The organism is Neobacillus sp. SAB-20_R2A, from assembly GCF_049568635.1.
In the GTDB taxonomy this organism is placed as follows: Bacteria; Bacillota; Bacilli; order Bacillales; family Cytobacillaceae; genus Neobacillus; species Neobacillus citreus.
This window is the reverse complement of the sequence record NZ_CP145895.1, coordinates 595,001-1,517,746: the sequence shown is the minus strand read 5'-3', so window position 1 is coordinate 1,517,746 and position 922,746 is coordinate 595,001. Positions and strand designations below refer to the sequence as shown.

The 922,746-nt window shown below is 40.5% G+C and carries 887 protein-coding genes, 31 tRNA genes, 3 rRNA genes, 10 pseudogenes, 5 riboswitches and 2 other annotated features (1 of these 938 running past the window's edge); of the genes and pseudogenes, 301 read left to right on the top strand and 630 right to left on the bottom strand.

Annotated elements, in window-relative coordinates:
* Positions 1-27: 27 nt before the first annotated feature.
* The 4 genes from V5M37_RS07515 to V5M37_RS07500 all read right to left on the bottom strand — a co-directional run bounded on the left by V5M37_RS07515 (position 28) and on the right by V5M37_RS07500 (position 6,510).
* Positions 28-3,015: an AAA family ATPase gene (locus V5M37_RS07515; RefSeq protein WP_423801449.1), complete on the bottom strand. Its 2,988-nt coding sequence runs from the start codon at positions 3,013-3,015 to the stop codon at positions 28-30.
* A gap of 17 nt (positions 3,016-3,032) precedes the next feature.
* Positions 3,033-4,250 carry a metallophosphoesterase family protein gene (locus tag V5M37_RS07510; protein ID WP_423801448.1) on the bottom strand — a complete coding sequence of 406 codons (1,218 nt, stop codon included), beginning with the start codon at positions 4,248-4,250 and terminating at the stop codon, positions 3,033-3,035.
* Positions 4,251-4,364: 114 nt separating this feature from the next.
* Positions 4,365-5,618, bottom strand: a complete 1,254-nt coding sequence (locus V5M37_RS07505) for an ABC transporter permease (protein WP_423801447.1) — start codon at positions 5,616-5,618, stop codon at positions 4,365-4,367.
* Positions 5,611-6,510: an ABC transporter ATP-binding protein gene (locus tag V5M37_RS07500; protein WP_423801446.1), complete on the bottom strand. Its 900-nt coding sequence runs from the start codon at positions 6,508-6,510 to the stop codon at positions 5,611-5,613. Before V5M37_RS07500 ends, V5M37_RS07505 begins: the two co-directional genes overlap by 8 nt.
* A 124-nt stretch (positions 6,511-6,634) precedes the next feature.
* On the opposite strand from V5M37_RS07500, the gene V5M37_RS07495 reads away from it, so the two are divergent.
* Positions 6,635-6,820, top strand: coding sequence for a YhzD family protein (locus tag V5M37_RS07495; RefSeq protein ID WP_213141078.1), 186 nt, complete (start codon positions 6,635-6,637; stop codon positions 6,818-6,820).
* Positions 6,821-6,860: 40 nt separating this feature from the next.
* Here the strand turns inward: V5M37_RS07495 and V5M37_RS07490 are convergent, their stop codons facing one another.
* The 5 genes from V5M37_RS07490 to V5M37_RS07470 all read right to left on the bottom strand — a co-directional run bounded on the left by V5M37_RS07490 (position 6,861) and on the right by V5M37_RS07470 (position 12,506).
* Positions 6,861-7,652 (bottom strand): enoyl-CoA hydratase, encoded by a 792-nt coding sequence (locus tag V5M37_RS07490; protein WP_378580813.1) that lies wholly within the window; start codon positions 7,650-7,652, stop codon positions 6,861-6,863.
* Positions 7,653-7,785: 133 nt separating this feature from the next.
* Positions 7,786-9,405, bottom strand: coding sequence for a long-chain fatty acid--CoA ligase (locus V5M37_RS07485; protein WP_423801445.1), 1,620 nt, complete (start codon positions 9,403-9,405; stop codon positions 7,786-7,788).
* Between the two features lie 135 nt (positions 9,406-9,540).
* Positions 9,541-11,052, bottom strand: coding sequence for a coproporphyrinogen III oxidase (locus V5M37_RS07480; RefSeq protein ID WP_423801444.1), 1,512 nt, complete (start codon positions 11,050-11,052; stop codon positions 9,541-9,543).
* 126 nt (positions 11,053-11,178) lie between these two features.
* The gene (locus V5M37_RS07475; RefSeq protein ID WP_213141082.1) at positions 11,179-12,048 is read right to left on the bottom strand and encodes a Cof-type HAD-IIB family hydrolase; all 870 of its coding nucleotides are present in this window, start codon (positions 12,046-12,048) and stop codon (positions 11,179-11,181) included.
* Between the two features lie 110 nt (positions 12,049-12,158).
* A complete protein-coding gene (locus V5M37_RS07470; protein ID WP_213141083.1) occupies positions 12,159-12,506 on the bottom strand; it encodes a YlbF family regulator in 348 nt (115 codons plus the stop codon).
* 151 nt (positions 12,507-12,657) lie between these two features.
* Here V5M37_RS07470 and V5M37_RS07465 point away from each other — a divergent pair, with 151 nt between their 5' ends.
* From V5M37_RS07465 to V5M37_RS07430, 8 genes are all read left to right on the top strand, one after another.
* The gene (locus V5M37_RS07465; RefSeq protein WP_423801443.1) at positions 12,658-14,031 is read left to right on the top strand and encodes a YheC/YheD family protein; all 1,374 of its coding nucleotides are present in this window, start codon (positions 12,658-12,660) and stop codon (positions 14,029-14,031) included.
* A 5-nt stretch (positions 14,032-14,036) separates the two neighbouring features.
* Positions 14,037-15,140 carry a YheC/YheD family protein gene (locus tag V5M37_RS07460; RefSeq protein ID WP_423801442.1) on the top strand — a complete coding sequence of 368 codons (1,104 nt, stop codon included), beginning with the start codon at positions 14,037-14,039 and terminating at the stop codon, positions 15,138-15,140.
* The gene (locus V5M37_RS07455; RefSeq protein WP_423801441.1) at positions 15,118-16,482 is read left to right on the top strand and encodes a YheC/YheD family protein; all 1,365 of its coding nucleotides are present in this window, start codon (positions 15,118-15,120) and stop codon (positions 16,480-16,482) included. Before V5M37_RS07460 ends, V5M37_RS07455 begins: the two co-directional genes overlap by 23 nt.
* Positions 16,479-17,525 carry a YheC/YheD family protein gene (locus tag V5M37_RS07450; protein WP_423801440.1) on the top strand — a complete coding sequence of 349 codons (1,047 nt, stop codon included), beginning with the start codon at positions 16,479-16,481 and terminating at the stop codon, positions 17,523-17,525. Before V5M37_RS07455 ends, V5M37_RS07450 begins: the two co-directional genes overlap by 4 nt.
* Before the next feature lie 73 nt (positions 17,526-17,598).
* Positions 17,599-17,808: a YheE family protein gene (locus tag V5M37_RS07445; protein ID WP_213141088.1), complete on the top strand. Its 210-nt coding sequence runs from the start codon at positions 17,599-17,601 to the stop codon at positions 17,806-17,808.
* A 75-nt stretch (positions 17,809-17,883) separates the two neighbouring features.
* A complete protein-coding gene (locus V5M37_RS07440; RefSeq protein WP_213141342.1) occupies positions 17,884-18,075 on the top strand; it encodes a hypothetical protein in 192 nt (63 codons plus the stop codon).
* Positions 18,076-18,176: 101 nt separating this feature from the next.
* Entirely contained in the window at positions 18,177-19,079 is a 903-nt protein-coding gene (locus tag V5M37_RS07435; protein WP_423801439.1) for a PucR family transcriptional regulator, read from the top strand.
* A 110-nt stretch (positions 19,080-19,189) separates the two neighbouring features.
* Positions 19,190-20,302, top strand: a complete 1,113-nt coding sequence (locus V5M37_RS07430; RefSeq protein WP_213141090.1) for an ABC transporter ATP-binding protein — start codon at positions 19,190-19,192, stop codon at positions 20,300-20,302.
* A 63-nt stretch (positions 20,303-20,365) separates the two neighbouring features.
* Here V5M37_RS07430 and V5M37_RS07425 read toward each other — a convergent pair whose 3' ends face one another.
* Positions 20,366-20,536: a hypothetical protein gene (locus tag V5M37_RS07425; protein ID WP_423801438.1), complete on the bottom strand. Its 171-nt coding sequence runs from the start codon at positions 20,534-20,536 to the stop codon at positions 20,366-20,368.
* A 389-nt stretch (positions 20,537-20,925) separates the two neighbouring features.
* Between V5M37_RS07425 and V5M37_RS07420 the strand changes: the two genes are divergently transcribed.
* Positions 20,926-21,129 (top strand): alpha/beta-type small acid-soluble spore protein, encoded by a 204-nt coding sequence (locus V5M37_RS07420; RefSeq protein WP_213116711.1) that lies wholly within the window; start codon positions 20,926-20,928, stop codon positions 21,127-21,129.
* Positions 21,130-21,202: 73 nt separating this feature from the next.
* On the opposite strand, the gene fumC is transcribed toward V5M37_RS07420, so the two are convergent.
* From fumC to V5M37_RS07405, 3 genes are all read right to left on the bottom strand, one after another.
* On the bottom strand, positions 21,203-22,582 hold the full coding sequence (fumC, locus tag V5M37_RS07415; protein ID WP_423801437.1) for a class II fumarate hydratase: 1,380 nt from the start codon (positions 22,580-22,582) through the stop codon (positions 21,203-21,205).
* Between the two features lie 302 nt (positions 22,583-22,884).
* Complete coding sequence (locus V5M37_RS07410; protein WP_423801436.1) at positions 22,885-24,903, bottom strand: ABC transporter ATP-binding protein; 2,019 nt, start codon at positions 24,901-24,903, stop codon at positions 22,885-22,887.
* Positions 24,900-26,657, bottom strand: a complete 1,758-nt coding sequence (locus tag V5M37_RS07405; protein WP_423801435.1) for an ABC transporter ATP-binding protein — start codon at positions 26,655-26,657, stop codon at positions 24,900-24,902. The genes V5M37_RS07410 and V5M37_RS07405 overlap by 4 nt, the downstream gene beginning before the upstream one ends.
* 467 nt (positions 26,658-27,124) lie before the next feature.
* On the opposite strand from V5M37_RS07405, the gene V5M37_RS07400 reads away from it, so the two are divergent.
* On the top strand, positions 27,125-28,072 hold the full coding sequence (locus V5M37_RS07400; RefSeq protein ID WP_423801434.1) for a nuclease-related domain-containing protein: 948 nt from the start codon (positions 27,125-27,127) through the stop codon (positions 28,070-28,072).
* Between the two features lie 949 nt (positions 28,073-29,021).
* On the opposite strand, the gene V5M37_RS07395 is transcribed toward V5M37_RS07400, so the two are convergent.
* The 5 genes from V5M37_RS07395 to thiT all read right to left on the bottom strand — a co-directional run bounded on the left by V5M37_RS07395 (position 29,022) and on the right by thiT (position 32,734).
* Positions 29,022-29,480, bottom strand: a complete 459-nt coding sequence (locus tag V5M37_RS07395) for a helix-turn-helix transcriptional regulator (RefSeq protein ID WP_423801433.1) — start codon at positions 29,478-29,480, stop codon at positions 29,022-29,024.
* Positions 29,481-29,599: 119 nt separating this feature from the next.
* Positions 29,600-29,758, bottom strand: a complete 159-nt coding sequence (locus V5M37_RS07390; RefSeq protein ID WP_213141096.1) for a FeoB-associated Cys-rich membrane protein — start codon at positions 29,756-29,758, stop codon at positions 29,600-29,602.
* 19 nt (positions 29,759-29,777) lie between these two features.
* The gene (feoB, locus tag V5M37_RS07385; protein ID WP_423801432.1) at positions 29,778-31,781 is read right to left on the bottom strand and encodes a ferrous iron transport protein B; all 2,004 of its coding nucleotides are present in this window, start codon (positions 31,779-31,781) and stop codon (positions 29,778-29,780) included.
* Positions 31,782-32,006 carry a FeoA family protein gene (locus V5M37_RS07380; protein ID WP_213116719.1) on the bottom strand — a complete coding sequence of 75 codons (225 nt, stop codon included), beginning with the start codon at positions 32,004-32,006 and terminating at the stop codon, positions 31,782-31,784.
* 140 nt (positions 32,007-32,146) lie between these two features.
* Positions 32,147-32,734, bottom strand: a complete 588-nt coding sequence (thiT, locus tag V5M37_RS07375; protein ID WP_213141098.1) for an energy-coupled thiamine transporter ThiT — start codon at positions 32,732-32,734, stop codon at positions 32,147-32,149.
* Between the two features lie 73 nt (positions 32,735-32,807).
* Positions 32,808-32,915: riboswitch (TPP riboswitch) on the bottom strand.
* A gap of 165 nt (positions 32,916-33,080) precedes the next feature.
* Between thiT and V5M37_RS07370 the strand changes: the two genes are divergently transcribed.
* The 5 genes from V5M37_RS07370 (at position 33,081) to V5M37_RS07350 (ending at position 37,413) form a co-directional block, all read left to right on the top strand.
* Positions 33,081-33,635, top strand: coding sequence for a GNAT family N-acetyltransferase (locus V5M37_RS07370; RefSeq protein WP_423801431.1), 555 nt, complete (start codon positions 33,081-33,083; stop codon positions 33,633-33,635).
* A 170-nt stretch (positions 33,636-33,805) separates the two neighbouring features.
* On the top strand, positions 33,806-35,113 hold the full coding sequence (locus tag V5M37_RS07365) for a hemolysin family protein (RefSeq protein WP_423801430.1): 1,308 nt from the start codon (positions 33,806-33,808) through the stop codon (positions 35,111-35,113).
* Between the two features lie 147 nt (positions 35,114-35,260).
* On the top strand, positions 35,261-35,695 hold the full coding sequence (locus tag V5M37_RS07360) for a MerR family transcriptional regulator (protein WP_423801429.1): 435 nt from the start codon (positions 35,261-35,263) through the stop codon (positions 35,693-35,695).
* A 62-nt stretch (positions 35,696-35,757) separates the two neighbouring features.
* Positions 35,758-37,113 carry a hemolysin family protein gene (locus tag V5M37_RS07355; RefSeq protein WP_213116724.1) on the top strand — a complete coding sequence of 452 codons (1,356 nt, stop codon included), beginning with the start codon at positions 35,758-35,760 and terminating at the stop codon, positions 37,111-37,113.
* A 114-nt stretch (positions 37,114-37,227) separates the two neighbouring features.
* Positions 37,228-37,413, top strand: a complete 186-nt coding sequence (locus V5M37_RS07350; RefSeq protein WP_423801428.1) for a hypothetical protein — start codon at positions 37,228-37,230, stop codon at positions 37,411-37,413.
* Between the two features lie 48 nt (positions 37,414-37,461).
* On the opposite strand, the gene V5M37_RS07345 is transcribed toward V5M37_RS07350, so the two are convergent.
* Complete coding sequence (locus V5M37_RS07345; RefSeq protein WP_423801427.1) at positions 37,462-37,758, bottom strand: hypothetical protein; 297 nt, start codon at positions 37,756-37,758, stop codon at positions 37,462-37,464.
* 234 nt (positions 37,759-37,992) lie between these two features.
* On the opposite strand from V5M37_RS07345, the gene V5M37_RS07340 reads away from it, so the two are divergent.
* From V5M37_RS07340 to V5M37_RS07315, 6 genes are all read left to right on the top strand, one after another.
* Positions 37,993-38,289 (top strand): HesB/YadR/YfhF family protein, encoded by a 297-nt coding sequence (locus V5M37_RS07340; RefSeq protein ID WP_423801426.1) that lies wholly within the window; start codon positions 37,993-37,995, stop codon positions 38,287-38,289.
* A 240-nt stretch (positions 38,290-38,529) separates the two neighbouring features.
* On the top strand, positions 38,530-39,243 hold the full coding sequence (gene atpB / locus V5M37_RS07335) for a F0F1 ATP synthase subunit A (protein ID WP_423801425.1): 714 nt from the start codon (positions 38,530-38,532) through the stop codon (positions 39,241-39,243).
* A gap of 24 nt (positions 39,244-39,267) precedes the next feature.
* Positions 39,268-39,663, top strand: a complete 396-nt coding sequence (locus tag V5M37_RS07330; protein ID WP_423801424.1) for an ATP synthase F0 subunit B — start codon at positions 39,268-39,270, stop codon at positions 39,661-39,663.
* A 4-nt stretch (positions 39,664-39,667) separates the two neighbouring features.
* Entirely contained in the window at positions 39,668-40,630 is a 963-nt protein-coding gene (locus V5M37_RS07325; RefSeq protein ID WP_423801423.1) for an AtpZ/AtpI family protein, read from the top strand.
* 126 nt (positions 40,631-40,756) lie between these two features.
* The gene (locus V5M37_RS07320) at positions 40,757-42,013 is read left to right on the top strand and encodes a DUF445 domain-containing protein (protein WP_423801422.1); all 1,257 of its coding nucleotides are present in this window, start codon (positions 40,757-40,759) and stop codon (positions 42,011-42,013) included.
* 148 nt (positions 42,014-42,161) lie between these two features.
* Complete coding sequence (locus V5M37_RS07315; protein ID WP_213116729.1) at positions 42,162-42,530, top strand: cytochrome-c oxidase; 369 nt, start codon at positions 42,162-42,164, stop codon at positions 42,528-42,530.
* Between the two features lie 108 nt (positions 42,531-42,638).
* Here V5M37_RS07315 and V5M37_RS07310 read toward each other — a convergent pair whose 3' ends face one another.
* Positions 42,639-43,442 carry a 5'-nucleotidase, lipoprotein e(P4) family gene (locus V5M37_RS07310; protein WP_423802585.1) on the bottom strand — a complete coding sequence of 268 codons (804 nt, stop codon included), beginning with the start codon at positions 43,440-43,442 and terminating at the stop codon, positions 42,639-42,641.
* A gap of 215 nt (positions 43,443-43,657) precedes the next feature.
* On the opposite strand from V5M37_RS07310, the gene V5M37_RS07305 reads away from it, so the two are divergent.
* Positions 43,658-44,833, top strand: coding sequence for a PucR family transcriptional regulator (locus V5M37_RS07305; protein ID WP_423802584.1), 1,176 nt, complete (start codon positions 43,658-43,660; stop codon positions 44,831-44,833).
* 131 nt (positions 44,834-44,964) lie between these two features.
* The gene (gene ald / locus V5M37_RS07300) at positions 44,965-46,098 is read left to right on the top strand and encodes an alanine dehydrogenase (RefSeq protein ID WP_423801421.1); all 1,134 of its coding nucleotides are present in this window, start codon (positions 44,965-44,967) and stop codon (positions 46,096-46,098) included.
* 38 nt (positions 46,099-46,136) lie between these two features.
* On the opposite strand, the gene V5M37_RS07295 is transcribed toward ald, so the two are convergent.
* The 12 genes from V5M37_RS07295 to V5M37_RS07240 all read right to left on the bottom strand — a co-directional run bounded on the left by V5M37_RS07295 (position 46,137) and on the right by V5M37_RS07240 (position 59,780).
* Positions 46,137-47,471, bottom strand: a complete 1,335-nt coding sequence (locus V5M37_RS07295; protein ID WP_423801420.1) for a UDP-glucose dehydrogenase family protein — start codon at positions 47,469-47,471, stop codon at positions 46,137-46,139.
* 26 nt (positions 47,472-47,497) lie between these two features.
* A complete protein-coding gene (locus V5M37_RS07290; protein WP_423801419.1) occupies positions 47,498-48,967 on the bottom strand; it encodes a hypothetical protein in 1,470 nt (489 codons plus the stop codon).
* A gap of 68 nt (positions 48,968-49,035) precedes the next feature.
* Complete coding sequence (locus tag V5M37_RS07285) at positions 49,036-49,959, bottom strand: FTR1 family iron permease (RefSeq protein WP_423801418.1); 924 nt, start codon at positions 49,957-49,959, stop codon at positions 49,036-49,038.
* A 39-nt stretch (positions 49,960-49,998) separates the two neighbouring features.
* A complete protein-coding gene (locus V5M37_RS07280; protein WP_423801417.1) occupies positions 49,999-50,754 on the bottom strand; it encodes a hypothetical protein in 756 nt (251 codons plus the stop codon).
* Positions 50,755-50,854: 100 nt separating this feature from the next.
* Positions 50,855-51,616: a glycosyltransferase family 2 protein gene (locus V5M37_RS07275; protein ID WP_423801416.1), complete on the bottom strand. Its 762-nt coding sequence runs from the start codon at positions 51,614-51,616 to the stop codon at positions 50,855-50,857.
* On the bottom strand, positions 51,576-53,069 hold the full coding sequence (locus V5M37_RS07270) for an alkaline phosphatase family protein (RefSeq protein WP_423801415.1): 1,494 nt from the start codon (positions 53,067-53,069) through the stop codon (positions 51,576-51,578). The genes V5M37_RS07275 and V5M37_RS07270 overlap by 41 nt, the downstream gene beginning before the upstream one ends.
* Before the next feature lie 2 nt (positions 53,070-53,071).
* Positions 53,072-54,004, bottom strand: a complete 933-nt coding sequence (locus V5M37_RS07265; protein WP_423801414.1) for a lysylphosphatidylglycerol synthase transmembrane domain-containing protein — start codon at positions 54,002-54,004, stop codon at positions 53,072-53,074.
* Positions 53,988-54,941, bottom strand: coding sequence for an NAD-dependent epimerase/dehydratase family protein (locus V5M37_RS07260; protein WP_423801413.1), 954 nt, complete (start codon positions 54,939-54,941; stop codon positions 53,988-53,990). Before V5M37_RS07260 ends, V5M37_RS07265 begins: the two co-directional genes overlap by 17 nt.
* A gap of 98 nt (positions 54,942-55,039) precedes the next feature.
* Positions 55,040-56,215 carry a hypothetical protein gene (locus V5M37_RS07255; RefSeq protein WP_423801412.1) on the bottom strand — a complete coding sequence of 392 codons (1,176 nt, stop codon included), beginning with the start codon at positions 56,213-56,215 and terminating at the stop codon, positions 55,040-55,042.
* Between the two features lie 189 nt (positions 56,216-56,404).
* Complete coding sequence (gene ribD / locus V5M37_RS07250; RefSeq protein ID WP_423801411.1) at positions 56,405-57,499, bottom strand: bifunctional diaminohydroxyphosphoribosylaminopyrimidine deaminase/5-amino-6-(5-phosphoribosylamino)uracil reductase RibD; 1,095 nt, start codon at positions 57,497-57,499, stop codon at positions 56,405-56,407.
* Positions 57,492-58,247 (bottom strand): GTP cyclohydrolase II, encoded by a 756-nt coding sequence (locus V5M37_RS07245; protein ID WP_213141118.1) that lies wholly within the window; start codon positions 58,245-58,247, stop codon positions 57,492-57,494. Before V5M37_RS07245 ends, ribD begins: the two co-directional genes overlap by 8 nt.
* Before the next feature lie 123 nt (positions 58,248-58,370).
* Positions 58,371-59,780 carry a SpoVR family protein gene (locus tag V5M37_RS07240; RefSeq protein WP_423801410.1) on the bottom strand — a complete coding sequence of 470 codons (1,410 nt, stop codon included), beginning with the start codon at positions 59,778-59,780 and terminating at the stop codon, positions 58,371-58,373.
* Between the two features lie 198 nt (positions 59,781-59,978).
* Here V5M37_RS07240 and V5M37_RS07235 point away from each other — a divergent pair, with 198 nt between their 5' ends.
* Complete coding sequence (locus tag V5M37_RS07235; RefSeq protein ID WP_213141120.1) at positions 59,979-60,233, top strand: YhdB family protein; 255 nt, start codon at positions 59,979-59,981, stop codon at positions 60,231-60,233.
* Positions 60,234-60,350: 117 nt separating this feature from the next.
* Here V5M37_RS07235 and V5M37_RS07230 read toward each other — a convergent pair whose 3' ends face one another.
* Both V5M37_RS07230 and V5M37_RS07225 read right to left on the bottom strand, forming a co-directional pair.
* The gene (locus V5M37_RS07230) at positions 60,351-62,093 is read right to left on the bottom strand and encodes a phospho-sugar mutase (RefSeq protein ID WP_423801409.1); all 1,743 of its coding nucleotides are present in this window, start codon (positions 62,091-62,093) and stop codon (positions 60,351-60,353) included.
* Positions 62,094-62,292: 199 nt separating this feature from the next.
* Positions 62,293-62,691: a YhcU family protein gene (locus V5M37_RS07225; RefSeq protein WP_423801408.1), complete on the bottom strand. Its 399-nt coding sequence runs from the start codon at positions 62,689-62,691 to the stop codon at positions 62,293-62,295.
* A 127-nt stretch (positions 62,692-62,818) separates the two neighbouring features.
* Here V5M37_RS07225 and V5M37_RS07220 point away from each other — a divergent pair, with 127 nt between their 5' ends.
* Positions 62,819-63,742, top strand: coding sequence for an RluA family pseudouridine synthase (locus V5M37_RS07220; RefSeq protein WP_423801407.1), 924 nt, complete (start codon positions 62,819-62,821; stop codon positions 63,740-63,742).
* A gap of 38 nt (positions 63,743-63,780) precedes the next feature.
* Here the strand turns inward: V5M37_RS07220 and V5M37_RS07215 are convergent, their stop codons facing one another.
* Positions 63,781-64,035 (bottom strand): GlsB/YeaQ/YmgE family stress response membrane protein, encoded by a 255-nt coding sequence (locus V5M37_RS07215; RefSeq protein WP_213141333.1) that lies wholly within the window; start codon positions 64,033-64,035, stop codon positions 63,781-63,783.
* A 309-nt stretch (positions 64,036-64,344) separates the two neighbouring features.
* Between V5M37_RS07215 and V5M37_RS07210 the strand changes: the two genes are divergently transcribed.
* The gene (locus tag V5M37_RS07210; RefSeq protein WP_213116750.1) at positions 64,345-64,962 is read left to right on the top strand and encodes a DUF47 domain-containing protein; all 618 of its coding nucleotides are present in this window, start codon (positions 64,345-64,347) and stop codon (positions 64,960-64,962) included.
* Positions 64,963-64,973: 11 nt separating this feature from the next.
* A complete protein-coding gene (locus V5M37_RS07205; protein ID WP_423801406.1) occupies positions 64,974-65,975 on the top strand; it encodes an anion permease in 1,002 nt (333 codons plus the stop codon).
* A 53-nt stretch (positions 65,976-66,028) separates the two neighbouring features.
* Here V5M37_RS07205 and deoC read toward each other — a convergent pair whose 3' ends face one another.
* A complete protein-coding gene (deoC, locus tag V5M37_RS07200; RefSeq protein WP_423801405.1) occupies positions 66,029-66,703 on the bottom strand; it encodes a deoxyribose-phosphate aldolase in 675 nt (224 codons plus the stop codon).
* Positions 66,704-66,924: 221 nt separating this feature from the next.
* Here deoC and V5M37_RS07195 point away from each other — a divergent pair, with 221 nt between their 5' ends.
* Positions 66,925-69,099: an MMPL family transporter gene (locus V5M37_RS07195; protein ID WP_423801404.1), complete on the top strand. Its 2,175-nt coding sequence runs from the start codon at positions 66,925-66,927 to the stop codon at positions 69,097-69,099.
* 18 nt (positions 69,100-69,117) lie between these two features.
* Here V5M37_RS07195 and V5M37_RS07190 read toward each other — a convergent pair whose 3' ends face one another.
* The 7 genes from V5M37_RS07190 to V5M37_RS07160 form a co-directional block, all read right to left on the bottom strand.
* Positions 69,118-69,459, bottom strand: a complete 342-nt coding sequence (locus tag V5M37_RS07190; RefSeq protein WP_213141127.1) for a cupin domain-containing protein — start codon at positions 69,457-69,459, stop codon at positions 69,118-69,120.
* 168 nt (positions 69,460-69,627) lie between these two features.
* Positions 69,628-70,179: a 2-oxoacid:acceptor oxidoreductase family protein gene (locus V5M37_RS07185; RefSeq protein ID WP_423801403.1), complete on the bottom strand. Its 552-nt coding sequence runs from the start codon at positions 70,177-70,179 to the stop codon at positions 69,628-69,630.
* 20 nt (positions 70,180-70,199) lie between these two features.
* Positions 70,200-70,958 carry a thiamine pyrophosphate-dependent enzyme gene (locus V5M37_RS07180; protein WP_423801402.1) on the bottom strand — a complete coding sequence of 253 codons (759 nt, stop codon included), beginning with the start codon at positions 70,956-70,958 and terminating at the stop codon, positions 70,200-70,202.
* A complete protein-coding gene (locus V5M37_RS07175; RefSeq protein ID WP_423801401.1) occupies positions 70,955-72,019 on the bottom strand; it encodes a 3-methyl-2-oxobutanoate dehydrogenase subunit VorB in 1,065 nt (354 codons plus the stop codon). The genes V5M37_RS07180 and V5M37_RS07175 overlap by 4 nt, the downstream gene beginning before the upstream one ends.
* A 17-nt stretch (positions 72,020-72,036) precedes the next feature.
* Positions 72,037-72,267 (bottom strand): 4Fe-4S binding protein, encoded by a 231-nt coding sequence (locus V5M37_RS07170; RefSeq protein ID WP_423801400.1) that lies wholly within the window; start codon positions 72,265-72,267, stop codon positions 72,037-72,039.
* Positions 72,268-72,272: 5 nt separating this feature from the next.
* Positions 72,273-72,950 carry a hypothetical protein gene (locus V5M37_RS07165; protein ID WP_423801399.1) on the bottom strand — a complete coding sequence of 226 codons (678 nt, stop codon included), beginning with the start codon at positions 72,948-72,950 and terminating at the stop codon, positions 72,273-72,275.
* Between the two features lie 167 nt (positions 72,951-73,117).
* The gene (locus tag V5M37_RS07160) at positions 73,118-73,438 is read right to left on the bottom strand and encodes a hypothetical protein (protein WP_213141133.1); all 321 of its coding nucleotides are present in this window, start codon (positions 73,436-73,438) and stop codon (positions 73,118-73,120) included.
* A gap of 212 nt (positions 73,439-73,650) precedes the next feature.
* Between V5M37_RS07160 and V5M37_RS07155 the strand changes: the two genes are divergently transcribed.
* The 4 genes from V5M37_RS07155 to V5M37_RS07140 all read left to right on the top strand — a co-directional run bounded on the left by V5M37_RS07155 (position 73,651) and on the right by V5M37_RS07140 (position 78,861).
* Positions 73,651-75,786, top strand: coding sequence for a YhgE/Pip family protein (locus V5M37_RS07155; protein WP_423801398.1), 2,136 nt, complete (start codon positions 73,651-73,653; stop codon positions 75,784-75,786).
* Positions 75,787-75,878: 92 nt separating this feature from the next.
* Complete coding sequence (locus V5M37_RS07150) at positions 75,879-76,994, top strand: metallophosphoesterase (protein WP_423801397.1); 1,116 nt, start codon at positions 75,879-75,881, stop codon at positions 76,992-76,994.
* 296 nt (positions 76,995-77,290) lie between these two features.
* Entirely contained in the window at positions 77,291-78,571 is a 1,281-nt protein-coding gene (locus V5M37_RS07145; RefSeq protein WP_423801396.1) for an SLC13 family permease, read from the top strand.
* A gap of 11 nt (positions 78,572-78,582) precedes the next feature.
* The gene (locus V5M37_RS07140) at positions 78,583-78,861 is read left to right on the top strand and encodes a hypothetical protein (protein WP_423801395.1); all 279 of its coding nucleotides are present in this window, start codon (positions 78,583-78,585) and stop codon (positions 78,859-78,861) included.
* Positions 78,862-78,963: 102 nt separating this feature from the next.
* Here the strand turns inward: V5M37_RS07140 and V5M37_RS07135 are convergent, their stop codons facing one another.
* The 10 genes from V5M37_RS07135 to V5M37_RS07090 form a co-directional block, all read right to left on the bottom strand.
* Entirely contained in the window at positions 78,964-81,162 is a 2,199-nt protein-coding gene (locus V5M37_RS07135; RefSeq protein ID WP_423801394.1) for a glycoside hydrolase family 3 N-terminal domain-containing protein, read from the bottom strand.
* Positions 81,163-81,353: 191 nt separating this feature from the next.
* A complete protein-coding gene (locus V5M37_RS07130) occupies positions 81,354-82,094 on the bottom strand; it encodes a response regulator transcription factor (RefSeq protein ID WP_423801393.1) in 741 nt (246 codons plus the stop codon).
* 126 nt (positions 82,095-82,220) lie between these two features.
* A complete protein-coding gene (larE, locus tag V5M37_RS07125) occupies positions 82,221-83,021 on the bottom strand; it encodes an ATP-dependent sacrificial sulfur transferase LarE (RefSeq protein ID WP_423801392.1) in 801 nt (266 codons plus the stop codon).
* Positions 83,022-83,100: 79 nt separating this feature from the next.
* A complete protein-coding gene (locus V5M37_RS07120; protein WP_423801391.1) occupies positions 83,101-83,871 on the bottom strand; it encodes an SDR family oxidoreductase in 771 nt (256 codons plus the stop codon).
* 20 nt (positions 83,872-83,891) lie between these two features.
* A complete protein-coding gene (locus V5M37_RS07115; protein ID WP_423801390.1) occupies positions 83,892-85,160 on the bottom strand; it encodes a lactate racemase domain-containing protein in 1,269 nt (422 codons plus the stop codon).
* 554 nt (positions 85,161-85,714) lie between these two features.
* Positions 85,715-87,310, bottom strand: coding sequence for a response regulator transcription factor (locus V5M37_RS07110; RefSeq protein ID WP_423801389.1), 1,596 nt, complete (start codon positions 87,308-87,310; stop codon positions 85,715-85,717).
* Positions 87,298-89,112: a sensor histidine kinase gene (locus tag V5M37_RS07105; protein ID WP_423801388.1), complete on the bottom strand. Its 1,815-nt coding sequence runs from the start codon at positions 89,110-89,112 to the stop codon at positions 87,298-87,300. The genes V5M37_RS07110 and V5M37_RS07105 overlap by 13 nt, the downstream gene beginning before the upstream one ends.
* Before the next feature lie 88 nt (positions 89,113-89,200).
* Positions 89,201-90,526 carry an ABC transporter substrate-binding protein gene (locus V5M37_RS07100; RefSeq protein WP_423801387.1) on the bottom strand — a complete coding sequence of 442 codons (1,326 nt, stop codon included), beginning with the start codon at positions 90,524-90,526 and terminating at the stop codon, positions 89,201-89,203.
* Positions 90,527-90,597: 71 nt separating this feature from the next.
* Entirely contained in the window at positions 90,598-91,431 is an 834-nt protein-coding gene (locus tag V5M37_RS07095; RefSeq protein ID WP_423801386.1) for a carbohydrate ABC transporter permease, read from the bottom strand.
* A gap of 19 nt (positions 91,432-91,450) precedes the next feature.
* The gene (locus V5M37_RS07090; protein WP_423801385.1) at positions 91,451-92,419 is read right to left on the bottom strand and encodes a carbohydrate ABC transporter permease; all 969 of its coding nucleotides are present in this window, start codon (positions 92,417-92,419) and stop codon (positions 91,451-91,453) included.
* Positions 92,420-92,693: 274 nt separating this feature from the next.
* Between V5M37_RS07090 and V5M37_RS07085 the strand changes: the two genes are divergently transcribed.
* Positions 92,694-93,329, top strand: coding sequence for a YesL family protein (locus tag V5M37_RS07085; protein WP_423801384.1), 636 nt, complete (start codon positions 92,694-92,696; stop codon positions 93,327-93,329).
* An 82-nt stretch (positions 93,330-93,411) separates the two neighbouring features.
* On the opposite strand, the gene V5M37_RS07080 is transcribed toward V5M37_RS07085, so the two are convergent.
* The 7 genes from V5M37_RS07080 to uxaC (V5M37_RS07050) all read right to left on the bottom strand — a co-directional run bounded on the left by V5M37_RS07080 (position 93,412) and on the right by uxaC (V5M37_RS07050) (position 101,456).
* On the bottom strand, positions 93,412-94,272 hold the full coding sequence (locus V5M37_RS07080; RefSeq protein WP_423801383.1) for a sugar phosphate isomerase/epimerase family protein: 861 nt from the start codon (positions 94,270-94,272) through the stop codon (positions 93,412-93,414).
* A gap of 3 nt (positions 94,273-94,275) precedes the next feature.
* Positions 94,276-95,280, bottom strand: a complete 1,005-nt coding sequence (locus tag V5M37_RS07075; protein WP_423801382.1) for a Gfo/Idh/MocA family protein — start codon at positions 95,278-95,280, stop codon at positions 94,276-94,278.
* Positions 95,281-95,343: 63 nt separating this feature from the next.
* Complete coding sequence (locus tag V5M37_RS07070; protein ID WP_423801381.1) at positions 95,344-96,504, bottom strand: Gfo/Idh/MocA family protein; 1,161 nt, start codon at positions 96,502-96,504, stop codon at positions 95,344-95,346.
* A 2-nt stretch (positions 96,505-96,506) separates the two neighbouring features.
* A complete protein-coding gene (locus V5M37_RS07065; RefSeq protein ID WP_423801380.1) occupies positions 96,507-97,394 on the bottom strand; it encodes a sugar phosphate isomerase/epimerase family protein in 888 nt (295 codons plus the stop codon).
* Between the two features lie 16 nt (positions 97,395-97,410).
* Positions 97,411-98,328 (bottom strand): AraC family transcriptional regulator, encoded by a 918-nt coding sequence (locus V5M37_RS07060; RefSeq protein ID WP_423801379.1) that lies wholly within the window; start codon positions 98,326-98,328, stop codon positions 97,411-97,413.
* 208 nt (positions 98,329-98,536) lie between these two features.
* On the bottom strand, positions 98,537-99,949 hold the full coding sequence (gene gndA, locus V5M37_RS07055; RefSeq protein ID WP_423801378.1) for an NADP-dependent phosphogluconate dehydrogenase: 1,413 nt from the start codon (positions 99,947-99,949) through the stop codon (positions 98,537-98,539).
* Between the two features lie 103 nt (positions 99,950-100,052).
* Positions 100,053-101,456: a glucuronate isomerase gene (gene uxaC, locus V5M37_RS07050; protein ID WP_423801377.1), complete on the bottom strand. Its 1,404-nt coding sequence runs from the start codon at positions 101,454-101,456 to the stop codon at positions 100,053-100,055.
* Positions 101,457-101,691: 235 nt separating this feature from the next.
* On the opposite strand from uxaC (V5M37_RS07050), the gene V5M37_RS07045 reads away from it, so the two are divergent.
* Positions 101,692-102,876 (top strand): ROK family protein, encoded by a 1,185-nt coding sequence (locus V5M37_RS07045; RefSeq protein WP_423801376.1) that lies wholly within the window; start codon positions 101,692-101,694, stop codon positions 102,874-102,876.
* A gap of 85 nt (positions 102,877-102,961) precedes the next feature.
* Here the strand turns inward: V5M37_RS07045 and V5M37_RS07040 are convergent, their stop codons facing one another.
* Positions 102,962-104,371 (bottom strand): MFS transporter, encoded by a 1,410-nt coding sequence (locus V5M37_RS07040; RefSeq protein WP_423801375.1) that lies wholly within the window; start codon positions 104,369-104,371, stop codon positions 102,962-102,964.
* Between the two features lie 325 nt (positions 104,372-104,696).
* Here V5M37_RS07040 and V5M37_RS07035 point away from each other — a divergent pair, with 325 nt between their 5' ends.
* Together V5M37_RS07035 and V5M37_RS07030 are read left to right on the top strand one after the other, a co-directional pair.
* Positions 104,697-105,362: an FMN-dependent NADH-azoreductase gene (locus tag V5M37_RS07035; RefSeq protein ID WP_423801374.1), complete on the top strand. Its 666-nt coding sequence runs from the start codon at positions 104,697-104,699 to the stop codon at positions 105,360-105,362.
* A gap of 180 nt (positions 105,363-105,542) precedes the next feature.
* On the top strand, positions 105,543-106,694 hold the full coding sequence (locus V5M37_RS07030; RefSeq protein ID WP_423801373.1) for a diguanylate cyclase domain-containing protein: 1,152 nt from the start codon (positions 105,543-105,545) through the stop codon (positions 106,692-106,694).
* Between the two features lie 44 nt (positions 106,695-106,738).
* Here V5M37_RS07030 and V5M37_RS07025 read toward each other — a convergent pair whose 3' ends face one another.
* From V5M37_RS07025 to V5M37_RS06965, 13 genes are all read right to left on the bottom strand, one after another.
* Positions 106,739-106,975 carry a cupin domain-containing protein gene (locus V5M37_RS07025; protein WP_423801372.1) on the bottom strand — a complete coding sequence of 79 codons (237 nt, stop codon included), beginning with the start codon at positions 106,973-106,975 and terminating at the stop codon, positions 106,739-106,741.
* A 111-nt stretch (positions 106,976-107,086) separates the two neighbouring features.
* Positions 107,087-108,070 (bottom strand): sugar kinase, encoded by a 984-nt coding sequence (locus V5M37_RS07020; RefSeq protein WP_423801371.1) that lies wholly within the window; start codon positions 108,068-108,070, stop codon positions 107,087-107,089.
* Positions 108,057-108,710 (bottom strand): bifunctional 4-hydroxy-2-oxoglutarate aldolase/2-dehydro-3-deoxy-phosphogluconate aldolase, encoded by a 654-nt coding sequence (locus V5M37_RS07015; protein ID WP_423801370.1) that lies wholly within the window; start codon positions 108,708-108,710, stop codon positions 108,057-108,059. The genes V5M37_RS07020 and V5M37_RS07015 overlap by 14 nt, the downstream gene beginning before the upstream one ends.
* Before the next feature lie 48 nt (positions 108,711-108,758).
* Complete coding sequence (locus V5M37_RS07010) at positions 108,759-110,246, bottom strand: UxaA family hydrolase (protein ID WP_423801369.1); 1,488 nt, start codon at positions 110,244-110,246, stop codon at positions 108,759-108,761.
* 14 nt (positions 110,247-110,260) lie between these two features.
* A complete protein-coding gene (locus V5M37_RS07005; protein ID WP_423801368.1) occupies positions 110,261-111,730 on the bottom strand; it encodes a tagaturonate reductase in 1,470 nt (489 codons plus the stop codon).
* Between the two features lie 86 nt (positions 111,731-111,816).
* Entirely contained in the window at positions 111,817-112,815 is a 999-nt protein-coding gene (locus tag V5M37_RS07000; RefSeq protein ID WP_423801367.1) for a LacI family DNA-binding transcriptional regulator, read from the bottom strand.
* A 103-nt stretch (positions 112,816-112,918) separates the two neighbouring features.
* Positions 112,919-114,325, bottom strand: a complete 1,407-nt coding sequence (uxaC, locus tag V5M37_RS06995) for a glucuronate isomerase (protein WP_423801366.1) — start codon at positions 114,323-114,325, stop codon at positions 112,919-112,921.
* Between the two features lie 228 nt (positions 114,326-114,553).
* A complete protein-coding gene (locus V5M37_RS06990; RefSeq protein ID WP_423801365.1) occupies positions 114,554-115,300 on the bottom strand; it encodes a response regulator transcription factor in 747 nt (248 codons plus the stop codon).
* A 60-nt stretch (positions 115,301-115,360) separates the two neighbouring features.
* The gene (locus V5M37_RS06985; RefSeq protein ID WP_423801364.1) at positions 115,361-117,196 is read right to left on the bottom strand and encodes a sensor histidine kinase; all 1,836 of its coding nucleotides are present in this window, start codon (positions 117,194-117,196) and stop codon (positions 115,361-115,363) included.
* A 101-nt stretch (positions 117,197-117,297) separates the two neighbouring features.
* Positions 117,298-118,335 (bottom strand): TRAP transporter substrate-binding protein, encoded by a 1,038-nt coding sequence (locus tag V5M37_RS06980; protein WP_423801363.1) that lies wholly within the window; start codon positions 118,333-118,335, stop codon positions 117,298-117,300.
* Between the two features lie 62 nt (positions 118,336-118,397).
* A complete protein-coding gene (locus V5M37_RS06975) occupies positions 118,398-119,693 on the bottom strand; it encodes a TRAP transporter large permease (RefSeq protein ID WP_423801362.1) in 1,296 nt (431 codons plus the stop codon).
* A 2-nt stretch (positions 119,694-119,695) separates the two neighbouring features.
* A complete protein-coding gene (locus tag V5M37_RS06970) occupies positions 119,696-120,193 on the bottom strand; it encodes a TRAP transporter small permease (protein WP_213141162.1) in 498 nt (165 codons plus the stop codon).
* Positions 120,194-120,411: 218 nt separating this feature from the next.
* Positions 120,412-120,705: a hypothetical protein gene (locus V5M37_RS06965; protein WP_423801361.1), complete on the bottom strand. Its 294-nt coding sequence runs from the start codon at positions 120,703-120,705 to the stop codon at positions 120,412-120,414.
* 128 nt (positions 120,706-120,833) lie between these two features.
* Between V5M37_RS06965 and V5M37_RS06960 the strand changes: the two genes are divergently transcribed.
* On the top strand, positions 120,834-122,096 hold the full coding sequence (locus V5M37_RS06960; protein ID WP_423801360.1) for an ATP-binding protein: 1,263 nt from the start codon (positions 120,834-120,836) through the stop codon (positions 122,094-122,096).
* A 45-nt stretch (positions 122,097-122,141) separates the two neighbouring features.
* Here V5M37_RS06960 and V5M37_RS06955 read toward each other — a convergent pair whose 3' ends face one another.
* The 5 genes from V5M37_RS06955 to nagA all read right to left on the bottom strand — a co-directional run bounded on the left by V5M37_RS06955 (position 122,142) and on the right by nagA (position 126,776).
* On the bottom strand, positions 122,142-123,164 hold the full coding sequence (locus V5M37_RS06955) for a CAP domain-containing protein (protein WP_423801359.1): 1,023 nt from the start codon (positions 123,162-123,164) through the stop codon (positions 122,142-122,144).
* A gap of 139 nt (positions 123,165-123,303) precedes the next feature.
* Entirely contained in the window at positions 123,304-124,041 is a 738-nt protein-coding gene (locus V5M37_RS06950) for an SIS domain-containing protein (protein ID WP_423801358.1), read from the bottom strand.
* 19 nt (positions 124,042-124,060) lie between these two features.
* Positions 124,061-124,783 carry a GntR family transcriptional regulator gene (locus tag V5M37_RS06945; protein ID WP_423801357.1) on the bottom strand — a complete coding sequence of 241 codons (723 nt, stop codon included), beginning with the start codon at positions 124,781-124,783 and terminating at the stop codon, positions 124,061-124,063.
* Between the two features lie 59 nt (positions 124,784-124,842).
* Positions 124,843-125,580 (bottom strand): glucosamine-6-phosphate deaminase, encoded by a 738-nt coding sequence (gene nagB / locus V5M37_RS06940; protein WP_423801356.1) that lies wholly within the window; start codon positions 125,578-125,580, stop codon positions 124,843-124,845.
* On the bottom strand, positions 125,577-126,776 hold the full coding sequence (gene nagA / locus V5M37_RS06935) for an N-acetylglucosamine-6-phosphate deacetylase (protein ID WP_423801355.1): 1,200 nt from the start codon (positions 126,774-126,776) through the stop codon (positions 125,577-125,579). Before nagA ends, nagB begins: the two co-directional genes overlap by 4 nt.
* 253 nt (positions 126,777-127,029) lie before the next feature.
* On the opposite strand from nagA, the gene nagE reads away from it, so the two are divergent.
* Complete coding sequence (nagE, locus tag V5M37_RS06930; RefSeq protein WP_423801354.1) at positions 127,030-128,922, top strand: N-acetylglucosamine-specific PTS transporter subunit IIBC; 1,893 nt, start codon at positions 127,030-127,032, stop codon at positions 128,920-128,922.
* Between the two features lie 116 nt (positions 128,923-129,038).
* On the opposite strand, the gene menC is transcribed toward nagE, so the two are convergent.
* The 9 genes from menC to queG all read right to left on the bottom strand — a co-directional run bounded on the left by menC (position 129,039) and on the right by queG (position 140,463).
* Positions 129,039-130,145, bottom strand: a complete 1,107-nt coding sequence (menC, locus tag V5M37_RS06925; RefSeq protein WP_423801353.1) for an o-succinylbenzoate synthase — start codon at positions 130,143-130,145, stop codon at positions 129,039-129,041.
* Between the two features lie 95 nt (positions 130,146-130,240).
* On the bottom strand, positions 130,241-131,725 hold the full coding sequence (locus V5M37_RS06920; protein WP_423801352.1) for an amino acid permease: 1,485 nt from the start codon (positions 131,723-131,725) through the stop codon (positions 130,241-130,243).
* A 15-nt stretch (positions 131,726-131,740) separates the two neighbouring features.
* Complete coding sequence (locus V5M37_RS06915) at positions 131,741-132,895, bottom strand: amidohydrolase (protein WP_423801351.1); 1,155 nt, start codon at positions 132,893-132,895, stop codon at positions 131,741-131,743.
* A 19-nt stretch (positions 132,896-132,914) separates the two neighbouring features.
* On the bottom strand, positions 132,915-133,763 hold the full coding sequence (locus V5M37_RS06910) for a MurR/RpiR family transcriptional regulator (RefSeq protein ID WP_213141173.1): 849 nt from the start codon (positions 133,761-133,763) through the stop codon (positions 132,915-132,917).
* Between the two features lie 189 nt (positions 133,764-133,952).
* Positions 133,953-135,122 (bottom strand): sporulation protein YhbH, encoded by a 1,170-nt coding sequence (yhbH, locus tag V5M37_RS06905; RefSeq protein ID WP_423801350.1) that lies wholly within the window; start codon positions 135,120-135,122, stop codon positions 133,953-133,955.
* Between the two features lie 262 nt (positions 135,123-135,384).
* Positions 135,385-137,280, bottom strand: coding sequence for a PrkA family serine protein kinase (locus V5M37_RS06900; protein WP_423801349.1), 1,896 nt, complete (start codon positions 137,278-137,280; stop codon positions 135,385-135,387).
* Between the two features lie 318 nt (positions 137,281-137,598).
* Complete coding sequence (gene trmL / locus V5M37_RS06895; protein WP_423801348.1) at positions 137,599-138,072, bottom strand: tRNA (uridine(34)/cytosine(34)/5-carboxymethylaminomethyluridine(34)-2'-O)-methyltransferase TrmL; 474 nt, start codon at positions 138,070-138,072, stop codon at positions 137,599-137,601.
* Positions 138,073-138,132: 60 nt separating this feature from the next.
* Positions 138,133-139,026 (bottom strand): amidase domain-containing protein, encoded by an 894-nt coding sequence (locus V5M37_RS06890; protein ID WP_423801347.1) that lies wholly within the window; start codon positions 139,024-139,026, stop codon positions 138,133-138,135.
* Positions 139,027-139,332: 306 nt separating this feature from the next.
* Positions 139,333-140,463 carry a tRNA epoxyqueuosine(34) reductase QueG gene (queG, locus tag V5M37_RS06885; protein ID WP_423801346.1) on the bottom strand — a complete coding sequence of 377 codons (1,131 nt, stop codon included), beginning with the start codon at positions 140,461-140,463 and terminating at the stop codon, positions 139,333-139,335.
* Positions 140,464-140,570: 107 nt separating this feature from the next.
* Between queG and V5M37_RS06880 the strand changes: the two genes are divergently transcribed.
* Positions 140,571-141,242, top strand: coding sequence for a B3/B4 domain-containing protein (locus tag V5M37_RS06880; protein ID WP_423801345.1), 672 nt, complete (start codon positions 140,571-140,573; stop codon positions 141,240-141,242).
* 63 nt (positions 141,243-141,305) lie between these two features.
* Here the strand turns inward: V5M37_RS06880 and V5M37_RS06875 are convergent.
* Positions 141,306-141,379: transfer RNA gene (locus V5M37_RS06875), tRNA-Gly, on the bottom strand.
* Positions 141,380-141,642: 263 nt separating this feature from the next.
* Between V5M37_RS06875 and V5M37_RS06870 the strand changes: the two genes are divergently transcribed.
* Entirely contained in the window at positions 141,643-142,605 is a 963-nt protein-coding gene (locus V5M37_RS06870; protein ID WP_423801344.1) for an NAD(P)H-dependent glycerol-3-phosphate dehydrogenase, read from the top strand.
* Positions 142,606-142,743: 138 nt separating this feature from the next.
* Here V5M37_RS06870 and V5M37_RS06865 read toward each other — a convergent pair whose 3' ends face one another.
* The 7 genes from V5M37_RS06865 to V5M37_RS06835 form a co-directional block, all read right to left on the bottom strand.
* Complete coding sequence (locus tag V5M37_RS06865; RefSeq protein ID WP_423801343.1) at positions 142,744-143,676, bottom strand: lysophospholipase; 933 nt, start codon at positions 143,674-143,676, stop codon at positions 142,744-142,746.
* Positions 143,677-144,169: 493 nt separating this feature from the next.
* Entirely contained in the window at positions 144,170-145,879 is a 1,710-nt protein-coding gene (locus tag V5M37_RS06860) for an FAD-binding dehydrogenase (protein WP_423802583.1), read from the bottom strand.
* Between the two features lie 153 nt (positions 145,880-146,032).
* Positions 146,033-147,448: a DUF4179 domain-containing protein gene (locus V5M37_RS06855; protein ID WP_423801342.1), complete on the bottom strand. Its 1,416-nt coding sequence runs from the start codon at positions 147,446-147,448 to the stop codon at positions 146,033-146,035.
* Positions 147,441-147,980: a sigma-70 family RNA polymerase sigma factor gene (locus V5M37_RS06850; RefSeq protein ID WP_423801341.1), complete on the bottom strand. Its 540-nt coding sequence runs from the start codon at positions 147,978-147,980 to the stop codon at positions 147,441-147,443. Before V5M37_RS06850 ends, V5M37_RS06855 begins: the two co-directional genes overlap by 8 nt.
* A 329-nt stretch (positions 147,981-148,309) precedes the next feature.
* Positions 148,310-149,302: a zinc-dependent alcohol dehydrogenase family protein gene (locus V5M37_RS06845; RefSeq protein ID WP_423801340.1), complete on the bottom strand. Its 993-nt coding sequence runs from the start codon at positions 149,300-149,302 to the stop codon at positions 148,310-148,312.
* A gap of 77 nt (positions 149,303-149,379) precedes the next feature.
* Positions 149,380-149,760 (bottom strand): PaaI family thioesterase, encoded by a 381-nt coding sequence (locus tag V5M37_RS06840; protein WP_423801339.1) that lies wholly within the window; start codon positions 149,758-149,760, stop codon positions 149,380-149,382.
* Positions 149,761-150,090: 330 nt separating this feature from the next.
* The gene (locus V5M37_RS06835) at positions 150,091-150,468 is read right to left on the bottom strand and encodes a RidA family protein (protein WP_423801338.1); all 378 of its coding nucleotides are present in this window, start codon (positions 150,466-150,468) and stop codon (positions 150,091-150,093) included.
* 321 nt (positions 150,469-150,789) lie between these two features.
* Here V5M37_RS06835 and V5M37_RS06830 point away from each other — a divergent pair, with 321 nt between their 5' ends.
* From V5M37_RS06830 to V5M37_RS06810, 5 genes are all read left to right on the top strand, one after another.
* Positions 150,790-151,746, top strand: coding sequence for an EamA family transporter (locus V5M37_RS06830; RefSeq protein WP_423801337.1), 957 nt, complete (start codon positions 150,790-150,792; stop codon positions 151,744-151,746).
* 112 nt (positions 151,747-151,858) lie between these two features.
* Positions 151,859-152,005, top strand: coding sequence for a hypothetical protein (locus V5M37_RS06825; protein ID WP_423801336.1), 147 nt, complete (start codon positions 151,859-151,861; stop codon positions 152,003-152,005).
* Positions 152,006-152,295: 290 nt separating this feature from the next.
* Entirely contained in the window at positions 152,296-152,418 is a 123-nt protein-coding gene (locus V5M37_RS06820) for a YjcZ family sporulation protein (RefSeq protein WP_213141186.1), read from the top strand.
* A 38-nt stretch (positions 152,419-152,456) separates the two neighbouring features.
* Positions 152,457-152,570, top strand: coding sequence for a YjcZ family sporulation protein (locus tag V5M37_RS06815; RefSeq protein WP_213141187.1), 114 nt, complete (start codon positions 152,457-152,459; stop codon positions 152,568-152,570).
* 283 nt (positions 152,571-152,853) lie between these two features.
* Entirely contained in the window at positions 152,854-154,011 is a 1,158-nt protein-coding gene (locus V5M37_RS06810) for a pyridoxal-phosphate-dependent aminotransferase family protein (RefSeq protein ID WP_423801335.1), read from the top strand.
* A 189-nt stretch (positions 154,012-154,200) separates the two neighbouring features.
* On the opposite strand, the pseudogene V5M37_RS06805 reads toward V5M37_RS06810, so the two are convergent.
* The 4 genes and pseudogenes from V5M37_RS06805 to V5M37_RS06790 form a co-directional block, all read right to left on the bottom strand.
* A pseudogene (locus V5M37_RS06805) lies at positions 154,201-154,466 on the bottom strand (class I SAM-dependent methyltransferase); the annotation flags it as partial.
* Between the two features lie 128 nt (positions 154,467-154,594).
* Positions 154,595-155,764, bottom strand: coding sequence for a M20 aminoacylase family protein (locus V5M37_RS06800; protein WP_423801334.1), 1,170 nt, complete (start codon positions 155,762-155,764; stop codon positions 154,595-154,597).
* Between the two features lie 22 nt (positions 155,765-155,786).
* On the bottom strand, positions 155,787-157,037 hold the full coding sequence (dpaL, locus tag V5M37_RS06795) for a diaminopropionate ammonia-lyase (RefSeq protein ID WP_423801333.1): 1,251 nt from the start codon (positions 157,035-157,037) through the stop codon (positions 155,787-155,789).
* Complete coding sequence (locus V5M37_RS06790; RefSeq protein WP_423801332.1) at positions 157,030-158,292, bottom strand: Zn-dependent hydrolase; 1,263 nt, start codon at positions 158,290-158,292, stop codon at positions 157,030-157,032. Before V5M37_RS06790 ends, dpaL begins: the two co-directional genes overlap by 8 nt.
* A gap of 181 nt (positions 158,293-158,473) precedes the next feature.
* On the opposite strand from V5M37_RS06790, the gene V5M37_RS06785 reads away from it, so the two are divergent.
* Positions 158,474-159,364 (top strand): AraC family transcriptional regulator, encoded by an 891-nt coding sequence (locus V5M37_RS06785; RefSeq protein ID WP_423801331.1) that lies wholly within the window; start codon positions 158,474-158,476, stop codon positions 159,362-159,364.
* Positions 159,365-160,331: 967 nt separating this feature from the next.
* Here the strand turns inward: V5M37_RS06785 and V5M37_RS06780 are convergent.
* Complete coding sequence (locus V5M37_RS06780) at positions 160,332-161,225, bottom strand: DMT family transporter (RefSeq protein WP_423801330.1); 894 nt, start codon at positions 161,223-161,225, stop codon at positions 160,332-160,334.
* Positions 161,226-161,452: 227 nt separating this feature from the next.
* Here V5M37_RS06780 and V5M37_RS06775 point away from each other — a divergent pair, with 227 nt between their 5' ends.
* Complete coding sequence (locus tag V5M37_RS06775) at positions 161,453-162,322, top strand: LysR family transcriptional regulator (RefSeq protein WP_423801329.1); 870 nt, start codon at positions 161,453-161,455, stop codon at positions 162,320-162,322.
* A gap of 198 nt (positions 162,323-162,520) precedes the next feature.
* Here the strand turns inward: V5M37_RS06775 and V5M37_RS06770 are convergent, their stop codons facing one another.
* The gene (locus tag V5M37_RS06770) at positions 162,521-163,021 is read right to left on the bottom strand and encodes an arsinothricin resistance N-acetyltransferase ArsN1 family A (RefSeq protein ID WP_423801328.1); all 501 of its coding nucleotides are present in this window, start codon (positions 163,019-163,021) and stop codon (positions 162,521-162,523) included.
* A gap of 118 nt (positions 163,022-163,139) precedes the next feature.
* Between V5M37_RS06770 and V5M37_RS06765 the strand changes: the two genes are divergently transcribed.
* The 4 genes from V5M37_RS06765 (at position 163,140) to V5M37_RS06750 (ending at position 164,904) form a co-directional block, all read left to right on the top strand.
* Positions 163,140-163,586, top strand: coding sequence for a MarR family winged helix-turn-helix transcriptional regulator (locus tag V5M37_RS06765; RefSeq protein ID WP_423801327.1), 447 nt, complete (start codon positions 163,140-163,142; stop codon positions 163,584-163,586).
* Between the two features lie 68 nt (positions 163,587-163,654).
* Positions 163,655-163,864: a hypothetical protein gene (locus tag V5M37_RS06760; protein ID WP_423801326.1), complete on the top strand. Its 210-nt coding sequence runs from the start codon at positions 163,655-163,657 to the stop codon at positions 163,862-163,864.
* Positions 163,865-163,897: 33 nt separating this feature from the next.
* Positions 163,898-164,764, top strand: coding sequence for a permease (locus tag V5M37_RS06755; protein WP_423801325.1), 867 nt, complete (start codon positions 163,898-163,900; stop codon positions 164,762-164,764).
* A gap of 14 nt (positions 164,765-164,778) precedes the next feature.
* Positions 164,779-164,904, top strand: coding sequence for a hypothetical protein (locus tag V5M37_RS06750; protein WP_423801324.1), 126 nt, complete (start codon positions 164,779-164,781; stop codon positions 164,902-164,904).
* Between the two features lie 92 nt (positions 164,905-164,996).
* On the opposite strand, the gene arsC is transcribed toward V5M37_RS06750, so the two are convergent.
* From arsC to V5M37_RS06735, 3 genes are read right to left on the bottom strand one after another with little or no spacing between them, the layout of a single operon-like run.
* Positions 164,997-165,416, bottom strand: coding sequence for an arsenate reductase (thioredoxin) (gene arsC / locus V5M37_RS06745; RefSeq protein ID WP_423801323.1), 420 nt, complete (start codon positions 165,414-165,416; stop codon positions 164,997-164,999).
* Positions 165,417-165,429: 13 nt separating this feature from the next.
* Positions 165,430-166,071: an MIP family channel protein gene (locus tag V5M37_RS06740; RefSeq protein ID WP_423801322.1), complete on the bottom strand. Its 642-nt coding sequence runs from the start codon at positions 166,069-166,071 to the stop codon at positions 165,430-165,432.
* Between the two features lie 28 nt (positions 166,072-166,099).
* Positions 166,100-166,447 (bottom strand): ArsR/SmtB family transcription factor, encoded by a 348-nt coding sequence (locus tag V5M37_RS06735; RefSeq protein WP_423801321.1) that lies wholly within the window; start codon positions 166,445-166,447, stop codon positions 166,100-166,102.
* A 358-nt stretch (positions 166,448-166,805) separates the two neighbouring features.
* Here V5M37_RS06735 and ppsA point away from each other — a divergent pair, with 358 nt between their 5' ends.
* The gene (ppsA, locus tag V5M37_RS06730; protein ID WP_423801320.1) at positions 166,806-169,406 is read left to right on the top strand and encodes a phosphoenolpyruvate synthase; all 2,601 of its coding nucleotides are present in this window, start codon (positions 166,806-166,808) and stop codon (positions 169,404-169,406) included.
* Positions 169,407-169,435: 29 nt separating this feature from the next.
* Here ppsA and V5M37_RS06725 read toward each other — a convergent pair whose 3' ends face one another.
* A complete protein-coding gene (locus tag V5M37_RS06725) occupies positions 169,436-169,900 on the bottom strand; it encodes a hypothetical protein (protein ID WP_423801319.1) in 465 nt (154 codons plus the stop codon).
* Between the two features lie 138 nt (positions 169,901-170,038).
* Here V5M37_RS06725 and V5M37_RS06720 point away from each other — a divergent pair, with 138 nt between their 5' ends.
* Positions 170,039-170,467 carry a VOC family protein gene (locus V5M37_RS06720; RefSeq protein WP_423801318.1) on the top strand — a complete coding sequence of 143 codons (429 nt, stop codon included), beginning with the start codon at positions 170,039-170,041 and terminating at the stop codon, positions 170,465-170,467.
* A gap of 380 nt (positions 170,468-170,847) precedes the next feature.
* Positions 170,848-172,017 carry an MFS transporter gene (locus tag V5M37_RS06715; protein WP_423801317.1) on the top strand — a complete coding sequence of 390 codons (1,170 nt, stop codon included), beginning with the start codon at positions 170,848-170,850 and terminating at the stop codon, positions 172,015-172,017.
* A 298-nt stretch (positions 172,018-172,315) separates the two neighbouring features.
* On the opposite strand, the gene V5M37_RS06710 is transcribed toward V5M37_RS06715, so the two are convergent.
* Entirely contained in the window at positions 172,316-173,197 is an 882-nt protein-coding gene (locus V5M37_RS06710; RefSeq protein ID WP_423801316.1) for a LysR family transcriptional regulator, read from the bottom strand.
* Positions 173,198-173,327: 130 nt separating this feature from the next.
* On the opposite strand from V5M37_RS06710, the gene V5M37_RS06705 reads away from it, so the two are divergent.
* Positions 173,328-174,548 (top strand): YbfB/YjiJ family MFS transporter, encoded by a 1,221-nt coding sequence (locus tag V5M37_RS06705; protein ID WP_423801315.1) that lies wholly within the window; start codon positions 173,328-173,330, stop codon positions 174,546-174,548.
* Positions 174,549-175,140: 592 nt separating this feature from the next.
* Here the strand turns inward: V5M37_RS06705 and nadR are convergent.
* The 23 genes from nadR to V5M37_RS06590 all read right to left on the bottom strand — a co-directional run bounded on the left by nadR (position 175,141) and on the right by V5M37_RS06590 (position 187,505).
* Entirely contained in the window at positions 175,141-176,169 is a 1,029-nt protein-coding gene (nadR, locus tag V5M37_RS06700) for a multifunctional transcriptional regulator/nicotinamide-nucleotide adenylyltransferase/ribosylnicotinamide kinase NadR (protein ID WP_423801314.1), read from the bottom strand.
* On the bottom strand, positions 176,166-176,864 hold the full coding sequence (pnuC, locus tag V5M37_RS06695; RefSeq protein ID WP_423801313.1) for a nicotinamide riboside transporter PnuC: 699 nt from the start codon (positions 176,862-176,864) through the stop codon (positions 176,166-176,168). Before pnuC ends, nadR begins: the two co-directional genes overlap by 4 nt.
* Positions 176,865-176,925: 61 nt before the next feature.
* Positions 176,926-177,696: an NUDIX domain-containing protein gene (locus V5M37_RS06690; protein ID WP_423801312.1), complete on the bottom strand. Its 771-nt coding sequence runs from the start codon at positions 177,694-177,696 to the stop codon at positions 176,926-176,928.
* Positions 177,697-178,139: 443 nt separating this feature from the next.
* On the bottom strand, positions 178,140-179,321 hold the full coding sequence (locus tag V5M37_RS06685) for a NupC/NupG family nucleoside CNT transporter (RefSeq protein ID WP_423801311.1): 1,182 nt from the start codon (positions 179,319-179,321) through the stop codon (positions 178,140-178,142).
* 759 nt (positions 179,322-180,080) lie between these two features.
* Positions 180,081-180,162, bottom strand: a tRNA-Leu gene (locus V5M37_RS06680).
* 6 nt (positions 180,163-180,168) lie between these two features.
* Positions 180,169-180,242 (bottom strand) — tRNA-Cys (locus V5M37_RS06675).
* A gap of 8 nt (positions 180,243-180,250) precedes the next feature.
* A tRNA-Gly gene (locus tag V5M37_RS06670) sits at positions 180,251-180,325 on the bottom strand.
* Between the two features lie 8 nt (positions 180,326-180,333).
* Positions 180,334-180,405, bottom strand: a tRNA-Gln gene (locus V5M37_RS06665).
* Between the two features lie 40 nt (positions 180,406-180,445).
* A tRNA-His gene (locus tag V5M37_RS06660) sits at positions 180,446-180,521 on the bottom strand.
* 11 nt (positions 180,522-180,532) lie between these two features.
* Positions 180,533-180,606 (bottom strand) — tRNA-Trp (locus V5M37_RS06655).
* A gap of 5 nt (positions 180,607-180,611) precedes the next feature.
* Positions 180,612-180,696, bottom strand: a tRNA-Tyr gene (locus V5M37_RS06650).
* Positions 180,697-180,725: 29 nt separating this feature from the next.
* A tRNA-Thr gene (locus tag V5M37_RS06645) sits at positions 180,726-180,798 on the bottom strand.
* A 15-nt stretch (positions 180,799-180,813) separates the two neighbouring features.
* A tRNA-Phe gene (locus tag V5M37_RS06640) sits at positions 180,814-180,889 on the bottom strand.
* Positions 180,890-180,897: 8 nt separating this feature from the next.
* Positions 180,898-180,974, bottom strand: a tRNA-Asp gene (locus tag V5M37_RS06635).
* Positions 180,975-180,977: 3 nt separating this feature from the next.
* Positions 180,978-181,051: transfer RNA gene (locus V5M37_RS06630), tRNA-Met, on the bottom strand.
* Positions 181,052-181,060: 9 nt separating this feature from the next.
* A tRNA-Val gene (locus V5M37_RS06625) sits at positions 181,061-181,136 on the bottom strand.
* A 6-nt stretch (positions 181,137-181,142) separates the two neighbouring features.
* Positions 181,143-181,217 (bottom strand) — tRNA-Glu (locus V5M37_RS06620).
* Between the two features lie 18 nt (positions 181,218-181,235).
* A tRNA-Ser gene (locus tag V5M37_RS06615) sits at positions 181,236-181,326 on the bottom strand.
* A 5-nt stretch (positions 181,327-181,331) separates the two neighbouring features.
* A tRNA-Asn gene (locus V5M37_RS06610) sits at positions 181,332-181,406 on the bottom strand.
* 11 nt (positions 181,407-181,417) lie between these two features.
* Positions 181,418-181,534: ribosomal RNA gene (rrf, locus tag V5M37_RS06605) — 5S ribosomal RNA — on the bottom strand.
* A 133-nt stretch (positions 181,535-181,667) separates the two neighbouring features.
* Positions 181,668-184,602, bottom strand: a 23S ribosomal RNA gene (locus V5M37_RS06600).
* A 206-nt stretch (positions 184,603-184,808) separates the two neighbouring features.
* A 16S ribosomal RNA gene (locus V5M37_RS06595) occupies positions 184,809-186,358 on the bottom strand.
* Together the 16S, 23S and 5S rRNA genes with 15 tRNA genes alongside form the textbook arrangement of a ribosomal RNA operon.
* Before the next feature lie 271 nt (positions 186,359-186,629).
* Positions 186,630-187,505: a nucleotidyltransferase-like protein gene (locus V5M37_RS06590; RefSeq protein ID WP_423801310.1), complete on the bottom strand. Its 876-nt coding sequence runs from the start codon at positions 187,503-187,505 to the stop codon at positions 186,630-186,632.
* A 147-nt stretch (positions 187,506-187,652) separates the two neighbouring features.
* Between V5M37_RS06590 and V5M37_RS06585 the strand changes: the two genes are divergently transcribed.
* Positions 187,653-188,006, top strand: coding sequence for a YgzB family protein (locus V5M37_RS06585; protein ID WP_338088298.1), 354 nt, complete (start codon positions 187,653-187,655; stop codon positions 188,004-188,006).
* A 73-nt stretch (positions 188,007-188,079) separates the two neighbouring features.
* Here V5M37_RS06585 and perR read toward each other — a convergent pair whose 3' ends face one another.
* The 7 genes from perR to V5M37_RS06550 all read right to left on the bottom strand — a co-directional run bounded on the left by perR (position 188,080) and on the right by V5M37_RS06550 (position 193,029).
* Entirely contained in the window at positions 188,080-188,517 is a 438-nt protein-coding gene (perR, locus tag V5M37_RS06580) for a peroxide-responsive transcriptional repressor PerR (RefSeq protein WP_378584452.1), read from the bottom strand.
* A gap of 105 nt (positions 188,518-188,622) precedes the next feature.
* Positions 188,623-189,171: a cob(I)yrinic acid a,c-diamide adenosyltransferase gene (locus V5M37_RS06575; protein ID WP_213146709.1), complete on the bottom strand. Its 549-nt coding sequence runs from the start codon at positions 189,169-189,171 to the stop codon at positions 188,623-188,625.
* A 222-nt stretch (positions 189,172-189,393) separates the two neighbouring features.
* The gene (bcp, locus tag V5M37_RS06570; protein WP_213146708.1) at positions 189,394-189,861 is read right to left on the bottom strand and encodes a thioredoxin-dependent thiol peroxidase; all 468 of its coding nucleotides are present in this window, start codon (positions 189,859-189,861) and stop codon (positions 189,394-189,396) included.
* A gap of 83 nt (positions 189,862-189,944) precedes the next feature.
* Entirely contained in the window at positions 189,945-190,337 is a 393-nt protein-coding gene (locus V5M37_RS06565) for an ion channel (RefSeq protein ID WP_241113897.1), read from the bottom strand.
* A 102-nt stretch (positions 190,338-190,439) separates the two neighbouring features.
* Positions 190,440-191,225 (bottom strand): ABC transporter permease, encoded by a 786-nt coding sequence (locus V5M37_RS06560; protein ID WP_423801309.1) that lies wholly within the window; start codon positions 191,223-191,225, stop codon positions 190,440-190,442.
* Between the two features lie 3 nt (positions 191,226-191,228).
* A complete protein-coding gene (locus tag V5M37_RS06555; RefSeq protein ID WP_213146707.1) occupies positions 191,229-192,020 on the bottom strand; it encodes an ABC transporter permease in 792 nt (263 codons plus the stop codon).
* Positions 192,013-193,029, bottom strand: coding sequence for an ABC transporter ATP-binding protein (locus tag V5M37_RS06550; RefSeq protein ID WP_423801308.1), 1,017 nt, complete (start codon positions 193,027-193,029; stop codon positions 192,013-192,015). The genes V5M37_RS06555 and V5M37_RS06550 overlap by 8 nt, the downstream gene beginning before the upstream one ends.
* A gap of 495 nt (positions 193,030-193,524) precedes the next feature.
* Here V5M37_RS06550 and V5M37_RS06545 point away from each other — a divergent pair, with 495 nt between their 5' ends.
* The 3 genes from V5M37_RS06545 (at position 193,525) to V5M37_RS06535 (ending at position 200,839) form a co-directional block, all read left to right on the top strand.
* On the top strand, positions 193,525-194,814 hold the full coding sequence (locus V5M37_RS06545) for a glutamate-1-semialdehyde 2,1-aminomutase (RefSeq protein ID WP_423801307.1): 1,290 nt from the start codon (positions 193,525-193,527) through the stop codon (positions 194,812-194,814).
* 293 nt (positions 194,815-195,107) lie between these two features.
* Positions 195,108-199,580 carry a glutamate synthase-related protein gene (locus V5M37_RS06540; RefSeq protein WP_423801306.1) on the top strand — a complete coding sequence of 1,491 codons (4,473 nt, stop codon included), beginning with the start codon at positions 195,108-195,110 and terminating at the stop codon, positions 199,578-199,580.
* A gap of 179 nt (positions 199,581-199,759) precedes the next feature.
* The gene (locus V5M37_RS06535) at positions 199,760-200,839 is read left to right on the top strand and encodes an FUSC family protein (RefSeq protein ID WP_423802582.1); all 1,080 of its coding nucleotides are present in this window, start codon (positions 199,760-199,762) and stop codon (positions 200,837-200,839) included.
* A gap of 31 nt (positions 200,840-200,870) precedes the next feature.
* Here V5M37_RS06535 and V5M37_RS06530 read toward each other — a convergent pair whose 3' ends face one another.
* The 5 genes from V5M37_RS06530 to fabL all read right to left on the bottom strand — a co-directional run bounded on the left by V5M37_RS06530 (position 200,871) and on the right by fabL (position 204,887).
* Positions 200,871-202,640, bottom strand: coding sequence for an ABC transporter ATP-binding protein (locus V5M37_RS06530; protein ID WP_423801305.1), 1,770 nt, complete (start codon positions 202,638-202,640; stop codon positions 200,871-200,873).
* An 84-nt stretch (positions 202,641-202,724) separates the two neighbouring features.
* Positions 202,725-203,255, bottom strand: coding sequence for a nucleoside tri-diphosphate phosphatase (gene ntdP, locus V5M37_RS06525; RefSeq protein WP_423802581.1), 531 nt, complete (start codon positions 203,253-203,255; stop codon positions 202,725-202,727).
* 177 nt (positions 203,256-203,432) lie between these two features.
* Positions 203,433-203,690 (bottom strand): YgaB family protein, encoded by a 258-nt coding sequence (locus tag V5M37_RS06520; RefSeq protein ID WP_213118025.1) that lies wholly within the window; start codon positions 203,688-203,690, stop codon positions 203,433-203,435.
* Positions 203,691-203,849: 159 nt separating this feature from the next.
* On the bottom strand, positions 203,850-204,065 hold the full coding sequence (locus tag V5M37_RS06515; RefSeq protein WP_423801304.1) for a gamma-type small acid-soluble spore protein: 216 nt from the start codon (positions 204,063-204,065) through the stop codon (positions 203,850-203,852).
* A gap of 72 nt (positions 204,066-204,137) precedes the next feature.
* A complete protein-coding gene (gene fabL, locus V5M37_RS06510) occupies positions 204,138-204,887 on the bottom strand; it encodes an enoyl-[acyl-carrier-protein] reductase FabL (protein WP_213146701.1) in 750 nt (249 codons plus the stop codon).
* 112 nt (positions 204,888-204,999) lie between these two features.
* Here fabL and V5M37_RS06505 point away from each other — a divergent pair, with 112 nt between their 5' ends.
* On the top strand, positions 205,000-205,224 hold the full coding sequence (locus V5M37_RS06505; RefSeq protein ID WP_423801303.1) for a hypothetical protein: 225 nt from the start codon (positions 205,000-205,002) through the stop codon (positions 205,222-205,224).
* A gap of 48 nt (positions 205,225-205,272) precedes the next feature.
* Here V5M37_RS06505 and mutY read toward each other — a convergent pair whose 3' ends face one another.
* Complete coding sequence (gene mutY, locus V5M37_RS06500) at positions 205,273-206,397, bottom strand: A/G-specific adenine glycosylase (RefSeq protein WP_423801302.1); 1,125 nt, start codon at positions 206,395-206,397, stop codon at positions 205,273-205,275.
* 124 nt (positions 206,398-206,521) lie between these two features.
* On the opposite strand from mutY, the gene V5M37_RS06495 reads away from it, so the two are divergent.
* Entirely contained in the window at positions 206,522-207,502 is a 981-nt protein-coding gene (locus V5M37_RS06495; RefSeq protein WP_423801301.1) for a metal-dependent hydrolase, read from the top strand.
* Between the two features lie 39 nt (positions 207,503-207,541).
* Here V5M37_RS06495 and V5M37_RS06490 read toward each other — a convergent pair whose 3' ends face one another.
* The gene (locus tag V5M37_RS06490; protein ID WP_213146697.1) at positions 207,542-207,811 is read right to left on the bottom strand and encodes a YfhJ family protein; all 270 of its coding nucleotides are present in this window, start codon (positions 207,809-207,811) and stop codon (positions 207,542-207,544) included.
* A gap of 129 nt (positions 207,812-207,940) precedes the next feature.
* Between V5M37_RS06490 and V5M37_RS06485 the strand changes: the two genes are divergently transcribed.
* On the top strand, positions 207,941-208,117 hold the full coding sequence (locus tag V5M37_RS06485) for a small, acid-soluble spore protein K (RefSeq protein WP_423801300.1): 177 nt from the start codon (positions 207,941-207,943) through the stop codon (positions 208,115-208,117).
* A 47-nt stretch (positions 208,118-208,164) separates the two neighbouring features.
* Here the strand turns inward: V5M37_RS06485 and V5M37_RS06480 are convergent, their stop codons facing one another.
* Positions 208,165-208,488, bottom strand: a complete 324-nt coding sequence (locus tag V5M37_RS06480) for a YfhH family protein (protein WP_423801299.1) — start codon at positions 208,486-208,488, stop codon at positions 208,165-208,167.
* A gap of 86 nt (positions 208,489-208,574) precedes the next feature.
* Between V5M37_RS06480 and V5M37_RS06475 the strand changes: the two genes are divergently transcribed.
* Positions 208,575-209,252, top strand: a complete 678-nt coding sequence (locus V5M37_RS06475; RefSeq protein ID WP_423801298.1) for an SDR family NAD(P)-dependent oxidoreductase — start codon at positions 208,575-208,577, stop codon at positions 209,250-209,252.
* Between the two features lie 196 nt (positions 209,253-209,448).
* Here the strand turns inward: V5M37_RS06475 and recX are convergent, their stop codons facing one another.
* Positions 209,449-210,276 (bottom strand): recombination regulator RecX, encoded by an 828-nt coding sequence (gene recX, locus V5M37_RS06470; RefSeq protein ID WP_423801297.1) that lies wholly within the window; start codon positions 210,274-210,276, stop codon positions 209,449-209,451.
* Positions 210,277-210,352: 76 nt separating this feature from the next.
* Between recX and V5M37_RS06465 the strand changes: the two genes are divergently transcribed.
* From V5M37_RS06465 to V5M37_RS06455, 3 genes are all read left to right on the top strand, one after another.
* Positions 210,353-211,252: a TIGR01777 family oxidoreductase gene (locus V5M37_RS06465; RefSeq protein ID WP_423801296.1), complete on the top strand. Its 900-nt coding sequence runs from the start codon at positions 210,353-210,355 to the stop codon at positions 211,250-211,252.
* Between the two features lie 95 nt (positions 211,253-211,347).
* Positions 211,348-211,476: a YfhE family protein gene (locus tag V5M37_RS06460; RefSeq protein ID WP_213118037.1), complete on the top strand. Its 129-nt coding sequence runs from the start codon at positions 211,348-211,350 to the stop codon at positions 211,474-211,476.
* 114 nt (positions 211,477-211,590) lie between these two features.
* Positions 211,591-211,773 (top strand): YfhD family protein, encoded by a 183-nt coding sequence (locus tag V5M37_RS06455; protein WP_213118038.1) that lies wholly within the window; start codon positions 211,591-211,593, stop codon positions 211,771-211,773.
* 149 nt (positions 211,774-211,922) lie between these two features.
* On the opposite strand, the gene V5M37_RS06450 is transcribed toward V5M37_RS06455, so the two are convergent.
* The 23 genes from V5M37_RS06450 to V5M37_RS06340 all read right to left on the bottom strand — a co-directional run bounded on the left by V5M37_RS06450 (position 211,923) and on the right by V5M37_RS06340 (position 238,242).
* Entirely contained in the window at positions 211,923-212,417 is a 495-nt protein-coding gene (locus V5M37_RS06450) for a DoxX family protein (RefSeq protein ID WP_213146778.1), read from the bottom strand.
* A 492-nt stretch (positions 212,418-212,909) separates the two neighbouring features.
* Positions 212,910-214,145, bottom strand: a complete 1,236-nt coding sequence (locus V5M37_RS06445; RefSeq protein ID WP_423801295.1) for a homoserine dehydrogenase — start codon at positions 214,143-214,145, stop codon at positions 212,910-212,912.
* A gap of 66 nt (positions 214,146-214,211) precedes the next feature.
* Positions 214,212-214,323, bottom strand: a riboswitch (SAM riboswitch).
* Positions 214,324-214,399: 76 nt separating this feature from the next.
* Positions 214,400-215,071: a GNAT family N-acetyltransferase gene (locus tag V5M37_RS06440; RefSeq protein WP_423801294.1), complete on the bottom strand. Its 672-nt coding sequence runs from the start codon at positions 215,069-215,071 to the stop codon at positions 214,400-214,402.
* A 22-nt stretch (positions 215,072-215,093) separates the two neighbouring features.
* The gene (locus tag V5M37_RS06435; RefSeq protein ID WP_423801293.1) at positions 215,094-215,756 is read right to left on the bottom strand and encodes a GNAT family N-acetyltransferase; all 663 of its coding nucleotides are present in this window, start codon (positions 215,754-215,756) and stop codon (positions 215,094-215,096) included.
* 18 nt (positions 215,757-215,774) lie between these two features.
* A complete protein-coding gene (locus V5M37_RS06430; RefSeq protein ID WP_423801292.1) occupies positions 215,775-216,632 on the bottom strand; it encodes a carbon-nitrogen hydrolase family protein in 858 nt (285 codons plus the stop codon).
* 188 nt (positions 216,633-216,820) lie between these two features.
* Positions 216,821-218,197 (bottom strand): argininosuccinate lyase, encoded by a 1,377-nt coding sequence (argH, locus tag V5M37_RS06425; RefSeq protein ID WP_213146687.1) that lies wholly within the window; start codon positions 218,195-218,197, stop codon positions 216,821-216,823.
* A gap of 79 nt (positions 218,198-218,276) precedes the next feature.
* On the bottom strand, positions 218,277-219,494 hold the full coding sequence (locus V5M37_RS06420) for an argininosuccinate synthase (protein ID WP_423801291.1): 1,218 nt from the start codon (positions 219,492-219,494) through the stop codon (positions 218,277-218,279).
* A gap of 192 nt (positions 219,495-219,686) precedes the next feature.
* Complete coding sequence (gene argF, locus V5M37_RS06415) at positions 219,687-220,652, bottom strand: ornithine carbamoyltransferase (RefSeq protein WP_423801290.1); 966 nt, start codon at positions 220,650-220,652, stop codon at positions 219,687-219,689.
* Complete coding sequence (gene carB / locus V5M37_RS06410; RefSeq protein ID WP_423801289.1) at positions 220,636-223,869, bottom strand: carbamoyl-phosphate synthase (glutamine-hydrolyzing) large subunit; 3,234 nt, start codon at positions 223,867-223,869, stop codon at positions 220,636-220,638. Before carB ends, argF begins: the two co-directional genes overlap by 17 nt.
* Entirely contained in the window at positions 223,856-224,932 is a 1,077-nt protein-coding gene (locus V5M37_RS06405; RefSeq protein WP_423801288.1) for a carbamoyl phosphate synthase small subunit, read from the bottom strand. The genes carB and V5M37_RS06405 overlap by 14 nt, the downstream gene beginning before the upstream one ends.
* A gap of 6 nt (positions 224,933-224,938) precedes the next feature.
* Positions 224,939-226,138, bottom strand: coding sequence for an acetylornithine transaminase (locus tag V5M37_RS06400; protein ID WP_423801287.1), 1,200 nt, complete (start codon positions 226,136-226,138; stop codon positions 224,939-224,941).
* The gene (argB, locus tag V5M37_RS06395; RefSeq protein ID WP_423801286.1) at positions 226,138-226,935 is read right to left on the bottom strand and encodes an acetylglutamate kinase; all 798 of its coding nucleotides are present in this window, start codon (positions 226,933-226,935) and stop codon (positions 226,138-226,140) included. Before argB ends, V5M37_RS06400 begins: the two co-directional genes overlap by 1 nt.
* A 15-nt stretch (positions 226,936-226,950) precedes the next feature.
* The gene (argJ, locus tag V5M37_RS06390; RefSeq protein WP_423801285.1) at positions 226,951-228,186 is read right to left on the bottom strand and encodes a bifunctional ornithine acetyltransferase/N-acetylglutamate synthase; all 1,236 of its coding nucleotides are present in this window, start codon (positions 228,184-228,186) and stop codon (positions 226,951-226,953) included.
* Between the two features lie 59 nt (positions 228,187-228,245).
* Entirely contained in the window at positions 228,246-229,283 is a 1,038-nt protein-coding gene (gene argC / locus V5M37_RS06385) for an N-acetyl-gamma-glutamyl-phosphate reductase (protein ID WP_423801284.1), read from the bottom strand.
* A gap of 213 nt (positions 229,284-229,496) precedes the next feature.
* On the bottom strand, positions 229,497-230,249 hold the full coding sequence (gene aroD, locus V5M37_RS06380; RefSeq protein ID WP_423801283.1) for a type I 3-dehydroquinate dehydratase: 753 nt from the start codon (positions 230,247-230,249) through the stop codon (positions 229,497-229,499).
* A gap of 3 nt (positions 230,250-230,252) precedes the next feature.
* Positions 230,253-230,723, bottom strand: a complete 471-nt coding sequence (locus V5M37_RS06375) for a shikimate kinase (protein WP_423802580.1) — start codon at positions 230,721-230,723, stop codon at positions 230,253-230,255.
* A 22-nt stretch (positions 230,724-230,745) separates the two neighbouring features.
* Complete coding sequence (locus tag V5M37_RS06370) at positions 230,746-231,144, bottom strand: hypothetical protein (RefSeq protein WP_423801282.1); 399 nt, start codon at positions 231,142-231,144, stop codon at positions 230,746-230,748.
* 248 nt (positions 231,145-231,392) lie between these two features.
* A complete protein-coding gene (gene nikC, locus V5M37_RS06365; RefSeq protein WP_423801281.1) occupies positions 231,393-232,292 on the bottom strand; it encodes a nickel transporter permease in 900 nt (299 codons plus the stop codon).
* A 12-nt stretch (positions 232,293-232,304) separates the two neighbouring features.
* Complete coding sequence (locus V5M37_RS06360; protein ID WP_423801280.1) at positions 232,305-233,312, bottom strand: ABC transporter permease; 1,008 nt, start codon at positions 233,310-233,312, stop codon at positions 232,305-232,307.
* 250 nt (positions 233,313-233,562) lie between these two features.
* Positions 233,563-235,179 (bottom strand): ABC transporter substrate-binding protein, encoded by a 1,617-nt coding sequence (locus tag V5M37_RS06355; protein WP_213146776.1) that lies wholly within the window; start codon positions 235,177-235,179, stop codon positions 233,563-233,565.
* Positions 235,180-235,230: 51 nt separating this feature from the next.
* Positions 235,231-236,199, bottom strand: a complete 969-nt coding sequence (locus tag V5M37_RS06350; protein WP_423801279.1) for an ABC transporter ATP-binding protein — start codon at positions 236,197-236,199, stop codon at positions 235,231-235,233.
* Positions 236,180-237,193: an ABC transporter ATP-binding protein gene (locus V5M37_RS06345; RefSeq protein WP_423801278.1), complete on the bottom strand. Its 1,014-nt coding sequence runs from the start codon at positions 237,191-237,193 to the stop codon at positions 236,180-236,182. Before V5M37_RS06345 ends, V5M37_RS06350 begins: the two co-directional genes overlap by 20 nt.
* A 281-nt stretch (positions 237,194-237,474) precedes the next feature.
* On the bottom strand, positions 237,475-238,242 hold the full coding sequence (locus V5M37_RS06340; protein ID WP_423801277.1) for a MerR family transcriptional regulator: 768 nt from the start codon (positions 238,240-238,242) through the stop codon (positions 237,475-237,477).
* Positions 238,243-238,430: 188 nt separating this feature from the next.
* Between V5M37_RS06340 and V5M37_RS06335 the strand changes: the two genes are divergently transcribed.
* Together V5M37_RS06335 and V5M37_RS06330 are read left to right on the top strand one after the other, a co-directional pair.
* Positions 238,431-238,733, top strand: a complete 303-nt coding sequence (locus V5M37_RS06335) for an EthD family reductase (RefSeq protein WP_423801276.1) — start codon at positions 238,431-238,433, stop codon at positions 238,731-238,733.
* A 119-nt stretch (positions 238,734-238,852) separates the two neighbouring features.
* Entirely contained in the window at positions 238,853-239,215 is a 363-nt protein-coding gene (locus V5M37_RS06330) for a DoxX family protein (RefSeq protein WP_423801275.1), read from the top strand.
* Between the two features lie 749 nt (positions 239,216-239,964).
* On the opposite strand, the gene V5M37_RS06325 is transcribed toward V5M37_RS06330, so the two are convergent.
* Positions 239,965-241,764, bottom strand: a complete 1,800-nt coding sequence (locus V5M37_RS06325) for a glycosyl hydrolase family 18 protein (RefSeq protein WP_423801274.1) — start codon at positions 241,762-241,764, stop codon at positions 239,965-239,967.
* A 155-nt stretch (positions 241,765-241,919) separates the two neighbouring features.
* Between V5M37_RS06325 and V5M37_RS06320 the strand changes: the two genes are divergently transcribed.
* Complete coding sequence (locus V5M37_RS06320; protein WP_423801273.1) at positions 241,920-242,990, top strand: GIY-YIG nuclease family protein; 1,071 nt, start codon at positions 241,920-241,922, stop codon at positions 242,988-242,990.
* Positions 242,991-243,216: 226 nt separating this feature from the next.
* Positions 243,217-244,707: a peptide MFS transporter gene (locus V5M37_RS06315; RefSeq protein WP_423801272.1), complete on the top strand. Its 1,491-nt coding sequence runs from the start codon at positions 243,217-243,219 to the stop codon at positions 244,705-244,707.
* 61 nt (positions 244,708-244,768) lie between these two features.
* Here the strand turns inward: V5M37_RS06315 and V5M37_RS06310 are convergent, their stop codons facing one another.
* On the bottom strand, positions 244,769-245,602 hold the full coding sequence (locus V5M37_RS06310) for an IS3 family transposase (RefSeq protein ID WP_423801271.1): 834 nt from the start codon (positions 245,600-245,602) through the stop codon (positions 244,769-244,771).
* A 180-nt stretch (positions 245,603-245,782) separates the two neighbouring features.
* Positions 245,783-246,334: a transposase gene (locus V5M37_RS06305; protein ID WP_423801270.1), complete on the bottom strand. Its 552-nt coding sequence runs from the start codon at positions 246,332-246,334 to the stop codon at positions 245,783-245,785.
* A 324-nt stretch (positions 246,335-246,658) separates the two neighbouring features.
* Here V5M37_RS06305 and V5M37_RS06300 point away from each other — a divergent pair, with 324 nt between their 5' ends.
* Positions 246,659-248,074, top strand: coding sequence for a peptide MFS transporter (locus V5M37_RS06300; protein WP_423801269.1), 1,416 nt, complete (start codon positions 246,659-246,661; stop codon positions 248,072-248,074).
* Between the two features lie 59 nt (positions 248,075-248,133).
* Here the strand turns inward: V5M37_RS06300 and V5M37_RS06295 are convergent, their stop codons facing one another.
* The 5 genes from V5M37_RS06295 to V5M37_RS06275 all read right to left on the bottom strand — a co-directional run bounded on the left by V5M37_RS06295 (position 248,134) and on the right by V5M37_RS06275 (position 253,427).
* Positions 248,134-248,463 carry a nitrous oxide-stimulated promoter family protein gene (locus tag V5M37_RS06295; protein ID WP_213146666.1) on the bottom strand — a complete coding sequence of 110 codons (330 nt, stop codon included), beginning with the start codon at positions 248,461-248,463 and terminating at the stop codon, positions 248,134-248,136.
* A 139-nt stretch (positions 248,464-248,602) separates the two neighbouring features.
* Positions 248,603-250,165: an ATP-binding protein gene (locus V5M37_RS06290; protein ID WP_423801268.1), complete on the bottom strand. Its 1,563-nt coding sequence runs from the start codon at positions 250,163-250,165 to the stop codon at positions 248,603-248,605.
* Between the two features lie 191 nt (positions 250,166-250,356).
* Positions 250,357-251,898 carry an NAD(P)H-hydrate dehydratase gene (locus tag V5M37_RS06285; RefSeq protein ID WP_423801267.1) on the bottom strand — a complete coding sequence of 514 codons (1,542 nt, stop codon included), beginning with the start codon at positions 251,896-251,898 and terminating at the stop codon, positions 250,357-250,359.
* A 91-nt stretch (positions 251,899-251,989) separates the two neighbouring features.
* A complete protein-coding gene (locus tag V5M37_RS06280; protein WP_423801266.1) occupies positions 251,990-252,730 on the bottom strand; it encodes a hypothetical protein in 741 nt (246 codons plus the stop codon).
* 1 nt (position 252,731) lies between these two features.
* On the bottom strand, positions 252,732-253,427 hold the full coding sequence (locus tag V5M37_RS06275) for a hypothetical protein (protein WP_423801265.1): 696 nt from the start codon (positions 253,425-253,427) through the stop codon (positions 252,732-252,734).
* Between the two features lie 181 nt (positions 253,428-253,608).
* Between V5M37_RS06275 and V5M37_RS06270 the strand changes: the two genes are divergently transcribed.
* From V5M37_RS06270 to narI, 8 genes are all read left to right on the top strand, one after another.
* Positions 253,609-255,096 carry a nitrate/nitrite transporter gene (locus tag V5M37_RS06270; protein ID WP_423801264.1) on the top strand — a complete coding sequence of 496 codons (1,488 nt, stop codon included), beginning with the start codon at positions 253,609-253,611 and terminating at the stop codon, positions 255,094-255,096.
* A gap of 236 nt (positions 255,097-255,332) precedes the next feature.
* The gene (locus V5M37_RS06265; protein WP_423801263.1) at positions 255,333-255,797 is read left to right on the top strand and encodes a hemerythrin domain-containing protein; all 465 of its coding nucleotides are present in this window, start codon (positions 255,333-255,335) and stop codon (positions 255,795-255,797) included.
* The gene (locus tag V5M37_RS06260; RefSeq protein ID WP_213146655.1) at positions 255,784-256,086 is read left to right on the top strand and encodes a hypothetical protein; all 303 of its coding nucleotides are present in this window, start codon (positions 255,784-255,786) and stop codon (positions 256,084-256,086) included. Before V5M37_RS06265 ends, V5M37_RS06260 begins: the two co-directional genes overlap by 14 nt.
* Positions 256,087-256,103: 17 nt before the next feature.
* On the top strand, positions 256,104-256,394 hold the full coding sequence (locus V5M37_RS06255) for a hypothetical protein (RefSeq protein WP_423801262.1): 291 nt from the start codon (positions 256,104-256,106) through the stop codon (positions 256,392-256,394).
* The gene (locus tag V5M37_RS06250) at positions 256,381-260,046 is read left to right on the top strand and encodes a nitrate reductase subunit alpha (protein WP_423801261.1); all 3,666 of its coding nucleotides are present in this window, start codon (positions 256,381-256,383) and stop codon (positions 260,044-260,046) included. The genes V5M37_RS06255 and V5M37_RS06250 overlap by 14 nt, the downstream gene beginning before the upstream one ends.
* Positions 260,036-261,538, top strand: coding sequence for a nitrate reductase subunit beta (gene narH / locus V5M37_RS06245; protein ID WP_423801260.1), 1,503 nt, complete (start codon positions 260,036-260,038; stop codon positions 261,536-261,538). The genes V5M37_RS06250 and narH overlap by 11 nt, the downstream gene beginning before the upstream one ends.
* A complete protein-coding gene (narJ, locus tag V5M37_RS06240; protein ID WP_423801259.1) occupies positions 261,538-262,137 on the top strand; it encodes a nitrate reductase molybdenum cofactor assembly chaperone in 600 nt (199 codons plus the stop codon). Before narH ends, narJ begins: the two co-directional genes overlap by 1 nt.
* Before the next feature lie 15 nt (positions 262,138-262,152).
* Positions 262,153-262,848 (top strand): respiratory nitrate reductase subunit gamma, encoded by a 696-nt coding sequence (narI, locus tag V5M37_RS06235; protein ID WP_423801258.1) that lies wholly within the window; start codon positions 262,153-262,155, stop codon positions 262,846-262,848.
* A gap of 162 nt (positions 262,849-263,010) precedes the next feature.
* On the opposite strand, the gene V5M37_RS06230 is transcribed toward narI, so the two are convergent.
* The 6 genes from V5M37_RS06230 to V5M37_RS06205 all read right to left on the bottom strand — a co-directional run bounded on the left by V5M37_RS06230 (position 263,011) and on the right by V5M37_RS06205 (position 268,058).
* Entirely contained in the window at positions 263,011-263,229 is a 219-nt protein-coding gene (locus V5M37_RS06230; RefSeq protein WP_423801257.1) for a hypothetical protein, read from the bottom strand.
* A gap of 98 nt (positions 263,230-263,327) precedes the next feature.
* Positions 263,328-264,167 (bottom strand): MetQ/NlpA family ABC transporter substrate-binding protein, encoded by an 840-nt coding sequence (locus V5M37_RS06225; protein ID WP_423801256.1) that lies wholly within the window; start codon positions 264,165-264,167, stop codon positions 263,328-263,330.
* A 19-nt stretch (positions 264,168-264,186) separates the two neighbouring features.
* On the bottom strand, positions 264,187-264,861 hold the full coding sequence (locus V5M37_RS06220) for a methionine ABC transporter permease (RefSeq protein ID WP_423801255.1): 675 nt from the start codon (positions 264,859-264,861) through the stop codon (positions 264,187-264,189).
* Entirely contained in the window at positions 264,851-265,864 is a 1,014-nt protein-coding gene (locus V5M37_RS06215) for a methionine ABC transporter ATP-binding protein (RefSeq protein WP_423801254.1), read from the bottom strand. Before V5M37_RS06215 ends, V5M37_RS06220 begins: the two co-directional genes overlap by 11 nt.
* A gap of 98 nt (positions 265,865-265,962) precedes the next feature.
* A riboswitch (SAM riboswitch) is annotated at positions 265,963-266,072 on the bottom strand.
* Positions 266,073-266,264: 192 nt separating this feature from the next.
* Entirely contained in the window at positions 266,265-267,380 is a 1,116-nt protein-coding gene (locus tag V5M37_RS06210; RefSeq protein WP_423801253.1) for an NAD(P)/FAD-dependent oxidoreductase, read from the bottom strand.
* Between the two features lie 81 nt (positions 267,381-267,461).
* Entirely contained in the window at positions 267,462-268,058 is a 597-nt protein-coding gene (locus tag V5M37_RS06205; protein WP_423801252.1) for a vWA domain-containing protein, read from the bottom strand.
* Between the two features lie 95 nt (positions 268,059-268,153).
* Here V5M37_RS06205 and V5M37_RS06200 point away from each other — a divergent pair, with 95 nt between their 5' ends.
* Complete coding sequence (locus tag V5M37_RS06200) at positions 268,154-268,633, top strand: hypothetical protein (RefSeq protein WP_423801251.1); 480 nt, start codon at positions 268,154-268,156, stop codon at positions 268,631-268,633.
* Positions 268,634-268,831: 198 nt separating this feature from the next.
* Here the strand turns inward: V5M37_RS06200 and V5M37_RS06195 are convergent.
* The 9 genes and pseudogenes from V5M37_RS06195 to V5M37_RS06155 form a co-directional block, all read right to left on the bottom strand.
* Positions 268,832-269,122, bottom strand: a pseudogene (locus tag V5M37_RS06195) (gas vesicle protein); the annotation flags it as partial.
* A 22-nt stretch (positions 269,123-269,144) separates the two neighbouring features.
* Positions 269,145-269,408: pseudogene (locus V5M37_RS06190) on the bottom strand (gas vesicle protein K).
* On the bottom strand, positions 269,380-269,619 hold the full coding sequence (locus V5M37_RS06185) for a gas vesicle protein (protein WP_423801250.1): 240 nt from the start codon (positions 269,617-269,619) through the stop codon (positions 269,380-269,382). The pseudogene V5M37_RS06190 and the gene V5M37_RS06185 overlap by 29 nt, the downstream one beginning before the upstream one ends.
* Positions 269,619-270,449 carry a GvpL/GvpF family gas vesicle protein gene (locus V5M37_RS06180; protein ID WP_423801249.1) on the bottom strand — a complete coding sequence of 277 codons (831 nt, stop codon included), beginning with the start codon at positions 270,447-270,449 and terminating at the stop codon, positions 269,619-269,621. The genes V5M37_RS06185 and V5M37_RS06180 overlap by 1 nt, the downstream gene beginning before the upstream one ends.
* A 22-nt stretch (positions 270,450-270,471) precedes the next feature.
* The gene (locus tag V5M37_RS06175; protein WP_423801248.1) at positions 270,472-270,702 is read right to left on the bottom strand and encodes a gas vesicle protein GvpG; all 231 of its coding nucleotides are present in this window, start codon (positions 270,700-270,702) and stop codon (positions 270,472-270,474) included.
* A complete protein-coding gene (locus V5M37_RS06170; RefSeq protein WP_423801247.1) occupies positions 270,692-271,456 on the bottom strand; it encodes a GvpL/GvpF family gas vesicle protein in 765 nt (254 codons plus the stop codon). The genes V5M37_RS06175 and V5M37_RS06170 overlap by 11 nt, the downstream gene beginning before the upstream one ends.
* A complete protein-coding gene (gene gvpN / locus V5M37_RS06165) occupies positions 271,456-272,355 on the bottom strand; it encodes a gas vesicle protein GvpN (protein ID WP_423801246.1) in 900 nt (299 codons plus the stop codon). The genes V5M37_RS06170 and gvpN overlap by 1 nt, the downstream gene beginning before the upstream one ends.
* Positions 272,356-272,430: 75 nt before the next feature.
* On the bottom strand, positions 272,431-272,676 hold the full coding sequence (gvpA, locus tag V5M37_RS06160; protein WP_423801245.1) for a gas vesicle structural protein GvpA: 246 nt from the start codon (positions 272,674-272,676) through the stop codon (positions 272,431-272,433).
* Positions 272,677-272,919: 243 nt separating this feature from the next.
* Complete coding sequence (locus tag V5M37_RS06155; RefSeq protein ID WP_213146645.1) at positions 272,920-273,681, bottom strand: TerC family protein; 762 nt, start codon at positions 273,679-273,681, stop codon at positions 272,920-272,922.
* A 183-nt stretch (positions 273,682-273,864) separates the two neighbouring features.
* On the opposite strand from V5M37_RS06155, the gene V5M37_RS06150 reads away from it, so the two are divergent.
* Genes V5M37_RS06150 through V5M37_RS06140 form a run of 3 tightly spaced genes read left to right on the top strand, consistent with a single transcriptional unit; the run spans position 273,865 to position 277,663 of the window.
* Entirely contained in the window at positions 273,865-275,388 is a 1,524-nt protein-coding gene (locus V5M37_RS06150) for a spore germination protein (RefSeq protein ID WP_423801244.1), read from the top strand.
* A gap of 60 nt (positions 275,389-275,448) precedes the next feature.
* Positions 275,449-276,537 (top strand): Ger(x)C family spore germination protein, encoded by a 1,089-nt coding sequence (locus V5M37_RS06145; RefSeq protein ID WP_423801243.1) that lies wholly within the window; start codon positions 275,449-275,451, stop codon positions 276,535-276,537.
* Between the two features lie 19 nt (positions 276,538-276,556).
* The gene (locus V5M37_RS06140) at positions 276,557-277,663 is read left to right on the top strand and encodes a GerAB/ArcD/ProY family transporter (protein ID WP_423801242.1); all 1,107 of its coding nucleotides are present in this window, start codon (positions 276,557-276,559) and stop codon (positions 277,661-277,663) included.
* A gap of 38 nt (positions 277,664-277,701) precedes the next feature.
* On the opposite strand, the gene mgsA is transcribed toward V5M37_RS06140, so the two are convergent.
* Positions 277,702-278,112, bottom strand: a complete 411-nt coding sequence (mgsA, locus tag V5M37_RS06135) for a methylglyoxal synthase (RefSeq protein WP_213146641.1) — start codon at positions 278,110-278,112, stop codon at positions 277,702-277,704.
* A gap of 250 nt (positions 278,113-278,362) precedes the next feature.
* Between mgsA and V5M37_RS06130 the strand changes: the two genes are divergently transcribed.
* Positions 278,363-278,566, top strand: a complete 204-nt coding sequence (locus V5M37_RS06130; protein ID WP_423801241.1) for a hypothetical protein — start codon at positions 278,363-278,365, stop codon at positions 278,564-278,566.
* Positions 278,567-278,614: 48 nt separating this feature from the next.
* On the opposite strand, the gene V5M37_RS06125 is transcribed toward V5M37_RS06130, so the two are convergent.
* Complete coding sequence (locus tag V5M37_RS06125) at positions 278,615-278,938, bottom strand: BC1872 family protein (RefSeq protein ID WP_423801240.1); 324 nt, start codon at positions 278,936-278,938, stop codon at positions 278,615-278,617.
* A gap of 249 nt (positions 278,939-279,187) precedes the next feature.
* Here V5M37_RS06125 and V5M37_RS06120 point away from each other — a divergent pair, with 249 nt between their 5' ends.
* Positions 279,188-280,828 (top strand): M4 family metallopeptidase, encoded by a 1,641-nt coding sequence (locus V5M37_RS06120; RefSeq protein ID WP_423801239.1) that lies wholly within the window; start codon positions 279,188-279,190, stop codon positions 280,826-280,828.
* 231 nt (positions 280,829-281,059) lie between these two features.
* Here V5M37_RS06120 and V5M37_RS06115 read toward each other — a convergent pair whose 3' ends face one another.
* Positions 281,060-282,523, bottom strand: a complete 1,464-nt coding sequence (locus tag V5M37_RS06115; protein WP_423801238.1) for a protein adenylyltransferase SelO — start codon at positions 282,521-282,523, stop codon at positions 281,060-281,062.
* 251 nt (positions 282,524-282,774) lie between these two features.
* Here V5M37_RS06115 and V5M37_RS06110 point away from each other — a divergent pair, with 251 nt between their 5' ends.
* Positions 282,775-284,223 (top strand): L,D-transpeptidase family protein, encoded by a 1,449-nt coding sequence (locus tag V5M37_RS06110; RefSeq protein WP_423801237.1) that lies wholly within the window; start codon positions 282,775-282,777, stop codon positions 284,221-284,223.
* A gap of 57 nt (positions 284,224-284,280) precedes the next feature.
* Here the strand turns inward: V5M37_RS06110 and V5M37_RS06105 are convergent, their stop codons facing one another.
* From V5M37_RS06105 to V5M37_RS06080, 6 genes are all read right to left on the bottom strand, one after another.
* Positions 284,281-286,638 (bottom strand): polyprenyl synthetase family protein, encoded by a 2,358-nt coding sequence (locus V5M37_RS06105; RefSeq protein WP_423801236.1) that lies wholly within the window; start codon positions 286,636-286,638, stop codon positions 284,281-284,283.
* Positions 286,639-286,871: 233 nt separating this feature from the next.
* The gene (locus V5M37_RS06100; protein WP_423801235.1) at positions 286,872-288,281 is read right to left on the bottom strand and encodes a GntP family permease; all 1,410 of its coding nucleotides are present in this window, start codon (positions 288,279-288,281) and stop codon (positions 286,872-286,874) included.
* 83 nt (positions 288,282-288,364) lie between these two features.
* Positions 288,365-289,378 carry a 4-hydroxy-2-oxovalerate aldolase gene (gene dmpG, locus V5M37_RS06095; RefSeq protein WP_423801234.1) on the bottom strand — a complete coding sequence of 338 codons (1,014 nt, stop codon included), beginning with the start codon at positions 289,376-289,378 and terminating at the stop codon, positions 288,365-288,367.
* 19 nt (positions 289,379-289,397) lie between these two features.
* Positions 289,398-290,282, bottom strand: coding sequence for an acetaldehyde dehydrogenase (acetylating) (locus V5M37_RS06090; protein WP_423801233.1), 885 nt, complete (start codon positions 290,280-290,282; stop codon positions 289,398-289,400).
* 91 nt (positions 290,283-290,373) lie between these two features.
* Positions 290,374-291,150 (bottom strand): IclR family transcriptional regulator, encoded by a 777-nt coding sequence (locus V5M37_RS06085; protein ID WP_423801232.1) that lies wholly within the window; start codon positions 291,148-291,150, stop codon positions 290,374-290,376.
* 192 nt (positions 291,151-291,342) lie between these two features.
* Positions 291,343-291,606 carry an iron-sulfur cluster biosynthesis family protein gene (locus V5M37_RS06080; protein ID WP_423801231.1) on the bottom strand — a complete coding sequence of 88 codons (264 nt, stop codon included), beginning with the start codon at positions 291,604-291,606 and terminating at the stop codon, positions 291,343-291,345.
* A 166-nt stretch (positions 291,607-291,772) separates the two neighbouring features.
* Between V5M37_RS06080 and V5M37_RS06075 the strand changes: the two genes are divergently transcribed.
* Positions 291,773-291,994: a hypothetical protein gene (locus V5M37_RS06075; protein WP_423801230.1), complete on the top strand. Its 222-nt coding sequence runs from the start codon at positions 291,773-291,775 to the stop codon at positions 291,992-291,994.
* Between the two features lie 323 nt (positions 291,995-292,317).
* On the opposite strand, the gene V5M37_RS06070 is transcribed toward V5M37_RS06075, so the two are convergent.
* The 5 genes from V5M37_RS06070 to V5M37_RS06050 all read right to left on the bottom strand — a co-directional run bounded on the left by V5M37_RS06070 (position 292,318) and on the right by V5M37_RS06050 (position 297,722).
* A complete protein-coding gene (locus V5M37_RS06070) occupies positions 292,318-292,695 on the bottom strand; it encodes a VOC family protein (protein WP_423801229.1) in 378 nt (125 codons plus the stop codon).
* A 190-nt stretch (positions 292,696-292,885) separates the two neighbouring features.
* Positions 292,886-294,142, bottom strand: coding sequence for a serpin family protein (locus V5M37_RS06065; RefSeq protein ID WP_423801228.1), 1,257 nt, complete (start codon positions 294,140-294,142; stop codon positions 292,886-292,888).
* Positions 294,143-294,255: 113 nt separating this feature from the next.
* Positions 294,256-295,251, bottom strand: a complete 996-nt coding sequence (locus tag V5M37_RS06060) for an ABC transporter substrate binding protein (RefSeq protein WP_423801227.1) — start codon at positions 295,249-295,251, stop codon at positions 294,256-294,258.
* 221 nt (positions 295,252-295,472) lie between these two features.
* Positions 295,473-296,333: a DMT family transporter gene (locus tag V5M37_RS06055; RefSeq protein WP_423801226.1), complete on the bottom strand. Its 861-nt coding sequence runs from the start codon at positions 296,331-296,333 to the stop codon at positions 295,473-295,475.
* A 111-nt stretch (positions 296,334-296,444) separates the two neighbouring features.
* Complete coding sequence (locus V5M37_RS06050) at positions 296,445-297,722, bottom strand: cation:dicarboxylate symporter family transporter (RefSeq protein ID WP_423801225.1); 1,278 nt, start codon at positions 297,720-297,722, stop codon at positions 296,445-296,447.
* A gap of 235 nt (positions 297,723-297,957) precedes the next feature.
* Here V5M37_RS06050 and V5M37_RS06045 point away from each other — a divergent pair, with 235 nt between their 5' ends.
* Both V5M37_RS06045 and V5M37_RS06040 read left to right on the top strand, forming a co-directional pair.
* Positions 297,958-299,265 carry a sensor histidine kinase gene (locus V5M37_RS06045; RefSeq protein ID WP_423801224.1) on the top strand — a complete coding sequence of 436 codons (1,308 nt, stop codon included), beginning with the start codon at positions 297,958-297,960 and terminating at the stop codon, positions 299,263-299,265.
* A gap of 4 nt (positions 299,266-299,269) precedes the next feature.
* Positions 299,270-300,196 carry a response regulator gene (locus V5M37_RS06040; protein WP_423801223.1) on the top strand — a complete coding sequence of 309 codons (927 nt, stop codon included), beginning with the start codon at positions 299,270-299,272 and terminating at the stop codon, positions 300,194-300,196.
* A 70-nt stretch (positions 300,197-300,266) separates the two neighbouring features.
* On the opposite strand, the gene V5M37_RS06035 is transcribed toward V5M37_RS06040, so the two are convergent.
* Both V5M37_RS06035 and V5M37_RS06030 read right to left on the bottom strand, forming a co-directional pair.
* Positions 300,267-300,809, bottom strand: coding sequence for a DUF4865 family protein (locus V5M37_RS06035; RefSeq protein ID WP_423801222.1), 543 nt, complete (start codon positions 300,807-300,809; stop codon positions 300,267-300,269).
* 52 nt (positions 300,810-300,861) lie between these two features.
* Positions 300,862-301,272, bottom strand: coding sequence for a hypothetical protein (locus V5M37_RS06030; protein WP_423801221.1), 411 nt, complete (start codon positions 301,270-301,272; stop codon positions 300,862-300,864).
* 173 nt (positions 301,273-301,445) lie between these two features.
* Here V5M37_RS06030 and V5M37_RS06025 point away from each other — a divergent pair, with 173 nt between their 5' ends.
* From V5M37_RS06025 to V5M37_RS06015, 3 genes are all read left to right on the top strand, one after another.
* Entirely contained in the window at positions 301,446-302,165 is a 720-nt protein-coding gene (locus V5M37_RS06025) for a metallophosphoesterase family protein (protein ID WP_423801220.1), read from the top strand.
* A gap of 80 nt (positions 302,166-302,245) precedes the next feature.
* Positions 302,246-302,821, top strand: coding sequence for a TetR/AcrR family transcriptional regulator (locus tag V5M37_RS06020; protein WP_423801219.1), 576 nt, complete (start codon positions 302,246-302,248; stop codon positions 302,819-302,821).
* A 141-nt stretch (positions 302,822-302,962) separates the two neighbouring features.
* Positions 302,963-305,074, top strand: a complete 2,112-nt coding sequence (locus V5M37_RS06015; RefSeq protein WP_423801218.1) for an MMPL family transporter — start codon at positions 302,963-302,965, stop codon at positions 305,072-305,074.
* 153 nt (positions 305,075-305,227) lie between these two features.
* Here the strand turns inward: V5M37_RS06015 and V5M37_RS06010 are convergent, their stop codons facing one another.
* Complete coding sequence (locus tag V5M37_RS06010) at positions 305,228-305,671, bottom strand: carboxymuconolactone decarboxylase family protein (protein ID WP_423801217.1); 444 nt, start codon at positions 305,669-305,671, stop codon at positions 305,228-305,230.
* A 172-nt stretch (positions 305,672-305,843) separates the two neighbouring features.
* Positions 305,844-306,860 carry a pirin family protein gene (locus V5M37_RS06005; protein WP_423801216.1) on the bottom strand — a complete coding sequence of 339 codons (1,017 nt, stop codon included), beginning with the start codon at positions 306,858-306,860 and terminating at the stop codon, positions 305,844-305,846.
* A gap of 237 nt (positions 306,861-307,097) precedes the next feature.
* On the opposite strand from V5M37_RS06005, the gene V5M37_RS06000 reads away from it, so the two are divergent.
* Positions 307,098-307,415 (top strand): hypothetical protein, encoded by a 318-nt coding sequence (locus tag V5M37_RS06000; protein WP_423801215.1) that lies wholly within the window; start codon positions 307,098-307,100, stop codon positions 307,413-307,415.
* A gap of 142 nt (positions 307,416-307,557) precedes the next feature.
* On the opposite strand, the gene V5M37_RS05995 is transcribed toward V5M37_RS06000, so the two are convergent.
* The 5 genes from V5M37_RS05995 to V5M37_RS05975 all read right to left on the bottom strand — a co-directional run bounded on the left by V5M37_RS05995 (position 307,558) and on the right by V5M37_RS05975 (position 312,518).
* Positions 307,558-307,785, bottom strand: a complete 228-nt coding sequence (locus V5M37_RS05995; protein ID WP_423801214.1) for a hypothetical protein — start codon at positions 307,783-307,785, stop codon at positions 307,558-307,560.
* Between the two features lie 140 nt (positions 307,786-307,925).
* The gene (locus V5M37_RS05990; RefSeq protein WP_423801213.1) at positions 307,926-308,912 is read right to left on the bottom strand and encodes a Gfo/Idh/MocA family protein; all 987 of its coding nucleotides are present in this window, start codon (positions 308,910-308,912) and stop codon (positions 307,926-307,928) included.
* Between the two features lie 276 nt (positions 308,913-309,188).
* Entirely contained in the window at positions 309,189-310,148 is a 960-nt protein-coding gene (locus V5M37_RS05985; protein ID WP_423801212.1) for a 2-hydroxyacid dehydrogenase, read from the bottom strand.
* A 101-nt stretch (positions 310,149-310,249) separates the two neighbouring features.
* On the bottom strand, positions 310,250-310,930 hold the full coding sequence (locus V5M37_RS05980) for a response regulator (RefSeq protein WP_423801211.1): 681 nt from the start codon (positions 310,928-310,930) through the stop codon (positions 310,250-310,252).
* Positions 310,931-310,946: 16 nt separating this feature from the next.
* Positions 310,947-312,518, bottom strand: a complete 1,572-nt coding sequence (locus V5M37_RS05975; protein ID WP_423801210.1) for an ATP-binding protein — start codon at positions 312,516-312,518, stop codon at positions 310,947-310,949.
* Positions 312,519-312,598: 80 nt separating this feature from the next.
* Here V5M37_RS05975 and V5M37_RS05970 point away from each other — a divergent pair, with 80 nt between their 5' ends.
* From V5M37_RS05970 to V5M37_RS05955, 4 genes are all read left to right on the top strand, one after another.
* Positions 312,599-313,660, top strand: coding sequence for a DctP family TRAP transporter solute-binding subunit (locus V5M37_RS05970; protein ID WP_423801209.1), 1,062 nt, complete (start codon positions 312,599-312,601; stop codon positions 313,658-313,660).
* A 183-nt stretch (positions 313,661-313,843) separates the two neighbouring features.
* Positions 313,844-314,557, top strand: coding sequence for a TIGR02206 family membrane protein (locus V5M37_RS05965; protein ID WP_423801208.1), 714 nt, complete (start codon positions 313,844-313,846; stop codon positions 314,555-314,557).
* Between the two features lie 198 nt (positions 314,558-314,755).
* The gene (locus V5M37_RS05960; RefSeq protein WP_423801207.1) at positions 314,756-316,018 is read left to right on the top strand and encodes a dicarboxylate/amino acid:cation symporter; all 1,263 of its coding nucleotides are present in this window, start codon (positions 314,756-314,758) and stop codon (positions 316,016-316,018) included.
* A gap of 191 nt (positions 316,019-316,209) precedes the next feature.
* On the top strand, positions 316,210-316,380 hold the full coding sequence (locus tag V5M37_RS05955) for a DUF3896 family protein (protein WP_423801206.1): 171 nt from the start codon (positions 316,210-316,212) through the stop codon (positions 316,378-316,380).
* 51 nt (positions 316,381-316,431) lie between these two features.
* Here the strand turns inward: V5M37_RS05955 and V5M37_RS05950 are convergent, their stop codons facing one another.
* A complete protein-coding gene (locus V5M37_RS05950; protein WP_423801205.1) occupies positions 316,432-316,731 on the bottom strand; it encodes a hypothetical protein in 300 nt (99 codons plus the stop codon).
* A 156-nt stretch (positions 316,732-316,887) separates the two neighbouring features.
* Here V5M37_RS05950 and V5M37_RS05945 point away from each other — a divergent pair, with 156 nt between their 5' ends.
* Entirely contained in the window at positions 316,888-317,739 is an 852-nt protein-coding gene (locus V5M37_RS05945; RefSeq protein WP_423801204.1) for a peptidylprolyl isomerase, read from the top strand.
* Positions 317,740-317,780: 41 nt separating this feature from the next.
* On the opposite strand, the gene V5M37_RS05940 is transcribed toward V5M37_RS05945, so the two are convergent.
* The 4 genes from V5M37_RS05940 to V5M37_RS05925 all read right to left on the bottom strand — a co-directional run bounded on the left by V5M37_RS05940 (position 317,781) and on the right by V5M37_RS05925 (position 321,741).
* Positions 317,781-319,061, bottom strand: a complete 1,281-nt coding sequence (locus tag V5M37_RS05940; protein ID WP_423801203.1) for a TRAP transporter large permease — start codon at positions 319,059-319,061, stop codon at positions 317,781-317,783.
* Positions 319,061-319,603 carry a TRAP transporter small permease gene (locus tag V5M37_RS05935; protein WP_423801202.1) on the bottom strand — a complete coding sequence of 181 codons (543 nt, stop codon included), beginning with the start codon at positions 319,601-319,603 and terminating at the stop codon, positions 319,061-319,063. The genes V5M37_RS05940 and V5M37_RS05935 overlap by 1 nt, the downstream gene beginning before the upstream one ends.
* 62 nt (positions 319,604-319,665) lie before the next feature.
* Entirely contained in the window at positions 319,666-320,700 is a 1,035-nt protein-coding gene (locus V5M37_RS05930) for a TRAP transporter substrate-binding protein (RefSeq protein ID WP_423801201.1), read from the bottom strand.
* A 27-nt stretch (positions 320,701-320,727) separates the two neighbouring features.
* Complete coding sequence (locus V5M37_RS05925) at positions 320,728-321,741, bottom strand: zinc-binding alcohol dehydrogenase family protein (RefSeq protein ID WP_423801200.1); 1,014 nt, start codon at positions 321,739-321,741, stop codon at positions 320,728-320,730.
* Between the two features lie 375 nt (positions 321,742-322,116).
* Between V5M37_RS05925 and V5M37_RS05920 the strand changes: the two genes are divergently transcribed.
* Positions 322,117-322,782, top strand: a complete 666-nt coding sequence (locus tag V5M37_RS05920) for a GntR family transcriptional regulator (RefSeq protein WP_423801199.1) — start codon at positions 322,117-322,119, stop codon at positions 322,780-322,782.
* A 58-nt stretch (positions 322,783-322,840) separates the two neighbouring features.
* On the opposite strand, the gene V5M37_RS05915 is transcribed toward V5M37_RS05920, so the two are convergent.
* Entirely contained in the window at positions 322,841-323,908 is a 1,068-nt protein-coding gene (locus V5M37_RS05915) for a YheC/YheD family protein (RefSeq protein ID WP_423801198.1), read from the bottom strand.
* A gap of 39 nt (positions 323,909-323,947) precedes the next feature.
* Entirely contained in the window at positions 323,948-324,304 is a 357-nt protein-coding gene (gene panD, locus V5M37_RS05910; RefSeq protein WP_423802579.1) for an aspartate 1-decarboxylase, read from the bottom strand.
* Between the two features lie 173 nt (positions 324,305-324,477).
* On the opposite strand from panD, the gene V5M37_RS05905 reads away from it, so the two are divergent.
* Complete coding sequence (locus tag V5M37_RS05905) at positions 324,478-325,590, top strand: YheC/YheD family protein (protein WP_423801197.1); 1,113 nt, start codon at positions 324,478-324,480, stop codon at positions 325,588-325,590.
* A 34-nt stretch (positions 325,591-325,624) separates the two neighbouring features.
* Here V5M37_RS05905 and V5M37_RS05900 read toward each other — a convergent pair whose 3' ends face one another.
* The 3 genes from V5M37_RS05900 to V5M37_RS05890 form a co-directional block, all read right to left on the bottom strand.
* Positions 325,625-326,389, bottom strand: a complete 765-nt coding sequence (locus tag V5M37_RS05900; RefSeq protein WP_423801196.1) for a D-alanyl-D-alanine carboxypeptidase family protein — start codon at positions 326,387-326,389, stop codon at positions 325,625-325,627.
* 135 nt (positions 326,390-326,524) lie between these two features.
* Positions 326,525-327,706 (bottom strand): KamA family radical SAM protein, encoded by a 1,182-nt coding sequence (locus tag V5M37_RS05895; protein ID WP_423801195.1) that lies wholly within the window; start codon positions 327,704-327,706, stop codon positions 326,525-326,527.
* A 26-nt stretch (positions 327,707-327,732) separates the two neighbouring features.
* The gene (locus tag V5M37_RS05890; protein ID WP_423801194.1) at positions 327,733-329,331 is read right to left on the bottom strand and encodes a YheC/YheD family protein; all 1,599 of its coding nucleotides are present in this window, start codon (positions 329,329-329,331) and stop codon (positions 327,733-327,735) included.
* A 208-nt stretch (positions 329,332-329,539) separates the two neighbouring features.
* Between V5M37_RS05890 and V5M37_RS05885 the strand changes: the two genes are divergently transcribed.
* On the top strand, positions 329,540-330,649 hold the full coding sequence (locus V5M37_RS05885; RefSeq protein WP_423801193.1) for a UDP-N-acetylmuramoyl-tripeptide--D-alanyl-D-alanine ligase: 1,110 nt from the start codon (positions 329,540-329,542) through the stop codon (positions 330,647-330,649).
* A 32-nt stretch (positions 330,650-330,681) separates the two neighbouring features.
* A complete protein-coding gene (locus V5M37_RS05880; protein WP_423801192.1) occupies positions 330,682-331,443 on the top strand; it encodes a YheC/YheD family protein in 762 nt (253 codons plus the stop codon).
* Positions 331,444-331,526: 83 nt separating this feature from the next.
* Here V5M37_RS05880 and V5M37_RS05875 read toward each other — a convergent pair whose 3' ends face one another.
* Positions 331,527-334,610: an efflux RND transporter permease subunit gene (locus V5M37_RS05875; RefSeq protein ID WP_423801191.1), complete on the bottom strand. Its 3,084-nt coding sequence runs from the start codon at positions 334,608-334,610 to the stop codon at positions 331,527-331,529.
* A gap of 99 nt (positions 334,611-334,709) precedes the next feature.
* Between V5M37_RS05875 and V5M37_RS05870 the strand changes: the two genes are divergently transcribed.
* Positions 334,710-335,537: a TetR/AcrR family transcriptional regulator gene (locus V5M37_RS05870; RefSeq protein ID WP_423801190.1), complete on the top strand. Its 828-nt coding sequence runs from the start codon at positions 334,710-334,712 to the stop codon at positions 335,535-335,537.
* A gap of 88 nt (positions 335,538-335,625) precedes the next feature.
* Here the strand turns inward: V5M37_RS05870 and V5M37_RS05865 are convergent, their stop codons facing one another.
* The 7 genes from V5M37_RS05865 to V5M37_RS05835 form a co-directional block, all read right to left on the bottom strand.
* Entirely contained in the window at positions 335,626-336,627 is a 1,002-nt protein-coding gene (locus tag V5M37_RS05865; RefSeq protein ID WP_423801189.1) for a Gfo/Idh/MocA family protein, read from the bottom strand.
* 26 nt (positions 336,628-336,653) lie between these two features.
* On the bottom strand, positions 336,654-337,490 hold the full coding sequence (locus V5M37_RS05860; RefSeq protein WP_423801188.1) for an SDR family oxidoreductase: 837 nt from the start codon (positions 337,488-337,490) through the stop codon (positions 336,654-336,656).
* Positions 337,491-338,564, bottom strand: a complete 1,074-nt coding sequence (gene uxuA, locus V5M37_RS05855; protein ID WP_423801187.1) for a mannonate dehydratase — start codon at positions 338,562-338,564, stop codon at positions 337,491-337,493. It abuts the gene before it with no gap.
* 292 nt (positions 338,565-338,856) lie between these two features.
* Positions 338,857-340,017 carry an NlpC/P60 family protein gene (locus V5M37_RS05850; RefSeq protein ID WP_423801186.1) on the bottom strand — a complete coding sequence of 387 codons (1,161 nt, stop codon included), beginning with the start codon at positions 340,015-340,017 and terminating at the stop codon, positions 338,857-338,859.
* Between the two features lie 246 nt (positions 340,018-340,263).
* A complete protein-coding gene (locus V5M37_RS05845; RefSeq protein ID WP_423801185.1) occupies positions 340,264-341,658 on the bottom strand; it encodes an MATE family efflux transporter in 1,395 nt (464 codons plus the stop codon).
* Positions 341,659-341,917: 259 nt separating this feature from the next.
* Positions 341,918-342,697 (bottom strand): HpcH/HpaI aldolase family protein, encoded by a 780-nt coding sequence (locus V5M37_RS05840; protein WP_423801184.1) that lies wholly within the window; start codon positions 342,695-342,697, stop codon positions 341,918-341,920.
* Between the two features lie 165 nt (positions 342,698-342,862).
* Complete coding sequence (locus V5M37_RS05835) at positions 342,863-344,464, bottom strand: glucose PTS transporter subunit IIA (protein WP_423801183.1); 1,602 nt, start codon at positions 344,462-344,464, stop codon at positions 342,863-342,865.
* Positions 344,465-344,749: 285 nt separating this feature from the next.
* Between V5M37_RS05835 and V5M37_RS05830 the strand changes: the two genes are divergently transcribed.
* Positions 344,750-345,253, top strand: a complete 504-nt coding sequence (locus V5M37_RS05830; RefSeq protein ID WP_423801182.1) for a CarD family transcriptional regulator — start codon at positions 344,750-344,752, stop codon at positions 345,251-345,253.
* 69 nt (positions 345,254-345,322) lie between these two features.
* On the opposite strand, the gene V5M37_RS05825 is transcribed toward V5M37_RS05830, so the two are convergent.
* Both V5M37_RS05825 and V5M37_RS05820 read right to left on the bottom strand, forming a co-directional pair.
* The gene (locus V5M37_RS05825; protein ID WP_423801181.1) at positions 345,323-345,778 is read right to left on the bottom strand and encodes a MarR family winged helix-turn-helix transcriptional regulator; all 456 of its coding nucleotides are present in this window, start codon (positions 345,776-345,778) and stop codon (positions 345,323-345,325) included.
* A gap of 114 nt (positions 345,779-345,892) precedes the next feature.
* Positions 345,893-346,708, bottom strand: a complete 816-nt coding sequence (locus V5M37_RS05820) for a ZIP family metal transporter (RefSeq protein ID WP_423801180.1) — start codon at positions 346,706-346,708, stop codon at positions 345,893-345,895.
* A gap of 218 nt (positions 346,709-346,926) precedes the next feature.
* On the opposite strand from V5M37_RS05820, the gene hemG reads away from it, so the two are divergent.
* On the top strand, positions 346,927-348,309 hold the full coding sequence (hemG, locus tag V5M37_RS05815) for a protoporphyrinogen oxidase (RefSeq protein ID WP_423801179.1): 1,383 nt from the start codon (positions 346,927-346,929) through the stop codon (positions 348,307-348,309).
* Positions 348,310-348,363: 54 nt separating this feature from the next.
* Here the strand turns inward: hemG and V5M37_RS05810 are convergent, their stop codons facing one another.
* From V5M37_RS05810 to V5M37_RS05750, 13 genes are all read right to left on the bottom strand, one after another.
* Entirely contained in the window at positions 348,364-349,740 is a 1,377-nt protein-coding gene (locus V5M37_RS05810) for a sensor histidine kinase (RefSeq protein ID WP_423801178.1), read from the bottom strand.
* Entirely contained in the window at positions 349,740-350,417 is a 678-nt protein-coding gene (locus V5M37_RS05805; protein WP_423801177.1) for a response regulator transcription factor, read from the bottom strand. The genes V5M37_RS05810 and V5M37_RS05805 overlap by 1 nt, the downstream gene beginning before the upstream one ends.
* A 35-nt stretch (positions 350,418-350,452) precedes the next feature.
* The gene (locus tag V5M37_RS05800; protein ID WP_423801176.1) at positions 350,453-351,139 is read right to left on the bottom strand and encodes an ABC transporter ATP-binding protein; all 687 of its coding nucleotides are present in this window, start codon (positions 351,137-351,139) and stop codon (positions 350,453-350,455) included.
* 1 nt (position 351,140) lies between these two features.
* Entirely contained in the window at positions 351,141-352,172 is a 1,032-nt protein-coding gene (locus V5M37_RS05795; protein WP_423801175.1) for an ABC transporter permease, read from the bottom strand.
* 221 nt (positions 352,173-352,393) lie between these two features.
* The gene (locus V5M37_RS05790; RefSeq protein WP_423801174.1) at positions 352,394-353,209 is read right to left on the bottom strand and encodes a Cof-type HAD-IIB family hydrolase; all 816 of its coding nucleotides are present in this window, start codon (positions 353,207-353,209) and stop codon (positions 352,394-352,396) included.
* Positions 353,210-353,314: 105 nt separating this feature from the next.
* Positions 353,315-354,472, bottom strand: a complete 1,158-nt coding sequence (locus tag V5M37_RS05785; RefSeq protein WP_423801173.1) for a DUF4317 domain-containing protein — start codon at positions 354,470-354,472, stop codon at positions 353,315-353,317.
* A 62-nt stretch (positions 354,473-354,534) separates the two neighbouring features.
* Positions 354,535-355,188, bottom strand: a complete 654-nt coding sequence (locus tag V5M37_RS05780) for an oxidoreductase (protein ID WP_423801172.1) — start codon at positions 355,186-355,188, stop codon at positions 354,535-354,537.
* Between the two features lie 35 nt (positions 355,189-355,223).
* Positions 355,224-355,595, bottom strand: a complete 372-nt coding sequence (locus V5M37_RS05775) for a YkvA family protein (RefSeq protein WP_423802578.1) — start codon at positions 355,593-355,595, stop codon at positions 355,224-355,226.
* 267 nt (positions 355,596-355,862) lie between these two features.
* Positions 355,863-357,038 carry a sulfite reductase subunit alpha gene (locus V5M37_RS05770; RefSeq protein ID WP_423801171.1) on the bottom strand — a complete coding sequence of 392 codons (1,176 nt, stop codon included), beginning with the start codon at positions 357,036-357,038 and terminating at the stop codon, positions 355,863-355,865.
* 201 nt (positions 357,039-357,239) lie between these two features.
* On the bottom strand, positions 357,240-358,076 hold the full coding sequence (ypfJ, locus tag V5M37_RS05765; protein ID WP_423801170.1) for a KPN_02809 family neutral zinc metallopeptidase: 837 nt from the start codon (positions 358,074-358,076) through the stop codon (positions 357,240-357,242).
* 170 nt (positions 358,077-358,246) lie between these two features.
* The gene (locus tag V5M37_RS05760; protein WP_277398292.1) at positions 358,247-358,975 is read right to left on the bottom strand and encodes an amino acid ABC transporter ATP-binding protein; all 729 of its coding nucleotides are present in this window, start codon (positions 358,973-358,975) and stop codon (positions 358,247-358,249) included.
* Complete coding sequence (locus V5M37_RS05755; RefSeq protein WP_423801169.1) at positions 358,972-359,616, bottom strand: amino acid ABC transporter permease; 645 nt, start codon at positions 359,614-359,616, stop codon at positions 358,972-358,974. The genes V5M37_RS05760 and V5M37_RS05755 overlap by 4 nt, the downstream gene beginning before the upstream one ends.
* 60 nt (positions 359,617-359,676) lie before the next feature.
* Positions 359,677-360,456 carry a transporter substrate-binding domain-containing protein gene (locus tag V5M37_RS05750; RefSeq protein WP_423801168.1) on the bottom strand — a complete coding sequence of 260 codons (780 nt, stop codon included), beginning with the start codon at positions 360,454-360,456 and terminating at the stop codon, positions 359,677-359,679.
* A 286-nt stretch (positions 360,457-360,742) separates the two neighbouring features.
* Between V5M37_RS05750 and V5M37_RS05745 the strand changes: the two genes are divergently transcribed.
* Positions 360,743-361,003: a hypothetical protein gene (locus tag V5M37_RS05745; protein WP_213146765.1), complete on the top strand. Its 261-nt coding sequence runs from the start codon at positions 360,743-360,745 to the stop codon at positions 361,001-361,003.
* Positions 361,004-361,048: 45 nt separating this feature from the next.
* Here the strand turns inward: V5M37_RS05745 and V5M37_RS05740 are convergent, their stop codons facing one another.
* Together V5M37_RS05740 and V5M37_RS05735 are read right to left on the bottom strand one after the other, a co-directional pair.
* Complete coding sequence (locus tag V5M37_RS05740) at positions 361,049-361,681, bottom strand: YdeI/OmpD-associated family protein (RefSeq protein WP_423801167.1); 633 nt, start codon at positions 361,679-361,681, stop codon at positions 361,049-361,051.
* A complete protein-coding gene (locus V5M37_RS05735) occupies positions 361,671-362,696 on the bottom strand; it encodes a tRNA dihydrouridine synthase (protein ID WP_423801166.1) in 1,026 nt (341 codons plus the stop codon). The genes V5M37_RS05740 and V5M37_RS05735 overlap by 11 nt, the downstream gene beginning before the upstream one ends.
* Positions 362,697-362,987: 291 nt before the next feature.
* On the opposite strand from V5M37_RS05735, the gene V5M37_RS05730 reads away from it, so the two are divergent.
* Complete coding sequence (locus tag V5M37_RS05730; protein WP_423801165.1) at positions 362,988-364,541, top strand: ABC-F family ATP-binding cassette domain-containing protein; 1,554 nt, start codon at positions 362,988-362,990, stop codon at positions 364,539-364,541.
* 124 nt (positions 364,542-364,665) lie between these two features.
* Here the strand turns inward: V5M37_RS05730 and rlmD are convergent, their stop codons facing one another.
* The 8 genes from rlmD to cax all read right to left on the bottom strand — a co-directional run bounded on the left by rlmD (position 364,666) and on the right by cax (position 373,770).
* Positions 364,666-366,045, bottom strand: a complete 1,380-nt coding sequence (gene rlmD, locus V5M37_RS05725; RefSeq protein ID WP_423801164.1) for a 23S rRNA (uracil(1939)-C(5))-methyltransferase RlmD — start codon at positions 366,043-366,045, stop codon at positions 364,666-364,668.
* A gap of 74 nt (positions 366,046-366,119) precedes the next feature.
* Positions 366,120-366,986, bottom strand: a complete 867-nt coding sequence (locus V5M37_RS05720; RefSeq protein ID WP_423801163.1) for a DNA-3-methyladenine glycosylase family protein — start codon at positions 366,984-366,986, stop codon at positions 366,120-366,122.
* A gap of 75 nt (positions 366,987-367,061) precedes the next feature.
* Entirely contained in the window at positions 367,062-367,859 is a 798-nt protein-coding gene (gene pdaA / locus V5M37_RS05715; protein WP_423801162.1) for a delta-lactam-biosynthetic de-N-acetylase, read from the bottom strand.
* 79 nt (positions 367,860-367,938) lie between these two features.
* Positions 367,939-368,895, bottom strand: a complete 957-nt coding sequence (locus V5M37_RS05710) for a nuclease-related domain-containing protein (RefSeq protein ID WP_423801161.1) — start codon at positions 368,893-368,895, stop codon at positions 367,939-367,941.
* Positions 368,896-369,325: 430 nt separating this feature from the next.
* Complete coding sequence (locus V5M37_RS05705) at positions 369,326-370,870, bottom strand: fumarate hydratase (protein WP_423801160.1); 1,545 nt, start codon at positions 370,868-370,870, stop codon at positions 369,326-369,328.
* Positions 370,871-371,021: 151 nt separating this feature from the next.
* Entirely contained in the window at positions 371,022-371,222 is a 201-nt protein-coding gene (locus tag V5M37_RS05700) for an SE1561 family protein (protein ID WP_423801159.1), read from the bottom strand.
* A 201-nt stretch (positions 371,223-371,423) separates the two neighbouring features.
* Entirely contained in the window at positions 371,424-372,233 is an 810-nt protein-coding gene (locus V5M37_RS05695) for a YfkD family protein (RefSeq protein ID WP_423801158.1), read from the bottom strand.
* A gap of 481 nt (positions 372,234-372,714) precedes the next feature.
* A complete protein-coding gene (gene cax / locus V5M37_RS05690; protein ID WP_423801157.1) occupies positions 372,715-373,770 on the bottom strand; it encodes a calcium/proton exchanger in 1,056 nt (351 codons plus the stop codon).
* 182 nt (positions 373,771-373,952) lie between these two features.
* Between cax and V5M37_RS05685 the strand changes: the two genes are divergently transcribed.
* Positions 373,953-375,128 carry an MFS transporter gene (locus tag V5M37_RS05685; protein WP_213146574.1) on the top strand — a complete coding sequence of 392 codons (1,176 nt, stop codon included), beginning with the start codon at positions 373,953-373,955 and terminating at the stop codon, positions 375,126-375,128.
* A 169-nt stretch (positions 375,129-375,297) separates the two neighbouring features.
* On the top strand, positions 375,298-377,211 hold the full coding sequence (locus tag V5M37_RS05680) for a heavy metal translocating P-type ATPase (protein ID WP_423801156.1): 1,914 nt from the start codon (positions 375,298-375,300) through the stop codon (positions 377,209-377,211).
* A 233-nt stretch (positions 377,212-377,444) separates the two neighbouring features.
* Here V5M37_RS05680 and V5M37_RS05675 read toward each other — a convergent pair whose 3' ends face one another.
* Positions 377,445-378,281, bottom strand: coding sequence for a YihY/virulence factor BrkB family protein (locus tag V5M37_RS05675; protein ID WP_213146572.1), 837 nt, complete (start codon positions 378,279-378,281; stop codon positions 377,445-377,447).
* Positions 378,282-378,298: 17 nt separating this feature from the next.
* On the bottom strand, positions 378,299-378,664 hold the full coding sequence (locus V5M37_RS05670; protein ID WP_423801155.1) for a YtxH domain-containing protein: 366 nt from the start codon (positions 378,662-378,664) through the stop codon (positions 378,299-378,301).
* A 178-nt stretch (positions 378,665-378,842) separates the two neighbouring features.
* On the opposite strand from V5M37_RS05670, the gene V5M37_RS05665 reads away from it, so the two are divergent.
* On the top strand, positions 378,843-379,067 hold the full coding sequence (locus V5M37_RS05665; RefSeq protein WP_213146570.1) for a DUF1128 domain-containing protein: 225 nt from the start codon (positions 378,843-378,845) through the stop codon (positions 379,065-379,067).
* Between the two features lie 35 nt (positions 379,068-379,102).
* Here the strand turns inward: V5M37_RS05665 and map are convergent, their stop codons facing one another.
* Positions 379,103-379,852 (bottom strand): type I methionyl aminopeptidase, encoded by a 750-nt coding sequence (gene map, locus V5M37_RS05660; protein WP_423801154.1) that lies wholly within the window; start codon positions 379,850-379,852, stop codon positions 379,103-379,105.
* A gap of 271 nt (positions 379,853-380,123) precedes the next feature.
* Between map and V5M37_RS05655 the strand changes: the two genes are divergently transcribed.
* Positions 380,124-380,450, top strand: coding sequence for a helix-turn-helix domain-containing protein (locus tag V5M37_RS05655; protein ID WP_213146568.1), 327 nt, complete (start codon positions 380,124-380,126; stop codon positions 380,448-380,450).
* A 31-nt stretch (positions 380,451-380,481) separates the two neighbouring features.
* Here V5M37_RS05655 and V5M37_RS05650 read toward each other — a convergent pair whose 3' ends face one another.
* On the bottom strand, positions 380,482-380,655 hold the full coding sequence (locus V5M37_RS05650; RefSeq protein ID WP_423801153.1) for an anti-repressor SinI family protein: 174 nt from the start codon (positions 380,653-380,655) through the stop codon (positions 380,482-380,484).
* A gap of 32 nt (positions 380,656-380,687) precedes the next feature.
* Positions 380,688-380,780: riboswitch (cyclic di-GMP riboswitch) on the bottom strand.
* A gap of 400 nt (positions 380,781-381,180) precedes the next feature.
* Here V5M37_RS05650 and V5M37_RS05645 point away from each other — a divergent pair.
* Entirely contained in the window at positions 381,181-381,306 is a 126-nt protein-coding gene (locus V5M37_RS05645; protein ID WP_423801152.1) for a hypothetical protein, read from the top strand.
* Positions 381,307-381,345: 39 nt separating this feature from the next.
* On the opposite strand, the gene V5M37_RS05640 is transcribed toward V5M37_RS05645, so the two are convergent.
* Positions 381,346-381,720, bottom strand: coding sequence for a DUF1992 domain-containing protein (locus tag V5M37_RS05640; protein WP_423801151.1), 375 nt, complete (start codon positions 381,718-381,720; stop codon positions 381,346-381,348).
* Positions 381,721-381,853: 133 nt separating this feature from the next.
* Between V5M37_RS05640 and V5M37_RS05635 the strand changes: the two genes are divergently transcribed.
* Complete coding sequence (locus V5M37_RS05635; RefSeq protein ID WP_213118150.1) at positions 381,854-382,054, top strand: hypothetical protein; 201 nt, start codon at positions 381,854-381,856, stop codon at positions 382,052-382,054.
* 35 nt (positions 382,055-382,089) lie between these two features.
* Here the strand turns inward: V5M37_RS05635 and hutH are convergent, their stop codons facing one another.
* Together hutH and V5M37_RS05625 are read right to left on the bottom strand one after the other, a co-directional pair.
* Complete coding sequence (gene hutH, locus V5M37_RS05630; protein ID WP_423801150.1) at positions 382,090-383,607, bottom strand: histidine ammonia-lyase; 1,518 nt, start codon at positions 383,605-383,607, stop codon at positions 382,090-382,092.
* Between the two features lie 305 nt (positions 383,608-383,912).
* Entirely contained in the window at positions 383,913-386,102 is a 2,190-nt protein-coding gene (locus V5M37_RS05625) for a DNA topoisomerase III (RefSeq protein WP_423801149.1), read from the bottom strand.
* A 190-nt stretch (positions 386,103-386,292) separates the two neighbouring features.
* Between V5M37_RS05625 and V5M37_RS05620 the strand changes: the two genes are divergently transcribed.
* Positions 386,293-387,564, top strand: a complete 1,272-nt coding sequence (locus V5M37_RS05620; RefSeq protein WP_423801148.1) for an MDR family MFS transporter — start codon at positions 386,293-386,295, stop codon at positions 387,562-387,564.
* A 358-nt stretch (positions 387,565-387,922) separates the two neighbouring features.
* A complete protein-coding gene (locus V5M37_RS05615; RefSeq protein ID WP_423801147.1) occupies positions 387,923-389,155 on the top strand; it encodes an aminopeptidase in 1,233 nt (410 codons plus the stop codon).
* A 46-nt stretch (positions 389,156-389,201) separates the two neighbouring features.
* Here V5M37_RS05615 and V5M37_RS05610 read toward each other — a convergent pair whose 3' ends face one another.
* The 3 genes from V5M37_RS05610 to V5M37_RS05600 are packed head-to-tail and all read right to left on the bottom strand — an operon-like array spanning position 389,202 to position 391,417.
* Positions 389,202-390,431, bottom strand: a complete 1,230-nt coding sequence (locus tag V5M37_RS05610; RefSeq protein WP_423801146.1) for a hypothetical protein — start codon at positions 390,429-390,431, stop codon at positions 389,202-389,204.
* A gap of 13 nt (positions 390,432-390,444) precedes the next feature.
* Positions 390,445-390,834: a DUF6114 domain-containing protein gene (locus tag V5M37_RS05605; protein WP_423801145.1), complete on the bottom strand. Its 390-nt coding sequence runs from the start codon at positions 390,832-390,834 to the stop codon at positions 390,445-390,447.
* A gap of 13 nt (positions 390,835-390,847) precedes the next feature.
* Positions 390,848-391,417: a DUF6230 family protein gene (locus V5M37_RS05600; RefSeq protein ID WP_213118157.1), complete on the bottom strand. Its 570-nt coding sequence runs from the start codon at positions 391,415-391,417 to the stop codon at positions 390,848-390,850.
* A 205-nt stretch (positions 391,418-391,622) separates the two neighbouring features.
* Here V5M37_RS05600 and V5M37_RS05595 point away from each other — a divergent pair, with 205 nt between their 5' ends.
* The 3 genes from V5M37_RS05595 (at position 391,623) to V5M37_RS05585 (ending at position 394,299) form a co-directional block, all read left to right on the top strand.
* A complete protein-coding gene (locus tag V5M37_RS05595; RefSeq protein WP_423801144.1) occupies positions 391,623-393,125 on the top strand; it encodes a response regulator transcription factor in 1,503 nt (500 codons plus the stop codon).
* A 76-nt stretch (positions 393,126-393,201) separates the two neighbouring features.
* Positions 393,202-393,606, top strand: a complete 405-nt coding sequence (gene mscL / locus V5M37_RS05590; protein WP_423801143.1) for a large-conductance mechanosensitive channel protein MscL — start codon at positions 393,202-393,204, stop codon at positions 393,604-393,606.
* An 81-nt stretch (positions 393,607-393,687) separates the two neighbouring features.
* The gene (locus tag V5M37_RS05585) at positions 393,688-394,299 is read left to right on the top strand and encodes a Bax inhibitor-1/YccA family protein (protein WP_423802577.1); all 612 of its coding nucleotides are present in this window, start codon (positions 393,688-393,690) and stop codon (positions 394,297-394,299) included.
* Positions 394,300-394,349: 50 nt separating this feature from the next.
* Here V5M37_RS05585 and V5M37_RS05580 read toward each other — a convergent pair whose 3' ends face one another.
* The 7 genes from V5M37_RS05580 to safA all read right to left on the bottom strand — a co-directional run bounded on the left by V5M37_RS05580 (position 394,350) and on the right by safA (position 400,089).
* A complete protein-coding gene (locus V5M37_RS05580; RefSeq protein WP_423801142.1) occupies positions 394,350-395,684 on the bottom strand; it encodes a polysaccharide biosynthesis protein in 1,335 nt (444 codons plus the stop codon).
* Between the two features lie 121 nt (positions 395,685-395,805).
* Complete coding sequence (locus tag V5M37_RS05575; RefSeq protein ID WP_213146556.1) at positions 395,806-396,438, bottom strand: response regulator; 633 nt, start codon at positions 396,436-396,438, stop codon at positions 395,806-395,808.
* Entirely contained in the window at positions 396,431-397,480 is a 1,050-nt protein-coding gene (locus tag V5M37_RS05570) for a sensor histidine kinase (RefSeq protein WP_423801141.1), read from the bottom strand. Before V5M37_RS05570 ends, V5M37_RS05575 begins: the two co-directional genes overlap by 8 nt.
* Positions 397,477-398,211 (bottom strand): cell wall-active antibiotics response protein LiaF, encoded by a 735-nt coding sequence (gene liaF, locus V5M37_RS05565; protein ID WP_423801140.1) that lies wholly within the window; start codon positions 398,209-398,211, stop codon positions 397,477-397,479. Before liaF ends, V5M37_RS05570 begins: the two co-directional genes overlap by 4 nt.
* 82 nt (positions 398,212-398,293) lie before the next feature.
* Positions 398,294-398,941, bottom strand: coding sequence for a PspA/IM30 family protein (locus tag V5M37_RS05560; protein ID WP_423801139.1), 648 nt, complete (start codon positions 398,939-398,941; stop codon positions 398,294-398,296).
* Positions 398,942-398,961: 20 nt separating this feature from the next.
* Positions 398,962-399,309 carry a flagellar basal body rod protein gene (locus tag V5M37_RS05555; RefSeq protein WP_423801138.1) on the bottom strand — a complete coding sequence of 116 codons (348 nt, stop codon included), beginning with the start codon at positions 399,307-399,309 and terminating at the stop codon, positions 398,962-398,964.
* A gap of 168 nt (positions 399,310-399,477) precedes the next feature.
* On the bottom strand, positions 399,478-400,089 hold the full coding sequence (safA, locus tag V5M37_RS05550; protein ID WP_423801137.1) for a SafA/ExsA family spore coat assembly protein: 612 nt from the start codon (positions 400,087-400,089) through the stop codon (positions 399,478-399,480).
* Positions 400,090-400,198: 109 nt separating this feature from the next.
* On the opposite strand from safA, the gene V5M37_RS05545 reads away from it, so the two are divergent.
* The 3 genes from V5M37_RS05545 (at position 400,199) to V5M37_RS05535 (ending at position 402,441) form a co-directional block, all read left to right on the top strand.
* Positions 400,199-400,579: a DUF1360 domain-containing protein gene (locus V5M37_RS05545; RefSeq protein WP_284037307.1), complete on the top strand. Its 381-nt coding sequence runs from the start codon at positions 400,199-400,201 to the stop codon at positions 400,577-400,579.
* 55 nt (positions 400,580-400,634) lie between these two features.
* Positions 400,635-400,796, top strand: a complete 162-nt coding sequence (locus V5M37_RS05540; RefSeq protein ID WP_423801136.1) for a hypothetical protein — start codon at positions 400,635-400,637, stop codon at positions 400,794-400,796.
* Positions 400,797-400,911: 115 nt separating this feature from the next.
* Positions 400,912-402,441 carry an FAD-dependent oxidoreductase gene (locus V5M37_RS05535; RefSeq protein ID WP_423801135.1) on the top strand — a complete coding sequence of 510 codons (1,530 nt, stop codon included), beginning with the start codon at positions 400,912-400,914 and terminating at the stop codon, positions 402,439-402,441.
* A gap of 256 nt (positions 402,442-402,697) precedes the next feature.
* Here V5M37_RS05535 and V5M37_RS05530 read toward each other — a convergent pair whose 3' ends face one another.
* From V5M37_RS05530 to V5M37_RS05515, 4 genes are all read right to left on the bottom strand, one after another.
* On the bottom strand, positions 402,698-402,838 hold the full coding sequence (locus V5M37_RS05530) for a hypothetical protein (protein WP_172799159.1): 141 nt from the start codon (positions 402,836-402,838) through the stop codon (positions 402,698-402,700).
* Positions 402,839-402,894: 56 nt separating this feature from the next.
* Positions 402,895-404,364, bottom strand: coding sequence for an amidase family protein (locus V5M37_RS05525; protein WP_423801134.1), 1,470 nt, complete (start codon positions 404,362-404,364; stop codon positions 402,895-402,897).
* Between the two features lie 96 nt (positions 404,365-404,460).
* Positions 404,461-405,600 (bottom strand): DEAD/DEAH box helicase, encoded by a 1,140-nt coding sequence (locus V5M37_RS05520; protein ID WP_423801133.1) that lies wholly within the window; start codon positions 405,598-405,600, stop codon positions 404,461-404,463.
* An 81-nt stretch (positions 405,601-405,681) separates the two neighbouring features.
* On the bottom strand, positions 405,682-405,981 hold the full coding sequence (locus V5M37_RS05515; RefSeq protein ID WP_423801132.1) for a DUF5658 family protein: 300 nt from the start codon (positions 405,979-405,981) through the stop codon (positions 405,682-405,684).
* Between the two features lie 218 nt (positions 405,982-406,199).
* Between V5M37_RS05515 and V5M37_RS05510 the strand changes: the two genes are divergently transcribed.
* Entirely contained in the window at positions 406,200-406,904 is a 705-nt protein-coding gene (locus V5M37_RS05510) for a Crp/Fnr family transcriptional regulator (RefSeq protein ID WP_423801131.1), read from the top strand.
* On the opposite strand, the gene V5M37_RS05505 is transcribed toward V5M37_RS05510, so the two are convergent.
* Entirely contained in the window at positions 406,879-407,139 is a 261-nt protein-coding gene (locus tag V5M37_RS05505; protein ID WP_423801130.1) for an amino acid decarboxylase, read from the bottom strand. The two genes, V5M37_RS05510 and V5M37_RS05505, sit on opposite strands and share 26 nt — an antisense overlap.
* Before the next feature lie 237 nt (positions 407,140-407,376).
* Between V5M37_RS05505 and V5M37_RS05500 the strand changes: the two genes are divergently transcribed.
* Positions 407,377-407,976, top strand: a complete 600-nt coding sequence (locus V5M37_RS05500) for a copper resistance CopC family protein (protein ID WP_423801129.1) — start codon at positions 407,377-407,379, stop codon at positions 407,974-407,976.
* Positions 407,976-409,064, top strand: coding sequence for a copper resistance D family protein (locus V5M37_RS05495; protein ID WP_423801128.1), 1,089 nt, complete (start codon positions 407,976-407,978; stop codon positions 409,062-409,064). The genes V5M37_RS05500 and V5M37_RS05495 overlap by 1 nt, the downstream gene beginning before the upstream one ends.
* A 50-nt stretch (positions 409,065-409,114) precedes the next feature.
* On the opposite strand, the gene V5M37_RS05490 is transcribed toward V5M37_RS05495, so the two are convergent.
* The 4 genes from V5M37_RS05490 to V5M37_RS05475 form a co-directional block, all read right to left on the bottom strand.
* The gene (locus tag V5M37_RS05490; protein ID WP_423801127.1) at positions 409,115-410,998 is read right to left on the bottom strand and encodes an AMP-dependent synthetase/ligase; all 1,884 of its coding nucleotides are present in this window, start codon (positions 410,996-410,998) and stop codon (positions 409,115-409,117) included.
* Between the two features lie 62 nt (positions 410,999-411,060).
* On the bottom strand, positions 411,061-411,426 hold the full coding sequence (locus tag V5M37_RS05485) for an SCP2 sterol-binding domain-containing protein (protein WP_423801126.1): 366 nt from the start codon (positions 411,424-411,426) through the stop codon (positions 411,061-411,063).
* 311 nt (positions 411,427-411,737) lie between these two features.
* The gene (locus tag V5M37_RS05480) at positions 411,738-412,340 is read right to left on the bottom strand and encodes a TetR/AcrR family transcriptional regulator (RefSeq protein ID WP_423801125.1); all 603 of its coding nucleotides are present in this window, start codon (positions 412,338-412,340) and stop codon (positions 411,738-411,740) included.
* A 107-nt stretch (positions 412,341-412,447) separates the two neighbouring features.
* Complete coding sequence (locus tag V5M37_RS05475; RefSeq protein WP_423801124.1) at positions 412,448-413,464, bottom strand: 4Fe-4S binding protein; 1,017 nt, start codon at positions 413,462-413,464, stop codon at positions 412,448-412,450.
* Positions 413,465-413,671: 207 nt separating this feature from the next.
* Positions 413,672-413,917, top strand: a binding site (T-box leader).
* A gap of 57 nt (positions 413,918-413,974) precedes the next feature.
* On the opposite strand from V5M37_RS05475, the gene brnQ reads away from it, so the two are divergent.
* Together brnQ and V5M37_RS05465 are read left to right on the top strand one after the other, a co-directional pair.
* Positions 413,975-415,315: a branched-chain amino acid transport system II carrier protein gene (gene brnQ / locus V5M37_RS05470; protein WP_423801123.1), complete on the top strand. Its 1,341-nt coding sequence runs from the start codon at positions 413,975-413,977 to the stop codon at positions 415,313-415,315.
* 158 nt (positions 415,316-415,473) lie between these two features.
* Entirely contained in the window at positions 415,474-417,126 is a 1,653-nt protein-coding gene (locus V5M37_RS05465; RefSeq protein WP_213146538.1) for a glutamine--tRNA ligase/YqeY domain fusion protein, read from the top strand.
* Between the two features lie 180 nt (positions 417,127-417,306).
* Here V5M37_RS05465 and V5M37_RS05460 read toward each other — a convergent pair whose 3' ends face one another.
* The 17 genes from V5M37_RS05460 to V5M37_RS05380 form a co-directional block, all read right to left on the bottom strand.
* Complete coding sequence (locus V5M37_RS05460) at positions 417,307-418,323, bottom strand: PAS domain-containing sensor histidine kinase (protein ID WP_423801122.1); 1,017 nt, start codon at positions 418,321-418,323, stop codon at positions 417,307-417,309.
* Positions 418,324-418,337: 14 nt separating this feature from the next.
* Complete coding sequence (locus V5M37_RS05455; RefSeq protein ID WP_423801121.1) at positions 418,338-418,787, bottom strand: GAF domain-containing protein; 450 nt, start codon at positions 418,785-418,787, stop codon at positions 418,338-418,340.
* Between the two features lie 15 nt (positions 418,788-418,802).
* A complete protein-coding gene (locus tag V5M37_RS05450; protein ID WP_277398200.1) occupies positions 418,803-419,456 on the bottom strand; it encodes a response regulator in 654 nt (217 codons plus the stop codon).
* 13 nt (positions 419,457-419,469) lie between these two features.
* Complete coding sequence (locus V5M37_RS05445) at positions 419,470-420,129, bottom strand: sensor histidine kinase (protein WP_423801120.1); 660 nt, start codon at positions 420,127-420,129, stop codon at positions 419,470-419,472.
* Positions 420,130-420,233: 104 nt separating this feature from the next.
* Positions 420,234-420,518 carry a hypothetical protein gene (locus tag V5M37_RS05440; protein ID WP_423801119.1) on the bottom strand — a complete coding sequence of 95 codons (285 nt, stop codon included), beginning with the start codon at positions 420,516-420,518 and terminating at the stop codon, positions 420,234-420,236.
* Positions 420,505-420,816: a hypothetical protein gene (locus tag V5M37_RS05435; protein WP_213146535.1), complete on the bottom strand. Its 312-nt coding sequence runs from the start codon at positions 420,814-420,816 to the stop codon at positions 420,505-420,507. The genes V5M37_RS05440 and V5M37_RS05435 overlap by 14 nt, the downstream gene beginning before the upstream one ends.
* On the bottom strand, positions 420,809-421,000 hold the full coding sequence (locus tag V5M37_RS05430; RefSeq protein ID WP_213146534.1) for a hypothetical protein: 192 nt from the start codon (positions 420,998-421,000) through the stop codon (positions 420,809-420,811). The genes V5M37_RS05435 and V5M37_RS05430 overlap by 8 nt, the downstream gene beginning before the upstream one ends.
* A complete protein-coding gene (locus V5M37_RS05425; RefSeq protein WP_423801118.1) occupies positions 420,990-421,514 on the bottom strand; it encodes a ubiquinol-cytochrome c reductase iron-sulfur subunit in 525 nt (174 codons plus the stop codon). The genes V5M37_RS05430 and V5M37_RS05425 overlap by 11 nt, the downstream gene beginning before the upstream one ends.
* An 11-nt stretch (positions 421,515-421,525) precedes the next feature.
* Positions 421,526-422,089, bottom strand: a complete 564-nt coding sequence (locus V5M37_RS05420; protein ID WP_213118184.1) for a 4Fe-4S dicluster domain-containing protein — start codon at positions 422,087-422,089, stop codon at positions 421,526-421,528.
* A gap of 1 nt (position 422,090) precedes the next feature.
* Complete coding sequence (locus tag V5M37_RS05415) at positions 422,091-424,280, bottom strand: molybdopterin oxidoreductase family protein (protein ID WP_423801117.1); 2,190 nt, start codon at positions 424,278-424,280, stop codon at positions 422,091-422,093.
* Positions 424,267-425,349: a hypothetical protein gene (locus V5M37_RS05410; RefSeq protein ID WP_423801116.1), complete on the bottom strand. Its 1,083-nt coding sequence runs from the start codon at positions 425,347-425,349 to the stop codon at positions 424,267-424,269. Before V5M37_RS05410 ends, V5M37_RS05415 begins: the two co-directional genes overlap by 14 nt.
* 143 nt (positions 425,350-425,492) lie before the next feature.
* Positions 425,493-426,680 carry a hypothetical protein gene (locus tag V5M37_RS05405; RefSeq protein ID WP_423801115.1) on the bottom strand — a complete coding sequence of 396 codons (1,188 nt, stop codon included), beginning with the start codon at positions 426,678-426,680 and terminating at the stop codon, positions 425,493-425,495.
* Between the two features lie 142 nt (positions 426,681-426,822).
* Entirely contained in the window at positions 426,823-427,986 is a 1,164-nt protein-coding gene (locus tag V5M37_RS05400; protein ID WP_423801114.1) for an HD-GYP domain-containing protein, read from the bottom strand.
* 176 nt (positions 427,987-428,162) lie between these two features.
* Positions 428,163-429,416, bottom strand: coding sequence for an ATP-binding protein (locus V5M37_RS05395; RefSeq protein WP_423801113.1), 1,254 nt, complete (start codon positions 429,414-429,416; stop codon positions 428,163-428,165).
* A 175-nt stretch (positions 429,417-429,591) separates the two neighbouring features.
* Positions 429,592-431,007, bottom strand: a complete 1,416-nt coding sequence (locus V5M37_RS05390; RefSeq protein WP_423801112.1) for an amino acid permease — start codon at positions 431,005-431,007, stop codon at positions 429,592-429,594.
* A gap of 267 nt (positions 431,008-431,274) precedes the next feature.
* Positions 431,275-432,582: an ATP-binding protein gene (locus V5M37_RS05385; protein WP_423801111.1), complete on the bottom strand. Its 1,308-nt coding sequence runs from the start codon at positions 432,580-432,582 to the stop codon at positions 431,275-431,277.
* Positions 432,583-432,718: 136 nt separating this feature from the next.
* On the bottom strand, positions 432,719-433,168 hold the full coding sequence (locus V5M37_RS05380) for a hypothetical protein (protein ID WP_423801110.1): 450 nt from the start codon (positions 433,166-433,168) through the stop codon (positions 432,719-432,721).
* A 93-nt stretch (positions 433,169-433,261) separates the two neighbouring features.
* On the opposite strand from V5M37_RS05380, the gene V5M37_RS05375 reads away from it, so the two are divergent.
* From V5M37_RS05375 to V5M37_RS05365, 3 genes are read left to right on the top strand one after another with little or no spacing between them, the layout of a single operon-like run.
* Positions 433,262-433,573, top strand: a complete 312-nt coding sequence (locus V5M37_RS05375) for a hypothetical protein (protein WP_423801109.1) — start codon at positions 433,262-433,264, stop codon at positions 433,571-433,573.
* Between the two features lies 1 nt (position 433,574).
* Entirely contained in the window at positions 433,575-434,801 is a 1,227-nt protein-coding gene (locus V5M37_RS05370; RefSeq protein ID WP_423801108.1) for a glutathionylspermidine synthase family protein, read from the top strand.
* A gap of 6 nt (positions 434,802-434,807) precedes the next feature.
* Positions 434,808-435,194, top strand: a complete 387-nt coding sequence (locus V5M37_RS05365; protein ID WP_423801107.1) for a DUF350 domain-containing protein — start codon at positions 434,808-434,810, stop codon at positions 435,192-435,194.
* Between the two features lie 35 nt (positions 435,195-435,229).
* Here V5M37_RS05365 and V5M37_RS05360 read toward each other — a convergent pair whose 3' ends face one another.
* The 5 genes from V5M37_RS05360 to V5M37_RS05340 form a co-directional block, all read right to left on the bottom strand.
* Positions 435,230-436,258: an ion channel gene (locus tag V5M37_RS05360; RefSeq protein WP_423801106.1), complete on the bottom strand. Its 1,029-nt coding sequence runs from the start codon at positions 436,256-436,258 to the stop codon at positions 435,230-435,232.
* A 265-nt stretch (positions 436,259-436,523) separates the two neighbouring features.
* A complete protein-coding gene (locus tag V5M37_RS05355; protein ID WP_423801105.1) occupies positions 436,524-438,020 on the bottom strand; it encodes an amidase in 1,497 nt (498 codons plus the stop codon).
* A 480-nt stretch (positions 438,021-438,500) separates the two neighbouring features.
* Positions 438,501-439,244: a C39 family peptidase gene (locus V5M37_RS05350; protein ID WP_423801104.1), complete on the bottom strand. Its 744-nt coding sequence runs from the start codon at positions 439,242-439,244 to the stop codon at positions 438,501-438,503.
* 167 nt (positions 439,245-439,411) lie between these two features.
* Positions 439,412-439,858: a threonine/serine exporter family protein gene (locus V5M37_RS05345; RefSeq protein WP_378587250.1), complete on the bottom strand. Its 447-nt coding sequence runs from the start codon at positions 439,856-439,858 to the stop codon at positions 439,412-439,414.
* 16 nt (positions 439,859-439,874) lie between these two features.
* Positions 439,875-440,636: a threonine/serine exporter family protein gene (locus tag V5M37_RS05340; protein WP_423801103.1), complete on the bottom strand. Its 762-nt coding sequence runs from the start codon at positions 440,634-440,636 to the stop codon at positions 439,875-439,877.
* 186 nt (positions 440,637-440,822) lie between these two features.
* On the opposite strand from V5M37_RS05340, the gene V5M37_RS05335 reads away from it, so the two are divergent.
* Complete coding sequence (locus V5M37_RS05335; RefSeq protein WP_423801102.1) at positions 440,823-442,898, top strand: carbon starvation CstA family protein; 2,076 nt, start codon at positions 440,823-440,825, stop codon at positions 442,896-442,898.
* Positions 442,891-443,094: a YbdD/YjiX family protein gene (locus tag V5M37_RS05330; RefSeq protein WP_423801101.1), complete on the top strand. Its 204-nt coding sequence runs from the start codon at positions 442,891-442,893 to the stop codon at positions 443,092-443,094. The genes V5M37_RS05335 and V5M37_RS05330 overlap by 8 nt, the downstream gene beginning before the upstream one ends.
* 50 nt (positions 443,095-443,144) lie before the next feature.
* On the opposite strand, the gene V5M37_RS05325 is transcribed toward V5M37_RS05330, so the two are convergent.
* From V5M37_RS05325 to V5M37_RS05305, 5 genes are all read right to left on the bottom strand, one after another.
* Positions 443,145-444,875 carry an MFS transporter gene (locus V5M37_RS05325; RefSeq protein ID WP_423801100.1) on the bottom strand — a complete coding sequence of 577 codons (1,731 nt, stop codon included), beginning with the start codon at positions 444,873-444,875 and terminating at the stop codon, positions 443,145-443,147.
* A 1-nt stretch (position 444,876) separates the two neighbouring features.
* Positions 444,877-445,404, bottom strand: a complete 528-nt coding sequence (locus V5M37_RS05320; RefSeq protein ID WP_423801099.1) for a PadR family transcriptional regulator — start codon at positions 445,402-445,404, stop codon at positions 444,877-444,879.
* 179 nt (positions 445,405-445,583) lie between these two features.
* Positions 445,584-446,552, bottom strand: coding sequence for a ring-cleaving dioxygenase (locus tag V5M37_RS05315; RefSeq protein WP_423801098.1), 969 nt, complete (start codon positions 446,550-446,552; stop codon positions 445,584-445,586).
* Positions 446,553-446,827: 275 nt separating this feature from the next.
* The gene (locus V5M37_RS05310) at positions 446,828-447,058 is read right to left on the bottom strand and encodes a hypothetical protein (RefSeq protein ID WP_423801097.1); all 231 of its coding nucleotides are present in this window, start codon (positions 447,056-447,058) and stop codon (positions 446,828-446,830) included.
* Between the two features lie 66 nt (positions 447,059-447,124).
* Complete coding sequence (locus V5M37_RS05305) at positions 447,125-447,868, bottom strand: alpha/beta hydrolase (RefSeq protein ID WP_423801096.1); 744 nt, start codon at positions 447,866-447,868, stop codon at positions 447,125-447,127.
* A 220-nt stretch (positions 447,869-448,088) separates the two neighbouring features.
* Here V5M37_RS05305 and gntK point away from each other — a divergent pair, with 220 nt between their 5' ends.
* Positions 448,089-449,633 (top strand): gluconokinase, encoded by a 1,545-nt coding sequence (gntK, locus tag V5M37_RS05300; RefSeq protein WP_423801095.1) that lies wholly within the window; start codon positions 448,089-448,091, stop codon positions 449,631-449,633.
* Positions 449,634-449,639: 6 nt separating this feature from the next.
* Positions 449,640-450,485: a MurR/RpiR family transcriptional regulator gene (locus V5M37_RS05295; protein WP_423801094.1), complete on the top strand. Its 846-nt coding sequence runs from the start codon at positions 449,640-449,642 to the stop codon at positions 450,483-450,485.
* Positions 450,486-450,529: 44 nt separating this feature from the next.
* On the opposite strand, the gene V5M37_RS05290 is transcribed toward V5M37_RS05295, so the two are convergent.
* Positions 450,530-451,861: a gluconate:H+ symporter gene (locus V5M37_RS05290; RefSeq protein ID WP_423801093.1), complete on the bottom strand. Its 1,332-nt coding sequence runs from the start codon at positions 451,859-451,861 to the stop codon at positions 450,530-450,532.
* A gap of 361 nt (positions 451,862-452,222) precedes the next feature.
* On the opposite strand from V5M37_RS05290, the gene V5M37_RS05285 reads away from it, so the two are divergent.
* Positions 452,223-453,398, top strand: a complete 1,176-nt coding sequence (locus V5M37_RS05285; RefSeq protein ID WP_423802576.1) for an MFS transporter — start codon at positions 452,223-452,225, stop codon at positions 453,396-453,398.
* A 36-nt stretch (positions 453,399-453,434) separates the two neighbouring features.
* Here the strand turns inward: V5M37_RS05285 and V5M37_RS05280 are convergent, their stop codons facing one another.
* The 4 genes from V5M37_RS05280 to V5M37_RS05265 form a co-directional block, all read right to left on the bottom strand.
* Positions 453,435-454,361, bottom strand: coding sequence for a ketopantoate reductase family protein (locus V5M37_RS05280; RefSeq protein ID WP_423801092.1), 927 nt, complete (start codon positions 454,359-454,361; stop codon positions 453,435-453,437).
* Positions 454,362-454,457: 96 nt separating this feature from the next.
* A complete protein-coding gene (gene yfkAB, locus V5M37_RS05275) occupies positions 454,458-455,570 on the bottom strand; it encodes a radical SAM/CxCxxxxC motif protein YfkAB (protein ID WP_423801091.1) in 1,113 nt (370 codons plus the stop codon).
* A gap of 265 nt (positions 455,571-455,835) precedes the next feature.
* Positions 455,836-457,965, bottom strand: a complete 2,130-nt coding sequence (gene recQ, locus V5M37_RS05270) for a DNA helicase RecQ (RefSeq protein ID WP_423801090.1) — start codon at positions 457,963-457,965, stop codon at positions 455,836-455,838.
* Between the two features lie 177 nt (positions 457,966-458,142).
* On the bottom strand, positions 458,143-459,174 hold the full coding sequence (locus V5M37_RS05265) for an asparaginase (protein WP_423801089.1): 1,032 nt from the start codon (positions 459,172-459,174) through the stop codon (positions 458,143-458,145).
* 181 nt (positions 459,175-459,355) lie between these two features.
* Between V5M37_RS05265 and V5M37_RS05260 the strand changes: the two genes are divergently transcribed.
* Positions 459,356-459,526: a hypothetical protein gene (locus tag V5M37_RS05260; RefSeq protein ID WP_423801088.1), complete on the top strand. Its 171-nt coding sequence runs from the start codon at positions 459,356-459,358 to the stop codon at positions 459,524-459,526.
* A gap of 117 nt (positions 459,527-459,643) precedes the next feature.
* Here V5M37_RS05260 and V5M37_RS05255 read toward each other — a convergent pair whose 3' ends face one another.
* Positions 459,644-461,224, bottom strand: coding sequence for a fatty acid--CoA ligase (locus V5M37_RS05255; RefSeq protein WP_423801087.1), 1,581 nt, complete (start codon positions 461,222-461,224; stop codon positions 459,644-459,646).
* Positions 461,225-461,303: 79 nt separating this feature from the next.
* The gene (locus V5M37_RS05250; protein WP_423801086.1) at positions 461,304-462,449 is read right to left on the bottom strand and encodes an acyl-CoA dehydrogenase family protein; all 1,146 of its coding nucleotides are present in this window, start codon (positions 462,447-462,449) and stop codon (positions 461,304-461,306) included.
* 236 nt (positions 462,450-462,685) lie between these two features.
* Between V5M37_RS05250 and V5M37_RS05245 the strand changes: the two genes are divergently transcribed.
* The gene (locus V5M37_RS05245) at positions 462,686-463,777 is read left to right on the top strand and encodes an SGNH/GDSL hydrolase family protein (protein WP_423801085.1); all 1,092 of its coding nucleotides are present in this window, start codon (positions 462,686-462,688) and stop codon (positions 463,775-463,777) included.
* A 139-nt stretch (positions 463,778-463,916) separates the two neighbouring features.
* Entirely contained in the window at positions 463,917-464,876 is a 960-nt protein-coding gene (locus V5M37_RS05240) for a D-2-hydroxyacid dehydrogenase (RefSeq protein WP_423801084.1), read from the top strand.
* 30 nt (positions 464,877-464,906) lie between these two features.
* Here the strand turns inward: V5M37_RS05240 and V5M37_RS05235 are convergent, their stop codons facing one another.
* Positions 464,907-466,133: an RtcB family protein gene (locus V5M37_RS05235; protein WP_423801083.1), complete on the bottom strand. Its 1,227-nt coding sequence runs from the start codon at positions 466,131-466,133 to the stop codon at positions 464,907-464,909.
* Positions 466,134-466,392: 259 nt separating this feature from the next.
* Positions 466,393-469,146 (bottom strand): dynamin family protein, encoded by a 2,754-nt coding sequence (locus tag V5M37_RS05230; protein ID WP_423801082.1) that lies wholly within the window; start codon positions 469,144-469,146, stop codon positions 466,393-466,395.
* 267 nt (positions 469,147-469,413) lie between these two features.
* On the opposite strand from V5M37_RS05230, the gene V5M37_RS05225 reads away from it, so the two are divergent.
* Positions 469,414-469,917 (top strand): hypothetical protein, encoded by a 504-nt coding sequence (locus tag V5M37_RS05225; protein ID WP_423801081.1) that lies wholly within the window; start codon positions 469,414-469,416, stop codon positions 469,915-469,917.
* Positions 469,918-469,985: 68 nt separating this feature from the next.
* Here V5M37_RS05225 and V5M37_RS05220 read toward each other — a convergent pair whose 3' ends face one another.
* From V5M37_RS05220 to V5M37_RS05210, 3 genes are all read right to left on the bottom strand, one after another.
* On the bottom strand, positions 469,986-470,708 hold the full coding sequence (locus V5M37_RS05220) for an amino acid ABC transporter ATP-binding protein (protein ID WP_423801080.1): 723 nt from the start codon (positions 470,706-470,708) through the stop codon (positions 469,986-469,988).
* Complete coding sequence (locus tag V5M37_RS05215) at positions 470,705-471,361, bottom strand: amino acid ABC transporter permease (protein WP_423801079.1); 657 nt, start codon at positions 471,359-471,361, stop codon at positions 470,705-470,707. Before V5M37_RS05215 ends, V5M37_RS05220 begins: the two co-directional genes overlap by 4 nt.
* A 104-nt stretch (positions 471,362-471,465) precedes the next feature.
* Positions 471,466-472,278, bottom strand: coding sequence for a basic amino acid ABC transporter substrate-binding protein (locus V5M37_RS05210; protein WP_423801078.1), 813 nt, complete (start codon positions 472,276-472,278; stop codon positions 471,466-471,468).
* Positions 472,279-472,631: 353 nt separating this feature from the next.
* Between V5M37_RS05210 and V5M37_RS05205 the strand changes: the two genes are divergently transcribed.
* The 13 genes from V5M37_RS05205 (at position 472,632) to leuD (ending at position 487,849) form a co-directional block, all read left to right on the top strand.
* A complete protein-coding gene (locus V5M37_RS05205; protein WP_423801077.1) occupies positions 472,632-472,928 on the top strand; it encodes a hypothetical protein in 297 nt (98 codons plus the stop codon).
* A gap of 460 nt (positions 472,929-473,388) precedes the next feature.
* Complete coding sequence (locus V5M37_RS05200) at positions 473,389-473,727, top strand: MerR family transcriptional regulator (protein WP_423801076.1); 339 nt, start codon at positions 473,389-473,391, stop codon at positions 473,725-473,727.
* Between the two features lie 185 nt (positions 473,728-473,912).
* On the top strand, positions 473,913-475,172 hold the full coding sequence (locus tag V5M37_RS05195; RefSeq protein WP_423801075.1) for an ammonium transporter: 1,260 nt from the start codon (positions 473,913-473,915) through the stop codon (positions 475,170-475,172).
* A gap of 79 nt (positions 475,173-475,251) precedes the next feature.
* Positions 475,252-476,220: a DUF294 nucleotidyltransferase-like domain-containing protein gene (locus V5M37_RS05190; protein WP_423801074.1), complete on the top strand. Its 969-nt coding sequence runs from the start codon at positions 475,252-475,254 to the stop codon at positions 476,218-476,220.
* The gene (locus V5M37_RS05185; protein WP_423801073.1) at positions 476,207-476,941 is read left to right on the top strand and encodes an exonuclease domain-containing protein; all 735 of its coding nucleotides are present in this window, start codon (positions 476,207-476,209) and stop codon (positions 476,939-476,941) included. The genes V5M37_RS05190 and V5M37_RS05185 overlap by 14 nt, the downstream gene beginning before the upstream one ends.
* Before the next feature lie 409 nt (positions 476,942-477,350).
* Positions 477,351-479,021, top strand: coding sequence for a dihydroxy-acid dehydratase (gene ilvD, locus V5M37_RS05180; RefSeq protein WP_423801072.1), 1,671 nt, complete (start codon positions 477,351-477,353; stop codon positions 479,019-479,021).
* Between the two features lie 665 nt (positions 479,022-479,686).
* Positions 479,687-481,414, top strand: coding sequence for an acetolactate synthase large subunit (gene ilvB / locus V5M37_RS05175; RefSeq protein ID WP_423801071.1), 1,728 nt, complete (start codon positions 479,687-479,689; stop codon positions 481,412-481,414).
* Entirely contained in the window at positions 481,411-481,932 is a 522-nt protein-coding gene (gene ilvN / locus V5M37_RS05170; RefSeq protein ID WP_423801070.1) for an acetolactate synthase small subunit, read from the top strand. Before ilvB ends, ilvN begins: the two co-directional genes overlap by 4 nt.
* A gap of 26 nt (positions 481,933-481,958) precedes the next feature.
* The gene (ilvC, locus tag V5M37_RS05165; protein WP_213146490.1) at positions 481,959-482,990 is read left to right on the top strand and encodes a ketol-acid reductoisomerase; all 1,032 of its coding nucleotides are present in this window, start codon (positions 481,959-481,961) and stop codon (positions 482,988-482,990) included.
* Entirely contained in the window at positions 482,977-484,521 is a 1,545-nt protein-coding gene (locus V5M37_RS05160) for a 2-isopropylmalate synthase (RefSeq protein ID WP_213146489.1), read from the top strand. Before ilvC ends, V5M37_RS05160 begins: the two co-directional genes overlap by 14 nt.
* A 99-nt stretch (positions 484,522-484,620) precedes the next feature.
* Positions 484,621-485,727, top strand: a complete 1,107-nt coding sequence (leuB, locus tag V5M37_RS05155) for a 3-isopropylmalate dehydrogenase (protein WP_423801069.1) — start codon at positions 484,621-484,623, stop codon at positions 485,725-485,727.
* A 116-nt stretch (positions 485,728-485,843) separates the two neighbouring features.
* Positions 485,844-487,262, top strand: coding sequence for a 3-isopropylmalate dehydratase large subunit (gene leuC / locus V5M37_RS05150; protein WP_423801068.1), 1,419 nt, complete (start codon positions 485,844-485,846; stop codon positions 487,260-487,262).
* Positions 487,263-487,264: 2 nt separating this feature from the next.
* Positions 487,265-487,849 carry a 3-isopropylmalate dehydratase small subunit gene (leuD, locus tag V5M37_RS05145; RefSeq protein ID WP_423801067.1) on the top strand — a complete coding sequence of 195 codons (585 nt, stop codon included), beginning with the start codon at positions 487,265-487,267 and terminating at the stop codon, positions 487,847-487,849.
* Between the two features lie 31 nt (positions 487,850-487,880).
* On the opposite strand, the gene V5M37_RS05140 is transcribed toward leuD, so the two are convergent.
* Entirely contained in the window at positions 487,881-488,456 is a 576-nt protein-coding gene (locus V5M37_RS05140; RefSeq protein ID WP_423801066.1) for a GNAT family N-acetyltransferase, read from the bottom strand.
* 117 nt (positions 488,457-488,573) lie between these two features.
* Positions 488,574-488,876: a DUF3892 domain-containing protein gene (locus V5M37_RS05135; RefSeq protein WP_423801065.1), complete on the bottom strand. Its 303-nt coding sequence runs from the start codon at positions 488,874-488,876 to the stop codon at positions 488,574-488,576.
* 137 nt (positions 488,877-489,013) lie between these two features.
* Between V5M37_RS05135 and V5M37_RS05130 the strand changes: the two genes are divergently transcribed.
* Together V5M37_RS05130 and V5M37_RS05125 are read left to right on the top strand one after the other, a co-directional pair.
* Complete coding sequence (locus V5M37_RS05130) at positions 489,014-489,748, top strand: RDD family protein (protein ID WP_423801064.1); 735 nt, start codon at positions 489,014-489,016, stop codon at positions 489,746-489,748.
* 86 nt (positions 489,749-489,834) lie between these two features.
* Entirely contained in the window at positions 489,835-491,397 is a 1,563-nt protein-coding gene (locus V5M37_RS05125; RefSeq protein ID WP_423801063.1) for a glycosyl hydrolase family 28-related protein, read from the top strand.
* A gap of 58 nt (positions 491,398-491,455) precedes the next feature.
* Here V5M37_RS05125 and V5M37_RS05120 read toward each other — a convergent pair whose 3' ends face one another.
* The 11 genes from V5M37_RS05120 to V5M37_RS05070 form a co-directional block, all read right to left on the bottom strand.
* Positions 491,456-492,310 (bottom strand): MurR/RpiR family transcriptional regulator, encoded by an 855-nt coding sequence (locus V5M37_RS05120; protein ID WP_423801062.1) that lies wholly within the window; start codon positions 492,308-492,310, stop codon positions 491,456-491,458.
* 12 nt (positions 492,311-492,322) lie between these two features.
* Entirely contained in the window at positions 492,323-493,210 is an 888-nt protein-coding gene (locus V5M37_RS05115; protein WP_423801061.1) for an ROK family protein, read from the bottom strand.
* An 87-nt stretch (positions 493,211-493,297) separates the two neighbouring features.
* Positions 493,298-493,987 carry an N-acetylmannosamine-6-phosphate 2-epimerase gene (locus V5M37_RS05110; protein ID WP_423801060.1) on the bottom strand — a complete coding sequence of 230 codons (690 nt, stop codon included), beginning with the start codon at positions 493,985-493,987 and terminating at the stop codon, positions 493,298-493,300.
* A gap of 24 nt (positions 493,988-494,011) precedes the next feature.
* Complete coding sequence (locus tag V5M37_RS05105) at positions 494,012-494,854, bottom strand: carbohydrate ABC transporter permease (RefSeq protein WP_378587351.1); 843 nt, start codon at positions 494,852-494,854, stop codon at positions 494,012-494,014.
* An 11-nt stretch (positions 494,855-494,865) separates the two neighbouring features.
* On the bottom strand, positions 494,866-495,741 hold the full coding sequence (locus V5M37_RS05100; RefSeq protein WP_423801059.1) for a carbohydrate ABC transporter permease: 876 nt from the start codon (positions 495,739-495,741) through the stop codon (positions 494,866-494,868).
* 71 nt (positions 495,742-495,812) lie between these two features.
* Positions 495,813-497,204: an ABC transporter substrate-binding protein gene (locus V5M37_RS05095; RefSeq protein ID WP_423801058.1), complete on the bottom strand. Its 1,392-nt coding sequence runs from the start codon at positions 497,202-497,204 to the stop codon at positions 495,813-495,815.
* A 13-nt stretch (positions 497,205-497,217) separates the two neighbouring features.
* The gene (locus V5M37_RS05090; RefSeq protein ID WP_423801057.1) at positions 497,218-497,856 is read right to left on the bottom strand and encodes a GDSL-type esterase/lipase family protein; all 639 of its coding nucleotides are present in this window, start codon (positions 497,854-497,856) and stop codon (positions 497,218-497,220) included.
* A 4-nt stretch (positions 497,857-497,860) separates the two neighbouring features.
* Entirely contained in the window at positions 497,861-498,772 is a 912-nt protein-coding gene (locus V5M37_RS05085) for a dihydrodipicolinate synthase family protein (RefSeq protein WP_423801056.1), read from the bottom strand.
* Between the two features lie 138 nt (positions 498,773-498,910).
* Positions 498,911-500,581, bottom strand: coding sequence for an FAD-binding protein (locus V5M37_RS05080; RefSeq protein ID WP_423801055.1), 1,671 nt, complete (start codon positions 500,579-500,581; stop codon positions 498,911-498,913).
* 14 nt (positions 500,582-500,595) lie between these two features.
* Positions 500,596-501,048 carry a YhcH/YjgK/YiaL family protein gene (locus tag V5M37_RS05075; protein WP_423801054.1) on the bottom strand — a complete coding sequence of 151 codons (453 nt, stop codon included), beginning with the start codon at positions 501,046-501,048 and terminating at the stop codon, positions 500,596-500,598.
* Between the two features lie 152 nt (positions 501,049-501,200).
* Entirely contained in the window at positions 501,201-501,794 is a 594-nt protein-coding gene (locus V5M37_RS05070; protein ID WP_423801053.1) for a DUF1836 domain-containing protein, read from the bottom strand.
* A gap of 131 nt (positions 501,795-501,925) precedes the next feature.
* Here V5M37_RS05070 and trhA point away from each other — a divergent pair, with 131 nt between their 5' ends.
* Positions 501,926-502,573 (top strand): PAQR family membrane homeostasis protein TrhA, encoded by a 648-nt coding sequence (trhA, locus tag V5M37_RS05065; protein ID WP_378587371.1) that lies wholly within the window; start codon positions 501,926-501,928, stop codon positions 502,571-502,573.
* Between the two features lie 38 nt (positions 502,574-502,611).
* Here trhA and modA read toward each other — a convergent pair whose 3' ends face one another.
* The 5 genes from modA to V5M37_RS05040 are packed head-to-tail and all read right to left on the bottom strand — an operon-like array spanning position 502,612 to position 505,959.
* Positions 502,612-503,397 (bottom strand): molybdate ABC transporter substrate-binding protein, encoded by a 786-nt coding sequence (gene modA / locus V5M37_RS05060; RefSeq protein ID WP_423801052.1) that lies wholly within the window; start codon positions 503,395-503,397, stop codon positions 502,612-502,614.
* Entirely contained in the window at positions 503,394-503,765 is a 372-nt protein-coding gene (locus V5M37_RS05055; RefSeq protein ID WP_423801051.1) for a DUF488 domain-containing protein, read from the bottom strand. Before V5M37_RS05055 ends, modA begins: the two co-directional genes overlap by 4 nt.
* The gene (locus V5M37_RS05050) at positions 503,765-503,995 is read right to left on the bottom strand and encodes an excisionase family DNA-binding protein (protein ID WP_423801050.1); all 231 of its coding nucleotides are present in this window, start codon (positions 503,993-503,995) and stop codon (positions 503,765-503,767) included. The genes V5M37_RS05055 and V5M37_RS05050 overlap by 1 nt, the downstream gene beginning before the upstream one ends.
* Positions 503,996-505,027: a P1 family peptidase gene (locus V5M37_RS05045; protein WP_423801049.1), complete on the bottom strand. Its 1,032-nt coding sequence runs from the start codon at positions 505,025-505,027 to the stop codon at positions 503,996-503,998. It abuts the gene before it with no gap.
* Positions 505,024-505,959, bottom strand: a complete 936-nt coding sequence (locus tag V5M37_RS05040) for a dipeptidase (RefSeq protein WP_423801048.1) — start codon at positions 505,957-505,959, stop codon at positions 505,024-505,026. Before V5M37_RS05040 ends, V5M37_RS05045 begins: the two co-directional genes overlap by 4 nt.
* A gap of 198 nt (positions 505,960-506,157) precedes the next feature.
* Between V5M37_RS05040 and ade the strand changes: the two genes are divergently transcribed.
* On the top strand, positions 506,158-507,903 hold the full coding sequence (ade, locus tag V5M37_RS05035) for an adenine deaminase (protein ID WP_423801047.1): 1,746 nt from the start codon (positions 506,158-506,160) through the stop codon (positions 507,901-507,903).
* A gap of 37 nt (positions 507,904-507,940) precedes the next feature.
* On the opposite strand, the gene V5M37_RS05030 is transcribed toward ade, so the two are convergent.
* The 5 genes from V5M37_RS05030 to V5M37_RS05010 form a co-directional block, all read right to left on the bottom strand.
* Positions 507,941-508,306 (bottom strand): ArsR/SmtB family transcription factor, encoded by a 366-nt coding sequence (locus tag V5M37_RS05030; protein WP_423801046.1) that lies wholly within the window; start codon positions 508,304-508,306, stop codon positions 507,941-507,943.
* Positions 508,307-508,726 (bottom strand): SRPBCC family protein, encoded by a 420-nt coding sequence (locus V5M37_RS05025; protein ID WP_423801045.1) that lies wholly within the window; start codon positions 508,724-508,726, stop codon positions 508,307-508,309.
* A 151-nt stretch (positions 508,727-508,877) separates the two neighbouring features.
* Positions 508,878-510,188: a purine/pyrimidine permease gene (locus V5M37_RS05020; RefSeq protein WP_423801044.1), complete on the bottom strand. Its 1,311-nt coding sequence runs from the start codon at positions 510,186-510,188 to the stop codon at positions 508,878-508,880.
* Positions 510,189-510,206: 18 nt separating this feature from the next.
* Complete coding sequence (locus V5M37_RS05015) at positions 510,207-511,175, bottom strand: bile acid:sodium symporter family protein (RefSeq protein ID WP_423801043.1); 969 nt, start codon at positions 511,173-511,175, stop codon at positions 510,207-510,209.
* An 18-nt stretch (positions 511,176-511,193) separates the two neighbouring features.
* Positions 511,194-511,538, bottom strand: a complete 345-nt coding sequence (locus V5M37_RS05010) for a rhodanese-like domain-containing protein (protein ID WP_423801042.1) — start codon at positions 511,536-511,538, stop codon at positions 511,194-511,196.
* A gap of 149 nt (positions 511,539-511,687) precedes the next feature.
* On the opposite strand from V5M37_RS05010, the gene V5M37_RS05005 reads away from it, so the two are divergent.
* Positions 511,688-512,644, top strand: a complete 957-nt coding sequence (locus tag V5M37_RS05005) for a DMT family transporter (RefSeq protein ID WP_423801041.1) — start codon at positions 511,688-511,690, stop codon at positions 512,642-512,644.
* 51 nt (positions 512,645-512,695) lie between these two features.
* Here V5M37_RS05005 and V5M37_RS05000 read toward each other — a convergent pair whose 3' ends face one another.
* On the bottom strand, positions 512,696-513,628 hold the full coding sequence (locus tag V5M37_RS05000; RefSeq protein ID WP_423801040.1) for a COX15/CtaA family protein: 933 nt from the start codon (positions 513,626-513,628) through the stop codon (positions 512,696-512,698).
* A 164-nt stretch (positions 513,629-513,792) separates the two neighbouring features.
* Here V5M37_RS05000 and V5M37_RS04995 point away from each other — a divergent pair, with 164 nt between their 5' ends.
* Positions 513,793-514,182: a hypothetical protein gene (locus tag V5M37_RS04995; protein ID WP_423801039.1), complete on the top strand. Its 390-nt coding sequence runs from the start codon at positions 513,793-513,795 to the stop codon at positions 514,180-514,182.
* 79 nt (positions 514,183-514,261) lie between these two features.
* On the opposite strand, the gene V5M37_RS04990 is transcribed toward V5M37_RS04995, so the two are convergent.
* Entirely contained in the window at positions 514,262-516,493 is a 2,232-nt protein-coding gene (locus V5M37_RS04990) for a bifunctional diguanylate cyclase/phosphodiesterase (RefSeq protein ID WP_423802575.1), read from the bottom strand.
* Between the two features lie 270 nt (positions 516,494-516,763).
* Here V5M37_RS04990 and V5M37_RS04985 point away from each other — a divergent pair, with 270 nt between their 5' ends.
* Positions 516,764-517,279, top strand: coding sequence for a DoxX family membrane protein (locus tag V5M37_RS04985; protein WP_423801038.1), 516 nt, complete (start codon positions 516,764-516,766; stop codon positions 517,277-517,279).
* Between the two features lie 45 nt (positions 517,280-517,324).
* Here the strand turns inward: V5M37_RS04985 and V5M37_RS04980 are convergent, their stop codons facing one another.
* The 8 genes from V5M37_RS04980 to V5M37_RS04945 all read right to left on the bottom strand — a co-directional run bounded on the left by V5M37_RS04980 (position 517,325) and on the right by V5M37_RS04945 (position 526,129).
* Positions 517,325-518,983 (bottom strand): glycoside hydrolase family 13 protein, encoded by a 1,659-nt coding sequence (locus V5M37_RS04980; RefSeq protein WP_423801037.1) that lies wholly within the window; start codon positions 518,981-518,983, stop codon positions 517,325-517,327.
* A 43-nt stretch (positions 518,984-519,026) separates the two neighbouring features.
* Positions 519,027-520,046: a LacI family DNA-binding transcriptional regulator gene (locus tag V5M37_RS04975; protein ID WP_423801036.1), complete on the bottom strand. Its 1,020-nt coding sequence runs from the start codon at positions 520,044-520,046 to the stop codon at positions 519,027-519,029.
* A gap of 51 nt (positions 520,047-520,097) precedes the next feature.
* Positions 520,098-520,910, bottom strand: a complete 813-nt coding sequence (locus V5M37_RS04970) for a carbohydrate ABC transporter permease (protein WP_213146453.1) — start codon at positions 520,908-520,910, stop codon at positions 520,098-520,100.
* On the bottom strand, positions 520,910-521,770 hold the full coding sequence (locus V5M37_RS04965; protein ID WP_213146749.1) for a carbohydrate ABC transporter permease: 861 nt from the start codon (positions 521,768-521,770) through the stop codon (positions 520,910-520,912). The genes V5M37_RS04970 and V5M37_RS04965 overlap by 1 nt, the downstream gene beginning before the upstream one ends.
* 180 nt (positions 521,771-521,950) lie before the next feature.
* A complete protein-coding gene (locus V5M37_RS04960; RefSeq protein ID WP_423801035.1) occupies positions 521,951-523,255 on the bottom strand; it encodes an ABC transporter substrate-binding protein in 1,305 nt (434 codons plus the stop codon).
* Positions 523,256-523,710: 455 nt separating this feature from the next.
* Entirely contained in the window at positions 523,711-525,378 is a 1,668-nt protein-coding gene (locus tag V5M37_RS04955; protein ID WP_423801034.1) for a glycoside hydrolase family 13 protein, read from the bottom strand.
* A 108-nt stretch (positions 525,379-525,486) separates the two neighbouring features.
* Positions 525,487-525,633, bottom strand: coding sequence for a hypothetical protein (locus V5M37_RS04950; RefSeq protein ID WP_423801033.1), 147 nt, complete (start codon positions 525,631-525,633; stop codon positions 525,487-525,489).
* Positions 525,634-525,736: 103 nt separating this feature from the next.
* On the bottom strand, positions 525,737-526,129 hold the full coding sequence (locus V5M37_RS04945; RefSeq protein ID WP_378587409.1) for a globin: 393 nt from the start codon (positions 526,127-526,129) through the stop codon (positions 525,737-525,739).
* Between the two features lie 207 nt (positions 526,130-526,336).
* Between V5M37_RS04945 and V5M37_RS04940 the strand changes: the two genes are divergently transcribed.
* Together V5M37_RS04940 and V5M37_RS04935 are read left to right on the top strand one after the other, a co-directional pair.
* Positions 526,337-526,696 carry a DMT family transporter gene (locus V5M37_RS04940; protein ID WP_378587412.1) on the top strand — a complete coding sequence of 120 codons (360 nt, stop codon included), beginning with the start codon at positions 526,337-526,339 and terminating at the stop codon, positions 526,694-526,696.
* Position 526,697: 1 nt separating this feature from the next.
* Complete coding sequence (locus tag V5M37_RS04935) at positions 526,698-527,012, top strand: DMT family transporter (protein WP_423801032.1); 315 nt, start codon at positions 526,698-526,700, stop codon at positions 527,010-527,012.
* A 217-nt stretch (positions 527,013-527,229) separates the two neighbouring features.
* Here V5M37_RS04935 and V5M37_RS04930 read toward each other — a convergent pair whose 3' ends face one another.
* From V5M37_RS04930 to V5M37_RS04910, 5 genes are all read right to left on the bottom strand, one after another.
* Positions 527,230-528,672, bottom strand: coding sequence for a glycoside hydrolase family 1 protein (locus tag V5M37_RS04930; RefSeq protein ID WP_423801031.1), 1,443 nt, complete (start codon positions 528,670-528,672; stop codon positions 527,230-527,232).
* A gap of 136 nt (positions 528,673-528,808) precedes the next feature.
* Entirely contained in the window at positions 528,809-530,221 is a 1,413-nt protein-coding gene (locus V5M37_RS04925) for a glycoside hydrolase family 1 protein (protein WP_423801030.1), read from the bottom strand.
* 99 nt (positions 530,222-530,320) lie between these two features.
* Positions 530,321-532,195, bottom strand: a complete 1,875-nt coding sequence (locus V5M37_RS04920; protein ID WP_423801029.1) for a beta-glucoside-specific PTS transporter subunit IIABC — start codon at positions 532,193-532,195, stop codon at positions 530,321-530,323.
* Between the two features lie 359 nt (positions 532,196-532,554).
* Positions 532,555-533,388, bottom strand: a complete 834-nt coding sequence (gene licT / locus V5M37_RS04915; protein WP_423801028.1) for a BglG family transcription antiterminator LicT — start codon at positions 533,386-533,388, stop codon at positions 532,555-532,557.
* Positions 533,389-533,606: 218 nt separating this feature from the next.
* On the bottom strand, positions 533,607-533,795 hold the full coding sequence (locus V5M37_RS04910; RefSeq protein WP_423801027.1) for a DUF4177 domain-containing protein: 189 nt from the start codon (positions 533,793-533,795) through the stop codon (positions 533,607-533,609).
* Between the two features lie 103 nt (positions 533,796-533,898).
* A riboswitch (PreQ1 riboswitch) is annotated at positions 533,899-533,943 on the top strand.
* Positions 533,944-533,967: 24 nt separating this feature from the next.
* Between V5M37_RS04910 and V5M37_RS04905 the strand changes: the two genes are divergently transcribed.
* On the top strand, positions 533,968-534,492 hold the full coding sequence (locus V5M37_RS04905; protein WP_423802574.1) for a QueT transporter family protein: 525 nt from the start codon (positions 533,968-533,970) through the stop codon (positions 534,490-534,492).
* A gap of 127 nt (positions 534,493-534,619) precedes the next feature.
* On the top strand, positions 534,620-535,144 hold the full coding sequence (locus V5M37_RS04900) for a DinB family protein (RefSeq protein WP_423801026.1): 525 nt from the start codon (positions 534,620-534,622) through the stop codon (positions 535,142-535,144).
* A 56-nt stretch (positions 535,145-535,200) separates the two neighbouring features.
* On the opposite strand, the gene V5M37_RS04895 is transcribed toward V5M37_RS04900, so the two are convergent.
* A complete protein-coding gene (locus tag V5M37_RS04895) occupies positions 535,201-536,079 on the bottom strand; it encodes a LysR family transcriptional regulator (RefSeq protein ID WP_423801025.1) in 879 nt (292 codons plus the stop codon).
* A 108-nt stretch (positions 536,080-536,187) separates the two neighbouring features.
* Here V5M37_RS04895 and V5M37_RS04890 point away from each other — a divergent pair, with 108 nt between their 5' ends.
* The 3 genes from V5M37_RS04890 to V5M37_RS04880 all read left to right on the top strand — a co-directional run bounded on the left by V5M37_RS04890 (position 536,188) and on the right by V5M37_RS04880 (position 538,931).
* Positions 536,188-537,276: a citrate synthase/methylcitrate synthase gene (locus tag V5M37_RS04890; protein ID WP_423801024.1), complete on the top strand. Its 1,089-nt coding sequence runs from the start codon at positions 536,188-536,190 to the stop codon at positions 537,274-537,276.
* A gap of 196 nt (positions 537,277-537,472) precedes the next feature.
* The gene (locus tag V5M37_RS04885; protein WP_423801023.1) at positions 537,473-537,904 is read left to right on the top strand and encodes a VOC family protein; all 432 of its coding nucleotides are present in this window, start codon (positions 537,473-537,475) and stop codon (positions 537,902-537,904) included.
* Positions 537,905-538,058: 154 nt separating this feature from the next.
* A complete protein-coding gene (locus tag V5M37_RS04880; protein ID WP_423801022.1) occupies positions 538,059-538,931 on the top strand; it encodes an SDR family oxidoreductase in 873 nt (290 codons plus the stop codon).
* A gap of 567 nt (positions 538,932-539,498) precedes the next feature.
* Here the strand turns inward: V5M37_RS04880 and V5M37_RS04875 are convergent.
* The 3 genes from V5M37_RS04875 to V5M37_RS04865 all read right to left on the bottom strand — a co-directional run bounded on the left by V5M37_RS04875 (position 539,499) and on the right by V5M37_RS04865 (position 541,469).
* On the bottom strand, positions 539,499-540,107 hold the full coding sequence (locus V5M37_RS04875) for an exonuclease domain-containing protein (RefSeq protein ID WP_423801021.1): 609 nt from the start codon (positions 540,105-540,107) through the stop codon (positions 539,499-539,501).
* Positions 540,108-540,172: 65 nt separating this feature from the next.
* Complete coding sequence (locus V5M37_RS04870) at positions 540,173-540,748, bottom strand: WHG domain-containing protein (protein ID WP_423801020.1); 576 nt, start codon at positions 540,746-540,748, stop codon at positions 540,173-540,175.
* A gap of 1 nt (position 540,749) precedes the next feature.
* Positions 540,750-541,469, bottom strand: a complete 720-nt coding sequence (locus V5M37_RS04865) for an MBL fold metallo-hydrolase (RefSeq protein WP_423801019.1) — start codon at positions 541,467-541,469, stop codon at positions 540,750-540,752.
* A gap of 242 nt (positions 541,470-541,711) precedes the next feature.
* On the opposite strand from V5M37_RS04865, the gene V5M37_RS04860 reads away from it, so the two are divergent.
* From V5M37_RS04860 to V5M37_RS04850, 3 genes are all read left to right on the top strand, one after another.
* Positions 541,712-542,221, top strand: coding sequence for a DoxX family membrane protein (locus tag V5M37_RS04860; protein ID WP_423801018.1), 510 nt, complete (start codon positions 541,712-541,714; stop codon positions 542,219-542,221).
* 249 nt (positions 542,222-542,470) lie between these two features.
* Positions 542,471-542,980, top strand: a complete 510-nt coding sequence (locus V5M37_RS04855; protein ID WP_423801017.1) for a DoxX family protein — start codon at positions 542,471-542,473, stop codon at positions 542,978-542,980.
* Positions 542,981-543,235: 255 nt separating this feature from the next.
* Positions 543,236-543,745 carry a DoxX family protein gene (locus V5M37_RS04850; protein ID WP_423801016.1) on the top strand — a complete coding sequence of 170 codons (510 nt, stop codon included), beginning with the start codon at positions 543,236-543,238 and terminating at the stop codon, positions 543,743-543,745.
* Between the two features lie 53 nt (positions 543,746-543,798).
* Here V5M37_RS04850 and V5M37_RS04845 read toward each other — a convergent pair whose 3' ends face one another.
* The 3 genes from V5M37_RS04845 to V5M37_RS04835 all read right to left on the bottom strand — a co-directional run bounded on the left by V5M37_RS04845 (position 543,799) and on the right by V5M37_RS04835 (position 545,136).
* Complete coding sequence (locus V5M37_RS04845) at positions 543,799-544,020, bottom strand: hypothetical protein (RefSeq protein WP_213146436.1); 222 nt, start codon at positions 544,018-544,020, stop codon at positions 543,799-543,801.
* A gap of 136 nt (positions 544,021-544,156) precedes the next feature.
* Positions 544,157-544,627, bottom strand: coding sequence for a DUF2269 family protein (locus V5M37_RS04840; RefSeq protein ID WP_423801015.1), 471 nt, complete (start codon positions 544,625-544,627; stop codon positions 544,157-544,159).
* Between the two features lie 11 nt (positions 544,628-544,638).
* Entirely contained in the window at positions 544,639-545,136 is a 498-nt protein-coding gene (locus V5M37_RS04835) for an SRPBCC family protein (protein ID WP_423801014.1), read from the bottom strand.
* A gap of 167 nt (positions 545,137-545,303) precedes the next feature.
* On the opposite strand from V5M37_RS04835, the gene V5M37_RS04830 reads away from it, so the two are divergent.
* A complete protein-coding gene (locus V5M37_RS04830; RefSeq protein WP_423801013.1) occupies positions 545,304-547,292 on the top strand; it encodes a LuxR C-terminal-related transcriptional regulator in 1,989 nt (662 codons plus the stop codon).
* A 59-nt stretch (positions 547,293-547,351) separates the two neighbouring features.
* Here V5M37_RS04830 and V5M37_RS04825 read toward each other — a convergent pair whose 3' ends face one another.
* The 4 genes from V5M37_RS04825 to pssA form a co-directional block, all read right to left on the bottom strand.
* The gene (locus V5M37_RS04825; RefSeq protein ID WP_423801012.1) at positions 547,352-548,707 is read right to left on the bottom strand and encodes a sensor histidine kinase; all 1,356 of its coding nucleotides are present in this window, start codon (positions 548,705-548,707) and stop codon (positions 547,352-547,354) included.
* On the bottom strand, positions 548,685-549,386 hold the full coding sequence (locus tag V5M37_RS04820) for a response regulator transcription factor (RefSeq protein WP_423801011.1): 702 nt from the start codon (positions 549,384-549,386) through the stop codon (positions 548,685-548,687). Before V5M37_RS04820 ends, V5M37_RS04825 begins: the two co-directional genes overlap by 23 nt.
* A 59-nt stretch (positions 549,387-549,445) precedes the next feature.
* Positions 549,446-550,723, bottom strand: coding sequence for a VTT domain-containing protein (locus tag V5M37_RS04815; protein WP_423801010.1), 1,278 nt, complete (start codon positions 550,721-550,723; stop codon positions 549,446-549,448).
* A 189-nt stretch (positions 550,724-550,912) separates the two neighbouring features.
* Complete coding sequence (pssA, locus tag V5M37_RS04810; protein ID WP_423801009.1) at positions 550,913-551,404, bottom strand: CDP-diacylglycerol--serine O-phosphatidyltransferase; 492 nt, start codon at positions 551,402-551,404, stop codon at positions 550,913-550,915.
* A gap of 239 nt (positions 551,405-551,643) precedes the next feature.
* Here pssA and V5M37_RS04805 point away from each other — a divergent pair, with 239 nt between their 5' ends.
* Entirely contained in the window at positions 551,644-554,763 is a 3,120-nt protein-coding gene (locus tag V5M37_RS04805) for an efflux RND transporter permease subunit (protein ID WP_423801008.1), read from the top strand.
* 70 nt (positions 554,764-554,833) lie between these two features.
* On the opposite strand, the gene V5M37_RS04800 is transcribed toward V5M37_RS04805, so the two are convergent.
* Both V5M37_RS04800 and V5M37_RS04795 read right to left on the bottom strand, forming a co-directional pair.
* Positions 554,834-555,265: a GNAT family N-acetyltransferase gene (locus V5M37_RS04800; RefSeq protein WP_423802573.1), complete on the bottom strand. Its 432-nt coding sequence runs from the start codon at positions 555,263-555,265 to the stop codon at positions 554,834-554,836.
* A 69-nt stretch (positions 555,266-555,334) separates the two neighbouring features.
* Positions 555,335-555,982: pseudogene (locus tag V5M37_RS04795) on the bottom strand (HAD family hydrolase); the annotation flags it as partial.
* A gap of 790 nt (positions 555,983-556,772) precedes the next feature.
* On the opposite strand from V5M37_RS04795, the gene V5M37_RS04790 reads away from it, so the two are divergent.
* A complete protein-coding gene (locus V5M37_RS04790; protein ID WP_423801007.1) occupies positions 556,773-557,018 on the top strand; it encodes a nucleotidyltransferase family protein in 246 nt (81 codons plus the stop codon).
* A gap of 128 nt (positions 557,019-557,146) precedes the next feature.
* On the opposite strand, the gene bioB is transcribed toward V5M37_RS04790, so the two are convergent.
* Positions 557,147-558,160: a biotin synthase BioB gene (bioB, locus tag V5M37_RS04785; RefSeq protein ID WP_423801006.1), complete on the bottom strand. Its 1,014-nt coding sequence runs from the start codon at positions 558,158-558,160 to the stop codon at positions 557,147-557,149.
* Between the two features lie 380 nt (positions 558,161-558,540).
* Between bioB and kynU the strand changes: the two genes are divergently transcribed.
* The 4 genes from kynU (at position 558,541) to metG (ending at position 563,919) form a co-directional block, all read left to right on the top strand.
* On the top strand, positions 558,541-559,827 hold the full coding sequence (kynU, locus tag V5M37_RS04780; RefSeq protein ID WP_423801005.1) for a kynureninase: 1,287 nt from the start codon (positions 558,541-558,543) through the stop codon (positions 559,825-559,827).
* Positions 559,828-559,872: 45 nt separating this feature from the next.
* Positions 559,873-560,721, top strand: coding sequence for a tryptophan 2,3-dioxygenase (gene kynA / locus V5M37_RS04775; RefSeq protein WP_423801004.1), 849 nt, complete (start codon positions 559,873-559,875; stop codon positions 560,719-560,721).
* A gap of 38 nt (positions 560,722-560,759) precedes the next feature.
* Positions 560,760-561,386: an arylformamidase gene (gene kynB, locus V5M37_RS04770; RefSeq protein WP_423801003.1), complete on the top strand. Its 627-nt coding sequence runs from the start codon at positions 560,760-560,762 to the stop codon at positions 561,384-561,386.
* A gap of 566 nt (positions 561,387-561,952) precedes the next feature.
* Positions 561,953-562,225, top strand: a binding site (T-box leader).
* A gap of 59 nt (positions 562,226-562,284) precedes the next feature.
* Positions 562,285-563,919 carry a methionine--tRNA ligase gene (metG, locus tag V5M37_RS04765; protein ID WP_423801002.1) on the top strand — a complete coding sequence of 545 codons (1,635 nt, stop codon included), beginning with the start codon at positions 562,285-562,287 and terminating at the stop codon, positions 563,917-563,919.
* 23 nt (positions 563,920-563,942) lie between these two features.
* Here the strand turns inward: metG and V5M37_RS04760 are convergent, their stop codons facing one another.
* Positions 563,943-565,007, bottom strand: coding sequence for an undecaprenyldiphospho-muramoylpentapeptide beta-N-acetylglucosaminyltransferase (locus V5M37_RS04760; RefSeq protein WP_423801001.1), 1,065 nt, complete (start codon positions 565,005-565,007; stop codon positions 563,943-563,945).
* A 219-nt stretch (positions 565,008-565,226) separates the two neighbouring features.
* Here V5M37_RS04760 and V5M37_RS04755 point away from each other — a divergent pair, with 219 nt between their 5' ends.
* Complete coding sequence (locus V5M37_RS04755) at positions 565,227-565,319, top strand: YjcZ family sporulation protein (RefSeq protein ID WP_423801000.1); 93 nt, start codon at positions 565,227-565,229, stop codon at positions 565,317-565,319.
* 130 nt (positions 565,320-565,449) lie between these two features.
* Here V5M37_RS04755 and V5M37_RS04750 read toward each other — a convergent pair whose 3' ends face one another.
* The 3 genes from V5M37_RS04750 to V5M37_RS04740 form a co-directional block, all read right to left on the bottom strand.
* On the bottom strand, positions 565,450-565,860 hold the full coding sequence (locus V5M37_RS04750) for a hypothetical protein (protein WP_213146421.1): 411 nt from the start codon (positions 565,858-565,860) through the stop codon (positions 565,450-565,452).
* A gap of 724 nt (positions 565,861-566,584) precedes the next feature.
* Positions 566,585-567,832: a cation:dicarboxylate symporter family transporter gene (locus tag V5M37_RS04745; protein ID WP_423800999.1), complete on the bottom strand. Its 1,248-nt coding sequence runs from the start codon at positions 567,830-567,832 to the stop codon at positions 566,585-566,587.
* 279 nt (positions 567,833-568,111) lie between these two features.
* A complete protein-coding gene (locus V5M37_RS04740) occupies positions 568,112-569,092 on the bottom strand; it encodes an alpha/beta fold hydrolase (protein WP_423800998.1) in 981 nt (326 codons plus the stop codon).
* Positions 569,093-569,242: 150 nt separating this feature from the next.
* On the opposite strand from V5M37_RS04740, the gene V5M37_RS04735 reads away from it, so the two are divergent.
* Positions 569,243-570,022, top strand: a complete 780-nt coding sequence (locus V5M37_RS04735) for an alpha/beta hydrolase (RefSeq protein WP_423800997.1) — start codon at positions 569,243-569,245, stop codon at positions 570,020-570,022.
* On the top strand, positions 570,022-570,441 hold the full coding sequence (locus V5M37_RS04730) for a YbaN family protein (protein WP_423800996.1): 420 nt from the start codon (positions 570,022-570,024) through the stop codon (positions 570,439-570,441). Before V5M37_RS04735 ends, V5M37_RS04730 begins: the two co-directional genes overlap by 1 nt.
* A 39-nt stretch (positions 570,442-570,480) precedes the next feature.
* Here V5M37_RS04730 and V5M37_RS04725 read toward each other — a convergent pair whose 3' ends face one another.
* Genes V5M37_RS04725 through V5M37_RS04710 form a run of 4 tightly spaced genes read right to left on the bottom strand, consistent with a single transcriptional unit; the run spans position 570,481 to position 572,853 of the window.
* Complete coding sequence (locus tag V5M37_RS04725; protein ID WP_423800995.1) at positions 570,481-570,864, bottom strand: MazG nucleotide pyrophosphohydrolase domain-containing protein; 384 nt, start codon at positions 570,862-570,864, stop codon at positions 570,481-570,483.
* Between the two features lie 33 nt (positions 570,865-570,897).
* Positions 570,898-571,359, bottom strand: a complete 462-nt coding sequence (locus V5M37_RS04720; RefSeq protein ID WP_423800994.1) for an NUDIX domain-containing protein — start codon at positions 571,357-571,359, stop codon at positions 570,898-570,900.
* A 3-nt stretch (positions 571,360-571,362) separates the two neighbouring features.
* Complete coding sequence (locus tag V5M37_RS04715) at positions 571,363-571,989, bottom strand: pyridoxamine 5'-phosphate oxidase family protein (protein ID WP_423802572.1); 627 nt, start codon at positions 571,987-571,989, stop codon at positions 571,363-571,365.
* A gap of 9 nt (positions 571,990-571,998) precedes the next feature.
* The gene (locus tag V5M37_RS04710) at positions 571,999-572,853 is read right to left on the bottom strand and encodes a LysR family transcriptional regulator (RefSeq protein WP_423800993.1); all 855 of its coding nucleotides are present in this window, start codon (positions 572,851-572,853) and stop codon (positions 571,999-572,001) included.
* Between the two features lie 134 nt (positions 572,854-572,987).
* On the opposite strand from V5M37_RS04710, the gene V5M37_RS04705 reads away from it, so the two are divergent.
* On the top strand, positions 572,988-573,326 hold the full coding sequence (locus V5M37_RS04705; RefSeq protein WP_423800992.1) for a cupin domain-containing protein: 339 nt from the start codon (positions 572,988-572,990) through the stop codon (positions 573,324-573,326).
* Positions 573,327-573,361: 35 nt separating this feature from the next.
* On the opposite strand, the gene V5M37_RS04700 is transcribed toward V5M37_RS04705, so the two are convergent.
* On the bottom strand, positions 573,362-574,114 hold the full coding sequence (locus V5M37_RS04700) for an MBL fold metallo-hydrolase (RefSeq protein ID WP_423800991.1): 753 nt from the start codon (positions 574,112-574,114) through the stop codon (positions 573,362-573,364).
* Between the two features lie 21 nt (positions 574,115-574,135).
* Positions 574,136-574,930, bottom strand: coding sequence for an MBL fold metallo-hydrolase (locus V5M37_RS04695; RefSeq protein WP_423800990.1), 795 nt, complete (start codon positions 574,928-574,930; stop codon positions 574,136-574,138).
* 257 nt (positions 574,931-575,187) lie between these two features.
* On the opposite strand from V5M37_RS04695, the gene V5M37_RS04690 reads away from it, so the two are divergent.
* The gene (locus V5M37_RS04690) at positions 575,188-575,433 is read left to right on the top strand and encodes a hypothetical protein (protein ID WP_423800989.1); all 246 of its coding nucleotides are present in this window, start codon (positions 575,188-575,190) and stop codon (positions 575,431-575,433) included.
* Between the two features lie 44 nt (positions 575,434-575,477).
* Here V5M37_RS04690 and V5M37_RS04685 read toward each other — a convergent pair whose 3' ends face one another.
* The 3 genes from V5M37_RS04685 to V5M37_RS04675 are packed head-to-tail and all read right to left on the bottom strand — an operon-like array spanning position 575,478 to position 577,083.
* Entirely contained in the window at positions 575,478-575,843 is a 366-nt protein-coding gene (locus V5M37_RS04685; RefSeq protein ID WP_423800988.1) for a VOC family protein, read from the bottom strand.
* Between the two features lie 22 nt (positions 575,844-575,865).
* A complete protein-coding gene (locus V5M37_RS04680) occupies positions 575,866-576,573 on the bottom strand; it encodes a polysaccharide deacetylase family protein (protein WP_423800987.1) in 708 nt (235 codons plus the stop codon).
* Positions 576,574-576,630: 57 nt separating this feature from the next.
* On the bottom strand, positions 576,631-577,083 hold the full coding sequence (locus V5M37_RS04675) for a DUF2269 family protein (RefSeq protein WP_423800986.1): 453 nt from the start codon (positions 577,081-577,083) through the stop codon (positions 576,631-576,633).
* Positions 577,084-577,268: 185 nt separating this feature from the next.
* On the opposite strand from V5M37_RS04675, the gene V5M37_RS04670 reads away from it, so the two are divergent.
* Positions 577,269-577,472 (top strand): hypothetical protein, encoded by a 204-nt coding sequence (locus V5M37_RS04670; protein ID WP_213146408.1) that lies wholly within the window; start codon positions 577,269-577,271, stop codon positions 577,470-577,472.
* 81 nt (positions 577,473-577,553) lie between these two features.
* Here V5M37_RS04670 and V5M37_RS04665 read toward each other — a convergent pair whose 3' ends face one another.
* The 4 genes from V5M37_RS04665 to V5M37_RS04650 form a co-directional block, all read right to left on the bottom strand.
* Entirely contained in the window at positions 577,554-578,093 is a 540-nt protein-coding gene (locus tag V5M37_RS04665) for a GNAT family N-acetyltransferase (RefSeq protein WP_423802571.1), read from the bottom strand.
* Between the two features lie 17 nt (positions 578,094-578,110).
* Positions 578,111-578,614, bottom strand: coding sequence for an N-acetyltransferase family protein (locus V5M37_RS04660; RefSeq protein WP_423800985.1), 504 nt, complete (start codon positions 578,612-578,614; stop codon positions 578,111-578,113).
* A gap of 524 nt (positions 578,615-579,138) precedes the next feature.
* Positions 579,139-579,672, bottom strand: coding sequence for an HD domain-containing protein (locus V5M37_RS04655; RefSeq protein WP_423800984.1), 534 nt, complete (start codon positions 579,670-579,672; stop codon positions 579,139-579,141).
* An 82-nt stretch (positions 579,673-579,754) separates the two neighbouring features.
* Complete coding sequence (locus V5M37_RS04650) at positions 579,755-580,996, bottom strand: MFS transporter (RefSeq protein ID WP_423800983.1); 1,242 nt, start codon at positions 580,994-580,996, stop codon at positions 579,755-579,757.
* Positions 580,997-581,416: 420 nt separating this feature from the next.
* Here V5M37_RS04650 and V5M37_RS04645 point away from each other — a divergent pair, with 420 nt between their 5' ends.
* The 5 genes from V5M37_RS04645 (at position 581,417) to V5M37_RS04625 (ending at position 583,651) form a co-directional block, all read left to right on the top strand.
* The gene (locus V5M37_RS04645; RefSeq protein ID WP_423800982.1) at positions 581,417-581,650 is read left to right on the top strand and encodes a hypothetical protein; all 234 of its coding nucleotides are present in this window, start codon (positions 581,417-581,419) and stop codon (positions 581,648-581,650) included.
* An 89-nt stretch (positions 581,651-581,739) separates the two neighbouring features.
* Complete coding sequence (locus V5M37_RS04640; RefSeq protein ID WP_423800981.1) at positions 581,740-581,913, top strand: amino acid transporter; 174 nt, start codon at positions 581,740-581,742, stop codon at positions 581,911-581,913.
* 123 nt (positions 581,914-582,036) lie between these two features.
* Entirely contained in the window at positions 582,037-582,735 is a 699-nt protein-coding gene (locus tag V5M37_RS04635; protein WP_423800980.1) for a Type 1 glutamine amidotransferase-like domain-containing protein, read from the top strand.
* A 533-nt stretch (positions 582,736-583,268) separates the two neighbouring features.
* A complete protein-coding gene (locus V5M37_RS04630; RefSeq protein WP_213146397.1) occupies positions 583,269-583,502 on the top strand; it encodes a hypothetical protein in 234 nt (77 codons plus the stop codon).
* A 23-nt stretch (positions 583,503-583,525) separates the two neighbouring features.
* Positions 583,526-583,651: a hypothetical protein gene (locus tag V5M37_RS04625; protein WP_261363804.1), complete on the top strand. Its 126-nt coding sequence runs from the start codon at positions 583,526-583,528 to the stop codon at positions 583,649-583,651.
* Positions 583,652-583,675: 24 nt separating this feature from the next.
* Here the strand turns inward: V5M37_RS04625 and V5M37_RS04620 are convergent, their stop codons facing one another.
* Entirely contained in the window at positions 583,676-584,176 is a 501-nt protein-coding gene (locus V5M37_RS04620; RefSeq protein WP_423800979.1) for an N-acetyltransferase family protein, read from the bottom strand.
* Positions 584,177-584,264: 88 nt separating this feature from the next.
* Between V5M37_RS04620 and V5M37_RS04615 the strand changes: the two genes are divergently transcribed.
* On the top strand, positions 584,265-584,606 hold the full coding sequence (locus V5M37_RS04615) for a DUF3889 domain-containing protein (protein WP_423800978.1): 342 nt from the start codon (positions 584,265-584,267) through the stop codon (positions 584,604-584,606).
* 8 nt (positions 584,607-584,614) lie between these two features.
* Here V5M37_RS04615 and V5M37_RS04610 read toward each other — a convergent pair whose 3' ends face one another.
* From V5M37_RS04610 to V5M37_RS04600, 3 genes are all read right to left on the bottom strand, one after another.
* Complete coding sequence (locus tag V5M37_RS04610) at positions 584,615-584,827, bottom strand: DNA-directed RNA polymerase subunit alpha C-terminal domain-containing protein (protein ID WP_423800977.1); 213 nt, start codon at positions 584,825-584,827, stop codon at positions 584,615-584,617.
* Between the two features lie 16 nt (positions 584,828-584,843).
* Positions 584,844-585,551, bottom strand: coding sequence for a YjjG family noncanonical pyrimidine nucleotidase (locus tag V5M37_RS04605; protein WP_423800976.1), 708 nt, complete (start codon positions 585,549-585,551; stop codon positions 584,844-584,846).
* 80 nt (positions 585,552-585,631) lie between these two features.
* Positions 585,632-585,925 carry an antibiotic biosynthesis monooxygenase family protein gene (locus V5M37_RS04600; RefSeq protein WP_423800975.1) on the bottom strand — a complete coding sequence of 98 codons (294 nt, stop codon included), beginning with the start codon at positions 585,923-585,925 and terminating at the stop codon, positions 585,632-585,634.
* Positions 585,926-585,993: 68 nt separating this feature from the next.
* On the opposite strand from V5M37_RS04600, the gene V5M37_RS04595 reads away from it, so the two are divergent.
* A complete protein-coding gene (locus V5M37_RS04595; RefSeq protein WP_423800974.1) occupies positions 585,994-586,461 on the top strand; it encodes a hypothetical protein in 468 nt (155 codons plus the stop codon).
* A gap of 46 nt (positions 586,462-586,507) precedes the next feature.
* Positions 586,508-586,903 (top strand): secondary thiamine-phosphate synthase enzyme YjbQ, encoded by a 396-nt coding sequence (locus tag V5M37_RS04590; RefSeq protein WP_423800973.1) that lies wholly within the window; start codon positions 586,508-586,510, stop codon positions 586,901-586,903.
* A gap of 7 nt (positions 586,904-586,910) precedes the next feature.
* On the opposite strand, the gene V5M37_RS04585 is transcribed toward V5M37_RS04590, so the two are convergent.
* Both V5M37_RS04585 and V5M37_RS04580 read right to left on the bottom strand, forming a co-directional pair.
* Positions 586,911-587,090 (bottom strand): hypothetical protein, encoded by a 180-nt coding sequence (locus V5M37_RS04585; protein ID WP_423800972.1) that lies wholly within the window; start codon positions 587,088-587,090, stop codon positions 586,911-586,913.
* Positions 587,091-587,106: 16 nt separating this feature from the next.
* On the bottom strand, positions 587,107-587,802 hold the full coding sequence (locus V5M37_RS04580; protein WP_423800971.1) for a hypothetical protein: 696 nt from the start codon (positions 587,800-587,802) through the stop codon (positions 587,107-587,109).
* A gap of 131 nt (positions 587,803-587,933) precedes the next feature.
* On the opposite strand from V5M37_RS04580, the gene V5M37_RS04575 reads away from it, so the two are divergent.
* Positions 587,934-588,539, top strand: coding sequence for a LysE family translocator (locus tag V5M37_RS04575; RefSeq protein ID WP_423802570.1), 606 nt, complete (start codon positions 587,934-587,936; stop codon positions 588,537-588,539).
* 39 nt (positions 588,540-588,578) lie between these two features.
* On the opposite strand, the gene solA is transcribed toward V5M37_RS04575, so the two are convergent.
* The 4 genes from solA to V5M37_RS04555 all read right to left on the bottom strand — a co-directional run bounded on the left by solA (position 588,579) and on the right by V5M37_RS04555 (position 592,442).
* Positions 588,579-589,715: an N-methyl-L-tryptophan oxidase gene (gene solA / locus V5M37_RS04570; RefSeq protein WP_423800970.1), complete on the bottom strand. Its 1,137-nt coding sequence runs from the start codon at positions 589,713-589,715 to the stop codon at positions 588,579-588,581.
* An 18-nt stretch (positions 589,716-589,733) separates the two neighbouring features.
* Entirely contained in the window at positions 589,734-590,351 is a 618-nt protein-coding gene (locus V5M37_RS04565; RefSeq protein WP_423800969.1) for a LysE/ArgO family amino acid transporter, read from the bottom strand.
* Positions 590,352-590,515: 164 nt separating this feature from the next.
* Positions 590,516-591,145, bottom strand: coding sequence for an NUDIX hydrolase (locus V5M37_RS04560; RefSeq protein WP_423800968.1), 630 nt, complete (start codon positions 591,143-591,145; stop codon positions 590,516-590,518).
* A gap of 94 nt (positions 591,146-591,239) precedes the next feature.
* Entirely contained in the window at positions 591,240-592,442 is a 1,203-nt protein-coding gene (locus tag V5M37_RS04555) for an MFS transporter (protein ID WP_423800967.1), read from the bottom strand.
* A 243-nt stretch (positions 592,443-592,685) separates the two neighbouring features.
* Between V5M37_RS04555 and V5M37_RS04550 the strand changes: the two genes are divergently transcribed.
* Positions 592,686-593,435, top strand: coding sequence for a glucose 1-dehydrogenase (locus V5M37_RS04550; protein WP_423800966.1), 750 nt, complete (start codon positions 592,686-592,688; stop codon positions 593,433-593,435).
* A gap of 50 nt (positions 593,436-593,485) precedes the next feature.
* On the opposite strand, the gene V5M37_RS04545 is transcribed toward V5M37_RS04550, so the two are convergent.
* The 4 genes from V5M37_RS04545 to V5M37_RS04530 form a co-directional block, all read right to left on the bottom strand.
* Positions 593,486-593,872 (bottom strand): YkvA family protein, encoded by a 387-nt coding sequence (locus V5M37_RS04545; RefSeq protein ID WP_423800965.1) that lies wholly within the window; start codon positions 593,870-593,872, stop codon positions 593,486-593,488.
* Positions 593,873-593,904: 32 nt separating this feature from the next.
* The gene (locus tag V5M37_RS04540) at positions 593,905-594,573 is read right to left on the bottom strand and encodes an alpha/beta family hydrolase (protein ID WP_423800964.1); all 669 of its coding nucleotides are present in this window, start codon (positions 594,571-594,573) and stop codon (positions 593,905-593,907) included.
* Between the two features lie 33 nt (positions 594,574-594,606).
* A complete protein-coding gene (locus V5M37_RS04535) occupies positions 594,607-595,419 on the bottom strand; it encodes a GNAT family N-acetyltransferase (protein ID WP_423800963.1) in 813 nt (270 codons plus the stop codon).
* 311 nt (positions 595,420-595,730) lie between these two features.
* Positions 595,731-596,435, bottom strand: coding sequence for an MOSC domain-containing protein (locus tag V5M37_RS04530; RefSeq protein WP_423800962.1), 705 nt, complete (start codon positions 596,433-596,435; stop codon positions 595,731-595,733).
* 188 nt (positions 596,436-596,623) lie between these two features.
* Here V5M37_RS04530 and V5M37_RS04525 point away from each other — a divergent pair, with 188 nt between their 5' ends.
* The gene (locus V5M37_RS04525; protein ID WP_423800961.1) at positions 596,624-596,764 is read left to right on the top strand and encodes a hypothetical protein; all 141 of its coding nucleotides are present in this window, start codon (positions 596,624-596,626) and stop codon (positions 596,762-596,764) included.
* A gap of 50 nt (positions 596,765-596,814) precedes the next feature.
* On the opposite strand, the gene V5M37_RS04520 is transcribed toward V5M37_RS04525, so the two are convergent.
* The 5 genes from V5M37_RS04520 to V5M37_RS04500 form a co-directional block, all read right to left on the bottom strand.
* A complete protein-coding gene (locus tag V5M37_RS04520) occupies positions 596,815-597,486 on the bottom strand; it encodes a hypothetical protein (RefSeq protein ID WP_423800960.1) in 672 nt (223 codons plus the stop codon).
* A 209-nt stretch (positions 597,487-597,695) separates the two neighbouring features.
* Positions 597,696-598,196 carry a GNAT family N-acetyltransferase gene (locus V5M37_RS04515; RefSeq protein WP_423800959.1) on the bottom strand — a complete coding sequence of 167 codons (501 nt, stop codon included), beginning with the start codon at positions 598,194-598,196 and terminating at the stop codon, positions 597,696-597,698.
* 7 nt (positions 598,197-598,203) lie between these two features.
* Positions 598,204-599,238: a glutathione S-transferase family protein gene (locus V5M37_RS04510; protein ID WP_423800958.1), complete on the bottom strand. Its 1,035-nt coding sequence runs from the start codon at positions 599,236-599,238 to the stop codon at positions 598,204-598,206.
* Between the two features lie 149 nt (positions 599,239-599,387).
* Positions 599,388-600,728, bottom strand: a complete 1,341-nt coding sequence (locus tag V5M37_RS04505) for a GntP family permease (protein WP_423800957.1) — start codon at positions 600,726-600,728, stop codon at positions 599,388-599,390.
* A gap of 91 nt (positions 600,729-600,819) precedes the next feature.
* Positions 600,820-601,962, bottom strand: coding sequence for a glycerate kinase (locus V5M37_RS04500; RefSeq protein ID WP_423800956.1), 1,143 nt, complete (start codon positions 601,960-601,962; stop codon positions 600,820-600,822).
* Positions 601,963-602,120: 158 nt separating this feature from the next.
* Between V5M37_RS04500 and V5M37_RS04495 the strand changes: the two genes are divergently transcribed.
* Positions 602,121-603,206: a CdaR family transcriptional regulator gene (locus tag V5M37_RS04495; RefSeq protein WP_423800955.1), complete on the top strand. Its 1,086-nt coding sequence runs from the start codon at positions 602,121-602,123 to the stop codon at positions 603,204-603,206.
* A 75-nt stretch (positions 603,207-603,281) separates the two neighbouring features.
* On the opposite strand, the gene V5M37_RS04490 is transcribed toward V5M37_RS04495, so the two are convergent.
* Together V5M37_RS04490 and V5M37_RS04485 are read right to left on the bottom strand one after the other, a co-directional pair.
* Positions 603,282-603,893, bottom strand: a complete 612-nt coding sequence (locus V5M37_RS04490; RefSeq protein ID WP_423800954.1) for an FMN-binding negative transcriptional regulator — start codon at positions 603,891-603,893, stop codon at positions 603,282-603,284.
* A gap of 29 nt (positions 603,894-603,922) precedes the next feature.
* On the bottom strand, positions 603,923-605,170 hold the full coding sequence (locus V5M37_RS04485; RefSeq protein ID WP_423800953.1) for an esterase/lipase family protein: 1,248 nt from the start codon (positions 605,168-605,170) through the stop codon (positions 603,923-603,925).
* A 244-nt stretch (positions 605,171-605,414) separates the two neighbouring features.
* Between V5M37_RS04485 and V5M37_RS04480 the strand changes: the two genes are divergently transcribed.
* Entirely contained in the window at positions 605,415-605,681 is a 267-nt protein-coding gene (locus V5M37_RS04480) for a YggT family protein (RefSeq protein WP_213146743.1), read from the top strand.
* Between the two features lie 7 nt (positions 605,682-605,688).
* On the top strand, positions 605,689-606,324 hold the full coding sequence (locus V5M37_RS04475; protein WP_423800952.1) for a pentapeptide repeat-containing protein: 636 nt from the start codon (positions 605,689-605,691) through the stop codon (positions 606,322-606,324).
* A gap of 54 nt (positions 606,325-606,378) precedes the next feature.
* On the opposite strand, the gene V5M37_RS04470 is transcribed toward V5M37_RS04475, so the two are convergent.
* Positions 606,379-606,642, bottom strand: coding sequence for a YiaA/YiaB family inner membrane protein (locus tag V5M37_RS04470; RefSeq protein ID WP_213146370.1), 264 nt, complete (start codon positions 606,640-606,642; stop codon positions 606,379-606,381).
* 170 nt (positions 606,643-606,812) lie between these two features.
* Between V5M37_RS04470 and V5M37_RS04465 the strand changes: the two genes are divergently transcribed.
* Together V5M37_RS04465 and V5M37_RS04460 are read left to right on the top strand one after the other, a co-directional pair.
* Entirely contained in the window at positions 606,813-607,247 is a 435-nt protein-coding gene (locus tag V5M37_RS04465; protein WP_423800951.1) for a cell wall hydrolase, read from the top strand.
* A 610-nt stretch (positions 607,248-607,857) separates the two neighbouring features.
* Positions 607,858-608,871 (top strand): S66 family peptidase, encoded by a 1,014-nt coding sequence (locus V5M37_RS04460; protein ID WP_423800950.1) that lies wholly within the window; start codon positions 607,858-607,860, stop codon positions 608,869-608,871.
* A gap of 79 nt (positions 608,872-608,950) precedes the next feature.
* On the opposite strand, the gene V5M37_RS04455 is transcribed toward V5M37_RS04460, so the two are convergent.
* The 11 genes from V5M37_RS04455 to V5M37_RS04405 form a co-directional block, all read right to left on the bottom strand.
* The gene (locus V5M37_RS04455) at positions 608,951-609,826 is read right to left on the bottom strand and encodes a biotin-dependent carboxyltransferase family protein (protein ID WP_423800949.1); all 876 of its coding nucleotides are present in this window, start codon (positions 609,824-609,826) and stop codon (positions 608,951-608,953) included.
* Positions 609,823-610,587: a LamB/YcsF family protein gene (locus V5M37_RS04450; RefSeq protein WP_423800948.1), complete on the bottom strand. Its 765-nt coding sequence runs from the start codon at positions 610,585-610,587 to the stop codon at positions 609,823-609,825. The genes V5M37_RS04455 and V5M37_RS04450 overlap by 4 nt, the downstream gene beginning before the upstream one ends.
* 34 nt (positions 610,588-610,621) lie before the next feature.
* Positions 610,622-611,365 carry a 5-oxoprolinase subunit PxpB gene (gene pxpB, locus V5M37_RS04445; protein ID WP_423800947.1) on the bottom strand — a complete coding sequence of 248 codons (744 nt, stop codon included), beginning with the start codon at positions 611,363-611,365 and terminating at the stop codon, positions 610,622-610,624.
* Positions 611,358-611,969: a pyroglutamyl-peptidase I gene (pcp, locus tag V5M37_RS04440; RefSeq protein ID WP_423800946.1), complete on the bottom strand. Its 612-nt coding sequence runs from the start codon at positions 611,967-611,969 to the stop codon at positions 611,358-611,360. The genes pxpB and pcp overlap by 8 nt, the downstream gene beginning before the upstream one ends.
* A gap of 143 nt (positions 611,970-612,112) precedes the next feature.
* On the bottom strand, positions 612,113-615,097 hold the full coding sequence (locus V5M37_RS04435; RefSeq protein ID WP_423800945.1) for a M14 family metallopeptidase: 2,985 nt from the start codon (positions 615,095-615,097) through the stop codon (positions 612,113-612,115).
* 9 nt (positions 615,098-615,106) lie between these two features.
* Positions 615,107-616,021: an ABC transporter permease gene (locus V5M37_RS04430; protein WP_423800944.1), complete on the bottom strand. Its 915-nt coding sequence runs from the start codon at positions 616,019-616,021 to the stop codon at positions 615,107-615,109.
* Positions 616,018-616,953, bottom strand: a complete 936-nt coding sequence (gene nikB / locus V5M37_RS04425) for a nickel ABC transporter permease (protein WP_423800943.1) — start codon at positions 616,951-616,953, stop codon at positions 616,018-616,020. The genes V5M37_RS04430 and nikB overlap by 4 nt, the downstream gene beginning before the upstream one ends.
* 151 nt (positions 616,954-617,104) lie before the next feature.
* Positions 617,105-618,688 (bottom strand): ABC transporter substrate-binding protein, encoded by a 1,584-nt coding sequence (locus V5M37_RS04420; RefSeq protein WP_423800942.1) that lies wholly within the window; start codon positions 618,686-618,688, stop codon positions 617,105-617,107.
* Positions 618,689-618,702: 14 nt separating this feature from the next.
* Positions 618,703-619,515, bottom strand: coding sequence for an IclR family transcriptional regulator (locus V5M37_RS04415; RefSeq protein ID WP_423800941.1), 813 nt, complete (start codon positions 619,513-619,515; stop codon positions 618,703-618,705).
* A complete protein-coding gene (locus V5M37_RS04410) occupies positions 619,512-620,522 on the bottom strand; it encodes an ABC transporter ATP-binding protein (RefSeq protein ID WP_423800940.1) in 1,011 nt (336 codons plus the stop codon). The genes V5M37_RS04415 and V5M37_RS04410 overlap by 4 nt, the downstream gene beginning before the upstream one ends.
* Entirely contained in the window at positions 620,519-621,502 is a 984-nt protein-coding gene (locus V5M37_RS04405) for an ABC transporter ATP-binding protein (RefSeq protein ID WP_423800939.1), read from the bottom strand. Before V5M37_RS04405 ends, V5M37_RS04410 begins: the two co-directional genes overlap by 4 nt.
* 253 nt (positions 621,503-621,755) lie before the next feature.
* Between V5M37_RS04405 and V5M37_RS04400 the strand changes: the two genes are divergently transcribed.
* A complete protein-coding gene (locus V5M37_RS04400) occupies positions 621,756-622,658 on the top strand; it encodes a DMT family transporter (RefSeq protein WP_423800938.1) in 903 nt (300 codons plus the stop codon).
* A gap of 22 nt (positions 622,659-622,680) precedes the next feature.
* On the opposite strand, the gene V5M37_RS04395 is transcribed toward V5M37_RS04400, so the two are convergent.
* Both V5M37_RS04395 and V5M37_RS04390 read right to left on the bottom strand, forming a co-directional pair.
* Positions 622,681-624,105: an amidase gene (locus tag V5M37_RS04395; RefSeq protein ID WP_423800937.1), complete on the bottom strand. Its 1,425-nt coding sequence runs from the start codon at positions 624,103-624,105 to the stop codon at positions 622,681-622,683.
* Complete coding sequence (locus tag V5M37_RS04390; protein ID WP_378587635.1) at positions 624,098-624,280, bottom strand: hypothetical protein; 183 nt, start codon at positions 624,278-624,280, stop codon at positions 624,098-624,100. The genes V5M37_RS04395 and V5M37_RS04390 overlap by 8 nt, the downstream gene beginning before the upstream one ends.
* Positions 624,281-624,497: 217 nt before the next feature.
* On the opposite strand from V5M37_RS04390, the gene V5M37_RS04385 reads away from it, so the two are divergent.
* Positions 624,498-625,415, top strand: coding sequence for a phosphotransferase (locus V5M37_RS04385; RefSeq protein ID WP_423800936.1), 918 nt, complete (start codon positions 624,498-624,500; stop codon positions 625,413-625,415).
* Positions 625,416-626,117: 702 nt separating this feature from the next.
* On the opposite strand, the gene V5M37_RS04380 is transcribed toward V5M37_RS04385, so the two are convergent.
* The 5 genes from V5M37_RS04380 to V5M37_RS04360 all read right to left on the bottom strand — a co-directional run bounded on the left by V5M37_RS04380 (position 626,118) and on the right by V5M37_RS04360 (position 634,546).
* Complete coding sequence (locus V5M37_RS04380) at positions 626,118-629,267, bottom strand: SNF2 helicase associated domain-containing protein (protein ID WP_423800935.1); 3,150 nt, start codon at positions 629,265-629,267, stop codon at positions 626,118-626,120.
* A 185-nt stretch (positions 629,268-629,452) separates the two neighbouring features.
* On the bottom strand, positions 629,453-630,451 hold the full coding sequence (locus V5M37_RS04375; protein WP_423800934.1) for an NADP-dependent oxidoreductase: 999 nt from the start codon (positions 630,449-630,451) through the stop codon (positions 629,453-629,455).
* 297 nt (positions 630,452-630,748) lie between these two features.
* Positions 630,749-631,648: a DUF2971 domain-containing protein gene (locus V5M37_RS04370; protein ID WP_423800933.1), complete on the bottom strand. Its 900-nt coding sequence runs from the start codon at positions 631,646-631,648 to the stop codon at positions 630,749-630,751.
* 136 nt (positions 631,649-631,784) lie between these two features.
* Positions 631,785-633,707: an FUSC family protein gene (locus V5M37_RS04365; protein ID WP_423800932.1), complete on the bottom strand. Its 1,923-nt coding sequence runs from the start codon at positions 633,705-633,707 to the stop codon at positions 631,785-631,787.
* A 191-nt stretch (positions 633,708-633,898) separates the two neighbouring features.
* Entirely contained in the window at positions 633,899-634,546 is a 648-nt protein-coding gene (locus tag V5M37_RS04360; RefSeq protein WP_423800931.1) for a hypothetical protein, read from the bottom strand.
* Between the two features lie 183 nt (positions 634,547-634,729).
* Between V5M37_RS04360 and V5M37_RS04355 the strand changes: the two genes are divergently transcribed.
* Positions 634,730-635,383, top strand: a complete 654-nt coding sequence (locus tag V5M37_RS04355) for a carboxymuconolactone decarboxylase family protein (RefSeq protein ID WP_423800930.1) — start codon at positions 634,730-634,732, stop codon at positions 635,381-635,383.
* 393 nt (positions 635,384-635,776) lie between these two features.
* Here the strand turns inward: V5M37_RS04355 and V5M37_RS04350 are convergent, their stop codons facing one another.
* Complete coding sequence (locus V5M37_RS04350) at positions 635,777-636,622, bottom strand: pentapeptide repeat-containing protein (RefSeq protein ID WP_423800929.1); 846 nt, start codon at positions 636,620-636,622, stop codon at positions 635,777-635,779.
* A gap of 713 nt (positions 636,623-637,335) precedes the next feature.
* The gene (gene guaD / locus V5M37_RS04345) at positions 637,336-638,700 is read right to left on the bottom strand and encodes a guanine deaminase (protein WP_423800928.1); all 1,365 of its coding nucleotides are present in this window, start codon (positions 638,698-638,700) and stop codon (positions 637,336-637,338) included.
* Positions 638,701-638,810: 110 nt separating this feature from the next.
* On the opposite strand from guaD, the gene V5M37_RS04340 reads away from it, so the two are divergent.
* From V5M37_RS04340 to V5M37_RS04330, 3 genes are all read left to right on the top strand, one after another.
* The gene (locus V5M37_RS04340) at positions 638,811-640,388 is read left to right on the top strand and encodes a spore germination protein (RefSeq protein WP_423800927.1); all 1,578 of its coding nucleotides are present in this window, start codon (positions 638,811-638,813) and stop codon (positions 640,386-640,388) included.
* Positions 640,385-641,566, top strand: coding sequence for a Ger(x)C family spore germination protein (locus V5M37_RS04335; RefSeq protein WP_423800926.1), 1,182 nt, complete (start codon positions 640,385-640,387; stop codon positions 641,564-641,566). Before V5M37_RS04340 ends, V5M37_RS04335 begins: the two co-directional genes overlap by 4 nt.
* 264 nt (positions 641,567-641,830) lie before the next feature.
* Positions 641,831-642,934: a GerAB/ArcD/ProY family transporter gene (locus V5M37_RS04330; protein WP_423800925.1), complete on the top strand. Its 1,104-nt coding sequence runs from the start codon at positions 641,831-641,833 to the stop codon at positions 642,932-642,934.
* Between the two features lie 551 nt (positions 642,935-643,485).
* Here V5M37_RS04330 and lsrB read toward each other — a convergent pair.
* The 4 genes from lsrB to V5M37_RS04310 are packed head-to-tail and all read right to left on the bottom strand — an operon-like array spanning position 643,486 to position 648,060.
* The gene (gene lsrB / locus V5M37_RS04325) at positions 643,486-644,559 is read right to left on the bottom strand and encodes an autoinducer 2 ABC transporter substrate-binding protein LsrB (RefSeq protein ID WP_423800924.1); all 1,074 of its coding nucleotides are present in this window, start codon (positions 644,557-644,559) and stop codon (positions 643,486-643,488) included.
* 15 nt (positions 644,560-644,574) lie between these two features.
* Positions 644,575-645,561, bottom strand: a complete 987-nt coding sequence (locus V5M37_RS04320; protein ID WP_423800923.1) for an ABC transporter permease — start codon at positions 645,559-645,561, stop codon at positions 644,575-644,577.
* The gene (locus tag V5M37_RS04315; protein ID WP_423800922.1) at positions 645,545-646,558 is read right to left on the bottom strand and encodes an ABC transporter permease subunit; all 1,014 of its coding nucleotides are present in this window, start codon (positions 646,556-646,558) and stop codon (positions 645,545-645,547) included. Before V5M37_RS04315 ends, V5M37_RS04320 begins: the two co-directional genes overlap by 17 nt.
* Complete coding sequence (locus tag V5M37_RS04310) at positions 646,555-648,060, bottom strand: sugar ABC transporter ATP-binding protein (RefSeq protein WP_423800921.1); 1,506 nt, start codon at positions 648,058-648,060, stop codon at positions 646,555-646,557. Before V5M37_RS04310 ends, V5M37_RS04315 begins: the two co-directional genes overlap by 4 nt.
* A 251-nt stretch (positions 648,061-648,311) precedes the next feature.
* Between V5M37_RS04310 and V5M37_RS04305 the strand changes: the two genes are divergently transcribed.
* The 5 genes from V5M37_RS04305 (at position 648,312) to V5M37_RS04285 (ending at position 652,864) form a co-directional block, all read left to right on the top strand.
* Entirely contained in the window at positions 648,312-649,259 is a 948-nt protein-coding gene (locus V5M37_RS04305) for a sugar-binding transcriptional regulator (protein WP_423800920.1), read from the top strand.
* Positions 649,260-650,825, top strand: coding sequence for an autoinducer-2 kinase (gene lsrK / locus V5M37_RS04300; protein ID WP_423800919.1), 1,566 nt, complete (start codon positions 649,260-649,262; stop codon positions 650,823-650,825). It begins immediately after the preceding gene.
* Positions 650,826-650,849: 24 nt separating this feature from the next.
* Positions 650,850-651,209 (top strand): cupin domain-containing protein, encoded by a 360-nt coding sequence (locus V5M37_RS04295; protein ID WP_423800918.1) that lies wholly within the window; start codon positions 650,850-650,852, stop codon positions 651,207-651,209.
* 8 nt (positions 651,210-651,217) lie between these two features.
* Positions 651,218-652,009, top strand: coding sequence for a 3-hydroxy-5-phosphonooxypentane-2,4-dione thiolase (gene lsrF / locus V5M37_RS04290; protein ID WP_423800917.1), 792 nt, complete (start codon positions 651,218-651,220; stop codon positions 652,007-652,009).
* Between the two features lie 258 nt (positions 652,010-652,267).
* Entirely contained in the window at positions 652,268-652,864 is a 597-nt protein-coding gene (locus tag V5M37_RS04285; RefSeq protein WP_423800916.1) for a M15 family metallopeptidase, read from the top strand.
* Positions 652,865-652,928: 64 nt separating this feature from the next.
* Here V5M37_RS04285 and V5M37_RS04280 read toward each other — a convergent pair whose 3' ends face one another.
* Both V5M37_RS04280 and V5M37_RS04275 read right to left on the bottom strand, forming a co-directional pair.
* Positions 652,929-653,699 carry a hypothetical protein gene (locus tag V5M37_RS04280; protein ID WP_423800915.1) on the bottom strand — a complete coding sequence of 257 codons (771 nt, stop codon included), beginning with the start codon at positions 653,697-653,699 and terminating at the stop codon, positions 652,929-652,931.
* A complete protein-coding gene (locus V5M37_RS04275; protein ID WP_423800914.1) occupies positions 653,696-654,163 on the bottom strand; it encodes an RNA polymerase sigma factor in 468 nt (155 codons plus the stop codon). Before V5M37_RS04275 ends, V5M37_RS04280 begins: the two co-directional genes overlap by 4 nt.
* Positions 654,164-654,415: 252 nt before the next feature.
* Between V5M37_RS04275 and V5M37_RS04270 the strand changes: the two genes are divergently transcribed.
* Entirely contained in the window at positions 654,416-655,903 is a 1,488-nt protein-coding gene (locus V5M37_RS04270) for a carboxylesterase/lipase family protein (RefSeq protein ID WP_423800913.1), read from the top strand.
* A 30-nt stretch (positions 655,904-655,933) separates the two neighbouring features.
* Here V5M37_RS04270 and V5M37_RS04265 read toward each other — a convergent pair whose 3' ends face one another.
* A complete protein-coding gene (locus tag V5M37_RS04265; RefSeq protein ID WP_423800912.1) occupies positions 655,934-656,317 on the bottom strand; it encodes a DUF2809 domain-containing protein in 384 nt (127 codons plus the stop codon).
* A 118-nt stretch (positions 656,318-656,435) separates the two neighbouring features.
* Here V5M37_RS04265 and V5M37_RS04260 point away from each other — a divergent pair, with 118 nt between their 5' ends.
* From V5M37_RS04260 to V5M37_RS04240, 5 genes are all read left to right on the top strand, one after another.
* Positions 656,436-657,023, top strand: a complete 588-nt coding sequence (locus tag V5M37_RS04260) for an HAD hydrolase-like protein (protein WP_423800911.1) — start codon at positions 656,436-656,438, stop codon at positions 657,021-657,023.
* A 487-nt stretch (positions 657,024-657,510) separates the two neighbouring features.
* Positions 657,511-657,900: a hypothetical protein gene (locus V5M37_RS04255; RefSeq protein WP_423800910.1), complete on the top strand. Its 390-nt coding sequence runs from the start codon at positions 657,511-657,513 to the stop codon at positions 657,898-657,900.
* A gap of 287 nt (positions 657,901-658,187) precedes the next feature.
* Complete coding sequence (locus V5M37_RS04250) at positions 658,188-658,439, top strand: hypothetical protein (RefSeq protein ID WP_423800909.1); 252 nt, start codon at positions 658,188-658,190, stop codon at positions 658,437-658,439.
* 222 nt (positions 658,440-658,661) lie between these two features.
* Entirely contained in the window at positions 658,662-659,108 is a 447-nt protein-coding gene (locus tag V5M37_RS04245) for a GNAT family N-acetyltransferase (protein ID WP_423800908.1), read from the top strand.
* Between the two features lie 51 nt (positions 659,109-659,159).
* Positions 659,160-660,041: a PhzF family phenazine biosynthesis protein gene (locus V5M37_RS04240; RefSeq protein WP_423800907.1), complete on the top strand. Its 882-nt coding sequence runs from the start codon at positions 659,160-659,162 to the stop codon at positions 660,039-660,041.
* Positions 660,042-660,163: 122 nt separating this feature from the next.
* Here the strand turns inward: V5M37_RS04240 and V5M37_RS04235 are convergent, their stop codons facing one another.
* Positions 660,164-660,610, bottom strand: coding sequence for an Lrp/AsnC family transcriptional regulator (locus V5M37_RS04235; RefSeq protein WP_423800906.1), 447 nt, complete (start codon positions 660,608-660,610; stop codon positions 660,164-660,166).
* A 168-nt stretch (positions 660,611-660,778) separates the two neighbouring features.
* On the opposite strand from V5M37_RS04235, the gene V5M37_RS04230 reads away from it, so the two are divergent.
* Positions 660,779-661,414: a YitT family protein gene (locus V5M37_RS04230; RefSeq protein ID WP_423800905.1), complete on the top strand. Its 636-nt coding sequence runs from the start codon at positions 660,779-660,781 to the stop codon at positions 661,412-661,414.
* A 192-nt stretch (positions 661,415-661,606) separates the two neighbouring features.
* On the opposite strand, the gene V5M37_RS04225 is transcribed toward V5M37_RS04230, so the two are convergent.
* Positions 661,607-662,635, bottom strand: a complete 1,029-nt coding sequence (locus V5M37_RS04225) for an SDR family oxidoreductase (protein WP_423800904.1) — start codon at positions 662,633-662,635, stop codon at positions 661,607-661,609.
* Between the two features lie 334 nt (positions 662,636-662,969).
* Here V5M37_RS04225 and V5M37_RS04220 point away from each other — a divergent pair, with 334 nt between their 5' ends.
* Entirely contained in the window at positions 662,970-663,188 is a 219-nt protein-coding gene (locus V5M37_RS04220) for a hypothetical protein (protein WP_213146297.1), read from the top strand.
* Between the two features lie 270 nt (positions 663,189-663,458).
* Here V5M37_RS04220 and V5M37_RS04215 read toward each other — a convergent pair whose 3' ends face one another.
* Together V5M37_RS04215 and V5M37_RS04210 are read right to left on the bottom strand one after the other, a co-directional pair.
* Positions 663,459-664,535 carry a hypothetical protein gene (locus V5M37_RS04215; protein ID WP_423800903.1) on the bottom strand — a complete coding sequence of 359 codons (1,077 nt, stop codon included), beginning with the start codon at positions 664,533-664,535 and terminating at the stop codon, positions 663,459-663,461.
* A 38-nt stretch (positions 664,536-664,573) separates the two neighbouring features.
* Positions 664,574-665,434: a hypothetical protein gene (locus V5M37_RS04210; protein WP_423800902.1), complete on the bottom strand. Its 861-nt coding sequence runs from the start codon at positions 665,432-665,434 to the stop codon at positions 664,574-664,576.
* 351 nt (positions 665,435-665,785) lie between these two features.
* On the opposite strand from V5M37_RS04210, the gene acpP reads away from it, so the two are divergent.
* Positions 665,786-666,016: an acyl carrier protein gene (gene acpP / locus V5M37_RS04205; RefSeq protein WP_423800901.1), complete on the top strand. Its 231-nt coding sequence runs from the start codon at positions 665,786-665,788 to the stop codon at positions 666,014-666,016.
* Between the two features lie 404 nt (positions 666,017-666,420).
* On the opposite strand, the gene bacA is transcribed toward acpP, so the two are convergent.
* The 20 genes from bacA to V5M37_RS04105 form a co-directional block, all read right to left on the bottom strand.
* Positions 666,421-667,224: an undecaprenyl-diphosphate phosphatase gene (gene bacA / locus V5M37_RS04200; protein WP_423800900.1), complete on the bottom strand. Its 804-nt coding sequence runs from the start codon at positions 667,222-667,224 to the stop codon at positions 666,421-666,423.
* A gap of 149 nt (positions 667,225-667,373) precedes the next feature.
* Positions 667,374-668,318 (bottom strand): metal ABC transporter substrate-binding protein, encoded by a 945-nt coding sequence (locus V5M37_RS04195; RefSeq protein WP_423800899.1) that lies wholly within the window; start codon positions 668,316-668,318, stop codon positions 667,374-667,376.
* 197 nt (positions 668,319-668,515) lie between these two features.
* Entirely contained in the window at positions 668,516-669,715 is a 1,200-nt protein-coding gene (locus V5M37_RS04190) for a GTP-binding protein (protein ID WP_423800898.1), read from the bottom strand.
* Positions 669,716-669,869: 154 nt separating this feature from the next.
* On the bottom strand, positions 669,870-669,983 hold the full coding sequence (rpmG, locus tag V5M37_RS04185; protein WP_423800897.1) for a 50S ribosomal protein L33: 114 nt from the start codon (positions 669,981-669,983) through the stop codon (positions 669,870-669,872).
* 138 nt (positions 669,984-670,121) lie between these two features.
* On the bottom strand, positions 670,122-670,829 hold the full coding sequence (locus V5M37_RS04180) for an ABC transporter ATP-binding protein (RefSeq protein ID WP_423800896.1): 708 nt from the start codon (positions 670,827-670,829) through the stop codon (positions 670,122-670,124).
* Positions 670,822-671,601, bottom strand: coding sequence for an ABC transporter ATP-binding protein (locus tag V5M37_RS04175; RefSeq protein WP_423800895.1), 780 nt, complete (start codon positions 671,599-671,601; stop codon positions 670,822-670,824). The genes V5M37_RS04180 and V5M37_RS04175 overlap by 8 nt, the downstream gene beginning before the upstream one ends.
* Before the next feature lies 1 nt (position 671,602).
* Positions 671,603-672,538, bottom strand: a complete 936-nt coding sequence (locus tag V5M37_RS04170) for a branched-chain amino acid ABC transporter permease (protein ID WP_213146290.1) — start codon at positions 672,536-672,538, stop codon at positions 671,603-671,605.
* Positions 672,539-672,548: 10 nt separating this feature from the next.
* Positions 672,549-673,427: a branched-chain amino acid ABC transporter permease gene (locus tag V5M37_RS04165; RefSeq protein ID WP_213146289.1), complete on the bottom strand. Its 879-nt coding sequence runs from the start codon at positions 673,425-673,427 to the stop codon at positions 672,549-672,551.
* A 146-nt stretch (positions 673,428-673,573) separates the two neighbouring features.
* Positions 673,574-674,758 carry an ABC transporter substrate-binding protein gene (locus V5M37_RS04160; RefSeq protein WP_423800894.1) on the bottom strand — a complete coding sequence of 395 codons (1,185 nt, stop codon included), beginning with the start codon at positions 674,756-674,758 and terminating at the stop codon, positions 673,574-673,576.
* A 361-nt stretch (positions 674,759-675,119) separates the two neighbouring features.
* Positions 675,120-676,280, bottom strand: coding sequence for a cell division protein FtsZ (gene ftsZ, locus V5M37_RS04155; RefSeq protein WP_423800893.1), 1,161 nt, complete (start codon positions 676,278-676,280; stop codon positions 675,120-675,122).
* Positions 676,281-676,714: 434 nt separating this feature from the next.
* A complete protein-coding gene (locus tag V5M37_RS04150) occupies positions 676,715-677,500 on the bottom strand; it encodes an ABC transporter permease (RefSeq protein ID WP_423800892.1) in 786 nt (261 codons plus the stop codon).
* Positions 677,500-678,432 carry an ABC transporter permease gene (locus V5M37_RS04145; protein WP_423800891.1) on the bottom strand — a complete coding sequence of 311 codons (933 nt, stop codon included), beginning with the start codon at positions 678,430-678,432 and terminating at the stop codon, positions 677,500-677,502. Before V5M37_RS04145 ends, V5M37_RS04150 begins: the two co-directional genes overlap by 1 nt.
* A complete protein-coding gene (locus tag V5M37_RS04140; RefSeq protein WP_423800890.1) occupies positions 678,396-679,505 on the bottom strand; it encodes an ABC transporter ATP-binding protein in 1,110 nt (369 codons plus the stop codon). Before V5M37_RS04140 ends, V5M37_RS04145 begins: the two co-directional genes overlap by 37 nt.
* Before the next feature lie 31 nt (positions 679,506-679,536).
* Positions 679,537-680,643: an extracellular solute-binding protein gene (locus V5M37_RS04135; protein WP_423800889.1), complete on the bottom strand. Its 1,107-nt coding sequence runs from the start codon at positions 680,641-680,643 to the stop codon at positions 679,537-679,539.
* A gap of 103 nt (positions 680,644-680,746) precedes the next feature.
* Positions 680,747-681,715: an aminopeptidase gene (locus V5M37_RS04130; RefSeq protein ID WP_423800888.1), complete on the bottom strand. Its 969-nt coding sequence runs from the start codon at positions 681,713-681,715 to the stop codon at positions 680,747-680,749.
* Between the two features lie 133 nt (positions 681,716-681,848).
* Positions 681,849-682,547 carry a GntR family transcriptional regulator gene (locus V5M37_RS04125; protein WP_423800887.1) on the bottom strand — a complete coding sequence of 233 codons (699 nt, stop codon included), beginning with the start codon at positions 682,545-682,547 and terminating at the stop codon, positions 681,849-681,851.
* 302 nt (positions 682,548-682,849) lie between these two features.
* Positions 682,850-683,407, bottom strand: a complete 558-nt coding sequence (locus tag V5M37_RS04120; protein ID WP_423800886.1) for a DUF4240 domain-containing protein — start codon at positions 683,405-683,407, stop codon at positions 682,850-682,852.
* Positions 683,408-683,683: 276 nt separating this feature from the next.
* Positions 683,684-684,562: a DMT family transporter gene (locus V5M37_RS04115; RefSeq protein ID WP_423800885.1), complete on the bottom strand. Its 879-nt coding sequence runs from the start codon at positions 684,560-684,562 to the stop codon at positions 683,684-683,686.
* 247 nt (positions 684,563-684,809) lie between these two features.
* On the bottom strand, positions 684,810-685,121 hold the full coding sequence (locus V5M37_RS04110; RefSeq protein ID WP_423800884.1) for a thioredoxin family protein: 312 nt from the start codon (positions 685,119-685,121) through the stop codon (positions 684,810-684,812).
* 15 nt (positions 685,122-685,136) lie between these two features.
* Positions 685,137-685,508, bottom strand: coding sequence for a MerR family transcriptional regulator (locus V5M37_RS04105; protein ID WP_423800883.1), 372 nt, complete (start codon positions 685,506-685,508; stop codon positions 685,137-685,139).
* A 247-nt stretch (positions 685,509-685,755) separates the two neighbouring features.
* Between V5M37_RS04105 and V5M37_RS04100 the strand changes: the two genes are divergently transcribed.
* Positions 685,756-686,544 (top strand): HAD family hydrolase, encoded by a 789-nt coding sequence (locus V5M37_RS04100; RefSeq protein ID WP_423800882.1) that lies wholly within the window; start codon positions 685,756-685,758, stop codon positions 686,542-686,544.
* A gap of 170 nt (positions 686,545-686,714) precedes the next feature.
* On the opposite strand, the gene V5M37_RS04095 is transcribed toward V5M37_RS04100, so the two are convergent.
* Positions 686,715-687,602: a YitT family protein gene (locus tag V5M37_RS04095; RefSeq protein ID WP_423800881.1), complete on the bottom strand. Its 888-nt coding sequence runs from the start codon at positions 687,600-687,602 to the stop codon at positions 686,715-686,717.
* Between the two features lie 151 nt (positions 687,603-687,753).
* On the opposite strand from V5M37_RS04095, the gene V5M37_RS04090 reads away from it, so the two are divergent.
* Positions 687,754-687,969 carry a hypothetical protein gene (locus V5M37_RS04090; RefSeq protein ID WP_423800880.1) on the top strand — a complete coding sequence of 72 codons (216 nt, stop codon included), beginning with the start codon at positions 687,754-687,756 and terminating at the stop codon, positions 687,967-687,969.
* A 162-nt stretch (positions 687,970-688,131) separates the two neighbouring features.
* On the opposite strand, the gene V5M37_RS04085 is transcribed toward V5M37_RS04090, so the two are convergent.
* Positions 688,132-689,526 carry an amino acid permease gene (locus tag V5M37_RS04085; protein ID WP_423800879.1) on the bottom strand — a complete coding sequence of 465 codons (1,395 nt, stop codon included), beginning with the start codon at positions 689,524-689,526 and terminating at the stop codon, positions 688,132-688,134.
* A gap of 259 nt (positions 689,527-689,785) precedes the next feature.
* Here V5M37_RS04085 and V5M37_RS04080 point away from each other — a divergent pair, with 259 nt between their 5' ends.
* Positions 689,786-690,298, top strand: a complete 513-nt coding sequence (locus V5M37_RS04080) for a CBO0543 family protein (RefSeq protein WP_423800878.1) — start codon at positions 689,786-689,788, stop codon at positions 690,296-690,298.
* A 316-nt stretch (positions 690,299-690,614) separates the two neighbouring features.
* Here the strand turns inward: V5M37_RS04080 and V5M37_RS04075 are convergent, their stop codons facing one another.
* The 3 genes from V5M37_RS04075 to V5M37_RS04065 are packed head-to-tail and all read right to left on the bottom strand — an operon-like array spanning position 690,615 to position 693,186.
* A complete protein-coding gene (locus V5M37_RS04075) occupies positions 690,615-691,214 on the bottom strand; it encodes an NADPH-dependent FMN reductase (protein ID WP_423802569.1) in 600 nt (199 codons plus the stop codon).
* A 23-nt stretch (positions 691,215-691,237) separates the two neighbouring features.
* Entirely contained in the window at positions 691,238-692,302 is a 1,065-nt protein-coding gene (locus tag V5M37_RS04070; RefSeq protein ID WP_423800877.1) for an LLM class flavin-dependent oxidoreductase, read from the bottom strand.
* A 35-nt stretch (positions 692,303-692,337) separates the two neighbouring features.
* Entirely contained in the window at positions 692,338-693,186 is an 849-nt protein-coding gene (locus V5M37_RS04065; protein WP_423800876.1) for a VOC family protein, read from the bottom strand.
* A gap of 196 nt (positions 693,187-693,382) precedes the next feature.
* Between V5M37_RS04065 and V5M37_RS04060 the strand changes: the two genes are divergently transcribed.
* Both V5M37_RS04060 and V5M37_RS04055 read left to right on the top strand, forming a co-directional pair.
* Entirely contained in the window at positions 693,383-693,685 is a 303-nt protein-coding gene (locus V5M37_RS04060; protein ID WP_277398168.1) for a winged helix-turn-helix transcriptional regulator, read from the top strand.
* Positions 693,686-693,965: 280 nt separating this feature from the next.
* Positions 693,966-694,949: a DUF3231 family protein gene (locus tag V5M37_RS04055; protein WP_423800875.1), complete on the top strand. Its 984-nt coding sequence runs from the start codon at positions 693,966-693,968 to the stop codon at positions 694,947-694,949.
* A gap of 136 nt (positions 694,950-695,085) precedes the next feature.
* Here V5M37_RS04055 and V5M37_RS04050 read toward each other — a convergent pair whose 3' ends face one another.
* The 3 genes from V5M37_RS04050 to V5M37_RS04040 all read right to left on the bottom strand — a co-directional run bounded on the left by V5M37_RS04050 (position 695,086) and on the right by V5M37_RS04040 (position 697,164).
* Entirely contained in the window at positions 695,086-696,003 is a 918-nt protein-coding gene (locus V5M37_RS04050) for a ketopantoate reductase family protein (RefSeq protein ID WP_423802568.1), read from the bottom strand.
* Positions 696,004-696,158: 155 nt separating this feature from the next.
* On the bottom strand, positions 696,159-696,836 hold the full coding sequence (locus tag V5M37_RS04045; protein WP_423800874.1) for a DUF1129 family protein: 678 nt from the start codon (positions 696,834-696,836) through the stop codon (positions 696,159-696,161).
* Positions 696,826-697,164, bottom strand: coding sequence for a PadR family transcriptional regulator (locus V5M37_RS04040; RefSeq protein WP_423800873.1), 339 nt, complete (start codon positions 697,162-697,164; stop codon positions 696,826-696,828). The genes V5M37_RS04045 and V5M37_RS04040 overlap by 11 nt, the downstream gene beginning before the upstream one ends.
* 340 nt (positions 697,165-697,504) lie before the next feature.
* Here V5M37_RS04040 and V5M37_RS04035 point away from each other — a divergent pair, with 340 nt between their 5' ends.
* Together V5M37_RS04035 and V5M37_RS04030 are read left to right on the top strand one after the other, a co-directional pair.
* Positions 697,505-698,074, top strand: a complete 570-nt coding sequence (locus V5M37_RS04035) for a sigma-70 family RNA polymerase sigma factor (protein WP_423800872.1) — start codon at positions 697,505-697,507, stop codon at positions 698,072-698,074.
* On the top strand, positions 698,071-699,093 hold the full coding sequence (locus tag V5M37_RS04030) for a DUF4179 domain-containing protein (protein ID WP_423800871.1): 1,023 nt from the start codon (positions 698,071-698,073) through the stop codon (positions 699,091-699,093). Before V5M37_RS04035 ends, V5M37_RS04030 begins: the two co-directional genes overlap by 4 nt.
* A 74-nt stretch (positions 699,094-699,167) precedes the next feature.
* Here V5M37_RS04030 and V5M37_RS04025 read toward each other — a convergent pair whose 3' ends face one another.
* Positions 699,168-700,157: a hypothetical protein gene (locus V5M37_RS04025; RefSeq protein ID WP_423800870.1), complete on the bottom strand. Its 990-nt coding sequence runs from the start codon at positions 700,155-700,157 to the stop codon at positions 699,168-699,170.
* A 267-nt stretch (positions 700,158-700,424) separates the two neighbouring features.
* On the opposite strand from V5M37_RS04025, the gene V5M37_RS04020 reads away from it, so the two are divergent.
* On the top strand, positions 700,425-700,922 hold the full coding sequence (locus V5M37_RS04020; RefSeq protein WP_423800869.1) for a CBO0543 family protein: 498 nt from the start codon (positions 700,425-700,427) through the stop codon (positions 700,920-700,922).
* Positions 700,919-701,377, top strand: a complete 459-nt coding sequence (locus V5M37_RS04015; RefSeq protein WP_423800868.1) for a CBO0543 family protein — start codon at positions 700,919-700,921, stop codon at positions 701,375-701,377. Before V5M37_RS04020 ends, V5M37_RS04015 begins: the two co-directional genes overlap by 4 nt.
* A 95-nt stretch (positions 701,378-701,472) precedes the next feature.
* Here the strand turns inward: V5M37_RS04015 and V5M37_RS04010 are convergent, their stop codons facing one another.
* The 3 genes from V5M37_RS04010 to V5M37_RS04000 form a co-directional block, all read right to left on the bottom strand.
* Positions 701,473-702,096: a DUF2306 domain-containing protein gene (locus tag V5M37_RS04010; protein WP_423800867.1), complete on the bottom strand. Its 624-nt coding sequence runs from the start codon at positions 702,094-702,096 to the stop codon at positions 701,473-701,475.
* A gap of 210 nt (positions 702,097-702,306) precedes the next feature.
* Positions 702,307-702,999 (bottom strand): response regulator transcription factor, encoded by a 693-nt coding sequence (locus V5M37_RS04005; RefSeq protein ID WP_423800866.1) that lies wholly within the window; start codon positions 702,997-702,999, stop codon positions 702,307-702,309.
* Positions 702,977-704,437: a sensor histidine kinase gene (locus tag V5M37_RS04000; protein WP_423800865.1), complete on the bottom strand. Its 1,461-nt coding sequence runs from the start codon at positions 704,435-704,437 to the stop codon at positions 702,977-702,979. Before V5M37_RS04000 ends, V5M37_RS04005 begins: the two co-directional genes overlap by 23 nt.
* Before the next feature lie 383 nt (positions 704,438-704,820).
* On the opposite strand from V5M37_RS04000, the gene V5M37_RS03995 reads away from it, so the two are divergent.
* From V5M37_RS03995 to V5M37_RS03985, 3 genes are all read left to right on the top strand, one after another.
* Entirely contained in the window at positions 704,821-705,045 is a 225-nt protein-coding gene (locus tag V5M37_RS03995) for a hypothetical protein (protein WP_423800864.1), read from the top strand.
* Between the two features lie 280 nt (positions 705,046-705,325).
* Entirely contained in the window at positions 705,326-706,342 is a 1,017-nt protein-coding gene (locus V5M37_RS03990; RefSeq protein ID WP_423800863.1) for a DUF3231 family protein, read from the top strand.
* Between the two features lie 193 nt (positions 706,343-706,535).
* Positions 706,536-707,543, top strand: coding sequence for a DUF3231 family protein (locus V5M37_RS03985; protein ID WP_423800862.1), 1,008 nt, complete (start codon positions 706,536-706,538; stop codon positions 707,541-707,543).
* A 543-nt stretch (positions 707,544-708,086) separates the two neighbouring features.
* Here V5M37_RS03985 and V5M37_RS03980 read toward each other — a convergent pair.
* From V5M37_RS03980 to V5M37_RS03950, 7 genes are all read right to left on the bottom strand, one after another.
* Positions 708,087-709,331, bottom strand: a complete 1,245-nt coding sequence (locus tag V5M37_RS03980; protein WP_423800861.1) for a M20 metallopeptidase family protein — start codon at positions 709,329-709,331, stop codon at positions 708,087-708,089.
* A gap of 80 nt (positions 709,332-709,411) precedes the next feature.
* Positions 709,412-710,677, bottom strand: a complete 1,266-nt coding sequence (locus V5M37_RS03975; RefSeq protein ID WP_423800860.1) for an MFS transporter — start codon at positions 710,675-710,677, stop codon at positions 709,412-709,414.
* Positions 710,678-711,348: 671 nt separating this feature from the next.
* On the bottom strand, positions 711,349-711,759 hold the full coding sequence (locus tag V5M37_RS03970) for a type II toxin-antitoxin system death-on-curing family toxin (RefSeq protein WP_423800859.1): 411 nt from the start codon (positions 711,757-711,759) through the stop codon (positions 711,349-711,351).
* 6 nt (positions 711,760-711,765) lie between these two features.
* Positions 711,766-712,032 carry an AbrB/MazE/SpoVT family DNA-binding domain-containing protein gene (locus V5M37_RS03965; RefSeq protein ID WP_423800858.1) on the bottom strand — a complete coding sequence of 89 codons (267 nt, stop codon included), beginning with the start codon at positions 712,030-712,032 and terminating at the stop codon, positions 711,766-711,768.
* A gap of 201 nt (positions 712,033-712,233) precedes the next feature.
* Complete coding sequence (locus V5M37_RS03960; protein ID WP_423800857.1) at positions 712,234-713,409, bottom strand: GNAT family N-acetyltransferase; 1,176 nt, start codon at positions 713,407-713,409, stop codon at positions 712,234-712,236.
* Positions 713,410-713,619: 210 nt separating this feature from the next.
* Positions 713,620-714,405, bottom strand: a complete 786-nt coding sequence (locus tag V5M37_RS03955) for an SDR family oxidoreductase (protein WP_423800856.1) — start codon at positions 714,403-714,405, stop codon at positions 713,620-713,622.
* A 106-nt stretch (positions 714,406-714,511) separates the two neighbouring features.
* Positions 714,512-715,249, bottom strand: coding sequence for an SDR family NAD(P)-dependent oxidoreductase (locus V5M37_RS03950; protein WP_423800855.1), 738 nt, complete (start codon positions 715,247-715,249; stop codon positions 714,512-714,514).
* 195 nt (positions 715,250-715,444) lie between these two features.
* On the opposite strand from V5M37_RS03950, the gene V5M37_RS03945 reads away from it, so the two are divergent.
* Complete coding sequence (locus V5M37_RS03945; RefSeq protein ID WP_423800854.1) at positions 715,445-716,053, top strand: TetR/AcrR family transcriptional regulator; 609 nt, start codon at positions 715,445-715,447, stop codon at positions 716,051-716,053.
* 535 nt (positions 716,054-716,588) lie between these two features.
* Here the strand turns inward: V5M37_RS03945 and V5M37_RS03940 are convergent.
* The 7 genes from V5M37_RS03940 to V5M37_RS03910 form a co-directional block, all read right to left on the bottom strand.
* A complete protein-coding gene (locus tag V5M37_RS03940; RefSeq protein ID WP_423800853.1) occupies positions 716,589-718,073 on the bottom strand; it encodes a sodium:solute symporter family protein in 1,485 nt (494 codons plus the stop codon).
* Complete coding sequence (locus V5M37_RS03935) at positions 718,070-718,267, bottom strand: DUF3311 domain-containing protein (RefSeq protein WP_423800852.1); 198 nt, start codon at positions 718,265-718,267, stop codon at positions 718,070-718,072. The genes V5M37_RS03940 and V5M37_RS03935 overlap by 4 nt, the downstream gene beginning before the upstream one ends.
* Positions 718,268-718,360: 93 nt before the next feature.
* The gene (locus V5M37_RS03930) at positions 718,361-719,737 is read right to left on the bottom strand and encodes a dihydroorotase (RefSeq protein WP_423800851.1); all 1,377 of its coding nucleotides are present in this window, start codon (positions 719,735-719,737) and stop codon (positions 718,361-718,363) included.
* 15 nt (positions 719,738-719,752) lie between these two features.
* Positions 719,753-720,484: an IclR family transcriptional regulator gene (locus V5M37_RS03925; protein ID WP_423800850.1), complete on the bottom strand. Its 732-nt coding sequence runs from the start codon at positions 720,482-720,484 to the stop codon at positions 719,753-719,755.
* Between the two features lie 183 nt (positions 720,485-720,667).
* Complete coding sequence (locus V5M37_RS03920; RefSeq protein WP_423800849.1) at positions 720,668-721,900, bottom strand: Zn-dependent hydrolase; 1,233 nt, start codon at positions 721,898-721,900, stop codon at positions 720,668-720,670.
* A 12-nt stretch (positions 721,901-721,912) separates the two neighbouring features.
* Positions 721,913-722,680, bottom strand: coding sequence for an IclR family transcriptional regulator (locus V5M37_RS03915; protein ID WP_423800848.1), 768 nt, complete (start codon positions 722,678-722,680; stop codon positions 721,913-721,915).
* The gene (locus V5M37_RS03910) at positions 722,673-723,323 is read right to left on the bottom strand and encodes an AroM family protein (RefSeq protein WP_423800847.1); all 651 of its coding nucleotides are present in this window, start codon (positions 723,321-723,323) and stop codon (positions 722,673-722,675) included. Before V5M37_RS03910 ends, V5M37_RS03915 begins: the two co-directional genes overlap by 8 nt.
* Before the next feature lie 316 nt (positions 723,324-723,639).
* Between V5M37_RS03910 and V5M37_RS03905 the strand changes: the two genes are divergently transcribed.
* From V5M37_RS03905 to V5M37_RS03895, 3 genes are all read left to right on the top strand, one after another.
* Complete coding sequence (locus tag V5M37_RS03905) at positions 723,640-724,098, top strand: DUF523 domain-containing protein (RefSeq protein ID WP_423800846.1); 459 nt, start codon at positions 723,640-723,642, stop codon at positions 724,096-724,098.
* 26 nt (positions 724,099-724,124) lie between these two features.
* The gene (locus V5M37_RS03900; protein WP_423800845.1) at positions 724,125-724,721 is read left to right on the top strand and encodes a dienelactone hydrolase family protein; all 597 of its coding nucleotides are present in this window, start codon (positions 724,125-724,127) and stop codon (positions 724,719-724,721) included.
* A gap of 135 nt (positions 724,722-724,856) precedes the next feature.
* Positions 724,857-725,546, top strand: a complete 690-nt coding sequence (locus V5M37_RS03895) for a DUF421 domain-containing protein (protein ID WP_423800844.1) — start codon at positions 724,857-724,859, stop codon at positions 725,544-725,546.
* Positions 725,547-725,662: 116 nt separating this feature from the next.
* Here the strand turns inward: V5M37_RS03895 and V5M37_RS03890 are convergent, their stop codons facing one another.
* Entirely contained in the window at positions 725,663-726,223 is a 561-nt protein-coding gene (locus tag V5M37_RS03890; RefSeq protein ID WP_423800843.1) for a DoxX family membrane protein, read from the bottom strand.
* Between the two features lie 364 nt (positions 726,224-726,587).
* On the opposite strand from V5M37_RS03890, the gene V5M37_RS03885 reads away from it, so the two are divergent.
* Positions 726,588-727,379, top strand: coding sequence for a YwqG family protein (locus V5M37_RS03885; protein ID WP_423800842.1), 792 nt, complete (start codon positions 726,588-726,590; stop codon positions 727,377-727,379).
* A gap of 177 nt (positions 727,380-727,556) precedes the next feature.
* On the opposite strand, the gene V5M37_RS03880 is transcribed toward V5M37_RS03885, so the two are convergent.
* The 6 genes from V5M37_RS03880 to V5M37_RS03855 all read right to left on the bottom strand — a co-directional run bounded on the left by V5M37_RS03880 (position 727,557) and on the right by V5M37_RS03855 (position 733,436).
* Positions 727,557-728,837, bottom strand: a complete 1,281-nt coding sequence (locus tag V5M37_RS03880; protein WP_423800841.1) for a TRAP transporter large permease — start codon at positions 728,835-728,837, stop codon at positions 727,557-727,559.
* The gene (locus V5M37_RS03875; RefSeq protein ID WP_423800840.1) at positions 728,834-729,340 is read right to left on the bottom strand and encodes a TRAP transporter small permease; all 507 of its coding nucleotides are present in this window, start codon (positions 729,338-729,340) and stop codon (positions 728,834-728,836) included. Before V5M37_RS03875 ends, V5M37_RS03880 begins: the two co-directional genes overlap by 4 nt.
* Before the next feature lie 89 nt (positions 729,341-729,429).
* Positions 729,430-730,488 carry a DctP family TRAP transporter solute-binding subunit gene (locus tag V5M37_RS03870; protein ID WP_423800839.1) on the bottom strand — a complete coding sequence of 353 codons (1,059 nt, stop codon included), beginning with the start codon at positions 730,486-730,488 and terminating at the stop codon, positions 729,430-729,432.
* Between the two features lie 88 nt (positions 730,489-730,576).
* Positions 730,577-731,479: a hydroxymethylglutaryl-CoA lyase gene (locus V5M37_RS03865; protein ID WP_423800838.1), complete on the bottom strand. Its 903-nt coding sequence runs from the start codon at positions 731,477-731,479 to the stop codon at positions 730,577-730,579.
* Between the two features lie 63 nt (positions 731,480-731,542).
* Complete coding sequence (locus tag V5M37_RS03860; RefSeq protein ID WP_423800837.1) at positions 731,543-732,742, bottom strand: CaiB/BaiF CoA transferase family protein; 1,200 nt, start codon at positions 732,740-732,742, stop codon at positions 731,543-731,545.
* Between the two features lie 49 nt (positions 732,743-732,791).
* Positions 732,792-733,436 carry a GntR family transcriptional regulator gene (locus V5M37_RS03855; RefSeq protein WP_423800836.1) on the bottom strand — a complete coding sequence of 215 codons (645 nt, stop codon included), beginning with the start codon at positions 733,434-733,436 and terminating at the stop codon, positions 732,792-732,794.
* Positions 733,437-733,951: 515 nt separating this feature from the next.
* On the opposite strand from V5M37_RS03855, the gene V5M37_RS03850 reads away from it, so the two are divergent.
* Positions 733,952-734,854, top strand: coding sequence for a beta-propeller fold lactonase family protein (locus V5M37_RS03850; protein WP_423800835.1), 903 nt, complete (start codon positions 733,952-733,954; stop codon positions 734,852-734,854).
* 339 nt (positions 734,855-735,193) lie between these two features.
* Positions 735,194-735,814, top strand: a complete 621-nt coding sequence (locus tag V5M37_RS03845) for an NAD(P)-dependent oxidoreductase (protein ID WP_423800834.1) — start codon at positions 735,194-735,196, stop codon at positions 735,812-735,814.
* Positions 735,815-736,299: 485 nt separating this feature from the next.
* Here V5M37_RS03845 and V5M37_RS03840 read toward each other — a convergent pair whose 3' ends face one another.
* From V5M37_RS03840 to V5M37_RS03830, 3 genes are all read right to left on the bottom strand, one after another.
* Positions 736,300-736,749, bottom strand: a complete 450-nt coding sequence (locus tag V5M37_RS03840; RefSeq protein WP_423800833.1) for a hypothetical protein — start codon at positions 736,747-736,749, stop codon at positions 736,300-736,302.
* A 410-nt stretch (positions 736,750-737,159) separates the two neighbouring features.
* Positions 737,160-737,522, bottom strand: coding sequence for a hypothetical protein (locus tag V5M37_RS03835; protein WP_423800832.1), 363 nt, complete (start codon positions 737,520-737,522; stop codon positions 737,160-737,162).
* Between the two features lie 156 nt (positions 737,523-737,678).
* The gene (locus V5M37_RS03830) at positions 737,679-738,341 is read right to left on the bottom strand and encodes an MBL fold metallo-hydrolase (RefSeq protein ID WP_423800831.1); all 663 of its coding nucleotides are present in this window, start codon (positions 738,339-738,341) and stop codon (positions 737,679-737,681) included.
* Between the two features lie 111 nt (positions 738,342-738,452).
* On the opposite strand from V5M37_RS03830, the gene V5M37_RS03825 reads away from it, so the two are divergent.
* Positions 738,453-738,797 carry a winged helix-turn-helix transcriptional regulator gene (locus V5M37_RS03825; RefSeq protein ID WP_423800830.1) on the top strand — a complete coding sequence of 115 codons (345 nt, stop codon included), beginning with the start codon at positions 738,453-738,455 and terminating at the stop codon, positions 738,795-738,797.
* A gap of 548 nt (positions 738,798-739,345) precedes the next feature.
* Positions 739,346-739,648 (top strand): annotated as a pseudogene (locus V5M37_RS03820) (DinB family protein); the annotation flags it as partial.
* Between the two features lie 109 nt (positions 739,649-739,757).
* On the opposite strand, the gene V5M37_RS03815 reads toward V5M37_RS03820, so the two are convergent.
* Together V5M37_RS03815 and V5M37_RS03810 are read right to left on the bottom strand one after the other, a co-directional pair.
* Entirely contained in the window at positions 739,758-740,222 is a 465-nt protein-coding gene (locus V5M37_RS03815; protein WP_423800829.1) for a DinB family protein, read from the bottom strand.
* A 138-nt stretch (positions 740,223-740,360) separates the two neighbouring features.
* Positions 740,361-741,569: an MFS transporter gene (locus V5M37_RS03810; RefSeq protein ID WP_423800828.1), complete on the bottom strand. Its 1,209-nt coding sequence runs from the start codon at positions 741,567-741,569 to the stop codon at positions 740,361-740,363.
* A gap of 234 nt (positions 741,570-741,803) precedes the next feature.
* Here V5M37_RS03810 and V5M37_RS03805 point away from each other — a divergent pair, with 234 nt between their 5' ends.
* Entirely contained in the window at positions 741,804-742,721 is a 918-nt protein-coding gene (locus tag V5M37_RS03805) for a LysR family transcriptional regulator (RefSeq protein WP_423800827.1), read from the top strand.
* Positions 742,722-742,919: 198 nt separating this feature from the next.
* Here V5M37_RS03805 and V5M37_RS03800 read toward each other — a convergent pair whose 3' ends face one another.
* Positions 742,920-743,399 (bottom strand): GyrI-like domain-containing protein, encoded by a 480-nt coding sequence (locus tag V5M37_RS03800; protein WP_423800826.1) that lies wholly within the window; start codon positions 743,397-743,399, stop codon positions 742,920-742,922.
* A gap of 109 nt (positions 743,400-743,508) precedes the next feature.
* Between V5M37_RS03800 and V5M37_RS03795 the strand changes: the two genes are divergently transcribed.
* Both V5M37_RS03795 and V5M37_RS03790 read left to right on the top strand, forming a co-directional pair.
* Positions 743,509-744,471: a helix-turn-helix transcriptional regulator gene (locus tag V5M37_RS03795; RefSeq protein WP_423800825.1), complete on the top strand. Its 963-nt coding sequence runs from the start codon at positions 743,509-743,511 to the stop codon at positions 744,469-744,471.
* Between the two features lie 104 nt (positions 744,472-744,575).
* The gene (locus V5M37_RS03790; protein WP_423800824.1) at positions 744,576-744,722 is read left to right on the top strand and encodes a hypothetical protein; all 147 of its coding nucleotides are present in this window, start codon (positions 744,576-744,578) and stop codon (positions 744,720-744,722) included.
* Between the two features lie 356 nt (positions 744,723-745,078).
* Here the strand turns inward: V5M37_RS03790 and V5M37_RS03785 are convergent, their stop codons facing one another.
* The 4 genes from V5M37_RS03785 to V5M37_RS03770 all read right to left on the bottom strand — a co-directional run bounded on the left by V5M37_RS03785 (position 745,079) and on the right by V5M37_RS03770 (position 747,341).
* Positions 745,079-746,026 carry an ATP-grasp domain-containing protein gene (locus V5M37_RS03785; protein ID WP_423800823.1) on the bottom strand — a complete coding sequence of 316 codons (948 nt, stop codon included), beginning with the start codon at positions 746,024-746,026 and terminating at the stop codon, positions 745,079-745,081.
* A gap of 68 nt (positions 746,027-746,094) precedes the next feature.
* The gene (locus tag V5M37_RS03780) at positions 746,095-746,256 is read right to left on the bottom strand and encodes a DUF3934 family protein (protein ID WP_423800822.1); all 162 of its coding nucleotides are present in this window, start codon (positions 746,254-746,256) and stop codon (positions 746,095-746,097) included.
* 223 nt (positions 746,257-746,479) lie between these two features.
* Positions 746,480-746,680, bottom strand: a complete 201-nt coding sequence (locus V5M37_RS03775) for a cold-shock protein (RefSeq protein ID WP_191273077.1) — start codon at positions 746,678-746,680, stop codon at positions 746,480-746,482.
* Positions 746,681-746,900: 220 nt separating this feature from the next.
* Positions 746,901-747,341 carry a hypothetical protein gene (locus V5M37_RS03770; RefSeq protein ID WP_423800821.1) on the bottom strand — a complete coding sequence of 147 codons (441 nt, stop codon included), beginning with the start codon at positions 747,339-747,341 and terminating at the stop codon, positions 746,901-746,903.
* Positions 747,342-747,622: 281 nt separating this feature from the next.
* Between V5M37_RS03770 and V5M37_RS03765 the strand changes: the two genes are divergently transcribed.
* The 5 genes from V5M37_RS03765 (at position 747,623) to V5M37_RS03745 (ending at position 752,635) form a co-directional block, all read left to right on the top strand.
* Entirely contained in the window at positions 747,623-748,297 is a 675-nt protein-coding gene (locus tag V5M37_RS03765; protein WP_423800820.1) for a response regulator transcription factor, read from the top strand.
* On the top strand, positions 748,294-749,658 hold the full coding sequence (locus V5M37_RS03760) for a HAMP domain-containing sensor histidine kinase (protein WP_423800819.1): 1,365 nt from the start codon (positions 748,294-748,296) through the stop codon (positions 749,656-749,658). The genes V5M37_RS03765 and V5M37_RS03760 overlap by 4 nt, the downstream gene beginning before the upstream one ends.
* A gap of 131 nt (positions 749,659-749,789) precedes the next feature.
* Complete coding sequence (locus V5M37_RS03755) at positions 749,790-750,254, top strand: N-acetyltransferase family protein (RefSeq protein ID WP_423800818.1); 465 nt, start codon at positions 749,790-749,792, stop codon at positions 750,252-750,254.
* Between the two features lie 628 nt (positions 750,255-750,882).
* Positions 750,883-751,953, top strand: a complete 1,071-nt coding sequence (locus V5M37_RS03750) for a hypothetical protein (RefSeq protein WP_423800817.1) — start codon at positions 750,883-750,885, stop codon at positions 751,951-751,953.
* Between the two features lie 19 nt (positions 751,954-751,972).
* The gene (locus V5M37_RS03745) at positions 751,973-752,635 is read left to right on the top strand and encodes a DUF3995 domain-containing protein (RefSeq protein ID WP_423800816.1); all 663 of its coding nucleotides are present in this window, start codon (positions 751,973-751,975) and stop codon (positions 752,633-752,635) included.
* A gap of 424 nt (positions 752,636-753,059) precedes the next feature.
* Here the strand turns inward: V5M37_RS03745 and V5M37_RS03740 are convergent, their stop codons facing one another.
* The 3 genes from V5M37_RS03740 to V5M37_RS03730 all read right to left on the bottom strand — a co-directional run bounded on the left by V5M37_RS03740 (position 753,060) and on the right by V5M37_RS03730 (position 756,485).
* A complete protein-coding gene (locus V5M37_RS03740; RefSeq protein WP_423800815.1) occupies positions 753,060-753,806 on the bottom strand; it encodes an alpha/beta fold hydrolase in 747 nt (248 codons plus the stop codon).
* A gap of 326 nt (positions 753,807-754,132) precedes the next feature.
* Complete coding sequence (locus V5M37_RS03735) at positions 754,133-755,077, bottom strand: NADP-dependent oxidoreductase (protein ID WP_423800814.1); 945 nt, start codon at positions 755,075-755,077, stop codon at positions 754,133-754,135.
* Positions 755,078-755,099: 22 nt separating this feature from the next.
* Complete coding sequence (locus V5M37_RS03730) at positions 755,100-756,485, bottom strand: MFS transporter (protein ID WP_423800813.1); 1,386 nt, start codon at positions 756,483-756,485, stop codon at positions 755,100-755,102.
* Positions 756,486-756,622: 137 nt separating this feature from the next.
* On the opposite strand from V5M37_RS03730, the gene V5M37_RS03725 reads away from it, so the two are divergent.
* Complete coding sequence (locus tag V5M37_RS03725) at positions 756,623-757,504, top strand: LysR family transcriptional regulator (protein ID WP_423800812.1); 882 nt, start codon at positions 756,623-756,625, stop codon at positions 757,502-757,504.
* A gap of 177 nt (positions 757,505-757,681) precedes the next feature.
* Here V5M37_RS03725 and V5M37_RS03720 read toward each other — a convergent pair whose 3' ends face one another.
* Complete coding sequence (locus V5M37_RS03720; protein ID WP_423800811.1) at positions 757,682-758,218, bottom strand: GNAT family N-acetyltransferase; 537 nt, start codon at positions 758,216-758,218, stop codon at positions 757,682-757,684.
* Between the two features lie 166 nt (positions 758,219-758,384).
* Complete coding sequence (locus tag V5M37_RS03715) at positions 758,385-758,864, bottom strand: hypothetical protein (protein ID WP_423800810.1); 480 nt, start codon at positions 758,862-758,864, stop codon at positions 758,385-758,387.
* 622 nt (positions 758,865-759,486) lie between these two features.
* Here V5M37_RS03715 and V5M37_RS03710 point away from each other — a divergent pair.
* Positions 759,487-759,813, top strand: a pseudogene (locus tag V5M37_RS03710) (redoxin domain-containing protein); the annotation flags it as partial.
* Between the two features lie 737 nt (positions 759,814-760,550).
* Here the strand turns inward: V5M37_RS03710 and V5M37_RS03705 are convergent.
* From V5M37_RS03705 to V5M37_RS03645, 13 genes are all read right to left on the bottom strand, one after another.
* A complete protein-coding gene (locus V5M37_RS03705) occupies positions 760,551-763,136 on the bottom strand; it encodes a PBP1A family penicillin-binding protein (protein WP_423800809.1) in 2,586 nt (861 codons plus the stop codon).
* A 710-nt stretch (positions 763,137-763,846) separates the two neighbouring features.
* Entirely contained in the window at positions 763,847-764,269 is a 423-nt protein-coding gene (locus V5M37_RS03700; protein ID WP_423800808.1) for a hypothetical protein, read from the bottom strand.
* Positions 764,270-764,582: 313 nt separating this feature from the next.
* Positions 764,583-764,912 carry a chaperone CsaA gene (csaA, locus tag V5M37_RS03695; protein WP_423800807.1) on the bottom strand — a complete coding sequence of 110 codons (330 nt, stop codon included), beginning with the start codon at positions 764,910-764,912 and terminating at the stop codon, positions 764,583-764,585.
* Positions 764,913-765,183: 271 nt separating this feature from the next.
* Positions 765,184-765,642, bottom strand: coding sequence for an SMI1/KNR4 family protein (locus V5M37_RS03690; protein ID WP_423800806.1), 459 nt, complete (start codon positions 765,640-765,642; stop codon positions 765,184-765,186).
* Between the two features lie 129 nt (positions 765,643-765,771).
* Positions 765,772-766,212 (bottom strand): SMI1/KNR4 family protein, encoded by a 441-nt coding sequence (locus V5M37_RS03685; protein WP_423800805.1) that lies wholly within the window; start codon positions 766,210-766,212, stop codon positions 765,772-765,774.
* 139 nt (positions 766,213-766,351) lie between these two features.
* Positions 766,352-766,789, bottom strand: coding sequence for an SMI1/KNR4 family protein (locus V5M37_RS03680; protein WP_423800804.1), 438 nt, complete (start codon positions 766,787-766,789; stop codon positions 766,352-766,354).
* A gap of 249 nt (positions 766,790-767,038) precedes the next feature.
* Positions 767,039-767,509, bottom strand: coding sequence for a hypothetical protein (locus V5M37_RS03675; RefSeq protein WP_423800803.1), 471 nt, complete (start codon positions 767,507-767,509; stop codon positions 767,039-767,041).
* A gap of 336 nt (positions 767,510-767,845) precedes the next feature.
* Positions 767,846-768,295, bottom strand: coding sequence for a hypothetical protein (locus tag V5M37_RS03670; protein WP_423800802.1), 450 nt, complete (start codon positions 768,293-768,295; stop codon positions 767,846-767,848).
* A 92-nt stretch (positions 768,296-768,387) separates the two neighbouring features.
* On the bottom strand, positions 768,388-769,386 hold the full coding sequence (locus V5M37_RS03665) for a DUF3231 family protein (protein ID WP_423800801.1): 999 nt from the start codon (positions 769,384-769,386) through the stop codon (positions 768,388-768,390).
* Positions 769,387-769,834: 448 nt separating this feature from the next.
* Entirely contained in the window at positions 769,835-771,412 is a 1,578-nt protein-coding gene (locus V5M37_RS03660; protein ID WP_423800800.1) for a phytoene desaturase family protein, read from the bottom strand.
* 233 nt (positions 771,413-771,645) lie between these two features.
* Positions 771,646-772,497, bottom strand: a complete 852-nt coding sequence (locus V5M37_RS03655) for an aminoglycoside phosphotransferase family protein (RefSeq protein ID WP_423800799.1) — start codon at positions 772,495-772,497, stop codon at positions 771,646-771,648.
* Between the two features lie 297 nt (positions 772,498-772,794).
* Complete coding sequence (locus tag V5M37_RS03650; protein WP_423800798.1) at positions 772,795-774,255, bottom strand: CoA-acylating methylmalonate-semialdehyde dehydrogenase; 1,461 nt, start codon at positions 774,253-774,255, stop codon at positions 772,795-772,797.
* A 208-nt stretch (positions 774,256-774,463) separates the two neighbouring features.
* Positions 774,464-775,003, bottom strand: a complete 540-nt coding sequence (locus V5M37_RS03645) for a hypothetical protein (RefSeq protein ID WP_423800797.1) — start codon at positions 775,001-775,003, stop codon at positions 774,464-774,466.
* Between the two features lie 89 nt (positions 775,004-775,092).
* Here V5M37_RS03645 and V5M37_RS03640 point away from each other — a divergent pair, with 89 nt between their 5' ends.
* The gene (locus tag V5M37_RS03640) at positions 775,093-775,215 is read left to right on the top strand and encodes a hypothetical protein (RefSeq protein ID WP_423800796.1); all 123 of its coding nucleotides are present in this window, start codon (positions 775,093-775,095) and stop codon (positions 775,213-775,215) included.
* Between the two features lie 355 nt (positions 775,216-775,570).
* Here the strand turns inward: V5M37_RS03640 and V5M37_RS03635 are convergent, their stop codons facing one another.
* On the bottom strand, positions 775,571-775,771 hold the full coding sequence (locus V5M37_RS03635; RefSeq protein ID WP_027322326.1) for a cold-shock protein: 201 nt from the start codon (positions 775,769-775,771) through the stop codon (positions 775,571-775,573).
* A 418-nt stretch (positions 775,772-776,189) separates the two neighbouring features.
* On the opposite strand from V5M37_RS03635, the gene V5M37_RS03630 reads away from it, so the two are divergent.
* Together V5M37_RS03630 and lspA are read left to right on the top strand one after the other, a co-directional pair.
* On the top strand, positions 776,190-776,468 hold the full coding sequence (locus V5M37_RS03630; protein ID WP_423800795.1) for an HU family DNA-binding protein: 279 nt from the start codon (positions 776,190-776,192) through the stop codon (positions 776,466-776,468).
* 212 nt (positions 776,469-776,680) lie between these two features.
* Positions 776,681-777,118, top strand: a complete 438-nt coding sequence (gene lspA, locus V5M37_RS03625; protein ID WP_423800794.1) for a signal peptidase II — start codon at positions 776,681-776,683, stop codon at positions 777,116-777,118.
* Between the two features lie 110 nt (positions 777,119-777,228).
* On the opposite strand, the gene V5M37_RS03620 is transcribed toward lspA, so the two are convergent.
* The 3 genes from V5M37_RS03620 to V5M37_RS03610 all read right to left on the bottom strand — a co-directional run bounded on the left by V5M37_RS03620 (position 777,229) and on the right by V5M37_RS03610 (position 778,333).
* Positions 777,229-777,465, bottom strand: coding sequence for a hypothetical protein (locus tag V5M37_RS03620; protein WP_423800793.1), 237 nt, complete (start codon positions 777,463-777,465; stop codon positions 777,229-777,231).
* 44 nt (positions 777,466-777,509) lie between these two features.
* On the bottom strand, positions 777,510-777,881 hold the full coding sequence (locus tag V5M37_RS03615) for a hypothetical protein (RefSeq protein ID WP_423800792.1): 372 nt from the start codon (positions 777,879-777,881) through the stop codon (positions 777,510-777,512).
* A gap of 116 nt (positions 777,882-777,997) precedes the next feature.
* On the bottom strand, positions 777,998-778,333 hold the full coding sequence (locus V5M37_RS03610; RefSeq protein ID WP_423800791.1) for a hypothetical protein: 336 nt from the start codon (positions 778,331-778,333) through the stop codon (positions 777,998-778,000).
* A gap of 239 nt (positions 778,334-778,572) precedes the next feature.
* On the opposite strand from V5M37_RS03610, the gene V5M37_RS03605 reads away from it, so the two are divergent.
* Positions 778,573-778,878, top strand: a complete 306-nt coding sequence (locus tag V5M37_RS03605; protein ID WP_423800790.1) for a hypothetical protein — start codon at positions 778,573-778,575, stop codon at positions 778,876-778,878.
* A gap of 87 nt (positions 778,879-778,965) precedes the next feature.
* Here V5M37_RS03605 and V5M37_RS03600 read toward each other — a convergent pair whose 3' ends face one another.
* Positions 778,966-779,664 carry an aspartate/glutamate racemase family protein gene (locus V5M37_RS03600; RefSeq protein WP_423800789.1) on the bottom strand — a complete coding sequence of 233 codons (699 nt, stop codon included), beginning with the start codon at positions 779,662-779,664 and terminating at the stop codon, positions 778,966-778,968.
* Positions 779,665-780,065: 401 nt separating this feature from the next.
* Here V5M37_RS03600 and V5M37_RS03595 point away from each other — a divergent pair, with 401 nt between their 5' ends.
* Entirely contained in the window at positions 780,066-781,157 is a 1,092-nt protein-coding gene (locus tag V5M37_RS03595) for an LLM class flavin-dependent oxidoreductase (RefSeq protein ID WP_423800788.1), read from the top strand.
* A 178-nt stretch (positions 781,158-781,335) separates the two neighbouring features.
* Here the strand turns inward: V5M37_RS03595 and V5M37_RS03590 are convergent, their stop codons facing one another.
* Positions 781,336-783,210, bottom strand: coding sequence for a sigma-54-dependent Fis family transcriptional regulator (locus tag V5M37_RS03590; protein WP_423800787.1), 1,875 nt, complete (start codon positions 783,208-783,210; stop codon positions 781,336-781,338).
* A 492-nt stretch (positions 783,211-783,702) separates the two neighbouring features.
* On the opposite strand from V5M37_RS03590, the gene V5M37_RS03585 reads away from it, so the two are divergent.
* Positions 783,703-783,975: an HU family DNA-binding protein gene (locus tag V5M37_RS03585; RefSeq protein ID WP_213118585.1), complete on the top strand. Its 273-nt coding sequence runs from the start codon at positions 783,703-783,705 to the stop codon at positions 783,973-783,975.
* Positions 783,976-784,255: 280 nt separating this feature from the next.
* Here the strand turns inward: V5M37_RS03585 and V5M37_RS03580 are convergent, their stop codons facing one another.
* The 6 genes from V5M37_RS03580 to V5M37_RS03555 form a co-directional block, all read right to left on the bottom strand.
* Positions 784,256-784,459, bottom strand: a complete 204-nt coding sequence (locus tag V5M37_RS03580; protein ID WP_213146185.1) for a cold-shock protein — start codon at positions 784,457-784,459, stop codon at positions 784,256-784,258.
* Between the two features lie 229 nt (positions 784,460-784,688).
* Positions 784,689-785,474, bottom strand: coding sequence for a hypothetical protein (locus tag V5M37_RS03575; RefSeq protein ID WP_423800786.1), 786 nt, complete (start codon positions 785,472-785,474; stop codon positions 784,689-784,691).
* A gap of 490 nt (positions 785,475-785,964) precedes the next feature.
* Entirely contained in the window at positions 785,965-786,477 is a 513-nt protein-coding gene (locus tag V5M37_RS03570; RefSeq protein WP_423800785.1) for an SRPBCC family protein, read from the bottom strand.
* A gap of 159 nt (positions 786,478-786,636) precedes the next feature.
* Positions 786,637-786,942, bottom strand: coding sequence for a DUF4870 domain-containing protein (locus tag V5M37_RS03565; protein ID WP_423800784.1), 306 nt, complete (start codon positions 786,940-786,942; stop codon positions 786,637-786,639).
* Positions 786,943-787,175: 233 nt separating this feature from the next.
* Positions 787,176-787,361 carry a hypothetical protein gene (locus V5M37_RS03560; protein ID WP_423800783.1) on the bottom strand — a complete coding sequence of 62 codons (186 nt, stop codon included), beginning with the start codon at positions 787,359-787,361 and terminating at the stop codon, positions 787,176-787,178.
* 182 nt (positions 787,362-787,543) lie between these two features.
* Entirely contained in the window at positions 787,544-788,251 is a 708-nt protein-coding gene (locus V5M37_RS03555) for an SDR family NAD(P)-dependent oxidoreductase (RefSeq protein WP_423800782.1), read from the bottom strand.
* 54 nt (positions 788,252-788,305) lie between these two features.
* On the opposite strand from V5M37_RS03555, the gene V5M37_RS03550 reads away from it, so the two are divergent.
* Positions 788,306-788,704 (top strand): (deoxy)nucleoside triphosphate pyrophosphohydrolase, encoded by a 399-nt coding sequence (locus tag V5M37_RS03550; RefSeq protein WP_423800781.1) that lies wholly within the window; start codon positions 788,306-788,308, stop codon positions 788,702-788,704.
* Positions 788,705-788,796: 92 nt separating this feature from the next.
* On the opposite strand, the gene V5M37_RS03545 is transcribed toward V5M37_RS03550, so the two are convergent.
* From V5M37_RS03545 to V5M37_RS03515, 7 genes and pseudogenes are all read right to left on the bottom strand, one after another.
* Complete coding sequence (locus tag V5M37_RS03545; RefSeq protein ID WP_423800780.1) at positions 788,797-789,606, bottom strand: creatininase family protein; 810 nt, start codon at positions 789,604-789,606, stop codon at positions 788,797-788,799.
* 36 nt (positions 789,607-789,642) lie between these two features.
* On the bottom strand, positions 789,643-790,980 hold the full coding sequence (locus V5M37_RS03540; RefSeq protein WP_423800779.1) for an APC family permease: 1,338 nt from the start codon (positions 790,978-790,980) through the stop codon (positions 789,643-789,645).
* 174 nt (positions 790,981-791,154) lie between these two features.
* Positions 791,155-791,928: an IclR family transcriptional regulator gene (locus V5M37_RS03535; RefSeq protein WP_423800778.1), complete on the bottom strand. Its 774-nt coding sequence runs from the start codon at positions 791,926-791,928 to the stop codon at positions 791,155-791,157.
* 364 nt (positions 791,929-792,292) lie between these two features.
* Positions 792,293-793,084 (bottom strand): hypothetical protein, encoded by a 792-nt coding sequence (locus V5M37_RS03530; RefSeq protein ID WP_423800777.1) that lies wholly within the window; start codon positions 793,082-793,084, stop codon positions 792,293-792,295.
* 186 nt (positions 793,085-793,270) lie between these two features.
* Complete coding sequence (locus tag V5M37_RS03525) at positions 793,271-793,642, bottom strand: YkvA family protein (protein ID WP_423802567.1); 372 nt, start codon at positions 793,640-793,642, stop codon at positions 793,271-793,273.
* A gap of 87 nt (positions 793,643-793,729) precedes the next feature.
* Positions 793,730-793,813 (bottom strand): annotated as a pseudogene (locus V5M37_RS03520) (hypothetical protein); the annotation flags it as partial.
* A gap of 224 nt (positions 793,814-794,037) precedes the next feature.
* Positions 794,038-795,036: a DNA/RNA non-specific endonuclease gene (locus V5M37_RS03515; RefSeq protein ID WP_423800776.1), complete on the bottom strand. Its 999-nt coding sequence runs from the start codon at positions 795,034-795,036 to the stop codon at positions 794,038-794,040.
* A 395-nt stretch (positions 795,037-795,431) separates the two neighbouring features.
* Here V5M37_RS03515 and V5M37_RS03510 point away from each other — a divergent pair.
* From V5M37_RS03510 to V5M37_RS03500, 3 genes and pseudogenes are all read left to right on the top strand, one after another.
* Positions 795,432-795,614: pseudogene (locus tag V5M37_RS03510) on the top strand (very short patch repair endonuclease); the annotation flags it as partial.
* A gap of 35 nt (positions 795,615-795,649) precedes the next feature.
* Positions 795,650-795,835 (top strand): hypothetical protein, encoded by a 186-nt coding sequence (locus V5M37_RS03505; RefSeq protein WP_423800775.1) that lies wholly within the window; start codon positions 795,650-795,652, stop codon positions 795,833-795,835.
* Between the two features lie 106 nt (positions 795,836-795,941).
* The gene (locus tag V5M37_RS03500; RefSeq protein ID WP_423800774.1) at positions 795,942-796,118 is read left to right on the top strand and encodes a hypothetical protein; all 177 of its coding nucleotides are present in this window, start codon (positions 795,942-795,944) and stop codon (positions 796,116-796,118) included.
* 60 nt (positions 796,119-796,178) lie between these two features.
* On the opposite strand, the gene V5M37_RS03495 is transcribed toward V5M37_RS03500, so the two are convergent.
* From V5M37_RS03495 to V5M37_RS03465, 7 genes are all read right to left on the bottom strand, one after another.
* Positions 796,179-796,520: a YolD-like family protein gene (locus V5M37_RS03495; protein ID WP_423800773.1), complete on the bottom strand. Its 342-nt coding sequence runs from the start codon at positions 796,518-796,520 to the stop codon at positions 796,179-796,181.
* 700 nt (positions 796,521-797,220) lie between these two features.
* On the bottom strand, positions 797,221-797,766 hold the full coding sequence (locus V5M37_RS03490) for a competence protein ComK (RefSeq protein WP_423800772.1): 546 nt from the start codon (positions 797,764-797,766) through the stop codon (positions 797,221-797,223).
* Between the two features lie 496 nt (positions 797,767-798,262).
* On the bottom strand, positions 798,263-798,493 hold the full coding sequence (locus V5M37_RS03485; protein WP_213146166.1) for a helix-turn-helix domain-containing protein: 231 nt from the start codon (positions 798,491-798,493) through the stop codon (positions 798,263-798,265).
* Between the two features lie 91 nt (positions 798,494-798,584).
* A complete protein-coding gene (locus tag V5M37_RS03480) occupies positions 798,585-799,067 on the bottom strand; it encodes a sigma-70 family RNA polymerase sigma factor (protein WP_423800771.1) in 483 nt (160 codons plus the stop codon).
* A 355-nt stretch (positions 799,068-799,422) separates the two neighbouring features.
* Positions 799,423-799,560, bottom strand: a complete 138-nt coding sequence (locus tag V5M37_RS03475; protein ID WP_213117301.1) for a YvrJ family protein — start codon at positions 799,558-799,560, stop codon at positions 799,423-799,425.
* A 123-nt stretch (positions 799,561-799,683) separates the two neighbouring features.
* Positions 799,684-799,902: a DUF2922 domain-containing protein gene (locus tag V5M37_RS03470; protein ID WP_423800770.1), complete on the bottom strand. Its 219-nt coding sequence runs from the start codon at positions 799,900-799,902 to the stop codon at positions 799,684-799,686.
* Between the two features lie 174 nt (positions 799,903-800,076).
* Positions 800,077-800,295, bottom strand: a complete 219-nt coding sequence (locus tag V5M37_RS03465; RefSeq protein ID WP_213146163.1) for a DUF1659 domain-containing protein — start codon at positions 800,293-800,295, stop codon at positions 800,077-800,079.
* A 258-nt stretch (positions 800,296-800,553) separates the two neighbouring features.
* Between V5M37_RS03465 and V5M37_RS03460 the strand changes: the two genes are divergently transcribed.
* From V5M37_RS03460 to V5M37_RS03435, 6 genes are all read left to right on the top strand, one after another.
* Positions 800,554-800,901, top strand: a complete 348-nt coding sequence (locus V5M37_RS03460; RefSeq protein WP_423800769.1) for a hypothetical protein — start codon at positions 800,554-800,556, stop codon at positions 800,899-800,901.
* 1,487 nt (positions 800,902-802,388) lie between these two features.
* Positions 802,389-804,326: a DNA (cytosine-5-)-methyltransferase gene (gene dcm / locus V5M37_RS03455; RefSeq protein ID WP_423800768.1), complete on the top strand. Its 1,938-nt coding sequence runs from the start codon at positions 802,389-802,391 to the stop codon at positions 804,324-804,326.
* Positions 804,327-804,885: 559 nt separating this feature from the next.
* Entirely contained in the window at positions 804,886-805,260 is a 375-nt protein-coding gene (locus tag V5M37_RS03450; protein WP_423800767.1) for a hypothetical protein, read from the top strand.
* A 21-nt stretch (positions 805,261-805,281) separates the two neighbouring features.
* Positions 805,282-805,578, top strand: a complete 297-nt coding sequence (locus V5M37_RS03445) for a hypothetical protein (protein ID WP_423800766.1) — start codon at positions 805,282-805,284, stop codon at positions 805,576-805,578.
* Between the two features lie 12 nt (positions 805,579-805,590).
* A complete protein-coding gene (locus V5M37_RS03440) occupies positions 805,591-806,643 on the top strand; it encodes a DNA cytosine methyltransferase (protein WP_423800765.1) in 1,053 nt (350 codons plus the stop codon).
* Between the two features lie 87 nt (positions 806,644-806,730).
* Complete coding sequence (locus V5M37_RS03435) at positions 806,731-807,288, top strand: hypothetical protein (RefSeq protein ID WP_423800764.1); 558 nt, start codon at positions 806,731-806,733, stop codon at positions 807,286-807,288.
* A gap of 13 nt (positions 807,289-807,301) precedes the next feature.
* Here V5M37_RS03435 and V5M37_RS03430 read toward each other — a convergent pair whose 3' ends face one another.
* Both V5M37_RS03430 and V5M37_RS03425 read right to left on the bottom strand, forming a co-directional pair.
* Positions 807,302-807,754 carry a very short patch repair endonuclease gene (locus tag V5M37_RS03430; protein ID WP_423800763.1) on the bottom strand — a complete coding sequence of 151 codons (453 nt, stop codon included), beginning with the start codon at positions 807,752-807,754 and terminating at the stop codon, positions 807,302-807,304.
* A 110-nt stretch (positions 807,755-807,864) separates the two neighbouring features.
* Positions 807,865-808,377, bottom strand: coding sequence for a hypothetical protein (locus tag V5M37_RS03425; protein WP_423800762.1), 513 nt, complete (start codon positions 808,375-808,377; stop codon positions 807,865-807,867).
* 289 nt (positions 808,378-808,666) lie between these two features.
* Here V5M37_RS03425 and V5M37_RS03420 point away from each other — a divergent pair, with 289 nt between their 5' ends.
* The 3 genes from V5M37_RS03420 (at position 808,667) to V5M37_RS03410 (ending at position 810,590) form a co-directional block, all read left to right on the top strand.
* Entirely contained in the window at positions 808,667-809,413 is a 747-nt protein-coding gene (locus tag V5M37_RS03420; RefSeq protein WP_423800761.1) for a hypothetical protein, read from the top strand.
* A 90-nt stretch (positions 809,414-809,503) separates the two neighbouring features.
* Positions 809,504-809,737 carry a helix-turn-helix domain-containing protein gene (locus V5M37_RS03415; RefSeq protein WP_423800760.1) on the top strand — a complete coding sequence of 78 codons (234 nt, stop codon included), beginning with the start codon at positions 809,504-809,506 and terminating at the stop codon, positions 809,735-809,737.
* Positions 809,724-810,590: a hypothetical protein gene (locus tag V5M37_RS03410; RefSeq protein ID WP_423800759.1), complete on the top strand. Its 867-nt coding sequence runs from the start codon at positions 809,724-809,726 to the stop codon at positions 810,588-810,590. Before V5M37_RS03415 ends, V5M37_RS03410 begins: the two co-directional genes overlap by 14 nt.
* 335 nt (positions 810,591-810,925) lie before the next feature.
* On the opposite strand, the gene V5M37_RS03405 is transcribed toward V5M37_RS03410, so the two are convergent.
* The 3 genes from V5M37_RS03405 to V5M37_RS03395 all read right to left on the bottom strand — a co-directional run bounded on the left by V5M37_RS03405 (position 810,926) and on the right by V5M37_RS03395 (position 814,216).
* Positions 810,926-811,606 (bottom strand): DNA-3-methyladenine glycosylase family protein, encoded by a 681-nt coding sequence (locus tag V5M37_RS03405; RefSeq protein ID WP_423800758.1) that lies wholly within the window; start codon positions 811,604-811,606, stop codon positions 810,926-810,928.
* Positions 811,607-812,313: 707 nt separating this feature from the next.
* Positions 812,314-813,264 (bottom strand): hypothetical protein, encoded by a 951-nt coding sequence (locus V5M37_RS03400; protein WP_423800757.1) that lies wholly within the window; start codon positions 813,262-813,264, stop codon positions 812,314-812,316.
* Positions 813,265-813,367: 103 nt separating this feature from the next.
* A complete protein-coding gene (locus V5M37_RS03395) occupies positions 813,368-814,216 on the bottom strand; it encodes a hypothetical protein (protein ID WP_423800756.1) in 849 nt (282 codons plus the stop codon).
* A gap of 125 nt (positions 814,217-814,341) precedes the next feature.
* Here V5M37_RS03395 and V5M37_RS03390 point away from each other — a divergent pair, with 125 nt between their 5' ends.
* Positions 814,342-815,274 (top strand): PD-(D/E)XK nuclease family protein, encoded by a 933-nt coding sequence (locus V5M37_RS03390; protein WP_423800755.1) that lies wholly within the window; start codon positions 814,342-814,344, stop codon positions 815,272-815,274.
* Positions 815,275-815,325: 51 nt separating this feature from the next.
* On the opposite strand, the gene V5M37_RS03385 is transcribed toward V5M37_RS03390, so the two are convergent.
* Complete coding sequence (locus V5M37_RS03385) at positions 815,326-816,135, bottom strand: hypothetical protein (RefSeq protein ID WP_423800754.1); 810 nt, start codon at positions 816,133-816,135, stop codon at positions 815,326-815,328.
* A 597-nt stretch (positions 816,136-816,732) separates the two neighbouring features.
* Entirely contained in the window at positions 816,733-818,424 is a 1,692-nt protein-coding gene (locus V5M37_RS03380) for a DUF262 domain-containing protein (RefSeq protein WP_423800753.1), read from the bottom strand.
* Between the two features lie 754 nt (positions 818,425-819,178).
* On the opposite strand from V5M37_RS03380, the gene V5M37_RS03375 reads away from it, so the two are divergent.
* Positions 819,179-819,742 carry a hypothetical protein gene (locus V5M37_RS03375; RefSeq protein WP_423800752.1) on the top strand — a complete coding sequence of 188 codons (564 nt, stop codon included), beginning with the start codon at positions 819,179-819,181 and terminating at the stop codon, positions 819,740-819,742.
* Between the two features lie 1,453 nt (positions 819,743-821,195).
* Here the strand turns inward: V5M37_RS03375 and V5M37_RS03370 are convergent.
* Positions 821,196-823,592, bottom strand: a complete 2,397-nt coding sequence (locus V5M37_RS03370) for a hypothetical protein (protein ID WP_423800751.1) — start codon at positions 823,590-823,592, stop codon at positions 821,196-821,198.
* Between the two features lie 297 nt (positions 823,593-823,889).
* Between V5M37_RS03370 and V5M37_RS03365 the strand changes: the two genes are divergently transcribed.
* Positions 823,890-824,975 carry a DNA sulfur modification protein DndB gene (locus tag V5M37_RS03365; protein WP_423800750.1) on the top strand — a complete coding sequence of 362 codons (1,086 nt, stop codon included), beginning with the start codon at positions 823,890-823,892 and terminating at the stop codon, positions 824,973-824,975.
* A gap of 295 nt (positions 824,976-825,270) precedes the next feature.
* Here the strand turns inward: V5M37_RS03365 and V5M37_RS03360 are convergent, their stop codons facing one another.
* From V5M37_RS03360 to V5M37_RS03335, 6 genes are all read right to left on the bottom strand, one after another.
* Positions 825,271-826,248 (bottom strand): hypothetical protein, encoded by a 978-nt coding sequence (locus V5M37_RS03360; protein WP_423800749.1) that lies wholly within the window; start codon positions 826,246-826,248, stop codon positions 825,271-825,273.
* Positions 826,249-827,298, bottom strand: a complete 1,050-nt coding sequence (locus tag V5M37_RS03355) for a DUF262 domain-containing protein (protein WP_423800748.1) — start codon at positions 827,296-827,298, stop codon at positions 826,249-826,251.
* A 153-nt stretch (positions 827,299-827,451) separates the two neighbouring features.
* Complete coding sequence (locus tag V5M37_RS03350; protein WP_423800747.1) at positions 827,452-828,762, bottom strand: MBL fold metallo-hydrolase; 1,311 nt, start codon at positions 828,760-828,762, stop codon at positions 827,452-827,454.
* A 161-nt stretch (positions 828,763-828,923) separates the two neighbouring features.
* Complete coding sequence (locus V5M37_RS03345) at positions 828,924-829,373, bottom strand: hypothetical protein (RefSeq protein WP_423800746.1); 450 nt, start codon at positions 829,371-829,373, stop codon at positions 828,924-828,926.
* Between the two features lie 65 nt (positions 829,374-829,438).
* A complete protein-coding gene (locus V5M37_RS03340) occupies positions 829,439-830,695 on the bottom strand; it encodes a DnaB-like helicase C-terminal domain-containing protein (RefSeq protein WP_423800745.1) in 1,257 nt (418 codons plus the stop codon).
* A 2-nt stretch (positions 830,696-830,697) separates the two neighbouring features.
* Positions 830,698-831,693, bottom strand: coding sequence for a DnaD domain protein (locus tag V5M37_RS03335; protein WP_423800744.1), 996 nt, complete (start codon positions 831,691-831,693; stop codon positions 830,698-830,700).
* Between the two features lie 415 nt (positions 831,694-832,108).
* On the opposite strand from V5M37_RS03335, the gene V5M37_RS03330 reads away from it, so the two are divergent.
* Complete coding sequence (locus V5M37_RS03330) at positions 832,109-832,519, top strand: VOC family protein (RefSeq protein WP_423802566.1); 411 nt, start codon at positions 832,109-832,111, stop codon at positions 832,517-832,519.
* A gap of 96 nt (positions 832,520-832,615) precedes the next feature.
* Here the strand turns inward: V5M37_RS03330 and V5M37_RS03325 are convergent, their stop codons facing one another.
* A complete protein-coding gene (locus V5M37_RS03325) occupies positions 832,616-833,764 on the bottom strand; it encodes an ArgE/DapE family deacylase (RefSeq protein ID WP_423800743.1) in 1,149 nt (382 codons plus the stop codon).
* A 282-nt stretch (positions 833,765-834,046) separates the two neighbouring features.
* Here V5M37_RS03325 and V5M37_RS03320 point away from each other — a divergent pair, with 282 nt between their 5' ends.
* From V5M37_RS03320 to V5M37_RS03310, 3 genes are all read left to right on the top strand, one after another.
* A complete protein-coding gene (locus V5M37_RS03320; protein WP_423800742.1) occupies positions 834,047-834,991 on the top strand; it encodes a c-type cytochrome in 945 nt (314 codons plus the stop codon).
* 92 nt (positions 834,992-835,083) lie between these two features.
* The gene (locus V5M37_RS03315) at positions 835,084-835,794 is read left to right on the top strand and encodes a response regulator transcription factor (RefSeq protein ID WP_423800741.1); all 711 of its coding nucleotides are present in this window, start codon (positions 835,084-835,086) and stop codon (positions 835,792-835,794) included.
* Positions 835,795-836,199: 405 nt separating this feature from the next.
* Positions 836,200-836,496, top strand: coding sequence for a hypothetical protein (locus V5M37_RS03310; protein WP_423800740.1), 297 nt, complete (start codon positions 836,200-836,202; stop codon positions 836,494-836,496).
* A 450-nt stretch (positions 836,497-836,946) separates the two neighbouring features.
* On the opposite strand, the gene V5M37_RS03305 is transcribed toward V5M37_RS03310, so the two are convergent.
* The gene (locus V5M37_RS03305) at positions 836,947-838,140 is read right to left on the bottom strand and encodes a two-component system sensor histidine kinase NtrB (RefSeq protein ID WP_423800739.1); all 1,194 of its coding nucleotides are present in this window, start codon (positions 838,138-838,140) and stop codon (positions 836,947-836,949) included.
* A gap of 295 nt (positions 838,141-838,435) precedes the next feature.
* Here V5M37_RS03305 and V5M37_RS03300 point away from each other — a divergent pair, with 295 nt between their 5' ends.
* Positions 838,436-839,881: a sensor histidine kinase gene (locus V5M37_RS03300; RefSeq protein ID WP_423800738.1), complete on the top strand. Its 1,446-nt coding sequence runs from the start codon at positions 838,436-838,438 to the stop codon at positions 839,879-839,881.
* A complete protein-coding gene (locus tag V5M37_RS03295; RefSeq protein WP_423800737.1) occupies positions 839,847-840,419 on the top strand; it encodes a response regulator transcription factor in 573 nt (190 codons plus the stop codon). Before V5M37_RS03300 ends, V5M37_RS03295 begins: the two co-directional genes overlap by 35 nt.
* 38 nt (positions 840,420-840,457) lie before the next feature.
* On the opposite strand, the gene V5M37_RS03290 is transcribed toward V5M37_RS03295, so the two are convergent.
* The 3 genes from V5M37_RS03290 to V5M37_RS03280 all read right to left on the bottom strand — a co-directional run bounded on the left by V5M37_RS03290 (position 840,458) and on the right by V5M37_RS03280 (position 843,419).
* Positions 840,458-841,039: a hypothetical protein gene (locus tag V5M37_RS03290; protein ID WP_423800736.1), complete on the bottom strand. Its 582-nt coding sequence runs from the start codon at positions 841,037-841,039 to the stop codon at positions 840,458-840,460.
* 228 nt (positions 841,040-841,267) lie between these two features.
* Positions 841,268-841,636, bottom strand: coding sequence for an SET domain-containing protein (locus V5M37_RS03285; protein ID WP_423800735.1), 369 nt, complete (start codon positions 841,634-841,636; stop codon positions 841,268-841,270).
* A gap of 454 nt (positions 841,637-842,090) precedes the next feature.
* Positions 842,091-843,419, bottom strand: a complete 1,329-nt coding sequence (locus V5M37_RS03280; protein WP_423800734.1) for a LysM peptidoglycan-binding domain-containing protein — start codon at positions 843,417-843,419, stop codon at positions 842,091-842,093.
* Positions 843,420-844,097: 678 nt separating this feature from the next.
* Between V5M37_RS03280 and V5M37_RS03275 the strand changes: the two genes are divergently transcribed.
* The 4 genes from V5M37_RS03275 to V5M37_RS03260 all read left to right on the top strand — a co-directional run bounded on the left by V5M37_RS03275 (position 844,098) and on the right by V5M37_RS03260 (position 848,452).
* Positions 844,098-844,673 (top strand): NAD(P)H-dependent oxidoreductase, encoded by a 576-nt coding sequence (locus tag V5M37_RS03275; RefSeq protein ID WP_423800733.1) that lies wholly within the window; start codon positions 844,098-844,100, stop codon positions 844,671-844,673.
* Between the two features lie 181 nt (positions 844,674-844,854).
* Positions 844,855-846,726, top strand: coding sequence for a squalene--hopene cyclase (gene shc / locus V5M37_RS03270; RefSeq protein ID WP_423800732.1), 1,872 nt, complete (start codon positions 844,855-844,857; stop codon positions 846,724-846,726).
* A gap of 155 nt (positions 846,727-846,881) precedes the next feature.
* Positions 846,882-847,427, top strand: a complete 546-nt coding sequence (locus V5M37_RS03265) for an HXXEE domain-containing protein (protein ID WP_423800731.1) — start codon at positions 846,882-846,884, stop codon at positions 847,425-847,427.
* 119 nt (positions 847,428-847,546) lie between these two features.
* Positions 847,547-848,452, top strand: coding sequence for a TIGR01777 family oxidoreductase (locus tag V5M37_RS03260; RefSeq protein WP_423800730.1), 906 nt, complete (start codon positions 847,547-847,549; stop codon positions 848,450-848,452).
* Positions 848,453-848,562: 110 nt separating this feature from the next.
* Here the strand turns inward: V5M37_RS03260 and V5M37_RS03255 are convergent, their stop codons facing one another.
* The 3 genes from V5M37_RS03255 to V5M37_RS03245 form a co-directional block, all read right to left on the bottom strand.
* Positions 848,563-848,979 (bottom strand): DUF1259 domain-containing protein, encoded by a 417-nt coding sequence (locus tag V5M37_RS03255; RefSeq protein WP_423800729.1) that lies wholly within the window; start codon positions 848,977-848,979, stop codon positions 848,563-848,565.
* 208 nt (positions 848,980-849,187) lie between these two features.
* On the bottom strand, positions 849,188-849,934 hold the full coding sequence (locus V5M37_RS03250; RefSeq protein WP_423800728.1) for a DUF4253 domain-containing protein: 747 nt from the start codon (positions 849,932-849,934) through the stop codon (positions 849,188-849,190).
* A gap of 69 nt (positions 849,935-850,003) precedes the next feature.
* Positions 850,004-850,132: a hypothetical protein gene (locus tag V5M37_RS03245; protein ID WP_423800727.1), complete on the bottom strand. Its 129-nt coding sequence runs from the start codon at positions 850,130-850,132 to the stop codon at positions 850,004-850,006.
* A gap of 713 nt (positions 850,133-850,845) precedes the next feature.
* Between V5M37_RS03245 and V5M37_RS03240 the strand changes: the two genes are divergently transcribed.
* Entirely contained in the window at positions 850,846-852,279 is a 1,434-nt protein-coding gene (locus V5M37_RS03240; RefSeq protein ID WP_423800726.1) for a purine-cytosine permease family protein, read from the top strand.
* A 243-nt stretch (positions 852,280-852,522) separates the two neighbouring features.
* A complete protein-coding gene (locus tag V5M37_RS03235; RefSeq protein ID WP_423800725.1) occupies positions 852,523-852,915 on the top strand; it encodes a DoxX family membrane protein in 393 nt (130 codons plus the stop codon).
* A gap of 275 nt (positions 852,916-853,190) precedes the next feature.
* Here the strand turns inward: V5M37_RS03235 and V5M37_RS03230 are convergent, their stop codons facing one another.
* The 3 genes from V5M37_RS03230 to V5M37_RS03220 all read right to left on the bottom strand — a co-directional run bounded on the left by V5M37_RS03230 (position 853,191) and on the right by V5M37_RS03220 (position 855,606).
* Entirely contained in the window at positions 853,191-854,087 is an 897-nt protein-coding gene (locus tag V5M37_RS03230; RefSeq protein ID WP_423800724.1) for a sulfurtransferase, read from the bottom strand.
* Between the two features lie 122 nt (positions 854,088-854,209).
* Entirely contained in the window at positions 854,210-855,166 is a 957-nt protein-coding gene (locus tag V5M37_RS03225) for a TRM11 family SAM-dependent methyltransferase (protein ID WP_423800723.1), read from the bottom strand.
* A gap of 83 nt (positions 855,167-855,249) precedes the next feature.
* Entirely contained in the window at positions 855,250-855,606 is a 357-nt protein-coding gene (locus tag V5M37_RS03220) for a nucleotide excision repair endonuclease (RefSeq protein ID WP_423800722.1), read from the bottom strand.
* 291 nt (positions 855,607-855,897) lie between these two features.
* On the opposite strand from V5M37_RS03220, the gene V5M37_RS03215 reads away from it, so the two are divergent.
* Together V5M37_RS03215 and rluF are read left to right on the top strand one after the other, a co-directional pair.
* Positions 855,898-856,374 (top strand): PAS domain-containing protein, encoded by a 477-nt coding sequence (locus V5M37_RS03215; RefSeq protein ID WP_213146138.1) that lies wholly within the window; start codon positions 855,898-855,900, stop codon positions 856,372-856,374.
* Between the two features lie 556 nt (positions 856,375-856,930).
* Positions 856,931-857,707: a 23S rRNA pseudouridine(2604) synthase RluF gene (gene rluF, locus V5M37_RS03210; RefSeq protein WP_423800721.1), complete on the top strand. Its 777-nt coding sequence runs from the start codon at positions 856,931-856,933 to the stop codon at positions 857,705-857,707.
* A gap of 191 nt (positions 857,708-857,898) precedes the next feature.
* Here the strand turns inward: rluF and V5M37_RS03205 are convergent, their stop codons facing one another.
* From V5M37_RS03205 to V5M37_RS03190, 4 genes and pseudogenes are all read right to left on the bottom strand, one after another.
* Complete coding sequence (locus V5M37_RS03205) at positions 857,899-858,216, bottom strand: DUF378 domain-containing protein (RefSeq protein WP_378585738.1); 318 nt, start codon at positions 858,214-858,216, stop codon at positions 857,899-857,901.
* 228 nt (positions 858,217-858,444) lie between these two features.
* Complete coding sequence (locus V5M37_RS03200) at positions 858,445-861,042, bottom strand: OmpL47-type beta-barrel domain-containing protein (protein WP_423800720.1); 2,598 nt, start codon at positions 861,040-861,042, stop codon at positions 858,445-858,447.
* A gap of 490 nt (positions 861,043-861,532) precedes the next feature.
* Positions 861,533-861,859 (bottom strand): annotated as a pseudogene (locus tag V5M37_RS03195) (redoxin domain-containing protein); the annotation flags it as partial.
* A gap of 948 nt (positions 861,860-862,807) precedes the next feature.
* Positions 862,808-862,984, bottom strand: a complete 177-nt coding sequence (locus V5M37_RS03190) for a hypothetical protein (RefSeq protein ID WP_423800719.1) — start codon at positions 862,982-862,984, stop codon at positions 862,808-862,810.
* 77 nt (positions 862,985-863,061) lie between these two features.
* Between V5M37_RS03190 and V5M37_RS03185 the strand changes: the two genes are divergently transcribed.
* Positions 863,062-863,445, top strand: a complete 384-nt coding sequence (locus V5M37_RS03185) for an HXXEE domain-containing protein (protein WP_423800718.1) — start codon at positions 863,062-863,064, stop codon at positions 863,443-863,445.
* A gap of 748 nt (positions 863,446-864,193) precedes the next feature.
* Here the strand turns inward: V5M37_RS03185 and V5M37_RS03180 are convergent.
* From V5M37_RS03180 to V5M37_RS03165, 4 genes are all read right to left on the bottom strand, one after another.
* A complete protein-coding gene (locus V5M37_RS03180) occupies positions 864,194-864,415 on the bottom strand; it encodes a heterocycloanthracin/sonorensin family bacteriocin (RefSeq protein WP_423800717.1) in 222 nt (73 codons plus the stop codon).
* 753 nt (positions 864,416-865,168) lie between these two features.
* Positions 865,169-866,068, bottom strand: a complete 900-nt coding sequence (locus V5M37_RS03175) for an oxidoreductase (RefSeq protein ID WP_423800716.1) — start codon at positions 866,066-866,068, stop codon at positions 865,169-865,171.
* A gap of 206 nt (positions 866,069-866,274) precedes the next feature.
* On the bottom strand, positions 866,275-866,640 hold the full coding sequence (locus tag V5M37_RS03170) for a J domain-containing protein (protein ID WP_423800715.1): 366 nt from the start codon (positions 866,638-866,640) through the stop codon (positions 866,275-866,277).
* A 134-nt stretch (positions 866,641-866,774) separates the two neighbouring features.
* The gene (locus tag V5M37_RS03165) at positions 866,775-867,929 is read right to left on the bottom strand and encodes a serine hydrolase domain-containing protein (RefSeq protein ID WP_423800714.1); all 1,155 of its coding nucleotides are present in this window, start codon (positions 867,927-867,929) and stop codon (positions 866,775-866,777) included.
* A 251-nt stretch (positions 867,930-868,180) separates the two neighbouring features.
* Here V5M37_RS03165 and V5M37_RS03160 point away from each other — a divergent pair, with 251 nt between their 5' ends.
* Positions 868,181-868,363 (top strand): glutaredoxin family protein, encoded by a 183-nt coding sequence (locus V5M37_RS03160; RefSeq protein WP_423800713.1) that lies wholly within the window; start codon positions 868,181-868,183, stop codon positions 868,361-868,363.
* 291 nt (positions 868,364-868,654) lie between these two features.
* Here V5M37_RS03160 and V5M37_RS03155 read toward each other — a convergent pair whose 3' ends face one another.
* The 7 genes from V5M37_RS03155 to V5M37_RS03125 form a co-directional block, all read right to left on the bottom strand.
* Entirely contained in the window at positions 868,655-870,946 is a 2,292-nt protein-coding gene (locus V5M37_RS03155; RefSeq protein ID WP_423800712.1) for an ATP-binding cassette domain-containing protein, read from the bottom strand.
* A gap of 1,157 nt (positions 870,947-872,103) precedes the next feature.
* Positions 872,104-873,003 carry an NUDIX domain-containing protein gene (locus V5M37_RS03150; RefSeq protein ID WP_423800711.1) on the bottom strand — a complete coding sequence of 300 codons (900 nt, stop codon included), beginning with the start codon at positions 873,001-873,003 and terminating at the stop codon, positions 872,104-872,106.
* A 13-nt stretch (positions 873,004-873,016) separates the two neighbouring features.
* Positions 873,017-875,494, bottom strand: coding sequence for a tetratricopeptide repeat protein (locus V5M37_RS03145; protein ID WP_423800710.1), 2,478 nt, complete (start codon positions 875,492-875,494; stop codon positions 873,017-873,019).
* Positions 875,495-875,857: 363 nt separating this feature from the next.
* On the bottom strand, positions 875,858-877,039 hold the full coding sequence (locus V5M37_RS03140; RefSeq protein ID WP_423800709.1) for a cyclically-permuted mutarotase family protein: 1,182 nt from the start codon (positions 877,037-877,039) through the stop codon (positions 875,858-875,860).
* Positions 877,040-877,116: 77 nt separating this feature from the next.
* The gene (locus V5M37_RS03135) at positions 877,117-877,965 is read right to left on the bottom strand and encodes a MurR/RpiR family transcriptional regulator (RefSeq protein WP_423800708.1); all 849 of its coding nucleotides are present in this window, start codon (positions 877,963-877,965) and stop codon (positions 877,117-877,119) included.
* Between the two features lie 181 nt (positions 877,966-878,146).
* A complete protein-coding gene (locus V5M37_RS03130) occupies positions 878,147-880,552 on the bottom strand; it encodes a sialidase domain-containing protein (protein ID WP_423800707.1) in 2,406 nt (801 codons plus the stop codon).
* Between the two features lie 526 nt (positions 880,553-881,078).
* Positions 881,079-882,659: a hypothetical protein gene (locus V5M37_RS03125; RefSeq protein WP_423800706.1), complete on the bottom strand. Its 1,581-nt coding sequence runs from the start codon at positions 882,657-882,659 to the stop codon at positions 881,079-881,081.
* Positions 882,660-882,795: 136 nt separating this feature from the next.
* Here V5M37_RS03125 and V5M37_RS03120 point away from each other — a divergent pair, with 136 nt between their 5' ends.
* Positions 882,796-883,245, top strand: coding sequence for a hypothetical protein (locus V5M37_RS03120; RefSeq protein WP_423800705.1), 450 nt, complete (start codon positions 882,796-882,798; stop codon positions 883,243-883,245).
* Complete coding sequence (locus tag V5M37_RS03115; protein WP_423800704.1) at positions 883,233-883,559, top strand: hypothetical protein; 327 nt, start codon at positions 883,233-883,235, stop codon at positions 883,557-883,559. Before V5M37_RS03120 ends, V5M37_RS03115 begins: the two co-directional genes overlap by 13 nt.
* Before the next feature lie 289 nt (positions 883,560-883,848).
* On the opposite strand, the pseudogene V5M37_RS03110 reads toward V5M37_RS03115, so the two are convergent.
* From V5M37_RS03110 to V5M37_RS03060, 11 genes and pseudogenes are all read right to left on the bottom strand, one after another.
* Positions 883,849-884,042 (bottom strand): annotated as a pseudogene (locus V5M37_RS03110) (DUF4351 domain-containing protein); the annotation flags it as partial.
* Positions 884,043-884,769: 727 nt separating this feature from the next.
* Complete coding sequence (locus V5M37_RS03105; RefSeq protein WP_423800703.1) at positions 884,770-885,927, bottom strand: trans-sulfuration enzyme family protein; 1,158 nt, start codon at positions 885,925-885,927, stop codon at positions 884,770-884,772.
* 386 nt (positions 885,928-886,313) lie between these two features.
* A complete protein-coding gene (locus tag V5M37_RS03100) occupies positions 886,314-887,321 on the bottom strand; it encodes a hypothetical protein (protein ID WP_423800702.1) in 1,008 nt (335 codons plus the stop codon).
* Between the two features lie 489 nt (positions 887,322-887,810).
* On the bottom strand, positions 887,811-888,140 hold the full coding sequence (locus V5M37_RS03095; RefSeq protein ID WP_423800701.1) for a hypothetical protein: 330 nt from the start codon (positions 888,138-888,140) through the stop codon (positions 887,811-887,813).
* A gap of 1,047 nt (positions 888,141-889,187) precedes the next feature.
* Positions 889,188-890,651, bottom strand: a complete 1,464-nt coding sequence (locus tag V5M37_RS03090) for a Na+/H+ antiporter NhaC family protein (RefSeq protein WP_423800700.1) — start codon at positions 890,649-890,651, stop codon at positions 889,188-889,190.
* Between the two features lie 58 nt (positions 890,652-890,709).
* Complete coding sequence (locus tag V5M37_RS03085; RefSeq protein ID WP_423800699.1) at positions 890,710-891,756, bottom strand: aldo/keto reductase; 1,047 nt, start codon at positions 891,754-891,756, stop codon at positions 890,710-890,712.
* Between the two features lie 5 nt (positions 891,757-891,761).
* Positions 891,762-892,100, bottom strand: a complete 339-nt coding sequence (locus V5M37_RS03080) for a TIGR04076 family protein (protein WP_423800698.1) — start codon at positions 892,098-892,100, stop codon at positions 891,762-891,764.
* A 583-nt stretch (positions 892,101-892,683) separates the two neighbouring features.
* Positions 892,684-893,691, bottom strand: coding sequence for a DUF3231 family protein (locus V5M37_RS03075; protein WP_423800697.1), 1,008 nt, complete (start codon positions 893,689-893,691; stop codon positions 892,684-892,686).
* Positions 893,692-893,880: 189 nt separating this feature from the next.
* Positions 893,881-894,402 (bottom strand): cupin domain-containing protein, encoded by a 522-nt coding sequence (locus V5M37_RS03070; RefSeq protein ID WP_423802565.1) that lies wholly within the window; start codon positions 894,400-894,402, stop codon positions 893,881-893,883.
* Positions 894,403-894,700: 298 nt separating this feature from the next.
* Complete coding sequence (gene yiaK / locus V5M37_RS03065) at positions 894,701-895,702, bottom strand: 3-dehydro-L-gulonate 2-dehydrogenase (protein ID WP_423800696.1); 1,002 nt, start codon at positions 895,700-895,702, stop codon at positions 894,701-894,703.
* A 77-nt stretch (positions 895,703-895,779) separates the two neighbouring features.
* Positions 895,780-897,180: a PLP-dependent aminotransferase family protein gene (locus V5M37_RS03060; RefSeq protein ID WP_423800695.1), complete on the bottom strand. Its 1,401-nt coding sequence runs from the start codon at positions 897,178-897,180 to the stop codon at positions 895,780-895,782.
* Between the two features lie 113 nt (positions 897,181-897,293).
* Here V5M37_RS03060 and V5M37_RS03055 point away from each other — a divergent pair, with 113 nt between their 5' ends.
* The gene (locus V5M37_RS03055; RefSeq protein ID WP_423800694.1) at positions 897,294-898,013 is read left to right on the top strand and encodes an AzlC family ABC transporter permease; all 720 of its coding nucleotides are present in this window, start codon (positions 897,294-897,296) and stop codon (positions 898,011-898,013) included.
* Complete coding sequence (locus V5M37_RS03050) at positions 898,004-898,330, top strand: AzlD domain-containing protein (RefSeq protein WP_423800693.1); 327 nt, start codon at positions 898,004-898,006, stop codon at positions 898,328-898,330. Before V5M37_RS03055 ends, V5M37_RS03050 begins: the two co-directional genes overlap by 10 nt.
* Positions 898,331-898,533: 203 nt before the next feature.
* Here V5M37_RS03050 and V5M37_RS03045 read toward each other — a convergent pair whose 3' ends face one another.
* A complete protein-coding gene (locus V5M37_RS03045; protein ID WP_423800692.1) occupies positions 898,534-899,178 on the bottom strand; it encodes an SdpI family protein in 645 nt (214 codons plus the stop codon).
* A complete protein-coding gene (locus V5M37_RS03040; protein WP_423800691.1) occupies positions 899,165-899,440 on the bottom strand; it encodes an autorepressor SdpR family transcription factor in 276 nt (91 codons plus the stop codon). Before V5M37_RS03040 ends, V5M37_RS03045 begins: the two co-directional genes overlap by 14 nt.
* Before the next feature lie 265 nt (positions 899,441-899,705).
* On the opposite strand from V5M37_RS03040, the gene V5M37_RS03035 reads away from it, so the two are divergent.
* Both V5M37_RS03035 and V5M37_RS03030 read left to right on the top strand, forming a co-directional pair.
* A complete protein-coding gene (locus V5M37_RS03035; protein ID WP_423800690.1) occupies positions 899,706-900,635 on the top strand; it encodes an ABC transporter ATP-binding protein in 930 nt (309 codons plus the stop codon).
* 1 nt (position 900,636) lies between these two features.
* Positions 900,637-901,752, top strand: coding sequence for an ABC transporter permease (locus V5M37_RS03030; protein WP_423800689.1), 1,116 nt, complete (start codon positions 900,637-900,639; stop codon positions 901,750-901,752).
* Positions 901,753-902,389: 637 nt separating this feature from the next.
* On the opposite strand, the gene V5M37_RS03025 is transcribed toward V5M37_RS03030, so the two are convergent.
* Positions 902,390-903,175 (bottom strand): nitroreductase family protein, encoded by a 786-nt coding sequence (locus V5M37_RS03025; RefSeq protein WP_423800688.1) that lies wholly within the window; start codon positions 903,173-903,175, stop codon positions 902,390-902,392.
* A gap of 266 nt (positions 903,176-903,441) precedes the next feature.
* On the opposite strand from V5M37_RS03025, the gene V5M37_RS03020 reads away from it, so the two are divergent.
* Positions 903,442-904,668 carry an NAD(P)/FAD-dependent oxidoreductase gene (locus V5M37_RS03020; RefSeq protein WP_423800687.1) on the top strand — a complete coding sequence of 409 codons (1,227 nt, stop codon included), beginning with the start codon at positions 903,442-903,444 and terminating at the stop codon, positions 904,666-904,668.
* A 36-nt stretch (positions 904,669-904,704) separates the two neighbouring features.
* On the opposite strand, the gene V5M37_RS03015 is transcribed toward V5M37_RS03020, so the two are convergent.
* Positions 904,705-905,541 (bottom strand): aldo/keto reductase, encoded by an 837-nt coding sequence (locus V5M37_RS03015; RefSeq protein ID WP_423800686.1) that lies wholly within the window; start codon positions 905,539-905,541, stop codon positions 904,705-904,707.
* Positions 905,542-905,775: 234 nt separating this feature from the next.
* Between V5M37_RS03015 and V5M37_RS03010 the strand changes: the two genes are divergently transcribed.
* Positions 905,776-906,765 carry a DUF3231 family protein gene (locus V5M37_RS03010; RefSeq protein WP_423800685.1) on the top strand — a complete coding sequence of 330 codons (990 nt, stop codon included), beginning with the start codon at positions 905,776-905,778 and terminating at the stop codon, positions 906,763-906,765.
* A 235-nt stretch (positions 906,766-907,000) separates the two neighbouring features.
* Here V5M37_RS03010 and V5M37_RS03005 read toward each other — a convergent pair whose 3' ends face one another.
* The 4 genes from V5M37_RS03005 to V5M37_RS02990 form a co-directional block, all read right to left on the bottom strand.
* Positions 907,001-907,666 carry a carbonate dehydratase gene (locus V5M37_RS03005; protein ID WP_423800684.1) on the bottom strand — a complete coding sequence of 222 codons (666 nt, stop codon included), beginning with the start codon at positions 907,664-907,666 and terminating at the stop codon, positions 907,001-907,003.
* Between the two features lie 306 nt (positions 907,667-907,972).
* Positions 907,973-909,406 (bottom strand): hypothetical protein, encoded by a 1,434-nt coding sequence (locus V5M37_RS03000; RefSeq protein ID WP_423800683.1) that lies wholly within the window; start codon positions 909,404-909,406, stop codon positions 907,973-907,975.
* A gap of 39 nt (positions 909,407-909,445) precedes the next feature.
* Entirely contained in the window at positions 909,446-910,324 is an 879-nt protein-coding gene (locus V5M37_RS02995) for a hypothetical protein (RefSeq protein ID WP_423800682.1), read from the bottom strand.
* A 1,638-nt stretch (positions 910,325-911,962) separates the two neighbouring features.
* Entirely contained in the window at positions 911,963-912,688 is a 726-nt protein-coding gene (locus V5M37_RS02990; protein ID WP_423800681.1) for a 3-ketoacyl-ACP reductase, read from the bottom strand.
* A gap of 231 nt (positions 912,689-912,919) precedes the next feature.
* On the opposite strand from V5M37_RS02990, the gene V5M37_RS02985 reads away from it, so the two are divergent.
* Positions 912,920-913,453: a CueP family metal-binding protein gene (locus V5M37_RS02985; protein WP_423800680.1), complete on the top strand. Its 534-nt coding sequence runs from the start codon at positions 912,920-912,922 to the stop codon at positions 913,451-913,453.
* Positions 913,454-913,805: 352 nt separating this feature from the next.
* On the opposite strand, the gene V5M37_RS02980 is transcribed toward V5M37_RS02985, so the two are convergent.
* The 3 genes from V5M37_RS02980 to V5M37_RS02970 all read right to left on the bottom strand — a co-directional run bounded on the left by V5M37_RS02980 (position 913,806) and on the right by V5M37_RS02970 (position 915,931).
* Positions 913,806-914,513, bottom strand: a complete 708-nt coding sequence (locus V5M37_RS02980; RefSeq protein WP_423800679.1) for a M48 family metallopeptidase — start codon at positions 914,511-914,513, stop codon at positions 913,806-913,808.
* A 17-nt stretch (positions 914,514-914,530) separates the two neighbouring features.
* Positions 914,531-915,019 (bottom strand): DUF1456 family protein, encoded by a 489-nt coding sequence (locus tag V5M37_RS02975; RefSeq protein WP_423800678.1) that lies wholly within the window; start codon positions 915,017-915,019, stop codon positions 914,531-914,533.
* A 135-nt stretch (positions 915,020-915,154) separates the two neighbouring features.
* A complete protein-coding gene (locus V5M37_RS02970) occupies positions 915,155-915,931 on the bottom strand; it encodes a CPBP family intramembrane glutamic endopeptidase (RefSeq protein ID WP_423800677.1) in 777 nt (258 codons plus the stop codon).
* A 138-nt stretch (positions 915,932-916,069) separates the two neighbouring features.
* Here V5M37_RS02970 and V5M37_RS02965 point away from each other — a divergent pair, with 138 nt between their 5' ends.
* From V5M37_RS02965 to tatC, 3 genes are all read left to right on the top strand, one after another.
* Positions 916,070-916,615 (top strand): hypothetical protein, encoded by a 546-nt coding sequence (locus tag V5M37_RS02965; RefSeq protein WP_423800676.1) that lies wholly within the window; start codon positions 916,070-916,072, stop codon positions 916,613-916,615.
* 276 nt (positions 916,616-916,891) lie between these two features.
* A complete protein-coding gene (locus V5M37_RS02960) occupies positions 916,892-917,089 on the top strand; it encodes a twin-arginine translocase TatA/TatE family subunit (protein ID WP_423800675.1) in 198 nt (65 codons plus the stop codon).
* Positions 917,090-917,152: 63 nt separating this feature from the next.
* Positions 917,153-917,875, top strand: coding sequence for a twin-arginine translocase subunit TatC (gene tatC, locus V5M37_RS02955; protein WP_423800674.1), 723 nt, complete (start codon positions 917,153-917,155; stop codon positions 917,873-917,875).
* A gap of 113 nt (positions 917,876-917,988) precedes the next feature.
* Here the strand turns inward: tatC and V5M37_RS02950 are convergent, their stop codons facing one another.
* Complete coding sequence (locus V5M37_RS02950; RefSeq protein ID WP_423800673.1) at positions 917,989-919,431, bottom strand: alkaline phosphatase PhoX; 1,443 nt, start codon at positions 919,429-919,431, stop codon at positions 917,989-917,991.
* A 227-nt stretch (positions 919,432-919,658) separates the two neighbouring features.
* Between V5M37_RS02950 and V5M37_RS02945 the strand changes: the two genes are divergently transcribed.
* Positions 919,659-920,339, top strand: a complete 681-nt coding sequence (locus tag V5M37_RS02945) for an SIMPL domain-containing protein (protein ID WP_423800672.1) — start codon at positions 919,659-919,661, stop codon at positions 920,337-920,339.
* Between the two features lie 109 nt (positions 920,340-920,448).
* A complete protein-coding gene (locus V5M37_RS02940; RefSeq protein ID WP_423802564.1) occupies positions 920,449-921,234 on the top strand; it encodes a putative protein N(5)-glutamine methyltransferase in 786 nt (261 codons plus the stop codon).
* Between the two features lie 170 nt (positions 921,235-921,404).
* On the opposite strand, the gene V5M37_RS02935 is transcribed toward V5M37_RS02940, so the two are convergent.
* From V5M37_RS02935 to V5M37_RS02865, 15 genes are all read right to left on the bottom strand, one after another.
* Positions 921,405-921,478: transfer RNA gene (locus V5M37_RS02935), tRNA-Arg, on the bottom strand.
* Between the two features lie 10 nt (positions 921,479-921,488).
* Positions 921,489-921,579, bottom strand: a tRNA-Ser gene (locus V5M37_RS02930).
* Between the two features lie 10 nt (positions 921,580-921,589).
* Positions 921,590-921,664, bottom strand: a tRNA-Asn gene (locus V5M37_RS02925).
* A 20-nt stretch (positions 921,665-921,684) separates the two neighbouring features.
* Positions 921,685-921,761 (bottom strand) — tRNA-Ile (locus V5M37_RS02920).
* A 5-nt stretch (positions 921,762-921,766) separates the two neighbouring features.
* Positions 921,767-921,840: transfer RNA gene (locus V5M37_RS02915), tRNA-Met, on the bottom strand.
* Positions 921,841-921,862: 22 nt separating this feature from the next.
* Positions 921,863-921,955 (bottom strand) — tRNA-Ser (locus tag V5M37_RS02910).
* 12 nt (positions 921,956-921,967) lie between these two features.
* Positions 921,968-922,044, bottom strand: a tRNA-Met gene (locus V5M37_RS02905).
* Between the two features lie 21 nt (positions 922,045-922,065).
* Positions 922,066-922,141 (bottom strand) — tRNA-Ala (locus V5M37_RS02900).
* 7 nt (positions 922,142-922,148) lie between these two features.
* Positions 922,149-922,225 (bottom strand) — tRNA-Pro (locus V5M37_RS02895).
* A gap of 15 nt (positions 922,226-922,240) precedes the next feature.
* Positions 922,241-922,317, bottom strand: a tRNA-Arg gene (locus V5M37_RS02890).
* A gap of 13 nt (positions 922,318-922,330) precedes the next feature.
* Positions 922,331-922,419, bottom strand: a tRNA-Leu gene (locus tag V5M37_RS02885).
* Between the two features lie 5 nt (positions 922,420-922,424).
* Positions 922,425-922,499 (bottom strand) — tRNA-Gly (locus V5M37_RS02880).
* A gap of 10 nt (positions 922,500-922,509) precedes the next feature.
* Positions 922,510-922,594 (bottom strand) — tRNA-Leu (locus V5M37_RS02875).
* 10 nt (positions 922,595-922,604) lie between these two features.
* Positions 922,605-922,680: transfer RNA gene (locus tag V5M37_RS02870), tRNA-Lys, on the bottom strand.
* A 20-nt stretch (positions 922,681-922,700) separates the two neighbouring features.
* Positions 922,701-922,746: transfer RNA gene (locus tag V5M37_RS02865), tRNA-Val, on the bottom strand; it runs 30 nt beyond the window's last position.

Sequence of the window (922,746 nt, the reverse complement as noted above, 5' to 3'; positions counted from 1 at the left end):
AAAAGTATAACATATCCTTCTTTCACTCTATGAAATTATCTGAACAGCACCTTTTTCCAAGAAAAGAACATTTTCCTTTGGAAAGAACTGCAGTAAATGCTGATGACAAGTAAAAAATAAGATTTGATTTTGTTCCAGCGTTTTTAAAAGCGCGATGACCCTTTCCGTTCTGCCGATATCAAAGTTTACGAAGCTGTCATCAATGATAATTGGGAACCGGTATTTTCCATAAAGGGTTGTAGCCAGTGCCAGTCTGATCGAAACATATAGCTGTTCTGTGGTAGCTTGGCTTAATTCGTTTGCTTCGAATAGGGTCCGGTCCTCCCGTTCTACTAGAAAACCAGTCCCCAATGGGTGCAGGTGTATTCTGTGGTATCTGCCATTTGTAAGAAAAGACAAAAACTCCTCCGCCCTTTCGAGCATTCTGGGCAAATGTTCATTTTTGTATTTCTCGATTGTTGCCGTCAAAATATTTTGTGCAAGAGAATATACAGCCCACTCTTTTGCTGTCTCCTCGAGTTCAAATTTTTTCTGTTTATAATGATGGAGAATATCGGAATAAACGCCGCCTTCTTCGAGAACCTGTAATTCGTACTTGACCTTGGCTTGCTCCTCCTGCAGTTCTTTTAATCTAGCATGCAATCGCTTAGATTCATCAAGGCCGGCAGTTATTAATTCATCCCAATTATGGATGGTTAGGAAGCTTTCCCTCTCTTCCTCAGACAGGCTTGAATAGTTAAGCTGACTGCGGATATTGTCCAAAGCAGCCAGCAGTTCGGATCTTTTTTCCGCCTTTTTTCCAAATTCATAGAATTGCTGTTCCGTATCCGTATTAGCAGACTGAAGCAGCAAAGCATACTCCGCTTCAAGCTGCTCTAGTTCATGTGATTTGCCTTGCCAATCTGCTTCCATGCCAGCAAGCTTATTTTTTCTTTCCTGGTTTTTGATACTCTTTTCAAGCTCTTCCTTAAGTTTTGTCCTCAATAAAAATGCGGTCTTATGTAAATCGAGATCCTTTTCCGGCAAAAAGCGTTTGCCATATTCCAGAATTCCTTCGGCGATCTGGCTTTGCTGCTGATTAGCTTTGTCCACTTTTGCAATTAGCTTATCCCGTTCCCATAAAATCTCTTTAAATTTTTCGATTTGTTTAAATGCTTCCTCCAAAAAGGCGGCGGCAAGATTATCAGGTATTTTTAATTCCCTGCTAATTGTAAGCAGCATCTCCTTATGCTGACTAGAGGCAATCTCCCATTCCTCAAATTTCGAAATCACTTTTTCGAATTGGCTCTGCTGCTGCTTGAGCTTTAATTTTAATAGCTGCAGTTGTTCACGCCGCTGATTGTCTAACTTCAATTCTTCAGCAGCCTTGCTCAGATCGAGGTATTCCGCAGATTGCAGCTTTTCACTTACCTGTTTTTCTTTTTCCCGCAGCTCGCCAAGCTGTTGAACAAGCTGCTTTTCTTTAGCCTGCTTTAAGGATTGCAGCATGTATACGGCAAAAGCCAAACTGCCCCCTAACCCCAAGATCATCAGTACCCATTGTTTTGTCAGAAGTCCATAAAGGATTAGTCCGAGGAGGATCAGCTCTATCGTGATAAATTGAAGCTTAAGCCTTGATTTAGCGGCCTGCTCCTGGTCAAGCGATCTTTGCTGGAAATGGATTTTTTCCTTGATTCCCTTTAATTCCTCTTCTAAGCCCCTTTTATCATTTCCGTGAACCTGTTTTTCAAGGAGCAGTCTGTCTTGGTCCGGCAAACATAAGCCCTCGGTCAAGAGAACCTCCTTTTCAATCATCTCTAAGGCATTTTTTTCTTCCTCATACCGTTCATCCAGTTCCTCTTTTGCTTCCATCAGTTTTCTGCTTTGTTTTGCGGTTGTTTCAACCTGCTTTTTCATATACATATTTGTATTAATGGCTTGAAAATCTTGATCCTGCAATGGCAGATGGAGCTTCGCTTTTATAATGGAAAGTTCCGCCTCACAGTCAGCCAGCCTCTGTTCATATTGGCCCAGTTCCAATTTGAATTGATCAAAAATGGGCATCTGATCCAGTAACATTAATATCGCCGGCTCGTTCTCGAGGAGTTCTTTATTTGGCTCCAAACCGGCTATTTCCAGCTTTACCTTTTCAATTCGTTCCGCAAGACTGTTCAGCTCTGCTTTGTAGGGAAGAATAAGTTGGTTTAATTTTTCGAGTCTTTCCATTCCTCGTACAGGGAACTGTACTTCTTCAAGATCAGCAAGCTCGTTCTCAATCCACTTTTCTTGTTTAACAGAAGATTCTATCCTTTTCCACTCTGAAAGCTTTGCTGTATTTACCTGAAGGGTGGTAAGCTGTTCATTAAGATTAGCCATTTCCTGCAGCAGGCTTTCTTTTTTCGCTGCCAAGGTCTCATATTCCTTATTTTTCGAAGCGGCTTTTTTTAGTTCTTGATTGACCTCATGAAGCTCCTGCAGTTTTTCATTTAGCTCAGGCTTTTTTCCCCCTGGCTTAAAGCGGGTATCCAGCTCCTTTTGGAGGGCAGCCTCTGCCTTTGCCAGTTGTTCTGTGCCTAGTGTTCCTGCGGAAAATAGGTATTTACCCAGCTCTTCTCCCTTCATCTGGTGAATGTTTTGCAGCCCGTGTATATTGAATGAAAAAATGGCCTGAAATAGATTTTTATCAAAACTTTCTAGTAATTCCTTTAAAAGTTCCTCACCGCCAATGATCCCGTTATCCATGACTACCTTGACATCACCGGCGGCTTTTCCTTTTACCCGTTCAATTACTGCAAAGCCTTGCCCTTCAAAATAAATTCGGATATTTCCGCCGTACTTTGTACCATGTTTCGGTTCGTAGCGCAGCTCTGATTGCTGCTTAGTTGGAAAACCAAATAAAATACTATGTATAAAGGTCATAATCGTAGATTTTCCAGCCTCATTTTCCCCAAAGAAAACCTGAAATTCATTCAAATTTTCGATGATGACATTTTCCAGCTGCCCAAAACCGTAAATATTCATTGCCGTGATTTTCAATTTGGGTTCACTCCTTTCTATTTATAAAGTAATTCAATTAGCAGTTTCTCCGCCCTATTAATTAGTTCATGCTGCTCACCTGAGGATAGGGGCGACAAATATTTTTTACCCAAGCGGTGCTCGTACAAAACGGCCAAGGCTTCATCTACATGATCAAATTGTTCAATTGCAGCAAAAAGCTCACCATAAAAATTGGCTTCTTTTTTTAATTGTTCCTTGTTCACCTGCTGCCTTTCGGAAAAGGATAGCTCCACAATCCAAACAAATGCTTCCTCCTCCTGTTCATCTTCCAACAAAAGATCAAGCAGATCCGTTTGCAAACTTCTTCTTTCCATGTCGTCTTCTAGGAGAATGTTTTTGATGGCTAGGGACAAGAATGTGCCTTTTTTATCCTTTCTCCAGGTATTTAGGCTTGACTGACATAATTGAAGAACATCATGAAAATTCTTCGCCGATGCTGCATCAATTTCAGCCTCTTCCCAGACAATATCTGCTGCTTCTACAAAGTCCAGTTTTGCCTCAAGTTCCGTAAGCGTGACATGATAAAATCCTTTTGCGTCTTTTTCCTTTTTATTTCTCCCTTGAATATTACCGGGATAGATAATCGGAGGATTTTCAGACAATACAGCGCGTTTATGGATATGGCCCAATGCCCAATAATCAAAGTCTTTATCAAGTAAATCCTTAACAGTAAACGGGGCATAATTATCATGTTCGGAGGAAGAGCTTTCATTTCCATGAAGGATGCCAATGTGGAAATCTGAACCCACTGACTTCACATACTCATCTATTTTTCTCTCAAACACATGCCGGGTTGGATAGCTGAAGCCATAGAAGGATACTGTTTCACCTGACTTTATCTGCAGTTCCATCCGTTCGACCTTGCTTCCAAACACATGGACATTGTCCGGCATGTCAAGGTGAACCCAGGAACCATTTAAATGGTCATGATTCCCGTGGATCACATAGACGGGAATTTCATGTTCTGCAAGCTTCTGCATTTCCGCTCTGAATCGGGATTGGGCCCGGAGACTGCGGTCCTCTCCGTCAAATAAATCACCTGCTATGATGACAAAATCAACCTGTCTTTCAATTGCTGTTTCAGTTAGAATTTTTAAGGAAGTAAAGGTGCTCTCTTTAACTCTTGAAAAAATAGCAGCGGGCAAATGCTTCAAACCGACCATTGGGCTGTCCATATGTAAATCGGCAGCATGAAGAAATGATAATTTTTTCATAAAATTTCCTCTCAAACGTTCTTTTCTTTTATTTTATCACGGCTAATATACGAATGCACGTTCTGTGTCACGATTAATAAAAAGCTTTACCATAAATGGTAAAGCTCAGACTGTCTATTGGTTTTTTGTTAATTGCAGGGCTTTTTTAATATCTTTAAAGGAATTGGATTTGCCATACATCAAAACACCGCCGCGATAGACTCGTGCGCCAAAAATAGCTAATACGGCAATCGTTGCCACAAGGATGGCAATCCCCAAAACAGCCTCCCAAACCGGAATGGTCAGCATTCCAACACGGAGGAACATAATCATTGGCGTAAAGAACGGGATATAGGACGTGATGGTAATAAACGCAGCATCTGGCTTGCCAAGGCCAAACATGGCAATCATAAAACCGCCAACAACCAATAACGTCATCGGGGTAATCATCTGTTGGACATCCTCAATCCTGCTGACCAGCGAGCCTAAAAAGGCCGCTAGGGTGGCATAAAGAAAATAGCCAAGGATAAAGAAAATCACTGCATAGACGATGGTTGCCGCCGGGATATCGCCAAACCCATACACTCCGAAGAATCCGTCTTTGAGGGACTCCATATTTTTTGTAAGAGAAAAATAGCCGACAATCAAAAATACCGCCAATTGTGTCAGGCTCAACAGTCCAATCCCAAGAATCTTCGCAAACATCTGCTTGATTGGCGAGACACTTGAAATCAGGATTTCCATTACCCTGGATGATTTTTCCGTTGCCACCTCCATGGCAATCATATTGGCATACATGATGACAGCAAAATAGATGATAAATAAGAGGACATAGACAAGTCCGCGTGCTTGATTGAGTTCCTCTTCTGTTTTCGCATTTTTCTCAAGCGCTGTTTTTTCAAACGAAGCCGGCTCATAAAGCTTTTGCAGCTGATTAGGTGCCAAATTAATTTTCGAAGCGGCGAGCATCGTTTTAACCTGCTGCAAGCCTGTCTGAAGATCCGTATACAACGCAGAATCAGCAATGCTCATTGCCTTATAGCCCGCTTCCGGAAGCCCTTCTTTGTTAAAACGCAATTCAAGCAATCCAGTAAACTTACCATTTTCGACCGCTTTTTCCGCTTCTTTTTCAGTGCCTTTATAAGATGTTAAGTTTATATCTTTATTGATTGTTTTCAATTGCTGCTTGAAAGGCTCGTAAAGCTTGCCTGTCTCATCCAGGACAGCAACATTCTCTTTACCGCCGTTTTTATCAAAAATCTCGATGATATTTTGAAAGTTTGTTAACCCCAGGACAATTACGATTGTCAAAAAGGTTGTAACAATAAAGGATTTGCTTTTCAATTTATTCAGGTAGGTATGTACTAAAATAATCCAAAAATTATTCATATGCATTACCTACTTTCTCGATAAAAATATCATTCAATGACGGCTCTTCAAGGGCAAATTTTCGCAGCAAGCCTTTCCCGGCAATTTCCTTGAGGATTCCTTCCGCGACCTGTTCCCCTTCAATCTGTAATTCCAGCCCCTCCATTGTCGGTTTCGTCTTTACCACACCAGGAAAGTCTTTGATCGACTCCAAGGAAAAATCCGCATGGATAATGAGGTTCTTTTTCCCATAGGCGCGCTTGATTTCCTTTAAGGAACCATGAACCACGGGACTTCCTTTTTGCAGAATACAGAGATGCTCGCACAGTTCCTCGACATGATGCATTTGATGGCTGGAAAAGACAATGGTTGTTCCGTTTTCCTTTAGCCCTAAAACTGCCTCTTTTAACTGCTCGACATTGACAGGGTCCAGTCCGCTAAACGGTTCATCCAATATTAACAGCCTCGGTTTATGGATCACAGCAGCAATGAATTGAATTTTCTGCTGATTTCCTTTCGAAAGCTCTTCAACTCTTTTATTTTCATATTCGGGTATTTTAAATTTTTCGAGCCAGCTTCTTAGCTCCCTTAAAGCCTCATTTTTAGGCATTCCTCTTAATCTAGCTAAATAAACAATCTGGTCCCGGACCTTTAGTTTTGGATACAGCCCTCTCTCTTCAGGGAGATAGCCCACCAAATGGCTGGTAGAATAATTGAGTGGTTGATCGTCCCAGGTTATGTTACCGGAACTTGCATCGAGTAAACCTAAAATCATTCGAAACGTTGTTGTTTTCCCAGCGCCATTTGCCCCCAAAAAACCAAACATTTCTTTTTCCGGAATCGTCAGAGATAAATCGCTGACAGCAGTAAATTCTCCGAAACGTTTTGTAACCCGTTCCAGTTTAAGTACCATTTTACCTACTCCTTTCCTCTTACAATACAAATATACCATATTATGGGTTTAATTTTCTCTTTGCACAATTTATAGAATTATGCAAAAATAATAGTAAGAATTTTTTTAAAAAGGGGTATGTGGAATGAAAACTTATAAATTAACGGCGTTTGAGGCAAATGGAGAAAAGATTTTAGACGAAGCCTTCCAAGCAGAAAACGATGATGCTGCAAAAGCGCAGGGGGAAAAACTATTATCAGAGAAAAATTTACTAGATAAAACGCACCGCTGCACATCTCCTGCAGGCAAACTGCTACTTTTCCATGCTTAAAAATCAGAAATAAGAGGCTGTCTTATGACAGCCTCTTATTTTATTTTCCGATAAAATTTGGCTTTCTTTTTTCAATAAACGCCTTGATTCCTTCTTTGTGGTCTTCGGTTTCGCGCATTTTCTGCTGGCCGTATTTCTCTAACTCCAGTATTTTTAAGAGCTGCGGGCGATTCTTTTCAGCCAATATCTTTTTCGTTTTGATCATCGCTTGAACAGGTCTTTGCAGCCAATCTGCCACTCTAGTATGTACAGCATCCTGCAGATCGCCTTCAGCTACTTCCTGAATAAGACCGATTGAATGCGCTTCCTCCGCACTCATCATTTTACCCTCCCAGATAACATGCTTGGCCTTGGTTTCTCCTAATCTTTTTTCCATGAAGAAATGGGCACCACCATCTGGGATCAGCCCTATGCCGATAAAATTCATTGCCAGTTTGCTAGATTTTTCAGCAATAATATGATCGGTTGCTAACGCTAAACTAAACCCTAAGCCCGCTGCCGCACCGGTAATCGCGCTGATTGTTAATTTTGGCATGCTATATAAGGTGATCACCAGCTCACTGATACAGTCCATGAGCGGAAGAAATCCATTCTCGTCCATATCAGATAGCATTGTTTTAATATCTCCCCCGGCTGAAAACGCTTTTCCTTTTCCAGTTAAAATCAGGATATCCACATCATCCGATTCGCTGATTTCTTTCAGTTTGCTGACAAGGCCTTTTATCATATCCACGTCCATTGCGTTAAGCGCTTCCGGCCGATTCATTTCCAATGTGGCTACCCGGCCCTCTACTTGTAAGTTCACCTTTTCTGTGACAAAATTTAAAGCCATTTCCAATCCCCCCAATAAACTTGTTCATCTTCATTATATAGAGAAATGAACAGAATAAAAACAAACTTTCGTAATAGATTGAATTTTCCACGGGCAAAAAGGACAAAGGGCTGGCCCCCCTTGCCCTCGTCTATTAACCTTTTTGACTTACTTCCTTTTGCACCTGGTCACGAAGAGCCATTTTCAAAAATTTCCCTACAGAGGTTTTTGGAACTTCTTCGATGAATAAAATATCGTCCGGAATCCACCATTTTGCAAATTGAGGCTGAAGAAATTCAAAGAGCTCTTCTTTAGTTGTTTTTCCTTTATAGGCATCCTTTAGCACAACGCAGGCGACTGGGCGTTCCTGCCACCGCTCATGCGGCACTGCTACAACGGCTGCTTCAAACACCGCTTCATGGGCCATTAAGGCGTTTTCTAAATCAACGGATGAGATCCATTCCCCGCCGCTCTTGATCAGGTCCTTCGTTCTGTCGACTATTTTAACAAACCCTTCTTCGTCAATAGTAGCGACGTCCCCGGTGTGCAGCCAGCCATCGTGGAAAGCATCCTTCGTCCGTTCATCCTGATAATATTCGGAAGCAATCCATGGTCCTCTTAAGCATAATTCGCCCATTTCCGTGCCGTTCCATGCGACTTCACCGTTCTGGCCCAGGATTTTCATCTCTAGTCCAGGGACAAGAACTCCTTGTTTAGCTCTTAATTCCAATCTTTCCTCGTAATCGAGGTCCTGTTGATAGCTTTTTAATGAGGAGAATACAGCAAGCGGGCTTGTTTCAGTCATCCCATAGCCGTGCATAAATGGAATATTGTATTTTTGTTCAAATGTTTTAATCATTCCTTTAGGCGCTGCAGAACCGCCGCACAGGATTCCTCTTAGGCTGCTTAGATCATAGCTGCCTTCTTCAAGTTCTTTCAGCAGTCCCATCCAAATCGTTGGAACCCCTGCTGTGATGGTCACTTTTTCCTGCTGGATTAATTCAGCTAACAGCTTTGGTGTAAAATTGGGTCCGGGAAGGACTAACGTGGTGCCAAACCAAACACCGGCAAACGGCATTCCCCAAGCATTTGCATGGAACATTGGGACAACCGCAAGGGCAACATCCTTTTCACTAAGTGCCAAAGTGTCAGCTAAACCTATGGCCATGCTATGCAGAAAAATCCCCCGGTGAGAGTAGACTACTCCTTTTGGATTTCCAGTAGTCGCGGATGTATAGCACATCCCGGCCGGGTCGTTTTCGTCAATTGGAGTGGTATATTGGAATTTCGGGTTTGCTTCAGCTAATAGTTTTTCGTAATGATAGACTGGTGTGAGTGATGTTTGCGGGAGTTCTTTTTCATCGGTCATGATTATAAAAGCTTTGACAGTTTTAAGTTCATGTGAGCATTTTTCAAGTAGTGGAAGGATGTCTGCGTCAACGAGGAGTATTTTGTCTTCGGCATGATTAATGATATAGCTGATGTGCTGTGGTGAAAGACGGATGTTGATGGTGTGAGCTACTGCACCAATGCAAGGAATGCCGAAGTATGCTTCGAGATGGCGGTGATGGTTCCAGGCCAATGTCCCCACCTTGTCGCCCTTTTCAACGCCAAGCTTGGTCAAGGCATCGGAAAGCTTCCTTGTCCGTTCGCCGATTTGTTGGTAAGTCAGCTTTTGGATTCCGCTGGCCGTTCTTGAGACTACCTGCTTCTTTGGAAAGTACTTTTCCGCCCTTTCGAGCATTTGCGTCATTGTTAAAGGTGTCTGCATCATAGCTTATTCCCCCTATTAGTAAATGCGTTTTAACCCCATAGTATCCTATGTGGCGGTTCCTCTTAAATATTCGACATCGGGGAAAATAATCCTTTATTAAGAACACGTTGCCAACAAAAAATCCCCTGCTTCATATCAAGCAGGAGATCCTTTTTCCGAAAATAACTCATCTAATATTTTTATCTTCTCATCGGTATAGGCTTCAAAGCCATCGTTATAGGACTTTGGATCTTTCGGGTTGGCAAAGTGCGTAATTTTCCCAGTAACAGGGTCAATGAATTTGCTCGATGCCCCACAGCCGAGTCCGATGATGGTCTGCTGCTCTTCCATAATCATGATATTGTAGATACTTTCTTGATTGGGCAGGGAGTAGCCGACATTTTCCAGGTTCCCCAGGATGTTTTTCTGACGGTATAAATAGTAAGGGACATAGCCATGGTCAGCTGTCCAGTCCTCGGCCAGATTCATCATTTTTTCAACCTCAGTACGGTCTGCCACCTTATATTTTTCCTTATTCTTTGTCATTTCAGACGCACGCTTGAAGGATAAAGTATGAACCGTCACCGACTCCGGCATCAGCTTTTCCGTCTCACTCAATGAATGGGTGAATTCCGCCAAACCCTCACCGGGAAGGCCGATGATAAGGTCCATATTGATATTATTCATCCCCATTTCCCGCGCCAAGTGATATTTTTCAATCGTTTCCGTTACCGTATGATGACGTCCGATTGCCTTCAATGTTTCCTGCGTATACGATTGTGGGTTAATGCTAATCCGGTCAATCTTCCACTTTTTCAAAACGTCAAGCTTCTCCGGGGTAATCGTATCTGGACGTCCCGCCTCCACAGTAATTTCTCGAATTTTAGTGACATCAGGAAACGAGTTGTACATCTCCTCGTAGAGCATGTCCATCTCTTCAGCGGTAATGCTTGTTGGTGTGCCGCCGCCATAGTAAACGGTTGTAATCCGCACCCCTTTTTCCTTCAGCCACTCGCCGATTTTCCTCATTTCATAATGAAGGCCGCCTAAGAAGGAATCAACAGATCCCTGCCGCCCGTTAATAGCATAAGCCGGGAACGTGCAATAGGCGCATTTGGTCGGGCAGAACGGAATGCCAATATAAATGCTCACTTCCCGCTCGAGCGAGTAAAGGTCTGGAACAACCGTCAACTGCCGGTCGACGATGTGCTGCATCAGTGCAATTTTTTCATCAGTAATTAAATACTCATCCTTTAATTGCCGATGGGCCACTTCAGGTGAAATGCCTTCCTGCAGTTTTTTGTGAAGCAGCTTAGTCGGTCTCACACCCGTTAAAATTCCCCATTTTTGCGTAATGCCGGTCAAGTCTTGGAGAACCGTTAAATAAACGTGGGAAACGGCATTTTTAATCTGCTTAAACCGTTCTTTTTCAGAATCGGCTTCCTTAAAATCCCGCTGATATTCAGCAGATAGGACTTTTCCGTTCCCATCCCTTAATTCAGCAGAAACAACGATTTTCTCCTCAACCTGTAAAAGAAATAAAATCTGTATATCAGCATCATCCGTCTGAGATGTCAAAATCTGTGACTCTTCAAAAAATAAATTCGCAATAAGCGTTAATGGCCGATTGAATCTTTCATCCTCTAAGCCTAGTATCGAAATTCGCAAGCTTTATCACCTTTCAAAAATAAACTTCTTTAAGTGTACAAAATCACAAAAATAAGGTCAATATAGTGGAAATCATTGGAGCATTAAAAAGATATCAGAGACCAGCCCTGATATCTTTTTTCAAGATTAATTTTTGATAATCTTCATTTTCCTTAAAAATTCGATTGGCTGCTGCTTTCTGAAGTGTTCCTTCACCATATAAGCAACGCCATGTTCGTTTTCCGACCTTGTTACCCAGTCCGATGCTTTCTTCACCTCAAAAGGAGCATTCCACATCGAAACACCTAGACCAGCCGCTTCAATTAACGGGATGTCATCAAGGCTGTCACCGATATAGACCATCTCTTTTAACTGGAAACCGAGCTGGCTGCCCAGAAACGCTAACCCATTAAGTTTGGAAACTCCTGCCGGAACAAGATCGAGCCGCAATGAATCAAGTTTAATCGGAGTGATTTCCGTAAACATTTTTTCAATGGCGGTTTTGGCATCCTCTAAATCGCGTTTATTTTCGAAATAGACTTCAATCTTCGTAGGAGTTGCCGGCTGATCATGCAAATATTCGCTGAGGGATTCGACAAATTGCTGTGAATAAACAAAAGGGTCGCCTGTGGTGAAAACCGTTTTTGCTAATAATTGCTGGTGCAGTTTATATTTATTGGCAATCGAGAAATTCTCGTGAACCAAACGGATTTGACACGGCAGCGCCTCGAGCAGACGAATGGTATCATAGGTAATTTCCTCATTAATCCGCTTCACGTATACCGGCTTATTTTCCTCCCGCGCAATGAATGCCCCCTGATGGGTGACGAGCGGTGACGATATCTTTAAGGCTTTCGCTGCCTTCTTGGCTGAGTGAAAGCTCCGTGATGTAACGAGTGTGACATAAATCCCCTTTTGCTGAACATATTCTACAGCTTCCTTTGTCGATTTATGGATTTTGCCATTGCTTTGTAAGAGTGTGCCATCAATATTTAACGCAAGTAAGCGATAAATCATTATGCTGCCCCCTGTTCTTGGTGAAATTCCCTTTATATCACTTTTATGATTTTTCACCAATTTATAGAACAGTGCTTGTAAAAGTGTAGGCTTGGCAGCTTCTTAAAAAATTAAATTTGTCCGTATAAATCAGCCAATGGCTTTAGGACGATCTGGTTTAACTCCCCGATTACATTATTCATTCGCTGTTCCACCTGCATAAGATGGGCGATTTTCGGATTTTGCTGAACAACTCCGACAGTTGCTTGGGCCTGCTGAATTTCCTGCTCGGAAATGTTTTGTCCCATCATTTGTTTTTGCTGCAAATTCATTTGGATGTGGCGAAATTGATCAAACAGCTGCTTCGCTGCCGGGTCGGCATTTACCTCTTGATACGCTTGCTGTAGTTGTTTAAATTCATCACTTTGACGGATCGCATTTTCTAAAGCATAGGCGGAATCATATAAATTTACTGCCATTTGCGGGCTCACTCCTTTTTGGTTAACAATACTTCCCAACTATATCAAACTATTCAAGGGAATGCGAGAATGTTCAAATCACCATCCCTATTGGTTTTACATAGGATACTACATCAGCGGATGCCTATTTAATAAAGAATGAGGAGTGATTATGTCCCGTTCATTAACGAGCGTAACAATTTTACCAGAGAAATCCGAAGCAACGAATTCTCATTTGATTAAAATGTCCCGCAGGCTGTATCACTACCTGCAACTGGAGAAACACCGCGAATTACAAATTATGGTCGGCACAAAAACAATTTGTGCCAATATCCAAATCATCGAGACCCTTCCCCGGGAACTGCATGTGCCGGAGGAAGTCTTTACCTATTTTTGCTTGCCTGTCCGAAAGGTTAACCTACAAGCAAAATACTTTTCTGAGTCCAACACTCTTAAGCTTGGTCCGGTCATCGGATTGCTGACAGATTTTTCACCGAAGGATGGTGAAGAACCTAATTTCCGTTCCATTCATAAGTTTTGTGAGGACCTCCATCAGGTGGTGTCAGAAAATGGCGGTTTTCTTTATGTATTTTCTTTTAAACATTTTTTACAGCACGGCTATTATTTTGAAAACGGAAGCTGGATAGGAACAAGCCCACCTGCCCCTGATGTTATTTATAATCGGATCCATTCTCGAAAACTGGAAAACAAACAAGAATTTGTTGAATTTCGAAAGATTCTTGAACAACTTGCCATTCCCATCTTCAATGATCGCTTTCTGTCAAAATGGGAAGTATACGACCAGTTGAAAAATGAACATCATTTGACATCCTACATTCCCGAGACAGCCTTGCTCTCAAGGGATACTTTACATTCCTTCCTGCAAACCTATGAAACCATTTTTATAAAACCGATTCATGGCAGCCAGGGAAAAAATATTATTAAACTGGAAAAAATTGCGGAAGACCAATTTACCCTCCAAACTTCAGGCCAATCCCAAGCAGATGCTTTACCAGCCTTAGCAGCACATGAAATCTATCAAGAAATAAAATTACTGCTGCAAAACCGAATTTGTATTGTTCAGGAGGGTATTTCTTTTATTGACTATCAATCATCTGCCATGGACTTCAGGGTATTGGTCCATCGAAATTATGAAAAAAAGTGGGAAATTACCTCGGTTGTGGCAAGAATCGGGGCTGAACAGGAAATTGTCTCCAATGTTGCCAGGGGCGGCCATACGATAAAACCGGTAACTGCCTTACGCTCCAAAATGTCCCCAAAAAGCGCTATACAAACATTGAAGCTAATAAAAGAGCTATCGTTGGAAACCGCCGAAAAGGTCAGTGCGCTGTCTGCCGGAATTACCGGCGAACTGGGGATTGATGTCGGCGTTGATGAAAAGGGGAAACCCTGGCTGATTGAAGTAAACTCAAAACCCTCGAAGGTATTTGAAGATGATTCAGGGAAAATCAGACCGTCTGCAAAGGCTATCATTCGTTTTTGCACAAGCCTGGCCTTTGAAACCCTGAATGAAAAGGAGGTTTAATTCACTTGATTACATTTGGCATTATGTCCTTAAACCTAGAAACAGAGGCCCCCTATATAACGGAAATGGCCGAACATGCAAAAGACTTAGGTATCGAAGCTTTTCGCTTCGTTCCAACCAATATCAATCCAAATACACTTCAGGTTCAAGGGAAAAAATTTGACGCTGAAAAAAAGGATTGGGTCAATGCCGAATTCCCCATCCCCCGCATCCTCTACGACCGTTGTTTCTACGGGGAGGATGAACAATCGAAACAATGCCTTCCGATTGTATCGTGGCTAAAAAGCAGGAGGGATATTACCTTTTTAGGATATGGTCTGCCTAATAAACTAGACCTCTATCAGGCGCTGAAAGACACGAAGCTATCTGCCTATCTGCCGCCGACAAAGCAGGTAATCGATACGGCTGGAATTTTAAAAGAATTAAACAGCGGAAAAAAGATTGTCATAAAACCCATTAACGGTTCACAGGGTTATGGTATTTATTCCTTAAAGAAAAATGACAAATCGATTCATGTTAAAACGGAAAAACAAAAACAGATTATATCAAGGATTTTTCCAAACGAAGGAAAATTTTCGCAGTGGCTTAGAAGCTTGCTCGCGCGGCATCAATATCTTATGCAGCCTTATCTTGAATTAACCAACAGTGAATTGCAGCCCTTTGACATCCGGATTCTCCTGCAAAAAAATGAGCATGGCAATTGGGGAGAAATTGGGCGCGGAGTTCGAATCGGTACCAGCGGCGGAATTTTATCGAATTTAAGTGCAGGCGGGATGGCAACAGCCTTCTCAGAATGGTCAACTTCCCTGCCTGCAGCGAGAAGGGAATTTATTCAGCAGGAATTAACCAGCATTCTTACAGAATTACCACACCTTCTTGAAAGAAGCTTCCTGCCTCTCTTTGAAATCGGTGTCGATATTGGTATCGCCAAAAACGGCTCGATCTGGATTTTAGATATGAATTCAAAGCCCGGCAGGAAGGTTATTTTGCAAACCCGCCCCAATCTTAAGGAAAAGCTGTACTGTGCACCGCTGCTTTACGCAAAATACCTGTCGGAATCGAAAGACCAAGAAAGGAAGAACATCTATGAGAAAACGTTATCTCATTGAGGTCGTCCAAAATGATCAATTGATTGTTTTTTGCCCTCCTTCCCTCCTTCAAGAAAATGGGCCTAAGCGAATTGCTTTTGGTTCAAATTCAATGGCAGTGGAATTTCTGCCCCATCCTGACCGAGAAGATCGGATTGTGATGAGCAGGGTCATACAAAAAGAACTCCAATTTCCGGAATTCAAGCTGCCGCTCCATGTTTTTTTAGATAATCAAACCCTGTACATCGGTCCTCTTGTTGGCATTTTTACGGCTGGATTTACACTGCATCCTGATCAGCTCCTCGGCGAGAGAACACAGTTTTTTTCAAAGCTTTTATCCGTGAATAAAAACGTCGGAGCCCTCGCTTTTGTGTTCGGAGAGCAGCATATTGATTGGGAACAGGGCACGATTGAGGGTTATTTTTTCCACGATGGAGATTGGGAACAGCGGGAGGTCCCTTTCCCTAACGTCATTTATGATCGTCTGCCAAACCGAAGGAGTGAAGGAATTCCCAAATTAGTTAAAGTAAAAAAACGGCTTCAACAGGAATATTTAATCCCTTGGTATAATCCCGGCTTTTTCAACAAGTTAGATATTTACGAACGGCTTCTCCAAGATCATTCGGTTGATAAATACCTTCCTGAGACCCATCCATTTACCTCTTTTTCCTTGATCGAGAGGATGCTTTCAAAATACGGGCACGTTTATATAAAGCCGAAAAATGGCAGTCTTGGCTTTGGCATTCATCAAATTATTTTTGATAAAAACACAAACGACTATTACTGCCGTTATCAAGATGACGACGGGGCAAACAGGTTACAAAAATTCCACAGCCTGGAGAAATTGTTTGAGCGGGTATTCGCGAAGCAATCGCTGGAAAAAATGGTTGTCCAACAGGGGATTCATTTAGTTCGCAACGAGCAGCGGCCCGTTGATTTTCGCATCCATACGAACAAGGACGAAACAGGCAGCTGGCATGTTTCCGCGCTTGCAGCAAAAATAGCCGGGCCGGGAAGCCCGACCACTCATAAGAGGAGCGGCGGAGAAATTAAAACGATCAGCGAAATCTTTCCTGCTGAAGATGCCGGCATGTTCGAAGAGAAGCTTTCCAATGCTGCCCTTTCCTTAAGTCATGCATTAGACCGAAATGTCGAAGGAATTATCGGCGAAATTGGCTTTGATTTGGGCATTGACCGGAACGGCGATGTCTGGCTGTTCGAGGCAAATTCCAAACCCGGCCGTTCGATTTTCAGCCATCCGGAATTAAAAGAATTTGATTTATTGACACGCAAATTGTCCCTCGCCTTCGCCGTTTTTCTAACCGAGCAAGCCTTACTGCATCCCGAGGAACTTTATCAATGATCGACAAACAAGCAGGGCCGGTGATTGGCATCATGACCGCGCTTAAATCCGATGGAACAGTTGCTGGAAACGGGGAACTTTTTATCAAACTGCAAAAAAAGCTTATTTCACTTAATGGAATAAGCTTTATTTTTACGCTTGAAGGGGCCGGAGCGGAATATATTGAAGGATTCAGCTATTCACCCGATGAAAATCGCTGGATAAAGAACTCTTTCCCCTACCCAGATTTGGTGTATAATCGAATTCCCTTCAGAAAAACAGAACAGACCGAAGAATGTAAAAGCTTCTTTCAGCATTTAAAGGATAAAGGAATTCCCTATTTCAACCCAGGTTTTATAGATAAATACGAGCTTTATCAACTAATGGAAAACCATCCTGTCCTCCAAGATTATGTACCGAAGACGATCCTCCTTCAAGAAAAAAAAGACCTTGAATTATTATTGAAAGCAAATTCTAGTGTTTATCTAAAGCCAGCAGCCTCTTCAAAGGGAAAGGGCGTTTTTCGCGTCAGGCATTTATCCTCGCCATACATCCAATTTGAGTCAAGAATAAGAAGCATTTGCTACCCATCTTTCGAAGATTTTTGGCAGGATTGGAGCGAATTGCTCTTATCGAAAACCTATTTGGCACAAATTGATATCAATTCTGCTGAATATGAAGGGTTTCGCTATGATTTTCGGATTATTGCCCACGCCGAAAAAGGGGATTATTCACTAACCGGCGTCGGCATCCGGCAATCCCAGGAACAAGGAGTCACCACCCATATTCCATCGGGGGGAAGACTTCTTCCCTACTCTTTATTACAAACGATCGAACATGATCAATTTTTTCAAATGATTATCCCGCACATTGGGAAAGCTTTATCGGAACAACTTGGCTTTTTCGGTGAATTTTCCATTGATGCCGGCATGAGCAAAAGTGGAAAATATTATATTTACGAGGTGAATTCAAAACCAATGCGGTTTGATGAATCTCAAATTGAAGAGAAAAAAATTGACCAGCTATGCCGTATTTTCCTCCACTTAACAAACTCCTGCCCATAAAAAATTTTATTTGCATAATATTCAAAACAAGGTAAGCTATAAGTAATACTAGGTGTTAGAGGAGGACAATAAGGTGATCATGCATTTTCAATATAAGCCGCTTTTTGAAAATACCAATATTCCCGGCTGGAATATTTCCTTCTATTTTAAAAAACAGAGATATACAGGAGTTTATCACCAAACAGGAAACCTTGAATGGACCTCAAATCCTCCTGCCGAAGAAGATTTGAAGGCATTGACGAGCCAGATTCACGAGCTAATGCTTTACCATGTATATGAATAATCGACTATTCCCTGCATGAAACTCCGTCCTTTCTGTACAAACTAAAAACGAATTAGAAGGAAAGGATGGTTGAACGTGACTAAAAAAAATGAACAGCCTATCACTGAAGGGTCTGCATATGAGGGCAGAGACATGGCTTACATGGATATTGACAGAATGATTAATGAAGGAATGTCCGGAGGGTCTGTCCACGCCCGTTATGATTCAACAAATATTGAAGAAGCGCGCGATCTAATAGAAGAATCACCGCCAAATGAAAATACATGATAACATTTGCCGAGCCAGTTTAGAGGGTTCGGCAATTTTTCTGTGGAAACAAATTGAAACTGGTATAATAGGCTCTAAGAAATCTAATGGGGAAATGAACGATGCTTAGAAAATTACTTACTGTATATGAAAATTCACTGCTGTTTTCCGAAAGGCCAGATGTGCCATCTGAACAGCTTTATCTTTTTTACGACCAGTCCGCCGATGAATGGCTGGGTATTCCCAAAAAGGAAATTAGTGATAAAGAGCTCCACCTTCTAAAGACTTTGTATGAACTGGTGGAATGGCAGTCTTCAGCCGTGTCGTCCAGAGTAAACACCTGGTATGAGTTTTTATTTTTAAATGGGGTTCTCCCTTCAGAAAAGCAGGACACGTCATTTCGCTTTATCCATTTTCATTTAAATGGCGATGATACAGATCAAAAGGAAATGGAATCTGCGTTAAAAGGCTTCTTTTCGGATGAGGCTGTGTTTCTTTGGGAAAGTCACTCCAAAGGTGTGATTATTGAAGAACAAAAACAAATTTCTCTATCCGAAGATGAATTGCTGGCCATTTCAGAAACATTGGAAAGTGATTTTTATGAAAGTGTCACTTTTTTTATCGGAAAAGTTCAGCCTTTTTCTGAGCAGTTAAGGGCCTTCTTCCAAGAGGAAAGGGAATTATTCCAGTTTGCTCTAGTGAAAGTGCACAATTCCAAGATTTTTTCTTTTGAAAGAATTTTTCCGGCTTATCTTTCTGCCCGCTTGCCTGCTGAAATAAAAAATATGGTTCCTGAAGCGATTTTTGCGCTTTTTGGTGATGATCCGGAAATGTTTTCAACGATAAAAGTATTTCTTGAAACCAATTTAAATGCCAGTCTTACAGCTAAAAAGTTATATATTCACCGAAACACACTGCAATATCGGATTGATAAATTCGTGGATAAAACAGGAATAGTATTAAAGGATTTTAACGGTGCGTTTATCGTGTTTTTAGCATGCCTGCTATTTGAACAAGAGGGATAATGTCAATCTGCCCAAAAAAGCGTTTTCAATATTTGTGCAGCCTGACCATATCGATTAAAGCGCTTTCCTTGTAAACTTAAAGTACAAACAACCACAAGGAGGCTGTGAACATGGCTGAATTAAAATTAGACCATATTTATAAAATTTACGACAACAAGGTAACGGCAGTTAAAGATTTCAATTTACACATTGATGATAAGGAATTTATCGTATTTGTCGGCCCATCCGGATGCGGAAAATCAACGACACTTAGAATGATTGCCGGTCTTGAAGAAATCTCAAAAGGGGATTTTCTCATTGATGGCAAACGCGTAAACGACGTAGCACCAAAAGACCGCGATATTGCAATGGTATTCCAAAACTATGCGCTTTATCCGCATATGACCGTTTATGATAATATGGCATTTGGTTTAAAGCTTCGTAAGTTTCCTAAGGATGAAATCGACCGCCGCGTGAAAGAAGCTGCTAAAATCCTTGGCCTTGAAGCTTATTTAACTCGTAAACCGAAGGCGTTATCAGGCGGTCAGCGCCAGCGTGTTGCATTAGGCCGTGCGATCGTTCGTGATGCAAAGGTATTCCTAATGGACGAGCCATTATCAAACCTTGATGCCAAGCTTCGTGTGCAAATGCGCGCTGAAATTGCCAAGCTTCACCGCCGCTTAAATACAACAACCATTTATGTAACGCACGACCAAACTGAGGCCATGACAATGGCAACCCGATTAGTCGTTATGAAGGATGGCATCATCCAGCAGGTTGGTTCACCAAAAGAAGTTTATGAAAAGCCTGAAAATGTCTTTGTTGGCGGCTTTATCGGATCACCAGCGATGAACTTCTTCAACGGAAAATTAGAAGACGGCAAATTTATCATTGGTAAAACCTCCATTGCTGTTCCGGAAGGAAAAATGAAATTCCTTCGCGAACAAGGCTATGTCGGCAAATCACTGATCCTTGGTGTCCGCCCTGAAGATATTCATGATGAGCCATTGTTTATTGAAGCTTCCACAGGTACAAAGATTGCTGCCCATATTGATGTTGCCGAATTAACTGGTGCAGAATTAATGATTTACTCCAGCATCGAAGGCCAAGATTATGTGGCCCGCCTTGATTCTCGCAGCGATGTAAGACCTGGCGATAAATTAGAATTAGCATTTGATTTAAACAAGGCCCACTTCTTCGATACGGAAACAGAGCTACGTATCCGCCCACAAAGCGAAAAATAAAATATGATTCTTTAGGGTCCTGACCACACTGCAATACCGCAGAATGAGGTCAGGACCTTTTGATTATTCTTTAATAAAGATAACATCATCTTTATGGCAGGCAGGGCAGCGATACAGATGCGGGCATTTATGCTCAGAACGGGTATCCGCAAAACCATCCTCCATTTTCATTAAATCAATTTCCATATAAGGACTGTAATCGTCGTAGTAATCTTGAAGTCTGCCGCTTTCCAACATTGGCTCCCCACAATCCCTACATAATAAATATACTTCTCTCAATCCATTACATACTGGGCACACGGTCATCTCATTCACCCTTTAATTTGTTTTCTTTAGTTTGCGTTACTTTGTAACCTCTATAATAGGGAATAAATTTCCACTTAAAATTTTCGAATAAGCTTTTTAGATTTAGTCATAATAAGATTACAAGCAGCACCCCACCAAGAAAAACAAATATCACTTACAACGATGGATGAAGCCAGACAGGGTTACAACCGGTGCAACTCCGGTTCATCCAACCAAAACAATTATCATGGGTTAGGCCTAGGAGGCTATGGTAATAATCCCATTATGGTTCAACTCCATACTAACCCCAAAACTAAAAAGAGGAGTGTTAACTAACTATGGCTAACAACAACAACTCTAACCAACTTTTAGTACCAGGAGTACAACAAGCACTTGATTCAATGAAGTATGAAATTGCTCAAGAATTTGGCGTAAATCTTGGAGCAGACACAACTTCTCGCGCTAACGGATCTGTTGGAGGAGAAATCACTAAGCGTCTTGTCGCTATGGCTGAATCTCAACTTGGCGGTTTCCAACGCTAATTAAGTAAACCTTATTGATAAAAGTTCATAATATGGCTAAGAGCCCCCTCCTTTGGAGGGGGCTTTCCTTTGTTTACACCATTTTTTCTGGCTTAATCCACTCATCGAATTGCTCAGCGGTCAAATATCCCGTTTTGATTGCCGCTTCCTTCAGGGTGCTATTTTCTTTAAAGGCAAGTTTGGCGATTGCAGCTGCTTTTTCATAGCCGATATAAGGGTTTAAGGCGGTAACCAGCATTAACGAACGTCCCACATGCTCTTTAATAGCTTCTTCATTTGCTTCAATGCCAACTGCACAGTTGACATTAAAGGAACGAATGCTGTCGGTTAAAAGCCTGATTGATTGGATTAAATTATAAATAATCACCGGTTTAAATACATTTAATTCGAAATTTCCCTGGCTTGCGGCAAAGCCAATGCAAGCATCATTCCCAAAGATTTGGCAGGCAACCATTGTCAATGCTTCACTTTGTGTTGGATTCACTTTCCCTGGCATAATTGAGCTGCCAGGCTCATTGGCCGGTATCGTCAGTTCGCCGATGCCGCTGCGCGGGCCGCTTGCAAGCCATCTGACATCATTGGCAATTTTCATTAAATCGGCCGCCAATGCTTTTAAAGCCCCATGGACATAAACGATTTCATCATGGCTTGTCAGCGCGTGGAATTTATTTTCTGATGTTTGAAACGGGAAACCAGTCAGCTTGTGGAGCTCTTCAGCGACTTTTGCGCCAAACTCCGGACTAGCGTTGATTCCCGTACCGACTGCCGTTCCGCCGATCGCTAATTGAAGCAGGTGCTGGCATGCTTCTGTAATCATTCGCTCATTATTCTCGAGCATGTACCTCCAGCCGCTGATTTCCTGCCCCAAAGTTAGCGGTGTTGCATCCTGCAGATGGGTTCTGCCGATTTTTACGATATTTGCGAAGGCTTTTTCCTTTTCTATCAGCGTATTTTTTAATTCCTGTATTGCCGGAATAAGATTTTCGGTAATTTTTATAAAGGCAGCAATATGCATTGCCGTCGGAAAAGTATCGTTTGAGCTTTGCGACATATTAACATCATCATTTGGATGAATCTTTTCGGTGCTATTTTGACTTTTTAACCATTCATTTGCGCGATTGGCAATGACTTCATTGACGTTCATATTGGACTGTGTACCGCTTCCTGTCTGCCAAACAGCCAATGGAAAATGTTCATCATGTTGTCCGGCTAAAATGTCTTCAGACACCTTTTTGATGGCGTTCATTTTATCCTCACTCAATTTACCGAGCTGATGATTAACAATCGCAGCCGCCTGCTTAATGTAAACCAAACCATAAACGAGCTCGAGCGGCATTTTTTCCATCCCGATTTTAAAATTTTCTTTACTCCGCTGCGTCTGTGCTCCCCAAAATTTATCCTCAGGAACACGGACTTCACCCAGGGTATCATGCTCGATTCTAAATTTCTCCATCATTCTTCCACCTCACTATTTTTCATCCTTTCATATGTATTCCCAAACTAATTGGTTTTATAAATAAAAAAAACTGCGAAACTTTGTCCGCAGCCTTAATGTCTTGAAATAAGTGTATAGCCAATGAAATACGTTAAAACTAAAAAACTGCCAATGGTTAGAACAACTGTGTAATCTGACATTGATTTGCCACCCCATTTTTAATTTGAATTAAAACTACAATATCATGGGGTGAAAGGAAGACAAGTGATTAAAATTACACTTTTAAAGTAAAGAAATGAATTTTTTATGAACTTTTTCATTTAACCTGCCATGTCTTTGCTTCCAAGCTGAAGCTCATACATTTGATAATATTTTCCCTTTAGCGCCATTAATTCATCATGGGTCCCGCGTTCAACGATGGTGCCGCGATCTAGGACGAGAATTTGATCCGCATTTCGAATTGTCGACAGGCGGTGGGCGATGATAAAGGTTGTTCTCCCTTTTTTCAAGACATCCATCGCCTCTTGAATTAGCGCTTCCGTTTCCGTATCAATGCTGGAGGTGGCTTCATCCAAAATGAGAATAGCCGGATTAAAAGCAAGGGCGCGGGCAAAGGAAATTAACTGGCGCTGCCCGCTTGATAATGTGCTGCCTTTTTCAATAACCGGTTCATCATAACCGTTTTCAAGGTTTTTAAATACTTTCTCCGCACCAACATCTCGTAATGCTTTTTCGACTTTTTCGCTTGTAATGGACGGATCATTTAGACTCACATTGGAGGAGATTGTTCCTGTAAATAAATACGGGTCCTGCAGAACAATCCCCATATGCTGACGGATCGTTTGCCGCGGGAGGCATTCGATATCTTTTCCGTCAATCAAGATTTGTCCTCTCTGGCAGTCGTAATATCGGAAAAGCAGATTCATGATGGAGCTTTTCCCTGAACCGGTATGGCCAACGAGGGCCACCGTTTCCCCAGGCTTTGCCTCAAATTGAATATTCTTTAAAACATATTCACCGTCTTTGTAACCAAAAGAAACATCTTCGAATGTGACATTGCCTTTTATCCGTGAAATTCGTTCCTGACTGACATTTTCCCCCGGCTCATCCATCAGCGTAAATACCCTCTCCCCAGCGACAAGCGCTGTCTCCAGATTGGCCAATTGGTTGACAATGCCTTGGACGGGCTGAAACAGCCGATTGATGTAATCCACAAAAGCGTACAGCATTCCTAAAGAAATGACAGCTGAAGGTGAAAGCGCCTGACCGCCAAAATACCAAATAAATGCCACAAACACGAGATTTCTTAGGATCCCAACCAGATTGTGGCCAGTTAAGGCATTAAGGTTTAACAGTTTATTTTGGTAGGTAAAATGGCCATGATTCAGATTATCAAAATCCTTCATCGTTTCCTTTTCCCTGTTGAAGGCCTGGATTATGTTCATCCCCTGAATCGACTCATTAACCATCGCATTGATTTCACTGTTCCGCGAACGAATTACCCGATTATATTTGGAAGCATACTTCCGGTAAATCAAAATCCAAATATACAAAATGGGCAAGAGCAGCAAACAAATTGCTGCCAGTTTTGCATTTAACATAAACAGTGCTGAGTAAATGCCAGTAATATAAATAGCGCTTGTAAAAAAGGCTGCCAAGACAGTTACATAAAGCTCGCGAATCGCCTCGGTGTCATTTGTGATTCTGGCAACGACCTTGCCTGCCGGAAGGTTGTCAAAATAGCGGACTGGAAGTCTTTGAATATGATGAAACACATCCTCACGCATTTTTTGAATAATCCGGTTGGCTGATTTTTTCAAAAGGAAGTGCTCACCATATTGAAATACTGCAGATACCACCAAGAGTCCAAAATAAACTGCCAGCAGTTTTAAAATCCCCGGTATTTCTGGCTGATAAAACGCTACTAACTCGGGCCCCTTGATAATTTTTGCTGGATATTCTGCTTGGTCTTTGCCTTTTGTTATCATTAGTTTGCTGCCTTCGAGACTTCTCTTCCCATCAAATTCAAGGTCATTTTCGATAAACACAAACTTTGTTCCTACCTGGAGGATCCGGACTTTTTCTCCCTTTTCCTCGCCGCTTGTAAAATACTTTTCCCGTTTATAAAACGTTCCGTTATAGCTAACGGCTTTATCACCTTTTGCTCCTGTTTCATACCAAACCGACTCAATCCCTAAAATATGCTGATCGATGATGTTCTTCGCGATAAATGGTCCGGCCAAATCCGTAACGACCGAGATGGTCAGCATGAACAGGGCCGCGATAATAATTTTTTTATAAATTAAAGCGTAATTAATTAAGCGTCTGCCAACCTTCATGCTGACACCTCCTCTTCGATTTTAGCTTCCACCAGCTGGCGCAAGAATTGCTCTTTATACCAGCCGTCCCGCTCCAGCAGCTGTTCATGAGTTCCTTCCTCAATAATGGCCCCTTCATCAAGGACAATGATATGGTCGGCATGCTGGACTGCAGACATTCTGTGCGTAGTGATAATCGTTGTTTTCCCGTTTCTTACTTTACGGATATTGTCGATGATTTTCTTCTCTGTTTTCGCATCTACCGCAGATAAGGAATCGTCGAGAATTAGTATTTCAGGATTTTTAATGAGTGCACGGGCAATCGAAATCCGCTGCTTTTGCCCTCCTGATAACGCCACTCCCTTTTCCCCAACTAATGTCTCGAGACCTTCAGGTAACATTTGCAAATCCTTGCGAAAAGCCGCGAGATCAATAGCCGTCTGCAGGTCGTCCTCAGATGCAACCTTACAGCCGAACAAAATATTTTCCTTTACGCTTCTCGAAAAAAGAACATGATCCTGCGGAACGTAGCCAATCCATTGGCGCACTTGTTCTAGTGTTTGCTCCCCAATGGAGGCCCCGCCGATTGAAAGTCCGCCTGTTCCAAGTGGATATTGCCTCAACAATTGCTTGATAAAAGTGGTTTTTCCGCTCCCCGTCTTACCGACAACCCCAAGGGTCTGACCTTGAAGTAGCTTGACGGTGACATTTTGCAGATTATCCGTTTTCGAAGATGGGTAACGAAACGTTACTTTTTCGAAAAGGATTGGGTTGGGGCTTGCTATCTTTATTGGCTGGGATGGGTTTTGAACCTCTTCCTGATAGCTGATTGTTTCATGGACCCGGTCGAGCGAGGCATTCCCCCGCTGCATCACGTTGATCAGTTCGCCGACCGCAAACATCGGCCAAATCATCATCCCCAGGTACACATTAAAGGAAACGAGGTCTCCCAAGGTGATAGCCTGATGAAAAACGAGCGTAGCACCGTAACCAATCCCAATTAAATAGCTGAGGCCGACCAGTATTTTTATGGTCGGATCAAATAACGAATCGATTCTGGCGACGTTTATATTTTTTTGATAAACATCTTCGGTCAATTCGTGAAACCGCTCGCGGTCCGCATTTTCCTGGACATAGGCACGGATAACTCTTACTCCGGCAACTGATTCGAGAACGCGGTCATTTAATTCGCCGAAGGCATCCTGTGCTTCTGTAAAGCGAGTGTGGATTTTTTTGCCGTACATTTGCATCAGGATAGCCATGATCGGAAGGGGCAAAATCGCCGCTAAGGTCAGCTTCCAGCTGATGAAAATGCCCATCGTAAACAGAATCGTCAGCATCCAGACACTCGAATCGACAAGCGTTAAAATCCCGAATCCGGCTGTAATGGAAATGGCTTTTAAATCGTTTGTGGCCCGAGCCATTAAATCCCCGGTACGATTCTTTTCAAAAAAGGCCGGCGTCATTTTTAAAAGATGTCCCATGAATCTTGAGCGCAGCTTTCTTTCGATTAAAAAAGCACCGCCGAACAATTGATATTGCCATATATAAGTGATGGCGTAGGATGAAACCATAATGATGGTGAGATAGACAAGATACATGAAGATTTTCTGATTTGTCATCGCCCCAGAATGAATATCGTCAATCGCCAAACCGATTAATTTGGGCGGTATGACATCTAATAACCCCACGAATATAAGTAAAGTGACCGCTACTAGGTAGCGCTTCCAATTTTCTTTAAAAAACCAGCTTAATTTCTTTAATACGGAAAACATGCTGTTATTCCCCCTATTTCGGTTTAATCTATCCGCTTTCTAGATCTCCTATTTTGTGTGCGAGCCTTACATTGAGTCTTTTCAGCATGCTAATTCCTCCTTTTTTTATAAAAAAAGAGACATACTGCCGCAACTGTGCAGTATGCCTCTTATTTAAAAATAAAAAACACACGCCGCGCATCACAAAGTAACGCAGCCTGTGTTTGAAAATACATAAGTGAAGTGTAGATTACAAGGAAATCCCTTTAGGGTTGGCTGCGTTAACATATTCAGTTGATTGTTTAGTTAAGTGGTTTAAAATAATCATTTTGCAGCCCTCCATTTCCTTTTTTTTCTTACTTTGTAAGATTAACACCATATTTTTTAATTGTCAATTCCCATTTTTCGGAATTGTCTTATCGGCTGCTGTTAACAAAGTATTCATACATTTCGAAACTGCCTGTCTATAAATTGGAGTAAAATGGGGGATGGATATTTATAAATTTGAAAGGATATGGACTATGCCTACACCAAAAAAATCACGCCATGAAACAAAGGAGTTACTTATTTTACGGGCCTTAAACCCGCGGATGAACCTTTCTGACAAAGACAGTAGAAAGTACTACGCTCTTGAAAAAGGCTATCAAGGAGAAGTGATGTTTGATGCAATTACCCAAGAATTGAAGAATAACTGCATTGTATTAAATGGCTTACTCTTTAAATTGAAAGAAAAGCATTTTCAAATCGATACGGTGATTATTTTTCAAAGAACGATTTACCTGATTGACGTTAAAAATTTTGAAGGAGACTATATTTATAAGTCTGATCCCGACCGTTTTTGTAAAAATGATACCGAAATTGACGACCCTATCCTTCAATTGTTGAAGGCCGAGTCTAAGCTGCGGCAGCTTCTCGAAGAGTACAGATTTAATCTGCCGGTTGAATCCTACGTGGTTCATATTAGCCCCACATTTACCCTATACAATGCTCCTCAAAACAATCATGTTATTCTCCCAACACAGATCAATCGCTTCATAAGAAAATTAGAAAATATCCCATCAACCCTGAATGGCGGCCATGAGAGGCTGGCAGACCTGTTAATTTCTCTGGATCAAGGTGATTATCCAATTTCTCCAAAGCCGACTTATAGTTATGATGGGCTGAGAAAGAGTCCTTATTGTTCGAAGTGTAACTCATTTTCGGTGTCTGTTGGGGAGAGGAAAATGGTTTGTAATACTTGTGGGTGTGAGGAACGGATGGAGTCTGTGGTGCTGCAGTGTGTGAGGGAGTTGGTATTGCTTTTTCCGGAGATGCGGATTACTACAAGTGTGGTCTATGATTGGTGTGGGTGTGTGGTACCGAGAAAAACAATAGCGAGGGTTTTAAAACAAAACTATCAGGTAATGTCATCTGGAAAATGGACTTATTATGTATAGATGGGGCAGGTTTCTACCAAGATCTTGATTTTTAATACGATTTTAGTAGCTTACACCATTTTTATAATACCGATTTTGAAAATTATACCTTGTTGCGGTAGCATATACCCTTTTTATGCTACCCAACTCTTGATTCACTCGGTGGTCCGGGCTCATATGCTCTTTCTATGCTCCCCAATTTTTTGTTCTTTCGATGGTTCGGGCGCATATCCCCTTTCTATGCTCCCCAACTCTTCGTTCTTTCAATGGTTCGGGCTCATATACCCTTTCTATGCTCCCCAACTCTTCGTTCTTTCAATGGTTCGGGCGCATATACCCTTTCTATGCTCCCCAACTCTGAATTCCTTGGATGGTTCGGGCTCATAGACCTCTCTATGCTTCCCAACTCTTGATTCCTTCGATGGTTCGGGCGCATATACCCTTTCTATGCTACCCAACTCTGAATTCCTTCGATGGTTCGGGCTCATAGACCATCTCTATGCTTCCCAACTCTTCGTTCTTTCGACGTTTCGGGCTCATAGACCATCTCTATGCTTCCCAACTCTTCGTTCCTTCGACGTTTCGGGCTCATAGACCATCTCTATGCTTCCCAACTCTTCGTTCCTTCGACGTTTCGGGCTCATAGACCATCTCTATGCTTCCCAACTCTTCGTTCTTTCGACGTTTCGGGCTCATAGACCATCTCTATGCTTCCCAACTCTTGATTCCTTCGATGGTTCGGGCTCATATACCCTTTCTATGCTCCCCAACTCTGAATTCCTTAGATGGTTCGGGCGCATATACCCTCTCTATGCTACCCAACTCTTTGTTCTTTCGACATTTCGGGCGCATATACCCTCTCTATGCTACCCAACTCTTCGTTCTTTCGTTGAATTGGGCTCATGTATTCGTCATCAAACCCATAAAAAGAAAAAAGACAGCCCCCCACGGCCGTCCCATCTTCATGTATTTAGTCTTCATCTTTAGACAATTCCTTGAACCGATGCTTAGAAAGCTTTTCGTCAAAGCTGCTGAAAATACGGTAATTTCCCCCATCCAAGATCCGAAAATGCTTACTTAGAATATTCTGCTGGAGGACGAATCCGTTCTTCTTAACAACGACCCGCCACCAGACCCGGCCGCCAAGTGTTTTGGCTTTCCGGTAATCAATGCCTTCTCTTGCTACCGTTTCAAGTACTTCAAGGGGCTCGTTTCCAAATAAAAATTGGACCGTTTCTGTTTCACGAAATAAGGCACAAACAGAAACTACCGTTGACCAGTTGGCAAGAACTCTTCCTTTTTCAATCTGTACAAGGGTTTTCTTAGAAACACCAATAATATCTGCCATTTTATCCTGAGTGTAGCCTGCTTCAGTCCGGATTAGCCGCAATTTCTCTGAAACAATCTGAATAATTTCATCTCTGGTCATACAAAGCCCTTCCTTCAATAACTTCTAGTGTAATTTTACACAAGTTTTCCTAATTTTAAAAGTAATAAGGGTATTCACAAAAAAAAAACTGCTATCCCATATAGATAGCAGTTCATTCATTACTTACTGATTTCTGGCGGTACACTGCATCCGCCGGAGCAAGATTTGTTCAATTCGCATGCAGCACATTTTCCTTGTTTCGAGCGATTAATAAATCGTACAAGTGCCCAAGCGGCATATCCAAAAATAGCAACTCCAATAACAATGCTAGCAATCATAGAATTTCACTCCTTTTGTTTATACCAGACCAAACAGCTTGCCGCCCTGATAAATAATCAGCGATAAAACATAGGCAATGATTAATGCATACAGAATCGCGAAGGCTGTCCATTTTTTTGAACCTGTTTCTTTATAAATGGTTGCGGTAGTGGCCAAGCATGGAATGTACAATAAAATAAACACCATAAAGCTGTAAGCAGCAAGCGGTGTATAGTAATTGGCCAGCAGCCCCTGCAGACTCGAATCATTCGGCACAAAATAAATAATGTTCATGGTTGAAATGATTGCTTCTTTGGCAAGAAAGCCGGTAATTAAGGATGCTGCCGCCTGCCATGTGCCAAAGCCAATCGGGGCTAAAATCGGGGCAATGACACCGCCGATTGCCGCAAGGAAACTGTCATCCATTTCCACCTTCAAGCCGCCCGGCCCTGCATAGGATAAAATCCAAATAAAAACGGAACCGGCAAATATAAACGTACCTGCTTTCCTAACAAATCCCTTGCCTTTATCCCAAGTGCTTCTCCATAAGGATTGAAACTGCGGCAGCCGATATGGCGGCAATTCAATGACAAATAAGGAAGTCTGCGATTTTAACATGGTCGATGAAAAGATTTTTGCTAAGATTAACGCGACTACAATCCCTAATACATATAAGCTTAAGACAATAAAAGCTTTATGGGCTGCAAAAAATGCCCCGACAAATAAGGCATACACAGGCAGACGTGCTGAGCAAGACATTAACGGAGTCAGCAAGATTGTTAACAGCCGTTCGCGCGGTGTTTCGATCGTTCTTGCCGCCATGATGCCCGGAACATTACAGCCAAACCCAATCATCAGTGGGATAAACGCTTTCCCGTTCAACCCAACCGATTCCATAATTCTGTCCATAACCAACGCAACGCGGGCCATATAGCCGGAATCCTCTAATAACGATATGAAAAAGAACAAAATAAAAATCTGCGGTACAAAAACAAGAACACCGCCAACCCCGGCAACTAATCCTTCAATAATCAGCGCATGAATAAAGGCAGACGCATGAACAGCCGCCAGGGCTTTTTCAATACCAGCCGCGACCGGTCCAGTCAATAACCCATCAAGTGCACCCGACATCGGCGTCCCCAGCCAGTCAAATGTCAGCATAAACATTAAGTACATAAGCAATAAGAAGATTGGCATACCAAGATATTTATTGGTGACAATACTGTCAATTTTTTCAGATAGTGGCACGACACCATCACGTTTACTCGTTGTTTCAGCAATAATTTTTTCAATCGCTGCTTTTCTTTTCATATAAATAAAGTTTGGTAATGTTTTAACGTCATACGATTTTTTGATGGAGTCTTCCAATTTAGCTGAAATAGCTTCAAGTTTTTCGCCATCCACAATTCGCGTTACGTAATTTTTTACGTATTCATTTCCTTCAAAATACTGAATCGCCAAAAAGCGTTTTGAATGCTCCGTTTTCGCAGCCAGTTCCTGAGATAGGTCGGCAATTGCTTTTTCCACTTCCACACCATAGTTTACAAGGTTCTTTTTCACCGGCGTAAACGATTTTGTGGAAATACTATCAACTAATTGATCACAGCCCTTACCGCTTCTGGCGACGACGGGTACAACCGGGACACCCAGTTTTTCCGAAAGTTTCTCGGCATCAATCATAATCCCGCGCTGACTAGCGACATCAATCATATTTAAACCAATTAAAAGCGGCTTTTCAAACTCTAGCAGCTGCATGGTTAAATGTAGATTCCGTTCTAATTGAGATGCATCCAATATATTCAATAGCCGATCGACGGAATCGTTTAGAAAAAAGGAAGTGACGACTCCCTCATCTCTTGAAAGCGGGTTTAGTGTGTAGACACCCGGCAAATCTATTAATCTGCCAATATTATTTTTGAAAACGCCAACTTTCTTTTCAACCGTTACTCCGCTCCAGTTGCCCACATACTCATAGGAACCTGTGAGGTTATTAAACAATGAAGTTTTTCCAGTATTCGGGTTTCCAATTAGAGCAATTTCCATTTATATTCTCTCCACTTCAATCTGGACGGCTTCCTTGCGGCGGATACCGACGCATTGGCCGCAGGACTCAATCATAATCGGGCCGCCAAAAGGCATAACGCATTTCACACATATTTCCGATCCTTCGGTAATTCCTAAATCAAGCAGACGTCTTTTCACAAGGTTCCCGACATGGGAAATATCAACAATTTTCCCCTTTTCCCCTGCTTTCAAAGATGTAAACATATATTATCACCCAATCCGTTGTAATTGAGAATGATTATCTTTCTATATTGTCATTTTACACCTAAATTTTTAAAAAAAATATAAAAATTTGTGACAAAAAAAGAAAAAAAGAAAAGCACCTGGCTTTTCTTCATTAAATGTTATTGATATTTAACAACCATTCTTTTAGGCATAGCCGCAAGGACTAAAACAACGATTATGGCACTGATGATAAAGTTTGGCAGCATATAAGTTCCATTATAAATCAAGGAATAAACGGCTACCGGCTGGCCTTTAGGAGCATACTCGCCAAAGAAAGCAATTCCGGAATAAACATGACAGATATACCGAAGCAGGCTTCCCAGGAACGTTCCTATCACGGAATAAACCATCCAGCTTCCTTTATTCCCCTCTTCAAGAGCGTTCTTAACCTGGCGGGCAAAAATTCCGGCAAAACCGAGAACCGTAAACGCAATAAAATAATCGATAATTCCCTGAATAATCGTGTAGATTTGCGCAAAACCAAGAATGAATTGCAATAATCCCAACAAGAAGCCAGTTAATAAGCCGCCCTTAATTCCCCAGCGATACGCCATAATAAAAACCGGAACCATCGCAATGGAGATCGATCCTCCTTGCGGCCAAATTTTCAAGGATAAAATACTTGCAGCTAAGTCTAATAAATATGCAAGTGCCGAAAAGACGGCAACCTCTGTGATAAAACGTGTACTGCTTCCTTTTTGATTCACACTATTTTCCCCCTTGTTTATAAAAAATAAAAAAGCAATGCAAGACGGTAAGGATTGTCTGCATTGCTTTCTAATATCTGCAAAACCACATCCCTACGCTAGCGTTAACCAACAGGTTCATAGGGTCAGAACTCGAGCGTTCACTCTCAGCCGCTAATGCGCAGCTCCCCCTGTGGACTATTTACTTGTTTACATTAACGAATGATACTACTGTTTAAAAGGTTTGACAAGGAAAATATTACAAACGTGTTGCAAATCCGGACCTGTTTTTTCCCCAAAAAACAGCATCACAGCCCAAACCCAATTTGCATAGTATATAGTAAAAAAATTCCGGGAGTTTCGCCCTATGTTTACTTTAAAGGTTGATCATGAAATTGAACTTCTTGTCTTTCAACGTCAGCATGCCTTACAGCTTTATCAGCTTGTCGAGGAGAACCGTGACCATTTGCGAACATGGCTTCCTTGGGTCGATAGCATGACCAATCCCTATCAATTCGAAACTGTGATCCCCCATTGGCTGAATCAATTGGCAGAGGGGAGCGCCTGCAACCTTGGCATCCTTTATAAAGGAAAGCTTGTCGGGTCAATCGGAATTCATCAAATTGACTGGTACAATAAAATGGCCAGCATCGGTTATTATTTAGCCAAGGATGCAGAAGGTCATGGGATTATGATCCGCTCTGTTCATGCCGTGCTTAATTATGCATTTTTTGATTTAGGCTTAAACCGGATTGAAATCCGCTGCGGCGTAAAGAACACCAGAAGCCGCGCTATTCCCGAAAAACTAAGATTGCGAAAAGAAGGTATATTAAGGGACGGAGAACATTTGAACGGTTATTTCCACGATATTATCGTATACAGTATGCTAGCCCGCGAATGGCAGCATCCCTCCTCGTTTTAAACCTCTTTCACCAGCTGCCAGATGGCGGCTTTTTTATTGATTTTTTCATTAATTTGCTCAAGAAGCATTTTTTTGAAATAATAAAACTATATACAAATACGGGAAGCCGTAAGAAGAATAAGATTATTTTGTAAGTGAGGTGGCATACCTTACGCATCGTAAGGTACCCAATGATTTGGATTAATATCTTAATAATAGCTCTGCTCATACTGTTTACTGCATTTTTTGTCGCATCAGAATTTGCGATCGTCAGAGTACGGACAACCAGAATCGACCAATTGGTTGCCGAGGGCAATAAAAAAGCCGAAGCCGCCAAGAAAGTCATTTCCAATTTGGATGGATATTTATCGGCCACTCAGGTCGGAATTACGATTATCTCCTTAATCTTGGGGTGGCTCGGCGAACCAACAATTCGAATGCTGTTAAAACCTATCTTGGATTGGCTGCAAATTCCGGTTTCACTAGGGCACATAATTTCCGTTATTTTTTCGTTTATTGTCATTACCTTTGTCCATGTGGTCATTGGTGAATTATCGCCAAAAACGTTTGCAATACAAAAATCGGAGGAAATTATCCTGCATGTTGCCAAGCCGATGATTTTGTTCTATAAGCTGATGTACCCGTTCATATGGGCGTTAAACCACTCCGCCCGTTTTGTTACGGGCCTGTTTGGAATTAGGCCTGCCTCGGAAAATGATATCGTCCTTTCCGAAGAAGAATTACGGCTAATTTTATCACAGAGCTATAAGAGCGGTGAAATTAACCAGTCGGAATATAGCTACATGAATCGGATCTTTGAATTTGATGATCGCATCGCCAAGGAAATTATGGTGCCACGGACAGAGGTCATCACCTTTTCCAAAGATGCCTCTCTTAATGAAATTATTGAAACTGTCCAGGAAGAAGGATACACCCGTTATCCCGTCATTGATGGGGATAAGGATAACATTTTAGGTGTTGTCAATATCAAGGAGGTGCTGACCGACTGCATCCAGCAGAAATGCAGCGGCGAAGAACCGCTTACTACTTACATAAAGCCTGTTATACATGTAATTGAAACGATCCCGATTCAGGAGCTTTTAGTAAAACTGCAAAAAAACCGCTCTCATATGGCGGTTCTATCCGATGAATATGGCGGTACAGCCGGGGTTGTCACGGTCGAGGATATCTTAGAGGAAATCGTCGGGGAAATCAGGGATGAATTTGATTTGGATGAAGTACCCCTTATTCAGAAAAAGGGGGAGAATCATTTTATTTTAGATGGTAAAGTCCTCATCAGTGAGGTCAACGATATTTTAGGCACGACCCTTGAGGACGACGATGTTGATACCATCGGCGGATGGTTTTTGACCCAAAAATTTGATGTCCAAAAAGACGATACACTCGAAAGAGATGGTTTCACATTTCAAATCAAAGAAATCGACGGCCACCATATCGGCTATATAGAAGTAAAAAAATCACCAGCGTCTCCTGAATAAGGGGACGTTTTTTTATTTTTTAAATATTTTGACATTAATATTCATATTACCTATAATTCTCCATAAAATATAGTTAACAATGCCTATAATAACCGAAACGTTTGACTGTACGGTTTAAATTCTCTATAATATTGTTAATTTATATATATGTCGAGGTGGTATGATGGGGCTGTTTATCGAATTGGCGAATTAGCGGAAAGAGCAATGGTTTCCAAGAGAACAATTGATTACTATACGTCTATTGGACTGCTCAAAGCAGATCGATCTGAGTCCAATTACCGCATCTATACTGACGAGTCATTACATGATTTAAAGTTTATCGAAGAATGCAAAAGTCTGCATTATCCATTAGACGAGATTAAGAGAAAACTAGAAATACGGAAAGAAGGCAGCATTCAGGCTTCAGAAGTGGAAAAACATGTGTGTACGCTGACCCAGCAAATGCTCAAGCTTCACAATGATTTATTTGACATCATCCCCTTTCTTGAAGAATTGGATGCGAAGCAAAAAGAGAAGCTTTCCAATAACCTGAGTCTGCTTAGAACTGCATTATTGAAATCGCTTTTAAAGGTTTCAAGTTAATCTTTGAAAATACCAGGAGGTGACTACCTTACTCGTCTATACAACGAGTTAAGGGAACTTATTTGGACATATTTAATTTGGTTTTAATAGCCATTTTAATAGCATTAACTGCTTTTTTTGTAACTTCAGAGTTTGCTATTGTGAAGATTAGAAGTTCAAGAATCGATCAGTTAATCGAAGAAGGAAGTTCGAAGGCCGTTTCAGCCAAAAGAGTGATTTCAAATTTAGATGAATATCTTTCTGCCTGTCAGCTTGGAATTACCATCACGGCTCTTGGGTTAGGTTGGATTGGGGAATCAACGATTGAACATTTGCTTGGTCCTCTCTTCATTTCATTGAATCTTCCCGACAATGCTGTAAAAATATTATCCATTTCGATTGCATTTGGAACAATTACCTTTTTGCACGTAGTAGTCGGAGAACTTGCGCCTAAAACATTGGCTATTCAAAAAGCAGAATGGATAACACTTAAGGTAGCTCGCCCGCTCATTCTCTTCTATAAAATAATGTACCCGTTTATTTGGGTATTGAACGGATCCGCTCGAATTATTTCGAGAATCTTTGGGCTTAAACCTGTTTCCGAAAATGAAATCGCTCATACGGAGGAAGAGCTTCGAATTATCTTATCGGAAAGCTATAAAAGTGGTGAAATTAACCAATCGGAGTTCAAGTATGTAAATAAAATATTTGATTTTGATAATCGAATCGCAAAAGAAATTATGGTACCGCGGACCGAAATCGTCTCATTGTCTAAGGACGACTCGCTTGATGCCTTTTTATCAACGATCCGGGAAGAAAAATTCACCAGATATCCTGTAATCGATGGGGATAAGGACCATATCGTTGGGATTGTCAATGCCAAGGAAGTCATGACTGATTTTATTGGAAACGAACAGCTTTCGGCACAAACTCTCGAAGGGTATATCCGTCCTATCATCCGCGTAATTGAAACGATCCCTATTCATGATTTGCTTGTAAAAATGCAAAAAGAGCGAATGCATATGGCTGTTTTAATGGATGAATACGGCGGAACTTCAGGTTTGGTAACGGTAGAAGATATCCTTGAAGAAATTGTCGGGGAAATTCGTGATGAATTTGATATGGATGAGATTCCTGAAATTCGCAAAATCAAGGAAAATCATTATATTATTGATTCAAAGGTTTTAGTGAGCGAAGTCAATGATTTATTGGGCGTCGAAATTAATGACGAAGATGTTGATACCATCGGCGGCTGGATTTTAACCGAGAATTACGATGCCAAAGAAGGCGACATTATTGCACATGAAACGTACACTTTTAAAATTATTGAAATGGAAGACCATCATATAAAATATATAGAAGTCATGAAAAGTATAAACGACGGTGAACCAACAAACCTCAAGCAAGTGTCTTTATCCAACTCGGAGGTTCTTTACTAATATAATTTAAACAAACCTGCAAAAGGTTTGTTTTTTTTGTCCTTTAAATCAGGACAATTGACTCATTCCAACATTTGCTTGCCTGCATATCCTGCTAACAAGGAGGGGATAAAAATGAATCAAACAGCTATTCTTTTTTTAGCCTGTATTTTGGCTGGCTTCGCGTTAGTGAAAATGCCGGTTATTCCATTTTTAGCTAGTCTGGCATCATTATTCCATGTTATCGGAGCACTTGCTATTCTTATTTTTGCCTTAGCAATTCTTTATCTTGGCGCTAAAGCATTCTTCAAAAAGCTGTAAGCGCATTCGCCTCTGGATAGGAAAAGACCAGGTGTCCCTGGTCTTTTTTTATTTTGACTTTAAAATCAAAGTTTCTTCTTCTACTTTTGCAATTTTAATAAGGTGGGAATCAAGGCGGCGATTGATATGCTGGATATCATGGTTTTGCGATTCCTCGATCCGTTCTAACACTTCTTTAATATCGGATAAGTCGATTTGGTTAACAGCGACGCGATGTTCTATACTATCCATTTTCTCTAATCTTGAAAGTCTTTGTTCAATATTCTCTAAAGTTTTGTTAAATGTATTTATTAATGACTTTATGTCGTTTACGTTCTCATTTAATTTCTCAAACTGCTTTTCCATCAACAACATCCCCTTTCATGTGGCTATCATATCACCATTTTCACCATAAAGATGTTACAAAAACAGTAACTCTATAATCAAATGGTTAAAAATGAACTTTTTATTACAATTAACCCCAAAAATAGCTTCATGTGAATATTATCATAGGCAATTTCCAAGAAAAAACGTAATCTTTTAGTAAGTAAGGATAATTCTTTAGAATTGTCACCTCATAGAAAAGGTTGGTGTTTGAATATGTTAATTTCTATTGATGAAAAAGCAGTAACATGGTTTGCAGGAGAATTCGAATATACAAGGCCCTTTAGCGTTCGTCTGTTCCCGCAATATGCCGGCTTTGGCGAAAAGCACAAAGGCTATAGTCTTGCATTTTCAATTGAAACACCATCAAACTCTGGGTTCTCGAAAGAAGTTAATGGAATGAACTTCTATATAGAAGAAAATGATTTATGGTTTTTTGAGGATACCGAAACCCATTTATCCGTTGATGATTTCCTTAAAGAGCTACACGTGATATACAAGGATGTAAGTTAATCCCCTAGAAGCATATTAAAAGGTATCCTACCAAAATGTGGCTGGGATACCTTTTTTATTTAGTATTTTCCCATGATAACTATGATATTAAGTATTATCATTATGGTAATTTTAAGATTCAGAAAATTATCAACATTTTGTGAACTATCTTACAATAATAAATTTTTTTATATATAATAAAGATGAATCAGGATTCTCCCACTTTGTACCAATAATATTTTAGGAAAAGGGGTGGACATCTTGGAATATGCAAAACCTCACATTGAATGGATGAACTTGACTTTTGACCTTTCCATTATCCTGACAACCACCATCGCTGCCATCATCGTTTTCCTCATCGCTTATGTATGTACAAAAAACCCCTTAGCACTATCACCAAAAAAATGGCAAAATTTTATGGAATGGATTTTGGAATTTGTAAAGGATATCATGAATACCTCGATTGGAAAGTCTAATAATTTATTTATTCTATCAACCGGGGTCACGTTATTGATGTACTTATTTCTGGCTAATTTAATGGGCATCCCTTTTTCTATTGTTACAAGCGGGGACCACCCTGTTTTATGGTGGAAATCTCCCACCGCTGATGCCCATGTAACAATGACTTTGGCCATCATGATTATCGTCTATACCCATTTCATCGATATCCATCTGAACGGCTTTAAGCATTATATTGCAAGCTTCTTTAAACCATTTAAATTTTTATTTCCTATTAATATCATTGAACAATTTGCGACAACGTTAACATTGGGGCTGCGTTTATTCGGCAATATTTATGCCGGTGAAGTGATGCTGGCCCTGCTGGCGAATGCCGTCAGTCATGGATTTGTCGTAGCCGTACTTGCCGCGTTGCCAATGATCGTATGGCAGGCGTTTTGCATTTTTATCGGTGCCATCCAAGCATATATATTTGTCACACTTACTATGGTTTACATTAGTCATAGGTTAACATAATTTATATAGAAAGAAGTGTTGGACATGGGAGATTTTGTTTTGTTCGGCCTGCCTGTCTCACTAGGCACGATGATTTATCAAGCTGTTATATTTACCATTTTAGTTTTTATTTTAAAAAAACTCGTATTTAAAAAGCTTGTTAATGTTCTCGAAAACCGGAAACAGCACATTGAAAAACAGCTCCAATTAACGGAGAATTATAATATAGAAGCAGAAAAAAAACTAGAAATGAGTGAAAATATTTTGCTGCAGGCAAGAATAGATGCAAGAGAGCTAAAAAGGCAATCCGAACTGGAAGCAAAACAAATTATCCAAACTGCAAAGGAAGAAGCGAAACTAATCCTAAATGAGGCAAATAAAGCAGCACTCCCAGCCAATACGCGCACCTTTACACAAACCGATCACATGAAGGGGGCCTGATCCTATGCGTCACAAATTCACCAAAAACTTGGGGAGAGTTTCTGAAAATCTTGAATTAGGCTTTGAAGAAAAATGGATTTACGTTCATTACAATAGAGGTAGTGTGGAAAAAAACGCCTGCCTTTTGAAAAATGAAAATAAATCGGATTTGGAGTATCTTGAAGGCTTTTTTAAGGAAAATAACGTGTCCGAGGAAATGAAAAAGGAAGTAAGAAAATTTTTTGAAACAGAAAAACCGAATCCCGATCCGCATTGGCAGGAGTTTACCTCCTTTCTGATGAAAACCTTATCGCTGAATATGGTCTTTGGTGTGACGATTGCGATCTGTGTTTTTGGCGGCTACAAACTTGGGAATTATTTAGATGCCCGCTTTGATTTATATCCTATTCTTACTTTAATCTTCATCATTATCGGGATTGGAATTGGCGGTGCTACTGTTTATTCGATGGTGCTGAAATATTTTAAACCCTCGGTCCAAAAAAATAGGGAAAAGGAGAAAAAAGCGCCGGCAAAAGAGGCGGCTCAAGAAAAACAATATCCGATGATCGATGTTTCATTTGAGCAGGTCATTAAAGCTGTGAGGCAATTTTCCAACAATCTGCCAAAAGGGGTATATAGAACCATTCTTGTTAAAGAGGATAACTCTATTGATTTTAAACAGCTTGCCCATCTTCTTGGCGGGATACCTGAAAGAAAATACTATATGTCGAAGGAAACCTATGACATATTTGAAGAACATGAAAAGCATATTCCGGGGGAAATGGACATTGTCCAAAAAGCAGTCGACCTATATGTCAAGGAGCACAATGAATATCCGATGCTGCCGTTTGACCCGGAGCGCAGAGTAAATTATTATCAGCTAATCCAGGACAAATATTTAAAATCAGCTCCAGAAATACAATTCTATATTACTGATTTAGACGGGCTGATTACCCACAAAAAGCCCGCGAAAAAAACCTCCTCTTAAGCCAACGAGAAGGTTTTTTTCTTTCTCAACAAGAATAGGATTTTTAGATTGGTTTTTTTTTGCTTTTTTTTCTACAATATTGAGATAATAGCAATATGACTTTATGAAAAAATGAGGGGTACAATAATGGTTAATAAGAAAACAAATACACGACATCTGGCTACTATTTCCTTAATTATTATGGCAGCCGGATTTCTTGCTACAATTCCCATGCCGCCATCCATTTGGAGAATAGTTCTCCAAGGCGGTTTTGAAGCAGGGCTGGTAGGTGGCCTTGCCGACTGGTTTGCCGTGACGGCCCTTTTTCGGCATCCGCTAGGGCTGCCAATCCCGCATACTGCGCTTTTGCCGAAAAATCGCAGTAAAATTATCGCAAAAATCATCTCGATGCTGGAAAATGATTGGCTGACGAAAGAAAGTATCCAGCAGAAAATAAACAATTTCCAGTTCACGGAGAAGATTTTTTCACTCGTCAATGAGGAAATACACGGAGACAATCTAAAAAAGAATAGCATAAGGATTATTAAACATTTAATTAAGATGGTAAACTTGCAAAAAATTGCCCCGGTCATTGAAAAGGAGCTTAAATCTCAGCTGAATAGCTTAGATACAAAGCAATATCTCCCTCTCCTGATTGACCAGGTTACAGTCAGAAAATATGATGAAAAAGCACTTGATTTGGTACTGAAGGAAATTGATGTTTGGGCCAAAAAGGATAGCACTAAATATCGTCTCGGCGGAATTGCTGTGGAGATGATTGAAAATATTCCAGCCGACGGGATTATGCAGTTTGCGATCCGATCATTTAGCAATCTCGTGAATGAGGAAAAGTTGGGTAATATCATCCAGAATCTAATCATTAAGGGTGTCGATAGCTTCCGTGACCCCTTTAACCAAAACAGGCAAACCCTATTGATTCACATTCACCAGAAACTTGAGAGCCTGAAAAGTGACGAAAAAATGTATGAAGAATTGGAACGCTTTAAATCCCAATTGATAGCAAAATGGGAACCTGAAGAAAAAATCAACGAATTCCTGGCGAATGCTCAAGCTAAAGCACTGGATTTTGTGGAAGACCCTATTTTCTACGATGAATATCTTCTTCCTTTCATAAAGGACGGACTAAGTGAATTCGGTTCAAATCAGGAAAAGATGGGACAGCTTGAAGCTTGGATTAAAATGCAAATTGCCGGGTTTGTTGATAAAAACCATTCCAAAGTCGGCAAACTGGTCGAAGAAAATCTTGAAAAGCTGGATAATAAAACGCTCATCCACATGATTGAAACCAATGTAGGAAAAGACCTGCAATGGATTCGGGTCAATGGAGCATTGTGTGGTTTTCTCATCGGGCTGGCACTAGTTGGAATAAAAGCATTGTTTTAAATGTAAGGCACCTTTCGAGGTGCTTTATTTTTATTACTTTAGTATCAGAGTAAATCCGTTCTCGTCCTCGAAAATGGTAGTTCTACAATGAAATAGCCCTACATATTTACTACTATAGTCATTATTTTTAAGGGAGGTAGGTAGGAAAATGGGTGTTAAGTTTATTAAAGTTTCTGTTTGCTACTTTGTCATTGGAGTATGCCTCGGAATGTACATGTCGATGACGGAAAACTTTAATTTTACTCCAGTTCATGTCCATATTAATTTATTAGGATGGACAGCGATGACGCTTGCCGGTCTTATTTATGTTGCCTTTCCTCAAGCCGCAGAAACCACATTGGCAAAAGTTCACTTCTGGCTTCATAATATTGCCCTTCCTGTCATGATGATTTCACTGGCACTGCTAGTTTCAGGGAATGAGTCTGCCGGTCCAGGTGTTGCTACTGGCGGAACATTAATGGTCCTCGGTATCATCCTTTTTGCCATCAATATCCTTAAGAATGTAAAAGCAAATTAATATTTTTGCTAAACATAATAAATTTCCTGCATTTATTCTAATAGTCCTTCTAAAATTTCAATAAAGAGCGCTGCGGGCCTTTTTTCCGCAGCGCTTTTTAAATGAAAATTATGGTTCAAAGCTTTGAAGGTTGTCTTTTCTTATTTTCATATATTCTGCAGGAGCCTTCTTCAAATCATAATTGTAAATGGCCCCTTCCCAATCCCCATACATTGGATTTGGAAAGACGATAAACTTACTGCCGAACTCAGCATTTATTCTGTCAACTGACTTCTTCCTATCTGCAGCGGATAATTGATCAAATCCTTTAAAATCCCCGAGATTATCCCCAAATAACAGGACAATATCGTAATCTTTCGCCACCTGTTCCCGCCGTATTTCCTTGCCGATTTCTTTTTCCTGCTGTAATAAAACATGCTCCTTATCCGCTTTCGGAGCGCCAACCATTTGTAAATTTTTGATGGTCGCTTCCTTGTGTGCTTCCTTGCGGTTAGAAATATAGAAGATCTCCACTCCCCTTGATTCGGCATACTTCAGGAAATCCAGCGCACCTGGCAGCGGCTTTGCTTCCGCCCTGTTAAACCAATCACTCCAATCAATGGGGTCTCCTTTTCCGGTTTGAACCATCCAGGCATGATATGGACTGTTATCCAGTACCGTTTCGTCAATATCTAGCACGATCGCTGGTTTTAACCCATTCCTTTTAGGCTTTTTAGAAAGAATTTCATCCAGTCTTAGTTTGCCAAGGTAGTACCCTTGATAATATAATGCCTTTGCCTCACCAGACTTTTGAAACCATAAGACTGACATGGTATTCTGCTCATACAGGCTTTCTAGCGGACTTTTTTCAGTCTGGGCTAAGCCAAGTGAATTTGGGAAAATCAATAAATACAAAGCAGCAGCAAATAACATGGTCAGTTTCCTCAATGTACATACCTCCTTTTCGCATATAATTTTAGTATGCGAAAAAATTAAGCATTCAACCTTATCTTGTAATTTTGTAAAATAAAACAAAGAGCATTATATAACAGAAAAGTTTTCCTACATAAATGGAGGTCAACAAATTGGAAGGTAATCGATATGACCCTTTTAAAGCTGCTTTTGATAGTTTAGATGAATTTGCCGACATGATCAGCCAGGTGCTTAAATGCCCGATTACGATTGAAGATGCGAACCATCGTCTGCTTGCCTATAGCACCCATGACGAGCGAACAGATCCGGCTCGAATTTCCACCATAATTGGCCGCCGAGTACCTGAAAAGGTTATTAATCAATTATGGAAAGAAGGGACCATTCCTGCCCTGCTTAAAACCAAGGAACCAATTCGGGTAAAAAACATGGAGGATATCGGTCTTGGCCATCGGGTCGCGATTTCGATTTGGAAGCAGGATGAGGTATTAGGATTCATTTGGGCCCTTGAAATCGATCGGTCATTAACAAACGAGGATTTTACCTTATTAAAAAATGCTGCGGACGCAGTCAAAAACAAACTACTGCAGCTTCAGACAAGAAAAAATAAAAAGGAAGAACGTACCCAGGAATTCTTTTGGAAACTGTTAACCCGGCATTTGAACTCATCTAGGGAAATTATGGAGCACTTCCATTCTCTACAAATAACTCCCGCTAAATTCTTTGCCGTGCAGGTTTACAAACTGCCGCACAACATTACAACCAAAGAAGAACAGGCTATTTCCTATTTATTAAAGACAACTCAGCGGGTCAAAATTTTGCTTTATGCCATTGATTGCAACCAGCTTATCTTACTGGCCGCAGCTGATTATTTTGATAACCCGATCCCAGAACTAGATCAATTTGCGAAAATGTTTGCTGCCAAATTGGATGACCGATTCGGAATTAAAGAGATTACCCCCGCCTGCAGCGGCATTTATGAGGATTATTCAAAAATCAGTAAAGCTTACGACGAGGCAAATGCTGTGTTAACGGTAAAAGACAAATTCCCTAAGGAAACAAAAAACATCATTAACTATCAAAAGCTGGGCATTTATCAGTTATTTGATTTGCTTTTAGAAAAAAGAAGAAATGAAGAATACGAGAACTATTCCTTAAAAAAGCTTCACGAATATGATCAAAAACATAACAGCAATCTTCTTGAAACATTGGAGAGTTTCTTAAACTTTGATGACAATATAAACGATGCAGCGAAGGATTTGAATGTCCATGCCAACACTTTGGCCTATCGCCTAAAGCGAATCTCCGAAATTGGCGACATTAATTTTAAAGACCCTAATCAAAAAATGATGCTCTACCTTGATTTAAAGCTTAATAAATACAAGGGGATTTAAACAAAACTTTTTGTGAAAATCCCCAAAAAGTTAAAACATTATTTTTCTTTCCTGACAAAGAAATTCTTCCCTAAACCTTTTATACTTTATCCATAGGATTTTTGATTGAAGATTAGGGAGGAATTAACAAGATGATTATCGGGGTACCTAAAGAAATAAAGAATAATGAGAATCGAGTAGCACTTACTCCAGCAGGTGTTATTTCATTTATTAATGCCGGCCACACGGTTTTAATCGAAAAGGACGCCGGAATTGGAAGCGGTTTCAATAATGAATCATACGAAAAAGCCGGCGCCGACATTATTAATAGCGCCGAACAGGTCTGGACAAAAGCGGATATGGTTATGAAAGTCAAAGAGCCGCTCGCTAGTGAATATCAATACTTCAGGCAAGGGCAGATTTTATTTACCTATCTACACCTTGCTGCTGAGCCTGCTTTGGCACAGGCACTTAAAGATAAGGGCGTCAATGCGATTGCCTATGAAACCGTATCGGTAAACAATACACTTCCATTGCTAACGCCGATGAGTGAAGTGGCTGGCCGAATGGCTGCCCAAATCGGAGCCGCATTCCTGCAAAAAAATAACGGCGGCCAAGGGATTCTGCTTGCCGGTGTACCAGGAGTAAACCGCGGCAAAGTAACCATCATTGGCGGCGGTGTTGTCGGAACAAATGCAGCTAAAATGGCCATCGGCTTAGGTGCTGACGTAACGATTATTGACCTAAGTGCGGACCGCCTGCGCCAGCTTGATGATATTTTCGGAAATCAAATTAAAACATTAATGTCCAATCCATATAATATTGGGGAAGCGGTTGCGGAAGCTGATCTGTTAATTGGGGCAGTGTTAATTCCAGGTGCAAAAGCGCCTCGGCTTGTCAAAGAAGAAATGGTAAAAGCAATGAAGCCGGGGTCAGTTATTGTTGATGTGGCAATTGACCAAGGCGGCATCGTCGAAACAATTGATCACGTGACCACCCATGATAACCCAACCTTTGAGAAGCATGGAGTTATACACTACTCTGTTGCCAATATGCCAGGTGCGGTTCCTAGGACTTCTACTATTGCCTTAACGAATGTTACGGTTCCTTATGCCCTTCAAATTGCGGGTAAAGGCGTTTGTAAAGCGATTTCGGAGAACCCAGCATTGAAACTTGGCGTAAACGTGGCAAACGGAGAAATCACTTACGAGGCAGTTGCCCACGATTTGGGATATGCTTATGTACCTGTTGAAATCGCATTGGAAAAGGAACTTTCCTCAAAATAATCATACGCCTGCTTACAAAAAGGAAATCCCATTTAAACTTACGGGATTTCCTTTTTCATTTTTCCATATACACTGGGTCTGCCAATTGAGTGATATTCGATTGGATATTTTTCAACGATTTCAAGCTGAAAACAATTTCTTCCATCAAAAACAACCGGCTGTTTCATGAGTTCAGAAAAGGTGTTTAGGTCAATCGTTTTAATTTCCTCCCAATCCGTCACAATCATCGCCAAATCAGCCCCCTTAAGTGCCTCATGTAGTGAATTTGTATAGGAGATCAGCTCCCCTAATTCCAATTTGGCATTCTCTATTGACACAGGATCAAAGGCAATGATCGAGGCCTCTTCCTTCACCAGCTGCCTTGCCAGCTTAATTGCAGCACTCTCACGGACATCATCTGTATCAGGTTTATAGGCAAGTCCCAATATCGCTACTCTCTTCCCTTTTAAATTAGAAAATCTGGTTTGTGCCTTTTGAAATAGTCGTAATTCCTGCCTTCGATTAATCTGTAATGCTTCCTCCAGCAGTTTGTTTGGCTCTCCTGCCTTTTGTGCCATATTAACAAGTGCCTCGGTATCTTTGGGAAGACATGAGCCGCCAAAACCGATGCCGGCATTTAAGAACGACAGCCCAATCCGATTGTCCATCCCCATTCCCATTGCTACATCTTCAATATTTCCTCCGATTTGTTCGCAGTAATTGGACAGGGCGTTCACATAACTAATTTTCAAGGCCAAAAATGCATTTGCAGCAACCTTAATTAGTTCTGCACTGCTTGTATCTGTTTTCATAATTGGAATGCCAAATGGCTTATATAAATCCTCTAAGCAATTTAAGGCATACTCACTCTCCGAACCGATAATAATCCTGTCCCCATGAAACATATCATGAATAGCTGAACCTTGACGAAGAAACTCCGGGTTTGCCGCAATGTGGAAATTGAGCTTTTTAGGACTAGTTAACTTAATCCATTCCTTAATCTTTTCACTAGTTCCGGCTGGTACGGTACTTTTCGTTACAATAATGACATCTGGACGAACAATGGATTGGCCGATTTCGATTGAGACTTGGTTAATATAGTGCAAATCTAACAATCCATCTTTTGTTTTTGGGGTTCCCACAGTAATGATGATGATTTCCGCATCTTTATAGGCCTCAGAAGAACTAGCTGTAAATGAAATCCTGCCCGCCTCTAAATTTCTCTTTAGCATCTCTTCCAAGCCAGGTTCATAAATCGTTGATTTTCCTTTTTTGAGGATTTCAACTTTAGTCGATTCTTTATCAACACAAATGACCGAATGACCAATCTCCGCTAAACAAACCCCTGTGACTAGTCCAGCATATCCTGTTCCCGCGATCGCAATTTTTTTCAATGCATAAGTCCTTTCTATTACAACAATTAATGGTCGATCCATTTATATAAGGTTATTTCATTATAAACTGGGTCATAAAGCTCTCGTGACTTGAAGCTCTTCAGTTTTTTTATCTTCCCCTTTACGGCCCCCCCCTGTGAAACAAACCCTTTTACTACTTTGTCCGTCAGCAGCACCGTTCTTCCTTGATAATATTTTGTTTCCATTTGAAATAATTGGTACGTGTTAATCCTTTTGTGGGTGTACGGTGCATGTAAATATTGCAATACCCGTGTTTCCTCCCATGTGTAAAGAATAACCGGTTCATTCATTTTTTCAATATACGCATTCATTTGAGAAACGGCAGGCTGTTCAGCCGCTTCCGCTTTTAGTAACTCCACACTTTTTACAGTTTGAAATCCAAGCAAAATAACGGCCATGACGGTGATGAACCAGGGAATCCTTTTTGCGAAAAGCTGAAAACAAAGATAGAAAATTAGCAGAACCGCAAGCGGAAGGATATGCCTCGGTTTCTCAATATTTTGTGCAAGGAGTGCCCATAAAAAATAACTGAAAAACAAAAGATAAATTAAATTTACAAAAGGCTTTCTTGCTTCATGCTCGATTTTGGGTCTCCTGCTAACTCCTATCTTTATAAACAAGCAAAGATAAATAACAGCAATTATGTACTCTTTTGCGGCAATACCTGTCCAAAGAATATTATCCCATAAAAATATCGAACATCTCTTCAAAAAACTAATCTCGGATGTTTCGACTGCTCCGCCCCAATCTGTGAAATGGCCACTTGTAAAGGCTAAAGAAAGCTTAATAAAACCTGTCAAACTTCCTTCAGAGATGATCAGAGCGACAACCCAGCAGGCCTGAAAGACAAGCCCAAAGAGAGCATAATAACCGGCCTCTTTTAATGTTAGAAGCCCATTTTTCCATTTCCAATAAAACAAGAACAAGATGCCCAGTGCAAACGGCAGATAGGAAAGACGGATACCTAGCATGATACTTAAAATGCCTAATGGCAATAAAATAAGGGAGGGATTTTGTCTTTCCATAGCTAATGAAAGACTCCAAACATACCACCAAAGGACAGCGAGCGCCGCACCTTCTGACATCGGCTGATTGACCATGATCACAATATAGGTTTGCGAAAAAATGATCGCCGTTGCCAGCCATGAAAAGTGGACAGGCAGTAATTTTCGAAAGAGCCGATAAATCGGAAATAGCGAGCTTGCATAAGCCAGAATATTAAACATGGTCAGGGCCTCTGCTGGATTTTCTAAAAAAGGATAAAGGATTTTTCCACCCAATATAAAGAAGGGATATCCAGGAAAATGAGGCTGCATAGCCATTAAATCAAAACGAATCACCGCCAGGGAAAAATCCACCTGATCCCATGTTGAGGCGAATGGATTTAAAAAATAAAGCTGGGAGGCACTCACAGTTATGATTGTTACCATGCTTAATGCCATTAGAAATCCACGCTTGAATCCTGCTAACTTCATATAATCACCTGCTTTTGGTAAGAGAAAAAGTACAAGGCGTCCGCCTTGTACTTTTAAGTTTCGCTGAACTATTTTGCCTGTGGTTTAAGTAGTTTGGCTGATTGGGCCGCTTCTTCCTTTTTTGCTTTTACCGGAGCATTTTTTGAGGAAGTAAGCAATAAAATAACGACAAAATAACCAATATAGGCAAGTACCTCTTCAATTGAAGGCATCGATGAATAGCCGAATAAGGCCTTCAAAAAGATGCCAACATCCCCTGAAAGGAGCGGCGCAGTACCATGATCACGAAGATAATGGCTATAGTCAATCGGATGCTCAGGTAAAAACCAGGTAAGGTCATATACATGAGGAATGACACTACCGATAATGTTTAAATCCTGCATCATCGAAATTGCCTGTACCAATAACCCTGCGGAAATTAAAATAATAAATGCACCAGTCAGTTTAAAGAAAGTGCTTAATGGAATTCTCATTGTTCCTTTAAAGAAGAAATACGAGACAACAGCGGCGATGATCACCCCGGTTATTGCACCCCAGCCCTGCATAGCAGCGCCAATGTTACCGCCGGTAATCGCAGCAAAGAAAAATACCGTTTCAATTCCTTCTCGAAGCACGACCAGAAAAGAATGAATGACCATGCCAACAACGTTGCCGGTCGTAATAAACTTACTCATTTTCCCTTCCATGTTTCCTTTTAAATCACGAGCATGACTGGCCATCCAAAACACCATTTGCGTGAGCAGGACGGTTGAAACAAGCATAATCCCTATTTTCAGATACATCTCGCTTCCCATTGCCGCAAATCCAGTAAACACGACCTGGAATAACAGGGCCGCCCCGAAGCTCGCCAGGACGGCAAGGCCTGCACCCAACCAGACATATTTTGTGTATTGCTTTTGGTTCACTCTTTTTAAATAGGTCGTAATAATCCCGACAATGAGCAATGCCTCTAAAACTTCCCGAAATGTTATCAGCAGCGCTTGAATTTCCACAGCCGCCTCTCCTCTCTCCAAAGGTGTCTTTTCGTTTTATTATTTTCTTCTTCTTCGTACAACAAATATGACAACTGCAATGATCACGGCAGCAATTAAGATCAGCGGAATCCAATTTCGAATATTCGAAACATCTGTCCAATCCTTTTTCCCGCCGGCATTAGATTCTGTCGCACTCTCAGAAAAATGTCCTACTTCAAGGCTTTTTATTTTAAATTCTGATTTTAAAGTATCCAAAATCTCATCTTTATTTTGCTTAAAGGAATCTAGACTAGCTTCCTTTTTCCCTACGCCAAACAAACCAGGGTTCCCCAATGCTTGAAGTGCCTCATCAAAATCCGCTCTGATTTTCTTATCGTTTTCCGGATGCTCCGCTTCAACCTTTGGTGACAATGCTTCATATGTAGCAAATCCTTTAGCAAGGAGTCTTTTCGTAGTCTCATATTCTGAAAAATTATTTTCAATACTATCAAGGCGTCTCGCGATATTTAAGACAAGAAGCTTTTCCATATTATCGGTTAGCGCCTGTTTATCTTCATCAGCCAAGTTTTTCAGAATAAGCTTTGAGGGCTCTGGCCCCATGTGCATATCAATTTCTTCTTGAACCGATTCATAAACTTTTTTTGCAGCTGTAAAATTCGGAGGATTCTCATCAAGCTTTACGAGCATTTCTTTGTAAACTTCAGCAACTTTCTCTTCGTTGGGGTCACCATAGGAATAGGCCTCTACCCCGTGAATGGAAAGGGCATTTATGATTAAAAAAGTAATGAAAAACAATACTGAAAATTTCTTCATTAAAAAATTTCCTCCTCCACTGATAATGATAATGATTATCATCTTCGCTGTCAATCCACCAAATTAGAAATTCACATAAATAACATATTTATAATACTTATTAATCCTTCTTATTATTCATTAACGGTAAAACGCTGCCTTGTTCAAGATAAACCCTTCTTTTTCTAACTGGCCTTGTCATTTCTTTGATAATGGCCGGCAGGACTGAGGTCATATAGGCCCTAAACTTAATAAATGATTCTCCAGCTTTTCGGACCTGATAATGAATAGGAATTTCTTTCATTCGGAACCCTTTTCTAATTAGATTTAATGTAAGCACTTGGGCATAGTTATAATCATGAATGATTTCTGCCTCCATCATTGCCTGTCTAGAAAAAGCCCGCATGCCGGATTGGCCATCATAGATCCATTTCCGCAGTAAGAGTGCTTGGAGCAGCGTAAAACAATAATTTCCGAGTCTCCGGTTCCACTTCATCCCTTTAATTGTTCCCATAAACCGTGACCCCATAACATAGTCGCTAGTTCCGGTTAGAATGGGTTCAATTAATTCAGGAATCTGCTCAGCAGGATACTCATTATCCGCATCAATCATGACACCAATATCAGCCTTTTTCTCTACACAAAGCTCCAATCCTTTTCGAACCGCTGCCCCTAATCCTTGATTCTTTTCAAATGTATAGACATGATCCGCTCCAGCCCTTAGGGATTGTTCAACCGTTCGATCACTGGAGCCGTCATTGACAACTAAAACTTCTACTTGCACACGTGGATTAAAATCTCTAGGTATCTTTTTAATAACCTCCGCGATTGACTCTTCCTCATTATGAGCTGGAAGAAATACGATCACTTTTTGCTGCATCATTTATTAATACTTCCTTCCTAATTGCTTCGTTTAATACTGGCCCACGGGCTTTATTTGGAAACGGCGCCCCTAATAAATAGGAAATCGTTGAAGCAAGGGAAACCAGGCTATGCTTTTCTTCTACCACTTTGCCGCTCTCTATGGCAGGTCCGTACATGAAAAATGGTACGAACCGTTCACCTTCATCGAGGTGACCGTGGCCGCCAATGCCGTCCGCCTGGCCATGATCCGCACAGACGATGAACGTGTAATTTTCCAGCATTCCTTTTTCCGTCAGCCAATCATAATACTCCTTGACTAGCGCATCGGCTTCCTCAATCTTTTGAATATATTCGTCATATAAGACTCCTCGGCTGTGGCCGGTTTGGTCGGTACTGATCAACTGGACGATTTGCAAATCGGGATTTTTTTCGTCCATAATCAACTTTGCCCTCTCGATAATTTTTCGATCGACAACATCGTTATGCATGACCGCCGTGAATGTATCAACATCACTGCCAAACGAATCCACCAGATGGGCCACTGCCAAAAGAGATCCCTTTTTACTAACCTTTCTTAAACTATCAAAGACGCTTTCGACCTTAATTCCCAGCTTCCACACCATATTGGATTTAATCCCATGTTCAAATGGATAGGTTCCGGTAAACATAGACGAAAAACAAACAACAGTCCGAGCAGGGTAGACCGTTTCCATCCGGGCATACTCAGTACCATTTTTTCTTAAGAAATCAAGAAACGGTGTATTCGCTTCCTCAAACCTTTCCTTTCTCATCCCGTCAATGACCATCACAATCACTTTTTGATTGATTTCCCTTGAGGTTGCCACAACATTAGAGGTGTAGGTTGGAATAACCTTTGGCTTCCAATCGAAGAGATTTTTGTGAAGTATCCACGAAAATAGAAAGACTCCTACATAAAACAAGATAAGCTGTCCGATTTCAGCCCCTGACCACGTATGTTCTGAAAGCGAAAAATTCCATAGTGATAATAATAAAAGAAACTTTGGCAGCTGTTCCTGGGCATTACCACTGGTCGAATCGCTGTTTTTCAAGACAAGCTTCCAAAAACGGGTAAAATTAAGCCATGAGGTACCAATTCGTAAATGATAATAAAAGGTGCCCCAAAAAAAGACGGTAAAGAAGAAATATAATCCTACTGCCGTAAACAGTAATCCTAGATTCACGTTGTTCCAAATAATAAGATAGGCAACTAGCGGAATCCATAAATAATTTCTCAAAAATAACGGGAAATCAAATACGTAATAGATCACAAGCAATGGCAAAATGGCTAACAAGCCTAGCAAAAAATCTGCTAGGAAGCCGGACTTTCCGAAGTTTGCAACCGAGTAAATCACCATTGTCCCAACTGTAAAAATTGGGGTAAAGGGCTTCCCTTCATTCAAAAGATTCCAGCATCTTGCTGCTGCTTTTTCAAAAGATGACGCTTTTTTCATTCTTATACTCCTCTCCTTACTAGGATTTCTTTAATTTGTTTGATTTTTGAAACAGGGGAATGGAGGAGCAGCAACATTCCAGCCAAATAAGAAAAGACAAATTTATAGCTGTGACTGACGATGGCCGCCATATAGCCGTCTTTAACAGAAAAATGAAAAGTCGTTAATGCAGCCGTCATGACAGATTCATATGTAGAGATGCCTCCAGGTGTAATTTGAAAAATTTGTCCGCCAACGGTAATCGAGTTAACCCAAATAGCCTTATATATCGAAAGGCCACTGCCCATGGAAGCAGTAACGCCCCATATTACCGCGCCTTCTAATGCCCAGCTTACGGCAATCATAAGAAAAATAAGCAAGGCTTTCCTTCCTGATAGGTTGGTTTTAACTAATTGGATTTGCCTGTGAACAAACCTGGGAAGAAACCTCCACAACAGGATGCCTCCTACTAGGCAAGCAATGGCAAAAATACCAATGAACAGGATTGAATACCGGAAAACAAACGCCTTTGCAAAAACAATCAAGCCAATAAAAGAAAATAACAAGAGCATAGCCATATCGATAGAGCGAAGGACAACCACGGATTGAAGGGATTCCCCCGGGCTCACCTGTTTTTCTCTTATAGACAAAACGCCTATCCTGACAGCATCGCCAAGCTTGATTGGAGTAATATGGTTTATGAATAGGCTTAAGAGCACTCCCTCCAGGCAGCTATAAAATCTGACTCTATCCCCAAAATACAACTTCCAAGCTTCGGCCCTGAGTATAAACGATAAACTATAGCAAATCGTCACCCCAACAATCAGATAGGGGCTCTCCCAAAAGAACCGTTTCGTTTCTTCTAAAAATTCTCCAACATGAAAATACCGTATGGACAAATAAATAAAGACTCCAAAAAGAATGACCCCTGCTATGTATTTAAATCTCTTTTGCATGCGCCTTTGCCCATTCAATTGTTCTGCTCAGTCCATCAGTAAATGACATAGACGGGTGAAAGCCAAGCTCGCCCTTAGCCTTCGAAATATCTGCCCATGTTGATTGGACATCGCCCTGACGAAAGTCATCATGTTTGACCCTCATTCCGGGAAAAAAACCACGCAGCTGCTCGATTAACTCTTCAATCAGGATTGGACTGCCTGAACCTATATTAAAAATTGCGTATTGATCCTTTTGCTGAAACGCACTAATGATTCCTGAAACGCAATCATCAATATATGTATAGTCCCTGGCTGTTCTGCTGCCAAATATGACGATTTCCTGGTCAGCCATCAACTGTTTAATAAATTTCGTGATCGCCATATCCGGACGTCCCCATGGGCCATAAACCGTAAAAAAGCGGAGAATCGATACCTGATAATCATAAATGGTCGAGTAGGCATGACAAAACGCTTCTGCACCGTACTTAGCCGCCGCATACGGGGAAACGGCCGTTCCATTGGCCATGCTTTCTTTTAACGGGATGTTTTGCTGGTCACCGTAGACGGACGATGACGAAGCGAAAATAAACTGCTTGGCACCTGCTTCACCAGCGAATCTTAATGCGTTAATAGTTGCCTTGATGTCATAATCCACATATTCATTCGGAACCAAAATCGAGTTGGGGACTCCTGGAATGGCAGCTAGATGAATGACCGTATCAGGCTTAAATAAATGAAAAAGGTCTCTTACTTCCCCTTCATGATGAATCAGGCTCTTATGATAAAAGGAAAATTCCCCGGCATGTTTGATCATTTCAAGCTGCCGCTTTTTCCTTTCAACGGAGTAATACGGGTGTAATTCATCAATAATGAGCACTTGGTGCCCTTCTTTTATCAACCTGCTTGATAGGTGAGAACCAATAAAACCTGCTCCACCAGTGACGATTATTTTCAAGTAAAAACACCTCTACAACAGAGTAATATTCCCATTTTCTCATAACCGGAAACAAAAGGAAAAACCTTGCGTCTTTAACCAAGGTTTCTCCTTCAAGATTATTTCGCTTTGTCTATAATGCTGTTAAGAGAAGCAATAAGTTCGTCAACCTGTGTTTCCCCGGCAGCTTTATCTTTCGCTTTTGCCGTTTCCACATATTTTTGCGCTTTTTCCGTTAAAGACTTATACTCAGCTTCGCCAATAAGACCTTTGATATCATCACCGATAACATCTATAAATAGAGCTCCCTCTAAACCAGTGATAACTCCTTTATCTTCACCAATCGCTTCTTTACTTTCTTTGTATTCATCAATAGCAATTTTCGCAAAGCCACGAACAAATGCTTTATTAACAGCGGCTGGATCAATTGTTTTGGCATCTGTTTCAAGATTAAATTGCTTTTCAATTAATAAAGTTTCATCAGCAGCATGCTTGTTTAAGTAAGTATAAATGGATTGGAAGAAAGCCCATCCTTCAGCCTGTTCAACCTTTGCAAGAGCAGCATCCTTCTGTGCTTCAGCTGCTGCTTTTGTCGCGTAGCCGTTTGGAAGCGCACCGGTTGCAAGATAGAAGGTCTTCATTAACGTCTTATCAATTACTTGCTTACCTAAGTTTACTGCCAGTTGGTCATTATTCTTAATACCATTTTCTACTTCGCTAAAGCCGCCCTCAATAGCGCTTACCATGTTTGTTCCATAGGCAGCATCACGCTTTTCAACAGTCGATTTGATAATGGCATAGAATTCTTTTGCTTCATCAACCTCTTTATTCACTTCTTCTGTTTTACCCCAGTTTTCACCAATTTCCGTGAATTCATGTTTGATTGTTGTATAGAATACCTTTTGCATTAATTTATCAAAAATTTGCCTTACAACCACTTTGTCCATGGATCCGTCTTTACCTGCTGCTAGAGAGGCTGTAATTTTTTCATCCAGAGTATCTTGGAATTCCGCATCACGCTGTTTAACTAATTCTTGTAAATTAGCTTTATACAATTCTGTTATTTTATTAAAATCTACTTCTTTGCCTTCTTTGGCTTTATCAAGCTCAGCAATAGCTTCTTTATAGGCATCTGCATAGTTTGCTTCTTCTTTTTCTGCAGCTTCTTTCTTTTCAGCCTGCTTTTCTGTATTTTCAACCTTTGGCTTGTTTTCTGTCTCTTCCGCTTTTCCACATGCACCAAGAATAAGTGAGATGGCTGCAAGTGATGTAATAAGTTTCAATTTTAGTGACATGTTGTAACTCCCCCGATTAATTTGGTTATGTAAACCATTTATTTGATAATGATTATCATTCACACTTTGATTATAGAGAGAATGATTCTCAATGTCAACGTTCATTTTTTAGTTTTCACAAAATATACACTTTTTATTATGTTTATAAAAAAGACTGCCCTTATCTAACTATTAAGGCAGTCAACTTTTTTAAAAGTTATATTTTGGATAACCAATGAACTTAAAATCTTTTCCGATTGGTGTAAAGGAACAGTCTGTTAATTCAACTGCATCACGCATTTTCTCAATGCCTGTTCCCTCAAGAAATGTCGGGGCATTATGGCCTCCGATTAACTTCGTAGCAAAATACAATACCACTTTATCGATCAGTTTTTTTTCAAGGAAAGAAGCATGAACCGCCCCTCCCCCTTCAATAAACACCGAGGAAATGAGATTTTCTCCCAAAATACGTACAACTTCTTCTGGGCAAACACGGTTTGACCCATTTGTTTGAAAAACTTTGATTCCCAAGTCCTCTAAACTTTTGCGCTTTTCCTGATCATATTGTTCACTGGTAAAAATCCAGGTTGGTGCAAGATTGTCCGTAACCACTTTAGCATCCAGCGGAATTTTTAAGGTGGAATCTAAAATAACCCGGAGCGGATTCCGTCCATTCGGAATGCGTGCCGTTAATTCCGGATCATCTTTTATGACAGTATTAATTCCCACAAGAATCGCCATATGTTCATTTCGCAACTGATGGACATCGAGTCTTGCTTCCTCGGAGGTAATCCACTTGCTGTCAGAGGTGTGTGTTGCAATTTTTCCATCCAGGGTGGATCCAGCCTTCATGGTCATAAATGGCGTTTTTTGAACGATAAACTTATTAAACACCTCATTCATTCGGTTGGATTCCGCTTCCCGAACGCCGATTATAACCTCAATTCCGGCATCTTTAAGAATTTTAACACCATTGCCCGCTACCACCGGGTTCGGGTCGAGGGTTGCGATGACCACCTTTTTAATCCCTGCTTCCACTAAAGCAACAGCACAAGGGCCTGTCCTTCCGTAGTGGGAACATGGTTCAAGGGTTACATAAATGGTCCCGCCTTTTGCTTTCTCACCGGCCATCCTTAAGGCATGGATCTCGGCATGCGGTTCACCGGCCTTTAAGTGGGCGCCGATTCCGACCACCCGGTTATCATTAACAATCACCGCTCCCACTAATGGATTGGGGTCTGTCTGTCCTTTCATGGCCCCAGCATTTTTTAATGCTAAATCCATATAAAACTCGTGATTAGTCATTCGGACAAGTCCCCTCGTCCTTTAAATGACCGGAACGGTTAATCTTTGTTTGCAGGTATTTTTCGTTATACTCGGATACATCTCCCCATAACGGCTTCCTTCCGGAAACAGGCAGACCAGCGTTTTTCAATGCATCTAATTTTTTTGGATTGTTAGTAATCAAGGTTACCGGTTTAGTGCGCAATGCTTTCAGGACCTGAATGGCATCGCTATAATTTCTGGCATCATCCACAAAGCCAAGCGCATGATTCGCCTCGACGGTGTCATAATTATTTTCTTGAAGGATATAGGCCATTGCCTTGCTAAATAAGCCAATTCCACGCCCTTCATGATTGGCCAAATAAAACAAGGCGCCTGTCCCATGTTCGACAATCATTTTCATGGACCGTTTCAATTGAAAGCCGCAGTCGCATCTTTTGCTGCCAAAAATATCGCCTGTGTGGCAAATCGAATGCATTCGCATGATGGCATCCTCACCATATGTGAAATCGCCATATACAAGAACACTGGATTGTTGAAGCTCCGCTAAATTAACCGAAGACAATTTATCAATAATCCGTTCAAAATCCTCTGTTACCTCATTACAATTCAGCCAACAATACCACTGAAATACAACGGTTTCACCGTATAAATTTACTGGAAGGCGAATCGGCCCAACTAAATAGATGGCACCCTTTTCTGTTTTAATTAATTGAATTTTATCTTGAAGCACATCAAGCACTTTAGAATCCAATTTGGTATCTTTCATTATTCAATCCCCCTTAAGATTAGTTTGGATTAAGGTATGTATTTTCATTTATGACACAAATAAAAAAGAGACTGAACTTTTTCAGCCTCTAACATGATATCACGTTTGTCACTACGTGCATATTTATAAGTACTTACGGTGAACTCCTTTACCATCATAGGAAAATAACATGGCCCGGTCTTCAATGGTTGTTTCCATATGAACCGGTCTGCCCCAAAGCTGATGAAGATATGGCAGAACCTTCTCAAGATATTTAACATCAAGCTCTACACCCTCAAACCAATGCTTCAAATAGAGCTCGCCATTTTTCATATAGTCGCCATCATTTACCGTGATATACGGGAATCCGCCATTTACCCTCATATTCACTAATTGGTCGCGGACATGCTCCCATTCTTTGTCAACAATCTTATAATCTCGGCCTTGCTTTTGGAAAAGATACATATCTTCCCTATACACTAAATCCTTCGTTAAATAATTCCGAAGGAAGGAAATATCCGATTCGATTTCCCGAACCTCAAATATTTTTTCCCGTCCAGAATTTGGCTCAACACCTCGTCTCTTCATTTCCTCAGACGGATTATTATACCTTTCCTCGATGTCTTCGAAGATTTTCAAGCCAAGATAATAAGGATTAATTCCCGTTTTCGACGGCTGAACGACCCCCGCATTTAATTTGGCAAACTCAATGGATTCTCCGCTTGTCAGATTCATTTCCCGCAGTATCCTTTGATGCCAGAAAGAGGCCCAGCCTTCGTTCATGATTTTTGTTTCTAACTGCGGCCAGAAATACAGCATTTCTTCCCTCATCATCGTAAGAATATCGCGCTGCCAATCCTCCAGTTCGCGGCTATATGTTTCAATGAAGAGTAATATATCTTTCTCTGGTCTTGGCGGGAATTTCTTTCGACGTGGCGGCTTTGAATCCTTTTCGTCTTTTTTATCCAAGCCCCAAAGGTCATCATACGGTGAAACTGCCCGCTTTTCTTCCTCGTCCTCATCGTCCTCCAAGGACCATGCCAATTTTGGACGCATCAAGGAAGGGTCAATATGCTCATCAATAGATAATATTGCATCAAGGAAACTTTCCACTTCTTTTTTTCCATATTGAATTTCGTACTGATGAATTCTTTCCGCCGTAGCTGCCATGCTTTCAACCATATCCCGTTTTGTATTTTGGAACCGGACATTGTTTTTAAAGAAATCACAATGGGCCAAAACGTGGGCAACAATCAGTTTATTTTGGATTAACGAATTGGAATCCAGCAAAAATGCGTAACATGGGTCCGAATTAATGACGAGTTCATAAATTTTACTTAGACCTAAATCATAATGAAGCTTCATTTTGTGAAATTGCTTCCCGAAGCTCCAGTGTGAAAATCGGGTCGGCATCCCATAAGCTCCAAATGTATAAATGATTTCGGCAGGGCAAATTTCATAACGCATCGGATAAAAATCTAAGCCAAAACCGCTGGCGATTTCCGTTATTTCATCGATCGCATATTCGAGTGCTTTCTTATCTCCCTCATTCATCAGCCATTCCCCCTTTTCCTCTTACCACAATGTATGAAGAAAGAGAAGGATTGATGAAACAAGATAATAACAATTACAAAATATACAGGTAAATGTTGAAAACGTTGTGAGGACAAGGTGTCCAAATTTTTGCGTGAAAGTTCAGCGCAAAACTTCATAAAATAATCTCAACTCCTAGTAAGGAGGAGAGAAATTTAAATGAATAAATTGGATTATGACCGGGCGCTGTTTTATACACACCGGTCTGAATGGGATAATTTATTGATATTAATGGTAAGAACCACAGACCAGTTCTTATCTAAGAAGATTGAACATTTCCTGCACGCCTACAATTTTGAACGCGACTATTCCGTTATCGAGACCAAATTATACAGCCTGCTTCGCTACATCGACCATGCCAACGAAACATTTGAACAATCGCCAACTGAGATACCGATGTATAGTCTTTCCTGAAACATCAAGTGGATACTGATTTTATTAAAGAACCTTTTTCCAAACAAAACCAATGAATTCCACCAAAAAAAACACGGCCTCCAAAACGTTTTGGAAGCCGTGTTTTCATAAATAATACTATACGTTTTGAACTTGCTTAACCTTTTGATCAACCAAATCCATGAAGTCCTTTTCAATGGTTTGCAATTTACTTTTGCTGTCTGCAAGCGTCCCGCTATTTACACCAAAGTAAAATTTAACCTTTGGCTCAGTCCCCGATGGGCGTAAGCATACCCATGATCCATCCTCAAAAATATACTTCAGCACGTTGGATTTCGGAAGATCAATTTTCTCTTCCCGGTTATCAATCGTTCTATTTCCTGTTAAATAGTCTTCTGTTACAGCCGTTTTTAAGGAACCCAACCCCGTTAACGGTTCGCTGCGGAAGGAAGCCAAAATACGCTGAATCAATTCTGCTCCTTCTTTTCCCTTTAATGTTAAAGAGCGAAGTCCTTCCTGGTAATAGCCGTATTTTTCAAAAACCTGCATCATTCCTTCATATAAGGTCAATCCCTGTTTTTTATAATACGCGCAAACCTCTGTTGCCAAAAGGGCTGCTTGAACGGCATCTTTATCACGGGCAAAGTCGCCGATTAAATAGCCGTAAGATTCTTCATAGCCAAATAAATACGTATGTTCACCTGTTTCTTCATATTGCTTAATCTTTTCGGCAATGAATTTGAAGCCAGTTAAAACATCGACCGTTTCTAAATCATAGGCTGATGCAATTTTGCGACCTAATTCAGAGGTGACAATGGTTTTTAACACGACGCCGTTTTGCGGCAAAGTTCCTTTTTGCTGTTTCTGAGAAAGTAAGTAATCAAGCAATAAGGCTCCGGTTTGGTTGCCGGTTAAGACTACGTACTCACCCTCTGGATTTTGCACAGCTATGCCCAGGCGGTCAGCATCTGGGTCTGTTGCAATTAACAGGTCCGCCCCCACTGCTTTGCCATCACGAATGGCTAATTCAAATGCGGCATGTTCTTCTGGGTTAGGGCTTTTCACGGTTGAAAACTCGGGATCAGGCAGCTCCTGCTCCTTTACTACCGTTACATTTTTATAACCTAGTGCCTGAAGTCCAGCCCGAACAGGTTTATTGGCCGTCCCATGCAAAGGTGTGAAGACAATTTGAAGATCTGTTTCTTCGGAAAGCTGCGGATTTTCGGAAATCGTCTTTAGCTTTTCGATATAGGCTTGATCAATTTCTTCACCAATCGTTTTAATTAATCCGGCTGTTCTTAAAGTTTCTTCCTTATCGACCTTGATAACCAATTCATTGTCAATTTCATTTACTTTCGCAATAACCTGATCAGCAGCCTCCGGCGGCAGCTGGCCGCCATCTGATCCGTATACTTTATAACCGTTATATTCCGGTGGATTATGACTGGCAGTAATGACAATCCCCGAAAATGCGTTTAAATAACGTAAGGCGAAGGAAAGCTCCGGAGTAGGGCGAAGCTCATCAAACACATAGGTTTGAATTCCGCGCGTTGCCAAGGTTTTGGCAGCCTCCAGCGCGAATTCCGGTGATTTATGGCGAGAGTCAAACGCAATGACAACACCGCGTTGTTTTGCTTCTTCCCCTTGCTCTTCTATGTATGCAGCCAGGCCAGCTGATGCTTTGCGGACCGTATATATATTCATTCTATTTGTCCCGACACCAAGTTCTCCCCGCATTCCGCCTGTTCCAAACTCTAAATTTTTATAAAAAGCCTCTTCAAGCAGTTTTTCGTCCTGCTCAAGCGTTGCTAATTGGCTCTTTAATTCGGAATCCAATTCATTAAATTCTAACCAGCTCTTAGCTGCAGTTCTCCAATCCATTTTAGGTTCCCTCCAGTATGATATCTATACCTAATATTGGTTCTAAGCGGGTGTTTGATACTCCTTTAAAACGCAGCGTCAAAATCCCGACAATTTTCGCAGACACAATATTTTCGGCAATCCAATACTTATATTACCTTAAAATGAGCGGTTTTTTTATAAAAAAAAGAAAAAGCCGCAAAACGGGCTTTTTCCTCTATTAAATAAGCAGTTGGTTATCTGCCTTCGTGTATATGCTGAGAACAGTATTTTTCATGCTTTTTGCTTCGGCAAACTGTTCAAACTCAAACGGAAAAAACAAGCCGAATTCATGAAGGTTTGCTGCATTTTTATTAAAAATAGCTTCGTATTGGTCGTCAAGCTGAGGTGACTCCAGTATCGATATTAATGTTTGAATACTGGCCATCACTTGAAACGCATCCTTTAACGTGCTGAATTCTTCAAAATGTTGTTTAGAGGTATGCAATATTTTTAATTTTTCAAAGCGGTTTATTTCTTCGTCCGTAAAATATAGCGGAAATATATTGGAATAAATATATCCCACGAGCTCACAAATTTTTTCTTCCTGACTTGGAGTCGAGGCAAAAACGATCTTCACTCCATAACCCACCTTTGCTCACGCGCTTATTTCTGTCGTATTATATATGATAAGAATAACATATCTTAGTTTGTATTTAGGGTGGTAATTACTGTTAGCTGCCCTGCTGGAATAAGAAGGAGATATTATGCTGAAAACAAAGCGGCTCGGGGAATGGTTTCAGATTATCGTTCCTAAAAAATGGGCAGGAAAGACAATCGAAGAAATCTTCCGTCATGAATGGGAAGCCCCTAAAAAGTTAACACATGAGTTTCGAATGGAGAAAAAGGTTCAGGTTGATGGCAAGGAATGTTCCTGGACGGCTCCGCTCTCAGAGGGCTCGAAACTGCAAATTCAATTATTTACCGAAGAGGAACCGCATGCGATCCCCAACTATCTGGATATCGATGTCCTCTTTGAGGATGACCATTTATTGATTATGAATAAACCGCCGTTTATGAATACTCATCCAAATGATCCTGAAAAAGATACCGAAACATTAATTAATGCAGCGGCCTTTTATTTGCAGGCGAAAGGGGAAATCAGGGATGTCCGTCAGATTCACCGTTTGGACCGTGATACCTCCGGTGCCATCCTGCTGGCTAAACACGCACTCTCTGGAGCACTTCTGGACGGAAAGCTTGCAAAAAGAGAAATCAAAAGAACCTACCTTGCCTTGGTCCATGGATTGTTGAGGCAAAAAAAAGGGACGATCAATGCCCCGATTGGCCGAGATCGGCATCACCCTACCAAAAGAAGGGTATCCCCCTCTGGGCAAGCTGCGATTACGCATTATCAAGTGGTGAAGGAAGACAGAAAGCGTAATTTATCCTACGTAAAATGCTGGCTTGATACGGGGCGAACGCACCAAATTCGCGTGCATTTAAGTCATCTAGGCCACCCTTTAGTTGGGGATGTTGTTTACGGTGGGAAACCGCTCGTCAACAGACAAGCCCTCCATGCCGGAAAACTAGCGTTAATCCATCCCTTAACAGAGGAAAAAATCGTTGTATATGGACCATTTACGGATGACCCGATTATTTTTAAAGAATTTGATATTTTCTCACTATAAAAAGCCTCCCAAAATTCGGGAGGCTTTCCTCATAATGATTAATCAGCTTTCCTGAAGGACCTCATGATAAAGCTTAATAAAAGCACTAGGACTGCTGCACCTATGATCGCCGGTATGATGGCGAAATCAGCCACATGCGGGCCCCAGTTTCCCAATACCAGAGTCCCCAGCCATGCACCAACAAAACCAGCAATGATATTACCAATAATTCCCCCAGGTACGTCTCTTCCTACAATAAGGCCGGCTAACCAACCGATTATACCGCCAACAATTAATGCCCAAATAAAGCTCACATAGAACACTCCTTTTTTAGTATTCATTCGATTTTTTCTTGAGCCTGCCAAGCAGAGCATCTAAGAATGTCTGCTTGTTACCTTATAAATTACCCTGTTTTGTTTTTTTTACTCATGGCTATGAAAAAATTCATACATAAATTTTTGCATCATGGCAAAAGTAAAATAGTACATCCGCAAAATAATTGTCTGAAAATTCTTTTGTTAAGTTTTTGTAAATTTATTTTTAAATTATTTATTTTTTAGACAATCTTCATATAAAATTATTCCGTTGATGAACAACACGTACAATAATGGAGGGTATCTCTAATGGCATTTAAAAAAAATGACAAATTCTCAGTTTTGCTAAGCAATATTTCTTCCAATCTTAAAGAAGGGGCAAATTTTTTTACAGAATATAAACTGAAAAACGTCAGTGATTTAAAAATTTTCTCTGAAAAAATGAAGGAAATCGAAACGAAGGGAGATTCCTTTGTTCACGAAGTTATTAAAGAATTAAATGATGCTTTTATCACACCAATCGAACGGGAAGACATCCTTCACCTTGCGATGGTAATGGACGATGTATTAGATGGTCTTGAAGCAACTTCCGCATTATTTGAAATGTACTCCATCACTCAGGCAGATGATTTCATGCTTCAGTTTGTGGACGCTATTCGAGGCAGTGTTATTGAAATTGATAAAGCCGTGGAGCTTCTATCCAATAAAAAGCTTCCGCAAATTAGAGAACATGCAATTAAAATCAAGGATTTTGAATCCAAGTGCGATAATATTTTACGTCAATCCATCAAGAATCTGTTTAATGTGGAAAAGGATCCAATCCGTATTATTCAATATAAAGAGATTTATGAGAACCTTGAGGACGTTGCCGACAGCTGCCAGACCGTTGCCAATATTCTTGAAACCATTATCATGAAAAATGCGTAAGGAGTCATAATATGAGTGCTGTCTTAATACTTACAATCTTAATCGTCATCGGGGCTCTCGCATTTGACTTTATTAACGGTTTCCATGATACGGCGAATGCGATCGCAACCTCAGTTTCAACAAAAGCCTTGAAACCACGCCAGGCAATCCTGCTTGCCGCTGTCATGAATTTCGTCGGTGCCCTTACGTTTACAGGCGTTGCCAAAACAATTTCAAAAGATATCGTTGACCCTTTTAATTTAGCGCACGGTTCAATTGTTATCTTAGCTGCACTGCTTGCGGCAATTGCTTGGAATTTAATTACCTGGTATTACGGAATCCCAAGCAGTTCTTCCCATGCGCTAATTGGTTCCATTGCTGGTGCCGCTGTTGCAGCAGAGGGACTAAATGTATTAAATTACACAGGATTTATAAAAATTCTGGAAGCTCTTATCATTTCACCGATTTTAGCTTTCGTTGTTGGTTTCATTATTTATAGTATTTTTAAAGTTGTTTTTAAAAATTTCAATTTAACAAAAACAAATCGAAATTTCCGATATATCCAAATCGCAACTGCAGCATTGCAATCTTATTCACATGGAACAAACGATGCCCAAAAATCGATGGGGATTATCACCATGGCGCTGATTGCGAATCAATATCTCCCGCATAATGCCGAGGTACCTTTTTGGGTGCAATTATCCTGTGCGTTGGCGATGGGACTTGGAACCTCTATCGGAGGATGGAAAATTATTAAAACCGTTGGCGGTAAAATCATGAAAATCCGTCCTATTAACGGGGTCGCCGCTGATTTAACTGGCGCTGCCATTATTTTTGGCGCTACTTATATCCATTTGCCAGTCAGCACGACACATGTCATCTCTTCCGGAATTTTAGGTGTTGGTGCTTCTCACAGACTTAAAGGAGTAAAATGGGATACAGCCCGGCGGATGCTCGTCACCTGGGTAATTACCCTGCCAATTACCGCACTGTTAGCTGGAATTTTATATTACGTTCTCCATCTTTTCTTTTAGACACGAAAGAGGCTGTCCTTTACAAAGGGCAGCCTCTTTTTTTCATATTAGTATTAGTAATTGCTGGAGGAAACTTCTCCTTTACAGATGGCCACACCTGAGCTTGCGCCAATCCTTGTTGCCCCAGCTTCAACCAATGCAAGGGCATCTTCCCGGCTTCTTACGCCCCCGGATGCTTTAACACCGATATCCGGGCCGACTGTTTCGCGCATTAAGCGGATGTCTTCTACCGTAGCCCCGCCGGTTGAAAATCCTGTTGAGGTTTTAACAAAATCAGCACCAGCCTTGACCGAAAGCTCACATGCCCGTTTCTTTTCTTCATCCGTCAACAGTGAAGTCTCAATAATGACTTTTACTAAGGCTTTCCCCTTCGCTGCCTCCACAACACTGTGGATGTCTGATTCAACTAAATCATCCTGCTGAGCTTTTAGTGCACCGATGTTGATGACCATGTCAACTTCATCCGCACCATTTTCAATCGCATTCTTTGTTTCAAATGCTTTCGTCTCTGAGGTCGTGGCCCCAAGCGGAAAGCCGATGACCGTACAAACTTTAACATCCGGTGTATCTTTAAGTATTTCAGCAGCTGTTTTTACCCAGGCAGGGTTTACACAAACGGAAGCAAATGAATATTCTTTTGCCTCTTCCGCTAATTTCACGATTTGCTCTTTTGTTGCTTCTGGTTTTAATAATGTATGGTCAATCATTTTGGCTATGTTTTGGCTCATTGCTAATTCCCCCTATTTTTAACTCATTATGTATCTTAGTTTGTCCAGAATTACTATAACAAAGCGGTGGAACATTTGTAAATATGTACATTTTCAACTGATAAGAAGGGAAATCTTTATAAAAGGTTTTCTTTTTTAAAAGTCATAAAAAAGTCAAACGTTTATCCCTGTAATATTTTGTATACTTAAATTGATTGTTATTTTTTATTGGGGGTGATGGGGTGGAAAAGCTCGGTGGATTCATTTATCGGAATCGAAAAGGGGTGATGCTGGTTTGGATTTTAGCTATTATCCTGTTTGGCTTTTTCGCTTTGAAACTGCCTGCTGTGTTAAGCGGAAACGGTTTTGAATATAAGGGGGAATATAATGAAACAAGGCGGATTTTGGAAAAAGACTTTGGACAAGCCAATTCCTCAATCATCCTTGTTTTTCAAAAAGAAAAAGGCATCAGCGATGAAAAGTTTCGGGATTTTATGGAGGATACCTTTGTAAGGCTAAAGGACTTTGACCATGCAGAGGACATCATTCCCCCGTTTGCCCGGGACGGTATGATAAAAGGGAATTACGCTTATGGCCTGCTTACCTTTAATAAAAAAGCGGAAAGCCTTGGGGCAGAAATAAGCGATTTAAAAAAGCTGCTGAGAAACAAAAATGGGTTAAAGGTAACGATGACGGGGGAACCAATCATTGTTAAAGATTTAAATACAGCCAGCCAAGAGGATTTGGCGAAAGCAGAGATGATTGGCCTGCCGATCGCCCTGCTCGTTCTCATCCTCGCTTTTGGCAGTCTTGTCGCGTCAGCCCTTCCGCTAATTATTGGTGTGGTATCCATTTTAACCACCATGGGGACAGTATATTTTTTCAGTTACAGCATCGACCTAACCATTTTTATTTTAAATATTGTACCGATGATCGGCCTTGCCTTGAGTATCGATTTTGCGCTGTTATTTATTAACCGTTATAAGGAAGAGCTAACCAGGAAATCTGTTGGCGAGGCCATCGCGATTACCGTAGCCACAGCTGGCAGGTCCATTATTTTTTCCGGCCTCTGCGTCTTTATCGGGTTATCAGGGCTTTGGTTTATCCAAATTGATATTTTTCAAAATGTCGCCCTCGGCGGAATGACGGTCGTCCTTGTTTCTGCAATCTGTTCTTTAACGTTTCTGCCGGCGTTCTTGGCACTATTGGGACACAGAATCAATAAATTTAGCGTTTTACGGATTTCGGACGATCGGGTAAGCGGCTGGTATTTATTTGCCAAGTTTGTCATGCGGCGGCCCGTTCTAATGGCAGTCTGCGCTCTTGCCATTTTGCTGGTCGGACTAATTCCCGTTAAGCAAATGGTTCTGACAATTCCGGGCACCGATTCCCTGCCGCCTAATTATCCGTCACGTGTCGCTTTAGAAAAATTTAAAGAGCATTTTTTCGAAAAAGAAAAACGCGATGAAAAAAAGGTATCGATTATTCTGGAGACCAGCGGCGGTGTGCTGACGAGGGATAATCTCGAAAAGGTAAGCCTAGTGATCAATAAATTGGAGAAGGACCCGTTGGTTTATACGGTAGATTCGCCCTTTTCTGCTTTTGGCATTAAGAATGCAGCGCAATTCCAACAGCTGCTGCTTTATGGTGAAATGAGCAAGCTCACCCCAGTTTTCGATCACTTCGTCCGTGAAAATAAAATGCTTGTTGAAGTCTACTTAAAGACCGGCGAGCATTCAGCTAAAGCCCGGCAATGGGTTAAGGATTGGTCCGCCAAAGATTTAGGTGTGAAGGCTTACGTTGGCGGTCCGATTAAGTTCGAGCAGGAAATCTTTGATGAAATTATCAAGAAGGCCCCGTATGGCTTGCTGTTAATTATGATTTCAACTTTGGTTATTTTGATGGCTGCTTTTCGGTCAATACTCATTCCGCTTAAAGCCATCTTGATGAATGCCTTAAGCCTTGGCTGCACATTTGGAATTGTCGTATGGGTTTTCCAAGAAGGACATCTCGGGGTTTCTCCCGTTAACATCGGATTGATTCTGCCCGTTTTTGTGTTTACGCTTGTATTTGGATTGTCCATGGATTACGAGGTATTTCTTATCTCCCGAATTCAGGAGTTTTATCTGAAAACGGGCGATAATACTGAAGCAACCATTTCCGGTTTAACGTACACGAGTAAAATTATTACCTCCGCTGCAGCGATTATGATTGTCGTGACAGGTGCTTTTGCTTTTACAGGCGTTATGCCAATCAAGCAATTGGGAGTCGGCATTGCGGTCGCCATCTTTATTGACGCTACCATTGTCCGCATGGTCCTTGTTCCTTCTTTAATGAAGCTGTTGGGTGATTGGAATTGGTGGTTCTTTGGGTTCAAGAATAAACGTGATGTATCGCATCGTAAAAAGCCAGCCTGATTGGGCTGGCTTTTGCTGTTAAATATTTTTAGCATATAGCTCGCTTGGAATTTTACTTAATACTACATATAAACTTACAGGTTCGCTGCCCGTATTTTTGAAGGCCATTTCCTCTTCGCTTTGAACATGGATGAGGTCTGCCTCAGATACTGCTGTCTCTGTTCCATCTATGATGATTGTGCCGCTGCCGGTTAGAACATACAGGTAAACCTCTGTTCCCGGGTGTTTATGAGTTGGGAGGGTTTGATTCGGCAGAAAATTTAAAACGAATGCTGTCGTTTCACCCTTCTTATAAATAATCCGTTTTGTGAACTTCTCTTCACTGTATTCCATATATGCTTTAACTGAATTTTTCTCCATTGTTGACGCCTCCTTTATGTTTTTATTATAAATGATAATCATTTTCAGTTAAGTGAGTTTGGTCACTTCTTTTAATATGTCACTATTTTTTCAAAAAAATCGGGCGGGCAGGGAAATGTTACTAGATATACCGAAAAGTGCCAGCCGAATCCCCGGCTGGCCCCCACATTAAACAGGTATTCTCCCCCCAACAAAAGACGCTCCCTTTTGCAATGCCAATTTATTGACCTCAATCAAGTGATGTTTTTCTTCGCCAAGAACCTTCTTCAACGATTCAATGACGGCCCCCTCTGAAACGACTTGCGCATAATACAGGAACGCCCCCAATAAAATCATATTGGCCACACGCGAATTGCCAAGATCATTGGCCATGTCGGTTGCTGGTATTTCAATCAGTTTAATATCTTCCCGCCCAGAAGCCTTGGTCACCAGCGACGAATTAACGATGAGCAGCCCGCCCGGACGAATACGAGGTTCAAACTTGTCAAAGGAAGGGTTATTTAAAATAATCGCCGTTGACGGCCGAGTTACGACTGGCGAGCCGACTGGTTCATCACTGACCACTACCGCACAGTTCGCTGTCCCGCCGCGCTGTTCCGGGCCGTACGAAGGAAGCCAGGAGACACCTTTCCCTTCCAGCATACCAGCATAGGCAATCAGCTGTCCCATCGACATCACTCCCTGGCCGCCAAAGCCGGCAATAATCATTTCCTCAAGCATAATTCCGCCCACCCCCTCTTTTATTTAATCCCTTCTATAGGTATATTTTTATAAACCCCCAAAGGGTAAACTGGTACCATATTGTCCTTTACCCATTCAAGTGACTCCGCCGGGTCTAGCCCCCAGTTTGTCGGGCATGTCGATAAAATCTCAACCATTGAAAAGCCGCCGCCCCTTTTTTGTGTTTCAAAGGCTCGGCGAATGGCCTTCTTGGCTTTCTGAATATGAGGAACATCATGAGTCGATACCCGCTCAATATATGCGGCGCCATCCAGCACAGAAATCATTTCACAAACTTTTATCGGTGAACCGTGGACCGAGACGTCCCGTCCATAAGGTGTCGTCGCTGTCTTTTGCCCAATCAAACTAGTAGGCGCCATCTGTCCGCCAGTCATCCCGTAAATGGCGTTATTTACAAAAATAACGGTAATATTCTCACCACGAGCAGCCGCATGGATGACCTCACTAATACCAATTGAAGCAAGGTCACCGTCACCTTGATAGGTAAACACCATCCGGTCCGGCAGAACCCGTTTCACCCCGGTTGCTACTGCCGGCGCGCGGCCATGGGCAGCCTGCGTCATATCACAGTTAAAATATTCATACGACAAAACCGAACAGCCGACTGAAGCCACGCCAACCGTATCTTCCAAAACAACCATTTCCTCCAAAACCTCGGCCACCAGGCGATGAATGACGCCATGAGTGCAGCCCGGACAATAGTGCGTAGGCTTGTCAGTTAAACCGCTCGTTTTTTGAAAGACTGTCTTCATTGTCATACCGTCACACCCCTGGCAGCTATCATGATTTTTTCAAAAATTTCTTCCTGAGTTGGCACAATGCCGCCTGTTCGTCCGAAGAAGTCCACCGGAGCATGTCCCTCTACAACCAGCCTGACATCCTCGATCATTTGTCCGGCGCTCATTTCTACTGAAATATAGCCTTTTACCCGGTCACGTGTTTCAAGAAAAGGCTTCTCTGGGAATGGCCATAATGAAATCGGCCTGATCAATCCAACTCGGACGCCTACTTCTCTTGCCTTATTTACAGCATTCATTGTAATCCGTGCTACCGTCCCAAAAGCCACCGTAATATAATCGGCATCTTCCGTCAGATACGTTTCAAAGCGCACCTCATTCTCCAAAATAGCAGCAAACTTCCGCTGCAGTTCCCAGTTACGTTTTTCCAAACTTTCGGCATCAAGGTCTAAAGATGTGATCGTCCTAGGAGGGCCGTCCCCACGTGTCCCGGTTGTCGCCCACGGCTTATCAAATTCATGAATTTCTGTACCCTCCGTGAATTCCACCGGTTCCATCATTTGCCCAAGCATTCCGTCCCCCAGCAAAATAACCGGTGTTCGGTAACGGTCGGCAATATCAAATGCATCCTTGGTCAATTCAACAATTTCCTGCAGGCTGGCCGGAGCCAAAACAGGAGTATGATAATCACCGTGCCCGCCCCCTTTCGTTACCTGAAAATAATCCGATTGGGCGGGCTGGATATTGCCGAGCCCCGGGCCGCCTCTGGCAATATTGACGATCACGGCCGGCAGCTGTGCTCCTGCTAGATAAGAAATCCCTTCTTGCTTCAAGCTAAAGCCTGGGCTTGACGAGGACGTCATCACCCGGACTCCTGCCGAAGCGGCACCGTACACCATATTAATGGCGGCAACCTCACTTTCCGCCTGCAAAAACAAACCGCCCACTTCCGGCAGCCGTCTAGCCATGTAGGCAACCAGCTCACTTTGCGGCGTAATCGGGTAACCGAAAAAATATTTACAGCCAGCATGGACTGCCGCCTCTGCAATCACTTCATTTCCCTTCATTAATACTTTCCCCATACAACTACCGCCCCCTATCACACCGTTTGTAATACCTTGACTGGCCTATATACTGAGATGACCGTATCTGGACAAATCTGGGCGCACTTGGCACAGCTGATACAGTTCTCCTGGTCAACAACTTTAGCAGGCCGGTATCCATTTCCGTTTAAATAGTCTGCTAGAAAAATAACATTGGTGGGACAAACCTGCACACAAAGGCTGCACGATTTACAACTGGCTTCATTAAAAACAACTCGTTTTTCCATAGAACTCACCCTTCCCAAGGTAACTTCATATACCGCTCAATAAAAACCGCTTTATATCGGCAAGCAAAATCGCAAGCATCTTTTTTCAGATGATTGGCTATCGTTGTATATAAAAATGGGATATCCAGCTTTTCTGACAATCCACAACTTAACTCATGGCCCCGCCAAACATCTTCCATGGTGGTTTCAAGACCGATGTTGGTATTATTAATAATTCCGGTCACCTTCAAGCGGGATGCCTTTTCAATCTGGCCAATCGTGTATGCCGCCCCCTCTACTGTACTGACATAAGGCCTGTTCGCATTCAAGACAAACCATAATTCCGGCTGCAACTCTTTCCATTCATGATAGTATTGCCCAAGCGCTGTCGCCCCGTCCTTGTCCCCTCCGGCATCCACGATTAACCGATAGCGGGGGTCATGGAGCACCCGGTAAATTTCTCCTGATACAATTGGCAAATCCGCTGAAGCCAAGCGGCTTTGTGGGGCGATTAATTCTACATCATGCTCCCTGAAAACTGAGGCAGCATCCCGGGAACGATAATAAGGGTTGATAATATCCAAATCATTGATGGCAACTTTATCGTGTTTCGTCCGTTCTGATAAAGCCAAATTGATGGAAATCTCGGTTTTTCCGCTGCCAAAATGCCCTGATAAAATGGTAATCCTGCCATTCGCACTCAAATTAACAACCGCCCCCTACTATTTGTAAGCGTTTACAAACGAGTTCTCCAAACCCATCTTCAAAGTTTGCCAATTCCATTATCATGCACATGGAAGTCTGCCGACTTTGACTTATGTCACACTTACGTACAACTCAGAATGGAAAAAAGAAGCTCCTAGGAACTTCTTTATGACACAAATGATAGAATAACTTTTTGCGGAATGTCGGCCATATTATCAGCTTTGCTTTTTAATCTCTCACAGGATGGCAGTTCAAAGGAAAACTCCTCCACATTTGCCGGAATAACTCCATCTTCCTGTAATTTAGCAAACACTCTCTCCATTGCTTCTTCCGTTGAAATCCGATCTTCGGACTCTTCCTCTTGGAAACATTCCACACAGGTCTCGATGATATTTTCCTCAATTTGTTCCTGGGCGAACACTAATTTTGCACCGGCAATCGCTTCAACTTCTTGATTCTCTAATTCAATAATAGTAGTTATATTCATGTCAAATTACCTCCCTGATTTAACTACCACCATTATAAAAAATTTATCTTCTTTTTTATTATGAAGATAGTATTATTCACTATTTGTTCATATGTTTTTGACAAATTTCTGACCAGCATCCTTAGCATTTGCTTTTTAAATCTTGGGTATCAACAGGTAATTATGACAAATACTATTAATTATTAAACATCATTGTTAGGTGATTGGCTGATATGAAGATTTTAAGAATTTATCAAGATGATATAAAAAGTGTCAAGACGAATTGGGCTGCAGCCCTCGTTATTATCGCACTGATGTTTCTGCCGTCTCTTTATGCCTGGTTTAATATAAAAGCGTCATGGGATCCATACGGCCATACGGGCGGAATTCCAATTGCCGTTGTCAATGAGGATAACGGCACTTTCCTAAGAGGAAAAAAGATCAACATCGGTAAAGAGGTTGTGAACTCTCTTAAACAAAATCAATCGCTTGGCTGGGATTTTGTTGATGCTAAAAAAGCGGACCAAGGCGTGAAACACGGAGACTATTTCGCGAGCATTACGATTCCGAATGATTTCTCCGAAAAAATTGGCACTGTCCTCAGCGATAACCCGCAAAAGCCGGTACTTATCTATGTTGTAAATGAAAAAATTAATGCTATTGCCCCCAAAATCACTGCTAAAGGAGCCACAGGCATTAAAGAGCAAATCAGCAAAAACTTTGTGAAGACAGCCAATGGCGTTATTTTTGATATCTTTAATCGTCTTGGTATTGAATTGCAAAAAAATCTGCCAGATATAGAGAAACTGAAAACCATGATTTTTTGGTTAAACGATCATTTGGCAGAGGCCGAAAATATCATCAATACCGCGAATCAAGACGCAGACCAGGCAGAAAAAATCGTGGCGGATTTACAAGTAAAACTCAATGAAGTAGACTCCTTCATGGGACGTGCCCAGCAGCTGTCCGGACAACTGACAACATTTTTTGACAGTAATCAGGAAACCTTCGAAAATCTCGCACCCGCCGTTAAGCAAAATCTCATCTATATGGAGCAAACAGCAGCGGATGTGGAACAGGTCACGGGAATTTTATTATCGAATACCGCCAGTTCAGAGGAAAGGCAAAGCGCACTAAACGATGGAATAACCCGCCTTACCGCATTAATCCGGGCAGAAACTCTTTTAATCAACTTATTAAATCAAATAAATGATTTGGGGACAGCTCCACTTTTTGCTAATGAAATAACACAACTAAACAAGCAAAAAGACTCCGCCGAAAGCCTATTAAGTAATTTAAAAACGATTCAAAGCCTTGGGACACCTTCACAGGACCTGTTAGTGCGGACTAACCGAATTGCTTCGGACCTGTCATCAGGTTTAACTCAGCTTGTGAATCAATATGACAGCAAAATTGCACCGAATTTTGCGCAAATCAGTGCTGCCGCCAAACAAGTTCCCGTCAAGGCAAACGAATTTTTTTCAAACGCTGACCAAACGCTTTCACAAATAAAAAAAATCCTTCAGGATGCAGCAGCCGGAATTGCCATTGGGAAACGGGATTTAGCTCTTATAAAAAGGGATTTCCCTGCTGTAAAGCAAAAAATCACAAATCTGGCCAATCAAATCCGTGAATTTGAAAAAACAGAGGATATCCGTGACATTATTGATTTGCTGCGTAACGATGTCAAAAAGGAAAGTGACTTTTTTGCCGAGCCTGTTCAATTAAAGGAAAAAAGGCTATTTCCGATTCCAAATTACGGATCGGCGATGTCGCCTTTTTTTACCACACTTGCTTTATGGGTCGGAGCAACTCTTCTTATTTCATTAATCCCGGTTGAGATAAGTGGTTTACCTGGCACCTTTCATCCGAATCATGTCTATTTAGGCCGTTTTTTAACCTTTTTGACTATCGCGCTATGCCAATCTCTCATCGTAACCGCGGGTGATATTCTGCTATTAAAGACCTATGTCGTTGATAAGCCCTGGTTTATCTTATTTGGATTATTGATTAGTGCTATCTTTATGCTGATTACTTATACACTGGTGTCCATTTTCGGAAATGTTGGAAAGGGGTTGGCCATTGTTTTTCTTGTCCTGCAAATTTCCGGTGCGGGCGGCACCTTTCCTGTTCAGGTAATGCCATCATTCTTTCAAAAGCTTCATCCCTTTTTGCCCTTCACCTATGCCATCAGCCTAATGCGGGAAGCCGTCGGAGGAATCGAGTGGGATGTTGCCAAACATGACCTTGCCATTCTTTCGGTTATGACCGCGATCACTTTAATATTTGGTTTAGTTTTAAAAGGACCGATTGAAAAATACGGCGGCACCCTGCAAAAAAAAGCAAAAGAAAGTAGACTCATACATTAAAAAGAATGTCGGCCTAATTTTAATTAATAATTGTTTTAAAAAAACAAATAATATTGGGACCTATACTTTTAAAAACAAAGGAGGTCCCTCTATTGTTTAAAAAAACTTCCTTTCTATTATTGGTTACCCTTCTATTCATTTTGCAGCCTTCCGCGACGCATCCGGTTGCAAAAGCATCAATACAGAAAAGCACGACGATTGGCTTAAGATTGCTGGAAACGACCGATTTGCATGCGGATTTAATCAACTATGATTACTATCTTTCAAGGGAAAATAATCGAATCGGCCTCGTTCAAACGGCTTCTCTCATTCGCCAGGCCCGAAACGAAGTGAAGAATTCACTGTTATTTGATGGCGGCGACCACTTAAAGGGGAATCCCCTTGGCGAATATCTGGCCAGAATTAAAGGAATTAACAAAGGCAAGATCCACCCCGTTTACCGGGCTTTCAATCATTTAAAGTATGATGCCATTGCCATCGGCAATCACGAATTTAATTATGGGTTAAAATTTTTAAATGCTGCTTTAAAAGGGGCTGAAATGCCTGCCATTAACGCCAATGTTATTTCTGTAAAAACGAACACCCCATATTTTAAACCCTACGTCATTTTAAAACGAAGTTTAGAGGACCAAGATGGGAAGAAACATAACCTGAGAATTGGAGTGATAAGTTTCATGCCAACTCAGATTATGAAGTGGGATAAGTCGAACCTTGAAGGCAGAGTTTTCCCACGGCCGATTGTAGAAACCGCAAAGGAATATGTCCCCATCATGAAGGCTGAAGGTGCAGATGTTGTAATAGCTTTAGCCCATACGGGAATCACCGACGAACCATATCATCCCGATACAGAGGATGCTGTTTACTATTTAACAAAAATCCCCGGGATTGATGCGATCCTTTCTGGGCATTCTCACAGCGTGTTTCCCGGGCCATCCTATCAAAAGATTGCCAACACCGATATGAAAACCGGACGAATAAATGGAAAACCGGTCGTAATGGCAGGAGCGTTCGGAAGTCATCTGGGGATTATTGATTTAAATATTAAAAAAGTAGCCGGCAAATGGAAGGTCGTAAATGGCCTATCCCAGGTCAGACCGATTGCGGACGAAAACGGCAAACCGCTTGTCCAAACCGATGCCGAGCTGTTTAAATTATTAAAACCTGAACATAAGGAAACGGTTAATACGATCAATAAATTAGGCCACTGAGTCTAAAAAATTTATTTTTTTATTCATAAATTATCCATTGTTTTGCTGAGCGATGTGATTACAATAATAATTGTTGTCCGGCTTTCTTGCTCTGGCTGTTCATTCCCAACGGAGGAATGGGCGGCTACAGACGTAGGCTTGGACAACATCTATTTGTTTAGACACTTTACAACCTATGCAGACTTTTATAAAATTAAATAAGGAAATATTCGGTGAAATTATAGGGAGTCTGTGGTATTTCGGGCTCCTTTTTGTATTCACTGGTTTAGCAGAAATTAGGGAGAAGAGGTCGAAACATGTCAACACAAGCACTCATCGCATTAGGCGTTTTTCTCGTCATCTATGCCTTTATCGTCACAGAAAAGATTCACCGAACCATCATCGCCATGATTGGTGGAATTTTAATGGTGGTACTGGGAATTGTCGGACAAGAAGAAGCGCTTCATCATATTGATTTTAATACCATTGGATTATTAACAGGTATGATGATTATCGTTACCATTACAGCCGAAACGGGTTTGTTCAAATATCTTGCTATATGGTCCGCCAAAAAAGCGGGAGCTGATCCTTTAAAAACGCTAATTATGTTCGGGTTCATAACGGCAGTAGTTTCAGCTTTCCTGGACAATGTTACCACCGTCCTTTTGATGGTCCCTGTTACCTTCAGTATTACTCGCCAACTACAGGTGAATCCAATACCCTTTTTAATAACGCAAATCCTTGCGTCAAATATTGGCGGAACCGCTACTCTGATTGGTGATCCTCCGAATATCATGCTTGGAAGCGCTGTTAAAGAACTAACCTTTATGGAATTCATTTATAACCTTTCAGCTATTTCAATTCTTATCCTTTTTGTGAATATTGCCATTTTGGCTTTCATATATCGAAAACAACTCAAAACATCGCCTGAACTAAAAGCAAATGTAATGGATTTGGATGAAAAAGAGGAAATAACCGATAAAGTGTTATTAACAAAATCGTTAACTGTCATCGGATTAACGATATTAGGATTCTTCCTGCATCAATTATTACATATTGAATCAGCTACTGTTGCTTTAGCCGGAGCTTTCCTGCTGCTTTTATTAACAGGCGAAAAGTATTTGGATAAGGCTTTAGAAAAAGTAGAATGGACAACCATTTTCTTCTTTATCGGACTGTTTGTCCTTGTATCCGGATTGGTTGAGACTGGCGTTATTTCCTTATTGGCAGACAAAGCTGTTCATCTTACTGGTGGAAACGTTACCTCCACTTCGCTTTTAATTCTGTGGGTAAGTGCGATTGCATCTGCATTTATAGACAATATTCCGTTTGTTGCCACGATGATTCCAATGATTAAAGATATGGGCGAACTTGGTATTCAAAACCTTGAACCACTTTGGTGGAGCCTGGCACTAGGAGCATGTCTTGGTGGGAACGGGACCTTGATTGGCGCAAGTGCCAATGTCATTGTGGCTGGGTTGGCAGCTAAGGAAGGACACCATATTTCATTCGGTAAATTCTTACTCATCGCCTTTCCATTAATGATTCTTTCAATTTTGATTTGTACGGTTTATATCTATTTGCGATATTTAATTTAGGAGGGGATTAGATGAAGGTTGAGTATAAATTGAACGAGAAACTGATTGAATTAACGGAAAAGAAAAATGGAGATGATTTTGAATTCTCCATCACCCTTCTATCAAAGGAACAGAAAAAAGGGATTGAAAAGGTCCGACAATATTTCGACGATAATAAGGTGCTGACAGACATTCATTTTTACATTCATGCCAACAACCGCTATCAAGTGATCGTCAGAAACGACTTTTATAATGATTTTTTAATCCAGCTATTTAAGGAACAATTTTTGCTAGAAGTAAAATGGGTATAAAAATGACGGCTGCCATTTAAATGGCAGCCGTTATTTTCTCCATTTTAAACAATTTGCTGAAAAGGGCAAAAGAGCTGCCCCCATGGGGACAGCCCTTACCTTTTATTGCTGAGCATGAGGAGGTGTGCCAATTTCACCCGCATGGTCTGGTTTTCCAACAGCTTTTCCTTGATTATAGGAAAGACCAAATCCATACTCATATTTGTTACCAGCTTTATTTACATAAGAATAATTAGGGGTTTCTTCAGGTGCAAAGCTAGGAACATCGCCAACTTCATTTTCAACTGCTTCAGCACTAGCAGGGATGGCCATCGGCAGCTTTCCAATCGGGTTAAATTCGCCGCGAATGACATCTATTACTGCTTCAGGCTTCGTTCCGTATGTGGCTAGTACAGCAGCCGCATTTGGTTCAATTTGATTAATTAACCATGGACTGATAAAGTTAATTGCCGTAATGGTTGGAACGGTTTTTTGGATTTCAACAATTCGAGCCACATTCGCGATGCCTGTTTCAGGTCCTACTGTGATTCGCGGATTGTTATCCCAGTTGGATTGCGCCGGTTTCACCCAAACAAACGCATGTGTTGCTTCCGAAAGATTATCTACAATCGTGATAGAGGCATCGTGATTTTTAATGGTCTGTTTTAAATTGGCTGTTGCTGCGGCTGCATCTCCGCCAGTGAACATTTCAATATAAAGCTTCACTTTTTGCAGCTTAGCATCTTTTAACGGCAGGATATTTTTATCGTTGCGTAATAAAACAACCGACTTAAGGTGTGCTTCATCTGCTAACGCTTGAGCTTTAGGATCTGCGACAACTTCCAAAGCTTGCTGCGGATTTACATATGGGTCTTCAAATAGACCTAAATTCATCATTTCTGTCAGCAATAGGGTCACAGATTCGTTAACTTCTGATTCTGGTAGTAAACCTGAATCAACTGCATCGATAATTAGCTGCGGGTCGGATGAACCCGAAATAATGTCGGTCCCCGCCTTTATGGCCTTCGCTACTTTTCCTACCGGCGATAAATCTTCGGCACCCCAAGCGTTGTTTCCAACAGCACCCGTATCTGAGTTTACATATCCTTTGAATCCGAGGTCGTTGCGCAAGAAATCTAAAATTCCTTTGTTTAGTGCAAAGCCGACTTCTTCAAATTGCTGAGTCGAACTATATTTAGGCAATCCTTGATCGGCGCTGAACTCGTTACTTGGATACGCGTAATATGGCATAACAGACGTTACATTTGCCTTGATTGCTGCCTTGAAAGGAGGAATGTGATAGTTTAATAAACTTCCCGCAGTTGGATATGGATTAAATTTACCTTCTACAAAGTGTGGATCCAAACCGTTATCACGCGCCCCGCCGCCAGGGAAGTGCTTGACTGTAATCGAAACGCTGTCGCTGCCAAGTTTTTCACCCTGGAAGCCGGTTATGACGTTATAGACCATGTCTGATGCTAGAGTTGGGTCCTCACCAAAGGTGTCTTCGATTCTTGCCCATAATGGGTCTGTGGAGACATCTGCTGTATAGCCATAAACCTTGCGGATGCCAGCCGCTCTCCATTCCTTGGCAGCAATTTGTCCGAATTCCTTAACAGCCTCTGCGTCTCGTGCTGCTGCAAATCCGAGCGGACCAGGCCAGAAGGTGTGCATGCCAGCACCGTCACTATTATTGGTGTAATCTGTGGATGCATGGTTACGCGGATTGGAAGTGACAACAACCGGGATGCCCAATCTCGATTCCTCTGCTAATTCCTGAAGCTGATTCGTATACTTTGCAATCACATCGACAGTCGGAGTTTGCCGGAAGATGACATGGCGCATATTTTTCTTAACAATCATATCATCATCAGCTTTTACATATTTTCCATCAGCCGGGTTGGCAATCGGAGTGTGCGTGTTAATTAACATCATGCCTGCCTTTTCAGCCAAAGTCATCTTTGACACCAGGTCTGCTACCCGCTCGTTAACAGGTTTTCTCCAGTCCTCATAAGGATCTAAACTCCTGTCACCATCTAAATCTCTGAATTGCTTTCCATCCGCCGTTAGGACACCTTTCTTTGCTGCCTCGATTTCTGGTTGTCCAGTAACTGAGTTGGCTGCAATACGATATGTAACCGTATCTGCCCCGCCGTTTCCGGCATTTTGTGAAGCTGGGTCAACATACCCCAAGTCTTCATTACTATTTGCACTTACCTGCGGGACCATGACTGGAGCTAACAGAGATAAAGTAAGTGTACCCGTAAGAAGTGTTTTTCTCAGTCTTGACGTTTTTCTTATTTGTTTTGATACTGACGCCATTTTTCTTCCCCCTATTAATCGGTTTTAGTAAACGCTTTCAACCATAATTTTAAGAGGATATTGAATGATAGTAGTATAGGATATTTTTTGCTATATTTGTGTTTTTTTAATATTTAGAAAAATAAGTCTATTTACCTATTTCTAAATTCCTATTTTTTAAAGCAAAAAAATGAGTCATTTAATAGACTCCGTTAGACGCTTGATTTTCTAAATTCAGAGGGAGAACTACCCGTAATTCTTTTAAAATTATTACTAAAATAAGCTAAATCCGAATAACCAACCCGTTCCGCAATCTCTGACATGCGCAATGATGTATTCTGTAGCAATCTTTTACTCTCTTGTATTCGCAGCTCCGTGATATAGCCAACAAATTTTTTATCGAACTGCTGTTTGAATAATTGACTTAAATAGCTGGGATTAATATGGACATGGTCTGCGGCAGCCTTTAGAGTTATTTGATCTAAAGGGGTTTTCTCTATATATTGTAATACCCTTTCAATGGTAGATGATGGAATTGTATCATCCAGTACTTGAGCCATTTTTCTGCTTGTCTCTTCTTTATTTCGTTTAAATAACCATTTTTCCAGGCATTCCTTTAATTCTTTTTCGTCAATCGGTTTAATAAGGTAATCCGTCACACCGCTCCTTAACGCTTGATGCGCTAATTGGAACTCATGATGAACACTAATGATAAAACAATCCAGTTTCTTGTTTAACTTCGATAGCTCATTCGCCAACGAAAGCCCGTCCATAATCGGCATTTGTATATCTGTAATGACAAGGTCAACGTCATTTTGCTTGATCCAGTCCAGTGCCTCTAAACCATTCCCGCATTCATGGATAATTTCTAGAGGAAGTGCCAACTTTTTGATTGTCCACTTAAGGGCTGTCCGAACCCACCTCTCATCATCAACCAGTAAAATTTTTTTCATTGTGCTCACCTCTACCTACTTTTAATTACCTTTAATCTATCAATCTAAAAAAAGGCTTTGGAAAAAATCCAAAAGCCTTTTTTATAGGTGAATTTTCTATGGAGGCAATACAAATGAAAAAAGCTTTTAGGAAAGAACTTTATTCATACTTCCGCTTTGATAGCCAATTAAATCAAGTGTTATATATTTATAGCCAAACTCTTGTAAATTATGCACAATGGTATCATGATTTTCAAGAATGATTGCCATATCTTTAGGCTCTACCTCAATTCGGGCGATATCCTGGTGAGTTCTTACGCGAACCTGGCGGATTTGTAAGGATTTTAAATAGTATTCTGCTTTTTCCACCTTTGTCAGCTTTTCTTTCGTAATGTACTCACCATAGGCAATCCTCGAAGAAAGACAGGCGAACGATGGTTTATCCCACGTCGGCAAATCAAACTCGCGGGAAAGCTCGCGGATTTCTTCCTTATAGAGGTCTGCTTCCTGAAGCGGGCCGCGAATTCCCTTCTCTTTGGCTGCCTGCATGCCTGGACGGAATTCATTCATATCATCGGCAATAACACCATAAATGACATTTTTAAATCCCTTTTCTTCCATGACAGGGATTAAATGATCAAACAAGCTGCTTTTGCAAAAATAGCAGCGATTTTTACTATTTTCTGCATAACCGGGAATCGCTAACTCGGAAGTTTCAATTACCTGATGCTTCACGCCGATTTTTTCCGCTAGTTTAATCGCCTCTTGAAGCTCGCTTGATGGATAGGTTTCTGAATCGGCTGTAACCGCCAGAACCTTCTCAGGCCCTAATGTCTCGACCGAAGCCTTTAACAGAAACGTACTATCCACACCGCCTGAAAAGGCAACGACAACGGAATCCATTTCTCGGAGAATAGACTGTAATTTACTGTATTTCTCGGTAAGCATTGTCCCCTCTCCCCTCGGGTAAATCAATCTATTTATACTTCATCATTGTTATCTTATTAGGGAATTGACTTCATTATGTTTAAATGGTCATTGCTCCGAAACCGCCATCCACACGGATCATTGCGCCTGTCACAAAGCTTGAGGCTTTCTCAGACGCAAGCCATACAGTTGCCCCTTGAAGCTCTTCAGCTTCACCAAAGCGGTTCATTGGCGTATGGCGCATAATGGATTCAATCCGCTCCTTGTCCAAAATTTTACGATTTTGTTCAGCCGGGAAGAACCCAGGTATAATCGCATTGACGCGGATTCCATTTTGCGCAAATTCACGTGCTAAAAATTGAGTCACGCTATTAAGGCCGGCTTTTGATACAGAATACGTAAAGACGCGGGACAGCGGAGTTGTTGATGAAACAGACGAAATATTAATAATGCTGCCCTTTCTGTCCTGTTCAATCATTCGCTTCGCAAAAATTTGGCAGGTCATCACAATACCTTTTAAGTTTATATCCATGATTTTGTCATACTCATCCATGTCAAGATCAAAGAATGGAGTCGCACTGTTGGTTCCTGGTGCATTCAAGAGAATGTCCCAGCCGCCAGCCCATTGTTCGATTTCAGTTGCTGCCTGCTGCAAGGAATCCTTTGAACTAACATCTGCTTGGAAAGCTTTCGCTTCCCCGCCAGCTTCGACGATTTCCTTTACAACCTTTTCAGCGGTTTCGAGATTGCGGCCGACAATGGCAACCTTTGCCCCATGCTCTGCTAATCCTTTTGCCATAGCTGAGCCTAATACGCCATTTCCACCTACGGCTACAGCCGTTTTTCCGGTTAGGTCAAATAAGTTTGTCATATTGTTCTCCCCCAATTTTTCTAAAATAAATTTCCATTTTCATCAAAGTTAATTTCATATAAATCTGAAACTTGCTCCATATTTGGATGATTCGCTATATAATCGAGCAAAGCTTCAGAAACTTCTATTTCACTGATCTTCAGTGTATTTTTAATACGCACCATTTTCACTGTGGTAAAATCTAAAATATTACACGTCTTAACGGCAGCCTGAATCGCCTGTTTATCATTCGGCAGTGTGGTGGCTATTTTTGTAGGCGACACAACCGTTGAAGTTAAGCCGTTGGCATATGTTCCTTCTAAGTCCATATCGTCCACTAGGCGCTGAGTTGTAAAATCAGCAGTACCTACCCCATTGGCATTTCCTTCGGATTCAGGAGTAACAGATAGCACGACCATTTTATTAACATCAGGTCCACCAGAGGCGTACGGAGTAGGATAGCGGCCGGTAATATTCGGGTCCATTCCATCACCGCTGATATTTTTACCAATTTCATCAATTACAAGAACATCCAATTGATCAAAGAAAAGCTTAGGCAATAGCTCTTTTGCTTTTTTCTGCAGGTCGGCTTCCTTTTCGATAATTTCTGCGGGCGTAAGAACGTCCACTGCTGCCACTTTATCAAAAGCATTTTCAACGGATGCCACACCAAAAAGAACAGGCTTTTTCGCCATGATAACCTTGGCCATTGCCGGAACATTTTCCGCCATATACTTAAAGCCTAATTGGTGGCAGGCCTCTGCGCCTCTTTGCTTACCTAAACCAATGCTAATCATTTTCATAATGCCGCTTTCAACAGGGCCCCTAAAAGCAGTATGTGGTTTCACCCGGTTGATAACGACAATACCATCAGCTTCTGAAGCATATTTATCAATATAAATTGGCAAGCCATTTGGCAGTTCGTCAATTTTAACCACTTCCATCGAGGAGCGAATTTCACAGCCAACGCTTTCTTCTGTGACGCCAAGATGCGCTAACACTTCACGCTGTCCTTCAGCAGTTGCACCGCCATGGCTTCCCATGCTCGGAACAATAAATGGCTTCGCACCAAGTTCCTTTAAGAATCGCACCGTCACTTCCGTTAGTTCAACAAGCCGGTCAAGTCCCCTGCTGCCAACTGCCAAGGCAATTTCCATTCCAGGCTTAACTGTTTTTCTTATATGTTCTTGCTGTAATTTTTCCATTAACGCATGTTCAAGATTATCAATTTTCTCGTCGCTAAAATTCACTTTCACTTTTGCCATCTTCGGCACTGGTATATCTTTTAGTAAGTCTTGAATAACACCCACAATTCTTCACTCCTTCTCTATATCTTTAGTGTTTCCTTATGAAAAATTTACATGTACGGCCATTTTAAGATCTGTTATCATGTAATCCCTTTCAAATTCTTCCAAACAAGGGATGTTTAAATAAAAAATTAATTTGTTTATCAAACTAACAAATTCATTATTATCATATCATTATGATTATTTTACGTCAATGAATTGCGTATCGATCTGATTACAAATCGTTCTTGGCAAAATTAAAGAAAAATCAAGAAAAACGGCGAAAAACTGAGAAAAAGGCAGATGACGAACGCTTTCAGCAAGATTGTTTTCGTTTTCAGCATGATTGTTGCCGTTTTCAACCGCTTTGTAAAAATCCCTCACATCCCTGATAATAAGAATATCAAATCAAGAGGAGAAATAAAACATGAAAAAGTTAATTAAAACAGTTGTTGAGTTAATCGAAAAACACGGAGAATACGTCCCATTCGATTCATCCGAACCAGTAATCTCCAATCCACAAAAATAAAAATAGCGGATTGGTTTTTTTATGCAAAAAAACCTGCACTTATAAATTCTTAATCCTTATACTTATAGGACTTTGGAGAAAAGCCATAATTCTTTTTAAATGTTTTTAAAAAATAACTTTTACTTTCAAAGCCTAACTCAAATGCAATCTGTTCTACTGACTTTACAGAATGATCCAGTAATTCTATTGCTTTTTCCATTTTCACTCTTGTCACATATTCAATAAAACCTTCTCCCATTTCCTTCTTGAACATTCTACTGAAATAACTAGCATTTAAATGTAAATGGTCAGCTACTTCTTTTAGAGAAATTTTTTCACTAAGGTGGGTTTGTACATATTTTTGTGCTTTTAAAACATCTTTATTTCTTGTTGTCAAATTAATGGACTTTACTTGTTCAAGGAATTGACCACAGAGTTCTTCTAATACACATTCTAAATGTTCAAATGTTTCGACATCCTGAATAAAATGGTCTGTCGAGGTATTTGATTGGGTTTCAAAATGTTTTAAAGCGCTTATGCATAATTTAATATCAAATATTAATTTATTTGCCCAATCTTTTATGACTGCCGGAGAATATTTCTTCTCTTTTATATTATTTAATTGATGGTACAAACTCTCTACTATTTGATCTTTTTTATCTTTTAAGATCAACTCTTTTAGTTTCTGCGAAATCTGTACATAATCATGAAAAATAGAATCGCTTGTATAGGAAATTGGGCGAAAATATAGAATACTGCCATGTTGATAATAAAAACGTTGATCTTTATTTTTAAGTAAAAGTTGGATATTTTCGATTAATTGCTGGTGCTTCACATTTTGTTCTCCGATAAAAGAAGTAATACTAATGTTTAAAATGGTACCGATTTTTCTATGCATTTCTTTTATCATGAGTTCGATAAACTGATTTGTATCCATCGTTTTGTTTCTGTTCAATGGAATAAGAATAAGAAATACCCCTTTTAGATAGAAAGTCTGTACTTTTTGAGCTTTTGTAAGTACTTCTTCTACTACGTTGTTTACATTAAATTGAAGCAAACTTTCATTTTCAAAATGATTAATCACTTTTTGATATTGATCAATAAAGCATAGGATCGGTGTATAGTGCTCGTGTGTAAAGTCCATTCCCAAAAGTTGCTCGTGCTCTTCCCACCAATCCGTCTCTACCAAATTCTGTTCTTTCATAAGATTAGCTATAAACTTAGATTTGATATTATTTCTTTCTAAAAATGTGGTAACCTTTAAGTGCTGATTGCTTGTATGACGTTCTTGATCCAATTTTTTCTTTAATCTTTCTAGTAAAGCAATGATATTCATCTCTTCCATTGTTTCTTTTAAAATATAATCATAGACTTCTAATTTTAAGGCTTGTTGTGCAAATCGAAACTCATCGTGACAAGATAGGATCACATGATATGAGTTACTGTTTGATTTTTTTAGATGCTCTATTAACTCGATTCCAGTTAATTTAGGCATCCCAATATCGGTAATCAATACATCATAGGAATTTTCTTGCATATAGACATAAGCCAAACTACTATCTTGAAAGTGTGCCACTACTTCAAAACCATAGTCCTGCCATGGAATCATTTTCTTCAAAAATTCAATAACTATAACATCATCATCAACTAAAACTACTCCATACATTCTACACACTCCTTATGCACTGGAATTTGAAACGATAAAGTTGTACCTTCCCCTTCAATACTATATATCTGCATATGGAAGGATTCTCCATAAATCAAATTCATCCTTTGGTAGACGTTCTGCACTCCTATACCGTTAAAAGAATGATTACTTTTACTATGGTCAGTACGATTGGGTTGAAAAACTTTCTCCTTTAATCGTTCTAATGTAAGCTTGTCCATACCTTTACCATTGTCTGTAATGATTATTTCCAAATACGTCTTATTTTCTTCCTTTGCAAATATTTTAATTGTTTCCTTCCTATTATTATGCCCATGAATGACAGCGTTTTCGATTACTGGCTGTAAGAAAAATCTAGGTACTAGGAAACTAGCGGCTGCTTCGTTCACATCTATCACTAACTCTACATCATGTTGATGACGAAAATTCATCAAATCTACGTAATGCTTTACAATCCTCACCTCTTCTTCTAACGTTATAAAAGCGTTATTTCGATTGATCGTCATCCTAAGGAGTGCGGATAAAGAATAAATAAGTGAAGCACTGACTGTATCTCCCCCCATTTTTATCTTTAAGCGAATCGCATTTAGGACATTAAATAAAAAATGCGGGTTAATTTGTGCTTGAAGCATGTCTAATTCAGCATTTCGTTTCGCTTCTTCCTGTCTTTTAATCTGTTCAATCATATCCTCGATGGTATCAAGCATATGATTAAAGCTGTGGCCTAATTGAGCGACGTCATTATTTCCAGGAAGATGGATCCTGGCTGATAGGTCACCCTGTTTGATTGCTTTTGTCACATGATGTAATCTTGTGATTGGTTTCGTAAATTCACGCACAAGCAAGATCAATCCAATTAAAAATAAAACTAAAAAACCACCTTGAATCAAAATCGTTGTTCTCGTAACCGTATTGATTGAGCCAATCGTGTCCTCGTATGGGACAAGGCTGACCAATCTCCAATTTGAATAGGATACTGGATAAGAAACCATTAAATGCTTCTCTTTTTCATAGTCAACAATTTGATAATGATCGTTCATCACATCATAGGGTAATTTCATTCCTACCTCATCTTTATCCAAACTTGAATAAATTTCTCCTGTCTTATTGGTCAAATAAAATTTTGCCCTCTTTTCACTTTGAAACTGACTAAAAAGCTTTTTAATCTCATTTTCTTTTAAACTAATAATGATATAGGAATTTAAGGAATCAGAACTTTGAATCCTTCTTCCAATCGTAATAAGATACGGGTAAGTTTCTCTATCAGATTTAATGTAGGTTGGATGTGCACCCAGCCAATAGGTTTGGTAAAAACTTAAGTGGTCCAATTTTTCAAACCATGGTTTTTCTTTGAATTGTAAAGGATTAAAATCGATTCGTGAATAATTGGTGTAATATAAGTCATTTTCAAACAAAATGGTAATATACATAGGCATTAATAGGTCAGTAATTCCAGACAATTCATTTGATATTCTTATATAATTAAGAGCTATTTCTTGTTTTACGCTGGGTGAATCTGCATCAATTAACTTATGTGATTTTAGTAACTGATTCATGTTTGAATCAAATTGAATATAATTAGATGTATAGATCATATCGTCAAACATATTCTTTATTCCTAATTCAAGCATCCGTAAATCATCTTCTGATTGTTTGGCTGCACGTTGTTCTAATACGTCTTTCGTAAAATAATTTGAAACGATGTAGGTACTAACCCACGGAAAAAAAATGCAGAGAATGACGGAAATAATTAATCTCGTTCGAAGCGACATTTGCTTTATTTTTTTCCAAAATAACTTCACTGATGATCACCGCTTCCAATAGTTCAAACAATAAAAAATAGAGAGAAAACGTGTCTGTTTTCTCTCTATTATAGCATGAATATTCTAATTATTTATTAGCATCTACTACGGCTTGTACTTTTTCCTTAATGTTTTTCATGGTTTTATCAAGATTCTGCTCTCCGAGGAGATATAATTCCACCTCAGCACCAAATTCATTATAGGCTTCCGTAATATATGGAGGTGGAGCAATGACTTTACTTGGCTTAACAGAGGTAAGTGCATGCTTCAATGATTCCATATCAATGGCATCAGGTTTTTTGGCTCCATTTACCACTGTTTCTAACGCTTTGTCCATATCTGCTTTCTTCCATGACGGTGTCCAGATTCCCTGTTCCACAATCCCTTCAGTTGTCAACCAACGCATAAATTCATATGCCTCTTGCTTGTGTTTTGAGCTTTTGGCTATTGAAATTAAATCCCCGCCCATCTGTGCTACAGGTTTATCACTTGCCTTATCTTTTGGCCATGGTGCCCAAGCAATTTCAAATTCTGGTGTAAATTGACCCCATTCTGTAATCATAAAACTTCCGGAAGGAACCATTGATGCGGATTGACTAAAGAATTGCTGACGGTAGTCCATTTTTTGCGATAAAATTTCTTCAAATGGAACAGAAGATTTATCGACATTTTCTAACTGATTTCGCAGTTCCAGTGATGCGCGCAACATCGGATCAGCTGCGTTCGATGTGCCATCCTCGTGCAAGATCATATTATCTTCTTCTTTACTCATTAATTTTAAAACAGAATGGAAGTTATGCCATGTGTGCAAATATGAACCATAATGACCATCCGTTGTCAGCTTTTTAGCATATTCGGCATAATCATCCCATGTCCAATCAGTCGGAACTTTTAAGCCTGCTTTATCAAGATGTGCCTTATTCATCATAACGAGCATCGTGACATTTTTCATTGGCAAGCCATAATACTCGCCTTTAAAAGCTGGATAGCTATAATTGTATTCTTTAGTAACATCAATGCCTTCTGCTTTAGTAAATTTAGTGATTGGTTCAACAAGTCCTGCGTCAATTCGTTTTGCTAAATCTTGAGAATTGTTAAACATAATCAAATCCATATCATCGCCCGCAGAGGCCATCAAATCTAACTGTTTGAAATAATCCACAGAGCTCATATTTTCTACAAGCGGGATGGATTCCACTTTTACTCCTGGATGCTCTGCTTCATATTTTGCAATGACACCTTTCCATTTTCCAACATCCTCATTAATCCAGTGAACAAATTTTAACGTTACTTCTTTTTTAGATGAATCGGATTTACCTTCATCTGTTGCAGCCTTATCGTTACCAGAACATGCAACTAACATAAACATTGCAAGAATTCCAACCAGTAACAGCGAACCCCACCGTTTAATCACCATATTTTCCCCCTTTATATTTAGTTTGTATAGCAACTCTCTCTAAATCAATAGAGGCAGCAAATACCACTTTAACCTTTCACTCCGCCAAGCTGTATGCCTTCAATAACGTTTTTCTGTCCGATAATGAAAATAATCAGTAATGGCAAAATGGCGGAAACAGATGCAGCCATCATTAATGAGTAAACGCTGCCATGTTGATCTGAAAAACTGTTTACACCTAGTTGAATGGTGTATAATTCTTTTGTTCTTAGGAAAATTAATGGATTTTGGAAGTCATTCCAAGTCCAAATAAAACGTAATATTGCATAAGTTGCGATCGCAGGTCTTACTAATGGTAAGGCAATCGATCTAAAAATTCTAAAATGCCCCGCACCATCCATTCGCGCTGATTCTATGATTTCATTACTAATTCCGAGATAGAATTGGCGCAGCATAAAAGTTCCAAATACACTAAAACTATTTAATAGAATAAGACCAGTGTGTGTATCATAAAGACCAAGCCATCTATATAACAGAAATTGCGTTACTAACAATGTTTGCGGTGGAATCATGAAGGTTGCCAAAACGATTAAAAAGATGAAATCTCTTCCTTTAAAATTAATTTTGGCAAACCCATATGCCGCTAAGCATGAGAATGTACATGAAACTAATGTTGTTAAAACTGTTACCTTGATTGAATTCCAGTATAATAGCAGGAACGGCAATGACCCCGTCCAAACTTCTTTATAATTTTCAACCGCATTCCAATGCTTAGGAATCCATTGAATCGGAAAAGTTAATACATCCTCTTCCACTTTCAAAGAAGCAGATATCATCCAAAAGAATGGCATTAGAAAAGCTATTCCAATGAAAACCATAATGATGGTCATAATCAATTTTCTTATATCTAATCTTTGTACCATCTAAACTGCTCCTTTCTTTTTAATAATTCACCCATTTTTTCTGACCAAGAAATTGAATATAAGTAATGATCAAAATAATCACGAACATGACTATAGAAATAGCGGAGGCATAGCCTGTTTTTAATTCAATAAATGCCTGTTGATACAAATAAACAACTGGTGTTATGGTCGAATTTGCTGGTCCGCCATTCGTTAAAACGATGATTAAATCAAATACTTTAAAACTAGAAATTACACCTGTAACAAACAATAAGAATGTTGTAGGTGACACCAAGGGGATTGTAATCTTAGTAAATTGAGCCCAAGCACTAGCCCCATCCATTTGTGCTGCTTCGTAAAGTTCTTTTGGTATGTTCTGCAAACCGGCCAAGTAAATGATTAAATTAAACCCAATTCCTGTCCAAATCATAATTAACATTACAGAGGGCAAGGCAAAGGTAACGTCTGCGATCCAACCAGGTGGATTCTCAATCCCAAGCGACATCAGTAAATGGTTAATAGGACCTTTCGTTGGATGAAATAGCACTTGAAAAACCACTGCAACGGCTACAACGCTCGAAATAAACGGCATAAAATAGATCACCTTGAACAGATCTTTAAAATAAACATGTTTGTTAATGATTACAGCTAAACCAAGTGATAAAATTAATGTAATCGGCACCGCTAAAATTAAGATAATATTATTGATTAAGCCTTTAATAAATAGTGGATTGGAGAGTAATTTCGAAAAGTTTTCAAATCCTACAAATTTAGCATTTTCATAACCTGATACAAAATTCCAATCGGTAAAACTTAACACAAAAGAAGCGAGAATTGGAAATACTACCAAGATCGAGGTCCCAATAAACATCGGTGCAATAAATACGTAACCTGATAAATTCTCCTTCCACCCGCTAAAAGCGGCACTTTTTCTTCTTTTTGCCTGCTTGTTTACCTTATTTTTAGTTATTGGTGCAACTTTTGTTTCGGCCTTTACTTCGCTGCCCACGATTTTCACCTCTTTTTCTTTGTAGAAGATTTAGTTATCTTTATTGTAGGTTAAGTATAGTTTTTGATAACGCTTTCAACAATGTGGAATTTTTACATTATTGAGAAAATTTTTACTAGTTTTATCACCTCTCCAATTTCAGATGTAAAATCTCTAGATACTCTATTTAGTTCATGCTTTATTTTTACTTTTCAGGGAAAATTTTTACTTCCTATCGAAAAAGGAAAACTAGTCTTTCTGTGCATGATATATTTATAGGAAAGGAGGGAGCAGCATGCAATTAGGTTCATTTTCAAATGGTATTTATGTGGTTTGTAATTGGATAGCAAGACTAGCTTATTTAAATTTATTATGGATCCTCTTTACTTTAAGCGGATTCGTGATATTTGGTTTTTTTCCAGCTACTATAGCGATGTTAGCTACATTAAGACAGTATCTTTTAAAAAATCATCCACCAGTATTCCAAACTTTTTGGCAATATTATAAAAAGGAGTTCCATAACAGTAATAAATTAGGGTTAATATTCGTTGCGTTCGGCTCTATCTTGTATGTAAATATCACCTTTTTACAATCTACATCTAATGAAACAGCTGCTATTCTTTTATATTCCAGTATTATCATGAGTTGTATTTATTTTCTCCTCATTTGCTATACATTGGCTTCTTATGTTGAATTTGATCAACCATTGAGAACACATATCAAAAATGCACTTCTCATTACCATCTACAGTCCGATCCCAAGTCTATTTATGATTTTTGGAACTGCCGCAATATACTTTGCAGTTGCCGCTATATCGGGATTAGGATTCTTTTTCAGTGTAAGCCTATTAGGTCTTGTGATTCTCTCTTCAGCAAGTCTAGCCTTTAAAAGAATAACAAGAAAACAAGAAGAAATGAGTAATGAAACATAAATCTAATTTTTATATTTCACTTTACGCACACAAAAAGAGGCTGCCACTTATTAACAGCCTCTTGTTTTATTTGCTAATATTTTTAAAACCAGTCAGAATAACCTAGTTTTCTTAAGTGATTAGCAGAAATCTCCAAGCAATCAAATGGGTCACGGCCATAGGTATCATCTTGTTCTACCAAGAAATACTGTGCCCCGCTCTCAAGGCCTGCTTCCATAATACCTTTAATATCGAGGTTTCCTTCGCCAAGTTCTGCAAATTCAATTGTATTGGTGAATAGGTCAAAGAATTTCCCCATATCCTTGAAGTCAATTTGACTTGTATCAATTTGTCCAATACGATAATCCTTCAAGTGCAGGAGTGAGATACGGCCTTTATATTCTTTAACAAATTCCACAGGATTTACGCCCGCTCTTTGAATCCAGTGAACATCTAATTCAAACCCAAGCTTAGTGGTGTTATTCTTAATAATATCCAACAAATACTGACCATCATATTTTTGGAATTCTATGTGGTGTGTGTGGTAATACAATTCAATTCCGTGTTCAGCCAATCGGTGGGCCATTTCTTCTGCTTTACTAATAAATTCCATGATTTTATCTTTATGACCGATAGCTGTTAATGGCAGCATACCTATACGTAAGAAGTTACAATCCAGGGTCTTGCAGTCGTTTACGATTTTTTCAAAGTCACTTGTCAATGTCTCACCAGGCATTCCAGGAAGCATTGGCTCTACCGCAGCAGAAAGAGCCGCAATCTTAATATCAAAATCTTGACTTGCCCTTTTTATCTCCGCTACGTTCTCTGGAGTCATAGGAATTTGAGAAACTTCAACTGCGTGATAGCCAAGCTCACTTACTTTTCTCATTGTTTCATAGGCACCTAGCTCTTCCACTTTGCCTTTTAGCATCATCATTTGAACGCCGATTTTACCCTTTTTCATTGATTATCCCTCCATTTTAACTGCTTGTTTTATCTCTGAAGATTTACGTATAGCATCAATCATTGCAATAGAAACGAATGCATCCTTCGCATGAACATAATCATGAGAATTTTGGAGAATACATTGATAGAATTGGTTAATGGTTTTGAAATGGCTTGCCCCGTAATAGAATTTTGAACCTGGCAGTTTGGCGTCTTCCACCAATTCTTCCTTTTTACCTTCTTCTGTTACTCTCACCAAGATGCTATCTTTGATGTTGAATTTTCCTTTTTCTAACAATACCTCAAGCTCCACGCTTGAATTTTCTGCATTTGCATTAGTAGCAAAGAATAAGCCCTTCGCTCCATGTTTAAAATGGATATGGGCCGATGCCGTATCTTCCACTTCAATTCCATAGTCCAATAATTGATTTATAGATCCTTTAATGGAGTCGATTTCACCGCCAATAAGCTGCATTAAATCGATGGTATGCAATGCTTGGTTAATCATCACACCGCCGCCGGCCAATTCCATTTTGCCGCGCCATGGTTTGGCATCATAATACGCCTTCGGTCTAAACCAAGCTACCAGACCTTTTACCCCTGTAACCTTGCCGTATTCACCGCTCTTAACGATCTCTAGAAGTTTCTCAAACGTTTCATTGTATCGGTTTTGTAAACACACACCAATTTTAATATTACTATGTTCGTTCTCAAGTTTTACCAGCGCCTGTCCCTCTTCCGTGTTCAAGCCCAACGGCTTCTCTTGAAAAACATGAACACCTTTTTCTACACAAGCTTTTGTTACAGGGTAGTGCAGATAATGAGGCAGACAGTTATGAACACAATCAAGCGCTTCCTTTTCTAGCATCTCGTGATAATCTGTATAAAAGTTTACGCCAGTTACGGTATCTTTTAAGGATTCATTTATGTCACAAACTGCCACTAGCTCAGCGTCTGGATTTGCTTGTATAGCTGGTATATGAATTTTAGAAATATCTCCAAGTCCTATTACTGCTGCTTTAAGCATATGCTTCTCCCCTTTTTTGAAACGAACTCAAAGCTGCATTAGCATTGAGTTCGTTTAAGGTGATTACTTTCTAACCGGATATTTACCTTCTTCTGCAATCCGTTTATTTAGTTCTTCTAAGAATAAATCTTCATCAAATGGTAATTCCACTTCCTTGCCTAACCAGCTTGACAGATGCATTGCATTTGCAAGTCTCACACCATTAATACCGTCGCTTCCTGGTGCTAATAATGGTGTACCTTCAACGATCGCTGAAGCAAAGTCTTCTAATACAGCAATGTGCTGACCGCCCCAAACGCTTTCAAATTCAAGAACTTCCTCAGTGAAAATATCACCTTGACCGCCGCCCATGAAAATACTCATAACATCTTGCATACTCATGGTTGCGCTCATTTCATTTTCAGGCTTATTTAGGCGCTTGATAGTGATTTTTTTACTATCATCTACCACGATTTTTCCTTTATCGCCTAAGATTTCTAAACGGTCTGTCCCCACTACATCATGCGTACAAGTTACAAATACACCAGTAGCACCATTTCCATAATCAAAAACGGCAGTTACATCGTCTTCAACAACAATATCTCTTTGATAGCCAAAGTTTGCTTTTGAATAAACCTTTTTAGGCATACCGCAAATCCACTGAAGCAAGTCAATTTGGTGTGGTGCTTGGTTTACAAGAACACCGCCGCCTTCCCCGCCCCATGTTGCTCTCCATTCACTTTGATCGTAGTAACCCTGCGGTCTCCACCAAGTAGTGATAATCCAATTGGTACGGCGAATGCTTCCAATCTCACCATTATCAATAAGTTCTTTTACTTTTTTATAAAGCGGGTTTGTACGCTGGTTAAAGAAGATTGCAAACTTAACTTCAGGCTTTGTCGCTGCAAAGTCGTTTAGCTCTTTCACTTGTTTTGTATATACACCAGCCGGTTTTTCCACTAATGCATGGATGTTTCGTTTTAGTGCTTCAATTCCCATTTCAGGATGCAGGTAATGCGGTACAGTTGTAACGACTGCATTAACGTCACCGCTTTCAAGCATATCGATATAATTATCATAAAAAGGCACATCTGGATAAGTTTCTTGCGCTACTTGCTTTTTAGCAGGATCATTATCACATATTGCACCAATTACCATGTTCTTTACTTTGCCTTCTGAAATGAATTTAGCGTACATACCGCCTTCTGCGCCTAAACCAATAATCCCTAATTTTACTTGTTCCATTTTTACCGTTCCTCGCTTTCAATTTTTTTTAGAATTTCTAAAAGTGCTTCATATTGAAGTTTATAGCCGCCTGCACCATCAAGCCCTTTGTTGTCCTTAATGATCTCGGCCGCATCTTCAAGCTCTAAATCCTTTAATGAATCAAAGAGAACCAAATGTGGCTCTAGTGTTAAAAAGCCTTTATAGCCTGCTTTAATAAATTGGGAGAGGAGTTCTGGAATTTTCCCCTCACCTGTACCGCAGACTACATTTTGATTATCTGTAGTAACCGCATCTTTGATGTGAATATAAACCACTTCATTCTTTAATAATTCATAGCATGCCTGGGTATCTTCTCCGCATTGAACGAAGTTGGCAAAATCAAAAATCGCCTTAAAGTACGGGGAATTAACCTCTTTTAATATCTCATGACAGCGTCGTGCGATATCACCGTATATATCCTTTTCATTTTCATGCAATAAAATGACATTGTATTTCTTCGCAATCGCGGCATATTCCTTTATTTTGCGAATAACATCATCGCGGTAAATATCAGGGTTGTCACCCTTTGGAATATAAAAACTAAAAATACGAATATATTTGCAGTCCAACAGATTGCTAATCTGGCATAGGGTTTCAAGCATTTCTTTTTGTTTTGCAAAGCCTTCTTCATCATTGATGAAGACCTTGCCAATAGGAGATCCAATCGATGATACAGCTATTCCCGCTTTTTCAAGACGCGGAAGGACATTTTCTTTAATCTCAGCAACGGTAAAGTCACCGATGTTTTTCCCATCAATGCCCCGCAAAGATAAATAACGCATGCCTAGATTTGAAACAACCTCAAGCTGTGTATCAAAATCTGATGAAATTTCATCTGAAAATCCTGAGATCAATAAATCTTGATTCATTTATAGTGACTCCTCCTTATTGCTGTGTTGCTGGTTGTAGTTTATTTTTTCGATAGCGTGACGGTGTTATGCCCACCTTTTCTTTAAAAAAGCGGCTAAAATGTGCAAGACTTTCAAACCCCGATGCACTAGATACTTCAGCTAAGGAAAGATCTGGTTCCATTTCTAACAAGAACTTTACTTGGTTAAGCCTGCAGCCCATTACATATTCCATCACAGTAAAACCTGTGACTTCTTTAAAAACGTGCGATACATAATATTTGCTTAAACTAAGCTCGGACGAAATACGGTCCAAACTAATTTTCTCTTTATAGTGATCTCTTATCCAAGAAGCAATTTCCTCTACATGTACTTCCTTTTCTGTCTTCCTGCTGTTTACTTGCGCTAGCTCCTTCTTACTCATTTTATAGATAGCAAGCAGCAACTGAGTCAGCTCAAGCTTCACTTCAGCTTCTAATAGTTCACTCTTTTTACCCGTACGCTGAAGCTCTTCATCGATTTCGGTTAGAAGCCCCGATATTTTTTTCATCTGCCCGTCTACATATTGGCCATTTTCATCATAGCGTGTACGTAGAAGCGGGTTGTTCAATTTTTTAAACGGCATTAACAAATTCGGTATTCCGAGTGTGGAAATCAAATCAGACAGCCATGTTGGTGAAAAATGAAGCACACTTCTCGTATAGATGCTCTCACCCCAGGGGTTGGCTTTATGCAAGGTCATGCCATCCAAAAGAATAATATCACCGGGTACTAGCTCATAGATCCGATTATTAATTAAATACTTACAATCACCGCCGCAGAAGAAATAAATCTCATACTCGTGATGTGAGTGAAACTGAAAAGTATAGGATTCCACTCCGCGCATTCGATAAGATGCATAAATCCATTCATCTAATACTTTTCTTTTATATGGCAGGGAAATTAAATCTTCCACAGCTCTCACGCCTTCCCTAGTAGTAAGCGTTATCAAAGCTTACTTATATTTTACGCCTTAAGCTTGAGAAAAACATTCTCTGAAACTGCCTTCATTCTTATTAAATTTGACTGATATTGCTTTTTTTATTTTAGTTTAAGTAAAAAAAAGAGACAAAACCAACCATTTGTTTGGAGGTTTTGTCTCTTTTTAGGTAAAGAAAGGAAGCTTATTCCATCCAGTTTGTATGGAAAGTACCTTCTTTGTCAATACGCTGGTATGTGTGGGCACCAAAGTAATCACGTTGCGCCTGCAATAGGTTCGCAGGAAGTGTTTCGGTACGGTAGCTGTCATAGTAAGCAATCGCACTTGCAAACGATGGCACCGGAATACCGCGTTCAATTGCCAAGGATAGCACTTGACGTAGTGATTGCTGATAGCCTTCCACAATTTCCTTAAAGTATGGATCTAATAACAGGTTCTTCAATTCTGGGTCTCGATCGTAAGCATCTTTAATTTTTTGCAGGAATTGGGCACGAATGATACAGCCGCCGCGGAAAATCATCGCGATATCCCCATAGCGAAGATTCCAATCGTACTCTTCAGATGCTGAGCGCATTTGTGCAAAGCCTTGTGCGTAAGAGCAAATTTTACTCATGTATAATGCCTTACGAACCGCTTCAATCAACTCTTCTTTATTGCCTTCAAATGGTTTTGCCTCAGGCCCATTCAATACTTTGCTTGCCTTTACACGTTCCTCTTTCATCGCTGAAATAAAGCGCGCAAATACAGATTCAGTAATAAGCGGCAGCGGTACACCTAAATCTAAAGCGTTTTGGCTTGTCCATTTACCAGTACCTTTTTGGCCGGCAGTATCCATGATGACATCAACCATTGGCTTTCCAGTTTCTTCATCCACTTTTGTAAAAATATCAGCGGTAATTTCAATTAAATAACTGTCTAGTTCGCCTTTATTCCACTCTGCAAATACTTGATGAAGCTCCTCTGCATTTAAACCAAGGACATTCTTAAGGATAAAGTATGCTTCACAAATTAGCTGCATATCGCCGTACTCGATGCCATTATGAACCATTTTCACATAGTGTCCTGCCCCATTCGGACCAATATACGTACAGCATGGGTCACCTTCGACTTTTGCAGAGATGGCTTCTAAAATCGGTTTGACAAGCTCATAAGCTTCCTGTTTACCGCCAGGCATAATCGAAGGTCCTTTTAATGCGCCTTCTTCCCCGCCGGATACGCCAGTTCCGATAAAATGGTATCCTGCTGACGCTAGTTCCTTATTCCTTCTGATGGTGTCCTGGAAGAATGTATTTCCGCCATCGATCAGAATATCGCCTTCCTCAAGAAATGGCTTTAAAGAGTCGATTGTGGCATCGGTAGCAGTACCTGCTTTAACCATTAATAAAATTTTGCGAGGCTTTTCTAAAGAGTTAACAAATTCCTCGACAGTGCGGGCACCAACAAAGTTTTTACCCTCTGCTTCATTTTTCAAAAATTCCTCTGTTTTTTCGTAAGAGCGGTTAAAGACTGCAACGGAATACCCTCTGCTTTCAATATTTAAAGCAAGATTTTTCCCCATTACAGCTAATCCAACTACACCAATTTGTTGCTTTGACATATGACAATCTCCCTCCGTTTATCGGTTTGGGCTCGCGGGCACCATTAATATACCATCCATAATAGCGTTTTAAGCAAAGAACATCAAGAAAGGCATTTCTAAATTATCGCTGTAAGAAATACTTCTCTGCATTGTGATAGCCAATATTTCTAACCATTTGCTCCATGTACTCCTGATTATTTGGCGCTAAGCCTCTTTCCACCCATTCTCCAAGAATGTTGCAGAGGATTCGACGGAAATAATCATGCCTTGCGTAAGATAGGAAACTGCGGGAATCTGTCAGCATACCAATAAAGTGGCTTAATAACCCAACGTTTGCAAGATCCTTCATTTGTTTTTCCATTCCATCGATATGATCGAGGAACCACCATCCTGAACCAAATTGAACCTTACCCGGAATACCCTCTTCATAAAAATTACCCATCATGCCAGCAAGAACAACATTATCCTTCTGGTTTAAGTTAAATAATACCGTTCTTGGCAATGCATTCTCTACGTCAAGAGCATCAAGAAAGCGGGAGATGCCTTCAGCAAAATTGGTTTCGCCAACAGAATCAAAACCTGTATCAGGACCAAGCAGATTTTTCATTTTCGTATTATTGCTGCGCATGGCTCCCATATGAAGCTGCATGACCCATTGTTTTTCCGCATACATTTTTCCAAGCTCCGTTAATAGGAACGCTCTATATAAAGTGATTTCTTCTTCATCAAGCTCTTCACCATTGAACTTCTTATCAAAAATTGGTGAAATCTCTTCTTTAGTCGTTTGTACATATTCCATTTTTTGAATATCATGGTCAGATGCTCGGCCTCCATTTTCATGGAAGTAATCAACCCGCTGTTTTAATGCTTGTAAAAACGAATCTAAAGAGTCCACCTTAATCCCGGATACTTCCGATAATGTTTCAAGCCATGTTTTAAAGGTTGGCCGCTCAATGAAAAGGGCACCGTCAGGACGGAAGGTTGGCGCAATGATGGCCTTAAACGTTTCATCCTTCTTCAACAATTGGTGGTATTCAAGAGTTGAAACTGGGTCATCTGTAGTACCGATAAATTTTACATTAGATCGTTCGATGAAGGCTCTTGGCCTGAATTCCGGCTTCTCGAGTTTTTCATTGCACTCGTCAAAAATTTCACGGGCGGTTTCCGGATTAAGAACCTTCTCGATTCCAAAAAACATTTTTAATTCCATATGTGTCCAATGATAAAGCGGGTTGCCAATTAAATGAGGCACTGTTTCCGCCCAGGCAGCAAACTTCTCCCAGTCATCAGCGTCGCCGGTAATGAACCTTTCGCCAATACCATGCATACGCATGGCTCTCCATTTATAATGGTCGCCGCCAAGCCACACTTCCGTAATGCTTCGATATGGTTTGTTTTCCCAAACCTCTTGGGGATTTAAATGGCAGTGAAAGTCAAAGATTGGCAATCCCTGCGCGGCATTTTCATAAAGTCCCTTAGCTGTCTCGGTATTTAATAAAAAATGATTATCTAAAAAAGCTTTCATTCTATTCCCTCCCAATAGTAAAGCTTTAGCTGTAAACCCTTTCAATTGCGCTAAAAAATTTTAAAAAATACATATAGTTTAATTTAATTTGTTTATTAAACTAATTAATTACAAGTATAAATTATCATGTTTATCTTAATTCGTCAATGAAGGAAATCAATAATATGTTTTTCCGCCATTTAATAATTTGATATAATAGAAATACTTATAAAAGTGGATAAAATGGAGGAAATCAATGATTACCGGTGATGCGGCATATATAAAAAAAATAAATCGTTCCTTAATCATTAAGGAAATTGTAAAAGCAGGAATGATTTCCCGCGCAGATATATCCAAGGTGACTGACCTGACGAGAGCTACCATTTCTGCCCAGGTTGCTGACCTTTTGGATGAAGGACTGATTATTGAGACACAGCTTGAGCATTTTTCTGTCGGAAGAAAGCCGATTATGCTTTCATTAAACAGCCATGCAGGCTATGCCCTTGGAATCGACCTTGATTATGGCCAAATATCCTTTACGTTATCAGACCTGCTGGGTCATCCTGTTACATCTACTATTATTAAAATAAACACAACAGACTATGCAGAGATTCTTCATATATTAGTTGAGCAAATTAAAAAATATAAAGCGGAATACACTGACAGCCACTACGGAATTGTCGGAATTGTCATTGCCATCCATGGCCTTGTTGGGAAGGACGAAGTGGTTCATTTTGTACCACGACTTGGATGGGAGGATATTCATTTAAAAACCGATCTTGAAAATGAAATTGATATCGATGTTTATCTTGAAAACAATGCCAACCTAAGCTCTTTTGCAGAACGGGTATTTTTCCACCATGAAACAGATAATCTGCTTTGTGCCACTCTTTATTCCGGAATTGGAATGGGAATGATGATGAAAAATGACTTCTTTCGCGGGCATGATGGCTTTGCTGGTGAGATTGGCCATATGATTGTTGTCCCTGAAGGCAGGCCATGCAACTGCGGCAATAAAGGATGTTGGGAGAAGTACGCCTCAGAATCAAGTATATTCGAGTATCTATCCGAAAAAAGACAAATGAAAAACCTTTCCTATGAGGATATTCAAAAATGGCTTGATGAAGGTGACCAAGAAGTACACGAGCAGCTGGAACAGTTACTCTACTATCTCTCCGTCGGCTTAAATAATATGATTAATATTTACAATCCTGATGTCCTTGTGCTCGACAGTGAACTTCTAAGGATGTATCCGGATGCTCTTGATAAAATTAAGAGAAATTTACATTCGTCTATTAGTCATTACCGTGAGTTATCCATTTCTTCAATTGGGAAAAAGTCTTGCGTATTAGGTGCATGTGCCCTTGCGATTAAACATTTCCTTGGGGTCCCGATGCTGAATTTACCATTTGAACAGCAGGAGAATGAAATCGTTTCCTAAAAAAAATCCCTTTATGAAAAGGGATTTTTTTATTGCATAAAAAAGAAGATAGCTAAGTTCTCTTAACTATCTTCCATCTTCCATATTAAGAAGCTTTTCTCTTTTCAGCCAAATCAATAGCAAGCTGCTGTGTTCTTTTTTTATTTAATGGATATAGGAATACAAGAATTAAGAAAATCACGACTAGGGTAACTGCCGGAACCAATGTGGCGAGTGTATGAATTCCATTCAATGTTTCCTGTGTTTGCGCCTTAAGAGTTGCATTATAACCAACTGATGCAATCGCAAAACCACCCACACCACCAGCAATCGCTTGTCCTACTTTACGGGCAAAGGAATAGATTGAATAAACAGTTCCATCTTCACGTAAACCAGTCAGGTATTCATGATAATCGATAACGTCAGTTACAAATGCCCAAACGACTAAGTTAAATAATCCGTAGCCAAACATGGCAATCGCTAAAATTCCAATAAATTGGTTTGCATTAAGGTTTGGAAGTAGATATAAAACGCCATATACAACAGCTGCGAGTAACAACCCTGCTGCGGCAACTTCTTTTTTCCCGAATTTAGCTACTAATGGCTTAACCAATGGCATTCCCACAAATACTGCTACAGATTGAATAAGACCAACCATACTTAAAGCTTTGGCATTGCCAAAATAATCTTTAAACAAGTAAACGTTTACTGCACCGATTAACATAAATGTCACCATGAAAGCCAATGATGCAATCAAAATCCACAGTAAAGGTTTGTTTTTTGCAAGGCCCTTTAATGTTTGACCTAAATTCACTTTTTCCTTTTTTGTATCAGTGATTGTAATACGTTCTACTGACATTTTGTAGCAAGCCATATAACAAGCAATGGCAAGTACTCCAAAAATGATGGCCCCTAATAAAAAGTGATTGGCATCAGCCTTATTATTGACAAACAGAATCATTGGACCAACTACGTTAATGATTAAACCAGCGAGGTTTCCACCTAATGTTCTCCAACTTGATAGTGAAGTACGTTCAACTGGATCACCTGTAATTACAGAAGCCATTGATCCATACGGAATATTAACGGTGCTATATAATGTTCCCCATAATATATACGTTACAAATGCATATGCTTCATAAAATCCTGTAGACATTCCCGGAATGTGTACAAACATTAACACCCCAGTGATGACTAGCGGAAATGACATTCTAAAAATCCATGGTCTGAACTTACCGTTTTTCCCTGCTTTTCTTGTGTCAATAAAACGGCCCCAAGAAACATCGGCTATGGCATCCCATAGGCGGGCAACTAAGAAAAGGGTTCCTACAAAAGCAGGATTAAGACCATAAACATCTGTGTAATAGACCATTAAGAATGATGCTACTAAAATAAAGAAGAAATCGTTTCCAAAATCACCAAACAAATAACCTAATTTATCTTTCATTCCAAACGGACGAACTGCTGCTTTTTCTACATTAAAATCTGGTGCTTGTACTCTTGCACTTTGTGCCATGGTTACCCCTCCGTTATAATTCTTATTTGTAATCCTTTTCAAAAAACAGTTAAAAATAATTTGTTCATCTCGAGATTGGTTTATACTTCCATTAATTTGTTTAATGAACTAACAAATCAACTTCGTATATGTAGAATATCACCATCGACTTTTTTCGTCAATAACTTTATGTAAGCGCTAATATAAAAAAATTTCCCAATTCAAATGTTGAAAACTATAATGGTCACCTAATGTTCAAGAACTTCACCCATTGTTCAAAATTGAGCAAAGTAAATTTCATATAATAGAAGTAATGAAATCATTTAAACAGATGGGTTGTGTGTTGATGGAGAAATTACTTTATATTACCGCAAATCCAAAGGGTCTTGAAAAATCAAAAGGGTTGCAAATTGGAGAGGCTTTTCTCGAATCCTTTATAAATGAAAGGCCGGATGTAGAAATTAAGAGAATGGATTTATTCCAATTAGATTTTGTCCAAATGGATGCCGATTTAGTATTTGCACGCGGAAAATTAGCAGGATACGGCTATACATTAGACCAGCTTTCAGAAACCGAAAGGGAAAAAATCCTTAAAATGCACGCTCTTGCAGATGAATTTATTGGATTTGACTACTATGTCTTTGTTTCACCATTATGGAATTTAAATTCACCGGCGGTCTTGAAAGCATTCCTCGATAATCTATTTATTGCAGGAAAAACCTTCACCCATACTTCTAACGGACCAAAGGGATTATTATCAGGGAAAAAGGCGATTCACATTCAAACCCGCGGCGGCCAATATACAGGTTCCCCTACCCAGGAATTAGAGTCTGGAGACCGTTATTTAAAAATTGCCCTTAATTTCCTAGGAATTGACGTCATGAATAGTGTCATTGCTGAGGGCTTGGACCTTTATCCGCAAAAGGTCCCGGAAATTGTTGCCGCTGCCAAAGAAAAAGCACGTTTAGCCGCGAAGGAACTTGCGGGCATTTCTCAGCCTGTCCTCCTATAATATGAATAGCTTCCCTTCTATTGGGAAGCTATTTTTGTATATAAAAATTTCCCGGAAAATGTCGAAGCTCAACAGACTTATTTCTTTATTTTTTGTCGAAATTTCCCTTCTTTATAGTATAATCGGATTATAGGAACGAACCACTCCTGACCAAAAGAACATAGTAGCGGAGATCAATGAATGTTAAAAGATTTTGTTTCAAATACTGCCCTATTAATATCAGCTTTTTTTGTCTTAGGGCAATTATTCAAAAATAGACCATTAAAGGCTTCTTCACCATTGTCCACTAAACTATATTGGGGACTTTCCTACGGTATCCTTGGAAACATACTCATGATTTTTAGTATTAAAATTTCTACCACAACAATTGCCGACCTCCGCCATTTAGCAATCGTTCTTGCGGCTGCTTTCGGGGGATTCATTCCCGCGTTGCTCGCTTCTGCCCTTATTGTAATAGGGAGATTTCTGCTTTTCAGTTATAGTGATGCAGCTCTTTATGCTTCTATCGGAATGCTGTTTATAGCGATCATAAGCAGCGGATTAGCAAGATTGAATTATAATTTTACAATGAAAGCTTTTTTCATGAACCTGATTGGATTATTTATCCTAACAATCGTTTTTACCATCAATATTGAAGATCCAATTGTATTAAAAAAATTGTTAATCATGCATTATATTTTTTCGTTAACAGGCGGATTTATCGCCTATCATTTTTCTGTGTTTATCGCCCATTCTAATGAAAACCAAAGAAAATTAAAGAATAGCCTTATCGAACTGAAAGAAACACAGCATAAATTAGAGAAATCCAATGAACGATTAAACCAACTCTCTTATGTAGACGGATTAACCGGTGTGGGAAATCGGAGATATTTTGATACGAAACTGGCAAAGGCGTGGCTTCATGCTCAATCGGATCAAGTCCCAATTTCATTACTAATGTTCGACATTGATTTCTTTAAAAAATATAATGATACCTATGGCCATCTTACTGGTGATTATTGCTTGCAAACCATTTCCCAAGCTATTAACAATCTTGTAACGGAAGATTCAAGCTATACACTCTGCCGTTATGGCGGTGAGGAATTCAGCCTCATCATGCCTGCAGCAAACCGGGAAAATGCCGAACAATTTGCCGCACTAATCACGAAAACAGTTAAGGAACTAAATATTCCCCATATTAATTCAGAAATAGCAGAAATCGTCACCCTAAGCATCGGGATCGCCTCATTCATCCCTGGTCCAACAGCCAAACCGAAGGATTTGATTCAGTTGGCAGACGAGGCCCTTTATACTTCAAAAACAAAAGGCAGGGACACGATTTCTATTTTGTAACAAAAAAAGACCGAGCAGTTCAAGCCCGGTCTTTTTTTGTTACATCATAGAAAATCTACCCGCTGAGGTGTAAAAACATCCAGTATGATCGAGTCATCTTCAAGCGCTTTAACCCCATGCAAAGTATCTGAAGGAATGTAGATGCTGTCCCCTTTCACCACTTGCTGGACGTTTCCATCCAAATTGAACTCAAAACTTCCTTGAACAATGTAACTTACCTGTTCGTGCGGGTGGGAGTGGATTGCACCAATGGCATCCTTTTGGAAACTTACTTCTGTCATCATCAGGCCTCCGCCCCTTCCCAAAAGCTTCCTTTTGGCACCTTCTCCTGCTTCCACAGAATTTTCCTTATTTCCAAAGTAAAACAAGTCAATCACCTCAACTTTACATATTTATCTTGTAGCTTCTACCCTGCCTGAGATAATGGAATTGATCTCCTCAAGAGATGGGTTCCCTTCCCAATCACCCTTAAATTGGGTTGCCAGCGCCCCCAAAATATTCGCGCGAGTTAAGGCCAGCTCCAGGGATGAAGGAGCCAATACACCTTCTTCGTCTAAATACTCAGAGAGGAACCCTGCTGCAAACGCATCACCAGCCCCGACCGTATCAATGACCTGTGTGACTACATGTGGGGCTGCTTTAACAGAATCGCCGTTGATAAAGCCCATCGATCCCTCGGCACCGAGCTTTAAGATAACTACTTTCGGCCCCATTTGCAGGAATCTCTCTCCATATTCTTCAATGGATTGTTGACCTAATAGGAACTCTGCTTCCTCCACGCCTGGCAGAAACACATCACATAGCGGGATAAGCGAAAGTAAAACACTCCGCGCCTTCTCCTCACTCCAGAGCTTTCTCCGTAAATTTGGGTCAAAGGAAATGGTCAGTCCCATATCCCTGGCCATTTCCATTGCTTTACGGATAGCTTCGGCAGCATTTTCACTTAAGGCCGGTGTTATTCCTGTGACATGCAAATGCTTGACACCAGCAAACCACTCTTTTTGCAGATCTTCTGGCTGAAGATTGCTAGCGGCTGAGTTTTTCCGATAATAATAAACGGTTGGATCCCCATAGCTTTTACTTTCTTTAAAATAAACCGCCGTAGGTTTTTCCGCATCACGGAGGGCATAGGATACATCTACTCCCTCTCCGCCAAGTGTTGACAAAATAAAGTCACCAAACGGATCTTTTCCTAGTTTACTGACCCATCTAACCTTCTTGCCTAAACGTGTCAGGGTGATGGCAACATTTGATTCGGCACCTGCCAGGGACTTAGTAAAGAGCGGCTCATACTTAATCCCTTTTTCCCCGATTGTTTGAAAAAGAACCATGCTTTCCCCAATTGTCAGTACATCCGTACGGTTATTTGGCTGCATGCACCTGCACCTCTTTAGCTAGTCTAGTATACGCCGCAGCTAATTGCGTAATTTGCTCAAAATCACCTTTTTTAATTAACTCATTGTTTACTAGATTTCCACCGAGCCCAACTGCAATGGCTCCGTAGCCCAAAACCTCTTTGATATTGTCCAGATTCACTCCGCCTGTTACCATCATGGGAATATGGTTAAGCGGTCCTCTAATATCTTTAATATATTTCACTCCCATTGAGCCGACTGGGAAAACCTTAACAGCGCTTGCCCCGAGGCGATGCGCCCGGACAATCTCAGTAGGAGTCAGCGTTCCAGGCCAAACTTCCACACCTTGTTCAAGTCCGTATGCCAATACCTCTTCATCCAGGTTTGGCGACACAATATACTCTGCACCTGCATGAACCGCTTCCTTTGCCATCTCAAGGTCCAAAACGGTTCCCGCACCAATTCGTAATTGACTGCCAAATTTCCCTTTCAGATCATGAATCATATTAAGGGCGCCATCGGTGTTTAATGTCACTTCTAAAAATGAAACTCCGCCTGCTGCCAGGGCTTTGGCTGTGTCTTCACCACTGCCGTTTGGAATGCCGCGAATAATTGCCACAATTTTTTCTTGTTTTAATAACGAAACTAAGTTTTGCTCCATTGAAACTGCCTCCATTACTGAGTTTTTTTCGCATAAGAGTTTAAATACCTATAATGTTACACCCGTTTTAAAAATAGCAATCTCTCTAAAGTCATTTTTCTCATTGTTTACAAATTCACCGCTGGCCACTTTAATCACATAGTCAATAAATTGTCTCAAGACAACATCTGCTGATTGCTCCAGCAATACTCCGGCGTCAAAGTCAATCCAATGAGGCTTCGCTTCAAATAGCGGGGTATTGGTCGAAATCTTCATGGTTGGAACATAAGTGCCAAACGGTGTTCCCCGTCCAGTTGTAAAGAGAACCATTTGACAGCCGGCCGAAGCCAGCGCAGATGCGGCAACAAGGTCATTTCCTGGGGCGCTCAACAGGTTTAGTCCTTTTTTCTTTAATCTTTCGCCATATTTTAACACATCCGTCACAGTGGAAGTCCCCGCTTTTTGTGTACAACCGAGCGATTTATCCTCAAGGGTAGTGATCCCGCCCGCTTTATTCCCTGGTGATGGGTTTTCATACACAGGCTGATTATTGGCGATAAAATACTGTTTAAAGTCATTGATTAATTCAACCGTTTTTTCAAAAACCTCTTTATTTTCTGCCCGTTCCATGAGAATCGTTTCCGCTCCGAACATTTCAGGCACCTCAGTTAACACCGTGGTTCCACCCTGGGCAGCAAGAAAATCCGAAAGTCTTCCAAGCAATGGATTGGCCGTGATTCCTGAGAGGCCATCTGAACCCCCACATTTCAATCCAAGTTTTAGTTCTGATAATGGGACCTCTTCGCGCTTATCGCTTTTGGCATTTTCATAGATTTCCTTTAAAAGCTTAACGCCTTCCTCAATCTCGTTGCCAACCTCTTGGGAAGCGAGGAATTTCACACGGCCTTCATCAAATTCGCCAAGGCTTTCCTTAAATTCATAGAGATTATTATTCTCGCAGCCAAGCGCTAACACGAGGACGCCGCCAGCATTAGGATGAAGGGCTGCATCCTGCAAAATGGTCCTTGTGTTGTGATGGTCGTCGCCAAGCTGGGAGCAGCCATAATTGTGTTTTAATACAAGGATATTTTCAAACGGGCTGATATCGCCCACTTCCTTTTGGAAACGTTTGATAATTGTTTCTGCGACACCGTTGACACAGCCAACAGTCGGTACGATCCACAATTCATTGCGGATTCCGACGGTACCGTTTTTCCGCCTGAAGCCTTTAAAGGTCAGGTTCTCATTTTTATAAGGATTTTCGGCTAGCTTCTGGCTAAATTGATAGTCTTTTATTCCATCAAGATTGGTTTTCGTATTTTGTGTATGAACATGCTCACCGGCAGAAATTACTTTTGTAGCATGCCCAATCGGATAGCCATATTTCACGATAAATTCATTTTCTTGAATATCCTTCACAGCGATCTTATGTCCACGTGTCAGGTCCTCTTTGAGCTCAACCTCACGCCCATTGACCGAAATGGATTGGCCTTTTTGTAAATCCTGCAATGCAACAACAACATTATCATTTTCATTAATCTGGATAAATTCCAACATTGCTCAAATCCCCCTTATCTTGCCGTTTTCTCCTTTAAGACTGCCTGAGCGGCCTGCTTCATTCCCTTTGTTTCGATTTCGTACAAATAATGGGTAACAGCATCCGTTAGCCCCGTAACAGAATTTAAGTCCATTCCCCAATTTTTCTCGTATCCTAAAACTGCACGAACAATTTCTTTTAGACTTTCACTGGTTCCATCAAAGCTGTCCCATTGCGCTTTGAACAACTCAAGAATGTCTTGGTCATCACTAAGATTAATATCTTCCGCACCTCTTTTTCCCTTATAAAAAGCAATCAACGCAGCTAGAGAGAATACTAGTTTTTCAGGCAATTCCTTTTTACGGTTGATATATTCTAATAAAGATGGCAGGTCTCTGGTTGTATATTTAGAGATGGAATTCAATGAAATACTCATCAGAAAATGCTTGATATATGGGTTTCTAAATCGATCCAGAACATCATTCGCAAAAGAAGCTAATTCTTCAGCCGGAAGATCTAATGTCGGAATAATTTCGTCAAAAATCAGCTCTTTAATAAAGCTGCCCATCACCGGATGCTCGACCGCTTCGGCAACTGTTTCTAAACCGTAAAGGTAGGAAACTGGTGTCATCGCGGTATGAGCGCCGTTTAAAATCCGCACCTTTCTAGTCCGATACGGTGTTAGGTCATCAACAAACATGGTGTCTAACCCGGCCAAATGGGTTGGAAATTCTTCTTTTATCCACTGAGGCCCTTCAATGACGAAATTGTAGAATTGTTCACTGGCAACGACAAAATCATCCTGGTAGCCTAGCTCTTCCGTCATTTCTGTGATCGTATCGACAGGAAAGCCTGGAACAATCCTGTCAACGAGGCTATTGCAAAATGTATTGGCATCATTGATCCATTGAACAAATTCCACACCAAGGCTCCAAGCAGCGGCATATTGGAGAATCATTTCTTTTAGTTTCTCGCCATTTTTTTCAATAAGTTCACAAGGAATGATGATTAACCCTTTACTGTTATCCCCGTTAAAAGCCTGGAAACGATGGTAGAGAAAAGCCGTCAACTTTCCAGGAAAGCTCTTTTGCGGGCGGTCCTCCAAGCGGTCCGTTTCCTGATAGGCGATCCCAGCTTCTGTTGTATTGGAAAAAACAAAGCGCAGTTCTGGATTTTGCGCGAGTTCAAGATATTTTTCATATTCCGTATAAAGGTTCAAGCCTCTATTGATGGATTGGATTAAGGTATGCTCCTTCACCGGCTTACCATCCTTCATCCCTTGCAAATAAAGCGTATATAAGCCATCCTGGGCGTTTAATTTTTCTACCTTTTCATACCCGCGTGGCTGAACAACCACAATACTGCCGTTAAAAAGGTTAGCTTTATTCATAACATCGATTTGCCAATCAACAAAAGCCCGTAAAAAGTTTCCTTCGCCAAATTGCAGGACCTTTTCCGGATAGGATTCAATGCCTTGGATGGTCTTTCGATTAAGTTTCTGCAAAGTTATCTCTCCTTTTATGCACACGTGAACATTTTCCCGTTTTATAAAACCGTTTAAAAGCTTCCCGCCCTTTAAACGGTATAAGTTTACTTCACTAAGGATACAGACTTTCTGATCACTAATTCCGTTTCAACAAAAATCTTATCACCTTTGTTTTCATTATTTTCAATTAATTCAAACAGTTTTTCAGCGCCCAGTTTACAGATTTTTTCAACTGGTTTCTTGACAGTTGTCAAAGGCGGGTTTGTATACTGTGCCGAGGCTATATCATCAAAGCCTGTGATCGAAATATCCTTCGGAACATGTAACCCTTTGGCAAATGCTGCATGGAGCGCACCGACTGCCATATCATCATTTGAGCAAAAGACGGCGGTAGGCGGATTGTCTAAGGCGAGCAGATTTTCCATTGCTTCATATCCGCTTTGCAAGTCATAATTTCCTTTTACCATATACTCCTTGCGGATTGGGATATCATTTTCCATCAATGCCTGCAGGTAGCCTTCCCTGCGTTCCAGTGTGGATTGGAAGCCTGTAATCCCTTCAATAATCGCAATATTCGAATGGCCATTTTCAATCAAATAATTTACAGCATGGCAGGAGCCCTCATGATCATTTGATAGAATGTTAATGATTGACTGATCGTTGATTTCCCGATTCATCACCACAAGCGGAATTTTTTGATTTAACACATGATATATAAAGGAATTATCAGCGTCACTTTGGCTCATTAAAATAATGCCGTCGAACCTTTTGCTATGAATCGTGGAAAAGTCTTCATAATCGTCAATTCCTCTGACGAATAAATTGTAATCCTCATTGATGACGGCATTTACGCCAGTTACCGCATCAGCAAAGAAACTGGAAGATGTTCCATTGGATATGCTCGTAAAGAAAAGGCCGATGGTATAAGACTTTTGAGTGACAAGGCTTTTGGCATTAAAATTTGGTGTATAGTTAAGCTGAGCGGCTATGTCAAGGATCTTTTTCTTCGTATTTGGCTTGATTAGCGGACTGTCATTCAAGGCTCTGGATACAGTCGTATGGGATACATTTGCTAATTTCGCGATATCTTTAATTGTAACCATTTTGTTTCACCCTTTATTTACCTTCCGCTTTTCATTTTACTTGGAATAACGCTTTTTGAAAAGACGAGAGACTAAATTTACGCTCTCGTCTTTTACATGAAAATTATAATTCAAAGCCAAAGTATTCGTTTGCGTTTTGATAGCTGATTCCTTGAACAATTTTACCTAAAAATTCGATGTTATTAGGCACTTCGCCATTTTCTACCCATTCAGCAATGAGGGCACAGACAATTCTTCTGAAATATTCATGTCTTGTATAGGATAAGAAGCTTCTTGAGTCAGTCAGCATGCCAATGAAGCGGCTGAATAGGCCCATATTGGACAGTGATTTCATTTGCTCAATCATGCCAGCTTTATTGTCATTAAACCACCAGGCTGTTCCGAATTGGATTTTTCCTGGGACTCCACCGCCTTGGAAATTGCCAATCATGGCGGCAATGATATTGTTATCGTTGGGATTTAATGAATAGATAATCGTCTTCGGAAGTCCGCTTTCCTGTTCAATCAAATCCAGCAGTTTAGTTAATGGCTTGGCAATGTTCTCATCATTAATCGAATCCCAGCCCGTATCCGGCCCCAATACCTTAAACATTTTTGAATTCGTATTACGTAATGCATTAATGTGAAGCTGCATAGCCCAGCCTAATTCCGCATAATGTTTACCTAAAAATTTAAAGGTATAGGTTTTGAATTTCTTTTCATCTTCTAGGGAGACTTTATTCCCCTTCAAGGCTTCGCTGAAAATCACTGCTGCTTCTTCTTTCGTAGTGTCAGCATACAACATTTGATCAATGGCGTGGTCAGAAACCAAACAGCCAACAGAATGGAAGAACATGATTCTTGACTCAAGTGCTGTTAAATAGTCGTCATAAGAGTTAATAGACACTCCTGAAACCTCTTGCAGCTTTTCAACCCATGGGAGGAATGTATCACGGTTAATTTCCAATCCTTTGTCAGGTCTGAAGCTTGGTAAAACCTTGACAGCAAAACTTGAATCTTCTTTAAGCTTAAGGTGATATTCCAGGCTGTCCACAGGATCATCTGTTGTGCAAACTACTTTTACATTTGATTTTGTAATGAAATCCCGAGCGCCATAGCCCTCACTATTTAATTGTGCATTGACCTTCTCCCAGATTTCTGGTGCACTTTCCTCATCAAGTAAATCATAAATCCCGAAAAACCTTTGTAATTCTAAATGAGTCCAATTATAAAGCGGGTTTCCAATTGTCATTGGAACAGTTTTCGCCCACGCCATGAATTTGTCATAGTCATTTGCGCTGCCGGTAATGAATTCCTCTTGAACCCCATTTGCCCGCATTAAACGCCATTTATAATGGTCACCATATAACCAAGCTTCAGTAATATTTTTAAATGTTTTATTTTCATAAATTTCCTTTGGACTTAAATGGCAATGATAATCGATTATTGGCATTTGCTTTACATAATCATGATATAAACGGACAGCAGTTTCATTTTTCAAAAGAAAGTTTTCATCCATAAAGTTTTGCATATGTCCACCATCTTCCTAGTAAGTAAATTATTGTTAACGTTAACAAATCGATTGAAAAAAATTTGTAGTTAATAGCAACATTTTTCGATAGTTTAGCATAATGTTAACGTTAACATTTATGATTTTATTTTACCTTAGATCCGAATAGATTGCAATCGGTTTCAAAGAATTGCCATGTAAAACCTGGATAGAAAAAAATCTACACAGGTTTTACGATGGAGGAAATGTTTAGTTTGTCCGGACCCGCTTCCGATATTCAGATGGAGTCACTCCTGTTTTACGCTTAAATAAGTTACTAAAATACGTAATATCTGAATAACCCAGCCGATCAGCTATTTCAGAAATCCGTAAGGAGGTTCTCTCAAGCAGTTTTTTTGCTTCATTCATCCGGATTTCAAGAACAAAGTCAACAAAGTTCTGTTCTGTTTTATCTTTAAAAAGCTTACTTAAATAACTTGGATTCAAATGCACGTAGTTGGCCGCTTCAGATAATGTGACCTCTCCTGGAACTTTGCTTTTGACGTATTGAATGACCTTCTCAACAGTGGATAACTCTGATGGATCGGCTTCTTTTTGTGGGGCAGCTGCCGTTTCTTCACTTTCCTGGCGATGCTTTACCCATTTGACCAGACATTCTTTCAATTCTTCAAGCTCTACCGGCTTAAGCAGGTAGTCAAATACCCCTGACCTTAGGGCATGCTGTACATACTTAAAATCATCGTACCCGCTGATCATAATACAGTCAGTACGAGACTCGGCATTTGCCAATGCCGTAACGAAGGCTAGCCCGTCCATCACGGCCATCCTTACGTCTGTCATAACGAGATCAGCCGGCCTTTCCTTTAAAAAATCCAGAGCCTCCAAGCCATTGGTGCATTCCCCGATTACCTCAAAGGGCAGCTCTGCCTTGGCGATTGTATGCCGCAGTGCTGTGCGAACCCATTTCTCATCATCAACCAAGAGTATTGTGTACATGCCATCACTTCCCAATAAAACAAAAAGATTTATGTTCTTGACTCCTGATCCTTCAATCAGCTACCCGATAAGCCTGTTCATAGGCAAGCGAATGCTTATGACTGCACCAATGCCTTCCTTGCTTTCAACGCTGATGCCATACTCGTCGCCAAAAAGGTGCACAATTCTTCGATGTACATTCACCATACCGATTCCAGGCCCGCCTTCCATGACATCTTTTTGTCTTAGATTATGGCGGATTTCTTCCAGCCTCAGCGGGGAAATCCCCACTCCATTGTCCTGAATTCTAATAATATAGGCCTCCTCTGATTCCTCAAGCGCCGTGATACTGATTTTTGAGATGCCGCCGGACGGTTCAAGCCCATGCTTAAAGGAATTTTCAACGATTGGCTGAATCGAAAATTTGGCAATAGTCTGTTTTTTCGCCCAGTCAGGAATCGAGAATTCATACTCGAATTTATCAGCAAAACGATGCTTCTGTATGCGAAGGTATACCTTTGTGTGGAGAATTTCTTCGTCCAACTTTACAATTTGCGAATTATTATTAATATTATAACGCAATAATTTGGCCAATGCCGCGGAAATATCCGATATTTCCTCCATTCCATTTTCCAAGGCCATTCCGCGAATGGTTTCTAGAGAGTTAAACAAAAAATGCGGGTTAATTTGCGCCTGAAGTGCTTTCAGTTCAATTTCCTTTTGACGCAGCAGCATTTCCGTTTCCCTGATTTTAGAAAGATATACTTCATCTACAAGCTCATTTAATCTGATGAGCATTTTATTAAACCCTTGTGTTAGATCGCCAATCTCATCTTTAGATAAAACCTCGACCTGGCCGCTGAAATCTCCCTTTTCCACTCGCCTCATCATTTTTTGCAATCCGATTATCGGCTTTATGATATTTTCTGCCAAACCCGCACCGAGAATGATAGCAATCAGCATGGTGATGACCGCCATAATAAAAATGGTATTTCGGATATTGACAGAACTCTTGATTAGCTCTTTATAGGGAATGGCTGTGATGACAGTCCAACCAAGAAACCCGGAATGGTTATAGGTGAGTAATTTCTTCTGTTCCCCGCTTGTAACAAAGGAACCGCTCTCCCCTTGAAGAATTTTTTGCATATTTTGCAGTGACGCCTTCTTCCCTAGTTGAGAAAAGTCTGGATTATAGACGTAGTTTCCCTGTGAATCTACAATATACATAAACCCGGAATGACCAATGTTGACTTGGCTGGCAATTTCCTTAAACCTCTTAAAATTAACATCTACCACTATAAAACCGACCGGTTTCAGGGTTTTTGGACTAAACAATCTTCTGGCAATGGAGATAACATGCTCTTTGTTCTCGTTATCTTCAAGTGTACGTGTAAAAATAACTGGTTCAGCTGTTTCGGGCAGGATTCTATCAAAAAACTTCGGTTGAAACGCCTCCATTGGATGAAACCGATTGTAGCGGATATCGATTGCATCGACTGTAACGACATTATTCAAGGAAATCGTAATGTTAGCTATGTCCGATCTTGAATAGGCAGCATTTTGTAACACCTTTTTGATATTAGCTGTCCCGCCACTTGAGTTTAATTCCTCTTCGGTCGTCATTTGGAGAAACCGATTCACCGCTTGGTTATTCAAAATTTTTAATATTTCAATCTCAAAATCACCCACATAATACTCAATATGGGTATTTACCTGCCTGATGATTTGCCAGCTGTATGAACGTGCTTCACTCTCAAGTACTTCCACTGATTTCTGGTAGGAAAAAAAGCCGATAAAACTAATCGGCACAATCACAAAAAGTGCAGAAAAAACAAACAGCTTACGAACCAGTGACTGATCTTTCAAGAGCAGTGCGTGCGCTAGCCGCTCCAACATATTTCTTCTTATACGCTTCATAACTCACCTTATTTCTAGGGTACATGAAAAAAGAAAGACTATGCAAAATGAATCCATTTTAAGCATAGTCTCTCGAGTTATTTTTTCCTTACATTCAAAAATTATTTTCTAGCTGCGTCGATGGCATCAAGAACATCTTTATAGTCAGCACGATACTTATCGATTACAGGCTTAACTTTATTTTGCCAAGGCTTAACATCTTTTACCTCAACAATCTTCACACCAGACTCTTCAATTTTCTTCTGAGAATCTTTCTCCATTTTATCCCATTCTGCACGTTCTGTTTTCACAGATTCTGTAGCAGCTTCTTGGATAATCTTTTTATCTGCATCACTTAATTTATCCCAAACAGTTTTGCTGGCTAATAGAATCTCAGGTACACGCTGGTGACCGTCAAGAATTAAATTCTTAGCTACCTGATAGTGGTTAGCAGAAACATAGCTTGGTGTATTGTTTTCAGCTCCATCGATAACGCCTGTTTGCAGTGAGCTAAATACTTCTCCATAAGGCATTGGAGTGGCACTGCCGCCTAGTGCTGCAATCAAATCAATATTAATCTGGTTTTGTTGTACACGGATTTTTTGGCCTTTTAGATCATCAACGCTCTTGATCGGCTTAGTAGAATAGAAGCTACGTGCACCTGAATCATAGTAGGCAAGACCTTCCATTTTAGACGCTTCTAAGCTCTTTAACATTTCCTGGCCTTTTTCACTGTTTAAAAATTTCCATTCATGTTCGGAACTGTCAAAGATATATGGAAGACTGAATACACCTAGAGGCTTACTGAATTCAGCCAATGGTCCGGCACTTACACGTGTGAATTCAACCGCTCCCAATTGAACTTGTTCGATTACTGATTTCTCATCGCCAAGCGAGCCATTCGGGAATACGCTAATTTTAATGCGGCCATCTGATTTTTTGTTCACTAGCTCAGCAAATTTCTTATCTCCCAATACAGTTGGATAGTTATCAGGGTGAGTATCAGCCAAACGGAAAGAGTATGTTTTTCCTTCTGATTTTGCGCCTTTATCTCCATCAGTTTTTGCCTTATCTGCCGTTCCACCACAAGCAGCAAGAATTAAACTTGCCCCAAGGACTGTACTTAGCGTTGCTGATAAACGTTTTGTAGACTTCTTCATTATAAATCCCCCTTCTAAATTTTAAAATTAATTAGATATATAGATAACTTTTGAAACCGATTTTAATGGCCTAACACATGTGGCAGCCATAGTGAAATGCTTGGAACATAGGTTAAAAGCATCAATGCTACCACGAGCACCAATCCAAACGGTGCCATTGCCTTGGCGGCCTTCATGATTGGGACCTCGCCGATGGCGGAACCAATAAAAAGAACCGTTCCAACCGGAGGTGTGAGAAGTCCAATTCCCAAGTTCAACATTAGAATGATACCGAAATGAACCGGATCCATACCCATTGCCGTAACAACAGGAAGCAAGATTGGTGTCATAATCAGGATAAGCGGTGCCATGTCCATGCCGCATCCGAGGATGAGCAGCAATACGTTGATAATTAATAGGATAATAATCGGATTATCAGAGATACTTAACAATCCATCTGTTACCATATTAGGAATTTGTAAGAATGCTAGTACATAACCTAAAGCATTGGATGCCGCAATCAGGAACAATACCATGGACACCGTTCTGAAGGTACGAATCAGGATATGCCACATCCGGCTGAACGGAATTTCCTTGAAGACGAAGAATGTTACAATGACTGCATATAAAACAGCGATAGCACCTGATTCTGAAGCAGTAAACCAGCCCGAGAATATTCCACCCAGGATGATCACGATCGGCATGATCGAAATGATTCCATCTTTAATGACTTTTGGTCTATCTTTTTTGTCAATGACAGTTGTTTGAGTGAAGCCTTGACGGATAGCCAAAATGCGGCTTACAATCATAAGCGTTACACAAAGCAGGATTCCTGGTACTACACCAGCCATAAATAAGGTTGCAATGGATACACCGCCGGAAGCAAGAGAGTACAAAATTAAGTTATGGCTTGGCGGAACAACTACGCCCTGAATCGCAGCAGCAGAAGTTAAGCCAGTTGCAAATTCTTTACTGTATCCTTTTTTCTTCATCATCGGAATCATAACTGAACCAATTGAAGATACGTCTGCAGCAGCAGAACCCGAGATATTTCCGAACAATAGACAGGCAAGGACGTTTACCATTGCCAAACCGCCGCGGACCCGGCCAACTATTAGCATCGCGAAGTTAATTAAGCGAGCGGCCAAGCCCCCTTCATTCATTAACTGGCCAGCCAAAATGAAGAACGGGATTGTTAATAATGCAAATGAATTTACACCCTGAATCATTCGTTGTCCAATAACCTCGAGCGGCATGTTCAGGTAAATCATGGTGAGAACAGTTGAACCTGCCAATGTCAGTGCCACTGGAAAACGCAGCAGCAGCATGATAACAAAGCTTGAAAGCAGAATGATTATGGCAATTGTTGTTTGATCCATTGTTAGTGGCCACCACCCTCTACGTTATGTCTTCTAGTGTCAACACCAATTAATTGCAGGAAAGCGTAAATAATCATCATGAAACCGGTAATCGGCATGACCGCATATTCCCAAGCATTAGATAATTTTGTTGCTGGCAGAGTCGATTCACTCATTAAAACGGTAAAATCCCAGCCATATTTCAGCAAATAATAACCGAATGCCATCGTTGCAAACGATACCACTTTATCGATGACCTTAATCACCGCTGGAGGCAGTTTTGCGGTAAAAGATTCAATGGCTAAATGCAGTTTTTCACGAACGCCTATGGCAATTCCCATAAACGAAAACCAGCATAACAATAACAGAGTAACTTCCTCTGACCAAAACAGTACGAAATTAAACAATTTTCGAGTAAAGACCTGCAGTGTTACGATGATAATCATGACGACCAGCGAGCCTATCGCCACTTTTTCAAAAAGACTATCAATGAACAGACAAAATCGTTTTAGCGCGTTCACTATCTAATCCCCCTCTTTTTTTGACTTTTTTAATTCTTCATGATTTTGTAAGTGCTTACTAAAATTATTGTAAATGTTTTCATTCCTGTCGTTAACCCTGCTGATTTTAGATTTTTTTATACTTTTTTTAGGTCAGTGCAAAAATTCGACAAAAAATCGATAAATTTTAAAAAAAGAAAACGGGGCTTTGGCCCCGTTCTCCCTAATTTTTATCCTTATTAGTACTGCACTTCCGCTTCATTCATTTCACAAGCGTGAATTTCACAATTTATGATGGCTTCATCAAACGTTGTTGCTGTACCAGTGATTCTTGCAGAACCGTAAAACTTTCGTCCCAATTCGATCGCACTTAATTTTAATTTCTCATTCTCCGGGTCCTTTTCCAATTCTGCCAATGCTTCATAATACTTGGATTTATTCTCCGAAATGGTTGATGATTTAAATAAAAAGATGGGGCCGAAAACGATAAAAGCGGCTAAGATAGGTGTAGCATAATAGAGTAAATGAACCATTTGAATCCCTCCGATATACTTTTTCCACATATTTGTCGTAATTTTGAGAAAAAAAAGGTAAAATTTGTTGAAACCTGCTGAATTTACCTGTAAAATTTTCCTAACAGGTCATTTGGATGGTGAAGTTAATGGAAGTAACAAAACATCTTTTCTTAAATCTATCCATTTTAATCATCTTTCTCTTTTTCAGTTTTATTTTAGTCGACAAAAGTAAAAAGATTACCCTTTCTAAGTCCTCGTATATCGTATTTTTTATTGTGATGCTGTGGATTTGCATCCAATTTTCCTATAATCCTATTTCTTCCGCTAGATTCGATTTAAGAATCATTCCACTCGTCATTGGCGGATTATATATAGGTATTGGTCCTATTTTGGTAGCGGCTGCCATTATTATGAGAAGCTTTTTTGGAATTAATTCTGGCTTGTTCTTAACGACCCTGCTTTTTATTCCCTATGCCATTGTTGTTTGGCGGATTTTCCCATGGTTTTGGAAGCAAGGTCCTGGAAGACGCATTTTTATATCTATTTGCTTCGGAATGACTTTGAGTGCTTTGACAGTAATGGGCATGGCATTATCAGATACCCATGCTTATTGGCTCGATGTTTGGATCGCTTATTTAATAATCCCCGCACTTGGAATTGGAATTATCTCCTATGCTATTGAATTCATTCAAAAAAATATTGAAATGAGACAGCAATTAGTAAAGGCGGAAAAGTTAAAAGCGGTGGAACAAATGGGTGCGGCCATTTCACATGAAATCAGAAATCCCTTGACGGCGGCAAGCGGATTTGTACAGCTTTTAGAGGATGACCATCTCCCGAGGCAAAAGAGAAAAGAATACTTATCCATCGTCAAGGAAGAACTAAATTCTGCAGAAAGAGTCATCCAAGATTATTTGACTTTTGCCAAGCCTTCCATCGAAACGTACGAGGAGCTTAATCTTAAAAGTGAACTCAAGCAAATCATCAATATTGTCCAGCCTTTAGCCAAACAAAATTCTGTTGAGATTATTACCGACTTTTCAGTTATTGGAATGATTAAAGGAGATCGGCAGAAATTTCGCCAATGCTTTGTGAATGTTTTAAAAAATGCCATTGAAGCAATGCCAAATGGAGGATATTTGAGTGTATCAACTGAATTTAATCAAACCTATGTAACAATCTGTGTCAATGATACAGGCATGGGCATGACAGACAAACAAATCGAACGGCTTGGAGAGCCGTTTTACTCGACAAAAGGGAAAAATGGCACAGGCCTTGGTATGATGGTTGTCTACAGTATTGTCCGGGCCATGGGTGGAACCATTTCGGTAGAAAGCAAAGAAGGCGTAGGGACAACCTTTTTATTCAAATTTCCCACTCTTACATCCATTTTTAAAAATCAAATATGATGAAAACCGACGGTACATTCGTGCCGTCGGTTTTTTGGTGTTTTCTTACTTACCGATAAACATCTGCGACCAATGCTTGCCAGTTTGTTCAAACCCTACACCAATATGAGTAAAGTTAGGGCTGAGAATGTTTTTGCGGTGACCTTCACTGTTCATCCAGGCATTCACTACCTCTTGTGGAGTCCGCTGTCCTTGCGCAATATTTTCTCCTGCTGATTTATAAGTGACACCAAAGTCCCTCATCATGTCAAATGGTGAGCCATACGTTGGGCTTGTATGAGAGAAATAGTGGTTTTGCTGCATATCAAGGGCCTTCTTTTGAGCGACACTGCTTAACTGTGTATCCGCCTTTAAGGCTGGAAGCCCATTTTTGCTACGCTGGGCATTCGTTAAATCAATCACCTGCTGCGCATATTGACCGACTGTGCCAGTAGCCGGTGCAGTACTTTTGGCTGGTGCCTTAGGCTGCGGCGCCGGTGTCGTCTGCTTCGGTGCAGGAGCAGGTGCCGGCGCTGGTGCCGGTTGAGTCTGCTTTGGTGCTGGTGCTGGTGCTGGTGCCGGTGCCGGTGCTGGTGCTGGTTGAGTCTGCTTCGGTGCTGGTGCTGGCGTCGGCACGTTTACATTTGGTCCCTGTAGGAACGGCTGTGCCTGCTCGATTACTCCCGTTTGGAACCAATTGCCTTGACTAGGGTCAATACGGACAAATTGATATTTAGCATCCTTGATTAAGACAGCCCTCGTATGAGGATATTGATCGCTGTCTAACGCCGTGAAATAAGCCGAAACCATATCATCATTGGTTCGTCTTATTTTTCGATTATCATTAAACAGATTTGCATCGAAATCCGGGTCGTTGTTGTCATTATTTGTATAATCTTCTGTCAGTGGACCATTATGGTCAATCCCATCATCTCTGCCATTACGAACATCGAAAATGCCATTGTTTCGGTTGTTCGTATCTAGAGCCACCCTGTCGCGATCGTTAATGTCATTTCTGTCATTGTTACAAGCGGCCAATCCCATTGTAAGCATGGCAGTTAAAGCTAAGCTAGCTGATTTTTTTATCAATTGTATTACCCCCTTTTGAAAAATTTTTCGCTTGCTTACTTATTTTCTAAATTTCTTAAGGAAAGTATTAATGGAAATTAACGTCTTAAAACACAAAAAAAGCCCGCGGTTTCGCAAGCTTTTTTAATAATTTAATGCATTATTTATCCAGCATAGGAATTCTGTTTTTATATTTATTGATTAACTCACGATTATGTTCGGCCGCACCATCAGCATTGCCGCTTTTAAAGATTGGCGGAGTAAACTGATGTTCCACCAGCATATTTACCGCCTCAACCATAATTGCATTGGCAATCGCTGTGCCCACAACAGTGGAACCCGACCCAAACGAGACTTCCAAATTTGGCAGCTCCATCATGGCATCCCCTAAAGGAATGTGGTTATCGATGACAAGATCCGCAGCTTGAAATAGATACTGTCCGTCTTTATGTCGGGACGAAACAGTTTTTGGATAAGCAAGTGAAGTAATGGAAATAACAAAAGCCATTTGTTTCTTGGCCCATTTTGCCACATCGATTGGGACCGGATTTCTTCCCGATGTAGAAACAACCATAACGACATCATTTGGCGCTATACTGATGTCTCCCATAAATGAATCGGCAAAATCATTTTGCTGTTCCAGTTGAGACGAACGTACCGCTCCTTTATGAAGCATAAGGTCTTCGATCAGGATAGGATTGATTGGAACCAATCCGCCAGCACGGTAAAAAAGCTCCTCCCCAATCATGTGAGAGTGGCCGCAACCAAATACATGCACAATTCCATCATTTTCAATACACTTAGCAATCTCGTTTGCTGCCGCTTTTATGCTTTTTTCTTCCACCTCTTCAACGGTGGTCAATAGCTCTTTTAGTTTTTCAAAGTATTGATTGAACATAGCAAAATCTCCATCATTTTTATCTCTTCATCTGAATCATGAATTTGTAGCGGTCTGCCCGATAAACTGACTTTACTAACTCAACAGGAGTCCCATCCTTTAAATAAGTGTTTCGCTGGATGAGCATGACAGGTGCGCCTTTGCTGATTTTAAGCAATTTTGCTTCATTTTGATTCGCAATCGAAGACTCGATCATCTGGGAGGCGCTGTCGATTTTTAAATGTAACTGCCCTTCAATATAGGCATATAACGATTGATTGACAATTTGTTCTGTAAGTCCTTTAATAAGATTGGCTGAAATGTAGTTCGTTTCATACGCCATGGGAACACCATCTGCCAAACGAATCCTTTTGATTTCATATACTGGAGCAAACTCCGAAATAGAAAGCTGACTGGCAACTTGTTTCGATGCCGGAATAATTTCAAAATGAATTAACTGACTCCCCGGAATCATTCCTCGTGTCTTCATATCCTCGGTAAAACTGGTTAATCCTTGCAGGGGCTGCTCGATTTTCCGCTCCGCAACAAAGGTTCCCTTTCCTTGCAAGCGATATAAATAGCCATCATTGACGAGCTGCGTAAAGGCCTGCCTCACCGTCATTCGGCTGATTTTATATTTTTCAGCGTATTCCCGTTCTGGAGGAAGGGCATCTCCCGGCAGTAGTTCCCCTTTTTCAATTAACTCTTTAATATGCTCTTCCAATTGATAATAAATGGGAATGGGGGAGTTCTTATTAATCATTTTGCCATTAACACCTTTCTCTCTTTACTCGGGACGTTTGGATGTCCTAATGCCTGCCTTTAACAAGGCAGCTTTAAACCCGCAACAGCCGCTTTATCTGCAATTATTGTAACATAAGGATGTTTTTTCAGAGCAGAGGCTGGGAAACTTTCTGTTAATTCCCCATTCAACAACTTAAACATAGCATCATTCTTGGATTCCCCAGAAACTAATAGTAAAATTTCCTTGCTTCTTAATATGGAAGCAATCCCCATAGTAATGGCTTTGGTTGGTACTTCCTCTATATTGTTAAAAAATCTGGCGTTAGCTTGAATGGTTGACGACGCTAACTGAACGACATGCGTGTTGGAACGAAATGAGGTTCCTGGTTCATTAAAGCCAATATGACCGTTTTGGCCAATTCCCAGCAGTTGCAAATCAATCCCGCCATGTTTTTCGATTAAATCGTCATAATAAAGACATTCAGCCTGCATATCTTTAACAATCCCCCGCGGAATAAAGGTTTTACTTTCATGAATATCGATATGGTTGAACAATTTCTCATTCATGAAATAACGATAGCTGTTTTTATTGTCGCCGGATAGCCCTATATATTCATCCAAATTAAACGTTGTAACGTGTTGGTAGGAAGTTCCGTTCTCCCGATGATCGGCAAATAAATTTTTGTAGGTTCCAACAGGAGTACCGCCTGTAGCTAGACCAAGCTTTATTTTAGGATTGTTTATAACTTTTTCAATGATATATTCCGCCGCTTTTAGACTCATTTCGTTATAATCTTTGACTTCAATAATTTTCATTTTGTTTCTGCCTCCTTTTTAAAAGCAACTGCTCCCCGGCAAAGAGTCATGAACACTTCCATATTGTGATCAAGAATAACGATGTCGGCATCTTTTCCTGCCGCAATGCTGCCTTTCTTGTCATATATATTTAGCTGTTTTGCCGGATTCACGGAAGCCATTTGAACAGCCTCTTCAAGGGTACAGCCTGTAAATGAAAGGACATTTTTTACTGCATGTCCCAATTTCAAAATACTGCCGGCCAAAGTGCCATCCGCAAGTGTAGCTTTGCCATCTTTCACGGTTACCTCTTGGCCGCCAAGGTCATAATGGCCATTTTTCAAGCATTTAGCCCGCATCGAGTCAGTAATTAAAATAATTCCTTCACTCTGTTTTTGTTTAAAGGCAAGTTTGACCATTTCCGGATGAACATGCACCCCATCAACAATCATCTCTGCCTTTAACTCATCATGCAGGAATGTTGCACCCACTATGCCGGGTTCACGATGATGAAGGCCTCTCATTTGATTGAATAAATGTGTTACATGATTGACACCGGCTTTTACTGCTTCCCCTACCTCTTCAAAGGTGGCATTCGAATGTCCGATGGAAGCAATAATACCGTTTTCCCTTAAATAACGGACCATCTCTAAACCGCCTGGCCGCTCAGGAGCTAAGGTGACAAGTTTTATCATTCCATTGGATTGTTCTTGCCACTCTCTTAATAATGAGAGATTTGGATCTATGATGTATTGGGTAGGCTGTGCTCCTGCCCGGCTGGCATTGACAAACGGCCCTTCCAAATGGATCCCAAGAATTTCTGCCTGACCTTTATCCGGTTGATTGGAAATATAATCACCAGCATTGATAACGGCTTTTTCAATTTGTTCTGGTTCCTGAGTCATGGTGGTGGCTAAGAAGCTTGTTGTTCCTTCACCAGGCAAAGACGACGCCATGTTGTCCAAGGCTTCTTTTGTTGCATCCATCGTATCGGCACCGTTCACTCCATGGATATGGACATCAATGAATCCCGGTACCGCAATATACTTGGCTGGAACCTCAATTATTTCAAAGTTTTCTTCATTGGAAAGATCATCTAATCTCCCAACTTCGATGATGTGGTTATTTTCAATTTTTATATATCCTTTTTCAATAATGCGATCTTCTGTATAGATTTTTATATCTTTAATTAAGATAAGATTATCTATTGGGTTCATTTTCATTACTTCCTTTCAGATTCTCACTTAATATTAGCATTACTTTTTTCTAGTTGTCTATACCAATTTTTATTAAGGAAATAAACCAGAACGTACCCATCCCTTATAAACATTGATTTATCAATTATTTTAATAATTTTAAAAAGTAACATTTTTAAATTGGTATAGACATCTATAATCCACCGGTGGTATATTTGTACAGGAAAAGCGCTTTCAGCTAAGATTATCTTTTGATAAAAGGAGAGAAAACATCATGTTAGGCTTTTTACAACGAATTGGTAAAGCACTCATGCTCCCTATCGCCGTATTGCCGGCTGCGGGATTGCTGCTCCGTTTTGGGCAGCCGGATTTATTGGATATACCGTTTATTGCAAATGCAGGGAATGCCATCTTTGCTAACCTTGCTTTGATATTTGCGATTGGGGTCGCAATGGGATTTGCTAAAGATAATAACGGCGCCGCAGCATTGGCTGGTGCCATTGGGTATTTAGTGTTAACAGAAGGAACAAAAGCAATCGATAAAACCATAAATATGGGTGTACTTGGAGGGATTCTCACTGGGATTATCGCGGGACTGCTTTACAATCGCTACCGTGATGTGAAGCTTCCTGAGTGGTTAGGATTCTTTAGTGGCAGACGTTTTGTTCCGATTATTACATCCGTAGCGATGGTCATTTTAGCGGGAATTGCTGGGTTTGTTTGGCCGCCGATCCAGGATGCGATTAATGGAGTGGGCAACTGGATTATTGGCTTAGGCGCTGTTGGCTCCGGTATTTTCGGATTCTTAAACCGCCTGCTTATTCCTTTAGGTTTGCACCATGTATTAAATAGCTTATTCTGGTTCCAGTTTGGCGAGTTTCAAGGCAAGGCCGGGGATATTGCCCGCTTCTTCGCAGGCGATCCAACAGCTGGGGGATACATGACCGGATTCTTCCCAATTATGATGTTTGGACTTCCGGCAGCAGCATTTGCCATTATTGCTGCGGCTAAACCGGAAAAGCGAAAAGCAACTTCCGGAATGTTTATCGGCCTGGCGTTAACGTCATTCTTAACTGGTATTACCGAACCAATAGAATTTTCTTTCATGTTTATCGCACCACTTCTTTACGGAATTCACGCTGTCTTAACAGGGTTGTCCATGTGGATTACTTCCCTTTTAGGAATTAGGGATGGATTTACTTTTTCAGCAGGTGCGATCGACTATTTGTTAAATTTCAATATCGCTGAAAAACCTATCTTGTTATTAGTTGTCGGCCTTGTATATGCTGTTATTTATTTCGCCATTTTCTATTTCTTAATTAAGGCACTTGATATTAAAACACCAGGACGTGAGGACGAAGCTGCGGAAGAAATTTCAGAAGCCCCAGCTGTCACAACTGCTCGCGGCGACAAATATGAAACAATGGCCTACCATTTCATCAATGATATCGGCGGCCGCGAAAACATTACAACGATTGATAACTGTACAACCCGCCTCCGCTTAAATGTGAAGGATATGGATAAAGTTAACGATTCTGCCTTGAAAGTGCATGGTGCTAAAGGGATCATGAAATTGAATAAAACGAACCTTCAGGTTGTTGTCGGCACCGAGGTTGAATTTGTGGCTGATGCCATGAAGAAAATGGATATGAATGTGGTAAATATCGATAAAAACGTTGAAGATAATACACCAGTAGTTTCAAATGGTCTCCAGCCGCTGACTGATAAAGACTTTGTGATGCCGATTGAAGGGGAAATCATCCCGCTGTCCGAGGTTCCCGATCAGGTATTCTCGCAAAAAATGATGGGTGACGGCTTTGGCATTGTGCCTGCCAACGGGGTTGTTGTTTCACCTGTAGACGGGAAAATCATGAATGTGTTTCCAACCAAACATGCGATTGGCATCAAATCGAAGCAAGGTTATGAAATTTTAATCCATATCGGTTTGGATACCGTTAATTTAAAAGGTGAAGGATTTAACGTACTTGTTCACGAGGGCCAGCAAGTAGTAAATGGTCAAGAAATTCTGAAGTTTGATTTGGATTTCATTAAGAACTCTGTCCCATCCACCGTAACGCCTGTTATCTTTACAAATTTAACAAAATTAAATGTGAAGAAGCTTGGGAAGGCAGAACAAGGGAAAAGCGGGATCTTATCAATTGACTAATTAAAAAGGCTCTTTTCTAGAAGATTGTTGCTAATAAAGATTCGCAAATAAAAATCGTACATTCGCAAATGAAGGTGCTAAAAAAATCGACAGGCCCAATCCTGTCGATTTTTTATTTAGCGATATGTCTTGCTGTATAAGGTATATTTTTTCACTTTATCCATGCTCACTTCATATCCCATTCCGGGTGTGGTTGGTACTGTGATGGTACCATTTTCGACCGTTACCTCCGGCTCGATAATGTCTTCTGCCCAGTAAAGGGATGAACCGGCTGTATCCCCAGGAAGGGTAAATCCAGGCATGGCGGTCATAGCGATATTGTGGGCCCTGCCGACACCTGCTTCGAGCATACCGCCGCACCAAAGCGGGACATTCCGCTCTAGGCAGTAGTCATGGATTTTCTTAGCCTCCGTTAAACCGCCGACACGGCCCACCTTTACATTAATAATTTTACAGCTTCCTAATTTCAAAGCCTTCTTTGTATCCTCGAGTGAATGGATGCTTTCATCAAGGCAAATTGGCGTTTTTAAGTTGGCCTGCAATTCAGCATGGTCAATAATATCATTGTACGCCAAAGGCTGCTCAATCATCATAAGATTATAGTCATCCAGCGCTTTTAGTAAATTCATATCCTCTAATGTGTAAGCGGAATTCGCGTCCGCCATGAGCGGGATCTCCGGGAAAACTTTACGAACCTTATCAATTAATTCAACATCCCAGCCCGGCTTAATTTTTAACTTAAAGCGTTTGTAGCCTTCCGCACGGCGCTGTTCAATGACATCCAATGTTGCCTCAATGGAATCCTTGATGCCGATACTCACGCCCACATCGATTGTTTTTTTCGTTCCTCCGAGTACACTTGCCAGCGATGCATTTTGCTCTCTAGCATATAAATCCCAAACAGCCATATTCAAGCATGCCTTCGCCATATAGTTGCCACGAATATGAGCAAATTTCTCAGCAAGTTCATCTGGATGGTGAATTTCACTATTTAATAAAGTCGGAATCAGAAAATCCTCCAGCATGTGCCAGTTGGTTTTGACTGTTTCTTCATTATAATAAGGAGTCGGCATAGCCACATTCTCAGCCCAGCCAACAAGCCCATCCTCATTCATGATTTCAACAAGGATAAAATCTTTATCATACTCAGCCCCGAAACTTGTTACAAATGGATAAAGAAGATCCATTTTTAAATGACGCAGGATTACTTGTTTTATTTTCACCTAGTGCCCCTCCTCCATTGATATGTATATCCTTCATTATTTCATAATTTTTCAAAAAGCCAAACCGCCGGAATCCGGCGGTTTGGCAGGCACATTTATTCCCGGCTGAAATCACACTCTTGAAGTGGAACCATTTTCGATTTCTTCGTGATTTTATAACTTAAATAACCCAGGATAAATAATGGCAATCCAATGTAGGAAACAGCAATTCCATACCAGTCAATCTTGTCGCCAATAAAGGCGCCATAGTTGGTGCCGAGCATCGCGACTAAACATAATGCTGTCGCCAAAATTGGGCCTAATGGGAACCATTTGGCGACATAAGGCAAGTCTTTCATATCTCTGCCTTGGGCTTTATAAGCTTTTCTAAACCGGTAGTGAGTTATGGAAATAGCTAACCATGAAAGATATCCTGCCAAACCTGCAGCATTTAATAACCAATTATAAACCGTTCCGTCGCCAAACAGGGACGTAAGGAAGCATAACATTCCGACTAACGTAGTCAAATAAATGGCGTTAACCGGTACGCCGCCTTTATTTACTTTTTTCAAAAATTTTGGTGCTTTGCCTTCCTCAGCAAGCGTCCAAAGGACACGAGAGCCTACATATAAAGAAGAATTTCCTGCCGATAAAACTGAAGTTAGAATAACAGCATTCATAGCCGCAGCAGCAAACGCAAATCCAGCGTGTTTAAACACTAGTGTAAACGGACTGACTGCAATATTTTCCAAATCGCCGCCTAATAAATTTGGATCTTTGTAACTGATTAAAGCACCAATAACAAAAATCGCGAGAACATAGAACAAAAGAATCCGCCAAAAGATTTGTTTGATGGAACGCGGCATATCTCTTTCCGGATTTTCACTTTCACCCGCAGCAACACCGACCATTTCCGTTCCTTGGAAGGCAAAACCGACTACCATGAAAACACTGAAGATGGCAAACAGGCCGCCTTTAAAGGGTGCTTCCCCTTTTGTGAAGTTTTCAAATCCGCCAGTATGACCGCTCATGATTCCAAAAATCATTAATAAACCAATGGCGATGAATACAATAATCGTGACAACCTTGATTAGTGAAAACCAGAATTCTGCTTCTCCATATCCTTTAACAGATAAAATATTTAAGGCAAAAATAATAGCTAGAAAACTTGCACTCCATACGATTCCCGGTGTATTAGGAAACCAGTATTTCATGATTAATGCAGAGGCAGATAACTCCAAGGCCAGAATGATTGCGTTATTGTACCAATAGTTCCAGCCGACCGCAAAGCCAAGAGCGGGGTCCACAAACCTTGCTGAATAGGTCGAAAACGATCCGGAAATCGGAATAAGGGCTGCCATTTCAGCCAAGCTGGTCATTAGGAAATAAACCATAATTCCAGCAATCATATAGGCTGCAAGCGCACCGCCAGGACCAGCATCATGTATGGTTGCACCACTTGCCAGGAACAGGCCGGTACCAATCGTTCCGCCGATGGCAATCATCGTTAAATGTCTGGTTTTGAGCTTACGTTCTAAATGTTCTTTTCCTCGGGGTGAAGTTTGAACAACAGCATCTACTTTACGAGCAGTATTTTGCATAAAACACCTCTTTTTTTAGTATTCTTCTAAAGCAAGCATTATGGTTCTTGTTAAGATTTTCGCGCCATAATGCAGTGCATCTAATTGAAAAGTCATCTTTGGATGATGCAGGCCGGGAGCAAGGCCACAGCCCAATCCAATCATTGTAGCAGGAAGCCCTGGATTTTTCACTGTGTAAAAATGGAAGTCCTCACCCCCTTGAGAAACACAGACAGGCACAACCTGATGTTCCCCGAGAATATCCTTGATAGCGTTTTCAGCAAACTTCATAGCTTGATCATTCTTAATAGCTGCAGGAACATACTCTTCCATCTTCCACTGAACAAAAGCACCTGTTTCCTCCATTACTTGCTCCATGATTTCATGAGTCCGTTGTGTTAGTATATCCATAACCTCATTGGACTGGGCTCTGGCATCAATGGTAAAGCCCGCCGTTTCCGGAATCACATTAGATGATTCGTTATCAGTGTGAAGCTGTGTCATTTTGATGGAATAGGGCAGCTTTGTTTCAATCTTAATCTCCTTAAGCTTCTGGACTATCAGCGCCGCAGCTTCAATGACATTGATCCCGTCTTGAGGACGTGCCGCATGGGCTTGTCTGCCTTTAATCGTCCCTTTCACTGTCCCCGCAGAACCGTGGATAATCACAGGTGATGCATGCGAATAAGGAACCTCAAATTGCGGGCGCAGGTGAACGCCAAATAACAATTTAACCTGTTCTAGTGCACCGTCCTCCATCATCTGAAGGGCACCTTCGCCTTTTTCTTCAGCAGGCTGAAAAATAAATCTTAGCGTATGGTTCGGTTTCATACCACTCGCAGCTAACGCCAAGGCCGAATAAAGAACCATCGTACTATGGGCATCATGTCCGCATGAATGATTGGCCTTTACCACACCATCCACTTCCTGCAGAAGCGCGTCCAGATCTGCTCTTAAAGCGATTATTTCGTCCGATTGTCCGGGAATCTCGGCGACAATTCCGTAATGAGTGGGAAACGTCTTGACGAGAAGGCCTGCATTTTTCAGGCGGTTCACTAAATATTGTGATGTTTTTTGCTCTTCCCAGCTCGGCTCCGCCACTATATGTAAATCGTGATAGGTTTGAACTAGTAATTCTTTGTTCTGCTCAATATAATCAATTGGATTCATGATCGACATCTCATTTCTCATTTCTGTTTCTGCTCGTGAATTATTCACTAAAAACATTAAAATTGGAATACATTTCTTCTAATTTTTGCTGATGGGCCCGAATCCGCTCCTGGTCTTTTTCATGAATGCCTTCAATAATTAAATCAACTAAGCTAATGACCGATGCAATTGAATTGCTTCCCGTCTGGACATTTTCTTCAGTGGTCAAGACAATATCGGAAATTCTCCCAACTGGGGAAAGCATCCGGTCTGTCACCGTAATTAAGCATATTCCATTTTCCGCCACATACTCAGCCAACTTTATGGTTTGAGTGGAGTACCTTGAGAAGGAAAATACGACAACAACAGAATCTTTGGTCAGATTAGATAATTTCTCGATAAAATCCCCTGTTGGAGAGCATAAGTTTACATGGTCTCTAATTGAACCAAGCATATAGGAAAACCAATAGGCCGCAGCATGGGAAAGCATATGCCCGGCGATTAACACTTGATCTGCCTTTATAAGCGCATCAACCGCTTTCCAAATCTCCTGGACATTTCTTCTATTAATCAATTGTTTTAAAATCTGAATCTCGTTTAAGATGACTCTCTTAAAAGGGTCACTAGAGCCAATCGGCATAATGGTCTGCTCGCCAATGGCAGCTTGATTTTCGCGGAGCAGCTCTTCTTGAATGACAGCCTGCATCTCACTAAAGCTTTCAAAGCCCAATGCATACGAAAGGCGAATCACTGTGGTTTCACTCACTGCTGCTTGACGGCCGATTTGAAAGGCCGTTTTAAAGGCAGCTTGGTTAAGATGTTCAATCAGGTAGTTAGCCACTTTTTTTTGACCTGTCGACAAATCAGGGAATTTTTCTTTAAGCCTTTGTTGAAATGATTGTGAGTCCATTCCATCACCCCACTGGAAAATGAAGGTAATCCTTCATTTATATTATTTGTTGCAGGAAATCCTTTATTTAAGATTACACTATCACAAATTGGTCAAAATTCAAAGAAGAATTTCAATTGTTTAGATAATTCAAAAACCCACAATATCTCGTTGCACGAAAAAAGGCAGGTGTCTGGCACCTGCCTTTTGTTATGCAAATACTTCGTTCTCCTCTTTTTGGAAGAAACTTTTCATCGCGTGGAATACGTCTGCTTTCTGCTTGAGGATATAGTGGCGGAAATGCTCATCTTTGATGTTTTTGTAAGCGGACATTAGAGTAGAGTGACGGTTGTATTGATTAACTTCTCCATAGCCAAACATATTGGATACTTTCATTAATTCCTCCACCAGCTTTACGCAGCGCGCGTTATCTGATGTGAGATTATCTCCGTCTGAAAAGTGGAATGGATAAATATTATATTTGCGTGGATTGTATTTCGTTTCAATAATCTCAAGAGCTTTCCTGTATGCAGAGGAGCAGATTGTACCGCCGCTTTCCCCTTTTGAGAAAAAGTCTTCCTCAGATACCACCTTCGCCTCGGTATGGTGGGCAATAAATTCAATTTCAACCGTTTCATATTTTGTCCGTAAGAAACGGGTCATCCAGAAGAAGAAACTGCGTGCCATATACTTTTCCCATATTCCCATCGAACCGCTTGTATCCATCATCGCTAGCACCACAGCCTTAGAATCCGGCTTCACCACTTCATTCCAAGTTTTAAATTTCAAATCTTCCTTGTAAATAGGATGGAATGCCGGTTTCCCGCTCATCGCATTTCTCTTAAAAGCAGTCATCATCGTCCGCTTTTTATCGATATTGCCCATCAGCCCTGTTTTTCGGATATCGTTGAATTCAATGTTTTCAACGATATGTTCCTGGTCTTCTTTTTTCTTTAAATTAGGCAGCTCCAATTGCTTGAAAAGGGCTTCTTCAAGCTCCATTAGAGAAACCTCCGCCTCGAAATAGTCCTCTCCCGCTTGGTCTCCGGCACCCTGCCCTTTGCCTGGACCTTTTTGGCCGCTGTTTGATCCGTCACGCGCCACAACGTCCCCTACTTGACTCTCACCGTCACCTTGGCCCACGTGTTTGTTTTTATCATAATTATATCGAATTTTATATTCGTCCAAAGAACGTATCGGAATTTTTACCACATCTCGACCGTTAGACATGATAATACTCTCTTCTGTAATTAGATCTGGTAAATTATTGCGAATAGCCTCTTGGACTTTTTCTTGATGGCGCTGCTGGTCATCGTGGCCTTTACGGTGGAGGGACCAATCTTCTTTCGAAATCACAAATTGATGGTTATTGACTGACATTGAAAACCCCTCCTTAATGAAATCTTTCAATTAATCACACATTTTTATCAAAAAACATACAATAACGCGAATGAAAAAATGAAGAGAAATATGGATTACTTTATCCTATGCAGAAAAGGAGAATAATTTACAAATTATTTTGACAATTGGTTCATTTGCCTATGAAAATGGACGAGCTACTTGTTCCCCTCGTCTTCTCTGGGACTTTTCTATGAAGTGAAAAAAACAGACTGGCAGAATAACATCCACCAGTCTTTTACCCCTACCTATTTAACAAACTGCCGACATACCGTAATAGTTCATTTGCGGATGTTGAATTGTAGCCATGCTCATCAATCAAGCGGGCAACAACCTCGTTAATTTTCTTCAGCTGCTGCTCATCCGGCGTTTTGGTTGAAGTCGTAATCTTCACGACATCCTTCAGGTCGGCAAACAGCTTCTTCTGGATCGCTTCACGGAGACGGTCATGGGAATTATAATCGAACCGTTTCCCCTTCCTTGCAAAAGCAGAAATACGAATTAAGATTTCCTCACGGAAGGCCTTCTTTGCATTCTCCGAAATGCCAATTTGTTCTTCAATCGAACGCATCAGCTTTTCATCCGGATTGATTTCTTCCCCGGTTAATGGATCGCGCAGCTTGGCTTTGTTGCAATAAGCCTCGACGTTGTCGAGATAATTATCCATCAGCGTTTTCGCAGACTCTTCATAAGAATAAACGAATGCTTTTTGAACTTCCTTCTTCGCAATATTATCATACTCTTTACGTGCTAAAGAGATATAATTCATATATCGCTCGCGCAGTTCAGCGGTAATCGATGGATGCTGGTCAAGACCATCCTTTAATGACCTTAACACATCCAAGGCATTAATCGACGGCACTTCTTTCCTTATAATGGTGGAGGAAATTCGGTTGATGACATAACGAGGGTCAATTCCGCTCATTCCTTCATCCGGATATTCCTTCTTAAGTTCATCCACATCGGCGGAATTAAAGCCTTCGACACTTTGGCCGTCGTAAAGGCGCATTTTCTTAATGAGATCAATATCGCCTTTTTTCGGTTCCTTTAATCGGGTAAGAATCGTAAACATGGATGCTACCTTTAACGTATGCGGTGCAATATGAACATCGGAAACATCACTTTCGCGGATCATTTTTTCATAAATACGCTCTTCCTGGGAAGCCTTTAAGTTATACGGAATTGGCATGACGATAATCCGTGAATGCAAGGCCTCGTTTTTCTTGTTGGAGATGAAGGAGCGGTATTCGGTTTCGTTAGTATGGGCGACAATAAGCTCATCGGCACTGATGAGCGCAAATCTTCCCGCTTTGAAATTCCCCTCTTGTGTTAACGATAATAAATGCCAGAGGAATTTCTCATCACATTTCAGCATTTCCTGGAATTCCATCATCCCGCGGTTAGCCTTATTTAATTCCCCATCAAAACGGTAAGCACGCGGGTCAGACTCTGAACCAAATTCAGCGATTGTTGAAAAATCGATGCTTCCTGTTAAGTCGGCAATATCCTGAGACTTTGGATCAGATGGACTGAAGGTTCCAATCCCGGTTCGCTTATCTTCGGAGAAAAAGATTCTTTCTACCTGAACATCTTCAATCCGGCCGCCGTACTCCTGCTCCAAACGCATCATATTGAGCGGCGATAGATTTCCTTCAATCCTGATTCCATATTCATCAAAGAAATCCTGCCGAAGATGATGAGGAATTAAATGGAGCGGATCCTCATGCATCGGGCAGCCTTTAATGGCAAATACCGAACCGCGATCGCTATGGGAATATTTTTCCAATCCTCTTTTTAACATCGTTACAAGAGTAGATTTTCCTCCACTTACCGGTCCCATTAACAGTAAGATCCGTTTCCTGACATCGAGCCTTTTGGCAGCTGGATGGAAGTATTCCTCCACCAATCGCTCTAAGGCTTCTTCCAAACCGAATAACTCATTGCTAAAGAAATTATATTTCTTCGTCCCGCTAACTTCTTCAATTCCTGCATCCTTAATCATATTATAAACTCGAGAATGCGCAGACTGTGCAACCCATGGCTTTTCCTTTAACAATTCCAAATAATCAGCAAACGTTCCTTCCCAGCGAAGTTTCTCTTCTTCTTCTCGGTACCTCTCGATTTTTTTTAGAATGTCCATAAGGCCCTCCCCCTGTAGTTGATCAGAGACGATTAATATACTCTATGCACCTTAACAATCGAACATGCGTAACCAAGACGTATTACTCTTTTCTTTTTCTTTTTTTTCATGAACTTGCCCTTTTCATTTTTTGAAGTTAGGCTATAATAATTATATGTGTATAAAATGAAAACTTGATTAAAGAAGGGGGATATACATAATGGGTACTTTTCTAATCATTTTAGTTATGATCGCATTTTTATCAGCTATTTTCACTGCAGGATTCAACGATAAACCAGGCTCTAATAAATAAAAAAAGACTGCTGCGGCAGTCTTTTTTTATTTAAGGTTTGGATAAATTTGCTGGCGCAGTGCTTCATAAATGAGGATGGCTGCGGTATTGGACAGATTTAATGAACGAACCTTGTCATTCATCGGAATCCTTAAGGTTGCGTCCTTATTTTTTTCAATGACCTCTTTTGGGAGACCGGTTGTTTCGCGGCCAAAAATAAAATAATAATCTTTAGTGGTGTCGCTGTAGTCAAAGGCTGTATGCGGCTTCGTTCCGAATTCCGTTACATAATAAAATTCGCCGCCTTCATTTTTTTCATAAAATTCATCTAAAGAATCGTAGTAAACCATGTTAACAAATTCCCAATAGTCTAGCCCCGCTCTTTTCAGCATTTTGTCTTCTAAAGAAAAACCTAATGGCCCGATTAAGTGTAAGTTAGTATTGGTGGCAGCACAGCTGCGTGCAATATTCCCGGTGTTGGATGGGTTTTCTGGCTGGTATAGGACAACGTGCACTGACATGAATTTCACCTCTTAAAAAAACTCTAAAAGGTATTATACCACTTTTTCAGAAATTAGACCTTAGCCGTCAATGATGGCATAAAACTTATACTTAATATTTGGCGTATAGGCGGAGGAATCTTCATATGCCCAGTACCGCATCCGGCTGTTGTACGTGTGAGCATTCACAAGCGGCATCCCGTCCGCATCCTTTCCGGTGACGATGGTATTGTGATTAAACCGGCCGTCCCCTTCAAAATCATAGCAAATGACATCCCCGTATGTTAATTGGTCGGGGCTTGATACCTCTTTTGCTCTTAACCCCAGCTTAGATTGCCCGAAATACATTTTGAGCGAGTGGGCTACTGCCCAGCTGTAGCTCCAATTATGGCTTCGCAGCCACCAGCCTGTGCCGCGGTTTGGATAGCCCCGCATTGGCGCTTCCCCGGCATGAAGGCATTGCGAGATAAAGTTGGTACAGTCGTTTTCAAATTTTTTATAGGCGGGATTGTAGCTGTTCCACCAGCGCTCCGCGTATTGGACAGCTTGGAGTCGGTTGTATTGGTAGCTGATTCGTTCTTCATTGGGTTCAGGGGGCTCGGCTTCGGATGGGGGCGGGTTTTCGTGTTGGTACTCCTGGTATAATGGCGGGTGGATTTCTTCATCCATAATTAAGGCCCCGCGATAAAACTTTGCCATTCTTTCTTCTGTCTCTTCCTCTAGATATAGACTTCCTTTTTGTTTGATTAAATATTGATAATGGGCAAGGTATTTCACCTGCTGGAAATCGTCTTCATCGGCGGTGGTAAGAATTTTTCCGGACGCTTTCACCTTGACGATTTCCGCTGACCTTTTCGAAATAGTTTCCCGTTTCTGCTCGGCTTTTGAAAAAAAGTCTTTGGTATTTCGTTGGTTCGGATTGGCAACGAATTGCTGGACCCTGTACTCAAAAAGCTGCTGAAGGGTATCACGCATTTGGCTGTTCATCTCCTTTCACTTTCATACATATGAAAGGAAGCGGGATTTAACATCAAAAAGAGCGAAACCGGTATTTGGTCCCGCTCTCTTTATTGTTACTGTTTTGGTACATATTGTTGTTTTTGCTCCTCTGCGACTAGTCGCATACTTTTTTCGATCGTTGGGGCTCATAGAATGGCTATATGCGACCGAACCGCTGATTTGTTCATGTGTTCGGTCGCATACAGCGAGGCAATAAGTTATTCCTTCTTACTTGGAGCAGTTTTTATATTCGGGAAGCAACAATCTTTTAGAAAAGAGCCTTTATTTTAAAATTTTCAACCCTTTTTCAATCTCACACCGCACTTCGATATCTGCTTCCTGGTCCAACGCTTTTACTAATGCTGCCTCTGCAGCGTCCCCGCCGATTTTACCAAGCGCCCAGGCTGCAGTCCCTCTTGCAACGGAACTCGCCTCGTTTTCTAGAACCTCAATTAGGTCGGCAACTGCGGTCTCATCCTTAAAATGGGCCAGCGCAATCATGGCATTCCGTTGAATCGGCTTCTTCCCTCTCCAGGATCCTGCCAGATAGCCAAAGCAATTTTTAAATTCGCGATTGCTTAATTTTAAAATTGGCTTCAACAAAGGTTTAACCGTCTCTGGGTCCGGCTCCATTTCAACATGAAAATGAAAGTTCTTACCTTTGTTATGCGGGCACGCGGTCTGACAGGAATCGCAACCGTAAATACGATTGCCGATTTTGTCGCGGAACTCATCAGGAATAAATCCCTTCGTCTGCGTTAAAAAAGAAACACAACGCTGCGCGTTAATCTGTCCGCCTTGAATCAATGCTCCCGTCGGACATGCTTCCAAACACTTCGTGCAGGAACCGCATTGATCTTCGACAAGAGAATCCGGTTCAAATGGAATACTCGTAATCATTTCGCCTAAATAAACATACGAGCCGAACTCTGGGGTAATAATGGCACAGTTTTTTCCGCTCCAGCCAATTCCCGCCCGCTCGGCGACAGCCCGGTCGGAGAGCTCGCCTGTATCGACCATCGATTTCAGCTGTGCTTCCGGTAGCTTCATTAAAATAAACTCCTCAAGCTTCTGAAATCGGTCTTTAATAATATGATGATAATCTTGACCCCACGAAGCGCGGGCATAAATCCCTCGCCGTTCTCCCCTTTTACTCTCCACACGGTTTGTCATTTTTGAAGGGTATGCTAACGCGATTGAAATAATCGACTGAGCACCATCCATAATTAATGCAGGAGTGGTCCGTTTTTCAATATCCGGCTCTTCAAAGCCTGATTGATAGCCCAGTTCCTGCTGGCGGATTAATCGGTTTTTCAATTCCGTGAATGGGTCAGCAGTAGTAAAACCAATTTTATCGATACCGATTTCTTTGCTGTAAGCTATGACTTCTTGCTTAAATTTTCGAACGTCCATTGGTTTAACCTCCCTTCACACGTTTTGATCTATAAAAAAGTTGTTTAATTATTATCAGCCATCTATCTATGATAAACTATTTTAAGGAAATTTTGGAGGTGGAAACGTTGGAAATTCAGGTTTCAACAGAGTTAACAGAACTGATACCCAATTTTAAAGTCGGGGTAATCGAATATAGCAATATAACAGTAGGCGAATCACCACAGATGTTAAAGGGGCGGCTTCAGCTTTTTCAGGAATCGATTTTCTTTGAGTTGGAAGAAAAGAATGTCACTGACCTTCCCGGAATCCAGGAATGGCGGAATGTTTTTAAGAAGACTGGGAAGGATCCGAACCGTTATCGCCATTCGGCAGAAGCTTTGTTCAGGAGAGTAAAAAAGCAAAATTACTTTGCGTCCGGTCAGAGCGCGGTTGATTTATATAATTTTTTCTCACTGCAATATCAAGTGCCGATTGGCCTTTATGATAGGGATTTATTGGAGGAACCGGTAGAAATTCGTATCGGAAGAGCGGGCGAGGAATATATAGGATTAAACGGCAGAAGCAATTCTCTCGAGCGGCTTATTTTAACATCTGATGCAAACGGACCGTTTGGAAGTCCTTTTGTCGATTCTGAGAGAAGCGCAGTCACCACTGCAACTAAAAATGCTGTGCAAATCATTTACCTAAGACCATCAACAGATATGGAAAACGCCAAAAAGCTGACGGAGTCCTTAATGAACATGTTTGTCCAAATCCATGGCGGAGAAGCTTTCTATCGGATTCTTGGGAATTCTTGAGGAAAAAATAAAACGCAGCGCAACGTTCTTTGCGAAACGGTACACTGCGTTGGCTACTATGTATGGAGCGGGTGATGAGAATCGAACTCACAACAACAGCTTGGAAGGCTGTGGTTTTACCACTAAACTACACCCGCATATCAAAAAGTGTGAAATATTTATGAACAAATCCGACCTTTATAATATTACATATTTCACAAACTATCGTCAAGAGAAAAACACGAATTTTGTCGAATTTTTTTCAAAGGTGATGAATAGAGACTCTGCTTAGCCAGTGCTAGGCGATTCAAATCTTGCCTTCGCATGGGCTTTGAGATGATGAAGAGTAATGATGATTCAAGAGATAGAAGGGCAATTTTAAAAGAGAAAATGATGAATTTAAAAAAATGAGGGTGAAATATTGAATATCACAGTTTTAGGTTGTGGACGTTGGGGGACCTTTTTGGCTTGGTATGCTAATAAAGTTGGACACAATGTTATGTTATGGGGGAGAGAATGCTCCAGAAATTTTATAGGATTAAAAGAAACTCGAAAAAATGATTATCTTTCTTTACCAGAAGATGTAGAACTAACTAATTCATTAGAAAAAGCAATATCATTTGCAGAAATCATAATTATTTCCATTAGTGCACAAGAATTACGTTCATTTGCAAATCAATTAAGTACATTAAATACAATACAAGGTAAAACAGCTATTTTGTGTATGAAGGGGTTAGAAGCTAATAGTGGAAAAAGACTTTCCCAAGTATTTGGAGAAGAGGTTGGAAGAAATGTAAATACTGCAGTATGGGTTGGACCTGGGCACGTACAAGATTTCGTGAGTAATATACCAAACTGTATGGTGATCGGTTCTGACAATATTGAAGTAACCAAAAAAATTGTCCAAGAGTTAAATAGTGATTTAATTAGGTTCTACTATGGGCAAGACCTTATTGGGAATGAGATTGGCGCTGCAGCAAAAAATGTGATGGGTATAGCAGCAGGAATGTTAGATGGGTTAAATTATAGCAGTTTAAAAGGTTCACTTATGGCAAGGGGAACAAGGGAAATCTCTCGGCTTGTTAGAGCAATGGGAGGAAATGATGTAACTGTATATGGATTAAGTCATCTCGGAGATTTTGAAGCAACGTTATTTTCTGAACATAGTCATAATAGAAAATTCGGTCAGTCATTAGTAGAAGGAAAAGAGTTTGGAAAATTAGCAGAAGGTGTTGCAACTGTAAGGGCATTGATAGAATTATCCAAGCAGTATGACGTTCAACTCCCAATTTGTAATGCGTTATTTGAGATCATATTTGAGAATAAAAATGCAGAAGAAACATTAAAAGATTTATTTTTAAGACCTGTAAAATTTGAGTTTTAGAGAATGCGAAATGGCTCAGTATAGTTGGACTGAGCCATTTCTTTTAGTACAAAACACGGTTCAAATTGGTTTACATATTCGGCTAGATTTTCAGGTTTTGCGATTGGGAACGGAACCCGTTACTAAATTGTGGGCCATTTAAATATGCTGATTAATCCAGTTCACAACGTCCGCGTAAACTTCGTCCCTATTGATCTCATTCAGGAGTTCATGGCGGGCATCTTCGTATAATTTATAGCTTACATCAGCCATCCCTGCCTGTTTATATGTTTGATAAGTTTTGATGACACCTTTTGAATTCGCGCCAACCGGGTCCTTACTTCCGGAAATAAGCAAAATGGGCAGCCACGACGGAACAGACCTAATGTTTTCGGGTTTGTTGATAGTTTCCAAGCCGAGAAGCAGATCATGGAAAAAGCCGCTTGAAAAAACACCGCCGCAATACGGATCAGCCAAATATAGATCAACCTCTTGTTCATCCCTGCTTAACCAATCAAACTCGGTCCTGGCTGGACGAAACGCTTTATTATAGCTTCCGAAGGTTAAATTATTCATCAGAGGACTAGGCGCCCTATCACCTTTCGTTCTTTTCTCCCTAGAAGCAACCATTTTGCCGATTTTCCCAAGAAGACCTGGGTCTCCGCCTGTGCCGGAAAGAATCACGCCAGCAAGTCTATCCCCCAATATTTGAATATAGCGTCTGGATAGAAAAGAACCCATACTATGCCCGAATAAAAAAATAGGCACATCAGGATTTTCTTTTTCGATGATGGTTGTCAGGGTTTGCATATCTTGAACAACCTTTTCAAACCCCTGCTCTTCGGCAAAATATCCGATACTGTTTGTCTTATTACCGGTTCTGCCGTGGCCGCGGTGATCGTTTCCGTAGACAAATATATTGTTGGAAACCAATTCCCTTGCAAACCTGTCGTATCGCATAATATGCTCGGCCATACCATGTGCCAGCTGCACGATGGCTCGAGGCTTATCCCCGCTCCCCTTCACCCACTTACTTGCAAATATTTCCACGCCATCAGTTGATTGAAAAGAAAAACCTGTCTGCACAGCCACCACAACCACTTCCATTCTTACAATAATGATAAAAAAAGAGACTCACCCAATTACAGCATAGCAATTGTGTGAATCTCCAGTTCTCCGACACTTTGATTAACTTAACAAGAATATATAAGAGGATTTAAAATTTGTCAACGCTTTCTTTAATTTAACATGCAATCGTCAATTCAGTTATATGAACCAGCTCCACGTTATATAAAGAGTCTATCTCTTTAATTTCGCAATAACCGGAAGTATACCTGTAGATAATCTCATAATCTTTTCCCTTGTATCTAACATGCGTATTTTGATTCAATAGACTCACCTCAATAATATTTATTAATTTAGTTATATAACTTTTTTAGAGAAGAAACTATGAGCCATTTTTACAAATTTTTTAATGCAGCTATTACTTTTGTAGTATTTTTGGTGAAAAATAATTGAACATATCGTTGTTCATGCAAAAAACGACTCTACTTTTCAGTAAAGACGTTCCTATCCTTCTATTAATCTATTTCAATTCTGCAGCAATGGATCTTCCCGCAACACGGCCAGTGAACAGACACCCACCCAAAAAAGTCCCTTCAAGGGCACGATAGCCGTGGACACCACCACCGCCGAATCCGGATACCTCACCGGCAGCATATAGGCCGGGAACAGGATTGCCCAATTCATTCAATACCCTTCCTGATAAATCCGTCTGCAAGCCTCCAAGTGTTTTCCGGCTGACGATATTCAAACGGACTGCAATCAGCGGGCCGTTTTTCGGGTCAAGGATTTTGTGCGGCGGTGCCACACGGATTAACTGATCACCAATATAATGACGCGCTCCGCGCATTGCTGTAATCTGAAGGTCTTTGGTAAATTTGTTATCGATTTCCCTGTCACGTGCTTTTATTTGGCGTTCGATATCCGCGAAATTCAATAAATTTTCTCCTGTCAGGTTATTCATCCCTTTGACCAGGTCTGCCAAGTTATCTGCGATGACAAAGTCCTCCCCTTTGTCCATAAAGGCTTTAACTGGAGCAGGCGCATCGCCAATTGCTCTCCCTAACACCTTACGAATGCTTTTTCCTGTTAAATCTGGATTTTGTTCCGAGCCGGATAGGGCAAATTCCTTTTTAATGATTTTTTTCGTTAAAATAAACCAAGAGTAGTCATAGCCTGTCTTTTTGATGGCTTCAAGGGTGCCCAATGTGTCGAAGCCTGGGAAGTTTGGTGCTTGAAAACGCTGACCGCGGGCGTCCAGCCAAATGGAGGAAGGCCCCGGCAGAATCCGAATACCATGCTTGTTCCAAATCGGATTCCAATTCTTGATGCCCTCCGTATAATGCCACATGCGGTCGCGGTTTACAATGCGGCCGCCCGCTTCCTCGGTAATGGCGAGCATTCGTCCGTCAACATACGCCGGGACGCCTGAAAGCATTTGTTGAGGAGGCTCGCCAAGCCTGCTTGGCCAATTTTTCCGAATCAAATCATGGTTGCCACCAATTCCTCCGCTTGAAACTAATATGGCTTTGGCACTGTATTCAAAGCTGCCTGCAACTTCCCTGTTGCTGTCCTCCCCACGGGCGGCGGAACTAGGGACAAGAACAGACCCACTTACGCCTGTAACAGCACCATTACTTGTAATCAGATCGTCTACCCGGTGGCGCGGCAGGAACTCCACTAGCCCATTTTTCATGTGCTCACGGACACGGCGTTCAAATGGCTCGACAATACCGGGACCGGTTCCCCAGACGATATGGAAGCGCGGCACGGAGTTCCCATGCCCATCTGCAAGGTAGCCGCCGCGTTCGGCCCAGCCAACAACCGGAAAGAAGCGAACACCCATCCCGTGCAGCCAGGCACGTTTCTCCCCTGCCGCAAAATCAATGTAAGCTTCCGCCCATTTTCGACCCCAATAATCTTCATCGTCTTCCCGGTCGAATCCCGCCGCTCCCAGCCAATCCTGCCGGGCTAGCTCTTTAGAATCCTTGATCCCCATCCGTCGCTGCTCTGGGGAATCTATTAAAAACAGACCGCCAAACGACCACCAGGCCTGTCCACCCATCGAGGTATCGGGCTCTTGGTCCAAGAGCAGCACTTTTTTCCCAGCATCAGCGATTTCCGCCGTTGCTACTAGTCCGGCAAGTCCGGCCCCTACCACAATTACGTCGAACTCCATTCCGCTTTCCTCCATCTCCATCCAACGCCTATTTAAATTTTCAGATAATGATATGTTACCACCTTTTTATTATTTTTTTAATCATCATCAGAAAATTTGTGGGGATGATAACTTAATAGAGAGATCTTACTGTTAATTCTATTTGGCTATCAATGTAGAATTCCACTCGTCAACTATCTGTTCCACAAAATGAGTTACTATCATTGTTTATTCATTCCCCACTGGAAGTACAACAGTAAATGGTTTTATATCCTTAGATGGGACAAAGCTTGAAAAATCAAATAGCAACATTGTGTTTTCCAGTTTAAAGTTTTCAATCTTTTCTTCTCCATTTAAGTCGAATGTGGATTGGAAGTGTGCTGTTGCCTTATCAACCATTTTTACTTTATTAAAGGGAATACCATGGTTTTTAGGAGGCCAAGGATTTTCCGGGTCAATCTTGGTTAAATATTCCTTATCCACCAACCAAAAAAGGTACTCCAAATTATGGTTAATTGTTTCAAGTTGACCTTGACTCAAATTCTTCGGAAGCCCTGTAAATTGATAATCGATTACCAATTTCTCACCTTTTTGAGTAACATCATTTACCTGCAGGCCAAAATTGAACCGTGTGCTTTTTAAGGTGAAAGATTTACTATTCAAAAGCTGTTGTACTTTTGGATCTGCTGCCGATAACCGAGGATAAAAGGTAAGTGAAGTAATATCTGAATGGAGTTTGGTCATCTCTGTCCGAACGGTACTATGATATCCATCTTCTTGTTTCGATTCCTCGAGATATGTTGGGTTTTCAAACCTATACACTTTTCCTTTATTATCAACTGCTTTTGATAGATTAATTACATCACCCTTGTATTTCTCCACGGTCTCATAAATAAGCGAAGATGATGCTTTTGCGGTAAGAATCTCCTTTATACGGATTTTGACCTCATTTTTCGGGTAACCTTGCTCATGATTAATAACAAGTGTACGATTTTTTTCTTGTTGAATGGGAATTTCAAAATTCCATTCACCTTTTATCCCATTGATATTATGAATCGTTATGGGAAGAGTAAAATTCTCCTTCAATGATTTATATGGATAGTCCATTTTCCATTGAAAGTTATATCCATTTTTCACTTTCTTAATGTTATTTGACCCTCCACGCAGCCAAGGGTCATGATCCCCTTTATAGTGCTCGAAGTTCATATCAAAGCTTACTTCCCCTTTTTCGTTCCCCCCCTTTTCAACATTTTCATCTACAAATCCCGTAATTGATACCACATTGCCATCAAAGTAAGCGCTGGTCAGTTTTACAGTTACCCCATTTTTTGTAAGTGATTGGTTTAGTTCAGTAACTGCATCCTGGTTAGCTAATTCCACGCCGGTGGAATCATTAAATTCTTGAAAAATTCCACCAATTAAAGGAGTTTTAGCTAATACTCTATTCATGGTAGGATTAACAAATCCTGAGGCAACGGTGATTCCAAGAAGAGCAGCAGCTGTCGCCACACCTGCAAGAACCCTCTTTTTCTTTGCCTTTTCCCTATTGCCCCCCTTGTTTATCCCTTTGGAAATGGCGCTAAATACTTTTTCTTTGGGCACAGGTATTTTCTCTATTGCTGTTTTGAGTTCCTTGTTATCCATGGCATTGGTCCTCCTCATTTTTAAAGGATTTTTTTAACTCCGCTTTGCCTCTGCTTAAATAGGTTTTTACAGTACTCTCTGGAATTTCCATGACACTGCTAATCGCTTTTATCGAGTAATCGTAATAGTAAAATAAGATAATCACAGTACGGTAATTCTCTCTCAGCTGCTGAATGGCGTTAAGCAGCTGTATTGATTCTTCAATGTTTGGATGTACCTGACCCGGCAGGTTTGACAATATCTCATCACTCAAAGGAACAACATTGCTTTTTCTCTTTAGGACATGTCCCGAACATCGTATGACAATCCTGGTTAGCCAGGTCATAAAATACTCCGGATTTTTTAACGAATGGATAGATGTAAAGGCCTGATAGGTTGCTTCTTGGACAACATCCAACGCATCTTCTTCGTTATGTACATAAAGATAGGCAGTACGGTAGATTCTTTCATAATGTTGTTGAAATAACTTTTCAAAAGCGCTTTTATTACCTTTGATTGCTTTTTTAACTAGCCGGTGGCTTTCTATTTCCATCTTATTTGACCCCCTTTACTAATTAGTGGAATCTATTAACAAGAAAAGTTTCAAAAAGTTTAAGTATTTTCCAAGAAAAGCATATCATGCAATTAAAATCCTAAGTTCAAGATAAAAAAGCAGAAACCATTTTTGGTTTCCACTTTCAATCGCAAAACGGGAATTTACTGCTTAAAATGTAAAGTAAAATGAATATCCATTTGCACCGTATTTGAGGTGCTTTTTGTTTCAAAAAAATTGCCCAGCTCCGTATGGAACTAAGCTATTCAATGTATTTCTTTTGGAGTTTATTTAACCTAAAGCTACCCGTATGTTGAACCAGAATGAACTCAGTAACTTGTTAAAAATACTTTCCCTTTTGTTTTATTAGAAGATTCAACAGCGTCAATTGCCTTTTTGACATACGACAAGTCATACATAGAATCGACCATCATCAAACGTAATTTTTTTCCATCTATTAGCCGTATTAAATGATGAAACGTTTCTTGCCATTTTTTTGCTGAGACATTTTTATTCCAATTCCGTAAATGAAACATATTCGCATTCACTTTTGCTTGATTTACAATATCTGACCAATTTACTTGTACTCCTGATAAAAGACCGATTGTTAAAAAATGTCCATTAGGGCGGACACTAAAAGCTAATTCATTACCAACCGAACCTCCAACAGAATCAATGGCAGCATCTGCACCCATTCCACTTGTTAATTCCATAACGGTTTCATTTAGATGACTTATAGAGGTATCGATCACATTAGAAGCACCGAGATGAAGTAATTCCTCTGTATACTTATTATTTCTAATCACTGCAATCAATTGAAAACCTAAAATCTTTGATAATTGAGCAAAAATATGCCCAATAGAAGAACCACATGCGTTAACCAATAAAACATCATTTGGTTTTAATTTTAAAACTTCCGTACAAACCACCCACGCTGTAACGGGATTAATATACATTTGTGATGCAGTAAAATCATCAATAGAATCAGGTATAGGAACGGCAAATTCTGCTGTTGTCTTAACAAACTCTTGCCATGTACCTTCCCCACGCAAAGGTAAAACCCGTTTACCAATAAGGTTTTTTGAAACTAAAGGACCCACATTCTCTACAATCCCAACTCCTTCATAACCAGGAATATTTGGTAAGGAAATTCGATGAGAATACGCCCCTCTAATTGGAATTAAATCAGAAGGATTGATAGGTCGTGCCAACATTCGAACAAGAACTTCATTATCTTTTGGTGGTTCAATGGTTTTATATTCGATTTTTAACACATCTTTAGGACTGCCGAATTCGTAGAAATTAATATATTTTGCCTCCAAAACAATATAGGCCCCTTATCTAAATTAAAATTATTTAATTATAGTATTTTTGTTGGAACCCGTTAGCCACAGCAAGCTTATTTTAGGTTTGTACGAAATAGGATTGCTCTAGATTTAGCTACAATTTCTTGTTTATCGTTACAAATCGAACACTCCGTATGAATTAAAGTTTTGCCCTGTTTTTCAATTTTGGCATTTGCCGTCAAGTATGTACCAGTGGCGGGTTTCATAAAGGAAACATTTAAATCAACGGTGACAGCTTGTTGTATCCCGTCTTCAGTTGCTGGTATCAAGTTTGATACGGCTACATCAGCCAAAGAAGAAATGATACCACCATGTATAACCCCTGCACTATTAATGAATAGATCCTGGACCGGCAATATGATTTGCAAATTATTATCATCAATCTTTTCGTATTTCAACCCTAAAAATTCGTCAAATGGTTGTCTTATAAACATCTGGTACACCTCTTGAATTAAACTGAATATTGATTTCACTGTGTTTGAAAAGTAACCGGAAAAATTCCGCTTAAATTGGGAAATACCTGTATTTCCCTAAAAATAAAGGAAGTTTTTCCGGTTATTTTATACTAATCTTTGAATTTTGTCTTATTTGGAGCAGTTAACCGGAATTTCTCCGCTTATATCTCCTTCTTAAGCCTACACTATATACATTAGCCGGAAATTCTCCGCCTATAAATCTCATACCTACACGAAAACCAAAAATGAATAATAACGGGCCATTTTTAAAAAAATACACTTGATAACACACTTTTAACTCTAGAAATTTTATCTTCTAGCTATCATCTCGATTTCAATTTGTGCATCAAGAGGCAGGGCTGACACACCTATAGTTGTACGAGCTGGATACGGCTCAGAAAATTGTTTAGAATAAACTTCATTCATTGCTGTGAAATTATTCATATCCGTTAAGAAGACATTCACTTTTTCAACATGATCTGGAGTTAAGCCTGCCGCTTCCAATACATTGAAAAGATTCTTAAAACATTGCTTTGTCTGTTCAACAATATCACCTTCTACAAGCTTTCCAGTCTGGGAGTCTACTGGGGTTTGCCCAGATAAAAATATTAAATCACCTGCTTCAATTGCATGTGAGTAAGGACCAACAGCAACCGCTCCAGATGCACTAAAAGCCTTTCTTGACATACAAAACTCCTCCTTTAGATAAAAAGAAAAAAATAAGTATATGAAGAAATTGTAAGTTATATGGAAGATATAAGCAATAAAACCGTCCTTCCAAGCAATGGCTGCAAATGCCCATTTGGCATTATAAAACAAGTGTTAAAAACAACCTCAACCTTTTTAAACAATAGTTTCCATAATAAACAAACGTTTGTAAACTACTTCATTATATACTATACTTTTAAAAAGTAATCTTATAGATTACAAAAATAGTCAATCTTTGCTTTTTATTGTGTTTTGATTCTTTGCCTTAAAAAGATAAAAAAATATTGGAGGAGGTAGAATATGAAGAAGTATCTGTATCCTCTCATGGTTATTATAGCCGCGAGTAGTTATGGAGTAGTTTCAACGATTATAAAACTGGCAATGAATAGCGGTTTTTCAGCATCGGAAGCTGTTACAAGTCAATTCTTTATTGGCTTTTGCATTGCAGTGAGTATTTATTTCCTGACAAGCAGAACAAAAATAAGCTTTAAAGGTATAAAAACGCTTATCATTGCAGGCATTTTAACCGGGTTGACCAATATTGTATATGGACATTCTCTGAACTATTTACCAGCTTCTTTGGCTGTTGTTCTCCTATTTCAATTTACATGGATTGGTATGCTGATTTCCTGTATAACAAAGCGTCAGCTACCCACTCGAATTGAATTTATTTCCTTACTTTTATTGGTTTTGGGAACCATACCAGCAGCCGGTTTGATTGATGTTGATTTAACGAAAATACCTTTACAAGGGTGGATATGGGGGTTAGCGGCAGCCTTTTGTTATTCACTATTTTTATTTGTAAACGGTCGGGCAACCGCAAGGATGAATACCTCAGGCCGTTTGGTGTTTGTTTCTTTCTTTGCTTTTATGATGTCTGCTGCATTTCAATCTCCAGAGATTATTTGGAATGGTACTTTGTTTAACGAAGGACTTTGGATTTATGGTTTGGCACTAGGGTTATTTGGCATGATTATTCCGGTGTTTTTATTTACTATTGCCGTTCCTAAAGTTGGATTAGGCATGACATCCATTTTGAGTGCTATTGAATTGCCAATCGCCGTGATGGTGTCCGTGATCTTACTAAGCGAAACTGTGAGCACGTTACAGATAGCGGGGATCGTAATCATCATTCTTGGTATAAGTTTACCAACCACGTTAACTGGAAAATTATTGTTAATGAAAAATAAAATTGCAAAACAAAAAGCAAAAAATAAATCTTACTTGACTGGTGAATTAAAAAAACACATTAGTTAAGGTAATTCGATTATTTTATTTCAACACCGTCTTGTAAAAAGTTAAGAGATGCTTCAAACCATTTTTATTTTCAAGGGAAAAGTTGGACATATTATCCCTAGGAGGTGATAAGGTGGCTGACAATAAGAAAACTTCCAAACACCTAGAAAGAGACAATAAATTAGATCGATACGAAAACGACGATCGACATAATGATAATGCTAGGACAGCAACAGCATTTGAACCAGTAATCCCAAGAATTGATACAGAAAATCTTTAACAGTAAGTTTCAAACATTTGAAATGACATACCGAATAACAAATTAATACTACACCTATCAACGCTTGGCTCTAGACCCAAGCGTTATTCATTCCCCAGTTAATCCAATATTTGTCCATGGTTCTGCCAAAACATGTACAAACACGACCATAAATCTTTGGATATTTTAAGTTCACTAAAACACTCTTTCCCTTTCTTAATAACAATTTCAAAAAAAATGGATGAAAGCCTTTCCCGCTTTTTTATTTTCAACATACCTTATTACTACCGAAAAGTAAGGGAGGTATTAGGATGGCTGATGGTGCAGGATACGGCGGAGGGTTTGCGCTGATTGTGGTATTGTTTATCCTTTTAATTATCGTCGGTGCTTCTTTTGTCGGCGGATACGGAGGCTATGGCGGCTTTTATTACTAAGTCCGTTTATTAACTTCAATGAAAGGGGGGATATTATAATGTTCTACGGTGGATATGGCTATGGCGGATATGGCTACGGCGGCGGAAGTTTTGTTTTAATCGTTGTATTGTTCATTCTTTTAATTATTGTTGGAGCATCTTGCTTTTATTAATTAGATTAGATCTCCCCCAAAAAAAATTTAGGGTTTTCTAAAAATACAAAAGGTCAACTCTCCAGACGAATCGGAGAAGTTGACCTTTTGTTTGCTATTTTATTTTGTTATAGACATTTGCATCTATTACATAGAAAACAATTAAATATTGAAAATGCTCGAAAGGCTCTTCCCTTATAGGAAGCAGCCTCGAGCATTTTCAAAAGAAAAAGACTTTCATATTTGCTTTATTTTAATTGGAGTACTATTAATATTTATATAAGGTTATATTGGAGGAAAATGTATGTATTCAAATATTTTAAGACATCCTGGACCAACTCCTATTCCGAAGAAAGTACAGCTTGCGATGAGCCAAGATATGATGAGCCACCGCAGTGAAGAATTTGTACAGCTATATCGGGAAACAACAAAACGTGTGAAGCCTGTTTTTGGAACAAAGCAGGATATTTTACTCATCCCATCGGGTGGTGCCGCGGCATTAGAAGCTGCAGCTGTAAATACTGTCTCTACTGGTGAAGAAGTGGTTGTTATTACCGTCGGCGCTTTTGGAAATTATTTCGTCTCTATTTGTGAAAAATTTGGCTTTCATGTACATAAGCTGGAAAAACCTTGGGGTGAAGCTTGTACACCGGAAGAACTTGCTGAGTTTCTAAAGCCCCTATCCAATATTAAAGCTGTCTTCGCTACTTATAACGAAACTTCTACGGGGATTTTAAACCCAATTGACAAATTAGCAAAGATTGTACGTTCCCGAACTAACGCGCTATTTATTGTTGATGGCGTCAGCTGTATTGGCGGAGCACCTGCAGAAATGGATCAATGGGGTGTTGATATTTTAGTAACAGGGTCACAAAAAGCAATGATGCTGCCTCCTGGGCTCGCTCTTTTAAGTATTAGTGACCGTGCATGGAAAGTAATTGAAGAGAATAATACACCTTCATATTACTTAAATTTATTGAGCTATCGTGAATGGGCAGAGAAAGGGATGACACCTAATACGCCTGCTGTTTCATTAATTTACGGTCTTTCTGCTGTATGTGATTTGATTGAGGAGGAAGGCGGATTTGCGCAAACAGTGGCACGGCATGAACTTATGAAAAACATGGTTCGCGAATCTATGAAGGCTCTTTCTATTGGCTTGTTGACGTCCGATGAGTATGCTTCGCCGACGATTACAGCTATTCTTACTCCAGAAGGATTGGATCTCGGGACATTTTTAGGCCATCTGAAGAAGAAATACCATCTTGATTTTGCTGGAGGGCTTGGTCACCTGCAAGGTAAGCTATTCCGATTTGGGCATATGGGTTACTGTTTCCCAAGCGATATTCTTCAAGCGGTTTCTCTATTGGAAGCAGGATTGCAGGATTTCAACTACACCTTTGAACCAGGCGCTGGAGTTTTTGCTGCACAAAAAGTGTTCTTGGCTGCCAATTTGAAATAAAAGTTGACTAAAATTAAATTTAGCCTTGTCAGAAAAAACAGTCAAGCATATCTTATTGTAAGCCATACAAGCATATGAATTACCTTCCCAGCAAGAAGGAAGTCTCTGCCCAAGACTTCCTTCTTTTTATATTTTTCCTAAGAGGAATTTTTCCACTTTGTCTTGTAAAAATAAAACATCTTGCTCTAATTATAGTCCTTTTTGGCATTTAACCATTACAAATTTAAATGGAGGCTTGTTTTCCATATTCTTATGTGGCTCAACAATTTGGAAATCGTTGTAAAAATCATATATGCGTTTGGCTTTAACTGATTATAGCAATCATTAATAAACTTCTCTCTCTCACTTTGATTCAATAAGTGAATAAGGGCATAACAAAATATACCATCATAAAGTTTGTTATCAAAAGGCATATCAGTTACTGATCCATGAAAAATAGTAAAATTAAGCCCATTTTAAATTTAAAACATCCCCAATTCAATATGGCCAATGCCTGATTTTATTAATTTCGAATCCCTAAGGAATTTGAAAAATGCAAAAGGTCAACTCTTCGGACCAATCCGAGAAGTTGACCTTTTGTTTGCTATTTTACTTTTGGCAAGCGGACTTTAATTAACTCTGCAAAATATTTCGCTCCGATTGTAAGGATCTTATCATTGAAGTCATAGCTTGAGTTATGAAGTGGAACATTGCCGATTCCTTCAGAATCGTTACCATTTCCTATAAAGACAAAGCAACCAGGGATTTTCTGCAAAAACGCACCAAAGTCTTCAGAAGCCATCCAGGGTTGACAATTTCTATCCACTTTATTTTCGCCAACCACATTTCGAGCTGCTCTTACCGCAATATCAACGCACTCTGCCCAGTTAACCGTCGGTGCGAATTCATGGGTATATTCAAATTGACATTCTGCCCCATTCATTTTGCAAATTCCCTCACTAATCGTCCGCATCCGTTCTTCCAGCAGCTTTTGTACCTCTGGCGTATAACTTCTAGTATCGCCCTTAATCACTACATTTGTAGGAATTGCATTTCGAATCCCGTCCGTTATAAATTCAGTACATGAAATGACAGCGGGAACATTTGGGTTCATATTACGGGATATAATGGTTTGCAAAGCAAGAACAATTTCAGACGCAATGACGATTGGATCTTTACCCATATGCGGACTCGAAGCATGTGAGCCTTGTCCCTTAATACGGATGACAAAGTTATCCTCACTTGCCATAATTCCGCCCACACGTGTTGAAATGGAACCCGCAGGCATGCCTGGCATATTGTGCATGCCATAAATCTCATCTACTGGAAAACGTGTAAAAAGTCCATCATCCAACATGGCAAAAGCGCCTTTGCCAATTTCCTCCGCAGGTTGAAAAATAAACCGAACTGTCCCGTTAAAATTTTTTCGCTCCGTTAATAACTTGGCTGCCCCCAATACTGTGGCCATATGTCCATCATGACCACATGCATGCATTTTACCCGGATTCTGGGAGGTATATGAGTGTTGCCCCACTTCAGTTAGATTAAGAGCATCTATATCTGAGCGAATACCGATAATACCTTTCCCATCGCCCACTGTAAGATTAGCAACGATTCCAGTACCCCCAATATTTCTATGAACCTCTAATCCCATATCTGTTAGTACTTTAGCAAGAAATTCAGAAGTATGTTTTTCTTCAAAAGCACTTTCAGGATGCGTATGAAGATAGTGTCTCCACTCAGTAAGCTGTCTTTCAAAATTTCCATTCATCATATTCATTTCACCCCTTCAGTCATTAAACCGATGGATAGGCCCCATCCCATACTACTTTTCTATAATGATCTGGATCCGTGTCACCTTCTGTGCTGATAATAAGAATTTTCGAATTTTGATCCAGGTTCAATGTTTCTTTCATTTCATTGAGCGCTACGTGATCAGCCAATAGACTAACTAACCCCATACCAACTGCACCAGATTCACCTGAAACAATTTGAGGGTCACTGCCCAATGAGTTGGCAAGAATTCGCATTCCTCGTGCGGCCACATGATCCGGACATGAGACAAAGATTTCAGCATAATCTTTTAAAACACCCCAAGAAGTGGTACTAGGCTCCCCACACGCTAAACCTGCCATAATCGTATTTAAAGCTCCCGTTACGGAATGTGGCTTTCCATCGCCAACATTGATAGATTGGTATAGACAATCCGCTTTATCTGGTTCGACGATAACGGTAATAGGGCGTTCTTCTCCAAACTTCTCTACTAAATATCCGAGCATACTGCCAGCAAATGACCCGACTCCAGCTTGTAAAAACACATGCGTCGGGCGGTTTTGACCAGCTTCAGCAATCTGCTCCACTGCTTCATCCAGGATCGTTCCATACCCCTGCATAATCCAAGTTGGAATCTGTTCATATCCATCCCAGGCCGTATCCTGTACCAAAACCCAGCCATTTTCTTCCGCTTTCTGGCTTGCCAGCCTAACTGTATCATCATAGTTAAGATCCGTTATATAGGCTTCTGCTCCTTCTTTCCGGATATTGTTTAATCTAATTTCCGAAGACCCTTTTGGCATCAATACGACTGATTTTTGTCCTAGCTGGTTAGCAGCCCAAGCAATTCCTCTGCCATGATTCCCATCCGTTGCTGTTACAAACGTAATACTCCCGAGTTTCTCTCTCACTTCATTACTTCTTAGTTTTTCAAAAGAAAGCTCGGAAATATCAACGTTTAATTTCTCTGCCGAGTATTTGCCGACAGCATAGGAACCCCCTAATACTTTAAAAGCATTAAGTCCAAATCGATAGGATTCATCCTTCACCCATATATGGCTGACACCTAATTGTTTGGACAATTTCTCTAAGCTGTGAAGTGGCGTTACTTTATACTCTGGGAAACTCTTATGAAAATTTCTTACCTTTTCCACAACTTCAGGGTTCATAAATGCTGCAGATGCTTTCTCAGTATCTGTTTTTCTCGCATTTTCATTTAGAATATATTTAATCTCTCCAGGTGCGTTTTTTGTTGTAATTACTTCTTTAACCATTTATAAGTTCCTCCTTTACTGCAAGAATACTAACTACCTCGAGCAAAACATTAGTTCCAGCAACCAAATCGGTATCTTTTGTATACTCCTTAGGATTATGACTAATACCGTCGATACTTGGGACGAAAATCATGGCTGTAGGGCAAATCCGAGCCATCATTTGCGCATCATGTCCAGCTCCGGAAGTCATACGTCTTGACGCGAGTCCGCGTCCGCCTGCAGATTGCTCTATCAATTTTACGATTGTTTCATCAAAAGTTACTGGTTGAAAACGTACCAATTGTTCAGATGTAATGGATACTTCTTCCGATGCCGCAAGTTCTTTGAGATAGTTGGCAAGTCCTTGCTCTTCCTCTCTCAGTCTCTGCTCGTTAGGATCACGCAAATCCACAGTGAAGGTGGCCAATGATGGAATGACATTAACAGCATTTGGCTTAAATTCAATAGTTCCAACCGTTGCAACAGTTTGCCCATTAGAAGCGTTCGCCTGATCGCGTAAATAAGTTATCACCCGTGCTGCGGCAAGTCCTGCATCACGCCGCATATCAGTTGGTGTAGTACCGGCGTGATTGGCAACACCTTCAATCGTAATGCGCTGCCAAGAAATGCCTTGAAGATTCTCAACCGCACCAATTGGAATACCTATTTTATCCAAAATTGGACCTTGTTCGATATGAAGCTCAATATAAGCGTGTGGCGTTAAAAAGCCAGGCTCCTTCGTACCAGCATAGCCAATACGTTCAAGTTCCTCCCCCAAAATGGTGCCATCCGTACCTACCTGTGCAAGCGCCTCATCTGCTGAGAGCCCGCCAGCATACACAAGAGATCCCATCATGTCCGGCTGATAGCGCACTCCTTCCTCATTGGTAAATGCTGCGACTGCAATTGGACGAGATGGAATAAAACCTGTCTCCTGTAAAGTGTTTATTACTTCAAGCCCAGAAAGAACTCCATAGCATCCATCGTACATCCCTGCGTTAATGACTGTGTCGATGTGCGAACCTAGCATAATGGGTGCTTCATTTATATTTTCGGTACCATACCAGATACCAAAGATATTGCCGATCCTGTCGATTTCAACTTCCAATCCAGCTTCCTTCATCCAAGTGACTAATTGGTCACGGCCAGCCTTATCTGTATCTGAAGCAGCTAATCTTGTTCGTTTGTTATCATCGTCCAGACCAGTTCGGCCAAGTTCTTGTAAGCGGTTAAGTAAACGTTCACTATTGATTGATAGATTTAACTTTGAAATCATGTTCATTTCCCCTTTTCAACATGTAAAGTTTGTTTAGAAACAACTTAAAACATATTGGCAATTTTGCTGATGTTTGGTGAATCACATTTTAATATATAATTATAATCATATGGTAATTGAATATTTGCTATAAAAATACTAAAATTGAATAGAAAAATATAAGAATATTGAGGTGTTTGCTATGCAAATGAAAAACTTCATGATTGATGAAAGCTTAAAAGAGCTAACCAAACACCATACAGTCGTTATGCCAATTGCATGTTATAAAACCACCATTAATCAAAATATCCATGGGCTTATTCCTCTTCATTGGCATGACGAAATTCAATTTGTGTTAATCGTAAAAGGGGAGGCAATTTTTCAAGTAAATGAAGATTGGATCGTGGTTCGAGAAGGTGATGGACTGTTTATCAATAGTGGATGCCTGCACATGGCACAGGAAAAGGATCGCTCGGGTTGTGTCTATATTTGCTTAAATCTGTCACCCTATTTTGTTTTGTCACAAGAACTCTATCCTACTTATGTAAAACCTTATATTCAAGCGACTAATTTACCCTACTTATATATAGATGCAAATGAGATTTGGGGAAAAAACATTTTAGATGCCATTTTAGAAATATATCAAGGTATTGAGCAAAAGTCCCAATACTATGAAATAGATATATCAATAAGACTGCCGTACATTTGGAAAAACTTAATCGATAATGGTTTTAAACTAGAGTTTGTTCAGACAGAAATAGTAAAGAGCCAAAGAATGAAGCAAATGTTAAGCTGGATCCAACAGCATTATACAGAAAAAGTTATGTTAGAGGATATTGCAAGGGCAGGTCAGCTGAGCCGTTCTGAATGCTGTCGATATTTCAAGCGATTTCTAAAATGTACACCATTAAATTATGTGATCGATTATCGTATTCAAAAAAGCTTATATCTCCTGCAGCAAGACGATTCTAATATTACAGAAGTTGCCTATCAAGTTGGTTTTAATAGTACGAGTTATTTTATTAATAAATTCAGAGATTCCATGAACATAACTCCTTTAGCATACAAGAAAAATAAAATGCATAATGACTAAGCATGCTAGTACTTAAAAAGGAATTCTCTGCCCAAAACTTTCCTTCCTCAATATTGTGTATACCGACCTAGGCTCTGGCTTTCCTCGTCGTTCGGGTGTTATCAGCCTTTTATAATGACCGGGGCTCTAGCTTTCCTTGTCGTTCGGGTGTTATGAGCCTTTTATAACGACTAGGGCTCTGACTTTCCTTGTCGTTCGGGTGTTATGAGCCTTTTATAACGACCGGGACTCTGACTTTCCTCGCCGTTCGGGCGTTATGAAGCCTTTTATAACGACCGGGACTCTGACTTTCCTTGTCGTTCGGGTGTTATGAGCCTTTTATAACGACCGGGACTCTGACTTTACTTGCCATTCGGGCGTTATGAAGCCTTTTATAACGACCAGGACTCTGACTTTCCTTGCCATTCGGGTGTTATGAGCCTTTTATAACGACCGGGACTCTGACTTTCCTCGCCGTTCGGGCGTTATGAGCCTTTTATAACGACCGGGACTCTGACCTTCCTCGCCGTTCGGGCGTTATGAAGCCTTTTATAACGACCGGGGCTCTAGTTTTTCATACCATTCGGGTGTTATCAGCCTTTTATAACGACCGGGGCTCTGACTTTCCTTGTCATTCGGGTGTTATGAAGCTTTTATAACGACCGGGACCCGGCTTTCCATGTTGTTCGGGTGATATGAAGGCTACATACGACTGGACCACTGATTTTTTCAAGAGTTGGAGCTCATAGAAAGACCGCTTAGAAAAGAGCCTTTTATATAGTCTGCGCTTCATCAGGCTACCTAAGAACACTCTTTCAGCCATACTCATTGCTCTTCACCTGTCATTAGATTGAGTTCAAATCCACTTAGAATATCTCTTTAAAAAGAAAATGGCTCAGTTCAGTTGAACCGAGCCATTTTCTTTATTTTAATTTTTTTCAACTAAAGGTGTCGTTATTTTAAGTACACTTCTTCACGATGTTTAACTTTATTCAGCCGGTGTTTTCAATAATTGATTTGAACAGTTGGTTGATCTAATTTCACTAACAAATGTAGAGCCTAATAGCAGTACACCTCCAAGCATTTGAACAATTGTCATTTGTTCTTGCAGGATAATGGCAGAAATCATTATAGCTACAAATGGATCGACATAACTGAGCATAGCTATACTCTGTCCTTTTAATCCTTCCATACCAGAGAAAAATAACCAAAACCCAATCCCTGTATTGATAATCCCTAAAATTAAAATAAAAGGAATGGAAGAGCTTGATACTTCAAAGATACCAAAGCCGGAAGTCCAGAAAACATATGGCATTAGAAGTAAAATGGTTGTTCCAAGCTGAATGATGGTCAGCTCTAACTTTCCCATATCTTTAATAAATTTATTTAGCAGCAATAACGCAGCATAAAATGCAGCTGCGATTAATCCAAAGGAAAGTCCAAGAAGATCGTCTGCGCTGGATGCTCTCAGGCCTTCTCCTACAATCATTAACATCCCTGTGATCGCTACACCAATACACACAATTTTCTTGATGGATAATGGTTCCCGAAGTACAAAGGGAGAAAGAATCATCACAAATACAGGTGCAAAGTAATAACCTAGCGTTGCATTGGCTATTGTCGTATGGTCATATGATTGGTAAAGGAAAATCCAATTTCCTCCCAATGCAATACCTGAAAGAATCAAAAATAAAGCATTAGCTTTAACTAATTTCCATGATATTTTTTTCTTAATCACGAACAATATTAACAGTAAAAATAAGCATCCTATGAAACTGCTTATTAAAGCTCTTTCGCTCGAAGATAGATCAATGTTTCGAACAACTAAACCAATTGTACCGAAAATAATCATTGATAATATAAACTGAATTTTAGATTTCATCATCTACTCCATCGAATCCGCGAAACAGCTTATCATTCTCAGATTATGAGACTTGCAGCTGTCTGGTGCTTTTTCCATAACATCACTCATAAACGACATCGTTCAACACCTTTCCCTTTCCTAACTTGAATAATGAATAGGAAAAATATATCATAATCCCATACATTACAAAAACGAATGTTCATCATGATATATATGACAAAATCAGATGGGACGAGGAAAGAAATATGAATATCCAAAAATATTTGGCATTTGTCAAAGCAGTAGAATTGGGTAGTTTTACAAAAGCTGCCGAAATATTGGACTATTCACAGTCTGGGATTAGCCGTATGATTAACGATTTAGAAAAGGAATGGGGGATTTCTCTTTTTGAAAGGGGACGTGCCGGTATCAATTTAACCTCGGATGGTTTAAAGTTACTGCCCCAATTAAAGCGAATTTGCAATGAGTATGAAATCTTAATGAGGCAGATCGAAGAACTAAATAATATGGAATCTGGGATGATTCGAATTGGGACATTTTCCAGTGTAGCATCTCATTGGCTCCCTAATATTATTAAAATTTTCAAGAAGGATTACCCAATGATAGATTTTGAATTTCTGCTTGGTGATTATACAGAAATTGAGAGCTGGATCCTAAATGGGCGTGTTGACTTTGGATTTTTGCGGCTTCCAACAAAAGCCGAACTAGAAACAATCTTTTTGGAACAAGATCGTTTGCTGGTAGTAATACCACAAAATCATCCTTTTGCTAATTGTGAAAAGTTTCCCATCAACGGCTTACTGAACAGTCCGTTTATGCTGTTAGAAAAGGGGGCAAAAGCAGAAATCTCTGAAATTTTTGTGAGGCACCAAATTTCTCCACAGGTTAATTTTACAACATGGGATGACTATGCCATTATGTCTATGGTGGAAAATGGGCTAGGAATCAGTATATTACCAGAATTGATATTACAGCGTATTCCTCACAAAATTATAACGAAAGAGCTTGAAGTTCCTGCTTTCAGGAATATTGGTGTTGCTATGAGAGAACAAAAATCACTTTCCCTTGCGTCCAAGAAATTTTTAGAATATTTATCATATAGGAACATCAAGTGAATGAGTATGATGGACTCAAATTATTAAAACACACATGACAGCCTGTTTGAAATATTTCAAATCATGGGTTCGTACCTATACGCTGGTCCGAACCTTTTATGAAACTGAAGAAAAGATTCAGACAGGCAGCAATGCATGTTTGTTTCTGAAAATCCAAATCATAATTCCCAGGCACCCGTATTTGATAAACTTACAGTTTTACTCAAAAACCTTTTCCATGATCATGACATCCACAAAGCGACCATCTAATTTCCCCTGATTCTTAAATACACCAACTTCTCGATAACCTCTTTTTCTATAAAGCCCTTGCCCAAGATTATTAAAGGGAAATGTGAATAAAACAATTTTGTTAAAGTCATTTTTAATCGCAGCCTGTTCAATTTCATTAAACAATACGGAACCAACCCCTTTTCCCCTGTAATCCCGTCTAATGTAAATTGATAAATCGGCAACTCCAGCATAAGCACACCGGTTGGAATAAGGATTTAATGATGCCCAGCCAACAACCTCATCATCTTGTTCCACTACGATTACCGCAAACCGCCCAGTATGATTGTTAAACCATTCCCTCATATATTTAATATCTTTCTGGTCTTCCTCCAAGGTTGCAATCCTGTCCTCAATACCCTGATTATAGATATATAATATCGATTCTACGTCACTTACTGCTGCCAGCCTTGTCTTTAACCCTGTTTTCATGATAATCCCCCTAGAAATGAATGACTGAAACCATTATATAAAAAATTTTCCATTTTTAAAAGAAAATTAGTTGCAAATTGCAAATTATTAGTATATAAATAAATCAGAGGTGAAAATTATGGAAAATGTTAGAGAACTGTTCCAGGTCATGACAAGGCGTTTTGGTCTATTAAATAAAAACTGTTGTCAGGTAGGCGGAGCTGAGATATCCCTCGTCCAAAGCCATATCCTTTATGAATTACTTCGCCGGGAAAAGCCTTCGATGCAACAGGTTGCTGATACGTTAGGGATGGATATAACCACCTTTAGCCGGCAAATTCAAACGCTAGTAAAAATGGAACTGGTTGTGAAATCACCTCTACCTGAAGATAGACGTGTTTCTCAACTAACCCTAACCACACAGGGAAAGTACGTTGCTGCAAAGATCGATGCAGACATGAACCAATATCTTAGCGAAGTATTTTCAAATATGAGCGAGTTTGAACGAGAAATGGTCATCAATTCAGTTAAACTGTTAAATGAAGCAATGTCACAATCTACTGTTTGTTGTAAACCGTTAATTTGAGCAAGATCCACTTGCTCTTTTATTAAAAATTAATACTTGCAATTTGCAAGTAAAAGGGAGATGGCAATATGTATTTCAATGAAATGGAATTAAAAGTTTATTATGAAATGAAAAAAGAAGAAATGGAGAAAGCTGTGCTGGCTAGCCGGTATTCGAAAAATGGTCCAACGTCAAAACTCTATAGAAATTTCTTAAATATGTTTAAGAAAAACCAAAAGGCTGTTCCAAAACCAGATTGCTGCGAAATTAAAATCCAAGAAGTATGCTGCGGAAATTAAAAAGAATGCTGTTTATAAATAAGGAGGTTGCTTATGTGGTCCGAAGTGTTTCATAGTTTTCTAACCATTGCCTTAGAATTAACTTTATTGTTTATTGGAATCTCTTTTCTCATCAACCTATTACAGGGGTTCATCCCCTATAAAAAGATGGAACAGCTGATGGAAAAAAGCCACCCATTGGTAAGTGCTTTTGTCGCACTAGGGTTCGCCTTTATCACGCCGTTTTGTTCCTGTTCAACCATACCAGTTGTTGTTAATCTACTCAATAAAAAAGTGCGATTTGGTATTGTCATGATATTCTTATTTTCCTCCCCAGTTCTTGACCCGACCATCATCACATTGATGACAGCTGTACTCGGAGTAAAAGTTGCCTTTGCTTACACAGTCATAACATCCATCCTCTCCGTCATTATTGGTTTCACTTTAGAAAAGTTTGGTTTTGAAGAACAGATAAAAAATGTCGTAGTAAAAGGATACCAGGAACCAGATAAGAAATTTCAGCTAAAAGCGGCTATAGTTGAAACGCTGCACCTTATGAAAAGCGTGTATCCTTATTTGCTAATTGGTGCATTTATAGGGGCATTCATTCATGGCGCCGTTCCAACAGGTTGGATCTCTACATTTATGGGTGGTGATAAGTGGTGGCTCGTACCGATCGCTGCGATTATTGGCATTCCACTCTATATAAGACTTTCAACTATGATCCCAATATCCCAAATCATGATTGCCAAAGGGATGGCTTTGGGGCCAGTGATGGCTCTCATGATCAGTTCAGCAGGCGCAAGTCTACCAGAGCTAACTTTATTAAATAGCATCTTCAAAAAGAAACTCGTATTTACCTTCGTTGGTTCAGTCTTTACGATGTCTACTATATCAGGATTTCTATTTTACATTATTTAAGGGGGGTATTTAACATGAGTATTTTTAAAAGTCTTTTTCAAAAGAAAGAAAGTTCCTGCTGCAACGTTAAGATTGAGGAAGTTAAAGAAGACACTAATGTTCCATCACAAGATGAACAAAAAAGCAGTTGCTGTAAATAAGCTAAGTTAAAAATTGGCTTGCAGACTGGATACGGGCAATCTCACACATTTTAAAGCCAGGAGGGTGAATCCCTCCTGGCATTTATTCAATCTTACTCCCCTGTTTCGGAAAAACGCTTAATTCTTTCCCCGATTTCATCACGTACTCTTTGGAAAAGTGCCCATTTTTCTTCATCAGTACCTTCAGCTTTAGCTGGGTCGTCAAAGCCCCAGTGAACTCGTTTAACATGAGGAGGTGTTACAGGACAATTATCGGCTGCATGCCCACATAATGTAACAACTAAATCTACGTTATTTAGAATTTCAAGGTCAATTACATCAGAAGTTTGCTTCGAAATATCAATTCCAGCTTCTTTCATCGCTTTTACAGCGTTAGGGTTTAAACCATGTGCTTCAAGCCCGGCACTTTTTACATCCCAATTATCTGCTAAGTATTTCTTAGCCCATCCTTCAGCCATTTGGCTACGACATGAATTTCCTGTACATAAGAAGTAGATTGCATTTTTAGTCATGATGTATTCTCCTTTATTTTTCGTGTAGTATTTTATAAATAAATGCCGCACAACTTGCTCCTAAAATAGTTGCGACGATGTATACCCATAAATATTGCGTTGTTCCTGATACAATTGCTGGACCGATTGACCTTGCAGGATTCATAGAGGCTCCACTAATTGGACCTGCGAACATAGCTTCTAAACCAACTGTTGCACCAATCGCAATACCTGCGAATGATTTTACAGCTTTTCCATGAACAGCAGAACCGAAAATAACCATCATTAAGAAAAAGGTAAGTATAAATTCCAATATAAACGATTGCCCCCATGAACCTTTTGGCAAGGTGGTCCCTAATGAAGCAACGTCTCCAAATAAACTTAACAATGTTGCACTCGCTGCAATACCTGCAATAACTTGGATAATAATATAATAAAGTGCTTCTCTCATTTTAATTTCCCCATGTATTAAAAAACCAATTGTAACAGCAGGATTGAAGTGTGCACCAGAGAGATGACCAAATGTAAAAATTAATGCCATGACTACAAGTCCAAATGTAAGGGCTATTCCTACATGAGTTAAACTTTTAGTAATCGTATTGATAACCACTGCCCCTGTTCCAGCAAAAACCAGAAAGTATGTTCCTAAAAATTCGCTAATTAACCTTTTTTCCATTTCCATTATCTCCTTGATGATACAATTGCTAACAACCACAACGAAGTGTAGGATTGCTTTTTTTAATGATTTCAATTTTATCTTTCAGGTCTGGTACATGGTGCAAAATAATTTCTATAAGTCCATAAAGCTCATTTTCTGGGTTCAAGGAATAATAAATCCATTGACCTCTTCGCTCTTCTTTGACAAGTCCTGCATCCTTTAATTTGCGTAGATGCTGGCTGATGGATGGTTGACTCATGTCAAATACTTCTTGCAATTCACAAACACAACACTCCCGTTGTTTCAAAATCCCAACAATGGTTAACCGTGTTTTATCGCCTAATAATTTTAAAAAGTTGGCAGTTTGTTCAATTGCAACAGTTGATTGTAACATTAAAAACACCTCCATAATTTCATATAAGTAAATAACTATTTGCTTATATGTGATTTAAACTGATATATAATTGTTCGCTTATATGTTAGATTAATAAACATGTTAATTCAAGTGGTTAATTGTAAAGTTACTGTAAATATCTCATACTTTTGGTAAAAAAGCAGATTTTAGTCATGGGGCTAAAAGGATATAACTACTTTCGAGGGGATGAACCGGGGCATCAGGTTACTGGCTATTTTTAAAAAATAAACTCTCCCTAATTTAATTATAACATCTAAAAAATGGTTATTATAGACTGTTTATTCTTATTTATGACAGCTAAAATCAATAGTACATTACTGGTTGGGAGAGATGTAGAATGAGTTCTTTGGTTCTCGGATTTCAGGAAATGGACAAAACGCAGCATTTGCTCGTTGGCGGTAAAGGATTAAATTTAGGGGAATTATCAAAAATTCAAGGAATACAAGTACCCGAAGGATTTTGTGTGACAACAATTGCCTATCAAAAAGCCATCGAACAAAACGAAACGTTTCAAGCATTGTTGGATCAACTAACACGGCTAAAAGTAGAGGATCGAAAACAAATTGGAGAAATCAGCATGAAGATACGACAAATCCTTATGGAAGTTGAAATTCCTTTCGATGTTGCGTCCGCCGTTGCTCACTATCTCTCCCAGTTTGGCGAAGAACATGCTTATGCAGTTCGTTCTAGTGCGACTGCTGAAGATTTACCACATGCCTCCTTTGCCGGACAACAAGACACCTATTTAAATATCATTGGAAAAGAAGCCATCCTGCATCATATCAGCAAATGTTGGGCTTCCCTATTTTCAGATCGTGCGGTCATCTACCGGATGCAAAACGGATTTGACCACAAACAAGTTTATATATCCGTTATCATTCAACGGATGGTATTCCCACAGGCTTCAGGGATATTATTTACCGCTGATCCGATTACTTCTAACCGAAAGCTTCTGTCTATCGATGCCAGTTTTGGGCTCGGAGAAGCACTGGTCTCTGGCTTGGTATCTGCGGATTGTTATAAAGTGCAGGAAGAGGAAATCGTCGATAAAATGATAACAGCCAAAAAATTGGCTATTTATGGACGAAAAGAAGGCGGGACCGAGACACACGAGATCGCTCCTGATCAGCAAAAGACGCAAACACTTACTGACCAACAAATTTTACAACTGGCACGCATTGGAAGACAGATCGAAGCTTATTTTGGTTGTCCGCAAGATATCGAATGGTGTTTGGTTGATGATACCTTTTATATTGTCCAAAGCCGTCCAGTCACGACTCTTTTTCCCATCCCTGAAACGAATGATCAAGAAAACCACGTCTTTATATCTGTCGGCCATCAGCAAATGATGACAGACCCCATCAAACCATTGGGATTGTCTTTTTTCCTATTCACAACTAATGCACCGATGCGGAAAGCTGGTGGAAGGTTGTTTGTTGATATCGCACGTCAATTAGCTTCGCCTGCTAGTAGAAACATGTTATTAAATATGATGGGACAACACGATCCACTCATGAAAGACGCCATTATGAACATCATTGAGCGTGGAGATTTTATAAAATTATTACCAAATGAAAATGAAGCACCGAGGCCCGTTAGTGGCAATACCGATAGGCTGGCACAAATCGAAAACAATCCAACAATCGTTTCTGATTTGATTAAGAAAAATCAAACATCCATAGAAGAGTTAAAACAAAACATCCAAACGAAGTCAGGATCTGATTTATTTGATTTTATTCTAGAAGATATACAGGAATTAAAGAAGATTTTATTTGACCAACAAAGTACAGCAGTATTTATGGCTGCTATGAATGCTTCAACATGGATCAATGAAAAAATGAACGAGTGGTTAGGTGAAAAAAACGCAGCAGACACACTTTCTCAATCTGTACCAAACAATATTACTTCGGAAATGGGTCTTGCACTTTTGGATGTCGCAGATGTGATTCGTCCTTATCCAGAAGTAATTGATTATTTACACCATGTAAAAGATGATCACTTTTTGGATGAACTGGTTAAGTTTGATGGTGGACAGGAAGCTAAAGACGCCTTCTTCGCTTTTCTCAACAAATACGGAATGCGATGTGCCGGAGAAATCGATATGACCAGAAGCCGTTGGAGTGAAAAACCAATTACTCTTGTCCCATTGATTCTTGGTAACATCAAAAACTTTGAGCCTTATGCCAGCAAGCGGAAATTTGAGCAAGGACGGCAGGAAGCGTTGAAAAAAGAACAAGAGCTATTAGAACGATTGAAGCAATTACCAGATGGTGAACAAAAGGCCAAAGAAACAAAACGTATGATTAACCTAATCCGGAATTTCATCGGTTATAGGGAATATCCGAAATACGGCATGATCAATCGCTACTTCGTTTATAAGCAGGCTTTACTGAAAGAAGCCGAACTACTCGTGAAAACGGGCGTAATTCATGAAAAGGAAGATATATACTACCTCACTTTTGAAGAACTTCTTGATGTCGTACGAACAAATGAACTGGATTACCATATTATCAGCAAACGAATAGACGAGTACAAATTATATGAAAAACTGACTCCTCCGCGTGTTATTACATCCGATGGTGAAATCATTACAGGTAAGTACAAACGAGAAAATCTCCCAGCCGAAGCAATTGTAGGCCTGCCTGTTTCTTCTGGAGTGATAGAGGGGCGCGCTCGTGTCATCTTAAACATGGAAGATGCCGATCTAGAAGATGGAGATATATTAGTCACCACCTTTACAGACCCTAGTTGGACACCATTGTTTGTATCGATAAAAGGCCTCGTCACCGAGGTTGGCGGCCTGATGACCCATGGCGCAGTAATCGCACGTGAATATGGCTTACCAGCAGTTGTAGGGGTGGACAATGCGACCAAACTGATCAAAGATGGACAACGAATTCGTGTACATGGAACAGAAGGGTATATAGAAATATTGTAATGTCTTAAATAAAAAGCCAAAGGAGTAAACTACTCCTTTGGTAAATCCTTATGTTCATATTTTAAAAGCTTACTGATAATGGAGGGGTTTTCTGGTTTGTCGGGATGGCTATCGACGATTATACCGAAGGTTAGAGTATCAGTCCCTAAGGGTTTCTCGTTAGCAGGAATGACATTTACTTTAACTATAAATGGATATTCCGTATTTTCTCCTGTTACTTGAGGCTCTGTTACCTCAACAACATTGTAGTTTTTCGCCCAGTCAAATGCCATACCAGAAATGTTTTGATCTTTATAATACTCTCTTGTTGCTAGAATGATTTCCTTGTTAATTAAATTCAGCATAAAATGTTTTAAATGTTGTTCTTGAGTTACATCATTCGTTACGTTATATAAATCATCTTGTAAACTTTTTTTATTGTATTCTTCTCCTTGGACAACACTTGGTATAGTTAAAAAGAAAAACATGAAAGCTAGCATTAAGATATTTTTCACACAGATCGCCTCTTTTTCAACCTTTTTTAACATCTTTATATTTTGTTTAAAATAGGAATATATACATTTGAGTGAATCTTCTAATTGAACATGTGGATTGTTTTATTGCAAAATAACAGGAACATAGGAGGATGAAATATGAAGATCCACAGAATGGATCATGTAGGTATAATCGTAAATGATCTCTCTGCTGCTATAGAGTTTTTTGTCGATTTTGGCCTTGAAGTGCAAGGGGAATGGGATGGAAAGTGGATAGATCAGGTAGTTGGGCTTGATGACGTTAAAGTAGCTTGTGTAGGATTGCGGACGCCAGACGGTCAGGCATGGATAGAGCTAATCAAATTTTATTCGTCGTCAGACGAAAGAGAAATTCAGCAACCTTTTGCAAATAATTTGGGAACCCATATTGCCTTTGCTGTTGAAGATATTGAAGCTATTGTTGCCAAATTGAAAAAGAAAGGTACAGAGATCCTTAGTGAAATACAACAATATGAAGATAGTTATAAGTTATGCTTCGTTCGTGGACCGGAGGGAATTATTCTAGAGTTGGCCGAGAAAATCAAATAAATTAACGGTAATTCATAAGTATCTGGCCAATAATTAAAAGCCTAATTCCTCCCTAGAGTTCCGAGAAATTAGGCTTTTTTATTGTGTTTCAGCACCGTTACTTGAAAAAGAATGTTTTAACATTCTCTTTTTATCTATCGTGGGATATTGGATAACTTTTCAGGATTCGTATATACGCCTAGCGACGAAAAGCCTTTAAAAAATGCGTTCGATGGCGATTTCAAAGAAATAGTTAAAAGGGAGAAAAACTGGTACTTTGTCGGTTCTTACTAGTAAAAATGTTAAAACGGCAGCGAAATGGCATTTATTATCTTATTCTTGAGTAAACTTTCATCAAAAGATAGTATATAGTGTGGGATCTAATTAGGAAGGAAGAAAACATGGATAAGCGGATTTATTTTTTAATGATCATATCCTTTGTAATAGGAATGGTTGAACTGATCATTAGCGGCATTTTAGATTTAATTGCAGAGGATTTATATGTAAGCATCGGGCAAGCCGGTTTGCTGATCACTGTTTTTGCTGTCATTTTTGCCGTTGCATCGCCAATTTTACTTGTTATGACAGCAAAAATAGAAAGAAAACGGCTCACATTAGTTTGCTTATACATATTTTTAATTGGTTGTATCGTAACAGTATTTGCCCCTACTTTTTCTATTTTGTTTTTAGGAAGAATTATTTTAGGGTTAAGTGGAGCGCTATTAATCATCTTGTGTCTAGTTATGGCTCCTAGCTTAGCAGGAGAACAGTATAAAGGCAGGGCTATTGGGATTGTCTCCGTAGGAGTAAGTGCTTCGTTAGTTTTAGGGGTACCGATCGGGCTTATAATGGGAACTAGTTTTGGCTGGAGAGCACCATTCGTCCTTATAACTGTATTGACAGCATTATCCATTATTGGCGTTCATGTATTAATGGGACGTGTAGAACCAAAACCTCAAATTCCGTTAAGGCAACAGCTTGCTGCATTTAAAAATCACAAAATCACATTAGGGCTGACAACGACATTCCTGTATATGACTGGTCATTCTATTATGTATGCCTATTTTAAGCCTTATTTAGAAGTATCCACTGATTTTAATGCTAATTGGGTTAGTGTCATTTATTTAATTTTTGGTTTTGCTGCTGTATGCGGTGGAGGAATTGGCGGACTACTGGCAGATTTATTGGGCTCACGAAAAACAATGGTAATTGCTCTAGCAGTTTTTAGTGTTTTATTCTTTGTATTTCCATATACAACAGAATTCTATCCAATATTTTTCCTCATCTTGATCTTATGGGGGATGCTCAGTTGGGCGATTTCACCGGCCATGCAATCTTATTTGATTGATACAGCGCCTGAATCATCAGAAATTCAGCAAAGCTTGAATAATTCATCTCTTCATTTAGGTGTTGCTGCCGGTTCAGTTATTGGAGCTGGAATAGTTGATACACTTTCAGTCAATGTAATTCCATTTGCAGGCGGAATATTCATCATCTTATCTTTCATTACTGTAGTCATTTCTGTTCGCAGTAAGAAAAAGTTTTCTTATAAACCAAAGAGCGCAATTTGAGAAAGTGCCAGGTAGCTTCCAAATAATTGGTTGCTACCTGGCACTTTTCTATTAAAATAAACTTCCAAACAAAATTAAAACGCCAGATGCCACCAATACACCGATTCCCGTAAAAATAAACTTGACCCGTTCCATTTAAAATTCCTTCTTTTGATTTCTTAATTACAATTTAACAATCAAAAATGAAATCTTTATGAAAGTTATTATTTTTTAGTTAGTAATTTTAAAATAAAAAAAAAGCCAATGCTTTGACAAAACATTGACCTGTCTAATATCGTTTACTTGTTTTTAAATCATTTTAAACTTTGATTGTTGTATTTTCATTACTCAACATTTCTATAAAGACCCTCAAAGAAGCTGACATATATTTATCTTTACGATAGACGAAAATGGTTTGGACTTTCCCGAATCTATTTGGAATGGGATGTTGGATAAGTTGATTGTCCTTCATATGTTTATCAACCACACTTCGAGGGAGTAAACTTATCCCCAGTCCCGCGGAGACACAGCCAATAATTCCATCAAGTGTTCCAAATTCCATTATTTTTTCGGGAATCACCCCTTCATGATGTAACCATTCTTCAAACCTTGCCCGATACGAACAGCCATTACGAAACACCAATATTGTTCGATTTTGTATTTCTTTTATAGAAGAAATAGGATGATGTAACGTGTCCGTTATCAGTACCAACTCTTCCTCTATAACTGTTTTAAATGTGAGTTCTGGATGCTCAATAGGTCCAGCAACAAAAGCTCCATCTAATTCATATTGTAGAACATCCTGGACATTTTGCTCAGTTGGCCCTGTTTTTAACGTAAGGTCAACAGCAGGATATTCACGATGGAATTTTGAAAGTATTGTTGGTAAACGAACCGCAGCAGTCGTTTCCATTGACCCTATTAATAAAGGACCTTTAGGTGTTTGATCATCACTCATTGCGTTTTGAATTTCATCTAAAAGTTGAAATACTTCATATGTATACGAAAGTAATGCATTACCTTTGTCTGTTAAAGTAGTCCCCCGGTTATGTCGATAAAATAGCGTTGTTTGAAGATCTGATTCCAATTGTTGAATTCTTGCAGTGAGATTAGATTGTGCGTAGTTCATTTCCCTCGCTGCCTTCGAAATGCTTCCTAACTCTGCAACAGCTTGAAAAAATCTCAATGCTTGCAAATCCATAGTTATCGCCTCTTCCTGTTTTGATATATAGAAAAGTGATATCGGTACATCATTTTTTAGTATTATAGCATATGGCAAAAAACAGATAAGATAAAAATATAATAAAATTATTATAATTGAAGGTGAAAATTTGAATAAAAGCCCTTTTTTATTTTTGATTGGGGGAATTTTTTCATTAATGATTGCGATGGGAATCGGAAGGTTTGCTTATACTCCAATCTTACCGCTCATGCAGAAGGCTCTTGCCTTTACTGATGCAGTTGCGGGATACCTCGCTTCAAGCAATTATGCAGGGTACTTTGCCGGGGCCATTTTAGCAGGAGTTCTCCCTTTGAAAACGCATAGAACATTTTATTTAAGAATTAGTCTTGCGGTAAGTATTATTACCACTTGCTTGATGGGGCTGACTCACTCCTACACAGGGATGCTCATCATTCGCTTTATTTCAGGAGTGTCTAGTGCATTCATTTTTGTATTAGCTTCCAGTATTGTTCTAGATAAACTGGCTTTTGTAGGAAAAACAAATTGGGCAGGCTATTTTTATGCAGGGGTAGGCTTTGGAATCTTTTTTTCGACGCTCTTTATACCGAGTTTTAACGATTTATTTGCGTGGGAAGGTGTATGGATAGGACTAGCCATTATAAGCGGTATCCTTACGATCTTTGTATGGTTTTGGCTTAAAGATTCCCCAAGCTCGAAGGTACAGGATAAACAAATGGTTACTATACAAGCTCCACCCCTAAAATGGCTTCCTTGGTTAATTATTGCCTATGGACTAGAAGGATTAGGCTATATTGTAACAGGGACATTTATTGTGTCAATTGCTGAAAAGACCTCAATCTTTAGCATGGACCCTGCAATTGTCTGGATGGTCGTTGGCTTAGGTGCAATTCCATCCTGTATCGTATGGTCAACCCTCGCAAAAAAGTGGGGATTTGTAAGATCATTAGTCATTGCGATGGTTTTTCAATCAATCGGAATTGCACTGCCTGTCTTCTGGTTGACCCAATCCAGTTTAATGATAAGTGCTTTCTTATTTGGAGCAACTTTTATGGGTATTACCACACTTGCCACAACATTGGCACGCCAAATGAGTCCATCAAATAGCAGTCGAATGATTGGTTCTCTAACCGCAATCTATGCTGCTGGTCAAATGATTGGCCCAACAATCGCCGGAATTCTATTATCTTATTCTCAAAGTTTTAATATAGCGTTGATTGGAGCTGCTAGCGTAGTATTCATTGGATCTATGTTACTTGTAAGTGGTATTCGATTTGACAGAATGACAAACTTAGAAACATCGTTCATAACTCCCGAACGAGAAAGCGGCCCTCCATTCAGGGAGTTATAAAAGGTTCTTAACTCCCGAATGGGAATGTAGCCCTCTGGTCAGGTAGTTATAATAGGTTCTTAACTCCCAAACGGGAATGTGGCCCTCCATTCAGGGAGTTATAAAAGGTTCTTAACTCCCCAACGGGAATGTGGCCCTCCATTTAGGGAGTTATAATAGGTTCTTAACTCCCAAACGGGTATGTGGCCCTCTGTTCAGGTAGTTCATAACTCCCGAACGGGTATGTGGCCCTCTGTTCAGGTAGTTATAAAAGGTTCATAACTCCCGAACGGGTATGTGGCCCTCCATTCAGGGAGTTATAAAAGGTTCATAACTCCCAAACGGGTATGTGGCCTTCCGTTCAGGTAGTTATAAAAGGTTCATAACTCCCGAACGGGTAATGTGGCCCTCCATTCAGGGAGTTATAAAAGGTTCATAACTCCCGAACGGGCATGTGGCCCTCCATTCAGGGAGTTATAAAAGGTTCATAACTCCCGAACGGGTATGTGGCCTTCCATTCAGGGAGTTATAAAAGGTCTATAACTCCCCAACGGAAGGAGTCCCTCAACAGATGATACTTCACCAAAATAGCTTTCCTAATTCAAATAAGTAACTATACACCCTCAAACATTCCCCCTATCACCTCAATTGCTTTTTCCAGCCGTTCCTGATAGGTTCCGCTGATGCTTACGAACTCGATTCCGTTTTCCTTCAATAATTCCTTCAACCGCTGATTATTTTCTTCTCGGACCTGTTGTTCTCCATGCACCCTTAATCCGTCATCTACCCATTTGACGTCAGGCTCTAAAAATAGGCATAGATGATACTGTTGAATCCGGGCGATTTCATTCAAGACCTGCTGGTGTTTCTGGTTATAAAGTTCTGAGTAAAATTGAGTGACCACTGCTTCAGTGTCAATAAAAACGATTTTATTCGCCTGTTTAATAGCTTCATATTCTTTCATTTTATGACCATAGGCAATGATCGGGTAATCTTCCTCTAAAATAATTCCATCACAGCCTCCCAAATCTTCACAGTACTCTCTGCCGTATTCGTTTACATAAGTCGTGTTATAGATAAGTGCTAGATTCCTCGTAAGTGTCGATTTTCCACAGCTTTCCGTCCCTAAAATGACTACCTTTTTGTTAAAATAAGGTCTCGCTACCTCGGGAATGTAGTCCCAATAATGAAAGACTCCTTTATTCCTAATCTCCGTTGCTGAAATGGGGCATTGTTTCCTTTTTGCATCAATCAAGATGTGTTTTGCTTTAGGATAAAGCTCTTTGAAAATCGGGTCATAGTCGGTTTCAGAGCTAAACACCACATCAATTTCCTGCCCGATTACCTCTCTTATTTTCAAGGCTCCTTCCTTCCAATTGTAATCCTCATCACCGTCATGATCTTCCACTTCCACGATCTTGACGTGTTCCATCTCCTTCGTCAGTTGAGAAAGCCAACGCAGCCGGATCCGACTTGGAATATAGGAAAGCTTGCTCCCCTTGCACAATGCCTGATCCCTTTTTTCACTATGTGACAAGACCACATACAATTCATCAACCATTGTGGAAGCTTTGATGATGGCGTACACATGACCTTGATGCAAAGGCAAAAACTTTCCACCGTAAAAGCCAATCTTCTTCATGACATCGCCTCTCCCTTCTGCTGTTTATAAACTTTAGACCAGTTGTAATAGCCGTATATACTGTTGATCAGAAAAGCCGACCACATCACAAGCATGGAGACATCGTTTCCATCCTGTAAAATTAAGGCCTTTACCCAAAGGGCAATCGAAAGCACATTGACCGCAATCCAAAATAACCACTGTTCCGTTAATCTTTTTAGCATCAGTATTTGGGCAATCACCGATAATGTCGTTGAAGCGGAATCGATCCAGACGACATTGCCTCCTAATTTTTCGAGCAGGTAAGCGTATAGAACAAAGATGACCAGAAATACCGAAAGCGTAATTCCCCACCCTTTTTTCGTCAAAGAACTGATTTGAATTTCTTCCCCTTTTACGGTGTGTTCCGTTTTATGATTCTTCCATAAATAGATGCCAACGAACTGGAGTGGAAAATAAAACAAGGCATTCAGCATGACCTCACCGTAAAGGCCATATCCGTATGAGATGTAGGCATAGGTTCCGGTTTGGATAATACCGAAATAGTAATTACTCACCTTCCCTTTGGCTACAAGCACGACACAAAGCATTCCTGAAATCGAGGTGATTAACCCCAGAATCGTATCGTCCCAAGCAAAAAACAAATACACATTCACAAGCGTAAACGTAACAAGCCATAGCTTTTCAAATATGGTCCAGTCTTTGAGAATCTTCATTTTCAATCGCTCCCTTATAATTATCAATTAACAAATTGTTAATTGTAATGATGAAAAAAAATTAGTATTTGGCATTATAAATGGATACATAAGGATCAAAATCATTGAATCGATACAGCTGTGCTTTATTCTTTGACCAACGATTGGTTTTTTGCGGCTCCCCATCCTTCTCTACTTTTTCAATAAAAGGGAGCGTTGGAGCTTTTCTAAAAAATTGAGAATCGAGCTTTAGCCAAGGCTCATCCATGACGGTCAGCAACACACCCTGCAGCTCGGAAAGAACAAATTCCTTTGGCAAAAAGTTTTTGGCAAGCGTTGTTAATGACATATCCTTTTTGATAAACCACAAAGCGTCATCAATAATTTGCTTGTGATCGAAAGCGAGGTCCAGCTGAAACACTTCATCCATCGAGAATAGCTCTACCTCCGCCGCATCGTCTGCTGCCTTCCTTTTAACCAGCTTATTTTCTGGTACAATCGCATAATGGGCGTTCGAGATAATCCAGCCCCGCTTGTCACGACCAAATTTGTCATATACGCCATAGTGCTTGATTTTTAGCCCTTCTACACCCGTTTCTTCTCTTAGCTCGCGAACGGCTGCATCATAGGCCGTTTCCGTTGGCTTAATAAAGCCGCCAGGCAAAGCCCATTTTCCCCCTTCAATATTGGGGTCGCCTTCTTTTGTCCGCTCCGCTCGTTTGATCAGCATGATCTTTAATGTTTTTTGGGGCGGCTTATAAGGACCCACTTCCATTGAAATAATCGTAAAAACGGCAATATCACTCGTATATCCATCAGGAGTCCGATATTTACTGACATCATAATTTAACAAAGCCTCGCTCACCTATTTCTGTTGTTTTATTAATTAACATTTTGTTAATTGTTATTTGTATTATATCATTGTTTAAATTTGATGTTACATTAATTTATCGACAAAATACAACACTGTCCTGTTTTTCAGAGTTTGTGAGGTACAGATCATCAGTGAATAAAAAAGCCCCAGCGCCTCAATATACCGAGTGCTGGGGTTTTTATTCACGTTAGAAGGTACCTTTTTTGGGAATGGGACACCACCGGGGCCGTCCGTGGCTACGAATAACTCCTTTCCTAGCAAGACGGATTAAATGCTTTTTTAGACACTTCAAATACTAGTCATGGTGAATTTCTTTTAAACCGCTTTTATTAGACATGTCCACTTCCTACCAAGGTGTTTTTGTCTTTAAAACTCTGGTTTAACAACCTCCCAACTTCGACCAGCTACTATTTTACCGGGATTTATAAAATAATACTTACAATCGTCCCCGAAAGGATACTGACTAGTGTAGCGCCATAAAGCAGCTTTAAGCCGAAGCGGGCCACCACATTCCCCTGCTTTTCATTCAAACTCTTGACCGCCCCGGTGATTATGCCGATCGATGAGAAGTTGGCGAAGGAAACAAGGAATACGGACAGAATTCCAAGTGTACGGTCACTGAAGTGATGGGTGCCTTTGGACAAATCCAACATCGCGACGAATTCATTGGTCACTAGCTTCGTGGCCATAATCCCACCGGCATTGACTGCCTCAGATAATGGAATCCCCATCATAAAAGCGATAGGGGCAAAGAGATACCCTAATAACTGCTGAAAAGAAATGCTGAACAATAACTCGAATACATGATTGATGGCCGCCATTAGAGCAATAAACCCAATCAGCATCGCACCAACAATAACGGCAACCTTAAAGCCATCCAGGATATACTCTCCCAACATCTCAAAAAAAGACTGTTTTTCCGCATTTTGAATCTCCAAAATATCTTCGCTTGGCTTTACCTCGTACGGATTAATAATCGAAGCAATGATAAAACCGCCAAATAAATTAAGAACTAATGCTGTGACGACATATTTGGGATCCAGCATCGTCATATAGGCGCCTACAATCGACATCGATACTGTAGACATTGCCGACGCACAGAGCGTATAAAGACGCTGTTTTGAAAGCATGCCCAGCTGTTTTTTTACCGTAATGAAAACCTCCGATTGCCCAACCATTAACGACGCAACCGCATTATAGGATTCCAGCTTTCCCATGCCATTCACTTTACTTAACAACCATCCTATTCCTCTCATAAGGAGCGGAAGAATTTTCAAATATTGCAGGATTCCTATTAATACAGAAATGAAGACAATTGGCAGCAGCACAGTTAAGAAAAATGGTGCCTCTCCCTTATTCGCCAATCCGCCAAACACAAAGGTAACACCTTCATTTGCATAATCGAGCAATTTGCTGAATACCTTTGAAATCCCTTGGATAATGATAAGGCCAAACTCTGTATTTAACAGCAATATGGATAAGGTTATTTGAATAGCAATCATCACAATAATGGGTATAAATTTTACCTCTTTTCGATTAGAGCTTGCCACCCAAGCGGCAAACACGACAATTAGAATACCTAAGATTGAAATAACATAGTGCATTTTTTACCTCCTGATGCGTTGAAACATTATGTACGGTTTCCCTTCCGGATTGTCTATAGTGTAGTAAGCTAGTATGTCCCCAGAAAGCATTGGTATATTTTGTCCAAATTTTATTTAAAAAATTAATGGAACGATTTGAATAGAATTGATATTAGCTTTAATAAAGAGGAGTGATTTTCTGGTTAATCGAGTGAAAGGAAAGAGCTTTTTCAAGCGAAAAGGTTCATAGAAAGGTTTTATGTGACCGGTCCGCTGATTTCTTCAAGAGTTGAGGCGCATAGAAAGGCTATATGCTACCGGTTCGCTAATTTCTTCAAGAGTTGAGGCGCATAGAAAGGCTATATGCTACCGGTTCGCTAATTTTTTCAAGAGTTGAGGCGCATAGAAAGGCTATATGCTACCGGTTCGCTGATTTTTTCAAGAGTTGGGGAGCATAGAAAGGCTATATGCTACCGGTTCGCTGATTTTTTCAAAAGTTGGGGCACATAGAATAGCCATATGCGACCGAACCACCTATTTTTTCATGCGTTGAGGCGCACAGAAGAGCCATATGCGACCGAACCGCTCATTTATTTAAGCGTTGGGGCGCATAGAAAAGCCATATGCCACCGGACAAGTAATTTTCCAAAATGGTTCGTCTCTATTGCGAGGCAATAAGTCATTCCTTCTTAATTAGAACAATTTTTAATCGGTCAGCACTAATCTTTTCGAAAAAAGCAAAATAAAAAACACTCACATTATATATGAGTGTTTTTATGATACCGGTGGTCGGGGTCGAACCGACACTCCTCACGGAACACGATTTTGAGTCGTGCGCGTCTGCCAATTCCGCCACACCGGCATATTATGGAGGCGGCAACCGGATTCGAACCGGTGGTAAAGGTGTTGCAGACCTGTGCCTTACCACTTGGCTATGCCGCCATATTATTTGGAGCGGAAGACGGGATTCGAACCCGCGACCCCCACCTTGGCAAGGTGGTGTTCTACCACTGAACTACTTCCGCATATTTGACTGGGCTAGCAGGATTTGAACCTACGAATGACGGAGTCAAAGTCCGTTGCCTTACCGCTTGGCTATAGCCCAATAATACAACATTTTCACTAATTCATCAATAATAAATTAATGGGGCGGCTGATGGGAATCGAACCCACGAATGTCGGAACCACAATCCGATGCGTTAACCACTTCGCCACAACCGCCATTACAGCATTGGCAGGGGTAGTAGGAATCGAACCCACACCAAAGGTTTTGGAGACCTTCGTTCTACCTTTAAACTATACCCCTATAAATGGTGGAGGGGGACGGATTCGAACCGCCGAACCCTGAGGGAGCGGATTTACAGTCCGCCGCGTTTAGCCACTTCGCTACCCCTCCATCTATATTATGCACTTGCTGCTAACAAGTGCCGGCAAGAGGACTTGAACCCCCAACCTACTGATTACGATTCAGTTGCTCTACCGATTGAGCTATACCGGCAAAATTGAATCAAAATGGTGGCTCAGGACGGAATCGAACCGCCGACACAAGGATTTTCAGTCCTTTGCTCTACCGACTGAGCTACTGAGCCAACATAAGTGGCGGTCTGGACGGGACTCGAACCCGCGACCTCCTGCGTGACAGGCAGGCATTCTAACCAACTGAACTACCAGACCGAATTGCGGGGGCAGGATTTGAACCTGCGACCTTCGGGTTATGAGCCCGACGAGCTACCGGACTGCTCCACCCCGCGATAATATTATGGTGGAGGATGACGGGATCGAACCGCCGACCCTCTGCTTGTAAGGCAGATGCTCTCCCAGCTGAGCTAATCCTCCGTTAAATGGTGACCCCTACGGGATTCGAACCCGTGTTACCGCCGTGAAAGGGCGGTGTCTTAACCGCTTGACCAAGGGGCCATTTTGAAAAAATTATGATGGCGGAGAGCAAGGGATTTGAACCCTTGATACGCGGTTAACGTATACACGATTTCCAATCGTGCTCCTTCGGCCACTCGGACAGCTCTCCATAAATGGCTCCGCAGGTAGGACTCGAACCTACGACCGATCGGTTAACAGCCGATAGCTCTACCACTGAGCTACTGCGGAATAATATAACAGCCTGGCGACGTCCTACTCTCACAGGGGCTTTCGCCCCAACTACCATCGGCGCTGAGAAGCTTAACTTCTGTGTTCGGGATGGGAACAGGTGTGACCTTCTCGCCATTACCGCCAGACCATTTATCAGACACTATTTTATTATAATGTCTTTTTCATATTTTGCAAGAGGAAATTTAAAATTTTTCATTCCCTCAAAACTAGATAATGCAGAAGAAGTAAATAAGAACGAGTTCACCTAAAAAACATGACTTGGTTAAGTCCTCGATCGATTAGTATCAGTCAGCTCCACACGTCACCGCGCTTCCACCTCTGACCTATCAACCTGATCATCTTTCAGGGATCTTACTAGCTTGACGCTATGGGAAATCTCATCTCGAGGGGGGCTTCATGCTTAGATGCTTTCAGCACTTATCCCGTCCGCACATAGCTACCCAGCGATGCCTTTGGCAAGACAACTGGTACACCAGCGGTGCGTCCATCCCGGTCCTCTCGTACTAAGGACAGCTCCTCTCAAATTTCCTGCGCCCACGACGGATAGGGACCGAACTGTCTCACGACGTTCTGAACCCAGCTCGCGTACCGCTTTAATGGGCGAACAGCCCAACCCTTGGGACCGACTACAGCCCCAGGATGCGATGAGCCGACATCGAGGTGCCAAACCTCCCCGTCGATGTGGACTCTTGGGGGAGATAAGCCTGTTATCCCCAGGGTAGCTTTTATCCGTTGAGCGATGGCCCTTCCATGCGGAACCACCGGATCACTAAGCCCGACTTTCGTCCCTGCTCGACTTGTAGGTCTCGCAGTCAAGCTCCCTTGTGCCTTTACACTCTGCGAATGATTTCCAACCATTCTGAGGGAACCTTTGGGCGCCTCCGTTACACTTTAGGAGGCGACCGCCCCAGTCAAACTGCCCACCTGACACTGTCTCCCACCCCGATGAGGGGTGCGGGTTAGAATTTCAATACAGCCAGGGTAGTATCCCACCGACGCCTCCACCGAAGCTGGCGCTCCGGTTTCTCAGGCTCCTACCTATCCTGTACAAGCTGTACCAAAATTCAATATCAGGCTACAGTAAAGCTCCATGGGGTCTTTCCGTCCTGTCGCGGGTAACCTGCATCTTCACAGGTACTATAATTTCACCGAGTCTCTCGTTGAGACAGTGCCCAGATCGTTACGCCTTTCGTGCGGGTCGGAACTTACCCGACAAGGAATTTCGCTACCTTAGGACCGTTATAGTTACGGCCGCCGTTTACTGGGGCTTCGATTCAGAGCTTCGCTTGCGCTAACCCCTCCTCTTAACCTTCCAGCACCGGGCAGGCGTCAGCCCCTATACTTCGCCTTGCGGCTTTGCAGAGACCTGTGTTTTTGCTAAACAGTCGCCTGGGCCTATTCACTGCGGCTCTTCGGGGCTATTCACCCCAAAAAGCACCCCTTCTCCCGAAGTTACGGGGTCATTTTGCCGAGTTCCTTAACGAGAGTTCTCTCGCTCACCTTAGGATTCTCTCCTCGCCTACCTGTGTCGGTTTGCGGTACGGGCACCTTTTATCTCGCTAGAGGCTTTTCTTGGCAGTGTGGAATCAGGAACTTCGGTACTATAATTCCCTCGGCATCACAGCTCAGCCTTATGGCAAGCGGATTTTCCTACTTGCCAGCCTAACTGCTTGCACGCACATATCCAGCAGTGCGCTTACCCTATCCTCCTGCGTCCCCCCATCACTCAAACGATAAAGAGGTGGTACAGGAATATCAACCTGTTGTCCATCGCCTACGCCTTTCGGCCTCGGCTTAGGTCCCGACTAACCCTGAGCGGACGAGCCTTCCTCAGGAAACCTTAGGCATACGGTGGATGAGATTCTCACTCATCTTTCGCTACTCATACCGGCATTCTCACTTCTAAGCGCTCCACCAGTCCTTACGGTCTAGCTTCAACGCCCTTAGAACGCTCTCCTACCGCGGACACCACAAGGTGTCCACCCACAGCTTCGGTGATACGTTTAGCCCCGGTACATTTTCGGCGCAGAGTCACTCGACCAGTGAGCTATTACGCACTCTTTAAATGGTGGCTGCTTCTAAGCCAACATCCTGGTTGTCTAAGCAACTCCACATCCTTTTCCACTTAACGTATACTTTGGGACCTTAGCTGGTGGTCTGGGCTGTTTCCCTTTTGACTACGGATCTTATCACTCGCAGTCTGACTCCCACGGATAAGTCATTGGCATTCGGAGTTTGTCTGAATTCGGTAACCCGATGAGGGCCCCTAGTCCAAACAGTGCTCTACCTCCAAGACTCTAACTACGTGAGGCTAGCCCTAAAGCTATTTCGGAGAGAACCAGCTATCTCCAAGTTCGATTGGAATTTCTCCGCTACCCACACCTCATCCCCGCACTTTTCAACGTGCGTGGGTTCGGGCCTCCATCCAGTGTTACCTGGACTTCACCCTGGACATGGGTAGATCACCTGGTTTCGGGTCTACGACTACATACTAATTCGCCCTATTCAGACTCGCTTTCGCTGCGGCTCCGTCTCTTCAACTTAACCTCGCATGCAATCGTAACTCGCCGGTTCATTCTACAAAAGGCACGCCATCACCCATGAACGGGCTCTGACTACTTGTAGGCACACGGTTTCAGGATCTCTTTCACTCCCCTTCCGGGGTGCTTTTCACCTTTCCCTCACGGTACTGGTTCACTATCGGTCACTAGGGAGTATTTAGCCTTGGGAGATGGTCCTCCCTGCTTCCGACCGGATTTCACGTGTCCGGCCGTACTCAGGATCCACTCAGGAGGGAACGAAGTTTCAACTACAGGGCTTTTACCTTCTATGGCCGGCCTTTCCAGACCGCTTCATCTACCCCGTTCCTTTGTAACTCCATGTTGAGTGTCCTACAACCCCGAAAGGCAAGCCTTTCGGTTTGGGCTGTTCCCGTTTCGCTCGCCGCTACTCAGGGAATCGCGTTTGCTTTCTCTTCCTCCGGGTACTTAGATGTTTCAGTTCCCCGGGTCTGCCTTCAATACCCTATGTATTCAGGTAAAGATACTGCTCCATTACGAACAGTGGGTTTCCCCATTCGGAAATCTCCGGATCGGCGCTTACTTACAGCTCCCCGAAGCATATCGGTGTTAGTCCCGTCCTTCATCGGCTCCTAGTGCCAAGGCATTCACCGTGCGCCCTTTCTAACTTAACCTAAAAGGTTTTACTTACTCTTAAAAATAAGAGAGAAAAACTAAAATGGCGATTACTCGGTTCTTACTTGGTTACTTCTTCTTTTACGATTATCTAGTTTTCAAGGAACAAAAAGTTTTGAGAGATAATTCCCTCAAAACTAAACAAACAAGAAACAATCAAACAAACATGTATTGTCTGGCTCATATGTCCAGCTTATATCCTTAGAAAGGAGGTGATCCAGCCGCACCTTCCGATACGGCTACCTTGTTACGACTTCACCCCAATCATCTGTCCCACCTTAGGCGGCTGGCTCCTTACGGTTACCCCACCGACTTCGGGTGTTACAAACTCTCGTGGTGTGACGGGCGGTGTGTACAAGGCCCGGGAACGTATTCACCGCGGCATGCTGATCCGCGATTACTAGCGATTCCGGCTTCATGCAGGCGAGTTGCAGCCTGCAATCCGAACTGAGAATGGTTTTATGGGATTGGCTCCACCTCGCGGCTTCGCTGCCCTTTGTACCATCCATTGTAGCACGTGTGTAGCCCAGGTCATAAGGGGCATGATGATTTGACGTCATCCCCACCTTCCTCCGGTTTGTCACCGGCAGTCACCTTAGAGTGCCCAACTGAATGCTGGCAACTAAGATCAAGGGTTGCGCTCGTTGCGGGACTTAACCCAACATCTCACGACACGAGCTGACGACAACCATGCACCACCTGTCACTCTGTCCCCCGAAGGGGAAATTCCTATCTCTAGGAGTGTCAGAGGATGTCAAGACCTGGTAAGGTTCTTCGCGTTGCTTCGAATTAAACCACATGCTCCACCGCTTGTGCGGGCCCCCGTCAATTCCTTTGAGTTTCAGCCTTGCGGCCGTACTCCCCAGGCGGAGTGCTTAATGCGTTAGCTGCAGCACTAAAGGGCGGAAACCCTCTAACACTTAGCACTCATCGTTTACGGCGTGGACTACCAGGGTATCTAATCCTGTTTGCTCCCCACGCTTTCGCGCCTCAGCGTCAGTTACAGACCAGAAAGCCGCCTTCGCCACTGGTGTTCCTCCACATCTCTACGCATTTCACCGCTACACGTGGAATTCCGCTTTCCTCTTCTGCACTCAAGTCCCCCAGTTTCCAATGACCCTCCACGGTTGAGCCGTGGGCTTTCACATCAGACTTAAAGGACCGCCTGCGCGCGCTTTACGCCCAATAATTCCGGACAACGCTTGCCACCTACGTATTACCGCGGCTGCTGGCACGTAGTTAGCCGTGGCTTTCTGGTCAGGTACCGTCAAGGTACCGGCAGTTACTCCGATACTTGTTCTTCCCTGACAACAGAGCTTTACGACCCGAAGGCCTTCATCGCTCACGCGGCGTTGCTCCATCAGACTTTCGTCCATTGTGGAAGATTCCCTACTGCTGCCTCCCGTAGGAGTCTGGGCCGTGTCTCAGTCCCAGTGTGGCCGATCACCCTCTCAGGTCGGCTACGCATCGTCGCCTTGGTGAGCCGTTACCTCACCAACTAGCTAATGCGCCGCGGGCCCATCTGTAAGTGTCAGCCGAAACCGACTTTCAACCTTCCCTCATGCGAGGGAAGAAATTATCCGGTATTAGCTCCGGTTTCCCGAAGTTATCCCAGTCTTACAGGCAGGTTGCCCACGTGTTACTCACCCGTCCGCCGCTAACCACCGGGAGCAAGCTCCCAGTGATTCGCTCGACTTGCATGTATTAGGCACGCCGCCAGCGTTCGTCCTGAGCCAGGATCAAACTCTCCAATAAAGTTGAGTTGATTAGCTCAAAAATGTTACGTTGGCTTCGTTTCAAAAGAAACGAATATTATTGTTTGTTGACGTTTTTGTTTGTTTAGTTTTCAAAGAACTATCTTGCGCGCCGCTCAAAAGCGACTTTATTAATATAACACATGGTGTTTGTTAATGTCAACACCTTTTTTAAAACCGTCTACTGCGGAAAACTTTTTAAAAATGTTTCGCAGCGACGGTTATTAATATATCAAGTATTCACGAAAAGGTCAATAGCTTTTTTTGTTTTTTTACGATAGTTTTTGACTAACGCGGTAACAGCGGTGAAAAACACCTTGTCCCTTTGTCTCAACATTAACGATTTCTAATAAATGTTTTTCAATTAAGTATTCAAGCAGGACTGACATATCAACGGAATACGGCATCAATTCCGGCTCACTCATGATTTCACTAAACATCCAATGCTCTTTTTTACTTAAAACGTCTATTAAGTGGGAGGAACCGATGTTAGTTCTGGAGTGGATCAAGAATTCACTGGCAAGGAATAAAAGCTCGAGCCTTTGTTCCAATGTTTCCTCACTCACAACCAACTCAACATATAATTTATAAATTTCCGGTTCGATTTGCTTCACTTGCTGCCAAACCGTCAGTTCAGGATGAAGGCCATTTTCAATAATCGCTAATCTCGCCAGATGATGCAGGGAGTGAACGACATAATTATAGGCATCTAAATACTGTTTATTTTCAAACAGTGCTTTCCCATCCACATAGCGGCGGATTAACTTCGCAAATTCCAACCCCATTTTTATTTTTCGGCCATGGAACGGAAATTCTTCTAGTTCCTTTTTTAGATTGGCTACATATTCATTGCGGTCAAATAAAATTTTGGAATGATGAAGCCATTCAAAAATCTTTCGGTTGCTGCCTATTAAAATCCATTCTTGCAGCTGCGGCTCAGTGATAATATGCATGGCGGCTTTTTTGTCATCATACGAATAATGTTTTGTATATACAGGCTGATCTGCTTCTTTCACAATCATTAAAAGAATCGCATCAAACGAATCCGTCGTTTGACTTGACCGTTGTTTCTTTTCTACCAATAAAATCCCCAGGGTATTTAATTGGCTTGCCCTTTCTTGATAAATGGGCCGAAGAATGTCTTCCATCTTCTATACCTCCATTTTTCTAGCTAGCAATATATGTTCGACAGGAAGAAGAAATATCCTTCTAAAATTTAAGACAAAATTCGACATTCTTCTGTGTATCCTTTTTTCTCAATGGAGAATTGTGGTATAGTTTGTCTAGGAGGGAGAATCATGGCAAAATATTCGAGTAAAATAAATAAAATTAGAACGTTCGCATTGTCGTTGATCTTTGTTGGTTTTATCGTTATGTATGGTGGTATTTATTTTCGTACTTCACCACTTATTATGACCATCTTTATGATTTTTGGTCTGCTTTTTATTATCGCCAGCACGGTTGTTTATTTCTGGATTGGCATGCTGTCAACCAAAACCATTTCTGTCAAATGTCCCAGCTGCGGCAAACCCACTAAAATGCTTGGCAGGGTAGATATGTGCATGCACTGCCGCGAACCTTTGACTATGGATAAAGCCCTGGAAGGCAAGGAATTTGACGAAACTTATAATAAAAATAAAATGAAATAAAGGGATGACCAGCAATCGGTCATCCCCTTTTTTATAAACAAACAGCCGACTCCAAATTAGAATCGGCTTTACATTAGTGAACTTCTTTAGCAGAGCAATCCGGACAAGTGCCGTAAATTTCCATGCGGTGATTCGCCACTTTAAAACCAGTGACATGTGTTGCCAAGTGCTCCACTTCATCCAAGCCAGGATAGTGGAAATCAACAATTTTCCCGCATTCCTCACAGATTACATGATAGTGATGGGTGGTAACAAAATCAAAGCGGGCAGATGCATCTCCATAGGTCAATTCCTTTACAAGGCCTACCTCACGAAATACTCGTAAATTATTGTAAACCGTCGCCACACTCATATTCGGGAATTTGCCCTCTAACGCTTTATAAATTTCATCTGCAGTAGGATGTGACATCGAGCTTATTAAATATTCAAGTATCGCATGACGTTGCGGAGTAATACGCACCCCAGTATCCTTTAAGGTATCCAACGCTTCTTTTAATTGATTCATCGCCATGCACCTCTTTTCAAAAAGATATTCTTACATTGTAATTGTTATAATTAGTTTACTAGGTAATTTGTACTTTTGTCAATATTGTAATACTGCAAACACCGAAGTTCATTAGCTATGTAATGTTTGTTCAGAAGCTCCTAACTGGTGGTTGACAAATCTTGCCGTGACAAACAACAAGTCAGAAAGACGGTTTAAATACGCCAGCACAAGCGGATTGACATCCTCCCCTAAGCCGACGGCACATCTTTCTGCTCTTCTTGCAATGGTCCTGGCCACATGGAAGGCTGCACCTGCAGGATGTCCCCCAGGTAAAATGAAATTCGTCAACGCCGGCAGGCTTGAATCCCATTCGTCAATTTGTTTTTCCAGTTCTTCAATATCCACTAAAGCTAATGACCACTTTACTTCCTTCCCTTTCGGAGTCGCGAGCTCAGCACCGACATGAAATAGGTTTGTTTGTATTTTATGATATGCTTTTTCAATTATTTCTTTCCCTTGAAAATTTTCCTTAGTTAAATAGCTTAATGCCAGTCCAATCATCGAATTCGTTTCATCACAGGTTCCGTAGGCCTCGACGCGAAGGTCGTTCTTTGCTACCCTTTGCCCGTAAATAAGTGAAGTTGTTCCTTTATCCCCTGTTTTCGTATAAATTTTCATTTTTCAATACCCCCTATTGGTAAATTTCAGCTTCACATGTCTATAAATCTTTTCTTCATCATATCACCTAGGTCATTTATTAGAAAAGAAAGAAGGCATAAAAAAGGGGTCCGAATGGACCCAATAAGTTTTATCTGAGGAGGTATGCCCTAATAAAATGATATTCACATGAAGCACTTTTGCATTGGACAAAAGCCTTTTCTTGCGAAAATAGGCAGTCTATTATTGGTTTTCCCTGATATAGGTTAAGGCTTCTTCGACATGCCCTTTCACCTGAACTTTTCTCCATTCCTTCGCAATATTGCCCTCTTTATCAATGATAAAAGTCGACCGTTCAATGCCCATGTATTCTTTCCCGAAGTTTTTCTTTAGCTTCCAAACACCGTAATCCTCCGCCACTTGATGATCGGTATCGGCAAGGAGCAGGAATGGCAGACCGTATTTCTCAACGAATTTTTGATGGCGGTCTACCGGATCTGGGCTGACACCTAAAATAACGGCATTTAAGTCGGCAAACTGCTCATGTTGATCACGGAAATCACACGCTTCAGTCGTGCATCCCGGCGTCATATCCTTTGGATAAAAATAAAGCACAACATATTTTCCTTTTAACTCTGACAAAGTAACCTTCTCGCCAGTTTGTGCTTCTAGTGTAAAATCAGGTGCTTGTTTACCAATTTCTACTGTCATTTTATTCACTCCACTTTGAAAAATATTCCTATTTATAGCCTAACCAATGTGATGGAACAATACAACTTTCGTGCACCTGTGATTTATTTTTCCCGATCAAACATGACCTTGGCCACGAAGGCCGCTGGGAGCGTATAGCCTATTAATGCTTCAATGACGGCAACCAGCCTTCCGATTCCCTGAGGAATCACATCTCCATTGCCAACTGAGAACAACATCATCGCGCTAAAATAAAAGCTCGTTTCAAAAATGTTCCGGTGTTCGGCGTTATTTATTTCCGCCAAGACCTTCATTCCCGCTAATTCAAAAATTAAATAAATCAGCCCAAATCCGAAGATGACAGTTAAATAGCATGTTCCTAAATAAAAGAAATTGTCAAAGGACACCAATTTGCCCTTAATCGTGTTGGGAATAAACAAGGTTCGAATACTCATGAAAATGCAAAAAATCACAATCGGCAGCAAGAAATAAATCACAAGACCACCTCTAATATTTGTACAGATTAGTTCATTGTATGTGGGCTTGACCAATAAAATATCAAAAAACCGTGCCGAATGTAGCACGGTTTTAATTAATTATTAATTGCCGGCGCCGCGGTATTTTTTGACACCCTGATTCCAAAGAAATACGGAGAGCGCAAAAAAGATGATGCCGATTACAGGTGTTAAAAACGAATAGATATACCATTCTTGTTTTTCAAGAAAAAAAGCAGCGGGATAGACGCCAACGAAAGCAAACGGCAAAATCCAAGTGAGCACGAAGCGGATCACCGTATTATAGATATTGACCGGATAGCGGCCGTAGTTGCTGATGTTGTACATCATCGGCATGAGCGAGGTTTTCGCATCCGCCCAGAAGCTGACGCAGGCGAGCATCACAAAGATGCCGCCGTAAACAAGCGCGCCGCCGATGACGAAAATAATAAAGAGAATCGGATCAAACCAATCCACCTGCAGGTTTAACCGGCTACCCGCATAAAACATGACAGCCAAGCCGGTGACCGCCCCTAATAAAGCTTCCAGTTCCAGCCGCTCGAGGATAATCTGAAAAAGACTATGAATCGGCCTAGTTAGGATACGGTCAAGCTCTCCCCTTACAATATAACGCTCGTTGAAATCCCAGATATTAAAGAAGGCCGAAAAGACCGCGTAAGGTACTAAGAAAAATCCATATATAAAAATAATTTCATCACGGCTCCAGCCGCCGAGCAGCTGGGTGTGGCCAAAGACGACCAGAATAAAGACGAGATTGATGGCTTGAGACATCAGGTCCGAGAAAAACTCGACAAACAGGTCAGACCGATATTGCAATCTTGTTTTCATATATTGCGACATGTATTGAAAAAACATCGTTACGTAAAACACCATTTACCCTCCTTGAATGACCAGCTGTTTTTTCGCAATAACCCAAAGAATTTGGATGGGAATGAGGAGGATGATAACCCAAATAAATTGCTGGCCGATGGCTTGAATGGCCTGCTGGTGCGTGAATCCCTCTGTATAGATCATGCTTGGTATATAGCTGATTCCCTGAAACGGCAGGAATTTCATAATTCCCTGCGCCCAGCCCGGGAAAAAGCTCATCGGCAAAAGCAGCCCGGAAAACAGGTCAATGACGACCCGCTTAGCACGGATTAGGCCTGAATTATTATATAAGAAGAAAGTCGTAATTCCGGTTAACAGATTTAACTGGGTGTTAATGAAAAAGCTTAATAGGATGGAGATGGCGAATAATCCCCATACGCCTGGCTTTAATGTGATTTGGATTGGAAATACAAAATAAACAATAATGAGTCCCGGCAGCGAGAAGAAAAATAACCGAAAAATCCCTTCCCCCAGTCCCTGCATGGTTTTCATGCCGAGGTAGTTGTAGGGACGGATCAGTTCAACGGCCACCTTCCCTTCCATGATTTCCATCGCCATTTCCCGGTCCAGGTTGTTGAAATAAAAGGCCCGCGCCATCCAGGAAATCGCCACATAGGTTGTCATTTGTGTAATGGATAGACCCTGGATTTCCTCCTTGCCGCTGTAGATCGCTGTCCACAGAAAATAATAGGCGCCGATGTTGATGCCGTAAATGAGGATGCCCGTATAATAATTTGTTCGGTAGGCGAGCATCATTAAAAAACGGATGCGAATCATTTCTAAATATTTATCCAACTTCCACCGCACCCTTTTCGTAAATATTGCGGATGATTTCTTCCGTGGATGTTTCGTTGATTTTAATGTCCTTTATTTTAAAAGCAGCGACGATTTTGGCAATCAGCTGTGAGATGAGTTCGTCGTTGTTTTGCATGTTAGCGGTAAAGATTTGTTCCTTTTCGTCGTGCTCCCATTTGACAGGAAGAGCGGCTGTAAGTTTTTTTACGGCTGGCAGATCGACTTTTTCAAGGAACTGGAATTGCAGCTCTTTGCCATCCCCTAATGTGTCTTTTAAATTTTTCAAAGCCCCATCATAGATGATATTTCCTTCATCAAGCATAATGACGCGTTCGCATAATGCCTCTATGTCTGAGAGGTCGTGCGTTGTTAAGAGAATGGTTGTATTGTATTTTTCATTGATTTCTTTTAAAAATTCACGGATTTTTAGTTTTACTAGGACATCGAGGCCGATCGTCGGTTCATCCAGAAAAAGAAGCGGCGGATTGTGGATGAGTGCCGCGGCCAGCTCGCAGCGCATTCGTTGTCCGAGCGATAGCTTTCTGACTGGTTTGTCGAGAAGCGGCTCGATATCAAGTGTTTTGATGACATGGTTCATATGGTCGTCATATTGTTCATCCGTTACCTTATATACCTTTTTGAGGAGCCGGAATGACTCCTGGACGGCGATGTCCCACCATAGTTGGGAACGCTGGCCAAACACGACGCCGATGGTTTGAACAAATTTCTCCCGCTCCTTATGGGGATTCATGCCGTTCACTTTGATTTGCCCGCCTGATGGGGTTAAAATACCTGTTAACATTTTGATGGTTGTTGATTTACCGGCCCCGTTTTCGCCGATATAGCCGACCATTTCCCCTTGCTTGACGTTAAAACTGATATCGTTGACGGCACGTGCTATTTTATAATTTCGTGTAAAAAGGTCGCGGAACGCGCCCGCTAAGCCGGAACGGCTGGAATATGCTTTGAATTCTTTTCGTAAGCTGTTTACTTCTATAGCGTTCTTCATTTATATGGCACCTCCTGATGTGGCATGTGGCTTACCCTAATGTTTTAGTTTAGCCAATCGGAGGCGGAGGTACAACTATCTTGCTTTTTATATTTTTGGAGAAGGATTGGGGCTGGAAGTGGGTTGCTATTCTTGTAAATTGGATGCGAGTTGATTCCTATTAGATAGTTCTTGATTTGAGACAGGGGAAATGTCTTTTAGAGGTGCTCTTATTGGACAAAAACGTCCCACCTTCAACTCATGATGTCCTTCATCAGCCTCTTGAAGACCAAATCCAACTCATTCCCGACCCATAATGTCCTTCATCGCCCCTATGAAGACCAAAATCATATCAGCCCCGACCCATAATGTCCTTCATCAGCCTCTTGAAGACCAAATCCAACTCATCCCCACCCCACAATGTCCTTCACCCCCGCCCCACCCCAAAATGTCAAAATAGTAAATCACAAAAAACATGCTAGAATAGGAATGTTAATAAAAAAGGAGGAAACCCAAGTGCATTTTACCAATTCAGAACGAATACATAATGAAGCTCTCGAACATATTGTCGGCGGGGTCAACAGCCCATCCCGTTCCTATAAGGCAGTCGGCGGAGGCGCACCGGTTGTGATGGAACGCGCTCAGGGCGCTTATTTTTGGGATGTTGACGGCAACCAGTACATTGATTACCTTGCTGCTTACGGACCGATCATTACCGGTCATGCCCACCCGCATATAACCGAAGCCATCAAGCGTGCGGCAGAAACCGGCGTCCTATACGGAACTCCGACGCCGCATGAAGTAAAATTCGCCAAAATGCTAAAGGAAGCTATTCCTTCATTAGACAAGGTCCGCTTTGTCAACTCTGGAACAGAAGCGGTCATGACGACAATCCGTGTAGCCCGCGCGTACACAGGCCGAGACAAAATCATCAAATTTGCCGGCTGCTATCATGGTCACTCTGACCTTGTTCTTGTCGCCGCTGGTTCTGGGCCGTCAACCTTAGGTACTCCGGATTCAGCAGGCGTACCGAAGTCGATCGCCCAAGAAGTTATTACTGTCCCATTCAATGATATTGAACCGTACAAAGAAGCACTAGAAAAATGGGGCGATCAAATTGCCGCTGTTCTCGTTGAACCGATTGTCGGCAACTTCGGAATCGTCGAACCAAACCCTGGTTTCCTAGAACAGGTAAATGAACTTACCCACGCGGCTGGTGCGCTAGTAATCTACGATGAAGTCATTACAGCCTTCCGGTTCATGTACGGCGGGGCCCAAGACCTCCTCAACGTCAAGCCTGACCTTACCGCAATGGGGAAAATCATTGGCGGCGGACTGCCAATTGGAGCCTATGGCGGACGGAAGGAAATCATGGAAACAGTCGCCCCTCTAGGTCCTGCCTACCAGGCGGGAACAATGGCCGGCAACCCTGCCTCGATCCTATCGGGAATCGCCTGTTTAGAAGTGTTAAAACAAGAGGGCCTTTATGAATACTTAGATCGCCTTGGCGCGATGCTCGAAGAAGGTATTCTTGAGGCTGCTAAGGAACACAATATCCAAATTACCATCAACCGCTTAAAGGGTGCCTTAACCGTCTATTTCACTGATGAGAAAATTGAAAATTATGAGCAGGCGGAAAAAACGGACGGTGAGATGTTTGCGAAGTTCTTTAAACTGATGCTGCATCAAGGAATCAACCTCGCTCCATCCAAATATGAAGCTTGGTTCCTCACAATCGCCCATACTGAGGAAGATGTGGAAGCAACTCTCCACGCGGTCAGGAATGCATTTTCTTCACTAAAATAGGAATAAATATGCATATTTCATGCACGAAAGGGAGCTATACATGCTCTCTTTTTATTCAAAAAAACAAATTGTAAACGTTTTCATGTAAGGCTTTTCATCTATATTTTCGATTAGAATCATGCCAAATTGATATCCAAACTCTTGAATAATTATTTGATTTCTGAAAATTCGTATGATACGATATGTTTATTATTTTTCCTTTTTTCTCTTAACTTTTTCCTGCATTTTTTCAAGTTATCAATTATCAGGAGGTGAAGCGGCTTCCTTTAGGAATTCTGAAGAAGCCCGACAAAATGACACAAAGATGGACGCCATCTCAATTTAAAGATTTTCATAAACATGAACACGATGCTTGTGGAATAGTCGCTTGCCTTGAAAAAGCACAGACCCCAACAAGGAACAACATTTTTGCTTGTATAGATGCTCTAGTGACCATGAACCACCGCGCAGGCTTTATTAACGGTGAGGGAGATGGCGTTGGAATCCATACAGATATCCCAAGGGACCTTTGGAAGGTAAAGCTGCTTCAGGCAGACCTTGACCCGGCACTCACGGAAAAAGAGGGCTTTGCTGTAGGTCATGTTTTTATCAGCAGGAAAGCAAATTGGGCTGAGGTTAAGCAAGAATTAGCAGACAAACTAGTAAAATATGAATTGGACCTAATCTTTGAAACAACTGAAGTCACCAATCCATCAGCATTAGGTCCAATTGCCATTCAGGAAAACCCGATCTTCTGGCAATTTGCCATTTTATCAAACAAAAACGGCCAGGAATTAAACAAGGTCCTGTTCGAAGCATTGGTTGATTTTGAAAAAAATGAACTTGTTCACGTAGCGTCTTTCAGCCAAAACCATGTTGTTTACAAAGTAATGGGCGCAGGTGACATTCTGCCGCGCTATTACCAAGACTTAGCAAACCCACTTGTGGCTTCCACCATGACACTTGGCCACAACCGTTATTCTACAAACACTCTCTCCAGCTTTTTCCGGGTACAGCCTTTCAGCGTGCTTGGTCACAATGGTGAAATCAATACCATTTCCAAGCTTCGTGATGAGGCAAGAATGATTGGTGTACCACTTGTAAAAGACGGAAGTGATTCCCAGGATTTAAGCAGAACGATGGAAACATTAATCTGTCGTGATGGCTACTCCTTATTTGAAGTAATGGATTTATTATTCCCGCCGATTATTAATGAAATCAAAGCTTATCCAGAGCATTTACAAGATTTATATACTTATATGCGTGAAGCTTGGGGACATTTTGCCCAAGGGCCTGCCGGCATTATTTCCAGATATGGCGATGAGGCCGTGTTCAGTGTCGATGCACTGGGACTCCGCCCGCTGTGGATGCTTGAAACGGAAACTTCCTACCTATTCTCGTCTGAACCAGGAATCATTCCTTCAAGCGAATACGTGAACGATCCGAAGCCATTAGCACCTGGTGAAAAGGTTGGCTTTAAGTGGAAGGGAAACCAGCTTGAAGTTTTTGAACAAAGCCAATACCAAAATGTCGTTTATAACCGTTTTTCAAAACGGGTTAACCTCCAAGGAGCAAGACTGCGTCTGCAGCCGCCGGCACTTGGCAAAACCGTAACCATGAATTATCCAGATAAAATTCATAACGGGCAATACAAATCATTTGGCTGGGAACGCGAGCATATTCAATTAATCGAGCAAATGGCCGAAAAAGGGGTCGAGCCGATTCGTTCACTTGGCCACGACTCACCGCTTGCAGCCTTAAATCCAGAGCGTGTCAACATTGCCGATTATATTAAAGAAAGCGTAGCAGTTGTCACAAACCCAGCGATTGACCGCGACCGGGAAACAGAGCATTTCTCCACCCGTGTCATTATTGGCAAGCGCCCAACATTATTTGCAGCTGCCGAAAAAGCAGAGTCAGTCATTGAATTGACAACACCGCTGCTCTTAGAAGGAAAAGCTGGCTTCGCATGTGCAGAAAGCTTAGGACAGCCGACTTTTGATCAGCTTGTCCAGCATTTCCAAGAGCAAAAGCTGATCGCTTATATTTCAACTACCTTCCAAACGGATGAAACGGTTGATGCTGCCATTGAAAGACTTGCAAACGAAGCTGTTCAGGCTGTTCAGGCCGGTAAGTCGCTGCTTGTCCTTGACGATGCAAAAGCCCATCAAGAGAATTCTTATTGGCTTGACCCGCATCTCGTCACATCGGCGATTGATCAAGCTTTAGTGAAAGCAGAATTAAGAAGAGATTGTTCATTATTGCTTCGCTCTGCTGCGATTCGTTCGCTTCATGACATTATTACTGTTTTTGGCTTAGGTGCAGATTTAATCAGCCCATACTACATGTTCTTAACGGTTCAGAATGAATCAACAACGCCGTTAACGAACCTTTACAGTGCATTAACCAAAGGTATAGAAAAAGTCATTTCAACGATTGGTATCCATGAACTGCGCGGCTATGGACGCCTGTTCTCCAGTATCGGTCTGCACGAGTCGATTGCCAATGCATTAAACATTGTGAACTTCTTCGGCTCCGATGAAATTGAAAATAATTTTGAAGCAATGAAACAGGATGCTTTAAAAAGAGCAGAAGATTATCAGAATGATAAGGAAAGAGTCGGAAAAACGTTCAGCCTCTTCCCGCGGATTTGGAAAGCGATTGGCGAAGTGGCCTCCACTGGTGATTACAGCGCATATCGCGATAAAATCTCCGAGCAGGAAGCAGCAAATCCAGTTACAATCCGCCATTTAGTTCAATTAAAGCAAGGCCTAAATCAGGTATCGCCTAACGATGTTGATCTTCGTGTCGGTGATCATGATCTGCCGTTTTTGATTTCCTCCATGTCCTTCGGTTCGCAAAACGAAATTGCCTTCAGAGCTTATGCTGAAGGGGCTGACCGCTTGAACATGGTGAGCTTGAACGGTGAAGGCGGCGAAATCAAAGATATGCTCGGAAAATATCCAAGAACACGCGGCCAGCAGATTGCTTCCGGACGATTTGGGGTTAACGCCGAACTTTTAAACTCTTCTAATCTATTAGAAATCAAAATAGGTCAAGGTGCAAAGCCTGGTGAAGGCGGACACTTGCCTGGTTCTAAGGTGACGGCCAAGGTTGCGGCAGCACGTAATGCTACACTTGGTTCTGACTTAATTTCACCGTCCAATAACCATGATATTTATTCGATTGAAGACTTGGCACAAATGATTCAGGAGCTAAAAACAGCAAATGACCAGGCAAAGATTGCCGTTAAGGTGCCGGTCGTTCCAAACATCGGAACAATTGCAGTCGGTATCGCTAAAGCTGGCGCAGATATTATTACTCTAAGCGGTTTTGATGGCGGTACAGGGGCAGCCAGAATCCACGCCCTTCAGCACGTCGGCCTCCCTGTTGAAATCGGCGTAAAAGCGGCTCATAATGCATTACTTGAAAGCGGCCTGCGCCACAAGGTGGAATTATGGGCTGATGGCGGTATGAAGAGTGTAATGGACGTTATGAAAATCATGCTTCTTGGTGCCAACCGTGTTGGCTTTGGTACATTAGCAATGCTGTCGATCGGTTGTACGACCTGCCGCGGCTGTCATTTAGACACTTGCCACGTTGGTATTGCCACTCAGATTGAAACGGAAGCACAGGCAAAAGACCACGGTCTTCGCCGCTTCGTACCGCGTCAATTTGATTTAGCTGTACAAGGAATTATGAATCTATTCACTGCATTTGGTACTGAATTAAAAGCACTTGCAGCAAGCCTTGGAATCCGCAATCTACAAGATGCAGTCGGTCGTTCCGAACTATTAGAGCAAGTGAAAGGCCAAAATCAGTTGAACCTTTCTTACCTATTAAAGCCATTAGAAATCAGCCAGTTTGCTAAAATTGAAGCTTCTAAGTCTGTTTCCGAAGCGCAAATGCAAGTGGCAGCTGGCGCTGAGTATCTTGATGCAAGTGTGGATCAGCTTCACTCTTCAAGAGAATTCGTGAGCGTCACATCTGAACAGCGGGTATTGGGAAGCCGAGTTTCCTGCCACCGTGTCCGCGGCAGATTGGATGGCTCTTACAAGCAGCTTCCGCCTGTCCAGCTTAAGTACAAAGAAGGTTCCATCCCTGGTAACGGACTAGGCGCATACAACAGTGAAGGCATTGAAATCACCGTTAACGGCGGCGGTCAGGACGGCGTTGGTAAGACCTCCTTTGGCGGTAACATTCATGTTCTGAAATCAAAAGGCAAAAACGGCCAATACGTTAACGGTTCTGTTGGTAAAGGCTTCGGCTACGGTGCCCAAAAGGGTCTCCTTGTTGCCCAAGGCAATGCTGATGCCCGTGCCGGAATCCGCCTCTCTGGTGCCGATCTTATAATCGGCGGACAGCTGAAAAAGCCGCTGCCTGAAAAAGAAAACGGCAATATCGGTTCCAACGCTAATATCAAAGGATTTGCGTTTGAATATATGACAAACGGACGCGGACTTGTTCTTGGTGACCCAGGTCCATGGATTTGCGCAGGTATGACCGGCGGTGTCATCTATGTCCGCCAGCAGCCTGAACTCGGATTAACCAAGGAAGCTGTACAGAGACGCGTTGCAAAAGGCGCCAAAGTATCTGTCGTCAATTTAACCGAAAAAGGCAAACAGGACATTAATGAGCTCTTAGGCAAATATACAGCCCTGTTAGCCGAGAACGGCCAAACGGAAGAAGCCGAACAGCTTCAAAGCTTGCTGGCAAGCCCAGAGGAGCACTTCGTGCAAATTACTCCTGTCAAAGAGCAGGCTGATCCATCCGTATCTACAGAATAATAAATTTTCAAAAAAGCATTCGCGTATTATTGCGGATGCTTTTTTTTAAGCAACTTTTAAAAATAATGTCATATTATTTCTCTTGATTAAATAGTTTAATCCCTGTATAGTACTTAATTGTTTAGCCCTCGAGCAAACTATTAAGAAATTATGTATCTTTGAAAGGAATCTATTATCAAATGAAGTTAGGTGCCCGCATTTTAAAAACGGGAATTGCGATTGTCTTGTCTCTATACTTGGCATATTTGCTGCATTCACCCTCTCCTGTCTTTGCAGCCATTGCCGCGATTTTTGCCATCCAACCGACCATTTACCGCACTTATTTAACGATTATTGAACAAGTTCAAGGGAACATCATTGGCGCCATCCTTGCGGTCGTCTTTGTTCTTCTGTTAGGAAATCATACGATCGTCATTGGACTGGCAGCGATTATTGTTATCACTCTTAACCTTAAATTTAAATTGGAAAATACGATTGGGTTATCGCTCGTTACGCTTATTTCGATTATGGAGGCACCGGGAAGTGATTTTATCACCTTTGCCGCAATCCGCTTCTCCACGATCATGATTGGGGTATTTTCGGCCTTTATCGTCAACCTGGTGTTTATGCCGCCCAAATATGAAAATAAGCTTTATTTAAAAATTGGCAGCACAACCGAGGAAATCATCAGATGGATCCGCTTGAGCATACGCCACGATTACGACCATCAATTGCTGAAAACGGATATTGGCAAGCTAAAGGAAAACATCAAAAGCATTGAACAATTTTATACGATGTATAAAGAAGAACGAAGCTATTTTAAAAAGAACATTTTAGAAAAATCAAGAAAACTCGTGGTTTACCGGCAAATGACCATAGCCGCTAGAAAAGGTCTTGATACCTTAAAAAGAATTCATCGCTTTGAAAATGAACTATTGCTGCTGCCAGAACCATTTAAGGAAGCCATCCAGGAGCAGCTTGACAGCCTCATTTACCAGCATGAACAAATTATGCTGCAGTTCATTGGGAAAATTCCTATTACAACAGCTTCACCCATAGAAAAGGTCAGCACAGATAAAAAGCTGCTCTTTGACTTATTTCTAGTCCATCAAAAGGAGTTTGCAGCTGATGATGATAATCAGCATCTCTACCATACCATGCAAATTGTCGCCTCGATTATTGATTACAGCGAGCAGGTAGAGCATCTTGATGTGTTAATTACCAGCTTTCATTCTTTCCACCACAACGAAATATCCATTGAAGAAGAAAGCAACCAATAGAAAAACCGAAGCCATGACGCTTCGGTTTTTTTTAAATGGATGTTTGTTCATTTTTATTGTCCAGCTGCTGGACTTGAAATAGTTTATAATAATTCCCCTGCTTAGCCATTAACTCATCGTGCGTACCTGATTCCACAATCTGGCCATGTTCAATCAGAATAATTCTGTCTGCGTGAGTGATGGTCGATAATCGGTGGGCAACAATAAAGGTCGTCCGGTCCTTCGCCAGTTCCTCCAGCGCCTCTTGAATGTAGTGTTCACTTTCCAAATCGAGTGCTGAGGTTGCCTCGTCAAGAATTAAGATGGGCGGATTTTTCAAAAAGACACGGGCGATTGCGACCCGCTGCTTTTGGCCGCCGGACAGCTTGACGCCTCTTTCCCCCACCTTTGTATCATAGCCTTCCGCCAGATGTTGGATAAACTCGTGGGCATTGGCCGCTTTTGCCGCTGCAAACACTTCTTCTTCGGTAGATTCTGGCTTACCTAGTAAAATATTATCCTTAACCGACTCACTGAATAAAATATTGTCTTGGAACACGACGCCGATTTTATCCCGTAACGATTGAACCCTAAATTGGCGGATATCTACCCCATCAAGCGTAATCCGGCCGTTGGTGACATCGTAAAAGCGCGGTATCAAACTTACCAGCGTGGATTTCCCCCCGCCGCTCATCCCGACAAGCGCGATCGTTTCTCCCTTTTTCACTTGAAGGTTTATATTTTTTAATACCGACTCTTCGTTTTCGTTATAAGCGAAGGAAACATTTTCAAAGTTGATATTCCCCGTTACCTGCCCGCATTCCACCGCATCCGGGGCATCCACCACATCATATTTTTCATCCAAAAATTCAAAAACCCGGTCCATTGAGGCAAACGACTGGGTAATCGTCGTGGACGAGTTCACCAATCTTCTTAACGGATTATACAGCTTATCAATATAGGCGAAAAACGCCACCATTGTCCCTAAGGAAAGCTGATGGTGAATCACCAAATAAGCGGAGTAGCCAATCACAATTAACGGAGCAATATCGGTAATCGTATTGACTGCCGAAAATGATTTCGCATTCCAGCTCGTGTGTTGGAGTGCTTTTTCCAAAAAGTTCTTATTCTGCTTATCAAATTGGGTTTGTTCATATTCCTCAATCGCAAAGCTCTTAATTACCGGCATGCCCTGCACACGCTCGTGGAGATAGCTCTGCACCTCAGCAAGGGCTTGTGACCGTCTTCTCGTGAGATTGCGCAGATTCCCGAAAAAGTACCTAATCGAAAACGCATAAAGCGGGAACAACAAAATAGACACAAGCGTCAGCTTTACATTCATGGAAAACATCAGAACAATTGCAATAATGATCGTGGCAATATCGAGCCAAAGGTTCATTAAACCGGTCATTACAAAGGTTTTTGTTTGCTCAACATCATTGATGACCCGCGAAATGATTTCTCCTGCCCGGGTATTGGCATAATATTTAAAGCTTAATTTTTGAATATGTTTATACATTTTATTGCGGATATCATATAAGACCTTGTTTGATGTCCATTGCGCATAATACTGGCGATAATACTCAATCGGCGGCCTCAGGATCACAAAAACGAGCAGCATGACGCCCATGATGAGCATTAATTTATGAACTTTTCCATCGGTGGATAAGGCATGATTGCCAATGATATCATCGATCACATACTGAATTAAAATGGGAATGATGAGAGGAATGGAAAATTTAATAATACCGATGAAAATCGTGGCGATGATTTGCCAGCGGTATGGTTTGACAAATTGAAGGTATCTGCGGATGCTCTCCAAACCAGTTTCCCCCTTCCTGTTAAAATGAAGACATATAAAAACCTGTTGATGCTCATCAACAGGCGTTTGTTTCCTACACACCAATTAACGTCTGTATGTTAAATAACGTTCATACCAAATATCAATAAAATCTGGTGCGAATGGGCCGCTACGCTGCCTGATCCATTGAATCAGCTTGTCTACATTCCGTTTTAGTATTTGGTCAATGACATTCGGATAGTTCATTTCCCGACGGTGACGTTCATATTCATCCTCGTCAAGAAGATTAAAAGTCATGTCAGGATATACCTTAATATCAAGATCATAATCAATATATTTTATCGCCTCCCCATCAAAGATGAAGGGTGAGCTTATATTGCAGTAATAATAAATCCCGTCTTCCCGAATCATGCCAATGACGTTAAACCAATATTGGGAATGAAAATAACAAATGGCCGGTTCCCGAGTAATCCACGTTCTGCCATCCGACTCCGTGACAAGTGTCCGATCATTTGCGCCAATCACTAAATTCTGCGACCCTTTTAAAATTGTTGTTTCTTCCCAGACGCGATGGATGTGCCCATTGTGTTTATAGCTATGTATTTGTACTGGTTCACCTTCGATGGGTACGCCCATTTTCTCCCCTACCTTCATTTCCGAACCTTTGCTAACCTGACCTGCTATTCAAATAAACCGACAAAAGGCAACAAAGTAAATTCCTTTTTCTATTATTATAACGGTTGAAGCCAGAATTTAAAACAAAAGAACCATATTTCTATGGTTCTTTGTAAAATTTGCGGATTATTTTTTCCTTTAAATGGTTTGTGTTAAATTCATTTCCCGGTAGGAATTGATCACTTCTTCGGTCTGTTTTTCAAACATCGCCTGAATTTCTTTTAATTCCTTTTTCATTTGTTGAATATCGGCTTGGATACTTTCTAAATCAGTTTCGTTCTGCAAAGCCTGTAATTCCGCTTCGATCTGCTGGCAACGCTCAAGTTCTGCTTGAAGAAAAAGCAACTTTTCCATTGTTGCCATTTGCTCGGAAACTAATCGATTAAAATGATCCATTTCCCTCACCGCCTTATAATTGTCCTTACTAATAATTCTTTGTGGCAGATATTTTTTCCTTTGACTACTTATGTAAAGAAAAGGGAGGTTTTGTCGAATTTCCGCACCAAAAATGAAGGCACTCTGCCGAATGAGAGTGCCTTCACGTAAGTATTTTTATTAGCTTTGGCCAAATTGACCAGATGTGCCTTGGTTTTTACGAGCTTCTGATTGTTGGTTTTGCTGTCTTACTTCCTGTGCATTTGTTTCAGAAGCAAATTCTGTTCCGAATTGGCCAGCTGCACCTGCACCAGCAGACTGAGCGTTTTGTTGTCTTACTTCCTGGATGTTAGTTCCAGCAGAAGTTTTGTTTGGTTGTTGATTGAAGTTAGCCATTTGTTATCACCTCCACGAATTTTAATTTACCCAGCCTCGTGGAGATTATCCTTAAATTTTTGAAAAATAAATTTAAACCAGAAGCGAAATGCCTCCATCAACGATAATTGTCTGTCCGCGAATCATGTTGGAGTCGTTTGAAAGCAGGAACATAATGCAATTTACCATATCATCCACTTCGACCATTTTTCCTGCAGGCGTTTTTTGTCTTGCCTCTTCTAGGAGTTCTTCGCGATTTGGAAAAGATTTAAGGGCATCCGTATCAACAGCCCCTCCCGAAACGGCATTCACAATAATATTTTTCGGTGCAAGTTCCACTGCTAAATATCTAGTGAGTGCTTCTAGCGCCGCTTTTGATACCCCAACGGCTGTATAATTTTCCAAATAGCGAATTGATCCTAATGAGCTGATGCTGACAATTTTTCCGCCACCGTTTCTTTCCATCAGTTTTGCCGCTTCCTGTGCGCAAAATAACAGGGCTTTACTGTTGATGTTTAGTGTCCAATCCCAGTGTGATTCCTCCAGCTCCATCGCCGGACGCTGAACACCGGATGCGGCGTTGTTTACAAATATATCTAAGCGGCCAAATTCCTCGTCAATTTGCTTGAACATTTCTTTTATTTTACTGACATCGCCGACATTGGCTTTGATAATGAACGCTTTCCTGCCTAATGCTTCCACCTGCTCCGCAGTTTCTAAGGCGCCCTTTTTGCTGCGCGCATAATTGATTACAATATCATATCCTGCCTCCGCTAATCGGATGGCGGCTGCTCTTCCAATTCCACGGCTGCTGCCTGTTACTAATGCTACTTTTTGTGTCATCTTTCTGTCTCCTATCTTTTATTCAATTGGTTTCATTTTAGCTTTTCCATGAATAGATGACAATTAATATACAAAACTAAGGCAAGAAACCCTTTTGAAAGGATGTAGTCAAATGTATGTAGGACGAGATATGACCGAACTCTCGATGATGGCAAAAAATGATTGGAAGGATAGCGAACTTGCCTTTTTTCATCATGCCTTGCAGCAGATTACTCCCTATTTGAACAGTGAGGGACAATCTATTCACAGGCAGATTATTGAAGAAATTGAAAACCGAGGTGGCTTCGACAGAACTGAGGCAAATTACACACAGGGCACCAAGCCCACATACGATTAACTGATTTATGCTCAAAAAAGGGCCTAGCCCCAGAGCTGCATGACTGTATTAGGGTTTAGCAGCTTTGGGGTCAGGCCTATTGGGATATTCGAGATAGATTTTGAACATTTTTTGATAAGGGACTGGGAAGGCGTAGTCCTTTATTTCATCTAAGGTGACGAGTTTCCAATCGCTTCCTTCCGGTATGTTGGATTGTAATTCTCCGTTATAAATTTTGATATTCCAGACAAGATGAGAAAAAACATGTTCAAGTTGCCCGATGATTTTTTCTAGCTTTAAATGGATTTTAAGTTCTTGCTCGAAAAGCTCGGAAATCTTTTCACGCTCATGGTGTAGCGGGTGCTGAATTTCGACGTTCGGGAATTCCCATAAATTAGCAAGCAATCCATCCGATGGCCGTTTATGAATTAGGACTTTTCCTTCTTCATCTGTAAGCAATACGGCGGCAAGCTGCACATCGCGGGTTTTATTCTTTTTCGTTTTGGTTGGCAGTTCCGCTTGAACCCCTTCCTCAAACGCTTGGCAGTGTTCGCGGACTGGACAAAGCAAACAGGATGGGGAAGTCGGCGTACAAACTAGCGCCCCAAGCTCCATTAAGGCTTGATTAAAGGCTGAAGGATCCTCATGCGAAATCAATTCCCGGACAGCGTGTTCAAAAACTTTCCGTGAAGAAGGTTTCGCGATATCCTCCCATATATTTAAAATCCTCGAAAACACCCTCATCACATTGCCATCTACGGCAGGTTCCGGAATGCCGTAGGCAATACTTAAGATGGCGCCTGCCGTATATGGGCCAACCCCTTTAAGCGTAGATATTTCTTCAGGGGTGTTCGGCACTTCGCCATTATATTTTTCTTTCACTTCTCGAACGGCGGATTGCAAATTCCGGACCCGCGAATAATAGCCGAGTCCCTCCCAAGCTTTAAGGACCTTGTCCTCATCAGCTTCCGCCAAGTCATCTATGGTCGGAAACCAATCGATAAAACGGTTAAAATACGGGATTACCGTATCCACTCGTGTCTGCTGCAGCATGATTTCGGAAACCCAAATCTTATAGGGGTCACGGTCCTTCCGCCAAGGCAAGTCACGCTGCTCTTCCTTAAACCAGGTAATTAAATCATGTTGAAAATCATTTATATTGATTTTTTCGATATTTTTTAACTCAGTCGTCATAAACTTACTCCTTTTTGCTTGTAAACAACTCTAAAAAGGGGGAATATAATATTAACAATTCTTTTTTAACAATATGCCAAATTGGGCGTTTTGACAAGATAATTTGAAGGGGGATTTTTTACCTTTGGATACTGGAACTCATGTTGTAATGGGCATCGCGCTCGGGGGGCTGGCCACGCTTGATCCGGCCGTATCCGCCAGCCATGCCACTGCTGCCAGTGTTTTAATTGGAACGATTGCCGGTTCACAAATACCGGATATTGATACGGTTTTAAAGCTTAGAAATAACGCCATTTATATACGAAATCATCGGGGAATTACCCACTCTGTTCCTGCCGTCCTGTTATGGCCGCTTCTCATTACTGGGGTGATTTATTTCTTTTTCCCGAATGCCAACCTGCTGCACCTCTGGGCGTGGACGTTTGCTGCGGTTTTTATTCATGTCTTTGTTGATATTTTTAACGCCTACGGAACACAGGCACTAAGGCCTTTTTCGGCTAAATGGGTTGCACTTGGTGTCATTAATACGTTCGATCCGTTTATTTTTACCATGCATATTATTGGGATCATCGCTTGGGTACTTGGAGCAACTCCTGGATATACTTTTTTAATCATGTATGTAATTATTATCGGTTACTATCTCAGAAGGTACCAGGCTAAAAAACGTGTTCTTGTCGAAGTTAGGGCTTTAATTCCTGATGCGACTGAGGTCATCATTGCGCCTACGATGAAGTTCCATCAATGGCGGATTGCGGCCATGAATGAAAATATCTTTTTTGTGGCAAGGTCGATTGACGGGAAGGTTGAAATTCTCGACCGTTTTAGACGAATTCCTGTGCCAAAAACACCTGTCATTGAAGCAGCCAAAAAGGATCATAACATATCAGCGTTCCTTTCCTTCTCTCCGGTTTATCGTTGGGAGGTAGACGAATATGACAACTATTACGAGGTGCGCTTCATTGACCTCCGCTATCGGAGTAACGGCCATTATCCGTTCGTCGCTGTTGTCCAGCTTGACTGCGACTTAAAGCCAATCAGCTCCTACACCGGCTGGGTTTTCAGCGAGAAAAAACTGCGAAAAAAATTGGGGATTATTCCAGGATAACATAGAAAAAGCGGGGGATATTTTAATCACCCGCTTTTTTTAATGCAATATATTTTTTGCATGAGCTAAATATATTTCATATTTAGGATTGGTTGTCGTGAAATCATGCAGTTTGTCTCCATAATTTTCAATCCACTGTTTGACAACTCTCTCTGTCATTTCGCTGCCCATATACTCTTGGCCGGCCCTGGCGAATGTCGTTTCAAAATCGTCCCATAAAAGCTCGACCCATGTCCGGGCTTCGTTATAAGAAAGATGGTCATTTTTGTTTAATAATAGCTTGGTCAGTTTTTCATGATAGTCGTTCATCTATCCACCCCATTGGCAATTTCTTATCACATAAGCAAAAGAATTAAGTAAATAATAATAGTGCGTGGTCAGCATCAGGCTGTCCTATGCTTTTCATGTTTTCTCATTCCCTTTAACTGGAGGTACAGCATGAGAAATAAACAGCGCAGCTTTCCAAATCAAAATAACAACAAGCTCGAAGGAGAGCCACGGGCGAAAGCCGAATATGCTTCTAAAAGAGCAGACGGCACCATTAACACGCATCCGCAGGAGCGTATGAGAGCCTCTGGCGAGCGTGATGATGAATCGCCTCAAGTTTGGCAGTAAGTTTTAAAAACAAGCCAGAGACCTTGGGTTCTCTGGTTTGTTTTATATTATTTCAGCCATTTTAATAAAGAAATCGGCAGTGCCTCTTGGGTTCCGTCCCCTTTCGTACGATAGCCCCAGGCAAAAACGCCGTTCATATAATCAATTTTGAAATACTCTCCAGGTGCACCCTCAATTTCGTAAATTTCACCAGACTTAAAGGTACTAGGGTCCATTATGTACGCCTTAGCCATAAGCACCTTTCTTTCCAATACAGCAAATTCACTGACCATTCCCATTTGTTCCGCTTTGCGGGCTTTCTCTTGAAGCTTGGATATTTCCTGTCTTAATTCCTGCTCGGTCATGTCACTATACCGTTTCTCCTGCTGCATCAATAATTCCTCCCCGTTCCTCTTTATTTTAGTATAGTGATTTTTGTAAAATTAATAAAGGCAAAACTACGGAAGGATATGACGATATGAAAACAATTATTATTACCGGGGCTGGATCGGGATTAGGAAAAGAATTAGCGCTGCTTTTCTCCCAGAAAGGGTATCATGTGGTGCTGGCCGGCCGGACTGCTGAAAAATTATCTTCTGTGAGGAATGAACTTGCGGATGGCGGCGGGAATGCCGATGTTATGGTCATGGATATTAGGAATCGTGAGGATGTTTTTTCAAAGGTAAAAGAATTGTCTGGCAGGTATGATGTGTACGGCTTGGTGAATAATGCCGGGGTTGGCCATTTTGGGCCTTTCGTGGAAATGGATGATGCTCAGATTGTGGAGATGTTAGATACCAATGTGTTGGGAACTATTCTTATGACGAAAGCGGTTCTGCCTATTTTGCTTGGAAGCGGCGAGGGCCGGATTATGAATATAATCTCCACTGCCGGCCTGCGCGGAAAAGTAAACGAAGCCGTTTATTGCGCTAGCAAATTCGCGGTGCGCGGGTTTACGGAAAGCCTGCAGAAGGAATTTGAAGGGCGAGGCATTAAAATAAACGCTGTCTATATGGGCGGCATGGACACACCATTTTGGACGGACAGCGACCATGTGAAAGACCCGTCGCGTTTGCGATCGGCCCGGGAAGTGGCGGAGATCATTATCGAGCAGATGGAGCAGGATACGATTGTTATTGAGAGCAATAAAGGATGAGGGGTATTATTTAGTGCTGTAGACTCCATGAAGGACATTTTTGAGGGGTATCTGGGGCAGCCTGGTCTTCATGGGCTTGATGAAGGACATTTTGACCCGGACCCCCTTGTATTTTGTCCCGCATCAGCTTAATGAAGGACATTTTGTGGCAGCTCCTAATGTGTCATTTTCTTCCAAATGGATAGCATATTGTCTTTTACAGCTCAGACAAGTACTTTTCAATCAACTCCATGGAAAAACCTTTCCGATAAAGTGCCTGTTTCATTTTTTGCTCGAATTCAAAACCGCTATATTGCGAGTATTTCCGAACGGCCTTTTCCCCTTGATAACGGATCGCTTCAAGCTCGCTACCACCACCGCCATCAACGTCAGCAGCAGCATCAGCTCTCATCGTACCACAATCCTCAAGCGCAATCTGAATAACCTCAAACGAATACCCCTTACGAAGCAGCATTTGTTCCAGCTTTTGTTTTTGAATCCGCAGCGAATCCTTAGATCCCTTTTTGAAAAACTTCCCGCAAAGCTTCACGGCCTTTTCGATTTGCTGTTCCCGCGGAAATTCGTTTAGCGCCTCAACCAAAATTACCTCGATAATCCCCTTTTGCTTCAGTTCCTGCTTGACCACATCAGGGCCTTTATCCGTGGTATTTGCCTGTGTCCGCACATAGGCGAAGGCAAATTCCCTGTCATTTATGTATTTCTGAGCTGTCAGCTTATGAATCACTTCATTTACAACTGGCTCTTCCATTTCTTTTTCAATAAGATAGTCTCGGACTTCTTTCTCCGACCTTATTCGCCTTGCCAGGTAATGAACTGCTAAATTGTAGGCTTTTCGGATGTCGTCTTGATATTGAATTTCCAAAAGAGAAAATTCATCCACTTCCATCCCTTTTTTTAAGCCAAATTTGATCAGAACATCACTGTCAACACTAAAGGCAAACTGTTCACCTTTGCCGTAATCCATAAAAATATTAAAACGGTCTGTATTCTTTTGCTGTGTGGTGATTTTTGTAATTATAGCCATCACGTTCACCCCCACTCTAATTTACCATATTGGTCAAAAAATATAATAAAATAAAGGTAATAAGGAGGGCGGAAAAATGAAAATAGCGATTGCAGGCGGAACTGGCTTTGTTGGCAAAGCACTTGTACATGAATTAATCAAAAACGGGCACCAGGTCATTGTTTTAACGCGAAACTCAAATCAGGATGGCCCCAGTGTTCAATATGTCGAATGGCTGCAAGCAGACTCAAACCCTGCCTCGTCCCTGGCAGGAACAGATATCATCATCAACCTAGCTGGCGAATCCATAAACAGCGGCCGATGGACCGATCAAAGAAAGCAAACCATTTTGAACAGCCGGCTCGAAGCCGTCCAGGAGCTTCTAAAAATCATGAACGAATTAAACCCAAAGCCAAAAGCATTTATCAACGCCAGTGCGGTCGGGTATTATGGAACCTCATTCGATAAGACTTTTTCAGAAGAAAACGAAGGCAGCAGCGATGACTTCCTATCACGTACAGTCATGGAATGGGAAAAGAAAGCCGCAAAAGCATCAGAAATCGGGATTCGAACTGTTTTCTGCAGATTTGGCATTGTCCTTGATCAAGCAGAAGGTGCCCTGCCAAAAATCGCACTCCCTTATAAATCGTTTATCGGCGGGCCCATCGGGACAGGAAAGCAGTGGATGTCTTGGATTCATATTGACGACGTTGTTAAGGCCATACTCTTTATCATCGAAAATGAGACGATTCAAGGTCCGGTCAACTTTACAGCCCCAAATCCTGTCACCATGAATGAATTCGGCCAAGTGCTAAGTAAAGTCCTCAAACGGCCGAACTGGCTTCCGGTACCTAGTATCGCCCTAAAAACCCTCTTAGGGGAAATGAGCACACTGGTTGTCGATGGGCAGAGAGTACTGCCAAATAAACTTTTGGAATCCGGCTACACCTTCCAATATCCAGATTTAAAACCTGCGCTGAAAAATATATTTTCCTAAAGACAGTATCTTTCCTCATCGATAAGGCAAAAATGGTGAAGTGTACATTATGTACCATTTTTACCTAATTCAAATAGTTGAAAGGAATGAGCATGATGTCAGAAAATAAGAAGCGCAATAAGGATCGGGAAAGAACTAATTTAACAAGTATGCAGGAGGTCGCGTACGGCCATGAGTTTAAAATGGCGGACCGGGCCGGCGGCTACACGAAACGTAAAAGATAACAACTAAAAACTTTATATAATTTTTCCATTAATGGACCCCTTGCCATTTGCAAATGCTAGTAAAGGGAGCAGGCCTTTTGCTCCACTAGCGATAAAATGAAAGGGGTTTTTTTAATGGGCCGTTCACATGGACATAAGAGTCGTGACAAAAACAAAGCCTCACTTCCTCAAGTACCGAAAAATATGAAATCAGATGGACAGGACGTAGAATTCTCCAAGGAAATGGCTGATGGAGCTGATTTAGAAGCAATGGCGCGCGCAAATGCGGCAAACCAGCGCGTCAGAAATCGCAAATAATAAATGAAAACTCGCCGATTGGCTAGTCCAAGAGGACGGTTCATGAGGCGTAGTTGAATTTATACTTTTAGCTAAAAAAAGAAGAAGCAGGATTCCTGCTTCTTTAATGTATTTAAAGGGGGAGTTAACGATTATTAATTGATGCTGCCTTATTGCGTTTTTACCTCATTTACATGAGCTTTTTTGAAATAGCCTTTGATAAAAGGAACTGCATATCGGTCAAGACCGAAGTAGTAAGCTCCTGCACCTGCGAATAACAGAATCATCGCGGCTGTATAAAGAATTGGGTTCGTGCTTGTCGTACCTGCCAGCATAAAGTTCAAGTTCATAAATGCACCGGCAATCAAGGCTGGGATTGTCGCTAAACCAACGATTAAACCAAGACCGACTAACATTTCTCCCCAAGGTATTAATGTATTAAAAATTCCCACGTTAGGCATAGCGAATTGCTGTAAGAAATCTGCATACCATGCTTGAACCGCAGGGTGTTCGCCAGTTGCTGCCGCCATTGCTCCTTTTAGGAACCCTGTAGCATCGAAACCACCAGTTAACTTATGATAACCTGCTTCTATCCATTGTAATCCAAGCCAAACACGTAATACTGTCCAAACAACTGCTGCGTAAGGAGTTTTGTACCATCTCATCATAATCATCTCCATAGTTTTTTTGTGAAGTATTTCACAAATTTAACTTTAAGTTATTCCCTTATGAAAGGGATTAATCAGCTAGCTGTGGCTTGTAAGGAAGTCTTTGTGAATTGCTTCACTATCTTCTTTACACTTTTAATATACTCTCCTGCTATTGAAAAAACAACGGCTTTCACAGTTTCTTAACATATTAATGTTAGATATATGAAGAGATTGTGAACGCAATACAGCACGTTCCCCCTCCTCTTTTGTGGACAATGTTAATAATGTGGACAACACTAGCTCACCCCTTATAAAACCTGATTTTTACAATCAGCCTTTCTGTTAATAACTAACGGTGGATAACCGCTTTCAAAATTGTGGATAATGTGCATAACATTGTGGACTACCTATAAATACAGGACTTTAGATGTGGAAAAAACACTGGATAAATGAATGTCCATTCATAACAAAAGGAGCATCACATAATAGATGCCCCTCAATTCAACCCTATAATGCCTTCGCTTCCTCAATACCCCTCACGAGGAATTCTCCCTTACCCAGAATCGAAAAATATTGAACCGATGGTTGCCTTTGCGCAAGCTGCTCGATCTCCTTTTTGGAACCCTTTAGGACAAAGATTCCCTCAGAGATTTCATCCATCAGGGTAATAGCGGGACTGCCATATTTTTGGACCAGACCCTGGACCAGCCAGTACTCCCTCTGGTGTTCACTTTTCAACTCAATGTCCTCCCCTGAGGTTTTCAAATAATTAGATTTCGTCACGTGGCTTTGACATACGTGGACCAAATCCTCGATTATCGCACTAGCCGTTGGGTACATGCCTGCGCCCGGTCCTTGAAGGGTGATTTCGCCAACGATATCAGATTTTACATTTACCGCATTCTCTACTCCCTCAACATGGTAAAAAGGGTGCTCAGAGCCGACCAGAACCGGCTTCACCGATGCCTGGATGCGGGTACCTGACTTCCAGATGCTCGCAATATGTTTAAACCTTAACCCTAAGTTTTGCGCTGCTTCAATCAATTCACTCGTAATAGACGTAATCCCTACCCGTTCAACATCACGCCAGTCAGGCTCTTCTCCAAATGCCAGCCTGCTTAAGATCATCGTTTTATAAAAAGCATCATAGCCTTCCACGTCATTGGTCGGATCCGCTTCGGCATAGCCATTTTCCTGCGCCCGCAACAAGCTTTCGGCAAATGACTGCCGCTTTTCCCGCATTTCGGTCAAGATGAAATTGGACGTTCCATTGAGGATTCCCAGGATCCGCTGGACACGATTAATTTTTAAAAGCTGACCGAGCGTTTGAATGACCGGAATCCCCCCGGCCACTGTCGCCTCAAAACCAACCGACACCTGATGCTGTTCTGCCAACTCGATAAGCTCATTCCCGTGGTGGGCAAACATCTCCTTATTCGCTGTAATGATGTGGCAGCCCCGTTGAATTGCTTTTTTCAAGTAGGAAAAAGTCGGGTCTTTATCCACGATGCATTCAATCACGACATCAAGCTTCGGCAATTGGAGAATTTCTTCGAAGTCCGTTGTCAGCAGAACATTCCCGCTAATATCCCGCGGCTTTTGCTTATTTCTAACAAGGACGGCAGCAACCTCTACTTCCTTCCCTAATTCTGCCGCCAGCTCATTGCTATGTGATTGAATGGTCCGATAAACCCCTTCACCTACCGTACCGAACCCGAGAATTGCCACCTTAATTACAGACATGTCTGCCACCCCTTTATTTTTTTGAAAAATAAAAACCCTCTTCATAAGAAGAGGGCTCTATTCCTCCTCTTATCTATCAGGCTACAAATAACCTGCAGGAATTAGCACCTTTTCAAGGAATACCTTGAAGGTTGCCGGGCTTCATCGGGCCTAGTCCCTCCGCCACTCTGGATAAGAGTATTTATTTGATTTTTCATTAAATTTCCAAAGATATATAAAAAGTATATTATCTGAATTTTCAAGAGTTGTCAATATTAAAGTGGCAAAAGGGCGACCGTTTCTTTTGCTGCTAATTTCTCAACCATGTCCAGCCATTCCTGTGGTTTATTGGAAAGCACAGAATAATAGGTGGTAAGAAATTCTTTGACAAGTGATCCCGGAATTTCGGCGATTTCTTCCTTAATCGGCATGAAGCATAGATCCAGCCCAGACACCGCTTCCCCGTTGTTTTCCCAGGATGGGTGCAAGTAGGCAAGGTCAAGGCGCTGATAGCCTAAATGTGACAGAACCTCGCGGCGCACGTACGGGTCCATGACCTTCACGCCGCCAAACTCGTGGTGCTCTACGCGGTATGGGTCATAGATTTCGGCAAACATACCGAACAGCTCCTTGCCGTTTTGGGCAGCAAGCTGTTTTAAGTCCTTCAGACGATTTTCAGCTAAAAATCGGCCAAGCGAGAGGCCTGGTTTGCTGATGATCGTGAAGTCGGTCATTGCAATGTTCCAGTCCGGATAATAGCGGTACTCAGTGGCACCGACGACCTGGTCCTGATCGACGGCAACGAATACGCGGATACTTGGGTCTTCTAACGGTTCTTTCCACAATTCATAATCCAGAACCTCTTCCGGTGGAAAAATCTGTCCCATTAAATCGTGAAGCTTTTTAAAATTTGGGTCTTCAATATTGGTAATGCGTTTAAATTCCATTGGTTCTGATTCCCCTTATAAATTATTTAAATGGGTTCTTCCATTCCATTAATGCCGCATTGTTAAGGGATTCTTTATCCTCTAAATAGTTTCTGGCGACACCGATTGGCACACGTCCGCAGCGAAGGAGAAAGCTGATGACAGGATCCTTCAGCTCGCCCTTGATGACTACGTCGAGATACTCTTCCGGCGTCATTTTTTCAGCCACTTTATGATAGCCCGGCATCCGCCCGCCGCCAAGAAGACGGTCATACCCTTTTTCAATGACCACATGATACATGGCATGCATCATTAATTTTCCGAGTCCCAGCTTTCGGTACTTCGGGCGGACGCTGATATCGACAATGTAGAGGGTGTTTCCGTTCGGATTATGGTTGCGGATATAGCCGTGGTCGGTCACTTCTTCCCATGTATGGCTGTGATTAGACGGGTCCAACTCAACACAAACTCCGGTCAGGGAGCCCGCCAATTCCCCATTAATTTCAACGCATAATGCCCCTTCCGGAAACAGTGTCACATGATTCGTTAATTGTTCTTCATTCCACCAAAGCTCGGATGGAAAAGGAGGCGGGAAGCATTGGGACTGGATTTCGATGAGCTGATCAAAGTCCTCCATTGTGTAATTACGTATACAAACCAGCAGCGGCCGGTCCTGATCATAAACGTAAAATTCACTGCGATACATGAAAAGGCCTCCCTCGTTTTAATTCCAATCTGTATATAAATCAGTGCGGCGGTCGCGCCAGGTGGTCACAGACCCGCGCTCGCGAACTTCGTATAGCAGTTCCAGGTCAAGATCGGCGGTTACGACCATGTCGTTGTTGATTTCCCCTTCTACTAAAAGCCCTTTTGGCGGGAACGGAATGTCGTTTGGAGTGATAATGACGGCCTGGCCAAAGTTTGCCCGCATGAAATCAACCGTCGGCAGCGCGCCAACCGTTCCGGTTAATACTACATATACCTGATTTTCAATCGCTCGGGCATGGCTCGTGTAACGGACGCGATGGAAGCCGTGACGATCGTCCGTGCAGGATGGACAGAAAATAACATCGGCGCCCTTCGCCTTTGCCATCCGGACGATTTCCGGGAATTCAATATCATAGCAGGTTAACAGTGCAATTTTTCCTTTTTCTGTTTCAAAAATTTGAAACGAGTCCCCTGCTGCCATATTCCATTCGTTAACCTCGGTTGGCGTGATATGCAGTTTAGCCTGCTCGCCGACGCGGCCGTCCGGGTAAAATAAATGAGCAGTATTGTAAAGCTTGCCATCCTTTTCAAGGACATGGGTCCCCGCGATGATGTGCATGTTGGTTTCTTTTGCAAATTTGATAAATAGATCACGGTATTGGTTGGTAAAGCTAGGCAGGTCATTGATGGTCAGGCTTTGTCCCTGGCCATTTCCAATGGAAAGTAGTTGCGTAGTAAAGAATTCAGGAAAAAGGACAAATTCAGCCCCGAATTCTTCGGCGGTTTTTATATAATGCTCACATTGAGCGGCAAATTCCGCAAATGAGTTGATTGTGTGAAGATGGTACTGAACAACAGATACTCTAAGTTTCATTTTTCGCCTCCAGGTAAGTTATTGGAAGATAGATTCCATATTGAATTATCTTATAATCTAGCACTTTATACAAATGAAATGCATTCCAAATATGAAAGTAGATAAAAAGCCAGCAGGGGCGCTGGCTTTACTGTAGATATCCTACTAATTTCTTTCCCAAAAGGTAATTTAGTTACCTATTAAACAGCTTACTGCTCTAGTTTTCCCTCAGCAAGTTTAATTTGCTCTCTTACCTGCTCTGGTGAGGTACCGCCAAAGCTATTTCGGACCGCCACCACATGCTCTGGCGCCAAAACAACGTAAATATCCTCTTCAAATAGCGTACTGAACTGCTGATATTCGTCCAGTGTTAAATCCAATAGGAATTTGCCGGATTGAATCGAGTAAAGAACAATTTTTCCAATCACTTCATGAGCCTCGCGGAATGGCAATCCTTTGCGGACGAGGTAATCGGCAATGTCAGTAGCATTAGAGAAGTCATTATTGATGGCTTTTCGCATGACATCCTTGCGAACAGTCATTGTTTCAATCATCGGTGCCAAAAGCTTCAATGAGCCTTCTAGGGTTGCCACCGTATCAAACATGCCTTCCTTGTCTTCCTGGAGGTCCTTGTTATAAGCGAGCGGCAGTCCTTTCAACACAGTCAGCAAGCCAATCAAATTGCCATACGTGCGGCCTGTTTTTCCGCGCAGCAGCTCCGGTACGTCAGGATTCTTTTTCTGCGGCATGATGCTTGATCCTGTACAGAACGAATCATCGAGCTCAACAAACTGAAATTCCTGGCTTGACCAAATAACCAATTCCTCGGAAAGACGAGAAATATGTGTCATGATAATCGAGCCAATCGACAGGAATTCAAGGATAAAGTCGCGGTCGCTGACGGCATCCATGCTATTAGGATAAATGGTTTCAAAGCCCAATTGCTCAGCAACAATCCCACGGTTAATCGGGAAAGTTGTTCCTGCCAATGCACCGGAACCAAGCGGAAGCCAGTTCACGCGTTTCAGCGAATCCAACAGTCTCTCCTTATCGCGTTCAAACATCCAAAAATACGCCATTAAATGGTGGGCGAATGAAACAGGCTGCGCGCGCTGCAAATGGGTGTAGCCCGGAATCAGCGTTTCGACATGCTCCTTCGCTTGTCCGATAATCGCCTGCTGAACCTCTTCCACCAACGTGATCAGTTCAGTTGTCTTTGTTCTTAAATAAAGATGCATATCCGTCGCCACTTGGTCGTTCCGGCTGCGGCCTGTGTGGAGTTTACCGCCAACCGGTCCAATCTCTTCGATTAGCTGTCTTTCAATATTCATATGAATGTCTTCATCTTCAACTAAAAATTCGACCTCGCCGCGGTCTACTTTTTCCTTAATCAATAGAAGGCCATTTTTAATTTTTTCTGCATCCTCCACTGGAATGATGCCACATTCACCAAGCATCTGCACATGGGCAAGGCTGCCTGCAATATCTTCCTTGGCCAGTTTTTGGTCAAAGGAAATCGAAGCTGTAAACTCTTCTACTAGTTTGTTAGTTTCCTTCGTAAAACGTCCGCCCCATAGCTTAGACATCACTTGCTCCTCCTAAATGTAAGAAGATTGCCCCCGAAACAGATTCGAGGGCACTCCGAATTTATTTTTCAATCCCAAATTATTGCTTTACTACCGATTCTTCTTTTTTATTAACCTCAGAATATACCTTTGTTGGCAGACCCCAAAGCTTAATAAAGCCAACTGCTGCATTATGATCAAAAGCATCGCCTTTTGTATAAGTAGCAAGCTCTTCATTGTAAAGGCTGTGAACGGATTTACGGCCGACAACCATATGGTTACCCTTATGGAGCTTCACGCGAATGGTTCCAGACACAACCTTTTGAGTTTCGTCAATAAACGCATCAAGAGCCGCTTTCAATGGTGAGTACCAAAGACCTTCGTAAATGATTTTCGCCATTTGCTGGTCTACCTGTGTTTTAAATTGAGTTACTTCACGTGGTAATGTCAAGAACTCCAATTCTTTGTGAGCATTAATTAAAATAAGTGCTGCTGGGTTTTCGTATACTTCACGGGATTTAATCCCTACTAATCTATTTTCAATGTGGTCGATACGGCCGACACCATGCTTGCCGCCAAGGGCATTTAACGTTTCAATTAATTGAACAAGCGGTAAAGTTTCACCATTAAGGGCTACAGGAACACCTTGTTCAAATTCGATTTCAATGTATTCAGCCTGATCTGGAGCTAATTCAATTGGGTTAGTCCAATCGTATGCTGCTTCAGGTGCTTCTGCCCAAGGATTCTCGAGAACTCCTGCTTCGCAGGCACGGCCCCAAATGTTGGCATCAATCGAGAATGGATTGTCTAAATCAACTGGAATCGGAATCCCATGCTCCTGTGCATAAGCGATTTCTTCGTCACGGGTCATCCCCCACTCACGAACTGGTGCAACCACCTTTAAACTTGGGTTTAAGGCTTGCACGGAAACTTCAAAGCGGACTTGGTCGTTTCCTTTACCAGTACAACCATGGGCAACTGCTGCTGCTCCTTCCTGCTCCGCTACATCAACCAATAATTTTGAAATTAATGGTCTTGATAGCGCAGAGGATAGTGGATACTTGCCTTCATATAAGCAGTTAGCTTTTAATGCAGGGATAATATAATCTTTTGCTAGCATTTCTTTAGCATCTACCATAATGGCTTTAATAGCGCCAACATTTAATGCCTTATTTTTAATAGCTTCCAAGTCTTTTCCTTCGCCGACATCAAGTCCTAGCGCGATGACATCATAGCCATATTTTTCTTGGATCCATTTAACCGAAACTGATGTATCTAAACCGCCTGAATAGGCTAATACGATTTTTTCCTTTGCCATTTTAAACGCTCCTTACATTACCATGTATTTAAATTCATTCAACGGTATTATTATACAACAAATTTCAAAAAAAGAAAGTCTTTTTCTTAAAGAAAACTTGCCGATTGGCAAGCCCCTAAGGGCGAAGAAAGAGGCTTAGTTGCACTTATGCGTTAGGAAAGAATAAATTTTGGAAAAATTTATTCTTTCCTATTAGCCTAGTAAAAGTTTTAAAATTGCTTTTTGTGCATGAAGACGGTTCTCTGCTTCATCAAAAACAACGGAATGAGGGCCATCGATAATTTCTGCCGTTACCTCTTCTCCGCGGTGTGCAGGCAGACAATGTAAGAAAAGATAGTCGTCTTTTGCCAGCTTGCATAGTTCTGTATTCACTTGATAGCTTTGGAATGCCTCAAGGCGTTTTGCCGTTTCTTCTTCCTGCCCCATGCTGGTCCAAACATCTGTTACGATCACATCTGCATCTTTAACCGCTTCCTGTGGATTGTTTGTAATTGTAACGGTACTTCCTGTTTGTTGCCCAAACTTGATGGCTCTTTCGGTAATTTCCTCATTTGGCATATATCCGGACGGGCTGGCGATGCTGATATCCATGCCTACTTTTGCAGCCCCTTCCATTAATGAATGAGCCATATTGTTATTTCCATCGCCCACATAGGCAAGCTTTAAGCCCGCTAATTTCCCTTTATTCTCTAAAATGGTTAATAAATCGGCCAGGACCTGTGTCGGGTGCTGCAGGTCAGTTAAGCCGTTAATAACAGGAACGGTCGCATGCTCTGCTAATTCTTCAACCGTCTCGTGTGCAAACGTACGAATCATAATGCCGTCGACATAGCGCGATAAGACCTTTGCTGTGTCAGAAATGCTTTCCCCGCGGCCGATCTGGATATCTCTTGAACTTAAGAAAATCGCATGCCCGCCTAGCTGCAGCATTCCTACCTCAAAGGATACTCTTGTACGTGTAGATGATTTTTCAAAAATCATTCCCAGGACCTTGCCGCCCAAATGCGGGTGCGGCTTCCCTTGCTTTTGCTGGGCCTTTAATTCCTGGGCCACTTCCAGCATATAAAGAATTTCTTCTGTTGTATAATCAGCCAGCTGAAGGAAATCTTTCCCCTTCAGCTGTAATTTATTTGAATTTAATTTAACGGCTTCTAACATGAACCGCACCTTCCTTTTCCAATTGATAAAACTCACTTACAGTATGAACTGTAAAATCTGCTGCCACTGTTTTTTGCAAGTCGAGGATGGCTTTCACCGTATCAAGATGGGTGTACACCGGCACCTTATAGCGGATCGCCTGCTCGCGGATATAAAAGCCAAATTTCTGTTTGTTCCGTCCTTGATTTGGCATATTGATTACAGCTTTCATGTTTTGCTTTTTGAACAGGTCATTCACATCCTGGTCGTTTTTCACGACAGTCTCGACAACGATGCCATTGGCTGCTAAAAAGGCTGCAGTGCCTTCTGTTGCGGCAAGCTTCCATTTTCCTGCAAGCTCTTTTAGAATTGGCAGGCTTCCTGCTTTCTCACGGTCAGAAATGGAGCATAACAGGTAATCTTCTCCGGCCATTCCACCTATGGAAGGAAGTGCCTTATTGAGAGCCTCCTGGAAAGTTCCGCCCATACCAAGCACCTCACCGGTTGACTTCATTTCCGGACCAAGCACATGGTCAACACCCTTTAACTTGCTTGATGAAAAAATTGGTGCTTTTACGGAATAGTATGCCGGTTCAGGAAGCAAACCTGTTGTTTGACTCACATCCTTAAGAGTCTCGCCTAATTGAACTCGTACGGCCCATTCAATCATTGGAACGCCCGTTACCTTGCTGATAATCGGCACCGTTCTTGACGAACGCGGATTCACTTCCAAACAATAGACGATATTCTCATAGACGACGAATTGGATATTCATCATGCCGATGATGGAGGTCGCCTTGGCAATTTTCGCACCGTACTCGATTAACGTCTCTTTCGTATCTGCTGTTAACGAAATCGGCGGGAATACGGAGATACTGTCACCGGAGTGGACCCCTGCTTTTTCAATATGTTCAAATATTCCAGGAACGACAATATCGTTACCGTCACTGATAACATCAATTTCACACTCTAATCCTGGCATATATTTATCTACTAATAATGGCCACATTTTTTCGTTTGAATTTTTTTCAAGCTGCTGAATGTAACCAATTAATTCTTCCTCTGAAAAAATGGTAAACATGGACTGTCCGCCGATTACGTAAGACGGTCTTACGAGTACCGGGTAACCAAGGTTTGTTGCCGCATTGAGCAATTCCTGAGCATTTTCAGCTGTTTTCCCTTCGATATGCGGAATATCTAGTTCCTCTAAAAGCTGATAAAATTCTTTTCGGTCTTCGAGTTGATCGACATGTTTTACAGAAGTTCCTAAAATTTTGACTCCCTCTGCTTCTAACTCATGGGCAAGATTAATAGCTGTCTGCCCGCCGAACTGAATCAGGACGCCTTCAATCTGTTCTTTTTCAATCACATGCAGAACATCCTCGGCAGCAAGAGGTTCAAAGTAAAGGCTGTCGGCAACGGAGTAATCCGTACTGACTGTTTCCGGGTTATTATTGATAACAACCGCCTGATAGCCTTTTTTCTTGATAGCCTTAGCGGCGTGTACAGAACAATAATCGAATTCGATTCCCTGACCGATTCGGATTGGACCTGAACCGATGACAAGGATTTTCGGCAAATCTTCAGCTTCCACCTCGTCAAAGCCGTGCCAAGTAGAGTAATAATATGGCGTTACGGCGTCAAATTCTGCGGAGCAGGTATCAACCATCTTATAGCCTGGTTTTAGGTTTAGTTCTTTACGCTTGCTTCTAATTTCTTTTTCAGGAACATCATAGATTTGCGACAATAGCTTATCACCAACATTGGTGCGCTTGGCTTTCTTCAGGAGTGTGTCAGGCACTTCGCTCCATTGGAAACTAGCCAATTCCTTTTCCAGGGTCACGATAGAGCTTATTTTGTGTAAAAACCACGGGTCAATCTGAGTTAGCTGCTGTACGTGTTCAAGCGTCATGCCTCTTCGGAATGCTTCGGCAATGATAAACAGGCGCTGATCATTGGCCGTTTCCAAAAGCTGTACCAGGGCAGTTTCTTCTAAAGCTTGATTTGCTTCTTTGCAAAGACCGTATACATTCATTTCCATCGAGCGGATCGCCTTGTTTAGGGCACCTTCAAACGTACGGTCAATCGCCATGACTTCGCCGGTAGCTTTCATTTGCGTCCCTAGTGTCCGGTCTGCTTCCGGGAACTTATCAAACGGGAAGCGCGGCAGTTTTACCACAATATAATCAATTGCCGGTTCAAACGAGGCAAAGGTATTGCCTGTTATCGGATTCACAATCTCATCCAAGTGATAGCCAATTGCGCATTTGGCCGCCATCCTTGCAATCGGATAACCGGTTGCTTTGGAGGCGAGTGCCGATGAACGGCTGACCCTTGGATTTACTTCGATGATGTAATATTCGTTGGATTCCGGGTGGAGTGCAAACTGAATGTTGCAGCCCCCGATAATCTCTAATTCTCTGATAACCTTTATAGAAACGTCACGGAGCATTTGATACTGAACATCTGTTAATGTTTGCGATGGAGCAACGACAATCGAGTCGCCAGTATGAACGCCGACTGGGTCCATGTTTTCCATGTTACAAACGATGATGCACGTATCATTGGCATCCCGCATGACCTCATATTCAATTTCCTTCCAGCCCTTGATGCTCTTTTCCACTAATACTTGATGAATCGGGCTGGCTGCCAAACCTTTCTTCAAAACGATCTCAAGGTCTTCTTCGTTATAGGCAAAACCGCCGCCATCTCCGCCGAGCGTATAGGCAGGGCGGATAATAACCGGATAGCCGATTTCGTTAACGAATGCAAGGCCTTCGTCGTACGTGTGAATGATCGCTGATTCCGGAATCGGTTCGCCGATTTGCAGCATCAAATTCCGGAACTTCTCGCGATCCTCGCCGTTTTTAATGGAGGCAACCGAAGTTCCAAGCAGCTCCACATTATATTTTTCAAGAATTTTTTGTTCAAATAATTCAACGGTTAAGTTCAAGCCTGTTTGCCCGCCTAGGGTACCAATGACCCCGTCCGGTTTTTCTTTTTGAATGATTTTTTCAATCGTTTCCACATTAAGGGGTTCAATATAGACCTTATCGGCAACTGCTTCATCTGTCATGATGGTCGCCGGGTTGTTATTGATGAGGACAACCTCAAGTCCCTCTTCCTTCAGGGCGATACACGCCTGCGTTCCTGCATAATCAAATTCTGCAGCCTGCCCGATGACAATCGGGCCTGATCCGATGACTAGTACTTTTTTCAGGTTTTTATTTAATGGCATAACGTGTCTCTCCCACTGAAGCAATCTTGCTTACGAATTCTGTTAAAATATAAGCGGTGTCGCTTGGTCCCGGGTGTGCTTCCGGATGAAATTGCACGGTTTGAATTTGATAGTTTTTATGTGTTAGTCCTTCAATGGACTTGTCATTCACATTTCGGTAGGTGACATTGAATACCTTTTCGTCGATGCTGTTGTCGACGACTACGTAGCCATGGTTTTGGGCGGTGATTTTTACCTTTCCGGTCATTAACTCTTTCACCGGATGGTTGCCGCCGCGATGGCCGTAGGCAAGCTTTTCTGTTTTAGCTCCATAAGCAAGGGCAATAAGCTGGTGTCCCAGGCAAATGCCTAGTGTCGGATAGTTCTGGCTTATTTTCTTGATTTCCGGGAACCATTTTTGCAGTGACATTGGGTCCCCAGGGCCGTTGCTGATGAGGACTCCATCTGGATCTAAAGATTTTATTTTTTCAAAAGGTGTGTTGTAAGGAACAACCGTTACCGCGCAATTTTCTGCTAAAAGAGCGGTAAGGATCGATTTTTTATAACCGAAATCCATTAAGACCACATGCGGGCCGTTATTTTTGAAAAATTGCACCTTTTTCGTGGATACTTGGTCTACCCATAATGGTGCTTTTTCATCTTTCGTGAAGCTTGCTTCAGCCTTTTTGCTGATGAAGCCCTTAACGGTTCCGCGGCTGCGGATGGTTTTGACAAGAAGTCTTGTATCGACATTCACGATCCCGGGAACGCCGGCCTGTTTTAGTTTGTCAGAAAACTTTTGAAAGGATTGATAATGGCTCGGTGTTTCACATAGGTCACCGATGACAACCCCCGCAAGTGCCGGTGAAATACTTTCATCATCCAAGGCGTTGATTCCATAGTTTCCGATAATCGGATAGCAAAATGTAATGATTTGTCCAGCGTAGGACGGGTCAGTGATAATTTCCTGATAGCCGGTCATGCTTGTATTAAAAACTACTTCCCCGAGAGATTCCTTATTTGCGCCGATTAGCACACCTTCAAATACTTCTCCCGTTTCCAAAGTAAGATATCCCTGTTCCAACTTACCTCACTCGCCTTTCTCTAAACTTTGGAACGCCTTTTCCAGTTTTATAATAAATTCGTCGATTTCGTCTTTTGTAACAGTTAACGGCGGCAGAATTCTAACCACATTCGGGCCAGCTGTTAAAATTAACAGCTGGTTCTCGATGGCTTTTTTGACTATCGCTGAAGCATCAGTGTCAACGACCAAGCCTTTTAAAAGCCCTTTGCCGCGGGTTTCTTTAATAAACGCGTATTTTGTTGACAGGTTCTCAAGCTGTTGATCGAGATATTCTGCCATTTTGTTCGCGTTGGTAAGAATGTCGTTTTCAAGTATATGTGTAACGGTTGCCAGCCCTGCTGCTGTTGCCAGCGGGTTGCCGCCAAATGTGCTGCCGTGGCTGCCTGGTTCAAAGCCTTTTGCCGCTTCTTCCTTGGCAATAATGGCGCCGATTGGGAATCCAGAACCAAGACCTTTAGCAACGCTGATAACATCCGGTTCAACGTTGTATTGTTGGTAGGCAAAAAGGGTTCCTGTACGGCCGATGCCGGTTTGGATCTCATCAACCATTAGGAGAATCCCGTTTTCCTTACAAATCTGGTCGAGCTTTTGCACCCATTCTGGGAATGCCGGAATGACGCCGCCCTCACCTTGGACAAGTTCGAGAAGAACAGCGGCTGGCTTTAATTCGCCAAGCTCTTCAAGTGCTTCCATGTCGTTGTATGGCAGGTAGCTGAAACCTGGCATCAATGGCGCAAAGCCGTTTTGAATTTTTTCCTGGCCGGTTGCCGTTAAGGTCGCTAATGTTCGGCCGTGGAAGGATTGCTTGAAGGTCACGACTGTCGATGAGCCGCTCCCTTTTACTTTGTTTGCGTATCTTCTAGCCAGCTTAATCGCTGCTTCATTTGCTTCCGCTCCGCTGTTGCAGAAAAACACTTGATCGCCGCAGCTGTTGGCTGCAAGGAGTGCTGCCAGTTTTTCTTGGTTTGGAATATTGTATAAATTTGAACAGTGCCAAAGATTTTGCAGCTGTTCTTCGAGTTTTTCTTTTATAGCATCCGGTACATGGCCCAAGTTGCAGGTTGCGATCCCGGAGGTGAAATCTAAATATTTTTTGCCTTTATCGTCCCAGACGTAGCTTCCTTTGCCTTTTTCGAGAGTAACAGGGAAACGTCCGTAGGTTGGCATTACCGGTGAAAGTTGAGAGACGGTATTATTGGCTGTCATTACGCTATCTCCTCTTCTAAAACAATTTTTGTTCCTGTATTTTTTCCGTTCACGTAATCTAGTAAGCTGCTTTTTTCAAAACCATTGATGATGGCCACTTCACTAATGTTATGGACAAGGCCATCGATGGCCGCTTTTACTTTTGGAATCATTCCGCCGTAGATGGTTTTGTTTTCGATTAATTCTTCGATAATCGCTTTAGAAACTTTATCAAGCTTCTTCTTGGCTCCATCTTCTTCGACCAGGATTCCTGGGATGTCGCTGATAAAGCAAAGGTTAGCCTGGAGCGCCTTGGCGATGGCAGACGCCGCGATATCGCCATTGATGTTGTAGCGCTGGCCGTTTGCGTCTATTCCAATTGGGGAAATGACTGGGATATAGCCTTGGCTGACGATTCCCTCAATCACATTTTTATTTACTTCAACAACTTCCCCAACAAATCCGAGGGTTTGGGCGTCTGCTGTTGGTTCAGCTTTTAACAAGCTGCCATCTACGCCGCTGACCCCAAATGCGGTGCCGCCGACTTCGGCGATATTTCTAACAACCTGCTTATTGACCATGCCGCTTAATACCATTTCCACAATGTCAAGGACATCATGGTTGGTTACTCGAAGTCCGTTCACAAATTTAGTTTCTATATTTAAACTTTTTAATAGTTTATTGATTAATGGGCCGCCGCCATGAACAATAACCGGAGTCCATTCGCCTGCTTCCTTCATTTTTACAATATCTTCATAAAATGACCTTGGCAGATTTTCTAACACACTTCCGCCACACTTAATGACTAGGTATTTCATTTTCAAAAAGCCTCCTTAAGTGCGGTAGGATGCGTTGATTTTTACATAATCATAAGTTAGGTCGCATCCCCAGGCGGTTGCACTGCTATTTCCTTGGTTTAACTCTACAAAAATTTGTACAGTTTCTTGTTCTAGGTAACTCTTTGCTTCTGCTTCGTCAAACGGACAAGGCAGCCCGTTTTCAAATACAGGAATGGAGCCTAATGAAACCTTTACTAAGTTTGGTTCAACTGGGACACCGCTGTACCCAATTGCCGTCACAATTCTTCCCCAGTTGGCATCCGTTCCGTAGATCGCTGTTTTTACAAGGTTTGAAGAGATAATGGATTTTCCAACTGCTCTCGCATCTTCTGCCTTTAAAGCACCATTTACCTGAACCTCGACAAGTTTTGTTGCCCCTTCACCATCACGGGCAATTTTTTTAGCAAGGGTTTCACTGACAACTTTTAATCCGTTTACGAATACATCCCAATCTGGATGGTCTTTGGTAAGCTGGTCATTTCCAGCTAATCCATTTGCCATAACCAGAACCATGTCATTCGTACTTGTATCGCCATCAACTGTAATCATATTGAAAGTTTGGTTGGTAACTTCTCTAAGTGCTGATAAAAGGTCTTCATGGGCAATATTTGCATCCGTTGTCACAAAGCCAAGCATTGTTGCCATGTTTGGATGGATCATACCGGAGCCTTTTGCTGCCCCGCCGATGCTGACAGTTTTGCCGTCAATTGTAAACTGTACGGCTACGTGCTTTGCGCAAGTATCGGTAGTTAGGATTGCTTGCAGGAAGTTCTCCTCTGCTTCAAACTCGGGTTGAAGGATTTGGCTAATTCCTGTCGTTATCTTATCCATTGGCAGCAGTTCGCCAATCACTCCTGTTGAAGTGACAGATACTAGGTGCTCTTGAATATTTAATTGACCTGCAAACTCTTTTTGAATCTGGTAAGCGTCTTGAATTCCCTGCTCCCCTGTGCAGGCGTTAGCGTTACCGGAATTGACAATGATTGCTTGAGTCTTATTTTCTTTTGCGATGCTTTCTTGTGTTACTAATAATGGAGCCGCTTGGAATAAGTTGGTTGTATATACTCCAGCCACATCAGCGGGAACCTCTGACACAATATAGGCCAAATCAAGTTTTTTTCTTTTCACTCCGCAGTGCATTCCGCCTGCTTTGTATCCCTGTGGTAATGTTATTCCTGCATTTTCTAAAACAACGATTTCATTGGTTGATGTTGCTTGTGTCAATGTCATTTCCCCCTTTATGGTTCCCTTGTTCGTATTCAATCAAACTAGTTAACTATCGATTTTTATTATGGATACATCGGGATATCTTGGAGACCTGCTCGCTCATCCCAGCCGTTCATTATATTTGCATTTTGGATTGCTTGCCCTGCCGCCCCTTTTACTAAGTTGTCAATAACGGATATGATGGTCAGGCGGTTTGTCCGTGGGTCAACATGCAGGCCGATATCGCAATAGTTGCTTCCCCAAACTTCTTTAGTTGCTGGCACTTTTCCGACTGGCCTTACCCTTATAAATGGTTTATTTTTATAAAATTCATCATATATTTGATGAACATCTTCGGTAGTAACCTTTTCTTTAAGTTTTAAATAAATGGAACACATAATTCCTCTAGTCATTGGCACCAAATGTGTTGTAAAAGATAACGTTATTGGTTGGCCGCTTTCGTCTGTAAGGATCTGTTCGATCTCCGGAATGTGCTGATGTGCGCCTAGTTTATATGCCTTTAGGTTTTCATTGATTTCGGCGTAATGGCTGGTGAGAGAAAGTCCCCGTCCTGCTCCGCTTACACCTGACTTTGCGTCAATTATGATAGAATCGCAGTCTGCAAGGTTTGATTTCAAGATAGGAATTAATCCCAGCGTAGATGCTGTTGGATAGCAGCCTGGATTGGAAATTAGGTTCGCATTTTTAATATTTTCTCCATAAATTTCACTTAAGCCATATACCGCTTCATTCAAATAATTTTCAGGTGCCGGTGAATGCTTATACCATGTTTCATATACTTCCGGCGACCTCAACCTGAAATCTCCAGATAGGTCGATACATTTTATACCTGTCTCCATCAATTGAGGGACAAGGTTACTGCTGACACCAGATGGCGTAGCTAAAAATACAACCTCATTTTCTTTAGCAATATTTTGAACATCAAACTTTTCCAAGGGTTGTTCTATAATCTCCGACAAATGCGGATAGCTTTCACTAAAGTTACTTCCTGCTTGAGAGTTAGAAATAACTGAACCAACCTCCAAATATGGATGCTTTTGGATTAATCTAATTAGCTCGATTGCTCCATATCCTGTTCCACCAATAATCGCTGCTTTCAATTCTTTCAACTCCTAAGTACCGTTAATAATGAATTATTATACATCCATATATATAATTATTCAATGCAAAAATCACATATTTTTCAGATTTAATTCTATTTTCAGGTATAAATTTGTGTAAACGCTTTCAATTTTTCTTAAATAAATATACAACTATTTATGCAATAATCCATAAAAAAAAGCCCATAAAGGGCCTGATACTATGTATTCTATTTATTGATTTAACAAGTTTAACATAGTTCTTAATTCATTAACTGCAATTTGTCCGGGGGCAGAACCAACCTTTGCCGCACCGAAAGTCAGTGCCGAACCAAATCCGGCTACACGAGTGATGGCCCCTTTTTGGCCCATCGAAATGGTAATAAACGGTCTGTCTGCATATTTTTCAGACATTGTATTTGTTGCATCCAACAATGTAAGTACATCTTCATTTGTTTTAGGCATTACGGCAATTTTCGGGAGGTCCCCTCCGAGTTCCTGTGCCCTGCGTAAGCGTGATACAATTTCTTCCTTCGACGGTGTTTTTTCAAAATCATGGTTGGAAACAATCACGAAGACATTATGTGAATGAGCTACGTCAATTAGTGTTTTAATATCCTTTTCTTCATTAAATAACTCCACATCAACCAAATCAACCTTGCCAGTCTGTGAGATTTCCATATTTAAATTGATGTATTCTGCGGGGCTGATTTCCCTTTCTCCACCTTCCTTCGCACTACGGAAAGTAAAGATTAAGGGGGTGTCCGTTAATACACTACGAATATTGTTAAGTGCCTCTTTTACTTGCAAGATGTCCTCTACCTGCTCAAAATAGTCAACCCGCCATTCTACAAGGTCAAGGTCTAATGTCTTTAGCAGCCTGGCTTCTTCCATTAATTGGGGTGTTGTTCTCCCTACCATTGGTACACATATTTTAGGTGCACCTTCACCTAACGTTAACCCCTTTACTTTAATTGTTCTCTTCATTACTTACACCTTCTCTAAAATTTCGTCGGCAATTTGCTCAGGAGATTTGTTATCAGTACTAATTTTTATTTGATGATTAGAATAAATTTCTCTTCTATTATTATAAAGTTGTTCCATTTCTTCGATTGTTTTTCCATGCAGGACTGGGCGGCTGTCAATGATAAGGTCTAACCGTTCTTTCCAGCATTCAAAAGAAATATCAAGTAAAATGACTGTAGCCTTGGATAAACAGACCGTGCGTATTTCTTCTTGAAGAAAGGCACCGCCGCCTAACGAGAGAACTAGGTTCTTTTCTTCATTTAAGCTAGTGATTAGGCTTTTTTCCTTTTCTCTAAATACCTTTTCTCCATATACTTTAAATATTTGCGAAGGGGGCATTTTGAATTCCTCTTCAATTAATTCATCTGTATCAATAAATTGCCGATTTAGTTTCTCTGCAACAAGTTTTCCTACAGTTGTTTTTCCTGCTCCCATAAATCCGATAAAAATGATGTTTTTATTTTCTGTGTTTTGGCGTACCGTCAAAATTTTCAACTCCTATCTTAGATGTGTATAATCGAATTTTTATTGTAACAAACAGCCACTGTGAGGCTGAGATTGTGATTGGAATGACGAGATCCCATAACATTAAGTCCCATGATAAAAAGGAATCCGCACCATAAAACTTCAAAGCTATTATAACTAATAATGCAGGTACAGTTGTAATTAACAACCAGTATATTAGCAGCCTTTTTTTATCTCTTTTTATAAAATGAACCACTAGAAAACACAATATTAGTATGATTGATATAGAAATTACCGATAGAAAAGGCATAGCCACTACGAAACTACCGCCTAAGGCAAAAGTAAAAAGAGCTAGAATGATTAATAAAGCCGGTACTGCTAGGTACTTCAATCTACATCTCTCCTTAACATAATACCTTTTAAGAGTCTATACTTATGAAGGACATTTTCAACCTGTTCCATCTTGATTTTGTCCTTCATCGTCTCTATGAAGGATATTTTCAATCGAATTACTTCGTCTTAGCCCTTCATCCTATTATGAAAGATATTTTACCAAAACACCACAAGAAACTTAAATATTCTGCAAACTCATAAACTAGCACCCCAACAGAAAAGAGACCCCTCTAGGAGCCTCTCACGTTATTGTTTCATCTTCGGATCAAGCACATCGCGTAACCCGTCCCCCATCAGGTTAAAACCTAATACAGTCAGCATAATCGCCATACCTGGGAAGAACAATGTCCACGGTGCTTGGGTAATATAGTTCTTAGAATCAGCGAGCATTTTCCCCCATTCAGGCTCTGGCGGTTGGGCGCCTAACCCTAGGAAACCAAGAGCAGCTGCTTCAATAATCGCAGTTGCAATCGCCAATGTTGCTTGGACAATGACCGGGGAAATACTGTTCGGCAAAATATGCCTCAACAGAATCCGGGAATCCTTCATCCCGATAGCCCTGGCTGCCATGATATACTCCTCCTGCTTGACGCTCAACACCTTCGAACGAACTAGTCGGCCAAAGTTTGGGATATTGATTACCGCAATCGCGATAAGAGCATTTCGTAAAGACGGTCCTAAAATGGACACTACTGCAATCGCTAATAGAATACTAGGAAACGCCAGCATAACATCAAAAACCCTTGAAATGATGGCATCCACCCAGCGGCCGTAATAACCGGCAACGATACCAAGTAGCGTTCCAACTACTACAGATCCTAATACGGAAAAGAATCCAACCCATAAAGAAATTCGCGCACCATATAAAATCCTTGAAAAAATGTCCCGGCCAAAGTCATCCGTGCCAAACCAATGCTTACTTGACGGGGCCTGCATCCGGTCGGCCAAAACTTGTTCTTTGAACCCGTATGGCGCCACCCAAGGAGCAATAAACGCAATAACAATAAAAAATAGCACGATACACAAGCCAACAACGGCCAGTTTATTTTTATAGAAAGATTGCAGTGCTTCCTTCCATGGAGGTGTCAGCTTTTCTTCAGCAGGTACCACCGGGATATCTGCTGTATTTTTAGCAAGTTCAGCCACATTAACTCCCTCCTACTTATTGTATTTAATCCGTGGATCAACAAAGACATACAGTAAATCCACAATCAAGTTAATCAATACGAAAATGGCGGCGATAAGCAAAATTCCTGACTGGATAACAGGATAATCGCGATACGCAATCGCGTCATATAGGTATCTTCCGATTCCCGGCCAGCCAAAGATCGTTTCTGTTAGAATTGCTCCTCCTAAGAGAAGGCCTGTTTGTAGACCAATCACCGTTAAAACAGGTATAATCGCATTTTTCAAAGAATGTTTGTAAACTACCCAGAACATCCTTAAGCCTTTCGCACGTGCTGTACGAACGTAATCCGAGCGCATGACCTCAAGCATGGTGGCGCGCGTCATCCGCGCAATGATTGCCATTGGAATTGTCGCCAGTGCAAGGCTTGGCAAAATTAAATGCTGAACAACGGTCCAAAATTGATCAAATCTACCCTGCAGCAAAGTATCAATTAAATAAAGATTCGTAATCGCTGTGATGGGATCCCTAACATTCTCCCTGCCAGTAGTAGGCAGCCAGCCTAATTCAATTGAAAAAGCCCATTGTTCCATTAGACCGAGCCAGAAAATCGGCATCGAAACACCTACCAGGGCAAGAACCATTGCCACATAATCAAACCATGATTTAGAGAACCAGGCACTGATGATTCCTGCGTTTACGCCGACAATGACAGCGATAATCATCGCAACCAGAGTCAATTCAAATGTTGCCGCTAGATATGGCCAAATCTCCACGTTGATTGGGCCTCTAGTTCTCAAAGAGGTACCTAAATCCCCTTGAAAAAGCTGGCCAATATAATCGAAATATTGTATGTACCAAGGCCTGTCCAACCCTAATTCCCTTGTTAACGTTGCAATCGCTTCAGCAGTAGCCCTTTGTCCAAGGATGACCTGGGCGGGATTCCCTGGAATTGCATGGATTATCGCAAACACCACGAGCGTCATCCCGAATAAAACAGGGATTAAGGAAAGAATTCGGCGAACTGTGTAAGTAAACATTTGTTTCACCTCTTTTTTTCAAAAGTTCTTTTCTAAAAGATTGCTGTTTCGTTATTTCGCTAATAGAACCTCGAAATTCGCTAATAAAATGCATTAATTCGCTAATAGAACGTTTAAATCCGCTAATAGAACTCAAAAATTCGCTAATAGAGTGTAGTTTTACACCTTTTTCGATCCCTTAAATACGGCAAACTGTACCTTTTGTTGATAAAAGGGGAGGAAAAAAACTCCCTCCCCCATTCAAGATGGATTATTTAAAGTACACTTTTGTCAGAGCTTCAGAACCAGTTGGGTGCGGCAGATAGTCTGCTACATCTTTAGCTGCTGCTAACAGCGGTGTTGAGTGAACAAGCGGTACCCATGGAGCGTCTTCATGAATGATTTCCTGTGCTTTCTTGTAAAGCTCGTTACGCTTAGCTTGTTCTGTTTCGGTCTGCGCTGCAATCAATACATCATGAAGCTCGTCATTGCTGTATTGAGAGTAGTTGTTGCTGCCGATGCTGTCTTTATCAAGCAATGTGTATAAGAAGTTATCAGGGTCACCATTGTCACCAGTCCAGCCAAGCATGAACATGTCAAACTCACCCTTAGCGGCCTTATCTAGGTAAGTAGCCCAGTCAACAGATTGAATCTTCGCTTTAACATTGATTTTTGCTAAGTCTGCTTGGATAACCTCTGCAACTTTTTGTGCTTCAGGCATATAAGGACGTGCTACAGGCATTGCCCATAGGTCGATTTCAAAGCCTTTCTCATAGCCTGCTTCTTTCAATAATGCTTTTGCTTTTTCTAAATCGTAATCATAATCCTTGATGCTATCGTTATAGCCTTCGATGGAAGGAGGCATAGGGTTCTTCGCTGCAAGAGCCTTTCCACCGTAGAATGCTTTGATAATATCTTTCTTATTAACAGCATGGTTGATTGCTTGACGTACCAGCTTGTTATCAAATGGCTTGCGAGTAGTTGTCAAGCCAAGGTAACCAACGTTCATAGATGGACGCTCAATTACTTGAAGCTTGTCATTCCCTTTAACTGTTGCTTCGTCAGAATTGTTCAAGCCATCCATAACATCGATTTCGCCATTAGCAAGAGCGTTTAGACGTGCAGTGTTTTCCGGAATAACACGGAAGACTACTTTGTTTAACTTAGGAAGACCTTTTTGCCAGTAGTCAGGATTCTTTTCTAGTGTAATCGTATCGTTTTGCTTCCACTCTACGAATTTGAATGGACCTGTTCCAACCGGATTTTTTCTAAAGTCGTCGCCGTATTTTTTAACAGCCGTTGGGCTGGCGATACCAAATGGCGACATAGCCAGGTTCTTTAAGAATGGAGCCTGTGGTCTTTTTAAAACAAATTGTACTGTGTGCTCGTCAACTGCTTTCACTTCTTTAATGACATGACCTTCGTCAGCTTTATAGCCGCCAAACATTGTGTAGTACGGGAATTTATCTTCGTTCCCGTTCATCCAGCGGTCAAAGTTGAAGACAACAGCGTCTGCATTGAAGTCAGTTCCGTCGTGGAATTTTACACCTTGGCGTAAATTGAAGGTATAAGTTAATCCATCATCGGATACTGTCCACTTTTCAGCAAGGCCAGGATTTACAGTCGTATCTTGGTCACCATACTGCAAAAGCGTTTCAAAAATATTCTCAGTCACTTTGAAGGCTTCCCCTTCAGTTGTAGTGATTGGGTCTAAGGATGTGGAGTCACCGCCACGGCCATAGACTAGCGTATCCTTTGCTGAACCGCCGCTAGTAGCAGGCTCTTTCTTGCCGCCTGTTTCTTTGGTCGTTTCGCCGCCGCAGCCTGCTAAGAACATGCTGAGGGCCAATAAGGAAATCAACAGCAATTTAATTGACTTTTTGCTCATAAGCGTTTTTTTACCCCCTAAAGCTTTTTTATTTATCATCAATGCCGCCTATTACTTGTTATACAAATGACAGGCAACAAAATGACCATTAAGATTGTGTTCTGTTGGTCTAGTAGTTTTACAAATATCCATGCACTCCCCGCATCTTGTGTGGAAAGCACAGCCTGATGGCGGATTTGCCGGGCTCGGCAGTTCACCTTCTATTAAAATAGTCTTCTTTTTGACATCCGGGTCCGGAATCGGGACTGCGGACAGCAGTGCTTTCGTATAGGGATGCTTTGGATTTTCATAGAGTTCCTCACTTTCAGCTAACTCTATCAATCTTCCTAAATACATCACGCCAACGCGGTCGCTGATATGGCGAACCACACCTAGGTCATGAGCGATAAATATGTAGGTTAACTGGAACTCTTTTTGGATGTCCTTCATCAGGTTCAGGACCTGCGCTTGAATCGAAACATCGAGTGCGGATACCGGTTCGTCGGCAATAATCAGCTTTGGCTTTGTCATCAATGCTCTAGCGATGCCAATCCGCTGGCGCTGCCCGCCGCTGAATTGATGCGGATAGCGTTTCGCATGATAGCTGCTCAAGCCTACAACCTCAAGCATTTCCTTAACACGTTTTTGGCGTTCCGTTTTTGTTCCAATTCCGTGCACAATTAAAGGCTCTTCAAGAATTTGCTCTACCGAATGCCGAGGGTTCAATGAAGCATAGGGATCCTGGAAAACCATCTGGATATCGCGGCGAACCTTCCTTAATTCCGAATTCGACATACTCGTAATCTCTTTATCTTCAAAAACAATTTTCCCATCACTAGCCTCAATTAAGCGCATAAGCAAGCGGCCGGTCGTTGATTTGCCACAGCCGGATTCGCCTACGATGCCTAAAGTTTCACCTTTTTTCACATAAAAAGAAACATCATCAACGGCCTTTACTTCCCCTTGTTTTTTTCCCAAAAGTCCGCCGTTGATTGGAAAGTACTTTTTTAAACCATTAACTTCAAGAAGTAACTCCGACATGTTTGTCACTCTCCTCTTTCAATGTATGTAGGAAACAGCGCACTTCATGTCCGTCTTTTTCCGATTTAAATAATGGTGGAGAATCGGTATGGCATTGATCAAACGCTTCCGCACATCTGGCGGCGAAGCGGCAGCCATTGGTAACAGTGCCTGGGACCGGAACCGTTCCTGGAATGCTGTAGAGTCGTTCTTTCTTGCCTCTCAAGTCCGGGACCGATTTCAATAATCCTTTTGTGTAGGGATGCTGCGGGTCTTTTAGAATTCTTCTGACATCGCCCTGCTCAACGATTTGTCCGGCATACATGACGACGACACGTTCACATATTTCTGCGACTACGCCTAAATCATGAGTAATAAGGATGATTGATGTTTTCGTTTTTTCATTTAAATCCTTCATTAAGGCCAGAATTTGTGCCTGAATGGTGACGTCAAGTGCCGTTGTCGGCTCGTCCGCAATCAGTACTCTTGGGTTGCAGGCCATCGCCATGGCAATCATCACCCGCTGCCGCATTCCGCCTGATAATTGATGCGGATGTTCTTTTAAAATCCCTTCCGCTCTTGGTATTCCAACTAGCTTAAGTAATTCAATGCTTCGGACTCTTGCCTCTGCCTTAGAGAGGTCCGTATGTAAACGAATGGCTTCCATCAGCTGATTCCCGATGGTAAACAGTGGGTTTAAAGACGTCATCGGCTCCTGAAAAATCATCGAGATTTGGTTGCCGCGGATTTTCCGCCACTCTTTTTCTGTTAAATTCGTTAAATCAGTTCCATTAAAAATAATTTCGCCCTTTTCAATTTTTCCTGGCGGTGATGGAATTAAGCCCATCGTTGCTAAGGAGGTGACACTTTTACCGCTGCCGGATTCCCCTACAATTCCTAGGATTTCGCCTTCCTTAAGTTCAAAACTAATCCCATCCACTGCAGGTAAGAGCTTTTTTCCGGATTGGAAGGATACTTTTAAATCGTTTATTCGAAGAATGGAATTTTGATCCATACTAAACACCTGCCTGACTAGACTATTATTTTCAAATGAATAGTGTTCTGAAATATTATAATATAATAAATTTTAAAATTATTATGACATAAATCACCCTGTAAGCGCTATCTAAAAATGTCATTTAGGGGAAAATTTTTTAAATGAGGAAAAAACAGGGATAATACTTTAAAGCGTTAAAGTAGCAAAAAACGCAGAAAAGGGCAATTTAATCCGTTAACGTAAAGAGGCCAGGCCCTTGCGTTCTCTTATCTTACGCAGTGTTGGCCTGACCTCAATGGTTAGTTATTTTTTATACCAGTATAGATTTGAATAGCATCTCTTAGAAACTCGGCCGTTCCCGGCTGGTCTTTATCATAGTAGGCTTTGAATCTTTCATCGTCGACGTACATTTGCGCCAATCCCGCATGGGCTTCTTTACTGTATTCCTTCCAGTAAAAGCTGAGCCAGCGCTTGTGGAGGTCTGCTGCTTTCTGTGCCAACTCTCCTGCCGGATTGCCAGTTTTCATAGCCTCCGCTAAGGTGGTTTTAATTTCCTCGCCTAACGCGGTGACCTCTTGATACTGCTCCTCGGTCATCTTCATGACCTTGGCTTTCGATTGATTGACCGCATCATCGCCATACTTGGCGCGAACTTCCTTGCCATATTTTTTCTCATTTTCATCTATCATTTTCTTCTTGAAGCCTTCAAATTTTTCTTTATTAGACATCTTGAATCTCCCTTCTGTCATCGCGATTGTCTTTTCAACATTCACGATTAACAAGTCTAATTGTTCCCGCTTTTCGAGGAGCTTTTGGCGATGTTCCATGAGTGCTGCGGCACCATCGAAGGAAGGGTCGGTTACAATCTCCTTGATTTGGTCGAGACTAACACCTAACTCCCGGTAAAACAGAATTTGCTGAAGCCGATCCACTTCTGCCTGCCCGTATATTCGGTAGCCTGATGAATTGATTCGTGCCGGCTTAAGAATCCCTATTTCATCATAATACCTTAGCGTCCGGGTGCTAATCCCTGCCAAACTCGCAAGCTTTTGCACCGTATATTCCATTCCTATCACCTCCTCACCAACAACGATACACCTTAACGCAACGTCAATGTCAATCACTAGTATGCCTATATTTTTTAAAAATTTCTTTGCACAAATTGTCGAGCAGTTTTAATAATAATTGGTTCTTTTTCCCTTTATAATGAGAGGGTGATTGTACTATTTTTAGAGGTTGAAAGGGGAAAGCAAAGATGGCTAAATTAGTTGTTATTTATGATCAACCGAAGGATCAAGAAGGTTTCGAAAACTATTATTTCAATGTTCATATTCCTTTAGCAGAAAAACTGCCTAATATCACAGGTGCGGAGGTTCACCGTGTTTTGCAAAAGCAAAATACGAGCGATAACCAATACCTTCTTGCAGAACTTCATTTTGAAAACCCAGCCATTCTAGCTCAGTCATTAGCATCCCCAGAGGGCCGTGAAGTCACTGCAGACGTGGCCAATATGATGCAATTTCTGAACAAACCCCCAGTTGTTTTAATCGTGGATTAATTAATAGGGATACTAACAAGCAGCAGGCACCAGTGCCTGCTGTTTTTTTATTCCAGAGAAACTATCTGTCATGGTTTGTCCCCATTATTGCATATGTATTACAAAGGAGGCGGACAAACATGCATACTTCATTTTCAACTATGAATTTACTGCGCTATTCGGTCGCATACGTGTTTATCATCTCGGGTTTAATGAAATTGCTTAACACTGATTTAGCCAACTATTTTTTGAGCCTGGGCCTGCCCTATCCTCAGCTCATGTTGAAGCTTGTCATCCTTCTAGAAATTGGCTGCGGGGCTTTAATCCTAGCGGGTAAAGCTGTAAAAAATGCCGTCATCCCCTTAATCGCAATTATGATAGCCGCTATTTTATTAACAAAGCTGCCTACACTTAACACAGGGCTTTTGCAATTCGCTTTTAACGCCCGCTTAGACATCGTCATGTTAGTTCTATTAATCGCTTTATACAAACGAAATCCGTAAACATTAAAAAATCACATTGGCCCTTAATAATACAGGGTTCCGTTTTAGGGTGCATTCTTATTAAAAGACACAAGAATTGACGTATGAATTGGCATACGTCTTTTTCTTTATTTATCAAAGTTTCTACGAAATCCTATTAACTTTGACATAGCAATTGACATCATTATTATGATGGACAATAAGTATTGTATAATTAAGAAGGTCATAACTTCTGTCATTTGCAGTGTATCTTTTATGATGATTCCCGCATCTAGGATCGAGAGGGTCCGCCCTTATCGGTTGGGGGATCAGGTTAAGCACCCGAGTTTAAAAATAGACGGAAAAATTTCGCTTATTTAGTGATTGCTATTAAAAAAGTCTTAAATAGACGTAGAAATTTCGCTTATTGACTAGAAAAATGCAAAAATGGGGGATTTTTCTATCAATAAGCGAAAAGTCTTCCCTTATTCACCCCAAAACGAGCTCATTTCCGTATTTAACCGTAAACCTCCGCTTATTTTTAGGCTGGTACTCGATTAAGGACAAGGCATCATATTTAATAGGGAGTGAGTTTTTCCAAGAGAACGGTGAACCGAGGTTTTATATAAGTAGGTTATGGTATTACTAATAAAGAAACTCGCCAATTGGCGAGTTTTCCTTTTTTTAATACCAATAACAATGCCAATACGACTGTCATTTCAGCCGTATTTTAAGAAATGCACCTCAAAACGGAACCCTTTACCCTTAATAAGACCTGTGTTTTTTCCTATCTATTGCAAATCATTATAAACCTTCGTCAACAATACACGATTTGGGTCTTGGCTTAACTCCCACATCATCGCTCCGCCTAAGCCCATTGATTTAATAAAAGTAGTCTTGTAACCCATTGATTCTTCATCATCATAGCTGATAAATTGCGAGCCATTAAACAGCCACGGCACTTTGGAATCTGGTTCCCAATAGCGGATAAACCCACTCTTGTTCAGGTAGTTTGCGACGATATCTGCGTAACTAAGCGCTTTTCCTCCGCCAGTAAAAGTCTGATACAATCCGTAATTTACATTTGTAACTTGATTATAGATTCTTCCGTAAAAAGGAACACCCATAACAATCTTATTGGCTGGCACACCCTTATTTAAATAGGTTTGCACCGCATCCTGAACGCTCCATTCGGAATAAAATTTCGACACAGGATCGCGGTATAATGGAGCATTCAGTCCTGTCAATGTATCCCATTCACCATGTATGTCATAGGTCATTAACTGAATATAATCGACATATTCCTGCAGCAGGTTTAACTCCGTATTGTTGGCAAAACCTGCACCGGCGCCGCCGGCAATTGTCAGCAGATATTGTTTTCCATCCTTAGCGCTTTGGGCAGCAAACGTTTCACGAATTTTTTTCAATAAAAGCGTAAAGTTCTGCTTATCCTCTGGGCGATTGATATTATCGCTTTCTCCTCCAGCGACCGGATATTCCCAGTCTAAGTCTACTCCATCAAAGCCGTATTTTAAAATAAACTCTAAACAGCTATTAGCAAAAATAGTCCGCGATTCCTCGGTCAGCGCGACATCCGAAAACTTTTCCGACCATGTCCAGCCGCCCACTGAGATCAAGGTTTTAAGCTGTGGGTACTGAGCTTTTAACTTCGTTAATTGATAGAAATTCCCTTTGTAAGGCTGGTCAGCCGTATCTCCAGGAAATGCCTTTTCCACATCAGCAAAGGAATCTCCAAGGGCAATTTTTCCATCCGCTGAAATATTAGCAAATGCGTAATTTAGATGGGTTAGCTTTGAACCATCAATATTGGAAACCTGAAAGTTAGAATAGGTAGACCAGCCCGCGTAATAGCCGACCTTTTTAAATGAACCCGGCACTGGCGCCGGTGTCACCGTATTTTGGACAAGCACAGTCCTCGTGACCTGTGCAATTTGGTTAGCTGTATCGTAAACGATCACTTTCAGAATTTGCTCGCCATCCGGCACCCATGGGTCGGTCGCCCAATTAGCCGTGTAAGGTGCGGCAGTGACCGTTTTGATTAGGTACCCGCCATTGCTGCTGTAGAACTCTACCTTGCTGACTCCCTTGTCATCGCTGGCATTGACTGACAAGGTGACCGTTCCGCTGATGGTTTTGCCGTCTGCTGCAATCGGAGAAACCTGGATGTCACTTACCACCGGCGGCTGATCGACAACAGTACTTGCTGCCGTCGTCACCTTTAAGGTATTACTTGCAGCAGAAACATTGCCTTTAGCGTCACGCGCTTTGACATAAAAGCTGTACGACGTACTAGGATTAAGGCTCTTCACGACGAATTGCGCTGCCGCGGTATTCCCTATGTATCTACTATCCTGGTAAACATCATAACCGGCAACACCCATGTTATCGGTGGAGCTATTCCATGCAAGTGACACAGTTGAATCCGTAATATTAACGGCACGCAGGCTGGTGGGTGCTGTTGGCGCTGTGCGGTCTGGTTTGGCAGCCTCCGCAATCCCTAAATTTGTAAAAAAGCTAGCTAATAATAAAAGAATAACTGCAAAAATAGACGCCTGTTTATTCCATTTCATCCCCCTGATTTCCTTCCTCTCTATTAAAATAGTAAAGTCTTGATTTCATTTTAATATAAAGAAACATTCGTAATATACAGGAAATATTAGTCATAATTCGCCAATAACAACCTATGTTAAAATAATAGAAATGAAAATTTGGGAAGGGAAAAAACATGGATTTAAAAGAAAAGGTAAAAAATCTCCCCCTCACACCCGGGGTTTATCTGATGAAGGATTCTGCCGGCCAAATCATCTATGTAGGAAAAGCCAAAAATCTGAAGAATCGCGTTCGGTCCTACTTCCAGCATTCCAAGGCCCATTCTAAAAAAACGATAAAACTTGTATCAACCTTAAAGGATTTTGATTACATCCTGACCGACACAGAGTTTGAAGCTTTTCTGCTGGAATGCCAGTTAATCAAAGAAATTAAACCTTTTTTCAACTGGAAGATGAAAAACCCGCAGAACTATTCCTATATCGTTGTGAAAATGGACGAGCGTTATCCCTCACTTGAAGTAACGAATGTTTACATTGAAAATGACGGAAATCTTTATTTCGGACCGTTTATCAGTAAATCCGCTGTGGAAAAAGCGGTCCAGGGGATCAAGGAATTTTTTAAAATTAGCTGCAGCAACCGTTCCTCAGGAGGCTCTCCCTGTTTGAATCATTCTCTTGGTCTGTGCATCGGTTTGTGCACCGGAAAAGTCTCGAGAGAAAAATATGATAAGATTTTAAACCGCATTATTGCTTTGATCAAAGGAAATGACTTAAGCCCATTTGCGGAAATGGAGGAAAAAATGGCCGCTGCTGCGGAGCAATTGGATTTTGAACTGGCCGCAAAGTATAAAGGGTATTTGGAGGTAATCAGTTTTCTTCATTATAAAGAAGATGTCATTGATTTTGCGGAGGCCAATCAAAATATCGTCACGATTGAATTTTTGGATGACGGCATTTTTAAACTCTTTTTAATCAAAGGTAACAGGGTGTTGTTTTCTGAGAAGTATTTGCTGGAGGGAACGGATGTCGATGTAACGGTAAAGTCGAATATCTTGACCTTTTTCAAGGGTGCCAGGGATGAAACTCCCCTTATTGTCCACAAAGAAGACCTTGATGAAGCGCAAATTATTTATAGCTATTTAACCGGTAATCATGGCAGGTACGTCCTAATTCCTGATGCTTGGCTTACGACGCAGGATCACACTCTCATGGATGATGCCATTCTAAAATTGCTATCAAAGCCCTAGAAATCTCGAGGGCTTTTTTATATGGATAAATTACCTGACAAGGGTAAGGACATTATTTATTCGAAAATAATAACTATTTTAAAAAAACTTTCTTTTTATATAAATAATTCCTAAAAACACGATAAAATCAAGGTTTTAAGCCGAATTGTAAATATAATCCCAGAATTAAATTTTTGACGATTCTAAACTATAAAAGTATTATAAAATAATAAAAGGAGGTAGATTTATGTCAAACATAAATAAACAGAAAATTGTGGACAGTGTACCTCAGAAGGGTTTTTTCGGTCACCCTAAAGGCTTATTCACACTGTTCTTCACAGAGTTTTGGGAACGCTTTTCTTATTATGGAATGAGAGCAATTCTTGTATACTATATGTACTATGAAGTTTCCAAGGGCGGCCTTGGAATGGACCAAACCCTGGCATTGTCTATCATGTCCATTTACGGATCGTTAGTTTACATGTCCGGAATCATTGGCGGCTGGCTGGCTGACCGGATTTTCGGTACATCAAAAGCAGTGTTCTATGGCGGTATTTTAATCATGTTTGGTCATATTGCGCTAGCCATTCCGGGAAATATTACTTTATTCTTTGTTTCGATGGTATTGATTGTTCTTGGTACAGGGCTGCTTAAGCCAAACGTTTCCACCGTGGTTGGTGATATGTATGCAGAGAACGACAATCGTCGTGATGCAGGTTTCAGTATATTCTATATGGGGATTAACCTGGGAGCCTTCATTTCACCATTAATCGTTGGATCCCTCATGAGTGTCAGCTTCCATTTAGGATTTGGTATCGCAGCTATTGGTATGTTCGTAGGATTAGTAATGTTTGTTTTAACAAAGAAGAAAAACCTTGGATTAGCTGGTACTACAGTTGCAAACCCGCTGTCACCTGCTGATCGAAAAAAAGTCTTTACTACTATTGGATTAGGTGTAGCCGTCATTGCGGTAATTTGCGCCATTGCGATTCCTAATGGATATTTAACATTTGAAACCTTTGTTAACCTAATTGGAATTCTCGGTATTTTAATACCTACTTCGTACTTTATTGTCATGTATCGCAGTAAAAAAACAACATCGGTGGAACGTTCTCGTTTAATTGCTTATATTCCATTATTTATCGCATCTGTTATGTTCTGGGCCATTCAAGAGCAGGGTTCAACGATTTTAGCAAACTATGCGGACAAGCGTACTCAGCTTGATTTTGCAGGAATTCATATTTCTCCTGCATGGTTCCAATCCTTAAATCCATTATTCATTATCACCTTAGCTCCAGTTTTTGCTTGGCTTTGGGTGAAGCTTGGAAAAAGAGAACCAAATATTCCACAGAAGTTTTCATTAGCATTATTACTCTCCGGTTTATCATTTATCGTGATCTTGCTTCCTGCCTACTTTGGCGGTACAGATTCATTGGTAAACCCATTATGGTTAGTGCTTAGCTATTTAATCTGTGTTCTTGGTGAATTGTGTCTATCACCAGTTGGATTGTCAGCTACAACGAAGCTGGCGCCTGCTGCGTTCACAGCCCAGACAATGAGCCTATGGTTCTTATCAAGTGCTGCTGCTCAAGCGATTAACGCGCAAATCGTAAAATTCTACACCCCTGAAACAGAAATGGTCTACTTTGGTACGGTTGGAGGGGCGTCACTAGTATTAGGTATCATCCTCTTAATGCTTGCGCCTAAAATTCAGGGATTTATGAAGGGAATTCGATAACGAAAAAAGGTGTCTCCCCTTGAACTGCACCCCGTCAAGTAGACAGTATTAAAAATAAAAATTAGGCAATGGCCTTAGTCCGATATTCTATCGGGCTAAGGCCATTAAATTTAGCTTGTAAACGGTCTTGATTATAAAACCGAATGTAATCTTTTATATCCTTTTGAAGTTCCTCAAATGATTGATAATGGTGAAGATAATATCTTTCCACTTTCAAAGTCCCCCAGAATGACTCCATACATCCATTATCAATACATTTTCCGACTCTTGACATACTGTGGATAAGATGGTTTTGTTCGACTATCCTTTTAAATCCATTGGATGTATATTGAAAGCCACGATCACTGTGAATTAAAAGTTTCTCTTCATGTAAAGGATTCTTTGTTAAAGCATTATTAATGGTCTTAAAGACTAGCTTATTATCATTTCGATGTCCGAATACGCAGGATACAATAGAATTGTCGTACAGGTCTAAAACAGCGCTTAAATAAGCCTTTTGTCCATTCCCATATTTAAATTCAGTTATATCAGTTACCCATTTTTCATTTGGATGTGCTGCTGTAAATTCTCGGTTCAAAATATTCTCTTTTACGTTATTATCAGAAGGACGATGATCCCATTTCTTCTTCCGTCGTATCTTTGATTTTAGTCCAACTAATTGCATTAAACGATGAATTCGCTTTACATTATAGTGTTTATTCATTTTTCGGTTGAGATTCATTGTAATACGCCTATAACCGTAAATTCCATCCACCATTTCATAAATGGCTTTAATTTCTTTAAGTAATTCTCGATTTTCACGTTCCTGATCCGTTTCTTTTCGATTGTACCATTTATAGTATGAAGATCGATTGATATGGATAATTGAACATAGAAGCTGAATAGGGTAATTCATTTTTTCATTTAATTCACGTACTGCACAATAAGCTACCTCGTTCCGAACCTTGCTTAGTACCGCCTTCTTTCGATTTCTTCCAACTTTTTTAATAAAGCATTTTCAGCTTCTAATCGATAATTTTTCGCTTCTAATTCCTTAATCTTTATCCTTAATTTCTCTTGTTCTGACATTTCTTCTTCAAGTTTTTTTTCTGCCTCGGTGGTCCCGTAGGGACTCTGGTCCACCTGCTTCGTACTTTTTTGTCCAGCTGTATATCTGCTGGTAACTGATTTGATATTTTTCCATGACAGCTGAATAATCATGGCCATTCTTTATACAGAAATGAACAGCTTCCACTTTCTCTTCAAAAGATAATTTTCTGGAATGAATCATAAGGGAATTCCTCCGGTTTGTTATTCTGGTCTCCTTATGATCATTATAGTTCTTTATCCAGACATCGAGGGCTCCACTGCTCACTTTATAATTTTTGCATATATCTATTTTTGAATAATTCCCCGACAAATAGTCTTGAATAGCACTTAATCTTAATTCAACTGAATACTCTTTCCACCCATGTGCTTCCTCTAACCCATCAATACAATATAATTCATATTTGTTTTTCCATTTATATAGTGTGGACTTAGGAATATTGTATTTATCCTTTATTCCCCTGGGGCCCATTTCCCCCTCCATGTACTCCATTAAAATTTGATACTTTTCCATAGCAGAATATTTACTTCTCTTTGACATAAAAAATCCCCCTAAAGCAACGACAGATTTTTGTTTTTTCATCTGTCCACTTTAAGGGGAGCATATCACCTAAAATGGTGCAGACACCTTTTTTTTATTTTCGATGTTTTGTTAAAATAGTAATTGTTGGTTAACATGTAATTGGAATTCCAATCTTCAAAATAGAAAACCGATAAGCACTTAGTTCCATCACTTTTATTGCAATATATACTTAATTGGCAATCTTTCTAATTTTGCTTTTTTCATATATTTTATTGACGATTTAATTATTATTAAATTAAGATAATTATATTAAAATAATAATATATCAACGGAGGAAATTATATGGATGCAGCAATGGACCGACAACTCAATTCCAAGCACTCAAAGAAGCACCCCCCTGGACTATACCTCTTATTTATGACAGAAATGTGGGAACGTTTTAGCTACTACGGCATGAGAGCCATTCTTGTCCTTTATTTGACGAAATCACTGGTCAGCGGCGGATTGGGTATGAAAGAAAGCACCGCCCTAATGTTATACGGATTTTTTACCGGTGCAGTTTATTTCACACCGTTAATTGGCGGCTATTTATCTGATAGGTTTTTAGGCCAGAGGCTTGCTGTTACGATTGGCGGTATTACAATGGCCCTTGGTAACATCGTATTGTTCTCTAATCAAAGTTTCACTGCCGTTTATATTGGTTTAGGATTATTAATTATTGGTAACGGCTTCTTCAAACCGAATATCTCTACTATTGTTGGTGAGCTTTTTGACGCTAAAGACAAACGCCGCGATGCTGCGTTTACGATTTTCTATATGGGCATTAACACAGGTGCATTCTTCGCTCCATTAATCATTGGTTTTATTACTGATAAGTGGTTTGCGGTACATGTACATGGCGTAATTGAATATGGTTATAAATATGGATTCCTTGCATCTGCAATCGGAATGATTATTGGACAAATTCTATTTAATGCTTTAGGCAACCGTTTCTTAGGCGAAATTGGCAAAAAGCCAGTTGGAAAACCACAGGCTTCAAAATCTGGCACTACACAAAATCAAAAAATGACGAAGGTAGAAAAAAACAGAACTATCGTGATTTTCATTTTAGCTGCTTTTGTGGTCTTTTTCTGGGCTGGATTCGAACAGGCTGGCGGCGCATTAAGTATCTATACAGATAAATTCGTAGACCGCACCCTTTTTGGCTGGGAGATTCCAACCTCATGGTTCCAATCTGTTAACCCGTTATTTATCATTCTTTTAGCACCTGTTGTTTCCATGTTATGGGTAAAACTTTCAAACAGCAAACGGGGAGATTTACCGGTGCCAACAAAGATGGCATTTGGTATGATTCTTTTAGGAGCGGGCTTTATTGTTTTATTATTTGCCATCATGCAAACAGGCAGTGATGATAATCATATTACAACAAAAGCTAACATCCTGTTTATCGTTTTCACGTATCTGCTCCATACTATTGGTGAGCTGTTCTTATCGCCAGTTGGGCTATCCTTTGTAAGTAAGTATGCACCTGTGAAATTCGCCTCTTTATTAATGGCAGTTTGGATGGCCAGCTCTTTTGTGGCAAACCTTCTTGCCGGCCAATTAGGTGCCTTTACTGAAACAATGGGTTACTTTGAAGTATTCTCTGTCATTGGTATCGCTGTCATTGTCCTTGGTCTGATTCTCCTTACACTTTCCAAGAAGCTTGTGAAAATGTTGGGTGAAGAGGAAACAAAAGAAGCGAAGCACGCTGCATAAGCTTTTAACGCTGCTGTTAAAAAAAGAACGAAGGCTCTTTGATAAGCCTTCGTTCTTTTTTATTTTTTATTAATCAAATGTTTTACTCCATAAATAGGGTGATACAACAGCATCCACGGGCCGGAGTAGCGCATGACGGCTTTGATTTTTTGTCGGTAGGATGGTTTATAACAGTGAACTTTACAATGGGAGCAGGATGATTTCTCCTCACCAAAGCGGCAGAAGGAGAGCCTTAACATACAGTAGTTTTTCAACTCCTGACATTCATTGCACAAACCATTGGGATGTTTATGCTTGCGGCGGCAATAAATCTCAATCATTTGCTTGACGATTTCTTTTTCCTTTTGGATAACTGGGCCAGTGTTTGGTTCTATTAAACGCGCTCCCATGTTAAAAACCTCCTACCATTAGATTCATCTCTTACCTTTAACATATCATGGAATCTAGTTTTCAAATGGAAAACTATTTACAAATTTCGCACATTTAAGTATTAAAAAAGTACTCCCGCGAGTACTTTTTTAGATAACTTTATACCTCTTGCAAATCCTTGTGAAAAACAATATCGTTCAAGGCTAATTGCAGCGTTCCTTTAAACTCTGCCTTATGACTGATATCAACTCCCGAGGCAATCAGACTTTTGACAATTTCGGACCGCATACCGGTGAGGATCGTTTTACAGCCCATCATCGAAAAGCCCTGGATGATTTGGACAAAGTTCCGTGCGGCTTCTTTTTCCATCGAGGCCACACCTGAAAGGTCAATTATTAAAGTTTGAATTTGCCGATATTCAATTTCAGTCAGCACTTTATTCTGAATCGTTGAAATACGCAGATCATCAAGTGTTCCAATTAAGGGCAAAATGCAAATCTCTTTATTAATTGGAATAATTGGAACAGATAGGTTTTCGACAAGCTTTCTTTGGTTCTCCAGCAATTCATCCTTATATTTCGTGTACGTGATAAAAAAGTGTGTCAGGAACTGATCAATTAATTCATTTATACTTTTTTCCATTGAAAAAAATGTAATTCTATCAGTCTCCAATTTATTGAAAGCATCAAAGTTATAGAGAAAATCCCAAAGTGTTCGGCGGATCGCCTGAATCCATTCCAATTTGAACGCAAGGGTCAAGGAATGCTTCGCCCAAGCCATCCCCTCCTGCTTCGCAAATGAAATTAGTTCATGTTCCCGACCTTCAACGACATATAGAACTAACTTATGGGCATTGTTAAGTAAATTAATTCCGACATTATGTATATCATCAATTTTGTCACTTACATTCGTCGCCTCAGCCAGCAAACGGTCCTCAAATAATTTTTGATTTTCCAAAAAGTATTCCTTTATTGAATATTTATCGTCAAACATAACATTCAATTTTCTCACACCCCGTTGTGTTTTTTGCTGCTGCTGCGGAAGCCTTATCGTAAAAGTGGTTCCTTGATTTTTCTTGCTGTCAACCAAGATCATGCCGCCATGCTGATAAATGACTGAGAACACCTGAGCAAGTCCCATCCCTGTCCCCTGATCCTTGGTCGTAAAAAAGGGCGTGCCTAATAGCGAAAGCTTCTCCTCGGGAATGCCAACTCCTGTATCTTGAATCGTCACAATGACTTCATTATTCTTTGTGTAATGTGTCAGAGTAATGGCGCCTTCCCCGTCAATCGCTTCAATCGCATTTTTAATTAAATTAAAGAAAGCCTTTTTAAATTGATTTTTCCTGCCGTAAATAGCAGCACCAGTATCTTGAAAATCAGTTTGGATGGTAATCTCATACATCTTGTCCTGGAATAGGTTAATAATGGATTCCAATTCGACTGACAAATGAATAGTTTGGAATTCTTCGTCCTCTAGATCAGGCTTAGAAACCTGAAGGAGATTATTTAAAGTTTTCAGGGCGTTATCCAATTCGGAATGAGCAATTTCTAGGTATTCATTTTTTTGATCCTGCTGCAAAAGCTGTAAAAACCCTTTGACCGCTGTTAATGGATTTCGTACTTCATGGGCAATTCCTGCAGCAATTTGGCCAATCGAAGCCAATTGGCTTAAATGATTGGCCATTCCATTCTCGGCGTAAACCTTTTCTTCGGTGTTCATCTTTTATAAACTCCTTTCCATCAAAAGGTACATAAGGGTTTATTTTTAATAGTTTGAATATTTCCATTCCCTAAATATTAGTTTACTAGAAAAATTTTCAAGGTAAATACTAAGAATTATGCATTCTTTTCCACTTCATATAGTAAAAAAGTCCTAATACCCCAAAAAATAATAAAGGGAAGAAAGACTCGTTATTTTAACTGTTCTTTTATTCCTTCTATGATGTCCAAGGGCATGACTCCGTAATGAGAGAGAACTTTTGCTTTTTCTTGTCCGGCCCTTGCATGAAGGTAACTTGCGGCAATCATAGCATGTAAGGGTTCCGCACCCTGGGCAAGAAATGAGGCAATCAAACCAGTAAGAACGTCCCCGCTGCCTCCTTTTCCGAGGGCATCATGACCGAGCGGGTTTATATAGACCTGTCCATCCGGTGAGACAATAATGGACCGGTGTCCCTTCAAGAGCAAAAACACATGGCCCTCCTTCGCATATTCCCGGGCAATTTCAATGCGGTTTTCCTCCACCTCTTTGACGGTCCTGTTTACTAACCTCGCCATTTCCCCCGGATGTGGAGTAAAAATGACAGGCCCCTTATACTGGCGGACCAAGTCCATCAAGTCACGAACGAAATAAAGTCCATCCGCATCAATAATCAAAGGCTGGCCACTCAAAGACCCAATCAGAGATTTAAGCCACTCCTCTCCTCCTGCAAACCTCCCCATCCCAGGCCCAACGGCTACACAGTCAAACTGCCGAAGCTGCGGAATAATTTCATGAACTGCCCTGGCTGCAAAATGACCATGTTCATCAGATAATGGCATAAATAACAATTCCGGATTTTGCGCCGCCGCCATCGGATAAATCCCTTCCGGAACGGCCAGCGTTACCAGACCTGCACCAGAATGTAAGGCTGCCCTCGCTGAGAATATCGGGGCACCTACATATGGGCGTGAGCCGCCGACTATCAGGGCATGACCGAATGTCCCTTTATGACCATGCCTTGGCCGTTTTGGCAGCACCTCACGCACAAGAGGCCCTGTTATTACCTTTGGCATGTCCAGCCCTAAATCTACCGCGGCCGAGGGCGGTACAGAAATATCAACCGCCTTCCAGTCACCGATGTATTTTGGTCCTTCCTGTAAAAAGAAGCCTTTTTTCGGAAAAACAAATGTTATCGTCTTATCAGCCTTAATTGCTTCTCCTACAACCTTCCCGGTATCGCTGCTGACACCTGAAGGGATATCAACAGACAAGATCAATTTCTTTCCGGTATGTTCGTTGACCATGGAAATCACATTGCTGAAGGGTTCCCTGACAGGGCCATTTACCCCAGTCCCCAAAATGGCATCGACAACCACATCCGCCGTGTTCAATTCATTTTTTAACCCCTTAAGTGAATGTTCTTGAAGGTAAAAGACAGGCAGCCCGCGATTCATATACACATCAAAGTGGATTTTTGCATCTCCCTTTAAACGGTCAGGATCGACGAGCAGACATAACAGTGTCCTGACTCCCGCATCAATCAGCCTGCGGGCAATAACAAAACCGTCGCCGCCGTTATTCCCCCCGCCAGCAAGAACGATGACCCGTGGATTTGGGCAAGGTAAGTCCCCTAGAATTTCCTCTACTACTCTTGCCCCGGCATTTTCCATTAGGACCACACCGGGTAAACCAATCCTTTCCATCGTATACTGATCCATCCGCTGCATGTCCCTTTGCCCCGCCGCAAACATGTCAAACCAACCTCCTCATCGAATATATCTAGTTTCATTTTACATCTTTTCCTCCAAAAAAGAGCCCAAGGTGTTTGGACTCTTTTGGAAATTATTCAGATTTTAGATCTGATTCATTTACATACATAATAAAATCAATTATTTCTTCTCCACTATGAAAGGAATTTCCGTTCGCAGTGGCCTTGATGGCCGCTTCCTCCCCAGAGCTTTTATAGGGCGTCCAGCCAAAAAACAAGTCCCTTACAGGAAATACATCTTGAAAAAAATTCGGCTGTTTTGCCTTGTTTATTTCATCAAAAGAATCGATAACAGAGCTCCACTCGGCGGGCATCCTTAAAACACCATAGGATTTACCGTCAAGAGACAGCGTTTTTTTTAGCAGAATGCCCGGATAATAAGTCTCTATCCCGTCCCTTATTAGATAATTCCTGTCTTTCTTTAAATAAAACTTCATATCACTGACCGCATCATCCGGGTGGATGTTCCATACAATCATGTAGGTGGACGGAATCTTAGGGTTAACTCGCCAAACCTTAGGCTCGCCGGCATTATCAATATATACAGCCTTCCATTGATGATTTTTCCATGACCAATAGCTTAATCCGTAACGGTTATCCTCTGTTACGAACGGGACAATTTTATGACGTTCATCCACGTAAATTATATCTTGAATCACGTCAGCTGCCACTTCTGGAAATACATGATTTATTTCTTCAAGCAATTGCTTATTTGTTAAAAATCCATCCGGCTTGGAAAAATAAAACCAATAAACCATTACCGCGGACAAGAGCAGGATTCCTATACCAGAAATAATCATCATCCGTTTTTTCATCTCATTGCCCGCCCTTTAATATCGATTCGTCCGAACGAAAATAATGCTGTTTTTCCGGTGTCGAAATCAATAACCCTTTTCCTTCGTTTTCAACGTAAACAATTACATTAAGGCCACTACCAAACTTGGGAGTAGAACCAATAAGCTGATAAGGGAATCGTTCACTTTTTTTATCCGTCTCTTCCTCTGACTCATGGAACCATTCCATACTGTGGATGGATTCTTCCATCATTTTTGGGAGCTGCTCTTGCAATGATTTTTTATCCAGGGTGAGGTTTTGTGCAGTAGGGAAGGTACTAATAATAGAAGCTCTCTCGATGTTTGAAATATAGACGTCTACCTGGTTTTCCGGATAAATAAAATGATACAGCGGTATATAAGCTAAGGTTGTCGCTAGAAAAATATAATTAGCAAAAAATCCAAGCCAGGCAAAGTGCCGATAAATCTGCCACTGTTCTGTCCTGCCTCTTAACCAGAACAAGAACCAAACTCCTAATGGCAAAATGGCAAGCTTAATGGTCGTTTCAGACATCCTCCAATTGAAGGAAAAAGAAAAAACACCTACGAATAAAATGACAATCACTTTCCATATGCTTATTTTTACAGTCTTTTTTTTATAAATTCGATAGGCGAAATAACCGGTCATTCCCCATCCCAAAATCCCCAGCAAAACAGCGATGAGATTTACATTCCCCATAGAAACTCATCCCCTTCTCGGTTTCCTTAATTTAACAATAAGGCATAAATCAGAATTTGCACATCCTAATTTAAATGATATTTCACATTTTTGGATACGCAGGGTAAATTTGGGGAAAATGTTTTTATTTGTTTTTGCTTATCCTATGATTATAAGAAATTTTTTAAGAGGTGTTTAATAAATGGGGAAAGCCAATTTTCAACTGGTTTTGCAAACAGTTAACTTAGTTTTAGGGTTCATGATTTGGGTCATCATTTCTTCTTTAATATCTTTTATTCAAACTGATATTAAGCTTACACCCGGTCAGTTATCGACCGTAACAGCCATTCCGGTCATTCTCGGATCGATCTTAAGGGTTCCAATCGGTTTTTGGACTAACCGCTATGGCGCAAGATGGCTGTTTACAATTGGTCTGCTATTTCTGATTCTGCCTGTTTACTATATCAGCTTGGCGGATTCCTTCACCGATTTAATCATCGGCGGTTTAGCCCTTGGTGTCGGAGGTGCGTTGTTCTCAATCGGGGTCACCTCCCTGCCGAAATATTATCCAAAAGAACGGCATGGGTTTGTAAACGGTATTTACGGGGCTGGTAACATTGGTACAGCCTTTACTTCCTTTTCGGCCCCGCTTTTGGCCAATGCCATCGGCTGGAGAAGCACGGTTCAATTATTTTTAATTTTAATCGTAATTTTCGCGGTTCTGACATTTATCTTTGGTGACAAAAAAGAACAAACGGTAAGGGTCTCCTTAACCGGTCAAATTAAAAGTGTTTATAAAAACTATCGGCTCTGGTTTTTATGCTTGTTCTATTTTATAACTTTCGGTTCATTTGTTGCCTTTACTGTTTATTTACCTGCCTTCCTTGTTAACCATTTTCATTTAACGAAGGTGGATGCTGGGTTCCGAACAGCCGGGTTTATTGTCATTGCCACCATCATGCGTCCGATCGGGGGCTTTCTTGCTGATAAATTTAACCCTTATCTCATCTTGATTGTGATCTTTAATGCGATTACTTTCGCCGGATTTCTATTATCGTTTACTCCGTCATTGCCTATTTACACCGTGGGCTGCATTTTAGTTGCTTTTTGTGCAGGGATCGGGAATGGTACCATTTTCAAGCTTGTGCCTTTATATTTTTCAAAACAGGCCGGCATTGTAAACGGTATTGTAGCGGCCATGGGGGGACTGGGCGGATTTTTCCCGCCAATCGTGTTAACGATTCTATTTAATATGACCGGCCATTATGCGATTGGCTTTATGGCTCTTTCCGAATTTGCACTTGCTGCTGCGATTATTGTGACAGCCCTATACTTCCTTGATAAATTACAGATTTCTAACCAGGTTATTGAAAGCACCGCGGAAGGAATCATGGTGACAGATTTAAAGGGGGTTATTCAACGGATTAATCCTGCGTTCACTGCTGTTACTGGGTATTCGAAAGATGAGGCCATTGGCAATACTCCCGTTATCCTTCGCTCCGGAAAACATGATGAAGCTTTTTATACAAAAATGTGGGAGGATATCCGTAAAAACGGCTCATGGCAGGGTGAAATTTGGAACAAAAAGAAGGATGGGCACATTTATTTGGAGTTGTTAACCATCAGCACCATTAAGGATGAAAATGATAACCCGCTGAATTATGTGGGAATGTTTAATGAGCTGCGTTAGGGGTTTTTCGGACTTCTGAGTTGATGAAGGATAGGTCATTTTTCATCCAGAATAGCTGGCCATCAGCGAAGTGAGAAATGAATGAGGAAAAAATTATATCTAAATGAACAAAAGAGTTGAGGAATCAACTCTTTTGTTATTTTTATGATAATTTTCATTTTGTTGGAAATAGTAAGGGAATACTTGGAAAAGTACCCACATGAAAATTAAGTGTCAAGATGAAAGGATGGTTTGAATTGTCAGGACCTAGCTTAAAAAAACAAGATGCACATGACTTAATACATGAATCGGCATTAAACGAGGCGAAAGAATTAAGGATGTTATTACAAAAATGCGTGGAAGATGCTCAAAAGGAAAAAGCCATTAAAGTAGCAGAGGTATCAATTGAACATTGGGAATCTAGGACATTGCAGCATGCAAGTTCAGAGGAAGAAGGTTTATATAAGGAAATGGTAACTGAAAAACCCCATTTAAAAACTCTTGTCATACAGTTGACTCGTGACCATGACCTTATGCGTAAAATGGTAGAACAAATGAAGGCTCTATTAATAAATAATGAGATTGATGAAAGATTAGTATCTTTAATGGATTCCTTAATTATTGTTGACTCTCTACATAATGACGATGAAATGAATAAACTTCTAGGACATAAAGAATTCTATAAGTTGGAAATTATGGAAGAGAGTGATGAGATTGCTTGAGGAAAGACTATTACGCTATGGAGCACCCGCCTTATATGACAAGATGGTTGAGACTTTCTCGAATTTTCATATTCATCCATATGATGTTCAATCCACAGTATTAAAAGTCGAGGACAAATTTGAAGTTTCATTGAAATTTTCTGCTGATTTTTCTCAATCTGTAACCCGTCAATTCACTATTGAACAAATGGAGCATCCTGATGAAGAAGTGACAAGCTTTTTTCAAGAATCTGCAGAAAAATGCAAGTCTATATTAATTGCTGATTACTACAAAATGATGAAAGTGTGAAAGGAGTTGAAACGCTTTTGTTTTCATTTCAAGCAGATGCACTTTTGGTTGATGACCGAGAAGATTTGATTGCCGTTTTACAAATGAGATTCGGCACTTTACCGGGGGAAATGATCCAAAAAATTTATGAAATTAATGATATGAATACATTGCAGCGTCTCATCTTATCTGCTGCTAATTCGGCAAATTGGGATGTTTTTGTAGAAGATTTTAATGTCAGTAAAGATTCCTATCGATTATTGGGAGATAACTTTAACCCACTAAGAGATTTAATAAATGAAGGAGAGATGTGCGATGGAGGAGCATAAGAATAATTTGTTCCATTCTCTTAAACATCTCGTTCGCGGAGACCGAATTAATGATGGTTGGACAGAAGAAAGTCCGCGTCCACGGGATTGGGAGTCAGCTTACCGTAATCGTTGGGGACATGATAAAGTCGTACGATCTACTCATGGAGTAAACTGTACGGGTTCTTGCAGTTGGAAAATCCACGTAAAAGATGGGATTATCACTTGGGAAACACAGCAAACAGATTATCCTTCTACTGGGGATGATTTTCCGGAATATGAACCCAGAGGGTGCCCTCGTGGTGCCAGCTTTTCATGGTACACATACAGTCCAACCCGTGTGAAATATCCATATGTTCGTGGCGAACTCTACTCTTTATGGAAAGAGGAATTGGAAAAAGCCAATAACCCAGTTCAGGCATGGGAAAATATCGTTACTGACCCTAAAAAGCGTGAACGTTATGTTAAAGCAAGAGGAAAAGGCGGTTTTGTTCGGGGGAATTGGAATGACCTTTGTGAAATGATTGCTGCCGCCAGTATATATACGATAAAAAAATATGGACCAGATCGTATCGTTGGATTTAGCCCTATTCCCGCCATGTCAATGGTCAGCTATTGTGGCGGCACAAGATTTTTGTCCTTAATCGGAGGAACCATATTAAGTTTCTATGATTGGTATGCAGACCTGCCACCGGCTTCACCGCAAGTTTGGGGTGATCAGACAGATGTTCCGGAAAGTGCAGATTGGTATAACACTAAATATTTTATTATTTGGGGAACCAATATTCCACAAACGAGAACGCCAGATGCCCACTTTATGGTGGAATCAAGATACAACGGGACAAAAGTAGTCGGGGTCAGCCCAGATTACGCAGAGTACGAAAAATTTGCTGACATGTGGCTGCCTGCCAAAGCTGGGACAGATGGAGCGCTTGCCATGGCGATGACACATGTGATTTTAAAGGAATTCTATGTAGATAAGGAAACGCCATATTTTATGGAATATGCAAAACAATATACGGATTTGCCATTTTTAATCACATTAAAAAAGAAAAATGATAATTACCGTTCTGATTGTTTCTTACGTGCATCAGATCTTTCTGACCAAGAAGAATTAGGTGAATGGAAAACTGTGGTTTGGGATGAAACAACTGATAACTTTGCCATTCCTAACGGCAGCCAAGGTTTTCGCTGGGATAACGGAAATCAGTGGAACTTAGATTTATATAATATTAATCCCAAAATGAGCTTCTTAGATGATTCAGATGATACTGCTATGGTCGAATTCCCTTACTTTGGCCAAAAGGATGGCGGTTTGATTAAGCGTGAAGTTCCAGTAAAAAAAATAAAAGATAAATCCGGAAATGAATTACTCATTACTACAATCTATGATTTAATGTTGGCCCATACCGGAATTAACAGAGGTCTAAAGGGTGACTATCCAAAGGACTATCATGACGATCAAAGTCCCTATACTCCTGCTTGGCAAGAAAGTATCACAGGCGTTAACAAAGCTCATGTCATTCAAGTGGCAAGTGAATTTGCGGAAAATGCAGCATTGACAAAGGGTAAATCAATGATTGCAATGGGTGGTGGAACAAACCACTGGTATCATAGTGACCAAATTTATCGCTGTATTTTAAATCTCATTCTTTTAACCGGTTCACAAGGTGTAAATGGCGGGGGTTGGGCGCATTACGTAGGTCAAGAGAAAGTACGTCCGCTTGAAGGATTCTCCCAAATTGCATTTGCTAATGATTGGGTGAAGGCTCCAAGGTTTATGAACGGTACTTCCTTCTTTTATTTTGCAACAGAGCAATTCCGCTATGAATATGAAAAAAGAGAAGAAGAATCAGAGTGGGGAAGCAAATATTCCAGCATGCATCCAGCTGATTTTAATGCCCTTTCAGCAAGGTTAGGATGGTTACCAAGCTTTCCACAACTTTCTCAAAATTCTTTAGATGTAGTAAGAGAAGCACGCTCAAGAAACAAAAATGATCAAGCGGTTGTCGAAGATATCACAAAACAACTAGTGGAAGGAAAGCTTGACTTTGCCATTGAGAATCCAAACGATCCACGTAATTTTCCGCGAGTCTTTTTCAACTGGCGTTCAAATTTATTAGGAGATAGCGGAAAGGGACATGAATATTTCGTGAAGCATTTAATTGGCGGACAAGATTCTGTATTAGGTGATTATGAAAATTCTTGGCAACCCGAGGATGTGAACTTGTCTGAAAAACCACCTGAAGGGAAAACAGATCTTTTCGTCAGCATGGATTTTCGAATGACTAGTTCAGGACTTTTCTCCGATATTATTTTCCCAGCTGCTACGTGGTATGAAAAATACGATATTAGCACCACGGATATGCATCCATTTGTCCATCCGTTTAATGCAGCCATTTCTCCTCCTTGGGAGACAAGAAGCGATTGGGATGCATTTAGGGAAATTGCCAAAAGTTTTTCTGAACTTGCTAAAAACCATCTTCCTGCTCAAGAGGACCTTGTTCTGTCGCCACTTGCACATGATACCATCAATGAAATTGCTCAGCCTTTCGGAAAAGTCAAAGACTGGCGAAAAGGTGAAGTGGAAGCAATACCGGGAAAAACCTTACCAAACTTTAATTTTGTCAAACGTGATTATCCAAATGTATACGATATGTGGATTACCGTTGGGCCAAATATTAAAAATGGATATGGAACAAAAGGGGTTAAAATTCCTGGTGATCAAGTTTACAAGGATTTACTTGACCGCTTAGGACCATCCAAACATATAGGAATTGGAAAAGGTTATCCTGACCTTTATACCGATAAAAAAGCTATTAATGCCATTTTGTTAATGTCCGGTGCTACAAATGGCAAGCGAGCGGTTGAAGGTTGGAAATCCGTGGAGGAAAAGACAGGTAAAAAACTGACTCATATTTCCGAGGAACGTGCGGAAGAAGATTATACGTTAGACGCCTTAACTATTCAACCAAGACCAACCCTTTCTTCCCCAGTATGGAGTGGGCTCGAAAAGGATAATCGACGGTACTCTCCGTTTACGATTAACAAAGAATTTAATATACCGTGGCATACACTTACTGGAAGGCAAAGCTTTTATCTTGACCATGAAGTGATGCTTGATTTTGGCGAAGGGCTTCCTTTATATATTCCTCCGATTACAAGAGGCGCTTTTGTGAAAGGAGAAAAAGAAGTCGAAAATCAAGGAAAATCCATTTCATTGCGTTACATGACTCCACACCAAAAATGGGGCATTCATACCATGTTTACCGATACGAATAACATGGCTCAATTGTTCCGTGGCTGGCAAGTCGTTTGGATGAATGAAGAAGATGCAGCCTCTATCGGCATTAAAGACAACGATTGGATTGAAGTATATAACCGCAATGGTGCTGTTGCTGCTAGAGCTGTTTTAACGTACCGTATGCCAAGAGGTGCAGTTTATATGTACCACGCTCAAGACAGGCATATGGGGGTTCCTGGGAATAACATTAACAAAGTACGTGGTGGAACCCATAACAGTGTGACCAGAATTTATCCAAAAGCCACGCATATGATTGGCGGCTATTCTCAATTAAGTTATGGATTTAATTATTATGGACCGACTGGTAGTCAGAGAGACACAATGGCGATTATTAGACCGCTGAAGGAGGTCGATTGGCTTGAGGATTAAGGCACAAGTTGCAATGGTCATGCACCTTGATAAGTGTATTGGTTGCCATACTTGTTCTGTTACTTGTAAAAATGTATGGACTAACCGACCTGGAATGGAGTATGTGTGGTTCAATAACGTTGAAACACGACCTGGGGTAGGCTATCCAAAGGAATGGGAAAACACCAACCGCTATAAAGGCGGTTGGGTTTTGCGAAACGGTAAATTGCATTTAAGAGCCGGTGGACCTCTTACAAAATTGGCGAATATTTTTTACAATCCCAATATGGCAGATCTAAATGATTTTTATGAGCCATGGACGTATGATTTTCAGCATCTTCACAAACGGGATAAAGGAGAAAGTATACCTGTAGCCCGTCCTCGTTCGATGATTACAGGAAACTATATCGATAAACCGGTATGGGGTCCAAACTGGGATGATGATTTGGCGGGAGGGAGCGAATCTGTTCCAAATGACCCGAATGTACGAAAACTTCAGGAACACGTTAAAACGGAATATGAAAAGACCTTTATGATGTACCTGCCAAGGATATGCGAGCATTGCTTAAATCCTTCCTGTGTTGCCTCTTGCCCTTCTGGTGCTTTATATAAAAGGGACGAAGATGGAATTGTATTAGTAGACCAGGATGCTTGTCGGGGATGGCGTTTTTGTATGAATGGATGTCCATATCATAAGGTGTACTATAACTGGAATACACACAAAGCCGAAAAATGTAATTTCTGTTATCCGAGAACGGAAGCCGGTTTACCAACCATTTGTTCCGAAACTTGTGTAGGTCGAATTCGATATATTGGTGTGGTCTTGTATGATGCAGATCGGGTGAAAGAGGCTGCATCCGTTAAAGATCCTAAAGATTTATATGAATCTCAACTCTCTGTATTTTTAGACCCATTTGACCCTGAAGTCATTGCGGAAGCAGAAAAACAAGGAATCAATCATAGTTGGATTTTAAGTGCACAAGAATCTCCAATCTATAAGATGGCAATAAAGTGGAAGATTGCACTTCCGCTTCACCCAGAATACCGGACGTTTCCAATGGTATGGTATGTACCGCCGCTTAGCCCGATTATGAACCACATTACTAACGAACAAGATTTAAGTGCGGAAGGCTATATTCCAGCAGTAGATCAAATGAGAATTCCAATGGAGTATTTGGCTTCAATTTTAACAGCTGATGATACATCTGTTATTCGTAAGGTCTTATTAAAAATGGCAGCGATGAGGGTTTATATGAGGTCAAAAACCGTGGGTGGAGTGGACAAACAAAAGTTGACTAAATTAATGGATGAAGCAGGTACCCATAATGAAGAATTAGAAGAGATGGCTCGGTTACTTGCAGTCGCAAAATACAATGAACGATTTGTCATTCCGACTGGCCGTCGTGAAATGAATGATTACTTACATTACAAACAGGGAGCTTGCAGCATTGAAGATTTAGCTCCTCCTGAGGGTATGATGACCTATCCATTTGAAAGAAGTGAAAATGCATAATGAATGAAGAAAAAGCGATTTTAATGCTTTTATCGCGTCTTTTGGATTATCCGGATACTTCTTTTTTTGAAGATCAAGAAACAATCATAAGCTTTATTTGCGAATCGATCACATCAGAGGATATTCAAAAGGAAGTATTGAATAGAATTTATCCCTTCTATCAAATGCCATCGGTGCAATTGGAGCAGCTATATGTAGAGACCTTTGATTATAAGGAAGGGACCAATCTATATTTAACTGCACATGAACTAGGAGACAGCAGAAAACGCGGTTTTGCTCTTATCCAATTACAAAAACTCATATCTGAAGCCGGACTTGAATACATCGGACATGATATGGCAGATTATATCCCTATGTTGTTAGAACTTTTGGCTATTGTACCCGAAGAAGAAAAAATCAACAAACTTTCAAGAAGAATTGCTTATGCCGTTGACCGGATCTTAACAAATCTTCCTGAGGATAATCCTTACAAGAAAGTGCTTGAATTAGGGATGATGTATGTTTTTGAAACTCCGGATGCAGAAGAGATCTCTGCTTTAGAAAGACTTCGGGAAGATGCTGACCTGGATGAGTTGCCATATCCATTGATGTATCGCTAAAAAGGAGGGGCTATGATGGAAGTTGTATTTTGGTGGACAATTTTTCCTTATATTTGCGGAACAATCCTTATTATTGCAACATTTTATCGTTTTGTTTTTCGCGGCAAAAGTTGGACTGCGCCTTCAACAGAAATTTTTGAAAAAAAAGGATTGGGAATCGCCTCTATCCTATTTCACTATGGGATTATCTTTGCTTTTGTTGGACACGTAATGGGCGTATTAATTCCATTACGTGTATACAATGCACTCGGAGTCAAAGACCATATCTATCATTTCTTTGCCATAGCAGGAGGTGGTCTTGCGGGTCTCATGGTGGTAATCGGGCTAGTTTTGATGCTGATTCGAAAATTCAATTCACCAAGGGTTCGTGCCCATACTACTGGGACAAGCTATTTTACCATCATATGGCTTATATTAGTTGCAGGGCTTGGGGCATATATGACGATCGTCTATAATACAACGGTAGGGGCATATGAATACCGTTTATCAATTGGACCTTGGTTCAGAAGTTTGTTCACATTCCATCCAAGGTCGGATTTAATGCTTGGGGTGCCTTTGCTCTTTAAAATTCATATCATTGTGGCGTTTATTTTATTTGCTGCCATCCCATTTACAGCTCTAGTTCATATGTTCAGTTTTCCATTAAGGTATCCTTCACGGGCTCCGCAACAGTACCGGTCAAGAAATGGTTATAATAAGAATAGCAGGTAGAAAAAGGTTTTGCCTTATACCGATCTTTTTTAAGAATTAACAATACAACAATAAAAGCAGTGCATTTCACAACTGAAAACTGCACTGCTTTTCCATGTTAATTTATCTACTTGATAAAGCCCTGTTATGATAGGACTCTTTCATTTAATAAATTTGTAAATCTTACTTCTCTTTTGTTTCATTTAATTCATCAATTAGCTGTTTTGTCCTCTTCGCATTCCCTTCCGCAAAGTTTTCTAGACGTTCTTTTAGCTCATCGTCGTCATGAACCCGTTCGGCGGTAATTAAATATGTACGCATCAAATCTTCTTCTATTTCTATAGAATCTTTAAGAACTGCTTCAAGATTTTCCTTTTCTTCATTTCCCTTGAAAAAACTCATTTGAAATCCTCCTTTTTCCTTTAGGATTCTCCAATCTTTATTGGTGTATCCAATGAAAAAAGGATATGGATCTCGTCCATACCCTTTTGATTTAAAAATTACTTTTTCATCCAGCTTGGTTTTCCAAAACCTTTAAACTGATCATCGATGACTTTTTCGAAATCTGCGGATTCAACAACAGCCTTAATGTCTTTAGATAATTGTGAGTCTTTGTTGCTTGTTTTTACTGCTACAATATTGCGGTAATTGTCAGCCATGTTTTCAAGTGTTAAGGCATCAAGCAGATTCATCTTTGCGGCAAGTGCAAAGTTACCAGGTACTGCAGCTAAATCTGCACTTTCAACAGAACGAGGAAGCTGGCCTGCTTCAATTGGCTGGAACTTCAGGTTTTTCTTGTTTTCAGCGATGTCTTTTTCAGATACTTTTAGTGGATCTGCATCTGCTTTGATAGTGATAAGCCCTGCATCACGAAGTGTGTTTAAAGCACGTGCTGCATTTGTCGGGTCGTTTGGAAGTGTAACAGTAGCTCCATCTTTTACATCTTTAATTGATTTGAATGTGTTCGAATAAATTCCCATTGGTGCTGTTGGTACAGAAATAAGAGCTGTTAAATCCATGTTGTTTTCTTTTGCAAAATTTTGAAGGTAAATCGTGTGCTGGAACAGGTTAGCATCGATATCGCCATTGTTTAATGCTTTGTTTGGCTGGATATAGTCACTGAATTCAACAATTTCAACTTTGTAGCCTTTTTTCTCTAGGCCTGGTTTAATCGCTTTTGTTACCATATCGCTATATGGACCTGCAGTAGCGCCAATTTTAATATCTTTTGATTCTGCTGCTTTTTCCTTACCGCTTGCTGTTTTGTCCTCGGAGTTTCCGCAAGCAGCTAGTGCAAAGACTACACATAGTAATAAAATGCTTGTTAACCATTTTTTCATAATAATTTCTCCCCTTTATTTATCTTCTTTTATCTACAACTTTGGCGATATAGTCACCAAGAAGCTGAATGACCTGAACTAAAATAATTAAGATTAAAACTGTTGAAATCATGATGGTATTGTCGTACCGGTAATAACCGAAGCGAATCGCCAAGTCTCCAATACCGCCGCCGCCGACTGTTCCGGCCATAGCGGAAAATCCTACTAAACTGATGAGTGTTAAAGTAACACCTGAGATAATGCCGGATCTTGCTTCAAGTAATAGGACATCTTTTATTATCATCCACGGGGTTGCCCCGGCAGCAATAGCAGCTTCGATTACCCCTTTATCGATTTCTCTTAGAGCATTTTCTACGATTCTTGCGAAAAAAGGAATCGCCGCTACAGATAATGAAACACTAGCTGCAGTTGGACCGATGGTTGTGCCAACAAGTAAGTTAGTCAGCGGCAGCAATGCCACCAATAAAATAATAAAAGGAATCGAGCGAACCATGTTTACAATAAAACCAAGTACATTCTGGACAGCTCGATTTTCCATAAATAATCCTTTGTCGGTTATGTAAAGCAATATCCCAACCGGCAATCCGATTACCGTTGAAACCACCAGTGAAATTGCAATCATATAGATGGTTTGAAAAAATGCTTTATTGATATCCGGGATAAGCTCCATCAGATGTGCAAAATCAAAGCCCATTGTGTAACACCTCCACTTGTGCGGCCCGGTTTTCAATATAATTTAGGGCTTTTTCTATTTCCTCTTTTTGTCCTTTTAGCTCCATTATGAAAATCCCAAGCGGTTGCTCTTGAATATATTCTATTGAACCATGCAGAAAATTACCTTTTACGTTAAATTGTTGAAGAGTATCAGAAATAACTCCCTCTCCCGCCACCTTACCTTTAAAGGTAACTTTTATTATTGGCCCCTGGCAGCTTTTTAGAATGACTTCCGGGATTTCAAGGGTCACGACACTCTCAATAAATTCTTTTGTAAGTTCTGTATGCGGGTTGGCAAAAATATCATATACCGAACCTTCTTCCACAACTCGTCCATCCTGCATAATTGCCATCCGGCTGCAGATTTCTTTAACAACATCCATCTCGTGAGTGATCAATACAATGGTGATGTTGAGTTCTTTATTGATTTTTTTCAATAGATTGAGTATCGACTTTGTTGTCGTAGGGTCAAGTGCTGATGTTGCTTCGTCACATAAAAGCACCTTCGGATTATTTGCGAGAGCCCTTGCAATACCGACTCGTTGTTTTTGACCACCGCTGAGTTGGGATGGATAGACATCACGTTTATCAGAAAGGCCGACCATTTCAAGGAGTGCCTCTACTCTAATTTTAATTTGTTCTTTTGGCATGTTGGCTGCTTTTAAAGAAAACGCAATATTCTCGTAAACCGTTTTTTGACTGATTAAATAAAAATGTTGGAAAATCATACCAATCTTAAGCCTTGCTGAACGTAGTTGCTCGCCTTTAAGGGAGGTAAGGTTTGTGCCATCAACCATAATACTTCCCGATGTGGGACGTTCTAATAGATTAATACATCTGAGCAGGGAGCTTTTTCCGGCGCCTGAATAGCCGACGATACCGAAGATTTCACCTTCCTGGACGGTTAGTGAAACATTATCAACACCTTTTACTTCACCCTTTTTTGTCTTATAAATTTTACTAAGGTTCTTTATTTCAATCATACTGATTACCTCATTTTTCCGATATCTAAACTAGACTTTATACCCAAACAAAAAGCCCCATTCATTCTGAAAGGGGCGTCGAAATTAAATAGAATTTCGGCTTATCTTTCAGAATGAAAGTACTGTCATTCTGCAGGAATTGGCACCTTCCCAATCGGGGGTTGCCGGACGTCATCGGGCCATGTCCCTCGGTCGCTCTGGATAAGAAAATTAAATTAACAAATAATTAAGTTATATTAAGATAGTACAAATCTATTTTTGTTTTGTCAATCATCTAAATTATAGCGCAATTTACCCGATAGCGTTTTCAACATTGTCATATCAACTTATTATTAATTTAAAAATTTTTTTGTTCGATTAGAAAAGAGCTTTTCGCATGAAAAGCTCTTTGTGCATAACATTAGGCTAAAGCACCAGCAACATTATAATTATTAAAATCAATTTCTGCTTGTTTACCTAATACCAGTTTTGCAAGTTCGGCACCGAGATAGGGCCCACTGGTTAATCCGGAGGAGCCTAAGCCATTTGCTAAGTAGATTCCTTCATAATTTGGTAAAGCCCCGATTACCGGAAGAAAACCAGGAGTAAAAGGCCGAAAGCCTACCCTTGTTTCCAAAATTGTTCCACTTGCGAGACCAGGAGCAACAGCTAAAGCTTTATTTAAGATTTCTTGGACTCCTCCAGCCGTTACCCGATTATCAAATCCTGCATCATTTTCGTGGGTTGCTCCAATGACAACACGCCCACCTTCAAAGGTTAGAATATATTGATCAGATGGTGGCATGACTACAGGCCACGAGTTTGTTTCCATGTCTTGCATATGTAAATGTATGATTTGCGCCTTTTGTGGCCTTACCAAAAATTCAACTCCCAGCGGATCCAAAAGTTCCTTTGCCCACGCTCCTGCAGTGACTATGACTTGATCAGCGAATAGTAACCTATCTGATACTTTAACTCCTTGGACTTTATTATCACTACTAATTAATGAAGCATCCCCTTTAACAACTTGGGCTCCATGTTTTACTGCAGCGTTAACAAGTGCATTACGTAAAGCCCGGCCATTTACACGTGCCCCGCCACTAACAAAAACTGCCCCAAATTCATCGGACAACGGCGGAAAAAGTCGATTCGTTTCAGTTGGTGATAAAATTGTTATTTCGCCGATTTCGGGAGCATCCTCCCAACGGGTCCGTGCCCGTTCTGCCATCTTTTCCAACTTTGCTGGATCAGTGTGAATACTTAATGCCCCAACTCGTTTATAACCCGTATCTTTTTCCCCATCTGCTTCTAACTGAGCTATTAATTCTGGATAATACCGGGCTCCACCTTTAACCAACTGGTACCAGGCTTTATTACGCCGTTGGGACAACCATGGGCAAACAATCCCCGCAGCCGCGTCAGTGGCTTGACCGGGGACATGCCGGTCCACTATGATAACCTCGGCCCCCCATTTTGCAAGGTGATAAGCAGTGGATGCTCCGAGTATTCCTGCCCCAATTACAATTACCTTTTGCATAACTCACCTCAAGACAAAAACTCAGTCTTATAGACTGAGCAAAGTAGATACTATATATATTACAACAAATACACTACTGCTTTAAAGTTTCCTTGTGCTCTGCCTTCTCTCCATTACTTGCTCACACACCATATTATACATAATCTCAACACCTTTTTCAGATGCTTCGAAGTTAAAGGCATTTTCAACATCAATCCCAAGACAGCCCGCTTCTTCCTTAGCATCGATGTTTGCCCCCAAAAAGATAAACTCCCAATTATATTTCTCCTTTTGGTGCTTGATGAGCTCCTTCACTTTTGTATAGGAAAATTCACTACTTGCGTTTTCCATTCCATCAGTCGTGATCACCAATATTACCTTACCGGGCTTATCATTTTCAGGAGTTTTGGATAACCGATATCCTACGTCAAGAATGGTTTTCCCCACTGCATCCAACATTGCCGTCATACCTCTTACATAATACTCCTGATCAGTGAGGTTAATCTGCCTTGCATCAACCCCATTCCATAGGATTTCGTATTGATCGTCAAATAAAACAGTTGTTACCCGTGTCTCCCCTTCCAACTTCCTCTGTTTCTCAATAAATCCGTTAAACCCGCCAATCGTATCACTTTCAAGTCCAGCCATTGACCCGCTTCGGTCAAGCAAGAAAATAATTTCAGTCATATTCGTGTTCATCTCTATCATCCTTTCAATATTGTTTATAAAATAATAATAGGGTATTAAATCTGGGAAATGGTCGCCTCTCAAGCGACATTTTTGGGGGTAGAATTATGCTGGATAAACACTTGCTAGTAGAATTGCAGGAATATGTTGAAAGAAACTTAAACATCCTTACTTACTCAATGATGGAGTCTAATGAAATACATAGTCTCGAAATAGAAGATTTTATTAAAAATAAGCGCCAGCCGACCTTCAACGAAACTCTATTCAAATTGATAGATAAAAAAGGAGCTGGCGACACAGAAACCTACAAAAAAGCCGGATTGGATCGCAGGCATTTTTCTAAGATCCGCTCGAATCCAGAATACCGCCCACGAAAAAATACAGTAGTGGCCTTGGCGCTTGCCCTTGAATTAAACAAAAAAGAAACCGACAAACTGTTAAGTTCGGCCGGTTTTTCATTGTCCGACAGTGAAACCTTTGACTTGGTCATCCAATTCTGTCTAGAGAAAAAAATATATGATGTCCACGATGTCAATCAGGCGCTGGACTATTTTAGCCTGAAGCCATTGATGGGTGTGGCAGAGTAGGTTTACCCAGTAGTCACATTTCATTCCATACTAAAGAGTAAGGGCCGTCTTTTCCAGACTGCCCCCGTTAACCTCTTATTCATTTAATGATTGATGGCTCTCCTGGGAATCCCCTAACAGCTCATCGCCTAATAGTAATTCTTTTGCTCTTTCCTCAGAGGGCTCTGCTAATAGAATTTCTTTTTCAGGAGCAGGCAATGATTTTTCTGCCACCAATTGCTCCAATCGGTCGACTCTTTCCAGTAGACGGGCATGTTCTTCCTCTGCCAATCTGGCTTTGGAAGAATAATACGGATCATTCACCCACCAGTCCATGCCTATTTCTCTTGCCTTATCTACTGAGGCGACCAACAGCCTGATTTTGATTGTTAATAAATCGACATCAGCCAGGGATATTTTAATATCACCCGCTATGACGACCCCTTTATCCAGTATTTTTTCCAAAACCTCAAGCAAATTTGAAGATTGAGGTGCATGCTGAATGGGCATAGTATCTCTCCTGTCGTTCGTCTTACAATAATCTCCCCAGCGGGCCTAGTTCTATATTTAGTTCTTCGTTTTCTAAACCAAAGACAATCTTTAATTCTTCCATTTTTTCTTCCAGTCTCATCAGTGTCAGCCCTAATTCCTCTAACTGTTCATCCGTAAGCGAATCACTTTCCACTCTCCGCATCGCCTGCCGTTCCATCAGCTAGCGAAGCAATTCGATAATCGTCAGGACTAATTTAGCTAACCCTTGCTCAACATTATTGGAGTCTAGCGGCAAGCGTTCCATTTTCTATTCCCTCCCTGCCATTCATACGTTCATAGGAACCAAACGCACTTTCAATTGACGATATAAGCAGCTTAAGGTCGACTATAATTAAGTCAATATCGGCAATAGAGATCAGGATTTCTCCCCGTACGACCACTCCTGTATCAATGATTCCATCTAATAAATCCAAAAGCGTTACTTCTTTGTTTTCTAAGGGATGATACCGTTCCATTACACCTTCTCCTTCACAAACTTAGCGAAGTGGTAGGGCGGCCATGGTCCTGTTACCTGAAACGAACATCCTAAAGCTTCATACGTTTTTTCTAATTCAGCTATTTTATTTAAAAATTGTTCCACTTTACTTTCGTGGATAAGAAAATCATAATTTCCAACCATCTCATCTTTTCTTTCCGTCACTTCTTTTCCCCAATTTTGGCGGAGATTTGAATCATCAATGACGGATCCTAGCTGGGGTAAAATCTCATGGCGCCATTTGGCTTGCTCAAGCTCGAATTCCGCAGCGACTAGTTGATCAAGCTTTTTCCTCATCAAAAATTGTTTTCCCTTTGGCATCGAGACTAATTTTCGCTTCATCTCCGTGATCGCTGGATTATTCTTTAACACATAGGATAAAGCCAGCTCGGAATCACAAAACAGCTTCAAATTCCATTCTTGTTTCCCCTTAAGATAAGTAAGTTTTTCTAGTAGTAGATGGTATTGTCCAGTCAGTAAGCTTTCCAAATTACCTTCGGTTTGAAAAATTGTACAAAATGACATCGGGAGAATGGTAAAATTCCGCTGAAAGTCTGCAATGATTTCATGATGATGAAACGCTTTTCCCTGCAGCCATTTAGCATCCTTTAAAAGAAGATCAATTTGTTGTTGGGAATAGTTAGTGGCACTTACTGGGGTAACGAGTGCTGCTAAATCTTGAAAAACTTTAATGATAATAGGGCTGTGGTCAATTCCTAAAACGTCTGGAACCTCTGATTTCTGCAGTTCCTCTGCTATGCAAACTCCGTACACATAAATGAATTCACTATCTACTTTTGTAAGAGTCATGTTACCTCCTCCTTTAAACCCATTACTCGCCTTTTTCTCTTTCTTTTGCTGTTTTATAACGATTAAGCAGTTCTTGTTCCCGCTCTAAGTAGGTTTCTTCGTCTAGTTCCCCCATTTCGTACGCCAGGTGCAATTCCATCAACTGCTGTTGAATATACGGAATATTGTAAAGCTCCTGCTCAGCCTCATCCTGAATTTTCTCTGCAAGCTTTAGTATCGATCGAATGGGCAGTGTAAATAATTTATGAATCATGATTTTCTTCAATCCTCAATCGAATATTGACAAAGTTATACGCCGGCCATGGACCTGAATATTTAAATTCCGCCTTATCCTTCCAGGATTCATATAATTCGTTTACCTTTTGGTCAAAGGCTTCTTCTTGTTCCCGGTCCACTAAAAACGCGGCATTCAATAAAATTTTCCCGGGAATGGTATTATTCTGCTTGCCTGCCTCTGCCAATTCCAATAATGGTTCATAGATTTCCATGTCTGCTTGTGCTTCAAGACGTAATACAAAGTTTTGGGCTACTTCACCCAATTGGATTTGCTCGTAAAAAGAACCGGGGGCAGATAGATTCTTTTTCCCAGATTTCCATTCATTTAAAATTGGGTCATTTGCTATTTCTTGTTCCACCCATTCCCGCCTGACCATAACCTTTAGACCAACTTCTATCTTGTTGTCCAATACTATAAACAAGTTTTCAAAATGATCATGTAAATTCTCCATTATCAGCAGTACATCTTTATCCGAATGAAACACATTTCCAAAGCTCATCGGAATGACACAATATTGTTTCATTACCTCCGTAATGGTTTGTTGATGAGCAAATAAATGATGACGGTCCGGTAATACCTCTCCACTAGCCTTGGCAGCAACCATCGCGGTATTTTTGTAGTGGATTGTATAAATCTCGCTTTCCTGTCCGTTAATCGTTACTTTTCCAAATGTTTTTGGTTTTGTTTCACGAATGGCACAGAAGACATAAACTCCGCTTTGCTGGTCCATTACCCCTCTTCCCTTCTCAACATTTCCTGTAAAATTAGCTCCTTAATTTCTTTATGCTTTAAATCAGGAAAATTTTGATTCACCGGTCTTGTTAATACATCGAAGCAAAGTGTCTGATAATCTTTGTTCCCAGGGCTAATCGGTATATTTGCCTCCTTTGCAATCGTGGCAATCATAAGTGAAGCCCGCAAGCTCGGGCAAAATCTCTTTCCATAGCTTCTAAGATTGGAAACGAGTCTTACCACCTCTTTTGCTTCGAGTTCGCTAATTTCAATTTTCTTTCTGATTATTTCAGCCTCTGTTTCTTTGTCACAATAATCAAGGTTAATTGTTATTAGCCGATCTAAAAGCGCATCTTGGGTATGAAAGGTCCCTGCATATTCATCTGGATTACTTGTAAAAATAATGGAAAAGTTCGGATGGCATTTTACAAATGTTTCCTTTTCTTTCCCGTAAACAGGGAGGATTTTCTCCTCTAATAGGGCTAAAAATATATTATTCGTTTCTGGGCGAGAACGTGAGAACTCATCGTAAATTACGATATGGCCGTTTTTCACGGCATCGATGAGCTGTCCCTGGACCCAAATTGGTTTTATTTCTTTTTCTGTTTTATAGACTGACCGAATATAATTATCCACTACCTCTCGCTTAACAACACCATAATGATGCCCTAACAGATCTTTGTTTGACATTTCATGGTGTCCGCGGATAACGGTAACAGGCCTGTTAAATTGCTTTGCGATATATAAAGCCAAGCTTGTCTTTCCTACACCGGATGGACCGACAAAATGGACGGGATAGCCGGCCTGCATATATCGGAGGCTCCTCAATATAATTTCATCGAAAAATGCAGTTTTAACAAACCCTCCATCTCCATCTATCTCCCTTCGCTGATTCAACATCATTTACTCCTTTCTTTTTAGCAAAAAAGCCAAGGCTTTAAAAATATGCCTCGGCTCAGCTTTTTTAACTATTTAAACTGCTTCTTCCATATCGAGAAGTTCATCATCTTCTTTATCCTTTTTAAGGAGTCCAACCGCATCTGCATATTTCAACCATGTTTTTACACTGGCAATAACAATCCGTGCCTCAATTGTAAGCAGCTCAATTCCAACTAACGAAACACAAGCCCAGATGTCAATAACCACGCCTTTATCCAGAATACGGTCAACAACCTCGGCTAAGCTTGATGAATCTACACTTTTTTGAATGGCAGCCATTTCATCCCCTCCTTTCATTGACAAAAAAACACGGGAGATTCCTATAGAATATTCACTCATTCACCTGCAGTTACTGAAGACCTTCCCTTCATTACAATCATAGATAATACGAATTTCTATAGTATATGAACAGAAGTATGATTGGCATAGACTAGTGTTCTTATATTTGAATAATATTAAGTGAGTGAACAAAAGTAGCCCACAAAAAAAATACCCAGTCCGAAGACTGGGTCCAATACTATTCTAATGTGATACTTTTTCTCCTCTTCTGGAACGAATCCCATGAATGATAAAGGTAACTAGGAACGCCAAGACAAGGACAACGATAAAGATCTCATTTGCAATATGAATATCGATAAGTGTCAATCCCATTTTTACAGCAATAAAGGTAATCAGCACATAAGCCGTTGTTTCAAGCTCCGGTACTCGGTTCATTAAGCCGATGAAAAACGTGGCAACGCCCCGCATCATGAGAATACCAATCATTCCGCCCAGCAGAATGACCCAGACTTCATCGGAAACCGCCAGCGCGGTAAGGATACTATCCACTGAAAAAGCCAAATCCATTAGCTCAACGCTGATAACAGTCGCCCAGAAGACCCCAAATGTTTTCGTTAACCAGCCTTTTGGCTCCCGTGCTTTTTCCTCTTCTCCATCCTCACTGCTCTTAAATCTGTCAATAAAGAACTTAACAGCAAGCCAAAGTAAATACAACGCACCAATTAATTTAATAAACCAAAGCTTGATCAAAAACGTTCCCAGTCCGATGAAAATAAAGCGAAATACGTACGCTCCCCAAAGACCGTATACCAATGCTTTCTTTTGCTGCTTTTTCGGTAAAGGTTTTACGAACGCCGACAACACCAGCGCATTATCCGCCGATAAGATACATTCCAGTACAGCCAATGAGAGAATTAATCCCCAAGCCTTAGGCGAAGTTAATACCTCTGCCCACATATGCCAGTCAAGCATCGAGACATAAGTGGCTAAAATATTATCTACCATTCAACATTACTCCTTTGTTGTTCTCTATCTAATATTACTACTTGTCAAGATTTTTATAAAATTATTTTGCTGCAATATCGTTGAGTTAGCTATTTTATGTCGTGTCCCTCTATTAGTACATAATTCCATTTTTGCTGTTAAATACTAACTTAACATGGTCATTAGAAGTCTGGTGGTGGACAAATGTTTTTTAAAAAGAGGCCAAAACAAAAAACGGTTACACATTATGAAACGCAAGAAAAAACCATCAGTGAAGTATTGGATAAAGCCAATCAATCCAGTGATTTTTCGACGATATCTTCTCCATCGAAAGATGATTTCATAATAGTAAGTTACTATAGCACGTTAATTGATTACGATTTACTTCATCGCTCACTGCTTCAAAAGATTAAGGAGAATTCTACCGTCATCACCACACTATCTGATTTAAAAAGGATTATTCCATTAGAAAACTTTCAGATAACCCGAGATGCAAAAGAAATTGAAAAAGGGCTCTTTAAAGGAGCCGCCTTGGTCCATTTACGTAATGACAATCGGGAATATGCCCTCATTAGTCTAGAAAACTCCCGGCTTGGCATGCGGGAAACAAATGAAGGCGAAAATGAGTTTAGCGTGATTGGCCCGAAAGTTGGATTCATTGAAGATTTAACTACAAACCTTCATTTATTGCGAAGCCATTTAGTTACATCCGACCTTATCTTCGAAGAATTTGAAGTAGGGACAAGGTCGAAAACAAAAGTGATTGTCGCCCATTTGGCGGGAGTGACAAATCCGCAATACGTTCAAACTGTTAAACAGCGGATCCAAGACCTTGATATAGAAGTCATTTATGATAACACACAATTGGAACAGTTAATTTCTGATCACTCCTCAACCATATTTCCTTTGTATCTCACTACGGAAAGAGTAGATAGAACCGTTAGCACCTTGATTTCCGGGAGTATTGCCATTTTAAGTGATAAATCCTGCTATGCCATCACAGGACCAACGACGTTAATGAATTTTTTTGCAACGCCTGAGGATTACTACTTACCTTGGGTGGTTGCAACATTTTTTAGATTAATCCGGATTATTGGCATCTTATTTTCCATTTTTGTTACGCCATTTTATGTAGCGATTTTAACTTTTCATTTTGAAGTAGTCCCAAAGGATTTATTAGGGCCGATTATTTTCTCTAGAGCTAATGTTCCTTTCCCGCCTGTGGTAGAAGTGTTATTCCTGGAGATTGTCATTGAATTACTTAGAGAGGCAGGGGCGAGATTACCAACGAAAATCGGACAGACGCTCGGGATTGTCGGTGGCATTGTTATTGGCCAGGCAACTGTTGAGGCGGCATTAACCAGTAATATTTTATTGATTCTAGTTGCATTGGCAGCCTTGTCCTCCTTTACCACCCCGATTTATAAAATGTCCAATGCAGTCAGGCTATTGCGGTATCCATTCATCCTGCTGGCGGCGATCTGGGGTGGTTTAGGGATTTATGTAGGGATCGTTTTTTTAATTGGGCATTTACTGCGCCTTAAATCTTTCGGAGTTCCTTATATGCTGCCACTTTTCCCCTATAGGAAAGGCGGGTTTTTCACTTCTTTTACACGTCTTAACTTTATTCGTCAAAAAAAACTCTCTCCCTATTTACGGCCGCTTAGCCGAACTAGTTTCAATCCTAAGGATAATCAAGATTCGGAAGATGGGCTTAATTCCGAATAAAGTAAACACTGTCACGGCCCGGTAATGCATGATAAATCAAAAGGGAAAGATGCGATTCGAATGAAAAAATGGAAAACATTGTTCTTAGTCATCCTTTGTTTCGTCCTTCTGATCGGTTGTGCAAGAATGAACATCATCGATCAATTAAGCATTGTTCATGTATATGGATTTGATGTCTCTAAAGATGGACAATTGGTTGGTACAGTATTGTATCCAAACTATACAAAAAGCAGGGGCAATCCAAATATTCAATATTTAACTGAACATGCGCCTCCCAATTCGGTGATCTATGAAAAAATGGATAAGTACACCAGTACTCCTATAAAGCTGTCGAAAATCAGAGTATTAGTCTTTAGCAAGAAATATGCCAAGACAAATATAAGCGATATCATAAAACGATTCATTACCACCCCGGAGCTTGGAACTAACATTCAAATTGTGGTTTCGGAAAAATCAGCACAAGAAATACTGAAGGCCATAAAAGAGGGAGAAGACCTTACCTTAGCTGACAGATTAAAACAAAATATGCTGACACAAAATCTCCCGGATATGAACCTTCATGTTTTTTTAAACCATTTCTTTGGTGAAGGAATGGATGCCTATGTACCGATTGTTTCCCTAAACAGAAATAACGGTATTGACGTTGGCGGAGTCGGAATCTTCAAGGGTGACAAGTTTAAGTTGCAGTTAAACGAAGAGCAGAGCTTTTTCTTTTCCATCTTAGAAACGGTGAAAACTCAAGGATGGCATCGATTTAAAGTGGATGACAATGGCCAACGGGGGATTATTATTGTCCGTGGGTTCAGGAGCAAGAAAAATTGGGATTTAATAAACAAACAAAACAATCCCGAATTGAACCTCACCATGAACCTTGAGTGGACCGTTTTTAAATATCCAGACTGGTTGGACCTTTCAAATGATACTGACCTCAAACGGCTAAAAACCATGATTGAAGAGGAAGTCAAAAAAAAAGTGGAACAATTATTAACTACCTTTAAAGAAAATAAAGTCGATCCACTTGGGATAGGAAACATCGTTCGTGCACGAGACAAGAATTGGGAGGAGACTGCCTTCTACAAAAAATATCCCAACCTGCCTATCCATGTGAAGGTGAATTTGGAAATCATCCATACCGGTCTTGAAAAATAATAAGCAAGGAGGAATGATCATGCAGACTAGGGTTAAAGAAAATATGATGGTTTCACCTTATTTCCTTTTCTTCCTGATTCATTCCTCCCAGACAGGAATCACTGTATTAAAATACCAATCAAAAATTATTAAGGGTGCCGGACAGGATGCATGGGTCTCCGTTCTTTTAATTGGACTAAGCCTGCACCTAGTTTTCCTGATGATGGTCTATATCCTCAAACACGCAAGTGAGAAGGACATTATTTCTTTCCATACGGATACGTTTGGAAAATTTATGGGTGGAATTCTGAATATGCTCATGGTTTGTTACTTTTTATTGGCAGGATTATTAATCATGCATTCTTATGTTGATATTTTGCAAATCTGGGTGTTTGAAGGGATTAATGCCTGGGAATTTTCCCTTCTCCTTTGTATCATCTCTTATTATTTAATTGCCGGAGGGTTTCGAGTTATAGCAGGGATTACCTTTTGGGGAGTCATTATTCCAAGCGGGTTGCTGCTTTCCATATTTTACTTACTTAGCTACAGTGAATTTTCATACCTTATGCCGTTCTTTAATCATGGAATAAAGGATTACATCCTCTCAGCAAAGGAATCGGGACCGTTATATTTAGGATTTGAGACCATGCTCGTTTATTTTCCGTTTATTAAAAATGGGGGAAAATCTAGCAAATGGGGTCATTTCGGATTATTATACACAACGATTCTTTACCTTGTCGTCACAATCACAACCTTTTCATTCTTCACCCAAGGAAAACTAAAACTATTAACCTGGCCCACCCTTACCATGATTAAAATTATCTCATTTCCTTTTTTGGAGCGATTTGAGTTTATTTTTCTTTTCACCTGGCTTCTGGTCATTATTCCACCCATTTGTCTTTATTTATGGGCTTCCATTCGGACAATTAAATTGACCTTTATAAAGATTAAACCCACGTGGGCTCTATTCTTTTTTCTTCTCTGTTATTTTTTGTACGATAGCATTTTAGTTGATATGTACTTCACACAAATATTGAATAAGTTTATCAGCTATAGCGGGTTTATCTTCCTTTATGGCTATATACCACTTTTATTTATCATCGCTTTCATCAAGAATAAGATTAAAAACAAAAAGCATCAGACATAACCATAGATTATGAATGATGCTTTCCCTGTTTTAATACTTTATTCACCTTGCTGTTCATGCACAAGATTCCGCCACTCCAAGTCTCCACGCTCCAAGCCACGGATCAGTATTTCCGCAGTTCCCATATTGGTGGCCAACGGAATGGAATACACATCACAAAGGCGGATAAGCGCTGAAATATCCGGCTCATGCGGCTGTGCTGTTAATGGATCCCGGAAAAAGAAAACAATATCCATTTGGTTTTTAGCAATTAAAGAACCAATCTCCTGATCTCCACCCAGCGGCCCGGATTTAAAACGTGTAATTTTTAAATCTGTTTTATCCATAATTCTGCTGCCTGTCGTACCTGTGGAATATAATTCATGCTTACAAAAAATCGGCTCATATGCGACTGCAAAATTTACGATGTCATTTTTCTTTTGGTCATGTGCTATAAAAGCAATTTTCAAAACATACACCCCGTTCTTATTTCAATTCACTCTATTTAATATCTTAAACCTTTTCCTACCTTAAAGTCGATAATTCATGTGATTCCCCGCTTGTTTTTTTTGAATATTAAGTTGTTTTTAAGAAAAATTTAAGATTGGTCCTTTAGAATGGAGGAAATAATAATTTTAAGATGGCGGATACTATTTAATTAAGGAATTCACCAAAACAGACAATTTAACGGCCGCTTCTGCCTTTTTATTGCTGCTTTGTTTGGCTATATACGGATATGTACTGGACCGGAAGAAGAAAAAACCGATTCGCTCGGCTCACTTTGTTCTTAGTATTCTGTGGATTGCCGCCGTTCTTGTGCATGGCGGCGGATTTGCGGTTGGAACTGGGGTAACAATGGCCGTATTATATATTGGTGTGACATGGCTTGAAAGGAAAAACTTAAAGCCGGCAGGTGCGAAGTAATTAAAAATGGATCGTCTATCGAAGACGGTCCATTTTTTTTGAGTTCATTTAGCAAAGCTTTGACCATAGTCTGCTGCTGACAGCTTCTGTGCTTCTTTCGATGATGGAGTAGGCTGCATTGGTGATTGCCTGGGCCAATGTTTCCCCAGTTCCCGTTACATCATTGAAGCAAACCTCTGATGGCCCTTTGTTTGTATAGGTAAATCCTAAATTCTCTAATCTGTCAACAATGATCATCGCATGATCCAGGTTGTGCTCCGGTTGAAAGTCTGCATCATGGATGAACATTCCCTTTTCATAATCGTACCAACGATCCCACCTATTTAACTTCCAACCTAGAATTCTCCGTGCAATTGAATCTACCTTGTTCATCATTTTTTCCCCTTTCGCCTATATTGTTATATAACAACTTTAGTATTTATAAAGAATTATATAACAGTATTTTTAAAATTGCCACTGTCTTTTTTTAAAAATTTTCTGTACTTTTTTGATTTTTTTCCCAACATCAAAATGAAAACCTTTTCTTTTCCAGTGCTTTTTTTGATAGTAAAATGAATTCACGACCCTTTGAGGTAATATGATAGTTTTAAAAATTAATAGGTTTTCCAAGGAGGAGTTATAGTGAAGAAAAAGGTTATAGCTTTCGGATTGTCAATCGGTCTTGCCGCCAGTGCCATTGCCCCAGCATCATCATTTGCCGCACAAAAAAATGTCCTGTCCAACTACAAATACAATGAGCTAGTTGGATCCCCAGAGTTTATTTCAGGCAAGCTTACAAACCCATCAGGTAAAAGTGCAGAAGCCGTTGTCCTTGAATATGTAAACGCTAACAAAGACAAATTTAAACTTGGTTCCAAATCCGCACTGGAATCGTTCAAAATCACCTCCAGCAATAAAGACAAGCTTGGCGGAACGGCGCTGAGACTCCAACAATTGTACAACGGTATTCCTGTTTGGGGCGCTGCACAGGCAGCATTTGTCGCGGAGGACGGAACTCTAAATGTGTTCTCCGGAACAGTCACCCCGGACCTTGAAACAAAAAAGGGTCTGAAAAAGGAGAAAAAGGTCAATGCCAATCAAGCAATAAAAATTGCGGAAGCCGATCTTGGGATTTCTCCTGATTACGAGAAAAAGCCATCTGCCGACCTGGTTGTTTTCACACAGGGTAATGATGCTAACTATGCATATCTAGTAAACTTAAATTTCCTCGAACCAAAGCCAGGAAACTATAATTATTTTATTGATGCATCCACTGGGGAAATTTTAAATAAATACAATGACCTTCATGAAGCAAAAACCGGCCCAGGCGTAACAGGTACAAATACAACGGGCAGCGGAGTTGGTGTTTTAGGTGATACGAAGGCCTTAAACATGCTTTTATCCAGTTCAACTTATTATCTGCAGGATAATACTAGAGGAAACGGGGTAATCACATACGATGCATCCAACCGTTCCCGTACGCCGGGGTCACTTTGGACAAGTGTTGACAACCTCCTAAATAGCTCGTATGAGAGCCCTGCAGTTGATGCTCACTATTATGCAGGTAAAACCTATGATTATTATAAAAATGTCTTTGGCCGGAATTCCTATGATAATAACGGCGGAGCCTTAAAGTCTACGGTCCACTATGGCCGAAACTACAATAACGCCTTCTGGAATGGCACCCAAATGGTGTATGGGGACGGAGACGGAACTACCTTTATCCCGTTATCAGGTGGTATTGATGTTGTTGCCCACGAGCTGACCCATGCGGTTACAGACACTAGTTCCGATTTGGTCTACCAAAATGAGTCCGGAGCATTAAATGAAGCCATTTCTGATATTTTTGGTACACTTGTTGAATTTTATAATGGGAAAAATCCAGATTATGAGATTGGCGAGGACGTTTATACTCCAGCAAAGGCAAACGATGCCCTTCGTTCGATGAGTGATCCGACGAAATACGGCGATCCGGATCATTATTCAAAACGTTATACTGGAACAAGTGACAACGGCGGCGTTCATACGAACAGCGGCATTATCAATAAAGCTGCCTACCTGCTGGCTGCCGGCGGAACTCATTATGGTGTCACGGTTCAAGGAATCGGCAATGATAAACTGGGGGCAATCTATTATCGAGCAAATACCGTCTACTTAACAGCCTCCTCTACCTTCAGCCAGGCCCGCGCTGCTCTGGTACAAGCTGCTGCGGACCTTTATGGGGCTAGCTCTGCGGAGGTTACCGCAGTCAATAAATCGTTTGATGCGGTTGGCGTATATTAAATTTTTTTATAAAATAAAAAGAAGCTCCAGCATGGGATGGAGCTTCTTTTTCAATTCAAATTTCACTGCGCTCATTACATAAATATAGGAACTCACAACATAATTTTGCTGCTTCATTACAAAATTTAGGAGTCTTACAACATAATTTTGCTCCCTGACTACAAAATTCAGGAGTCTTACGACAAACTTTGGAATAAAATGGAACACAACAACGAAGTTTCCCTTTCCTAATCATGTACCGCAATAGGTTCTGTATGGTCTGTTCGCAGCTGCAGGAGTTGTACAGTATTCTTCCTGTTCTGGCACGTAGGCATAAGGGTTCGACAGAGCACTTAGGAGCTTCATCATGACGCTGAAGTCGCTTTGACTGACTGCTGCATCAAGCGCTTCCTCCACTCGGTGGTTGCGCGGGATGACTGCGGGATTGGAATTCCGCATTAACTGTTGGGATTCCGCTGTTGCTTCCTGCTGCCTGCCGAGTCTTTCCTGCCAACGCTTCTGCCATTCGGAAAATTCCGGTGCTTTAAACAGCTCCGCTCCCTCCAACTGACCCAATGTTAAAGCTCGGAAGGTGTTGGTGTAGTCAGCACGATGTTTTTGCATTAGACTAAGCAGGTCTTCCGCAAGCAATTCATCTTCTGCCTCTTCATTAATAAGACCCAGCTTTGCCCGCATTCCGGCAAGCCAATTTTGGCGGTATAACCCGTCATATTCTGAAATAGCCTCTTGGGCCAATTTAACTGCTTCCTCCTCGTTTTCATGAAGCAGCGGCAATAAGCTTTCCGCAAATCGGGCCAGATTCCACCCGCCAATAAACGGCTGATTGCCATAGGCATAACGTCCCTCCCTGTCGATAGAACTGAATACGGTTGCCGGATCGTAGGTGTCCATAAAGGCACAGGGGCCATAATCGATGGTCTCTCCGCTAATAGTCATATTGTCCGTATTCATGACCCCGTGAATAAAACCGACGAGCTGCCATTTGGCAATTAGTGAGGCCTGACGTTTTATAACTTCCTTAAGAAATGAAAGGTACTTGTTATTATCAGTATCAGCTGTGACTTCTGGATAATGGCGTTTTATTGTATAGTCAGCCAGAATCCTTAATTCATCCACATTACCTTTCCCAGCAGCATATTGAAAGGTTCCAACCCTAATATGGCTGGATGCAACGCGTGTCAGAATCGCACCGGGAAGCTCGGTTTCACGATAAATGGCGTCCCCTGTAGTCACCACGGCCAGACTGCGGGTAGTCGGAATACCTAGCGCATGCATCGCTTCACTAATGATATATTCTCGAAGCATCGGTCCAAGCGCCGCCCGGCCATCCCCTCCGCGGGAAAATGGTGTTCTGCCTGAACCCTTCAGTTGAATATCATACCGTTTTCCGTCCGGAGTGATTTGCTCCCCCAGCAGCACTGCCCGACCGTCCCCCAGCATTGTAAAATGGCCAAATTGATGCCCGGCATAGGCTTGCGCAAGCGGCGCAGCACCTTCGGGTATTTTGTTCCCAGCAAACACCGCAACAGCTTCTTCTCCCTGAAGAGCCTCTGGATTCAACCCCAAAGCAGATGCCAAATGACCATTAAGAATAACCAAGTTCGGTGAAGCAACTGGCGCAGGATTCGTATCAGTAAAAAAAGCCTGCGGAAGTCGGGCATAACTATTATCAAAATTCCAGCCTGGATTACTCATATTTTCGTTTACCCCTTCTTTGAAGCATGGGGACGGTTCTTTTGCTTCTGAAGCAAAAGAACCGTCCCCATGATCTAATTTATATTCAGTTTATCCTAAGTGGGTTTAAATTAGCACTTATTTTATACTATGAAAATCTAGTAAATTATTAATGATAAATTAAGAATATTGTTGTAGACTTAGAATGTGTTATGGGATTAAAGTCGGTTGACTTGATACCGAGGTTATTAGGCATTTATGGGGGAAGATTTATGAATAACGCAGAAATGAATCTGGTTGGAGAAATACCTACCAGACGAGGCAAATCAGTCAAAGGCAATCGAAATTGGAAGTTTGTTGCAGCAAGCAGCGCCTCTATTATCGTACTCTTAATTGCAGGAATTAGTTATTACCAGGCAACCCGATTCAATTCGCAGACTACGATTAATGACATAAATGTCGGTGGGATGACGGCTGATCAGGCATTGAAAAAATTACAAACCACTGTCTTACAAAATAGGGTCTTTGTCGGACAGCAGCAAATTTTAGATGAAAACGATACAAAGATGGGTTTTGCTGAGCAGGATTTGCCTGAGGTTAAAAAAATACTAAAAAGCCAGTGGACATTTTTTCCATCAACAAAGGTAAAAAGTTTTCATCTGATACCTGAAAAGGCAGACCAATTCCGAACCGAAACAATGAAAAAGCTTGTCGAAGAAAAGCTCTTATCAATGAATAAAAGTTTAAAAGCACCCCAAGATGCAGCGGCGAAGCTTACGCAGGGCAGCATTATTATCACCAAAAGCAAGGATGGAGAACAATATGACGTCTCAAGCCTATTGAAGGAATACGACAAGCAGCATTATAAGAGTGACATTCATCTTAGTCCTTTATACATACAGCCAATCAAAGAAAATAGCGCAATTGTAAAAAATGAACAGAAAAAGCTGCAAGAACTTCTTGGGAAGACTGTTGAGTATAAGGTTCAGGATCAAGTCTTTTCTTTAAAAGCTAGTGAAGTAATTACAAATGCCTCTGTGACTAAGGATATGAAAATAACAATTGACCCGAATGACATTAAAAACAAAGTTGCGGAAATAAATGATACAAAATCTACATTAAATAAAGACTTCTCCTTTAAGACCCACTCAGGTTCGGTCATATCTGTAAAAGGAAAAGGCTACGGCTGGGCATTAGATGTTGACAAAGAAACAGCTCAAATTCAAGCTGCTTTTGAAAAGGGAGAGAGTTCCATTTCTGCATCCAATGTTATTGGACACGGATGGAAGGGTGAAGGCTACGGTTACGATACAACCGCGAACAACGGAATTGGCGGCACGTATGCTGAAGTATCCCTTGCCGAACAGCGAATTTGGATTTACAAAGATGGTAAATTGGTCATCACAACAAATGTCGTTACCGGGAAACACAGCACCGGTCATGATACATCAACAGGAGTTTGGTATGTTCTCTATAAACGATCACCTTCCATTCTAACAGGCAGGGAACTCGGTGGAAAACCAAGTTATCAAGTACAGGTAAATTATTGGGCTCCTTTTACGAACGATGGACAAGGGTTCCACGATGCCAGCTGGCGGAAAAACTGGGCAAGCAATGCCTATCTTAACGATGGCTCGCACGGCTGCGTCAACACACAACCAGACGATATGAAAATCGTCTACGAAAATCTCAGCACCTACGAACCGGTCGTTATATACTGAAACATGGGGACGGTTCTTTTGCTTCAAAAAATGAAGCAAAAGAACCGTCCCCTCTTTTTAATGATCCCTATTAACAATATAGTTCAGCAAATGCTTCAAAAAAGTCGTGTTGCGCGGCACTTCCTCTAGTGTGTCCATCGCCAGACAATAATGGTCCCACATCGCTTTTTTCGCATCTTCTGCGCCCAGGATGGATACAAACGTTGAGCTGTTGTTAGCAGCATCATTGCCTGCGGGTTTCCCTAATACGTTCTGATCCCCTTCCAAATCTAGAAGATCATCCTTAATCTGAAAGGCAATGCCGGCATGCCTGGCGAATTTTTTCAAGACGGACAGTTCGGAAGCGTGTGCTTGTGCAAGAATCGCCGGCATGATTAAAGCCGCTTCGAAAGCAATTCCGGTTTTATAAAAGCACATGACATTCAGTTGGTCCAGTGTTAATGGCTTGCCTTTAGATTCCAGGTCCATTGCCTGCCCCTTACACATATCCTCTGTTACCTGGGCTGAATATTGAATCAAGCGAAGCACTGTTTCTGTATTGAACCAGGTAAGCGAAGTCTGTTCCTCGATCGCCTTTTGGGTTAAAAAAAGCGCAGTTAGTTCAGCAATGGCGATGTTATAGGTCTTATGCAGAGTTGGCCGCCCCCTGCGGATTGCAGCATTGTCCTGAGATGGAAGGTCATCAAAAATAAGTGATGCCGTATGCATGTATTCTAATGACCGTAAAAGCGGGGTAATGGAGGAACCATCCAATCCATATCCATCAACACCCATAACCCACGTCATAATGGGACGGAGCCGCTTCCCGTCACCCTCAAGACTGTAATTGGCGGCATCGATAATGGGGTCATTCCTTAATGGCACATCTTCAATTTTCAAGGTCCTGTTAATTTGGTCGCGAACCGTTTCGATTGTATCTAAAAAGTCGTCCTGCTCCATACGATCATTTTTTAAATTTGTAATAATATGGTCGCGCAGCAGCTTATCAAAGAAATCCACATCGTCTGCTTTTTGGACCATTTTTTGTATCACACGATTGAATTGCGGCATTCCTGAGGTAAAAAGCCCCATTATTTCGTTGTATTTTTGCGTTCCCATCCGCACTTTAAATCGCTTCAATCCGTTTATGGCGCGGTCCAGTATGACCTCACATGTCTTTGGATCGGAGTGAAAGACATTGTGAATCAAATTAGCAATAACCGCCCAGTACAACTCAAATGGGTTGATAAGGTCATCGCGCTGGTTGTGGTATTTCATATAGTAGGTATACGGCGTGACGGCACCGTCCTTTATGTCATCGAACATATCGGCAAAATCATCGGCCAGTTGATTATAAATGCCGTAATAGAAGGTTCGGCTGTCAAACCCCTCATCCTCAGGAGCACTGATGACAGAACGGGCAATCAATCGGGACGAAGATGATTTTAAAATAATCGGTATGTACAGTTCTTCATTGGTGTAATTGGGGTTGGATAAATTTTTAACGCGGTCCACTTCTTGAGAATTAAAAAAGATATAGGCCTGCTCGAAAAAATGCTTTCTCGTTTCCGGATGCTGATGGGACTTAATATAGTCAAAGGCATCGCGGAGTTCGGAATGAATATAACGAATGAGACTGGCATTAGGTCCTGTCCAGTTGCCTAAATCAGGAACAGATCCTGTAACAAGGGTGGTCCGGATTAAACTGGAGTATTCCTCTTTTTCTTTATCGGACAAAACTTGGGCATCAAGTAGATCGTCAATAAAGGGATAGGTCAGACCGTAGGCATAGCCCAGCCTGATAGCTTCATCAAGCCTCCGGCTTCGTTCTTCTTGGGCAGTTTCATCAGCCATCTCTTCATTTACATGCAGGATGACCCCCGCAATGATTTTAATCAATTTTCTTTTGGCATGCTCGGGATCCATTCCCTCCGGAATGTTGTCGGATACGATTTTCAGTTTGTTCATCAGCCAAATAAAGGCGGATTCAATCCCTTCCTTCTGCGCCCAGCGGTACAATCCGGCCATGCTGAAAAAATCAGTTTTGTCATCACGGCTTGTCAGGTTATTCTTTAAATTGGACACAACACTCCGTATCCTAGCCTGTGTCTCCGGTGACTCCAGAGTTTTGCCGAGGTCCCGCATGTATAGATAGGAAATGCTTCGGTCCAGATAATGGTCCAGTTTACCGGTATAGTCGAGCCATTGTATGTATTGGTGGTATCCCCGAATATCCGGCCTTTGCCTTCTTCGAAATAGGAAGGTTAATAGAGGATGACGAATATGGTTGTGTTTCCACTCTTGGAAATCCCTTGTCAAAGCAGTGACATAGCTTTTTTCTGTGACCAGTTTGTATAGCCTCCGAAAATATTCAGCAGCCTTCTCCTCACCCAGCTGATAGCACTCATCGGCATTTATTAATAACTCTTCAATCATTTGAAGCACAACCTCTGCTTAAGGTTTTTTATTTTTGCAATACTCATTAAATTGAGATTACCACAATCCCCTTCATTTTTTCTTAAAAACTAGCAAATTATATTTAAATATAGTGCGAAAAAAATAACTTTATTACCGGAAAGCTTATTAAGTGCAAAAAAGCAAGTAAACTTGTCCACATTTGGACATCGTCTACTTGCCTTTTTTTTCACAACTAGTACTTTATAAATTTTTTAAACAATTCCAGTTAACATATAAACACCAATTACAAAGAATGCAGCGATTGTTTTGATAATGGTAATGGCAAATATATCGCGATAGGATTGCTTATGTGTCAGACCAGTGATCGCGAGTAATGTAATAACAGCTCCGTTATGTGGAAGTGTATCCATCCCTCCCGATGCCATGGAAATAACACGGTGCATAACTTCTAGCGGAATATCGAATTGATTAGCCAGTTCAATATAGGTTTTACTCATAATACCTAATGAAATGGCAATACCAGCCGATGCAGAACCTGAAATAGCAGACAGAACATTTGTCGTTACGGCTCCGTTTAATAAAGGATTTTCAAACGCTTTGGAAATGCCGTCTCTCGCAATCGCAAATCCAGGCAAATTTGAAATAACCGCACCAAAACCATATTCAGTAGCCGAGTTCATGATTGCCAGCAGTGCTCCGCCAATCCCGACATTCATGCCAACCTTGAAATTCGTCAGAACAGGTTTTCGATTATACAAAATAGTGGCAAAAATCCCTGCCAGAAGAGCAATTTCAACTGACCAAATACCAACGACTTGTGCCGTTTCAATGTTTGGGAAATTCGTTAAACCGATCTTCGAAAAATCAAAACCATTTGGATACCATTTTGGAATCACTGTGGTTAACACCTTATTTAACACACCAACTAGGACAACCGGAACAAAGGCAAATATTTTGCGGCCGACGCTTTCTTTTACATCCAAGTCGATTTTAATTTCCTCTTCAGTAATCGTTCCAAAGCTATCATAGCCTTCACCGGCTTTTTCAGCTTTTTTCCGGCGAGAATCTAAATACAGCATACCGACTGTAAAGATGAAAATGGCCCCGATAATTCCAAGTGTCGGTGCGGCATAAAGGTTTGTTTTAAAAAATGTTGTCGGAATAACGTTTTGCACCTGTGGGGAACCTGGCAGCGCATCCATTGTAAAGGTAAAAGACCCTAGGGCAATCGTTCCCGGAATTAACCGTTTCGGAATATTGGATTGTCTGAACAAATTGGCTGCAAACGGATATACCGCAAATGCCACAACGACTAAGCTTACGCCGCTGTAGGTAAGAATTGCGCACAATAAAACAATGACTAACATGGCACGCTTGCGTCCCACCAATTGAATCAAGGTGGTGGCGATGGAACGTGCTAAGCCGGACATTTCTACTACTTTACCAAAAATAGCTCCCAGCAAGAAAATAGGAAAATATAATTTTATATATTCCACCATTTTTCCCATAAAGACATTCGAATAAAACGGGAGAACATAATCTGGATTTGTTAATAATACCGCAAATAATGCACATACCGGAGCAAAAATGATGACTGAAAATCCGCGATAGGCGATAAACATTAACAAACCCAGCGCTAAGAGAATAATAACTAGTTCCATAAAATTTCTCCTCTACCCCTAGATGATTTAACCCTTTGCTGAAAAAATGTTAATTGTGCGTATTCTAAGATGTCCAAAAAGGCTTAGTTTTTGTTTTTAGCAATTTCCGCTGCTACATCCACGATCATATCCTCTTGACCGCCGACAACTTTACGTTTCCCTAACTCTATTAAAATGTCACGTGAATCGATGCCAAATTTAGTTGCAGCACGTTTCGCATGAAGGGCAAAGCTTGAATAAACCCCTGCATATCCTAGTGTCAGACTGTCTCTTGTAATTTCCTGAGGTACTTGCAGAATCGGTGCAACGATATCTTCAGCTAAATCCATCATTTTATATAAATCGACACCTGTCTTAATTCCCATCCGTTCACAAACGGCAACTAATACTTCTGTCTGCGTATTACCGGCACCAGCGCCTAAGCAGCGAACACTGCCGTCAATACGGGTCGCACCTTCTTCAATAGCTACAAGTGTATTGGCCATGGCAAGTGAGAGATTGTTATGACCATGGAAGCCGATATTAATGCCTACTGATTGTTTAAGGGCACGAATCCGTTCACGTACTTGTTCCGGAAGAAGATAACCTGCTGAATCAACCACATAAACCGTATCAGCACCGTAGCTTTCCATTAATTTAGCCTGTTCAACAAGTTTGTCTACTGGTGCCATGTGGTTCATCATTAAGAATCCAACTGTTTCCATGCCAAGTTCTTTTGCATAAGCAATATGCTGCGGCGCCACATCTGCTTCGGTTACGTGTGTAGCGATACGAGCCATTTTTGCACCTAAATTGGCAGCTTCCTTTAGCTCATGCAGTGTACCGATACCCGGTAATAATAAAACGGCAATTTTTGATTTATCTGCTACAGAAACAGCTGCTTCGATTAATTCCATCTCATTTGTTTTTGACAGGCCATATTGTAAAGAAGACCCTGCAAGTCCGTCGCCGTGTGATACTTCAATAAATGGTACATTGGCATCATTCAATGCTTTTGCAACTTTCAATACTTGCTCGACTGTATATTGATGTGCCACCGCATGGCTGCCGTCCCGTAATGCTACTTCGGTAATGAGAATATCCCTGTTGTTTTCCATTGTTTTTTCGGCCCCTTTCTTAAACGGTTTGTTTCTTTAATAAGTTTTTTGCAAATTCTTCAGCAATTTTAACGCCTGCTGCAGTCATGATATCTAGGTTTCCAGAGTATTTTGGCAGATAATCCCCGGCTCCTTCTACCTCTAAGAAAATGGTTACCTTATTTCCATCAAAAATCGGTTCGGTACGTAGACGATACCCCGGAACATAGGATTGAACAACCTTAGTCATTTCTGCAATTGATTGTCTGATGGCTTCCTCGTTCATCTTTCCTTCTTCGACAAGCGTATAAACGGTGTCACGCATTAGGATCGGCGGTTCCGCAGGATTCAGGATAATGATGGCCTTTCCTTTTTTCGCGCCCCCAACTACTTCAATCGCACGGGATGTCGTTTCAGTAAACTCATCGATATTTGCGCGAGTCCCTGGTCCGGCACTGCGGCTTGAAATGGTTGCGACAATTTCTGCATATTCTACTGGGCAAACACGATTGACCGCATGCACCATTGGGATCGTCGCTTGACCTCCGCAAGTAATCAAATTGATATTATCTTTCTCTAAATGCTCTTGAATGTTCACGGCAGCACATACATATGGTCCAACCGCAGCAGGAGTCATATCAATTACTTTTTTACCTGCCTCTTTTAACACTTTTGCATTGTAGAGATGGGCTTTCGCAGAGGTCGCATCAAAAATGATGTCAGCCAATTCTGGTGTTTTCAAAAATCCATCAATACCATCGCTGATAGCTGTATATCCTAATTCCTTGGCACGGCGCAGTCCATCCGAATTTGGGTCAATCCCAATCACAGTGGTTAATTCCAAAATTTCAGAGCGGCCAAGCTTAATCATTAAATCTGTCCCAATATTTCCTGAGCCAAGAATGGCAACTTTTACTTTTTCCACTTCATTTCTCCTCCTAAAAATTAGTTCACGGGGACGTTTCTCGTGTCCATTTTATTCAATCCCTATTCCAAAATAGCTGTCAAATCAGTCTTTATCGTTGCATTACACCTTTGTAACCCAATGCCTTTGAAATCTCTGATGCAGCTTTCTGGATTCCGGCGATGACCTTTGGAAGACGTTCTTCATCAAGCCTGATTTTAGGGGCGGCACAGCTTATTGAAGCGATTACATTCCCCTGATGGTTAAAGATCGGAGCAGCGATACATTTCAGCCCTAATTCAATCTCTTCATCGTCAACCGCATAGCCACACTCACGGACAGATTGTAAATGATTTTTAATTGCCTGTTTATCCGTTATCGTGAACTCCGTAAACGGCTGCAAATTTTGGATTGACAGTAGGCGATCTACCTCTTGATCACTTAAGTAAGCCAGAATTGCTTTGCCGACACCTGTGCAATGTACCGGGGCTCTTTTTCCAATATGCGAGTACATCGTCAGGGTTCTCGGTCCATCTTCCTTTTCGATATAAATAATTTCGTTGCGGTTCAATAAAACTAAGTGAACGGTTTCATTTAGTTCATTGACTAAATCCTTGATAATTGGCCGAGCAATGCTTCGTATGTCCAAATGTTTGCCGACAAAATTACCTAGTTCAAAAAGCTTTATACCTAAACGGTATTTGAGGTCATCCGGGTTTTGCTGAAGATATCCTCTGTGTTCCAAAGTCTTGATAATCCCATGGACAGTACTTTTTGATAGATTTACCTTCTCGCTAATTTCCTTGACGCTTAACTCTGAATTTGTAGTTAAAAAAATTTCAAGGACATCCGCTGCTCTTTCAATCGATTGAATTAAACGTTCTGACATTATTAATCCTCCAATGCGTTCGATAATGTCGAATGGCGTTCGACGATACCAACCTACAAATTTATATTATCTCGCATTTTTTATTGTGTCAATATTTTTAGAATTCATAAATTTTAAGTGAAGCTGCTTGAAATGGGTGGTTAAAAGCAAAAAAAAAGAACCTTATCCTTACGGAATAGGCTCTTTGAAAAATTAGATGACCTCAAATTGTTTAAAACCAGTGGTGTCTGGGATAAAATCCAATGTTTTGCTCCTGAAATAATGGCACTCGGCTTTATCAATGATAAACTGCAGTTCATCCAATGTTATTATTTCGTCATTTGCCTGCATGGCATTTTCGAAGGTCAGTTTTGCTTTCATAAAACAACTTTTCCGCATTTGCAAGCGGATCAATTGGTATGAATTTTGCAATCGGTTTTGTAATTCTGTTTTTGCTGCTTCCGTTAAAATAAACATATAATCATCTCGTTTTTTTTATTTTTCAATTAATCTATAACTCTATTTAAAGTTATGTGGAAATTAATTTCAAGTTTTTATGTAAGCGTTTTTGGTCTAAAACCGCCTTTCATTAAATATTTTTGTATAGAGACAACCCATTACAAATGAAAGGTGAGGACCGCCTATGTTTGCTGTGCATTTTCTTGAAAACAAAAATGTTTTATTAACACAGCTGCTAAAACGTATTCCGGCCGTTGGAGAGGATCTAACCATTAAAGGCCGCAAAGCCAAGGTTTCAAACGTCGAGCATATTGACGAAAAAACGATACATGTGAAAGTGGTTTTAGAAGAAATCAAAAAAGGCAAAGTGGCTGTTGTCGATAATTCTAAGAAGAAAAAAAGGTAGAAGCTTTTTCAACTTTTTCATAAGACCTCTTCCGGTCCGCTTGATTGCTCCTTTTGGGCTTATAAACCTTTCATAAGACCACTTTCGGCCTGGCTGTTTGCTCCTTTTGGTCTTATAAACCTTTCATAAGACCACCTTCGGCCTGGCTGTTTGCTCCTTTTAGTCTTATAAGCCTTTCATAAGACCACCTTCGGCCTGGCTGTTTGCTCCTTATGGTCTTATAACCTTTTCATATGACCACTTTCCGCTTGACTATTTGACCTTTGGTCCATATAATCATAAAAAGCTGCAATTCCACATCAAAAATCGCAGCTTTTTTATTCTTATTTATCTTCCCTCAACAAATAATCATTGCCATCCTGGTCATGGAAGGAAAACATCGTTCCGAATGGCATTCTTAGCATTTCCCCTACTTTTACTCCATTTTGTTTCATTTTTTCATATGCGGATTCGATATCGGTCGTGCTGAAGAGGATTGATGGGTGCTGAACCTTTGATGGGTCATGCTGTTCCATCGCAGCTTTAGCATAAAGGACTAAATTGGTGGAGTCATCTCCGCTTAGTCCAACTTCAATCCAGGAAAAGTCTGGCCCCATTGGCTGCTCTTCTTTTAGAACAAAACCGACTCTATTAATCCAAAAATCTTTGGCTTCTTCTTGGTCATTTACATAAACAGTAACTTTTGCAACTTTATTAATCATCCTGCTAAAAACTCCTTTTCTAAATATACAAAATAAGTTTATCAACCAAATTTTGCAAAAGCAATTTTAAATGAAAACTCGTCGATTGGCGAGTCCGTTAGGACGAAGACAGAGACGTAGTTGAATTTATGCGTTAAGAAAGTGTAAAATCAGGGAAATTTTACACTTTCCTATTAGCCAAAAAAATGAACTATTTTTGAGTTCCACCCTGAGGGTCAGATATCAACCCCATAAATAAAATTGTTCCGCTTTCTTCTTCGGTAATCGTTATGAAAAATGGCCGATTTACTTCTATAAAGAAGGGATTATCTATGCTTGCCGACTCTTTTACCATTTGGACAGAGGTTGCCGCAGCCGCTTCTGTCCCTGCTTCATTCACATCGATAAATGTTTTTTGTTTCACTTCACTGATCATTATTGGATCCGTCTCTTTAACCATTTTTGAAAAATTAGCTCGGCTGTCAAAAGCGGTCTCCATCCCCAGATTCTTTAATGGGTCATTCAATATCACTTCATACTCTAATTGAAACTTTGGCAGCAGAACGGTCCCCTTTTTTTCGGTAAATTCAGAGTTCCACTTCTCCCAATTTTCAGTTGTCAGTATTTTTTGGAATTCTGCTAAATTGGAACTTTCCCTTGGAAGAAATATCTTCATGCTCATTTGGCCATCACCATATGGAAGCGAAACCGCCTGGAAATCTTCGGTTTCCAAATAAGCCAATTTTTCATTCAGCGTCATGAGCGGCACTTTTTTGGTGGTCCCTTCTGTCAGATGAAAAGTTTGTTCCTTTGTTTGCTCTTTATCAAATTCATATTGCCATTTCCCGTTAAAATAAATCGCGTTGATCAGAACCGTGACTAAATCTGGATCTAAAGGAGCTTCAATAATTTCCTTAATTTTACCATTCGTCGATTTCTTCACCCAATCATTAATCAAAGGAACAGATTTCCTATCATTGATATCAATCTCTTTTATTTCTGCATTAAAATAATCTCTGTTGTTAGTCGCAAATTTATCCTGAAAGTGGAAGTCTTTGTTTAGCCAAATGGAGTTTGCGATATTGAGCTGAATTTGCTTAGAATGCTTATGTAACATCGACATCATTGAAGCATTCGCTTGACTTAATTCGTTGGCATCCATTCCAGCCGTTTGCAAAACCTTCTCCATCTCTTCCTTTGTTTTCCCATCGGCCCCGTTGTAGACCATTGACAGCGCCATGAATAAACTGGTCGGAGAAATAAACGTATTGTCACCGTTTCCCGCTCCTAACTCTTCTAACAGTAACATCCCCAAGTGATTATTTGCGGAAACAATTTCGGTATAATCTTCCTTCCCAAAAATGGCGATACTTGATGGAGCAAGATTTCCGGTTTGATTCATTCCCATCCCCCACACCATTACCATAAAGAAAACCACTAGAAAAAGCGGAAAAATGAATTTTTTCATCCACGCCACCACCCTTTACTAGATTAGACTGCCCGCCTTAAATAAAAGTTTCAAAGCAAAGGGACGGTTCTTGTGCTTCAAATTGAAGTACAAGAACCGTCCCCATGTTTCACTTATTCTCCTACTATCTTCGCGTCCTTAATTAAATCTTCTGTTAGGGTGATGCCTTCTTCAGCAGCGGCTTTTTTGTTGATGACGAGCTCTAGTTTTTCAGGGAAGCCAACTGGAATTTCGCTTGGTTTCTTTCCTTTTAGGATTTCGACTGCCATTTTACCAGTTGAATAGCCAAGGTCATGGTAGTTTAGTCCATAAGAGGCGAATGTTCCGCGTTTTACAGAGTCTCCTTCACCAACAAATGTTGGGATATCTTTCGCATTTGCAACAGTAATGACGGATTCAAGAGCAGCAACAACCGTATTGTCCTTTGGAATGTAAAGGACATCCACACGGCCAACTAATGATTCAGCAGCCTGCTTCACTTCGGAACCAGCTGTTATTGTTGTCTCAACTGCCTCTAGTCCCTCTGCTTCGATTGCTTTCTTGGCATTCTTCACGTTAACGACTGAGTTAGGCTCACCATTGTTATAGATGATGCCGACCTTCTTGGCATTTGGAACAAACTTCTTGATTGCAGCAATCGTATTCTTGATGGCATCTGGGTGCGTATCAGATGTTCCAGTGGCATTGCCGCCTGGCTTATCAAGGCTTTTAACCAATTGCGCTCCAACCGGGTCCGTGATTGCCGTAAACAAAACTGGGATCTCCTTCGTGTTTTTCAGTACGGCCTGTGCACTCGGAGTAGCAATGGCTAAAATTAGATCATTCTTGTCCGAAACTAATTTTTGGGCAATTGATAAATTGGTATTCATGTCGCCCTGTGCATTTTGGTAATCAAGCTTCAGGTTCTTTCCTTCTTCATAACCAGCATCCTTCAAGGCCTCGATAAACCCTTCGCGGGCGGCATCAAGGGACGGATGCTCCACGATTTGCGTGATCCCTATTTTTACTTCCTTTTCTTTCTTTTCCCCACTAGTTTCCTTGCTTCCCCCACCACAAGCAGAAAGCAGCAACAATACTCCCATCAAAACAATGGCTAAACTCTTTTTCACCTTTTCTCCCCCTCAGCGGACTATGTACGCAGTAATAACCGCTCTAATTTTTCTGAAAAATTAATAATATTCAGATTTTACCATATATTATTGTTATAGAACAATAGATTTTAGATAAAAATTTTATCACTTTAAACCAAAAAAGCGTTGCTCATTTTTGATAAAGCAAAGGGACGGTTCTTGTACTTCAGAAATTGAAGCACAAGAACCGTCCCCACGTATCATATTTTTGTAAAAATAATCCCAAGAATCGCAGAAAAAATACCAACGAGCTGGTATCGTTTCAATTTTTCCTTAAAGAACCAACAGCCTGCCAGGATGACTACGAGGCAATTTAAGCTGACGATTGGGAAGATAATGCTGGCAATACCTTTTTGCAACGCATAGAAATAACAGCTGTACCCGATGACACTGACTAAACCGGCCATGGACCCGACATTCACTTCTGACCTCAGCCAGCTTTCCTTTTCCCGTAAGCTGGTCAGTGCCAAATAAATGCTGCCTCCGCCGTACATACAAATTAATGTACTAAGCGAACTAATTTGCAAATAGGATGTTGTTTTCATTAATATTCCCAGTATCCCAAAGGACAGGATTGCCAATACGACCCGATAAATCCATGGACCATAATTTGTGCCGTGACTTTTGCCCGGCGAATATTGGATCATCAGGGCTGAACCGAGTATTACCACAATCCCAATCCAATGGGCAAGACTGATTTCTTCATGAAAAATAATCGCTGCCCCAAGAATCGGCATGATTGCATTGGCGCCAATTAGAGGCGACGTTAGGCTGGCAGGACCCTTTTCGAAGGCCTTGGACATCTGAATATTGCCATTCGCATTCAGGATGCCAATTAGTCCACCCAGGATGAGCGCATAGAGGTTAAATTGCAGTTCCCCTGTATATAGCCCATACCCAAGTGTAAGCAGAAATGCCACGAAATAAAAGAAAAACTGAATATGCACTTTCGACAAGCCACGGCTTGTACTCCATTTAAAAATCGTATTATTCGTGCCGAAGCTTAAAGTCGTTACCAATGCTGCAGCAATCCACATGCTGAAACCTTCTCTCCCTATCATATTACTCTCTCATTTTAAATCTATCAAAAGAGATATCGCAATATTTTATTTCATGCTAATTTGCAAAAAAGAACCCACACTGTAATGGGTTCCTTTTTCTAAAATTGCATGTTATGCCGCTTTTTGCTTTGTATCATTTAAAGACTGCAAATAGGAATTTGCTTTTTGCTTATCAAACTGGCCTTCCCATTTAGACATTACCACTACAGCTAATGAGTTTCCGATGACATTGACAACTGTTCTGGCCATATCAAGAATACGGTCAATACCTGCTATAAATGCAAGGCCCTCTATAGGAATACCTACAGTTCCCAACGTTGCCAAGAGGACAACAAATGAAACTCCCGGAACACCTGCGATTCCCTTAGATGTTACCATTAATACCAGCATTAATGAAATTTGTTGGCCAATGGACAAATCGATGCCATACATTTGGGCAATAAACAGTGCTGCTAATGCTTGGTACAGTGTTGAGCCATCAAGGTTAAAGGAATAACCCGTAGGAATAACAAAAGATGTAATAGCTTTTGGACAACCAAACTTCTCCATTTTCTCCATTAATCTTGGCAATACCGTTTCAGAACTAGAAGTAGAGTAAGCCAAAATCAATTCATCTTTAAGTAAGCGTATGATATTAAAAATATTTACACCTACTAATTTAGCAACACCCCCTAGAACGACAACAACAAAGAATAGCATTGTAGCGTAACCGATAATAACTAATTTACCCAGCGGCAACAATGATTCAACACCAAATTTAGAAACTGTCACACCAATAAGAGCAAAAACACCAAAAGGTGCAAATTTCATTACTTGATTGGTCACCCAGAACATCGCTTCAGCCGTACCTTGGAAAAATGCAATGACCGGTTTCCCTTTTTCTCCAATGACGGTAAGCCCAAGTCCAAATAGAACAGAGAAGAAAATGATGGCAAGCATGTTTCCGTCTACAATTGCTTTGATAATATTTGGCGGGACAACGTTCACAAAAGTTTCAGCCATTCCGTGGCTTTCTACTGTTTCTGCCGTATCTACATAACCACCAATATCAGTTTTCTGTAATGAACCCATATCTACCCCAGCGCCTGGCTGGAAAATATTCGCTGCTAATAGTCCTACAATAATCGCAACTGTTGTAATAATTTCAAAGTATAAAATGGATTTTCCACCGATTTTTCCAAGCTTTTTTGTATCGCCTACACTGGAAACCCCTACAATCAAGCTGGAAATAACGATTGGAATGACAATCATTTTGATTAGTCTTAAAAAGATATCGCCAACTGGCTGTAAATACTTCGCGACATCTTGATTTCCATAAAAAATAGCACCAACAACAATACCTAGAATCAACCCAATTAAGATTTGCCAAGCTAAGCCTATTTTTTTCATTCAAGCACCTCTTTTTAATTTTTTTTACGATTTGGTCTTAGAAGAGTTTTTTTCCAATGGATTTCTAGCTAAAATAAAACTATAATTTGAGGCAGTGATTTACTGAGAGCGTTTTCAGTGGGGCTTGTCTTAATGTAAAATAGTAACTACACAATATAACAAGAAATCTACAAAAACCTACAAATTTTTTTTGCATTAAATGATGGATTGTTAGAATATGAGGTTGTGGCGGAAATTGAACATTAGAATTTTTTCAAAAAATGAAATTATCTTACTGGCGGCAATGGCCATTTTGGTTCCGCTTGCTGGGGAGGTAAAATTTTATCCATTTAATGAGGTCTATCGGGTGAGCTTTGGACCCCCTGCCCTTTTTCTCTTTTTATTGGGGCTAAGAAAAGTACCCGCTATTTTGTGCGGCACACTTGCAGGGGTTTCCGTGCTAGTTTTTCGAATCCTTCTTGATGCTATTTTTCTCGAACCATTTGATTGGCTGGTATCCATTCATGCTAACCTGCCATCCTTTGTCTATTATTTCACCTATGCTTTGGTCTTTTTCTTATTGAAAATCCACCAGTTTAACCAGTTGCCTTGGGTGATAGGCCTATTGGGAATTGTAACAGAATTTGCGGCTGGAATGTCAGAGTTGTTTTTCGAAAGGCTTTTATTTGAAGAATTAACAACTATTGATGCCGTCCATAAAATTTTGATTTTCGCTGTATTTCGAAGTTTTTTTGTAGTTGGTTTATTTAGTACTCTTAAATACCATGAAACCAAGCTGAAGGAAACGGAAATCCAAAAGCGAAATGAACATATGATCATGGTCGTTTCGAATCTTTATGAAGAGACCATCCTTTTGAAAAAAACCCTTCAGTTTGCCGAGAAGGTCACCAAACAATCCTACAATCTTTACAAGGATTTGCACGAAATCAACGAGGGACAAAGAGACTTCCCATTGGAAGGGATTCCTCAGCAAGCCTTGCGGATTGCTGGTGAAGTTCATGAGATCAAAAAGGATAATCAACGAATTTTATCCGGGCTTTCCAAACTGATTACCGAGGAAAGTTTGCTTGATTATATTGACATTGACTCCCTTTTTTCAATTATTGTAAGGACAAATAAAAAGTATGCTGAGCTGTTGGGGAAAAAAATTGAGTTCGTCTTTTCAATTAGCGGGACACACCCCGATTATCATGCATATACATTTACCTCCATTGTCAACAACCTTGTTTCCAATTCCGTCGAGGCTATCAATGAAACGGGGAAAATTGAGCTATTGGCTGAACAAAATCAAGATTGGCTGACAATCGGCGTTAAGGATACCGGACCTGGAATTCCCAGCCAATATAAAGATGTCATATTTAAACCCGGATTCACTTTAAAGTTTGACAGCACTGGCAAATCCTCCACTGGGATTGGGTTGACCTACGTTAAGGAAGTGGCAGAAATGCATGATGGCAATGTTCTGCTTAATGATTCGGAGGATGGCAAAGGGGCAGCTTTCACTGTTCACCTGCCAATGGCAAAAATAACGAGAAAAGAGTGATTTCATGCGATTTTTTATCATTGATGATGATATATCGATTCGTACGATGCTTAGCCATATTATTGAAGATGATGACCTTGGCGAAGTCGTCGGCGAGGCTGCCGATGGTTCCGAGGTTAGCGGAGAACTTTTAGAAATGAAGAAGGTTGATATTTTACTAGTTGACCTGTTAATGCCGATTCTGGACGGCATCGAAACGGTCCAGAAAATCAAGCCGATTTTTAAAGGGAAGGTCATCATGATTTCACAAGTGGAATCTAAGGACCTGATTGGACAAGCTTACTTAAAGGGGATTGACCATTACATAACAAAGCCGATTAATAAAATCGAGGTTGTTTCGGTTGTAAAGAAGGTTATCGAGCATGCCCGCTTAGAGAAATCCATCCAGGATATCCAAAGGTCTATACAAAATGCGATGAATATTAGCTTTCAAAAACCAGAGGGCAATTTACATCGGGAAAAAGGGAAAACATTCTCTGACGCCGGGCGGTTCCTTCTTTCGGACCTGGGCATTGCCGGTGAAAGCGGGGGTAAAGACCTGTTGGAGATTATGCAGTTTTTCCATGATTACGAACAGCAGCAAACATTCACTAATGGATTTCCTTCCCTTAAGGAGACTTTTAGATTCATAGCTTTGAAGAAACTTGGTGAAGCAGCCAGCGAGGCAGATCTTCAAAGAGAAATAAAAGCCTCCGAACAGCGTGTCCGGAGGGCTATTTATCAATCGTTGAATGGCCTTGCTTCACTAGGGCTGACAGACTTTTCCCACCCAAAGTTTGAAAATTACTCATCAAAGTTTTTCGATTTTACAACCGTCCGGCAAAAAATGAAAGAATTAAAAGACAAAAAAACCGCCACACCAAGCCCACTCCGAATCAACATGAAAAAATTCATCCAAGCGCTCTATTTCGAAATACACCACCGAATGTAATAACCCAGCCCCGAAAAAGGACTGGGTTTATGTTTGCCCATTTTATGAAACAGAAAATAGACTATAGCTATTATCCTTGTGATATATGTAGAATCGAATAAACGACCCCACTTACATCTTTTACGCTACTTAAATCATTTAAGAAATAAAACACTTCGTACTTCCATCTCTCCGGATTATAAATAATAAGATATTCTGTCTCGTCTATTGTCGGGATGCTTTCCGCAATTTTATCCTTCAAGTTGTTAAGACTTTCTTGCGGTGGAATTTCTTTTGTGATTTGAAATATGTACTTATTGTCTGTGATTTTAGACGTAGTGGTATCAATCAGGGGAATTCCGACATTCACTTGCTGCCAGCCAAAGGAGTTTAGGATATTGTCATAAAACCCATTAAATAAAAACTTGTTCAGTCCGTTATTCCCTTTCCAAAGATATAACGGGCTATAACTGTTTTGCAAATTATTATGGATTCCTTTTTCAGTGATTAAATAGAGTTTAAACTTTAAATCTTCAAACCCGTCTGTTTTATGGCCATTATTTTTCACTCTGTCTCTGATTATATTCATATCATAATCGCTCGGGAGTGTAATCTTATATTGGGTTGCAATCATTTTTTCTCCACCTCCATGACACTATTTTAACAATTTTCCTTTAGTTGTACCTCTACTTCCACCAATTAGTCGGTATCTTTTTTAAATCAATAAACCTCATTTTTTCCTCAGAATGGTGGCCTTCCTTCCAAACAATAAAAAAGAGGAGTTTCTCATCTTTATCATAAAACCCACAGTCATCCTTACATTCCCATTGGTAAAAGCCCTTTTCGTCCAAGGAAGGGATACCTGCTTCATAATGTGGTGGATGGATATTAAAATCGATATACTCGATTGATTTGCTGCCTTTATATTGAACTTCAATTCTATAACTACCATTAAGTCCAACTAATTTTGAGTTGATTTTAATGGACCAATTCGCATCTTCACCCAAATATGTTACTGTTTTTGTTCGAAAATTCACGTCATATATTAGGACCAACAATATCAATACTATGAAGGTTCGAAACAGTTTCCTTTTCATAAAAATACACCTCTATATAAGAGATGTACAAAATGGGTAAATATGACAGGGTGGTGGGAAGGAATCCGGAACCAGCATGTCTTTTTTTCATTTAATCATTCCCTATTTGGTCCGTTCAACCATTTAATGGTATTATTTTTTAAAAAGCAAAGATGCGGGGAGTTGAGTGAATCATGAAAATAGCCTTTATTTCTGATATTCATGGGAACGCAGTTGCACTTGATGCGGTTCTTGCTGATATTAAGCAAAAAAACGTGGACAAAATTTATGTTCTTGGTGACATTTGCTACCGAGGACCGGAACCAAAGCGCTCGCTTGAATTGATTCAGTCGTTAAATACCGATGTCATCAAAGGAAATGCTGATGAGTGGGTGGTTCGCGGTGTTCGCGCAGGGGAGGTTCCGGATCATGCGTTGGAGTTGATGAATACTGAACGACAATGGACTGTTGGGAAACTGGGTTCGTCAGATCTCCACTACCTTGAAAATCTGCAAACCCATTTAACAGTGAACGTGGACGGAATCAAAATAGCCGCCTACCATGCAACACCAGACAGTTTATTCAAAATAGTTCTTCCCAATGCTGATGACGAAACGATCAATACCAGCTTAATGAAGCCATTCGATGCAGATATTTATGTTTATGCCCATATTCATCGGCCTTATGTTCGATACATCAATGGAAAAGTCGTTATGAATATTGGCAGCGTCGGCCTCCCATTCGATGGTCTAACAAAGGCTTCCTACGGACTGGTAGAAATCGAACAAGGAAACATCAACACCGCCATCCAGCGGGTCAGCTATGATTTAGAAAAAGTCATCCAGCTTTACGAGGAAGTAAACTACCCGAATAAGGATATGATGAAACAGGTCATTCGGAACGGAAAAATTTGATGCACAGGGACGGTTCTTTTGCATCAATAATGATGCAAAAGAACCGTCCCCGTGTTACATTTATGGATGGAGGTGGCATCATGGCACGGGAGCGCAAGTTTTCGACGGAGGAATTATTTCAGTACACCAAGCAGCTGCTGCTCGAACATGGATATGAGGGTTTTACCTTCAGTCTATTAGCAGAACGAATGGAGATTTCCCGCGGCGCAATTTACAAATACTTCGAAAATAAGGAAGAACTGATTACCGATTATATGTTATTTGAGATGAAGCATTTCCTTACAGAATTAAAGGAAATAGCCGAATTAGATGACTTTGACAGGCAATTTGAATTCCTTTTTGAACTTATTTTTAGAAATAGTGAAATCCATCAACTCATTGAGATAGGCCGGCAAATCCCTTCCTCCCTCAATGAAAAGGTAATGAACAATACGCAAGAGCTAGAAAAAATGCACTTGGAAATGTACAGTTATATGCAAAACCTTGTGACACTCGGGAAAGCCGAGAACAAGCTGAAGCCCCATATTCCTGATGCACTGGTGCTAGGAATTATTTTTCAAACCATCGCCATTCCGAATCATTTCGGTATCCAACAAGATGTTTGGGTTCAATCGATTAAAGAGATTATCAGTCACGGAATGTTCATAAACAAGTAATTGACACATTTGTCACTTTAAAAGATAATGTTAGTGACAATAGTGTCAATTACTTTTTACCAAAAGTGACACAAGTGTCACTTTGTGTCGGTTTTTAGAACAATAGTTTTATAAAAACTAACTCAGAAAGGTGTTTATGCAATGAAATCATTCTTGCAATCTCTCACAGACCGAGTCTCGACCAAAAAAGGAATGTGGATTACGCTTGGAATCTGGTTTGCGGCCGCAATGCTGTTGGCAGTCCTGGCCCCAGGCGCCAAGGACTATGAAGTATCCAGTCTCAAATCTATTCCGGAAGATGCCCAGTCGGTCATCGCCCAAAAGAAAGTCGATAAATACTTTAAAGACAATGAAGGAATCCCTGCGATACTCGTTTTTCAATCGAAGGACGGTGAAATCACTTTCCCTCAGCTGGCCAGCCTCGTTGATAAAATTGAAAAGGAAAAAATCCAGGGCGTGGACCAGATTGTACCGTTATCAAAACTGCCGCCACAGGCTGCCGCAGGCTTCTTTTCAGACGATAAAACCACGGCAATTATTCCTTTAAGCATTAATTCATCAATTGAGACAAAGGAAATTAAAAAGGTGGAGGATGCGATTCAGGAAATCGTCAAGAAAAACTCCGAATTAACCTTGTACGTAACCGGCCCAGCCGGCATTGCCACCGATACCCTGGATCTATTTTCAAGAGCAGATATTGTTCTTTTATTATCAACAGTCGGCCTGATCCTAGTGCTATTGATTGTGATTTACCGCTCACCGCTGTTGGCGTTAATTCCGCTGTTAGCTGCCGCGTTTGTGTATGAAGTGGTGATGCAGACACTTGGCCTCATGGGCAAGGCAGGACTGGTCATGAGCAGCCAAACGCTGTCTATCATGACGATTCTTCTGTTTGCCGCCGTGATTGATTATTCTTTATTTGTGTTCTCGCGGTTTAGAGAAGAATTGAAAAAACATCAGAATAAATTTGATGCGATGAGGCAGGCGATGCGGGAGGTCGGAACCCCTGTGTTCTATTCCGGCGGGACCGTACTTGCGGCCATGTTGGTCTTATTTTTTGCAAGATTTGGTGATTATCGGAACTTTGCTCCAACATTTGCCACCACCATGCTGATTATCATGATTGCATCGGTGACTTTGGTCCCAGCCCTGTTTGCCCTTTTTGGCAGAAAATCCTTTTGGCCGGTTATTCCTAAGGTGGGTCAGGATGCTATCAAAAATAATTCGTTATGGAGCCGGATCGGGCGCTTTGTTGCTAGAAAACCGGGGACTTCGGTGGCCGTGATTGGCTTGTTTCTACTTTTGTCAGCAAGCAATATGGTAAACATGAAATTTGAGTTTGATACGATGAAATCATTTCCGAAAGATATGCCATCCCGAATGGGCTATGAAATTCTGGAGGAGAAATTTGAGAAAGGCGACCTCGCTCCAACGACCGTTTTATTTGAAGGTTCAGAGCCACTATCTTCTGAACAACAGGATGCATTGAAAAACAAACTTGCTGAACAGGACTTGGTAAGCTCCGTTAGAGTTAATGGTACCGCAGAAGAAGGCAAAGTCGTTCAATACAGTTTAACTTTTGGGGAAAATCCATACTCTGCGAATACGATGGATACTTTGGAGGTTATGCGGGACAGCCATGATAAAATTGCTGCCTCGGCTGGTGTGAACGGAGACATTTATTTTGCCGGCGAAACAGCCACGAAAGTCGATGACCGCTCCATTAATGACCGCGACCTTATTGTGATTGTGGCGCTTGAGACGCTTTTGATTTTCGTGATGCTGATAAGTTTGACCAGGTCAATCAAGATGTCGGTTTATATGATTGGGACCATCTTGATTTCATTCCTTGCCGCCCTGGGGCTGGGGATGTTCCTAAGCAATCTGTTCTTTGATATCGATACCATCAGCAACCGCGTTCCGCTGTATTCGTTTGTATTTTTAATTGCACTTGGGATTGATTACAATATCATGTTGATTTCCCGTTACCAGGAAGAGCGGGCTAAGCACTCTGTGCGAGAGGCTGTCGAAATTGCAGTCGCCAGCACGGGCGGAGTCATTTCTTCCGCAGGACTAATTCTCGCGGCTACCTTTGCCGTTCTGATGACACAGCCCATTCAACTCCTATTCGTTTTCGGCTTCATCGTCGCCATTGGGATCCTGCTGGATACCTTCTTGGTAAGGGGTGTGCTGTTGCCGGGACTGATTGTGTTGTTTGAAAAGCGGGAAAGGCAATTGGCGAGCAAACAATAATAAGGATCACAATGGGGAGCAGCTTCGTGGGCTGCTCTTCTTTTTTCTTAACCCTTTTTTAAACAATAAAAGACTACCACTGGGCGCTTTTGACACTTTTCTGTATAGAGGCAAAAAAAAGAACGAACACCATAGATGTTCGTTCTTAAGTCATTATTTTTCAGTTGCCATGTTCCCCATTGAAATAGAGATTCTATTCCAACTGTTGATTTGATTGATGATTAGAACAAGGTCAACATATTGTTTCTCGTCAAAATGTTTACGGACTCGTTGATAAAGCTCATCTGGAACACGTTTGGTTGGAATTAACGTGATGTGCTCTGTAAGCTCTAAAGCCACCTTTTCTTGCTCGGTATAGAATTCACAGTCTTCCCAAGCGCTTACGCAGTATATTCGTTGTTCGGTTTCTCCCATTTTCCGAGCATCTTCCGAATGCATATTCAAACAAAATGCACATCCGTTAATTTGGGAAGCACGAATTTTTATCAGCTCACGAAGTTTTCGATCGATTGCTGTTGTTTTCGTATACTTCTCCATCTCCATCATAATTTTCAAACCTTCAGGTGCAATGTCATAGTAGGGAACCCTTAAGACCATAAAGCAAGACTCCTTTGATTTAATATAAGCTATTATATCCTTATAGGAATATTGGTACTAAAGTTTTGTCCTATTACATTTTGTGATAAATCATCAAATCATTAAGAAATATAAGGCAATTTTTATTTAATTCCCTTGTGAACATTTAGGGGTGATGAACCGTCCCCTTGCGCTATCTTTTCTCTATTCTTCCATCCCCGTGACGTGCAAATCTCCCATCCTCTGGTTCATTGACAGGGTCCATCCTGCCCCATGGCCAGCCGCCAAATTGTGTTCTGCGATAGTCATTAAAGGCTTGTATGATTTCCTGTTCTGAATTCATCACGAATGGGCCATGCTGCACGACTGGTTCGCCAATCGGTTCACCTTCAAGAACGAGAATATATGCCTCTTTTTCGCCATTGGTGATTTCGATTTCCTGATCCCCTGTAAGCTTGACACTGTGATAAGCTTGGACAGTTGTCCCCTCCAGATGGATTTCTTTTCCTTCGTAAAAATAAATGTTCCGATTCAATGTTTTGGATACCGCTGGCAGTGTAAACGCTGCTCCTGGTTCTATCTGAATAAGGTAGATTCCGACATGATTAGTAGGGTCTTTTGCCCATGAAGCAGCAGCCGGATCTAAACTGTTTTTCCCCTGAAATTTCCCTGCAATCAGCCGAACTGTCGTTTTCTTCCCATTTGCATCTGCGGATTCTATTTCAGGAATATCTTCAGCCCACAGCATTTTATAATCTGGATTAGCCGTTTTATCCTTAGCGGCAAGATTCAGCCAAATTTGAAAAAGCTCCAGCGGGTTGCCTTTGTCCTTATGGACAAGCGGAAACATTTCAGTATGCAGGCAGCCTTTCCCAGTTGTCAGCCACTGCACATCTCCATTTCCATAACGCCCCTTTGCCCCAGTCGAATCAAAATGGTCAACCAACCCCTCCAGAACAATCGTCACCGTTTCAAATCCCTTGTGCGGATGCGCCGGAAATCCCGGTACCGTTTCGCCATGATACATCCGAAAGCCGTCTTTAATCGTAAAATCCTGCCCAAGATTTCTGCCAGCCAATGAAGTGCTTGGCCCCTGTTCATCATTTCCCGGTGGATAAGCATCCTTATGATGCACAGTCATCAAAAAAGGATCTTCCGTCACCCACGGAAAGCCCAACTTCTGTATATTAAGGATTTTTTTATTTGACATCTTATTTACCCTCCTAAATTTTCAAAAAATGTTCTTATTTATCTCAAAACAAAGTTATCTGAATCACACCTTCTTATACTCCCCAAAAGTACAATCGAATTGATTTTAACAAAAACAAAGGAGATGATGCATCTTTGCGGATTTTGAAGCACGGGGACGGTTCTCTTGCTTCAATTCTGAATGAGGCAAAAGAACCGTCCCCATGCATCACTTATCTTGATTTAGGAGGTTATTTTTTTGTTGAATATTTTGGTTTTTGTGTTGATTGCGGTTACTTTGGTTCTGTTGAGTATTTTTGTGGATGTGCTGATTGAGTTGAATAGGCAGGAGCAGGAGGATAAGAAACATTTTGTAAGAGATGGTTTGGTGGGTTATATGGACCAAACTTTTGGATTCGGGAGATTTAAAATCTTCAAAACGTTGCTTGATAGCGATGGCAACATCCGATATCTCGTTTACCTCCCAAAGTACGAGTGGTTAAAAGCCACGAAATATCAATGGTATGAGGTGTACGCAACCCAAAATGGCTATCACCATAGCGAGTTTGTAAGATAGTTTTTATAAGAACACCCTAAGGAAGTTCCCTTGGGTGTTCTTCTACTTAAGTCTTTTAAGTTAAACACTTCTCCATATCCTCGTAAGTGTTATGAAAAGGGAAAAGCGAGAGAATGGCAGCTCTCCCGCTTATCTATTTGAATTATTGAATTTGTTTTAATACCGCTTGATGGACAATAAAGCCACAGATTGGAAATACTCTGTCTGTAACGGAGTAGGTTTTGTCATTTACGAGGACTGTATTGTAATCCACCTTTTGACACTGATTTCCTCTTTCTTTCAGGTCGTGAACGACAATCTCGCTTAACTCTTCCTGAGTCCGATACTGATCATATAAATCTAATACGATGGTTTTCTTTTTTGAAAACATGGCTTTCAGCCCCCCATACAAAACGCTTTTGTGAATCTATTCACATTATTATCATAACAGATTCATGTATAGGTTCAATTAGTTTGTTAAAACTTTCACAATATTATCACAACTAGATAATTGATGTCTGTCCCATTTTTTTAAAGCATCGTTTTGGTCATTTCCCCCATGACCCAATTTGTCCGCGCACCAGAATCTCCAGTACTCGGGCACTTGCCGCCATCTCCTGTCAATTCCTCCACTATCGTTTCCACAAGAGGCTGATGAACATGCTGCAGCGGTTCAAAACTCCATTGCTCCGCGCCTTCAGCAGTTGTCAAAACAATAGGTTCCGACCCAAAAGTGGAAAAGGTAATTTTCCCTTTACTGCCAATGATTTCGTTGACATCGACATTTTCAAAAGCGGAAAAGCACCAAGTTCCTGTTCCATGGATTCCGGATTCGAACATGTATGTACCAGTCACAATATCTTCCGCCCGGTAATAACCCGCCTGGTTGGAGGCAAATCCGTTAACGTTCTTAATCGGCCCCAGTAGAAAATCGAGCAAATCAAGGGTGTGGCTGGCGAGGTCGTAATACAGCCCGCCGCCTGAAATTTCAGGTTGAACTCTCCATGAGAGTTTTTCGGGATCCTTTACGTCATCTGAAGCTTTTTGATACTGTGTTGTTGAAACAAAACGGACATCTCCGATTGCGTTTTTCTCCAACAACGCTTTAATTTTTAAAAATCGAGGCATTTCCCTGCGGTAGTAGGCAACAAATAATGGAACGCCGGCGGCTTTGCAGGCAGCAATCATTTCCTGGCATTCGGCAAAGTTGAGCGCCATTGGCTTTTCTACATAGACAGGTTTTCCCGCTTGTGCAGCTTTAAGGGTATATTCTTTATGTGAACCTGGCGGTGTAGCAATGTAGACAGCATCAACATCCGGGTCGTTTATAAGTGAATCGGCATTATCGTACCATTTCGGGACATGGTGTCTTTCCGCATAGTCTTTCGCTAGTTCACCGGTTCTCCTCATAACAGCAACTAACTCTGAATTCTTAACTTTTTGAAAAGCTGGCCCGCTCTTTACCTCGGTAACATCGCCGCAGCCAATAATACCCCAACGAACTTTTTCGAATTTCATGGTCATAGGTCTCCTTCTTCTTTGGTTGTCTCGGATTTATTAAATTTTCCCCAATTCATCTAGAAATACAGGTTGCTCTGATATAAGGCCATTATCTCTAGGTATATTATAAATTAATTTCTAAAGGTAAAAGCCTTTTTTTTACAAAAAATATCACTGGCCTCCAAGCAGGTGATAATTTAAACGGCAAATCTTATCTTCTGGTAGGTTCTCAAATGATACATGGGGACGGTTCTTTTGCATCACTAAATGATGCAAAAGAACCGTCCCCATGCTTCACTTGATTAAATTTGCCGGAGTGTCGCCTGTTAGGCCAGAAACGAGGTTAGTCGCCGCTGTCATTGCCATTTGAAAACGGGTTTCATAAGTGGCTGAGCCGATATGCGGTAAGGTTACTACGTTCTTCATTGAAAGTAGCGGATTGTCCATGTTAATTGGTTCCTGGACAAACACATCCAAGCCGGCACCAGCAATTTCGCCAGTTTGCAGGGCCTGAATCAACGCTTCTTCGTCAACGGTTTTCCCTCTTGACACATTGATAAACATCGCCGACTTTTTCATGAGCTCGAACTCTCTTCTTCCGATTAGCTTTTCGGTTTCCGGCGTGAGCGGCGTCAGGAGACAGACAAAATCGGATTTCTTCAACAATTCTTCCATTGAACAATAGGTGGCGCCATACTTCTTTTCTGCAGCCATATTTCTTGATCGATTGTGGTAAAGAATCTCCATATCAAAGCCACCGTGCGCCCTTTTGGCCACGGTAGTCCCGACTCCGCCCATGCCAATAATTCCTAATACCTTATGATGGACATCTACCCCATACCACTGTTCTCTCAGTTCGGATTGCCACTGCCCGGTTTTCATCCATTGGTCCAATTCCGGTATCCTTCTGGCCGAAGCCAAAATTAATCCCATAATCGTATCTGCTACCGTATCATTCAATACATCAGGAGTATTCGTTGCCATTACTCCACGTGCTGTCAATGCCGCTATATCCAGATTATCGTATCCTACTGACATATTGCTGACTATTTTTAACTGAGGAGCCTTGTCCAATAATTCGTCGTCCACTTTCAACCTTGAACCCAATATCCCATCTGCATTTTTCAATTCCTGAAAAAATGCAGGATATGTATTTGAATCTAGTTCCTCAAAATAAACAACTTCACATGTTTGCTGTAAAAATTCCAAAACATTAGAATCTACTTTTTTATAAACTATCACTTTTGGTTTCATCTCTACCCCTCCTAATTACATTATATTTATTGAAACATAGGGACGGTTCTTTTGCCTCACGGAAGTGAGGCAAAAGAACCGTCCCCATGCATCCCCATGCATCACAAAATTTTATATTGGTTAACAGGCCGGCCAATTCCGCCATATTCGATGACGATTTCCACTTTTCCGCTTTGTTCGAGATATTCTAAGTATCGTCTCGCGGTGACACGGGCGAGGCCGATGCCTTCTGCGACTGCTTCTGCAGAGATGGCCTGGTCCTGCCCTTTTAAATATTCGATTACCTTTTCGAGTGTCAACATATTCAGTCCTTTTGGCAGCTCGCCTTTGTCCTGCTTGCCTCGCTGAAATAACAAATGATCCAATTCCTGCTGGGAAATCGCATCTTTTTTCAAAAGACTGCTATAATAATTCCGGTAATTTATCAAAGCTTGCTGGATCCGCTCAAATTTAAAAGGCTTCATGATATAATCAACGGCTCCATGCTGCAAGACATCACGGACCGTTTCAATATCACTTGCTGCCGTTACCGCAATGACATCCGTTCCGAGTTCTTCTGAGCGAATTTGTTTGATTGTCGTAATTCCATCCTGGTTGGGCATATAAATATCGATAAAAACGAGGTCCGGCTTTTCTTTTTTGATAAGCTCAATCCCCTCTTTTCCATTTGAGGCAACACCAATGACCTTATACCCTCCTACCCTCTCCACAAACTGCCTATTTATTTCTTGAACCATCGGATCATCCTCTATTAACAGAACCCGAATTAGCCCTTCAGCCATACAACAATCCCCCTTGTTAAATCGTTACAATGAAGGTCGTCCCTTTTCCAAGGTCAGATTCTACCTGAATCGTGCCGCCCGCCCGATCAACGATTTCTTTTATTAAATAAAGCCCAATTCCATGATCCAAGCTGTCCTTGGTTGAAAAGCCCTTTGTAAAAATATGCGGCAGAACGTTTTCAGGAATGCCGCTCCCGCTGTCTTCAACGAGAATCGATAAAATCTCATCATCATGTTCGATACTAACATAAATATTTTTCTCATCTACATCCTTGTTCCTATAGGAATCAAACGCATTTTCAATAAGGTTTCCGATAATAATCACAAAATCATGTTCATCCAACGGTTCTGGAAACGAATGCAGCCGGCTGTTGCGGTCAATATGTAAATGAATGCCCAATTCCTTGGCTCTGCTAACCTTACTAATCAACAGGCCGGAAAGACTTTCACTCTTAATATTCTTCGACAAAAATTGTGTCAGTTCTTCTTGCTCTTCGGCTGTTTGAAATACATATTCAAGCGCTTTTTTCGGGTTCCCAAGCTGCAACAGTCCAGCAATTGTATGAAGCTTGTTCATATGTTCGTGATTTTGCACCCTTAAGGCACTGACAAAAGCTTTAAAGCCGGTTAACTCTTCGGCCAGTTTTTTCACTTCAGTGCGGTCTTGGAATATGGCAAGCGCTCCAATGATTTCATTATTTACTTTAATCGGAATGCGATTACTGTGTATATTTAAATTACGAACGGTCAGCTCTTTGTTATAAATCGGCTTCTTGAGCTCGAGAATTTCCGGCAATCTTGTGTCCGGTACTACCTCGGCAATAGACCTGCCAATCACATCTCCTGAAATCCCCATCATTGTTTTTGCTTTATCGTTAAAAATCGTAATCTTTTCTTCCTTGTCAATGGCGATAATCCCTTCATGCATGGCATTAAAGGTTTCCGTCCGCTCCTGGACTAATTGAGCAATCTCGTGCGGTTCCAGATTAAACATTTGCTTTTTCATTTTAGAAGCAAACAGCCAGGACCCCCAGCCGCCAAACAATAATGAGATGAAGCCGGCAAATAGAATTTCCATCCGTAAATCCCAAATCATTTCAAAAAAAGTAGGAAGTTTATAACCTGCCAGGACGACCCCGACTTGCTGATGCTCCTCATTCATAATCGGCACAAAGGCTCGAATCATGGTGCCTACTTCACCTTTTGCTTTTGTCGTGTAGGTAAGTTCGGCAAATGCCGGCCCCTCATCGCTCCCATTCGACCTTTTTCCGATCAAGCTTGGAAGGGGGTGAGATAGACGCATATGATTCATATCCATCACAACAATATAGTCCGCATGATGGATGATTCGCAATGTTTCCACTCGTTTGCGAATCTTCCTCTTGTCCTCCATGCTTCCCGTAATATTGGATTTGATTCCTCCATCCTCTGCAATGGTTTGTGCCGAAAGTAAAGCCCTTTTTTGTAATTCAGCCTCTTCAGTATTGATGAAATTACTAATAACGATAATTCCGGCAAGTAACAGAGAGAATGAAACAATGAAAAAGATCAGCGCCGTAATCTTGGTCTGTATTGAGAGACGATTCATAGGAGTTTTCCTTTCAGATGAAATCTACTAAAATAATTTTAACATGTTAAAATAATAAGGAAAACAAGGGGGAAGTTCTGATGAAGTATTTAATTGCATCAAGCGTGCTTGTCATCACCTTAATAATTGGTTTCTTCTTCTTGCCCGCCAGTTTGTTAAGCGGGAAGAAAATCCCCTATGATGATGAACAGGACGGTTTGTCCAAACAAATCGTCATCCGTTTTAGCCACGTTGTTGCTGAAAATACTCCTAAGGGGCTGGCCGCGCAAAAGTTCGCCCGGCTGGTGGAGGAAAAAACAGATGGCTTAGTCAAAGTAGAAGTGTATCCAAATGGAAGTTTGCATACTGACGAAGATGAGCTCGACGCTCTTATTGATAACGATGTCCAAATGATTGCCCCCTCCGTATCCAAACTGACGAACCTGGCACCAGAATGGGGACTGTTTGACTTGCCGTTTTTGTTTGAGAATGATCAAGATATTGAAGAGACACTTTCAAGCGAGCTTGGTCATAGGTTTTTATCATTAAATGAGAACAAAGGAATCATAGGGCTGGCCTTATGGAGCAATGGCTTTAAGCAAATGTCAAGCAATCTTAACCCCCTTTTGTACCCAGATGACTTTAAAGGTCAAAGATTTCGAATTATGCCAAGTCCCATTATAGCTGAACAATTCGAGGCATTAGGCGCTCAGCCTGTCGAGGTTCCTTTTAACCAATTATATACATCGCTTCAGGAAGACCAATTTGACGGTCAAGAAAATACGATTTCAAATATTTATTCCAGACGCATTTATGGGATGCAAAAGTATATGACGGTCAGTAATCATGGATTTTTGGGTTATGCGGTTCTAATGAACAAAGAGTTTTGGGACAAGCTGCCTAAAGAGGTCCAGCGGGATATTCAAGAGGCAATGGCCGAAACCACCTCGTGGATGATTTCCGAATCACAACGGGTAAACAAAGAGCAGCTCAATCTAATAGAGCGGGAATCCTCCATCCAAATTTATCGATTAACGGAGCAGGAAAAAATGGAGTGGTATCAAGCCTTAAGACCTGTTTACCAGAAGTTTCTGCAAACTACAAAAGACAAGGAAATGAAAGAATTTGTAAAGAAAAGGATGGACCAACTGGAGACAAACTAAAGGGTCTCTTATTGAAGAATTCTAATATGACCTTTAGAGCCTTGATTATTCAAGGCTTTTTTTGTTGATGTTTTCAGGACAGTGGAATGTCGAACACGCAGTAGAGTACTAGCATATGTTACTACAAAGGCTCAACATAAATTGTTCGTTCCACCCATTATGTAATGAAAGGATGGTGAAACTATGGAGTGGTTTGGGGATAATTATGCTAAGTTCGATTTTGAAATGTTTTCATTAAGTCATTTTATCATTATGGGTATCTTCTTGGGTTTTACAGCGAGACTTTACTATATGCGTGGCCGGTTAAAGGACGAAAAATGGAGACACGCAGAAATAAGCTTAGCCATCTCATTGATTATACTAGAATTGATTAACCATTTATGGATGTATGTAAATGGAAACTGGAAAGCAAGTCATTCTCTCCCGCTTGAATTGTGCAATATTAGTTTGCTTTTGACGATTATTTTCTTATTTTCCAGAAAGAAACTTCTTTATGAAATTTTGTTGTTCACAGGCCTGCTAGGTGCCACGCAAGCTATTTTCACCCCATCATTAAACTACGACTTCCCACATTTCCGCTTTTTTCATTTCTTTATTACCCATATGGTGATCGTTTGGGTACCGCTTTATTTCACATGGGCAAAGGGGTATCGGCCAACGATTTGGTCCTGTGTAAAGCTGTTTGTATTCATAAATCTTTTGGCGCCGACAGTCTTGCTTATCAATCATCTTGTAGATGGAAATTATATGTACCTAAATCATAAACCCAAACATGCAAGTTTATTAGACTTCTTGGGCCCTTACCCATACTATATTCTTTCACTAGAAGTACTTACCATTATACTTACCTTAATCGTTTGGTTCGTTTTCAGAGAAAAAAAGGGGAAAATTAGATAGCTGAAAAATAGTCGAAATTGGGATTGCCTTGGCAGGCAGTCCCTTTTCTTATTATTAACACTAAATATACTTTGCCCAATTCTAAGACCAAAAAGACCAAAAAGACCATTATCACCTAAAATATTAAAATTTCAAATTATCAATTAATATGAAAACAGGGAGAAATGAAAACGTTATCAAACAAAGGGGGTAAATGGAATGAAAATTAATTTTCGCAATTTAACGGTTCAAGTTATTATCGGTATTATTCTAGGTATTGCAGTCGGGTTTCTGTTTCCAGAGTTTGGGGCAAAGCTAAAGGTTCTAGCAGATATCTTTATTAAACTAATAAAAATGGTCATCGCACCAATCATCTTCTTTACCATCGTCATCGGGATTGGAAATATGGGAGATTTAAAGAAGGTTGGCCGTATCGGCGGTAAGGCACTGCTTTATTTTGAAATTGTCACTACCTTCGCATTGGCCATTGGTATTCTTGTAGTTTCTATTATCAAGCCTGGTCACGGCTTTAACACCAAAGCCGCTGAAGGGGCAGACGTTTCACAGTACACTAAGGCTGCTGCTGAAACAAGCCACGGCGTTATGGACTTTATCTTAGGAATCGTCCCTGATAATGCGCTTGCAGCACTTTCTGGGGGAACTTTGCTGCCGGTTCTATTCTTTGCGGTGTTATTCGGAGTTGCCGCTGCTTCTTTGGGGGAAAAAGCAGCACCAGTCATTTCATTCTTTGAAAAAGTTTCTGAAATTTTCTTTGCTATTGTTAATATGATCATGAAGGTATCTCCAATTGCAGCATTCGGAGCGATGGCTTTCACAATCGGTAATTTCGGTATCGGATCTCTTATCTCATTAGGTAAATTAATGGGTTCCGTCTATATTACAATGTTCCTATTCATCGTATTCGTTCTAGGCACTATTGCTAAATTCTATAACTTCAATATCTTTAGCTTCTTAAAATATATTAAAGAAGAAATCCTGCTTGTTTTAGGAACATCCTCTTCAGAATCTGCTCTTCCAAAGATGATGGAGAGACTAGAAAAGTACGGCTGTTCAAAATCAGTAGTCGGTCTTGTTGTTCCGACAGGTTATTCTTTCAATCTTGATGGAACCTCCATCTACCTATCCATGGCTGCAGTCTTCATTGCCCAAGCCTATGGAGTCGAATTAACCATTTGGCAGCTAGTGACCCTGCTTGGCGTATTAATGCTTACTTCTAAAGGGGCTGCAGGCGTTACCGGATCTGGATTCATTACATTAGCCGCTACGTTAGCTGCCTTCCCAATGATTCCTGTTGAAGGAATGGCGCTTATCCTAGGTGTAGACCGCTTCATGTCTGAAGCGCGTGCGATTACCAACTTAATTGGTAACGGTGTAGCAACGGTTGTAATTTCAAAAACTGAAGGAGAATTTAAAGCAAGCAGCGCACCTGCGGCTAAAACAAAAACTTCTATTGCTTCTTAATAATACGTATAAAAAAAGGGCTGGCTCCACTGAGTCAGTCCTTTTTTGCATCTTCCCAAATGTCATAAATTCATAACATATCTAACAATAGTAAGGTGGATAATCATATTATAATAAAAATATAAAGGAAAGCGATTTCAAACATCTCATAAGTTTCAATAACTTTTTCTAATAGAAAGGAGTTCTTAGTTATGAACTACCTAGAAGTAAAGGAAAAATTAGAAGCTTCAAAACATAATTTAGAGAAAAGATTGGAGAATCTTCAACTATCAAAGGAGGAAAAAGAAACTCTTCTTCATTCCATTGATAACTACAACTACATTATTGAATTAACCGATATGAATCATTACGCCCGAGGGTAACATCCTCATCTATAAATCTTAATGATAGTTCAAAAGCAACTGCCATGACGGTTAGTTGCTTTTTTTATTAATTTTCTTTTCCTTCGGTACTAATTTCACCACTTTATACCCAGGCTTTAATTTAACCCTTCTTGTTTCCTTATCTGTTTTAAGTTGATAAATCGAATATTTACGCGGCTGATGTTCAACCAGTTCAATCTTTTGGATGGATTCGCTTTTATAATATTTCCGTATTTTCTTTTCTTGCTTCTCCTGCTTTTCCCCGTAAAACACATCATATAAAAAAATGAAGACATACACGAAAATGGCGCCGACTATTAGTGTATATAGAAGTGAAGACAAAATTGACACGGGTAACATCCTTTCTTTATAAGAGGCAATAAAATATATTTTATCGTTTCTTCCGGCCAGTTTCCATTTTTTCTACAATTGTTCTTAGCTTGTTCATTTTTTATTCATATTCATTCTGTACCATAGTTTTTATAAAAAAATTTAGGAGTGAAATAATTGAAAAAATGGATTCTTTCAGGATTTATGGTTGGCGCTTTGGCTTTGGCAGGCTGCAGCAGCAACAGCGCCCTCATGAAATCCGATGCCGGAAATATCTCTCAAGACGAATTATATCAAGCGATGAAAGCCAAATATGGAACACAAACCCTTCAGCAGCTGGCAGTGGAAAAAGTGCTGACAAAAAATTATTCCGTTTCTAAGTCTGAAGTGGACGCCCAAGTGAATAAAACAAAGGAGCAGATAGGTGATTCATTTCTCTCCACTCTACAGCAATATGGCTTTAAAGACGAAAACGACTACCGAAACTCTGTAAAGCTAAATCTGCTGGAGCAAAAGGCAGTGTTTAAAACCATAAAGGTTACGGATAAAGAACTGAAGCAGGCATACGATGATTACAAACCGGAAATTCGTGCCCGCCATATATTAGTAACTGATGAAGCAAAAGCAAATGAAATTGCCGCAAAACTCAAGTCTGGATCGAAGTTTGAGGATTTAGCGAAGGAATCAGAGGATACCGCCACTGCCTCCAAAGGCGGCGACCTTGGCTGGTTTGGCACCGGCGTCATGGACCCCGACTTTGAAAAAGCAGCCTATGCTTTAGAAAAGGATCAAATCAGTGACCCAGTCAAAACCTCCTACGGATACCATATCATCCAGGTAACTGATAAAAAGGAGAAAAAATCATACGAGGACATGAAAAAAACCCTTACCGAACAGGTAAAGAAATCAAAAGTCACACAGGATCAGATTGTTAAGGTGTTAAAAGACGAGTTCAAAAAGGCAGATGTCAGCATTTCTGATAAAGATTTAAAAGCTGCTGCCGAGTTCTCTGCTACAGCTGTTCAATAAGAATTTTCCATAGAAAAAAGCCGAGATCTTCTCGGCTTTTTTTACTTCGTGAACCATTCCAATGGTACCAAAATCAAAGAGGGAAACAGTACAAGAATGAAAACTACGATAACTTCTGCCAATAAGAACGGCCATACACCTTTGACAATGTCGTCAACCCCTAACTTCCCAACTCCTGCTGCAACGTTTAATACCGTCCCTACCGGCGGTGTTAATAGACCGAGACAAGTCGTTAATACGAAGATTAATCCGAAATAAACTGGGTCGATACCCGCTGCCTGAATAACTGGCATTAGAACAGGTGTAAGAATTAGAATTGTTGGTGTTACGTCCATAGAAGTTCCGATAATCAGTACTATGAGGACGATAATAAACATCAAAAGAGTTGGATGACCAATAAATGGCTCAAGTAGTGCTGTCAACTGTGCCGGAATATTGGCAACAGTAATTAGCCATCCGGACACCATTGCAGCAGCGGCCAATAACATGATGACACTTGTTGTTTTAGCTGATGCTACAAGTACATGGTAAAGATCCTTAAGTTTTAATTCTCGGTAAATAAACAAGCCTACAAATAAGGCATAGAATGCTGCTACTGCTGCTGCTTCTGTAGGTGTAAAGATACCGCCGCGCAAACCGCCAAGGATGATGACCGGCAAAAGCAATGCCCAAAATGCCGCAATAACTGCTTTTAAAATTTCTTTTCCAGTTTTACGAGGTCGTGCCTCCATTTTGGCTTTTCTTACGACCAATGCCCAAACAACAGTTAAAGAGATTGCTAGAATCAAACCAGGGACAATCCCCGCCATGAACAATTTTGTTATGGATACACTAGCAGTTACACCAAACACAATCATCGGGATACTCGGCGGAATAATTGGTGCAATAATACCGCCAGCGGCGATGATACCAGCAGAACGATTTTTGTTGTAGCCTTGACTGACCATCATAGGAATTAGGATTGCCCCTAGTGCTGCAGTATCCGCTACGGCTGACCCGGACAAACCTGCAAACAAAACGCTTGCGATAATTGCAACATACCCAAGACCGCCCCGGACATGTCCGACACAGGCCATTGCAAAATCAATAATTCTTTTTGAAATTCCCCCTGCATTCATCAATTCTCCCGCAAGGATGAAGAAAGGAATGGCCATTAGCGGGAAATTGTCCGCTCCCTGAATCAAGTTGGAAGCGAGAATTTGCGTATCAAAATTGCCTAGGGCGAGCATAAGACCAATTCCGCTGATTAATAGTGCAAACGCGATAGGGATTCCCAAAGCCATGGCACCTAACAATGTTAGAATAAAGATTGTTAATGTCATTACTTCTTATCCCCCGTTTCATTATTGCCGATATGTTCTATCTGGTCCTCAGATGCTGCCATAATTAATTGGCTATAATCCTTTTTAAATATAAATCTATATAACTTGAATAGAATAATGAGAATCATTGCAGCGCTCATAATCACACCAAATACATAAATATAGGCATAAGACATTCCAGTTGCCGGTGCTGATAGGTCCGTATTAAGAAGTGTCAGCTTCCAGCTCCCTTCAAGAAGAAACACGAGGGTGATAAGCAAAATAATATTGGAAATCAGATAAACTACCTTTTTCCCTGCCAGCGGCAGCTTTTTTACAACAACATCTACACCTAAATGCTCATTATCTTTAAACGCCAGGATGGCACCTAAAAATATTAACCAAACAAATAGGAAACGTGATACTTCTTCAGACCAAGTAATTCCTGAATCAAAAGCATATCGTAAGACAACATTGGTAAAAACAAAGATGGCCATCAGCGATAAACATACCACGATGAGAAATTTCAATAGAGAATTGACCTTTTCTGCAATTCCTTTCATCGTTGCCCACTCCTTACAAAAATTGAGAAGGGTCCGAGCTAGAACCCCTTCTCAATGAATGATTATTTTGTATCTTTAATCTTTTGAACCATTTCTTTAGCCCATGGGTATTGTTTGTAGTATTCATCATACATTGGCTTTACTGCATCTTCCATTTGCTTCTTGAATTTGTCATCTGGAGTAATGAACTTCATACCTTTTTCTTCAAGGAACTTCTTGTCTGCTTCATAGCTTTCTTCTGATAGCTTCCATTCGTAATCAGAATATTCTTTTGCTGCTTCTTCAATCGCTTTTCTTTGGTTGTCAGATAATTTCTTCCAGAAGTTCTGGTTGATAATTAAAATGTTTGGAGTGAAACCGTGACGGGATTCTAAAATATAATCCTGCACTTCATAGAATCCTGAAGATCTTACAACCCCAATTGGGTTATCTTGACCGTCTACTACTTTCCCCTCAAGAGCAGTAAATACCTCCGAAAGCGGCATTGGAGAAACGTTAGCACCTAATAATTGGCCTAATTGAACAAATACAGGTGTATTAGGCATACGAAGTCTTAAACCTTTGAAATCTTCCATACTTGCAACTTTTTTGCTGGATGAAACCATTCTGAATCCATTTGCGCTCCATACTAATGGATGAACGCCATGTTTGCTTTCAAGTTCATCTGTTAATTCTTTTCCAATTGGTCCATCTAATACTGCCTTCGCATGTTTGAAATCCCTTAATAAAAATGGCCATTCAATCGCACCCATTTTTGGAACATCAGCCTGCATAATCATGCCGGGAAGTCCCATTTCAACTGTGCCGTTACGAACAGCGGTGTAGAAGTCCTTTTCTCCGCCAAGCTTGTTGTTTTCGTAGATTTCAACTTTTAATGAACCACCTGATTTTTCTTCAACAAGCGGTTTGAATTTTTCGACCAATGCTTTATTTTGCGGATGGTCTGGGGCATAATAGTTAGCCACTTTAATTGTGTAAGATGTGTCTTTGCTGTCAGCTTTTTTTGATGTTGATACTTGTTCTTCTTTTTTGCCACAAGCACCTAAAATTGAACCAATGGCAAGAAATAATGCTAAAATGACTCCTAACTTTTTCATGAACAATATTCTCCCCTTATTTGTTTTTTATAAAGTGATCATGGCCTTGATTGTTTTAGATTCAGGTGCCATGAGCATTTCAAATTTGTCATTGATTTCGCCAAATGATGTTTTCGATGTAATAAATTGATCTGTATCAATATGACCTTGTTTAATCGTTTGGGCAACGTACTCCAGGTCTTCTCTTGTCGCATTTCGGCTAGATAATAGGGTAAGTTCCTTTCTATGAAACTCTGGGTCGGGCAAAGTAAACTCTGCTTGTACCAGTCCGACAAAGAGCAAACGCCCGCCGCTTGATGCATATGTATACGAATTATTCATGGAATTCACATTTCCAGTTACATCGAAGACGAGATTTGCCATATCTCCATTTGTTATTTCATTAATTTGTTCTAAGGCATCATCACTTGCGTTCACTGTGAAATCTACATCTGCCCACTCACGGCAAAAATCTAAACGCTGTTGATTCATATCCATCGCAATGACTTTAGCGCCAGCAAGTTTAGCGAATTTCATGACACCTAATCCAATCGGACCAGCACCGATGACTACCGCAAAATCCCCATTTTTGATCTCGGCACGTCTTACTGCATGGGCACCGATACCAAGGCATTCCACCGTCGCAGCCTGTTCCAAAGTAATGTCATTTGTTTTCATAAGATGACTAATCGGAACAGCCAAGTACTCCTGCATCCCGCCATCTATATGTACACCGAACAGCTTTAATTCCGTACAGCAATTTGTTTTACCGCTGCGGCAGGCTACACACTTTCCACATTCCAAATAAGGAATGATGGCAACATAATCACCAATTTTGAAACCGGCTTCATTTGTTGGCAGTTCAACAACTTCCCCGGATAATTCATGACCTAAAATCCGAGGATATGTAAAAAATGGCTGACGGCCCCTGTAGGCATGAAAATCAGTTCCGCAAATCCCAATTCGGCGTATCCTGATTAACGCCTCCCCCTCTTTTAATAAGGGAATCTCAGCATCCTTCATGACAAACTTAAAGGGCTCTTCACAAACAATACTTTTCATGATGTTTTCTCCTTTAAAAGTTGATACATATCTTTATCTTCAATGTTCCGCTATAATGACAGTTTGGTAGAAATGTTTCCTACCCACCGGAGTCAAAAAATTGAAAATATTGATCGCGCTATCATTCAACATCTCAATGTGATATGTGAAATGTTACATATCACTCCTTTAGGATACATTCCCCTACTCTCCTACGTCAACACCTTTTTTACATTTTGTTTACTAAATATACAAAATATAATGGCTTCCTTTTTTATGAAAAAAATTTTATAATAAAAGTTATCTATTATTCACTATATCAACCTAATATGTAACATTTCAGTTTTGTTTGAGTTATGTGGATGTGAATCCACTGATGAATGGAGGAGTATGAACTTGTCTACAATTGAAACCTCTCTTTTGACTACACAAGTTTATGATGTTTTACGCAGTAAAATTATTGGTCGAAAATATCTGCCGGGCGAAAAACTGGATATTCATAAATTAGCAGACGAGTTTGGGGTAAGCCGCTCTCCTGTAAAAGATGCCATCAATCAACTGGTTCATGATGGGCTGATTGAGATCATCCCAAGAAAAGGGACCTATGTTACGCAAGTAAATTTTTCTGATTTTATTGACATTCTTGATGCCCGTTTAATGATTGAAACATGGGCAGCACAGCGCATAACAAATTCTGTTACAGATGAGCAAGTGAACGAGTGGGGGAACATTGTCCATGAGATGGACTCACTGCTTGAAGTGAGCCCCTTCCCTTTTGAAATGTATAGCAAACTGGATATGAAGTTCCATAAGATGCTAGTTGAGTGGGCCGAAAATAGAAAAGTATTGGAAATTTACACTTCTTTAAACACACATGTCTCCTTGTCCAGAATTGTTCATTCTACATCATTAGAGAGCACCAAAAAGAGGCATCAGGACCACAGAACATTATTCGAAGCTATACAGAATCGAGACCTGCCGACCATTTTAGGTACTCTAACCCTGCATATTGCAAGTTTAAAGAATGAGGCCGAATTGCGTTGGGATGAGGTAATGATCTAATAAATAAAAGATGAGGGAACGACAATAGTTCCCCCATTTTTTTTTTAGCCAATACATTCTATTTTTTATCTAATAAAAAGCGTGCATAACCTATTGGCCTTGTATGAGTTAATTGCCGTTCATCAACCATATCTGCCCCCAGAAAGATATATCGGTGGGGCCTAAAATTGCATTCTATAAAATATGGAGACCCTTCTTTTGTAAGACCTATGTCTAGTCCAATGTCAGCCAAGTGAGGCAAATTACCAGTCAGACATTCAGCCACTTTCAGCGAAAGCGATGATATAGCTTGTTGGACCTCTATTCTTTTTGCAAGATCTACAATATCCTCTAAAGTGTATGATGTTCCTCCTTGACCTACATTTGTTAGGAAACCATGTTTTGGAGCAACCCTAACCAACATTCCAGTTATATTCCAATCTCCAGTTTCATCCCGTTGAACATGTACCCTTATATCAAACGGATTCCCCTCATGTGTATCTAAAGGAATCCGTTTTTGTACGAGGTACGCCCTACTGTTGATAGAATGTAATAAAACATCTGGAAATTCATACTCAAAATCTATTTTTCGGGTTTCATTCGCAGTATTATAGATTAAACTCCATTGATTATTGCATGTCTTCTGTAACTTCATAATTCCTCGTCCGAGATAGTCATTGCTCGGTTTTATTATTAGTTCATCATACTTTTTCATCATGTTATGGATTGAATCATTGGTTGCTATTAATGTTTCCGGTAAATGAGGGACAAGATCAGGGTTCTTCATTAGGATAGTATGAATAAAATATTTCCGGTCACGAATATACGAATTGAATATTTGCCTTCCTTCTGATGTCAAAGCTTTAATTTTACGGCGCACTTTTAAACTGGAAGTCATTGTACGATTAAAAATGACCTTTGGTGTTTCCAGAGTACAAAGTTGATAGCCTGACTCATATTTTACATACGCCTTGATTATTGTCTGTCCAGGTTGAATATCTTCCCAACGAAAATAACATAGATTTATACTATACATTTTCGCTCCAGCTTCATATAATTCAAGATTTTCCTCTTTATGAATTCCGAAAATCGGAAACCTTTTGTAAAGTTTCGAAGGAAGGCAGATACCTACATATTCGATATCCAATATTCCTCTGCTCCTTTCCGTAAAACAAGTTAATGATGTCTACCTAATCAATTGTGATATTCTGTTATTTTCATCTAATATCGCTATTTTAGGTTGGTGGGAAGCGAGGTTTTCCTCGGCAACCATCACATATGACATGATAATCACAATATCATCCTTTTCCACTAGACGCGCCGCTGCCCCATTTAAGCAAATTTCCCCTTCTTTTTCTCCGGCCAACACATATGTTTCGAACCTTGCTCCGTTATTTAAATTAACCACTTGTACTTTCTCATTGGGCAGAATATCTACCTGTTCTAAAAGCCCTTTATAGATTGTGATACTCCCGACATAATTAAGATTCGCATCTGTAACCGTTGCACGGTGAAGTTTAGCATTCAACATTGTACGCATTATGCTTTATTCCTCCTTTTTAGAAAATTGCGCTCTCCTATAGCTTATTAAGTTTTCCAAGGTTAGGAGATGGACAAATTACTATTTTCTAAATAAATGAGGAAAATGGGTTCATACATGAGACAAAAAAATAGTTGTTGGCATACCTTGTACTAAAGCTTTAAGGAGGGACGCGTGTGTCTAAAGACTTTATAGGCTTTATAGTACCAAAAGGTCTATATAATAAAATTTTAAAATCAAAAGACCCAGGAATTAAAAAAAGGCTGGAGCTTTTCGAAGAAGCGGCACTACAAAACGATTTAATACCTTGTTATTTTCGAATTACCCATATAGGAGCGGGACAAAAGGAAATTCGGGCTCTGGTTAAAAAAGATGGCAAATATCAAGCGGAATACGTTCCCATGCCAAAGGTAATCTACAATCAAATGTGGGCCTCTCCTCCCCGCCTGCGTGTTATTAAATCCTTAACCAGAAACGGAATATATGTTTTTAATGAAAATAATTACTTACGGAAATATCGGTTTCATCAATTGCTAGAAAACCATAGTGAGCTTAGAGCCCATCTACCCCATACGGAAATTATGACGAGTGAAAATCTGCGAAACATGATGCAACAATATAATAAATTAATCATAAAACCTGACAATGGTTTTGTTGGTAAAGGAATACTTAAACTTGAAAAAATAGACGCAAGTAATTGGTGCCTGTCGTATCAGGATTGGGAAGGAACCGAGAAAGTGTGGAAACAAATTTGGTTTCAAGACCAACTCCCTCCTTTATTGTTGCAACTGATGAATCAAAACCTGTACCTTGTTCAAGAGATAATTCCTTTGGCCACTTATCAAGGGTCACCCTTTGACCTTCGAGTAGCCACCCAACGGAACCATTCTGGCAACTGGGAAGTCACAGCCATTATCGGGAAAGTTGCTGTAAGGGGGAATTTTTTAACAAATATCGGCCAGGGTGGTACAGCCTATAGTTTAGAAACACTTCTCGGAGAATACCCGCATCTATCTCACGAAAGCTTAGAAAAACAAATATCCTCCCTAGCTGTCAAAATTGCCGAGTATTTTAGTAAACATATTCCTGAGCATACTGCAGATCTTGGCTTTGATATCGGGCTAACTGCTGATGGCTTTCCTTATTTTATCGAGTGTAATTTTCTATCTGCTTATAAAACGCTGACGATGAGGGATGGAGAACTTATTTATGATGATTGGGAGTCCGTTTTTGCAACTCCTATCGATTATGCACGTTATTTATTAGATAAAGATGCGGAAAATATGTAAAAAGGCAAAAAAAATAGCTTCCTATGCCTGAATATCATCCATAGATTTGTAACCAGGCATAGCCAAGCATTGCGATTATCTCCTTATTTCTTATCTTTCTACTTGGCTCTCCCATCACAACAGCAAGTACCCGATTATTGTCCCTTATAGCAGTCACTGAAATACAGGCTTTTGCTATACGCGTATACCCTGTTTTTAAACCGTCTATTTCCGGATGATTTCTTAGCAGCTTGTTTGTATTAACTATCTGTAACCGGTGCTTGCTGTCTTTTTTGATTATCTCTTTATATTTGCTCGAATAATTTAGAATTTCTCCACCTTTTAGAAGTTCCTCTGATAAAATAGCCATATCAAAAGCAGAGGAATAATGTCCTGTTTCATTCAGTCCATGCGGATTTAAAAATTGAGAGTTTTTAAGATTCATTTCCCCAGCCTTTTTCCCCATCATGGATACAAATTCCTCACACGATCCAGCGATGTATTCTGCCATACCAATTGCCGCATTATTTGCTGAAGCAATCACAATACATTTTATCAAATCCTCTACACTCAATTCCTCTTCTGGCTCAATTGCAGCCTTTGATCCCCTTACCGATCTGGCAAATGGGCTTAATCCTACCTTATCTGTAAGCCGTATACGCCCTTCCTTAAGCTCTTCAAAAATGAGAAGAAGGGTCATGATTTTAGTAAGGCTTGCGGGAGGAAGCCTTTCATTCATGTTTTTCTCAAACAAAATTTTACCTGTGTTTACATGCATTAATATGGCTGAACTAGCATTTTCGGCTAGAGAATGTGTCATCCGTAAATCTTCACCTTTCCTCCTAAAATAATAATACCGGCCAACCAGAGTCCTTTTGCTTTAAAATCACATTCAAAACTAAGGTTCTGGTTATCCGGTTTTTTTATTTTCCGCGGGACTTTCTATTAAATAACACTATTGTTCGCGGGGGCGTTTTTTTTCGGGGACAGGCGGCAATTCGTTTACAGAGACAACCCGATCTGTCTTCTTGCTTGGTTTTTTCCAGTATTGTTCGTTATTTGGCAGATCATCAAACCATGATGCAGTTGGCGGGCACTCTAAAACCATCAGCTTCCCATATTCTCCGTCACGCGATTGGTGATATTTCAAGAATGCCATTCCATTCTCAATAGCAAGAATTTCAATCTTCCCAGATGTATGACTCATGACCAATTTGACACGTTTGCCAAGGCCAGAGGTCTTCGCCTTCGCTTCCTCTACGATTTTGTACGCCTCTTCCAAAGGCAATACAAACGATGAATTTCCGGCTACCGGCCGATTGATGAAAAAGTAATAAGGTGTGACTCCTGCCCAAGATAGTTTATCCAGCAAAGCGCCAAGAACAGTCGGGTCGTCGTTAATACCCTTCAGTACCGGCGTTTGATTGACAACCACCACCCCGGCTTCGTGGAGGGCATCAATTGCTTTAAGGGCCTGTGGTGTTATTTCGCGTGGATGATTAATATGGGCCATTACATATATTCTTTTGTTAACAGAAGAATGCTCTTTAAGTAAATCCAATAACTCTTTATCCTCGGAAATCCGCATCGGATTAAAAACAGGAATTTTGGAGCCAATCCTGATGATTTGTACATGATCAATTTCACGCAGACTTTCAAGAAGCCAGCGTAACTTTGGCGTCCCCAGCATCAGGGGGTCCCCGCCTGTTAACAAGACGTTATTAATTTCTGGTGTATTTCTAATATATTCCAGACCGGGGGTCACATCAGTCATCGCTTCTTTCACATCAGAACGAAACAAGCGCTTGCGAAAACAGTATCTGCAGTAAGCGCCGCAGACTTCAGACACTAAAAGCAGCGCTGTGGTGGAATATTTATGCTGGCACCCTTCTACAACATAGTTCGTATCCTCATCTGAAGCATCCCATCTTCCGTACTCGTTTAATTCCTCGGAGGCGGGAATGACTAGTTTGCGAAGCGGGTCATTTGGATCAGACCAGTCAATAAGATTAAGGTAGTAGTCATTTACCCGGAAAACAAATTTTTCTGTAACAACCTGAAGTGCTTTTTTTTCCTCCTCACTTAGGTTTGGTATTTTATTAATGTTTGTTATATATTTCGGTTGTTTATCCATCATAAATCCCCCAATATGGCACTGATAATCTATGAATCTAAAGTTTTACGATTTTTCTTATCAAATAAATATTTCGAGAATAATACCGGATTTAGAAAAGCATGATAAAAGGTCTCATCATCATAGGCTTTCATAAGAGAAACCTTTGCTGATTTGGAATTCGGCTCGATAAACCAAATCTCTCCGTCCTGATCAATTCCGAAGTCAATGCCAATTTCCCCAAATACTCCATATACTTTCTCTAATGCTTTATAAATTTTAGTAAGAAATTTGTGGATTTTTCCCGTTAATTTATTTATCTTTTCATCCGAATATTGTAAGAATTCCTTAAAGAAATATTCGATGGGATATGCTGAGGAATGGATGGTGATAGGAGATTGACTTATTCCAATTCTTGAACAAACTCCAAGTATATTAAGCTTTCCTTCCCCATCTCTCTGTAATTCGGCACGAAAATCGACTTTACTGTCCTCTACTTTTAATAGGTTGATGGCCTTTTGGATGATAAATTTCCTTTCACCGTAAAACTTTTGAATCTCTTCGATTAATTCAGCCCATTCAACTTGACCAATTGACAACACGTCATCCACATAGTAACTATATTCAAATTTCCCTTCTGGGAGTTTCCGAACCCGAAAAATCCACTTGCCACGTCCGCCGCGCACGCCTTTTAAATAGGCTTCATCATTCTTCTTCAAAAACTTTTTCAAATGTCTTTCTTGCTCATACACAACAGAATAAGGAAGATATTTCCTTACCTTGTCGTTTTGACTTAAATCTTGATAGACCTCCCATTTGTCAAAGTACGATTTAGAATTAATCTTAACCACTTGACGCTCTTCAAATATTTGTTCAATATGCTCGAAAATAAACCTGCTTGGTCCTCCCCCTGCCCGGCGATTATAGAGAACATCTGGCAAAGGAAAATACTGCTGTTCCCATTTGTTCAATTCGAAATTAAAACTAGTACCATAGACAAGATTCTGCTTAAAATCAAAATTGTTTGTTGAAAAGTAATAGAGGGTTACATCTGCTTCAAAGCTTGCTTTTGCAAGTGCTTCAAGTCTCGGGTAGCTTTTAAAGTGACTTTTCTGTTTAATTAATTTTCGGATAACGGCATGGTCAACAAAAACACCAATGACCGGCCGATTGAAAGTATTGAATTCTGGCATATCCGCTGTAGCTAAAGGGCTCTCCTCTTGCTGAATGACTGAAGATTCCTCCATAACGATTTGACTTAAACTGACCCGAGCCTCCTGATTATTGAAGAGCAGATCAGAATTAACTTTTACTGCACCATGTTTTTTTAGGATATCCTCAATATATGCTTCAATAAATTTACTTGGGCCCTTATTTATCAGGTAATTGCAAAAAAGATTAGGAAAAGGAAATTTTTCTTGCTTCCATTCATTTAAATTCACATCAAAATAAGTACCGTAAATAAGATTATTCTTAAAATCAAAGTTTTTAATAGAAAAGTAAAAAAAGGTCACATTTGCATCCTGGCTCGCTTCGGCTAGTTCTGCATATCTTAAATAACCTTTAAAGAGTTCTTTTTGTTTTTTTAAATGGCTCACTACTGAGTGGTTAACTAAGACACCAATACTGGGCCGTACCGAAATACTCAACTGTTTTGCCTCCCTCTTTGTGTGCACTATCTTTTGCATAGTATGAAATTTTGCCACGAAAAGGAACGAAGTTTAATTTTACATATATAAAATGTGTATGCGTTTAGCGAAATTAAAAATGGGTACGTATGCTTGCCAATTAGCTAAACCAATTTCAAGTTAAACCATAGTATATACTGTAAAAAATTCATATTTAGGGGGATTAGCTATGTATCCTCTCCGTTTACCCATACCAATGATTGCCGTAACTGGCAGTGCAGGAAAAACAACGACGAAAGAGATGATAGCCTCGATTTTGGCAACCAAGTGGAAAATTTTCAAATCGAAAAAAAACAGAAATCAACGCTATCATACACAACGGCATGCAAGTCTAATTAAACCTTCACATCAGGCTGCTGTTCTAGAATATGGCATGGGCCGGAAAAGATCTGGGAAAATTCATTGTAGTTTTATTGAACCAAATATTGGAATTATTACGAATGTAGGTGCGGCACATTTCGGGGTATTAGGAAATAGCGTGAAAAAAATCGCTAAATCAAAATCAGCTCTCATTAAGTATATGAAACAGGATGGGCTACTGTTCCTAAACGGTGATGATGAAAATTCTAAATTATTGGAGACCCGCAATTTCCAAGGTGAAATCATTACGATCGGCATTCAAAATGATTGTAATTACAAGGCGAATAATATAAAGTTCCTGCCGAATGGAATGAGTTTTGAAGTTCAATTAGACGGCCATCCAGAAGAGTTTATGATTCCATTTTTCGGTGTGCATAATGTTATGAATGCTTTATTTGCCATAGCAGTCGCACATCGACTTCACTTTACTCCTTCGGATATTAAAACAGGTTTAGAAAGGGCACCAGTTCCTTTGCACAGGTTAAATATGATTGAATTAAGCAATCACTCCCTCCTTATTGACGATAGTTTCAGTTCTAATCCACCAGCAGCAAAGGCGGCAATCGATGTCTTAAATAAGATTGCAGAGACCAAAAAGAAAATCGTGCTCCTTGGAACCATGCTGGAGCTTGGCGCCTATTCAATGGAAGGACATAAAGAGGTAGGACGGTATTTGGCCGGAAAAGGGATTGAAATAATTTTAACCTTCGGAGAAGAAGCAAAGTGGATTGGTGACGGTGCAACAGAAGCCGGCTACGCTAAAGAAAAGATTTATCATTTCGATGATCGTGAACAATTACATCAATTTTTAGATAACACCCTTACGCATAATTCAGCCATCCTCATAAAAGGCTCAAATAAAATGAACATGAGCCTAACTTCCCAATATTTAAATGAAAAATATGGAAAACAGCCCTAAAATCTCAGAATATCACATGAAGGGAGTTACCTATGCATAGACCTCTTAACAATAAAATGAAAAAAACTTTAGTGCTGCTCAATCATCCTGATGTTAAAAACCATGTACCGGTTACTAAATGGTTTACCGAACAAAGGCTAATCAGTATGATAGATACCTATCCAACTCTGTTCATCAAACCAAATAAAGGAAGAATTGGGACAGGAATTGTTCGTTTAAGAAAGAGCGACGGCCCTTTTTATGAAGTCCATTATTATAATCAGGCTGAAAAATATGAAACCATTGAACAAGCTTTAATCGCTGTAAAAGAGAAAATGATTCCAGGAAAAAGGTATCTTATCCAACAGGGCATTGAGCTAGCCACTGTTCTTGACCGTCCTTTTGACTTTCGAATTATCATGCACAAAATGAACGGCCGCTGGGAAAAGTCTGCTTGGTGTGCCAAAATTTCACCTCCCCAAATGATTGTGACCAATCACGCCAGAGGGGGCATCATCATATCTGCCGAACAAGCGCTGGCAGTTAATAAACATCTATTTGATTATAAAAAAGCCCTCACCGAGTTAACTGATGTGTGTTACAGAATTTGTACAATCTTCGATGATCACTTTTCCTTTTATACTTTAGGCATTGATATGGCCATTGATAAGAATGGTCACATTTGGTTTATTGAAGCAAACACTATGCCCGATCATGCCATGTTTCGCAAATTGGGGGATCCGCGAATATACAGAGAGTTAGTAGGAAAAGAGCGCGAAGTCCTTAGAAAAGCGAGAAATTCACTTGAAAGTTAAAAACCGCAGATAAGAATGCGGATAGATGAACTAAAAACAAAAACCCCGCAAGATACTCACTCCATCCTGCAGGGCCCAGATTTTTAATTTTCTTCTATTTCTCTACGATTTTTCTTAAACAACTTAGACAGCACTTCATACACAATTGGAACAACGATTAAGGTTAATAACGTTGAACTTGCTAAGCCGCCGATAACAGTAATGGCAAGACCTTTCGAGATTAATCCTCCGCCACCTTCACCAAGTGCCAATGGGATTAGCGCGCCAATGGTAGCAATAGCGGTCATGAGGATTGGGCGAAGACGTGTAGCCCCGGCCTCCAAAACAGCTTTCCTCATACTCAAGCCATCGCGTTCCATATGAATAATCCGGTCCACCAAAACGATGGCGTTCGTAACAACGATACCAATCAGCATCAACAGCCCCATCATGACCGAAACGGAAATGGTTTCTCCTGCAATTAACAAACCTACAAAGGAACCAATCACTGCAAATGGCAGTGAAAATAGGATGGCAAACGGTGCAACACCTTCACGGAAAGTAACAACAAGGATGAAGTAGACGATTGCAATCGCTGCTGCCATGGCCGCACCTAGCTGGGTAAAGGTTTCCGTCATATCTGCTTGGACACCGGCAACGCCAACGGTTACTCCCTTAGGGAGATCCAATTTATCTATTTCTTTTCCCACCTTAGAGGTTACTTTCGAAAGGTCTTTACCTTTGATTGTTGCTGAAACGGTCGCATAGTATTCACCTTTACTGCGCGCCAATGTATTCATCGTGGTCCCCTTCTTGACAGTCACTAACTCAGAGAGCGGCACATTTGCCCCCGCTGCCGTCGGTACCTGTTTAGAAAGCATCTCATCGATTGATTCCGGCTGGGCCGTTTGGGCCTGCTGAACGATGACGTCTAAAGCTTTCCCGTCTTTGTCAACAGTTGTTAATACATCCTTCGTTTTCTGCGGATTTAACATCATCACAAGCTGGCCAGTTGTTAGCCCATATTTTAGCAGATGAGCTTGTTCAACTCGGAAGGTATACTCGATATAAGCATCCTCGGCAGTTGAAGTCACATCTTTTAAATCTTTATGTTTCTTCAGAACTGATTCGACTTTTTTTACTGAATCATTCAGTTTATTTAAATTTTCACTGTAGAACGTATAGCTGACTTCATTGGTCGATCCCGACATGGATGAGAAGTTCTGGCTTTTCCATGTTCCCGATTGGCCAAGACCTGTTACATACTTTTCAATCTTCTCCTTAACGGATGGGAAGTTCTTCGTATCCGGATCAAAAATCAGATACATTAATCCCCCTTTTGATCCGCCGCCCATCATGGCCCGCTGCGGGTCGCCTTCTTCGGTAATGGAGATTTGAACAATATCAATATCTTTACGTTTTAGCATTTTTTCTTCGACTGCTTTAACATTTTCTAAGGTCTGCTCGTGAAGTTCGCCGGCTTTTGGTGTGTAGGATAAGTATATGACCTTATCTTCTTCGCTGCCCATGAAGCTGAAACCAATTAGTGGCGTTAATGCTAAGCTGCCGGCTAATAACAGTACAGCCAAAATAGAAGCGATGACTTTATGGTTAAGTGCTTTTTCCAAAAACCACTTATACCATTCGGCAAGCTCCCCGGCATCTTTATGACGGATGGCCGTCTTCTCGCTGTATAATTTTTTCCTGAACAAGAAATGCGAAAGAGCCGGTACGATGGTAATAGCCACGAGCAATGAGGCTCCAAGTGAAAATGCCATCGTTAAGGCAAACGGTGTGAACAATTCACCCACCATACCGCCTACGAAAATCAGCGGTGCAAAAACGGCGACCGTTACCAATGTCGAGGACATAATCGGTTTGAACATTTCAATGGTCGCTTCACGGACCAAGGCGCGCCCTGTTAACATCTCTTCCTTTAAATGCAGGCGCCGGTAAATATTTTCCACGACTACTATGGAGTCATCGATCACCCGGCCGATCGCAACTGTTACCGCCCCAAGTGTCATGATATTTAAAGTGATATCCATCCAGTTCAGAATCAGCAGGGCCATTAGAATCGACACTGGAATTGAGACGATAGAAATAATCGTCGATTTAAAATCACGCAAGAATAATAGAATGATAAAAACTGCAATCAACCCGCCAAAAACGGCCTTTTCAACCATCGTATTCACAGATTCCTGAATTGGTTTTCCTTGGTCAAGGGTTACATCGATAGTAAGCCCATCATATTTGGCCTTTTCATCTTTTATTAGTTTCTTTACCTTATTAACGACATCAACAGTATTAGCCTGCTGGGCTTTGACAATTTGAATGGCAATCGCGTCTTTGCCGTTTGTACGGGAAATCGATTGCACCTTACCGATTGTCTTAACCTCAGCAATATCTCCAAGTTTCACAACCGGTGATGGATTAGCTGCTGATGGTGTAACAGGAATTAGCATATTATTTAGTTCATCCACCGTCATGAACTTTCCGTCAATTGCAACAGCCTGCTCGCCTTCCTTAAACTGGTAAAGACCTAAGGAAACAGCCATGTTGCTCGCTTGAATCATTTGTTTTACTTTATCTTCTGTTAAACCTAACTCAGCCAATTTAGCCTTATTGTACGTAAGGTCTACTTCGTCAATATGCTGACCAGTAATGGTTGCAGATGCAACACCATCCAGTTTCTCAATTTTAGGAACCAAGCTTTCCTCAACGGTTGATGTAAGCTCAACAATATCCTCTTTTGAACTGCTGACACTTAGCGCAACGACAGGCATCATGTTCATGCTGATCGCTGTGGTCGTTGGTTTCTGCGCCCCTTCCGGCATTTTCAAGGAATCCAATGCCGATTTTAATTCACGCTTTGCCTCGTCCATATCGATCCCATATTCGTATTCCACCTGGATGCTCGCCATATTTGAATAGGAATTGGAATAAACGGCTTTTACGTGATCAAGGCCCTCCGCCGCTTTTTCAATTGGCATGGAGATGTCCTTCATGACCCGTTCTGGGGTGGCACCAGGATAAACGTCCGTTACCATTAAGTACGGAATGGAGATATCGGGAATCATCTCGGTTTTCATTCGTATACCCGAATAAATACCAGATACCGTAATGATGATAGTCAATAACCAAACAGCTAATTTATTTTTCAAGACAAAATTGACTAACCCTTTCACTATTACACCTGCCCTAAATTGACTTAATGAACTCAATTCCTTATAATAATGACCAATCAGTCATTTGTCAATGAAAGACCATAGGAGCGGGGTCAATAGATGATCAAAAAACAATTAATTATGGAAAAAGCGTTGGAGCTTTTTGCAGAGCAAGGGTTTGAGGCCACTTCGGTACAGCAAATTACTGAGCATTGCGGTATATCTAAAGGAGCTTTTTACCTGTCTTTTAAGTCAAAGGACGAATTGATTATTGCTTTAATCGACCAGTTTATGATGCAGGTTGTTACTGACATTGACCGCATAGTCAGAGATACTAACGATGAGCAGCTTTTATATGAATTTTATTATTCAATTTATCAGTCTTTTCACAAGCATTCTGACTTTGCCAAGATACTCATGAAGGAGCAGTCGCAAACACTGAATAAAGAGCTCATTCAAAAAATGAGATCTTATGACAAATTATTAGAGGACACTATCCTTTCGATGATTGAACGTTTATACGGGGGCAGAGTCCAAGAGATAAAATATGACTTAATGTATTCGATAAAAAGCTTTATGAATATGTATTCTCATTTATTTGTATTCTACAGCATTCCAGTAGATTTGAAGTTACTGGCTGACTCCCTTGTGGAAAAAACAAATTTGCTGGCTAACAACGCCACCGTCCCATTTGTTTCTATGGAGCTTCACCACATGATGGAGCCCATGAATGAAGAAATAACGAAGGAACAAATCCTAGACACTCTTGAACAAAAAATCGCAGAAATAGAAGAGCCAATTGAGAAAGAATCGTTGATTCTGTTAAAGCAGCAGCTTGTAGAACCGGCCTTCAGTCAGGCAATTGTGAAGGGGCTGCTAGAGAATATTCGGAATCATCCACATTGTAAATGGATCACCTATTTGCTTCGCCGGTATTATAAAGTTTAAATTAAAGCCATCCATAAAAAAAAGCCGAGATTACTCTCTCGACTTTTTTTATGTCGCTGGATGACAAGTCTTTCATTTCTTCGCGCCATCAATCCTGAGAATCTAGCTGTACAATCATTCCAGTTTGAATAGATTCATAACAAGCCTGAATAGCCCTTGTGTTATTAATTGAATTTTCTGCGGTGTAGGATGGTTCACCATCCTCTAAAATGACGTTTGAAATATGTTCGACCTCTAATTTATAAATATCGCCGGTAATTTTTTCTTCTCTTTTAACGAATTCCTTCTGAACAATGACTAAGCCTTCCCCGCCTTGATGGTCTGGGCGGAATGCTCGTGGGACTTGAATTTTTCCTTCCGTTCCGATGATTTCATACTCAGCTCTAAATGTCATATCAAAGCTGCAATCAAAATAACCGGTCATTCCGTTTGCTAGTTTCATGTAGACAAATGCTGAGGTATCCACCTCATGGTCCGGGTCAATGTTGGCATGAACATGGACTTCGACAGGTTCTGTTTGCAATACATTGCGAATCGCATGGACACAGTAGCAGCCCACATCATAAATACTTCCGCCGCCTTTTTGCTTATCCATTTTGATATTCCCTTCCCGCTGGGCAAGTAAAAATGAAAAGCTAGCACGCATGTATTTCACTTCACCGATTTCATCTGAGGCAATAATTTCCCGGACCCGTTCATGCTGCGGATGAAACTGATACATAAAGGCTTCCATAAATTTCACATTTTTCTTCCGGCAAAACTCCGCCATTTCCCTTGTTTCATCAGGAGTCATTGACGCTGGTTTTTCGCAAAGAACATGCTTGCCATGCTTTGCCGCTTCCATCGTCCATTGTTTATGTAAATGATTAGGCAGTGGAATATAGACAGCATCTATCTCGGGGTCTTGAAGAAGTTCCTCGTAGCTGCCGTAGCTTTTTGGAATGTTAAACTTCGCCGCTACTTCCTCCGCTTTTCCACTACCACTGGCGATAGCCGCCACTTCCGCATTTTGCGCTCGGCCAAATGCAGGGATTAACTCTCTTTGGGCAATTTTTGCAGTACTTAAAATACCCCAACGAACCTTTTTCATTTGATCTCATCCTTTTCATTTATAAATTAGACACCTGAGTAGGCCATAAATCCGCCGTCGACCGGAACCGTAATTCCTGTTACAAAGCCGGAATATTCTTCATCCACGAGCCATAATAACGTACCAAGCAAATCCTTCGGCTCCCCGAAACGTTTCATCGGGGTGTGAGTGATAATTTTTTTCGACCTTGGTGTATGAGAGCCATCTTCATTTAATAGTAGATTCCGATTCTGAGTCGTCAGGAAAAATCCTGGAGCTATGGCATTCACTCTTAGTCCTGTTTCAGCAAAATGGACTGCCATCCACATTGTAAAGTTGTTAATGGCGGACTTAGCAGCACTATATGCCGGTACTTTAGTCATTGGCGAGTAGGAACTCATCGATGAAATATTGATAATCACCGGGGAATCCTGTTTCAGCAGTTCCTTTCCAAAAACTTGACAGGCTGCAAAGGTGCCAGTGAAATTACTGGAGAACACCTTATTAAATCCAGTTTCCTCTAATTCAAAAAACGATTTTTGACAATGACCTTCTGTAAAGGTTTCTACATCGGTTATCGCATCAGGATGGTTCCCGCCTGCTCCATTTATTAAAATGTCAACCTTCCCGAAAGCATCGATTACTGAATCCTTGGCACGTTCTAAGGAAGATCGGTCAAGAATATCGGCAGCAACGGCAATAGCACATCCACCTGCACTATTTATTTCTGCTGCGACTGCTTCTCCCTTTTCTAGCGTCCGATTGACAATCGCTACATTTACTCCCTGACGTGCCAATTCCCGTGCCATTTCAGAGCAAAGCACACCACTTCCACCCGTGATCACTGCCGTTTTTCCCTTTAAATTCTCATGTAATGGCAGCATTTATTTTCCCTCCTGTTTCACCGTTTGATAGGCATCCCATAATCCGAGCAGGTGCATAATCCCTAGGGCCCGGTCATACAGCCCATATCCTGGCCTGCATTTTTCTCCCCAAATGTGTCTTCCATGGTCAGGCCGAACATAACCATCGTATTGACTGTCGGATAATACTTTTACAACCCCTTTAATATCAAGAGAACCATCAGAAGATAAATGGGATGTCTCGATAAAATCCCCATTTTCAAAAATTTTGATGTTACGGATATGCGTAAATGGAGACCGCTCCGCAAAATCAGCAGCAAGTTCCACTATATTATTATCAGAATTAGAACCAAGCGAGCCTGTACAAAAGGTTATTCCGTTAGATGGGGAATCTGATATTTTCTGAAGCCTTTCAAGACTTTCTTTCCCAGTTATAATTCTTGGCAAACCGAAGATGGACCATGGCGGATCATCAGGATGAATCGCCATTTTGATGCCAGCCTCTTCCGCGACAGGCAGGATTTCATATAAAAAGTAAGCAAGGTTGTTCCATAAATCCTCCTCTGTCAATTCTCGATAGGCAGCAAATAACTCTTTTATCCTGCCGATTTTCTCAGGCTCCCATCCAGGAAGAGTAAAATCTGAGTAATTTGAAAAGGTTTCAATAAGCTCCTGTGGGTCGCGGTTCTCGACCTTTTCTTTTTCATAAAACATGGATGTGGAGCCATCCGGCAACGCCCGAAACAGCTCAGAACGGGTCCAGTCAAAGATTGGCATGAAATTATAGCAAATTACTTTCACACCAAATCCACCTAAATTACGTATCGTTTGTTTGTAGTTTTCGATATAGCGGCTGCGTTCAGCATTTCCAAGTTTGATAGATTCGTGGATATTTACGCTTTCTACCACGTCTGCATGAAAGCCAAAGGACCTTATATAATTGACCTCAGACTCGATTTCATGCTTCTCCCAAACTTCGCCAACTGCTTTCTGATGAAGTCCCCAGACAATTCCTTTTACGCCCGGGATTTGCTTTACATGCTCCAGTTGAACCGTATCATTCCCCCGGCCAAACCAGCGAAATGTCATATTCATCTATTTCCCCCCATTTGCATACATAGTCCTTACAGGGCTTTCCATTTAGTTTATTAGAGAAAGGATGCCGAGTAGTCAGCATCCTTGTCCATTAAAAGCATTTCCTTTAGTATATTGGAATCGTTTACAGATTTACTTCTATCCTAGCATATCCATTTTTATCAAATCAATAATTTATTCATTAAACAAACAAATTTTCCATATATACTTAAATGAATAAAAAAACGCCCAGAGCAGAATTACTCTAAGCGTTTTTTCTCCATATTTTCACCATTGCTATTGTATACTTCTTTTAGCGCAATACTCTAGCCGCACTTGTGAATTTGGCTGGGTCGTAAGATGAAATCTTCACCACATCACCTGTTTGCGGCGCATGAATATATTGTCCGCCGCCAATATAAATACCAACATGATAAGCGGGGTTACCCCTAAATACAAGATCACCCGGCTGCACTTGGCTTGGTGAGATTCTTGTTCCAACATTCTGCTGGTCACGTGAGACCCTTGGTAGACTAATCCCAACTGCATTTCTAAACACGTATGAAGTAAATCCAGAACAATCAAATCCGCTTGGCGTTGAACCGCCCCAAACGTAAGGAACGCCTAAGAATTGTTTTGCATAAGAAATAACCTTATTTGCCGCATCTGGATCAGATGGACTGGCAGCGGCAACCGTTGGCGCTGGCGCTGGGTTTGAAGCAGTTTTGACGGAAGGCTGCTGCACTTGCGCTGGCTGTTGCTGCTGGGCCAAGCGTGCTTGACGCTCTGCTTCTTCCCTTGCTGCTATTTGAGCCTGACGCTCAGCCTCTTGTTGAGCAGCGAATTGGTCCTGTTGATCTTGTAATTGGGTTTGAGCTGCCGCCAATGCCTGCCCAACTGCAGCTTTATCTTCTTCAATCTGTTTCTGTTCAGCAGCTAATGCTACCTGGCTCTTATTTAAATTAGCTAACTCATTTTGCAGTTTATCTTCTGCATCTGTTAATGCTTGTTGTTTTTCCTTTAACCCGTTCAGTTTGTCCGTGTCATTTTGAATAATTTGCGAAATCGCTGAAAAGCGTGTTAAAAACTCAGATAGATTATTAGATGAAAGCAAAACCTCTGCGTAAGCGGCGACGGAGATTTTACCCTCTGCCTGAATACTTTTTAACCGCTCGGAGTATGCCTGTTTGTAAGCTTCCAAGTCATTTTTTGCTTTTTCAATTTCAACCTTGGATTTTTCGATTTCCCCTTGTTGAATTTGAATTTGGTCGTTCAAATTTTGACTTTTCTCTATCGCTAAGTTAATTCGGTTATCTAATTGTTGAACTTGTGTTTCAAGGTCATCGACATGCCCTTGAGTCGCATTAATTTGGCTTTGTGTAACATTTCCTGGTTCTGCAAAAGCAGGTGTTGCTTGTATCAAAGATGCGAGGACGACAGCCGATACTGTATATGTAAATAGTTTTTTTATCATCACAAATCTCCTCTAGCTTCCTATTATTATTTCAAATTCTTAATCTATTATTAGTTTATATTCCCATTAGACTAAAAACAATGAAACTGTCGGATTTGTAATGTAATTGTAATTTTATGTAGAAAAATATGACAAAAATTTCGACATCTACGGAAAAAGGGCCAGATCCCGCACCTAATAATGCGGGTTGACTGGCCCTTTTTTTTAAAACTCAACGTTTCAATTTTTCACCGTTTCTTTTAAAAATTATACAAGCTTATGAGAATACCATTTCTCCCCTTTGAATCTTCCAGTAAAAATCAATCCACGGACCGCCCATTCGATTACCATAGCGGCCCAAACACCGATAATACCAAATTCAAGGGTAATTCCCAAAATATACCCAAGGACAACACGGAGCAGCCACATCGACAGCAACGATGCGACTGATGTAAAGTTCGAATCTCCAGCTGCCCTTAGTGCTGATGGCATAATAAAACTAAGTGACCACAAAAATGGCTGAGCTATAGCAACGATTAAAGTCATCATAAAAATGGTTCCAACAATCTCTTCAGGTGGACTGAACATTTTGATTAATAGAGGATACAACGGCACAACAATTACTGCAGCAATCACAAAGAGAATCGAGGAAAAACCAATCAGCGATTTAGTAAATTTCCTCGCATCCGTGGTATTCCTTTGCCCGATACATTGCCCGACAACCGTTACACTTGCAATACTTAAGGCATTGGGACCAATTTGAAATAACAAAGCAAAGGAATTGCTGATCGCGTAGGCCGTCATTGCCATGGTCCCAAGTTGGACAATAAACGTTTGGGTTAACAGCTTTCCGCCATTGAAAAATAACTGTTCCGCCGCAAAAGGCAGACCTATAAACATTACTTTTTTAAGGATGGATATATCTATTTTCAAAGCCTCTTTTATTCGGAAATGAATTGTCTCATTGTATTTTATGATATAAATCATGGAAGCTGCCATTCCAATTACTCTTGCTAAAATAATCGACATCACAAGACCTTCCACACCCATATGAAAAATGGTTATAAACAACACATTTAGGATGGTGTTCGTTACATTCATGATTAAGGATAATTTCAAGCACGGCTTTGTCTCCCCAACACCTCGCAATGAACCGGACACAGCTTGAAAGATGGCGATGAAGGGATAAGAAATACAGCTGCCAATTAGGTAGATTCTAGCATTATGAAATACATCCGCTTCCGCTTTACCAAACAGGATATTTAAGGTTGGTGTATGAAAAATGATAACAAGGGAACTGATCAATACAGAAAATAAGGTAACAGCGGTTATTGCCTGCGTTGCCGTTTTGGAGACCATCCCCATGTTCCCGCTGCCTTTATATTGGGCCACAATTACGGTACCTCCTGTCGCCACGGCAATAAAAACATTAACTAGGAAAATATTCAATGAATCTACCATACTTACCGCACTGACTGCAGCCGCCCCTGCGGAGCTGATCATCGCGGTATTTAAAAAACTCATCAAGACAAGGAATGCCTGATCGACAAAAAGAGGAATAATGATAGCAATCATTTCCCTGTAATCAATCGATTCTCCGCTAAAATATTTATTTAACAATGGTTTTGCCTTACTTTTCATCATTCCAATGGTATTATTCATTCTCAACACTTCTTTGTTAAGATTTAATTTGTTAAATGATAGTGATTATTATACCACTTTTACCAAACTATCAAATCAACTAAAAAGTGCCTTCATTTCAAATCTTAAGAGGCAGTTTCATTCTATATTTCCATGTAACATGAACAGGTATTCAATTAACATAAAAAAAGAAGGCCTGAAGAGGTGGAGTACAGGAAGGCCCACTCTACGCAGTGCCTTTTCGACTCCCCCTTCCGGACCCTCATTGTTACTATTTATTTCATTTCTTGTATTTTGCGTTAGCGATAATTTTCTTAATTGCTTCTGTTAAGACGATTGCATCCATACTATACGCGACGGAATCGAATCCCATTTCAAAGTTTTTCTGAATATCCGGTTCAGAACCAGCAAAGATAAAGGCAAATTTACCAGCTTTTTTGCAGGCATCAATGATTTTTTGAATAGCATCCTTAACCTCGGTATCTTCAAATTGACCAGGCTTACCCAAAGCGGTGGACAGATCAAACGGCCCTACAAAGATGCCGTCTACACCATTAAGACCTACGATTTCCTCAATATTTTCCAGGCAGTCAAGAGTTTCACATTGTGGAATGATCAAGGTTTCGCTGTTGCTGACCTCGAAATAATGATCCAATCCTTGTGAAGCATAGTCTGTGTACCAGAAGGAGCTGCCGCTAGTCGGCGCAATGCCGCGTTCACCGATTGGATAGTATTTTCCGTACTTAATTATCTTCTTTACGTCTTCAACAGATTGTACGTTAGGAATGATTAACCCCATTGCACCCACATCGAGCATCTTTAGAATAGAGTTTCGTTGTCCGTCTTTAACCCGAACAAGCGGGGTAATTCCAGCCAATTTGGCTGCACGTATGTACGTTTGCGCACTTTCTACATCAAATGGCCCGTGTTCCGAATCGACGACCACATAATCAAGTCCTGCATACCCTAAACACTCAACAGCAGCAGCACTTCCAATTACATGAAATGTGCCCAAAGTATTTTCACCTTTCAGCATTTTTTCTTTTATTTTGTTCTTCACGTTATTTTCTCCCATCATTTTAGATAATTTTTAAAAACTGCCGGGATTCTTCTCCTAGCAGTTTATTAATAAATATATATAGTGTAGAATTATGTTTTTTTAATTCCTCACCCCATACATCCCAAGGATAAAGGTGAGGAACGGAACGATCCCTCACCTTCTATGTTATACAATAAGTCTGATTAATTCATCTTTCATTTCGACACTCACGTCTTTGGTTGGAATCACATCTAAATATTGACCGGAATTGGTAATGACTACCGGAGTTTTAACATCGTAGCCTGCTGCTTTAATTCTTTCAATGTCAAATTGAATCAGCAAGTCTCCCTTTTTAACGGTATCCCATTGTTTTACATGCGCAGTAAAAAATTGACCGTTCAGATTAATGGTATCCACCCCAACATAAATTAAGATTTCAGCTCCATCTTCTGATGTAATCCCTATAGCATGGTCAGTTGGAAAAAGAGTAGTAACCCTACCATCCACCGGAGAAACCACTTCACCCTTGGATGGTTCAATGACAATACCTTTTCCTACCACTTCAGTTGAAAACAACGGATCTTCAATTTTGCTTAAAGGAATAACTTCTCCGCTTAACGGGCTTATAATGGTTTCTCGCTTTACATCCGCTAGTCCAAATTCTTTAATCGTTTTGGCCGATTCAGCGTTATTTTTTCCTTCATAGCCTATCACTAATGTAAGAACCAGTGCAATTATTAACGCCACTATAGTCCCGATTAAATAGAGCCCGATTGGTGTAAAGACAGGAATAGATAAGAAACTTGGGAGAGCAAAGGCAGTCCCTTTTACTCCAAATGCCCCATTAATTGCGCCGCCAATTGCTCCGGCTATTGCCACAATTACCATCGTTCGTTTGTACCGTACAAGAATACCATATGTAATGATTTCAGTTGTACCAGCTAAGGCACTAGGAATAAGCCCTGACCCGGCTAGTGTTTTCAAGTCCCTATCCCTAGTTTTTAAGAGAACCCCAAGCCCCATCCCGATTTGCGCAAATGGAGCTGCTGCTACCATCGGGCTAATCGGGTCACCGCCGGTTGCCAGATTTGCAATCATGATTGGAACAACTGCCCAGTGAAGACCTAATATGGTCAAGAATGACCATGCAGCCCCCAGCACTGCTCCTGTCAAAATACCGCTTTTTGCACTTAAAAATTTGATCACAAATGCTAAGCCCCCTCCCACATATGTACCAAAAGGGCCAAAAACAAGTACTGTTAAGGGAACGATTATCGCTAATGAAATAAGTGGATTCAAAAACATTTGTAAGTCTTTATATATTACTTTTTTCAAAAACTTATCTAATACGGCGTATATGGAAACAGCAATTAATATTGGAAAAACGGTTGAGGAATAGTTTGCTAATATAACCGGAATCCCTAAGAAATCTACGTTTTGAGCTTTTGATGCTACTAAATCCGTATAATGGGGTTCCAAGAGTGCAGCACCGATCGCACCGCCGACATAGCCATTAGCTCCAAGTTTTGTGGCTAATGTAATGCCGAGAAAAACTGGAAAGAAGTAAAAAATAGCATGTCCAGCTGCAGAAAGAATGGCAAAGGTTCCGCTTTTAGGAGATAACCACCCTAATGTCAATAGAATTGATAATAAAGCTGAAATGAGTCCGGATCCAGCAAGTACCCCTAAAATAGGTGCGAAACTTCCACTGATTACTCCTAATATTTTATTCATGACCGTTTCTTGTTTTTCTTCAGCCACATCTTTTGAAGTATTAATCGCGTTCACATTTATGATCTCCTTGATTGAAATTTACGTTTTTACAAACTTTTCGTACAGCAACTTCATCTTATTATTACTTTTTTCAATGGGAATCATCCTTATCATAGACTTTTAAAAAAAGAAACCATTCGTAAAAATACTCTTTTTACGAATGGCTTTTACAGGTATCTCCACTCATACCAACTAAATTTATCAAATTTTCACAACGTCAACCAAGTTGACAAAGTTTTTTTAAAATGGTATTATGTTATTATCAACTTAGTTGACATCAATTTGAATTGGAGTGATCAAATGTTTAGTATTGGAGATATGGTCATCTATTCCGTACATGGCATATGCAAAATTGATGATATTTGTGAAAAAACAGTATCTGGTAAAACAAGCCTGTATTATGTATTACATCCTACGGAAGGCAATAATCAATTAACAATAAGTACTCCTGTTCATAATAGTAAAGTAGTTATGCATGAACTTCCTGATAGTGAGGAAGCAAATGAAATAATTGAGTCCTTTAAATATCCTGGGGTAAAATGGAATGACAAGCCTAACATCCGGCACCAGTTATATTCGAATATTGTAAATTCAGGTGATCGAAAAGAAATTGCCAAATTGGTAAATACGCTTATGAGGCAAAAAATTGATGTTGAATTACGCGGAAGAAAACTTTATGAACAAGACCGTAAACTTTTGGACACAATACAAAGTATCCTATTTAAAGAATTAGCTATTTCTCTTGAAACGACTTCTGGAGAAATAAATGAAACGATCATTGATTTAATAACTGAAAATAACTAATTATTTTCAACGAAAGAGAAACCTCCTCTTGTATTAACAAGAGGAGGTTTCTCTTTAATCTAGCAATGATTATTCTATTCCCCAATCTAACTTTAATAGCGCCTTAAGGATTTTTAGTTGCTCTGCACCTATTTTTTCTGCAATTTTATTCTCAAACTGTTCTTTTAGAGCCGCGTTTTTTTCGTAGCATTCTTCCCCTAAGGCTGTTAACTGGATGCACTTCTCTTTTCTGTTATTTTCTGCATTGCTGATTTCCACTAATCCCTTTGCAGCAAGGTTTTTCATAAATTTATGGATCGCCTGACGGGAAATGTCTACGTTTTTTGTAACATACGCGATGGTAGGTCTCTTTTTATAAATCCTGGCCATGATATACCACTCAGAATTTGAAATATATATATCACTTTGGTCATTCCATGCTTTCTCCGAAATTCTTCTGACCAAAGTATGACGCTCACTTAATAAATCTATAAGGTCTAAATTTTGTAATCCAGAGGCGGAACTCAAACGATTCACTCCAATCATCTTCTTCGCCACTTACTATACAAAATTCGGTTATTAAATGTCAACTTACTTGACATCTATTGATTGCAACCTATATTGCATTCACATCCGGCTGATGAATCCCAAAAACAATTTTTAACCTAATGCCACATCAAGTATCATCATCAATACGAAACCAACCATTAAACTCATAGAAGCCAAATCTTTATTGCCATTTTCTTGAGAACCTGGAATGACTTCTTCGGTTACCACAAAGATCATAGCTCCAGCCGCAAAACTCAATGCATAAGGTAATAACGTTTCAATAAATGCGACAGCAAATGCACCGATGAGAGCAGCAATCGGCTCAACCATACCTGAAAATTGCCCGTATAAGAAGCTCTTTCTGCGGGACATTCCTTCTCTTCTTAATGGCATGGAAACCGCAACGCCTTCAGGAAAGTTTTGAATACCGATTCCAAGGGCCAGCGTCAAAGCTCCGGCTAAGGATGCTTCAGTTCCTCCATTTGCAAGTGCACCGAAAGCAATTCCGACCGCCAACCCCTCCGGTATATTATGTAAAGTGATGGCGAGCACTAACAAAGTACTTCTTTTTCTCCCTTTCGGATGATATCCTTCTGCTTTACCAATCGGCGCATTCGGATGAAGATGGGGTAAAATTTTATCAATACCCCATAAAAAAATACCTCCTATTAAAAAACCAAAGGCTGCCGGAAACCAAGTTCCTATAGGATTATCTCCCGACATTTCGATGGCTGGGGCCAGTAATGACCAATAGCTGGCCGCAATCATGACACCGCCCGCAAATCCCAACATACTATCCATTAAGCGCTGGTTGATTGTTTTCGTGGCAAAAACTAAGGCAGCCCCAATAGCAGTCATTCCCCAAGTAAATAGAGTAGCTATGAATGCTTGAGTAATAGGGTTAAATTCTTGAAAAAACTCTACCATTATAATGAACCCCTTTATAGAACGAAATAGTGTTATCGGAATTTCCCCAATCATTATTTCTAGATTGTTGAAATTTAGCTAATAATATCCGGAAAAATCAGAGCGTTTTTAAACCGTTGCCATCCTACAAAAAACCATTGAGCATATAAATGTTTTTTACCGAGGTATGGTAAACTTAAAAAAGTGACGAAGTTTAAAATATTTAAGAGGTGGCAGCAGTGAAAACAGTCGTAGTGATTGGCGGTGGAATTACGGGGCTATCAGCCATGTATGAATTGCAAAAATGGAAGAAGAGAAACGGATTAAACTTAAGGCTGATACTGGTCGAAGCGTCCCAGCAGCTTGGCGGGAAAATCCGAACTGTCAAACAAGATGGATTTATCATGGAGGCAGGAGCGGATTCCATCGTGGCCCGCAAAATGGAGTCCATGTCTATATTTGAGGAACTTGGTTTAGCGACAGAAATTGTCTACAATGCGACAGGCCGATCGTTTATTTACATAGATGGAGAATTAAAGCCCATTCCGGATGATGCAGTTTTCGGTATTCCTGCAAGTATTGAATCACTGGCGAAGAGCACACTCGTTTCTGCCGAAGGAAAAGTGGCGGCACTGAAGGATTTTTATACAAAAAATGAAACGTTCACCAAGATTGACTCCATCGGTTCTTTTCTGGAGCATTTTCTTGGAAGGGAATTGGTTGAAAAACAAATTGCCCCTGTCCTATCCGGTGTCTATTCCGGAAAACTTAGTGACTTAACTATCGCCTCCACCCTTCCCTATTTAATTGATTATAAAGAAAAATACGGAAGTATCATCAAGGGCCTCGAAGCAAATAAGCAGAAATTTAAAGGTGGAGAAAGGAAGTTTCTTTCTTTTCAAAATGGCTTAGGCTCGCTTATAGATGCGTTTGAGGAAAAGCTCGATGAAGTGGAAATTTTACTAAATACAAATGTCACGAAAATAGAACAAGAAGGCAGCAATTACCAAGTGGTTCTAAACAATCAGGAAATCATCCAAGCGGATTATATTATCCTTAGTATACCGCATACGGTTGCTGGATCCTTAATCAATGACCCTGATCTGTCACAGGATTTCGCCGGGTTGAAAAACAGTTCATTGATTAGTGTGTATGTCGGCTTTGACGTGCCTGACAGTGTCCTTCCTGCTGATGGAACAGGGTTTATCGCCGCGAATACAGATGAGTTGTCCTGCAACGCCTGCACTTGGACAAGTCGGAAATGGGAGCATACATCTAAATCAGGGAACCTGCTTGTTAGATTGTTTTATAAAAGCAGCCATCCTGCATTCGGTGGATTAAAGGAAATGGATCAAGAAGAACTCCTAAAGGTTGCACTTGGTGATATTCACAAATCCCTTGGTATTACCGCCAACCCTGCTGACAGTGTAATTACCAAATGGACCGAACAAATGCCGAATTATTTGATTACCCATCCGAAGAGTGTTGAAGCACTTGAAAGCAAAATGGCAGCCGTTTACCCGGGGGTTATCCTAGCCGGTTGTTCTTACTATGGCGTGGGAATCCCTGATTGCATTGAAAACGGGATAGATTCAGCCAAAAAGATTGTTCAGACGTTCTAACATTTAAAGGATAGCTGCTTTTATTCAGCTATCCTCTTTTTAAATTAAACATTATCAAACAGGTAATTCAACTATAAAAGCAGTCCCTTCATTTTCTTTACTTCTTACATCAATGTGACCACCATGCAGGTCGATAATTGTCTTAACAATGGATAAACCGAGCCCTGTCCCTTCAATGGTTCGAGTTCGTGCCTTGTCTGCCCGATAAAAGCGGTCAAAGATCCTTTCTAATTCCAAATTATTCATCCCTATTCCTGTATCCTCAAAAGTCACATAAACGGATTTCCCTCTTTTTTCAATCGAAATATCAATAGTCCCATTTGGTCTATTATATTTCATAGCATTGGACAGAAGGTTATCCCAGACCGTATTCAGCATGGATGGGTCGCCGACAATCTCGATATCCGGCAGGGAATAGCTTAGCATGATCTCTTTTTCATTTATTGCCCATTGGTGAATTCGCACCAATTCCTTGATTTGCGCGCCAACATTAAATGGATTTTCCCTTAAAATATCCTCATTTCGATCTAGCGAGGCAAGGAGCAATAATTGCTTTGTTAAGGTGGAAAGCCTGCTAATTTCACCATTAATAATAGATAAAAATTGGTTTCTTTCTTCTTTACTTAACGATTGATTTTCTAATAGGTTCGTATATCCTTTAATATTGGAAAGCGGCGACTGGATATCATGAGAAATATTCGAGATAAATTCCTTTCTCATGTCTTCCATTTGTGCTAATTTTCTCGCCATCCGCGAAAAACTTTCGGAAAGTTCCCCTAACTCATCATGGCGGGTACTATCCAATTCCACATTAAAATCGCCGTTTGCCAGTGATTTTGTGGCTTTTGTTAGGTTAGAAATTGGTTTCACTAAATATTTTGTATTAATTAGGACCATCACAATGCTCAAAGTAATTGCCAGTACAAGGATCCAACCAAATAAAATGTGCATCTCGTTGAAAAGGAACTTGATATCCGGCCTAATAAAAAGAGCATAGGTTTTTCCTTTATGTTGCAATGGAACACCAATCGTATTCTTTAGCTCATCAGCAAAAAAGCCCGTAACAAATGTTTCCTGAGGAAAATGAAGCATTCCGTGAAAAATATCGCCCCTTAATACATCCTGTTGAGTGGAAACTGGAAGACTTTTATCCCGAAACGGATCTCCCAAAAAGATTCGGTTTCCATCCTTATCGACAAGGCATATTTGATAACCGACTTTAGTGATGCTTTTTAGATACTCCGTCAGGCTTATCTCAGGATGCGCCTCCGCAAAGGCAGCAATATCTAGTGCCACCTTTGTGTTTTTATCGTCATTATAAGGCTTCAATTTTTGCTGGTAATAGATATTGGAGATGAGGAAAGCTAAGATAAAGCTTATCAGCATCATTCCAATCGTAATCACGATAAATTTCACATAAAGTGTTTTCATTAATGTTGGACCTCCAATAAATATCCAACACCGCGGATTGTTTTTATTTGAAAGTCATGCGTCAACTTAGAAAACCGTTCTCGTAATCTTTTTATATGAACATCTACGGTCCGCGCATCTCCTTCATAATCCAAGCCCCAGATTTGTTCAATCAGGTGTTCTCTGGAAAACACTTGTTTAGGATTAGCTGCAAGATAATATAAAAGTTCAAATTCCTTTAAAGGCAAGAGTAATGTTCGGTTCTCAATCTGAACTTCATAGCTCTTTTTGTTGATGGTTGTACTGCCAACTCTTAGGATCGATTCATCAATTTGATGATCATATCGCCTTAACAATGCTTTAATACGGTATGTTAACTCCCTAGGTTCAAAGGGCTTAACGAGATAATCATCGGTTCCTGCTTTAAATCCCTGCTCCTTATCTTCGATTTGATTTTTTGCCGTCAAAAGAATAACTGGAATGTCATAATCTTTACGAATCTCTTTTGTTAAATCATAGCCATCCATAAACGGCATCATCACATCCACTACTGCTATATCACAGGCATCTTTTTTCAGCATCTCCAATGCTTCCATTCCGTTCTTCGCCTGGAATACCGTATAGCCTTGTTCAGATAAGTGTATATTTAATAGCTTTAATATATTGATATCATCGTCAACAATTAAAATATTTGGCATTCAATGGTTCTCCTATTTTTCTCTATCTGTGAAAATTAAACTGCACTGGGTAAAATCTGGCCATCACTCATTTTAATAATACGGTCAGCAAATGACAGCATTTCTTCATCATGAGTCACCATTAAGGTCGTTATGTTAAGCGTTTTTGTTAAATTGCTGATTAACTTCATCACATCTTTAGACCTTTTTGAATCTAAACTGGCAGTGGGTTCATCTGCAAAGAGGACTTTTGGTTTATGGATTATGGCGCGGGCAATGGCAACCCGCTGTCTTTCCCCACCGGATAAAGAAGCCGGGTAAGCATTTTTCCGATGATCCATTCCAACTAATTTTAGGATTTTAGCAATTTCCTTTTTTTGCTCATGTTTCTTTAGTTTAGATTCCGATACATCCAACATTAGCATTAACTGTTCTTCTACGGTCAGAAAAGGTACCAGATGGGCAAATTGAAAGACGAACCCGAAATGATTAGCTCGGATTTGTCGCACCTGCTCTGAATTCATCGTAGTTATATTTTGCCCCTCAAATATGACTTGCCCGTCTGATGCCGGCTGAAGTCCTGCCGCTATCGTAAGCAGTGTGCTTTTCCCGGAACCTGACGCACCCACTAAGGCGGTTACCTCACCTTCTATTAAAGAAAGGCTAATTCCCTTCAGGATTTCCTCGTTAATTTCACCGGTTGAAAAAGTCTTTCGTACTTCATCAATTGTAAATATAGTCATATTATACCTCTCCTTGTTGAATCGCCTGCAATGGCTCGACTTTTTTTATTTGTATACCAGATAGTGTGGCCCCAATAAAGCCAATCAATAGGAAAATGATGGACAATTGTACAGTTGTTTCAAGGGTTAGATGAAAAGGCAATCCTTTAGGTGCCGCCATATTAAATATTTGGCTTAGGCCAACAGATAAACTAAGCGAAATGGCTGTTATAAAAACCATTTGAGTCCACATCATTTTAAACAACGCACTCGTTTTGACACCAATGGCTTTAAGAATACCGTACAATCCGATTTTTTGAACGTTCATCATGTAGAAAAAGATGGCAAACAACATGCCGCTAATGACTACCAAAAACCAGATGATCATATTGAGGGACATCTGTTCCGCTTTATAACTCGAAATCGTACTCAGAAACTGATTGTTCGAAAAAGCTTGTAAGCCTGCGAATTGTGCCCCATCCCCTCCAGGTATAAAGATCAATTGCATATCGTTAACCCGGTACATTTCCTTGTAGTCCTCCATATTAATAAAGGCAACTGGTGCATGGCTGAATTTTTGGTTGTCCACAAAGCCTTTAACAACAAACTTGCCATTATACTGATTGTTTGTAAAAGTTTCACCTATTTTAATACCATCTTCTTTCATCGACTTGTCCAGGATGATTTCTCCCTTTTTCACATTTTTAAACAGCCTTGAATCAGTCGATGTAACAAAGGCGGCGCTTCGCTGCTTCCCATCACTGTCAATCAAAAATCCCATTTGAATAGAAATGGCTGCAGCGTTTTTTTGCTGGTTTAAAACTTTTTCTTGGATACTGTGATTTATTCTTGAAAGGTTATAGTTTTTATCTGCCTCTTTGGTCATATAAAATGTTCCATCGGGCAGATTTTTAATTAATGCTGCATTATCTTGTGATAATCCATTGGCCAAACCAGATATAATAAACGTGAGTAAACTGACGAGAAAAACGATTGACCCTAATATCAAAAACCGTGCTTTATTTTTCTTCATTTCTTTCCAAGCAATGTTCATGTTCATACCTCCAATTCCTTATTGACATCCTCAGTTTATAATCGCTGTGTGAACTGACGATGAACAGGAGGTTACATTAAATGAAAACTCGCCGATTGGCGAGTCCGTTAGGACGGTTCATGAGGCGTAGTTGAATTTATACTTTCCTATTAGCTAAAAAAAAGAAACAATTTCTAATCGCTAGTTTAGAAACTGTTTCTTTTCTTTAGATTGCCATTCCTTTATAGTAACCCGACCATTTTCAGGCCGTGGAAAATTCCATTGTCATCAACGGATTTCGTTACATATTTTGCGGCTTTTTTCACCTTTTCTTCTGCATTCCCCATTGCCACACTATTCTCTACGGTTGTGAGCATTTCCAAGTCATTCAGTGCATCGCCAAAGGCATATTGCCGTTCCGGAGGAATTCCTAGTTTTTCAGCGATCCTTTCAATTCCTTTTGCTTTTGACCCTCCCTTTGGAAGAACATCAACAGCGAGGGGATGCCATCGTATAAAATCAAAGTCATGGAAATCCCGTTCGTATTGTTTTTCTTCACCTTCCGTACAAAACAGGAGCGTTTGAAACAAATCTCGCCCTTTGTAATAATGCGGGTCGTGCGTAGGAGTTCGATCGATTTTTAATGTTCCAATGCTTTCATTAATGTAGGCATGGTCCGGCACATTGGCTTTCATATCCTCATGGTCCATGAAGACAACGGGATGATTATTTATAAGCGCCGTTTCCGTTAGTTTTTCCAATGAAGTCGTATTCAGTGGATTGGTATATAAAACTTCCCCGTTTAACACCACATATTGTCCGTTGTAGCTTACAAATGTATTGATATCCAATTCTTCTCGCAAATCTTCAAACATAAAAGGAGCCCGTCCGGTAGCAATTGCGACAACATGTCCCAGTTCCTTTAATTCAAGAATGGCCTCTTTGGTTGCTGCAGGAAGCTCTTTTTTTGAGTCAAGCAGCGTTCCGTCTATATCGAAAAAAATCACGCTATGTTTCACTTTTGTTCCCACTTTCAAAGTATAATTATTTTGTAACATTCCCAAATCTTCATTTTAGCAATCCTTCATTCCTGATCATTTATTAGTCTAATTTATGAAACGGGTTTCATGTCAATCAAAGAAAAAGGACCTTAAAGGGCCCTATTAAAGTGTATTCGATTCTAGTCGAAAACCTTCAACAATTACTTCTTCATCTACCTCCAGCAATAGGCAGCGTTTTCCTTCGTATGTTATGTATTTTACGTTTTTCAAGTCTTTCGGATTAATCGTTACATCGGCAATCTTGGTGCTTATTTTTATCGATTTCGGGACTAAACTGCTTGCCTTGAACTCATGCTTTTCATCAGCAACGACACTTTTGAAGGCATGCTCCACTTTGGCTGTATCGATATTTTCGACACCGCTGACTGTTAAGATCCGTTCGATGTCCCGATAGTCCAATGTAGGGATTTCACTTTCCTCGTTTTCTATATTCTCTTGTACTACCCTATCGATTTCCTCGTAAACATTTGAAATAACCGCGGAATCTACTTCGTCTCCTATTACCTCTTTTAAGACCTGGTCAAAACTGTCCTTATCTTCCTGAGCTGTAATGATGTCTTCACAATTGAGAACCTCTTCAATAAATGTGAAATCAGGTTGATTTGCTTTCCCAGCACAGTAAAGAATATGGTTCACATCTGCTGCATTGTCATTAAAAGCAGGGAACAGAAAACCCGATAATGGGGAGTCTAAATTTATAATAGGATCCACAAAGTTATAGGATTTGAATTCTTTCTCGATATAATCAAACATTAATGCCTTTTTCGGTTGATCTGTTTTATTGAGGCTGCAAAGGATAATTCCGCTGGAATAAACCTCATCATCCCCGCCTTCTTCGGACTCCTGGTTCCGCTTCTTCGTCTGTTTTCGGTATTCCGCCCGAATAAATGTTACAACTGTATCAAATTCATAGGCCCCACGCGCAAACATTTTTGTGACAATTTCCAGCATGTATTCTTGCCAGTCTTCCGAGTCCGCCTGCAATCCTTCGTAGAGGAATGATTGTGTGCTGTCTTCCACATCACGCGTGAACTTCAGCTCAAACAATTTGGCATCAAGTTGGCCAGTCAAAACTTTTTTAAAGTTTTTCAAAAACAATTCCTGCGTTTCCTGTTCTAGCATTTGAAACGGCTGGCTGACTTGGTGATAAATCTCACCTGATTCTTTTTGAACGTAAACATTAAAGATTTCACGAATGTTCATCCGATAATTGTCCAATTTAAATTCCTTGCGGATATTAGCGATGTCTTTTTTATTCATTTGTCTCATCTCCCATCCCTGATTATACTGTCTAAAAAAATATTCGGAAACCTCTAAGCTAGCTATGCTTGTACAATTTGGTTTGATTCGTATACGTGGATTCCTGAAGTGCCTTTTTGCGCAATACGAAGCATTGCACCTGCTACTGTTTCCGCGTGTACGGGCTTGTACTTTTTCAGTGTTCCTAAAAAGAGCGGTGACAGTATACTAGAAAAGACTGCCGAAATGCGTTCTCCGAATCGAAATTCCTCCCGGTTACCAAGTAAAAGCGATGGCCGGAAAATGTGTAATGCGGAAAGACCAAGTTCACGCAATTCCTTCTCAACCTCTCCCTTCACGCGAATGTAAAATGTCCGGGATGCGGGATTTGCTCCCATTGATGTTATAAGGAGAAACTGCTTCGCCCCCTGGGCTTTTGCCATTCGGCCAAGTGCCAGCGGATATTCATAGTCTACCAAGCGGAAAGCCTTTTGGCTGCCTGCTTTTTTAATCGTCGTTCCAAGAGTGCAAAACACATCCGCTCCCGTCAAATTTACATCGGATTGCTCCAATCGGTTGAAATCGACGATCTTCTCCTGCAGCTTTGGATGGGCAATCCCTGTTGGCCGCCGGACAATAAGCATTACAGCTGTGTATTCCGGATTGTTTAGTAAAAGCTTTACGAGCTCCTTTCCTACCAAGCCGGTCGCCCCAGCAACAACTGCTTTTCGATTCATCTTATTATTCCTCCCAATTTCCCGTTAAAAATCCTTTAAACAAGCTTTTTGTCAATATCTGATGTGTCTACGTGATCGCCAAACCAATCTTTAAGTTTTTCTTTTGCTTTATTTTTTATGTCCTCATCAATGTACATAGCAACTTGCAATAGAGCGACTCCTAACGCTCCTAAGTCATCCGTGTACCCGACACCAACCGCAACATCAGGAATTAAATCTAATGGCAGGATGAAATATCCCAAAGCGCCTATAATGATGGCTTTTGCTTTAGCCGGTACTTCCGGTTTTTGAAGCGTATAATATAAGAGCAAAACTGCATATACAACGGATGAACCCGCTTTTTTGGCAAATTTCTTTAATTTATCCCAGAACTTATCGTCGGAATAATTCTCACCGGAGGCTTCCATTTGCTTTTTGATATCTTCTTCGTTATTAGCCACTTTCCACAATCCTTTCATTTGTTCATATCATTATTTTACCTCAATTTATTATCATTAAGTAAATGAAAACTCGCCGATTGGCGAGTCCGATAGGACGAAGACAGAGGCGTAGTTGAATTTATGCGTTAGGAAATTATAAATTTGTGAAAATTTATAGTTTCCTATTAGCTAAAAAAGGAACCTCGTCCATCGAACGAAAGGTTCCTTTCTAAATGTATTTAACATCTTTTTATTTTAATAAACATCGCGCAGGTAACGTCCTTGCTTCTGCAGCTCCTTCAGATATGCCTCGGCTGCCTCACGGTCAAATGCACCTTCTTTTTCTATCACAGTAATCAGCGCATCGTTGACGTCTTTCGCCATATGTTCCTTATCTCCACAAACGAAGAAGTAAGCGCCCTTTTCCAGCCATTCAAATAATTCTTTGCCATGTTCAAGCATTTTATGCTGTACATAAACTTTTTGATCTGAATCGCGGGAGAAGGCAGTATCAAGCTTTGTCAGAACCCCATCTTTTTGATAGGTTTCCAACTCTGCTTGGTATAGGAAATCTGATGCTGCATGCTGGTCCCCAAAGAACAGCCATGTGCGGCCAGCTGCTTTATTAACGGCACGTTCCTGGATAAAAGAACGGAATGGTGCAATGCCTGTCCCCGGACCAACCATAATAATATCTGTATTACCGGACTCCGGCAAATGGAAATGCTTATTTGCCTGAACAAAGACCGACAAGGTATCTCCTTCTTGAACACGTTCTGCACATAAAACAGAGCAAACCCCTTTTCGCTCACGCCCGTGTGATGTGTAGCGAACAGCTCCAATAGTTAGATGAACTTCCTCCGGATTAGCAGCAATACTGCTTGCAATAGAATAGAGGCGCGGTGTCATTTTTCTTAATAAAGAAACGATATCCTGTGCAGATGCCTTCCATGGGCCAAAATCACGTAGCATATCGAGCAGGTCTCGCCCATAGCAATATTCCTTTAACTGAGCAGCATTTTCAACCAAAATAAGTTTTTGCAAATCTTCGTTTTCAGTGAATGTTGCTGCCTGTTGTAAAATTTTCTTCGATAGAAGTGTAATTTCAAAATAGTTTGTCAGCGCTTCCTTAAGTGACAGTGTTTCACCCTGCTTGCCAACCGTTACTTCCGTCTCTTCATCCCAGGCCATTTCCTCAAGAAGGGCAGCCACAAGTTCCGGGTCATTTGCAGGGACAACGCCAAGTGCATCACCTGGATTGTAAGAAAGGCCTGAGCCTTTTAATGATAACTCAATATGCCTTGTTTCTTTACTAGAGCCTGACCCATTTAAATTAATATTTTTTAGAACCTTTGCCTGAAAAGGATTGGTCCTTGAAAATGGCTGGTTGTCACTTTTGGTATTTTTAGTATTTTCTAAAGTAAGTTGCATTTCCCATTACCTCCAAAAGTAATATATATCTAAGATAACATATCACTATCATATCAGATGTGTCGTTTCACACACACTGGTAAATAATTTTAAAATTATTGAAAAAACTCTTTTGAAGGATTTAATGGTGTAAAAAAGGAGATAGCCAACAAATGAGCGGGCTATCTCCTTTTTGATAATATGATAATATCCTAAAAAAATTTAAAGACTTTCCGCTTTAAACGTATCTCCGCCTTCAATTGTCCCGTTCTCGAAGCCCTTGTTGAACCACCGCTTCCTTTGCTCGGAGGTACCATGTGTAAAGGTGTCAGGAACCACATATCCCTGTGATCTTCTCTGGATATTATCATCACCGACAGCTTTTGCAGCATTGAGTGCCTCTTCAAGGTCCCCCTTTTCGAGGTAGCCCTTGCCTTGAGCGAAGTGGGCCCAAACACCCGCCAAATAATCAGCCTGCAATTCAAACCGGACTGAGTATTCATTGGTTCGCTTCTGGGCTTCTGAAGCTTGGTCTCCCATATGTAAAAGAGTCTGAACATGATGCCCGACCTCGTGGGCGATTACATACGCCATCGCAAAGTCACCAGGTGCTTGGAATTTTTGTTTCAGTTCCTCATAAAAACTTAAGTCAATGTATAGCTTATGGTCACCAGGACAATAGAACGGCCCCACAGCAGAACTAGTCAACCCACACGCCGACTGAACATTGTCCCTATACAAAACAAGCTTTGGATTTTCGTATTCCATCCCTTTCTTCTTGAATTCCGCGGTCCATACATCCTCTGTATCAGCCAGAACTACCGACACAAATTCCTTTTGTTCCTTCTCTTTAGCGGATTCCTCATAAGGAGCATTCTTATCGGGATTATTATTCAAAGAATTGTTGTTAATTAAATCCCCTGGGTTGCCTCCTAAAAGTGTAAACAGGAGAACAATAATGAGGCCGCCAACACCGCCGCCAATGATGGTTTTGCCCCCCACGCCCATTCCTCTTCTGTCTTCAACGTTGGCGCTTTGCCGTCTTCCTTTCCACTTCATTTTTTTACCTCCCTAAAACAAATGTAGATATTTAGTGTTATTCCCACATTAGGGAGAGTTGAATATAGTTATTTCTGGTAATGTTAGTCATAAAGGTTATAAAAAAAAAGAACCTCAAAAGTATCTCTACTTTTAGGTTCTCCTCTATAAAATGATCCTGCTATTTTTGTTTATAGCACCTTACTTAAGAAAGCCTTTGTTCTCTCATGCTGTGGGTTGCCGAATAACTGATTCGGTTCATTTTCTTCGACAATATACCCGCCATCCATGAAAATGACACGGTCTCCAACTTCTCGGGCAAATCCCATTTCATGCGTCACAACCACCATCGTCATACCTTCTTTGGCAAGCTGTTTCATAACTTCTAATACATCCCCGACCATTTCCGGGTCAAGTGCAGAAGTCGGTTCGTCAAAAAGCATGATTTTTGGATTCATGGCCAGTGCCCTTGCGATGGCAACCCGCTGTTTTTGTCCGCCGGACAGTTCTCCCGGATAGCTGCCTGCTTTTTCCTTAAGTCCCACCTTATCAAGTAACTCAAGAGCCTTTTTTTCAGCTTCCGCTTTATCTTTAGAAAGAATTTTAATCGGCCCTAACGTGATATTTTCTAAAACAGTTTTATGAGGGAACAAATTAAATTGCTGGAAGACCATTCCGACTTCCTGCCTGACTTTATTGATATTAATCTTCGGGTCAGTGATATTATGTCCATTAATCACTACTTCGCCGCCCGAGATTTCCTCCAGGCGGTTTAAGCAGCGAAGGAATGTACTCTTTCCCGATCCAGAAGGACCGATTACACAGATAACTTCTTTCTCTTGAACCTCAGCATTAATATCTTTTAATACCTCTAGGTTCCCGAATGATTTTCTTAAGTTTTTTACAGTAATAATGCTCATCGCATCTCGATCCTCCTTTCTATAAAGTTAGCAAGTATGGTTAATAGATAAATAATGATAAAATAAATGACACCTACAGTCAGCCAAATTTTAAAGGCTTCAAAGGTTGCAGCAGCCTGTATTTGACCCTGTTGTGTTAAGTCAGCAATACCAATAACCGATAAAAGAGAAGTATCCTTTAAACTAATAATGGATTGGTTTGTAATAGTAGGGAGCATCCTTCTAAACGCCTGAGGCAGGATAATGAAACGCATCGTTTGTGCAGACGTAAAACCAATCGACCTAGCTGCCTCTGTTTGCCCCTTATCAATTGATTGAATACCCGCTCTGATAATCTCTGCAAAATATGCCCCAGCATTGATCGCAACAGTTATAATACCCGCTGTCGTATTGTTTAGGGAAACCAAATGCAGTGAATTTACTCCAAAATAAATAAAAAATAACTGCACGATAAATGGAGTTCCACGAATTGCATCGACATATACCTTCGCAATCCAATTCAAGATTTTAAAAGGAGCAAGACGTAACAAGGCCATTAATAAACCAATTAAAAACCCTAGAATAATAGCAATAACAAATATATAAAGTGTGACTTCAAGTCCTTTTATTAATATTGGTAATGCTGCCGTAATAATATCCACTCTTTTTCATCCCCTTTCTAGAATAAAAAGCGCGCTGTGAGCGCGCCCTATATTTGATATTTATTTTTTGCCAAGGTATGTTTCTACAATTTTATCGTAGGTTCCGTCTTTTTTGAGTTCTTCAAGGCCTTTATTAATCTTCTTTAATACATCCTGGTTTTGTCCTTTTAGAACAGCAATTCCATATTGGTCGCCATTTAAGCGATCACCAACGATTTTCAAACCAAGGTCTTTTTGGGCAATAGCATAAGAAATTACAGGATAGTCTTCGATAAGCGCATCTGCATTTCCATTAGAAACTTCCTGGAACATTGCCGGGCTATCGTTAAATTGAACGACCTTAATTTCTAGTTTCGATGCATTATCTTCTGCATATTTGGCACCTGTTGTTCCTTTTTTAACAGCAACAGTTTTCCCTTTAAGATCATTAACTGATTTAATAGTTGAATTGTCTTTTTTAACAACAACTGTTAATCCTGCATCAAAATACGGTGTTGAAAAATCTACTACCTTTTTTCTTTCATCTGTAATACTCATTCCGGCAATGGCTACATCAAGCTGATTAGCTTGCATAGCTGGAATAATTCCACCAAAATCCATTGGATTAAGCTCAATTTTAATACCCTGATTTTTCGCGATTGCATTAATCAAATCGATATCGATACCCTTATAATCATTTCCCTCTTTATATTCAAATGGAGGGTAAGTGGTATCTACTCCAACCTTATATACCTTTTCATCTTTCGCTTTCTCTCCGGAAGTTGGTGTTTCCTTGCTTCCGCATGCTGCGATAAAGATCGTAAGGATTAAAAATAAACTAAATAAACCAATCTTTTTCATTCAATGTACCCCTTTTTAGATTATTTTTAATAGATAAAACATTATTACTTTATTAATATATCATACCTAAAAATCATATAAAACTATTAGTTTTTGGTAAATTGAATATTTTTAAAGTATTCCACTATTTTTTATTTTGTAAATTTTCAGATTTTATTATTTATATATAACAAATATAGTTTTGTTTTTAGATTTTTTGAAAACGTCACAATATATCCAAATCATTCTATAGGAAGCACATAACAAATGTTGAATTTTAAAAGTAAGAGAAAGTGGGGTGAATTTAATGCCGTGGTTGATAAAGAAAATTCGGAATTGGATTTGGTATCGGCACGGGAAAGTTAGATATCGTATTTGGCTTGACGAAGATAGATACATTATCTCTGCAACGAATGGGGAAATAACCGTTCATGATTGTTATGGCGGTACCCATGAAACAGCTAAAAACTTAGCGCTATTTAAGCTTCATCAAGCATTAAGCGATAAAGAAAAAAAACAAAAATGGATTACCAAAGGGAATGGATATGAATTATTTCGGATTAAATAAAAGACAAAGCCGTTCCATTTGGAACGGCTATTTTCATCGAATCAACTAATCATTTAATCCCTTTCCAGCGAGAATTTTCTCCATACATTTTTCAATCCTTGACACCCGGGTTTTGGATTGTTTGGGTGCTGAAAAATGAAGAATGTATGCTCTTTGCCGCCCCGGCGTCAATGCATCAAAAGCAGTTTTCAAGGCAGGAATATCCTCAAATTTATTTTGAAGTTCTTCAGGAATTGGCTCTGGATCCTTTTTAAATTCCACTTTCAAACCGGCTTTTTCTACTTCAATGGCTTCATGAATATAAGCTTTCAAGATAGGTTCGAGCTCAACTATTTGCTTAACATTGGTGAACTTTACCAGGCGTCCCGCTTGCGTATTTTCCCCTGGCTTTTCTAGAATCCGATGGGCATCTTTTAACAGGGAACCTTTGAAAAAACTAAGCGAACAGTATTCTTTAAAAGCACTAATTATCAGTACATTACTTTTCTGAAATGTGTAGCAAGGAACTCCCCATTTCAATTCTTCTGTCAACCCGCAGTCAAGAACAATCATTCTTAATTTCTCTAATTCTTCCGGCCAATTGTTGACTTTACAGTCGGGAGTAGCCCCGAGCGGACAACGCATACAACCATCAATTAAATATTTATCAACCTTAGGATTCATTTCACTATTTGCCATCAGGAACACCTCCTCTTTCCGCCATTCCATCAAGATTCTTTGACCCAAAATTATCAAGCAATGCACGGACTTCATCTGATGATTTCGTGTTCATTAATTGATTTCTTAATTCAGCAGCTCCAGGGAATCCTTTGACATAAATTTTGAAAAAGCGATGAAGCCCTGTGATTGAACGCGGCAGTACTTCCGCATAGCGATCTTGAAGATCAAGCTGCAGTCTTAAAAGATCAAGGTATTCTTTACTGCTATGCTCTTTTGGCTCTTTTTCAAAAGCAAAAGGATTTTTAAAAATACCCCGCCCAATCATAACGCCATCAATACCATATTGTTCAGCAAGTTGCAGCCCAGTTTGACGGTCAGGAATGTCTCCATTGATTGTTAGTAGCGTATTCGGTGCAATACGGTCACGCAATTTTTTGATTTCCGGAATTAGTTCCCAATGCGCATCTACTTGGCTCATTTCCTTTCGTGTACGTAAATGAATAGAAAGGTTCGCAATATCCTGTTTTAAAATATGCGTTAGCCAATCCTCCCACTCCTGAACCTCCTGATAGCCAAGTCGTGTTTTCACGCTGACAGGCAGTCCGCCCGCTTTTGCTGCTTGAATAAGTTCTGCCGCAACGTCTGGACGCAGAATAAGGCCACTGCCTTTCCCTCTCGATGCCACATTCGGTACAGGGCACCCCATATTAATATCGATGCCTTTAAATCCTAGCTCTGCCATGCCAATACTCATTTGGCGGAAATATTCGGGATTATCCCCCCAAATATGTGCCACCATTGGCTGTTCATCTTCTGTAAAAGTCAAACGGCCACGCACACTTTTCATGCCCTCTGGATGACAATAGCTATCCGAGTTTGTAAACTCTGTGAAAAATACATCCGGTCGCCCCGCTTCACTTACTACGTGACGAAAAACAACATCTGTCACATCTTCCATTGGTGCAAGTATAAAAAATGGTCGTGGTAAATCACGCCAAAAATTATCTATCAATTTAAACTCAAATCCTCTCATAATGAATATAATTTCACGCACTAGGCCAAAAAATATAAAACCAAAAGTTCTACTTCTTTTACACTTATATCATGCTTTATAACTTATTATCAAACACAAAATGTTCCTTTCAGGCGATGGTTGAATTTCCGAAATAAGAATAAACCCAGTCCTGCGACTTGGTAAATGCTACAGACTGCAATTCAGCCCAAAAATGGAATTAATTTTTCTCAAGAAATTAATTCCAGATAGAAAAAGCAGACAAAATCTAGTAAGATATCCACATGTGACATTAGATAAGGAGTTAAAAAAATGAGCGTATTAAACGTACAAAATTTAAGTCACGGTTTCGGTGATCGTGCGATTTTTAATGATGTGTCTTTTCGACTTTTAAAAGGAGAGCACGTTGGACTAGTTGGAGCGAATGGTGAGGGTAAGTCTACTTTCATGAATATTGTGACGGGAAAGCTGCAGCCCGACGAGGGGAAAGTTGAGTGGTCACGAAAAGTTCGTGTTGGTTATTTAGATCAGCATGCTGTACTTCAAAAAGGTACTACGATGCGTGAAGCTTTAAGTACTGCTTTTCAATATCTTTTTGATGCTGAATCAGAGATCAATGAACTTTATGCAAAAATGGGTGATGAAGGCGCTGATATCGATGCATTACTTGCAGAAGTTGGAGAGCTGCAAGAAACTTTAGATAGTAATGATTTCTATCGAATTAATGCAAAAGTTGAGGAAGTTGCCCGCGGTCTAGGATTAGACGATGTTGGACTCGATCGAGATGTAGATGATCTTAGCGGCGGGCAACGTACGAAAGTTTTGCTAGCTAAGCTTTTGCTGGAAAAGCCTGAAATCCTATTACTAGACGAGCCTACAAACTATTTGGATGAACAGCATATCGAATGGTTGAAGCGCTATTTACAGGAATATGAGAATGCATTTATCTTGATTTCACATGATATTCCATTCTTGAACAATGTTGTTAACTTGATCTATCATATGGAAAACCAAGAGTTGAACCGCTATGTTGGTGACTATGATAACTTCTTAAAAATATATGAAATGAAGAAGCAACAGCTAGAGTCCGCATATAAGCGTCAACAACAAGAGATAGCTGATTTGAAAGATTTTGTTGCTCGTAACAAGGCAAGTGTTGCGACTCGTAATATGGCGATGTCTCGTCAAAAGAAGCTCGACAAAATGGAAGTAATTGAATTAGGGAGAGAGAAGCCGAAGCCAGAGTTTAATTTCAAAGAAGCTCGTGCAGCTAGTCGTTATATTTTCACGGCTGAAGATCTTGTTATTGGTTACAATGAACCACTTTCCCGCCCTCTGAATTTAAAAATGGAACGCGGACAAAAAATTGCATTCGTAGGTGCAAATGGTATTGGTAAGTCTACTCTTTTAAAAAGTATTCTTGGATTGATTGATCCGCTGGAGGGTAAAGTGGAACGTGGTGAGTATCAACACATTGGTTACTTCGAGCAGGAAGTTAAACAGTCCAACTACAACACTTGTATTGAAGAGATTTGGAGCACGTTCCCAAGTATGAATCAAGCTGAAGTCCGTGCTGCTCTTGCAAAATGTGGATTAACGACGAAACATATTGAAAGTAAAGTCGAAGTCCTTTCAGGTGGCGAAAAAGCTAAAGTTCGATTGTGTAAAATTATCAACACAGAAACGAATTTATTAATTCTGGACGAACCTACCAATCACTTGGATGTGGATGCAAAAGAAGAATTGAAGCGTGCTTTAAAGGCATACCGCGGAAGTATCTTGATGGTATCCCACGAACCTGATTTCTATCGTGAAATTGCGACCGATATTTGGAATTGTGAGGATTGGACTACGAAAGTGTTTTAAATAAAGATTATGGGGTACCCAACACTTGGGTACCCCTTTTTACAAAACCATCTAAATTTTTTAATAAATATACCAAGATTTCTTAAAAAAGCTAATCCAATCTAAAGTTAGAATGAGGTTCTATCTATTTTAATATTAATTTTGCAACAGCTTCCACATGCGCCGTCTGCGGGAACATGTCCACTGGCTGTATATATTTCACATCATATTTGGAACTTAACGTTTGAATGTCTTTTGCCAAGGTCGATGGATTGCATGAGATGTAAATGAGCTTTGTTGGTTCTGCCTGAAGGATGGTTTGAATTAACTGTCCCTCAAGACCTGTTCTAGGTGGATCGACAACAATGACATCGGGCTTCCAACCCTTTTTGACCCATTTTGGCAGGACCTCTTCTGCCTTTCCAGGTACATATTTTGTATTGGTCAATCCGTGACGCTTTGCGTTTTTCTTCGCATCCTCAATCGATTCTGGGATGACGTCCATTCCACGGACTTCTCCTGCCTGATCGGCGAGCCATAACCCGATAGTGCCCACTCCACAATAAGCATCTACTACTTTTTCTTGACCAGTCAGCGCGGCTGCTTTTTTCACTTCATTATAAAGCTTTATGGTCTGAACTGGATTTAATTGAAAGAACGTCCTTGCTGAAAGCTCAAATTGAAGATCTCCTAGTGTTTCTTGGATAAACTCTTCACCCGCTAACGGAAGTGTTTCCTCGCCAAAAATAAGCGACGTCTTTTGCCCATTTATGTTCTGAATAATTGATTTCACATTTGGAAGACGTTTTTGGATTTCCTGAATGATGATGTCCACTTTTGGTAATTCTTTTTGTGTTGTGATTAGGACTATTTGTAGTTCGCCTGTCTGAATGCCAACCCGTGTAACAATGGTTCGAATAATACCTTTTCTGGATTTTTCATTATAAATAGGAATTTTTAATTCTTCTAAAATCCTTTTAACCACTGATGTTGCTTCATTTGTTTGTGAATGCTGCACAGCACATTCGTCAATATTAATCAATTGATGGGAATTAAGGCCATAAAGCCCAGCAAGTACCTTGCCATCTATTGCCTTCACTTGAAAACTGCTCTTGTTTCGATATCCCCATGGGTCTTCCATTCCAATGGTTTCACGGATATCAAGTTTTTCAATGTTGAGCCTTGTATGGCGTTCAAGCGATTGAATTACGATATCACGCTTTTCCTTAAGCTGCTGTTTATAGTCCAAATGTTGCAGTTGGCAGCCTCCGCATTGGTCATATACAGGGCAAAGCGGCTTTACTCGATGCGGCGACTTAATGCGGATTTTCTTAATTTTTGCCTCAGCATGTTTCGGGTGGATATTTGTTGCCTCCACGACAACTTCTTCGCCTGGAAGCGCACCTGGCACAAACACGACTTGCTTTTTAAAATAGCCTACACCTTCGCCGTTAATGCCGAGCCTTTTAATCGTCAGTGGAAAGGTCTGCTTTGGCTGTATTTTAATATGTTGTTCTGTTTTCATAGGTATTCACTCCAATTATTCGATGCATCCCTTAAACAAGATGCGTGCACTTTTATAAAAACAAGAGCTGCCACCTATTCAATACTCCTCCATAAATATAAAGAAGCATAGCTTAGATAAGGATCCCAGCCTTGTTTGTATTGTTCCATTTCTTCATAGGACGGCTTTTTTTCGAGCTGATATAGTTTCTTGATAGCGTTTTGTATGCCTATGTCAGCCAATGGAAAAAGATTTGGACGACCCAGTCCGAACAATAAGAAATTTTCCACCGACCACCTGCCGAAGCCACGGATTTTCATTAGCCTTTCAAAGACTTCCTCATCCGATTGGTTTTTCGAGGCGTCTAAGTCGAGGTCATTTTCGACGATTTCTTTGGCAATTCCAATCATGTATTCAGCCTTCCTGCCGCTGATTTGCAGTGGTCTTAACTCTTCCACCGTTAACCTAGCAGTTGTTTCCGGCTGTGGGAAAAACCATACTCCATCTATCTCATAACCAAACGTTTTGACAAATCGCTCGGTCAAGGTATAGGCAAATTTCATATTTATTTGCTGGTGGATAATGCATTTTAATAACGACCCAAACAAATCGAAATCTAGAACCAGCGGGGTGCCAACGAAAGAATCGAATATTTCCTTTAAATCTGTTTTTTCAAAGTGGTCATGGACATTTGCTAAAGAAACATTCAATTGAAAAATTTCCGCTATGCGCTGGATGATTGCTTCTTTGTCCGAATCGCTTTTTCCTGAAACGATGAACGATGGTTCGTGTATTGTTCCAGCTGCCGTTAGCTGTACTGCATGCGAACTGTCGTGTATGACAACCGGTACACGAATTGTACGTTTGGCTAAATCGAGCACCTTCAAAGGATCCGGCGCATGTCTTTCCAATACGCTGTCAAAATTATACGGACCGTCAATACGTATAGTTTCTTGCCACATATGGGCTCCATCCTTTAGTATTTTCCCCGTATTATAGCATGAAACAGGAAAAAACCGAATTCCAATGAAATTCGGTTACTTCTTCTTCGCTTTCTTCTTCTTTTCATTCGGTTTCTTCATCAAATGGTCGAGGCTTTTGAATTTGTATCCTTTCTTTTTCATATCTTGGATGGTTTTTTCAAGAGCATCCGCGTTGTCCTTCGAAACGGAATGTAAGAGAATGATTGCACCTGGATGAACTTGCTTCATCATATTGTTGTATGAGTAATGCCAGCCCTTTTGGCTGTTTACATTCCAATCGACGAAAGCCAGGGACCAGAAAATATGTGTGAAGCCCTCTTCTTTTGCAATTTGCATCGTTCTTTCACTAAAAACACCGCGCGGCGGGCGCAGATAGCTCATTTCTTTTTGTCCGGTTATCTCCTTGGTTTTATCCCTAACTTTGCGCAATTCTGTACGGACCCTTTCGTCACTAACGCGAGTAAAGTCAGGATGGTGCCAGGAATGGTTCCCGATGATGTGCCCTTCATCGACTATTTGTTTAGAGAGTTCCGGCTGTGACAGCAGGAAATGCCCAGTCACAAAAAAAGTCGCCGGCACTTTTTCTTTTTTTAGGACCTTAAGAATCTTAGGGAGGTGTCCATTCTCATAGCCGCTGTCAAAGGTAAGATAGATGATTTTTTTATTAGGGTCGCCTTTGTAAACTGCCCCGTATTTAGCAAGAATTTCATCATATTCCGCCCCTGCCTCCGGCGGCACTTCATCAACTGCTTTTTTAAATCCCCAATGTATCGGCCGATTCGGCAACGCCGCATATGTAAGTGTCGGTAACAATAGAACCATTATGCTAAGTAAGCACAATAATTTTTTCATCCAAGTTTCCCCCAATATTGTTTTTTATAGTGTTTGTTCTCGGTGGGAAAACATAATTAACATATAAAGGAAAATGGGGTTAATTTGGTTGGTAGTAAATGCGGCCTTTATTGGACCCGGTGGATGGGAGTTTTTTTTGGTTTAACAAATAGGTAGCCTGCCTTGAAGAAGGGATATGTAGAAATTCTCGTAATTCTCTATTTGTTAACGAATTTTTTATAATTAAAAAATGGTCATTGATTGCTTCGATATAGGCATCCTGCGAAAGCAGCTCGCATACTGGGCAATACCATTTCTGCCTTCGATATTGCATCGGTATATGTAAGCATCGTGGACAACAAACACCCGGAATAATTTCCTTTATTCCGATATCGAATTTCCGTAATACATCAATTTTAAGCGGGGTGTGTTTACTTAATACCAGCCTTTTTATTTTTCCAATTGGTTTCTGATCAATTCTTTCTGCGGTGTAGCGGTTCTCCAGTTCCTCGATCTTTCTTAAAAGATTGCCTACTTTTACTATCTTTTTTTCTGCTTCATGGTATCCTGGTACAATCTTGATTACACTTGAGGACCTTGTCATTACAGCTAAAACTTCAATTGGTGCTGCTGGTAATTGGTATTTTTCAAGCAGGTATTGTAAAAGGATTTTATGGCAAATTGCCTGTTCTAACGGATTATCGTATACCTCTTTTGATTCATTCACCTCCTGGATTAATTGGTCTTTTTCAATTATAAGTGTCCCTGCATAGTTTTTGGATTCAATAATAAGAGTTAGTTTAGGGGAAAGAAGAAGTGCATCTATTTGAAAGTAAGTATTTCCAATCGGGAGACGGAGGCCATGAAAAATATGATATTTTTTGTCAGGAATTAATCCAAGAAAATAGCGAAGTTTTTTCTCACCTTGGTAGCCAGAATATAATTTTTTTATTTCTATTTCTATATTGGGTCTCTTAGGATGATATTGCGTTATTCTTCTTATGAGTGCTTCTGTTTGTTCCAGTGGAATCGGTTTATAAAGCTCTAAATCAAACAAAATGTTCCCTCCTTTAAAGTTATAGCTGATATTTTCGACAGAAAACGCCAATATCCCTGTTGTTTTTTTAAAAATTGGGTATTTTATTTTTGTAGTTGAAAAAATATCTACAAATTTTGGAGAGATATCTACAATTTCTTAATTTTATGTACAAATTATTAAGGATATCTACAAATTACTAGCACATATCTACAAATTGGCCCATAGGACCCTATCTGAAGGGAAATCCTAGTAATAATTACGAACCGAAACTTGCCACTAGAAATGATATCTACAAATTTTCGGATGATATCTACAATTTTTCAATTATATCTACAAAATTTTCGAGATATCTACAAATTTCCGAAACATATCTACAATCTCCCCCCTCGGTACCCCCCCACAAAAAAAGATAGACCCGCTATGCGAGTCTATCCCAATCCCAAAGATCTTATTTAAAAACCGGCTCCTTAAACTGCGCCAATTTCTCCAATGATGATTTGTCAACATCAGCATGTAAGCTGTTGCCGTGCGAATCCATTGTAACTACCGCTTTGAAGCCCTCAACACGCAGATGCCACATCGCTTCAGGTATACCAAATTGCATTAAATCAACGCCCTCGACGCCCTTGATACAGTCAGCATAGTACTGGGCAGCACCTCCGATGGCGTTCAAATAAACACCGCCATGCTCTGCTAAAGCAGCCAAAGTCTTAGGACCCATTCCGCCTTTACCGATAACAGCGCGGATACCAAATTTCTTCATGATGTCGCCCTGATAAGGCTCCTCGCGAATCGAAGTTGTCGGACCGGCAGCTTTCACGTGCCATACGCCGTCTTCATCCTTCAGCATAACCGGGCCACAGTGGTAAATCACTTGACCATTTAAGTCAACAGGTGCGTCATGGTCGCTTAAATACTTATGAATCGCATCGCGGCCAGTGTACATCATGCCGTTGATTTGCACAACGTCACCGACTTTCAAAGCACGAATTTGCTCTTCAGTAATTGGCGCCTGCAAAGTGATGACTTCCTGTTCAGAAGCAGCAGCAACTTCTTGTTCTGCCTCATCTTGTGCGAAATCAATGAACTCGCCGTCTTGGTAAGCCCATTCCACAATTGCGCCAGTTTCAGGGTTAACGGAAACACCCATGCGGCGGTATGCCCAGCAGTTGTAAGCAACAGACACATAGAAGCTGGCAGGAATGCGGTGCATGACACCGATTTTACAACCTAGCAAAGTTGCTTCGCCACCGAAGCCCATTGTGCCGATTCCTAATTTATTTGCATTTTCAAGTACATACTCTTCCAATTTACGAAGATCTTCATTAGGATTCACGTCATCAATCGAGCGGAATAACTGTTCCTTTGCTAAATCATATCCGGAGGAACGGTCGCCGCCGATGCCGACGCCGATGAAGCCTGCAGAACAGCCTTGTCCCTGTGCCTGGTAAACAGAGTGCATGATACACTTGCGGATCCCATCAAGGTCGCGGCCAGCGCGTCCAAGTCCTTCTAATTCACAAGGCAGGCTGTACTGAATGTTTTTGTTTTCGCAGCCGCCGCCTTTTAAAATCAGCTTCACATCAATATATTCTTTTTCCCATTGATCAAATTTAACAACTGGAACGCCAGCGCCTAGGTTGTCGCCACTGTTCTCACCTGTCAAAGAGTCAACAGCGTTAGGGCGCAGTTTGCCCTCTTTTGTTGCTTGAACAATCGCCTTTTTAATGGCTTCTTTTATTTCTAATTGGTTGACACCAACTGGAGTTTTAATTTTAAAAGTAGGAAGTCCTGTATCTTGGCAGATTGGCGACACCTGGTCGTCCGCCATTTTAATGTTGTTCGTAATGGTCGCTAGGCTCATCGCAGCGCGAGTGCCGGCACTTTCCTTTTCCTTCGCTGCTTTGATAGCGCGGCGCACATCCTTTGGCAGCTTTGTGGAAGTTTCAACAACTAGCTCGTACATGCTTTCTTGGAATTTCTCGATATTCACGTGTCTGTTTCCCCTTTCCCTATTTTCCCCAAATTATACATAAATTTTTACAACTTTTTGACGGTTATAATTATACTCCTATAGGCGAAAGAATTAAAGGATTTGGATGTAATCGATTTCGTGGAAACTTTTTCACAAAAAAAGGAGCCTGCTATTTAACAGACTCACTTAATTCGCGGTTATTGAATTCTCTTATTTTTGATTCCAGCTCGTCAATCATCATAATCAGACGGTCAATATCGTCTACATCGGTATCTTCCGGGTCAATGGCTTCTAGAATGTCGAGAAACATATTAAGACGATGCTTTAAAAAGTCTAATTGGGAATTTTTATCATGAGTGGGACTGCCCATCGAAATTCGCTCCTTTTTTTCAATTGCCTTTTTCATCCTAACCAAATTTCAGTGGTTTTGCAATCTTCTTTTTTTAAATGAAAACTCGCCGATTGGCGAGTCCGATAGGACGATTGACAGAGGCGTAGTTGAATTTATATATTCCTATTAACTAAAAAAGCTCCTGCCAGAAACATTGGCAGGAGCTTTTCCAAAATTAATTTAGCGTGGACGTTCGGAAGCGAGAAATCCAAAGGAAACATAGTCCTGCACAGGAATCCATGCACCGATTCCCTGTGAGGTTACGTTTTTGATGACGATGAATTTGCGGTTTCCTTTTAACATTAAGTAGACTTCACCATACGTTACTTTTCCCTTTTCATTCACGGCAGGCGCATAAGCATAAAGGTAACCAAGCCGGTTTGAAGGGATGTTATAAATGTGATCGTTCTTTGTACCTGCACCGATAATTGTATCAAATGAGAGCGGCAAATTCGTTTTTTGCATTGCCTTTAAAAGAATCATTTTCTTCACATCTTCGGCATTTGGAATTTTGGCCGTTAAACCGCCTCTGACAATTTTCTGCGCTTCCTGAACATATTTAATTTGATATGGGGCGTTGCCGCCGCGGTTATCAAAGTAATTCGTATTGATTTTTTGATACTCCCAATTCGTCGAGGTTTCCAAAGACTCATAGTTCAACGGCCACTGGCCAAGGTAAATGATGGCGCGGTAGCCGACAGCAAACGGTGTGCCGTTTATGCTTGATTCGTTAAGCATGCGAATAAGGTCAGGGTTTTCAATTTTGACCTTTGAAGAATTTATAAGTTTTTTTGTCAAATCACTTGGCTGTAGAAAAGGCAAATCCTGAGTCGAATTAGGATATGTATTTTCCTTTGTGATATTCCTAACCGAGGATGGAATTTGGGTCTTTATCGGTTCCTTTTTTACAGCCGTTTTTTCAGAGAAGACAGACGGTATGAAAGAAATCATTAAAACAAAAATTAAAAGACCCGAGGCAATTTTTTTCAAAAGAAAAACTCCTTTCGCAAATAGCAAAAATAATCTGCTAGTAGTTTCTTCGGAGTTGGGCCATATTATCCATTGGCAAGTACTGCATTTGCAAATTTTCTCAGTGTCCTAATTCTGTATCTATTTGCGCGGTCGAAAAGTAATAAAAATGTAATAATCTGAACATTTACAAAATTCAAATTGCAAGTTATAATAAACTTAACTTTCAAAAAGGAGGGCTGCAATCAATCGACAAAGCTGACTTAGTTTAATTAATTATTATTATTAAGGAGGTTGGGATACTCTTATATATGCATTCAACAGTCGTGTTTTCATAAATTAAACATGAAGGTTGGTGGTTGATGGTCCCAAGTAATAGTAATAGCGATTGATGAATTTCCCTATATTATGAAAGAAAGCTCGGCCCAGAACATAAGACTTAACCCATATAAAAAGAAAAGACTCTAAGCCAATCGGCTTGGAGTCTTTTTAGTGAAAATAATTATATTAGGTAGAATCCAATCCCCATAATGACATAGGCGGCAAGTAAGGTCAGACCTTCGAACCAGTTGGTTTCACCATCGTTGGAAATGACAACCATCAATAATACCGATGAAACCATCGCGATTAGTTCCTGCCAGCTGAATAGTAACGGCATAGATTTTTCGTATAACAAGGAAATTAACACTAAAACCGGGGCAACAAACATCGCCACCTGCAAAGTGGAGCCAATGGCGATTTCCACGGCTACGTCCATTTTATTTTTAAAGGCCATTAACACCGCTGAGGCATGCTCTGCCGCGTTTCCGACGATAGCCACAATGATAATACCAATAAACAGCTCCGACCAGCCAAAGGATTCCGCCACAAATTCGAAGGTATGAACGAGATTCTCGGATATGTAGGCAACCGCAAGCGTTGCTATAAGCAACACCAGGATGGCTCTTCCTTTCCCCCACTCCGGCTCTTCATCATGATGCTGGGCCTCGTTATCACTTTGATAAACCCCACGATGCGTAACAAGCTTAAAAAATAAAGCTGCGAGGTAAAGCAGGATTAAAATAACCGAAATGCCGACACTCAGAGATAATTTCTTAGTATCATTCATATCCATTGAAAAAACCTCTGGAATAACAAATGCAATCATCACCGCAAACATTAGCAATCCGGAATTATGGCGGGCGTCATAGACATTAAACTTCTGCCGTTTGTATTTTAAGCCGCCGACAAAGAAAGACAGACCTGCCACGAGCAGCAAATTCCCGAGCACCGAACCTGTCAACGATGCAAGGACAACCCCGACAAGCCCCGCTTTTAAGGCAAATACGGAGATAATCAGTTCGACGGCATTTCCAAAAGTGGCGTTCAACAGTCCGCCGATGCGCGGCCCAGCCACAATGGCCAAGCTTTCCGTTGCCCGCCCCATATAGCTTGATAATGCAATGATTGTTAAACAGTAAATAATAAATAGGATAATACTTGGCCAATGCATCAGTGTCCCAATAACTGAAACGGGGACCCCGATAAATGTCAGCAGCATAAAAATTTTATTTGTCACCGATTTCCCTCCATATATGTATTTTAATCGCTTCTCTTTTTTATCTTTCTTTCCATTATGCCCAAATTTTTCAAACTAAAGATTACCATTTCAAGGAATGAACTTGCAACATTTTTCTTGCAAATAAAGCATAATCTGATTTACCATCATTAGGAAGAACGTCTGAAGTAGAGGAATATTCAATGAAAAATAATTATCGGTTTACAATCCTAGTCAGCATTGTGGCCATCTCGGGTTTCTCGCAGGGAATGCTGCTGCCGCTGATTGCGGTTATTTTTGAAAAAGGCGGGGTGTCTTCCTCATTAAATGGACTTAACGCAACCGCTCTTTACATCGGAATATTGTGTGTGGCTCCTTTTATGGAAATGCCATTACGAAAATATGGCTATAAACCAATCATTATTGTGGGCGGCGGGCTTGTGTTTACCGCGCTTGCTTTATTTCCGTTATGGAAGGCCTTTTGGTTTTGGTTCTTCCTAAGGCTGATGATTGGAATTGGCGATCACGCCCTGCATTTTGCGACCCAGACCTGGATTACCTCCTTTTCGCCGCCAGATAAACTAGGAAGAAACGTTTCCTTGTACGGCCTTTTCTTTGGCATTGGTTTTGCCGCTGGTCCGCTGATGACACCGCTGGTCAATCTAAATGAAGCCCTGCCATTTATAGTATCTTCCATTCTTTGCTTAATCGGATGGGGATTTGTCTTTGTGCTTAAAAATGAATTTCCTGAACAGGAAGTGAAAATTAATTCCTTTTTTTCAACAGTCAAACAGTTTACAAAAGCCTTAAAATACGGCTGGGTTGCTTTTTTGCCTACGTTTGTTTATGGCTTCCTTGAAGCTTCCTTGAACGGAAGCTTTCCGATCTACGCCTTACGAATGGATTTAGCAGTATCGAGCGTATCCCTTGTTTTATCGGGATTTGCCATTGGCAGCATCATTACCCAGCTGCCATTAGGACTGTTAAGTGACCAATATGGGCGAAGGAAAGTTTTAATGACAGTTCTTTTTCTCGGCTTTTGCAGTTTTACAGCCGCCAGTTTTGTCGAGCATTCGTCATTTGGCTTATTCCTGACCTTCCTTGTCTCCGGCATGCTCGTCGGGTCTACTTTCTCATTGGGAATCAGCTTTATGGCCGATTTGGTACCGAGAAATTTGCTGCCGACCGGAAATTTACTATGCGGCATCTTTTACAGCCTTGGAAGCTTAGCCGGCCCTGTTATCGGCGGTCTATTCATTAAGTATTTTCAAAACGTCAGCTTCTTCTATATTATTAGTACGCTGTTGTTGTTTGTCTCCTTCACCATCTTTATGTTTGGAAAAAGAAACGTCTTTATTCCCCACCAAGAAAATTCTTAGCGCAAAACCGTATCCATCACATAAAATGTATGGTACAATGAAAATAAATAAGAATAATTCTAATTAGTAAGTTCTGCTGTCATCGCTTGATGACAGCTTTCGTGTTTTTTAGGGGTTGTGATTTTGATTATTTTTCTCAATTAGAATTCATTAAAGGAGGGTGAAAAAAATGGTTTCCGAAACAAAAGTTCTCACGAAGGGAATTCCAAAGACCAGTTTTCTAGAAAAAATAAAACCGCATGCAGAATTGATTGCTGCCGGGTTAAGTGGTGTCTTCATCCTTGCAGGCTGGCTTCTCGATAAAAACGGCCAAGAAGCAGAATCAATTGTTGCCTATCTGCTCGCATTCGTCATTGGCGGCTTTGCCAAAGCAAAAGAAGGCATTGAGGCAACCTATGAAAACAAAGAATTAAATGTTGAAATGCTGATGATTTTTGCCGCGATTGGTTCCGCTATTATCGGCTATTGGACAGAGGGGGCTATCCTCATCTTTATTTTTGCTGTCAGCGGGGCAATGGAAACCTACACGATGAATAAAAGCCATAAGGAAATTTCCTCACTCATGGAGCTGCAGCCTGAAGAGGCCGTTCTGATCTCCGGCGGTTTAGAAAAGCTGGTTTCGGTATCTGAACTGCGGGTCGGCGACCTGATTCTCATTAAACCGGGCGAACGGGTTCCAGCCGATGGAATGATTGTCAAAGGGCATACAAATATCGACGAAGCAGCGATTACCGGTGAGTCAATGCCTGTTTCCAAAGGCGAACAGGAAGAGGTGTTTGCCGGAACTGTGAATCTGTCCGGTGCTATTACTGTCAATGTTTCTAAGGAAAGCAGCGATACTCTTTTTCAAAAAATCATTCAGCTCGTGCAATCGGCCCAAAGTGAAAAGTCGCCGTCACAGCTTTTCATCGAGCGTTTTGAGGGAACATATGTTAAGGTGGTCCTGCTAGTAGTATTGGCGATGTTCTTCGTACCACACTTTTTGCTTGGCTGGGACTGGCACGAATCCTTTTACCGGGCGATGATTTTATTGGTAGTAGCCTCCCCATGTGCGCTGGTGGCTTCGATTATGCCTGCCACTTTATCGGCTATTTCCAATGGAGCAAGGCACGGAATATTGGTAAAGGGCGGAGTCCATTTGGAAAACCTCAGCCATTTAGGAGCCATTGCTTTCGATAAAACCGGTACTCTTACAAAAGGCAAACCGGTTGTGACTGACGTGATCGTCAAGGATGGGCTTGATAAAGACAGCCTGATTTGGAAAGCTGCTTCGATTGAAAGTCATTCCAATCACCCGCTTGCGCAGGCGATTGTGAAATATGCGAAGGAAAACGTTTCTAAGGAGTTATTTCACCCTGACAGCCTTGAGGACGTCCCAGGCTGGGGAATTAAAGCGGTAGTAAATGGGGAACAGTGGAAGATTGGTAAAGCTGCGTTTGTTGGGAAAGAACTAACAGAGAAATTTGCGGACGGTCTTGCAAAAGATCTTGCGAGCCAGGGCAATACCCTTGTTTATGTGGAAATTGACGGAGAATTAAGTGCCGCAATAGGCTTAAAGGATGTTGTCCGCGAAGAAACAAAGCTTGCTATTGACCACTTAAAAAAACAAGGCATTCATACGATTATGCTAACCGGTGACAGTGAAAAAACGGCGAAGGCGATTGCCTCAGAAAGCCACGTATCGGAATACTTCGCCGAATGCCTGCCGGAAACAAAAGTGGAGTATCTGAAAAAGTTAAAAGACAAATATAAAAATGTCGCCATGGTCGGTGACGGTATCAACGATGCCCCGGCACTCGCCATTGCCAATGTCGGGATTGCCATGGGAGAAGGATCGGATGTGGCCCTGGAAACGGCAGATATTGTTCTTATGAAAAACGACCTGCCAAGGATTTCAGAAGCCATTCGGTTGTCACAGCGAATGAACCGGATCATTAAGCAAAATGTTATTTTTTCGATTGCGGTCATCATGGTGTTGATTTCGTCCAACTTCTTTCAGATTATCGACCTGCCGTTTGGCGTCATCGGCCATGAAGGCAGCACGATTCTCGTTATCCTGAACAGCTTAAGGCTTCTGAAATAAATTTACAAAAAAGGAGACTGCATGCAGCCTCCTTTTTATATCCATTATCTAATTAATGGTATCCGTTTGACCCATTAGCGGATCCTGATGTCTTATTTCCTTTGCTGCCCTTGCCTTTTTGTTTCGTGCCGCCGTCTTTTTTTGTATGTTTTGTCATCGTCCAAACCTCCCTAGTAATGAAGTAATCCCCAATCCTAGTTTGGACAGATAAACGGTTTTCATAAAGGTAAGTATTAGCAGTTAGAACGGTTTTCTTCACTGAAAAATGCATTAATTTCGCCGCCTAAAATGATAATAAAGGCTGAAATGTACAGCCAAAGCATCAACACAATAATTGCTCCAATACTACCGTAGGTAACCGAATAATTGCCGAAATTCCCCACATAGTAAGATAAACCAAGCGAGGAAATGATCCAGCCGACAGTCGCAAAGGCGGCACCCGGAAAGGCACTCCGGCAGCGAAGTTTAACGTTTGGAGCCACCCAGTATAGTCCTGTAAAAATTAGAAATAAAATAATCGCGCTAACAGCCAGACTTAATGTATTCCAAAGTTTTAGAAATTCACTTGAATAGCCAAATTGCGAAAATAAAAACAGGCCTATTTCCCTGCCAAACACCGGCAACACGATGGCGACAATAAAAACGATTACCATTCCGAACGTCAGCAAAATGGCCATGCCGCGGGAAACGATAAAGGAACGACTTTCTTCGACATTATATGCCTTGTTAAAAGCCCTCATAATCGCATGAATTCCATTAGAGGACGACCAAATCGTCCCGATTACCCCGAAAGAAAGCAATCCGCCATTCCGGTGACTCATGATTTCACTTATATTTTTTTCAATCAATTTCATAGCATCTTCCGGAGCAAAGCCGCTTATGATCCCTAAAACATCATGTTCGTGAAAAGGGAGATAGGGCATTAGGGTAAAAATTACAATTAAAAGCGGAAACAGTGAAAGAAGAAAATAATAGGCTAACTGCGCACTCATTCCCGGAAGATCATCCTCGTCAATTCGGTGCCAAAGCAGGCGGATTAACGAAGAGCGAACATTTCCTTTGTCCTTCATTATCACTTCTCCTTTATTTATTTGAATTCTTTTTCATCAAAGATTTCCTCAACAAAGTCGGCATCCACATCATCTCTGAAAGTTTTCTTTGTCTCCTTGATTGTCTCGGTCACTTTAGGTGTTAGGTCACGAAGCTCATCCACCTTATCCATGATATAGGAGATATCTTCTCCCGCCTGCTCGACGGTATCCATTATTTTCTCTGCCGTTTCCTTTACCTTCCCGACCATTTCACCCGGATGCCGGACAACATAGGACACCTTTCCGGAAACTCTGCCCACATGTTCTTTCATAATTTGCCGGGTTTGTTTATCAAGCATACTGACCGCTCCGCCAGCAATGGCTCCAATCAGCATTCCCTGCCAAAATTTATTCTTTGTCATCTTAACCTCTCCTTGCTTAATCATAAAAATGAATGAAAATTATTCCAATGATTTTTCCTATCATTTATTTTGCTTTATCTAGAGAGGGTATGCAAGTCTGGCCCTAATTTTTCTATGTTGACATCATTCAGTGAACATGAAAAGATGGACATATGAATTTCCGAAAGGGTGACCGAAAATGGATTTATCGTTGAAGTCGGTAGAAAATGTTGAATATATGATTGAGCAAATTAAAGAGAAGTTAAAGGTTTTGAATCTAGGCGCCATTAAGCCTTCCCATTTTGATGAGGAAATGTATGAAGAGTTGAAAGAGATTTATGAAATGGTAATGAAAAAGAATTCCTTCAGCCCTAATGAAATGCAGGCTCTAGTTGAAGAATTGGGAAACTTGCGTAAAAAATAAAAACAGACCTCGAATGAGATCTGTTTTTTTATTTTTTAATCTTGATCAGTTAAAATGATCGGGCCATCTTTGGTAACGGCGATTGTGTGCTCATATTGGGCGGAATAGGTGCTATCGACGGTCCTTGCTGTCCACCCGTTTGAATCCATTTTGGTGAATAATAATCCGATATTCACCATTGGCTCAATCGTAAATACCATTCCCTCTTTAATTCTTGGGCCTTTACCCGGCAAACCGTAATGAGGTACATCCGGCTTTTCATGAATCACTGCTCCAATCCCATGTCCGATAAAGTCGCGGACAACCGAGAGTCCTTCACTTTCCACATAAGTCTGGATGGCATGACCGATATCGCCAATCCGGTTGCCTGGAACCGCTTGTTCAATTCCCTTGTACAAGGCTTCCTTTGTGACTTTTAACAAATGCTTAGTCTCTTCGGAAACCTCGCCAACTGCGTAAGACCATGCTGAATCAGCCAAGGCTCCGTTGTAATTAACAACCATATCGATTGTGACAATATCCCCTTCCTGCAGTGGTTCTTTTCTTGGGAAGCCATGGCAGATTTCATCGTTAATACTTGCACATGTTGCGTATTCGTAGCCCTTATAACCTTTTTGTTCCGGAGTGGCATTATGCTTTTTTAAAAATCCCTCTACAAACTGATCAATTTCCCAAGTGGTAATCCCTGGCTTAATCATTTTGGCAATTTCTTTGTGACAGGCAGCGAGGATTTCTCCTGCCTTTTTCATTGCTTCGATTTCTCGTTGTGACTTTAAGACAATCATGTAATATTCCCCTGCCTTTTTGAAAAAATTCTTTTGTCTGGAGACCGATTTGTGCGAATGCTGGTATATAAAAAACGATTACTATATGACATTTTTGGCAACACTTTAATATTAACGCTAACGGACTTATTTTTCAAAACTACTTTCTCAATGTAAAAATTAATTATGCAAATTTCGATAATTTGCCATATTCCTTTGTTCTTAATATGGTACTCTCAAATTCTTTTTGATAGAATGATGTTATAAATTATTTTTAGGTGTGTGAGAATCCATGATAGGTGACCGCGTAAAGAAATTCCGCCAAGAGAAGAAGATGTCACTTTCTGAACTAGCAGAGCAGGCAGGTGTTGCAAAATCCTATTTAAGCTCGCTTGAGAGAAACCTTCAAAAGAATCCGTCCATACAGTTTCTTGAAAAGATTGCCGGTGTATTAAACATTCCGGTTGAGCATTTAATACATGAGCAGATTGACAAGACGGCATTGGACAATGATTGGATGAATTTAGTAAAGGAAGCCATGACCTCCGGTGTTTCAAAAGATCAATTCCGCGAGTTCTTGGAATTTAATAAATGGCGGAACAATCAAAACAATAGTTAAAATGTACAAAAAAAACATCCTACAAAAATTCTTAATTTTTGTAGGATGTTTTTTCATTTTGGTATGTAACAAATTGTTCTGATTGGTGATTTCCGCTTAGGAAATTTCGAATATCTTCTACCGATAATCCAATCTTCTTAGCTTCCATAATTAGTACTAGCCAATCCTTGTCAAGCTTCTCCATCTGCTCAATCTCCAAATTCATACTAACAACCCCCTAAAATACTTACCCGTATTTCAGGCAGCCCGGCCATCATAGCTTCTCTCTATTTCCACCTTAGACCCTCGGCTTTGCGTCCTTGATTTTCACCAAGTTTGCCTTTTTCTGAAAAATAACTGTCTATTTATTATTTCATTAGTTCATCTTTTCTAGGACTAAATTCATACTAACTCTTTAGTAAGTTCATTATAACTAGTCCTTTTATAACAAAGTGTTAGTTTTTGTCAGCATTTTTAATATTCTGAACCCCCTTTTTAGACATTTTTTGACAAACTTCCGCATTTTTTCCTCTAATTCCCATTGCCTGAAAATGGAATATATAAATAATAGAGCATTTGAAGTCGAATATTCTCCTAATTTGTGGGAAGAAAATTTTTCCTTCTTTATTTTTGGCTCTGATTTTATGACGAAAACATTTGTCTAATTTGTGACGATTAGCATATAATATTAACAACATATTAATATACAGAATATTGTTAATATTCAAAACAAAAATAGAGGTGATAGGCATTGACCATTGTCCATGTGTTAAACTTTTCAATCCCCATTGCTTTTATGGTATTTGCAGGTTATTTCTTAGACCGCATGTGCAAGCCTGCCAAATCAGAAGAAAAAGCTGGTGAAGAGGAATTGTAAAAATTCTCTCCTCGCCAGCTTTTTTTTGCTAATCAGAATTTATTTAAACCGTTTTTCTACCTTTTGTTCGTAATTTTTGAAAATTGACGAATTTGTTTTCGCCCCTCGTTTTGACATCAATTGATTAAAGCGAAGGAGCTTTTCATTTAACTTTTTTTGCAAATCTTCCTTCTTACCGCTGTCGTCACATTTTTTGATGAGATCCTCGATGGTCATCATCTCTTTGCGTAAATGGTTTTCCTCTTCTGAAAAGCCTGCATTTTTCAGGATTTTGTAAGCCATGCGCAGTTCTTCTGGAATACCTGATAAATCTTCAAGCTTCAGGGGTTTTCCATATCCAGGAAGATTATCAAATTCTCCATCTTTGTATGCTTTTTTAATCCGATCTTCTGAGACAATATGAAACATATCCATGTTATTGCCCTCCTTTTTTAGCATACTCACTATATTTATTATAACAAAGGTCCATTTCGGTTGAAAAATAAATCGGTAATGATTTCAGCTTTATTGGGGCATGCTACAAGCGATAACGAAAGGAGTGTTAGACTTGGCACGTGGAGAACATTTTAATCATAAAAACAAAAACCATCCGGGTGAATTCCCCAAGAACACCATGACCGAGAGTCATGCTGAGCAGGCAATTGGGGATGAAGAGTTTATTGTCACCCAGGAGGCCTTTAAAAATAGAATTGAGGAAGAGGACACGCGGCAGGATACCGCCCGCCTGCTTCCTGAGCAGACAGAGTAAAAGGCGTGAAGAGTTTTCACGCCTTTTTACTCCGTTTATTTTTCGAAGCTTAATTTCTTCATAAACTGAGAAAATTCCACAGTTTTCAGCCATTCTGCCAGTCTTTCGATATCCTTCGAGAAGATGCGGTCCTGCTTAATGGATGCCACCTGCTCCCGGCCTTTTTCATAGAAGTTCTTCGTATGGGTCGCCATTTTCTCTACACCGCGATATTCGACGGCCTGCATGGCGCAAATCATCTCAATCGCAAGGACCCTGCGAGTGTTTTGGATGATTTGATGAGCATGCCTTGATGCTATTGTCCCCATGCTGACATGATCCTCTTGGTTTGCCGATGATGGAATGGAATCCACACTAGCTGGATGCGCCAAAGTTTTATTTTCTGAAACAAGTGCAGCCGCTGCATACTGCATAATCATTGCCCCTGATTGCAGGCCTGGCTGCGGGCTTAAAAACGGTGGCAGATCGCTTAATTGCGGATTAACTAACCGTTCCACACGACGTTCTGAAATATTAGCAAGTTCTGCTACTGCGATTTTCATAAAGTCCATTGCAAAAGCAATTGGCTGCCCGTGGAAGTTTCCACCGGAGATGACCTTTTCCCCATCATCAAAAATTAGTGGATTGTCAGTGGCCGCGTTCATTTCTATTTCCAGCTTTTCTTTTACATAATCAAGCGCCTGCCAGGAAGCACCTTGAACCTGCGGGATGCAGCGAAGAGAGTAAGCATCCTGAACCCTCAGTTCTCCCTGCATCGTTGTTAATAAGCTGTCACTCAAATAGCGGCGGATTCTTGCTGCTGTATCAATCTGCTGCTGGTAGCCTCTGACCACTTGAACCTCTTCTGCAAAAGCATCGAGAATTCCATTTAACCCTTCAATCGTCATGGAAGCAATCAGTTCGCTCTCAAAAGCAAGCTGCTCTGCTTCTAGGTATCCGACGACCCCCATAGCTGTCATGGCCTGCGTTCCGTTAATGAGAGCAAGACCTTCTTTAGCCTCAAGTGTTAGTGGGAAAAGACCTTCCTGCTGAAGGGCAATGCCTGCTTCCACACGCTCGCCTTTATAGAATACTTCGCCTTCACCTACAACAACTAATGCCAAATGGGATAATGGCGCCAAATCCCCGCTAGCACCTAATGAACCCTGCTGCGGAATAACCGGAATAATGTCTTTGTTAGCCAGCTCAATCAGTCTTTCAATGACTACCGGACGAATGCCTGAGTAACCTTTTAACAGGGCATTGGCACGAAGAACGACCATTGCTTTTGACACCACTTCTGGGAATGGTTCCCCTACCCCACAGGCATGCGAGCGAATTAAATTCAACTGCAGATCCTGCACATGTTCTTTATCGATAAGTACATCGCTGAACTTTCCAAACCCGGTATTGATTCCATAAACCACTCTACGATCAGAAACAATTCGTTCCACCGCTTCCCTGCTTTTGGCTGCTGCCTCCATGCTTTGTTCCGAAGCGCCAACCTTTTGGCCGCGGTACAATACTTCCTTCATCTGCTCCAATGTTAGACTGTTACCTGTTAATGTGATCATTTCTCTCCACTCCTCTATTACTTTAGTAAGATAAAGAAAGAGGCTGGATTCCATTTCTGATTAGATTTGGAATCCAGCCTCTTTAATAAACGTTATAAAATTTTGAACGGTTCTTCGGCGCTGCCTCATGATTTTCCACCCATTCTAAAAATTATTATTAGTTTGATAATATTTTATGTGACAGATACCTTGCCTGTCAACTAAATTTTCTGAATTTTAGCACATTATCACTTTAGCAGGATAATGAATGAAAGAGGCTATTCATAAAGAAATCACTCTTCTTGAATAGCCCCTTAAGTATGATGTTAGTCAAACTTCAACCCTTTTAACGCGTCAGCCAACGCACTATTCAAAGGTTCTTCCTCTTTGTGCTGGTTCTTTAAGTATTTTTGTACTGTCCGTTTATCCACTTTCCCGACGGATTCTTTTTTCCGGCGTTCTTGGAAAACAGAAAGTTTTTCACGATATCCACATTTACATGCGAAGATTTGTCCCTCACCCTCGCCACGCAGCTCAAGTTTTTTATGGCATTGTGGACAGCGTGCGTTTGTAACACGTGAGACATTTTTACGATGCCCGCATTCCCGATCTTGGCAAACGAGCATTTTTCCCTTTTTGCCATTCACTTCAAGCATTGGTTTTCCACAGTCAGGACAATTTTTTGTAGAAATATTATCGTGCTTATATTTTTTATTACTTGCTTTAATTTCAGCCACGATTTCTTTCGTGTAGTTTTTCATTTGGCTGATAAACACTTCTTTTTTTAACTTGCCATGCGCAATTTGATCAAGCTTTTGTTCCCACTCCGCTGTTAAAGCAGGGGATTTTAGCTCTTCCGGCACTAAATCCAGCAATTGCCGGCCTTTGGAAGTAATATGAATGTCTTTGCCTCGTTTTTCGATTAAGAACGAGTTGAATAGCTTTTCAATAATGTCAGCTCGTGTTGCAACAGTTCCCAGTCCACCCGTAGATTTTAATGTTTCTGCGAGCTGTTTATTGTTTGTTTCCATGTACTTTACAGGGTTTTCCATTGCCGAAAGTAATGTCGCCTCAATAAATCGAGCTGGCGGATTTGTTTGTCCAGCCGTTTGTGCGATAAGTTTCACCATTAATGTATCGCCTTTTTCGATGCGAGGTAAAATCTGTTCTTTCAAATCATCTGACGCATCGTCATCTTCAAAGCGATTATTGTAAACTTCTTTCCAGCCACTTGAAATAATCGTTTTTCCACGAGCCACGAAATTCTCATCACCGATTTTGGCTCGCAGCGTTAACTGCTCGTACTCGAATGCCGGGAATAGTACCGCTAAGAAACGTTTTACGACTAAATCATAAATTTTACGCTCTTTATCTGTGAAGGCTGAGAAGTTTACATAGCTTTCTGTTGGTATGATCGCATGATGATCTGATACTTTGCTGTCATCAACAAAAGCCTTAGAAGCTTTAATAGGCTTACTTAAGACCTTATTAGCTAATGGACGATATTCACCTATTGCACATGCTTTCAACCGTTCAGGGAGTGTTCCGACAATGTCAGAAGAAATGTAGCGCGAATCAGTACGAGGATACGTTAAAACTTTATGCTGCTCGTACAGCTTTTGCATAATGTTTAACGTTTCCTTAGCAGAGTAGCCAAAGATTTTATTCGCATCGCGCTGCAATTCTGTTAAGTCATAAAGACCCGGAGAGAAAGATTTCTTAGGCTTTTTCTCAATTTCCGTTACAATAGCGTTTTGTCTGCCAAGCTTTTTGACAATGGCCTCAATTTTTTCTTTATCGAAGCTTCGGCTGTTTCCTTTTGCATCCTGCCAAGTCAGCTTTAGTTGGTTGGATGTTTGGGCTTCAATGCCGTAATAGGATTGCGCTCTGAAGTTTTTGATTTCGTCCTCACGTGCTGCAATTATCGCCACAGTAGGTGTTTGTACACGTCCGCAGTTTAGTTGGGCATTGAACCTGGTCGTTAAAGCACGTGTTGCATTCAGCCCAATATACCAGTCAGCTTCTGAACGTGCGACAGCTGAAGCATATAAATTGTCATAAGACTTGCCTGGCTTCAAGTTTGCAAAACCATCTTTAATCGCTTTATCAGTAACAGATGAGATCCATAAACGTTTAATGGGTTTATTGACTTTTACTTTATCAATAATCCATCGTGCAACTAATTCCCCCTCTCTCCCTGCATCCGTGGCCACGACTATTTCGTTGACATCATTTCTAGTCAGTTGACTCTTAACGGCATTAAATTGTTTCCCGGTCTGCCTAATGACTGTTAACTTCATACGTTCAGGCAGCATTGGCAGGTCTTCTAATTTCCATGTTTTATATTTCACATCATAATCTTCTGGGTCAGCAAGCGTGACAAGGTGTCCTAGTGCCCACGTAACGATATATTTCTCGCCTTCTAGATACCCATTTCCTTTTTTATTACAATTAAGCACACGTGCAATATCACGTGCGACAGAAGGTTTTTCAGCAATTACAACACTTTTTGCCATATTTAAAACATCCTTTCGAATTACAGTAAGTTAAATATAGCATACGTCTCTAATGGATTCAGTAATTCCGAAACTTCAACTATATTATTGGTAAGCAATGATGGGAAAGCTGCCTCTTTTTTTCTTGTATTCCCTTCCACTTGAATAGTATGATGAATTGGCACCATTTTTGGAAATGAGGATATTATTCATGCGGATCAGAGATTGGGATATGAATTTGAAGGTTCGCCTGTTCGGTGAGGCGGCCATGAATATTACTTATTGGATGTTCTTTCCGTTCCTGTCGATTTATTTTGCAGAGGAATTCGGCAAGAGCAAAGCCGGTTTGTTATTGGTTTTTTCACAAATATTTGCGGTGGCAGCTAACCTGTTGGGCGGCTACTGTGCCGACCGATTTGGGCGGAAACGAATGATGGTTCTATCTGCCATTGGGCAAGGATTTTCCTTTTTAGCTTTTTCAGCAGCCAGTTCTCCCTGGTTTCAGTCCCCAATACTTGGATTCGCAGCGTTTGCGGCGGCCGGTGTTTTCGGCTCCTTTTATTGGCCAGCAAGCCAGGCCATGGTTGCTGACTTAGTGGAGGAAAAACACCGCAGCCAGGTATTCGCCATATTTTATACATCTATTAATATCGCAGTAGTCATCGGTCCTATTTTAGGCGGGATTTTTTATGCTCATTACCGCTTTCAGTTATTGCTTGCTGCTGCGATTGTTTGTATGATGCTTGGCATTATTTTAGCAAAATTAACAAAAGAAACAGTGCCCGTTCAAAAAACTTCAACTTTATCCGTCGACGGAAAATGGTACTATTTTTTAATCAATCAATTTCGGGACTATGCAATAATTGTACGGGATAAAACATTCCTCTTGTTTATCGTGGCGGGAGTTTTAGCCGGCCAAACGTTTATGCAGTTGGACCTATTGTTTCCTGTGTATATGAAGGATGTTGTTCACAATCAAAATCTACTTTCTTTTGGGGATTGGTCATTTAAGGTTGGCGGTGAGCAAGCCTTTGGAATGGTGCTTGCCGAGAATGGCCTGCTGGTTGCGTTATTAACTGTCATCGTGACCAAATGGACAGCTAATTTTAATGAAAGAAATATTTTCGTATTTTCATCGGTTGTATACGGAGTTTCATTGATTCTGTTTAGCCAAACGCAGTGGATTTGGGGATTGATATTGGCAATGGCGGTATTTACTTTTGCAGAATTGATGGGTGCAGGTCTCCAGCAAAGCTTTGTGTCCAAACTTGCCCCCGAACATATGCGGGGCCAGTACTTTGCGGCAGCGAGTCTGCGGTATACCATCAGCCGAACCATCGCCCCGTTGTCCATCCCGATGACCGTTTGGATTGGATACAACTGGACATTTTTTGTATTATTTTTGCTTACTCTCCTCAGCGCCTTCTTTTATTGGCTAATGTTTTATTCATTTGAAAAAGAATCTATTAAACTGGGATCCTAGCTTAGCAGGGTCCCTTTAATTATTGTTCAAAATTCAGACAAAAAATTGTACTAAATTATTCACAATTACCCCTTTTAGTATTATACTTAGAGTGTAAACATTACATATTTCAAAGGCGGTGGACAAAGTGGAATTGTCAACATTTATGGCTCCCACTTCATTGTCAGGCATTATTACATTTATCGTTTTATTTTCCGCAGGGGTATATTTAAATATAAAAGTTTATGGCAGCAAACTGCAGTAGGAACACTATTCCTGCTGTTTTTTTTTGCTTAAAACACTGTCCCTCTATCATTTTCTTTTTCAAAATAAAAACGCTACAATAAAGGAAGATTCTTATAAAGGAGATTATACATATATGAGTTATTTTCAAACTAATCTTGAAAAATACGCGGAGCTTGCAGTTAAGGTCGGCGTCAATATTCAAAAAAATCAAAGCCTATTGGTCAACGCTTCCTTAGACGCAGTCGAGTTTGTCCGCTTAATCGTTAAAAAGGCTTATGAAGCAGGCGCCCGCAATGTCATTATCAACTGGGCCGATGATGTGGTTACAAGAACCAAATATGAACTGGCACCAGATGAGGTATTCAACGAATACCCGCAGTGGCGGGCTAAGGAAATGGAAGAATTGGTTGAGCAGGGTGCTGCCTTTATGTCGGTGGTATCTTCAAGCCCAGACTTGCTAAAAGGCGTTGACCCGCAGAGGATTGCCAACTTCCAAAAGGCTGCCGGAAAAGCAATGACTAAGCATCGTCAAGCGATTCAATCAGACAAGGTCAGCTGGACTGTCGTTGCCGCAGCGTCCCCTGCCTGGGCTGCCAAGGTGTTTCCGAGCGACCCTGCCGAAAAGCAGGTTGAAAAGCTTTGGGATGCTATTTTTAAAGCAGTCCGTGTGGATGCTGAAAACCCGGTCGAAGCCTGGAAAAAGCATGATGAAACCCTTCATGAAAAAGTCACATACCTCAACGAAAAACGGTATGCAAAGCTTCATTACAAAGCACCTGGCACAGACTTAACAATTGAGCTGCCGAAAAATCATCTGTGGGTTGGCGCAGGCAGTGTCAATGAAAACGGTGTAGAGTTTATGGCCAACATGCCAACAGAAGAGGTCTTTACGGTTCCATTAAAAACTGGCGTAAACGGCACCGTCACAAGCACGAAGCCGCTCAGCTACAGTGGAAATATCATTGACCGTTTTTCAATTACCTTTGAAAACGGCAAAATTGTCGGGGTAAAAGCTGAGGAAGGCGAAGAAGTTCTGAAGCATCTTGTGGAAACCGATGAAGGCTCCCACTATCTTGGTGAAGTGGCACTAGTTCCGTATAACTCGCCAATCTCCCAATCTAACATTCTTTTCTTCAACACATTGTTTGATGAAAATGCCTCAAACCATCTTGCCATCGGAATGGCATATTCTTTCTGTATCGAAGGCGGCAAGAAAATGGCTGCCGATGAATTAAAGGAAAACGGGCTAAACGAGAGCATCACTCACGTTGATTTCATGATAGGGTCAGCTGAAATGGACATCGATGGCATCACCGCAGATGGACAGACAGAACCTATTTTTAAAGCAGGAAATTGGGCGTTTTAATCCAATCAAAAATGAAAGAGCAGGCACTCTAAGGCCTGCTCTTTCTCTATTGACTATAAATAACCGTACCATCCGGCTTTTTCATAATCTCATCACGCATTTTGGTTAGCTTCGAAACAGGATCATTCGGAATCAGTATTCCCAGCAACTTTGAAATTCCTAGTGTATTCAATAAGCTTTCTTCTATTTTTACCAATTGGTTAGTCAGAGTCGTGTCTGCCGGACATACCTGATTTAGGTCGACCTTTTTCGTTAATGCCTCCTCGATTAATTGCAAGCCCAGTTCCTTCGTGATTACACCGTTTGCAGACTGCAGCCTTGAACAAACTGTCTGCACCGTCTGATTTGCCGTATTAACCGTACCGTTTACCACCGGTTCTAGCGGTTTGATGACAGGTTCCAACTGCTGCACGACCGGTTCTAGCGGTTTTAGTGCAGGCTTAAGTGGATTTAAAGCTGGTTCCAGCGGCTGCAATACTGGATCCAAGACGGTCTCTACAGGTTTCAAAACCGGGTCTAGTACACTAACAATCGGGTCCAGCGGTTTTAAAACCGGCTCTAATGGCTTTGTCACTGGACTTAGCGGGTCCGTAATTCCACCAATTACGTCCTGAAGCGGATCAGTAATTTTTCCAACCAGATCCTCCGAAGCCTCAGCAGTGTTACTATCAGCACAGGTAAGCGGCAGGTGTCCCGACATGATTTTTTCAATTTCCTTCTTCAATTGCTCCAAAGGAAGCTTGCTTAAATCTTGAAGGATTTGCAGCTGGCCCGGCTTTTCAGGGCCAGCGTTTCCTGAAACCGTTTTTAGTGTCAATTGATTGATGACGCTGTCATCTGACTCCATAAAGTGAGCCACCATCGTCACATTTTCCATCCCTAGCTGTGGGACTGTTTCTGCCGCATGGATACAGGCTCCTTTAAAGGAAATGGCCGAGATATCAACTGTCATTCCATATACGGTAACTGGTCCTTTTGCATTTAAGACAATGCTTATTGGTCCGTTTGTGGAATTAACCCGCTTTGTTAATTTCATACCATATATCGTGGCCGATTTATATTTAATTTGCAGCATCGGCTTTTTGTCAGTTGCGGATGTTTCTCGCTCTACAATGGAAGCTGACATCCCAGTCCCAACCACTCGGTCTGCCTCAATGATAAAGCCTTCCATATCAGTTGTTGTTTCTGCCCTAGCACCGTAACTAAAAGAGAAGAGCGAGAAAAACATGATCGCAACACTGCAGCTTATCAAGAAAGATTTGTTTTTCCACCACATAATTTGGTCTCCTTTAGAAGGTGAAGGTGTGTTGAACGGTTTCTTCGACACCGCTTGACCTTGTAGACTTCACTTTAGCCGGTCCCAAGTGCCATGCTGTCAAGAGCGAACCTCCGATAATTCCAAAGATTGTTCCAAAGAGAAACCCGCCTAACGCCCCAATTACAGATAATATCGATAAGAATATTGTAAAAATCCCTAGAATTCGTGACGCATTAGGGAAAAATAAGGAAATGATTCCGATTAACGTTATCATCCCGCCAAATAATAAACCAATAACGGCAATCGACCCAGGAAGGAAGGTGCTTAAATATAAGTTTAAGGGTACCCATAAAATCATCAGCCCGCTTATAATTGTTAGCAAGGCACCCCAAAACGGCCGCTTTTTTCGCCATTTTTTCATACTAGTTCCCTCCTTATTTTTTAATTCTTTCTACAGTCAGCTTCATACCGTTCATATTAATCGTTTTCTGAAATAGATAATGAGTTTTTAATTTGGCATGTTCTAATGTGATGGTGGAGGATTTTTGCTGGAATTGCTTTTGCCAGTCATCACTGTGATTCTCCTCGAGGACCAGGTTCTGGAACTTCGCATCTGCTTCAATAAGGCCGGCATCATGCTGCAGTCCGCTGATTTGAACTGGCTTGGAAGCCTGAATTTTGACTCGAATCCACTCACTGCCTACCTTAAAATCCTTGTATAATTGCAAATTGGTAATCGTTAAATTTTCAATAAGGTTTGTTCCTTGCGGTGCAGAATCCTCTGAGCTTGTTTCCCCCATCTTTGGATAGAAGGTATACCCTGTGCCTTCTAATTTATCAAACTCAACATAGAAATCACCTACACCCGCAATTGGCACTGCATAAGCGACACCAGAAATGCCGAATGACACTAACAGCAGTCCGAGAGCTAAAAATCCCGCTGTCAATGCTGACCAGAAAGCTTTCTTACTAATTGTTCCTTCAAGTTGAACTGGATTCTCCATAAAAAACCTCCTACAATTCCGAATATTTAAATAATAATTACTTACTTTACCTTACACTTCTTTTTAGACAACTACAATCACTGAAAATATCGGAAATTTATTAGGACCCCCGTCAAATGTCGGGGGAATACTACTAAGGGCGTATTGGAAATTTTTCCAATCCATATTATTATATAAATATAGATTGTCCGGAGGTGGAAGCTTTATGGAAGAAAAAGTGGAGCGGCTCTTATTAAAAGGACTTTCCATTCTTTACGAGCTAAGTTCTCCCTTTTTAAAAGAGTGGAAGATACTTATGCCTTCATTAAAATATCGCAATCAAAGTTTAGTTGATGAAATTGATGTCATTATTCAGTTTGCTATTAAAGATGTATTTCAAAATAAAAGCCTTAATGCTGATTCTTTTATCCTATCCTTGCTTGCCGAATGGCAAAAGCGTTTTTCCAGCAAGTATGATGAATATGAAGCCCTTTCTCTTGTCACAACCATTGAAAATATGTTTCACAAGCTTCTGGACAGAAATCCAGAGTCCACATTTCTTGACCATCAAGCCATCCAAGCTTTTTTCATTAGAATACTAGACCAGGCACTTCTCAGTCAGGACATGGAATACCGAAACGAAAACAGCGCAAAAATCATTATTGAAACCAATGTTCTCCCTATGAAGTGGGTTGCCATTGTAAAAAAAGACAAAGAAGAGTATGTCATCGATAGCGTTGTCTGTTCCGATGAGAATCCAGTAGACGGTCATTTGCTTGAAATGTGTAAAAGCTTAAAGGCTCGGGAAATCGGCCACCTATCCATTGCAATTGAAAGATTAATAGGCCAAAACTCGGGTGGTTCTCCCCTTATCCAAATTCCTTGCTTAAATGACACCCTGCTTATTTGCCTTGAGAATGAGAATTTTCAAGTAAAAGAACAGCAAATCGATTTTATTAGGGAAATGTATCTTCATCAGCTAAAGCTTTACCATTTGGAAAGCAAAATTGATTGGAAAAATACTTCGCTTTTATTTTTACAGCACCTGCTTCTTTCCCGCAGTGCAGGCGATGCTGTTAATGCGATTACGACAGGCCTGGTTGAATATATGCCATTCGAACGCTGTGCCTTATTTTTATATAATCAGTATGAAGAAAAAGGGATTGGTGTTTCCGGTCATAATGTCAGCACATCGTCCGTCCAGCAAATTAGGGAGGAGATTTTTAAACTTCCCCTAATTAAAAAGTATCTAAACTCGTTAACGCATTCACAGCCTCTCTATTTTTCCAATGCCGCAGAAGTGCTGCCAGAAAAATATATTCATGAATTTAAACTTCGCTCGTTAGTTGTGCTGCCTATTTTTGTTCCGACAAAAAACAAACTGATTGGAATCGCCATCTTGGACCAAGGGGAATATTCTGATTTTCTTGTGTCGAATCAAACTTTAACCACACTAATTAAATTTGGCCATTACGCTGGGGAGTTGTTGTTTTCCATTTGGGATGAGGCTCTCCAGCAGTTCGGAAGCTTTGACACACTGTTAACACCTAGGGAGAAAGACGTGCTAAAGCTGATTGCCAAAGGAGCTTCCATTAGTGAAGCAGCTAAGGAGCTCCATTTAAGCAGCTACACAGTGCGTGATTATGTGTCGGTTATTATTCAAAAACTAGAGGCAAAAAACCGGACGGATGCGGCTGTCAAGGCGATTAAAATGAAATTAATTTCTTAGGTCTTTGGTCGGGGTTGCAGAAGTTTGCACTTATGGGTACAATTTTATATTAGCCATTAAGTGGAGGTTGAATTGTATGTGGAATGAATTTAAGCAATTTGCGATGAAAGGCAATGTCATCGATTTAGCAGTCGGTGTTATTATCGGCGGAGCGTTTGGGAAAATCGTCTCATCATTAGTTGCCGATGTGATTATGCCCTTAATTGGATTAATAACCGGGGGCATCGATATCAAAAGTCATATGATTAAGGTTGGAGATGCAAAGTTAATGTACGGCCAATTTCTCCAAAACGTTCTCGACTTTTTTATCGTTGCCTTCACGATTTTTCTTTTTATCAAGTTTTTAAACCGTTTCAAGAAGAAGGAAGAGGTAAAAGAACAAGCACCGGTAAAAGTAGACCGCTCAGAGGAATTGCTTGCTGAAATTCGCGATTTACTAAAAGAAGACAAAGTTTTTTTACGAAAAAATGAAACTCCTTGACCACTTTTTCGTATATCTTTAATGTAAGCAAATTATTTTTGAGGTGAAGATAAATTGTATAATACACAAACTTCGACTGAAATGATGCCATCGGTATTACGGACGTTTGCGTTATCCCTTGCCATTGCCTTTGTGGGAACGATGGCCGGTGTTTATGTTCCTCCTGCCTTATTTATGCCATTAGCTATTTTAGAATTCATCATGATTCTTGCTGCTGTTTTCTTTAGAAGAAGGAAAGCCATCTCTTACTCTTTCCTTTATGTCTTTACTTTTATTTCGGGAATTACCCTGTATCCGATTGTCGCTTATTACGCAGCAACTGCCGGTGCCAATGTTGTTGTCATGGCGTTTGCTACAACAACCGTCGTATTTGGAGGAATTTCCATTTATGCGGCTAAATCCAAACGGAACTTCTCGTTCCTTGGCGGATTTCTGCTCGCTGCCCTGCTTGCGTTAGTAGCCATTTCGATTTTCAACATTTTCTTCCCGTTAAGCTCAACCGGGATGCTTGCCTACTCCTTCATCGGGGTACTGGTATTCAGCGGATATGTTCTCTTTGATATCAGCCGGATGAAGCACTACGGTGTCCGTCCGGAAGATGTACCAATGATGGCGTTAAGCTTATACTTGGACTTCATCAACCTATTCGTCAGCATCCTGCGTATTTTCGGGATTTTGAATAGCCGCGACTAATTAAACTAGAAAAGGAGCTTGGTCCAGTGACCAGGCTCCTTTTTCATTTATTAATGCTCCATTGTTTTTGGAATAGTCCCTTTCATAAAAAAGGTAAGTCCAATTTTTTTGCAAACAGTAGCATAATGCATCAAGAACAATAAAACCGATCCTGTATTCATGCCTATGATGACTCCATTCATTCTCCACTCATACATCGAGCCAAGCCAAAGAATCAGAGCGAAGCCAATGACCGTCGACCAAATAATATGGAAAAACGCCTCTTTGATCATATCCAGTCCAATCATAAACGCCTGAAGCGGCATGATGAAGTAATGAAATAAGAAAAACGGCCAGAGCAGCTGCAGGTAAATAGCCGATGTTTCTGATTTAAAAAATAAAGAGGTCAACTCGGGTGCAAAAAAGTAAAAAATCGTAACGGCCGCAATGCCGTAGACGAAGGTAAGGACCATTACCTGCTGAAGCATCTTTCTAAGCGATGGGTAATCCCGTTCGGAATGGGTTTTCGAGACGGCCGGGATAAGTACGATCAGTAAGGAATGGGCTATAAACGCCGGGAAAAAGCCGATCGACATCGCCACTCCCATCAGCATCCCGAACTGCTCCGTTGCCGCTGTATGAGTGAGGCCGGCATGGACCAGGGCCGCTTTGATAATAAAGGGTTGGATAGCACCCGTAAAAGCCGAAAACAAGCGCATGCTAGTGGTTGGAATCGAGACCGCCATTAAATTTTTCCTGACAAGCTTGCGATTGAGATTAGAAAACGGCTGGCGTTTCAAGTGGTGATATTGAATCATGAACATGTAAATTAAATAAAGAAAGACGACAACTTCACTGCCAATTAGCGTCCCAAGGGCCACTAACAAGGAGGTCTCCGCGTTAAACTTGAAAAAGCGGAACAGTGCAAACAAAAGCCCAAGCTGGACTACTTTCCTGAGGAAATTAGAAATTGCAATTTTCCCCATATGCTGATTGCCCATGAAATAGCCCCTGGCAACCGAGGTGAAGGAGATCACCGGGATTAAGAGGAGCACGAGCCACCTGATGTATGGATGGTAGGCATCAAATACCGGGATAAACGGTATCAGCGCAGTTCCTGCCAGCAATAAAATACTTGTGAAGACAATCGTAAGTGTTATCGCGTGATATAAGATATTCCGATGATAGCGTTCCTCTCTTTCCGCGACAAATTTGGAAATTGAGACAGGCAGTTCGAAACTCGAAAGCAAGACAATAAGAAAAACGGTCGGAAGAATGGACATATACAGCCCGAGACCATGAGAGCCCAATTCCCGCGCCAAGATCATATTAACCAAAACTTCAATTCCTTCACCTAAAAAAGCGGTTGCCGCCAGAAAGAAAATACCCTTGTAGTAAACAGCCATTTTGGATTCCCCTTTATCAATCTCACTTTTATAAACTTATGAGACAAGTTCCCGGATTAGTAGGGGATTTTTTCGGTGCATGCAAAAAAGACTTCCCAAATACGGGAAGTCTTTGAAAGATCTATTGAATCAACGAATGCTTAAATGCATAAATAACCGCCTGCGTGCGGTCCTGGACATTGAGTTTGCTTAAAATGTTGCTGACGTGCGTTTTGACCGTTTTCAAAGCGATAAAAAGTTCGTCAGCAATTTCCTGATTGGTCTTGCCCTGGGCCATCAAAAGCAAAATTTCCAGTTCGCGGCTGGTTAGGTCCTCATGGGGCAGGTGCTGGCTTTTTTGGCGCATTTTCACCATCATTTTTCCGGTTACTTCCGGCTCAAGAACGGTTTGGCCCTGGTAAGTGGCACGAACAGCATTAGCGATTTCACTCGCTTTTGAGGTTTTCAACATATAGCTCGTTGCCCCAGCCTCCAACGCAGGGTATACTTTTTCATCATCCAAGAAGCTGGTCACGATAATGATCCTGGCTTCCGGCCACTGTTCGATAATTTGCCGTGTGGCTTCAATTCCGTCCATTTCCTTCATGACCAAATCCATTAAAATGATATCCGGGCGCAGCTGCAACGCCAGCTCCACTCCAGTTTTTCCATTATCCGCCTCACCTACAACCTCAATATCAGGCTGGGCTGAAAGATAAGCGGACACCCCAATTCTCACCATTTCATGATCATCGACAAAGACTACTCTAATCATCCGCACCCTCTCCATTACTCATCACCGGGACCTTCACTTCTAGTCTCGTCCCTTTATTTTTCATACTGATAACCTTTAAGGAACCGCCAACTTCCAGCGCCCGCTCATGCATATTCTGCATGCCATAAGAGCCGGCCTTCGCAGATTCAATCTCAAAACCAATTCCATCATCGACCACCCTCATGATAATCAGATGGTCTCGCTTAATTAACAGCACATCAAGTTTTTTCGCCTTCGCATGGCGCAATGTATTGGAAACCGATTCCTGAAGAATCCGGAAAAGATGATCCTCAACACCCTTATCAAGCGGAAACTCCTCTACCTTCCACTGAATATCCATCGATACCTTTTGCCTTAATTCGAGCAGCAGCTCCTCAATTCCTTCCTGGAGTGATTTGTTCTTTAAGGCAATCGGACGCAGATGGAGAAGGAGTGCCCGCATCTCAAGCTGGGATTGATGAATCATTTCCTCCACCATTTTTAACTGTTTTGACTCAAAGGATTCCGCGGATACTTCCCTCGTCTCATTGATGGCTGACATCATCATCGAGGCTGCAAATAGCTGCTGGCTGACGGAGTCGTGCAGTTCTCGTGCTAACCGATTCCGCTCCTGTTCAATTATTTCCTGAATGCGCGCTTCTTGGTCCTCCACCTTTTCAGTGGCGAGACGCTGTGAAAGCTTTGCCTGTTCCGCCAGCTGTTTGCCGATTTTTTCAATTCGGCCGGCAATCGCCTGCATTTCTGCCACTGGCTGCTTGCCGGTTACATCCGTATGCCTTCCCTCCTCCAATTGATGGAGGGAGTGTTCAATACTGTGAAACTGCCTTCTCCAAAAAAGACCCGTCACAGCACCCAGCAGAATCCCGCCAGCAATACTGAAAGCGGGAACAAAAATGGCAATCGGAATATCCATGAAATTTCTCGTCCATAATTCCGACCAGTCTTTCAAAGGAAAAACTATCGTAAAAACGGCAGTAATCATAATCGCCAAACCTAAGGCAAAACTGATACTCCACATAATCTGACGGCCTGTTGCACTCATATCCGGCTCACCTCTAAATTCCCGACGATGAGCGAAGTAAAGATTTTTACCTTGTGCTCGGCCTCTTCATAACCCGGTGTTTTTAATTGAAAAATCTGGTTAAACATTTTTGCTTCATGATGATCAAATACCGTTGAGGAACCGACCAGGCAGGAATGCTGGACACTGACGTCCACCTCATACGGAACGAGAATCTGCACATTCCCAATCAGGTTTCGGATCAATATGACCGTTTCCCCTTTTGGCAGCATCGTATAGCTAAGGTCAATGATTGTGTCTCCGATGCCGGCCTGGATATTGATATCATTCCATTCATAGACACCGACCGGCGTTTTTTGCTGGCCCAACAAGATATTCTCAAATAGTGGCTTTTTTTGAATGAACATTTCTTCTTTAGACGTTTTTTCCGTTTCGATAATTTGCAGATCAATCTTATTGGGATTCTTTTTCGAGGTTATAAATTGTATAAAAAAGTGCAGTAAGATTGCTAATAGAAAAAATTTAAAAGTCATCATGTTTAAGACGCTGATGACAAAGAAAATGATTCCGCCGATGAAAAGCAGTTTGCCAAGCTTTTTACCAGACCTTTTACGGCCCAAATAAACCATACCGCCTGCGATAAATAAAGAGAAAATGAGCCCGCTGTTGAAAAATAATATTTCTAAAAGCAATATGACCATACCGACAAGCATCAGCCAGCCTAGATAGTCATTTTTTACATTTTTAAACATCGGTTCACCTCTCCTCTTGTTTTATGTATAGTCAAAAGGCGTAGGACCCTACGCCTTCTTTCATAAGAATACCATGTTTTGGTTAAGAAATGGACTTGCTTTCTTCCAATTTTATGTTTTTTTCTAGTTCGGCAACCCTTGCGTCAATCGTGCTGCGGTAATAAGAGCTGTTCACCTTGTGCTCAAGGCCATCAAGATAGTTCTCAATTTCCTTGAAACGGGAGAAAGCTTTATCTGAATAGGTATTGGAGTCTAACACCTGATTCATGCGCTGGTTAGCACGCGTGACGTTCTCACGACCCATCAGTTCCATCCGGCGAAGCTGCATGTCTTTCAGCTTATGCTTCATTTCTTCATATTTTCTTTCCAATTCCCCAAGCTGACCTTTTACCTGGTCAAGTGAGGCACTTAGGCGCTCGACACGGGCAGCATATTGCTGGAATTCGCTTTGAGCAAATTGATATAACTCTTCTTCTCCGGCTTTCGCAGCCACTTCTGCTTGATACTTTCTTTTCGCGGCCATTTCCGAAGCCTGATGGAGTTCTTTTGTAAATTCATCCCGCAGGCGGTACTGGCGCTCGACCAGTTTTCTTACCTTTTCAGTTTCCTGCTCGCTTTCACGAAGATATTGATTTAGCAGGGCAATCGGGTTTTTGTTTTCCTTTTGATCAAGTGCCTCATGTAAATCGGCTAAAACAGTGTTTTTAATTCTTGTAAATAAGTTGGTCATGATCATACTCTCCTTTGATATTAGTTTTTGGTTAGATCGTTCCATTGTTTTTCAAAATTAACAAATGGATCGGATTCTTCCTTAAACTTGATGGTTTTGTTTTGATTCCATTTTTTGTAGATGATATATAGCACATATGCTGCGACGGCACCGATGATGGCAGGTACATTATGGAAAGCTGCCATCAGGACGATGAATCCGATAATCCCAAGACCTATTTTTGCCCAGATGGAATCTGCTTTTAAAAATTGCTTTGCTACGAAGTAAAGAAGCACCAGGCTGACCACTAATCCTACCATTGGACCGATAGTGGAAAGTAACACCACTGCGGCGATACCCCCCGCAACCAATAAACCAAACTTTTTCATTTTGTTGTTCACTCCCTTTCTATATCTTGATTTCATCTTACCTTTTTCTCATGGTTTCCATAATTGCGCTAGAGCTTGATTTTTAGATAGGTCTCGAGTCTTAGAAAGGGGTCGGCCCGAAGAACATAAAAAGGGTCAGTTTCTTTTGAAACCGACCCTTCTTCCATGTTATTTAGATATAAACATTTGCACCCAATAATGCCCGTATGAACCGCCCTTTGCGTAACCAACACCGATATAAGTGTTAGGGCTTAAAATGTTGGCGCGGTGCCCAGAGCTGTTCATCCATGACTGTACCACAGATGCCGGTGTTGTCTGCCCTGCAGCAATATTTTCGGCTGCGCTGCGATAGGAAATTCCAAAACTCTTCATCATTGTAAACGGACTGCCATAGGTAGGACTTGTATGGCTAAAATAACCCTTGTCCCGCATATCCATCGCCTTATAGCGGGCAACCCGTGACAGCTCCCAATCCGCGGTCATCGGCTTTAAGCCATTTTTCGCACGCTCCTGATTGGTCAATTGAATCACTTGGTTCTCAATCGATTTTACCCCGCCTAAGTCCGGTATCGTTACCTTTTGGCCAGGATAGATGAGAGCCGGATTTTTAAACTGGGGATTGGCAGAGATAATTTCCGAAAGACCTACCTGATACCTGACTGAAATTTTCCAAAGCGAGTCTCCCGGCTGAACCGTATAGATCTGCTGGGCAAAAGACACGCTTGGGATACAAAATAGAGCTAGCAAAAACAAGAAACTAAACCATAGAGATTTTTTCATTTTACACCTCCTCCGAATATAGAATTTTGATTTCAGGCTCAAAATATACAGGGAAGGATAAATATAATTTAAAGCCGATGCTGCGAGGCTTGTGGAGGACTAAAAACGAGTGAAAGACATTTCCTGGATGACTTATATTATGTTAATTTTGGCGAGCTATCGTTTTACCCATTTAATTGTTTTTGATAAAATTACCGAATCGATTCGCAGGCCATTTATGAAAAAAGTAGAGGTAAAAACGGAGAACGGGGAGGTACATACCAAAGAGGTCCCAAAATCCCTGTTTGGTTACTTATTAAAGTGTTATTGGTGTGCCGGTGTCTGGAGTGCGATTATTCTGGGAGGCGCCTATTTGATTTTCCCCAAAATAACTTTAGTTTTTATTTTTATTTTTTCCATTGCCGGAGGCCAATCCATTATTGAGACATTTGTCGGCGTCAATATTAAAAAAGTTGATTATTATTCAGAGCTAAAGAAAAAGGATAATTAGCAAGATTATTTCCCCTTGCGCATATATTTTTAAAAAGATTTTAAGGGGGAATATTGTGGGTGTCTGGTGGGTTACGACAATTGGCGTGGTGATTTGTCTTGGTCTTGCAGGTGGTGTATTGGTTCACTTTTTAAGAAGTGCCTTAGATATCGAAGACTCGACCCGTATAGATAAAAACGACAGCAATAACGAAACCCAATTTACAGACAAGTCTTAAATGGTGATATTCTCACGGACCCTGTTTACGCAGGGTTCTTTTTTATTTAGCTTACATTGATTTTTCATTTTAGGAAAAATTAAACAAGAGATTATTTTGGTAATGGAGGGTATTTATGAGTTCTAATAAAATTCCAAGATTCCCGAAGCCTTATTGGCGGGAAATCGAATTGCCTTCTTTTGAAGCCTTAAATGAAGATTTGTCTGTTGATGTGGCTGTGGTCGGCGCTGGAATAACCGGTATCACCGCCGCCTATTTATTGACACAGGAAGGGCTGAAGGTGGCAATTTTGGAGGCCGGCACTGTGCTAAACGGCACAACAGGGCATACAACCGCTAAATTAACGGCACAGCATGACATTATTTATGATGAATTGATTAGTCATTTTGGGGAGGAAAAGGCCCGACAGTATTACGAATCGACCTCTTCGGCTATTGAGTTCGTCGAACGGCTCGTAAATGAAAAAGGAATTGACTGTGATTTCAGCAAAGAAGATGCCTATGTGTATGCCACTACAGAGCAGTCGAAAAAGAAGCTAGGAACCGAATCTGAGGCCTACCAGCGCTTGGGGATTCCTGGCACGTTAAAGGATACAATTCCTTTCAATATTCAGGTAACAGGAGCTTTGGCCATGCATAACCAGGCCCAGTATCACCCGTTGAAATTTTTGCGGGCACTTTTGGATGAAGCTGTGAAGGCCGGATGTCAGGTTTATGAACATACGACGGCTTGGGATATTGAGGATGCGGAAGGTTCCCAGCCTGTGGTGGTCACCAAAGGCGGCAATCGTGTATCGTGCAAGCATGTGATCATGGCTTCGCATTTTCCTTTTTACGATAAACCGGGGCTATATTTTGCAAGAATGTATGCGAGCAGATCCTACGCCATTGGAATCAAGCCAGCTAAAGAGTATCCCGGCGGCATGTATATCAGCGCCGACGATCCGCCCCGCTCCATCCGTTATACGCCTATAGATGGGGAAAAGTTGATTATTGTGGGCGGCGAGAAGCATAAAACTGGCCAGGGCGAAGACACGATGAAGCATTTTGAAGCTTTGGAGGCATTTGCTGAAGAGGTATTTGGGATTAAGGAATATGCCTACCGCTGGTCCGCGCAGGATTTGATCACCTTGGACAAGGTTCCATATATCGGCCCGATTACGGAAGACCGGTTGAATGTTTTGCTGGCGACCGGCTTTAAGAAATGGGGCATGACGACAGGTATTTTTGCCGGTCACCTGCTCCGGGACTATGTATTGGACCGGGACAATCCTTATAAAGACCTGTATTCCCCGCACCGGTTCCAGGCAGACCCTGAATTAAAAAATGTCATTACGACGAACTTGGATGTGGCCAAACACCTTATTAAAGGGAAAATTGAATTTGTTCCGAAGGATGCCGATGAATTGGTTGCTGGCGAGGGCTGTTCCGTCATGTTTAACGGGAAAAGGGCCGGCGGCTACAAGGATGATAATGGCAAGCTTTTTGTAGTAGACACAACCTGCACCCATCTCGGCTGCGAATGTGAGTGGAACCATGCCGAAAAGACTTGGGACTGCCCATGCCACGGTTCCCGCTATTCCTTTAAAGGCGAGGTGATTGAAGGTCCGGCCAAGGAAGGGTTGGAATTGCTGTCGGAAGGGTGAAATTAGGTCGAAGAGGTGCGGATTAGGACCTGGGTTGTGGATAACGACCTTTGTTGACCAATACTGAAAGGACACCTAGTTGGATATCTACAAATTATTAGCGGTTATCTACAATTTTTTATGGATATCTACAAATTATTAGCGGTTATCTACAAAAATTCAAAGATATCTACAATTTTTCAGTGGATATCTGCAATTCGACCTTTCTCCTAAAAAAACGCCTCCCAGTCGCTCAAGGGAGGCGTTTTTATCTCATTTATCTAGGGTTCCCGTGCGGACGGTTCCGTTTTAAAGCTTCGCCAGTTTCAAATTCAACCAATTCAGAGCTTGTTTTCATGGCTTTCTTGCGGTTGTTATTACGCTGGGCATTCGCGTTGCCAAGTTTCGTTCTACCCACACTAATCAGCTCCTTTTTTAAAAAGTCATTGATAGTATGAGTGAAAACAAAATGACTTATTCTAAACTTAAAACAGGCGCGTTTCTTAATTTTGTCAGCTGTTCAAAAGCATATGCCGCCTCAATTAAAACCGGTTCGCTGTAGGCGGTTCCGGCAAACGTGATCCCCACCGGCTCACCACTAACAGTAAACCCGGCCGGCACAGCGATGGATGGATAGCCAGCTTTGGCGCTGATGTGCGACCCTTCATCGCCTGGAAAAACAATCGCATCCAACCGATATTTTTCCAAAGCATAATCAATTCCTTGCTCTGTCGAATGATATAAGTCGAATTCCAACGCATCCACATAAGCAGAATCTGTTAAAGATCCGCTTGTCTGTTCAGACTCCAGCAGCACTGCCTGGCCATATTTCAGCATTCTCTCTTCATCCGCATGGTTAAACGCAATCAAGTCACGCAAGCTGCGAACTGTAATAGATGGATGTAAACCGTTCAAATAGGCATTCAGGTCTGGCTTAAATTCATAGGTTAACACATCATATTTCCATTCCGCTTTGGCGCAAGGAATTTCAATTTTCTCCACCACTTCCGCACCAGACGATTTCAAAGCCTCTATTGCTGCCTGTAAGACGTCCTGCTTTTCCTTTGTTAACAGCTCAAGAAACCCATCAACAGCGATGCCAATCCTTTTACCTGCCAAACCGTCCTTAAGAAGACTTTTTGAAAAATCTACCCCAGCCAGCGGATTCGTCAGCGTAATTGGGTCTGCCTCATCTCTGCCGCATAAGGCGCCCAGGAGAATCGCAGCATCTTCGACCGTTCTTGCCATCGGTCCTGCCGTATCCTGAGTATGGGCAATTGGAATAATCCCGCGCAGGCTAATCAAACCGACTGTCGGTTTAATGCCGACTAGCGAATTCTGACAGGAAGGATTTAAAATCGACCCAGAAGTTTCCGTCCCAACCGCGGCTGCCGCGAAATTGGCAGCCACTGCTGCACCCGAGCCCGAACTGGACCCGCCGACATCAAATTTACCTGGGCCATATGGATTTAATACCTGACCGCCGCGCGAGCTATAGCCGCTTTTCATTCCATACGCCATGAAATTGGCCCATTCCGTCATATTTGTTTTTCCAAGAATAACCGCACCGGCTTTGCGTAATTGCTCGGCTACATAGGAGTCCTTCAAGGCAATTGAATCCTTTAAAGCTAGCGACCCTGCACTGGTATGCATTTTGTCATGAGTGTCAATATTGTCCTTTATTAAAATCGGAACGCCATGCAGCGGACTGCGCGGCCCTTTCACTTTTCGTTCTACATCAAGTGCTTCCGCTATCTGTAAGGCATCTGGATTTATTTCCAGAACCGAATGAATCTCCTTATCATAAACTGAAATCCGTTTTAAATATAACAGGACCAATTCCTTGGATGTAAGCTCGCCGCTTTCTAATTTTTCTTGAATTTCACTAATGGTGACTTCCTCAAGCCATTCTTCAAAAAACTTTTTTAATTTTGGACTTTGCATCACGTTTCCCCTCCAATTTCACCTCTTATTATTCAAGAAAGTTACCTAAAATCCTTTTCCATTATGAAAAAAAGGCTGTGGAAAATCCACAACCCTCTAACGCCGCAGCGTCTGCTGCTCCGCCACGATTTGCCCTCTATAGAAAATTCTTTTTTCAACCGACACTTTTAATTCCCGGCCATACTGTTTTAATTCCCGCTCTTCCCGGTCTGTTACCAGTGAGATGACCATGCCATCCGCTCCCATCCTTCCGGTTCTGCCGGCGCGGTGGATATACTGGGTAATATCTTTTGGCATGTCAATCTGGACAACATGAGTGACTCCCTGAATATCAAGCCCTCTTGCCGCCACATCAGTCGCAATCAGCATTTTCAGTTTTCCATCGCGGAAAGCCTTCAAAACCGCCTGACGGTCCAGCTTTTTCATTTCACTATGTAATATTCCAACTGAAAGTTCTTTAAAATCGAATTTTTCCTTCAGCACCTCGAGTTCACCAATATCATTGATAAAGGCAAGCGACTTGCTGCCTTCAAGGCGGGCTATTTTTTCAAGCAATTTGATTTTGTCACGGCGTTCGCTGACAAAATAAACATGCTCAACCTCTCCACTGGCTGAAGCCAAATCATTCCGGGAAACTCGTAAAAATTCCGGCTCATTTGCTAATTCCTTAGCAGTCTTTTCGACCGCAGGCTTCAGTGTCGCAGAAAACAACACGACTTGCCGGTCGGCCATCGTTGATTTCACAATAGTTTGCACTGAACCCAAATGCTCATGAATAAGCAGCTGGTCGCCTTCGTCCAAAACAATCATTTTGACTTCGTGCATTTTCACTTTTTTCTGCTTAATCAATTCGAGCAGCCGTCCTGGTGTGGCAAAGATGACATGCGGACGCTTTTTTAATTTTTCAAGCTGGCGTTTCAGGTTGGCCCCGCCAATAATCGATGTGCCCCTGATGCCGCTGCCTTCCGACCACTTCTGGAATTCTTGAAAAATCTGCATCACCAGCTCCTGGGAGGAAGCCAGTACAACCGCTTGAAGGGACTGCGCATCAGCATCTATTTGATTAAGCAATGGCAGTAAATAGGCTAGAGTTTTCCCGGTTCCCGTGGGCGATTCGGCAATCACATCTTTTCCCTCTAGAATTAACGGAACAGCCTGTTCTTGGACAGCCGTTGCAGTTTGAAATCCAGACTTTTCCCATGCCTCTTGTAAAAATGGCTTTAAATTATTTAACATGTTGTACTCCCTTTTCTAAATCATTTATCATGTTGTATTTGATACTAACGTAATTAGTTGCAAGTGTCTAGTTGGCAAAGGTTAGGCTGAGGTATTGAGATAGAGGAGAATCCATACCATATGGAAAATTAGCACAGAAAAATAAAGAACACAGGCGGAAATTAAAAGGGTGCGAACCCTTCCCTTTAAGGGATTAAGATAATATAAACCAATTAACAAAAGGGGAAGGAAAACTTTAATCAGGTAAAAATACTCCCAGCCTTTTTCAATTACCGCCTTTATCAGAGGATTTCCCTCTTCCACGACTCCTAAAGATATTCCGAAATGTGTCAAAAGCGCATCCAACGCCCCTGCTCCCAACAAGAAAAGGCAAAGTCTCACATTAGCCCCCCTTTCACTATACAGTCTTTCTACAAAGCAATATGCCGATACGTGATATATATAAAGATAAAGATAAATTTATTATAACAGGTAAACGAACATTATGTTCTTAAAATAGAACAATGTATCAAAAAAATGTATTGATAGATATCACTACAAGCAAATTAGAAACCAGATAAAATGGAATTAATAATGGTCGATTAAGGAGTGGAATTAGAATGTGCTGTGAACATGGCTGCTCACATGAAGCTTCATGTCTCATGTCTGTACCTGTTTTTAAAGGGTTGAATGAGGAAGATCGGCAAATTTTGCAAAAGGTAACAAGGAGCCGCTCCTTCAGTAAAGGGGAATTCATTTTTCGCAATGGAGAACAATCTGAAGCCTTATTTGTAGTTAATGAAGGATTGATTAAATTAACTAAAATGTCTGCGGAAGGAAAGGAACAAATCGTCCGTTTGCTGTTCCCGGGGGATTTTTTCGGGCTGTTTTCCTTATTGAAAAATGATAAGCATTATGTAAATGCGGAAGCTGCCGGGCCCCTTACTGTCATTTGTTACATTGATAAAAAGGATTTTCTGAAAACAATGGAAAGTAATGCGGATTTGTCCTATCGCTTTTTGCTTGCCCTAAATGACCGGCTTTTTGAAGCCGATGAATCTATGGGACAATTAAGTCTGATGGAAGTGGAACAGCGTCTGGCCAGAGCCTTGATTCTATTACATGATAAACAGCGGGCTGCAGGCGGGGCATTTACGCTTCCCATCACAAAAAAGGATTTAGCGAGTTATATAGGCACAACTCCAGAATCGGTCAGCCGTAAGCTTTTGGCGTTTGCGAAGCAAAAGCTGATTGCGCTGGACGGTCCAAGGCAACTTCAGATTCTGGAGCTGGAACAACTTAAGAAAATTGCCGAAATCTCTTAAGTTTGACGGACATGAGGCGGACATGCATCGGTTCAAGCTCATTCACAATGACATTCATCCCCAAGGACTGCAAATTAGCAATAAGCGGTTCCGCCCGAAATGGCAGATGAATCTCAAAAATAGTTCCAATGGGGGCTGCTTTAATAAAATTTAATATTTCTCGACGTGGATGTTCCCCCTTAGCAATTCGTTCCCGGACATCCATGACCGCTTTCTTATCAACTATCTCAAACATAATTCGTGCTCTCCCTTATATTGATTTAATTAATTGAAATCAGTATATCGTTTTCTTTGACTTGCCGAATTGATTCAAATCAAGGTCAACAAATTTTTTTAAAAAACTAATAAGTAAATAGAACACAGACTGATTATTTGACATGTTTGTGAACAATGCTTTCAAAATAATATTCATGGGAAGAAAAATGATAGAATGAACAATAAGGATGTTAACAATATAATGGAGTTGAAAATAATGATAAAGAAAATCTCCTTCATGGTATCCATGTTGTTTTTTCTATTAGGAACGAATGTATTTGCACACTCCCATTTGGAAGATTCCTCTCCGAAAAATGGCGAGGTGGTAACACAGGAACTTAAAGATATTACCCTTACCTTTGAAACTAAATTAGAACAAACCAGCAGCTTTTCATTGAAAAATCAAAACGGTACGGAAATCCCTCTGACACAGGTTACTGTTGATGGCAATAAATTAGTGGGAACGCCAACGGATAAATTAGAAAACGGCGGATATACTGTACATTGGAAGATTATCGGAATTGACGGCCATTTATTAGAAGGCGATATTCCATTTACGGTGCAGCTCCCTGAGATTCAAAAAGCTGCTGCTTCAACAGAAGGCACTTCTACTGAGCAGGCATCAACAGAAAAGGCAGACAAAACTGCCGATACTGCAGCAAAAGAACAGAAAGCTAAGAGTGCCGCTGTTATGGCTAAGAATGTTGAAACAGACCAACCGACCTTTAAAAACTATGTGATCCCTGCCTCAGTCGGCCTTTTAATTGTCGTCGGTGCGGGAAGCTATTGGTTACTCTATAGAAGGAAGCGTGCTTAATGTTCATAGCAAATGTCCTTAGTGAAGCCTTACTTTATTTGTGCTTTTCCATATTGTTAGGAAGTTTTATTGTACAGCTTGTTCCGGAAAAGGCACGCCCTCAAATAAAAATTCCAAAAGGTATACTGCTGACAGCAACTCTCGGAGTTGCTTTTCTTTCGTTTGTTCCGGTTTTAAAAATCATTCTTTATTTGTATAAGGACCTAGGGGTAGGTATGACCATTAAATCCGTGCTCCTCAACTTTGAGGTTGGGAAGTCTTGGGTTCGTACTGCTGTGATCAGCTTTATTCTGTTGATTTTTTTAATACCTATCCGCCTTGAGAAAAAGCGAATCTTTTCCTTTATAGGGCTTATCTTTACCATCATTTTAATAAATGTGAGAGGCTCAGCGAGTCATGCCAGCTCCATTGCCGGATGGCAGGGTTATTTCACCCATTCGACCCATTTTCTTGCCGTTTGCACATGGATAGGAATTCTCGTAACGGTCGGCTGGTTTTCAAAAAATCATGATAATTGGCAGCGGTTCTTAAAGTGGTTTACCCCGGTGGCCGTCAGTTGTTTAGTCCTGATTGCCCTGACAGGATTTGACTTAATGAGCTATACGATGAATGAAGGGGACTATGTCAATTCGTGGTCTTTATCTTGGGGACAGGCATTACTGCTTAAACATTTAGCCATTGCCCCGCTTTTGGCCTTTGCTTTTATTAACAGCATCCTGATTCGAAAAAAACTATCAAGTGACGCGGCATTTAATCCGCTTCCTTGGGTGAGACTTGAAAGTGTTGTCGTGTTACTTATCTTTTCAATGACAGGGGCACTTGGCCAGGAATCGCCGCCGCATAATATCCAATCAACGCTTTCCGAGTCTGGTTACTCACCGCTCTTTACCTTTTTTCATGATGGCAAGGTTACATTTCCGCTGTATTTTTCACCAGGTCCCATGTCAGTTGGGCTTTTCATATTAGCATTCATTTTTTTGGGAATGATCGTCTTAACCTTTACCAAAAAAGCGCCAAAAATGATGTCCATTATCATGAGTATTCTATTTATCCTTGCTGGATATTTAGCTTTAATGCTGGCTGTTTAATAGCCAAAATAAAATGAGCGTGAACCGCTGAATGTGGTTCACGCTTTTTTTTAATGGCCGCCGCTTCGCTCATGGCTTACTGATAAGCCAACTGCCGCCTCATTAGCGGCAATCCGCATATCCATAAAGCTTTCCTCCGCGTAGGCATGTTCGATAACGTCCTTATATTTTTTCTGAATTTCCGGCAGGCGGACCTTTAAAGACGGGGTCAGTTCACCATCATCAACTGTCCACTCCTTACCAATAATGACAACCTTTTTTGGCTGTTCATACTTGGCAAACTTTTTCGTGAATTTGGCCACTTCCTTCAATAACAAGTGCTGCACTTCCGGCTCTCTTAACAGCTGCTCGATATTTCCGGAAAGCCCTTTCTTTTCTGCCCATGGCAAAAGATTCTCCAGGCTTGGGGTGATTAAGGTAATGACATACTTTTTGTCCTGGCCAACAAGAACTGCATTAGATATATAAATACTTTGAGTCATCGCATTTTCAACTGGCTGCGGGGCGACATTCTTTCCCGTCGTCAGGACAATAATCCGCTTTTTCCGGTCGACAATTTTTAAATAGCCTTGCTCATCGATACTGCCGATGTCCCCGGTTTTAAACCAGCCATCTTCGAATACCTCTGCGGTCGCTTCTTCATTCTTGTAATAACCCTTCATAACACTTGGACCTTTGACCAATACCTCACCATCCGGAGCAATTTTAATCTCCAAATTCGGAAGCGGTTTGCCAACAGTCCCTACCTTGGAACGGACCATCGGATTTGTACAGACGACAGGCGCCGTTTCCGTCAGACCGTAGCCTTCAAGTGCCGGAATATCGACAGCCCAGAAGAACTTGCCGATTTCTGGATTTAAAGCACCTCCTCCAGAAATAAGCCCTCTTACTCTGCCGCCAAGCTTAGCTTTAACCTTTTTGTAGACAAGGGCATTGGCAATCTTCCAGCTGCGCTTGATTTCTTTAGGCAGGAAGCCTTCTTTCATGAAATCATCAAAGCTTTTGCTTAAATAATGCTCGTATTTTTTCAAACCCACTCCAATTGCCCATTTAAATATTTTCTTCCGTAATGGTGTACCGGATTCGACCATTCTCTGGGCAGTTGCATAGACTCGTTCAAACAGGAGCGGTACGCTGACTAACACAGTTGGCCTGACCTCCAAAAGGTTTTCTTGAACCTTTTCGATTCCTTCAGCATAAGCGATGGTTGAACCGACTGATAATGGCATAAATTGCCCGGCCATCCGCTCAAACACGTGCGATAGCGGCAAATGGGAAAGCATCACATCGGATGGTCTTGCTTCAAGCAGCCAGAATTGAACTCCTTCGATGTTAGCCAGTATATTGCCGTGTGACAGCATTGCTCCTTTCGGGTTGCCTGTTGTTCCTGACGTGTGGATAATCGTGGCGAGGTCGTCCCTGGTCAATTCATCCCAAATTGATTCCCAATTATCTAACGGGTTTACAGAACCAAGTTGGGCCAAATACTGCAGTGATAGAAGGGTGTCTGTTTCGGTGAAGTTCATAGGTGTGAAGATAAGCGCCGTTTTCATGGGAAAGCTCCCATTTTGAGGCACCTTTTTTAAATAGTTTTCATCTTGGACAAAAATAAAGGTGCAATCGGCATTATTTAATATATACTCGACCTGATCATTTGGAAGCGTTGAGTGGATGGGCACGCTGACAGCCCCTAGACTTAAAATGGCCAAATCAGCTACCGGCCAGTAGGGGTTATTTTCTGATAATATCGCAATCTTATCATTTCGTTTTACACCAAGATGGGCAAGGCCTGCTGCCACCTGTTTCACTTTTTCCCAAAAGGTAAAATAGCTGATTCCATGCCATTTCCCATTCTGCTTCCATAAAAATGCATCCTTATCAGCGTAACGGCGGGCAGTGCGGGCAACGACTTCCACTAGATTATTCGCCTTCATTGGCAGCCTCCTATCAAATTTAGATTTTAAAGAAAACCCGGTAAATTACCGGGCCGCTTATCTTACAAACTGTCTTTTACGTTATATTGGCGAAGAATGCTTTCAATCTTTAAGGCCTTACCCATATCCCCTTTAATTTTCAGCTTGCCGGTCATGAATGCCATCGTGCCGTTTAATTTGCCGAGCATGAATTGGTGGAAACTTTTCAAAGACATAATCAAAGTACAGTCTGCTGGTGTTTCAGAGCCTTCCTTAACCGCTGACTTGCCATCCTTGAATTGAAGCTGGTATGTGCCGCCATCATCACCGGTTATGTCAAATTGATAGGTTGCTTGGAAGCCTTCAATCGGACCGGAATTCCCATTTAATGTTTCCTCAATTTTTTTCATTAAATCTGCTAAAGAATATTCTTCAATTGTTTTTGACATGATTAATCCCTCCTAAAATAGATATAAAGTATTAGCGGTCCGGAAGCATTATTGGTATCATATTCTTCTCCGCCCAGAAGGTTCTGTTCTGTTCTGTGTCAAAGCAGTCTTTACATACCATCGTTATATTTAAAAGAAAATGATCCGCTTTGCCTCCTTTGTATGGGTAGTGCTGAATTTTCAGATATTTCCATGATACCAATACGTACTCGTATTGTACAACTGAAAATTTTCGATGCTTTTCGACATTTCTCCTACGGATATGTTGTTTTCCTCTGTATTCAGGCAAGAATGCCAAAAAAAAGCACCCGTTAATTGGTTAAATTAACGAATGCTGCGATTACTATTCGATTGAGAAGCCGGGCTAAATCATCATAATGGTAAGGACTGTCATCCTTTCCTTTATAATTTTGTACGACTACTTCATTTATAGCTCCAATCATGGCCTGGGATACTATATGCAGTTCTGTCTCGGAAGCAGTTTCCGGAAGGTAGCCTCGGACCGTTTGAAACATCAGCTGCGCAAATCGGCGGTGAGCCTCACTTCTGGCCATCTCGACGTCTTGGGAAACACCGACTGACTCCACCAGCATTAAATTCGCCACTTTTACATCAGTAAAACAAATCTCGATATAGCGGCGGATACCGACGTACGCCTTATAAGCTGTCCGGGTTTCTTTTTCAATGGCCAGGTTTACCTCTTGAAGTATTTCGGTTGCCACCACGTCAAAGAGGCTGGCCAATAATTCTTCCTTGCTGTTGAAATGCTGGTAAAAGGTTGTTTTTGAGACTCTTGCCATCTCGACAATATCAAGAACTGAGGTGTTTTTATACCCCTCATTAGTAAAAAGAACTAGTGAGGAATAAAGGATTTTTTCCTTCGCTTCCTTTGGCATTTCCGTAACAAAAAGCATCAATAAATCAGTCCAATCTATTTAATACCTGTTCATATGAGTTGTCTTAATTTTAAAAGATATTTTTCTATTTAACAAGAAACAGTTTTTCAAAAAAGACGGGCCTTTTAGTGGCCAACATAGTTCGCATCCGGAATCAATTGCTGCCATTCTTTATAGGTAATAATCGTATCCCAGTGGCCGGTTAGTTTTGCGACTACGACAACTATGAAAAACAATGCAAGAAAGCCAACAGGAATGAACCATTTATTTACCTTTTTGTTCACTACCGTCATGTTCAATGTATCTTTAATTGGGCAAGCCTCCACACAGGACATGCAGGCATTGCAATTTGGCGAAGCGACAACCTTTTTGGTATGAACTTTGATTCTTTGCGGACAAACCTTTGTACACATTTCACAGTTCGTACAGGTATCTTCATTACGGCGCACCTTTGTAATTCTGAACAGGGAGCCAAGGCCGATCATTGCGCCATATGGGCACAGGAAGCGGCACCAGAAGTTTCTGAAGAATAAGGACAGGACAAAAATAACTAAGATGACCTTCAAAGCAAAACCGCCGATGTTTAAAAAGAACAGCAGCATTTTTACATCAGAAATTTTATTATACGGTTCATCTAAAAATGCCTTTGCCTCAAACGTCGGCATCGCAAGAATCATACTGATGAAAAAGTACAGAAGTAAATATTTTAACGGAGTTAAAATCCAAGTCAGCCAAGTTGGTATCTCAAAATTCTTTTTAAAAAGCTTTCGTCCAAACCAAGCAGTTATTTCACTGACGGTTCCAACCGGACAGAACCAGCTGCAAAACGATTTGCGAAAGATAAGCCCCGAACCGATAAAAAAGGCAAATAAGACAAGTCCGGCCGGGTGAATCATATCAAATTCGCCGCTTGTCAGCCAAACCTTCAACGCTACCAAGGCACTGATTGGAAGAAACCCCTCGACTGCCGATGGACGCTCAACAAAAGGCTTTTCCCCAAGCGTTTCAAAGTGCATATAAAACTGATAGAATCTTAGTCCAACGTATAACAAAAATAACAGGAAAATAGCTTGAACAGCATATCGAGTTATTTGAACAGGCTTTCGTTTCACCTGTTTCCTATACCAGGCTTTTGACTTCATAAAGTTCCCTCCGTTCCTCATATCTTAACTATAAGGAACAGGAAAATATGGATATGTGATTTTAATCATCGCATTTAGGTAATTCATAAAGCTGTCAAATTAGCGACTAAATTCTGTCAAATAATTTTTTTTTTAAAAAAGTACTTGAAATATTATTGAAGTATAATATAATCAATCTATAAAATTTATTTCGACTTTTTAGAAACTTCAAAATCGATGACGAGAAGAGTAGCTTGTAATTCTTAGACTTTAGAGAGCCGGCGGGTGGTGAAAGCCGGTGTCAGGACGCAAGTGAAAATCATCTCCGAGATGCAGGGCTGAAAAACCAAGTAAGCTCTGCCGGACCGCCTGCCGTTACAATAGGACACGTATGATGGTACGTTGATCGAGAGCCGCAACTGTTTTTTTGTGTTGCGGAAGTAGGGTGGTTACGCGAGCATGCTCGTCCCTATCCATAGGGACGGGCTTTTTGTATTGTTTTTAGAAAATCGTCAAAAGGGAGAGAGAGTTATGAAAAAGAAAGACACACTATTTGTTGGACTCATGCTATTTTCAATGTTTTTTGGTGCAGGCAACCTCATTTTCCCACCCTTTTTGGGAATGGGCGCAGGAACTTCCTTCTGGCCGGCGATTACCGGGTTTGTTGTAACAGCGGTTGGATTGCCTTTACTTGTTTTGGTTGCAATTTCCCTTGTAAAGGACGGCGCTAATACTTTAGGCAACCGTGTTCATCCATGGTTCGGGACCATTTTTACAATCGTTGTCTATTTATCAATCGGACCATTCTTCGGGGTTCCACGCAACGCCAACGTCGCTTTTGAAATGGGCTTCAAGCCGTTTTTGGGAAATGGTTCTGTTAGCCAGACCGTTCTCTTATTCGGTTTTACGGCAGTATTCTTTTTACTTGTTTATTTATTAAGCTTAAATCCATCAAAAGTGGTCGACTATATGGGCCGCATCATCACACCTGCATTGTTATTGTCAATTGTTGTTTTGTGTGTATTAGGATTTGCAAAACTTGATAAACCGCTTCAGGCTCCGTCTGAAATGTATCAAACAGCGTCACTTTTTAAAGGCTTTATCGATGGCTATTCCACCATGGATGCCTTAGCAGCGCTAGCGTTTGGGATTGTAATTTTAACTGCCTTGAAACAAAAAGGTGTAACTGAGAAGAAACAATTAACGGCTTACACTCTTAAAACGGGTATGGTTGCTGGTGTGGCACTGGCACTTGTATATGTTGCTATCGGGTTCCTTGGTGCAAAAATGGCGGCTTACGGAACATTTGATAACGGTACAGCATTGTTATCAACTGCTTCTACTATTGTCTTAGGCAGCAGCGGCAAAGTTCTGCTTGGTCTAATTTTTACACTCGCTTGCTTTACAACCTGTGTCGGCTTGACAATCGCTTGCGGTCAATATTTTTCAAAAATACTGCCAAAGCTAAGCTACCGTTTTGTCGTAACTGCTGTAACGATTCTTAGTTTCTTGATTGCTAACCTAGGCTTGAACCAAATTATCGCCGTTTCTGTTCCATTCCTTGTAATGGCATACCCATTAACAATCGTTCTTGTCGTACTGGCATTCTGCCATCGCCTCTTCGGCGGTTCCCATAAGGTATACGCAGGAGCCATGCTGCTGACTGGACTTGTCAGCCTGTATGACGGCTTAAAAATGTTTGGTCTTGAGTCAAGCGTTCTAAACCATTTAATGAGCAAGCTTCCATTTGCCTCTGTTGGTTTAGGCTGGGTTGTTCCAGCTTTGGCCGGTGGTTTGGCCGGGGTTGTTTTGGAAAAATTAAGTCGTTCATCCTCTTCGAATGAGGAATTACAATTAGAAAAAGCTTCTTAATTAAAAAGTAGATGCCAGCGGGCCTTAGAACCGCCGGCATCTTTTTTTCGTTAACCTTCTTTATACCTGTTTTTCGGATGAAATGATGGGAACAATGGAAAAATATCAGTATTTATGTTATGAATAATAAGTAGATACGATGAAAGAGGTTGAAAAGGATGGATAATCAAACATCTAACTTTATTAAGGATATAATGATAAAAGATTTGGAATCAGGCAAGCACGACAAAATCGTGACCCGCTTCCCGCCTGAACCAAACGGCTATTTACATATTGGCCATGCCAAATCCATCATCTTAAATTTTGGCTTGGCGGATGATTTTAACGGACTGACTAACTTGCGCTTTGATGACACGAATCCATTAAAAGAAGATATTGAATATGTAAACTCTATCAAAGAGGACGTCAAATGGCTCGGCTTTGAATGGGACGACTTATTATTTGCCTCTAACTATTTTGAGGAAATGTACAACCGCGCTGTCCTGCTAATCAAAAAAGGGCTTGCTTACGTTGATGACTTAAGTGCAGATGAAATTCGTGAATACCGAGGAACACTGACTGAGCCTGGTAAGGAAAGCCCGTATCGAGATCGTTCCATCGAAGAGAATCTTGACTTATTTGAACGGATGCGTGCTGGTGAGTTTAGTAACGGTGAAAAGGTGTTACGTGCCAAAATCGATATGGCTTCGCCAAATATTAACCTGCGCGACCCGGTTATTTACCGGATTTCTCACGCCACACATCATAATACAGGCGATAAATGGTGTATCTATCCGATGTATGCATTCGCTCATCCGCTCGAGGATGCGATTGAAGGAGTTACCCACTCTATCTGTACGATTGAATTCGAGGATCAGCGTCCACTTTATAATTGGGTTGTTGAACAATGTGAGATGGAGAACACACCGCAGCAAATCGAATTTGGCCGCTTGAATTTAACCAATACCGTAATGAGCAAGCGGAAGCTGAAGCAGCTAGTTGATGAAGGGTTTGTTGATGGCTGGGATGACCCACGTATGCCGACCATTTCCGGAATGCGCAGAAGAGGCTTCACCCCTGAGTCTATCCGGGCGTTTGTTCGTGAAACGGCTGTTACCAAAAATAATGCTACAGTTGATGTGGAAATGCTCGAGCACTTCGTCCGCGAGGATTTAAAATTAAAGGCGCCGCGGACAATGGGTATTATTAATCCATTAAAAGTGGTCATCACCAACTATCCAGAGGGACAAATTGAGCTTTTGGATGCGGAAATCAACCCGGAAAATCCGGATATGGGGATGAGGAAAATTCCATTCTCCCGTGAGATTTACATTGAGCAGGATGATTTTATGGAAAACCCGCCAGCAAAGTACTTCCGCCTCTTCCCTGGCAATGAGGTCCGTCTGAAGCATGCGTATTTCATTAAATGCGAGGAAATTGTCAAGGATGCAGATGGCAAAGTGGTTGAACTGCGCTGCACCTATGATCCTGAAACAAAGAGCGGTACGGGCTTTACTGGCCGAAAAGTAAAAGGAACTATTCACTGGGTCGAAGCGGCACATGCCGTTCCTGCTGAGTTCCGTCTTTACGAGCCGCTGATTTTAGATGAGACCGAGGAAGATGAAGGCGCGACTTTCCTTGACAAGGTGAATCCAAATTCGCTGGAAGTGCACCAAGGCTATGTTGAGCCAAACATGAAGGAATGCCAGCCGCATGACAAATTCCAATTTTTCCGGCATGGTTATTTCAATGTTGATCCGAAGGATACCGCGTATGGTGAAAAGCTTGTGTTTAATAGGATTGTTTCCTTGAAAAGTTCGTTTAAACTTTAACAATAAAGAGGCTGCCCCGCATTTTTGGGGGCAGCCTCTTTATTTCAATCTGATTATTTAATTCGCTGATATAAACTGACGATTCGCTAATCCGTTGATATAACCGAAAAATCCGCTGATATTCTTTAAAATTCGCTGATATAACCGATAAATCCGCTGATATACTTAAACCCACATTCTTTAATCGTTGGATATCGGCACTTCCAGAATGATTTTCGTGCCGATCCCCGGTTCAGTATTAATTGACAAGGTGCCGCCGACTGAACGAGCCCGTTCATCCATACTAAACAGCCCGACTCCTGGAGACTGGTTCCCAAGATCAAACCCTTTCCCCTTATCTTCAACCATTACTCGGACAACATTGTCTATTTCCCTTACTGTTACGGAAGCATCCAAAACCTCGGCATATTTACGAATGTTTGTCAGTGCTTCCTGGATAATTCGGTAAATCGTCAATTCAATGCTGATGTCAAGGCGCCGGTTTAACGCGCAATCGAAATAGACGTCAATATTATAATGATTGGAATACCGAGAAAGATAAGAGCGAATCGCCGGAATTAAACCTAGGTCATCCAAGACAGAAGGCCTTAGTTCCCAAGAGATTTCCCGGATTTCTTCAATTAATTGGGTAGCTTCCTCCTGCATCTGCTGCAAGAGCGGATGGTCCATCTCCGACAAAAGGCGGTTAATGGTAATCAGGTGACTGTAGAGGTTTTGTCCGATTCCGTCATGAAGATTCCGTGAAAAACGCTTTCTCTCCTCCTCTTGGACATCGATGATCCGTGCCATCATTTTTTGCAGTTCCTGCTCGACCCGCTTGCGTTCAGTAATTTCATAACGTATTGCCAAATACTGATACGGTCTTCCCTTATCATTTAAAAAAGGAACAATCGTCGTATCGACCCAATAATAGGTCCCGTCTTTGGCTTTATTACAAATCTCGCCCTTCCACACCTGACCGCTGCCAATTGTTCTCCACATCTCTTTAAAAAATTCTTTTGAATGATGTCCCGAATTGATGATACGGTGATCCTGCCCAATCAGTTCTTCCCTTGAAAATTTAGATATTAGGCAAAACTGGTCGTTAACATATGTAATCATCCCCCTCGCATCGGTGATGGCAACAATTGAGGAGGCATCAAGGGCAAATTTGTAATCCGTCAATTCATTTCTTGTTTGCTGTAAATCCTTGTCCATTTCCATCCCCCGCATCAAAATAAATGCTCCTTTAATAGCTGTTCGAGAGCTTGGGCAGATTCAGCCACCTTTTCCTGCTCCTCTTCTGCAAAGAAGTACTCCTCTCTTTTTCCGATAAGGAGCACTCCCTTTGGTATGCCACTAAAAAATAAAGGGACCGCATAGGTAGCCACAAGTTTTTCAGCAAGATTAATGGGATAATCCGTCACTTTTCCTATGATGGAGTTTGGAAAATTTGTAATCATCATAGAGCTGCCGCTTGATATAATTTTTCCTGCGATTCCTTTTCCGAAACGGACCGTTATTCGTTTGTATTTATCGTTTAAATTTCCGGAAGCGTAATGCCACCTGACATCAGGACCTGATTCATTTTGCAGGGCAAGCCCGACAAAATCGCAGCCGATCTCAGCTCTTAACCGCTCACAAACATTAAACAATTCTGGGAGTTCCCTTAACTCTGACATCTACGCACGTTCTCCTTAAATGCCATATCCCAATAGCCCCTTCCTAACGGCATATTCGACCAGCTCAGGCCGGGTTTTCATTTGCAATTTTTCCATCAGATTGCTTTTATGGGTTTCGACCGTTTTGACACTGATGACCAACTGTTCGGCAATCTCTTTATTAGAGTATCCTTTGGCAATAAGAGTAAGCACTTCTTTTTCCCGCTCGGACAACAGATTGTACGTATCATTGCCATCCTGTTTTACGCCTGCTAAGTATTCCTCCATCAGGCGTTTTTGTGCAGACGGATGCAGGTAGGCATCTCCTTTAGCCACAGATTCAATTGCCGACATTAATTCATCATGCGGGGCGCTTTTTAAAATACAGCCGCTGGCGCCGCCTTGGATGGCTCTGAACAGGTATTCCTCGTCATCATGCATCGTTAAAATTAAAATATTCACTTCAGGCATTTGCTTTTTTAATTCCATTGTTGCGGTAAGTCCGTCTTTTCCATGCGGCATGCTTAGGTCCATGACAACCACATTCGGCTTTAGCTTCAAGGCTTTTTTGATGCCTTCATTGCCTTCAGATGCTTCTCCGACTACTTCCATTTCAGGATTCGTTTGAAGCAGCATTTTCAGGCCGCTTCTTACCACGGCATGGTCATCTACCAACAGGATTCTTATCAATGTAAACTCCCCTTTAATTCGATAATGGAAGAGATATTTCTATCGATGTTCCTTCTCCTATTTTAGAGGATATCACACACTTGCCGCCAATCAGAAGCATTCTTTCCTTCATAGCCGCGAGCCCTGAAGAAGGTTCATTTCCTTGGAACTCTTCAGGCTGGAATCCTTTCCCGAAATCACGGATGGTAATCTTTAGTTCAGATTCTTTCCAGAAAAAATTCATTTTTACAATGGCTGTATCTGCGTACTTTGCAATATTGGTTAATGCTTCCTGACATACACGAAATACGGCAATCCGTTGTTTTTCCGAGATTAATTTTCCCTCACCGCTGGACTTTACCTCCACGATTATGCCAAATGTGGAGGTATAACATCCAATATAGCTTTTCATGGCCGGTAACAATCCAAGTGTTGTCAGGGCAGGCGGATGGAGTTCGACAGAGAGCAATCTAAGTTCCTGGATTGTTTTTTCAATCAGCAGGTTCATTTCCCTCATGTAGCTTTTCTTAGACGAGTCCTGTTCTCCTGATGCGAGAAACTGTAAGCCTGTTAAAATACTATATAAGTTCTGGCCGACCCCTTCATGCAGTTCATGCGCAATTCTTTTGATTTCCTCTTCTTGGGAGTCAATGATATATGTGCAAACATTAGGGTTTGTTCTTAATGAATCCATTTTTACCTGCCCTCCTGTCTTCTAATTCTCAATTTAAATATATCTCGAGTCTCATTTTAAACCGATTGGCGGTTTAAAAAGCTTATAAAAAAATTCAGGTTCTCTTAGAAGACCTGAACCTTTTTAAACGTATAGGTTAAACCACTTTCCTCATCGGCAGCCGACCACAAACCAGCAGACTCCGTTACTTGGCTTGCCAAAGGCACTGCCAAAAAGTAAAAATCATCAAAATAGAAGCGGAGATGGGTTCCATCCGGGCAAAGCTGAACCTTTTTTATCGATTTGCTCACCACAGGGGCCTGGTCCCCGCCATCCCGGTCCTGAATGGCAATTTCAACTTCAGCACCGGCGAAACGCTCCTGTATTTTCTTACTATCAATGGACGCCACAGCTATTACATCCTCTCTCAACAGGGTAGATGAACATCTTGTAGCCTTGCAGGTACTCCCAAAACTTCTCTCCCGCGTTTTCCTCGATAAACTTAATCGTTTCGTCCTCGGACACCCAACTGCTCATCCCTTTAATTTCAGCAATCACCATTTCGGCACCTTCAACGACCTTTTCTTCGAGATACCAATTTAAACGTTTCTTGGCAAACAGCGATTTCAGCAGTTCGTCAATCTCCCCAGAAAATCCACCGGCCTGCGGGCGAACAAAGCAGAAATCAATATACGTTTCACTAGTCATTGACATTCACACCTTTTTTATAAATGATGAATGCAACTGGGAATAAGACAACATTCACAACAGCAGCGATGATGGTGTTTGTGTAATTTTCGTAAAAATATTGATGCACCATGTATTGAGTAAAAATAATGTTTAACATCAGTACCACAAGCAGCAGGCCGACAGGGATATAACTACGCTTCATAACGCTTCACCCCCACGGCATATACAGCGCCGTTTTCCACTTTCACATGGATTTCAGGCAATGGACGTCTCGGCGGGCCGGCAATTGGTGCGCCTGTTTCAACATCAAATTTTCCGTGATGGCAAGGACATAGCATCTCGCCTTCATCCTTTTGCCAAAAAACAGGACAACGCAGGTGTGTGCAGGCATTTTGGTAGGCGACAAATTTCTTTTCCGATAAGCGAATCAGAATGGCGCTGTCGTGCTCGCCAGGAAAATGAAAATCAACAGCGTCGCCTACAGGAACCTTATCTAAATCAGCAATTTTATGTTTCGGATATTTTTTATCTTCTAAGCGGTTGAGCTCCTTTGCCGCCATGACTCCCCAAGGCAGTGATGAAACGGCGAACACTCCAGCGGCACCAACCAAGGTCTTCATGAAACCGCGGCGGTCCAACTTTCTTTCGTTATTTCTATTAATATTGTGAGTATAGTTATCTTCATTGAACGGGATTTTATTATTTTTATCGTTCATGGTAATCCCTCCTAGAACAGTTTAGTGACGCCCTGCAGGATTCCAGGGAGATTCACACGTACGTTAGTTTCGCCTTCTAAATATGGCATGCTGGTTACCCATTTGCCATTATCAAGATTAAATTGTTTTTGTTTTGCTTCGATTTCTTCGTCTGTTAGCCATTGAAGTGTATTGGATGGACATACGCTCGCGCACATTGGCGGGATACCGTCCTTGGTGCGGTCAATACATAGGTCGCACTTATACATTAAATTCTGCTCTGTATCAAACTTCGGTATTCCATATGGGCAGGCAATGGTACAGTTTTGGCAGCCAATACATTTTTCCACAAGAGCCGATAACACGGCTCCTGTTTCGTGGATTTGAATTGCCTGAGCTGGACAGCTTCTTGCGCATGCCGGATTCACACAGTGAAGGCACATAAGCGGCATTGTCTGCCGGTTCTTAAGCGGATTTACATCGTAAACATAGTTGCGGTTGCGCTGTTCGTGTCCGCCGCACTGTGTGCAGGCAGCCAAGCAGGAACGGCATCCTATGCAATTTTCCAGTTCAAGATATAACCTCTTTTTAACCACTTTATTGCACCTTCTTCATTTCTAGTTTTTCAATCTGTGCGGCACAAGCCTTGAATTCCGGCATTCTTGAAATGGGATCAAGAGCGGCAATTGTTAATAGATTGATAGATTTCTCGTGACCGAAATGGTACGGCACGAACACTGTATCCTTACGAATGGCTTCGGTAATTTTCACTTTATATACAGCCTCTCCTCGGCGAGTATAAAGGCGGACATATTCTTCATGTTCAATATTATATTTTGCAGCTGTTTCCGGATGAACCTCAACATATGGCTCCGGACACATATCACGCAAGAATTGAATGCGGCGTGTTTGGTTACCAGATAAGTAGTGGAACACAACACGTCCGGTCGTTAAGCGCAACGGATATTCCTCATCTGGCTCTTCTGCAGGCGGGCGGTATGGCAATGCGCAAATTTTTGCTTTTCCGTCTGGATGATAGAACTTCTTATCTAAAAACATATGTGGAGTACCAGGGTCCTTTTCATCACGGCAAGGCCAGAACACACCGTCTTGCTTGTCGATTTTATCCCAGGTAGCGCCGTAATAATCAGCGTATCCACCTTTTGAAGCTAAACGGAATTCATCTGCTACATCTCTGGCTGTTTTTAAGTGGGAGAAATATTTTCCCCTGCCAAGTTTTTCGGAAAGCTCCACTTGGATTTGCCAATCAGGCTTTGATTCGCCAAGCGGCTCTTGTGCTTTATTGATTTTGATAATCCGTCCTTCAAGGTTGGTAACCGTTCCTTCGTCCTCAGACCATGTAACTGTTGGTAGAATGACATCAGCAAACTCTGCAGATTCTGATAGATAGAAATCGACACAGACCATAAAGTCTAGTCCTTTTAAAGCCTTACGTACAAAGTTTTGATTTGGCGCGGATACTGCTGGATTAGAGCAAAGCAGGTATAATCCGCGAATGGTTTTTTGATCCATTAATTCAAACATTTCATAAGCAGAAACACCTGGCTGCGGCATTTCTTCTGGGGTGATTCCCCATACTTTGCAAACTTCCTCAACATGCTTAGGGTTTGTAATCTTTCGGTAGCCTGGGAGCAGGTCAGATTTTTGGCCATGCTCACGGCCGCCTTGACCGTTTCCTTGGCCGGTAAATGTTGCAACACCTGATTTCGGACGGCCGATTTTCCCAGAAACTAACGCCATGTTGGTGTAACCAGAAACGTTGTCGACCCCTTTATGTTGCTGTTCGATGCCGCGTGCAAACATCACGACTGCGTTTGGCGCTTTACCATAAATCTCCGCAGCACGGATAATTTTTTCAACTGCAATTCCTGTAATCTCGCTTGTATATTCAGGAGTAAATTCTTTGACTAATTCTTTTGTTTCTTCAAAGCCATTTGTGTGTTGGTTGACGAATTCTTCATCAACATAGCCGTTTTGGATCAATAGGTTCACAATACCATTAGCAAGTGCCAAGTCTGTTCCCGGTCTTAAATCCAAGTGAACATCGGCACGTCTTGCAATAGGGGTTTCACGTGGGTCGGCAACGATCAGATAACCGCCTCTTTCCTGGACGTTCCAAACGCGGAACATCGAAGTTGGATGGCATTCTGCCGTGTTGCTTCCAGCGATGAACAAGCAATCTGTATCATGGATATCGGTCCATGGTAATGTCGAACCACGGTCAACGCCGAATGAGCGAAGGAATCCGCCGGCTGCACTGGACATACAGAAACGTCCGTTATAATCGATATAGCGAGTTTGCAAACCCACTCTTGCAAACTTACCTGTTAAATAGCATTTTTCATTGGTCATTGATACACCACTGAAAACAGACAATGTATCTTTGCCGTATTTCCCTTGCATCTCTTTGAATTTACGAGCGATTAACTCATACGCTTCATCCCAGGTTGCTTCACGGAACCCTTTGTCTGTTCCTTTTAAGGAAGCATCGTCACGGATTAACGGTCTTAAGATGCGGTCTGGATGGTTCGTCTGCTGGTAAGCAGTAACCCCTTTCGGACACATTTTTCCGACCGTAACCGGCCATTCATAGCGAGGCTCAACCCCGATAATTTTGTTTGTTTTTGTATTTACGCGTAAATTCATCCCGCACTGCATGCCACAATAGGCGCAGTGTGTTTTTATTAAGGTTTCATTTGGATGACGTACGTTTTCGATTTCTCTAAAAAATTTATCTTTTGGGGCTTTTTGGTTAACCTCTTGCATTCTGATTTGCCTCCTTGACCTTCACTTGATGGGTAGGGAATCCTGAGAATCTGGCGATACGGTACTTTCTGCGGCATGGCAGGCACAATTCCGCAAGATTAAAGCCGTCTTCCATGTTGAACTCCATGTTGTTGGTTCCCAATACTTCTCTAACGTCGTTCGATTGTTCGACTGATACAAATTTATCTCCGCACACTTTACATTCTTTCATATGCTGTTCTCCATAATGTTCACGGTAGTTTCTAGCAAATACGCTCATCGGACGGAACGGAATATGAGCAAGCTTACCAAATGGCAGATAGATAAGCGTTACAATGACTGAAAACTGGTGGATCAGCGACATTTGCGGCTGCATCCATCCATGTAAGAATACGTTTTGGACTGTCAATAATAGACCAGTTACTGAAATAAATAGCAACATATAGAGCGGCAAGAAATCGTACATGAATTTTTGCTCTGCTCTTGCCTGCATATTTTTCATGCGGCGGTAAAGCGCCATGCTGACACCTGAAATCACCATAATGGCTGAGATGTTTAAAGCGTTGTAAGAGAACCAAGCAATGATGCCATCTGCTTTAATCCGTATCAAGTTCATTCCCATTAAGACGACTGTGTAATAGCCATTTCCATCCATATTGAAGTACATCCAGCTGAACACGAGCGGGAAAGTAACTAAACAAGCAAGCACACAGCCCCACCCAATTAATACGTGCTGCATCCAGCGATAAAATCCGCGCTTTTTGATGAAGTCGTAAATCGCTAAGTGGCTTACTGCTGTTTTTGGTGTGCTTTTTCTAAAAAGCAGTTTTAAGCCCTTTTTAATGATAATTTTGGTTGGCGGTCTTTCTCCCCAAGAGATGAAGCGGTAAAAGAAACCTCCTATGAAAGTAATCGTTCCTACCATATATCCATAAAGGTTTAAGTCGATATGTGTAAACATTCTTGTTCCGATAAACACCAAAATCGCAAGTCCGGCTACGCTTAAAAACATTGATTTGGCAAAATGGGAAGCAAATGCATTATTGACGGTATTATCCCGTTTTTTCGCCGATTGAATAGTTGACTCCATTTTCTTGATCCTCCCTAAAAAAAATAACACTATCGTTTTCTTACTGTTATTGTAAGAAAAACGGCAGTGTTATCTTTATCAGGGAACTCCCCCATCTAAGGGGGAAAAAACCCTTAACTATATCGTTTTTTGACAAAACTTCGTCACATTTGCTTTTTGATGTACTTTTTATGCCATGAATAAAGAAGCAACACAAGCCCGATTATTAATTGCAGCGTGGACAAGGATGCATCCCAGAAATGATAGGTGGACGGTCCATAGCCAAAACAGTGGTGGATCGTAGTCATTGCATATAACATTTGCGGGAGATAATAACCAAAAAATAACGATAACGTAAGCCCTACACCCAACACATAAAATACGGTATAAGTGATAATCGTCCGCTTTTCTTCTTCAAATACAACCTCAGGTTGTCGGGCAGGTTTTCTAAATCTAAACCAGTTTCGAAAAACCTGCTGGGCATTTTCCATAAGATTGTAAATACCCGTCGAGTTTTCAAATACATAATATAAATCTGTTTTCATATAGATGCAGCACTGATAAATCATCCGAATAAAAGCATCTAGGACAATTACCTTCAGCACACTCAGGAAAATCTCTGACCCGTCTGCGAAAATCAACTGACCCAGCAGTGCTGCAAAAAGAACGAACGTATCAAAACAAAGCCCCGCCAAATATAAAACATTTCGATCTTTTGAAGGTAGTTTCCAAACAAATGACATATCTGTTTCGAAAACGACAAGGAAAAGGCGGTGTCCGATGGTTAATTTCGTGGGAAGCTGGTAAGCCCTCATGGCCAGCACATGCCCAAATTCATGAAGCAATACAAAGCAGAAGGATAAAACGAGCCATGCCGGGATATTCAGCACCATTAAGTCAAAAATAAAAATATCCTTAAAATTTGGAAATAAAGATGGATGGGTTAGAAAAAGGAAAACGTTGATGATAAATAAGGCTGCGTAAACAGTATAAGCCGCTTTATTGAAAAAGAATTTTCCCAACTTAGGAGAAATCCACTCAAATCCAAGGGGATCTTGCTTCTTTATTGGGGCAGCGAGTTTCACACCATCCATTTCGACAACCAATTGCAGTTCGAGAAGCTGTTCGGCAAAATCGAGTAAATCGACCTCATCATGAGGATACTTGCTTTTAAGCCGGCTTTCAATTTCACCTAACTGATAGCCTTCGTTGATTAATTGAATCGCATCGATACAAACCTCCGGCATTTCATAAAATTCCCCGGAGTTGGTATCTTCAACGATATAATTCTTTTTATCTTTCCTAATTTCAATTGGGACTAATACGAGATGTGAATGGAGTGTAAGGTTCATTTTTTTACACCTTTAATCTGTTATTTTTCAATAAAGAAGGATGCATGGCATCATGCCAGCATCCACATTTATCATGGTTTATATCCTGGAACGAAAGGACACCACCAACACGTAGTTTTTACCTTTTTGAGTTTTCGAATTTTCATCCTCCTACCTCCTTAAATAATGTCATTTTGTCATTCCATGGATATTTAGAATGAAATTCAACCCATGCAGGATAAACCTTCTTAAATTGTTCAACCAGCATTGGGTCAAATTGAGAACCCTTCCCTTCAATGACCCGGCTGTAGGCTTCCTCTACAGGCATAGCCGCCCGATAGGATCGGGAAGAAGTCATTGCATCAAAAGCATCTGCAATAGCGGTAACTCTAGCAAGTAATGGAATCGCTTCTCCCTTTAATTGATCAGGATAGCCTTTTCCATCCCAGCGCTCATGATGAGAACGAATAACACTAATAGTATCCTTTATTCCCTCGACATCTTTTACCGCCTCAGCACCAACAACAGGATGAGATTTGATGATTTCATATTCATCATTACTCAATTTTCCAGGCTTCATTAAAATTGAATCAGGAATGTGAACTTTACCTATATCATGTAATAAACAGGAATAATAAAATGATTTTTGTTCATCTCGTGAAAAACTGCCAGTTTCTTTAGCTAGTAACAGGGCATAGCTTGCCACACGTTCACTATGTCCCCTAGTATATGGATCTTTTAACTCTAAAGTTGCAATAACCCCTCTAACCATCCCCTGCAATTGGTTATCATAGGAAGTGCTTATTGAACGAACATAACCTTGAAAACGAACCAATAAAAAGAAAGACATTATTGAGAGAACAGCCACTAAAATGATTGGAATTAAGACATAGGAGTTATTTAATATAATGCCGATTAAGGCGTATTTTAAAGTAATTCCAAGGCTAACTAGCCAAAAATATTTTGTATTAATAAATAGAGGTAATGATAAAATCAAATATACCTCAACAATATTCCCAGTAAAATATGAATCTCCTCTACCGTAATACATAAGTATATCAACAATAAAAGTCGTAAATAAATAACTAACAAAGAATACATATTTAATTAATGATTGCTTGTTTTTACGAATTAAATAATATGATACAGGCAGTAATATTAAAATAACTATATAGGTAAGGTATAAATATTTATTAGGTACCCCAATATCTTTTTTTGCTATAAAGACAGGAAAAAGATAATAGTAAAAAAAATCATACCCTAACAAAATGATATAAAAAAACACTAGAAACCATTTTACAGTCTGTTTCTCTTCATGTGGTATCATAAAATCCTCCAAATTACCCATCTCATTTGGTTCAGTCCAAGCAAGATAGAATAAAAGAATCCGAATCTTTTGGCGGTTTGACAAAATCTATAAAAATTCTTTGTTCCTCTACATTATATCTTATTAGTTAAACCCTTGAAACATTTAATTTAGCTGATTTTTGTACAATTCGAGAACTAAACTTTAAAAATATTATTCTGGGATATTGGCAATCTGACTATAACTTTAGTCCCAGCTCCTAATATACTCTCAATTTTCAAACTGCCACCATGGCCTTCAATAATTTCCTTAGTAACAACTAACCCTAGACCTGTCCCATCTTTTTTGGTCGTATAAAATGCTTCGAAAATATGTTCAAGTTTGTCCACCTCGATACCGGGGCCTTCATCCTCAATCACTATTAATAACGACGATTCTTCTGTCATTTTCATTTGGATTTTTAATAAACCACCATCTGGCATGGCCTCAACCGCATTCTTTAACAAATTAATAAATACTTGCTTTAATTGTTTATCATCACAATCAATCAAAGGTATTGTAGCATCGGTCTCCATTTCCACGTTCACACCTTGAACCTCTGCCTGCTGACAAATTAATGAAACTGTATAATCAACAATTCCTTTCATATCGGCCTTTTTAAAATTAATTTCCCTTGGTTTTCCCAGGTACATAAGGTCATCTACAATAGAATTTATTCTCTCAATTTCCTGAATCATAATTGGATAAAAGCCACTGCTATTTGGATTCGATTCATGCTGTAATTGGGTAAACCCTTTTAGTGATGAGAGCGGGTTTCGAATTTCATGCCCTATCGCAGCTGCCATTTGGCCTATCACTGCAAGTTTTTCTTTTTTATTTAGTTCCTCATGAACAGATGTTAAAGACTTTATATATGAATAAAATCTAATTAAAATGATAAAGGCAATTGCCGATAAAATGATAATGACGAAAATGGGCGGTATGATATTAGTATCATGGAGTATTAGCCCTAATAGAACATACCTTCCAATCAATCCTAAAGTTACACTCCAATAGTATTCCTTATTAACAAACACTGGTGAAAAAAAGACAAACAAAAGCTCTACTATATTTCCTGAAGCAAACGTTAGATTAGTTCCATAATACTTCAAAATAAGATCTATGCTATCAATTAGGATGTAACCAAATAACAAAAGGTATTTGACAATATAAGGATTTCCCTTTTTTATAAATGAAACGGAGATTGGCAGAAGCAAAAATACTAATATATATAGCCAATAACCAAGTCCTCTACCAGGGAATTGAACCGCTCCGTAGTCTGTAAATCTTGGTAAAACAATATACCAAAAAAAATCATATGCAATAAAGAAGAAATAAAATAACCATAAAAATAACTTTATTGCCTTTTTTTCTTCATATATTAGCTTCGGACCTTTGCTACTTATTTCCATGAGTGTTCTCCTTAAAGTAGATACTATTCTAAAAATTCAAAATTCCATTCATTACTCATACTATTCTACCACTTTTTTAGAATAACATTATAAAATAAATGAAAAAACGATGATTTTCGACATTTTATTGGGAAAATTTAAAGGGGAGTCCCATTTGAGTGGAACTCCCCTTTAATTAGATGACCTTTTTCAATTGTCCAGATGAATTATTTAATGTCGAATGCTTTCGTCCATAGCCGAAGTAGACGAACAATCCAATTACCAGCCAAACACCAAAACTAATCCATGTTAATGCCGGCAGCTGTACCGCTAAATATCCGCAGAACAAGAATGCCAAAATCGGAATATACGGTACAAACGGGACTCTGAAGCCTGTTTTAGGCACTTGCTTGTTTTTTCGAAGATATAAAATCCCGACTGAAACTGTCATGAATGCGAACAAGGTTCCAATGTTTGTTAATTCAGCCAGTTTACTTAATGGAACAAATCCTGCAATAACAGACACCAATAAACAAATGATCCAAGAGTTCACAACCGGTGTTTGTTTCTTTTCATCTACCTTGGAAAACACTTTTGGCAGCAATCCGTCACGGCCGATTGCGTAGAATAGGCGGGATTGTCCGTAAAGTAAAACTAGAAGTACCGTTGTAATACCAGTGATTGCCCCAATTGAAATGAAACCGGCCACCCAATCCTGATGGATATAGGTTAAGGCGAATGCAACCGGGTTTTTCACCCCCAACAGATTATAAGGTACAATTCCCGTTAGGATAGCGGAAACAACAATATATAAAACCGTACAAACAAGCAATGAAGCAATAATTCCGATAGGCATATTGCGCTGCGGGTTTTTAACCTCCTCAGCAGCTGTCGATACAGCATCAAAGCCAATATATGCAAAGAAAATCGTAGCCGCTCCAGTCGCTACGCCGGAGAATCCGAATGGCATAAAAGGAGTCCAGTTAGCTGGCTTTACATACCATGCACCAACACCAATAAATAAAAGAACAACAACAAGCTTAATAATTACCATGATGTTATTTAAACGGGTAGATTTCTTTGCCCCCTGAGATAAAAGCAAAGTAAGTAAAAAGACGATGACGATTGCAGGAACGTCAACAAATGTCCCGTTTGCCGGGTCAAACGCACTTGTTATGGCTTTCGGAAAATGAATCCCAAACCCTGCAAGCAGCCCTTGAAAATAGCCTGACCAGCCGCTGGCAACCGCCGCTGATGCAAAGCCGTACTCGAGAATTAAATCCCAGCCTAAAATCCATGCGATCAATTCACCAAATGTCGCATAGCTGTAAGTATAGGCACTTCCGGAAACCGGTACATTTGAAGCAAATTCCGCATAACAGAGGGCTGCAAAAATGCAAGCTAAACCTGATAAAATAAAAGAAATAATGAGCGCTGGCCCAGCATGTTCCGCAGCAGCAACCCCTGTGACAACAAAAATTCCGGTCCCGATAATGGCCCCTATCCCAAGCATTGTTAAGTCAAAGGCACCCAGCTCCTTCCTTAAGGCGGCACCTTTTTTCTCTGATTCCTGAATCAGGTCCAGAACTGATTTCTTCCTAAATAAATCCATTTATTATTTAAACCTCCTCGGGTTCAATGTTCAAATTTTCCGAAAATATAAATAAAATTTATATCGGTATAATATAATCTTTTTACTGAAAAAGCAATATTTTTTTAAAAATAAAAAAACTGGTAATATTACACTGGGAATATACTGGTTTTGCATTGAATTAACATAAAATAAACCTTATTGAAATTCATCATTTTTCTCTATTTTGATATAGTTTATCCGAATGAAAAAAACAGATGACATCAAACGAAAGGATGTCACCTGTTTTTACATTATTTTAACTGCTGTCGGTTCTTCATTAATGATACTGCTAACTAACTCTTCCTTTTTACCTGCTGGAAGAACAATTGTTACAGTTGTTCCCAAACCTGTTTCACTTTGATAGAAAACCTTTCCTTTTATCGTTTCAATAATTCTTAAAGATACCGAAGTCCCCAGCCCCGTTCCCTTATCTTTGGTCGTATAAAACAATGTTCCAATCCTCGATAGTTGTTCGGGTGTCATTCCTTTTCCGTTATCAGTAATCAAAACGGAGGCATGGGTTTGATCGGACTTTGTATGTATCGTGACAATGCCTTCCTCTGAGGTCGCTTCAATCGCATTTTTCAAAAGATTTACAAGAGCCTGTTTTAACTGATTTCGATCTGTATAAAGGCAAAAATCGGATGTGTCCAATTCACTTTCTAGTTGTACACCCTGCTTTACAGCATAAGGTTCGAGCAGCGTGACTATTTCCTTCAATATGTCTTTTAAGGCGAATTCTTCTAGTTTTTCTAATTTCGGCTTGGCAAAATTCAAGTAATCACTGATAATCGCCTCAGCCCTTCCTAATTCACTTAAAACCAGCCCAAAATATTCATAATTCTTCCCTTTCTCATCCTGCTGCATCAATTGTAGAAATCCCTTTACCACTGTTAAAGGGTTGCGGACTTCATGGGCGATAGAAGCCGCCAGTTCACTTAATGTATTAAGCTTTTCTGCTTTCAGTATCTCTTCCTTCATTTTATCTTTCTCAATCAGCCCTTCATATAACTTTGCAGCAAGCATTAGGGAAGCGGTATAAATAAGAGCGAAAAGCAGTAAATCGGGAATGTTTATAAACAATTTGAAGGTATTTCCATTTAGATAATGATAAGTTAGAAGTGATAAATAGCATAGAATTAAAGACCAGACGCCCGATAATAAAGTGAACTGTACTCTTCGATTTGAAGAAGCATTCCAAAAGCGGGTTCGCAAAAGGTAAGGGACAATAGAAGTAAGCAGGCAGCCCACGATGGCGTAATGGACACTGCCACCACCCATCATAATGCGAGCTCCAATAATAGAGGCTATGACCATCCCGCCGCCAGCAGGTCCTGCATATAAAATGGCAAGAATAAGCGGAGCGTAGCGAAGATCCCAAATAAGGCCATAATTTGAATAACTAAAAATCATGCAGGCTATTGCTGCCAGACTGTGCATGAACCCACAGATGATTGGTGAATTCCACTCTTTCTTATAGTCAGTTAAAGCACTACAAAGCAGGACTGGTGCTAATACAATTAACAGTTGCAAAAGAAGCTTTTCCGCCAGCATCGTCATTCCCCCGAGGAATCAATTATATTATCCATTACAATACGACAAAAAACGGCACTTTCCTTCTTATGCTGAAAATTTTTTGGCAGGAAGTGTCGATGGCGGTTTTTCTTCTCCGGAAAACTTTTAAAAGACGTCAACGGCTGTTGCCGGTAAAGTTTCCATAGTATACATAGCATTTGCGATCCTCATCAATCTCCCTTGAGTCCATCGCAAATTCTAAAAACTTTTCTCCCCTTTTTATATAGATGAAATCTGAGTGAAGGGCAGCGAGCACTTCGTCGTGCTCCCAAATTTCTTTTTGATCGATTAAAATGCTCCCCTGTTCGGTTAGTTCCCTTGTTTCAAATCCAATATGCGAATGATATTTCTCCAGCGTGTCATTGCTGAACTCTTCTTTTTCAACATAAATGACTGCCGTTCCGTCTGGGTCAAGTGCAGTAGCGGTAACCTTGTACGTCTCATTGTTTTTTACAAAATATTCACAGGTCATTCGTGCGGCCGCTTCCGATTTGGAAATGTCGTAGTAGTGCCATAACGAAGGGTATTGCTGATTTTCTTCATCTAGCCGATATTCAAGCCTCAAATCAATCTCTCCTTTTTTCTTTTACTTTTCCATTGTTTTCCTTAAAATTCATTTTATAATAAAATTACAAATTGAAAAAGGAGAGTGAGAAGTTTGAAGAAAACTAGATTGCTTATCACGGGCGTTCTTACTTCTCTAATGGCCGGAACGATCGCTGGCTGTTCCGACGACCTGCCGCCCCAGCCGGATGACAGTAGCTGCCGGGACTGGGATTGGGATGATGAGCAAGGTGTCTGGCAATGTGACGACACAGGTTCTAGCCATTATGGACACTTTTTTTATGGCGGCAAATATTTCCGAAATAAATCTTCACTTCTAAAATCCTCCTCCTATAAGTCCTATCATTCCTCATCCAGCTTTAAAGGAGGCTTTGGCAGCGGAACGAAGGGCGGATTTGGAGGTTAGAATGGGGGATTATTCTACACGGCGCAGACAGTTTTATTCGCAATTCCCGTCGTTTTGGTCAGACTTATATGGCAGTGAATACAGTTTATTTCACACTTTCCCCATTTCAAGTACGACCTCTTTGCTGATTAGAGAAGCAACGGAGCGAATGGGCAGAGTCCTTTTTAAAACAGCAACACTTATGCGGAGCCTTCCAGATGAGCAGCTCTTGCAGCTTGGATACCCGCTTGAGAGCCTTCCATTTTTACGATTGAAAAATCTTTTTCCGGAATCGGTGATTTCCCGGTTTGATTTTGCTGTAACAGAAACGGGTGTGAAGTTGCTGGAATTCAACAGTGACACGCCGACCTTTATTGTGGAATGCTTCCACATCAACGGGAAGGTCGGCAAGGAATTTGGCTTAATCGACCCGAATCAGGGCGGGGAGCGGCTTCTTTCTTCAGGCATTACCAAAGCGGTATTAGAGGCTGCTGAGGGAAAAACCTCCCCTAATGTCGTTTTTACAGCCCATCAGGATCACATGGAAGATTGGCAGACCAGCGTTTATTTAAGCGAGCTTTGTCAGGTAAGAAATAAATTGGTTCCATTGGCTGACCTCCGGATTACAGATGGTGCTTTAGCGGATGCCGATGGGATCCCTATCGATGTACTATACCGGCAGACATACCCGCTTGAACATTTACTGGAGGACAGAGATCCAATCAGCGGCGCTCAAGTTGGTATTGAACTTCTACAGCTAGTAAAAGATGGAAAGCTGGCTGTGGTCAATCCTATTTCAGCTTTTTTGCTCCAGCCAAAATCGGTCCAATGCTTAATTTGGGGATTGGCAGAGCAAGGCGTTTTTTATTCTGAGGAAGAACTAGGCTGGATCAAGGAATATATGCTGCCGACCTATCTTGATCCGGATGCCTTTGTTGGCAAGGTACCCTATGTTGAAAAGCCGTCCTTTGGGCGGGAGGGGGACACAGTGACGATTTGGGATGCTCATGCTAGGGTTTATGAACAGAATGCATTTGCAACCTATAAGGATGAATTGTCAGTCTATCAATCTTATTGTTCGCTTCCGACTATAACGCTTGAAACAGAAAAGGGGCTGGAAGAGCTTTCCTATGTTATTGGATCCTTCCTCATCGCTGGAAAACCAAGTGCGATTGGAATCCGAGCTGGAGGAAAAATTACCGGCAATGAGTCTTACTTTTTGCCAGTTGGAGTAAAAAAGGGGGAATAATGGATCATGACGGATTTTTTATTATATTTGGCGGTTTCGCTTGGTTTGTTAATTGTTGGGCTTTTTCTCATGGAGGTCACAACCAAGGTTAAGGAATTTTCGTTAATAGCTAAAGGGAATAAGGCAGCGAGTTTTGTTCTTGGCGGCAGACTGCTGGGCCTCGCGATTGTGCTGTATTCTACGGCAGCTAATTCGGTTTCTTTGGCGGATATGGCCATTTGGGGCGGAATTGGTATTTTAGCGCAGATTATTGTATTTTATTTGGCAGAGTGGCTGACACCAAAGTTTAATGTTAATCAAAGCATCGAGGACGATAACCAGGCCGTTGGACTTTTTTTGATGTTTTTGTCGGTTTCTATCGGTGTGATCATCGCCGGATGTTTAACGTATTAGGTGAAAAAAAACGCATCTCCGCCGGGATGCGTTTTTTATATCTTTTGATAAGTTTTTTTGTCGCAAATAACAAACAGTCTCGCTTCTTTTGGGATAGGGTCGTGCCATTTTTTGAGGATGTTTAAGTCATCCCGATCGGCAATCAGTTGGGCTCCTTTATTTTTCAAGAATTCGTAGGCCTCGCCGTATGTTTTCCATTCCGGTTTTAATTCGACCTCCCAAAGGTCGCTCCCAGCGTCCCCATCCCTTCTGCTTAATAATTGTGTAAAAAGATGGCTCGTACCCTTGGTTTGGGCGGATTTGGCCATAAGGTTGGATACAGATTGGTGTGAAAGAATGAACTCGTCTACTTTTACATGGTTGAAATTACCGACATGCCTTTCATTTAATATTTCTGCGATGGTGTAAATATTACTTTCTGTTCCCTCATCATAGCGTTCGATGGAGGAAGCCGTTAGGAGTGTTTTCCCGTCAGCTAAATCGGGATTGGTGATGCCGTCAGGAGCAAACAGCAATACCGCTTTTGCTTTTTCGATTCTTGCCCTTTTGAGGGTCTCCTCATCGGTAGGGCTTCCTTGTATGTAGAGGAACCGTTCATGCTCATACGGTGTTTTCTCCAACTCTTCTATTAGTACAATTTCAGTTTTGGGCTCCGCTGCAAACAGCTCTTTAATCGTGTTTTTGCTTTTGGCTGTCCAGCCAACAATGACAAAATGATTTTCACCTTTGAAGGTCATCCTGCCTTCCTCCTTCATTTGCTTATACCTGGAAACACTGTCGATAATCATCCCGATGACGGTGCCGAAAAGCCCAATACCCAGCGTATAGACGATGACCATCGCCCAGGTCCGCCCCAACTGCGTCGTTGGGTAAATATCGCCGTATCCGACCGTTGTCATTGTGGTCAGAATCCACCAGACCGCGTGAAAGGTATTTTCAAAGGTTTTCGGCTCTAGCATTCTCATAATCTCTGCATTGATAAATATGTAAATGGTTGTGAAAAGGATGACGGTTCGATAGCGGTATTTGGATGCCGTTAGAAATAATCTTCGGAAGAAGATCATGAAGGGACACCTCCTTTGCATGAATTTGTTTTTAAGTTTTATAACGACCTAGGACTCCTGTTTTTATCCAGTTCAGGTGTTATGAACCCTCCATAACGACCGAATACTCCATTTTTCATCCGGTTCGGGCGTTATAAACCTTTCATAGCGACCAAAGACTCCGCTTTTCATCCGGTTCGGGCGTTATAAACCTTGCATAACGACAGAAGCAGTGATACTTTCATTTAATTCAGGAGTTATGCCTGCCTCCACCACCAAATCGAATTTAAAATAACGGATTCGATTGCACCGGGATCCATATTTCTGTTTGTTCAAGCTGTCCGGCTAGAGCATACAATAAATCTTCCCGTCCCCGGGCGGCCATGAATTGTACTCCGACCGGCAGTCCATCCGGGGTGAGATGCACCGGAACTGTCATCGCTGGCTGACCGGTTAAATTGGCAAGCTGTGTGAAAGGAGTTCTCTTCAGATTATTTTCCGCTACCTGTTCGACCGTGCCGACCTTCTTCAAAATACCGCTCAAGGATAGCTTCCCTGCAGCAGTCATCGCCAGTTTCTCTGAACTGGTTGGCTCAAGTTCTCCGATTTTTGCCGGAGGGAAAGCGGTCGTTGGCGTCATAAAGAAGTCGTATGTTTCATGAAATGTTTCCATTGCAATGGCCGCATTATCCCATTCGCGAATACTTAAAACTATTTCTTCAGCAGATGTGGCCTTTCCAACTAATCCTAAAATCCAAGTAGGCAGCTCCACATCGCTCATCTTCGCTTTCCGGCCAAGGACATCTTCTAGAGATGCCAATGTCGCAGCAACTTCCCCGAAATACATCGTTAAATAGCTTTTTGCAATTTTCCTGCCATCCACAGGCGCATCCATTTCGACCACATTATGACCCATTGATTCCAGCAGCCTGGCTGTTTTATAGACTGCCTCCTGACATTCCTTGTGGACCTCCGCCCCTAAGGGAGACTGAATCGAAAAAGCAATCGTTAATTTCTCTGCCGTTCCGCCTTGTACCTGTTGAAAGTAGGAGCCATCAAATGGCGGGGCATGAAAGGCAGCCGCTTTTTCGTAAATCTTAATTTCATCAAGCATCGCCGCACTATCTCTTACCGTTCTTGAGAGGATATGATCAACAGAAGCCCCCTGCCAGAGCCGGCCGTAAACAGGGCCGACCGGCGTCCTGCCTCTTGTTGGCTTCATTCCAAACAGCCCGCAATAAGAACCCGGAATCCGAATCGACCCGCCGCCATCATTTGCGCCAGCAATCGGTACCATCCCGGTTGCAACCGCCACTGCCGAACCGCCGCTCGAACCGCCTGGTGTATGCCCTAGATTCCATGGATTTCGGGTAGGACCATAATACTTTGGCTCGGTAATGCCCATTAAGGCGAATTCCGGTACATTAGTCTGCCCGACAAATATGGCGCCCGTCTTACGTACTTGCTTTACATAGGTGGAGTCTGATTTTGCCCGGTAGCCCTGATACGCCTTAGAACCAGCCGTAATCTTCTCCCCTTCCACTTCTTGAGCAATATCCTTTAACAGCATTGGCACACCTGCAAAGGTCCTCTCTAAATCAACATTTACCAACTGTTTTTCAGCTTTTTCGTAAAATTTATTAATCACAGCGTTAAGCTTTGGGTTATGTTCCTCAATAGCTTTGATGGCTTCCGAAAACACCTCGGTCGGTTTCACTTCTTTCTTTTTTATCAACTCCGCCAATCCAAGTCCGTCATAATTCTTATAATGAAAGCCCTCCATCTGGTCCCCCCCTTTTTAAATAAATACTTCTATTTACTATTCAAATAATCCTTTTTAAAGAAATGTTTAAAAAAAGCGGTAACCGCGAAGTCATTTTTACATTATCTATTGACAAACTTCAACTAATCATGTATTATTAATTTTCTTGCTTTTCATTTGTATAACTTGAAATAAATAGAAGATACACAATGTAAGAATTTTTCTGGCTTTTCACTCGTGTTTTTTTTGGAAAGACTTATTCACACTGGAACGGCCTCGGAGCCGTAAGGATGTTAGAGAGGTAGGGCTGGCATCGTTTAGGTTTATAAAACCTACTGGTGGAAATTGTACCGCGGCATATTTAATTAAGAAATATTTAAATTTTTACATGAAGGCAGCATAATGAACTTGCAGCAATTCAAGTTACGATAAATCCTAAAATAAGGAAAGCATTAGAAGGCAGGGGAGCTATTCCTCTGCCTTCGTCCAATTTTCGGGAAACTATTGGATCACTATTGCTTGTTTGCCCATTTGCTCCCAGGCATTGATGAAGTTTTCTCGGTCCAATTTTTTGTTCTTTGTACCGTATGGGTCATTGACATAAATGTAGGACTGGTCATAACCAGTAATCACCACGCTGTGTTCACTGAAGGTGATGTCGATTTTTCCGTCTGGGGTATTCCAGGTTTGAAATACGTTTACCGGAGCAAAGCCTGTTGTCGTGATAATCCAAACTGGATGTCCTTGGTTTACTTTTTTCAACAGGTCTGTAAATGGACTGCCCGTTAAATTTATGGCACGTTCCCCAGCATATTTTTGGGCAAGCTCGTAAACGGGACCATTGTACACCCCAAGTCCCGGCCCATGTGCCATATCTCCAACAAATCCGGTATTTGGATTTCCTTTAAGACCATTGCTATAGGTAAACGGGACTGTTTTGATATTTTCAGCAAGCTCGTTTTTTGTCACTTTGATTCCATGATATTGCATTACCATCGCAAGGCTTGTCACTTCACAGCCATTATAGAGCAGCGGCTTATCCATTTGATTAATCAACGGGACATCAAGCAGTTTGCTCTCAGGTAAAATAGGAGTATCTTTTTGAAGCGCTATCTGGCGTGTTTTTAGAGGCGGAGCTTCCAAAACCGATTCTATTGCCGATCTTATTGCTTGGACCCCAATAATGGTTTTTGTACCAAAAAGAGTCGCTAAGATAACAATAAGCACAATAATCGTTTTCTTCATATTTGATAAATACCTTTCCTGTTAACAATTAAATATAGTACTAATATACTAATATATTACTATACCAAACATTAAAAGAACCTAAAAGAGGAAAAGTTTCCAAATGATATCCAGAGGCTGTTCCAGGTATAAAGATGAAAGAACAAGAACAGCCCCTTAGAAAGAATTTATATTTTTAACTTTCTTTCATTGATTTTCCGAATTACTTGATTGATCACTTCTGAGAAAACTAACCCAAAGGCGATCGTTCCCGCAAGCATCAAAACCTGAGCAGCAGAACCAAGTGCAGTGTTATAATTCTCTTCCACAAAATTTCTCATGGCATTATAAGCGAGTCCCCCTGGAACTAATGGAATAATTCCCGCAACACTAAAAATAATCACAGGGGTTTTGTATAATTTTGCCAACTCCTGGCTTAGCACAGCTATAAAGACCGTCGCCAGTAATGTTCCTAAAACAGGATCATCATAATATCCTTCTACAAGATAATAAACCAGCCAGCCTCCTGCACCAATCAACCCGCATTTCACCAAGGTATTCCTCGGTGCATTAAAAAGGATGCCAAATGCCCCTGTTGCAATAAAGCTGGTTATGACCTGAGCTAAAATATCCACTTTTCCAAGACCTCACTCACAAGAATTTCAGTATTACCGCAATTCCAGCCCCAATGGCAAAGGCTGTCAGAAACGCTTCGGCACCTTTTGACAGTCCAGAAACAAGGTGGCCTGCCATTAAGTCTCTAATGGCGTTGGTTACTAATAGACCGGGTACTAACGGCATGACCGATCCAATAATGATTTTATCCAGCTGATGGCCCACCCCGACGATTACAAAAAGCAAAGAAAGCAGCCCAATCACAAATGCCGCCAAAAACTCGGAGAAAAACTTGATCGGTACAAAGCGATGGAAATAAACAAAGCTTAAATATCCCGCACCTCCGGCAATCATTGAAGGCAAAAAATCATTCCATTCACCCTTAAACATAATCATAAAACAGCCGCTTGCTAAGGAGGCTGCCGCGACCTGCATCCTAAATGGGAAGGAAAGGTCCTTGGCTTCAATTTCCTTTAGCTGTTTCATCGCCTCTTTACTATCCAGATCACCGCTTGATATTTTTCGTGAAATACTATTCACGATAGCAACCTTCTCTAGATCTGTCGAACGCTCTGAGATTCTAATCAACTTGGTTTTTGTCGGTTCCGCCCCTTCGGCGGAAAAAATAATGCCCGTTGGCGTAACATAGCTATGTGACTTTTCAATCCCGAACGAGGCTGCCATCCGCATCATCGTATCTTCCACCCGATACGTCTCCCCGCCGCTCTGCAGCATAATTTTCCCCGCCAGAAGACAAACCTCCATAATTTCATACGTTCGTTCTGCTTCATTTTTCATCTATATCTCACCACGTCAATTTCAACATTTGATAAATAGTTTAATTCAAAAACCTGTTATAAGGCAATTTCTAGTCAGTTTATCAAAATTTCGGGAAATTTGTCAAAATTCACAAAAAATTCGCTTGAATTCAGAAAATAATAAAATATAATAATATTATTCTAAATAGGAAAGGTGTGAATTTTTGTGAAAGCGTTTAAATCCATTATTATCTGGGGAGTCATTGCCGCCCTCGGTGCAGCAGGTTTTGCCGTGATGGCCTTAAACAGGGGTGAAAGCATCAGTGCGATTTGGCTGTTAACAGCCGCTGTCTGCGTATATGCCATTGCTTACCGATTTTACAGCAAGTTTATCGCAGAAAAAGTCTTTCAGTTAAACGATAAAAGGAAAACCCCTGCCGAAATTCATAACGACGGAAAAGATTTTGTTCCGACAAACAAATGGGTTTTATTTGGCCACCATTTCGCCGCTATTGCCGGTGCAGGACCATTAGTTGGTCCCATTCTCGCAGCTCAAATGGGATATTTGCCTGGAACACTTTGGATTGTCGTTGGTGTTGTTTTGGCTGGTGCTGTTCAGGATTTTGTTATTCTTTTCGCTTCCATGCGCCGCAACGGTAAATCACTCGGAGAGATGATTAAAGAAGAGATGGGCAAGGTTACAGGCGTCATTGCGATGATCGGGATTTTAGGAATCATGGTTATTTTATTAGCAGTTTTAGCCCTTGTCGTCGTAAAAGCACTTGTAGGAAGCCCGTGGGGAATGTTCACGATTGCAGCAACGATTCCGATTGCGATATTAATGGGAATTTACATGCGCTTCATCCGCCCTGGCCGCGTTGGCGAAGCATCCATTATCGGTATTGTTTTACTTTTACTTGCCTTAGTTTTTGGACAGACAGTTGCCGAAACCCCAACTTTAGCAGCCATGTTCACGTTCAAAGGCGAAGCGATTGCCATTATGATGATTATTTATGGCTTTATTGCATCTGTGCTGCCTGTTTGGCTGCTGCTCGCACCACGCGATTACTTAAGTACGTTCTTAAAAGTGGGTACCATTATGGGACTTGCCATCGGTATTGTCGTAGTTGCTCCACACCTAGAAATGCCTGGTGTAACGAATTTTATTGATGGTACGGGTCCAGTATTTGCAGGAAACCTCTTCCCGTTCTTATTCATAACTATTGCCTGCGGTTCTGTTTCCGGTTTCCATGCTCTCGTTTCATCCGGTACAACACCTAAAATGATTGAAACAGAATCTCATGCCCGCCCAATCGGCTATGGTGCGATGCTGACAGAATCGTTTGTCGCCGTCATGGCAATGATCGCTGCCTGCGTGCTGCATCCCGGTGTGTATTTTGCGATTAACAGCCCTGCTGCCTTAATCGGAACGGACGTTACCCAAGCTGCTTCTGTTGTATCCAGCTGGGGCTTTACGGTCACTCCTCAAGATTTAGCGAATTATGCCAAGGATGTAGGGGAAGCTTCGATTCTCTCCAGAACCGGCGGTGCCCCAACCCTAGCGATTGGTATGGCGGTTATTTTCTCAAAAGTTATTGGCGGAAAGGCGTTAATGGCATTCTGGTACCATTTTGCGATTCTTTTCGAAGCGTTGTTCATCTTAACAACTATTGACGCCGGTACTCGTGTCGGCCGCTTTATGATCCAGGATATTTTAGGAACCGTTTATAAGCCATTTGCGAAAACTGACGCGCTGGTTCCAAACCTTATTGCAACCGCATTATGCGTTCTATTCTGGGGTTACTTCCTGTATCAAGGCGTTATTGACCCGCTTGGCGGTATTAATACACTATGGCCGCTTTTCGGTATAGCCAACCAAATGCTGGCTGGAATCGCCCTGCTCTTTGGAACTACGATTCTCTTTAAAATGGGCAAAAAAGCGTATGCCTGGGTTACCTTGGTGCCAACCGCTTGGCTATTAATTGTTACCCTAACAGCAGGCTGGCAAAAGCTATTCCATGAAAATCCTAAAATCGGCTTCCTTGCTCATGCCAAAATTTTCAAAGAAGCGAATGATGCCGGCAAGGTTCTTGCACCAGCGACTTCTCCAGCACAAATGAATCAGGTACTGATCAATGATTACGTGGATGCCACACTAACGGGTATTTTCATGGTTGTTGTCATTTTGGTATTAATCGCAGCCATTCGAATTTGGCTTCAGGTTTTAAACGGCAAAAAATTAACGGTACACGAAGAACCATTTATTCCGCGTACCGAAGGGGATTTGAAGAAATATGCTTAATCGCTTGAGAAAGCTCAACGCCTACCGTAAGCAGTTTATTAGTTTACTGGTTGGAGTTCCAAGCTATGAAATATATGTAGCTCATATGGAATCGCACCATCCTGGCGAGCCTATTAAAACACGGAAAGAATTCTTCTGTGAGGCCCAGGATGCGCGTTACAATGCTAAGGACGGTAAAGTTTCACGCTGCTGTTAAAACAGAAAAGACAGCCTAAGACCCTAGGACGGGTTTTAGGCTGTTTTTTATTAATTGGCTGCAGGTGATTTCGCCATTTGGACAATCCGCTTATTTTTTCTTTCTCTAAAAATCAATCCAGTTAATACACAAAGGAATACAAACGGAATACTTGTTTTATAAAGCTCTGCGAAACTAGCCGAGATTCTTTTTTCAGCAAAATCTCCTACTTGTTTGGAATAGCCTTTAGCCAAAATACCTGTTTTAACAATTTCCTCATCCACTTGCTTTTCCACTTGCTTATAAATTTGATCTTTGGCCGCGCTTCTTTGGTTTTCAGGAATAGAGGCTAATACTTTTGCAGCGTTGTCATCAATAATTTGCTGGCGCTCCGCTTTTGTGATGAAGTCTGAATCAGCTTTCTTCGTTTGTTTTTGATTGTTGATCGATTTTTTTGTTTCCGATAAAATCTGGGCTTTAACGGTTTCCGGCACATTCAGTTTTTCAAGTTTTTGCTGTGCATAATGCATAACATCCTGTTTTTTATCATGAATATTGTTCGTCAACCCGGCCACAAAAATTGCTACAGCTAAAACAACTCCCACCTGACGCAGCATCGAAAAAACACTCTGAGATGCCGTCAGCATTTCCCCTTCAAACGAAGACGTGCTGGCAATTGTTGCGGAAGAAATCACGAAGCTAAATCCCAGCCCGAGCAAACTGCAAAGCAGTATAATCTCCTTTGATGTGCTGTGAAGATTTAAGTTATGCAATAAATAATATGCCGTTCCCATAATGGCAAAGCCAATCATGACAGGAATCGTGTAGCCAATTTTTTTTGTTAGCAACCCTGCAAAGTTGGAAAATACAAAGATGGCGGCGGATACAGGTGTGACGAGGAGTGCGGCTTGGAGCTCTGTCTTGTGCTGGAAGTTGGTTAAAAACTGTGGAAGCAGGACCATGACACCAATAAGGAAGATGAACCCTGTAGTCACAATCACAACTGAACCTGTAAATAAACGGTCTCTAAAAAGATTTAAATTAACCATCGGCGCTTTTGATTTTTTCTCTGTAATAATAAAAAGTACAATGGATGCGGCTGTTAAAAGATAACAAATAATCGCCTGGCTGCTGTCCCAGCCCCAATTGTTCCCTTTGATTAGGACTAGATTTAGCGGGAATATGGCAGAAACCGAGAAGATTAGGCCGAACCAATCGATGGATGATTTTACTCTGTTTTCGTTTTTTAACGTTAAGATCATAAGAGAAGCGGCTATAGCAAGTAAACAAATCGGTACATTGACATAAAAGACCCAGTGCCAGCTAAGCTTTTCCGTGATAATCCCGCCGACTGTGGGACCGAGAGCAGTTGATAATCCTTGTGTTGCCCCAAGAAGCGTCAATGGCAGCACCCTTTTTTCAATCGGCATCGCAGCAATCCCAATCACCATGCTACAAGGAATTAGGATAGCGGCCCCCAAGCTTTGGATGAACCTTGCGGCAATTAAGAATTCTCCGCTGTATGCCAGGCCGCATAAAGCCGAGCCAAATCCGAAAATAAACAACCCGACAATAAAAAATTTATTTCGTCCAAACATTTCAGCAAACCTTGCCAACGGAATCGCTAAAACCGCAATCGTCATCGTGTATACATTCAGCATCCACGAGCTCGTTTCCAGCGATGTATGCAGACTGTCCTGGATTGCCGGCAGCGTAATATTCATAATCGTTGAATCAAGCATACAAACAAATACCCCTACGCACATTAACAGTACTACCTTCATTCCGCCCGTCCCTTTCATGCTATTGCTCCCCTTTATTATTCAACTTTTTTAATTCTTCATCAATCATGTTCACAACCATTTCTGCCTGGCGAATCCCAAACTGAAGTGTGAACCGCTTGTAGCGCTCCATGTCTGAACCGCACATTTTATCGATTCTGGTAAGATTGTCATACATCGCCTGGTTCTTTTCACGTTCCTCCTCAAGCCACTTGATGATCTTTTCCTTGGTGGTAAACCGCCCGAAAAAAATACGGATTAGGATATCTGATCTTGTCACAGTTGGGTTTATTGGACTGTTAAGGTATTGCTGGAATTGTTCCCGGCCTGCATCAGTAATCGCAAATAAGTTCTTGTTTGGCTTCCCTTCCTGCTGAATGACCTGTTTTTCCACCAGTCCCTCTTTTTCCATTTTTCTTAATGCTGGGTAGATAGCCCCGAACGATGCATCAAAAAAGTATGAAACGGAATTTTCCATCATTTGCTTTATATCGTAGCCGCTCATTGGCTCCTCATATAGAAAACCTAGAATGACATCTTGCATGTTCATATATTGTTCACCTCAATATTATTTATGTTTATATTATCAATGTTAATATATATGATGTCAATATAAAAACTGGATATTATTTCATATTTTTTAAAAAAATCAGCTATATAAAATTTAAAAAGCCAATCGATATCCTAATCGATTGGCTCCCTTCAAGGGCTGCATTAATTGCGCTATATTTAATTTAGGTCTAGCGGCCGCAGCTTTTCTTCTATCTCTTTTCGGCGTGGCTCTAAAAATGGCGGTAATGCCAGCTTTTGACCCATTGTTTCCATTGGTTCGTCTGTTGCAAAGCCTGGCTCATCGGTTGATAATTCAAACAAAATGCCATTTGGCTCTCTGAAATATAATGCTTTAAAATAATAACGTTCTACTTTTCCTGAGTTCGGCAAACGATAATCCTTCAAACGTTGTGCCCATTGATTGTATTCTTCTTCATTTGGAACACGGAAAGCAACATGATGAACTCCCCCACGGCCTAATCGAGCTTTTGGCAAATCGGGCCTTCTTTCAATATGCACTTCTGCGCCACTGCCCCCTTCACCTGTTGCATAAACCAATATTTCAGGAAAATCCCCTTCAAGTGATGGGTATGATCCCACATATTGAAATCCCATAACTTCAGTAAGCACACCAATGGTAGGTTCTGCCATTCCGACAGTGAGGGTAACAGGTCCTAAACCTATTATGGCATGTTCTTTTGGAATATCTTCCCGTACCCAAGGAACCCCCGGCCTAACACCTTCTTCACCGTTGTCGGCGACCAGTATTAAACGTGTCCCATCGAAATCTTTGAAGGCTAATGTATCACGATTTGCTCTTTTTTCAATATCAGCATGTTGAACACCAGCCTGATTCAATCGGTCCTTCCAAAACCACAAAGATTCGGTAGTTGGCACCCTTAAGGATACAGTGGAAATATCTGAAGTTCCTCTATATGAACTTCCAAGATTAGGAATGTCAAAGAAGGTCACCTCCGTGCCGGGATTTCCTTCTGCATCTGCATAGAAGAGATGATATGACGATGTTTCATCTTGGTTTACTGTTTTCTTTACCAATCTCATTCCTAAGATTTTTGTATAAAACTCATAATTTCTTTCTGCTTTTCCGGTCAAAATCGATACATGATGTAACCCTAAAAGTTTCATTTCTTCCACTCCTTACATTCTTATTTTTTCAAAATCGTTTAGAATAAATGTAATTATCTCGAATTCGAGATATTATTTAAAAAATAACCTTCAATTACCCTAAACAGGATATCTTGAAGTTGAGATAATAGTAACCCTTTTACATTTATATGTCAATAGACTTTCTATTAGCGACTAAATGAAAACAAACTCCCACTTGGTTTACGAAAGCGAGAGTTTTTGTTCCTACCGACATAACTCCAGACCATCCATTCCTGTGGCTTTGTCGCTAAAATCTACTCCCCAATATTGTTCTCAAACCATTCCTGCAACTCTTGTAATGAGGTAAAAGAGAAGATTTCTTCTCCATTCTGACCATTATCAAAACCGGTGTTTCCCCTTAAGGTAATCTTCCCTTCATCCTCTGAAATCAGAATCGCATAGGGATGATTCACATTTATGTACCTGGCATCCAAATCATTATCAATCCAGTTCTTACTTCGTAAAAAAGTTTCACAATGGTTCACTAATCATCACTCCTTCACTATATTGTTCCAAAAATGCAAAAAAAAGAGACAAAAAAATTGTCTCCATTAAAGATTTTTTCCGATAAATTCTAATGTTTTTTCGATAATTACCTGCTGGTCGTTATCAAGTGTGGCCACATGGTAGCTGTCTTTCAACCGATGAAGTTCTTTAACCTCTGAGCGAATGTCATCATAAATGATTTGCGAGTTATCCGGCGGGACGACATGGTCTTCATCAGAAACAAAAATTAATACCGGGCAGGAAATTTTGTGAAGGTCTGCTTTTACCTCATCCATAAAGGTCAAGATTTCCTTCACAGATTGAACCGGTGTTTTTTCATAGGCAAGTTCCACGACACCCGGCTTCTTAATATCTGAACCGATCGCATCTAAATAACGCACATCTTCTAATTGGCGGACTGGTAACATGGCCGGAATATCAACAGCTGCATTAATAGGGATAATCGCGCGAATATCTGGATGGGTTTCAGCCATATACAAGGTTAATGTTCCGCCCATTGATAAACCAGTCACAAAAATCGTGTCACAGCGTTCCTGCAGCCACTGGTAAGCTTCCTCTACCGAAGTAATCCAATCTTGATATGTAGTTTGCTCCATATCTTCATAATGTGTTCCGTGCCCTTTTAAGCGCGGCCCGCAAACCGTGTAGCCTGCTTTGGCATAAGCCTCCCCAAGCGGGCGCATGCTTTGGGTGGACCCCGTAAAACCATGTGAGACCAAGATACCGACACGATTTCCTTCAAAATAAAACGGTTCAGCACCTTCTAGAACTGGATATTTTTCAGACATGAACTTCCCTCCCGTAATAATTTGCATATACGTTTAAAATATTCGCTGCAAACACCTTTTTCCCTTTCTTTTTTAAAACTATCTAATAATCTCTTTATGTATGTTTAACAATAGTTATAGGACAAATTGTAGTGTGCAGGAATATTTTTTCTTATATAATGATACTGGAGTAAAAATTTTTTGAACTATACAATAACGCTTCATAAAGGAGATTAACCCAATGACTAGAACCTCTTACTATCTCGGTGTTGATATTGGTACCACAAGTACAAAGTCAGTTCTTTTTGCAGAAAAAGGTAAAGTTATCAGCATGCATCATGTTGAATACCCTTTATACAGCCCTGCCCCGTCCATTGCAGAACAGGATCCGGAGGAAATTTTCCATGCTGTCCTAGAAACGATGAAAGTAGCTATCAAAAAGGGCGAAATCAATTTGGAACAGCTTAAACTTGTTTCCTTTAGTTCTGCCATGCACAGCCTTATCGCCATGGATGATAACGGTAAACCAATTACCCGCTGCATTACGTGGGCAGATAGCCGCGCTACAGAAACAGCTGAAAAAATTAAAAACGAATTGAATGGTCTTGCCATTTATCGTAGAACCGGAACACCGATTCATCCGATGTCACCTCTTGCCAAAATTACTTGGCTAAAAGAGGATCATCCTGAAATCTTTAGCAAAACCAGCAAATTTATCGGTATTAAAGAGTACATATTCTTTAAGCTATTTAATCGTTATGTGATGGATTATTCCATCGCCTCTGCAACAGGGCTGTTTAACCTCGAACAGCTTAATTGGGATGCAGAAGCACTAAGTGTTGCCGGTATTACCACTGAACAATTGCCTGAACCAGTTTCAACAAAGTTTTATTTAACCGGCTTAAAAAATGAATATGTCGAGGAGCTTGGAATATCAGGGAACACTCCATTTGTAGTCGGAGCAAGTGACGGTGTTCTTTCCAATCTCGGCGTCAACGCCATTGACCCAGGAGTAATGGCTGTCACGATTGGCACCAGCGGCGCGATTCGGACTGTAACGGACAAGCCAGTGACTGATCCAAAAGGGAGAATTTTCTGTTATGCGTTAACTGAAAATCATTGGGTTGTCGGCGGTCCAGTCAATAACGGCGGGATGACCTTCCGCTGGGTTCGTGATCAGCTTGCCTGGTCGGAGGTTGAAACAGCAAAACGACTTGGCATCGACCCTTACGATGTCTTAACAAAAATTGCCGACAAGGTCACACCTGGTGCAGAGGGGCTCATTTTCCATCCGTATTTGGCGGGTGAACGTGCCCCTTTATGGAATGCCAATGCCCGCGGTTCGTTTTTTGGACTTGGCCTTCATCACAAAAAAGAGCATATGATTCGTTCTGTCCTTGAAGGTGTCATTCTAAATTTATATACCGTTATGCTCGCCCTTCAGGAAATGATTGGCGTACCGCAAAAAATCCAGGCAACAGGCGGTTTTGCCCGGTCAGCATTGTGGAGACAAATGATGGCGGATATTTTCAACCAGGAAGTTGTTGTGCCGGAAAGCTTTGAAAGTTCCTGCCTAGGTGCTGTTGTCCTTGGTATGTATGCACTTGGGGAAATTGAAGATTTCTCGATTATGTCAGAATTGGTCGGTTCCACCCATGCCCACCAGCCAATTGAAGAAAACGTGGAGATTTATCAGGATCTAATCCCGATTTATATCCGCCTTTCCCGTTTGTTAAGCGAAGAATACGGTGCCATCAGCAGCTTCCAGCAAAAATGGGTGAGGTAATCACCAATGCCGCAAAACTGTCTAGGAAAAATTCGCTCCTATTACGCAAGACTTAGTGAAAAAGAAAAAAAGATTGCTGACTACATCTTGGACAGTCCCGAAAAAATCATTCATAACACCATTAACGAAGTGGCAGAGGATTTGAATGTCGCCGATGCCACTGTTTTTCGGTTTTGTAAAAGGATTGGCTTCAAGGGGTACCAGGCAATGAAAATTGCCCTCGCTTCTGAAATATTTGAACCGATTCAACAGATTCATGAAGAAATTAAGGAAGATGATACGGAGAAAACGGTAGCAGTGAAAATTTTCCAATCAAATATTAGAGCATTGGAAAACACCTTGCAGATTCTCGATGGGCCTTCTATTCAAAAGGCAGTTGATTTATTATTGCAGGCGGACCGGGTTGAGTTCTATGGAACGGGTGGCTCAAATGTAATCGCTATGGATGCTTTCCACAAATTTGTCCGGACAGGGATCAAAGCATTTGCCTTTATCGATTCCCATTTCCAGCTTATGTCTGCTTCCCAGCTTGGCAAAAAAGATGTGGCTGTGGTGATTTCTCATTCGGGAACAAACAAAGACACCATCAATATTTTAAGAACAGCGCAAAATAATGGCGCCAAAACAATCGGTATTACAAGCTATCCAAAATCACCAATTGGACAAAACGTGGATGTTGCTCTTTTTACAAGCTCTGAAGAGACCGAATACCGCTCCGAAGCACTGTCTTCGAGAATCGGTCAATTAAGCTTGATAGATGCCCTTTATGTCAACATGATGATCCGCAATAAGGAAAAGGCCAAAAACTCACTTGATAAAGTTAGAGAAGCCATTTCTAATACTCGAATGTAAATCTAAAAGAGGATGCCTTTTTGGGGCATCCTCTGCTTTTTTACTTAGACAAACATATTCACTATAAGTGCCCCAATAAAGGCGACAAAGGAAAGAATGGTTTCAAGTACTGTCCACGTTTTGAAGGTTTCTTCAAGAGACAGTCCCAAGTATTCTTTAACCATCCAGAACCCTGCGTCATTGACGTGTGAAAACATTAACGAGCCTGCGCCTGTTGCTATAACCAGCAATTCTAAATTGACTCCGGACATTCCGGCCACAATGGGAGCGACGATTCCGGCTGCAGTCGTTAATGCTACTGTTGCTGAGCCGGTTGCAATCCGGATTAACCCGGCAATCAAAAAGGCCAGCACAAGTGGTGATATGTTTAAATTTTGAGACATATCAGCAATGACCTTCGCCACACCGCTATCAATCAGAATTTGCTTAAATCCACCGCCGGCACCAATAATTAAAATAATTGAACCTACCGGTATAATACATTCTTCCACGAGTTTTTTAATTAAGTTCCTATCCATTCCATGACGGAAGCCAAGGAAATAAAAAGCTAGGAAACAAGAAATTAACAGTGCGATGACTGGGCTGCCGATAAAGGTTAACACTTTTTGCGCACCAGCTGAAAGATGCAAATATGGTGCCGCTGTTCCTAATATCATTAATATGACTGGCATTAAGATCGATAGGAAGGAAACACCAACACTTGGTACCGACTTTTTATCGGCTTGATCGTCGATTTTCACCAACGTTGGTTCGCCGGTCGGGATAACCCGTTTGTTAATCATCCATGCAAATAACGGCCCGCCAATTATACCTGTAGGAATCGCAATAATTAAAGAGTACAGCAATACTTTTCCAAGATTAGCCCCATAAATTCCGATTGCCGCAATCGCCCCGGGATGCGGCGGGACAAGACCGTGTGTGATAGACAAACCTGCGATAGCCGGCAGACCAACTAATAAAATATTTTGTTTAGACGCTTTTTGGATGGAAATAACAAGCGGTAACAGAATTAAAATTCCTACTTCAAAGAAAACCGGTATCCCGATAATAAAACCTGAGAAAAACATGGCCCATGGCAGCTTCTTTTCACCAAATGCTTTAATAAAGAAATTGGCGATTTGTAAGCCTGCTCCTGATTCAGCTAGCATTTTGCCTAAAATCGTACCTAGTGCCAAAATACCGACTAAGTGTCCTAAGACTGCGCCGACTCCTGTTTCATAAGAACCGACAATCTTGTCCCAGCCCATTCCTGAAAAAATCGCCAAGAATAGTGCTGCGACCATTAAACTTATAAACGCATGCCACTTAAACCAAGAAACTCCTAAAATGACAATGATGATCGCCAGCAGTGTGATGATTAACAAATATGCATCCATTATAACTGCCACCCTTCTGTGATGTATGAAACTTATAAATGATATGAAAGCATTTTCAAGCAAAACTCATTATACGGAAAAATATTTCTTGAATCAATACATTTTTTGAAAAAATATTTATTGCATTATAACTCATCGTCGGGAACAATCTCTTAGTTGCTAAATTTCACCTTATTATTCTTCAAAAAATAAATGCTTATACTATACAGCCTTTCCCCTGAAAATAAGGAAGACAACAAATTTCCTATTTAAATTTTTCTGAAATTTCGGTAAAATAATATTTAGAGAATCGAAATAAATACGGAAAGAAGTGTTATATAACTTGAAACAACAGGACCAGGCAAAACGAAATTTGGCCATCATGTGGTTCGCCAACTTTTTTGTAGCTGGAAGCATGACAATGGTTCTGCCGTTTATCTCCCTGTACATCGAGTCACTGGGTGATTTTTCAGAGAAATACGTCCAGCATTGGTCAGGTTTAACATTCGGTATTACATTTGTGTCCGCCTTCCTCTTTTCACCGATTTGGGGCCGGATCGGGGACCGATATGGCAGAAGAAAAATCCTGATTATTTCCGGAATGGGGATGGCATTTTCGATCCTGTTAATTGGGTTTGCCCAATCGGTTTGGCAGCTTTTCATGCTTCGCTTTTTTATGGGCTTCTTCTCAGGATTTATTCCGATGTCCCAGGCACTTATCTCCACACAAACGCCGAAAGAAATTGCCGGCCGAGTCCTCGGCACCCTGCAAACAGGAAGTATTACAGGTTCCTTATTAGGCCCGATGCTTGGCGGGGTTCTCGCCGATACATTTGGTTATGCAGACACTTTTAAGTGGACCTCCGTCACGATTTTCCTTTCCGCCCTGCTTGTGCTGGCTGTGAAAGAAGTACGAATGGAAGTAAAAAAGGGAGTGAAGTCCCACTATTCAAGCAAAGAAGTTGTCCAGCATATTATCCATAATCCGATCATGCTGACTGTTCTGCTCATCTCAGCCCTTGTACAAATCGCCCATTTTAGTATTCAGCCTATCCTATCACTATTTGTAGGCGAGCTGCATGGCCCTAAAAATATCGCCTTTTATTCAGGAATTGCTTTTTCTGCTGCTGGTTTAGGGAATTTATTGATGTCCAGAAGATGGGGAAATATTGCTGACCGGCACGGTTATATTAAGGTTTTGGTGATTCTTCTTTTCCTAGCGGGAATTATTTACTTACCTGGGGCCGCGGTTACAAATCTTTGGCAGCTGGTCATCATTCGGTTTGTTCTAGGGGTTGCCATCGGGGGAATTATTCCGGTGCGAATTGCTTATATCCGCCAGGAGGCACCTCTTGCCATGCAAGGTGAGGTTCTTGGCTATAACAACAGTCTGAGGTTTCTTGGAAACATCATTGGCCCAATGCTCGGCGGCTTTATTTCCGGATACCTTGGTTTTTCGGCTGTATTTATCAGCACCAGCGCATTATTAATCATTAGCGGTGTGATTTTACTAGTATCCATGCATAAGCATCCTAAACTGGCAAAGCATACAGCATAAAGGGTGAGCACATATGCGCTCACCCTTTTTATCATGTTATTGGCCTTGCTGGAGCTGCAGTTCATACACCTTTAAATTGGCATAAACAGCTTCTAAAACCGGAACTGGAATTTGTTCTTTACGGGCGATCGTTAATAAATACCCATGCAGATGGTCCGCTTCGACAGAAAGCTGCTTCTCCATATCCCGCTGCATCGAGGATTTCATCGCGTAGCCCAAGCTATCAATTTGATTCAGTTGAAGTGCTGCTATATCTTCAGGTAGAGGCGCACCAATTTTGTTCATCACGGAAATGATTTCTTGTGACAGTTTTTCGATAGTTGCCCGGCCGCTTGGCATTTCCCTGATTGGTCCAATCGGCGCCCTCATCAGAGTCGTAATTCCTGACATCATCGTAATAAACAAATATTTGTTCCATAAATCCTGATTAATGTTGTCGCTGAGTCGATAGCCAGACCTAGTGCCACTGAAGGCTTCTTCAATTTTTAAGATTCTTTCAGTCTTTTCACCGGTTAATTCACCAAAGACAATATCGTGTCTTGGGCTTGTTTGGATGATTCTTCCCTCTTCGTCTAGGGTAGTTTCAATAAAGCACAGGCCGCCAATGATCCGCTCTTGGCCGAACTCTGCTGCTAATTGTTCAATATGGGAGATTCCGTTTAATAATGGAAGAATGGCTGTCTTTTCATTTACATATTGCTGGAAGCTATCAATTGCACCTTGCAGGTGATAGGCTTTCGTCGAGAGGAGGATTAAGTCAAACGCATCCGCTTCTTCTCCTGACAAAATCAGTTTTGGAGTCAGTGTAACGCTGCCGTGAACACTATCAATGACAAGCCCTGTTTGGTCAAGCTGCTTCTTTCTTCCTTCTCTTACTAAAAAAGTGACATCAACGCCTTTTTCCTGCAAGCGTCCGCCAAAATATCCGCCAACTGCCCCTGCACCAACGACTAAAATCCTCATGCTACAAACCCCCTATGTATAAAACTATAATTCTAGTATAAGGGAATTCTTACTAAATAGTAAGATAAAAAAGCAGGATACTCTGTCATCCTGCTTTTAAATATTGGTCTGCCGTTTTGAAAAATCAATGTCTTGATAATAGCTGTTTTTGACAAGAATATTTGGGCCAAGACACCTTACGGATGGACAGTGGCAGCTCAGTTCTTTTGCTATGTTCGAGGTTTGCCATGTCTGATACGCATCTTGAAGTTTCGTCGTTTGAATGTTTCCGAGCGGAGGAGCATCACCAAAATCAGTTACGATAATATCTCCGTTGAAAATGTTGACATTTAGACGGGAGCGGCCGTCAGGGTCGTTACGAACGGTGATATTTTTGCTGGAATAGAGCCTTTTTAATAGGTTAAGGTCCTCCTCATTATTGTTGCACGGATAAAATGGCAGTGTGCCAAACAGCATCCACGTGTTTTCATCCCTAGTGTCCAACAAACGATGGATCGCCTCTCGTATTTCTTCGAGCGTCAGCACTTCCAAATTGCTAGCGAAGTCACTCGGATACATCGGATGCACCTCGTGCCTTTGGCAAAGCATCTCATCGACAATTTGCCGGTGAATTTTTTCAAGATGCGGCAGCGTCCGTTTGTTTAACATTGTTTCAGCGGATACCATCACACCTTCTTTAACAAGCTCGCGGCTGTTCTCTATCATTCTTTCAAAATATTTAGCCCGCTGCTGGTGATCAGGCTTTTTTTCCATCCGGGCAAAACCGCCCTCAACAAAATCGTCTATAGTTCCCCAGTTATGCGAAATATGTAGGACGTCCAAATAGGGAATAATTAGTTCATAGCGGTCGAGGTCCATTGTTAAATTGGAATTGATTTGCGTCCGCACTCCGCGTTCATGTGCGTATTTTAAAATGGGAACGACATAATTCTTCACCGAGGAAAGAGAAAGCATCGGTTCGCCGCCAGTGATGCTAAGGGCTCTTAGTGTCGGGATTTCCTCCAGCCGTTGTAATAGCAGTTCAAGCGGAAGAGCCTCCGGATCTTTTGTCTGCAAGGTATAGCCGACCGCACAATGCTCACAGCGCATATTACATAGTGTTGTGGTAGTAAATTCAATATTGGTCAGCTGTGGTTTTCCGTACTGCTCAATATCCAGATAAGCTTCCCAAGGATCATACTGAGGGGAAATTTTTCTCATAGTTTTCATGATTTGCTCCTTTAAATCGAATCTAACAAACTTAATTATTATAGCCGACTTTGTGGATTTGATGGTACACAAAAGCTTATGAACACCATTACGTTTATATTCAGATGGATGCTTTTCAATCTGCTTATCCGTTTATCGACAAATTGCCGGGGAAATAGAACAAATTTATAGGAATATCGACAAACTCTTTGAATTTTCAGAAATCTATATTCCCGTCTTTCAAAAAAGGCTGTACCTGACACTAGCGCCTTGTACAGCCAGGTTTTTATTTTTTTTTGCTTAAAAAATACACATATACTTTAATCATAAAATAACTCACTTCATCTGGAAGTAAATCTTTAATAGGTTTTAGGCGGTCTCGGCCAGCTTGTTCCACTGCTTTTTCTAAAAGCGGAATATACTCGCCTGGAATCAGCCTTGTAAAATCAACAGCAAGTCCCTGCTGGGCACATTGCAGCAAATGATTTTCGACGGTGCTTACTGCCAACTCGCGCTGTTCGGCTATTTCCTGAATGGATAATTGGCTTTGATGCAGGTTCAATGTCTCTAAGTGCGAATCTGTCACCGTTTTTTTCGCCGGCTTTTTTGCCGCGACCGGTTCAGGTTCTAATTCGCTTTGGTAGTTTGGGTTTTCCTCTAAAAACGCTCGAATCACTTGGATAAACTCCAGTCCATATTTTTGAAGCTTGTGTTCCCCTACCCCGCTCACATTTAACATTTCTTCACTTGCTTTCGGCAGCTTAGCACACATATCCTTGAGCGTTGCATCTGAGAAAATCACAAACGGAGGGACTTTTTCTGCCTCGGCAATCCGTTTGCGGGCTTCCCTTAATTCTTCAAATAATGGGTCACTCTTAGTTACTTGTTTCACCTGGACAGTTTCCCTGCGATGGACCTGCTGAGTTCCGAGTAAAACTTCTTTTCCCTTTGGTGATACATAAATGGTTGGAAAGGTACCTTGCTCAATCGCTAGTAAGTCCTGCGAAATTAGGAATTCGATAAAATCACTGACATCCTTTGCACTTTTGTCCTTCATGATTCCGTACGTTGATAACCTTTCGAAACCCATTTCGGTGACTTTTTTATTTTTCGAGCCTGTTAATACCTGTGCGGTGATGTTTTTACCAAAGCGTTGCCCCATCCGAATCACACAGGACAAAACCATTTGCGCTTCTTTTGTTACATCAATGCTTGTCCTTGCGTCCGTGCAATTTCCGCATCTGCCGCACGGCTCCGTTTCTGTCTCACCAAAATAATGCAAAATAAATTCCTGCAGGCAGCTTTCTGTATGGCAATAATCGACCATCTGCTGGAGCTTTTCAAGTTCTTGAGTCATTCTGGTCCTATCGCTGGATTGGTCAATTAGAAAACGCTGAATTTGCACATCCTGCGGCGAGTAGAGCACGATACATCCGCTGGCGAGTCCGTCACGGCCTGCACGTCCCGCCTCCTGATAGTAGCTTTCCATGTTTTTTGGAAGCTGCAGGTGAATACAATAGCGGATATTGGATTTGTCGATTCCCATTCCAAATGCAGAGGTCGCTACCATAACCGAAGCTTGGTCTGTTAGGAACCGTTCCTGCTCGAGGGCTCGTTCCGCATCCCCCATTCCGGCATGATAGCGGGCGACATTGATGTTTTCCTTTCGGAGCCGTTCGAAAAGGATATCGACATTTTTCCGTGTCGCAGCATAAATAATGCCCGCCTCTTTGTCATTCTTTTTCAGATAATCTAACAGATACTTAAGACGATCCTGTCCTTTAATGACAGAGAATGAGAGATTTTCACGCTCAAAGCCTGTGATAATGGTGTTTCGTTCATCTATTTCCAGCAGGCTGCAAATATCTTCCCGCACCCTTGGTGTTGCCGTTGCAGTTAAAGCGATGACGCTTGGCCTTTGCGGCAGCATTTGAATCATTTTTTGGATATGCCGATAGCTTGGACGGAAATCATGGCCCCACTGCGAAATACAGTGCGCTTCGTCCACTGCGATTAATGGGATTTCCATTTGTCTAAGATCGTTTAGGAATTCCGGCGATTCCAACCGTTCGGGTGCTATGTACAATAATTTGTATTCCCCGTGCTTTGCCGCGTGGATTCGATCATGGGCCTCCTGAAAACTAAGAGAGCTGTTGATAAAGGTGGCTGGAATTCCTACTTGAATAAGGGCATCAACTTGATCCTTCATTAATGAAATCAGCGGGGAGACAACAATGGTGGTGCCCGGGAGAATGAGAGCAGGAATCTGGTAGCAAATCGATTTTCCGCCGCCAGTCGGCATGACGCATATAGTGTTATTTCCTGTTAAAACGGATTGAATGGCCTGCTCTTGGCCGGTGCGGAAGGAGCTGTAGCCAAAGTGGGATTGCAGCAGGGGAAGTGCTTGTTCAAACAAGGTAAGTCCTCCTTTTATTTTTGAATTCAGTTCCTTTCTATTATACTACTTTCTAAATAGATATGAAAAATTGAATAGTTATGGTTTGGTGAGCCTTCATAACGACTGGAGAATTGATTTCTTTCTTCGGTCGGGTGTTATAACTTTTCATAACACCACGACCAAAAAAATAATAGATTAAACCTGACTGGATGTGGCTGGCTGCAATTTAAAATCGGCTACCAATTCACCAATTACCTCCTTACGGGCATTGCGCAATTTCGGGCGGTGGTACTCAGCAAGTTCTTCAATTTGCTCCGCAGTTAATAGATTCAGTTGTTTCAACACTTCGACTGCTGCAGGAAAGACGGCACGGCTATTGCCGTCTTCAACCTTGATGGCAATCCCCAGCCCTGTTTCAAGATCACCTATACAATAAACAGCCTCAGCCCCAACCTTGCCTATGAATCTGCCTTTTCCTATCCTCATAAAATCGGAACAAAAACGGTCTGTTCCACCAACCATTTCCGGGGCTGTTATCATTGCCTTCGCCACCCGTCTAACGGCATTACGGCGATTTTCAGGCAGGGCATCAGGCTGTGCCAAGCGGGCATATCCATTAGCGATTTTTTCAAGAGGCAGGCCATGAACCGGTACGCCGCATCCGTCGATACCTATTTCTATTTTTTCTATCGGATAATCTGTCATCTCACTGACAGCGGCAAGAATCCGCTGTTGAACGGGATGATTCAGCTCGTAATAGTTTTCCAGTGTTTCTCCTAAATGTTTGGCAGTCACGAGCATCCCGGTATGCTTTCCGGAACAATTGTTATATAAAGGAGTAATCTCTTTACCTTCACGAATTAGCTCTTTATATCTCTCTTCCCATCGCGGTGGATGGGTTCCACATTTCAAGCAAATGTCTTCAAGGCCTGCCCTTGCAAGAATTGCTAGAACCCTGTCTGTATGCATTTTCTCTCCATTGTGCGAAGCACAGCATAACGAAAGATCGGCATCGCTGAAGCCATAATGATCAGCTGTCCCCGTTTCCACTACAGGAATGGCCTGAATCGGTTTCATCGAGGAACGTGCGAATACCACTGCATCAGGATTGCCTGCATAATAAAGTAAATTCCCCTTGGCATCCACCACTGCAATATGTCCATGATGAACGCTTTCAATTAAATTGCCTCTTGTTACGTTTACTAAGTTGGTAGAATTCAAGTTCATTCATCCCTTATATAAGTTTCAAAATCTTATAACAATTATGGAACAAAAATAGGTCCTTCACAACCAAGAAAAATGTTTTAAAAATGTTCAAATTTTACTCTGTTCTATGTGACTTATGTCACGAAAACGGAAGAAAACATTATATACAATTTAATTAAGTTATTAAAAGGGGGAATTAAGAATGGCATTCGCTTGGTTGGTTACAATTGCTTCATTTATTCTTTTTTATTATACAACATCCGTTATTATGGACGGACTTAGAGAAAGAGAACAATATGAATTATCTATTTTAGATGCTCAAATTCAAAGTAACTTCGCAAATCATTTAGAGATTCCCAAACAAGCAAGTTAGTTTGTGTGTTTTTAAAAAGCTTTACTATTATAAAAACAGACTGCCGGTAGAAACCGGCAGTCTTTACTATTTTAATTAGGCTAAACCGCAAATTCCTTTGGTACTGCATCGCTTAAACTATCCCTTATTTGTTGGCCCTGGGCTGAAAAGCTCCTCTAATTGTTTGCGCAGAACGAATTTCTGGATTTTTCCGCTAGCGTTCCGCGGCAGCGCTTCACAGAAAATGTAATTGCGCGGACGTTTATAGTTTGCTAGGCTGTTGCTGTTTTTGCAATACTCGTCTAGGTCCTGCTCGGTGATATTCGGGTCCTTTTTCACAACGAAGGCAGTGACGGTTTCCCCCCAGCGGTCGTCAGGCTGACCGATGACAGCCACATCAAGCACACCATCATGTGCATGGAGGACGTCTTCCACTTCGCGTGGGTAAATATTTTCACCGCCGCTGATGATCATGTCATCAACCCGGTCATTGACAAAAAGGTAACCTTCCTCATCCATGTAACCGATGTCACCTGAATGATACCAGCCTTTATACATCGCCTTTTCTGTAGCCTCTTCACGATTGTAATAGCCGAGCATCATACTTGGACCTCTTACAATAATTTCACCTGCTTCTCCTGCCGGACAAACATCATCCGGTTCGGACGGTCCATCTTCCTTAGTCCTGACAACCCGGATTTCATGGTTTAATCCTGCTTGCCCCGCAGACCCAGCTTTTCTCAGCTGATCTTTTTCCGACAAGAAGGTTATCGCAGGACCCATTTCTGTCATCCCGTAAGCTTGAATCAAGGAGATGCCCAAGCGGTCATGGAGAGCATGAACAAGTGATGGCGCCATTGGAGCAGCACCATATAAGCCTAGCTTCAGGCTTTCGGTATTGTACTTGCTTAAATCTTCCTGAAGAAGCATATTCCACATGGTAGGGGCTGCAAAGAACTTTGTAATTTTTTCGTTTTCGATTAATGACAGTATCACTTTCGGATTAAATTGGTGCAGGACGACGTTTTTCGCCCCTATTTGCACCCTTGGCAGGAACGCACAGTGCAGCTCGGCACAATGGAACATCGGAGCTGTCACAAGGCCGACATCCTCTTTTTCAAGCTTTTGGGAGGCAATGCAGAGCAGGCTTTGGTCGACCATATTGCGGTGGCTATGCATGACCCCTTTAGGTCTTCCCGTTGTTCCGCTCGTATAAATAAAGGCATAAATATCATTTTCATTTACTTCGGCTTGGATGGTTTCTGCAGTGGTAGAGGCGAGTTTTTCTTGGTAATTGGCGGCATAGGCTGGAGCCTCTTCATCAATAAACCAGAACGAGATTTTGTCAAATCGGCTGGCAATAGCCGTAATTACTGGCTCCAATGCCTTTTCAAAAATAACAACCTTAGGGGCGGCATCGGATAAAATAAACGCTACTTCCTCCGACATCAGGCGGAAGTTAATCGGGTTGAAGATAGCACCGATTTTCGCACAGGCAAAAAAGGCGGTTCCTAGTTCTTCTGTATTAAACATAAAGGTGGAGACGCGGTCTCCTTTTTTCACGCCTTGTTTAAGGAGAGCATTTGCCAGACGATTAACCTGCTCATTCCACTCTTTATAGGTGTAGCGGACATTTTTGCGAACATCATAGAGGGCTTCCTTGTTGGGGTACTTTTGGACTGTTAATTCAAAAATTTTACCGATAGTCGTATTGCTCATTTACTCGCCTCCGTTTAATTTAGATTTATAAGGAGGCAATTGGCCAGTGGCCAATTGCCATCTTTATCATGCGGGGTTTTTATAATCCTAAATTTTTCGCAATTATGGTTTTCATAATTTCATTGGTACCTGCATAAATGGCTCCTACTTGAATATCGCGGAACCGTCTGGCAATCTCGTATTCTTCCATGTAGCCGTAGCCGCCATGTAACTGCATACATTCAGACGCGACTTTTTTTGCAATATCGGTCAGCTTCCATTTTGCCATGGACACCTTGGTCACAACGTTTTTCCCTTCCATATGCTCGGCAATCAACTGGTCCAAAAAGGCTCTGCCCATTTCAATTTCGGTGGCCATTTCGACAATTTTGAATTGCGTATTTTGGAACTGGCTGACTGGTTTGCCGAACGCTTCACGGCTTTTTACATATTCAATCGTTTTTTGCAGCATCACTTCGGCAGCTGTTTGCGCTCCAATTGCCACTAGCAGGCGTTCCTGCTGGAGTTTTTCCATCAAATAAAGGAAGCCTTTTCCCTCTTCTCCTATGAGGTTTTCCTTTGGAACACGGCAATCTTCAAAAATTAATTCTGCCGTGTCCTGGGAATGGAGACCAACCTTGTTCAGCTTGCGGCCTCTAGAAAATCCAGGAGCGTCACGCTCAATGACCAGCAGGCTGACGCCCTTATGCTTTGGAACTGCCTGCAGATCGGTCTTCACCGCCACCACAATGAGGTCCGCTTGAATACCGTTGGTGATAAAAGTTTTTTGTCCATTGACAATATAATGGTCCCCGTCAAGCTTAGCAGTGGTTTTAATATTGGCAAGGTCAGAACCTGTCCCTGGTTCTGTCATCGCAATCGCAGTAATGATTTCACCAGTGACGCACTTCGGCAGCCAGCGCTGCTTTTGTTCCTCTGTTCCATAAGCGGTTATGTAAGGAACGACTATGTCACTATGAAGTCCAATTCCAATCGTGCCGGTTCCGACTCGTTCAAGCTCTTCATTAATAACAACTGAAAAGCCCCAGTCAACCCCGCTGCCGCCATATTTTTCATCGATGTCTGGACATAGGAAGCCTTGCTCACCCATCTTCGTCCAAAAGGAGCGGGGAATGAGTCTATTTTCCTCCCATTGCTCATAAAAGGGATATGCTTCCTTTTCTAAAAACTTTCTTAAAGACTGGCGAAAAATTTCATGATCTTCATTTAAATAAGGGTGTTTCATTCTATAAACCTCTCTTTCTATAGAAAACGCTTTCTTTACTTTCTATTTTAACAAAAACTGTAACCTTTTTGAATTTTTAAAACTTTTTATTTTTCCAAAAAAGTTTTGGCGCTCTTTTCTACTAATACCAAAGATTTAGGTCTTTTTGCGCAATTTGTAGAATGATATTTATTGTACACTAGACGAAATGAAACCATAATTAATTTGGTAAATACTTTTGTTAGGGGGGGATTTTTATGCAATTTAAACGCTTTTCAGTTCTATTTGCTTTTATACTCACATTTAGTTCCTTTTTCTCTTCGTTTGCATTTGCAGAAAGTAATGTGAAACCTAGTTTAGTAGCTCTGGGAGATTCTATTACATACGGATGGAATCTGGACGATACGAATGGAAATACAAACCAATCTTCAAAAGCCTTTCCATATTTAATTGGAAACGGTGATTATCGTGTTAGTGCGAACATTAGCGGCGGCGGCTGGACTTCTGGTAAGCTATTAAATGAAATCAGCAAACCTGAAAATATCCTAGCAATTAAAAATGCAGATGTTATTACGATAGATATTGGTAGTAATGATTACCTACAAAATGAATTAATTCAGAAACTGCGTGCTGGGCAGCCTGTTGACCCCGTGCAACTCCCTATTGCGATTGGGCAGGTCACAAAACAATTATCCATAAATTTAGGGGCAATTATTGGTACCATTAGAGCTTATAACCAGGATGCCCCAATTATTCTATACAACATTTACAATCCTTTCTGGGATACTAACGCTGCTTTGTATCCGCTTGGTGAACAGTTTTTGCCAATAGCTAACGGTGCAATTCAGCAAGTTGCTACCGCATCCAAATCTCTATTAGCAGACTCGTATACTGCCTTTAAAGGGAAGCAATCGGATTATATTTTCCCTGGCGGAGATATCCATCCAAATGAAGCCGGACAGCAAGTTTTAGCTGGGTTAGCCACTTCACTTCTATCCGCCCTGCCAAAAGGTGAAATTACAATTGACTTAACAGCTTCAACAACGGAGCCTACAAGTGATTCGGTCACAATCACTGTTTCTACCAGTGCTAAAAAGGCACTTGCGATTCAATGGCTTAAAGGTGATAAGACCGTTGAAGATTTTGCAAAAGTAGGTACAGGTGTAGATATCAAGGAGAAAAAATTTCAGGTTACAACAAACGGAACTTATACCGTTTACATCAGGGATGCAAAAGGTGCGATGGCTGTTAAGAGTATAACTATTAGCAATATTCGTAAGGGTTGGGGTATTGGTAACGGCCACAGCAATATCAATATGAATAATCAACACCAGACACTGAACAAATAGCAACTTAGTATAAAAGCCAGTTCCGCAAACTAATATTGCGGCCTGGCTTTTCATTTTTATTGTCAAATCAGTTACCTTTTTTTGAAAATTCCTATATCATTAGTTTAGATTGATTTGCAATGAATGGAGGAACCAAGCCTTGCGAAGAAAAATTGTCATTACCCAGAACCTTGAACAACACCTGCTCAGTCAAATTAAAGAAGTAGTCCCCGATTGGGAATTGATAGCCAGCAAGGAGAAAGAAATCTGGCAAGCACATGCCAAGGATGCTGAAATCATTGCCGGGTGGAAAAAAGGCATTGATGAATATTGCCTTGCTCCTGATTCAAAACTGAAGTGGCTCCAAAGTTGGAGTGCCGGTGTCAATACCTTGCCGCTTGAAAAACTGGAAGCCCATAATATTCTTTTAACAGGTGCAAGCGGCGTGCATGCCTATCCCATTTCTGAAACAATTTTCGCCTTAATGCTTGGTCTAACCCGAAAAATCCATACATACGTTCGAAATCAGCAAGCCAAAACCTGGCATCATGCTAATATGAAGCTTGAAATCCATGGAAAAACGATTGGCATTATCGGGGTCGGAACAATCGGAAAAGAAACCGCCAAAATCGCCAAAGCCTTTGGAATGAAGGTTCTCGGTGTACGGCATTCGGGCCAGCCGGCTGAGTTTGTCGATGAGATGTACACTACCGATCAATTGGACGCACTTTTACCGCAGTTTGATTATGTGGTAGTCACCTTGCCGCTGACGAAAGAAACACGCCGCATGTTTGGCGCCGAACAGTTCAAACTCATGAAACCTGAGGCCTTCTTTATCAATATCGGCCGTGGTGAAATCGTGGTTGAAGAGGAAATCGTCAAAGCCTTGCAGGAAGGTAAGATTGCCGGAGCAGGTCTAGATGTTTTCGAAAAAGAGCCATTAAGCCAGGACAGTCCGCTTTGGGAAATGGAAAATGTCATTATCACTCCGCACACGTCCGGTTCCACTGAGCATTATAATGATCGTGTTGTCGAAAATATTTTGATACCCAATTTAAAAAGCTACCTTTCAGGTGAAGGCCCTTCTATTAATCTTGTTGATTATGCAAAAGGGTATTAAATAGAAGAGAGACCACTTGCGGTCTCTCTTCTATTTTTTATATCTTCCAGGAGTGTATTTTTCACTCGCCTTAAAGTTATATACCGGTTTAATAAAGCTTGCAATCACGACGGTTTCTTCCACTTTTTCAAGAATTTCATTGATTGGCTTGTAGGCCATTGGCGCTTCATCGAGTGTTTCTTCAGACACCGATGTCGTCCATACGCCCTTCATCGTGTTGTGGAAATCAGCCAGCTTTAATTTCTTCATTGCCTGGGTCCGGCTCAAGACGCGGCCTGCTCCATGCGGTGCCGAGTAATTCCACTCGTCATTTCCTTTGCCTACCGCTAAAATCGACCCATCCCGCATGTTGATAGGAATAATCAGCCGCTCCCCTTTTTGTGCAGATACTGCACCCTTACGCAAAATCAGGTTATCTGTATCGATATAGTTGTGTATTGTATCGAAACGGTCCGCTTCTTCGAACCCCATATTTTCAGTAATCGCTCTGGCGATTTCTTCACGGTTGGCTTTTGCGAATGCCTGAGCCAGTTTCATGTCATGAATATAGTCATTAAAATCCTCGCCTTCCAAATAAGCTAAATCATCTGGAATGACAGGATTTTTTTCCTTATAGCTTTGAATCACAGCTTGAATTTCCCTTTGGCGCCCCTCAGCCTTTAGTTTTTCAATGATTTCGCTTAAATCATGCTTACGGAGCTTAGAAATGGCCAACTTTTGATAATATTGAGCAATCTTTGCTCCTATATAGCGACTTCCGGTATGGATAGTTAAATAGTGGAATCCTTCAGAGTCAGCCGAAACCTCAATGAAATGATTGCCGCCACCAAGCGTTCCAAGACTATAAAGGCTTTTATTCTGACTCAGAATATGGGCTGCTTTAAATTCTTCCGTGGACGGAAAACTCGTGTTAACGAAACCGACGGTCTCATCCGTATGAATCTCCTGTCCGCTAGGGACGTACGTCCTGATCACTTTATCCAGTTTATTAAAATCGACCTTTTTTTCTTGAAGTTTGACAGTCATAACACCGCAGCCAACATCCACGCCTACCAGATTCGGGACCACTTTATCCTTTAACTGAATGGTCGTGCCGATCACGCAGCCTTTCCCAGCATGATAGTCTGGCATAATACTAATTTTGGTATCTTTTAGAAATGCTTGATTACAAAGCTCTTTGATTTGCTCAAGCGCTGTATCCTGCGGGTAATTGGAGAATACCATTGCCTCCGTCTGTGTTCCCGTTATTTTAATCACGAGTTTTTCGCCTCCTTTTACAGATATTAACAATAGGCTACCACCGATGATGGAATTAGGCAACGGATATTTGTGCGACAATTTTCTATATATCTAACAATAAGGTATTTGAAGGACATTTCCTTGGGCCGACACCTAATTTTGTCCTTCATCCCGCTTATCAAGGACATTTCACTTCTGCAGATACTTGATTTTGTCCTTCAGCCCCCAGCAAATAAAAAAAGAAGATGCCCACCACTGGGCATCTCCAAAAAAACTATTAATATATCGTCTGCATTCCTTTTCCAGCCACTGTCATCCACTCGAACTGGCGCAGCCTTACCTCGAACAGCGTCAGCGGGTCGCGGAACATTTGCGGGTTGGCGTTCAACTTGTTCAGCATCTCGCGGTTTGATGCCGCTTCTCCGCGCGTTTCTTCCACTGCAGATTTTAAGACACCTAGTGGACTCTTGAAAAACCAAGAGACATCCCTCTCCAACGATTTTTCAAATAGCTCGAACGGCTGGAAAAACTGGCGGCAGACCTGTGCAGCAACCTCTGTATAATCCTCGTTTTCCACAAAGGACTTGTATTTGTTATATACCATCGTTTTGTTCTGCGACAAGGCCCCAAACAGCTTCCCGGCACTTTTCAATAAGAACTGCGAAGGAGTCCGCTTCAGCAAAATATTGACAGGCTCAAGCACGAATCGGCTTGTCATTCGGTCGATATCGCGGAGCCAATCATCAAGCACCTTAAAATCACACTCAAGGCTAAGCCTCTCTTCGCCATACATTTGGTTGAAACTTGCGCCGAGCTCAATTAATAAATCCTGCCCTTGGTCAAATTCCTCCCGACAGCCCATGATCCATTCCTGAAGCCTTGTATAGTAATTCGGCATTACCTGCTGCTCCAGATAATCTTGAATGCGGTTGTTCATCTCATGATTGAGGTCCAAATGAATGGTACTGAAATTACTGTCCTCCTCGATCAAGTTCGAGCACTCTGACAGCATTTTGGGAATAGCTTCAAAAATATCCGCTTCAATTGATTCCTTTACAGAGCGGTACAGCTTGGTGATTGACTTTGTTTTCTGCGATACCTCATCATTCAATTGATGGACAGCACCACTTAACTTCATATTCATTTCCTCGTTCCAATGAACCGTTTCAATTAAGCGATTTTCAACGTCAAGCCGCTTTTGCAAAAGACCTGCAATCGTCGCGCGGATAAAATATAACAGTTTAGCAAGTCGTTTATCTGCTATGTTTCTTGTATTCCGAATTGAGTCGATAAACGCCTGTAGATCGCTTAACTGCTGTACACGGTCATATTGCGAAGAAAAGCCTAACAGCTTGGCATCAGGCAAATAAGAATGAATCGCATGCTTCGTTTCCTCATAAACCTGAATGGCATCCTGTTCATTTACAATTGTGTCCAGCTTACTCAACAGAAAATGAATCGGCAGGTCAGGGGCAAGTCCTTGGATTTGTGCCACAACCGCCCGCTCTTTTTCCGTAAACGGAGCATTCGCATCCAACACAAACAAAACAGAGTCAGCAAGGTTTAAATAATTCAAAACCTCAAAACGGTCGTTTTGGTTCCCTTTTAACCCTGGTGTATCAATTATAGCCAAACTATTCTCCTGTAAAAAAGGAGTTGGCTGCTTAAATTCAATGATGGACTCAAGCGCATTACGAAGACGGTCCATGCGCTCTTGGAAGTCCGTAAATCCGGAAAGTGTCTTAACCTCTCCGTCAGTTATTTCGGTAATATCCACTTCCCCGCCGTTTTTAAACATCACAACGGATGAAGTCGGGCTGTCCTGGACGTCCTCACCAAAGATGGTATTGATAAAGGTAGACTTTCCGCTGCCTACGAGTCCGGTAACAAACAGATGCTGCGTATCGAAATCAACAAGCTGGTCAACAATCCAGTTCACACGGTTGTTTTTCCCCATATCGTTGACTTCCGCCCATTTAATAATCGCTTCAAATAACGACAAGCACTCTTCCAGTTCATCCATGTCACACTCTGTCTTGCTGATTAAATGTTCAGCCTCCTCCACAATGGAGACGCTGAGGCTTGCCGGAAATAGTTCGTTCCAGGACAAAATAGCCGCTGCCGCGGCAACTACATTCCCACCATCAGCTAGCCGAACCCAATTTGTCAGCAGGTCCGGAAGAAAATCATCAATTTGTTTAATGTAGTACTTACCGCCAATATAGTGAAAATACGTTTCTTTATGAAGTTGTGAAAGCTCGCGCAGTTGATCTTGGCGATCCAACTCCAGATTCAACAATAATTGATTGATTTCCTTAATCCAAAGCAGATAGGAATTTTCATTCATATAACTGTTCCATAACGATGAAACAAGCTGCTCAAATTTCCCCTTATTTACGCCATATAAACTAAATAAGGCATTGGAAAAATAGCTAGGTGACAGCGCCCGTGTCACTCCTTTTTCCACATAGGTGTTTAGAATTTCAAACCACTCAAGCGATTCTGTCCGCTTTGCTTCGTTTACCGCTAGTTCAATGGCATTATCCCAATCCTCCCGCTCTTCAAAAAAAGCGCGGGCCACATTCGTGACACTTGGGTAATCCGGATAAGCAGCCACCGTTCTTTTAATGACCGCCACAGCTGCATCAATTTTGCTGCGTTCAATATAAAGAGCAAATAACTTTAACGCGACCTCAGCATTCAATGTAGAATTATCGGTTTCAATCACCGTGTATATATCTTCCGCCGCCGACAACAGGCCCAGTTCATAATAAGCATCGGCGGTATTTTTTCTGGCCCACGGTTCGAGCTCGTTGATAATATTTTCCCACTTAAAAATAGCTGCTTCATAGTCCTTATGATGAAAATATACTTCTCCTTGGGCATACCTTATCCGTGTTAAATCCGGGAGATCCTTTCGGGCTTCCTCCTGAAATGCTTCCCCCAGCACCTTAATGGGGTGTTCATCTTCATGTTCATTAATGAACATTTTATAAAAGGTTTTGTCCTTTAATTGTTTTTCAAACGTCATTTCTATCCCCCCAATTGCCAACACTCTATTGTATATATGGTAAAGAGGCATAATTATTCCTCATACTATTCGAAGGTGATGTGGCTTATAAGTCCCTTTTTACCGATTTTACCAAATGTTTTTATGTAAATTATATCAGTTGTATTTCATTTTCGAGACAAACAACATACCTTCATTGTGTTTTAAAAAATAAAAATTAGATCATCCTTCCTTATTTACCTTCTCAAAAAGTATAATAAGACAAATAATCCAAAGGAGAAATCTATTATGGAAAGGGAGCAGGCATTATTTTTATCAAAAAAAATCGAAAACTTAAGGTCCACTGAATATGAGATAAAGAAATTAGAAACCGTTAATGGTACATTACCCAAGTTCCACCAATGGACGAATGGGAAGACTACCTTAGCTGCCTTTAAGGTAAATAAGCCAAGTACTGAAACAGGCTGTTACCTCCTATTTATTGATTGGCACCGCAAGGGGATCTATTATTTAGTTATATATGCTTATGACAAGTCTACTACCTTGGCAGAATTACGGCAGGTTCAGGATATTGACGGAACTCCTCATATTATGTGGAGCTATAAACCTTTTAAGCGTGACGGAAAAAATGATCAACGAAAAGCTTATTTTAAACAGATGTTCGGTTCCACTTCAGTTCAAATTCCCTTCCCGGTTTCCGAAACGGATGTTGATGACTTTTTAACACAATTATTTAAGCTATGTCAAAATCGAATAAAAGCTGATCAAATTGTAAACGTATTCGAGCTTTAACATTTTTTTCTTTTTGCGCCAAGCGATAGCTAAAGAAAAGGGAGGCATAATCCGCCTCCTTCCGTTTTCTATAAGACTTTACTTAAAAACGCCTTTGTCCGTTCTTCTTGAGGATTTTCAAAAATATCCTTCGGTACCCCTTCTTCGACCACAAAGCCACCATCCATAAAAATCACCCGGTCTCCTACCTCGCGGGCAAAGCCCATTTCGTGTGTCACGACCACCATGGTCATACCTTCTTTGGCCAGTTGCTTCATAACTTCAAGTACCTCGCCGACCATTTCCGGATCGAGCGCGGAGGTAGGCTCATCAAACAGCATAATTTTCGGTTCCATCGCCAATGCTCTTGCAATTGCCACACGCTGCTTCTGCCCGCCTGACAGCGAATCTGGATAGGCATCTGCTTTTTCGGCCAAGCCGACCTTGTGTAAAAGCTCCAAGCCTTTTTCCCGGGCTTTTTCCGCTGGGACTTTTCTTACCTTAAGTGGCGCCAGCATGATATTATCAATGACCGTTTTATGCGGGAACAGGTTAAATTGTTGAAACACCATACCCACTTCAGTACGGATTGCGTTGATATCCGTTTTCTTATCGGTAATGTCAGTCCCTTCAATCCAAACATGGCCGTCTGTAATCGTTTCTAGCAGATTAAGACAGCGCAGAAAAGTAGATTTTCCGGATCCTGATGGGCCGATAACCACAACTACCTCCTGAGGCTTTACGGATACGTTAATTCCTTTCAGTACCTCGTTCGTTCCAAATGTTTTTTTCAGATTCTTTATTTCTATCATTCTGTGGCCAACCTTCTTTCAAGTTGATTTAACAATAAGCTGAGTGAAAAAGTTAAGACCAAATAAATGAGTGCTGCTGTAATATATGGTTCCCATGCACGGTAGTACTGCCCCTGCATGGCCTGTCCCCAATACATCAATTCCTTAACAGCGATAATGGCTACCAGTGATGAATCCTTGATTAAGACAATAAATTCGTTTCCAAGCGGCGGAATCATCCTTTTAATAGCCTGTGGCAGGATAACGAAGCGCATTGACTGTACATGATTCATCCCAAGGGAGCGGGCGGCTTCCATCTGGCCCTTATCAATTGATTGAATACCGGCGCGGAAAATTTCTGCCACATAGGCTGCTGAATTTAACGAAAGGGCTGTAATACCAGCGATAATGCCATTTGTTTCACCTATAATGAGTGGAATAAGTCCAAAGTGAATTAATAAAATCTGTACTAATAATGGCGTGCCCCGGAAAAACGTAATATAAGCCTTAAACGGGAAAGCAAGCCACTTATTCTGCACCATTTTCCCCAGCCCAATAAATAGTCCGAGGACAGTGCCTATTAAAATACTGGCAATGGAGAGGCCAATGGTAAGTAATGTTCCTTTTGCAAAAAATGGAGCATATTCAGCAAGTATGTCCCAACGAATATCCATTCATGAATCCCCCTATTTAAACCTTGTGCTTAACTGTGATGTTGTTAAGACAAAAATTGCGTAACTGCTAGTTTGTAAGAGTTACGCAATTCTAGTTTTAAAGATTATTTTTGTTGTGCTTTGACTTCGGTAAGGTCCGGATCTACCTTAAACCATTTCTTGTAGATTTTCGCATATTCACCATTTTCCATGACTTCTTTAATAGCTTTATCAAAATCAGCTTTTAACTTGCTTCCCTTAGGGAACAACAATCCGTAAAACTCTTTATCAAAGGCAGCTTCATCTTCTATGATGACAAAATTTTCTTTCGGATTATTTTTTACATACTCTTCAATGACAGTGTTATCAGCAACAACTGCGTCCGCACCGCCGCCTTTTAACTCCATAATTGCCAGATTGTTATCCTTAAACTTTTTAAGATTTTTATTTTCTGCTCCAAGGAGCTTTTCAACTGCTTCCTGACCGGTTGTACCGTTCTGTACAGCTACGACCTTGTCTTTTAAATCCTCTGCGCTTTTAATCGGGCTGTCTTTTGGAATCATGATTTTATTAGTAGATAAGAAGTAAGGTACTGAGAAATCATAGGTTTGTTTACGTTTGTCGTTAATCGTAATAGCAGAAATTCCAATGTCCGCTGTTTTCCCTTTAATTTCAACGAATAATGGATCCCAGCCAACATGTTCAACCTTTACTTTGTAGCCCGCTTGCTTTGCCACAGCGTTAATAAAGTCGATATCAAATCCGACCACTTCCCCTTTATCTTGGTATTCGAACGGGGCATATGCCGCATCTGTCACGACTCTTAACGTCTTATCCTTGTCCCCTTCGCCCCCGCTTGTTTTGCTTGTTCCGCATGCCGAGAGAATGAACACAAATGCAGCAACCAAAATTGTAGTGAATAATTTAAATTTCTTCATTTTGGACCTCCTATATTTTTTTATTAAATCATTTTTTGTAATTCTAATAATATTTTGAATATACACTATTGAATAAATTTTTAAAAGTAGTTTATCAAAAATGTTTATAATATTGGGATAATAAATTTTTATACCTAACAATGTTTATCTATTCATAGACTTTAATTTATTACTATATTAATAAGTTAAAATAATATTATATATATAGTTTTTTGAAATCTTACACATTCCTAATTCATTTAGCTCATTTTTTAAAATATTCAAAAGGGTTTTCCCTGGGTATTAGCCGTTGCTCCTCCACGAATACCTACATATTGTATATCACATGCACATAAATAAAGGAGTGTAGCCCAATGAATCCATACGGTTATTATCATATCCCGCAATCGCAAGTGGACTATAATGCCTATGTCCCGCAAATCCTTCCGCAAGGAACCCAAGCTCAGTTCGATCCGAATAGACAACCACAGCAGCTTGAGCGCAGGGTCAACCAACTTGAAAGGGAAAATAATCGCCAGCAGAAGGAAATCGAGCGGATTTCCCGTGAAGTTAACCAGCTCTCGCGCCGCCTGCAGCGTGTAAATCAACGCCTGCGTGCTGTTGAAAGAAGGTTTAACTTTCCGTTTACTCCATTCGATGGGGAATATTAATAAAAATGATCCAGGTCCAGCACCTGGTTCTTTTTTATTACCCCCGTAAGGTTTCCTTTCAAGTTCCCAAAACCCGTTTTAAAAAATATGTTACATAATCTCACAGAATCCCTGACAAAACTCGAAAATTCAGATAAATTTTCCATATAAAACTAGAGAGGATGATTCATATGAATCAAAAAAATTCCGTTCGATTAGCTAAAACGATTCTTCTTTTAGATAAATTACGGGATGAGTTATACGAAGAACTCATGAAAAACCTGGGCTCAAGAGGGCACGAATTATTAAGAAGACTTCAAAACCATTAAGCGTGGGGGGAAGTTTTACTAGATACCCTGTATAAATTTTTTCCCAAAGCAAAACAAAATAAATGTCAAATCGAATTACATGTGAGAAAATATAACATAAGAATATATTAAGACTTATTGGACCTTAGAATGGAGTGTGGTGAGAAGTAAACATGGGAAATGAATCATCTTACAAAGATAAAAAGGTTATTACCATCGGCATTGTTAGAGAACTTACCGGTTTATCCGAAAGACAGATTCGTTACTATGAAGAGCGGAAACTCATTTTTCCGGAAAGAACCGCCGGCGGCAGCCGGAAATACTCGTTCGCAGACGTGGAACTATTAGTGGATATCGCCAATAAAATTGAGGACGGTGTCCAGACACACGAAATCAGAAAGGAAATGCTGAAAACACAAAAGAAACAAAACCAGGAGGAAATTCGCAGAAAGATGATACAAGGTCAGCTAAATGCCCAATTCGGGATACGAAAAGGCCCAGCTTCTCATTAAGGAAGCCGGGCTTTTTTGTTGTCTACGGGCTGACTCTGATTCAAATATCAACAACGAAGACCTTCCAATTAGCAAAAACCATGTGAGAATTCCTAACAAGATTGTAGAACTCCTAACAAATACATGTAAAAATACAACTACACCAAACGTTACAAATACTAACATACTTTAAAGGAGGAACAAACATGGATACTTTATTTTTAATGAACAGTCTGTGGGTGATGCTGGGAGCAGTCCTCGTCATCTTGATGATCGGCGGCTTCATCCTCTTGGAAACAGGATCAACTCGAATGAAAAATGCCGGTCATGTGGCCGGGAAAACCATTCTTACCTTTGGTATTGGCTCCATTGTATTTTGGGCAGTTGGCTACGGCCTCATTTTTGGTAAGGGAAATTCTCTTATTGGTTTCTCCGACTTCTTTTACTCAGGATATGAAATTGATGGTTTGGCGCTGTCAGGTTCAGTATTCTTCCTATTCCAACTAGCATTTGCAGGCATTTCATTAACAATCGCCCTTGGGGGATTTGCCGAACGCGCTAAATTAGGTGCCTACCTCGTCTTCGCCCTCCTATTTTCCGTTATCGTCTATCCGCCGATTGCCCATTGGATCTGGGGAGGAGGCTGGCTGGCGGAGCATGGCAAACAAGATTTTGCTGGCTCCACTGTTGTTCATTTAACAGGAGCGATGGCGGCATTGGCAGCTACGATTATCTTAAAACCGAGGATCGGCAAATATAATAAGGATGGCTCCGCCAATAATCTTGCCGGTCATAACCAAGTATTTACCGCCCTTAGCGTGTTGCTTTTATGGGTAGGCTGGTTCGGCTTCAACGCCGGCAGCACGTTATCAGTTGACAAAGCCTTTTTCGGTTTTGTTGCCATCAATACCAACTTGGCCGCTGCTGCCGGTACCATCGCGGCGATGATGATCTCCTGGATGGTTTTAGGAAAAGCCGATGTGCCGATGATGTTGAACGGGGCACTAGCTGGTCTTGTGGCAATTACTGCTTCTTGCGCATTTGTTGAAACCTGGGCGGCAGTGGTAATCGGATTTATTGCAGGAATCCTCGTCTTCTACAGCATTCGTTTTTTTGAAAAAAGAAAAATTGATGATCCGATTGCAGCATTATCCGTTCATGGCACAGCAGGAGTTTGGGGTACCCTGTCAACTGGATTCTTCGCCACGAAAGAATTAGCAACGGTCGGGCAGCCGGGATTATTTTACGGTGGCGGCTTACATCAGCTTGGCATTCAAGCATTGGGGGTTTTGGTGTGCGGCGCCTTTGCCTTTATTGTCTCCTTCATCCTTCTTAAGATTATGAAAACGACAATGAACGAACTGAGAGTAACTGAAGAGGAAGAAATTATCGGTCTTGATATGAGCGAACACGGCAGCTACGGTTACCCTGAATTACTGAAATCTGAACAACGGCTTAATGCTTAAGTTTTATCACTAATGAGACTGTTCTCGGACAGTCTCCTCTTTCAAAAAGGGGTGGAACCTAATGGAGGACTCCTCCTATATGGAAATCCGTAAATTTCGGGATGACAAAATGAATCAAGCATCTCACGACCACATTAAATTAAATCAACTCCACGATGAAATAATGAAAAAGGTCATCCATTTAGCCTTAAAGCAAACCGCTGAAAAGCTCGGACCTTTGCCCTGTCCCTTCTCATTTTTTGTCATGGGTTCAGCCGGCCGGTTTGAACAGTCTATCTGGAGCGACCAAGATCATGGGATTATTTATCAGGATGATCGTGTTAAAACAAAGGTTTATTTCCTTGAACTTGGAAAAGAAATATCAAGGGGGTTATTCCAAGCCGGATATGCTTATTGTGATGGCGGGGTGATGGCCAGCAATCCGTTGTGGTGCAAATCCTTATATGAATGGCATCAGCAATTGATGAAGTGGATTCTTGAGTTCTCATGGGAGTCTGTTCGCTATCTATTAATCTTTATAGACGCGAGAACATTAGTGGGAGATGAGGAATTTGTAGATACTTTAAAAAATCAAATCTATCAGACCGCAAATAAAGATCAGCTTGTTAAAAAAATGTTTAACAACACGAAGTATCTCAGAAATGGCATTAATGTATTCGGAAAGTTGGTAACTGAAACATACGGGCCATACGCAGGATGGCTAAACATTAAAGAAATCGGCATCTTACCTTACGTAAATGCCATCCGTCTCCTTGCTATCAAAGAGAATCTACTTAAAACACCAACACTTGAACGACTAGATCAGCTTTCAGAACTACATTTTTCCGATATTGATTTAGATTTTTTTAAACATCAGTTTATTAAATTATTAAACTTTCGGCTAATCTATTGTAATCACACAAATTATGATTCTGGCCATTATTTGCCTGTTGCCCACTTATCGAAAGAGCAATCGAAAGAATTAAAAGATATGATCAAGTACGGCTCGGCCCTTTTTCACTCTGTCCGAAAGTTAATTGAAAAGGAAGATTCCCATGCCAATGAATGAAATGATTCAATTCTTCAGACAACTATCCGGAAAAATCAATTCCAATCTTTACGCAGGCCTGCCGTGGAGCTCTTCACCGCAGCATCAGGCATTCCTCAGGGAGCTGCAGAAAGAACTCAAGCAAACTAACACACTGCATATCCCTCTTCATGAGCTGCCCGTAGTTGTATTTGATATTGAGACAACAGGTTTTTATCCCGAGAAGGGGGATCAGATGATTTCGATTGGAGCAGTCAAAATGATCGGAGCAGAAATGAAAGCGGAGGAAACTTTTTATACTCTCGTAAAGTCAGACCTTCCTCTATCAAAGGAGATTTCTGAACTAACCGGTATTCAGGAGAAACAATTACGTCATGCTCCTAATCCCGCAGAAGTACTGGTGGATTTTTTCAAATTTATCAAAAGTAATATTCTTGTCGCCCATCACTCCAATCATGAGCTGAATTTTATGAGAAAGATGACAAGGGATTTTCTGCGCTGTAGTTTCGACCATCGTATTGTCGATACATCCTTCCTGCTTCGTCTTGAAGACCCATTCTTTAATCCAAGGCCGCTCGAGGAAATCTGCCAGAACTGCGGCATTGAAATAAAGAACCGGCACCATGCTCTTGGCGATGCGCTAATGACAGCCAAGATTTGGAGTCGTTATCTAAAAGCGGCAGAAACAAAAGGCTTTAAAGACCTGCAGGAAATATATGAATACCTTTCAAAGCTTAAGTAACGATAACAGTCAGTTGAATAAATATACAAGGCGCTACATTTTTTCTACTATAATTAATGGAAGGAAAAGTTAACTTTGTTTCCGTTTATTTCCTCCCCTCCAATTTAAATTCCCACAATAAATCTGCAAATAAAAAAATTCATAAATTTTTTTATTTTCGTTATATCCCCATGATGAAAGGATTGTAAACGCTCCCAGTTTGTTTAACTAGTTTGAATTGTCAGATTTTTATGTTGACCATGTCTTTAATTGGTTGTATGATAATCGTCAATAAGTACTAAGAAATTTTTCTTGGCGCCTTTATTCACTTCTTTATAAATGAGAACGACAAAGGCTCTTCTTTTTAATAACGGAATGGCTTGTCAATATGAAGAAACAAACCATGACCTGTCAGTTAGGAGATCGTAAAATGAGAAGCGATATGATTAAAAAGGGGATTGATCGTGCTCCCCACCGCAGCTTACTATACGCAACAGGGGTCAAAACGAGTGACCTAGAAAAACCGTTTATCGGTGTTTGTAACTCGTACATTGATATTATCCCTGGTCATAAACACCTTAATCATTTCGGTGAAATAGTCAAGGAAGCCATCCGCGAAGCCGGCGGTATTCCTTTCGAATTTAATACAATCGGTGTTGATGACGGTATCGCCATGGGACATATCGGAATGCGTTATTCGCTTCCAAGCCGTGAAATCATCGCAGACAGTGCCGAAACAGTCATCAATGCCCACTGGTTCGATGGAGTCTTCTACATTCCAAACTGTGACAAAATCACACCAGGCATGTTGATGGCAGCAGCCCGGACCAACGTACCATCCGTTTTTGTATCAGGCGGTCCGATGGAAGCAGGCGTTTCACCATCGACAGGAAAAAATCTTTCCCTTACTTCAGTTTTTGAAGGCGTTGGTGCTTACCACAACGGTACAATCAGCCAGCAGCAATTGCTAGAAATTGAAACTAATGCTTGCCCTACTTGCGGCTCATGTTCTGGAATGTTCACAGCAAATTCCATGAACTGCTTGATGGAAGTATTAGGAATGACCGTTCCTGGCAATGGAACGATGGTTGCTACTTCTGAAGAAAGACATGATTTAATTAAGCAAGCAGCAAGACATTTGATTGACTTAATTAAAAAAGATATTAAACCTCGCGATATCATTACACGAGAAGCCATTGATAATGCCTTTGCACTAGACATGGCGATGGGCGGATCAACTAATACTGTGTTACACACATTAGCGATTGCTCATGAAGCAGGTATCGATTATGATCTTCGCGAAATTAATAAAATTGCTGAAAGAGTTCCATACCTTTCCAAGATTATGCCAGCATCTGATTATTCAATGGACGATGTTCATCGTGCCGGCGGTGTAAGTGCCATCATTAATGAACTTTATAAAGTCGAAGGTGCTTTGCATGATAACTGCCTAACGATTACAGGAAAAACTCTTCGGGAAAATGTGAAGGAAGCAACAATCACCAATGAAGCAGTCATCCGGACAAAAGATAATCCATATAGCCCAGTTGGTGGACTATCCATCCTATATGGAAATATTGCTCCAGATGGCGCAGTAATCAAGGTTGGCGCTGTAGATCCTTCGATTAAAACATTTTTAGGTGAAGCAATTGTGTTTGAATCCCAAGATGAGGCATTAGAAAGCATTCATAATGGAACGGTAAAAGCCGGCCATGTAGTAGTTATCCGCTACGAAGGTCCTAAAGGCGGTCCAGGAATGCCGGAAATGCTAGCTCCTACCTCCGCTATTATGGGCCGAGGGTTAGGAAAAGAAGTAGCCCTTATCACAGACGGCCGTTTCTCAGGTGCAAGCCGCGGAATTTCTATCGGTCATATCTCACCTGAAGCTGCAGAAGGTGGCCCAATCGGTCTCGTTGAAAATGGTGACAAAATACTAATCGACCTCGAAACACGTTCAATCGAACTTGTCGTGGATGATGTTGTGCTAGCTGAAAGACGCAAGAATTGGGTAAAGCCGGAGCCTAAAATCAAATCTGGCTATCTAGCAAAATATGCAAAACTTGTTACTTCTGCCAACACCGGCGGAGTAATGAAAATATAAAACTAAAAGCGGAAGCGCCCGTTTAGCGGCGTATGGCCTGGAGCGCTTCGACTGAGATAAAGGAAACACGAAGAGCGCTAGCGATTCGATGTTGACTTATCGTAGGGAGAAGAGCGAAGGACACTAGCCGCTGGGCGCTGGAGCTAGACAGTTATCTAGATAAAAAGTGGTAAAAAGATTATTAAACAAACCGGGAACCACTAGTACCCCTCCCCTTCTCTAAAGAAGTTAAGGTACTACAACAAAATCTTTGACAATAAAATAGTCAAATCGATGACGGGAATAAAGGTGTAGGAATTTGTATTTTCAGAGAGCTGGGGTTGCTGGAAGCCCAGTAATACAACCTACTCCGACATCATCCCTGAGTGTTATTCTGAACGGTTTTTAACTCAGTAGGTATAGCCGGGTGTCAACTTAGAGCACCTGTTACAAAAAGAAGCGTTTCTTTTAGATTAGTTGTCGCTTCATGAGGCAGTATTCGTAAGGATACTGTAAAACCCGGGTGGTACCGAGAAAATGAAAGGCCTTTTCTCCCCGAACATTCTGCTTTTGATGTACTTGACTGCAGTTTATTCGGAGAGAACAGGCCTTTTTTACTGTGTTTAAACACAGTTGAAGATTTAGTTTTTTAAATATTCAATTACCCATAAGGAGGGAACTATGACGTGAAAGCAGAAGCAAAGCTGGAATTCCAAACCAGTACGGCACCAAAAACAGGTGCAGACCTTCTCATCGATCTTTTAATTAAAGAAGGTGTTGATACATTATTCGGGTATCCTGGGGGTGCCGTCCTGCCGATTTACGATGCGATTTATCGGGCACAAAAATCCATTAAGCACGTCCTCTTCCGTCACGAGCAAGGAATGATTCATGCTGCTGAAGGGTATGCCCGAATTACCGGAAAGCCTGGAGTTGTCATTGCCACTTCGGGTCCTGGGGCAACGAACTTGGTTACTGGAATTACAGATGCCATGATGGATTCCTTACCACTTGTGATTTTCACAGGGCAGGTAGCTCGGACAGTCATCGGAACAGATGCCTTCCAAGAAGCAGATGTAATGGCGATTACCACGCCGATTACAAAACACAATTATCAAGTGCAATCTGCAGCCGACCTGCCGAGAATTGTTAAGGAAGCTTTTCATATTGCTTCTACAGGAAGACCAGGACCGGTTTTAGTTGATGTACCAAAGGATATCTCTTCTGAAATTTTAGCGGCATACCCAGGAGAAGCTGCCATGGACCTGCCAGGCTATCAGCCAACAATTAAACCGAATCCATTGCAAATTCGGAAGCTTGCTGAGGCCCTTCCAAAAGCTAAAAAGCCTGTGATTCTTTCCGGCGCTGGCGTTCTCCATGCAAAAGCCTCCGCAGAATTAACGGTTTTTGCTAAAAATCATAAGATTCCAGTCGTAACCACCCTGCTTGGACTTGGAACCTTCCCGGCAGACAGCCCGCTCTCCTTAGGAATGGGCGGTATGCACGGAACTTATGCAGCTAACATGGCTTTATACGAATGCGATTTGCTCATCAATTTCGGTGCTCGTTTTGATGATCGATTAACAGGAAACTTGAAGCATTTTGCTCCATTTGCGAAAGTTGCGCACATTGACATTGACCCTGCGGAAATTGGCAAAAACGTTCCAACTCAAATTCCGATTGTGGCCGATGCCAAAGCAGCTTTAACACAATTGATTGAAGAAGCAGCGGATTCCCCATCACATGAGGATTGGCTGGAAACTCTTAATCAAAATAAAAAGGACTTTCCGCTTTGGTATAAGCATGATCCAAACGGCATGAGCCCGCAATGGTTAATCGAAGCAGTTCATAAAGTAACGAATGGTGAAGCGATTGTCGCTACAGATGTTGGCCAGCATCAAATGTGGGCTGCACAGTTCTACAACTTCAATCATCCGCATCGCTGGATAACTTCAGGCGGACTTGGAACAATGGGCTTCGGCTTCCCTGCTGCAATTGGGGCGCAGATGGCTGAACCAGACAGTACCGTAGTGGCAATTGTCGGAGATGCCGGGTTCCAAATGACACTGCAGGAATTATCGGTCATTTACGAACGCAACCTGCCAGTTAAAATCATTATTGTTAATAACGGAGCACTTGGCATGGTCCGGCAGTGGCAGGAGCTTCAATATGATAATCGCATTTCCGAATCCCTGCTTCATACCCAGCCTGATTTTGTCAAACTGGCTGAAAGCTATGGAATCCGCGGTGCAAAAATTGATAATCAAGAAGACCTAGTTGCCTCCCTGCCAGAGCTTATGGCCTTTGATGGTCCGGTTCTCATTGATGCCCGAGTCCTTCAAAAGGAAAAAGTTTTTCCAATGGTTGCTCCTGGCAAAGGGCTTCATGAAATGATTGGGGTGAAACCAGAATGAAACGCATCATCACACTAACTGTTCAAGACCGCAGCGGTGTCCTAAATCGCGTGACAGGGCTGCTGCAAAGGCGACAATTTAACATTTCCAGCATATCCGTTGGTCCTACTGAATCCGAAGGAGTTTCAAAAATGACTCTTGTGGTTGAAGTGGAAGACGAACAGCGTCTTGAACAGGTGACAAAACAATTAAATAAGCAAATCGATGTTTTAAAGGTTTCTGATATTACCGATAAGGCTATTGTCGCTCGGGAACTTGCCCTGATCAAAGTATCATCTGGTTCACAGCTGCGCAGCGAGATTAACGGGCTCATCGACCCATTCCGCGCGATTATTGTGGATGTATGTAAAGAAAGCATCACCGTTCAAGTTACAGGCAAACCTGAAAAAATCGATGCCTTAATTGAACTGCTTAAACCTTTTGGCATTAAAGAAATTGCCAGAACAGGCCTGACCGCCTTCTTACGCGGCCACCAGCCACAAGTAAATGATTTATCAGCATACTCACTAACAAAATAACTCTTAATTCTGAAAGGATGATTGTAATGGTTAAAGTACTATATAACGGAGATATTCAAGAGGAAGTTTTACAAGGAAAGAAAATCGCGGTAATCGGCTACGGCTCTCAAGGCCATGCCCATGCCCTTAACTTAAAAGAAAGCGGCTTTGATGTAGTTGTTGGTTTACGCGGCGGAAAATCTTGGGATAAAGCTGTTGAAGATGGTGTTGAAGTAAAATCTGTTGCTGATGCAACTGCGGAAGCTGATGTAGTTATGGTTCTTCTTCCAGATGAAATGCAGCCAAAAGTATATGAAGAAAGCATCAAGCCTAATCTTCAAGCCGGTAACTCTTTAGTATTTGCACATGGTTTCAATATTCACTTCAGCCAAATCGTTCCTCCTGCTGATGTTGACGTATTCTTAGTTGCACCAAAAGGTCCTGGACATTTAGTTCGCCGTACCTATACAGAAGGTGCTGGAGTTCCTGCACTGTATGCAGTTTACCAAGACTACACTGGCCAGGCTCGCGAGATCGCGCTTGCTTACGCAAAAGGAATCGGCGCTGCTCGTGCAGGTGTTTTAGAAACAACATTCCAAGAAGAAACTGAAACTGACCTTTTCGGTGAGCAGGCTGTTCTTTGCGGCGGTACAACTGCCCTAATCAAAGCAGGCTTTGAAACACTTGTTGAAGCAGGTTATCAGCCAGAAGTTGCTTACTTCGAATGTTTACATGAATTGAAATTAATCGTTGACCTTCTATATGAAGGAGGACTTGAAAACATGCGTTACTCCATCTCTGACACTGCTCAATGGGGAGATTTCGTATCAGGTCCGCGCGTTGTAAACGAAGATACAAAAGCACGTATGAAAGAAGTATTAAAAGATATCCAAACTGGCGCATTTGCTAAGGGCTGGATTTTAGAAAACCAAGCTAACCGCCCACAATTCAACGCAATCAACCGTGCCGAAAATAACCATCAAATCGAAGTGGTTGGCCGCGAGCTTCGTGCGTTAATGCCATTTATTAAAAAGCCAGTAAATCAAAAGAAAGAAGTGGTGGTAAATGGTTCACGTTAACATCTTTGATACAACCTTACGCGATGGTGAACAGTCCCCTGGTGTAAATTTAAACCAACTTGAAAAATTGGAAATTGCCAGACAGCTCGAACGGTTTGGCGTTAACATTATGGAGGCCGGCTTCCCGGCTTCCTCTCAAGGAGATTTCGAAGCGGTAAGAGCCATCGCCAGAACGATTAAAAACTCTTCCGTCACAGGTCTGGCCCGTGCCACTAAATCGGACATTGACATTGCGTGGGATGCTTTAAAAGATGCTGCAGAACCAAGATTGCATGTATTCATTGCAACCTCCCCTATCCATATGCAGTACAAACTGATGAAAAAACCTGAGGAAGTCGTGCAAACCGCTGTTGAAATGGTGAAATACGCACGGAAAAACTTCCCGCAGGTTGAATGGTCAGCAGAAGACGCTTCACGTTCAGATTTAGATTTTCTGGTTCAAATCATTACGAAGGTAATCGATGCCGGCGCTACTGTCATCAATCTTCCTGACACCGTTGGTTATACCACACCGGCCGAATATGGACGCATGTTCCGCTATATCCGCGAAAACGTGCCTAACATCCATAAAGTAGCATTATCGTGCCACTGTCATGATGACTTGGGGATGGCAGTTGCCAACTCATTGGCTGCTATTGAAAACGGCGTTACCCAGGTCGAGGGCACCATTAACGGAATCGGCGAACGTGCCGGAAACGCGGCTTTAGAAGAAATTGCTGTGGCATTAAATATTCGTCAGGACTTCTATCCGTACACAACGGATCTTGTGTTAAAAGAAATCAAGCGCACCAGTGACTTAGTCAGCCGCTTTACAGGAATGAAGGTCCCTGGCAACAAAGCCGTAGTCGGAAAAAATGCCTTCGCACATGAATCCGGAATTCACCAGGATGGCGTGTTAAAAAATACGTTAACCTATGAAATTATTACACCAGAGCTTGTTGGTGTTGGATCCAATGACCTTGTTCTTGGAAAACACTCAGGACGTCATGCATTTAAAGACAAAATTGAGCAAATGGGCTTTGAATTAGAGCAGGATAAACTAAATGAGGCATTCCAGTCATTTAAGTCCTTAACAGATAAGAAAAAAGAAGTAACGGATGAAGATTTATTCACGATCCTAACAGACATTCAAACCTCGGGCTTCGATGTGAAAAAATACGAGTTAGTCGCATTCCAGGTTCAATATGCTTCAGCTAACCTGCCGACAGCTACTGTCGCATTAACCACTCCTGACGGTGAAAAAGTGGAAACAGCACGCACAGGCTCCGGAAGTGTAGAAGCTCTTTTTAACACGTTAGATGCTCTTATTAAAGAAGAGATTCATCTAACAGATTATAGTTTAAGCTCAGTCGGCCGAGGACGTGATGCCCTGGCTGAAGCAAATGTCAAATTGACCGTAAATGGCGTCAATGTCAGTGGCCGCGGCTCTGCCCAAGACGTTCTTGAAGCATCTGGGAAAGCATTTATCAACGCGGTTAACCGAGTCTTCTTCAACAAAAAAATCGGTGTTAAAGAACCGGCTGCACTATAAAACAATTGTAATCCAAGTTTGGTGCAGGTACTGAAACCTGCATTATAAAGAGATAAGCTAGGAACTTAATTTTTTAAAATAATAAGGAGGTTGCTTCTAGTGAAAAAACGAATTGTCTTACTTCCCGGTGATGGTATCGGCAAGGAAGTTATGCATTCCGCGAAAGAAGTATTAACGGCGATTGCAGAAGAATATAATCATACTTTTAGCTTTGAAACCCATGAAATCGGAGGAGCAGCCATTGACCAATACGGTACTCCCCTGCCGGAAACGACAGTTGATGCCTGCAAGCAGGCAGATGCCGTTCTTTTAGGTGCTGTCGGCGGTCCGAAATGGGATAACAATCCGTCCCATCTGCGTCCTGAGCGAGGCCTCTTGGGAATCAGAAAGGCCCTTGATTTATATGCCAATTTACGGCCAATCAAAGGCTTCAAAAATCTTCTTCATGCTTCGCCGCTTAAAGAAGAAATCGTTTCTGGAAGCGACCTCCTTATTGTCCGTGAATTAACTGGCGGTATTTACTTTGGTACTCCAAGTGAACGGCGTGATAATGGCGAATCGGTTATCGATACTCTGGCTTATACTCGCCGCGAGATTGAAAGAATCGTAGATAAGGCATTCCAAGCTGCCCAAGGACGCCGCGGCAAGCTTACTTCGGTCGACAAGGCGAATGTGCTTGAATCCAGCAAGATGTGGCGTGAAATCGTCGAGGAGAAAAAGGCACAGTACCCTGAAGTGTCTGTTGAGCATGTGTTAGTCGATGCCGCAGCAATGAAGCTAATCACCAACCCTGCTTCTTTCGATGTGGTTGTCACTGAGAACATGTTTGGCGACATCTTAAGCGATGAAGCATCTGTGTTAACAGGCTCCCTGGGTATGCTACCTTCTGCCAGCTTAAATGAATCTGGCGTCGGACTTTATGAACCGGTTCATGGCTCAGCGCCTGACATTGCCGGAAAAGGCCTAGCCAACCCGGTTGCGATGATTTTATCCGCTGCCTTGATGCTAAGGTATTCCTTCGAACTGGAGGACGAAGCCAAAATTATCGAAGATGCTGTCCAGTCTGTACTTGATGCCGGCTATCATACTGCTGATTTGCAGATTCCAAACGGCCGCAAAGTGGGCACCGAGGAAATGACAAAATTAATCGTCGACTACATCCGTACACTGAACGCATCTAAGTGTATCGCAAGCTGCTACTATTAAATTTGAGGACGTTACCGCCAGGCTGGTGCAGAATTGGCCTGGCGGTTTATTCTAAAGAGAATACTAGTTTACCTGCTATTTCAGGCAAAAAATCTATAAACGTGAGGAAGGAAGCTATGCAAACACCAAAAAATATCATTCAAAAAATTTGGGAACGGCATGTTGTCCATCAAGAAGAAGGAAAGCCGGATTTACTTTATATTGATTTGCATCTCGTTCATGAAGTGACCTCTCCTCAGGCATTCGAGGGCTTACGCATGACCGGGCGCAAGGTTCGCCGCACTGACCTTACTTATGCAACAATGGACCATAACATCCCAACCCGCCAGCGTCTTGTAATCAATGACCCTATTTCAAAAAAACAAGTCGATACATTACAGCAAAACTGTGAGGAATTCGGCATTACACTTGCAGACCTTCACCACCCAGATAACGGAATCGTTCATGTCATCGGTCCTGAGCTTGGTCTTACCCAGCCTGGAAAAACGATCGTCTGCGGCGACAGCCATACCTCTACACACGGTGCATTTGGTGCCCTTGCTTTTGGTATCGGTACAAGTGAGGTCGAGCATGTCCTTGCTACACAAACACTTTGGCAAGCACCGCCAAAAACGATGAATGTCAAAGTCAATGGCAAGCTTGGGACAGGCGTTACCGCTAAGGACTTAATCCTTGCGATTATCGGAAAATACGGCGTCAAATTTGGAACTGGCTATGTCATCGAATATACCGGGGAAACCATCCGTGGATTTTCCATGGAAGAGCGCATGACTGTCTGTAACATGTCGATTGAGGGCGGTGCAAGAGCCGGACTTATCTCCCCAGACGATACAACAGTCGAATATTTACGCGGCAGAAGACACGTTCCGCAAGGTGAAGCTTTCGATGAAGCCGCTGCTGACTGGAAGTCCCTTGCAACAGACGAAGGTGCCACCTATGATACAATTGTTGAAATCGAAGCTTCAGAAGTAGAACCTCAGGTAACTTGGGGAACGAATCCTGGAATGTGTATTCCGGTAACTGCAAACGTACCAAGTCCAGATCAAACTGATAAACCGGCGGAAAAAGACGAAATTCAGCGCGCTCTTCAATACATGGGGCTTGAAGCAGGTCAGCCTATCTCCAACGTAACAGTTGACCATGTTTTCATCGGTTCTTGTACCAATTCACGTCTAAGCGACCTGCGTAAAGCAGCTAACATCGTTCGCGGCAAGAAGGTTAACCCTTCGGTTACTGCGATTGTCGTTCCAGGATCTTTCAGCGTCAAGCTTGCAGCGGAAAAAGAAGGCTTGGATCAAATCTTTAAGGAAGCAGGCTTTGAATGGCGTGAAGCGGGCTGCAGTATGTGTCTCGGAATGAACGACGATATCATTCCATCTGGTGAACGCTGTGCTTCCACATCCAACCGGAACTTTGAAGGACGTCAAGGTAAAGGGGCCCGCACTCATCTTGTCAGCCCTGAAATGGCGGCTGCTGCAGCAATTGCCGGCCATTTCGTCGATGTCCGCAAGTTCACTGCTCAGGAGGTTATGTAGAAATGGAACCATTACGCATACATCAAGGCCTTGTCTGCCCAATTAACCGCTCAAACATTGATACAGACCAAATTATCCCGAAGCAATTTTTAAAGCGCATTGAACGAAGCGGCTTCGGCCAATTCTTATTTTATAACTGGCGTTTTGACGATGACGGTAATCCAAATCCGAATTTCGAATTAAATCAACCGCAATATAAAGGTGCTTCTATCCTGGTTGCCGGTGAAAACTTCGGCTGCGGCTCCTCCCGCGAGCATGCCCCTTGGTCAGTTCAGGACTTTGGCTTTAAGGTTATCATCGCGCCTAGCTATGCAGATATTTTTAAAAATAACTGCGTAAAGAACGGGATCCTTGCCATCGCTGCAACGGAAGAGCAAGTCCAAACTATTATGAAAAAAGCAGAAACTGAGGGCTATTCGCTTACAGTAAATCTTGAAGAACAAAAGGTTTATGCCAACGATGGTTTTGAATTAACTTTCGACATCGCTCCATACCCAAAGGAAATGCTCCTAAATGGTTGGGACGAAATCGGTGTTACTTTAACCTATGAAGATAAAATCAAAGAATATGAGCTTGCACGTTCATAAAAAAAGAGAGCCAGGCTCTCTTTTTTTATTTTTATAGGTTTTCTAATATATTGGTATTGTCCGGTTCTTCATTAAAGGTCAGCACCTCATCAGCCGGCTGATAGGATTCACCGTAAAAATGTTCATCCTTATAGGTATGAATCAAATTATATGTTTTTTTCATCGCTTCAAAAATCATTTCCTCCGACTCTTGATGCGGCGCCCAATAGAGTATTTCCATCTTATTTACTTCATTTGTTGCCAAGGATCTTCGCTCGTAACCAATTGACTCGGCATGCTCAAAGCCTTCACGCTTATAATAGCGCAGTCTCTTTTCTGTATCGCTGTCCTCGTAATTAACCGGCTCCACCTCGAGGATAATTGGCTTCCCTTTTTGCTTCATTTTTTCCATAAGCTTATGTCCAAGTCCCTGACCCCGGGCATCGCTTGAAACAAACAGATAATCAATAAAGACAAAATTATCAAATTCCGCATACATCAACACATGATTGGGTCCTTCATCCTTATGATAAATATTAGGCCGCTCCCGGAGCAGGGTTTCCATATGTTCCCGCGACTTCATTTCCTCAACCGGAAAGTATTGATTCAACTTTTCATACCAATGCATAACATGGCTCCTTTTTTTATGTATATATTGATTTTCCACTAATCGTGACGGGATTATTCCACACTTTAGAAAAGCAAAAAACTGAGCAGAGACTTATCTTACTCAGTTTTTCTAAAATTAAAATTCAGGAAGCTGATCAAGATTATTTTCTTTAATACCGTCCGGCTCGCTGCGGATGATATCCCTTCCGTATTTATGAAAAACATCAATATGGGCAATCTTTCCTGCCTTCGCTTCATCCAATGCCTGTAGGTAATTCAATTCTCGTCCATTGCTGGTCTTAAACGCAATAATGTCCCCATCATCATTTTTCTTAACAGCAACAAACTCTTCTTTTCCATCAGGATTAGTTGCACCGACCTCCACTTGGGCTTGCTGCTTATATTGCTCATAAACTTTTTCAAAATCCTTTTGTTCCATCGACTCCACCTCCGAACATTTGTTAGTATTTTTCCTTCTTAGGAAAATATCCCTGATTTAAAAAATTGTCAAAAAATGTTCCAAAATTATCTTTTAGCCAACATGGTATAATTTACCTGACTAGGAGGCGGTAAACCATGGACAGTCCGGAGGGAAATGTCTGGTTTTATGTTCGAGACCATCAACAACAGGGTCCTGCAAGCTTATTTGAAATAAAAAAGCTGTATGAACAAGGTGTTTTAACTGGCGACAGCTTTCTTTGGTCCTCAAATATGGACTGTTGGTGTATGGCTAAAACCCTAAATGTGTTTCAGTCAACAGATAATAAACAGGATGCAATAAATTTTGCTGTAGTTTGGGAGGAAATCAAAAAGGATACCTATCCTGCCGGAAGGCCCTTTGTGAGATTTCTTGCCAGGTTCTTTGATCTTGCCCTCTTTACATTTTTTCTTATAGCTTTTGTTTCTATTTTTTCTCCGAAGTTTATCGTTGAATCCTCAGCCATTACCGTATTCATGATTTGTCTAATCCTTTATATCCTTGTAGAGGCGGCCATTCTCTCTGTCTTTGGAAATACGCTTGGTAAGTCTCTGTTAAACACACGTATGAAAACGGTTACGGGTGAACCTATTAGATTTGTAACCGCACTAAAACGAAGTATTTTTGTAACAGCCGCTGGAATGGGACTAGGAGTGCCCATCATTAATTTTATTTGTTTTGGTTTCTCCTATAAAGATTTAAAGAAACACGGGTACGCCACTTGGGATAAACAAATTGGAACCATTGTTTTATACGGAAGGGTAAGCACTGCCAGAATGCTTGTTGTCAGCATAATCCCTATTGGATTATTAATAGCTGGCTTGGTCATTTAAGTTGACTTTCTTCTCAATCAGCATCTTCTTTTTTAAAATAGCTATAATACTTATATCAGGTTTTAATATTTATGGAGTGAACAAAGATGCTAAGATTAGAAAAATCGCATGACGCACGAAATAACCTTTCACTGCTAGAACAAATTACCGGGCAGCACCTGAATATGAGACAAGTCCTTGATGAAACCGAACTGCTTCTTCAGCAGTTAAGTAAAAATAACAGCGCACGACATCTTGGCACCCCCTCCATTCCATTTAAGCAAAGAGTAACTGAGAAGTTCTTCCGCCTTTTAGCAAAACCATCTAGTTTCTTGACTCCTACAAAACTTTCAGTAGATTCAGAAGGAAAAGTGGTTCCAGATTGGATGGAGAAATTGGACCAAGAACTTGCAGGACTTATGGGCAATACTGTCAAGGAAGTCAATGTGGCAGATATTGGTGCTGTCGGGGACGGGATTACTGATAACACGGCTGCTTTCAAAAGGGCAATTGGGAATGGGCGAGTAAAAGTGATTGTGCCGCCGGGTATTTACATAACAAAGGAAATCCGTCTTCCCTCGTGGACTTACCTGGCTGGGGCAGGAAAAGGAATTACAACCATTAAGCTTCACGACCAGGTACCTAAAGGCACGAGACTAATCACAAATGCTAATCATTGGCGAGGAAATCACCATATCTTCGTGCAAGGCCTTAGCCTCGACTGGAATGTCGAAAGACTTGGGTATACTGCCAAAACAAGTACATGGGGGAACCATTCTAGCTGCCTAACTTATGCAAATGTAACATATGGGTGGGTAAAGGACGTAGAAGCCATTAATCCAGGTCTCCATTGCTTTGATATTACTTCGACCCTGTACAATTATGCCGGTGATGGTTTCCGGGCCCGCGGAGGCAGCAAGTATGTCTGGCTAGATAATTTAAACGGTCATGGCTTTGGTGATGACGGAATCACCACCCACCATAGTGATTATATTTGGATTTCAAATTCACATATGTGCGACCCGAGCGGCCGCGCCCACCAGAAAGGATTTTCAAACTCGAATGGGATTGAGGTGGATGATGGGTCGAGGAATGTCCTCCTAGTCAATAATTCCACGGCCAGGTGCTTTGGAGGAGTGGAAATCAAGGCACATCAAAATTCTTCGGCGGCATCCAACGTGCAAATCGTCGGGCACATTTCCCTGAACGATAACCGGTCCTTTAACTTCCGGCATATCGGCCATCATAAAAGCACTGACATGGAATCAAAATCTGCCTACAATATTTTGGCGGTTAACCTGGCTTCTATAGCACCCATTTTTACGGATTTATATCAGGAATCCTCACCGCGCGGTTTAGTCATTTCTGCTTATAAAAACGTCGTATTAAACCATGTAACTTTTATTGGCGATCCCGACTATGACTATAAAGGAAATCCAATCGCTGCCATTCAATATCGAGCTAGAAATGTTGCCCTAAACAATATTTCTTTTAAAAATTTTAGAACGGCAGGTGCCGGAATAAAAGTAACTGGCGGTGAAAACCGTGCCGATGCTGTCCATATACATAATGTCGCCATTACGGATTCTAATGTAAAAGCAATTCAAATAGGAAGCGGCATTCAAGATGTAAATCTGCATCATATTAAAGAATTCGAAATGCAAATATAATAATAGGCCCGCAAATACATAAGGTGCTGCCGCACCTTATGTATTTGCGGGCCTTCTATTAAAGCATTTTCTCAATGACAGCTTTAGCTGTACTGTCTTTATTAACAGTCGATTCTTTGTAGGTTCTTTTAAAATATTCAGCATAGAGCAAATCCAGCAAATAAAGCTGGGAAAGCTTGGCCGATAGGCTGCCGCCTTGAAGAGGTCCTTCATTTGCTCCGCAAAGCAGGGTAATATCTGCATAACTAGTTAAAGGGGACTTTGCAAAACGAGTTATCGCAATAATCTTTGCTCCTCTTTCTTTTACCACCCTTGCCACTTCAATCGTGTCCTTTGTTGAACCGGAGTAGGAGATTAGAACAGCAACATCTTTATCCGTCATCAAGGCAGCTGACATTATTTGCAGGTGAGTATCAATGGAGCATTCTGTTTTATTGGTAACCCTCATAAACTTGTTCTTAGCTTCCATCGCAGTCATTAAAGAGGCGCCAACTCCAAAAAAGTGAACTCTATCTGCAGCTATGATGTAGTCTATCGCTGTTGAAATATCGTCCTCATTAATTAGTTTAAACGTGTCAGTAAGGGCACTTACATTCGTTGTTAAAATCTTGGAGGCAAGCTCCCCAATTGTATCCTGCATCGTAATTTGACCTGATATCTGCGGTGTTTCTTCACCTTGTGAAATGCTATGGGCTAATGCAATCTTAAACTCTTGATACCCTTTAAGATTCATAGTTTTGCAAAACCGAAAAACGCTTGATTCGCCTACATCGCAGGCGTCAGCCAGGTCCGTAATCGACATATAGATGACATCCTTAATATTTTCAAGGACGTAATCCGCCACCTTTTTTTCTGTATTTGTAAATGAATTATATCGTGACCGAATAAGTGAAAAGATATCTACCGTTGTCATAAAGCACCCCTTCTATTTCCCACTCGTTAAATGAAGTGAAACGGCACCTAGCATCCCCGCTTTATTTCCCAAAGAAGCTTTGATGATTTCCACATCAGAAAAGCTCTCCATAATCAATTCTTTTACTTTCGCAGAAACCCTTTCAACCAAAAACTCCTGTTCCATGACGCCGCCGCCAACAATAATAGCAGGAGGGTTAAATATATGGATTAATGAAGCCAACCCCAGCGCGGCTTCATGAGCCCAAGATTCGACAACCTTCAACAGCCGTTGATCACCTTGGTTTATTTTTTCGAAAATAATCTTACCATTTATACATTCCTTGTCAATCACTAATGCCATTCTTACTAATGCTGATGTGGAAGCGTATGTTTCATAGCAGCCTCTTCCACCGCAATTGCAAGGATTCCCTGCGGGATGGGTAATAATATGGCCAAATTCTGCTGCAATTCCTTTATGACCCTTGTATATCTTGGAATCAGCAATTATGGCACCGCCTATTCCTGTTCCATATGTCAAACAAAGGAAATCATGAAAGCTTCGGCCGGCGCCATAATATTTTTCACCTAATGCCGCGGCGTTGACATCATTTTCTACTTTTACAGGAACTTTAAATTTTTCCTCAAAAATATGTTTTAAATTCGTTCCAGTATAATTCGGTATATTTTCATTAGCATAAATAATATACCCTTCCTCACTGTTTACCTGTCCTGCAGTACTGATGCCAATCGCGTCAAAACCGTCAAATTCCGAAATAATCTGGATCAGTTTTTCTATTAAGTATGGTCCGCCTTTTTTACTTTCCGAATCATATTCTTTAAATACCTTTATATTTCCTTTTTCATCGGAGAGGCCTAACTTGATGGATGTCCCTCCAATATCGACAGCTAATATTTCCACAATTCCCACTCCCCGCCAATATCTACCTGAGAAGGCATTAATCCCGCGAGAAACTCGGGGGATTAATCTTGGAAAAAATTTTCTCCATTATTGAATAACGTGAACAAATCTTTTGGTAATTTCCATCGGTCTTGTGATAGCAGTTCCAACCACCGCGGTATGAATACCAAGCTCAAAAACTGTTTTTAATTGCTCAGGTGTCCAGATACCTCCCTCAGCAATTACCGGAATGGGCAGTTCACGAACTAAGCTCCCTATTAACTCCGTATCCGGCAGGCTCGTTCCTTTTGTATATTCTGTATACCCGCTTAAGGTGGTACCAACACAATCGAAGCCTAATTTATAGGCCGTCATACCTTCCTCATAAGTAGAACAATCCGCCATAAAGAGTTGATCTTTATACTTTTCTCTTATTTTAGGAAATACCTCTTCAATCGTCGTGCCATCTGGTCGGACTCTTTTTGTAGCATCTAAAGCAATGATGTCCACACCCTCACGGTAAAGAAGGTCAATTTCTTCCATTGTAGGTGTTATAAATACATCAGACCCATCGTAAACTTGTTTAATAATTCCGATAATCGGCAAATCAACCGTTTTTTTGATTTCCTTAATATCTTCTACACTATTAGCGCGGATGCCGCACGCTCCACCAAGCTTGGCCGCATACGCCATTCTCCCCATAATGTATGGACTGTGCAGCGGCTCCTCCGGAAGAGCTTGACACGAAACGATTAATTTACCTTTAACTTGTTCAAAAATTTTATCCTTATTATCCATTTAAAAGCATCTCCAAGTTGAATTTTATCCCTTTTCTGCCCCAATTGCTAAGCCTTTAGTAAAGTATTTTTGGAAGAAAATAAAGATTAACAGCATTGGAACTGCAGCAACAGTAGCTCCTGCCATCTTGTAAGCAAAGTTTGGATTTAAATCCTGCATTAATGAAGCAATACCAACCATTAAAGTTTTCGATTCTTCACTCTGGCCAACCACCAGCTGCCATAGGTAATCGTTCCATACCTGAACAAAGTTTAGAATAAATAATGCACCAATACCCGGTTTTACAATTGGCAAAATAATTTTGTAGAAGGTATATAATTCACCTGCACCGTCAATTCTGGCCGCTTCACGTAATGAGTCAGGGATCGAATCAAAGAATCCTTTTAGCAGGAATACACCAAAAGCGGTTGCGACGTTTGGCCAAATCATGCCATTAAGCGAATTGACCATACCTAGGTCTTGAATAATTCTGAACAATGGAACAATCATAACCTCTTTTGGAATCATTAAGCTTGAGATAAAGATAATGTAAATAACATTTTTCCCTTTAAAATGCAGCTTTGAAAAAGCATAGGCTGCCAGGGAACTGACTACGATAACTGCAATGGTTGAGACAAGTGATACAACAATACTATTAAATGTCCATTTTAATGCCGGCTGATTTTGGAATACATCCACATAGTTGCTGAAGGATATGGTTTTTGGAAACCAATCCGGCGGCATTTTGATAACATCCGCACTATTTTTTAACGAGCTTGTAAATAACCAGTAGAGCGGAAACAGGTTTAGGATTGCAAAGAAAAGAATGATCACGTTTGCAACTACGTCAACCGTTTCTCTTTTTCTTTTATTTTTATTTTTCAACATGCTCTGTCACCTCAATCCTTCTTAAACATTGCTCTTAATTGTGGAACCGATAGCACTAATGTAATTAAGAACATAATGACACCAACAGCGGAAGCAATTCCAAGTTGATTGAACTTAAACGCGTTATTATATAAGAAATACATGAGCGTTGTAGAAGCATTATTTGGTCCGCCGCCCGTTAAGAGCTGGATGACAACGAATATTTTTAATACTGCAATTATATTCATGATAATAATATAGATGGTAGTAGGCTTTACCATTGGAATTAGGATCTTAAAGATGATCGTCGTTCGGCTGGCACCATCAACCTCTGCCGCCTCGAATAAATCCTTTGGAACTCCAATCATCGATGCTATATAAAGTATGATCGCTTGACCAACGTTAGTTGCAAAGGTTACAAAAATGATGACCGGCAATACGGTTTTAGGGTTGCCCAAGAAATTGATTGATGACATTTCCATCTGTTTTGCAACATAAGGAATGAGACCATTAGCCGGATTAAGCAAAAAGCTCCAAACCATACTCATGACAACCATTGAAACCATTACCGGGATGTAATAGCTTCCTCTAATGAAAGAAACATATTTCGCATTTTTATCAAAAACAGCCGCTGATACGAATAGGGCAAAAATAACAGTCAAAGCAACGATAAAAATAACAAATACGACAGTATTTATAGTTGATTTTACAAAGACCGGATTCTGAAATAACTTTTGATAGTTTTCAAAACCGACAAAAACTTCATTCGTATAGTTAATCCGATATAAGCTTAAGCGAATTCCTTCAATAATTGGATAAACGAGAAATACCAAGAAGAGTATAAGCTGTGGAGCAATAAACAGGTATCCCGTCAAATTCTCTTTTAAAGCATGCTTGTTGAAATTCATAAGAAGCCTCAACCTTTCTAAAACTTAAGCCCCAATATCGGGGCTTAAGCTTTTATTTATAACGCTGAAGGTTATTTAATCACTGAGTTTTCTTTTGCATCTTTAATTACTTGATTACCATTCTTCTGATAATCTTTGATTGCTTGTTCAGGTGATTTTTGACCAGTATAGATGGCTTGCAGTTCAGGGAATAATACCTGTCTTAACTGGCTGTACCCAGGAACGCTTCCTGTAAAGTTGAATAAATACTGAGCGTTTTTGTCATATGCTGCAAATAATGGATTTTGTGATTTGAACTCATTTGCCACTGAAGTTCTAACAGGAACACCATTTTTAGATGCTTTTACTAGCTCAGGGTCAGTTGAGAAGAATTTTACAAAATCCTTACTTACTTTAATTCTAGTTTCATCTTGTGTGTTAAATACGGCAGCGCCTGATACATAAGTAAATGTTAATGGGTCGCCGCTTTCAGAAGGAATGTTTGCAAGTCTGATATCGAACTTAGGAGCCTTTCCTTGTTCCATCTCAGCTTTTGTGTTGTTAAATAGAACTGAGTTAGTGAAAGCAATAGCAATCTTTTGGTTCTTAAACATAGCTAGTACGTCGTTAGAAGAAACTGATTCGGCACCAGGGTTGGTTAAACCAGCATCATAGGTTTTCTTTAACCATTCTGCAGCTTTCACACCTTTAGCATCATCCAGGACAATATTTCCCTTTTTATCAAAGAACTGATTGCCAAACATTCTTAGATACGCTAGGTTCCAAGTATCCGCTTGGTTGTTAAGAGCATATAATCCCATTGGATAGGCATTTGGATATTTGTCTTTTGGCAAGTCCTTCTTAAGAGAATTTAAGATAGTTTCATATTCTTCTAAAGTCCACGTTTTAATTTCATTCTCGCCGCCGATATATTTTTCAAGTCCGGCTGCCTTTAACATATCAGCGTTGTAAGCAAATGTTCCTGGCATATGGGAGAATGGATAGAAATAAATGTCCTTGCCAAACGTCACAGTATCCCAGTAGTTCTGATCAATATCTTTCTTAGCTGCATCATCAACAATATCATTTAATGGCACTAATGCACCGCGATGAGCGTAGTCACCCATGGCAAACGTATTTTCAAAGAAGATATCTGGCGGGGTGCCGCCGTTTAACTTAACGTTTAACAGTTCGTCCCGTTGTTCACTGGCAACGACTTCAACCTTAACCTTTACGTCATAGTCCTTATATTGCTTGGAAAATTTCTCTGCTGCATGCTTGAAAAAGCTATCATAGTCAGCTCCTTGTTCTGTTGCATCCATAACACCCTTCCATTGAGGTGTTAACATCAAGGATAATTCTACAGTCTTTTTGTCTTTGGAGCCTCCAGCCGGTTTACTTGATTCTTTGTCTGAACATCCAGCTAATGCTGAAAGGGCAAGTACACCAGATAAAGCGGTTGCAAGAAAACGCTTCTTGAACATAAATTTCTCCCCCTTAAAAATAAGTTTTTATTTTATTGAAGACAAGCTCAGCAAGAAGCCTGTGTCCTTCCTCATCAAGATGCATAAAATCGATTTGATTCATAGAAACGATTCCTTTTGTATCAAGAAATTCAGTTTTTTGAATATGCATCAATTCGTTTAAATGGGTGGAAAGTTCCGATGATTTGATGTCACATGCTTTCCCCATCGACTTTCCCACTTCAGTTTCGTAGTACTCTTCACCAATCGGAGGCGGGGCAATTACTAAAACTTTAGGAAAAGCCCCGTTTACGCCTGCTGGTGTGTTTTTGGCCTTATATGAAAGTCTTGCTATGCCTTGGGCGATGTTATAGGAAGTTAAATGAAACCGTTCTTTCGTATCATTTGTACCAATCATGATGATTATTAGCTCCAGTGGCGCATGACTCATTAAACATGGGTGAATATAGGCCAATCCACTTAACCCTTCAAATAAGGGGTCATCTACTACAGCTGTCCTGCCTGATAGCCCTTCTTCGACCACTTGAAACTCTTCCCCCAAAAACTCGGCCAGAATACTAGTCCATCTGATACCTTCCGGGAATCTTTCCAAGGTTTTGGCATTATAACCCCATGTGTTAGAATCACCAAAGCAAACAATTCTTCTTTTCATTCTTTTACCTGCTATATTTAAGGATAGCTTGATCAATCATATCCTTAATTTCTTCTACCTTTTTCAAATCCTCGCCTGTTACAGGCTCAAGCGGTCCTCTAACACTTCCAACATTGACACCACGTAATTTTAGAAGTTCCTTAATCGTGGAATACATATGGCCATTTAGAGAACATAAGGCAATGATGATATCGTTAATATCCCGTTGGATATTTTTCGCTTGTTCAAAATTCCCAGATGACACAAACTCTTCTGCTTTTAAAAGCAATTCAGGCATTGCCGCATACGTACCGCCTATTCCGCTGTCAGCGCCAATTACTCTGCCGGAAACATACTGCTCATCAGGACCATTGAAGACGATAAAGTCTTCTCCTGCTGCTGCCTTAAAGCGTTCGATATCCATTACCGGCATCGATGAATTCTTTACGCCAATTACCTTTTTATTTTCAATCAGCTTCCTAAAGGCTGACAGTGAAAGATTGTATCCTGTTGTTTGCGGAATGTTGTAAATAATAAACGGCAGTTCAGTGGATTCCATTATTTCTGACCAATACTTAATAACCGAGCTGTCTGGAAGCTTAAAATAGATTGGCGGAATGGCAGATAGTGCATCATAGCCCAGCTCTTCTGCATATTTTGCTAAAATGACGCTATCCCGAGTTGATGGTGCGCCGACATGTGCAATTAATGTCAGCTTCCCTTTGGCCGCTTCAGCAACATATTTTAAGGTTGCTTTTCTTTCCTCAAGATTTTGGTAGATGCATTCTCCTGAGCTCCCGCCGACATAAAGACCCTTTACCCCTTTTTCATAAAGATAGTTGCAGAGGTCTTTTGTTCTGATTTCCGATACTTCACCTGCATCATCATAACAGGCATAAAATGCGGGAATGATCCCTTTAAACTTTTCTAAATTCATGTATATCCCCACCTGAGTGAAAGTAATGTTAACGTTTACAAGAAAAATATATCATAATATTTTAATAGTGTAAATAATTTTCTTCATTTATTTTATTTTTGAAAAAAATCTCCACTTTTTCAATGCCCTATGGAAAGATTATCTGACCTCAAAATTCAGCTTAAGATTTCCATTAATTCGTGAAATTACTAACCTTTTATTATAAAATTCATCTTCAAAAGGATAATCTTCCCGATAATGAGCGCCTCTGCTTTCCTTTCTTTCCAGCATTGCCTGCAGTAGCAGATCGGAAAGAATCAGGAAGTTTCTTGCTTTAAAGGCGCTTTTTCTTTCTTTTATATTATTTGTAAAAATCCCCATATTAAAAGATGCTTTCAAGTCCTTGATTTTATTCAAGGCTGCTTGGAGATTTTTTTCATCGCGAATGACGTTGCCATGAAACCACATGATTTCCCTGACCGCATCCATTACTTCATGTGGAGTCAGAGCACTTTGTGAATCTGCTGAAAAGGCATGAATCCCCTGTGTCAACTGTGTTGTCACCTGATGTAGATTGATTTCTAGCCGCTCGATGCTTCCTGCATATTCAAGGCAATTTTGGGCAGCTCGTTTTCCAAACACCATGCAAGCTCCGGTAGAATTCCCACCCAAACGGTTGGCACCCTCAATCCCGCCGGCCAGCTCGCCAATTGCATATAGCCCGGGTACGCCTGTCCGACCGTAGCTGTCAATTTTGACGCCGCCATTGCTGGCATGAGCAAACGGAGCAATTTTCATCTTATTCTTAGTTAGGTTTATGCCGCGGTCTTCAAGCCAATTTAAATAAATCGTATAGAAATCACTTTTATTCTTGTAAATTTCAGGATCGTAAAGTAACTCGAAACCATCTTCGCTTTTCGTTCTGAAAATTTCTTTCATCATCGCGATATCAAAATATTTGGAGGGCAGGGAATTTGTAAACGGACCGTGGGTACTGCGAATTTTAAAACATTCTTCCTTAGAAAGGCCTTCTGGGAGCACACTATTTAAAATGCTGTTTCCTTCCTCATCCACAAAATCCTTGCAATAATTTAACGTATGCTCGCCCCATAATGTCTTGTATTTTGGCGATGTAAAGCCTGGAATAAATTGAATAAACTCCATATTAACAAGGCTTGCACCTGCTTCAAGTGCCAGGATATGGCCTGATCCATCGACGTCATTTGGGTTCAAATTATGCTTATATATATTCCCAAATCCCCCGGAAGCAAGGACAACGGCTTTACAATTAATCATGATAAAGTCATTATCCCTGTTTAAGAGAATCGCCCCAGCCACTCTACCATCCTGCTTTATCAAAGAAATGACTGCCGTTCTCTCCATGAGGGTAATATTAGGGTAATGATCGATGATTTCGGTAACATTTTCCCTGATTTTATTCCAATCCTTCAGCATGTAAATAGTTCTGCCATGGTTGGCAAAACAGGCCTTCCGGTCATCGGAAAGCTTATAAGGCTCTATTCCGATTTCGGGAAACTCCTCAACCCTGTCCCGAATCTCATCAATATAGATTTTTGCCATCTCACGGTCTTGCATATCATGGCTGACGGCATCAATATCCGCTAAAAACACGGCTTTGTCTTCTTCGTTTTTCGTTACTTGTGTCCCTAAAGAGGCCTTTAAGGGAAAAAAACTGGATCCAGAGCAAAGCTGTGTTTTTGTCGACATGATGATGTTTTGTCCGGCTTTTGCCAGTTCCATGCTCACCTTAAGCCCGGCAATCCCGCTGCCAACGACCAATACATCCGTTGTCATGATTTCTTTAATCATCTGTCCCGCACATCCTAAATAAGAATTTTAAAAACTACTTTTCTGACCTTTTCCGCTTCGTCCACCTTAATGCCCGTCATATGGACATCGCTCGGATATAAGAGCATAAAATTGCCCTTTTCAAGCTTCACTTTGGACTGCACTTTCCCATCCAGCAGGAAATAATCATCCTGTTCATCGTAGTCTTGTTTTACCGTCATTCTCTCAAAAAGCTCGTGGGCGACAAACTCTTTTCCCTCAAGAATATAGTGAAGATCGATATATTTTTTATGGGATTCCCAGAACCGCTCCTCGGCTTCTTTCGTTTCATATTCTATTAAGTTAAAAAAAAGTTCTTCCCCTTCAACTTCATGTATGCCTGTTTGAAGGCTTGAAAAATTGTGGGTTTGAATATAATGAATGGCACGATTCACTTTTTCGTTTATTCCTTTATATAACTCAAAATTACTAATGTGATCGGCAATCATCTTTATCGGCTCCTTCATAAATTGGTTTCTTATTGTTAACCGCTTTCAAACAAAATATAGCATACTCACAAAGTTCCGTAAATTATTTTCTCTTTTCACATTATAAATGGAAGAAATTTTCACCTATTATGTATAAAAAAAAACAGAGACCATTATGATCTCTGGCGCTTTCCTTCTTTGTCAATCACGATGCCGTCAACGAGCTTCTCTGCCGCTTTTCGATATAAATTGCTCATATGGACAAGGGACGAAATCATCAACACTCGTTCCAGATAGGGCGACGTATCCTCCTGCCCTTCAGCGATTTCTTCCTTTACCTCCAACCCTCTTCTTGTCATTTCCTCTTTGAAATCGGAGACATTTTGGGCAGTCAAATTTAGATAACTGTTATAGAAAGAATCTAAATCGATATCTTCCTTTATTATTCTTTTGTTAATCCCATCTAGAGTCGTTTTGATATCGTTAATGGATAGAGCACCTTTCAGTTGATAGATTAAACTGATAAGGATGAGATGCTCTTTGGAGTATTTTTTATTTTTAATAGGAAAAATAAGCTTTCCTTTGGCGTAATTGTTAATCATGGTTTTCGTAAGAATTTTTTCATCATCGTTCCGCTTCGATTCCGCAAATTTATTTTCGAAAAGCTGGATGACCTGATCCATATATAAATCTATCTTTGGAATCTCATCCAACGGCAAATTCGCTTCCAAATCAAGTTCTTCAATGATTTGATTGATTTTTTCCATTACTGTTAACCCCGTTCAATTCTTAATATTTTTTATTATACCTGAAGACATAGACGTTGACTAGATTCTGATATACTTGTATCATTATATGTAGTTATCAAAACTACGTAACGGAATAGGAGTGTTACAAAATGAATGCGTATATTCGGGAGCCCATTAACGGACTCACTCATTTGACGGGTGCGATTCTGTCTTTTGTCGGACTGTTGGCGATGGTGATTAAAGCCTCACTGACTTCCCATTCGCCTCTTGCCATTGCCGCTGTCATCATTTTTGGTATTAGCATGATTCTTCTTTATTCAGCCTCGGCAACCTACCATATGGTCATTGCGCGGGATAAAGTGATTGCTTTTTTAAGAAAACTTGACCATTCGATGATTTTTATTCTGATTGCCGGTACGTACACTCCATTCTGTTTTATCAGCTTAAATGGAAAAACAGGTGCTGTTCTCTTTTCGATTATTGCAGCAATCGCCATCTGCGGCGTTGTTTTTAAAATGGTTTGGTTTCACTGCCCGCGCTGGATTTCAACGGCCCTTTATATTGCGATGGGCTGGATGGTGGTCTTTGTTTTCTCGCCGCTCTCCGGCAGCATTAATCCATACGGCTTATTCCTGCTGGTACTTGGCGGTATTTTCTATACCGTTGGCGGCGTCATTTACGGAGCAAAGCCGAAGTTTTTGCAATTTAAAAATTGGGGTTTCCATGAAATTTTCCATATCTTCATTATGCTTGGAAGCTTGGCCCATTTTATGTGCGTGTTTTTATATGTCATCTAATGAAAAAGAGCCTGGACGCGTCCAGGCCTTTTTCATGCTTAATGTATGTTTTTAAATCCGTATTTTTTAAAAATGTCTATCGATGTTTGATTTTGAAGATATTCGAGAAACAACTCGGCTTCTTTTGGATGTGCCGTTTCTTTTACAACACCTACCGGATAGATGATGGGAGTGTGGGTGCTGTCCTCTGCCGTTGCTGCTATTTTAACCTTTTTGGAGGTTAAGGCATCGGTTTTATAGACAACTCCCGCATCCACATTGCCGGTTTCAACATAGGTAAGGACTTGGCGGACGTCTTTTGCGTAGACCACTTTACCTTGAAGGGAATTCCAAATATTCAATGCTTCGAATGTTTCCTTCGCATATTTTCCGGCAGGCACCGATTCCGGGGTACCAACCGAAATGTTTTCCGCGCGCGAAACATCTTTAAAATTATTAATGCCTTTGCTATTGTCCTTCGGAACAACTAGCACCAGGTCATTTCCCACAAGATTAATGCTGTTTTTCTTTTCAATATCGCCTTTTTGGACCAATAAATTGAATTTATCCTCTGCAGCGGAAAAGAACAAGTCTACAGGCGCTCCTTGAGAAATTTGCTGCTGCAGTGCTCCAGAAGCACCAAAGTTATAATTTATTTGTACATTGGGATGGGCTTTTTCAAAGCTTGCTTTAATATCATTCAAGGAATCTTGCAGACTTGCGGCAGCGGAAATGGTTAATTCCACTTTCGCCTCTTTCTTATCCGTTTTATTGGCTTGATTATTGGAAGAACATCCGGATAGAACTAACACTAACAGCAGTGCTGTGAAAAATATTTTTTTCACCCGATGTCCCCTCTCTCCATTAACTCCTCATACAAGACCACCGCATGGTTATAGACCGTGTCCTTCGCGCCATATAAAAGCGTTACGTTTTGAGAAGCTGCCATCTCAAATATTTGACTAGTTAATTGAAGCTTCTCCTCATCAGTACGCAGTTCTTGAATATAACGGCTGCGAAACTCGTCAAACAGCTCCGGTTTGTGGCAAAACCACTTTCTAAGATTTGGGCTTGGCGCGATCTCTTTATACCAATGATCGAGCCTTGCCGTATCCTTCGAAATCCCCCTTGGCCAAAGCCTATCCACCAAAACCCTGCACCCATCCGATTCATCGTAAGGCTCATATACTCGCTTTAAAAAAATATTTGCCATTAATCTTCATCCTTTACGTCCAAGTCTTCAGGTATGGGTTCACTCAAGATTTCCTCTACAAGCTGTTTGTATTTTTCCATTTGTTTTAGATGGGTGTTAAATTGTTCCTTGTTGATTAAGTAATCACTGCCGTCAAAAAGAGCGCGGATTTTTTTCTGCTGAATGAGCTTCTTAACGTCAGCTTCTGATGTGGATAAAACCTCTGCTGTTTCTTTTATTGAAAGGTACATTTAATTTCCTTCTTTCCTTAAACAAATAGCTTCGACAACATGGCCTTCCCTTCCATGTGTGGTAACGGCCTGAGTCAAGGAATTAAGAATCGCTTCCTCCGCCGCTTCAGCTGCTGCGGCAAATAGCTGATTCATAATGGGATGGTCTTCGCGCAGCTGTGTCCGTGTTTCAGCCGTCTCATCTGAAAAATGAGGAATTTTATAAGCGTTTGAAAAGGCAATCACAATATCGCCGCTGCCGTGACTGAAATGGCTACCTGTCCGCCCAAGACCAATTCCGCAACGCTTCGCTACGCGTTTTAATTGCCGATCGCTCAACGGGGCATCGGTTGCTAAAACGATAATAATGGAACCGTCAGCAGTTTCTGAAAGTCCGGCTCCGGTTTCATATTGAAATCCTCGAAAATCTTCTTTTCTGCCAAAATTACTGAGGACCATGCAGCCCACTGTATAGTCTGATACCACTCGGGATGATGACCCAATCCCGCCTTTGTAGCCAAAGCAGACCATGCCTTTTCCGGCACCAACGGCCCCTTCTTCAGCTTGCTGATTGGAGGCCTTTTTGATTGCTTCAATGGCATGCTCGGGTTTAACCGGAAACATACGTATCGAGTTTAAATGGCTGTCATTGCATTCCCCAACCACAATATTGATGGTTCCGGTCTTATCACCAATTTCCGGATTTTCCTCAAGCATATATTCAAGCGTGCCTTGAGTCACTGCCGGGACTCCAAAGGTGTTTGTTAACATAATCGGCGATTCGAGAACACCTAATTCATTTACCTGTACGAGTCCGGTTGTTTTGCCGAAACCATTCAGGACACAGCTTGCTGCCGTCACTTTTTCTTTAAACATGTTTCCGCTATGGGGTAAAATGGCGGTTACTCCCGTACAAGCATAGTCGGTGCTTTTTTCGTTTAAAGGATAATCTAATGTCACGTGCCCAACCATTACCCCCGGGACGTCAGTTATGCAGTTTTTTTCGCCCGTCGCAATCTTACCAATGGCCATACCCATTTCGCGAATTTTCATCGTGCGGCACCCGGCCGGTGGTCAAGGAAGTTTTGTGAGGCAAAACCCCTGACCTCTTCTTCACTGTAATGTTTTAAAAGTTCATTGATCAGGTTTTGCGATTTCCCAGCATTCTCTAAATCAATGATAAATTGGGAGATTCCATCAAAATCTGACCCTAAGCCAATTTGCTTTACCCCGCCAAGGGAGCAGAAATGGTCAATATGCTTGATGAGGTCACTAATATGCGCATCCCCAGATTCATTAATAAATGGCGGATTATAGACGACATGGATCAGCCCGCCCTTTTGGAACATTGCCGCAGCTTGCTCATCAGTTAAATTACGCGGGTGATTACAAAGGGATTTGGCATTGGAGTGGCTCGCAATCGGGTAATCTGCAAGTTCTATGACATCCCAGAATGCTTTTTCGCACAAATGAGAAACATCCGTTAGGACTTGATGTTCGTTGTTTAATTGCACGATTTCCTTACCAAATAGTGTAAGCCCCGCCCCGCGCGGCTCGCCGGCACCGTCAGCCGCCAAATTGGCGTTATTCCAGGTAAGACCGACAGAACGGACACCTAATTGGAACAATGTACGCAACTTCATAAGGTCATTGCCAATCGCGTCGACACCTTCAAGCGTCAGCATCGCGCCAATCTGGCCAATTTTGAGCAGGTCAAAATCAGCCCAATTCTTTATATGTACTATATCGGGATTTTCCCCTAAGACTTCCTTATAAAAATAATCTACTTGCTCCAGCGCTGCCTGGAACTTTTGGTCGGATGGGATATCCGGTTCGATAAAGATCGCAAAGCACTGTGCCTTGATTTTGCCTTGCTGCAGGCGAGCTTTGTTTGTCTCTAATTCCGGGGCATTGGCAAAGCGCAGCTTACCTTTACCTTCCGAAAGCTTAAGTAATGCATCACAATGCAGGTCAATGATATTCATGTCGGCCGACTCCTTTTTTAAGGAAATTGTATCATAAAAAAGCTAGCGGTTATAACCTAGTATTTAAATCGTATATATTCAATTTTGCAGTCCTTTTTATTTTTGGAAGGACTTTATCCCACCTTGTAATAATTACGTACACTAACAGAATACTAGTATGGAAAGAATATATGTCAGATATAGAGTTCAGGGGGGATGGTGCGCATGGAAAGACAACAATTGGCAAGAAGAATCTCGGTTGCATCCGGCAAAGAACCAGCGGATACAGTTATTAAAAACGCAAAAATTATCGATGTTTTTAACGGGGAAATGATTGAAGGGGACATTGCGATTGCAGATGGTTACTTTGCGGGTATTGGCACATATGAGGGGAAACAGGTAATTGATGCGAATGGGGCTTATGTAACTCCAGCCTTCATCGATGGTCATGTTCATATCGAGTCATCCATCGTCACACCTGCCGAATTTGCCAAAGTTCTTCTCCTGCATGGTGTAACGACTGTTATTGCAGATCCACATGAAATTGCCAACGTTCTCGGTACCGAAGGAATTCAATATATGCTCGATGCTTCCGAAAACCTGCCGTTTGACTTTTACTTTATGCTCCCTTCCTGTGTCCCTGCGACTGAGTTCGAACATTCCGGTGCTGTTTTAAATGCCGAACAGTTAAAACCTTTTTTTCAGCAGCCAAAGGTTCTAGGATTAGCTGAAGTCATGAATTTTCCTGCAGTCCTTAACTGTGACAAGGATATGCTCGAAAAGATTGCTACTTCCAAAGCCTTTGGAAAAAAAATTGATGGCCATGCTGCCGGTCTTTCCGCAAATGATATAAATGTGTACATGGCTGCCGGCATCCGAACCGATCACGAGTGTACAAACGCAGCCGAGGCAAAGGAACGTCTCAAGCGGGGGATGTATGTGATGATCCGCGAAGGGACTGTGGCCAAGGATTTACGTCAATTGGTCCCTGTCGTAAATGAGCGTAATGCCCGCCGCTGCTTATTCGTGACAGATGATAAACATCTTGACGACCTGCTTCATGAAGGAAGCATCGATCACAATGTTAGGCTGGCTACGCAAGCGGGTATCTCCCCAATAACCGCTATTCAAATGGCAACGATCAACGCGGCAGAATGTTTTGGACTGGAGGAAAAAGGGGCTATCGCTCCCGGATATAAAGCAGATTTCATCATCATGGAGAATCTTGAAACGATTAAAATTGCCGATGTTTATAAGGACGGGACGGCTATTGTAAAAAAAGGAGCCATTGTACACTTTCAAGAAAGCAGCCAGCCGGAACTCCCAAGCTCTTTAACCCATACGGTTCGTTTCCATGAAATTTCCGAGGAGGAATTTCAAATTCCGGTTCAATCCCATAAGGCAAATATCATCGAAATCATCCCGAATAGCCTGGTGACACGTCATATCGTTGAACAGGTGGAAACAAATGAGTCCGGTTTTTTTCAATGCTCTTTGGATATGGACCAGCTAAAATTGGCCGTGATTGAACGCCATCATCAGACTGGTTTTATCGGTTTGGGAATTGTCAAAGGTCTGGGGCTGAAATCCGGTGCCATAGCGACTACAATCGCCCATGATTCCCATAATCTTGTGATTGCCGGTGCAAACGATCATGATATGGTGATGGCCGCCAAAACCATCAAGGAGATGCAAGGCGGGATGATAGTTGTAAAAGACGGCAAGGTCCTTGCATCATTAACGCTGTCCATCGCAGGGTTGATGTCGGACCGCCCCTATCAAGAGGTTTACGCCAATCTAAACAATATCCATGGTGCACTAAACCAGTTAGGGGCAAATCACCAGTTCAACCCATTTTTAACTCTTTCCTTTTTAACCCTGCCAGTCATACCGGAATTAAAGCTGACCGACATAGGCTTATTTCAGGTTTCCAAGTTTCAGCATATCTCGATCGATGCAGAGTAACGTTTGCTTTGTCCTAAAGTACAAAAAAAGAACCCCGTTAAGGTTCTTTTTTTTCTGTCTCTGATTGAATCACTTTTAGGCCGCTGTTTTCCCTGCCCGTTTCCACAATATGTTTCAACACAGAAAGCCTATTGTTCCAGAATTGGTCATAGAACTGCTTTAGCTCCGAGAGCGGTTCAGGATGGAGCCGATAAATTTTTTCACGGCCTTCCTTTCGTCCACTGACCAATTCCGCCTCGGAAAGGATTTTCAAATGCTTGGCAATAGCCGTCCTACTTACTGAAAAGTGCGATGTGATCTCCGAAATCGGTAATTCTTTTTCAGAGAGAAGCTTTAGTACCTCTCTCCTGGTAGGGTCAGCAATTGCCTGAAACACATCATGTTTTTGTGCTGATGCAGACACTTAGCTCTCCACAATTTTGCGAAGCTTTTCAACAATGCCAGTCCAGCCGCCGGACATGATTTGATGAACAGCACCAGATTTTTGGCCCGCTTTACCGATGGTTTCATCAGCCGGTTTCCAGCCCCCATGAATCAGAGTAAACTCCGTCTTTCCACCCAAATCTTTCAAAATAAAGGAAGCAAACCAGCCCTCTGTATCCCATTTAAATGAAAGGAGGTTTGGAGGATCAAATTCCGTTACTTTACAAGGAGATGGACCGAATGGAGATTGCAGGTGAAACTCATGACCGACTTCCGGTTTGAAGTCATTTGGCATGAACCATTCCCCAATCGCTTCAGCCGTAGAAACATGCTCCCAAACCTTTTCAATTGGTGCTTCGATGACGATTGATTTCTTGATGTCTTCTAGTGTATTTACCAATATAATCCACCTGCTTTCTCAAAAAATATACAACCTTTTGGTTTCACATTTACAATTATATAAAACCATTTGGTTTCATGTCAACACAAAAGTTCCTTAATACTTTCCCCAAAAATGCATATAAAAAATCCCTTCCACAAATCAGAAGGGATTACGCTGTCTGCTCGATTTTCCTTTTTCGAAAAATAACATGCTCTAACACAAAACATAAAATGAGGCCGACGAGCAGTCCGTTGGACACAATGTTCCGCAGCCATGGAGCGATATTTTCAAAGGCTTCTGGCGGTAAAAACATGATCCCAATTCCTGTCATTAAGGAAATCCCAATCACCATCAGGTTCCGTCCCGTCGGCTCCTGCCCCATTAAATCGCGGATACCAAACCCTAGCAATTGTGTAAACATTGTAAAAAGGGATGCATAGGCAACTTCTAGTGGCAGTGTTGCTAAAAACCCTCCTATATACGGAAAAAATCCTGATGCCGTGATTAACACCGCTCCTATAATGAGCGGTAGCAATTTTTTAATGCCAGTGGTCATAATGAATCCAGCAGAAATAGCCAGCGGGATGACGCCCACTACGGAAAATAGACCAGAGAAGATTAAACCAACTCCATTCCCAAAAATCCCCTTCTGATACTGAGTAGGCTTTACCCTTTTTTCTAAGGCCAGTCCCACTACCAAAACGCTGGAGATTACGTTGGAAATGAGGACGACCGAAGTAAGAATCGTGGTTAAGGCAATCCCAATATCAAACTTCGGGGTTCCCCAAGAAAAAAATTCAGGAATGCTGAACCACTTGGTGGGTTCATAAGCTTGTTTTGTATCACCCAAACCAAAGAAATGAAACATGGCCCAGCCAACAATAATCCCAGCTAACGGACCTAAACTTCTTAAAATGCCAGTTGTTTTTAATGATATGAATAAAATAATGACAACAACTAGGAAACAAATAAGTGCAATTTTCCCGTTTAAATGGCCGGTAGCGGTGAAGCCAAGCATGCTTTTTAAAAACGAACCACTCAATTGACTGACTAGGAGAATTAAGTAAACACCCGTCACAATTGGTGTAAATAGGAGACGTATATTTTCAATAATCGGCAAAAAACCGATTATAGCCAACAATATTCCGGCGATGATTAGCCCCATTTCTAATTGTTGGAGCACATTTCCTTGATTGGCTGGGACACTCATAGTACCGAGCAGGATAAAGATGGCCCACCACATTCCTGCTGCTCCTTCTACGAGGGGAAGACGATGGCCGAAAAAAATCTGAATTAAGGTAGCGATTCCGGTTACAAACAGCATGCGCTGCATAAAGTCAGCGATTTCAGCCGGTGCCATATGAAAGGCTGCTCCAACAACGACCGGCACTGCAATTACGTTTGTTAACATAAAAACAGCCCACTGAATTCCCTGGACACTAATAATCAGTCCGCTATCCTTTATTGTTTGTCCCTTCATGATAAAATTTCCTTCTTTCTAGACAGCAACTGAATCCTGCTTTTCCGCGTCTTTTTGGTAGTATTTTGCGATAAAATGTCCATTTAAAGACGCTAATATTTGTTGGAAAAGCATCCCTACCACTACCGGAACGGCCACCGCCGGCGGGAAATACGTGACGCTGATGACAGCGCCGGCACTAATATTTCTCATTCCCCCTGAAAAGGTCAAGGTGATGGCCGTATTCCGGTCGCCAATCAAAAGCCTCCCCAGGAAAAAAGAAAGCAAATATCCGCACAGTGCAATAACAAAGACTGTAACCATAATACCGATTAGTTTAAGGTCAATATTTCTAAGATAGGGAGCAACAACCGCTCCATTCAGCATCACAACAATACCCATACTGATTTTTGAAAATGGGGCAAGCTTTACCCCTAATTGTTGATTTATTTTTCCTTTTGTCCACTGGTTTAACAGCATTCCGATAATGGATGGGATCACAATCATTCCCAATAATCCTTTCATGATATCGACATAATCCATTTCAATTTTTTGTCCCATAAAAACTGAGAGAGAATATGGAACAATGATTGGTGATAACAAGGTGTCGATTAAAATAATGGATAACACAAGCGGAATATTTCCTTTATAAATGGAAACCCAAACAAAGCTCGTTATGCCTGTTGGAATGACCATCCCTAAAATTAAACCCGTAATGGTATAGGCATCATTCGGGAAGGTGATATGCCCCACTCCCCACGCAAACAGTGGCATGAGAATATGGAGAATCAGCATTGCTATAAAAATTGGAAAAGGATGAAGCATCGCGTCTTTCAACGATTTGAAATTGGAATTTAAGCTTCCGGCAAATGTCATAAAGGCGAAAATCCACGGGATTAAAAAGGAAAAATCCTTTATATAAGCACTTAAGATAACCCCGGTTATAACACTAACCGGGGTTATAAATGGCATTATTTTCTCTAGTTTTTTATTCAATTTTTGCAGCATAAAGGATCGCTCCCTTTTTTAATCTTCAAGTGACTTTAAAAAGTCCCTCCAGGCTGTGACGCCGCCTTCCAATAGCGTGACCTGATAATTTTTTCGGTCAAGGATATTCGCGCATTTTGCTGCCGAATTCCCGGTCGTGCAGGTAACAATGACCTCTCTGTCTTTCGGTAAGGTAAGCTGTTTGTCCTTATTTTCTTCAAGTTCAAATATTTCTGTTTTTGGAATGTTACGGCTTTCAACATGGGAATCTTCTATGTGAAACTCGTTGTATTTCTCGTTTGCCCGGACATCCAAAATCATAACATTTTCTTGTCCTTGTAATCTTTCATGCAGCTCTTTAGCTGTAATTTTTTTCACTGTCACCCTAACCACCCCCATTCAAAAGAATAACACAATTTTATAATTTGGGAATGTAATATCTTTCGTTAATCGAAAAAAAGCTGAACAAAAAAGACTTCCACTGTTGTATAATATTGCCATTATATTTTATGGAATAAGAAAGAAGTGGAGATATGGCAAAAGCGCAAAAACTCCAGATGTATTTGCTGCTCGTTATGGTAATGGCGGTTTGGGGATTTAATGTTGTCGGTATTAAAGTAATTGTTTCGCATTTTCCTATCGTTACGATCACGTCATTACGGATTTTCACTGCAGCAATATCTGTCTTTACTATCCTAGCCTTTTTAAAGAAGGTCCGGATACCGACTAGAAAAGAACTCCGTTATATCGCTGTGGCTGGATTTTTTAACGTGGTCTGTCATCATTTCTTTTTGTCGATTGGTTTAAGCAAAACCACTGCCACAAACGGAGGGCTCATTCTTGGGCTTGGTCCGCTCTTGTCAGCCATTCTGGCGTTTATCTTTTTAAAGAGCAGGGTAACGTTAGTAAAATTTTTGGGAATCATCTTAGGCTTTACTGGGGTTACCTTTATTGTTACGGCAGGACATGGCGGTTTGTCCCTAAGCAGCATTTCCCTTGGCGATCTGTACATCTTTTTATCGATTCTTACACAGGCATATAGTTTTGTGCTGATAAAGAAAGTTTCCGATACGTTGGATCCCCGCTTATTGACTGGATACATGATGCTTTTTGGGTCGATTGTTTTATTTTTCATTAGTTTATTTATGGAACCAGGCGGGTTAAAGGAATTATCTAACGGGTCCTTCGGTATTTGGATGATTTTTCTCGCTTCTGCCGTATTCGCCACTGCGATTGGTCATATGATTTACAATTATGCTGTAAGCAAGGTTGGCGTAACGGAAGCAGCCATCTTCATCAACTTTGAGCCCTTCTTTACCTTAGTCAGCGCGGTGACGATTCTTGGAGAAAAAATATCCGTTGCGCAAATCCTTGGATTCCTTCTTATTTTATTTGGGGTGTTATTTGGCTCTGGGGCGCTCGAGGAATTCCTTCATCAGTCGCAGCAGAAGAAGAAACCGGTGTATGGCGGAAAAGCAAAGCATTTATAATTTCTAAAAAGAGCGGGCGCTTAAATCGTCATTTTTCAAGCGCCCTCTGAATTAATCAAAACTTTTCCGATCCCCTTGCGGTCTATGCTTTCTTAGGCCGGAAACCGGAACCGCTCTTTCCCCCAAATAAATCCTTGCCTCGCTGACAATCGCAAATAGGGCAGTTCCGATAGCAAGGTGAAGGACGGCAAGCGGGATGGAAATCGAAGTTTCAATTACCGCCGCACCAATGATCAATTGAAATAAGACGGTTAATGTCCCCAACAATAAGCGTTTCTGCAGACCCTTTCCCCATCTTTTTGAAAAAGACCAGTATGTCAAAAGCAGGATGTAACCTGCGGAAATACCAGCCAGACCGCGGTGGAGGGTTTGCAGCAACTCAGGTGTACTTGAAGGAAAAAATGTTTGCCGACAGCCCAGCCACCCGCAAGCCATACCAAACGATTCATGTTTAATATAGGCTCCAAAGGCAACTGTACATGTCAAAAGAATGAGTAATATGTTCAGATGGATCGTAGCAGGTAGAGTCTTTTCAGTAATGAAGTCAACTTGAATAGCCTGATTTTGAAATCCTCGGTATCTCCAAATCCAAATTAAGAAAACAAGAAAAGTAAAAGCGATGATGAGATGAATGGTAATTATGATGGATGGCAAATCGCGGACTACAACAATCGCACCAAGCAGGATTTGAATAATAAGAAGCCCTAACATTGAAAAAGCAGCCAATCCGACCGTCTGCCCCCTATTTGCCCTTAAAAGCTTAATAAATAGGACAAGGGATAAAATCCCTAGCAAAGCACCAATTATTCGATGACCAAACTCGATTAAGGTTGCCCCTTTTAAGACAGGCACTACTTCTCCATTACATAACGGCCATTCCGGCCCACAGCCCATTCCGGAATTAGAGGAAGCCACATAGCCGCCAAACACAATTAAGAAATACGTTAGAAGCATACAAATAAATGCTAACCGTTTGATTGTCACCTTTCGCCCTCCAATTTAGGGAAAATTTTGAATCTATTTACAATTTAACAAAAACGGACAATCATTTCGGTGATATGCATCACGATTGTGCCTCTAGGAACCAAATTTCCGCCTTAAACATACCGTATACTGCTATGCTGTTTTGCTATAAAAGGAGTGTTATGATGTATTACAACCCTTTTCATTATCCTGTAAATCCGCCAATGACGTATTATCCTTCCTACACCATACACTTTCCTCCGCCAAGGTCCTACCCGCCAGTGAATACGAAAATTTTTGAACAATCCATCAAAACTTTCCGTGTTTTAATGAGGCAGGGGAGCTTGCTGCTCGATCGGCTTAGTGATGTCGGATTTGCCCGCAAAATCATGAACGCCGCCCAGCAAGGAAAGCACGCCGAGGTTGACAGCCTCATTAAATCGATTGGACTCACCATTCCTGTTGGCACAAGGTTTACGCCATCAGGTGTAGCTTTCATCCTCACTACACCAGCCACTCAGGCTCAGCCTGCTGACTGCTGCACTTTATCAATTAACATGAAATGGGGGCAATGACTTACCCTAATCGGCATCTTCATATAAATTCCTTCCGAGCGGCAGCATAAGGTATTTCCAAAAAAAAAAGTGGTACCCATTAAAAACGGATACCACTTTTATTGCGTTCAAGATACATCTCTATCTCGTCTGGCGGTAATGGTTTGCTGAATAGGTAGCCTTGGCCGACAGCACAGTCATTTTGCCGCAGGAACTCCAATTGATGTCCGGTTTCAATGCCTTCTGCGATGACTATATAATTCAGGTTTAACCCCATATCAATAATTGTTTTGACCAGCATTTCTTGGCTTGCAAGGAAAGGTACATCCTGTACAAAGGATTTATCGATTTTGATTTTATGAATGGGAAGACGGTTTAAATAGCTTAACGAGGAATAACCTGTCCCGAAATCGTCAATGGACAAAAGCACCCCCATCCCCTCCAATTGATGAAGGATGTAAGACGATCTTTGCAGATTCTTCATGATGCTTTCCGTGATTTCCAATTCAAGAAGCCCTGCATCGAGACCTATTTCTTCCAAAACCGCTGCAGTATATTCAATAAATTGATCATCTTCGAATTGGCGTACCGATACATTGACAGCGATTGGAAAATCCGCTATTCCCGCTTTGCTCCAATCCTTCCTTTGTCTGCAGGCTTCCCTAAGAACCCACTTGCCAATTGGGACAATCAGCCCCGTCTCCTCAGCAAGCGGAATAAATTCAGAGGGTGGAACAAAGCCGTGTTCCGGGTGATCCCAGCGGATTAATGCCTCCATTCCCACGATTTCCCCGGTTGTCAAGGAAAATTGCGGCTGATAATAGAGCATCAGCTGGTTAAATTCCAATGCTTTACGCAGACCATTTTCCAATTCCATCTTTCGGACTGATATTCCATTTAAACTAGATGAATAAAATTGAAAGTTATTCCCGCGCTCTTTTGCCTTATACATAGCGGTATCGGCATTTTTTATTAAGCTTTCCTCATCAGCGCCATCTTCAGGATAAAGACTAATTCCTATACTTGTTGAAACAAAGAATTCCTGATTATTTACGCAGAAGGGCTTTGAAAAGGCAGTTAGGATTTTTTCGGCTATATAGGTCACTTGCTCCTTATCGGTGTCTTCTAGTAAAATGATAAATTCATCTCCACCCTGCCGCGAAACAATCCCATTCTGTTGAACTGCACCTTGCAGTCTGCCTGCTGCCATTTGAAGGATTATATCCCCAATAGAATGGCCTTTCGTATCGTTAATAATCTTAAAGCGATCCAGGTCTAAAAATAACACAGCCGGTTTTTGGTGTTGGTGATTTGTTACTGCCTCAGTTAAGTGGGCCTTAAAGCTGTTTCGATTTGGCAAGCCGGTTAACGCGTCATAGTAAGCCATTGTTTTAATCGTTTGCTCTGCCCTTTTCCTTTCCGTAATATCCCTGCCGACAATTTGCACAGCAAATCTGCCTTCGAAAAGAATTGGGTTTGAAGCCATTTCGACATCTATTAATTCACCATCAAGCCGTTTTACCTGAAATTCGAAACTTACTCTTTCCTGAATAGGGTTATCATAGGATCCAACCCTCCTTCGAATTGTCCGGATAATGTTATTGGGAACATAATTTAATGGCGACTTGCCAATTAGTTGCTCCGGATAGGCTGCGCCCATCAGCCTCCATCCAGCCTCGTTAATATATTCAATTTTCTCCTCACTAACAACAGCGATGATGTCTGGGGACATTTCTACTAAACTGCGATAGCGGTCCTCACTTTCCTTCCGGTCGGTAATATCAAATAGTACACTACTAAAATAAACAAAGTTTCCTTTGGAATCCAAAGTCGGGAAACCCCTGTCATAAATCCATCTCACTTCACCGTTAGGCCGGATAATTCGATACTCACTTGTTACTGTTTCCCCAAGTGCTATTTTATGCTCACGTTCAGATATGATGGGTAAATCATCCGAAAAAATGACCTTTTTCCATAAAGCATGGTCATGATAAAAGTCTTCTAACGATACTCCATACAATTTTTCAATCCCTTGGGTAATGAAAAGCTGATTGGTTTTGAGGTCATGGGACCAAATCGCTACATCTAGGGAATCATAAATATTTTTTAACTTTTGTTCATTTTTTTCATATTCTACTGATTTTTTCCCCATTTCCTTTAAAGTGACCAGGAGAAAAGGGATGGCACATACAATCACCGAAATGGTGGTAAAGTGAAATAGTTTAATAGATGGAAAATTGAAAGAAACAATTAAATCAAGTAGCTCTGAAAAAACAAGCAAACAAATGATGATCATCCACTTTATTCGAGTATTTGCCAATTTCAATTCCATCAACGTTCTTTCCCCTTTTTTCGCTTCGAAAATCATTAATTTTAAAATAACAAAAAACATCTAACTTTACAATTGTTGTTAAAGCGGAAGTAGCAGCGTTTTCAATGGTAAAAAATGCGGGCATCCCCTTTGAATTTTGTACCGTTCAAGGAACTGTCAAAACATTTCGAACAAACTTTGAACTTATTACTATAGCCATGTTTTTTACTGAAAAATTCTATATATTGGAAGTAGAAAGAAACAAATAAATTTTGAAAGGTGGAATGAGTTATGTTTAACAAATTCTTAAGGGAGAACAAAGTCTCCGCAGCCATCTTACTTGTTATCCGCTTATACCTTGGTTACGCTTGGTTCACAGCAGGTTTTCATAAATTAACAGGCGGCTTCGATGCAGCAGGATTCTTAAAAGGAGTGACAGCAAACCCTGTAAAAGGTCCAGATGGAGCTGTTGTTTACGGCTGGTATGTAGATTTCTTAAAAGGTGTGGCCCTGCCAAACGTAGATCTCTTCAACTTTATCGTCCCTTGGGGTGAAATGTTGGTTGGTCTTGGATTGATGCTTGGATGTTTGACAACTGCAGCTATGTTCTTCGGTCTTGTGATGAACTTCGCCTTCTTCTTAGCCGGAACTGTATCTCATAACCCTACTGACATCTTCCTTGGCTTTATCATTCTAGCAGCCGGCTATAACGCAGGACGATTTGGTTTAGACTACTGGGTAGTTCCTTTCTTCAGAAAAATGACCAAGAAACATGCCGTGACTGAAAAACCTAATACCACTGCTTAACAAACTCTAACAAAAAGACGATTCGCAAAGTCGAATCGTCTTTTTTTATTTCAAGCGGTATACCCTTGTTTCATATGGTTTTAAAATTGGTTCGCTCGTTTTTGGAACTTCATAATTATGAAGCAGCAAGGAGCTATTTTCAAAGTTAACTCCTTTTACCTTTGCCTTACTATCTGAAAGGTTGGCAATTACCAGCACCTTTTCCTTGCCAAGTGTTCTGGTGTAGGCAAATATTTGTGGGTCTTTTGCCAAAAGTAAATCATACGTGCCATACGTAAACACTTCATTGGCCTTTTTCAAACGGATCATTTTTTTGTAAAAATTCAATATGGAGTCCTGGTCGTGTTCTTGTGCCGCCACATTGATTTTGCGATAATTTGGATTGACCTTTAGCCATGGAGTTCCTACGCTAAATCCAGCATTCACTTCATTTGACCACTGCATCGGCGTCCGAGAATTATCGCGGCCGCTCGCCCAGATTATCTCCATGATGTCCTCATGTGGTACACCATCCGCCCGTTTCAATCGGTACATATTTTTTGCAGAAACATCATCATAATCCTCAATGGAATCAAAGCGGACGTTAGTCATGCCGATTTCCTGGCCTTGATAAATAAATGGCGTCCCCTGCATTAGAAAATAAATCGCAGCAAAGGCAGTGGCACTTTCCCGCCAGTATTCCATATCATTTCCCCAGGTGGAGACTACACGGGCCTTGTCGTGGTTTTCAATAAAAAGGGCATTCCAGCCGCTCCCTTCCAGCCCTTTCTGCCAGCGCGACAGGACATCCTTAAATTCTACTATATCCAGTTCTTTTTTTACCTCAGCATCCCAAAGAGCAAGGTGCTCGAATTGAAAAATCATGTTGAATTTGCCCTGCTGTTCCCCGACCCAAAGCTCAACGTCCTTGGCATCATCGGCGGTGACACCATTTGCTTCACCAACCGTCATAATGTCATATTTGGAGAACGTCTCTTCCTTTAATTCCTGAAGAAAATCGTGTATCCCGGTCACGTTCATCATTTTTTCAAAGCATGGAACATAGGGAAGCCCCTTTGGATTCGGCATGTCGGGGAGGCCAACTTCCTTTTTGATATGGCTGATGGCATCGACGCGGAAGCCGTCAATCCCTTTATCAAGCCACCAATTTACTGTTTGATAGAGGGCATGGCGGACTTCTTCATTTTCCCAATTAAGGTCAGGCTGTTTTTTTGAGAAAAGGTGCATGTAATATTGGTCAGTTGCTTCATCATATTCCCATGCAGACCCGGAAAAAATGCTTTCCCAGTTATTCGGTTCCTTTCCGCCCTTACCGTCGCGCCAAATATACCAGTCGCGCTTCGGATCGTCCTTAGAGGCGCGGGATTCAACAAACCATGGGTGTTCATCGCTCGTGTGGTTGATGACTAAATCAAGAATTAGCTTCATCCCTCGGCGGTGAGTTTCTTGTAAAAGCAAATCAAAATCCGCCATCGTTCCAAACTCTTTCATGATTTCCTGATAATTGCTGATATCGTAGCCGTTATCATCATTTGGCGACTCGAACATTGGGCAGACCCAGATGACGTCAATTCCTAAATCCTTAAGGTAATCAAGCTTCGTGATGATCCCCTGGATATCGCCAATCCCGTCTCCATTCGAGTCCATAAAGCTGCGTGGGTATATTTGATAGGCCACCGCTTCTTTCCACCATAATTTACTCATATCTTCCTCACTGACTTTCTATTTGTTAGTCCATTGTTAGTACTTACCTTTTTGGGGCGCATGATTTTCGTTCAATCAGCTTCGTCGGGATTGTAATTCGTTTTGGCAGGGTGTCTGGATGCTCAATTTTTTCAATTAAACATTGCGTTGCCACCTGGCCCAGTTGAAAGGTACCGATATCCACTGACGTTAATGGAGGCTTCGAGTGCTCCGATAATGAAAGGTTATTAAAGCTGATAATCGAAATATCTTCTGGCACTCGAATGTTCAAAGCATCCAAGTGGCTGATGATTTCATACGCCATTAAATCGTCCTGGGTGACAAATGCAGTTGGCTGCACTTTCAAATTGATCAAAGATTGAATGGCATCCCGTCCATTTTCATTAACAAATCTTTCATGAACCAAATAGGCTTCATTTACGGGAAGACCCGCTTCTGTTAAAGCCATTCGATAACCATTTAAACGGTCATGGGCGACAACAAAGTCCAAATTCCCGCCCACAAAGGCAATGTTTTTATGACCAAGGGCAATCAAATATTTTGTCACCTGATTAGTTATAAAAATATTATCGTTGTCAACATACGTAATTCGTTCTTCATAGGTGCTTGGCCGGCCCACTACGGTAAATGGGAAGTCTATTTCCGAAAGGTACTGCATAGTGCGGTCATTAACCCGTGAATATAACATGACAATCCCATCGACCCGTCTCCCATTTACCATCGACAGCACTTCCTCGTGAATCTCCTCCTCCGTTGAACCTGTGGAAAGGTAAATCCCGTATCTGCTGTCATGGGCATTCATGCTGATTCCTCGTAAGACTTCAGGGAAGAACGGGTTGCGGAAAGCATGATAGGCTGAGTTCGGCATAATGACCCCGATCGTTTGGGTGCTTTTGGCGGCCAGACTTCTTGCTTGCAAATTAGGATAGTATCCTAATTCCTCCATGACCTCTTTCACACGCCTCTTAGTCTTCTCACTGATTCTCGGATTGTTGGCTATCACCCGAGAAACCGTTGAGGGCGCCACATTAGCTGCCTTTGCTACATCCTTAATCGTTACCACAGTGCTTCCCCCTAAGCCAATAAAGTTTGATTCTATTATATAGTAAATTTGTTATTTAACTGCACCTTCGGAAATCCCTTTAATAATTTCACGCTGGGCAAAGAAATAAGCAATGATGACTGGAATAATCGCAATGGTCAGTCCGGCAAGGGCCAGATGCCACTGCTTCGTATACTCTCCAAAGAAGAAGAACATCTTGAGCGGAATCGTCTCCATCCCTTCCTGGTTAATAACCAAGGATGGAAGCAGGTAGTCATTCCAAATCCAGATCGTATTTAAAATCGCAACGGTGACCGTAATCGGTTTTAACATTGGGAAGATGATATACCAGAAGATTTGGAAGCGGTTAGCTCCGTCAATAGTGGCCGCTTCATCCAATGATTTAGGAATGCTATTTAATGTACCATGATATAAAAAGATCGATAAACTGGCGCCAAATCCGAGGTACATAAAGATAATGCCAGCCCGGTTTAACATTTCTAATTTCCCAAATATCGTCACCAATGGAATCATAACTGATTGAAACGGGATCAGCATCGCTGCAACAAACAGGAAGAATATAAAACTACTGATTTTGCTTTTATTCCGTGATAAAGCATATGCTGCCATCGATGAAAAAACAATGATCACCAGTACGCTGACTACTGTAATCAACACAGAATTCATGAAAGTTTGAAGAAAATTCAGCTCCGTAAAGGCTTCGATATAGTTATCGAAGTTAAAGCCTGCCGGAAGCTTTAGTGTATCCTCGAACATTTCACGCTTTGTTTTAAAGGAGTTCACAATCATTAAGTAGAAGGGAGAGAGCCAGATAAGACCTAATATAATACCTAGGATCTCAATGGGCCATTTATTTTTCCTCATTACATTTCAACCTCCCTCTTCTTATTGATGTATACCTGTGTTAAGGAAATGACAGCAACAATCACAAAGAAAATAACCGCTTTTGCCTGCGCATACGCCATTTCACTTTCAGTAAAGGCCGTTTTAAAAATTTCCATTGCCACCATTTGTGTGGAGTTATATGGTCCTCCGCCAGTAAGCGATAGGTTTTGGTCGTAAAGCTTAAACGTATTGGACAAAGTCAGGAACATGCTGACTGTAAAAGCAGGTGCGACTAATGGGAAAATAATGTAGCGGAGACGTTGAAATGGACTTGCTCCGTCAATTTCTGCTGCTTCTATCAATTCACCAGGCACGCCTTCCAAATAGGCAATGTAGATGACCATGATGTATCCGGACATCTGCCAGCTCATTAAAATGACAAGTCCCCAGAAACCTGTTTGGGTAGTAGAAAGCCAGCCTTCTAAACTTTGAATTCCAAACACTGAACCAATTCCAGCAAACACTTTAATGAAAATAAACTGCCAGATAAAACCAAGAATCAAGCCGCCAATTAAGTTTGGCATAAAGAAAATCGTTCTTAAGAACTTATTGGATTTAATTTTTGAAGTGACAATAAGGGCTAAAGATAAGCCAAAAAGGTTAATTAGAATAATGGAAACCACTGAAAATTTCACGGTAAACCACATGGAATCTAAAAATTCCTTATCATCCAAAATGGCCAAATAATTCTCAAGGCCGACGAAACTGCCTACTTCGATTCCGTTCCAATTAGTAAAAGAATAATATATACCAAATACCAGCGGGACGATCACAACCATAGATAAGGCCAACAGAACTGGTGCTAAAAATAGCCAATAGGATAAATCCCGAGTACGCATCATGGTAAAAAACCTCCAAGCAATAATCTCTATCTCTCGTTTTATAATGAGAGAAAAGGGGCTGATTGATAAGGGGAAGCTTCCTTACGAACCAGCCGCTTGTCTCTCAAACAATAATGGGTCCTTTTGTTAAGGACCCATTATAAATTTGTTTTAGAACAACGCCTCAGCGTTCATTGATTATTTATTTCTGGATTTCTCCCAGGCTGCTTGAGTAGCTTTCACAACATCTTCCCACTTAGCTTCTTTGCTCAAGTATTTCTGGATTTGCACGCCAAGCTCGTTTTGTCCCCAGCCAGTTGGGTAACCCATGAATGTCCAGCCGATTGTTTTGCCATCTTGGGCATATTGATAAATTTCTTTTGAAAGCGGATCGCTGATTTTTGATGCATCGAAGCCATCATAAGCAGGGATAAATTTAAAATCGTTGATAACCGCTGCTTTACCTTCGTCAGAAGTATATAACCAGTCTAGGAATTTCTTCGATTCAGCAACAGTTGCTTTGTCCTTGTTGCTGTTTACGCCCCAGTACATTGGAATCCCTACAGGAATCGCATCTTCTTTGTAGCCTTCAACAGGGATTGGCAGGATGCCGATGCCTTTTTGGGCAAATTCCTTGTCAATGCCTTCGATGGAGCCATATACCCAGTTACCTTGCTGGATCAATGCTACTTTTTGCAAGGAGAACAATTCTTCAACCTGCTTAGAGTAATCTAAGCTTACAGTTGGCTGTACAGAATAATCGTTTTGCAGATCAAGCACTTTCTTGAATGCATCGCCGTATTTGAAGTCAACTTTTTTCGCGTTATATGCGTTTAATACGTTGTTATCAAATTCCGGAGCAAGGAAAGCATTGGATAAGTGAAGACCAGTTACCCAAGTTTCTTTACCAGGAAGAGCAAATACCGCTTCAAGTCCAAGTTCTTTTTTCTTGGAATCTAATGTTTTAACTGCTTTTTCTAGGTCAGCATAACTCTTGATTGATTTTGCATCAATGCCGGCTTTTTCAAATACAGCTTTGTTGTAAATCAAACCGTAGCCCTCTTGGTTGTACGGTAAACCAAGAATTTTTCCGTCCTTTGATACTCCGTCAAGAGTACCTTTTAAGGCAGCTTTTGATGCTTCAGTATCAGAAAGGTCAGCAAGTTTCTTCTGCCAATCTTCTACGTCCTGCGGACCGCCAATGTTATAGATGGCTGGTTCTTTGCCGGAAGCAAATTTGGATTTAAGGGCCGCACCATAATCTTCACCGCCGCCAACAGTCGTGATGTTGATTTTTACACCCTTGTGTTCTTGCTCATATTTTTTAGCAACTGTTTCAAATTGCTTTTTAAATTCAACCTTAAATTGGAAAACATCAATTGTCACATTGCCTTTTGAACTTTCGTTGGAAGAGCCCTTATCAGCGTTTCCACAGCCAGTTAAAAGAAGGCTTAGCGATAAAACCCCTGCACCTATGCCGGAAAATAACTTTTTCTTGTTCATCATTTACCCCCATGCTTTGCATAATAATTTTTGGTACATCGTCTTTTGCGCAGCTACCATATTGACAGAGATGTAGGTAGTATTGACAGATACGACTTCTAATACTCTATTAAAGATTTGCGAAATCGTTTGCACAATTCCGTATAGTAAAAAATCTAACTACTTTGTTAAAGGAAAGTCGAAATTGTCATCTATCAAAATACTATTTTGCGAAATCGTTTGCGCAAAAGTGAAAAAAAACATAATAAATCTAGCAGGCAACAATTCAATTTAACTGCGTATAACAGCCTTTGTCTATTTAGACCCCCTATCTCATTATGTAGCAATTAGTGAAAACGTTTGCACTAATCGGTAGATTCATAGTAACACTTCTGGGCTAAATGTGCAAACATTTTTTTTGCAGAGCCTGGATCCCCACTCTTATCAGGACAGTTCGGGTTCAGGCCCCTGGTTAATTAGCGTGTTAAAACAACTACTTCAAATGGCCGGAGTTTTTCTATGTTTGAGCCTTCGTAATTTGAAAGAATGACGTTGTAATCAGAAATTCTTGTCAAAAGTTCATTCTCTAAAGCCACGTCCTTATCCCCAAAATTGCAAATAACAATCACGCATTCTTCTTTCCATTTACGTTCATAAGCAAACAATTCGGGGTGGGCTTCAAGCAGCAATTGAAAATCACCTTCGACAATGATGTCCAGTTCCTTTCTTAAGGCGATTAATTTTTTATAAAAATAAAAAATAGAATTCTTATCATCTAGAGCATTCTTCACATTTACTTCTTGATACCTCGGGTTCAGCTTAATCCAAGGGGTTCCCGTGGTGAAGCCTGCATGTTCCGAATCATCCCATTGTATTGGGGTTCTGGCATTATCCCTTCCCTTTGCATAAATGGAGGTCATGATTTCCTCATGGGAATATCCTTGAGATGTCCGTTCCTTGTACATATTAATCGTCTCAATATCACGGTAATCTTCAAAAGATTTGAATTTCACATTGGTCATGCCGATTTCCTCGCCTTGGTAAATATAAGGTGTTCCTTGCATAAAGTGCAGGCACGCGGCCAGCATTTTTGCTGATTCGACCCGATATTCTTCGTCATTGCCAAAACGAGAGACAATCCGAGGCTGATCGTGATTGTTCCAGTACAGGCTGTTCCAGCCCCTGTTATGTATAGCTGTTTGCCATTTGGCCAAGTTTTCTTTTAAATCGAGGAGATTTAAAGGCTTAAGATTCCACTTTCCGCCGGGCGCACTGTCAAGGTCCATATGCTCAAACGTAAAAATCATGTTCACTTCGCGGCGGTTTGGATTCGTATAAAGAATCGCATCCTCCGGAGTGGTTCCAGGCATTTCCCCGACTGAGATGGTTGGGTACTGGGACAATACTTCTTTATTCATTTCTTGTAAAAACTCATGAATTCTAGGGCCATTCATAAAATAAGGAGCGCCATCACCAAATAATTGCCCGCTATGCAGTTCTCCATCCGGCAGCCCTGGAGCTTTGGAAATCATGTTGATGACATCCATCCGGAAGCCGTCGACACCCTTTTCCAGCCAAAACTTCATCATCTGGTAAAGCTCTTGGCGAACCTTTGGGTTTTCCCAATTTAAGTCGGGCTGTTTTTTTGAAAAAAGGTGCAAATAATATTCATTTGTTGCCTCATCATACTCCCAGGCCGGGCCGCTGAAAAAGGAACCCCAGTTATTCGGTTCTTTTCCGTCCTTGCCTTCCCGCCAAATATAGTAATCACGATAAGGATTGTCCTTAGATTGTTTCGATTGGACAAACCACTCATGTTCATCAGAAGTATGATTGACGACTAGGTCCATCATTAACTTCATATCCCGCTTGTGAATTTCTTCAAGAAGCAGGTCAAAATCAGCCATCGTTCCAAATTCGTTCATGATTTCCTGATAGTTCCGGATATCATAGCCGTTATCATCGTTGGGCGAATCATAGATTGGACTCAGCCAGATGATATCGACACCTAGTAATTTTAGATAATCCAGTTTTTCAATAATCCCCGGAAGGTCTCCAATTCCATCCCCGTTCGAATCACGGAAACTGCGCGGATAGATTTGATAAACGACGCTTTTTTTCCACCATTGGTCAGTTGTATTCATTTTTGCTGCTCCTTCCCTTCAATAACACCTACATCATAACACAACAGTCTCATTTTGAAAGGGCTGCCAATATAAATAAAAGCAACCCGAATGGCTGCTTTTACCCTGTTAATCCTGTTGCTCCGTTGATTTTTGTTCCGCAGTACTGCCTTTCATTGTTTCAGCAATTTTTTCGTTCATTTCTATTTGATCATTATCTAATTTGGTATCCCAAATACTATAGGGGATTGAATTGGGAGTGTTTTTCTTTGCCATTTTTCAAGCACCTCCAATTTCTATCATTTCTTTTATAAATAAAACTATGCAGGATAATGTGGGCATAAAAAAGATCCTCTGTGTTGATGAGGATCTTCACGATTTATTCATGGTCTGGGCTATTCACCATAATGCCAGCTACTTGTGTTAAGCGGTCATAGAATGCCTGTCCTGCAGGGATCTGGTCAAGACCGATTTCTTGGAAAGCTTCCTTCATGCAGCGAAGCCAGCATTTCGCCCGTTTTGGTGTCACTTCGAACGGGAGATGGCGGTGTTGCATTGCAGGAGGGCCGAATTCCTGGCTGTAGAGTGCCGGACCGCCTGTAAATTGCGGAAGGAACATTTTCTGCTTCCGTTTGATTTCTTCCATATCCCCTTCAAATAATGGAGCTAAATCAGGATCGGCATAGACGCGCGGATAGAAAGCTTCCACCAGTTTATCAATCGTCTCTTGGCCGCCGATTTCCGAATAAAGTGTTTTTAGTTGGTATTCCAAAGTTCTACACCTTCCTCTGCAAAATTTTCCCTGTTTTTATTATTATACTGATTTACCTGAAGGTGTTTCGTGATTTATATCACACTTCCTAACGAATACACAATTTCCCATTGTGTTTAATTCGGTTTGAATCAATTTTTTTAGTGATTGTGATATCCTAATATACTATAGGTTAAGCTTGCTTGTAAAAAAGCTGGCTTTCATGAGGTGAGACGATTGAAAAAAGCTTGGTTATTCGTAGCTTTAACTTGTTTATTTGAATTAATGTGGGTGTATGGATTTAATGTCGCTGAAACCTGGTGGCAGTGGGCAATCGTCATCGCGATTATTTTTACCGATTTTCACTTTCTGCCGGAAGCCTGCAAAGAACTACCGACTGGAACAGTTTATGCCGTTTTTTCCGGTGTTGGCACGATTGGGACCGTCATGATGGATGTCTTCCTTTTTGGGGAAGGCTTCAGCAGCGGCAAGCTTTTGTTTATCGCGATTATTGTGCTTGGAGTGATTGGTTTGAATTTGGCGGACAACACGGATGGGAAAAAAGAAACGGCGAAGGAGGCTGCCTAAGGTGGGGTGGTTATTTGTCGTTTTGGCAAGTGTAAGTGAGATTATTGGTGCCGCCGGGTTAAAATTGTACAGTCAGCAGAAAACATTGAAAAATGGCGTGCTCTATATTGGCGGGTTCAGCGCATCGTTCGGATTTTTATATACGTCTTTTCAATATTTGCAGGTAAGTATCGCTTACGCTGTCTGGATTGGGGTCGGGACGGCTGGCGCGGTTTTGATTAATATGTTTTTATTCGGTGAGTCAAAAAATTTCGGGCGGTTTGTCAGTGTTGGGTTGATTATTGTGGGAGTTATCGGGTTGCGTTCAGTTTCGTAAAGTGCCGGGAAGTACAGAATTTGCATATTTTTTCATTGCGGAAAATCATGGAATATATCTGCGAATTTTTCATTTTATCTGCGAATTTCCGATTATATCTGCGAATTTTTCAATATATCCGCGAATTTTCAATTATATCTGCGAATCCTAAAATGACGCCACTGTGAAATACAAATAAAAAAATCGGTACCTCAAAAAGATACCGATTTTTTTATTACTATAGTTGCTCCCCATTAGTTGCAATGACATTTTTATACCAATGGAATGACTTTTTCGGTTTTCGCTCTAATGTACCGCTGCCGTCATCATGCTTGTCGACGTAGATAAATCCATAACGCTTGGACATTTCACCAGTAGACATACTGACTAAATCAATACAGCCCCAGCTTGTATAGCCCATTAGCTCCACTCCATCTTCAATGGCCTCTCCCATGGCTTTGATATGTTCACGAAGGTAATCTATCCGGTGATTATCGTTGATGGTACCGTCTTCCTCCACTTGGTCATACGCCCCTAACCCATTTTCCACAACAAATAGCGGCACCTGGTATCTTCCATACAGCCTGTTTAAGCTGATTCGCAAACCGACAGGGTCAATCTCCCAGCCCCAATCACTAGCTTTTAGGAATGGGTTCTTCACTCCTCCGACAATATTTCCATTCGCTTTTTCCTCTTCGGCCTTTGCCTTTTTATCAGTACGGGACATGTAATAGCTTAAGCCAATATAATCGACCGTTCCTTCTTTGATTAATTCCAAGTCCCCATCCTGAATCTCAAGTTCAACACTATGCTCTTTAAAGAAGCGCTGAATGAAGGTTGGGTACTCGCCGCGCACATGAACATCTGCACAAAAATAATTGAACAGTTCCTCTTCTTTTAAGGCAAAGAGGACATTTTCCGGATTACTATCGTAGGAATAAACAGGTGCAAACAGGATCATACAGCCAATTTTTGCATCTGGCATGATTTGTTTACAGGCTTTAACCGCGATAGCACTGGCTACAAACTGATGATGGAAGGCCTGAAAGGTCTCTTGATAACGGCCATCTTCTGTTTGAGGAGAGAAACCCATACTCATGATTGGCATCTTCAAGGCGCCATTGATTTCATTAAAGGTCATCCAATACTTCACTTTATCCTTATAGCGGTTAAAAAGCGCCGTTGCATATCTTTCAAAGAAAGCAACCACCTGACGGCTTCTCCAGCCGCCGTATTCTTTGACCAAATGCAGCGGCATTTCATAGTGAGAGATGGTCACTACCGGTTCAATCCCATGCTTATGTAATTCATCAAAGACCCGGTCATAAAAAGCCAAACCCGCTTCATTCGGTTCTAACTCATCACCATTTGGAAAAATTCTCGTCCACGCAATCGACATTCGAAATACCTTAAAGCCCATTTCCGCAAACAAGGCGATATCCTCCTTGTAACGATGATAAAAATCAATCGCTTCATGGTTTGGGTACCTATACTTCTCATGATCAATTTCAAAGTTAAAGCCAGGCGACATCAATATTTTCAGGCGCTCTTTCCCTCCAGGTAGAACATCTGAGATATTCAAACCTTTATTGCCTTTGCGAAATCCGCCTTCTATTTGATTGGCAGCAGTTGCGCCGCCCCATAGAAATCCTTCGGGGAATCTTTGTTGATTACGTTCCATTCCAAAATCATCCTCTACTTTAAATATCAATTATGTACTTCTTTTATTATTCTTTTTTTTTCCTGAAAGATGTCCGTATGAGGGAAATATAAGCAAAGGGCTGACATAAGGTTTCCTCGTCAGCCCTATCAGCTTATTACAAATTCTCTCCGTTGTTTGCAATGACTTCCTTATACCAGTAGAAGCTTTGTTTAGGGATACGGCGTAATTCTTTTAAGTCAAATTCCTCACGCTCAACAAAAATAAACCCGTAACGTTTCTTCGCCCCCTGGTGTGTGGAAATTAAGTCAATCGCCGACCAAGGGCAGTAGCCAAACACTTCTACTCCGTCGGTAATCGCAAGCTGCATTTGTTCAAGGTGCTTTTTCAAATAATCAATCCGGTATGGGTCCCGAACGCTGCCGTCTTCTTCTATCTTATCAAAAGCACCAAGACCGTTTTCGGTAATGATGATTGGCAACTGGTAGCGGTCATACACTTCCCTCAGGGTTGTGCGGAAGCCAACCGGGTCAATTTCCCAGCCGAATTCGTTTTTCGGCAGGTTCGGGTTGTTGTGCCCCTTATAAACACCTGCTTCACCAATGACAATTTCCTGGTCGCCAGTGTTATTTTTATCATTACCTTCCCCATTGCTTGCTTCTACTGTTTTAGACGTGTAGTAGTTGAACGCAATAAAGTCAGGCTTGGCATTTTTTAAGATTTCCATATCACCTTCGACAATGGTTGGAACGTAGCCTTTTTCTTCTAAGAAGCTCCATGCTGTCTTATTGTAACGTCCATATACTGCCGCATCTAAGTACAGCCAGTTGCGGATCGAATTAAAGTTTTGCGCTGCCAATATATCCTCCGGCTTCGAGCTGGCAGGATAAATATAGGAAATATTTGGAGCCGGCCCAATTAACGCCTGCGGCAGCATTTGGTGACAAACGTCCATAGCTTTTGCTTGCGCCACTAGCATATGATGGTTTTGCTGATAAAGCTCTCGATCAGGATCTTCTAAATTCGGATCCAGAGTTCCAAGTGCCTTCCCATGCATAATCATCATATTTTGTTCGTTAATCGTCAGCCAATATTTCACACGATCACCATAGTTCTCAAACAGCACTTTCGCATATTCCACAAAGGCATCGATTGTTTCACGATTCGACCAGCCGCCGCGAGCTTGAAGCGCATAGGGCAAATCAAAGTGATACATGGTTACAATGGGCTCTATCTTATATTTAATAAGTTCATTGATTAAATTGTTGTAGAATTCAAGCCCTTTTGGATTCACTTCACCTGTTCCGTTAGGGATTATTCGTGTCCAGGCAATGGAAAAGCGATACGCTTTAAACCCCATCTCTGCCATTAATTTAACATCCTCTTGATATCGGTGATAATGGTCACTTGCGACCTTATAATCCGTGGTGCCCTCTGGGTATTTCTCACGAATATCAATGACAGATGGACCTTTGCCATCCTCATTCCATGCTCCTTCTACTTGGTATGCTGAGGTCGAAGCGCCCCAGAAAAAATCCTTCGGAAATGGTTTTAACTGTGTGTGTTTCATGATTTATTCCTCTCTTTCAAAAAAATATATGGTTTTAGCTACAGCTAAAACCATATATTTTATTAAGTTTTTAATCTATGAAGCAGTACATATGACTACCTATGCAATACCTTCTTTAGTATGGATATCTAAGATTAAGATTGGTTCCTTTTCGCCAATATTCCCTTGTCTTGCTGCTGTTACTTCCGTATAGATACTAGAGTTCGTAACAATGACAGGTGTTGTTACCTCGTAGCCTGCTTGTTTGATTTTTTCAATATCAAATTCTACTAGTAAATCACCAACAGACACTTGATCGCCTTGTTTAACATGTGATGTGAAGTATTTTCCATCTAGTTGAACAGTATCGATACCAATATGAATTAAGATTTCTGCACCCTGCTCGGAAATAAGACCGATAGCATGCTTTGTCTTGTAAGCAACCGTTACTACACCATTTACAGGCGATACAACACGGCCAACAAACGGTTCAATTGCAATTCCTTTTCCCATTGATTCCGAAGCAAAAACAGGATCAGATACATCAGTTAAGTTAACTACTTTGCCTGTAATAGGGCTGGCAATTTGTTCACTGCTAGTTGCTATGTCCGGGGCAGTTACATCTTCTTCAACAGGATCTTCAAAACCTAAAACATAAGTAAGACCTGCAGATACTAGAAATGCCACTACGATACCGATAATTAGACCGGTAAACCCTTGGCCGCCTGGTCCGTAGAAGATTGGTAAAGTCAATAATCCAGGAGCGCCAGAAGCAAATGCGTTTGTTCCGGCGTAACCAATGATACCCCCACCGATTGCCGCACCAATGATCCCAGCAATGAATGGTTTTTTAAGTGGTAATGTTACACCGTAAATTCCCGGTTCCGTAATACCAAAAAGACCAGTGATCGCAGCAGAACCTGCTAATGTTTTTAATTTTTTGTTCTTCGTTTTTAACATAACCCCGACCATCGCACCGGTTTGAGCAAAAACAGAAGCAGTTGCGGCCGGCTTTACACCATCTCTTCCGTGAACGGCAATATTGTTAATGAATACTGGAACAAGTCCCCAGTGGATACCGAACATGACGAGTAACTGCCAGCTTGCACCCATGATCGCACCAGCTAAAATTGGGTTGAATGCAAATGCAGCAACCATCGCTTTTGCCACAGCATTACCTGCGTTTACACCGATCGGACCAAATACCAACAATGTTAATGGAAGCATAATCACTAATAACAATAATGGAGTAACGAAGTTTTTAACGCTTTCGTGAATCTTTTTATTAAAGAAAATGTCAAGCTTGCTCATGACAAAGATGGAAAGAATGATTGGAACAACTGTTGATGAGTAGCTCATCATCGTAACTGGAATCCCAAAGAAATGGATTCCGCCTTCAGGTGGAGTCGCTTTAAGCGCCACAATCGACGGATAGAGCAATGCACCTGCAATCGTAACGGCGACAAAGATATTTCCGCCAAATTTACGTGCGGTTGTAATGGCTAACAATACTGGCAAGAAGTAGAACATCGCATCTGCTGCCGCGTATAAAATCGTATAAGTTGTATCCGTATTGACTATCCAGCCAAAATTCACAGCAATTAACAATAATCCTTTAAGGATACCGGCCCCTGCCATAAGACCAAGAAGCGGTGCAAAAATACTGGATACAACATCTACGGCTTTACCTAAGAAATTTCCTTTTTCTCCACTATCTTTAGCGGAAGAGATTTTTGAATCCTTTGTGATGTTTGAGATTTTTCCGATCTCCGCATACACTTCCGGAACATTGTTTCCTACTACCACTTGGAACTGCCCGCCGCTTTCTTTAACAGTAATGACGCCGTCCGTTTTTTCTAACTTTGCTTTATTGACTTTTGATTTATCCTTTAGTCCGAAACGAAGCCTAGTTGCACAGTGGACAAGTGAGTTGACATTCTCTTCACCGCCAACTAGCTGGAGAATTTCTTTAGCTAATCTTTCGTTTTTCGACATCTTCATCACCTCTAGTATTTTGGTAAAAAAAATACCTAAGCCATTAAGAAGCCGGAGACATAGCGTCCCTGATACATTCTTTATGACTTAGGTTTTGCCTGCATGACCAGTAACAATCCTGTTCTAAATATTTACTTTTTGATTTGCTTTAAGCGGTGCTTCCTGTCCGGACCAGGTGAAGACCGCCTTTTATGAAAATAAAAAAACCTAAACTGCGCACCAAAGCATAAGGCCTAGTTTGCAATTTAGGTTTTGCCTGCATAATCAGTAACAATCCTAATAAATTAATATTAATTTGTACTCACATAATAGCATGCGCTTTCAAAAGGTGTCAACGCTATCTTTTTAAAAAAATTTTACTAGTTTCGGTTCACCACGCGCTGAATATGAATGGAGAGGTAGCCCATTTCTTCCTTTGTGATCTCATGTTGATGGGCTTTTTCAATATAATCTTTAATTTTTTGCGCACAGGCAAATGCTTCTTTATGTTTTTCTCTCACTAAGTTATAAAGAAAATCATCCTCGCTATCTAAATGGGAACCGTTGAAAAGGCGCTGTGCAAAAAACTTAAGATGGGTAAGAAACCTGAAATAATTTAAGGATTCCTCATCAAGTTCGATTTTAAAATGATACTTGACGATGTTTAAAATATCCTGAATGAGTTTGGTTATATTGACTAGGTTTGGCATCTCATCGTTTAATTCCGCATTTACGATATGCATCGCAATAAAGCCCGCTTCATCTTCCGGAAGCGAAATACCAAGTTTGGTTTGAATCATTTTTAACGCTTCCCGCCCTATAGAGAATTCGTCTTGATAAATCTTTTTAATCTCCCACAACAGAGCATTTGAAATATTAATGCCCTTCTGATGCCGTTCAATCGCAAAATGTATATGGTCGGTTAAGGAGACATAAATGCTATCATTCAGATTTTTCCCTAGTTTTTCTTTTGCATAGTTGATGATTTCTTCAGAAACAGCCATATATTCTAGCGGAATATCGTACAATAGCGTTTTAAATCTATCGGAAACATCTTTGTTTTCGAGTTTGAAGACTTTTTCGATTTTGCTCTCATCGACAATATCGCCAGGTCTCTTTTGAAACGCGAGCCCTCTGCCCATAATGACTAATTCTTTATTGTGTTCATCCAATACGCTTATAACGTTATTGTTGATTACCTTTGCGATTTTCATATAAATCACCTATTTGTGGAATATTTGTGATAAAAAGGAAAATAAAAAAACCTAAAACTAATGCAATAAAAACATTAGTCATAGGTTTTGCCTGATGAGTCAGTAACAATCCTAAAAATTTGAAGTTATTTGGTTAGATTTTATCATTCTTTTAATCCAGGCGCAATTCTTATCGAGGGTCTTTTTATGGATAATGTTCAGTTATTATTAGTATTTCTTTAATCTACTTTTCTTTCAAATATGGCTTCATAATAAGCCGCAGACCCATATGCAGCAATTCCCGGCGCAAAAATCTGGACCAACCTCCAGCCGTTCCTCGCGTTCTGATGAATAAGTTCCTGATAATCCCCTTTAGGTTTTCCGCTTAATTTGCTAAGCTCAATTTTTTCAAATTTATATTCGTACATGGTTTTCCTCCGCAAATTATATTGTTTATATTCTCATTATCCCAAAAACTGTAATTGACTGCCATTTTTTTATGTATTAATATAATAGTTTGTTAATATATTACCTTAAGTGGTTCGAGAACCTCCCACTATAAAAAACTAAGGAGAAATGAATATGGAAAAAACAGCAAATATGCTAGACGCCCAGTATAATTCGGGCGCTGCAAACAGCAAGGTGCGGGAGATTGTTGTAAACGGTATTGTCGCAGCTTTGTACATCGTCGTTTCGGCATTAATTCAGCCATTTGGGTTTACCCAGGTGCAATTCCGCGTTTCAGAGATGTTTAACCATCTCATCGTTTTCAATAAAAAGTATCTCTACGGGATCATTTTAGGGGTATTTTTAACGAATTTATTTTTCTCACCAATGAAGGCCTATGACCTCATTTTCGGAGTTGGCCAATCTTTGATTGCTTTGGTCATTACGATTTTAAGTGCGCGGTTTATTAAAGGAATCTGGGCTCGGATGATTGTGAATACGTTGGTGTTCACCTTTACGATGTTTCTCATTGCGATTGAACTCCATTTGGCGTTCGATCTGCCATTCCTGTTTACATGGTTAACTACTGCAGTTGGGGAATTCGTTGTAATGGCTGTCGGCATCCCAGTCATGTATTTCATTAACAAACGCGTTCATTTTGATAAAATCTTTAAATAAAAGATTTCAAGAGCTGTTGCTTTAAGGGTACACCCTAGGCGGCAGCTCTTTTTTATGGTATTAATTTCAAAAAAACTCTAAAATGAAGATAGTTAATTTTTCAGAGTTTTTGAAAGGGGTTTTTTAAATGCTACAGCGTCCTAATAACAATGAGTTCCCAGATTATTATGTACCGTATGTTCAGTTAGTTCCTGAAGGAGATTTATTGCAGATTCTTAAGGAAAGCCTTGAAAAAGCGGTTTCTGTTTACGAAGGAATTTCAGAGGAAGATTCGCAATTCCGCTATGAACCTGGTAAATGGAGAATCAAGGAAGTGCTTGGCCATATGGCAGATACCGAGAGAATCATGAGCTACCGCCTGCTTCGAGTTGGCCGCGGTGACAAGACTCCATTGGCAGGGTTTGACGAAAATGATTATGTGGCTGGAGCACAAATGGGCGAGCTGCCACTAAAATCTATTCTTGCTGACTTCATTGCAGTCAGGAAAGCAACTATCACGCTGGTCGAGAACATGCCAGAGTCTGCCTGGACAAATGTCGGCAACGCCAATGGCACGGAGGTCACCACCCGCGCCATCGCCTACATCATCGCCGGCCATGCAATCCACCACCTCAGCATCGTGACAGACCGATACTTAACTAATTTGAAATAACGGGTGGTGTCAGGCACCGCTCGTGGACGGTGTCTGCCTCAGGCGGACACTGTTTTTTAAATCCGATAGTTTGAGATAAACTCGAGAAATTCTTTTTGTTTGGAGTGGTCGTATTTCATGATGGCGTAGGTGTTTGCTTCGGGCAGGTGGATGGTTTGGCAGTCTACTTCTAAGAGCCTCCCTTCTAGCAGCTCTCTTCTGACCGTTGATGTCGGAAGGAAAGAGACACCCAGCCCTTCAACGATGAATCTTTTTGTAATGTGTACCTGTGATACTTTCATCATTCTTACTTTTGGATATTTGGTTTTGATTGCATAGCAAAGACCATCCCAGTAACCTGGGTGATTATGGGTTAACAAATAGTTCGATGTTAAAACCTCTTCTTCGTCTAACGGAGGTGCTGTTTCGGAATCTCTCCCATCGTGGGGCGCAACTAGCATAACCCTATCCCTATATAAAAGCTCACTAATCAATTCAGGATGAAGGCTGTGTAAACAGGACAGCCCGATATCAACTTCCTCCCTAAATACCGCATCCTCGATACCAACGGATTCGATAATTTTAACCGAAATCTCTACCTCAGGATGCTTGTTTGTATAGCTTTTTAAAACATATGGCAGGATAGTATCTGCGATTAGAGGTGATATGGCAATGGAAAATTTCGTTGTGTAGCCTTGACTAAATGAGTGAATGTCCTCGAGTCCCCCCTGATAAACCTCAATCAGTTTTTTTGCATGAACCAAATATCTCCTCCCCGCTTCAGTTAGTTTTACTTTTTTTCCATCCCGATCAAATAATTGAATACCGAGCTCTTGTTCCAATTGTTTTATATGAACCGTTACAGATGGCTGTGAAATATAAAGGATTTCCGCCGTTCTGCGGAAATTCCCACAATCAGCTGCCGTAATAAACGTGTTAAGCCATTGGAATTCCATATTCTCCTCCTTATTAAAGAAATTAATCAATTCGTTTAAAATTATTTAATTTCATTAATCAAATTTATTATATAAACTATTAACAAATAAAGGAAGGAGAGATTTTGTATGATTCAGAAGGGTTTAAAAGGAATTGTCGCCGCCGAAACATTGATCAGTCATATTGATGGTGAAAAGGGAGAGCTTATTTACCGGGGATATGAAATCGGAAGGCTAACTCAAAATTACTCTTTTGAAGAAGTTGCCCACCTGCTCTGGCATGGCTATTTACCTGATGATGCTCAGTTACGGGCTTTGAAAAATGAGTTAAAGAGCAACCGTGAACTTCCGGAGAATATAAAAAAATTAATCGATCTGCTCCCTTTTGATATGGACCTAATGAGTGTAATGAGAACAGCCATTTCAGCTGAAGCTGGGAATTCCGAATATGGCTGGAAGCCGACTGTATCACAGGCTATTCGTATCACCGCCCTCGCCCCGACAATCATTGCATACCGGAAAAGACAGCTGGAGGGTAAAGAGTTTGTTCCTCCGTTGAATGAATTAGATCATGTGGCTAATTACCTTTATATGCTTAATGGTTCGATCCCATTAGAAGCCCATGTGGAGGTACTCGAAACGTATATGATTTTGACACTTGAACATGGCATGAATGCCTCAACCTTTTCAGCAAGGGTGACGGCATCAACTGAATCTGATTTAGTATCAGCCGTTTCATCAGCGATTGGAACGATGAAAGGACCGCTTCATGGCGGCGCCCCTTCAGGAGTAATTGAACTTTTGGATGAGATTGCAGCGGCCGGAGATGCTGAAAAGGTGATGCGAGATAAATTATCTAAGGGTGAAAGATTAATGGGATTTGGACATCGGGTGTACAAAACCCACGACCCGCGTGCTATTGCCTTAAAGGCCAAATTACAGGAGCTGGTTGGTCAAGATACATGGCTTGATCTCGCTATGGAAGCAGAAAAAACCGCCGTAAGAGTGTTAGAGGAAATAAAACCCGGCCGCTCCCTTTATACAAATGTAGAATTCTACGCCGCAGCCATCATGAAAGCCATCAACATGGAGGCAGACCTATTCACACCAACCTTCACCGCAAGCAGAATCGTTGGCTGGACAGCCCACGTTCTGGAGCAAGCAGAAAACAATACCATCTACCGGCCGCAGTCCAAATATATTGGAACACTCAAATAAATTCCGGACCATCCAATCCTCGATGATTGTATCTTTTTTCAAGAAAATTTATTGCGAACATTCGTTCTGTGTCTTATAATAAATTTATTAGTTAATAATAGAAATTGTGTTGTTTTCAATGGCTGTTGGTCAATGGAGGCCTCATTACTAAAATGTTAACTAATAATTTTTGATGGATTTCAAGGAGTGAATGTTCATGTCAGTAAAATTAATCCCCTATTTCGTGATGAACGGTACCGCTAAGGAAGCGATCCAGTTTTATCAACAGGCACTGGATGCACAGGTTTTATTCTCTCAAAGTTTTGGTGAAATGCCTGAAAATCCAGAATATCCTCTGCCTGCTGAAGCCAAGGATTTGGTAAGTCATGCGACCATTAAAATTGGTGAGTCAGAAGTAATGTTTTCCGACACCTTCCCTGGACAGGAGCATCAAAGCGGAAATCAAGTGACCATTTGTATTTCAACCAATGATGCAGACCAAGCAAGGAAAATGTTTGAAGGACTTTCCCAAGGCGGTCAAGTTGGAATGCCTTTACAGGAAACTTTCTTTAGCCCTGCCTATGGTCAAGTAACAGACAAATTCGGCATAACCTTCCAAGTTTTCACAGAAGGCAAACCGCACCAATAATATCTTATCCAATAACAAAAGGCTCTGTTCGCAGCAATGGAACAGAGCCTTTGTCGTATTAGGAGGCTCCACTACTAAGACTTATTTTTAACATCATAATTTTTCTCATTTTTCTAACACTAACGAGAGATGAAAATCAATGGAGGGTTAGAAAATGAGCAGCAATAAAAGTCAAAAAAAGCAGACGTTTCCGCCGCAGCATCAGAACCATCAGCCGGGAACTGAGAGTGAAATGAACCCAAAGCCGATTTCTGTTGATTCCAACTATAAGCCGGCCGGAAAATTATCCGGAAAAACCGCGATTATTACTGGCGGTGACAGTGGCATTGGAAAATCAGTTGCGATTTATTTTGCTAAAGAGGGTGCAGATGTAGCAATTGTATACCTAGAAGAACATCAGGATGCTGAGGAAACCAAAGGAATCATAGAAGCCGAAGGACGAAGATGTCTTCTCTTTTCTGGCGATATTGGCAATGAGGACTACTGCAAGGATGTTGTGAAGAAAACAATTGATGAGTTCGGCGGATTGGATATTTTGGTCAACAACGCGGCGGAGCAGCACCCGCAGCCAAGTATTTTAAATATCACTAGTGCGCAGCTGGAAAAAACATTCAGGACCAATATTTTCTCCTATTTTTATATGACGAAAATGGCGCTTCCTTTTTTAAAGAAAGGAGCATCCATCATTAATACGGCTTCCATAACAGCCTACCATGGACATGAACAATTGCTTGATTACTCGGCCACAAAAGGAGCAATCGTCACCTTTACTCGTTCGTTAGCCCTTTCATTGGCGAAGCAGGGAATCCGCGTAAACGGGGTTGCCCCTGGTCCAATCTGGACTCCGCTTATTCCATCGACCTTTACGGCGGACCAGGTCGCCACCTTCGGATCAGATACTCCAATGGGGCGTGCCGGGCAGCCTCATGAACTGGCGCCAAGCTATGTTTTCTTAGCCTCAGAGGATTCGTCCTATATGAGCGGGCAAATGGTTCATGTTAATGGTGGGACGATTATTAACGGGTAGGATTGGAGGATTAGCCATACCTAGTGCGCTATTTAAAAAAGCCACTCGGCCTCTTTTTCGGGGCCGAGTGGGCTTTATGATCTCTTCATAAGACCACTTAATATCGTTTTACATGGCTGGGTGGTCTTATGAAGCTTTTATAAGACCACTCGATACTGTTTTTCTTAGCTGTGTGGTCTTATAAGCCCTTTATAAGACCACTTGATATCGTTTTACATAGCTGGATGGTCTTATAAGCCCTTTATAAGACTACTTGATACCGTTTTTCATAGCTGAGTGGTCTTATGAATCCTTTTATAAGACCACTTGATATCGTTTTACATGGCTGGGTGGTCTTATGAAGATATTATAAGACCACTAAATACAGATTCTCATAGCTGGGTGGTCTTATAAACCATTTATAAGACCACAAAATACTGTTTTTCATGGCCTGATGGTCTTATGAAACCTTTATAAAACCAAAAGGTACCCTTTTTTACAGCTACATGGTTTTATGATCTTTTATACGATCACTCTATCCTATTTTCTTCACTATTTTGTCCTTATAATTCCTTCTGTAACTGGATATCAACCCATCTTCGCCCTCGAAGCAGCCGGCTGATACTTTCTCATCGGTCCAAATTCAAGAACTTCTTGCAGATAAAGGTTACCTTTTGGACTTGTCCGCTTAAGCAATTCCATCAAATATGTAATATCGTCCATCGCTCTATGTGTTTGATAGTTTGTGATTTCATGTGCTTCCAAAAGGGTAATCAGCTTGCCATTTGGAAAGCCATACTGTTTCCAAGGCACATTCCTCATCGTGCAAAACCACTGCAAGTCATTCACTTCTGGATACATGTGGTAAAGGAAACTGCGGTCAAAGGAAGCATTGTGGGCAAAAACAGAATCAGCACGTTGGAAATAGGTTTTAACTTTTACATCATGAAAGCTTTTGCCCTGAACCAAATCATATGGTATGCCATGAACGCGAAAAGCCCTATCATAATTTTTGCGTGCGGAACTCGAAAGCGGCTCTCGTAAAAAGGAGTCTTCCTCCAAAATTTCTAATATTTCACCGCTTTCCGTACAGTAAGAAAATAACTTCAGGGCCAGTTCAATAACCTCATCAGTAGTCGGTCCCAGCCCCGTAGTTTCCACATCCAGCATTAATCCTAATTTCGCCTGTCTTTGCAAAGTGATCATTCCTTAAATCGAAAATTTCCTTTATTATACCAGATTCCCTTCACCCATCCCATAGCTTAAAAATTTCCACGCTGCTCTAATCCAACCATAAACGCTCTTATGACAATTTCCAGACTTTCATCCAAATCCAAAGACATCTTGAATCCACCTCTTTGCTCTAGGGACGAGAATCCGTGCAGGACACTTCGCAGTCCCCTTACAGCATGGATGGCGAGATCACCTTCGAGGTGAAAAGCCTGCAGGACCCGGACGGAAAGGTCGACTATTTTTGCCCCCGCCTGCTGGACATCAACATCCTCCGGATCCGGTGCAAGCAAGGTGGCCTCATAGATTCCAGGATGTCTCCTGGCAAAGCTTACATATGCCTTACTAATCGATAGCAGTGCATCGGTTCCTGACACCCCGATAGCTGCCTGGGCCAATTCATCATACAACATGTTGAGTCCATAGATAGCCAGCTTTTTCCTTAATCCTGGCAGTCCATCGAAATGATTATATAGAGAAGGCGGGCGAATGTTCAGCTCTTTTGCCAGATTTGCCAAGGTAACCTCCTGCATGCCATATTGGTCGGCAAGGTCCCCTGCCACTTCCAGTATCGCGGATAATTCAAGTCCAACTTTCGGTCTAGCCATTTTAGTGCTCCTTTTTTCTTAATTTCTGTTCGAATTTATTGATAGCCATCGCCATGACTGCAACTGGGTTTTCTACCATTTCCCCGTGTCCGACAGCAAGTAAACTTGGGTTTAATTCAGCCAGTTTTCTAGCACTTTTCAGAGCGGTTTGTTTGCTCCACGTACCGAACGCGGGAAATGGAAACAGTGGTCTTATATCCCCTGCAACCGCTATGCCTCCTCTTGTCTGGAAGGCGTCACCTGCTACTAAAGCCTTCGTCCGCAAATCAAGAAATGACATCGACCCAGGTGTATGGCCCGGTGATTCAACCACCCTTAAGTGTCCAAGCTCATCCCCTTCCTTCAATAATACACTGGCTCTAGTTTTCAATTTCTTCGGCACACCGCCTTTAATCGGGGTCTGATCTTCATGGGAATCTAGGGAACGGTCACCGCACATTAATCGGTTATCTCTCACCGAAATATAAACAGGGACGTCCGGCAGTCTTTCCTTTAACAAATCCAGAGCTCCCACATGATCCTCATGGGCATGGGTTAAAACAATCTTTGTAATAGGTTTTCCAATTCTCTCGGCAGCCTGCAATATTCCCTTTGCACTAAACCCTAAGGCCGCATCAATTAGGGTTAAACCGTCGTCTTCTTCCACTAAATAGCAATTCACCGGAAACAAATTCGCCATTAACGTTACCTGATACAAATATCCCTTCTTGATCATTCTCATTATGACCAACCCCTTAACTAATATCATTAGTTTTATTTTAACTAATAACATTAGTTAAATCAAGATGTTTATTGAAAAATTTTCCTATATTATTTTCCCTTCCAGTATGTAACAAATTGTTCAAAGCTTTTTTACGGATATGTGAATTAGTGAACAAAAAACTCTCAATTCAAACTAAATTTGATATATTAACAGTGTAGAAATTATTTAAAACTTATAAACCTTTTAAGGAGATGTTTCAAATGTTTGCACGTTGGTTGAGAGAAAACAAAATTGCCGCTGGAATATTAACCGTCTTACGTCTCTATCTTGGATATTCTTGGTTCACTGCAGGTTTTCACAAAATAACTGGAGGTTTTGATGCAGCTGGGTTTCTGAAAGGTGTGACTGCTAACCCAGTAAAAGGCCCGGATGGTGCCGTTGTTTATGGCTGGTATGTGGAATTCTTAAAAGGCTTTGCCCTTCCTAACGTTGATATCTTTAACTTTATCGTTCCTTGGGGAGAAGTTTTAGTCGGCTTGGGGTTAATGTTAGGCTGCTTAACTACTGCCGCTGCATTCTTTGCCTTAGTGATGAACTTTGCGTTCTTCCTTGCAGGAACTGTATCTCACATTCCTACTGACATTTTCCTTGGCGTGATTATCTTAGCTGCAGGTTACAATGCTGGCCGCATTGGTCTTGACCGTTGGGTTGTTCCATTCTTCCGTAAAACTGTTTTAAAAGCAAACGATCCGGTTAAACTAAACGCTTAACAAAAAATCGCCTCAGTTCCAGCCGAACTGAGGCGATTTTTATTTTGTTCTGCCCAAACTTCTTCCGGCCTGAGATCAGTCGATTTCGGCCTCCAGCATTTCCAATTTGGTCATGTAACAAAGTGTTCAAAGCTTTTTTACGGATATGTGAATTAGCTTCCACAAAGCGCTCAATTCAAGTTTTATTTGCTATATTAACAGTGTAGAAATTATTTAAAATTTATAAATTTTTTAAAGGAGATGTTTCATATGTTTGCAACATGGTTAAGAGAAAATAAAATTGCCGCTGGAATTTTAACCGTCTTACGTTTATATCTCGGATATTCTTGGTTCACTGCAGGTTTTCATAAAATAACTGGAGGTTTTGATGCAGCTGGATTTCTGAAAGGTGTGACTGCTAACCCAGTAAAAGGCCCGGATGGTGCCGTTGTTTATGGCTGGTATGTGGAATTCTTGAAAGGCTTTGCCCTTCCTAACGTTGATATCTTTAACTTTATCGTTCCTTGGGGAGAAGTTTTAGTCGGCTTAGGTTTAATGTTAGGCTGCTTGACAACTGCCGCTGCATTCTTTGCCTTAGTGATGAACTTTGCGTTCTTCCTTGCAGGAACAGTATCTCACATTCCTACTGACATTTTCCTTGGCGTGATGATCTTAGCTGCAGGCTACAACGCCGGTCACTTCGGTTTAGACCGCTGGGTTGTTCCATTCTTCCGTAAAGCAGTAATCAAAGGAAAAGAACCTATTAAACAAACCGCTTAACAACCATTAATCGCCTCAGTTCCAGCCGAACTGAGGCGATTTTATTTCGTTCTGCCCGAATTCTTTTCAGCCTGAGATCAGTCAATTTCGGCCTCCAGCATTTCCAATATCGTCATGTAACAAAGTGTTCAAAGCTTTTTGACCGATATGTGAATTAGCCACCAAAAAGCGCTCAACTCCAATTTGATTTGCTATATTAAGAGTGTAGAAAAGAAATTATTTAAAACTTATAAACCTTTTAAGGAGTTGTTTCAAATGCTTAACAAATGGTTAAGAGAAAACAAAATTGCCGCTGGTATTTTAACTGTCTTACGTTTATATCTTGGGTATTCTTGGTTTACCGCAGGTTTTCATAAGTTAACAGGAGGATTCGACGCCGCAGGATTTTTAAAAGGAGTGACTGCTAACCCTGTAAAAGGTCCTGATGGTGCCGTTGTTTATGGCTGGTATGTGGAATTCTTAAAAGGCTTTGCCCTTCCTAACGTTGATATCTTTAACTTTATCGTTCCTTGGGGAGAAGTTTTAGTCGGCTTAGGATTAATGTTAGGCTGCTTGACTACTGCCGCTGCATTCTTTGCTTTAGTCATGAACTTTGCGTTCTTCCTTGCAGGAACTGTATCTCACATTCCTACTGACATTTTCCTTGGCGTGATGATCTTAGCTGCAGGCTACAACGCAGGACATTTCGGTTTAGACCGCTGGGTTGTTCCATTCTTCCGTAAAGCAGTTTTAAAAACAAACAACCCGGTTAAACATACTGCATAACTAAAAAACACCTCTATCTCAGCCTTGAGATGGAGGTGTTTGTTTTTTGTAGATTAATAGCTGCTATCTTCCTTGAAACTCTGTCTGTTAACGTACCAATTTGTAACCTGTGTCAGGATAGCAAAAACAGCAAAGAAATTCATTGCCCAAACGTTAATAAATGGCGTAAGGCCGCCGAATTCTATCGTAGCATAGCCTTTAAACTTCATGACAATCATGGATTCAATAAAAATCAAAATGAAACCTACAACACCTGCAACCGCCGCTCTTATCATTAGTAATCCCTCCGAAAAGTTTTTGCTATATACTCAAATAATTTTTGTCTAAATTGTGAACTTGTTATACCCATTATATAGCAATTCAGAAGGAAACCAAAGTAAAAAAAATCACATTTTAAAAAAATAATTTGGTTTAAAAGAAAGGTTTCCAAAGTGCCAAAACCGCATTAACCAATACACCGACATGGACAACATCCAACCCTGTGTAAAATTTAAATAGATACGTTCTGCCTTCCGGGCTTAGGAGATCGCCTTCTTCATTCGACGGCTTCATAGCCACTTTATATTTATTCATCCTCGGTACAATATATATGATAAAAAATAGCAGCATAACACTTGCAATCATTTGTTTGACGCCAAGCCAGGTTAACTCGAAAAACCCGTATCCTGCAGCGATTGTCATGAGGATACCTGTTAGGAGCACTCCAACAGTCGCGATTTTAAACATATTCTCTGTGGCTAAAATCATCTTGGCATACTCCATCTCAAGTTCAGTCCCTCTTGCTTTTTTCAAGTTGGGCAGGATATAAAAACGCTCATAAAAAGCACCCCCAAACCAAACCATAACGCTAATTACATGGATTAGCAGCAATAATGTAAACATCGTCTTCCCTCCTATATTTTACGAACCGGCATCCCGTTATCATTTAAATTCTGATAATCCGCTTCAGCGACAGCCTTGAGTTTTTTCAAACTTTTAATAGTCATCCATTTTAAAAAGGGTTCCAAGATATAACGGTCAGCCATATTACCAAACCAAGAACGATTTGTATACATTCGGATATTGGTTGAAAACCTAGACCGTCCATTACCCAAATCCTTGTAATGCCACGATCCCCCGCCTGACTTAAATGGAATGCCTTTACTTGCAACCAACCTGACAGCTGAACGCTGATTCGGTTCAACAGTGACATATTCCATGTCCAATTGAAATGATCCAAACATGCGCCCAATTGATCGGAACTTTGCCCCCTTTTGCGGTGCAATCGCATCCACAAGCTCTGCTTTGACAATTCGAAAGTCCCATTCCGGACGCCGTGCCGGGCTTTGCGTCAAAAGCCATACCGTTTCGACAGGTGCTTCAATATCAACAGAAAAATTGCAACTTGCCATTGTGAATCTCCTCTTTTCTTTTTGTCGTTCAGCATTTACCATTATTAGTAACAATTTGTAAATTCTGATTATCATGGATTTATCTTATTCGAATACGAACGTTGAAACTATTATCCATTGGTATACCTATACGTATAAATAGTCATTGGCACAAAGGAGAGATAAGGATGGCAAAGAGGTGGGGAGACTATATTCGCCAAATGAAGCAGCAGTATTTCATTGGCCGGGAGCAAGAAAAAGAGTTATTTATGAATTATCTTCAAAATGAACAACTAGAGAAGATTCTTTATTACTGGGGTCCGGGGGGCACCGGTAAATCCACCCTGCTGGATGAGTTCTCTCGTTTATCTGCGGAAGAGGACAGCTATTTTTTGTACCTTGACAGCCGTGATTTCCTCCATTCACCTCAGGACTTTTCAAAAAGGATACTCTCGTTGATCAACGGCAAAGAAGCATCTGGAGGATTTGACGAATGTATCGCTGATCTTCACACCAAAGCGGAACAGCAAAAGGTAGTCTTGGCGATTGATACGTATGAAGAAATGAAGGATATGGATGAATGGCTCCGTGAGGATTTTTTCGGAGAATTAAATGACCAGTTTCTCGTAGTGATGGCAGGGCGTTATCCACTTGATGGAGAATGGCTCAATCCGGTTTGGAAACGCATGGTAAGACAAACCCAACTTGCCTTTTTCGATTTGGAGACTACTAAGAATTATGCGGCTTCATTTTCACAATATAGCGAAGCTTATATTCAGCGGATATATTCACTAAGCAAGGGGCACCCATTAACCCTGTCATTAATGATGGGACTATCTGAACAGGATTTTTCGGAGGATAGTCCGGGCGATATTCATAAATTGCTGAAACGGGTTGCCGAAAGCTGGCTGCTTGAAACCCGAGATCCCTTTCTTCAAGAATTAATTAATGCGGCTGCGATGGTCCGTGTTTTTAATCAAGAAACATTAGAAGAAATGCTACAAAAAACCATCTCGGTGGATGAGTTCGGACATTTAGTCTCCCTCTCGTTTATTCGCAGCAGCAAGCGCGGCTGGTTTGTTCATGATTTACTTCGCCCTGTCCTCATCCAGGAATTTAAGCTTAGAAAGCCGACCGTTTATCGTGCCCTTTCGGAAAGATTAATTGCTTACCTTCATAATGTCTTAACATTTAGCTCTTCCGAAACGGAAAAAGCTTTGGCTGCTGTGGATCTGGTTTTTACGTTAGAGGATTACACACTAAGGTCCATTTTTCTAACTGAAACCTCTGAAAGCAGCTATTATGCTGCACCGGTCACGGCTAGCCAGCTGGAGAAGGCCAAGGATTATATGAAGCAAGTCCTTTCAGGGAAACTGGATGTCATTCAGGAATTCTATGACCCGCAAACCCATCAACGCTATGAGAGCATCATGCCTTTTCGCTATATTGAGAATGCCTATAAGATTATCAATCTGGATGAGTGGATTCACTTAAGTGATGATGTAATCTTTTTGATTAAGAACGAACAACACCAGCCTGTAAGCATGGTAGTGAATATTCCAATACACCGTGATTCCCTGCCGATACTAATGAAGAGTCCTATTTCCAAGCATTATTTTAAGAATCTGTCCAAAACTGAGCTCGAGAAACTAAAATCGTCGCCGGACAGTCCATCGGGATGGTATTTCTATCATATAGACCAATGGCTGGACCACAGCCCCCCTGCCAGGACGGCATTTTTCCAATTTATCATGCTGAATTTGATGAAACCAGGGCTGTTTCTGCATTCCTCACCCTTAAAGCTGCATCAGGACACCGTTGCCAACCTGGGGTTTACAGAGGTTGCAGGCGCTGAACATGACGATTACGGGAGTGAGTTCCATGCTAAAACCTTTCAGTTGGATTTACGAGGAGAAAAGTATAAATACTTTATGGAAAGGCTGATTCGAATTCCAAATTCCGGGACAGATGTTTCTGTTCCCGGCCCAAAAAGAGCGGAGAACTTAACCCCAAGGGAAAAGGAGATAGTAGAGTGGGTGTTAAAGGGATTGACCAACGTGGAAATTGCGAAAAACTTATACGTAAGTGAAGTCACCATAAAAAAGCATCTTGGCAGCATCTATGAAAAACTAGGTATAAAAGGAAAAGCCCAGCTTATCAAAAAAATGCTGGACTAATTCTACAAAGGTGTCAGTAAAGTGCCTGACACCTTTTTTATGTTTTGGATTGACCTGCTTCATTTAGGCAAAAGTAATTTTACAGTAGTCCCTGATCCTTCATTACTCTCTATTTCTATTTCACCTTTGTGCAATTTCATGATACTTTTGGCGATATGCAGCCCCAGTCCAGTTCCTCCGGTTTCTCTGCTCCTCGCTTTATCAACTCGGTAAAACCGCTCAAAGATATTATGAATCTCATCCCGCGGGATTCCAATCCCATAATCTTTTACACGAATAATGGCAAATTGTTCTTTCTGCTCTAAGAAAACCTCAATTTTTTCCTGGCTATATTTCATGGCATTGTCCAGCAAAATGATAATTACTTGTTTAATCTTTAATTCATCTGCATGGACAATGATTGGTGACGTGTCATATTCCAATGTTATTTCTCGTCTATAGACATGTTTTAGTTGCTTCAAAATACTTTGGCATAAAGCAACCAGGTTTACTTCGTTGATTTCTAATTCCGTTTCCTTTTCCAGGGTGGCTAAGTCCAAAAACGTATCAGTCATTTTTTGAATTCTCGTTGCCTCAGAATGAATAGCCTGAATGGCTTCGTCAGCCATTTCTTGATTTTCAAGGCCGTGCCTTCTCAGCAGATTTGCATAGCTTTTAATGACCGTTAACGGGGTTTTTAATTCATGGGAGGCATCAGAAATAAACTGTGATTGCTTTGTTAAATTGTCCTGAAGTCTATCTATCATCCGATTAAATGTTCTAGCCAAAGTTTGCAGTTCGTCCTTTGCCCTATTTTGAATGGTGATGGTCTTTGGAACACCGCTTTTTTCAATTTCCTCCATGGTTGTAATCATATTAGAAATCGGTCTCATGATGATATTTGACAGCCATCTTCCTCCGAGTAAAGATAATAAGGCAGCAAGGATCGTACTAAAGATTAAAATCGCTCTAAGAATCTCTTTTCTTGCTTCTAGACCCTGTAATCGTTCTCCAAGCTCGAGGCTTCCTTTCAATTGCTTCGTATTAATCGGAAAATGAACAACCAATACTTGTTCTTCCCCGTTTTTTCCAGAAATTACGTAAGTTTGAGACTGTTGATTTACAGCGTATTTCCCTTTTATCTTTCTGGATAGCACCTTATCGTTTGAAACCTCGTGGACGATTTTGTTCCCGGGCCCGATAATTCGGATATAGGAGTATTCGGATAAAAACCCTTTTAATTTATCCTCCATATCACTAGAGGATTGGCTGTTATCAATTTGTTTTTCAATATCTGCAGCCTTTTGAAAGAGCATATCCTCTTCCATATTGATGGTCGTTTTCATAAATAAGAAGAAGACAACAACATTAACGAGTATTAATATACAAAGCATCCAAGCCGTTGTTAACAGGTTAATTTTCGTCGAAATCTTCATCCGTTTTCTCCTTTATCGTAAAACCAATCCCTCTCACAGTTGTAATCAACGGGACAGAAAAACCTTCATCCACCTTTTTTCGCAGATGTCTAATAAAAACATCGATTACATTGGTCTCCCCCTCGTAATCATAGCCCCATACATTAAGGATGATGTTCTCTCGGGTAACGACTTTGTTTTTATTCATGACTAAATAGACCAAGAAGTCATATTCCTTCGGTGTTAATGTAATAAGTTTTCCATCCCTTTTGACTTCTCTTGATTCCTTATTGATGATTAGATCCCCAACAATTAATTGAAGTTTTTCCCCATTCGGGCGATTCCGCAGGCACGCACGAATACGAGCTAGCAGTTCTTCGATTTCAAAGGGCTTTGTGACATAATCATTAGCACCATGATCCAGGCCTGATACTTTATCAAAAGTTGAATTCCGTGCTGTCAAAAGAATGACAGGAGTCACTGTGTTTTCTCTTCTAAATCTCCTTAATACTTCCATTCCACTTAATTCAGGCAGCATGACATCCAATAAGATTAAATCAACGTCTGTTTGTAAGGCGGTTTCCAATCCAGCCTTCCCATTGTGTTCAACTGTTACCTCATACCCTTCATACTCAAGCTCCATTTTTAAAACCCGGGCAATTTGCACTTCATCCTCGATTACTAAAATGTGTGTTTCCATGAAACATACGTCCTTCCAAAGCTTTTTAAGGAGTTACTATCTTATTGCTTATTTTGAATTTAATATCTCTCCAGTACAAGCCGGAACATCTCAAACAATAAGAAGTTAAAAAAGATCCAGACACCGCCATATACATATCCACCTGCAATGTCGCTTGGCAGCAGAGAGGTTGATGCTATATTAACTATCGCTATTCCTATTAATAAGCTTAAACCAATTAAAGAAACAATAAGGGGAACATAGTTTTTCCTAGAATGACGGACAAGTAAAAATATGCATGTCCCATAAATGATCATCGTTAGAGTACTGCTTAAATCAGGAAAATTACTTGAATGAATTTTGCCTACAAACCCGATTGATTGAAGAAAAGAAAAAGCCTCAATAACTGATTCATGAAACAACCTTGCCCCTAAAATGGAAACAATCAGTAATAAATATTCTAACACCCTATTCTTTCCTTTTCCCCAAATACGGATGACTGTAATTCCAATCATCACACCGAAGGCATACGGAGATTGAAATATTTCAAATACCTTCATCCAACTCATAAATATAGCAGTCTTCACCATATATTCTGTAAGTTCATTAAACTGACTAAACTCACCATATAAATAATCTTGTGCAAGTCCCAGCATCAGAGTAACCATACCAATAAAAACTAAAGTAAGAAAAATAAGAAATACTTCCGCTGCTCTTATCGTTTTCAGTCGTTTAACCAATAACCTTACCCAACGAATAAAGAAGTTTTTAATTTGGACTTTATAAAAACGGTAAACAAAGTAGCCTGCTAACAATACAGCCAAAACAATAACAAAAATAATGAAGTATTTACTTGCCGCGTGATGGAAAACCTCCCAGCGTGGTCCTAAAATCTTTCCTAAGGTAATAAAGCAAATCCCCCATAAAAAAGATCCTATATAAGCAGGAATGATAAATTTTTTAAACGGCATTTTTGAAATCCCGGATATATAACCAGTGAAATGCCTAATTCCAGGTATAAAATAAGCAAAAATCAAGAGTTTACTGCCGTACCGTTCAAACCAAGCAGCTATTTTCTTATACCGTTCGGGTCCAAGATGAATATATTTTCCGTATTTTTCTATAAGTTTATATCCTCCCGCTTTCCCAATCCAGTACGTTGCGGTTATCCCTGCGCCACCCGATAAAAAAACGGTCAGAAGCGCTAAAATATAATTCATTTTTCCCTGATAGACAAAATAGCCAGCATAGCTCATTAAAAATTCTCCTGAAATAGGCAGAGCCATTAATTCCAGAAAAATCCCAATAAATAGGATCAGATAACTATGCTGTTCAAATAAAGTAATTAAATGTGACATATACATGCCTCCAAAATTTTTAAAAAGGAAAACAAAAGGTCGTTTAAATACAATTTAGCACGATAAATCCATATATTTACTATTTTAATGAATTCTTAATCCTTTATTAAGAAAACAAATAGGCGAATGGATAAAATAAAAAAGCTATGAATATGAAGGTTCCTAGCTTTTTTAAAAAGGAAAACTTAATTAAATTTTTTTAACCCTAATTGGACTGACCATTAAGAGGGCAAGGATTAAGGTAATCCATGCATTGCTATATGAGAAGAATCCCATTCCCGCAAGCGGCAGACCGGCAGCTGGAATCGGCAGCCCTTTAAAATAGCCGATGGTTGGCTTGACACTAAACCTGGCTAATCTTAATGCCCCCATCATCGGGAAAAGGATAAATGCCAGAGAGGTTAGAATGGATGGTGCTGCTATTGAATGAAATAAAAGTGCCGGTGCCACCCCAAAACTCACAATATCTGCCAAGGAGTCCAATTCAACCCCTAATTCACTGTTCACTTTTAATTTTCTTGCAATCCTTCCGTCAAGAAGATCTAATACAGCTGAAAAAAATATAAAGATCGAGGCCACTTCGATAAACCCACTCATATTTAAAGTAATAGAAAGAACACCGCACAATAAATTTCCTAATGTAAATAAATTAGGAATCGCTTTTATTAAATGTTTGAACAAGGTTGTCCCCCCTGACTTTTAAATCCCCCATTTTTTTAGCTTTTTCTATATATTCTTCCGTTATTCTTAGAAAGATTTTTCCATCTTAATGAAATATTAATCTTTTATTAAGTGAACAAACAGACTCGTTATATATACTTTGAAGTGCCCAATTTTATTGCAAGTCCAATCATGAATTCACAGCAGAAAATAATCATGTTTTGGGTTAAATCATAGATGGAGTAATGGGAGGAAAAACAATGAAAAAGTTAGTAGAGGCAACCATGCAAAGAGCCATTCTTATGATTGTGTGTGTTGTCATAATCTTGGCCTGGGGCGGGATTTCAGCTTACCAGATGCAGCGGGATTACTTGCCCGGGATTAACAATACGACCCTGACAGTAAGCATGAGAGTTCCGGGGTATCAAGCGGCTCAGGTAAAACAGCAGGTTACTGATAACCTTGCGAGTGCCGTCAAAACAGTGGATGGTTTGTCCAATGTAGAAACAACCTCTTATGACGGCGGCTTATTTATGAGTTTGTATTTTCCAATGAATACAGACATGAAACTAGCCGAGGACCAAGTAAATAAAGCCTTGGCAAATGCCGACCTTCCGTCAACGATTACAAGCACTCCTTCAGTAACTCGATTGACAACAAGCTCGTTCCCAATATTGACCTACAGTGTAACAAGCTCAAAATTGGATGAACAAACACTGCGTTCCACTGCAACACAGGAAATCATTAAACAATTAAAATCCGTTCCTGGTGTAGCGGATGTATCCGCAATCGGTGGTGCAAAAGATGGATATGTATTAACTGTCCGCATGAAAGACCTCGTCAAAAACGGATTAACATTGGATGATGTGAATAAATCGTTTGCTTTGGCTGTTCCATCGATGCCGCAGGGGAATATCGTAAACAACCAACTATCCATTCCAGTATCCTTTGATGGGCTACCATTAACTGAGCAGCAAATGGAAAACGCAACAATTAAGAATAAAGAAGGAAAAGTAATTCCTGTATCGGCATTCGGTACGATTACACACTCCTTAAATGATGTAAAAACAGTCTCAAGAACAAATGGAGCACCAAGTGTTACTTTAAATGTGATCAAAACACCATCGGCTAATATTACTTATGTTGCTGACCAAGTTAAAGAGCGTGTTTCTCATCTTCACTTGGATACAGTAAATCCAAAAAATGTCTCATTCCAAGTTTTACTTGACCGGGAAAAAGAATTAAACAGTTCTCTTTTCGGTTTAGTTCGAGAAGGTTTGCTCGGCTGCTTATTCTCTATGGTCTGTGTGTTCTTCTTTTTCCGAAATGTAAGATCGACACTGTTAATTGCGATTTCGCTGCCAATTTCATTGTTAGCGACAACGGCTTTCTTGAAATCAATGGGCATCACATTAAACATCCTAACGGTTTCTGGATTAATCGTTGCGATGGGACGAATTGTCGACGACTCCATCGTTATCTTAGACAACATGTATCGAAAACGGGAAGAATCGAAAGATAAACCGCTGCTTTCCATTCTTGCTTCATCTGTTGTTGAAATGATTCCAGCTATTTTAGGCTCTACCTTAACGACTATTGCCGTGTATATTCCAATCGCCTTTGTTGGCGGTGTCATCAGTGCTTCATATAGTGGATTCGCTTGGTCTGTCGTGATTGCGCTTATCATTTCATTCTTTGTTGCCATGCTTGTCATCCCTGCTCTTGCTTTTATGGGATGGAAAGGCGGAAACGGAGAAAAACAAACGGTCAAACTCGATGCAAAAATGAAACCAATTTTGCAATCTGCATTCAAGCACAGAAAAGCGATGATTATTGTTTCGATCTTGGTCTTTTTAGGCGCCGGCATTTATTCTGCGTTCCTTCCAGTGAGTTTACTGCCTAGCGGAAAAATCGGACAAATTGCCGTAAAAGCAGAATTGCCTAAAGGAAGCACTCTAATCCAAGTAGATTCTGAAGTGCAAAAAATCGAAAAAGCATTAAAAGAAAATCCGAAGGTGGATGCCTATTCTGCCAATTTTGGTTCGACGATGACGCCGCAAAGTGACGACGTGTTTGACCAAGGCGGCGGCTTTATCACTTATCCGAATGTCGCTAACCTTTCAGTTGTATTAAAGAACGATAAGGATGCAGATTCCGTCATTAAACAGTTACAAAAGCAGCTTCCATCATTATCGAAGGATGTTACTTATACGGTAACAAGCCAAAACATTTCTGGTGATGATTCACAAATGCGTATCTTGTTTACTGGATCCGACCAAGCGACATTGGATCAAGTAGCGCAAGAAGCCAGAACAAACCTATCGAAAATTGCAGACTTGAGTGTCGATGGAAAAGTTGATTTAACAAACGGTGCACCTAAGTACAAGGTGACATTTGACCAAAAGGTGATAGAGGATAGAGGGGTTAAAGTGGCGGACATTCTGACCGTAGTGAACCGTTACATGTCTGCCTCTAAGGATGCCACGATTACCGTTGATCATAAGGCATTTCCTGTGGACCAATATTTAGATCAAATCGCTTCGGGCAGCAACTCAAATATTACATTAGAGGCTTCTGCGGATGATGTTTTAGCTTCGCTTTCCGCTGAAACATTTACAGGCAATAATGGTGATTTAGTCCGTTTTGACCAAATTGCTAAAATCTCAAAAGACCAGTCCCCATCAACGATTAGTGAGCGAGATGGGCAGCCATTCTCTCTGGTGACAGCACAGATTACATCAAATGATATTAGCAAAGTTTCAAGTGAAGCAGAGAAATCCCTAAGCAATATGAAAATGCCTAAAGATGTAACGTACTCATTAGGAGGAATCACCGAACAAGTAAAAGACATGATTTTTGATATGTCGGTAGCTGTTGCCTTTTCAATCCTGTTAGTATTGCTAATTACTTCCTCTATCTTCAAGGGATGGAAGGCGCCATTATCAGTATTATTAAGCATTCCGCTAGCATTAAGCGGTGTGGTTATTGCGTTAATTTTATTCCATGGTGAATGGAACTTAGCAGCATTAATCGGCATTCTAATGCTTACAGGTATTGTCGTAACGAATGGAATTGTGTTGATAGACAAAATTGAAAGAAATCGAAAAGAGGGAATGCCTGTGGAGGAAGCAGTTTTGAATGGCAGTCTTTCAAGGATTAGACCAATCTTGATGACAGCAGCAGCAACGGTCCTTACCTTATTGCCGCTGGCATTATCTCATAACGCAGATACGGTGATTTCGCAAACTCTTGGTATCGTCGTGATCGGCGGTATGGTAACATCGACCATCAACAGCTTTATTATCATTCCGATTATTTATCAATGGCTTCATAAAAAGACATCAAAAAATATATCGATGAATGCTAAGAGTATCAGCTAATATAAAAATGGCTTAGAGTAATGATAAAAAAGGTGACTGACACACTTTTGTGCCGTCACCTTTTTTATCATTAAAATGTCACCAGCATATCCCACGACGTTCCATCAACACCAATCTTTTTAAACCCAAATCTTTTGTATAACTGCAGGGCAGGATTGTTTGGGTCGACGCTTAAAGAGATTCCTTTATATCCGGATTCTTTTGTGATTCTTAGTATTTCACCAAGCAGAACAGTCCCTATCCCCTTTCCCCGGAATTCCGGCATAAGCGCCATTCCCAATAGAGGAGTTTGACTGTCGATATAGCCGTAAGTTTTATTGGATTCATCGAACAATCGAACCCAAACCGCACCGATGGGATGATGATCATTATCCTCTGCAATAATTGCCGTATCCCCGTTTCGGCCCCAGCCTTTTAAAGATTTTTCAATATGCGGCTCGTTCAAAATATCCCTGGATGGCCTCGGCTGCCCTTCTGGTATATAGATAGCTTGATAGAGCATTTCCCATAAAAATTGTTCATCTTTATTGGTCGCGAGTCTAATTTGATAACCGTTCAACTGCTTTCCCCCCTTAATTTTTTGCAATAATTGCATCAAGCCCATGTCTATCATGGAAGATAGGCGATGGCTATGGCCATGAAACTCTAAATGCGATGTAACTTGATTCGGCACTACCACACAGTAAACTCCTGCTTCTCTCGCCGCTTTAAGTCCGTTCAAGGAATCCTCAAAGGCAACAGCTTCGGATGGTTTGATTCCTAGTGCTTTGACAGCTTGAATATATAATTCTGGGTCCGGTTTCACTTTTGAAACATCGTCCCGTGTTTTTATGACATCAAAGTACTTGAAAATATGGAGCTTTTTTAAAAAACCTTCCACCCACTCACGGCTTGAGCTGGAGGCTAAGCCAATTTTCAATCCTAATTCTTTTGCTTCTTTAAGGTAGTCCCTTACCCCTTCTCGCGTGGCGGGCTCCTTCGTTTTTTCTAAAACTAATTCTTTGACAGAGTTTTCGATGACTTCGGGATTAACTGGTGTCGAAAGGTTTTCTTGGATATACGCAAATAATTCTGTGTCTTCCGTTCCTATGACTTTGGAAAACTGCTGCAGAGTAAGGTTTATTCCATAGCCTTTTTCTAGGACTTCTTTATAAGCCTCGAACCAGATTGTTTCCGTATCCACAATTAATCCATCAAAATCAAATATGATTGCCTTCAATTATGTATCACCTCTTTTAATTTAGACGATAGTTTTTGGAAAAGGTTTTACCGAGTCGGAATGTTTTTGCTGGGGTGAAAATTAATAACGACCGGGGATTTATTTTTTATATTGTTCGGGTGTTATGACCCTTTCATAACGACCGAAGACTTGATTTTTTATATTGTTCGGGTGTTATGACCCTTTCATAACAACCGAAGACTTGATTTTCTATATTGTCCAGTCGTTATGAGCCCTTCATAACGACCAGGGACTTGAATTTCTTTATCGTTCGGGTGTTATGACCCTTTCATAACGACCGAAGACTTGATTTTCTATATTATCCGGGTGTTATGAGCCCCTTTATAACGACCGGGGACTTGATTTTCTTTATCGTTCGGGTGTTATGACCCTTTCATAACGACCGAATTCTTGGTTTTCTATATTGTCCGGGTGTTATGAGCCCCTTTATAACGACCGGGGACTTGATTTTCTATATCGTTCGGGTGTTATGACCCTTTCATAACGACCGAATTCTTGGTTTTCTATATTGTCCGGGTGTTATAGCCCCTTTATAACGACCGGGGACTTGATTTTCTATATCGTTCGGGTGTTATGACCCTTTCATAACGACCGAATTCTTGGTTTTCTATATTGACCGGGTGTTATGAGCCCCTTTATAACGACCGGGGACTTGATTTTCTTTATCGTTCGGGTGTTATAAGCCTTTCATAACGACTGGAGCCTTGAATTTTTAAGCTGTCCGGGAGTTATAGCTCTTAATAAGATTGCGGGACCCTATCGGAAAAATGTGTTAAATTTTATCTTAGTAATTGCTGCCCCATGGGGAATCGAGGATTTGATTCATATGGAAGTTAAACCGACTCCAATATTTTTGGCAAATATGAAGCTTATAAAAGTTTATGTAAATCGTGTTAAAACCAAGAAATGGGAAGAAACATGGGATCAATTAAAGATATCAACCCAATCTTCACAACTTCCACATAAGTTCCCTATAAGTTCTACACAAGATACTATTAATATAAAAGTAACTTAATTAGGAAATAAGTTCATTGAACTCATTTCTTAAAACTTCCCATAATTTTGATTGGTGCTTGCGCCAATCTATTTTTTTTGCTTTAAAAATAAAGCCCCTCACTTTAGAGTAAAGTGAAGGGGTAATTTTTAAAAGGTTTCCGCAAATGTCTGGCTTTCTGTTTCAAATGGGTTGTCTTCAATTTCGAAGCCAAGGTCCTTAATTAGTTGATAGTCTTCACTAGCCCCTTGGCCGGCAGTTGTCAGGTAATCGCCGACAAAAATGGAGTTGGCGATAAACAGTCCCAGATTCTGAAGTGATCGTAAGTTAAATTCACGGCCGCCGGAGATGCGGATTTCTTTTGTCGGATTGATGAAGCGGAACAGTGCCAAAATTTTGAGGCAACGTATTGGTGTCAGCTCGTTTAGATCCTCAAGCTTCGTTCCTTTGATCGGATGAAGGAAATTAACCGGAATGGAATCAGCATCCAGTTTCCTTAACGCAAAGGCCATCTCAACGATATCATCATCGGTTTCTCCCATTCCGCAAATAACACCGGAGCAAGGGGAAATCCCCGCTTTCTTCACATTTTCAATCGTTTCGACACGGTCGTCATAATCATGTGTAGTCGTGATATTAGCATGGTGATTGGCACTTGTATTGATATTGTGATTGAAACGGTCAACCCCTGCCTCTTTCAGCTTGATTGCCTGCTCTTCGTTGACCAGCCCCATACAAGCGCAAATCTTGATTTGCTCGACCTCGCTCTTGATCTCCTGAACTGCTGAAATGACCGTATCGACCTCATTGTTGGTCGGTTTCCGTCCGCTCATGACGATGCAGTATGTACCAATTTTGTTTTTCTTCGCTTCTTTGGCACCCTCGACAATCGTCTGCTTGCTGATAAGGGTATACCGGTCGATTTCGGTTTTCGCATTAATCGACTGTGCGCAATAGCCACAATCCTCCGGACATAGGCCGCTTTTGGCGTTAATGATTAAATTCAACTTTACCTTTTTCCCATAATAATGTCTGCGAATTTCATAGGCGGCATTGACCAGGGACAAGATTTCATCGTCTTTGGAAAGCAGGATTTCCTTGGCTTGCTCTTTTGTTAAAACATATCCATCAATCACTTGATTTGCTAGTTTTGACCAACTCAAATTATCACCTCTAATTTTATTTGTTAACTGAAAATACAATTTGGTTTACAAATAAAATTATAAAGCAATTATTCTGTAAATTAAACCATTTTGTACCAAAGTTTTAAGAAAGGTTTTCGAGAAATTGGGGAAATACAGGTTTTTGAGCAAGTTAACAAGAGTAAATCTTCACAACTTCCCCACAACTTTCCCCCAACTTCTACATAACTTTTCACTATTATAAAAGTAACTTAATTAAGAAATAAGTTCCTTGAACTCATTTCTTAAAACTTCCCATAATCTTGATTGGTGCAGTCACCAATCTATTTTTTTTGCCCTTTTTTCCAATTCATTGTTAAGATTCAATTAGAATATATTTTTATTAGAGAAGGAGGAGTCCAATGCACATAGAAGATTTTTCGCCGACACAAGGGTTTGCCAGGATGTTAGACAAGGAGGATGCCCTATCGAGGTTCCGTGATGAGTTTTACATAAAGCCAGATTCCATTTATATGGACGGGAATTCGTTAGGACTACTTTCCAAACGGGCGGAACGTACACTTCTCGATACTATCGAGGATTGGAAGGACTATGGAATTGACGGCTGGACAAAAGGAAAGCAGCCATGGTTTTTCCTGTCAGAAAAATTGGGAAAAATGATCGCACCGCTTATAGGGGCAGCTCCTGACGAAGTAATTGCAAGCGGTTCCACAACTACTAATCTCCATCAGCTCGTTGCTACTTTTTATAAACCAACAGGTTCCCGCACGAAAATATTAGCGGATGAATTAAACTTTCCTAGTGATATTTATGCTTTAAAAAGCCAGCTGCAGGTTCATGGTCTTGATCCAGATGCTCACCTTATATCCTTGAAGAGCCGCGATGGCAGATTCATAGAAGAGGACGATATGATCGAAGCGATGACTGATGAGGTAGCCTTGGTAATCCTTCCGACGGTATTGTACCGTAGCGGGCAGGTGCTGGATATGAAACGGTTAACCTTGGAAGCACACAAGCGCAATATTTTAATAGGCTTTGATGCCTGCCATTCAATTGGCGCCATCCCCCATTCCTTCAGCGAATGGGATGTTGATTTTGCCTATTGGTGCAATTACAAATATTTAAACGGAGGGCCTGGGGCCGTCGGCGGCTTGTATGTGAATCGGAAACATTTTGGGGCATCCCCTGGTTTAGCCGGATGGTTTGGCTCGAACAAAGAGAAGCAATTTGACCTGGAGCATACCTTTACACCGGCGGAAACAGCGGCCGCATATCAAATTGGCACACCGCATGTTTTGAGCCTCGCCCCGCTTATTGGCTCCTTGGAAATGTTTGCTGAAGCCGGGATTGAGAATATTCGGCAGAAATCTTTGCATCTTACCCAATATCTAATGAAATTAATTGAACATGAGTTAGCTAACATGAATTTCATCATCGGAAACCCTCGAGAGGATTCCCGCCGCAGTGGACATGTCAGTCTTGAGCATGATGAGGCGGCCCGAATTTGCAAAGCATTAAAGGAAAATGGGGTCGTTCCAGATTTCCGTGCTCCTAATATTATCCGGCTGGCTCCGGTTGCCCTTTACAACACCTTTGAAGAAGTTTGGAAGGTTGTTCAAGTTTTAAAGATCATTATGTCGGAAAAACAGTATGAAAAGTTTGCCAACGAGCGGGATATTGTCGCGTAGCCTTAGGTCTTTTTTTAAAAAAATTTCCTAAAGGAGCCTAGATATATGGAAAGCGATGCGCAAGACCAAAACTTGAATTTAGACAAGGAAATTCAGACTGACTTTCAAAAGGAAATGTCCTACGGAGATTATCTTCATCTCGATAAAGTTTTATCAAGCCAGAACCGGTTATCCGACCACCACGATGAAATGCTGTTTATCATCATCCACCAGACGAGCGAGCTATGGATGAAACTGATTCTGCACGAATTGAACGCAGCCATCCAATGTATTCTCCGAAACGATTTGGAGCCATCATTTAAGATGCTGTCGCGCGTTTCCAGGATTCAGCAGCAGTTAATCCAGTCGTGGAATGTTCTCACGACCTTGACGCCTGCTGATTACATGCAATTTCGCCATAAACTTGGACGTTCTTCTGGGTTCCAATCGTATCAAAATAGGTTGATTGAGTTTGCTTTAGGTCAGAAAAATACCGGGACATTGGCTGTTTATCGGCATCAGACTGATCTATATAAAAAGATGTGTGATGCTCTAGGCGAGCCCAGCATATATGATGCAGCCATCTCGGCCCTTGCGGCTAATGGATTACCTGTTGATGAGGTTGTGCTGAAACGAGATTGGTCGGTGAGTTATGAGCCGAATAACAGTGTCGAGGAGGCGTGGCTGGCTGTTTACCGCAATACCGATAGATACTGGGACCTCTACGAACTGGCTGAAAAGCTGGTCGACATCGGCAATCAGCAGCAGCTTTGGCGGTTTCATCATATGACGACAGTGGAGAGAATTATTGGGCATAAGAAGGGAACTGGCGGATCCTCCGGTGTTCCCTATTTAAAAAAGGTCATTGACCATCAATTCTTTCCGGAGCTCTTGAGCCTCAGGACAAAGCTGTAATACACTTAGGCTATAAATGTGTTGGAGGCGGTATTTAAATGGATAAATGGATAGATATTTCGCAGCGGCTGGATAACAATATTACGGTTTGGCCGGGGGATACCCCTTTCTCTTATCGGGTGAGTTGGAGTATGGAAGAGAGCGGCTCATGCAATGTCGGCGAAATCACGATGAGTGCTCACACCGGCACCCATATTGATGCCCCCTACCATTTCGATAATGATGGAAAAAGGGTATTTGATTTGGATATAAATTTGTATATTGGTCCGGCGCGGGTTGTTCATTTGCCGAATGTGGCGAAAATAGGAGTTAAGGAGCTTAACGGTGTGGATTTGGAAGGGGTTGAGCGGCTTTTAATTCGGACTGATGCTTGGTCAGACCGTCGTGCGTTTCCTAGCTCAATTCCCCCAGTAGAGCCTGAGTTAGCGGCTTATCTTTCTGAACGGGGTGTACGGCTGCTTGGACTCGATTTGCCATCCGTGGATGAGTTGGATAGTAAAGAACTTTCCGCCCACCATGAGCTTACTCGCTGTGGGATTCATATTTTAGAGGGATTGGTCTTGGATGAGGTGGAGCCAGGGGATTATGAGTTGGCTGCATTGCCGCTGCCTTTGGTGGAGGCTGATGGGAGTCCGGTACGGGCTGTGATTCGGAAACTTCGATAGATTTTACCTATCTGGGTAAAGAGCTTTTCATTCATAGGGTATGGAATCTGGCTTTTTTCGGTAGTTCTGGTCTTATGAGGTTTTCATAAGACCATTTTCTATGCCTTTTTTACCTTTTCCGGTTTTATGAGGGTTTTCTTAAGACCACTTCTCTTCCTTTTCTTCACCCCCTTTGGCCTTATGAGGCTTTCATAAGACCTTTTCTCCTCCTTTTCTCTACCCTTTTTGGTCTTATGGGACTTTCATAAGACCATTTCTTCTCCTTTTCTCTACCCATTCTGGTCTTATGAAGCTTTCATAAGACCATTTCTCTTCCTTTTCTCTACCCATTCTGGTCTTATGAAGCTTTCATAAGACCATTTCTTCTCCTTTTCTCTACCCATTCTGGTCTTATGAAGCTTTCATAAGACCATTTCTTCTCCGGTTATTCACCTATTCTGGTCTTATAAGACTTTCAAAAGCCCCTTTGTCCTCCTTTCTTCACCAGTACTGGAAAAATTTGTATTTTTAAAAATAATCCATTGATTTTGTAAAATTTACCCTTTATAATAAATCCAATATATTCATCATAAGCGATGACGAGGAAAAGTAAAATGACGATACTTTCACCAGAGAGCTTCGGTAGCTGAAAAGAAGCAAAGTGACTCATTTGAACAATGGCCTCTGAGCTCCGTTCTGAACGTTACACCCTGTAACTAGTAGGCTGCGGCGAGAGTTGGTACTCGTTATCAAAACCACAGTATCGAACATCAATGTTCCGTACTTGCAGAGACTGATTGCGTGAGCAATTAGTAAATTAAGGTGGTACCACGGGATATTAATACAACCCCGTCCTTATCTATTTTCAATGGATAAGGACGGGGTTTTTTGTTTTTTCAAAAAAGGAGGGTATTGAGAAATGAATGTATTTATTGGAGGGGCTTGGCCGTATGCGAATGGATCGCTGCATCTCGGTCATATCGCAAGCCTGTTGCCAGGCGATATTTTGGCCCGTTATTATCGGCAAAGAGGAGAAAATGTATTGTACGTTTCGGGAAGTGACTGCAACGGGACGCCGATTGCCATCCGCGCCAAACAGGAAGGTGTCTCCCCTAAGGAAATTGCCGACCGCTACCACAACGAGTTCGACGACAATTTTAAAAGGCTGGGATTTTCATACGATTGTTACACGAGAACAGATTCAGAGCATCACCATAAAACGGTACAGCAAATTTTCTTGGACCTCATCAACAACGGCTATATTTATAAAAAAGAAATCGAGCAAACGTATTGTGAATCCTGCGAGCAGTTTCTTCCCGACCGATACGTCGAGGGGATTTGTCCCAACTGCGGTCAGCCATCACGCGGCGACCAATGTGATTATTGCTCCACCATTCTGGACCCAATCGACCTATTAGAGAAAAAGTGCAAGCTATGCGGGAATACTCCGGCTATTAGGCAAACAGAGCACTTCTATTTTTCATTAAAGAATTTCAAAGAACCGCTCACAAACTTGGTTTCCAGAGCTAAAGAGAATGCTGCCTGGCGGGAAAATGCTATCCATTTAACTGAAAGATACATCAACGAAGGCTTACAGGACCGGGCTGTCTCTAGAGATTTACCAGTGGGAATCAGCGTTCCTATAAAAGGCTATGAAGAGAAAAAAATCTATGTTTGGATTGAAGCAGTATCGGGGTATTACTCCGCCAGCAAAAAATGGGCCTTAGATTCCGGAAAAAATGATTCAAAATTTTGGGGTGAGGACGCCGTTTCTTATTATGTGCACGGAAAAGACAATATTCCTTTTCATAGTATCATTTGGCCAGCGATTTTACTCGGCATTCAAAACAAAAAGCTGCCAGACCATATTGTTTCGAATGAATATTTAACACTTGAAAAGAAAAAGATTTCGACCAGCCGCAATTGGGCTGTGTGGGTACCGGATACCTTGGAAAAATATCATCCCGATTCGATTCGCTATTTTTTAACGATTAATGCACCTGAGAATCGAGATACTGATTTTTCTTGGAGGGAATTTATTTATAGCCACAACTCGGAGTTGCTTGGCGGATATGGTAATTTGGTCAATAGGACGTTGAAGTTTATTAGTAAATATTACGAAGGACAAGTACCGACTGGCTCGATTGATCCTAGTATTTACGCAAAAATCCAAAATGGCTACCAGTCCGTCGGCAAGCATATTAAAAACGGACATTTTAAACAGGCATTAGAAGAGGTTTTCAATCTGGTGCGCTTTGCTAACAAGTATTTTGACGAACAAAAGCCATGGAAACAAATCGACGAAGATAAAAGTGAGTGTGACGAAACGATTTTTAATTGCACGATTATCATACTCAATCTAGCGCAATTATTGGCACCGGTTTTGCCTTTTTCCAGCAAAGAGGTCAATCAGATGTTTGGACGGTCCGAGTTTACATGGAAACCTATTGACTCTGTCCCGGACAAAATTATCGAAGTAAAGCCTTTATTCGACCGAATTGACGTGAAAGCCATTGACAAGGAATTAGAAAAATTAAATACCCAATCCAATTAAAAAAGCTAGCCTGGGCTAGCTTTTTATCTATATTTATTGATTTCCGTCACCAGCGTCTGCAGTGCTTCTCCTTGCTGGGATTGCTTCATCGTCATGTGGATTTCCCCGCTCTTTTGGTCAAGCGTTTCTAAATGTTTCAGAAGTGATTCACTGGTTAGTTGTTCTTCTTCAAGAGTGAGTGAAAATCCTTTTTCCGCAAAAGCTTTTGCGTTTAAAATTTGGTCGCCCCTGCTTTGCTGCAGTCCCAGTGGAATAATCAGCATCGGGATTCCTAAGGCCAAAAATTCAAAAATGGCATTGGATCCGCCACGAGTGATGACAAGATCGGTAGCCGCTAAAACGTCGGCGAGTTCCTCGTGCATGTACTCGAATTGTCTATATCCAGAAATACCTTCCAGGCTTGGGTCGAGATTGTTTTTTCCGCACAAATGAGCAATTTGGTACTTGGCTGTCAGTTGTTTTAGAGAACCTCTCACTACCTCATTAATCTTCCGTGCCCCCAAGCTTCCGCCCATGATGGTCAGTATCGGCCGGCCGCTATGGAACCCCAGGAACCTTCGCCCCTTTTCCTCCGAGCCTTGCAGAATTTCCTTCCTGATTGGAGAGCCGATCGCCTTCACTTTGCTTTTTGGAAAATATTTTTCGGTCTCTTCAAAGGATGTAAAGATTTTGTCTGCGAATCGTTGCGAAATCTTATTCGCCAGACCTGGGGTCATATCACTTTCGTGAATAAATATTGGGATTTTTAAAGACCTGGCCGCGATAATGACCGGTACAGATACAAATCCGCCTTTTGAAAAGACCAAATCAGGCTTTAATTTCTTTAAAATTCTTCGTGCATCCAGGCAGCCCTTCAACACCCTGAAAATATCCTTAACATTTTCAAGATCGATGTACCTTCTTAACTTCCCGCTGCTGATGCCATGATACGGAACCGCAATTTTTTTAATTAATTCCTTTTCGATGCCTTTCTTTGAACCAATATATTGGATATCCCAGTCATTCCGAATTTCACTGATGATGGCCAGATTCGGGGTCACATGACCAGCAGATCCGCCTCCTGTAAAAACAATCGTCTTTTTCGCCATTATTGCCTCCTGCATACATTCGCATAATAGCTTAATTATATGTAATAAGTGAAGGCAATACCATCACTATAGGGAAAAATGCAGGGAAAATTTAAAGAGAAAGCAGCCTCCAGAAAGCATGCAATTAATTTTTTAAGTATAATTTCCATACTTGTCCATTTCAAAAAACATCATCAATGAATAGATTATAGTATCCCATGAAAAAGGGAGGTGAGTTGTATGTACGGCGGTGGCTATGGCAACAGCTTCGTGTTGATTGTCGTTCTATTCATCTTGTTAATCATTGTTGGTACAAGCTTCGGCAGATACTAATCCTTATTTAAGACAACCCTCCTAAAACCTCCAACCGTTTTGAAGCGTGGCAGCCACCACGCTTCTTTTTTCATTTTATTAGAATAAGGAAGAAAAAGACCAAACCTGAGATTTGGTCTTTTTTACGGTTTTAAGCCACTTTAATTGCTTTGCCAAACGGCACTCTAGGAAGGAATACACCTGGTACGAGCCAAAACATTTCATAATCAAGCTTTTCTAAGTCCTCAGAAAAAAAGCCGGTAACATCGGTAATATAAAACAGCGTATCAATTTGTTCTTCCTTTGCCCACTCAAGAACTAATGTATAGGAGGATTTCCCGTGAGAATACCATTTAATGGTGTCACTTTTTATCGGAGAAATGCTCCTTATTTTAAAATCTGCTTGAACCAAAATAGTATCGGGTTTTACTGTTTCAAACAGTTTGACTATGTTATTGATGAGAATCGTTGGGGCATCATTACTGGAAGTGTCCACTGCCAAGGCCACCTTTTTATCCTGACGTTCCTGAATCATCGAAAGAATCCGCTTATGCCATTTCACACCGTTTCCCCCTTTGCAATATTCAAGCGACCGCTATTATTTTCGGTAAGAAAGAAGCGGTTTATGATTGGATAAATGCGCCAGAAAAATGCTGTAACGAATGTATTTCATGGGGAAAATTATGCTTATTAAAATAAATTTTTTACGGTTTATCTAAGTGGTTTAAGGGTGAGAATACTTCATGTTTAAAAAGAAAATTTGAAAGGATCAATCGCTTGATTCAATCCGCCGCTCACCACACGTGAAAGCAGTTTTAAGCTTCATAAAATCATACATAAGAGCTGCCTTTCTCCCTTTATCCGTATACCTGTTTCTTTTTTGTTTCAGGCAGGCCATAAACTCAAAATCGCATTGGCATGGGTCGATTCCTTTGCTTAAACAAAAGTCATGCCGCTGACAGCATTCATCAACATCATTAATCGGGGCTCCCGGCCCGCTGCAGCCTGGTCCTCACCAGCGATAGCCAGGGAATACGCAAAAGCGAAATGGGTTTCGGTATTCGCGGTTATGCACTTGTTCCACCTCCCTTAAGGTTGTCCTTATACTACTAAAATATGTACAACCTATCGTAAGGGAATTGGCGCATTTACTATTTTAAATTACTAAATAAAGCGGGACCCGTCTCAGAATCCTGTGAATAAGACCTACCTTTTCTAAATTCGCCACAATAAAAAAAGGTGCCTGACACCCTCAGGGTCAGACACCTGCTATCTGCTATTTATTACTATGCTGCTAATTCTTTTGGCTCTTCGTCTATCTTATGACCTTCCCATCTAGAGATGACGATCGCTGCTAATGAGTTACCCACAATATTGACGCAGGTCCGCGCCATGTCAAGGATACGGTCGATTCCGGCGATGAAGGCAAGGCCTTCTACTGGGATACCTACGGTTCCCAAAGTGGCAAGAAGAACAACGAATGATACACCTGGAACTCCGGCAATCCCTTTAGAGGTAATCATCAATACAAGCACCAACGTAATTTGGTGGCCGATGCTCATATGGATTCCGTACATTTGTGCAATAAACAATGCCGCAATAGCCTGGTACAAGGTAGAACCATCGAGATTAAAAGAATAGCCCGTTGGTATAACAAAGGAGGTAATCGCCTTTGGACAGCCGAGTTTCTCCATTTTTTCCATAATTTTTGGAAGAACCGTTTCCGAGCTTGCTGTAGAATAACCTAATAATAGTTCGTCTTTCAAATATTTCAATAGCTTAAAGATATTAAAACCGACTAATTTGGCTGTTAATCCTAAGACCACTAAAATAAAGAACGCCATGGCACCGTACACAACGATGACCAATTTTCCTAAAGGAATTAGCGAAGATAACCCAAATTTTGAAACCGTTACACCAATTAAGGCAAATACACCTATTGGAGCAACCTTCATAATTTGATTGGTCACATAGAACATAGCATCAGCTGTTCCCTTGAAGAAATTGATTATCGGGGTTCCTTTTTCCCCAATAGCGGCAACGCCCAATCCGAACATGACGGAGAAGAAGATGATCGCTAACATATCACCGTTCGCTAATGACTGCATGATATTGGTCGGAACAATATTGACAAAGGTATCAGCCATTGAATGGGTTTCTGTTGTTTTGGCAGTTTCCACATACGTGTTAATGTCCGTTTTCGTTAAGTGAGAACGGTCAACGCCAGTCCCTGGATGGAAGATGTTACCGGCCAAAAGACCAACAACAATGGCAATTGTCGTAATGATTTCAAAATATAGCAGCGTTTTGCCGCCGAGTTTCCCTAGAGATTTCATATCACCGGTACCGGCAACCCCTACTATGATACTCGAAACCACAATTGGTACGACAATCATTTTAATTAACCGAATAAAAACGTTTCCAATTGGCTGTAAATAATCTGCAATATGCGGGTTTCCATAGAAAATGGCACCAACAATAATACCAAGCACTAAACCAATGAAGATTTGCCAAGCCAAGCTGATTCTTTTCATAACATGCACCTCTCTTGTTGTAATGTTTAAATTGCATAGAGGAATTATTAATTTTACCTCTTTTCTTTCAAAAAACAAATGAAGATAATCACATTTTGTCGCCTACTATAATTTTATTTATAAATCGCATTCAAATCAATGGCAAAGAAATACCATTTTCAAGTAATTCATTAGGACTATTTTAAAAATAAAATTATTTTGAAATATTAAATAATTATGTATATCGAACCATAACGAAAAAGAACCCTGTTTCCAGAGTTCTATGCTGCTTATTATTGCCTAAATATTCGTCAGCCTTTGTTTAATCTTTATACATTCGTGATAAAATTTTTCAGGTTCCTCAAAGTTCAATAGATGGGCTGATTTTTCAAACCAAACCAATTCCTTATGCGGGCATTGCATAACATCAAAGTATTGTTTGGCCAGAGCGGAAGGTGTTTGATAATCCTGCCTTCCAGCAAAAATGTAAACCGGCACCTCAAGCTTTACTGCATTCGTTATGAAATCTATCGCCAAAAGCTCTTCCCACATGTTCTCCAAACAAAATCTTCCTGCCTTTATGTAGGAGAACCAGTCCTTCAGCGTGTATTCATTGGCGAACAGCATGTTAGAATAAATCAAATTAAATTCATTGACCCCGATATAGGAACCGCCAAACTTTGTCAGCCATTTCCTTTGGGCGTTCAAATAATCCATGTCAGCTGGATTATAGTCTAGCGCCTCTAGTTCCTTTAAGGCTTTTTCATTTTTAAGGTCACGGGCCTTGTTCAACGTGTATTCATATGACAGTCTTTCCCCGGTGCGCATGTCTACCACCTGGCCAATGCCTATGTAGCTAGAGATATATTGTGGGCATTTTTGTACAGCCAAAATCCCCAGGACTGATCCCCACGAATGTCCAACGAGAATCAGCTTTTCCTTTTTGAAACGCTTGAGGAGATATTCGATCACTTGAATGGTGTCATTTAAAATGTTTTCAATGGTTAGGTCTTCTTTTCGAATGTCAGCAGAGTAGGACAAGCCTGCCCCTCTTTGGTCCCAGTTGACGATTAGGAATTCCTTTTCGAGATCCTTTTGAAATTTCGGGGCAAATCCGATTTGTGCTGTACCCGGTCCGCCGTGCAAAAACAGCATAATCGGCTGGCTAACATCTTCCCCTCTGAATAGCACCCATTGCTTCCGGCCGCCAATCATGACTTCTTCCAATGCCGCAATGGATTCAGTTTTGCTTTCTATCTTTTTCGTTTTTCTCGTGAGCATTCCGTACCACTCCAATAGTTTGGATTTTTTACCATATCCAACCATATTATAAAGGCTGGAGTCCTCTTTTTATATAAAAATTTTAAGAAAAAATTGTCGGTTTATGATAAATTTAAGTTTAGGAGATTTCGAGATTGGAAGTGATCCATTATGTTGGAAAAATTCACCCTTTATATGACTTCGTTTCAGCAGGATAGAATGATTCGCGTTTATTTGCCTGAATCCTATCAGAGCGGGCAGAAGCGATATCCCGTTCTCTATATGCACGACGGGCAAAATGTGTTTGAAGATGAAGGTGCGATTAAAGGCACTTCATTAGGATTGAAAAAGTATTTAGAGGAATCTGGTCTTGAAATTATCGTTGTCGGGATTGATTTGAATACCGAGGGAGAGGGTCGGATAGACGAATACTGCCCTTGGAAGCAAGGAAAGTTAAGTGAGGAAATATTAGGTTATGCTAGTCCTTCAGGAGGAAAGGGCGAGGACTATTTAGATTTTATCGTTCATGAGTTAAAGCCTTTTATTGACCGAAAATATCGGACACTTGAGAATGAAACGGCGATGGCTGGGATTTCATTAGGTGCGATTATTTCCACTTATGCCGCCTGCTGTTATCCGCAGATTTTTAGAAAAGTGGCCGTCCTTTCACCGGGCTATTATCGGAATCAAGAAGCGTTGGAGGATTTTATTAGACAGAGTGATTTGGCGGGTGTGGAGAAATTTTATATGGATATCGGGACGAAGGAAGTTCCGGATGACCCAGAAGCAAGCAAACTGTTCTTTGACCTCGCTAGACAGGCCTATGACATTATAAGCAGCCAAATAGCCGATACCCGCTTTGTGAGCGTGGAAGCTGGCGAACACCATTATCGTTTTTTCCGGGAGAGAATGCCGGAGATTCTGGCTTACCTATTTTCTGATAGGGTATAATGAAGGAAAAACTAAGTTTAGGTTCGAGGACAATGATTAGTCAAAACCGTATTATTAAGTTTATTTTCATAGTGATTGGCTTTATTTCGCTTGGCTTGGGGATTATTGGGATTGTTTTACCTGTTGTGCCAACGACACCTTTGCTGCTCTTGGCATCCTTTTGCTTCATGAAAGGTTCGGAACGGTTTGAGCGCTGGTTTAAAGGGACAAACCTCTATAAGCGCCATTTGGAAAGCTTCGTCCGGGAACGTTCGATGACTTTAAGGCAGAAGCTGTCGATATTGTTGTTTGCGGATGCAATGATTGCGATTCCTTTTTTCCTTCATCCAAGCTATATCGTGAAAAGCGTGCTGCTGTTAATTGTCATTTATAAGTATTATTATTTTATTTTTAAAATAAAAACCGTTCGGTCAGATTAAGGATTAGACGAAGAAAGACAGGAATGCGCTTCCTGTCTTTTATTTTTTTACCGGTGCGACATCCTTATTACGCCGGTTCTTGACCTCTTCCATTTTGGCGTAAAAGGTTTCCTCAAGGTCGAGGCCAAAATAATTATAAAGTTTAAGCATGTAGGCGAGGCAGTCAGCTAATTCCTTGCCGATGTCTTCTTTTACAAGATCCTTAGACATTTCGAAGGCCTTCCCTTCCTCCATACCTTCATGGACTAGAGTCCTTGTCATGTTAAAAGCCTTTCTCAGTTCCTCTGCAACCTCCGCCACTTCTGTTGTCAGCAGCATGTAGTTATTTAAAAGGGAAGCCCGGGCTTCCTCAAAGCTTTCATTGCTGATTTCCCAGTTCATTTCTTTATGGAATTGTTTGGCGAATTCCTGGATTTCCTTCATGGGTGTCCCTCCAATTATGTTTTTCTGCTGTCTTTAAAAAGAGGCAATTCCTTTATGTACATTTTGGGCAAATTGAATGAAATAGGCGATATTTCCGTCTCCGGCCATTTTGGGGTTAGAGGCGTCCAGCAAATGGTCGTCCTCAATATGCAGCCATTCCAGTGTGCCTTCATCCATTGTTCTCTTTATGGGGTAAGAATCAATGTTCCGGTTCAATTGGAAATAGTAGACGGATAGTCTTACACCCGACTTGAATTCGAGCGTGGTTAAGTGATTGGATGTCTGAATATCAGACTGTTTTAAACCCGTTTCTTCCTGGAGTTCCCGAAACATGGCATGCTGCGGCTCCTCGCCAATTTCTATTTTTCCACCTACACCATTGTAGAGATACTGGTAAGGCGGCTTGTTTCTTTTTAACATTAAGACACGATCCATTGTGTGATTAAATGCAAAGCCGACTACGTAATGCTTCATCTTAATAACTTCCTTTGACATCAATTAATACATCCTCTTAGTATAGCTCTCCTCAAGACTTTTTTGAATGGTATCGACGCTGGAATCGGGGAGCTTTGCGTGGGCAAAAAGGATCTTAGCTGCAGATGGAAGTAGTTCTTTTTCAAGCCAGGACTCTGTCTCCCATAAGCCTGAACGTCTCAAGGCTTTTGCGCAGTGAATAAAACACTCTTCCACGTCCACTCCAATCCCTAAAAGCGGCTTCCGCCCGCCGACTGCCATCTTTTCAAGCAACTCGTCATCTCTGATTATACAAGCTTTCCCATTGACCCTCAGTGTCTCTCCCAACCCCGGTATGAAAAACTGCAGTCCAACTCTGGGATTGGATAAAATATTACGCAATGAATCTACCCTTTTGTTGCCTGGGCGCTCCGGTATAATGAACTGTTTTTCATTTAGGACATAGACAAACCCGGGCCGGTCTCCACGTGGGGAAACATCACAAAACCCCTGCTTGTCAGCAGTAGCCATAACCAAAAATGGCGATTTTGAAAGAAATTCCACGCAATGATAGTCTAGATGGTGAATGACCTTTTTGGAAGCCAGTTCACTCGGTGTTCCCAGTAATGACCGCAGTTCTGCCTCAGTTTCTATAATATCTTTAAACAAAATTTCATCCCCTTAACGTTTTTTAAAAAATGGATATAATGCTTTTCCAGTTGTGATCGAATTTGCAATCAGCGAAATTGTCCGTTTGGCTAAAGAGTGGTTTAAGGGTATGGCTTTAACAAATGAGTTTCCAAGATTCTTGATACTCATTTCAGGTACCACGGTAATCCCAGACCCGGCCGCAACGTATCCGATTAAAAAATCACCAAAATCTATCTCTCTTATAATCTTAAGCTCCTTCTCCTGTTCATGGAACATCCTGCTGACACTTTCCCTAATCGTGCAAAACGGAGGATACAATACAAACTCTTCGTCACTAATCTCTTCAATTTGAACAGACTGTTTGCCAGAAAGTTGATGAGATGTGCGGAGGATCGCATATAAGGGCTCTTCAAAAATTTCCTTTTGCCAATACGTTTTATTGACCGGCATTTCTTCAATGATGGCGGCATCGATTTCGCCATTTTTTAGGAGTTCAAATACTTCTTGAGAGGCATTCTTTATAACAACCTCCACGTGAATCCCATTCTCCTTCAATTTTAAGATTCGGGAAGGGATATAATTGCCGGCCAAACTTGGCAAGGTTCCAATTCTATAGCTTCCTATTTCCTTCAAACTGTTAAGATCATTTTGAAGAATCGATAGATCACCAAGAATTTGCGGCAGCCTTTTGTAGACTAACTCTCCTGCCTCGGTAAGAACGACTCCTGATGTGGACCGCACTAATAATGGCGCATCAAAGAAATCTTCTAATTTCCGAATTTGCTTGCTTAATGCTGGCTGCGATATATTAAGACGCTCACTTGCCTTGGAAAGACTTTTTTGATTGACCGTTTCTACAAAACTTCGAAAGTAATCAATATTCATATAGCGCTCATCCTTTTTTAAAGCCATTTTGAACATTTTACCATTTTAGATAAACATCGGAAATTAGCAAACTATCTTTGGGGCGATAGGTAGTATAATGTTTGTACAAGTCATAGTGAATGGAGGTAGAAAATATGAAACGAAGCAAAGCTAACGCGGAACACTACATTTGGGGACAACAATGTGACGGCTGGCATTTGGTGAAGGATGCAAATTTGAGTATTATTCATGAACGCATGCCTCCCAATACTGCTGAAGAAAGACATTACCATGTCCAGGCTCGGCAATTCTTCTTCATTTTGTCCGGAACCGCCACCCTTGAAGTTGATGGAAAACGAGTGATTCTCAAACAAATGGAAGGCTACGAGGTGCCGCCAATGGCGCCTCATCAAATTTTCAACGAGACAGACAATGACATTGAATTTCTAGTCACTTCCCAGCCCAATAGCCGAGGAGACAGAATTTCATTGTAAAAAAAGTCACGAGTGAGTTACTCGTGACTTCACCTTTAAAACTCAAAAATTTCTCCGTTTGACGGGATCGTGACATTACGCAAGCCATTTTTTGCAATATATCCCCTCAACTCTTCCCTGCTCAACAGGCAATGATTCCATGACTCCATGTGAACTACAATAATTTTAGAGGATGGGGCCTCTTCACTTACTCTTTCAATATCCTTGATTCCCATAGTAATCGGATCACCTGTTAAAAACTGCGCTTCCCCGCCATTTAAAATGATGATTTCAGGCGAGTGCTCCGATATGGCAACCTCGACTTCATCGCACCAAATGGTGTCCCCGGCAATATACAGGGAAGGTTCTCCCGCAGACTCCATCATAAACCCGGACACAGGTCCCATCTGCTTGCCTAATTCACCAGAACCGTGCTGCCCTCCCGTTCTAGTAAAGTGGATCCCGTTCCAGTTCTCTTCTTCCTTAATTTTTGTAACGTGGGAAAAACCAAGCCCAAGCAGTTTGTCTTCATCCTCAGGCTGGCAAAAAATCTTTAAATCCTTTGGTATGGTTTTGATTGCGGCATCATCAAAGTGGTCGCGATGGGAGTGGGTTAAAATGACCGCGTCAATGTCATGGAGGATGGTTTCAATAGGAAGCGGCAATTCCACTAAGGGATTCCTGAACTTATTGGCCGCATTCCCTACCGGATCCATCTCTCCTTTAGAACTGAACATCGGGTCCACTAAGAAATGATATTGATTCATGCTGATTTTAACTGTCGCGTGTCTGATTAATTGAATTTTCATAGATATCGCTCCTGTTTGTTTTTATTTGGCAGATTGTTTAATCGTGTCTCCAAGAAAAAGCTGTTCATTTGGACGTAAAATTTTTATATTAACATCTAGTTCATTGCCTCGTTGTATTAACCTTTCCTCCACATTTTCTGCTTCGATATAAAATGGTGGATTATTAAACGTTCCATAGTGAATCGGAACCAGATATTTTGCATTTAGTATTTTCGCTGCTTCAACTGCCTCCTCAGGCGTCAAACAGGCTGGCAAACTGCTTTGTGCGCTCAAACCGGCAACATGGAGGATGGGGCCGTTTACCGGAAGACATGCTGCATGGATTGGCCCATACTGCTGCTCCATCCGCCACCAAAACCCCTGCCACTGGGTATCGCCGCAGTGGACAAGCGAATAGGCGCCATCATTTACAACCCATGCAACCTGCGGAGAGCCAAATCCATCAACTGAATAGAAGGCAGAAATCTTTACATGATTTACGATAAAATCCTCATTTGGACTGACTCCGATTACATTTTTAAATCCACATTTAGCGGCATAGCTCTCAGATTCCTTTGGAAGATAAAGTGGAACATCTTCACCAAAGTGATCCAAGACTGATTGATAATCAAAATGGTCCGGATGGAAATGGGTAACCAAAATTGCATCGGGCCTCTTGATAGTCCCAAGCGAAACTAAAGGCTCTAAAGGTTCTCCTAATTTAGCGGCGAGCGGCCGGTCTTGCCCCTTAATCGGCGCCCCTAGCGGATCAATTAGGATTGAAGTTTCATTTGATTCCAGTACTACAGTTGCCCATGACAGTTTTTTTAATTCCATAAAAGTAACCCCCTAAAACTTTGTTATCTCTATGTTACACCGTTCCATTGACTGGAAGAAAATACAAATCTGTTATAGGGTTATAACTTTTGATTATCACGGAATGTACGGATAAATTTCCTTTTTTACATGGGAAGTTACTGTTAGACAAGGCGAAGATGATTCTATTATTAGTGTGCTTGATACTCCTTGAGATAGAATCTTTTTTGTCTGCTTGGAACAAAATGATAGGTAAGGTTTTCTTAGGAGGCATCAATTTGAAAAAAGCCATTTTATTATTAATTGCTATTATCATGATTTGGTTTTTCCTGTTCGGAATACGGCTGATTGGATATTTTTCGTCTATTAATGAAAAAGGTCTGCGCGCCACAGAATGCGGAACAAATGGATGCAGTGACACTATCTTGCTATTAAGCACAATCTGGACATTTTCTTTCTTCATCGTCATTCCCCTCATCCTTCCAATTGCTATTGTCGTTTATTGGAGGATGAAAAAACAATAAAAAATGCTTTACCCGCTTATGTAGGTAAAGCATTTTTTAAATCTTTATTTCTGATAGTTCAGCAGCCAGCCAATTCCAAATCGGTCGACCAGATTGGCATGCAGCGCACCCCAGAACGTTTCTTGTAAAGCAAAGGTAACTCTTCCTTCGCTGCTAAGCGAATCATAGACTCTGGTAATTTCCTCTTCACTCTCACACTCCAACGTGATTCTCACGTTATCCCCTGCATGGACTTTGCTAAAGGTGTCAGAGAAGTGGATGATGCTATCACCTAAATGAAGCTCAGCGTGAAGACACTTGCCATCTTCTGTTTGCTGAATGTTTTTAATGTCCCCTCCAAACAAACCTTGATAATACTCCACTACGTTCAGGCAATTATCAATAAAAACATATGGATTTGCACTTTTCAAAACAAATTCCTCCCTAAGAATATTACTTTCTTGCAGATTCTTGCAGCTCATTTACGGTAACAAATTTATAGCCTTTTTCGGTTAAGGATTGCAAGATTCCCTCAACTGCCTTCAGCTCTTCTGCGGACCCGCTGTACCAAGGGTGCAGCAGGATAATGGACCCAGGTTCTATGTTCTTCCTAACATACTCCACTTTGTCGGTTGCGGATGAATAATAGCTGTCCGGCTCCAGGTTCCAGGTAATCGTATCTCTATTATGTTTGCTTAAATAATAGGGTAATCCGACAAGCTTCTTTCCGTTCGGCGGCCGCACATCAATTTCACCTTTATACCCTGCTTCTCGTATTAACCGATCGGTTGTTTCGATTTCCTTTTTAATATAAGATGGTGATTTAAAAATCATTCGCTGATGGGAATATGTATGGTTTCCAAGCTGGTGTCCGGCCGCTGCTAATCCTTTCGCTTCCTCAAGATTTTTCTCAATATCGCTGCCGATTAGGAAAAAGGTTGCCTTCGCGTTGTATTTCTTCAATAACGGCAGAAGCTCCGGTATATTTTTCGAAGGGCCATCGTCAAATGTCAATGCCACGAGTTTCTGATTTGTATCTACCTTATAGGTTAGGTCCCCAAATACCTGGTAGGTTCGTGAATTCATTAATTTATAGGTGCCTAGCAATAGTAGAAAAACAAGTAGAATTCCAGCGCCTGTAAAGGCTAGTTTCTTTTTCATAAAACACTCCTACATAACAAAGTGCAAAACCGCGGGGGCTTTGCACTTTTATTTTACCTAAAAAGGTTTAAGTATCATAAGGGTAATGATTATGATAAAAATAAAATTTTCCAAGTTTTCATAGAAGAAGAGTTCTTTGGACAACTTCCAGTATTCCTGTGGTATGTCGTCGCCTTTATGAGTCTTCAGCATCTCTTTAATCGGTTTTGACCTCGGGGATAAGACGATCGGGCCGATTGCCAAGGCAGCCAAAAAGAGAAAGAGACTTATGAGATACCATCCTTGACGGAACAGTCCAGTATTGAATAAGCCTAGTCCCAATCCAGTCAAGAGTAATAGCACACCGCCAATCATGACATAGATATGTAGCGTATTACGAATAGCATAGGAATGGCGCAGTTCGGTCATTGTTTTACCTGATTTAACAACCGTTGTTAAAATAAACCCTGGACCCATCCCGATAATGGCAGAAAAAATGTGTATGAAAACTAGAGCTTTGTAGAAAGTCATCGTCAGCTACCTCCATTCTCTACAGGACAATTTTATCATAAACAAGATTATTAATATAATGAGGTTTGTTACATATTTTTGTAGATTCAAACCGATACAGTTTTTAAAAAAAGATTGTTTGTCCAAGCCTTTTTTCTGCACAAGCATATTTTAATAAATAATGCTGGAAAGGGGGGTTTTTTTGAGTGTATAGTGGATGGAGAGATGGCGAAAAAATAGAGATTGAAGTAGAGGGCTTAACGAGGCATCACCGTGACAAACGAGGAAGAATCGTTATTGATGCCGAACAAGTCGTCATTCGTGCTAATAAAGTAATTGTTGTTAAAGAAGAAGAGAAAGATAAGCATCATGATTTTTTTGATGATTTTAAGAAATTTTTTTGGATTTAATGGCTGCAGGACCTATATGGTAAGACAAGGCTTGAGTAAAAACCGGAATAGCCCTTCATTAAGGCTAACCGGTTTTTTGGTCTAATCATTTGGGTTAATAATCGCCAGCACCTGGTGGTCTTCCCATTTTCCATTGATTTTGACATTCTTGATGGCGATTCCTTCCTTATGGAAGCCTGCCTTTTCCAGCACCCGGATGGAGCCGATATTATGCGGCATGACTCCGGCTTCAATGCGGTGCAATTTTAATTCATTAAACGCATACTGCACTAGGAGCTTTGCAGCCTCAGTAGTGTAGCCTTTCCCGTTGTGCTTTTGATCCAAAAAGTAACCAATGAAGGCGCTTTGGAGAGAGCCGCGGAGAACTTGGAAAAGATTGATTGTGCCGATTAAAGCGTCATCCTTTGTAAAAATTCCGAAGGTATACGCCTGATCAGCTTGCCAATCCTTTGCAAACTCTTTGATTCTGTTTTGCTGGACCTCTAATGTGTAAAAATCGTTGGAGCGCTCATAGGAGAACTTTTCGAAAAAACGTCGGTTCTCGATTTGCAATTTGAGCAGGGATGATGCATCGTCTTCAGTAAAGGGTCTTATGTAGATGTTTTTGCTTTTGAGCACTATGTCCCCTCCCATTTTAGTTATAGATGTAAAACCATATACTCCTCATCGAAATATTCACCATTCACTATTAATGCCTTTTCTTCATAACCAAATACTTTAAAACCATGCTTGGTATAAAGCTTCTTCGCTTTTTCATTACTTGCTGTTACAGTTAAATTTATTTTTTCGATCGTTTGGATTGATTTTGCTTTTTCAACGGCGGCTGAAAGTAAAGCACTGCCTACACCGGATACACGTTTGTGAGGTGTCACGTACATCGCAAAAATGTTGGCCTTGTGACGGATTTTGCTTGGTTTCTCATGCATTAGAGTGACGACACCGATGAGTTCTTGGTTATTGATGGCTCCAAAAGTATAGTTTCCTTCTGCGGAGAGATTTTGTGCGGTTTGTTCCACTGGTTTTTCTCTTTTGATGGCATCTTCATAGCTTGTTAAAAAGGCCTCCGGATTTTTCTGCAAGGCTTCTAACCTTAGCTGCCAATAGCTGGCGGAATCGTTTGAGTTTAATAGTCTTATTTCCATACTTATCTCCCTTGTTAAAATTTTCGGGTTATACTGGGGTGGTTTGTCTTTGGATGGATTATATGTGCCCCCCGTTTTTTGATGAAGGACATAATCGGGTGGGTATCGGTTCAAAATGTCGTTCATTCGCTTGATGAAGACCAAATCCATGGGGTCCTTGGTTCCAAATGTCCTTCATAAGCTTGATGAAGACCAAATTCATGGGGTCCTTGGTTCCAAATGTCCTTCATTCGCTTGATGAAGACCAAATTCATGGGGTCCTTGGTTCCAAATGTCCTTCATTCGCTTGATGAAGACCAAATTCATGGGGTCCTTGGTTCAAAATGTCCTTCATAAGCTTGATGAAGACCAAATTCATGGGGTCCTTGGTTCCAAATGTCCTTCATTGGCTTGACGAAGACCAAATTCATGCGGCTCCTCGTTCCAAATGTCCTTCATAGATTTGATGAAGACCAAATCCATGCTGCCCATCGTTCAAAATGTCCTTCATTCCCTACTAAAATAAAGCTAGACGACAAAAAATTCTAACGCTTAAACAACCTGATTACCTCTTTCTCTAGTTCGTCTACTAAACTAAACGACCCCTGGTACCTGAGGCTCTCCACTAACCTTGTATAATACCACTCCTGCTTCTCCTTGCCGCGGTTAAACCTTTGCCAGACCTCATCACCATCCTGCTCATAATCTTTAATAATCGACCGGATATTGTGAAGTTTATCGGCACAGGCAACCGCACGGATATCGCTGGAGGCGGTTTTCAAAAATTCGATTGTGTGCTCCTTGCGCTCTTCCCAGGAAAGTGACTTATCCGGTTCGGAACAGCCCGCCACGATTACAGCTATCTCTTCACCAAAGTCACGTTTAATGTCTTTTAGTTTGTAATCGGTATCTTCATCAGTATCATGTAGAATTCCCGCTGCTACGACATCTTCGCGATAACCCGCCTTCATCAACAGCATTCCTACAGCGACCGGATGTGCGATATATGGGATGTCCGTTCCTTTCCGATACTGGCGTTGATGCGCTATACTGGCAATTTGAAGTGCTTTATCAATCACGTCTATGTTAAACCCCTCCCTAATTCTCGATATGAATATTTTACCATAAGAAAAGGAGCCTTTATAAAGCTCCCTCTCCAAATTAAGCCTCTTCACTTTTTTTCAAAACAGCCGCCCCTTTGAAAAGCGGAACAAGGAAAAACACCCCGATGATAAATAACAGCGCAGTCGTTTCATACATGGCCACAAGCGAAAACTTTTCCTTCAACCAGCCGCTTGCTGTCATGGTAATGACCATGGTTCCCATGAACATTGGGTTCAAAATCCCGTTGACTCGGCCGATAAAGTCGGCATCAGTATTTTTCAAAATCATCGTATTGATTCCAATATGGATACATGGCATAAATAGGCCGGCGATAAATTGAACTGTTAAAGTTAACCAGAACAGTTCGGAAAATCCCAGCATCATAAACACAATCGCATTGATTGCCATCCCCAGTGCCAACAAGATTTGCGGCGGGGTCTTTTTGGCCAATCCTACAGTAAGGCCGCCACCTAAAATCATCCCTGCTCCAAATGCAGCCATCAGCCACTGAAGCTGCTCTTTTGGAAGCCCGAGCTTTTCTGTGACAAGAAATACTGCCAGCGGCTGCGTCAGTCCCAGCGCCAACCCGGCCGCCGCAAAACATCCGCCAAGCAACGTCAATGGACGGCTGTTCAACACGTAACTGAACCCTGCTTTCATTTCCTGCGTGATGGTTGTTTTTTCAGCCTTTTCCTCTACCTCATAATCGGCTGGAAGTAAAAATAGAATTCCCGCCGACAGCAAAAAGGCAACACCCATAATAGCAATCGCGGCATCAATTCCGTAGCGTTGATACACAAACGTCCCAATCACAGGACCGAGAATCATGAACAACGCAAACAAGGTTTGGTAGATAGACATCCCCATTTGGATGAGTTCTTCCCTCACATGCAACTTGAACAACTTCATCCCCGACGGCTGTGAAAACTGGGAAAGTATAGAGGATACGAGTGTCGCAAAGAAAATAGCTTTCCAGCTTCCAAAAACAAGCGCCAACAGCACAACAAAGATCGAAATAGCACTAAGGAAATCACACCATATCATCGTCCTTTTTGGCCGCCAGCGGTCGGCAAATGTTCCGCCAATAAAGGAAAATAGAAAGATTGGAGCAAATTCCGCCACCGAAATGAGCGACACGGCTACTGCATTTTCATTTGTTTTTTCTACTACGAATAGTAAAATCGAGTAATTTCGAACCCAGATCCCGATTTGCAGGAAAAAAGTTGAAAGCAGGATTGTTTGAATCACCCGATTTCGAAACAATGCTCCAAGGGTCATGTCTGAATTTGTTGTTTCCATAAAAAAACCTCCTTATCCGATCAACTGGACTAGGAGGTTTTTCAGGCGCAAAAAGTCATAGTACACCAAGTACCATTTAAACCTTTTTATAAAAAAGCCTATACCAATCCTATCCAGAATAATGTTCGTTATTACGAATTATTTCTAAAAATAGGATTAGTTATTCATTGGCTTAAGGTCACCCTTCCGAATTTGAGTAATTTTCATTTTACTGGATTTGTTTTTGAGTTTCAAGCAAAAGTATGTTAATTTGTGGTAAATTTTTCTGAAACACCCCATATCCAAAGCCCTAATGCCATCTTCATAGATTGGGCAGGATATTTTTTATAAAAATAACCCCTGCGTTTTTTATTAGAGATTTGGAAAAGGAAGGTTATTTAGGTCTAATTTACGAATATAAAGAATCGAGGGGGGATGGTGTTGAAAATAGCAAGACATTTGGGAGTGCTCGGTTCTTTAGGCGGACTTCTTTTCTGCATATACTTTTTATTCAATAACCCTTACGTTGGAGGTCCTCCGCCTGAGGATGTTCTTGCATCCTTTTCACTTTCGTATTTTCTTCCGATGATTATAGGTCTTTACGCAAGCCACTCTTTGCGCAATCTGGTCCTTCCCGTTAACTTTATATTTGGCAGCAACACCTGGAGTGTTTAAATGGCTGGTTATTTCCCCGATTTTCTTAATGGCAGCTGCCATTATCATGTTTAGGAAAAGAAAACATTCTCATAACGAAGTGAGTCTGAATGACAAAAAATAAACCGTTTAACGATGTTATTGACCACTACAATAAAATTGAAGGTAATGCTACGAATGGGAATTTAAGAAAGCTGCCAAAACCATTAAGGTATTTTGGGTATTTTTTCATTAGCTTTTTTGCGATAGGAATTTTGCTGGTGATTATTTTAAATATACTGTAGTAGTTTTAGAAAAGAAATGCAAAGATGGTTGAAAAGTCTTATTTGGCTCCCCTTTGTTAGATAGTTTAAAGGAAAAATAGGAATGGTATAATGGTGTCAATAAATGGGAAAGGACTGAAACGAATGAAGCAAATTATCGCGCTGGGCGGCGGCGGTTTTTCGATGGAACCGGAGAACCCGTTATTAGATACATATATCCTGCAACAATCTAAAAGAACCAATCCAAAAATCTGTTTTGTCCCGACGGCCAGCGGAGATGCGGATAGTTATGTCAGCGATTTTTATCGTTTTTTTGAAAAAATGCCTTGTGAACCATCTCATCTATCGTTGTTTAGACCACCCACTAGAGATTTGGAAAGCTTTGTTTTAGAAAAAGACATCATTTATGTCGGTGGTGGGAATACAAAAAACTTATTGGTGCTTTGGAAAGAATGGGGCTTGGATGAGATTTTACGGAAGGCGTGGAATCAGGGGATTTTGTTGGCTGGAATCAGCGCAGGTTCGATTTGCTGGTTTGAAGAAGGTGTCACCGACTCCTTTGGAGGCGGTCTTGAACCGATTAAAGCCCTGGGGTTTTTGAAAGGCAGCAATTGTCCGCATTATGATTGTGAGGAAGACAGACGACCGGCTTACCATCGACTTGTGGGTACGGGAGCACTTGGAGGCGGGATTGCCGCAGATGATGGGGTGGCGATTCATTTCATTGATCAGGATGTTCATAAAATTGTTAGTTCCAGGCCGACTGCAAAGGCCTACTCCCTCTCTTTTGATAATAAGGTGATTGAGACGGAGCTTAGGACGGAGTATTTGGGGGATAATTAGCTTTTATGACCCTGTAATAACACTTAGAGTGCGGAATCTTTGAAGGCTTCGGGCGTTATGAGCTTTTCATAACGACCGGAGTAACGACCCTTTCTCCGTTCGGGTGTTATAAGTCATTCATAACGACCGGAACTCCAACTCCTTCTACCGTTCGGGCGTTATAAGTCCTTTCATAACGACTGGAGCTCCCACTCTTTCTACCGTTCGGGTGTTATAAGCCTTTTATAACGACCGGAACTCCCACTCTTTCTACCGCTCGGGTGTTATAAGTCCTTCATAACGACCGGAGCTCCGACACTTTCTACGCTTCGGTTGTTATGAGCTTTTCATAACAACCCAAATGGCCGTAACAGGAAAACCATGCTGCCTGAAATACAAAAAGCAGGACAAAGAATTTTTTAATCATGACTCCCTCCTATTGATATCCTCCCAATTTATATAGGTATTTACTCCAAAAATTGAAATGAATACAGACAGAGTGCGATTGGAAATCTAAATTTGTAGCCAAGAATGCAAAAAACGGGGTGTTTTTTATGGCAGATAGTTTGGACTCAAAGGATTACGAAACAGGGTCAGCCATTCGGACATTTAATATTATTGAGACGAGTGTTGGGCCCGAAGGATATGAGGTTCTTTTAGAGATGGATTTGGACAGTGGATATGATTTGGAAAGCGTAAGAATGAAAATTTCCCATGAGGATATGGTGGCATACGAAACAAGCGATATTCATGAAGCTGTAAAGTATGCTTTAGGATTCTTTGAATAGACTCTTATCGGGAGGCAAGCGATTTGAAAAAACAAAATAAAAAACGCCAGCCTGCACAGGGGAATACCCAAAGTCAGGAAGTTAAAACACTAAAAACAAATGATAATATAAAGGATTACAGCCGTGCATGGGAGGACGACCGCCTATAAACGGCGTCTTCCCCTTTCCCCCGTTCACTGCAGCAGCTTGGCCATGTAATATTCATCAATAAATTCACCTGCAATTAGCAGGGAATGTTTCTTTGTTCCTTCAATCTCGAAGCCCATTTTATTATATAGGGCTACTCCGGCTTCGTTACGGGTGACAACCGTTAATTCCAAACGGTGAATCTTATGACTAACCGCCCACTGATCAAGTCTTTCAAACAGTTTAGTCCCGATACCTTGCCCACGATAATCCTTTAAAATACCGATAACAAGATAGACAGAGTGTTTGGTTCTTCTTGCTGTCCCGCCGATTACAAACATATAACCGACCAATGTCCCGCCATTCTCTGCAACTAATATTGTTGAGTTTTCGCTCGTCTTCATTGATTCAATTCTTTTGCGTTGCTGTTCGGCCGTCGTTCTTCTTTCGCCCGCTTCCATCAGCATATACGCAGATTCAGCTTCGACCTGTTGGATAAGACTCGTAAGGTTTTCTGCTTCGTTAACTTCTATCTCTCTTATAACCATTCAATAACATCCTTTTACTTCCACAGATTTGTTAACATAATTCCTTTTCAAAATCCCCATCCTAATCGTAAACAAAGGGGGAATTAAGTTGAGAAAGATACTAGTCAGCTTTTTAACCGCAACAGCTCTTGTGTCTGTCAGCAGCCTTCCAACGGTTTTAACACATTACACGAATGCGCAACAAAAACCCATTCCTCCCTATGCCAAATGGGGAAGGGTTGCAATGGAAAGAACTCATAAAAAGTATCCGAACGCCCAAATTGTCGATTATCTCCATATTGGGAGAGTAACTGGTGCCACTTCCTCAGTTGAAAAATTCAAGCTTTGGTTAAAGGAAGGGCAAAGAGAATTTGGAGTTTTTATCGATATTCAATTTGAAAATAAAACAGAAAAGGTTCAAAAAGTCACGTTCAGAGAATCCACAAGATGATCTCAAATTTAGGCACGGTGTGAAATTCCCTTAGCAGCTAACGCTTCTCGTATTTGCCCTAATGCTTTAGGACCCATGCCATGCAATTTCAGAAGCTCTTCCTCGCTTAACTTTGATAATTGGTCTAGCCGGAAAATGCCCGCTCCTTCTAGCGCCCTGCGAGCAGGCTTGGCCAATTTCTCCGGCAAGTCACTATTATCAATGCCTACGTTCTGTTCCATTCAATCCCTCGTTCACTTATTTAATCAGCACAGCTTGTTTTTGCCCAACTATTTTTAAAAGATCAGTCAGTTCACGAATTTCATGTGTCGGCTTTACACCAATATTGTTATCCTTATAATTTGGATTAAACCAGCAAGTATCAATCCCATAATTGATTCCGCCTTGGATATCAGAAGTCAGGGAATCTCCCACCATTAAAACTCGTTCTTTGTTTGATATTTGCAGCTTGGAAAAGGCATAATCAAAGATTCCTGTATGAGGCTTTTGGTATCCTGCTTCTTCAGAAATTATTACCTCCTCGAATGCATGAGAGAGTGGCGAGCCCGCTATTCTAGACTTCTGCACCTGGCCAAATCCGTTAGTAATAACAGCCAGCCTGCACCCATTCAAATTAGTGCACACTTCAAATGCTCCGGGAACAAGTTGGCTTCCCTCTCCTAAATACCCTAGATAGATTTGATTAAAACGCTCTGCATCAATGCTGAGATTATATTCCACAAACAAGCGTCTAAACCTTTCCACGCCCAATTCAGCTAATGTTGTACGTCCTTGTTCTAAATCTCCCCATAAAACTTTGCTTATTTCCTTATAGCGCGGACGGTAATCCTGCACTCCTGACGGCAGACCGAAGTCTGAAAATGCCTTATGCAGAGCATTCTGTTCCGTTTTTCCAAAATCGAACAATGTATCATCTATATCAAAAAATATCGTATCGTATTTCATCGCTGCCTCCATTAATCTATTAATCTTGTTTTCTCTATTTTATCATTTTTTACTGTGGGCAGCTTAGAAAGACCTCGCGTTTAAAGTTCCACTTTTTTGAAATGCTCAACTGTTGGGAATGGATCATAGAAATGGTGGAGGAGCTTTTTCCATTCTTGATATTCCTGCGACTCTCTAAAGCCTACTGTATGGTCTTCTAATGTTTCCCACTGCACTAGCAGCAAGTACTTCCCCTCCACTTCCAGGCAGCACTGCAGTTCGTGGGTGAGATAGCCTTTCATTGATGAAATAATCGCGGATGCCATTCGGAAAGCATCCTCAAAATCCTGTTCCATTCCTGGTTTAACTTGGAGCATGGCAGCTTCTAAAATCATAATTTTTTCTCCTTTTCTTTAAAATAAATTAATTTAGGGAAACCTTAAAACTTAGGAGGTGTCTGACTTTGAAGAAAATTCTTATGTTATTTTTCTTAATAGTACTATATTTCAATTCTCCAGCCGCCGCTGAAGTCCTCGAGGCGGGAAAAGAAATAGAAGTGAAAAACGTTGCGGCAAAGAGCTTTATATACAAAACTCTGGATCACTGGATAATCAAAGAGTCCAGCGATTTCTATCATGAAAAATTTAATGCCAAATCGGTCATGATGGATCCGCCGGAAATGAGTGACATCCGCATTTGGATCAAGGAGGTTAAGAAAAAGCCTGTTCTCTCCGAATATACTCACATTGTTAGGATTTATCTGCCATTTGACGGAATCACCTTAAATGAAAAAACAGAAATAAAGGCAGCCGACACAATCGTTCTTGCTGTTAATACCGATTTTATTGCTTTTGCAAATAGCAACAATCCTCACTTAATTGCAAAATCCGTTAAACTGATGGATTATTATCATAAGGATATGAAAAAATAACAGCTCAATTTTTATTGGGCTTTTATTTTTTGAAAGGAAGAAGATCATGCTAAAAAAATTCACTTTGAAAACCGGGAAACGGGATGAAATGATTGAAGTTACCGAACAGGTACAGGATTTTGTAAATGAGCAAGGGCTACATGATGGAGCGGTGATTGTTTATTGCCCTCATACAACTGCCGGAATCACCATTAATGAGAATGCTGACCCGGACGTAAAACGGGATATGATCCGCCGCTTTGATGAGGTGTATCCTTGGCACCATAACCTTGACCGCCACATGGAAGGCAATACTGCGGCACATATGAAGGCAAGTACAGTTGGTGCATCACAGTATGTTATTGTTTCGGACGGACGGCTGCTTCTTGGTACATGGCAGGGCATCTACTTTTGCGAATTCGATGGTCCGAGGACGCGGACGTTTTATGTTAAGGCATTATAGGTTTATACTATTTACAAGAAACAGACCAATTTATTGACAAGAACCCCTGCTCAACTTCAGGGGTCCTATTGTTTTCGACACAGGCATTTTTTGCGTTCTCAAGTGAATAAAAATTTAAAACGAACATTGCTGCAAGAAATGATAAACCAATGACTCCAGGGATAAACAGTTTTTTGTTTAGTGTCATATATAAGCTCCCTCCATTAAAGATTCATAAGTTTAAAGAATTCCGATTCAGGCTTCATGATTTTCGTGCCTTTTTCTGATTGAAGATAGATTTCCTTGTCGCCTTCATAAAGCACCTTAACTTCTATATCTCCAGCTCTAATAACAGTACTTTTTTCACGGGGCTGCACTTCCCCATTCCAATCGATTGCACCATTGATAATACGGACCAACTCGTTTATTTGAGATGGGTCTTTAATTTCGGAACCATTTTCATCAGAAGTATTTTTATAAATACAAATAGTATTTGGAATTTGATCAATCCACGTGGTCGAATGTAAGATTGGAATTTTATCAAAAATAACCTCTGTCTGGTTATCCGTTTTATAATAACCCCCGCTAATCGATAATTCCCAATCTAATCCTTTTTTACGCCATGTGGACATAAAACCTGGTACATCATCATTTGGAGAGCTTTGCTCATATTCCACCTTCCAGCCATGTTTCGGGAGTTGCTTTTTATAATAATCGTAGATTTCCCGCCAATGGTTTCCATCCATGACATAATCATTCCTTCTCGGTTCCAAACCCTTGAACAAAGTAATATCCTTGTGCTGCTCAGGAATAATCGACATGCCTTCATATGTTTCATCGGTGACCTTTTGATATGTAAACCAGCCTGCAGCGATTAAAATGGCAATTGCGCTAAAAAGGATCCATTTTATTTTTTTCATATATCCCCCTTAAAACTCCCAATGATTTCGCGATTAATTATTTAATTTTTCAAAATTTATGGTAAATTAAATTTAACATTTTTTTAAAAAGGAGGCTCATACCCTTGGAAAACTTTTATTTGTTCGTGATTATGTGTATTTTGCTCATTATTTTGCCTGGGCCAGATACGGCGGTTGCCACCAAAAACACCTTAACAGTCGGCCGGGCAGGTGGTTATAAAACGGTTTTAGGTACCTGCTGCGCTCTTCTTATTCATACAACAGCTGCTGTTATTGGACTTTCCGCCATTATTGTAAAATCAGCTTTATTATTTTCCATCTTCAAATACGTCGGTGCAGTTTACCTTGTGTACCTGGGCATCAAAACGTTATGGGCCTTGAAGAACAAGGAAGCGGCGGCCGCAGCCGAAGTCAGTATTGAGAGTAAGTTTGAAAACAAATCCTGCTTTAAACAAGGGTTCCTCACCAACCTCCTTAATCCGAAGGTGGCCGTGTTTTTCCTAACGTTCTTACCGCAATTCGTACATTCAGGGACCCAGACGTTTATTCCCTTTCTCATCATGGGAATCACATATACCGTATTAACCGCCATTTGGTTTTTCTTCTATATTTATTCACTGAACCAAATTAGCGCTTTTATGAAAAAGCCTAGGACCCAAAGAGTTTTTGAAGGACTGACGGGCACGGTGCTGATTGGGTTTGGCATCAAGCTCGCACTTGAAAGAGCTCATCATTAGTTCATGATTAAGCCCCTTGGTTTTCAAGGGGCTATGTCTTTAGTTAAATCGGTTAATGGAAAATAGAGAAATGTCCTGTTCTGTCTTCCCTGAAATAATCAATTCAGCTAAAAGCTGCCCAACCGCACTGCTAAATTTAAAGCCATGTCCTGAAAAGCCAGATGCAATAGCGACGTTTGGATAGTTCGGGTGCAAATCGATAATAAAATCTTCATCTGGTGTCAGGGTGTAGATACAGGTTTTACCGTATTTTAATTTTTGGTTCTGCGGCATAAAGGCATTCAGAAATTGCACCAAATCAGTCTCATCCTCCGGAAGCTCACCAAATCCAGGTATCGCGTTGTCCGGATTTATTTTTTCCCCGCCGTCATGCCGGCCAACCTTCAAGCCTGCTCCATCGATACTCGGAAATCCATAATGAAGGCCCTGAGCGGTTTCGAATGTAAAGGCTGGAAAATGTTTATGATTATATAAATTCTCATCCGCTTCAAACCAGGCAAAGGTTTTTCTAACTGGCTCGAGAGGAAGGTTCAAATCCAACTGTGAAAGGAGCTCTTTTGACCAAGCTCCTGCCGAAACGACTAAGGATTTTGCATGAAACATTAGGTTCTCAGTCTTGATTGTTACTCGGTTATCATGAACCTTTATTTCTTTTACCCTGCTATTTGTTAAAATTTCAGCACCATGCTTTATGGCGAGTTCTCGGTAAGCCTCGATACATTCCTCACATTTCAGAACACCTGATGTAGGTTCAAAGCAGCCTATATATTCATTAGATAATGAAATTCCGGGCCAACGGCGGTTTACTTCGTTTGAATCTAAAACATCAAGAGGCAAAGAGTAAGTCTCTGAACTGGAAATGATGTTTTGGATAAAGTCCGATTGTTCTGGACCAACATTGAGAACCCCGGTTTGAAGAAACAATTGTTTTCCCGTTGCTTTCTCTAAATCATTCCATAATTCTTGGGCTTTAAGGGCCAACGGAACGTATTCCGCACCTTCCCCATACGCATATCGTATGATTCTGGTATCTCCGTGATGGCTGCCCTTGTTATGCGGCGGGTTGAAGGAATCTAATAACAGCGTGCTTTTTCCGCTCTTCGCTAAAAAATAGCCCGCTGCCATTCCCATTGAACCTGCACCAATGACAATGACATCATAAATTTTCTGTTCCATAATTTTTCCACCGCCAACCTAAAATTTTTGAAAAAGCTGAATGGCTATGTAAATGGCTACTCCCCAGATAATGAGAGCGGATAGTTTATTGATCATTTTTAGGAATTTGCCTTGAGAGTCGACATTCCCTACTATTCTACCGGCTACAGCAAGCCCGGAGAACCAAATCCATGAGACGATGATACAGGCAGCCGTAAATGCCGCTTTTTCTGTACCGGAATAGCTTAGTGAACTCGTTCCAATCACGCCAATTGTGTCAAGGATAGCGTGAGGATTCAACAGTGAAACCGACATCGCAAACATGATCTGTTTTTTAGGCGGCATAGAGGCTTCCTTGCGAGATAGGTCTGATGGATCACTTTTCCAAATGGACCAGCCCATATAAATTAAGAATAATATTCCAATAGAAAATAGAACGGTTTGTAATACTGGCACTGTTAATACAATGACTGAAATCCCTAATACGGCTAATAAAATTAGCAGTGTATCGCAAAGTGATGCTGTAATAATGACTGGAATCGTCCCTCTAAACTTTGGCTGTGACGCCCCCTGATTAAAGACAAATACGTTTTGGGCACCAAGAGGAAGAATTAACCCGAAGGCTAATACAATTCCATGAAGTAGTGCTGCTAGCATGATGTTCCTCCTCATCTTTTCTATATGAATCTATTAAGTATTCTGAATTGATAACTTGGTTCTCTACCTCTGAGTCCGCACCTTCTCCAACGGGGATCGGGCAATATTGCGGCTTTATTTTTCCAAAGGAGTCCAGTAAGGATACCTCTTTTCTAAAGTTTTAATTATTTAGAATCTAATTTTTGAGCTATCCTTTGAATAACTGTTTCATAATATGAAAGTTGATGCGTGACAAATTGATCCTTTCCTGCCATTTGATCAATTTTAATTTTATTGCCCTCTTCGTCCATTTTAAAACCTTCAATATGGATGGTTTCCTTTCCACCCAGCCAAAAGTCAGCAAAGTCATCAAACTTAACTTTTATGATTCCAGAAACCTCGTCCTCTTGAAGTTTGAAATCTTCAAACCCGCCGGATATTTTATATAAAAATATGTTTGCAATTTCTTTATCTATGAAATTTCCTTTGGTCACGCAGTAATCGATTACACCCAACGGCTCCAGTTCATCAAAAGAAACATCGATGCCCAGCTCTTCGCTTACCTCTCTGACGCCATCCATAACCGATTCATCTGCCAGCAAATGTCCGGCAGCAGTAATATCAAATAGACCAGGATAGTCCTTTTTCGCTTCACTGCGGAGCTGCAGATAAATATAGTCGGTATCCTCTTCCTTAAGAACAAACCAACAATGAAAAACTTCATGCCAATAACCGGCTTTATGTACTTCTTCCCTGGTTGCAATCCCTATTTGATTTCTGTCATCATCAAAAATTTTTAAATGTTCACTTTCCATTAATCTTCTCCTATTAAACGACTTTGTCCATTTATTTTACCATGAAATCCCATAATCAAAAGAGGAATTGCCCCGATACAATTCCTCCTATGCTTTAAAAATTCTTCTCTTTCTTCATGAATAACTGTCTATTATTATAAGCTAGCATTCCTACACCTAAAAGCAAGGCAGCCGATATAAGGAAGACACTTTGTACACCGAAGTAATCTGAAACCAACCCCATTATTAGTGAGGAGACTCCAAAGACTCCCGTAGAGATAGTGCCAATAGCCGCATAAACCGTGGCCAATTGTCCTTTTGGGACGCTAGTCTGGATCACCGTCTGCTGGGGAATATTTTTTAACTGGCCGAAGAGACCAATCAATCCAGATAAAACCAAGGCTATCAGCGGTAAACTTGTTACACCGAAAAGCATGGTTACTATACAAGTTGAAAAGACTCCGAAAACAATGAATCTATTTCGATTGCCATCGACGAATGCGGAAAACCGCACACATATTAGACTCCCTACAACCAGGCCGATGAAATAGGCACTGTTGATGAATCCCCACCATTGCTCTCCCGCATGTAATACCTGTTTAACATAAACTAGCAATATCGCGGCAATCCAAACCGAACCTGCAATCGTTTCTAAAGATTCCATTTTTACGAGGATTTTTAAAACAGGTGTCACCTTAATGGTTTGCCAGCCTATGGTCAACTGTGACCAGGTGTTTCCCTGTTTTTTCGATTGGTGTTCCACTTTTTCCAAAAGACACAAAAGGATGCTGGAAATGACAAACAGTGCGGCAACCAGCCAGATAAGCTGGATTGGAGTAAATACCATCAACAGCAAACTTCCAAAAAACCACGTTCCTATTTGAATGGATTGCGTAATCGTTTCGGAGAAGCCATTCGCCTTTAACAGCCGCTCCTCCGCTACGTAATACGGAACCAATGCCTGCCTGACCGGGTTGGCGCAGCCGTCAAACAGGGCAATGACGGCGATGACGATAAAAATCAAATACAGGTTTTGTTCCATCATTAACATCGTACCTAATCCGAACATTAAAACGGTCTTAGCCGCTTGTGACCATGTCAATAATGGTTTTAATGGAAACCGTCCTATAAAGATTGGTGTAATGGTTCCTGAAATAAACATCGCAGAAGTGATCGTAAACGGAACGAATGTCGATGCTGCGGCAGACTGGGTAGCATCATAAATAATGCTTATCACAGCCACGATGTACAAGACATCGCCAATATTGGCAAGCGACTGCCCCAGCATCAAAAAAAGGAAGTTACGATTATTTTTCAAAAATTCTCCCCCACTTATAATTTAATCCTCGAAGTGTGGGGGGCTTAAATTGGAGTATTGGACATGTGATTTGCTCCTTGTAAGAATGCATCTTGATAAAGCCTTCGGGGGAGCCAGACTTAATCTTATTGCATCCAATTTTTTCATCTTTTATTTGAAATGGTATATTTAATTTAGTTTATAACTTTAGAATACCATAGCCACGGATGTTCGTGGATTTTTAAAAATAAGGGTGTGAATTTCATGGATTTTTCTAATAAAACAGTGATTGTTACAGGAGCGGGCAACGGAATTGGAAAAGGTGTTGCACTTCTTTATGCTAAAAAAGGTGCCAATGTCGTTCTGGCAGATGTGGATGAGAAGGCCGGTTCTCAAACAACTAACACGATAACTGGACAAGGCGGCGAAGCCCTTTTTGTAAAAATTGACGTGAGACTGGAATCAGATATTGTCCGGTTAATGGAAACTGCCCATCAAACCTACGGCCGAATTGATATATTAATCAATAACGCCGGAAAAGGATTATTCAAGTCCCCTTTTGATGTATCGGTCGAAGAATGGGACGATGTCATCAACACAAACTTAAGAAGCGTGTTTTTGGGCTCGCGGGAAGCAGCGAAATATATGCGTCAGAACGAAGATGGCGGGGCGATTGTGAATTTGGCCTCCACACGAGCCATCATGTCTGAGCCGAATTCAGAAGGCTATGCTGCCACTAAAGGGGGAATCGTCGCCATAACGCATGCACTTGCAGCATCTCTTAGTGAATATAGAATCACAGTCAACGCCATTTCCCCAGGCTGGATTGAAACAGGAGATTATGAAAAGCTTAGCAAGGCTGATCATGAACAGCATTTTTCAAAGCGTGTCGGAAAGCCGGACGACATTGCCCGGGCCTGCCTTTATTTAACTGCCAAAGAAAATGATTTTGTGACCGGAATCAACCTGGTCGTTGACGGTGGAATGACTAGGAAAATGATTTATGAGGAGTAGGAAATGAGGACGGACCACTGAGAGTGGTCCGTCACTTATTTACGTCCTTTTCACTTTACAAGAGTAAAATAAACCATTTGAAAAATCCAAATCAGGATAATCAGCCAGATGGCAAGAATAATGGAGCCTGCAATCCAATTCTTTGGTTTCCCATTGGTCATCATTTCCTGTGCTTTCAATTCGCAATCATGGACCACATCTTTTGGAATCATTTTTAAGGCAAGCTTGATTCCTAGTGGAACTAGAATGATGTCGTCAAGGTAGCCCAGGATTGGAATAAAGTCAGGGATGAGGTCGATGGGGCTGAAGGCATACGCCACAACACAGATGGCTAATAATTTTGCGTACCAAGGCACTCTAGGGTCTTTATAGGCCAAATACAGGACGAATATATTTTTTTTCAAACCTTTTGCCCAAGTTTTTAATTGATTAAACATGTTATTTCTCCAGTTTGTGAGTGTCTTGTATTCTATTCTTTATGTTTTTTCACAAATTCATTAATCTGTTTCACTGCTACCTTCAAGGCATCGATCGTGGCTAAAACATCCCCTTTTACTTCTATGCTGTGTTCAGTATTTGGTATTACAACTGTATTTACAAGATGATTAGTTGTAATGGCCGAAATTCGTTCCTCATTGTAATGATGGTCCTGGTCTCCGATTATACAAAGTGAAGGCAGTTCGGTCTTTAAAAGTGTCTGATAAACCTCATCCATTTTGATAAGCGGTGTTAACCAGATTCCGAAAGCATTGCGGACGTAATTCCTTTGTTTCCACTCCATCGCCATCGGAATGGTGCCAATTGATTTGCTTAACAGAAAACATTGGTCATAGGAACGTTCCTTTAATACTTCATCAACAACAGATTTTACATCCTCATACATCCATTGATCTTGGTCTGGATCAGGAAGCATTTTAAAATGTTCATTTTTTGCAAACTGGTAGTTTATATGAAGAACATCAATGTTTTGGTCCAGACAAATTCCAGTTGAATAATGAAACAGCGGTCGCTGTGTGGTATAACCAAGTCCCGGAAGCATAATACAGATGCTTTTTGCTGGTTGTTTGCTGCGAATCCACATGTAGGGAATGGTGGAATATTCAGTTCTTAGCACTTGTCCTTCTATAAATTCATACATTGATTGTTTCACCTCGATGGTTGTTTACCTTACCTAGAGAAACTTGATTTCCTCAATCAGCCCGCATTTTTGGAATCCAAGATTTTGATATACCTTATTGGAATCTGGATTCTTTACATCTGCATAGAGCATCGGAATTCGATTCTCTGACTCTATGATTTCACAAAGTTCGGCGACAATCGCACTGGCATAGCCGTTTTTTCGATGTTGCAGTGGGGTAAATACGGCATTGATTCTGGCATGCCTTGGAGAACGGTGGGAAATGTTCGCTTTCGCCACTGGCTGGCCATTGACGATCCAAAGGTACAACCCGCCACCAGCAATCATCGTCGCAGCCCTTGTCTGCTGAGATGACGGTTCAACAGTGGTCCCAAATGCATCCCTCATAAAGCCCGCGAGATAATCTGCGACAACGTCAACATGCTGTTCCTTTGCTTTAAGGATTTCTCCCTTCACACCTTCAGGCTTTATGAGCTTTGAACAATGGTAGGCTTCCATGGTCATATCCGTTTCGTATTGAACGTTATTTATATTTGAAAAAATTTCAGTGAACATCCGTGCCGTTTTGGGATCTCCAGTAACTCCCTGCAAGGGCACTTCTGCGAGCTGGTTTATAAGTTCATTTATTAGGGATGTTCGTTCCTTCGATGGGATATCGTTCGAAATCCACAGCCAGCCCTTATGTCCGGCCGTTTGGGCAAAAATCATTTTTTCGTCTGGTGTTTTAAGACATAAGGAGTTAGGGTCTTCACTGATTCGATGGATTAGATTGTATTGGACTTCATCCGAAGTAAATGGACTTCCTTCTGTGATTGCGGTGTCATTGTGGATTAATCTTAAAAACATATTTTTCCACTCCTCATTTAATACCTATTAGGATTGTAGATTTTCATACGTACTTTTATCAAGGACACTTTGACCCCCTTTTCAAGCGGTTTTGTCCGAAGGCTGCAGTGGTTCGGACACTTCCACCTCTTTTTCAAGCAATTTTGTCCGAAGGTTACCTAGGTTCGGACACTTCCGCTCTTTTTCAAACGATTTTGTCCGAAGGTTGCTTTAGTTCGGACACTTTGACCCCTTTTTCAAACGTTTTTGTCCGAAGGCTGCTCTGGTTCGGACCACTTTGACCTGGGATTTTAGTCGATTGTCCTTTTTAATCACTCATTCGGTCCGTAGACCCTTTTTGTAATATCCGGTATTTCCCTTTTCTTAATTCTTTCCCCTAAAGTAGTTCGCAGACCTGGCGCGAGCAATTCACACCGGGCAAGTTCACGCATTTCCTCAAAATTCGGCTTCCTTGAATGGATAATCTCATTGCATTTCCGAATAGTCCACTGCGGATAAGGGCGCTCCAAGAGAGTAAAGCTCTGCCCGGCTTCGACGAAACCCTCTTTTAACACCCGAAAATACCACCCGGTCCGTCCGGTATTTTGGATAAGCAGCGCGAGGGTTTTGATTTTAAAACGGCGGGCCGGCTTCCAGCATGGCTGGCGGGGCTGGGATACCTGAACAACCGCTTCGCCGATTTGAAAGGTATCACCTATCGAAATCAAATCCTCCCTAGCATTTTCCATCAGAAAATTCTCGCCCATAGCTCCTGGTCCAATATGAGAGTCCAATTCCTTTTGCCAGTCCACATAATGTTCCGAAGCATACGCAAATACGGCTTTCTCCGGACCGCCATGGTGCTCCGTATCAAATACCCCGTCTCCCGCCAAGCCTGTTTTGCCGACCCAGTTAGACCCCTCAACAGGCTCTTTAAAAATCGCACTCGTCCACTCCCGGTCCATCAAACTGGCGGCATCCTTATCACCGACTGTTTTTGGCTGCCCGGCAAAAACCTTATTTAATAAAAATTCCATCCTTAATCCCCCAATTCATTCATCATCCTAAACCCTATCTAGTGCTCTTATTTTGAAAAAAACATTTGGTTATGATATCCAAATTCTATCACAGCAATTTACGAATATTAACAAAAATCGGATTAGGACTATTTAATTTGAAACCTTCACAAGGTAAATTCGTAATAAAATTTACGGGGGGATGTAAAATGGGATTCAAGATGAAAAAGAAAAAGAAGGAAGAGAAGGGCGACAAATGGGAATTCTTTGAGTTAGCTTTCGATCTCATTGAACCTATATACCTGCTTATCAGATTGGGCGTCCGAGTCATAATAAAAATCCTGCATTAAATAAGGATAGAATTGAAATAGCCCAGTATGAATACCAGGCTAAATAAATCCTATTCTTTTCTAGTCAATCCTCGACTGACTTCACCATATCTCCGCACCGCATTCCGCCACATCAGGAAGCCGGTTTCCATCAACGACATTGTCAGCCCTGTCCAGAAAAACATACAAGAAAGAGGGTAGCTTTCCAATTCCTTTGAAAAGTCATCGTCTTTTACGGGAGCTGCCGGTTTCGAAGCCTTAAGCGGTTCGGTTTTGACTTCCTCTGCGATTGTGGCTGATTCCTTAGCGGGCGTTTGAATAGTACTTTCAACAGGCTTCCGTTTTGCATCCTTGACTGCCTTAATACTGACTACTTTTTTCCTCGGCGTCGTCCTAACAGTTTTCATTGGACCCTGTGCCCGGAAAAATGTGTCTGCTTCGATGGCCAGCCCCGACATGGACTTCATGGCCTCAACAATGACCTTGATTAACTCATCTTTTGAAAAATCTCTTACTGATATCCAGCCGCGTGCATCAACCGTGTAGTTGTTTTTCTTAATGACTTCTTCAGACATGTACTTGCCAAGCACATAGCCATTGCCGCTCTGCTGCAATTCCCTGGCCAGAACCAGGCCTCTCTGCTTGCTCTCGGGATAGTTAAAGTTCACTCTGCCGTTGCTGATTTCTTTCTCCTCCAGCTTGAACGTGCGGAAAATCTCCTTTTTCTCCTCAAACGATAACATTGGTCTCTACTCCCCTTCCTTTTTAACTTATTTATCTATTCTTTATAGTTGTTATTCAATTTCTAGTAATAGACTTCTCGATATATATCCTTTTTCCTGCAAAACTTTTCAAAGGTTATGAAAAAAGTAACTTTTCCTCGATTGAGAATGATTTCCTTTAATCAAGGGGAATTTAAGAGCGGCTGAAAAATAAACCGCTCAATACTTTTTTAAAGATTCAGTCGGTATGCCCTTACAATGATGCCGTCATTGGCTGGTTCAAAATCATATTGGGGCAGCCGTTCGAAGCCAAGTCGTTCATACAATCGCATCGCACTCTCCATAAATTGACCGGTATGAAGACCTATTGAAGAGTACCCTTGCTCTTTTGCCCGTTGGATGCATTCCGCGACCAAGGAAGCAGCGACACCTTTCCCCCTCACCGCTGGTGCAACGGCGAGCATGCGAATTTCCGGATAGTCCAGCTCTTCCACTTCCCCCTCATAGGCATCCGACTTTGCCGGAAACAAGATTACACTTCCAACAATTTCGCCGTTTATTTCAGCCACAATCCGTTCTGCCCCCGGCTGCAAATCCGCCTCCGATGAAATAGCCTTTTTCAATGCTTCCCAGTGCCCGGCGGGAATTTTTTGGGCATGCTCTTCATACGCGCTGACTCGCTGCACACGAATAAACGGTAATTCCTCCAAGTTCGCATCTCGTATCAACACAGCTTGCTCAACTCCTTTTTTTGAAAAATTTCTCCTCTTGATTGCTTAAGCTTTGGCGGTTATGTTCGGTTGTAAGACCGGATAAGTCCGGACCTTTCGGTAAAATGTTAAAGCTCTTCTGATCATCGCTTGCGATATGGTTCGATAGATGATAATGCACTTTGATGGCATGAAAATCCGTTGTATCACCAAAGCCAGGCGTCTGGTATAGGTCCCTCAAATAGCCCCAAAGGTTCGGAAAGTCAACAATCCGGTTTCGATTGGCTTTGAAGGCGGAGTAATAAGCTGCATCAAATCTGATGAGTGTCGCATAAAGTCGGACATCCGAATCCGTAATATAATCGCCGAATAGGAAGCGCTTAGTTGACAGCCGCTCCTCCAATTCATCCAATCTGGCGAACAGCGTGTCATAGGCCTTTTCGTAGGCTTCTTGCGACTGGGCAAAGCCGCATTTATAAACCCCATTATTCACATCGTGGAAGATGACGTCGTTTAAGGCATCAATCTCATCACGTAATTGTTCAGGATACAAATCCGGCGCATTTTCCTTATGAAACGGTGCCCAAGCTGTTTCAAGATAGTTTGTTAGTTTAAAATAATCGTTGTTGACAACCTTTTGTTCCTTTATATCGACCATCGCCGGAACTGTCGGACGACCTGAATAATCGGAGTCGGATTTTTTGTAGATTTCGCTCATATAGCGAATGCCCAGAACAGGGTCGACGCCATTCTCGTCTAAGGAAAACTCCCAATCGACATGGGGGAGTATGGGACGCATTGGACTAGCGGTGCCCAGGCTGATGACCTCTTCTAATCCTAGAATTCTACGGACGATTACGGAGCGATGGGCCCATGGGCAAACAGCGGACCATAGGAGACGATATCTTCCTGCCTCTATTGGAAGTTCACCCTCATTGGTGCCAAAGGGTGTTGTGAATCTATTTTTTTGTCGGTTAAACGATCCATCAGCTTTAATCTCAGCAATCGTTTTTGGAGAAACTAAGTCTTGTGTCCCGCTGTTTTGTGTCTCTTTTTGTTGCATTGATTACACCTTCTTATAATTGATTCATGTTTACAACATATCCAAGGATATAATATGGGTATTCTCTACCATATATTCTTTCTCCTTCTTTTCCCTTTAGTGAAGAAAAAAACAGAGAGCCAGCGCCCGGCTCTCTGTCTTTCAATCAATCAAACTAAAACTACCCATAAAATCATCGTCACAACGATAGTAACTGCACCCTGCAATAAGGTTGCCATAGTCTGGGCTTTGTAAGCATCGGTAACTTTCATTCCGCTGAACTGCGTTACAACCCAGAAGAAGCTGTCGTTTACGTGGCTGACTGTCATCGCACCTGCACCAACCGCCATGACAACTAGTGCCAACGGAACGGCTCCCTCAATGCCAAGAGTCGGCAGCATTGGAGCGATTAAAGATGAAGTAATAACCAATGCAGCAGTTGATGAACCTTGAGCTGTTTTTAATGCAGCAGCAATAATGAAAGGAATTAATAAGAACAGTGCGCCGCTAAATGTATCGCCGATTGACCAGCTTTGAATCGCATCCGCAATTCCAGTGTTTTTGATAACGCCACCAAACGCACCGCCAGCGCCGGTAATTAACAGGATTGGAGCAGATTCTACTAAACCTTCTCCGACCCATTTTGTTAAGGTCTCTTCATCAAATTTTGGCAGCAAGGCAAAAGCAGCGATGACACCGGCAAGCAACGCGACAAGCGGTGTGCCCAAGAATACTAAAAATTTAGCGATATTTCCTTCTGCCCCAAGGAAGGTAACAACAGACCCAATACCAATCAAAACGATTGGTAAGACAATCGGCAAGAATGATAGAAACGTAGATGGCATTTTTCCAAAGGAACGAACGATTTCGTCATAGTTCAATTCCTCACCATCGTCTTCTACCTCAATTTTGTTCGCTACTTTTGTTGCCCAGAAATAGCCGACGATGGTTGCTGGAATAGCTGTAATAAGACCAATTAAAATGATAGTTCCCAAGAAGTTGCTTGCGCCAATGTTTCCTGCCGCGGCGATCGGCCCCGGTGTTGGCGGAACAAGCGTGTGAGTAGCGTACAAGCCGGTTGCAAGCGCCACAGACATCGATGCGACCGCTACCTTTGCACGCTTTGCTAGTGCTTTTCTTAAGCTTGATAAAATAACAAAACCGGAATCACAAAATACAGGAATCGAAACAATGTATCCAATTAAACTCATCGCCAGTTGCGGTCTTTTTGGACCGACAACGCGGAGTACGACTTCAGCCATCCTGAGGGCTGCTCCTGATTTTTCAAGGATTGTCCCAATAACGGTTCCGAACACGATCACGAGACCGATTCCCCCCATCAATCCTCCGAATCCGGTATTCACGTTTTCCACAATCTTCATCAGCGGCATACCTGAAGCAAAACCTACAAAAAATGTACCTAATAATAACGATAAGAATGGGTGCAGCTTAAATTTCGTCGTGGCGATGACGACTAACAGTACGCCAATTAATAAAACTAGAAATAACATCTGTATTACCCCTTTGTTGTTTTGTAAAAATCTTCTCCTCTTTACAGCAAGGTTTTTCTCCCTGCCAACCCCTGTTCGTATTCCAAAACCCTTAAGCTAGTGAAACCAAATATGTCCGCATTACCTGCTCTCCTGACCGCTCGAGCAGTTCAGCTCCTCGGTCCATTGCCTCTTTTAGCGTCATCGGAGCATTGATGATACTATGAACACTCGAAATCCCATGCTCATAAAGCTGGTCAATCCCTTTGCCAATCGACCCGGCAAGGACGAATACCGGTATGCCCAGTTTCTTCGCCTCTTGAGCCACGCCCATCGGCGTTTTTCCGGAAGCGGTTTGAAAATCTGTCTGGCCTTCTCCGGTAAACACACACTGAGCACCGTCCAGCTTTTCTGCAAGCTTGGTGTACTCGATGACGATATCGATGCCCCTTCTTGTTTCGGCTGGAAAAAACGCCTGGAAAGCTCCGCCAATTCCGCCTGCTGCCCCAGCACCCGGCTTGTCATGAAGTCGAATACTCGTTTTGGCTTCAACCAAATCGGCCCAATGGCGTAAATATCCATCCAGAATTTCCACCATTTCAGGTGTGGCCCCTTTTTGCGGACCGAACACATGGGATGCTCCGCTCAGCCCCACTAAAGGATTCTGAACATCTGTAGCAATTAGAAACTGAGCCCCGGCAATACGCGGGTCAAAATCCCGGTTATCAATGGAAGCAATCCGGGAAAGTTCACCTGCACCTGCCCCATCCTGCACAGGATTTCCATTCGAATCCAACAGCTTCATTCCTAGTGCCTGAAGCATACCAATTCCCCCATCGTTGGTAGCGCTTCCACCTATGGCCAAAATAAATTTTCGGCAGCCATCGTCTAATGCTTTTTTAATCAGTTCCCCTGTCCCGAAGGTGGTCGCCAGCATTGGATTACGCTGTTCAGGCTTAATCAAATTTAAGCCGGATGCGGTCGCCATCTCGATGACACAGGTTTCCTGATCGCCAAGAATTCCATAGGCTGCCTTCACCGGTTCTAATAATGGGCCTTTCACCATGACATCCACCATTCGGCCATTTGTTGCCGCAACTAAGCTATCGGCTGTTCCCTCTCCTCCATCAGCAACCGGCACAAGCACCGTTTCTGCTGAAGGGTTCGCCCTTTTGATGCCCCGGTCGATTGCCTGGGCAGCTTCAAGTGCAGTAAGCGATCCTTTAAACGAATCGGGTGCAATAACAATCTTCATTGTGTTTTCCCCTTTTTTCTACAATATTCTGCTTAAAACAATTATAATCTTCAGACATTTGACATTCATCGGTCACCATAAACAAAAAAAAAGAAAACTTTTTTGAATTTTTTGTGTATAATAAATAAAAACGCTTACAAATGGAATGGTGATGGCATATGCTAACACAGGAAATGGCAGCTGAAATCGTCAAACAAACGATGATTCGTCTCAATCGCAACATCAATATTATGGATCATACCGGGACGATTATTGCATCAGGGGACCAAAGCCGTATACATCAGCTCCATTCAGGAGCATTGGAGGTTTTAAGAACCGGCAAGCCTTTATTTATCAAAGAAGATGACCCGCAGCAATGGGAAGGTTCGCTGCCTGGCATCAATCTTCCCATTACATTCCAGGACCTGATTATCGGCGTTATCGGAATTACCGGTAAACCTGAGGAAATCATGGAATTTGCCTCGTTGGTCAAAATGATCACAGAGATGATGATTCATCAATCTTTTATCGCCGAACAATTTGAATGGAAGCAGCGGCTGAAGGAGCAAGTCTTTGAAGAGTTATTGAAAGACCAATACGATGTGGAGTCCATTAACCAACGGTTGAATTTAATAGAAATTAAACTAACTCCATCTTTCCAAATTGCTATTATTGAAGTTTCACAAACCCCGTTAAAAAAACGAGAATTACTGCAAATTCTCGAGAACTCTTTTGACGAGGGCAGCTCGCTGGTGGGATTTTTAAACAGCAGCAGAATCTTTCTGCTGACATCCCAGCTGCCTGAGACAAAGCTGATACAAAAATTGAAAACTGTTTTAAACTCTACCAATCTATTTTTAAAAATCGGAATCGGTTCGACAGCAATGGATTTTACCCAAGTACGCCATTCCTTTCAGGAGGCACAGCAGGCTTTACTGTTTGGAGGCCAAGAGAAATTGACCACTTTTGCAGAAATTGAACCACAAGCCCTCTTGGCGGGATTGGATGAGCGGGCTAAGAGTCAGTACCTAAACCGAGTCATCGGGAATCTATCGGACAAGCTGATCGAAACATTGGATTATTTTTTCAAAAGCAATCAAAATATCGGGGAATGTGCCAAGCGCATGTACATCCATCGCAATTCGCTTATTTATCGGTTAAGAAAAATAAAAGAGATAACTGGACTCGACCCGCAGGTGCTAAATGATGCGGTGACCCTGCAGCTTGCGGTTTGGCTTTTGCAGATGAACCGGAAGGAAAACTAATTCAATGGAACAACCAAAAAGGCTAACTTGAAACGGTCCTCCCCAAAAGGACCACTCAAGTCAGCCTTATGCCTATTAATTTTGAAGGTTACGCCTCATAAGATCAGCTATAAGTCTATCATTTTGATCAGTCGAGCTTTCCAGCTGCTTGATAACCAATTCCTGACGTTCAACCGTGTGATTTTGACTAAGTTTTGCTTTACCCTCAATTTTGGTAATATTGATCCGAAAACCTACAATACCTTTCGTCATTCCTTCAATGAAACCAGGATCTACATCCTTTAACTGATAGGAACTATTGGGCTTTTCATATGTAGTAACCATTTCTGCTAACGCATCAAGCAGTTCCTGTCCATCTTCCACAATCTCCAATTGGCCATATACATGCACGGCAACATAATTCCAGGTTGGCACAGCCTTATTGGTTTCGTACCATGAAGGGGAGATGTAGGAGTGCGGGCCTTGAAATATGACTAAAACCTTTTGATTTTCAATATCCTTCCACTGACCGTTCGGACGGGCAAAATGGCCATATAAAACACCTTCCTCTTTATGAATGGTTAATGGAAGGTGAGTGGCATATGGTTCCCCATTATGCTGCGAAACTAACGTGGCAAAGCTGTTTTTTTCCATAAAGTCATAGAGGATTTCTTCGTCATCTATTTTAAAATGGTTTGGAACATACATTTTACATACCTCGTTTTTTTAAATAGATTTTATTCCGGCAGCCCATGCAGGTTGTCCGCAATTCCTTTATAAAAACTGTAGATATCTTTTAAGCCAAGATTATCTTCAGATCCGATCCCTATAAAATCAAAATGATCCCAGCCTGGCTGCACACCAAAGTGATTCCATACTCCTTTTTCAACATGGCCATCATACCTCTTATGAGCATGACTGAGCGGGTATTTCGAGGAGACTACATTTACAATCCCGTCATTCGGCCACCAGGCAGAATCAATAACAGGCTCAGGGCTTTTTCTTGAATAAGCTCCCATTAACATGCTGGAGGCTTTCATTAAAGGATTCATGGTAAACATCGGATACGCCCGGCCGGTCAGAACGCCTTTATAGGTGGCATCCCCAGTATACGAAAAATAGTAAACATTCTGATGCGTCTTCACCCATTTATTGAGGTTAGCCGCTCCATAAGTGGTTAAATCATTTAGGCTGCTGTCTTTGCTTGTCCAAATGGCACTTTTGAAAACCCTGTCAACATATTCAAAGTATGACTCTCCCTCTTCCCGCTGTAGCCCCCATTGGTTAAGTTTATAATCATAGACGATGTTTTCATCACTTGCCCCTGATAAACTCCCAGCGTAAAAGACCATCTGATTCAGCCATGGTGTCATCCCTTCTTCGTCCGCAAACGTGGAGCCATTATGGGGCGTCGCAAGGGTTGTGACACTATGGACCCAGCTTTTTCCGCCTTTGAACAAGTCAGATAGCCCTTCTTCCGGATGCTGCTCAGCGTATTCCCGTTCCGCAGCACTTCCATTTTCCAGCAGTTCGACCAAGGTCCTGATGGTTTGTCCGCCCATACTATGGCCGACAAGGTGAATTTTCTCAGTGACATTCCATTGGCTGTATATCCCAGGGTAGGTTCTCCCAAACCGTTCATGCCCGTGCTCTTTGGCATGGGCCGCCCCGTAATCTACCTTTCCGCCTTTGATGTACGCATATAGCTCAACGGCCCGGTCCCAGTTGCTAGAAACAGGTCCCACTGTCGCTGTATAGGTTTTATGTCCTTTTTCATTTAAGTACTCTTCGAGGTCGCGGACCCCGCCCCAATATTTAATTCCCCCCATTTCATCCCTGCCCCAGCCGGTTAATCCATGGACAAGGATCATCGGAAAATCATTCAATTTTTGTGAAGCTTTTGGTTTAGTTTTTCCTGAGAGCGTTGCGAAAAAAGAACTTGTTAATAGACATGGACTTGGAAACAATGTTAAACTCCCAATCATTAAATTGACCCCCTCCCTTTTGCTGAATTTTCACAATTTTTTAACCCTATTATATCATATTGGTATAATCAGTTTTCAAATTAATAGAAGTGTACAGGTACACACCCCGAGTCTGCTTGGCATCATTTTATTGGTCAATTTTCTTCCCTTTTGGTGAAACTTTATATAGACTAATACGTAATACATGTTTGTACCATTCTAAATATTATGATAGGCAGGAGATAGAAAATTGGGTTCTTATATTATGCTAATTGGACAGTATGCTTTTGAGGCATATTATTGGTTAATTTTAATATCGATTTTTGGTTCTTGGTTCCCGCGTTTTCAAGCAACAAAAGTGGGCGAATGGATTTATAAGCTGGTTGAACCTTATTTAAACGTCTTTAGGAAATTCATTCCTCCTTTAGGTCCAATCGATTTTTCTCCAATCATCGCCTTATTTGTATATCGATACATCGGCGGGTTTGCACTTGAGGGACTGCGCTCATCCATTAATTTTATTGGGGTTTAAAAGACATATGAAAATTGAAGCGCCTAAGATTCCTGATGAGTTGCGTGACAGGAATTTCCATGAAATTTTTTATGAAGAAGATCCGGAATTAGAAATGTGCAAGATTAGCGACTCCGTTTTTGAAAATGAAGCGGCTGTCCGGGTCCGGCTTTTCAATGTGGTGTTGAAGAATTGCCGATTCACCAATACTGATTTTCAAAAAATGGATCTAACGGATGTAATCTTTGAAAACTGTGATTTATCCAATGCCGATTTAAGCAAATCTTCGATTCACAGGGTCATCTTTAGGGATTGCAAACTATTAGGGGTAAATTTTGAAGACTCCCGGTTTGGAAACGTCCAGTTCATCAATTCCGTCTTAAACTTAACGACATTGGCCACTTCCAAGTTTGAAAAGGTACTTTTTCAAGATAGTTCATTAAAGGGTACTGATTTTTATGACTGTAAATTCAAAAGTACCGAATTTCAATTTTGCAATCTGGATGAAGCCAGCTTTGACCATACCTCCCTTAAGGGCGTGGATATCAGTTCCTCGAATTTCAATACAATGACCGTAGCCATTGAAGATTTAAAGGGATGCAAGGTATCAACGCATCAGGCTTTGCAATTTTCTACCTTGATGGGGTTAATTATTAAAGATTAATTTGAAAAAAGGAGTTCTGAACCAAGTTTGGTTTCAGAACTCCTTTTTAGTTGCCTATGCTTGTTCGTTTCTTTCCATTCTGCGCTGCTGTTCGGCGATGATTTCATCATCCTCAGAATTGTCCCTAATTACTTTCTGGGTAAGGATGGAGCCCACGATGATGAGCAGCATAACCGCAATATAATATCCCTTTTCATTCAACTCCAGGTCAGCGTTATAGATACCAATCGCAAATAAACAAACCCCTGCAAACAGCGTGAAATAGGCCAAGAATGTGAACGCTGCCGTATTTCTTCTTTTATGTTTTTGTGGATACATCAAGTAGCCCCCTTTTTCTATTTCTTTCCTGAAATAAAAATAACTGCAATTTTATTATAAGTAGAAACAGGCATTTAAGTAAACTATTTCCATATTGAAATAACGAAATATTAGGACCCGTTAACAAATGCAGGCTTTTTAACATACATCTAAAATAGGGGTGAAAAGGGATGCCACGAGCAAAATATAGATCATCAGATGTTGATCTGGTAGCAAGGATGATGAGAGCAGAAGCCGAAGGCGAAGGAAAAATGGGAATGCTGCTTGTTGGGAATGTCATCGTTAATCGCCTAAAAGCAGATTGTTTAGACTTTAAAGGGCTACGGACAATTCCACAAGTCATTTATCAAGTACAAGGCGGAAATTATTCTTTTGAAGCTGTTCAAAAGGGTAATGTGTTTTACCAAGCAGCGAGAAGTTCGGAGAAAAGGTTAGCCAAACAAACTTTGGATTATTGGAGGGGCCAACCGGCTAAACATGCCTTATGGTATTTTAATCCTTATGCTCCATGCCCGCCAACCTGGTACGGTCAGCCACATTCAGGGCCATATAAACAGCATTGTTATTATGAGCCGAAAGAATGTCCTAATGCATATAGCTGGTAAAAAAGTAAATCCCACAGAATTTGTAACAGGTTTGCTTGTAAGGTGCAAAACGGTTAATCACAACCCTAACCACATAGCAAATCCCATAATTTTTCACAACACAAATCACAGTATATTGCACAGTCCATAAGGCTTTGAGATGAAAATGTCTCTAAGCCTTTTTTCAAATTTTCTTTGTCTGACTAAAGCAACCGTAAGTTGTATAAGTTCATTAGACATTAGACACTGTTTGATAAATAAGGGAAGAAATTTCCCTTATTTAGTATATAAGATTAAGAATAACTTAAATAGGCGGAGAAATTTCCCCTATTGACTCAAAAAACATCAATATTGGGGATTTTTCTTTATTTAAGCGGAAAACCTTCCCTTATTTACGCCGGAATGAGCCCTATTCTCCATTTAGCGGAAAAATCTTCGCTTATTATTGTGAATTCAAGTGTGTTTAGCTGTGTGGTTTAAAATGATTGCACCTCCTAAAGTAAACCCGTTACAGAATTTGTGTGATTTTTCTTTTTTAAGATTTTCTTCATAAATAATAGTTTAAGATAATGGTAGTATATCCCTATACCTTTTGGTAAAATTATCAAAATCAACTTAGGGAGGAATTATCATGCTTACCTATCCTCTTTTGAAAAAAGGAGCAACGATTGGGATTACCGCGCCTTCATCGGGTGTCCCTGTTGAATTGCATGATTTGGTCAAGAAAGCGTGCAGCCGGCTGGAGCAGAAAGGATATAGAACAATCTGCGGAGAAACGGTTTGGACGCAGGACAAGGCCAAATCAGCACCAGCGATAAAACGGGCAGCGGAATTGAATGCGATGCTGAGCGATGCTGAAATCGACCTCATTCTCCCTCCTTGGGGCGGCGAGCTTTTGGGTGAGATTATTGAGCATATTTACTTTGAAAATATCAAAAACAAATGGGTGTTGGGATACTCTGATACAAGCGGCCTGCTGCTGGCCATTACATTAAAGACAGGGATTGCAACGGCCCATGGGACAAACCTGGTCGATATTCGGGGAGAATATTGGGATGAAACAACTGCGATGTGGGAGACCGTCTTATCGACAGCAAGCGGCGGGTCTGTCCTTCAGCACTCCTCCCCCCTTTACCAAAAGGAATGGCAGCACGATAACCCATCCCCATATATATTTCATTTAACCGAGGAGACCCGGTGGAAAACCACTTCTAGTAGTACTGTTAAAATTAGCGGGCGCCTGCTCGGCGGCTGTGTTGACATCATCAGACATCTTGTCGGCACACCATATGGTGATGTGCAAAGCTTTAGAAAACAGCATATCCCCGAAGAACCTATCATTTGGTATTTGGAGAATTGCGAATTGAGTACGGCTGATTTACGGAGGTCGTTAGTGCAAATGAAACTGGCCGGCTGGTTTGACAATTGTTCCGGTCTGCTGTTCGGCCGGAGTTCGGCGAATATGCCTGTAGAGAACTATACTATTGAGGATGTTTACCTGGACCTTGCTGAAGATCTGCAAATACCAATTGTTTATGATATTGACTGTGGCCATGTTCCGCCACAGATTACCTTTATCAATGGGGCTTATGCGGAGGTGGAGGTTGCGGAAGGCAAAGGGACAGTCCTGCAAATATTTAAATAACGTTGGCAAAGGGCAGGTCCATGTTTGCTTAAGATTCCCCCATAATAGCAAAGGGTCAGGCTCCCGCTTCACTTTCCTGTTAAAGCGATGGGGCCTGACCTCTAATTTTAAAACGGATTTTGCCGCCTGGGCGGAGCTGGGCGATTTTCCATATGTCTTCTTTCGCAATTTTTCCGATTGTGGCGTAGCCGCCAATCGTTTGGGCGTCGGCCATTAGGATGATCGGCTGACCGCTGTTAGGAACTTGGATCGTCCCAAATTGAGTGGCTTCCGAGAGGATATCTCCTCCGTTTTTAAACCTTAGCTCAGGACCTTTAAGGAGGTATCCCATCCGGTCCCCGCTCCTCATCGTATACGGAGTTTGGAAAAATTCCTGTAAGCTTTCCGGTACAAACATCTCTGAATGCGTACTAATCCAGACACTAACCTCTACCTCATCCGAGTAATCCGGGATTTCACTTGGAATCAACCCTCGATGAAACCCAGTGAATTTCTCCTTCTTCGCGTAGAGGATAGCATCCTTCTTAATGGAACTTCCCAGAAGCCCTTTTGGATAAACTGATGCGCTGCCCAGCAGTTCTTCTGAATGGAACCCACCTTCAGGAAAAACATAGGCGATACTGCCTTTATTTGGACTTGTAAACTTTAATGACTGCCCTTGATGAATCGAGAATGTTTTCCAGAGCGGAACAGCTTTTCCGTCCACCTGGGCCCCTAGATCTGCTCCTGTAATAACGACTCGATGATCTGATAAAACCTCAAATTCCTGCCCGCCTAAAAACACTTCCAGCGCTGGACTGCCAGATGGATTCCCTAAGATGTAATTTCCCATTTCGTAAGAATAGGCGTCCATCGGTCCAGATACAGGAACGCCAAAGCGCTGAAAGCCGAACCTTCCTTTATCCTGAATGGATCCGTAGACACCAGCCTTCCGAACCTTCAATAATGGAATCATGCAGGTGCTCCTACTGACCGGACAAAAACATTTTCCTTTTCTAAAGCTTGGCGAATCAGTGCGGTATGTTCAACCACATTTGCCCCATCCCCATGGAAACAAATCGTGTCTGCCTGCAAAGTAATCCAGCCTCCTGAAAGACCCTTCACCCGCTTATGGAAAATAATCTCTTTCACCTGTTGCAAAATCTCATCATGGTTTTTCAAAACAGCATTCGGCAAAAGTCTTGAACACAGCCGTCCGTCATCCGTATATTGTCGGTCCGCGAACGCTTCGGAAGCTGTTTTCAAGCCTGCTTCTTTTCCGGCCTTCACAAGTTCACTATTGCACAACCCAAATAAATAAGCATCCGGAACCGTATCATACACAGCTTCAGCGATGGCTTTTGCCACTGCCGGATTCTCAGCCGCCGTATTGTATAAGGCGCCGTGAGGCTTCACATGCTGTATAGCCATCCCCTGAATCTGGGCAAACATTATTAGTGCCCCAATTTGATAGACCATGCAATTATAAATTTCCCGCGGTGTCATCTGCAGGTTTCTCCGGCCGAATCCTTGAAGGTCCGGATACCCCGGGTGGGCGCCAATCGCCACGCCGTTTTCCTTTGCTTTTTTCACCGTATCGTTCATCACGTTATAATCTCCGGCATGGAAGCCGCAGGCGATATTGGCAGATGTAATATATTGAAACAGATTCTGATCATCGCCAATGGTATAGGCGCCGAAGCTTTCCCCCATATCTGCATTTATATCGATTCTCACTCAGGAGCCCCTCCCTTCTAAAAATCCCCTTTTTCTAATTCTCTACGATAAACTCACTGATAGATTCAGGATGCTTTGCTAATTGCACCTGTATGGCGCTAAATTCAGTTTGGGAGATGGCTGTAAACTGAAGCGTGTCTCCCGTACGAATAAAAAACGGTTCCTCCCGGTCAGGCCGATAAATCTCAAGCGGTGTTTTTCCGATAATGTTCCATCCCCCAGGACATTCAATCGGATAAATTCCCGTCTGGCTGCCGCCAATACCAACCGTCCCCTTTGGCACTTTTGCACGCGGGTTTGGAAGCCTGGGTGTCGCTAATTTTGGATTTAACTCTCCAAGGTAGGGAAATCCAGGTAAAAACCCTATCATATAGGTGGTATATACCGTTTGGGAGTGAAGCGAGATAATCTCACTGTCCCGCAATCCGGTATGCCCCATCACTCTTTCCATGTCCAAAGCAAACTCTACATTATAGCAAACGGGAATTTGCAGTTTTCTAGGATTCCAGTCTGGTTTCCCTTTTGATTGATGTTCCCATTTTGCTAACAACGACTGAATGAAGGGTTCTTTTTTTTCCAAATCCTTCTTTAAATAAACCGTTACCGTGTGATAGCTTGGGACCACTTCTTCAATGAAAAAAGATTCTTTTTCCAACATGTGACAGAAGCTTTGCACCTGGTTAAAGATTTCTTTCCCAACCTGATTGCTGAAGGCAAAGCGAATGCTGCGTTCCCCCGTGATGTTTACTCTTGGAAAAAAAACTTTCGTGTTACTCATGTTCCGCTAACACTTGAATGCAAGTGTAGATCCCCCGTTTTAAATCCTCATGCGACCAGCTTGGGATCTTTCCGTGTTGAATCGCCAGCTCATGGGAGGCAGGAATATGAATAAAACCTGAAGGCATTTTCTTATTTTGTGTTTTTGCATAATGCAGGCTTTGATACATAACATGATTGCATAAATAAGTTCCTGCTGTATTAGAGATTTCAGCCGGCAGACCTGCCTCCTTCAATTGGTTGACCATGGTCCGAATCGGCAGGGTTGTCATGTAGCCGTCTGCGCCTTCAGCTTGAATCGCTTCATCGACAGGGGTGTTGCCACTGTTGTCTGGTTCTCCGTCATTGACATTGATGGCAATTCGCTCGGGTGTTATTTTGAAGCGCCCACCAGCTAAGCCTAAGGAAATCACAGCGTCCGGCTTGATTGCCTCAAGGTGTTCTAACAGCTGTTTCCCAGCTTTCTTAAAATCTACCGATAAGATTTCCCCATGAATCTTGTAGCCGCCAACTTCCTGGCCGTTCAGTTCTTCCACAATACGCATGGTTGGATTGATTGTAAAGGATAGAAACGGTTCAAAGCCTGTTAGTAAAAGTGTTTTCATTGCAAAACCCTCCCCCTGGTTTTATAAAAAGTTCATTTTTTAAAGATATCTGCGAATTTTATAAGTATATCTGCGAATTTCTAAATATATCTGCGGATTTTTCATTTTATCTGCGAATTTCCAAATATATCTGCGAATCTATTTTATAAACGGATTGGCCTATTTCGTTCAAAAGCAATCCCTTCTCGGTCATCGCGCGTGACCTTGATTTCAGCTTTTTGCAGAGCCTCCAAAATCGCTAAATCAAAGACGATGTGCGCTTCGACGCAGCTTTGAAGCACTTCACCGTATATCACTTCATCCGCTGTTTCAGAAATGATTTCGGCCGCAATCCACTCTGGGTACCTAGAGATTCCAATTGTTCTATACGACGGTGCCACCGAAGCAGAGCGATAAAAATGAATCCCCGGCGCCTCTTCAATTGGAAAAACATTTGGCAGCCACTGGTTTCCGTACTTTATAAAACGCCCCTGCCAGTATCCATTCTCTTCCTCAATCAGCGTCCCACGAATTCGACTGCTGACCTGACCAACAATTTTATCTACATTATCTTCATGCAGAGTCCGATACTCTCCGTTCGATAACCGAGCGATGCCATAGATTTTCGCACTTGGCAAAAAGTAAGATACCGGGAAACGCGGCGGACTATTATAGCCAGCAAACGGCTGTACCCACTCATGTGAAGGGATGCCGTGATCATCAATGATGACATCAGGAGCCCATCTCTTCAGCACTTCCGGATAAATATTAGCTTCTCCAAAAATCGTTTCATGGAAGCGAACCAAGGAATATTCCAAACCTACCGCATTGTACCTGGCCGCATGGTGCTTCCATTCCGGATGCTCTTCCGTCAGCTTCGTCAGCAATTCGTATCCATCTGGGTTTGCCAATGGAAGGATCACCACGTTGACTTCCTTCAGCCAGTTTTCATATTCAGCCCTGGCACGATTGATAAATTGAAGGATCGCAGGTGTACTGGATACCTCATTCGAATGATGTCCCGCTTCAATGAACACAGTCTTTTTAAAAAGAGACATTTTTAAAGGGGAATAGAACTCTTCCCCAGCATCCAGGAAGCACTCAATGACTGGGATCGCCTTGCCAAGATACGAATGGTCTGGATAGACAACTCGATAAGGTGATGAAGTGTTCAGCCATTGCTGAACGTCGGGATGTATATGCTCAGTCGGTTTTTCAAACTCCTTAATCTCTAGGTTTACGACCACTTCCCCGTTGGTAATGACGGCTTCAGAGAACCTGCCATCTTCCGTAAAGGAAATCGCTTTTGTCACTAAGTTTTCCAGCGGCTTATCTTCCCATTTGTACACGCGAATCTGAGCTTCCGGCTTTTCGCCGACTCTTACATGCATAAATGGATGAACGCCCCCAGGTGCATCAAACGACTTGCCTTCCAGTTCTTCTCCCATATAGGCAAAATAATCGAGCGTATTAAAATATAGGTCTTCGTGGAGAGCTTCCAGTGAAGAAATACGTTCCTCGTCCACTCCAAGCTTCTGTTCCTCTTCACTCATCCAGACATCGATTTCAATTCGGTCGAATAATGGACGGTTGCGGCCCTGGCCGGGATTGTACTTCGAAACTTCTTTTCTAAGCTTCGGCAGAACTTCTTCGACATAATAACAGTAAAATCGTTCTCGGTCCGTTTGAATTAGATGTTCTTCTTCACGTCCTCCATCACCACTGATGCGAACAACACTTGAAACAGGATAAACGTAACGCTGATGATCCAGGTAAAGAAGCTTGGATACAGGGACATCCAAACAGCCTGCAAGCTGCTTTTCCTCTTTCTCATTCCATATATGGACCTCATATGTATGGTCAAGGTCCTTCACCAGCTTGAAATGGACACAATCGGCCTTCAGACCGAGCTTCTCTTCCAGGCAGCGGTCCACAGGATACAGCTCTTGAATCCAGCGAATCGGAAGCTCGAGGCCCATCTCCCCTTGTTCCTCCCGCACATAAATATCCATTTTCGTAATGGTCTCCCCTGCCGTTTGCAAGGAAGGCAGAACCTCTTCCATCATCCAATGAAAACCAGGCTTAAAGGCGGAGCGGATGGATAGGGAGTGAATAACAGGAAAAATTGCTTTCCACTCAGCCACCAGACGGTTTCTCACCTCTAATGGTTCCGATAAGAAAATCTCAACATTGGCTGCCTCAAGATTCTTGGATGCTTCTAATACCTTGAATGCTAAATCCACTTCCCGCTCACCTGACCATACCGATTCAAACAAAAGCGGGGCTTCTTTTTTCTGGGAAAATAGATATTCCTGTTCCCAATAGCCAAATGCTCCTCCTTCACTCCAATGCTTAGCTTTCGCCAATTCATTCAGAGCGGCAGGCAGTGCTTCCCTCTTCCCGGTTAAGCGGAGTTGATTTGAATCTAAAAGCTCGAGCACCGCTGCATCAGAGTCCTCTTTTATATCAATCTGAAACCGGGCAGCCTGATTCCCCGTAATCGGAAAAACGATACTCGTAGAATACATAGCAGCTCTTGCTGCAAAATGACAAATTTCAGGTAATACACTTGTCGTCATCAATGGTTTTTCAACTGATATATTTAAGTTTAGTAGCTTCGAAGGAGAGGCTTCCTGATTTTTGCCAAACCCGGAAAAACTCCAAAGATGGCTGAGGCTGTGGATATCAGAATAAACTTTAGGTTCTGATTCAGCACCGGTTTGGGTTCCCTCTTCCCTGACCCAGTTCACCGCAATCAAGTCGGTACCTGCATATAAGTGGCCGTCTCTTAATTCAACAACCGGACTGTCCATCCCGGCTTCCGGCTTCATCGCTGCAAGTAACTGAAGGAGCAATGACAATTCCGATTCATTTTTATAAGAAAAAATAATTTCTTCGTTTTCCCATCGTGCTTCTGTTTTTGAACTTGAACCGACAAAACGGATATTCACAGCCTCTTCGCTTGGTTCAAAAAAGGTGAATGATAGGGAAGTAGTTTCAAATCCCAGACGGGCACTGAAATCGATTAAACCTTCCGGCGCCAATCCCTCTGGCAAATCGATAAAAACAGAAACTCCGTCAACCACACCATCGCCATTTTTATCCCTTAGAAGTCCATCCTTCGTCCAAATCGCCAGAATATTATTCATGACCATCACCTACATCTTCATATTCGGGTCAAATTTATCTCGGAGCCAGTCTCCAAGTAAATTGAAGCCTAAAACAGTCAACATAATCGCAATCCCTGGGAAAGTCGCCGTCCACCAAGCGGTTGTGACATAGTTCCGGCTGTCGGCAAGCATTCCTCCCCAAGAAGGAACAGTCGGGTCTACGCCCAAGCCTAAGAATGTTAACGAAGCTTCCAATAAAATAAACTCCGCAATATACATCGTTCCAAGCACGAGAATGGATGACATGACATTCGGTAAAATATGTTTGCGGATAATCCTAAACTGGGTGCCGCCGATTGCTTTCGCTGCCTGAATATATTCCTGTTCCTTCAGCGAAATAACTTGTCCTCTGATGAGGCGGGCAAAGCCGACCCAATACGTTAATCCTAGGATAAGGATAATTTTCCAAATACCCGTTCCAAGGACGCTCATAATAACAATTGCAAACAGGATAAACGGAAAGGCTAATTGAATATCGGCAACCCGCATGATTAAATCATCCATCCATTTTCCAAAATAACCAGAAATCAGGCCAAGGATGGTTCCTATAATCATCGAAATCAATACCCCAAAAAAGCCGACCATTAAGGAAATCTTCGCCCCATAAATGATTCTGCTTAATAGATCGCGCCCCACCTGATCAGCCCCAAGGAGAAATACGGACTTGCCGGTTTCGTCTGCCAAGGACGGCGGTGCAAGTCTTGATGAAAGGCTTGCCTTAGTCGGATCAAACGGAGCAATCCATTGAGAAAATAGCGCACAGCTTACACTGAGAAGAACAAGTAAAATCCCGATGAAGCCGGCTGGGTTCTTTTTCACAAAACGCCAAAAGCTTTGAAGAACAGTTCTTTTTTTCGGAAGAATGGCAACCTCCTCCTGAACCTGCTGCTGTAAGGTTGTCATGCTCGTCCACTCCCTCCTGCCTTAATTCTTGGATCAATCAATGAATAACTTAAGTCGACAATTAAATTCACTACCACCATGATGACGGCAAGGAAAATGACGCCGCCTTGAATAACAGGATAATCACGCTGGTTAATGGCATCAATAATCAAACGCCCGATTCCAGGCCATGAGAAAATCGTTTCCACGATGACCGTTCCGCCGAGCAAGGAGCCAAATTGCAGACCAAGGAATGTTATAGTAGGTAGCAAGGCATTACGGAAAGCGTGCTTAATAATAACTGCCCAATCGCTGATACCCTTCGATTTTGCTGTTGACACATATTGCTGATTCATGACTTCCAGCATGGAAGAGCGGACGAGTCTTGCCAAAATACCCGATAAAATCATCCCCAATGTAATCGATGGCAAAATCAGATGCTGCGGTCCTTCAAACCCGGAGGAAGGCAGCCACTTCAAATTAACGGCAAAAATCAAAATCAGCATGATTCCTAACCAGAAGTTCGGGAAAGAAATACCAATCAAGGAAAAAATGCGCCCGAAGAAATCGACAACAGAACCGCGCTTGACGGCTGAAATAATTCCGACAGGAAAGGCAATTAAGATGGAGACAATGGTTCCGCCAATGGCAAGCGCCAATGTAGCACCGGCTCTTTCCATAATTAAATCCATGACCGGCATATGGCTGCGAAACGACTCGCCAAAGTCAAATGTTACAAGTCCCTTTAAAAAGATTAAATATTGCACATAAAGCGGCTGATCGAGCCCGAGATTTCTTCTTACTTCCTCGATTGCTTCTTTCGTTGGTTCACCTGCGGAAAACATTACCGTCACCGGGTCCCCCGTCAAGCGGATCGAAAAGAAAATTAATAATGATATCGCAAATACAACTAAAACCGTGTGAAGTAATCTTCGAATCACGTAAGCTATCATGTTATTCCTCCGTCCTCTTTGATAAAGAAAGAGATAGCATGAGGACCATACTATCTCTTTTTTAAGCCAATCAGAATTGGTATCCAGCCATTAAACACATCGCGTTTAGCATCCCATAAGGAGACCGGAGCGTTAAGCGGGCAGTATTTTTTTACTTAACTGATACTTCTTCCAGGCGCATACGGTCCTCGTGTGGCGGTTGGAAGTTTTGAACTCGCTTATTAACGGCATATAAATCTACTGCTTGGTACAGATTAAGCTCTGGAGCCAAATCATATAGCACTTCGGTTAATTCTTTAAAGATTTTCTCACGTTCTTTTTGGTCAACAGTAGAACGCTCGGCAGCTAACAATTCTTCTACCTTCGCATCTTTAAAGGATGGATTCCATTTCTGTCCTTCGCTGTACATCAGGTACGCCGTGTTATCAAAGTCAAGCGTCCATCCGCCCCAGCCCTGGCGGTACATATGACCAGCCTTGCCGTTTGGAATCAAGTCAGAAATTAATGTTGTACCATCTACACTATTGATATTTAACTTTAAGCCTACTTCTTCTAAGTAGAAGGAAACAGCCTGAGCAATTTCTTTAAAGGTTGCATCGTTACCAGGAATGAACAGATCGATTTGAGTTCCTTCTTTCACTCCTGCTTCTTTTAACAATTTTTTAGCTTTTTCGGGATCATATTTATATGGCTTCAGATCTGGGTTGTTACCAAATGAAAGCTCACTTTGGTATGTGCTGATTGATTTTCCATAGCCAGATAGGATGTCTTTTATAATCGCATCTTTATCCACTGCATAGTTTATAGCCTGTCTGACCTGCTTGTTGTCAAACGGTTTTTTAGCTGTATCAAAACGCATCGAGTAAACAGTTGGAGTACCTACATCTTTCAATTCTAGGAAACTTGATTCTTTAACTGTTTTTGCCTGGGCCACTTCGACACGCTTCATGATATCGATTTTTCCAGTTTGAAGTTCTGCTAATCTAGTAGAAGATTCCGGAATCACTTTGAAGGTTACCTTATCTAACTTCGGTAATCCTTGCTTCCAATAATTCGGGTTCTTTTCCAATACGATTTCTTGGTCGCGTTTATAACCTGTCATTTTGAATGGTCCTGTACCAACTGGGTTGTTGTTGAAGAACTCATCGCCTTTTTCTTGAACATATTTAGGTGGAACGATTACGGCACCATAGCCGGCAAGCTTTGTTAATAGGACTGGGTCCTTGGATTTCAATTTAAAGTTAACCGTGTATTCATCAACAATTTCCACATGGTCAATCGAATTATAGTTCGCATACTGTGGACCTTTCTGTCCTTCTGGTCCTAATAAACGATCAAATGTAAATTTAACAGCTTCTGCATTAAACGGCTCGCCGTCATGGAATTGAACACCTTTACGCAATTTGAATTGAAGTGTGCTATCGTCGAGGTATTCCCAGCTTTCTGCAAGTCCTGGCTGCAATTTCAAATCTAGCGTACGGTCTACTAATCCTTCAAATACAGAAGTAGCGACTGTGCTCCAATCTAGCAAAAATGTATCAATTGGATCCCAGTTTTGCGGTTCACTTGTAACACCGATAACAATTTCATTTCCACGGTCTTTAACAGGATTCTCTTCTTTACTTTTACCAGAAGAGCTTGCATTGGATTTTTCACTCTTGCCTGAAGAACAAGCGGATAAAACAAGTGTGAAGCTAAGTAACAGTGCAAATAGTACTGACAATTTCTTCTTCATGCTTTTTCTCACCCCTATGTTTGATTCGTTGCTATGGTTTTTCCATATGGATATGGATGGTTATAGCCTAATTTCTTGGAAATTTCAGCAGCTGCCTCCCAAAGCGGTCCAACAAAATGATCCACCTTATCTCTTGGCAGGCTGGTTGAAAAACTGGCAATGCTTAACGCGTACTGGACAGCTCCGCTGCTATTAAAAATTGGTACGCCAATCGACGCGGTTCCCTCTTCTAATTCCGAGTCGCTGTACGAATAGCCCCTTTCCCGTATTTGCTTGATTAAGAGAAGAACATCCTCTTTCGTTGCCGGAGACTGGCTGGCATACTTTGTCAGAGGCTTGTCCAAAATCTCTTGTATTTTTTCTTCAGGCAAATAGGCGAGAATGGCACGCGGGCATGCTCCCGAATATAACGGGGCGTGTCTTCCCACTTTTGTGTACAGCCGAACGGGCAGTGTACTTTCTACCTTTTCAATGTACACACCTTCGTCCTGCTCTCGGGCAATCAATTGTATAGCCTCATTAAACTGCTCTTGAAGCTTTTTCATATAAGGATAAGCAATTGGGCGGATATCGAACCTTCCGGCTACTCGCTCTCCCATTTCCAGGAATTTCAACCCCAGCCCGTAGCTTTCTCCGTCAATCACGAGTCCCTCCTGCTGGAAGGTCATCTTTTTTAAATAACCGAGTTCTACAAAAGTTCTTAGCAGGCGCAAACACGTTGGCTTAGGGACACCTGTAAAAGTAGAAATCTCATCCAGCTTCCAGTAAGGTTTCTGTTCCGTAAAAATATCAAGAAGCTGCAAAGCTTTTTTTACTGTTTTACTCATCGAGATTCACCTGCGGCAATCTGTTCCTTGGCGCCTTGATATAAATGGCAGGAAACAAGATGGTCCTCATGAACCGCCTGCAGGCTTGGCTGTTCCGTTTTACAAACATCTAAGCACTTAAAGCAGCGCGGATGAAAGGTACAGCCGCTCGGCGGATTAGAAGGACTTGGGACATCCCCCTGAAGAATAATCCGCTGCTTCTTCTGAAGCGGATGGGAGCTTGGCAATGCTGAAAGCAAAGCTTCTGCATATGGATGAAGCGGAGTATCATACAAACGGTTTTTATCCGCTACCTCTACCATTTTCCCAAGATACATCACGCCAATCCGGTCACAGAAATGCTTAACTACGCTTAAGTCATGAGAGATGAAAATATAGGTCAGTCCAAACTCTTTCTGCAAATCTCTCATGAGGTTAAGAACCTGTGACTGAATGGAAACGTCAAGGGCCGAAACCGGTTCATCGGCGATAATCAGCTTAGGCTTTGAAATCAGCGCCCGGGCAATCCCAATCCGCTGGCGCTGCCCTCCGGAAAATTCATGCGGAAATCTGGTTAATTGTGCCTTAGTTAAGCCTACTTGGTCGGCCACTTCCAAGACCCGTTTTTCCCGCTCACTTCTGTCGGTCACCCCGAAATTAATCAGCGGTTCCTCTATCGTTTCTTTAATTTTCATTCTTGGGTTTAACGACGCAAACGGATCCTGAAAGATAATTTGAATATCTTTTCTCAGCTTTCGCATATCGTTTTTTGAAAGCTCGGCAATATCTCTTCCCTGGAAAAGAATCTTTCCTTCCGTCGGCTCTAGTAATCTAAGAATCGTCCGTCCGGTCGTACTCTTCCCGCAGCCTGACTCACCGACGATCCCAAAGGTTTCCCCTTCATATACATCGAAGGAAACTCCGTCTACGGCTTTAACTTGCTTTAGGGTCTTCTTGCCAAAAACCCCGCCCTTTATGGGAAAGTATTTCTTTAAGTCTTGTACTTGCAAAATTGGATTTTGTGTCACAGTACCGCCTCCGAATCACCATTTTCATAGAGCCAGCATTTTACCTTTGAACCGTTCACCTCAAATAATGGCGGTGTGTTCTTGCAGCGTTCATGAGCAAAGCGGCAGCGTGCGGCAAAGCGGCAGCCGGAAGGCATTTTCCCTGGTGCCGGTACCACGCCTGGAATTGAAGAAAGGTACTCCTTTTCTTCATTCACATCCGGCAGGGAGGATAATAACCCTTTCGTGTACGGGTGCCTTGGACGGTCAAACAGTTCGACCACCTGTGCTTCTTCGACGATTTCTCCCGCATACATGACGATGACACGGTCGCACATTTCAGCCACAACACCAAGGTCGTGTGTGATTAACACAATCGACATATTTAATTGATCTTGCAGCTTTTTCATTAACTCAAGGATTTGCGCTTGAATCGTTACATCCAAAGCCGTTGTTGGTTCATCAGCAATCAGGATTTCCGGATTACACGATAAAGCGATAGCAATCATGACCCTCTGCCGCATCCCGCCGGAAAGCTGGTATGGATATTCATCAAGAACCTGCTCCGGTCTTGGAATCCCAACAAGCTTCAGCATTTCTAGCGCACGTTCTCTCGCTTGTTTCTTCGAGACGTTCTCATGGCTTAAAACCATTTCGACAATTTGCTGACCAATTGTGTAAACCGGGTTTAGCGAGCTCATCGGCTCCTGAAAAATCATCGCAAGTCTTTTTCCTCTGATTTTCCGCCAATCCTTCTTTTTGAAATCCTTAAAATGAAGGCTCTCTGTTTTGATATCGCCGTCGAACCACTCCACGCCAGGCGGCAGGAGCCCCATTAACGATAGCGATGTCATACTCTTCCCGCACCCGGATTCTCCTACAATCCCAAGTGTCTCGCCTTTATTCAGGGAGAAGCTGATTCCGTTCACAATCGCAATTTTATTCCCATCATCATTAATACCGACTTTTAACTGATCAATCTCTAACACTTTTTGAACCATTATGACACTCCTAACGGTTTCATTTTGTGAAATGCAATTTCATTTTATGATTTTAATAATATAAAATAATGCGAATATTTTCAATAGTATTTGATGGAAAATAATTTAGAAATGTCGAAATAATCAATAGTTTGGTAAAAACTGTCGCATTTTAGCTTTTCCCCGTTCTATTAACATGTGGGTCTTCCATTCAAATTGATATTGAGAAATTAGCAAGTTTGTGGTTGGATTAGAATATCTGGGAGGGTTTTACATGAGTGTGAAATTTCGATTAATCATGACGATGCTCATCTTTGGCAGCATCGGGGTGTTTGTTAAGAAGATTAATTTGAGTTCAAGTGAGATTGCTTTCTTACGCGGGGTGATTGGAAGTCTATTCCTGCTTATAGCTAGTTTTCTAGTAAAACACAAACCGTCTATGAAGGCGCTGAAAGAAAATGCGGTGCTTCTCCTTTTATCAGGCGGGGCAATTGGTCTTAACTGGATTTTTTTATTCGAGTCCTATCGGTATACGACCATATCCAATGCCACAATCAGCTATTACTTCGCACCAATATTTGTGATGATGTTAGCTCCTTGGGTTCTGAAGGAGAAACTGACGGGTGTGAAGGTTATTTGTATCGTCATGGCTATGGCGGGCTTATTTTTAATCGTGCAGAACGGTCCTGGCGGGGGAAGCGGGTCACACAATCATACCTTAGGGATATTCTATGGCCTTTTGGCGGCATCCTTATATGCCAGCGTGATTTTAATGAACAAATTCATTAAAAATCTATCTGGTTTTGAAATGACATTAGTTCAATTAATGGCGGGAGCTTTAGTACTGTTACCCTATGTATTGTGGCAAGGGCAGCTTAACCTTGCTGGATTGAACTCTACTTCGATTATTTTTATTTTAATACTGGGTATTGTACATACGGGTTTAGCTTATTTCATGTACTTTACTTCCATTCAAAAACTAAAAGGGCAAACCATTGCAGTTCTTAGCTATATTGACCCGATTTCCGCCGTCATCATCGCGGCGTTATTCCTGCACGAAAGTATGACATGGTTACAGATGATTGGCGGTGCCCTTGTATTGGGTTCAACATTTTTAAGTGAAAAAGTTGATTTAAAAATCGAGAAAAAAGGCCAGACTCCTACTACTTCGCCGTAATAGGGGGTCTGGCCTTTCTTTTTTAATGGGAGACTACACCAGTTAAATCCGGTTTCTGCCCTTGTATAAGATTTAGTTTTTCAATTGCATAGGCGATGTTTAAAACATTTTCTTCCTTAAACGCAGGACCCATTATTTGCAAACCGACCGGCAGACCATTGCTGATACCGCATGGCAGGCTTAGTGCGGGAAGTCCAGTCAAATTGCCTGGTCCCGTGAAGCGAATAACCTGGTCAAGGAAACTTTCTTTATTGCCATTAATGTCGACTGAATTATCACCGATAGCAGGCGGCAGGAACGGCAGTGTTGGCGAAATCAGAGCATCCACGTGCTTAAAAGCATGAGCAAAGTCATTACTTAGTTGAAGACGGACCTGCTGTGCCTGCAGGTAGTCAACTGCTGGAATCAATTCACCGAACTCCAATAAAAAGCGAACGTCATCGCCAAAGTCCTCAGGCCGCTTAAGCAAATTGGCATGATGAACAGCACTTGCTTCGGAAACAATCGTGACTAACTCGGCAAATTCAGATGCGGCAAGAGTAGGAATCTTAACTAGTTCAATTTTGGCACCTAGCTTTTCAAGCTGAATAAGCGCTGAGCGGACAGCTTCCTCTACCGGTTTGTCAACATTTTTAAAGAAGTAGTCTTCATTTATGCCAATAACCTTCCCGGAAAGGTCTTCTGATAGCAGCTCGGTATAGTTTTTCACCGGAGTATCCACGGAAGTCGGATCTTGAGGGTCGTAACCGGAAAGGGTTTCTAATAGCAATGCTGCATCATACACCGTTTTGGTCATTGGTCCGATATGGTCCAGGGACCATGCGAGCGGGAAACATCCATGCTTGCTGATTCTTCCATGGGTTGGTTTCAGGCCGACAATCCCGCAGCTTGAAGCCGGAATTCGGATGGAACCGCCAGTATCTGTCCCAAGGGAGGCGATTGTCATATCGGCGGCAACAGCAGCTCCCGAACCGCCGCTTGAACCGCCAGGAATTTTGCTTAAATCCCAGGGATTATGGCACGCACCGAAATGCGGATTGGTTGTCGTTGCTCCCCAGGCATATTCGTGCATATTTAATTTGCCTGTAAAAATAACGCCTTCCTCTTTTAATTTCTTTACTACCGTTGCATCGTGATCCGGAATATAATCCTGGTGGATTTTTGAACCTACCGTGACTTTCTCGTCCTTAAAGTACAAAATATCCTTCAAGGCCATCGGTATGCCGTGCAGTCGGCCGCGATAATTCCCCTGAAGAATATCTTTTTCAGCCGTTGCAGCCGATTTTAAAGCGCTTTCTTTTTCAACTTGAATATAGGCATTAATTTCATCATCGTATCGATCAACATTTTCTAAAACAGCTTTGGTCAATTCAACTGGAGAAATCTCCTTATCCCGTAACAGCGGGAATGCTTCCCCAATCGACATGGCGGCTAAATTTTTACTCATTCACATTTCCCCCCGGCAAGTGCTTTAAACCAATGTTATAGTCTGCAAGTTTTTCAAGATGCGGGTTGTTCTTTAATTGTTGATAGGATTGCCATTGTGCCAATAATGGCTGAATATGGTGTTCGGGTACAGCAATTCCTTTCTTTTTCAGATGGTCAATAATTTTTTCACTCACAATTCTCATCCTCCTTGAGTAGAGTTGGTATTGGTCTTTGATCTTTAACTATTATAAAGAACTGCTTGTATACCTTAGATGCACTCAATTTAAAATATACCTTACCTCCAATTAAAAGATTGTAGGTTCTTGTTGTCGATTCTTGTTTAAAACGGCTATTATATTTCCTGCACTAGAAATAATATAATTTGAATAATGGAATCGGAGGTTTCAATGAATGAGTGAGCCATGGTTGCCTGAGAGGGTTATTTCGAATGAAGAAGCAATTAGGATGGTTGAAAAACAGTTTCCCCAGTTGAAGCCTGTAAGGATACAAGTATTAGGTGAGGGATTTGATAATTCGGTGTTTCTGGTCAATGAGCAATTTGTGTTTCGCTTTCCTAGACGTGAAATTGCAGTTAGGTTACTTCAGACAGAGAACCGGCTGCTTCCGGTCGTGGCCCCTTTGCTGCCAATCCCCGTGCCGAATCCTATTTTTCAAGGTTTGTGTGATGATGGGTATCCGTGGCCATTTGCAGGGTATCAACTGTTAAGCGGGAGGACTTTGTCTGGCTTAACTACAGAACAGCGGCTGCTCTCAGTTGAGTCCATGGCTTTATTTTTAAAAACACTGCATGCTTTTCCGGTAAGTGAAGCCAAGAAACTGGGGATCCCCTATGATGAACTGGGCAGGACGGATATTTTAAAAAGAATGCCGATGCTGGAAGCGAATTTAGAAAAGGCTGTCGGTTTAGGTTTGATTGGCGAATATGAACTAGAGCGGTTGCAGTTGGTTCTTTCAGAGGTTAAGGGTCCTTTTGCGGATGACATTAAAACGCTGGTTCATGGCGATTTCCATATTCGAAATATGCTGGTTGATGACAGTGGCAGAGTGTCGGCCGTGATTGATTGGGGCGATGCCCATATTGGGAACCCGGCGATGGACTTATCGATTGCGTATAGTTTTATACCTGCTGAGGGCAGAGATTACTTTTTCCAATTATATGGTGAGGTATCATCTGAAACCAAAATGATAGCAAGATTTAGAGCGGTCTATTCGCTGATCATGCTGCTTTTGTATGGGGATAGCCAGAAGGATGAGTTGTTGGTCGCTGAGAGTCGAGATGGATTGGAGTTGGCATTAGCAGATTCCTAGGTTTCGCACTCTTTTTGCTTATTGTGTGGGAGTGCATATTTACCGGTGATGTGTGCGTTGACTGGTTAGCGCGTCATGGAACCTAGCATAACTACCTGGGTGGAGGGGCTCTTTCCTTTTCGGGCGTTATGAAGCTTTCATAACTACCTGAGCGGTGGGGGCCTTTCCTTTTCGGGCGTTATGAGGCTTTCATAACTACCTGAACGGTAGGGGTCTTTCCTTTTCGGGCGTTATGAAGCTTGCTATAACTACCTGGGCGGCGGGGGCCTTTCCTTTTTGGGCGTTATGAAGCCTTCATAACTACCTGAATGGTGGGGGCCTTTCTTTTTCGGGCGTTATGAAGCTTTCATAACTACCTGAGCGGTGGGGGCCTTTCCTTTTCGGGCGTTATGAAGCTTTCATAACTACCTGAGCGGTGGGGGCCTTTCCTTTTCGGGCGTTATGAAGCTTTCATAACTACCTGAGCGGTGGGGGCCTTTCCTTTTCGGGCGTTATGAGGCTTTCATAACTACCTGAACGGTGGGGCTCTCTCCTTTTCGGGCGCATAGAGCCTGTCTATGCTACCCTTCTCTTCGATTATCCTCCAGTTCGGTCTCGTAGAGCCTGTCTATGCTACCGAACTCTGGTATGGTCCTCCAATTAGAGCTCATAGACCTTTTAGACGAGATCGAATTATTGAAATATTTATCACGTAACAAAACACTATATCATCAGTATCTCTCTAATATCCTCTTCCGTCAGAGTCCCCATCGCCTTCTCATCTGAATCAATAATTTCCTCAATTAAAAGCCTCTTTTTGTCCTGCAGTTCATTAATCTTTTCCTCGATGGTGCCACGGGCAACAAGCTTGATGACCTGAACCTCATTTTGCTGGCCCATCCGGTGGGCGCGATCAGCGGCTTGTTCCTCGACGGCCGGGTTCCACCAAGTGTCATATAAAATAACGGTATCCGCCCCCATCAGATTAAGGCCGGTTCCCCCAGCTTTCAAGGAAATCAGGAAAAGGTCGCGTTCGCCGTGGTTGAACCTTTCGCAAATCTCCACCCGCTCTTCAGAAGGAGTCTGTCCATCAAGGTAAAAGAATGACTGTCCTTTTGCTGTTAACCGCCGTCCAATCAACGCCAGCATCTTCGTAAACTGGGAAAAAATCAAAACCCGTCTCCCAGAAAGCTGAGACTCATCCAAGATTTGCATGAGCTGTTCAAATTTTGCCGACCCGCCTTGATAGCCGTCTACGAACAAGCTCGGGTGGCAGCAAATCTGCCGCAGGCGGGTCAATCCCGCTAAAATCTTGATACGATTTTTTCGAATTGTGTCTTTATCCAGATGCTTTAATGTATCATGCCGAAGCTTCGCCAAGTAAGCAGCATACAGCCTCTTTTGTTCGGGTAGCAGTTCAACTGCTTCCAGCGATTCGATTTTTCCTGGCAGTTCGGATAAGACATCCTCCTTCACCCTGCGCAGCAAGAATGGTCGGATTCTCCGAGCGATTTGCTTTCGAGTCAGTTGGCTGAATTCCTTCAGCCCAAGGAAAAGTTCTGGAAAAACGACATGAAAAATTGACCACAGCTCCTCCGATGAGTTCTCAACCGGCGTGCCCGTCAGCGCGAAACGATGATGGGCCTGCAGCTTTTTTACCGCCCGGGCTGTTTGCGTCAACGGATTTTTAAAGGCCTGGGCCTCGTCAAAAAACACGGTATGAAAGGTTTGTTTTTCAAACCAAAGGATGTCCTTACGCAGCAAAGGATAGGAAGTGACAATGACATCGACATCGGAAAGATCCTGTTGCTGCCTGTTCCGCTCCTCCTTCGAACCATCAATGACCACTGCCCGCAGTTGGGAGGTCCCCGTAAATTTCCTGAACTCGCTTAGCCAGTTATAGGTCAGAGAGGATGGACAGACAACGAGGATCGGCTGCTTTTGCTTGCGAATTTCCGGAAGCACCGACACAATAAAAGTGATGCTTTGAATCGTCTTTCCGAGCCCCATATCATCGGCTAAGATTCCCCCGAAGCCAAAGTGGGCAAGAGTCTTCATCCATTTAAAGCCAACTTTTTGATAATCTTTGAGAATAGGCTCAAGGCTGCGAGGAACCTCGAAGTCCAGGCTGCCTGGGTTTCGGAGCTGTTCCATAAATCGGCTGAAGGATTCCTCTAGCTTAAAGGTGTCGCTCACCTCCACCGTATCCAGCAGCTGCAGACACTGTTCGATAGGCAAGGCCAGTCCATTCCCTAAGTCACCGGCCTTCATAAGTGGTGAATGGAGAAACTGCTGAATCTCCTCGAATTCCCTTGTTTGCAAGGATAGCAGAGAGCCATTCGGCAATCTATAATACTTCCGTTTTTCCTCGAGCGCCTCCAAGACATCGCGAATCTGATTGTCGGAAATGCCGTCCATTTCAAACTTGAATTCCAGCCAATTGGTCCGTTCCTTCTTTACCTTCACCCTTATTTTCGGAAAAACATTTTCTCGAAAAATCCGACTGCGGACAGCCGTTGTCGCATAAATTTGGGCGAGCTTTTGCAGCCTCGGTACGACATAGACCAGAAATTCGTACTCAAGATCCTCATTATGCAAAAAATAACCGCCATCGGTCTTGGCGAAGGAGCTGTCCTCCATGATTTGAAGGATTTCCGCTTCCCTCTCGACATCCCTAACGACCATGGAGCCTGAGGGGAGTTCCCTGCCCTCCAAAGGATTGATCACCATATGTTCATAGTGAAACTCAAGCCCTGCAAGGAGTCGGTTTTTCACCCGATCCAAGTAGAGCTTGACCTTCAACGGTGTTTTCATCCAGGTTTTTGTGATGGAATCGGCAATCTCTACCTTTCCCAGTTCTTTCAATCCCGGGGCGACTTTTTCAAGAAAAAACGGAATTTGTTCGTGCGGGATCGGGATTTTGTTGGTCCTGGAACCATGGAGCATTCGCTTTAGTTCCAATAACCTCTGGAAATCCTGATTCTTCAATGGTGTTATTTTCTCCTCGTAAAGAACGGAGCGATAGGTTTCGAGAATCAGTATTTGATCGAATCCTTCAACCACCAGTAGATTTTCCGTAAAAGCAAACTGTAATGGCAGCGAACCGTCTGACAGCTGGAGTTCCTCATAGGTTTGGCCATTGTACTGTATTTTGACCCGGGGAGCTTTTATAAGTAATGGCAGGAGCCGGTCCCATAAGGATGCCGAAATCGGCAGGACTTGCAGGTCCAAAGCTTCCTTTCCATACGCCTGTTCATCTAGAACCATGTTAATCAGCTGCTGAATGACGGCGTCGGTTTCTTTTTGAAAGCAATGAAGGCTTGGGTAGTAGGTAAAGGACCCCGAAACAATACATGGATTTCCATTGCTGACCTTATTCAAAAACTCTCTGATATTCTGAACCTTGTTCTCTTCCACGTACATCTCAATGCCGAGTATAAGCCGGCCTTCGCCTGCCGCGACTGGTTTACAGGTAAACCTGGCATCAAGCACGGTTCTTTTTTCAAAATAATTCTGGTGGCCGCTGGACTGGACAGGCTTATGATCGAAAATGGTCAGCAGGCCGGCGGTCAGCTCCTGATTTGGTGTGGTTCCTTGCTGCTGGTGGTCGTAAATCGCCAATAGAACAGCGGCAATATGCTGGCAATCCTTTTGAAAAGAAGCGAGCTTTGGGCAGCTGCAGCTAGTGCGGAACTCGCCTTCCACTTCACTTACAATGGTCACATGGAAATCCCCATCAACCATTGCCTGGCAGCGATCTGGACCATATTCGGTGAAGGTCACTTTATTCGTCCGATAAAAATAATCTCCTCTTTTGAAGGAGACTGCGCCACACATATCTGAGATGATTTTATAAGTTAACTCTATGTTCATGCGGTCGCTCCTTCGTTAAGAGATTTCAATATTACGATTTTATCACAAGTTCGGTTCATATTCATACCTAAGCGAATGCTGAAAATATAGGCATTGCTCAAACCTTCCAAACATATATCAAGAAGTACAATATACAACTTTTGGTTTATTTTTATACTAGCTCTACAAAAGATTCAGTGCCCTCTCTACTTTATCCTAACAATAACCTTCCCCTTGGCTCGTCCTGTTTCCACGTAATCCAATGCTTCCTGTGTATCGACAAACGGATAAACTCGGTCGATTACAGGGATGATTTTACCCTGCTCGATTAAACCTTTAATAAAGGTTAACTGCTTACCGCTTGGTTTCATGAAATGATAGAGATACTCTACGTTATACTTCTTTTCTAATGATGCAGTTTTGAGGTTGACGAGTGAAAAGAGAATCATTCGAAATAAACCTAAATTTTCTTTTCTGGCAAATTTGGCATCAGGCAATGCGGCAATGGAAACAATTTTTCCAAGCGGTTTTAAAATTTCAAACGACTTGACCAGCGTATCTTTTCCTACCGTATCAAATACTGCATCGTAATCTTTTAGAATCTCTGCAAAACTCTCTTTTTTATAATTAACGATTACATCCGCCCCTAGGGACTTAACGAGGTCGTATCCCTTTTCGCTGACAGTGGTTGCCACGAATACCCCCATTTCTTTAGCCAGTTGGATCGCAAAGGTGCCTACCCCACCTGAACCTGCAGGTATAAAGACTTTTTGTCCTGCTTTAAGCCCCATCATCTCAAAAGCTTGGATTGTCGTTAATCCCACCAATGGGATTGAGGCAGCTTCTTCAAATGATAAATTACCTGGCTTTAAGGCGATATCATCCTCGTGAACAGCAACCATCTCAGCAAATGTCCCGATTCTGGTTTTTCTAGGCCGGCCAAATACCGCATCGCCGATAGAAAACTTTGTTACCTTCGATCCCACCTGGATGATCGTCCCCGAAAAATCATTCCCCAACGTTAAAGGAAATTCATATTTCGCGAGTAGCCTCACGATTCCATCTCTAATTTTAAAATCTACAGGATTAATGCTGGCTGCATGGATTTCGACTAACACCTCATATTCACCCACAATAGGAGTCGGCCTCTCCATTAAGCGTAACGGAACATTTTTACCGTATCGATCTATGACCATTGCTTTCATTTTGTAGCTTATCTTCCCTTCAGTTATCGGAATAAAATTGACAATAAATTTACAATTCCTCCAAAATGGATTAACAAAATTCGTCTATACTGAGTGTATCAAAATCAAATACAAAGGAGACTTAAAAATGATTGATTTCTTGATTCGACTCATTATATTGACTCCTGTTTGCACACTGCTTAGCCCTTAACATCCCCTTCTAGGGAGTCCCAAACATTGTAACACTCATTCCACACTCTACACAGCAACTCCTCATTTCAGTAGAAAAAAGCGAACAGCATCGATTACCGTTCGCCTTCAAAATCTTAATGGGGCTTTAGACGTACAAAGTTCTATCCCTTCCAGTTTTTTTACGGACAAATAGAATTCTAACCCGGACTTGACAATATCTAATTTGGTTCGGGGGCCGATCGTTATTTTTCGAACCAAAAGCTTGCCTTCCCGTGATTCATCGTTTTGGTCAACCACAGGTACCTTAATAAACGGGATAAATGCCCCTCGGGACACTCGAAAGTGGATGTGTTCATCGGATTTTGGGATGAAAATGAATCTGAATTCTTCTTCACAGGCAAAGGTGGGATGCTTAATAAAGCAGCCTAATGTACCGAAAGTAAATAGCAGCACACGCGAAAAACTCTCCTCTGATAAATTGGAGTTCCTTACCAATTTCAGCAGTCTGGTAATCACTTCTTTCACAATTTGCCTTTGTTTCTCCTCATCATAAACCACTTTTCCAACAAAGGTAATTTGTGAGTTAAATGATTGCCCAAAAAATTTCGAGGCGTCGATTCCGATATTGCAGCCCTCATTCGCCCCGTAGTTATACCAGAGCGGCAACGAATCAGGGTTTTCCGTTAAGGAAAAGGCGAAGATGTTTAAATCCTTATAATAACTTTCGGTGGAGGCAAAATCCTTGTATAAGGCAATAAAGGTCTCTTTTTCTTTGCTGTCCTCAATCTCGCCAATAATCGCCCGAACTACTTCAGTCACATAGGCGATCTCTTTGTAATCGTTCATGAAGTCCACACGGGTAATCCAAAAGCACTTTTCCCGGTCCAGGATATTATTCAATGCTTTCATGGACGTATAATGATAAAGCAGCGGGCCCTGCATAATCTTGTCCAGGTTTTCAAAAATATGCTCTTTAAAGTATTCCGCCATTTCTTGGCTGAAATCGTCTAAAATGACTTGTCCCAAAGACTGCTCCTCCTCCAGTTTTTTCTTTTATTATTGCTAATTATTGGAGAGAACATTTCCTTTTGGGCCAACTTTTTGAAAAAACTAAGCGCGGCTGCAAACCACGCTTAGTTTTTTGGTAATTCCGGAACCGCGCCTAAAATTGAACTCCTTCATTATTATGAAGCGCTTTTTGTAAGTAACGGAGCTCCTTTTGGATACTCAGGAATGATTCGATTCCAGGAATCGGCTTTAGGGACGGTGTTTTTTTCAACTGTGCAGCTATCGCCATCGTTTCACTCGCTAAAAGCAGCTGGGCAAGTTCATCATCAGCCAGAATTGGACGGCTGCTTAATTTAGCTGCATTCTCCAGCAGATAACCTAGATGTTCAATAGAATGGACTACCGGCCAGTAATAATCCAATACATCCCGATTTGCCGGAATCTCACCTGTAGCAGTACTATAAAGGATTTTCAAATTCAAAATGTTTGTTCTCATTTTCTTTAACTCTGTGCTTTTCCTAGCATTAAACCCTTTTCCTTGGTCAGAGAAGAGAACGAATAAAAATTGCGATTGACTGCGAATGGTTTTGCTGATTAAGTGAGGAAGACGGCTGGAGGCGGACCTCCTTCCGACCAGCCATACTCCTATTAGACCAATGATACTGCCGATTAAAACATCCATCATTCTTGCCGAGGCAAAATAGGCAAAGCTAAAGCTCCCATGGCTTGTACTTTCTGCCATGAGTAACGCATTAGGGGTGAAAAACAATGCCGCTAACGCATAATTTTTCACGATAAACAGTTCAGTAATGAACGTAAACAGTAAAACTAATAAAGCGATTATGTATCCATCAGGATGAATCGAAAGAATCAAGCTGGCAATCAGAATTCCAAGCAATGTACCTATTCCCCTTTGAATGGCCCGATGGTAAGTGGCGACTATGGAATAGCCTGACATGACGGCCACGCAGGACAATGGGACCCAAAAGGAACGGGCAAATCCAACCTCAAACGCGAAGATAGCGGCAATGATTGTGATGATCCCAAACCTCATGGCAGCAATAAAAATAATCGAGTTTTTATCAAAGGCACCGCCAAAAACAGTCTTAAGTGACAACTTTGAGAATTCAACCTCTTGATTGATTTTGGAAGTGGGTTCATTCATAACGGCATCTGCATCATAAATCAATTTAAATAAATGAGCGACCGAAGCATCCATCTCTTCAGGCTGTAAAATGACTTCAGAATTAGTGTCACTTTTATTTTTTTTGCTTAACGAGTTTGCTATTTTTCGGACAGACTGCGCTGCTTCTGGCGGTAGTGGTACTCGGTGTTCTGGAAAATCTTCAAGTAAATAAGTAAAAATATGATGAGCCGAATTGTTTAATACATATAAACGTTTGAAATAGTTCGTTTGCCTGATAGGCGTTTGCCCTGATGCCAATGTTTCGTCCGCATCCATTAATGCTGACATGACACGGTGCCGCGACTCGTGGAATCGGTCTGTCCCTACTGAATCAAGCAATGCTGCGAGCTCTAACAGGCCCCTTTTAACTACTCCTGTTTCAGGACCATGGGGATCAGAAAACCAGCCAAGCATAGCCAAAATCCATGATAGACTCCCGCCCAGGAAGACTAAGCCTGCTCTTAATGGAGCAAGCTCTGGTGCCTGGGGCATTCCTGTTACCATTGAAAAAACGAGGACCAGGAAGATGGCAGCAGGACCTGCAATCCTTAAGGCTCCGAAAATAAAGATGGCGGCAGCTCCGATGATTCCCATAAAAATCGCTACCATAATGGGATAAGGGGCCACCAGTGTACCCAAGGCGGTAAGAAAAGTAAGGGCAATGACAATCCAAAAGATCTTTTTCGCTCTTTGAGCGTATGGAACATTAAACACATATAGATATGTAAATCCACCCAATCCGGCAATTAATCCATATTCCAGGTTGCCAAATAACAAGCCAATTAAAATCGGCAGTGCTGCAGCCAGTCCTGCAGTAAAGGCCTTTAGCCACGGAAATGGCTTCCTATTGACGGTCAAAGCTTGTTTTAATATAGATGGTGATTTCTCCATGCCAACCACTTCTTTCTAAAACGTAAGTCACAAAATACATTTTAAACCAAATATTTTTTCAAAGAGGAAATAATGCTTATATTATCGGAATAGAAAAGCCTAAATCACAGGATGATTTAGGCTTTTTTATTATTTCCTATATTGCTCTGCAGTAACCGATTAATGGACTGCTTGAATTAAGTCTTATTATCTCATAATTTTCGGCTTTTCCCGCCCGACTTGATGATAATATTCACGCCATTTACGTCGGCGCTATCAATGTGGTTTTTCATTTTCGAAACATCAATATCGGCCTCAATCTCCACTCGGTTACTTTCTTTCCCATCAAGCTTTACTGTGTAAGGAGCATTAACATTCATTAGCGTTATGAATTCGTCCTCATATGTATCGTAAAATTCAATGGTAAAGCGGACATCCTTGCTGCTGTAGTTTTCAAAAGGAAGTACACATTCGCCGTGCAATGTTTTCTCATCCGCCATTTCAAAATGGCACCGACCTTCATTATGATTATAGGCAACCGAGTAAATGCCTGTTGCAAAGTATTTTTGAATAGAAGCAGCCAGAAATGTCGGGATAAAACTTACCGCCAAAAAGGCAATAACTATAAATCTTGTTTTATATTTTTCCAATGATTTCGAAAGAAAATAAAGGCTCAGGATAAATAATATAAATAGAGAAATGCCAAAATAATGCAGGCCATTTGCGGACCTTACAGGAATATTTAGCTTTGATGCCAGGGTCTCGCCAAGGGGACTTTGATCTGGGAAAGGAAGGTTCAAAATGATGACGGCTAAATAAAGAATGATAGAAATAGATAAGGATTTTTTATCCTTTATCAAAGGGACCACTCTTTTCTATAAGTTCTTACCTTAAGTTTACCATCAACCCTTACATTTTTGGAAAAATTTGATAATCCCATTTTTTAATTTTGAACATTATGGTTTGTTTAGTTGGTTTTATTGGATATTCGATAAACCTTTAAGGTTAAACTAACCAAAAAAAGTTCAAAAGGGGTTTTGAAAATGTCAACCAATCTATATGCGAAAGAAAACACTCAAAATCTAACTCAATTAAAAGATTTAGCACCAGAACAATTAAATGCTTTTAACGATTTTAATGCTGCAGTTTTTAAAGAAGGTGCTCTTACTGTTAAAGAGAAAGAAATCATTGCTGTGGCAATTGCTCATATTACTCAGTGTCCGTATTGCATTGATGCTCATACTAGGAAGGCCAAAAGTGCAGGAGCGTCATTAGAAGAATTAGTTGAAGCAGCATTTGTTGCCGCGGCTGTGGAAGCAGGTGGTGCGGTCACTCATAGTACACATGTACATAATGCAAAAAATGTAGATGCATCAGACGTTCTTTATGCCCGTTCCAATTTGAAAAATTTAAGCAAGCTTGGTAAATTTGCTCATGTAGGATTCAGAGGCTATTCAGAGTTTAGTGCAGCCGCCACTAAAGAAGGCAAACTCTCTGCTAAATTTAAAGAAATAATCGCAACTGCTTCTGGAGTAGCCAGTCAATGCCCATATTGCATCGACGTCCATACGAAAAAAGCCGAACAACTCGGTGCAACAAGTGAGGAACTCGCAGAAGCTATTATGGTTACTTCCGCATTACGCGCTGGCGGTTCCTATGTACACATGGCTAATATGATTCAAAGTTATCAAGAGTGAGGTTGTTGTATATTTTTTTCAAAAAAAACTGTTTTCGTAAATATTTTTGCTTCTTTCCATAGAATTGACGCATTAAAGAGTAATATTACACTTTTCCAGAGGATTTTCAGGTTTTATTTGTGAATCTAGCACTTTTATTTGCGATTTTCGAGTTTTATTTGCGAATTCAACCCTTATATTTGCGATTTAGCAATTCTTATTTGCGAATCCTTATTAGTAACAATCTTTTGGAAGGAGCCTTCAAAAAAACAGGAAATTATACGAATATCCTGAAAGATAATGACCTCATAAAGGTACCAAGCAAGATCAGTCAGTTATATTATGACAGCTCATGCCAAGCAACTTCGACATAAAAAACGGCCTAGAATGCTAAGCCGTTTTTTTCCTATTATTTTATTTGCGATGTGCCCAATGCTCAGGGGTCTTTAATGCGGCCGGCAATTTCGTGTAACAGTCGCCCTTTGCTGCGTTCACTTGTGCCTGCGTAAGAAAGATACTCCCTGTCAGATTTGCTCCGCTTAGGTCGGCATCCCTCATGTCTGCTCCAATAAAATCGACTCCCCTAAGGTCCGATTCTCGAAGATCGGCTGCGATTAGCAAAGCACCCCTAAAATTTGCTCCCCTCAGGTCGATACCTCTTAGCCTTGCCCCAATCAGGTCACTGCCTTTGCGGATTTTGTTTATATTTTTCCCAGGTGAAATCTTTGTCCGGACTAGTTCACTCGTATGTAAAAATAACTTATTTACCTTTGCCCGATGTGATGGGACATCAAGATTCAAGATTTCCTTTGGCGTTAAATTAGTCAGGCTTTCTGTTTCTTCAAAGGCGGCATGCAGTTCATGATGAATGGCTTTCGTTTCTTCAAAACGCATTGCCTCATTTAAGTAATAAAGCATTTCATGAAGCTGCTGCATGATGGGAAATACATTAAACATTTCCATAGCTGACTCCGGGTTCTCGCGCCAATCTCTTCCCCCATATGTACTTTGGGAAACCTTTTGACCTGCCCCAAAGCATTCGTAGGCAGAACAGCCGCGGAACCCTTTATCTCTAAGATTTTGATGAATTCTGCAGCGGTGATCGGATTGCAGGTTCTTACAAGGGGTCCCGCTATCTTTATCAAACGCAAAATCGGCAGACTTGGCGTAGGGAAGCGCAACACAGCATAAAGCAAAGCAGTTTGCACAGTCGGCGGTTAAACTTTTAAGCTTATTACTATTGGTTAATGGATTTGACAATCCTTACACTTCCTTTAATGATTATAAAACTAACAAAATTTGTTAAATGACTGTAAATTACAAATTATATTATAATGCTTCAGTGTTTGGATTTATATTTAAATTTTTGATAAAAGTCCAGTGTATGATAGAAGTGGAATGAAATGATCGGTTTTGTAGATAATACGTTTATAAATTAATCTAGTATATGAAGGGGAATACATTCAATGAAAAAACATTGGATACTGAGTGTATCTATTGTCCTTATAGCATGGTCGACGCTCCCTTTTTTGGGAAAGAGCAACATAAAGAGATATCTTCCTGCATCCATCCTGATTTCATTGATAGAAGGCCTTAATGTGCAAATTGCCAGAAAGCGAAAATGGTGGATTGCTACCAGAACACCAAGGTCGTTTTTCTTTAGAGAGTTTCCTTATAACATCGGACCTCATTTGGTCGGTTCCATGTGGATATTAAAATGGACATACGGAAATTTTATACGTTATATTCTACTAAATGCATTGGTAGATGGTTTCTTTGCTTTTCCTTTTGCAGGGTTCTTAGAGAAAACAAAAATGTTTAAACTAGTGCGCATTAATCATTTTCAGTTTTTCCTTTACATTTTTTATAAGGCCTTTTTGCTTTACGGAATTCAATCCTTTTTCGAAAATAAAGCTAAGAATTTAATAAAGTGAAAATACCCTGCCGAATATTGGCAGGGTATTTTCATTGTTTCATCTCTTATGAACCTTTTCCCCTTGGACCCAAACTTCACGTATGTTTTCCGGGCGGGCGAGGTACAAAATTTTTTGGAAGATATCATGCAATTTTTCTTCTGTATCATAGAGTGGCAGCCGGGCAGTCTCTATAGTTGTATCGATGATTTGGATGTCCCAAGCATAGTTTTCCTCAAGACGGCCGATTGGGAGAGATAGGCTTTCTCCTCCTCCGGCAGTGGCCAGATAGAATGCTTCATCTATAGTGATGCGAGAATTCGGCACTCCCCGGTCTTCAGCAGGCAAAGCCGGGTTCACTCCATCCTCCAGCATTCTTGAAGACATCACTGCTTGTCTTACATTGTCGAACAAACTTGGTGAGAACCCTCCGGAAATATCAGACCCTAAGCCAATCTCGACTCCTTTTGCTTGGAAACGGGCGATTGGAATGACGCTGTTCGCAAAATAAGCATTGGAAATAGGACAATGGGCAATAGCCGTGCCGGTTTCCGCAAACAAGTCTGCATCGCCATCACTGAGAAAATTGCAATGCGCCATGACGGATTTTTCCCTTAATAAGCCGAAATCATGTAACGCAAATGCGTCATTTTTGCCCATGCGATCCTGAACATAGCCATGCTCCCAATCGCTTTCACTACAGTGCGACTGGACATGCGCATCATACTTAGCCGCCAAATCACCTAAGCCTTCTAGAGTTTCGTCAGTACAGCTTGGAATGAAGCGCGGTGTCACCACCGGGTAAACCCCTTGTTTCGTCCGCTTCGCCAATTCTTTTACCGCTTTGATAAAATCCTCTGTATCTGCCAAGGCAGTTGCTGTGTCCGAGTCCCGATAATATTCCGGTGTCTGATCAGGGTTATCCATGACCACTTTCCCGACTAAGCCACGCTGCCCTTTTTCCGCACATATTTCTGCCAGCAGGACGCTTGCTTCTTTATGTACAGTTGCGAAATAAAGGGCCGTGGTTGTACCGTTTGCAAGCAAGGTGCTGACAACGTCCTGGTATACCTTTTTCGCAAAAACTAAATCTGAAAATTTCGCCTCAATCGGGAAGGTGTATGTATTTAACCAATCATAGAGCGGGATATCGAGTGCCGTTCCAGATTGAGCCCACTGTGGCGCGTGCACATGCAAATCGACGAAGCCTGGCAGGATGTATTGTCCTTCGGTTAAGCGATGAAAGTTTGCTCCGCCTTGATATTCTGATAATAAATTTTGATAGTTTTTATCGTCAGGAGAGACAACCTTTTCAATGGCTCCGTCATCGTTAACGAAGAACAGATGGTCTTTTAAAATTTGTACTTCTTTTGGGGACTTGCTTGAAAAAGCGGTCCCTTGGAAAATCTGTGAATATTTCTTCATGTTTGTCCGTCCTTTTATTGATTACATAGATTCTAACTGGTTTAGAAATTAGCATAATCAATATAAAATTGCAAAGAATACATGTAAATACGGTCAAGGGGAAGCAGTTAATGAAATTTTTGGGGAATGGGAAAAAGAATTTTGATTTTCCAAGTAAACAATTAAATGAATCGTTGGATACGTTACCGGAAATTCCTCTTGATTCGGAGTTAAATAGAAATATCGAAATACTAAAGTCGGCTTATAAAGATTGCTCTGATGTGGTATTTCGTGAATTTCGTATCGCTGGCAGTGTCCATGCCGTTCTTCTTTATATTGATGGTCTTTCGAATACGGAAGAGGTCGACCAGCATGTGTTAATGCCTCTGTTACGAATAAAAGACCTTGATTACAGCTCCATATTGGAGAGCACGAAAAAGGAAATATCCGTTTCCGGGCTCAAGGAAATTCACTCTATTCCTGATGTTTTTAAACAAATTTCAATTGGCAACCCAATTATTCTGATTGAAAAACAGACGAAGGGAATATCGATTGGCTTGCCGAAATGGGAAAAACGCAGCATCAAGGAGCCAGACGCCGAATCTGTCATTCGTGGCCCTAGAGAAGGTTTTATTGAAACTTTACGAGTGAACACCTCCCTGTTACGAAGGAAAATTCGTCATCCATTATTAAAAATGAAACAAATGGATATTGGCGGCTACACCGAAACACAAGTCATTGTCGCTTTTATCGAAGGAATTGCTGACAGCACTTTAGTTGATGAGGTGACCAATAGATTAAAGCGAATCAAAATTGATGGTATTTTAGAAAGCGGGTATATTGAGGAGCTGATTCAAGATTACCCATTTTCGCCGTTTCCGCAGCTTTTAACAACGGAACGCCCGGATGTGGCCGCTGCCTGCCTTTTAGAAGGACGTGTTGTTATTTTGATTGACGGCACCCCCATCACCCTGATTGCTCCTTGTACGTTTGCAAGTCTGCTGCAGGCACCGGAAGATTACTATAATCCATTTTACATTAGTACCTTTATCCGTTGGCTGCGCTATTTCTTCTTTTTTATCGCTTTACTGGCACCATCGGCGTATGTGGCAATCTTAACGTTCCATCAGGAAATGCTTCCAACCTCATTGCTTCTAACGATCGCCGAAAGCCGTGAACAGATCCCCTTTCCGGCCTTAGTGGAGGCATTTATTATGGAAATCACCTTTGAGGCGCTAAGGGAAGCCGGAGTGAGGCTGCCAAAACAAGTCGGGGCGGCTGTCAGTATTGTCGGAGCGCTCGTCATCGGACAAGCAGCAACGGCAGCAGGACTGGTCTCGTCACCGATGGTCATGGTGGTCGCCATTACAGGAGTTGCCTCGTTTTTAATGCCAAGATATGCGACCGGCATTTCGATTCGGATTCTCCGCTTTCCGATTATGATTTTATCCGGAATGCTGGGGTTATTAGGCGTTATGATTGGGATTACAGCGATTGTCGCCCATATGTGTACGCTCAAATCTTTTGGTGTACCCTATTTCAATTCAGCAGCACCGCTTAAGCTTCAAAACTTAAAGGATGTCCTTGTTCGTGCCCCGTGGTGGGCTATGGATACAAGGCCTGAATTTTTTTCAAAGAGTTCTACTAACCTAAGAAGTGAGTCTAGGAATCAGAGGCCCGGTCCAAGTAAAGGTGGCGGTGGAGGTTGAGATGGAAATTCCGAGAAAAAAGGAAGGCGTTCACTTTCCTGCTATTTGGCCTTTCCTCGATTGTTTTGACAGGATGTTGGGATCGTGCTGAGGTAAATGATTTGGCGCTTATTTTGGCGGCTGGTGTGGATAAAAGCAAAAACGAGAATATCGAACTCTCAGCCCTCATTTTTATACCAAGCCCCAAACAAAGCGGTCAGGAAGCCGGGATGTCGGGCGGGAGCAGCAGCGGCCGGTCGTTTGTGAGATCAGCTGAAGGAGAAACCATTGCAGATGCGATGGCACGGCTTCAGGAATCACTCACAAGGGAGATTTTTTGGGGGCAAAATGAAGTGCTTTTGATTGGCGAAAAGTTAGCTAAGGAAGGAATAACCGATCAGATTGATTTTTGGATGCGGCACTCGGAACCACGGATTCGTGCTGACGTGTTTGTTTCAAATGGTGAAGCAAAGACTGTTTTGAAGGCCATTCCGGAATTGGAACAGGACGCAGCCAAACAGCTGCGCAAAATCGTGAAAACCCATATAGGGGTGAAAGTAACGGTAAAGGATTTATCGCAGATGCTTTCCGGTGCATCCGGTGCAGCTGTGCTGCCATGGGTTGTAAATCTGCCCCCCTCGCAGATGGATACAACGAAAAAAAACATTCCGATCATTAGCGGAGCAGCCATATTTAAGCAAGGCAAACTGGCAGGAATCTTAAGTGATAGGGAAACAAGGGGAATTCTTTGGCCAAGAAATGAAATTAAACACGGCGTCATTACGATCTCTTTTAAAAACGAAAAAGGCTTCATCTCCTTAAATCTTTTAAGAAGCAAAACGGAATTGGCCCCAACCATCAAAAACGGCAAGTGGAGTATGCACATCAAAACAATGGCGGACCTAGAAGTCATTCAAAATACGACTAAACTAAACTTATTCGATCCAAAGATCATAAAAGAAGCCCAGGAGAAGGTTGTTGTTGAAGTTGAACAAAGAGAGCGGTTAGCTTTTTCGGAAGTACAGAAAAAATTAAATGCCGATATTTTTGGGTTTGCTGAAGAATTCGAGAGAAAGTATCCACAAATATGGAAACAAAAGAAGATTGAATGGAATGAAATTTTCCCGAAAGTAGCCGTTACCTTTGACACGAAGGTAAAGATTGAAAGAACCGGTTTGGGAACTGCGAAACATAACTGAGGTGAAGAGCGATGAAGATTGGAGGGGTATTAGGGGTAACCATTATACTCGTGCTTATCCATTTATTCCAATGGCCCAAGTTAAAGAAAAATGAAAGAAAGGTGAAAATAGCCTTTTTTTCGTTGATGGCGGTGAACTGGGTCCTGGCTGTTTTACTTGTCTTCTTTCCTGAAATGCCGGGACCTGGGCAATTCATAGATTTTCTCTATAAGTCCTTTAAACCGTTTTGGTAATAGACTCCTTGTAGAAAAGGAATGAACAAACATGATTGAAAAAGGCAGGATTTCCCACTTGGAGCTAGCCCTAATAATGTATGCAACTGTTGTCGCAACAGCAATTCTTTATATTCCATATGTAACAGCACAGCACGCAAAGCGTGATTTGTGGCTGTCTCCGATTTGGGGTTCTTTGAGCGGCTTTCTCATCGTCTTGATTATTGTCAAGCTTTCAAAGCTTTTTCCGGGGAAAACCCTCATTGAATATTGTGAACTTATCCTTGGCCGGGCCTTCGGAAAGATCATTGCGTTCATTTACTTGTTCTTTCTATTACATGATACGGCAATCGCTTTTAGGGAATACGGTGAGTTTATTGAAAGTGCCTTTTTACATAAAACACCGATGATTTTTGTGACAGCCAGTATTGCCCTTTCCTGCGCCATTGCTGTACATGGGGGCATTGAAACGATTGGACGATGTGCTTTAATTTTTTTGCCGATTGTTGTGGCTCTCTATGTACTGATTTATGTTTTTCTAATTCCTGACTTGAATGTGAAAAATATTTTTCCAATCATGCAAGATGGGGTGATGCCTTCCATTAAAGGTTCCCTTGCACCACACGCCTGGTTAAGCCAATTTTCATTGATGTCGATCCTCATTCCTTTATTATCGAATCAACAAAAGGTTATGAAATGGGGAATGTTTTCAGTGATTGCCAGTGTCTTGACCATGATATTTATTAATCTGGGAAACCTTTTTTTATTTGGGGGAATTATTTCAAACCTGCAGTTTCCTGTGTTTGAGGCTGCAAGATTCATTAGTATTGGTTCTTTTTTTGAACATATCGAGTCCGTTCTCATCGCCGTTTGGGTTCTTGGTGGTTTCGTACAGCTTTCCTCTTTTTTTTACATGCTCGTTCTCGGTACTTCCCAATGGCTGACATTGCCTAGTTATAAACCATTTGTTTTGCCAATTGGTTTTTTAATTATTCTATTTTCCATCTGGTCCATCCCGTCGTTTGAGGAAATGATTCGGGGGATGGGTACAACCGTCCCTTATTATTTCCTAACGGTTCAACTGCTGATTCCCATTTTCCTTTTGTGTGTTGCGGTAATACGCAGGAAAAGTGTGAAATCGGGCTTGAGCCGTTGAAAGACTTGTGATTGTTGGGGCGCATAGAAAGGCTGTATGCGACCGAACCACTGATTTTTTCATGCGTTGGGGCGCATAGAAAGGCTATATGCGACCGAACTACTGGTTTTTTCATATGTTGGGGCGCATAGAAAGGCTGTATGCGACCGAACCACTGATTTTTTCGTGTGTTGGGGCGCATAGAAAGGCTGTATGCGACCCAACCGCTGAGTTTTTCATGTGTTGGGGCGCATAGAAAGGCTATATACGACCGAACCGCTGATTTTTTCATGTGTTGGGGCGCATAGAAAGGCTATATGCGACCGAACTACTGGTTTTTTCATGTGTTGGGGCGCATAGAAAGGCTATATGCGACCGAACCGCTGATTTTTTCGAGTGTTGAGGCGCATAGAAAGGCTGTATGCGACCGAACCGTTGATTTTTTCATGTGTTGGGGCGCATAGAAAGGCTATATGCGACCGAACCGCGGAAAGCAACAATCCTTTAGAAAAGAGTCATCATAAAAGAAAACTGCCCCAATAAAAAGGCAGTTTTCAGACTAAATCTCACAATTAAAAATCGTATTTATCAATATTATCCTTCGTAAACACCACCCGCTCCGGCAATAAGATAATACCACTTCGATCATCGGTATAATCATAGCCTTGAATGGTATTTGGCTCAATTTTCACATGTCCGATATTCGGCACATCAAACTCGTCGCCTACCTTTAAGTCCTTGCCCTCAACTGTCATCAGATAGGCAACATAAGCAGCCAGTGCCCCCTGCTTTTTGACATCCCACAAGCCGAATTGTTTAACAGTGCCTCGCTTCACAAAGTCGCGCATGACGTTCGGAGTCGAGAATCCGGTAATCGCAATCTTGCCTGCTACACCAAGATTTTCAGCCGCTTGTGCCATGGCCGGCAGCGCAGTAGCATCCGGACAAATGACAGCATCGATATCAGGATACGTATTAATGATGTTTTGACCGACAGTCAGAGATTTCTGGGCATCATTTTCGCCAAATTGGGTCGTTACAATCTCCCATCCTGGGTGCTCAGCTTTAATTTTTGCCTTGGCAGCTTCAACCCATTGGTTCTGGTCCGTTACTGTTGGGCTAGAGTAAAAGAAAGCAACCTTCGCCTTGTCGCCAACCTGCTCAGCCGTCATGTCAATCAGCATGCCGCCCAATTGATCTGGAGTCCCTTGATTAATATAGAAGGAACGGTGCTCAGGGTTAACGTCGGAGTCCCAAGTCAGGATTTTGACGCCGCGTTTTTTCGCACGGTCCAAGGCCTGGTTCAAGCCGTCTACAGACGTGGAAGAAACCATCAACGCTTTATAGCCCTGGTTAACAAAATTGTTAATATACTTAACTTGCCCGGCAACAGAAGCTTCACTCGGCCCGTCATAGGTCAACTCCACGCCAAGCTCTTTAGCCATTTCTTTTGCCCCTTCACCGCCAGAGGTAAAGAAGCCAACACCGGTCAGTTTAGGGATAAACGCTAACTTCACGTTCTTTTTGTCGGTTTTCCCGCCGCCGTCCCCGCCGGAAGACTTCTCCCCGCTGCTGCTGCAAGCGGCCAGGACCAGCAATGCCGATAAAATAATGGTGAGCAGTTTCAGATAACTAGATTTTCTCATTACGCTACACTCCTTTTAAGGCCCCTTCACTTCTGCCTTTTTAATATGAAACTTTTTAAAAAGCCCCCAATTGGTTAAACGGAGTAACACGGCAATGATTAACAAAAATCCAATAACCACACTTGTCTCTTGGCTGGTCATACTCATCATCTGTAAACCATACTGCATCATACCAATCACAATACTGGCAATTCCTGTACCGACAACTGTACCTTTGCCCCCTGTAATACTTGTTCCTCCCAAAACAACTGCCGTAATGACAGGCAATACGGCTTCCGTTCCGAGGTCTGACCTGGCGGAACTAAAGTAGGATGTCAAGATTAGCCCACTCACACCACCTCCCAAACCGGCTATGATATATGACCAAATTAAGATTGATTTTACCCGAATCCCACTGTAGCGGGCGGATTTGCTATTGATTCCCACGAGAAAAACCTGCCGGCCAAAGCGGGTAAGGTTCAAAATGACCGCAAAGAAAACCATAAAGCCTACAAAAAACAGGATCGGATTCGGCAGTCCAAATGTCTCCCCATTGGCCAGCATCACAAACCCATCCGGAAACCCGCTGATTCCTTCATATCCGGAAGCACTGCTGCCGCCGGATATGACCAAAGCAATTCCGGAAAAAAGAAACATCGTTCCCAGCGTCACAACTAACGGCTGGACATTCGTCGTCGCAACAATGGTTCCGTTAACTGCCCCTGCACAGGCACTAATCAACAGGGCAATCAGCACGGCCAGCCAAACATTGAGCCCATTCATCCAAAGAACACCGATGACAATGGAGGTTAAGCCGATTGTGGAGCCAACCGATACATCTATTCCTCCCGTAATAATCACGTACGTCATCGGAATCGCGGCTAGTCCAATGTAGACATAGTCATTCATGCTAAAAATCAAGTTTGTTAAATTTAAAAAGTCAGGGTTCATTACTCCGAAGAAAATGAGTTCAAGGATGAGAAAAATGACTAGAGCGCCCTCCCATCTAAAGAGTAGCTTCATCGCCCTGACCTCCTCCTTCCGCTTCAGCCGTTTCCTTCTTTCTCAAATGGCTTTTCGCTAAAAAGCTTTGGAATCTAGAATCGCTGATCACAATAACGAGTAGTAAAAACCCGGAAATCGCGTTATTCCAGTACGCGGGAATTTTTAAATAGATCAACGAGCTGTTAATGGCTGTTAAAAAAATCGCCCCTAGCCCTGCTCCCAGCACCGTCCCGAGACCTCCGTTTAAGCTGACACCGCCTAATACCGCCGCCGCGATGACCTGCAGCTCCATCCCGCTTCCGGTTTGGTTCGGGACAAAGCCAATATTCATCACAAAAATCAGACCGGCAACCGAAGCAGATAGACCAGATAACACAAAAGCGAGAACTCTTACCTTGGAAACAGGAATCCCAATCAGCCGCGCCCCGTCAGCATTATCCCCAACCGCATAGAAATAACGGCCAAACTTGGTCAGCCTCAAAGTAAGGTACGCAGCTACAAGAATCACAATTCCAACCCAAACCGGCAGCGGCAACCCGATAAAATCCGTGCCCGACAGCTTTTTAAAATAATTCGGAATGTCTTCAATCCACTTTCCGCCTGTTAAAATAATCATCAAACCTCTTAAAATACCTAATGTTCCTAATGTCATAATAATGGCGGGAATCCGTAAATAGGCAACTCCGAGACCATTAAACAGGCCGGCCAGCACACCAACGGCAAGCACCGCAAGAGCCGAAACCCAGCCCGAAACGCCGCTGGTCAACAGCAAGCCGCATACCGCTGCCGATAACCCCATCGTTGACCCGACCGAAACATCTATTTCTCTCGTTAACAGAACAAATGACTGGCCGACCGCCAGGATGAGTAAAATAATCGCGCTCTCCACTAACAAAAGCAAACTTTTCCCTGTTACAAACTTGCTATTCACCATCCCTACAATTGCTATAAACACAACAATCAGAACCACAATCGAGATTTCCCGCTGCTTCATCATTTTTGAAAGGAGATTCATAGTACCTTCAACTCCTTCTGGATCCCGAATGCGGCCGAAGTGATGGAATCGATGGTTAAGTCATCTTTGGCTATCGTTGTCGTCATCCTTCCTTCATGCATGACAAGCACCCGGTCACTGAGTTGGACGATTTCTTCGGTATCGGAGGAGATGAGAATCACCGCCAGCCCCTTCTGCTTCAAGTCGTCGATCATCTTGTAAATATCACCGCGCGCTCCGGCGTCAATACCGCGCGTCGGTTCATCCAAAATAATAACTTTCGGACTAGTTTCCAGGTATTTCGAGAGAACAATTTTTTGCTGATTGCCTCCAGATAGGTTGCTGATTAACTGATTGGGGCCCGTTGTGACAACTTTTAGGCTGTTGATGGCTTGAGCGGCGATGGCTTTTTCTTTTTTAAAAGGGAGGAATAGGCTGCGAAATTTGGGAAGGATGGTGGAGGTGATGTTCATTTTTAAAGAGGCGATCGAGAATAGGCCGTGCTGGTGGCGATCCTCAGGGACGTACACCAAACCCAGGTTAATCCGTTCACGCAAAGAATACCTCTTAATACTTTCCTTTTCTAAAAAAATATCTCCGGAATCCGATGGCTCAAGGCCAAAGATGGAAGTGGCAAGCTCGGTTCGGCCAGCACCGACGACGCCGGCAATTCCTAAAATTTCACCGGGGTATAGGTCAAAACTGATATTTTGGAACCGGTGGCCCGATAAATTTTTCACGGAAAGAATTGGTTCGCGATGCTGCCCAGCTGAAGGCTCCTCCTCCGTTCGTTCCACTGGAGGAGCCAGAACTTCTATTTGTTCCGGCATTAATCCTGCCAACAATTTTTCATAAGTAAAATCCCGGACGGGTCCGTTTGCCGAGATGACACCATCCCGAAGGACAGCAACGGTATCAGCCAGTTCGAAAATCTCGGTTAGTCGATGGGTAATATATAACACGCCAAGGCCTTCGCTTGTTAATTTTTTGATGGTGGAAAAGAGAGAATTGATTTCACTAAAGGTTAGGGTGGAGGTTGGTTCGTCTAGGATCAGAATCTTGGCATTTCGGATTAACCCTCTAAGCAGTTCAACCAGCTGCTGCTCCGCAATCGACAGGCTCAGGCCCCTGCGGTTCAAATCCAAATTCCAGCCTAGGACGGAGAGATAGTGTTGAATCCGCCTCTCGCATTCGGCTTTATTCTCATGCAAACCAATGGTCACGTTTTCGCGAATCGTCATATTGGGAAAGATTAGTGGTTCCTGTGGGACTAGATAGATTCCATGTTTGTGGGCATCGAATGGCTGGTGAAACAATACTTCGCTGCCCTCCACTACCATTTGCCCTTGATCGGGACGATATAATCCCGTGATGATTTTCATTAACGTTGACTTACCAGCACCGTTTCCACCCACAATCGCAAAGACCTCCCCTCTATGAAGGGTTAAATCCACACCCTTTAATACGGGGTTCCCTGCAAATTGCTTGTATATTTGCCGGATGTGAAGCAGCTGGTCATCCATTCCAATCACCCGCCTTGTCCGGTTATCACACTAGTTATCTAAACATTTTTTCATAACAGCAACTTTTGTGTCAGCTCATTAAAACGCTTACAACCCAAATATTAAATGACAAAATACCCAGAGTCAATACGTTTATTTTAAATTATCTAAATTTTTAGAAATTAATTGACTTTCCATTTTCAGCCCCCTATACTCAGTATCAGAGTGAACATTTGTTACGTGATTGATTTTTTGTTGAAAGGTTGAGGAAGATGACGAACAATGATGCGTTCACTGAAAACCTCCTCGTAAAGGTCGCCTGGTATTATTACAAGGATAATCTCACACAGACCGAAATCGCAGAACGGCTCCAATTATCAAGAAACAAAGTTGTTCGTTTACTCGAGCGCGCCCGTACCGAAAATATTGTGCAATTTCATATCCAAGGTCACGGAGTCCATTGTCTGGAAATCGAACGTGACCTCGTCTCCGTCTTTAAGCTGCCTCAAGCCTTTGTCATTCCAACTCCTACTAATAACCTTAGCCGTTCCTTATCTAAAGCTGCCGCTCAATATCTAGAAAACTGCATTTCTAACAATGATTTGATAGGGTTCGGATGGGGCGAAGCTGCCTCTAGAACCATTGAAGCTTTATCCATCGATCCTGCCTTCGAGGTATCCATGGTCACCCTCACTGGCGGTGTTAACTACTATTTTCACAAGCGCGATTACTCCATAGAAGGCGGCCTTGATAAATTCAAAGGCGGAATCCATGTCATTCCGGCCCCATTTCTTGCCTCCTCGGAAAGAATGGCGAAAAATATGTTATCAGAACCTTCGGTGGAAAATATACTTGATTTGGCAAGTTTGTGCCACCACGCCGTCGTCGGGATTGGCGGTTTGTCCGCCGATTCGACGATCATCAAAGAAGAAAAGATGACCCTTAACGAACTGCTTTATATTAAAAATCAAAATGCTGTCGGCGACATTCTTGGCCAATTTTTTGATGCTAATGGCGAGCTTCTGGAATTGCCGCACCACACCCGGTTAATCGGCACCCATCTTCATACATTGAAAAAATTAAAGAATGTCATCGGCGTGGCCGGCGGTCCGCATAAAGTGGAGGCCATTTACGGCGCGTTGAAAGGAGGTTACATCGATACCCTGATTACCGATGAAGAAACCGCTGCTGCACTACTAAAAAAGGAGGCTGCTTTTTAAATGGAGTACATCCTGGTTTTTGATGCCGGCACCGGCAGTGTGAGAGCTGTTCTTTTTGACAAATTGGGCAAGCAAGTGGCCGTCTCACAATATGAGTGGACGCATCTGGAAGACCCGCGCTATCCGGGCTCGATGGATTTTGATGTGAACCGGAATTGGGAGATCATCCAAACCTGCATCTCCGAGGTGTTGGAGCGGTCCGGCGTTCCTCCAAGCAGCATTAAAGCGATTAGTGCCACGAGCATGCGTGAGGGTTTTGTCCTCTACGACGAAAATGGAAAAGAAATTTGGGCCTGTGCCAATGTCGATGCCCGGGCCATGACAGAAGCCAAAGAGCTTAAAAATGGCGACCCCTTGCTTGAGAAACGACTCTATGAATTATCCGGACAAACATTTGCCCTAGGCGCCCTCCCCCGTCTGCTCTGGATCAAAAACAACCAACCGGAAATCTATGAAAAAATCGCCTACCTTACCATGATCAATGATTGGATTCTCTTTAAACTCACCAACAAACTTCAAGTAGACCCCTCTAACGGCTGTACGACCGGACTTTTTGATTTAAACAATCGCGCTTGGACACCAGCCATTGCCGAAGCCTGTCAGCTGAAAAACAACATCTTCCCTCCCGTAAACGAAGCAGGAATTCTACTCGGAACGATTCCCGAATCAATCTCTCATTCTACTGGACTTGCAAAAGGCACACCCGTTTTTAGCGGCGGTGGTGACGCTCAGCTCGCATCTGTTGGCGTTGGCGCCATTGGTGACAGCCAAACGTTTATATGCGGAGGCAGCTTTTGGCAACAGGAAATCAACATCAAAGACGCGCTGATTGACCCTGACTGCCGAATCCGTGTGAATTGTCACGCTGTCCCGGATTTATGGCAGATAGAAACTATCGCCTTCTTCCCCGGCCTTGTGATGAGATGGTTCCGCGATGCTTTTTGTGAGCTTGAAAAAATGGAAGCCTCACAAACTGGCCGCGATGCCTATGAAATTTTAGAAGAAAAGGCAAAAGGTGTTCCTGTCGGTTCAAACGGCATTATCCCAATATTCTCAGACGTCATGGATTACATCTCATGGCGGCATGCAGCCCCCTCTTTCCTTAATCTCACTATTGATCCCAACAAAACTGGCAAAAAAGAAATGTTTAAATCGATCCAAGAAAACGCATGCCTTGTGACCTATGGCAACCTGAAGATTGTCGAGGAAGTCACCGGGCACTACCCTACGGAGGCTATTTTTGCAGGAGGTGCCTCCAAAGGTAAGCTTTGGAGCCAAACGCTGGCAGATGTGCTCGGCATTCCTGTTAGGATCCCTGTCGAAAAAGAAGCGGCTGCCCTCGGTACCGCTATTATGGCGGGGGTGGGTGCTGGTTTGTTTTTAAATCTCGAAACTGCTATTTCAGGTCTAGTGAAGTGGGAACGGGTCCACTATCCAAACATGGATAACCATGCTCGTTACCTATTACTATATGAAAATTGGCGGGCGGTTTATGCCGAGCAGCTGCGATTAGCCGATTCGGGAAAAACCAACCACATGTGGATGGCACCCGGGTTGAGTGTTTAATTTTTGAAAGGGGGTGAAACGGCAATGTTTCACGTGAACGAAGAAAACCTCGACTACCGTTATGGCACCCACGGGCCGAAGTACTTACGAAAAGGACCAAATGTCGATATTGGCGTGGTGTTGTTAAAACCGGGCGATGACCATGAAAATCACTATCATACGACCTGCGAAGAAATTTTCTATATCCTTGAAGGGGAAATGGATATTTATATAAACGGCGAGCCTGTACATGTCAAACCTGGCGACATGCTGCAGGTCCGGCCATTTGAAACTCATTATTTAAAAAATACTTCCTCTGTCGATTTCAAAGCGGTGTTTATAAAATCGCCGCATATCAGCGAAAGAGACACGGTCATTGTAGAAAATCCGAAAATGAAGGAGTGATTTTTGAAATGAATTGGGGATTTCAAAATAGAATGAGTCAGATCTTTCCAGGCGGCAAAGCCGTCATGCTGGCGATAGACCACGGCTATTTCCTCGGCCCTGTCCATGGGTTGGAAAAACCGGGCGAAACAGTTCGCAGCCTGCTTCAGCATACGGATTCGTTATTTGTGACTAGGGGGACACTCGATGCCTGCATCCCTTCCGATGTAAATAAGCCGATGCTGTTGCGGGTGTCCGGCGGTCCGAGTGTGCTTAGCGACCTTTCCAATGAGACGATTGTGACACCGATTAAGGAAGCAATCCGCCATAATGTGGTTGGGGTCGGGGTTTCGATGTTTATCGGGTCCAAGTATGAAACGCAGACAGTAGCGAATTTGGCGAATGTCGTTACCGAGGCCCATGAGTATGGCATTCCTGTACTTGCGATTACTGCTGTCGGCCATGAACTGGAGAAGCGGGACGCACGGTTCCTAGGTTTGGCATCGCGGATTGCTGCCGAAATGGGGGCGGATATTGTTAAAACCTATTATTGTGAGGGGTTTGAAAAAGTTACGGGGACCTGTCCGGTGCCGGTTGTGATTGCGGGCGGGCCTAAGTTGGAGACGATTAAAGATGCGCTGGAGCTTACGTTTAATGCAATGAACCAGGGTGCAGCGGGCGTTGATATGGGTCGTAATATCTGGCAATCGGAATATCCGGAAGCGATGATTCAGGCGATTAACGGGATTGTGCATAAGGGGCTGAAGGTTGGTGAGGCGCTGGAGTTGTATGGGCAGTTGACGGGAGTGAAGGTGGGCTAAAATTGTTGCATTAATTGGTGTGGAGGGCAAAACCTGGCCCTCCCTTTTTATTTGGACAATTTTCACTACATAATTTGAACCTCTCACTACATAATTCCAGGATTTCACTACATAATTTCCGGTCCTCACGACATTTTGGAATAAATCGCGTTAAAATACCATATTTCTCCATTTGCTGATTATATGAAACTATTAGACTCGTCATTTCGTCTTTTATAGTGATATAATTTTTCAAAAACAAGAAAGGAACTGCTAGCTTTGAAACGAAAAAGAAAAAGAATACGAATAAAACGAGTATTACCTTTATTAGTTCTCGTGATTACCATAGTGGTAATCTTTTATAATAATACGAATTCTGATACTCCGAAACCGGCGATTGCAAAGGATGTTCCAATGCCGACTGAACTTCATCCTGTCGTGAAGGAGCGCACCAATCAGTTAATCCAGCAGGCTGCCAAAAAAGGGATTGTCGTGGTTATTACGGATGGGTTTCGCAGTGCCGATGAGCAGGACAGTCTTTATGAACAAGGCCGTACCGCAGAGGGAGCGGTTGTCACCCATGCAAAGGGCGGCGAGTCTTATCACAATTACGGACTGGCGATTGATTTTGCGCTAAAGACGCCTTCGGGAGATGTGGTGTGGGACCGGGAATATGATCGGAATGGAAACTCGAAATCCGATTGGATGGAGGTCGTCCAAATGGCGAAAAAGCTGGGGTTTGAATGGGGCGGAGACTGGGCTAAATTCAAAGACTACCCTCACCTGGAGATGAATTTTGGTTTAACGATTGCTGATCTGCAGAATGGGGAACGACCAGATTCCTCCTTAGTTGCGGGACCAAATTCAGGCGAATAGTGATTTTCACTATTCGCCTGCGGATGTCGTTATACTTGGTCAAAATCTTTAGTAGTACCAGTGTTCATTTATCAATATTGGATACATTTTTCGTTTGAAGTGGATGGTTTTGTAAAATGGTTTCTACTTCTTCATATCCCTCAAGAAATGCAAAGTTATATCTAGCCGGCAGCGCGAAAACATATTTATCATTTTCTCCCAGCTTTGTTGGTCCAATAGGTGCTGCTCCAATATGAAATTCCCCTTTTTCAAGTGAAGACCATTGATCAAGCGTAAAAATCATAATCGGAATATCCTGTCTCGGATTCGCCTCCGTCCAACCTGGGTGTCTAATTAAAAGGATTTTGCCACTCTCGATTATTTTATTTTGTTCAGTAGATATACCTTCCCAAGTATCCGTTACTATCTGGTACCCCTCCCAACTTTTCGGTAACGCAAAGCTAAATCCATATTCTGTATTTTCATATAGACTAGGATCTGTTGATTTAGGATCAGCTGGGTTCTTATTATCATTTTCCTCTTTGTTTTTATCTATTGTCACAGGTTCTTTCGTTTGTTGCCCTGGCGTATTTGAATTAGAATCTGATAGTTTATCCTCAATGAACGGAATAGCTAAAACAGCGAATAATATGAACGCAGCAACACTAGCTAAACCTACTAACATCTTTTTCATTATTGCAGCTCCCCTTTTCTTGTTATCATATGAACTTGCAAATTGTAATAGGTTTTCATGGATTTTATCTTGGGTATCTTTAGTAAACTTTTTATCATAATCAGGTTCTGGTAATGAGCGAATTTTTCTCTCTACATCATCAAATTTCTCATCATTTTTCATAGAGAGTATCCTCCAATACTTTTTTGTAGTGTCTTTAACGCACGATGATAGGTTATTCGAACCTTATTTTCATTCCAATTTAAAATGGATGCTGTTTCAGATACAGTGAGTTCTTTAATCCCTCTAAGGATGATGACATCTCGATAATTTGTTTTTAAAGATTGGATTGCTTGATAAAGCAACCTGTTATTTTCATTTAGTTGGAGAATTTTCTCCGGTGTTTCCTTATCCGTTTGCTCCTCCCTGAACCAATTCATTTGCTTGATCCTTAAACGCTTTCTTTTTCTAATTTCATCTATTCCCACATGGCGCGCAATCGAAAAAAGCCAGGTTTTAGGACTTGATTTTCCCTGATAAGTATCAAAGCCTTTAATTGCTCGGATAAAAACTTCCTGCACCAGATCTTCTACATCACTTGACCCGATGTAATAAACTAAAAAGTGGTATATATCTTTGTTGTACAAGTAAAACCACTCCGAAATTGTGTTGCTTATCATCAGCTGGTCAACTCCATTTTTTCTCCTATTTTTAATCCCCACAAATTAGTCGAATTAGCGCAATATTTATTTCACCTTTCACAATATTTAAGTTAACACGAAAACCTCCGCCCGGTTAGTGAAAAAATATTTTATATAACGATGTAAATAAAAGGAAAACCCCTCCCTCATCTCGAATAAAGTTAATAAGTATGATTATCGTTTGAAAGGAGAACGTTCATGTCCAATACAATTGTTGAAAGCGTTTACGGTAAATTACAAGGAGAACAGATTGATGGTGTTTATTCTTGGAAGGGGATCCCCTTTGCAAAACCGCCAGTCGGCCCGCTTCGGTTCCGGGCTCCGGAACTGCCGGATTCTTGGGAAGGTGTTCGGGATGCAACCTCCTTTTCACCGGTTGCAGCGCAAACTCAAAAAGAAATAATGGAGTTTTTCGGGAATGACGTCTCGAATGTGAGTGAGGATTGCTTATACCTAAATGTTTGGTCACCGGGAGCAGATGATAAAAAACGTCCCGTGATGGTTTGGATTCATGGTGGTGCTTATGTTACTGGATCTGGATCTGGTCATTGGTATAATGGATCTTCGTTTGCTGCTCAAGGCGATGTCGTTGTCGTGACAATTAATTACCGGTTGGGAGTTTTCGGCTTCCTTCACCTTGGCGAAATTGGCGGAGCTGAATATGCCACTTCCGGGAACTGCGGGATCCTGGATCAGGTTGCCGCACTGCATTGGGTGCAGGAAAATATTTCGGCATTCGGCGGCGACCCTAATAACGTAACCATTTTTGGAGAATCGGCGGGGGCCATGAGTGTTGGAGTATTGCTTGGATTCCCTTCTGCTCAAGGTCTTTTCCAAAAAGCAATCCTGCAAAGCGGCGCAGCGGCAAACGTCCATCCTCCTGAAACCGCAACAAAAGTAGCGGGTGCCATACTCGCAGCTTTACAAGTAGAACCTACTAATCTGGCAAAATTGGAGGAGTTGCCAGTTGAACAGCTGCTTCAAGCTGCCGATCTTCTCCCGTCAATGAGCTTGGGACCGGTTATTGATGGCGTATCCCTGCCAAAACATCCACAACTGGCGATAGCCGAGGGTTCAGCAAAGGATATCCCGGTTTTAATTGGTACCAACAAGGATGAATTCAATATTTTCAGTGTCTTTGACCCTGAGTGGAAAGATGCAGATGAGGCAAAGGTCAAGGCGATTTTTGAAAAAACCTTTGGACCGCTCGTGCCTCTTATTGCAAACTTTAATCCTGAACCACTAAGCCAAGATCTATTCAATAAACTGCTGACCATTCATATTTTTACATACCCTGCGCAAAAGCTGGCAGAGCTGCAGGGTAATCAAGGTGCTCCGGTCTGGATGTATCGCTTTGATTGGGAGACACCTGTATTTGACGGCGCCCTTAAAGCAACACATGCATTAGAAATTCCTTTTGTCTGGAACACACTGGATAAGCCAAACACGACAAACTTCACAGGTACCTCTCCGGAACGGCAGCTGGTAGCCGATCAAATGCACCAGGCCTGGATTAACTTTGCACGGAACGGCAATCCAAATACTGACGCCCTCCCTTCGTGGCCAAAGTATGATTTGAATTTCCGGCCAACGATGATTTTTAACCTGGAGAGTGCGGTCGTGAATGACCCTAACCGGGCCGAACGGTTGGTATGGGAACAAGCGGCAACGGTAATGAAATCGTAAAAAAGGAGGTCTAGCCGGATAGAAAACCGGCTAGACCTTGTTTATTTTTAGATCGATCCTATCAATCAGACTTCCAATTAGAATGCCTACTAGGTATCGCAACAGGTCCACCGCAAGAAAACCTTGTCCCAACACAAGCGCTCCGAGCACTGTTCCGCGAATCTGATTAATCCAGTTGGCCTGGTATAGTTGGCTAAATTCAATTCCGAAACTAAATAATATGCTAAGGATAATGGCAGTTTGGATGCTTTTTTTTGCAAGCAAGAAGCGGAATCCGAAATAGACCATCATCGCCCACAATGCATCACCGGCATTTTCCGCTATAAAGGGCGGCAGGAACTGGCCGTATTTTCGGGAGGCAAGCCCTAATAAAATGACAATTATGATTGTTGTTAAATACATGCTTCTTTTCAAATTCAGTGGAATCTCCCCCCTCGAAATAAATATTACGCTTTCTTCCTTTTTTAAGCATCATATGTTACTTTCTTTTTATGAAAAAATCGTATATGAAAGAGGGATTGTTATAAACATTTTGTGGGATTTCGATGGGACGCTTTTTGATACCTATCCAGCACTTGTTGAAGGATTTGTACAGGTAGTGGGGCAAGAGCTAGACCGCGGTGAGGTTTTAAAATGGCTGAAAAAGGATTCTAAGACGGCCTTTAAACATTATGGAATTGATGAGAGCCGACGTGGCGAGTACCAAGTGTCTTTTAATTATTTTTCCAAAAGGATCAGCAAGCCATTTGATGGGGTTAAGGATGCTTTAGAAGCAGTCAAGAACAATGTGATTGTGACGCATCGCGATAAGGAGTCCACGATTTATCTGCTTGAGAAATTTGATTTATTAAAATACTTTAAGGACATTGTTTCCGTTGAAGAACAGGGCTTTACCAGAAAGCCTCATCGCTCGTCATATGAATATGTCCTTAAAAGCCATCACATTGATTTGGTGGTTGGGGACCGGGACTTGGATTTAATTCCTGCACGAGAATTAAAGATTAAAACCTGTTCCTTTCAAAATCGTAACATTGAGGCTGATTTTCATATTGAGAGCTATGCGGAGTTTGTTCCGATCGTTCTTAAATTAATGGGTACCATTTTCCGTCCTCCATTTTGATTTTTACATATTATTTTCCTGTTCTGCAGCTCATATACTTAACCTTCAACATAAATTAATCGAAGTTTAACAATTTGCTAACATCTATAACACTGTTTATTAACATCGGAACGTTATAGTATGTAGTAGAGGGGATGGCATGCGTGGCCATCACGGTATTTGGCGTAGGAGGAGCCGATACTTTATTGTTCCTGTCTTCCAATTGATAACGTAGAAAAAGCTATTCTTAAATGAAATTTGTCCTCAAACTTTACAGTCTTTTTTTGTACAAGCAAATGGCTCAGTAGATTGGGCCATTTGCTTTTCTTTCCCCCAAAAAGCTAAATTATCTTCAAACCCAATCTCAAAACGTTGGAAATATAGTGAAATTTAGGTGGTAATATACATTTTTAAGTAAAAATTTGGCATAAAAACAAAAAATTAATTTTAGTTTGTCCACACCTTCCGTTCGCTATGGAATTTAATAGTACAAAGGGGGTGGAGGAATATGAGTATGGGGGATGTTGTTTCAATTGGTGCCAATTGTATATTACAAACCAGGAGAAATGGCTTTTTTCTTGTAGTGGAGATTGAAGTGGAGGCAAATGGTGTTGCATTCGAAGAATTCGTGTTTATTCGAATTTCCCGCCGAGAAGCAAGAGTATTATTGAATGCAGGCGTTGAGCTTTGTGAAATTGTATCCAGCCGTCCAAGATCTGATGATCTGGAGGTGGAATTCATTTGTGTATTCATTGTTGATGGAGAAGCATTTGCCTTGTTTGATGTAGAAGACGATATGGACCGAGCAGTTTTTGTCACAATCACATTAGCACAGGCACGCAGCTTAATCAACAGGGGTGCAAGACGTTGCACAGTCATTAACAGAAGAGTAATTTAACACACTCGGGGAAGGTTCTCATCATCCACAAGCATGAGAACCTTCCCCATGTGTCTAAACGCAAGTAAACGATTGAATTTGCCGTAGATTTATTCCGAAATACATCCATCTAAATCCAGTCCATCGGTACCCTGCGACTGAGTTGCGTCCGACAAATATTGGATAGAACCAAAATTGCTCGAAACCTCTTAGCCATACATACGTGAATCTGAATAAACATCTTCTAATACCGCCTGGATCAACGGCAAATGCTTCCGCTTGCTGTTGTGTCTGTGTGGGAACAAAGGATGGCGGCGGTGACGCTGGCGGCCCAACTTGCGGGACTTGACCCGGTGGTGCTGTTGGAGGTCCTGCTCCTGGGCCTTGACCCGGTGGGGCAATTGGTGGTGAAAAGCCAGGTGTTCCTGACGGCGGTCCCATTGGTGGGAAAAATTGGCCAAATTGTCTTTCATAAGGGTTCATTTGGTAATAATACTCCTCTGGAAATGGAGTTGAATACACATGAATTTCCTGAGTATATGGATTGGTATTATACATAGATATAGGATTAAGATACATAACATGCACTCCTTTCTTCTCAAACTTACATCATCCTATTCCTTAGTCATTGACCTATAAACTTGTTCTCTCAAAAATGGGCATAACCTCACTCCTACGAGATTTGTCCCAATCCGTAATCTCACAGAAATAGATATCATATGTTAAAATTTATCAAAGAGGCATCCTTTTCCAATGCGTATCTATATGAAGGAGGTTCACCGATGAACACATGGCTAAAAAATGGCTTCACTATATCTACCAATAAAGAGTATTTAGATATCGAAACAATCCACAAGTTTTTAAGCGAAGAATCCTACTGGGCACTGGGCCGCCCAAAGGAAATCATAAAGAAGTCGATTGACAATACTGCCTTATGTTTTGGCGTCTATAAAGGGGATGTCAGCAAAGGCGATGTAGAGCAGGTTGGCTTTGCAAGGGTCGTCTCAGATTTGACGATCTTTGCGTATCTTGCAGATGTGTTCATTGTGCCCGAATACCGTAAATTAGGGTTGTCCAAATGGCTGATGGAGGTTATCACCAACCACCAAGACCTGCAAAATGTCCGCCGGTTTATGTTAGTCACAAATGATGCCCACACCCTGTATAGCCAATTCGGTTTCAAAGCGATTGATCACCCGGAAAGGTTTATGGAAAAATTTCGCGGATGATGCATGAGAACCGTCCCCATGATTCAATTTTAATAGAATAGGAGATTTCTAATGGACAAAATAAATTTTTCAATTGTGGATGTTTTTTCGCAGGGGAAATATACCGGAAACCAGCTTGCTGTTTTCAAAAATGCGGGTAATCTATCTGGCCGGGAAATGCAGCAAATCGCCAAGGAAATGAATTATTCGGAGTCTACTTTTATTCTATCTGACCAAACAAAAGACGGTGGCTATGATGTCCGCATCTTTACTCCTAATGAAGAGGTGCCTTTTGCCGGCCATCCGACGCTGGGAACTGCCTATGTTATTCAACATGAGCTATTAAAGGAACCGGCAGAAACACTTACACTAAATTATATGGCTGGCCCGATTCCTGTCTCGTTTGATACAAACGAAAGCATTATTTGGATGAAACAGAATCAACCTGCCTTTGGACAGATATTAGAGACCGACCCGGTTTGTGATGTCTTACAAATCGAGAAGGATGCCATTGATGAGCGGTTCCCGATCCAAGAGGTTTCCACTGGGCTCCCTGTCATTCTTGTCCCCTTAAAAAGTCTGGACACTGTTAAAAGAGTAAGGGTCAATTTAGAAAAGTACTATGAATTGATTGAGAATACGGACGCAAAAGCGATTTTGGTATTTGCTCCTGAAACGTATCATCCGGATAATCAGGTAAATGTCCGCGACTTTGGAGATTATTATGGGATGCCAGAGGATGCCGCCACTGGCAGCGCAAATGGATGCTTGGCTTCCTACCTAGTTAAATACCGATTTTTCCAAACAAGCGATATCAATATAAGAGTCGAACAAGGATATGAAATGGGCAGACCATCTTTATTGTTTTTAAAGGCAAATGAGGAGAACGGCGAAATCAACATTTCCGTTGGGGGAAGGGTTGAAAAGATTGCTCAGGGTGAATGGTTACTATAAATTTCCACATACGTGGACGGCTCTTATGGTTTTTACATGCATAAGGTCCGTCCCCATGAATTACTCCACTAGAAGAAACAGTACACTCTCTTCTCCCCAAACTTCCCCTGTAGGATGGAATCCTATGAAGATTCTTCGAATGGCAAAATGTATCGATATGGAACAGGTGATGACAATACAGTAGAAGTATTGATGTTTCCAAATGGAATTAATTTATCGATTAATTGCCTCATGCCATTCATGTTTGAAACAGCAGCTTTTAAAATATAGCTTACTTCCCCGGTCACACGATGGCACTCGATAATTCCCTCTTCTTTTTTAACGAATTCTTCAAATTCTTGTAAGGATACTTTAACGCCGCCCACTTGAATAATTAACAGTATGTCTCTTCCAATTGCAGGAAGGGAAATTCTGGCACTGTATTCTTCGATAACCCCTTTCTCTTGCAGCCGGTGAAGACGTTCCGAAATACTCGGCCTACTTAACGCTAACTCCTGTGATAAGTCGCTGATTGTCATGCGGGAATTTTTTTGCAAAAGCTCTAATAACTTAATGTCTATTTGATCCACCAAAAACACTCCTTTCATTATGAATATAAAACGATAGATTTTAATTCAAATTGAATACAACTTAATAATAATGCCTTCTTATTGATATGTAAAATTGTCCTTTTATCTTTTATTATTAAAATAGTTATTAATCGTATTAATATTGATAAGAGATTAGGTGATTTAAAAATGAGGAAGTCAATAAATATTTTCCTAGGATGCTTGGTAACAAGTATTGGGGTTATCCTTTTAAAACATGCCAATATTGTCACAGGAGGCACAGCCGGACTCTCGCTAAGTGTAGCGTATCTTTTTAATCTTCCATTCGCTGTGATTTTCTTTTTAGTAAATATCCCGTTTTATATTTTTTCAGTTTTTAGAATGGGATGGAAGTTTACCTTAAATACCGTTGTTTCTGTTTCCATCCTGACGTTATTGACTGGAATGGACCAATGGCTGCCACACTTTTCACTTCCGATTTGGATAGGTGCAATGTTGGGCGGGTTAATAATTGGAATTGGTGTAACGATACTGTTTATGAATGGAGCTTCCCTTGGCGGGGCTAATATTCTTGCTTTGTATCTGCAAAAGAGATTTCAATTCAACCCTGGTAAAATAAACTTCCTATTTGATGCCATTGTTGTTCTATCTAGCATTTACGTTGTCGGGCTGCTAAGAGGTCTTTTCTCCATCTTGTCGATTGCGGTAACAGCCCAAGTAATAAGCTATTATAAAAATGACATTGCGAACAGAAACAAAGCAGCTGAGAGAAAAGAAACCTTTTCCATTCATCCAGCGAAATCGCATGCAGCTGTTCCTAGATAGTGTCAATACATATGGGAACGGTTATCATGATCCTGAATCATGAGACCCGTTCCCTTGTCTTTCTTCTTGATGAAAGCCCTATCCATTTACGGGTTTCAATAACTTTTAGATAAGAAAAGACAAAAAATGGAGTAAAAAAGGGATTGCCTGCAGCAATCCCTTTTACCATTGTTAATTTTTCACATATCATCGTTATCCTTTAGGAAACCACGCCTCTAACATTTCTTGTTCTCTTTCCCGCGAAACCCCTGCTTTAAGATTATGCTGCTGGCGGGCCTTCAGCCATTCATAAACATCTTTAATCGTCTCCTCCAGTGATCGGGTGACAAGGCCCGCTTTAACTGCTTTTTCGATATTGATAGAAAAAGAGCCTTTCCACGGTTCTGTTTCTCGCTCTAGCGGGAAGTTCTCGGGAACCCATAGCGGCATTTCCGTCCATGGCTGCACATTACGCTTCAGCAAAAATTGCTCATCTGCCCATACCCATTCGCACTCGCTATTGGCGACAGCTTTACAAGTATCCAACAGCTCTTCCATCGTCAATTTATCGTTCGGGCCTGTCACATTAAACGTCCCTGCTTTTCTGTTTTCCGCCATATCAAACACCCATTTGGCGATATCTTTTATATCAATCAGTTGAACAAGACGGTCCCGACGCCCCGGCACCAATACTTTTCCTCCCTGTGCTACCCGCTGGACCCAGTACGGAAGCCGGTCCGTGTAGTCAAACGGTCCGACAAGCTGTCCTGCTCTTATTTGCAGCACACGTCCCGGCCAATGCTTTTCTGCTTCCCTCTCACATAGGACCTTCAACGCACCGTAATACTCATAAGGAGAAGCTTCCCCTTCCTCAACAGCTCTTAGTTGATCCTGCGATAAAGTTTGTAGCTGATAGTCTTCGGTAATATTGAGCGGAACCCAATCTTTATAAACAGAGATGCTTGAAATATACGTATAATGATGGATGTTGTCCCCAAGTACCGCTGCGATTTTTTGAATCTGCCGGGGAACAAACCCACACGTATCCATTACCACATCCCACTTGCGATTTTTCAGAAGGGACACATCTCCGTCCCGATCCCCAATTAGCTTCTCCACTTCAGGAAATACCTCTTTATTGGTTCCACGATTAAATAAGGTTATTTCGTGACCCCTATTCAAGCCTTCCTCTACCAACGCTCTTCCTAAAAAACGAGTCCCTCCTAAAAGTAAAACCTTCATCCTTCTCCCCCATTCCATTTATAAATCTCTTTTACTTTATATAACGATTATTTTTTATAAAAAGATACGGGGAGGATAATAAATTTATCCTAGGGGGAATTTTCACAATGGAAAATGTTGAATTTTTAATACCATATTTTCATCACTCCATTATGAAATTATTTCACCATTTTTTTCCTTATAATCACTATTCGACTAAACCGCCCCTAAGCAATGCTCTTATAATGTTTATGTAAAATATGTAATTTAATTTTGTTTTGGACAAGGATTAAATAATTTTTTTAGAAGCATTCTATATTTTGTGTTGTAAACAAATAATAAGGAGGAAATACAAATGACAAATCAAGTCGACACTAATAAATTGAAACAAGCAGAGGCGGCTTCTTCTATTGTAAAAGATATGATCACTTCAGCCATTGAACAATCAGCTGCTAACACCACTCTTTGCTTAGAAGCATTGAAACAAGCATCAAGTGAAGTTGCACAAATTCAAACATTGATAAGTCAAGTGCAGTCCCAGATGCAAACCCAACCGTCTTATTCAGAAGAATAATAATGACTTTAATCTTCTTTCAAAGAAGAAAAAAGAACACTAATTGGAGGGGCTTCCGCAAAGGAACCCCCTATTACCTTTGAGGAAATCCAGAAGGTGTTAGGAGAGCGAATATTAAATTGGGATATGTTGTTTATGCTCGATGCTTTGGGTATTTAAAAAAAAAGAGGAACATTGCCATCTCACAAAAAAAGACTGCCCCTAAAAGTTATACTTTTTGGGACAGACTCTTTATTTGGTTACTATAAAAAATAGAAACCGAATATTTCGTTATGGCAATTTCCAAGCTACATTATAGTCATCATAGCCGCCATAGTACTGCCAGATTTCGGCCTTTTCGGTTGTTCCTGGGAAGTTGACCCAGTATGAATTGCTGGTTGTCAAATCGGATGGGATGTCACCTGGGTAATAGGCAACCCAGTAAGCACCCGGAGTATTGGGTGAAAAGTCCCCCATGGTACGGTCCCAGTTGCCTGGAGATGAATAGGTTCCTGGTTTTACACCTTGTCCATATTGATTTAAATAATTGACGAATGCGTTATAAATCTCATGATTATTGGCATAGTCATAGTCACTTAAACCGGTATAAGCCGATTCTACATCAATAAAAATAACGGGTCTAACCTTTGAGCTATATACACTCTTCATAGCTTCGTAGCTTTCTAGAGCTAATTTTGCCTGCTGCGCACCCCAATCGCTTGCGGAGATTCCTGCTGGTGCTGTTTGCATACCGGATAAAAACCAATAACCGTACACATAGCTGGCACTCTGTGCTCTTGCACTACTGAAATAAATGGCACCACCCGTGTTTGCATCAAACTGCACCGTGCTCCCATAACCTAACTTCCCAATATAAAAATCTTCCCCTGCAGGATTCGCTGATGAAGCTGAATCCGATCCGAATAGATATCCTGCAGTTTCAGCAGTTGTAGTCGATTCTTCTAATTGACTATCAGAAGTAGTTTGATAGATTGCTGAGTTTTCAGAAGCATGCATTTTTGCCGTTTCACTGGCATGTATGCTTGCCTGTGATTTTCCGATGCTTCCTTCTTCTTTATGTTCCACTTCAGTTTTGACTTCCTCTATTGGCTGAGCATCAGCTTCGACTTCTTCTGCTGGCTGAACAGCTATCTCCGTCTCAGCAGGAACTATAGGGGTTTCAACCTTTTTTTCATTGGCATGTCCATTTTGGGAGCCGGTAGCTTGAACAGCTTTAACAGGTTCCACTTTTGCTTTATCAAGTCCAGCCGCTGCAGTAAATTGGCCTCCTGACATAAGTCCAAACGACAATACTCCTGTTACTACGAATGATTTTACGAGTTTATATGTTTTAAGATAATGTTTCATTTTTCAATTTTGCTCCTTTATTTTTCGTTACCCGTGGCTTAATTAGCAGTTAACGTTTTAAAAAAAGGAGCTGTTTCTGGTGGTGGTGAAGGTGGAGCATTAATCCATTGGTGACTGTACTTAGCTTGGCGAGAAGTGTAGTTCAGGCCAAGGGTCAGCGATAAATGTTCATCCCAGTCTGACCAATTTGCTATAAAACCTACCGCACCTGTCCCAGGACTGAACTGAACATCAGACTGCCCTCCTGGGGATGACGTAAGCTGCGGAAGGATATTCATGACCTCAAAAGGAATCTTCCTATCGTTAGATGGAGCCTTGCTTTCTTCAACTATATGTGGTTCCTGCGAAATGCTAGTCTTTATTGATACTGAGGAATCATTTTCTTCCGTAATGGTTTCTGACTTAGCATTCACACTTGAAGAATGGTTGTCCATTTCGGCTTCAGGAGCAGATTGGTTTGAGGGGGTTGACTCAGAGACCTCCGGAAGCTGGTTCGTGTCGACATTTGGCTTTGGCGGCCCTGATTGTCCCACGTCCTTCACCTTTGCAGTCTGTTCAGCAGATTTACTAGCATTCAAACCCTTATCTAAGGGAGGTGCTGCCCTATTCGTCTTGTTTGGTGACGCTGAAACAGATTTGATTGGTATGGATTTTTGTGTACTAGGATTCGCCTCCGGTTTTTGAACCACTTCACCTTGACTTTTATGTACATTTTCAGTTGGAACTGGCACTTCTTTTTTTGAAGCTACTGGATTTTCAGCATTCGCTGAAACGCGAGTTTGTGCTGCTGCGTTTTGTTGTTCCGGTTGACCGGCTGCTCCGTTTGCCAATGCGTTATTTGGCAAGAAAGCAGCCGCCCCTAAAATAACACCCATTAGAATAAAATGCCTAAAGTACATTCTTTCACCCCCTTTCAAAAGCAGAGTTTTATCACTTCCACTGACAGCATTCGACAATGTCATTAAATTTTTTGTCGGTTTTAACAATAATGGGTTCTTTTAACCTAAGCAGGATTTATAATCGATGAGTCAAAGTTCCTCTACAAAGGGGCTATACTCACAGCAAATCTTCTGATGAGATGCCCCCTTATAAATGCAGCTTGCTCCGAACTGTTTAGTGCCCTAACTGAGAGTAGAAACGACTTCTATTTGGTGAAATGTTCGCCGAATATTGGAAATACTTTTATGTTTTACGTTCCGAATTAGGTTGTTATAATGGTGGGTATGAAACGTGAGGAAGGAGATGCCGCAATGACCACATTTGAAAAGTTAAAGCCGATTATTGCAGATCAACTGGGGGTTAAAATAGAGGAGGTCAGACTTGATGCATCATTCAAGGATGACTTTGAAGCTGATTCGCTTGATATGGTGGATCTGACGATGGAAATTGAGGATGAATTTGCGATTGAAATTAGTGATAAAGTGGCGCCGACGCTTCAAACAGTCGGTGATGTCGTAAACTTTATTGAAAAAAATCGTTAACAAATAAGGCGGATAGCCCGACGCAGACGGACACTCGACCGTATAGCAGATGGCATCCGCTTTTTCTATATTTAAAAAATGCTGTTTGGAAACCTATCGATTTTTCAAAAAAAGCAGCCCTCAAGACTATTCGAAAACAATCCTCGAGGGCTTCCAGATATAATATATAAGGGGGGTCTTGAAAAAGACTGTCTTAATAGTAGCTTATTATTCTTAATAAATTCTTAACTTACTGCATGATAGGGGAGTTTTTTTAGATTTACCGTTCCTTCTTTATTGATTAATTAATTCCGTACCATACGAGTTATCTATCGCACAAAGAATCATACTGATAAATAGAACAAAAGACACATGGGGACGGTTCTCATGCATCTGATGCATGAGAACCGTCCCCATGATTCACTTTATAGGATGATAAACGCAAAGACAATGGCAAGGATGATGCGGTAGTAAGCGAATGTTGAAAGCCTTACTTTGTCGAGCAGTTTTAGGAATCCGATGCAGGAAAGCAATGCGACTACAAAGGCTGTTACAAAGCCGATGACAAAGGTGGTGATGTCTCCTGACGTTATGGCGTCCATATTTTTCAATAAGTCTAATCCTGTTGCTCCTACCATAATAGGCAATGCCAGAATGAAGGAAAATTCGGCGGCTGTTTTTTGGCTTGCGCCCACTAATAATCCTCCGGAAATGGTAGAACCAGCTCGTGAAAATCCTGGCCAAACAGCTAAGCATTGAAACAGACCAATATATAGGGCTTGCTTATAGGATAATTGATCAATAGTGTGCGCTGTAACCGTTGTGTTCTTTTTGTCAGCATAAATTAATAAAAAGGCACCGACTACTAAAGCTACCAAAACGACTGTTGCAGAGAACAGAACATTTTTAATAAAATCGTGGAGGACAAAGCCTACAATCACGGCTGGCAGTACACCTAAAAATACGTGAAGAAGATTCAGTTTTGTTCTGTTGTTGTCCTTTATATTTAAACTCTTAAAGTCTAACAGTGAAAAAAATCTTCTCCAATATAACACGACAATTGCTAGGATCGATCCTAATTGAATGACAACTTCAAATGTTTTCGCCCGATCTCCCTCGAACCCTAATAGATGACCGGCTAAGATGAGATGTCCTGTTGATGAAACGGGAAGATATTCTGTTAACCCTTCAACGATTCCCATTATAAACGCTATTACGTGCTCACTCATAAATATATTTTCCTCCTAATTAAATGCTACCTTTTAATAATACCCGTTAATGACCAAAAAGCAGTATTAATTTTTAGTTAAAAAATATTTTAACATAAAATATAGGGACGGTCCTCATGCAGCTGATGCATGAGAACCGTCCCTATGCTTCACTTTATGGATAGCTTTAATGACTCAAGATTTTTTTTCATGACGCCTATATAGTCTAGGCTTTGTTTTTGTTCTTCTTTTGTTAGTCCTTCTAATGGGTTTAATACGGCTGTTTTAGCGCCTATTTCTTTGGCTAGTGTATCAGCTACTTTGGATGAGGTTAGCTCTTCAAAATAAATGATTTTTACATTTTTCTTCTTGGTTAATTCCGTTAATTCAGCCAATTTGCCTAATGTAGGTTCTACATCTGGGGACAAGCCGGCAATTGGAATTTGCGTTAACCCGTATTGTTTGGCCAAATATCCAAATGCAGCGTGCTGGGTAACAAATTCTTTATTCATAGCTTGATCGATGGTTTCTTTGTATTCGCGGTCTAATTCGGCAAGCTGGGAATTCAAATCAGCGGCATTTTTCTCATACTGATCTTTATTATCTGGGTCTACTTCTCCTAGAGCCTTCGCTATAGTGTCCACCTCTTGCTGGGCTAACACCGGAGAAAGCCAAACATGGGGATCTTTAGAAGACGAATGTTCTGAATGGTCATGGTCCGCCTCTTCGCCTGTTTCTAGTGCATCCATCAATTCGATTCCATCAGAGGCCTCGACAACCTTCAATTTGGAAGCATCAATGCTCTTGAGTACCTTTTCAGTCCAAGTTTCAAAATAATGGCTATTATAAATAAACACATCAGCATCTTGAATTTTCATCATATCTTTTGTAGTTGGGTCCCAATCATGCGGCTCGACACCATTTGGTATCAATAGTTCAACGTTGGCTGAATTGCCCGCCACCTTCTGAGCAAAATAATAGATTGGATAAAAAGTAGTGACAATTTGCAGTTTTTTGGATCCATCACTCTGTTTTTCACTGTTTGTTGAAGCTGCGTTGGAGCAACCACTTAATATCAATAGAAAAATAATAAATAGACTTATATGTCTTTTCATGCTCCCTTTACCTCCATAATTATCCATAATTAGGAATCGTTACGATTTATTTGCCATATTTATCTGTATTTTTATGACATTTTTAGATTTGTCAAATCGAAATTATTACGATTTAAATCGTATAATGATTTATTGTTTCTGTCAACTTCCAAATTATAACGAAAAGAACTGACTTAATACACTTTTTAAAAGAATTGTTATACTGCTGCAGTAATAGTCCATATAAATGGATCCTTCATTTTATCCCAATCTTGGCTCATTTCCTCTTCGGACAACAAACAGCGATCTAAAGAAGTCTTCACAAGTTTTTTATCCATATCAATCCCAATTAGAACAAGTTCATTCTTCCGATCCCCAAACTGTTCATCCCAGTCATCTTTTAATTCGGGATTTTCCTTTAAAAACTGAACTTGTTGCTCAGATGGCAAGGAGGCTACCCAATATGAAACTGGGTCTAATTGTATTGAAGGACCTGCCTGTGAGAACAATAAAGCTAGATCATTCCTGGTTGCACACCATACGATCCCCTTCGCCCTTACGATTTCTGCAGGCATTTCTTCAATCCAGTGATTAAACCTTTCAGAATGGAATGGGGTCGAACTTCTATAAACGAAGGAGCTAATCCCATACTCTTCCGTTTCTGGCGTATGCTCAGGTGCCTCCAGTTCTTTTAACCAGCCGGCCGACTCACTTGCTGCTTCAAAATTAAATAAACCCGTATTTATAATCTCTGCAGCAGCTATTTTTCCCTTTACCGTCCTGTGAAATTTTGCTGCAGGCTGCAGTTTCTTTAAAAATACCTCCAGCTGATCTAATTGCTCTTCTTCCAATAAATCGCATTTATTAAGAAGTAAAACATCACAAAACTCAATTTGGTCAACCAATAAGTCCGCAACCGAGCGATCGTCATCTTCACCTAAAGCCTGGCTTCTTTCCAAAAGTAAATCCCCCGAACCAAAATCATGCCAGAACCTATTTGCATCCACCACCGTCACCATGGTATCCAGCCTGCAATATTTTGTCAGGTCAATCCCCAATTCATCATCTATGTAAGAAAATGTTTGCGCCACTGGTACAGGTTCACTAATACCTGTTGATTCAATCAAAATGTAATCAATATTTCCTTTCTTGACCAGACGCTCCACTTCCTTTAAAAGATCTTCTCTTAACGTACAGCAAATGCACCCATTCGATAATTCAACTAGTTTTTCTTCCGTCCTATTTAGACCTCCTCCTTGTTTCACTAATTCGGCATCTACATTGATTTCACTCATGTCATTAACAATGACGGCAACTCTTAACCCATCTCGGTTTTGAAGAATATGATTTAATAATGTTGTCTTGCCTGCACCTAAATAGCCGCTTAATACAGTTACTGGAATCTTAGTATCATTCATACAAATTCTTCCTTCCTGCTTAAATCAAAATCATTACGATTTAAAGATTATGCTGAGGCTTGAAAAAATAGAACATTCAGGATGTTGCCTAGTATCAATTTAATGACTTTCAAAAAAGCTACTTCGTTTCTCTATGCAGTGTATATCGTTTCAATCAGGGGGAATATTTCCGTAATTCCAGCCTGTCAGGATTAGTTCTTTTGTTTTTAGTAGTGATGTAATTTCGATCACCTGTTTCCGTACATTGCAGGGTTATTTTTACACGCATATTATTTCCTCCTTCCTAATAAATCGTAATCATTTCGTTTTGTATTCTACAGTAGTTCTTTTTATCATGTCAAGTCCAAAACGAAACATAGGGACGGTCCTCATGCAACTGATGCATGAGAACCGTCCCTATGAATCACTAATGCCCGCCAAGGTAGGCTTTTTTGATTTCTTCGCTTGCTTGGAGTTCGGCGGCGGTGCCTGAGATTTGGATGCGGCCGGTTTCGATGACGTAGGCCCGGTCGGCGACGGATAAGGCCATGTTGGCGTTTTGTTCGACGAGCAGGACGGTTGTTCCTTCCTTATTAATCTGCTCGATAATGTTAAAAATTTGTTTAACGATCAAAGGCGCCAAGCCCATTGAAGGCTCATCCAGCAGCAGCAGCTTTGGCTTGGCCATGATGGCCCGTCCCATTGCCAGCATTTGCTGTTCCCCGCCGGAAAGTGTTCCGGATAGCTGCTTGCGGCGTTCCAGCAGCCGCGGGAACAATTCATAGACTTTTTCCATATCCTTGCGAATCCCGCTTGCGTCCTTTCTGGTATAGGCGCCAAGCTCCAAATTTTCCTCTACTGACATATTGGAGAACACGCGCCGTCCTTCTGGGACGTGGGAAATGCCTGCCTTAACTATTGCTTGCGGTGCCTTTGTGGAGATCGTATCGCCTAAATATTCAATCGTCCCTGATTTTGGCCTTTGCAGTCCGGATAAGGTTTTCAGAAGCGTACTTTTTCCCGCTCCGTTAGCCCCAATTAAGGTGACAATTTCGCCTTCCTTCACTTCTAATGAAATGCCTTTGAGCGCCTGAATGTTTCCATAAAACACATTAATATCATTGACCTTAAGCATGTTCGTCAGAAACCTCCTCTCCCAAATAAGCCTCGATGACCTTCGGATGGCTCCGAATTTCCTCCGGAGTACCTTCCGCAATCAGTTGGCCATGGTCGAGGACATAAATCCGTTCACAGATTCCCATGACAAGCTGCATGTCATGTTCAATTAATAAAATCGTCAAGTCAAACTGTTCACGAATAAAGGCAATTAGTTCCATTAATTCGTGGGTCTCCTGCGGGTTCATCCCCGCGGCCGGTTCATCCAGCAGCAATAGTTTCGGACCGGCCGCTAACGCCCGGGCGATTTCCAATCTCCGCTGCTGGCCATACGGTAAATTTTTCGCCTTTTCATCTTTAAATCTTTCCAAGTTAAAAATTTTTAAAAACTCAAGCGCTTTATCTTCCATGTTTTTCTCCTCAGAAAAATGGGAGGGAAGACGAAAAATGGAGCTCAAGATGGAGTTTTTCGCTAACGAATGATAGGCAACCTTTACATTGTCTAACACGGATAATTCACTAAACAGGCGAATATTTTGGAAGGTACGGCTGATCCCGCTTTGCGTCACCTTGTAGGGAGGCAGTCCGTTCAGCCGCTTTCCGTTAAATACAATCTCGCCTTCTGTTGGCACGTAAACACCTGTTAACAAGTTAAAGCTAGTGGTTTTTCCGGCTCCGTTCGGTCCAATTAATCCGACCAGTTCGCCTTGGTTAAGTCTCATATCAAAGCCAGAAACGGCTTTTAATCCGCCAAACTGAATGCCGGCATTTTTCACTTCAAGTAACGCCATCTTAATTGCCTCCTTTAGCCGGTTTCCACTTGAATAAATCAGTGACTTCACGTGTGCCCATCAAGCCTTGAGGACGGTAAAGCATCACGATGACCAAAACTAAGCTATAGATAATCATCCGTGTCTCCGGATATTGTGCCAAGAATGCTGATATAACGGTTAATAAAATAGCCGAAATCACTGACCCTGTAAGGCTGCCGAGGCCGCCCAAGACAACGAAGATGAGGATATCAAATGATTTTAAGAAACCGAAATTTCCCGGCTGGATGATATAGAAATTATGTGAAAATAGCCCGCCGGCAATTCCGGCAAAAAATGATCCAATCGCAAAAGCAAGAACTTTATAATACGTGGTGTTGATTCCCATCGCATCAGCAGCAATTTCATTTTCCCGAACCGCAATACACGCCCGTCCGTGCCTAGAATTCGTAAAGTTCGTAATCACCAGAATCGTAATGACCAGACAGACAAAAGTGACGGTCCAAGTCGTCAGATGCGATACCTGCATACCAGCGGCCCCGCCAACATAGTCAATATTAAATAAGGCAATGCGAATGATTTCTGCAAAACCAAGAGTCGCAATCGCCAAATAGTCACCACGGAGCCTTAGGGTCGGAATGCCGACAATCAGACCGGCCAAAGCGGCAATAACCCCGCCAAGCACAACGGCAAGAATAAATGGCAGCTCTAATTTCATCGTGACAATCGCTGAAACATAAGCGCCGACTGCCAGGAAACCAGCGTGGCCGATGGAGAACTGGCCAGTGATGCCAATGACCAAATGGAGACTGACTGCCAGAATAATATTAATGGCAATGGTAATCAACAAATTACTATAATAAATATTTATGAACCCTGAGCCGATGAAAAATTGGACGACTACGTACACAACCGCCGCTAGAATCAGAAATGCCCAAAATGATTTTGATTTCTTCATTATTTTTCACCTATACTTTCTCTCTTGTATTTTTCCCAAAGATGCCGGATGGTCTGAAAATAAGGATGAGAATCAAAATGACAAAGGCGGCGGCATCTCTCCATAAAGAAAATCCTGCTGCACTGACAATCGATTCAATGACACCGAGGAAAATCCCGCCAACCATCGCTCCCGGTATACTGCCGATGCCCCCTAATACGGCTGCAACGAACGCTTTTAACCCAGGAATGACACCCATCAGCGGTTCAATTTTTGTATAATAAACACCAAACACGACCCCTGCTGCTCCTGCTAATGCCGAACCAATGGCAAACGTGAAGGAAATCGTTTTGTCAACGCTTATTCCCATTAAGCGGGCGGCGTCCATATCAAGAGAAACAGCGCGCATCGCTTTTCCCATTTTCGTGCGTTGAACAATAAATTGTAAAATAATCATTAAAATAATTGATGTTAATAGGATAAATAAAGACTGGCTGTTAATATGGACACCAAAGAAATTGATGGCCTTATTTGGCAATACGTCAGCAGGATATGCTTCCGGCTGAGCGCCGCGGATATAGATCATTCCGTATTCAATCAACAAAGACATTCCGATCGCTGTAATCAAGGCAGCGATTCTCGTAGCATTCCGAAGCCGTTTATAGGCAATCCGTTCAATTAATACCCCAAATACCGCACAGAATACCATCGAAATGATGAGTGCAGGCAAGAAGCCTAATCCCCATCCCTTAATCGCATAGAATCCAATAAAGGCACCAACCATAAATACATCACCATGAGCAAAGTTAATTAATTTAATGATCCCATACACCATGGTGTATCCTAATGCGATTAAGGCATAGATGCTGCCGAGTGAAATTCCATTTATCAGCTGTTGTAACCAATCCATACGTTTTTGCTCCTTTTTTCTAAGGCTGTGTTAAACTTGTCTGTTCTATTTATCAATAGTTCACAAACTAACAATTATTTTTAGCATAGCCTTTTTTTACAAAAGTAAAATGGAAGGATAATCCTTCCATTTTACTGGTCTAAATATTAAGGATTAATTTTCGAGTTAAATACTTGTTTACCATCTTTGTATTCTAGCACTGTTGCAGATTTAATTGGGTGATGATTTTTATCAATCGATAATACTCCAGTTACAAGTGATAAATCTTTCGTTTTCGCTAATTCCTTTTGAATCTTGACAGAGTCTGTGCTGCCTGCACGTTTAATGGCATCTGCTAAGAAATAAACAGTGTCATAACCAAGGGCATTGAAAGCGTTAGGCGCATCGCCATTGTTCTTGTCTTTGAATGCTTTAACAAAGTCTTGAACCTTCTGATCAGGATCTTCAGTTGAATAGTGGTTGATTAGATAAGTGTTATTTAATGCGTCAGCACCTGCTAAATCAACTAACTTTGGTGAATCCCATCCGTCTGCACCCATTAAAGGAGCAGTGATGCCAAGCTCGCGTGCTTGCTTAACAATTAAGCCAACTTCTTCATAATATCCTGGGATAAAAATAAAGGATGGATTTTTCGCCTTAATACGAGTTAATGTGGCACGGAAGTCAGTATCCTTACCTACATAAGACTCTTCTGCAACGATTTTGCCGCCAGCTTTTTCAAATGTTTTCTTGAAAGCATCGGATAATCCTTTTGCATAGTCACTTGAGCTATCTGAGAAAATGGCTGCATCTTTTACTTTTAAATTACTTGCAGCAAAGTTCGCAGCAACTGTGCCTTGGAATGGATCAATAAAAGATGTACGGAAAACGAATTCTCTTACTTTTCCTTTTTCATCTACAGTAACAGTTGGGCTGGTTCCGCCTGGTGCGATTAGAACGGTTTTCGTATCATTGGCAATTTGTGCTTGGGCCACTGTATTTCCGCTTGTTGCTGCACCGATTACCGCATTTACTTTATCTTGGCTTGTCAGCTTGATAATTCCGTTTGTTGCTTCAGCCGCTTCTGATTTATTGTCATTTTTAATCACTTCGATTTTCTTGCCCTCAACACCGCCAGCTTTGTTAATTTCCGCTACGGCCATTTCAACACCTTTTGCCATGGATTCACCGTATGATGCAACGTTACCGGAAAGCTCCATGTTTACGCCAAGCTTGAAGACATCTGAATTGCCTCCGCCGCCGCTGGCGCTTTGGTTTCCTGTCCCACAGCCGGCAAGGATTCCAGCAGCTAATGCTGATACCATAAATACCTTACTAAATTTCTTTTTCATCTCTAGGTTCCCCCTCTGTTGTTTTTCTCTTTTTTTGATTTTTCTGACATTATTAACCGAATAGTAATATCGGGAAATGATAGTTAGAAATTTATTAACTATTAGTATATTAAAACAATTTTTTATTTTCGTCTAGTATATTATTTTAATATTTCAGAAACTTGCGTATCTTATGGAAATGATAGTGTTTTCATGCGGAAAAACATAAGGAAAATGTGGGTGTCTTCCATAAATTACTTAAATTTGAATAATAAATTTTCGGATAAGAGTTATTTAAAAATTCAAAATAGAATAATAAAAAAAGAGGACGGTTCTTTTGGCCTTTGTGGCCTCTAGAACTGTCCCCCTGTTTATCCTCTATTTATCGATTTCTCCGTCTGCGCAGGAACGATGGAATATCCAGAGATTCTTCTTCTGGCTGTTCATAGTATCGTTCTGGTTCTGGTTCTGGTTGTTGTTGTTGTTGTTCGTAAACCGGCTCCTCGCGTTTTATTGGAGTGCGCCCGAATCTTTCTTCTCGCTGAAAGGTCCTTGTTGGCTGAGGGGCAGGCTGTTGAACTTCAGGCGCTTGCTCATCGAATCCTGTCGCAATGACCGTTACGATTATTTCATCCTTCAGGCTTTCGTTAATAACCGATCCAAAAATCATATTTAATTCCTCATGAGAAGCAGAAGCAACTAAATCGGCTGCCTCTTGAACTTCAAAAAGGCTTAAATTGGCTCCTCCGGTAATGTTCATGATGACACCCTGCGCTCCATTGATAGACGTTTCCAAGAGCGGACTATTTAAGGCCTTCTTGGCAGCTTCTGCAGCGCGATTATCCCCTTTTGCCACGCCAATTCCCATCAGGGCAGTGCCTTTATGGGACATGACCGTTTTTACGTCGGCAAAATCAAGGTTGATTAAACCAGGGACAGCGATTAAGTCGGAAATCCCCTGAACCCCCTGCCTAAGCACGTTATCAGCCTCGCGGAAAGCTTCGATCATCGGTGTTTTTCTATCGACGATTTCCAACAAGCGGTCGTTTGGAATAATAATTAACGTGTCCACCGCGTTTCTCATGGCGTTAATTCCATTCATGGCATTTACTGACCGCTTGTGACCTTCAAACTTGAAAGGACGGGTGACAACTCCAACAGTCAGGGCACCAATTTTTCGAGCAATCTTCGCTATTTCTGGCGCTGCCCCAGTGCCTGTCCCGCCGCCCATTCCGGCTGTAACGAAAACCATGTCTGCGCCTTCCAGTACTTCTTCAATCTGCTGTCTGCTTTCTTCCACTGCTCTTTTGCCGATTTCCGGATTGGCCCCCGCTCCTAAGCCTCGTGTCAAGGATGATCCAATTTGCATCGTAATCTCTGCTCTTGATTGGTGGAGTGCTTGTGCATCCGTATTGACAGCAATAAATTCCACACCGCCAACGCCATCCTCAATCATCCGGTTCACAGCATTGTTCCCTCCGCCGCCGACACCGATGACTTTAATCCTAGCAAATTGGTCCAAGCTTGGTTCAAAATTAAACATATTTATTCCTCCTCATTCATCCCATTTTCCTGCTTCATACTAATCATGGCTGCCCAAAAGGCCCCTATGTAATTGTCAGATCGATCTTTTTTTGTTCATAGTTATAATAGATTAGGAGTATGAGAAAGAAATTACCGCTGTTTTCTAGCAAACTTCCAGCAGACTCCAAATAGTTTATTTAATAGTCTACTTAACGATAATCTTATTGTCCAGTTAAGAATAGCCTATTTTCGTTAAAAGATTGAGGCATGGGGACGGTTCTCGTGTGTCATTCCTTGGGTGTCGGGGATGTGTCGGGGATGGTTCGGGGTAGGGAGCCAGTGCATGATTCCGCGGATATTCCGAAATCCCCAGAAATGATGCATAAGAACCGTCCCCATGCATCACAAGAAGAACCCTGGGCACTTCAAGCCCAGGGTTCTTCTAAAATTTTATTAATGCGACCCGCCAAACAGTTTTCCGACTCCATAGATTTTTTCAAATATCACTATAAATATCACAGATATGAAGATAACAATACTTGATACGGAGGCGACCATTGGATCATAGGAATCCTGCATATGGAAGAACAGTTCAAGCGGCAGGGTTCTCATATCGGTTGATACCATGAACAGCGAGACGGTGACGTTGTCAAACGAAATCAGGAAGGCAAACATCGCACCGGACAAAATCGCAGGACGGATAATCGGCAGCGTGATTTTCCAAAATACCACAAACGGATTAGCGCCAAGGACAGCCCCCGCCCTCTCCAGCGTATAATCAAAGCCGCTCAACCCCGTTAACACAAACCGTATCGCATAGGGCACACAAATGACAATATGGGCAATCAGAAAGCCGGTCGGCTTGCCCGCCAACAGCATTGGCGTAAAATATATCAATAATGCTGCCCCCAGCACCAAATGCGGGATGGTTAAAGGTGATGTAAGCAGTGATACGATAAAGGTTTTACCCGGCACATCATATTTGGCCAATGCCAGGCCTGCAATAGTACCAAGCAGCACAGAAAAGAACGCAGCCAGGAAGGCAAATTTCACACTATTGAAAAAGGCATCCATGTATTCAGGTCGGTCCAATATTTTTTCATACCACTGCAAGGAAAAGCCTTTTGGCGGAAACGTCGGGTAGCCTGCAGTGGTAAACGATGCTCCAATGGTCACAATGAGAGGAATCAGTAGAAAAATCAAACCTATCACAGTAACGGTAATTCTTACAGCCTTCATTATCGGAACACCTCCTTGAACTTCCTTTCAAAAATCCTTGAAAAAATCGTAACAGAAATTAACGTAACCCCGAGCAAGATATAAGAGATTGCCGAACCGAAAGTCCACCGGAATAACGTATTGATTTGCTCATAAATCACGATCGGAAGAACCGGCACATTCGCGCCACCCATTAACGCTGGCGTTACGTACGAGCTCATCGACATACTAAAAACAAGAACAATTCCCGCCACAACACCCGGGAGACTCAGCGGCAGGGTAACCGTGAAAAAAGTTTTTAACGGACTTGCGCCTAAAATACTGCTTGCTTTTTCCAAAGATGGGTCAATATTGTACAAGCTTGTAGCAATCGACAGAACCATGAACGGCAGGAACGAGTTGGCTAAGCCGATGACGACCCCTGGTACGGAAAACAGAAGCTTTAACGGGGAATCAGTAATCCCAATCCCCATTAAAAATTGGTCAATAACGCCATTTGGCACAAGCAGTAAGTACCAGCCAAAGTTTCTGACAACCACGCTGATCAATAAGGGCGATGCCACAAGCAGTGTGAGGTAGCCCCTCACCCGCGCCGAGCTTTTCGCCATTGTCAAAGCAATGGGGTAGCCTAGGATAAGAGCGATGATAACCGCATAGACGCTCACCTTAATCGTCATCCAAAGCGATCTTAAAAAATAGGGGTCTGTAAAAAACGTCAGATAGTTGCCGATGCTGTAACTGGCATTGGAAACATCAAGCCCTTCCACTTCAATGAAGCTTAAATAAAACACATAAATCATCGGGACGACGAAAAATGCAAGAATAAATAAGAGCAGTGGTGCAAGAAGCAGCATCGCTGCCATGTATTTTCGAAAGACGTTTACTTTTCTTTTTGGTGCCAGTGGCAGTCCCGCGCTCATCTTTTGGTCAGGCGAATATCCGAGGTTTTCCATTCCACCAACACCTCCGTCCCTACCGTCCAGGAATTCTCAATCATTGGTCCGATAATTTGCACATGGTGCTGCCCCTTGACGGATACCTCAATTTCCCATTGTGAACCTAGATAGTTCATTTGCTTGATGACGGCCTTTTGCTGAACAAGATCAGTGTCAGCCACGCCCAGCCCTTGGTCAGCCGCCTTTATCGAGATTAATTCGGGCCGAATATACAGATTGACCGCATTGTGGACATGGAATGTCCGGTCCTTCCCAATGACATTTTCTTTTTTCGTTTTGATGACCCACCCCTCGTCAATTTCAACATCCATTTGGTCACCATCAATCTCTATAACTAAGCCTTCAAAACGATTCGACTTTCCGATAAACTGAAAAACAAATTCGGACTGTGGATTTTGATAGATTTCGGTCGGTGTGCCAATTTGCTCAATCTTTCCCTGGTTCATAACAACGATCCGGTCTGACATGGATAGGGCCTCGTCCTGGTCATGCGTTACAAAAATCGTGGTGACGCCGACCTCTTTTTGCAAACGCTTGATTTCCGCCCGAAGCTCATGGCGCAGTTTGGCATCTAGGTTACTTAGCGGCTCATCCAGCAGCAATAACTCTGGCTCCACAACCAACGCACGGGCAATCGCCACCCGCTGCCGCTGTCCGCCTGATAACTCCCGTGGGTACCGCTTTTCTAAGCCTGTCAATTTTACCAATTGTAGTGCTCTTTTAATTCTACCTTCCATTTCATCCTTTTTTAACTTCCTCAGCTTAAGGCCAAACACAAGATTTTCCTGCACGGTCATGTGCGGAAACAAAGAATACGTTTGAAACACCATCCCTAGGTCCCGTTTATAGGGAGGGACGCCATTCATCTTTTTTCCTTTTATATATAGTTCTCCCTCGTCCGGATCGAGGAACCCTGCAATCGCATTTAAAGTCGTAGTTTTGCCGCAGCCGGAGGGGCCAAGCAAGGTAAGAAGCTCACCTTGCTTGATATCCAAGTCAATATTCTGCAAAACGACATTTGTTCCAAATCTTTTACTGACACCGCGAATCATCACATCACTAGTAGTCATCTTCAATCCCTCCAATGTTCGTTGATGCTAATTACTTCTTCACCTTTTTCCCAAGCTCAGGAGTAACTTCTTTCGTCCACTTTTCGGTCCATTCCGGCTGGATTTTGGCTATACCGGCGAAATCAGGTTTATAGACAGGATCGCTATCTTTAAAGCCGATAATAGAATCGTAGTTTTCAGGTAGTTTTACACTTTTCACGACAGGATAGAAGGCAATTTCGGCAATCTTCTTCTGAGAATCCACTGTTACCATGAAATTAATAAAATCTTCAGCAGCCTTTTTGTTCGGAGAATTCTTCACGACTGTCGCGACGATCGCTTGCAATGGAGCCCCTTCTTTCGGGATCACCATTTTGACCGGAACACCGGCATCATGTAAGCCTGCGATCGTATAACTGGCTTGTACTGTCACAGCCGCGCCCTGCTGCATAGCCGGTTGAATCTGTGTAGAGTTTTTATAGAACGTATCGGAATATGCAGCTAATTCCTTACCTTTATCCATCCCAGGCTGCATATTTTCAATGCCACCGCCATTTGCTTTTGCCAAGCTCAAGAACATAGTAAATCCTGAATTGCTAGAGACATCAGGGAAAGCTGTCATCCCTTTATAATCAGAGCTGATCAGGTCATTCCAGGAACTGATTGCCTTCCAGCCTTTTTCTTTAAAAATATCCGTGTTATAGCCGACCGCAACGGAGTAGCCTAAGACAGGAACACTATGTTCATCAATTAAATACCGTTCATCAATGCTGTCTAAGCCTTTAATACTTTCCTTCGCGATGGCCTCAGTCAAGCCCTCTTCCTCAGCACGAACCGCTACAGGGGAATCATACATGGCGATATCGATTTGCGGGTTATCCTTTTGCAACTGGACTTTTGTTAAAATTTCATTGGAAGAACCGGCTACAAAATTAATCATAATACCATACTTTTCTTTAAACTTTGGCGCCAAATCATCACGGATTAACTTTTCAATTTTTCCACCATTGGCTGCAATCGTAATTTCTTTCGTCTCTGTCTTCGGTTCAGTTTTCGTACCGCTTTCCTTGCTTGTTTCTTTAGAAGAAGGGTTTGGAACACCACAGGCTGCCAGCATCATGACCATTAAAAGAATAACTATACTAAACATTCTTTTCATCGAAATTTCCCCCTATATCAGTTCTATTTTAAAAATTTATCTCGTTTCCAATAGGCAGCGAACGCTTACAAAAGTCAGTTCCTTCAAAAAATTCAGACTTTTTTTAAGCAAGAACTTCCCCATTTTGTAAAATTACTTTTCCATCTGCGATAACGGTAGGTTCTGTCATAATCAAATCATAATGACAAGCCGCTTTTACATTTCCCCCTAACGTAATATTGGTACCAATCCCGATATGCACGGAACCGAATACCCCTTCATCTTCAAGCATCGAGCCAATGAATTTACAGTTAGGGTTGAGACCAACGCCGATTTCCGCGATGTTATAAACATTCGGATCATTTTTTGAAGCCAAATTTTCAGCAAGCATGTCGGCCTGTTTACCGCCTGAAATGGAAACAATCATTCCATCTTCCACTTTGACTGTCACCGGTTGGTCGAGCAATCCAATCCCTATGTAAGGAATGCTGGCATTCGCCACGATGACGCCTTGGGCAGATCCTTCGATTGGTGAAACATTCGCTTCAACCGTTGGCACTGGAGCAAATTCACCCGGCTTGACCATACATGGCATGGCATTGGAGCGTCTTCCTGTCGCTGAAAGGGTCAAGTCTGTGCCATGCGGCGTTGTAAGCCTAATTTCATTTGCTCCCTCTAACGCGTTGGCAACGGCCCGGCAAATCGGTTCAACTGCTTTAAAATCAGCATGAACCCCGCCTTCAATAAGCATTTCATCATGAAACTGGGTGAGCATAATCCCTCTTGAACCTGCATCAACGGCATTGCGGACTGCACTAGTATGGGTAATAGAGGTATAGACCGCACTGATAAACACGTCACTTGCTTCCATGGCGGCGGCGATTGGTGCCGGCGGCTCCTGCCCATCTGAGGTCCGCGGCGGCATCATGGCCATTGTGGGCTCTGCCCCTGCAGCGACGACGGCTGCGGAAATGCTCTTGGCAATATTCATCATTTTTGGTTCTGTCACAATCAATACTTGTTCATTTGGTTGGACACCCGCGCACACTTCTACAATCGTTCGGGCCCCTTTACTCATCAGAATAGTTTTCATTTGATTCTCTCCCCTTTGCGATCATTGGATTAATAAAATTTCTATATTCTATAGAATTTTTATTTAAAAAAATATATTCTATAGAATTTATATTAATAAAAAGTGAGAGGTTGTTACTTCTCACGATTATCCCTTATTCAGGAGACTGGTTCCCCTTCTTTTTGGACAAGTTTTCTTGTTTGATATATTCGAGTCCATTTTGAATATGTACTCTCATCGCCTGTTCCGCTTTGTCCGCATTTTTCTCTTTCAGAGCATGGAAGATTTCCAGATGCTCTGCCTTGATTTTTTCCCTACGGCTTGAATTGTAGGCAGAAATATTGCGGTCATGATAAATCACGTCACTGACTAAACCCAAGAGCATCTTTAATTTCGCATTTCGTGCATACTCAATGATGACCGAGTGCAGTTCGGAATTTAACCGGACAATTTCGGTTTCATTTTCTGCCTCGAAGGATTGTTCGAGCAATATCCGCATCTTTTCAATCCCCTGTTCATCTATATTCTCGACCGCAAGCCTAATCGCCAGTGTCTCCAATGCTTCCCGGCATTGATACGATTCCTTCACTTCCTCATCGGAAAAGCTTTGGATGACGACCCCTTTCCAAGGGACGATTTTCACCAAACCTTCTGCGGCCAAGCGGCGAAATGCTTCACGAACTGGTGTTGGACTCACCTTCATTTGTTTCGCCACTTCTGTCTCGGTTAATCTGCTGCCTGCCTGCAAATCACCTTTTATAATAGCGGCCTTTAAATTCTCATAGATCCTAACATTTAAAGGCTGCCTCTCCACCGATTCTACTTTTGAAAGATCCAAGTAACCCTGGCTCAACTGCTTCACCTCTCTGTATGTATCCGTTTTCAGATAATTCTTAAATACATTATTATTTTTGGGCTTATAATTTGTCAATACAATATTCTATAGAATATTGAATATTTTTTATTTTTATTATTTTATAAAAATAACACCAAATATCATTATATTATTTTACAATAAAAACCGTCTTTAAAAACAGACGGTTTAATATTTTTGAATCCCTTTGAAATTTGAAATGTTTCCTCTTTTATCTTTCAAAGAGCAGCTGGAATAGACCAGCCGCCAGCCAAAACGAAAAGTCTTTTCGTTTCATCTACTTAACCTAACGGATTTTCCCCGAAACGCTCCCATAATTGCGGGAACATCTCCATGAGATCATCCTCGTCTTCCCAATCAAATTCAATGTCTCTATTTTGGTCCAGACCTCTTTCGTCCAGCAAGTCTAACATTTCGTCATACAAATCCCCGTCCCAGTCCTCGGGATCCCCGTCCTTTTTCAAGGTGTAGGCATCAAATCCAATATTCAAGAATTCCTCATTTTCCGGAACGCCTTCTTCTCCCAAATTTTCATCGGAGATATAGTTAGCCAAGAACTCGGGATTTTCTAGTGTTTGTTCAAAAACAAACCTGCCCTGCGAAATAAGCCAGCCTCGAAAATAATCGAAAGCATCATCTGAACATCCTCCCATAATAAGGTAGGCCGCTCCCCAAAGTCGTGATTGATAGCTTTCATTCATGTAGCTTCGGAAAATAAACTCATAATCCGGTATTTCGCTGTCTTCTTTATTGCATAATGCCTCTGTCAGCCATTGTACCTGGTCTTCTTTAAACGTCTTTGATTGCTCTATTAAATTCCAAAATTGTATTTTGTCCATTTCAATCCCTCCAAGATAAACAGCCTTTGCAACAGTTGTATTCTCGGTGGAGGCAATGAAATCCTGCTCGTTTTTACTCCTTCTTTAGGACATTACCGCCTGATTTTTTGCTAGATTTGTCCTTTAGACCGTTTCTTAAAGACCGAATAGAGATTCATAATAACACGGATGGACATTTTTAAAAATTTTAGAAGAATAATGGTATTATTACATATGGAATTTGATTTTTGCGGTGCCGGACCTGGCCCGTGTTAGCAGTAAAACAAATTACTTCTCTCAGGCGCTTTTTTTTAAAGTGTGTTTTTTAAAAGATGGCTTTATTTCAGCAATTAAGATGGCCATCATAATGAGCATAGCTCCCATAATCATACGACCAGTCAATACTTCATGTAAAAATAAAACAGACAACACCATTCCGAAAAATGATTCTGTTGATAAAATAATGGATGCCTTTGTAGCGGTTGTAAATTGAAGTGCCCTATTTTGTGTAAGATAGGCAATCGTTGTTGAAAACACCGCTAAGTACAAAATCGAATACATTCCTTCTCCCTCAATCGTCGGCGGTATATCACCTTGGATGAACACCGAGACTACACTTAACAGAGATGCTGTGATGAATTGTACTATCGTCAGTGAAATGGTATCTTCCTTTTGGACAAAAAGATTGGTGTAAAAAATATTAAAAGCAAAGGCTATTGCACACCCAAGTGATAAGGCGTCGCCTATATTGATTCTCATAGAGCTTTGCATGGATAAAAGACCAATGCCTACTATAGCTATGAATGAACCGAGCATTTCAAATCGATCAATTCTTCGCTTATAAATGAGGTAAGCAATAATCGGCACAATGACAACATTGACGGCAGTCAAAAATGCATTTTTAGATGGTGTCGTATATTGCAAACCAATCGTTTGTAAAGCAAATCCCAGATATAAAAAGGTTCCTAGAATAGCACCTTTCCTCACGACAGCTTTTGTAAATTTTTTAAATTTGTAGCCAAAAAGCACTGTAAGTAAAATTGTAGCTAAAACAAATCTACCTGCCATCACCTGATAAGCAGTAAAATATTTTAGTGCAATATCGGTTACAACAAATCCGCTGCCCCAAATTATTGCTGTTATGAGCAGCATTCCATCACCTATATATTGTTTCAACTCTTTCCCTCCCTGACTATAACCAAGGATATCACAAGAAGAAATACAATAGTTTGATTGCATTTCTAAACTTTTTAGCTTATTTTTGGAATGATTCCAATCTGCTTTCGTTTGCTCAATCAGAAAAAGCTGTCAAATCGACAGCTCCGACCTTAAACTTTTCCCCCCGTTCGTCAAAAAAGTTGACTTTGCTTTCCCAGCAGATCACCAGTTAGGATAATTTTATCCTGTAAAACTGGCCGTTAATTTAGAGTACTCCTTCTATTTTTGATTTTATTTGTTCTATATAATGGAGTCCACGAAGAGAGTCTACTTTTTTTCCATCTTTAAATATCACAAGCGTGGGGATTCCTTGAACTTCATATTTTGCAGTCAGGTCTGATTCTTTATCAGTGTCAACCTTTGCGATTGAAATGTTATCTCCCCATTCCAATGATAACTCCTCTAGAATGGGCTCCTGGATACGGCATGGCGGACACCATTTAGCACCAAACTCAACCAGTGTAATCCCTTTTTCAATTTCTTTATTAAAATTATGAAAATCTAATTCTTTAATCAACTGTAAAACCTCCCTCTAATTTCCACCATCAATACGGGTACGTTCTTCCTTAATTGAGGTTATCCGTTCAATTAAATTAGAGCGAATCATAGAAAGCAGCTGAATTTGATGATCCAGCTCATGCAGTTTTTCTTCGTAGATTGGGAGAATTTCATTACAGAAAGCTTCTTTGTTCTTCAAGACACAATTCAAAAAACCTGAGATTTGCTCAATCGTGAGTCCCAAATTTAAATAAAACTTAATGGTGTTCACTTGTTCTACTGCCAAATCATGATATTCACGATATCCGTTTGCTAAGCGTATAGGGCTTAAAATACCTTGTTCTTCGTAGTACCGTAATGAACGAACACTCACCCCAGTTAACCTAGATAACTCACCAATTTTCATTGGGGAACCCCCCTTCTTAATGATGTTATGGTTATTATAAACCCTCACATTAATGTTAAGGTCAATGTTTTTTTAGAAAAAAACATAAGGATTTTTAAGGAAAGCACCCGTTAATGGAATGCTATTATGATCTTGCATAAAACCATCTGCCTCCCAATAAACTTCATTTAAACTATACACTGAGTTTACAAGGCTTTAATAATCAGATGTTATGATTGGTTTACCAACGAATGAGGAGGCAGATTAAATGAATGTGCGTGCAATATTTATTGATATGGATGGTACACTTCTAAAGGCCTCAAACAACATTTCCTACAGAAATATGGAAGCCATTTATAGGCTCATGAATCAGGGGGTCAAGGTCTTTCTAGCTACTGGACGACACTATGAAGTGACTGCTCCCTACCATAAAGAAATTGGATTAGGAACTCCAATGATCTGTTTGAATGGTGCCGCTATCCACGATGGACAAACAGGAAAAGCTATACAAATGCAAACCGTTCGAGTGGACGAAGCACGATTTCACCAGCTAACCGCCGAAAATCCTTTTAATGTTATTGTTCATACAGCAAATGGGCTTTATTGTAAGGAAACTAATGAAGAAATTGATTATTGGACAAAAGTTGGGCAAATTCCGCCACGATATATTGGAGATTTAAGACAGGCAAATTACAAGGATGTACTGAAATATAGTGTTCTAACAGGTGCACCAAGCCCGAAATTTTCTGCTTTGTTTAAAAAGGAAGCAGAAGTCATCGATTGGAATAATGGATTTGAATTGCTTGCTCCTAATGTTTCCAAATGGTCTGCTATAAAAAGCTTACTTCGCGCTTATCGAATTAGCCCAAAGGAGGCCGTAGCCATTGGAGACGGACCAAATGATATAGAAATGCTTCGTCATGTTGGTACTGGTGTTGCAATGGGGAACGCTGGCGAAGAGGTAAAAGCAGCAGCTGATTTCGTGACTGGACACCACGAAAAAGATGGATTAGCAGAATTTATAGAACGTTATCTTCATAAAGCATACGTGGTTTGATGCATGGGTGGTTCTGGTTTGATGCATGGGGACGGTTCTCTTGTCTCATTTCGTTTTGATGCATATTTCGGTCCTGGCTCAGGGTTCCGTACGGTGCTTGATTATGTATAGTTCAGTTCTAAAAAAAGCGGCCGAAATGATGCATAAGAACCGTCCCCATGCCTCACCCATTAGTGAATGTCCTTTTTCTTAAAGCGGCCGCCGTGAACTGCGGATACGTCTGTGGCAATGATGAATGCTTGGGGATCTATTTCTCTAATGATGTCTTTCATTTTTGTTTCTTCCAGCCTTGTGAAGACGCATAGAATAACGCGTTTGTCCTCACCGCTATAGGAGCCCTCTCCGTGCAGATAGGTCACTCCCCGGCCTAGCCGCTCAGTGATAGCATCTGCTATCTCATCGGTATTGTCACTTATTATATACACGGATTTCATGTCATCCAATCCCTTAACCACAACGTCAATGGTCCGGAAAGCAATATAGTATGTAAGCATTGAAAATAAAGCATTTTCGATAGAGAATACAAAGGCTGCAACCGAGAAGATAATCACGTTTACAAACATGATAATTTCTCCCACAGTAAATGGTACCCTCTTTTCAACTAGAATGGCCAACGTTTCTGTACCATCTAACACTCCGCCATTTCTGATGGTTAAACCTACTCCTAAACCTAATATTAACCCTCCGAAAACAACAGCTAGCAATTCATTATTTACGATTGGTTTTACATGATGCATGAAAGAAGTCGCCACAGATAAAGCTATAATCCCATATAACATGCTAATCGCAAAGGTTTTCCCAATCTGTTTATAGCCTAAGAAAAAGAACGGCAGGTTTAGAATAACCAAGAAAATACTAAGGTTAAAGGATGTCACATGGCTCAATATCATGGATAAGCCCGTTACGCCTCCGTCAATCATATTGTTTGGAATTAACACAGCCTCTAACCCATAAGCCATAATGATGGCACCAACCGTAATAAATAAACCCCTTTTCACAATATTTCTTGCCGTTAACCGTTTATGATTTGCTTTCTTTTTTTCCGCATATGTACTCATACAATTCCCCCTCTATTTTTGATGCATGGATGATGCACGGGGACCGTTCTCCTGCCTCATCCATATAGCTCAATAAAACTCCTACTGCTAGGCCTCTGGACAATCACAAGCCTTTCTTCCAAATAAAATGGAGAAAGGACGGTGATTTAAAATGGCAAACTCACTCAATATAAGTCAATTTAAGGTACAAGCACTATCCAACAATGCCAACGTAAATTTTAGCGGAACCACTCAAAACAGCCATACTTCTAATAATATCATAATCGGCGGCAATTTTAGTTTCGGCGATGGCTCTTCAAACACATTCACAAATATTAATTATGGCAATATAACCGTTCCGAATGAAAACACAGGCCAAGATTCTTAGGTAAACGAACATCGCGTTTTTGTTTAGGATTTGTATTAAACAATGTTTGATGCATGGGGGCACATATTTCTGAAAACATCTAAATTGATGCATGAGAACCGTCCCCTTGCCTCATTCTCAAACTAAAAAGGCTTTACTCCTTATTGAAGTAAAGCCTGTTTATTATTCCTTTGTAGTCCGAGAAACTGATGCATGAGAACCGTCCCTCTGTCCCTTTTTATACCCTATATATAGAATCAAAAACCAAATTGGCGCTACGTATAAGGCTATTCGCATTTCTGGGATAAATGCCATTAAGATGATGACAAGTGCTAGAAACGTTAGGGCTAAATAGGTTGACAATGGATAGAACGGAATTTTAAATGCTAGTTTGTCTATTTCTTTTTCTGTTTTTGATTGCCTGAACTTTAATTGTGCTATCAGGATAATCGTCCAGCTAGTGATAACCGCAACTGTGGCAACAGAAGAAATATACAAGAATACTTTTTCAGGGACGATATAATTCAAAACTACTGCCACCAATAAAATGAATGACGAGAAAAGGACGCCGCGTCTCGGACTGCCACTCTTGCTAAGCTTTCCGAAATATTGCGGACCGTTATTTTGCAATGATAAGTTATATAGCATCCTTCCCGAACTGAATAACCCACTATTAAAAGCAGATAATGCTGCTGTTATGACGACAAAGTTAATAATATCGGCGGCACCTGGAATGCCAACTTTGTCAAAAATCAATACAAACGGGCTTCCCTTCGTGCCAATCTCATTCCATGGATATAGAACCATCATGATACCTAATGCACCAATATAAAAAATCAGTATCCTCCAGACGACATTGTTGATGGCTGATGGAATCGACTTTTCAGGATTTTTTGCCTCACCTGCTGTAATTCCAACCAATTCTACTCCGCCAAATGAAAACATAACAAGAACCAATGACATTAAAATACCTTTGATTCCGTTTGGCACAAATCCCCCATGAGTCCAAAGGTTTTCAAAAGCGATCGGTTGACCTCCATTGCCGAAGCCGAAAAGAATAATTCCTAACCCAAGAAGAATCATTCCAATAATGGCGACCACTTTAACCAGCGCAAACCAAAATTCAAACTCTCCAAATGCTTTTACATTGGCCAGATTGATTAATGTAATCACGACAAGTACCACCAGTGCTGTCAGCCATTGCGGAATATCTGGAAACCAGTAATTCACATAGACGCCGGCCACCGTTATTTCAGCCATTCCAACGACAACCCACATAAACCAATAGGTCCACCCGGTGAAGTAACCTGCAAACGGCCCTAAATATCGATGGGCGTATGAACTAAACGAGCCCGAAACCGGCTCGTCCACTGCCATTTCCCCCAGCGCTCTCATGATCGTGAAAATAACCAAGCCTCCGACTAAATATGAGAACAAAACGGATGGACCAGCCATTTGAATGGTGGCACTTGAGCCATAAAACAGCCCAACCCCAATCGCACCCCCAAGCGCAATTAACTGGATATGCCTATTATCTAAACCTCGCTGCAAATTCTCACTTTGATGATTTTTCCCCAACCCTTACTCCTCCTAGCTTTATGCCTCTACTAACTCGATTCCTATTCATTTCTACTACCTTCTTTTAAGAGATTATAATTATTTAAGAATTTTCCAGCAATGATGCGAATTAACGCTTTACTGTTTTAAATTACAAAAGTTTTTGGAAAATAATCATTAGCTGAGTCAGTGGAAAGTGTTTTTAACCTCTTAGCCTTGCCGTTATATTATTTATTTTTATTGGCTAAAATTAAACATAAAAGTAAAAAAGAGGATTCTGATGTATTTACTGTTAGTTGTAGGGGTTTATATCATCTTTGCAAAGGTATTTGTAGACTGGAAGAGGTGGAGGGAATTCTATCCGACTGTCCAATTCTATATTATTTGCAATTTGCTTTATAATTTTCTCTTTTATCAACACACCTTATGGAGATATAAGGCTGTTACTCTTCCCTGGTTAAACCATACTCTGATAGAAATTACCTTTTCTTTATTCATCGTCCCTATTGTGTTATTCATCTACCTGCAGTATTTTCCCAAAGGAAAGAAGAAATACGTCTATCTTGGTTTTTGGGTCACCTATTTTTCGGTTATTGAATTAATTTTTGAGAAAAAGGGATTATTCGTATATGAAAACGGATGGAACCTATGGTGGTCAATCCTATTTAATCTCATTACCTTTACCATCATTCGAGTTCATCATAAAAACCCAATTACCGCTTTCATAATCTCTTTCCCGATCATAGTGGTTCTTTTACTACTCTTTCATCCATCACTAGCAGAAATGAAATAGGAGGTAAACAGGATGGAAACCCTATCTACTCCTATATTTTTAATTCTCCTTACAGTCATTTACTTATCTATGGCCTTGTTTTTAAAACTACAAGGTAAGAAGAAAAAATGATGCATGGGGACGGTTCTACTGCCTCATCCTAACGTGCAATTTTCAGAAGATGTTCGTTTATAATGCAAGTGCTACCTATTTCTGAAAACACAAGAATTGATGCATAAGAACCGTCCCCATGCATCACCCTTGCCTAAAAAAAAGGCTGCTCAAGGGCGTTGTTGCTTTGCCGTGTTGAGTCAGCCTTTTTGTTTTATTCGTGATTTTATCGTAATGTTTTTAGTGCTCCGCTCCATGCAAGGACTTCTTCAAGCATGGCGTTTACATTGTTGAGATGTAGTTCTTGTGGTTTAAATTCAGATCCATTTACAAAGTCTGTGAACAAGCTCAAGGTTGGATGTGTGCGGACATCCGCGACTTTTTGTTCGGCAAGAATTCCACGCAAATGTTCTGCTGCACGAGCACCACCAGTGGATCCATAACTTACAATACCAGCTGCTTTGTTGTACCAAGCTTCACGAGCAAAATCGATCGCGTTTTTTAACGCTCCAGTAATACTGTGGTTGTATTCTTGAACGATGAATACAAATCCATCAAGGCTTGCCAATTTCTCATTCCAAGCAGCAATGCCTGGTTCTGATCCATCAGTAGTTCCTAAGAAAGGAAGATTAAAGTCGGCAATATCGACGATTTCATAGTTCGCATCGCCGCGCTTATCAGCAATTCCTTTTACCCATTCTCCAACCTGCGGGCTTACACGACCTTGGCGTGTGCTGCCTAAGATAATTCCAATGTTTAATTTTTCAGTTGTCACGGTTATTTCCTCCTTAGTTTGTTTCCCAAATAGTTTGTCTATAAAGCCCATTTTCATTTACACCCCTAAAATTTTTATTTACTTGTTTCTCTTCGAACGATTGGCGCTACTTCTGTCGCCAACAATTCTATTCCTTCAGCTATTTTCTTAAATGGAATACCGCCTATATCAATTTGCGCCATAAACCGCCGATGCCCAAAAAGTTCGTGTTGTCGAAGGATTTTCTCCACAATCTGTTGCGGGCTTCCCACAAACAAGGCGGTATCCGGACCTGTCATATGTTCAAAATCTGATTTTGATATTTTTCCGCTTGTCATCCCACGCTGGCGGTTTACATGATACCAGTAGTTGGAATAGTAAGGGTAAAATTCATCCTTGGCCTGCTGAGTTGTCTTTGAAATATATCCGTGGCCTGTAACGCCTACCTTTAATTTTTCCAAATCATGCCCCGCAGCAATTCCCGCATTACGGTACAGTTCTACTAGTGGCTTGAATCGTACAGGGTCGCCGCCTAGTATAGCCAAAGCCATCCCAACACCTAACCTGCCGGCACGGGCCGCACTTTCAGGCGTCCCCCCTACACCAATCCAAATGGGAATCTGGTTTTGGAAAGGCCGCGGAGCAATTTCAGCATTTTTTAAAGAGGAACGAAAGTGGCCATTCCATGTAATTCGCTCGTTTTCATTTAGCTTTAAAAATAAATCGATATTCTCAGAGAACAAGGCGTCATAGTCATTGATGTCATACCCGAAAAGAGGGAAGGATTCTACGAATGCCCCGCGCCCTGCCATGATTTCTGCCCTTCCTTCTGAAAGCAAATCCAGTGTAGCAAAGTCTTCAAAAAGGCGAACAGGATCAACTGTGCTTAATACAGTCGTAGTACTTGTCAATTTAATTCGTTTGGTTTTTTGGGCAATGGCGGACAATACGACCGGAACGGCAGACGTGGCATAGTCTAAGCGGTGATGTTCACCCACTCCGAACACATCGAGCCCGGCTTCGTCGGCAAGTGTAGCCGCAGCCATGATTTCCTTTATTCTTTGCCCTGCACTGATCGTTTGACCAGTATTAGGATCTATGCATATATCACCAAGTGTATAGAGGCCAATTTCTATTCCAGTATTTCTTTCCTGTCCCATAACAGCTAATTCCTCCAGTTATGATGAAAAATTTTTCATACTTTCAGGATGATGCGGTTACCTGAAGGATCAGAAGTAATGAACGAACCATTTTCTTCAGCAACAGATGCTCCAATACTCTTCAGTTGATTTATTATATTATTTCTCTTTTCCTCATTTGCCAGCATGAGTGTAAATGTTTCAAGCCCAACACTATTAGGAGCAGGTGCAGGCGCGCCTACGCCATTCCAGGTATTTAAGCCAATATGGTGATGGTATTTCCCATCGGAAATGAAAAGTGCCTGGCTGCCAAATCGGTTTACCACTTCAAATCCAAGACCTTTGATATAAAATTCTTCTGTCTTTTTTAATTCGGAAACATGTAAATGGATATGTCCCATCACAGTCTCCGCCGGCAGCCCTTCCCAAGCTGGCTGTTTACCGCCAGAAAGCAGGTCGGAGAAATTCAACGGGTCAACCGTCATTGCTACTTCTCCGTTTTTCCAATTCCATTCGGAAGGGTCGCGGTCGATATAAATTTCAATTCCATTTCCATCAGGGTCAGATAAATAAAGAGCTTCGCTCACAAGATGATCGGACGAACCGAACCGCAAGCCGATTTCTGCAAAATGCTGCACGATTCTGGCCAAATCTGAACGATTCGGTAGAAGAAGAGCATAATGATACAATCCTGTCGTTTTTCCCTGCTTAGGAATAATGTTCTCTGGTTGCTGTATGGATAATAAAACGGTCTTTCCATCAGCAGTAAGGCTAGCGGACCTTTCGGTTTGTTCCAATACCTTAAAACCAATCACTTGTTGATAAAAAGCTAATGAACGTTGTAAATTTTCCACCTTTAGGTTCACTTGGCCTACAAATGTAATAGGTTCACGATGAAAATTCATTTTAAACGCCTCCTTTTAATCAGCTTTCTCTAAAAGACCAAGAAGCTATCTATTGTTAAAAACACAATTTATTAGTTAGTTACTTTATGTAAGTAAGTATATTGCGATAAGTTAATAGTGTCAAGTTATTAATTTATAAAAAAGAATTTAATTATTTTTAAATATGTTTATAATAATTAGTAAGGAGTTGATTCAATTGGATAAATCGATTTGTCCTCGCTTTGAAAAGGCCATGGGATTATTGAGCCAAAGATGGACTGGTATGATTATTTACCAACTTTTATCTGGTCCGCAGCGATTTTGCACCATCGAATCTTCCATTGGTGTAAGCGGAAGAGTGCTCTCAGAAAGGTTAAAGGATTTGGAAAATGAGGGAATCGTAAAACGGGAAGTCTTCCCAGAAACTCCAGTCCGAATCGAATATTCCCTAACCGACAAAGGCCAAGCACTAAAACCACTCATGAACAGCATAGAAGACTGGTCACAAAACTGGTTGTGATGCATGGGGACGGTTCTTTTGCCTCAAATATTTTTCTCGAAAAACAGAATACAAAACCTATAAAAAAGGGCAGACTTCCACTATTAATTGTAATGGGAGTCTGCCCTTTTTATTGATGCATAGGGACGGTTCTTCTGCCTCATCCTGCAATCCGCCCATCTTTGCCGTGTTTGTGCTGGGTGAGTGCGAAAACTTCTCAAAACACCTGAAATGATGCATAAGAACCGTCCCCTTGCCTCAATTTAACAATATGAAAAAAATGAATATTTAGGAGAGAATTATGGAGTTTAAACCAACGGCTGGAGAGGTTTCGAATATTTGGCGATACATTATTGGGAATCAGGCACATCTTTGTTTCCTTGAGCATTGGATTCCTCACGCGGAAGATGAAGACCTTAAAATGATATTACAACGCTCTAAGGATCTAGCACACCAAATTGTTAATGACGGTTCAGAACTGTATGTAAGAGCTGGTTTTCCTCAACCAATTGGGTTTACTATTAAAAAAGATGTCATTCCAGATGCACCTAGATTAATGTCTGATAAACTGGTGCTTTTCGTACTTCAGACCCTCTCTGAATATGGAGTATATGGCTACGGATTAACAATAGGGAAAACTGAAACACCTGAAGTTCTTGCCTATATAAAAAATTGCCTTTTTAATTCGACTGAACTGTACCAAACCATTACAGAAGCAATCCATAAAAAGGGGTACCAGCATCAACCTGCCTTTATTGCCCCACCTAAACAGTCTGAATTTGTTCAAAAACAATCCTTCCTAGCAGGTTGGTGGGGAGAACAACGCCCCGTAAGTGCCATCGAAATTGATAGCCTAATCTATAGTCTTCGAGGAGTTATGTTAGCAAAAATAATGCTTATAGCATTTTCTCAAATTGCAAAAGATCCGAAGGTTCAAAAGTATTGTAAAAGAGGGAAGGAATTAGCAGCAAAGCGCGTGGAGAAACTCCAATCTCTAAATGCAACCGAGAACTTGCCTTTTTTAGCTACATATGAATCTGAAATAACAGACTCCTCCACTTCGCCATTTTCAGATCAATTAATTATGTTTGAAGCCCTATCTCTTGTCGAAATCGCCATTAGCAGGTACGGAAACGCCTTAAGTGTCGTTGCAAGAAGAGATTTAAGCGCTATGTTAGCCTCCTACATCGTGGAAACGGGTACCTTCCTAGATGATGGACTAAGTCTAATGATTGAAAAAAAATGGTTCGAACAGCCTCCAATGGCTACCGAACGTAACTCATGATGCATGGGGCATGATGCATGGGGACGGTTCTTATGCCTCAAATTTTTTCGGAAATTCCAGAGTGGAAACCAATAAACAAAGGGGTAGACTTCCGCTACTTCATAGTAATGGGAGTCTGCCCCTCTGTGTTTACTAATTAATACTTACTTTCCATCAATTTAATCCGCTCGTAAAGCTCTTTATTGACCGGCGTCGGAATTCCAAATTTCTTCCCTAATTCCAAAACCGTGCCAGAGAATAAATCCACTTCACTGAATCGTTTTGCTTCAACATCTTGAGCCATTGATGGTTTTCCTTCAGGACTCAATGTGCCCAGCACGGTTAACCAATAGTCTAAATCTGCCTCCGTTAAATGGACTCCTTCTTTCTCAGACAGTGCAATGACCTCACGCATAGCAGCAATCATCGTATCTCTTGCTTGTCCTTCCCGCTGTATTTCACCATAGTCGCTCCTGTAAACAGCAACCGTTTGATTCACACCTACATTGAGCATGAATTTGCCCCATAATCTCTTCTTCATATCTGTGTCTACCTGATAAGGGAGTTCCATTTTATCAAAAAATGCCGCTACACTCTTGACCTTATCTGAAAACACCCCAATTTCCCGGTCTCCAAAACAGATCATTCCCTTATTGGCATACGTTAGCTCATTTCCAACTTTTACGGCGTCCATACCTTGTGCGACACTATATAGGATTTTATCCATCCCAAACGCTTTGCCAATAACAGCCTCACTGCTGATGCCATTTAGCAGTGATAAAATGATGGTGTTTTCTCCGACATGATTTCTTGTAGCTTGGATTGAAGCTTCCAACCCATCGTATTTCACTGCAAAAATCAATAAATCGGCAGGTTCGCATTTTTCCTCAGGTGTTACATACTGGAATTCACAGCGTTCACCATTACAATAAACCCCGTCAGTTTGATATCTCACAATTCGATCCTGATCGGCAATAATCCTTAATTCATTCTTTGGCATTTTCTTGGTCAAATGATGGCCAAACAAAATCCCTAAAGCCCCTAATCCAATAATCGATACCTTTTTTATTTCCATGACAGCCTTAATTCCTTTCTCATTATGATGCATGGGGACGGTTCTGCTGCCTCATTCCGCGATCCGACCCAAGGTCCGCATTCGGTATATGTTGCAATATACTTCCGAACGAAACCCACTGAATTGATGCACAAGAACCGTCCCCTTGCCTCAATTTATTTTGTAATACAATATTTGCGGTCTAACCATTTGGAGATGCTGAGTGCAGCGACTCCGACAATTAGGTATAGAAAGCCTCCAACTTCTATTACATATCCAAAGTTAGGAATAAGTCTAGGGAGAAAAACCATACCGAGTATGGATAGTGTCATAATGAAAGATAATAAGGCAAAATCTTTCACTTTATTGGATACTTTGTAAATAGATTGTCGCAGCCATTTTAAGATTAGAACCACATCAAGGAAAATGATACAAGCAACGATTATAAACGTAACAATGGCTGTCCCGACATACACTGTCTGATCGCTATTTTTAAAATAGTGGATAATAATGTCTCCTATCCCATTCACTACAGCTAATAAGCCTGCCAGCTTCACTAACAAAAAGACTATAAAATAGGCTGTGCTTTTCCCCGGTTCTTTAGGTAACTGCTTGATCATTTCATCACAGTAAGCAGATGGATTCTCTCCAAATATATCCACAGCTCGTTTTCCTTCTTTCTGTGCCTCAATGATATGATCTAAAAGCTCCATTAATAATTCTTCTGATTGCTGCTCCGAAACGGCCATACTCGCTCGAATATAAACGAGCATATTACCGTAATATTCTTCATTTTCTTTCGTCAATTCTTTTCGTTTTCGATTATTTAGTTCAATCAACTCTTTAGCGTCCATCCATAAACCCCCTATTTAACAATTGATCTACAGGTTTCTGAATATTTTCCCATTCCTCTCGAAATTCAGCTATTGCCTTTTCCCCTTGAATAGTAAGTTGGTAGTATTTCCGTTTAGGACCTGTTGGGGAGGCGCGCATTTCACCTTTAATTAACCCCTCCTTTTGGAGCCGAAGCAAAATGGGATAAATGGATCCTTCACTTACATCATTCAAGCCAAATTGTTGAAGTTTCTGTGATAGTTCATATCCATAAACCGTTTCTTTTTCAATAATTGATAAAATACATCCTTCTAAAATCCCTTTTAATAATTGGCTTCTTAGAGACATAAACGTTTCGTCCTTATCACTATATTGTAATGCAAGATACCGCGTATTAATTTAGCTACCTTGCAAAACAAGATAGCACGATATTAACATAACCTATTTTTGGTAATCGGTCAAGTCTTGATTCATAGAGAGAGCACATCCACGGGACACTTCTCCTACCTTTTATCGTGGTCCGGCCCAAATTCCACATTCGGTACCTGATTTAATATACTTTTGATGCAAAAGAACCGTCCCCATGCCTCATTATTGTAAAATAAATTCAAAATAGTTGAGAATTTGTCGATGGTTGGTTCGTTATAGTTAGTGAAAAAGCTTTTTCAAAAAATGAAGGAGATATAATATGGCCGTTTCTAACGAGAATTTTATTAAACGCTTAAAAAAGCAAAAAGAAGATGCCCTGGAGTATGTCATTGATGAATATATGCCCTTTGTCAAAGCCATTTCACTGAAAATATTACAGCCGCTTGGTAAACGTGATGCCGTCGATGATTGTATAAATGATGTGTTTTTAGAAGTTTGGAAAAACAGCCATCAATTTAATGGAGATGAAGCAGATTTCAAAAAATGGATTGGCACCATCACAAAGTATAAAGCCATCGATTACTATCGGATCTTTGAAAAACAGACGGCACGCGAGGCTCCTCCCGTTGAACTTGAACAGATTAGTTCACCTACGAGTTTACAAAAGTCCGTATTAGATCGGGAACAAAAAAATGAGTTACTTTTTGAACTATGCAAACTCGCTGAACTAGATCGCGATATTTTTATTATGAAATACTTTTTAGAGATGAGTAATAGTGAAATTGCCGATTCCCTTCATTTATCAAAGGCTGCAGTCGATAATCGATTGTATCGTGGAAAGAAAAAATTAGCGGAAAATATGAAATGGAAGGAGCAATTCATAATATGAGTTACTATAAAAAGTTAGCGAATCTCAATATTGATGAAATCGAACCTGTGGCAGTCAGTGAGATTGAAAAAAAACGCGTGAAACAGCATGTAATGGGATTGGGCGCAAAGAAGAAAATAAAGGTTTTTAAATATATGGCAGTGGCAGCGACCATTGCACTCGGGGCCGCGATTGGTGCCAGTTTTGCCGTACCATCACTCGCATCCCAAATTCCATTTATGAATAATATTATGAATTACTTTAAAGATGAAAACTCTTATACTAGCAACTATTCCAAATTCGCAACATCTATTTCACAAACCCAGTCAAGTAATGGTGTATCCATCATGATTGAGGATGCTGTATTCGATGGATCGTCGATTACTGTTTCCTATGCGATTGAAACCGATAAAGATTTAGGAACAAGTCCTGGAATGTCATCCGCATTCAATGTAAAGGGAGCAGAGGCAATTGGGGCGGCTGGTACAATTAAAAAAGTGAATGACACAACATATGTAGGCACAGAAAAAATAACGCCTACATTTCGTGGAAGCAAACCTGACCGTATTGAAATCAGCTGGGAACCGGGGGCATTCAAAAATCTAGAAACAAAAGAATCCATTGCAGGCGATTGGCATTTCACCTTTGAAGTGTCCGCTTTGGAAAACAAAACGAAGCTTGTGAATCAATCTGTTACAAATCATGGTGTTTCGGTTAAAATTACTTCCATTGAAACGAATGGTTTATCGACAGTGATCCACTACCAACAGCTGGTGGAACGCCGTATTCTAGAAAAATGGCCGCATGTAACCGCAGAAATTAAAAATGTACAAGATGATTTAGGGAATAGCTACAGCGTCGATGGGAACGGCGGTGTCAGCCGTGACAACGGAGTATCCTTTGAATGGGGCAGTACGATCAAATCCATCCATCCAAACGCAAAATCACTAACATTAGTACCAGTCATCTACTATTCCCTTGGCTCAGGAAAAGGACTAGAAACAAAAGAAATGGATCCCATCACTATCAAGCTAAAATGATGCAGAGGGACGGTTCTTATGCCTCACTTTTTTGAGGCATAAGAACCGTCCCCATGCTTCACCCAAGCTTCATCTTAAGACGAGCACCCGCTGCCGCAGCTCGAGCAGGATGAGCAGCTGCTCCCCCCACTATCTCCTCCTCCGCTATCCCCGCCGCAATTCCCGGAATGATTCCCGGAGTCGTCCGAAGAGGCAGATCCGCAAAAAACAGCTGTAGAACAGCCACTTGTATATTTTGCCGCTTCAGCAAAGGCAAACGCTCTCATGTAGTCCCAATAATGATCAAAATAAAAACACGAGAAAAAAACCATCCCCAGCGCGAGTGGAGCCATATCGCCATATGTCCGCTGTTTCGAAAAGGAACCTTTCGGGTTAGCACGATACATATTTTCAGCTTCGCTTAATTGCTTTTTCAGCCGATTAACCAAAAATTCAAGGACGTCATTGTTTTCCTCGCTCCGCTGAAAATATTTTTCTATCAAGGCTTCCGTACTGTTTTCCTTAAATTCTTTTAGGAGTCCTCCCTCCATTGGGTACTTGAAAAAACTCCCCCATGTTTTCCAGCTGAACTGAGTAATTTCAAACAGCTGAGAAAAAATCCAGTCAAAAAAGGCTCTTTCCTGAGGTGCCGGTTCAGGATTGGTGTTGGGTGTATGGTGCAGCATTTTTCCTAAGAATTTCTCGGAAAACGCCTGATAATTTTTTGTGAAAAGAATCATTTCATGCCAGATTTCATCGACATCCTCACTAAACATCGGCGCCTTCTTTAGGATGTTGGCAACGATGAAATACCGTTTTAATTCAAACAGCAGCCATTCAAACTCATCTTCACTTCGATTCGGAAAATCCTTTAAAAAGCGCTGTTTTACCTGCTGTATGTATTCATCGTCTAGTGCGGTGTTTAATTGATCAATCAAAGGCTGTATCGGGACATGACTTAGCACACCTAAGTTGGCCGGGATATTCTCCTTGGCTAATTTTGGCCGCCTTTTGCCCGCCGACGAAATATATAGCCCGATAACTCCTACGACTATTACCCCTGTTATAATAACCCCCGCAGTCATTCCATTCCCCCCTCGTGGATGTTCCGTTTGGAAAAATTTCCTAACCTATAAAAATTATAAACAATCGAAATATAATTTTTAAGGTTTTTTCAGAAAATTTACTCAAACTTAACAATCCTTGTTGATGCATAGGGACGGTTCTCTTGCCTCATCCTGCGATACCGAATCAGGGTTTCTATTTAGTGAATGACCTTGAAATGATGCATAAGAACCGTCCCCGTGCATCATTCTAAAATTATCCTACACGAGAGATGGAGTTTCTTAGACATGCAGATGGAGCGTTTGATCTTGACTGCAATGTGGCTGTTCGGCTTTGCTGGCTTTCTTTTGTTTATTCCACGAAAAGATTGGCGCAAGGGAATCTTGGCCTACATGATGTTTCAAGCCATCATCTGGCTTTGCGATATGCCTTCGTTTCAACTTGGTTTGTTAAGTGCGCCTGTTCGGGAGTTCCCTAAAGCGAGCCATCTCCCGATTACAATCGATTATTGGTTTTATCCCGTTTTGTTTTCCATCTATTACGTGCATAAGAATGTAAAGGGCAGCCGATGGCCCAGATTTACATACTATTTGGTTTGGGTCTCTGCCATCACGTTGTTTGATATTACTCTCGAGAGATTTACTGATTTATTAGAATATAAAAGGTTGACTTGGTGGGGGATGTGGATTTACATTTGGTTTCTCTTTTACGTGAGTCAAGTCTTGTGCAATTGGTTCTATAAGGACAAAGCTTTGTTTCAAGCAGAACGGCGGGATATCCGATGAGAATGGAATGGTGGCTCTTATTATCGGTCTATGTTGTGGCGACTGGCACTCTTTTCTTCATACCGAAAAATAAATCTCGCCTTGCAGTAGTGGCTATATTGTTCAAACAGGTTATTACCTTTCTTATAGGTTTAGTAGTCGTAGAGCACGGACTGCTTGAATATCCTGTTCGAGTATTCCCTTCTGTCAATCGGACGAGCTTCACATATGAGTACTTTGCTTTTCCAGTCGTATGTGCCGCCTTTAACGTTTGGTATCCCAATAACCGAAGTACTCTTTTCCAATTGGCTTATTATGTAGGCTTTACCTCCGTGTTGACGATCGGCGAAATTATTATCGAAAAATACACCGACCTCATAACATACATACACTGGTCCTGGTATATTTCTTGGATTTCCATTTGCCTTTCATTCTTTATATCGCGATTATTTTGTCGCTGGTTCTTTGCAAAATGATGCACGGGGACGGTTCTCTTGCCTCATTCTGCGGGTGCCGGTCCAGATTCCATGATGGGTGCATGGAGCTGTGCGGAAGCCCCATGCATCATCTATCATTCCTTGAGTATCCCCCACTCAATAATGATGAAGTTAACAATGAGGCCGACCCATATATTCACATTCAGCACCTTTTCCACCATTGCCACCCTGCCTTCCGGAAGAGAGAAGCCGTTTAAAATGCAATAGGATAATAGCAATACCGGCACCACAAGTCGACCGCTTACTGCTACTAGTGTGACGCCAAAACTGCGAATCATCCATTTACGATGTTCGTCAAAGTCTTTTCTCACAGCGGTTCGATAGCCTTTCCAGCAAGTAAAGAACCATAGAAGTGTTAATACTAGGAAGGAAGTCGCTTTTGAAAAATCCTCAACGTAAAAGGTGTATACCAATGCGAGAACCGCGCTAATGAAAACACTGCCTACATAAACTCTTCCAAGATAACGATGGACCTTAGGTGCCTTTATTCGAATCGGCTCCAGAAATTGAAAAAAGCCCGATAGCAGTGCAACACATGCTGTAATAATATGAGCAACTAATAAAGGAAATTGTATGGCCGCCGCTGTGAAAGATACACGACTATTTGCGGGATCAAGTGTCAAATAGGGAGCCGTAAAGGGAATGATGACTCCCAATGATAAAATGGCTAAAATCCACCAGCTTTTTTTAGGTTTCAATCTAATTCACACTCCAATTTTGTTACCTTCTCCTGTAGTAATGGTAACGGGTGTGTCTAAATGGATTCTAAACGAAATCTAAAAAAAGTATAAAAATAATATCACTCAAAACTTCTAATAGAAAAACGACCAAAATGATGCATAAGAAACGTCCCCATGCATCACTGAAAGGGGCCAAAATGATGCATGAGAACCGTCCCCATGCATCATTTAAACATTAAACCGGTATCCGACGCCCCAGATGGTTTCGATATATTGCGGCTTGGATGGGTTCGGTTCGATTTTTTCGCGGAGTTTGCCGATAAACACGGTTACCGTGGCGTTATCACCCATAGAATCCAGGCCCCATATTTTTTCAAACAATTCGTCTTTGCTGAAAACCCTGTTCGGGTGCATCGCCAGAAACAAGAGCAGGTCGTACTCTTTCGAGGTAAACGAGACTTCTTTTTCATTCAAAAATACCTTACGGGACAGCTTATCAATGCGAATCCCTCGGATACGGATTTCGTCCTTTTGTCTCATCAGATTATCTGTCATTAATCGGTCGTATCTAGCAAGATGCGCCTTGACCCGGGCGACCAGCTCGCCGACGCTGAATGGTTTGGTCATATAATCGTCTGCACCAAGTCCGAGACCACGGATTTTATCGATTTCTTCCTTTTTGGCAGAAAGCATTAAGATGGGAATGTTTTTCTCCCGGCGGACTTGCCGGCAGATTTCAAATCCGTCCGTATTTGGAAGCATGAGATCGAGGATGATGAGGTCATACTCCTCTTCAAGTGCCTTTTTAAGACCGGAATCTCCGCTTGTGGCAATTTCCACGTCGAACCCGCTTGCCTCCAAATAATCTTTTTCTACTTCAACAATGACCTCGTCGTCCTCAATGATCAGAATTCGTTTCAATCGTCTTCACCCTCATTAGCGTAAAATAAATGCCGGTTCCTTCACCTAATTGACTTTCCGCCCAAACCTTTCCACCTTGTCCTTCAATGATCTGTTTGACAATCGCAAGTCCAAGGCCTGACCCTCCCGTTTCTGTATTCCTTGACGGGTCTGCTCGGTAAAAACGGTCAAAAATATGCTGCTGTGCTTCGGAGTCCACTCCCGGTCCGTTATCCTGAATATGGACTGTTGCTTTCTCATGATCCGCTATCAATTCCACTAGGATTTCCTTTTCTTGTTTATCCATATATTTCAGGCTGTTTCCGATAATATTCACCATCACCCTGCTCAACTTTTCACGGTCGGCCATCACAGGAACTGGATTATCACTTGATGTGGAAAACATAAGCTTGATGCCTTTCATTCGCGGGTCGATATGCAGCTCTTTAACATAATCCCGTAAGAACAAACGAATGTCCAAAGGTTCCATATGAAACGGCAGCCGATTTAAATCCAGCTTGGAATACAACATTAATTCATCTATCAAAGCATCCATATCTTCGGCTTTTTTGGCAATCATCTTCATATATTTATCCTGTTTTGCGGCAGTATCCGCGATGCCCTCTTGGATGCCCTGAACACATGCCTTAATCCCAGTAATCGGTGTCTTTAAGTCATGCGAAATATTAGAGATGAGTTCTTTGCGGTTCTCTTCGTATTGCAGCTGGAGATGGATGGATTCATGCAAGCGGGCCCGCATTTCTTCAAACGCCGCCCCCAACTCCCCTATTTCGTCTTTTCGTTTTAACTTAACTTCATGATCCAAGTTTCCTTCCTTAAAATGATTCGCAGCTTTTTTTAACAAGTACAATGGTTGGATAAAACTGCGAGAAACTAAATAGGTAAGGAATCCGTTCGTTAGCCCAATGACCAATAACAGCGATAGAAAAAGCAATGGAAAAAACTTTCTAGCTTCGGCGAAAAACGATTTCAAATCGGAAACGAAATATACCGTCCCAGAAGTTCCATCACTGAAATCGATATTGTACTTTTCGACTGAAAAACGGCCCTTTCCCCAACGATTTTGGGTCCAGCTCGTTTGCATATCTTGGATCGGCTGTTTAAGTTCAAGGTTTTCCACGAAAGGAGATGTGAAGGATACACGATTATTTTTTAAGACCACGAATCCCGTCTGCAAACGATTCAATTGTTCGTCTGTTTTTTTCAAAAAGTCACGGTCCATGAAATGCTCAGGTTCTGTTTGAGCCATAAATTTCACCCCGGCAATCAGGTCGCGGCGCTGAGCAGACTCCTCCCAAAAGGCCGGCATCCCCTTCCTTCCCCCGGTTCCCGCCATGTAGAAAGCTGAGAACAGTGCAGTTGCAATCAAAGCAAACAAGACGATGGGAATAAAGGTCATCGCGATATAGGAAAGCAGTAGTCTCATCTTGATGGACATGGGCAAATCTCCTTAGAGCTGTTTTTTCTCAAACAAAATCAAGCCGGCTTTAAACATTATGATAACAGGAGTAGGAACGTATTGATAAGTTTCACAAGTCCTCGAAAAACTTCCCCCGATTCTATACACCTGCAAATTCATCTTGCCGAAGCTTTCTATAATTCATCCTACTCCATATGTCTAAAACACTTCTAAACCAATTCTAAAAAAAGTATAAAATTCAAAAAAGGTACCTTAAATACTATTTGATAAAGCTTTTTGGATATCTACATTCCAATTTTTCACAGAACTTTTTATCAATATTTTAGGTTTTGTTCAGAGTTTGATTAGAAACGGGATGTATTCTGAAAATGTAATGAATTTAGCAAAAGGAGACGATGTTTATGCATTGGGGCTATTTTCACCCATTTGGTTTTATCTTCTTTTTATTATTACTTGGATTGATTTTTGCCAATTTCAGATTATGGCGAGGGAAAAGAGGTTTCTGTTATCAAGACAGGCATCATCATGATCCCCTGCTTATTTTAGATAAGAGATTGGCCTCGGGAGAAATCAGGATCGAAGAATACACAAAGCTGAAGGATTTCTTGAGCGGGAAACAGAAGTAAGCGTTGGTATAGTTCATTAAATGGAGGCTACAGTTGTCTTTTTTTATAAAAGCTGACAAGCCCGGCCACTACAAAAAACTTCAGTTCGGTTGTCTGGAACTGAGGTTTTTTGATTATTCACCAATAATGCTGGATCATCACCGGAAACGAAACTAAACTGGACCTTGGAATGAGGCAAAAGAACCGTCCCCATGCATCAACTTCAATTTAGCCGTATACTTCATAATCAATACCATAAAATAATCTCAGAATAATAAATGGAAAAACTGGAGGTATTTTTTTGGGGATTTTTAAGCAGAAATCGGCAAATAAATTAACCGCAGCAGAAGTATCCGCTCTTTGGCTTCAGTATATGGGCGATAGTATGGCGGTTTGTGTCTACAAATATTTTCTTAAAATTGTTGAAAATAATGGGATTAAACCCATCTTAGAATTCTCTTTACAGTTAGCTGAGGGTCATATTACAAAAATCACCGAATTCTTGAAAAGTGCAAATTTCCAAGTCCCAATCGGATTTACAGAGAATGACGTGAATATTAATGCCCCACGTCTGTTTTCCGATCAATTTTTACTATTTTACTCCTATATTATGACAATTCATGGGTTAACCGCTTATAGCTTAGCGATTACGAATACAGAACGAGAAGACATTCAAAATTATTTTTTTGAATGTGCGGAAGAATCTAAGAAATTATTCCAAAAAATAGTGAAATTGGCTAAAAATGAGCCGAAATATTCAAGTGTCCCCTCCATACCTTCACCTCATGGGGCGGAGTTCATAGAATCACCAGGATTCATTTCTAATTTAATTGGCGACAAACGGCCATTAAACAGTTCGGAAATCAGCACCCTTTTCTTTAATTCAACGAAAACTGGATTTATCAGTTCATTAAGTTTGGCATTTAGTCAGGTGGCAGTGCGGGAAGATGTTCGTAATTTCATGCTGAAAAACGTTAAATTAGCAGGAAAAGATGCTAAAAGCTTTGACACTATATTGCAAGAGGATCATTTGCCAATACCTGAGAAATGGGATGGAGAAATTACCGATTCCACTGTAAGTCCATTTTCTGACAAATTGATCATGTTTCACGCAGGATTTTTAGTAAATGCAGCTCTTACTTATTATGGTGCATCATTAGGTTCGAGCTTTAGGTCGGATATACTCGTAAACTATACCAAAGTATTTACTCACGCTTTGGAGGCTGGTGCAATTTCATACAATATTATGGTTAAACATGGATGGTTAGAAAAACAACCTGAAGCGATTGACAGAAATCATCTGATGCAAGATTCCTGATCTGAGTCGGTAAAATTTGCGTTCTATCATATTAAAATGCTTTTATTAATATTAAAAATTAACTGAATTTCCTTTTCTCTAACTAAGCTGACCCCTGTTTTTTGCATCTGTCTTTACATCTGCTACATATATCAGGGTGTTTTGGGGAAATTGAAAGTAGAGAATTTTGTCTGAATTTATTGGAGGTTAAATTATGGAGATTGGAAATCAGGTGAGACTTACCTCAGTAGAGATTACCTCTTTATGGGCTTCGTACATCAATGACAGTGCTATTTCATGCAAGTTCAAGTTTTTTTTAACCAATATAGAGGATGAAGAGATTAAACCTATTCTTCAAAGGGCCTTTGATATTTCTCAAGGAAATCTTAACACTCTAACTGAAATCTTCAAAAAAGAAAAGTATCCTATTCCTTATGGTTTTAAACTTAATGAAGATGTAGTTATCTCTGCTCCAAGATTATATTCAGATATATATGTGTTAGATTACCTCCATCAATCAGCTCAAATTGCTCTTCAAGGATATAGCATCAATCTGTCTTTATCTGTCAGGGGAGATGTTTATAGCCATTATAATGAGTGTATTTCACAGTTAACAACATTACTAAGAGAGGTAAAAGAGCTTTTATTATCAAAAGGTCTTTATATTCGGTCTCCCTATTTACCAATACCAGATGATATCGATTTTGTTAAAAGGAAAAGCTTTTTAAAGGGTTTTTTTGGAGAAAAAAGACCTTTAATCGGTACAGAAATTACAAATCTCTTTGCTAACTTTCAAAGAAATGCTTTTGGGGTAGCAACCCTAATGGGATTTAGTCAGGTGGCTCAGGCAAAAGAGGTTACCGAATATTTACTTAAAGGAAAGGAAATTGCTAAAAAACACTGTGAAGTTTTGGGCTCCATTCTTAGTGAGAGTGACCTCCCTATTCCTATGACATGGGATACCGAAGTAACAGACTCAACAGCTTCTACCTTTTCAGATAAACTGATGATGTTTTATACTACATCACTAATTGCCCTTAGTATTGGATTTTATGGAACAAGTATGGCACTGAGCCCCAGAAAGGATATAGGTCTTCATTATCTCAGGCTTTCAGCCGAAATAGCGAAATATGCAGAAGATGGAGCAAAAATAATGATTAAAAACGGTTGGCTAGAACAGCCGCCAATGGCTGCAGATAGAGATGAGTTGGCAAAAAAGTGAGGCATGGGGACGGTTCTTCTTCCTCATTCTGGATGCTGGATGGTGGCCCATGGTCATTTTTGCTCCATGAAATACCTGACATTGATGCATAGGCAGTACCCCCTTTGTCTACAATCTGTGACAAACACTCTTAAGAGCTTCGACCGAGAAATTCTCAGTTGTAGTATCCCCCATCGCAATGCTCTCTGGGGAAAAAAATGCTTGATTACTTGCATAAAAGCGGCTATGGTCGCTCTCAAAGCATTACAACAAAGCCCCTTTATTCGACAAATTTCCAGGGAAATGTAGTTAACCAAACGTTTGTGTAAAAATGGCCAAAACCCTGTTAAATCATAGGTTCGCGGCTTTAACTTACAGAAAAAATTGCCGAGCGCTGTCTTAAGCCCACAAAAATAAACCTTGCTCCACAACAGCAAGGTTTATATGAGAGGATGATTCATAGGACGGTTCTCTTGTCTCATTCCGCGGTACCATTTCAGGTACCATCTTCTGCACATAAGCTGAAAACGTCTGAAAATGATGCACAAGAACCGTCCCCATGCATCATTTACGTTGAGCTTTTAGCCATTCCATTGCAACGTTGGCGTGTAGGGCAGCGCCGTATTTGAATATGTTTTCAATTTGGTGCATGCGAGGGTTGTGCACTGGTGGTTCTCCTGCTTTTCCTGTTCCTAAAACGACAAATGCTGAGGGAACGGCCTGAGAAATATGAGAGAAATCTTCTGATCCCCCCAAACTTCCAAGGTCCACGACATTTTCTTTACCTACAACAGCTTCTAATGCCGGCGTAATTTCATCAATAAATTCAGGATGATTGTGAGTAGTCGGTGTATGGAAATCAACAATGTTATACTCGCCGCGCCACGCTTTGACGATATGATCGATCATTTCCGGTATCCGTTTGCACATATGATCTCTCGATTGTTGATCAAAGCTGCGCATATTCCCTTGCAGGACAGCCTTATCTGGGATAATATTTGTCACTGTCCCCCCGCTCATTGCTCCAATGGAGAAGGTCACACTTGCCTTTGGATCCACTTCTCGGGTATATAATAAGTTTAAGCTGGTATATAGTTGATTCATAATCATATTAGCATCAATGGTTTTATGCGGCTGCGAACTATGCCCGCCATTTCCTTGGATTTCAACAATATACGTATCCATTGCCTGTGATACGGTTCCTTTGGTAACAGATAACGTACCAGCTTCTTGGTCAGGCATAATATGGATGGCAAACGCTGCATGTACTTTAGGATTTTCAAGGAGCCCGTCATCAATCATTAACTTAGAACCATAGCCCCATTCTTCCCCCGGCTGGAACATTAATTTAACGGTTCCTTGCAGCTTATCTTCATGATCCTTTAACATTCGGGCAGCGCCCAAAAGCATGGCGACGTGTGAGTCATGACCGCAGGCATGCATTTTACCCAGAATCTTCGATTTATATTCGGAATCATATTCTTCTTCAAGCGGCAGGGCATCCATATCGGCACGGAGCAAAATACAAGGTTCACCTTTACCAATAGTCGCGACTACACCCGTACAATTTTCCTGTAGTCCAAATCCTGCTTTCGCATATTTCTTTGCAATTTCTTCAGGCACGACACCACATGGCTTATTTTCAATCCCCATTTCATCCAAACGCTGCCGAATATATTTTTGTGTGTTTGGCAAATCGAAACCAAGTTCTGGATGTTGGTGCAGATAGCGGCGATCCTTAATGATTTGTTCTTCATACTTCTTTGATTCCTCAAAAAAATTAACCTTATTTGATAAAGTAGAAGTCATTATTCTGGTCCTCCCTTTTACTTGGAATACCCTGCCATTTTGGGCAGGGTATCGCAATCTTTTCAATTTCTAAAACAAAATTACACTGCTTCTTTTTGTGGGATATCTGAATTTAAAGCAAACTTTGGTTTTGTTTTCACTGCTACGAAAAATAATACAAATTCTACAACCGCAAAAACAATTAACATCTTGATCAATAATCCATAGGAATGATTGATATTATAAATTAATCCAGATACGATTGGAGCAATTGCCGCGCCTAATGATGTAAATAAAGATACGGCTCCATATTTTGCACTGTATTCTTTTTCACCAAAGAGCGCCGCTGTTAGATAGGCAGGTGTTACCGTAACGGCCGTTGAGCCTAATGCTGAAAAGACGGTATATAGGATGCCAGGAATTAATAAATTCCCTTTCATTAAAAATAGAAAACAAATGATATCGGATGCAACGATAAATACCAAAGTTTTGATTAATCCAATCTTGTCATATAATCTTCCGACTAATAGCTTTGCCACGATTACCATTGCTGAAGCCACTGATAATAGCAATGCAGCATGTTGTGCTGTGGTACCAATATCCGTTAAATATGGTACCAGGTTAATAATCATACTATTAACAACAACCCCGCCGACTACGATTCCTAAGCAAAGCACCCAAAATGATACGGTCTTGAATGCTTCCTTTTGAGTTACCCCTACTGACTCTTTCTTTGCCATCATATTTGAAGCCTTTTCTTCGCCAAGCGGTAATAGACCTTTATCAGCAGGGCTTAATTTTATAACAAATACAATCAATGGAATAAGGACAACCAATATTAAAATCCCAATCGTCAGATAAGCTGTTCTCCAACCGTAGTCTGTTATGATCCAAGTGACTAATGGACTGAGAATCATAGACCCAAAACCAGTTCCCGATAACGCAATCCCCAAGCTTAATCCGCGTTTGGTATGAAACCAATTTGTAATAAGAACGGAGACAGGAATCATTCCGGCCCCGGCAAGGGCCATACCCATTGGTACTGCAAATAATTGAAAATGGATGAGTTCAGTTGCAAATGAAAACCCTATATAGGCTCCTGCACCTAAAATAGTAAATAAAGTCATGTATACTCGTATATCCAGCTTTTTCATTAATCTGCCCGCTATTGGAGCTGTAATCATGGCAGTTGTAGCCATTATGGTGTAATACATGGTAAACTCAGCTCTTCCAAAACCAAGTTCTTCTGTAACAGGCTTCGTAAAAAGTGAGACGAGGTTTGCAATAGGAGCATAAAGAAATGTCATAATCACGAAGCCTGCTGCCAAGATCCACCAGCCGTAAAAAATACCGCCTTTTTTATTCATATTTATCAATCCCCTGTTGGTCTTTTATTGTGTTAACTAACCGTTCACCTCTAGTATCATTTCACTAAAACTATTGGTTTTACCACTCAGTTTCGACGTTTGCAGATAGAGCCTTGTTGACATGTTAAATCTGTGTGTATGCGCTTCCAATAAAAACCATATAATATCGTTTTTTCCTTACTTATTCGTTAGAAAGTCAAATTCCCACTTCCAACCTAAAGCATCACCCCGCTATAAAATTATTAGACTCTTTAGTATATTTTATATTATATATAATATTTTCATATTCTCAATAAAAAAATAATTCTGTCTATCATTGACAGAATTATTCTATGGATGATGCATAGGGACGGTTCTCTTGCCTCATTCTGCGCGCGGTAACGGTTCAGGTTCCCTCTTCAGTGCATAGGTTGAAGACGACTGAAAATGATGCATAAGAACCGTCCCCATGCATCCCGGGTAAAAACTCTATTAATGCAAATTGGCTCCCTACTCAAGGGAGCCAATTTTTTAATATTTATCATATGGGATTAGAGTGCTTAGCCACTGCTACAAAGAATACTAGGAAGTGCGGAACTCTTATCATGAACATATGTTTTAGCTATTTCTTTGGGGCTTTGACCTACAATAGGACTTCACCACAGATCCGTCCCATTTAGGAGAATGATAATTTAACATTCCTTCTCCGTCCACTTCTGAATCCATGCGACGATTTCTTCAAAGGAAACCTCTGACTGTGCTGGATCAACGATTTGAACACAAAAATCCTCCGCCTTTTTAGGGGGAACAATTAATCTGTATTTATTTTGTCTTAGAAACATGTACAAACTAGCAAAAGCCGTGCGCTTATTAGCATTATGAAAGCAATGATTTTTTAATAAACTTTCAAACAACTCTGCTGCCTTTTCATAAATGCTAGGATAGGCATCTTCACCAAATGCACTCTGTTTTGGACGATTAACCGCGCTACTTAAAAGACCTTCATCTTTTAAACCTTGTGGTTCTTTTGGGGAATACAATCTTATTTGGTGGGCATTCAGAAAAATAACGTGATGCTCAGATAAATATTTTACATCGTCCATAAAGACCTACCTATCAACAAGGTTTTTAAAAGTTTTATCGTATTCATTTATCATATCGTTCATTTGCTCCAAGAATTCTTCATCAATTCCCTTGGGCAGTTTTATATTTGTTTTTTTCTTGATAGTAACTTGACCATTAACTATTTCAAAACGTACTTCATCGCCTTGACGAATTCCCAAAAGTTCCAAAACTTCCTGTGGAAATGTAACCCCTAAACTATTCCCAACTCTTGTTACTTTTCTTTCCACTTCCTTCACCACCGTTAGAGACATATCGTTCCTCCTCACTATTTATATACATTTTCAAAGTGGTTTATAACCATTAATACAAAAATAACCATTATAACGTTATAACAATACTAACACACTAACGGGAGCTATGGACAGCGAAACACCAAGAAATCACATAATATTCAAAAAGTTGTCGATATCCTCGTGAAAAGGTGATAAGTTACCCTTAAGTGGTATAAAAGATCAAAAGAAATCAAAAAATGCTGATTTGTTCGGCGGAACCTTCTTCTCAAACAGTTCCATCTCGTTTTTGGATCCTTTTAAGTAGCCCATTTCATAAAGTTCCCTTGGCCTTTTGTAGCCAAATAGGATGGCTGATAGGGAATTGATGTTCAGACGAATCCCTTTTTTAGGGGGATGGACACATTGGCTGCCTGTTTTTTCTTTAAACGTCTTTATTTCTCCGTTACCGAGCAGGTAACTGCCATTATTCCACGGTGCGTGTGAATCTTCTAGATGCAGGAATAGGGGCTCATTTTCATGAACAAAAGGGAACCTCTTTAAGCATTCCTCAGCATCCACGATCCTTGCCATAAAATAAGGGGTTACCTTCTGTTCCACATTCGGCTGCTTCAGAAAATATGGAAGTGGGTCCTGACTGGCAAGTTCCATGGTCACTGAGTCAACCATGGAATCATGCTGGCAGATGAAATTCCATAGCCCCATTCTTGCTTCATGTTCAAGGGCAACGAACTCCTGCACATCCATTTTTCGCTCCTTCACCTCGTACAGCATATAACCCAAAGCCTCGTGTTCGGAATGGTAATAGACGGCAAGCTGGGAATGATCATCATACACGCTCCGCTTCCACCAATCAGTCTCACGCTTCAGCATCCCTGTATACTGACAGCAAAACTGCTGATAAATCCTTTCTATCTCCTCATTGTGCGTATCTTTTGAATATCTTCTTATAAAACCCTGTTGTGGTTCGAGGAACTTAAGATTGATTTTTTCAATCGTCACTTTTTTCTTTTCCGTTAATATCTCCCACCCATATTTCCGATAAAAACCGATATCAAACGGGTGTAAAAGAGATACGATCTGATTATCATCATGCATCTGTTTTAAGGATTCGATCATGAGGGATTTCACGTAACCGGTCCTTCGGTATTCTGGGTAGGTAGCGACTCCGGCAATGCCGCCCATTTTCCATTCAGCATCCTTCATATAAATGCTTAGCGGGATGATATGCAGTTTGGCAGCCAAGATGTTCTCATCCCAGATTCCTAAAATTTTGTGTTTTTTCAATACTTCTTTTCGAGCCGGTATGCTGTCCTCTGGAACCTTATATTGGAATGCGTATTCTGATAGTTTCATGGCTTCTAGGTATTCAGCTTCAGTCACTTCTCTAATTAACATTTGGCCAACCCCTTTTCATTCATTGGATGTATTTCTTAAAATAATGCATCCATATCCAATTTTACCAAAACCTAACAAACCCTGCACCAGGTACCTTGGCCGCCTTTTCCCATGGTTCCTTTCCTCTAAAATAAAAATAGGCGCATTTCTTCTTATAGAAATGCGCCTATCGCTAGATTAGTTGAAGCAGGAGAACCATCTCCACACTTCTTAGTATTTATAAGATTGTCCGCCATCAATTGGAATAACGGTTGCGTTGATGAAGTTGGCTTGGTCAGATAGCAGGAATGCCACTAAATAGCCTACTTCTTCTGGTTTACCGAAACGTTTCATTGGGTTTGGCTGAACAAATTGTTTTCCGACCTCTTCCCAGTTATCTGGATCCATTTGTTTTAATGAACCTTCGACCATCGGTGTCATGATGGCGCCCGGTGCAATGGCTTTGATGCTGATACCATATTGACCGTATTCAATTCCAGAGTTTCTTGTTAAGCCGACCACGCCATGTTTACTTGCTGCATAGCCAGATTGGTTACCTACCCCGCGAATACCTCCAACAGAAGCAGTATTAACAATGGAGCCAAAGCCTTGTTCTCTCATGACTTTCAATACGTGTTTCATACCATAAAACACACCGTTTAAATTGACGCCGACTACTTTTTGGAATTCCTCAATGCCAAAATCCTCTGTCAGGTTTTGTTTTCCTTCGATTCCTGCGTTGTTGAAGAAACCATCGATTTTACCAAATTTCTCAACTGTTTCATTTACATAGTTTTGAACTGCTTGTTCATCAGCCACATTCGCAGTGATCAGTAACACTTCTGCGTTTGGTGCAACTTCTAAGACTTGTCTTTTCGTTTCTTCTAATGAAGCAGCGTTTAAATCTACAAGTGAAAGTTTTGCTCCTTCTTTGGCAACTTGTAAGGCAGAAGCTTGACCTAAACCAGAACCTGCTCCTGTAATTAATACCACTTTCCCATCAAAACGATTACTCATTGTAATTTCCTCCCTTTGTTTTAAAAAATATTTCTAATTAAAATATCTCAAATTAAGGATTTATATCGATGAAAGGTCATCATTTATACTTAGTCAACAAGATTTATTATTGCGCCGTATACCCGCCATCAACAGTCAAACTATTACCAGTCATGAATGAAGAATCATCAGAAGCCATGAATAATACTGCTTTTGCCATTTCTTCTGCTTTACCTAAACGTTTCATTGGTGTCACTTCAGCTAAAGCTTGCTTGCTTTCTTCCGGAATAATGGGTGTGTCGATAAAGCCAGGGCATAATGCATTAACACGAATATTTTGTTCTGCATATTCAAGTGCAAGGGAACGAGTTAAGTTAATCACGCCGCCTTTTGCTGCGTTATAAGCTGCTGATCCTGGTGATCCAACCCAACCGTACATGGATGCCGTATTCACAATCGTACCGCCTTCTTTTTTTAGCATTTCACGGATGGCTTCACGTGCTACTAAGAAGACACCATCTAAGTCAACATTTACGGTATTGCGCCATTCTGAATACTCTAGTTCATGTGAAGGCTGAACACGGCCGATCCCCGCATTGTTGAAGACCACATCCACTTTGCCGAACGTTTCAACTGTTTGTTTAAAGACATTTGCGACGTCTTCTTCACTCGTAATATTTGCTTTTATAAAAAGAGCTTCAGCATTAAGCGTTTTCAATTCTGCTTCAAAAGCTTTCCCTTTTTCTTCATTTAAATCAACCAGAACCACCTTGGCTCCTTCTGAAACGAATAAACGTGCTGTTGCTGCCCCGATACCAGATGCTCCACCGGTAATCACAGCTACTTTGTCTTGTAATTTTCCCATCCTAAATCCTCCTCGTATTCAAGAATTCTTTAGCACAGTCTAGAGAAAAATAATAGATAAATCTATTATCTGTGCTTTATTGTTCACAATTTAATTGTACTATTTTGTTCACAACTAACAATCATTAAGATATCATTAAGTGTCGACTAGTTAGACACTTATGCTAAATCTGTCTATATTGAGGGAGTTTTTTTCATGAATAATGAACAAAATACAACATCTCAACGGCAAAATCGAACAAAAGCACATTTAAAACATGCTTTGATTGAACTTATAAAAGAGAAGGGGTACCATGCCGTTACGGTAAAAGACATTGTCGATTACGCCGCATATAATCGCAGTACCTTTTACATCCATTACACAGATAAAATCGAAATGGCCGAGGATTTACTGGTTTCCATGCTTGAGGGGTTGGAGGATTCCGTAGGCAAGGCATATGTACCTGGACAAAAGGTTCAGACAGCAAAGCTAAATGCCCCATCTTTTAATATCGTTTCTTACATCTATAAAAATCAGAATTTTTTCACATTGATCAACTACGATGACACGTTACCAGGATTGCATACACGGTTCCCTCAAACTATCATAAAAATCTATAAGGAACAATTTATTTTCGAAACGATCAACAATATCCCAGTAAATATGGATTATTTTAAACGTTATACCGCTTATGGCTTCTATGGACTCCTCCAGAATTGGATCGAAAATGGCTTCAAAGAAACTCCAGAAGCATTCATCCAAGAAGCCATTGAACTAACAAAAACACATATTTACTCATTTCAATATGTTGGACATAATAAATGAGGCAGAGGGACGGTTCTTCTGCCTCATTCTGCATTCTGGCCCATGTGAACGCCTGAAATTGCTGAAAAGCCCTCATGTTTCTTAAGAGTATTACCGGCTTATCCGAGAGTAAATCTGTCTTATCCGAGAGTTTTTCTATTCTAACCGAGAGTATTCTGCGCTACTGAGAGTATTTTCCGTTTATCCGAGAGTACTCCCGGTTTATCCGAGAGTATTTCTGTTCTTTCCGAGAGTATTCTACGGTACGGAGAGTATTTTCCGTTTATCCGAGAATAAATCTGCTCTATCCGAGAGTATTCCGAGGGCCTTAAAGATTAAGTTTTTCTTGCTGCTTATTCTAATAACTTCCCCCCAAAAACGATGATACCAACCAAAGGATAAAGGGAAATTTCCCCTTCCTAAAGGAAATGATTCCTAAACAACACCAAAAGTTAAAGACAAATTAAAAACTGACTCAAATAAGTCGTCTTTCAACGCCCCTTGAGTCAGCCGCATTTTACTAAATATAAATACCCGTATTATATCTTACCTTGTGTTAGCTGGCCGCAGAAGTTAAATTATCTCCATCTTTTTTGTCACTAACAAGAGTCTTTTTTGTAAAAAAACTCACTGTAAACATAATCACAATATTGGCTGCAAGGGCAACAATTCCAATATTTAAATCTTGAATGGTGCTAGGAAGGGTTGGAAAAAGCATAGCCATAGTTGTTTTCGTAAAAGTAACATAGACAACAATCGCGACTCCGACGAACATGCCCATTCCAGAACCATATTTCGTAATGTTATTTTTCTTCCTTAAACTTAAATATAAGGAAGGAGCCATTTGTGTAATCAAACTGAAAGATGTCAAATATAAAGTAGCCAAGGTATTACTGTCACTCATCGAAAAGAAGGCACAAATGATAGATAATAGAACAACAAATCCTTTTGCAGTAAATGCTTTGCTTTTATCCGAGATATCAGATTTTAACGGTTCAATTACGTTCGTGGTAATCATGGTGGCAGCAGACATTAACATCATGGAACCCGGAACGAGTGTTGCTAGTAATCCAGTTGCCCCGATAATTCCGACAAACCACGGATCAAACGTTTTAATCGAGAGCTCTAATAAAGCAAAATCACCTTTTTCTAAACCTGGAAGTTCAACGATTGCGGTAAAGCCGACAAAGTAAACAAATAACACCATGAGTGCATAAATCGGAAGCAAGACAGCGTTTAAACGGAAGGCCTTTTCATTTTTCGATGCATAGATGGTTGGAGCATTATGTGGCCACATAAAGTAGGCAAATGCGCTAATCGCAACTGTGGAAATAAACCATGGTACACTTAATCCTTTAGCAGGCAGTGTAAGTGCATGCGGTTTTACTTCATTGACTGCATGGAACAGTCCTCCAATACTTCCATGATAATGAATTGGCAGGTAAATTCCTAAAAATAGAATGACAAAGAATATTAAGAAATCTTTAACGGTAGATGTCCAAGCGGATCCATGGATTCCCGATGCCATAACGTAAACCAGTAAGGCAATCATCCCTACCCATATTGCAGCAGTTGAAGGAATGGCGCCATAGGAAGTAGCAGCAACGAGAATTCCCATGGACTTAAATAGAATGGTAATATACGGAATTAATGCAACTACCCCTACAATAGCAACAAAAACTCCCAGTCCTTTACTATTATATTTTTTTGAGAAGAACTGAGATTGAGAGACGACATTGTTTTCTTTTGCGTATCTCCAAATTGGAGGTAAAATCCAGTAGGATGTAATGGTTCCTAAAGCTGTAAAAGCGAGCAAATAAAAAGCTGCTGCCCCATTATTAAAGGCTAAACCACTGGTTCCCAATAACGTAAAAACAGAATAGGTTTCACCCGCTAATAGTAAGAAGACAAATACTCCCCCAAACCCGCGTCCTCCTACTGCCCATTGCTCCATCCCCATCTCTTTCCCACGTTTAGCGAGGAGACCTAAAACAATACTTAGGACTAAGAATAAACAAATAATGATTAGTGCTGGATTCATTTTCCCTCCTCCTTATTAATAGGATCTAATCGATAAATAATGACCATAATTACGGAACAAAGAATAGCCCAAATAATAATCCAAAATAGGAAGAAAGGTATTCCCAGCACATACGGCTCCACTTTATTCACAAAAGCCGCTCCCCCCAGTATGGCGATAAAAGGCAAGATTGCTAATAAATAATATGGCTTCATCCTTTTCATCTCCTCTTTATTGATTTTAATATTTTTATAAAAGCCACCCAGATGACGGCTTGCGCCATCTGAATGGGGGTTACCCGCTTATGATTATAAAGATATAGCTGCTTTTGCTGCAGAACCAGGAACAAACTTTCCAAATCCAGGTTTTTGCCTTACATTGTCTCCATCAAAAACCTCTTCCCCGCGGACAATGGTTGAAATCACCTTACAATTTAATTCTTGTCCATCAAATGGAGATAATTTTGAAAAAGATTTAAATGAATTTTGGTCAATAACCATTCTTTGATTGGGATCAATCACGGTAAAGTCTGCATCGTATCCAATACTAATCTGCCCTTTTCCTGGAATAGAAAATACTTCCGCCGGATGGGTGGACATTAAATTGGCAAATTCGTTTGGTGATAACCTGCCATTTGATACGGTACTGTTAAACATTAACGGTGTCATAATTTCAACACCTGGGAGTCCTGAAGAGGCAAGGAAAATATTATCGTTTCCTTTTACTTTTTGTTCAGCACTCCAAGGAGCATGATCAGAAGAGATTAGATTGATGTTTCCTTCTTCAATATGCTTCCATAAACCTTGAACTTCTTCTTTTTCTCTTAATGGTGGATTGTTTTTTGCAATCGGCCCGTATTTTTCTAAATCTTCCACATCCATTAACAAATATGGATAACAAGTTTCACAGCTTACTTTTACGCCTTGTGCTTGGAATTGCTTAATTAAATCAATTGTTCTTGGGTGACTCACATGGACAATGTGCAGCTTTACGCCTGTCCAGTACGCAAATTCCATTAACTTCAACACTGCACTCGTTTCCGTCAATGGAGGACGAGTTTCGTTATGGGCTTTAGGATATACTTTTCCTTCATTAATATATTGATCAATCAAATCAACAATAATCTCATCGTTTTCCGAATGGAACGCCGCTCTTAGTCCAGTCTGTTCAATTAACTTCATTGCTTTCAAGATTTCCGTATCAGGAATGCGCGGAAAACGATACTCATCAGTTTCAAAAGTTGACATCTTAAAGGCAACTGCTCCAGCTTCGGCTAATGGAATGATTTGATCGGTTCCATTCCGCTTGGAAATCGTTCCCCATAAGCAAATATCTACAACTGCTTCCTTCTCTAACTGCTCCACTTTCTTTTTGAATATCTCGACATTATTGATTGGGTTTGGAAGATCGTACGGCATATCCAGGAATGTGGTAATCCCACCTGCTGCTGCGGAAGTACTTGTTGAGACAAAGCCCTCATTCGGGTTACTAAAACAGTGCACATGCACATCAATGACTCCAGGAAATACGTATGACTCACCAAAGTCCTTGATGTTGTCAGAATCTAAATTTCCTGTTCCTTCATGAATACTTACGATTTTCCCTTCGTTAATTCCCACCTCACCCTGAATAACGGAATCCTTTAAAACGATTTTTCCCCTAATGATGCGCTCTACTTTATTCATGTTTCATCCCTCCGGTTAAATTTGATCTTGTATTTTTTCAACTGCATCTTTGAGTGCGTTTACAATTTCCTCCACCCTTTTGTTTTCCAAGCGTTCCTTTGGTCCTGCAATACTCAAAGATGCAACTAACTTACCATCACTATCAAAGATTGGCATTCCATATGCGGTAACACCATAGTCAATCTCACTTTCTGAAAATGCATAGCCTTTTTCTCGAATATCTGCTAAATGATTTTTCATTTCATCTATGCTTAAAATGGTGTGTTCCGTGTGCCTTTTAACCATATTTGTGTTAAATATTTCTTCAACAACACGGTCCCCCATATAGGCTAGTAATGCTTTTGAGGAGGCACCTCCATAAAGAGGGACAATGGTCCCCTGTTCAGAGGAAACCTTTATTGGATGCCCTGATGGAACAGATGCTAAACAAACCGCTTGTAAATTGGAGGGAACAAGTAAAATAGAGGTTTCTCCTGTTGTTCTTGTTAATTCCCTCATTGCATCTTGAGCAACCGCTGGCAAATTAATATCCATTTTGACAATTTTCGCTAACTTTAAAAAAATATAGCCTAAACTATACAGTCCTGGTGAATACTCAATAATGTATCCTTTTTCCTTCAGTACTCGCATATGTCGATATACGGAGCTTTGCGGTTGTTGTAACTTCGCTGCGATTTCTGGAACTGAAAGCGTTCTTGATTCAAAATCAAACAACTCTAAAATTTCCAACGTTTTTTCTGCACTCACGATATTACCTTCTTTTTATCAAATATTGATAATGTATTATCTATATTTGATAATACATATTTTTGATCTTTCTTGCAAGCGGTATTATTCTCCATTATCTGAAAATTAAATTTAAAAAGGCCCAACAACCTTAAAATATCAAGGTTACTGAACCTACGAAAAAGTCAAAAATAATGGACAGCTTTATTTAGAAAACTCCAGAACAGCATTCAACAAGGCTTTTGTTCCCAAATACAAATCTTCTTTTTCAGCCCATTCTTCCGGGCAGTGGCTTCTTCCATCTTTGCATGGTATAAAAATCATCCCTACCGGAGCAAGCAAGGACATTTGATTCGCATCATGCCCTGCCCCGCTCGGCAGCTCAATAACTTTGTCTGTAATCGTTCTGCATGAGTTCTCTAAAAGGTGCTTAATTTCATCACGGACAATGATCGCTTTTGAACGTGAAACTTTTTCGGTCTTCAAACCTACATTTCTCCTGCTGGCAATCGAGTCCGCTTCTGATAAAAATTGACTAGCTACCTGATCAATTACTTCTTCAGAAATACTGCGAATCTCAACTTGAAATTCTACTTTTCCTGGTACAACATTGGAGGCATTCGGAAAATTATTAAAAACCCCAACCGTGCCAACAACGGGCTGTTCATACTTTTTCCCGGCAATTCGCTCGATAGCCAACGTCATTTCAGACGCAGCTGTAAGCGCATCATTTCTCATATCCATCGGTGTTGTTCCAGCATGATTTGGTAATCCATCTACGAAAATCTTAAAACGTTGTATTCCAACAATCCCGGTCACAACACCTAAATTAGCAGTCTTATTTAATAGGACCGGCCCCTGTTCAATATGCAGCTCCAGGTATAAAGCAATCTCATCTTTTTCTTTTAGACACTTATTTATTTCCTCTGGATTTCCCCCTGCAAAAGAGATAGCTTCCGCTAAAGATTGACCATCTGCATTGGTATAAGTCAACATTTCCGTTGTCAAGTTCCCAGACCAAGCACGGCTTCCAACAGTAGATAACCCATATTCAGAAGGCTCTTCGGCAGTAAAATCGACAATTTCAATCGTATGTTTAAGCTGGATATTTTGTTCTTTTAAAGATCGAACAATTTCTAGTCCTGCAAGAACCCCGGCGATTCCATCAAATCTTCCTCCGTCTGGAACCGTATCCGTATGGGAACCAATCACAATGGACGGCAGGTTCGGTTCAGTCCCAATCAAACGTCCAATGACATTCGCTGCAGCATCTACCTCAACTTCTAAGCCCATATCCTGCATTTGGTTTTTCAGCCATTCCCGGCCGTCGTTATATTTAGCCGTAAAAGATCGTCTTGTCCATGGTTTCCCTTCGATTGTAATGGCTGCTAAAGCATGAACCGTTTCCCATAATCTTTCCTTGTTGATCAATTCCATTTCTCCACCCCATTAATAGTTTAATAAAGCTGACATGTTACCAGCCGTTTCTAATAAAATTTCCGATAAATGATCTATTGTTTCTTCAGTAAATTTTTGACTAAATCCCAGTATACTGACCGAACCTACTACTGATCCCGATTTAGCAAAAATAGGAGCGGCTACCGCACTAACTCCAATATCGAGTTCCCCATGGCTAACAGCAAAGCCCCTCGCTTTTATTTCCTGTAAATCCTCTAGAAGTTTCTCTTTTGAAACGGTTGTCGCCTCTGTAAATCTTTTTAAATTCCCTTTACTGATGATCTTTTCAACTTTCGGCTGGGGAAGAAAGGCTAATACAGCCTTTCCTGATGCTGCTGCATGTAAAGGAGAATATCTCCCCACAATCTGGGTAACATGCACGGACTGCTGGCTGTCAATTTTATCAATACATTCCACGTTTTCTTCAACAAGAGCTGAAAGTGTTACAGTCTCTGCACATTTTTTAGATAATTGCTCCAGCTCCGGCCTAAGCGCCCTTTGGAGAGCCTCATTTTGGTCAAAACGGTCAACAATGAGATAAAATTCCTCTACTCTTAAACCATAATCCCCATTTTCCTGTTGAAAAACAAAGCCTCTTCTTTGTAGGGTTTTTAAAATTCTGAACATTGTTGATTTATTAATATCTACTTCTTTTGATAATTCACCAACCGATATGGGTCGATTAATCATGGATAGATATTTTATTACTTGTAATCCTTTATCTAAAGTTAATAAAATTTCTGAACTTTCTTTAGTCATGCTTAACCTTCTTCACTCTCTGCACAACAAGATGCTGTACGTTATGACAAGAACAAGGGTATTTATTTTCAATTTTTGCAACTAATTCATAATCATATCCATAACAATCCATAATAATATGATTTGCTTGATAGAATTCAATTTCTTTCTCGATTTCATCTAGAACAGCAGGTGATTTAGGATGAACAGCTGCAAAATACTTTTTCCCCTTAACATTGCTCCATTTCACTTGAGCTGATTTTAGCTGCTCTTTGATTGGAACAAAAATGACGGTCGTATCATCACTTTGAATTCCTGCCACGGCTTCTTTCATCTCTTGAACTGGATAAATAATCGGAGTTTGATCGGATGTGCATTCAAACTCACTCATACAAAGAACGGCAATAGCATCAGATGATTTCTCGTATTCTTTTATTAATTTTTCAATTTTCTGCTCGATTAGCTGGTGATTTATATTTGCCATTCCATTTTTTAATACAACATATAATTTTTCTTCCCCTGGCTGGTTTGCTAACCAATTGATTTTTTCCTGAGAAACATCATCCAGGGCGCCTATCAGCTGCAGCTCATCCACTCCACCTAAATGAAAAGCCTTCATTAAGTCCTCTCTTGGAGTTTGGCCAATTGTTAGTAACGTTATCATCCTATCCCCCCAACTTTGAGTTTTATTTCTATTATAGAAATAGTTGTTTCTATTTTATCTATAATAAAAAATATTATCGAATGGAATTGGGATTGTCAATTTACTAAAAATCAAATTAGATTTGGGAATTTCAGAAGGGGTTACGAGAATGAAGGTAGAACTATGTAACCCTTGCTTCAAATCCAACTGCCATTTTCGGCGGCTTTACTTTCCAAAGTGAGTGTTTTATTTACCTATTACAATCATTCCCTATACCAAAAAGCAAGAAGATCCCCCTGTGAAATATGCTAAAATTTACATTGAGGGGGTTAGTGTAATGATATTGGTGAGTTCGTGTTTAGCGGGATTGGAAGTGCGATATAACGGTACACATAGTTTAAATAATAAAATTAGGAAACTAGTAGAAGAAAATAAAGCAATTACCATTTGTCCAGAATTACTTGGCGGCTTTTCAACGCCAAGAGCGCCTGCTGAAATCACCGGCGGTAACGGTGAAGATGTTCTGGATGGAAAGGCGAAAGTAGTAGATCAATCAGGAAATGATGTTACCCAGCTTTATCTAAACGGAGCTTATGCTGCACTTGAAAAAGCAAAAGAAATAAAAGCGACTTTAGTGGTTCTTAAGGAAAATAGTCCGTCTTGCGGGAGTTCGATGATCTATAACGGCAAATTTATTGGCGAAAAAATAGAGGGTATGGGAGTCACTTCTGCCTTACTAAAAAGAAATGGATTTAAAGTCATTTCCGAAGAGCAATTTGCGGAAAGCTTACTTTAAAATATTGACACTCTATGGGGGATAAAATGCTCCAAATACTGAAGAATTCAAGTCATTTGATTATTGTCATACACGAAATCTATGGCATTAATCAACATATGGAAGACTTTTGTGATTTATTATCAACACAGGGTTTTGATGTGATCTGCCCGAACTTATTAGAGCGAGAACAACCTTTTACTTATTCTGAAGAAGAGATTGCCTACCATCATTTTATGAACAATGTAGGTTTCACCGAAGCTGTTAAAAAAATAAAGAATCTATTGTTAGATGTAAAATATAATTACGAAAAAATATATCTGATTGGATTTAGCGTTGGCGCAACTGCTGCTTGGCTGTGCAGTGAGGAAGATAGTCTGGATGGAGTCGTCGCCTATTATGGTTCGAGAATTCGAAATTACCAACAGATCGTGCCGCGATGCCCTACGGTTTTATTCTTTCCAGAAGAGGAACAATCCTTTAATGTCGATCAGTTAATTTCAAACCTTGATCAAAAAAATATCGAGATCCATAAATTTAGTGGACAACACGGATTTAGTGACCCGTACTCTGCTAAATTTAAGGAACAATCATTTCAACTTGCCTTCAACGAAATGTTGAAATTTTTAAAGAAACACCAATAAGAGAACGTTCATATTTACATTGGATAATTTATGAAATATAAACACACCGGATAATTCACTTGCAGGAAGAACATAATATTTTTAACTTATCGATGCCAACTATTACCGTTTTGACTTTTGCAAGGGAGAACAGCGATGCCAGGATCTTTAGAAATCATCTTTAGAACCTTAACAGCATTTATCATCTTATGGGTTTTTGTACACATTCTTGGGAAACAGACCATATTCCAAAAGACGTATCACCTTTTCATCGCTACGATTACCATGGGAACCATTGCAGGAAATCTAGCATTCAATCTAAATATTAAGTTCCGGTATTTTATCCTTGCATTCGTTATAATGGGTGCTGTTATTTTTACATTGAATACCCTCGCTGTTAAAAAACACCGCTATAAGGAATGGATTGCCGGAAAACCAACTTTCTTAATTCAAGAAGGAAAAATCATGGAAGAATCACTTAAGAAGATTGGTTATTCTTTAGATATGCTTACACAGGCATTACGCGGAAAAGATATCTTTAACATCGAAGAAGTGGAATGTGCCATTTTAGAAGTAAATGGTTCTCTATCAGTTTTAAAAAAAGCAGAATACCAAACTGTAGTGCGAAAGGACCTAAATTTGGTCCCACTCTCAAGCAAGGTTCCGGTAGAACTGGTGATTGATGGAGAAATATTAGACAAAAATTTTTCTACCCACGATTACGATAAAGACTGGTTCTTGGCAGAATTAAAAAAGAGAAACGTTCAGGTCTCTGAAATTTCTTACGCAGTTGTAGGAACAAAAGGAAACTTGTATATTGATTTATTTCGCGACAACTCAAGTTAATATGATGCATAGGGACGGTTCTCTTGTCCCATTCCACAGTGCCGGTTCAGGTTCCATCTCCAGCAAATACAGCTGAAAAAAGCTGAAAACGATGCAAAAGAACCGTCCCCATGCATCTAATTTAGGTTGACAGGTTTATTGTCTATGACTGATTGGTTATCTTTCACGGTTTGGTTGTTGCCTTTTACTTTGCGTTTAAGGACTGTTTTTCTAATGAATGGCTTTATCCAGCCGTCTAGTCCGACTCTTCCAGCATTAGCGCCTGCAAATAGGATTATAACTCCTAATAAAATATCTAATGGGTTCGAAGAAATCGTTCCAGCAAATAAATAAGAGAAGTTCATCAATAGACCAAAGAACATGGCAGCTGTTGTTAAGCATCCTAGTAATAATCCTAAACCAACAAGAAATTCACCTAAAGGAATAATCGTATTGAAGATATGGGCATTAGGCAATGCAACATGTTTTAAGAAATCAACATACCAGCCAAAAACAACCGCACCGTCAGGACCTTTAACTGGGTTAGCGATTGCTCCTTTTAAAAATCCCGAAGCGTCAAAATCCCCGCTTGATAATTTGTGCCACCCCGCCGTGAGCCAAACGTAACTAAGATATAAACGAAGAACAGTTAAAATACCAGATGCAGTTTTGCTTTGTCTTAACCAATTTACTAACATTAACAACACCTCCGCAATTTAGTTTCGATACCTCCACAGCATAGCAAATGTATTTTGGCTTCAGGGAGGATTGTTCAAGATTTAACAATCTCTTAAAATAAATTCAAACAAAAGCAAAAAAATTTTAACAAATGAAACTATTTGTTACACGAATGTAGTAGAAATTCAGCTGTTAAAATTAATAAAAAAGTTAATCATCTTAGTAAGGAATAAAACCCCCTACTTTTTCTATTTTCAACCTTTTTCAGCATTTACCAAAACATAACAAACAAGCTTAAAGTTTTTTTATATAATAGATTTATAGCAGGTTTGTTTTGACTAATAGGATTTAAAAAAACGGCAAAAAAAAGGGGGATTCTGTCTTATGCAGCACATTGAGACATTACTTCGTGATTATGAGTTGTACCATAAAAAAACAGATATTATCTCAGCTTTGAAAAGCTCCATTAAAATAGAAAAAACAAAAGTCGATGAAGAGTTTATTCCTATTGGTTCCTCGAAATTAGGCGGTTTGCCAGATCTGCCTGATGAAATGGAATTCCCCAAATTTGATAAAGGCTACTTAACGTTTGTCGGCCAATTTAACCTAAAAGAAATTAAACCATTTGATAAAGATTCTTTGCTTCCCGACAGCGGGATATTGTATCTTTTTTACGATGTCGCTGAGCAGCCTTGGGGCTTTGAAGAGGATGAAGGATGTTTTAAAGTCCTTTATTTTGATGGCGATTTGAACACACTGAAAAGAAAAGATTATCCAGAGATCACCGATGACTATTATCCATTAAATGCTTTCCAGGTGAATTTCAAGAACATCTCTACGATATCTGAAAATCCTGCTAATCTTACATTTGAAAACGAAGACGAAGAAGAGAACTTTTGGAACTTTCGTCAAGAATTAATGCAGCCGGAAGATGAAGAAGGTAACACCTCCCCCGCTCATTACATGCTTGGCGAACCATTTAATGTGCAAAACGATGTGTTCGAAGAGCTATATAACGACGAAAAGGAATCGGTATTATTGTTCCAAATCGACTCCGATGAAGAGGATTTAGAGGTGATGTGGGGAGATTGCGGGCTGCTTTACTTTTGCATTAAAAAGGAAGAATTAGCAAACAAGCAATTTGATAGAGTAAGGTTTACATTACAATGTTTCTAATCCTGAAAAGAGCATCCAATTTGATGCTCTTTTTATTCACAAGGAATTTACAGAAGACACACTGATAAATTTATTGTTACAACCCCAAAGAAAATATTTAAATTGCCAGGATATCCTCCGTAACCCACCCGTCACACAAAAACCGGCATCCTAAAGATGCCGGTCAAGTGCTGTTCCTTATTTTATATTCCCCGTATTAGTAAGGAATGTGACTATTTCTGGGAATATCGCAAGCAGTCCGATGAATAGTATCATGATAATGGCATATGAAAAGACACCACGAGTAATTTCTGACATAGAGGCGGATTTGTCTACACCCTTTAATACGAATAAATTCAGTCCGACAGGTGGTGTAATTAATGCTAATTCCATATTAATAACCAAAATAATAGCGAACCAGATTGGATCAAAACCTAAAGATGTAATAATTGGATATAAAATTGGAACAGTAATCACGATAATGGAAACCGTCTCCAAGAAACACCCTAGAATCAACAATACGATATTTATTAATATAAAAATGACCCAAGGGGAAACATCCCATGATGTTGCCATTTCGGTAATGGTTTGTGGGATTCTTAGAACCGTTAAAATAAAGCCAAGCAGCATGGCCCCAACAATAATGAAAAGAATCATTGCATTTGTTTGAACGGTTGAAAATAAGATTTCTTTCATATTTTTAAACGTTAAATTTCTATAGGCCAATCCAGCGACTAATAGGCTAAAGATTACCCCCACTGCCGCCGCTTCAGTTGGTGTAAACAAGCCTGAATAAATACCACCGATAATGATAACTGGCAGGATTAACCCCCATATAGCTTTTTTCGATGCCTCAAATCTTTCCGCCCATGTAGCTGCCTTTTCCTTAATATGTCTTGTCTGCCAGGAGGCAAATATGGTGAAAAGTAATGTAAGGAGTAATCCAGGAACAATACCAGCAATGAAAAGTTTCCCTACAGATTCTCCAGTGATATTTCCATAAAGAATCATCGGAACGCTAGGCGGGATCAAAATCCCTAAGGTGCCGCCTGCGGCTACTAAACCTAAAACATATCTTTTCGTATAGCCTCGTTTAACCATTTCTGGAATAGCCACTGAGCCAACCGTTACAGCCGTTGCAACACTAGAGCCTGAAATAGCAGCAAAAATGGCACAGCAGAAAATAGTGCCTATAGCAAGCCCGCCAGGTAAATGTCTGAACCATTTGCTTGCCATTTCATATAAATCTTTCCCTACACCGCAAACTAATAAAATCTGGCTCATTAATACATATAATGGAAGAGCCGTCAGCTCAAACGAATCCAATGCCTTATATGAAATAATCGGGATTTGATTGAATGCTAGTGTTCCGCCATTAAAGAAATACATTCCGCCTATCGTAAGTAAACCTAGAGTAAAGGCAACGGGCAGACCAATTAATAGGAGAGTCCCCATTCCTCCAAGGAAAAATATATTCATGCGTGAGTCTCTCCTTTCGGACTAAAACCATCAATGATTTGTAAGATAAATGCCAAGCAAAGCAATACCCCGCCGATTGGAAGCATCATTTCCGGTATATACATCGGCACCCTTAATAGTGAAGAGGATGTTGTTCCGATTGTATAAGTCCCTTGGACATGCAGGATCGAGTAAAATGTGAAAATGACACTAAAAAGGAGTCCTAATATATTGGAGATCACATCCAAAATATTTTTTACTTTCAATGGGACCGCATTTGTTAACAGATCTACTGTAATATGTGAAAAAGTTCTTAACGCGTATCCGCTTCCGATAAAACAGCTTCCAATCAACGAATAAATGGATAATTCCGTCGCAAAGATCGTTGGGGAATTGAAAATAGCACGAGACACTATCTCATAAAAGATCATTCCTGTCATAAGCACTACGAATAGGCCAGAAATGATTCCCCCAAGACGAATGATTCTATCGATGAATTTATAAAGCTTCTTAAATAAATCCATTTTTTCCTCCAAAATATGTCAGAAACGACATTATTTAAAAATTCACCCGGGAGACATGTCCTCCCAGGTGATGATATAATTCTACTAATTTAGTTTTGTTTTTCAGCAAGGTCTAGAAGTTCCTTACCAAGATCTCCCGCTTGTTTTTCGAAAATATCATATACTGGTTTAGCCGAGTCCTTCCAAACTTGTAGATTTTCTTTAGGAACAACGTAAACTTCTACACCCTTCTTTTCTAGTTCTTTAGCGGTTCTCGTATCTTCAGCCTTTGCTTTTTCACGAATCCCTTTTTCCGTTTCAGCAGCAGTTTCCTCAATTAACTTTTGCGTTTTGGCAGGAAGCTTATCCCAATAAGCTTTATTTACGGCTAAAATAAACTCCAAATAGGCATAATTGTTAATGGTTAAGTATTTAACCACTTCATCATATTTTCTTTGAAGCATCGCAGTTGTTCCTGATGTTGCACCATCAACTGTATTACGCTGTAATGCCATATAAACTTCCCCGGCCCCCATAAACACTGGAGAAGCTCCATATGCTTTAATAAGTTCTGATGGAATTTCACCAATACTTCTAATCTTTAAGCCTTTAAAATCTCCAGGCGATTTGAGCGGTCTAACATTATTAGCAAATTGAGCGTAACCATAGTCAGCAAATAATAATACCTTTGCACCCTTTTGTTCCATAGCAGACTTTAGTTTGTTACCCATATCACCTGAAAGTGCTTTACCAGCAGCGTCATAATCATGGAAAACATAAGGGACGTCAAAGATACCCATGGCAGGAACGGTTGAAGCCCAAAGTGTTGACGAATTTAAACCCATCTCTACCCCGCCTGTCAGAATCGACTGGTTCATTTCCTTATCACTTAACAACTGTCCAGCTGGATATACTTGTACTTTTACCTTACCGCCAGATTTCTCAGTAACCTTTTTTGCAAATTCTTCAATACCCACAGAAATGTGATGGTCTTGAGGAAGATTGTACGCTAAACGAATGGTAGCTTCTTCGTACCCGTCTCCGCCGCTGTTGCTTTCAGCTTTTTCCCCTTTTGTAGAAGCTGCTTGATTTGTTGCCTTTCCCCCACAAGCTGTCAAAATTCCCATTAATAAAATTAAGGCTAGAAAACTTGAAATTACCTTCTTCATTTTAAATCCCTTCCCTCTCAATATTTAAATATAAATCTCTCAAAATCCCCTGTTCTTCCTATCGTGTTCAGTTATTGTGTCCCTCTATTTAGGATTGGCAAGCTTTTACTTTATGAAGATGACCCGTCAATTCCCGATTTGTAAATGGTTTCAGTAATTCGATGCAAGCTAGAAGCTGCTCGAAGTCAATCCCCGTATCAATGCCCATTTCATGCATCATGAAAACAAGATCCTCTGTTGCTGCATTACCAGCTGCACCAGGGGCAAATGGGCACCCGCCAAGACCGCCGATAGAAGCATCAAAACGAGTGACCCCCGCTTCTAATGCAGCCATTACATTTCCCAGTGCCAGGCCATATGTATCGTGAAAATGAGCAGAAATACTTGCCTTTGTTTTTAATGAAAGGGCAGCCTGAAATAACTCAAAAACCTGCTTTGGATTCGCTCTTCCAATGGTGTCGGCAAGAACAATTTCATCTGCACCGAGCATTTCTGCTTCCTCGACCATTTTAAGAACCAGGCCAGCATCTACTTTTCCCTCAAACGGGCACCAAAAAGCAGTTGCAATACTATAGCGGATAAAAATATCATTTGCTTTTGCTTTTTCGATTACCGTTGCAAGATTAGTAATAGATTGCTCCCGGCTCATTTTTACATTTTTTAAATTAAAGCTGTCACTTGCCCCTACTACCAGTGAAAGTGAATGGACTCCGCTCTCTATCGCCCGGTCATATCCCTTTTCATTAGGAATCAGCGCCATATATTGAACGGAAGGGCTTTTTTCTATGCCGTTTAGAACTTCCTTTGCGTCCTTCATTTGCGGCACATATTTCGGATGAACGAAAGAAACTGCTTCCATCCGTTTGATTCCAGTTTTGCTAAGTGCATTGATTAGCTCTATTTTCTTTTCAGTCGGGATAAAATTAGCTTCATTCTGAATCCCGTCCCTGGGCCCGACTTCGATTATTTCTACTTTATCTGGAAGGTTCATCAGACATCCCCTCTTATTTTAAGAAATTCCAAGCTTTATAAATTGGATGGGATCGTTTTTCTCTTAAATAACCCCTTTTGCTTTCAGTTCCTTTATTTGCTCTTCAGTCATGCCCAGCTTCCCGCCAAGAACATCATCGGTGTGCTGCCCCAATTCTGGTCCTGCCCACTGAATTTCACCAGGGGTTTCACTCATCTTTGGTACAATTCCAGGCATCTTCAACATGCCAAGACCATCAATGGCTACTTCCTGAATCATTTTCCTGGCTTGATAATGCGGGTCATTTACTATATCCTCCACAGAATAAATGGAACCCGCCGGGACCCCCGCTTTATCTAAACATTCCTTTACTACCTCAAATGGCAAACTTTTCGTCCATTCTTCGATAAGGCCGTCTAAGAATGCCGCATTTTCAGATCGTTTGGCATTGTTTTCATAGCGCGGATCCTCGGCAATGTCCTCTCGCCCCATTGCATACATAAGCCTTTTAAAAATGGCATCTCCATTCGCACCAATAACGATATACGTACCATCCGAACAAACATATGTATTTGATGGTGTAATTCCTGGCAGCATACTTCCTGATCTTTCACGAATCAATCCTGCACGGTCATATTCGGGAAGAACACTTTCCATTAAACTAAACACCGATTCATATAGGGCAACGTCTATTACCTGTCCCTCACCTGTACCATTCACATCACGATGGTAAACCGCCATTAATGCACCGATCACCGCATAAAGTGATGACAAGGAATCTCCAAGACTTACACCCACTCGAACCGGAGGACGATCTGGATATCCCGTGATATAGCGAAGACCACCCATTGCTTCCCCAATCGATCCAAAACCTGGTTTATCTTTGTACGGACCATCCTGACCATACCCGGACACCCGAATCATAACCAGACCTGGGTTAATTTTTTTTAATTCCTCGTATCCGAGACCCCACTTTTCCAATGTTCCAGGGCGAAAGTTCTCTATTAAAATATCAATTTCTTTCACCAGCCCGCGGATCAGCTCTTGCCCTTCAGGGTGCTTCAGGTCAATGGTAATGGACTTTTTATTTCTGGATTGAACATACCACCATAGACTTGTACCGTTTTCCATAACCCGCCATGTTCGGATTGGGTCACCCTTAGCTGGAGGTTCGACTTTTATAACCTCAGCACCAAATTCCGCTAATAACCGAGAAGCGAATGGACCTGCAATTAGCTGTCCCATTTCCAGCACTCTTAAACCTTCCAATGCTTTTTTTCCCATTTGTATTCATCTCCCGTAATCTAAACCTGTTTAAAGTTAAAGAAGAATTCTACTTATAAAGTGATATAAGTGCCCCTAAATCATGCTCAATGTGTTCTAGCATTACCTTTGCGGCTTTATCCCCATTCCTTTCTTTAAGTGCTGAAAGGATGCGTGAATGTTCTTCGATAGGACTCTCATCTCGCATGGCTTCTTTAACAACACTGTTCCTTAGATAGGTAACTTTATCCCGAATCATATTTGTTAATGAAATCAGCTGGTGGTTACCGGATGCCTTCAGGATAATCTCATGAAATTTGATGCTCAATTCCACTACACGATTTTTATCCTGTTTTAACCATGCTGCTTTCGTTTCTTCCACGATTTTTTCAAGGATTTCTAATTCTGAAGATTCAATTTTTTGAGCAGCTAATTTAGCTGCAAGAGATTCCATTTGCTGCCGAACTTGATAAATATCAATCATATCGGATGTTGAAGGGCTGAACACATGTATGGCATTCCCCTTTTGCACAAGCAACTCATCTTGAATCAGGATTTTTAAAGCTTCACGCACCGGTCCGCGGCTGGTACCGAATTCTTCCGCAAGTTTTGCTTCTACCAATCGATCACCAGGAATATAATCGCCTTCCAATAAACGTTTCTTTAATATTTGATAGATTTGAGTATTTAGTGTATCTCTAACAATCGATTCCAATGAAAGCGCCCTCCCTTCTGAAACACTTTGCAAGCGTTTTATCAAACTATTTTTAATAGTAAGACAACTTAAGTTAACTGTCAACGGTTAACAATCAGTATATTTAATATTTTCTGAATACGCTTTTCAAAAAAACAGCCTACAAAAGTTTATAGAAATAACCCAAAAATCGGTAGCCGTGTTTACTAATGCCAGGAATGCGGAATATATCTACATTTATAAAAATAAACGCAAATGTTCCCCGTCCTGATTAAAGGTGGGGACATTTGCGCTTATTCTTAAGCTTTTTGGGCATTTTTCTTTTTAGAAGAGAATTCTTCTACTAAACAGCCCAGTTAGCAGAACATAGATTTCAACGCTTAGTAACAACACCCCCCCTTCTTGTGAAAAAACTTCCAAAATGGATTGAACAGGAAATAAAAAATTGAATATCAATAAAGATATAAGCCGTTTCTATAAAGCAGCAAATCGAATAGGATACATTACTAAGAATTTATTAAAGGTGGTGAATCCCTTTGTTTGATAAAACTCCATTTCACCTTGTTTACGTATCCAATTCTGGGGATGATAGAATATCGATTATTAATACGAAAACAAGAAAAGTTATTGAGACTATTAAAACAGGTGATAAGCCTTGGGAGATTACAGTCGGACCAAACGGCAAATTTGTCTATGTTGTAAATATGAACGATAACACCCTTCAAGTGATTGATAGAAAAAAGAATAAAGTTATTCGTACAACAAAAGTTGGTAAGCTTCCAACCGATGTTAGTACCTCAAAAAAATTTGTCTATGTTACGAATGCAGCTGATGATACTGTCTCAGTATTGGATTTAAAGGGTAAAAAACTCCTAGCTACTATTAAAGTGGGTGACAATCCTAGTGGGGTTAATGTGTTGCCCGGTAGAGGTCCTAGTCAAGTTTACGTTGTTAATTTTAACAGCAATACACTAACAATAATCGATGAGAAAACCCTTGAGGTCATTAAAACGATAAAAACTGGTAAAGGTCCAGACCAGATTGCATTTACTAACGATGGAAAAGTTGCCTATATCACCAATAGACTTGATAACACAGTGTCCGTTATTGATACTAAAAAACGAAAGATTGTGAATACAATCAAAGTGGGAAATGAACCTATCGGAGTTGCTGTTACACCTGACAATAAATTTGCTTATGTCACTAATTTTGGTGACGACACGGTTTCTGTCATTGACATTAAAAAGAATAAGGTCATAAAAACAATAACAGTTGGCGATGGCCCCGTTCTTGTCGCAATAACAAAGGACAGCAAATTCGCTTATATTATTAATAACCTCGGAGACACGGTTTCCGTGATTAATATTAAACGCCAAAAAGTGATTGATACGATTAAAGTCGGAGATGCTCCTGCTGGTATTGCCATTTTTCCGAATTAAATAAGGGTCAGACCCACAAATGGACAAAATCCGGGATCTGACCTCACTTAGTCCTAACAAAACTAGTGAGTCTAATTACTATAGAGGTTACTGATCGAGTCACTTCACTTTTCCAAACTCTTTTCTGTTATTTTTGTTCAATTCCCTATCATTGACTATTGCTGGACATGGCTTTACGTTTTCATCTAACAAAATATCAGTGTTTTTTTCTGTTAAATACATTTAATAACAACTTCTTATTGAACCATGCTATCCTAACAATAAAAAAAGAGTTGCCATCGAAGTACCATCTTCGCGGCCACCGTTATTTGAACAAGAAACAAAAGGAGCCTCATTCTTATGAATATTTTAATTTTAGGAGCAACTGGACGAGTTGGAAGTCAAATAGTGACTTATGCCCTTCATGACAAACATCATGTTACTGTATTAGTTCGCACTCCAGAGAAGATTCAAATTAATAATGAAAATTTAACCGTTTTTCAAGGGAATGTTTTAAATAAAGATGATCTAGTACGTGCAATGCGTGGGATTGATGTAGTTATTAGTGCACTAAATACTGATGGCACCACCACTCTATCAGAAAGTATGCCATTTATTATCGAAGCAATGGAAAACGAAGGTATACAACGAATTATAACTATAGGAACTGCAGGTATCCTGCAAAGTAGAACCACACCAAATTTATTGCGTTATCAGTCCAGTGAATCAAAGCGTAAATCAACTCGTGCAGCGGAAGAACATCATAAAGTTTACGAATTGCTTAAACAATCAATACTCGATTGGACGATTATCTGTCCTACGTACTTGCCGGATGGAGAAAGGGTAGGCAGATATCGAATAGAGCGAGACTTTTTGCCGGAGGGTGGGGCTGAAATATCCGTACCGGATACAGCAGAATTTACCTTTAAACAGATAAATGCAAGCGATTATATAAAATCACGTGTAGGTATCTCCTACTAATAATATTCTTATACTATTTTCATATTGGGTTAGCCGGGTTGTTGAAAAAGAAAATGGGATGCAGCAAAAATCATCCCCCTCTCTTTAACTTGTTAAACTGCACGTTAGCGGAACAAAAAAAGAGCCGCCATGGCAGCCCCCTTGTTGAACTCTTGAACCTTGTGAATAATTCACTTAAAAGAAATACTAGAAGAGTTCATTAGCGGGATGAACGGAAAAATAAGTGAATGTATTCGGTGAAATGGGGTAAAATTGCACCGGTGCCAGACCGTTGGAAAGGGATTCTTGCCGTTATAGATACAAGGAATTAATTATTAATCTTAAAAAAGGTTGGCAATTAAATGCACCTTTTGATATTCTACTGCAATGATGAAGAAATCCCAGGAAAAAAGAAGTGCTGACAATTCTTAAAACACTACCTAAAAAAAAAGAACTGTACAACCCAAAAATAAATGGATTGTACGGTTCTCCTTTATTTGGATAAATTATTCGATTAGCCAATTGGAAGTTAAAGTGGCAATATGTTTATGATGAATATCCTTGTCTTCAACTTCAATTAGATCCGCATGACGGAAGAACATGGTTGGTTCATGCATTCGATCACTTGCTCTTCTGCCTACGAACGATAATTCGAGTTTCTCTGCATCTTTATCTACACCACCTTTAGCATATAAACGAATAATAGAGTCTGGAAGAACACTATTAAAAAGACGTAATCTTAAACAGCTATTTTTAGGGATAGTAAATAAATCGGAGGATTCAGTCCTTTCAGTTGTTGAGCCCGGAGGACAAATGTCTGCAAAAATTTGCACCCTGAAATTTTTGGAAGTTGGATTTTTAATTGTAATAGCAACCTCGTCTGGAGGACCACCATTGGGATCACCTGTTATTTTCCGAGGTACCATCATCGGTCCTGTTGTAAGAATTTTTGACATGCTTAAGCACCCACTTTCATTTTGGTATTATTATATTTAATGTGAAGAAGGAATAGCTTGCTATGGACAAAACCCTTTTTTTACAACCATTTCTTATTAATTCAACGGAAAGTATAAAACCCACCCAGTAAAAATGTTAATCAAAAGGAGCTATCACGGGGTGATAACCAGTACTTACAGTTGCCAAGTGATACGGATATAAAAGTGCCTAATTGTTTTCACGATTAGACTTTAAAATTAAGAAACCTTAACCAATAATGTGATTATTCTTTAATACCCAAGAACAGTTTGTATATCAGACACAAGCTAGGATGATGGATTTCCTCGACTATACGTAGCAAGTAGCCATTCGATAATTTAACATAAGCACCCGTTAGTTTAATAAAAAATACGGAATATCCCATCAATTTTTAGTAATACAAAAAACTCCCTATAATATAGTAAATATAAGTTAAATGACTAATTATGACTAAGCAAATTGAACAGATATTTATTAATGTTGAATACCCTACTTTTTTAAAAAGACGGTAGATTAATAGGGAAAGACCTAGAATAATCAATTGTGCTATAAATGTAATGTAGTGATATGCATGTACAGCCTCTGCTCCTCCGATGAAAATACCTGTACCTACTAAAATAATCCCTAAAAATCCAGATATCCCAGCCATATTTGCCAGAGTACCACCACCCTTAGTTTTTACCATTTGTGCTGGAAACAATGATATTCCTAACACCATGAAACTTATCAAAATATGAAGTAAAAATTCTAACACGATTAAATCTCCTATCTTCTTTAACTATTCTGACTAGGAATAACAATTTCAATCCTTTAAATAAATTCTAGTGTTATTTTCGGTAGTGTTTAATTCCCTACTTGGGTACACTTACCGTTTGATTGTTTTATTTTTAAATTTATCTGTGACTTTTCTTTAGTCTCTATACCTTAATACATATTTTTTATATAAATCTTTATTGTAGAGAAGATCTTGTCCATGAGAAGAGCTGATTAGAGTTGGCTTGATATCATCTATAATTGCTCCACTATCTATGTTCTCATTCATATCAACGCTAAATTTTCTAATGGGTGGATGTAAATCATCCTTACTTGAGATAAAAAGGTCTCCTGATAATAGGATGTTATCAAGTTCGTGATGGTAGACGACATGCCCTGGAGAATGCCCCGGTGTTAAATAGTATTGTACAGGCAAGTGTTGAAGTGTTTGCTCTGTTAATGGTTGAACAATATTTGCTACACCTGTTTTTTCAAGAATGGTTTTGTTCGGATAGGGGGCTTCTCCATTGATATAAGTCAGTTCCTTTTGATGTGCATAAATGGGAATGTTAAAGTTCTCTAACCACTTTACAGCACCTTGTATATGATCACTGTGACCATGGGTAAGTAAAATGGCTTTTGGATTTCCTATTGCTAAGGCTGCCTTAATTTGATCATCTACTAATTTTTCTATACCTGTATCAATGATATAAACATCATCGTTATTCTTAATGAGCCAAATGTTAACTGGAATATGGATGGGTACATCGATTTCAAATTCACATTTAAATACATGTTGAGATAGTTGAATCAGGTTCATGTAAAAGCACTTCCTTTAGAATGGTTTGGAATTTCTGATAAACTTACTATATTAAAAATTAGTTTGTAATGTAATTACGCACATTTTTGTAACTTAAATGAGGTGACTAAATTGGGTAACCGTTTAAATGGGTTTGGAGCCTGTAGTACAGAAGTAAAAAAGGCTTGTCCTATAGAAATGACTTTACACATTATAGGTGGAAAGTGGAAAGGGATTATAATCGATATCCTATCTAATAATTCTGTCAGGTTTAATGAACTTAAAAGATTAATACCCGGTATTTCACAAAGGATGTTGACGTTACAACTAAGGGAACTTGAAGCGGATGGAATTGTGAAGCGAAACGTAGAGAATACAGTACCAAAGAAGGTGGAATATTCTCTTACTGAACAAGGTGAAAAGTTATCTCCTATTATTGCATCTATGAGAATATGGGGAATTCAATATATGGGTTAAGTAAAATTAAGGTGCTCATTCCAAACCGGACGCATATTTGAGTAATAAAACTGATTTTTCTAATTTGGAAGATTAGCTTTTACTACTTTGTGAACTAATGTACTTAAACCTGCTCCGTTAGCACAAGAAAAAGCGGATCGCCGCATCCATCCCGTCTTTAACATAAGCGCTCGAGTTTAAGTGAAAATGTTCACATTTTTTCACCTTAACATAATCTAATCCCTTTATGTGCAGGAGCATATCAACAAGACGCCTTCTTACTAAAGAAAAGCGCGCAATTGTGAAATATTAATTTTAAAATAAATTAAAATAAAAAATCTATCTATTTTCATCTTTAGATTGCAGACTGTAAAAACTACTAAAGTGAACTAACGCTTAATATTTTCTACAAGAAAAAGCCGACTGGTTTTTTAATAATAAAACCAGTCGGCTTTTAATTTGATTTGTTTATTAAGCATTTGGTGCTTTACGCGCCTGACCTGCATGTAATTTTTTCATTGCAAATCTTGCTATCGGCTGAGCTATAAGTAACTCGACCCAAAATGCAATTCAAAAGTGAGAAACTTGCTGCTAACTTGGAAGGCCGTGAATGGACACATAATCTCGACGGAGATGAAACCTTCTATTTCACCGATCAATCTAATGACGATAAGGAATGAAAAAAAGTCGTTGAACGTGCGGAAAACGCTCAACGAAATTTAAGACAAATATTGAATACAATTTCCGAAGATAAGCTTGACCAAAATTCTCTTGAGAGGAATTTGCTGGACATCATGCTTCATGATGCTTATCATACAGGGCAAATTATTCAATTAAGAAAAATGCAAGGTTCTTGGCCATCAATTCGTTGAGCGAGCGAAGAAATATTTGTTTGGTGAAATAAATTAATTACAGGAGCTTCAAAGTTATTCATTATAGGGCACTTTTCTTTGGCAAGAAGGCGTCTCTGGTCCGTAATCATTATACACTCACATGTTCAATGACTCGATTCATTGCCTGAATCTGTCCCATGTGGGTTGCTTCATGCATCAGTGTTAAACCTGCCAGCTCTCCAAAGGTTTTACATCCCATGAATGGTGTTTCCAAGGAAATGTTTAGTTGTTCAGCTGGAATTTGCTGAATACGATCCAATTGATCTTCTAGCTGTACCATAAGCTCATCCATTGTAGGTATATTCCCCGTCCAATCAGCTGGTTTAGTACCGTTCCCGAACAATTCCATATAGTTTGGGGGAAGATGTGTGGTTGCATGAGGAAAACCAAACATAGTTTGTTCAGTAACTGTCAAAACGTGACCTGTATGCCAGTGAATGGTGTTGTTGAAACCATCTGGCTGCACATCAGTTTGGCCCTTAGAAACAGACCCTATGATCTTGATGAAGTACTCTCTTGTCATTTCAAATTGCTTAAACACAAGTTTGTTCATTTCTTTCTCTCCTCTCACTAATACAATCGTCCATTTTATAATATTAATAAATAGCAAAGAATATAATGAAGGAACCTCTTGCTCTGCAAAATAAAAGTTGTTTATTCTATAGATGAAATACATAATGAGTCTACCTATTTATTTAATTAAACCAGTTATTCCCGCTGCTTCATTTATCCCCTTTTGCTCAAAAGTTTTATCATCAGTTATTTTGCTCTTTATGAAAAGAAAAATGGATAAGAGAAACATAAGCGATGCAAATAAACTGACCGAGAAAAAACCATTCAAAGTGCTATATAATACACCTGCCATTCCCGTTCCAATCATTGAACCAAAATATTGGCAAGAGTTAGATAATGCCGCAACCGTTCCTCTTTGCGTACTAGAAAGAGTTTGTAGGGAACTAAGGATAACTGAAATTAAGACTCCACCGATGGCAGCGATCGTAAAGAGCAATACTTCAACATACAAAACCGTTTTCGACATAGGAAGAATAATGTACAAAATAGACATCATTACAGCACCAATATTTAATGTATGAAAACGGGTCAACTTTATCACCAAGGGACTCCCAAACAGACTGCCGATTAAACTGCCTAATCCGAAAAAGAGAAACACCATCCCTGCAGTTGTTACATCAAGCTGAAAACGATCAGCAAGCCACTTGCCAAAAAAGGTGAAAGTTGCATAATAACCAATGGCAAAGACTAAGTAAGCCAAAAAACCAAAGCGTGCTTTGCTCGATTTCAATAGTTGACGATAAGGCTCGACAAATGGGGTCGGCTTCTTTTCACCCGCTGGTGGGGGTAAACTAGGAATCAACCAAATAAGCAATATAATGATTACGATCGCTTCAAGGGAGAGCACAAAATAAGGAATCGACCAACTTATGCTTGCTAAAAAACTTCCGAGAGGGAGTCCTAACACTTGGGCTGCTGACACACCTCCTATTACAACCCCCATCCCCATAACTAAACGATCAGGAGGAATTAGTATAGTGATAGATGCCCACACTTGGGGAGTAATCAAAGCAGCAAATAAACCAGCTATGGCTTGATATAGGATCATTTCCAACCAACCTGAGGAAAATCCACATAAGAAAATAGCCATTGCATAACCAACCAGACCGTAAATCATTACCTTCTTGCGATTCCATTTGTCTGAAATAGGGCCAAATAACAATGAGAAAACAGCATAAGTTAAGGCATAGGAGCTAATCATCCAGCCAGCCTGCACGGTTATAATCTGAAATTCAATCTGTAAAACAGGCAAAAGCGGTGATAGGAGAAATGAGTTAGATGCGATTAAAAACATCAATAAGAAAAATATAGTTAATTTAGTGTACACTTTTCCACCTCCATGTTTATTAGTTAGATAACAACTTAATAAAGATTCAAGCAGGCATGGATAAATTCGCTAAATATTTCTCGATTACAACACGAGAAAACCTCTTTTCCTTTTATTTACTGCGCGCTTATTTTCAAAATAAGTTTACCTCTTGTAAAAAATTCCAACAATCATGTATTTCCGATTATAATGATAAGTAAAAGTGATGATGATTACCGTTGGGGGGATGTATACATGGAGCTAAGACAATTGGAGTATTTTATAGCCATTTGTGAAGAGATGCATTTTTCAAGGGCATCGGAGAAGCTTTTTACCACACAGTCTAATCTCAGCCAACAGATTAAATTTTTGGAGAAGGAGTTAGGGGTTCCTTTATTTGATCGCATGGGAAAACGCATTACCTTGACAGATGCCGGAAAAGTGTTGTTAGAACAAAGTAATCATGTTTTTTCACATATTAAATACGCTCGTGATGCGATTGCAGAAATGAAAAATATTCAAGGTGGAACGCTTACGATCGGTGTCTTGCCAGGAGATGCGGATCTGTTATTTAATGCTTTGCTCGTGGAATTTCACCGAACCTACCCTAAATTATCTTTATCAGTAATAGAAACAACCGAAGTGACAGAACAAGTCATCAAGGGAAATATCGATATCGGCGTAACCACTTCCTCCTTTCATGATGATCGAATTGTGCAAATTCCTTTATTTAATGAAGAGTTTTCTTTAGCTGTTGCAGTAGAGAGTTCCTTTGCAAATAAAAAGACTGTTCAACTAAAAGATCTACAATTCATGGAAACAGTCATGTTTCCTTCTAATCATCAGTGTCGTAAATTAGTTGATAAATTTTGCATGGAACTAGGATTTCATCTACATCCAAAAATTGAAACTACCACAATATCCTCACTAATTAACATGGTACAGCAAGGAATTGGGGTAAGTGTTCTGCCAAAATTGTTACTTGAAAATCTTGATAACAAAGATATTAAAATTATTAAATTAACTAATCCCACACCGAGTCAAAATATTTGTATAGTTTATCGCACTGAAAAGTACTTGGGATTTGCAGCCCGAGCGTTTATCGACACTTTGAATACCTACATCGAAACAGCTATAAATCATGCAGAAGTAATCAATAATCACACGAGCTGAAAAGTAAAGTCAGAATTTCAAATCACTTTATTGTCATTCAACACTCAGCGTTTTATTTACGGATTTACAGCGTTAAGGATATACAAAAATTAAAAATCCCAATCTCTCAGTGATATAAATGAGAAATTGGGATTCATTTATTCAACAATTGCGCCCATTTGTTGAATAGCAGTATATAATTTAATTTGGGTTTTCTCTCTATTTCCTAACAACCGGAATCCACATTTCACCAAACACTAAACCGTTTCGCTGCCCCATTATGACCGCTGTATTCGGCCCGCCCACATAGGCAAAATCCTTTGCTTCTGGCAATACTTGACCAAAGGCAATGCCAGTAACCATATTACTCAATGCTTCAGCCGTCTCTGCTTCCCCTTTTACAATGAGGTATTCACTTTTAGGAAATTGAATCACTCTGGATGCTTCTGATAAGGATGCCTCCGTCATGACCCCGGCATAATGCATCATCTTGTTATTCACTGCTTCATTCACGACAAAAATGTAGTCATTTGTGGCAACGGCTTTTAACTTGTCAAGCCTTCCATCTTGATTGACGGCCGACCAGAAGTCTGCCTTTTCTTTGGTGATGCCAGCATAGTCTGTGTAGTCGCTCTTAAGCTCTGTTCCAATACCTAAAACGGTGAAGCTTTCCTTTTCTTCTAACGTATAATTTGTCATATTCAATCCATCCTTTTTTTAAAATTTATCAAATGATTTATCTTTTCACTTGATGAGTTTATAATAATCTTTAATCATGTCAAAAAATGAAACTGTTTAGGAGACCCCGATGAAAAAAGTTGAACGGATTAATATCATCATGCGGTATATCAACAACCGATCCCACTTTACCATTTCTGAGATCATGCAAGAATTTAACATCTCTCGTTCGACCGCGATTCGAGATATTCGGGAAATTGAAGCCATGGGGATGCCACTTGTCGCTGAAGTTGGCAGGGATGGCGGCTATTTTGTCATGAACAATTCGGTCCTGCCCACCGTCCGCTTTACCGATAATGAGATTAAAGCTCTCTTTATTGCCTTTATGGCCACAAGAAATCAACAACTCCCTTATCTAAAGAGCCGTCAGTCTTTAGCTGAAAAATTACTAGGCCTGATTTCAGAAACCCAGCAGGATGACCTGGTCTTATTAAATCAAATCCTGCTTTTTGAAGGGACCAATCCCCATAATCCTGACCTGCTTGAACTGTCAGACCTTCCCCATCCGATGTTAGAAAAGCTTATTCAAATCCTTCTTTTGGATTGCTATTTATTGATTACCATTAAAGAAGGGCAGGTCATAAAGTCTTATCCAGTTTATCTCTTACACCTTTATCAGGAAAAAGGCCTTTGGCTGATTGAAGGCTTTAACTTAAAGGAGGAAAAGAGACAGGTCTTTCCTGTAGACAACCTCACCGATGTACAACCATACCCTACGGAAAAAAGATTAAGTAAGAAAAAGATTTTAGAAAAACTAAGGAAGCAGGAAGAAGTAATCAACCTTGTCGTTGAACTTGGTCCAAAGGCGATTGCCCAGTTCAAAAAATACCATCCATTAAAAGTTTCCATTTCCTATACGGACCCTTACCAAACCACAGCCATTCTAAAGACTTTTATCAATGTGAATCATTCAGAAGAATTGGACGAAATAACCAATTGGCTGCTTTTCCTAGGTGGGGATATCAAGATTAGGGAAGTGCCCGAAGAAGTCTTAGATGGTTTACAGGAGAGAGTATTTTTATTTTGTACTTAAGCAGTGCCAGTTAAACCTCATATAGATGCGTTACGGTGAATCAGTATAACAAGTAAATGAGGTTTTTAGCAAATGCCTCTCCTTAAGGTTGGGGAGGCTAGAACATGAAGTATTTGAAGCCTAGTGACAAGACGATAAAATCAGCACTTTCTCAACTAGTTGATAAAAAGATGCTGATGCCCGCATCTAGGATTATGAGAATCGGCTTTTATCGGTTGTGGATCAGGTTAAGCACCCAATCTGATAAATAGACGGAAAAATTTCGCTTAATTAGTGAATAATATTAAAAATAGCTTAAATAGACGGAGAAATTTCCCCTATTGACTCGAAAAACGCTAAAATCGGGAATTTTGCTTTGCATAATCGGAAAAACTTCCCTTATTTACCCCGAAACGTGCTCCATTCTGCATCTAACCGAAAATTCTCCGCTTATTTTACTTTCTCTGGTTACTTAATTAAGGATAGGACTTCTATTTATAAAAACCTCATATAGATGGGTTACGGTGAACCGTATCACAAATACGATTTGGTGTTTTGCTCGCTTCGATGCTGCAAACAAACAAAACAAGCTGCCAATTATGGCAGCTTGTTTAAATTAAATCGCAAATTAAGCCGTTGCGTACGTTTCTTCTAAAGTCTTCTTTAAAAATAAAGCGAGTTCGAGCATTCCGTATTTTCCAGCTTTTGCTTCTGCATCAGAATTATAGTTCGTGTTTGTATTAATATCATAGGTGAAAATTTCACCATCAGCATTTCTGATGAACTCGATTCCAGCTATTTGAATATGATTACCAGCTAGAACCTTTTTATATTTTTCAATGATCTCGTCCTCAAACCCTTCAATAATTTGGAACTTAGGCTTCTCTTCTACTTCTTCTCCGACCGGGCAGAATAAATCCCCAATTTGGCAGGCATCCGCTGGGCAAAGTTCAAATCCTTCCGAGGTATCAACCATAACGGCATAAACAAAGTTTCCTCCTACAAATTCACAGCGGGTGATATAGCTTTCAGGGGATTTAATGTATTCTTGAATCAGGGTAATGCCATCGACCGGTTCTTCGAAAGTTGGGCCTTCCACATAAGCTTTTAATGCTTCTACACTATGGAATAATTGTACACCCAAGCCTTTACCGGCACGGTTATGCTTTGTAATAAAGGATTGTCCTGCAAATGCTTCGGCTGCCCTCATAATATTTTGTTTACCAACTGCTGCAATGGTTTTTGGCGTCTTCACACCATACTTATTTAACTCTAAGTACTGCAGCACCTTACTAACTTCCAGCTTTAGGGCGCTCGTTCCATTTAACACCGTACGGCCATGCGCTTCAAGCCAGGCTAATACTTGCGCAGAAAATTCCGCTGCAAAACGATGATCACGTGTATGAGAGGATGCACTCATTCGGCTATAGAAGATTCCATTTGGTGGCTCAGTTGATAAATCTAGCGTCCCTTCGTCTAAATGCCATTCTTCATAAGGAACACCAAGTTCCTCTAACCTTTTTGTCAAATGGACGGTCCACTCACTATTTTCATGGATGACATATACCTTGCTCATTTTTATGACCTCTTTCTAGCTGTTTAATTGCGTTTATTCAGTATTCGCTTTATTTCGGATACGTGACTTTAACTATTGCCCGCAGGGTCATTTTCAACAGCCGTTTTTATTGTACCTTTACTTATATAAGGTTTTGCACTCTTTTTTTTGTTTGTACTGGCTTGCCAACGATTCCAACCCTTCTTGCCTGTTCCTCTCCCTGTTCCACCTTTTCCTTTAGCTTTACTCATACAATCACCCCATTACTATCTAGTCATGTTACCAATCTGGTTAGTCTCTTTGTAAAAAATAAAAAGAAATTAGGTAATCCACCATTTATATGCTACACTTGGTTTACCATTTGATTTACTGTTTTCAAGTACCCCGCTCGTTACTCGAGTGGGGTTATTTGTTTTTCTAAGACAAATAAAAAACAGACTCTAAAATAGAGTCTGTCCAAGTTTGCCATTATAATTAAGCTTTACGAACGTTAGCTGCTTGTGCTCCACGTTGACCTTGCTCAACATCAAAAGTCACTTCTTGACCTTCTTCTAATGTTTTGTACCCTTCGCCTTGGATAGCTGAGAAATGAACGAATACGTCTTCTCCACCGTCACGTTCGATGAATCCGAAGCCTTTTTCGCCATTAAACCATTTTACTTTACCTTTTTCCATGTTTGTTGCCTCCTAGTGTGTTCACACACACAATGTATTACTATCCTTGCTCTCAGTGATCATCAAGACGAAAAGTTAACCTAATACTATCCTTTACACCGAACAAAAATAATTCATACTCAGAATAACATTTTTTGAGCTCTTTTGCAAGGAACCCGGAACATAACCAAATACGGCTTCTTAAAGTAAGATCTGAGGAGTTTTTAAATGGTTAAATTTATCAAGAATTTAACTCCTTGAATATAAATTTTTTCATCAACAGCCCTAATGTAATACCAAAAATAATGGTACTAATAATATGCGAATAATAATCATTGATCGGTCTAATAGGTATATACTTGCCTTCTACTATTGCTGTAAATAAAAGTTCACATACTAACCAGGCCAGTAAACTGCACAAAGTAGTTTTAATAACTAAATGGCATGAACCCAACTTTTTAAATATAAAGTAAAGTAAGATTGCAAAAACACTACTAACTAAAAAATCTACAATTAACCCTATGGTAAATACAGGCCTGTTAAACGTAACAATAAGGCTTGATAATTTATAAATACTATACTTACCAATTCCACTATAAACAAGTATCCTTGAAGCAATCTCTCCAGGTATTGTTGACAGAACACCTAATAAACCAATTAACAGCACCTTATCTTGAATCATATCATCAATTCCTTAATCTTAATCTGGATAAATTTAGTTTACAAATTATAAACAACTTTATACGTAATAAAAGAAGACACCTTTTTATTTATACTTTTTTAATTGTCCGTCATAAAAATAGTTGCTCAAAGTACAACTATCCTTCCAAGCAATGTCTGCAAATGCCCATTTGGCATTATTAAAAATGAAGAAGGATTATCCAACTTAAGAGTGGAATGGATTATTTATAGATAAAATCGACGAAAATGGTGGACGGAAAATTTTTCGATTAGGTGGGGAACATGAAAAATAAACTATTATACATTGAAGACGATCAGGAAATCGGCGCCTGGGTCAGCGAAGATTTAACTAAAAGAGGCTATCTTGTGACCTGGCTTACCTCGGGGGATGATGCGACTAATTATATGGAAGACATCGACCTAGTCATCCTTGATATCATGCTTCCTGGATTGGACGGATTCTCCATCGGCCAGCGGTTAAAAAAGGAATATTCAGAGACACCGATTCTTCTCCTTTCTGCTAGAACCTCTATTGACGATAAATTGCAAGGTCTTCATTTTGCCGATGATTATGTAACGAAACCCTTTCATCCCGACGAATTGGCGGCACGTGTGGAAGTGCTGTTAAGACGGCATGAGAAGATGGCACTTCCTCTGATTCAACTATCACATCTTAGCATTTATGTAGACCAAAACCGCATTGTCGATACAAGATCGAATCATGAAATTATCCTAACGGCAAAGCAATTTCAAATTTTCACGTATTTACTGCGTCATCCAAACCAAATTCTCACAAAAGAACAAATCTACGAAGCGGTATGGGAAACTCCCTACATAGCGGGGGATAAAACGTTGATGGTTCATATTCGCCATTTACGTGAAAAAATTGAGGAAAATCCGAGCCAGCCGCAAATTATTGAAACGATCCGGGGAATCGGATATCGGGTGAAGCAATGAAGTTTCGACATTCACTGTTGGCAAAATATTTACTGATCATTATGGTAGCACTAATCATATGGCCGTTTGTTTTACCTGCCTATTATATCCCCTCCTATTTTCTGGACAAGGATTTTCCACAAAGAGCTCAGTATATGGATACGAACAATTTAAAGAAAATGTGGCATCATGAGGCGGCAAAGCTGGATGGAGCCACTCCAGAGCAGGTAAATCAGAAGCTTCACAGAGTAAAGAAACAATATCCGCTCGCATCGATATTCTGGGTGGACGGGACGGGCAAAACCAAACTGGTACTTTCCGAACAAAAGAATATTCCGGCTCAATGGACCTTGGGGAACAGTATTGAGTTTATGAATCATAGCGATGAAGATCCCATTACTTTTGTGTCTTTTATCGGCAAAGACCAGAGCAACGGATTTATGGTTTTCCAAATACCGCCCTCCGTTTCCAAACTTCCGACCCTTTCCTTGATTGATGACAAGCTCTTGGCGGTCTATGCTTTTCTCGTATTTGGTCTCTTTCTCTTGGTCTCTTGGCTATTTTTCTTCAAGATACGGAAACGGCTCGTTCATCTCCAAATTGCCATGACGGAAACGCAGGAAAACGGGATTCCCGATAAAATTGTAATCAACAAAAAAGACGAAATTAGTGAATTGGGCAAAGCGTTTAATCATATGATTGATGAACTGATCAAAAGCAGGCAGCACGAACAAGAAGAAGAAGCGCTGCGCAAACAGCTGATTGCTAATATATCCCATGATTTACGAACACCTCTCACAGCCATTCGCGGGCATGCCTATTCAGTACAAAAAGAACCTTTATCGTCCAAAGGGAAAGATTCACTTCATTTAATTGAAAACAAGGTAAATCTGTTAAGCCATCTGCTTGAAAATCTCCTTTCCTACACGCTATTATCAGCCGGAAAATACACATTACAAAGAAAAGAAACGGACATCATTCGGTTCATTCGGGAGTCAATGGCAGGATGGTATCCGGTATTTGAGAAAGCAGGCTTTGAAATAGATGTTCGTCTGCCCGAAAAGGCTTTGATCTGGAATATCGATTCCCATTGGTTCATGCGCATCCTAGATAATCTCTACCAAAACGTGATCAGACACGCTAAGTCGGGGCGGTATGTCGGTGTCAGCATCGTGGATTACGAAGGGAAAACAGCTATTCTGATTGAAGACAGAGGCCCTGGCTTGGATGTAACAACAGACAAAAAGGGGGCCGGCATCGGACTCTCCATCGTGTCACTCATGCTTCAGGAAATGCAATTAGGATGGAAAATAACAAGTTCACCAAAGGGCACGGCCATCTATCTGTACGAAAAAAAAGACGACTTAAACAAAAATGATTAGATAAATATCAGTCACAAAGTTCCATAAGTAATACTTATGAAATATCATTAAAAAACAATAATCAGCTTATAGTAATTATTACGGTAGGATTAAGTTATAAACGGTTCGTTCATCAAAGAGGGGTGATTTTATTGGAAAAAGAAATCCAGTTTAGAATAGCTACTGAACAAGATTTAGATAGAATTGTTGAAATGCTTGCTGATGATGAATTAGGAAGGAAGCGTGAGCGTTATGAACAACCACTTCCAGAAAGTTACACAAAAGCATATCAAGCTATCACATCTGACGCTAATAATGAGTTGGTAGTAGCTTATCAAGGTAATGAAATACTTGGAGTTCAACAAATTACATTTACTCCATATATTACACACCAAGGTGGATGGAGAGCTACTATTGAAGGTGTCAGAACAACCTCATCTGTACGTGGTAAGGGAGTAGGAACCGAACTTATAAAATGGGCAATTCAACGTGCAAAAGAACGTGGTTGCCACTTAATTCAACTTACAACAGATAAACAAAGAGTCGATGCATTACGATTTTATGAACGTCTAGGTTTTAAATCAACTCACGAAGGGTTAAAAATGAAATTAGAATAGTAGCTTATACAACTGACGGTGACGTTAGTACAACAAGCTACCAAAGATGGCTCAGTGAGCTGAGCCATCTTTTTTATGTTTATTATTGGCAAGCACCCAGGCAGCGATGAATGCTACTCAATAAAAAGATGCTGATTCCCTCATCTGAGTCTGTGAGGGGCCACTTTATCTGATGGGGGCAGGTTAAGCACCGGATTGGATAAATAAGCGGAGAAATTTCTCTTAATTAAGAAATAGCACAGAAAATAGCCTAAATAGACGGAAAGATTCCGACTAATGACTCGCAAAACGCGAAAATGGGTAATTTTGCTTTGCTTAATCGGAAAACCTCCGCTTATATACCCCGAACCAAGCTCTATTCTACAGTTTAGGGGAAAAATTTCCGCTTATTTTAAATATCACTGTTACTCAATTAAAGATTAGACTACTTATTTTTCTAATCATTTTTGTAAGATAAATTGTATATCAAATTGAGGATAAAATTGTAGGGGTGGATTTCCCTATAGTAAAGAGTAGTACTCTTTTTATATATAAATTAAACAAAATTTAAACGAAACCTCACCTTCATTTTAACCTTTAGTGATTAGGATGAAAGTGAGGTTATTTGTTTTGAATAAAAAAAGAAAGGATGATTACATTGAATCTCACATCGCCTTTACGGAATAAAGAGGCTAAAACAAAATGGAGCAGCTGGCCTTCATGGATCAGTTATGCTGCTATGTTATGGTCGGCACTGTATGGAGCATTACATCTTTACTGGTTATTGGGTGGAGCTGGATATCCATTTAAAAATGACGGTATGGGATTGTTCGCCGCCATGGTGACCTATCTTCCCGCACAAATTGGCGGTATTGTTTTTGTCACTCTATGTCTCATGGGAATTGGAGTAGGTCTTGTCATGCAAAGACCACAATATACGGCTTTTTCTTGGAGGTTTACTATTGCCTATTCATGGGGGTTCTCACTAGCGCTGCTCCTGTGTATTCCTGATACCAGGTTAATTGCCGCTATGGCTTACGCTTTTTTATTTAAATTCGACTTTAACTGGGAAATGTTGAATCAAATTATTTGTCTTATTGGAGCGCTTTTTTGGATGATGACCGCTGTTGTTTACCAAAGAAAAACTCGTCATGCATGTGAATATTGCGGACGGACCGACGACGGAGAAACATCTTTATTGATTCGTTGGGGTAGATGGTTGACCATGATCGCAGTGTTGGCACCTATTCCTTATGCCTTTATACGCTTCTCGTGGGCACTCGATATCCCTTTAGGAGTTGATCCGCAATTCCTTAGGGATTTCTCGACCGCCAATCCGATGGCACGTCTGACGGAATGGGTGTTTGGATCTGTATGTATAATCGGAGGTCTCCTTACACTTGGTTTGATTCAAAAATGGGGTGAAGTCTTTCCTCGCTGGTTCCCGTTCATTGGCGGAAAAAGAGTCCCCATTATGCTGGCAGTGATTCCTGCTTCTATTGTTGCCATAGCGGTAACCGCAGCAGGCTTTGTCTTTACATTCGGTATCATTGCCATGGCATTTCATCTCGGGCCGATGGAAAATATTTTACACAGTCAAGGCTGGGGAGCTATGGGTCCGATGATTTTTTGGGTGCCATGGGGAGTGGCTCTTGGGCTAGCTGCAATCGCCTACTATTATCGACGGCGCGGCCGATGTTCCCGCTGTGGAAGAGGTTAAAAAGGAGGACTGTGTGAACATGAATGAAAAAACAAACAACGTGAAAGCTCAAACTGAAAGGCTAACTGCCTTTGAACATTGGACGAAGAAAGCGGTATGGCCGGCTTACCTTGGTTGCTTTTGGGCAGTCATCTATGCCGTTTTCGTCCGATTTTATCAAGCTGCAGGCGGAACAATAGGTCTACCGGGGCAGTTTGAGGATCCTAAAACCATGTACATGGCAAGTTATCTTGCAGGCGTCTTGATCATGACCTGTGGGTTCATTTTAATTGCCCTTGTCAAGCCATGGGGACGAGTAGTCCCAGCATGGATGCCGTTCATTGGGGGGAAAAACATCCACCGTCTCATCATCTTAATCCCTACCCTTACCTGTACTGCATATTTAATAGCACATGGAATCAGCGGGATGATTACAAAAGCCCTTCTACTAGCAGATGTCATTACCATTCAATTCACTGGCTGGATTTCACTTGATGTTCACAGCCTGGCGTTATGGTCTCTTTTGTTTTATGAGCCATGGTTTGTGATCATGGGCATTTTGTCCGGCTTAACAGCCTCCCATTACGCACAAGCTTCCGGCATTTCACTTTCTGCATTTAGACGAAGCCTGGTCATCTATTTATTTTTCGTTTTTCTACTAACGATGTTTTGTGTATTCTATATCATTTTTAATCTCTCATAAACGGGATGTATTTTCTTGCTATGGCTTCTAACAATCGGGATATTATTATGGTCACTAGGCGGGGGTAAGTTTCAGATCACTACAACAAAGCGCTGTTCTTCGACAAATTTCCAGGGAAATGGAGTCAACCAATCGTTTTGCAGAAGTATTGCCATTAAAGGATTTTGTCCTTCAAATGGCAAAAAATTTGTCAATTATACAAGCGTTTATGTAAAGCGGATTAAAACCTAAATCTATAAAGGTTTCCAGCTGTAGTCACACGAAGAAAATTGCCGAAAGATGTCTTAAGCCCAATAAATTAAAAACCTTGCTCACAAAAAGCAAGGTTTATTAGATGCATTGGGCTTGTTTTTTTCCGGTGCACTACTTCTTAATGATTTAATTCATTGTTGCTTTAAAGTCCGATAATAGCTTCGTAGGCTTTTCATTCCTCCATAAAATCAATAATTTGACTATACAGTTTCTCGGGGTGGGTGAGATTAGCCATATGATCAGCACCCGGAATTTCTATGATTCGAGCATCTGTGTGGTTTCGAAAGTAATTGGCTACTAGAAGGTTATCAGGTGATTCCTCCTTACCGATTATCAATAATGTTTTGGCCGTCAATTCTCCTAATCTTTCGATGGCCGGTGGTTGCGGCCAAATCAATTTAACCGGAGGCCATTCAAACATTCGGTTCATATGATGCCGGAGCATTTGAACCATCAAATCCCGGTGCGGACTCACCGCTACAACACGATTAGATGGGTCACTGAGTAAAAGCTCAATCATCTTATCGATATCGGGGGCAGCTTCATGAACCTTCTTCATTCTCTCTCCAAATTCCTTCGAATAGCTAAACCCAGATAATCCTGGCGCAAGCAAAATAAGTTTTGAAACCCTTTCAGGATAATTAAGAGCGAATTCAGTGGCAATTTGGCCGCCCATTGAGTGACCGATGAGCGTTGCCTGATTGATTTCTAGATGATCAAGCAGTGACAACAAATCTTCAACAGGATTGACATCTTCTATAGGAGACGGTGATTTCCCGGTCCCACGTCCGTCAAAAGCAACGACCTTATAGTGATTCGCTAAAAGAGGTGCGACAAATGTCCAATTTCGTACATCAGCCCCACCAGTGAGGAGGACCACAGGTTTACCAATACCATTAACTTCATAATACAAATCCATTGATATTCCCCCACCTAACATAATTTAATATTTCATTTGAACGCGCAATAGGATTACCAAAAAATAACAACAAGATTTAAGTTTTCACTCACGCCCTCCCCTAACCCTACACACATTACATATTTTACCACAAGGAAGTGTGGTAAATGCTGAATTTTCAAAAAACAGCCCTTTGTTTCAGCTAATTAACTTCCTTAATTCAAATAGCTTACTCCATTAAATGGCCTCTAGATGCTTGAACCTTACCTTTCCAAAAAATTTTTAAAATCAGATGATGTATGAAAAAGAAGAGAATGACTAGAATTTTATTAAGGTGAATGTCATAATTATACGTTTAGTATAATGCGCCCGCGCCCGTGTCCTCGTTGGCTTAGTTTATGAGCTTCTTGCACTTTTTCTAAGGGGAATTTTTTAAAAATACAAACTTTTACCTGTTTCCCAACTATCATTTGAGAAATGATCTTAGAAATGGTTTCAATTTCCTCCAGATGAGGTAAGGAATACGGTTTAACAGGCTTTAATCCAAACCTTTGCACCTTTTCAACTGATGGCTGCTCTACCATCGACAGAAGTTTTCCTCCCATTTTTACAACGGACCAGGAACGATCTAATGTTTCGCCACCTATAGTATCGACAACTAGATCCACATCCTGGACATTTTTGTCAAATGATTCGGAAGTATAATCAATGACAGTATCAACACCTAATGAGTACAGAAAATCCACATTTTTCGCTGAACAGGTTCCAATGACAAATGCCCCCTTCCATTTGGCCAATTGGGCAGCAATCATGCCGAACCCACCGGCTGCCCCATGAATCAGTACCTTTTCACCTTTTTTTAATTCCCCATCTCGAAATAGGGTCAACCATGCAGTTACCGCACTTCCAGGTATTGTAACGGATTCATCAAAGCTCAATGCTGAAGGTTTAAGCATAAGTCCTGCTGCCGGTGCCACTGTAAATTCAGTATAGGTTCCATATTGGCTTCGACCGAAGACCTCCTGTCCTTTGCAGAATTCATGTACATCAGGACCAACTTTCTCCACGGTTCCTGAGAATGACGAGCCTGGGATATACGGAAAACTTGCGGGGCGACTATCTTTAAACAACCCTTGACGATATTTCCAATCATACGGAAGAACTCCAGCTGCATGAACACGAATTAATACCTCTCCGGCTTCAGGTCTTGGAAGAGGAATTCGTTCTAGCTTTAGCACTTCTGGACCACCGTAATGGTGGACACGAATCGCATTCATTAACTGAGCTGACATCACTGATCAATCCTTTCACAAATTAAATTTTCGTTTGTTTGAATGTATCAATTAGCTTACGTTCAGGCCGATACATAAATTTGTACAAAAAAAGCAAATTCAACAAGGTTAGCACAAAAAAACCGAAGTATATATTACTGTAAATTCCAGATTGTCCAGAAGCAGCAAGTGGGTTTAGTGGAGGCAATTTGTCAAATTCCACTACCGTGGTAATGACTGCTCCACATACGGCAATGGATAAAAAATTCGACAAGCTATACACACCCATACCAATTCCTGAATGCTCCTGTGGCAGGTTTCTAGATACCCAATTGGCTAGTGAAGGCTGCATGAAAATATATCCAACTTCTGTGAGAATCAGGCAAATGGAGATACTCCAAGATGCATACCCAACAGAAGTCGATAGCAAAAGAAACCCGACACTTAAGACCATGATCGATATCGTTAAAACATAGCGACTACCTTTTTGGTCAGCCAGAAAACCCCCATATTTACCTAATAGAGCAGAGATGAATGCTGCTGGAACCAATAATAATCCAATCCAATGTCCCTTTAATCCATAAACTTGGTTGAAAAGTAAAGGGGTGATCAGGAATACACCAAAATTGGTAGAGGTATTTAATGCACCCATGAATATTCCATGACGATAGGAAGCATTCCGAAAAAGATCCAGGGGAATAAATGGATGAGCTGAATGCTTTTGTCGAATGAGGAAGAAAACAAAGAAACATATACTTACTATAAGCAACCAAAGATTCAATAAGGTAATGGCTTCCATCAAAGAAATAATGAAGACTGCTATTAATCCTGCACTTGAAATATCAATCATCCCATCCTGTTTATGAACCACATTAGGAAACCATTTGCGAATAAAGGGCAGCGCCAGTATGATGCACATGGAGAAAAGAAATAAATACCTCCAGTGAAAGTATCCCGTTAGAATCCCGCCCAATATCGGACCAATCACCCCTGAAAACGCCATGGTGGATGCGATCATCCCTAGTGCTTTTCCTCGACGCTCAGCATTAATATAACGAGCGGGGATGACCATTGCTAAAGAGGGGATAGACGAAACCCCGATTCCTTGTATAACTCGCCCCATAATCAACAAAAGGTAACTGGGAGCAAGAAAACACAGGATGGAACCGCTGAAAAACATGAGTACTCCAAAGGTAGCCAAATTTTTTATCCCGAAATGATCCGCTAACTTTCCATATAATAGTGTGCCAAGAGCTGATATGATACCCGATACGGTTACCACCCAACTGGAGGTGGAAGAAGTTATTCCAAACTGAACCGATATATCAGGTAAAGCCACATTCAACATGTAACTATTGATTACAGCAAAAGGAACAATGAAGCAAAGTAAACGAATGAGTTGAGTTTCTTGTGCAACTGATAAATTCATTTTACCTATCCTCCTTCACTGCTGTTTAAATAATGAATGCTATTCTATCAACATTGTATGATTCATTACGTATAATGAAAAATGTATATTTGTTTATATAATCATAAGATTGAGCTTATGAAAGGAGGAGGGTAATAATGGATCTGCTTCAGCTTAAGTATTTTCAAAAGGTTGCACAACTGAAACATTTAACAAAGGCAGCACAGGAATTATATATTACACAACCCGCTCTTAGCCAGACTATCGCGAGGTTAGAAAAAGATGTTGGGGTACCACTATTTGATCGGCGAGGGAGACAGATTTCACTGAATGAATATGGGGAGGTTTTCCTGGAAAAAGTAGAAACCGCACTAAATGCCTTGGAAGAGGGACGACGGGAAATTGCCGATATGGCAGGATTGGAACGAGGAATCGTTTCTATCGACACAACCTTTTTACCCTATTTTTCTAATGCAATAAACTCTTTTCGAACCTCTTATCCCGATGTCCAATTTAGGATTTCACAAGTTTCCACGTTGGAAAAGAAGGAGCGTCTACTCGAAAACGGTGAAATTGATTTCAGTATTTCATGCAAACCCATTGAACGAAAAGGATTTTGCAACTTACCTATACAGACAGAAGAAATATTACTAGCAGTCCCCATCACACATCGACTTGCAAATCAACAGAGTATCAAGCTGAGTGAAGTCGCTAATGAACCTTTTATCCACTTTAAGAAGGGCCATTCATTTCGGGAAACTACTGATGAACTGTGTCAAAAAGCAGGTTTTACACCGAATATTGTCTGTGAAACGGATGAGTCAAAAACAATAAAGGAATTAGTTCACTCTGGTCTTGGAATCGCATTTTGGTTAGAAACTTTATTAGAAAGAGAGAATTTATTTCATCATTTACACATTCAAGAACCGGTTTGCCAGCGTACCTATTATTTGTCATGGTCGGAAAAGCGTTATTTATCCTTGGCAGCTAGTATGTTTCGGGACCTACTAATCCAGCATTTTAAAACATTACAGAAGTAATAACTCAACTTTTACCGTTGCGGGCTAGCTTAAAAAAATAGGAGAAGCCTAAGGATTGCTGCAGCAACCCCCTTGTTAAACTCAAGCACCGGTTACTTTAAGTACAATCCTTCACAAACTAACTTTAGAATAAGAAAAAGAGGTGCTGCTGCTACCTCCTTTGTTAATTGAACAAGATTAAACGTTTTTGGTTTTCAACCATTCATTTTCTAAAATACTCATTTCCCATAAACTCCAATATTCATCACCATTTTTTCTTGAATCTCGAAGTAGACCTTCTCTTATAAATCCTGCTTTTTCGTAACAGGCAATAGCAGAAACATTAAAGTCAAATACCCCAAGACTAACTCTATGTAGTTGAAGTTCATCAAATGCGATTTTAAGGATTTCCTTAATCATTTGCTGACCTATACCTTTACCCCTTGTGTTTTTATTACCGACTAATACTTTTCCAACTCTTGCAGATTTGTTTTTTCTATCAATTTTACCCAAAGAAATATGACCAATGGATTCACCAGTTTCATTATCAACTACTTTATAAACCATAGTTTCTGCGTTTTCATTATTCGCATTCTCAATGTACTTTTCTAATTGAGTATCATTCAATGGGTAATCAAACCCTGGACCTCCCCATTGTAGTAAGAATGCAGGTGAATCAATCCAATTGATAAGTTGTTTGAAATCAGAACGCTCAAAATACTTTAGCTCTACCATAAATACCTACTCCCATTTCACTTTATTTCTTTATCACTTTATATCACTAAAGTATAATCTAGTAATGTCTTATTCTTCAACTAAACTGCCCCGTTAGTCGAATAAGAAAAAGCCACCAATATGGCAGCTCCGTTTTTTAGCTCTTGCACCTTTAGTTGAATGAGAACTATTCCTCTTTAATCTTATTTTCTCCACCAATCAGTCCTTCTTGCCACACCTGATAAACGTAGAGGGCGATAGCAATTATTGTCATTATTACAATCCCTTCAAGGGGTGATAAGTTTCCCGCACTAGTAGTAATTTTAAGTTTTTTCCATAAAGCTCTGAAACCAAATGAATAGATACAATCTATAATCAAATTTACAAAGAAATAAATCCAAAATTTACGAAATGTGAAATAAAATATCCATATAGTTCCAACCAAAAAAACACCATAAACTGTATGTATTTGTGCTACCTTATCCCACGGAAAAAGAGTTTCTTTATACTTCCACCAATCATATGTCCAAGCAACTTGGTACATTATTGTGTTTATTACAGTTGCAAACAAGGCTACAGGCATATATCTACGAATAGCAGAGTTTTTTAAAAAGAATAAGGAAAGCCAAGGTAATAAAAAGAAAGCCCATAAAATAAGTTTTACCATATTTTTATATTCTCCTTTCGGATTTAACTGTTATCTTTCCCCAATCCCCTAAACCAATTCTTTTTTTCAACTATTCTGCCAGTTAGCACAATAAGAAAATGGGATCACCGCAGCATCCCGTCTTTAACATTAGCCCCCGTTAGCTTAAGTACACTTTTTCACAAATCTACAACAAAATCACCTCACTAGCTGAAAAATAACAAATCCCTTTTCATTGTGAAGGGATTTTGAATCTTCTGAAGGGTTATTAAGAAAAAAACTTGGATAGTGTTTCATTGGTTTGTTCATTCTAATAAAGAAAAAATGGCAATATATTATGGGTTTTTTAGAAAATCCACTAAGCAGGAAGAACCAGTGGCAAATTAAAAACCTAAAAATAGGGATTATTTAGCCCCGCTCCAATCTGTAATCCAAATCTGTTTGAAGAAAGGAGTTAAAAATGCGAACTAAAATTATAGTCTTGTCCTTTATTTCTTTTCTATTATTATCAGCATTTGGACAAAAGACGCTTCCCGAACCAATCACTTTATTAAATCACGAACAAAAAGAGGTAACTTTTCCTTTAGAAAAACCAACAGTATTCTTTTTTATAACAACATATAAATGAACTCTCTGTCAGAAGCAACTGGTTCAGTTGCATAAAAATATTAATAAATTAAATGGAATGGATATCGAAATGTTTGTAATCAGTAGCGATTCACCAGAAGAGCTACTTTCATTACATAATAAATTGGAGGAAAATTTTGGATATAGCCTCCCCTTTATATCGGATCCAAAATTAGAATTAATTGATAAAATGGGAATGAAGAAAAATGCTGTGGCTTATAGAGGTTATGGAATGATTGATAAAAAAGGGAATGTTATTTTTAGTACCAAAGATGATCATTGGGGAGAGCAAATAGAGAAAACAGTTGCAAAGATTAAAGAAGAATATAATAAACTAGAATAAAAAAATTAGATTTAATACTCTAACCTGAAGATAATCCGAACAATATGATGCTTTACGTCTTTATTTTATTCAGATAGACAAGGAAAATTTGAAAAAGATATTTATGAACCTTTCTACATAATGTAACGGGAATAAGCGAAACGATAAAATCAAACGCTCAGAGTATTCTCTGAGCGTTTTGAATTAAACCCCTTAAATGTCCTTCTTCAACTAGCCTCCCGATAGTAGAACAACAAAAAAAGCTATACATCTTATTGATGTAAAGCCACCGATAGCCATACATTAATCGCTAAAAAACAACTCTTCACCACAAAAAATGAAAAAATGTACTAAATTCGTCCATACTTGTTTAAAAGCTGGAGAGGAAGGTCGATGAACTATGTTGACATAGAGCCCATCCGATAGTCTGGACTCCAACGACCACGGATATAAAGCAAAGATGCGACTGCCCGTTGCACAAAAAGAAAGCTGCATACTTGCAACTTCTTGTTCAGCAAACGCCGCCCCCTTTAGCTTAAGTAAAATATTTCACATTCATTAACAATCTCTATCTGACCATTATTCATAATCGCCTGCGTGTCATTTCAATCAAAAAATTTGCGACCATATCTTAGGTATAAGATAGAACAAAGGCACAACTAGCTAAGAACCACTAGTTGTGCCTTTTTGCGCGCAAAAATTCCGATTGCCCCCGTTATGAACCGTCCCTGTGGTGTTTCTCGTTACTACTTTCAGTATTAGTATTCAACTGTAACTGAAGTAGCGGCCGGGGCACTGGTGCCTGCATCATTGGATGCTGTAACAGAAATGGCATAAGTTTGACCTGGTTTAGGCTTACTTAGCGTTGCATGTGTTTCTGAGATGGGCCTCAATCTATACGTACGGCCATTCACAGTAAACCAAACGGTAAATTTGACATTTTGAGTAATGGCATTATTGTTGTCCCAGCTAATAACAATATTATTAGAGTTTTTATCAAAGTAAGCTTGCAAATTGGTTGGACTGTTTGGCACTTTTGTTTTTTCTTCAACTGTTATGGAAACAGATGCTGGATCACTTTTTATCTCTTCAGAAATGGCAACGATTGTAAATGTATATGGTTTTCCTTTCTCCGGGCTTTGAAGTACTGCTTGGCTTTCATTTGTGGATGTTAGTTTTGTTGTATTTCCATCCACTGTATAAGAAACATCAAAGGTTGTTTCTGAACTGGTTTCAGAAGCATAATTCCATGATAATTGAATGCTATCTGAAGGTTCATCATATTTCGCCTGAGCATTGGTGGGTTTATCAATCTTAGGTGCTGGTGGCTTTTCTCCGCCTTGTACATAGTATTCCTTGCCTAATTTTCCAACACTGCTTGGTTGTATAAATCCTTCAGTGCTGGTAGCTGCTCGTGACATAATCTCTTTAAACGCTAATTTAGAGAAGTGCTCGCTTTTGCCTCCTAAATAGTCATCTGAAGAAGTAGTTTCTGTATAGCCTGTCCAAACAGCACCTGTGTACTGCGGTGTATAACCTACAAACCATGCATCTCTTGTCGCATTATTAGGTAAACCGTATTTCTCTATTGCTGATTGATCGAAGCTGGTTGTTCCTGTTTTTCCAGCTATATCAAGACTACTAACATTTGCCATGGTTCCAGTACCAGAATCCACCACTGTACGTAGCATATCTGTGATGAGGAAGGCAGTATAGTCTTCCATTACTTTCTTTTTACTTGAAGCTAAGTTCTTTTCCGTTCCATCGGGATAAATTATTTTGGAAACAGTAAATGGTTCTGCATAGTAACCTCCATTCCCGAAAGCTGCATACGCTCCAGCCATATTTAAAGGAGATGCTGCATCAATGGCGCCTATTGCATTCGATTCATTTGCTTTTTGTGATTCTGTAATAGGAAAACCAAGACTATTGGCAAAATCAGTGGCATAGTCTGCTCCAACTTCCTGATATGTTTTTAATGCAGGAATATTACGTGACCAGGCCAGATGATCTCTAATCGTTTTATCTCCTGCATAGGTATGACTTGCATTTCGAATAGGGGTTCCATTTGAGTATTGATACTTCTCATCTTTTATTATGTGTCCAGTTGACCATTTGAATTTTTCAATGGCTGGGCCGTAGTCAAGAATTGGTTTAATCGTAGAACCAGGATGACGTTTAATCCTTGTTGCATAGTTAAATTTGCCGGTTTGATAATTTCTTCCTCCGCCAATGGCTTTAATGGCTCCAGTCTGGGTCTCTGCAATGATAACAGCTGTTTGTAGCTTATCGTTACCTGGAAAATTGATATAATCATTTGTTGAAAGAACATCTTCCGTAACTTGCTGGATTTTTGGGTCAATGGTAGTGTAAATTTCTAATCCATCTTCAAAAATATTCCCACCTGTTTTTTCTTGTACCTCTGAAATGGCAGTATCAACAAAGGCTTGATATTTATTTGATGCCGCTTTTTGAATATTTAATGTATCTTCAATTGGTGTACTTTGTGCTTTCTCCATTTCTGATTTGGAAATATATCCATGTCTATTCATATAATAAAGAACCATATTTCTGCGTTTTTCTGCTGCATCAAGATTATTTTCAATAGTAGGTGTATAGTTATTGGGACTTTGTGGAATCCCCGCAAGGAGTGCAGCTTGTTCCAGTGTTAATTTATTTAACTCATCAGGACCAAGCGCGAAGAACCTTTCGGCCGCTTTTGCGACGCCATATACATCATTGCCATATAAATTCTTGTTAAAATACATTTCTAGAATTTGATCCTTAGAGAACTTTTTTTCTAATTGAATGGCTAAATACCATTCCTGCACTTTTCTTGTAGGGGTTTTTTCAATTGATAAAAAAGAATTTTTCACAACTTGCTGTGTAATCGTACTGCCGCCTTGGGAAGAACCAGTTGTAATATTCGTCCAAACAGCAACAAGAGTACGTTTAACATCAATTCCATGATGCTGATAAAAACGGGCATCCTCTGTGGCCAAAACAGCATTTTTTAAGACATCAGGTATTTGCTTAATATTAATTTCATTCCGTTTCTCTTTACCGATTTCGGCAATGACGGTTTTCCCATCACTAGCAAAAAATTTGGAAGATAAAGGATCCTTTAATAGCGTTTCGTCAAACTTAGGAGCGTCTTTAATGATCCAGTAAAAAGTGCCCACTCCAAACAAGAACAGGACAATTCCTAGTGTAAGACAAATGTATAAGAATTTTTTCCAAAATCCTCTTCTTGGCCTCTTGTTCTCATCCTGTTTTGAAGAACTTGGTTGTTGTTCTTGTATGTTTTTTCTCCGCTCAGTCCGAGACCAATCATTTTCTGTCATGTTTCTTTCTCCTACCTTTCAAGACCAAGGACAAGACGTGGCCCGATTTGAACGAGGCGAACCGTTCCTGTGGTGTTTTTAAAATAAAAGTTGCGATCATCCAAGAACTCTCAATGGGTGAGAAAACCGTAAAAAAATTAACAGAAACCTTTTGATATATCTTTACTAGTTTTTACTTAGCACTTGAAGGTCTTGGAAAATGGAGGTTTAGTTTCCTTCAGAAAAGCGAGAAGGTATAAGTATATTATCTCCACCCCGATACTATTTATGGGGTTGCTAGATGGCTAAATTAATTAAAATCAATATGGAAGAGTCAATTTCAAGTATGGAAAAATTTTCATTAAACGAAGAGGCAAACGGAGAAAATAATAATGATTATAATAAATAGCGTCCATAATTTTACTTTACAATTAAAGCACGTACCTATGAAAAATGAGCGAGTTTTCAGTTCATGGGTAAAGTCGGAAGAGTTGAAAAAATGTTGTGGCCCTGAGGGATTCGCGAAGACTATTGGAAGGTTATAGGTTCTTAAAAAAAAAGCGATTCTTCTTATATTAAAGAATCGCTACCCAATAGTTGAATTAGACAAGCTGAATAATTTGGATTGTATTAGTCCCAACATAAAGATAATTTTTTTTGGAATATGTACCGTCACCTACAATAGGTAAAAAACCTGAGCAGTTCCAGTCGGTGCCACATCACTTAGATATTCATGCATTGTAGGACATCCTTTTTCTTACTCCATCCAGCATAACAAATAGTCCGCAAATAGGAAAAATAAGTACTAATAATCCTTCAGGTCCTGTTTCTGTTGTATGCATTCCGGCAATCTTGGATATTTCAGGTTCATTTTGAACATACATGATTTTTACATTTTTTTCATCATTGTTATACACACCATAAGAAATTCCGTGATAGCTTTTGCCATTCGTCTTAAACTGAAAACGATATGCATAAATTCGATCACGGCTTTTTTTGGTGTTTGTAGCGGAAACACCCGTAACCGTTCCCTTTATGACCTCAGTATGTCTGAACATTAATGAAAATTCATCGCCCATTTTTCCGTTATCACCGAGGGATAAGTAACTGAAAAATACGCCTATCACGAAGAATAAAAGTCCAGATCGAAACAAATCAATCACCTCATATTCGGTTTCATTTTACTTTAGTAAAGAAGAAACCTGTCCCATTTTCTTGTTGATAATGCTAAAGCACCAGCACACCCTATGATCAAAACTAATTTCCCTTTCATATAAAAACCTCCTTACAGGTTCGAGTTTGCACTATTAACATATTTTACCATATTCAAAACGTTACTTTGTTACTCAACTAGACTCCCACGTTAGCGGAACAAGAAAAGCCGCCAAAATGACGGCTGGAACTTCAACACTTGTCCCCGTTCAGTCCAACAAGAACTACACAGAAAATTAGGTTGTTTTCGAATTTCTACGCTATAGGTGTTCCATTTTTCACAGGTTCATCCGGCTTTAAAAGTACCACATCACCTTCTTCTGGGACACCTCCAATTACCAATACCTCAGAGTTAAAACCTGCAATACGTCTTGGAGGAAAGTTTACTACTGCCACCACTTGACTACCAATAAGTTGTTCAGGTTTATATCTTCGTGTAATTTGAGCCGAGGAATGTTTAATGCCAATTTCCCCAAAATCAATTTCTAATTTTATTGCAGGTTTTCGTGCTTCCGGGAAAAGGTCTGCTTTAATAACAGTACCAACACGGATATCCAATTTCAAAAAATCCTCAATTGTTGCCATAAAATATACCCCCATTTTTTTACTGTTGTTCCAATTCTAACAAATTACTTAAATGTTTTCTAAACTAAACTGCCCCGATATTTGAATAAGAAAAAGCCACCAATATGGCAGCTCCGGTCTTTAACTATAGCACCCTATAGTTTAAGTACATTTGTTCACAAACTTAGCCATATAACAGGGAGGCTGCCCCCGTTTTTTCTATAAGGAATTCTTCAAAAAAGCGTTATTCAATGCTCTGTTAGTAAAAAATGAATAATTTTATGGTGATTCTCTATTGTTTATTTTCTGAAATCCTCTTTTTTAAAAATTCGATAAAATCATCTGCATATTTTTTATTATCATTCAAAGAATAGATTGGTAATTCATTTTCGTCTTTTCTTTTATTTAGATCAAAATAAAAAACATTTTCATCTGTTTCACAAATTACAACTTTATCGTTACTGTAATTTTTATTTTTTATGTTTAATTCATAATGATACACAATATCTCCACCGACAACGGTATCAAAATCTTGTTCATAAATACTAAATATTTCCTCGCCATAGATTTCTCCACCACCATAGTTTCTAAGCCACCATTTATATGACTTTGGAAGCTGAAAACCTAGACGTTCTTCTGCTTTCATTATCCATTGTTCAGAAATCCCATCTCCGTAATCGGCAAAATCAACTGCACTACCAGCTTCCGCAATTAATTTTTGTATCTCAACGTATTTATTATTTTTATCCATCTATCGGACCTACCTTTATTAAAAATCAACCTTATTAAACTGCTCCACTACTTCAATAAAGTTCAACATAAAGAAGCGTTAATCCTTCTTGGATTAACGCACCCCGTTAGTTCAATAAGATTTGCTACGTTAACCTTGTTGAAGTCCAACTTTTAATAAATATTGGTATAAATCTTCAAACCGTGTTTCCTCTATCATATTTATTTCGTGGTTATAGAATTTTACTTTTGGACTACATATGCCATTTTCAATCTTAAATCCGTAAAAATCACCAACTTCATTATCAGAAACAGCAATAAAATTATGCGAATTTATAAGATTAATTTGTTTATTTTGTTGGATTATGTTCCATTCCCCGTTACTAACTGAAAATATTTTGGTGAAAGCGAAATATCCGCCACCAAACATCTTAACAAAAAGTTTATATTCTTTTGGTAGGCTAATTGAAAGTTGTTTTTCAACGTTAGCAATTTGAGTATCATTCCCAATTGGGGCAGTTTCTAATTCAAACCATATTGGATTCTTTGCTTTGATTTTTTCAACAATCAATAAAAATTCATTAAACTCCACTTCGTCCACCTCATACTTAACTTATTGTATTGGGGAAAAACAATCAACCCTTATTGAACTAAACTGCCCCGTTAGTTCCACAAGAAAGAGCTGCCATTATGACACCTCTGATTCCACAAACTTTATTTTATAAATCTATCTAAACACCAATCTTACCAGTAATCCAACCTTCAATAAAATGTTTTAATGAAGCTGCAACCCAGGTTCGACTATCATCCTCGTGATTCCAAACATAAATATCATTTTTATCAATGGTCCCGTTCTTTAATATTGCATAACAAAATAAATCGCCATTCCCTGCATCTGAAAAGAAGAAAAGATTATCAAATGGCATATAAATATCTCTATAATCTTCAAAATTTCTAAAAAATAGATTGTCCTTAATAATCTGGGAAGTTGACCAAACCAAAGGACAATTCCATTTATCGAACACACCGTTTGTTTCATTAAATAAGGCAACTAATTCTTCTGGTAATTCAATATTTAATTCTTTTTGAATTTGAGAAATCTCCAACTTTGTTGCAGGTTCTTTAAAGTGATGGTCCTTCGAAATGGAATTAACAAATTCTTTCCACATTTCATTTCCCCCTAAACTTAGGATGAATTGTTTTATATTCAATTTCTATTTATGAAAATCCTCCTTTAACTAACCTCCCCCGTTACTTCAATAAAGTTCAACAAAAAGAAGCGTTAACCCTTCTTGGATCAACGCTACCCTTTAAGTTTAAGTACAATCCTTCACAATTTTTATTTCATTAAGAAATTATGTATGTACAATCAAAAACAGAAATTATAAGGTTTTTTTCTATAACATATTATATAATATTTACTTTTGTATTGTTTTTTTCTCAACACCAAAGTATTGAACGCCATACAATAATAATGCTTTAGAAAATAAATATAGAAAAAATTGAAGTCCATTCAGTCGATATAAATCCGCTATTTTAAGTTTTTTTAGAATTTTAACTCCTGGAAAGGCAAAAACTCCATCTGCAATTGCATTTAGCAATAGAAATTTTTTGAGATTACCATATGATAATTTTAGCATCCACATTGACATCGGCATATACGGTCCAATGCTAAACGGCACTAAATATCTTAAAAATGATTTTGGTTTATCAAAAAACACCCACCAATTACGCTTTTGACCAATCATCTGAGTTATCATTTCAAATAGTACAATTATTAGCCCTGCTAGTGAAAAACGTTTTATACTACGCTTTCCTAAAAATAATACCGAAAACCAAGGAAGCAATATTAAAGTAATATTGAATACTATGTGCCTTTTGGAAGTCATTTCTTCTCACTCCTTGCCTTTTACAACCATTTCATATATTCCTTAATATTTCCAAAGGCATTATAAACATTCGATATATTTTTAATACGGGGAAGATATTTCAACTTAATTAAAAATGTCAATATGTATATTCCTTCCTCAAATTTATTCTTTAACTAACCTGCCCCGTTAGTCGAATAAGATAAGCCGCCAAAATGGCAGCTGTATCTTCAACTCTTGCACCCGTTAGAGTAAGTGGTTTAGTTAACAATCTTTGCTTATACATTTAAAAAATGGATATAATGCTTCTTAAAAAATGTACAAATAATATCCTAAATTTCAAATAAGGCAAACATATCAATATTCATTTCTTAATATTTTTCTTAGTAAAACCCCTACAAAAATTCCAGGAATTACACATAACATCGGAAACCAAACTGTTCCCAACGATATTCCAAATAACTTTATCCTCGCTGAATAAATAAGTCCAACAGTAACAAAAAACGCAGACATAACAAACGGTAAATAAGAATATGGTTCTTTACCTCCACCTGCATCCTTATAAGCATCCCACATTGAAAAGAAGTAAATACAAGGATAAAACATGATCCATTGGTATTCGGTATGTTCAATAGCTTTAACTATTTCCCCATTAAAACTAAAGTAAATAATCTGATTAAAATGGGATTGAACATTAATGATAAATTCCAATAGAATAAAAAGTATCCCTTTTAGATACTTTCCGTTTAGTAATTGACCGAAACCAGGAAAAGCTATGCACCATATCAATTTTTCTTTTGGATTCACATTTGTCTGACCTTTTTTATAGAATTTTTAAAATTAAAAAGAATATAGGTAAAAAGCAATTCACTATTAAACAGCTATTTAATTTGACTTCTTTATTTCATTAACTGATCTCTGTCAGCTGCATGAGGTGGTCTTTCCAACCACGCATTCTTAATTTGAAGATTTAAACCGTCCTCTGCATAGAGTCCAATTTCTCCTTGTAATCGAACATAATCAAAAGCAATGTCGCGTCTTGGACTAGCGGAAAGTGCAGTTCCGTAGTTTCCCATACCGGCAGCAGTCATCATGGAAATCATATACAACATTAATTTATCGGAAAAAGGAGATTCCGTTATATCCTGAACTTGCGAATCCCAGGTTACAGGTGCAGGGAGGTCATTGTCATGTAAGTATTTACTAAAAACTTCAATTTGTTTCTTTGAAATTTCTTTACCCCTTCTGAAATAATCTCGGACATCCTTATTCTTTGCCACTTGTCCGAAACCAGTTATTACTGCCGTACCCATGTTGTTAGTTTGAATATTAGAGTAAAGGTGAGTGATCTCCGCGGCTGTTAGAGGTCTCTGTTTACCCCACCAACCTGCTAAGAAATGTTGTTTTTCAACCATATCCACTTCTTGTAGATAGGGAATATAAGGAGACCTAACGTCTATTCCCTTGGAAAGAAGTACGTTCGTTGAATCATTAAATAATTCCATTGTAGAAGAGATACAAGACATGAAGTGTTCCCTAATGTCATTGCGAAAGGTATGCGGCAAAATGGCACCGTAAGTTACTAAAGCCCCTTTCGTCATATGTTTAGTAAAGAATAAAAAGAACTCGTCAGAAAAAAGCCTTGGAGATTCCAAATTAACATCGTTTTCAGTAAACCCAAGAGGGACAGCATGACCTTCTTCTTTAAATATTTTTGTAACAACTTGTACATGCTGTTGAGCCAAATCTAAAGCATGCTCTAGGACTTTTTTGATTTCCGCATCTTCGACTTTAGCTAAATAATACTTATAAACACATACGAACATAGAATCCGCTATATAATTTCCCCATAGCCCACCTACTTCAGATGAAGTTAAACGAATATGATGAGTTTCCATAAAAATACCTCCAGTTATATAACTGTTGATATTATCCCCACTAAATAAATACTTAATTAAATTTTTCTTAAATTTACTAATCAAAGTTAGAAATTCTTGCTCATAACGAGCTTTTTAAGTTAAAAACAAATTACTCATAAAAGTTTATCAATCCTTCCTTATTTTAAAATAGAAAAAGGTTCCCAAAGCGTCGTTGGGGAACTTTTTTCTACTTAGAGTTAAAAGTCCGCATATAACTGACGATTCTCCTTGTTAAACTAAACTGCCCGATAGCTTAAGTACAACATTTCACGATCTTTCTTGTACAAAAAAAGCGACCTCCTTCTTGGAGTATCGCCCACGTTTAAAATAGATCCCGAATCGGGACCCCTTTATGATAATTGATGAAACGTTTTAATCAATTAAACGAGCAATTTGCTCCGGATTGTTTTCCATAAGTTAATATGTCTTATTGTGTTAATAGTTTCTGAGCCACTATATACCCCGATCCACCATTTACCCCATGTCCGGGCCAAGTTGCGGCCCCGAGCATATACACATTTGGAATGGCTGTCTGATGACCTGGCTGCCCTGGTAATGGTCTCAAAAGATAACTCTGACCTAAATCATGTGCACCACCATACGGATCCCCCGGGCCAGCATTCGGGTTATACTTAGCAATTGTGTCTGGTGTGACCACGTATTTTCCAATGACTGCGCTTGGGATGTTTGGTATATGCTTGCTGACCACGTTTAGCACACGTTCTGTAAAACGCTCTGTCAAATCATGCGACCATGTCCCATCCCCCACATCGATGAGATTTGCAGCATCCCCGTTTGGCCTTATAGGTACTTCCAGCACTTGAATACGCATGATGGCCTTTCCTGACGGTGCCCTTGTGGGATCAAGATTTGTCGAACAGTCTACGGTAAAGGTCGGATTTGACGGAAGCAGATTAGCTGCGCCTTGGGCAATGGCTAAGGTAAATCCATCTAGCCCATCTGTTAGATGCGGCTGACCGACACGGTTAAACCGCTTATCCGGCCAGTTTGGCGGCTCACTCAGAGCTAAATGAATTTGTACACATCCTCTGCCGTATCGAAATTGTTTTGCTTGCGCGCGCAGTGGCGGTGATATTTCGGTATCGGCTAATAGCGAGAGATACAGCTGGTCAGGTGTAGTTGAGGCCACGACCGCCTGTTTGGCACGGTATTTCTTCCCCTTTGGGGTCCTTACGCCAACTGCTCTACCATTTTCCACTAAAATCCGCTCGACCTGAACCTCTGTAAGAATTTCCCCGCCTTGATCCGTGATCAGTTGGGCTAATGCTTGAACTAACTTCTCACTGCCTCCCTCCGGTATTGGCATTCCACCGCCCATCAATGCCATCACGGTGAGCGGCACCCAAATTCCACTTCCCACCTCATCCGGTGTGCGGCCAAGGTGAGTAACCCAGGAAGCAAGCATCGCCCTCGTCACAGGTGACTTAAGCGAACTAACCGTATGACGAGCCGTTGAAACGAGCGATGCTGCAAATGGTGAATAACCCACGCCGCCCTCTTGATGAAGTAAACGCTGGATGATAGGTGCAGCTTCTGGACTGGAAAGATCCTTGTTAAATAACCCAAAAACATCGTTTACATAAGGATTCAACTGTTCAAACATGCCTGCCAGCACTGTGCCGTCACCAGGAGCTAACCGTTCTGCTTCAGCGATGAGCTCCTCAAAGGAAGAAGGAAGAACCGCTGTTCGTCCGTCTTCGATCGAAACGCCAGTCGGCAGGTCTGTATTTAAATAGCGAAGCCCGCGTGCTTCTAAGTCCTCTCTTAACTCTGCGTACGCTGGTCCGGTTGTAAAGAGCGGATGAGCAGCAGCATAAACATCATGTTTGAAACCTGGCAGTGTCAGCTCTTCTGTGCGCAAAAATCCTCCTGGACGGTCATTTTTTTCTAAAACTAATACACTTCTCCCAGCCCTTGTTAAATAGGCAGCCGTTATTAACGCATTATGGCCGCTGCCAATAATAATGACATCAAATTGATCCATCATATCTCTCCTTTTACGATATCTACGTAAAAAGATATTATGGTTTTTAGATAATAAGCACTAAATCTAGGACATTATAAAAAATATTTTAGGACGTCTTTACCATTAATGGTAACCCTTTAACCTAGAAATTGTGTACAAAGCGAAAAAGCTATTGAACTGCCACATTAAAAAAAAGACCACCGAAATGGCTGCGAATTTTTAAAGAAGTGCACCCATTAGAAGAAGATCAATTAAAAATAGGTATTTTTAATAATGTCCTTCCAGTAATGCCAGGCTTTTAAATATTTCTCAAAATCTTGGGGATGGTGCTTAATACAAGTACCTAGCCTAAGATATAAACCTATCATGACTTCTAAATATTTAAATGAATCATTTTCACTTTTTATCATCAATTCACTTAGTGCTGAATCTATGGTTTCTTTCGTTAAATCATCTGGAGAGGAGCAAAAGGCATAGATTAAATCATAAAGAGGATCGCCAATAACCGGGGTTGGGTCAATGACCCCACTTAGCTGACCGTCATTAAAAATAAAATTATGGACCCCACAATCGCCGTGTAATAAGTATGGTTTTCTATCAGTATTCATTTTTTCCAGGAGGTTTAGAACGAAGGTATGATCCTTACTATCTAAGCGGGAATCGATCATTTTATTTGCCTCAATTATATTGTTCATAAGAAAACTCTGCCAAGAATCTGTTGGTTCATCCGCCCAGCCCCAACCCCTATCAGGAACGGACTTATAATGATTTAGAAGTTTTTGTACTAGAGCCTTTAGCATATCCTTTTTGTTTTTTCGAGCATAATTGGTTGACCCTTCTATGAATGAATACACTATGTACTTATATGATTTTTCCACGAACAGCAGTTTAGGTAACAAATTTGATTCATTGTAAGCATTAAGAAAATTTGCCTCTGATTCGATAATTTTTGGTTCATTTAATTTAACAACATATTTCGTGTTGTTACTATGAAGCAGGTAGACCTTGCTAACAGTGCCCCCATTTAATTTTTCATATTCTATTGAATCTGAATCAATCATTCCGCTATGAATGAGGTCTAAAATTATCTTTTGAATATCCATTATTTCACTCCAGCTTCTACTTATTCTTCTTAAATTAAACCGAACCCGCAATCTCTTAATCATTCAGTCGCATAGAGAGGCTTTATGCTACCGAACCGGCGATCTTTAAATTTTCCAATTATATCATTATTATAGCAGTGAGATTAGTTCGGATGGCTTGTATTTTCCCTCAAAAAGTAACAAGCATTACAAAGAAAACTTACCCACGAGGAAAAATCAAAAAGGGACTACAGTTCCCGCTAATTATAGCAGGAGTCCGCAGTCCCCTCTCACCACTCAAAGTTTCTCCGAAGTCTATTAATATCTTGCCGTAAGCATCTTTTTACGAGTATAGAATTCTACACCATCTCTACCATTTGCATGCAGGTCGCCGTAGAATGACTTTTTATAGCCAGAGAATGGGAAGAAGGCCATTGGAGCTGGGACACCCATATTGACCCCAAGCATTCCCGCATCGATATTTTCACGGAATTCACGAACTGCTTTCGCACTGTCCGTGAACAGGCAAGCGCCGTTAGCGAAATCAGATTGGTTTGCCACTTCAATTGCTTCAGTAAGAGTTTCAGCACGAACAATGGATAGGACAGGTGCAAAAATTTCATCCTGCCAAATTTTCATATCAGGATTCACGCTGTCAAAAATAGTTGGTCCAACAAAGTAACCTTCACCATTTACTGCCTTATCCTTACGTCCGTCGCGAACAAGAATGGCACCTTCAGATTCACCGATTTCGATGTATTTAACGGTACGGTCCTTATGAGCCTCACGGATCACTGGTCCGAGGAAGTTGCCTTTTTCCAGGCCGTTACCGATTGTCATTTCCTCACATGCTTTCACAAGGCGGCTGACTAGTTCATCCGCAACATCCCCAACGGCTACCACAACCGAGCAAGCCATGCAGCGCTCACCAGCAGAACCGAAAGCTGCGCCGATAATATTTGTAACAGTCAAATCTAGGTCTGCATCAGGAAGAACGATTGTATGGTTTTTCGCACCAGCTAAAGCCTGAACGCGTTTTCCGTTTGCAGCAGCTGTTCTGTACACATATTCTGCAACTGGTTGCGATCCAACAAAGGAAATGGCTTTCACATCTGGATGCTCAAGGATTCCGTTAACGATATCGTGCGCACCGTGAACTACGTTCAGTACGCCATCTGGAAGTCCTGCTTCCTTGAACAATTCAGCCAGGCGGTTTGCAAGCAATGGTGTACGCTCAGAAGGTTTTAAAATGAACGTATTACCGCAAGCAATCGCTAATGGGAACATCCAGCAAGGAACCATCATGGGGAAGTTGAATGGTGTGATCCCGCCGACAACCCCAATTGGGTAACGGTACATTCCTGACTCGATTCCTGTTGCGATGTCAGGAAGCTGAGTACCCATCATAAGTGTCGGGGCACCTGCAGCAAATTCCACGCACTCGATTCCACGCTGCACCTCTCCGTATGCCTCATCATAATTTTTTCCGTTTTCCATCGTAATCAAGCGGGCGAGCTCATCCCAGTGATCAGCAAGAAGCTGCTGATAACGGAATAGAATTCTGGCACGTTTAGGAACAGCGACATTTTTCCAGGACTGATATGCTTCTTTCGCCACTTCTACAGCACGATCAAGATCCTCACGGATTGACAGCGGTACGTTCGCTAATGTTTCACCTGTTGCCGGATTTGGGACAGCCTCTGTTTTTTCAGATACAGAAGAGACCCATTCTCCCCCGATAAAGTTCTTTATTGTTTTCGTTTCAGCTGTTGCTGACATGAATATTTCTCCCCTTTCCGTACGTTGATATTAAGAATTAAAGCTACTATTATTGTATAATACAATTATTTTAATAAAGCCAAAAACGCAAGTAATGTACAAAAACTCGCCTATTTTTGGCTTATTAATTTATTTCCTTTGCGATATTGTCCCTTTCGTTCAAGAACCAATGATGTCCTTTGTAAAAATAAAGCCTATAAACCTTTTCCTATTCGTCGATTAAATTTCCATTTTCATCATAATACTTATATTTATATTCCGCAGATTTATGTTTAGGCAAATCGATCCACGCTGCTGAACTTTCGTGTACTTTAAATTCCTGTTTAAAGACTTGACCGTTCACGTCTAATTCTACTTTTGCAATCTCATTATGTTCATTAGTCACGAACAAAAACTTTAAATTAGGTAACTCCTCACCTTGGAGATGGACCAGAAACGAAGAGAAAGACTGATTTTCCCTCTTCTCAATATGATTCCATTCATAGTTCCCTCTATTATTCTTGGTAAATTGAATATAACCAGGATTATTATTTAGTAAAAATGGAACAACCCGTTCTTTTTTTATATCCTTAATTTCCAATATCTGTATAGATCGAGAGTTATATCCGTCAATTGATCTGATCACCTTTAAGATGGATTCTTCATCATTACCATACTCTTTCTTCGTAGCTTTTAATATGAAGGTTATTAGAATAAGTACTATGATTACCAAAACAACAGAAAGAATCTTTTTATTCTTAATTACCAAAAACCTATCCCCCCTCTTATCTTATTCTACAAAAATCCAGCATTGTCCTGTTAGCCCAATAAAAAGGGGTGCCTTAGGGGGAGTTAAACATGAACGTTAAGAAAAACACTAAACTATTATTAATGCTAATGTTTATCGGAAGTTTGCTTTTTGGATACTCACAAACAGGTTCCCAAAATGCAGAGGCTAAATCTATCGGCCAAAAAAATTAAAATATTGTTGGGATTATCGGCCCGATGAAAGAGGAAATTGCAATTTTACATTCTGATATGGAAGTTAAGAAAATAGAAAAGATCGCCGGGATGACATTTTAATATGCTTGCAAATATGGATTAATAGATAAAAAGAGCATCAACTGATGCTCTTTTTTGATTTAGTTAACTAACAGATCTTTGTAAAAAAATAAAAAGAAATTAGGTAATCCACCATTTATATGCTACACTTGGTTTACCATTTGATTTACTGTTTTCAAGTACCCTGCTCGTTACCCGAGCGGGGTTATTTGTTTTTCTAAGACAAATAAAAAACAGACTCTAAAAAAGAGTCTGTCCATGTTTGGCATTATAATTAAGCTTTACGAACGTTAGCTGCTTGTGCTCCACGTTGACCTTGCTCAACATCAAAAGTCACTTCTTGACCTTCTTCTAATGTTTTGTACCCTTCGCCTTGGATAGCTGAGAAATGAACGAATACATCTTCTCCACCTTCACGCTCGATGAATCCGAAGCCTTTTTCGCCATTAAACCATTTTACTTTACCTTTTTCCATGTTTGTTGCCTCCTAGTGTGTTCACACACACAATGTATTACTATCCCTGCTCTCAGTGATCATCAAGACGAAAAGTTTTTACTAATACTATCCTTTACACCGAACAAAAATAATTCATATTTAGAATAACATTTTTTGAAATGATTTGCAAGGGACCCTAATTCTTTTAATTTTACCTGAATTTTATCTTCTAGCTACAATCTCGATTTCAACGTGTGCACCAAGAGGCAGTGATGCACCACCTATAGTTGTATGTGCAGGATATGGCTAAGAAAATTGATTAGAATAAACTTTAAAGTAATGTTCTAGCAAAAAGTAACAAGATACAAAATAGTTATAACTTGCGAACTTATGTACGATGTGGTAAAAATGATGTACGCCCATTAAGGGATCAGTGTATTTTAAAGGAGTGTAATCAATGAACAAAACAGATCTTGTGAGTCAAGTGGCTCAAACTTCCGAACTAACCCAGAAAGATGCTAGTAAAGCTGTAGATGCAATTTTCAATTCTATTTCGCAAGCATTAAAAGATGGAGATAAAGTCCAATTAATTGGTTTCGGTAACTTCGAAGTTCGTGAACGTGCTGCTCGTAAAGGACGCAACCCACAAACAGGAGAGGAAATTGAAATCCAAGGTGGAAAAGTACCTGCATTTAAGCCTGGAAAGCAATTAAAGGATGCTGTAGCTGGTAAATAAGCACTAGCATAACTACATAACAAAAAAAGTGATGGACTTGATCCATCACTTTTTATTTGGGCTCTACATTGTTACGCCCTTGCTTTTATTGAATCAGTTCGACAATCATTAAATCAGACTGATAACGATCCTTTATAATAGAATAGAAAAAAGCTTCCAATTATAATGATGATTAGAATACAGGGAATTCTGCAAGAGAGAAGGACTATTATATGCTTTTTTATGTAATTGCCATCCTTGTTATTATGATGGACCAGATTTCTAAATATCTAATTCGGACCTACATTGATATTAATGAAGCATTTACATTGTGGGGAATACACCTCACACATATCGAAAATAGCGGGATGGCAGGAGGCTTATTTCAAGGCAATGCACGGCTCTTCGGAGTTGTGGCAGTGTTGTTCGTAATAGGTGTTTTATATTTTCGCAGAACGGGAGAAATGAAGGGGGCTCTCATCGATTGTAGTTTTGGATTCCTAGTCGGAGGAGCCATTGGAAATGGGATCGATCGACTTTTGTTTGGGCAGGTGACAGATTTTATCATTCGCTCTGGCGGAATTCTTAACTTGGCCGACCATGCGATTGAAATAGGGGCGTTACTGCTTATTATTTATGTGTTAGTTAGTTGGTTGAAAAAGAAGCACTAGATTTTCACATTGGAGCATCCTTTTAGCGTTCACTATTCTATCGTAATAAAAAATAACCCGGAGTATTCTCCGAGCATTCAGTGCTTGGGATAGTTTTACTAATCCCAAGATTATTTTGAAAATAAACGATAGGCCCCTGGCGAAACCCTTTCCAGAACACGATATTCATCAAGCACATTTGATGAATGATTCCCGCCTAGCGACTTCGGGACCATATCAGCAAGTGCCGTACCCGCACTTTTCCATGTGTTAGGATACCTGGCATGGATCCAATCATCCACTTCCTTGATTGTCCCTTCCCCACCTAATTCATCCAATGCTAGTATGATAGCTTCATAATGGTTCATTTTATACACTTCCTTTCCTTTGTAAAAAATTCATCCAGCCCCTTTTACCAGGTCCACTCTGCTTTTAATTCTGTCGCCTTCACTTTCCGTCCTGATTTCGGATTAAGAATATGAGTTATTTTTACGATACCGGCATCTGCCAAAACATCTGAAATAATATTAGCCGTTCTCAAATCAAAGTCCATTTTATTTTTAATACTAAAATCTAACCCTTCAGGAGTTTTGCTTTTTACGGCATTTCGGCTATTTTGAGGCAATGTTTTGGAAGGTGCTTCGTTTAAGCTTTCTATCGCAGCTTGAATTAATTTGTCCGTAATTCGAATTCCACGACAATAGTACGGAAGGGAATCTCCCAATTTTTCTACTATCTTTCCGAGAAGTTCCACCGGTATTTTCGTTTGAACAACAGCCTCCATTATTAATTCCCCCTGAATATCTTTAAATTGAAAGTCCTCAATCCGAGTTGGGTGAAGAGGATTGCAACGGAATGATTGCCTGCCATTTGCTCCACATCCTGACCTTCATTTTTTTGTTAAACAAATGTTTTTGAAGCATGGTCAATCAATGCAAAAATATATGCAGTATTCCGCGATTTTCTGGAGACCTCATACCGGATACCCGTTTCACCATTTTTCCAACGTTCATAGTAACTATGAACAAGCTCAAAATCTTTAAAGTTAATCTTTCTGTCACGTGATAGATTAACACTTGGGGTTTTAGACCTTGCTTTACTTATTACCAGATAGCTTCCTTGGACTCCGACTTGAAACCACAATGGTGTGTTATTATTTTGCGGAACAGTATGTGTTTCGAACTCTGAGACTCTAGCTTTTTTAATAAGCTTCTCCCATAATGTTTTTGCGTCCATCTCCCCAGCTCCTTTAAAGCATAAATTTTCCAATTATAGTATAATTATAGCAAACAATTTGTCAGAAGTATCAGTGAAATCAGTCAAATGGCCTATGATTTTCCCTGAAGAAGCACAGGGACGGTTCTCTTGTCCCATTCTGTGGTGCCGGTTCAGTTTCTATCTTCGGTGTATTGGCTGAAAACGACTAAAAATGATGCACAAGAACCGTCCCCATGCATCACAATGAGGTGATAAAAATGAATGTGGATACGTTGGAAGAATTGCTTTTGGGAGACGACGGGCTGCTCATTTCTCTTCGATTGGGATATGGTTTACAGACTGAAAAAGTTGTTCAAATTATTGAGGTTCTTCATTACCTTTCGGAAGAATGGTCCGAATCTGACTATATACCAAAGAAAGCTGCAAATATGTTCGCCGACTTCTACGCTGCGGCTTATTCATCACTTGGTCTATATAATGAAGAAGTTCAGATTAAGATTGAGGATGCAGTAGATAAAATCATGGACGCGATTAGAAAATGTGTGGATGTACCTGGTTTTTAATTGAAGAAACTGTCAATAACAAAGAAACTCGCCCTCAATGAACTATGGCGAGTTTTGCTTATTTATAGCCCAACTATAATTCCAATTTTAATCCTCAAAAATGATATCTATAATCTTGTTAATATGAATTTCCGCTGTATTTAAAGTATGGATCGTTAAATCCTCATTTTTGATCAACATAGGAAGTTCTGTGCAGCCCAATATGATCCCCTGTATACCGTCTCGATTTATCATTTGATTGATGATGGTAAAAAATCCTTCTTTTGTTTCCTTGTTGACAATGCCATTTTCCAATTCCTCAACAATTTTTCTATGTATGTACTCCTGTTCCGATTGATTTGGCACGACAATCTCAATGTTATGAGATACAAATGGCTTTTGGAAAAAATCATTTTCCATTGTAAACTTCGTACCAATTAGACCAATCTTTTCTAAGCTCAATTCCTGTGCTTTTAAACAGGTTTCTTCTACAATACTGATCATAGGAACTTGGACTTGTTGCTGAATTTGGTCAAACACAATATGTGGAGTGTTTCCACACATGACAACAAAATCAGCACCAGCACTTTCTAATTTTTGAACAGCATCCGTTAAATAATGAATGACCTCTTCTGTCTGTCCATTCATCAGCAAACGGAACATCTTGTACATATTAATGCTGTTGATATAGAGTTCCGGCAATTCTTCTTTACTACCTATCTTTTCTTGAAATTTAGAAATGATTGTTTGGTAGTAATCTACTGTCGCTTCTGGCCCGATACCTCCAACAATTCCAACCTTTTTCATCCTATCAGCCTCCCATCAGTTCATTAACTTTTTAGTTTATGTTAAATTCATTTTCCATTAGAGTCAATTTTTTGTGATGCATAGGGACGGTTCTCTTGCCTCAATTTTGCAGAGACGTTTCAGGTTCCAATGATGGGGTGCATGGAGCCGAAAACGACTGAAATGATGCACAAGAACCGTCCCCATGCATCTTGAGAAAAGTGAGAAAAGTGAGAAGCTGAGAAATAGAATAGAATTTGAGATTTAATGGCTGCGATGAGAAAAATGAGAAATTTCTAGTAATGATTTTACTGACATTTTTTTGAAAATGCGGATAGGATCAGCACATTTCTCCTTTTTTTAAGTTGGCACAAAATTTGCATTATTTAAAGTGTAAATGTATTTAAAAAGGAGAGGAATGTATGAAGTTAGGTTTATTTTTAATGCCGTCACATCCACCGGAAAGAAGTTTATATGATGCAACGCAATGGGATTTAGAGATGATTCAGTATGCTGATACTCTTGGATATCAAGAGGCTTGGATCGGAGAGCATTTTACTGCACCATGGGAACCTATTCCAGCTCCGGATTTAATGATTGCTCAGGCTTTAACGTCAACTAAGCAGATTAAACTTGCACCAGGTGCTCATTTACTGCCATACCATCACCCTGTTGAGCTTGCTCATAGAGTGGCGTATCTTGATCATCTCTCACAAGGACGTTTAATGCTGGGAGTTGGAGCGGGAGGCCTGCTGACAGATAGTGAAACTTTTGGTGTTGATGCTGCAATTGGCGAGAATCGAACAATGATGGCAGAAGCTTTAGAAATCATGCTGAAACTTTGGAATGAGAAAGAGCCTTTCCAATTTGAAGGAGCTTACTGGAAGGCAAATAAAATTGAAGGCAATCCATTTGCAAGCTACCATATTTATCCTTATCAACAGCCACACCCGCCAATTGGTGTTACCGGATTAAGTCCTGGTTCAGAAACATTAAAAACCGCTGGTGAAAAAGGATTTATTCCAATGAGTCTTGGAGCTAACAATGAATATATAGCCGGTCATTGGAAATCTGTTGAGGAAGGTGCAAAAAGAAGCGGCAGAACTCCATCGAGAACTGACTGGAGGATTACACGTGATGTGTTTGTAGCAGATACGGATGAGGAAGCAATTGAAGGATCACTAAATTCAATGATGGGAAGACAGCATAGCGAATATTGGATTCCCCTTTTCCGAAGCCTTCGTGCAGTATCTGTATTCAAGCATGAAGAATCTGTTGATGAATCACAAATCACTACTGAATACGTTGCCAAACACAATTGGTTTGTTGGCTCTCCAGAAACTGTAGCAAACAAAATCGTCAATCTTTATGAAACGGTTGGCGGATTTGGGGCCTTACTCGTAACAGGCTACGATTATAGCGAGACACCCGATATTTGGAAAAAATCAATGAGATTACTTCAAGAAGAGGTTATGCCAAGAGTGAACCACAAAATAGCTAAAGTTCGTATATAGGCAATACCTTTAACTCTTATTTTTAAAAAATAACCGATATACGAAGGGGATAGGCTCCCCTATTCATGAGTTAACTCTGTGCACAATTAGATAAGGGCCAGATTGGCCCTTTTCCTTTTGGATCGTCTTATCATCAAAAACTATCAGTATTAACTTTGGCTATGAAACATATTTTTCATTATATATGAAACTTTTTTATTTTACGGTAAAACGTACTTAAAGGCATTCCAATTAACGAGGCAGCTTCTTTTATATTGCCATTCGTACTCTGAAGAGCTTTTATCATTTTTTCCTTTTGAAGCTTATGATTGTTTGAATAGAATCCCCCCTCTAACTTATTTGTTGACTCTACTTTAGGTTCTATCGGTGTGCTGGGATTGTCATGGCTTTCTTTAATATAAGAAGGCAAATGTGAAAGCTTCAAAGATTTCCCTTCAGATAAGATCATCATTTTTTCCAAGACATTAAATAACTCCCTGATATTTCCTGGCCAAGAATACGTCGTCAATTTATCCATAATAGTTGATGAGATAGTAAGATTTATATTTTTAGACTTAAAAAAATACTTAACCAGCTCTGATATATCCTGTTTCCTTTCACTTAGGGGCGGTATTTTAAGATCAAATACGTGGATACGATAATATAAATCTTGTCTAAATTCACCACGCCTAACTAGTTCTTCTAAATTTTTATTTGTCGCTGTGATAATTCTTACATCAACAGGTATCGGCTTTTCCGCACCAATTGGTACTACTTCTTTCTCTTGAAGGACTCTTAATAAGGCTATCTGCATGGAATATGGCATTTCTCCAATTTCATCTAAAAATATGGTTCCTCTATTGGCCTGAACAAATTTTCCTTCGTACCCTTTTTTTCTAGCCCCTGTAAAAGCACCTTCGACATAACCAAATAATTCACTTTCTAATAATTCCTTTGGAATAGCTCCACAATTAACGGCAACAAAGGGCTTGTCTTTTCTGTCGCTATTTAGATGAATCGACTTAGCCACCACTTCTTTCCCTGTTCCGCTTTCTCCATAAATAGAAACCGTAACATTGGATTTTGCCGCTTTTTTCATCTCACTTAGAATCTTTCTAAAAGCGATACTATTTCCTTGTTCTCCTAGAAATGTAAAGTTTTCTACTGCAGATAAATAATGATTAGAATTCTCATTTACATGCTTCACAAAATGTTTGAATCCAATTAATCGATGATCCTTTGAGTAAAGAGGCTGCTTCGTTAAAATTTTTATTCCAAAATCTTTTAGGTTTTTCACTTCAAAATCATGAGGGTTATTACCATCTCTTATGATTTTCATGATTGAATCACTAGCGGTAACAAAATAACCATTTATATCTGAGATCATCATTTGTTCATTGCCCTTTTGTTTAAACTGCAGAAATTGTTCTACCAGGGTGATCCGATCTCTTTGCTCCTGCAGCTTCCACTCAGATTCAATGGCATATGCTGTCGAAACAGCGAGACTATAAATATCGAATTCGTAATATGGCTGGTTCTTAGATATATCTAAAACCCCAATTAACTCACCACGCGAGTTTTTAATCGGTGCAGCTGAACAAGTCCAGTTTTGTGATAGGAGTGAATAGTGTTCCTTCCCGACGACATGAATGGGTTCCTCTATTGCCAGTGCCGTTCCAATGGCATTCGTCCCGACTTCCTTTTCGGTCCACTTTACACCCTCAATGAGGTTTAATTGGTTACAGATCGGATCGATTATGCTATCTCTTATAACCTTTAAAACATACCCGTTAGCATCAGTAAGCATAATAATTCTAGATTTATCTTTGATGGACCGCCATAAGGATTGAATATAAGGAGTGGCTATTTTTAATAACGTTTCATTTTCTGATACTTTACTGAAATACTCGTCACCGAACAACACTGTCTTGCCTTTGACTAAATAGGGATCTACGTTACTCTCTTTACATCTGTACCAAGATTCAAGAATTTGTTTAGAAATTCTGCTCGAATCCAATACATCTTCTTTCACAAATCTCTCCCAAGTGCGATTCAAAAGAATAGTATGATCCATCTTTGGTTCCCCTTCCCCTTTCCAAACGGAAAACAATTGCTTTTTAATTTTGACAACGCTTACAACAAACGGAAAATGAATTGGAATAGTAAAAAACAATGTTATAGGGTGCATTTTTTCTAACTCTATTAAAGTGAAATTAGCTTTTGTATCACGTTAATAAAAAGCTTAACAACTAAATAATGCCGTCTCTTTTACTTTATCAAGATACAGTTGTCTGGTAAAGTAAATTTTCATAATTATCTGTATTCAATATAGAGGGATTCTTTTATCGGAAGAATTTCACAAATTACCTTTGATGAAATTACTGACGGCCTTAACCGTCTCGAACGGCACGAGATAGACAAGATCATGGACTCAAGTGTTAACTTTTTAGTTTAATATCCAAGTTCAATAAATAAAGAAAATAAGGCTGACAGTTGTTAATTTATGTAAGCTATGTTACAACTAAGGTACGTTCCATACGGATTGTATAAAGGAGTGTTTATAAAAATGAATAAAACAGAATTAGTTAATCAAGTAGCTACATCCGCAGAACTTACACAAAAAGAAGCATCCAAAGCAGTAGATGCCATTTTTAATACCGTTTCAGAAGCATTGAAAAATGGCGACAACGTTCAATTGATTGGATTCGGTAGCTTTGAGGTTCGTGAACGGGCTGCGCGTACAGGGCGAAACCCACAAACTGGAGAAGAAATTCAGATAGCTGCTGGAAAAGTTCCTGCCTTCAAGCCAGGTAAAGCGTTAAAAGATGCAGTTAAATGAGTTTTTAAAAGAGTTAAAAAGAAATTAGGACATCCTCACTTTGATAGTCGATTAGAATCGAAGCAGAGAATATCCTTTAAGGATCTCATAAAAATAAGAGTCATTTTATAAGCCACTCTCATTAAATTAGGCTAATCCTTAATAATATGCTACACTTAGTTTACCATTTTATTTACTGTTTTCATGTCCCCTACTCCTTTACGAGTGGGGGTTCTTTGTTTCACAGGAAAAAAGAAAAGCAGACCCCCATAAAAGAGCCTGCCTTCCTTGTTTTGTAAAATTAAGCAGTTTTACGTACGTTTGAAGCTTGAGGTCCACGTTGACCTTGCTCCACATCAAAAGTCACTGCTTGACCTTCTTCTAAAGTTTTGTAACCTTCGCCTTGAATCGCTGAGAAATGAACGAATACATCTTCTCCACCTTGACGTTCGATGAATCCGAAGCCTTTTTCGCCATTAAACCATTTTACTTTACCTTGTTCCATTTGTATTGCCTCCTAGTGTGTAAACACACACAATGTAATACTATCCTTGCTCTCAGTGATCATCAAGATGAAAAGTTACAAATCCTTTACACCGAACAAAAATAATTCTTTTTAATCATAACATTTTTTGTAAGAAGTGGCAATATACAGAAAAATCCATTGAGCTCACTACTTTATTATGATAAACAATTCAACGTTGTGCTTCAACAAAAAACAGCCATGCAGGCTGTTAGTTACTTCCTTTTAATCCTAATACGGATTTGATAGCTGCCCAGAACCCTGACTTCTTAGGTTTGGGAGAAGCATGTGTGTTTTTTATTGGCTTTGGCTTTGGTGTAGTTCGACTCAATGCTCCGCTATAAATCTCATCCATCAGTTTATCTACGGCATCCTCACGTGTTTTAGCTGTGACTCTGACCATTCCGTTCCTGCTTGTAGCCATCCACCCACCGTTAGTTCGAAACACCCTCCCTTTCCACCTATAAGTAGACGGTTCATCATTAATCATCGTTCTCCACTTTCCTGAAGTTAATATTTCGTAACCATCATTCCACTTCACATATCGATCTCTTCTATTGGCGATATAGTCAGCCTTAGATTCAAAGCCGACCAACCTCCAGAGTGCGGTTTCACCATTTTTCAACAAACGCTCTTCGCGCTGTCGAGCAAATTCTTCATTACAACTGTTGCAGTAAGCTGAAGGTCTAACATTTACAATTGTGAATTGATCACGAGGCTTTTCTTCTTGGCAGTGCTGGCATTTTAGGGTACTTTTCACTTTGCTGGCCTTCTTCGCATATGCATTGACCATTGGCTTTGTTTTTACAACAACGGGCTTTTCCGTTTGTTCCTTAATGGCTGCGATAAGAGTCTCGTATTCCTTTTCAGTCAGTTGCAGAATGCTTTCTTGTTCATATCGATTGTTGATGTATTGAACTCTTACATTCGTGTTGTGACCTACTTTGCTTATCACTTCAAGCTTCATGATAGTACGCTTATTTAAGAGTGTGCTCACTGGTACATCCTCAATCTTTAAACTCTTTTTATTAGCTTTTATTGAACATCCGCTGTAGTCACCCGATAATACTTTCCCCATATCACATTCCTGCCTCCCCCTCGTTTTGGAATCGCTAATTCATCAATTGCCCTTGATAATAAAATACCCCTATGTACTTGAAGCTATTTTTTACATAAATGTTGTATTTGACAATTAATAAATGCTATTAATGGAGTACCAGTGAAGCTGTCACCAAGTGCCAACCCCACTCTTACACCTAGAAATACCTGCGATACAATTCTCTGCGCAGCACACCCCGTTGTTGGGCATATAATTGAGTGGTGGATGCTTTTTTATGTCCAAGCAGTCATGAGAAAACAAATTATTAGACTGACGCGATAAACGAAACAGCAGCAGCCATGGACAAGAAAATAAGGTCCTAGACTGCTGCTGTTTTATTGAACAAACATTCCCAGCTGAAACATAATATTCAAAGTGATTAAGGTTTCTAATTCAGGGAAACAAGATAGTCGGCAAGTTTATCTAAAGTACCCTCAAGATCTTGTTGAAGCTTTGGAGCCATACCTTTGTAGGTTTCTTGTTCCTCAGCTGAAGCGTTCACAGGGCAACCTTTCAGTTTTAAAACAGTTTTACCTTCGTCATCTTCTAGCGTTATGATATTCATAATTTCAAGAGGCCAGCTCACGCTAAAAGGCGCTCGGACCGTATTGCCTTGCTCATCGGAAAAGGATCGGATATAAGCCACTTTCTCAGGTTCGGCAACCTCTTGGTATGCAAATTTCCCCCACATAACCTGATTTCCGTCAGGAGATGTCTGAATACCTAAAAACTCGCCACCTGATCGAGCGTCCATTTTAACGATTTCGAGGGTGACCCCCTTTGGTCCCCACCATTTCGCGAAATGCCCGAGCTCTGTCCATGCTTTAAATACGAGTTCGCGAGGGGCATCGAAAACACGCGTAATTGCAATTTCGAACGATTGATTCAGATTGTTATCCATGAAAATCCTCCTTGTTTTTTGAAGGGAACTATTCCCCTACTTTGCTACAATGCAGAGCTAACATTCGCATGATTTACGGTGGTATGGTGTTTATGAAGATTAAGTGATTTAAAACCACTATTCATCATCATTAAAACGATTAGATTCATTTAGATTTAATCAAAACCATGATCCAATAATAGGATATCGAAAAGGACGCCCATTAAATGCTTTAACAATTCCAACAATCGGAGCTATTATAGCAATGAGTCCAAAAATAATGAGGAATGGAATCCCGATTAATATCCAAGAAAAAAAAGCAGACACTGTTATTAAAATACCGATCACAATATGAAATACCAATTCCTGTAAGGATAAGCTTTTAATTTCTCGATCTGAAATAATAAAATATGTGATAATGGGAACTAGTATAGGTGCAAACCAAGTACTAGCATGAATCAATATTTTGAATCCCTTATTTTCCATTTAACATTTACTCCTCTTTGTATCGTACTATTTAACAAACCTTTATTCATTAATCATTATAAAGTTTGGGTTAGAATATTACATCAGGCTATGAACTAAATCGTTATACGACTTTGGTCGTAGTCCAAATCAAAAAGAAAAGCCGCAAGTATTTAGATAAACTTGCAGCCTGAAATCTCTAATTTATAAACCTGGGTAAATCCAAGTTAATACAACCATCCATGAATGGAGGCCTATTCTTGCTTCAACATTAATCTACTTTTTGCTTTCTCAGCAGCTTCATATGGTGTACCGCCATGTTCGATAACAGTTTTTTTACCCATTCGAGCATAAACCTTAACTCTGTGTCTCACATTATAAACCCTAAAACAAATTCCATCCTCTTCATACGCAATTACAGCTGCCATTGGACTTTTCATACATTCACAACCTTTCCGATAATACAGAGTACTTCTGCATTTTTATGAATACTCCTTGTGAATGTTTTGTTACATTTATGCCTTGCACCCTATCATAAGTTTATTAAATACGAACACGGGAACGGTTTTCCTGGCTTTTTTGAAGTAGGAAAAACACCAACAGAACCGTCCCGCTTGTCGCCTTATTGTGCTGAATTAGAAGACATGCCGCCATCGATACGAACTATCGTTCCATCAATGAACCTAGATTTATCTGAACCTAAGAATACCATCAAATCTGCGATTTCTTCTGGTGTAGCATAACGCCCCATTGGAACAGCAGCAGCAAATGCTTTTTGTGCTTCTTCAGCATGTTCTTCTCCAACTGCATTTTTTTCAATTCTACGCATCATATCTGTATTTGTAGCGCCCGGAGCAACACCATTTACGCGTACGCCATATGACGCCATTTCTAAAGCGGCAGTTTTTGTAAGTCCGACAACAGCATGTTTCGATGCAACATAAACGCTCATTCCCCGAGCACCAAGCCATCCACCGTTTGAAGCAGTGTTGACAACAGAACCTGATTTTTGTTCTTGCATGACAGGAAGAACGTATTTTAAGCCGTAATAAGCGCCAAAGAAGTTAACATCCATTACAAATCGCAAGTTTTTTTCCGTTTGCTCTGTGATTGTTGCATTAGCTCCATTTACACCGGCATTGTTAATAAATACATCAATACGGCCAAATTTTTCAACGGTTTTATCAACATAGTTTTTTACCTGGTCTTCTTTTGTAACATCCGCAGGAACTAATAAGATATCACTTGCATCCACTTGTTCAGAGGCTTTTTTTAGCGCATCTTCATTTAAATCCACAAGCGCCAATTTTGCCCCTTCCCAGTGCAGCATCTATCCACCAAAAGTGTTATTATAATGCCTAGTGAATTGTATAGGAGGGTTATCTTGAAAAAGCTTGTAAAAGTGGTTGCAGCTATTATCGAAAACGACCAACAAGAAATTCTCTGTGCTCTTAGATCTCCAGTAATGTCGATTCCAAATAGGTGGGAGTTTCCTGGTGGAAAAGTGGAAGCAAATGAGGACATTTATTCAGCTCTCAAAAGAGAAATTGATGAAGAGTTAGGCTGTAAGATTGAGACATTTAATGAAGTTTTTAATGACAACACCCATGAATACGACTCATTTATTATTAATTTAATCTCTATTAAATGTAGAGTGGTTGAGGGAACACCGACTCCAAGTGAGCATTCAAAGTTAATCTGGTTAAAACGAGAAAACCTAGATTCACTCAAATGGGCACCGGCGGATGTTCCAGCAGTTGAGCAATTAATCCAAGAAAAATAGTCTTCTCGAAATGAGAAGACTATACTTTTTTGGATATATAATCCCCGCTGCTTAATAAAGATAATTCTTACCTAGTCGGGTCGTGACAGATATCATAAAGGAATCTCTTGGTTACGAAGTGTAACTTGGACCTCTTCCTCACAATATTGAATAAAGTTTACGATATTTCCAACAAGCTCATGGTGGTAGATTTCTCCGTTTTCTTTAGTAGAAACAGTAGGATCCCCAACTACACCTATATTCAGGGCACCTTCACGGTATGCTGCAACATCACTAGGAACAAAGACACGATCTCCTCCTGAATAAGGGTCGTGCTGAAGGAACGGATGTTTCTGATGCACATTCTTTACTGCATTTTCCTCTTCACATAGTTCTGGGTGTATATAGTACATATGCGAAGTTTCCATTTCGGCAGCATGACCGATTCCACCCGCCTCGGACTGGCGAATCCTTCTTCCCACCTGCTCAGCGATATAAAAAGGGTCGGCAATGGCAATAAAAGCACCAGTTCGATTTCTTAGTTTCGTAGCGGCGATTTTGAGCGGCGGAAGGTTCGCTTCTCTGTGGCCATTGATCAAGATAATTTTTTCAAAGCCGTGATAAACCAAGCTTTGGATAATATCCATTGCTACATTCGTAAGTGTTTCTGGACGAAGGGTAATCGTTCCCGGAAAAGCCATGTGGTGCGGTGCCCATCCTACCCAAGTAGGGGGAGCCACTAATGTTCCTGTTTGAATAGCTGCCTCTTCTGCTACCTTAATCGCCACTAAGGAATCAGTCCCCATAGGCAAATGCTTAGCATGCTGTTCTACACTACCGAAAGGAACAAGAATTGTCTTTTTACTTTCTAAATAACGTTCAACATCTTCCCATTTATTTTCCTGCAACCATACACTTTTCATTGATCATCCTCTTCTTTCTATAGTTATTCTATTAATTTAAGCTTCTTGGGCCTTTGCCTTATCTTCAGTCATTTCCTCTTTCTTGCCACGGAAAATGAAGTAAACTCCAACCCCGGTTAACAGCCAAATACTCCCCCAGAGAATCGCCTCTGGTTTGAGATAGTACATCTCAATCAAGGTTCCCACAATCCCTAGTACAGGGAGAAGGATACCAAAAGGGACCTGGAAAGGCCGTTTCAAATCTCTTCTTTTGAATCGAAGGATAATGACGGATACGTTGACTCCTATAAATACAACCAATGCCGTAAAGACACCTGCTGAAGCAACCAGTCCTAAATTTCCGGTAAGTGTTAGCAATAGAGCAAAGATACCAGTTACGAGTGTAGCTGTACTTGGCGCTTTAAACTTTGGATGTATTTTTCCAAAAAACGACCAAATTTGTCCCTGTCTTGCCATGGCCAATCCAACCCTTGGTCCACCGATCATACAGCCTAGTCCAGATGTGATCGTAGCCGCCACCCCAGCTGCTGCAACAAAACTTGAAGCCCAGCCAGAGGTCACTACCTCTAAAGCAGAAGCCAATGGTGCCTTTAATGTTGGAAGAACATCCGTTGGGACAAGTGTAACGGATACCCAACCGACTAAAGCATAGAGGATTACCACAGTAAAAATGGCCCAAACTGTAGCACGCGGTACGTCGCGATATGGTCTTTTTGCTTCTTCTGCAACGGTTGTGATGGCATCAATATGAATTTGTCCAAAGGCAATGATCGCAGCAGCTGCTATTAATCCAGCGATTCCATGCGGCAAAAATGGCTGTTGATGAATCGGCGCAGGCAGCTGAGGATGCATAAACCCAAGAACAATGAACAAAATCAGAGCAAACACCTTAAAAACAACAAGGAGATTGATAACCCCTTTGGAAATGGCAATTCCTCGATATAAAAGCGCAATCGTAAGAACCCCGAGAATACATGCCCATACGGTTACAGAAAGATTGGGGACAAAGAAACGAGCATACAACCCGAAACCAAGCCAAACGGCAGCCCCTACTGCAACATATTGAGTCAAAAGAGTCCAACCAATGACCGAACTTACAAGATCGCCTACTCCCTTACCTAATGTGGAGAAGGCCTGTCGGCAATACTCGTAGCTAGCTCCCGCACTCGGAAACATCGAGGACAGTTCAGCGTACGATAACGCCGTAAATGTAGCAATGGCACCCGCAATGATAAAACTCAGAAATAAACCCGGACCTGCTGGTTCTGCTGCGACTCCGGTCAAAACGAAAATCCCCGTTCCTATCAGAGCGGCAACACCTAAAGAATAGAGATCCCAAAAAGATAGCGTTCTGTTTAGCTTCTGTTTCTCCAAGCAAAATCCCCCTTTATAAGAATGTATTAAAAACCATCCATTTCATTAGTTGAAATGACTATTCCGAATATCAACATTATAGAACATTAGAAATATTATGTAAATTAAAATTCAAAATAAAAAGGATATCTGTTTTCCAATTCTTAAAGATTGGAAAACAGATATCCAATGGGTCTACATTCCCTTTAATTTAAACGAGATATTAGCCGAGCACCTATTTAATGCTTCAATAATCTGCTGTATACTTCCCTCGCTAAAGTCATTTTCCAAACCAATTACACTAAGAGATGCTACAGCAGAATAATAATGGTCGAAGATTGGTACTGCGATGGCTATAGTGCCTTCATGCAACTCGCCCTTGCTAATCTCATATCCCTTTTCTTTAATCGTTTGAAGTTGTTGCTGGATCTGTTCTATACTATTCATAGTTTTTTCGGTAATCGGCCGATAGGCAAATTTGATTAGCAGTTTAGTTTGTTCATTTTCAGGGAGGAAGGCCAATAGCACTCTAGGACAAGCTGCCGCATACAAGGGAGCCCTTCTTCCGATCTCCGGGTAAACCCGAATCGGTTTCAATGACTCTATCTTATCTATATAGACTGCATCCAGACCATCTCTAATTGCAAGCTGAACGGAAAGCCCCGTCTCGTCACGAAGGTCCTTCATGATATCGCGCGCTGCCTCACGAAGATCCATTTGTTCTACGACAAGATGGCTTTTTTCAATAAAGCTCCAACCAAGGGAAAATTGTACTTCACCGCTTGTTTGTTTTCTTTTGATATAGCCAAATTTCTCAAGCGAACAGATCATTCGAAATGCCGTAGAGCGAGAAAATCCCGTACGTTCCGAAATTTCATCAAGAGTTAAAAATGGATTCTTTCGGTCAAAGCACTCTAATATTTCAAGAGCTTTCTCTACGCTGCCGCTTTTGCTTGACTTATCGTTCATGAACTAATCCTCCCAATTGACTTCCTATCTACTTTAAAAGCCTACTAAAAATTCAATATATTGTAAACTTTTATATGTTTGTCCACCTGTTGAGGTCACCTAAAATCGTGGTTATTTTATCTAAAGAAGTGGAGAGTCATGCCCAATGAACCTGACAATTCGGGGCGTGACAGCATCAAACGCAATAGTTTCACTATTACGTCCCTATAAAATGCATTGGTATATTTCCCCGCATCAATCCCTGTATTTGGCTAAATACTGCAATATCTTATAAACGCAAAAAGAGTCAAAATACGAAAGTAGTGCATAAAAACTTGCATATTTTTGGCTCTTTAATTTTTAACTTTATTGTGTTAAAGCACCTTTATTTTTCAGTTTCTTTTTTTTCACCAAGAACCGCTTCTCTAGTTTTTTCTACTCTTATAGTTGATTCTTGAACGGACTTTTCAAAAACAATATCTTTGACATATTTTTTTAACTCTGGTTTGTCGAATAATGTTTCTTTAAGAGAATCATTTGTTAATTTATAACCTTCAAGAACTTTGCTTTTATCATCAAGGATAGCTTGGATGCCTTGATTTATCGCATCTTCATAAATCAACTTTCGGTAACTCTCAGTGTATTCCTTTCTAAATAATCCTACAAAACTATCAAAATAACTCTGGTCAAACATAGGAATATAAGCTAATTCTAATGCTGGCACTTTAATGTGTAAAATCTTGGATTTTTCATCAAAATAAAGATCTTCTTTTTTGATATTTTTCAAATCGTAACCAAGCATAAAGTAACCAAACAAATGAATGTTGTATTCTTTTCCGAAAAGATACTTTCCGAATTTTTTGCCTGTTGATTCAAGCCAAATATCATCATCTTGATGTTTTAAAAATTCGTAAGTGTCATCAGCGGTGTAATCGAATTCTTGAGTAGCCTCATATCCGAAGTGTTTGCTGATTTCTCGCACCTTACCGTATGCGATATTTTCTATGCTGACCTCACCTTCTATTGCTGTTGTTGCTTTTACTACTTTTTCTTCTCCACCTTTCATAAGCATATATGTTCCTGCTGATCCAATGGAGGCACAAAGCAAGGCAAAAACAATGGTAATAACAATTCTTTTCTTCGATGATTGCTTCTTATTAACTCTAAATTCTGGCATAACTTTTTTCTCCCCATTATTTTTATATACTTATATAACAGATTTAGATTTTTTCAATACTTTCTTAATTAATTTAGTATTTTCCTTTTTCAACTATTTAAGCCTATTTAGGGTCTTATTAAAATTAGAGCACTTTTCATAAATAAAAAAGAGAGGGTATCCTCTCCTCTATAAAGAAATGCTTGTTTATCCTAATTTTGCATCAATATCTGATGTGTCTACATTATCTCCAAACCAATCCTTAAGCTTATCTTTGGCTTTTTGTTTTACGTCCTCATCGATGTACATCGCAACTTGCAATAATGCTACACCTACAGCTCCTAAATCATCCGTGTAACCCACACCAACTGCAACGTCTGGTATTAAATCAAATGGTAGAATAAAATATCCTAATGCTCCAATGATAATAGCTTTTGCTTTCATTGGCACGCTTGGTTTTTGCAGGGTATAATACAAAAGTAATACGCCATAAACAACGGAAGAACCCGCTTTCTTTGCAAATTTCTTTAATTTCCCCCAAAACTTTTCATCTGAAAAATTCTTACCCGCTGCTTCCATTTCTTTTTCAATTTCTTCTTGTGTGTTTTCTATTTTCTCTCTAATATCCTGTTGAATATTATCTTTAGCAAGTGACTGCTTGCATATACCACATTTTGCAAGTGATAATCTTTCACTTTCTACTCTATTTTTTTGAGAACAATGTGGGCATTCGGCAATAATCGTAGGCATTTTGGTTCACTCCAGATGAATTATTTAGATATATTATATAATTTAGTATAAAAGTAGTATATAGTGAATTACTAAACTCCCCCATCTAAATCATATAAAATGAATAGTCAGTTGAGACTACAAACCAAAAGCAATAAGGTTAATAAATAGGAAGTATTGTCCCCAATCCCTCTTCAACTAACCTGCCCGTTCAATAAGAAGAAAGAATCGCAGCATAACCCCATTTATTCACCTACTAAGCCATCACCATCTCGATCATCCATATATTTATATAGCCATGAATCTCGCGTAATTGGCATTTTAAATCCAGCAGCTTTGGCTTCAGCGATTGTAACACTTCCGTTATGATTGGTATCCACTTTACTAACATCTTCATTACTATTTTCCGTTTCGGTTGCAGGTACATTTTCTGTTTTCGGTGGCGTACTACTCGTACCTGTCGTTGTCCCTAAATTTTTGTTCACTTCATCTGGGTTTACATTGTCAAATTCATCTGTAATGGATCTGCCCTGAATTTTGTATGTGAATTTATAATGGTTAGGAATTTGCGTCTGAGTATTTGGATATTGAATCACTGCTACGAAATCTGTACAACCTCCTGCATCTCGAATCACTTTTTCCATATAAGCTTGATCACCGTGCCTATTGAGAATGCTGTCTTGAGGTGTAATGTTATATGCGTTTGATACTCCCCCAAGCGAGTCAGCAATCACATGCCCTTTATCCAAAGTTGGACTCTCTGTACCAGGAACATTTGCTTCATCGGAGTAATATCTACCTGATGACAAAACATGATCATTATTCGGATTTTGAAGTGTTATATTTTTCGCCTCAACACGAATTAGCTGACCGTATTCATTTGTAAAAGCCCAATATTCCCTGTCGCCAAATCCGACATCAACTCTGACATTCGGCTTTCTATAACCTGACATATCTCCGCCATCTACTACAATTAGTGTATATTTACTATAGTCAAAGTCACCATTAACACTTGTTATCGTTGGTGTACTAGTGGCAGGAACGATTGGACTGACTACGCTTTCACTAGTGGTTTTATCGTCAGGTGTACTTTTTTTGCTTTCAACAGTGGCTGCTATCTTTTTGCTTACTTCTTGAGTTTTATTTATTTTGATTTTTTCCTCTTTGCTAGTTGTTTCATTTGATGAACAAGCTGCAAGGAAAACTAATAAAAACGCCATAAATAAGTAGGTTAATTTCTTCATAAATTGTCCCCTTTTTGTAAATATCTGTAGAAACACCAATACTATTATACTACTAAAATACTTCGTAAATCGAATAAATTTATATAATCTAAAAAGGATTCCATGCTAAAGCTGAAACCCTTTAATCTTAACTCCCCAAAAATTCCAACCTTTTTCATCAATCGTCCCTTACCAGGTATTATTAACTTTTAGTTTAAGTTCAGTAGATTTTTATTGGAGTCCATATTTGAATAAAATAAGTAATGCGATTAGTTTTTATTATAAAGATCAATTGGAGGTTGTATCCATGCCTGACAAGTACTCTCCGGAAGTCCGAAGCAGGATTATGGGTTCTATTCACTCTAAACATCAAGCTTGAAGAAATTGTCTGCAAATCTTAATGGCACTGTGGCCTTCGATTCAGAAGGAATGTCAGTGAGTTATTTGGGACGCCCGATATTGCCATCCAAAAATACAAAGTGGTCATATTCCTGGACTTCTGTTTTTTGCATTATTGCACCAAACACGGGCAGTTGTTGAAAAAAAGAAGGATACTCAAGAATTATGACGGTAATGCACACAAAATAGATAATTCATAATTTTTTCAGTATGATTTTTTGGAGGAGGCTGTAAAGTGAACGATTTATTAGAAGCAAAATTAACTTTCGCCCGTATTAAGGTAAAGCTGCTCGACTTGGCAGGAGAGCTTATCTCAGATAAGGATTCGACGAAGGAATACGCAATCAAGCGCTTGCTTGAAGTAGTGGACTATATAGATGAACATGACATAACAGTAAAAGACATAGAAGATATACTATGATAACAACGCTAATTTAGATATTTACGTCACCAAATCGTAAATATTATCCCTAGGAATAATCCGCTTACGGGGCGAATAATTACAATGGATAGTGAGGTGATATTAAATGGACGTTAAACTTAAGGAATTCAGCAATGTAAGTACAACTACATATCCTGTAGGTAATGGAAAGTATGAAACGATTGCTACTGACTTTGTACTAAAAATATCAGCTAAAGTCAAAGGAGAAACGGAGAAAATTGCGGAATTAAATGCGAAGCTGGCATTAAAAAACATGGAATAATAAAATCTTGAGTTGTTAAAAGACACCCAAATCGGATGTCTTCTTTTTATATTGCAATGTCTATGCATCAACTACTGTAACACCGATAACATTTCGAAATTCAATACGCTCAAACTTTCCAGACTGCAACTCAATACGAATCTGGTGGGTGATTGTATCAACGTAATGAACGTGACCTGAAATATTCTTCGTAAATCCATCGTCCCATAACGTTAAGTTTACAACAAAACTATTTTCCATTGCGTAACATATCCGTTGGTCGAACTCTTCCGCCTGATAGTCGTTGATTAACGGTTTAGGTTGGCGTTCTTGATCCTTAAACATAGCACGTTGCATTTCGAAGGCTAACGGTATAAAGGATGCTGGTTGCCATTTAATTTTCCCTCTGTCTCGTATCGCCATTTTGGTCATCTCCTTTAAAACCATTATACACAAACGTATGTTCCTAATAAAAAAAGAAGGAGCGTATTAACATAACCCGTTCCGTTCCGGTGCTAACATTTACAATTAACAATATAAGAAATACGCGCCTTAGAGGATTCGAACCTCAGTCAGACAAACATTTCTGTAATCGAGGAAGAAAAAAATCGTCAGTAGCAGTACATTGAATCGGTTTGCTTAAACGTTTATTTATGTTTGACATGGGCAATAATTTGTTAAAATCCATCAAACTAAGCCATTGGGGATAGGTTCTTATTGTTCAAAACAAACTGTCCCTGTATCTATGAAAAGTAAAAAGACCAAGCCGTTTATCTTGCTTGGTCTTCCTACGCCAGGAGTATTAAATTCGCGGACTTACCTATTTTTTAGCTTTTCTGTCCCGATCAATTTGGCCAAATCCCCCATTCCTAAACGGAAGATATGTCTCTAACCTTATGTACGCCGTAGCCCTCTAAATCATCATATCCCCGAAAGTTATTGGATGTAAAACATTTGTATCCTTCTGGAACTTTAAATATTTCTATATCCACGTACAAATTCCTGTTTAAATACAAACGAAAAAGTTCGTGTGTTTCAATGAAAGGTTCAGATGGATCCATATGTGAAACTCCTTACAGATATGCCATAAACACCGCGATTATGTTATTTGAACATTAGACATCTATTTTTTTATCTTCTTTCGGGTTCTCTTCCGGCTCTTTAGCAATTGCTCCCTCCTTGGATGGAGGACGAAAGAGAGTGGGTTGCTGCCGAGTTCCCCTGTGATCTTCTTTAATTGGTCGGCATTTTGCAGCTTCGTATTAAAGGATGCTAGCCGGCAAGGAACAGTGATGATGAGACCGTTTCGTAACGTGACTTTAGTTTTTTGATAAAAGCCGTTGGTCCTGACAATATACTCGGGATTAAACCACATGGCGTCCTCATGTTGGGCCGATTTGGTGGCAAACACACATATATTGTGAATCGGATTGACCATGATGGGACACATTGAGATGTCACCAAGAATCCATTTGGCAGTGGCAATTGCCCCTTTTAAATCAAAACCGATACAGCGAATGCTGTCTGCAAGAATTTCCAATGGAGACTTGTCGACAATGATCGTTCGGTCCAGTTCACGTACGAGTGAACAAGACTTGCCATTTCGGTCATAGTGTCCCGCCATATTCATAAATTGCTGGTTGATAATATAGAATTTTTCAATGTTCAACATACTCGCCCCTCAAATGTTAGTTGGTTGAATTTTTTTCGAAAAAAGATATACTATCCATAAGTTAGTTTTTTTAAAAACTAATGGGACCAAGAGTATCGTCTTTCCGGGACACTTGCTCTTGGTTTTTTTGCCCTTTTCACATTTTCCTCACCTCCTATTCTGCATTCAACTGAATTAAGCGGCTTTAAATTTTAAAAAATTAGTGACATGACATTTTTCAAAGAAAGGTTTGGAAAAACTAGGAAATAGATAGATAGTAACTGACTGACAAAGAGGTAAAATGGGTAAGAATGTTCATAGTTTGTAGAATAGCTTAAAGAATATTTAATATTTTAAAAAAATAATTACACATAAAAAAATAACACAAAATATTACATAAATGGTCTGCTTTTACAGAACAAATCGTAACATTTTGTGTCGAATTTTAGCGTTTTATGGCGAAATATTAACAAGTTCTTCATATTAGGTAGTTTGATAAATGAGGAAGGCAGTATCATTCTTCTTCTTCATCGGTGTCTACTAAGTCAATAATCTGACGAATATCTTTTACATCAAGTGCTTCTGCAATCTTTTCAATATGGCTAAATTCAATTCGCTTCCTTTTTTGATTAGCCAATTCGCTTATAGCTGCATGGCGTACATCAGATAGAAGGGATAATTCTCTCATTGAAATTTTATACGTATCAAGCAATTTATGGATTTTTACATATACTTTTTTAGCCATAGATTGCCGCCACCAATTCAAAGTAGTATAAAGAAAAATTAACATAACGGCACTTTTTAGGTGGTACGCTTAAGCGTAACGTTTCATCAAATCAATTCATGATTGTCACTTTTATTTTTTTTCGCGCTCCTGTCCGCCATTGCTTTACAGCCGATACCGTGACTTTTTCTAGTTCGGCGATTTCTTTAATAGAAAGCCCATCCCAGAAGGTGTACAATAGCCACTTCTGTTGATTCGGGGTAAGCATTTCGCAATAGGATAATAGGATTTCTCTTTCCAATGTTCTGTCTGGCTGCTTATTATGAACAGTCTCCCAGAATTCTTCCTCCTGGCAAACTAATCGTTCTTCTGCTTGCGCCATTTTACTAAGCTCCACGAGCAGGCGCCCTCTAATGAATGCATATGCGTAGTTTAAGAAACTCCCTTTTTCTGGATTAAATCGCTGGGTTGCCTCCCAGAGGGCAATCAGGCCATGCTGATAAAATTCTTCCTTGTTTCTATATAGATTAAGTGAGTGGATGATTTTATGAATCATCGTTTTATATTGCTCTTCCAATTGTTCAAAGCTTTCCAAGCGGAGATCCTTTCAGGAAAGCGCGCTTTGCCAATGTATTCCCGGGTACCTCTACCATAACGGGAATCCCTTATTTCATCGAACTCCTCTAATTCACTTTCAACAGCAAAAAGAACCCCAAACCCACACATTTTCGCTTCAAAATACAAATATGGATGCGTTTTTTTGAAATTCGAACAAATACAATAAGAATTGATGCGTGCGGACGTTTCTAGTGTGTTATTTTTATCCATTGGGTTAGAGAAGTTTTGGGGCGGATAGGGGGGATTTTCATTTTTTAGATTAAAGCCAACTGCCCCGTAGAAAAGGTAGTTGGCTTTAGTCATTTTGGGATTACCAAAGGGCGATATGATGATCACCCCTTCATTCGCTCAGGGAGGCTCTGAATCGACTGGACGACTAAATCAAGCTTTGATTCTATTCGATATAGAAGATATAGGGTCACAACGATTGGGAAGCCGACCTCATTAATAAATGAGATGATTTGTTCCACGGCCAATTCTCTCCTTTCCGATTCATATTTTAAAAGAGGCCGGTTTCGTAAAAGAATCCGGCCTCTCCCTTAGAACATATTGATTTGACCGAATTCCCTGTAAATTCGATACCTAATAACCTATTAAACAATTTCATACTCCACTACATTGCGGTCGATGATTCTTGCGCCTTTTGCAGCAACATATCTGCCGCTTGCCGATGTAAATACATCTGCAGCAATGATCTGTTCCATCGATTGTTTGACAGCAGCCTCATCAACTGGTTCCTTCGGATTGTCCACAGCTATACGGGCGGTCTTTCCAAACTCCGTACCAAACATTAATTCCAATGTTTTTGCCATTATATTCACCTCCCTTCTTTAAGAAATGGGGATGGTCCTTTTGCTTCAATTTTTCCAATCCTCCTGCTTGATAGGTTTGAAGCTTCGTTGATTCATAGCATGAATAGCTTTATTAGATTACCAGAACCGTCCCCGTGCACCATTTGAATCCCGAGAATCACCCCTTAGCTTCCGTTACGCAGTAAGTTCAGTACTGTCGCTTCGTTCTACCTTGTTTAGCGGATCATTGCATAAAGCAGAAATGGCTGTTGCAACTTGGAATAACTGGTCAACAGTTGATTCCATTTTGATGTTGCTAAATGTTTTGGTTTTTAGAACAGGATTTCCCTGTTCGTCCAGGTCCACCTGGAATGCCAGTCGAAGCTTTGAACCTTCTAATAATGCCTGTGCCATTGTCTCTCACCTCCTTTCACCCTTTATTTATGGTTTTTGGAAGGAAAAGGACAGGGTGGGAGGGATTAGAACAGCAATTATCTTTAATTAAAATACTTTAGAGGTCGGGGTTCTGTTATGAGGTAAAAAGTTCAATAGGGTGTAACTGGCGTACAAACTTAAAATTAAGTACGCCATTTTTTACATTATTAGATGCTTTTGTATTCAATTAAGTAAATGTCCGTGATAAAATCATAAAAAAGAATTGGATTGGTTTTATTGGAAAATAAGTTTTTAAAGCGAATTGACCTTTTATACAATGAACTGATTCTTGAAGATCGTATAAGGTTTGATGGTCAAAATTATTACGTGAAAAATAGAGTCACAAAAGAATGGAAAATAGTAAAAATACTTAAAGGCGATACCATCAGCGCCCCCACTTCTAGGGGAACAAGTTGTCCGTTGGCAAATGTGCGATTTATGCTTGCTAACCCAGGTCCTTACACTATTGAAATGCTTGTTGAATTTGCTTTTCATGGGGAACTTCATAAATATTATGGTTGGATAAAGGATTTTTGGACTACCGAAACTAGAAGATTATATTTTTATTGTGACATACTTCCATGAATGATTCATAGGCTTCCTGCAAAAAGGCCCCCTCTAGGCCCCAAGAGGGGGGCATTCCGATGGAGAAATCTTTATATGAAAGACAAATAATAGTTTGCATATCTCGTGACACCCATCCTCCACGCTTGTGTTCTTTAAAGAGATAGTCACGCAGCTCCCCTTGTTCTTCACCGTCGGGAAACTCCACATCAAATAGAACCCGTAATCGGACGGTTCGTTCTTCAAGGGGTGGTTCCGAATTATCAATATCATCTATAACCTGAACTCCTTTTATATCATAATCATCTATTACCCCTTAATCCACAGCATCTTCAAGAGTATCCTTCACTTCCTCTTTGGCCAAAGCGAAAGGTTCCCTCAATTCATTGCCAAAACACTCTGAAAATGAAAAAAACCACATCCACTACGCCTACTGTTTTCCAATGCCTGAACACCATCTTAACCTGCTCTTTCCCCCTTTAAATTTTTGTTTTATATGTAGAACTGTCTTTATAAACATGTTCTTTATATAGAACTTTATATTCAAAATATGGAATTAAGTAAATTGATTTTTGATGTACATCACAAGGTTTTTGTTAACGATAATATTTTACTGCCCTTTGTTTTCTTTTGTCTCTGTTAAAGGTAAATGATGATTATGGATTACTTAAATAGTGCCCCGAAAAAGCAAATCAGTTAGCTGTTAACGAAACACTTCAATTCTTGTTAGATGAAATTGATGGGGATACAGTCCCTGCCATTACTATTGCCTTTTGAGGAGACGAGGCTAGGATGCATTCAAACGATAATTTTGAGGACATTATTGAAAACGGCCGTTTCCAACGTACGCACATAGTCTTATCTTTCAATAAATGCCTTTTCAATATAATTAGAAACTTCGGTCATAGTTTTGTATTTATTTAGGCTACCTAATTCTCCGTCAGGTGTTACAAATATCATTCATTCCTATTACATTCTCTCGCTATTCTTAAATCATTTATTTCTTTTTGAATAAAGTTATTTACCCCCTTTTGAAAAGAAAATATAGGAATGCAGCTTTCGCTTTTGATTTAGTGTCTTTATCTAGCTTATTAATATATCTACTAGTATTTTCACCTCAATTATTATTCATGCATCACTGGAATAAAACCCTCGGCTCCCATAGTGATGAAAAATATTACATAAGCCCCTCCTCATCAAATTGCATTTAGCCCCTTCTGAAAAGTACTAATTTATCTTAACATAACAACTTAGAATTCTTTATGTTTTACACAATTGCTACTTATAGTATGTAGAGTTTTTCAGGCTAATCTGTTTACGTTTATATCAGTACAAATTCCCTAGAGGAGGTCCTTAATAAACAAGCCTACTCGAGAAGATAATACTCATAAGTGTAATTAATTTAAAAGCACGACGAACTGAGATTTGATTTGTTTGAAAATACTTATTATTAGGAAGTTTAAATAAGGAAATCAAAAATTATATCAAAATTAAGTAAGGATGTTTTTATGGACTTCAATAATAATTATCAAAATATACTTAATGGTGTAAAATTTATCGATTTATTTGCAGGTATTGGCGGGTTTCGCATTGCAATGGAGTCTTTCGGAGCTGTATGCGTCTATTCATCAGAGTGGGATAAACATGCTCAAAAAACGTACTTCGAGAATTACGGCGAGATGCCTGAAGGAGACATTACAAAGGTAAAAGTGGAAGATATTCCAGCTCATGACATTCTTTGTGCTGGATTCCCTTGCCAACCCTTCAGTATCTCGGGAAAACGAATGAGTTTTAAAGATACTAGAGGCACGCTCTTTTTTGATATTGCTCGAATTGCAAACCACCACAAACCTAAAATATTATTTATGGAAAATGCAAAAAACTTCGCAACCCATGATAATGGCAATACCTTGAAAACCGTTGAAGAAACCCTAAATGAAATTGGTTATGATTTTTGGCATAAAGTCTTAAATGCAAGTCATTTCGGTTTACCTCAAAACAGGGAACGTATTTACATGATTGCTATAAGAAGAGACATTAGTGTTAAAGAATTTAAATTTCCTACGCCATCATTTGAAGAATCATGTTTGAGAGACATAATTCTTCCTGATGAAGAAGCTGAAAAATATATTATAAATAGAAGTGATATGAGAATTGAAGAGTCTAAAATTCCAGGAGATATGCTTATTAATGATTTTCCAAACAAACCTATAAGAGTTGGTACAATCAATAAAGGTGGTCTGGGTGAAAGGAGGATATACAGCGATTTAGGACATGCTGTTACTTTATCAGCACAGGGTGGCGGACCAGGCAGAGGAACTGGTTATTATTTAATAAATGGGAAAGTTAGAAAACTTGCTCCACGTGAATGCGCTAGAATTCAAGGCTTCCCTGACGATTTCAAAATACCAGTAAGTGATGGACAAGCATGGAAACAGTTCGGTAACAGCCTACCTGTTAATGTATTAAAGCATATCATAGTATGTATCATTGAAACTTCAATATTTAACCCATCAGTGGAAAGTTTTGACTTTGATAAAAAATTACAAAACTCCAGTGTGTCACTTAAAGATAGTAGAAAAGCTGGCTGGAAAGATTTCGAAATTGATGCATGTGAGTTCCTAAATAGAGAGTTTTCTAATACACCCATTTATTTTAAATTAAGTGGTGGAAGTGATAGTAAAGAACCAGACATCAAGATATTTAATAAAGATACAAATAAACGATTAAATTTTACGATAGAGGCTAAATATGTACGAGCACAAAGTGGTCAGATCGTAGCCACTTTTAACGGAAGTGCCTTTAAATTTTCTAAAAAGAGTAAAACGCCATATAGTTCAATTTCAGATAAATTAATTAATGTATTAAACATGGATATTGAAAAATACTCGAAAGTAACGGAAGGCAAAAATATTCCCTTAGATTGTGAAGAGCGGTTATTGGTTGATTGGGTTAAGTGGTATTATACTCAGAAGGGAAGTAAATATATTATCTCATCGCATATTCCAATAGGAGGCCCAAAAGTACTTTTTCCTGTGGAAAAATTAGACGAATTCTTTAGTGTTTCGGCTATGTACAGGATAAAATGCAGTGGTTCGAGTAACGTGACTTTATCCCAATTGGAAGATGAAGAGAAAAACGCCCTAGTGAAACATCTAATGAATTTTAACCTTGATATATTAAGTATGAAAGATGAACCCATTAACAATAAAATAAAGTTGAAAGTTATTATAAACAGAGCAAAAAAGTTCAAAAGAAGAGAAAGATATTTCGGACAAAATTTATATATTTCTGATTCTGGTGATGATTCCACTTTTTATATAACCAGGAGAAGTTCTACTTGTAATGCAAATATTGTGTTTAGTGTAGATCTAAAGATTAAACCAAATAATAACCACGGGGTTAAAGGGTTAGAAGATTATATTAAGAAAAATATGTCCATTTAGTTCCCACTAGTTGAAATGAAAATATCATTTAATACAAAGCCTAAGAATAAAATAAAAAATCTTTAAGGTCACTTCAAAAAGAGAGACTTTTGTACATTTTTTATGACAGAGTTTGTACTTTAATATCCTTTCACAATCTTGCAATCCACTCCAAAATAGTGTAAATCTATATTAACGAGAACCAAACCATTGCAATTAACTAAGAATAATATATGGTAACAGAAAAATGCTACTTGTAGTCTATCGACAAACTATAAGTAGCATTTTTCGTTTTTATAAATAGTATCCAATCACATTAACTGAATTATAAAACTATTTCAATATAAATTTTATAATTTTCTTTAGTTGAAAATAAAAGATTAAAGAGGAATCCCTAGAAGATACTTCCTGAATCGCACCACCTATCAAATTTGCATTTCTTTATTTCTCGATATAACCTTATCTTAAGGTATTAAAGGTTAAACAATAATAGCTTCTAGATTGTTGATAAATCCCACTAAAAAAAAGAATGGTTTTTTGTTATTATATATAATATATTTACCAAACTAGAGGTGCAATTGTGAAAGATATTCAAGAATTCTTAAAAGAATTTCAAAGAGAAATGAATTGGGAGATTTCCAATAATAGTTATAAGGAATCCAGAGCATCAATTTTGAATAATTACATGCTGCTCACCACTGAAGTTAGCGAAGTGGCAGAAGAATTTAGAGCTATATTCAATAAGACATCGAGCTTCGTTATAAATGAAGGCTTTGGCGAAGCGGATGCATTCAAACTTGCCAAAGAAATTCATAAAGAAAATATCGGAAAAGAACTTTCGGATTGTATTGCTTATATCGTCAAGTTTGCCAATTATCTAGAGATTGACTTAGAAGATAGTTTTTATAAAAAAATGAATGAAATTAAGTTGAGAGTAAACAAAGATCAACGATAATTTCGATGAGGTGTGGGGCTATTGGATAAGAAAAAAATTATTAAAGAAAATTGGGGTTTTAAATCAATACTTGAATTAGCTGATTCTCTTAATATAAACTTAAAAGAATTACTCGAAATTGCTTTTGATCTCGGTCTATATAGAAAAAACACACCAAACATCGGTAGAAGATGGACAGAAGAAGAAGATAAATTTTTAACTGAGCACTCGAATCGATTGTCTGTCAGAGATGCTAGCAATTTGCTATACAGATCTCATTATGCTACTTACCAAAGAGTGAGGGTTTTAGGCCTAGAAGAAATGATTAACAAAAAGTAAAGGATGTTGACAATGTCTTATTTTGAAGAATACAGTGATGCACTTAAGGGCTTGAAATTTATTGATTTATTCGCAGGTATCGGCGGCTTCCGCACAGCTATGGAATCTTTCGGAGCGGAATGCGTTTTTTCATCTGAATGGGATAAACATGCGCAAAAAACATATTTGGAAAATTACGGTGAAATGCCCGAAGGAGATATTACAACGATAGAAGCAGAGGATATACCCGCACATGACATTCTTTGCGCGGGGTTCCCTTGCCAACCCTTCAGTATCTCGGGAAAGAGAATGGGATTTGAAGATACAAGAGGCACGCTCTTTTTTGATGTTGCCCGAATTGCTAATCACCACAAACCTAAAATATTATTTATGGAAAATGTAAGAAACTTTGAAACCCATGATAATGGCAACACCCTAAAAACCGTTAAAGAAACACTAAATGAAATTGGATACGACTTTTGGTGTAAAGTATTAAATGCTAGCGATTATGGATTGCCCCATAACAGGGAAAGAATTTTTATGATTGCAATCAGAAAAGAACTGAATGTAAAGGACTTTAAATTTCCTATTCCAACTTATGAGGAAACCTGCTTAAGGGACATAATTTTGCCCGATGAAGAAACGGCACAATATATTATCAATCGAAACGATATGACAATTGACGAATCAAAAATCCCAAGTGAAACACTACTTAATAAACTCCCTAATAGACCAGTAAGAGTCGGAACAATCAATAAAGGCGGTCAGGGCGAAAGAATATACAGCGATTTAGGACACGCTATTACCTTATCGGCGCAAGGTGGCGGACCAGGCAGCAAAACTGGTTGTTATTTAATAAATGGGAAAGTTAGAAAACTTGCTCCAAAAGAATGTGCCAGAGTTCAAGGATTCCCAGAAGGTTTTAAAATACCAGTATCAGATGGTCAAGCTTGGAAACAATTTGGGAATAGTGTTCCAGTTACTGTTCTTAAACATATTTTAGTTTCAATTATTACAACTCCGGAAATTTCCTCGATACTAGAAAATGAGGAATCTTTGGAAGACAGGGAATTAGCAACCGCATAAATACAAATAAAAATGCTACTTATAAGCTGTGGACTTATAAGTAGCATTTTTTTATTTTGTAAGAAAACGGTCATTTAGGAGAAAAATATGATTACCTATGAAACTCATGTGCTTCCTTATAAAAAGCAGTACAAAAAAGTTATTATTCCAGAAGCCAAAGTAAAAAAAATTCGGCAATTTGTATCTGAGCTTATCAAGGAAAAAGAAAAGGAAAGCCATCATTCAGTTGATAATAGATCACATTTTAAGAGGTTCTATACGGGAACTTTGGGCGAAGCCGCCCTTGAAGAATACCTCGGAATAGACAATATAATTGATTGGACTATCGGCAATTCAATTAAATATCATAAACCTGATTTAAACAACATCGGAGTGAGAGCTGGCATAAAAACTGTAGAATACGGTTTATTTCCTATTATATTCAAGAAGTCCTATTCTCCAGAAATTATTATGATTAAGGTCAGCGACAATCATGTTGTTATTTGCGGATTAGCTACTAAGGATGTATTAAATTCATATCAAACTGAAGAATTAATTATGGATTCCTTTCTACGTCAAAGAGGAACTAAGACTGGATTTTATGGATTTAAGCATCTAAAAGCCTTTTCAACATTAGAGGAACTAAAAAAATTATCACCGCTATAATTAAAAGCTAATTTCAATGAGGTTTATTATTTAATACATTACCATAGTTGTCCTCTAGTTCTTTAATAAACCTCTCTAAACTATTTATGGTCCCCATAAAATCCTCTTTCAATTCATGTTCCCACACTCTTTTTAGGTTCCATTTCTGATTTAAGTAGAATTGATTTACCTCCAAGTCCCTCGTTTTATTCCTCTCCAACTTATTAATCCAATAGTCAACATTGCTTTTAGGCATTCTCCCATGCTTGGGACATGCATGCCAAAAACAAGAATCAATAAAAATTACAATTTTATATTTCTTAATCGCAATATCTGGTTTTCCGAATAAGTCTTTAACGTTTTTTCTAAACCTAATTCCTCTTTCCCACAATGATTTTCGAACTAGCTCTTCCATACGAGAAGTTGATTTAACCTTTTTCATAATCTCACTTCTAGATTGCTTAACTTGGTTATTTTCCAATTTCATATTCTACACTTCCCAATCTTTTCGGTCGTAAATAAGAATAAAATTTTGTTGATGTAGACTATAAATCAGAATTTTAATTGACCAAAATCTTGCGCGAAGAAGAAAATAGTCTATACATTTTTCAATAATAATTTTAATTGCTCTTGAAACTCATTCGAGAAAACTTCTCCATTAAAAGCTGATTTTAACAAAATCAGAAGTTCTTTCTCAGTTATTTCAAAAGGTCTATGTATTAGTTTTTCTTCCCCACCCTGTATGTGTTCATTATCTCTATATAATCCCTTTTTGGTTGTATAATGTCCGAATCTAATCTTTTCATTATTTTGACCTTTAAAGGCTATTCTCTCAATTGAATTTATCTTTTCATTTTCCCCTACTGATACCTTTTTTAGTGTTTTTGCAGTGCTATCCCTCAATTCTTTTAGTATATCAACAACCTCTTTATCGAAATTTATCATACCAAAATCCATTAATAATTTGGATACAGCTAAACTAAGCAACGAATTCTTTCTAATATTAGTTTGTAATGTTAATTCGTTTAATGCATCATCTAGTGGGTGCGTCATATAAACGCTATATCTAACGGTTTCATCTGGATTAAAAGATTTTCTTCTTCTAGACATAAAAACCATACCTCCTCTGAATGTAGACATTGCTTAAGAGTTTTAAATAAACTCTTTCCATTCCCTTTAAAAAATGCATTTATTTTTAGTTCTTTTTTAATACCATGTCTTATGAGCAATTAAAAAGTCAATCCTCACAATGTGCCTCTATTCTCAATTAAGGGGCACCTTATCTATATTATACAGACTCTAAGAAATGATTCCAATTGCTACTTATAGAATGTAGATAATATTAGTTTAAATTACATACGCTTACATTGGTACAAATTTCCTAAAGGAGGGTTAACCAATGAGCGGAGACGGAGCGCGAAGAGGGTATGCAAGGGAAGCATTGTTTGCGGAATTAATTAATGACAACAGTGAGTTTAGAAAGATTTTGACAGATGGTTTAAATGATTTGGATCTAATTCGCGGCGAAGTAATATCTGCCCAAGATGTAAAAAGAAACAGTTGCAAGTCTGATGTAATCCTTGAAGTTAGAGAAACGTACAATAGTTACGAAATGGGATGCAGCCTAAAAGCTGCAGCAGCAAATTTCAACCAGTTGGACAGAAGGTGGTTGTCTGATTGGGAAGGTGTGCTAGAAATGCCACAAGAAGTTATTGATTCAATTCAATCTTCATTAGATAGAAAACGAATAAGAAGCAGAGATGTTTTTATTAGCCCAGATCAGGAGTCCCTCGTATTACCTTTTATTGAAGATAATTTAGAATTAATTTTATTGGAGTTATTTACAAGAGATGATGAAAATCTTAATGTTTTTGTAACATATGATGAGAATCGCGATATTTGGACGATCGCCCGAATTGACGATCTTATTAATGTTTTACTTAGGGAGCCCATTTCCACAAGCGGAAGTGGAGTCGTGTATATTGGAGATTGCTTAACGCTCCAAAGAAAAGGGGGCGATGGCAATATTACGCACGTACCTAAAACAAGCCCAATGCATCCTAGCAATCACCTTCAATTTAAGATTAAACCGTTAACAATTATTAATAAGGTCCATTCTATACCATTAGTGCCCAGGAATAATTAGCCACCAAAAGCAAAATGCTACTTATAGTCTGTCGACTTATAAGTAGCATTTTTTTATTTTGTAAATAGTATCCAACAGGAGAGATGAACCATGAATTACAGAATTATTTTAGGCCAAAATATCCATAAATACAGGAAAATAAAGGGATTATCTCAAGAAAAGCTTGCCGAGGCATGCAATTTGCATCGTACATATATTGGAGCAGTTGAAAGAGGGGAAAGAAATATAGCAATTGATAACATTGGAAAGATCTGCGCTGCTCTGGATATTGATATTGAGCAGTTATTCGAGAAAAGAAAGGGTGAAACAAATGAAAAGCTTTAGTAAAAAAAAAGGTGATTTGGATGACTGGGAATTGTTCGAAATAGAATGTCCATCGTATTTAAATAAAGTGTTTCAACATATAGGGGTTACCTTTAAAGGAGATGGGAGTAAAAATTCAGTAGCAAGTGATATTAAAGTTTTAAAAGGAGATAAATATTTATTCTCGATTGAAGCAAAATTTTCTCCTTCACAAAGCGGGCAGTTTGTGGTAATAGAAACAAATGATTTATATAATTTTTCACCAGAAAATAAATTTGAAAATAATAAATACTCGCAGGCTATTATTGATTTTCTTAATGAAAATAAACCTTCCTATTCACCCAAGGGACAAAAGGCAATAGAAATTAAGCTTGATAAAGATGTCCTAGTTGATTGGATTCAAGAACACTACAAAAGGAAAGATAGTTACTTTATTATTACTTCTAATAAGCTCAATGATTTTAAGGTAATTCTGTCTATAGACGACATACAAAAATACTTTTATGTATCTGCTGTAATCAGAAGAAAGCCAAGCGGTACAAGTGAAGTTCCAAATTATAAAATTGATAGTTGTCTAAGTGAATTAAAAAAACATATAAATAAATTCGGGGTTAATATTCAAAAAGTATCTAAAGGACAAGGCAGCTCCTTTAATAAAACGCTAGTCGAATTTGATAAAAATGTTGAATTAAAACGATCAGAACGGTATTTTGGTGAAGAATATTATTTATCTCCAATTAGAAACGGATACAATCTTAAGAATAGGTCAAAAACCAATAATCTAACCGTTATCTTTAGTTTAAAATACGACGGTCCAGAAAAAAATCTTGGTCATGATTTATTGGAAAAATGCATTCTCAATCGACTAAAATAATCATCACAAAAATCAACGAAAAAGCAATAGTCTTGTGTGAATAAGACAATTGCTTTTTTATATACAACCTTTGCCAACTTTAAAAAGCAATCTTTAATGGATAAACGTCTTATTCATTAGTTAATGTTTTTGCTTTGTTTATGTTCTTTCCTAAATCAGAGGGTTGGCGGTAATAAACTTGTCCATAAGAAATGCATTCACCTTCGCATATTCCATCGTTGTTGATTTTTACTCTCATCATTGTGTTACTCTTCATTTCGTATTCTGATAAAATTCCACCGCATATTCCCTACTCCAACGCATTTAAATGCTATTTACTTCGATTATATCTCCTTTCACTTAATATAAGAGTAAAGGGAATCAATATTTTCATACTTTATAATAAAATCTCTATTAACTGCTTCCCATAAATATAAACAGGCTATTGTCGTGTTTCCTCCCCAATTATAGGATTTCTCCTGAAACGCCAATTTCAGGTCCTTATCCTTGCTTAACGAATAGAGCCATCTAACAGCCCTTTGAAGACCTACATCATCAAGTGGAAGTACATCCATTCTTCCTAATGAAAAAATTAAAAACATTTCTGCCGTCCACTTTCCAATTCCTTTTATGTTGGTTAATGTTTTAATTATTTGCTCATTATGAACCTCATCAATTTTCTCCAGATTTACTTCACCATTGGAAAATTTAGCGCTTAGATCTCTGAGGTAGGCAATTTTCTGCCTCGATACTCCAACATTTCGTAATTGTTCATCGTCAATTGTTTGTAATGATAACGGGTTAATATCTTTCTGTAGAAGAAGTTCAAACCGTGCAAAAATGGTATTTGCGGCTTTTGGAGAAAGCTGCTGGCTAATAATTGATTTCACTAAGGCTATAAAATAATCTTTTCTTAATTTAATCTCTATATCTCCAGTTATATTAATTAGCTTACCCAAATACAGATCGTGATTGCATAATTCGGTTACCATTGAATCTCTTTTACTTATCAAAAGAACATTGTTATTATTATGCAATTATGTCACCTCAGAATTGTATCAATTTAAAGCGATTTATTAAGGAATTTTAACTTTATTGTATCTAGAATAATCATATTACTGTTTTAGAATGTGTGTAAAGGTACACCGTTAAAGAATATAGAATCATGGATGCAGCTTTTGTTGACGCCTTGTTATTGTTTATCGTTTCAAATTGCTCGTTTTCAACTTAATTTGCGGGTAGTGACAGGCACTTGCCCTTAGAAAATGAAAGATTAAAAAAACAGGATGTCCTCAATTTGGGGCAACCTTTGGCATCTCATTTACTTATGATACGGTTCACCGTGATGTATGACTTGGATCAATTTTCAAATGGCTTTCCAAGATGCTTGTTTGTGACTCCTCCCCAAATAATGAGCACATTTCCAAAGCACACAATGGACGTTCATCCTCATAACAGGCGTAAGTATATATAGGTCGTTAGTTTTTCGTGTTTACAACCCAATCGTTCAGCTTCTGGGATGAATTACTTCCGAGTTCTTCCTCAATTTCTACCACAACATGCTATCAAGCTCCTCAATATCCTCAATGAGGAAATTAATTGACTTTAATTCATTTTGAAGCGGCTTTATCCTTTCCTCCTTTTTCTTATTCGTTTGGGATTACAATCCCTTAAATACCGAAGGATGTTTTACAACTTGTTTTAAGCATCTATTACATAATTTTTTCGACATAATCCGATTTACTTAATAACCTTGAACTCCACTCATACCACCTTGATTTACAGTAAGTATATTGCTGCTTAAATTAATATAGAAAAAGTTTTCAATGGCAGCAAATTTCTCTCTTTCTTTAAAATTTGACCATGAGTCACTACTAATAAATTCATCACTTAGAAGAAGTTCTTGAACAGAGCTTTTAATTTCATATCCCGTTAATTTAAGTAAAAGGATAGCATACTGCATTTTTTCTTTTGTTACTGCCTCATAAAACTCAATTTGTTTTTCATAAAACAAATCCGAAGGATATGCTCCCATATGAATACTAAGGAACCGATTCTCACTAATATCTTCAAGCCAAACCTTATATGCCGAATTATTGACCCTAAGGTTTTTTCTTTCACCAATTTCTTGCATATTGAGGCGAACAATCTCTTTTATTTTTGAATTTGCAATATCATCATATTTCTCTATACCGACCCCTGCAATATGTACTAAGGCCTTTGCTTTAATTTCATCAGGTAAATTAGAGCTCAATATAAACTGAATCGTTTGAAGAGTTAAATCCTTTTTTTCCTTTAAACTATAATCACCATAATCCATACAATAATCATCAAAGGAAACATAATTGGTTTCATCATCAGGTTTAATATCGCCATCATGAACCGATTCCCAGTATAAAACATCAGAATATTCATATTCTGTTTCATTATTTTTATCCTCGAATGGGTTAATTTTTAATGAATTATAATCTGGATACTCCACATCAAAGTTTTCAACCGGAATTCCCCATGTTGAATAAATCTTCGGATAATATATTTCTCTACTCTCATACTGTCGAGGATAAAGATCCCTTATTCTATCCTCAATTTCTCTTCTTTTTCTGTAGATCATAGTAGGTGTAATCTTTTTGGAAATGGGATACTTTAATTCAATATCGTTAAAATACTTATTTTGTAACTCGTATGTGTTATTCACAATATCACGCTCTTTCAATCAATTTTGAAGCTAACTTATAAAAATTTAGCAATCTAAAAGTAAAGTTAATTTTGACAGGCGATATGCCACTAAAGCCAAATTATTAATAGTCTTCAGGATCGTAATCGGGTACATAATCATAAGCATCTTCATCATACCTACCTGTTAAAGGGTCATATCCAGTTTCACAATAAATGTCGTGAGCATCAGCATAGTCCTTTGCAGTATAAACATCTCCCTTACCTTCAACTACAAAGTTATTACCTATAATATGCTCACTTATTGGTAACAAACATTCTTCGTCAGCACCATCCCAAAATACAGTTAAAGTTCTTCTGTCATTTGATACCTTTCTAATTGCCCCAATTATCCCATATCGTTTGTCCCGGATTATATATCCCTCTCTGAATGTTAAGTCAAAAGTGGAGTTATCTAAATTTCCAATTTTATCAAAGAATAATAATGTTTTACCATATTCGACCTTACTAATATTATTAGTTTCCATCCACTTAATCTCTAATAATTTTCCATTCTGTGATAAATTAATCACTTCACCAATACCAAGATAATTGGGGAAGTCACGAGTTGGAATATGGAATACAATATCCCTTCTACTAAAGGTATATGTAAATTTACACTCATTTGATTGATAATACAGTCTTAACGAATTTATATAATCCTTTTGCCTATTATCGGAAGAATAATAGGCCCATTCATAAGTATTTCCACTTATTTCAGTCCATTTTATTTCTACAACCTCAGGGGAAGTAGACATTATTTCTCCAAACGATCCGTGGTCTTTATTTAAAACTATATCTCCAAAATTAAGACAATTGGAGAAATACTTCGCTCTCTCTTGTAACTCAATTAACCAGCTATCTCTCTGGCATGTACATTCCATGCCGTTATAAGCATCATCACAACAAAACTCTTTCCTAGCTCCTTTTCCCATTTAGTGCTCCTCCAAAAACTAGTTAAATTATAATATTTATTCGAAAAAATGCGGCTCCATGCATTATAATAGTAGCATAATACTTTAAATTTTTTCCAATTCTTTATGATAATGAGGTGATACACTTGTTCAAAGAAACAATATATCCTGAGTTTTCTTGGTCATTATCCCGACATAAGACTTTTCTAGATTGCCAAAGAAAATATGCCTATGATTACTATATTGGTCATAACGGCTGGAAGAATGATGCACCTACTATTTCTCGTGATGCATACCGTCTCAAGAAAATTACTAATCTAGAGATGCTATTTGGGAATGCTGTTCACGACATAATCTTTAATGTAATTAAGCAATACCTGTCCACAAATCATATTCCATCGGAAAGTGAACTTATTCTGAGGCTACGTAATATCCTAAATACTGCCTTCCAAGACTCAATGCATCGGAAATCACTTTGGATAGCCCGACCAAAATATTATACAATGCTTCATGAAATCTACTATAATGGCAGCCTTCCGGTGGAAAAGGTAAATGACATTCAGGAAAGATTGGATGTTTGTATCAAGCATTTCTTTAACAGCAAAACTTTCACAGACATTATTAATAAAAGACAAATGAGATTTGTTGAAGCAGAACGATTTCGTTATATGAAAATGAACGATGTAAAGATCACTATTGTTATGGACTTTGTCTATAGGGATATTCAAGAAGGTAAATGGATTATCGTTGACTGGAAAACAGGTAAAGAATCATTTGAAGATCGTCACCAGCTTGCTTTGTACGCCATGTACTTGCAGCGGGCTTTCAATGTAAAAGACTTAGACGAAATTGAGATTCGAAATGAATACTTGCTTTCAGGAACACACAAATCCTATAAATTAAACCCCGTTGATTTAGACAAGTTGGAGGAAATGTTCGGTTTAAGTATTCAAACCATGTTGAATTACCTAGAAGATCCTGAACAAAATAAGCCTTTCAGTCTTGAGTACTTTCCAAAAACTGAATATGAGAAAAAGTGTGAGCGATGTAACTTTAAGGAACTATGTGAGATGTACTAATTATTGAAATAGAAATTGGGCCTGTTTAACTTGGACCCAATTTCTTTAATTCTAGTAATTTTCTTGCATTAATCTTCTCCACATTTTATTTTTCAAAATATTTTTTTGATTAGCAGGTAAAAGTTTATACTCACTTCGGGATATATAATCCACATAAAAATCAAAATATGATATCCAATCTACGGAGTCATGCCCTAAATGTTCCACTTTCATCAATCTTCTATCATCCGAGATTTCTAAAATACAATCACAATAATGATAATAATCTTCCTTTAAATCGTATTCAGGACCATATACTATTACTTTACCTTCCGTGAAGTCATTTGAAAATACAGCAGAATCACTAGTAACAACTACCCTAGGAATTATCTCAGGAGTGTAGGGATAAGATACTATTGTTTCCTCATACCCACCATATGCATCAATCCATTTAATCTTAATTTCTTTTCGATCTTGTGAAACATCGATTACTTCTCCATTATACAAATCATTATCATAATCATCGTTATGGTTATATACAATCGCACCCTTCTTAAACTCCTCACCAAAAGTAGTTTCATCTGAAGGGAAAAGTACCTTTAGTTCAAAATAATTATTTAAATACTCCATACTTAGAAAGAAGTAGCCGGAAGAATCATTAGATAAACTACCTACAGTAATTCGATCGCCATCAATTTTTTCCACTTTACCAATATAACCGCGATCGTCTAGTTCTTTTTCCACATAAATTATATCGCTTAAATTTATTCTTCGGTTTTTTCTATCTATGTAACTCCGATTTACAAATAAGTTCCTTTCGCTCTCGCAACCACAACTCCCTAAATCTCCTCCACATTTTTGACACGTTTTCCAACTTCTCATATGATAGACTCCCTTTTTTATGATATAAATTTCCTATTAACATTTTACCGGTTTTTATCTCTAGAATTTTAATTAAATATTTCAGCAATTTTCTACATTTAACGACACTACAAAGACCATAGCCTCGATACAAACATCATTTAACCCTACTAATAAACTATATTTTTTCCATCAATAATTAGATATTCAATCAAATAGAAAAGGCCCTATTCGAATTGTCTTCGAATATGAAGTCAATTAATTTATCATCACCCACCTTAATTTCTTTAATAAGAAGCTGAATCAGCATCTTCTGTTTAATATCAGTCTCTTGTAGATTTAGGAGCGTGGTTAAATGCTTTGAATAGTTTTGCAAGAATTGATAAGCTGCAAAAAAAATTGAGGATTTAGAGTAGAAAAGCATGGATTGAAATAATAAAAAAAGTGCCTGGCACCACCCGAATCTTGTCGAGGAGAATTCGACAAATTTCAGGTCATGACAGGGCACTTTCTTTAAGCAACATCAAGTGTATCCGCAATGCAGGTATACCCATTTCTTACACAACCGCCATACTCGTTTAAATCTAAATCCAATTTTTCTCAAATGGAACTAAGATATCACCCTAACAACTCACGTATCCTTTCCGTGAGAATTGCTTTTCTTGTCTCATAAAACCTTTCGAATTCTTCTATTTCAAGTGAAACATCTTGCGGAATCATAGCCTGTTTACAAAAATCCGTCTTTTGCTGATTGTTCATATCATTATAATAGTCAACAAGACGCATAGCATTCTTGCTGCCATTACTTCTACCTTCAAGCAGATGTAGATTAGGTAAACGATTACGCATTCCACGCCATCTTTTCCAATCTTCTATTGTAACAGATACTGGCTTACCTTCATTAAACCTGTTATCCGGGTGAAGATGGTCTTGTTCATATTTAAAGTTCTTATTTGTCCAGTCAAGATTCAAGTAGTATAAAACCTCTCCGGCGACTCTGCTGCCTTTTTCAGAGTTGAGTACATCTTCAATTTTACCATCTGTGACTCTCAAGTCATTCATCTGATCGAGCATTTCGATTGTAATTTCATAATCAAAGCTATTGATGTTACTCTTCATCTGTTGCAGCTTCCCTGTAGTGCCAGATTGGAAGTATGTAAAGAATATTGCCCTTAGTAAATAGGCACGAACACCTTTGATGTTTTTACCGTAATCAGGATTATAATAAATATAATAGATAATCGGCAACAGCACGTTCCAACTACCTGAAAAACGGCTGACATCAATTTTCATTTCCTTCAGCAGGCTTTCCAAATTTTTCAATGCTTTCTTGAACCCGCTCCAATCGTTTTTCAAATTCTCTGCAATCTTTTTGTTAATGTTGGATTTTACAACATCACCATACAGCATCAAAGCTGAACGAATAATAAAGTCCGTACCAAAGCCATCATATGATTCAACGAGGATGTTTCCAAACTCCGTTTTTGCACTTGGCCAGTATGCCTCAAGTATTGACATTGTAATTTCGGATTTACGCAGTGCTTTACCGCCACTATTAAACCTTACAAACATCTCAAGAGCATCATCTTGTTTCATATCTGTAATTTCCGTATATCTAACCAGCTTTTCGACAAAAATCTTATTATACAACTTTTGCAGAATGTTTCGGGCGTAATCCTTGCTATCTGCAGGAACATTAACTATGGCTTCTTCAATTGCTATTTCTCTTGTAGTTCCATCCTGGAATCTCTCATCAAGGATGTTTTTCAACTCAAACTGGGTCGGACTCAATTTGCCAATTTTATCACTAAACTTAATATCGAATTTCTTGCTGTTATACTCTTCTTCATCAACAGAAATCTTATTCTTGTTCAGCTCTATCAGAAGTTTAGTTACAATCCTATCGCCAGACTTCTTTCTGGCGTAATTCGGACGTATGTATGCTTCCCCAAACAATGATAAAAACAGTGATGTTAGCCTTTGCTGTCCATCCAATATCGCCGTATCGGTATTCTTAACATTTATGCTTGTCAACTCATAATTAACAGTGTCAGCCTGTTTTCTGCTATCAAATGTAACCTCTGATAAAAAACTGCAAAAATATGTATCCCATGACACATTGGAGTCATCAACATGCCAAAATAGAAATGTAGCAATAGGGTAATCCAACAAAATGGAATCCCATAGTTTTTCAATTTGCTCCATACCCCAGACAAATTGTCTTTGAAACGCAGGCATTACGTATTTTCCGTCTTTAATGTTTTGTAAAGCCTCATATATTGATATGCTGCTATCTATTAATCTACTCATTTTGCACCCCTCAATCACAAAAACTCGATATATGCCTCAAATATTATTATACCTTTTTCCTTCCAATATTTATCTATTTATTAATATAGAAAAAATAAGAGACATCCTAAACCTAAAAGATTTGAATCCGCAAGTCCTTCATTCTCTGGTTAAAAAGATTACATGAAAAAACGATGGAACTGTCCATATTCAAAATAGTTTCTTATTCGATTACAGGATACATGAAAAGGCAACTCCCTTATGGGTTAGTTACCTTCTTTAAAAACTTTTTTCTTATTGCTGTTAAGTAATCTGTATCTCAAAAGAGGACGCCAGCCATATTGACCGGTGGCAATGATATTAACTATGGAATTCAGCTGAAGTTCTAGGTCTAAATTCGATGTTTAATTTTTCTTTCAGGTAATGTTTTAAAACAAAAACTTCAATTTTATGTGGATTTCTTGGATCATCTAAAAAATATTTTGTATAAGCACCCGGATTTACAGAAGCTGCAATAACCATTTTCCTTTTTACTTTATTGATATTTTCAACAATATCACCACGCTTTATATCTGTATCCCAACAAATAATAAAATGCAAATTAACAAACGAGTGATTGAAATTATTCTGCAAAAATTGTTTGAAAAAACGGGGTCAGTCCCCCAATTAGGTAAAGCTTTAAATCAATGGGGGACTGACCTGACCCCTTCGCTACTATGAAACTATTGCTCCTTTAATACGTAATAATAGTATTAGCATTCAGGAGGATACAAGGATGAACTTTATAAGTATTATAATACCATTATTGATAACAGTAGCTGGGGTGATTATACCCCTAAATGCTCTAAATTCAAAAACTAATCTTGGAAGAACTTTTTTTACAGATGAACAAAGAATAAAGGTTCATTATTTTAATACAGCATTGTTCTCTATTATTATGGCAGTAGCGGTTTCATATTTTATACTTGTATTTCAAGTTCTTACGATACCAGGATTTCAAATTGAAACTAAAGAAATAACATCCGCATTAGGCCTGGGAGTTACTTTCTTCTTAATATTTTTAATGATAACATCTCCTATATTCAGATGGATTGACAATTTTATTATTAAGTATCATATAAAGTATAAAGTGACCCCTTCCGAAGAAGATGGTTCAGTTTATATACTTAGAATGCATGACAAGGATACTTGTATATGTTCTAAAAATCCTAACGCTGAATATTCCGACCAAGGAGAATATATGCTTATTTCAATGGAAGAGATTTTAGGAAAAAAACTTCTAGAGGAAAAAATCCAAAAACCTACGCGGTCTGTATTTGCTAAATTATTTGATATATAATACTTTCGAAATTTCATTGCTAAAAGTGCCAGGCACCATCCAAATAAAAATGGATACCTGGCACTTTCTTTACTGTATATAAAATGTGTAAAATATTCAGCGGTTCATAGAAACAGGCCTACCTGTTTCTTTTCTAACTAATAATATGGATCAAGAATATATCGCCATTGGTAGAACCAAAAGAGACGGTGCGTTGATTCTTGATTGAATATTTGGAACATCAAGTTGTTCATCAACACCATTATTCATTGAGATAAACAAATCATCTAGTGACTTTTGTTTAAACAACTTAAATCCTGTATTCGTCATCCGAATCCGTAACTACCTTAACTACTTTTCCAATAACTGTATAATAGCCATCTATAATTTCATTTGTGTTGTTATGCACAAAATAGTCTAGATATACTGGAATAACAACTTTCAAATTTTCGTTGGTATTAATCGTACAGATAAAAAGAGTGCCTGTCACCACCCGAATCTTGTCGAGGAGAATTCGACAAATAGTTGGTAGTGAAACAGGCACTCGCTTTAACTATTTTAAAAAATAATTGACTGATATTCATTATTACCATTGCTAATAATGTACTGACATAAGAATCTTGCAAATCTTACGTTTTGATCTACTTGATCTAAGTATTTTTTTGATGTAGCTCGTTTTAATGAGGGAAATACAAGGTTTGAATTAATATAAATGTTGGCGTATCTAGTATGATTGTATGCTTGTTTAACTATCTTTTAATAAAGTCTAACTTTTGTAAGCTTTGGATTGTAATTATATAAATGATCTCTTCCTTCTATAAATGCTCTAACGAATAAAGCATTATTTAATATTTCTTGGACTACTTGATGTCGCTCACTAATTCCTATTGAAGAAAAATCACAACTGTTTTTTAAGGACTTGAAGTTTCCTTGCATTGATACTGCTGCACGAACAAAAGAAATTATATCCTGTTTTACTTCTATCAGGTCTATACCAAACTGATATTGAGAATCTAAAGATTTTCTTTCCTCATATGGAACTCTATCTATACTATAAATAAGTGTGCCTAAATTTTTTGTTATTATTGTATTCGCTCATATTTGACCTCCAACGTAATTATATTAAACAATTATTACCTTGAATATTAATCATACCCATTTTTAGTTATTTTTCCATTTTTATAGTGTCGATAAAAAAACGTGTAAAAACTGCCATTTGGTTTTCTGCAAGCTCGCCGGCAGCGGGAAGGATTTAAATTTATCCTCAAAGTATACCCATTAGGATTCAATGAACCTTTTTGTACTAATAAAGTCAAAACTACTTCACCGAGTGGTGTTGTTTTTTCCGTGCATAAATAGTCGTGAAAGTCATCCCCAAAGAAGCTACTGGCGGACAAAAATAAGATCACCTGTGTGAAGCAAGCACGAGCTAATATAGCACGTGCTTACTAACACTAATAAATTCATGAGTTAATCAGTCTCCAATTCCCGTAATAGAATTCAACATGTTTAATGTAGGAATAATAAATGGAGCATATGCCTCACAGATTTTTTCAACATCTTCTAAAGAGTTAAATCCTTTAGAACTCTCATTATCTTCTTTCACAAGAGAATACGCTGCGAGCCCTAACATTGTCATTCCATAAATGAACTTATTTTTAGTTAGGTCTTTCAGGCTTTGACGGGCAGAACTTACCTCTGATTTCAATACTGTGTTATCTATATTGAACACAAAAGTTAAAGACTCTGTGCTATCAATAATCTTTAAAACACGCTTAGCATTAAAACCATATTGTTCCCAGTCATCCTTTGTGACTGTCGACATATTTGGCAGTTTTAATTTACTCTTAGATGGTGCATTCCCTAAACCAGTACCACCAGTATTTCCCGTAGAGCCACCACCACCACCTCCACCTGATGATTCATAAGGCATAACGATGGTAAGTTCAAATAAATTACTGAAAGTTTCGTCTGCCGCCTCACTCTTAACATCAAATCTACATTTCACTACATCATTTTCCTTATAAAAACTTGGCAGATTAAATGATAGCAACGCATTACCATCTTTTGGATTTAGTGTGTGATCTAACATGATAAAATCGGAATCAGATTGTAATAATAACAATTGACATTTCCAATCCGATCCTTCTCGCGAAAAAAGATCATTATTCGCATCTGTTTCAAATTTAATGCGGGATTTCTTTCCTTGTTGGTTTTTTCCTTGAAGGACATATTCATCTTGCTGGCCATAAAATCTAAAGAAGGTAGGAGTCTCTTTTCCTACAAATTTTTCCGCCCCACTTCCTTCCCCTTCATTAATACCAGAACCAGTACCCTCATCACCAGGAATATCAATTCCTAAATCTAATAATTGGTTCAATACTTCTGTATTCTTTACGACTTTCTTTAATGCATCTGCTAAAGGCTTATTATCAGCCATACTATTTTTAATCATCTCTTGAATACGGGCCTCATTTAATCGCTTAAGACCTGCTTCATTAGCCAGATAATTTTCTAGTTCCTTTTTTACTTCTTCTGTAAAGGGGGAATCCACTAATCGGTCACGGCTGTTCATGAACAATTTCTCAATTGCTGCATTAGTTAAATGACTGCAATCAACAATTGTTAAGGTATCATCTTTTATTTCATTTAGTTTAAGTCGTTTGCGTGAATAAATAGCCTTATCGAGCATTGCATGAGTTTGGCCATTTAAAGAGAAAATCACACCTGTACCACGTAAGAATCTTGAAAGCGTTGTCCGTTTAAATACATATGTAGAACAGGTCAACATTTCTCCATGTACTGTCATGGAAGTATGCGTTGGGAAACCTTCTTCTAAATCTCCTTGACGAGAATCAGCAAAGTAGTCTAATAGACCATCTGCAAATACATTTTTAGCTCCTTGTGCCCTAAATTCACGGAATTCACAAAAACGAACAGGTACCGCCATTTTTGGTAAACGCATTTTAATAGCATGCCCTAGACCATTATCTAATAGGATACTAGTCTTATGTGCGCCAACTTCATATTCAAATAATTTAATGAATGTTCCATACTCTACTTCTGTACCGCATAGAGTTGTTGCATTCGGCATAATTGCAAATGTATCTGCTTCAAAACCTAAGACAGATCCACTCTTCGGATTACTATCTGCGGCAATTGGCGCTAAATATTCCACTACAGAACTGCGCATATTACCAGTTGGTGGTGTTCGTCTAATTACTGTGAAAGCCCACTGATTATCGCGTGGATTTGTTGAATTTATTAAAGCTGGATTTTTTCGAGTAACAATAACTTGTAGTTCAGTAAACTTCGCTACGCCACTTCCTCCCATATTATGTTTTCCTTGAACAATTGGGATTCGAATCTTATTGCTTTTACCTAATGATAGAATAGTATCTGGTAAACTATCAGGCGTTTGTCCTTCGCCACGATCTGCAATTGTAACATTAGGATTATCAGGATGTGTAGCACCTGTTAAAGAAATCGCAACTAATCGCGAAATATCTTCTTTAACTTTTTTTATATCCGGAGCTGTACTATTACATTCTTGTATATATTTTAAAATATTTTCTTTAGTCTTTGCAGGATCTAGAACATTGTATAAGTCAATCCCCATTTCTTTACCAGCATTCATCAAGATTGCATCGAATGCATTTACAACCTTTTCCACAATTGAAGAAACCGGATGACTTTGCTGATTTCCAATACTAGAGTAATTGTTTTCAGTGTCACCCAAATATCTCCAAACGTTGTCGTCGTTCCAAAAACCTTTCTTTTCCAAAAAAGAAATGACCTCTTGAGCACTTTCAAAGCTACAAACTAATTTTATCTCATTTAATGTAAGTTTCATATCTTTTATAGTAATCATATCAAATTTCCTCCCACTAACGTTGAGCGGCCCGTTATTTATAATTAAATAACACGTTCTTTGATTTGTCAAACTTTTTTGTTAAATAAATAAAAATTATATTTTTATCAAAGTGGCATAAAAATTTATATAAATCTTAAATATCTACTCATTTTTTAGCTGATAAAATAAAGCATATGGGATAGTTCACATTAAAACTGAGCGGCTAATAAATTTTTTAAATAAAAATAAAAAAAGAAATTGAAATAAATGTTTAATAATGATAAATTAAATACATAACAATTCCGAGGTGGTAAAATGTCAGTAGCAAATTCAATTAAAATTTCATTTAAAGGTTCAAAGGGAAATCAATTTGGAAGGGAAACTTATGTAACAATGATTCCTTTCAATAAACTTGAAAGTTTCTTTAAGGTTTTTCCAGAAGTTCAACGAAAACTAAGTAAGCCCCGTGTTAAATCAATTGCAAAATACATTTTAGATGGTATTAATAAAAAAAGAATGACATTTTTAAGTGCTATTACAGTTACATGTAAAAATGAAATTCAATATAATGAAGATGAATCTACAATTGATGTTGATATTAGCACTGTTTTCTCTATAAATGATGGACAACATCGTTCAGAAGCAATTAAATTAGCAATTTCGACTTTAAAGGAGAATATAGAAAACTCAAGCAATCAAAACGAGAGAGAAAAGCTTGCGGAAAAGCTTAACATCCTAGAAAATATGACTATTCCTGTTGTGATTTTCACTGGAATAGATCAAAAAGGGGAACAACAACTGTTCCATGATTTAAATCTTTTAGCTGGTAAACCTAACAAATCCATTGCATTAAACTTTGACTCTAGCGATTTGTATAATAGGTTAGCTAAAGAATTAGCTAAAAATAACGAACAGTTATTAAGATTGAATATAGAAACTGAAAAAACTCAAATTCGTGGTAATAACAATCAAATAATGGTCCTTTCTACATTAAGAAATATGCTATGTTATATAATCACCGGGGCTAATAAAGATAAAGAAGGCATATTAAACGTCGAAACTTATAATGAATTTTACAATACGCTCGATGAAATCATCAATTTATTATTTGAAGTATTACCTGAGGATGCTTCTAACCGCGAGAAGTACATTATTGGCACAGCGGCTACGCTACAAGGAATTGGCAAGTACTTAAACGAAGTAATTTACAATCAAAATAACCTTGATTGGCAAAGTGAAATTGAAAAGTTAGGCACTATCAATTGGTCTCATAGTAGTTCTGTATGGGAAGGTTATGGCGGAAGCTACATTCCAGAAAAAAATAAATTTGTATTTACTGGTACTAGCGCTGGAATTAATGGTGTATATGAAGCATTAAAATACACCTTGAATAAGCAATAACAAAAAACGAGCGGCCCATATTAATGAGCGGCTCGTTTTTGTTAAAGTTATTTGGCAGATTAAAAAACATTCATTTTGTTTCAAAAATAAGTTGGGCGCTCCTATGATTTATTATCAGTACGCAACCTAAACTTGTTATTCTCCTCAATCATATTTGAGTTTAGATTGATCTTAGCAAAATTTCAATATTTCATGGACAGGACAGGTTATCAGAATTTCTCTTTAAATCAATCAATCCCTTTCCATTATTAAAGGTGAAATGTAAACCCTATTATCAAAGTCCTAGGGCATTGATTTACTTTTCGTAATCAAAGTATGTTGCTATTTCGCCACATTCAGGAAACAGACTTAATAAGTCAGGAGTAACATGAAAGGTATAACCTGGTGCAGTATTATCAATGAATCCATTTTTAAAAAATATCGCTAATAAATATTGAAAAAAGGAAAGACTTCTCGGCATAAGTTCAGGTTTAGTGTTAGTCAACTCTTCTTCAATTAAATCCAAAGCCTTTTCGTATTGGTCTTCTTTATTGTATTTCCTTAATAAGGTTAGAACATTATCGCAAAATCGAGATAAATCTTTAGGTTTAAATTCTGATGGTATAGTCCCTTGACTGAATAATTCAATTAACTTTTCCGATATTTTAGTTTTAATCTGGAGTTCAGGCCAAATACTTTCTGTTACATTAAGAGAAGCCTGCTCAAAACCTAAAATTAACATATCCAGCTGTTCCACGGAAGCTTTTAACTGTGCCGCTAATCTTAATCGCTTCCAATCTACTTGTGAGCTCTTATAAGCTAATGAATGTGTTGAAACTGCCCAAGCATGTTCGAAGGCACTCTTAACTTGAACTTCAAATCTCACTTTATAAATAGGTGCTTCCTCCACATTTAAACCACTTGGCCTTTTGAGTCTTGCAGTAATCCTTGTTGAATCAAATCTAAAAACCTCTGGAGCCTTTTTGGCTTTTCCTCGAGCTTTAACATCCCTAACATCAAAAACATTTCTACAAAATTCAATAATTTCATCTTCATGGGAAAGAGTAGGTACAATAATAGTACAAGCAAAAAGATCATCTATTAAAGACCACGACTTAAATCTTCCTGTTTCAATTTTTTCTGCAATTGAGTCAATCGTTTTTATACGTGAAATAAAGGCGTAACCATTTTTTTCACAAAAATTAAGGATGGTTTCCTTAACTCTTTTCCCAACTTCTTCAATAAGCGGCGATTCTTCTGTATACCGCCGACTCAAAATGCTGGGAATAATCATTTACTGTCCCCCTTCCTGATTTAATATAATACCTCTAATAATCTCAATTCGTGTTCGTCTTGGTTTTGGATCGTTTGAAGCTGATCTGGTTGCTTCAAAGTACCTTTTGGCCACCTCATCTTTCGAACGAATACTTTCGTCCTCAACTCTTTGAATAAAACTTAATAATTTTTTGCCCACTTCTTTCGGATTTAATAGTTCGTTATTCCCAAAACCTTCACTGATAGCCGCAAACAAAGAATAGAAATCTGCTTGGTTTTTTAAACGTGATCTAGAGAAGGTCTGTCCAATTTCAGGATCAGAACAAATGGCTTTTAAGAATTCAATGGTAAAATAAAATTTTTCAATAATTTCATCTTTTAATTCCCACTCAACATCACGTTCCGCAAAAGCTTTGTCTAGATCGTCTTGTGAGTAAGACTTTACATCTTCTTCTAAAAATAATAAGAGTTGAGCGACCATTTCAACATCTTTCATCTGGCTACGTGACTTAGCTACTATTGCCGGAAAATTATTAGGAAGATTCTTTGTCATCCATTCACTTAATCGCTCAGCTTCAGTAATAAATATTCCATCAAACCTCGCATGTCTCAACTCTTGGGGAGTTAGTTTTGCAACATTACGGTTTATTCTGTCGAAAATATTATTAATAATTTCTTCTTCAGTCGAAGGGAGATACTCTACTGAAAATTGATACATCCAAAATTTCCGTTTTGTATCATCAGATAAGTCCTTAAAATACTTTCCTCGAATATCTCTAATTGTACATGTTTCACTTACAGGAAAATAATCTGATGCAAAGTCAAAAAGTGTTGTAAGACGTTGTTTACCATCAACAACACTATAAATAGATCGTCCTTCAGGAGTTATCTCCTGATGTAAAAATATTGCTGGTGCGGGATAATCATTTAAAACAGTATCAACAAAAAAATCTCTATATTCTTGATTCCATACACTTCTACGTTGATATTTCGGTTCTAAATCTAATAAGCCTCTTTGATAAAAGTCCCAGAACCAAGCAAGCGGTTGAAAATTTGCAGTTCTTTGCATTTATAAGCACTTCCAATTCTATGGATTTGAATAGTGGTAAAAAAACAAGTCTTACAAATCAATAAGCTAAATGAATTCTAACCATCGTCATTCTTATGAAGGAGTACTGTGACATAAACTAAACATATTGGGTTCATAGGTGATTCTACTATCCTATCTCCCCCATTTTAATACAACTCCGTGATCAAAGCTAATTTCATTATTTGTCCATGACCATCCGGTTTTTTTGAAAATATCATTTACTACAAGGAAGTCAGGATGACGATATTTATTTTCAATACCTGATGAGATTACACAAAAAGGGTTATTCAAATAATTTAAGAGCTTTGAGTCCCAGCTATATTGTGAGCCGTGATGGGGAACAATCAGAATCCCAATTTCCGCAGCCTTAGGAAGAAAGTGGATAATAAGTGATTTAAAGTTATCGTTTTCTTTTCCACTCCTTGGTGCCAAATTAATATCTCCGGTAAATAAATATCCGAATTTTGCAAAAAGTGAATACTTATTATAACCATAAGACCTATGTAAGTATTCATCTTTAGAATAAACTTCCGAATATTTTCCATTAGCTTCGTATTTATTAAAATAACTTACTTTCAAAGCTCGGTGATTTTGAATGAAATCCTCCGGTAATAAAAAACTATTAATTTTAGGCCTCAGCTCATTTTCACAAGTAATAGAAACACATAAAGATGTATCATTTAAATCTTTATGGATTTCTTTGAATAATTCATAAAGTGGAGAATCTTTTTTTATTTTTTTAAGTTCCTCTTTCACCTGAATATCCTTAATCTCCTCTTTAAATTTTTCTAGCTTGGATAAACTGCAACTCTTGTACCATAAATCAAATTCGACTAAACTATACAGAAGTATTTGACAGTTTTTAAGGTGCAAAACATTTTTAGATCGAGCCGATTTTAATTCATTCTCATCTGGAATTTTTGCATTGTTCGCTTTAATCTCAATATCAGGTAGGGTAACAATTGGTAGCTGAGTATCTTTTAAGTTATCATCCGAATCATGAATAAAGATAATATTATTTTGGTAATTTCTACTTCTTAGAAACTCTACAGGTTGTAAAATAAAATCTAGAACCCAATCTAGACTTTTATCAATTTCTTTAATTTTGTTTTTCCATATAAGGAACAAAAATATTCGGGTAGGTAGGTCAAAATAGGGTAAAAATATATTATTAATTTTATCTTTATCAAAGTCTTTAAGAAGTTTTTCAAGTCCTGAAACATGGTCTAAATGAAGGTGGGAAAGTATTAAAAAATTAAGATCTTCTTTATTATAAGTTTGTATGTATGTTTCAATTTCGTTATCTAAACTTTTCTTGTATTCCGAGCCACAGTCTATCATATACCGTATTTCTTTAGAATCATGGACACGGTAAAAACTTCCTGTGAAAAAGAGGCCTTGACCAGCTTTATGAAATCTTGCGAGATGTCGTAGTTCAGTCATTTTAGTTTCTCCTACATTCTTTTTATGAAGATTTTACCATATATTTCTTAAGATGATATGAAAATTGCATTAATTTCGGCAGCCATCTGGGCATTACCTACTACTAAAAGATACTTATTTGAAATAGGATTAGGATGTTACTTTCAACCCTGGGGATTTCACTATTTCAATTGCAGGTTTATTCCCTTCTCTCCCTTCCCATACCGCCCCGCTATAGCCGGAAAACTCTCGAAATCCTTCCTCATCTCCCGAAACGTAACCACCTCTTTCCCTCTCTCAAACTCGAATTCTAGTGGATATTCGTGACAGTTTAATGGGCTTTGCTGAAATGTTTCGGTAAAGAATTGAATGGCCTCTTGCGGGCTGCTGGCAAAGATGAAATAAAACTCCTTCTTATTCATCTTTAGTGAGTAGACCCGAACCTTCTGAATGCCTAATACATTCTTTCGGATTAATTCCGCTACTTTCTGGTTATCTGCTTGAACTGCGTCTAATTTGGATATGTCGTCCCCTAACGAAATTTTCTGTTCCGCTAGTAAATGGTAGATGTAATGAGCCAAAGTCGATTCTTCAAAATGAAAACTATCTTCGTAAAGTTCTCTCACCAACATGTGAATCCACCTCATTAATTTTATAATATGGTTCGCGGTCTTCGCTCTTAATGACTGCAGGACGGCTATACAAGGGCTTGGCTCTGTTCCTTTCGGTCATCAATCGCTCCCGTATACTCGTTGTAATTCACGGAGATGGTTCCAACTTGGCCATTTCGGTTTTTCGAGACAATGATTTCAAGGGAATGATCTTGAGAATCCTTGTCATAATAGGCTTCGCGGTATAGGAACAAAATGACATCGGCATCCTGTTCCACACTTCCCGATTCCCGAATGTCAGACATCATCGGCCGCTTATTGGCCCTTGATTCCACCGACCGATTTAGCTGCGCCAAACAGATGACGGGGCAATCAAAATCCTTTGCCATCGTTTTGAGCGATTTGGAAATTTCCGTTACTTGTTGATGGGAATTCCCTCCGTACGCTTGACTGGATTGGATCAGTGTTAAGTAATCGATAAACAGGATCGGCTTCTTGCCAGGAAATTGATTCATCAGTTTTCTCGTTTTCGCTCTCATCTCGGCAATTGTTTGTCCCGCCCCATCGAAAATTTGCATATTGGTTTCCGTGAGATCCCCAATCACATCCGACCATTTATCTTTTTGACTTTGACTTAGCATTCGTTTCGGATCCCGCATTTTTGCACGATTAAAGCCCCCTGTCGAAGCAATTAATCGTTTAGTGATCAACCGCTCAGGCATTTCTAAGGAAAATACGAGTGGCAGATACCCGGCCCAACCAGCCATTTTGGCAAAATGAAGCATCACGTCGGTTTTTCCCATCGATGGTCTGGCCGCTAGAATCGTGACTTCCCCGCCCTGAAAGCCTCCCGTCATTTCGTCAAGCTCTTTGATACCCGTTGTGACACTTTTCAGGCGCAATTGATCTTCCCAGGGTGCCTCATAGATGTTGGCCAGCGCTTGTTGCAACGAGGTATGATCCTCGAGCTTTAATTGGCTGATTTTATCCAATTCGCTGACGACCTTCGCAATCTCCCAGTCATTCACGGTAGCAACAGTTAGGATGTTTCTCTTTTCCCGATCCTTCCACGACTCCAGAATGATCTTTTCCGTTCCATCGAACTTCTCGATGTCTGCATAGGACAACAGCTCCGAAAGATAGGACATTCCCCCTACTGATTCGAGGTCGGACAGGGTTGAAAAAGTAATCAAATCAAGATTTTTACCGGTACGTTTGAACTCCACCATTTTTCGCATGATTTCTTTATGCCGTGCACTTTCTAGCTGTTCAGGCTGAATTACGGTATCTGTTAGTAGGTACTCCGCCTTCATCAAACTGCCTAGGAACGCTTTTTCAGCCATACTCATTCCTCTTCACCTGCCGTTAGATCAAGGTGGAATCCACGTGGAATATCTCTACCGGTCCGAAAATTTTCAGTTGATTGTTTGGATGTTGGTACTGCCTGTTGGGGTGCCTGATGGGCATCAACATCTGCTACGGTCAGTAACGATTCATTTTCCCAGTTTCTAAGAATCGCAACGATATAGTTGAGCCTTCGCTTGTTATTCGCACAGGCAATCTCCATGGCTTTTAGGATCATCTCTTTCGGCTGTAAAAAGCTAGAATCCTCCAACCATGCTAGCAGCTGCTGCTTCGCCATCACGTTTGTAAATCCAAAACCATTTGAGTCCCAAAACTCGATAATTTCATTCACATCTTCTGGTTTTGTAAGATTCTTTAAATCTGGAGTATCCTCCATATATGGCTGAGAAGCTATTTTTTGTTTTTGTTTTTCTTTTTTATTTTCTTTTTCTTTTTCTTTTTGCCCACGTATCGTCCCACGGTTCGTTGACGTATCGTACAACTCTTCCGCTTCACTATCGGTATATGTATCCTGTTCCTCTCGTTCACTGCCCCCGTTGCTAAAAAGCATTTCTTCTTGTCTACTAAAACATTCGTAAAGACTGCTTATCCCAGGATTGCTAATGCCTTCCGAAACATACGAAATAAGCGAGCGATCTTGGACCTCTTTTAGTTCGGCGGTTATACAGTCCATGATTGGTTTCCCGCCTTTATGCAGGTTATATTCCCCCCAGTACTTAATCGCCAGTTCTTTTGTTTCCGGATTGTAGCGAATCAACTGAAGCTGCTCTGCAAATCGTTCCATTAACGAATGAACAGTCTCCATCGAATAGCCCAAATGAAAAGCCATTTGCTTCTTCGTGATTCGATAGATGCCAATTTGAGTTGTTTTCGAATTTGTCAGCAGATAGAGGTAAAAATACTTCTCCTCAGGGGTCATTACTTCCACAACGGGATTTTCCCAAAATTCAGTTCGCACCATTCGATACTTTGCCATCCTTAACCACCATCCTTGTTTATTGGAAAACTTTATTCAGAGTCTATTTATGGTTTTATGAGGAAAATGGATAGGGTGACTTTTATAAAAAAGTGAATATTTTATGGCAATAGCTTTCTTTATGGAGCACTAAAAAAAGCACCTGTCACCACCCGAATAATTTCGATCAAATTTCAACGAATTACGGATAGTGACTGGCACTTGCTAATAATTCCTATATATTTTCCGAATTCCTCAGTATAGGCTTTTCCAAACAGGTGATTTATTAATAGTTCCTCTGTTAGTATAGGAACTGTAATGTTTTTGATAAAATTAGGTATGCTACAGGTGAGAATTTGTGAACACTAGACAACATCCATGGCAATTTACGAAAAAAAGTAAAACCATTTTAAAAAAAGGAAGGAAGTTGGATTGTATGGGAGTTCAAAACATTTTTGTGAATTTGCCAGTTAAAAACCTGGAAAAAACAATGGGATTTTTTTCAAAGGTAGGTTTTGAGTTTAATCCCCAGTTCACCAATGAATCAGCCGCCTGTATGGTAATTAATCAAAATATGTATGTCATGCTTTTAGTAGAGGAGTATTTTAAGTCTTTCACAAAAAAAGAAATTCCCAATACGGAAAAAAGCTCACAGGCTATTATCGCTTTGTCTGTTGAAAGCAGGCAGGAAGTTGATAAGTTAGCAGAAAAGGCATTGGCGGCCGGCGCAACGCCTACAAACGATCCGCAGGACCACGGCTTCATGTATTCACGAAGCTTCGCCGACCTTGATGGCCATCTATGGGAAGTATTTTTCATGGAAGCATCACATGTAGAGAATAGTTGATTTTCTGAATCAACCTCTCAAAAAATATCAATATTTATAAACGAAAAAGGCACAATTCCGTAACAAGAATTGTGCTGTTTATTTATATATCTATTTTTATTTCGATAATCCTAAAATTAACTCTTTATAGATATCGAAGAATGCAAAGTAGTAATCCTTGTAGACATATTCATCTGTTTTGTGTGCCATTTTTGTTTCGCCTGGACCAACCATCATGAATGGGAAGTTGTCATCTTTACCTCGTAATAAGTTTGATGCATCCGTTACCCCTGGAGAACCTTTAACAGCAATTTCCAAATTTAAATGTTTTTTACCGAGTTCTTTCGCAAGATAGACCATTTTAGACTGTCCTGAAGTGAAAACACTTGGTAATGACATGGTCACTTCAACATCAATATTAGAGCCTTCTTTATTGTAAATGCTCGCTGTTGTGTTGAATAAGTCAATCACTTCATCATTATCAAATTCTGGAATCGTCCGCACGTTTATTTCTGCTACTGCTTTTTCTGGAACGGAGTTTACTTGGTTCCCTGCATTAAAAATAGTTGTACTCATCACCAATTTATCTAGAACTTCATTTTTACGATCATCGCCATTCAATTTTTCGTCTAGTTCTAATAGATATTCCATCAATGGATTAATCGCGTTATAACCTTGGTCTGGCATAGAACTGTGTGCTGCTTCACCAATAGACGTTACACGCAAGTTAAGTGATCCTTTGTGAGAGTAAATAATGGTGTCATGAGAAGGTTCAGCTACCCATAGATAATCAACATCTTCCATATACCCTTCTTCGTATAATTTTTTAGATCCTGCGCCGCCGACCTCTTCACCAGTTGTTGCCATAAAACGGACAGTGCCATTTTTTAATTCATTATTTTCTTTGAGTTCAATCATCACTAAAGCAAGGTTTACTAAACCTGCTTTCATGTCATTTGTTCCACGTCCGTACAACTTTCCGTCCCTTTCTGTCAATGTGAACGGATCTGAAGTCCACTCGCTTTCATCACCAGGAGAAACGACATCCATATGACCAGAAACACCAATGACTGGACTCCCGCTTCCAATTTGGGCCACTAAGTTAACGCGAGTGTCTGTAACTGGAACAATTTTAGATTCAATGCCGTATTGGGCAAATAAATCTTTCAAGTAACTTGCCACTTCTATTTCGTTTTCATTAATAGATTTAATCGCTATCATGTCAGATAAAATCTTTATCTTTTCTTCTTCTGTAAAATGTTTCATACTAACTTCCTCCGAAATTTTATCTGTCTCTCGTCAATAAGAATCCAACTGTATTTTACCCAAAAGTCCATTATTCAGTTATCCTCTTAGGACTTTCCAGAACTACTCCTCTGAAACTTTTTGTACATTTGGTGAACGCTCCTCTCTTTTACCCCTTGTTCACGAAACACTCAATTTTACTTAACCGAATCTTAACACTCGTTATAGATAATGAGCCTGTAAAAACAATTCGGAAAAATCCTCTCTTATGAGAAATCCTCTGAAATGGAGATGAGCTTAAACATGAATAAACTATTTATTGCTTCATTTGGTGCCATTGTTGCCACGATCGTACTTGGATTTAGTGTATTCTACTTATTTATACTAGATTCAAAGGAGCAGCCAGCGGTAAGTTCTGCAGCATCTGCACCATCATCAACATCTGGAGACCAAACAGCAACCAAACCAGACCATCCTTATTTACCGCCAAGTATGGACGATGTTCCGGAAGGCGAAGAAGGGGAATTAATTAAACTAGGGTATAAAGAACATAACGAAACCAGCACGGTTTTAGATGAGTATGTAGGAAACAAACTGAGCTGCGCCAGCTGCCATGCGGATGGTGGAGTTGCTTCATCTCTTGATCTAGTCGGTATTTCAAAAACTTATCCACAATATAATCCACGTGCAGGGAAAGACGTTACCATCGAAGAACGTATTAACGGTTGTTTTAAAAGAAGTATGAATGGAAAACCGCTTCCTTTAGATAGCAAAGAGATGAAAGCAATGGTTGCTTATTATACGTATATTTCAACCAATGTTCCTGATGGCACGAAGGAACGACCTTGGGCGAAAATGCCAAAAGCTGAAGGGGATTTAACCAAGGTAAATGTGGATGCCGGCCGAGAACTATACAACAAAGCTTGCATTACCTGTCATGGAGAAGGCGGCGATGGCGGCGCCACAGGACTTCCTCTTTGGGGAGACAAATCTTACAATATTGGGGCAGGTATGGCTCGTGTCAGAACGGCTGGGGGCTTTATCAAAAAGTATATGCCTAAAGCACCAATGGGCGGTTATGAAGCAGGTTCCTCCACAGATGAAGAAGCGATGAATATCGCAGCCTATATTAACTCTATGCCTAGACCTGATTTCCCTGATAAAATAAATGACTGGCCGAAAGGCGATGCACCGGATGATGCAGCCTATGAAACACTTGCTGGGAAGAAGAATGCGGAAAACAAATAATCGGAATGACCCGTTAACAGCGGGTCGTTTTTCTATATATAAAACATCACCTTTTGTAAAACTCTCTTTATCACTATAATGGAGGCAAGGGGTTGAGGAAGTTGGAAGATAGAAGATTGAGAGGAAAATCCATTTTAATTATTGATAGCAATAGTGAAAATAGAGCTGTATTAAGATTTCATCTGACTAGACAGGGTTTTGAAATATTGGAGGCTGTTGATGGACAAACAGCTCGTGAATTGTACTTAAAACACGATCCCTGTTTTGTGCTTTTAGAAACATCTCTTCCTGATATGGATGGACTCGAAGTTTGCTCCTGGATGCGTTACGAACTGGACAGTAATGTACCCATTATCATTGTATCTTCCAATAATACGGACCAGGATCGAATCGAAGGGCTGAAACAAGGGGCTGATGACTACATTGGTAAGCCCTATAATGTAGAGGAATTGTCGGTTAGGATTGAAACAGTTTTACGAAGAACGGCCAATCGCTGCAGTAAACTAAGCTATAAAGGGTTAACGATTAAACCATTAAAGGGAGTCGTTAAATTCCACGATGAAGTACTTGATTTAACCCATTTCGAGTACCGTCTGCTCTATCTATTTATGACTCACCCAGATCAAATTTTTTCAAGAGAACAAATTATCAATACCGTATATAAAAAGAATGAAAAGGTAATCAATGAACGAACAGTAGATGTCCATATCAAAAATTTAAGAGAAAAAATTGCTGAGTATACAGATTATCCTTTTATCGTAACGTTAAGAGGGATTGGGTATAAGTTTGCAACTGAGGGTTAGGGAAAGGTGTGAAGTGTGCTTGCCACTACCCTCTAGGAATCTGTATCTAAAATTATCAACTATTTAAAGACTAATTTGATTTAATTTTTTCATTATACAACAAAAAGGCAGCCTCCCTATTGGATAACGGGTTCGGTTTTCGAGTACAAAACAGTAAATAATACACGAATTAGCAGTCCAATTAGCAACTGAATTGGACTGCTTCTTTTTATTGACATTTCAAGGTTTATAATCAAAATTAAGACAAAATGGCACGCCAATTTGTACCCCTTTTAACAAGGTGACAGATGTTTTTGTCATCTTGCTAAATTGTATGTTAAAACGTCTTCTAAAAAGTAATCAACGGTATATCCAAAAGGAATTAAATGGTAATATATAAATATAAAATGACGAGGTGATATTTTTTTGAAAAACTGTTATCTATTGTCTCTTATAATTTTATTCCTGTTTTTCTTAACTGCTTGTTCATCTAACGACATTGAATACAGAGATAGAAAATATCTTGGTCCTCCTAATGAATACACGTCGGAAGAAATACAAGATAAAATAGGCGATGAACTAGAATCAAAAGGAGAAAAACTGGACGGAATGGACGGAATGAAGCCAAAGTCAGTCGATGAGAATGGAAACATACCAACCCTTCTGATTTTGAAGAAGAATAAAGATAAATACATTGTTTACAGCCTGTCAGGTGGACCTTAGAAGAAACGAATTGAAATAATAAAAAATGCTCAAGGCAAAAAGCTCTGAGCATTTTTCTAATTTTTTATGCTGTATAATCTTGCAAATTAGATGTTAATTAGTCTGTCAAGTGTATTGCGTTTTCTATGCTAATTGCAATTTTGCACTTTAAAACCGAACCTTGATGAGGAAAACGGATAGGGTGGGTTTTATAAAAAGGTGAATGTTTTGTGACAATAGCCTATCAGATTTCAAGTAACCGAATTAATGCAATATAATTAATGAATCAAAAAAGGATATCTTAGAAGGAAAAGTTTTTTCAACAGATGGAGTTTTAGAGATGATTGAATAACGGGCTCGTACTTTCATATACTATTTTTTGCTGCTTAAACTAAAAGACTTTTAATTTTGTGTAGGAAAACGATTTCCATAAAAAATAGGACCAATTAGGTCCTATAAACTAAACATCTACTAATCATTGGAAAAGTCCAGAGCGTGACTAGCACCAGTATCTAAAGGAAGACAAATAGTAAAAATAGACCCATATTTCGGAGTACTACTCACCTCAATAGTTCCCCCATGGTCCTGAACAATTTTCTGACATATGGATAGCCCCAGACCCGTTCCTTCTGCTTTCGTTGTAAAGAAGGGATTAAAGATTTTTTTCAGGTCTGCATCTTCTATACCTACACCCGTATCACAAACCTCACAAACTGCTAAGTTCCCCACTTTCAACAATCGAATCGTAATATGTCCACTTTCAACCATAGATTGAATGGCATTGTTAATTAAATTTACAAAAACCTGTACCATTTTATTGAAGTCCATTTTCACCAAAAGATCAGGATTATACTCCGTGTGTGTGTATACGATTTGATGTCCTACACTTTGGGCTTCGGATTTGGTTAAGGAAATGACCCTCTTTAAACAATCGTGGATGGAATAAACTTGGTATTGAGAAACATCTGGTTTTGAAAATTGTAGGAATTCAACCGTTAATTTATTCATCCTGTTGACTTCACTAAAGATTAAATCATACCAAGGCTGTATATTATAATGATCCTCTTTGGAATGTTGCAGAAACCCTTGAATGATCGTCAACGGGTTTCTAATTTCATGTGCAAGTCCAGCAGCCATTTCTGCTATTAGTTTCATTTTTTCCTCTTTGTACAGTAATTCTTCACGTTTCTTCTCTTCAATAAGAGTATTTTTTTTCGCTTCCATTTCAATAATATACTGAATGATCAGTACGACAGCTATTGAAGTTAGAAAGTCCGATCCAACCCCAAATATGCTATAGGAATTTACAGGGGAATACGTAGCGCGAATAACAGTGTAAATAACCATGAAACCAAAACCAAGAAAAATCCCCTTGACGGCTCCCTTGACTTGGAATAAAAATTTACTAAGTAAAATGATATAAATGGAATAACACCAATTCAGTTGGCTGGTGTAATGAAACAATAGTAACGAAATGATTTCACCAGATGCGATAAACAAAAATAAGTGGGTATACATTCTTTCCAAAAAGATACTGGCTATAAAAAGAAGACCAAATACAATCATAAAAAAAGCATTTTGAGTTTTCCCTAACGAAACCGAGGCGAAAATGACAAATACTACATAAACAGGCAAGACAATATGATACATTAAGCGAAAAAACATAAGTTCTCCCCATTTCATCTCCCATGGCAATCAAACTAATTATACACAAACCTTCCACTATAAAACATTAGTTAAAGATTACCTTAAAATAAGAAAAGTGCCTCCCCGAATAATATCGAAGACTCGACAAAGACAAAATGCGGATAGTGAAGGCACGTATTATGATGCATGGGGACGGTTCTCGTGCATCAAAAAAGGACAGTTCACTGCAAAAAATGCTGAAAAGTCGTGGTATGTGTTTTTTATCGGTGATGATATGATAAATATTGGAAATGTTATTTTGGAGGTTAAACCATTGTTTCCTATTTTATGGCCGATTTCTATCATTCTCTATTTCAGTAATCGCGGAGATTCTTATGTAAAATGGATTTGTTTGCTTCTTTTTATTGGTGGAGGGGGCAGTTACTTTGCTCTTATGCACAATTTCTTCCAGCCTCATCTTCAATCAAAAGCTTTACTGTCATCACAAGAGTATGCCATCCTTTCCGTTTCCGTCACAGTCTTTATGGCCATGTTTTATTTCCTTCTGCCATATGTTTTTCTGATGAGCTCGATCGCCTTAGCAAAAGGAAAAATCCCTTTCTTAAAATGGTTGTTGCTCCTCCCTTCGGTCATCTTTTTCCTAATGGATTTTGAAACCATCATGACGGGAATCACGCTCAACAGATTACACATTTGGGCAGTTCTTTATATTCTGACGGGCTGCTTTTTGTACTTATTTTCCATATTCAATGCTGAAAATCAGGAACAAAGGCGTAATACGATTAGGCTATGCATCCTTTTCATTCCTATCTTATCTGTCATTTTGTTAAAGGACTTTCTTTTCATTGATCAAGTGATCCTTTCCGAAAAAGATATTATTTTTATAAAAAATACAGACTGGACGATTAACAGTAATTTCATAGATTTATGGTTAATTATCCTCTTATTTTTCTATAGTATTCGTTACGGCATTCTGGGAATAAAATTGAGATTGGAAAAGCATAGGCTGAGTGCAACGATGTCAACACTCTCTTCTGGAACAACCATCATTAACCACGCCATTAAAAATGAAATTCAAAAAATGGACTATATGTTGGAAAGAACCAGGTCACACATCCTTGAGGAAAACAAAGATGACGCCATCCAATCGGTTGAAAAAATCGGTTTTGTTACCGGCCATCTGCAGCAAATGATGGACAGGATTAAGGAGAAATCTCAAGAAATTATACTTACAGAAAAGACAGTTAATCTTACGGAATTATTAGATACGGTACTAGATGGTTTTCAACCGCTTCTAGAGCAGAAAAATATTAGTTTAATGAAAGAGTATGAATTGGGCGTTATATTACGATGTGACGCCCACCATATATATGAAGTCTTTTCAAACCTATGTACGAATGCCATTGATTCCATACAAGCAGAATCAGGAATTTTGACGGTCAAGGTAAAGCGTCTTAAAAAACATATTGCTGTTGAAGTAAGCGATACTGGGTGCGGCATGGACAAAAATTCAATTTCAAAGATATTTGAACCGTTTTTCACCACTAAAAATAACACCAGAAATTACGGCCTTGGATTGTCCTATTGCTACAATGTAATGGGCAAACACCAAGGGCAAATAAAAGTGCTCGATAGCAAGAAAGACATTGGAACGACAATGTCCCTGCTTTTTCCAAAAAGAAGGATGATAGAGGTTAATCAAGTGATGAAACGGGGGCAACCTAATGGAAAAAATCAGAGTCTTACTGGTGGAAGATGACGAGTATTGGAAAAATAACATTAGTGATGACCTTGGTAAGGAAGATGACATTTCGCTGGCAGGTGTCGTTTCCACAAAAGAGGATGCATTATCAGCACTCCAATCCATAGAGGTTGACATTATACTAATGGATATTAATCTAACAGCCAATAATTTGGATGGAATTGAAATTGCACGTGAGTTGAAAAGAACCGGGGGCAGTTCTAGCAAAATCATCATGCTGACTTCATTACATCAAAAAGAAATTGTCATGCAGTCATTTAAGCAAGGGGCAGTGAACTTTATAACAAAATCAAGCTATCAAGATATCATTAGAGCTATTCGAGAAGCATATTATAATCGTTCCGCTATCCACCCTGATGCTGCAGAAATGTTGCGCACAGAAATTATCTTATCCGATTTAACGCCGATGGAACGGGAAATTTACGACCTTAAGCAACAAGGATATAATAAAACCCAAATTTCGGAGCTGCTCTATAAATCGGTTAACACGATCAAAAGTCAACTCCGCAGTATCCGGGATAAATTAAGGGGATAAAGTGCAATAAAGGAACTCACGAAGAGTTCCTTTTTGATTTAGCCTTGAAGGGACCATTCTGGGTTTTTATTCTTTCCTGAAACGATCGGATAGGCTAAGGAGATCACTATAAAAGAGAACAACAAAGGGGAGATAAATACACCAAATGGGACCAGGAAACCAAACGGACTGAACATCAGCAGAAATCCTATTTTCCGCTGGGCCATTTTGGAGACGGCAATCGCTATTCCAAAAAGAAAGATACTCAATGGGAAGAGGATCATGGAAACATTAATAATTTCCGCCAGCGGCGACGGTACAGTACCATTTGCCAAAACTTGTGGAGCATATTCAAATAAAATCGGTTTAAAAAATCCACTCGCTGCCTTCATAAAGATATGAAAAACAAAGCCTGGTATCAAAAGGATTCCGCTTATTAAACCAAAATTCCCTAACTTTTCTGCGTTGGCGAAATAAATGCCAATCATCCCCATCAACAATAAAGTATGGGCCGTTATATCTACGGTCGTGAGAAACAATGTTTCCTGCCATAATCCATACCATAGGGGAACTGTGGCAAAAAGCGCTGCCCCGCAAATCCCTAAAAACGCAAAAACCGAAATTCCTTTTTGTACATTCATCTTATTTCCTCCTAAAAGTTATTTATACCTTGATTATAGGAGGCATACAACAGTCTGAGGAGGATGAACTTTTTTCACCCCCCAAATGAAACACGGGGACGGTTCTGCTGCTTCACTGAAGCAGCAGAACCGTCCCCATGCATCAAATATTAATGGATTATAATTGGGTGGTGCCTGGCACTTTTTATTCGTTATTTTTTATCATAAAACTTTGTCAAGCTTAGAGGTTCAGATGACGTCAAACCATAAGGACTCATCGTCATCAGGTTCTCCATTATAGTTTATTAGAATTTCTTCTCCAGCTTTTATGTCGATATGTGCATAAAAGTCAATTGTTCTATTTGCAAAGTTGAGTCCATATATGGCATTAGGCCTATAGGAGTGGTTAAATAAAGAACCATATCCTAACGCAAGGGCAACTTCATCATTATCTTGGTCCCACCAGAACACATAGTCCCTCATTATCGTCTTTGCCAAATATTTATAATCCTTACCAGGAGATACAATAACTGGAGCTTCATGTATCAGTTCACCATTATGAATGTCACGGGATGCAAATATCCCTCTGCCATATTTTGATTTCTTTACTTCAATCATTTTCTCTCACCGCCATTTTTTAATAAATGAATATTATTTTATTAATTTATGCCAGCACGTTCCTATGTGATAGGTATTCCCTCTGGACAGTGCTGCCTAGAAACGATACAACTTCTTCCTTCTAGGTTACTTATGCGAAATAAATCGACTGCATTGACACACCTCTTGAAAATAAAAAAAAGCTGCCCATTTGGACAGCCTAGAAAAATTTCATTAAGGGTGAGGGGAACACCCCTCTTCTCCTCCAAAGAGCCGATAGGCGACACCAACTTAGTAAAAGGAAAACCAAAAAAAGGGAAGCAGCTTGCGGCGATGCCTATGCCTAATGCCCTCAAATCCCACGGTAGTGGTCCACTCAGAATTCCCCCCTTTTTCCCCTGGCCGCTAGGCCGGTCAATTTCACTTGATACAACAGAAATATCTCTGATTCATTAATCAGAGGTACTATTAAAGTTTAGTAAGGAGTTTTTGCACCGAGATATCTAGTCTTCCAATAGGTAGATGTCATATCTGAGATCGTTACACCTGTTGAGGCTGCGCTGATAAATTTGTTGTTTCCTAAATAGATGCCAACATGGGATGGTCCGAGTTTATAGGTTTGAAAGAAAACAAGATCTCCTATGCTTGGCGAAGCCACTGGTGTTGTTGCATCCCATTGTGTTGCAGCAGTCCGTGGTAAGGAGATGCCGACTTTATTAAACACATATACAGTAAAGCCACTGCAATCGAAACCTGCTGGAGTGTTTCCTCCCCATTTATACGGCGAACCAAGATATTTCTTAGCCTCTTCTATCACTCCCTGAACGAGAGAAGCTGATGAAGTTGCAGGTTTTTGAGCTGCTTCAGTAGAAGGTGCTGGCGTTTGAACCGGTGCTGCTGGATTTGAATCCGTTGTTGAGTTTCCAGTTGTTGCAGTTGAACTAGATGTTACCGGTGCGTTTTCTGTTGTTGCTGGTTCACTTGGTGTTACCGGTGCTTTTTCTGTTGTTGCTGCTGCACTTGGTGTTACCGGTGTTTTTTCCTGCATTGTTGGTGTGCTGGATGCTGCCGGTGCTTGTCCGGTTGTTGCACCAAAAGTTACTGCAGAATTCTCTGCAGCTTCTGTATTAGAAGCTCCCTCTGTAGTATCAGTTGCCGGTACCCTTGATGTTGTCACTACGCTTTGTGATGAACCTGCATTTGAAGTGGCTTGAGTGCTCGGTGTTGATCCAGCACTTGATGCTGCTGCTATATTTCGAGTTGTGACTGATTCTGATTTCGCCACAACGGCAGGATTTTCCACACTTCCAATCTTTAACGTCTGTCCAGCATAAATCGTGTCAGAGGATAACTGGTTCATTGCTTTAAGCTCGGACACTGATAGATTAAAACGGGCTCCGATGACGGAAAGAGAATCACCTTTTTGAACCTTGTAAGAAGAATCATTTGAATTTGTTCCTACAATTTTTAATGACTGTCCAATTCGAATAAAACTAGATGTCATGCCATTCAACCGTTTTAATTCATCTACGGTTGTACCATTGTCCTTAGCAATTTTCCAAAGACTATCTCCTCGTTTGACAGTGTATGTAAGTGATAGTTTCTGATTGACATAGATGGTATCACTTGAAAGAGAATTCCATTCTTTTAATTGGTTAATAGATACATGATTAGAATTGGCAATTTTCCAAAGGCTGTCACCAGGACGAACCGTGTATGCGGGTTCTTGTGCACTTGCTGTGGCTCCAAAAGCAGTAAGGACGAGCCCAGCTGTTGCAGCTGCTGTTACTAGATTTTTCTTCACTGTTTTACTTCCTACCTTTCATTATTTTGCTCCAATAAGACATAATAATGAAATGACCAACAAAAAAACATCCACCAAAAGTGGTAGTTCGTTGTTAATCTACTAATATGAATACAGAATTGGTAGAATCTATACTTTTTATTACAAATAGTATATTAATAACTATGCAGGAAGAATAATGAAATAGAGGAAATCGTATGTTCGCACCCTGATTTATGTAATAAAATTGTAATCAATTCGTAATATTTAATTATATGACGAAGTGTGACATCAACCGTTTTCATCAAAGTGGGCTTGTTATTCCTAGGAAGGGATGACCGGTCTGGAAGGCTCTATTTTTTACCGAATTTATCCTTTTTAAAAGGCGCCTTCTTATTCAAGAAAAGCGCCCGATCGCTGAATATATAGGATATAATACGTTCCCAACCACCTATTGTATTGCTCTTGTAATTTACTCTTGTTTATTTACAGTTTCAACTCTTTGTGGGCTTTAACATCTTCAGTATCCTTTTTGAATTTTTCAACTTGATTGTAAATCCCTCTAATATCAATTTGTTCCAACGATTACTTTTCGAGCTATCCACAGGGAACTTAGCAATTTACTTAGAATATGATATGTCTAAAACCGTCAATATTGGCCTAGGGAAAATTCATTTTCCATTAATGGAGGGAACCCATATGACTACCTTAATTATTTATGCCCACTCAAATAAGGATAGCCTTAATCATGCGATATTAGAGAGCGTTATGAAAGGGTTAAAGGAAGCCAAACGGAAATTTGAATTAATTGATTTATATGCGGAGAAATTTGATCCTGTTTTAGTCATCGATAATCAGCATAAACCAAGGGATTTAATCCATGATCCATATACTGAAAAGTATCGAAAAAAGATTGAGCAGGCTGACCTGTTAATTTTCATTTACCCGATTTGGTGGTATGGTGTACCAGCGATTTTAAAAGGCTTTTTTGATCGCGTGTTTGTTTCCGGATTTGCGTATCAACACAAAGGAGCATTTCCGAAAGGGTTATTGAAGAATAAATCGGCATGGGTTATTTACACCATTGATGCTCCCTCTTTATTTATTCGATTGTTTAGAAAAAATGTCGAATGGATTGTGGTAAAAAATTACATTTTAAAGTTCTGCGGCATTAAAAATATTAAAAGAACTCGATTAACGTATGTTAAACATTCTACCTATAAAACTCGGCAGAAATGGCTTCAAAAAATCTACCAGCACGCAAAAGCGATTTGAACATATGGGATTGCACGTTAAAAAAAGAAAATTAAAAAGGAGCGCGAAATAAAATTTGTGCTCCTTTTCTTATTAAAATTGTGACTAATTGTTATGACTCATACTCTCATGAAACAAATGCATATTCATATTGCTAGATGAATATGAATACATAGTGAGTTTTTGAAAGAAGGTGGGTATCATGATGGATCGGGTAAATGCGGAAATCAACCTAATCACCGATCAACTCATTAAGGACCAATCAGCTGACGGGTCCTGGCAATATCCCTTCGAGACCGGAATCGCATCAGACTGCAGTATGATTATCCTATTACGGACATTGGAGATAAATGATGAGGAATTCATAAAAGAATTGGTGAAACGTATCGCAGGAAAACAGCAGGAAGATGGGTCATGGAAGCTGTTTCATGACCAAGAAAAAGGAAGTCTGACAGCCACAGTTGAAGCTTATTATGCCCTTCTTTATTCTGGTTACCGCGATCGAAAAGACCAGGAGCTCCAGGCTGCAAGAAGGTTTATTATGGCCAACGGAGGGGCTACGGAAGTCCATATGTTTTTGAAAATCATGTTGGCCATAACAGGACAATGTGAGTGGCCGCACTTCCCCATTAATATTGAAGTGATGCTTTTACCAGACTCCTTTCCCATCAATTTCTTTGACCTCTCCGTGTACGGAAGAGCGAACATTATCCCTTTTTTGATTCTCGCCAATACGAATTTTCGTAAGAGAACACCTCGATCACCCAATCTCTCCGATTTGTTTCAAAAGAAAGCTATTCGTTTTTTTACAGAGGATCAAGCAGAAGAGGCCCGCTCGGTGATCAAATGGATTAAACAGGGGATTAAGGGTCTGAAATCCCATGTAAATCTTCGCGAATTAGCATTATATCGTGCCGAAAAATATATGCTGGATCGAATCGAACCGGACGGCACCTATTTAAATTATTTTAGCACTACTTCTCTCATGATTTATGCCTTACTGGCGAGGGGGTATTCGAATTCACATCCGGTGATTACTCGTGCCGTGCAAGGTTTAAAAGCGATGACCTGCCGTATTGACGGAGAACTTCATTGCCAATATACGACGGCTACGGTATGGAACACGACGTTAATTAGTTATGCTCTGCAAGAATCTGGTGTCCCCTATTCAGCGGATACCGTCCAGAAGGCAAACCAATATATCCTCTCCCGTCAACATATCAAATACGGGGATTGGGTCATTCATGAACCGAACTTGCTGCCTGGAGCCTGGGGCTTTGCGGACTTGAATACCATCCATCCGGATATTGACGACACAACGGCAGCACTAAGAGCGATTCGAACTTTGGCTATCGAACAAGCAGATTGTCGGCAGGCATGGGATCGCGGAATCAACTGGCTCATTTCCATACAAAACGATGACGGTGGCTGGGCAGCATTCGAAAAGAACGTGAACAAGAAAATATTGAACCTGTTACCGATTGAGGGCGGAAAAGATTTGTTGATTGATCCGTCGACGGTTGATTTAACAGGAAGGACATTGGAATTTTTCGGTAACTATACCCATTTGGATTTTCACCATCCCATGGTGAAACGTGGGATTCGTTGGCTGTTAAAGAAGCAAAATTCGGATGGTTCTTGGGTAGGGCGCTGGGGCGTCTATATTTATGGAACATGGGCGGCTGTAACGGGATTGGTTGCGGTTGGGGTTTCCCCTAATCATCCATCCATTCAGAAGGCTGTAAACTGGTTAAAATCCATTCAAAATCAAGACGGGGGTTGGGGAGAATCCTGTAAGAGTGATATCGATAACTGTTATGTGCCGCTCCGCGAAAGTACCCGTACTCAAACAGCATGGGCCCTTGACACACTTATCTCGGCCTCGACTGTTGTCACACCTGAAATGGAACACGGTGCAGCTTTTTTAGTGGACGGAAAAGAAAAAGATTGGACAAAGACCTATCCAAAAGGAAGGGGAATGGCGGGATCCTTTTATCTCAATTATCATTGTTATGAATACGTTTTTCCATTACTGGCACTGGCGCATTATAAAAATTTAGCTGAAGGGAGTTAAAAACAAGGCGAATTGGCTGTTAGGGATGCTAAAAAGAGTGATAAAACCATATAGGCTGGCATATTTTTATATCCTGTCCCATACACTGAACCAAACTACAACCATACAAAGTCTTGCTGAATTACAAATCCTTCCCAACAAGCAGGAGGTAAAAGATGCTTGAAACTTTACTCCAATTTTTCGACCTTCATACAGTCATTTGGTTGTTCCCTATCATCTTTATTTTCCATGACCTAGAAGAGATCATAACAATTGAATCTTCCATGAGTAAATACAAATATAGTTCTCAAAAAACTCCATTCGTCGAACTAACATTAAAAATGAGGAAAAAACTAGGTTCGACCGCTGCCCAACTTTCTATTTCGGCTACATGGATTTTGCTTATTATCACATTCACCACATTGATGACTGCCCATTTCTCCGTAAACGGAGGGGGCTTTCTCTTATATACAGCAATACTCAATTTATTTATTCTGCAGGCGACCATGCATATTGTTCAGTCCATCTTTTTTAGAGGATATACACCTGGTATCATAACGGCGCTGTTCCTCCTCATCCCTTACTGTCTTATTGCCTATTACAGTTTGTTCGAGCGCGGCCTGATAGACTTGCATTTCATTTTCGCAAGTATTCCCGTCAGCCTATTAATGATCCATATTTTTCTTGTTGGCAATCTCCTAGGCCGTTATTTTATTCACTAACTGGTCCTCACTCATTTTTTTACTTGGTCAGCATTTCATTCTCGAATAAATGGCTGCTTTTCCTCATTTAACCGATAAGTTCATCCATCATAAAAAGGTAGTTGCTGGAGGCGAGTAAATTGCATGTTGTCTTAACGGGAGGATCCGGGTTTATTGGTCAAGCCTTAACACACCTGTTGACTCAAAAAGGCCATCGGGTAACCATATTAACACGACGTCTTCCTGATCCTAATAGAACAGATGAGTCCGTTCATTATGTGGAGTGGCTTTCTGAAGATCATCAGCCTGAAAACGAACTTGAGGATGTGGATGCAATCGTCAATTTAGCCGGGGAATCAATCAATGGCGGGCGATGGACCAAAGGTAAAAAGGAGGCTATTTTGAATAGCCGTCTCACCGCCACAAAAGAGGTCATTCGAATTCTAGGACATCTTCATCCCAAGCCAAAAGTTCTTGTTAACGCCTCAGGTTTAAGTTACTACGGGATGTCAGACTTCAAGACATTTAATGAGACCTCACAAAGTAATGCAAATGATTTTTTAGCAAAAGTTGTAAGGCTGTGGGAGAATGAAGGGGCTGCGGCCAAAGAATTTGGCATTCGAACGGTCTTCGCACGGTTCGGTATCATTCTTGGACAAAAGGGTGCCTTACCGCTAATGGTGCTGCCGTATAGATTTTGTATTGGGGGGACAATCGGCAATGGAATGCAATGGATTTCCTGGGTTCACATTCGAGATGTAGTTGAGATGCTTTACTACGCCATCATGAATCCCGAAATAGATGGACCGTTGAATGTGACCTCTCCTAATCCCATTCGCATGTCATCATTCGGAAGGGCAATTTCAGACGTCCTTCACCGCCCACATTGGCTCCGTGTGCCTGAGTTTATTTTAAAAGTGGCACTTGGTGAAATGAGTCAGGTTGTATTAAAAGGGCAGCGAGTACTTCCTCAAAAAGCACTTTACCACCATTACTCCTTTCATTTTACAGATGTAAAAAGTGCACTTTCTGATCTTCTAGGTTAACGTTGCTTCTTGAAAGAGTGTTCCTGTCACCACCCGAATCTTGTCGAGGTGAATTCGACAAATTGCGGGTAGTGTAGTGACAGCTGCACTTGCCTTTTACTAAGATGTATTTATTCATCTTTTTCCTGTATGGGGAGGCTTGTTAATGTTGTAAATGCGTTTGCCACTTTTCTCGCGAACGAAAGAGGCGGTTCAACCGATTGAATATGAAGATACATCAGATTTGGTTGGGTAAATATCCAGTGATTATGCAAGGCACTGACAATTAGGCCTTGCCCCACAACAGATCTTGTGAAGTTTGGGATTTCCTGTTCAAGTAATGTGATCTCCCCAAGGTTTAGTGCATTACCATTTACATCCAATGACTCAAATGAAATTCCTACTGGTATAACAGAATGACTTGGCCGCCCTTGGACATGAACATTAAAACTGCGCTTTAAGCTAACCGAACAGCCATTTTTCTCCATTTTAGCTTTTCCATTTAATATTTGGGCAAATTGGTCTCCCAACTGCTTCAAGTTATTCATTCATTAGCCCCCTTTTCGCGTTCTCCGAAAATAGCCTATTTAGATTATATTCACGAGTGAAAAATATATTAAGAAAACTCGCCGATTGGCTAGCCCTTAAAGGGGAAAGCGGATAAGTAGTTCTCGTCTAAAAGCTCAGCTTTTAGGCTGTGCTGCAACTACTAACGAAGTAATTTTAAACCGTACGTCTAGTAGCTACTATTACTTTTTAATCCCACCAAAAATACCAATAAGAAGAATTAATAAGTGTTCCTGCGAGTGAATTTACTGTCCCTACGCCTTGCCAAACTATATCACCACAAAATCCAAATTGTTCCCAAGCGAGTAATCCTGATTCTTCTTGAGTCTTTGGAGGATTCACAATATATAATTCCCATACATCTGGTGTTACTAAAGCGGGAGTAGATCCATACTTTTCATACCAATATTTGAACACTGCAACTTGCTCTTCTGGCATTGGGCATTCATTAAACCCGCCCATTGGAACCCAAGCAGCTACTTCCCAAGGTTTATCCGTTGGAATCTTTGCGAGAATGATTTTTTCATTAACTGCTTCTTCAATTGATAGAAAATGATTTGTCCGTTTCTCTATCGCAAACTCGCCAGTGATATCGTAGTCTTCATCCTCTTCCATCGGCATGACCTCGTCAAGCAGGTTCTTTAACAATTCCTTTACATCAATATCCTTCGCTTTAGCTAAAATTGATTCCCGATTATCGTTTAAGTATTCTTTATCCGACTCGGCTTCAATGACTTCTAACATCATTTCCGAAGGGATAATGATAAGTGGTGTATATCCATCTTTTTTGCCTTCCATGAGAGCTTGATGATACCTGGTCATGACACCTTCAACATTTTTCTCCTCAATAACCAAGCAGTCACAATCCAATTTAGCAATTATTTCTTTTATATAATCTTTCTTTTCCTTTTTCTTCAATTTATCAAATATACCCACGTTCTTCATCTCCTACAGGTAATGTTGTTGGTCATATTTATAAATTCAATTAAATTTATATTTTTCCTCTTAACCCCTGCTTGGTAAACAATTAATGTGCTCATCAAGAAGTGGAAATCCCAGCTCCGTAAATACTTTAATCTCCTCATTATGGAAATCATCTGGTAAATCTTCCTCGATGAACTCTTCTTCCACCATTTTTACTAGTAACTCCTCTCTTTTCCAGTGAGCCAAATGATCAAATACTTTTCTCTGAGATTCATTAAAGCCGTTATACACCCCTTTGAACTGTGGTATAAGTCCTAATGCTAAGTTGAATAGGATATGAAAAAACCAGTCAATGACTGTTTTCTTGGAAATGCGAGGTACTGGTGGGTTTAAAATATATGTCTATTACAAACCGGATTATTGGAATGGATATATTGCCTCCAATTTATTTTGCGTAACTGAATTATCAAAAAAATGAAATGATGAAACCTCAAAAAATGGGAAGGTAATTTTGAATTCACACCTCTCATTTCGATTCTCATAGTAAAAGTTCTTTACAAATAACACACCCTGCTTAATAGAGAGAAATAGATGTAACCGCTATGGATATTTATCCAAAAATACGTATACAGCCAATACATTAATTTGAGGTAAAACCCCCATTTTTAAAGGGCTGATTAAGTCCTTCTCCCCATGGACACTTGATTATGTAAACTGATTGTGTATATAATAGAATTGTGGCAGACAAACGCAGTCTGCGAAATCGGATATATTTACTTTTTCTAAAATAAAAATTTGCTCAAAAAAACACATTCTATTACCCTCTAAAACAAGCATTCAATCTTGTAGGGGTCTAGATTGAATGTGAAAATAAACTGCAAAAAGGAGGTAGGGTGTAAGGAGCATCATGGAAGGATGATTACATGAGTGTAGATCAAACTAAAGGTCTCCAAGAAGAAGGAAAAGACGATTATACATTTGATAAGGTTCCGGCAGGAAAACGGAATATGGGTTGGTTTAGCGTAACCAACATAACGTTTGGTATTGCCACTGCGATTTTTTATTTTCAAACAGGCAGTGTTATGGCCCTGCAGTATGGTGCAATGAATGCTATTATTTCAGCTATTTATGCCATCGTAATTGCTGGGGTCTTAGGTACGGTGATTGCCTATTTATCCGCGAAGTCAGGAATGAATGTAAACCTCATGTCCAGGCAGGGGTTTGGCTATATTGGTGCTTCGTTAACTTCATTGATATACGCATCAAATTTCATTATGTATTGCGCCTTTGAAGGTATGATTCTCGTTTCCGCAGTACATGCATTTTTCCCCGAAATTCCACTTTGGCTTTTAATTATTGTTTTTGGATCCATTGTCATCCCGCTAAATTGGTTTGGTATTAAACAACTAGATAAATTACAAAAATGGTCATTACCGATCTTCTTTCTATTTTTAATTACCATCATCATTGTTGCAGCCAATTTACCGTCTCAATTTGATGGTCACTTTTGGACCTATATGCCAAAAGGTATACAGATAGGTGGAACAGGCTTACTTCTATGTATCGGGATGCAGCACGGGATTATGGGATTAACCGCCTTAATTGCGTCAGATTACGCGCGTTTCCTTAAACCAAAGGATATTAAACTTGGATCCATTATGATCGGATTTATTCCGCAAATTTTCTGTTTCGGTGTCATGGGCTTACTTGGAATCTGGTTTGGTGTCCGGTTAGCTGAAGCGAATCCGGGGGTTTATATTGTCACCATTCTTGGACTAGGTGGAGTCGTTTTTACGTTGTTAACACAATTACGTATTAACGTTACAAATATTTATAGTGCTTCCCTGTCACTGTCTAATTTTTTCGAGAATGTATTCCATTTCAAACCCGATCGTCGCTTTTGGGTTGTTGTCTCTGGCATTGTGTCGATTGCGCTAATGCTTGGGGGCATACTGGATTATTTAGGCAGTGCAATGACATTCCAAGGGGTTCTCTTAATGGCATGGGCTGCTATTTTAGTTACAGATGCATTAGTCGTGAAGAAGTTGTTGAAAATTGGGCCGAAAGAATATGAAGCGAGACAGGAAAAATTATATAAATGGAATCCAGTTGGGGTTGCACCATTAATTATCTCAAGTGTTCTTGGAACGATTGCTGGATTAGGGTACATGGGAACGTTCCTACAAAATACAGCCACTTTCTTTGCAGCCATACTTGCCTCATTCCTCACTGTTGCAATAGCTGTCTATACGAAGGGGAGATATTACAGTAGAGAGTCTGAGGAAGTAAAGGTAAAACGTAAAAATGTATCAGAGAGAAAACAGTCAACCTTCACACAAGAAGTACCGGTTGATTAATGCAAAAAAATAAAGGTCATTGATATAGGTTTGATCAAAGTCCCTGCGTTGATACGCAGGACTTTTTTTGTGAGATTAAAAGAGTGCCTGGCACCACCCAAATAATGATAATCAAATATCTAAAAATTACGGGTAGTGACCGGCACTGCTTTTTTTGAAAAATCCTCGAAACAGCCCAAATTCCCTCAATTTTTAAGTTAAAATAATTTTGGTTTGTGAATAGTCTTTAAGTGGGGGGTGCTAGTGATTAAAATTTCAATGCACATTAGCAGATTATTTTTAGGGGTCGTTTTCTTGATTGCAGGTATAAACGGATTTTTTGTGATCTTTGGATCAGAACCATTTATAGCAACTAGTCTAGCAGCAATGGCATTATTCGAATTTAAATACCTCTTAATTGCCGAAAAATCTTTAGAAGTTATATGTGGAATATTACTTATAGTCAATCAATTTATCCCATTAGCCATTGCAATATTATCGCCAATAGTAGCCAATATTTTCTTGCTCCATTTGTTCTTAGACCATTCTTTACTTCCTTTAGCGATAATGCTTGTCCTCACTTTCGGAGTTTTGTTGTTCTATTATAGAAATAACTTTATGAGTTTACTAGAGAGAAAACCGTACTCGCCTCATTAAATACCCATTATTTTAATTCAAATTTTCTTGCTAAATGTGTTAGTTAAAGTTTGATCGCAGCAGCGGTCTTTTTTTCTTTGTTAAAATGGAATGATTGGGACAATTCGATAAGGGTTGAGAGAGGATTTTAGGAATCCGATTTATCGACCTAGCTTTAATGATGAATAATTTACACACCATAGACTTCCTCACATTATTCGTTCCTTCTATAAAGGTCAGTCGTTTTAAGCCAGTACATTTTGTACTGGCTATTTCTCTGATCCTACATTTCAGATTTAGCTGCCGGTAATCAACGGACAGTCAGGATCACTTGCCCACTCATTCATCGAACCGTCATATACGGCTACGTTTTGTTGACCAAGCATATTGAGAAGGAGCGCATTCCAGGTAGCGGCAATCCCGCCCCCACAATAGGTAATCACTTTTTTATCAGGGTCCAACGCTCCTGCTTTTTCAAAAGTCTCGCGCAATCTGGATTCATCATATATCTTTCTTGTGTTCGGGTCGCCATGACTTCCAAAGAAGACATTTACACTATTAGGAATATGTCCTTTTCGCGGATAAGTGTTTGTTTCGCCTCGAAAATCCTCTGGCGATAAACTGTTGATGAGAATGATCTGGTCATCATGCATAGCTCTTTTTACATCTTCTTTTGTTGCCAATAGTTCTGGGCGGCGTTCACCGCTAAATTTCGCCTGTGGATAATGGCCCGGCTCTGTTGAGGTGGGTCGCCCTTCCTCTTTCCATTTTTGATAACCGCCTTCGAGCACGGAAATGTCCTCAAACCCTTCATATCGCAGCTGCCAGGCTAATCGTGACGCCCACTGAGCAGCGACCACCGGATTACCTACCAATGCCCCTTGGTCGTAAATGACGACATACGTTCCGTCACCGACCCCAATTTCCTCCATTTTTTTCACAAATTGCTCCCGTGGCGGAACGGTCATAGGAAGGGGAGCTTCGGGATCTGATAATTCATGCATTAAATCCGCAAAAACCGCCCCGGGAATATGACCTTGATTATACGCATCTCTCCCAGACCACATGCCTACCTCTTCCTTTTCACTATCTGGGATTTTTAGAAATGTAGTGGCGTCTACTATCCTTAAATTTGGATCTTCCAACCGCTCCGCTAACCATTCTGTATTCACAATCAATGGATGTTTACTCATCTTTTCCCTCCGTTTTACCTTAATCAAAAACTTCTTGATTAACTTTTCCCCATTTCACTTTACTTATGAAACGTTTCACCGTGATTGATCTAAAGGAGGTTTTTTTATAAATTATTAAAGACTTATTTACAGACAATTACTTCACGAGTAAATGAACCTTTCTTAACAACAGCTCGGTCCATCATGGAAAATCCCGCATTTATGAGGATTTCATCAATGAATTCAACAGTTACTACTACGACTTTGTTAGCAATCCTGCGTGCACATTGGAGTATTTCGAGTTGCTCTTCAGGCGATATGACAGAACACAAATTGTAGGGTAAATCGATAATCGCTACATCATATTGATTGGTGACATTTCGGATATCTGCCAATTTCACTTCTCCAGAAAGCCCAAAATGTGCGATGTTCTCTCTAGCTCCGCCAAGAATAAGAGGATTTCTATCGCTCCCAACAATATCAATCCCCATAGATAAGGCCTCTACTAGTACGGTCCCAATCCCACAGCAAGGGTCAATGGCCTTTATTCCACTTGGAACTGGAATGGCAATATTCACTATAGCTCTTGCCACACGTGTGTTAAGCGCAGTGGAATAACTATGCGGTTTCTGTTGATGCCGAAACCATACAGACTCACTTTTAAGATAATCACCGAATACCCATCTTCCGTTTATATTCATAACACCAAATATTCTCTTCGGATGATGAAGATCAGCCACACCATTAATATGAAATCCGATTTCCTTCTCAATGGCCCGGCGGTATTCAATGCCTTTCTCTTCATTTTTGGCCTGCCCGCCATTTTTTACATAATACACTTTAAACGTTTCCCCAGTTACTTGCAGGGCTGCTACTTGTTCGATGAGCTGTTGAAGACTGTGCCCCTCATAAATGACAGCAAGTCTTTCCTTCATAAACGGACTCCGACTTGGGTCAATTTTTACATGGCTTTCCAAGATGTTTGTTTGTGACTCCTCCCCAAATAATGTGCGCATTTCCAAAGCACATAAGGGACGTTCATCCTCATAACAGGCATAAGTATATATATAGGTCGTTAGTTCTTCGTGCTTACAATCCACTAGTTCCCATCCTTCAATCTATAAATAATAAAAGGCAATAGGTATGCTTTTAATCTGCACCTATCGCCTCTCATGATAAAGTTTTAACTAAAAAACACCTTGTCTATATTGTACTTTGACTTCAGTTCATTAATAATATACGTTTCGTATATTTCTCTATGGACAGGGTCTTCAATCACACAAACTTCAATTTTAGTGACTTCATCTCTATGCATTTTGATTGGGGATACCGTATCTTCAAAATGCTTTTTAATTCTTTGTCTCAACTTCCTTGCTTTACCAACGAATAATAGTTCTTGTTTATTGTTATAGAACATAAAAATGCCACCCTTATCTCTAGGGATAAGATGGAATTCTGTAAACCCATAAATATTACTTAACTCAGGATCATTTTGTTTGGTAATGGTAACACTTGGTTTTGGAATGGTTATGTTTATCACTACATTCACTTCCTCATTTAATATACCTTTAGATGTTATCATAACCGGAATTAAATTACCTTATTTACTTATGAACATATGAATAGGATCGCATTTTAATTTGGTAATGGTCCTTTCAGTCCCTCATTCACAATTATTATAAAAAACAACTTTTGTGAGATACATCACAATTGGCAATCATTATTAATGCTATCATTATTAATGAAGTTAGGAAACACCGGTTTTTTTCAATAAAATTTGTACTATTTTATACTTCTAATAATCGGAGATTATATATAGGAGGTTTTTAAAATGTCTGAAGAAAAATTGTCAGATTTAATTAGTCCTGAAGCTGTGATTAACTTTGAAACTGGTGCGATTAAAGCAAGCACTTTGGATTCAATCATCAACCTTTTGCCATTTGAAATGGGCTTTTGCGATGCCAACGATATTTTCCGTTGGTATTCAAATAATCCAAACCGCGTGCATGGCCGCCGTAAAGAAGCGATTGGCCGCCCTGTGCTTGAGCTTCATCCAAAAGTGGCTCACCACGTTGAAAAATTGTTGAATGATTTCCGTTCGGGTACACGCGATGAATGGGAATTTTGGTTCCCAAAACGCACAGGTGAAACTGGCCAAATTTACCAAAAATTCATGGCAGTACGTGATGAAAATGGAAAATACCTTGGCTGTATGGATGTGACCGTTAATATCGACCTTTTCCAAGGAAAAGAAGGTAAAAATACACCTGAAACAATTGACGAATTTATAGCTGTTACGCCTAAATAATAAAAGAGGAGCCTGAAAAACACATTGAATTCCCATTTCAATGTGTTTTTTTATAATCATCTTGATGGTTTTCATATCCATTCCATTTAAATTAAGAAGCCTCGTCCTTAATTAAGCAACCAGCGAAAGTAAAATAAGCGAAGTTTTTCCGACTAAATGCAGATTGGAGCTCGTTTCGCGGAAAATAAGGGGAGATTTTACGACTATGCAAAGCAAAATCTCCTATTTTCGCATTTTTCTAGTCAATAGGCGGAATTTCTCCGTCTATTTATGCATTTTTTAAAGTTATTTAGAAAATAGGAGAAGTTTTTCCGTCTATTTATCTGATCTATCGGGAATGGTAAACTAAGGCCCACCCTGCTCCTTCAGTCACCTTCTTATAAGCATCAACCGTTCTCAGGTTCTTACCTGCAAGCGAGCATTCATAAAGGTCTGGTATCCTTCTTCAAATCCCATATTATGTTTTAGCCTCTCCCAACCTTAGAAAGAACCTTTAACTAAAAACCTCATTTACTTATGATACGGTTCCCCGCTTTTCTTCTAAATGAGATTTAATATGTGCTTGAAAATACGGAATTGGTTGGGTATTCTTAAAGCACAATCTCCCTTTAAGGATGTGTCTACCCTGCGATTAAATAAATATATTTCCGAGTCTGGAAAAACATCTAGACGCGGTGCAGATAAATTGATTAGTGAAGGAAAAGTGACCATTAACGGAAAAGTTGCCACATTAGGAAGCCAAGTCGAACCAGGCGATGATGTTCGGATTGGAGGAAATCCGGTCAAAGTGGCTAAAAATTACGTTTATATTGCCCTAAATAAACCTGTTGGCATTACTAGTACGACAGAACGACATATTAAAGGAAATATTATTGATTTAGTCAACCATCCATTAAGAATATTTCATATTGGAAGACTGGATAAGGATTCAGAGGGTCTGATCCTCCTGACTAATGATGGAGATATTGTCAATGAAATACTAAGGGCTGAACATAAGCATGAAAAGGAATATATCGTGACAGTAGACAAGCCTATCACTCCAGAGTTTTTAAAAAGAATGGCAGCAGGTGTAGAAATACTAGATACAAAAACGCTTCCATGTAAAGTAGAACAGCTTTCTAAATATGTTTTTAAAATCATTTTGACACAGGGGTTAAACCGGCAGATTCGCCGTATGTGTTCTGCCTTGGGATACCAGGTTTGTCGACTGCAACGAATACGAATCATGAATATCCATTTAGGGAACCTTCCTATTGGCCAGTGGAGAGATTTATCCAAGAAAGAACGTACTCAATTATTTAACGAACTTCATTATGAGCCAAAAGAATGGTAAAAAAAGTGCCTGTCACCACCCGAATGGTGCCGACGGCTGTAATAAGCTAGAATTCTCTAACCATGCTACCAGCTGATGCTCCTCGCCATCACGTTGGAAAACCTTTTGCTAACAGCCTTTTTAGTTGAGGAAATCTAGTCAAAAAGAAAATGAAGAAAGCCATGCGTCCATGGCTTTCTTCATTTTCTTTTTTATTCCTTTTCCCTGGCAGTACTTCTAAGATCAGGTACGTCCGTTTCCTCACCAAATTCGGTTCCATAATTTGGTTGCCCACTATAGTTACTCCGGTTCACTTCTCTGTTGGCATCCGTCGCTTCCCATCGCTTAAACAAGAGAGTTAAACAAACTAACCCGCTTAGACCAACTAGACTGTAAATAACTCTTGATAGGAAAGAGTCTTGTCCGCCAAATATTGCTGCAACCAAATCAAATTGAAAGAAACCAATTAATCCCCAATTTATAGCCCCAATAATGGTCAATGCTAAGGCAATTCTTTGCAGGGTATTCATGATTACACCCCCTTTCCGGCTTGATCATTTTATTCACATACAAATTAAATCCTCGGTGAAATGTTTACACCTTAAGTACATTATTTGTAAAATTATTATTTTTATTAAAGGTGGGTTTCACTACCCGAATTTAATGGATAAAAAATAAAGAGAGAAGTGCTGTAACACTTCTCCCTTCAACCTCTACCGCCGTAATTCAACTTGTTTATTAAACCCGGAATTGCCCTTCTATTTCTTTTTTACCAATATAGTTGATGATGTAACTGTCGAATTTCCTGCGTTGTCGATTGCTTTATAGGTGATGGTATAGATTCGGTCCGAACCGCTTATTTCATTCCTCAAATAAAAGTCGGTATCCGCCGTTCCATATTCCGCGCCCTGAATATCCGGCTCAGGAATTTTCCCGCCCTTCACCACATCGGGCTGGCTGCTTGTGATCGACACGAGCTCAAACGAAGCAATACCGGATAAAGCATCCCAGGCATCTACAGCAGCCTTCACATTTATAAGCTTGCCGGTGTTGCCAATGATGACAGACGGATTGAACGTAACATTCAACAATGGGTTGGTTTTATCGATTTTCACTTGAACTGTCTTGATCTCTTCCGTATTGCCTGCAACATCCACACTGCGGAATTCCAGTGTATTGTTTCCTTCCGTTGATACAACGATGCCGCCTGTATACGTTGCCCATGCACCGCCATTGAGCCTAAATTCAATTTTTGCTATACCTGAATGGGAATCACTGCTAACAAGGCTCACAGTCGTATCACTGTTATACCAGCCATCCTTAACCGAAGTTGTGGTCGTCGGGGCGGTTTTATCTACTTTCACTTCCACTTGCTTTGTTGCTTCCACATTGCCAACCTTGTCGATACTTCTATACTCAAGGGTATTGATCCCCTGCCCGCTGATCCTCACCGGACTCGTATAAGCAGTCCAACTCCCTCCATTTAGCCTGTATTCAGACTTTGCCACACCTGAAATAGAATCAGTTGCAGTCAGGCTTACTTCTACATCACTGTTGTACCAGCCAGTTCCTAGCGTGGAAGTGGTAGTGGCAGGAGCTGTTTTATCGATAACGAACTCCACTCTTTTTACCTCTTCCACATTGCCTGCCATATCGATGCTGCGATATTCAACGGTGTTTGTACCTTCCGTTCGGACATACGTTGGTGCCTGATAGGTTATCCAATTTCCTCCATTCACGCTGTACTCTGTCCGTGCTATACCGGACGTTCCATCCTGTGCAAGAAAGGACAGTGGCACATCTACTTTTACCGGATAGGAAGGAACATCACCGATTTTTGTGTCCGGTTTTTGGGTATCGATTTTGATGGTACTCGCTTTTACATCTTCTTCATTTCCGGCTTTGTCGATACTCTTATATTCAACAACAGTTGTGCCTTCAACAGTGAGACTAAACGGCTCAGCGTATGGCTGCCATTCCCCTCCATTGATTCGGTAAAGCGTTTTTTCTATACCAGCGTCATTATCCGAAGCAGTCAGTGAAACAGTCACGCCCGAACCATACCAGCTGTTTGTTCCAGTTTGGCCCTGGACATTCAGCAACGTCTCAGGTGCTGAAGTATCCAGTGCCTTCACAAGGATGTTGTTTTGAGACAGATCCCTATGTTCAAAAGTACTGCCTTTGGAATCTTCCTTGCTATTATAGTACGTGTAAAAATTGCCCTTTTTATCAACTGTTTCAACAGAATAGAGCGGCCAGGTGCCCGCTGGATCATCGGGGTTTGTCCCAAAAATCCCTTCGTATTTTAAAGTTTCAGCATTGTAGGTTAACTCTACGTCTCTATAAACATTTCCAACAGGAGCTTTATACGAAACATAGACATGGTCAACCCCCGAGAGATCGTCAACAATGTCTGCCGATAGCTGCACCTGTTCGCCTTGCATGATTGTTGTTTTTGAAACGGAAAACCCGTTTAATGCCGGCGCTGTAAGGTCGCCTACCGTTCCATAAACTTCAATATTATATGCACTAAAATCCCTTACTTCGTAGTAATCGTCTTGAGACGGTGTCTGCCCATTTCGATAGGTATAATAGTTATAGAGCTTATCACCCAATTGGATGGTGCCAATAGACCAAATTCCAGGTACATCATAAGGGTCCGCATAAAATGTGCCTTCATATTTTCCTGTTTCCTGATTATAGATCAGATCAATCGGTTTTCCACCTTCACTATCCCCGTTTGGTGGTACAAAACTTAGGTGTGCATATTCCACCCCAGAACCTTCTTCGATAATATCTGCTGACACTGTTATGGACTCTCCGCCAGCAGCCCTTGTTGAAGAAAGAGATAAATCACCTAGCCTTGGTGCTATATCATCTATCAAAGTCCCATACACTTCAATATTGTATTGTGATAGATTTCTATATTCATAGGTTGATCCCTGATACGGTGTCTCTCTGTTATAAATACTATATTTGTTCCCCTGTTTGTCCTTCAAATAAATAGATGAAAGTTCCCACACACCTGCACCATCATACGTGGATACATCGAACGAACCCTCATATTTTGACGTTTCAGAGTTAAAACTTAAATAAACTGTCTTTGAATAACCGACTGGACCATCATAATAGGCATACGCTACATCCACCCCTGATTCCTCTTCGAGTATTTCCGCACTAAGCCTGATGGATTGGCCTTGAGTAGCACTAGTTCCGGATAACGAAAGACTAGCTAGCTTTGGAGGTGTAACGTCACCTGCTGCTACTCCTTTGGACACCGGAGATAGTAATGAAAATAGTAGAATCAGCGTTGTCAACTTAGCGAACAAATTTCTCCTTTTTCTTAAAAAAATCAATTCTCTCCCACACTCCCATTTAAAAATTATGTACTCCTTAATTTTACCTTATTTATCCAGTTGCGGTACACAGAAAGTTCTCAATTATGTAAAAAATCATTCTTAACTAAGAATTAAAAGCGTTGCCAAGAAAAAAGTGCCTGTCCCGCCCCGATGCTTGAAACATGCAAGGTGATACGCTCTATTCTTATACAAAAAGAAAAAGAAATGCTCAAGTCAGAAACTGATGAAAAAATTAGAGATGTAGCTTTTTATATTTGTCAGTGAACACTGAAACATTTACTTCTTGCGGTAATGGGAGTTGAAGAAGGACATTTAAAAGGGTTTTAATTCAAAACGCTCAGAGAATATTACTCTGAGCGTTTGATTTTATCGTTTCGCTTATTCCCGTTACATTTTCAAGTTTTCCTTGTCTATGTGGATAAAATAAAGACGTAAAGCATCATATTGTTCGGATTATCTTCATGTTAGAGAACCAAATCTAATTTTTTTATTTTAGTTTATTATATTCTTCTTTAATCTTTTCAACTGTATTCTCTATTTGCTCTCCCCAATGATCATTTTTGGTATTAAAAATAACATTCCCCTCTTTATCAATCATTCCATAACCTCTATAAGCCACACCATCTTTCTTCATTCCCATTTTGCCAATTAATTTAAATTTTGGATCAGAAATAAAGGAGAGACTATATCCAAAAGTTTCCTCCAATTTATTATGTAATGAAAGTAGCTCTTCTGGTGTATCACTACTAATTACAAACATTTCAATATCCATTTTATCTAATTTATTAATATTTTTATGCAACTGAACCAGTTGCTTCTGACAGAGAGTTCATTTATACGTTGTTATAAAAAAGAATACTGTTGGTTTTTCTAAAGGAAAAGTTACCTCTTTTTGTTCGTGATTTAATAAAGTGATTGGTTCGGTAAGCGTCTTTTGTCCAAATGCTGATAATACTAGAAAAGAAATTAAGGACAAGACTATAATTATAGTTCGCATTTTTAACTCCTTTCTTATAAATTTAAAAAACAGTTTGGATTTTCAGATTGGAGCGGGTCTAAATAACCGCTATTTTTAATTTTTAATTTGCTATTAGTTCTTCCTCCTTAGTGGATTTTCTAAAAATCCCATAATATTCATCCCCATTTTTTTTATTAGAATGAACGAACCAATGAAACATTATCCAAGTTTTTTTCTAATTAACCCTTCAAAAGATCCAAAAGCCCTTCTCAATGAAAAGGGCTTTGTCATTTTTCAGCTAGTGAGGATGTTTTTGTTGTAGATTTTTGAAAAAGTGTACTTAAACTACCATGTAAATCCAACCCCTTACTTTAAACAGATTGACCTTGCATAAAAGAGCAAGAATCAACTTTCCTTTGTGGGGTTGCAGCAGCACTTTTATATGGCTTTGAAGCTTTCATCTAATACAAAACCATCCAATAAGGATGGTTAAGGAAAATGGACAAAATTTGGTTATGTAATAACATATTCACCTTCTTAATTTAATGAATCTGGGTTTTTACACATTTTTAAAATTTTAAAACACGACAATAGTCTTCTTTTTAATGGATGGATTTTTATTACATATTATTTTTCATATGTATAGATAATTGAATGATAATTTTTTCTTGTTAAACTAATTGAATATCGGCAACTAATTTTGATAGTTTTTTTCTTATTTAAAGCAATTCTCTATAAGGCGGATTGTTTTGGTGTAATCCTATCCAATACCCATTTCATTTTCTCTTCAATAGGATTCTCATCTCAACTCTCCCAATAAATAAAGACATATTCTGGTTCATGCTCTTTTTTCATCTCATCAATACTTGCAATAATATCTGAAGTTTTCTGTCTATTTTTACGTAATGTATTGCTAGTGTTCTGTTTTAAGCCCTTTTCATCCAAAATATACACTCTCCTTTTTGGCATATTTTTTGCCATGTCCCCTCTTCTTATTCTTGTTGTGTTCAAGGAAAGTAATCATGTGAAATTCAAAATTTAAAAAAGGAGAGGAAATTATGAAAAAGCAGTTTACCAAGTTCATGCTAATATGTAAGTCTTATGCTTCTTTGTTTATATCGGCTTCATGGATTTTACTAATCACCTCATTCATTGCATTAGTGACCTCCCATGGGGGCCTTCTTTTATTTACAGCCATTCTTAATTTATTTGTTTTGCAGGCATTTATGCATATTGTTCAAACCATCATGTTTAGGGGCTACACTCCTGGCATCATAACGTCACTGTTCCTTCTTATCCCTTACTGCCTCCTTACCTATTATTTTTTAGCTGAATATGGACAGGTGGACTGGCCTTTGATATTCACTAGCCTCCCAGTTAGTCTGATCTTGATCCCAATTAATCTAGTTGGCAATCTTTTAGGCCGTTATTTTATTCGATAAAAGGGCCAGGTTTTTTATAAAATCACTTGACCCTCTCAGAATCATTCGGTATCAAAGATGGTTGTTTATTACAGTCATTACTTTAAGCGGTAATATCTTCCTTTTTATCTCTCTTTATATCCCTGCTTGGTAAAACACCAAAAACTCCCTAACCGTATAAAAAAACTCTAATAGCATTTTAATACTGTTAGAGTTTTTTCTCATTTTAAAATATGCTATACCTTTTTGAACTGTACTTCTTTGTCAAAATAAGATTTAATTTGATATAAGGTTTGAATTTGACGATCTGTAAGGGGAAGACCAGCCTCAACATGCAAGATCTAGTTGCTGTTACGGCAGTCTTATCTAATAAGGGTATTTTAAACCATACTCGTTCAAATTTCGGTGGGAAATAACAACTGGTGATATCGGAGATGGGGGAATAAATGGAACGACAATTGGTTTATACCATGGATGGTAGTGATGCAACAATATGTAGTAAACCATTAATATCATCCTCTCATTCAAAGTTACAGTAAATTATGAGTGTTCATCTAAATATGATTGGATGGATGCCTAGTCTATTAAATTACCGATATTTATATAAAACGGGGTATACAACCAACTGTGCAGTATAGTTCACATTAATGGATGCAACATGGGGTTTTGCTTAAAAAAAGGAGCAAAGCAACAAAGAAGCGCCCATGCGGGGACACTTCTTTTCATAAAAAAACATTTTTTTGATGAGATTTACCAACCTCCAAAACAGCTAAATAAACATCATGCCACCACACATCATGCCGCCCCACATCATGCCACCGCAACCCATACCACAACCCATACCACAACCCATACCGCCCCACATCATACCTCCACAAGGCATACCGACAAATATTCGCGGGTCCTGACTCTGATGCCTCATAGGAATTAACTGACCAACCTGGAAATTACCCATCCCCAAAGTTTGAAGTTCATTGTAAAAATTGTGCATTTTTTCCTCCCCCGTTTACTTAATAATTAGGTTCTACTGACACTTAACAAGAGATTTGAACGAAGAAGTTATGTCAGAAATGTGTATTTAAGAGATATTACGTGTACTCTCTTCAACAAACTATGCTTACTTTTAGGTGGCTGTTACTGTTTAAAAAGCCTATTTCATGGTAAAAGTATCATAAAATGTTGTGTCTGGAAGCAAAGATGGCGGCTAATTTTATTCAACTTGTTTTATTTCTTAACTAAGGACCATTATAGGGAAGATTTGATTTTAAATGAAGGAACCCTGTCAACCTTATTCTTATTGAGAACTAAGGTGAACTTCTACCATTGTTTGTATCGGAGCAAGATTGTGAAGTATAATACTTAATCTGGGTGCTTTAGTTCAAGAAGACATACTAAAAAAAACGCTCTAAACGGTCTATTTCTTTGGATAAAATCAACAGTATTCTTTCACAGTGAATTTCATAAAAAAAAAAAGCGGCTTTCCTGCTAGGAAAACCGCCTTTTCATCATTCTTCTTTGATACTGCTGGTCTTGGTAGAACATATTAGTATACCATGAGTTTATTCCATTCTATTATTTTGGATTTATCTTCTACTCGACGGTTTTTTGCTTTCCCCTTCCTCTGAATCATTTGAGGTAATCGGTATTGTTTCACCGTATCCTGTTGTACTCATCTTTATATGGTTAATATTCCCACTTAGTCACAAATAGGTTTCTACCGATTTTGCTCTTTTTTCCGATAACTTCATATCCTAAAATCGAAAGTCACTCCCGTTAACTTCTCAGAAACATCCCATAACTTTTTCATGGTTTCCGGATTATATACGCCTGATCGAGGGGTTTCAATCGCAGGGTTCCCTTTTCGGTTACCCCTTCCATCTGGACCTATGTATTCCCCTCCATTTAAGCTCGTTTCAGTTGCCGCATAGAGTGTCGGAGTGGCTCCCTTATCGGCCGGCTGAAAAAATAGCTTCATTAAACCTTTTACATATCCAGGAGCATCTTTATTCCCTATTTTGAATAGGTTTGTGGAGGAAATGCCTGGGTGACACGCTATACTTTTTGTCGCAATTCCATATTGCTTTAATCGATCATCTAATTCTTTGGCAAACAACAAATTAGCGAGCTTGCTTTGTCCATAAAATTTCATCGCTTTATAGCCCTTGGAGCCGTCCAAGTTGTCAAAAAAGATGCGTGCGCCTCTGTGCGCAATGCTGCTCAGTGTCACGACACGAGAATGAGGCGTTTTCTTTAGCAATGGCAGCAATAATCCAGTTAAAGCAAAATGGCCTAAGTGGTTGGTGCCGAATTGCATTTCAAAGCCGTCTTTCGTTTTTTGGTATGGCGGAACCATTACCCCAGCGTTATTGATTAAAATATCCAATGTATCAAAACGGCTGCGATAATTTTGCGCAAATTCCCTAACACTGCTTAAATCAGCCAAATTGAGGCCCATTACCAAAACCGAACCTTTCGGATTCCCACTTAGTATCGTTTCTTTGGCAATTGCCCCCTTTTGCTCGTTACGAACCGCCAGAATAACCTCAGCACCTTTTTGAACGAGAACCTTAGCGGCCTCCAAGCCAATCCCACTGTTTGCTCCGGTAATAATAACCCTTTTGCCGGTCAAGTCTTGTTCAAGCATATAGAAATACCTCCACAAATTTGTTTAAATTCATTATATATAAATAAGATGAAATACAATGTTATCAATCTATGACATTTATACGAAATAAGCTACAAGGTGATAGAATTAATTTCAGAATTAAAACAATGCCTGTCACGACCCGTGCCGAAAAATTCGGCGAAATGGGGGATGTGACAGGCATTCAAACTAACCGTATCTTTTTTCTATTTCTTTTTATCTAAATACACATTACCTAGAATTCCAATTAAAATAATAGCCGTATTAATGAATACAGATGAAAGGTTACCCTGTTTTCGGCTTTTCCGCATGTTTAGTATTTTTATGGAAGCAGGAGCTTCCTGTTTTGGTTTATGTGTGACGTTAAAAAGGAGATTATCATACTTCTTTCTTTTTTCAGCGTTATTAAGAATTTCATATGCTTCTTTGACTCGTTTAAACTGTTCAGCATTCCCTTTTTCTGTATCTGGGTGTACTTCTTTTACTTTTTTTCGATAAGCTTCCTTAATTTCAGTAAAGGTTGCATCATAGGGCACGTCTAAAATACGATAGTAATTTCTAAAGGATCCCATGTATTTCCCCCACCCTCTTTTACTTACCGTTTTAATCCTTCCAAAATAGTATTCTGGTTGTTTATGAAATATTCATGTTTTAAAACCGCTAAAATATCCATTTTCAAAATGCGGGAGTTAACAGCGTACTTTAACTAAACCGCACCATATATAACATTCCGCAGCCTTGGGTGGTGAATTGCTTCAAAGTTCGGAACCATTTGCTGCATGTAAACAGCTGATAAATTTTCTTTCATATCGACCATTAGCCATGTACCGGCCCTGCCCATCCAGCCAAATTCCCCTAACGAGCTATTGCTGCCCCCGGCGGCTGGATTGATCATCGTGCGAACACCAAGGCCATATCCATAACCCTTCAGCGCATCCCAATTATAATGCTTCAAAAGTTCCGGTGATAGATGGTTGGTAGACATGAGCTCAATGGTTTTCCGCCCTAAAATGCGGACACCATCCAGCTCTCCTCCATTGGCCAGCATATGTCCGAAGCGGCTATAATCTTCCAGCGTAGACAGAAGTCCCCCGCCGCCGCTTTCAATAAGAGTCCCCGGCTGGTATCGCGAATCCATGCTGGTATTTTTGATTAACTGACCTTCTCCGCTGCGGTCATATAAGCTGCAAAGCCGGTGCTTCTTCTCATCAGGAATCTTGAAAAATGTGTCCTTCATTCCAAGCGGCTCAAAGATTTCATCCTTTAAAAATTGACCGAAGGTTTTACCGGACAACACTTCAATCAGTGCGCCTAGAATATCATGGCTAAATCCGTAATGCCAACGAGTCCCCGGGTCAAATGCGAGTGGAATGGATGCAAGGGTTTTTGACAAGCTTCGTACATTCCAATCCTCACGTTCAGCCTCTGTCTCTAACCTCTTGGCCACTTGGCGTTCCGTTTCAAACTGGTTTCCTGCGTATGTCAGCCCGGAAGTCATCATAAATAAGTCTTTAATAGTAATAGACCTTGCTGCAGGTACTATTTCAAGCTCATTATCTTTGCCAGTTTGATAGACTTGAGGATGTTTAAATTCTGGCAAATACTCCTCTAGCGGATCATCCAGCAAAAAAAGGCCGTGCTCATATAACATTAAAGCAGCCACGCAGGTAATCACTTTTGAGTTTGAATAAATTCGATAAATGGTGTCGGGTGCAATTGGCTTTTTCGTTTCCAGGTCCTTATTGCCAACATAATCTTCAAACACAACTTCTCCATTATGCATGACCGATAAAGCACAGCCTGCAGGACCGTTTTCTACAAATCTTTTTAATAACGGGCTTAATCTATCTAACGATTCCAACTGCTTCCTCTCCTTTTTTGTTAGATGACTGCTAATTAAAATTAGTAAAACAAGAAACATACGTAGATTTTTATTAAAAAAAGAACAAAGTTGTGTCCCGGTAAATTTTTTTGGCACAACACGGTTGATTAAATAACCATTACCGGGAAAATCTAATAATATACCTTATAACGGGGTATGAAAAAAATAAGGAGGCATACACAATGAACGATATCACTGTTTATTCGACCAATACTTGACCGTACTGTACAATGATGAAACAATTCCTTGAGGCTCAGGGATTAACCTACAAAGAAGTAAATGTACAGTCAGATCCTATCGCCGCCCAAAAGCTGTTCCAGGAAACCGGACAGATGGGCGTACCACAGACAAAGGTCAATGGCCACTGGGTCCTTGGCTTTGATCCTGAAACCTTGATGCGATATGTAAAATAAGATAAGACCTAAAGGGGCAACGTCCGCAGTGGATAAGTTGCCTTTTTACGTTTTCAGTGCCAGATGTTCTCTCTTTTGTGGAATATATAACCATTATAACCTTTCAATATACTACTGTGAACAATCAGAAGATTTTGATTAACCTCCTTCAGACAGTTTTATGATGACACTGTCCATATTCAATACAGCTTTGTAGCCGGTACAAGAAACGTAAAAAGGCAACGCACAGGTGGGTTGCCTTTCTTTAAATTTCTTTTTCAATACTCCTAGCACCTTTTGCACTCTATAATATCACCATACAGCTTGTCCTGATTGCTTTCTAACTCCATCCTTTAACCATCTCGCTGTCAATGTTTCTGTGTGTAGCATCTCTTCTGGTGTGCCTTCGAATATAATTTGTCCGCCTTGTTTTCCTCCGCCTGGACCCAATTCGATTACCCAGTCGCTCGCCGCTATAAAGTTTTGATTGTGTTCGATTATGATGACAGAATTTCCTCTGTTTACGAGCTTTTGAAATACGTCTAGGAGTTTTTCATTATCTTCCGTGTGTAGTCCTAAGGATGGCTCGTCTAATAGGTAGATTTGTCCTTCTTTTTGTAAGTGGCTTGCAAGTTTTAGACGTTGGATTTCTCCTCCGCTTAGGGAACTTGTCGTCTGCCCTAAGGTCAGATACCCTAATCCTACGTCTTTTAGCGTTTGCACTCTTTTTATGATTTTTGGTATTTCAAAATAATTAATAGCCTCGTCTATTGTTAAATCTAATATCTCTACTATATTTTTATCTCGATATCGATATGATAGTGCCTCGTCTGAATATCTCGTTCCGGCACACGCTTCACAAGGGATTGTCACCGGATCTGCAAATGCCACTTCTGGCGTTAGGACTCCTTTTCCTTTGCAGATAGGACATGCTCCTGACGAGTTAAAGCTGAACAAACCTGCTGGCTGTCCGGTTTCTTTTGAAAATATGGTGCGAATATCGTCCATTATTCCCATATATGTAGCCAGGGTCGAACGGCTGGAGATTCCTATGCCGCCTTGTTCTACCATGATGGTTCCCGGATACTTTTTCGTGAAGGCTTCCAACATGAGGGAGCTTTTACCTGAACCAGATACTCCACTTATACAGACTAAAACATTTTTAGGAATATCTACGCTTATATTTTTCAAGTTATTATTACTTGCTCTTTTTATTGAAAAATAACTTTTTATATCCCTTGGATATTTATTTATTTTTAGCTTGTGGTTTAGGGCTGCGGCGGTGGGAGAGTTTTTTAGCCCTTCTAATTTTCCTTGATAGACAACTTCCCCTCCATTGACACCTGCTCCCGGCCCCATCTCTATTATTTCATCCGCTACTTTTATGACTGATAGATTATGTTCGATTACGATGACAGTATTATGTTGGTCTTTTAGCCTTTTAAGCATCTGTATTAACATATCCACTTCTTCTGGATGGAGTCCTGCACTTGGCTCGTCGAAAATGTAGGTGATATTGTTGAGACTGCTCCCCAAATGACGGGCGATTTTTACCCTTTGAGCTTCGCCAGCGGACAGGGTGCCCATTTTTCTTGAAAGACTCAAATATCCTAGTCCCATGTCGACTAGTTGTTTTACATGCGGGATTGCTTGTCGGGCTATTGATTCTCCCATAGGATCTTTTATGTTCTTTAGTTCTTCCAGTATTTCTGGAAGCTCTAATTGATCGTATTCTGCGATATTTAGGCCATTTATTCTACACTCTAATACCTTTGGGTTTAAACCTGAACCTTGGCAGGTCGGACATAATGAATGTGTTGAGACTGCTAAAACGTCATCTTGGGATACTTGTTTTAGTTTTGAGATGTCTCTATTGATATAGACGCGCGTAAATCTAGGCAATAACCCATCCCATTCTGCGTTATGAGGTCCATTTTTTGTATGAAACGGCGCATAGGCTCTTTCACCTTCTCGGGGACCATATAAAAACAGATGGAGATCTTCTTCTGAGTAGTCCTTTAGTGGTTTATCCGGATTGAATAATCCGCAGGTCATCATCCAATGACCTTGCCAACCTGAAGGCGATAATGGCTTAAATTTCACGGCATACTCTCGAAGTGACTTATCGAAATCAATGATCTTATTTAGGTCGGGCGCAATTACCTCCCCAAATCCGCCACATTCAGGACATCTGCCAAAGGAACTTTGGCTCGAAAAATCGTTGGCAGAACCTATTGGCGGATTTCCTATTCTCGAGAACAACAGTCTAATTAATGGATTTATATCCATATAGGTGCCAACTGTTGAACGGGAATTGCCCCCTATTTGCCGTTGTTCCACTACGATAACCGGGCTTAAGTTTTGCATCAGATCGGCGTGGGGCCGTTCGTACCTTGGCATTTGATTCCTGACATAGAGAGGATAGTTCAACGTCATTTGTCTTCTGCTTTCTGTTGCCAATGTATCAAAGACGACCGAGCTCTTTCCTGAGCCCGAAAGACCAGTAAATACGATGATTTTTTCTTTTGGTATATTTAAATCTATATTTTTTAAATTATGTTCTTTAAGTCCTCTTAAAATGATTTCATCTTTCATTTCTGACATTTTGCCATCCTTTCTGATTTTATCTACCAGTATTACTTCATTTGAATAAGGCAAAACCCATTATTAATAGAATGACTGTTTTTGCCCAAATCCCCTTCCATTAAAGCCTCTATGATACTCCCCTGTATACCCATTTTTTAACAAAGTTATTTACTGCCATTGTAACAAAAATCAGCTCTGCCATGAGACATTATGGGATAAAATATTTACTTGTTTCAACTTATGATTATTCACAACGAATTTAGTTTTGTATCATGCTACTGAAAATCCATCTTGCATAATGGATATAAATGAAGAATTGAGAAAATATGGACTATGAGGAACTGGTAGGAGTGGCGGATTTTAGACATATTTAATATTTCAGTAACTATGGGGACGTTTTTATGCAACCATTTTTGTCTTTGGACCAAATTGATGCAAAAGAACCGTCCGAGACTACTGAAAAATACGTCATATAGAAGGCAGATTAAAGATATATTTACCCCATTGACATGCAGATTGGGTCATCAACAACAAGATGAAGACCATTTTCCACATTGGTGTGAGCCGTTTTGGTCTTCATCGACCCTTTGAAGACCATTTTCCACATTGACGTGAGCTGATTTGGCCTTCATCGGTCTTATGAAGACCATTTTCCACATTGGTGTGAGCCGTTTTGGTCTTCATCGACCCTTTGAAGACCATTTTCCACATTGACGTGAGCTGATTTGGCCTTCATCGGCCTTATGAAGACCATTTTCCACATTGGTGTGAGCCGTTTTGGTCTTCATCGGCCTTATGAAGACCATTTTCCACATTGGTGTGAGCTGATTTGGTCTTCATCGGCCTTATGAAGACCATTTTCCACATTGGTGTGAGCTGATTTGGTCTTCATCGGCCTTATGAAGACCATTTTCCACATTGGTGTGAGCCGTTTTGGTCTTCATCGGCCTTATGAAGACCATTTTCCACATTGGTGTGAGCTGATTTGGTCTTCATCGGCCTTATGAAGACCATTTTCCATCTTAGCCTGAACTGATTGGTCTTCCTTAGCCTTAGGATGGTCTATTCAGAAGGGAATTTTCAATTTCAATCCAATGTATTTTATCTTAACAAACAAATTCCAGATAAAGCATGTTTTTCAGTGGTTTCGAACCGTCCCCATGCACCTATCTTCTTTATCTTAAAGAACGTATGCCTTCTGTATGATATTGGATAACATCTCTCATTCTTTGTCGCTGTGAATCGGCCATTGGGAGGTCAGCGGCCTTGTTCAGTTCGATCCATTGGTAGGCAGTAGACTCACTGTCCATCTCCAGCTGTCCGCTCTGAATTTCACCTTTATACAGAATGGTAAATTCCTGGCGCACTTCACCGTCTGAATAGGCTATGACTGTATTAGGATTTGTGTATGTTCCAATAATATCTGTAATGACAACCTTGTATCCACTTTCTTCTTGGACTTCACGGATTGCACATGTTTTCAAATCTTCTCCGAAATCCAATGTCCCGCCGGGCATCGTCCATTTTCCATTATCTCGGCGCTTTAGGAGTAAAATCTCTTCCTTTTCGTTCATAATGGCCACGGCAGCTGCAGGCTTAATGGAATTTGCCTTTGGGGCGTTAGGGTCATTGGTAAAATCCGAACGAACCGTCTTTACTTTCGTCCGAAGCCATTGCGCGATTGTGTCTGTGACATCAAGGTTTTGCTTATCATTCCCTGGAGGTGTTTTAATAAATAAAATGGTCGTACCAGGTTTAGACCGCTGTGCATATTTCACACCAGGTGGAATTTTATAAAAGTCCCCTTTTTTAAACTGATATCCTTCCCCTGTTTCAACATCCATGTATTCAGTCATCCCGCTGATCATGTACTGATATTCATGGGCCTGCAAATGATAGTGGGGTACTTCTGAAATGAAGTTATCATAAGAGGTGATCCCGATTTCAATCTGAGAATCATCTATATGTTTCAGCATTTGCGGTCTGCCTAACTGTCCGACTAGATACTGGCGGGTCGTCTCTGATAAAGCTAATTCAATATCTCCATTTTGGATCATCATGATTTTTCGATTCATTCCTGTCACCCCATTATAAAAATATTAGCTGGATAGCGGACGGACTTTCACCAGCCATCATATTCTTCGTTAATTCCTGCTCTCTTAAGTAGTTTAGATAGTCTGAATTGCGAGTGATTTCTTCTAACCCGGCAGGAACCTCCACTTCTATGCCCTTTAGCTTGCATCTTAATAATCCCAAACTGGAAACAATAATTCCCCATTGCTGGTTAATCTGCAGATAAATCTTATTGGCGTAACTGTAAAATTTAGCAGCATCTGCATAATTCCCTTTTTGAAAGGCCATTTCTGCTAAGGATGAATTGACATGCCCTTCCCATCCTTTTATGCCATGACGCTTAATGATAGCGCTGGATTGTTCAAATAATTCGGCTGCCTTTTCATAATCCTCTTCCGTCCGGAGGATATCCCCCAGCGTACAGAGCAGATAGGATTCATATCTATCAAAGCCATTTTCTCTCGCAATTTTGATCCCGTACTCCGTGCATATTTTCGCCCATTTGATATGTCCTTTTAGGCGCAATACATCCGCATATTTTCGCAGCGTCCTGCACAGGTAATTGGCTCGCCCTGTTGCTTGAGCATATCGGATGGACTTTACTAACCATTTTCGGCTGAAGGACAAGTCGCCGTGTAAAACGCCTAGATTACCGCCAAGCATAAATAAAGTCTCATTGTATTCTTCTTCATAACTTTCCGAGATCAGCGGCTCGAGATGCAATAGTTTATCAATTAAAGGTTTGACAGGCTTAAAATACATTTGGTGATGAACCTTACGGATGGTAAGATGCAAATCGTCTTTAGATTTAATTATATCCTCCATTGGCGTTCCATCATAATAGTTCTCAATTTCATCAACCGCTCTTTCATACTCACCGCTTAAATGAATCATATCAATTAAAATGGCAAATAGAGGGGTATTCATATTTTTCGAACCAATATCATCGTAAATATTACCTAACAGATTTTTTAAAAATCGAATCTCGCCTCGTAATTGATATTTTTTCAGGTAAGTGATTCTCTCCCTTTCCAGCCACTCTACAAATTGTTGATTAGAAAGAGTAGACTTCTTGTGATAGATATTTTCTTCTAGCACGGAGATTTCCTTTTCATTATTTGACAATAGACTTTGATTATTTTTTAATAAATCCTCATAGTAATGAGCCATTAATTCATGAACTTGCTGAACGAGTTCTGGACTTGTGTAATTCAATATACCTTCCCTCATGAGAGCGTGGATATAATAATTTTGCTGTTCTTTAGTAATAAAGGAGAATTTATTAAAGTCAGCAAATTTGGTAATCGGATACCCTGTTTTAAAATGCGATAGCAAATAGACAAACACGTCGCGATTATAATAATGAGGAATGGCCATGATTTTGAGTGTTTCGATTTCCTCATCTGATAAATACCGTAAAAATCGGTCAAGAATTTCTCGTTTATTGGAACCGAACTGGTCCGGATGGAGGCTCTCCCCTCGGTTTTTTATTTCAAAATAGGTGTCAACTGATAAATCCAGATGGTAAGGATGGCCGCTGCTGGCATGAATCATTTTTTCACGAATTTCTTCCTCTTCAATCCCACATTGCTGCAGGAAGTAATCTGCGTTATTGCTGTCCAAGTTTCCTAAAATATGATGTTCGACAATCTCTTTCCAATCTTGGTCAACAATCTCCCATTCCAAATATTCGCGGCCGCAAATGACAAATAAGACATTAGGAAGCAAGGCAATTAGCTCCCTAACCCATCCATCTTTGGTGTATTTTGTGGCCTCATTTTTTACATCTGTCCAAAGGGCTTCATATGTATCAATGAAAATAACAGAAACGGGTATATGATGCTTGGCGATTCCTTGTTGTAAATCGAAGGAAAAGAAGGCCGGAAGACGGTCTTCTATTTCTTGCAGTGAGCAGCTTTCAAGCTCTTTTAACTGTTCTTTCACATCTTTGTTAAGATTCCACTTTTTCTTCGTATCGTATAATTTTTCGATAATTCCTGCGGCTGCTCCTACCACCCCTAATCCATCCAGAGCAGCTACCACACTTCCGATAATATTTAACTCTGATTTAAACGGGAGTTGTTTCTCATTATAAGAGATATCGGGATTCCTTTTGAAAAAATACAGAGAATAGGCAATCTCAAAATGAGGAAAGTGAATTTTATGTTTAAATTTCGTCTCCCTTACTAATTCCAATAGGGCCCGAGCAGGTGAATGTATGGCATTGTTCATAAAGTCAATCGAAGTGTATAGAGCATTCGGAACTTGTGTGAGCAGCTCTAATTTTAATTGTCTTTGTAAACTAGATTTTCCTATTCCCCCTACTCCGTAATACATAACGACATCATGTTCCGTTTCGGAGGCAGGTCTTTGGATGATTCGTTCAACCCGCTTGGCAAATACTTCTCTAGGAAACTCTCTATCAGTAAACTGCTTAGTAGCAATATATCTTCGTTCTTGTCGGCCTAATTGAAACTTGGGCTGAATGGCCATATGTATCTACTCCTATCCCTTGTTGCTAGAAGATTTTATCATTTCGTATAGGAGTAATTTTACATCAGTTCCTTATAATAAAGAATAAATAATACTAGTAGATCCCTCATTTCACCACAAATCAAAAAAAACAGTGCCTAGTCAGACCCCCAATAATGCCGGAGAATTCGACAATATGGGAGGTGACACAGGCACTTACACTTAACTATAATATGAAAAAATCGGTGTTCCCATTTTTGGGGATTCCACTAGCTAAAGTGCGTTTGATAAATAAGCGGAGAAATTTCTGTTAATAAAACAGGAAGGAGCAGGCCACTATGCAGCCTGCTCATTTCTTCTCTAAAAAATTAGGTTCAGTATAGTTTAATGGTTTAGTATAGTCCCTGAATAAATTGCGTTCGTTCTTACCCCAGGCTTTATTTCTCCATTTATCGAGAAAATTTGGTTATCCATTAAAACTAAGCCTTCACCACATGGTGCATCAAATGGAACCTTTCCTACCGATCTCCACGAATCATTTTTGGCATTGTAGATAAGTACATGTTTATTCCAATTAAACTCATAAGGATCAGCCGTAAAATAATTCGTTCTAAAGGCCGCTAACTCTTCGCCTTGCAACGTATTTAAATTTTTCACCGCATCATCATAGACTTCTTTATTAAATCCTCCGATTACCAGCATTTCATCATTATTTAATTTGACAGAATTGGCACCAAGCAGGGATATTTCTTTATCATCAACTTTTACGGAGGAAGCCTTTGACCAGCTATTTGTTTGGATATTATATTTATATCCATCTGTATAAGCAATCGATCCTCCGCCACTAAATACATATAGGTTTCCGTTTAATAGTTGAGCCACACTTTGGTTCCTGACCGGCTCTCCTGGTATGGATGCTAGTTCTCTAGTATTGGACGTCTTTAAATCATATTCATATAATTTATTGCTATCCTTTCCATTCTGCTGACCAAGTCCAATATACAACTTACCATCTTTCTCCACGGCTATCCCATTACTTATCGTAAATGGCAAATCGCCTACTTTTTCCACTTTCAGTTTTTTATTTTTATCGATTGTCAGGAACAGGATATCGTCTGCATGTTCCTTGTCCGGACTTCCTCCGATATAATAAACACCTTTATCTGTCGTGATGGACGACCCGTAGCCGATCTTATGATCAAGATTCGTATGTTCTATCATCGTTAATCCACTGTCTTCATTTTTGTAAACATAGATATCTGAGTAATGTTCCTTTGCCCCTCCATTTAAGACGGTGTCATAAGGAAAATTCGCTCCTCCTCCGACAATTATATAATTTTTATAAGAGCCTGATAACACTCCTGCCGTACCTATGTTCTTTTCAAATCCCTTTTGTGCCTCCAGCTCCCCTGCATGTTCCCATGTGATTCTTTTTACGGATTTAACATTTTGAGAAGCGTTATCTTTGATCTCTGCTTTTGCGTTTTCGGAAGCGTTGGCATTCGTCCCGATATAACCTCCAATAACAAGCATGGATGTAATGGCTGCAATCCAAAACTTTTTCAAGACATTTCCTCCCCGTTTGTAGTACCTCAACATGTGGAATCTATTGATATCCAACACTGTACTTTTATTCAAAAGTCCTAGTAAAGCTTGCTTGATAAATTTTTCGATATTCTCATGTTAATCTCTTTTGCCGTTTCAAAATTTTGCATGGCAATTTCCGTACATAGAAGGTCAATAAGATACAACTGCGAGATCTTAGATACTAATGATCCACTATCTAATGGACTCTCCTTTGAAGATGATAATAAGACTAAATCAGCAAACCTTGTTAACGGAGATTTAACATAACTAGTTAAGGCAATCACTTTCGCATGATTTCCCTTGGCCACTTCCACAGCATCTACAATGTCTTTTGTACTTCCGGTCAGGCTGATCGCAATGACAACGGTTTTCTCGGTCGCACACGCTGCTCTCATGATTTGAAAATGCGAGTCTGTGACAACATCTGCATGTTTTCCAATTCTCATTAAGCGATTCTGCATATCTAACCCAGCAATACCTGAAGCCCCGATGCCAAAAATGACCACATCATTTGACTGGTTGATCATTTCTACTCCAGCTTGCAATTCCTCCAATCGGATGACTTCAGATGATTCATTGATCGCCTGTACCATATTATTTCTGACCTTTTTAATGATGGTTTCATGGTCGTCTTTCTGTGCAGACAGTGTGACTTCCTGCGCTAACAAAAATTTAAAATCTTGAAACCCTTTAAACCCTAGTTTTCTAAAAAAACGTAAAACGGTGGCTTCCGCTACTCCACATGTCTCCGATAACTCGGTTAAAGAATGATATAGCACCTGTTGAGTATGGTCCCGGATGTATTCATAGATCTTATTTTCTGATTTAGTAAATGTATGCTTATTTTGCTCCATGACAATGGATGGCTTAATACCTTTCATTTTATCCATAGCGTTCGTTGTCATTTTCATCCACCTCCAAAATTGGAAAAGACTCCAGTGTCTATATTATAAACAACAAGCAGTTGCTTAGAGTATAGGGTGGACAAAAATGTCATGTTCTTAATTATGATAGAATCGATTTTTTTCTGTTGGAGGAAACTGTTACAAAGGAACCAAAATGATACTTCGTAACAGCTATACCCCTTTATTCGGCCCTGATGATTATCTTATCGGTGAATTTTGCCGTTTCTTGATTTGGCTCAAATAATTCCCCATAAACATTATAGATAGAAAGATTCGGATCCAATTCAAACTCCGCCGTATACGCTCTTGGTTTGATATCCGGTACGATTCCTTCAAAAACAAAATGGGTATTGTCCGTTTTTTCCACTAGGTCAAATGGGACTACTTTTCCGCCTATCGTGCCGTTAATCCGTTTATTTCCCATTAACATAACAAAGTCATCAAATACAATCTCTACTTTGATTTTCTCCCCAGGACGATATGGCACTGGATTTTCTGATAAAACATGGAATGATTGGATGACTGGCTTTGGTACTGGTTTATACTTCTGCCATTTTAAGAAATCCGTATTAAATTGAATATAGGACATAACCGTATTGGCCGTTCCTTCATAGAATAGGCCGAGATCACCGTTTGCCAGGTTGGTGAGGCTGGAGTATCCATACTGGCCTTCTTTCACAAGCTGGCTGTATTTCCAGTTAAAAGAATATTTTGTCCGGCCATTCTCATAGGTTCCATCTTCCTCAATTAACCCAGCTTTAACTGTTCCGTTTATTCTGCTCGCGGAGTCACTTGCGCTGGAAAAGATAACCGCTTCCTTGCCATCTATTTGGCCATGATAACGAATAGCTGACATTTGACTGTATGGTGCTGTCAAAGCCTTTTCCGTCACTACTTCAGAATCCCAGGTTTCCCCGCCGTCAAAGCTTGTCGCTATTTGTGCATATCCTGAGTGATTGCGCATGAATAATTTCAGCTGGCCGTCCGGCATTTCTACCACTTGTGATTCTGTAATTTCATGATTATAGTTTGTAAAATATCTTTCATTGATGGTCTCTCCATCGACGACCCTGCCTTCGTTTGGAGACTCCCCGCGATGCCATGTTTTACCGTGGTCATCACTATAAATAACGGCACTCGCCTGTCTATTATATTCATTTAAAAAATACACAGGAAATACTAGTCTTCCTTCATTAGGGCCCTCAGTCAGCTGGATGCCGTTTCCTGGACCTGTCCCTAAGAAGATCATCCATTCTTCTTTTACTTGATTATTTAAATCAATGGGTCCTGTCCATGTTTTTCCTTCATCGTCGCTATAATACAGCTCAAGATAAGATGTTTTAAAAGGTTTTAGTGGAGAGGTTTGGCTGAAATAGTTATCTATTTTCTCACCCTTCAAATATAAATTTCTATCCTCATCAACCGAATAGTCAGTAGGTGTTCCACTTTCGTCATACACGATTCCATTTTCTCTAATCGTGTATTCCTGGTTGCTTTCATCTTTTAAATACAGATACTCTTTACCATCTACAGTTTTAAACCCTGTTCCTTTATACGCATTTGTACCAAAGCCCCCCATCAGTCCCGCTCCATGAGGAAAACCGTCAACTAGCGAAAAAATTCTCTCATTGGATTGATCCTGTAAGAGTGACAAGTCAATATTAGATGCTTTATCAGGGTAATCATTGATGACAATTCCATCTGCTTCCCATGTTTGTCCTTGATCAAAGCTTCGTCGGATGACAGCATCGATATTGTTTGGAGAATCGCCTCCGCTTTCAACTCGGCGATCGATACCGGCTATTAGTGTTCCTTTTTTGCTATACAACAAAGATGGAATTCGGTAATTATTGGAATCCATGAAGCCTGGATAAAATACGCTGAAAGGATTGGTAAGCTTAGCTGTATCAGGCATAGGGTTCAATAATGATGCAGCTTTGGTTTCACCGGTAATGCTTGTTAACGCCTCATCAGAAAGCGGCTCTTTGTAAATTTTCACAAAATCAATATTACCGTTGAAGGGATATTGATTGCCTGATAACCTTTCCGTTCTCCCTAATTGCGCGCTGTTTGGCTCATAAATGTTACTTAAGAATTTCCTCGGAGACTGTGAATCTTCCTTGATTAATTCACCATCCAAAAAGTACTTATACCCTTTTTCCTTGTCTAACACCATCGCAAGAGTATAGACTTTATCTTCTTTCAAATTCACCGGGGTGCTAACATGCACATTCGTCTTGACTACTCCCGGCTTCTCAAGGCGATTTTCACTTCCAATCGCGGACGGAGAAATGTAAAGATGAAAATGACCATCCCGGACTTGATTATTACTTAAAGAAAATAGTGACATAATGGACGAGCCCGTATATTGAAATCTTACAACAATCGTTCCTTCATCCAGTGCTTTCAGCTTATCCACTTGATTATTTAAGTTCGTGTAATATCCGTCTTTAATCCTCTGGTTTTCTACTTGTAAAATTGGTTCCGGTGTAGGAGCAGTTGACGTAGCTGAAGCATAATTCCCCTGTCCAAAAATGAAAATGATGACAAGTGACAATAGTATGAATTTTGAAAATTTTTTTGACATAAAGATCTCTCCTTCCATTCATAATCATGTGTTGCCTTTTTTCTTAGCATACTAGGCGCCGTTAACCGGTCCATGATATCGCTTACAACAACTTGTACACTAGTTTTTTATAATGGTCACCTCACTTCTCATTACTTTTAACATGATGCTAGATTTCTAATATGCTAGGGAAAATATTAGCATAATTGACAGTTTATTGTCTATATTTTTAAAAAAATGATAATCAACTGACATTTGGCGTGTTTCTGTTACTGTGACGTCCAGATGCATCTTTAGTTTTATGGAGATTTATTGATTTAGGTCTAAGCGCCTATGAACTGCCGCCGCTATCCTTCCGCAGCAAGATTAGGTCAATTTAAAAATGAGTCTTTTGTAATAGGGAAAACGAAGAAGAAAAAATAAAAAAAAGTGCCTGCCACGCCCCCAATAATGCTGAAGAATTCAACATAATGTGGGAAATGACAAGCACTTAAACTATCTAAAAGTTTGAAAGGAGGGCAACAGCTGTCTCGAACCGTCCCCATTTTTAATCAAGAAAGATAATATTTACCTTCCTTCTCATCTCCCGCTTCAACCCAGCTTGGTAAAACAACAAAAACTCCTTCACTGGATGCTCCACGTGAGAATCTATCTGATTAAAAGTAATCTCACCAGCCTTCATATCACTTAATAGCTCCTTCATGGAAACTATTAAATTGTCTCCCTCTTGATGAGTATTTATCCATTTCAATGTAAACGCACGCCATTTTGATGGCGGGCCATCGATGAATTGGTCTCCCCTGATTGGGTGCGTCAGTAGCTTCTCTAGAAATTTCTCTCTTTGTTGTTTTGTATATTCGCTTTCTGCCTGAATAGATGGACGCCGAACTGCCCCAGGTTCTCTTGATGGATATATTCTTCCTGTTTTTCTACGCCATTCCCACTGTTCGGGCGTCATATCAATTGGTCGCTGCCTTGCTTCCTCCGCACGTTGGGCCATTTCCCGCTCTATTTGTTCATCATCTATTTGCTTATTCTTTTTAACAGATTCAGCACGTTCCAATGCTTCTAATTTTAAAAAATGTTCAACAGCCAGCCTTTCCTCCTCTTCCCGCTTTATTTTTTCCAAAGCCTCTCTTCTAGCCATTTCTTCACGTTCTGCTTGCTGCTGCTTGTCCATTATTTCATCGAGAAATGCTAGTCGTAGCTCTTCTTCATGATCAAGATACAGGAGGAAGTCGTCCTGCCTAGTATTTAAAGTTAATGCTCTTTCCAATGGAATCGTCGGTTCTGATAGTTTTAAAAAGGTTACATTGCTGTTATTTCGATTGATTACGGCAAACCTAATGATTTTACAACTGCGTGAAGCAGGATCGACATAAGCAATACTTCTGGTTTCCACGGGAAACGGAAGGTCAGTAACCTCAGATATAATAGTCTGAATATCCAATGGCAGGTCATGGTTTAATGCATGGTCCCACACTTCATCTTCTTGACTCTTCCTTGTGACCTGCATCTCAGGTGTAAGCAGCGTCCCCTTGCTGGTTTCAGGATCAATTGCCAGCCAGACATCGTCAATAAAAGAAAATGCTTTAAAACCTTCCTTACTATAGGCTGCTAACCGTTTTTCAATGTTTTGGGCATAGCCGCCTTGTGTGATTGAGGTGTAATAATCAATGGCCCAGCGTTCCTTAGAATGTGGAAAACGGACGATAAAGTCCGGAATAAACGAAAGCTTCTTTTTATAAAAATATCCCCGTTCAATTTCTGCCCCAATGGGTTTTAGCTGCCCTTCTAATATCTCTCTGAAGACTGTTAAGCCAATGTCTTTCTTTTGCTTATCTTGTTGCGAGGACACCTGTTTTTCATAGGTTTTACTGTTTTCTGAATAAGAGCATTTTTTTCCATCATAATGTTTAAAGTAAAAGGGCCAGCCTTCTTCTTTTGTTAAATTCATATTGACGGATTCATTGCAGCAACGGCAGGTAAATGCTCTTTTTTTGGAGAGCACCCGGTATTGATCATTTAGTTTGCTTATTATATCGTCTCTACTAAAACTTTCAGATTCAAGCTCTTGTCTCTTTGCTTCTATGTTTATGATATTGCCATGTAGCAGTGCCTCTTCCAAAGCCCTCACACCTTTTCAAGAAAATCCCAAACGATGCTTTTATTATAATATAAATTTAGGCTATACTTTCGTGCTATTTAATACAGTCGTTAGATCAATATTATCTTCATAAAATCTCCATGATTGAAGACTCGTAATGCCAAAAATTGCAATTATAATTAAGGAAATAGCCTTAGACAGAAGGTGTAATAACTTCAACATTGCACTAAAAAATCAAATTAAACAAATTCTTTTAATCATTAATCAACATGGTCCTTCTTGGAAACCCGGGAAGGAATATTATCACTTATTAAAACGAAAGAAACGCCGACACATTCCACTAGATTGGGAACTACAGGATTATAATAGATTGATTATGAATATACTTAATGACAAGGAGAACGATATTTATATCTATTTTAAAGAAGGCTTTTTACAGAATTACTTTATTTTTGCAGATGGAAACGCTTGGATTGTTATAATTGGTGAAGATGGTATTATTGATACAGCGATGATTGCTGATAATTATTTTAATTACTTAGACGAAGCAAAAGGTTATAGCTATATTGGTAAAATTAAAGAGGTGTGGCAAACATGGAATTCTTAAAGGATATCGAATATTACGGAGAAGATGTTACTGACTTTGAAGTAAGCCCCTTTGAAACAATTGATATGCTGCACCGCCGCAGCAGACTCTACAAAGGTTCCTCAAACATGACACAGCAAGAGCGAATTCTTCTGATGAAATATGATTTAAAGCTGCTCGAAAATGTAGAACGAATGGTGGAGCATCTCGGAAAGGTCTATGATTTCTCACTTTCGGCCGAACCACTTGAAGAATGGTGGTGGCACTTGAATAAAGTGGCATCAGGTGAATTGGAAATTGGGATTGGATTGAAGCAGAAGGATAAAGTTTTATAATATCGCCTATATGGTTGTAATTACCACTTAAAATAACTATGGAGAAGGACTTCCCCTCTCCATAGTTTATTCTAGCCCAAAAACGGGATCAGATCCCCAAAAGAGTCAAGACCATAATAGCCATAGTATTTGAGTATTACAATTTTTCACTCAACTCTTCGATTGCAGCATAATCAAGATTTGTTGCTCCTGCAATCAGCTAAATCGGTAATCCCTCTTTTAACAAATAGAGGGCTATTTTTCTTTGGGCTTCGTTCCCCTTTTTGTATACCTTCAAGTAATCCCTTTTCTCTCCACGAATTAGGTAATTTTTAAAATTTGCTCAGCTTCGTCTTTGTCCAATTGTTTAATCTCTTCCATTAGTTCCTTCTCCTCGCTTTCATTCAATTTTAAATACGTTTCAAAGAAGCCAATGACCAATTCCATTTTTGCGGGGTTTAACTCCATTTTAGCTAACATCCGCAAAAACTCTCTTTTCACTTTTTCGGTACTTATACTGTGGGCATCGGTAGTTATGGTAAGGTTCATAATGACCGTACGCTGAAAAAACTGGGACACCCGGTCGTTATGAAAGGCTCATAACTCCCGAGCGCTATTAAAACTGTAGTCCCCGGGAGTTATGGAAGGCTCATAACTCCCGAACTCTATTAAAACAGAGGTCCCCGGGTGTTATGAAAGGTTCATAACTCCCGAACGTTATTAAAACTGTAGCACCCGGTCGTTATGAAAGGCTCATAACACCCGTACGCTATTAAAACAGAGGTCCCAGGGTGTTATGGTAAGATTCATAACGACCGTACGCTGAAAAAACTGGGGCACCCGGGTGTTATGAAAGGTTCATAACTCCCGAACGTTATTAAAACTGTAGCACCCGGTCGTTATGAAAGGCTCATAACACCCGTACGCTATTAAAACAGAGGTCCCCGGGTGTTATGGTAAGGTTCATAACGACCGTACGCTAAAAAAACTGGGGCACCCGGGAGTTATGAAAGGCCCATAACCTTCTCTAGGGGTTATGACTAATCAGGGTAAATTGTCCATTACTAGGCAGGGGAGTATCCAGCCTGCTTTACTCCAGCAAGATATAGCCCTTCTTCGTCGAAAGGAACGAATACCGGAAATTTCCTTCATTGCTTTCCACAAACATGGATCGTGATAGCCGGTGTCACCACCTACCAGCTCCGCTTAACAAATTCCTTAAGACGCACCGTTATTGCAAAGCCATTTCGAGATCCTTCCAGATATCTTCAACATCTTCAATGCCGACCGAAAAACGAACGAGTCCATCAACGAGACCTGCTTTTTCTCTTTCTTCCTTAGGGATGATTGCATGTGTCATTGAAGCTGGATGTTGAATTAATGTACCTACATCCCCCAGCGAAACTGCTAAAGTGCTCAGTTTTACTGAATTCATCAGTTTAACACCCGCCTCGTATCCCCCATTCAAGACAAAAGAAATCATGGCTCCAGGACCTTTCATTTGTTTTTTCATGATATTATTATCTTCAAAACTGGCCAATCCTGGAAAGTAAACCTTCTCTATAGCCTTATGTTTTTCCAAGCGCTCCGCCAAAATTTGTGCATTTTCTTGTGAGCGATCCATACGAATGTGCAATGTACGTATTCCTTGATAGAGAAGCCAGGCATCCATAGGGGACAAATTAGCTCCCAACGTTTTCTGCACTTCTTTTCGCATCGGTTCAATAATCTCCTTGTTGGAAATCACAAGTCCGCCAATAAGGTATCCATGCCCCGATAAATATTTCGTTGCACTGTGGACGACAATATCAATGCCGCAAAGAATAGGATTTTGTAAGTATGGGGACAAAAACGTATTATCAACAACAGTCAATATCCCCTTTTTCTTTGCGACCGCTGCAACACTTTTCATATCCACTAAGGAAAGCGTAGGATTGGAGGGCGTTTCAAAATAGACCACTTTCGTTCTATCCGTAATGTGTGGTTCAATCTCTTCCCCTGTCTTGAACGGTACAAATGTTACATCAATGCCAAACTTTTTTACCGTTTTGGATAGAAATGCGTGTGTGGCCCCATACAACGCTGTGTGTGCAACAACGTGATCTCCCGCCTGCAAAACACCAAAAAGGCAGCCAGTAATGGCAGCCATTCCGGATGAGAAAGCCAAACAACCTTCACCAAATTCCAATTCCGCAACCTTCTCTTCCAGTTCTCTTACATTGGGATTCCCCAGGCGTGAATACATAAATCCTGGATCTTCTCCTGCGAAACGTTGTGCTCCTATTTCTGCATTATCAAAAACAAATGTTGAGGTCAAATAAACAGGGGGAATGTGTGAGCCATGCCCTGGATCTTTATTTACTTTTACCAGTTTTGATGAATAGTTCATGAAATGAAGCCTCCTAATTTTAGTGAGTCTAAAATGCTGCCGTTAATATTTCTACCTATTAGCAGTATATGTAAAAGATATGCCAACTCTGTAAACCTTATTAAATCTACGTTTAAATAGTAAAAATTTTTATTTGTTTTCATTTTGCCAAAATGCACTGCAAAACATAGGAATGATCGAATTTTCCACCAAAATTAATTCAACTCTAATATGTATAAAAAAAGAGGATTTATGCTCATATATAGATCATAAAATCCTCTTGTTATGTTGATTCTATTTAAATGTTATAGTTTGAAGTTGATATATAACCATTATCCTTAATCAACAATTTTTGTGTTTGGACAAAAATGATGCAACAGAACCGTCCCCATGTACCTATTCGTTCTTCATCCCAGATACTCTAGGGTCGCAGGATTTGTATTGCCAAACGTCAGATACCAAGGCTCTCCCAACGGGCCATCTTCAGAAGCTGGAGGCACAATCACATCAAACGTTTTACTCAGAACATCATAGCGTCGCACCGACCCTTGATCAGGTCCATCGCCTGTAATTGGGACAAATAATTTTCCGTCTGGACCAAACAGGATTGCCTGTGCAAATGCACGCAGCTGACCAACATTATACAGATCAATTTTGTCAACCTGCATACCCGTATTTCGATCGAAGACCAGAATTTTATCAGTGTCATGCGTGTCCTTGCGAAAACTAGTGACGTAGAGGTTACCGTTTGGACCAAAGACCAATCCTTCCGGACGGTGGAGGTCGTTAAAAACACTGCTTCCAACAAAGATTCCTTTATACTCCCCTGTCACTGGGTCGAAGCGAAGCACCCAACCATCACTAGGATTAAATATGTTAAAGACAGATACATATAACAAACCGTCAGGACCGATGACCACACCACGCGGATAGAATGGCCCGCTGAAACCTGAATGATCGAGATTACCCAAGAATGTCCCAGCGCTTCCATCATACGTCCGAAGTTCCCCCGGTTTCTTATTATTTTTGCCTATTAAATCCGCCACAAACAGGACGTTTGCTTCGGAGAGGACAATGCCTCGGGGCGCGAACGGGGCGTTTTTTCCATTGAAACGAACTAATTCACCCAGAAAAGCACCGGTATTTCCACTATACTTCAATATGCTTCCGTTTCTACCCGAATCAACATTTTGATTGGAGACTAGAAGATTGCTCTCATGGTCGAATAGAAGCCCGCGGGGACCGTTAAGGCCTCCATCCCCCGGTACGACAAATGTGCCAAGGAAATTCCCCGAAACGTCGAAACGCTTCACAGTATTATCACTGCCATCACCAATATAGAGAAAGTCCTGCACTACGTTTGGGGTATTCATGTCTGCCGCACCCGAGCAATCTATATTATCCCTTTCTTGCAAATTGAAACTCCTCCCTTTAAATATATTAAATGAAATCAAATTTTCACTTAATATAATATTATGTGGACAAGCATTTTTTCGTAAGGGACAGCTTGCCTGATTAAATAACACATATTTAATAATGAGGAAAGGAATTTTTTATCGACAGGGAACGGATACTCCTCTTTACAAATGTGTACATTAAAAATTCCTAATATTAGAGTTGTTGTAATTAGTTGTCCGGCATATGAAAGCTTCATTATTTCCTTCTCAATTTCATTAAATGGTTCAATAGAGAACATCATATAAAACTGAAGAATGTTAAGCTCCTTGTCGATAGAGATATTTAATAAAGTACAAGGTGTGGTTTTGTTAGTAAGGAATATATGTCTAAGACTAGCAGGTGTTTTTTGAGGGAAAAATAAATACATAAGATTGGCTGTAATGGCAACTTTGGATAGCTATAGAGATCGGCAGCGAAATGGAGTAATTCAGCAACAGTCTTAAAAATTAGCCAAAAAACACTCTTACACTCCCTTCTTTTTGCGCTGTTGCTAAACAGTTTAGTATAAAATTCAGGATTTGTTTTTGATCCCAATTTAAAGGATCATTATCTGATAGGGAATCACTTTTATCAAATAAATGATTGTAGGAATTCAAGGCCATTTCAATTTGTTGTATTGAGTACGTAGAACTGTCGCCTGATCCACTAACTCCTGCATTGTAATCATTTGCATCAAAAAAACTGTACAGTAAGATAGCATTATAATTCCCCATGCTAAACCGCGCATAAGCAATTTCTTCTCCTGCTTTATTGTATCCTGAAATATCGTGACCCATTTTATAATCCTCCTTCAAAAATAAATTTGTAAACCAGAAATGATATACTGCACCTTAGGAAGTTGAAAAATGATAATAAATAAACTACATGTCTTATCACTCCTTTCACGTTATTTATATATTTAGAAACTTTTGTTGAAACATTATGCTAGGAAAAATGATTGGCTGGTATGGTAGAAATATGTGGAGATTCAATTAAGAGGGTGTTCGATACGTTTGAATAATTCATGAGGTGTTACATTCTTAAGGATTCCATGATACGTGGTTTTGATGGGGAAAATTATGAAGGACAGAGACGGGATTATTGTCTTGTTTCCATCTTGCTACATTCCTACGAAAAAATAATATCACATTACATTTCAAATAAAATTAGTCTTTTCTAAAGCTTTTCTACAATTATGTGAACACTTTCATCAAATAATCATTTGTACCTTAAAAGCAAAAACGGGGTCAGCCCCCAATCATTTAAAGCTTAACTTAAATATATCAAACAATAAAAAAACCTCCACACCAAGCTAGTAAAGGGTTCCATTTTGAGGTGCTTTTCTTAAAATAGTGCCGAAATGACAGGCGTATTGGCAAAAAAGTAAAACTCGCCATAGGAATTGGCGAGTTTCTTTATTAGTAATACAATAACCTTATTTATATAATACATCACTTACTTGTTCACCGTTCTCTTGGAAAAACTCACTCCCTATTAAATATGAGCTTTGTGACCTTAATCGAGTAACCAGCAAAAGTAAAATAAGCGAATGTTTTACGGTTAAATATAGAAAAGAGCTCGTTTTGCGGTAAATAAAGGAAGAATTTTCGGTTATGCAAAGAAAAATCCCCCATTTTTGCATTTTCCAAGTCAATAAGCGAATTTTCTCCGTCTATTTAAGCCTTTTTTAATAGCAATCACTAAATAAGCGAAATTTTTCCGTCTATTTTTCAGCTCGGGTGCCTGACCTAATCCCCCAACCAATAAGTGCAGTCCCACCTCGCGATCCTAGACGCGGAATCAGAATACCAAAAACATTATATGGAACCGTTGCTCATGTACCATTAAATTGAAGCACGAGAACCGTCCCCATGCTTCAATTCTTGAGCATTTCTTACCACTTTCCCGCCAGGTCCTTCATATTCCCGGCCCCATCCCGTTAATACTGAGGATAGTAGAACCACGAACAGAACCATGCAGTAGATCATGCCGCTGCTGACTTGTGTTAGTGATAGCGGTGGAACAAAATCATACCCTTTTGAAAGCAACGCACCGATGAATACAAAAACACTTAAAAAAGGAATAACGAGAACGATCGCATTCGCAAAACCATCCAGCAGGTAGGAACGACGGTATGGATGCAAACCAACACGTTTGCCAATCTCATTCTGTACTTTTCCAAATGTTGTCATCGATGCACTGGTGACGCCGCCGAAGATTAAAGTTGTAAACGAAATGCCTAACATCATGGCGACCTCCGCACCGCGGACTGTCCTGCCCATTTTGCTGTTAAGGATGCCGTTTGTGACTTTTTCAAGTACTCCTGCACCATTGAGCACACCCATAATACCGTAGACTGAAATAACCAAAGTGACGGTTGCCATCATGCTGCTGATCCCGCCCGTTAGGAATCCTTTCGGAGCCCCATCCTTAACTGAGATCACATTGTCGAAAGTTAACAGATTAAACGCCAGACCTGTTATCGTCCCTAAAATGATACCTATTGTAATAGCTATATAGATATTGCGAGTTTTGATGGCTGCAATTAACATAACTGCTACCGGAACCAGCATGACCAGTGTGGTAGGATTCATGCTTTTCGTAAGAATTTCCGAAGCGCCATCACCTACTGTTCCGCCGCCCCCGAAGATCCAGAACAGAACAAAAGAGATAGAACCTGCGACCAAGGAATACTTCAGTCGGCTGGAAACACAGCCGCCGATTTCAGCAAACCCTTCTTTTTTGGTATATTCTTGAGTTCCTGCAGAGATGATGGTCGTATCCGATATTGGCGCTAAGTTATCACCAAAAATAGAAGCACTGACGATTGCGCCTGCTAGAACTGCAGGGTCGCCTCCCAACAAAACTCCTGCCGGGTAGAAAATCGGAAAGCACGTAAACATCGTTCCGATCGATGACCCAGTGGCAGTAGAAATGACACAAACTGCTAAGAAGGTAAACGCAGTGAATAGTCCCCCATCCACGCCCAACAAGTCAGCAAGCCATACGAAACCTGCCGAAATGTTCGTGCTTTTGATCAGCTCCGAGAACATCCCGATGACGAACAGCAAAATGGCAATCGGAACGGCTTCCTTTACGCCGTCATAGACCGAATCCCAGAAGCGATCATAGTTACCTTTTTTCACAAACATGGCACCTACCATCAGTGCGACGAAAGCGCCCATTGCGAGAGCATACATTTCAAACGCTTTAAAGACAATAAAATACAATACGCAGAAAAACAGAAAGATCACAACTGGAATAAACGCAGTTCCCCAGCCACCCCTAAATTCAAGTCTCTGATTCATATCTAAACTCCCTCTCCTCTACTAAACTCTCTATTCTAGACTAAACGTACACTCTCACTTACTCTTCATTTAGATTCATCTTCATAATATTGCGATATTTCGAACCAACCGTACGCTCTAGCTCAAACGGTTCGCCCTCTAAGATTGGATAGTGGTCTAAGAATTGTTTGATTTCATCGATGTCGGCGTGCTCGAGTTCGAAACTAAAAATTTGCGCATTTGACTCAACATGCCGGCTATTTCTAACGCCAATAATAGATGCCCCGACACCTTGTTGACTTAATATATATTTGGTAGCAATCTGAGAAGCCTTGACAGAATACTTTTTTCCGATTCTTTGCAACATTAACAATAATTCCTGATAGCCATCCCAACCCAAGGTATCCTCAATCACCTGAAAATATTTAACATGTGAGCGAGTTTCAGGTTGAATCGATGGTTGGCCGATCCATTTTTCCGCTAACAAACCTCCTGATAACGTACCGTAGCACAGCAGGGAAATTCCGTTGCTTTTACAATAATTGATTAATTCCTTTTCTGGACGTCGATCAAAAACCGAGTATTGATTTTGACAAGACACAATCGGTATACCGGCATCAACGAGCTCGCTTAGATGCTTCGTATCAAAGTTGGTAACGGCGATATTGCGGATCTTTCCTTTTTCTTTCAGTTTCAACAGATCTCCCGCTGTCTCAATATAGCCAGGCACATCATAATCCCACCAATGGAACTGCACCAAATCCAATACTTCTCGTTTCTGACGTTGGAGGCTTCTGTCGATTATCTTTTCTGTGTAGTTGTAATCGACCTCACTAAGCAAATTGATATCCGGTACATACTTGGTATGAATTTGGATATCATGCGGTGAAAGGGTGCTCCCAGCTTTTAGTTCCGTTAAAAAATCACCTAAGAATTCTTCTGTACCCGTATAGATATCTGCACAATCAAATGTCGTAAATCCTCTTTCAGCAAGCATATGGAAGGCCTTCATGGCATCTTGCATATCTAACTTTGTTTCCAAGCTATGGCCTTCCGACAGCTGCCAACAGCCATTGATCACTCTGCTGATTGTATAATCTTTTGCTAATTCGAATCGTTCTGCCATTATCGTTACTCCCCTTTATGTATAGGTTCAATTGTGCATTCAGCATGACTAAATTCTTTCGTTCCGGTGCGGGTTATTCTAAATCTGGCACCGCAGTTTGGATCTGGACAGGTTATTAAACTATCAGACAGCATCCAGTCATTAGCGTGTAATGGCCGCTGCTTTGCAGGCAGTAATGGCAAAATTGCACTTAGAGCATACATGGAAAATGAATTCGTTTCTGGGAAGATCAGGTCCTCCCCAATCACTAAGAAATAGTCCCCTTCCTTATGCCTGCATACCATTGGTTGATCTGTAGCGACAACCTCTACTTTTAAGTTATATAACGTAAATTTATCGTCCATTGGCACCTGCTCCTTTCAACACTTTTAGCTGCTTAGGTTTTTAAAAAAATAAAAAAACACCTATCCTCAAATTAAATAATAATTCAAGGACAAGTGTTATAACCTGCGGTACCACCTTGTTTGATATGTATCCTACATATCCGCTCTGTAGAGTGCTCTCACACCCTTAGCCCTGTAACGCTGGCTCTGCGTCTAAGCTACTAAAAAAATTCGTTCACTTCGCCCTCGGAGGCCCACTTGCTGTGACTGCATCTGTCCGGCTTACACCATCCCGGATTCGCTATGAGACCGTTTAACAGTTTAACTCCCTCGTCTTCGGTTTATAGAAATGTTAGCATCATAGATTTCTATTGTCAATAATAGTTTTAATTTTTAGATAACTGAACTTAATTTCCTCAATTAAGAACCGGATAGCCGGCGGCCTGAATTCTAACAACCGGATATTATTAGAGTAGAAGTGGTTAAAGCAAACGGATCTGTTTATAAATTAAAAAGGCGTAATTCTTGCTCCAGAATTGCGCCTGTTGTTAAAAATCCCATCAAACATTCATGTTATGCCTGTTTAGCTAAAGTAACCTATTAACTAGACTTTTCTATTTACTATTTGAGGAGGTTGTTCAAACCATTTTTCTTTTATAGCTAAAAGTAGACCTTGACCATAATACTTCTTCATATCCTCAGATATTTTGTCCAATTTAGAAACAATATCCGTTCTTAAACTGGAAGTCATAGCCTGACTTATCATAGCAAAACAGAATATTCCCAGACATGTATTCGTAAAAAACAACATTAACTTATCGGAAAATGGAGACATCTCTACATCAGAAATTTTGTAGTCCCCTGATGCTGATATCGGAATATTTTCTTTTTCAAGAATTTCTTGAAGTGAATCTAACACTTTTTGGAGTCCATCACGGCCTTTACTAAAATGTTGTTTTAGGTCCTTTGTTTTCGCTAATTTACTAAACGTGACAAATACCATTTTTGAAAACTGTGCTCGATGGACAATTCTGGATAGATTCGCAATTTCAGGAGCATTTAAAGGTCTAGATCCACCAAAAAACCCATTCAGATATAGCATGGAATCAGCTATTTCTACCTCGTTATCGATCGCTACTTGCGGAGGACTCAAATATACTCCTTGTGATAACATCAAATCTAAAAGTTCATCTTGGATTTTTACAAAAAAGGCAATGTTTTTTTGAAAATGTTCTCGGACATCGTTTCTTGTGCAATCTGATAATGCAATTGGATATGTACTCATCGCTAGGTATGTAAGATCAAAACAAAAATATAAAATAAATGTATCGGAAAATACCTTTGGTGTGCCAGCCCTTACGTCTTCATCTGTAAAACCAAGAGGAATAGTGAGATTATCTTTGAAAAAAATCTCCTTAAGTTCATTTATACTATTTTCAGTTTGATTTAACATTTTTTCGATGACTTGTTTTGCTTCATTACTTTGAGTACTTGCATAAAAATATTCAAAAAGTCTAAGTTCCATACTGCTCTTTAAATAGGATGACCATAGGTTAGACACTTCACTTGAGGTTAATTCTGCAAGAGGCACATGGTTTTTTGTATCACTCATTTTATTCACTCCTTTCCAATTAGTTTTTCCAATCTCTCACTTAATATTATTCTCCTCATGCACCCCTTTTTATAGATGGAAATCGAAGCAGGAAAGGGCGGAGTTACAACGATAAAAAAAAGTCCAACTTCTCAGTAGTAAATGGAGAAATTGGACGGACTGCTACAGTTACTGTGGACGATATTTGTATTATTCCGCAGCTAAAGCCTGTGCTTTAGTTACATGAACTGTTCCGGCGGGGTGTTGAGGAGGAGCGTATATAGAATAAAGTTTTAAGGGGATATTACCTGTATTGGTTACATTATGCCAGGTGCCTGCAGGGATCATAATCGCAAAATCATCATAAACGTTTTGAACAAAGTCTAAACGCTCTCTTGTCTTGCCCATTTGCACAACCCCTTGACCTTGTTCAATCCGTAAGAATTGGTCAATGTGAGGGTGAATTTCTAAACCAATGTCTTCACCAACATTGATATTCATCAGTGTCACTTGCAAATGTTTTCCTGTCCATAAAGCGGTACGATAGGTATTGTTCTGCTTCGCAGCCTCATTAATATTGACTACAAAAGGTTTCCGTCCATAATCTTTTGCCTGGATTCTTGCGTTATCATACATATTCCAGTAATTAGGCTGTCTTGTATAATTATTATACATTTGGACGTTAGGTTGATATGGATTTGGATATGAATACATCCAAGGGGTATAGTACATCAAATTCAATCCCTTCATAGATTAATACAAATTATCGTATGCATATTTTATGGGAATGTACTTAATGTACGGGGCTCATGGAATTTGGACGACAAAAAATAAATAGACAAATTTTAAAAGAGGCACGAGAACCGTCCCAGACTACTGAAAAATACATCCTAAGTACATGGATTTTGGCCAGTTCAATGATTCCATAATGTCTAAATAACACGCATAAAAAAGCCACACAATATCATAATTGCATGGCGAACCAAATTTGTTTTTCCTAACTAGTTTGATAAACCTAAACTTGTGAAAATTATAATTTCAGTACTGTTTCCCATATATTCTGATTTACCGGAATACCGTCTCTAAGATTGTCCGCACGGTCCTTCGCCGTCCTTTCGCCAGGATAAAGGATATCTGTAACACCTGCCATCTTTGTTGATGTTTTGATATAGGCAGACATATTTCCTATGTATGAATCAGCATATTCCTCCCCAGCATATTGCACGGGATTTATAGCGATAAATACCTGTGAGATTCCTAAATCCTGGCGTTCCATCCGCAAATCGTAAGTAGATTTACCAACTGATAATGCAGAAACGACTATATCAATTGCGATGGAGAGACCAGATCCCTTCCAAAAACCTGCCGGAAGGACCTTGCCACCATTTATAATAGCATCCGGGTCGTCCGAAAGATCCCCATCCTCCGTATAACCTCCCACAACCGGCAATTTTTCTCCGGCTAACGAATAGGTTTGAAGTTTACCATATGAGAATTGAGACTGTGCCATATCCAAAAGCAAGTGTCTTCCATCTTTATGGGGAACCGAGATGATTAAAGGATTGTTGCCGATACGGTCTTCACTGCCACCCCATGGCGGCATATTAGGAAAGGTATTTGTCATGCAAAGCCCGATACATCCTGCATTAGCTGCTCTTAATCCGTAGGTGCCCCCACGAAGCCAGTGGGTTGTATTCTTTAGTGCAACACAGCCTAAACCATAATCTTGCGCCAATTCAACAGCCCTGTCCATCGCAATGGACGCATTGATCGGACCGAAACCCAACTGCCCATCCCATTGTTCAAGGGCCCCGATACTATTCAGTTTCACAGGCCGCATCCCTGGCTTAATAACTCCGTCTTCTATCGCCTTAACAATGGATGGAAACCTGTTTAAGCCATGAGAGTACACCCCATCACAGCTGTTGTCAGCGATAATGGTTGCTGCGGTTTCCGCAGTTTTCGAATCAACACCCCTTTTTAAGAGAACTCTTTTGAACTCACCTTTCATTTCATCATATGATATACGCATGAACCAGCCCACCTTATTATTACTAGTAATTTACCCAGAAATATCTAAATCCCTAGGCTTTTATATGAAACCTTGCTCTAGTACATAACTTCATCCGACTCCAGCAAAAACCTTTTTAGGATTCGAAGCCCTTTCTCCAATTCATCCGAGTCCTTAGGAGATGTAAGCGAAATACGAATAAATTGCGGAGATTCATCTTTTTTGACCAAGAAACGATGAGAATGATAAACATGGATTCCCTGGCTTAAAGCCATATGCTCAAACTGGTTTAGCTGCCATTCTTTATGCAGTGGTATCCATCGAAAAAAACTAATTGGGTTTTCGCTTGGATCATCGATTTTAAAATATTTCTGGTAAATCTCGTTTCGTTCTTGCGAAATTTCCCGCTTTTTCCTAATGATTTGTTCCGCAGCCCCTGTATTAATTAATTCTGTGATAATTTCTGCATTTAAGGCAGATGTTTTTACGTTGAGATTGAAAATTCCATACGTGATTTTTTCAACAAACTGATTGGCGTATGCGATAAAGGCAACGCGAACACCAGAGCTAAGTGATTTGGCAACGCTCAGGATATAAACAAACCGTTCAGGCACAAAATGCGAAATAGGATAATAGCCATCCGGTGCCAGGAAAGAGTATACATCATCCTCTATTAAAATAAGCCCGTGTTTATTGATGACCTCAGCTATTTCCTTTCTGCGCTTCATACTCATAGTCACAGCAGTTGGATTGTTGCAGGAGGGACTCAAATAGATTCCCTGCAATGGATTTGTTCTGCAGACGGCCTCTAATTTCTCCGGCTTCATGCCTTGCTCATCGCCCTCAATAGGGATTAATTGGATATTCATTGTTTTGGCCAGTTCAATAAAATTAGGATACGTATAAATATCCACCGCAATTTTATCTCCCGGATGAAACAAGGCCATGAGAATCAGCGAAAACGAATTTTGCCCGCCTGAAGTGATCGCAATATTTTCAATGGGGGCATCCATGTTAAAGCGCTGCATCCACTTTTTGGCTGCCATTCGATGATAAGGCATTCCCAACGGGTGCCTGTAATCTAGTAAATTTTCCAGATAATCTTTGGCGGCAATGCTCTTAATCGCTTGTGCGACGAATGAGTTTGTGTGATCAAGGGGCTTGATGATCCCCATCTCTATGTAATTCTTATGCTCATCACTATCTGCCATGAAAATAGCATTTTTTACATTGGGCGTCACAAAGGTTCCCCTTCCGGTAACGGCATAGATTAATCCTTTCACTTCGCAGATTTTGAATGCCCTTGTGACAGTGCTGAGGTTAATATCAAGATAATCTGCCAATTCTCGCTGAGGGGGAAGTTTCGTATTGGGTGCGAGAAATCCATTGAGAATATCATATTCCAACAAACTAGCAACCGATCGATACAATGGAGGGACAAGCTGTTTTTTATCCGGCTTCCACGACATCGGATAATTTTCAAATGAATTAACCGGCATACCATACCTCTCCTTGAAAAATTGTATTGCATACAATTATATCATTGAACCCATACAATGATGGTGATAAAGTAATTTTTATACAAATAATTTATATTAGGGGGTGAAGGATGATGAACATTAGTGAAAACACGTATTTGCGGGAGGAAAGCAGCTTCCTTGCCGGTGTACGGGATTGTCTGCCCACTGTACTTGGTTACTTAAGCATTGGATTTGCGGCCGGTGTGGTGGAAAAAACTGCAGGACTTTCGATTGTTGAAATTGGACTGATCTCCTTGCTTTTATACGCAGGTTCTGGTCAATTTATTGCTGCCGCGATGATTGGGGCTAATAGTCCCGCGCTAGCGATTATCTTTACTATTTTCTTTATTAACCTCCGCCATCTGTTAATGAGCGCGGCGATATCGCCTTATTTCCGTCATCTTACACCCTTCAAGAATGTATTAATCGGTTCTTTACTTACAGATGAAACATTTGGTGTAGCCATGAATGAAGCAGCAAGGAAGAAATGGCTTAGCGAAAAATGGATGTATGGTCTAAATGTAACGGCTTATTTAAATTGGTTCCTAGCCAATATTGCAGGAGCATTTTTCGGAGAATGGATTTCAGACCCGGAAAAATTCGGTCTTGATTTTGCCTTGCCGGGAATGTTTATTGGCCTGCTTGTCCTGCAAATGGTCAGCCGGGGAAAATTGAGAAAAGATATTATTGTTGCCCTAAGTGCTGTTGCCATTGTTGTAGGGGTAAGTTTAGTGGCATCTGGAAGCGTAGGGGTTATTGTGGCGACAATCATTGCCTCCACGATCGGAATGGCGGTGGAAAAATGGAAGTAAGATGGTCTATTTTTTTAATAATACTAGGCTCGGCCCTTGTCACATTCATTCCAAGAGTGCTTCCCATTGCGATCTTAAGTCGTGTTGAACTGCCAGAATGGGCGATGCGCTGGTTGAGTTACGTTCCCATTGCCGTTATGGCAGCCTTAGTGGGGCAAGAATTGCTCATGCCAAACGGAAAATTGTCGCCTTTGACAGATAACCTTGAACTAATCGCCGCACTGCCCGCTTTTCTTATTACGATTGTCACACGCAGCTTATTAGGAACGGTTGTAGCTGGAATCATCTCTATCATGGTATTGCGGTTTGTGTTTTAAAGTGGTACAACGTGATTGGCAAACATGCGGGATTAATCTTCTAACCTATCAATAAATATTTTTGTTAAAAACTCTTCAAAAACTTTTTTTGGGGAGTTTTTTAATATTAGAGTGCCTGTCACCACCCAAGTAATGCTGATGAAAATCAACTAATTACGGATAGTGACCTGCACTTGCTATACTCCTCTTACATATCTGGAAAATTACTCATTACCTTTTTCCCTTTTAAACAGCGTATAGGAATAAATCATGATCATCGCAATTCCAACCGCTAATGCCGCGAGGAAAAAGTACATTCCCATGGAACCTATGAAGGTGGTGATTAATGGTACAAGGCCAATAACGACAAAAACATATCCTCCAAACCGGTGTGTTTTTTTCCAGACATATTCTGATGCCAGCGTCCAAGGGGTCCGAATGCCAAAGAAATAGTTATGCCGGATTTGCGTCATGAAGTTTCCAAGAACGATAAACAAAATACCTAGTAGTACCGGTACAACTTTTTGAAAAGGTATATTGTATCCAAGTCCACTGAACAGCCCCAATAAATTCGTGATGACAAGAAATAAGATAATGACAGAGTTGATGATAGAAAATGCGCCGGTATGCTTTTTATAAGATTCCTTTTTCGGATCGATGGACGGCAGAAAATTTAAAAACAAAAACAGGACAAGGGGTAATGCACTCATGGTGAGCTGTTCGATTCTTGACCCATACCGATCTGGTTCGCCGCTAGGTCCCCAGTGAACCGGAAACTTATTAGGCATATGTGGAAAGGCAATAAGATTTACAATCAATGGAATGAAGGAAATGATTAGCGTAATATAAAAAAGTTTATTTTTTTTCATGAAACCCATCTCCCTTTTTGTCTAATAACCATTTGATTACATCCTGCAAAACAGTTGAGTTTAAGGAGTAAATAATAAACTGCCCTTTTTTCTCATCCATCACCAATCCTGCAGATTTCAAGATTTTTAAATGATTGCTGATTGATGGCTTGCTCATTTCAAATTGCTCAGCTATGTCCCCTGCCGTTAAATCCTGATCTTTTAACAAATCCAGTATCTTTCTTCGAGTTGGATCTGCCAAAGCCTTAAAAACCTCATTCATGATATTCCCTTCTTTGTTATTTAGTTAATTATCTAAATGTATAATAACATATTTTTCTATTTTTAAAAGGGGTTATATACACCATTTTGATTCTCAAATTTGTAGGCTTTCGTACACAGGGAAAATAAGCATCTATATTAAAAATTGAGGCACGAGAACCGTCCCCATACCTCATTTAAATTTTATGAATCCTTTCCTATTTAACAACATAGGTATAAGGTGGTATGCAACTTTTGGCTGGTTTCTAAGGAAAGGTGATGTGGTGTTGAATATTTTAGAGGTCCAGAATTTAAAGAAGTCGTTCGGTTCCATTCAAGCCGTAAAAGATATTAGTTTTTCTGTAAAAGAGGGAGAGATTTTTACCATCATCGGACCAAACGGGGCAGGAAAAACGACCACACTAGAGATGATCGAAGGCTTGGTTACACCGGACCATGGCGAAATCCAGTTTGGTGAATTGAACTGGAACAAGCATGCAGTAACGATTAAAAAGAAAATTGGCGTACAGCCGCAATCTAGTGCCATGTTTGATTTATTGACTCCGGAAGAAAATTTGAATCTATTTGCTACTTTTTACGATAAAGCACGGTCGACTGAAGAAATACTCAAATTGGTCAATCTGACCGAGCATCGAAAGAATCAAGTCAAGAAATTATCTGGCGGTCAGCGGCAGCGACTGGCTATCGGGCTTGCCATGATTAGTGATCCTGATATCGTATTTCTGGATGAACCAACAACCGGGCTCGATCCACAGGCCCGACGCAATGTGTGGGAGATTATTCTTGAGCTTAAGAAATTAGGGAAAACGACGATTCTCACCACTCATTATATGGAAGAAGCGGAAAAGCTAAGTGACCGGGTATGCATTGTTGACCAAGGGTTGGTCATCACCCTGGATTCACCCTCCGCCCTAATAGAAAATTTAACAAAGGAAAGAGAGGTTCGTTTATCCTTCCTTGATGGAGAGAGAGCCGCCCATGATGCGGAGCTTTTTGCAAAAGCGCTTGATGCCGTGACGCGGACAGAACGTGAAGGAACAGTCCTTAAGCTATGGACCATTAAACCCGAGGATTTACTATTTGATCTTTTTAAATTCACAAAAGACAAGGAATATCAAGTCGAGCAAGTTTCAATTCGTGAAATGAGTCTTGAAGATGTCTTCATCGCTTATACCGGCAAAGAGTGGAGGGATTAAGGTGAGTAACCTCAAGCAATTCAAGCAAATGTTCCTTGCTCAATTAAAATTAACGCTCCGTGAAAAACAAGCGTGGTTTTGGGGGATTTTTTTTCCGGTAATCTTAATGGTCATCTTTATGACGATATTTGGCGGCGGTTCAAATGATGATTTTAGCACGAAGGTTGCCATTGTTAACGAATCTCCAAATGAAACGTCTACTATGATGGCTAAGCAATTGCAGCAGATACCTATTATTGAGGCAGGTAACCCTGTTAGTGAAACAAAGGCGAAAGATTTGGTAAAAGAGAAGAAAGTCGATGCAGCCATCATTTTGCCAGAATCAGCACAAGCGACCTCGATTAAACTGATTGTCAACAAAGAAAATGAAAAAAGTGTCTCAACCCAAGTCGTTTCGGGTGTCCTGGATCAATTCATTCAGCAGGCAAACTTGCAAGCAGTTGGTGCAACCCCAATCTTTAAGCAGCAATTTGAAACCATTTCTTCAGGCAGTTCGGAATTAAAGTATACTGATTTCCTCTTGACTGGAATGATTGCTTTATCGATTGCCCAGGGCGGCTTATTCGGCATGGTTGACTTGGTGGATATGCGCAGAAAAGGATTAATCAAAAGGCTCCGGATGACCCCGGCTAAAATGGGGATCTTTGGGCTTAGCGATATGGTGATGCGCCTGTTATTCAGCACCATTCAAATCATCCTCTTATCTTTAATTGGCGTTTTCGTATTCGGTGCTAGTCTATTTATTAATTTTCCTAGTTTACTCATGGTCTTCTTAATGGGAGCCCTCTCCTTCAACGGAATTGGCTATTTGATTTCTTCTTTTAGTAATACGAATGAGGCCTATATGGGTGTGGCAAATATTGTAAGCTTCCTAATGATGTTTGTCAGCGGCATTTTCTTTCCGGTAGAAACCATGCCTGAATGGCTGCAGCCTATATCAAATATTCTCCCGCTCACCTATTTTGCAGACGGTCTAAGAGACAGTATGGTCTATCATACTTCTATTCTTTCATCTCCACTCTGGTATGGATTTGGGATCATGCTCCTTTGGGGTGGAATTGCCTTTATCATTGGTTCGTTGTTATATAAAAGAAAATCAATTGTGTCAGTTAGGTAATCCGATAAAACAAGGGAGAACGCCAGTCACCACCCGTATATTGTTTAGATGATCTCGGCAATATACGGGCAGTGACTGGCGCTTTTGTCATGGAAAAATAACATGTCCGGTCGCATATAGACTTTCTATACGCCCCAACGATTGATAAATTCAGCGGTTCGGTCGCATATAGCCCTTCTATGAACCCCAACTCTTGATAAATTCAGCGGTTCAGTCGCATATAGCCTTTCTATGCTCCCCAACTCTTGATAAATTCAGTGGTTCGGTCGCATATAGTCTTTCTATATGCCCCCATCGATTGATAAATTCAGTAGTTCGGTCGCATATAGCCTTTCTATGCTCCCCAACTCTTGATAAATACAGTGGTCCGGTCGCATATAGTCTTTCTATATGCCCCATCGATTGATAAATTCAGTAGTCCGGTCGCATATAGCCTTTCTATGAACCCCAATACTTGATAAATTCAGTGGTTCGGTCGCATATAGCCTTTCTATGAACCTCAACACTTGAAAAAATCGGCAGTTCCGTCGCATATAGCCTTTCTATGAACCCCAATACTTAAAAAAATCAGCGGTTCGGTCGCATAGGAGCTAAAACAACAATGTTTTCGATAACATCATAAATAAAACCCTACTCCCTACTCATTAACCATAAAATTCTGCCTCTCCAAGTATTTCAACACTGTTTGCGAGAACTCGAGGTGAGATTCCTTTGTATACTTGGCAATGGTGTAAATTTGGGCGAGGTTTTTCAATCCTAATCGTTCGGTCATTTCCTTAAGCCTCGGATTGTCCATGTACCGGGTCCAGCCCTTTTCATTTCTATCTTTGTAAATTTCGAGAATGTCTTCATCTGAATAATCGTTATACTGTTCGTAGTGAACAAGTCCATGCCTAGGCAATCGATCGCGCGGTGCAGGGTTTTCAGCAGGATACCCTAATGAATAACCGACAACTGGTACGACATTTGGCGGCAAGTTCAGCAATTCACCAATTTGATCGCAATTTGCCAATGTTGAACCCATATAGCAAATGCCCAACCCGGCGTTCTCTGCTGCTAAAGCACAGTTTTGTGCGGCCAACGTGGCATCAATGGCGCCAATCATAAAGCTCATAAAGTTATCGAAATGCACAGGCGCATCATTTAAAGCAAGCCATTTTCGCATTCTATTAAAATCGGCACAAAATGTTAATAGAATAGGTGCATCCACTACCATCGATTGCTCCATATGTGCAGAGTATAATTTTTCCCTAAGCTCTTTGTCTTTGGTGACGATAATTGAATACGTTTGCATATTTCCGCTAGAAGAGGCCCGAATCGCCGCATCTAGGATTTGATCCAACAGTTCTTGACTGACTTCCCTATCTTCATATTCTCGTATCGACCTGTGCCCGAAGATAACATCGTTTAGTTCCAAAGCCATCACTCCTTAAAAATAGTATAGCATGGGCAGAGACATGAAGACGGTTCGAAACATGCTAGATAAAAAAGATAAGCCAAGCCATACTATTGTCTAACAATCATGACTTCATAAGCATTTAATGAAGCTGTCCCATTTAATTCTTTACCTGTTAACGGGGCTTTACGTTACTTAAAATGAGGCACGAGAACCGTCCCCATGCCTCACGTATGTATAATATGAGGCTGGTTATATTAAGTTTATCTATTTTTATTAACTGGGGGATATATATGAATTTACAATCTGGAATTTATTATTGGCCCACTACTTTTCCTGATGCTCCCTCGTACCCGACGTTGGAAGAAGACCTTTCTTGTGATGTATTAATCATTGGGGGTGGAAGCTCGGGGGCACAGTGTGCCTATTATCTTGCTGATACTAATTTAGAGGTGGCTGTCATTGAAAAATCAACCATTGGCAGCGGCAGTACTAGTACGAATACCGCCCTCCTTCAATACTCCGGCGAAAAAATGTTTACAGATCTGATCAACACCTTTGGAGCAGATTACATCAAAAGGCATTTACAATTACTAAAGGAAGCCATTAATGAAATAGAAGAGGCTTCAAAGAAAGTCACAATTGATTGTGAATTCAACAGAAGAGATACCCTATACTCTGCTAGCTGTCCAGAGGACGTTGAAAAACTAAGAAAGGAATACGAATTTTTAAAGCAGCATAACTGTGACCTTACCTTTTTAACAAAGGAAGAGATTGAAGCAAACTATCCATTTAGCAGGGATGCCGCTATTTACTCATACAATGATGCAGAAATCAATCCTTTCCGATTCACCCATGCATTATTAGAGTACGCCGCAAGAAAAGGAATCCGTATATATGAAAATACGGAAATGAACGGTCACCACTATGATGAAGAACGAGGAAGGATGATTGTTTCGACAAAGAATGGGCGTTCAATTCAAGCACGCTATATTATTTTTGCAGCGGGTTATGAAGGAATGGAAATCAAAAAAGAGAAAAAAGCCTCCTTTGTCAGTACATATACGGTCACAACCAATCCAGTCGACAATCTCTCCGAATGGTATAACAGGACACTCATTTGGGAGACTGCACGTCCCTATTTATTTATGAGGACCACTAGAGATAACCGGGTTATCGTCGGAGGACTTGATGATAATACTCCATACCCTGAAGACCGCGATAGTAAACTGATTCACAAAAAGAATAAACTGATAGAAGAGTTTAATAAACTGTTTCCCACTATTAAGGTCCAGCCAGAATATTATTTAACTGCATTTTATGGAGGCATAGCGGATGGCATACCGATAATCGGCCAATATGAAGAATATCCTAATAGTTATTTTCTGTTTGCCTTTGGCGATAATGGGACGGTCTACAGCCAGTTGCTGTCGAAGATTATTGTAAAGGAGATTGTTGAGGGTAATTGTCCAGATTTGGCTCTTTACTTGCAGGATCGCCCTTTGCTAAACAAGGGATGAAAAAATGGGGATGGTTTTCCCCATTTTCTTGTTTTATTAGAACCCTACTCTCATGGTATCTGGATCCGATCCAGAGCGGCTGTTTTGGTTGAGTCCATCAATTTTTTCCATGTCTTCTGCGGTCAGTTCAAAGTCAAATACATCGGCGTTTTCAATAATGCGATGCTCTTTGATGGATTTTGGAATTGTTATGACGCCATGCTGCAGATCCCAGCGCAGGATTACTTGTGCAACGGATTTATTATATTTAGCCGCAATATCTTCGAGAACTGGTTCATTTAACAGTTCTCCTTTCTTTAATGGCGACCATGCTTCTAGTTGAATTCCTTCTTTTATACAATAAGCGAGAAGCTCTTTTTGAGTTAAATGGGGATGGAATTCAACCTGGTTGACCATTGGTTTAATTTCAGCGTCTCGAATCAAATCTTCTAAATGATGAACATGGAAGTTACTGACGCCAATGGCACGGACACGACCGTCTTTGTATAGCTTTTCGAAAGCCTTCCACGTTTCTTTATATTTATCAACACCTGGCCAGTGAATTAAATATAGATCCAAATAGTCGAGTCCAAGCTTGTTAAGACTTGTTTCAAACGCTTCTAATGTGGATTCATATCCCTGCTCGGTATTCCAAAGCTTTGTCGTAATAAACAAATCCTCACGGGGAACGCCGGATTCACGAATCGCCTGCCCCACACCTTCTTCATTTAAATAGATCGCAGCCGTGTCGATGCTGATGTATCCGTTCCGAATTGCCGCCTTTACAGACTGAATAACCTCGTCTCCTTCGGTCACTTTAAAAACTCCTAAACCTAACCACGGCATTTCCACGCCATTAGATAAAGTAACCGTATCTTTTAAACTTGTTGGCATTATGAATTCTCCTATCAAAAAAGATTTTACTGAGGATATTCCTCTCCATAAATGAAAATACCACAGTCCTAATGACTATGGTAGCCCCCCATTTTTTAACTTTCATATCTATAGAAAAAAAGGACTTTCAGGGTCAGTCCTTTTTTCATTCGATGTATTAGAAAAGTTATTGATTTCCGCTTTTTAGGAAATATTATTCCATTATGTATTAATGTAAAATTGGAGGTTGTCCTAATGGATGATAAAACACATATTCCCTTAACTGCCGCGGAAATGTCTGGTTTATGGACTCAATACATGGGTGATACAATCGTTGTTTGTATGAACAGCTATTTCTTAGAAAAAGTAGAAGATGAAGAAATACGCCCAATTATTGAATGGACACTTGATACAGCAAAAGAGAATATTTCCATCATGCAGGAACTGTTTCAAAAAGAGAATTTTCCGATACCCATTGGATTTACAGAACAAGACGTCAATCCAAAAGCTCCAAGACTTTTTACAGATACTTTTTTCTTAAAGCATTTAAGTCAACTGGCGGTATTTGCCATGACAGCCAGCTGTGCAGCACTAACTGTTGCGACACGTCCAGATGTTGTTGCTTTTCATAAGCGTATCTTAAATAAAGGGGTAGAATTGCAGGATCGAACACGTGATTTAATGCTAAAACAAGGGATTTATGTAAAACCACCTTCTATACCTATTCCTGATCAGGTCGATTTTGTAGAAAAGCAACATTATTTAACAGGTTTTTTTGGGAAAAAGAGATCGATTAATTCACTAGAAATCACACACTTATACTTAAACACACTAATAAATGTGATCGGTAAAGAATTAGTAACGGGCTTTGCCCAGACCGCTCAAAATGAAGATGTAAAGCAGTATTTCTTAAGAGGAAAAGAGCTTGCCCAAAAATACATAGATATATTTAGCAATTTTTTAACCGAGGAGGATCTGCCAGCCCCTATCAGTTCAGGTTCAGCTGTTTTAAATACAACAGCAAGTATTTTTTCAGATAAACTAATGATGTTTCATGTTACAACCATGGTTGCAGCAGGAATCGGCTATTATGGAACTGCATTAGCAGCAAGTCAAAGGAGAGATTTAGGTCTTAAATATATATCATTGATTCCAGAAGTCGCACTGTATGTGGAAGATGGAGCCAATATTATGATTAAACAAGGCTGGATGGAGGAACCTCCACAAGCAGTCGACCGTGATTAAGATGAAACACAGGGATGAAACACAGGGACGGTTCTCATGCTTCAGAAGCAGAAGAACCGTTCCCATGCCTCAGAAAATAATCAAATTGGAAGGAAAACTTATGAAACAACACAAATAACCACTCCCTAAGTTTTATAGGGGAAGTGGTTATTGCCATTGAAAAATCGGGGATATTTGATGATAGCAACAATTATATTTTTCCAAACAGTCTCTTATCAAATGAACTTAAACTACACTAACAAGCCAGCCCGCAAGAACATTTATTTTTCCCAAAAAATAAGGAGTAAGCCGCTGGGAATTCTTGATTGACCCTTTGTACCTCTTTTGCAAACTCCTCTTCCGTTTGAGGCACGGGTGATAATCGGTCTGCTTTCTCTTGGGTATCAATATGAGCGCCCGGGGGAACAAACCGATTGGGTTCCAATACCACCCCATTCGTTACAACAGCTCCTGAAGAAATAAAACTCCCTTCCCCTATCAAAGCATTATAAACTATGGCTTTAAAGCCAATAAAAACATCATCATCAACCCGGCAAGGACCATGAATTAATGATCCATGAGTACATGAAACCTTATTTCCGATATAAATGGAATATTTGTTATTATCCTTTTCAATATATCTATTTTTAAGACCATGTAGAATAACACCATCCTGCAAATTGCTATTGCTGCCGATATAAAATGGCGTTCCTTCATCCGCCCGGATACTTACGAATGGGCCGATATATGTATTACTCTGAATTATTACATCACCCACAATATAAGTAAATGGACTTAAGAAAGCACTGTTGTGGATCCTTGGGAATTTTGGATAAGGATTCACTGAAGTTGGCGGATTATATCCTATATAATAACTATACATATTGAAAGGGCCATTTTGACTACCAGAATGATTCCACAAAATAAAACCTCCCTTCACTTCGCAAAAATTCTTCTTACTACTTATACGTGGAAAATTTTATTTCATGCAGTAATGTATATAGCACTTCTAAGCTTTTCAATGGAAAGGGAGGGTTGGACTACGTAATAGGAGCCAACAATATTTGATCCAATAGCAAATGATGAGCAGTTCCAGAAAACCGACAATTAATTTATCCCCATTCGGAAGTTTTGCACGTAAAAAAGGCCCGACTACCGGATAGAAGCTAGTCGGGCCTTTTTTGTATTACAGGAATTGTTCAGTGGGACAGTTCCCTAAACATACAAATTATTCTTTTGTTGCAGCTTCAACAGTTGTATCTTCAGCAACTGCTTCGTCTGTGGTTTCTTCAACTGTTACAACTGTTTCCGCATCTTCTACAGTTACAGCTTGTACAGCTGAATTAGCAGCAGCGACAGCTTTTGCTTGCGCGCTTGCATTTACGCTAGCCTGTGCGTTTGCTTTGTTAGATAGGGATGGGCTTACTTCTTCTGCATCAACTGTTTCTTCTTCAGTTACTTCTGCAGTTTCATCAGTAACCACTTCTGTTCCAGCTTCAACTGATTCTTCAGTTCCTGCTTCAACAGTAACATCTTCTGCAACAACCGCATCAGCTTCTTCAGTGGCATCAGTTGTTTCTTCAGTTGCTTCATCAGTTACAACCGCTGCATCTTCTTCTTCAACAGCTTCAGTAGCTTCATCAGTTACAACCGCTGCATCTTCTTCAACAGCTTCAGTAGCTTCATCAGTTACAACCGCCGCATCTTCTTCAACAGCTTCAGTAGCTTCATCAGTTACAACCGCTGCATCTTCTTCTACAACAGTTTCAGTCGTTTCATCTGCTACAACCTGAGTATTGTCTTCCACTGTCACTTCAGTTGCATCTTCAGCTTTTTCTTCAGATGCCGCTTCTTCAGAAACTTCCCCAGAAGCATGGACAGCTGCGTTTACATTCGCGTGAGCTTTAGCCGTATCACTTGCATGCTCGTATGCTTGTGAGTTTACTTTATTAGCAGCTGAAGGATTAACCTTAGGTTCTTTATCTGTGTCTGTGTCTGTGTCTTCGTCATCTGAATCTGCATCTTCTTCATTCTTCGAAGTTACGATACCTTCGTGATTATATTCGACCTTCTTTGAATCAGAATTTTGGTCGCCATTTTCGGTATCTTCTGCAGCGTCTTCTGAATCAAGATCTGTTGCTTGTGCATCTTCCTTAACTGCCGCTTCATCTTCAACTTTTACAGGCTCATCTGCTTCCACTTCGGTTTCCGTACCTTGCTCTACTGCAGGCTCTTGTACCGGAGCTTCCTCGATTACTGGCTCTACTGCAACGGGCTCTTGTACCGGAGCTTCCTCGATTACAGGCTCTTCTGCAGCAGGTTCTTGTACTGGCGCTGCTTCCACTTTTCCAACCTTGCCGAGAACAGCTGAGTTCGGATTAGCATTCATTTTTGCCGTTTCACTGGCATGCACACTTGCTTGAGATTTGGCTGCTTGCTGTGCTTTAGGCTGCTCCTTCACAGCTGGTGCTGCTGGAACTGCAGGTTTTGTCACGTTAGCTTGCACTTGACTTTCGGCCTTTACTTGAACGGAGTGGTCTGGTTTTGCCTTATCAGGTCCAGCCGCCTCGGTAAAATGTGCACCCGCAAATACTCCAAATGATACTGCTCCTGCTAATACAAAAGATTTCATAACCTTATTAGTGTTTAAATAATGTTTCATTATTGAATTCGCTCCTTTAATTTTCGTATGCCGTGGCATTTAGCTTCGGTTAACGGTTTTTAAAAAAGGAGCTGCTTGCGGCGGTGGTGAAGGCGGGGCATTCACCCATTGAGTATTCAGTAATGCATGGCGAGAAAGGAATGGTTGGACAAGTCTTATTTCAAAGTACTTATTCCACTCAAACCACTTGTCTGCCAAACTGGCCGTTCCTATTCCCGTGCTAACTCGATCATTTGATGAGCCGCCAGTATTGGTTAAACGTTGTGCCGGGTCCATTGCCTGATCGACTGGAGGCAGCTCTTCTCTACTTGAAGGAGCCTTGTCCTTTTCTACAGGAGCGGGCGACGGTGATTCAATACTCACCGCAGGATTACTTTTTGATATGCTTGGTTCTTCCTCTTGAGACTGAAATCGATCTTGTGTCTCATGATCAGAGGGATTTTCAGTCATATCATATGTAAGTAGTTGTTCCGTTTTAAACCCGCTATCTTTTTCCTGAGCAGCTGCCCTTTTCTCCTGGGCTGGAGTATTTACGGTTTTCACAGTCTTTTTTATATCTGATAATCCATACCCGTTCCCATTGGCCTGCGCCGGCAAAGCTTTTGCCGTTTCATTAGCAGGTTGAGGGGAAACGACCTGTTTAGGAGCGGAATTGGAAGAAAGTGGTTTAACTGCCTCGCTATTTTGTTTCGCTTGCTCAGGTACTTGCACCGTTTTATCTATTGGTTTAGCACTTTCAGCAATTGAAGGAACGTTAGCTTGTGCAGCTGAGTTCTTCGATGTTTCAGAAGTTTGTACCATTTCTTTATTGGACTGTAACGGTCCATTTTGTTCACCCTTCTCAGCGAAAGCATTTCCTGGCAAAAATAGAGCTGCCCCCATCATAAGAGCTGGTATTAGAAAATGGCGGAAGTGCATTATCTCACCCCCTTTCCTCTTAACGACATTTTCATAGACAGTATTCGAGGTATTTAAACACTTTCCGACCATTTTTTCGCCCATTTGCAAGAAACGATTCCTTTCTCCTACAAGAATGATTCGAAAGAAGCAGGGGATGAATCTATGCTTCATTTGTTAATAGTTTCTGGTACCTACACTTTTGAATGCTGGGGAAAATGCTAATAGGACTACGCTTCTGGAAGGAAAAATCCAATTTGATTTTAAAAAGGGAATCGCCATGAGAAGAAGAGGACGTGAGTGGAATCCTAATGCCTACCACAATTACGAGGGAACAATTTGGCATATACGGACCCACTCTCTCTGAAACGACCTTCTACCTACGGTATAAATAATTTATAAGAAAAAAGGAGTGTTGCTTTTGGGATATTTAGGGAATGAACATTCCCTTTAGAGGATATTTTTAAAGGGCGAAGTACATGCTAAAGTGTTCATTCCGGTGCAGTGATCTATTTTCAAAAAGTGAATTTCGACAAAAGAGGTACAAGAGCCATAAGAGACCATTGAAAAATGGCCCTAAGAGGCTGGAGCCTTACTTTTCTTGAACGCACGGGCTAAGGAGTTGGGTTATTTTTACCGGTGCACTTCTTTTCTTTGACTCACGGGCAGAATAGACGGCTTATTTTTACCGGTACGCTTCTTTTCTTCGGCTCACGGGCAATAGACCGCTTATTTTTACCGGTGCGCTTCTTTTCTTCGGCCCACGGGCAATATAGACCGCTTATTTTTACCGGTACGCTTCTTTTCTTCGGCTCACGGGCAATATAGACCGCTTATTTTTACCGGTACGCTTCTTTTCTTCGACCCACGGGCAAAATAGACCGCTTATTTTTACCGGTACGCTTCTTTTCTTCGGCTCACGGGCAAAATAGATGGCTTATTTTTACCGGTACGTTTCTTTTCTTCGGCTCACGGGCAAAATAGACCGCTTATTTTTACCGGTACGCTTCTTTTCTTCGGCTCACGGGCAAAATAGATGGCTTAATAAAGAGATTTTTGCCTTCACCCCAAGCAGTTTTGTCCTTAAGAAGGCAAGCCCCATGCCTCATCCTACCTACGGCATAAATAATTTTAATAAGAAAAAAGGTATGTAACTTTTGAAATATTTAGGAACGACTATTCCCTATAGAGGATATTTTTAAAAAGCGAAGTACAAAAAAACAAGAATTTTGTCGAATAATATAAGCGGTAAGCAAAAAGTCCGATTACAATAAGCAATTTTAATTTTTTCGAGGTGCAAATATGTCATTAAATCTTAAAAGGAAAGTGGTAGACAAGAAAAAAAAGAAGGAAATACTTGTTCGTAGATTAGATTTGCTGTTGCAACAAAACAAAAAAAAGAAGACTCATGGAAAAGAATCTTAGATTCCAGTTATTTAGCTCCCCCATAAAGACTTGCCTCAAATTTCACAAAGGCGCGACTAGCACCTATCCTCTAGCCAAAAATGGCTCCTCCTAACATAGCAGCATCATTCAGATAAGCCACTAAACGCTTAGATCGAAGAGTTAAAAGGTCTGTTATAAGTCAAAAAGCAGCGGGGGTCAGCCCTCCGCCGCTTTTTTTCATAATGACTCCATTAATGAGCTAGCACCAAAAGATTAGAATGGATTCGTCGCCAGCATACCTGCTGTTTTTACATAAATGCGTGGATGCAATTTTAATTGGGCAACGATAAATTCAGCAATGTCTTCTGGCTGCATATATTTTTCATCATTGTTTTCTGCGATTAGGTTTGTTTTTACCGCTAGTTCAGTAGCCACTGTGCTCGGAGTTAAGGCGGTAACGCGGATATTGTTTCTTCTGACTTCCTGTGCCAATGATTCAGTTAAACCAATAACCCCAAATTTAGATGCACTGTACGCACTGGAGGTGGCAGCTCCGTTTAATCCATTTGTAGATGAAATATTGATAATGTCGCCGCGGTTTTTTTCAATCAATTGAGGAAGGACTGCACGCGTTACATAATAGGTCCCCATCAGGTTGACATCAATAATTTGCTTCCATTCCTGCGGGTCCATCTCTAAAAGTGTGGCAAATTTTCCAATGCCGGCATTGTTAATTAGAATGTCAGCTGTTCCCAGCTCTGCAGTCAATTTTTCCACAGCTTGTCCTACGTCATCTTGAGAGGCAATATCCACTGCCGCGTAAGCTGCTTTCACCCCTAAACCTTCTACTTCACTTACGACCTTCTGTAATTCAGCCTCTGTTCTGGCAAGTAAACCGATGTTTACACCTTCATTCGCTAGGGCCAAGGCTGCGGCCTTGCCAATTCCTCTTCCAGCACCAGTGATGAAAGCTACTTTTCCTTTTAATGATTGTGCCAATTTCAACAACTCCTTCCACATCTCATTATATTATTTTGGGAAAATGATTCTAACTATATGCTCTCCAAACTGATAAATCGTCGATTTAGGAAGGAAACTGTACATCCGACAAGTCGAGGTGCTTTTGATCATAAAACCGAATAAATTGTGAAAAGGTCTGGAAAAAGCGGAGAACTAAAATTTTATATAGTATACTAGGGTATAGTAAATAGACGGAGGTGAATCCATACCATGAAGTTGAAACTCATCACAGCGCTATTATTGGCTTCCAGTTTGCTCGCTGCTTGTTCTGGAAATAGCCAGGATCAAGGGGCCGCTGAAAAAGCAAAGCCGAGTTACGTTAAGGAAATGGTTGGCGATTACAGCGCACGGAAATTAAAAGCCGAAAATGCATCCATTACCTCTCAACAACTTATTGTTACGGACAAGTCTGGAAAAGAGACCAGTTATGATTTGCCGAAGGACGAATTTTTCGTGTCAATCGCACCTTATACCAATCAAACTCATCCTTGAACGAATCATAGCTTGACAGGTTGTCAAGGTGAACTAGCAAATGAAAAGTTTGATGTATATATGGAAGACAGTGATGGGAACGTGGTCGTAGACAAAACCGTTACATCACTATCAAACGGATTTATCGATTTTTGGCTCCCACGCGATAAAACCTATCAGATTAAGATTTCACACGATGGAAAAAAGGCAGAATCAAAGATCTCCACATTTGAAAAGGACGCCACTTGTATTACGGACATCCAGTTATTTTAGAAAAAAGGGCCAGTCCCTCGCTAAGCTGAATCTTTAAAGCGACGGGGGACTGACCCCTATTTTTCAAAACTTCAAATGCTCTTACCTTCGCCAATCTTCACCAAATTTCCCTTCTAGCAATCTACACAAACGTTTAGTTAAAAACTCTGGGATGCCTGTTATGAAAGTACAAACCCTTTACAATCTCCTAAAATAATTGTCAGTTACACAATCGTTTGATTAAATCTATTCAAAACCAACGTGCAGCGGGAAATTAGCTGCTTTTAGCGGCAAAAAAATTGCCGACTTTTGGCTCCTAACAAAATAAGTAGAAATTAAAAATGAGGCACGAGAACCGTCCCCATGCCTCACATTAAACCGTCATTTTCCAACTTGATAATGTCAGCCAGTCTTCTTTTTCTTTGTAGTCAGGCATTAGTTTCCCTACCAGGCGCCAGAAGGAGCGGTCGTGATTTAGATGGACCATATGGCACATTTCGTGAACGACTACATAGTCAATGACCTCCTGTGGTGCCATTGCCAGTCTCCAGTTAAAGGTTAACTGCAGTTTTGAATCACAGGTTCCCCATGTGGTTTTGCTATCCGTGATCCGAATGCCACGTGGTTTTGTCTTGAAGTGGCTTTGATAAGAGGAGATGCTTTTCTCCACTAATCCCTTACATTGCTGGTAGTAGAATCGTTTTAGAGCTTGTTGTATTTTTTCAAGGTCATGCTGTTTTACATATATATAAAGCCTATCTTCTTTAAACTGCACATGTTCTTGCATAATAGTTACATCTTCGATAATCTCGATGGGATAGGTGTTTCCTAAATAAAGAAAACTCTCACCATGCTCATAGACCTTTTCCTGTGGCCCGTCCAGTCTGCCCTTCATTTCCATTAATTTTTGCTGAATGATGTCCCATTTATCCTCTAATAACTGAAGCACTTTTTCATCAGATGTCCCTTTCGGAGCCTGGACTTCCACATTTCCATAACTATCGATCTTTATTCCTATAGACGTACGATTTTTATACTTGATTTCAAAACGTATTGTCTCCCCTAAGTAGGTATGTATCATCTCATCACCTGCATGGCTTATCCTCTGTATTTAACCGCCAGCCCTTTTAAGAAGTTCCTGGCGAATTTATCGCCGCATTCTTTATAATTCTTTTGCCCTTCTTTTCTTAATAAAGCGCCGAGTTCCCCTTTTGAAACCGTGATTCCTGCTTGTTCGAATATATCCAGCATATCCTCAGTTGTTAAAGCTAGAGCTATTTTCACTTTCTTTAACAGGAGATTATTAACGTTTGCACTTTTCTTTATGGACGGTTCAGATGGTTCAGGCTGTCCTGGTTTAGACTCTTGCTTTCCTCTTTTATAGACAATAAATCCATTTAAAAACGAATCGAACATACTGTTGTTACATTTGAGCTGATCGTCGCTTTCATCATCTTCCTTCGTGAGAATCCTTATTACGTCTGGCACTGTTACATCCACACCGCCAAGCTGAAAGATCTCAGCCATTTCTTTATTTTTTAGTTCCAGCGCATATCTAAGCCGTATTAAAATATCGTTATTATCCACAATTGGCCTCCAAATAAAAAATTAGTGCGTTTCGCATATCCAAGCACCATTTGATTTATCTAATATTACAGGATTGCCAATCGGATTTCAAAAATGAAACATGGGGACGGTTCTCATGCCTCAATTTATTTATTTCTACAAAAATGATGCATGAGAACCGTCCCCATGCCTCAACTTGTTTCTTACCAAATATAAAAACAGGAACATGAGCAGCGGAATGATGTAGCTGATAGATTCTAGTAGCAATGATGGTGGGCCGTCTTTTGTTATGATCATTCCCCCGCCGGTACTTCCAAGTGTTCCGTTAAAGATTCCGTAGCAGACGTTCAGTCCCCAGTGGATTCCGGTGTCTGCCCAGATGCTGCCGGTTTTATATATAGCATAGGTGAGAGACAGTCCGAGCAGAAGGGAAAAAAGCGTGTTGGAGAGGCTGAACCCTTCATTCCACGAATCATCAAGCGCGTAGAGCACAAGAGAGAGTATAAACACCCATTTCATCGGTATTTTTCCTTTTAAATGACCAAATACATATCCCCGAACGATGATATCGTTTAAAAATGAACCTACGAAAAACGTCAGCATGATCATGAGCAGGGAAAGAATCATTTGAGAAAACGGCATTGCTCCCGTAATCTCATATCCATTTAAGGAATATTCGATACCGTACTTGATTAGCCAAAAGGAAAAGCCAATCGCAAACCCCATCATCATATTCTTCCACCATTTTGGATGAAAGCTGATTCCGATTCGTTTAAAATCCTTTTTTGTTAAAAACAGAATTCCTTTCAATAATGGAAAAAACAGGAGGACCAATACAACCTGAACCCAAAATGAACTGGCTCCTGCAATTCCGACGTTCAAATACACATCTAAAATGATAAAACCAACTATTGCTTTGACAAAATAGCTCATGTTTCACTTCCTTATTTTATGTTTTTCTTCAGTACGCACCAGCTAAATTAAATTTAATCCCAACTATAGGAAACTATTTCATTTTTTACCACATTTATATTATGATAGAAACATTCTAGGAAATAAAGGAGTTTAGTCATGCGTCCTTCTAACCAGCAGCAGCCAATTTGGGCATGGGTTGTCCTCATTGGCGGTGGATTATTTTTATTTACGTCTCTACCTGGTCTACCCTTTATCATTTTCATGACCTTTTGGAAAGCAAATGAGCTGAGTTTCTTCTCGCTGATTTTTATAGTCATTTCATTAGCCATTATCAGCGTCATTATTTGGGGAATGAAGCGAGCGTACAATGCACTGAGGGATTATAATCGGGCCAAAAAGGCCTATGAGCTTGAATCTTTGCAAGAACCAAAACTATTAAACAGTCATTCTTCTAAAACGAAAAAACCGATTTGGCCCTGGGTTGTGATTGGTCTTGGTGCTCTGCTTATAGTAGGTACAGGTCCAGGCATCATCATGCTGCCGATTGCACCACTCTTTTTAGCAGGCATGTCTACCGATTCAGGTACCACTCCGGACTATGTGCCATTCTTGATTATCGTTATCGGATATGGATTAATGGCAGGCTATGTTATTCTTCTCATCAAAGCTATTAAAACTCTCAAAGCAAAAAATAAAGTTTAATAAGCATGTCCTTCATTCGCGTGATGAAGGGCATGTTTTTTTTACAGAAACTAGCAAAGCAACAAGAAATTTAGGAAGATTCTATATTCCATTTTTCATATAGTTCAAACTACTTCTGAGGCAAAAGAACCGTCCCCATGCATCATTTACAGACTATTAAAATAGTTAATAGTTTTTTTACAATTCCTTACATCCGCTTTATTAACATGCTGGCGTTATTTACCTATAATCAAAGTAAATGGAAGACACTAGCAGCTATATAAGAGGAGGATATTTATGTTTCAAAATATCGGGGTTCCTGGTTTGATTCTTATTCTTGTTATCGCCCTAATTATTTTCGGCCCTTCAAAATTACCGGAATTGGGCCGAGCAGTTGGCTCCACCTTAAGGGAATTTAAAAAATCAACAAAAGAGTTAATTTCCGATGATGAGCCGGAAAAGTCACAGCCTAAAAAAGAGGAAAAAGCAATTTAATTCAATCATTTTTAAGGGAGATGTAAGTAGGCTTGCATCTTCTTTTTAATAAGGAGGCTCTACATGAAAAAACAAGACATGGAACTTATTGGTCATATTGAAGAATTACGAAAACGGATTATTTTTGTACTTGGAACCTTTATCTTGTTTTTCATATTTTCCTTTATATATGTACAGGACATCTATAACTGGCTAGTGAAGGACTTAGATGTGAAGCTGGCGATTTTAGGACCGAGTGATATTTTATGGGTCTATATGATCCTTGCAGCTGTCGTTGCCATTGCCGGTACCATCCCCATGGCCGCCTATCAAATTTGGCTGTTTGTCCGTCCGGCATTGAAAGAAACAGAACGAAAAATAACGCTGGCTTATATTCCAGCACTATTTTTTCTTTTCATCCTAGGAATCAGCTTTGGTTATTTTGTCATTTTTCCAATGGTATTCAAGTTCCTCATCTCCATGTCTGAGGATATGTTTACGACCTTTTTTACTACAGAAAAATACTTTATGTTTTTAATTCATATGACACTGCCATTTGGTTTTTTATTCGAACTTCCAGTCATTATCATGTTCCTGACCAGTGTTGGAGTGTTGAACCCATATAGATTGCAAAAGATTCGAAGATATGCTTATTTTGTACTGATTTTAATAGCAATCTTCATTACTCCGCCGGATTTTCTATCGGATATATTGGTCGTCATCCCTCTTATTTTCCTATATGAATGCAGTGTGCTACTATCGAAAGTCGTATATCGGCGGAAACAGCAAGTTAATCTAGCCGCTTAAATGAAGAAAGAAGTCTTTAGTCCATTTGCTAAGACTTCTTTTTTTAAGTCAAAAAGAAAAGATGTAAACCGCAAAACAGGCTGGTTTACATCTTTTTTGCATGGATTCCACAATTAGATTAATTCTACTCCGTGACGCTCAAATGCTGCTGCTTCTAAAACGGACATACCTTGTGCCTCGGCAGCCTTAGCCACTTTTTCCGAAACTTGTGGTGCAAGATTCGCAGGAGCAGCATAGGACATTTCCCTTGCACGTGCAGTGTTTCTGCGTTGGAACGGTCCCCAGATGGCAAAGGTTTGGCCTGGTTCTTGAATATTGACAAAAAGCGTGTTTCCATCAGGCGAGAAGGTTGGTCCTGCCAATTCAGATCCACTTTGACGGTTGGCAGCAAAAGGATAGACTTTGCCTTCTGGGGTAATTCCCATCAGTCGATCTTGGCCTGAACCATCTTCTGCAAACCAAAGGTCACCCCATGGAGTCATGCAGATATTATCTGGATATTCCATTTCTCGTGCATCATTTCCCTCATAGAATAGCTCCAATGTATTCGTATGAGGAATATAACGGTATACTCGTCCAAGTTTTTTCTCACCGGCAGAGGTGTCGTCGAACCAGAAGACTCCCTCTTGGAAGAATGCTCCTTCTAGTCTACTAAACTCAATGCAGCCTTGTGCCTTTGCATCTTCGCGGCACAGATGAGGATCTAACTCCTTCCACACAAGCTCAAATTTTTGTCCTGTTTTAAAGGTGCTTGCTGCTGGACGTTGTACCGCTTCAATGGCCGCCGCATAAAGCTTTCCGCCTTTTTGCAGGGCACCCGGCTCCTGGCTAGTGTCATTTGGAATGAAACGGTAAAAGTAACTTGGGCTTGCATCTTCAGTTAAATATACATATCCTGTTGCAGGATCAATCGCGCAGGCTTCATGGGAAAAGCGGCCCATTTCTTTGATTGGAGTTCTGGACATTTCGTTCTCTGGCTGTGTAGGATCCACTTCGAACACATATCCGTGTGTCGAGGTACGTGTTTCTTCACAAGTCAACCAAGTCCCCCAAGGCGTCGCACCGCCAGCACAATTTCGGATTGTACCTGAAGAGGTTACATATTCTTTGATGACTTCTCGATTTGGACCGACAACTAGAGCAGTTGTACCTCCCGCAGCCGCAGCATCAAAAGGTTTACTTCCTACCACAGGATTTTCTGCCCCTGGGCTCAATTCATGGTTACGAACCAGAATGGTCGTATTGTTAGGACCTTCAAAAGCTGCCATACCATCGAAGGCGCCGGGGATTTTTCCACCGTTTGTCAATTGACCGCCCTCTTCGGAGATAATTTTGTAATGGAAACCTTGTGGAAGATCGAGAATTCCATTTGGATCTGGAACCAAAGGACCATACCCGCCAAAACCGCTGGTTGGATTATTGGTTGTATCCGCTAGTCCTTTTGAACCAAGTGTTAGCACTCCAGTTGATCCAATCGTAAGTGCAAGCGTGCTCATACCTCCTGCTTTTAAAAAGTCGCGTCGATTCATACCATTTTTAGATGCTTGATTTTCCATAAAGTTTCTATTCCTCCTCTTAAATCTATTATCAAACTATTACTAGCTTAACTGGCAAACATTAAATACACATGTACATATTGTAAGAATTGGGTAAATTAGGGTTAATTGATTGTAAAACACAGTAAAACCCTGGGACAGTTCTTTTGTTTCAGGAACCGGGGATTTTTTTCGACCTCTTCCGAATACAATGAAGGAAGGGAGTTTTAAGGGAAAGGAGTGCTCAAATGTATTATCAGAACCCATGGATGCGGGCACAGCCTGAATGGAGAGCCTTTTCTAGAAATGGTCAAAATATCTTGGAAGTAACTGGTGAAGGTTCTGTGTATGTGGCACCAGACAGGTCCATCGTTACATTAGGTGTGAATTCGGAGAATATGAATCTTACAGATGCCCAACAAGAAAATAATGAAAGAACGACTAAAGTGATCCAGTCACTTATAAGCTTGGGGATTTCAAAGGAGAATATTAAAACGGCAGATTACCGAATCGAAATGGTATATGATTACGAAAACGGTAAACAAACATTACGAGGATATAGAGTGGTCCATTTACTTCAAGTCCTAAATGATAAGATTGAACAAACAGGGTTTATTGTCGATACTGCTGTTAAAAACGGGGCAAATACTGTCACAAATATTGAATTTAAAGTTAAAAATCCGCAAATCTACTACAGTCAAGCATTGGCGCTTGCCCTCAATGATGCTCAATTTAAGGCCGTAGAACTTACAAAGGAAATGGGAGTAACGCTAAATAAGGTGCCATTTTCAATACAGGAATTGAGCCAAACTTCACCAATCATTCCTTTGCAAACTGCTATGTTTGCCAAAAGTGAAGCTGCAACGCCGATACAGCCTGGTAAACTTAAAATTTCCGCGTCCATTCAGGCAAAGTTTTCATATTTTTAACAGTTGAAGCACTCACAAACGCAATAGTGAGTGGTTTTGAAAAATCTACTAAACTATTTAAAATAGCCGTTATGAAGGTTGGGTGGTTTTTATAGGAAAAAAACTTCTTATTAATGACCAAATAAAAAAAAGTATCATCAAACGACTCCGGACTGCTGGTTGTGTTTTCGCTGAAGAAGAGGCTGAGCTTCTTCTTGCTGAGGCGCAGGCATTGGATGCCCTCTCTGATATGGTCAATAACAGAATAAACGGTTCTCCACTTGAGTATGTCCTCGGTTGGGCGGAGTTCTGTGGGCACAGGATCGCAGTAGAACCTGGAGTCTTTGTCCCTCGCCGTCGTACTGAGTTTCTCGTCCACCAGGCAGTAGCTTTTTCTATACCTGGAGTCACAGTTGTTGACCTTTGCTGCGGTACTGGCGCAATTGGTGTCGCGATTGCCAAAGATCTGGGTTGGATTGAGTTGCATTCGACCGACATTGATCCTACTGCAGTTCGATGCGCACTCCGAAATGTTACCAGCCTTGGTGGTCAAGTATATGAGGGTGACCTTTATAAGCCTCTCCCCTCTAAACTTCGTGGGAAAGTGGACATCCTAGTAGCAAATGTACCCTACGTTCCTACCGGCCAAATCAAGCTGCTTCCTCCAGAAGCCCGTTTACATGAACCGAATATGGCGCTTGACGGGGGACTTGACGGACTTGACATTCAGCGAAGAGTTGCAAAAGAAGCACCCCTTTGGCTGAAAACCGGAGGGCACTTATTGATTGAGACGAGCAAAATGCAGGCACCTCAAACCGTTGAAATTTTCTCTCAAAATGGACTAATACCACAGATGGTACACTATGCTGAACTAGACTCTACTATAGTAATTGGCACCAATCCACTTCAAGAATAAATACGGGAAGCAGATCTTCATAATAAACTTGAGATTTGCATAAAAAAAACCTCCAAACATCTTGTTTGGAAGTTTTTAGCTTAACGACTTTTTCGGAGAAATTCATTCAGGTTATTTCCCCTAACTTCGTTAGACCAATGATACTACTGAGTTGCTTAAAGTTTGAAATACGCGCCTTAGAGGATTCGAACCTCTGACCGTACGCTTAGAAGGCGTATGCTCTATCCTGCTGAGCTAAAGGCGCATGATATTTATGGCGGAGAAGGAGGGATTTGAACCCTCGCGCCGGTTGCCCGACCTACACCCTTAGCAGGGGCGCCTCTTCAGCCTCTTGAGTACTTCCCCATAAAAAAAATGGCTCCGCAGGTAGGATTCGAACCTACGACCGTTCGGTTAACAGCCGAATGCTCTACCACTGAGCTACTGCGGAACAATTAGAATTATGTATGATGGTGGGCCTAAATGGACTTGAACCATCGACCTCACGCTTATCAGGCGTGCGCTCTAACCAGCTGAGCTATAGGCCCATATATTGCGGGGGCAGGATTTGAACCTGCGACCTTCGGGTTATGAGCCCGACGAGCTACCGGACTGCTCCACCCCGCGATAATAATATTGAGAAAACTTATGGCGGAGGAAGAGGGATTCGAACCCCCGCGCGGTTTAACCCGCCTGTCGGTTTTCAAGACCGATCCCTTCAGCCGGACTTGGGTATTCCTCCGAGATAATAAATTGGTAGCGGCGGAGGGGATCGAACCCCCGACCTTACGGGTATGAACCGTACGCTCTAGCCAGCTGAGCTACACCGCCAAATTACATATTTAAATCTAATGGTGGAGCCTAGCGGGATCGAACCGCTGACCTCCTGCGTGCAAAGCAGGCGCTCTCCCAGCTGAGCTAAGGCCCCATTAAAATGGTCGGGAAAACAGGATTCGAACCTGCGACCCCTTGGTCCCAAACCAAGTGCTCTACCAAGCTGAGCTATTTCCCGTACTATTAAATTTGATGGCGCGCCCGACAGGAGTCGAACCCATAACCTTCTGATCCGTAGTCAGACGCTCTATCCAATTGAGCTACGGGCGCATTATTTATTAAGTGGTGCCGAGGACCGGAATCGAACCGGTACGGTAGTCACCTACCGCAGGATTTTAAGTCCTGTGCGTCTGCCAGTTCCGCCACCCCGGCATTATTGGAGCGGAAGACGGGATTCGAACCCGCGACCCCCACCTTGGCAAGGTGGTGTTCTACCACTGAACTACTTCCGCAATATTTAAATGGTGCGGGTGAAGGGAGTCGAACCCCCACGCCTTGCGGCGCCAGATCCTAAGTCTGGTGCGTCTGCCAATTCCGCCACACCCGCTAACTTTAAATGGTGAGCCATGAAGGACTCGAACCTTCGACCCTCTGATTAAAAGTCAGATGCTCTACCGACTGAGCTAATGGCTCAAAAATACAAAAAAAATAAATGGTGGAGGATGACGGGATCGAACCGCCGACCCTCTGCTTGTAAGG

Bases quoted from the DNA above. Each gene is read 5' to 3' on its own strand.
- V5M37_RS03115 (WP_423800704.1), top strand. From the start codon at position 883,233: ATGGAATTCTTAAAGGATATCGAATATTACGGAGAAGATGTTACTGAC.
- V5M37_RS05365 (WP_423801107.1), top strand. From the start codon at position 434,808: ATGACGGATTTTTTATTATATTTGGCGGTTTCGCTTGGTTTGTTAATT.
- V5M37_RS04965 (WP_213146749.1), bottom strand. From the start codon at position 521,770: ATGCGTACTCGGGATTTATCCTATTGGCTATTTTTAGCACCAGTTCTG.
- V5M37_RS06300 (WP_423801269.1), top strand. From the start codon at position 246,659: ATGGATGCAGCAATGGACCGACAACTCAATTCCAAGCACTCAAAGAAG.
- V5M37_RS05650 (WP_423801153.1), bottom strand. From the start codon at position 380,655: ATGAATTTGGAGATTGAGCAGATGGAGAAGCTTGACAAGGATTGGCTA.
- V5M37_RS04920 (WP_423801029.1), bottom strand. From the start codon at position 532,195: ATGTCGAAAAACGAAAGATTAGCTAAAGAAATTCTCCAGCTAGTTGGC.
- kynA (WP_423801004.1), top strand. From the start codon at position 559,873: ATGGAAAGCGATGCGCAAGACCAAAACTTGAATTTAGACAAGGAAATT.
- V5M37_RS03365 (WP_423800750.1), top strand. From the start codon at position 823,890: ATGTCAGTAGCAAATTCAATTAAAATTTCATTTAAAGGTTCAAAGGGA.
- V5M37_RS06015 (WP_423801218.1), top strand. From the start codon at position 302,963: ATGAAATCATTCTTGCAATCTCTCACAGACCGAGTCTCGACCAAAAAA.
- V5M37_RS03840 (WP_423800833.1), bottom strand. From the start codon at position 736,749: ATGTCAAAAATTCTTACAACAGGACCGATGATGGTACCTCGGAAAATA.
- V5M37_RS06080 (WP_423801231.1), bottom strand. From the start codon at position 291,606: ATGTTTATTTTAACGGAAGCAGCAAAAACAGAATTACAAAACCGATTG.
- V5M37_RS05040 (WP_423801048.1), bottom strand. From the start codon at position 505,959: ATGAATATCATTGACCTGCATTGTGATGCATTACTTAAGCTTTCGGAA.
- V5M37_RS04565 (WP_423800969.1), bottom strand. From the start codon at position 590,351: ATGCTAGCAGCACTACTTCATGGAATTGTATTAGCCTTCGGGTTAATT.
- V5M37_RS05740 (WP_423801167.1), bottom strand. From the start codon at position 361,681: ATGGCAAATAGTGAAATGAATCCTAAGGTTGATAAATATTTAATTGAT.
- V5M37_RS03395 (WP_423800756.1), bottom strand. From the start codon at position 814,216: ATGGGAAAAGGAGCTAGGAAAGAGTTTTGTTGTGATGATGCTTATAAC.
- V5M37_RS03930 (WP_423800851.1), bottom strand. From the start codon at position 719,737: ATGAATAAAGTAGAGCGCATCATTAGGGGAAAAATCGTTTTAAAGGAT.
- V5M37_RS04135 (WP_423800889.1), bottom strand. From the start codon at position 680,643: ATGAAAAGAATGTTTAGTATAGTTATTCTTTTAATGGTCATGATGCTG.
- V5M37_RS03155 (WP_423800712.1), bottom strand. From the start codon at position 870,946: ATGTCAGAAATGAAAGATGAAATCATTTTAAGAGGACTTAAAGAACAT.
- V5M37_RS06965 (WP_423801361.1), bottom strand. From the start codon at position 120,705: ATGGTTCATTTACTCTATTATGCTACACCTATCTTAGCCGCTTTTATC.
- V5M37_RS03760 (WP_423800819.1), top strand. From the start codon at position 748,294: ATGAAGTTTCGACATTCACTGTTGGCAAAATATTTACTGATCATTATG.
- V5M37_RS05080 (WP_423801055.1), bottom strand. From the start codon at position 500,581: ATGATTAAAGAAATCATGACAACGGATGTATTGGTCGTTGGCAGCGGG.
- pcp (WP_423800946.1), bottom strand. From the start codon at position 611,969: ATGAAAACACTTTTACTAACAGGCTTTGAACCGTTTCTATCCTTTACA.
- V5M37_RS05820 (WP_423801180.1), bottom strand. From the start codon at position 346,708: ATGGTAGAGTTTTTTCAAGAATTTAACCCTATTACTCAAGCATTCATA.
- V5M37_RS06305 (WP_423801270.1), bottom strand. From the start codon at position 246,334: ATGTCAAAGAGAAGTAAATATTCTGCTATGGAAAAGTATCAAATTTTA.
- V5M37_RS06755 (WP_423801325.1), top strand. From the start codon at position 163,898: ATGTGGTCCGAAGTGTTTCATAGTTTTCTAACCATTGCCTTAGAATTA.
- V5M37_RS06040 (WP_423801223.1), top strand. From the start codon at position 299,270: ATGCGATTTTTTATCATTGATGATGATATATCGATTCGTACGATGCTT.
- V5M37_RS03960 (WP_423800857.1), bottom strand. From the start codon at position 713,409: ATGTTAATTAGAGAAGTGACTGAAGCTGAATACCTAGAAGCCATGAAA.
- V5M37_RS05210 (WP_423801078.1), bottom strand. From the start codon at position 472,278: ATGAAGAAATTTAAATTATTCACTACAATTTTGGTTGCTGCATTTGTG.
- V5M37_RS06490 (WP_213146697.1), bottom strand. From the start codon at position 207,811: ATGAACGACTATCATGAAAAACTGACCAAGCTATTATTAAACAAAAAT.
- V5M37_RS04050 (WP_423802568.1), bottom strand. From the start codon at position 696,003: ATGGAAATAAAAAAGGTATCGATTATTGGATTAGGGGCTTTAGGGATT.
- V5M37_RS05775 (WP_423802578.1), bottom strand. From the start codon at position 355,595: ATGGAAGCCTCCGGTGAGAATTATTCCGACGATAAGTTCTGGGATAAA.
- yiaK (WP_423800696.1), bottom strand. From the start codon at position 895,702: ATGCGTATATCATATGATGAAATGAAAGGTGAGTTCAAAAGAGTTCTC.
- V5M37_RS05685 (WP_213146574.1), top strand. From the start codon at position 373,953: ATGAAAAATAATTATCGGTTTACAATCCTAGTCAGCATTGTGGCCATC.
- V5M37_RS05140 (WP_423801066.1), bottom strand. From the start codon at position 488,456: ATGCATTGGTATGAAAAGTTGAATCAATACTTTCCGGTTGAGGAAATG.
- V5M37_RS03085 (WP_423800699.1), bottom strand. From the start codon at position 891,756: ATGGCAGAACGATTCGAATTAGCAAAAGATTATACAATCAGCAGAGTG.
- V5M37_RS06315 (WP_423801272.1), top strand. From the start codon at position 243,217: ATGTCAAACATAAATAAACAGAAAATTGTGGACAGTGTACCTCAGAAG.
- V5M37_RS03635 (WP_027322326.1), bottom strand. From the start codon at position 775,771: ATGGAAAAAGGTAAAGTAAAATGGTTTAATGGCGAAAAAGGCTTCGGA.
- V5M37_RS05850 (WP_423801186.1), bottom strand. From the start codon at position 340,017: ATGATAAAAAAACTATTTACATATACAGTATCGGCTGTCGTCCTCGCA.
- V5M37_RS03795 (WP_423800825.1), top strand. From the start codon at position 743,509: ATGAAAAAAGTTGAACGGATTAATATCATCATGCGGTATATCAACAAC.
- V5M37_RS04170 (WP_213146290.1), bottom strand. From the start codon at position 672,538: ATGAAGAAATCAAAATCATTTTGGGCATTTCTGATTCTAGCGGCGGTT.
- V5M37_RS04880 (WP_423801022.1), top strand. From the start codon at position 538,059: ATGAGCAGCAATAAAAGTCAAAAAAAGCAGACGTTTCCGCCGCAGCAT.
- V5M37_RS05795 (WP_423801175.1), bottom strand. From the start codon at position 352,172: ATGAACATTGCTTGGAAAGAAATGAAGAAAAATAAAGCACGGTTTTTG.
- V5M37_RS05750 (WP_423801168.1), bottom strand. From the start codon at position 360,456: ATGAAAAAGATTGGTTTATTTAGTTTATTTTTAATCCTTACGATCTTT.
- V5M37_RS03420 (WP_423800761.1), top strand. From the start codon at position 808,667: ATGAGCGGAGACGGAGCGCGAAGAGGGTATGCAAGGGAAGCATTGTTT.
- V5M37_RS03470 (WP_423800770.1), bottom strand. From the start codon at position 799,902: ATGGCAAAAACATTGGAATTAATGTTTGGTACGGAGTTTGGAAAGACC.
- V5M37_RS04855 (WP_423801017.1), top strand. From the start codon at position 542,471: ATGTTTGCAACATGGTTAAGAGAAAATAAAATTGCCGCTGGAATTTTA.
- V5M37_RS03080 (WP_423800698.1), bottom strand. From the start codon at position 892,100: ATGGACGATAAATTTACGTTATATAACTTAAAAGTAGAGGTTGTCGCT.
- V5M37_RS06430 (WP_423801292.1), bottom strand. From the start codon at position 216,632: ATGAAACTTAGAGTATCTGTTGTTCAGTACCATCTTCACACAATCAAC.
- V5M37_RS06250 (WP_423801261.1), top strand. From the start codon at position 256,381: ATGGAGGAGCATAAGAATAATTTGTTCCATTCTCTTAAACATCTCGTT.
- V5M37_RS03590 (WP_423800787.1), bottom strand. From the start codon at position 783,210: ATGGATCATACTATTCTTTTGAATCGCACTTGGGAGAGATTTGTGAAA.
- V5M37_RS03240 (WP_423800726.1), top strand. From the start codon at position 850,846: ATGAGTGTAGATCAAACTAAAGGTCTCCAAGAAGAAGGAAAAGACGAT.
- V5M37_RS05070 (WP_423801053.1), bottom strand. From the start codon at position 501,794: ATGGAAAAAATCAATCAAATCATTGAAGAACTTGATTTGGAAGCGAAT.
- V5M37_RS06105 (WP_423801236.1), bottom strand. From the start codon at position 286,638: ATGATTGAAGAGTTATTAATAAATGCCGATGAGTGCTATCAGCTGGGT.
- metG (WP_423801002.1), top strand. From the start codon at position 562,285: ATGAATGTATTTATTGGAGGGGCTTGGCCGTATGCGAATGGATCGCTG.
- V5M37_RS03135 (WP_423800708.1), bottom strand. From the start codon at position 877,965: ATGACAACGAACGCTATGGATAAAATGAAAGGTATTAAGCCATCCATT.
- V5M37_RS04225 (WP_423800904.1), bottom strand. From the start codon at position 662,635: ATGAAGGTTTTACTTTTAGGAGGGACTCGTTTTTTAGGAAGAGCGTTG.
- yhbH (WP_423801350.1), bottom strand. From the start codon at position 135,122: ATGTCAGTCAATAACCATCAATTTGTGATTTCGAAAGAAGATTGGTCC.
- V5M37_RS04065 (WP_423800876.1), bottom strand. From the start codon at position 693,186: ATGAATTTTCATCGTGAACCTATTACATTTGTAGGCCAAGTGAACCTA.
- uxaC (WP_423801377.1), bottom strand. From the start codon at position 101,456: ATGAAAGCTTTTTTAGATAATCATTTTTTATTAAATACCGAGACAGCT.
- V5M37_RS04635 (WP_423800980.1), top strand. From the start codon at position 582,037: ATGAAGCAAATTATCGCGCTGGGCGGCGGCGGTTTTTCGATGGAACCG.
- V5M37_RS07220 (WP_423801407.1), top strand. From the start codon at position 62,819: ATGCTGAAAACAAAGCGGCTCGGGGAATGGTTTCAGATTATCGTTCCT.
- V5M37_RS03355 (WP_423800748.1), bottom strand. From the start codon at position 827,298: ATGCAAAGAACTGCAAATTTTCAACCGCTTGCTTGGTTCTGGGACTTT.
- V5M37_RS04210 (WP_423800902.1), bottom strand. From the start codon at position 665,434: ATGTACTTTAGGCATTTTATTCTAATGGGTGTTATTTTAGGGGCGGCT.
- V5M37_RS06505 (WP_423801303.1), top strand. From the start codon at position 205,000: ATGTATGTAGGACGAGATATGACCGAACTCTCGATGATGGCAAAAAAT.
- V5M37_RS05900 (WP_423801196.1), bottom strand. From the start codon at position 326,389: ATGACACATTCTCTAGCCGAAAATGCTAGTTCAGCCATATTAATGCAT.
- V5M37_RS04850 (WP_423801016.1), top strand. From the start codon at position 543,236: ATGCTTAACAAATGGTTAAGAGAAAACAAAATTGCCGCTGGTATTTTA.
- V5M37_RS03150 (WP_423800711.1), bottom strand. From the start codon at position 873,003: ATGAATCGAAAAATCATGATGATCCAAAATGGAGATATTGAATTAGCT.
- narJ (WP_423801259.1), top strand. From the start codon at position 261,538: ATGAATGAAGAAAAAGCGATTTTAATGCTTTTATCGCGTCTTTTGGAT.
- V5M37_RS04660 (WP_423800985.1), bottom strand. From the start codon at position 578,614: ATGGAAATAAGACTATTAAACTCAAACGATTCCGCCAGCTATTGGCAG.
- V5M37_RS07350 (WP_423801428.1), top strand. From the start codon at position 37,228: ATGAATCAAACAGCTATTCTTTTTTTAGCCTGTATTTTGGCTGGCTTC.
- V5M37_RS03570 (WP_423800785.1), bottom strand. From the start codon at position 786,477: ATGGATAACAATCTGAATCAATCGTTCGAAATTGCAATTACGCGTGTT.
- V5M37_RS07205 (WP_423801406.1), top strand. From the start codon at position 64,974: ATGAGTGCTGTCTTAATACTTACAATCTTAATCGTCATCGGGGCTCTC.
- V5M37_RS05985 (WP_423801212.1), bottom strand. From the start codon at position 310,148: ATGAAACCAAAAGTGATAGTTTATAAAAAAGTAGATTCTAATGTTTTG.
- V5M37_RS02945 (WP_423800672.1), top strand. From the start codon at position 919,659: ATGTATTATCAGAACCCATGGATGCGGGCACAGCCTGAATGGAGAGCC.
- pnuC (WP_423801313.1), bottom strand. From the start codon at position 176,864: ATGAAGATTCTCAAAGACTGGACCATATTTGAAAAGCTATGGCTTGTT.
- V5M37_RS07160 (WP_213141133.1), bottom strand. From the start codon at position 73,438: ATGAATATAACTACTATTATTGAATTAGAGAATCAAGAAGTTGAAGCG.
- V5M37_RS03980 (WP_423800861.1), bottom strand. From the start codon at position 709,331: ATGACTTCTACTTTATCAAATAAGGTTAATTTTTTTGAGGAATCAAAG.
- tatC (WP_423800674.1), top strand. From the start codon at position 917,153: ATGAAAAAACAAGACATGGAACTTATTGGTCATATTGAAGAATTACGA.
- V5M37_RS04040 (WP_423800873.1), bottom strand. From the start codon at position 697,164: ATGTCTCTAAGAAGCCAATTATTAAAAGGGATTTTAGAAGGATGTATT.
- V5M37_RS06760 (WP_423801326.1), top strand. From the start codon at position 163,655: ATGTATTTCAATGAAATGGAATTAAAAGTTTATTATGAAATGAAAAAA.
- V5M37_RS03600 (WP_423800789.1), bottom strand. From the start codon at position 779,664: ATGAAAAAGGTTGGAATTGTTGGAGGTATCGGGCCAGAAGCGACAGTA.
- V5M37_RS06030 (WP_423801221.1), bottom strand. From the start codon at position 301,272: ATGAAAAGGAAACTGTTTCGAACCTTCATAGTATTGATATTGTTGGTC.
- V5M37_RS05510 (WP_423801131.1), top strand. From the start codon at position 406,200: ATGTGCTGTGAACATGGCTGCTCACATGAAGCTTCATGTCTCATGTCT.
- V5M37_RS05020 (WP_423801044.1), bottom strand. From the start codon at position 510,188: ATGAAGGGACAAACAATAAAGGATAGCGGACTGATTATTAGTGTCCAG.
- mscL (WP_423801143.1), top strand. From the start codon at position 393,202: ATGTGGAATGAATTTAAGCAATTTGCGATGAAAGGCAATGTCATCGAT.
- V5M37_RS06375 (WP_423802580.1), bottom strand. From the start codon at position 230,723: ATGGGAGCAGGAAAAACAACTGTAGGAAAACTTGTTGCAGAGAAACTA.
- V5M37_RS07270 (WP_423801415.1), bottom strand. From the start codon at position 53,069: ATGAAAAAAGCGTCATCTTTTGAAAAAGCAGCAGCAAGATGCTGGAAT.
- V5M37_RS04140 (WP_423800890.1), bottom strand. From the start codon at position 679,505: ATGACTACTAGTGATGTGATGATTCGCGGTGTCAGTAAAAGATTTGGA.
- V5M37_RS03060 (WP_423800695.1), bottom strand. From the start codon at position 897,180: ATGCCGGTTAATTCATTTGAAAATTATCCGATGTCGTGGAAGCCGGAT.
- V5M37_RS04590 (WP_423800973.1), top strand. From the start codon at position 586,508: ATGCTAAAAAAATTCACTTTGAAAACCGGGAAACGGGATGAAATGATT.
- V5M37_RS04830 (WP_423801013.1), top strand. From the start codon at position 545,304: ATGGCAAAGAGGTGGGGAGACTATATTCGCCAAATGAAGCAGCAGTAT.
- V5M37_RS06220 (WP_423801255.1), bottom strand. From the start codon at position 264,861: ATGGGCTTTGATTTTGCACATCTGATGGAGCTTATCCCGGATATCAAT.
- V5M37_RS03655 (WP_423800799.1), bottom strand. From the start codon at position 772,497: ATGGATATTCAAAAGATAATTTTAGACCTCATTCATAGCGGAATGATT.
- kynU (WP_423801005.1), top strand. From the start codon at position 558,541: ATGCACATAGAAGATTTTTCGCCGACACAAGGGTTTGCCAGGATGTTA.
- V5M37_RS06230 (WP_423801257.1), bottom strand. From the start codon at position 263,229: ATGAGTTTTTTCAAGGGAAATGAAGAAAAGGAAAATCTTGAAGCAGTT.
- V5M37_RS06590 (WP_423801310.1), bottom strand. From the start codon at position 187,505: ATGGAAGACATTCTTCGGCCCATTTATCAAGAAAGGGCAAGCCAATTA.
- V5M37_RS06685 (WP_423801311.1), bottom strand. From the start codon at position 179,321: ATGCACTATGTTATTTCAATCTTAGGTATTCTAATTGTCGTGTTTGCC.
- V5M37_RS05980 (WP_423801211.1), bottom strand. From the start codon at position 310,930: ATGGCTGAAGGGCTAATTCGGGTTCTGTTAATAGAGGATGATCCGATG.
- V5M37_RS04270 (WP_423800913.1), top strand. From the start codon at position 654,416: ATGTCCAATACAATTGTTGAAAGCGTTTACGGTAAATTACAAGGAGAA.
- V5M37_RS03720 (WP_423800811.1), bottom strand. From the start codon at position 758,218: ATGGTAGAGCTAAAGTATTTTGAGCGTTCTGATTTCAAACAACTTATC.
- V5M37_RS03750 (WP_423800817.1), top strand. From the start codon at position 750,883: ATGATTACATTGAATCTCACATCGCCTTTACGGAATAAAGAGGCTAAA.
- V5M37_RS07190 (WP_213141127.1), bottom strand. From the start codon at position 69,459: ATGGAGAAAAATTCAGTTAAAGCATATATGGAATACAGTGAAGAGAAG.
- V5M37_RS04190 (WP_423800898.1), bottom strand. From the start codon at position 669,715: ATGAATGATACTAAGATTCCAGTAACTGTATTAAGCGGCTATTTAGGT.
- V5M37_RS03630 (WP_423800795.1), top strand. From the start codon at position 776,190: ATGAACAAAACAGATCTTGTGAGTCAAGTGGCTCAAACTTCCGAACTA.
- V5M37_RS03175 (WP_423800716.1), bottom strand. From the start codon at position 866,068: ATGCTTGAACAAGACTTGACCGGCAAAAGGGTTATTATTACCGGAGCA.
- V5M37_RS05865 (WP_423801189.1), bottom strand. From the start codon at position 336,627: ATGAAAAAGGTTCGTTGGGGTATTTTAAGTACTGCAAAAATTGCCCAA.
- V5M37_RS05785 (WP_423801173.1), bottom strand. From the start codon at position 354,472: ATGAATAAAAAAGACATCGCTAATATCCGCAAGGAATTTAAATTGGAC.
- V5M37_RS06155 (WP_213146645.1), bottom strand. From the start codon at position 273,681: ATGGTAGATAATATTTTAGCCACTTATGTCTCGATGCTTGACTGGCAT.
- V5M37_RS05995 (WP_423801214.1), bottom strand. From the start codon at position 307,785: ATGTTTTCAAAAAAGAAAACCATCGTATTAGATTTATATGATCAGTAT.
- V5M37_RS06185 (WP_423801250.1), bottom strand. From the start codon at position 269,619: ATGGAACGGTATCATCCCTTAGAAAACAAAGAAGTAACGCTTTTGGAT.
- V5M37_RS04560 (WP_423800968.1), bottom strand. From the start codon at position 591,145: ATGGAAAGTGAACATTTAAAAATTTTTGATGATGACAGAAATCAAATA.
- V5M37_RS04885 (WP_423801023.1), top strand. From the start codon at position 537,473: ATGTCAGTAAAATTAATCCCCTATTTCGTGATGAACGGTACCGCTAAG.
- V5M37_RS07240 (WP_423801410.1), bottom strand. From the start codon at position 59,780: ATGAATGAGGGAGATAAGAAAGCACTCGAATATGCGATCGATGAAATA.
- V5M37_RS03790 (WP_423800824.1), top strand. From the start codon at position 744,576: ATGAAGTATTTGAAGCCTAGTGACAAGACGATAAAATCAGCACTTTCT.
- V5M37_RS04465 (WP_423800951.1), top strand. From the start codon at position 606,813: ATGCCACGAGCAAAATATAGATCATCAGATGTTGATCTGGTAGCAAGG.
- V5M37_RS07510 (WP_423801448.1), bottom strand. From the start codon at position 4,250: ATGAAAAAATTATCATTTCTTCATGCTGCCGATTTACATATGGACAGC.
- acpP (WP_423800901.1), top strand. From the start codon at position 665,786: ATGACCACATTTGAAAAGTTAAAGCCGATTATTGCAGATCAACTGGGG.
- V5M37_RS05485 (WP_423801126.1), bottom strand. From the start codon at position 411,426: ATGTCAAAAACAATTGAAGAATATTCTTTAGCAGATTTAATGAAAAAA.
- lsrB (WP_423800924.1), bottom strand. From the start codon at position 644,559: ATGAGAAAATCTAGTTATCTGAAACTGCTCACCATTATTTTATCGGCA.
- safA (WP_423801137.1), bottom strand. From the start codon at position 400,089: ATGAAAAAATCTCTATGGTTTAGTTTCTTGTTTTTGCTAGCTCTATTT.
- V5M37_RS07110 (WP_423801389.1), bottom strand. From the start codon at position 87,310: ATGTATGGAGTAGTTTTAGTTGATGATGATGTTATAGTTATTGAATTT.
- V5M37_RS06915 (WP_423801351.1), bottom strand. From the start codon at position 132,895: ATGAGAAATGAGATGTCGATCATGAATCCAATTGATTATATTGAGCAG.
- V5M37_RS05595 (WP_423801144.1), top strand. From the start codon at position 391,623: ATGGAAGAAAAAGTGGAGCGGCTCTTATTAAAAGGACTTTCCATTCTT.
- V5M37_RS06285 (WP_423801267.1), bottom strand. From the start codon at position 251,898: ATGTTTGCGGCGGGGCAAAGGGACATGCAGCGGATGGATCAGTATACG.
- V5M37_RS06910 (WP_213141173.1), bottom strand. From the start codon at position 133,763: ATGGACTCACAATCATTTCAACAAAGGCTTAAAGAAAAATTCCCTGAT.
- argH (WP_213146687.1), bottom strand. From the start codon at position 218,197: ATGTCTAAGCTATGGGGCGGACGTTTTACGAAGGAAACTAACAAACTA.
- V5M37_RS03975 (WP_423800860.1), bottom strand. From the start codon at position 710,677: ATGAATAAAAAAGGCGGTATTTTTTACGGCTGGTGGATCTTGGCAGCA.
- V5M37_RS06215 (WP_423801254.1), bottom strand. From the start codon at position 265,864: ATGATTGAAATAAAGAACCTTAGTAAAATTTATAAGACAAAAAAGGGT.
- liaF (WP_423801140.1), bottom strand. From the start codon at position 398,211: ATGTTTAAAAATGTAAAAAATGACTATCTAGGCTGGCTGATGCTTGTC.
- V5M37_RS05675 (WP_213146572.1), bottom strand. From the start codon at position 378,281: ATGAAGGACAAAGGAAATGTTCGCTCTTCGTTAATCCGCCTGCTTTGG.
- ilvD (WP_423801072.1), top strand. From the start codon at position 477,351: ATGAGAAGCGATATGATTAAAAAGGGGATTGATCGTGCTCCCCACCGC.
- V5M37_RS04145 (WP_423800891.1), bottom strand. From the start codon at position 678,432: ATGGAAAACCTCGGATATTCGCCTGACCAAAAGATGAGCGCGGGACTG.
- V5M37_RS03580 (WP_213146185.1), bottom strand. From the start codon at position 784,459: ATGGAACAAGGTAAAGTAAAATGGTTTAATGGCGAAAAAGGCTTCGGA.
- V5M37_RS06800 (WP_423801334.1), bottom strand. From the start codon at position 155,764: ATGATGAATGGAAATTTTGAAAGACAGCTTACTGAGTGGAGACACTAT.
- V5M37_RS03425 (WP_423800762.1), bottom strand. From the start codon at position 808,377: ATGTCTAGAAGAAGAAAATCTTTTAATCCAGATGAAACCGTTAGATAT.
- V5M37_RS07340 (WP_423801426.1), top strand. From the start codon at position 37,993: ATGTTAATTTCTATTGATGAAAAAGCAGTAACATGGTTTGCAGGAGAA.
- V5M37_RS05625 (WP_423801149.1), bottom strand. From the start codon at position 386,102: ATGGCAAAAAGTGTTGTAATTGCTGAAAAACCTTCTGTCGCACGTGAT.
- V5M37_RS05580 (WP_423801142.1), bottom strand. From the start codon at position 395,684: ATGGCTGTTTACTACAAGGGTATTTTCTTTCTGGCGGCAACCGCTTTT.
- V5M37_RS04075 (WP_423802569.1), bottom strand. From the start codon at position 691,214: ATGGGCTTTATAGACAAACTATTTGGGAAACAAACTAAGGAGGAAATA.
- V5M37_RS02960 (WP_423800675.1), top strand. From the start codon at position 916,892: ATGTTTCAAAATATCGGGGTTCCTGGTTTGATTCTTATTCTTGTTATC.
- V5M37_RS07255 (WP_423801412.1), bottom strand. From the start codon at position 56,215: ATGTCACTAAAATTGAAACTTATTACATCACTTGCAGCCATCTCACTT.
- V5M37_RS03560 (WP_423800783.1), bottom strand. From the start codon at position 787,361: ATGAAAAGTCCAATGGCAGCTGTAATTGCGTATGAAGAGGATGGAATT.
- V5M37_RS03730 (WP_423800813.1), bottom strand. From the start codon at position 756,485: ATGAATTTATCAGTTGCACAAGAAACTCAACTCATTCGTTTACTTTGC.
- V5M37_RS05810 (WP_423801178.1), bottom strand. From the start codon at position 349,740: ATGAAAACACTTTATGTGAAATTTATCGTGATTACGATTGGAATGATG.
- V5M37_RS05410 (WP_423801116.1), bottom strand. From the start codon at position 425,349: ATGGAGTCAACTATTCAATCGGCGAAAAAACGGGATAATACCGTCAAT.
- V5M37_RS06350 (WP_423801279.1), bottom strand. From the start codon at position 236,199: ATGTCGGAGTTACTTCTTGAAGTTAATGGTTTAAAAAAGTACTTTCCA.
- V5M37_RS06270 (WP_423801264.1), top strand. From the start codon at position 253,609: ATGGGGAAAGCCAATTTTCAACTGGTTTTGCAAACAGTTAACTTAGTT.
- V5M37_RS07380 (WP_213116719.1), bottom strand. From the start codon at position 32,006: ATGTTTACATCTTTGAAAGCAGGGGAAAAGGGGAAAATTGTTGATATT.
- hutH (WP_423801150.1), bottom strand. From the start codon at position 383,607: ATGATCACATTAACAGGTAACAGTCTAACATTGGAGCAGATGAAGGAA.
- V5M37_RS02980 (WP_423800679.1), bottom strand. From the start codon at position 914,513: ATGATACATACCTACTTAGGGGAGACAATACGTTTTGAAATCAAGTAT.
- V5M37_RS05015 (WP_423801043.1), bottom strand. From the start codon at position 511,175: ATGCTGCAAAAATTGAATAAAAAACTAGAGAAAATAATGCCATTTATA.
- V5M37_RS04535 (WP_423800963.1), bottom strand. From the start codon at position 595,419: ATGTTTTTAAGATTAATCCACAATGACACCGCAATCACAGAAGGAAGT.
- V5M37_RS07170 (WP_423801400.1), bottom strand. From the start codon at position 72,267: ATGGAAAAACGAGTTGTTTTTAATGAAGCCAGTTGTAAATCGTGCAGC.
- perR (WP_378584452.1), bottom strand. From the start codon at position 188,517: ATGGCGATGAATCAATTAAAAGAAGCGTTGGATACCTTAAAGGATACT.
- V5M37_RS04420 (WP_423800942.1), bottom strand. From the start codon at position 618,688: ATGAAGAAGAAATTGTCAGTACTATTTGCACTGTTACTTAGCTTCACA.
- V5M37_RS03090 (WP_423800700.1), bottom strand. From the start codon at position 890,651: ATGAATCAGAGACTTGAATTTAGGGGTGGCTGGGGAACTGCGTTTATT.
- V5M37_RS03905 (WP_423800846.1), top strand. From the start codon at position 723,640: ATGATATTGGTGAGTTCGTGTTTAGCGGGATTGGAAGTGCGATATAAC.
- V5M37_RS05415 (WP_423801117.1), bottom strand. From the start codon at position 424,280: ATGCAAGAGGTTAACCAAAAAGCCCCAAAAGATAAATTTTTTAGAGAA.
- V5M37_RS05720 (WP_423801163.1), bottom strand. From the start codon at position 366,986: ATGTGGCAAGAAACTATACGTATTGACGGTCCGTATAATTTTGACAGC.
- V5M37_RS04485 (WP_423800953.1), bottom strand. From the start codon at position 605,170: ATGATTGGGAGTTTAACATTGTTTCCAAGTCCATGTCTATTAACAAGT.
- V5M37_RS04505 (WP_423800957.1), bottom strand. From the start codon at position 600,728: ATGTTATTTCTAGTTTTATTAATTGGCGTACTGTTAGTCGTCATCGCC.
- V5M37_RS05460 (WP_423801122.1), bottom strand. From the start codon at position 418,323: ATGGACAAGGATTTACAGCAAACAAGAAATGAATTGACGGATTACAAA.
- V5M37_RS07345 (WP_423801427.1), bottom strand. From the start codon at position 37,758: ATGGAAAAGCAGTTTGAGAAATTAAATGAGAACGTAAACGACATAAAG.
- V5M37_RS03275 (WP_423800733.1), top strand. From the start codon at position 844,098: ATGACTACCTTAATTATTTATGCCCACTCAAATAAGGATAGCCTTAAT.
- V5M37_RS04475 (WP_423800952.1), top strand. From the start codon at position 605,689: ATGAAAATTGAAGCGCCTAAGATTCCTGATGAGTTGCGTGACAGGAAT.
- V5M37_RS06180 (WP_423801249.1), bottom strand. From the start codon at position 270,449: ATGACTCTTACAAAAGTAGATAGTGAATTCATTTATGTGTACGGAGTT.
- V5M37_RS03870 (WP_423800839.1), bottom strand. From the start codon at position 730,488: ATGAAGAAGGTAATTTCAAGTTTTCTAGCCTTAATTTTATTAATGGGA.
- V5M37_RS06200 (WP_423801251.1), top strand. From the start codon at position 268,154: ATGCTGGATAAACACTTGCTAGTAGAATTGCAGGAATATGTTGAAAGA.
- V5M37_RS07045 (WP_423801376.1), top strand. From the start codon at position 101,692: ATGATTACCGGTGATGCGGCATATATAAAAAAAATAAATCGTTCCTTA.
- V5M37_RS07140 (WP_423801395.1), top strand. From the start codon at position 78,583: ATGAAGGTTGAGTATAAATTGAACGAGAAACTGATTGAATTAACGGAA.
- V5M37_RS04815 (WP_423801010.1), bottom strand. From the start codon at position 550,723: ATGTCACATTTAATTACTTTATTTGAACAGCATAGTTATCTGATCCTA.
- V5M37_RS03715 (WP_423800810.1), bottom strand. From the start codon at position 758,864: ATGGTAAAACTTATTTTATGGGCTTTCTTTTTATTACCTTGGCTTTCC.
- V5M37_RS04530 (WP_423800962.1), bottom strand. From the start codon at position 596,435: ATGGAATTTTTATTAAATAAGGTTTTTGCCGGGCAGCCAAAAACAGTC.
- V5M37_RS03000 (WP_423800683.1), bottom strand. From the start codon at position 909,406: ATGAAACATTATTTAAACACTAATAAGGTTATGAAATCTTTTGTATTA.
- V5M37_RS03105 (WP_423800703.1), bottom strand. From the start codon at position 885,927: ATGAACTATTCATCAAAACTGGTAAAAGTAAATAAAGATCCAGGGCAT.
- V5M37_RS05745 (WP_213146765.1), top strand. From the start codon at position 360,743: ATGCCGTGGTTGATAAAGAAAATTCGGAATTGGATTTGGTATCGGCAC.
- V5M37_RS04330 (WP_423800925.1), top strand. From the start codon at position 641,831: ATGATTGAAAAAGGCAGGATTTCCCACTTGGAGCTAGCCCTAATAATG.
- V5M37_RS05320 (WP_423801099.1), bottom strand. From the start codon at position 445,404: ATGAACATGCAAGATGTCATTCTAGGTTTTCTATATGAGGAGCCAATG.
- licT (WP_423801028.1), bottom strand. From the start codon at position 533,388: ATGAAAATCGCAAAGGTAATCAACAATAACGTTATAAGCGTATTGGAT.
- V5M37_RS03880 (WP_423800841.1), bottom strand. From the start codon at position 728,837: ATGAATATATTTTTCCTTGGAGGAATGGGGACTCTCCTATTAATTGGT.
- V5M37_RS05935 (WP_423801202.1), bottom strand. From the start codon at position 319,603: ATGAAAGGAATTGCAGAAAAGGTCAATTCTCTATTGAAATTTCTCATC.
- V5M37_RS06840 (WP_423801339.1), bottom strand. From the start codon at position 149,760: ATGTTTATAAGACAACCATTTGACGAATTTTTAGGGTTGAAATACGAA.
- V5M37_RS05045 (WP_423801049.1), bottom strand. From the start codon at position 505,027: ATGAAAATTCGCGAAATGGGTATGGCCATTGGTAAGATTGCGACGGGC.
- V5M37_RS03680 (WP_423800804.1), bottom strand. From the start codon at position 766,789: ATGTGGAAAGAATTTGTTAATTCCATTTCGAAGGACCATCACTTTAAA.
- V5M37_RS06025 (WP_423801220.1), top strand. From the start codon at position 301,446: ATGAAAATAGCCTTTATTTCTGATATTCATGGGAACGCAGTTGCACTT.
- V5M37_RS03025 (WP_423800688.1), bottom strand. From the start codon at position 903,175: ATGGCTTTGGAACTAAACGATGTTATCTTCGGGCACAGGTCGATACGA.
- V5M37_RS05195 (WP_423801075.1), top strand. From the start codon at position 473,913: ATGGATACTTTATTTTTAATGAACAGTCTGTGGGTGATGCTGGGAGCA.
- V5M37_RS03845 (WP_423800834.1), top strand. From the start codon at position 735,194: ATGAATATTTTAATTTTAGGAGCAACTGGACGAGTTGGAAGTCAAATA.
- V5M37_RS06775 (WP_423801329.1), top strand. From the start codon at position 161,453: ATGAATATCCAAAAATATTTGGCATTTGTCAAAGCAGTAGAATTGGGT.
- V5M37_RS04015 (WP_423800868.1), top strand. From the start codon at position 700,919: ATGAGAATGGAATGGTGGCTCTTATTATCGGTCTATGTTGTGGCGACT.
- V5M37_RS03230 (WP_423800724.1), bottom strand. From the start codon at position 854,087: ATGAGTAAACATCCATTGATTGTGAATACAGAATGGTTAGCGGAGCGG.
- lsrF (WP_423800917.1), top strand. From the start codon at position 651,218: ATGAATTGGGGATTTCAAAATAGAATGAGTCAGATCTTTCCAGGCGGC.
- V5M37_RS04490 (WP_423800954.1), bottom strand. From the start codon at position 603,893: ATGTATGTTCCAAACCATTTTAAAATAGATGACGAAGAAATCCTCTAT.
- V5M37_RS04860 (WP_423801018.1), top strand. From the start codon at position 541,712: ATGTTTGCACGTTGGTTGAGAGAAAACAAAATTGCCGCTGGAATATTA.
- V5M37_RS06480 (WP_423801299.1), bottom strand. From the start codon at position 208,488: ATGCAGCAGGAGAAACGGTATAGTGACATGACCGAGCAGGAATTAAGA.
- V5M37_RS05730 (WP_423801165.1), top strand. From the start codon at position 362,988: ATGAGCGTATTAAACGTACAAAATTTAAGTCACGGTTTCGGTGATCGT.
- V5M37_RS05940 (WP_423801203.1), bottom strand. From the start codon at position 319,061: ATGACATTAACAATCTTTATTCTAACATTGTTAGGTGCCATGGCTTTG.
- ribD (WP_423801411.1), bottom strand. From the start codon at position 57,499: ATGACTAATCACGAGTTTTATATGGATTTAGCATTAAAAAATGCTGGG.
- V5M37_RS04045 (WP_423800874.1), bottom strand. From the start codon at position 696,836: ATGGACGCTAAAGAGTTGATTGAACTAAATAATCGAAAACGAAAAGAA.
- V5M37_RS07400 (WP_423801434.1), top strand. From the start codon at position 27,125: ATGGATATTTATAAATTTGAAAGGATATGGACTATGCCTACACCAAAA.
- V5M37_RS05160 (WP_213146489.1), top strand. From the start codon at position 482,977: ATGGTTCACGTTAACATCTTTGATACAACCTTACGCGATGGTGAACAG.
- V5M37_RS03965 (WP_423800858.1), bottom strand. From the start codon at position 712,032: ATGTCTCTAACGGTGGTGAAGGAAGTGGAAAGAAAAGTAACAAGAGTT.
- V5M37_RS06455 (WP_213118038.1), top strand. From the start codon at position 211,591: ATGGGCCGTTCACATGGACATAAGAGTCGTGACAAAAACAAAGCCTCA.
- V5M37_RS04545 (WP_423800965.1), bottom strand. From the start codon at position 593,872: ATGTTTAATCAATTAAAAACTTGGGCAAAAGGTTTGAAAAAAAATATA.
- V5M37_RS07310 (WP_423802585.1), bottom strand. From the start codon at position 43,442: ATGTTATTTGCTGCTGCTTTGTATTTATTGATTTTCCCAAATTCACTT.
- V5M37_RS04215 (WP_423800903.1), bottom strand. From the start codon at position 664,535: ATGAAACATTATCTTAAAACATATAAACTCGTAAAATCATTCGTAGTA.
- V5M37_RS06145 (WP_423801243.1), top strand. From the start codon at position 275,449: ATGAAAAAATGGAAAACATTGTTCTTAGTCATCCTTTGTTTCGTCCTT.
- V5M37_RS05185 (WP_423801073.1), top strand. From the start codon at position 476,207: ATGCCAATGAATGAAATGATTCAATTCTTCAGACAACTATCCGGAAAA.
- V5M37_RS06360 (WP_423801280.1), bottom strand. From the start codon at position 233,312: ATGTTTACTTACACAGTTCGCCGAATTCTTTCCTTAATCCCTGTTTTA.
- V5M37_RS06335 (WP_423801276.1), top strand. From the start codon at position 238,431: ATGGCTAAATTAGTTGTTATTTATGATCAACCGAAGGATCAAGAAGGT.
- V5M37_RS05290 (WP_423801093.1), bottom strand. From the start codon at position 451,861: ATGGATGCATATTTGTTAATCATCACACTGCTGGCGATCATCATTGTC.
- V5M37_RS06960 (WP_423801360.1), top strand. From the start codon at position 120,834: ATGGAAGTAACAAAACATCTTTTCTTAAATCTATCCATTTTAATCATC.
- V5M37_RS07000 (WP_423801367.1), bottom strand. From the start codon at position 112,815: ATGGTTACAATTAAAGATATCGCGAAATTAGCAAATGTATCCCATACG.
- V5M37_RS03415 (WP_423800760.1), top strand. From the start codon at position 809,504: ATGAATTACAGAATTATTTTAGGCCAAAATATCCATAAATACAGGAAA.
- V5M37_RS06140 (WP_423801242.1), top strand. From the start codon at position 276,557: ATGCAGACTAGGGTTAAAGAAAATATGATGGTTTCACCTTATTTCCTT.
- V5M37_RS04510 (WP_423800958.1), bottom strand. From the start codon at position 599,238: ATGCAACAAAAAGAGACACAAAACAGCGGGACACAAGACTTAGTTTCT.
- V5M37_RS04900 (WP_423801026.1), top strand. From the start codon at position 534,620: ATGCTACAGCGTCCTAATAACAATGAGTTCCCAGATTATTATGTACCG.
- V5M37_RS07010 (WP_423801369.1), bottom strand. From the start codon at position 110,246: ATGTTGGAATTTATCCAGATTAATGAAAATGATAATGTTGTTGTTGCA.
- V5M37_RS06325 (WP_423801274.1), bottom strand. From the start codon at position 241,764: ATGAAATGGAATAAACAGGCGTCTATTTTTGCAGTTATTCTTTTATTA.
- V5M37_RS06170 (WP_423801247.1), bottom strand. From the start codon at position 271,456: ATGGACCAGCAAAGCGGAGTTTATGTCTTCTGTGCCATTCGTGAAACA.
- V5M37_RS06465 (WP_423801296.1), top strand. From the start codon at position 210,353: ATGAAAATAGCGATTGCAGGCGGAACTGGCTTTGTTGGCAAAGCACTT.
- V5M37_RS06340 (WP_423801277.1), bottom strand. From the start codon at position 238,242: ATGGAATATACGGTGCAAAAGCTTGCGAGTTTGGCAGGGATTAGCACC.
- V5M37_RS04955 (WP_423801034.1), bottom strand. From the start codon at position 525,378: ATGAATACAACTGACCAATGGTGGAAAAAAAGCGTCGTTTATCAAATC.
- V5M37_RS03565 (WP_423800784.1), bottom strand. From the start codon at position 786,942: ATGGAAAATAAGGGATTCAAAATATTGATTCATGCTAGTACTTGGTTT.
- V5M37_RS06900 (WP_423801349.1), bottom strand. From the start codon at position 137,280: ATGGACATTCTAAAAAAAATCGAGAGGTACCGAGAAGAAGAAGAGAAA.
- bcp (WP_213146708.1), bottom strand. From the start codon at position 189,861: ATGACAGTAGAAATTGGTAAACAAGCACCTGATTTTACACTAGAAGCA.
- V5M37_RS06020 (WP_423801219.1), top strand. From the start codon at position 302,246: ATGGCACGGGAGCGCAAGTTTTCGACGGAGGAATTATTTCAGTACACC.
- V5M37_RS06815 (WP_213141187.1), top strand. From the start codon at position 152,457: ATGTTCTACGGTGGATATGGCTATGGCGGATATGGCTACGGCGGCGGA.
- V5M37_RS03725 (WP_423800812.1), top strand. From the start codon at position 756,623: ATGGATCTGCTTCAGCTTAAGTATTTTCAAAAGGTTGCACAACTGAAA.
- V5M37_RS06125 (WP_423801240.1), bottom strand. From the start codon at position 278,938: ATGAACAAGGTAGATTCAATTGCACGGAGAATTCTAGGTTGGAAGTTA.
- V5M37_RS04470 (WP_213146370.1), bottom strand. From the start codon at position 606,642: ATGTATCCACAAAAACATAAAAGAAGAAATACGGCAGCGTTCACATTC.
- V5M37_RS04730 (WP_423800996.1), top strand. From the start codon at position 570,022: ATGAAGGAAAAACTAAGTTTAGGTTCGAGGACAATGATTAGTCAAAAC.
- V5M37_RS04745 (WP_423800999.1), bottom strand. From the start codon at position 567,832: ATGAAAAGAATCAGCTTGGCTTGGCAAATCTTCATTGGTTTAGTGCTT.
- nikB (WP_423800943.1), bottom strand. From the start codon at position 616,953: ATGATAGCTTACGTGATTCGAAGATTACTTCACACGGTTTTAGTTGTA.
- V5M37_RS03095 (WP_423800701.1), bottom strand. From the start codon at position 888,140: ATGGGTCACGATATTTCAGGATACAATAAAGCAGGAGAAGAAATTGCT.
- V5M37_RS05700 (WP_423801159.1), bottom strand. From the start codon at position 371,222: ATGGGCAGTCCCACTCATGATAAAAATTCCCAATTAGACTTTTTAAAG.
- V5M37_RS05075 (WP_423801054.1), bottom strand. From the start codon at position 501,048: ATGATTGCCGATCACATTAGTAATTTTGAGTTATATAAAGGAATAAAC.
- V5M37_RS07120 (WP_423801391.1), bottom strand. From the start codon at position 83,871: ATGACAAACTTATTTGACCTAACCGGAAAAACGGCTGTAGCCGTAGGT.
- V5M37_RS03050 (WP_423800693.1), top strand. From the start codon at position 898,004: ATGGAAGTAAGATGGTCTATTTTTTTAATAATACTAGGCTCGGCCCTT.
- dcm (WP_423800768.1), top strand. From the start codon at position 802,389: ATGGACTTCAATAATAATTATCAAAATATACTTAATGGTGTAAAATTT.
- V5M37_RS04365 (WP_423800932.1), bottom strand. From the start codon at position 633,707: ATGGAGAAATCACCATCTATATTAAAACAAGCTTTGACCGTCAATAGG.
- V5M37_RS05330 (WP_423801101.1), top strand. From the start codon at position 442,891: ATGCTTAATCGCTTGAGAAAGCTCAACGCCTACCGTAAGCAGTTTATT.
- V5M37_RS05245 (WP_423801085.1), top strand. From the start codon at position 462,686: ATGCAATTTAAACGCTTTTCAGTTCTATTTGCTTTTATACTCACATTT.
- ilvC (WP_213146490.1), top strand. From the start codon at position 481,959: ATGGTTAAAGTACTATATAACGGAGATATTCAAGAGGAAGTTTTACAA.
- V5M37_RS05830 (WP_423801182.1), top strand. From the start codon at position 344,750: ATGTTTAGTATTGGAGATATGGTCATCTATTCCGTACATGGCATATGC.
- V5M37_RS06075 (WP_423801230.1), top strand. From the start codon at position 291,773: ATGTTTGCTGTGCATTTTCTTGAAAACAAAAATGTTTTATTAACACAG.
- V5M37_RS07095 (WP_423801386.1), bottom strand. From the start codon at position 91,431: ATGGTACAAAGATTAGATATAAGAAAATTGATTATGACCATCATTATG.
- V5M37_RS05230 (WP_423801082.1), bottom strand. From the start codon at position 469,146: ATGACGTTTGAAAAACAATTAAAGGACAAAACCTTTTATAAAATGTTC.
- mutY (WP_423801302.1), bottom strand. From the start codon at position 206,397: ATGACGACTGAGTTAAAAAATATCGAAAAAATCAATATAAATGATTTT.
- solA (WP_423800970.1), bottom strand. From the start codon at position 589,715: ATGGAACAGAAAATTTATGATGTCATTGTCATTGGTGCAGGTTCAATG.
- V5M37_RS06330 (WP_423801275.1), top strand. From the start codon at position 238,853: ATGCATACTTCATTTTCAACTATGAATTTACTGCGCTATTCGGTCGCA.
- V5M37_RS03955 (WP_423800856.1), bottom strand. From the start codon at position 714,405: ATGAGTAATCGTTTTGATGGGAAAGTGGTATTAATTACAGGAGCAGGT.
- V5M37_RS07505 (WP_423801447.1), bottom strand. From the start codon at position 5,618: ATGAATAATTTTTGGATTATTTTAGTACATACCTACCTGAATAAATTG.
- V5M37_RS04305 (WP_423800920.1), top strand. From the start codon at position 648,312: ATGACGAACAATGATGCGTTCACTGAAAACCTCCTCGTAAAGGTCGCC.
- V5M37_RS05295 (WP_423801094.1), top strand. From the start codon at position 449,640: ATGCCGCAAAACTGTCTAGGAAAAATTCGCTCCTATTACGCAAGACTT.
- V5M37_RS03370 (WP_423800751.1), bottom strand. From the start codon at position 823,592: ATGATTACTATAAAAGATATGAAACTTACATTAAATGAGATAAAATTA.
- V5M37_RS06310 (WP_423801271.1), bottom strand. From the start codon at position 245,602: ATGAATTACCCTATTCAGCTTCTATGTTCAATTATCCATATCAATCGA.
- V5M37_RS06050 (WP_423801225.1), bottom strand. From the start codon at position 297,722: ATGAAAAAAATAGGCTTAGCTTGGCAAATCTTAATTGGGTTGATTCTA.
- V5M37_RS05005 (WP_423801041.1), top strand. From the start codon at position 511,688: ATGGCAAAAGCGCAAAAACTCCAGATGTATTTGCTGCTCGTTATGGTA.
- V5M37_RS03640 (WP_423800796.1), top strand. From the start codon at position 775,093: ATGAACGTTAAGAAAAACACTAAACTATTATTAATGCTAATGTTTATC.
- V5M37_RS03245 (WP_423800727.1), bottom strand. From the start codon at position 850,132: ATGGTGGAAGAAGAGTTCATCGAGGAAGATTTACCAGATGATTTCCAT.
- V5M37_RS03515 (WP_423800776.1), bottom strand. From the start codon at position 795,036: ATGAAGAAATTAACCTACTTATTTATGGCGTTTTTATTAGTTTTCCTT.
- V5M37_RS07265 (WP_423801414.1), bottom strand. From the start codon at position 54,004: ATGCAAAAGAGATTTAAATACATAGCAGGGGTCATTCTTTTTGGAGTC.
- V5M37_RS05880 (WP_423801192.1), top strand. From the start codon at position 330,682: ATGCATAGACCTCTTAACAATAAAATGAAAAAAACTTTAGTGCTGCTC.
- V5M37_RS05570 (WP_423801141.1), bottom strand. From the start codon at position 397,480: ATGAGTGCAACAGGCCGTCAGATTATGTGGAGTATCAGTTTTGCCTTA.
- V5M37_RS03675 (WP_423800803.1), bottom strand. From the start codon at position 767,509: ATGACTTCCAAAAGGCACATAGTATTCAATATTACTTTAATATTGCTT.
- ppsA (WP_423801320.1), top strand. From the start codon at position 166,806: ATGAGTTCTTTGGTTCTCGGATTTCAGGAAATGGACAAAACGCAGCAT.
- V5M37_RS03650 (WP_423800798.1), bottom strand. From the start codon at position 774,255: ATGTCAGCAACAGCTGAAACGAAAACAATAAAGAACTTTATCGGGGGA.
- V5M37_RS03890 (WP_423800843.1), bottom strand. From the start codon at position 726,223: ATGTTAGTAAATTGGTTAAGACAAAGCAAAACTGCATCTGGTATTTTA.
- V5M37_RS04245 (WP_423800908.1), top strand. From the start codon at position 658,662: ATGAACACATGGCTAAAAAATGGCTTCACTATATCTACCAATAAAGAG.
- V5M37_RS05560 (WP_423801139.1), bottom strand. From the start codon at position 398,941: ATGACCAACTTATTTACAAGAATTAAAAACACTGTTTTAGCCGATTTA.
- V5M37_RS04480 (WP_213146743.1), top strand. From the start codon at position 605,415: ATGCTAATTGGACAGTATGCTTTTGAGGCATATTATTGGTTAATTTTA.
- V5M37_RS03180 (WP_423800717.1), bottom strand. From the start codon at position 864,415: ATGCACAATTTTTACAATGAACTTCAAACTTTGGGGATGGGTAATTTC.
- V5M37_RS04540 (WP_423800964.1), bottom strand. From the start codon at position 594,573: ATGTATGAATTTATAGAAGGACAAGTGCTAAGAACTGAATATTCCACC.
- V5M37_RS05610 (WP_423801146.1), bottom strand. From the start codon at position 390,431: ATGTGGTGGAAAAACAAATCTTTCTTGATAAGCTGCAGTGTTGCGATC.
- V5M37_RS04725 (WP_423800995.1), bottom strand. From the start codon at position 570,864: ATGAAGGAAATCCAGGAATTCGCCAAACAATTCCATAAAGAAATGAAC.
- V5M37_RS03330 (WP_423802566.1), top strand. From the start codon at position 832,109: ATGGGAGTTCAAAACATTTTTGTGAATTTGCCAGTTAAAAACCTGGAA.
- nagE (WP_423801354.1), top strand. From the start codon at position 127,030: ATGTTAGGCTTTTTACAACGAATTGGTAAAGCACTCATGCTCCCTATC.
- V5M37_RS05090 (WP_423801057.1), bottom strand. From the start codon at position 497,856: ATGAAAAGAAGAATTGTTTGCTTTGGTGATTCTAACACATGGGGTTAT.
- pdaA (WP_423801162.1), bottom strand. From the start codon at position 367,859: ATGAAAAAATTATTGTGCTTACTTAGCATAATGGTTCTATTGTTACCG.
- V5M37_RS05780 (WP_423801172.1), bottom strand. From the start codon at position 355,188: ATGAATCGAAAAGCAGTTGTTGCTGGGGCGACCGGCTTGGTAGGAAAG.
- V5M37_RS03410 (WP_423800759.1), top strand. From the start codon at position 809,724: ATGAAAAGCTTTAGTAAAAAAAAAGGTGATTTGGATGACTGGGAATTG.
- V5M37_RS06985 (WP_423801364.1), bottom strand. From the start codon at position 117,196: ATGAAGCGTATAAGAAGAAATATGTTGGAGCGGCTAGCGCACGCACTG.
- V5M37_RS03380 (WP_423800753.1), bottom strand. From the start codon at position 818,424: ATGAGTAGATTAATAGATAGCAGCATATCAATATATGAGGCTTTACAA.
- V5M37_RS05085 (WP_423801056.1), bottom strand. From the start codon at position 498,772: ATGAATTTAGAAAAGTTTAAAGGGATCATTCCCGCATTTTATGCCTGT.
- map (WP_423801154.1), bottom strand. From the start codon at position 379,852: ATGATTGTCTTAAAGTCACAACGAGAAATCGAAGCAATGAAAAAGGCA.
- V5M37_RS04925 (WP_423801030.1), bottom strand. From the start codon at position 530,221: ATGAAACACACACAGTTAAAACCATTTCCGAAGGATTTTTTCTGGGGC.
- V5M37_RS03015 (WP_423800686.1), bottom strand. From the start codon at position 905,541: ATGCCAACAAGTTTAAAAGATACGGTTACTTTATCTAATGGCGTGGAA.
- V5M37_RS04280 (WP_423800915.1), bottom strand. From the start codon at position 653,699: ATGAAAAATGATGAGAAATTTGATGATGTAGAGAGAAAAATTCGCTCA.
- V5M37_RS03120 (WP_423800705.1), top strand. From the start codon at position 882,796: ATGCCAAAAATTGCAATTATAATTAAGGAAATAGCCTTAGACAGAAGG.
- V5M37_RS07080 (WP_423801383.1), bottom strand. From the start codon at position 94,272: ATGAAAAAGGGTAAAATCGGCGTTCAAATGATGATGCTAAAAGGCAAA.
- V5M37_RS06010 (WP_423801217.1), bottom strand. From the start codon at position 305,671: ATGGTCTTAAGGGTTCCCTACTATGACATTGCACCTGAAGGTTTGAAA.
- V5M37_RS04700 (WP_423800991.1), bottom strand. From the start codon at position 574,114: ATGAAAATTCAATTAATCAGACACGCGACAGTTAAAATCAGCATGAAT.
- V5M37_RS03900 (WP_423800845.1), top strand. From the start codon at position 724,125: ATGCTCCAAATACTGAAGAATTCAAGTCATTTGATTATTGTCATACAC.
- V5M37_RS07290 (WP_423801419.1), bottom strand. From the start codon at position 48,967: ATGAAGTTAGCAGGATTCAAGCGTGGATTTCTAATGGCATTAAGCATG.
- V5M37_RS04220 (WP_213146297.1), top strand. From the start codon at position 662,970: ATGACAAATCAAGTCGACACTAATAAATTGAAACAAGCAGAGGCGGCT.
- V5M37_RS04600 (WP_423800975.1), bottom strand. From the start codon at position 585,925: ATGATTTTAGAAGCTGCCATGCTCCAAGTTAAACCAGGAATGGAACAG.
- csaA (WP_423800807.1), bottom strand. From the start codon at position 764,912: ATGGCAACAATTGAGGATTTTTTGAAATTGGATATCCGTGTTGGTACT.
- trhA (WP_378587371.1), top strand. From the start codon at position 501,926: ATGAATGCGTATATTCGGGAGCCCATTAACGGACTCACTCATTTGACG.
- V5M37_RS05670 (WP_423801155.1), bottom strand. From the start codon at position 378,664: ATGACAAAGAATAAATTTTGGCAGGGAATGCTGATTGGAGCCATTGCT.
- V5M37_RS07500 (WP_423801446.1), bottom strand. From the start codon at position 6,510: ATGGTACTTAAACTGGAACGGGTTACAAAACGTTTCGGAGAATTTACT.
- V5M37_RS07495 (WP_213141078.1), top strand. From the start codon at position 6,635: ATGAAAACTTATAAATTAACGGCGTTTGAGGCAAATGGAGAAAAGATT.
- V5M37_RS06520 (WP_213118025.1), bottom strand. From the start codon at position 203,690: ATGGATCATTTTAATCGATTAGTTTCCGAGCAAATGGCAACAATGGAA.
- V5M37_RS06275 (WP_423801265.1), bottom strand. From the start codon at position 253,427: ATGGGGAATGTAAATCTCATCGCTGTTTTGCTGGGGATTTTGGGATGG.
- V5M37_RS04910 (WP_423801027.1), bottom strand. From the start codon at position 533,795: ATGTACGAATATAAATTTGAAAAAATTGAGCTTAGCAAATTAAGCGGA.
- V5M37_RS05895 (WP_423801195.1), bottom strand. From the start codon at position 327,706: ATGATGGATAAACAACCGAAATATATAACAAACATTAATAAAATACCA.
- V5M37_RS05350 (WP_423801104.1), bottom strand. From the start codon at position 439,244: ATGAAGAAAACGATTATTGTGCTTATTGTTATCTTAGCGACTCTTTTT.
- V5M37_RS06440 (WP_423801294.1), bottom strand. From the start codon at position 215,071: ATGGAATTTAAACGCATTACCAATATTGAAGACCCAAATTTTAAAAAG.
- V5M37_RS03495 (WP_423800773.1), bottom strand. From the start codon at position 796,520: ATGGCGATACGAGACAGAGGGAAAATTAAATGGCAACCAGCATCCTTT.
- V5M37_RS03785 (WP_423800823.1), bottom strand. From the start codon at position 746,026: ATGAGCAAGGTATATGTCATCCATGAAAATAGTGAGTGGACCGTCCAT.
- V5M37_RS06945 (WP_423801357.1), bottom strand. From the start codon at position 124,783: ATGATTAATAAGAACTCCCCCATTCCCATTTATTATCAATTGGAAGAG.
- V5M37_RS07280 (WP_423801417.1), bottom strand. From the start codon at position 50,754: ATGAAGAAATTTTCAGTATTGTTTTTCATTACTTTTTTAATCATAAAT.
- V5M37_RS04640 (WP_423800981.1), top strand. From the start codon at position 581,740: ATGACAAAAAATAAACCGTTTAACGATGTTATTGACCACTACAATAAA.
- V5M37_RS03265 (WP_423800731.1), top strand. From the start codon at position 846,882: ATGCTTGAAACTTTACTCCAATTTTTCGACCTTCATACAGTCATTTGG.
- V5M37_RS07175 (WP_423801401.1), bottom strand. From the start codon at position 72,019: ATGGGGAAAGTATTAATGAAGGGAAATGAAGTGATTGCAGAGGCGGCA.
- V5M37_RS03325 (WP_423800743.1), bottom strand. From the start codon at position 833,764: ATGAAACATTTTACAGAAGAAGAAAAGATAAAGATTTTATCTGACATG.
- V5M37_RS07430 (WP_213141090.1), top strand. From the start codon at position 19,190: ATGGCTGAATTAAAATTAGACCATATTTATAAAATTTACGACAACAAG.
- V5M37_RS04970 (WP_213146453.1), bottom strand. From the start codon at position 520,910: ATGAGGAAAAATAAATGGCCCATTGAGATCCTAGGTATTATATTAGGT.
- V5M37_RS03970 (WP_423800859.1), bottom strand. From the start codon at position 711,759: ATGGACGATGTAAAATATTTATCTGAGCATCACGTTATTTTTCTGAAT.
- V5M37_RS06445 (WP_423801295.1), bottom strand. From the start codon at position 214,145: ATGTCTGTAATTAAGGTGGCAATTCTCGGGTTCGGTACGGTAGGTGAA.
- V5M37_RS05215 (WP_423801079.1), bottom strand. From the start codon at position 471,361: ATGGATATTCGTTGGGACATACTTGCTGAATATGCTCCATTTTTTGCA.
- V5M37_RS05220 (WP_423801080.1), bottom strand. From the start codon at position 470,708: ATGATAGAAATAAAGAATCTGAAAAAAACATTTGGAACGAACGAGGTA.
- V5M37_RS04985 (WP_423801038.1), top strand. From the start codon at position 516,764: ATGTTTAACAAATTCTTAAGGGAGAACAAAGTCTCCGCAGCCATCTTA.
- V5M37_RS07035 (WP_423801374.1), top strand. From the start codon at position 104,697: ATGGAGAAATTACTTTATATTACCGCAAATCCAAAGGGTCTTGAAAAA.
- V5M37_RS05475 (WP_423801124.1), bottom strand. From the start codon at position 413,464: ATGAAGTCAAAAGCCTGGTATAGGAAACAGGTGAAACGAAAGCCTGTT.
- V5M37_RS07450 (WP_423801440.1), top strand. From the start codon at position 16,479: ATGATCGACAAACAAGCAGGGCCGGTGATTGGCATCATGACCGCGCTT.
- V5M37_RS07025 (WP_423801372.1), bottom strand. From the start codon at position 106,975: ATGACAGAAGTAAGTTTCCAAAAGGATGCCATTGGTGCAATCCACTCC.
- V5M37_RS07085 (WP_423801384.1), top strand. From the start codon at position 92,694: ATGCAATTAGGTTCATTTTCAAATGGTATTTATGTGGTTTGTAATTGG.
- V5M37_RS07330 (WP_423801424.1), top strand. From the start codon at position 39,268: ATGGGAGATTTTGTTTTGTTCGGCCTGCCTGTCTCACTAGGCACGATG.
- ilvN (WP_423801070.1), top strand. From the start codon at position 481,411: ATGAAACGCATCATCACACTAACTGTTCAAGACCGCAGCGGTGTCCTA.
- V5M37_RS07235 (WP_213141120.1), top strand. From the start codon at position 59,979: ATGAATAAATTGGATTATGACCGGGCGCTGTTTTATACACACCGGTCT.
- V5M37_RS03740 (WP_423800815.1), bottom strand. From the start codon at position 753,806: ATGGATTTGTATTATGAAGTTAATGGTATTGGTAAACCTGTGGTCCTC.
- V5M37_RS06750 (WP_423801324.1), top strand. From the start codon at position 164,779: ATGAGTATTTTTAAAAGTCTTTTTCAAAAGAAAGAAAGTTCCTGCTGC.
- V5M37_RS04355 (WP_423800930.1), top strand. From the start codon at position 634,730: ATGTCAACCAATCTATATGCGAAAGAAAACACTCAAAATCTAACTCAA.
- aroD (WP_423801283.1), bottom strand. From the start codon at position 230,249: ATGAAGAGAACAATTAAAGTAAAGGGGTTAACGTTAGGTGAAGGTGCA.
- V5M37_RS05680 (WP_423801156.1), top strand. From the start codon at position 375,298: ATGGTTTCCGAAACAAAAGTTCTCACGAAGGGAATTCCAAAGACCAGT.
- V5M37_RS05435 (WP_213146535.1), bottom strand. From the start codon at position 420,816: ATGACTAGTGAAACGTATATTGATTTCTGCTTTGTTCGCCCGCAGGCC.
- V5M37_RS06835 (WP_423801338.1), bottom strand. From the start codon at position 150,468: ATGTCAAGAAAGGCTTTTAGTGCATCTGGAGCGGTTGCTGTTGGTCCT.
- V5M37_RS04090 (WP_423800880.1), top strand. From the start codon at position 687,754: ATGGCAAACTCACTCAATATAAGTCAATTTAAGGTACAAGCACTATCC.
- recX (WP_423801297.1), bottom strand. From the start codon at position 210,276: ATGGCTATAATTACAAAAATCACCACACAGCAAAAGAATACAGACCGT.
- argJ (WP_423801285.1), bottom strand. From the start codon at position 228,186: ATGACATTGACACAAGCAACATCAACCAATGAAATCGTTGTTTTAGAA.
- V5M37_RS06085 (WP_423801232.1), bottom strand. From the start codon at position 291,150: ATGTCAGAACGTTTAATTCAATCGATTGAAAGAGCAGCGGATGTCCTT.
- V5M37_RS03440 (WP_423800765.1), top strand. From the start codon at position 805,591: ATGTCTTATTTTGAAGAATACAGTGATGCACTTAAGGGCTTGAAATTT.
- V5M37_RS03800 (WP_423800826.1), bottom strand. From the start codon at position 743,399: ATGACAAATTATACGTTAGAAGAAAAGGAAAGCTTCACCGTTTTAGGT.
- V5M37_RS04295 (WP_423800918.1), top strand. From the start codon at position 650,850: ATGTTTCACGTGAACGAAGAAAACCTCGACTACCGTTATGGCACCCAC.
- V5M37_RS07455 (WP_423801441.1), top strand. From the start codon at position 15,118: ATGAGAAAACGTTATCTCATTGAGGTCGTCCAAAATGATCAATTGATT.
- V5M37_RS04740 (WP_423800998.1), bottom strand. From the start codon at position 569,092: ATGCTCACGAGAAAAACGAAAAAGATAGAAAGCAAAACTGAATCCATT.
- feoB (WP_423801432.1), bottom strand. From the start codon at position 31,781: ATGGAAATTGCTCTAATTGGAAACCCGAATACTGGAAAAACTTCATTG.
- V5M37_RS04070 (WP_423800877.1), bottom strand. From the start codon at position 692,302: ATGGGACAGGAAAGAAATACTGGAATAGAAATTGGCCTCTATACACTT.
- V5M37_RS06980 (WP_423801363.1), bottom strand. From the start codon at position 118,335: ATGAAGAAGTCTACAAAACGTTTATCAGCAACGCTAAGTACAGTCCTT.
- V5M37_RS06785 (WP_423801331.1), top strand. From the start codon at position 158,474: ATGCAAATGAAAAACTTCATGATTGATGAAAGCTTAAAAGAGCTAACC.
- V5M37_RS05395 (WP_423801113.1), bottom strand. From the start codon at position 429,416: ATGGAAATAAGTAGCAAAGGTCCGAAGCTAATATATGAAGAAAAAAAG.
- V5M37_RS07070 (WP_423801381.1), bottom strand. From the start codon at position 96,504: ATGGAACAAGTAAAATTAGGGATTATTGGTTTAGGCGCAGAAGGCGGT.
- V5M37_RS06820 (WP_213141186.1), top strand. From the start codon at position 152,296: ATGGCTGATGGTGCAGGATACGGCGGAGGGTTTGCGCTGATTGTGGTA.
- V5M37_RS03130 (WP_423800707.1), bottom strand. From the start codon at position 880,552: ATGTCAAAAAAATTTTCAAAATTCATACTATTGTCACTTGTCATCATT.
- V5M37_RS05340 (WP_423801103.1), bottom strand. From the start codon at position 440,636: ATGAAAAATGAAGCAGAACGAACGTATGAAATTATGGAGGTTTGTCTT.
- V5M37_RS05525 (WP_423801134.1), bottom strand. From the start codon at position 404,364: ATGCAAAGTCCAAAATTAAAAAAGTTTTTTGAAGAATGGCTTGAGGAA.
- V5M37_RS06460 (WP_213118037.1), top strand. From the start codon at position 211,348: ATGTCAGAAAATAAGAAGCGCAATAAGGATCGGGAAAGAACTAATTTA.
- V5M37_RS03910 (WP_423800847.1), bottom strand. From the start codon at position 723,323: ATGATAACGTTACTAACAATTGGCCAAACTCCAAGAGAGGACTTAATG.
- V5M37_RS04720 (WP_423800994.1), bottom strand. From the start codon at position 571,359: ATGTCAAAGGAAGTTATTAAGATGAAGCATTACGTAGTCGGCTTTGCA.
- V5M37_RS07365 (WP_423801430.1), top strand. From the start codon at position 33,806: ATGATTTGGATTAATATCTTAATAATAGCTCTGCTCATACTGTTTACT.
- nadR (WP_423801314.1), bottom strand. From the start codon at position 176,169: ATGAAGAAGATTGGCTTTTACGGTGGAAAGTTTTTGCCTTTGCATCAA.
- V5M37_RS03170 (WP_423800715.1), bottom strand. From the start codon at position 866,640: ATGGGATCCTTTAGAAATTACTATCGTATTTTAGACGTGCCCTATGAT.
- V5M37_RS07395 (WP_423801433.1), bottom strand. From the start codon at position 29,480: ATGACCAGAGATGAAATTATTCAGATTGTTTCAGAGAAATTGCGGCTA.
- V5M37_RS05315 (WP_423801098.1), bottom strand. From the start codon at position 446,552: ATGAAACTTTTAGGGTTACATCATGTATCGATTTTGACCGGAAAAGCA.
- V5M37_RS07360 (WP_423801429.1), top strand. From the start codon at position 35,261: ATGTCGAGGTGGTATGATGGGGCTGTTTATCGAATTGGCGAATTAGCG.
- V5M37_RS04605 (WP_423800976.1), bottom strand. From the start codon at position 585,551: ATGAAATACGATACGATATTTTTTGATATAGATGATACATTGTTCGAT.
- V5M37_RS05120 (WP_423801062.1), bottom strand. From the start codon at position 492,310: ATGACAACGGTAGATATCTTTTCACTTATTCGGTCACGATATAATTCA.
- shc (WP_423800732.1), top strand. From the start codon at position 844,855: ATGATGGATCGGGTAAATGCGGAAATCAACCTAATCACCGATCAACTC.
- V5M37_RS03610 (WP_423800791.1), bottom strand. From the start codon at position 778,333: ATGGACGCAAAAACATTATGGGAGAAGCTTATTAAAAAAGCTAGAGTC.
- V5M37_RS07420 (WP_213116711.1), top strand. From the start codon at position 20,926: ATGGCTAACAACAACAACTCTAACCAACTTTTAGTACCAGGAGTACAA.
- V5M37_RS03375 (WP_423800752.1), top strand. From the start codon at position 819,179: ATGAACTTTATAAGTATTATAATACCATTATTGATAACAGTAGCTGGG.
- V5M37_RS03205 (WP_378585738.1), bottom strand. From the start codon at position 858,216: ATGAATACCCTGCAAAGAATTGCCTTAGCATTGACCATTATTGGGGCT.
- V5M37_RS04710 (WP_423800993.1), bottom strand. From the start codon at position 572,853: ATGAATATTGATTACTTTCGAAGTTTTGTAGAAACGGTCAATCAAAAA.
- V5M37_RS05105 (WP_378587351.1), bottom strand. From the start codon at position 494,854: ATGTTGAAAAATAAAAATAAAAGAAAAAGAGAAACGGTTGACGTAGTT.
- V5M37_RS05370 (WP_423801108.1), top strand. From the start codon at position 433,575: ATGGGGGATTATTCTACACGGCGCAGACAGTTTTATTCGCAATTCCCG.
- V5M37_RS07435 (WP_423801439.1), top strand. From the start codon at position 18,177: ATGCTTAGAAAATTACTTACTGTATATGAAAATTCACTGCTGTTTTCC.
- V5M37_RS04150 (WP_423800892.1), bottom strand. From the start codon at position 677,500: ATGAAGGCTGTAAGAATTACCGTTACTGTGATAGGTTTGATTTTTCTA.
- leuC (WP_423801068.1), top strand. From the start codon at position 485,844: ATGCAAACACCAAAAAATATCATTCAAAAAATTTGGGAACGGCATGTT.
- V5M37_RS06435 (WP_423801293.1), bottom strand. From the start codon at position 215,756: ATGTATCGCAGTGAATTTTACGTTTATGATCAGGACCGGCCGCTGCTG.
- V5M37_RS05480 (WP_423801125.1), bottom strand. From the start codon at position 412,340: ATGCTTTTTGTTACGGAAATGCCAAAGGAAGCGAAGGAAAAAATCCTT.
- ypfJ (WP_423801170.1), bottom strand. From the start codon at position 358,076: ATGAAGTGGAAAGGAAGACGGCAAAGCGCCAACGTTGAAGACAGAAGA.
- V5M37_RS05360 (WP_423801106.1), bottom strand. From the start codon at position 436,258: ATGATCTTCTTCCGAAGATTATTTCTAACGGCATCCAAATACCGCTAT.
- V5M37_RS05125 (WP_423801063.1), top strand. From the start codon at position 489,835: ATGCTAAGATTAGAAAAATCGCATGACGCACGAAATAACCTTTCACTG.
- V5M37_RS06535 (WP_423802582.1), top strand. From the start codon at position 199,760: ATGAAGTTAGGTGCCCGCATTTTAAAAACGGGAATTGCGATTGTCTTG.
- V5M37_RS04250 (WP_423800909.1), top strand. From the start codon at position 658,188: ATGGCGGCGGTGACGCTGGCGGCCCAACTTGCGGGACTTGACCCGGTG.
- V5M37_RS03535 (WP_423800778.1), bottom strand. From the start codon at position 791,928: ATGAACGATAAGTCAAGCAAAAGCGGCAGCGTAGAGAAAGCTCTTGAA.
- V5M37_RS05960 (WP_423801207.1), top strand. From the start codon at position 314,756: ATGAAAATTAATTTTCGCAATTTAACGGTTCAAGTTATTATCGGTATT.
- V5M37_RS04310 (WP_423800921.1), bottom strand. From the start codon at position 648,060: ATGGATGACCAGCTGCTTCACATCCGGCAAATATACAAGCAATTTGCA.
- V5M37_RS05615 (WP_423801147.1), top strand. From the start codon at position 387,923: ATGAGTTATTTTCAAACTAATCTTGAAAAATACGCGGAGCTTGCAGTT.
- V5M37_RS06065 (WP_423801228.1), bottom strand. From the start codon at position 294,142: ATGAAAAAATTCATTTTTCCGCTTTTTCTAGTGGTTTTCTTTATGGTA.
- argB (WP_423801286.1), bottom strand. From the start codon at position 226,935: ATGAAATACCTAGTCATTAAGTGTGGCGGAAGTGTGTTAGAAAATCTG.
- V5M37_RS05555 (WP_423801138.1), bottom strand. From the start codon at position 399,309: ATGAAAAAGTTTGGTTTATTGGTTGCGGGGGGTATCGCCGCAGTGGTG.
- V5M37_RS03185 (WP_423800718.1), top strand. From the start codon at position 863,062: ATGAAAAAGCAGTTTACCAAGTTCATGCTAATATGTAAGTCTTATGCT.
- V5M37_RS05190 (WP_423801074.1), top strand. From the start codon at position 475,252: ATGGAAATCCGTAAATTTCGGGATGACAAAATGAATCAAGCATCTCAC.
- V5M37_RS04960 (WP_423801035.1), bottom strand. From the start codon at position 523,255: ATGAACAAGAAAAAGTTATTTTCCGGCATAGGTGCAGGGGTTTTATCG.
- V5M37_RS06540 (WP_423801306.1), top strand. From the start codon at position 195,108: ATGACACAAAGATGGACGCCATCTCAATTTAAAGATTTTCATAAACAT.
- V5M37_RS05770 (WP_423801171.1), bottom strand. From the start codon at position 357,038: ATGCAACTTACTTTAGAAAATACTAAAAATACCAAAAGTGACAACCAG.
- ntdP (WP_423802581.1), bottom strand. From the start codon at position 203,255: ATGGGCGTACCCATCGAAGGTGAACCAGTACAAATACATAGCTATAAA.
- V5M37_RS07475 (WP_213141082.1), bottom strand. From the start codon at position 12,048: ATGATTTATCGCTTACTTGCGTTAAATATTGATGGCACACTCTTACAA.
- V5M37_RS03705 (WP_423800809.1), bottom strand. From the start codon at position 763,136: ATGACAGAAAATGATTGGTCTCGGACTGAGCGGAGAAAAAACATACAA.
- V5M37_RS05520 (WP_423801133.1), bottom strand. From the start codon at position 405,600: ATGTTAAATAATTTAAAGCCATTTTTACAAGAGGCATGGGAAAAGTCT.
- V5M37_RS03915 (WP_423800848.1), bottom strand. From the start codon at position 722,680: ATGACTAAAGAAAGTTCAGAAATTTTATTAACTTTAGATAAAGGATTA.
- V5M37_RS06420 (WP_423801291.1), bottom strand. From the start codon at position 219,494: ATGGCAAAGGAAAAAATCGTATTAGCCTATTCAGGCGGTTTAGATACA.
- V5M37_RS06100 (WP_423801235.1), bottom strand. From the start codon at position 288,281: ATGGAACTAGTTATTATTCTCTTAGCGCTGGGTTTGTTAATGTTTATC.
- V5M37_RS06280 (WP_423801266.1), bottom strand. From the start codon at position 252,730: ATGAAAAAACGGATGATGATTATTTCTGGTATAGGAATCCTGCTCTTG.
- gvpA (WP_423801245.1), bottom strand. From the start codon at position 272,676: ATGGCTGCCATTCAAAAAAGTGTAGATTCATCAAGCTTAGCCGAGGTT.
- V5M37_RS05260 (WP_423801088.1), top strand. From the start codon at position 459,356: ATGGCATTCGCTTGGTTGGTTACAATTGCTTCATTTATTCTTTTTTAT.
- V5M37_RS03295 (WP_423800737.1), top strand. From the start codon at position 839,847: ATGGAAAAAATCAGAGTCTTACTGGTGGAAGATGACGAGTATTGGAAA.
- V5M37_RS06290 (WP_423801268.1), bottom strand. From the start codon at position 250,165: ATGAACACCGAAGAAAAGGTTTACGCCGAGAATGGAATGGCCAATCAT.
- V5M37_RS05800 (WP_423801176.1), bottom strand. From the start codon at position 351,139: ATGACTATATTTACAATTGATGAAGTACGAAAGACTTTTTCAACCGGT.
- V5M37_RS03545 (WP_423800780.1), bottom strand. From the start codon at position 789,606: ATGAAAAGTGTATGGTTGCAGGAAAATAAATGGGAAGATGTTGAACGT.
- V5M37_RS05860 (WP_423801188.1), bottom strand. From the start codon at position 337,490: ATGCTGCCATTACATGAGAATTTAAAGGGAAAAACGGCAGTGATCACG.
- V5M37_RS03985 (WP_423800862.1), top strand. From the start codon at position 706,536: ATGGAGATTGGAAATCAGGTGAGACTTACCTCAGTAGAGATTACCTCT.
- V5M37_RS05385 (WP_423801111.1), bottom strand. From the start codon at position 432,582: ATGCTGGCGGAAAAGCTTCTTTTGCAACTGTTAATTGTATTAGCACCA.
- larE (WP_423801392.1), bottom strand. From the start codon at position 83,021: ATGCTTACCGAGAAATACAGTAAATTACAGTCTATTCTCCGAGAAATG.
- V5M37_RS06485 (WP_423801300.1), top strand. From the start codon at position 207,941: ATGAGAAATAAACAGCGCAGCTTTCCAAATCAAAATAACAACAAGCTC.
- V5M37_RS03320 (WP_423800742.1), top strand. From the start codon at position 834,047: ATGAATAAACTATTTATTGCTTCATTTGGTGCCATTGTTGCCACGATC.
- V5M37_RS04455 (WP_423800949.1), bottom strand. From the start codon at position 609,826: ATGATTCCATTATTGAAGGTTCGGAAGGCTGGTGTCTACGGATCCATT.
- V5M37_RS04610 (WP_423800977.1), bottom strand. From the start codon at position 584,827: ATGGAACAGAACGTAGGCATTGATAATAGTGACTTGCCGGAGAAATTG.
- V5M37_RS03895 (WP_423800844.1), top strand. From the start codon at position 724,857: ATGCCAGGATCTTTAGAAATCATCTTTAGAACCTTAACAGCATTTATC.
- V5M37_RS07185 (WP_423801403.1), bottom strand. From the start codon at position 70,179: ATGCTTGAGGAAATGATTATTGCCGGCTTTGGCGGCCAGGGAGTGATG.
- V5M37_RS03665 (WP_423800801.1), bottom strand. From the start codon at position 769,386: ATGGAAACTCATCATATTCGTTTAACTTCATCTGAAGTAGGTGGGCTA.
- bacA (WP_423800900.1), bottom strand. From the start codon at position 667,224: ATGAGTGAGCACGTAATAGCGTTTATAATGGGAATCGTTGAAGGGTTA.
- V5M37_RS05760 (WP_277398292.1), bottom strand. From the start codon at position 358,975: ATGAGCATTATTACTGTAAAAAACTTAAGAAAATCATTCGGGAACCTA.
- V5M37_RS05495 (WP_423801128.1), top strand. From the start codon at position 407,976: ATGTTCATAGCAAATGTCCTTAGTGAAGCCTTACTTTATTTGTGCTTT.
- V5M37_RS04380 (WP_423800935.1), bottom strand. From the start codon at position 629,267: ATGAACATAGAGTTAACTTATAAAATCATCTCAGATATGTGTGGCGCA.
- V5M37_RS03145 (WP_423800710.1), bottom strand. From the start codon at position 875,494: ATGGCCATTCAGCCCAAGTTTCAATTAGGCCGACAAGAACGAAGATAT.
- V5M37_RS05255 (WP_423801087.1), bottom strand. From the start codon at position 461,224: ATGAGCAATACGACTATCGGTAAAATTTTTGAATTAACAGTCCAAAAG.
- V5M37_RS05095 (WP_423801058.1), bottom strand. From the start codon at position 497,204: ATGTTCAAGAAGCGTTTTCTTGCAACCGCTTTATCTGGTGTACTTGCC.
- V5M37_RS05055 (WP_423801051.1), bottom strand. From the start codon at position 503,765: ATGGCAAATATTTTTTTAAAGCGAGTATATGAGCCTTACGATGAATCG.
- dmpG (WP_423801234.1), bottom strand. From the start codon at position 289,378: ATGGAAAACAACAGGGATATTCTCATTACCGAAGTAGCATTACGGGAC.
- V5M37_RS06830 (WP_423801337.1), top strand. From the start codon at position 150,790: ATGAAGAAGTATCTGTATCCTCTCATGGTTATTATAGCCGCGAGTAGT.
- V5M37_RS02995 (WP_423800682.1), bottom strand. From the start codon at position 910,324: ATGCACTTCCGCCATTTTCTAATACCAGCTCTTATGATGGGGGCAGCT.
- V5M37_RS03045 (WP_423800692.1), bottom strand. From the start codon at position 899,178: ATGAAAAAAAATAAACTTTTTTATATTACGCTAATCATTTCCTTCATT.
- V5M37_RS06710 (WP_423801316.1), bottom strand. From the start codon at position 173,197: ATGGATTTGCAAGCATTGAGATTTTTTCAAGCTGTTGCAGAGTTAGGA.
- V5M37_RS07135 (WP_423801394.1), bottom strand. From the start codon at position 81,162: ATGGCGTCAGTATCAAAACAAATAAGAAAAACGTCAAGACTGAGAAAA.
- V5M37_RS04055 (WP_423800875.1), top strand. From the start codon at position 693,966: ATGGAGTTTAAACCAACGGCTGGAGAGGTTTCGAATATTTGGCGATAC.
- V5M37_RS05265 (WP_423801089.1), bottom strand. From the start codon at position 459,174: ATGAACTTGAATTCTACCAACTTAGTAAACGTAACAAGAGGCAATTTA.
- leuD (WP_423801067.1), top strand. From the start codon at position 487,265: ATGGAACCATTACGCATACATCAAGGCCTTGTCTGCCCAATTAACCGC.
- V5M37_RS06890 (WP_423801347.1), bottom strand. From the start codon at position 139,026: ATGCGTGATACCCTTCAGCAGCTTTTTGAGTACAGGGTCCAGCAATTC.
- V5M37_RS04095 (WP_423800881.1), bottom strand. From the start codon at position 687,602: ATGAGTACATATGCGGAAAAAAAGAAAGCAAATCATAAACGGTTAACG.
- V5M37_RS05845 (WP_423801185.1), bottom strand. From the start codon at position 341,658: ATGAATAATACCATTGGAATGATGAAAAGTAAGGCAAAACCATTGTTA.
- V5M37_RS03660 (WP_423800800.1), bottom strand. From the start codon at position 771,412: ATGGATCAATTTGATGTCATTATTATTGGCAGCGGCCATAATGCGTTA.
- V5M37_RS03940 (WP_423800853.1), bottom strand. From the start codon at position 718,073: ATGAATCCAGCACTAATCATTATTTGTTTATTCTTAGTCCTAAGTATT.
- V5M37_RS03945 (WP_423800854.1), top strand. From the start codon at position 715,445: ATGAATAATGAACAAAATACAACATCTCAACGGCAAAATCGAACAAAA.
- V5M37_RS06345 (WP_423801278.1), bottom strand. From the start codon at position 237,193: ATGGATCAAAATTCCATTCTTCGAATAAACGATTTAAAAGTATCCTTC.
- V5M37_RS06400 (WP_423801287.1), bottom strand. From the start codon at position 226,138: ATGACAGCCAATAATACCGTCTCTCAACTTTCACCGGTAATGCCAACC.
- V5M37_RS04995 (WP_423801039.1), top strand. From the start codon at position 513,793: ATGTATTACAACCCTTTTCATTATCCTGTAAATCCGCCAATGACGTAT.
- V5M37_RS04435 (WP_423800945.1), bottom strand. From the start codon at position 615,097: ATGAATAATATTCTGGCGATTTGGACGAAGGATGGACTTCTAAGGGAT.
- V5M37_RS04585 (WP_423800972.1), bottom strand. From the start codon at position 587,090: ATGACACTAAACAAAAAACTGTTTATCCCTGGAGTCATTGGTTTATCA.
- nagB (WP_423801356.1), bottom strand. From the start codon at position 125,580: ATGAAAATTATTGAAGTCAAAGATTATAACGAAATGAGTCTAAAAGCG.
- V5M37_RS04020 (WP_423800869.1), top strand. From the start codon at position 700,425: ATGCAGATGGAGCGTTTGATCTTGACTGCAATGTGGCTGTTCGGCTTT.
- V5M37_RS07075 (WP_423801382.1), bottom strand. From the start codon at position 95,280: ATGCTTAAAGCAGCAGTAATAGGACTTGGAGATATTTCTAAAATTCAT.
- V5M37_RS03555 (WP_423800782.1), bottom strand. From the start codon at position 788,251: ATGCTGCACTGGGAAGGGGCAAAATTGGCGCTTGTGGATTTAAATGAA.
- V5M37_RS04175 (WP_423800895.1), bottom strand. From the start codon at position 671,601: ATGGCGTTACTTGAAGTGAAAAATGCCGGCATTCAGTTTGGCGGATTA.
- V5M37_RS06920 (WP_423801352.1), bottom strand. From the start codon at position 131,725: ATGCAAAATACTGCTCGTAAAGTAGATGCTGTTGTTCAAACTTCACCC.
- V5M37_RS02965 (WP_423800676.1), top strand. From the start codon at position 916,070: ATGCGTCCTTCTAACCAGCAGCAGCCAATTTGGGCATGGGTTGTCCTC.
- V5M37_RS03770 (WP_423800821.1), bottom strand. From the start codon at position 747,341: ATGATTCAAGATAAGGTGCTGTTAATTGGTTTATTAGGTGTTCTGTCA.
- V5M37_RS04240 (WP_423800907.1), top strand. From the start codon at position 659,160: ATGGACAAAATAAATTTTTCAATTGTGGATGTTTTTTCGCAGGGGAAA.
- V5M37_RS05130 (WP_423801064.1), top strand. From the start codon at position 489,014: ATGGACAGTCCGGAGGGAAATGTCTGGTTTTATGTTCGAGACCATCAA.
- V5M37_RS04990 (WP_423802575.1), bottom strand. From the start codon at position 516,493: ATGGAATTGAAATTGGCAAATACTCGAATAAAGTGGATGATCATCATT.
- V5M37_RS06320 (WP_423801273.1), top strand. From the start codon at position 241,920: ATGGATTTAAAAGAAAAGGTAAAAAATCTCCCCCTCACACCCGGGGTT.
- V5M37_RS06115 (WP_423801238.1), bottom strand. From the start codon at position 282,523: ATGAGTAATCCAGGCTGGAATTTTGATAATAGTTATGCCCGACTTCCG.
- V5M37_RS03070 (WP_423802565.1), bottom strand. From the start codon at position 894,402: ATGTACTATACCCCTTGGATGTATTCATATCCAAATCCATATCAACCT.
- yfkAB (WP_423801091.1), bottom strand. From the start codon at position 455,570: ATGAAAACTATGAGAAAAATTTCCCCTCAGTATGATCCTTGGGAAGCT.
- V5M37_RS04035 (WP_423800872.1), top strand. From the start codon at position 697,505: ATGGCCGTTTCTAACGAGAATTTTATTAAACGCTTAAAAAAGCAAAAA.
- V5M37_RS05285 (WP_423802576.1), top strand. From the start codon at position 452,223: ATGTGGTTCGCCAACTTTTTTGTAGCTGGAAGCATGACAATGGTTCTG.
- V5M37_RS05965 (WP_423801208.1), top strand. From the start codon at position 313,844: ATGGAGTGGTTTGGGGATAATTATGCTAAGTTCGATTTTGAAATGTTT.
- V5M37_RS04340 (WP_423800927.1), top strand. From the start codon at position 638,811: ATGAAATTTTTGGGGAATGGGAAAAAGAATTTTGATTTTCCAAGTAAA.
- kynB (WP_423801003.1), top strand. From the start codon at position 560,760: ATGGATAAATGGATAGATATTTCGCAGCGGCTGGATAACAATATTACG.
- V5M37_RS06765 (WP_423801327.1), top strand. From the start codon at position 163,140: ATGGAAAATGTTAGAGAACTGTTCCAGGTCATGACAAGGCGTTTTGGT.
- V5M37_RS05490 (WP_423801127.1), bottom strand. From the start codon at position 410,998: ATGAAGGCGAATAATCTAGTGGAAGTCGTTGCCCGCACTGCCCGCCGT.
- V5M37_RS06205 (WP_423801252.1), bottom strand. From the start codon at position 268,058: ATGAACACGAATATGACTGAAATTATTTTCTTGCTTGACCGAAGCGGG.
- V5M37_RS04105 (WP_423800883.1), bottom strand. From the start codon at position 685,508: ATGAAAATTGGTGAGTTATCTAGGTTAACTGGGGTGAGTGTTCGTTCA.
- V5M37_RS04890 (WP_423801024.1), top strand. From the start codon at position 536,188: ATGATTCAGAAGGGTTTAAAAGGAATTGTCGCCGCCGAAACATTGATC.
- V5M37_RS03285 (WP_423800735.1), bottom strand. From the start codon at position 841,636: ATGATTGAAGTAAAGAAATCAAAATATGGCAGAGGGATATTTGCATCC.
- V5M37_RS02970 (WP_423800677.1), bottom strand. From the start codon at position 915,931: ATGAGCTATTTTGTCAAAGCAATAGTTGGTTTTATCATTTTAGATGTG.
- V5M37_RS05100 (WP_423801059.1), bottom strand. From the start codon at position 495,741: ATGAATTTCAACAAGCATGCTTTAAAAGAGAATTTGACGGGATACCTG.
- V5M37_RS04160 (WP_423800894.1), bottom strand. From the start codon at position 674,758: ATGAAAAAGAAATTTAGTAAGGTATTTATGGTATCAGCATTAGCTGCT.
- V5M37_RS05925 (WP_423801200.1), bottom strand. From the start codon at position 321,741: ATGAAAAGTATTGTTTGTGAAGAGCCCTTTAAGTTTGTCATGAAGGAT.
- V5M37_RS04800 (WP_423802573.1), bottom strand. From the start codon at position 555,265: ATGCTCTATCAAGCTATCTATATACCAGAAGGGCAGCCGAGGCCATCC.
- V5M37_RS05465 (WP_213146538.1), top strand. From the start codon at position 415,474: ATGGATAATCAAACATCTAACTTTATTAAGGATATAATGATAAAAGAT.
- nagA (WP_423801355.1), bottom strand. From the start codon at position 126,776: ATGAACCCAATAGATAATCTTATCTTAATTAAAGATATAAAAATCTAT.
- uxuA (WP_423801187.1), bottom strand. From the start codon at position 338,564: ATGAATATGACATTTCGCTGGTTTGGCCGGGGGAATGATACGGTTCAA.
- V5M37_RS03340 (WP_423800745.1), bottom strand. From the start codon at position 830,695: ATGGCTGAAAAAGCGTTCCTAGGCAGTTTGATGAAGGCGGAGTACCTA.
- V5M37_RS04180 (WP_423800896.1), bottom strand. From the start codon at position 670,829: ATGCTTAAGGTCAATGATATTAATGTGTTTTATGGAAACATTCAGGCG.
- queG (WP_423801346.1), bottom strand. From the start codon at position 140,463: ATGGACGTTCGAAAATTTAAGCAAGAAGTCATAGCTTACAGCAAAGAA.
- V5M37_RS04460 (WP_423800950.1), top strand. From the start codon at position 607,858: ATGCTTACCTATCCTCTTTTGAAAAAAGGAGCAACGATTGGGATTACC.
- V5M37_RS06035 (WP_423801222.1), bottom strand. From the start codon at position 300,809: ATGATTGCAACCCAATATAAGATTACACTCCCGAGCGATTATGATATG.
- argF (WP_423801290.1), bottom strand. From the start codon at position 220,652: ATGTTAGAAGCCGTTAAATTAAATTCAAATAAATTACAGCTGAAGGGG.
- V5M37_RS03430 (WP_423800763.1), bottom strand. From the start codon at position 807,754: ATGAAATTGGAAAATAACCAAGTTAAGCAATCTAGAAGTGAGATTATG.
- V5M37_RS04520 (WP_423800960.1), bottom strand. From the start codon at position 597,486: ATGTTATCGTTTGAGGAGAAAAAGGAGATTTTCCGCACGTTCAAGCTG.
- V5M37_RS06225 (WP_423801256.1), bottom strand. From the start codon at position 264,167: ATGAAAAAATGGTTAACAAGCATTTTATTACTATGTGTAGTCTTTGCA.
- V5M37_RS04315 (WP_423800922.1), bottom strand. From the start codon at position 646,558: ATGAATCTCCTTTCAAAAATGATGAAGCAGCGGGAAATCTCGATTGTG.
- V5M37_RS05535 (WP_423801135.1), top strand. From the start codon at position 400,912: ATGAGTTCTAATAAAATTCCAAGATTCCCGAAGCCTTATTGGCGGGAA.
- V5M37_RS04845 (WP_213146436.1), bottom strand. From the start codon at position 544,020: ATGATAAGAGCGGCGGTTGCAGGTGTTGTAGGTTTCATTTTGATTTTT.
- V5M37_RS07130 (WP_423801393.1), bottom strand. From the start codon at position 82,094: ATGAAAAAAATTTTACTGGTTGATGATGAGAGGTGGGTTCGGACAGCC.
- V5M37_RS04870 (WP_423801020.1), bottom strand. From the start codon at position 540,748: ATGGCTAGACCGAAAGTTGGACTTGAATTATCCGCGATACTGGAAGTG.
- V5M37_RS06740 (WP_423801322.1), bottom strand. From the start codon at position 166,071: ATGGAAAAAAGGTTAATTAGCGAATTTTTAGGAACATACTTTCTGGTT.
- V5M37_RS06850 (WP_423801341.1), bottom strand. From the start codon at position 147,980: ATGGAAATAGAAAGCCACCGGCTAGTTAAAAAAGCAATCAAAGGTAAT.
- V5M37_RS06720 (WP_423801318.1), top strand. From the start codon at position 170,039: ATGAAGATCCACAGAATGGATCATGTAGGTATAATCGTAAATGATCTC.
- V5M37_RS03950 (WP_423800855.1), bottom strand. From the start codon at position 715,249: ATGGGAAAATTACAAGACAAAGTAGCTGTGATTACCGGTGGAGCATCT.
- V5M37_RS04575 (WP_423802570.1), top strand. From the start codon at position 587,934: ATGTGTATTTTGCTCATTATTTTGCCTGGGCCAGATACGGCGGTTGCC.
- rpmG (WP_423800897.1), bottom strand. From the start codon at position 669,983: ATGCGTGTAAAAATAACCCTGCAATGTACGGAAACAGGTGATCGAAAT.
- gndA (WP_423801378.1), bottom strand. From the start codon at position 99,949: ATGTCAAAGCAACAAATTGGTGTAGTTGGATTAGCTGTAATGGGGAAA.
- V5M37_RS07305 (WP_423802584.1), top strand. From the start codon at position 43,658: ATGATCAGCCAGGTGCTTAAATGCCCGATTACGATTGAAGATGCGAAC.
- V5M37_RS04025 (WP_423800870.1), bottom strand. From the start codon at position 700,157: ATGACTGCGGGGGTTATTATAACAGGGGTAATAGTCGTAGGAGTTATC.
- V5M37_RS07230 (WP_423801409.1), bottom strand. From the start codon at position 62,093: ATGGATTGGAGAACTGCAGCTAAGAGCTGGTTAGAATTTAATGAATTG.
- V5M37_RS04650 (WP_423800983.1), bottom strand. From the start codon at position 580,996: ATGGAAACAACAAATTCAGACATGACCCTTGGAGCATTGTTTCGAAAT.
- V5M37_RS07245 (WP_213141118.1), bottom strand. From the start codon at position 58,247: ATGAAAGATACCAAATTGGATTCTAAAGTGCTTGATGTGCTTCAAGAT.
- V5M37_RS04255 (WP_423800910.1), top strand. From the start codon at position 657,511: ATGAGTATGGGGGATGTTGTTTCAATTGGTGCCAATTGTATATTACAA.
- V5M37_RS07390 (WP_213141096.1), bottom strand. From the start codon at position 29,758: ATGATTGCTAGCATTGTTATTGGAGTTGCTATTTTTGGATATGCCGCT.
- V5M37_RS05430 (WP_213146534.1), bottom strand. From the start codon at position 421,000: ATGAAGCGTAGTTATATCCCTGTCGGCCTGCTGCTTGTGGTACTGATG.
- V5M37_RS06055 (WP_423801226.1), bottom strand. From the start codon at position 296,333: ATGATAGGGAGAGAAGGTTTCAGCATGTGGATTGCTGCAGCATTGGTA.
- V5M37_RS05805 (WP_423801177.1), bottom strand. From the start codon at position 350,417: ATGCCAAATATTTTAATTGTTGACGATGATATCAATATATTAAAGCTA.
- V5M37_RS05050 (WP_423801050.1), bottom strand. From the start codon at position 503,995: ATGTACCTTTCAATAAAAGAAACAGCAGAGGTTTTATCCACATCAGAA.
- V5M37_RS03255 (WP_423800729.1), bottom strand. From the start codon at position 848,979: ATGAATAACTTGAAGCAGTTGGGAGACCAATTTGCCCAAATATTAAAT.
- V5M37_RS06355 (WP_213146776.1), bottom strand. From the start codon at position 235,179: ATGAGCAAAAAGTCAATTAAATTGCTGTTGATTTCCTTATTGGCCCTC.
- V5M37_RS05400 (WP_423801114.1), bottom strand. From the start codon at position 427,986: ATGATACCACATGAAGAGAAACAGACTGTAAAATGGTTTCTAGTGTTT.
- V5M37_RS03435 (WP_423800764.1), top strand. From the start codon at position 806,731: ATGATTACCTATGAAACTCATGTGCTTCCTTATAAAAAGCAGTACAAA.
- V5M37_RS04930 (WP_423801031.1), bottom strand. From the start codon at position 528,672: ATGGAACGTAATCAACAAAGATTCCCCGAAGGATTTCTATGGGGCGGC.
- V5M37_RS07155 (WP_423801398.1), top strand. From the start codon at position 73,651: ATGAAGATTTTAAGAATTTATCAAGATGATATAAAAAGTGTCAAGACG.
- fumC (WP_423801437.1), bottom strand. From the start codon at position 22,582: ATGGAGAAATTTAGAATCGAGCATGATACCCTGGGTGAAGTCCGTGTT.
- V5M37_RS04230 (WP_423800905.1), top strand. From the start codon at position 660,779: ATGAGGAAGTCAATAAATATTTTCCTAGGATGCTTGGTAACAAGTATT.
- V5M37_RS05425 (WP_423801118.1), bottom strand. From the start codon at position 421,514: ATGAACGATAAAAATAATAAAATCCCGTTCAATGAAGATAACTATACT.
- V5M37_RS06810 (WP_423801335.1), top strand. From the start codon at position 152,854: ATGTATTCAAATATTTTAAGACATCCTGGACCAACTCCTATTCCGAAG.
- V5M37_RS07015 (WP_423801370.1), bottom strand. From the start codon at position 108,710: ATGGAGCAAAACTTAGTTTCGTTATTAAAACAAGAAAAAATTGTGGCA.
- dpaL (WP_423801333.1), bottom strand. From the start codon at position 157,037: ATGGTTAAAGAAGTAATTACAACAAAAAACGCACCTGGAGAGATTAAA.
- V5M37_RS05600 (WP_213118157.1), bottom strand. From the start codon at position 391,417: ATGGAGAATCCAGTTCAACTTGAAGGAACAATTAGTAAGAAAGCTTTC.
- V5M37_RS04630 (WP_213146397.1), top strand. From the start codon at position 583,269: ATGGCAGATAGTTTGGACTCAAAGGATTACGAAACAGGGTCAGCCATT.
- V5M37_RS05585 (WP_423802577.1), top strand. From the start codon at position 393,688: ATGATGCCATCGGTATTACGGACGTTTGCGTTATCCCTTGCCATTGCC.
- V5M37_RS06770 (WP_423801328.1), bottom strand. From the start codon at position 163,021: ATGAAAACAGGGTTAAAGACAAGGCTGGCAGCAGTAAGTGACGTAGAA.
- deoC (WP_423801405.1), bottom strand. From the start codon at position 66,703: ATGAGCCAAAACATAGCCAAAATGATTGACCATACATTATTAAAACCA.
- V5M37_RS04835 (WP_423801014.1), bottom strand. From the start codon at position 545,136: ATGGCAAGTTGCAATTTTTCTGTTGATATTGAAGCACCTGTCGAAACG.
- V5M37_RS05575 (WP_213146556.1), bottom strand. From the start codon at position 396,438: ATGATTAGAGTAGTCTTTGTCGATGATCATGAAATGGTGAGAATTGGG.
- V5M37_RS03735 (WP_423800814.1), bottom strand. From the start codon at position 755,077: ATGTCAGCTCAGTTAATGAATGCGATTCGTGTCCACCATTACGGTGGT.
- V5M37_RS05205 (WP_423801077.1), top strand. From the start codon at position 472,632: ATGAATCCATACGGTTATTATCATATCCCGCAATCGCAAGTGGACTAT.
- V5M37_RS05955 (WP_423801206.1), top strand. From the start codon at position 316,210: ATGAACTACCTAGAAGTAAAGGAAAAATTAGAAGCTTCAAAACATAAT.
- V5M37_RS06005 (WP_423801216.1), bottom strand. From the start codon at position 306,860: ATGTCAAATAAAAAAATCCTTAATATACAGAAGTTGGGCTTTCCGTGG.
- V5M37_RS07065 (WP_423801380.1), bottom strand. From the start codon at position 97,394: ATGAATCAAGATTTATTGATCTCAGGATTTTCAGATGAAATTTCATCA.
- V5M37_RS04820 (WP_423801011.1), bottom strand. From the start codon at position 549,386: ATGGAAACACACATTTTAGTAATCGAGGATGAAGTGCAAATTGCCCGG.
- V5M37_RS07180 (WP_423801402.1), bottom strand. From the start codon at position 70,958: ATGACAATGAAGACAGTCTTTCAAAAAACGAGCGGTTTAACTGACAAG.
- V5M37_RS06790 (WP_423801332.1), bottom strand. From the start codon at position 158,292: ATGATTTCAAAGTTAAATCTATCAATCAATAGTGAACGTTTACTTAAC.
- V5M37_RS05975 (WP_423801210.1), bottom strand. From the start codon at position 312,518: ATGAATCGTCTCTCAATACAGACCAAGATTACGGCGCTGATCTTTTTC.
- V5M37_RS03055 (WP_423800694.1), top strand. From the start codon at position 897,294: ATGAACATTAGTGAAAACACGTATTTGCGGGAGGAAAGCAGCTTCCTT.
- V5M37_RS03690 (WP_423800806.1), bottom strand. From the start codon at position 765,642: ATGGATAAAAATAATAAATACGTTGAGATACAAAAATTAATTGCGGAA.
- V5M37_RS05930 (WP_423801201.1), bottom strand. From the start codon at position 320,700: ATGAAAAAGTTAGGAGTCATTTTAGCATTATTTCTTGCCATTGGTTCA.
- V5M37_RS05870 (WP_423801190.1), top strand. From the start codon at position 334,710: ATGATCAAAAAACAATTAATTATGGAAAAAGCGTTGGAGCTTTTTGCA.
- V5M37_RS03020 (WP_423800687.1), top strand. From the start codon at position 903,442: ATGAATTTACAATCTGGAATTTATTATTGGCCCACTACTTTTCCTGAT.
- V5M37_RS04430 (WP_423800944.1), bottom strand. From the start codon at position 616,021: ATGACAACCTTACAGCAGCAGGTTCAGGAGGAGGTTGCCATTCTTCCG.
- V5M37_RS04415 (WP_423800941.1), bottom strand. From the start codon at position 619,515: ATGAGTAAAACAGTAAAAAAAGCTTTGCAGCTTCTTGATATTTTTACG.
- V5M37_RS03385 (WP_423800754.1), bottom strand. From the start codon at position 816,135: ATGAGAAGTTGGAAAACGTGTCAAAAATGTGGAGGAGATTTAGGGAGT.
- V5M37_RS06550 (WP_423801308.1), bottom strand. From the start codon at position 193,029: ATGAAGAACGCTATAGAAGTAAACAGCTTACGAAAAGAATTCAAAGCA.
- V5M37_RS03620 (WP_423800793.1), bottom strand. From the start codon at position 777,465: ATGAACCATTATGAAGCTATCATACTAGCATTGGATGAATTAGGTGGG.
- trmL (WP_423801348.1), bottom strand. From the start codon at position 138,072: ATGTCAGTGCACGTTGTCCTATACCAGCCAGAAAACCCATCCAACACC.
- V5M37_RS05655 (WP_213146568.1), top strand. From the start codon at position 380,124: ATGATAGGTGACCGCGTAAAGAAATTCCGCCAAGAGAAGAAGATGTCA.
- V5M37_RS03745 (WP_423800816.1), top strand. From the start codon at position 751,973: ATGAATGAAAAAACAAACAACGTGAAAGCTCAAACTGAAAGGCTAACT.
- V5M37_RS04680 (WP_423800987.1), bottom strand. From the start codon at position 576,573: ATGAAAAAGAAACTAGCCTTTACAGGCGCTGGAATTCTACTTGTTTTT.
- V5M37_RS05135 (WP_423801065.1), bottom strand. From the start codon at position 488,876: ATGGAACAAAAGGATTTTGAAAAAGTTTATGAGCAATATAAGCAGCAA.
- V5M37_RS03935 (WP_423800852.1), bottom strand. From the start codon at position 718,267: ATGAAGCCATATTATTTATTAGCAATCTTGCCTTTTATCGCCATACTG.
- V5M37_RS06990 (WP_423801365.1), bottom strand. From the start codon at position 115,300: ATGTACACAATACTCTTGGTTGATGATGAGAAATGGGTTCGCACAGCA.
- V5M37_RS06260 (WP_213146655.1), top strand. From the start codon at position 255,784: ATGAGATTGCTTGAGGAAAGACTATTACGCTATGGAGCACCCGCCTTA.
- V5M37_RS05280 (WP_423801092.1), bottom strand. From the start codon at position 454,361: ATGAGGATTTTAGTCGTTGGTGCAGGGGCAGTTGGCGGATATTTTGGC.
- V5M37_RS05620 (WP_423801148.1), top strand. From the start codon at position 386,293: ATGCGGATCAGAGATTGGGATATGAATTTGAAGGTTCGCCTGTTCGGT.
- V5M37_RS03530 (WP_423800777.1), bottom strand. From the start codon at position 793,084: ATGCCAGAATTTAGAGTTAATAAGAAGCAATCATCGAAGAAAAGAATT.
- arsC (WP_423801323.1), bottom strand. From the start codon at position 165,416: ATGACTAAAAATGCAATCTACTTCTTATGTACAGGAAATTCATGTCGT.
- V5M37_RS03500 (WP_423800774.1), top strand. From the start codon at position 795,942: ATGGACGTTAAACTTAAGGAATTCAGCAATGTAAGTACAACTACATAT.
- V5M37_RS04905 (WP_423802574.1), top strand. From the start codon at position 533,968: ATGCTAGACGCCCAGTATAATTCGGGCGCTGCAAACAGCAAGGTGCGG.
- V5M37_RS04755 (WP_423801000.1), top strand. From the start codon at position 565,227: ATGTACGGCGGTGGCTATGGCAACAGCTTCGTGTTGATTGTCGTTCTA.
- V5M37_RS04825 (WP_423801012.1), bottom strand. From the start codon at position 548,707: ATGAAGATTTCGACGAAAATTAACCTGTTAACAACGGCTTGGATGCTT.
- V5M37_RS06575 (WP_213146709.1), bottom strand. From the start codon at position 189,171: ATGAAAATTTATACGAAAACAGGGGATAAAGGAACAACTTCACTTATT.
- V5M37_RS05505 (WP_423801130.1), bottom strand. From the start codon at position 407,139: ATGTTTGAGATAGTTGATAAGAAAGCGGTCATGGATGTCCGGGAACGA.
- lspA (WP_423800794.1), top strand. From the start codon at position 776,681: ATGCTTTTTTATGTAATTGCCATCCTTGTTATTATGATGGACCAGATT.
- V5M37_RS05405 (WP_423801115.1), bottom strand. From the start codon at position 426,680: ATGAACCTTACACTCCATTCACATCTCGTATTAGTCCCAATTGAAATT.
- V5M37_RS04840 (WP_423801015.1), bottom strand. From the start codon at position 544,627: ATGTTTACATTATTGCTGCTAATCCATGTAATTAGCGTTATGGTTTGG.
- V5M37_RS07410 (WP_423801436.1), bottom strand. From the start codon at position 24,903: ATGAAGGTTGGCAGACGCTTAATTAATTACGCTTTAATTTATAAAAAA.
- V5M37_RS04120 (WP_423800886.1), bottom strand. From the start codon at position 683,407: ATGGACAAAATACAATTTTGGAATTTAATAGAGCAATCAAAGACGTTT.
- rlmD (WP_423801164.1), bottom strand. From the start codon at position 366,045: ATGAAAACAGAACAACATATTAAAATACAGCCAAAGCAGACCTTTCCA.
- V5M37_RS04760 (WP_423801001.1), bottom strand. From the start codon at position 565,007: ATGGCGAAAAAGACGATTGTTTTTACAGGAGGCGGATCTGCTGGTCAT.
- V5M37_RS03765 (WP_423800820.1), top strand. From the start codon at position 747,623: ATGAAAAATAAACTATTATACATTGAAGACGATCAGGAAATCGGCGCC.
- V5M37_RS03780 (WP_423800822.1), bottom strand. From the start codon at position 746,256: ATGAGTAAAGCTAAAGGAAAAGGTGGAACAGGGAGAGGAACAGGCAAG.
- V5M37_RS05990 (WP_423801213.1), bottom strand. From the start codon at position 308,912: ATGAAATTCGAAAAAGTTCGTTGGGGTATTATTGGCTGCGGCGATGTT.
- V5M37_RS07210 (WP_213116750.1), top strand. From the start codon at position 64,345: ATGGCATTTAAAAAAAATGACAAATTCTCAGTTTTGCTAAGCAATATT.
- V5M37_RS04550 (WP_423800966.1), top strand. From the start codon at position 592,686: ATGGATTTTTCTAATAAAACAGTGATTGTTACAGGAGCGGGCAACGGA.
- rluF (WP_423800721.1), top strand. From the start codon at position 856,931: ATGTGCTTGAAAATACGGAATTGGTTGGGTATTCTTAAAGCACAATCT.
- V5M37_RS03360 (WP_423800749.1), bottom strand. From the start codon at position 826,248: ATGATTATTCCCAGCATTTTGAGTCGGCGGTATACAGAAGAATCGCCG.
- V5M37_RS04080 (WP_423800878.1), top strand. From the start codon at position 689,786: ATGTATTTACTGTTAGTTGTAGGGGTTTATATCATCTTTGCAAAGGTA.
- V5M37_RS03010 (WP_423800685.1), top strand. From the start codon at position 905,776: ATGGATGATAAAACACATATTCCCTTAACTGCCGCGGAAATGTCTGGT.
- V5M37_RS04030 (WP_423800871.1), top strand. From the start codon at position 698,071: ATGAGTTACTATAAAAAGTTAGCGAATCTCAATATTGATGAAATCGAA.
- V5M37_RS03615 (WP_423800792.1), bottom strand. From the start codon at position 777,881: ATGGAGGCTGTTGTTCAAACGAAAATACCGGTGGAACTTCTCGGAAAG.
- V5M37_RS04580 (WP_423800971.1), bottom strand. From the start codon at position 587,802: ATGAAAAAAATAAAATGGATCCTTTTTAGCGCAATTGCCATTTTAATC.
- ftsZ (WP_423800893.1), bottom strand. From the start codon at position 676,280: ATGTTTAATTTTGAACCAAGCTTGGACCAATTTGCTAGGATTAAAGTC.
- V5M37_RS07325 (WP_423801423.1), top strand. From the start codon at position 39,668: ATGCGTCACAAATTCACCAAAAACTTGGGGAGAGTTTCTGAAAATCTT.
- V5M37_RS04195 (WP_423800899.1), bottom strand. From the start codon at position 668,318: ATGAAAAGACATATAAGTCTATTTATTATTTTTCTATTGATATTAAGT.
- V5M37_RS04500 (WP_423800956.1), bottom strand. From the start codon at position 601,962: ATGAAGATTGTTATTGCACCCGATTCGTTTAAAGGATCGCTTACTGCA.
- V5M37_RS06175 (WP_423801248.1), bottom strand. From the start codon at position 270,702: ATGATTCATAAATTATTTACACTGCCCATTCGATCGATACTAAAGCTT.
- V5M37_RS05200 (WP_423801076.1), top strand. From the start codon at position 473,389: ATGGGAAATGAATCATCTTACAAAGATAAAAAGGTTATTACCATCGGC.
- V5M37_RS03865 (WP_423800838.1), bottom strand. From the start codon at position 731,479: ATGAACCTTCCAGATAAAGTAGAAATAATCGAAGTCGGGCCCAGGGAC.
- V5M37_RS03075 (WP_423800697.1), bottom strand. From the start codon at position 893,691: ATGAGTGATACAAAAAACCATGTGCCTCTTGCAGAATTAACCTCAAGT.
- V5M37_RS03350 (WP_423800747.1), bottom strand. From the start codon at position 828,762: ATGACTGAACTACGACATCTCGCAAGATTTCATAAAGCTGGTCAAGGC.
- V5M37_RS03860 (WP_423800837.1), bottom strand. From the start codon at position 732,742: ATGGGAAAAAAAGCATTGGAAGGTTTAAGAGTGCTGGAAATGGGACAG.
- V5M37_RS02950 (WP_423800673.1), bottom strand. From the start codon at position 919,431: ATGGAAAATCAAGCATCTAAAAATGGTATGAATCGACGCGACTTTTTA.
- V5M37_RS03805 (WP_423800827.1), top strand. From the start codon at position 741,804: ATGGAGCTAAGACAATTGGAGTATTTTATAGCCATTTGTGAAGAGATG.
- V5M37_RS07490 (WP_378580813.1), bottom strand. From the start codon at position 7,652: ATGGCTTTAAATTTTGTCACAGAAAAGGTGAACTTACAAGTAGAGGGC.
- V5M37_RS03305 (WP_423800739.1), bottom strand. From the start codon at position 838,140: ATGTTTTTTCGCTTAATGTATCATATTGTCTTGCCTGTTTATGTAGTA.
- V5M37_RS06715 (WP_423801317.1), top strand. From the start codon at position 170,848: ATGGATAAGCGGATTTATTTTTTAATGATCATATCCTTTGTAATAGGA.
- V5M37_RS04705 (WP_423800992.1), top strand. From the start codon at position 572,988: ATGAAACGAAGCAAAGCTAACGCGGAACACTACATTTGGGGACAACAA.
- V5M37_RS05500 (WP_423801129.1), top strand. From the start codon at position 407,377: ATGATAAAGAAAATCTCCTTCATGGTATCCATGTTGTTTTTTCTATTA.
- V5M37_RS06150 (WP_423801244.1), top strand. From the start codon at position 273,865: ATGTTTTTTAAAAAGAGGCCAAAACAAAAAACGGTTACACATTATGAA.
- V5M37_RS03595 (WP_423800788.1), top strand. From the start codon at position 780,066: ATGAAGTTAGGTTTATTTTTAATGCCGTCACATCCACCGGAAAGAAGT.
- V5M37_RS04525 (WP_423800961.1), top strand. From the start codon at position 596,624: ATGGGATTCAAGATGAAAAAGAAAAAGAAGGAAGAGAAGGGCGACAAA.
- V5M37_RS05390 (WP_423801112.1), bottom strand. From the start codon at position 431,007: ATGGATTTATTTAGGAAGAAATCAGTTCTGGACCTGATTCAGGAATCA.
- V5M37_RS03995 (WP_423800864.1), top strand. From the start codon at position 704,821: ATGCATTGGGGCTATTTTCACCCATTTGGTTTTATCTTCTTTTTATTA.
- V5M37_RS03335 (WP_423800744.1), bottom strand. From the start codon at position 831,693: ATGGCAAAGTATCGAATGGTGCGAACTGAATTTTGGGAAAATCCCGTT.
- V5M37_RS04375 (WP_423800934.1), bottom strand. From the start codon at position 630,451: ATGAAAGCAATGGTCATAGATCGATACGGTAAAAATGTTCCGTTACGC.
- V5M37_RS04395 (WP_423800937.1), bottom strand. From the start codon at position 624,105: ATGAGTAAAAATTTAGCCGCCATGTCGATTGGGGAAGCATTCCCGCTG.
- V5M37_RS04805 (WP_423801008.1), top strand. From the start codon at position 551,644: ATGAAAAAGTTAGTAGAGGCAACCATGCAAAGAGCCATTCTTATGATT.
- V5M37_RS03290 (WP_423800736.1), bottom strand. From the start codon at position 841,039: ATGAATGTACAAAAAGGAATTTCGGTTTTTGCGTTTTTAGGGATTTGC.
- ald (WP_423801421.1), top strand. From the start codon at position 44,965: ATGATTATCGGGGTACCTAAAGAAATAAAGAATAATGAGAATCGAGTA.
- V5M37_RS03465 (WP_213146163.1), bottom strand. From the start codon at position 800,295: ATGGCACAGGCATTATTAGAAGGTTCAAAGCTTCGACTGGCATTCCAG.
- V5M37_RS03215 (WP_213146138.1), top strand. From the start codon at position 855,898: ATGTCTGAAGAAAAATTGTCAGATTTAATTAGTCCTGAAGCTGTGATT.
- V5M37_RS05735 (WP_423801166.1), bottom strand. From the start codon at position 362,696: ATGAGAGGATTTGAGTTTAAATTGATAGATAATTTTTGGCGTGATTTA.
- V5M37_RS06735 (WP_423801321.1), bottom strand. From the start codon at position 166,447: ATGTTACAATCAACTGTTGCAATTGAACAAACTGCCAACTTTTTAAAA.
- V5M37_RS06780 (WP_423801330.1), bottom strand. From the start codon at position 161,225: ATGAAATCTAAAATTCAGTTTATATTATCAATGATTATTTTCGGTACA.
- V5M37_RS06475 (WP_423801298.1), top strand. From the start codon at position 208,575: ATGAAAACAATTATTATTACCGGGGCTGGATCGGGATTAGGAAAAGAA.
- V5M37_RS04895 (WP_423801025.1), bottom strand. From the start codon at position 536,079: ATGGAATTCCAATGGCTTAACACGTTTATTACGGCAGCTGATTGTGGG.
- V5M37_RS06515 (WP_423801304.1), bottom strand. From the start codon at position 204,065: ATGGCTAACTTCAATCAACAACCAAACAAAACTTCTGCTGGAACTAAC.
- V5M37_RS06210 (WP_423801253.1), bottom strand. From the start codon at position 267,380: ATGCAAAAGGTAATTGTAATTGGGGCAGGAATACTCGGAGCATCCACT.
- V5M37_RS06975 (WP_423801362.1), bottom strand. From the start codon at position 119,693: ATGGATCAAACAACAATTGCCATAATCATTCTGCTTTCAAGCTTTGTT.
- V5M37_RS05605 (WP_423801145.1), bottom strand. From the start codon at position 390,834: ATGAAAAAATGGCGAAAAAAGCGGCCGTTTTGGGGTGCCTTGCTAACA.
- V5M37_RS05455 (WP_423801121.1), bottom strand. From the start codon at position 418,787: ATGTCAGAGTTAAGGGAACTCCCAGAATTGTTTAATGTTTGTGAGCGG.
- V5M37_RS04950 (WP_423801033.1), bottom strand. From the start codon at position 525,633: ATGGCAAAGAAAAACACTCCCAATTCAATCCCCTATAGTATTTGGGAT.
- V5M37_RS04980 (WP_423801037.1), bottom strand. From the start codon at position 518,983: ATGAGTAAATTATGGTGGAAAGAAGCGGTGGCCTATCAAATATACCCA.
- V5M37_RS07320 (WP_423801422.1), top strand. From the start codon at position 40,757: ATGGTTAATAAGAAAACAAATACACGACATCTGGCTACTATTTCCTTA.
- V5M37_RS06070 (WP_423801229.1), bottom strand. From the start codon at position 292,695: ATGATTAATAAAGTTGCAAAAGTTACTGTTTATGTAAATGACCAAGAA.
- V5M37_RS06855 (WP_423801342.1), bottom strand. From the start codon at position 147,448: ATGGATAACAAGGAACTCAAAACAGCAATAGAGAAAATACCTGTGCCC.
- V5M37_RS03815 (WP_423800829.1), bottom strand. From the start codon at position 740,222: ATGAACAAACTTGTGTTTAAGCAATTTGAAATGACAAGAGAGTACTTC.
- V5M37_RS04405 (WP_423800939.1), bottom strand. From the start codon at position 621,502: ATGGTTCAAAAAGTGTTAGAGATTGATCAGTTAAAAGTCGGTATTAAT.
- V5M37_RS03830 (WP_423800831.1), bottom strand. From the start codon at position 738,341: ATGAACCTGATTCAACTATCTCAACATGTATTTAAATGTGAATTTGAA.
- V5M37_RS07485 (WP_423801445.1), bottom strand. From the start codon at position 9,405: ATGATGCAGACACCTTTAACAATGACGCAAATGCTCGAAAGGGCGGAA.
- V5M37_RS03160 (WP_423800713.1), top strand. From the start codon at position 868,181: ATGATGAAACAATTCCTTGAGGCTCAGGGATTAACCTACAAAGAAGTA.
- V5M37_RS05665 (WP_213146570.1), top strand. From the start codon at position 378,843: ATGGATTTATCGTTGAAGTCGGTAGAAAATGTTGAATATATGATTGAG.
- V5M37_RS07465 (WP_423801443.1), top strand. From the start codon at position 12,658: ATGTCCCGTTCATTAACGAGCGTAACAATTTTACCAGAGAAATCCGAA.
- V5M37_RS05790 (WP_423801174.1), bottom strand. From the start codon at position 353,209: ATGTTACAAAATAATTATACTTTGAAAGTGGGAACAAAAGTGAAACAT.
- V5M37_RS07145 (WP_423801396.1), top strand. From the start codon at position 77,291: ATGTCAACACAAGCACTCATCGCATTAGGCGTTTTTCTCGTCATCTAT.
- V5M37_RS03875 (WP_423800840.1), bottom strand. From the start codon at position 729,340: ATGGATTTATTTAAGAAGCTTTATAAATTCATCGATAGAATCATTCGT.
- V5M37_RS05970 (WP_423801209.1), top strand. From the start codon at position 312,599: ATGAAGTATTTAATTGCATCAAGCGTGCTTGTCATCACCTTAATAATT.
- V5M37_RS03585 (WP_213118585.1), top strand. From the start codon at position 783,703: ATGAATAAAACAGAATTAGTTAATCAAGTAGCTACATCCGCAGAACTT.
- V5M37_RS05110 (WP_423801060.1), bottom strand. From the start codon at position 493,987: ATGGATAATAAGGATAAAATTTTTGAACAAGTTAAAGGTAAATTAATC.
- V5M37_RS04400 (WP_423800938.1), top strand. From the start codon at position 621,756: ATGAGTGTGAAATTTCGATTAATCATGACGATGCTCATCTTTGGCAGC.
- V5M37_RS03775 (WP_191273077.1), bottom strand. From the start codon at position 746,680: ATGGAAAAAGGTAAAGTAAAATGGTTTAATGGCGAAAAAGGCTTCGGA.
- V5M37_RS04385 (WP_423800936.1), top strand. From the start codon at position 624,498: ATGAGTGAGCCATGGTTGCCTGAGAGGGTTATTTCGAATGAAGAAGCA.
- V5M37_RS03345 (WP_423800746.1), bottom strand. From the start codon at position 829,373: ATGTTGGTGAGAGAACTTTACGAAGATAGTTTTCATTTTGAAGAATCG.
- V5M37_RS04675 (WP_423800986.1), bottom strand. From the start codon at position 577,083: ATGACTTTCTACAAAGCTCTAGTTTTCATACACATTTTTTCTGCCATT.
- V5M37_RS05885 (WP_423801193.1), top strand. From the start codon at position 329,540: ATGTATCCTCTCCGTTTACCCATACCAATGATTGCCGTAACTGGCAGT.
- V5M37_RS04165 (WP_213146289.1), bottom strand. From the start codon at position 673,427: ATGGATTGGTTACAACAGCTGATAAATGGAATTTCACTCGGCAGCATC.
- V5M37_RS06950 (WP_423801358.1), bottom strand. From the start codon at position 124,041: ATGTTCAATCAATACTTTGAAAAACTAAAAGAGCTATTGACCACCGTT.
- gntK (WP_423801095.1), top strand. From the start codon at position 448,089: ATGACTAGAACCTCTTACTATCTCGGTGTTGATATTGGTACCACAAGT.
- narI (WP_423801258.1), top strand. From the start codon at position 262,153: ATGGAAGTTGTATTTTGGTGGACAATTTTTCCTTATATTTGCGGAACA.
- V5M37_RS03885 (WP_423800842.1), top strand. From the start codon at position 726,588: ATGCAGCACATTGAGACATTACTTCGTGATTATGAGTTGTACCATAAA.
- V5M37_RS03040 (WP_423800691.1), bottom strand. From the start codon at position 899,440: ATGAATGAGGTTTTTAAGGCTTTGGCAGATCCAACTCGAAGAAAGATA.
- V5M37_RS04495 (WP_423800955.1), top strand. From the start codon at position 602,121: ATGCTAACACAGGAAATGGCAGCTGAAATCGTCAAACAAACGATGATT.
- V5M37_RS03920 (WP_423800849.1), bottom strand. From the start codon at position 721,900: ATGGAATTGATCAACAAGGAAAGATTATGGGAAACGGTTCATGCTTTA.
- V5M37_RS05640 (WP_423801151.1), bottom strand. From the start codon at position 381,720: ATGGATATGTTTCATATTGTCTCAGAAGATCGGATTAAAAAAGCATAC.
- V5M37_RS07370 (WP_423801431.1), top strand. From the start codon at position 33,081: ATGTTTACTTTAAAGGTTGATCATGAAATTGAACTTCTTGTCTTTCAA.
- guaD (WP_423800928.1), bottom strand. From the start codon at position 638,700: ATGAAGAAATATTCACAGATTTTCCAAGGGACCGCTTTTTCAAGCAAG.
- V5M37_RS04130 (WP_423800888.1), bottom strand. From the start codon at position 681,715: ATGAAAACTATTCTGATGAGTAAAGGGGCCCGAACGATTGTAGAAGTG.
- V5M37_RS05225 (WP_423801081.1), top strand. From the start codon at position 469,414: ATGGAAAGGGAGCAGGCATTATTTTTATCAAAAAAAATCGAAAACTTA.
- V5M37_RS05250 (WP_423801086.1), bottom strand. From the start codon at position 462,449: ATGAAACACCCTTATTTAAATGAAGATCATGAAATTTTTCGCCAGTCT.
- fabL (WP_213146701.1), bottom strand. From the start codon at position 204,887: ATGACACAAAAAGTAGCATTAGTAACAGGCAGCAGCCGTGGAATTGGA.
- V5M37_RS07315 (WP_213116729.1), top strand. From the start codon at position 42,162: ATGGGTGTTAAGTTTATTAAAGTTTCTGTTTGCTACTTTGTCATTGGA.
- V5M37_RS04000 (WP_423800865.1), bottom strand. From the start codon at position 704,437: ATGTCCATCAAGATGAGACTACTGCTTTCCTATATCGCGATGACCTTT.
- V5M37_RS06295 (WP_213146666.1), bottom strand. From the start codon at position 248,463: ATGGGAGCGCGTTTAATAGAACCAAACACTGGCCCAGTTATCCAAAAG.
- lsrK (WP_423800919.1), top strand. From the start codon at position 649,260: ATGGAGTACATCCTGGTTTTTGATGCCGGCACCGGCAGTGTGAGAGCT.
- V5M37_RS07470 (WP_213141083.1), bottom strand. From the start codon at position 12,506: ATGGCAGTAAATTTATATGATTCCGCCTATGCTTTAGAAAATGCGATC.
- V5M37_RS05305 (WP_423801096.1), bottom strand. From the start codon at position 447,868: ATGTCTGAAAAATATCCAGTTCTAGAAGGTGCTGAACCGTTTTATTTT.
- V5M37_RS04320 (WP_423800923.1), bottom strand. From the start codon at position 645,561: ATGAAGCTACTCTTTAGATGGGAGGGCGCTCTAGTCATTTTTCTCATC.
- V5M37_RS04865 (WP_423801019.1), bottom strand. From the start codon at position 541,469: ATGAGAATGATCAAGAAGGGATATTTGTATCAGGTAACGTTAATGGCG.
- V5M37_RS04100 (WP_423800882.1), top strand. From the start codon at position 685,756: ATGAATGTGCGTGCAATATTTATTGATATGGATGGTACACTTCTAAAG.
- brnQ (WP_423801123.1), top strand. From the start codon at position 413,975: ATGAAAAAGAAAGACACACTATTTGTTGGACTCATGCTATTTTCAATG.
- uxaC (WP_423801366.1), bottom strand. From the start codon at position 114,325: ATGCAAAACTTTATGGATGAAAACTTTCTTTTGAAAAATGAAACTGCT.
- V5M37_RS05825 (WP_423801181.1), bottom strand. From the start codon at position 345,778: ATGATTGGAGTGAATCGTTTGAGTTCCGCCTCTGGATTACAAAATTTA.
- V5M37_RS04735 (WP_423800997.1), top strand. From the start codon at position 569,243: ATGTTGGAAAAATTCACCCTTTATATGACTTCGTTTCAGCAGGATAGA.
- V5M37_RS04620 (WP_423800979.1), bottom strand. From the start codon at position 584,176: ATGGTTATAAGAGAGATAGAAGTTAACGAAGCAGAAAACCTTACGAGT.
- V5M37_RS05355 (WP_423801105.1), bottom strand. From the start codon at position 438,020: ATGGAGGGCTTTCATTATAAGAATTATGACGGACTTGGATTGGCGGAG.
- V5M37_RS03605 (WP_423800790.1), top strand. From the start codon at position 778,573: ATGAATGTGGATACGTTGGAAGAATTGCTTTTGGGAGACGACGGGCTG.
- V5M37_RS06450 (WP_213146778.1), bottom strand. From the start codon at position 212,417: ATGAGATGGTACAAAACTCCTTACGCAGCAGTTGTTTGGACAGTATTA.
- V5M37_RS05325 (WP_423801100.1), bottom strand. From the start codon at position 444,875: ATGAAAGGGACGGGCGGAATGAAGGTAGTACTGTTAATGTGCGTAGGG.
- V5M37_RS03190 (WP_423800719.1), bottom strand. From the start codon at position 862,984: ATGGCAAAAAATATGCCAAAAAGGAGAGTGTATATTTTGGATGAAAAG.
- V5M37_RS03525 (WP_423802567.1), bottom strand. From the start codon at position 793,642: ATGGAAGCAGCGGGTAAGAATTTTTCAGATGAAAAGTTTTGGGGGAAA.
- V5M37_RS07275 (WP_423801416.1), bottom strand. From the start codon at position 51,616: ATGATGCAGCAAAAAGTGATCGTATTTCTTCCAGCTCATAATGAGGAA.
- V5M37_RS07405 (WP_423801435.1), bottom strand. From the start codon at position 26,657: ATGTTTTCCGTATTAAAGAAATTAAGCTGGTTTTTTAAAGAAAATTGG.
- V5M37_RS03485 (WP_213146166.1), bottom strand. From the start codon at position 798,493: ATGGCTAAAAAAGTATATGTAAAAATCCATAAATTGCTTGATACGTAT.
- carB (WP_423801289.1), bottom strand. From the start codon at position 223,869: ATGCCATTAAATAAAAACCTGAAAAAAGTACTAGTCATCGGATCAGGC.
- V5M37_RS07040 (WP_423801375.1), bottom strand. From the start codon at position 104,371: ATGGCACAAAGTGCAAGAGTACAAGCACCAGATTTTAATGTAGAAAAA.
- V5M37_RS07030 (WP_423801373.1), top strand. From the start codon at position 105,543: ATGTTAAAAGATTTTGTTTCAAATACTGCCCTATTAATATCAGCTTTT.
- V5M37_RS05445 (WP_423801120.1), bottom strand. From the start codon at position 420,129: ATGGATTCATTAAGAACAAACCCTAATGTTTGCACATATATCATTGAC.
- pxpB (WP_423800947.1), bottom strand. From the start codon at position 611,365: ATGAGTAACACGAAAGTTTTTTTTCCAAGAGTAAACATCACGGGGGAA.
- V5M37_RS06110 (WP_423801237.1), top strand. From the start codon at position 282,775: ATGAATAACGCAGAAATGAATCTGGTTGGAGAAATACCTACCAGACGA.
- V5M37_RS04695 (WP_423800990.1), bottom strand. From the start codon at position 574,930: ATGGAATTAAAAAAACTGTCATGGGCAACTGTAGTACTGGAATCAAAT.
- V5M37_RS07020 (WP_423801371.1), bottom strand. From the start codon at position 108,070: ATGCAGCCAAATAACCGTACGGATGTACTGACAATTGGGGAAAGCATG.